Below are 922,746 nucleotides of genomic sequence, written 5' to 3' on the forward strand. Positions count from 1 at the left end.
ATGTACAGGCAGGTGCGTCGCCCCAGCCAAGATCATGCGCACCACAGCTATGACAAGCAAAACCCGAGCCGAACCATGATCCCCCAACCCAAGGGTGCAGCCGCGATCCGACACGGACGTCTTCGCATTCGCGGCATACACCCGCCAATTGCACAAACCACCCCGGAGCTTGGGGGTTACAACTTCGGCACAGCTGAGGTATCACCATCAAACGCACGCAACACCCGTTCCGCAGCCAAGGTTGGGGTAATCTGCCCGTGGCGGAGCTGATCTTCGACAAGTTTGCGAGTAGCGCGCACATCGGGGTTCGTATTGAGCCGCCCGAGCAGCGTTTCGTGAACCATAGACCACATCCAGCCAACCTGCTGTTCGCGCCGGGTCATCTCGAATCGACCGGATGCAAGCATCGCCTCATGATGTTGCAGCACGGTATCCCAAAAAGCGTCAATGCCGTCACCTTCGACGGCTGACATGGTCATTGTCGGTGTCTTCCACAATGCATCTTCTGACTGCACCATGCGCAAAGCGGCAGCAAGATCCCGGGCAGCCCGCTTCGCATGTTTCACATTGGGGCCGTCAGCTTTATTAATGGCGACAAGATCCGCCATTTCAAGGACACCTTTTTTAATTCCTTGCAGCTGATCCCCTGCGCCGGCCAAGGCAAGGAAGGTGAAACAGTCCACCATGTTGGCGACAGTCACCTCACTTTGTCCAACACCGACGGTTTCAACGAGGATCGTGTCAAAGCCTGCCGCTTCGAAAACCACCATTGATTCGCGGGTGGCTTTCGCCACCCCGCCTAAAGTGCCAGCTGACGGGGATGGACGAATATAGGCATGTTCTTCAGCTGACAGTTTCGCCATCCGGGTTTTATCACCCAAAATTGAGCCGCGAGTTTTCGTCGACGACGGGTCGATGGCAAGTACGGCAACCTTGTGCCCATCCCGAAGTAACTTCATGCCGAGTGCTTCGATAAAGGTCGACTTGCCAACCCCTGGTACCCCAGTGATCCCGACCCGCAGCGCGTTGCCTGAGTGCGGTAAGAGTTTCACAAGCAGTTCTTGCGCGAGCACTGTGTGGGCGGGAGCCGTCGATTCGAGCAGTGTAATCGACCGGGCAATCAGCGCCCGGTTCCCCGACCGAACGCCGTGGTAGAGCTCATCGACATCGATGCGACGTCGGGCGCGGGTAACGATCTCCGGGGCAACTGCGGTGACATCCCCCAAATCGGTGCCACCGGTGGTCAGCAACGCGGAACCGGGATGATGCTGTTCCAGATAATCCTGAGGGTTGATAGCCATGGGGATACTTTCACCGTCCTAATCCGACGTCTGACCCAGTGCGGGGTGCCGTCACAAGGGTGATTGGTAAGCGATTGGGTATTGTATAAAAAGTCTTGGAGTGCAAGCCTCCCCGGGGCAGGAACGAGTGCAACCAACAAATGTTGCCTACACCGGTCTAGAGCACAAAAGAGAAATCAATTGCGCCAGAGCAGGCAGGTGGCAGCAGCGTCGGTGCGGAGACTGCTGGAGCTAACTCCTGCACCTGGGAGACTCGATTGCCCCACCCCGACGCCTGGTTGGCGTGGTGGGTGGGGCAACCAAATGTTTGCTTGTATTTAATTGTGGCGGATTTGCAGCACACCATGCGACGACGTGGTAGCCGAATGCGCATGACTGCTGCGTGCAGCCGCACTAGTCAGCAACTGGTGCTTCCTCCGCAGGGGAATCATCACTGAATTCGCCGACATTGAGCTCAAAACCAAGGGACTTTGCCAGCTTATCCATCATGTCAATGGCAGCATCGGCAATCACCGTACCTGGTGGGTAGATGGCGGCGGCACCGTCATCGTAGAGCTCTTGGAAGTCACCTGGTGGGATCACACCACCGACCACAATCATGATGTCTTCCCGACCCAGCTTGGCGAGTTCTTCCTTCAATGCAGGCACCAGCGTGAGGTGACCAGCAGCAAGAGAGGACACACCGACGACGTGAACGTCGTTATCGACTGCGGAACGGGCAGCCTCAGCAGGGGTCTGGAACAGCGGTCCGACATCGACGTCCATGCCAAGATCGGCATAGGCGGAAGCAACCACCTTCTGACCACGGTCGTGACCGTCTTGACCCATCTTGGCGATGAAGATACGTGGACGGCGGCCTTCTTCTGCTTCGAAGGCATCCGCCATAGCGATGGCCTTCTTCACGTTCGACACTTCGCCTTCCTTTCCAACCTCATCCTTATACACACCGGACAGGGTGCGGATTTCGGCTTCGTGGCGACCAAAGACCTTCTCCAACGCCATGGAGATCTCACCGACGGTGGCATTGACGCGGGCTGCGTCCACTGCCAGCTTGAGCAGGTTGTGCTCCAGGTCGCCGGGTTCTTTCGTTTCCATCTTGCAGGCTTCGGTGAGCTTATCCAGTGCTGCCTGCACGGCGTCATTGTCGCGTTCGCGACGCAGCCGCTCAAGCTTTTCGAGCTGTTCTTGGCGCACCTTGGTGTTGTCCACCTTGAGCACTTCGATCTGCTCATCTTCAGCAACCTGGTATTTGTTCACACCGATAAGCGCTTGACGACCGGAGTCGATACGTGCCTGGGTGCGGGCAGCGGACTCTTCGATGCGCAGCTTCGGAATACCTTCGATGGTGGCCTGTGCCATACCGCCGGCTTCTTCGACTTCTTCGATGTGTTTGCGTGCCCGGTTCGCCAACTCGTTGGTGAGCCATTCGATGTAGTAGGAACCAGCCCACGGGTCGACGGGGCGAACCGTACCTGATTCTTGCTGCAGCAGCAGCTGCGTGTTACGGGCGATACGAGCCGAGAAGTCAGTCGGCAAAGCCAGCGCCTCATCAAGCGCGTTGGTGTGCAGCGACTGGGTGTGGCCTTGGGTCGCTGCCATCGCCTCAATGCAGGTACGTGGCACATTGTTGAACACGTCCTGGGCGGTCAGTGACCAGCCGGAGGTTTGCGAGTGGGTACGCAGACTCTGCGACTTCTTATTCTTCGGGCCAAACTTGCCGACGAGTTCACTCCACAACAGACGACCGGCACGCAGCTTCGCGATCTCCATGAAGGTGTACATGGAAATACCCCAGAAGAAGGACAGGCGCGGTGCGAACTTGTCAACATCGAGCCCGACTTCTTTCCCGGCGCGGATATATTCCACACCATCGGCCAGCGTGTAGGCCAGCTCCAGATCGGCGGTCGCACCGGCTTCTTGAATGTGGTAGCCGGAGATCGAAATAGAGTTAAACCGCGGCATCTTCATCGAGGTGTACTCGAAAATATTCGAGATGATCCGCATCGATGGTTTCGGCGGGTAAATATAGGTGTTGCGCACCATGAACTCTTTAAGAATATCGTTCTGGATAGTACCAGCGAGATTCTCTGGGGCGACGCCTTGCTCTTCGGCGGCAACAATGTAGAGTGCCAGCACTGGCAACACTGCACCGTTCATCGTCATCGACACTGACACGGCACCAAGGTCGATACCTTCAAACAGTTGCCGCATATCAAGGATGGAGTCAATCGCGACACCGGCCATACCGACGTCACCGATGACTCGCTCATTGTCGGAGTCGTAGCCGCGGTGGGTGGCCAGGTCGAATGCGACGGACAGGCCTTTTTGGCCGGCGGCCAGGTTCCGGCGATAGAACGCGTTGGATTCCGCAGCAGTTGAGAACCCAGCATATTGGCGAATCGTCCACGGCTGATTGGTGTACATCGTCGGATATGGGCCGCGCATAAACGGAACCATGCCCGGGAAGGTGTCAATAGGATGCCCTGGTCGATCGTCGCTGCCGGCGGCAGCCGCGTCCCGATCGGCGCGGGTGTAGACCCGCTTCACATCGATTTTTTCTGGCGTTGCCCACACTTGGTCAGCAGCGGCAGGAGCACTGTCGCTTGCCTTGGGCGCATCCCCGACCGTGCGGGGGGTTGAGGCAAAATTCGGGATAGTCATGGTAGGTAAAATCACGCTCCCAGTGCGGTCAGCAGCTTGTCCATCCAACCGGCTGCGTCGATGGTCATATTCAAATAATCGTCGGGACGATCAGCTTCATCTGCTTCGGCGAAGCTCTTCGGGGCACCAGCAAGCAGTACCATCTCGACATCTGTATCCCGCAGTGCCTTGACTGCAGCGACACCAGTTTCGGCATATTCCGGATCGGCGCCGCAGATCACCGCAATCTTGTGTCCGGCGACAGCTGAGGCGAAATCGTCTGTGCCGGGTACCAGCTGGCCAGGGTTGACCGCTTCAATGCCGCCGCTTGCCAGCAAGTTGGTAGCAAAACCGGTGCGCACATTGTGCTTTGCCAGCGGACCGAGCGGGACAAGGACCGCCTTTGGCCGCTCACCGTGTGCCTCAAGGTAGGCATCTGAGCGGTTGCGCAGCGCTTCAAACTCGGCCGCAAAACGCCGCACACCTGCCGGTTCGGCTCGCTTTTCGGCAGGCAGAGGCTGCTCACCGAGATTCGGGAACTCGTTGATACCGGTCACTTTCTTCACCCGGTGGGCAATATCTTTGCGCACCGCTTCAAAGGTGGCATCGAGTGTTTCGCGCACCGATCCAGATTCCAGCGCTTTGCGGTAGCCGCCTTGCTCTTCAATGGTTTGGAACACTGCCCATGCTTTATCGGCAAGTTCCTCGGTGAGCGCTTCCACATAGTAGGAGCCACCAGCTGGGTCGACGACGAATCCGAGATGGGATTCTTCTAACAGCAGCAGGTTGGTGTTGCGCGCGATACGGGTAGCGAAGCTGCGGGAAGTGTTCGGCAAACCGCCAGGAACCGCGGCATCAAAAGGCAGCACTTCCACATCAGTGGCGCCACCGACCCCGCCGGCAAACGCAGCAACAGTGGTGCGCAGCATGTTCACCCACGGGTCGCGCTGGCTAAACATTACCGGCGCGGTTTGCACATGTTGCGGGGTGGAAGCAGCTGCTTCTGGCACCCCAAGAACTTCACAAACCCGTGCCCAAACGCCACGGAAAGCACGCAGCTTTGCGATCTGATTGAACTGGTCATCGGTGACAGCCAACCGCATGGACAGCTGCCCCACAGCCGCTTCCACACTGAGCCCACCATCGACGAGTGCCCGCACATAGTCGACGGCTGCAGCGAGCATCATGCCGATTTCTTGCGCATCCGATGCGCCCTGATTCGACAAATGCACACCGTCAACAAGTACTGCGCGGACGCAGCCGGGACGTTTGTCCGCAGCAACAGCCAATGACACGGCAGTGTCCAGATCCACGCTGGATGCGTCTTGTACTGCGGCAGTCAGCGGTGCAGCACCAAGCTCCAGGCAGGCTTTATCGGCTGCGTCTTGAATATCAACCACCTGGTAGAGTGCTTCAGCTGCAGCTTCTGTGTCTGCGCCAGCCTCTAAACGAACTGGAACATATTCCAGCAGTACTTTTTCCAATACGGTGGAAAGCTCGTCGGCGCGCAGTCCATGACTCAAATCCAGCACCACACGGGTGGTGCCGTTCATCAACGCATGCAGCAGGGCTTCATTAGTAGCTTTTGCCGACTCATAGCCGGTACCGCCGAAGCGTTCGGTTACTCCCCAGCCTGCTGCATCAGCATCGCTGACACCCTGGCCGCGGACGAAGGGAAACACACCCGGCTCGGCTTGTTCGCTCACCTCATCGGCGCGGGTGTACAGCGGATTGACGTCAATGCCGTCGTAGGTGGTTTTGACAAGTTTCTTCCACACATCTAGCGGCACGTCAGCCACATCTTTGCGCTGCACCCGGGCGAACACACCTGCCACAGCTTTGTACCAATCTTGATATTGGTCATCGAAGTCTGCTGGCAGGGCCACACTAGGCGCGTCACTCTTGTGCGTCATAGCGGTCCTTCTCTCTTTTTGTTGACGGTTGAATAAACCATGTGTTCTATCTCGGTAACCCGTGCCAACTGCCTGGCACAGGTGATGCATCCTGGTGTAAACATCCCACACCAGCAATCCCAACACAGACCCGTTACCTGCCGGTCGGTCAGGTGCCCTATCGCGGTCGGCATGACCGCACACAATCAGGCCTGTTGTGGCACGCAACATGGCCATATGTGATAGCACACCCGTATCGCTTGCGTGGGATAGGCCACATCACCATAAGCAGTGGCGGAATAGACACACTATGTGGGTGATCTTACCGCTGATCGGGATAGGTCGCAGGATTTAGCGCGGGAAAACTCGGGAGAAACACCAGCACGTGGTTGTGGTGTTGTTCACTAAGGAAATCCTTGCTTTGGCTGTGTTGCCGGTGCTGTAGGACAGTAGAAAATACGGGCAAAATCCCGCGTCGAATGGGTTCTTCGCTACAGTGGCACTGTGTTCACCTCCCACAATGCCCGTCGTTGGCGTTCACTGCCCAGTCTGCTTCGCCGGTCTATTGCCACGCTCTGGTCAGTGTTTGCTCAACTGTCCTGGGTAAAGCAGGTGGTGACAGTGGCAGCCGGGGCCGCCGTGATCCTGGTGACGACAACGGTGCGGCTTCCGGGATTGGAGGATTTGCGCGCTTACGCGACAGCAACCGGGCCGTGGTTCCCGGTACTGTTTTTGCTCGGCTATATTCTGCTCACCCAATTCCCAATCCCCCGAACTATTTTCACCCTGTCTGCAGGCATTATCTTCGGGCCGGTTCTAGGCATTGTGATTGTGCTAACCGGCACCACGATTTCTGCGGCACTTTCGTTGACCATGGTGCGATATCTCCTGCGTGATGCGATCGCCCCGCTGCTCACCCATCCAGCGGTGGACACCATCAATGCGCGGCTCCAGCGCCGCGGCTGGCTTGCCATCATTAGCCTACGGATGATCGCCGCAGTTCCTTTTTCCATTCTTAACTATTGTGCCGCGCTCACTGCGGTGCCAGTGAGTATGTTTGCGCTGGGTACCTTGCTGGGGTCTGCACCAGGATCCATTGCCACCGTGGTTATTGGTGACGCACTACTTGGCCACACAGATCCTCGCCTACTCCTTATCACCGTTGCCCTATTTATCCTCGGGTCGGCAGGGCTGTATCTTGACCAGAAACTACCGGTGAATCAGCAAGATACTGCAGCTCATAGCGACAAGCCAGATCATCCTGCCTAATGCCAGCAGCCTGGTACAGTGCGAGGGTTGCTTTGGGCGCACTGTGCGTGGGTCCTCCTGCTTCGCTCACTGATACGACCCTATATCTCGGTGCGGCGCTGTAGGTCGTCCAGGACGTTACAATCCACGGATGCACTGCCTTCCCGGCGCCTTTCGCCATTTCGACACGCCGAAATTCATCACAGCAGTCAAGGTGGGTGACTTGTCGGTAGGGTGTGAGTGGGAAACCCCGTCGGGTATTAGCATCGCTGCAACCGTTGCAGCGTTCGGCTCACCGACAGCCCGGCAATGAAAGTGAGGGAGCGTATGCCAACATTCGCTGTCCATGCCCGCTATCGCGGAACAGCGAAACGCCGTGCCGCGTTAGTAAAACAATCAGCTGAAGCATTAAGTGTGCTTGATGGTATGGCTCCTTTTGAAGTCGTCGATGTCGAAGACATTGCTACTACTTCCACTACACCACGCGCGGTCGTCGACACCATTATGGTGCTGCTATCTGATGGGGATTGGGCTGTTGGCGTGTCGTTTGCGCACTCGGCACAGTTGGCGAAAAAACAAGCTGCCGATTGTTTGCGCAAACGCGCAAAAGCAGGTGTTGTGCAAGTGAACTGTCAACCATTTCACGGGGTTACCAGCAGCGATATTGAGTCAGTGTTTGTGTTGGCCGCGTTTGTACTGGCGCGGCGCACCCCTGAAGGCCGTGAAGCGACCTCATATATGCGGCGCGGTTTTACCCAAGTTGAAGCCGCTGAATATTTAGGGATCACCAAACAGGCGATGTCGCAGCGGTTACAGGCCGCCGGCTGGCAGGCCGAGAACGCAGCGTGGCAGTTAGCGGTCCATTTACTCACCCGCCTGGCAGAGGGATAACCTCCCACTGCACAGATCAATGATGGCTCGATCTTCTCCCACACTTGTCAGTCAATGGTCTCGATAGCAGCCTGCAGCCCCGGCAGCGACCACTAGCAGGTGGTGCATATGCTGCCGGGGCTGTTGCTTGATATGACGTTGGAACCGTCATCGATTCATCCGCATCCTGTGCTGCGGTGATGTGCGATATATTTCCTTGCATTTGCGCTACAGATCGCGTCCCGCGGTTCCTGCCCCAGTTACTGGTTGGGGAGCTCGTCAGCGGGCACTGGTGGGGCAGCTGATGTGGTGTGACCTTCCTCCATAGGATCAGTCCCCGACTGGGCTGCAGCGAGCTCAGGGTGTGCTGGGGCCCCTTCCAACTCAACGGAACTAGCTACCGGTTTCCGGGAAGCGGTGGGCAGTTCAATATCATCAACTGGCTTATTCGCTACTGCGTTGGCTGCAGCGACAGCTTTCGCGATCTCTGGGTCAGTTTCGGTCGAAAACCAGCCCTCGGTATCGTCATTTGTGGCCATTTGCCGCTCCTCTTCGGTCGGCTCAGTTGGGGTGAACTTGAACACCCCTTCCTCATCTTTGCCGCCGAGCGCTTGCGCAAACGCCTGCAAGCTATCACCAAACTGAGAGGGAATAATCCAAGTCTTATTCGCCGAACCTTCCGCCATCTTCGGCAGCTTCTCCAGATACTGATACGCCAGCACCTCAGGAGTGACCTGGGCGGTTTTGATGGCAGCATTCACCTTGGCAATAGCTTGAGCCTCACCTTGTGCGCGGAGCAACTTCGCTGCTCGCTCGCCTTCTGCCCGTAAAATCTCTGCCTGCCGTTCAGCTTCAGCGGCCAAGATAGCTGCAGATTTTTCACCTTCCGCCGACAACACCCGTGCCTGCTTGTCACCTTCGGCAGTTTTAATATCTGCTTCCCGTTGCCCCTCAGCAGTCAAAATCATTGCCCGCTTTTCCCGTTCTGCTTTCATCTGCATCTCCATTGCTTGCTGAATCGAAGCAGGTGGATCAATAGCTTTCAGCTCAACACGGGAGATTCGCAGTCCCCATTTCGTGGTTGCCGCATCGAGTTCACCCCGCAACCTGCGGTTAATCATCTCTCGGCTGGTCAGCGTATCTTCCAAGGTCATACCGCCGACCACGTCACGCAACGTGGCAACGGTAATCTGTTCGACACCATAGATATAGTTATCGACCCCATAGATCGCCCGGGCAGGTTCATTGATTTGGAAAGTCACCACCACGTCGATGCCGACAGTGACGTTTTCCTGAGTGATCACCGGCTGCGGTGGGAAGCTCACCACTCGTTCACGGGTGTCGACTTTAGCCCGAATCCGGTCGATAAACGGAATGATGACAGTGATGCCACCTTCCACAGTGCGGGTGTAGCGGCCAAGCCGCTCAATAACTGCAGCTTCGCCCTGGTGCACGAGTTTTACTGACTTCGTCACCACTAACACAACAAACACAATCAGCAGGATCCAAGGGATACTTGCAAATGAGGCTACAAACACTTCATTCATGCGCACACTCCTGTGGCGTCGGTTTATATGGATAGCAGGCCGTTTGCGCCGCCGGGCACAAACCTCGCCACTGGTAATAAGCGGTGATAGCTGCACCTTATGCCGGTAGCGGCCGCTAATGATGCCCCAGTGTAGTAATAGAGTGCGGCTGTTGCAGTGAAAATCTTCGCAGGTTCGCTGGCTTGGTCATCGGTGCTGCTGTTCCAGTGCGCATCATTATTGCTATATCGCGGTGAAGTTACTCGGGCTTACTATCGCTGGTCGTGTGTTGGGTGAGCGTCAACCATTGTGCAATGCTGGTGAACCGGGCAGTTGCGGTGACGCATCCGGATCGAACACCACTGCGCAAGCCCCGTCGATTGCCAGCACTTGCACTTGTTTTCCAGGGGCGATGTGATGCTGCGGATCCATGCTTCGCGCCGACCAGATTGAACCGTCAAGACGAATTTGACCGGAGAGGTGATCGACCGCTTCAATCACTGTCGCATAGCTGCCAACAAGGGCTTGGGGTGAATGATCAAGCTGTTTTTTGCTGGTAAGTTGCCGGCGCATTATTGGTCGCACGGTGGTGACAAGGAGCAAAGCAACGATGGAAAATACCACTCCCAAAACCCACACAGGGGGGCTAAAGATACCGCCAACCGCCGCAGCGGTGAGCGCACCACCACCGAGCATCAGCAACGTGAAGTCGCCAATGAACAATTCAGCTAAGACCAACAACAGTCCGGCAACAAGCCATATCAATGCGCCCATAATGGTTCATAGCTTAGCAAGCAGGATCGACGGTAAACCGCGAGTCGTACAAAACCGCCGGCATCGCTTCATTCAGGTGGCGACTTTGCACCAGGGGGTTGAGTGTTGTGCCAGGAAGTGTCACCACCCTCCTGCAGGTGTCGGAGTCCAGTTGGGGTGTGGAGCTAGATGAGATCAGACTTGTCGACTTGCGGGACGGTGACAAAATCGACAAGTCGTTCCACCGCACCGATGAGTGTCGGATCAAGATCCTTGTAGGACGATACTGCCGCGTAGACCCGGTGGAATCCTTCCCGCGGATCACCCCAGCCGAGGCGGCGGCACACACCAGTTTTCCAATCTTCCCCGTAAGGGATTTCTGGCCAGGCTCGGATACCAAGCCGCTCCGGGCGAACAGCAGCCCAAATATCGACAAATGGATGGCCGGTCACCAACACGTGTTGCCCCACCGATTCGGTGAGACGCTGTTCTTTTGAGCCTTGCACAAGGTGATCGGCCAGCACGCCCACCCGCCGGGTGGCGGATGGCGCAAATGCTTGCAATCGTTGTTCTAAGTTGTCGAGGCCTTCCAAATATTCCACCACGACACCTTCGACGCGCAGATCATGTCCCCAGACTTTTTCCACAATGGCTGCGTCGTGCACACCTTCCACCCAGATTCGGCTGGGAGCTGCAACTTTTGCTGTCAGCTGCGATACTCGTCGCGATCCAGAATTCGAAATGGCAGGGGTGGCGGGCTGCTGCCCGCTGGTGTCGCGCACCAGGGTCGAACGCACCCCTTCGATGAGAAATGCACCGTCACGCAGCGGGTACAGCCGGCTGACCCCGCGACGATCCTCTAAACGAATGAACTGGCCGTCATAGGTTTTCTCAAAACCGATGATTGCTCCTACGAAATCATCAGCAATCACCTCCACGACGAGCCCCATGGTGGCGGGAACGGTGGGATAGGTGGGCTGTTTGTTGCGGGAATGGCCGGCGAAAATATCGCCGGCGTAACGATCAATAGGAGCCATAGTGTTCTACCTTAAAAGTGCAGCAACTCCCCCTTCAACTTTGCCTGCACCCGCGCCGAACTAGCACCGGCTAGCGTTTCCGGCGTTGTGGCGCGGAATCTGCATGGGGCAGGTTTTTTATGCAATGGCGCTCAGCGCGGGTACCGTTTGGCTAGCTGCGGGTGTCGTTTGGGCTGCCAGGCTTGGCCGGTTTACACTGCTGCCTCGTGAATCCTATCGCGCAGCTTTATACCCCAGTGCAACATGCAGCCCTCTGGTTAGGGGCGGTGTTTCACGGATTGGAAAGTTTTGATGATTTTGCCACCGCTGCACACGGGTTGGCGGCAAGTCATGCGCTCGCCGGCGACGAGCATTATGCGCTGGCTGGAGTCGTGAAGAAACTGCGACAGGTGACAGCCCCCTTGACTAATCCGCCACCTACGCCGGAACCAATATTGTCGCTTGTGCTTGCCGGACCTGGTGAGCCTCCCCCGGTGGAACCGGGCACTGCTGCGGCGTTTGCGCTGCATCGGGCAGGTGCCGGCATTGTGGTGCGGGATCCTGATCCGCTAGTTGTCCATGTGCTAGTCCCAGAGGTGATCACCGACACGCCCGTGGAACTGTGGGATCCTGAAGACGGTCCGTTAGGCCAGTGGCGTTGGCAGTGGTTTACCACCGGAAAACGACCGAGTCTGTTACACGAAGTAGGTCCCGGCGACGCGGATCGTCTGCTGGCCACTGCCACCAGCGAAGCAGCTACGTTGATCGGCCAACGCAAACGGCAACCAACAGCAACCCCGGTCGATCCGCGGCTCACCATTGGCCGGCTCGATGACTATTTTGACTATCCCGGTATTCCGGCGGCAACCCCTCTGCGCACCCAGCAGCTGCTCGCCAGAGCCGACCGAGTTACCGCTGTTGTGCACACCACAATTTTCGCCGCTGGCGATCACTCCCTCGACGGGGAACTGTTTCGTCTGGCACGGCCAATCCGGCAAGCCCGTGCAGCGGCAACGAATTATGCACTCGCCGATTTTGCCCGCAGCGCCTTTGCTGCTCGTCGCTAGTGTTTCCTGCTGGGGAGGACGCAAAAAAATTTCGCTGGTGTTGCCAGTCCAGTGAAGAAGCCAACGCTGAGGTTCATCCGCTTCTTAAAACCCCGGCACCACTGGTTCATCCGGCTCACCCGAGTTTTTCAAGCTGCACACCCAGCAGGCGGGAGCGCTAACGGTTGTGCACCGCAGCGCCACCGAACAGGGTGTGTCGCCTATTGTGCTGATGGTGGACGACCGGTTGGGCGCTGCGGGACACAACAGTTGGTGGCACACGGCGCCCCGTTGCGGGAACATCCATGCACTGCAACACCATGTTCACTGGTGTCGCCGACGCCGGTGAGCTGCTCTTCGATGAGATCAACGACCATTGCTGCGAACTCGGGCAGATGCCCCACCGTCGGTGCACGCTCGATGAGCACACCGAATTGTTCGGCTTCCTGCTGCAATTCGCTGTCGAGATCCCACACCACTTCAATATGGTCGGATAGAAAACCGATAGGACACACCACTGCTGCGGAAAAATCGTGGTGTTTCGCCAAGGATTCCACGTGGTCAACAACATCGGGTTCCAACCACGGCACATGCGCCGGACCGGAACGAGACTGCCACACCAAATCATAGGAGTCGAATCCGGAAGCTGCCGCAACGAGTTTGCAAGCGTGATCGATCTGGGTGGAATACAACGATCCGTCAGCAGGTTGGCCGGAGGCCGCATCCATTGACAGCGGAATCGAGTGGGCAGTAAAGATCAGCCGCGCCCCAGGTTGTTGTTCAACCGGCAGTTTCGCCCGGGCAAGATCCACTTCCTTGACTGTCGCTTCCACAAACCGTGGATGGTCGAAGAATTGGCGAATTTTCACCATCTCAATCTCAGGCGCGCCTGCAGCAGCTAAATGTTCCCGCATACGGGCGATATCTTCATGATATTGCCGACATCCGGAGTAGCCCGCCCAGGCTGAGGTGGCAAACACCAATGCTCGCCGCACCCCCTGTTCAGCCATCACCGTTGCGGTATCGGTCGCTAAAGGATGCCAGTTCCGGTTGCCGAAATAGACAGGCAACGCAATGTTTCGGCGTTGTAGCTCTGCCTCAATATTGGCAATCATCTCCCGGTTGAGATCATTGAGGGGGCTTTTCCCACCAAAGTGGTGATAGTGTTCCTCCACCTCATCAAGACGGTGCGCGGGGATGCCGCGGCCGCGGGTGACGTTTTCCAAAAATGGTCGCACATCGGGATGTCCTTCCGGACCGCCGAAGCTCAACACGAGCAGCGCGTCGAAGGGAAGATCCGGCTGGCTGGGATTCTGCATAGCTGTTAAGGGTAATGGCCACCCATAGCCCCAATCAACCAACCCGGTACCGCCGCATTTGCACAGCCAACATTGCAGGCCAACACATCCACCTCTTCGCCAATGCTGGAACCAGTGCCGCAAGAATAGGAATGCTGCAGTCATCTTGCACAGCGCAGCTTCGAACACACCCACGGCTAGCCGCCGCACCGTTGCAACGCGGGGTTCCAGAAACGATTCCGGGCCGCCACTACCGACCCCACAAATCGAGTTGACGTGATTCTGTCCGATACACGGGCGACGCTATCGTCTCATGGTGCGCGCTACCGTGTGGGGTTGGATGGCAGGGTTCACCGCGTCTTTTCGTGCAGTCCACTGTTGGTCATCGTGCAGCGACTACCCTGTCTCTCCTACCCACCGTGACAAAACTAGTGACGAAAATACGGTTAAGGATATAAAAGACAAACACGCCCGCCGCGGACGAGTGTCACCAAAATCTCCCCGGAAACAACATGTCCGGACAGATCGTTGACATCCCATCCACGGCGGGCGTGTATTGACGCACCACCTTCAAGCGCACGCACATGCGTGGCAACTTCCTCACCCATCAGCGTCGTCTCGATGGAAAACGAACCCTGGTGGAAGAGACACACGGCGTCGTTACTGCCGAGAGTCGACTAGCTTCAGCAATGACAGTAACTTCCATGTCAGCATCAGCAGTAGTCGCCACCACGCAACGCAGCACCGGGCAGTGCCTACACCTAGACACGATCCCACCTGGTAATCCACGCATGGACGCATCTAGTATCTGTGTTGTTGTTTTCCGCACTTGTCGTTCATCCCGGTGCGGGCGGGAGCTTAGTAACTCAATCGACACAGCGCCTACCCCACCTGTGGGGTTTGGCGACAAGGGTGAACACTCCTCTTGTCCCATGTCGTTGAGAAGTCTTGGGGTTCAGTGTTGCCTTTCGTCACAACAACCGCATTGCTCAGGTTTGCCATCTCCACCGCGCCTGCGCGACGAACACGGTCCTAAGCTTTTTTTTGCCACCTGCGACACAGGAATTGTCACCGAATTTTTCGCGAATATTCCGCGGTCGGTGTGCGCAAGCCAAGTCAGGCCGAAACCGATGTGATTGCAACACCGCTTTCGTAAACATTGGCCACAACACAGCACGCTTGTTGCTACAACCTTGTGTGTTCTTTCACGGGTTTTCGTGGGGTGGCTATAGGGCTGCCGCCAACACTGACTCACGTTGCTGTACCGGTTAGAGCATCCGCACTGCGTATGGGCTCATACCGGCGTAGCGCACAGGGCTGATCTTGACGTGGCTACCAGATTGTGGTGCCTCGATCATTTTGCCGTCACCTAAGTAGATTGCCACGTGGTATTCCGCATTGGGACCCCAGAACAGCAGGTCACCACGCTGAATATCAGAGATCGCAACCTTCGTCCCGCGCTGATATTGGCTGCCGGTATAGTGTGGCAACGCAATACCGACACCAGCGAACGCGTACAGCACCAGCCCGGAGCAGTCGAATCCGACCTTGTTGTAGTCGCCATACGAGTCAGCGACACCGCCATCGCGAATACCCTTCGTCGGTCCGGCTGCGTTACCGCCGCCCCACGCATATTGCACGCCAAGCTGCGACTCGGCACGGGCGATCATCGCTTCGATTCGTTCTTCTCGGCTGCCGTTGAAGTTCGTGATCGAATCTTCAGTGACCAATCCCAAGTCAGCCGGGGTGACGGTATCGAGTCCGCGGTAGAGCTGCAGCAGCGAATAGTTTTCGCCCGGGTTTGCCCGTTGTGCTTTTTGCACGATCTCAGCTTGGGTACCAATTGGTGCAGTAGTCTGCCCGGTCAAATCTGCTGCAGTATCTTTCACTGCCGCCCCGACGAGCGTGTCCGCCGCCCGCAGCAACGCCGGATCGAATGCCGAAGGGGTATTGCGATCGTTAGTCACCGTGGTGCCGTTGGCAGTATGGGTCGCACTGCCATCCGAGGAACCAGTATCGGCGCCAAGATCATTGAGCAGTTTCAACACAGTCGCAGCGACACCGACCACCGTTGCCACAGTTTTCACTGTTTGGGCAATCTGATCGGCATCAATATCAGCGGCTACATAGGTTGCATCTGCTGGTGCAGCAACCGCAGTTGCGGTCGCCACCGCGGGCTGTGGTGCAACCGGTGCAGGTGCCACCGGATTATCAAGCACTGGTGCTGCTGGTGGCAGCGGGGATAAGGCGGCTTGAGTAGCTTCAGCAATTTGCGCATCTAAGGCGCCTACCTGTTGTTCGGCAGCAATTCGATCAGCGTTGCTGCGCTGCTGCGCTGCCCGAGCCCCCTCGAGTTGCTGCTGCAACTGTACAAGATCGGCCTGTTGGCGAAGTTTGATGCCTTCTAACTCCAGCAGGCGACTGCCGCGCGCAGGACCGTCCATTCCCAGGAAGGAAAGCGCCTGCAAGAACGCGTTGCGAATATCTTCATTGTCTAACGCAGCAATACTGCCATCTGGGTTAAGCGGCAACAGCTCGTTGAGCGCACCATGGAAGCTTTCATGCAGCTGGTCAATCTCAACCTGTGTCGCAGCAAGGTCAGCTTCTAACCGGTGAACTTGGTCGCTCAGGGCAGCTACGGCAGCGTCATCGCCGGCGGCAACATGAAGTGCTTGCTCTAAGCGAGTACGGGCATCAAATACTTGCCCCCGCAATTCAGCAAGCCTCGCTTGAGCTTGTTCAACAATCGGGGCAGCAACAACTGGCTCATCAACGGGTGGAAGTGGATCCGCGAGTGCAGTGTGGGCACTGGTACCCACAGCGATGCTGACGATCAGACTGGTAGCAATCCGCCGCAGGCGGGAAACACGGGTGCGTGAGATATTCACGGGACATCGATCTTTCTCACGGTCATTCGCAAATAGCGATCACCAGACCAACCACAATAAAACACCGTTCAATCGGGATGATTGACACGCGCATCGAGCGATAGGCTCGAGCCGGTGCATGACTCCAGATCCCGGATTGGACGCTGAAAAATTCATGACGGAACCCACGAAGGTGTGCCGAAGGTTTTTGGCACCCTTACGCGGAACGCATTGTGTGGTTTTCAAAGCCGCGTGAAACAACACGCCGAACCGGATTATCGCTGGCAGTAAACGCCAGTGTAAAAATCGTAGAATGGACGAACTCCAGGGAAACGATCCTGGGATCTCCATGATCAACGACTACACGTTTTTGGCAGTCCACCCCAACAATTCAGCGGGTAATACTCTGAAATTCGAGCACTACTACTGGAAGCGCATCGACGATGGGTAACGACTCCACGACGACTCGCTTTGGTGGTCGGTAATATTGCCGCCAGCCAAGCAGGGGCTAGCAAATGGCTCATCGATCTGACGGTGATCACCGTCGGCATGACCGTGGGTTATACAGTTCAAACAACAACAGACAGTTTTCGGTAATTCAGCTGCGTTCTACCTCAGGGGTCGCAGGAGGGCCTGCATCCCGATCACCCTCAGCACGATAGTCAAGGAAACGAACTTGACTACTACAGTATTTTGGTATGCCAAAAGGCACCATTGTGAACTGGAGTGAAAAACTCCCGTTCCCAAGGCGATGGGCATATCAACAATTGGGGGTGGGTGGAGCTGTTCCAAGACAGCAATTCCACCTGACAGCAGAGAAGCTCATGGTTTCCAAACCACAGGGGCACATCCCGGGATTTGCAACAAGCACACCAAGTCAGCGGGTAACGAATCCGCGTCGACGCACCTGGTCAATACAACTCGGGCGGCACACGATCCAGCAGTTACGAATATTGAGCCAACCAGTCTCAGCGGCTCGCGGCGGAAAAGTGAACGACTTCTTTTCCTGCGCTTGACTGCCACGCGCGAAAGGCGCAACGTAGCAAGAGGATCGATAAGTTCATGAAGTTAGAAACCAAGCAAGTGCCTGGAGAAGCACACAGCTGTACTCGCGGTCGCTCCAGTGAGGACACAGGTTTGCACCTTGTAACACTTTGCTGCGACCTTTGAGTCACAATCGGCAACAGCACTGCACTGACATCTTCCAGGGCAAGGCCTAAGTCTCGCAATGGTGTGAAGATTCTTCCCGCTCGCAAAGCGCAGATGGTGGTGAAAACTATTGTTGACACCAATCATGATCCGGCAATGCTTCCCCGCATTCCGAAACCGCCAAATTGATCATGGCGCCTTCTTTGCGTCCGGGATTGCAGTCCTTAGATGATCCAATCACGTTCCTGGGTTCCCTGATTTGCGCTATTCGCAACATGGAATTCCACCAAGTCAAAAGACCACGGAGGGATTCGTGCAAGGAACGCTTTTCCGTCTTCACGCACTAGTTGAAAAAAATTCTGAGCAACCCGCTCAAAGTTTTCGTTCTCGCGTGTCGATAGTGGAAGTCGTTTTGGAGCATCCTCCACCGTTTGTTCTTATCTGACTCTGACATCACTGCGTTGTTGATGTTGACACTTATGGTTGACGCGTTCACGTCTTCACGCCATCCCATGGTCACATCTGCAGGGAGTCTCGTCAGTCGTTGGCACACACAGTGGGGTGGGAATCGTCGTTCCACGTCAAGCATGGAACCGTGACTCTTCGCCGCTGGCGGGTGCCGACTTGAAGTTCAAAGCGGTGACACAGCCTGTTCGATTATGTATGGCGCTACCGAAGAGCACCGATATAAAACTCTAGATGGCGGCACCAAGATTGCAACAACTTCGTCACAAGCGACGCAGGAGTCAAGGTTAGTCTCGTGACTCACCACAGGTTCACACCTGCAACAATCTGACCCCAATCATATTGTGTGACCTTAGTCACAAATACCTTCATTTGTCTCCAAGGCTTGAAAATGTCACACGGTCACCGCAAATTTCGGCCGCAATATCTATCTTGTAGTCAAGCCAGCAATCTTGACGCTGCTCAATACCGGCTTTCACCCTGTTCGATCACTTGCCGCTGCCTTGAGAAGCAGCAGGGCAAGTATCGGCACCCTTGGCTGGCGACAAAATACTCGGCTCGCTAAGTGTGAGATGCATGCCCCTTCTCACCCCTTTTCAACCCCTCCCCTACCGGTGTGACGTGCGCAAATAGGTACCGCTTGCCATCCCCTACCCCACTTATGGCGCGACCAATGTTCACACCGGCACGAGCAAACCAACACGGGCACTCCATTGGACTGCCCACCTAACAACGGTGAAGTTTTGTGCGACTAGACGCAATCGATAGCAACCTAGCTACAGCGGGTCTCCATATTGGTAGATGGGCTCTATTGCTTGGTGTTGCAACAACCAAATTTTGCTCTCCCGGGTGCCGCTCACGCTTGTTCCCGCAGCCGATCTCACGGCGGTAGCATCCCGAAGTTTCTCACACCGCATGTCATTTCCGTGCGCAGAATTCGGTTCATACGCCGAGGAAAATAGTGCTTTGCCGAGTTCCTCTCTACTCATTACTGGTTGATTTTTGGATTACTTGGATAATTTGCGCCGAAAACCATCTTATTAAGTATGTATGTTAGGGTGCTGATGGATAGTGGAAAGCAAATTCAGTGTAATGGTTTTATTAGAACAAAATCGATAGGGGTTTATGTCATCAGGGTATTGAATACATCAAACTAGTTTTTTGCTGTGCAATCGTGTTGACATCTTTGCGGTTGTTGGTTTTCTGCATTACAACAGTTTTTAAGGATTTTGACATGTTTGGGTCGGCTACTATTTTGTGTAATAGCAATCCGTTTTGTGGGTCGCTTGCCACATTAGGACTGTCGTTTGCAAGGGTCGCGCTTGACCAAAGATGCTGCAATCTTTCGCATACGACCATCACCGAGATGTGACTCGACGGTCTACCGCGCCCCTGCCCTCCCCCTCAAGTGTTGTCGGCTGCCAATCGGTGAGTATCGACGTTCCATCGTGAGCTACTCGAGAGGTCGATTGCGCAAGTCTTGCAACCGCGCCACATACCCACGCCGGGGTAAAGACGTCACAGCATCCTCGTGGTCTATTTATGTCTTGCCTGACGCCGATAGCAGGTTGGTAATCTTGGGTACACACAACAATGCCGAGCAGTCCTCAAAGTTGGACACTGCTCGGCTTTTCTGGGGGTCCTATGAGTGAGTGTGGCTGACAGCTATGAAGTGATAGCGGACTCTGCCCGCACACGGGCGACTGTTGCTTCGCGTCGCTGGAAGGTGGTGGCAAGAGTAATGACGAACGCCGTGACAATCACTGCAGCGGCCAACAGGCTGATGAGTTGCCAGCTAGTGGTGTGGCCGTGTACTTGGTCGACGAAAACCCGTGCTGACCCGACATAGTCCGGGTTGCCGAGCAGATCGAATTGGTTTGCCTCAATCGCTGCTCGGGAGAAGTTTTCACTCACAATGTCGCCGCCGGTAAGACTACGGGCGATCACCGTCGTGCAGTCGGTGTCGCGGAGGATCGTTTCCGCTATGTCCCGATGGTCTGCGATGAAGGACGGTGCAGGTTCGACCTGAACAAGGCAAAGGTTGCCGAAGTCAGTATTTTGAGCATATTCCACCAGTTCACGGCTGTCGGTGATCAGTCCAGGATATTGCTCTCCGATCGATCCGAGCGCAACACCGTCATCGGCGAGATCCCGCTCAATGGCGGCGATATCAATATCTGCTGGAACCATAGTGTTTGCTTTCCAAGGATGTTGAACTCGATCAGGGGGATGTTGCGTGACGATGTCGCGGGCTGCTGGTGCAAGCAAGCGGTTGCTCAATGCTGGCCTTGACAACGCGTCCTTGGGTAAGTGTAATCGGTTGGCTCATGATCCCTATAGATTGCCCCCTTGGGATGTACCTTGAGTGGGCAAGCTAGCCTCGGTCTGCAACGGGAAAATGTTTCTGATATCCGAGTGGCGCCGGCTGAGGATGGGTGCTGGCAGCGGGAACATCCTGGTATGACTCCCCCATCGCTGCCGAACCACTTCAGCCATGTTCCATAGTCCAGCGACGCTGCACTCGATGGCTTCCCTTGTCCGCCCTCTTTTCGTCACAGTAGCAAAAGTTTTGGATTTGTTGTTCACGAGGTGAGGTGCGCAAAATTCGGCAATGATGCTGCTTAGCGCGGGACTCATACAGACCCAACTCGCCTGCAATGAAGAATGCTGCGACCTTACCGCAGGTAGATCACTGTGTGGTCGCGTTGTGTCGTGGCTTTTGCTGCAGCGTTTGCATTTCCGACCGGATATCAAGCGGAAGGGAAAAGACCTTGCACTACCAGCGAACCCAGCTCGCGGTTAGATGGATCAGTTCAACAGGAGCCTCGGGCGTGCCGCAGCTGTTGTTCGTGTCAGGTTGTGCACACTCACACTCCTTCATCTGAGGGCATATCCCGTGGCACATTCTGCTTCGCCGGCTGGCCGGCCTGGGGGCAACGCAGACCGCGTTTTGCCAGCTTTATCGTCCGCTCACCCGGTGTTTCCCGCTGTCCGGGGGTAGTCAGAAGGACGTTTTTAGGGCATGTCTCCAACAGAACGCTCGTACTGTTACAATAATCGGAAGAGTACGCGACCAACATTTGGTCGCTCGCCACAATCGCAGAATTTTTCTGGACACCGTAGATAGGCACTCACTGTTGCTACGTTGTTGTCCACCTGATGTGGAGCACACGATTGTCTCCTGATGGCGTTCGACGGCAGCCCTCGTTTCCTGCCGCGAAACAGCTGTGCAGACGCTCGTTGACTACTACTACAAGGTAGGAAACAACCAATGCAGCAAAGGTGCTTGCGAAAAGGCTGGAGCAGTATGCTCCATGGTCGAATGGTTAGCGTCAGCATGCCGCCCTGATGGGTGACAGGTGATTGCTAGCTGGTAGATCCCGCTTCGGTGGGTTGGCGAGACACTTGATCTGTTTTACGAGTAAACGAAGAACTGGAGCTTACGTGACTGAATCGAAGAACTCCTTCAATGCGAAAAGCCAGCTGAAGGTCGGCGAGAAGTCCTATGACTATTTCGCTTTGTCGGCTGTGCCTGGCATGGAGAAACTGCCCTACTCGCTGAAGGTGCTCGGTGAAAATCTGCTGCGTACCGAAGATGGTGCGAACATCACCCGCGAGCACATCGAAGCGATCGCAGGTTGGGATCCGAGCGCTGAGCCGTCGGTGGAGATTCAGTTCACTCCGGCTCGTGTGCTCATGCAGGACTTCACCGGTGTTCCTTGCGTGGTTGACCTCGCGACCATGCGTGAGGCTGTGTCTGCCCTCGGCGGCAACCCGGAAGATGTCAATCCGCTCAACCCTGCTGAAATGGTCATTGACCACTCGGTGATCGTTGAGGCGTTTGGCCACTCCGATTCCTTGGAGAAGAACGTTGCCATCGAATACCAGCGCAACGAAGAGCGCTACCAATTCCTCCGCTGGGGTTCGAAGGCTTTCTCGAACTTCCGCGTAGTGCCACCGGGAACCGGTATTGTGCACCAGGTCAACATTGAGAACCTCGCTCGTGTCGTATTCGACAACGAAGGTCTGGCCTACCCAGATACCTGTATCGGTACGGACTCCCACACCACCATGGAAAACGGTCTCGGTATTCTCGGCTGGGGCGTCGGTGGTATTGAGGCCGAAGCAGCTATGCTCGGCCAGCCGGTTTCCATGCTCATCCCGCGCGTCGTTGGTTTCAAACTCACCGGCTCCATCCCGGCTGGCGTGACCGCCACCGACGTGGTGCTCACCATCACCGAAATGCTCCGCGAGCATGGTGTGGTGCAGAAGTTCGTGGAATTCTACGGCTCCGGTGTGAAGGAAGTGCCACTGGCCAACCGTGCCACCATCGGCAATATGAGCCCCGAATTCGGCTCCACCTGTGCCATGTTCCCCATCGACGAGCAGACCACCAAGTACCTGGAACTCACTGGTCGTTCCCAGGAACAGATTGCGCTCGTCGAAGCCTACGCGAAAGCACAAGGCATGTGGCTCGACGCCGACACCCCAGAGGCCGAATACTCCGAGTATCTCGAACTCGACCTGGGCGACGTTGTGCCATCGATCGCAGGTCCAAAGCGTCCGCAGGATCGGATTCTGCTTTCCGAATCGAAGCAGCAGTTCCGCAAGGATCTGCCAACCTACTGTGACGCACCGGTATGTGAAGATGATTCGCCGCAGGCCGTACGGATGGAAGCCGAAGGCGAAACCGATGTGGCTGACGAATCCTACGAAGCACACCAGTACAACGCCACCCGCGAAGGTCACGGCGAAACAGCTGCACTCACCCCGAAGGGTCGTGCTTCCACCCCGGTGACTGTCACCTCTCAAAACGGTGGCGAGTTCACCCTCGACCACGGCATGGTGGCGATTGCTTCAATCACCTCCTGTACCAACACCTCTAACCCATCGGTGATGGTTGGTGCCGGCCTGATTGCCCGCAACGCTGTCGCCAAGGGGCTTAAGTCCAAGCCATGGGTGAAGACCATTTGCGCCCCAGGTTCCCAGGTGGTTGACGGTTATTATCGTCGTGCCGACCTGTGGAAGGATCTGGAAGCACTCGGCTTCTACCTGTCCGGTTTTGGCTGCACCACCTGTATCGGTAACTCCGGTCCGCTGCCAGCGGAAGTTTCCCGTGCCATCAACGAGCACGATCTCACTGCAACAGCAGTGCTCTCCGGTAACCGCAACTTCGAAGGCCGCATCTCCCCCGATGTGAAGATGAACTATCTGGCCTCCCCGATCCTGGTGATCGCCTATGCGATTGCCGGCACCATGGACTTCGATTTTGAAACCCAGCCGCTGGGTCAGGATCAGGACGGCAACGATGTGTTCTTGAAGGACATCTGGCCTTCCACCGAACAGATCGAAGAAACCATCAACTCTTGCATCACCCGCGAGATGTACGAAGAAGACTACAAGGATGTCTTCAAGGGGGATGAAACCTGGCAGAACCTGCCCACCCCGGAGGGTTCCACCTTCGCCTGGGACGAGTCCTCAACCTACATCCGCAAGGCACCATACTTCGATGGCATGACCATGGATCCCGATCCGGTGGCAGACATCAAGGGTGCACGGGTGCTGTGTAAGCTCGGCGACTCGGTGACCACCGACCACATCTCGCCTGCTTCCTCCATCAAGCCGGGCACCCCTGCCGCCCAGTACTTGGATGCCAACGGTGTTTCCCCAGAGGATTACAACTCGCTGGGTTCGCGTCGTGGTAACCACGAAGTGATGATGCGCGGTACCTTCGCAAACATCCGCCTGCAGAACCAGCTCGTCGACGTGGCTGGCGGCTACACCTTGGACTTCACCAAGGAAGATGCCCCGCAGTCGTTCATTTTCGACGCTTGCGAAAACTACAAGGCCGCAGGCACTCCGCTAGTTGTCCTTGGTGGTAAGGAATACGGCACCGGATCCTCGCGTGACTGGGCTGCTAAGGGCACCCTGCTGCTCGGCGTGAAGGCAGTGATCGCCGAATCCTTCGAACGTATCCACCGTTCGAACCTGATCGGTATGGGTGTGATGCCGCTGCAGTTCCCTGCCGGCGAATCCCACGAGTCGCTCGGACTCACCGGCCATGAAACCTTCGATATCACCGGTATTGAAGAGCTCAACGACGGTGTTACTCCGAAGACGGTGAAGGTTGTGGCTCACAAGGAAGACGGTTCCACCGTCGAGTTCGATGCGGTTGTCCGGATCGACACCCCCGGTGAAGCTTCCTACTACCGCAACGGTGGCATTTTGCACTACGTGCTGCGGAACATGGCTCGCGGCTAACCGCCAGGTCATGAATTCCTCCTGACCGATTCTCCAGCTCCCGGTGCTGATGCAATATGCAGCGCCGGGATGGAGCGGGAACAGGTCATGGTTGCAGGAGGCAGTGATAACCACTGCCTCCTGCACGTAGTTAGGGGCACACCTGGGACTGAGCCAAGTGCTAGTGCAACACCAGGTTGGGAGTAGTGACAGCGCAAACCAAGGTGGCTTGCCGTATCACTTTTCCCGTTTGTCCTGTCTGCGTTGTTGGCAACTTAAGGCTCGCGGGTTATGACTGCCGCACACTACACCGCTGCCAGTATTGCCGTGCCGCGCACATGCTGTGCACAAGCAGTAGTTTCCCAACTGGATTCCGCTTGCTCATCCCCTCCCTTTACCGGTGGGATCGCCGGAGGTTTTTCCGGTCATTGTCCGGTGTACGAACAGCGTTGCTTACCCGCGGGTCATTGTTGAACAGACCCGCTATGACCGGCAGCACAACTGCGAGTGTGTTTTGCAATGGTGCTGCCGGTAATCACCAGCAGTAGTTGGCGGTGGTCTTTGCATCGTGGTTCCGACACACCAGGCACGGCTGCGCTGTTGCTCGCCGTAGTCTCCGGCATTGTCCTGCAGACACGAGTCGTTACCCACCCCACGCCCACCCCAGCAAGCACACTTCAGCCAAGGGACAAGGTTTTTTCACCCCACCACGCTTATGCCCAAAATCAGTGCCGATACCCTCTCCGCGCGCCGTCGGGAAATATTAGACGATGCGCGCCACTGCTTTGCCACCTACGGCTATGAAGGTGCAACCGTGCGACGGCTGGAAGCCGCGACAGGGAAGTCCCGCGGCGCGATCTTTCACCACTTTGGCGATAAAGAAACACTATTTCTTACCTTGGCGAAGCAAGACGCCCAACGCATGGCAGAAACCGTTGCCCGGCACGGTCTTGTCGAAGTTATGCGAGACATGTTGGCTGCACCTGAAGACTACGATTTTCTGCTCACCCGCCTCGAGATCACCCGGCTGATCAAAACAGACCCTTCGTTTGCTGCCCGGTGGAAAGAACATCAAGAAATCCTCGATCAGGCGATCAAGCAGCGCCTACAACAAGGTATTCACTATGGCTGGATGCGGGTTGACCTCGATGTTGATGCGTTACACACCTATCTTGAAGTATGTATGGACGGCATCATTGCCCGCCTAGCCAGCGGTGATGATCCCAACCAGCTGCAGCAAGTACTCGACCTGGTGGAATCAAGTTTGCGGCGTTCCCCGGGCGTAAAGCCGCCAAGCAGTCTACGATAAACAACGTATGTGTTGCGCCGGCGCTGTCAGACTCCTTCCGCGGTAGCGGCAGGCGGCTGGTGCCGGCACACGGTTGATGGTGTGTCCACACTGTTGCATCTCGTTTGTCTTACCTTGACTGCTGCGCCTTAGCAGCCAGTTTTGCCGCTAAGGCTCGCAAGATCCACCATCCCCTTCCCCCATCCGATGTCGAAGAAAAACGGTGAAGATTATGACGGCTCCCGCTATCGAACCGGTACACACCACGCGGCCTTTCCTCCTGCTATCGACCCGCGCCGAGGACGATATGACCGCTCAAGAATACGAGTCTTTCCTTCGCCTCACCGGTTTGACGCGTGACACCCTGGTAGGACACCGTGTCGAACAGCATCCCTTCGACCCGATTGACGTCAACAAATGGGCGGGCATCATCATCGGTGGCAGCCCCTACAACGCCACCGAACCGGTAAAATCTCGGCTCCAACAGGAAGTCGAACGCACCCTGCGCAACGTGGTGCTGGACTGTATCGAACAAGACTCTCCCCTATTTGGGGCATGCTACGGGGTGGGTACTATTGCCACGACCGCCGGCGGCACCGTCGATCGACGCTATGGGGAAGAAGCCGCATGTATCGAAGTGCATAAAACGGCCAACGGAAAAATGGATCCGCTGCTCTACGGAATCCCGGATACGTTTGCGACCCTCGTGGGGCACAAAGAAGCCTGCGCCCGGATGCCGCGAAACGCGACTCTGCTGGTGGAAGGGGAACGTTGCCCGATTCAGATGTTCCGATTGGGGGAAAATATTTATGTCACCCAATTCCATCCAGAACTTGAAGAAGCCACCTTCATCGCCCGGCTCGCAGCCTATCGCAACGATGGCTACTATCCGCCGGAAGAATATGAACGAATTGTGGCAACCCTCGACGGTAAGGATCTCACCTTCGCCCCGCGGATGCTGAATAACTTTGCCAAACGCTACGCAGACTAGCCGACACCATTCCAATAGATCTGCGGGGCAGGTGGACTGTGTTCCTGCAAAAACAGGACAGCTGCACAAACAATACCGCCGGCATATCGGCACAGGGCGCTGCAACCCCGCAGCGCCCCATCGCAGGTGACTCACCCCATATGTGTGCACACCCCAAGATGACAGACTGCGGCGTGTGATGATTGCTAGCAGGGCCTATTGTTTCATCCCTGCTCCCAATTCAACGTGCGTTGCTGTGTGCGGTAATCGATGGCAACGCATTCTTTGCAGCTCACCAACCTGTATCCACATCCGCTCGAAAGGCGAACGATAGCAGGTTCGGTGGCAGGCAGCACTCCCTAACCGGATATGCTGCTGCGTCGGGCTAATGCTGATGCTCCGCAGGGGTAAGCAGCGCCGTAAGATAACGACGGCGAATAGCCTCTTGCACCCGGGAAGATACCGGAGCAAACATCCGTGCCGGCGCCCAAGCGTGGCGGCTAAACGAGGCCACGCGACCGGTGACCAATCCTTCCCCATCCCGGGTTAACACAAGAGCTTGTTCGCCATTTTCCACATGCCCCGGCAAGGTGCCATAGACTAACGATATTTCCCGCTCAGTAATCGATGCGTCAATGATCGCGCAAGGTGCCCGCAGCGGGCCGATTTGAAAAGTGACCTGCTCATTAACCTGTGCACTACCGCTCGGCGCCTTCACTGTAACCCCGCATGCACGGTGCACTTCCCAGTGCATTAGGGCGCGCCCAAGTTCGGCGAACTCGGCATCATTACACAGCACAGTTTTAAACAAATTATGATGCTGCCACGATCGATCCACGAGCGTCCTGGCAGGTTGGCCTTGCGCAAGATGATACGACGCCCCGACATAGTGAATAGGATAGGTCAGCTCCGCAGACCACCGGCGAACGAGCTTGCGACCAGCCCCAGCAAGCTCATCGACTTCCTGCGGGCTATAGCTGCGCACTCCTTGCGCAGTGTGCACAGTCAATTGCCCATCGGCGCTGCGGTGGGCTGTAGCTGTCCCCAACCCGAGGATGACATCTTCACCGACGGGCAGCGTGATATCAGATGCAACTTCGTTTTCTGCAAGCTGACCAAGCCGCACCCGAAACGGGCCGACGAGACTCACCGCGACTGCACAGTCGTATGGCAACTCAGCGTGAGAAAATAAGTTCATCATGGATGTCAATTCTAACGCACTGGTGGGAAATTGTTGACTACCTTGCCGCGGAACAACGCTGTCGTCTCGGGCACGTTGCCAACCTGGAACCGCCAACCAATAGGCTTCGACACCTGCCAGCCCCGCCCCTTTTGCCCGGCCGGGACAGCGAACCGGGGCCATTGAGAGATAAGCCACAAGTCGGACAGGTGCCGGGGTTCACCGTGTTGTTTTTAATGGGTGAAAGTTAGGCCAATTCGACAATCTCCATATATTCGTCGCTCCACAAATCCTCGACCCCGTCCGGAAGCACAATCACCCGCTCCGGGTTGAGTGCGGTGACTGCCCCCGCATCGTGTGTCACCAGCACCACCGCCCCGGTGTAGGTGCGTAACGCCTGCAGCACCTGTTCACGGGAAACCGGATCAAGGTTATTTGTAGGTTCATCAAGCAGCAGCACATTCGCCCGCGAAGACACCAGCGCCGCTAATGCAAGTCGGGTTTTCTCGCCACCCGACAAGGTGCCGGCCGGCTGCTGAAGTTGGTCGCCGGAGAACATAAACGCACCAAGCAGGCCGCGCAAATCCTGTGCACCAGCGTCAGGGCAAGCAGCCACGGTGTTTTCCCATACTGTCGCAGCCGGATCGATAGTGTCATGTTCCTGGGCAAAATAGCCGATGCGCAGGCCGTGGCCGGTGACAATGCCACCCTCACCATCGGTTCGCTCCACCCCGGCAAGCAGTTTCAACAACGTGGTTTTGCCCGCGCCGTTAAATCCCAACACCACCACCCGTGAACCTTTATCAATCGCCAGATCAACACCGGCAAACACTTCCAATGAGCCATACATTTTCGTCAAACCAGTAGCCTGCAGCGGGGTTTTCCCGCAGGGCGCAGGTTCCGGAAATGTAATGTGGGCGACTTTATCGGCGCGGCGCACCTCATCGGTAGAGGCCACCAGTTTTTCAGCGCGAGCCAGCATCTGTTTCGCGGCGGCTGCTTTCGTAGCCTTTGCCCCCAATTTTGCAGCCTGTTTTGCCAATGCTGCAGCTTTTTTCTCAGCGTTCGCCCGTTCCCTGCGGCGCCGAGCCTCATCGGTGGCGCGTGCATCCAAATACTTTTGCCACGACATGTTGTACACATCGACTTCGCCCCGCACCGCGTCGAGATACCACACCTTATTGCACACGCTAGCCAGCAATTCGACATCGTGGGAGATCATCACCAGCCCGCCGTCATGCTTGCCCAAAAACTCTTGTAACCAACTCACCGAGTCGGCATCCAAATGGTTCGTTGGCTCATCCAGCAACAAGGTGGTGGCTGATTTGCCGGTGCCTTCCGTCGCGGCGAAAAGAATCTGTGCAAGCTCCACCCTTCGGCGCTGGCCACCAGACAACGTGTCCAGGGTTTGATCCAAAATACGGGCAGGAAGACCAAGCGAGTCACAGATCCGGGCAGCTTCACTGGCCGCCTCATAGCCACCTAAGGTGTGGTAGCGTTCCTCCAGCCGTGAATATTTCGCAATGGCGCGTTCGACTTTATGCGGATCGCTCGAGGTTTCCATAATCTCTTGCTGGCGATCCATCGAAGATTGGATTTGATCAAGTCCGCGTGCGGAAAGCACCCTATCCCGGGCGGTAATATCGATACGCCCTTCCCGAGAATCCTGCGGCAGATAGCCGACCGACCCAGAGCTGATAATTTTCCCACCGTAGGGTTTGGTTTCCCCGGAAAGAATCCGCATAGTAGTGGTTTTCCCGGCACCGTTACGGCCGACAAGCCCAATCCGATCACCTGGTTGAACACGCAGATGATCGCCGGAAAACTGGACGAGGGTTCGAGACCCTACCCGTACCTCTAGGTCGCTGGCTACAATCACATCGGGTAACTGTAGCAACCTTGTCCAAGTTTTCCGCTTTTCTCCCGCTGCACACCACCATCACTGCCATCTGAATATGGCTGCCATCACGCGGCGACTCGGGGAAGGTTCTTCCCGGTGTGTAGTCCCAAGCATGCTGCAACGATGTGGGTTGCTTCACACCGGCGGTGTGCCGCTTAAGCATCTGTGCCGAACCATCACTGGTGGCAAACTTCCGCCCCTGATCATCATCAGCCAGGTTGCGAAGCTCAACTTCACCACTGCCTACGGTGGTTGCATCACATAGCTGCAGTTTCCCTCTGTTTACCAGCAAATCAAGGAGGCCTCTTGCCAATCACCGATACGGTTCGCCACCGGCTACAGGCACTCCTTAAGCGGGCTACCCGCAACCAGCAAGCACTCCCGGGTCGGACAGCTTCCCTCAAGCGTGCACTGCACCGATTAGCAGCATCCCCTCTGGGCTGTGTCGACTATCCAGTCATTGTTCTCGGCGCGGGACCTGCTGGAAGTGCATTGCATGCGGCGCTGCGCCGCCGATCAATTGCTAGTCTGCTCATCGACCCTTACCCGGTGATGCGCAACACCTATGGTATCTTCGCCGACGAAATACCGTCCTGGCTGGATAAGCGTTGTATCGCTGCGGTGACCAAACCAGTAGTAGTGACCGCCGACGGCGATCGTTTTCCGTTGGGTCGCAAATATTGCCTGCTCGATAATGCTGCGCTTGCTTCCCAGTTGCAGGCGGGTGATCTGCTGGAACATCCAGCAACCATTGTGGACGCACACACTGTACAGGTCGGTGAACAGACTCTCCGTGCAGCATTGATTATTGATGCACGCGGCAACAGGTTGCACCCCATGGCGAATCAGCGGCGGGAACCGACCCTATCCGAAAGCAAGGCTGTAGAACAGGTGTATCAGCTCGCATCAGGGGTGCTCATTCCGCAGCATGTGCTCGACGAATCCGGGATCACCCCGCCGGCTGTGTGGATGGATTTCCAACCACCTCACGCCCACTCATTGCCCGATGATTGTTCACCAACCTTCGGCTATATCATGCCGCACCCAGCTGGCATTTTGGTGGAAGAAACCATACTTGCCACCGCCCAACCCCCAACACCGGAACTCTTCGACACACTCACCACGGCGGCGTGCGAGCGCGCCCGCCGCTATATTCCCACACTTGTTGCCGACCAACTTACCCCTGTTGAGCAGGTCTGTATTCCACTGCTCGCGCCAACCGGCACAGCTGTCGACGGAGCCATCCCCATCGGTGCGGCAGCCGGCTGGATCAACCCGGTCACCGGCTACAGTGTGGCAACAAGTTTTCGACTAGCTGATTTGTTCGCAGCTGCGATCGCCAACCCTACCGCAGATCAGCGCCGTCGACTCGTAGGCACCCTGCATCAACTTTCCGTTGATCGATGGCTACTCACAGCGGCAGTGCCAGTACTCCTTGCCCTCAACCGGCGCCAGCTCGATACGTTTTTACGCCCGGTGTTGTGCGCACCCCAACCCGTGCAGCGTGCATTTCTCACCCTTGGCGATCTATCTGGGACGCTCCGCGGCATGTGGCAGGTGTTCATCCGCCAGCCGCTGCCGCTGCAAGGTCTGATTTTGCGCCACATGGGGACGCGCCCCAACACCGGTGCTAATTCCCCACTCAACCAGCAGCAGTTATCTTAGAAATACAACCACTAGCGTGCAGACGCCTCCTACAGGGTCGTCAGCACTGCAGCCGGCAGACCCAATCTGTGGAACTTCGCTGGTTGAAATACGCCAAGGGCGCCGTTGAGCAGTGGTTGTTTTTCCACGCAACGGCGCCACAGTGCGATCAGGCAAATATTGAACCTGCCGACAGTCTTGTCCACCTGGAGGCTAAGGTGTACAACACCTACACCGAGAAACCTAAAGCCCGCAGCTGGTCGCGGCCATCCTCGGTAATCATGTGCGGCCCCCATGGTGGAGTCCACACCCACTGCAAGGTGAGCTTCGAACAACATCCGGACTCGACCACTGCTGCCCGTGCCTGCTCTTCCAACATGTCAGTGAGTGGGCAAGCAGGCGACGTCAACGTCATATTGACCACAGCTTCATCGCCGTTTTCAATCCAAATATCGTAGACCAGCCCCAAATCGACGACGTTGATCCCCAATTCGGGATCGATTACGTCAGTCATCAAGTTCTCAACCTCGCCAGCTTTTGCAACATCCTCCATAGACTGCTCCGCAGGGCGCTGTTTCTCCTCGAAGGCACCTTTATCGGCGGGCAGATCAGGATTATGTTCCAACACCGCATCATCGGCAGGTGGCTGTATATGTTCACTCATTTATCGTTGCTCCAACGTCTTTGCACTAGCTGCTTGAAAAGCTTTCCAACCCAACAGGGCACATTTCACCCGTGCGGGATATTTTGAGACTCCGCTAAACGCGATCCCGTCACCGATGAGATCCTCATCCCCTGCTTCCTTGCCGCGGGACAGCACCATCGACTCAAATCCGGCAAGTTTCTCCAAGGCGACCGAAAGCGGCTGGCCGATAACCTCTTCAGCCATCACCGAGGTTGCCGCCTGACTAATAGAGCAGCCAATCGCCTCATAGGAAACGTCAACCACCTTCGGTTCCGGATCATCGCTTAACACCACCCGCAACGTGAGTTCGTCACCACAGGATGTGTTCACATGATGCACCTCGGCATCGTAGGGTTCCCGCAAACCCGCATGCTGCGGATTGCGGTAGTGATCCAAGATCACTTCTTGATACATCTGCTCAAGTTTCATCAAGCTTCACTTTCAAGTGTTGCGGGTAGGACAGAATTGCTGGCTGCAAACTCGGCACAGGCCGGAGTATCGACACTCTGGAATTCAGCCGCCCCAGCAAGGCAGCCGCATCCGCGTGGAACTGCCGCAAGGATGCTGGCCGATACGCGACGGTGCTGTCGCTCACGTGGTGGTTTAGGGGAGGAAAAATTCTTGAGCACGACCCACCGCGGCGACCAGGCGATCAACTTCTTCAGTGGTGTTATACAGATACAGCGATGCACGAGCTGTTGATTGTGCGTCGAGACAGCGGTGTGCCGGCCAAGCACAGTGATGGCCCACCCGGATGCACACCCCCGCATCGTCGACGACCTGCCCCATATCGTGGGGGTGCACCCCGTCGAGCACGAAACTCACCGCTGAACCACGGTCGGTGACCGTATCTGGGCCAACAATGCGCAACCCATCAATGGTGCGCAGCTGAGTAAGGCAATAGTCGGTGAGCGCCTGCTCGTGAGCGTGAATACGATTCATGCCGATATGGGAAAGAAATTGGCAGGCGGCAGCTAACCCGATCACTTGTGTGTTCATTTGGGTGCCGGCCTCGAAACGCTGCGGCGGCTCAGTAAACGTAGTCCGATCAAGATGCACAGTTTCCACCATCGAGCCACCGGTAAACACCGGCGGCATCTGGTGGAGCACTTCCCGCCGCCCATACAGGGCGCCAACACCGGTAGGTCCACACATTTTGTGCCCGGAAAAGGCAGCGAAATCCACTCCCAGGGTGTGAAAATTTACCGGCATATGCGGCACCGACTGGCAGGCATCCAGCACAGTGAGCGCCCCAACGCTACGGGCACGTTCCACAACTTGCGCAACATCAGTGATGGCACCAGTAACATTGGACTGGTGGGTTACCGCAACAACCTTCACCGAATCGTCAAGATCCAGCGACTCCAAATCGATCCGCCCGTCAGCAGTTGCCGCAAACCACCGCAACGTGGCACCGGTGCGGCGACAGAGTTCCTGCCACGGCACCAGATTGGCATGATGCTCCAACGCTGAAACCACAACGGTGTCACCAGCAGTGACCTGAAACTCGCCGGCGCGATCATCACCCAACATGTAAGCGACCATGTTCAACGCATGCGTCGCCCCGGAGGTAAACACAAGCTCATCAAGGTCGGCACCCACAAAGCTCGCAATGATCTCGCGTGCCTGCTCGAAATCATCGGTTGCCAGCTCTGCAAGCTCATAGGCGCCGCGATGCACCGGGGCGAGGTGGTCAAACACGAAGGCTTGTTCCGCTTCCCACACTGCACGGGGACGTTGACTTGTCGCACCGGAATCCAGGTAAGCAAGCGGTTTTCCATCCCGAACGGTGCGCTGCAAAATCGGAAATTCCTTCCGAATATCTGCAAGCTCAGCTGGGCTCAATAATGCCGGGGATACCGTATTCATCGCAGAAAACCGTACAACCCTTCCCTCAATTGTTGGTGTGGTGGTTCACAACGTGTATTGGTGATAAACCGAGATTAGGCACCTTGACGCGGCCGAAAACCGGTAAGCAGTAAACAGCCATCACTGTGTGACCGGGGCAAACAGGGGCAATGTTTACCCAAATTTGGGCGGATATTTGGTACCGCTGCCCCCGTCTGCCAGGTGATGCTGAAGGTGACTTTGGCCTGCTTTACAGGAAGCGGTCGTAGCCGTTTGCTTCCAATTCGTCAGCCAGTTCCGGTCCGCCGGAGGTAACGATGCGACCGTCGGCGAAGACGTGCACATGGTCAGGCTTTACATAGTTCAAAATCCGCTTATAGTGCGTAATCAACAGCACACCGCCGTCATTGCGATCTCGGTAGGTATTAATCCCCTCAGAGACCACTCGCAGGGCATCGACGTCAAGCCCCGAATCGGTTTCGTCGAGCACCGCAAATTTCGGCTTCAACAGGCCAAGCTGCAAAATTTCGTGACGCTTCTTCTCACCGCCGGAGAATCCCTCGTTCACAGAGCGCTCGGCAAACGCTTTATCAATAGCGAGCTCTTCTTGGGCAGCACGTACTTCTTTCACCCATTCACGCAACTTCGGTGCATCGCCGCGCACCGCGGTTGCTGCTGAACGCAGGAAGTTCGCCATCGACACACCCGGGATTTCGACCGGATATTGCATAGCGAGGAACAGACCGGCGCGGGCACGCTCATCGACTTCCATGTCGAGAATATTTTCCCCGTCGAGGAGCACTTCCCCGTCGGTGACTTCATATTTTGGATGACCAGCCAACGTGTACGACAACGTCGATTTGCCGGAACCGTTTGGCCCCATGATGGCATGGGTTTCACCGGAGCGAATCGTCAGGTTGACACCTTTGAGGATTTGCTTCGGGGCGGCTGCATCATCAGTTGCGGCAACCTGGGCGCACAGGTTTTTGATTTCAAGGGTAGACATAAGGCAGGGTTCTTTTCTTCTCTGGTGCAGCACTGCTGGTACTTGGGCGGATTAATGCCCGCCGGGCTGTACGGTGTTGCTGCTGCAACCGTTGGATATAGCGATGGTTTCTAGTTTGTTCGGCGGCCAGGGTTGATAGTGTCTCCACGGACATCAGCCGAGCTTACGACAAGCCTTAGGCAGCCGAACAACGAGCCGTTACAGTGCAGTGTTGGCGAGCTCTTCGGCGATTTGGTCTTCGAGCTGGTCGCGCACATGCGCCACCGGAATACGCCCGATCACCTCAGAGAAGAAGCCACGCACAATAAGTTTGCGGGCTTGGTCTTGTGGGATACCGCGGCTGAGCAAATAAAACAGTTGCTCATCGTCGAAGCGGCCAACTGTGGCAGCATGCCCGGCGCCAGCAATTTCACCGGTTTCGATTTCCAGGTTTGGCACCGCATCTGCCCGGGCACCTTTTGTCAGCACCAGGTTACGGTTAGTTTCATAGGTGTCGGTGCCTTGCGCATTCGCCCGAATCAGCACATCGCCCACCCAGGCGGTGCGTGCTTCAGGTTTAGCGGAGGTTTCATCACCTTGCAGCGCCCCCTTGTACAGCACGTTCGAGCGGCAGTTCGGGACTGCGTGGTCAACCAAAAGTCGCTGCTCAAAATATTGGCCGTCGTCAGCAAAGTAGACTCCCAACAGTTCCGCGTCACCGCCGGGGGCAGTGAATTTCACCTGTGGGATCAGCCGGACGACGCTGCCGCCAAAGAGCGCAACATTGTGGCGCAGTACTGCGTCGCGACCCAGTTTTGCTCGCTGATTGCCGAGGTGAACAGCCTCATCACCCCAGTTTTCGTGCACCACCACAGTGAGGCGAGCATTGTCGCCGAGAACATATTCGTGGTTGTCGGCATGAATCCCGTCGCCCACGTAGCGGATGTTGACAAATGCGTCACAGCCCGATTGTGCAACGATGGCAAGCGCCGTAAAGGTGGTGTGCTCCATGCCGCAACCGGTCACAGTGATGGTAATCGGCTCATGTGATTGCACTGCGCCATCGATGTTGACAAGGGTGGCTTGTTGCATCGCCGACCAGGCTTGCGCCCCAACGCGGTCAACCGGCGCACCGGTTTGTCCAAGTCGTGGATCATCGGCGGCCACAGTTTCTACGGTCACCTGACCGGTGAGGGAATCGGGGATCGATACCTCCACGTTCGGATCGGTAGTTGCAGGGAAGCTCCCATCGTGCAGGCCATGAAGGCGACGCAGCGGAGTAAATCGCCATACTTCATCGCGGCCGCCCGGGACGGGGAAGTCAGCGACATCAAAGGAGGTGAAAATGTCGCCTTTATTGTTGTGGTAGGTGGCGTTTGTTGCCACTTGTTCTGCCATGGTGTCTCTCTTTTAACGTCGGATCGGATCGTGCGTTTTTCAGCGGCGTCAGCTACCTGCTTAAGCCGCTGTGTCCAGGGGTTAGCCGACCGAGCCTTCCATTTGTAGTTCGATGAGTCGGTTGAGCTCCAGGGCATATTCCATGGGCAGCTCTTTGGCGATTGGTTCAACGAATCCGCGGACGATCATCGCCATCGCTTCCTCTTCGGAGATACCACGGCTCATGAGATAAAACAGCTGATCTTCGCTGACTTGGGAGACTTTCGCCTCGTGCCCGAGTGACACATGGTCGTTGCGAATATCGTTGTAAGGGTAGGTGTCCGAGCGGGAAATATTGTCCACGAGCAGCGCGTCACATTCGACGTTCGAGGTGCAGTGGTGGGCGTCTTTGTTGATTTGCACCAGGCCACGGTAGGCGGCACGTCCGCCGGATCGTGCCACCGACTTGGAAACAATATTCGACGACGTATATGGCGCCATGTGCACCATTTTTGCGCCGGTGTCTTGGAACTGGCCTTCACCGGCGAAGGCGATAGACAGGACTTCACCGCGGGCATGCGGACCGGTCATCCACACGGCCGGATATTTCATGGAAACCTTCGAGCCGATATTGCCGTCGACCCACTCCATGGTGGCGCCTTCTTCACACTTGGTTCGTTTTGTCACCAGGTTGTAGACGTTATTCGACCAGTTTTGAATGGTGGTGTAGCGGCAGCGTCCACCCTTTTTCACGATGATTTCCACCACGGCAGAGTGCAGCGAGTCGGTTTTGTAGATTGGGGCGGTACAGCCTTCTACGTAGTGAACATAGGCGTCTTCCTCAACAATGATGAGGGTTCGCTCGAACTGCCCCATATTTTCGGTGTTGATCCGGAAGTAGGCTTGCAGTGGAATTTCGACGTGGACACCCTTCGGGACGTAGACGAAGGAACCACCCGACCACACTGCGGTATTAAGGGCAGCGAATTTGTTGTCGCCGGCCGGAATTACGGTACCGAAATATTCCTTGAAGAGATCTTCGTGCTCACGCAGGGCGGTATCGGTGTCGAGGAAGATGACGCCTTGGCTTTCCAGGTCTTCCCGAATCTTGTGATAGACCACCTCGGATTCGTATTGGGCTGCGACACCGGCGACGAGACGCTGTTTCTCAGCCTCTGGGATACCAAGCTTGTCGTAGGTGTTTTTGATGTCCTCTGGGAGTTCTTCCCAGCTGGTGGCTTGCTTCTCGGTGGACCGGACAAAGTATTTAATATTGTCAAAGTCAATATCGCTGAGATCTGCACCCCAGGTAGGCATCGGTTTCTTACCGAAAATATTAAGAGCCTTGAGGCGGTTGTTGAGCATCCACTCGGGTTCGTCTTTCAACCCGGAGATGTCGCGCACGACTGCCTCGCTCAGGCCGCGTTTGGCAGAAGCGCCAGCGGCATCAGGATCATGCCAACCGTAGCTGTAGCCTTGTGACATTGAGGCGATGATCTCGTCATCGGTTTGCGGTTTGGTAGCTGAGGCTTCCATGCTCTGCGTCATCCAACCGCTCCTTTCCTTACATTTCGCAGCGAACATTGCATGTTCACTGGGGGTGATAATCGTATTTGGGTGGTACGTAGTTGTTATGTGGTTGTCGCCGGCGGCAGTGGAATGTTGGTGGTGCACACCCCGTGTCCGTCAGCGATAGTAGCCAGCGGCTGAATGTGGGTGCCCAGGGTGGCGGCAATTACCTCGTGTTCGGTTTCGCAAAAAATTGGATACCGTTGGGCAATGCGCGCTATGGGACAGTGATGGTGACACAACTGAAGACCGTATCCGGCGTGTTGCACGGTGGCCGCGTAGCCGTTGTCGCTTAACGATGCTGCGACTTGTTCGGCAGCGGCCAGAAGGGTCTCCTGGGTGGGGTTTTCAGCGGTTACTGCTGGTGGCTGGGTTGCGCCGACGATGCGTTTTGCTCGGCGGAGTGCAAACAGGCGTAGCCCGGCTTCCCCAGCAAAGTCCAGTAACGCTTCGAGTGCTTCACTTGCCAGCTGGTCATAAGCGTGCCCAAAGTTGGCGCGGCCAACATCGGTGAGTCGAAATAGTGCCGGTGGACGTCCGCGTCCCTCGACCACGGTGGGGGTGACGGTTTCCACCAGACCATCCTGGATGAGTGCCGATAAATGGCGTCGTACCCCGGCGGTGGTGAGATGAAGTTGTTCGGCGATGGCAGCAGCAGTACTCCGGGGATGATTAAGCAGGGTGTGCATAATCTTTTCCCGCGTGTCCCCTTCCGGGGAGCAGCCGCTGGCAGCACGAGAAGATGACACGGTCACTGTGGCTCCTCTCTGTGCAGCCGGCTGGTCATATCACCAGCCTCTGCCTCGTCGGTTGCTCATCGCAAGGATCCAACTGTTATCTGCTACCGCTCACCTGTCGGCGGCATCCACCAAAAGCGGTGCTGTGGACAGGTAGGTGGCAGCGCCAACATCCCTTGCGTTGAATTACACAACACAAGTGTTGCGTAATTCATTCCACCATGTCCAGTAAGGGGCACCTAAGTGTCGTAACTTCCATCACGGCAAACCGGAAACGATCCAGATCACACCTACTTGTGATCTGCCACACAGCAAGCGGCGGGTTGTTGTTGAACCGTGACAGCAGCGCACTACACAGTTGGAGTGCAGCACCTGATTCATGGCAGCGATGATTCTCTAGGGGGAATTGCTGAGGGTGCGATTTCGCAAGGGCATCGCAGGGATTCCGATCCTGGCATTGTCTTGCGGCACGCAATGCCGGCGGTGACTGTGCTGCCGCCTCAATAACGACGCATACGGCGGCAGCGGCCAGGGTTCTGCCGGTTTTTCCTAGCACATGACTACAGTTACACAGTGTGAAGCGTGAACCTGGGGAATCTACCACCAATCGGGAAATTGCGGCCGTGCTCGAGGTATTGCCGCATTTGGGAACAGCCGGTACCCGGTCGGCACATCTGCACGTTGATTCCCGGGTCACCACTGCACTGCCTTCCGATCTTGCGTCCCGTCGCCGGATTCGTGCTCTGCGTCTCTTGGGCACCATTGGTTCTCTGCTCATTGGCTGCGGAGCACTCGGGGCAGGTGCACTACCAGTTACCAGCAACCCCTACCGGTCATATCCCTTCGGTTCTCTAGCCGCCGCAATGCTGCCCACTGCAACAGCGGTCGTACTCACCGGGGTCGGGTTACTAGTAATCGCCTGGGCACTACTAGCCCCCTGGTGCGGGGCAAGAATCTTGCCGAGCAGCCCGGCAGCTGCCCGAATGACTACCGGTGAAGTGGTGCGCACAGCTATCGCCTGGATGACGCCGATTGCGCTCACTGCCCCAATGTTCACCCAAGATATTTACTCGTATTTAGCGCAAGGAAAAATCACTGCGATTGGGCTCGACCCGTATAGTGGCGGGCCGGTCGATCTTCTCGGGGTCGCTGACAGCTTTGCCCGTTCAGTGCCCTATATTTGGTCACACTCCCCCAGCCCCTACGGGCCGGTTGCACTCGGAATCGCCGCCGCTATCTATCAGCTCACCGGCACCCACACCCTGCTTGCAGTGCTCGCCCACCGGGCAATTTCTGTGGCGGGCTGGGCACTTGCCGGCTGGGCTATCGCTCATCTTGCTAAACGCTGCGGGGTGGTTGTTCCCGCCGCACTCTGGCTTGCAATCCTCAACCCACTGACCCTGCTGCATCTCATCGGCGGTATTCACAACGAGTCCTATCAAATGGGGTTAGCACTTGCCGGAGTAGAAATCTCCCTCCGCGGCATCAGTCGCATCCAAGGCGTCTTTGGCCCTGCCGCTTATCGTCGCGGCTGGCTGCTTTTTATCGGCGGCGGGATACTCATCGTCGCCGCCGGACTGGTAAAAGTCACCGGCTTCGTCCCACTGGGATTTACCGGAATGGCTCTTGCTCGCAGCTTGGCTCGCCGTCGCAGCACAGTTCCCACCACAGCAGCCGCTGCTAGTAGCGATCCGACAAGTCCGACACTGCGCCACCACTGGCTGGCAGTACTGCAAGCCGTCACCACCCAACTTGCGGTGCTGGTCGGCGGCATTGCATGTTTTACCATCCTCACCGGTATTCCTCTTGGTTGGATCACCGGCCAAGGCGGTGCAGCCACTGTTCGCTCCTGGCTCTCCTTGACCACTGCAATCGGTGTGATCGCCGGCTGGGTGGGGCAACTTGCCGGACTCGGCGATCACACCGACCCGGCACTCACCGTCACCCGCACCGTCGGACTGCTCATCGCCGGCTGCTTCGTCGTCCGCATGCTCTATGCCACCTTCCGCGGTGCCATCCACCCAGTCGGCGCCTGGGGCGTGTCGATGATCGTCGTCGTCATTCTCTTCCCCGTCGTCCACCCCTGGTATGTGCTGTGGGCACTGCTGCCCCTTGCCGCCTGGGCAAACCGTCCTGCCTTTGTCGGTACCGCTGCCCTCTACTGCGCCATTGTCTCACTGATCGTGCTACCCCGCGGACTCTCCCTGCCCATCGGGGTGGTCGCCGCCAGCTATCTCACCGCCACCATTGCTTGGCTTGTCATCACCGCCTGCTATTGGCAGGTCTGCCGACTTCCCCGCCGCAATGCCCTACACTTAAACGCGTGAAAACGCCCCACTCGTTTGCTCCAACTACCCCGCACACCACCACAACCGCCGCGTTGACCGTGCAAAACGTAGTAAAAACCTTCGGCAACACCCGCGCCGTCGACGGCCTCAGCTTCGAAGTGCAGCCAGCTGAAGTGCTCGCCCTGCTCGGCCCAAACGGTGCCGGAAAAACCACCACCATCGAAATGTGTGAAGGGTTTGTCACCCCCACCTCTGGAACGATCAGCGTGCTCGGCTACAACCCGGTAACCGACCCGCAAGCAGTCCGCGACCGCATCGGCATTATGCTGCAAGGTGGCGGCGGCTACCCCGGGGTGAAAGTGAAAGAAATGCTCACCCTTGCCGCCTCCTACAGCGCCCATCCGCATGATGTGGACTGGCTGCTCGACGTCGTCGGACTCACCGAGTACGCCACCAGCTCCTATCGGCGGCTCTCCGGCGGTCAACAACAACGCCTCTCCCTCGCCCTTGCCCTCGTCGGTCGTCCCCAACTCGTATTTCTCGACGAACCAACTGCCGGCATGGACGCCCAGTCGCGCCGGGCTGTGTGGGAACTCATCACCGCCTTGAAAGCCGATGGGGTGACCGTGGTGCTCACCACCCATCTCATGGATGAAGCAGAAGCGTTAAGCGACAGGGTCATCATTGTCGATCGGGGTACTGTCGTTGCCCAAGGCACCCCCGCCGATCTCATGGCCGGCGACACCAGCACCACCGCAGTAACCTTCGCCGCAACGGAAGCAATAGACAAAACCCAGTTGCAAGCAGCACTGGCTGCCAGCCACCGGCTGGCACAAGCCGCCTCCACCCTCACCTTACCTACCCGCAACGAGGCGCAACTACTCTGCGATCCGCAGCCGGCAACACTGGCCGAACTTACCCAAATATTGGCTGACCTCGATATCCATCTACGGCAACTCAGTGTAGGACACCGCAATCTTGAAGCGGCCTTCCTCGACATCACCGGCCACGAAATACGGTAACCATCCGCGCCTCCACTTCCTCGTGCGCCTCGTACAGTTCACCGATTATCCCCCTCAAGGACATCACTGATAGCTATGACCGTGCCCTCTTCCACTCCTGCCAGCAGCCGCTTCGCGCCAGGCACTTTCACCCCGCAACCACAACGGGCATCCCTCCCGGCAATGGTGGCCGCCCAAGCGAAAATTGAATCGCTGCTGTTCCTGCGCCACGGCGAACAACAACTACTCTCTCTCATCATTCCACTGCTCCTGTTGATTTCGCTGACGCTCATCCCGATCGGCGGCACCACAGTCCACACCATTTTCCCGCTGACCTTAGCAATCTCGGCGATGAGCGCCGGATTCACCGGTCAAGCAATCGCCGTCGCCTTCGACCGTCGCTACGGGGCACTCAAACGCATCGGCGCCTCCGGGGTGCCTGCCTGGACAATCATCTGTGGCAAAGCAATCGGGGTATGGGCAGTCTCGGTAGTACAAACCATTATTTTGGGCACCACTGCACTTCTGCTGGGATGGCGGGCACCACTGGGTGCAATCCTCATCGGCCTGGTCGTGCTCGCAATTGGCGTAGCCACCTTCACCGCCCTTGGACTGCTCCTTGGTGGCACATTGTCAAGTGAGATAGTGCTGGCACTCGGCAACTTGCTGTGGTTCCTGCTAGCAGGCGCTGCCTCCTATGCGGTGATCCGCGCCACCACCACATTGCCGCTCATAACCCACCTTGTGCCATCTATCGCGCTAGCCGAATCCCTCACCGGGGCGCTAACTGGCAGCATCAACCTGCTTGATATTGCGATTCTTCTTGGATGGATGATCCTGGGCGGTATTGCTGCCGCAAAAACCTTCCGCTTCAACGACTAGCCCGCCCAGCAGACCTACCGGGGCAAGCTGGTACTCAATACCTGGAATCACCAGTCGGAAGCGAAAACAAAAAAGTTCCCGACAAAGTTGTGCAATATGGCACGTGTGGCTTTGCAGAAGTCCCCCGGTCTTGTTCGCTACACTGTCGAAACGTGACTGTCATTGATCAACTTCAACGTGTGCCAGTAATCGGCACCCAACGCAAACTCGCAATGGCGATGCTGATTGCCCAAGCCGGTATTGTCGTCACCGGCTCGATCGTGCGAGTAACCGGATCCGGGTTGGGCTGCCCCACGTGGCCAAACTGTCAACCAGGTTCGCTAGTGCCGGTCAAAGGTGCCCGCCCTGCCCTGCATCAAGCCATCGAATGGGGCAACCGGCTCCTGACCTTCGTACTGTTAGCAATCGCCATCGCCCTAGTTATCGCCGTATTTCGAGCCGGCCGCCGCCGGGATGTGAAACTTCTCGCCGCCCTGCAGATCGTCGGTGTTGTCGTACAGGCGATCATCGGTGGCATCAGCGTGAAACTGAACCTCGCCTGGTGGTCGGTGGCACTCCATTTCCTTCCTTCCATGCTGCTTGTATGGCTCGCCGCCCTTTTGTGGGTACGGGTCGCCGAAAACGATGATGCATCCCCGCAGCGGGCATATCCCCGCACCTTCCGCCTACTTGCGGCATGCTCTGCCCTGGCAATGACCCTCGTGTTGATTACCGGCACCCTAGTAACGGGGGCAGGACGCCACGCCGGTGATGCGGTCGCCGGGGAAACCAACCGCCTTGCGATCAGCATCATCGACATTGCCAATATTCACGCCCACTTTATGTATCTGTACCTGGGGCTGACCATTGGTTTGATGTTTGCACTCGTCGCCGTAAAAGCGCACCACACCATTATTCGCCAAGGCTACTGGCTCCTGGCCATGATTGTGGTACAGGCACTGGTCGGTATCATCCAGTACAACTTCGGTATCCCTGCCTGGACTATCCCAATCCACGTCGGCCTCTCCGGCGTCGTCGTCGCCATGACCGGTATCCTCTTCGCCTACGGCTACACCACCACCGGCGGCAGTAACTATCTCACCGGATCTGCCCGCGGCGATCGCCGCCGCGCCAAGCGCAGCTAGCCGACAACAGCGTTCCCTCTACCTGCCCCACCTACCGCACCCCAGCAGCGTTTCCCCAACCTGCTGGGGTGAACGCACATTTCCTGCAACAACCCCACAGCAGTGTGGCTCGCCACCGGTGTCCGCCCCGACGCATCGCTGTTTAGCCGTCGCACCCACAGCCGGTGCGCTAGCATCTTGAAACTATGCGCGCTATTTATCTCACCGCAACCGGCGGTTCGGAAGTATTGAATCTCGCTGAGGTACCGACCCCCTCCCCGCAGCCAGGTGAAGCACTCGTCAAAGTCAGCCATGCGGGAATTAACTACATCGACACCTATGTGCGGGAAGGGATCTATCCCCGAAAACTTCCCTTGATTCCCGGGTTTGCGGGGGCAGGCCAGGTGGTCACCGACACCACCAACACCATTGCGGAAGGCACCACTGTTGCCTGGTGTGACGGGTTTGGTTCCTATGCAGAATATGTTTGCGTTCCCGCCGATCGCCTGGTGCAAGTACCCGCTGAAATACCACTCCCCGTGGCCGCCACCATGCTGCTACAAGGTATTACCGCCGACTATCTCGTCCGCGACATTGGCCACCTCACAGCCGGGAAAACCTGTGTGCTTACCGGTGGCGCAGGTGGGGTGGGACTCATCGCCACCCAAATGGCGAAACAACTTGGCGCTACAGTAATCACTCTCGTATCGACGGAAGACAAAGCAGCACGCTCCCGTGCGGCCGGCGCCGACCATGTGCTCACCTATGAAGACAATGATGTGCAAGCAGTCCTTGCACTCACCAACGACGAAGGCGTCGATGTGGTCTTCGACGGCGTGGGAGCAACCACCTTCCACCAACTACTCGCCGCAGTGAAACGCCGCGGACTCTATTGTTTATTTGGTGCCGCATCCGGCCCTGTCGACCCTATCGATCCGCAGCTGTTAAACAAACACGGGTCACTGTTTCTTACCCGTCCCAAAATCGACGACTATACAACGAACACCCAAGAGTTCCACGAACGAGCAACCCGAGTCGCCCGCCTAGTCGCCGATGGCAGCCTCACCATCGATGTCGATGACAGATTCACCTTGGCACAGGCTCGCCAAGCCCATGAGGCACTCCAAGCCCGGCAAACCACCGGATCAGTAGTACTCACGGTCGCCACCTAGCACCGACCGCCGGCCAATGCCCAATGCTGCGTAGCAGGGCAACAACCTACGCGGGAGAACCCGACCAGCTATACGAAAAACCACCTCTGTGACACCGCCAGTTCGCGGTCGCACAGAGGTGGTGTTAGCTATTTGTGCCAGCACAGCGCAAAAGCAGTGCCTGCCCCTTGCACAACACAAGGGAACCCAGCAAGCTGTCACATAATCCCGGTGAGCACATCACCGAGCAGCGGCAGATTGATATATGCATCCACCGATAAGGCGACAAACACAATCGCCAAATAATTGTTGGAAAGCAGGAACAACTTCATCGGCTGGACTTCAATCCCTTGCAGCACCCCCTTGTGCAGCATGTGTGCCCGCACAATAAACCAAATCCCCGCACCGATAGCAACCACTCCGTACAGCAGACCTGCGGCAGGGAGCAGAAGCAAAGTGGTGGCTACCGTCGCCCACGTGTAGAGCACAATCTGTTTCGTAACTACCGCCGGTGGACGAACTACCGGCATCATCGGAACACCAGCGGCGGCGTAGTCGTCCTTATATTTCATCGCCAACGCCCAGGTATGTGGTGGCGTCCAGAAGAAAATCACCATAAACAGCACCGCAGCCTGCCACCATCGATGCGGTTCGCCATCAGGCAGATGATCAACGATGACCGCCCACCCCACCATGACAGGCATACATCCAGCTGCCCCACCCCACACCACATTTTGCGGAGTAGAGCGCTTCAGCCATTTGGTGTAGACGAAAATATAAAACGCGATGGTGATCATCACGAACACAGCAGCCAGCAATGATCCGCACAGCAGCCACAGCCAGAGGAAGCTGGCCACAGTCAAACTCCAGGCGAAGACCGTCGCTTGTTGATTAGTCACCGTATGAGCCGCCAAAGGACGCCGCTGTGTGCGGCGCATCTTTTGGTCAATGTCACTGTCGGCGATCATGTTGAACGTGTTCGCTGCAGCTGCACCCATCCAACCGCCGATCACTGTTGCCAGAATCAAACCCACATGGTTTGCTCCGCGATCGGCTTGCAGCATTGCTGGAAAGGAAGCCACCAGCAACAGCTCAATGACCCGCGGCTTCGTCAACGCGAAGTAGGACCTGATTGTTTCCAAGAAACTTCCTCACACCATTACTCTGTGCCATAGTCGCAGGATCCCTAGGGCGTACCGCACGTCACTGCTGCAATCTCTAGGACAACTGACTGGCTATGACCCGTGTTCGTCTATGACTTGGGGTGGCGACTGGATACGATCCAGCCGATCGCCCCGAGCCATGACTCATACACGTTATTTGTTGAAACGACTGATTGTGTTGCCGAAGTGATTGTTTCGACAACGCCTACCTTCGTGTTGGTTTATTGTCGCAAACTCTTTCACCAGGCGGGAGCTGCTGGTGCAAGGTGTCACAACAGTGTGTTCCTTATCCGCCGCAAACAACATCAGCACATCCTCTAGTATCTGCAGTATCTGCGATGCTTGAGTCCGGGCGAAAAGCTACAGGCTTCCACCATAGTGGAAACTTTCCACCGGGTGAAAGCAATGCGCGGCGAGTCTGCCAGTTGAAAAAACTTTTTCTGTTGCCACTGAGATCTTTCGCAGGACAGACCCCACGAATTCACCCCCATATGGGCAGGCTTCCACGCGCGAACGGCGACACATCCACCCCACCTACCTGCCCCTCCAGCAGATATATCAAGGCTTGTACCTTGTCGCTTCGGCACTATCGCGGGCGGCTCTGGAATTTGTTAAGCACCTCTCCCGCCAAAAATTCCTGCAGCGTTTCACCTGAACTGCCTGTTGGGGCTGGCAAACTCTGAAAGCAACGTCGACACCAGGGATCATCTCGCTGGTAGCCAACAATTCCGCCAGGCGCGAATCCGACTGTGGGCAGCAGTCGGCAGCTTGTCACATGCCGCATTCTTCTCATCACAAGTGAGACTTCCCGCACCTTGCTGCCATGCTGTCGCACGGGCAACCCTCAGAGACGATAAGATGGCTAGGACACATTTTCGTCTGCTCCTGTATCCAGCCGGATCAAGGAATAAACAAGGTAGAAGGATCACATCGTGACTGAAACCAATATTGCCGAACTGACCCAGCGCAGCTATCCCGCTGACTGGTCAGATCTTGACACCAAAGCGGTTGACGCAGCCCGTATTTTGGCAGCCGACGCGGTACAGCGCTGTGGCTCCGGACATCCCGGTACCGCCATGTCCTTAGCCCCGCTGGCATACACGCTGTACCAGAAAATCATGGTGCACGATCCAGCTGATCCGAAGTGGGTTGGTCGCGACCGGTTTGTGCTGTCTTGCGGCCATTCCTCGCTCACGCAGTACATTCAACTGTTCTATGGCGGTTTCGGTCTTGAGTTAGACGATATTAAAAACTTGCGCACCGAAGGTGCACTCACCCCAGGCCATCCTGAATATGGCCACACCAAGGGCGTAGAGATTACCACCGGCCCGCTCGGTCAAGGGCTTGCCTCCGCGGTGGGTATGGCCATGGCTTCACGCCGCGAACGCGGCTTATTTGATCCCCAGGCCGCCGCCGGCGAATCAGTGTTTGACCACTGGATTTACTGCATTGCCTCCGACGGTGACATGCAGGAAGGGGTAACTGCGGAAGCATGTTCGCTGGCAGGCACCCAGGCGCTGGGCAATCTCATCGTTATCTGGGACGATAACCGAATCTCCATCGAAGACGACACCCAGATTGCATTCACCGAAGATGTTGCGGCTCGATACCGTGCCTACAACTGGCAGGTATTGGAAGTCGAAGGTGGCGAAGATGTGGCTGCCATCGTCGACGCTATCGAACAGGCGAAAAGCGACACGGAACGCCCCACACTCATCCGCCTACGGACGGTTATCGGCTATCCTGCGCCAAATAAGATGAACACTGGTGCTTCGCACGGTGCAGCGCTTGGCGCCGATGAAGTGGCAGCAACAAAGCAAGCATTGGGATTTGATCCGCGGGTCGACTTCCCTGTTGACGATGAGCTGCTCGCTCACACTCGTAAGCTTGTTGAACGCGGCAAAGCTGCACACGATGCCTGGAACTCTCGCTTCCAACAGTGGCAAGAGGCAAACCCTGAGCAGGCTGCACTGTTTGATCGGATTAACAGCCGCACTCTGCCGGAAGACTTTGCTGCTGGTTTGCCATCGTTTGACCCAGATCCGAAGGGTATCGCTACCCGTTCGGCAAGCGAACAATGTCTGCAAGCCCTCGGTGCTACCCTGCCGGAACTGTGGGGTGGTTCCGCAGACCTGGCTGGTTCGAATAACACGGTTATCAAAAACAATCCGAGCTTCGGCCCTACCGCGATTACCACCGATACATGGTCGACTTCCCCCTACGGTCGAAATCTTCACTTCGGTATTCGGGAACATGCCATGGGCGCAATCATTAACGGCATCAGCTTGCATGGTGGCACCCGCGCCTACGGCGGCACGTTCCTTATTTTCTCGGACTACATGCGCCCCGCTGTGCGGCTTGCAGCCTTGATGGGTGTCGACGCCTACTATGTGTGGACACATGACTCCATCGGCTTGGGCGAAGATGGGCCAACCCACCAGCCAGTGGAACAGCTCGCATCATTGCGTGCGATTCCCAACGTTTCAGTGGTTCGTCCTGCGGACGCGAATGAAACAGCAGCAGCTTGGAAAGCGGTGTTGGAATATCGTCCATCACCGAAGGCCTTGGCATTGTCCCGGCAAAATCTTCCTGTTTTGGAAGGCACGAAAGAGCTCGCTACCGACGGTGTCGCTCGCGGCGGGTATGTGCTCAGCGACTGTGCCGGTACCCCAGATGTGCTGCTGATCGCCTCCGGTTCCGAGGTGCAGCTTGCAATCGCTGCCCAGCAACAGTTGCAGCAAGAAAACGTGTCCGCCCGGGTGGTATCGATGCCATGTCTTGACTGGTTCTTAGAGCAGCCAGCCGAATACCAAGAGTCGGTGCTGCCCGCCGAGGTTCGTGCCCGAGTCACAGTTGAGGCCGGTATCGCAATGCCGTGGTATCGCCTGCTGGGCGCTTTCGGTGAAGCTGTTTCCTTGGAGCACTTCGGCGAAAGTGCACCTGCTGACCGTCTCTTCGAAAAGTATGGCTTTACTGCGGAAAATGTGGTCGCCAAAGCAAAGCAGTCGATCGCAAACACGACGGTGTGCCCCGCACAATAGGGGTGATGCTCTCCGCTGCCGCTCCGGGAAGCAATCCGCTTCCAGCGGCAGCGGATTGTCCTTCCAGTTTTCAGCCTTTCGCTGTATGCGGCTGCGACTTCTTCCGCGATAGTGCGCTTCAGGATGCGGTGGGTTCATCATCACCAACCTGGCGGGCCACCGGCTTTAACTAACGCGGTTCGACTGCCGCACACCATCGCTTCGCCAGCACTATAGGTGCCGGCGAAGCCGTACTAAACTTCGTTTTCATTATTTTCAAAGGATCCTGGTTTATCCATGACTGCTATTGACGATTTACAACAACTTGGCACCGCTACTTGGCTGGACGACTTGTCGCGGGATCGCCTTGATTCCGGCAATTTAGCTGAACTTATTGACACCAAATCGATTGTTGGTGTCACCACTAACCCCGCTATTTTTGCAACTGCCATGTCGCAAGGCACTGCCTATGATGCCCAGATCGCCGAGCTTCAAGCAGCAAACTGCGCACCGGTTGATGCGGTGTATGCCATGGCAGTCGATGATGTTCGTCGTGCCTGCGATGTTTTCGCCGATGTGTTTGCCCGTACTGACGGTCGGGATGGCCGGGTTTCCATTGAAGTTGATCCGCGGATTAGTGATGATGCGGAAAGCACCCTGGCGCAGGCACGTGAACTTGCCAAACAGGTCGACCGGCCGGGGGTCATGATTAAGATTCCGGCTACCGAAGGTTCCCTTCCGGCAATCACAGCGGCGTTAAGCGAAGGCATTTCGGTCAATGTCACCCTGATCTTCTCGATTGCCTGCTACCGACAGGTACTGCAGGCGTTTGCTGATGGCATTACGCAAGCCGCCGAAAATGGCCACGATGTTTCCAAGATTCATTCGGTGGCATCGGTGTTTGTTTCCCGGCTTGATGCGGAAGTTGATGCACGGCTAGCAGCCATCGGTACCCCGGAGGCACTCGCCTTGCAGGGCAAAGCAGGTATTGCTAATGCACGTCGGGCGTATCAGGTTTATCTCGACTTTGTTGCCGAAAATCAGCTGCCAGCAGGAGCAAATATGCAGCGTCTGTTGTGGGCATCGACTGGGGTGAAGAATCCGGACTATCCCCAAGATATGTACGTGGTGGAGCTGGCCGGACCGGACACCGTCAACACCATGCCAGAAGCAACCATCGATGCGACTTTGGCAGCGAAGCGAGTCCACGGCGATACCTTGACCGGCACCGCTGAAGAATCCCTGCGTATCTTCGAGCAGCTTGGGGAAGTTGGCATCAACTTTGAAGAAGTGTTCACCAAGCTGGAACAAGAAGGCGTGGAAAAGTTTGTGGATTCCTGGGAGTCGCTGCTTGCCAATATGGAAACTCGTCTCGCTCAGTAGCCTCTCCTGATCGGTTCCGCCGGCAAGAGCCCGGCATCTTGCCGGGGTGGTTCCGACATTTATCAGGAAGCGTTGCGGCGCACCGCCGGGCGGAGTGAACTGACCGGATCAAACCGTGTCGGATAAGTTTTTTTCCTCACTGATCGGTGAAACAGTTTCCGTTCCCCCGGCTCGCCCGCTAATCTAAACACGACAACTGTCACACGGTTCCGTCACAGCGAGGAATTTCTGGCCTGCAGCACCTGCAGCATCGGTGACACCTACAACGATGATCATCGTTGCCGCTTAGCTTTGCTGCTTTTGCTTTCTTCGCACTGATGATAACCGTGTTTATCCTTCCCTGTGTTGTTGCTCTACGCCGCTGGCACAGAATTTGCGGGCGGTCTTTTGTGTGCAAACCGCTGCCTAGTGTCAGCACCAATGAGACGAGTTTATTTCCTGGAAATTTACTCTTTTTGCGGCGAAATAGTTGCCTGTGGTTTGTGCACTAGGCTGCGTAAACTCTTTTCACCGCAGGTGCCCTGCCAACCGGTATCACATCAATGATCGGAATAGGGTTTTCCCTGGCTGTATTGCAACACCAATGAATTTAAGAAAGCGAGTCGCTTCGATTATGCGCGCTTCTATGAAAGCTCTTGCAGCTGCTACCGCAGTTGCCTGCTCCCTGTCCTTTGTTGCTCCTGCTTCGGCTCAGCCACCAGCACCGGCACCTGCACCAGCTCCTGCTCCACTGCCAGGACCTGCATTTGTGTGGGGTTCTTCCACCAATGCTATTCTGCCGACGCTGCTGGCTATTGCGGCTGGTATCGGTATCGCTACACTGCTGCTGGGTGGCGCTGACTCTTCTGACAATGGATCTTCCACCAAGAGCAACTCTTCAAGCGATAGGATCACTGGTTCTTCCGGCAAGGATTACAACGATCTGTCGTCCTTCGACTTCAACGTTTCTGCAACCAAGGATGAAAACGGCACCAAGGTTGTTGTTAACGACAACGCGCAAAAGGATGGCGGCAAGTAGTTCCAGGTACGGGAATCCGCGTTACGGCTTGTGCCGAAAAACTGCCCCTTCTGGGCTGCTGGTGCAACCCCTCCCCGAGGCTTGTGCACCCTGCACCTGACAAATCTATCCCAGTGATATTCGTGGCTGCACAGTGTGAGCTGTGCAGCCACATCGCTGTTTACTGTCGAATTTTCCACGGTACGAAAAAACTGGGATTCCCCGCTTTCCAATCTTGCCTTGGGGAGTCAAGACGGCATATGCAATGCCACCATGTTGCCGTGAATCGCATCCAATGGTCACTGCCAGTGGTGGCAGCCGTGCTATAGTGATCAATTCTTCACCGGCGGATCCGTAACTGCACTTAGCCTGCAGTGATGCCCAAAGTATTACCTTTTCCTGATAGAATTACGCAGTTACCTGCTTCTGCTTCGCAAGGGTAGAACACTCACGCACTGCGATACGGTCAATTGCCTTTGACCACGATTGGTTTTTCAATACCGGTGTAGGTTGCCTGTGATGCTGGTCTAGATTGCTGCCGCGCATCCCCGAACATCACCGTCGTGCGGATTGTGTTGTCCCTTTTCCTGCTTCTTGAAGGTGCTGTGCATTCGCCGCATTGCTGCCAGTTCTACCACTGTTTTTAGGCGGGTTTGTTTCCCGCATAGTTATCAATTCTGGAGTTGTTTGTGAGTCCCTCGAAATCCGGTTCGTCACCTCAAGCCGGCTGGCGTAACCCGCTGCGCGATAGTCGTGATAAGCGACTACCAAGGATTGCAGGTCCTTCCGGACTGGTGATTTTCGGCGTTACCGGTGATCTGGCTCGAAAAAAGCTGTTGCCGGCGATGTATGATCTTGCCAATCGCGGGCTGCTGCCCCCAGGGTTTAGCTGTATCGGGTTTGGTCGCCGTGACTGGAGTCATGAAGAGTTCACTGACTATGTACGTCGCGCAGTGGAAGAGGGCGCCCGTACAGAATTCAACGCCACAGTGTGGGAACGGCTGGCCGAAGGTTTTATTTTTGTCACCGGCTCATTTGACGACGACAAAGCGTTTGACACGCTTGCGGAGACGATGTCGCGCTGCGATCAGGATCGTGGCACCGCCGGCAACTGGGCGTTTTATCTTTCCATTCCGCCGGATAGTTTCTCTGCGGTGTGCCACCAGTTGCAGCGTGCCCAACTTGCTGAAGCACCAGAGGGTGCTTGGCGACGGGTGATTATTGAAAAACCTTTTGGCCACGATCTCGAGTCGGCGAAAGCGTTGAACGCGACCGTGAACGCCGTCTTTGATGAAGATTCGGTGTTCCGTATCGATCATTATCTGGGCAAAGAAACGGTGCAGAATATTTTGGCGCTGCGCTTTGCCAATCAGCTGTTTGATCCATTGTGGAATGCCCACTATGTGGATCATGTGCAGATCACCATGGCCGAGGACATGGGCTTGGGTGGTCGGGCTGGCTACTATGACGGTATTGGTGCAGCGCGCGATGTGATTCAAAACCATCTGCTGCAACTGCTTGCTCTGGTGGCCATGGAGGAACCGATTTCACTCACCCCCACTGAGTTGCAGACCGAAAAAATCAAGGTGCTGCGCGCTACTACCCCGGTGGCGCCATTGGCGAAAACCACCGCCCGTGGCCAATACACCGCAGGATGGCAAGGCTCTGTGCCGGTGGTGGGACTCACCGAGGAAGAGGGTTTTGATCCTGCCTCGAAAACGGAAACCTTTGCAGCCTGCACGTTGAGTGTGAATACTCGCCGATGGGCAGGGGTTCCGTTCTATCTTCGCACCGGTAAACGGTTAGGGCGGCGTGTCACCGAAATTGCGATCGTGTTTAAACGAGCACTCCACGAGCCGTTTGCGGACACCATGACCGGCGCGTTAGGCAATAATGCGGTGGTGATTCGGGTGCAACCCGATGAGGGGGTGTTGATGCGTTTCGGTTCGAAGATCCCGGGTTCTGCTATGGAAGTTCGCGACGTCAATATGGACTTCTCGTATTCCGAGGCGTTTACCGAACAGTCCCCGGAAGCCTATGAACGGCTCATTCTTGATGCCCTGCTCGACGAATCCTCTCTTTTCCCCACCAATGAGGAAGTGGAACTGTCGTGGCAGATCCTCGACCCGATTTTGCACTATTGGGCTGAACATGGGGCACCCGAACAATATAAGGCCGGAACATGGGGGCCGAAATCTGCTGATCGGATGCTTGCCCGTGACGGCCGCGCCTGGCGTCGACCATAGTGTGGCAGGAATCCGCAGCGTTGCTACGGCTTTGCGTCGGCGACCTGCAGCGCATCCAACAACAGGCCCGACGATGTACAGCTGCAGTCACAGATAACGCCACCATGGTTTTATTGTTCGCCCCGTCCCGGTATCCGGTTTTTTCTGAAAGAAGAGCTCGATGATTTTCTCGCTTGCTAACACCACCACCCAAGAGGTTGCGAAACGGTTGGTGACCATTCGTGAGGAGCACGGCCAGATCGCGGTCGGTCGCGTGTTGACACTGATTGTGGTCGCTCATGCCGGTGACGATACGACGGCGATTGTTGAAGCGGTTACGGAAGCATCCCGAGAGCATCCATCGCGGGTGATTTTGTTACTGCCCGATGATGAAATGGATGCCGAGCCGACCCTTGATGCAGAGATCCGTATCGGCGGGCACGCTGGTGCTTCAGAGATTGTTGCGTTAACGATTCATGGCGCGGCGAGTGATCATCTCGCAGCGATCGTTACTCCACTACTGCTGCCGGACACACCGATTGTGGCGTGGTGGCCAAACCGGGCGCCAGCAAATGTGGCACAGGATCCGATCGGACAGCTGGCGCAGCGGCGTATCACTGATTCGCTGCACGCCGATCAGGTGCATGCGTTGACGATGCGCGGGGAACATTACGCCCCAGGGGATTCAGATATTGCCTGGTCTGCTGCTACTGCGTGGCGTGGATTGGTGGCTTCCACCTTGGATGAACCGCCACATGAATCGATTACCGCGATTGAACTTACCGGTCCTGGCAATAATCCTTCCGTGTGTTTGTGTGCTGGTTGGCTCGCCGATCGTATCCAAGCACCGGTCACCCGCATCGGCACCGATGAACCGATGGTGCCCACCAATGATGAAGGTGAAGAACTACTGCCCTACACTAAGCTGGTGTTTCATCGGGAATCTTCCACCATTACCATCCGGGTAGTAGGACCGCACACTGTTGAGGTTGCTAATACCGCAACGCAGCGAACCTCACTTGTGGCGTTAAGTCCGCGCACGTTAACGGATTGTATCGCCGAGGAACTGCGTCATCTTGCCCCGGATGATACCTATGCACATGCTTTGCGCGGACTGCACCGGGTGAATGTTGACGAAAACCATCACGAACACTAAGTCCTGTCAGGCTTGACCATGCACTTCCGGCAGCGTTGCATCTTGGATGGTTCCCGTGTCGACGTGGTCACATTAACGTTATACGACTTCTTGCAGCACTTCTGCGCGGCTTTGCCTTCCGTGTAGTACCGCAGTTGATTGCTTTCTTTTTCCCACCAGCCCGTATCTGTTTCCCTGGAGCATCATGGTTACTGTCCTTGAATTTCCTACCCGTGACGAACTTACGCAACAAGCTGCGCGTGATCTTGTTTCCGCGATTGTCACTGCACAGCACAGTGGCGGTATCGGTGGCGATCATATTGCCCGCATTGTGCTAACCGGTGGCACTGCCGGTATTGCCACCTTGGCGGCGGTGCGGGAACTGCTTGACGGCTCAGATAGCGACACTATCGACCGGGAGCGGGTGTTTTGCTACTTCGGCGATGAGCGGTTTGTGCCCCACGATGATCCGGAATCAAACTATGCACAGGCAAAAGCAGCTTTACTTGATCACTGTGGCTTGAATCCTGCGCATATCTACCCTGTGCCGACTAGCGGTATCACCCCCGCAGCGTCTGCCGCACAATATGCGGCAACGCTAGCGCGCACTGCCCCACACGGCTTCGATGTGCATTTGCTTGGTATGGGCGGTGAAGGGCATATCAACTCGCTGTTCCCGCATACTCAGGCCACCGCAACCACCGATGTGCTGGTTACTGCAGAACTCAATTCACCGAAACCCCCGGCGCAGCGGGTCACGTTAACGTTCCCGGCTATTGCTAGCGCTAATGAGGTGTGGCTCCTTGTTTCCGGCAACGACAAAGCAGAAGCAGTTGGTCGACTGCTCGCGGGGGAAGATGCTGCTGCGCTGCCAGTTGCCGGTGCCCGTGGCCGGGTGGCAACGAAATTATATGTTGACGCCGCCGCAGCGACAGCGATTAAGCACGCCTAACACCGTGAACCTGTGCTGGTTGCGTGGACAGATGTCGAACAATGTGCAAACGCCGCGATCGACGATTGCTAGAGCATTGAGCGCCTTCGTTAGCTGTGCAATCGTCTGGTGATGAACACCCGTCACGGCGATGTTGACTGAAGTCTTCCTAAAGCAACGAGCGAGCAAATCGATTGCGATAGCAACAGCGGCAGGTGCTGTCACCCTAGTGACACACTTGCCGCTGCCCCTTCGTAACCGAACCAGTGGCCGCTGCTGACCAACGCCGGTGGCGCAGCAGCATAGCTGTGTCGATTCAGGGTGAGCCGTATGCCACACCGGCCAGCCATCAAGCAATAATCGCCGGTTGCAGGCACACAGCCTGCATCACTGTCACTGCACTGTACTTATTATCGCTGCGGAATAATGACGTACATGACGAGATAGATCAGCACCTGCGGTCCGGGTAACAACATCGACAACACAAAGAGCAGTCGCACGATAGTCGGGTCGATGCCAAACGATTCACCCAAGCCGCCGCACACCCCGCCGATCATGCTGTTGGTGGAGCTGCGGTGCAGGGGCTGTTTCATGAGATCAGACATGGGTACGCCTTTCTGTGAGAAACGTAGGCTTGGAAACAATAAGATCCACACCTACGTGTCAAGATAACGTCGCCTGCGAATGAAAAGTTCCCGCTACCCGCCGAGGGTGAGCGCCGAGAATTGTAATTGCACAGCATCAGGTACCGCATCAAAACGACTCGGATCACAGGTGAAGATCAACACCTGCGAATCTTTCCCGACTTCTGCGAGCACCTGATTCATGCGGCGAATTCGCCTCCGGTCGGAATTGCCCAATGGGTCGTCGATAATCAGCGGCATAGCACTCGCATCGGAGGCAACCATCGACGCCATAGCGCAGCGGTTAATTAGTGCCAGCTGCTCCCGTGCACCATCAGAAAGGTATTCGACCTCAACATGTCCTTCGTCACCGAGTCTGCGGGAACGAATTTGCAACGACTCTTCGTCAATAATGACTTCCGATGTTTCACCGAAGACGTTTTTCGCCAGGTTGTTGACCGCTTCCGAATAGGGTTTGCTGTAGCGTTGCTGCACAAGCGATAAGTGAGACGTTAATGTGTCCACCAACAGTTTGGCCGCAGCAGCAGACCGCTCCAAGCGTGCCAGATCAAGCCTGCGCGAATCCAACTGTTGCTGAAGATCGTCATATTCGGCGGCGACTGCATCAAGCGTCGACAACCTCCCCTCTGCTTTGTTGCGGAGGGATTGAGCAGCTTCAATACGCTGTTCAATATTGTGCAATTCGGTGGTGACAGCCGCCTTATCACCTTTGATTGACTCAATTTCTTTCGCCAATGGTTCATTCTCTAGCACTGCTAAGGATGCCTTCGCCGCCTCGAATTTCGCTTGGGCTTCGGTAAGTGCTGCCTCCAGCTGGATTTTGTCCCCCAGCGCGGCCAAGTGCATAGCGGTGCGTTCCACATCGCGTTCCAACCCTTGTTTTTGCCCAATTGCCTGATCCCAGGCTTTTTCTGCGCTGCGAGCAGTCGATGCCTGTTCAACTTCCGCCTCGGCCGCTTCCAGCTCAGCTACGAGACGGCTGCTGTGTTGCTCAGTAGTATCGAGAACTGTCTGCAACAAGTTCTCAACGTCGGCTAGCTGCTCCCGGAATGACTCCGGAAAGTCGCGAGCAATCTTCTCCCACGACGAATCTGCAGCTGTGGCATCCACAATACGATCTAGCAGCTGCTCTACGGTGGCTGCATGCGGCTGATGTACCGGATCCCGCTCAATAATGGTGCGCACTGCACCGGGTGAAACCCGCAGATCGGCAATTGCCTGCAACAGCCGTTCACAACGCACCCGCGGCTGATCACCGCCATCTTCCGACTGCGCGAATCGACGCGTCGATTCCACTTTGCTGAGTTCTTGCGCCGCCTTCATCCGCTCAATGCCCAGCGCCTGCAACTCGGCAAAGGTTTCCACACCAGCACTGGCAAATACTGCTGCAAGTTCCTCTTCGATCCGCTGTTTCTCAGCCCGTCGATCACCACTGTCTCGGGGTGTGATGGTCGCGGTGACCTCGCCTATCTGCACAGTCGTCGGATCAAGTACTTCGATCGTCTTGGCATCTTCGCCGGCAGAAAGCTCAAGCGGTGCGCCATCAACGAGCACAGTAGTAGGTGTAGCCGCCTGCAACTGTAACTCTGGTGAGGCGGCAGCAATCGCTTCGCTGAGAGTTTGTTGGCGCTGCCACAAATTTTTCGCATCGTCGTACATGGTTTCAGTCACCGGATTGTCTTCGATGTCACGGCGCAGCGCCCGCTCCTGGGCAATGAGTTCTTCAATCTTGGCAGTGTCCTCGGCGGCTGCTGCAGCCTCACGCGTCCAAGTCACACTATTTTTAGCAGCCTGCAACACGGTGCGGTCGGCTTCAACGTTGGCGGTGGTGGTGCGAAGGTTCTTCTTTGCACGCGTCAACTGCTCGATGCGAGCTTGTTCTTCCTCTAACGCCTGTTGTTTTTGCACAAGCTCGGTTTCGAAATCTGCAAGAGCTTGGACTGCATTTGCGGCTACCTTCTCTGCTTCTGTGTAAGCAGTAACGTTTTCTGCTGCTGTAGTGGTGCGATGTTTTTCCTCGACAACATGCTGTTTGGCTTTCGTAATCTTGAGTTCCAGCTGTACAGCCTGTGCGGCTTGCTGCTCCAACTCAGCAAGCTCTGCTTTGGCGAGCTCCCGCTGATCCTCTGCTGCAGCGATTTGCACTTGTGCATCTTCCACATTCTCTGCGGCGAGCTGCCACTGTTGTTTCTTGTCGGCGAGTGCAGAAAGCTTCTGTTCATCCTCTTCGATGGCGTCCCGCAGCGATTTGAAAACTCTTCGCTCTTGCCCTTTTTCAGTGAAATACTCGCCTAATTCATCCTGTGCTTTCCGCAGCAGGGTGTCGTCAGTCGAGCTGTCTGCATCACCATCGGCACCGCCAAGAATCGTGGTGATCGATGCAATATCTTTCACTTTTACTTCCTGCTCCAGCTCCCCCTGGTGCACAAACAGTGCCTGCAACAGATCCCTGTCCATATGCTCGTCGAGCAGTTGCTGCAGTCGATTTTCTGCCTTGTCGTCCGTGAGTGTTTCTGGTGGATATGACAGAATTTCCAGCTTGATATATTTTTTTCGAAGATACTGCTTCTCTACCCGGAAGCGCGTCTGGCCGACTGTTAACTCAGCGCTAATAAACGGATTGGCATCTGGATGGTGCCGCTGTTGCAGCGCTTTGATTTCTTTCTTACCGCTCGTGTGCGGCGTGCCATCGAGCAATAATTGCAGACCTCGTACGACGGTTGATTTGCCGAGCTCATTATTTCCCGAAACAACTACCACGCCATGATCGGGAATGTCAGCAAGGACGAAATTGTCAATGCCTTTAACATTGCGGATCTCGAGTCGATGAATTTTCATTGTGTTCCCACCTGTTGAAACGATGATGCTAAAACGATAACTATGCGACAGTGACAAGCTGGTTGAACAAGCTACGAATTCAGCTCACTGTAGAGACGAAACAGCAGATTAATTGCATCAGTTGCCCTACCGGCCTGATCCTGTGGCGAAGCGGCAGCGATTTCATCATCGTCGCGCTCGGCGATGCTCGGCGCAGCGTTGTGTGTGTCATCGACTGCGTGTATTAATTCCTCTAAGGCGTTGCGTGCCCATCCGGGCAGGTTAAGATCATTGATCTCTTCGAGGGTCGGGGCAACTGCAAGCCGGTGCCTATTCTCAGATGGATACAGCACGGCAAAGAGGTCTTTGAGTTCGTCGAGGCGACTCGCCAACTGCGCATGCGCCGCCACCGGGGCGACCCCCTGCAGGGCGTATTTCACCACAGTGACATGTTTGTCCTCATAGGACTCGAGGAGATCCACAAACTCCGCCACATCTTGCCCATCGTTGATCTGTTTGGTGATGTAGTGCATCCGCCAATTGCTGACGGTTTTCTCTTCCACCGCCACCGAGGTCGGCTGATCCGAATGGGTTGTGATCGTGACGACGAGTGCTTTCCCTGAATTGGTTTCGCCGCCACCATCAGGAAGCCTGAGAAAGTCAGTCACTACTGGGGCGCCGCTATACCAAATGGTGCCCTGGGGGTTGAGTTTGGTTGCTGAGTGGGTATCCCCTAAAGCGACATAGCTGATGCGTTGCTCATCAATCGCCGCACTTAACCGTTGCACATCAATAATCTCGTCACCGCTGCGATCCCCAAAGTTCGTGGTGGTGCCGTGCCCAACCACCACCCGGATGTTGTCGGTTGGTTCAAGGTCTTTCACAGCCTGCCACACCGGGTCTTTGGTGGGCTTATTGCCGTATAACGGTGCCCCAATGATCTCTACCGAATCGCTCAACGTATAGGGCGTCGTCGAATCGATGACCTGCACATTCGACAGCTCCTCAAGCATCTGCCGGGGATAGGTCGTTTTCAACGGGTCGTGGTTTCCTGGCAAAAGAAATACTGGACAGGAAAACTGCCGCAGGGCTTCTTTAATTTTGGCGAGAAAATTCCGTTCAAGATGGTTGGTATCCCACACGTCGCCGGCAACAACCACCGCGTCACACTGTTCTTCCTTGGCGATTGCTGCCAGCGTTCTTACCGCATCAAGCTGCGCTTGGGTATAGCGCACCTGCGGATTATCCGCCACTTTCGACGGATCGCGGTGATAGGCAAAAAACCTGCGCGTCATGCCCAGTTGCCAGTCGGAGGTGTGCAAAATTTTCACGGTTGCCATGGGATGCCTCTAAATATGAGAGAAACGGACGGGGCGTAGAAACAAACAATGCGGGTGTAACAGGTTGTCAAGGAGACGATGTGAATGTCGCGGAAGGGTTTTCCGTTTCCGGGTCGCGCTCGATGAATATTGTATAAAAGTCCCGGAGTTGCTTGTAGGTGTCGCGTGGGGCTGGTGAATCACCCCCAAGCTGGTGCAAGATACTCAGCGTCGTCAATTCTTGATCCTTCCAAGTACGCTGATGAAATCCGGCGATACTGCTCTCCGTCCAACCGGAGAGGCTATAGCGCCTTGCAGCACTCTGATGTGTTCTTCCACGGAGTTCCGCAACACCAGCGCAAACCCATCCGTGGCGCGCAGCATGCTGCGTTTTTCTGGGAAGCTCGGCAGCATCCGGCCGGAGCCGTTGTCTGGTAGGTTTGCTCAGACCAAGTGGTGCAGGGTGAAACGGTGGTTTGTGCTGGTACAACATGGCCACACGGACAGATCCACCTGCCAGCGACTCGTCGTTTAACGCATGCCTGGCTTCCCCAGCCAGCTTCACCGCGCTGACTCCGAGCAAAAGTGGGTATCTTGCCGCGTCGAGAGCAGAAAACCACTGCCGAAAATTGCTACATGTCTTCGCTGTGGCATGCGGTAGATCTTGTCTCAAAAGCAAAGGTCGACTGACGTTGCCGCGCCTCCCGGCGGTCACCGCCCACATGCGGGCAAGCAAAGCAACCGCTAGCTGATGGATGATTCTCGCACGTGTCGCATCATCTGATGGATTCATCTCCGGTGGGGCTATCGGATCGAGATCTGCAAGAAAATCGCGCATCAAGGGGTCTTGCCGAAGAGTCGACGTTGCCTGCCACCCCCTGATGGCTTCACCCTTCACGTGCTTGGTTGATTCAGGAGCACCACCAAAACGAGCTACACGCATATAGCCGCGCAGCGCCCAATAACCAGGCACCACCCACATCGTGTCATAAGCAATAAACCCGAACTCAGAGGCCACTTCCCCTTCCGCATCGGGAAACACACGGTCAGCCACGTCGAACGCGTTGAGCAGGGTTTTCGGAGTTGATTGTGCGCCACGCCGCGGCCGCGAAGTCACCGTCTTCCCATAGTCCTCTGGTACGAAAATCCGGCTCGTCAAACGAATCAGTTGGGCGAACACATCGAACCAGACAGGACACACCAAGTGGTCGATCTCGGCGACTGTCAATGAGTCGTCCTTGGTACCAAACCAGAGTACGACCTGACCTTCGGTGGTAAACCTGGTGTGCAGCAATGTTGCGGACATAGCACTTAGTTTGACGTACGCACCGCACAAAAGGCCACACATTCTCAGCAAATTCGAACGTTAGTTTGCATTACCACTTGAAAAAGCGGCCACACAAGGCTCACTGGTGGGATGCGCCGTTCCGAGCTGCACTAATCATCAAGCGGGCTGCTGTGGCGGGGGTGTGCAACCGCCGGGTCGGCTGCACTGTGCCGACACTGCAGTGTTCAATCTCAAGTTTGTCGGCTCTGCTGTAATTGGTTGTCTGCCGCAAGGCCAGCTCGGAAGCGGCGAGCCAGTAGCCACAAGACTGTTTCCATGCAGGATTCGCCTACCCCCTGAACATTTCCAGCCCTGCCAACGACAACGAGCGGATCAGTTGGTGAAACTGATCCGCTAAGAGTTGGTGTGCGCTGTGGCTCTAGGCGTAGGCCTGCAGCAGGTTCAGCGCAATAATGCAGGCGAGCCAGATGATGATGCAGATAATCGTCACCCGGTCGAGGTTCTTTTCCACCACGGTCGAACCGGAAAGATTCGACTGGACGCCACCACCGAACAGGCTCGACAAGCCGCCGCCCTTGCCCTTGTGGAGCAGAACGAACAGGGTCATCAGCACAGCTGCGATAACCAAGATAATTTGGAGAGTTAAAACCATGAGCGTCTTTCGTCAGTACGAGTTGCACACTGCCCACCTGACCGAAGCCATCATTTGGCGGGAGTTGACCTGCGCGAAGCGATGCTGAAAACAAGGCAATAAGACAAACCTTGCTGTTGCCTTGGCTGTTGCCAAGATCGACAGAATACTACTCGCGCAGTGGCCGTCAAAGCAGTCTACCAGCTTGAACAATAAACAAGGCAATCGGTTACCCGCCGGGCGTGTCACACCTTTGGAATCTTTGCTGGAAACAGCAGAAGCAATCACTTCTGCTGCGGCTTCGACCAATCAGTCAATCAGTCCAAGACTTTAGACCAACCCGTGAACAACCTGGGCTAACAGCAGCGCACACCACCGTGGCAATAGGGGCATGAGATCGTTAATCACCTCATGCCCCGCAGTGTTGCCAGGAGTGTGAATGCCTGCTGCGCCGGCAGTCGGCGCGTTGCCTAACCCGAGTTGCGCAGTGCGGTGGACAGCCCGTTCATTGTTAATACAATGACTGCCGCAACTGAGTCATCTGTGGCACCGTCACGATAGCGGCGCAGCATCTCCTGCTGGATACAGTTCAATGGCAACAGATAAGGGAAGCGTTTCCGGGCAGAACGTTGGAGCTCCGGGTTATCTGCAAGCAGCGATTCCCGGCCGGTGATCTGCTGGAACATCTCCCGGGTAAGAGTGTATTCGTCTACGATCTGCCCATAGATCCGGTCGCCTACTTCCCTATCTGGAACAAGATTGGCGTACAGGCGCGCTAGCCGCATATCTGCTTTCGACATCACCTGCGCCATGTTTGACAGTACCGAGTTGAAAAATGGCCAGGTCGTGCTGAGTTGTTGCAGGCGTTGCAGCTTTGCATCATCACCGTCGATCCACTGCGATAATGCGGTGCCTACTCCATACCAGCCCGGCAACATCACTCGGGATTGTGACCAGGAAAGCACCCACGGGATCGCCCGCAGATCGCTCACCGTATTGGTTTGTTTCCGGGTCGCTGGACGCGACCCAATATTGAGCGAACCGATCTCAGCTAGCGGTGTGGAGGTGGTGAAATATTGAATAAAGCCAGGATCATCGTGCACCAGCGAAGCATATTTTTGCTGGGACAGTTCACTGATTGCGCGCATAATCTCGATTGCATCCCGGCGATCATCACGCGGCTCACCGGACAATAGTGAAGCCTCGATAGTGGCAGAGACAAGCGCTTCAAGATTGCGGCGGGCAGACTTGGGTGAACCATATTTCGCCGAGATGATCTCACCCTGTTCGGTGATCCGCACACTCCCACGCACAGCACCGGCGGGTTGAGCCAAAATAGCGTCGTAGGAAGGTCCACCACCGCGCCCGACTGTGCCGCCCCGGCCGTGGAAGAACCGCAAACCGATCCGGTTGGCTTTTGCTGTTGCCACGATAGCGATCTCGGCGTCATAGAGCGCCCAGTTCGCTGCAAAATAGCCACCGTCTTTATTCGAATCGGAATATCCCAGCATGACTTCCTGCAGGTCTCCCCGACCCGCCAGATAGGCACGATACTGCGGAATATCCCACAGTTGCTGCAAAATTCTGCTGCCTGCCTGCAAGTCCTCGATGGTTTCAAACAGCGGAATAATATCAATCTCGCCATGAAGCTGTCCCTGCTCATCGACGGTGATCAATCCGTATTCTTTGAGCAGCACCATCGGCTCTAGAATATCGGTCACACTCTGCGCCATAGAGATAATGCAATGCGGCACCATCGCGGAGCCGAAACGCTGCACCGCGTCGCGGGCGGCAGCAACAATAGCTAATTCCCGCTCTACTGGCTCACTCAACGCTGGCCGGTGCGCCCCAAGAAGTGGACGAGGATTGGTGCACTCGGCAAGAAGCAGCTGCAATTTCTCCGCTTCGCCCAAACCTGCATAGTCTTCGGTGACCTGTGCCTGCCGAAACATCTCGGCGATGACTTGTTCAAAGGATTCGCTATTTTGCCGCAAGTCCAGCGAGTACAGATGGAATCCGAAGGAGGCAACTGCTGCTTGGATTTTTGCCAGCCGATCATCAGCAATGAGATCGTCATGGGTGCTGCGCAGCGAACGTTCCACAACCGCCAAATCAGCTGCAAACGCGGCGGCGTCCGGATACGGCTCGTGGACGGCATACCAGCTGCCTTCGACCGAATCGGTGCCGATGAGTGCTGCCTGGGTGGCGATCATCCGGCCGCGCATACCGTGTACTGCCCGCCGGTAAGGTTCATCCACCCGGGAAGGAACATTGTTGTGGCCGCGTTCGGCAAGAGCTGCAAGGTCGTCAGTCACCTTCGTCAACCGGTCTGATAAGGACAGCTCATGTTCCAATTCGTGGAGCTGACGAGTGTAATACTTCAGCACTGTGTGCGCTGCCCGAGTGGTTGCATAGTTTACCGTTGCAGCGGTGACATACGGATTACCGTCATGGTCGCCGCCAATCCACGAACCGGGTTGGATCATTGCCGCTGGCGCATGATCCTGCCCATAGCGGTGGGACAACTCGCGATAAACATCGTGGTTAACCCGCGGAATGGTTTCCAGCAGCGACAAAGTGTAGTAGCGCAACCCGACTTCGACTTCGTCTTCGATCCGAGGACGTGCCACCCGGATGAGCGCAGTTTGCCACAGCACCGTCATGCGGCGGCGAATCGCCGTATCAAGGTGGGCTAGTTGCCCAGCGGCGCGCGCATTATCTTCCTGCCCTAACCAAGCGTGGCGCTGCACCATATAGTCGGTGATATCTTTTTGCACATCAAAAACAGTGCGGCGACGAGTCTCAGTGGGGTGTGCGGTGAGCACGGGCGCAACCTGCGGATTCACCAAAGCGGTAGCAACCGTTGCCGGGTCAAGCTGGGCTGCGTCCAACTTTGCCCAAGTGGCAGCAAGGGTGGAGTCTTTTGGCGGGTCGCCGGCGGCGAGACTGCTCAACCGGTTCGCGTCATCATGGAGGTCTTCTGCCAGATTTACGAGCAAGGCAAAATGGGAGAAGGCGCGAACCACGGTGAGTAGCTCATCGGCGCTGCGGTCGGCGATGACATCGGTGAGCAAGGAAAGTTCCCCATCACCCATCGTGATCTCGAAGGCGGCTTGGCGACAGGTTTCCACCAGGTCGAACATTTCCTGGCCTTCCTGCTCGGCAATCACCTCCCCGAGTATCCGCCCGAGATGACGAATATCTTGCCGTAATTGATCATTCACGATGGTGTCATTCACCTTCCAAGTCGGTTTTTGAAAAAAGAACTGAAGCCACCGGCACCCGAAGGAACCCGGAGAGCCCGTTTGACGCAGTGAGGTTAACTAATCGATGTACTTGACCCGATCGTTTGAGGTGTCCCGGGAGTCATCTATTCCATAGCGGCCCACCAGCAGCACTATCAGCTACCCACCGCTGCTGCAGGCTTCCCCGGCGAGCAGCGGTGATTACTGAATCAGTTCGCCGGTGGAGCCGTGCAACACGCGAAATAGGTGAAAAATGCGAAACGGTTCCACCGCCACAACACCCACCTGAGCGGTGTTTCCAGTGACGAAAGAACCGTTGCATTACTCCACCTCGGTGCACATCCCAAGCAGTAGTGTTGATCTGTTCCCCAAGGAACAGTATTCACAGCAGATGGTTGCGCACAATGTGGGAGTGTTGTACTACTTGGCGGCGTTTGCAGCCAGCTTGGCGAATGCTTCACCGTCGAGGGAAGCACCACCGACAAGTCCACCGTCCACGTCGGGCTGGGCGACGAGTTCAGCGACGGTTTCCGCCTTCACCGAACCACCGTAGAGCACGCGGATAGCATCAGCGGTCGCCTCGTCGGCGAGTTCAGCCAATGCGCCACGAACCGCATGGCACACTTCTTGTGCATCGGCAGCAGAAGCAACTTTACCGGTGCCGATTGCCCACACTGGCTCATAGGCGACAACGATCTTCTTCAGATCTTCCGCACTTAAACCAGCAAGCGAGGCCTTCAGCTGGGTGGTGACATAGTCGACGTGGGTGCCAGCTTCGCGAATCTCTAATGGTTCACCCACACACACGATCGGGGTGATATTGTGGCGCAGCGCTGCAGCCGTCTTGTTGGCGACCAGCTCATCGGATTCGCCGTGATAGTCGCGCCGTTCAGAGTGCCCAATGACTGCCCACGAGCAGCCTAATGCGCTCAGCATTGATCCGGAGATTTCACCAGTGTAGGCGCCCGCGTCATGCTGGGAGATGTCTTGTGCACCGTAGGTGATTTTCAAGTTGTCGCCGTCGACGAGGGTCTGCACGGAACGAATGTCGGTAAACGGCACCATTACGGCGACGTCAACCAAATCGTAGTATTCGTCGGAAAGCGCGAAGGCGAGCTTCTGGACACAGGAGATGGCCTCTTTGTGGTTGAGGTTCATCTTCCAGTTGCCAGCAATCAGTGGAGTACGTGCCATAGTGTTGTCACAGTCCTTGAGAAAAGAATTTAGCGTTCGATGGTGCCGGTGGGGGCGAATCGACAGTGTCGGCGCAACACTGTTTGCGCTGCACAGCCCTCACGGCACCAGAATGAAGTTGAAAGATTTTGCGTGTTGCAGCATGCGCTACCTGCATATTACAGCTACCAGCTGCTGCAACGATACAGTCGCAAACTGTTGCTCTGTGAACACCAGTCTGCAGGCCGTTGATGCGCCGCCTACCAGCGTGTTCCAGCTGTGCCACAGCACACTGGTAACACGCTGGTTATAGCGGAAAGGCCACCAGTGTTACTGGGAGAGGATGTCCACACCCGGCAACGTCTTGCCCTCCAGGAACTCCAGGGAAGCCCCGCCACCGGTCGAGATGTGGCTAAAGCCATCTTCGTCCAGGCCGAGCAGGCGCACGGAAGCAGCCGAGTCGCCGCCACCGACGACCGAGAATGCCCCGTTTGCGGTTGCATCGATCATGGCCTGTGCGACACCCTTGGTGCCTTCAGCGAACGCCGGGAATTCAAACACGCCCATCGGACCGTTCCAGAAGATGGTCTTGGCTTCGGCGAGCTTCGCTGCGAACTTTTCCACCGACTTCGGTCCAATATCGAGCGACTGCCAACCAGCTGGGATGGCGTCACGCTCTACGATCTGCTTTTCGGCATTACGATCGAATTCCTTAGCGGCAACCAGATCCTCAGGCAGCACGATGGCGTCACCATAGGTGTCGAGCAACTGCTTGCAGGTGTCAATCATTTCTTCCTGCAGCAGCGATTCCTGCACGTCGATGCCCATAGCGGCGAGGAAGGTGTAGCACATGCCGCCGCCGATAATCAGTGAGTCGGTCTTTGGTGCTAGCGCTTCGATCACTCCCAGCTTGTCGGAAACCTTCGAGCCGCCGAGTACGACCACATAGGGCTTCTTCGGATCTTTCGCGACATTACCGAGTACCGTGATCTCTTTTTCAACCAGTTCACCGGCGTAGTGCGGCAGCAGCTTGGCCACATCGTAAACAGAAGTCTGCGCGCGGTGAACCACCCCAAAACCATCGGAGACAAATGCGCCATTGTCACCGGTCAGCGCGGCAAGCTGCGTGGCGAACTCGGTGCGCTCAGCCTCATCCTTGGAGGTTTCGCGTGGATCAAAGCGCACATTTTCCAACAGCAGTACATCGCCATCGTTGAGGCCGTTTGCACGTTCGTGAGCATCTTCGCCAACAGTGTCTGCAGCAAGTGCCACATATTGGTCAAGGCGCTCCGACAGTGCTTCGGCAACTGGTGCCAGCGAATACTTCGGGTTTACCTCTCCCTTTGGCCGGCCAAGGTGAGCCATGAGGATAACCCGGGCACCGGCGTCGCGCAGCTTGGTGATCGTTGGCAGGGATGCATCGATACGGCCAGGGTCAGTGATCTGGCCATTGTCGTCGAGTGGAACGTTGAAGTCGCTACGCACGAGTACGTGGCGACCTTCGACACCTTCGTTGAGCAGATCGGTGAGATTTTTTACAGCCATGTGGAAGTTCTATTCTTTCGTTCATTACGGTGTGTGCGGCGACAAGCCGCAGCACACCACGCCTGAGCCGGCAGGAGTGTCGTAGACCCGATACTCGGGGAAAAGCCCGTTTCAGCGGGCTTGTCGCATCATCAACCAGCGCAATTGGCGACGAGTTCATGATGCAGACAGCCCCGGGGTGTGCCGGGGCACACCCCGGGGCTGTCAGGGTAGTTCAAGTTGTGCAGTACGGTGGCGTCACCAAAGCGGAACCTTGGCTCCGATTTACCCCATCAATGGCGCGTTGGTGATGCACCGACAGCTACACCGGTGAGCTTTCTTAGAGACGCTCGCCAACATATTCGGTGAGGGTAACCAGCTGGTTGGAGTAGCCCCACTCGTTGTCGTACCAGGAGACAACCTTCACCTGGTCGCCGATGACCTTGGTCAGGCCGGCATCGAAGATCGAAGCGTGAGCGTCGGTGACGATGTCGGTGGAGACCAGCGGATCCTCGGTGTATGCGAGCACACCCTTGAGTTCGCCCTCAGCAGCCTTCTTGATCGCTGCGTTGACTTCTTCCACAGTGACTTCCTTCGAGCAGGTGAAGGTGAGGTCGGTGGCGGAACCGGTTGGCAGCGGCACACGCATTGCATAGCCGTCCAGCTTGCCCTTGAGCTGAGGAAGCACGAGAGCAACAGCCTTAGCTGCACCGGTGGAGGTAGGAACCATGTTGATCGCAGCAGCGCGGGCACGACGCAGGTCGCGGTGCGGTGCGTCGAGCAGACGCTGGTCGCCGGTGTATGCGTGAACGGTGGTCATCAGACCACGCTCGATACCGAACGCATCGTCGAGCACCTTAGCCATTGGAGCCAGGCAGTTGGTGGTGCAAGATGCGTTGGAGATGATGTGGTGGTTCTCCGGGTCGTAGTCGGTGTGGTTCACACCAACGACGAAGGTTGCGTCTTCATTCTTTGCCGGAGCAGAGATGATGACCTTCTTGGCGCCACCATCGATGTGAGCCTTCGCAGCTTCCGCATCGGTGAAGAAACCGGTGGACTCGATAACGATATCGACGTTGTTCTCGCCCCACTTCAGGTTCTTTGGATCCCGCTCAGCGAACACGAGAATACGGTGACCATCAACGGTGATCGACTCGTCGTCGTAGGTGACTTCCTTGCCCAGACGCCCCAGGGTGGAGTCGTACTTGAGCAGGTGAGCGAGGGTCTTGTTGTCGGTAAGGTCATTGACGGCAACAATCTCGATGTCCGAGCCACGCTCGCTCAGAGCGCGGAAGAAGTTGCGTCCGATGCGGCCGAAGCCATTGATACCTACGCGAATCGACACGATTGGTTCTCCTTGATATAGGGGTAGAAGATTGCTTACTGCACGAAGCACACTGCAGCAGATTGCAGTGCAACTGCTGTGCATATTCCGTGAGCAATAGGTAACAACTCCGCGGATTGGAACAAGTGGCGGTGGATTACAGCTTCAGTTGATAGTTGTAACGAATCCAACTGGCTGTTTCACGGTGCACTGTCCAACAAGTGCGGCTTGCTACCCATCGTGGTCAGCACAGCCCACATTACCGGGTGTCGCGCCCGATTGGTAGGGAAAAACCCGAAAATCTCCCCAAGAAACCCGGTTTGAGCGGAAAAAATCGGACACAAAAAAACACAAACGGACACTATCGGGCATATAAATCGAGCTTTTTGCCCTCTTGTGTGACGAACGTTGCGAACTTACCCCCCACTCGGGGGAAAAATAACACCAATTCCTGATTTGAAGTCCATAGTTTGCCGTTAGCGAACACACAGGAGATCAGGATGTGTTTGTTGTCACACTAGCCGGGTTTGTGTCGGCATCTCACGCAAACAGGCATACTCAATCCCAGACCACACCTGCGCTGGTGACTAGTGCTCCTCGCTGTCAGCCGCTTGTTCACCAGCAGCGGAAGCAGCTACAGCAGTACCGGGGATACCAAGTTCTTGGGCTCGTTTATTGGCCATGGAAACCAACCGTCGAATACGTCCAGCAATGGCATCTTTCGTCAATTGCGGATCGGATAGGCGACCTAGCTCTTCCAGCGACGCTTTGCGATAACGGATGCGCAGGGCACCTGCTTCCAACAGATGGTCTGGCACATCATCACCCAAAATCTCCATGGCACGCTCGACTTTGGCGGCCGCAGCGGTCGCTGCCTGCGCCGACCGGCGCAGGTTTGCGTCATCAAAATTCGCCAGTCGATTCGCCGTCGACCGTACTTCCTGCTGTAGCCGCTGCTCCTCCCAGAACAACCTGCTGCGATGCGCTCCAAGGCGGGTGAGCAGCGCTCCGATCGCTTCCCCATCACGCAGATACACCCGTTCATGACCGCGGGCTTCTTTCGTACGGGCATGCAACCCCATTCGCCGTGCACAACCGGCCAACGCCATTGCTGCCTCCACCCCTGGGCAAACAATTTCCAGCGACGAACGACCAGATTCCGTCAACGTACCATGACACAACAACGCTGCTCGCCACACCGCTTCCCCCTCAACAATCGTCCCGGAAACCAGTTTCGGCGGCAGTCCCACAATCCGTACACCAGAACGGGTGACCAGCTCTGCATCGCGCAGCACCACCGCGGCGGGACGATCCACCGCAATATGGAATCGTCCTAATCCCCCAGTGCCCTGTTCTGCACTACGCTGCACACACGCACCCGCATCAAACGCCTCGTTGAGCATCCGAACCGCCCGCCGGGCAGCAGCTTCAGTGTCCAGCGCTAGCCGCAGCCGGGTGCCGAACGGGGTGTCATATTGTTCCCCGGCAAAGCGTAAAAACGCCGTCGCCTCGGCCGCGCGAACCATCGGCCGGGTCACCTCCACAGCCGCAAGCTCTTGTTTGACCTGCAACGTCATCGACATATCAGCGAGCAACCTTCCTCAATGAACCCAATAATGCTTCTACCCGGCATAACCGCATCGCCCTGATCCGAAAAGAATCAAGCAGCCTGATAAAAATAGGCTGGGATGCGCTCGCTGGCAATCACTCCAAACACGCCAGCCACCACAGCCGTGACAGGTGGAAACCAGGAACCAACGCAACCAGTAGCCGTGAGCAGAGAATATCCAATGCCGTGGGAGGCCTCCGACAATCTGGCTGGCGACGAGACGACACCGCTGCTACAGCAGGCTGCAAGAATCCCATCGACCACTATGGCGCAGGTAACAGCGTGCAACACAGGGGGGTAAAACGTATCCCGATAGCATACCCGAGCCTCACCTACGCTGTGGACTCAACTATGAACACTAAAAGGTGCTTTCCTTCCCGAGGCTCCCACCCAGCTCACTGCGTCGCCGTGTACAGCGAAACAGGTCGATGCTTCACTCCCCTGCCCGCCCGTAGCATTTGCCGAAAGCAGACGCAGCACACTGTCGCTCACAAACTCTGCAGTGCGCCCGCTTCGCCTGCACCAAGCTCAAAAGTTTGTGCCAATGCACGAGCCAGCTTCACCGGATCATGGCGATAGGTCTGCGGTGAACCGCTGTCTTCACGCATGTCACACAACACCAGATCAGCGCCCAATGCGGCAGCCGCCCGCCGGAGATGGCCATGTTCATAGCTGCTAGGCGCCGCCGACCGATCAACCACCACATGATCAACCCGCAAACGCGGGGCATGCTGCGCCATCATATGAATATGACGCTCAGCAGAAAACCCTGCCGTCTCCCCTGGCTCCGCGGTAAGGTTCACCATTACGACTTTCACCGCTGCAGTCTCCCGCAGCGCATCGACAATCGCCGGCACCAAGAGATGTGGAATCACCGAAGTAAACCAGCTACCCGGCCCTAACGTCACCAGATCGGCCTGTCGAATAGCGTCCACAGCAGCTGGACAAGGCTGTGGCGCATGCGGCACAAGACGTACCCGACGCACACCACCCGGTGTCGTAGCAACCGCCACCTGTCCACGTACAGTCCGCATCACCCGCGGATCATCATCCAGACCAGAAACATCTGCCTCAATTTCCAGCGGCTCGTTAGCCATAGGCAACACTTGGCCACGCACACCACACAACCGGCCAACCTCATCGAGGGCGGCCACCTCGTCACCCAGCACATCCACCAACCCGGCTAGCAGCAAATTCCCCACCGAATGGCCAGCGAGCGCTCCATTACCGCCAAACCGATGCTGAATGAGTGTCTCCCACAGATTGCCTTGCTCAGTGTCAGCAGATAATGCTGCCAACGCCATCCGCAAATCACCAGGGGGGATCTGCCCGAGCTCCCGACGGATACGGCCCGACGAACCGCCGTCGTCGGCCACGGTCACAATGGCATGAATAAACGGCACCTGCAATGCACGCACAGCACGCAGCGTTTGAAACAGCCCATGACCACCGCCCAAACAGGCGACCCGGTCAAGTGCAGCCGGCAAATGGAGTTGACGCTCACAAGCAGTCGAAGTCATAGTCTCACCGCAGTCTTTTCAAGAAAACAATACGAACTTATCAATTCGCAACACCGGCACCGTCAAAGCAAAACCAGCACGCCACAGCACCAGCGACTCGCGCGCAGTAGCAAGCCTCGTCGTAGCAAGCCCAACGCAACACCGAGCAAACCATTCACTATCCGCGGGAAATATCCCGGTGCATCACAGTGACATCGATACCATCGAGCGCTTGCAGCCGCTTCGCTAACTCCTCCGCAACAGCCACCGACCGATGATGACCACCAGTACAGCCCACACCGACCGAAACAAACGACTTCCCCTCCCGGCGATAGCCGGCCATCATCCCCTGCAACATATCGACAAACCGCTGCACAAACTGTTGGGCGTCAGCAGACTGTAAAACATAGTCGCTTACCGCCGCATCTGTACCCCGGAACAGTCGCAACTCGGGCACCCAGTAAGGATTCGGCAAAAACCGCACATCAACAACAATATCCGCATCGGTTGGGGCACCATGTTTAAACCCGAATGACTGGACAGTAATGTGCTGCCGTTGATTCGCTAACGTGGCAAACGAGTTCTGCATCACCCGCCGCAAATCATGCAGCGACAGCTCGGAGGTGTTAATCACCAAATCAGCCATTTCTTTTACCGGTGCAAGCAGCTCCCGTTCCCGGCTGATCCCGGTTTGTAGCGTCCCAGATCCCTGCAGTGGATGGGTACGCCGCACCGAATCAAACCGGCGCACCAACACATCATCTCGCGCATCGAGAAAAAGCAATGTCGGATTATTAAACCGGATCTGCAGCTGTTTGACGATCGCGGTGAGGTCACCGCCAAAATCTCTTGACCGCACATCTGTCACCACTGCCACCTTATTGATCGGCGGGGAGAGCTCTCGGCACTTTTCCACCAAATCGACCATCAAGGTGTAGGGCAGGTTTTGTGCTGTGTACCAGCCCATATCTTCCATAACCCGGGCGGCGGTGGAAAGCCCAGCGCCAGACATTCCGGTGATAATCACGGGGGCTTGCGAAATCGGGGTATCCTGTGCGGGGTCAGTCATAGGGTTCATCCTAGCGAAAAGCCGGCACGGTGAAGTGGAAAATAGCGGCGTCATTACCGTTGCCCCGAACCTGCCCTACACAGCGTAAACAGTAGGATCTTCGGCTCCCCCTGACGGGCATGCCACTTAGGGCTCGGCTGCCGAGTCAACATTACGCGCCAAAGCCTGTTTGCCCGCCTCCTCTACTGCCGAGCTCGCACCATCTTGAGGATGCAAAGCTGCGAAGAGCTGTGCTGCACGTTTTGCCCCAAATCCGGGAATTGCCGCAATGTCTTCCACTGCCGCTTCCCGGAGGCGCTTCACACTGCCAAACGTGCGCATCAACTGCGCTTTTCGGGTAGGCCCAACACCAGGAATATCATCGAGCGCGGAGACCCGAAGCCGTTTCGACCGTTGCTGGCGATGATAAGTAACTGCAAAGCGGTGCGCTTCGTCCCTGATCTGCTGCAACATGTACAACGCCGACGAACCACGCGGAATAATCACCGGTTCGTCATCGTCAGGAAGCCATAATTCCTCCAAACGTTTTGCCAACCCGACCAGCGTCACATCGGTGATACCCAATTCAGCGAACACTTCAGCTGCCGCATTGACCTGGGGTTTGCCACCATCAACTATGAAAAGTTGCGGCGGATAGGCGAACCGTTTCCCGTCAGTGGATTCTTCCACCACAGTGGGCTGATCACCGGCGGTTGTTGCCGTAGGATGCCGTTGAAAACGACGCGCGGTCACTTCCGCAATAGAGGCGACATCGTTGGAGTGGCCATCACCAGCGGCGTAGCGAATCTTATAGCGACGATAGTCACTTTTCTTCGGCAACCCATCTTCGAACACCACCAGTGAGGCAACCACATCATGCCCAGAAATATGGGAGATGTCAGTACATTCAATTCGCAATGGAGCCTGCGACATACCTAACGCCGCCGCGATATCGTTCAACGCCTCTGATCGGGCAGTAAGATCACCAACCCGTTTGGTTTTATGCCGTCTCAGCGCCTCGGCTGCATTCTTTTCGACTGTCTCGAGTAGCGCAGCCTTTTCACCTCGCTGCGGAATCCGCACAGCAACAGTACTGCCACGCAGCCGTGACAGATATGCGGCCGTCTGCTCCACATCAGCTGGAGCGACGTTGAGCAATACTTCCTTCGGAACCGGGGATACCTCGCTGAGATCACGATGCTCATCTCGGTCAACACCACGACGCGTTATCGCAGTATCGACCTCTCCTGTGGCTTCCACCGCGTCGGTATAAAACTGCACCAGAAAATGCTGCACCAATTCAGCAACATCAGCTGGTACAGCATCCGTGGAGACAGCATCGTCAGCCGAATCTGTGTTGCGACCTTTATGCTCGTTATCCCCCTGATTGTCTGGCAGCCCGGTACCGTCACCAAGCGCGGCGTTTCCCCGTTGCCCTGAACGTTCCACCACCCATCCACGCTGGCCGCGAATACGGCCTTGCCGCACATGAAACAGTTGAAGGGAAACTTCTAATTCGTCGATGTAGGCGGCTAGAACGTCAGCGTCGGTACCATCGCCAAACACGACAGCTTGACGTTCCATGACTTTTTCGATTGCCCCCAAATCATCGCGCAGACGAGCAGCTTTTTCGAAATCTAATTCTTCACTTGCTGCCTGCATTTGTTGCGTTAGTGTTGCCACGACCTGATCCGTTCGCCCGGCCATGAACCGAACAAAACCGTCTACAATCTCACGATGCTCGGCGGCGCTCACCCGATCAACACATGGGGCGCAACATTTATCAATGTATCCCAAAAGACAAGGGCGCCCCAAGGTTTGATGCCGCTGAAACACTCCCTTCGAGCAGGTACGCATCGGAAACACTCGGGTCAGCAAGTCCAGTGTTTCCCTAATCGCCCACGCATGTGAATAGGGGCCAAAGTAGCGAATAGTGCGCTTTCGCGGTCCGCGATAGACGAAGGCACGCGGGAATTGTTCACCAACGCTGACTGCGAGATACGGGTAGCTTTTATCATCCCGATATTTCACGTTAAACCGTGGATCGAATTTTTTGATCCAGGTATATTCCAGCTGCAAGGCCTCGACCTCAGAGCCGACTACTGTCCACTCCACTGATGACGCCGCTGTAACCATCTGCCGGGTGCGGGGATGCAGCTGGGAAAGATCAGCAAAATACGAGTTCAACCGCTGGCGAAGCGACTTTGCTTTGCCAACATAGATCACCCGTTGCTCAGCGTCTCGAAACTTATACACCCCAGGATCTGTGGGAATAGATCCGGGAGCCGGGCGATAGGTGGACGGATCCGCCACTATTACCTCCTGGAAGTGGTGGTAGAACAACCTCGACGCATATACGCTACGTGATTTCCTGCTTGGAACGGCGACTGTTGCCACGACACTGTTGCATCGCTTGTTTACACCGGCTCACTTACTGCAAGATGCAAACAATGTCTGGGGCGCAACTCCCCGGCGATGCTCCAAGCGCACCGCCCGAAATCAGGGCGGACAAACGTGGCCTCCTCCAGGACACACCCACCTGCCTGAAACATCCTCAAGTGCGGGTGAGGCAACTACACGTGCAGTAGTGACCAGTTTTGATTCGGGCTGACACCTGACCTGCCGACGACGACCAGTACCCAGCATCATTCGGCGCCGCCTCGCAGGCTTCAGGGCTAGGCCTAAGGCGATACTCAGCCTGTACTCGCGCCACGCTACACAGTTCTATTCGCCGATCCTGCTTTCCTGCATGCGGCGAAAAACGGACGAACTTTTAGTCCTCCGGCATGTATTTGTCTTCCAATTCCGAGAATTTTCGGACAGCCGTTACTACATGTTCGCCGTCTGCCGCTTGAAAGGCCATCAATGGCACAAATTCAAACTCTGGCAGTTCAAGACGCGCCCACCGGGCAGTTTTCGGAAAGGACAACCCGTAGACCACTTGCCACGGGTAGAACCTGGCAACGGTGAAGTTCCGCACCTCAACACCGTCACAGTTAGCGCGCACCCGTGGACGGGTAATACCCAAAGCCACAGCTGAAAACACGATCCCTAGGCCAACAAATGACCACTGATCAATGGGTGTGACACGCACTCCGGTGTCGCCGATACCGACGACGATAGCCATAAAGATGTGCACTGCCATAATCACTGCTACTGCAATCCAGGCGACAACGACTAGCCGCTTGGATTTGTGTTCAAATTCCCACGGATTCAGCGACGTGGACGCACCGTCGGCTATGGCATATTGCACCAGATCATTGCTTTGAGCAGCATTGTTTACTGACACGTGTATCCTTCTTGCGGGCAGGGGGCTGGTTGCTTTGCTTGATCCGCGAAAACCGCGCAAAGTAGCTGCGCTGATATGTTACGCAACCACAACAGGGGCCGCTGATAGGCGAGGCAGTCTACAAACAAACGCACACCAGGTGGACTGCAAGCTAGACTACCAACCCGGTTGCGAAAGCTAGCATTGCCCCGCCAACGTAAGCCTGAAGACGGCGATAGCTGCTAGGCGGTATGGCTCTGCGGGGGAAGATCACGCATCTCTCGCATTGCCAGCATCGACTCAACATATTTAGCGAACAGATCAACTTCAAGGTTGACGTATGCGCCTTCTGGAAGTTCCCCGAAAATTGTGTCATCGAGGGTCATCGGGATCATCGACACTTCAAACCAGTCGGTACCCCGTTCAAATACCGTTAGTGACACACCGTCAAGAGCCACCGGACCTTTATTCACAATATAGGCGTTGAACTCGTCAGGAATACCGAAACGCAAGGTGTCAAAGTTGGCGAAGGATTTACGCTGCAAAAGCTGCACTTCGATATCGACGAAGCCTTGCACCATGTGGCCGCCGAGAGGGGTTGCCAGGGTCAGGGGGTTTTCCAGGTTGACCTTGTCCCCCACCGAGAGGCGCTTGAGATTGGTTACCGAAAGCGTATCCAACATCACCAACACTGTGAAGTCGTCGCCGTCCACTTCAGACACAGTCAGGCAACAGCCGTTGACTGCCATACAGTTGCCGTGCAGTACCTCGCTCGGCAGTGCCGGTGCGGTGATGACAAATTCGCAGGCATCTTCCAAGTCGCGACGAACTTTTACGGTGCCAACGTTATGCACGATTCCGGTAAACATTCTTTCGCTTCCTCAAATCTTGGGGAATTTTCACAGTCTTTGCGGGCAAAAACCAACACTGTTGTCCGCAACTAGATTTTCCAAAGTGTAGCGCACCACCTCCCCTTGCGTGCCCACCCCGGGTAAACACGGTGTCGGACAAGACCAAATGGGGGTGCATCGCCGTCGGGTGCAGCGGCTTTTCGCCACGCGCAGCAGCGTGTGTGCTCTGATGTTGCTGTGCTGCACCACCTACCGTGCAACCTCCGGGATTGACGCTCAATGATGGTGCAAAAGATTATTGCAGCCGCGGGTTCCCGGCAGCCGCCAACCGTCGCAGCTGCTCGACTTCACTTGCAGGATCAGCTGCCCGGAATACTGCCGAACCGGCCACGAACGCATCAACACCGGCAGCTGCAGCTTGGGCAATAGTGTCTTGGTTAATTCCGCCGTCGATATTGATTACCGTCGGATGGTTCTCCTCATCGATACGCTGCCGCAAGGCAACCACCTTATCGAGCACCTCAGGCATGAAGGATTGTCCACCGAACCCTGGTTCAACACTCATAATGAGCACTTCATCAATCTCTGCAAGATGATCGATAATTGTCGAAACAGAGGTACCTGGTTTGATTGCCACACCTGCGTTGACTCCACTGCTGCGCAGGTGTTTGCAGATCGCTCGCCAATCGCTGGCAGCTTCCTGATGAATAATGACCGTTCTGGCGCCGGCATCCACATACTGGTCGACCCATTTGCCGGGGTTTTCGATCATGAGATGCACATCCAGTGGCAGGTCGGTGACGCGATGTGCGGCTGCGGTGATGTCAGGGCCAAAGCTCAAATTCGGCACAAAATGACCGTCCATGATGTCAACGTGAATCCAATCAGCGTTGTCCACCGCAGCAATATCGCGGGCAAGATATGCGAAGTCGGCTGCCAGTATGGAAGGGGCAATAATTGGTGCCGCCATAACGGATTCTCCTTGGGGTGTTTGTAGCAATGGTGGATGGTAGTCCAGCCACCCACGATTGGTTCTGAATCAGATACTCACTAGGTTGCACGCCGGGGAATGTCTTGCCTCATCACTTGGCATTGTGCCAACCGTGGTTGGTGAGACGTTTACCCCACAGTGTAGGCGCAAGCGTTATCCGCCGGGTCGGGTTCTTGCCGGTGGCAACGTTTAGGGGAGGTTGGGTGATTTTCTCAGCAGCGAAACGAACATAGCGTCGGTGCCGTGCAGATGTGGCCACATTTGTGCCGAGGCGAAGGCACCGGTGTCTGGCATACCGCACAACAGATCGGCCACGGGTTGTTCGGTGATCTCAGGATGGGCGGCCAGCGCAGTGTCGACGATGTGGCGTGTTTCTTCCACATGCGGCGAACAGGTTGCATACACCACAATGCCGCCGGGGCGGACGAGTTGTATCGCTCGATCGAGCAGTGCTTGTTGCAGCGTGTTCAGTTCGGGAATGCTGTCTGCGGTTTTGCGCCATCGTGCCTCTGGTCGTCGACGCAGCGCCCCAAGCCCGGAACAGGGAGCATCGACCAAAATGCGGTCATATTCGCCGGCAAGCTCAACGCTTCGACCGTCACCAACATGGACTGTCCACGAATGGGGGTCGAGTCCTTGCAGCGCTTGGCGTACCAGGGCGGCTCGATGCGGCATGGGTTCGACAGCATCAACGTGGGCTCCGTCAATAGTGGCAAGAGCTGTGAGCAGTGCTGCTTTGCCACCAGGACCCGCGCACAAATCAAGCCAGCGGCCTTGATCGGCGCCGTCCAGTGGGGCTGTGGCAGCTAAGCGCGCAATGAGTTGGGAGCCTTCATCTTGCACGCTGGCAAGGCGCTCAGCGAAAATCGGATCGTCCCCCGGACGGCCTCCGGGAAGATACGCCCCATATGGGCTATATGTCGCCGGTTCGGCGCCGGTCAACGCACACAGTTCCTCAACGGTGAGCTCCCCAGGCCGTGCCACCAGATGGACCACTGGTCGCGCCGAGTCGGCAGCCAGTGCCCGGCCGAGTTCTTCGTGCATTGCCGGGTCTGCTAGCGCCTGCTGGATCGCTGCAGGGGCAACGTCGCCGATTCGATGAGCCGCCAAGGCGGTGGCGAGCGCCTCGGCGATCCACACCGGATGCGCATGGTGGAACGCCAGGTTGGCGAGCGGGTCTTGCGGAGCAAGGCGCGCGAACCATTGCTTTGCTGGTAGCCGTGTTGCGGTTCGCATTAGTGCGTTGACGAATCCGGTGACTTGATTACCGACTAGCCCCTGGGCGAGACGAACCGTCGTATCGACTGCGGCATGAGCCTCCACCCGGGTGTATAACACCTGGTAGACACCCAAGCGTAAACAGTCCAGCACAACTCCGTCGAGTTGGTTGAGTGGTCGGGAAGAAATCTCGTCGAGCAGCGTGTCAAGCACACCGATAGTCCGCAGGGTGCCATAGGTGATCTCCGTGGCGAATGCGGCATCTCGACCGATCAGACCAGACTGTTCCAGCAGGTTTGGCAGCAACAAGTTGGCATAGGCCTCATCTTCCCGCACCCGAGTCAGAACCGTCACTGCTACCTGCCGGGCTTTGTCCACCCCGTGCAGCCATGGCGGGCGTTCTTGCCGCCGGGATGTCCGCTCGTGTTGTCGTGAGAACCGTCGATCATCTTGACGGGGGCGACTATCACGACGACTGGTCGTCCGCTCACCATTGGACTGCGCTCCATGGTGCTGCCGCCGGGGACGGTCGGTTGATGCAGCCTGGTTACGGGAATCGCGTGTTTCAGCTCGCTGCTGACGGTGTGCGTCACGATCGGTATGCTGCCCAGTCGATGTTTGCCCCGACTGGCGGCGAAGTTTTTCGCTGACTTGTTTCGCCTGTTGCGGCACAGTCCCTTTCGCCCGGGATCGAAACCCTCCACTCACGACAGTTGTGCCCTTTCGAATTCACGTCGGCCACGAACAAACGCGGCCGCCTCCATCATTGGTTTTCCGGGCGGCTGCAGCCGCCCAAAGGCGATGCCGTTTCCGTCACCGCAGCGCATCACCGGCTTCTCGCCAAGCATCACAATCGAGCCCGGTGCACCAGTGCCGGCCATCTCGGCGGCCGCCACCACCTGCGGGTCGGCAACTTTAAGCCGCATATCATCCCACATCAGCCACGCCCCTGGGGAGGGAGTAAACGCCCGTACCTGCCTACTGATCGCGGTGGCAGATGCCGTCACATCCACCTGCGCGTCGGCGGCGGTAAATTTTGCCGCATAGGTTGGTTCCCCGGTTTGTGGCTGAGCCACTACACTGCCGGCCGCGAGTTGATCCATAGTTTCGCACAGCAACCTGCCACCGCGCGCCACCAGCGTATGAAATAGTGCTTCAGCGGTAGTGGTGTCGTCGATCGGTACCGAAGTTGTCAGCAGCACATCACCAGTGTCGAGCCCTTCGTCAATGCGGAAGGTAGTCACCCCGGTGGTGCTGTCACCGGCGGCAATCGCCGCCTGCACGGGGGCAGCACCACGCCAGCGTGGCAGTAACGAAAAGTGCACGTTGACAAATCCGTGCGGCGCGATCGACAACAAATCCTTCGGAATCAGTGCCCCGAACGCCACCACGGGAACACAATCAGGCTGCCAGGCTTGCAGCTGGGCACGTGCCGCGTCCCCGGCCGGATCCCCTGCCCGTAGCGTAGTGGTTTCCACTACCGGTATGCCCGCCTGCAACGCAAGCTCTTTCACCGGGGAAGGATGCAACGTGCGGCCACGTCCCCGGCGGGCATCTGGGCGGGTCATCACCCCGACAATTTCGTGTTGTTGTTGCTCCAGCAGCGCCTGTAAACACAGTGCTGCCGGCAGCGGGGTTCCCGCAAACACCAGACGCATAATAGTCTTCAGTGCCTTTCTTTTTGACCTCGACATGAACACGTGATCCACCGCAACGCAACCCCTTCACTCCGAAAATCTCGCACACCTGCAACGAACAGCTCGTGAGGCGCCACGAAAAACAAACGAGGGTTGCGGCTGCTGCTGACAAACCTAGCACTAACCAGCAGCGACAGGTACACCCTGCTACCCAATATCGATCGGATCGACTTGAATCCGCAGTGGAACAGCACAGGCACCGGTTGCTTTGCGCTGCCGAAGCCGGCGCAACCACTGGCCAAGTTCGCGCCGGGCAGCAACTGTGGCCGGTACCCGCACGTACAGGCGCAGCGCACTGCTGCGACTGGTTTCATCCCACCCCCCGGGCAGCGGTTGGCTTGCAGGGATAGCTACCGGCCCTAACACTTCTGCTTCGGCCAGCTGCTGTACCACACCGGCACATTCCCGCAACACTTCACTTGGTGCATCAATCGCCGCGATATGCACGGCCGGTGGCAGATGTACTTCCCGACGTTTCCGCAATTCACTGCTTGCAAAGCCCACCGGGTCGCAGCGGATTGCTGCTTGCACCGGCGGCAGCGATGCTTCAGCAACAATGGTGACCGTCGCCCCGGTGGACCGCGACTGCACCAAACTCATGGCACGAATCCACTGGCGAAGACCCCGTTCCCAGGCTCTGAGATCTTGCCGGCCAACAGTAGCCCACCCGTCGAGCAGCACCGCTGCCCCGTAGCCGCCTGGACACACCGGCTCCGCCCCAGGCGTGGCGATCACCAGCCGGGCAGGACCTGGTTCCAGCTCGTCGACAATGTGGCTCCCCCCACTAGTAACTATCGGGGTAGGCGCAAAAGCACGTCCTAGTTCTTCGGCGGTGCGATGAACCCCCACCACCTGCGAGCGCAGCTGGGTTCCCCCGCATTCGCCGCATCGATAGGCGCCATCAGGGCGGCCACACCAGCGACACTCCAGCACCGAATGTGTATCCGGCCAAGCAAGTGGCCCTCCACACCACCGGCAGCGCGCAGGAGTACGACAACGTTGACACGCCAACGCCGGCACATAGCCAGCACGCGGTACCTGCACCAGCACACTCGCGTTGCGTGCTAGCGCCTCCCGAATCGAGGTAAACGCCAACTGCGGAATCCGGGCTCTGTTAGCAAGCGGATCCCGTGCCAGTGCCGCGTCGCTATCGGCTGTTGCCCGCACCAGCGGTGCGGCAGCTCGGATCCGGTCCGAACTGGGCAAGATGTCATGCACCCAGCCGCTTTCCACGAAATATTGGACTTCTGCGGTACGTCCCTGGGAAGCAAACAACAACGCTGCTTGCCGTTTCGCGGCAATAGTCGTCGCCGCTTCCCGGGCGTGAATATATGGCGCCCGCGGATCAACAAGCTGATCACTGCCGTCATCGACCACCACCAGCAACCGTAAATGCTCCACCGGGGAAAACACTGCCGACCGCGTACCGATCACCAACCGTGCCTGCCCTTGCAACGCGGCAAGAAAACGGCGATACCGTGCCTGCGGCCCAAGATTCGCAGTGAACACCGTGATTTGTTTCGCGGCCAGCCACTCCCGGCACGCTGCGGCAAGCCGATCCACCTGCCGCTGGTGCGGCAAAACACACACCACCCCGCCACCGTCAATCGCTACTTTGCACACCAGCGCCGCCAGCGCCACCATCCCATCATCCCCAGGCAAAATCTGCCACGCTGCGCGTGCCGGTTTTCCACTCAGCACAGCCTCCACAAACGCCTGCCCCCGCTGATACATCGCCCACGGCGACAAATCGGGTTCCTCCGCAGCACCCAGATCAGCAAATGGAGTGGCAAAATCGGCCTGTTCGGCACCCTTATGCCGAGGCGGTAGCATCGCCCGCACCACATCGCTGGTGACCGCCGCATAGCGCTCCGTCAAACTGTCACACACCCGCTGCATCACCGGTGGCATAACCGGCACATCCCCCAGCATCTGCACAATGGGCGACAATGCACCTTCATGGGTGGTCTCATCGGCGACTTCCCACACCAAACCATCAATCCGCCGCCCAGCAAACCGGATACGCACCCGACAACCTGGCTGGCATACCCCCTGCAGTTCCGGCGGAATCGCATAATCAAAAAGACGATCCACCGTCGCCACCCCAACCAACGGCAACACCCGTGCCACACTGCCAGGAAACTGGTGGGCACGGGTGTCTGTCATAGTCAACGATTCTACAAGTTAATAGCCGCCTGCAGCTGCTCGGTGCGATCAAGACGCTCCCACGGCAACTCCAAATCATCCCGACCGAAATGCCCATATGCTGCAGTTTGTGCATAGATTGGGCGAAGCAGATCAAGATCTTCAATAATTGCCGCCGGCCGCAGGTCGAACACTTGTTCCACAGCAGCCTGAATTTCTTCGTCCCCCAACCCGTGATGGGCGGTACCAAAGGTTTCCACATAAAGACCGACTGGCTTCGCCCGCCCAATAGCGTAGGCAACCTGCACTTCGCAGCGATCAGCAAGCCCTGCAGCCACCACATTTTTCGCCACCCACCGGGCAGCATAAGCACCTGAACGATCAACCTTTGACGGATCTTTCCCAGAAAACGCACCACCACCATGGCGAGCCATCCCACCATAGGTGTCGACAATAATCTTGCGGCCGGTCAGCCCGGCGTCCCCCATCGGACCGCCCACAGTAAACGAACCCGAAGGGTTCACCAGCAGCTGCAAATCATCATCAATAAACCGCTCCAAGCCGGCAGCAGCCACTACCTCATCGACCACATGGGTACGAATCTGCTCTGCCAACCAATCCTGCGAAACATCCTCAGCATGCTGAGTGGACACCACAATCGTGTCGATGCGCACCGGCTCATCAGCCTCGTTATAGGCAAACGTCACCTGGGTTTTCCCGTCCGGACGCAATCCTGGAATGATGGAACGCTTCCTGCACTCCGTCAACCGACGAGCCAGCTTATGAGCAGTCGCAATCGGCAACGGCATCAATTCTGGGGTTTCATTGGTGGCATACCCAAACATCAACCCTTGATCCCCCGCACCTGCCTGATCACGCGCCTCAGTGAGTCCACCACGCGCCTCAGTGGAGTGCTCCACCCCCGAGGCGATCTCCGCAGACTGCTCACCGATAGCCACAGTCACCCCACAGGTGGCACCATCAAAACCCACCTGCGACGACGTAAAGCCGATCTCTTTCAACTTTTGCCGCACCAGCTGCGGAATCTCCACATACCCAGAACACCGCACTTCGCCGACGATATGCACCAAACCGGTGGTCACCACCGTCTCCACGGCGACACGGGAATGCGGATCAACAGTAAGCATTGCATCCAAAATAAGATCGCTAATCGCATCACAGATCTTGTCTGGATGGCCTTCAGTGACTGACTCACTGGTAAACAGACGTGTTGCATGTTGCATAGAACAATCCAAGCCTTACTGAAAATTTTTTGAACACTACATACACAAAAAGACATAGCCTGGTGCAACTGGCCTGCGGCGAAACCAGCTTTACGAACACCGCAAAACAGGCATCTCACCCGATCCTGCACACCATCCAATGCTACTCACAATGCTTCACCCAATATAGACCAAGCTGTCTAATTGTACAAACTTGTCTCTAATCACAGCGTCATAGCAGGTAATTCGACCGTTTTTTGATGCGACAGCAAGCGAAGTTGCTTCCCAAACTGAACCGCTTAGGCTACCGGAGTTTCTCTGGTAGCAAACCCCAACTGTTAGGCCTGCTGCGCCACCGCTTCGAGCAGCTGCCGAGCAATAACAAACTTCGAATCCCGCGGCAGTTCCAACACCTCACCACCGGCAGACAACAACCATCCAGCATTCGTCGGCTTGCCAAATACCTGATCTTGCGACACATCGTTGACCAGCAGCCAATCGCAGCCCTTCCGGGCAAGCTTTGCTCGACCATGTTCCAACGCCGTGGCTGCAGTATCACCAGTCTCCGCGGCGAAACCAACAATGATTGGTTGGGAGCCTGTCGCCCGGCGTTTAACCAGACCACGCAAGATATCCGGATTTTCACACAAGTCGATCTGCTGCAAATCAGCCGTACCACTGCCCTTTTTTAGTTTCGTTGCCGCGGCTATTTTCGGGCGCACATCTGCCACAGCGGCTGCCATGATAATAATGTTTTGCTTCGCGAACTCATCAGCGATGACCTGTTGCATATCATTCGCGGAATCAACCGCAATAACGGTCGCACCAGCCGGTGTGGGAAGCCGATCGGTAGCACCAGCCACCACAGTCACTGCAGCTCCCATATGGGCAGCCACCTCCGCAATAGCAAAGCCTTGCCGCCCCGAAGAATGATTACCAATAAACCGCACCGGATCGATAGCTTCCCGCGTACCTCCCGCAGAAACTAGTACCCGTTTGCCGGCAAGGGTGCGCGGGAGCATACCGGTGGATAACACCAGCAAGGCCAAGTCGACGATCTGTTCCGGATCGAGCAGACGACCAGGTCCGGTATCACTGCCAGTTAACCTGCCGTGGGCAGGCTCCAACACTGTCATTCCGCGATCACGCAACAGCGCAACATTTGCCTGTGTCGCAGGGTTATTCCACATTTCGGTATGCATTGCTGGCGCAATAACCACCGGCGCCCCCGTCATTAACACCGTAGAGGTGAGCATATCGTTTGCCCGTCCCTGCGCCAGCCGTGCTAACAGATCAGCGGTGGCAGGAGCAATCACCACCAGATCAGCGCGTTGACCAACCTGCACATGTCTAACCTGGTCTACTTCCTCATACACCGAGGTAAACACCGGATTATGCGATAACGCCTCAAACGTCGCTTTGCCCACAAACCGCAACGCGTTTTCCGTAGGAATCACCTGCACCTCGTGGCCAAGCTCGGTAAAACCGCGCACTACATGGCATGCTTTATATGCTGCAATTCCCCCGGAGACACCAACTACGATCCGCTTCGCTGCCGTGTGCGCCACCTGCTACTCCTTACAACCATGAAAATCTGTCGTGCCCTACAGCGGAGATGCGCTCAACCAAACCAAAGATTTTCGCACCGTTTCCTACCGAACACGGGAATGAAATCATTCACGCATTGACTGTACACGCCCCCCGATATCGATCCGATCATCCCGCCTGCGGAGCAAAGGCACAAAACGCTATGGCAGAGAAAATGGTGCAGCACGCACTAATGCCCGTCATGGTGTATCCATGACGGGCAATGCCGCGAAGCTCCTCAAGCAGGGAACCCGGACAATAACGGTGTTCAGCGCGTCGCCGCAGAACATATCGCGTTCACGCGGCAGCAGTCAGCTAAGTCGAACAGAATTAGCCTTCTTTGTGCTCCAGCAAACCTTCGTCAATCTCGCGCAACGCAATCGACAATGGCTTCTCCCGTTGCCGCTGGGCGACGAGCGGTCCGACAAACTCAAACACACCATCATTGGCCTGCTGGTTGTAGGAATTGATCTGCCGGGCACGCTTTGCAGCGAAAATCACCAGCGCATACTTACTCGACACATGCTCGAGTAGCTCATCGATCGGTGGATCGGTAATGCCGGTCGGCGGATCGAAAACCTTTTTATTCTCAGATTGAATGTGATTCACAGGTGAAATCGTTACCTTCGTGATCGAATGATGTTCGTGTGGTCGAAGAACGTCCCAGCATTACGTGATGCTGATTCTATTGGCCGTCCCTACGGCGATTCGCCGAGCAATACAGCCCGCAGCGCGGCAACTGCCCGTTCAAGATCGTCATTGACCACAATATGGTCAAATTCGTCTTGCGCGTCAAGTTCCTGTTTTGCTGTGGTGAGTCGACGTTCAATCGCCTCACTTGATTCTGTTCCCCGCCCGGTGAGGCGAGCAACGAGCTCATCCCAAGAAGGAGGAGCAAGAAAAACACTGGTGGATTCTGGTCGGGATGCTCGTACAGCACGCGCACCGGCTAGATCCACTTCTACCAGTACTGGTCGACCATCGGCAAGGGCCTGATCGACTGGGCCTGCTGGAGTTCCAGATCGTTGCAGACCGCCATGGATATCGGCCCATTCCAACATGTCACCCGCATCGATATGGGATTGAAACTCATCCGGGCTGACGAAGTAATAGTCCCGGCCTTCGACTTCGCCTGGGCGTGGTGCCCGGGTGGTCATCGACACAGAAAAATACAAGTCGTCGATCTCTTCCCGCAGACGCGAAACGACGGTGGACTTCCCCACCGCAGAAGGTCCAAGAAGCACGACAAGACGACCGGGTTGTGCAGCCATGTGACGTCCAATCATCAAGACCCGGTGACACTTGGCAAGGTCACCAGCGGGCAATGCTAGATACAGACCATCTCGGCAAACGAGAACTACTCACACCGCGATGCGATGCTTTCCTTGCCCGGCTACCGAGACTTCGGTGTGAACAACTCGCGTTGTTCGGGGCACTTATGCGCCGCCACACCGTGCTGATTGGTTGAGCACCGATTGGCATATGCGGGGTGGCGGATAAGCTGCCAGTGCGCAAAGGAACTCGAGTGAAACTATTCCAAGCCGGAAACCGAGCGCGTTGACAATAGTTGAACTGCAGGTTTCCTTTGCTGCTTTGCGATCCGAGCTGGGCTCGTCACTGTGACAAGTTCGACGGTGCGTCGCTGCAACTTGCGTACGCAGCATTGCCGCACCGAAACATTGCCAGGGTAAAAAGTGTGACGGCTACCGAAGCCGGGGTGGCCGTCAAGTGCAAGGTTGCCAGCTGGAGAAATACCCTTCATCTTCCCTGGCAACCCACTTTGCAGCAGGTGAAGTTCCACTGCTGCCGTTTCAGAGTTTTTACTCTTCGCCGTAGCCGAAACGCTCGAGGAGAGCGCGACGCTGACGGTCACCCAGGCCACGCAGACGGCGGGTCTGAGCGATTTCGAGCTCTTCCATGATCTCCTTAGCCTTCACCTTGCCAACCTTAGGCATAGCTTCGAGCAGTGCAGAGACCTTGGTCTTGCCGATGATTTCATCGGACTGAGCCTTTTCAAGCACCTCTTTGATATTGGTACCGCCGCGCTTGAGCTTTTCCTTCAGCTCTGCACGTGCCTTACGAGCCTCAGCGGCTTTCGCGAGGGCTTCTTTGCGCTGCTCGTCAGTCAACTTGGGAAGGGCCACTTGGTTCCTCCGGATAATTAGATGGAAAGATTGTTATGTTGTACAGCTTGCCTGCCAGCCGAATCAAAATCCGATTACAGCGGGAAGAATCTGCCAAATCAGCCGAGGTGACAGGCCAAATTACGAGGCTGTCGTTAGCTGAACTTGGAATAGTGTAGCACTATCGGTTTAAACAAGCAGGTCATTACCCTACTGGTTTCTTTTCAAATTCGCTAACACCGCCTCTGACCAGCAGTTTCCTACTGGTTGGAAACACCTGCGGTAGCGCATGCTTGCTCATTTGCTAGCCACACTGCTTTTCGCAGGTCAGCCACAGCAGGGCCGGATTGTAGCAACGATCGCGACAAACTTGGTAGCGCTAATGCTTCCACATTGGCCGTCAATTGTGCTACATCGGCAAAGGTTGCTCCCTGCGCCCCAACGCCGGGCATGAGGACCGGCCCGTTGAGATTAGTGAGTGCAGGCGGATCAGCCACTGTCGCGCCCAACACGATCCCGATCGCCCCCAGCTGCCCGTGGCGTGCCGCCTCCGCATTGGCGTTGGCCACGTGTGCCACAATTTGCGCGTCAAGCCGTGTGCCGTTGGTATCCACTGCATGTTGGATCGATGGACCATCCGGGTTCGAAGTTGCCGCCAGCACAAACACCCCTTTGCCGTGGGTTTGCGCCAGCGAAACAGCCTCTTGCAGCGATCCGAACCCTAAATATGGGCTCACCGTTACCGCATCAGCTTCCAACGGTGATCCTGGCGCTAGCCATGCTTGCGCATAGGCGGCCATGGTTGACCCGATATCGCCACGTTTCGCATCGGCGAGCACCAAAGTGCCGGCTTGTCGTAACCGCCGGCAGGCTTCCTCATAGACCCGTAATCCTGCGGATCCATAAGCCTCGAAAAACGCGATTTGCGGTTTGACGATCGCTGCAGCATCCACGAAGGCTTCAACACAGCGGTTTGTAAATGTGTCCAACCCTTCCGGGGTGGTATCAAGCCCCCACGCACGCAGCAAGTGCGGGTGCGGGTCGATGCCTGCACACACCGGGCCATATTTGTTGACAGCATCACAGAGTCGTTCACCAAAGGTAAGTTGTGCGAGATTACTCATCGCCGTCAGCTCCTTTCACAGTGCACCAGCGCAGCCGGTGGTTATTCACCGGCAGTATGGTCGAGATCCTGCAATGCGGTCACTGACAGCTCACCTGCCTGCAAGGCTTCAATACCCTGTACCGCAGCCGTCACCCCTTGCACGGTGGTTACCAGCGCAATATTGGCGTTTGCCGCAGCAGAACGAATCTCGTAGCCATCGTGGCGGGTAGACGACGAGCCAGCCGGGGTGTTGAGAATCAAATCGATTTCACCGGCCGAAATCCGGTCGATAATCGATCGTCCCGCAGCACCTGCTTTCACCTCGGAGGCTTTCACAACTGTTTCGCAATCTATGCCGTTGCGACGCAGCATTTGGGCAGTGCCGGAGGTTGCCACCAGCGTAAAGCCCATCTTCGCCAAACGTTGAATGGGGAAGATCAGTGTGCGCTTATCGCGGTTTGCCACCGAGACAAACACCGTTCCGGAGGTTGGAAGACCACCGAACGCAGCCGCTTCCGCCTTGGCATAGGCGGCTCCAAAGTTGTCGGCTAGCCCCATGACTTCCCCAGTGGACTTCATCTCTGGGGACAGCAAACTGTCGAGCATGCTGCCATCTGGACGCCGGAAACGGTTAAACGGTAGGACTGCTTCCTTGACCGCAATCGGGGCGTGTAACGGCAACGAACCACCATCGTGATCACTTGGGATCATGCCTTCTTGTTGCAGTTGTGCAATCGTTGCCCCAACCATAATGCGGGAGGCGGCTTTCGCTAGCGGTGTGGCTGTGGCCTTGGAGACAAACGGGACAGTTCGAGATGCACGTGGGTTGGCTTCAATAACGTAGAGCACATCGTCTTTTAGCGCATATTGGACATTCATCAGGCCGCGCACCCCAATGCCTTTGGCAAGTTTCTCCGTAGAACGGCGCACATTTTCAATGTCTTCTGGCCCCAGGGTCATCGGCGGTAACGCACAAGCTGAGTCACCGGAGTGAATACCGGCCTCTTCAATATGCTCCATCACCCCTGCAAGATAAACCTGTTCACCGTCGCAAAGCGCGTCGACGTCGATCTCGATTGCGTTATCCAAAAATCGATCAACCAGCACTGGATGATCACTGGTGATCTCTGTTGCGCGCGCAATATAATCTTCCAGCGATGCCTCGTCATAGACAATTTCCATGCCGCGACCGCCCAGCACATACGATGGGCGAACAAGCACTGGATAACCGATCGATGCGGCCACCGCTTTCGCTTCCGGGAATGACGTGGCCGTACCGAACGCCGGGGCAGGCAGCTGTTCACGGGAAAGCAGTGCACCAAATTCGCCGCGATCTTCTGCCATGTCGATCGCCTCAGGAGAGGTTCCAATCACGGGTACTCCAGCATCGCGAAGGCGGGCGGCAAGGCTCAGCGGAGTCTGTCCACCAAGCTGCACAATAACACCTGCAACCGTGCCTGATTCGCTCTCGGCGTGGTACACCTCGAGTACATCTTCAAAGGTTAACGGCTCAAAATAGAGGCGATCCGCGGTGTCATAGTCGGTGGATACGGTTTCCGGGTTGCAGTTGACCATCACCGTCTCATAACCCACCCGGCTAAGTTCTAACGCTGCATGGACACAGGAATAGTCAAACTCGATGCCCTGCCCAATGCGGTTTGGCCCGGAGCCAAGGATCAAAATCTTCTCGCGCTCGGTTTGCGGCGATACTTCTGATTCTGCCGCCGGATCGAGTTCATATGCCGAATAGTGATACGGGGTTTTCGCCTCAAATTCGGCGGCACAGGTATCCACGGTTTTAAACACCGGTCGGATTCCCAGCGACCAGCGCAGTCGACGCACTCCGTCCTCGCCTGCAAATTCTGGTCGAAGACGAGCAATCTGCACATCGGAAAGACCCATATATTTGGCTTCCCGCAGCAACTGCGCATCAAGCACTGGAGCGTTGAGAAGTTTTTTGCGGAATGCGACAAGGGCGCTGAGCTCGCCAAGGAACCACGGGTCGATGCCGGAAGCCTGATACACCTCGTCGATCGATGCTCCAAGCCGCAGGGCTAATTCAGCATCGTAGAGTCGCCCTTCAGTGGGACGACGCAGCCGTTCCAGCGTGGCTGGGATTGTCACCCCATCTTCACCAGCAAACTGTGTGTCGGGAACTGTCCAAAAACCAGTGGCTTTGGTTTCCAGTGAGCGCAGTACTTTGCCTAGGCCGGCAATATAGTTGCGGCCAAGTGCCATGGCTTCACCGACCGACTTCATCGTTGTGGTGAGCGTATCATCGGCACCTTTGAACTTCTCGAAGGCAAAGCGGGGTGCTTTCACCACGACATAGTCGAGGGTGGGTTCAAACGCGGCAGGTGTGACACCCGTGATGTCGTTGGTGATTTCATCAAGGGTGTACCCGATGGCGAGTTTCGCCGCGATTTTCGCAATTGGGAACCCGGTTGCTTTACTTGCCAACGCCGACGAGCGGGAGACGCGCGGATTCATCTCGATGGTGATGATGCGACCATCTTGTGGATTGATCGCAAACTGAATATTACAGCCGCCAGTATCAACCCCGACTTCCCGCAAAATGGCGAAGCCTTGATCACGCATCACTTGAAATTCCCGGTCAGTCAACGTCATCGACGGGGCGACGGTGACTGAGTCGCCGGTGTGTACACCGAGCGCGTCCACATTTTCGATGGAGCAGACCACAACACAGTTGTCGTCAGCGTCACGCATCAATTCGAGTTCGTATTCTTTCCATCCAAGAATGGACTCTTCAATCAGCACATTGGCTTCCGGGGAGGCAGCTAATCCCCCACCGGCGATGCGTTCTAAATCTTCGTCGGTAAACGCGAGACCAGAACCTAATCCACCCATGGTGAAGGAGGGACGAACCACCACCGGCAGACCAAGTTCAGCAACCGTTTCACGGACTTCCTCCATGGAGTGGCATACCCGTGAACGGGCTGATTCGCCGCCGATTTTTTCAACAATGTCTTTAAATTTTTGTCGATCTTCGCCACGTTCGATCGCCGCAATATCGGCGCCGATCAGCTCAACATTGTATTTCTTAAGGCTGCCCCGGCGGTCGAGGGCAATGGCGGCGTTGAGTGCTGTCTGACCGCCGAGTGTTGCCAGCACAGCATCAATGGGGTGACCGGCGGCGATCTCAGCTTCGAAGATTTTCTCGATATATTCCGGTTCGATCGGCTCAACATAGGTGTGGTCGGCGAATTCCGGATCGGTCATGATCGTGGCCGGATTGGAGTTGATGAGGGTGACGCGCAGCCCCTCACTACGCAGCACTCGGCAGGCCTGCGTACCGGAATAGTCAAACTCACAGGCTTGACCGATGACGATTGGGCCGGAGCCGATGACCAGAACGTGGTGGATATCAGTGCGTTTCGGCATGGTGGTGAAAGCTGTTCCTTGCTCGTTGATGGTGCAAATTGGTGGGGAGGATTCGCCGCCGGGGCGACTGGGCGGTGACTAGCTGTGATCGAGGCTGGTTGGCCGTTGTGCTGCGTGTTGTTCAATTAGCCGCAGGAATTGATCAAACAGCGGATTGGCGTCGTGCGGTCCTGCTGCAGCTTCGGGATGGTATTGCACCGAAAACGCGGATCCGTCGTCGAGGGCGAGGCCTTCAACCACCCCATCGTTGAGACAGCTGTGGCTGACGTGGGCGGGGCCAAATGGGGTGTTAAACCGCTCACCGGGTTGCCCTTCCACTGCGAAGCCGTGGTTTTGGGCGGTGATTTCGATAAGTCCCGTGTCGTGGTTCTTCACGGGCACGTTAATACCCCGGTGGCCAAATTTGAGTTTGTAGGTGGACTTTCCTAGGGCGCGGCCAAAGATCTGGTTGCCGAAGCAGATACCAAAAAATGGAATCTTTGCGTTGAGGACGGCCTGTACTGTTTCCACCATGACATCGGCGGTTGCAGGATCGCCTGGACCGTTGGAAACAAACACCCCATCGGGATGCAGAGCTTGAATTTCTGCGAAGCTGGTGTTGGCGGGAACGATGACGGTTTCAATTCCGCGAGCCGCAAAGTTGCGCGGGGTGTTGGTTTTAATCCCCATGTCGAAGGCCACCACGCGGGCGCGCGTGATGCCTTGTGCAGGCACAGTATAGGGTTCGCTGCAGGTGACATCGCCTGCCAGGTCGCTACCTGCCATGGCCGGTTGTGCTGCTACTTCAGCGATAAGTTCGGCAGGATCGCGTAGTGCGTCAGCTCCATAGTAGATTCCAGCGCTCACAGAACCATGATTGCGGAGATGACGGACGATTGCCCGTGTATCAAGCCCGCGAATACCGGGAATCTGCTGCTCAACCATGGCGTCTTCCAGTGAGCGGGTTGCTCGCCAGTTGGAGTAATGGTGAGCAAGGTCGCGGATAGCGAACGCAGCTACCCAGATTTTGTCGCCGCGCGATTCGTTGTCTTGTTCATTCCATCCGGTGTTACCGATTTGGGGGGCGGTGGCGACCACAATTTGGCGGTGATAGGAAGGGTCGGTGAGTGTTTCTTGGTAGCCGGTCATTGCCGTGGTGAAGACTGCTTCACCGAACACGGTTTCCATATGGCCAAAGCCGGTGCCACGGTAGATGTGGCCGTCGGCCAGCACGAGTGCGGCAGGGGTGGCGAGGTTGTCAGTCACGAAAGTGGTGTTCCTTACAGCTAGGTTTCGTTTGAGAGAGGATTGAGGTGTCCTTGCCAAGCAACCTGTGGCGGTGTTGTGCCAGTTCAGCGGGGCAAGGACTCGCAGCGTAGCTATGCTCGGGGATCAGCGGGGGTGCCGTTGTCATAGGTCACTCGTCCACGCAGGATTGTGTGGGTGACCTTACAGCCGAATTCCATTGCCTCATAGGGGGTGTTCGAGGCTTTTGAATGGAGGGCTTGGCCATCTACGGTCCAGGTTTGATTGTCGCTGACAATGCAGAGGTTGGCGGGTTCACCGACTGCGATGGGACGACCGTGGCCGGGCAGTCGCACAATCTTTGCCGGGTTTTCACTCATCACTTTCGCCACGAATCGCCAGTCTGCTTTGCCGGTTTCAATAAACAGTTTGGCGATAATTGCAAGCGAGGTTTCCAGCCCTAACATGCCGGGGCGGGCGAGGTTGAATTCGCAGGCTTTATCTTCTTGCCCGTGGGGGGCGTGATCGGTGGCAACACAGTCGATGGTGCCGTCAAGAAGCGCTTGTTGCAAGGCTGCGGTGTCGGATTGCTCCCGCAGCGGTGGATTGACTCGGTTGACGCCATCAAAGGTTTCCAAGCGTCGATCATCGAGCAGCAGATGGTGGGGGGTGACTTCTGCGGTCACCGGCATGTCCCGATCTTTGGCGAATTTGACGAGTTCAACAGTTCCGGCAGTGGAGGCGTGGCAGATATGCACCCGGCCGGCATAGTCCCGGGCAAGGATCGCATCACGGGCAACAATTGCTTCTTCAGCAACCCGCGGCCAGCCACGCAACCCTAGTTTGCCGGCGATTGCACCTTCATGGGCGCATGCCCCGTCGGTGAGGGTTGGTTCTTCACAATGTTGAGCCAGCAGGACATCTTCGCCGGCAGCATATTCGACGGCACGGCGCATCAGCAGCGGATTAGCAACACACATGCCGTCGTCGGAGAACATGCGGACTTTCGCAGCGGATTGCCGCATCATCCCAAATTCGGTCAGGGTTGTACCGGCGAGCCCTTGGGTGATTGAACCAATGGGATGAACGTCGCAGATGCCGTAACGTTGCCCTTTTGCCCACACGGATTCGGCAATAATCGGCTGGTCACATACCGGGTTGGTGTTGGCCATGGTGAACACGGCGGTGAATCCACCAGCGGCGGCAGCTTGGGAGCCGGTGAGAATGGTTTCAGTGTCTTCCCGGCCAGGTTCCCGCAGATGCACGTGAATATCGACTAAACCGGGCAGCAGAATTTGGCCGCCACCGTCGATGACTGTGTCGGTTGTTGCGGCAATATCGGCACCGATCTCAACAATGTGGCCGTCACTGATGCGAATGTCGACTGGTTCACCTTCCCCATAGGGGCGAACATTTCGGATGAGCAGGGTGGTTTGCGGGGTGGGCGCAAGTTCCCCAGTAGGTGGATAGGTGGTGGATGCTGGCTGCGATGTCATGTTCTTCGAGCTATTCCTTACACGGAGGGAGGTCATGTGGTGCGATAGCAACAGCAGCGGTGGCGGCTAGCTACTACCGGGGCGAGGTGTGGCAGGGTGATTATTCCGCTGCGAGCAGGCTAAAAAGCACTGCCATGCGGACGTGAACACCGTTGGTGACCTGCTGTTCAATGGCGGTATTTGGCAGATCCGCGACCGCATAGTTGATTTCCATGCCGCGCAGCATCGGACCTGGGTGCATCACAATGGCGTGGTCGGCCATGGCCTGTTGTCGTTGCACACTCAATCCGTAGCGGGTGGCATATTCCCGATGCGAGGGGAAGAACCCGCCGTGCATGCGTTCTTGCTGTACTCGCAGCATCATTACCACGTCCGCGTCCGCAATTTCTGCATCAAAGTCGCAGGTGGTGCGAACTGGCCAGGTGTCGACTCCGGGTGGTAGCAGGGTTGGTGGTGCGACGAGTACTACTTCGTTGCCTAAGGTGGTGTGCAAATCCACGTTGGAGCGCACCACGCGGGAATGTAAACAGTCCCCGACAATGACGATTTTTTTATTGTCGATGGAGCCCAGCCGCTGGCGCATCGTTACCGCATCGAGCAATGCCTGGGTGGGATGCTGGTGGGCACCATCGCCGGCGTTAATTACTGCAGGCCCGTCACCGTTGGGGGCCACATAGTTGGCCAATAATTGTGCCGCGCCGGAGGATGGGTGGCGAATAATAATCGCATCTGCGCCGACTGCGCGAAGAGTGCGGCCAGTGTCGTTGAGGGATTCACCTTTGGCAACCGATGATGATGATGCGGAAATGTTGATCACATCTGCACTCATCCACTTTCCTGCGGTTTCAAACGAAGCCCGGGTGCGGGTGGAGTTTTCGTAGAACAGGGTAAAGATGGTTTTGCCACGCAGGGTGGGTAGTTTTTTAATCTCCCGGTTGCCGAGGACGTCGTTAAAGCGGTCTGCTTCGTCAAGCAGGTTGATGATCTCGGCGGCGGAAAGATCAGCGATGGACAGGAGATGTTTCATCTGTGATCCTTGGTGCAAACAGTAGGCTGGCAGGCCGGTGTCCCCGACCTTTGGGGGTTAGTTGGTCGGGGTGGTTGCAGGAGTGAGTATGACACCATCACGGCCGTCGAATTGTTCCAACAGCACGGTGACATCTTCCGAGCGCGAGGTGGGAATGTTTTTGCCCACATAGTCGGCGCGAATCGGCAGGTCGCGGTGGCCGCGATCAACTAACACAGCAAGCTGGATTTTGCTGGGACGCCCGATGTCACGAAGGGCGTCGAGGGCGGCACGAATGGTGCGGCCGGAATACAGCACATCGTCAACCAAAATGACAATGTGGTTGTCGATGCCACAGTCTGGAATGTCGGTGGGTTTCAAAGCGCGAACTCGCCCTTGCCGGAGATCGTCGCGATACAGGGTGACATCAAGGGAACCATACGGCACCTTCACCCCGGCGAACTCGGCGATGTTGGCAGCTAGGCGGGCTGCTAACGGTTCGCCGCCGGAAGGAATACCAAGCAGCACCACTGGTGTTGCGTCAGCAGATCCCAATTGGGTTTTTTCGATGATTTGGTGCGCGATGCGCGCCACAGTCCGGGCGACATCGGCAGAACTTAAGAGTTCTGTCCCATCCGCCGGGAGTGCAGGGTGGCTCATCGTGACCTCCTTTCCCGCCTCACAGTGCGGTTCTTTAAAAGAGTCAGTCGTTTGCAGTATATGCAGTTAGCAGCCTGGTGAAACCGGGGCACAAGGCACCATCACGGCTGGCAAAAGGACATCCACCCAGTATGTGTTCACACTGACTGGTGCTCGTAATTATCGTAGCAGGTAATTGACCCACTGATCGATCGGCGTCTTGGGTGTAGATACCCCCGGAGGGCGGAGATTCCCGCTGCACCCGCCGTTGTCTTACGCCCCCTGCTGCCCGCCGATTTTGATCCCTGGGCGTCATTTGCGCCACAAGATCGGCACAAATAGCAGATGGATACGGCAATGACTTGGCTTGCCGTCTTGGGTTGCCTGCTGTCCAGGAGATATCCCGATTGCTGCCAGGTGGCAAGCCGCCGCGATGCCCACACCAGGATCGCAAACAGCGGTGTTGTCCCTTACAGCAAGTGGTGGCTATACCGGAATACCCGGTACGGTGGAAACTGTTGTTCCACACGGTCGTCTCCGGCAATCACTGTGCGGCACCAACTGGTGCCGCACACCGGTTTGCAAGGTGGTGCGCAACCATTGCGGATGGTGGACAAAAGGAATAAGCATGCACGTATCCCGCAGCGCGGCAGTATTGTGCTGCTGCCGCGGTTCGGCCACGGTGCATGGCGCACACAGCTGAGTCACCAACGGTGTAACGATGTGTTTTTTTTGCAGCCCTCCCCAATCGGACGGGTTGTTGTTGCATCGAGTGGTGCGCGGGGTCGATGATTTGGGGCGAATGATTTCACGAGTTGTTGTTTGGGAGTAGTGATGAGTCTTACCACTTCACATATTGTTGATGCGCCACGCGAAGATGTGTGGCTGTGGCATACACGGCCGGGTGCAATGGCTCGACTGACTCCCCCATTTGCCCCGTTAAAACCGAAACAACAGGCATCCTCTTTGCGGGATGGGACGAGTGTATTTACTTTGCCCGGCGGGGTGGAGTGGGTGGCGCAACATCAACCTGACGGGTTTGTTGACGGTGCACAATTCGTTGATGAGGTGACCACCACCGGGTTGTCCTTTATGACCCGCTGGCGACATACGCACGAATTCACCGCCGCCGGCGAAACAACACTGATCACCGACTCGGTTGCCACCCGTATCCCCGGTCCGATGATCAGGCCGGTGTTTGCTTATCGGCAGCGGCAGTTACAGCTCGATGTGGCTTTTGCCCGCCGACTACAGGGGCTGGCTTCCCACCAGTTTCCGGATGCCGCTGCACCGACCGCACACCCCCTACAGCCTCGGCGGCCGTTGACCGTTGCTATCACCGGCGCATCTGGGTTGGTCGGTCGGGCGGTCGCCAGCCAACTTGCCACCCTCGGTCATCGGGTTATCACGCTGACCCGCCAGCCAGCCGCCGACAAAAACAGTCGCACTTGGGATCCCCAATATCCGCATGCGTCGCTGCTGGATGGGGTGGATGCGTTAATTCATCTTGCCGGGGAACCGATTGTTGGCCGTTTTACCGAAGAGCATAAACAACAGCTGTACGCTTCCCGGGTGGGGCCTACCCGTAAACTCGCCACGCTGGTAGCGAACTCGTCGACTTGTCGGGTGATGGTGTGTGCCTCTGCAATTGGGATCTACGGCGCCGATCGTGGGGAGACGCTACTCGGGGAGGATGCCGCCCACGGTGATGATTTTCTCGCAACAGTGTGCCACGACTGGGAACACGCCACCGCGCCAGTAGCTGCCGCTGACAACCATCGAATTGTCAATATGCGCACCGGTATGGTGTTAGCAGGCGATGGCGGGTTGTTGCCGCTGCTAGAAACCGTGGTGAAAACCGGCGTGGGGGGCAAACTCGGCGACGGCAACCAGTGGTTTTCCTGGATTGCTCTTGATGATCTTGCCGATCTGTATGTGCGAGCTGTGTGTGATGCCAACATCCACGGGCCGGTCAATGCGGTAGCCCCTAATCCGGTGCGCAATGAAACCTTTATGCACACCCTGGGACAGGTGTTACGCCGTCCGACGGTTATCCCAACCCCAAAGTGGGCACCAGCGCTGCTCTTAGGGCAACAGGGCGCGGAAGAACTCGCCCTGGCGAACCAGCATGTGACCAGTACCGTGCTTGGCCACAGCGAGCACACCTTCCGCTACTGTCAGCTTGCAGCCGCGCTGCGCCACGAACTTGGCCGGGAACGTCTCGTCGCTGGCAGCTAGTGTTGGCAACCGGTGTGTGCATGTTCAGCCTTTATAGAAAAGACACACCGGGCAACCGCAGCACCTGCGCTGCCTTGATACCCCACCATCATCCCGCTTCACGCCGGCGTACACCGCGTGAAAGCCTGCTGGCCGGGTAAGATCAGGGGATATGTTCATCGCGGCAGTGGATGTATTGCTGCCGCGCTACCTTCCCCGGAAAGTGATAGTCCCCTATTGTGACGACCCCGAGTACTACTCCCACTCCTGTGACCTTGTCGCGGATAGCGGCAGCCTGTAACCGGTGCACTATTGCCCACACCATCACCGAACAACTACCGGGCAGTGACACCGTATTCCCCCGGCCCACCATTGCCACCGGCTTTCCCAATGTCATGCTGCTTATTGACCTTGACCCACAAGCTGGAATCCGTATCCAAGGATCCTGGCGGGGTATTTTGCCCGCAACCGAGATTCCCGCGCTTCTTGCCGCAGTAAGCGAACACAATCTGCACAGCATCGGACCTGCCCTAGCGACCAAGCTGGACGATCAGCAGCAAGCCATCGTCACGATGCGGCGAGTATGGCCGGTCAACCACGGAGCAACCGATGCACAATTAGACGCCGTTATTGCTTCCACTGTGGCTATGGTGACCCAAGCTGCCACAATGCTTGACCACACCTTCCCAGCTGCAGTGACCTGGAGTGAACATGACCACGACTAACAGCAACCATGCGAAAACCCCGGAACAACACACCCCCGAGCCGGTCACCGCGCAGCGTGTCACAGCCGCGCTCACATCATTGGGGATCACCAGCGAAACGGTGACTGACCCTGTCAATGGCCAACCAGTAGACGGTGCAATGATTCAGGGATACACCTGTTCATGGCTGCTATTTCCACAACATCTCCTGATTCGGCTGGACTCTGACACCGGTGAGAGCATTGCCGAGTTGCCCGAACCTGACTGGTATCTTGCCTGCAATAGCCATAACAGCCAGGCAGTACACAGTCGGGCGGCGGTAATCATCGCAAACGATAAATCGCTACATATTCGGCTCGACTGTGAAACCAGTATTGGTGCAGGACTCACCGACGAACAACTCCTCACCGTGTTGGCCGGCCAGATAAGCGCACTGCTAAACGGGCAGCGTGCACTCCCGCAGCGCAATCCACGCACAGCAGGACCTGCATAATCCTGCACACCGACAATCCTGCCGGCAACAGCGATAATTGCAGGCATGCGCGCCGGGGTCGGCGGGCATTTGCGCTGCTCGTCCCACCCCGGCAAGCCAGCAAGGCTGCTATCTCATTGTTGCTGCGTTAACCGCTGCTGTAGTTGCTGTTGCGAAGCTTCCAGGCGGGCGAGTTCCACGGCCGGGTCGAAGTCTGCCGGCGGCCATTGCAGCTGTAAATCCCGCAATGCACCAAGCAGCAGATACTTCACCACCATTCGGGCATAGGGTTTGTTGTCGCTTGGCACGCAATACCAGGGGGCGCTAGCTGTTGAGGTGCGCTCCAACGCGATCTGATAAGCCTGCTGATACTCCTCCCAGTGCAGCCGCTCATCGATATCACCAGGATTATATTTCCAATACTTATCCTTGCGTTCCAGCCGTTCCCGCAGGTTTTCCGCTTGGAATTCCGGGGAGATATGGAGCATCACTTTGATAATCGTCGTGCCGGAATCAACAAGCTCCTGTTCAAACTCAACGATCTGCCCGTAGCGCTGTTCAATCACCGGCAGCGGGGATAAGCCATGCACTCGGTGCACGAGCACATCCTCATAGTGGGAACGGTCAAATACGCCGATCCGCCCGGCTCGTGGGAGTGCTTTTTTAATGCGCCACAAGAAATCATGTTGGCGTTCCTGTTCAGTTGGCACGCCAAACGCTGCTAGATCCACCCCCTGCGGATCCAAGGTGCCCATCACATGCCTGATCACCCCACCCTTGCCGGAGGTGTCCATCCCCTGCAAAACAAGCAGAATCCGCGGGGTGTGCGGCAGCCCGGCACGAGCATTGGCATACAGCATCTCTTGCAGATCAGTGAGCTCGTCATCGATTTCGGTGAATTCGTGAAGCAGCTTTTTCTTCGAATCGGAAAAATTTGGGGTTGCTGCGGGGTCGATATCAGCTAGCTGAAATCCGGGAGTCACCTGAGTAGCGCGAGCATCTTCAACAGAAAAATTTGCCATAGGCACCATTGTGCCAGGATGAGCATCTCGTTGGTGGGAATTGATCCATCCGCGCCACCGCTCCCGGGAAAAACTGTTTCTGCCGCGAACTCACCCCCATTCGCCGCACTGCTGCAGCACAAGCAGGTAAAGATGGGCGTTGCCCGCCAACCCCATCAGTGGGTACTTTACTGCACTTGAAAATCATTACCACGAGTAAATCAGGGCAATATCCAGGACTTTTACTCAGATTCGGCGCATAGCCACGGATTTGGCCTATAATAGTGAACTGTATTTACGGTTACATGGCAAGTGGTCATAGGATGATGCAGATGGATGATCAAGACGAAAAGCGACGCGGGCCAAAACCAAAGTTTTCCCTCGACGATGCGGTCGATATTGCCCTAAGTCTTGGGCTCAACGAGTTCAGCCTTGCCGCTGTGGCAAAAGAACTCGGATTTTCCACCCCTTCGCTCTATCGAGTGATCGCCAATCGGGATGATCTCGTCGACAAATGCCTTGAACGAATCGCCCAGGAAATGCCCCTCCCACCGGCCGATCAGCCATGGCAGGAACAGCTGCACTTTTTCACCGACGCCCTGTGGAACCTCTTGGACACCTATCCAGGATTGTCGAAAATTTTCCTCACCCGCCCGTTCTCCTTCCGCCACGCCCAAGACTATATCTGGACACTCGTTGACAACTGCCAAGACGCTGGCTTCGGCGAAGATCGCACCGGGTTTTCCTTCGGTCTCATGCTCCTTGCAGAGATGACCTTCGTCTCCCACCTGCATGTCGAACAGCGGCGCAATCTCAACATCGACAATCCGCAAGTTGACCCCAAACTTATGGAACCAATTGACCGGGTCTCCCTCACCCGCCGCCTGTTCTATAAAACCGACGATATTTGGCTTGACCAAGGCAATCTCCGCGACCGGGTAAATTTCGTCATCGCCGGCATTGAAGCGGTGAGAACCAACCGGTTAGCGCTCCCCTCCACCCGCACCTTCATCCCTGCTACCACCAAGGATGATGGCGAAGCGGCAAAACCAGCCGGATAATCACAACCGGCAGCACTCTAGCAAACACAGCAAAGCCCTGCAGGAAGTCATAGGCTTCCGGCAGGGCTTGACCTCAGCTCACAAAAAGAGCACGAAAAATCTATTGCGGTTCCTGGTCACCGACGCGCGGCTGATCTAACATCGCATCTGCTGCCGCAGCAGCATCAGGGTGCTGAGTCTCGACCGGTTCTGCAGAGGAAGGCAAAGATTCTGCCGAATCGGACACGGTTGATTCCGACGCAGCTGATTCCGACACGCCGTTATCCCCAAGACCCGCATCGTCTGTAACCACGACGGTCTCCGATTCGGTGGAGTGTTCCGGGAATGCAAACGCAGTCGTCTCATCTGCGGTGGTCGTCACTCGCAGGCTCAGTGCCAAATCTTCCGCCTGCTTTGCAATAACATCAAGCATCGCATTGATATAGGCAGGCGAACTATCGGCAGAGTATTGACTGGCTAACTCGGTTCCCTCTACGGTTGCAACCGCCGGCGGCACCTCGTCGTTGAAAAGCATCTCCCACACCACAACCCGCAAAATCGCACGATCGACACCGGCGATACGGTACAGCTCCCAATCATCGGTGAGATGATCAGCAATCACCTCGTCCAGACCATTCAACTCCTGGGCAACCCCCGCCAAGATCTCGCGGGTATATGCAGGTACCGGTTTCACCCCGTATTCCCGAATCGCCGATTCGCGTGACCGCACAGCCACTAGCTCTACGGGATCCAGGTCGCGCAATTCTGCCTCGAAAAGCAATTCCACCGCACGACTACGGGCTTTATAGCGTGAACCGTGACGACGATGACCACGCTGTACTCGACTCGATTGCGACTTCTCGGAAAGATCCATGAACCAACTTCGCTTCTCTGGTGTAGCCGTTTCAGCCACACCGACTAGGGTGAACCCGAATGGGGATGCAGTTAAGACATATCTAAGCCACAGCGACGACAGACCTGCTGCCGCCGTATAGCACTCATCGACGCTACCATTCCTTATTCAGAAACCTTCCCTCGCACCGAACCAATTCGGGGTGGAAGGACTGGTAGCAGTCATATCGGACAATCAGTAGACGACGACGTGCAAAAGCAACGCCAGGTGCAAGCAATAACGCCGTCTGCGACACATATCCAGTAAGCCAAATCATCCTAGCGGGCAACAGGTGTTCTGGCAACGTCTCCGCCCCCTGGGCCCAGGGAAACCATCACCTTCAACGGCTCGACACACAAGGTTCACCGTTGTGGAACACCTGCCGCGAAAGCAGAGATATTGGCGGCACAAAGAACAAGCACCCCCGCAACGATGCGAGTCCAACACCGTCGGTGGTCATCTGACACCTAGCACGAACACTAGTTGCACAACAGAGAACAAAACGACAGGGTGTATGGAGCAAATCGATACGGGAGTGCTTCAGGCTCAGCATTTGCGCTGAGAACGTTGGCTCTTGCGTTAGTTGTTTACACGCGAGAGATAAGATCCGTCGCGGGTATCGACCTTCAACACGTTGCCAGTTTCGATAAACAGCGGCACCTGGATTTCTGCGCCGGTTTCCAACGTGGCTGGCTTAGTACCCCCGGTGGAGCGATCGCCCTGCAGACCAGGATCGGTGTGGGCAACCTTCAACTCGACAGACACAGGCATGTCAACAAACAGTGCTTCACCGTCGTGGAAAGACACCTGGACTGTCATGTTTTCCAGCAGGAACCGGGCACCGTCGCCCATGAGGTGCTCGGCGATTTCGGTCTGCTCATAGGTTTTGTCATCCATGAACACATAGGATTCGCCGTCATGATACAGGTAGGTCATGTCGCGCCGATCCACTGTAGCGGTTTCCACCTTCACACCTGCGTTGAAGGTTTTGTCGGTCACCTTCCCGGAGACAACATCCTTGAGCTTGGTGCGCACGAAAGCCGGTCCTTTACCTGGCTTCACATGCTGGAACTCAATGATTTGCTGCAGTTTGTTGTCGATCTTCAGCACGAGACCGTTTTTGAAATCAGCGGTAGTTGCCACGGATGTGTACTCCTTGGGGAAAAACGAAAAGGGCAAAACGAAGGTTTTCACCTGCCCGCACGGTGCAACAACCTCAGAAAATGGATTGTGGTGCCGGCAGGTAACGCCACTGCAGTAATGGTTCTGCGAGCAAACACTGGAGCGGGCAAACCTGCCCGGCGAACCAGCCCAGCAGGCAAAACCCCTGTGTAGAAAGCAGGTTTTTCACTGCAGCGAAAAATCCGTGACTATCCTACCACCGCCAGCGATCAACTCCCTGTTCGACCTCGGGGTGGGTGAAGCTCACCGTACCGAGTAAGGTCAGAATCTCCTAGGAGATGACAGTGAGTTCCTTCGGATATGTGGTGATGTTTTCCGCTGCACCATCACGAATAATCAGCGTGTCTTCAATTCGCACGCCACCCTTGCCGGGAATATACACTCCAGGTTCGATTGTCAGCGTCATCCCGGCTGCAAGTTCGCCCGTGCTCTTTGCGGCGGCTGCCGGTGCTTCGTGAACATCCAACCCAATGCCGTGGCCTGTGGAGTGCACAAAATATTGTTCATATCCCGCCTCGCGGATAACCTCGCGGCAAGCAGCATCCACATCCTTGCATGCCGTCCCAGCAACAGCACGCTCCACACCAGCTTGTTGTGCCCGATACACCACATCGTAGATTTCTCGCGCGAAATCGGTAGGTTCGCCCACGATAAACGTGCGGGTGCAGTCGGAATTGTAGCCCCGCAGCAGCGCACCGTAGTCGATAGTGACCAGATCACCCGATTCGATCACCTTGTCGCTGGCACTGTGGTGCGGCTTCGAAGAATTCACCCCTGATGCGACGATAGTGTCAAAGGACGTCGACGCGGCCCCGAGCTTCCGCATCCGATATTCCAGATCAGCGGCGATGGCGATCTCTGTACGACCCACCGCTAATTCACCAGCTTCAATCAGCTCGCTGAGCGCCTGCGTTGCAAGCGCAGCAACTGCCCGCAGTTCGTCGAGTTCACCCTCGTCCTTGATCAACCGGACCTTTTCCACCAGCCCCGTCACCGGCACGAGTGTGACATCTTCCCCAACAGCTTCTTCCAATGCGTTGCGTTGCGAGACGGAAGTAAAATCTGCTTCATATCCCAGGCGGCAAGGCCCTTCCACAGTTGCCGCCAGCGTCGGCGCACACGCCGATGCGGTGATCGCTTGCAAATCTGGAACCTGTTCGGCGATCTGCGTGGTATAGCGTCCATCGGTTGCGACAGTTGCCGAAAGATCTTTCCGCAGTAACACGCCACCGTTGCTCCCCGTAAAACCGGTGAGATAGCGCACATGGACGCCGTGATCAACCACTAGCGCGTCAAGACGATCACCAGCAAATGCGGCGGCCACTGCGCGGCGTCGATTGGAATAGCGGGTATCTGCAAGCATGGTCATCGAAGGTGAGCTCCTTGAATACAAAAGTAATGAATAGGACACCACAACAGTGGTGATGTTTTCCAAGCCTCAAGCATAGCCGTCGCCGGCAATGTCCGTCTCGGGGGCACTCGTCGCCGCTGCAATGACTGCACCACAACCGTTCGCGATCCCGGATAAGAAGGGTACCGGCAGCTGTTTTTAGTCGGCGACCACTCAGTCATGACCATCGCGGTTCGCTGCAACGTGCCATCGCGCTGGAAGTTGGAGCCGACAACCACTTGCCACGACCGCGGATCGAAACAAGTCCCGAAGCAATCGCAGCCACCTTATTCGGCACCGGTAGTGCACAAGGACTTGCTCCCCGACCCCTGCATGATCCCAACGGTAGCGCACAACCCCACTTGATCGTCCCATATTCAAAGCCGCGCGGCACAACACAAGGACTGCCGCAAGCTCTACCACCAGTAGTGTGGTCTTCCGTAGATACCGGTCGGTACACCTGTGGACTATTACTTCCGATCTGCGGCAAGGCGTAAAGCTGTAGCATGAACAGCCAGCACATATCCATCGGTACCTGCGCCGACGATAATTCCCGCAGCAATCGGCGACAGTAATGAGGTGTGGCGAAATGCTTCCCGGGCGTGCACATTCGAGATGTGTACCTCGACAAACCCAGCACCGTCAGCAATCTCAGCGAGGGCGTCGCGCAGCGCAACCGAAGTATGCGTCAAGCCGCCAGGGTTGATAATAATCGGTGTTCCGGCATCCGCCGCAGCATGCACCCAATCGATGAGTTCACCTTCATGATTTGACTGCTTGAGCACCACAGTATGCCCATGCCGGTTCGCTTCTTTCTCCATCAACTGCTGCACATCGGCCAACGTGGTATGGCCGTAGACTTCCGGCTGTCGTTTACCGAGCCGATCCAAATTTGGCCCGTTCAGGCACAAGATTTCTGCCATGGTTTCCCAGTCCCTTCTATCAGTGTCGCCGCTTCACCGGCAACGGCTTTGGCCGCTCATCGATGGTTGCAATGTGACTTACCAACCGAACCGTTTGGGGGTTATCCAGCCTTGCACCAGGTGTGCTGCGAACACCCTGGCAGGTTTCCTGCGTGGTGTACCCGGTATCTGTGGTGTTTCCGGTGCGCTTATCCTATGGATTATTGCTCGTCTGCCAGCGACAGCATCATCGCATAGGCCTGCTCGCACTGGGCACGTTCAATACCGTCCACGATTTCTGGCTGCTGCAACTCGGCAAGCAGCACAAACCGTACCCGCCCAGCAACGTTCTTCTTATCCAGCAGCATGGTTGCAAACAGCTCATCGAAAGCATCCGGATCATACGTCGTTGGCAGCCCAATCGATTGCAACACTGACACGTGGGTCGCTACTGCTGCCCGATCAAGACGACCAGTGACATGCGCCAAACAAGCAGCGAACACCATGCCGACGGCCACCGCATTGCCATGCCGCCACTGATAGTCCTCCCGCTGTTCAATGGCATGCGCCAAGGTGTGGCCGTAGTTCAAAATCATCCGCAAATTGGATTCTTTAAAGTCCTGACCGACAACATCAGCTTTCACCTGAATAGCGCGCGCGATCAATTCAGCAAGGACCTCACCGTTGTGCAACGCCTCCGCAGGATACTGCTGGTAAAGCTCAACGATCCGCGGATCTACAATGAAACCAGCCTTGATGATCTCAGCGCTGCCCGAAATGAGTTCTTGTGCCGGCAACGTGTCAAGGAATCGCAAATCGCAGAACACAGCCGCCGGCTCGTGAAAGGCGCCCACCAGGTTTTTACCCCGTGGCGTGTTAATCCCGGTTTTACCGCCCACCGCAGCATCAACCATGCCCAGCAACGTGGTTGGCACCTGCACGACCTGTACACCACGCATCCATGCGGCTGCCACAAAACCCGCCAAGTCGGTGGCTGCACCCCCACCTAAACCGACCACCACATCACGACGCCCAAAGGAATGTTCCCCCAACACATCCCAACACTGTTGACACGTCGCAAACGTCTTTCCGGCCTCTGCGTCGGCAATTGGCAACGCAATGACTTTCAGCCCAGCAGCCTGCAGCGAGTCGGTGAATTGTTCGCAAGCGGCAGCAAGATTTTCCTGATAGATAATCGCCACCGTCGAAACTCCGTCACGCTGAGCAATATGGTCGGTAAGCTGCGGGGCAAGATCAGTACCGATAGTGACCGTGTAAGGCGTGGGACTTTGAACTGTGATGGTGTGGGCAGGCTGATTCTTGGTTTCCATGGGTGAACCGATCCAATACAGGTTAAAAAGACAAGGCGGGCAACGGTACCAAGCGACGACCAGTTTGTGGTGGTTGGTTGCACAGCAGTGCAATGAAACCAACCGTCACCACCGGAATGTGTGTCGCAATAATGCGGTAGCATCCCCCCCAGCCGAGAAGCTAGTCGGTAAACACTGCACCGCATTCGGTAACGAAAGGTCAGGACGATGGTGCTAAAACACGGTTTCGCCGTGTTCTAGGGCTTCCGGGTTTGTGGTAGGCGGATGAGTGTCAGGATGATCCTCACACCAGTTGAGAATTTTTGCGACCGCCTGCTGTGGGCTGCACTGATCAGTGCGTACCCGCATATCACACAGGTCGCTATAAAGCGGTGTCCGCGATTCGCGGAGTGCAATGTAACGTGCCAACGGATCATCCGCGGCTAGCAGCGGCCGGTTGGTATCCCCGCTAGTGCGCCGAACCCCTTCTGCAGGGCTCACATCCAGCCACACGACAGTGTGCTCGCGCAACATATCCCGCACAGCTGGGGTTTCCACTGCCCCGCCGCCTAAGGAAACAATGCCAGTTTCCGCTAAGGTGTTGCGAATGACCTCAGCTTCAGCTTGCCGAAATTCTGCAAGCCCACGGGTGCGAATAATCTCCCCACAGGGCATACCGAAGCTGTGCGCTAACCGTTCATCGGTGTCGATAAACGTAGTCGATAACGCACTGGCCAACCGTCTTCCGATGGTGGTTTTCCCTGCTCCGGGAGGGCCAACCAGATAAATAAGCGATTGATAGCTCACGTGTTCCTTCTTTTCGGCGTGAAACAACAAACCGTTTTTTCAACAGCGGCAACTTCGCTGGTGACAGCAGCAAGCACACCTTGCCGGTTTTCAACAGCGGTTACCAATAGTGTTGTGCTAAAGATAGACGGCAAACCCAACAGTGTGTACACCTCTGCTATTTGCGGACTTCGCACAACAACAGCAGCACACGTGTTGGATGCAATTCCTGCCACGGGGCGGCAACGAGCAGCCTCTGTTACAAACGAATGCAACTCCGATGTGCCAGAGCCTGCCGGGTTATCGCGAAGCCAACAGTGTTTACCCTACCGAGCCGGTAGCATCGTCGATGCAATGTTGCGCAAAAATGTTGCATCAATCAAACACCGCCGCAGTCGTGCCTGGTGTCTATCAGGGTGACAACACCCAAAAACCTGCTTCGCGCCGTTTCACAGCACGAAGTATGCCACAAGTTGTATCGCTACCATCGGTGCGTTTCGTTTCACTTTCCAGCGCGACCAACTTGATGTTTTTCCACCCGGCGGCCAACCGTCTTTTCTGCGCAGGTGGCGCAGTGACGGGATTGTCACTGCTGCATGAAACCCTACCTGCAACAAGCATCGGCGAAGTAGCTGTGCAGATGCTATTCGGTTGCGGCAAACGACAGCCGCTGAGCGAGACGTTGCTGGTAGCTTTCCAAATTCGCTGCAACCTGATCTTTCGAATTGCCCCCAACCATTGCGAGCAGTTCACGACACACCACCAGTGCAACCATAGCTTCACAGACCACTGCAGCAGCCGGCACCGCACACACATCTGAACGCTGATGTATTGCGGTTGCCGCATCACCGGTAGCCATATCGATTGTTTTTAGCGCACGCGGAACTGTCGAGATTGGTTTCATCGCAGCCCGCACAATCAGCGGTTGACCATTTGTCATACCGCCTTCGAGACCACCGGCCCGGTTCGACAACCGTTGCACACCGTCTTCGGTGCGCACCATTTCGTCATGGGCTTGGCTACCACGGCGGCGCGCTTCAGCAAACCCGTCACCGATTTCCACACCTTTAATCGCTTGGATACTCATCACGGCTTGCGCCAATTGCGCATCAAGACGGGACTCGCCGGTGACATAGCTGCCCAGACCGATCGGTAAACCAGCAACCACCACTTCGACAACACCCCCCAAGGTGTCGCCCTGTTTTTTCGCTGCCTCGATAGCCTCAATCATTGAAGCTTCCGCATCCTTATCGAATGCCCGTACCGGAGAGGCATCGATTGCTTCTTCATCGGCGGACGCCGGTATCGGACCGGTATAGGGGGTTGACTCACCAATCGAGACCACATGTGAGATCACCGACACCCCAAGCAGTTCCGCAAGGATCTGTTTTGCCACTGCACCGCAGGCGACCCGTGCCGCAGTCTCCCGCGCCGAGGCACGCTCAAGTACTTCCCGTGCATCGTCAAAATCGTATTTCAACATGCCAGCGAAGTCGGCATGTCCTGGACGTGGTCGGGTCAATGTGGCACCCCGTCCGGAGGCGAGCGCAGCCTGCACTTCCGGATCGTTTTCATCAAGCGGTGAAGGTGACATCAACGTCGTCCATTTTGGCCATTCGCTGTTGAAAATTTCCAGCGCGATTGGTGACCCTAGCGTGTGCCCATGTCGCACACCGGTCAGAACGGTCAGCTCATCGGCCTCAAATTTCATGCGGGCACCGCGCCCATATCCCAGACGGCGGCGAGCAAGTTCCCGGGAGATCTTTTCCCGGTCAAGGGTAAAGCCTGCTGGAACACCTTCCAGCATGGCGATGAGCGCCTGGCCGTGCGATTCTCCTGCGGTTGTCCATCGAAGCATGTGCTCTATTGTGTCAGAAGACTGCCGCACACTGTAAGCCAGGGCAGTGTTTTTGCTCAGCTCCCCTACATACGGGCAAGCAGCAGCACCCCTATTCGCCGCCCACCTGCGAAAAAGCCGATGCTTTTCCAATGTTGGTGCTGCTACAACGAACCTGCTCAAGTCATTTACATACCCGCAAATACAACCAGGCCTGTGGCGGCTACCATTGCTGGACTGTGCGGGGCGCTAACCGTTCGTAGCTTCCCCAGCAGCAGAAGATGCAGCACGCTTGCAATCCCTAGTACCAATAGCACACTGCCCGCATCGGGAAGCAGCATCCCCAACACTCCTGCAAGTTTGATATCTCCCCCGCCGAGACCGCCACAAATAGTTGCGATGATGAGATAGGCAAGCCACCAACCCAGGCCGGTTATTACCGCTGCCCCATGCCCGCTGCTGAGCAATAAGACTCCTGCCGCCCACCCCACGGGCAAGATTTCCACATCTGGAATCCGGCCGGTCACCCAGTCGTACCTGGCTACACCTACCAGCCACCAAGTGACTATCGCCAATGCCCCAACACGACCCATTGTCGCAGCCGGGGATACTGTGCACAGCACAACCCCTTCGACAACAGAGTCTGCCGACTGAAAACACCAAGGATGGGTGCTGGTTGCGACTTGCACCACTATTGCTGCTGCTACCAGCAGCTGGTAGCCAACGTGGCGAAGCACTTGCCGGCGGGAGATCGCTGCCCTGGGGTCGTCAATGGCGGAAATTGCACCAGGCGCAGCATCGCTGGGGTGACTGGACCGCGCTGCAGGGTCGGTCGTTGTTTTCCCTGCTGATGCGCTACACCCTGCAGGTGCCACAGCGTTCGAGTTTGCTGCTGCATCAATGCTGTACCGCGTGGCAAGTTGTTCTCTTTTCACACTTGGTTCAGACTGCCAACCGCTTCGTGTCGGTTCCGCCATCTACCCTACGACACAGTGCAGCGGCAGCTGCATCTTCTGGGCTGCACGTTGCACCAGAGCCGGGGATCGTGTTCTGCGACTGGCGAACGCAAGCAGCTTACTGCGCGGGAAGCGATAATGCGGCAGTCAACGCCTCCCACATGGCCTGGTGGGGAGCCTTTTGGCCGGTAAACAGCGTAAATTGGCTATACGCCTGATGCGCCAGCATGACATGACCACCAACAACCGGGATGTCCGTCGCAACAGCTTGTGCAACTAGTGGGGTTGGCCACGGATGGTAGATCACATCTAGTAATGGTGCTTGGACAATTTCCGGAGCGATCCCTGCTACTGCCTGGGAAGGGACAGTGGAGATCACCACATCTGCGGCAGCACACAATGCGGGTACATCCGCGAACGATGCCATGGCAAGTTCACTGTCGATCTGCTGCTGCAGGTCAACAAACTCGGCACTTCGATCGCGACGATTGATGAGGGTGATCACGGATGCGCCGAGGGCTGCCAGCGCATACACTGCCGGCCGCGCGGTTCCCCCAGCCCCGATAATGACCGCCCGCTGCGGTGGATGGTCGTGATCAATTCCCAACCCCGCCAGAGCACCACTAATCCCGTCACAGTCGGTGTTATCAGCAAACCAGCTATCATCGTCCCGACGCAGCAAAGTGTTTGCTGAGCCAATGATGCGCGCCCGCGCGGAGGCTTCACTGGCAAACGCTAATGCCGCAAATTTTGCCGGCATTGTCACCGAATAGCCGACGAAACGCTGCGGCGCGGTGGAAACAAGCTTCGGCAGCATCTCCCCGGTGCACCGCATGCGGTCATAGTGCCAGTTGCTAAGCCCTAATGCGGCATATCCAGCATTGTGCAACACCGGTGATAACGAGTGATCAATCGGATCACCTAAGACTGCTGCTTGTCGTAATTGTTCACCCATATTGCCGCCTTCAAATTCGCTACCATCAACAGCTTTCCGGTGCGGTGCATCCACCGCCGGATGGTAGCGATGCTACCTGCAAACCGGCGACACCCGTGAAATGGCGGATCCGCAACACTTTGCACTGCACTTTCCCAAGTGCTCCTCATAGTGCGCTGCGATGGGAAGCCGGAAAATGTCTCGATGCTTGCATACCCTCCCAGGATTTGCAATACGCCAACCGCAAGAACGCCAGGGTTTTCCAAGATGAAAAAAGCACCATGGTGGCCGGCCTCTCAGAGGCGACAACCATGGTGCCGAAAAAACCATGTCGTGAAGGAATCGTCCGGTGTTTTTACTGTTCCCGCTGTGAGTCCAGCACACCGTTATCGACGGCCTGACCGGTGGAGTTCATATGCTCTTCGAAGGTGTTGTTAAACACGGTGGTGCCATCTTGGTCGACCGTGACAAAGAAGAGCCAATCGCCAGGTTCTGGATCTTCCATAGCTTCGAGCGCTTCCACTGAAGGGCTAGCAATGGGTGTAGCTGGCAGCCCGTCTGCAGCATACGTGTTCCAGGCAGTCACCCGGGCACGATCCTCGTCGGTGGTCGCAACCTCCTGATCAGCGAGGTCATAGTTCACCGTTGAGTCGAACTCGAGCCGCATTGGTACTGCTAACCGGTTGACAATTACACGAGCAACTTTGCGGAATTCGCCGGCTGGTGATTCACGCTCCACCAGCGATGCTGCGGTAAGCAGCTCGTAGGGGGTGAACTGTGATTGGGAGGCTTTGTCGATAATCCCGGTTTCATCCCACACCTTGGCCGACTTGGTGAGCAGCTCCCGGAGAATGTCCTTCGCCTGAGCGGTGGGATTAACAACATATTCACCCGGAGCGATCAGTCCTTCGATGCGGCGTGGATCGGTTCCCCGCGCAGTGACTTGATCGATTGCCCATTCTGGCACACCGAGTTCAGCAGGTGGAGTAAATGCTGCCGCATCATTGAGCTTTGCAACCGTGACACAGTTGCTATTGGCTGCTTGCCCACAGGCCAGCTGAGAGATCTGGGAGAAAATCCCTAACCGGGTCGAACCACCGACAACCACCACATCGTTAATTGTCGCTCCAGGTTGCACTTGCAACAATTCGACTTTGTGTCCAGGATCGAGCAAGGCTGCCACCGCAGCTTCGGCACTCATCTCCCCTTCGAGACGATAGTAGCCGGGTTGCACATTGGCTGCGTCACTATTTTCGGATGCTGCCCGCTGGAAGGCACTGTTCGACTTCACAATGCCGCGCTCGACGAGTTCAGGTCCTAGCGCTGAAACACTCGATCCGGGGGCGATCTCCACGAGTTCAACCACCCCGTTTCCATTGCCGACATAGTCTTGTTCGGCAGGTGCAGTCATTAGTCGCACTCCGATATAGGCGGTGACAAGCACAATGACCAGTACGGCAGCGACGACCACTGACACGAACCGGGAACGTCCGTCTGGGTGGGTGGGGCGGGAGTTTCGACTCACGGGCTTATCCTCAAGCGGGGTCAGATTGACGATGCCCAGTTCGTTTCTGGGCATCACAGTTGGGGTTGGTGGTATTACCAAACAGCAAAAACCTAACACATCTGTGTTTCAGGCTCTCCTTGCAACGCCACACCAGGCGGCAACATAGCAAGCAGTCAGCCATACCATGTCCTGGCATGTGGCTGCCTCCACAAGCTGAAAATCCTGGGGAAACAGCCCACAGCTGTGTTGCCTGTAATCATATCGTGATCGGAGAGCTGACACGACATTGCGGCACAAGTCCACGATTGTCGTGGTCGCAGCCTGACACCTGGACCGCTGTGCTGCGCGACGATGCGGACCACTGCCCTCTTTTCAACGCTCCATACGCTGTGGCTAGCGGGGGTCCAACCAGCATCTAAAAGCTGTTATAGCCGACTGGCGCGACCATCGAGCCAATGCTGCAAAATCGCCACTGCCGCCGCCTGGTCGATCACTGCCCTGCCCTTTTTCGCGTTTACCCCGCTAGCCCGTAACGCATTTGATGCCGCAACTGTGGTGAGCCGCTCGTCAGCGTAGCGAACCGCAATGGTTGCAGTTTCCGGATTCGCAGCAAGAAGTTCAGCGAGTTTCGTACCGAAAAATGTGGCTTCCTGGACAGACGCGGAGCCTTGGCCTTTGAGGTTTCTCGGCAATCCAACAATGATCTCAACGGGTCGGTATTCTTCCACCAGGTGAATAATCCGAGCAAAATCTTCGCCGGCTGCTTGACCTTGCTTGGTGATACGGCGAACAGTTTCAACAGGGGTGGCAAGCATGCCCATTGAGTCAGATACCGCCACACCAATGCGAACTGTGCCAACGTCTAGACCGAGGCGACGGCCAGCACCTGGATCGTTAACCCCAGGAACATCGGGAGTTGGATAGCTTGCCCGTGATGAGCTGCCTGCAGCGTCGCTGTGTGGCATAAATCGTTGTCCTTTCCACGAAGAATCGAGCCTTTGCCGCCCCGCAGGCCCGATATTCGACACTTTCGGAATGTATACCACAGGCAGTGGTGGCAAAACACAGCAGTGCAATACACCCCGGATGCTGCGTGTATCCCAGTCCTAGTGTCGGCGACGGGCTCTGGCGCACAGGGGGCGGCACGGCAAATGGCGGGATGTAGTGGGTGCGGTGGCTGAAAAACTGCAAACCGTGCCGCACCCTAAACGGGCCGCAGCTATCGTGTTGTGCGCCGACACCTTGCCAGTCTTGCTGACTGTATCGCGACTGCCTAGCTGTCTCTATTTAGTGGGCTGCCACAGCAGTGCGGACTGCTGCAAACGCATCATTGAATCCTGCAGCACGGGTGCCGGAACCTTGCGCCATGTCGGCCTTCCCACCGCCCCGACCATCGACGAAGCGAGACATTTCCTTGACGAGGTCACCTGCTTTGATGTCCTTGTCCACAGCGGCCGGTGTACACGCCACAATAAACGGTGCTTTCCCGTTCTCGTCGGCGCCAAGCGCAATAACTGCGGCACGGGACCCAAAGCGGGCTTTAATATCGGTGGCGATCTGGCGGAGATCCCCACCTGAGACACCGTCAAGCAATTCGGTGACTACCGCAACATCGCCAACGGTGATCGCCGTATCGACAAAAGCACCGGCCTGCTGCTGGAGCTGCTGCTTGCGTAATTGAGCCAACTGCTTTTCAGCAGCGCGAAGTTTCTCACTGAGTTGCGCCACCCGATCAGGGAGTTCATCAGTGGGTGTTTTCAGCAGTGTTGCGGTGTGTGCAGCCAGGTGCCGCTGATTAGACAGGTATCCCATCGAATCAAGCCCTGAATAAGCTTCAATGCGGCGCACACCGGAGCCCACCGAGGATTCCCCAAGCAGTGTCACCGGACCGATCTGGGAGGCGTGACCGACATGGGTGCCACCGCACAGCTCCCGGCTAAAATCGCCGGCGATTTCCACAACTCGCACCACATCACCGTAGTTTTCCCCGAACAGTGCCATAGCCCCCATGGCTTTCGCCTCCGCAAGGGAAGTTTCGAAGGTGTTGACCTGATAGTCGGCGTCAACCACTTCGTTGGTGAGCGCCTCAATGCGGGCTAGCTGCTCAGGGGTGAGCGGATCGGTGTAGTTGAAGTCGAAACGTAAATATCCGGGCTTGTTCATCGAACCGGCCTGAACCGCAGTTGGGCCTAAGATTTCGCGAAGCGCACCGTGAATCAGATGGGTCGCCGAGTGGGCTTGGCGTGCTTGATGACGCCACGTTGGGTCAACAGTAGCTATTGCCTGCTGGCCTACCTCAATTGCACCGCGGGTGACTGTGGCGCGGTGAATCCACAGTTTTTTGCCGACTTTCTGCACATCTTCCACGGTCAGCAGCGTGTCACCGACAGTAATCGTGCCGCGGTCGCCGAGTTGTCCGCCGCCTTCGGCATACATTGGGGTGGTATCTAGGATCACCTCAACTTCGTCGCCCTCTTCTGCTGTGTGCAGCAGCTGCCCGCCAGCTACCAGACCAAGAACCTGGGCTTCGTCAGCAAGCTGGGTATAGCCGGTGAAATGGGTGGGGTGCTCGTCAACGAACTGGCGGTAGACACTGACATCTGCGCCGCCGGTTTTCTTCGCCTTGTTATCGGCTTTTGCGCGTGCCCGCTGCTCAGCCATGAGCGCTTCGAAGCCTTCCCGATCCACTTCTAGGCCTTGTTCGCTGGCCATCTCCAACGTCAAATCGATGGGGAACCCGTAGGTGTCGTGGAGGGTGAAAGCTTTCTCGCCCGCCAGAGTCGACTGGCCAGCAGCCTTAGCCTCCTGCGCAACCTGGGTAAACAGGTGGGTACCGGATTCGAGTGTGCGCAAAAATGCGCGTTCTTCAGCGACCGCAGTGCGAATAATCCGCTCCCGGGCGTCGGCGATCTCCGGATAGGACGGTGTCATCGTATCCATGATGGTGTTCATAAACACTTCCATCGTGGCGCCGTTTGCCCCAAGCAGGCGGGCGGAACGAATGATGCGACGCAACAAACGACGAAGAATATAGCCGCGTCCCTCATTACCTGGGGTCACCCCATCCAGCATCAGCATCATGCCGGTGCGGGAATGGTCTGCAATAACCCGGAAACGCACATCGTCGGCATGATTCGCCCCATAGGTTGCCCCGGTGAGCGAAATTGCGGCATCGATGACCGGGCGCAGCAAATCTGTTTCGTAGACGTTGTCCACACCTTGCAAAATGCAGGCAACCCGCTCAATTCCGAGACCGGTATCGATATTCTTTTTCGGCAACGGCCCTAAGATCTCAAAATTGTCTTTTCCGGTGCCTTCACCGCGTTCATTCTCCATGAACACGAGATTCCAAATCTCCATGTAGCGGGTGTCATCGGCAATCGGGCCGCCTTCGACACCGTAGGCTGGACCGCGGTCATAGTAGATTTCGCTGCACGGCCCGCACGGCCCGGGGATGCCCATCGACCAATAGTTGTCGGCCATGCCCAGCCGTTGAATTCGCTGTTCAGGAATCCCGATCACGTCACGCCAAATATTTGCGGCTTCATCATCGTCGAGATAAACCGTAACCCACAGCCGCTCGGGATCAAGTCCATAACCACCGGATTCGACCGAACCGGTCAGCAGCCCCCAGGCGTGTTCGATTGCCCCCTGCTTAAAGTATTGGCCGAAAGAGAAATTCCCGGCCATCTGGAAAAATGTGTTATGGCGGGTGGTGATACCGACTTCTTCAATATCCAAGGTGCGGACACATTTTTGGATGGAAGTCGCAGTCCCGTTGGCAAACGGCGGGTTTTGCTGTCCGAGGAAATACGGTTTAAATGGCACCATGCCGGCGTTGACAAACAGCAGGGTGGGGTCGTCCAGAATCAGCGGAGCGCTCGGCACCTCGGTGTGGCCAGCGCTGACAAAATGCTGAATAAATCGTTCCCGGATTTCATGGGTTTGCACGGCGGCGAAGTGTCCTTTTCATCTCGAACGGGTGCGCAGCATGCTGCTGCGTCGAAACAAGTGTTATCTGTACAGTATGGGCAGTATAGGCGGACAGAGCAACGGATCCCACATTGGGCTCAGCATTCCTGTGGTACTTCCGGCTGTTTTCAGTGGCAGATTCCCCTACCCAACGGGTGATACGGGGCATGGTGGTTATCGATCATCGGTGCCACGCACAATGCTGCGCAAGCGCCGATGGACTTGGCTTAGCCGGGCTTCTTCCCCGTGTCCTGCAGGCTGATAATACTGTTTGTCTTCAAGTGCTGTTGGCATATATTGCTGCTGCACTACACCTCGCGGCGCATGATGCGGATAGTTGTAGCCTTGGGCGTGGCCGAGTTTTTCCGCCCCCGCATAGTGGCCGTCCCGGAGGTGAACGGGGACAGGACCTGCTAAACCAGCCGCCACATCAGCAATCGCCGCATCAATGGCGTGATACACCGCATTCGACTTCGGGGCGAGCGCCAAATAGACCACCAGCTGGGCGAGGTTGATGCGCGCCTCCGGCAAACCAATCAAATGCACTGCGTCAGCGGTAGCGGTCGCCTGTACGAGGGCCTGCGGGTCGGCAAGACCTATGTCTTCGCTGGCCAAAATAATGAGCCGCCGGCAGATAAAGCGCGGATCTTCCCCGGCATGGATCATGCGTGCCAAATAGTGCAGGCTGGCATCAACATCAGAGCCACGAATGGATTTAATCAGTGCACTGGTGACGTCATAGTGCTGATCCCCTGAACGGTCATAGCGCACCACAGCCTGCTGCATATTGTCGGCCACCATCGCGGCCGTGAGCTCGCCGCCGGTTGGCACGGTTTCCGCCACCGCTTCCAAATAGGTTAATGCCCGCCGCGCATCGCCACCGGAGAGTCGAACAAGTTGCTCTAGCGCCGGCTCCGCGACGGTTATTCGTCCATCCAAGCCACGGATATCGGTGATCGCCCGGTGCAGCAGAGTTGCGATGTCATCTTCAGCAAGGGGCTGAAGCTGAATAACCAGCGAGCGGGATAACAGCGGTGCTACGACTGCAAACGAAGGATTCTCCGTAGTCGCCGCAACCAGAGTAATGATCCGATTTTCTACGGCCGCTAAGAGCGCATCCTGCTGGGTTTTAGAAAACCGATGAACCTCATCGATAAACAGCACAGTAGGCTGCCCTGCAGCGAGGTTTTTCCGGGCGGCGGCAATGACTTCCCGGACTTCCTTCACCCCCGCTGACAGTGCCGATAAGGCGACAAATTTCCGGGCTGTTGCCTGCGAGATCAAAGATGCCAAGGTGGTTTTTCCGGTACCTGGCGGCCCGTATAAGATCACCGAGTTTTCTCCCTGGCCGTTGATGAGGCGCTCTAAGGGTTTACCTGCTCCAAGGACGTGTTGTTGTCCCACCACCTCAGCAAGGTTGCGGGGACGCATACGAGCGGCAAGTGGCGCCCCTGCCCCGGGATGAAAATAGGTCGTTGACCCATCATCGGCTATTCGGTTCACCGCCGCTGAGTCTGCTTGTCCTGAGCCTGATTTGGGCTGCGCCGACTCGGCGGATGGTTGTCTACTTCCGGCGATAGCAGCGTCATCAAACAGTGGGTTTTCCGCCATAGCGACCGCTAGTGTCCCTCACCGATTGTCGTGGCAGTGTCTGCTGCTGGAGTACCTGCTCCCTCAGCTAGACGATCTGCTAACGAGGTATCCAGTTCGGCTAGCCGTGCCAGGACCGATTCGGCAAATGTTGCCACCGCGGCAAAACGCGGATCACCACCTCGGTGGGCGAGCCGGGCAAGGGCAGTAAACGTGTCGGCCACATCTTTGCGAGCGAGCTGGCCTTCTTCACTCATGTCTGAAAACAGCGAGCCAGCTAGCACATCGTCATCCCACTCGGCGGTACTGCGGGCGATGGCATCAAGCGCCGGAATATCACCTGCGTCTGCCTGCGACTGCTGCATGCGCTGTTCCATTTCTGCAACAAGCTGGTGCATCGACCCGTGATACAGGTAGGCCACCGAGGAAGCTGCCCACCCGATGAGTGCTGCTATCAGCCGCGCCCGAAGACGAACCCGGTTGGTGACATTAGGCCATAGCGTTTTTACCTCATCCACCCACGCGTCAACGAAAGCCTCAGCTTCACTGTCGGTGAGAGGATGGGCAAACAGGAATTGCGGGAAACCACCGATGACGCAGGCAACGTCGAAGGTTGCATCGCGAAACCCTGCCCACTCATAGTCCAAAAACTGTGGCTTGGCGGTGAGCAGAATATTATCCGGGGACAGATCAAATGGGGTAAACGCCCGATGTTGGCCGGTAACCAGGCGACGCTGCGCTTCAGTTGCGAACTGTTGCACCTGATCGTCGACGGTAATTCCGGCTGCAACAAGAAGGTCGAGACCGCGATCGATTGCTTTGGGCAGCGTAACCTCCCGCATTTGTTGCACAGTGCTGGTGTGCGGATAGCGAGCAAGCATCCGTTTGAGCAAAATCGTGAAATGTTCTTCACGGTCAGCTGTGGCTGCATGGATCGACCCGAGGGAGCGACCAAGTTTCCGCACCACCTGAAGGCGCGCTTTGCTATCAGTGGTGTCGAGAAGCACATCGAGTGTGTCGCCGTCGCCAGCATCACCAATCACCAAAATACGACGATCAATATCGTAGGCAAGCAGCTCAGGACCTGGCCGTTTATCGACCGGGAGTGAGGTGCAAAATTGGTAGGCCACTACTTCTCTAATGAGTGCGGCATCGTCGAAACGATCCCCCACACGAGGCACATATTTCAATACCACGCTGCGGGCTTGCAAAAAAGGCTGCGGGGCGACCCGCACGCGAAGAACCCGGGCATTCCCGGATCCGCCGAGGTCACTCGGTTCTGACAATCGCTGTGTTCCCCCAAACCGATCGGTGAGGAGTTCTTCGGCGATTTCGACAATTTCCTGCACACTGTGCATCTGTTCTACCCGCTCTTTTCTCATCTCACCCGGCAGTCTACCGGGTATCGACACCGTGTAGCTGGTGCGTCACTATTGCAACACCTGCTATCCCCGTATTTTCTTCAGCCTGCCTTGAACACCTGCATGGTTGCGTTCTACCACCGCACAGTCCACATGGCCGGGCTACCGCAGCTTCCGGTGTACTCCCCCTGAATTCACCCTTTCCCCTGGCAGCATCACCGGTAGCCCGCCGATATCAGTTCGATAACGCAACCCGTGTTTGCCGGAGAAGCGTCGCACGAGGTGCACCACCAGCGCCACGATCCTCTCGACTCGACGGGATGACGCTCGCGAACGTGGTGAAACCTCGTTGGCCTGATGCTGCCGATCGGTGTTGCTGCTCGCAGCAGACTAGTTGTTCCCGACATAAAAATCCGACTACAGGTGGGCCTGTGGTACCAAGCCGCCACCTATGCGCTATCACCCAGCTGGCGCGCTCCAGTGATAGCCCTTCTTAATGCTGTAGCTACCTTGGTCACTTCACGCGGGAATCGCGCATCGTGAGCCAGGCAACGACGGTGACGTGGCGTGCTCTAGGAGGTGCGCCAAGCACGGTTGCAGCCAAACACCTGCTGTGCACTCATCAGACGTAGATAGCCGATCTCATCAGCTGCGCTTGGCGCTACCGTCCTCCAAGTGGGAGTAGCGGTCCCACCTGGAGGTCATCGAAAGGGGTTTACTTGTTGACCGCCTGCTGCTGGTGCTGCTTCGGCTTTGCATCAATCCCCGATTCGCGACGCTGCTCCGGGGTGATCGGTGCAGGTGCATCGGTGAGTGGATCAGCGCCACCACCCGACTTCGGGAAGGCGATGACGTCACGAATTGAATCGTATCCGCCGAGCAGGCTGACAATACGATCCCAGCCAAAGGCGATACCACCGTGTGGTGGTGCACCGAAGGCGAAGGCATCAAGCAGGAAGCCGAACTTTTCTTGTGCTTCCTCGTTTGAGATACCCATCACCTTAAACACGCGCTCTTGAACGTCGCGGCGGTGAATACGGATAGAGCCGCCACCGATTTCGTTGCCATTACACACAATGTCGTAGGCGTAAGACAGTGCGCTGGCCGGATCGGTATCGAAGGTGTCAAGGCATTCTGGCTTCGGTGAGGTGAAGGCGTGGTGCACCGCAGTCCATGCAGAGTTACCTAAGGCAACATCGCCGGAGGCGGTGGCATCAGCTGCTGGCTCAAACAGTGGCGCGTCAACTACCCACACAAATGACCAGACACCTTCTTTAATCAGGCCGAGTTTGGCGGCGATTTCATTGCGCGCAGCTCCTAGCAGAGCACGCGACGGTTTTGTTTCACCGGCCGCAAAGAAAATACAGTCGCCAGGCTTTGCACCAACATGAGCAGCAATACCAGCACGCTCTTCATCGGTGATGTTTTTCGCAACTGGTCCGGCGAGTTCGCCATCTTCTTGCACGAGAATATATGCAAGTCCCTTAGCGCCGCGCTGCTTAGCCCATTCCTGCCAGGCATCCAGCTGACGGCGCGGCTGGGATGCGCCGCCTTCCATCACTACCGCACCAACATATGGTGCTTGGAACACCCGGAAGGTAGTGTTCGCAAAGAATTCCTGACATTCGACGATCTCAATGTCGAAGCGCAGATCCGGCTTGTCGGAACCATATTTGCGCATCGCATCGGCGTAGGTCATCCGCGGAATTGGGGTAGTGATCTCGTAGCCGATGAGTTTCCACAGCTCGGTCAAGATCTCTTCCGACAGGGCGATAATGTCATCTTCATCGACGAAGCTCATCTCAACGTCAAGCTGAGTAAACTCTGGCTGCCGGTCGGCGCGGAAATCTTCGTCGCGGTAGCAACGGGCAAGCTGATAGTAGCGTTCCATACCAGCAACCATGAGCAGCTGTTTGAACAGCTGGGGCGACTGTGGCAGCGCATAGAACGTTCCTGGGCGCAGCCGGGCTGGCACGAGGAAGTCGCGGGCGCCTTCTGGGGTTGCCCGAGTGAGCGTCGGCGTTTCAATTTCGGTGAAACCGTGTGCGTCCAAGACGGTGCGGGCAGCCTTATTTGCAGCCGAACGCAAGGTGAGAGCTTTGGCTTGGGCGGCACGCCGCAAATCAAGGTAACGATACTTCAGGCGAGCTTCCTCACCGACTTTGTCTTTGCCTTGCTCTTCCACCTGGAATGGCAGCGGTGCCGACTCATTCAAGATCGTCAGCTCAGTGACGTTAATTTCTACATCGCCGCTGGCAAGATTGGGGTTTTCACTCCCCTCTGGACGGGCTTCAACAACGCCGGTAACCTGCAAGCAGAACTCGCTGCGCAGATGATGGGCACGCTCAGCAACATCCTGATTCCTAAACACCACCTGCGCTAGACCGGAACGATCCCGCAGATCGATGAAGATCACGCCACCATGGTCACGACGACGCGCCACCCAACCGGTGAGCGTCACCTGCTCACCAATAGTGTTTTTGTTTAATTCTCCGGCCAGATGCGTACGCAACACGAAATATCTATCCTTACAACGTCGAGATAACAGTTAGCGGCAACCCTAGCGTGGCTGAACAGGGTTCCTGCGGACAAATACCGCGAAGCACACCTTGGTTGCACTGCAATCCTATAAACCATACCGCACAACCTGCACAACACGAGGTTTGACCGCCACCAGCAGCGCTATCATTGCCGGATCGATCCACAAACAGGCCACCTATAGCTTGACTGCGTAGTGATACACCTTCACTTCCCGTTACACAGGAATCTGCACCTTGGCGCCCCGTCTGGAGGCTGGCGAAATCAGGCGGTGGAAAGCACTTGATTTTGCAGTTCTCATCGCTTCACAGCTTCCCCAATTGCCGTCCCATCACCAGTTACTGCGCACGCTGTGCACAGCACCTACAGCGGGATCTGACACTTCCCCTGGTATTTATCCGCGGTAAAAACAGGTGCCCTACCCCAGCCTGCTGGGTGGGGTGTAGCTCGTTCAACGCTTACGTGGGGCAGTTACAATCACCGGCTATTGCGAAGCATTTCACCGCCTCAGATAAGTACAAAGCTCCTGCAATGTGGCATGATTGCCCCATGACGTTTAAAGATAATGTCGCACAATCCGGCAACCGGGCGAATCGCCGCTCCGGCGGTGCTGGACGAGGCATGGTCATCGGTGGTGGTGGCCTCGGCACGTTGCTGCTTGTTGGTGCGTTTCTGCTATTTGGCGGGGATCCTAGTGAACTGGGTGCACTCATCGGCTCCGATCAACCAGCCATTGAGCAGCCATCCGATCCGCAGGCCGGCGCTAATTGTCGTACCGGCGCGGACGCCAACCGTGACGTGGATTGCCGATTGGAATTCACTGCTCGGTCACTCGACCAGATCTGGAGTGAACAACTCCCTACCCAAGCACAATTGGACTATGTGGCTCCGGGGCTTACCCTGTTTAACGGTCAAGTCACCACTGGTTGCGGGGCAGCCAGCGCCTCTACCGGCCCCTTCTACTGCCCACGAGACACCACGGCCTATTTTGATTCATCGTTCTTCCGGCAGATTGAACAGTTAGGGGGCAGCAATGCGCCGCTAGCCCAGGAATATATTGTGGCCCACGAATTCGGTCACCACATCCAAAATCTGGAGAATAATCTCGGCAAATCAGATTACAACAATCCTGGCGCTGATTCGGATGCTGTCAAAGTAGAGCTGCAAGCTGACTGCTATGGCGGTATCTGGGCACATTACGCCGACAAAGGAGAAGATGCTCTCCTTGAACCCATTACCCGTGAGCAGCTGCGTGATGCTGTCGAAACTGCGCGGGCAGTTGGCGATGACAATATTCAACAACGCACCCAAGGGCGGGTCAATCCCGATGGCTTTACCCACGGTTCTTCTGAGCAGCGCCAAGAGGCATTCCTTGCTGGCTACCAAACCGGCAAAATGAGCTCTTGTGACTTTTTAGGTACTGGCGGCTATCGGGACTAACACTCCCGACCCCCTCCTTGCGACTGCCCCGCAGTCCCCGCCATGAAGCGCTTTGCCCCCCGGCTATAAAGCCCTGGTGTCTGCCGCTATCCAGATGACCGCCACCCCAGCTAACTGATAGTTCATCCTTCGGTTAGAATGGGGTGGCGGTTTGCTGTGAAGACCCCAACCATACCGCGTGCACATTTCAACACCGTCGCCGGAGGTGCTTCGCACTACGACACGGCTATTTTTTCGAAAGCTGGTGATGGTCACTCATGCGCCGTGACGCCGCGCTACGCCGCCAAGCGCTCATTGAGAGTGCTTGTTCTCTCTTCCGTAAACATGCCCACCAAGTACCGCTGGAGGCAATTGCCGCCGATGCCGGGGTCGGCATAGCAACCCTGTATCGAAACTTCCCAGATCGACAAGCCCTCCTGCACGCCTGCGGCATGCACGTCTTCCACCAGATTATTGCGCTGCAAGAAGACCTTCTCCAACACTTCACAGAAGATCCAGCCTCCCACTGGCAGCGCTACACTTCCGAACTTGTCGAACTCGGGGTCGGCACCATGGTTGCCACCTTCGCCCCGGAACACTTGGATCAACTCCCCGCTGATGTGCTCGCCAACCGTGATAAAGCCGGTGCCCTCGGTGAAGAAATTGTTAGCCTCGCCGCCGAGGCTGGCCTTGTCCACGACACACTGAGCCACACGATTTTCCTGGCTGGACTGGTCAATATTACCCGCCCTCCCGTGCCCGGATTAATCCAGCTTGCGCCGAATATCGAACAATTTCTTGTCGATACCTATTTGCGGGGTCTGCGACCCGTGCCCTTCCCGACATAACGGTTTTCACAACAGTCGACGCACCGCACCCAGTAATTCACCGCTACCGGCTGAAAGCAGACGCCGGCATGTCTACAGTGGAGAGGGTGAACGATGATGAAACGAAGCTGTCGCTGACTTACGTAAAACGCTTTATGGCGGCGTTTAACCAACTGGAACGCTACTTTCGGGATATTCTCGACGCACCCGATCATTGGGGGTTTACCGAGCTGGTACGTCGTGCCCGGCAAAAGAAGTGGCTGACCGAATCAATGGCTGAGGAATTGACAATATTTGCCAAGCTCCGCAACGCTATCGTGCATGGCCAATATTTTGACGGGGAGCCTATTGCCGAGCCGCATGCGGCAGTCGTCGAACAAATTGAACGCTACGCCGAAGCAATGAACTTCGACCGAACCGCGCTTGCCCTCCTGCCCCGGCAAGATACGGTAAACCTTTCCCCGGAAACGACCGTCAAGGAACTGCTCACAAAGATCCATACAACGGGATATACCCGTTTTCCGATTTATCAGGGCAGACAATTTTTATGGCTTTTGTCCGCGAATGCCATGACCAAGTTTCTTGCCGTACACCACGACGATCACCGCTACGAGCATCTCACCGTTGCTGATATCAAACAGTTTTGTTCCAACAGTGACAGGGCGGAACTGGTGCCTCGCACGATCACCGGCCCGGAGGTAAAAGAACGCTTTACTTCGATCGACGAAACAGGACACGCCCCCACAGCACTTATCGTCACCGAGACCGGTGCGAGCAACCAGCGCCCCTTGCGGATTATCGTTCCCTCAGATGTGCCGATCATTATGCAGAAAATACAAGCCGAAGAGCTCAAGCTGTACCTGTAGCATCGCAGCGCTCTTGATAGCTCACCAATATTTTGCACCAGCAAAGCCCTCGCCATATCCAAGGAACCCATTGCTCACCACTCGTACTTCGTACCTGCCACACCAGCAATCGCGGCGGAATACCTCCAGCTGTCGTTGGTTGCACAGTGCTCGTCGCCTCGGGGTTGGCTTGACCTTTGGGACCATAACGATGACCAGTAGTGCAAACGCTACAGCATCAGTATTGCCACAGCTACCAGCGGATTCATCTATTATTCAGCAGGAAGTTTTGTCTTCCCATCCGTTCAGTTCATCGGCGGCCGACCAACTGTTGACGCCCCTTGTTGCCGCAACAGTGCCGCCTTATGTCAGTGCGGAAGAGCGATATCTGTTTGCCCGTGTCAATGCGCTGCGCATTAGCCGTTTACTGCCGCCACTGCACTTTGACGACACCTTATATCGTGCGTCACAGCACTGGTCGGATCATCTCCTCGGGCAGCCCGGCAGCGGATGTCCCCCACTTGTGCACACTCCCCCTGGTGCGGGGATCAGTGAAAATCTTGGCTGCCTGGGAGGAGCTCCCGATCCGGATCGTCTTATTGACCTTTGGTTACACTCCCCGCCTCATGCAGCAAACCTCTTTCATCCCACTGCCACCCGGGGCGCGATAGCATTCGTCATCACGCCACGGGCAACAGTCGCCACCCTACAGCTGCGCTAAACCCTGCTGCCAAAAAATCAACGCGCCGGTGACTTAAACCTCAGGTGGGCATGAAAATTCAGGTTCAACCGCGCACCTACCAAGAGCAAATCTGCTGCTTCTCACCCTACCGCTCATCGCTACGCATACCCGCCGGTCACGGCTGTGCCGGGAAGTTGTTGCAGCCAATCCACCGACTGGGTATCCGAAGTCCTTTGGCACGCGAATAGGCGAGCTATCGACCGTAAAGGGCATACTGCAGGAAATCCAACCATCGCTTCACGATCCATAACCCACCGTAGATACCCGGCTTTGAGCTGCTTGCAGCAGCATCACGTTTGAATCCGGCCAGCGCTTCACGCAAGCGATCTGCACCGCAGCCGCGAAGCAGACGCGCTTTCAACCACGTTGCAACCGCAAAAAACGAAACGATGCCCCCGGTGGCGAGGCTGAAGGCGGTTGCGCTGCCACACTTGGCTCGTCACCGAGGGCTTGTATCACTATCACCTTAGCCGTCGAAACCGGCACTCTACTGTGATGGACGCGAAAGCTGCTGTTGCAAAGAAGCGACAACGTCGTTGCGCGGGGTGGCTACTTGTTCGCCGGTGGCCAGATTTTTCACCATCACCTGGCCAGCTTCCAACTCGCTCTCGCCAACCACGAGGGCAAACCGCGCCCCCGCCCGGTCTGCGCCTTTCATTGCCCCCTTCAGACCACGACCACCGTAGCTCATATCCGCGGCAATTCCGTGTGCACGGCACTGATCAATCAACGCAGCGACATGGCTCCGGGCGGCGTCGCCCATGGCCACGCCGTAGACGTGTACACGGGAGGTATCGATGGGATTGACTTGTTCTGCTTCCAGCGCCAGCAAGGTTCGATCCACGCCGAGACCGAATCCTATTCCGGATAGGGCTTGCCCGCCGAGTTGTGCCATCAAACCGTCATAGCGGCCGCCGCCACCAATGCCGGACTGGGCACCCAAACCGTCGTGTACAAATTCAAAACAAGTCTTTGTGTAATAGTCAAGACCGCGCACAAGCCGCGGGTTGATGACATAGTTCACGCCGAGGTCATCCAGCAACCCAGTTACCGTTTCAAAATGATCACGTGCCTCATGGGAGAGATAGTCCAACATCAGCGGCGCATCAGCGGTCATCTCTTTGACCTCGGGGCGCTTGTCGTCGAGCACCCGCAGGGGATTGACTTCAGCACGTCGTTTCGTTTCATCATCCAGCGGCAGTGCAAACAAGAATGCCTGAAGAGCCTGCCGATATTCGGGACGACAGGTGTGATCGCCGAGCGAGGAGATTTCTAACCGATACTGTGTAAGCCCCACAGCCCGATAGCAGCGGTCGGCAAGCGCAATGACTTCTGCATCAAGGAGGGGATCATCGACACCAATGGCTTCCACACCGACTTGCTGCAGTTGCCGATAGCGACCAGCTTGGGGGCGTTCATAGCGGAAAAATGGGCCATGATAGGTAAGTTTCACCGGTAATTGACCACGGTCAAGGTTGTGTTCGATGACCGACCGCATGACCCCGGCGGTGCCCTCAGGACGCAACGTCACACTACGATCACCGCGGTCTGCAAAGGTGTACATCTCTTTTGAAACCACGTCGGTGGACTCGCCCACCCCGCGAGCAAACAGGCCGGTGTCTTCGAAAATTGGCAATTCAATATGTTCGTAGCCGGCCAGATGCGCCTGGTGAGAAAACGTGTCGCGCACATGGAGGAACAGTGGCGACTGTGGCGGATAGTAATCGGGTACGCCTTTGGGTGCGGAAAATTTGGTCAACTGTTGTTTCTCACTCACACCGAACCAGTTTATACCAGTACCCAACTTCAGCTGTGGATCCGGTTCCCGGTGGTACTTGCACATCGGCGAATCACCCTGTGTTGCTGCGCATAACAGGAGGCGGATCAGGCCTGCTTGCTGCTGCACGAATGAAAACTCACAACCACCAACTGGACGTGTTCGCAGCTGCCCGGGGAGATGATCATGCAACGGCGTGGAGCAGGCAACCGAGTGTTTAGGCGGTGTTCACTCACGCTATCGCTGCCATCGAAGGCATTCGGATTCGCTCAGTGGCGCACGAAACAATCAATCCATCGGCATGGACGCGAGAAGTACCGATTGCACTATTGGCGTGCTGCGCGGTGCATGATCTCCTCGATGTCCCCGCATAAACAGTGTTTACCGCTTCATCCCTGGAAGCAGACAGTCTGGGATGCCCCAGTCGTCGCGCTGCAGTTACGACTGATATTTTCGCAGATACGGATTGCCGAGTCGTTCTGCTTGCATTTTCGTGGTAGGGCCGTGGCCAGGCAAAATCATGAGATTATCCGGCAAGGTCAGCACCTGGTTGGCGAGCGTTTGCTCCATCGCAGACCAATCAGAACCAGGTAAATCGGTTCGCCCAATCGATCCTTTAAACAGCACATCTCCACTAAAACAGATTTCCTCCCCCACCAGAAGCACACTTCCTGGGGAATGTCCCGGGGCGTGCCGCACCGTGAACTGCTCTTCCCCGATGGTGATTTGTTGCTCATGGGTTAGTTGTTGCAAGGAGTCTGCGGGAACCTTCACCATTGATCCAACATCGTGTAACGCCATAGCTTGGCTGGAAACCCCGCCCGACGGATCGGTGAGCATAAATGCGTCGTCAGGATGAATAGAGACAGTACAACCATGGGTTGTGGCGAGTACTCCTGCGTCACGCATGTGATCAATATGGCCGTGCGTCAGCAGAATCTCCCCCACGGTGAGTTGCTGCTCCTGGCAATAATCATCGACGATTTTAGCGGCACCGTAGCCCGGATCGATGACGGTGACAGAAGCCGTTTCGCTATTGATAACCATCCAGCAATTTGTTTGAAAAGGACCAGCAACACATCCAACGAGTTTCATACCAAAACACCCTATCGGATGACTGTCAGTAGTGTCGTACGCCTTCCACACAGCACAACAGCGGCGCATCCAACTTCGCGTTCCTGTAACCCCGGCCAATAGGGGCAGTGCTTGCGGGGCATCTGCTCCACTTCTTGGCCGCGTGCTTCACAGATTGTTTCTCTGCAAGCAGCGTGTCACACCCCCAGACTACAAGCCGAGCGAGCTGCGATACATCGCTGAGCAGCAACGGTGAAATGCAGGATGCTTATTGCTGTTTTGTTGTGCTCTACCGCTAGGATGAGTCGGGATTATTGCGTTAGTCTGCCGTTACCGCTTTCGTCGATGCCCGGACACTGCGCGCCGTTGCAGAATATCGGCGCAGGTCTGTTCATCAGCGATAGCCGGTCATGTATGTGACCAAGTGTCACGGCGTTTGTACAGCGCACCGTTTTAGGAATTGAAGGACTTTCTCCTTGAGTAACAATGAGACCCGTCGCCGGGAGGCGATGCAGCAACTCGAGCGTGAGCTCAGTGCCCGTGATCGGAAAGAAAAAAGCAAGCCGCTTGCTATTGTCGCAGCGTCGCTGGCGATTATTTTAGCGATCGTCGGCGGTATCTGGTTTGCAAATTCTCGCACCACCGACGAAACCGTTGATGCTGCAGCATCTTCTACCACTGCTAGTGAAGATGCTGACACCATCGCCCCTGTGCTTGATGGCAAGCGCACTACCCCACTGCCTGACACAGTAACTTGTGCCTACAACCAAAATGAGCGGCCGGCCAAGGATGTGGGGCTCCCCCCAACTGAGAATGTGTCAGCTACCGGCACTGTCGATATCACCTTGGATACTTCCGCCGGGAAGATTCCGCTGACGCTTGATCGGGCAGCTGCTCCTTGCACAGTCAACGCCATCACCTATTTGGCGTCGAAAGACTATTACGATGACGTAGTGTGCCATCGTCTGACCACCAGCGGCATTAAGGTGCTGCAATGTGGTGACCCGTCGGGCACCGGTGCCGGTGGCCCCGGATTCACCTTCGCCGATGAGTACCCAGTCGATGTTGTTGACGACCAGCTCGTCACCTATCCCCGCGGCTCGGTGGCGATGGCGAATGCTGGTCCTTCCACCAACGGTTCGCAGTTCTTCTTAAACTATGGTGATTCCCCACTGCCACCGAACTACACCTACTTCGGAACTATTGCTGACGAGGGACTCACGACACTTGATGCGATTGCGGCAAAGGGTACCGCTGACGGCCAGTCCGACGGTGCTCCCGCTGAGGAAGTAAAAATCGCAAACGTTGAGGTTGCCAACTAGCCGAGGCCTCACCGCCAACCCGGCAACCACATCGGGTTGCCTGGTCAACAACGATTGCTACACCGCTGCACTTCGACCAGTTTTGGTCGTCTGTGCAGCGGTGTTGCGCATTTCACTCCGAAAGCCAGCAACTTCGTCCATCGCTTCGCGCCACACCGGTCTTCCTACTTTGGCAGCGGGGCGGGAAGTCTCACCACTTACTAGCCCACAACAGTCACATCAACCCCATTAGCCTCAACTTCTCGGTAGGATATTACTGCCCAAACATTCCTCGGCTGCCAACGCCCGCACCGCGATCTAGCTGGCGATACAGCAATACACACCGAGTACGGCTTTGCCCCTGTCCCAAAATTTTTCCAGGAATGTTCTCTCCCCCCAGGTGAAAGAACACTGTAGGATAAACACGGTTCCACAGCATTGCATCCGCAAGTTTGCGTTACGACTCCACAGCGGATCATCTGCACGCTCAGCGCGACGATGCAACAGCCGTGGCGATGTAACATACAGTGCTGAACCACGATACTTTTGACAGGGTTGCTATTTGGCGAAAACCAACTACCCTTGTCACAAGTTGCACGCCTTTATTCGCATAAGAAGGATTACCTACATGAAGCTTTTTGCTCGCAAGTCCATGGTCGCCTTGGGCACCGCCCTCGCAGTTTCGATCGCCCCAGTGAGCGTTGTGACCGAGTTCACTCCGATGGTTCACGCTGCAGTATCTGAATCCTCCTACACTGCACAGCGGTCCAACGTTGAGCGTCGTATCACCAACTCCACCACGCAGCTGGATGCAGCTCAGGAGTCGCTGAACAAGGCCAAGGAGAAGTTGAAAGACGCGGATGCAGAGCTGAAGCTTTCTGAAGCCGACACCCAGCTCACCATCGCGAAGTCGTCCATCGAATCTGCTAAGTCGAATCTGGCCGGCGCCCCCGAAAAACCAGCTTCCGGAGAACGCGAAAGCGCATACGGTCTGCTGCAGGATGCCGTGAAGGCTCTCGGCGATGCTGACACCGCTATCTCGAAGGCCAACACCGCTATTCAGGCTGCCCGCAACGCTCAGTTCACCTGCCCTAACGCTGTGAACCCGGAAGCAATCAACGGCGGCAACACGAATAACAATGGTTCCTCCGGCGGTTCCTCCCTCGACAGCTTCAAGGGTCTGTTCAACTCCTCTGCTAACCGGATCGTTTACGAAAACGGCAAGCCCAAGTGCGAGCAGATCTCCTCCTTCTACACCGACAAGCTCACCAAGATTGTTGCCATCCTCGGCACCATCTTCACCTTGATCACCACGGTGACCAAGATCAGCGACACTGTTGCTAAGGGCAACCCGATCCTCCCGATCCCAGCCCCGTAATGCGACGATAACCAGTTCGCTGTGAGCAGTCCGCTCACGTTCATGGTTTGCGGCACCCCGCGAGTTGAAGAAACAACATTATGTTGTCGCCAACACCGCGGGGTGTTCTGCTACCGTGCGGCGGTGGATTCGTGCATCACCAACGATCAATCATCCTTAAAAAACAGTGCAGCCGGCCGTGTACTTTAGGCTGCGGCAGCAAGTGTTCCACCATCCGACCACGTACCCCAGCTCTGTAACCTGCAATAAGTCCCCCTTGTAGAAAAGGTTTTCGCTTTCTTATGCAGCACATATCACCCATCCGCCCCATCAGTATGCTTGTTGCAACGAGTCTTTTCGCCACAGCGATGAGCGCAGCACCACTAGCAGCTGTAGCAGAACCCGCCGAAACACCAACGGTTCATCTCACCAACCAAACCAGCACCGCTGACGTGGTCGCCGAGCTGGAACGAACTCTTACAAAAGCTCGGGAAACCATCGCCGAGCTGCGGCCTAAAGCCGAACAGCAGCGCGCAAAATGGGGCTACAACGCTTCGTTTGAAGCGGTGAACCGACTCGACGATGCCGAACTTGCCATCGACAGTCTTAAGCTGAAACTTGCCACCATCACCGGTGAAGACCCCGCTGCTGATGCTGCAGCAGCACGCGACGCGTTCAAGCTGGCCGCGAACTTGCAACGTCACCTCGACGATGCCCAATACGATATTGAATTGGGTGAACGCATCAATAAAGAAAAAGACGATAATGGCTTGCACTGTGCCAACGCCATTGACAACGGGGACACCACCGGTTCTTCCATCGGATCGTCAACCACCGGAATCTTCAACCCAATCGGTAACCGTATTGTGTACAACACCAACGGTCAGCCAACCTGTACCACCAACTTTGAATACTTCATGGGCAAATTCACGAAGTTCATGTCACTCGTCGGCACATTCGCGGCGATTGTGGCCGGCCTGCAAAAATTGATGGCGCCCCAGGATCCTGCCGCGGAAGACGCAGCGAAAAACCAGCCTGACGGTGACGCAGCCGACAAATAGACCACTAGGCTGCCAGAACACTTCACTCCACGAACCTGCAGCGGAAACGCTGCTGGTTCGTGGAGTTATGTATAAGCGGCACCAAGGCTCGAAACTCGCACCTAGGGTTGTTTTCATCGGAGCAGCAATAGCTTGGCCTGTCACGGCCCCTAAAACCACAACCATGCTGTGGCTCCCCATGCCTGCTCCCCGGCGCCACAGCTACGGGTCTGGTTAGGTGGCAGGTTGAGTGATTCGGTACACGTCAAACACACCTTCAATATTGCGCAGCTGAGTCATCAACGCGCCCAACTGTTTGATATCGGATACTTGGAAGGTGAACGTGCACACTGCCACATGATCTTCCTCAGTATGGGAGTTCATCGACTGCACTGCAACTTTTTGCTCACTGACCACTTTGGTGATCTCCACAAGCAAACCGTCACGGTCTAACGCCTGCAGTTGCAATGTTGCGGCGAAGGAGCCACGCTTATCTTTCGCCCAAGATACTTCAATGAGCCGCTGCGATTCTTGCTGCAGCCGCGCCGCATTGGTGCAATCTGTGCGATGAACACTCACCCCTTCCCCACGGGTGATATAGCCAAAAATAGGATCGCCAGGCACCGGCATACAGCAGCGGGCGACTTTCGCCAGCATATCCGGTGATCCTTGCACGAGAATTCCTGATTCACTCGGCGGAGTTTTCTTCAACCGAAGTTTATTGATCGGGGTTCGATCAACGAGCTGATCTTCGGCTTCCTCCAAATCGCCGTAGATCGCCATAATTCGGTTGACAACCTGATGCGGGCTGACATTATTCGCACCGATCGCAGTATAGAGCGCATCAACGCTGTCATAGCGGAGCTCTGCTGCAACCTGCTTCAAATTTTGCGCGGTGATCAGGCGATGTAGTGGCAGGCCGCCACGCTGCACTTCCGCGGCTAACGCATCACGCCCTGCTTCGAGAGTTTCCTCGCGCCGTTCTTTAGCGAACCATTGCCGGATTTTCGACTTTGCACGCGGTGATACAACAAAATTCAGCCAGTCTTTACTCGGACCGTTTCCGGCGTCCTTGGAGGTAAACACCTCCACCTTGTCACCGGTTTTCAGCTGAGTTTCCAAAGCAACAAGTTTCCCGTTTACTTTCGCCCCCAAGCAGCGGTGCCCAACTTCGGTGTGCACCGCATAGGCAAAATCTACTGGTGTAGAACCTGCTGGAAGATATTGCACGTCACCTTTTGGAGTGAACACGAAAATCTGCTGGGTTTGCAGATCGTAGCGAAGATTATCGAGAAACTCGCTCGGATCAGCGGCCTCTTTTTGCCAGTCGAGCATCTGCCGCATCCACGAGATCGATTCGATCTCTTGGTCAGAGCCCTTATGGGAACCTTTTGTTTCCTTATACCGCCAGTGGGCAGCGATGCCAAATTCGGCATTGTAGTGCATCTCATGGGTGCGCACCTGCACCTCAATGGGTTTCGCATCCGGCCCCATCACAGTGGTGTGCAACGATTGATACACCCCAAAGCGTGGCTGCGAAATATAGTCTTTAAACCGTCCTGGTTGGGCGGGATACAGCGAATGGACAGCACCGATTGCCCCATAGCAGTCTTTGACCGTATCTACCAATACTCGAATACCGATAAGATCATAGATTTCATCAAAATCACGTCCCCGAATCACCATTTTCTGGTTAATCGACCAATAGTGCTTCGGGCGTCCCATCACTTCGGCGTGAATATTGTTCTCGGCGAGGGTTTTCGTCAGCTCGTCGATAATGCGGGTGATGTAGCGATCCCGGGAGGGGGCACGATCAGCGACCAGCCGCACAATCTCGTCATATTTTTTCGGGTAAAGAATTGCAAACGAAAGATCTTCCAGCTCCCATTTCACACTCGCCATCCCCAACCGGTGCGCAAGCGGGGCGATCACTTCCAAGGTTTGTTTCGCCTTGTTTGCTTGTTTTTCAGGACGCAAAAACCGCATCGTCCGCATATTGTGCAGGCGGTCGGCAACCTTAATCACCAAAACCCGCGGATCTTTCGCCATAGCGACGATCATTTTCCGGACTGTTTCGGCTTCCGCTTCTTTCGCCCCCACCACCATTTTGTCGATTTTCGTTACTCCATCGACAATGGCTGCTACTTCCGGCCCAAAGTCGCGGGTGAGATCCTCCAGGCTGTAGTCGGTATCTTCGACGGTGTCGTGCAATAGCGCCGCGACAATAGTGGTGGTATCCATACCGATCTCTGCGGCGATCGTCGCCACTGCGAGTGGATGGGTGATATACGGGTCGCCGGATTTCCGAAACACCCCCTCGTGCAGCCGTTCGGCGGTGTGATAAGCCCGCTGAATAAGTTCCACATCGGCTTTCGGATGGATTTCTTTGTGGATAGTAACCAGCGGATCGAGCACCGGGTCAAGTTTCACCCGGTTGCCGGTGAGGGTGCGCACCAAACGTGCAGACATCGACCGCACCGGTGAGGTGGGTTTGTTCTCTGAAGGCATGTCAACCCCTAGATGTTGCTTCGATCCGTATCGGTCTCCGTTGCTGCTGTTCACCCAATGGTGAACAGGCGGCCGGATGGTTGCTGCCAGCAGTCCTCTGATTGCTGACGGCAGGAAAAGCAGGGTACACCACTGCTGCCACTATGGTGTTGGTGTGCCAAACCGGTTGTCTGCGGTATCGCACCGTATGTTCTACGGTAGACGATCACACGAACGACAGTGAGGGTTTCTTGCTGCTGGTGCCAGGAGTAACGCAGAAACCATGAGAAGTATTGCCTCCTGGGACCTATTCGCCGAACACCTGCACCATGCTTTCGCGTCACCTTCGCGAACATCCGGCGGTAAGTGCACCGAATCGGTGGTAGCCGGCGGATGGTGTGCGACAGCGCACCTTGTGACAGTGTGGTGGTGATTGAAAAATAGTATCGCAGACTACTGCCCCGGGCGAACAACCTGCACATGCTGCTTTCAGGCCTACCCGGTGGGCAGTTTTTTCCTATTACGCTGTATTGGATCTGGTGGGCATATGCGCAAACCATGAGGGGCAGCACTAACCGGGGTGTCATTTCCGGTGCGCGGCATGGTGTACACGGTTGCAGCGATTTGCGCACTAGCTGCGACTGACTCGCCGAGCAACCCGACAGATAATCCTCTTCGCGCAGCGGGCACTGGGCGATTAGGGTTGCTTATTGTTCTTGCTGACCACGGTTGCCGATGACCGCGATCGGCACATCGCCTAGGCGTTCCCGCCCACCGAGGCCTGCAACCTCCAGGACGACAACGCATCCGCCCACAGTCGCGTGACAATGTTCTTGCAACAGGTCGACGGCCGCACCCAAGGTTCCGCCGGTGGCGAGCACATCATCAATCAGCACAATGGTTTTGCCGGCATAGTCGATCCCGGTTTGCGGAACTTCCAAAGCGGCGGTGCCATATTCCAATTCATAGGTTTTCGAGTGAACCGGCGGCGGAAGTTTCCCGGCTTTCCGGATCGCTAAAATTCCCACCCCCAGGTTATAGGCGACCGCGGAACCAAGCAGAAAACCGCGCGCGTCGAGTCCACCGATGAGATCGGCGCCAAATGCACGAGCTTGCTCGGTGAGTGCATCAACAACAGCCCGGAATGCTTCCGGGTGGGCAAGCACTGGTGTGAGATCCTCAAACAACACACCAGGTTGCGGGAAGTCAGGGACTAAACGGGTATGGGTGGCAAGCATGTGGCTTGCAAGTTCACTGCTCATGAGCCTGTGTTTGGGGTAACCTTTTCTTTTCCTGGGGCAAGGATCGTCCACCGATCCATATTCCAACCGATGCCGGTTTCGGCAGTATTTGGCACCACTTGGCCGATGGTGTTGTGCACAATCGCAACCCGTGGTTCGTCGGCCAACGGAATGGTGAGTACTTCTTCCCACAGCCGCTGCTCTTCGGCTCGCAACATTGTGGGATCGTCAGTGTCCGCGGCTAGCCTAGAGAATCCTTCGCGGGTGGACAAGGGAGTTAAAAATGCGTCAATGTTGCCCTGGCCATATTCGTCCTGCAGCGCCCCCAGACTGGTGTAGTCGTCGCTGGCATCCACCACAGTCACCCCTGCCGGGGCACAGCTTTGTGCAATCGCATCCACCATCGCCGCATAGCGGCGATGACCTGGCAGATGTCCGATACGAATCACCGCGCCGCGCAGCGGGGCGGCAGCTTCCATATTGGCCGGAATATGGGCTTGCGCAATATCAGCAAGTTTGCCGTGTTCACCACCTGCAGTGTGCACGAGGCGTGCCCCTACCGGATGCACTTCGATACCGGAGATCTCCGCGGAAACAGCGGCAACTGTTTGCTGGTCGATACAGGCCGCAAACGCTCGTCGGTTTGCTGCATCAGCAAATAGTCCACCCCGGGCAAGAACCAGCGAATCAGTTAAGCTCCCCGCCTGCGGAGTAACAGTTGTCACCTGGGTGTCTGCCGCGTCATGGACCCAAGGCACTGTTGTCAACCAGGTAAGATCGGCCACATCTGGGGCCGGCAATTCCCCATTGCCGGAGGGTTCTTTGCCGAAAGCGTAAATCACGATGCGGGCGGTTTGTGGCTCATCCCCTAAATATTGCGGATTGGCAGCAAGCGTGACGGACACTCCCGGATCCACAGCAACCACCTGGTAGGGGCCGGAAGCAACAGCCAAGGTGGGATCAAATGAACTTAAGCGAAAACCGGTGTTCCAAATCTCGGCGATCGGGGCAAGCGTTGACGGGTCACCGGTGAGCAACATGTCGTTGAGCTCTTCCATGCTTACCCCTGCCCGCTGGGCAATGGTGTGCGACGGCAACACTTGCCCGGTAGCGAATAGCTCCTGCCAGCGATCGCCGTAGTCTTCTTTGAAGGTCACAATAAATTTTCGGGCACCAGGTTCACAAAATACCTTCTCCACCTGATCATAAACCGGCGCAAAACCGGCAAACCCTTCGGTCACTTGGGCTCGCCAAGCCAGCAAAAAATCGGTGCAGGTCAAGGGCACCCCATCGGAATAACGCGCATCAACATTGATGCGATACACCGCTGAGCGTTGCGCCCCCGGAAGCAGCTGCGCGGTCGCGATATCAGTGTTGGGAACAAACTGGCCACCAGGTCCCCACACAAACACCCCTGGATAGATCCTGGCCGACAACATATCAGCGCGGGTGGAAACCCCCTCTGCGGAGCCGGCATTCAGCGTCACCTGGTCAACCCCGGCCGCATAGGTGATCGTCGGCTCCATCTCCGGCGACTGGTCTGTGGGCTGCTCGGCACAGCCAACCAGCAGGAGCATCGCCGCACCTACTCGGCTGACAATTTGTCTCCACGGTCGCCGCGGGGACATGCCGTGTCGAGTTTCATCCATCCGCGCGTTCCTTTCCGCACACCACCAGGTTGCGGCGCTGCAATCATAAAAACAACCGTCACCGGCCAGCACATGGTGGCCGACCTACTGCCAGCCTGCAATGCCGCACCACATCAGCATCACCTGCAGCACCTCACTACACCAGGGAAGAGATCCTCCCCGTGGCCGCTTCACCTATCAACTACGCAGATCTGAAGCTCAACAATAGTGGTATGCCTCATGCGACCGCAGCCTAGTATATCCCGTCGGCGTCGCGAGGCTTCCAATCACAACCCCAACTCCCGGCGATACACACGAACAAACTGGTTTTCTTGAAAACTGTCCCCACGGCTGCAGACCGCCAACCCAGCTGCCCACCGGAGTAAATAAACAAAAACCAGCGGCACCGAAGAAGGCCGAAGCAAACTTCTGTGCCGCTGGTTCGAGATCAATCGTGGCTTCTCGTCACACCAGTACCGGCCCCACGGGAATAGCCCGTCCCGTGGCCAGTACTGCGAACTTTAGCGCCGATCGGGCCGCCATGTACCAGTGCCTTCCACCGGTTTGCCATAGTCGGCTGATGCGGGAACTGCAGGTTCCGTAAACTCTGCTGGGGCTGCAACTTCCTCCACTGGTTCTGCAACCAGTGTCCCCGCCCGTGCAGCGGCAACCTTCGCATTGTGCGCTTTCACCTTCGACTGCAGATTCTTCAACGTCACCAAAATCGGGGTAGCCAAGAACACCGAGGAGAACGTGCCCTCAATCACGCCGATGAGCTGAACAATTGACAGATCCTTCAGGGTGCCAACCCCCATCAGCCATACGGCAATTACCATCAGCGAAGCAATCGGAATCGCCGAGATCACCGTTGTGACAATCGACCGCATCACCGTCTGGTTCACTGCCAGGTTTGCCTGCTCAGCATATGTTGCACGAATACTCGACTCAAACCCGGCAGTGTTTTCCTCAACCTTGTCGAACACCACCACCGTGTCATACAAGGAAAACGCCAACACGGTCAGCAAACCAATCACGGTCGCTGGAGTAACCTCCAGGCCGGTGAGCGCATACACCCCAGAAACCACGATGCCGTCAACAGCAATACCTGCCATCGCGGCGATGGCCATATCCCGCTCGAAACGGATCGTGATATAGGCGAAGATCAACACAAAGAAGACACCCAATGCCAGCAGCATCCGGGAGGTGATGGTAGAACCCCACGACTCCGATACCGTTGAATCACCGATCACATCCGGGGTGGCTTCCCCTTCCGAGTTCTCCGGCTGATATTCGGTATAGATCTCCTCCCGTGCCTTGCCAATCTGCTCTTCGGACAGACGCTTCGAGTTGATCTCTAGAATTCGGGAATCACCCGCCCCGACAATCTGTACCTTTTCCGGTTCGACACCGGTGGCGTCGGCAAACGTGCGCGACACTTGGGTTTCGTCAAGACCATCTTGATACGGCATGTTCATTTTGGTGCCACCCTGGAAGTCAATGCCCAGGGTGAAACCACGAATCACAATAGCGCCCAAGCAGATCAGTAGGACTACTGCTGTGATTGAATACCAAGTCTTCCGGCGGCCAACAAAGTCGAGGCCACCTTCGCCGGTGTACAGGCGACGTAGTGTTGCTTTTTCAGCCATGCTACTTAGGCCTCCTTCGAGTTGTGCGCGGTAGCTGTCACAGGTTCGTCGGCGTGATCACCAGGCAGGTAATCCCCCTGGCTGCGTCGCCGCTCGGCAACGCGCATCACCCCGGCAAGACCGTTGACTTGTGGACGGGCGAACCACGGCTTGCGGGAAGCCATCACCACTAGTGGTGCAGAGACGAGGAACACCACTACGAGGTCGAAAATGGTGGTGAGCCCAAGAGTGAACGCGAAACCTTTCACGTCGCCCACAGCAAGCACATACAGCACCACTGCAGCAATCAGCGACACCAAGTTACCGGACAAAATCGTGTGCTTTGCCCGTGCCCAAGCCCGAGGCACCGCCGAACGGAAGGTACGTCCGTCACGAATCTCATCTTTGATCCGCTCATAGAACACCACAAACGAGTCCGCTGTCGTGCCGATACCGATGATCAAACCGGCGATACCAGCCAAGTCGAGGGAATACCCCACCCACCGGCCAAGCAGCACCAAAGCACCGTAGATCAGCACACCGGCGGCAACCACAGTTGTCACCACCAGCACACCGAACACGCGGTAGTAGGCCAAAGCGAACAGTGCAACTAAAATCAACCCCACAATACCGGCGATCAGACCGGCCTTCAGCGATGCGTAGCCTAACGTGGCAGGGATTGTTGTTGCTGTACCGCCGCGTTCCCCATTTTCGCCGGCAAACGACAGTGGCAGTGCACCGTAGCGCAAGTTATTTGCCAACGATTGTGCCTCGGCTTCGGTAAACGAGCCGGTGATGGAGGTAGCCGACCCCACCGGTGTTGCACCGCGAATAACTGGGGCGGAAATGACCTTCGAGTCGAGGGTGATCGCAACCTGCCGGTTGAGATATTCCTGGGTGAGATTCGCCCAGGTTGCCGAACCTTGTTCTGCGCCGTCGGACTTGAATGCGAAGCTAATCTCCCGCTGCCCGGTCTGCGGGTTCAACCCGCCAGTGATCGGACGGGAAGTATCGATCTCATTGCCAGTCAAGCGGGTGCCGTTCTCATCGGTTTGCCCAAGCAGCAACGGTGCAGGACCTAAAATCAGATTCCGTCCGATACTCGGATCACAGGCAACAAACGGTTTGGCAGGATCATCAGTGCCTGCCATTGGATCAACCTCGTCGTTACATTGCAGCAACGTGTATGCCGCAAACTGCAAGGTGGCGTCGTCGCTTTGCCGATCCTGGCGCATCATTTCAATGACTGTGTTGCGCCGCTCGGCAGCCTCAATCGAATTCTTGGTTGGTGCCGGCTCACTAGCAGTCACCTTGGGCGCCTCCACCTTAGGAGTGTTCGTCAAAGCATCCTGCAACTGCTGTTTTTGTTCATCAGAAAGTTCTGCGTCATTGGCCAACGCTTGAGTCTGCTGTTCAATCCCCGAATTGAGATTGTCCGCCAACTCCGTCAGTGCGTTTTGCGCGACTTCGGGGGTAAGGACTCCCGCCTCAACCCAGCGGTTAGCCATATCACCAGCAACTTCCATCAACTTTGTGGAATCTGGTGGAAGTGGCTGCTCCACAGGACGGAATAGCAGCTGCGAAGTTTGCCCCAAAGCACGTGCCTCAGAGGTGTCTGCACCCGGCACGGTAATGACCAAGGTGTTGCCGTCGGTGACGACCTCAGCACCGGAAACACCCATACCATTGACACGGTTCTGCAGAATCCGCTTCGCCTGCTCCAATTGGTCAGCAGTTGGCTCAGCACCCTGCGGCACCAACGTGACACGGGTACCACCCTGCAAATCAATCCCCAGCTTTGGGGTTGCTTTTCCGCCGCCAGTGAACAACACCAACGCATAAATAAGCACCAAAATGAGCGCGAATAATGCTAACGCTTTACCCGGCCATTTAGTTTGTCCGACGCGTGCGCGTCCGGATTTCGAAGCCAATGCACTCTCTCCTCGTTGTTAAACCATCTGCCAGCTTCGACACAACACCACCGCCGCATCCGGCTTGCTACCCGCAGCAGCATGCTGCAAACACACCAGATGGAGGCGAGAACCTCAAAGACAAGTGAGCTCAGTTGTGCACTTGTCATTATTCGATTCACACCAGTAGGTTCCATCGACCCGCATATGGACGGCTTCGCACACGCTGCGCACCCAAAGCTAGGCAATCATCGTCCCGACATAGCTGTGATGTCGGCGGGATGAACAGTGGCCACATCGGTGCGAGTGGGTGTCCGAAACGTCGCAAATTCTCCTTGTGAATCATTTCCCTGCAGCAACTCCTCGTACCGCACCAACCCGCATGATGGCTGCATATAGCGTCCTTGCAAAAAGGACTTGCCTGCCTCATCACACGATGGTGCTCAACGAGCATCGCCGCAGCTATGGTGCCACAGGGCACCAGTTCAACAAGTGATCGTTACGGTTCAACTGTTTCTCAACTCTTGTCAATACCTCCAAGCTGCCGCCCTACGGGGCGCAGCCTTCAAATAGTGCACAACGTGAAGCACACGTCGACCGTATTCGAAAGGCTGAACCATTTCGTGTGGGCGCACAGCATTTGGCATTGACCCAAACCACCATCATAAAACACCGCATGCGATATCAACCTATTGGGCAGGCTAATCGCATCACCCCCGCCCGCTGATAGTCGCACAAACCACGCCTCCGAAGGGCATAGAGCTGCGGCGATAGATAGCACGTTTTAAAGCATTACCGACTAGTCGGTGCAGAACGCCTCACCATGCACAGCGGCGCAACGCTGCTAGGAAGTTTTCTTCCCAGCTAGTCGGTGGACTGCTTGTCGAGGCCGGCCGCCCCAAGTTCGCGCGATCCCTGCACCCGAATAATCGCAGCAAGATCAAGGGTGCACACCACTGCTGGCGCAATCCGCAGCTCTACAGTGCGGGCGACTTCGTCAACTGATTCAACCACCCCGTGAATACCGGCAGTGGTCACCACCGGAAGCCCAGGTGTAAGCGCTGCCTGCAATGCCTGCAGCGAAGCTTTTACTTTGTCTGTGCGCCGCTTTTGCAAAAAGAGCGGAATGAGCACAATGGCAACAAGCAATAGCAGGAGCAGCGGTGAAGAAGTGGAATTCGACATGGTGCCTTAGTCTGCCAGAGGCTGCCTCAAAGCTAAAGCGACAGGCCGAAAAGCAAACTCCAACCACACCAACAGGTGCGACCACGCTGCGGCAAGAACACCAAACCATCTTGCAGCAGCCAAAAGAATGCAGAAGTGGTCGCAGGCGACCCAAAGCAGCAAGGGCCACCATGCCAGTGCAGCACCAGGTCGCAGAGAATCCACTTGGTATCGTCTCGTCGCTGCTAGCCGCCAATCACACCTTCCGGTGGCGTCACCCCACAGTGGCGAAACGCCCGCGCAGTCGCTACCCTCCCCCGGGAGGTACGGGCAATCATCCCGGCCCGCACCAGATAAGGTTCACAGACTTCTTCCACTGTGGAGGGTTCTTCGCCAACCGCTAACGCCAGGGTTGCCACCCCGACCGGCCCTCCCCCGTGACCGACGACAAGTGCTTCCAGTACCGCCCGGTCAAGCCGGTCGAGCCCTAATTCGTCCACATCAAACAACACCAACGCCTGCTGTGCGGCAAGCAGATCGATATGGCCATCGGCGTGAACTTCAGCGAAATCCCGCACCCGTCGAAGCAGCCGATTGGCGATACGTGGAGTCCCCCGAGACCGACTGGCGATCTCTTCGGCGGCACGCGCATCAATGGGAACATCCATAATGCGCGCGGCACGGGTGACCACCTGCGTAAGATCCTCGGTTGAGTAAAACTCCATTTGGGCGGTAAACCCAAACCGGTCACGCAACGGACCGGTCAACATACCGGCACGAGTCGTTGCACCGACTAAGGTAAATGGAGCAATCTCCAGCGGAATGGAGGTAGCACCAGGGCCCTTCCCGACAATGACATCGATCCGGAAATCCTCCATCGCCATGTACAGCATCTCTTCTGCGGGACGCGCAATACGGTGAATCTCGTCGATAAACAAGACGTCACCTTCCATAAGATTCGACAGCATTGCTGCTAAATCGCCGGCACGCTCCAACGCCGGCCCAGAGGTCATCCGCAGTGAGGTTCCCATTTCTTGGGCAATAATCATTGCCATCGTGGTTTTCCCCAAACCTGGAGGCCCCGCAAGCAGCACATGGTCGGGCGCACCGCCACGTTTACGAGCACCAGTGAGCACGAGATCCAGCTGGTTTCGCACCTTTGGTTGCCCGATGAACTCATCCAAAGACTTTGGCCGTAAATTCGTTTCCAACTCGAAGTCGGTTGGTTGCGCAAGCGGATCTATTGCCGAATTCGGCTCCCGCCCGCCAGCCCCTGCAGGCAGGCGAAACTCGGTTTTCTCAATGTCACTCATTGATGCTCCTCACAACCAATCTGTACATCTGTGCCCTCGTATTGGAACAACGAGCGAAACCAACTACCAACCACATCACACTATCCGCAGTCCAGCTAGACCCTGGTTGGCACAAATCTAGCAAGATGGTCAACCGTTGCAGACAACGGCACCATCGAACTGCTTTCCGTAAAAACCTGCAAGTTCATCCTGTGTGTTGGGCAGGCAGCAATATAACCGCGAACTCGCAAAATCTGAGCTTTTACAGTAACGCTTAAGCTCCAGCACCCAATTACTTGCCTAGCGACTTTAACGCCGCTTTCAACAACACCGGAGTTGTTGCGTCAGGTTGTGCTGCCGCCAGATCCGCAACAACACCTTCTACTTGGGCTGGCTGGAAGCCGAGGCTGTGCAATGCGGTAAGAACTTCGTCGACCACATCGGATTGGACTTGGGTGGCAGCGTCGACAGTTCCATCATTTACCGGAACACCGAAAGTAAAGGAATCAACCTTGTCTGCCAGTTCGAGGCAAAGCCGTTGCGCGATCCGTTCCCCCACACCGGGGATCTTCTTCAAAGCCTTCGGTTCGTTGCGCATAATAGCTTGCGCAATCGCTTCAGGGGTGTACACCGACAGCGCCGCAAGCGAATATTTCGCCCCCATGCCTTTAACCGACTGCAGAGTGAGGAACATCTCAATTTCAGCTGGTTCGCTAAACCCGTAGAGGGTCCAACCATCCTCCCGGACGACGAGCGAGGTGTACACAAACCCTTCTTGTCCCAGCTGCAACCCGGCGAGAGTAGCTGGTGTCGCAAACACCTGGTAGCCAACACCGCCACATTCTAAAATCACTTTGTCTTGGGTTTTCTGCAACACTTGTCCACGCAGTGACGCAATCATCGACAGTGCTCACCTGCCTTTCTATAACAGTTCATTGATTCTTCTTGTCCCCTGATAGTTCACGAATGCTCCAAAGAGGAAAGCCCCGGCCGTAACAGAGCAAAGCGCAGTGCCACCCTGCCCGGCGTGGATGCGCCGCAGGTTGTGCGCACCGGGTCGATACTCTTGGCTGTCACGAACGTGGTCACTGTTGATCATCTTGCCGGATTAGCTCCAACGTCCCGCTGACCGTTTCACCGGATCGCTACGAAACGCCACCTGTCGGCCGGTTTGTGCAGGTAATCGCGAAGCGGTTTGCTGTTGTTGGCGGGAGGCTGCTTTGAGTTGTGCAAGCCGGCCTTGGCTTTGTCGGTTGCGTGCCGCAGCATCACCATATCCCGCTTGAAGCGCAGCAGTTTCCGATTTCACCAATAGTGGGGCACGCCAACAATGACACAGTGCTAATGCAAGTGCGTCGGCTGCATCTGCTGGTTTCGGTGCCTCCGACAGCCCAAGAATCCGGGTAATCATGGCGGTCATCTGTTTCTTATCCGCTCGACCGTTACCGGAAATGGCTTTTTTCACCTCACTAGGGGTGTAGGTGTGCACTGGAATGTTGCGCTGCGCAGCAGCCAGCATCAACACCCCCACTGCATGTGCCGTCCCCATCACCGTGGATACGTTGCTTCGTTCAAAAACCCGTTCAATAGCGCACACATCCGGCTGATATTCATCCATCCACTGGGCTACCGCTGTGTGCAAACGATTGAGCCGTTCAGGTAGATCTGCCGTCGCCGGTGTACGCACTACCCCGGCAACGATTGGCACAACCTGCCGCCCCCGCCCAGCTTGGACGACCGAGACACCACATCGCGTCAGACCTGGGTCAATCCCCATGACCTTCAGTCCAGCAATATTCACTGGCGCATCCCTTCCCGACTGGTTGTTCCAACATGGGCACAGCAATCTTGTGCTCGTGCTATGTCCAGGATCGTCCATAGCAAAATAGTTAATCGAACAAAATTGCTACTGACATGCTACCGCACTGCCACACGTTCTGGGTTTCAGTGCGAATTGCCGCTGTTCAGAGGGAAAATATGCGATTCGGTCAGGATGGTCACAGGCCCTGAGTGCACTCGGCGGTACTCAATCGAACACGTCCCGACCGACGGCGGCACACCATTGAATCTTGCCCGCGCAGCGCGTTGCCACCACCTTGCACTCTTGTCCCTTAAAGACACAACAACGCTACCCAGAAGCGCGGGTCGATTCCGGGGGCTCGTGCAAATGCAATACATGCCGAGCTGCCAGAGCATCATCGACCCCAAGACCGCTTCTTGAAGTAGCGTGTGTCTGCAATGAGGTTTCACCAGGCACCCACCGCCGTGCCCCTTTCGGTTCGGCAGGCGGCGATCATGCCAGGGAACTAGTCGTTTTCTAACTCTTTGAGCACCTCGTCAGAAAGATCCATGTTGGTGTAAACGTTTTGTACATCGTCGGATTCTTCGAGGGCATCAATAAGTTTAAAGATGCGGCGTGCTTCCGGTGCACCAAGGGGAACCTCGACAGAGGCACGGAAGTCAGTGTCGGAGTCTTCAACAGCGATACCCGCAGCTTCCAAAGCCTGGGCAACTGCCCGCTGATCAGAAGGAGCAGAAACCACTTCGAAACCAGCAGGAATCGTTGCGACTTCTTCCACATCAATTTCGGCTTCGAGCACAGCCATCAAAATGTCATCTTCGGTGACCCCGTCGGCGGTGATGGTCGCCACGCCCTTCCGGGAGAACAGATAGCTCACCGCACCAGAATCGGCCATATTTCCGCCGTTTTTCGTCATGCGGGTACGAACCTCTGACGCGGCCCGGTTCCGGTTATCGGTGAGGCATTCGATAAGGACAGCAACACCATTTGGGCCGTAGCCTTCATACATGATGGTTGTCCAGTCAGCGCCACCGGCTTCTTCACCGGATCCGCGCTTGCGGGCACGCTCAATATTGTCATTTGGAACCGAGGCCTTCTTGGCCTTTTTGATCATATCGTCCAGGGTCGGGTTCGCCGCTGGATCGCCACCGCCGGTGCGGGCTGCAACTTCAATATTTTTAATCAGCTTGGCGAACTCTTTGCCTCGTTTGGCATCGTTCGCTGCCTTCTTATGCTTCGTGGTTGCCCATTTAGAGTGGCCTGACATGGAAGCTCCTCACAGTTCGGTGATCAGTTGATCACTGTCATCGTTTTGATCATTCTTCGATTTGTTTCCGCCACCGGATCCAGTCAGGACACCGGTGCGCTACATCGTTGCAAATCCTAGCAGCCCACCCCCGGTTGCCTACTACTGTGGCACCTGCAACGCGATGCTTTGCCGCCTGTGGCGTCACCTACCCGGCACTGTTGTGCACACAGTGCGACAAAAAGAGTTCGTGCATGCGAATATCGGCGGTGAGCTCTGGGTGGAACGCGGCAGCCATCGCATTGCCTTCGCGCACTGCAACGACCCGCTCGGTGCCGTCTTCTGCAGTAACCGTGGCTAGCACGGTTACCTGCTCACCGACCCTGGTCACTTGTGGGGCTCGAATAAACACAGTGTGCAGTGGGGTGTCAATGCCGGTTACTGGAAGTTCTGCCTCAAACGAGTCCACTTGCCGACCGAAGGCATTTCGTCGCACATCAATATCGATCACCGCAAAATTCACTGCATCGTCGCGAGTGTTTTCTACAGTTTTAGCCAGCAAAATCATCCCGGCACAGGTGCCAAATACGGGTAAACCGGCGTGCAGCATATCGCGAAGTGGCTCATAAAGATCCCCGATCCGGAGCAGCCGGGACATGGTGGTGGATTCACCGCCGGGCATAACAAGCCCGTCGAGGCCAGCTAAGTGACTTGCGCGCCGCACCAGCGGCGCGTCTACTCCGCATGCCTCTAAGGCTCGTTGATGCTCAATGACGCCGCCTTGCAGCGCTAACACTCCGATGGTGCTCGACATGGTTCTCCCAGAAGGTTGGATGGAATCACACCCGGTATCAATGGAGATGGTTCCTTCGAATTGAAGGGATAGCTCCATTTCTTGCGTCATGTTGCACGAATCACACTCAGCCAACGTGCGCTGCTGATCGGATGTGAGAACGTGTCCACATTAGCGGGCAGGTGCAGGAATTGTCGAAGTGCGCAGCAGATTGCCAGACACACCTCCTGCGTATTCTTTGCCATGTGGTGCAGTGGATGCTGGCAGATATTGGATGTATCAGTTGGCTGGTGCTGTCGTTTTTTTGGTTGTCTGTTGTAGTAAGCAATGCATGCCCGACCAGCGGTGAACAGCCGACGATAGGCAGCACACACCCCGGAGCTGTGTTGCTAGCTTGAGGATGATGATGTTAGGGGTTTTCGGTTGCGGGGGCGAGACCATCAAGCGGAATTGCTGCCGTTCCAGGTTTCAGGGTGCGCGCTAATCCTTCTTGGGTGACCACGGCCACGAGTTGTCCTTCAGCATTGAAAATTCTGCCGTGGGTCAGTGCGCGACCGGCATGCGCCACCGGGGAGATCTGATCATAGAGCAGCCACTCGTCAGCCCGGAAGGGGCGGATAAACCACATCGCATGGTCAAGGGAGGCTTCCTGGACAGCAACACCTTTGTGGGGTACGAGCGCTGACTGCAGCAGCGTCATATCCGACATGTAGGCCAGGGTGCACAAGTGCACGGTGTCATCATCGGGCAGCGGAGTTTTTGACCGCAACCACACACATTGTTGGCTCGCCGTGTATGGGTTGCGGTGATAGGCATCCGGTGGCACTACCCGAATATCAAAGTCAGACCATTCTTTCAGCAGTGCTTTCAGCGTGTCGCGCAGATGCGAGGTGGTATCCCCGAGCATGTCTGGACCTGGCAGCTGCCGCATAGTGTCGGCGTGGCTGATTCCATGGTCGCCTTGCCGATGGAAGGAGGCTTGCATAACAAAAATAACGGTGCCATCTTGGATGACTTTGACTTGCCTCGACACGAAACTTCGCCCGTCGCGAATCCGGTCGACGAGTAGCAATGTGGGTTTGGTTGCATCGCCGGGCGCGACGAAATATCCGTGCAGCGAATTGGCGCGGTATCCTGCATCGACTGTTCGGATCGCGGCGACCAGTGCTTGGGCGGCAACTTGCCCGCCGAAGGTGCGCCGAAGTGCGGATGCTACCGCCGGTCCGCGATACACATCGGCGTCGATGCGTTCGACTTCAAGCACTTGAAAAATCCGTGCAGGATGCGTCATTGTGAGCCACCGTTCCTTGAGCCATCGCGGAGTCTTGCCATGTTCCACACCGCTGGAGCGTTGCACGTTTGCTGGGTGTTGCATCAACCAGCTCAACAATACGGTGCAGCAATAACGATGTGATTCGCTGTCGCCCTAGTATAAAAATCTTTTGCCAAAGAAGATGTCTGGTTTGTAAAAAAACTCAGGACTTCTTCCCCGATCCTTCCCCACAGAAAGGGGGTGTGCAGTGATGTGAAGGTGCATGCAGCTACCCCTTGACGGGGCGACGAGAACACTGCGTGTGACGGTGTCCCCTGGTGTTCGGTGGGGTATTGCGGAAGCGTTGTGGCCGAGTGGATCGGTGGGAAAACAACAGCAACACCACCTATCGCCCTCCCTGTCACGCCAAGTCACCCCGCGTGCAGCGGGGCGAGGGTGGCAAACGCTATCCCCGGTATGTGTTGATTCTTCGCGATCACACCGGGAAGACGTGGAGGGTCGATAGGTGGTGTGTTTGTGGCACCGTTTCGGTGCCGCAGATGGGGTTACCAGCCGCGTTCCGCCAAACGGTGCGGCTGCGGAATTTCGTCCACGTTAATACCAACCATGGCTTCCCCGAGTCCGCGGGAAACATCGGCGATGATCTTTGGATCGTCAAAGTGTTGGGTTGCTTGCACGATGGCTTTTGCCCGCTGTTCTGGATTGCCGGATTTGAAAATACCGGAGCCAACAAATACGCCTTCGGCACCCATTTGCATCATCATTGCGGCATCGGCCGGGGTGGCGATACCGCCAGCGGTAAACAGCACAACTGGAAGTTTCCCAGTTTCGGCGACTTCCCGCACCAGTTCGTATGGCGCCTGCATCTCTTTCGCCGCAACATAGAGTTCGTCTTTCGCCATGCTGGTAAGCCGGTTGATCTCGGCGCGGATGGTGCGCATGTGGGTTACCGCATTGGAAACATCGCCGGTGCCAGCCTCCCCCTTGGAGCGGATCATTGCAGCACCTTCATTGATGCGACGCAACGCTTCACCCAGGTTCGTAGCACCACAAACAAAGGGCACAGTGAAGTCAAATTTGTCGATGTGGTTGGCGTAGTCGGCGGGGGTGAGCACCTCGGATTCGTCAATGAAGTCCACGCCGAGCGATTCTAGGACTTGTGCTTCGACGAAGTGGCCGATGCGGGCTTTCGCCATCACCGGGATTGACACGGCGTTGATGATGCCTTCGATCATGTCCGGATCGCTCATCCGGGACACGCCCCCCTGGGCGCGGATATCGGCCGGCACCCGCTCGAGTGCCATAACAGCGGTAGCTCCGGCATCTTCAGCGATCTTGGCTTGTTCCGGGGTGACAACGTCCATAATGACGCCGCCTTTGAGCATTTCTGCTAGACCCCGCTTAACGCGGGCGGTACCGTGGGCAGCAGTTGGGGCATTCACGTGACTGAAATTCTCCTGGTCGTCGGAAAGTCTGTACTGATTTGCGGTGTCACCTGGGTCGGTCGGTGGCTGTATCAAGCCATAACCGGCGCCGCCTCAGATCACCAACCCAGGTTGTCCGCCTGGTTGTGCTGCAAACGACTGCGATGAGGTTGGCAAACACCACAGCAGTGTGTTTTCCGATAGTGGTGGGTTGTGGAAAAGAAGGTATCAATACGGAAGGTTGATAGCCGATGTTTCGTACCGACCAATCCACCCATGGCGCCGGTCGCTGCTGTTGCAACGACCGGGGATGGCTGCACTGGTTGGCAAGTATTGTCCTTGGGCACAAAGTCTAGCCTGTCGCATGGTGCGTTGTCGTTACTGCCCCACCTGTTTCCATGTTGTATCGTGACCAGAACTGGGAGGCGACCGTCAGGCACCCAGCCGAAGTGTGGGGCTTGTAGCCTGCTACGACAACACCACCCCTGCAGGGCGGCGGGCACCGCAGAGGCTCCAATTGTGGTTGGCTTCGCCGCACAAGGATCAGCCCCACCACAGTACTGGCTATCGGGTTGCATTTTCGGTGATCGGTTAGCACTTGTCAGATTGGGAATCTCCATGCGGGGCTGAAGCGTCCCCAATCGCCGGGGTGGTGTGCGATGGGATGGCGGTAGTCAGCCCGGCTGGATCAAAATAGCTTGGCAAAGCAGCAGTACCTCCAAGATGCAGCAGCCGCACCAGTGGCCGCAGCCGAAGCGCCCGCGTCGCAGTCACCGCATCGTTATAGAAGCGGATCGCTAACTCCACCCGGGTCATCGCGCATTGAAGAGCTGGGTCTTCCCGCCGCGGATGGGCGTTAATCCGAAAGCTTAACGCCGCTTCGGCTTCCGCCCGCTGCTCCAAAGCGATTTTCGGGTTCACATCCACCCGCAGCGTCGCTGCCGGCGGCAGCGTATCGGTGATAGCAGCAAACACTAACGACCGCTGGTCGAGCGCGGCAAGCAGTTGTTGTCTTGCCGCATCGGTGCGAATGTGTAGCCGGTTGAGGCGTTGGGCAGTGAAATAGCTCCACATCGCCACAAGGCATAGCACCCCAACGATGCCAGCTACCCACGGATCAATCATGCGAGTCGTACTTTCTCGTAGCCGGCAACAGTGGAATACACCGCTAACACTCGCTGGCCTACCACCGACCAGTCAAATTCTTGCGCCCGCTGCACACCCCCGGCGCGCAGTCGATGCCGCAGCTGCCAATCGCTCGCCAATCTGTCAAGGCTTGCCGCTAACGCGTGCGGATCACCGGTGGGAAAGAGCATTCCAGCCGGCTGCTTGCTGGCTGCACCAGTGACAGCACGAAACGCCTCCAAGTCGCTGGCCAACACACATGCCCCGGCAGCCATCGCCTCCACGAGCACAATTCCGAAGGATTCCCCGCCGGTATTCGGCGCACAGTACACATCGCTCGCGGCGAGTACTGCTGCTTTTTGAGCGTCGCTTACCCGCCCAAGATAGGTTACCTGTGGATGGGGGCGCGCAGTGCCTGCCCCCATTACTGTCACGGCAACAGGGCATTGCACAAATTCTAATGCCTGCAGTAGCACATCCAGGCCTTTTCGGGGCTCGTCGAGCCGCCCTAGAAAACACACCTGGAGCGGGTTCGTGGCTGTTGCAGCCGCCGCGCGGTGTGCATGCTGGTGGCGGGCAGCCGCAAACGGGGCAATATCCACCCCGTTCGGGATCACCACCGGATCGCCGCCTAATTGCAGCATTTGGAAACGACGAGCCATCTCAGAGACGGCAATGCCCGCCCGGATTTTCTCCAGCAGCGGGGTCAACACCGGTTTGGCGATCTTTAACAATGTTGACGCATCCCCGGAGGTGTGGAAGGTGGCAACAATCGGTCCTTGGGCAAGTAGTAATGCCGCTAACGAATAGCTGGGACTATTTGGCTCATGCACATGCAACACGTCAAATTGTCCCTCCTGCAGAAACGTTTTCACCTGCTGCCGCACCTTCGGCCCGATCGACAACCGGGCAACTGAACCGTTGTATGGCACCGCCACTGATCCGCCGCCGCGCTGCACAAAATCAGGCACCGTTGCTGCTGCGGTTGCCGGCCCCAGCACCCGCACGTAATGCCCTTGACTACGCAGGAACTTCGCCATGTCGAGTACATGTGCCTGCACCCCGCCCGGCTCATCAAACGAGTAGGGGCACACAATTCCGATCCGCATCAGCCCTCCGGTTCCTCCTTCCAGGGTTCCCCTTTTGCCGCATGCGCCATGCCGCACCAGCCGGCTAGCCTGCAACGCCTTGCTCTATGCGTGGCAACCCTAGTCAACTTCCCCACTCAAATGAAAACCCCACACCGACACATCCACCATTGCATCGTGGCCCGGCAAAAGTGGACTGGGTCTCTGTGTCGGCTGAACAATTTTCCTGGCGTTTGCGCCGAGGCTTATTTGCACCAAGGAGCGCCTAGCGCTGCTCTAGATCTGCCACAAACACCGGCTGCAGCATGTGCCAATCCGCCGGATGGGCTGTGATGTGCTGGGTAAACCTGTCCGCCAGTCGGGCAATCAGCCCACCGACTGGCATAGCTTGCACGGCACTGCGCCCCTGCTCACTGACCGGGTTCAGATCTTCGCTGACAGCAAACCGCCACCCATTGTCGGTAAACCACAAATCAGCCACATGCACCGCACAGTCAGTGGCGCGGGCAAGTTTTTCCGGGCCATACGGCAACTTTGCCAACTCGCCACACAACGGCACTTCCACCCCGTGTCGTGATAAATCCCGCTCCCCTAGCAGCACCACCGGCTGCCGGTTGTTGAGCCGCGAAATAAGCTGCGGCACAACCGGCCCGTCGCCGCGGGAAGCAATCACCTCAAACCCGAGTGTTTCGCGATAGTTCACAAACGCGGAAAACAGCACCTCTGGTCGGAGCCGTTCCGCAACAGTAGTAAACGATCCCAGCTTGGTGGTAAGCCACCATCCAGCTAAATCCCAATTGCCCGAATGCGTCGTCACCAACAGCACGGGACGATCCGCCGCAATCGACTCCTGCACATGTGCAAACCCGGTCACCGACGCATCAAGTCGCTTCAACAGCCCTGGTGTATGCACCAGCTCCCGCAGGCGAAACGCCTCCAACCAGTAGCGCACATAGGAGGCCGTCGACGCAATCACCAATGATGTAGTCACCGCTTCTGGCCCAACGACCCGGGTGAGATTGCGCCGCAGCTGCTCCATGCCGCGGCCGTTCTGCGACACGATTCGACCAATGATGCCCGGCAACACCGCAATGAGCCGGTCAGGTAAAAATTTCACCACCTGCCAGGCGGCGATATAGCCAATAGCTGCCACATCCCGGGAGGCAACCGCCTGCACCAGCAGATTGTTCCGCATCCGTGCCACAGCTGACTGTACCCGGCATGCCTTCGATACCTTCACCATGTTGCTCCTTGTTCCATCGCCCTAACCCCGCACCCACCAGTAAGCAACCACGTTGCGCCAAGCACCGCACCAGGGTACACAACCAGCGAAGGCGACATCCTCTGTTACGGGTGAGCGCCTGGTGGTGGGGCAAGCGGATTTTGAGCAAACTTTGATCGCTTCGCCATCAGTAACCGTTGTATCACTGTTGCGACGCTTCCTACCGCCAGCAGCCACAACGCCACCGGCAGTGCCCAAGAGACACCTAAACCAGTCAATCCCAAGCCGATCAAAGAAACCAATAGCCGTTCGGCGCGTTCAACAATGCCCCCAACAATAGGCAAACCGCCTGCTTCAGCACGCGCCTTCACATAGGAGATCACCTGCGACGAAACCAACACGATGAGTGCTGCCGCAACATGCCACCGCGGCGCCCCGGCGGAATACACCAGCCACCACAGTATCGCCGCAAACAACGCACCGTCGGTAATCCGGTCACAGCTTGCATCCAGCGTCGCCCCAAAACTGGTGCCACCCCGCGACATGCGCGCCATCGTCCCGTCGATGAGATCAAATGCGGTAAACACCGCAATGGTGATCGCTGCCGCAAACAGATGACCGGTCGGAATCAACGTGCAACACGCCAGCACTGATAACACCGCCGAGGCAATCGTCACCTGATTCGGACGAATCCCCAGTTGCAGCAACGATTTCGCTAACGGATCGACCACCACAGCAGCCGGCTTGCGCCCACCAACACTGAGCATGCTTCGAACACTCCTCGTTCTATCCGGCCAGATCAGGATGCGGAAGCGACTGCCACGCCTGCGCCAGCAAGGTGCGGGTGTCCTGCAATGTCTGCGGCAGCACCTTCACCCCGTCGATCACCGTCATAAAATTCGCATCCCCACTCCACCGGGGAACTATATGCATGTGCAGATGATCCCCCACGCTCCCACCGGAGGCTTTCCCCAAATTAAAACCGGCATTGACCGCGTCCGGATGCGACACCTGCTTCACGCAGCGGATCGCATGCTGGGCAAATGCCATCAATTCGCGGGATTCCGCCTGGGTGAGGTCTTCGAGATTGGCAACCTTCCGATAGGGGATCACCATCATATGCCCCGGATTGTAGGGATAGAGATTCAACACACAAAACACATGCGTCCCACGGGCGACAATCAGCCCGTCCTCGTCAGATAACGTTGGCACCACTAAAAAGGGATCCTTGCGGGTTGCCCGCGCAGCTGCCGTATCGGTGTCCTTCTCCGGTGCCGCATGCTGCTCAGCACTGGTTGCCGCCGCCTGCGAATTGCTCGCATCGGCAGTCGCCGGCGATTGCGCAATATAGTGCATCCGGTAGGGCGCCCACAGCCGAAGCAGCCGATCAGGGGTGCCTAACCCCTGATCTACGATTGTCGAATCATCCTGCATACCTCAAACCTCTTCTTCCACCCGGAAAGCCGAATATGTTGCCGGCGGCAACATGCTGCCCGTGCACAAGGGAACACTCCGGTACGGCGATCATCGTGCCGCACCTAACTACAGCTGTTGTGTGCCAACGACTATCGTGTTTCCACCCTAGGCGTTGGCGACGCCCAGCAACAGGGTTTCTAGCAAAATACTTGCAAGGAACCTGCGTTGCACCACGCAGATGAACCACCGCTGTCCAGCGGCGTTGCACCCTTTGCTGGGATCTGTCACAGTCGCGCCCGCAACACTGCCTACCGGTGCTCCCCCTTCGCAGAACAACCCACCTGGCCACAGTCATGCACGACCCGACCAGGTGTATATGCACCGCCCCCAGCGGTAACAGCACAGTTCCACCGGCCAGACAGAAGCTGTTGCACCACGGTAGCGAACGTTCAGTTTCGCTACCGTGGTGCACCGCCGGATGAAACCGCAGCCCTGCTATTTACTCAGCATCCGGAAAAAGGACAGCTGCTTTCGGCTGCTCATTGCGACGGTCAGCGATCCACTGTGCAATAAGCTCCACGGCTTGCGCCACCGGCACCCCATTGTGCTGGGTTCCATCCAAGAAACGGAACGACACCGCACCGGCTTCCACGTCGCGGGCACCAGCCAGCAGCATAAACGGAATCTTGGCAGTGGTGTGATTGCGGATCTTTTTCTGCATCCGATCATCGCTGGCATCCACTTCCGCCCGAATACCACGCTGCCGCAGCTGATCCACCACCTGCTGGAGATGTGGCGCAAACTCGTCAGCCACCGGAATACCAACCACCTGGTGGGGAGCCAGCCACGCTGGGAATGCACCTGCATAGTGTTCCAGCAGCACCCCGAAGAACCGCTCAATCGAGCCGAACAGGGCACGGTGAATCATAATCGGCCGCTGCTTCGAGCCATCTGAGGCGGTGTACTCCAGGTTGAAACGTTCCGGCAAATTGAAGTCGAGCTGCACCGTCGACATCTGCCAGGTACGACCAATTGCATCGCGGGCCTGCACCGAAATCTTTGGCCCATAGAATGCGGCACCGCCTGGATCTGGTACCAGGTCAAGGCCGGACTTTGTCGCTACCCGTTCCAAAATCTCAGTGGAACGCTGCCAAATCTCATCCGATCCGACAAACTTCCCCTCATCCTTAGTGGAAAGTTCCAGATAGAAGTCATCAAGGCCGTAGTCTTTCAACAACGACAAAATGAACTCCAACACCCGGGTGAGCTCAGCCTCAAGCTGATCTTCAGTGCAATAGATATGCGCATCATCCTGAGTGAAGCCACGCGCACGAGTCAACCCATGAATCACACCAGACTTCTCATAGCGGTACACCGTACCGAACTCGAAAAGGCGCAGCGGCAGTTCACGATATGAACGTCCCCGGGAGGCAAAAATCAGATTGTGGAAGGGGCAGTTCATCGGCTTGGCATAGTAGTCCTGCGGCTGCTTGGTGCAGTTGCCGTCCGCGTCATATTCGCCGTCGAGTTTCATCGGCGGGAACATGCCGTCAGCATAGAAATCGAGGTGCCCGGACTGCGCAAATAGATCCCCCTTCGTCAAGTGAGGGGTGTTGACAAACGAATAGCCGTGCGCCAGATGCTGCTTGCGGGAATGCTCCTCCATCTCCAGGCGGATCATGCCACCATCGGGATGAAACACCGGGAAGCCGGAACCAATCTCATCTGGGAAGCTAAACAGATCCATCTCTTGCCCCAAACGGCGGTGGTCGCGTTTTTCCGCTTCCTCAAGCATGCGCTGATATTCTTCCAGCTTCTCCTTCGACTCCCAGGCGGTGCCGTAGATCCGCTGCAAACCAACATTGTTTTGATCCCCCCGCCAGTAGGCAGCCGAGGAACGAGTCAGGGCGAAAGCGGGAATATATTTCGTGGTCGGCACATGCGGCCCGCGGCACAAGTCATACCACTCCACTTCCCCGCTGCGCGGGTTGATGTTGTAGTAGCCGGTCAGTTCACCGGCACCGATCTCGGTAGCTTCATCCGAGTTCGGATCAACATTGCCTTTATCGTCAATGAGTTCCAGCTTTAACGGTTCAGCCGCTAATGCCTGGCGCGCCTCAGCCGCATCTGCGTAGACGCGGCGTTCAAACTTCTGCCCCGACTTGATGATTTTCTTCATCCGCTTTTCCAGTTTCGCCAAGTCTTCTGGCGTAAACGCGTGATCGGTGAGGAAGTCATAGTAGAAGCCGTTTTCCACAGCCGGTCCGATACCAAGCTTGGTGCCTGGGAACTCTGCCTGCACAGCCTGTGCCAGCACATGGGTACAAGAGTGACGAATCACCGACCGCCCAGCTTCAGTAAACGCCGGTACAGCGGTGACGGTGGTTTCTTGTTCTGGAACGAACCCGAGATCACGCAAGGTGCCATCGCTGGTTGCCACCGCCACGATGGCTTGTTCCCCCTTGGTAGGCAACTCCAGCTCCCGCATGGCAGCGCCTGCTGCAGTTCCTGCGGCAACAGTGAACGTCACAGGGGTGTAAGTTGCCAATTCGACGGCACTAAAAACAGATTCCACGGTGTACCAGCGCTCCTTTTGCGCTCAAGCAGCCCCTGCATACCTGGCAGGTAGCTGCGTTTATCAGGTTTGATCGTTCCATTGAGATTCACACAAAACCCAGCTGGCTTTCCGCAGCCTGACGCTGAGCTCTCCGCCAGCAGCTAACCTGCTGCGCAAGCACACTCCTGCAACACATTGAGCAGTGTTGCACGCCGCAAACACCGGTAACCGTTGCAGAGGCTGAGCAAAACAGGACACTAGCAGTAGTCACTTATTGCTGGCGGTGACAATCTGAATGTAACGCAGAAGTATGCTACCGGATGCGCAGCAGGAAACGATACCGTAAGGCAATTTTTCCCCTCCTCGCTGATACTTTGCTCATCACCCCCGGCACGCCGACTGTGCAAGCAAGGACAGCCCCACCCGCAGGTACCGAGTTTTCATGGAACAACCATTGGTGGCCGGCAGGTAAGTCCGGCGACCTGCTCCACACCGATTACTGTCTACTGATACTGGTTTCGCCCCCATCGACACCAGACTTGAGAAAATACCGCTCTCCTGACTGTTTCCCCACGCCGCAACGGACAATTCAGCAACAGCGACAACACGCTGAAAACTCGTCTTGCCGAACAGCAGGATGACATGCAGCCCACTGAATGTTCCATCGCCGCACACGGCACAGCCGTGCAGCTGACCGGCTCTGCGGGGAAAGCCGCCTCACCTGAAAGCAACCAACAGGCTTGTTACCACCGCAATAATTACAACCACCTATCGCTTCCGGTCACCGACGATAGACTGCTTTGGAGATTGCTGGCACAGCAGCTAGTGTCTCACGGCGCCAAAAGGGAAAATACCAGGTTGAAAACCAGCACCAGTGGTAGCAGCACGCAAGCTGAAACGATCAGCTGCCCCAGCTCGTCATGCTGCCACCGTTGGCACCTGGAACAGTTGAACAGGACTACTAGCGGCTATCCTTCGAGCAAAGACTGCCCCCAGTAGGTGTCCCGCCCCTTTGCCCCTTGAGCATCCGTTCCGGGCGGGCAGGCGTACACCGCAGACCCAATGTGGGTGACCCACTGGTTGAGTCGATCAATAGTGTCGAGGCGTTGCTGAATCGGAATGAACTGCTCCCGCGGATCTTGTTGGAAACAGATAAACAGCAACCCAGAGTTTGCACCATCCTCACTGTCGGGTTCCGGCGGAAGATCATAGCTGTAAGCACGGCGGCGCAGCTTCTGGTTGGGTTTATCCGCCGGATTGGTTGCCCGCGCCATATGAGAAGTCGGATCAATAACCGGTAGCCCATAGCTATCCCGCGCCTCATAGTCGGGAGTGTCGGTTTCCTTCTTCCCGGTCAGTGGCGCACCAGAGTCGAGCTTGCGGCCAAACACTTGTTCCCGCGAAGCCCGGTCGAGTTTCTCCCATTCAAACATTTTGAATGCGATGCGGCGCAGCACAAGACAGGTTCCCCCATGGAGCCAATCTGGCCCCTCATCAATCCACACAATGTCGTTATATTCTTTATCCTTGTTCGGATTGACAGTCCCATCTTTGAGCCCAAACAAATTCCGCGGGGCTCCCCCTTCCCGGGCACCACGCTGCGGCAAAAATCCGAGTTGTATCCAGCTTGGTGACACGTAGCTCATAGCGGAGCGAATCATGTGCCGCTGAGCATGCGCCAAAGTCAACTGATCGTCACAGCAGAGCTGCAATACAAGATCAGTTTGCCCCCATTTGTCATCGAGCTCGTCCCGTTCGAATGCTGGCAGCGGCTCCAACCAAGCAGGGCGTTGCGCCGGCTTTCCAATGACCTCAAAGAGGCCAGGACCAAACCCACAAGTAATCGTCAAATGCGCCGGTGCCTTAGCCATTTCCGGTTCAAGATCCCCCAATGGAGCTGTCCCCGCAGTCAAACGCCTAGCATCTTCAGTCCACAGGGTAAGAAGGCGACGCACATCGTCAGCGTCTACTCCTGCCCGAAAGTTGAAACCGATGAGGGAGCAATGAGCTTGTTCAGCAGTCCGGATACCGGCCTGATGCTCATCATCGAACACCACCACCTCAGCAAGCTCATCAGTGACCGCATCAGTCGCCCCCGTAGCATCAGGGATCTCCCGAGTGTTTGTGGTGCGTGTTTGGCCATGAGCCAGCAGCGGTTGTGCCGCGGCAATACCGGCAGCAGTAGCAGACACACCAGCGAGAAAGGAACGACGAGACAGCGGTGCCGCATCCGGCTGCTGGTTGGTAGATTCGGGAGTTTCGTTTCGGTTGTGAACCATGCGGTACACATCTCCTTCTTACTTATTCCATTGATCTGCCACAACCAGGCTGCAGTGCACGATGGCGATGGCATCGGTTTTCATCCTGCGCTGCATTCGCGCCGATGATATTGGCATACGCTCTACGCTAGTAGAAACACATCCGTTCCTGCGGATAATTCGACGGTTCTGCTGTGTTTTGCAGGCATTGGCACTGTCACGACCAACCCCACCGCAAGCTGCTGCGCTAGCAGACAGCGTCTGCAGCAAGGTCTATCCCGTGCGCGGTTCACCGCGACTAACCAGTGTGTTCCTACCGCAGAAACCAGCACTACCGTTGCTCATCCTCGCAGACGTCACAATCCGGTAATGCTGATCCGTCACGCTTGAAAACCACTGAACCTGCTGATGAGACGCTCCGATCCACACCAGCCAGGTGCGATAGACCTTGCCCAGCTGGGAAGATCACAACTTGTGGAAACTAGTGGGCTTCCTTGTCGTGATCGTGCCCTTCGTGACCTTCATGACCTGCATGGTCGGCATGTGAATCATCACCATAGTTTTCCGCACCGGAGGCAATTTCCCGCACCGGAATATTGGTGTACTCGACAGTCTGACCGTCAGCGAATTCCACGGTCACATCGAAGGTGTCACCAGCCTTCACATCCTGGTTGAGTTTCATCACCATCATGTGATCGGCACCCGGCTTCAGTTCATAATCCTGACCCGGTTCCACCACGAAACCGCCCTCTTTCTCCTTCATCACCCCGTTGACAACCTCGTGCAGCTGGTTCATCCCTGCATCAATGGTGCTGGTGAAACCAACAATATTCAGCGGCTGATCAGTGTCATTTTCAAACACACCGAACAGTGCAGTGTGGCCGTCATCTTTCACAGCGGCCTTGAAGTAGGCATCCTTGAGCTGCACATTGTCGCTATTCAACTTCTCTGCAGCAGCTTCAGTGGTGGTCGAAGTTGAAGTCGAAGTACTGGTGGTCGTGCTCGGAGTGGTGGTCGTGGTGTCGGTTTCGGTTGCAACCGATGTCACCGTCATATCGGCAGCAGAGTCGTCACTCCCACATGCAGACAGCACCAAAGCAGAAGCAACAGCAGCAGCGGCAGTGATTTTCACAGCAGAAATACGCATAAAACTCTCAATTCTTTGCAAAAGCGAATGAACACTGGAGGGAGTCATTGGCTCCCAACAACTTAGAACGCCATCGTTTGGTGTGGTGATGCCGCACCGACGAAGATTCTTCCAACCCGGCTAGCCAGTACGGCGTCGCCGCGTGAACAACACCACCAACCCGATCAGCACGATCACACCGACACCAAGTCCAATCCACAGCGGCACCGGTGACCCTTTCGCACTTTGCTCGTTGGTCGGAGCATCATCGGCAGTATCAGCTGCAGCGGTAGTTGTCGACGAAGCAGCAGCAGACGTCGACGCTGTCGCCGTCGTTGAGACAGATGTCGTAGCCGACGAAGCAGGAGCAGCACTACTAGCGGTAGTGGTTGTACTGCTTGAAGTTGACGTCGCAGACGTGCTGGCTGCAGAGCTCCGAGTAGTCGGTGAGTCAGCCCCTTCACCAGCAACGTGGAAGGTGGTTTTGCCCCGGGTTGCATGGCCGTCCGAGGAGGTGATTTGGAATCCGACAATATATTCGCCGGAACCGGGATTAAGGTCATCCGGTAAATCCACCGACACTACATTGTCGGTCAGCTGCGGGGTGTCGGTAAACAACACTTCGTGGGTTTCCGCGTTGGACACTGCAATCGTGTTGAAGCTTTCCTGCGGAATACCGGAGAACTCAAGTTCAATGTGGTGGGGAAAGGTTTCCACCACTGCCCCATCCGCGGGGGTCGCGTGCACCACCACATCGTGTGCGAACGCCAGCGGCGCCGCACCCACACCCAGCAATCCCGCAGTGGCGACTACTGCCACGTTACGGCGAAAGCCTGTACCAATCGATTCCAGCGAAAACACGAGTTTTTTACCCTTCACAAACGGTTGAAAACGGCTCACCGGTGCTGCAGCACGTGGTGCGCAAACACACGGTGTAAAGCATGCACTTCCAAACGATAACAGTACCCGCGGTCACTGGCGTGAACGGGACATTACATTCCGCGCAGCTTATTGCAGGCACTTATCGAAGTAGTCGGCCACGAGCTTCTGTTAGTTCCCGGTACGGCAATGTTGGCCGCGGACCACTACCCCCGATGCAACGGCCTGAAGCGCCAACGATGTATCAACGAAAGCCCTGTGACCGGCACAAACACGGACAAAATCGGGATTTTGACAGTGCGGATTGTGTAGAGCGCAACACGCCCCCACCACCTGTCGATAACTAGGAGCCGTATGGAGTTGTGCAGATCACGTCCAAGCCGACTCTTGCAAAGCTGAGTCCTTCAAGGGACTACAAGACTTCAGGCAATAGTTGTCAAAGCAAGCAGCAAACCGGTGTGCAATGTTGCGGCTGGAGCACCTGCGAGCACCAGACTGCAGGAACTTGAGGATTTTGCAGGTTTCACCACAACGGAAAAGCATCAACAGCAATCAAGTCGTAAACCCGCAAAGAAAAACCGCTGCTTCCCAGCATTCAAGGTGGAAAGCAGCGGATACTCCGCACCAAACTACTGCACGCCAGTCTGTGCAAACAAACGTTTTAGACCTGGCTGCGCAACAGCGAGCTACGGCAGGCGGGTAAATAGCGTGAGGTTTTCACCAAATTGTGATGAACCGGCATGTATCGACCCCACGACACCATCGCCAGGGATCCACACCGGACCGCCGGAATCACCAGGTGCCGCTTCGACATTAACGCCGAAAATCTGATCAGCATAGTATTTGCCGCGATAGACGATAGTGCCACAGCGAACTTCCTGCGTGGTACTTCCGTAGACGCAAGCCTGTTTACCTACCAGCTCGTCTGGAGTGATTCCCGCATGGGTATCGCCGCTAAATGGGTTCGCACCCACCACAACATCGGCATAAGGGCGGATTACTGCCAGGTCTGTTGCCATCCGCAACCAGTCACCGGCACTGCCATGTTCCCAGTGGTTGTCTTTCGGCTCATCATTGGAATAGAGCCGTTGCAGCACTCCGAGCGGATGTAAAGCTGTGTCGTAGACGACCGAACCGGATTCACCACAGTGCGCTGCAGTTACCGCGACGCCACGGGTTTTATCGGCGAATGCGACGGTACACTGCGACCACATGGTTCCATCCTCGGCAGGAGTAGCGTGTTTGATGTAGACGAATTCACCCTGCGAAAGCGGTAACGGTTTACCTTCGCTGCGATCCGGGATGGTGGTCAATGCAGCGGCGTAATCCCAAGTGGGTAGCTCGGGTACTTCTAGTCGTTGAGGATCATCCGGAAGTGGCGCTGCAGTGTCATCGACTTCCGGCTCATTGTCGGTAGTCGGGATGCGCACAAATACGGCAATGGTTTTCCCTTCCCATTCACCAAGTCGGGCTGCCACACCAACCAACCCGGATCCCGGAAGATAAACCCCTGCCCCGGTGACTACACCTGATGTGTTTGCATCGACCCCAAAAATCATTGTTCCCGAATAGTGATTCGAGGCATAAGTAACTGTCCCGCAGGATTCGCTTTCGGTTTGGGCGGCTTTAAAACAGACCTCTTTCCCTTTCCAGGTTGCCGGATCCACTTCAGCTAGGGTGTTGCCGGAATAGTGGTTGTTCCCAAGTCGCACATCCGAGTACAGGCGAATCTCTGCAATATCAGTTGCAAGACGTCGCAAATCCTCGTCACTGCCGGCTTCCCACGGGTTCTTCCTTGCCTCATCATTGTTATAGATTCGGCTCATTACTCCAATGGGCCGGCCATACTCGTCGACCACCTCGGTACCGTTTTCACCACAGCTTGAGGCGGTAAGTAACGTGTGGTAGCGCTTATCAACAAATCCGACCGTGCAACCCAGATACTGGGGCTGCCCAGGTTTGGCATCGGGATTCTTCATTAACAGCACATCACCCTGATGTATCGCTCTTGGGCGTCCTAAACTGCGATCGGGCACTGTATCGAGTGGCCCTTGAATCCGCCATGAAGGCAACGCGGAATCGTTGCCTTCGGTGGGTTCTGGTTTCGGGCTAGTTTCTGGCTCGGGTTTTGGCTGTGGCTTAGGAGATTCTTCCGATGGTTGTGGATCGGAAGTTGGTTCGGGCTTCGGTTCCGGTTTCGGATCCGGCTTCGGTTCTGGTTTCGGATCCGGCTTCGGTTCTGGTTTCGGTTCCGGCTTCGATTCCGGTTTCGGATCCGGATTCCCAGTGGGAGGAATTACCACAGGCGGTTTGCCAAAGTCTGGGTCTACTGGTGTATCCGGATTTGATGGTTCTATCGGGGTAGCAGGCTCACCAGTATCTGGGAATACTGGCGTGGAATCATCTGGGGTCTCAATTTCAGGCTTTGAAACTTCAGGTGAAGGTTCAGGCGCTGGGGCCGGTTCTGGTTGTGGTTGCTCCGACTTGCTGGGTTCTGGCTGGAGCTCCGGGTCGACTGGCGAAGAAGGTGATACGTCAACAGGTGCTTCTGGGGCTACTGAACCTGCTGATGATTCAGGAATCTTCACTGTTGGATCGGACGTACTGGAAGCAGAACATCCAGTCACAACAAGAGCGAGGCTCGTGATGACAGCGGGTAGCACTGCACGGCGGTGAACCATGGGTAGATCCTTAATAGGAGTGCATGAGTGAAATTGGAGGTCGCCAACCAAACCAGGCGCAGCGACCAATATGAATGAACTTGTGCCCAACGAGCGCTCGAGCGAAAAATAAAGACGCAGCAAACAGACTTTACAATTTTCTCGACATACCCACAGTTCGTACAAAACTTTAGCCGAGAGAAGGCAGCATTACATTGCCGAAAAATCGGATAAAAGCCATGTTGACGGCTCATTGTCGGGTGAGCAGCACCGTTCGAAATCTGAGTGAACATTGAGGTTTTTCACTCGTTGCGTCGTAAGCACTATATGTAAGACGATGGTACTCCCCACTTGGTGACATAGGACAACAAAATGCACCTGTTTTTCTCAAACCGGTTTACCCCGAAACCGGCCTAGGTCGCGCAAAGAATCACCCGTCATGTTGTACAGCGACTGCTAGAACCCTCCCCTATAGCGGCGACAATAAAAACCCCGATTCATCGACTGATGAATCGGGGTGCTAGTGGTCCTAGCTGGGATCGAACCAGCGACCTTTCCGGTGTGAACGGAACGCTCTTCCACTGAGCCATAGGACCGATATTAAATTGGTGTCGCGTTTGCCGACGAGAAGTAACCTTAGCACAGCACACACAGTTGGGGAAATAGGCAGGTACTAAGCCTATTCACCCCGCAATCAGCTGGAGATATGGACAACCAGTGAACCGCTGAGCCGCCGATGGCTACAACTTTTCAGCTATAGCCACATCCCCATGACCTAGTTCCTTCCCCCAAAGCAGCTAAGTTTCACGTTAGAGCACTACGCTCGGCGCAATACAGCGATGCCAAAATGAGTCAGTTCGACAGCACATCCAATCTGGTGACTGTGCAATATGGAACTTGTCCCCACCCCGCACACGGCGACGCCTAACCTGGAACAAATAGGACGAAACGAAAATCCCACCCATCGGCAAGGGATTCACCTGGGAATTTGCACAGCACACCATTGTGGCTATAAAGTGTGTGTTCGTTCAGCAGTGACCTACGGTTGCTGTATGACACATGCGGATGTAGCGCAGTTGGTAGCGCATAACCTTGCCAAGGTTAGGGTCGCGAGTTCGAGTCTCGTCATCCGCTCTGGTATGGTCTCGTACCTGATTACCAACGGTGGAATGGCCGAGTGGTGAGGCAACGGTCTGCAAAACCGTGCACACGGGTTCGATTCCCGTTTCCACCTCCAAGCGCGTTTAGCTCAGCGGGAGAGCGCTTCCCTGACACGGAAGAGGTCACTGGTTCGATCCCAGTATCGCGCACCAAGACAGTATCTTGTCTTGATAATTTCATACCCATGCGGATGTAGCGCAGTTGGTAGCGCATAACCTTGCCAAGGTTAGGGTCGCGAGTTCGAGTCTCGTCATCCGCTCCACGACTTCCTTTCGATCGTTATCGATTGTCGTGTCTCGCGCGTTTAGCTCAGCGGGAGAGCGCTTCCCTGACACGGAAGAGGTCACTGGTTCGATCCCAGTATCGCGCACGAGCCTGGGAACGGGCTTCGTTAAAAACAAATAACTTCATAGTCATGCGGATGTAGCGCAGTTGGTAGCGCATAACCTTGCCAAGGTTAGGGTCGCGAGTTCGAGTCTCGTCATCCGCTCTCTGAAAAATTGTTACAGTCACAGCCCAGTTCACTTCTGCGAACTGGGCTGTGACTGTTTTTCTATCCAAATGCCGCCTCGGCTAGTTGTGGGCACAGACTGCGCAACCTTCAACCCGGGAAGCTGCCCCATGCTTCTGGTCACCAGATATCGCCCTGTATCCTAAAGCTCGTGTCACTAGGTCTGAAAGAACGTCTCGATCAATGGTGGGTTAGCGGCTCACCGACGACTGCACCCTCCACAGTTATCACCAGCCCTGCACAGCGAGATCGGCTCGGCAACATCATGTTGTGGCCGATCGCAATCGCCCTGGTGCTCCACCGAGTGTGTGTGCTGGCCGTCAACGGTGCAGTCACCGATGATTTCACCACGGTGTATTCGGCGTTGCAACGGTTTTTGGATCATCAGCCGGTCTACAACGAGACCTATTTTTATGTCGATCCGCACTACCTGTACTCCCCTGGCGCTACCTTGTTGCTTTCCCCCCTTGGGTTTGCGACAGACTTCGATACCGCCCGGATTTCTTTCATCGTCGTCAATGCGATCGCGATCATTGTGGCACTTGCCCTTCTGACGAGAATCAGCGGTTTTTCGCTGCGCTCGTGGGTGTTCCCCGCAGCACTGACGTTGGCGTTCTATTCCGAAGCGGTGCGAAACACCTTAACGTTTTCCAACATCAACGGAGTATTGATGCTTGGGCTTGTGGTGTTTCTCCAAGCGCTACTACATCGTCGGCTGCTCCTTGCGGGCATCGTCATCGGTCTGCTGATCGTGATTAAGCCGATCTTCCTTCCCTTGCTGTTTCTGCCGTTGGCCAGGTTGCAATGGCAAACCATTGTCGCCGGTATCGCAGTCCCGGTAGTGCTCAATGTCATCGGTTGGCAGCTTGTTGTGGATACTGATGATTACATTCATCGACTGCTCCCGTATCTGGCAGAGACCCGTGACTATTCGAATTCTTCCCTGCCAGGAATCGCCGCGTATTTTCGCATGCCACAATGGCAATTCCATTTCTGGTTTGCACTCTTTGCAGTGCTTTGCCTCGTGGCGGTGATATTGCTTGCTCGGTATCGCATCAGCGATCCGTGGCTGTGGCTCACCCATACCACCGGGCTGCTGCTTACCGGGGTGTTTTTCCTTTCATCCCTGGGGCAAATGTACTATTCGATGCTGCTGATCCCCATGTTTTTCACCGTGGTGTCCGCCCGCAGCGTTATGCATTCACCAATCGCTTGGATTGCAGCGTATCTGGTGATGACTCCAGATTCCTGGCAAGGTGGACTGTTTGATGCTGGCCGTTGGATCAACAATTTTTCAGCATGCGCCGGCTGGGCACTGCTAATCGTCACTATCACCGCCACCGCCTGCGGCTGGTTTGCCCAGGATCGCTACCGGCACAGCGAACAGCTACAGTCTGCTCCGGTGAAGTGAAGCAATCCTTGCGATGTCGCAGCGGGGTCAACGCGCTGCCTATCGCCTGTGCTCACTGTTGCCGCGACTGTCGCATACTTCTTTGTGCCCGGCTAGGTTCGGCATCAAGCAAAACCGGCTAGGATTGTCGGACAGGCCTGTAGCCTTAAAAAACACTGTCGGTGGCGGCATGTGCAACGCTGCTGCGTTGTGAATGTGCACAAGGTTTCCCCCACCGCGATACCCATATGCAAGGAGCTTCGATGACTGATTTTTCCATGCTTACCGATGACGACTGGGCGCAGCGTCTCACCCCGGAAGAGTTCCGTGTGTTGCGGCAAGCAGGCACTGAGGCGCCCGGTACCGGTGAATATACCGATACTGAAACTGTTGGTGTCTATTCATGTCGTGCCTGCGGCACTGAGCTATTTCGTTCGGCGGAAAAATTCCATTCAGGCTGCGGCTGGCCGGCGTTTTTCAGCCCTTTGGCAGCTGATCGTGTGATCGAACGAGAGGATCGCTCCCTCGGGCGGGTTCGCACCGAAGTTCTGTGTGCCAACTGCAATTCCCATTTGGGTCATGTGTTTGCTGGTGAAGGCTTCGACACACCGACCGATTTACGCTATTGCATCAATTCGATCTGTTTAACACTGGAACCGAAGGATGACCTGTCTTCCTAACAATGTGACTTTGTGCGAGGCCGGCACCTGGCTGTCCGGTGAAGCAGCTGGTTTGACATAAACTCAACGCCAGGTTGTACCCCTGCAACACAGCGGGGTTCAACCTGGCGTTATTTTGTTGCGAGCGCTACCGTCGCCCATATGCCTTATCGAGGCATTGCCGTCTGTGAGTTGATGGTTTATTTTCCGGCCAAGCGAGCAACGAGTTCACCCGGGTCGACGCGACGCCCGGTGTGGAAGGGGATTTCTTCACGCACATGCAGCCGCGCATCGGTGTAGCGCATTTGGTGCATTAGTTCTACGATTTGGTGAAGATCGTCGCATTCGAATGCCAGCATCCACTCATAGTCGCCAAGCGAGAATGCGGAAACGGTGTTTGGCAATACATCAGGATATTTCCGGCCTGCCGAGCCGTGTTCGAGCAGGATGCGGCGACGGTCGTTGGCGTCGAGGAGATACCAGTCGTAGGAACGAACGAATGGGTAGACACTCACCCAGTCGCGGCCATCTTCACCTTTGATAAAGGTCGGCAGGTGGGATTTGTTGAATTCGCTGGGTTCGTGATGCCCGGTGCCCGACCAGAACACCGTCGAGCAGCGTCCCAGGGCAGTGTTTTTAAACTGGTGGAAGGATTCCTGGATGGTTTCCATTTCCTGGGCGTGCCACCAAATCATGAAGTTGGCTTCAGGGCGCAGCGACGATACGTCGTAGACGCCGCGCACCACGGTTCCTTCGGGGAGTTTCGGCGTGCCCGTTGCCTCGTCGATGGTACTGGTGTCGACTTTGTCGAAGGAGTCGAAAAACTCCCGGGCTTCGGCGATAGCGGCATCCACGTCGAGGCTGCGGAGTTTGTCAGCGTCGACGGAGAAAGAAATCCACTGGGTGTAGCGGCGCAGAGCGTTGAGTGCGTCGAACTTCAACTTTGGTGTTTGAGCCATGATCTAAACTTCTTCCCTGTGAGTTTTGGGGAGGTGGAACAACGCGATGGTTGCGATGAGCAACCGTCGTGCCGGTGGTGTGTGGTTTGTCTCGTGGTGGCCGGTGGAACCGGTATGTCAGTGACCGGTTGTTCCAGCGCCGTTGAACAAGCACCAGCAGCACGATGTATTTGGTTGCGGCAGCGCAGTAACACAGTTTGTCGCCGTATCATGGGCGACACACTTCGTGGCAAATCCACCCTACTGCGTGCTTTCGCATTACACCCTATCAACCATAAGTTTGAGATGTGTGCAAAGGGGTGAAAATTGTGCCCCAGCTTGGATCTGTCGGCGCGCCTTAGCCCATTGGTTGCCGGGGAAGCATATGTTTATCCCCGTGACCGATGCAGAAAACCTCCTGTCGGAGGCGTTTGTTGCGCTTGATGAGCAGTCCAACGCCCCGGAGCCGTTTAATACCGCAGTGGCAAGCATGCATGCCGCGTCGCTGCGCGACGAGCTGGCTGTGTCAACGATTCGTCCACCACGCCGTCTCACCCCCTACTCCCATGCAATCGGTGTGGAGGTGGAGCATCCACTGCCAGCTGATGGCACCATCCCTGTCCATTCCGAGGGTGACACCTTCGGTCGGCTGGTGTTGTTGTACGACCACGAGTCGGAGGGAACCTGGCAGGGCGACATGCGGCTGGTGGCATTTATTCAAGCCGATGTCGATCACACCATGGCGGAGGATCAGCTCATGCCAGAGGTAGTGTGGTCATGGCTGCTTGAAGCATTAGAACAGCGGGAAGCTGAATATAGTGTGCTGGGGGGCACGGTGACAGCTACTTCGTCGATGCGTTTCGGCGAGATCGGCGGCCCGCCGCGCGCCTATCAATTAGAGTTACGGGCATCCTGGACACCAGACAGCACCGATTTGACTCGCCATGTGCAAGCCTTCGGCGATGTGCTGGCTGCCACTGCGGGGCTTCCCGCGGAAGGCACCGTGTCGTTGGCAGATCTGGCAGCTCGCCGCAACCGGCCGTAAGTTGCACTGGAAACCATCCCCTGCCCAACTATCCATCGGAAAAACCTGAGTGATCTGGTGTGCGCCGCGTAGATAGGATGCTCGGCGATGTTGCACAGTGTGGACAGTGGCGCGACGCGACAAACGATTGGCACCATACTCAGACACCCTGCCCCGTAGTGGTTGTAATGCAACCAGCGGGACAGGGTGTGTGTTTATTTCTGGTGTTAATCGTTTGGTTCAAGATCCTGCTGCTGCGGCTCATCGTCGCTGACGATGGTTGATATCCAGCCGCTGATGCTCTCAGCAAGCGCTGCTGGGGTGATCCCTAATTCGGTCAGCACCTGGTTGCGGGAGGCATGCCGCAGGAATTGTTCAGGAACAGCCACATGGCGCAGTGGGGTATCCACTTCCGCCGCCCGAAGCACCTGGCCGATCATCGACCCGACAGACCCGTGAATCACCCCATCCTCAACGGTGACCACCAGATCATGATCGGCGGCTAACGCCACAATCGACGGCGGCACCGGGATAGCCCACCGCGGGTCGACAACGGTGACAGCGATGGACTGCTCACGCAATAACTCGGCGGCCTGCATACAGCGATGGGCAAAGGTGCCGATCGCCACCACCAACACACTTGGCGTATCGTCGGCAGACAGCGCCGGCTGACCAGGTGTCGTATCGCCCACCGGGGCTGTGATGCTGGTGGATGATATCGGCGATGCACCGCCCGCCAGGGCGTCAACTGCGGCTGCATCATCGTAGTGCAACACGTCAAGACCATCGTGCAAACGGATAAGCGCCGGCAGTGGTTGCGGTAAGGATCCCTTCGGGAAACGAATAACCGTAGGACCGTCGGTAATAGTGACCGCCTGTTGCAACGCGGCACGCAACTCGTCGGCATCCCGGGGGGCATTTACGCGAATTCCCGGCACAATCCCGGAGATTGCCATATCCCACACACCATTGTGGCTAGGACCGTCAGAACCGGTCACCCCTGCCCGGTCAAGCACAATAGTTACCGGCAATTTCGTCAGCGCCACATCCATCAGCAGCTGGTCAAATGCCCGATTTAAAAAGGTGGAATAGATCGCCACCACCGGATGCATGCCCCCAAGGGCAAGACCTGCCGCAGAAGTCATCGCATGCTGTTCGGCAATACCTACATCAAACAAGCGGTCAGGAAAACGCTCCCCAAACGGGGCAAGGCCGGTAGGACCTGCCATGGCGGCAGTGATTGCCACCACATCGTCACGAGACTCACCAATTTCCAGCAAGGTGTCGCTAAATACCTTGGTCCAGCCTGGTTTCGAAGCTGCCCGCGGCTCCCCGGTTTCTGGGTCAATAATCCCGGTAGAGTGCATCAAATCGGCGGCATTATTTTCCGCCGGCGCATAGCCACGGCCTTTTTGGGTGACCGCATGCACAATGATCGGCCCCCGATAGGAACGGGCATACTTCAGCGCACCGGTAAGATCCTGCAAATTATGGCCATCAACCGGGCCGATATATTTCATTCCCAGCTCTGGGAACATCTCCTCCGGAATGACAGTATGCCGAATACCCTCTTTGACCGTGCGCAACTTCTCAAAGGTGCGTTTACCCACCCAGCCCATCGAGTTCAAGGTGGTTTTCCCGGATTCCATCACCTTGTCATAAAACGGCTGCATCCGCAGTTGTGCCAGGTTTTCCGCCAACCCGCCAATGGTGGGCGAATATGAGCGACCGTTGTCGTTGACAACAATCACCACATTGCGGGTTTTATCCGCCGCAATATTATTCAGTGCCTCCCAGCACATTCCACCGGTGAGCGCCCCGTCACCAACTACCGCAACAACATGGCGATCGTTTTCCCCCTGCAGCGCAAACGCTTTCGCTAACCCGTCAGCCACCGACAAAGCTGCTGAAGCATGGGAGGACTCTGTCCAGTCGTGGGGCGACTCCCCGCGATCGGTGTAGCCGGACAGCCCGTCTTTTTGCCGAAGCGTATCGAACTGGTTTGCCCGCCCCGTCACAATTTTGTGCACATAGCTCTGATGGGAAGTGTCAAACACAATTGGGTCTTGAGGCGAATCGAACACGCGATGAATCGCCACTGTCAGTTCGACCACCCCCAGGTTTGGGCCGAGATGGCCGCCGGTTGCTGAGACTTTCTCTACGAGAAAACCGCGAATCTCGGCGCACAACGCTTCCAGCTGTTCCTCCGAGAGGCTGCGCAAATCGGCTGGCGAATGCAGTGAATCAATCAGACCCATCAGTGGCATTTCCTTCATTTTTACTGGGGCAAGGGGCAACCGGTGTGCCGTGTATGGCGGTGTCTAACTGCAAGGTAGCTGCTGCTACAGATGCTGCTTTTTTCACGGCGGTGCACCACCACCTGTTGAGTGCACCCGACAACCAGAACGTTGGTTGCATGCTACAAGCTGTGTGCAGCGGTCAGGTGGTACTCACCTGTCCCGGCACGATAATAGTCCCATTGTACTGGTCCCTTCCGAAGGTGCGATGCCCGGGTTGCGGACCACCACACCGGCGGGGTGAGAACACGCCCCAATTTAGGTGCGCAACAGCAGACCGATGGTTTCCACGTGATGAGTATCGGGAAAGGTATCAACAATGACACACCGCTGCAAGGTGTAGCCATGCTGCTGCCAAGCGTCAATATCCCGGGCAAACGTCGCAGCGTCACAGCCAACTGCCACCACTACTGGGGCTTGCGCCGCTGCTATTGCGGCGATAGCGGCAGCACCTGCACCGGTGCGGGGTGGGTCGAGCACTATTGCATCGGCGGGCGGAAGCCCAGTGACCGCTCGTGCCACATCACCGGTGACAAAAGACACCGGATCCCGGCGGTAGGCTGCCCGGCCAGCCTGAGCGGCGGCGGGAGCTACTTCAACAGAAAACACTTCCGGCTGATGGTGTGCTGGTGTCGCAGCAAGCAACGCATCGGCGAGCACCCCCACTCCGCCGTACAAGTCATAGCCGATAAATTTTCCAGGTGTATGCACCCGCGGACTATCACCGGTGCTGGTTTGCGCAATCCCTTCCTGCAACAGGGCAACAATGGTCGTTTGCAACACCGCTGGTGCCTGCTGGTGGGCTTGCCAAAAACTTGTCGGGGCCAACTCAAAGGTGCGGCCTGCGACCTGCTGTATTACGCGGCCGTCACCTTCCAAAGTAGATACGGTTGTTGCGGCGCGCTTACCTCGGGGCGGTTTTTTCACCTCAACAATATGGCGACTACCAGTATCGTCGATGACTGCCACCACTTCCGTACCGGGGGTAAACCGCCGCTGCAGCACCCCGCCTTCACCAGCGTAGAGCCGTGGATCAACCTGGTTACATTCCACAGTCACAAGTTCATGGCTGGCTCGTTGCCGCAGCCCCGCCCGGCCTTGGGAATCCACCCCCAAACGGATCCGGGTTCGCCAACCCGACCGTGGCTCTACTGTGCGAAAGCTCACCGCTGGATTTGCCACAGCCCCAAGCCTGCGCAGCTGGTCAGTGACTACAGTCTGGGCAAGTGTGGCCTGTGCGGCAACACTGACTGCTGCCAGGTCGCAGCAGCCTGCCCCCGCCGCAGCCGCAGCACAACGCGATGGCACCCGATCAGGGCTCGGAGTAAGCACATCAGCAATCTCGGCATGAGCAAAACGGGATTTCACCTTTGTCAATGTCACCGAGAGCACATCACCGACAATCGCATTGGCAACAAACACGGTTCGGCCGTCAGGTAGTGTTCCGACGCCATTCCCGCCATGGGCGGGACGCACAATCGTGGTAGTTACCCGGTCGCCAACCGAAAGGTTCGGGGCATCAGACATGATGGCTCAATTCTGCAAATATTGCTGTGAAGGAAAAAGAAAAAAGGGGGCGCGAATAGCTAGCGACGTTACCGCCGTGTCGGGGTGTAACGCATCAGTCGAAACGCTGGCACGGCTGCCGCCGGTGGCTGCTTTGGCAGCTGTTGCTCGACGGCGACAGGATTCGACACGGTTGCCGATGACGCTACCACCGCGGGTTCCACACTGGGCTCGACACGTCGAGCATCACCATGCGCTGATTGGCGATTGCGAGGGGTATGTGCCTCAACATCGGGGGCTGTAGCTGCATCGCCTTGGTACTCTTCACCTGCCTGACGCGATGGCGACGCGGATGCGTCCACCGGCGGTGTACTCACCACAACCACCTGAGCAGGGGTGGCAGTAGTCGAGGGATCCTTGGCGGCAGTTGGGAGAGAAGTTACAGCACGCGTGGGCATTGCACTGCGAGACTGTACACCCTGTGAACCGGCGGAATCCTTCCCATTGCCACCGGGGGTATTCACGCTCGTTGCAGCTGTAGTACTGCCAGGATCGGAACTCGTCTGCTGAATGCCACTGCTTGCTGCAGCACCTGCCGCGGGGGTGCCATCACTAGTTCCTGCGACGCGCGAAACCGCACCCCCACCATGTTCAGACTTCGCTGAACGACGGTGCTCACCACTGTGCGGCGCCCCTGGGGTGGAAGATCGACCTGTGGCAATACTGCCATCAATGACCGCCCGGGCAAGCCGCTCCCGAGCAGATTGTGAACTCCCGGCTGCGTCTGACACACCATGATCAGCCACCGAAGGATCCACACTGCTTCGAATCTGGTGAGCAATATGCTCCGGCAAAGTCACTGGCAGCGGTTGGCGCGCTGGAATAGCTGCTGTCCCCCGATACACCATAGTACGGGCTGCTGTTTCCCGCGCAAACGCCGTAATCGCTGCGGCATACTCGGCAGGTGCTGCAATTGTAAAGCGCACCATCCACCGTGGTCCATTAATGCCAATAACTCGGAAAAATACCCCGCTTGCCTCACCAACAAGTTCCCGCCCCCACGGCCCTTGCTCAACCAAGGTCGTCAAACCATCAGCACGCATACTCTTCGCGGTTGCATCCAGCTGGTCATCCCAGTGCGGGTCACCAACAGCTGCCGCAAACGCCACCGGAGTGATGCGTCCATACGGGTTGACAATGTGCAACAGTTTCGGCCCGGTTGCAGCCATCTCGATCTGGACTTGACTTTGCGGCCCCAGCGGCAGCACCAAGGAACCTAAATCCAGCTCATCTAACGCATAGTCGCTGAAATCCAGCCCAGCCGGATCAACGAGTGCCGCATCATAGGGACCGAAAGCGACAGTGTCATCGGCAGCATGCACGGGACTTGCTGGCAGGTGGGTCGAATCCTCACCGGCCGGGTTAGTCTTATCCCCACCAGACCCGCCACCAGCTGTTTGAGCAACCCCATCTGGGACAGGTGTTGCTGCTGCAGGCTGTTCACTCGGCTTTAACGTATTTTGGGCGAGTCGCTGGTGGGCTGGTTTCGGCGAATGTTGAGATGCCGATTTTCGTCGCGGTATCCGCACCATGGTCTGCACCTCCTTTTAGCTCAACACCTGGTGTGGGCATATCGCCACTGAATGTACCCGACTCAACACAACCATGGCATCTGCAATCCATCACTGCACCGAGCGACCTCTCCGGCAGGTGTACAGCACAACCTACCGTGGCATTATTCAAGATGCAGCGGTGTCACTGCAGCTAGTCGGCAGTAACCAATGCGGCGCAAAATTCCTCTGCTGCAGCAGTCTGCCCGCTACGCCGGAGCGCTTGCTACCCCGGTGGAACCGTAGCCGCCGGTGCCACGCTCTGTACTATCGAGCGAATCGACTGCAGTAAATTCCACAAGCTCTACGCGTTGAATAATGAGCTGGGCAATCCGATCCCCCACTGCTATTGATACCGGATTGTGCAGATCATGATTGATGAGCAGCACCTTAATTTCGCCGCGATAATCAGCATCGATCGTGCCCGGTGTATTGACCACGCTGAGCCCATGACGCAATGCCAGACCACTGCGCGGATGAATAAAACCCGCATATCCAGGCGGAATAGCAAGAGCAATACCGGTGCCGACAAGTTTTCGCTCACCAGGGGCAAGCTCAACAGCCTCAACAGCCGCAAGATCCACCCCCGCGTCGTGTGGATGCGCCCGGTGGGGTGCGCGGGCGGCCGGATCAAGCAGTTGAAAACGAATCGGTGGCAAGGAAGTGGTGGAAGGTTCGACAGTGTTCACCCGACTAACCCTAATCGGTATTTGTGCCGCTGTAACCGTGTGGGGTCCGTTAACAACCCCGTGCAACATGTTGTGGCAGGCAGCTCAGGCAAGCACCAGCAACCACCCGGTCAGCATTTTTGCGCCCCATCGATTGATACAATAGCGAGCATGTCTGACTTGGCCACCTCCCCCACCCACGGCACTGTTGTCTACCGCGAGAAACTCTCGGTGCCCAAATATTGGTGGCTTCTTGCTGCGGGGGCAGTCGGTTTGCTGACCGGCCAGCTCGCCTACAACCGCTCGATCATGTTTTTAGTGATTCCGCTGATCCTATTTACCCTCACCGCTATCTGGATCTTGCTGAAACTCTCCTCCACTGTCATCACTGTGGAAGAAGACTCCGATGGGGTGCGTTGGCTTCACGCTGGTGGTGCAGCGCTTCCTGCCGATGCAGTTCAACGAACACTGGCAGTGCCGAAGTCTGCGAAACAAAACGCGATGGGTCGACAGCTTGATCCCGCAGCCTTCGTTGTCTCTCATGGTTGGATCGGGCAAATGGCTATGTTTGTCCTTGTCGACGATCCAACCGACCCGGTACCCTACTGGCTGATCAGCACGAATAATCCGAATGAACTTATTGCGGCACTCACCGGTTCCCCCGCCTAATAACCGCAGTTTCTCTCACGGGGCTGCAGCAGGCTTCATGTTCTTCAACGGGCACAGCCACCTCATGTCGCCTCGGCTTGCTCACCCCTGACGACTTTGCAAAAAATCACAAAGCGCCCCCTGCAAGATTGCAGGCGGCGCTTTGTGTATTCGTTTCAACGATATGAACAATATGGGGTTTTCCTCGGCAGACGATAGTGGCTAGCCCAAGCCGTAATACCGTGTACCATCCGACGGGTTAGGTACTCCAGGGCTGAGCGACTGTCGACTAGGCGCAGTCTTGGCAAATCTCAGACCCGTCGTCTTCAACGTGGTCGATACGGTTGCGGCGCTGCACGAGGAAACAGCTTGCGCAAGTGAACTCGTCGGCCCGTCGCGGTACCACGTTCACGTTGAGCTCTTCCCCAGAAAGATCCTGCATCGGCAGTTCAAACGAGTCCACAACTTCATCGTCGTCATCGGTGACTGCACGGTCACGGGCTTTCAGGCCTTCAAATGAATCCTGATCAAGCTCATCTTCAACCCGACGGCGGGGCGCATCATAATCAGTAGCCATAGCGGGCTCCTTGGTAGTTCTGGGGGTCACAGGGTTGATCACCGACGCCGCCAAGGTACAACACCCAAACAGCGCGAAGAAATACGTTGCATCATTAATACTGCACTGCAGGCTTGTGTGGAGTGCAGCGAGCAACAAGCACACCGGGGCTGCCGATTAACACAGCGCGGTTCCACGGACTGAATCAGCCGTTGACAAGTATTGCTATTTCCTAGCAGCAAGTTGCTCAAGTACTCACAAGGCAGTGCGGGCACACCATAGCAGACGTTGCACCTCATCCACGACATCGGCGCGGATCTTTTGGGGCGCACATGAAACAGACAGGTCGAACACCCTTGGCTTTCAACTGTTGCGAAACGACCATGGCATAGCTTCCCACCTGGTGAAACGGCGCATCGGTGTGTGGCTCGTATTAACGAAGTCTTGGCGATAATAAAGCAGCACCTTGTCTGTTGTCACCTTATTGAGACGCCGGCTTGGTGCTGCCAGAAGGAGACATCCTGCTCCAGAGAGTGCTAGCGCGGTTTATGGTGGAAATCCACACACCAGCATTACCCCCTATCGGGGGATTATTCGATGGGATATTCCTTGTTTGGCTGGAACGTTGTCCATCACTGTGCACCCCGGGTGACATCCTTTCACCCTGCCGCGGCACGCCGATGCTGCCGTAGGCGCTGCAGGCAAGTCTTATTGGTGATGGGGATTTAGCCTATGGCCTATGACGCTACCGGAGTTGTAGTGCTTCGCGGGTGTGGGGGTTGCGCTACTGAGTGAGATGCTGCGGGATGGTGTTGAGCAGGTGTGTGAATTCGTCGGCGATACTGGGGGCGCACACTGCGATCAGGGCGTTGTCTTCGGCGCGCTGGTCGAGCGGGGCGAGGCTGACTATAGCTCCGGCTTCGGCGGCGATCAGGATACCGGCTGCCCAGTCCCAAACGTTGAGGCAGTGTTCGAGATAGCAGTCTGTTTGTCCATGGGCGACGGAGAGTAAGTCAATTGCTGCTGAGCCTCGGCGGCGTATATCGCGGACGTTCGGCAGGATTTGAGTAAGGAGTGTCGCTTGCTGTTTGCGGTTGGTTGACTGATAGGAGAAGCCGGTGGCCAGAAGTGCTTGGGCGAGGGTGGCGGGATGCGCTGGGTGAAGGGTGGTGGCGTTGGTACTGGTTGCTTGCTGGTCAACCATGCCGAAGTGGTGGGGCGTGCTGAGGGTGGTGTTGAGCCAGTCAACCATGTCGGTGACTGTTGCATTGGCAGGTGGGGTGTTGGCTGTTGTGGTGGGGTGATGCTGGGTTGAAAGGGCTGTTCCTAGCTGGGGTCGGCGCACCAGATGTGCGCCGCCGCCGTGCCAGGCGTATGCGACTTCCCCGGTTGCACAGTTGGCGATGACTCCGGCGAGGAGGTAGCCGGTGTTGTCGACGGCACAAATGGAGATCCCGTAGGCCGGGATGCCGTAGATAAAATTCACAGTCCCATCAATGGGATCAACGATCCAGGTGATTTCGCTGTCTGCGGGTGGGAGTTCCTCGTCGCTGGTTGTTTCCTCGCCGATCACGGTGTCGTGGGGGCGTTGGTGGCGCAGTATTTCAGTGATGCGCTGTTGGGCGAAAATATCGACGACAGTGACAGGGTCTACAGCGCTGGCCTTGGCGGTGATGTTGAGTTGTTTTCCGCCGAGGAGTTCGCGGGCGCAGGCGACTGCGTCTTGGGTGTGGGTGGCTGCGGCGAGGGCGATGTTAACGAGTTCCAGGCCGAATCTGCGGCGGTTGGAGTCGACGGCGACTCCTTGGTTGATTGTCCAGTTGGAGCCGGTTTGGGTGGTGTTGGGCGGTGGTGTTGGTGCGGTTGGGGTGAGGATGGTGCCGGCGACGTGCGCTGTAAGGCCGGCGAGCGGGCGGGGGGCGGCGGCATGGGCTGAAGGTGATGCGACAGGGGCTGGTTTTTTGGGTGCGGTTTCCATGTCTGCCAGTCTGCCAGTTTTCTGTGCGTCCTTAGTTTGCTGTTGTGGGCAAGGTCACTAAAGCGTGGAAGTTCCCGCAGATGGCGATACAGCTTCCTGATGCTGACGTTTTTCGTCTGGTGGCGGCCTGCTCGCTGCAGCGATGCTGCACCGGGTGGGCGCGTCGGGTCGACGCAGGGATTGGAAAGCTGTCGCCGGCACCGGATGCGGCACCGGTGGTGTGATAACCATCAGGCTACTGATTGGTCGGCATGCCCCCGCAGGCATTGCTTTGTGCCTACAATATGGGGCTATGAGCGAGAATGCAGCAGCCCAAGTTGGTTTCGGTATTGATATTGGCGGCTCCGGGATTAAAGGCGCCCGCGTTGATCTCACCACTGGTGAATTTATTGGCGAACGCATCAAAATTCTCACGCCGAAACCGGCGACTCCGCAAGCAGTGGCCGACACTGTGGCACAAATCGTGGAACAGGCGCAGTGGGATGGGCCTGTCGGTATCACGGTGCCGTCGGTGGTCACCGAGCAAACTGCCCGTTCTGCAGCCAATATTGATCCTTCGTGGCTGATGACCGATGTGCAGGCGCTGTTTCGGGGAGTGCTTGGGAGTGACCGTGCCATCAGTGTGCTCAACGATGCGGATGCGGCAGGGTTGGCGGAGGTTGCCTACGGTAATCCGCAGGCACGCACCGGAACAGTGCTGCTGCTTACCCTCGGCACCGGAATTGGTTCGGCGCTGCTGATTGACGGCAAGCTATTTCCCAACACCGAACTTGGCCATCTCATTGTTGATGGGCAAGAAGCCGAACATATCGCCTCTTCTGCGGTGAAGGAACGCGAAGAGCTTTCCTACAGCAAATGGGCGAAACGGGTCGACAAGGTGCTGCGGGAATATGAGCGGCTGCTGTGGCCTAGCTTGTTTATTGTCGGCGGCGGAATCAGCCGAAAAGCCCATAAATGGGTGCCGAAACTCACAGTGGAGACCCCTGTGGTTCCTGCTGAACTCCGCAACCGTGCCGGTATTGTCGGCGCGGCGATGGCCGCCCGCGACGGGCTGCAGCCGTAACTGCCGTCCTTGTGTCCTGCGGCGGGTGCATCCACAGCAAGAAGGTGTCGCCCACCGCACAGCGCACCAACTGGTGGCAGGTGCAACCGGCCAGTCATCGCCGGCATACCAACCCGCGTGATTCTGCTCGCGGTTCGTGGCAAAATGTGCCATCGGCCACGGTTGCACCATGTCCACAAAAATACAATTCACCAGGAAAAACACGGCTATTGCAAGGATGGTTCCTGCGCAATGTTGCCGCCTGTAACAAGCATTCCTGGCAAATCTGCTCTATACTGGGGCGTCGGCCTACGCTCTGTACCGAAGTGCAGGCCAGTCCAGTTCCTGCACGCCTCCCCTGCGTCGTGCAAAACACTGCAGGAATAGTGACTTCACACCCGCTAGCGGGTGGGTGGAACATGCACTTCGGCACCGGCATTGGGGACAGTCCACTTGCTTTGGCACCAGTCCCGATGCGGCGAGCACAGCCGATCCCCCAGATCGGATACTGCACATTCCAGCTGTGTGAAGCATCGCTCTCGATTCCTCACCTGCTGCGCTAGGCAGTAACCGCACCATTGTTTGATATCTCTTCCCTCCAGCCGAAAGGGCGTTCGTGGCAGTCACCGAATCCTCCCCCAAGGAACCGGAACTCACCGGCACCGATGCAGCACAGCCAACAGCTGTGAAAAAGACGGCCAAAAAAACCGCACGTAAAGCTGCTAGGAAAGCAGCGCCGCGGGCGGCTCGTGCTGCCGTAACCCCGGAGGCAACACCAGCAACGCCAGCTGCTCCTGCCGCTGAACAGCCGGCGAAAAAAACTGCGAAGAAAACGGCACGCAAAGCAGCGGCGAAAACTTCGCCGGTTACCGACGACACGGCAGCAGCTGACACCCCTGTCGCTGCAGCAGCGAAAAAAGTAGCGAAGAAAACTGCGAAAAAAGCAGCCAAAAAAACTGCTCGGAAAGCGGCGAAGAAAACCACATCGGCCGCGAAGAAGACTGCAGCAAGCAAACAAGCAACTAAAGCGGCAACAAAGAAACCTGTAGCCGACGACGAAGACGAAGACGTGATCGTCGACGACGAGCTCGACACCGACGATGACATGGATGACGTCGACGATGTTGACTTTGACTTCACCGACGATGACGACGACTTCGACGATGACGGGCTGCCGGCCGACGAAGACAACGAAGACGTCGACGACGACGACGAAGATAGCGACGACGAATCCGACGATGAAGCCGACGACGGCTCCAGCGTCTGGGACGAGGACGAATCAGCGGCACTGCGGCAAGCACGCAAAGACGCTGAACTCACAGCCTCAGCCGACTCTGTTCGCGCCTATCTCAAACAGATCGGTAAAGTGCCGCTGCTTAACGCAGAACAGGAAGTCTCCCTCGCGAAGCGCATCGAAGCGGGACTGTTTGCCGACTATCGTCTCAGCGAGCTGGAAAAAGCGAAAGCTGCCGGCGACAAGGACGTCAAACTCACCCCGGCGACAAAACGCGACCTCAAAGCGATCATCCGCGACGGCCGGAAGGCCAAAGATCACCTGCTAGAAGCCAACCTGCGTCTGGTGGTCTCGCTTGCCAAACGCTACACCGGCCGAGGGATGGCGTTTTTGGATCTTATCCAAGAAGGCAACCTTGGTCTGATCCGTGCTGTGGAAAAGTTCGACTACACCAAGGGCTATAAATTCTCGACGTACGCCACCTGGTGGATCCGGCAGGCAATCACCCGCGCCATGGCCGACCAGGCACGGACGATTCGTATCCCGGTACACATGGTCGAAGTCATCAACAAACTCGGCCGCATTCAGCGCAAGCTGCTGCAGGATCTGGGTCGCGAACCCACCCCTGAAGAACTCGCCCAAGAGATGGCCATCGATGTTGATAAGGTGCTCGAGATTCAGCAATATGCTCGCGAGCCAATCTCTCTCGATCAAACCATCGGCGACGAAGGTGATAGCCAACTCGGGGACTTTATTGAAGACTCCGAAGCGGTCGTTGCTGTGGATGCGGTGAGCTTCACCCTGTTGCAAGATCAACTCAAAGACGTGCTGCACACCCTTTCCGAGCGGGAAGCCGGTGTGGTTCGCCTTCGCTTCGGTCTCAATGACGGCATGCCACGTACCCTCGATGAAATCGGGCAGGTCTATGGTGTGACCCGCGAACGTATCCGGCAGATCGAATCGAAAACCATGTCGAAGCTGCGACACCCGTCCCGCAGCCAGGTGCTCCGCGACTATCTCGACTAAAACAGCAACACAAGCTTTTCCTCCCACCACCACACCCAGCAGGGGTTGCAACGAAACTGCACCGTTTCGACCCCGTGGGGCTGTGGTGGTGTTTGCTATATCCACACCAATCGATTCATGGCCATCTGCCGCAGCCCGGGAAAAACTCTCCGTCGGGTGGGTGGTCAAAGCTGCGCGTGCCACACAATTTGCCGCCCTCACAGCGCCGCGAAACCACCTCCGCAACAGAGTCAGATCGGGTTATCCGTAAACCTGGTGTGGTGGGGCTGCTGACAGTCGATGAACCTGACCGCCTGGATAGCTAAAGTGGGTGGCTTGTGCTGGGGCAGCTACCGGCACAAGTTGCCCCACTAACGCCTGCTCTTGTGCGGTGAGTTGATAACGATCGGGCAGACCGCGGCGGCCATATGCCAGCCGCCGATGTAACCATTCCAGCGGCCCTGGAAGACCTGCCAATTCCAAACCGGTTGCGATAATCACCGTCACCGCCCAAATCAGCAATCCATACAACGTCGCATGATAGGCTCCACCGACCACCGGAATAGCCGCAAAAGAAAACGGTGTGAACAGCAGCAGACACAACACTGACTGCAACACATAGCCAGTCATTGACCGTTTTCCCAAAGCAACAAGTGGCAGCAGCCACCACATCACTGGTGGTTTTCCAGCAGCCGCTCGCGCATCTGCGATTCGCTGCAGCGGAATACACGCCAAAGCAATACCGGCGACGATCGCCGGACCTGTAGCAAATCCTGTTTGCGCATTTACGACGCTGAGGATGTCCATCAGTGTTTGATCACCATCAGTCCAGATGATCCAAATTTGTGGGATTGCTGTGGCAAGTCCCACTACCCCGCCGATAACTACCGTCCACCAAAGCAAGGTGGTGTGCTGTGCAGCATTTCGCAACAACGATCGGCGCCCAGCAACAAAGCCCACCAAAATCACCGGCATCACCATGAGTGCTTCTACCGGCAGCGCCGTTAACCCAACTGCCAAAAACGCCAGATTTTCACGAAAGTATTCGGCGTAACTTGCTGCGAACTGCGGGTGCTCAGCGCCGCCTTCCAAAGCAATACTGAGCTGGTGATCAACATCGCCATATTCCCGACTCGCCCACACCCCAAACACTCCAACTGCAGTAAAGAGCAGCGACAGTGCGTAGCACACACCCGCAATCCACAGCAGAATCTTGTCACGTGCAGACATCAAACAGGCGGTGATAATTCCTGCAACCCCATAGAACAGCATGATGTCGCCCCAAAACAGGGTTGTCAGATGCACCACGCCAAATAGTGCCAAAATCCCATATCGACGAATGAGAAGCAGGCGCGCCCGGCGCAGTGGAAACTGCTTGCGCCACAGACTTACTGCGATCATTCCTAGGCCGTAGCCGAGCAGGGTTGCAAACATTGGAAGCCCCCGGACGTGAGTAAGCAGCACCCCAAGCGACATGGCGATACGGTCTGCTGTTGCAGCCTCGCCAATTCCGCCTAGTTCAGCAAAGCGGCCAAGAGTCGGGTCAACCAACCAAAACGTCGTAATGTTGGCGATAAGGATCGACAACAATGTCAACCCCCGTGCCACGTCAGGGCTGAGGAGTCGTCGCCGCTGCGTGACAGGAGTTTGATCCGTCACGGATGTGGTGGCGGCAATAGGTAATGATTGATCCAACGGATTTCCTTTGTACGGTAGATGGCAAAATCACGAAACAGGTTATTGATGGTTGTGTAATAAACCCGCAGCGGCAGCAGGTATGCGCCGCACACCAATTTCTCTTGCGTTTCTAAGCCTCGCGCAGCGGTGCAGTGTCTTGAGGCTTGTCCCAAGCCGGCGCGAGGTCAGCGGGATCCGATTGGGTAAGACCCTCAACAGCTCCATCGATACCTTCAGTGATAAGTTCTTTCATCCAACCACCCTCCGGCCACCGCTGGTCAAGGGCATCATTGCTGCATTGGCGGATCTCGTCTGCTTGCGTTTTAGACACGACCTGGTCAGCTTCAGCAAAACAATCGGTAACAGCCGAAATGGTGTCGGTTTCAAGGTAAGCGATCAGGCCCAACACCACCATCGGCATACTGGCAATACCAAGCAGAGAGCACAGTAGTCCTGTCCAAGCTGCGCCTTTTCCGGCGGTGAATTCCGCTTGCCGCAGCCGTATTAACGCCACGATGGCAGCAATAATCCCCACGACACCGGTGGCAACAGCGAGCACCCATCCCACCAAAGTTAGAGCAAGCAACACAGTAATAACGCCGAAAATCAGCGCAACTGTCGCCGCAGCAGGCTGGCGCCGCACTGTGCTGCCGCTAACATCGACAGGGTGGTGACGTGCACCTGCATAGCCGGGTTCGCCAAGATAGCCGATCACATCGGTTTCGTTGAGCTGCCGAAAATAGTGAATCTGTGGTGATTGTGCGGCAGGTGGGATCAGTAACTGTTCACTTGCTTGGGTTGGTTGCGGATCCGTCTCCGGGGTTACTGGATGTGCGCCTACCGGCAGAGTTTGTGGTGTAATCCCGGAAGGAACATCAGGGTGAGGCCACCTAGCCTGCATACCAGTGGGCATCGCGGAGGGATCCTCCGGTGGCACTGGGTGAGGATCACGGTGTTGATCCGGGAATTCATTCATGATGCGTTGAAGCTTTCCGATGATAGTTAGCAGATTCGAATCACCACGTGCTTTTACAGGCGGTAAGAACGCTAGGTTCGTTGGGGCTAACTTTAGCAAGGTAGCCTATCGCCGTTGGATGAATCTTCTTGTGCACAGAGGCGATGAACACTCTCGCAGGGACAATCTTGCTGCCCGCGAGAAAGTTGAATAATACCCCGGTGTCGCCCCGGACATGGTGCACAACACCGAGGCCATCTACCCCCAGTACCGGCGCGGGCACAAAACCCATAGCGCCCTATCCCGCGGCAAGCCTGTGGGTACTTTGGATCACCGCAGCTGGTGTCCACCTGCTTGCCGCTTCCCTCACCAACACAGCGGTGATCGTCCCCCACCTCGTGGCTGGGTCATCACTTCCACGCTACTGTTGCCCGACTGGGCGTGCCCCGTATTTGGCTGCTCAACACAGACTGCCCGGATGCAGCAACCAGGCGGACAGTCCCCACACCCACATGGGCGTGAGCTCTTCGCACGCGGCACGGTACCCGTTACCAATTCCGCAAATATTGGATTCGTGCCCGCAATTGTTCTGCGGTGCACAGAGCGGTGGGTGGTCCGCCACAGGCTTTTCTAGCTTCAGTGTGAATCGCACTGTGCGGACGTCCGGTACGCGCTGCACGCAATGAGACAAGCGCATTCAGTTCCTTTCGCAGCGCTGGGATCTCTTCGCTGGCTACTGGAACACCTTCTGGCTGTCCGCCTGCTGCCCCAGAGGCTGCAGCACCACTTGCGGAGGCAGGCAAAGACAGCGCTGGATCCCCTTTACCATCGCGACGGTCAAGCTGTTCTGCTTGACGCTGGGCGAGAAGTTGTCGCATCTGCTCGGGGTTGAGTAATCCTGGCAACCCGAGATAGTCGGCTTCTTCTTCGCTGCCCGCTAAGGTGGCGGTGCCGTAGGTGGAACCGTCAAAAATCAGCGAATCAAGCTCCGCTGAGGCGTTGATTGACTCATATTTTTTGTCGCTATCGTCACCGGGTTCGGTTCGATTCCGATTTGCCTCGGCAAGCAGCTCATCATCCCAGCCCTCTTTGGGACGATCCGGTTTGCCCAGTACATGATCTCGCTGGGCTTCCAGCTGGGCTGCAAGATCAAGCAGCACCGGAACACTGGGAAGAAATACACTTGCGGTTTCACCAACTGCACGGGATCGAACGAACCGGCCAATTGCTTGGGCGAAAAACAGCGGGGTCGATGCGGATGTGGCATAAACGCCAACCGCCAGCCGCGGAACGTCAACCCCCTCACTGACCATGCGGACTGCCACCATCCACTCGTCGGTCGACTGGTCGAATTCTTTAATCCGATCAGATGCGCCAGCCTCATCTGACAAGACGACAGTTACTGGCGTGGAGCTGACTGTGGAAAGAATTTTTGCATAGGCACGAGCAGTTGTTTTGTCTGTTGCAATCACCAAACCGCCAGCATCAGGCATCCGCTCCCGAAGTTGGGTGAGTCGGGTGTGTGCTGCCCGCAGCACAGCGGGAATCCAGTCCCCTTTCGGATCAAGTGCAGTCTTCCACGCGCGCGCGGTTTGCTCTGCATTCAACGGCTCCCCGAGACGGGCGGCAAACTCCTCCCCGGCCGAATTTCGCCACTGTGCCTGCCCCGAATAGGCAAGGAATACCACTGGGCGAACCACACCGTCAGCCAGCGCATCGGCATAGCCATAGGTGTGGTCGGCACGAGATTTCAAATAGCCGCTGCCGTCGTCTTCGTAGCGCACAAATGGGATAGCAGAGTCATCTGATCGAAACGGGGTTCCGGTGAGTGCAAGTCGTCGCTGCACGTCTGCGTAAGCGATGCGGATACCGTCGCCCCAACTTTTCGCATCACCACCATGGTGGATTTCGTCCATGATGACGAGTGTGTCCTCAGCAATCGCGATAGCGTTGTGCTTATAGGGGTGCATCGATACTTGGGCATAGGTGACCGCCATACCGTGATAGCTGGGGTTGAGCGCCCCATCGTTGGTGAACTTCGGATCCAGGGAAATGCCGAATCGGGCGGCGGATTGTGCCCATTGCACTTTCAGGTGCTCTGTGGGAACCACTACGATGACCCGTTTCACTGTCCGATCTGCCAGCAGTTTCGCTGCTAGCGTCAGCGCGAAGGTGGTTTTCCCCGCACCGGGGGTAGCGACAGCGAGGAAGTCTTTCGGTCCGGTGGCCAAATATTTTTCAAGGGCTTGTGCCTGCCACAGGCGCAGCGACTGATTCACTTGTTGCGCAGTCCTTTGTAGATTTCTTCACATTTAGGGCATACCGGTGATCCTGGTTTGGCTTGTTTGCGCACCGGGAACACTTCCCCGCAGAGTGCCTGCACCATTTTGCCACTCACTGCAGATTCGATGATTTGGTCACGTTTGACGTAGTGGAAAAACTTTGGAGTGTCGTCGTCGGTAGTGAACTGGTCTTTGACTTCGGGGCGCTCGAGTGTGGTCGTCGATGTCTTCACAGCAACCCATCATGCACCAACCGGTGGGGGACTTTCCAACCGACTACACTGGCAGGCATGTCACGCCCGTCGAAAAAGCCTGGTTCCTCCTCCCCTGAGCATGCATCACGCGCCACCGTGAGCAGCGTAGGTGGTCGCAGGTGGCCATTTCGACGTCGTGAAAATGTGCAGCTCATTACTTCTAAACAGTTAACTTATGAGCAGTCACTGCGGAAACGAGAGATCCGCTACGCATGGCTACAGGGTTCCCGGATCCCCTTCTTTTTACTTTCTGCTTGGGCATATATGGGGTTACATAATCCGTGGCTGTCAGCGATTTTCTTTACTATCTCGGTACCGCTGCCATGGGTTGCTGTCATGATTGGTAACGGTCAGGGTGAGCCGCGTGATGCTCGCATGAAAAATGTGTACAAACCGGATCTGTTGCGCCAAGAGCAGCGGGCAGCAATGACTGCGCTTACCGGGTCAAGCAGCGTTGCAGGTGCACTCCCGGCAGCACCGTCCACTCCCCCGGACATGCCACCGGGCAAAGTCGATACGTGGGAATTTAATGAGGCGACAGGCAAATGGCAGTCCGCTTCGACGATGTCGCATGATCCAACAAATCCCTATGCAGCCGCACCGGATGATAAGCAACAGGGATAGCCGTTGATGAAGAACGCCTGATCATCACAATTTTTCCAGCATCTGCGTCGGCGAGACTCGCCGCGGCTGCCGCTTTTTACGGCTGCGTCGAGTACCTCGCTGAATTTGCTGCCAGGTCTGTCGCTCCCGCGCTGGGAGTCTTTTCATTAGTAAAAACCCAGTCCGCGTCAGGCTTTACGACTCGTCTAGCTCTTGCGGTATGTGCCGCATCGCCTAGTGTGCGCAGCAGCAAAAGCAGAAGAGCAAGGCGCGCCTTTCGGTGTTCCACTCCTCGTCGCGTCCAGGAAGCGTGTGTCCAATTCGCGCTATGCTTCCCGCCTGCGAGTAAACAACAGGCTGGGTGATGGTGTGGCCTTTAGTCAGTAAGCGGCTAGCCTTAAAGACTATGGAACCTCACGCATATTCGCCGACTGCAACGCTGCCCGTGGATGCGATTGCGCACTGGCTGATCGCACACGACTACACCGAAGAAGGGGTGCAGCAACTGCTGGGGGCTGCCTATCCGGCACTGTTACGCGGCGAAAAAGTTCCTGCACGCCGCATCCTGCGCGACGCTCCCTCCCCGCTTGGATTCTTGATTCGACTGTGGCTGCTCAATGATCCGGTTGACATGGGCGAATGCTTGCAGCATTGCCGCCAGGAGGTAATCGATGCGCTCATCGCCGATGGGGCTATAGTCCGTATCCCCGGAGCAGAAGATCAGCGATCCACAACCTCGACGTGGAAAGCGACTACCCAGCTTTGGCCGCTTTTTGTAGCTGGCGAGGACCGGTTTGTGTGGTCTGACTTCCCCACGGTGATCACCGGGGAGGCGCCGAAGCCCGATCATGTCCCAGGGGTGGGTCAAGCCTCGCTCACCCTGGTAGAGGCAGCACAGGAAAGCATGCAAGGTCGAGTACTCGATGTTGGATGTGGAAGTGGCATTTTGATGTTGGCGGCACTCGACCGTGCGACAGCAATAGTCGGTATCGATATTGCACCCCGTGCGGTGAGATTCGCCAACCGTTCACTGGCAACCTCCCAAGCACGCAATGCACTCAAGGTTCCGGTCTCCATTCGGGAAGGTTCATGGTTTGCACCGGTGGCTGGTGAACGATTCGACACTATCGTCGCCAATCCACCGTTTGTGATTACTCCACCAGACCAGCAGCTGACCTATCGGGCAAGCGGACTCGAGTTGGATGGTGCTACTGAGCAGGTGATTGCCGGGTTACGCGACCATCTGGAGATTGGTGGTCGGGCAATTATTCTCGGTTCGTGGATTTCAACCGCGGAACAGTCGTGGCAGCAGCGGATTGCCAGCTGGTTTCCTGCAGCTGGTGTGGACTGTTGGGTGGTGCAGCGCGACAGTGTGGATCCGGTGCAATATGTTTCCACCTGGTTGCGCGATGGAGGTGTTGAGCCAACCACTCCCGCCGGGGAGGAACTTATGGATGCTTGGCTGACATATTTAGATCAGGCAGGTGTTACAGCGATTGGAATGGGACTGGTGTGTGTTGAGCGAATTGCTGATACTCAGCCAACATCGGTGATGTGCGAAACCTTCACCACACCGTTTGCTGGCTCTGTTGGGCACGAGGTTGCTGAACACTTTCTGCGCGCAGCGTGGCTACGGGAGCAAACCCCGGAAAGCATAGCGAAACAGTGTTTTGCCATCCGCCCCGGGCTGGTTTTAGAGGATCTTGCCACCGCCAAGGGGGATGATTTTGGTTTTAGTCCGGCTGTGACCAGGCTGACACGGTCGGACGGGATGGGTTTTAGCCACGAGGTCGACGATGTGGTGCTCACGTTGCTCAAAGGGTTGCATCCGCAAGGGTTGCCTCTTGCCGCGGTAGTTGAGATGTTTGCGGCCTCTCGGGGGCTTGACGAGGAGGAATTGCTGCAACCGGTTACAGCGTTACTCGTGGATCTTATTCGCCATGGGCTGGTGCTGCCAGCTGCGCTGTTGGACTAGATCGATACCCGTCACCGGTGATTCTGATCGTGAAACAATGCAGCGCACAGCAGCCAGGCGTGCGGCGCGATGGCGCCGGCTCGGCTGCAATCTTGGGGATTGGTGACGCAACCAACGGATATACAGGTGGGTTTCAATTCCTTGGCTTGGTCTAGACTGGCTGCCATGAAAGCTGTGCTCACCACTGTTTCACAAGCATCGGTTCGTGTCGATGGAGTAACTGTTGGGGCAATTGACTGCCCCGACACTTGTGGCATTTTGGCGCTTATCGGGGTTGCACGTACTGATTCTGAACAAGCTATCGCCACCATGGTGCGTAAAATTGCAGAATTGCGAATTTTGCCTGGCGAACAGTCAGTGGAGGATGTGGACGCCCCGGTGCTGGTTGTTAGCCAGTTCACCTTGCAAGGGCGCACTGCCAAAGGGCGTCGCCCCTCCTGGTCGGATGCTGCCCCAGGGGAGATGGCAGCTCCTATGATCGATGCAATTATTGCCGGCCTGCGGGCACGGGGTATCACTGTGGAACATGGCCGATTCGGCGCAATGATGCAGGTGAGCTCGGTCAATGAAGGCCCTTTCACCGTCCTAGTTGAATGCTAGTCGACGCGTATGCCACACACTATTGCTAACTGCTAAGTACCGAGGCCCGTAGCTCCCCCACAGCCCCCTCCGTCTGATTGTTCTATTCACGCAGGCCATGTGACAGACCTCCGCGAAGATACCCCCACCCCACCCCCGTTATATGTCCGACTTTTCCCGACTAGTGGAACTTTTTACACCCTCACTGCGTTACATGTGGTGATACCCCACTCGGATCAGGAGGCCCATGTGAGCACCGAACCTGTCAGTGAGTCCGACGACCAAGGCGTGGAGGTTGTTGATCGTGGCAGCCGTCGTGGCCATAGCAACGATAATCCTTCCGCCGATCTTGTCCGCGTCTATTTAAATGGCATTGGTAAAACCGCATTATTGTCTGCCGAGGACGAAGTGCATTTGGCGCAACAGATTGAGGTTGGACTGTATGCCGAGCATGTTCTCACCGATCCGGATCGGCACCTGACCCGGGCGATGAAACGTGATCTGAAGGTTCTGGCCCGCCAGGGAAAGAAGGCGCGTGCCCATCTCCTGGAGGCAAATCTTCGCTTGGTGGTGAGCCTGGCGAAACGGTACACCAATCGTGGCATGCCGCTGCTTGATCTCATCCAAGAAGGAAACTTGGGTCTTATTCGGGCTATGGAAAAGTTCGACTACACCAAGGGTTTTAAGTTTTCAACCTATGCCACCTGGTGGATTCGACAGGCCATTACCCGCGGCATGGCGGATCAGTCGCGCACAATTCGCCTGCCAGTGCATCTCGTGGAGCAGGTCAATAAGCTGTCCCGAATCCGTCGCGAACTGTATCAGTCCCTGGGACGGGAGGCGACCAATGAAGAGCTGGCTGAAGAGTCCGGTATTGACGAGTCAAAAATTGAGATGTTGCTGCGACAATCTCGGGATCCAGTGAGTCTAGATATGCCAGTCGGCGCTGATGAAGAAGCTCCGCTAGGTGATTTCATCGAGGATGCAGATGCCGCTGATGCAGAGGCGTCGGTGGTGGCTTCGCTTCGTCACGCTGATATTCGCACGGTGCTCGCATCGCTTGAACTCCGCGAACAAGAAGTGATTCGTCTGCGCTATGGGCTCGACGATGGGGTTCCGCGAACACTCGATCAGATTGGTCGTCGTTTCGGGCTTTCCCGAGAACGGGTTCGCCAGATTGAGCGGGAAGTAATGGCAAAGCTGCGCGATGGCGAACGAGCAGACAAGCTGCGCGAATACGCGATGTAGCAGGTAAAGCATTCGAGCCTTACCTCAAACAACCGTTGAGAGTACATATTTTCGGACGCGACTCACGCACTCCCCCGGTTATGCAGCCAACTGGACAGTATGTGCCGCAGCACGCCGCCTCGCGGTAGGCTATCTATGCCCTAGAATAACGGTGTACCCAGCCGCTGCAAGATGCGTTGGTGAACGCAGGTCGCTGCGGTACACGCCTCAAATGCACTATAGTTTGATAGTCACCAAAGTACCGGGATAAGTGCAGGAGCCAAGCAGGCTTTTGCACAGCATATTCGCACCGACCGCAACCGATTGATCAGCAGGAAGGATCCGTATAGTGAAGGATCTTGTCGATACCACGGAGATGTACCTTCGTACCATCTACGAACTTGAAGAAGAAGGCATCGTTCCGTTGCGGGCACGTATCGCCGAACGGCTTGACCAGTCCGGACCTACGGTAAGCCAAACAGTCGGCCGAATGGAACGGGACGGCTATGTTGTCGTCGCTAATGACCGCTCGCTGAAAATGACCGAACTTGGTCGGGCAAATGCGATTGCAGTGATGCGCAAACACCGTCTTGCGGAACAGCTGCTTGCCAACAAGATTGGGCTCGACATTCACAAAGTGCACCACGAAGCTTGCCGCTGGGAGCATGTGATGTCCACCGAGGTTGAGCGCCGTCTCATCGAGGTATTAGATGAATACCACCGCTCCCCCTTCGGTAATCCCATTCCCGGTTTGGAAGAACTTGGGGTCACTGATGCACAAACCCCAGAATTCGGGGAACGTGCCTGCGATCTCCCACCTGGGAAACCTTGGCGGTGCACTATTGTGCAGCTCAACGAGATTTTCCAATTCCACGATGATCAGCTCCGCAAATTGACCAACGCCGGAATCGGTATTGGTTCCGAAGTCGTTATCGAAGTCGACGGTGAACAGGTGATTGTGCGAAATGGCGACCATGAAGTACACGTAGACGACGATTTGTGTCACGCCATTCGTATCCACCGACTCTAGGAAAGCCGCTGATGCCGCTAGAGACCTTCAGGTGGCAGTCCGGTAGCAAGTCCACTGCTACGGCTCTGGCCTCAATCTTTTTCACCCCAACCGGGACGCTGTTGCTGCGTCATCATTATCGTGATGCTGCACCCCTTCGCACCGGTTGGGGTGTTTTCCTTAAGCCAGCCGGTGCAGCACGGAAGCGACAGCTTTGTCCTGCACTGCTGCAATGCCATCGCCCTTTTCCCCACTGACACCCCATCTGTATGGCGTGCGGACTACACTTTGAAGCAGTGATCCCGCAATAGCCCTGCAACGTCTCGTTGATCGCTGCACAGGCAGTTCCGCCGCTGAACCAGGAAGGCCGTGGGAGTGTTGCAAACGCTCCGCCACGAGGCCTGTTTTGGCCGGATACCGCTCTAATGGTTCTGGGCTATTGCTTTTTCGACAAGGAGTTTGGCAAAGATGAAGGTTCTCGTTACCGGCGGCGCCGGTTATGTTGGTTCCACCTGCACGGCAGTTCTGGTAGAAGCCGGACACGACGTAACAGTGGTGGATAATCTCACTACCGGCTCCCGGGAAGCAGTCGTTGACGGCGCCAAATTTGTTGAAGCTGATGCTGGCGAAGCCGCTGACGAACTGCTTGCCAACGGCAACTTCGACGGTGTTATCCACTTCGCTGCCCGTTCGTTGGTGGGAGAAAGTGAACAAGTTCCCGACGAATATTGGCGGGATAATTTGGGCACGTCATTGCAGTTGCTGGAAGCTATGCGCCGACACAATTGCAACAATCTCGTGTTCTCTTCCACTGCCGCTACCTACGGCGAACCGACCAAGGTGCCGATTACCGAGGACGCCCCAACGAACCCGACTAACGCCTATGGGGCGACCAAGCTTGCTATCGACTATGCGATTGCATCGTATTGCCGCGGCTATAAACTAGGCGCAACCAGTCTTCGCTACTTCAATGTTGCCGGCGCCTATGGAACTATTGGTGAAAACCGCCGCATCGAAACGCATCTCATCCCGCTCGTGTTGCAGGTGGCACTCGGGCATCGCGACAAGATTATGATTTTCGGCGACGACTGGCCGACCCCGGACGGCACCTGCATCAGGGACTATATCCACATCCGGGATCTAGCCGACGCGCACCTGCTCGCATTGGCTAGCAACACCCCTGGCAAGCATCGAATCTTTAATCTGGGCAGTGGTGACGGCTATTCCGTCAACGAGGTGATTGCAGCTTGTCGCAAACACACCGGTCATCCAATCCCCGCCGAAGTAGCGCCCCGGCGCGCCGGTGATCCAGCTGTGTTGGTGGCCTCTAGTGAAAAGATCCAAGAAGAGTTGGGGTGGAATCCGACTCGGACTGATTTGGACACGATTGTTCAAGATGCGTGGGCTTTTACCTCCCAGCTTGGTGATCGTGCCTATAGTGCAGGGAAACGCTAATGTGCTTGTGCGTTTGTGCGGCTCATCTGGTGTGTGTTCACTTGTGAGGGGGCTGCACGGTTGGCAGATGTCCCGGCGATGGTGTGCTGTGCCCCCGCCGGGACATTGGCTTTTTACTAAAGGTGGGTGGAATTGCGCTGAGCTGTTGTTGTTAGGGGTGTGTGATGGTTTCTCTGACAATGCCGCAAGCTTTGCGGACGGGGGCTGCGCCGCAGACATTGTTGAGCCGAAGTAGGAGGCTGGCAAGCCGGTTAGTTGGTTGATGGTGGAGTATGTAGTGCAGGGTGAGCTGTGCGTCAATGTCTTGGTGGAGCCCGAATTGGCAGGCGGCATAGACACCAAGGGCTGCGAATCGTTGTGAGCCGCTTGTTGCTTGTGCGGTTGCTAGTGCCAATTGTCTTACCAGGGATGCGGTATTGGGCTCAACGGCGAAACTTAGTATCGAGTCGCGTGTTTTGGTGTTGCTCATCATTGCGGCGGCAATGACTAGGACGTCTTTGCTGACTCCGTGGAGTTGTGGACCGTTCAGGTTGCGGAGACGGTCGATGAGTCGGCGGTATTCTGCTTCGTCGTTGTGATCGAAGATTGTGGTGTCGAGGGTGGGAATGGTGTCCCAGCGGGGCTGCAATGCAGGGTCGGGATGCTCACCGTTAGGGGCGTCTACCCAGTCGGTGTTACCGGTTGCAGTGCAGTGTTGGTGGAGTCGGTGGATAAACAGTTCGGTGATGGTATAGAGCTCTTGGTAGGCCTGTTGTTTCGGCAGCATTTCATAGGTGTCGAAGAACTTGCGAAGTTGTTCGACCTCGGCTTGGTTGATGTGGCTAAAGGTGGTTGGGTTGTGGAAGTGTGCCTGGTCAACGGCGTCAATTGCTTGGGTGAAGGTGTGTGCTATCGCGCGGCCGACTTGCATGGTGTGATCTAAGGTGGCGGGTGCGGTGGCGAGATCTCCGATGATGCCGTTGCTGGTGGCAAGGTCGGCGAGCTTTATTTCGGGGGTTTTGCTGCTGGTGAGTGCGGTGAATTGGTGTCCTGCGGCGATGCGGTCGATTTTCCAGATTCCGGCTAATCGGCGATGCCGGTTGGTGCAGAAGTTGGCGAGTTGGTGGAGTGCGGCGAGGGTGGTGTTGTGCAGTGGACGTCTGGTGATGACCAGGATGTAGGTGTGGCCGTGTTTGGGTAGGAATTCGTAGAGTGCTTCGAGTTCGTTGTGTGTTGGGGATAGGGGAAGCCAGCACACTCCGGTGTCGGTGATAGGGGTGTCGCTGTCGGTGAGGGGACGTAGGTGGTTGATGAGCACGATCATCTCGGTGGGGTGAAACCCAATGTATCCGGGAAGGTTGGTGAATGCGGTCCGTGGTGTTTCGAAGTAGTTCCTCATAGCTGGATAGTGTTGCCAACTTGTCAAGGGTTTCGAGCTGATGACCGGTGCTTCTTGGGGATAACTGTGTTGCTGCTCTTTTTTCTCCACAGCAAGCCGGGTTTGCTGGCTTGTGAAGTTGTGCTGCAGTGCGGCTTTGGGTGGCTTGTGGCGAGGGAATTCTGCTGTGTGACTTGGGATTTGGGGATGGTTTGGTTGAGCTTGGTGAACCACTGCGCCGGCGGGTGGTGGTTGGGGTTGCTGCCAGTGGTTTATTCCGGGTGGGAATGAATGACATCGGCGGTGGCGTTACTGTATTCGAACTCGCTCACAGTACAATGGGCGCTTTACTCCCCTGTTCACCGGATGCTCAACGAGTGCGCATGATGTGCTGGTTTTAAGGTTGAGCCAGCAGGCTTGTGCACAGGTTGGCTTATGGGAGTTACATCATAGGGAAGGACGGACAAGCTGATGAATGATGATGCAGCACGTGCAATCTACGAACTCGCGTATCCTGCCCCACGGATGTCTGGTGCGGGGATTCCGCGCACGTTAGTTATTGCACTCGATGGGTTTGCGAACGCCGGTTCGGCGGTCAAGCATGCCGCCGAGTATCTCACGGCAAGCCTGGATAATGTCACGGTTGCTACGTTTGATCATGATCAACTGATTGACTATCGGTCTCGTCGTCCGCCGATGATTCTCAGCGATAATCAGATTGTTGGGGTTGGCAGCCACGAGTTAGAGGTGAAGCTGCTGCAGGATTGTGATGGTCGCCCTTTTCTGTTGTTGACTGGCCCGGAACCGGATTATCGGTGGGAGGGGTTTGCTCACGCGGTGAGTGAACTGGTTGCCCATTTCCGTATCGATCAGACGTTGGTGTTGTATTCGGTGCCTGGCAGGTGGCCGCATACTCGGCCGTTGATGATCTCCGCTCATGGCAATACACCAGCTCTCATCGATCGGTTTTTTAAGACTGCTGTGAAAGATATGCAGCTGCCTAGTTCGGCGGCTTCCCTGATCGAGGTGGAGTTGAGTAAGGATGGTGGCGCGGTTGCCGGCTATACGACTCATGTGCCGCATTATCTTGAAGACACTCCTTTCGCCCCGGCGACGTTGAAGTTGTTAAACGCGGTGTCGTTGGCTGGTCAGTTGAACCTGCCGTTGTTGTCTCTGGAGCAGGATTCCCAGGAAACAATGCTCAGTATTGACTCGCGTATTCAGCAGCTTCCACAGGCCGACCAGTTTTTGACTGCTATGGAGCAGGATTTCGACGAAACTGTTGAACAGTATTTGCAGCAGTTTCCGGATGCGATTCCGCCGGGTGAATCTGGGGCCCCGACCCCGGAGGAGATTGGGCGAGCCGCCGAGTCGTTTCTCACGTCGCTCGATCACGATGAGCGGCAATCGTTGTTGCGGTCTGATCTGCCGGTGTTTGATAAGCGACCGCGGATGGAATCGGATCCTTCAGCTGCTAATAACGGCGGTGTGGTGGAGTTGTATCGGCATGATCCCTTGGAGGATGCAAGCCAACAGGCAGCAACATCGTCTCCTTCTGTGCAGTCGGATGAAGATGATTCCGCAGGTTCTCCCGCGGCAGTTCCGGATGCTTCGGCGCTGCCAAAGCAGACGTCTGAAAAGTCGACAGCAGCTGGTCATGATGCTTCCAGTGACGACACTGGTCCGGACGATGATCTGTCGGCGGCACAGCAACAGTCCGCTCAGGATGTGAAGGACTCCTCCGATGGTGATGGTGCTGTGTCAGCTGAGTCCGATTCGGCAGATGCAGACCAGGAGAGTACCTCGTCGTTGGACGGTGTACACCACTCGCTACACAACACTTCCCGGGAGTCGATGCGGTTGTTGCGTCGGCTTGTCCGGCGCCTCCGGGAGCAGTAGTCCCTCGGGCTGTCCCGTACTGTATTGACCGGGTGTGGTACCGGTGTGTGGGCCACTGCCGGGGATTGTGCAGCGTTGTTCTGTAAGGGTTGTTTTGGCAGTCGATCGTTTTGCTATCTAGTTGGATGTCTGCCCGCCCGGTGCGGGTGACACACCCTTGTACATTGCACCCCCGGCGACTACGGCTAGGGCTGGCCGGTTTTCGCTCCTGCTGCACAAGGATGCGAAACACACTACGGTAGGTGGATGTGAGTCTTGCTGATCTGCTGCCCGATTTTGATGATGTTCCTGCCTCGTTGATGGATGAATCCATTTGGGAGTCTTTTCTTGGCTGGTGCAAGGATGAAGGAATATCGCTCTATCCTCATCAGGAGGAGGCTGCTTTTGCGGCGCTTGCCGGCGACCATGTGATTGTTGCTACCCCAACCGGTTCCGGGAAGTCGCTGATCGCTATCGCGGCGCATTTTATCGCCATGGCCAAAGGGCAGCGCAGTTTTTACACGGCACCGATTAAAGCGCTGGTCAGCGAAAAGTTCTTTGCCTTGTGTGAAGTGTTCGGGGCTGACAATGTCGGCATGATGACCGGCGATGCGACCGTCAATGCGAAAGCCCCGATTATCTGCGCAACCGCCGAAGTGGTGGCCAATATCGCCCTGCGGGAAGGTGCGGATAGTCGGATTGATCAAGTGATCATGGACGAGTTCCATTATTACTCCGACCCGGCGCGCGGCTGGGCGTGGCAGGTTCCCCTCCTAGAGCTGACCCGGGCACAGTTCATTTTGATGTCTGCCACGTTGGGGGATACTGCTTGGCTGGTGGAGGATCTTCACCAGCGAACCGGCCGGGATACGCAGCTTATTGAGGGAGCACAGCGGCCAGTACCGCTGACGTTTGACTATGTCTACACCCATGTTCCGGAGACTGTGGAGCAACTGCTAGCCGACGGCCAAGCCCCGGTCTATGTGGTGCATTTCACCCAGCGGGAAGCCACCGAGCGGGCCCAGTCGTTATCGAAGCTGTCACCGCTGACGAAAGAAGAACAACAACGGCTGCGGCAGGAGATTGGTGATTTTCGTTTCACCACCAGCTTCGGCAAACAATTATCTTCCTTGCTGCGGAAAGGTATTGGGGTGCATCATGCGGGGATGCTGCCAAAATATCGGCGCCTGGTTGAGCGGCTATCCCAAACAGGGTTGTTGAAAATTATTTGCGGCACCGACACTCTTGGGGTGGGTATTAATGTGCCGATCCGAACCGTATTGATGACCGGGTTGGCGAAGTTTGATGGCACCAAACAGCGCATTATGAAATCGCGGGAATTCCATCAGATCGCCGGCCGGGCTGGCCGTGCGGGTTTCGACACGCACGGCTATGTGGTGATTCAAGCGCCAGAGCATGAGATTGAGAATTTTCGGTTGCGCCAGCGGGCTGGGTCTGATCCGAAGAAGTTGAAGAAACTCCGGAAGAAAGCCGCCCCTGCCGGAACGGTGACGTGGAGTGAAAATACTTATAAAAAACTGATCGAGGCGGAACCGGAACCGTTGGTCAGCCAGTTTGCTGTGTCCACCTCAATGTTGTTGAATGTGCTGGCGCGCGGCGGCGATCATTTTGCTCATTTTCAGCATCTGCTGCGCGGTTCTCACAATCCCCGGTCGCGGCAAAATAGTGATATTCGCACCGCGATTGAACTGTTTCGGGGGCTTGCTGCTGCCGAGATTGTGCAGCGTGTTGAACAGGCCGACGGTTCCTCGCGGTGGGATTTGGTTGCTGCATTGCAGGAGGATTTTGCCCTCAACCAGCCGCTAGCACCGTTTGCTTTAGCTGCGTTGGATTTGTTGGACAAAGACAGCGACACCTACGCCTACGACGTGATATCGGTATTTGAAGCTGTGCTCGATGACCCGCGTGCGGTACTTCTTGCCCAGCAGCGGGCTGCCCGCGATCGGGAACATGCCGCGCTTCTTGCTGAAGGTGTCGACTATAGCGAACGTATGGCGCTGTTGGATGAGATTACTTGGCCGCAGCCACTAGCTGAACTACTCGATCAGGCCTATGACACCTATGCCGTGGGGCATCCGTGGGTGAAAGATTTTCAGCTGTCCCCTAAGTCGATTGTGCGCCATATGGTTGAGCGCGGCATGACGTTTAGTGATCTGATCAGCACCTATGGGCTGGCGCGTTCTGAGGGGGTGGTGTTGCGTTATCTCACCGATGCGTGGCGTACCCTGCAGCATTCCGTGCCGGAAGAATATCGCAACGAAGAGCTGGCGGATATTCTCATCTGGCTCGGCGAGCTGATTCGTCAGGTGGATTCTTCACTGTTGGATGAATGGGCACTGTTAGCTGATCCGGATGCCCCGGTGGAATCTGAAACGCTGGCGGAGGTGGCTTTCGGGGTCGCTGATCCGACTGTGCTGTCGGCGAACCGGCGGGCGCTCACGATTATGGTGCGTAACTTTGCATTCCGGCTTGTGCAGCTGTTTGCCGACGAACAGGAAGAAACCTTACACACCATGTTGGATTATCTTGCCCCGGAGGATTGCTGTGAATTTGGCGCCGCCATGGATGAGTATTTTGATGAGTTTGACGATGTGCTGCTTGATCAGGATGCCCGTTCGGCGACGTATTTCAGCATTGACGATTCGGCACCGCGGGAATGGGTGGTGCGGCAGATCATCAAGGATCCAGAAGACAGCAGGGCGTATGCGTTTACCGCAGTCGTTGATTTGGATGCCACCGATGCGGCCGGTGAAGTGCGGCTGAGCAAGCTTCTGTGGAGCGCCCATTAGCCCGTTCACCGCGGCAGATCGCACAAGCGGCATCTTACCTCCCCTACCCCGAAAAAGGTTCTCGGATAGCTGTTGGTCGCCCAAATATGGCGAAAAACTCCCTGGCCATGCCCCTGGTCGGGGGATATCAAGTAGGTGATTCCCACGTTGTGCCCTATATTGGTGTGGGATATTGGTGAAGCCTCGGTGGTGGTGCCGTGGGCTTGTTCAAGCCGAACCGTCCTGATTTTACGCTAGGAGCATCCGTGCCGGAACTTGTGTGCGCCCCGTGTGCGGGGCAGGTGATCGACTTGGCGCAAACACCTGACCCGGTGTTCGCTTCCCGCTCGGTTGGGGATGGGATTGCTCTCGCGCCGGCACCAAGCGGCAATTCGGTGACCATGCTTGCACCGGTCTCTGGGGAAGTGATCCGTCTTTTGCCGCATGCTTATGTCATCCTCACCGAGGGTGGTCAGGCGGTCATGACCCATATTGGGATCAATACTGTTCGCCTCCAGGGCGAAGGGTTTATCGCCCATCTTGAACAAGGTCAGCAGGTCAGTCAGGGGCAGCCGATGATTACCTACCGCCCTGAGATCTTGCGGGAACATGGCTGTATTGGAATTTGCCCCGTGGTGGTGCTTGGTCGCGGGCTGCACACGATTCGCAGTGTCAATCCGACTTCGGTTCGACCCGGCGACCCGCTGTTTTATCTACTCGACGATCAGCCCCAGCCAGCAAACACTGACCCCTCCCCTGCCGCCGATCATTCTTCTGAGCAGTATTTCCTACCATAAGCACGGTCATGCAACGAGTGGTCGAGGATAGACCACTGCCCCCTTTGGATCCCTAGTGCAGTGGTCTGCTGCAGCAGCAGGGCTAGCCGGCTTGCTGCAAAGCCTGACAGCGAGAATTTCCGAGTAGATAACGGCATTATTCAGCTGCCTGTGGCAGCGATGCTGACCACTGCTGCTCAACTGGGGTGTGTTTGGGGTGCAATAACTCTCGCAGCACACTCCATCGGGGCACGCCCACCACAAACACCACCGCGACTGCAACCAGTGCACCTGCGGCAACCCCCATCACAATCCGGCTGATTTTCCGGTGGCGGCGGCGGGTGACCCGAAACAGCAAGGTGACTGCAGCCACCAACGCTAAAAGTGCCCAAACCTGTACCCGCATGTGTGCCTGCCGCCCTCTCAAAAGTTTTGTGTTCCCCGCTGCTGCGCCGGCAGACTCAACGCTAGCAGCGTGCTAGCAAACCTACCAATGAGCGCAGAATTGCCCGTTTGGTTGTCGATTGCATCCTAGCGCGTTCAGCGCTTGCGCTGCACATCACCGATATTAGGGAAGCCAGGTGCGCTGCGGTGGGCTTGCTGGAATACAGCACCAATGATTGATAGCACGAAACAATGAGCAATAGCCTTGTTGTTCGATTTAGCTTCTCAAAGCGTGGTGTTCTACAGTGATAGTTATGAGCAATAAGGAGTACAAGCCGACATTGGCTCAAATCCGCACCTTTGTCACCATCGCCGAGAACAAACATTTCGGCAGCGCAGCACAAAAACTGGCGATCTCACAGCCGTCGCTGTCGCAGGCACTGGTCGCATTAGAAGCCGGTCTCGGGGTACAACTCATCGAGCGATCCACCCGAAAGGTCATTGTCACCCCTGTCGGTCAAATGCTCCTGCCTTTTGCAAAATCAACGCTTGAAGCAGCCGAAAACTTCGCCAACATTGCCCGCGGCGTCAACGGCGATCTCGTAGGGCCATTGACCATCGGCATGATTCCCACTATTGCCCCCTATATTTTGCCGAATGTGCTGCGCCTGTTGGCTGAACGACTCCCGGCCACTGAACCGTGCATCGTCGAAGATCAAACCAAGCATCTGCTTGAGTCACTCAAAGATGGCCAAATTGACTGTGCAGTCATGGCGTTACCGATCGGGATCACCGGCATTACCGAAATTCCCCTGTATGACGAAGATTTCGTTGTCGTCGTTCCCCCGCAGCACCCGCTCGCCGGCAGGGATGACGTAGTACTAGATGAACTCCGCACACTCAACCTAGAGCTGCTCCTGCTTGACGATGGGCACTGTTTACGGGATCAGATCATTGATCTGTGCCACCAGTCGGATGTGTCCATCCATTCGAACTCGTCGATTACCACCCGTGCTGCCAGCCTGACCACAGTGATTGAATGTGTCGCCGGTGGTCTTGGGGCAACACTCGTTCCCGAATCGGCTATAGAGGTGGAATGTGGCCGCAAAACTGTCGGTATCGCCCGGTTTGCACCGCATGTCACTGCCAAACGCACCATCGCTTTGGCCTACCGTTCATCATCTGCCCGTGACGCAGAATTTGCCAAGTTCGCTGAACTGGTCACCGGAGCCTACCGACGAGCGCTCAGCGGCGAAACCGGCCCAACCCTTATCGACAGGTACTAAAAGCCATTCCCACGGCGCGATACCAGCGAAGCCGCGTGCTTACCCCCTACTGGGGAAACACGAGTCCAGGGGATGGCGGGGTGGGCACGGCGGAAACACTGTGGTGTTGGTTTGCCAATGATGGGTGTTGCTGTCGGCAAAAGATTGCGACAAGCCACACCGCAAGTAGCGGACAAACCACCACGACTGCCCACCGCAACACAACAAACCCACCGAGTCCGATCACTAGCGGCAGCAGAATGCGCCCAAATTGTTGCCACGCGGCGACAATGCCAAACCGCACACAGCGCAATATCGAGTCGGTGCTATACAGCGCCTGCATGGTGGCAAATAGCAGCGGTGGAATACACAGCCCAGCCAAAATGAGCAGTGCACTCCAGCGCAGGATCGGCAGCATCTCCGCCGGCGGCATTGTCTCCACCAGCACCACCATGCCGTAAGTGACTGGAAAAAACCATAGATGCACCCCAATGGCGACAGTACTACTGCCGATTCGACGAAAACCATCACCTATCTTCACGGCGCCGGTGGTGACAGCCTGATACGCCAGTCGAAGAATAAACATCATCCCCCACACCGTCGAGAGCAATCCGACCATTGTCCCAAGCCATGCCACAGTAATTGCTAGCAGTGGACTGATAAACAACGATGACCACAGATGGGGAAACAGCAGCGAAATCGAGCCGCTGGCAAAAAACAGCACATGAAAACCGAGTGTGGCACCACCGGTCACTAGCGCAAGAATGAGGACGGCCAACAGCCACACGGGAAACTGTTGATGCACGAGCCGCAGCGCACTTGCAAAACTGGGACGTTCCAAAACAGATGGTTTCGCAACCTTGGCAGGTTGCAGTTCGCCCGATCCCGCAGCTACCCCGGCGACACCTGCAGGTGGATGATCCTGAGTGCCGAAGTGTCCTGGTGGTGCCCATGGCGCGAATCCTGGATGTTCCACCGGTACCGGGAGCTGCCAAGGATGAGCGGAAAAACTAGCGGACTGTCCACCGGCACAGGGTGCGGTGGTGTCGTGCGGTACAGGAGGCTGCAGCAAAGGCATGGGGTTATTGGCCGCAGGCGAGGCCATTGAACTACTCCCCCACTGGTCAAGCCGATATTGCGGATACGAACCTGGCGGAACACCTAGCGATGGTGATGTTATTTCGGGCGCATGCGTCACATATTGCTGTGGCAACACCGGTCCGCCCGGCACAGCTTGAGAAGGTGGAGGAAATCCAGCGTTCGGTTGAGCAGACCAAGCATCAACAGCGGCCTGACTGTGCTGTGCCCCAGCCTGCTGATGCGGTTGAGTACCCCACATAACTTTCTCCCCTTTTACCGGAACCGAAAACACCTTCCGGGGTGCCTAGCCTGCAACATCCCAACGTGGGATCTTGCGCTAGCAGTGGGCTTTCGCGGCTCAGGCTCTCACCAAGGTTGACTGGGTCGGCGATGTCTGCCCCGTGCATTGTCGCTGATCCACACCGCTTCACCCCGCCGGTAGCGAGTACGAATCTCCCCCAGCATCTTCGCCCTAGCCTGGTGTACCCCTAGATTGCAGACACCCCCCAGGCAGCCACGACTATCAACCTATCTTCAAGCAATCCCACCACCGGATAGTGAGGACCCGAGCCGAATCCCCCGAATCGGCATGGACGGAAAACATCCGTTACGGTCGTGCTTGCAGTATGAGATTAACAATCGTGGCTGCCCGACTCTCGATTGAGCTCACCGGCAAATATTGGTGTGAATATTCACCGACCCAATCAAGACGCCTCTGCACTGCAGAGGCAGCCCCTGAATGAAACAGAGGACTAATCCTCTCTTTCGGTAACGCGTCCCCCCGGAGGTTGGATTCCCGGTTGAATGCGTTGCTTATATTTGTACTCACCTCCCCAAAATTTGCCAAGCAATTGTGACGGAGTACACAGCAAAGGTGATACTTCTCCTCGATTTTACCCACGAAAGATATGACCAACATTTTATAGGGTAAAAACCTATAACGCCTGTTCAAAGGCTATTTTAGGGCAAATTTCAAGCATGAAAGATATGCCCTTTTTGACCAATATCGACTATTTGCAGCCACCCCCATATCGGGCAATGCATGAATGTATATTGTCCGCTCTTGCGAGGAAGTGGCACCAATGCAACAGCTAGGTACAATGTTCCCTTGTCATGACTGCATATCCCCAGCACACCGGCAATAACGAAGCAGGCCACAGCAACAGCACCGCACATCCGCCAGCAAACCACACAGCAGCGGACAAGAACGCAACCCCACAGCCACGCAGCAACAAAGCACGCCACCCGCAGCGCACGCACCGGACCAACGGTAAAAAGGCCAGCAAGCAGCACGACGACGCCCGTCAAACAGCGCCCACTATCGCAGAACTGCGCGAACAACTCGATGAGATGACCACCGCCAACCAGCGGCGATTCCGGGCACGATTACACAAAGCACGATCACCACAGGCGCGGCGCGCCATCGCCAACGATATTGCCCGGGCTCGCGCGGACTACGCGGCCAAGCTAGCAGCAATCCCACCAATCACCTATCCCGAACAACTTCCAGTCACCGCCCGGCGAGACGACATTGCCGAAGCAATCAATACCCATCAAGTCGTCATCATTGCCGGTGAAACCGGCTCCGGAAAAACCACACAAATACCAAAGATCTGCCTCGAACTCGGCCGCGGCCGACACGGCATGATTGGCCACACCCAGCCACGTCGATTGGCTGCCCGAACCGTTGCTGAACGTATCGCCGACGAACTGGCACAACCTATTGGCACCACTGTCGGTTACGCCATCCGTTTTGACGACCGAGTAAGTAACACCACCGCCATCAAACTCATGACTGACGGTATCTTGCTCACAGAGATGACCCGCGATCGGTATCTCAACGCCTACGACACGATCATCATTGACGAAGCACATGAGCGCAGTCTCAACATTGACTTTCTGCTCGGCTACCTCAAAGAGATCTTGCCGAAACGCCCCGATCTCAAAGTCATCATCACCTCCGCAACTATCGACCCGGAACGGTTTGCCAATCATTTCACCGACTCCGCCGGGAACCCTGCCCCAATCATTGAAGTATCCGGGCGAACATATCCCGTAGAAATTCGCTATCGGCCACTGGTACACACCGACGCCGATGGCAAAGAATTCGACATTGACCCTATCGACGGGCTCCTTGATGCACTCAAAGAGCTTATGCGTGAAGGCAGCGGAGACATTTTATGTTTCTTTGCTGGTGAAGCTGACATCCGCGATGCGCAAGAAGCAATTGAAGGGGCAAAGTTCACCAACGTCGAGGTGGTGCCGCTTTTCGGGCGCCTATCAAACCAAGATCAGCACAAAGTATTTCGGCCGCACTCCCGCCGACGCATTGTGTTAGCCACCAATATTGCCGAAACATCACTCACCGTGCCCGGTATTCACTATGTGGTGGATACTGGATTTGCTCGAATATCGCGCTACTCGTCGCGTACCAAAGTCCAACGCCTGCCGATCGAACCAATCTCGCAAGCCAGCGCACAACAGCGATCAGGTCGCTGCGGTCGTGTCGCCGACGGTGTAGCCATTCGACTCTATTCGGAACAAGACTTCCTCGCCCGACCCGAATTTACCGATCCGGAAATTTTACGAACCTCCCTAGCCGCGGTCATTTTGCAGATGGCTGCGCTACGCCTCGGTGACATCACCGAATTTCCGTTTATCGAGCCCCCTGAAACGAAACAAGTCCGTGACGGGCTGTTGCTACTTCACGAACTTGGTGCACTCGATAATCAAGAAGTATCCGGCGGTCCGAAGCTCACTGACATTGGGCGGGCGCTGGCACGAATCCCGGTAGACCCACGCATGGGGCGCATGCTGTACGAGGCTCGCACCAACGGGGTGCTCTACGAAGTCATGATTATTGTTGCGGCTCTGACGATTCAAGACGTTCGCGAGCGTCCTTTGGAATTTCAAGCCCAAGCGGATCAAGCCCATGCACGCTTCCACCATGCAACATCCGACTTCCTTGCCTACTTGCAGCTATGGCGCTACCTTACTTCGCAACGCGCAGCCCTGTCCGGTAATCAATTCCGCAAAACGCTTGCCCGCGAATATTTGCACTATATGCGGGTGCGCGAATGGTTTGATCTGTTGCGGCAGCTCAACAGTGTGGTCGAACAACTTGGCTGGAACGTCACCGAAACGCTTCCTGAAACAGTCGACGAAGATCGCATCCACCAGTCTCTGCTGGCAGGGTTGCTCTCCCATATCGGGGTGAAACAAGCCGACAGCAAAGAATACGCCGGTGCCCGTAACACCAAGTTTATGATCTTCCCAGGATCCCGCTTGGCGAAAAAACCACCGCAAGCTGTGATGGCTGCTGAGCTGGTTGAAACCAGCCGACTGTGGGCTCGAGATGTCGGTAAAATTCAGCTGTCATGGGTTGAGTCACTGGCTCCTCACCTGTTGCGACACAACTATTCCGAACCTCACTGGTCGACAAAGCGACGCGCCGCGATGGTATATCAAAAATCGACGCTGTACGGGGTCACAGTCGTCACTGATCGCCTCGTCCCATACCACCGTGTCGATCCACATGCGGCACGTTCGCTGTTTATTCGCCATGCCCTGGTCTATGGCGAATGGTCTACCCATCACGAATTCTTCCACAACAATCGACGCAAACTCGATGAGGCAGTCGAATTGGAAGAAAAAGCTCGACGCCGTGACATTGTTGTCGACGAGGACACCCTCTTTGACTTCTACGATGCCAAGTTACCGGCATCGATTACCACCGGCACGCTGTTTGATCATTGGTGGAAAAAACAGCGTCGCAGCAATCCCGCCCTGTTGGATTTCGATCCGGACGCACTGATTGCCGATGCGGATCATGACGTCACAGAGGTGGCCTTCCCTGATCGGTGGCGGCAAGGCAGCATCGACTATGAACTGCGCTATCACTTTGCACCGGGTGCAGCTGACGATGGCGTAACTGTGGCTGTGGCCGTTCCCTTATTGGGCAATATCCGCGATGAGGGCTTTGACTGGCTAGTCCCCGGGTTGCGGGAAGAACTTGTCACCGAGTTGATCCGTACCTTGCCTAAACCGCTTCGGCGCACTGTTGTACCAGCGCCGGAATATGCGCGGCGGGCACTCGACTATCTCAAGCCGTACCATGGGACGATCACCGAACAACTCGGCGACATACTGCGTTCCTTTGGGGCTGCGGGTATCGACGCGCAAGACTTCCAGCCGAACAAACTGCCGCCACATTTGCAGATGAGCTTTGCAGCTATCGATAAGAGCGGCAAGGTAATCGACCGTGACCGGGATCTTTCAGCGTTGAAGTCCCGTAACCAAGGACAGATCTCTTCGTCGCTTGGCAAGGTTGCCAAAACTCACGCGACAAAGGCTGCACCGAACTGGGATGAACGCATTGGTGATGTCGCCGAGGAGGTAACTACCACCGTCGACGGTCAGCACGTCACGGCCTTCCCTGCCTTGACCGTAACGGCCGCTGGTGTCGAAGTGGTTGTCTATCCAACGAAGGCCCAGGCGGATGCTGCCCTGCTCACCGCAAATCTCACGCTTCTTTCCCGGGCAGTAACAATTAGCGACAAACAAATGGTCAAAGGTTTGCCACTGCAGCAGCGTGTCGCTATCGATCGTTATCCGCACGGCGGATTAGCGGGGCTGGTGGAGGACGCCAAAATGGCTGTGATCCGGGACTTGTTGATGCAGCAGGGTGAGCCCGCACGCACACTCGAAGCCTTCGAAGAACTGAAAACTCGCCTCGCACCCGAGGTACCGAAACGTGTCCGCCAGGTCGTAGTGGCACTAGCGCCTGGTATTGCCGCTTATGTCAACATGCAGCAGGAACTCCAGCAATGGCAAGGGCCGGCTATCGATGAAATGATCGAACAGCTAGCGGCAATGCTGCCTCCTCATGCGATTGCACGGTTTGGAGCAACCAAATTAATCCATTTACCGCGCTATATCGAGGCTATGCAGCGCCGGCTAGAACTGATGTCGCAAGATCCTGATCGTGACGCAGACCTGCAAGATCAAGTTCTTGAAGCGCAACAGTATCTAGCGAAGCGACTGGAAAAATTACCTGCGAATCGGGCGAATTCGGCAGCGGCAAAAGAAATCTTCTGGATGATTGAAGAGTTACGAGTTAGTTTGTTTGCACAACAGCTGAAAACACCGAAGCCGGTGAGCGTAAAACGCATCCAAAAAGCAGTCGACAAGCTGCGCTAAACATTCAAGACCTGCAGCTAGACGACGGCAACAACACAGATTACATGCCACATGTTTGCCAAGGGCTAGCTGTAGTCAACGAATGTCGAGCAAGGCAAGCGAATATCGCTTTAATCGTCAAGCCGCCGTTCACTTCGTCGCAGCTGACGGATTTCTGCAAGGAAGTCGTCTGCTGATTCGAAGGATCGATACACCGAGGCGAAACGTAAATAAGCCACTTCGTCGAGCTCACGCAGCGGCTCCAGGATGGCTAAACCGATCTGTTGGGCAGTGATCTGCGAACCTTTTTGGCTAAGGTGCTGTTCCACTTCCTGAGCCAGTTTCTTCAAAGCATCTTCGCCCACTTCGCGGCCTTGGCAGGCCCGCCGCACCCCCCGGATAACCTTTTCCTGCGAGAACGGTTCCTCCATGCCATTGCGCTTTTGCACGAGCAACACAGCTTTTTCCATGGTGGTGAATCGATACCCACAGCCGGTGCACTGTCGACGGCGCCGAATACATGTTCCTCGGTCAACGTTGCGCGAGTCCACAACCTTTGAAGTGTCTTGGCGGCATACGGGGCAAATCATAGTCGACGGCCTTTCACAACTGCGGTGATCAACAGCAATGTCTCCACGAGGAACGTGGACATAGTGGCTTCAATGCTAACGCATCAACGGCAACCGCCAATCTGGCCGCAAATCACCCCAGCAGCTCAGCTACAACAGTGAAAACTGATGACCGAAAATCTGCGCCCTGGTGTGTACCCCTAGCCTGCAGCAACTGCAGCTACATTGATCGGGGCTACTGGCAGCGGCGGTTGTGCATCGATCTCCTCAAAACTCACCGCCCACAACCCTAACGTGAGGCATCCCCCAATGATCGCCCCAGCGATTACCGTCAATTTACTATCCGATACCTGCAGCCGAGGTAGTCGAACAGGTCGTAATTGTGGCCGCGTTTTCGAACTTTCCTCGTCCACATGCTCCTGAAACGTTAACGTTCGAACAGGATGAGGACGCCGCGCAAGATGTGCAGTTTGCGCGCCACCCCAGACCAGCGCTGGCTGTACGGTTGACTGCATTGCCTTAGGTGTATTGACCATCAGTTTCATAACACAAATTCCTCATTTGCTGGCACGAACATAACAAAGTGTATGCCCTATCGGGCACATCATATTCGAACAATTAGAACAACTGTACGATACGCTAACATGATCGATCCGTTGGTCACAAGCAGCCGCATGGTGTTCTATACCCCCAAGTTCGAACCTTCGTGCTACCATGTGGGCAAATACGGCAATTGCTAAACACAGTTTGACGAGCCTTACTTCCACCCGATGGCAACCGTCAGGCCTGCTGGATCCGTCTCACTGTTACGACACAACTTTCCCGTCCTCACTGCCGCAAAGGAACCGCCAGATATGCCCCGTGCAAAATTCGAGCATCAACTCACCGGACGCCAACGGCGCATTTTGGACGTGATCCAGGATGCAACTGTGCTGCGCGGATACCCGCCAAGCATTCGGGAAATCGGCGAAGCAGTTGGACTTACCTCCACCTCATCGGTGTCTTATCAGCTCAAGGAGCTCGAACGAAAGGGCTATCTGCGGCGCGATCCATTTAAGCCACGTGCGGTAGACGTTCGAACCGCCCCGCGCAAGATTGAGCCGACCCCTCGTGCAAGTCACTTGGAAACCGAGACTGATGCTCCGCCAAACCATGAGGGTGTCGCTTTTGTTCCCATGGTTGGCAGTATCGCCGCCGGCAATCCCACACTGGCAGTGGAAGAGACCGAGGCCTACTACCCGATCCCTGAAGAGCTAGTCAGCCCCGGTGAACTCATGATGCTCAAGGTGGTCGGGGAATCAATGCGTGACGCAGGGATTCTTTCCGGCGACTGGGTTGTCATCCGCCGTCAACCAGATTGCGAACATGGCGATTTTGTCGCAGCCCTCATCGACGGTGAAGCAACGGTCAAGGAATTTCGCCGCACGACACTGGGACCGATCTTGCATCCACACAACTTGGCCTTTGACGATATCCGCGCCCGCGACGCTGTCATTCTTGGCGTAGTTGTTACCGTACTGCGAAAGCTCTAACCATCAGCTATTCCAGGCTTAAACGCATCAACCTGGATTAATGCGTAGTAGCGGTGGCGACCGGGAGTAGTGTTCTACCTCGCCGACACTGCAACGCCCCGCTAGTTACCGAACACAGTAGCCAGACCCACCCCAGCGGTTCCTATGCTTCTTACCGCAGAGATTCAAGCAGGCGACTCCGTTGTTTGCGCTTGCACCTGTCAGGCGACGGTGCCCGACCCAACACAGATGATTTCCTGAATTGCCTGAGTATGTGGTTTTCGACCGTGCTTCGCGGGCGAAAACCAACAAAAATGGGCAGATACCCAATGCTGGATCCTGATCTTACGCTCGCCCGCTCAACACTGAGCACCCCCATGTGGGTGATTTTTACTGTCACTCACGGATGGTAAATGTTGCATTAGTTTTGATTGCCACCAAATCCCACATAGGCGCTTTAACCTGCAGATATATCACTGGAAGTAGGTCTGCAGATGTGAGTTTTTCGTTCCAATCGCGCCGAGATTCAGAAATGTTGACAGCAAATCACCTTTGTCTGTGTCCGTTTTTTGGGGTTATTCGTGACAAACTGGACATCAGATATGCGGTAGGAGTCCAGTAGCGGATGCTTCGCCAGTATCCGTCATTGGTTGCTCTACTGCACCACTTGCACACGTCTTTAGTCCGCTTTGCCAAAGGAGCGCCATGTACGCCGAAGAGCGCCGTCGACAAATCGCCTCACTCACAGCTGTCGAGGGGCGTGTCAATGTCACCGACCTGTCGAAGCGGTTCAACGTTACCGCCGAAACTATTCGACGCGACTTGGCAGTGTTGGATCACGAAGGAGCTGTTCACCGGGTGCACGGTGGCGCGGTTGCCAGCCAGAACTTCCAAACCACAGAGCTGACTGTCGACGCGCGTGCAAAAAGTGCGCTGAGCGCGAAAAATGCGATCGCTCGTGCCGCCATGGACTATGTGCCTGATGCCACCGGTGGCATGTTCCTTGATGCTGGTACCACCATTAGTGCCCTCGCCGAACAGATTGCCCAGCATTCTTTGGCTAGGAAATGGACGATTGTCACCAACTGCTTACCAATCGCTATGCAGATGGCTAGTGACGGCGTGGAAGAAGTTCAGCTACTGGGTGGTTATGTGCGTGCTATCACACAAGCAGTGGTGGGTGACACCGCACTTCGTACTCTGGCATTAATGCGGGCTGATGTGGCGTTTATCGGCACCAATGCGTTGACGCTTGATCACGGCTTGTCGACTGCGGATTCGCAGGAGGCAGCGGTCAAACGGGCAATGATTATCAACTCCCGGAAGGTGGTCGTGTTGTGTGACGCTTCCAAGATGGGTTGTGACTACATGGTGAGCTTTGCTGGAATTAACGATATTGACGTGGTCATCACCGATGCGGCGGCACCGCAATCATTCGTGGATGCGTTGAGAGAACGCGGTGTGGAAGTCGTTCTCGCGGGCTAACTTTTGACGATGCTGGGCAGCATTTGCCGGATTCTTGCATGGACATTGAGCAGGTGACACCTGGCCTGGCGAAAGGTAAGGATTGTGATGAGTGTTCCTACAGCTTCCCGCCTACGGGTGGTGGTGGGTCGTCCTATTGACCAACGGCGTACGAGCTACAGCACGAATCCAGGGGCGACGTCGTTGCTGTCTTTTGAGGGGATGTCTCCTACCCCTATCGGCCGAGGGTTAGCGGTTGCTGATGCACTGATCACCGCTGGTAAGTCGGTCGAGGCTGTCATTGCCACCGAGGTGGATTCCGCACTCCGTGAGGCCACTGTGGAGCGTTTTCCCGCTGCTTGTCATGTTGCAGCGGAACTGCCTGCACCACGGGTTATTGTGATGGACACTCCCACCTCGGCGCCGCAACGCTACACCAAACAACTTGCCGAACCAACCAGCGGCGAACAACAGGAGTTGACGGAAGCGATTACGCAGGCTGTAGCTTCCGCACCCGGAACGGTGACAGTGATGGATATCTCTTGTATGTCTCCTGCAGCCCGTGGTTGGCGCAACGAACTGATCAAAACAATTGCCGCTCCTGTGGTGCTTCTTGCCGGTAGCGATGAACCGCTTGCGTCAATGGCAGGGACGAACGCTGATCGGCTTACAGTTACCGTGCAGCTTCCTGCACTCCCCCAAGAAGCTGAGGTGGTAGCGCAGGCAGCAGCTGCTGCATCCACGCAACAATGGTTCATGATCGGTTGCAATGATGGGCACTGGGTGTTGTGCACTGGCGAAGAGCGGGGTTGGCGTGGTTACGCAGGTGTTGGTCGGCAACGGGTAGCGGATACCGAACCGCTACTGTGCGCCGGGGTTGCTGCGGCACTGGCATCCGGTGTTACCGATGCGTTACAAGTGTTTGCCCGAGGGTTGGCAAGTATTGGTCGTCGCCAGGTTGTGGAAGACGATCCGGCTGGGATCGGTTATCGGATTATCGAAGGCCTGCACTAGGCTGCATTAGTCGTTTGAGGCGCTAGAACAGTAGCTGTCAGCAAAGCCGCCACCAGATCGTAAGTCTGGTGGCGGCTTATGCTTTGTGTTGCTTCCGTATCCGAAGCCTCAACCTCGTATAGCCTTGGACAGCTAGATTCGGCAGGTAGGTGATGCGTGCCAAGGGCGCGGGCTTAATCACACAATCCTGCCTTTTTGGCACCGCTGCAACGCTGCTCTTGCCAATCCTTTACTGATTCCTGTTGCAACAGCACGATGGAATCCCACGGATTGGGTCGCAAGAGAAGTTGTGCAGCGGTGCGTTGTAGATGTGCAGCGAGTTAGGCGTCTGCAAGCAGTGCACGGACTGCTTCCTTTGCAGCGCGTGCACCGGCGGCATCAATGGCAGCCAATGCTGCTTGACGGCAGTCGTCGAAGGTGACCTGAGACAGCTTCGCACCAACACCAGCAATTGCGGTGGAGGCGGCCGACAGCGAGTTCACGCCTAAACCGGTGAGTACACAGGCCAGCAGCGGATCAGCGGCAGCTTCACCACAAACACCGACGGCAGTGTTGGTTTTCGCACCAATCTGGCAGGTGTGTTCGATCAGGCGAAGCACTGCTGGCTGCCAGGGATCGGTGAGGTAGGCCAGCTGTGGGGAAAGCCGGTCGGCAGCCATTGTGTACTGGGTGAGGTCATTGGTGCCGATAGAGACGAAGTCCAGATGAGGCATGATTTTGTCGGCCATCAGTGCTGCTGCAGGAACCTCAATCATGGCACCAGCCACCAGGCCGCGTTCTTTACACAGACCAGAGAACCATTTTGCTTCCCGGGCGGTGGCCACCATCGGAGCCATAACCCAGGTTGGGGCGTGGTCGCCACGGCCGGACTTTTCAGCGGCAAGGGCGATAGCGTCGAGCTGCCGGTGAAGCAGCCCTTCGTTGCCGCGAGCAATACGCAAACCGCGCACACCCAGTGCTGGGTTCATCTCGTCGGCAAGCGACGCGAAAGCGACTGGCTTATCTGAGCCTGCGTCGAGGGAGCGAACCACTACCTTCGATTCGGGGAAAGCCTCAAACACCTTGCAGTAGACATCGGCCTGGGCTTCGACGGTTGGTTCCTCTGTGGCGGTAAGGAAGCACAGCTCGGTGCGGAACAGACCAATACCTTCAGCCTGGGTGGCTGCGGCTGTGCGCGCTGCCTTGCCGTCTTGCACGTTAGCCAGCAGCTGTACACGGTGACCATCAGCTGTTTGGGCAGGTCCGCGCCATTCAGCAACCCGCCGCGCCATCTCTTCCCAGCTGGCGACAGCCGCGGTAGCTTCCGCCTCGTCAGGGTGGGTAACAATCGTGCCCAAGGAACCGTCAACCATCACCGGCGTTCCAGCGGTTACTTCAGTAGCCCCAGCACCGACAGCAACGATGCACGGCACGTTGAGTTGGCGGGCAATAATCGCGGTGTGGCTGGTAGGACCACCGAGCTCAGTGACCAGCGCAATAAACAGATTCGTGTCCAATGCCGCGGTGTCAGCTGGGGACAGGTCATCGGCAAACAACACCACTGGCTCGTCGACAGCTGGCAGACCTGGCTCTGCTTCGCCGCGCAGCTCTGCGATGACACGGTCACGGATATCGCGCAGGTCAGTGGTGCGCTCCGCCATCACCCCACCGGCTGCCTCAAACATGGAAATGAACTTCGTGGTAGCAGCGACGACCGCATATTCCGCCGGATGGCCAGAATTAATATTTTTGCGAACTGTCTTGCGCCATCCCCGGTCACGCACCAGGCCAGCTGTGGCTGTGAGCACCTCGGATGCGGCACCGTGCGCCGACTTGCCACGTGCTTCGAGGCGTTCTGCCACAGTGTCTGCAGCAGCCACAAAGCGTTCAAATTCTGCCGGGCGGGATTCTTCCGCCGTAACCGGGCCGGAAGTTGGCAGCTCCGGGCGGGGAGTAATCCACACTGCTTTGGCGTAGGCGATACCTGGCACCACAGCGGTGCCTTTGTAGGTGTTGGACTGCTGAGTTTCAGCCATGGATCATGCTCCTAAACAATCTACGAACGTTCGTTATCACTTGTGCGTCGATGATTTTTTAACAAAAAATTACCGCCCGAGACCACCACAACTTCCCAGCAAGGGGTCTCCAACACTTGTCCCACCTAGAGGATTGCGAGCAGCATTCCGTGCATAACCCTTCACTCCGACGAAGGCGACCTGTGCTGATCGCCTCGTCGGAATGTGTAAGCGCCACACCGTGATTCCCTCTCATAAGGTGAAACGCGCAGCATCCCCGCGATGGTGTTCTTCCTTATCAACCGGCCGCCTGTCAAGCTTTCGCGCCGTCGAACTTCCCCGCTGCTCCGTCCACTCAACGGTGTACGCCAGCTTCGGACGACAACTTCACTAGACTTCGCCTAGCGAACCAGCGCCTTCCACAGTTCCACAACAGTGCAAGTCTGCATTGTTGCCGCAGGTGACCAAGGTGTGCCACTGCATGATGTGACCGTTTCCGGGGCTGATCAACTCAACACGGCTGCCATGTGACAGCCATAACGGTATGCCCAATTATATGCGCTACTCAACACTGGCTCACTGATTGCGCCGCACGTAACCGAAACGTTATCGAAGAGATCTCACCTGCCGCATTTTGTGAGCTTGTCGATAAACTCCCCCAACTATTGGGCAAAGCGGGAAAAAATAAGGCAGAATCAGCCCCGGCACTATTCGTTCCACCAGCAGGTTTAGCGAACAATCGCTGCCTTTCGACCAACCGATCGCCCATCCGATCAAGGCGCCGAAGAAAGGTTGCATTGCTCAGACAACCACCGCGCAGCTGCTGCGAAAGTGTGACACATCCCATTATGGAAATCTCTAGTAGGAAACATATCTGAACTGCTTTCGACGCATTTTCACCAAGATCTCCTGCTATTTTCCCTTCCACGGTTCGTCACACCTTTCCCAACATCGCGCATGTTGCAGGGACATCGTTTACGGGCAGGATCCGCTTCGTATATGGGGTGCCGCAGGTTTCCTCTATTTTCTTTTTGCTTGGCGACAAGCTTGATCGACAGATTGCCACCGATGATAGTTACGTTCACCCCGAACCCGAGTCTTGATATAACTTTCACTGCTGATCACGCGATACAGCGTGGCCAAGTAGCTCGGATGGCAACCTCGCAGACCATCGCCGGCGGCAAAGGGGTCAACGTCTCACGTGTCACCCACGCCATGGGACACTCCACCCTGGCAATCGTGCCGTGCGATCCGCAGGATCCCTTTGTACGTCTGCTCGCACTATCGGAAACCCCATTCGAAATCATTCCCACTGATGTACCGGTTCGCGTCAACACCACCCTTTCCGAGCCCGGCGGAGTAACCACCAAGCTCAACGGGCCTGGCGCTTTACTAGACGACAGCGCCCAACGTGCTGCCGCGAGTATGCTGCTGCGCCGACTCGGTGGCGCCGACTGGTTGGTGATGGCTGGCTCGCTTCCACCAGGCGCACCAAATGATTGGTATGCGCAGCTTGCATGGCAGGCCAAACAGCGCAATCCGCAGCTCCATGTCGCTGTCGACACCTCTGGATCAGCTTTATCGGTACTCCTGAACCCGACAATGGCTGCACCCGTTGATGTGTTTTGCCCAAACACGGAAGAACTTATTGCTGCTATCGACGCACCTGTCACCGCGGAAAGCATTGAAGACGCGGCGCTGCTCGGGGATTTTCGTCCTGCTGTGCAACTAGCTCAGCCAGTGATTCGGCGACTTACCAACGCCCACCATCGTCCAGTGATGTTGCTCACGCTTGGGGCTGCTGGGGCACTGCTGGTTTCTGCCACACAGATCCACATTGCCACTGCCCCTTCCATTTCTGTAGTCAGCACCGTCGGCGCGGGCGACTGTGCGCTCGCTGGATATGTGTGTGCTGCCGCCAACCACGCCCCCGCACCTGAGCGTCTCACCCAGGCAGTGTTGTGGGGTTCAGCAGCTGCAACGCTTCCCGGCACCGCTGTACCAACCCCTGCCCAACTCACCGGACTCCACACAACAACCACACACTTTTCGCCAACCACCACTAAGGTGTGACCAATCCCAAAGTGGTTTTACTCCCCAATACCGACAAAAACCGTTAGGCTTGACAGCTACAGGGCACGTAGCGCTCACCGGCACACGCGGATGGCGCTCTTCGTCGCCCAACATCACAACTTGGCAACCCGTTCTGCGAACGGGTCGTCACACCGACTGGTGCACGCTATAAAGACATTGCTCTGCGGGCGACACCAGTGATCTTCCACCATTGAAAGGACCATAATCTCATGGCATCAAAAACCGTGATCGTAGGCTCCGCTGTCGGCCTCCACGCTCGTCCCGCTTCCATCGTTGCTGATGCAGCCAGCGAATTCGACGACGACATTGAACTGGTCAAGGTTGGCGGCGACGATGAGCCTGCCGACGCTGCCTCTGCCATGATGATCATGGCTATGGGTGCAGAAAAAGGCGACCAGGTTATCGTGACCTCTGACGATGAAGCAGCTGTGGAAGCAATCGCAGCGCTCATCGAAAAGGATCTCGACGCCTAAGAACACTTCGCTCTCCTGCAGCGACCACCGTCACCGAAACGGTGCCCCCCTTTTTATCGAAGGCCAAAATTGCAGGATAAGCACAATAGTTCACGCGCCACCGCCTAACGAGGATCACCCCTCGCACCGCGGTGGCGCGTTGCTCTTTGTCTCGCCAGCACCACAATCCAGTCAGGCGAAAACCCGATTGTGGTGTTATCACTTCACGATGCGATCGCGGTGCTTTCAACAGCAGAATGTTCCGGTATGTCCGCAGCAGTCTTGCCAAGCCGCGCCTCTGTGGCGGACGGTTCACTATACTGAACCCGTCAGGCGCCAGCGGGAGTGGAACATGCGCATCCGGCTTTCCACTTGCCGAATCGCCTGCGCCACGTTGTATCCGCAGCGTGCTGACAACACAATCTTGTTTACCACCCCGACGGGAAGGATCCTCCCAGGTGCGATTCCGCAAGCTCGTAGCAACGTGTACCGCGATGGCGCTGACCTGCGCCACCCTTAGCGCTCCCCCGCAGGCGCTCGGCGCCGATCAGCCTTCCCGGCCAACAGGTCCGCGATATATCACTATCACCATTGCGGACAACACTAGCCCGAAACTGTGCCGATTCAGCGCAAATACTGACATTGCCGAAAATCCGCTGGCTGGAGCGTTCAACCAGTGGGACACTTTCCTCAACTTCCGCAACACCCTTCGCGAGAAGATTCGTGGACATTTCCCCCAGTTGCAAGACTCATTCGCAGCACTTGACAAACTTGCCCGCGAAGGGGGTGCCACCGCCGACAATGCAACGTATTCCACCGAATACGACACCGTTGCCAACGCCATGACCGCGGCCGGCTACAACGAGGCGGAAGTCTATCTTGCCCTGCAGGGAACTGACCAGTGGAAAGAAGTCAACGACCTGTTCTCGCAGCAATCTTTGACCCTACTGCCGGATATGGATCGCAAACGAGCCGCCGCATGGCTTCGCCAACCGAGCGATGCAGCAGATTCCATCGACCAGGCAGCCGCCGACTTTATCCGTTCCGCTGGGAAACTTCGTCAGTGGAACTATGATCTGTACCACAATGCTTCCCTGGCATTGTTGGGCGATCTTCCCGCCGGCGACCCCATCGAAACCAACACCAAAGAGGCAACCGCCTTGCTGCCGCATAAACTGGTCGCTGTTACCCGGCAAGCCGTTAGCGGTTGTGATGAGTTGATGCGAAAGAAAGACCTGCTTGACGGCACCCTTAGCTCTGATACCTCCAGTGACCCGTTCGCCGGAATGTCTTCCGACAACAGCAAAGGCAATCTGTTTACCGGGTCAACTGAGCTGTCATCGGGTGAAGGTACCTCGTCTAGGCAAGACTTAGCCGAGCTTTCCTCCACCGACGGTTTCGATCCGTTTTCGTCGAATAACTCCGATGAAGCTAACCGGAAGATCGGTCTGCTCATTGCCTTGGTGACGATGCTTGCCCTGGTAACCAACATGCTGGTGCAAGCAACACCGATCGTTCAGCAGCTCAACGAAAAATTGGAGGCTGCCATCGCCGAACGCAACACGGCAGATCAAGCAGCTCCTGCGGCGAACGCTTAAGTCACCGACACATCCCCGCTTCTGCTCACGCGGATGGCGCCTAGTTTTGCAGCTATCTGTGGAATCAATAACAACCAACACCCCTGGTTTGCCGAGAAGTTCTCGGCCAACCAGGGGTGTTGCAAACAGTGCTGCTCTATAAGCTAAAGATTCGAGCCACTAGCGGGCACGTTTGGCCAGCAGCTGTCCTTCGCCCATCTTGTTATAGAGGGCAAGCAGTATTGGATACAGGATGATAATGCCCGCCGAGCCCCAGGCGATGCCTTGCAGTTCGAGGCCGAAAATGCTGAGCGTAAGGTTGCCGATCCCGGCGATCAGAGCAACAGCGGCAGCCATCAGGTTGACCGGATTGTTGAAGTCCACCTTGTTGTCCTGCCAGATTCGCACGCCGAGCATACCGATCAAACCGTACAACACAATGGTTGCACCACCCATCACCCCAGGCGGCAGCGTGTTAATCACTGCCCCAAACCGGGGAACAAACGCCAACGCGATTGCGGTAAGTGCAGCAACCCAATAGGCGGCAGTGGAATACACCTTGGTTGCGGCCATCACCCCAATGTTTTCTGCATAGGTGGTAGTACCCGATCCACCAAAACCGCCAGCGAGTGTTGTCGCCAACCCGTCGGCAATCAGCGCATCGCCGGCTAAATCATCCATATTGCGGCCAGTCATTGCAGACACCGCTTTCACATGCCCCACATTCTCCGCGATGAGCACGATGCACACAGGCAGCGTCACCAAAATGGCGGAAAGCTGGAATTGTGGGCTGTGGAATGTTGGCAAACCAATCCAGGCTGCATCGCGGACTGCCTGCATCGACTCGTCCGTTAACTGTCCAGTGGATGCCGCATAGATCCAACCAATGACCACACCGGTGAGAATCCCCAGGCGGGCAAGCATGCCGCGACCCGCGATCGAAGCAAGCAAAATTCCGGCCAGGGTAACTACTGCTACTGCTGGCTGTTTCGCAAAATCAGCAGCAGCCACAGGAGCGAGATTCAATCCGATCAACGCCACGATCGCACCTGTTACAGCAGGCGGCATGACAGCATCGAGGGCACGTTGCCCAGCAGCTTTCACCACCACACCGATACCGATGAGCACCAGACCAGCAACCAGAATCGAACCGATTTGGGTACCGATCCCCTCCCCGGCGGTGGCCATCAGTGGGGCAATGAAAGCAAAGGAGCTACCTAAATAGGAAGGAAGCCGGTTGCGGGTTACCAGCAAAAAGATGATAGTTCCCAACCCGGAGAACAACAGGGTGGTGTTTACTGGGAAACCAGTCAATGTTGGCACCAGCAGCGTTGCCCCGAACATGGCGATAACATGCTGCATGCCGATGCCGATTGTGCGCGGCCAGCTGAGACGTTCTTCCGGGGCGACAACCCCGCCCGGGGTGATATGACGACCGTCACCGTGGACGGTCCAGTGGGGAATGACACTCATACAGCCCATTATTAACTATTACTCGTGAAAAACTCACACCAGCCCAAGGTTCACCGCCAGCATGTTATACCCGCACCAGTAGATGTTCCCACTGCCACAGGCCCCATCGGCACGACCCGGTAAGCGCTATCGACCGGCTGTGTTAGAGAAAATCAAAAGGCTGGCTAGCTGCCAGGGCGGCAGCGATGGCAATTGCCCGGTGCGCATTACTCCCAGCAACAGTGAGCACCAAGGCATAGCGAGACGGTGTGTCGCCAGCCATATTGCTGTTAAACCCAAAAGCGGGAACCACCACAGAAACCATGTCACTGTCAGTCAATGGCAGCAGCGAATCCGCCCGACTGATCACACCGTCACAGGCATCATTGGCGCACTGGTCAAACAGTGCAGTGACGCTGTGGCGAGCCTCGGCAAGAATCGCACGTGCCTGCTCACTATCCATGCCAAATGGTGTCGCAGTAGCTGCGAGTTGCCCCAAACCATAGGGCATCGTCGCTGGCTCTTGCTGGTAGGCAGCGATCAATTCAGCAGGTGTGATCGTTGTCCCAGTTGCCTCGCTGAGCTGCCGTGTTACAGCTTCCAACAGCAGCACCTGCTGCGCTTGACGAAGTGGCAGCGTTGCTAACGTCTCGGCGGCAGCCGTAGCACCTGCTGAAAATGGGCTCAACCCAATATGGTGTTCGGCAAAATTGGCACTGAACTGTTCAGTAAACGGCTCATCAAACGCCAGCGCTACCGATGTGCCGGCGGTTCCGGCAAACAGTTGTTCTGCACCAGGGGTGCCATCGCCCTTTGCTGCTTTCGTCGTAGCGTTGGCGCGCGAACTCAACGGCGCTGTAGCAGCAGCATCTGCACGCTCACCTGTGGTACTTGCAGCAATTTGCCGCAAATCAGCGCACAATAGATTACCTAGCGCTTCCAAATCGGCTAGCTGCCGCGCCATAATCCCCAAGCGACGCGGATCATCGTTGGTACTCGCAATCGACGCACTACAACTCGATGGGAGCACACTTGCGTAGACACCAGCGGTAATCGCTGGAGCCGTGATCGCCTCGGCAACGTCATACACAATCGCCGCATCAGCAAACTCGGCGTTTAACGCCTGCGCTGCACCAGCCTGTCCAAAACCCGGTGAACGATGCAGTGGATCACGAATATCAAGCGTTTGCCCACCAAGATAAGAGTATCCATCTGGGTTCGCGGTAAGCAGACCTTGTAATTCATTTGCGGCACTGTGCCCAATGACAGTGATTCCATGGTCCCGCAGCACACCGTACACGCCGTCTACTGCAGCAGCATCAACCTCCGCTTCATCCGCGGCAGGATCAGTTGCCCTCGCTGTTGACCGCGCAGACGCAGCATTCGACACCCCTGCCGACGGCGACATCGACACTGCAGAAGACCCCGGAGTCGAAGTCGAACGGTCTGCAGCCTCGGCATCCGACAATGATTGCATATTCGCGCCCGACAAAGATCGAACTGCGGCACTCCCTAACGTGGTGGGCACACCTGGGATTGGAATGTTATCGCTGACCGTCACCACCATCCCCGCCACAGCATGCTCGCCAACCAAGTTGTCGGCCGCGGCAGCGTCAGCCACCAGCGAGGGATTCACCGCCGACACCGCCCGCAGATACGGGTTGCGATCATTAAGGTTATTGGCGTAATAATCAGCCCCCAGCGTTGCTGGAGCACCAAATTGCCGCCGCAAAGCAACCCTGTCAAGAGCAGATTGATTCACCATGGCGAAACCAAGCTGACTGCGCTGCGCAGGGGTTAAGGAACCTCCAAGACCAGCCAGCGACACAGGCCGCACAGCAAGAGCTCCTTGCGAGAAATTGCTGCTGTCGGTGATCGCAGAAACTGCCGCATCCCGATGCAAAGGATTGCCATCAATACTTGCCACAGCTGTGACACTCGCCCACGTTAAAATCCCAGCCCCAGCCAGTGACAAGGCGATTTTTTTGCCAATATCTCCACCCATGGCAACCCTAAATTCTCCATTTCCACCACGCCAACGCAATCCAGCTGCCTGCCGCAGATCCGCACACTGATCAGACCATCATCTCAACGACACGAGTGCAGTCGTGCCCCAACCAACGCCTCACCACCATCGGCACGGCACCAAACCGTCAATTCACCAACACCATGCTCCCAACCCGCCTGAAGAAAACACCTCACGCCTTGCAGCAATATGCCAAAGACGGCGCACCGGTCACCTAGTGTTGCGTTGCGGGATCGGTATCAACATCAGCATCAACCGGTGTTGCCAACGCTTCGGTCGAATCTTGGCCATCAATAGCAAACTCCGCCAAACTCGCTGCCACCGACTGCGGTGCACGCACTTCCAACCTGGTGCCGTCGGCTGTGTATTCCTCCGCCAGCACTGTGGCCTCTTGGTGCAATTTGGCTACTAGCTCACCTCGGGTAAATGGGATGAGGTAAACCCCATGGACATCAAGAGTATTAAGGAACACCTCCACCCTGGCATGCAGTTCTTTGATCCCCTCCCCGGTCTTCGCCGACACAAACACCGCATCATCAAGTGCATGCCGTAAATGGGCCAACGTCAACGGATCGGCCGCATCAATCTTGTTCACCACAATGATCTCCGCGGGGGCAACCACACCCTGTTCACGAACAATCTCACTGATGACCTGATTGACAGCATCAATCTGTTTCAACGGAAACGCATCTGAACCGTCGACCACATGGAGTACTAAATCGGCTTCGACGACTTCCTCCAACGTCGAACGAAACGATTCCACCAGCTGGGTGGGCAGATGTCGCACAAAACCCACAGTGTCGGTAAACACCACCGAGCGGCCATCGGCAAGTTGGGCGCGCCGGGTCGTTGGATCGAGCGTGGCAAACAGCGCATCTTCGACAAGCACACCAGCGCCGGTCATCGCATTAATGAGAGAGGATTTACCAGCGTTGGTGTAGCCGGCGATCGCAATTTTCGGGATCACCGAGGCTTGACGCTTTGCCCGTTTGACCTCACGGGCGGTTTTCATACCTTTCAGCTGATGCCGCAGACGAGCCATTTCCTGCCGCAGTCGACGACGATCAGCTTCAATCTTCGTCTCACCAGGGCCGCGCAATCCCACGCCACCGTTAGAACCGGCACGGCCGCCAGCTTGCCGTGACAGTGCTCCACCCCAACCGCGAACGCGTGTAATGAGATATTCGAGCTGTGCCAACGCAACCTGGGCTTTACCTTCCCGGGACTTTGCATGTTGAGCGAAAATGTCGAGAATCAGCATGGTGCGGTCAATAACTTTGACGTCCAGCGCTTTTTCAAGGGCGATCATCTGCCCTGGGGAAAGTTCACCGTCGCAAATCACGGTGTCTGCACCGGTTGCTTGCACAATGGTTTTGAGTTCATCAACTTTGCCGGAACCGATATAGGTGCCAGCATCTGGCTTGTCGCGTTTTTGGTAGAGCAGGTCACAGACCTGGGATCCGGCGGTTTCTGCTAGCGCTTGGAGCTCTGCCAGGCTTGCTTCGATCTCTGCGGTCGTCCCTGAGGTCCACACCCCAACCAGCACAACTTTTTCTAGGCGAAGTTTGCGATATTCGACGTCGTAGCCGTCATCTTGTTCAGTGGTGTGGGTGTTAGAGGTGCGCGCCAGTCGCCGCAAAGAGCTGCGGGCTTCCAGGTCAAGATCACCGACTGTCGGCAGTGAAGCTTCGGTGACCTGCGGACTCGTGGAAGATTGTTCTATGGGCGAGTTGTCCTTGTCGGTTGCGCGTTCCGCAACAGGCTGGTGGTCGTGGAATGCGTCGGCGAGGATTTTCTCTGTTGTTTCTTTCATCGGTACTTATTCTGCCATGTCGGCCCCTGATTCGACGGTATTTCACCTGTACGCTGTGCGCGAACGAAAGCTGCTGTGGAAGCAATCCAGCTGGACAGGTATCTCCGGTGCCACCTGGCTCGACCTTAGGTTTCGCGTGAATACGCAGTGAGCGGGTGCAAGATGCTGTCGTGGGGTTGTCGCGCCAGGGTTTGACTGGGTGACTTAGACTGGTCGCTATGACTAACGATTTGAAAACCATCGGCCTTGACTTTCCAACCTGGGTTGATGCGGTAGAGGCTGCGATTTCCTCTGGTCAGCTGGTGGTCACCGGTGAACTTGGTGATGGCCAGCTGGTGCAATTTGATGATCCGTCGGGTGCACGCATCGTCATTTTGGCAGCAGATCCGTATTCGACTTGGGCGGGGTTTGCTTCCACCACTACCGCCACCGGCCATGTGTCAATGATTGACCACACGTTGGCCTACATTGAATTTATTGACGACGATGGCCAGCAGATCGCTGCGGTATGTGCGACGTTGGCGCAAGGTCCGCTGTTGGTCAATGAACCAGTGTTGCCGTGGCAAGAGGTAGCGATTACTGCTCTTGGTATTGACGTCACGTTGCATGATCCGTCGGATCCTTCCTGCCCGACGCAGGGACGCATTGAGTCGCCGGGGGCGAAAATTATTGCTGAACATGACGGGTCGAAAACACCAGACGCGGCAGCAGTGATCACCGCCCGCCTAGAGGGCGCGGAATATCGAATTAATTCGTTGACCGGTCAGCGGTTTATTCACGCCACGCTGCGTACACCGTTTGCGCTCGATATTGTGCTGGCGGACGCCGATACTTTGCCAGCTGATGGCACGGTTGTCACCGGCACGGTGGCGTTAGCAGCTTCAGTCAATCCGCCCGCAGGCTGTGGTGGCGGCCGGGCTGGTGGCTGTGGCTGCGGTGGCGGCGGTTGCGGCTGCTAACAGCTCCAGGTGAGCGATCCTGCGGTGGTTTTTCCGGTTCAGCCACCGCAGGTGCGTTTCACCTACAGGGGGCGAACAATCGGCTAGTGGAAGCAGTAGCGTGGGCAGGTGCAAGCAGTAGTGTTTGCCCCAGTTAAATCTTTCAGTGAACACATGTTGTGGTCGCAGGTGCTTGCTAGCTACTGCAAACCGGCCAGGATTCATCACACGGTGGGCGGGACTTCTTTCGTGCCACCGTGGGCGCGGGTTGGAGGCAAGGAGTCTTGTTGTGCCGCTTTCCGCGCGACCGTGTCGCAAAGCATCCCGCACCGGCATCCCTGCAGTGTGCTGGGGTCTACCGGCAAAGATCGCTGCCAGCCGGTGGAAGCATTGGCTACGTGATCACAATCTGGCAACGCGGAGCGGTTCGCGAAACCGGATATGTCTGTCACAGTGTTTCTCCAAGACGCCAGATCCCGTAAAATACCCCCAAAATAGGGTGGAATCCACGCGGCGGCAAAAATCATACCATTTTGGCCGCAACTGAACACATTCGTGGTCGTGAGGATTCTAGCAGTCCTGCTGCCACCCGCTGCATTAGCCATAGCGCATATCTGACTCCATCTGCGCCGCCGATATTGCTAGGGTTTTCAGGCGTACCGGCACTTGCCAAGCAACACTTGCTTTTCCACCACTAACGTTCGGTATGTGACGCTGCTTCACTTACCTTGCTAGCATCGTCGGTGAAGGCGAACTGCCACCCACATTTTGGTGTTTTACCAGCAAATTTTGGCAAAACTGCCGCATGTGGTGACCTCGCAGCAGCGAATCTGTATTGCACTTTGCGGTGGTGGCCACCTGACGTGCTGTGCTGTTCGCTTGCGGTTTCCTTACCGCCGATGCAAGGTGCACCCAGTCCGCACAACGCTTCTTCGTTGTAGTAAAAGGAATGTCTGTTCATCATCATGCCTGATCCAATGTTCGACACGGCTACCGCCCGGCTTCGGCTGTGGTGGCCCTACCTTGTCGTCGCTGGATGCTGTGCTGTGCTTATTGGGCTGCTGCACATTCCTGGTGTTGTGATCGCCTTACTGCTGGTGATGTCGATGATCGTATTGTTGAAGGATCGTGGCGTCAGCGAAGAAGCTGAAGCGCTGCGTAGCTCAATCCGACTGTCAGCAGAAGACATCATCGAAGTGTTGCGCAGCTATGAGGAATTTTTATCCTCCAGTGAACCCACCGTGGCGGAAGACCGCGGGGAGCATCGTCCCGCCCTTGCTGATCCTGACTGTGACGATGCCGAAATTGCGGCGTTTTTCTGCGCTGTCCCTGCCGCGAAACGGTATTTAACCAGGCTTGACTACCGCCTTCGGCGCCGTATGACCGTTGGACAACTTGAAACCTTGCTGCAGCTAACCGACCAGCGGGCTGTAGAACTCGCCGAGTTGTGGTCGGCTGCCCGCCGGCGGGCTTTACGACTCGGTGGCAATTATCAGAAGCGGGCATCATAACCGGAAAGCGCTGCTGATCACCGCTCCGTTGACACTTGGCACTTCCCCGCTGCACCCGAGCACGCCTCGCTGTGGTGGTTCACCCACACCAGCCCGGCTCCACCAGTGATCGCAACACGATGGTGCACTGTGCCCATCTCCCGGCACGATCCCGCAGCATCGCCTGTAAGCGCACCGTAGTCATGGTGTTCACCGACAGCCACCAGCTTCCTCCGGATGCTGGGATGTCGGGAATCTACCTGTTTCCGGCAGGAATTGTTGCGCACTGACGGATATGTTGGCGCAACTATTAGCGCGTTAGCGCCGCTTGGTGCTTAGCGCTGTAACACCGTAAGGGCCTCGGTTTTTACCAAACCGGCAGCGTATAACACCGAAGGGCCGGTGAGTTCAGCTCGCCCGTTGGGGTAGATCGTCACCTGGAGCGTGCCACCAGGTTCGTGCACAGTGACCTTGCCGTGTGTTTTTCCCTGATCGGCTAACGCAGCCATGGCGATGGCAACCGTGCCAGTGCCGCAGGCCCGAGTTTCCCCGGCACCACGTTCATGCACACGCATATGCATCTCCCCGTCGGCGTTCAGTGTTGTTGCAATCTCGACGTTCACACCGTCCGGGAAAAATGTTTCATCGACCACAAACTGTTGTTGCACCGGTAAGTCGGCAAGCCCTGCCGCATCAAGCCCCGGGACAACACAAGCAAGATGTGGATTGCCGGCATCAATTGCTAGCCCGGCAAATTCTTGTTGTCCCAAGAAACAGGTGGAAACACCCGTTACAGTTGGGCTGCCCATATCGACGGTGACTTCAGCGAAATGGTCAGTGCATTCGCCTATATTCACCGGCCGATTACCTGCCCTGGTGGCCACATCGAAAGAACGCACCGATTCCAGGCCTCGAGCCAGCAAAAAGTGGGCAAATACTCGCACCCCGTTGCCGCACATTCCGGCAATGGAACCGTCAGCGTTGCGATAGTCCATAAACCATGTGTCATGCGACAGGTCACCGGGAATCTCGTCGATGATACCTGCCGCAAGGAGGGCTCCGGCGCGGGCGGCACGGAGCACGCCGTCGGCACCCACCCCGCAACGCCGGTCGCACAGCGCCCGCACGAGATCTTCGGTGAGATCGATTTCTGCATCCGCATCCAACAGGATGACAAAATCGTTCTCGGTGCCATGCCCCAAGGCATATGGAAGTGTGCTCATGTGCCAGATTGTAGTAGACCGACTGCCTGGTCGCCGGGATTCCCCGCAGCATCTAGCCAACAGATCCGGGGATCTTTGTGAAACCACGACCGTTGCCGGCGCACATACTGCCGGGTGGCGATAATCGTGCGTTCCACTGCTTCCTCATAGCTGAGCTGTCCGGCAAGCATATCCATCACTTGGGCATAGCCGATCGCCCGGCCAGCTGTGGAGTGGCGAACCAACCCGGCTTCCTGTTGCAGGCTGCGGACTTCCTCGACAAAACCATTCGCAAACATCTGCTCAGTGCGCGCAACAATCCGCGGATGCAGCCATTCGTTGGTGGTGTGCAGCCCCAGCTGAACAGTGCCATATTCGGCTGGTGCCCCAATTGGCGGTTTTGAAGCACTAAAAGGCTTGCCCGTGAGATCAATCACTTCCAAGGCACGAACCGTACGGCGCACATCATTCGACTCAATAATCGCCGCCGCAGCAGGGTCACGGGAAGCAAGCAAACCATGCACCGCACCGATGCCGATCTCATCAACCAAATCGTAATATTGCTGCCGCAGCTGCTGATCCGTTGGCGGGAACTGCCAATTATCCACCAGCGACTGGATATACAGCATGGAACCACCGACAATGATCGGACACACATTCCGCGCCATCAACGCCTCAATGGTGGCCCGTGCCCGCTGCTGATAGTCGGCAACAGACGCATCCATTGTCACCGGCCAAATATCCAACAGGTGATGCGCAATCCCTTCCCGCTCGCCGGGAGCCAATTTGGCGGTGCCGATATCCATCCCCCGATAGCATTGCATCGAATCAACGTTGACAATCTCCCCACCGAGCGTTTTCGCCAAGGTGATCGCCAGCGCACTTTTCCCGCTTGCTGTAGGCCCCACCACCGCAATCGGGGTGGGATGCTGCCACGGCAAACCAGTTATTGCTTGCCGGGAGTCACTGTGTTGCACCTGATCTTCCACCCCACCACTGTAACAATGCGATCCACCCTGGCCGATGCAGCGCACCGGGATGCAAACAGAGTAGAATCACACAAAACCCTGCGCCGTCACGGCAACCCCACTTGCATTTACTGCAGTGTCGCGCCGATTCGTACGTCCCGCACGGTTGAGCAAAGTCAATGGTTTTTTTCACTTCAGCAAACCCACTGAACAAACCCAGGTGGATAAGCAGAGCTAAAAAACCATGTCCCACTTCCCGGCAGCCGTGATGCGCGGCACGAATCTGATCCTTGGAGAACCTCATGAGCAACCGGCCAATCCCCACCCCAGGCCCCAAACCAGGCAAACAAGCTAGCAGTGGCCGAGTCCCTGTCACCCCGGTCGTTCTTCCCGCAAGCAACCCAGCCGATTTCGGTCGCGTCGAAGCCGACGGTGAAGCCTACGGCACCGCTGTTGACGGATCAGAGTTCCATCTTGGCTCCTATAAGGCCGGCAGCCCCGAAGAAGGCCTTGCCATGTACGGCAAACGCTTTGACGACCTGGCCTGTGAAGTAGAACTGTTTGCTAGCCGGCTGGCCAGCCATCCTCAAGAAGCCAATCACATCAAACAGCAAGCCACCCAGGTGCAAGAACAACTGCCCAACCAGGCAGTAATCGGCGACCTGCCGCGCCTTGCTGCCCGCCTCACCGAAATCATTGCTGCCTGCGAAACCACCGCCGCCCAGCAGGCTGAACTGCGCGCCAAGCAGAAGCAAGACGGCATCGCCCGGAAAACTGCCTTGGCCGACGAAGCAGTCGAACTCGGTGAACACTCCACCGAATGGAAGAAGACCGGCGACCGGTTTGGGGCAATCCTTCAGGAATGGAAAACTATCCGCGGCATCGACCGTGCCACCGACGACAAATTGTGGAAACGTTATTCGCAGGCACGTGAAACCTTCAACCGCCGCCGCGGCGCTCACTTCGCTGAGCTGGATCGTAGCCGTCAACAAGTTGCCCGCGTCAAAGAAGACATCATCGCACGCGCGGAAGCCCTGCAGGACTCCACTGACTGGCGGGAAACTAGCGCGAAATTCCGCGACCTGATGACCGAATGGAAACAAGCCGGCCGTGCCCAACGGGACGTTGATGACAAACTGTGGGCAAGGTTTAAGCAAGCCCAAGACCGATTCTTTGCCGCCCGCAATGCTGACCAGCAGCAGCGCGACGAGGAATTCCAGGCAAATGCCGCGAAGAAACAAGCACTTCTCGATCGCTACACCCCACTCATTGATCCGGATCATGACCTGGAAGGCGCCCGAAAAACCCTGCGTGAACTCCAGGATGAATGGGAAGCCGTAGGTTTCGTCCCCCGGAATCAGGTTCGCGAATTTGAACACAAAATCCGCGCGCTTGAAGACAAAGTTGCCGCCGCCGCGGATGCCCAGTGGCGGCGCACCGACCCCGAGGTGCAAGCCCGCGTCGCCCAGTTCGTCGCCAAAGTTGAAGAATTCACTGCCCAAGCAGCCCAAGCCGAAGCCAAAGGCAATACTGCGAAAGCTGAACAGCTTCGCGCCCAAGCTGCGCAATGGCAACAGTGGGCTGACGCTGCCCAACAGGCCGTCGAATCCTAAACAGACTGCTAAGAACAGCAACCCATCGTTTCTGATTCAGGCGCAACATTAAAGCGCACATGCAACGCCGCCGCCGACTAAACCAGGCTCCTGCAGCCTCAAGGGTCGGCGGCGGCGCTGTAGGTATTCGCCTTGTATAGATTCCCGGCGCTAGCCGAACTCGAGTACCGCACTTACTACACAGCACACAGACACATTCGCCCACAAGCCCGCAACACGCGGTACGCATCCAGCGCTATCACGACGCTGCTCCACTTGAGCATCCTTGGTGCTGGTCACAACACCATCAGCGCCAACTTCTGGTGCGAAAGTTTTCCCCTTTCCCTTGGGGTCGCGAAACACCGCTGACCGCTACCTCTTGTTGGTGTCCCCCGATCCTGGTTGCAATAGCAATAGCCCGCCGACACGTGACCCCCAGAATGGTCACTGCGCCGACGGGCTATCGATATCATTTTTGCCTTTAGTTGGGAAGGTCACTAAAAGGCCCGCAAGGTGATCAAATCCTGCGCTAGTGACACCAGCAGCCGGGCTCATGCATTCCCTGTGCTGCGAGTATCACCTATTGAGTATAACGACCTAGCAAGTAAGCTACGAACATCCCGCTAGAGAAATCACAAAAATTCTGCTGAAAACTCCCCGATTAGGGGTTGGTTTGCGGCTGCTGACCCTCGCCCCGCAGCATCCGGTCGCGCCGCTGCTTTGCCCGGGCACGGCGATTATCAGCAAATGGATCAACATTGCCTTGCCGTTTCGCCTCAAGCACTTCAAGTTGCGCCAATGCCAGCTCACTTTGCGGAGTGTACTTTCGTCGCTCTTTATCAAGCTCCCACTGCTGATCGTTGCGTTGAATCACCTGCAAGATCAGCACAATCCACACCACAAACGCCAACAGGGCAATAAGCCACAGCCCCACCCCAGGTCCGGTACCAAGATCCTCTGGGGAACGAACCTGCCGTTTCCACACCGCTAGCATTGCGGCAATCGAACTTGCCATTGCCACCACAACCCCGATTTGCGCCAATTGCCGATTGGCAGTGATCGCAATCGCCAAAGCTAACAGCATTTCAATGAGGACCGCGAACACATAAAACACCTCTAACCGGGAAGTGGAATGTGCTGCCGCAGTCGCAGTCCGAAACAGCACATCTAGCCCCTTCACTGCACCGGCATGCGGCAAGAACAGCCCGCAAACAAATAGCGCTACACAACCCAGCAGCAACCAGCGCGCACCACCAATAGGCAGTCGCTGCGCTGCTTGTTTCTCTTCCGCCGCAAGCTGCGCGGCAAGCTCTTCATTTTGTCCACTCATTACCGAGACAGCTCCTTTACTAGGATCAACATTGCGCCAGGCCTGCTGCAAAGCGTATCTGTGTCGCGCCCACATCACCCAACCAGCGAGATGACGCAAGCAAACAGCGTCACTGTACGCGGACAGCATCGTTGTTTCGTAGCGGATCACCCATGGTGCACGGCGACCACTGCCACAGCACAGCACCATCCGCCCAATCTGGCAACCCACCTTCAACGATCCGCCAACGACCTTAGCCGCTGCTGCTAGCAACGCAGAGCAAGACGACACCAAGCAGACTTGGCCTGAAAGCATAGTCACTTGGCTGCCGCAACTGTTTTACCTTGGCATGAGCATCAAACTACCAGGCGTGAGTCATCGCTGCTCACTCTAGCGCCGCACGGTGATACATAGCAGCTCACACTGTAACAACGGTACAGACCGAAAAGGCGTGCAAACAGCAAAATTCGAGCCCGTACCAAGCGTTAGCAGCTACCGGTGCCACACCCGGTCGTAGGCGGCGGTGTTGCCGGTTGGCCAATCTTTGGCAGCCCTAACCCCACACCAGTTTGACCAGTGGTGGGCATTTGACCTGCCTCGTGATGGTCACCCGCCTTGGTACGGCGGTGCGTCTGCACCCCGCTATCGGCCAGCAAAAAGTGCGGCGCCGCATCAGTGATTGTGACAGTGACAAAGTCACCAGGTCGGATCGACCGATCGATGGCACCCTCGTTCGCTGGATGAGGAGCAAAATGGACGAGCCTACCGTCCCGTGACCGTCCAGCTAAGCGACCCCGATCCTTACCTTTGCGCTGCTCACCTGCCTGCACGAGCAATTCCTGCTCTGTGCCAATCAGCCGGGTGTTTTCCTCCAGGCAGATACGTTCCTGTAAAGCAATGAGTCGACCATAACGCTCGGTCACCACCTCCGGTGGCACCTGGTTAGGATAGGTCGCTGCCGGTGTTCCCGGCCGTGGGCTGTATTGGAACGTAAACGCCGAAGCAAACCGTGCTTGTTCCACCACATCGAGGGTTGCTTGAAAATCTTCCTCAGTCTCGCCGGGGAAACCCACAATAATGTCGGTAGTAATGGCGGCATGCGGAATCTTTTCCCGCACCTTCTCCAAAATTGTTAAGAACTTCTTCGTTCGGTAGCTTCGCCGCATCTCTTTGAGAATCCGGTCGGAACCCGACTGCAACGGCATATGCAGCTGCGGACAAACATTGGGTGTTTCGGCCATCGCATCGATGACATCATCAGTAAATTCCGCAGGATGCGGGGAGGTAAAACGAACCCGCTCTAAGCCTTCAATTTCTCCGCAGGCACGCAGCAACTTCGAAAACGCGCTTCGATCACGTTCCAAATCAGGGTCTGCAAAGTGCACACCGTAGGCATTCACGTTTTGCCCCAGCAAGGTGACCTCTACCACGCCTTGCTCGACGAGTGCCTGCACCTCGGCCAGGATATCCCCCGGTCGGCGATCAGCTTCCTTGCCCCGCAGCGAAGGGACAATACAAAACGTGCAGGTGTTGTTACAACCAACCGACACACTCACCCAACCGGAATAAGCCGATTCGCGTTTAGCTGGGAGCACCGACGGAAACTGCTCTAACGCGTCAACAATCTCAACCTGAGCTTTGCGATTGTGTTCCGCTCGTTGCAACAACGCAGGCAGTGAACCGATGTTATGGGTTCCAAAAACCACATCGACCCAGGGCGCTTTCTCGACGACAACAGCTTTATCTTTCTGCGCGAGACAGCCGCCGACGGCAATCTGCATGCCCGGATGGCGTTCCTTGACACTTTTCAGAGAACCCAACGTGCCATACAGCCGCATGTCAGCATTCTCGCGAACAGCACAAGTGTTCAGCACTACAAGATCAGGTTCAACCGACTCCCCTGCTGGCTGATACCCGGCATCTTCCAACAGACCTGCAAGCCGTTCCGAGTCGTGAACATTCATCTGGCAGCCAAAAGTGCGCACTTCATAGGTGCGGGGGGCGATGCCGTTGGTGCTGGTCGCGGTCGATGTCTCTGGTTCAATCACGTTGGGCATTGTATTAGCACTCTGCCGTAGCGGAAAATCCCAGCATACCCCTGGACATGTTTTTTATTACTGGCCAGCACAAGACAAGCTCCTGGCAGTTGTCACAGGTGTCCGCTGTTTGGCCACACTGCACGTCCACATCGCTACACTCCTTGAAAATAGGAATCCTCCCGCACCCGTGACACAGCGCCGCTAGGTGTCGAGCTCTGCGAGCCGCTGCTCCAGAGCATCTTTTGCTACCGACATAGCCACCCCGCTGGGAAAGCCACGTCTAGCCAGCACGCCGACGATGCGTCGTAACAGTTTTTGATATTCCGCAAAGTCGACTGGTTTCCCGGTGATAGCGCGAGCCTTTTTTCGGGCGAGTTGTTCAGCAATACTGCGCTCGTCGTCATCATCAATCTGGGCAAGTGCTGCCGCGCGAATTGCTGATGCAACCCCTTTTTCGCGAAGCTCTTGGTCGAGCACACTGCGACTTTTGCCACGCCGCTCGTGTCGTTGGCGCACCCATTCATTGGCAAATGCAGCATCGTCAAGAAGGCCAGCCTGTGCAAAGTCATCAAGGACAAGTTCCACTAGTTCCGGTGGGAATTCTGCGGCAATAAGGCGCTGCTGTAACTCATAGCGCGACCGTGCTCGAGCATTGAGGATTGCCAGTGCACGCTGTTTCACCGGTGCTTTGTGTTGTTCGACGACTCGCTCGGCGGAAAACGAGGGTTGTTCATCAATTTGTGCAATCGCGGCAGAAAGCTTCGCGACAATGTCCTGCTTGCGAGATTTGTGATGTGCATCCATCGATATCTCCGTTCCTGCACCGCTACATTGACCGGCAACCGGGTTGCGAAACACTCCAGTGGCATTGTTTCCGATGATGCCGCGCGGGCGCAGCTCACCCCAACCGTTTATCTACACCGCCGGAAATCTTGAGCTGGCACAGATGTATTGCCCGCAAGCAATACATCTGTGCCAGCCATCACTGCTGCACCCCGTCTTGAAAAGAATTTACCAACAGGCCAGTAACTGATCGCTACGCCGCGATCACCATCACTGTGGGGCTAGTCTTCCATATCTTCGTCATCAAAGTCGACGTTTGGCACCACATCGATGGGATCATCGGTGAGCGCATCGTCGTCTTCGATCAACCCCACCTTAGCGAAAATCTTCTGTTCAATTTCGTCAGCAAGCTCAGGCGTACTCTTCAGATAGAGCCGAACCTTTTCCTTACCTTGACCGAGCTGATCGCCGTTATAAGTAAACCACGAACCGGACTTTTTGATGATGCCATTTTCGACGCCGAGATCGATAATGGACGACTCGCGGGAGATACCCTCACCGTAGATAATGTCAAACTCTGCAATCTTAAAGGGCGGCGACACCTTATTTTTGACCACTTTGAGTTTCGTCCGCGAGCCAATCGCGTCTTGACCGTCTTTCAGGGTTTGGATCCGACGAACATCGCATCGCACTGATGCGTAGAACTTCAGCGCCTTACCACCGGTAGTGGTTTCTGGGGACCCGAACATCACCCCAATTTTCTCACGCAGCTGGTTAATGAAAATCGCAGTGGTACCGGAGTTATGCAAAGCACCAGTCATCTTCCGCAGCGCTTGGCTCATCAACCGTGCCTGCAAACCAACATGGGAGTCACCCATCTCGCCTTCGATTTCAGCCTTAGGCGTCAATGCAGCCACCGAGTCGATAACAATAATGTCGATAGCGCCGGAACGGACAAGCATGTCGGCGATCTCAAGTGCCTGCTCACCAGTATCAGGCTGAGCAACAATGAGATTGTCCGTATCTACACCAAGTTTGCGGGCGTATTCAGGATCAAGCGCATGCTCTGCGTCAATGAATGCGGCGATACCATCAGCCTTTTGTGCCTGTGCAACCGCATGCAGCGCAACCGTAGTTTTACCGGAGGATTCCGGACCATAGATTTCAATAATGCGACCGCGCGGGAAACCACCAATACCTAGAGCAATATCGATCGCGGTGTTGCCCGAGCTAATGGAGCTAATCGGGGGACGATTATCGTCGCCCAACATCATCACCGCACCCTTGCCAAAATCTTTCTCGATCATGGCCATGGCGTCTTTCAAGGCCTTCTGGCGGTTTTCCTTTGTGGTTGCTTGAACAACAGCCTTTTTCTTCGGAGGCATGGGGTTTTTTACCGTTTTTCTCTTCGCTTTGGGTTTGTACAGGATTAGGTCTATTTGCAACGAAAGTCCAGGAGCAGGTTCTACCGGAAGGCAGACTGCGAAAAGGAGCGCTTCCTAGGGGTCGAACCGTTCCCAACACAGGTGGTAGGTGCGCGCGCACGCATCGTTCATCAAGTGCAAGGATCTACCATCACCGTGCTAGCTGGTGAACCTACAAACTTCGACTTTCCCGCACCGTGGCTGGGTTCCCAGGTTATTGGGCATGGTCTTGCTTGCAAGTGTTGTTGTTGACTGCCGCTAGGCGACTTGCCATTACTGTACTGGACAGGTGCACTAGCAAAGCATTCTACACGCACAGGTGTTCGATTGCGATACGACGTGTGACACCTGGGTTGAGGTCGCCCATCGTGCACACACTGCCCGCATATACACAGTCATTACTGGACAGCTGCGCGATCGATCGCAAGAGCGGCGAGTACCGTCATCTTGCGTGAGCAGATAGTGCGGGAGTGCTACTCGTCTGGGCCTAGCCGACGATCTTCGGGAATATCAAAATCGTCACAGAGCGCCCACCACACTTGTCGCAGATCCTCCCCCTGTTCAAGAAGCTCTTTGGGCGTGCGACCAAACTCTCGAACCACATGGTTATTGACAATGAACGGCCCTTGATACGGGCCGAATTCAGCCTCGATCAACCGGGCAAACTCGGTTTCCTGCACGGTCGAACCTCCTCGTCTGGTGGCTGGAATCACAGCCCCGAAAACTAAACAATGTTCAGGTTCTGCTCAGCTATGCGGTAGCATCCCCGGTGTGAACGATAACAGCAAAACCATAGTCAAGGACATCGCCTACTCTGCGGTGTTCGCCGCACTCATCGTGGCACTTGCGTTCTTCAGCATCCCAACTGCCGCGTCGGTGCCAATCGTGTTGCAAAACGCCGCCATCATTCTCACCGGACTTATCTTAGGTCCACGTCGGGGAACCTATGCGATTATCTTGTTCTTCCTGCTAGGCCTCATCGGCTTGCCAATTCTTGCCGGTGGACGTCCTCTCCTGCCTGCACTGGCCGGGCCGACCGTCGGCTACTTGGTGGGATATCTCCTCACCCCGTTTGTCGCCGGGATTATCTCTGCTGGGGCAACCCTTGCTCGTGTTCGGCTCTTCGTTTTCCTTGCACTCGGCGGTGTAGCAGCGCTGCTTACCCAATACGGTCTAGGTGTAGCTGGGCTGATGTTGCGCGCCGATCAAAGCCTCAAGGCGGCGCTCACCGCACAAATCCCATTCTTGCCGGTTGATGCAGCAAAACTCGCCGCGGTTATTGTCATCGCTTTCGGTGTGCACCTTGCCCTCCCCCATCTGCGCGGATTCAAACCTGTTGCTATCACCGCTTAACATCAACCTCGCCAGTGGCTGCTAATCCACTTTCGTCTGAGGTTGTCGCCTTCTGTGCTGCGGGGCTCGCCCGCCGGACAGAAGGCGACACTTGTTTTCCCCAGCGGTGCAAGCACAACCAACCACAGTGACCGCACAGCGATATGTTCCCACGGAACGCCAACGCCCCATTGATTGCTATCAGGCTTGCACCAGTTACCGCGACTAGCCCCAACGAGTCGCACCAATCCCACAGCAGATCATGGACACCCCACGTTGTGCATGGTTGAGCAGTACATGTAAGGACGAGTCAAGATGTCCCATATCGTCTTCCGTGATGTGCACTTGTCGTACGACAACCGACAGGTTCTCAGCGGAATCTCCCTCGACCTTGCCGAACAACGTATCGGCATCATCGGCGCCAATGGTGGAGGGAAATCCTCCCTGATTCGCCTCATAAACGGACTCAACACGGCAACCGAGGGTACAGTCACCGTCGACGGTATAAATCCTGCAACCCAAGGCCGGGAGGTGCGTCGCAAGGTAGGTTTTATTTTTTCCGACGCGGAAAATCAAATTGTCATGCCAACCGTGCGAGAAGACATTGCCTTCTCACTGCGTCGATTCAGACTCGGAAAACAGGAAACAGCCGCGAAAGTTCACGCCACGATGGAGCGTTTCGGACTGTCTGGACATGCGAATCACAGTCCTCATCTGCTATCTGGTGGCCAAAAACAGCTGCTAGCGTTAGCGTCAGTCTTAGTGCTGGAACCCGCGGTGGTCATCGCCGACGAGCCGACCACACTCTTGGACTTGGCGAATAGGCTCCACATTCAACAAGTCTTTGCTTCGCTCTCCCAGCAGCTCATTGTTGTAACTCATGATCTTGATTTTCTCGACGGATTCGACCGAGTGATTTGCATTGATCAGGGTGCCGTCGCCGCTGATGGACATCCTGATGAAGTACGCAAATTTTATATCCGCACCATGATGGGAGCATCCTAATGCGTGGCAATATTCCCCTTGGGGTGTATGTGGTTGCAGATTCGCCGCTGCATCGAATGCGCGCCGGATGGAAGTTTGTATCCACCATGGTAGTCATCGTGTTGGTTACACTTGTGGTGCGTGATCCAGTGGCGGGATTAGGGGTACTTGCCCTTTGTGTGGCTTTGTATCCGCTGGGGAAAATCCCCGCCCGGATTGCATGGGGGCAGGTGTGGCCGGCGCTACCTATTTTGGTGTTTATCTGTGCAGTGTTGATCTTCGATAAGGGGATCGCCGCAGCAATCACGCAATTCTTTTCGCTACTTGCCTGCATCGTAGTTGCCACTGTACTGACGTTGACAACCCGGGTTGAGGAGATGATGGATTTTCTTGACTGGGCATTGCAACCGCTTGCCCGGGTTGGTGTTCCGGTGCACTATATTACGCTGGCAATCTCACTGACGATCCGGCTGATTCCCTTGCAGCTAGCTACAGTACGAGAAGTCCTCGATGCGCGAAAAGCCCGCGGGTTGGAACGATCGTTATTTGCTTTCGGCACTCCAGTGGTCATTCGTTCCATTCGGCGTGCTGAACAGGTAGCAGACGCACTTGCCGCCCGGGGAGCTGTCGACTAGTAGCTACACACACCACACCTATCATCTGCTGGATACGCTGCGCGTGTCTGCTGTAGAAGACCCAGTAATCCGCCGACGATTATCGTTGCAACCGGTAGCACGTATCTCCCGGATGCACCACCACCGGTGATGGTGAAAAAACCTGCAGCACCTGCAGCTGGTGGAGATCGAGTGTTTCGATGAAACGAATATACTTCCCACCAACTCAGGTGCTGCAATGTGCTGTATTGAATTTGTTGCTAGTCGCATGCTTCAGACTGCAGGCAAGAGCACGGTACTACTGTTGGCCGCGCAATTCGCGAAGTTTCGCCTCTACCGCATCGTTGGCAGCCGTGCTGCTGGTGTCGCTAGATCCTTGGGTGAGCTGCCGGTCAACGTTGCTGTTGCCTGCTGAAAGTTCACCACCGTGCATCTCCGCGCGGATTGCTTCCAGGCGCGAATGACCGGCCATACGGATCGAGGCCTGTTCGACTTCTTCCATCCGTCCAGCGACAGAATTTTGCGCCAGTTCAGCGGTACCTAACGCTTTCGCATAACGAGCTTCGATCTTCTGCCGCACCTGGTCAAGATTCGGGGTCGACGAACCCGCGGTCACCGCATTCATCGACTGCAGCGACTCGGCCACCTTCTCCTGCATCTTGGCCTGTTCAAGCTGAGAAAGGAGTTTGGTGCGTTCCGCAACCTGTTCCTGCAGCTTCACCGAGTTACGCTCAACGGCACGTTTCGCCTCTTGTGCCTGCCGCAATGCCTGATCATGGAGCTGCTTGGTGTCTTCAACCGACTGCTCTGCTGTAACCAGCTGGGCTGCGAAAGCTTCCGCCGCATTCTCATAATCGGTGGCCTTTTTCATATCACCCTGTTCACGGGCTTGATCAGCCAGACTAATAGCCTGCTTGGTGTTGGCCTGCAGTTTCTCAACCTCTGCCAGCCGACGCGAGAGCTGCATTTCCAGCTGCCGCTGGTTGCCGATTACTGCTGCAGCCTGCTGAGAGAGTTCCTGGTGCTGCCGCTGCGCCTGCTCAATTGCCTGCTGAATCTGCACCTTCGGATCAGCATGCTGTTCAATTTTCGAATCGAATAGCGCGAGGAAATAGTTCCATGCTTTAGAGAAGGGATTAGCCATGATCAACTCATCGTTTCTAGGTTTGTGGGACGGATAGTGGTGTACGAGGGCACTGTCTTTTCCGTTTTTGGATCGAAAGCCAACATCTACGGTAGCGCCACAGGTAAAGTGTGCACTCTAGCTTAATGTACTGCTGCCGCAGTGCCGCGAATATTGGACAACAAACGCATTCCAGTCACAATCGATTGCCGAGTGTTTCCAGCACCTACGTCTGTGACCGCCGCGGCACCCGGTACAGTCGCACTAGATTGCGTGCACTGCAGCAAAGTCGCGGTCAGCGGTGGACATGGCCATCGAGCCAGCAGCTTCAATCAACACATCGGCCACATTGGTGCCCAGTGCGTGACACACTGCTGCAAGTAACTCTGAGGACACCTCTTTACGTCCTCGTTCGAGTTCAGAAAGATATCCGGGAGACACGCACGCTAATTCGGCAAGTTCCCGTAAAGTGATCTTGCGATCGGCACGGAACGCGCGCAATGCGGAGCCGAGCGCTTCCCGCAGCAGAGGCTGCGCGGAGCGTTGCGGCTCAAGATGCGCTAAATCTACGATTCTCGGGGCAGTTTTGGTAACCATCACCCTGCACAACGGTTCACCTGACGGTTTTGTTCCCACAAACCTGGCACCCGAAGGCCTCGACTGCTACTTTTCCACCGTGATCTTCCCCACATTTATGCGGTAAACTGGGGAAAAGCAATGAAGCACTAGCTGTGTTCTTCGCTGCACCGTGCAAGTAACAATTCTAACGCTGCGACAGTCACCGCTTGCCGGACGGTCAAACGATCACCAGTGATGATTTGCCGCGGATAGTTTCCATCAGCTTGCGACACCAATTCCTCACCTGCAGGTGCACCAATCAACCCCAATGGGAGAGCTTGAATAGCGTGTAATTGGCCACCAGGGCCGGCAAGTCCTACATAGGCTTCTCCTGCAGGATGTCCTTCACTAGGGCCAGGTCCTGCGACCCCGGTTGTCGACAGCGCCCATGTTGTTGCGGTACGCTGCTGCACCCCTTGCGCCATCGCTTGTGCACAAGCCGGACTTACCACCCCGTAGCGATCAATGAGTTCCTGATCAACCCCAGCAAGAACAGTCTTCAGGGAAGTTTGGTAGGTCACCAACCCTCCAGCAAGGCAGAGCGAAGCCCCCGGAACAGCCCCCAGAGCTGCGGCAAGCATTCCTGCTGTTAACGATTCACAACAGCTCACAGTGTCCCCGCGGGCAGTAAGTGTCCGTACCAGCCTTTCTGCGCCCGATTCGATGCGCAGCGCCAGCGACTGTTGCCGATCATCCACCTGCAACCCTCCTTGTCTCCAGCTTCTCCACCGCAGCATAGCCCTGTGCGGTGATATCGCTTACCACCTGTCAAACAACACCGGTCTAGTACTGGCTGGGAGCTGCACAATGCAACACATAGAGCTGTTACATACCTGCTTGCATGCTCCGCGTAGTCATCGGCGCACCACAGCCGAGAGTCTTCAAGCTAGCGCTTCGCTCCCGCGACCAACCCTCAGTGCTTGCACAAGCCATTCGTGTAAAAACTCATCGTTTCCAGCGTTATCGGCGACGACGGCGAGCCCCATCGCGCAATTGACGCGCCGCCAATAGATATTGAACACCGGTAAGCAGAGTGACCACAATCGCGGCAGTCATCACCAGCGCTTGTACCCACACCATCCACTGTGGGATAGGAATGAGATACAAACCAACAGCTACTGTTTGCAACACCGTTTTCACCTTGCCGCCCCGCGAGGCTGGCACCACATTGCCTTGGCGAAGTTGCAGCATCCGCCACAACGTAATGCCCAATTCACGCACCACAATCAACACCGTGGCAATCACCCACAGCTGACCGGTAAGGTTCAAACACACCAATGCGGTGATCATCAACGCTTTGTCGGCGATAGGGTCAGCAATCTTGCCAAAATCAGTGATTAATCCACGTTTACGGGCGATGTCACCGTCTAACTTGTCGGTGAACATGAGCAAGGCAAACACCGCAGTCGCCCACCACATCCAACTGGTGTAAATCCCGTCACCGCGCAGGACTAGCCAGGCGAATAAGGGGATCATCACAATCCGCAAACTCGTCAGCACGTTCGGCAGGTTGAAGTTACTGGGTTTGGACTGTGCTAAGGGGCGGGTTTGATTGCTCTGTGTCACGCTTTACCACCCTACCGGGTTCACTACACCTTCGCCCACGCTGGTGGGAGAAAACCTCAAGATTTCAGTGTTCCAACACGCTTTCACAGGTCATGTGCTGCTGGAGTATCGTCCTGCCTGACTCCGACGATCACTAACCCACCTGCCCTGTGCAGCGGATCAACGACAGGTGTATCGGAATTGTCCGGCTGCCCTAAGTCATCCAGGTAAAGTCTTCACTATGACATGTTTTGCAGTGCTGTACACCTACAATCCGGCCAGCCCCCGTATCGCCGAGATCCGGCCTGTCCATCGGGAATTCCTCAGTCAGCTCCTAGCCGACGGAAAACTCGTCGGTTCAGGACCGTTTACCGACACCACCGGTGGAGCGCTGATCGTTATTCGCTTAGACGACAACGCCACGGTCGATGATGCTGAACAGCTCATGAACCAGGATCCATTTTTCACCGAGAAAGCTATTGATTCCCGAGAAATTCGGCCGTGGAATCCGGTGCTCAATATCTTTTCGTAACCGGCAGGCGCCAATGGTGCGGACTGCCTGTGCGCTGAAACACCCAATAGTTTCGGCGACTTCAGCGAAACGATACATTCCAGCTTCGATTCGGCAACCAACTGTGTTGCACAAATAGTGCAGCTCCTTGCCACAGGCGAATGGCACCGCACCTGATCACTGGAGCCAAGCCCGCTGCCAACAAGAGACGGCTGCCCCGTCAACCAAGCAGAAACTATCCCAACATTTCATGGTGGTATTGGGACGAGATGGTTATCTGCTGTTGGTGGGGCAGCCGGATTTGTTTATCGCTCAGGGCGTATGTGAACAATCACGCTAGGATTCCCTGGTCATGCGATGCTGGGTACAAGGGCTACAGCTTGCCGATTTCACAGCACGCACCGAGTATGGCGTGCAGCTTGTAGCCTCATCGTGGTGCAGCTAGACGGCCGCCGACGAACGATGATCGCGGCGGGTTTTAAGCAGCGAAGCGATAGCGGTGATAGCCAACGAGGCGACAATCACAATCAGTGACACCACTGTTGGAATCTCTGGCACATGCACCGGCTCGCCACCGTTGATAAATGGCAACGTGTTTTCATGCAATGCGTGAAGCAGCAATTTGCCGCCGATAAACGCAAGAATAAATCCAAGACCATACGGCAGGTACACCAAGCGTTCAAGCAATCCGTCGAGCAGGAAGTACATTTGCCGCAGACCCATCAACGCAAAAGCGTTAGCGGTAAAGACAATGTATGGCTCCTGGGTGAGACCGAAGATCGCCGGCACCGAGTCGAAGGCGAACATCAAGTCGATAAACCCGATAGACACCAAGGCCACAACAAGCGGGGTCACCATCCGCTTGCCATCCACGCGGGTGATGAGCCGATCGCCATCAAAATGGGAAGAAACCGGAATAATCTTTCGCGTCCACTTCACTACCAGCATGTCGTCGATGTGGGTTTCCTCCACACCCCGGATCTCATCGACGATGAGTTTGACAGCTGTGTAGACGAGGAAGAAACCAAACAGGTAAAACACCCATGACCAGGCGTTAAGCGCAGCAGCACCAGCAGCAATAAACAGCCCCCGCAACACGAGGGCGATCGCGATACCGATCAGCAGTACTTTCTGCTGATCCTCCCGGGGAATCTTGAAGGAGGAAATGATCAGCGCAAAAATAAAGAGGTTATCGACGCTTAGCGATAGTTCGGTGATATAGCCGGCGAAAAATTCGATTCCGTGCTGATGGGCACCTTCCGGTCCGCCCCACTTCCACCAGAGGAAACCGCCAAATAGGCAGGCTAGCGCGATATAGAACAACATCCAGCCAGAGGCTTCCTTCATGCTTGGGGCATGAGGTTTGCGCACATGGGAGACGAAATCAAAAACAATAAACCCAAGAAGCACCACCACGGTGATGATCCAGGTTGTAGTTGTGACATGCATGATGGGGAAAGTCCACACCTTTCAGGGGTTCTCAACAACGACAAGTGCAACGTTGCCAACCAGGACGCGACACTTCCGTCGTGTAACTGCCTCCCAACGGAGGATGTTGCTCACACGGTGCTGTTGTGATCCGTTCGTCAGCGGTCGCAAGCCAGCAGCCAGTACGGTGCAGTGTTTGGACGCGCCTGGTGTACCAGAGGTCTCTCCCGCCGGTGACACCCGCTATGTTTCAAGCTGATGGCGGGGTCACTGACCGACAGCCCCGGGGCTTGCTGTAGAAGTCTGCAAGCGGAGGGTGTGCGACGTATTCCTTGCACACCCACCAATATCGACGTTGCAGGCAAGCTCCGTGTTGACGGGTGCTGTCGAAACGATTTGGGATACTCCCCTCAGGTGGGCGGTGATTTACACTACACGGTGTTCTCTAAGACCAACAATTAGCCGATTACGGTTCCCGCCGGTGCACGAGCCCTCACCCAGTCGGGCCGGTTAGCTCTAGCGCAAGTAATAGCCGGTGCGAAGTGGTGGTATCTCCGCCTGCTGCCGGATATGGTTGGTTTTCAACCACCGCGGCGGCAGCACTATTGCTGTGCTGCCGCCGCGGGGTCGAGTTGACGTTGTTCCCGGCTATGCCATGCCGGTGGTGGGGTTCGCGTCCACCACCCCACTGTTTTCACTAGTAGGGGCTTGGTCTGGGTTGCCGCCTTTAATCATCCAAATGGTTGATTCTAGGTCTTCTGGTTTCACCAGCACTTCCCTGGCTTTCGACCCTTCAGAAGGCCCAACGACTCCACGGGATTCCATGAGGTCCATGAGTCGGCCTGCTTTCGCGAAACCGATCCGAAGCTTGCGCTGCAGCATGGAAGTAGAACCAAACTGGGAGGAGACAACCAGTTCAACGGCTTGCAGCAGATCTTCCATATCGTTGCCGATTTCTTCATCGATCGCTTTGGCCGGATCAACTTTCTCTTCGGTTACCCCTTCGGTGTATTGCGGGGCAGCTTGTGCCTTGGCCGCTTCCACAACTGCTTGGACTTCCTCGTCGGTAACATAGGCGCCTTGAATACGTGTGGGGCGCGACGCACCTTGGGGAATAAATAATCCATCACCCATGCCGATAAGTTTTTCAGCACCTTGCTGATCCAGAATGACTCGTGAATCGGCTTGCGACGAGGTGGCGAACGCTAGCCGGGATGGCACATTTGATTTGATCAGGCCGGTGACCACGTCAACGCTGGGACGCTGGGTGGCGAGCACTAAGTGAATACCGGCGGCGCGAGCTTTCTGGGTGATGCGCACAATCGATGATTCGATTTCTTTTGGTGCGGTCATCATCAAATCGGCGAGCTCGTCGACGACACACACAATGTAGGGATAGGGTTGCAGCTCCCGCTGGGATCCCTTCGGTGTTGGGACTTGCCCAGCTTTCACCTTCTGATTGAAGTCCTTGATGTGTCGGGTACCGGATGCTTTCATATCCATGTACCGCTGTTCCATCTCTTCAACGAGCCATTGCAGTGCAGCCGCTGCTTTTTTCGGCTGCGTGATGATCGGCGTGATGAGATGCGGAATTCCCTCGTATGGGGTGAGCTCCACCATCTTCGGGTCCACCAAGATAAGGCGGACTTCGTCGGGGCGGGCACGGGTAAGCAGCGAAACCAGCATGGCGTTGACAAATGCGGACTTACCGCTGCCGGTTGAGCCTGCCACGAGTAGGTGAGGCATTTTCTGCAGCGAATGAGTAACAAACTGTCCTTCAATGTCTTTGCCGAGACCAATCACCATCGGATCAGGGTTGCCAGCAGCACTGTCGGCGTGCAGCACATCGGAGAGGTTGACTACTTCCCTGTCAGAGTTCGGGATTTCGATACCGACGAGGGATTTCCCTGGAATTGGGGTAAGTAGTCGCACACTGTCATTTGCAACCGCGTAGGCGAGGTTGGGCTGCAGCGCGGTGATTTTAGAAACTTTCACCCCAGGGCCGAGTTCCACTTCATATTGGGTGACTGTGGGCCCGCGCATATAGCCGACGACTCGGGCATCGATTTTGAATTCTTGGAATACCGCAGTGATGTTGTCGATCATCTGATCGTTTGCACTGGACCGAGTTTTTGCAGGTTTGCCGGGTATGAGCAAATCAGCACTCGGAGGAACATAGCCGTGTTCCGGTTCTGGGTCGCGCCGTGGGGCAGGTTTCGGACCGGTTTGGAAGTAGGGGTTGTTCCCCGGGTTAGCGGAGTCTTTGGCAGCCGGCCGGGGTTGCATCCGGGCAGGTACTGCAGTGGCAGCAGCACCGGCGGCGGCACCTGCGGCAGCGGCGGCAGCTGTGCGTCCCGTGTTTTTGGCGGAGGCTGCCAGGTGGGCTGCCTGCGCCGCGCCGGCTGCCGTCCCGGCGACCGCCGCAGCTGAGGCGCTGCCCGCTACTGTCGCAGATTGTTTCCGTGTCGATGCCGGTGCAGGTGCTCGATTGATGTCAGCGGAAGCTGCCGCCCGCTGCGCGGGCTGCGCAGGTTGGATTGGTTGGGCTGCGGGCTGTGCAGGCACCGGGGTTGCGGGTGCGGCGGGTTCACGCAGTGATTCGTCTGGCTGCGGCTGGGACTCTTCAACTGTGGACTGGGCTGCTTGTCGCTGGTGTGTATCAAGCGGTGCCAACGTTTCATAGGTCGGTACCGAACGTTGCGGTGACACCCGCGAAGATTCCTGATCCTTCCCGGGGGTCTGGCGGGTTACCGGTGGTGCGACAGCTTCGTTCGGTGCAGCCGGTTGCGGCACTTCTGGTGTCGGGTTGTCATCCTGCCAGGAGGCTTGTTGTGCTGCCGGCGCCGGCGTCGCTGCTGCTGGCTCGACAGTAGGCTGGGCTGCTGGCGGATAAAACGATGATTCCAAGGCTTCACCGTATTGGGCGGCAGCCTCCCTGGGGGTTGGCCGTGGCCGAGGGCGGACAGCAGCGGTTGGTGCAGTCATCTCGCTGACCGGCGGATACGGCAACTCCACCGGAGAGGTCGGCGAGGTGGCTGTGTAGTCCTGTACCGGATAGCGCCGCTGTGGCTGGGCACCGTCACGATCGATGACGACAGTAGGTTCTTGCGCCGCATAGTCGTCAAAAGGCAAGGCATCATCGACATCGCTGGAATAGCGGTTCTCACCGTGTGGGTGAGCAGCCGACTCCAGGCTGTGATATCCCGCCGCCGGCGGTTCCTGGGTAAACCCAGCTGCCGCCATATCGGATTCTGCTTGCTCGCCACCATAGGCAGGCGTGCGTCGCTGATCCCCGGCGGCACCACTGTCAAACTTCACCAAATCGGCAAGGGTTTGCCGGGTTGACTCGGGGATCAATCCCACTACTGCAGCTGCCGCATCTTGGACGGCAATACCGGTAGTTTTTAACACCCCATAGATCACCAGCAATACCAGCAATGGAACAGCAATATAGGAGGTAAACCCAAGCGCTAAGGTACCGCCCACCAGCGCCCCGATGAGGCCGCCTGCGGCGGCGCGCCCTTCCGGCTCAGTTGGCAGTCCAGCAAAGACATGCACCATGCCAAGGATGGCAATAGCAACAAGAAGCAGCCCAACCACGACACGGGACTGCACCTGGTTGCGATCCCGGCCGACCATCATCAACCGCAGTGCCCACGCCACCAGCAGCAGCGGGATCACCAGCACGCCGGCACCAATCACATATCGGATGGCTGCTTCAAACCATTGACCGACAGGTCCTGCCACATCGAACCAAACCGCGGCACCGACCACAATCGCCAGCGCCATGGCGACGAGCGCCAAGGAGTCGGCATGACTTCCGCGTTCCCGATTTGCCCCGTTGTCGCCTGAAGACCGGGCAAATGCTGGCATGGTAGCTGGGTCATCATCCAAACTGCTTGCCGCATCAACATCGTCATAGCCGCGCGGTGCAGGTTTTTTCGCAGTCTGCTCAGCACGGGTGCGCGCAGTCGCCCGGTTGCGTGTCCGAGTCTGTGCTGAGGGCTGTTCATTCTCATCGGCAGATTTTGGCGATCGGCGCAGCAAACCGCCAACCGCCCGTACAGCGGAACCAACACCGTGGGCAATCGTTGACCCGGCCGCACCCACCGCATCACCAACAGCACCCACCGCGCTGGGGGTGCGTTCACTGGTCGTACTTGCTGCAACCTGCGACCGAGCGCCCATTGCTCGGGTATCCGGTGGGGGCAGCTCAGGACGCGACGGTCGCGTGGAACGTGATCGGGTGCCAGGAGATGTTCTCCGCTGGGTCGAAGGCATACCCTCTACTGTAAACCAAAATGCTCACACCAGTCACATAGGTCACAGCCTCCCCTTCAGCAGGGTGCTATTCCCCCAGTTTGCGCCACCACGCAGCAAAACAATCAAGACCTAAGGCTTGATTTTCGGCGTGTCGCAGGAGTCGCAGCCACCCAGCAACGACGCCCACCCCACCAGTGTGAATAATCAGCATCCCCAACAGATCAGCAGCCGTGCGTCAGCAAACGTTGCCTCCCGGGAAATGGTGCGAAAAACTACACCGTGCTGGCAACGATATGTGACTTGTCGCCATCAAAGGTCACCCCGACCACCGGCCGATCAAAGCCCAGCAACAACAACTCCCCTACCGCACCAAATACGTGCACAACATCGCTTCCGCGCTTCGTGACACCGCGTCTATCCGCACACAAAATACGCTTTCGACCATCCGGAACAACCACCACCGGACGGGTGGACTTGCGCAGCAACAACGGCAGCATTCGCTCTGCAATCACCGCCAGCGAATCTTCCATCTCCGCGGAATACTGACGCGGCTCCCATTGCGGCATTGCGCGGCGCACATCTTCGTGATGCACGAAATGTTCAGCCGCATTAACCATTCGGTCTGCCAACCGCATCGGCAACCACTGTGACTCCCGCGCCGCCCAAGAATCCACCAATGTCGCAAAAGGCTCGCGCTCGTACTCTCGACTACGTGCCTCAAGTAGCCCTTGTGCGGGAGTGAAAAACATACCGGCCGCCGCCAGCGGATGACGTTCCCGCACAAGTAAATGAATCAACAAATCACGGGTGTTCCATCCCTCACAGCAAGTCGGTGCGTCAGGTCCAACGTCGCGCAGCAACGCCGCCAGAGCATGTCGTTCATGTTGGGCAAGATCCATAACCGCCAAGCTTAACCGACGCCGACTGAAACGTTTCATCGAACCACTCAACGCCAACACTTATCGCTACCGAACTTTGGGGAAGCAATACCAACGCCTGACACAGCTCACCCAAATCACAGCTGTTTCCCACCACCTGAACCGATCGGCCTTTTCGAATCAACGAGTGGTCGTCTCAAGAAAAAAATCACCGCAAGAGTGCAGAAAGAACACACGGACAGGTCTTCACAACCACCGAATCGGGGGCACTGACACCCTACCCCCGTCGCCTGCCCGGCTGACAATAACTGAAGTGATGCTTAAGCAACTAAAGCTCCCGTTTTTCTCGCCCGCCAACGCCGATTTTTCCACTCCTCAGCCCTGCGCAACTTCGTTGTTCTCGCACCAACCAACGACCCGATCATCGACCATCTAGGCATTGTGGAAAATTGAACCATCGCACGTTTCCTTCACGCGGAACGTATGATCATTGACATTCACACAAACCGTGACCTACACCGCACCATCGGTGGGGATTCGAATAGATCACAACACAATTGACGACTGGCGCCCCGAGATGCATCCCCGTCCACGGCAACGTGGTCAGCCCCGGGAAACCAGGAACCATCCTCAAAAGAAAAGAGTCAATGACGATGCGCATCGCCATCCCTAAGGAAGTAAAAAACCACGAATACCGGGTTGCAATCACCCCTGCTGGTGTTCGCGAGCTGGTAGCCCACGGCCACGAAGTGTTCGTCCAACACGATGCCGGGGTTGGCTCCGGTTTCAGCGACGAGGACTATGTTGCCCAAGGTGCCACCATCACCCCAGACGCCGCGGCCACCTGGGAAACCGGCGAAATGGTGCTCAAGGTGAAAGAACCCATCGCCCAAGAATACGAATTCCTTCGCGACGATCTCTTGCTCTTCACCTATCTCCACCTGGCCGCCGACCAAGCAGGTACTGATGCGCTCCTCAAGGCTGGAACCACCGCAATCGCCTATGAAACCGTACAGCTCGATAGCGGACTGCTGCCGCTGCTCTATCCGATGAGTGAGGTAGCCGGCTGTCTCTCCCCACAGGTAGGCGCCAACGCGATGTTCGCCTACCACGGCGGCGGCGGTGTCCTGATGGGCGGTGTTGGCGGAGTGGAACGCGCCAAAGTTGTCATCCTTGGCGGTGGCACAGCCGGCCAAAATGCTGCCGCAATCGCCAGCGGCATGGGCGCCAATGTCACGATTTTGGACACTGATCTCAACAAACTCCGTGACATTTATTGGCGTTTCGACAACAAAGTCCAAGGCCTGGCTTCAAACAGTCTCACCATCGCCGAGCAAGTCACCCAAGCCGACCTGGTGATCGGATCAGTGCTCATCCCCGGGGCGAAAGCACCAAAACTGGTCACCAACGATCTCGTCAAAGAAATGAAACCGGGTTCGGTACTTGTCGATATCGCCATTGACCAGGGCGGCTGCTTTGCCGACTCGCATCCCACCACCCATGAAGATCCCACCTTCACGGTGCACAATTCAATCTTCTACTGTGTTGCAAACATGCCCGGTGCAGTACCACGCACCTCCACTATTGCGCTGACGAACGCCACACTGCCATATGCTGTGCGGCTAGCAGATCTGGGATGGCAAGAAGCACTCCGGCGTGATCATGCGTTGGCGCTTGGTTTGAACACTCACGCCGGGCACATCACGAACAAGCCCGTAGCCGATGCTTTCAACCGGGAGCTTGTCGCCGTCGACGACGTTCTTGCCCGATAACAGCTATCGCTGCCTAGGCAACCATCTATCTTGAAATCCCATACGATAAGCCCCGCTGCTGTATCACCGCTGCGAAACCTCCCAGTGTGAGTTCACTCGGTTTTGTCCCGCCTCGATACAAGCAACGGGGCATGTGTGTTGCCCCCCTGTGCTTTTTTGGTAGTGACCTACAGCAATAAAACCACACCCCGACTTCGCACAAAAAGGCTGTACGAAGTTGGGGTGTGGTTTTGCGTTGACGTCAGATCGGTAAACAGCCAGCTGGCAAATACAGCCGATCCTCAATCATCGAATCGAACCCACCCTGTACGGGGACAAAGCGATGTCCCCGAGGGAAGACGAAACACCTGTTACAGGCTTGGCCGGGAACGACGAACATCGTCCTCGTTCACCTCGACATCGGCGCTAGACATCGGCACCAGCGTAGGAACCACCATAGGACGGCGACGCCACTTCGACTCTACGAAGCGGGAAATCTTTCGCCGCAGTTTCTGTGCCATGCGGTAAGGGTCATTTTCCCCTTCAGTGGCGAGATTATGGAGCACATCGCGTGCCATGTCCCGCACCTCAGGCATCATGTCACCGGCATCATCAGAGAAGCCCTTAGTAGTTACCGTCGGCATGCCGAGCAGTAGGCCAGTGCGGTTATCCATCACTGCGGTAATCGAGATCAGACCACCCTCGCCCATAGAAGTACGATCGGCAAGCACTTCATCGTCAATATCACCCATGGTGACACCGTCGACATACAGGTGACCGATTGGGATTTGTCCAACGACCCGCGCGAGACCATCAACCAGATCGACAACGACACCGTTTTGCGCCAACACCACATTGTCACGTTCCACACCGGTGGATACAGCAAGTTCCTTATTAGCCCGCAGGTGGCGCCATTCACCGTGCACCGGCATCGCATTGACCGGACGCACCGCGTTATATAGGAACAACAACTCGCCGGCGAAGCCGTGTCCGGAGGTGTGGATCTTTGCATCTTTACCGGTAACAACTGTCGCCCCGATTTGGGCAAGCATATTGATCACACCGTAGACAGCTTCCTCGTTCCCAGGAACCAGCGAAGACGACAGAATAATAAGATCACCGTCGCGAACAGTGATTTGCCGATGCTCGCGGCGCGCCATCCGGGACAACGCTGCCATCGGTTCACCCTGGGTGCCGGTGGTAATCAGCATCACCTTGTGCGGAGCCATTTTTGCCGCATCATCCATGGTGATAAAGGTGTCTTTTGGTGCCTTCAAATAGCCTAACTGGGTGGCAATTTCCATATTGCGCACCATTGACCGGCCAGAGAAAGCAACCTTTCGACCAGCAGCAACGGCAGCATCCACTGCAGTCTGCACGCGGTAGACATTTGATGCGAAGGAAGCCAGAATAACGCGCTGTTTCGCATCAGCAACCAGACGATTCAACGTTGGGCGAATGTCTGCCTCCGAGCCGGAGATGCCCGGCACAGTAGCATTGGTCGAATCGCACATGAACAGATCCACACCCTCGTCGCCGTAGCGGGAGATTGCCGGCAAATCAGTTGGTTTGCCGTCTGTTGGGGTCTGGTCGAGTTTGATATCGCCAGTGTGCAGAATTGTCCCGGCACCGGTGGTGAGTACGACACCAAGACAGTCAGGGATCGAGTGGTTGACGGTAAAGAACCGCACCTGGAACGGCCCATACTTCACATCCGAAGTATTGGTTACTTCGGTGAGTTTTGGCTTTTGGCGATGCTCACGACACTTCGCAGCAATCAGCGCACAAGTGAATTTGGAGGCGACAATCGGCAAATCCGGGCGAAGTTTCAACAGCCACGGAATTGCGCCGATATGGTCTTCGTGGCCATGGGTGACCACAAGCGCCTCAACTTTGTCGAGTCGGTCTTCAATATAGGAGAAGTCCGGCAAAATCAGATCGACCCCTGGTTCCCCCGATGAGGGAAACAGCACACCGCAGTCAAGCAGCAAAAGGCGACCCTGATATTCGAAGACAGTCATATTTCGACCGATCTCCGAAATACCGCCGAGGGCGACGATGCGCATACCGTCGCGTGGTGCTTTTGGCGGCTCAGGTAGACGTTCAGTCAGGTCAGCGCCTTGCATCAGCTTCACAACGGTACGACCGGTTCGCCGTGACTGGCCTGCCGATCCGCGATTGTTCGAATTTTTTGGTGCACCGTCGCGGGATGACTGCTGTGCTGCCTGTGCGGCGGTGTCTTTGCCACGTCCACCACGCGAGCGGGTTCGTGAACCACGTCGTTTGGTAGCGGCTTGATCACCCGACTCGTTCCCGTTGGATGGTGTAGTTGCTGCGGCTTGTGTTTCTGCTGCCGCTGGCGGGCCGGCCTGCCGGGACGCCTTTCGGGATCGATTGCGGGGTTCTGTCATGAAATTACTCCAGCTTGTTGTAAATATTGTTGTAAAAGTGTTTGCTGCTCAACTGATGGCGGGATTTGTGGCAGTCGAGGATCCCCGACTGGCAGCCCGACAAGGTCAAGTGCAGCTTTCGCAAAGCTCACCCCGCCAAGCATGGCTTGGGCACGGGTCAGCGGTAGAAGTTCGTGTTGAATGCGTCGCGCCTGGGCAAGATCACCTGCAGCGCACGCATCATAGAGGGCACGCAATTTATCGGCGGCAACGTGGCCGACCACAGAGATAAACCCGGAAGCACCAACAGCTAGCCAGGCGAGATTCAAAGGATCATCACCGGAATACCAGGCAAGCTCTGTTTGCTGAATTAAGGCAGCAGCAGCTGCTAAATCACCTTTGGCATCCTTGACCGCGGCGACCGTAGGTAGCTCTGCTAGCCGAAGGATTGTCTCAGTTGCAATTGGTGTTGCTGTCCGGCCGGGAATGTCGTAGAGACAAATCGGCAAGTCGGTAGCTCCGGCTACAGCCTTAAAGTGCTGATAGACGCCTTCTTGTGGCGGCTTCGAATAGTACGGGGTGACCACTAGCAACGAGTCAGCACCAGCGTCGGCTGCTTTTTTGGCAAGCGCTACCGAATGTGCGGTGTTGTAGGAACCGGCACCAGCGCAAAGAATCACTTTGTCGCCGACTTCTTGGCGAATTTCTTTAATGAGGGTGATTTTTTCAGCGTCGCTGGTAGTTGGCGATTCACCAGTGGTGCCGCCAAGTACGAGTGCGTCACATCCTTGCGAGACCAGGGTTGCTGCCAGCTTTCGTCCGGCGGCAACGTCAAGCGCCCCGTCAGATCCAAACGGGGTCACCATTGCGACAGCGACAGTTCCGAACGAACTCGCGCCTCTGGTGGCAATCAATCCTGTACTCATATCTGTAAGGCTACCTGGAACTATCACAAATCTACATTTCGGGGTTCTATTTCGACCCGTGGGCACCGCCAACTTCCCGGTGTGACGGGTGTCCCCCGCCGCCATCCTCTGCCGTATGCAGCGATCAGCGATGTATCTTGTCTTGGAGCAGACCTCGTCGATTGCAGCATTGGTGTGCTGCTACCGGTTGCTATCGACCAGCTTGTGCAACGACTGGCTGCTGCGGTGCGGACTCTGCCCGAAAGCGGAGAGTGCGGGACACTATTTAGTAATCATTGACATACGGGGATGAGGCCATCACTGTACCGTCGCTGAGGGTGGTGATTTCGAAATCAGCAAACACCACCGGTGCCACCTTTTGCAGCTGCCGCAGAATTTCCACTGCCAGGTTACGCATCTCCGGATCGGCGTGTTCGGTGGCACGCATCCCTAAGAAATGTCTCCACGCCCGATAGTTTCCGGTGACGACCACCCGTGATTCTGTACAGTTCGGCAGTACTGCCCGAGCAGCTTGGCGGGCTTGTTTGCGTCGCAGCAACGCATTTGGTTCACCAGCAAACCGATCTTCTAATGCTTCAAGTAGTTCGGTGAACGCAAACCTGGCATCGTCGCATACTTGGTCAAAAAGCTGAGTAAGCACCGGATCTTGGGCGATGACTTCGGGGATGACCACATGTGCGTCTGGCCCGTCGTGCACAAACCGTTGCGATAGTTGAGAAAATGACAGATGCCGGTGACGCACAAATTCTTGGGTCAACGACCGGGAGATACCACGCACATAAAATGTTGCGCTGGCGTGTTCGAGTACTGCCATGTGCCCAACTTCGAGAATGTGGCGAAGATATGCCTCATTGGTGGCGGTTCGTGGGTTGGGTTTGTCGAAGGATTCGTAGCATGCTCGACCGGCGAACTCGGCCACCGCTTGTCCCCCCGGCGCGCTAGTGGAAAACGGAATGTCGACGGGTGGATGAAATTCGGTGGATGCGATGAGTTGGACCGATAGGCTGCTGTGCGTCGCCATAGGGTTCTCCGGGTCGGTGCGGTGGGTGGATTTGCTGGTGTCCTGGAATGGTTTAGATGTCGAGGTAGTGTTCGAGGCCTACTGTGAGACCGGGGTGGTTGCTGATGTTTCGTACGCCGACGAGTACCCCGGGGACGAAGGAGGTGCGATCGTAGGAGTCTTGGCGGATGGTGAGCGATTGGCCTTGGGCGCCGAAGATCACTGTTTCGTGGGCGACGGCACCGGTCATGCGGACGGCGTGGACGGGGATGCCGTCTACTGTTGCTCCGCGGGCTCCATCAAGGCTTTGGTCTGTTGCGTCGGGTTGGGGGTCCATGTTTGCTGCTGCGCGTGCTTCGGCGATGCCGCGAGCGGTGTGGATGGCGGTGCCGGATGGTGCATCGAGTTTGTTGGGGTGATGCATTTCGATGACTTCTGCGGAGGGGAAAAAGCGGGCGGCTTGTTTGGCGAATTCCATGGTCAGGACTGCAGAGATCGCAAAGTTGGGGGCGATAAGCACGTGTGCATCGGAGTTGTTGCACCACTGGCGTACTTGTTCTAGTCGGTCGTCGTCGAAGCCGGTGGTGCCGACGACGGCGTGGATGCCGTGTGTGGTGACGAATTCGAGGTTGTTCATGACGACTGCCGGGGTGGTGAAGTCCACGACGACGTCGACGTTGTTGTCTACCAGGGTTTGGAGGTTGTCGTCTTTGTCGATGGTGGCGGCAAGCTCGAGGTCGTCGGCTGCGGCGACGGCTTCGGCGATGGTTTGGCCTACTCGGCCGCGTGCTCCGAGGATTCCTACGCGAATGGTCATGGGTTTGTTCTCCTGTGGGTTGGTTGTTGGGGGGGTGTTGCTTGCTGGTGCAAGTGTGGTTCCCGGTTATGAGTGTAGAGCGTGTTGTGTGTTGGGGTGCAGTGGGCTTGGTGTGTTGTGGTGCGCTGGTGTGTCGCGTCGGTGGGTGAAGGGTTGTTTAGGGTTGGCTTGCTGGTGCCGTAGGCTAGCGGTTTGTGAGTGGTTTGAAAAAGCAGTCTGCAGGTATGGATGCTGCGGGGCGGGATGGCAGGCCCGAGCCGGGTGCTGAGGCACGTTCTGTGGGTAATTCTGGGGGTGTATCGACAGGTGTTGGGGGGCATCCTGGGGGCAAGCCGGCAGGTCATCCGCATGGTGGGGTTGTGGGCGGCAGCGCGGTGGATCCGGTGGTGCGGGGGTCTGTGCCACGGTGGGGGGTAGTGGGTTGTGTGTTGTTGAGTTGGTTGCAAACCGCTGGGCTGGTTGGGGTGTTTGCGGTTGCTAGTGAGGTGCTGGTGGCTGCTACTACTGGTGTGCCGGTTGCTGTCCGGTGGGGTTGGTGGTTTGCGGGGTGGGTGTTGGTTGCGGCTGTAGCTGCGGCTGGGTTGGGGTGGCTGCGATCGTGGCTGGTTGCCAGGTGCACGGTGGCGTTGCGGGAGGCGCTGGTGGCAGCCAAAGTGGCGGCGTGGCGTCCGGGGGCGCCGGTTGGGGGCGGGGATTTTTCCGCGCTCGTTATGCAGGCGGTGGAGAAAACTGCGGCGTTTCGGGCTGGGTTTATAGGTCCTATGCTCGGCAATCTCACTGCCCCGTTTGTGGCGTTGCTGATTGTGGGCGGCTTGGGCGATTGGGTTGCTGCGGCAGCAATTGGGTTGTGTGTGTTATTAGTGCCGGTGGCGGTAGCTGTGTTTCGTCGTTTCTCGAAACCGGTTGGGGTGGCGTATCGACAGGCAAATCAAGCATTGTCCGCATCGTTTTTAGCGGCAGTCGGCGCGTTGGAGATGTTGGTGTATGCCAATGCTGCGGATCGGGTGGAGGCGAGTTTAGCTGCCCGCGGTGAAACGTTGCGGCGCCGGGTGATGCAGTTGCTGCGCATTAATCAGCTGTTGATCTTGGTGGTTGATGGGGTGTTTTTCCTGGCAACTGTTCTCGTTGGGGTGGTGGTGCTCGGTGTGCGGGCAAGCCAGGGTGCTATTGATCCTGCTGCGGCGCTGCTGATCATGCTGGTGTGTACGTTGGTGGTCGGTCCTGTTGATAGTGTTGGCCAGTTTTTCTATATCGGCATTGCAGGCAGGGCTACGCAGCGGGCAATGAGTGGCGCATTGGCGGGGTTGCGCCGCCAAACTGGTCGTCCTGTGCCGGATACGGATTCCCGCACTGCGTTATCGCTCACCCCGGCTGATGGGGCTGATTGCCGGCTGCGGTTGGTTGATGTTGCCGTGGGTTTTGGGCACCAGGAGCCACTTGTTGCCGGGGTGTCGTTTACTGCCCGCCCGGGCGAGATTGTGGCGATTGTGGGGGATTCCGGGGTCGGGAAGTCAACGTTGTTGTCTGCGGTTGCTGGTGCACCGGTGGTGACACACGGCACGATTTTCGTCGGTGACACCCCGGTGACCCCTGCTACGAGTGCACGGTTGCGGGAGTTGATTGCTGTGGTGGAACAGCAGCCGCTGATGTTTCACGACACGATTCGTGCGAATCTGGTCGTAGCTAACCCGTCGGCATCGGCCGATGAGCTTGCCGCCGCTGTGGAGATTGCTGGGCTTTCCGCGACGATTGCGCGTCTTCCCCAGGGGCTTGATACCCCTGTGGGGGATGCTGGCGGGTTGGTTTCTGGCGGTCAAGCTCAAAGAATCAGTATTGCTCGGGCAGCGTTAGCTAACCGACCAATCGTGCTCTTGGATGAGCCGACCTCGCAGGTCGATTTGCATACGGAACAGCAAATCACCTCCGCGTTGCGGCGGCTTGCCCGCGGCCGGGTGACGCTGATTGTCAGCCACCGGCCGGCACCGGTTGCACTCGCCGATCAAGTGATCAATCTCAACGACTATCGTCCTGCTGGACCGGTAGCGGAACAACCTAAAGGGGAAAGGACCTGCCGATCATGACGCATCCTCCTGTTCATAACGCCGCGCACCACGTCACTTCCTCGACTGCGGCACCCCGTCTCCTCGTTGATCCTTCCCGCCGCTGGTCGCTGCTTCGCTGGCTGATCAGCATGACTCGGGATCTCCACGGCCCGTTATGGCTTGCGGTGGGGTGTCGGCTGCTCGCGCAAACCGCGACCGTCATTATTTGGATCCTCGCCTGCCGTACCGTGCTGAGCGCCGCAGCCGAGCATCGCTTCCCGCCACGGTCGCTGGTCGTGCTGCTTACGGTGTTGATTCTTGCTAAAGCGACACTGCGCTATGCCGAACAATATGCGGGACATTTCGTGGCGTTTCGTGCCCTGCAACGGCTCCGGGATCGGTTTATTGCTGCGCTGATTCCCCGCACCCCGGCAGTCACCGCCACGGTTGGCCGGGCGAAACTCACCCAGCAAGCCACCAGCGACATTGACCGGATTGAAGTGATTTTCGCGCACACCCTTCCCCCGGCGATCACCGCAATCCTTCTACCAATCGGGGTGTGCCTCACCGTCGGGCTGTGCTGCAGTTGGCCGCTCGCCTTCGCTGTGGCAGTCCCTAGCCTATTCACCCTGGTAGTGATTCCTGTCTTCACCACCCCGCTATCGTGGACTCAAGCTACCGCTGTCGCTGCCGCCCGCAGTGCCACCAGCCGCCATATTGCCGACACTCTTGCCGGCGCTGGTCTTCTCGGGCAGTACGGCACCGTCAGCCATCGCCTTGCCGAAACCAGAGTCATACTTCACCGACAAGCCGAAGCCACCCGCCGTCTTGGGTGGATCAGCGCCCTCCAATTGGGCGCTAACCAGTTCAGCAATCTCACCGGCATCGGGATCATTATTGTCACTGGCATCACCACCGGAGCGACTAGCGAAGCACTAGTGACCACCCTGGTTGCCTTCATCGCCCTGTGGACACCCATGAAAGCTGTCACCGAATTCGCCGGCTCATTGGACGAAGGATTCGCGGCCACCGCCCGGCTAGCCACCACAATGCAATCCCCGCTCCCGCCGTCGCCGACAACACCAGCCCAGCAACCTTTCACCACCTCATCCCAAACATCTCAATCTGCCGCACGCCAAGCGGTGTTTACCCTCACCGACGTAGGGTTTACTTATCCGTCAACCGACACCGCAGCCGGCAGCACCCCAACCGCCGAACCCACCCTCACCGGGATTACCACCACCATCGCCTGCGGCCACACCGCAATCGTGGGCGTATCCGGATCCGGGAAATCCACCCTCGCCCGACTCCTTGTTGCCGGCATCCAACCCACCTGCGGCACCATCACCTATCAAGGACAGCCCCTTTCCAGCATCGACCCCCAGCTACTCCGCAAGCATGTCTGCCTCCTTAGCCAACGCGACACGCTCATCACCGGCACGCTGCGGGACAACATTGCGCTGCGCAATCCTGCAGCCACCGACACCGAAATACGGCAAGCACTTACTGCTGTAGCCCTCGACTCTTGGGTTGACTCCCTCGACGCCGGCCTGGACACCATACTCGGCGACGAACACACCCCTGTCTCCGGTGGACAAACCAGCCGCATTATTATCGCCCGTGCCTTCGTCGACAATCCGGAAGTAGTCATTCTCGACGAAGCACTCCGCGGCATCGACACCTCCACTGCCCGCACGATCCTCGCCCGAATCCTGCAACGCTTCCCCACTGTCATCGACATCACCCACCGGGTCGACCTCATCGCCGACAACACCCAGGTTCGCCAACTTGACGCCGGCACACTCGTTGCCAGCGGCACAGCTGACACCCTCTTGCACACCAATCACTGGTATCAGCAGCTCGCCGCCATCACCTAACCATTCGTCTGCGGCAAGCCCATCCCGAAAACCACAGCAAACCCCTCACGGCTCCCGGTCGGCGGCAACGCCGGCGCGCCAACAATCGCGGAAACGTATCCCACCCCCAGATAGCCCACCAGCTGCACTGGCGCCGGAATAGGCCACGGGCTCAACCCAAAACATTGGGATGAGCCCGTGGTGCTACCTGTGTACCGCTATTTGACGCGGCGAGCCCCAGCCGACGGGACAGCCACTAAAAATTCCGGTGTGGCAAGACCGGCCTGTGCGGCCGCATCAGCCACCGCGCGACACAGCGATTCAACCTTGTCCACCGCCACCAATGCGATCGCCGAACCACCAAACCCGCCACCTGTCATGCGGGCACCCAACGCCCCCGCAGCCATGGCAGCTTCCTGCGCCGAATCCAACTCGGCACAAGAGACCTCATAGTCGTCACGCAGCGACACATGGGAGGCTTGCATCGATTGGCCGAACGCCGCAAAGTCTTGCGCCCGCAGCTGTGCAATAGCACGCTTGGTACGGTCAATCTCGGAAACGACATGGGTCACCCGCCGCCGCACCATAGCAACATAGTCGTCACGGTCTGTTGCTGCTGGTACATGCTCAGCAGCCCACGCCGCAGCCTGCTCCGGTGCATCGGCGATCTTCCGCAACGGTGCCCCAAGCGCCTCGGTAACCGCATCAATAACACCCCGCCTTGATGCATACTGTCCATCAGCCAGCGAATGCGGGGCATTAGTATTCATCACCACAATCGCTAGCCCGTGTCCGGCAAAATCCGCCGGCACCTGCACAGTAGAGTTGTCGGCATAGTCAATTGCCAACGCCGCGCCCGGCTGACCCAGCAGCGAAATGGTCTGATCCAGCCCACCAGTAGACGCCCCCACCACTTCGTTCTCGGCCCGAATACAGCACGGAATCAGCGCTCGACGGGTGGCTGGGTCAACAGTTTTCCCAGTCGCCAACTCCACTGCACCAACAGCAACCGAACACTCCAACGCCGCCGACGACGACAAGCCGGCACCCAGTGGCACATCCGAAACCAGCGCAATATTCAACCCCCGTGCCGGCATCAGACCAGCTTCAACCGCAGCCCAAATCGCCCCGGCGGCATACCCTGCCCAGTTTGCTGGCTCACCAGGACCTATCTGCGACAAATCAATGGAATATTCGACCGGTTCAGATCCCCCGGGAACGAGAGACACCAACGAGATGCGGTTATCGTCGCGCAAATCCATCGCCGCGAACGTCGACTGTGTCAACGCAAACGGTAAACACACCCCGGCCGCATAATCCACATGCTCCCCGATAAGATTCACCCGCCCCGGTGCCGCCCACACCCCGCGCGGTGACGCACCGAAATGCTGCTGATACAACGCAGCCGCTGCGGCCGCACCAGCTGTGTCATCCCGTGAAGAAACAAACAGTTGAGAATCCATCATTGCCTTACCACCTCAAATACACATTGAACCTAGGCCACGGTGGTAACCATTTTCAGCCTCCGCGGGGCGGCCTGGGAACCGCCCACTGCACCGAGGGAAAACCGTTACGCTAGTTGCCGAAAACGATCCGCAATATGTTCTGGGGTGGTGTCATTGATCCACGCCCCCATTGCCGATTCGCTGCCAGCTAAAAACTTCATACGACCAGCCTGCCGCATCAAGGAATACACCTGCAGATGGAACCGCACATATTGGCGATCCTCCCCTGTCGGCGCCTGATTCCAGGCGGCAATATAAGGGGTTTTCTCCACCCCATCGAAGAACCGATCAAGACGCTGCAGCATGTCCTTATACATCGCTGCCAGCTCATCTTTTTCAGGATCTGTAAGTTCCGTGAAATCCTTCACATCCCGCTTCGGCATAATCATAAATTCAATCGGCCACTTCGCCGCTGCGGGCACAAATGCCACAAAATATTCGCCATCGTGCAGCACCCGGCGCGCCGACTCGCATTCCGCCGCCAACACTGCTGCAAACAAATCTTCACCATGCTCAGCACGATACTGTTTGGCCTGTGCCACAATCGCCTTCGTGCGCGGCGGCACAAACGGATAGGCGTAAATCTGGCCGTGTGGATGCTGCAAGGTCACCCCGATTTCTTCACCCCGGTTTTCGAAAGGAAACACCTGCTCGATACCGTCGATTGCCTGTAACGCAGCGGTACGATGCGCCCATGCTTCAATGACTGTCCGAATCCGGCTGACCGACAGATCCTTAAACGAGGCTGACACATCCGGGGTGAAACACACCACTTCACAGCGTCCACGGGCTGGCAGCCGCGGAAACACCGCTGCCCCGTCAACGGTGTGCTCTGACACCGCTGCTGGATCCATATGCAGCGAAAATGAAGGGAACCGATTTTCAAACACCACCACGTTGTAGTCATCGGCAGGTATTTCCGTGGGTAACTGTCCAGCAGTGGAAGGCGCCAACGGATTTGCATTTGCCGGCGGCATGAACGTCCGATTCATCCGGTGGGCAGCCATTGTTGTCCAATCACCGGTGAGTGGATCACGGCGCATCTCAGAGACAGTTGCGGCCTCCGGTAATTCCCGCGGATCGACCAGTGTTCGGGTTTGCTCCCCCGACACATATGGCTCCGAGTCGTCGAAGTACAACAGTTCACGACCGTCAGCCATTGTCATTGGGGTGACTCGGACCCGATGGTTCGAACCGGTGGTTTGTGGTGTTGATGATTGCGTGCTCATAGCAGGCGGTTTTTCACTCGCTTTTCTAGTCCAAGTCAGTCGTATCAGGAGTTGCTACCACGATAGGTGCGAGCTTCGTCCACACGAAAAAGCCGATCGCCACACCCAGCAGCACTAATCCGACCCACAAATTATCGATTTCATGTTTCATGCTGTCACGAGTGTCCACTGGATCAATAAACATCCAGGTTCCTAACAGCAAAATGCCGTACAAGCCGAGCAGAGCCCCAATAATATTTCGAATATCAAAGGCGCCCGCGGTTTTTGTTCGAGCCTTCATGTTCTTTCTACTCTTTCCTCGTCGCCGGTGCCAGCATCGCCATCGCGCAATGAGGCGACAACGTAACAAACACTGTGTTGGTCGCCCCGGATCGGTGGTGTGTTAAGCAAAAATCGCATTGAGCGTGATCACCATCGCCAAGCACAACAACCCCAGCGGCACAGTCCGTTGTAGCCACGGCTGGCTAGCTTCTGCCGCATCTGAGCGTTGATCCTTCGGGGTAGCCGAATACACAAAACCCACCAATTCCCGGGTTGGCTTTGGGGTTGTAAACAGACTGACGACCACAGCAACCCCGATAGCGGTAACAAACGCCAACGTCGCCGCCACGAACGCTGTGCCCTGCCCCGGCAGGTTAAACACACCACTGTCGCCATTGACGACAAACGTCGCCATCACCCAATACGCTATGGCCATCGCGGTGCCAGAAACCAACGAAGTCCAACCCGCAGTTGGGGTCATCTTCGCCCAGAACATCCCCAAAATGAAGGTGGCAAAAAGCGGCGCATTGAAAAAGCCGAACAGGGTCTGCAAATAGTCCATGACGTTGCCGAAGTTTTGCGCAATCAACGCGGTAAACACAGCGATGATCGTGGCACCAACCGTGGCTAGACGACCAAACCGCAGATAATAGGCATCGTCGCGATCGTTGACCACATAGGTTTGCCAAATGTCGTAGGAAATCACGGTATTAAACGCCGAAATGTTGGCAGCCATACCAGCCATAAAGGAAGCCAGTAATCCGGCGATCGCAATCCCCAACAGGCCGTTGGGCAACATATCCCGCATCAGCAACAGCACCGCATCGTTGGGTTGTACTGCGGGGGAATCCTCAAGATATTCGGCCACAGTCACCGATGCGACCATGCCGGGAATCACCACCAAAAATGGGATAAACATTTTGGGAAACGCACCAATAATCGGAGTGCGGCGGGCAGCTGACAGCGAATCGGAAGCCATAGCGCGCTGTACTTCGACAAAGTTTGTTGTCCAATAGCCGAAGGACAACACAAACCCCAACCCGAACGTGATACCGATCACTGACAGCACTGGGCTGGCGAAACCGGAAAGATCAGTTCCTGGCCAATTGTGGAAATGCGATTCGGGGAGTTGCGCCCGCAACCCTTGCCAACCGCCTGCACGATTAATCCCGATAATTGTCAACGGCAGCAGGGCGGCGATAATGACAAAGAACTGCAGCACTTCGTTGTAGATTGCCGCCGACAAGCCGCCCAGGGTGATGTAGCTCAACACAATGATGGCTGCCACGATCAAGGTGGTAAATAGCGACCAGCCCAGGATCGCATTGACGATTTTCGCCAACAGCAGCAGATTCACTCCGGCAATCAGCAATTGGGCAATGGCAAAAGAGATCGCATTCACCAAATGTGCAGCAGGACCAAAGCGGCGCAGCATAAATTCCGGAACACTGCGCACCTGCGAGCCGTAGTAGAACGGCATCATCACAATGCCTAGGAACACCATCGCTGGAACGGCACCGATCCAAAAATAGTGCATGGTTTGGAAACCGTATTGCATACCGTTTGCCGACATGCCGATGATCTCGACTGCACCAAGATTCGCCGAGATAAATGCCAAACCAGTCACCCAAGCAGGGAGGGAACGCCCGGAAAGGAAGAAGTCGATCGACGATGACACCCTCGATCGGGCTGCCCAACCAATACCTAGCACGAATACGAAATACAGCAGCACGATGAGATAGTCCACGGCATGGACGTCTAAACGCAGATGGTTTGCTTCTGCTAGCAGCACAGCAAGCCCTCCTCAAATAAGGATGTAGGAAGTCCAATCGTTGGCACCTGTTGCCAATCGGAACCCTGGTTGGCGAGCGGCGCGCACAGTGTTTAACCGTAGCACTCAAATTGTGGAACTTTCCGCAAAAACCGTGCATTGCTGCTCATGGCGAATAGGCGCACACGAGCGCTACTCGATCTGTCACCTGCAACTTCCCGCCTATCCATGCGGATCAGCCGCGACAACGCAATATCGGATCCCACAATCCGCTTCCGTCGAAAACCCTCCAGTCACAGCCGCGCCCTCTGTATGCGCTCCCACTAGCCACCTGGGAATTCCAGCTGCTACAGATTGCTTCAGCTCGCGCCTTCTGCTTTCCCATGCGAAAAACACAGATGCCCTGCTACCGACGCAATGTCGATACCAGGGCAATTGTGATTACCGCAGTCGTTATGGTTAGCGAGCTTGTAGCTTACTTCCCACTTTACGGTGCAACCGTTGCGGAATTATTTTTCTTCGTCAACCGGCACCAGCGAAATCTTGTTGCGGTCGTCGATGTCAGCAATCTCAACCCAAATCCGGTCGCCCACATTGACTACATCTTCGACGCGCTCAATACGGGTTTTCCCACCCAGCTTGGAGATGTGAATGAGACCGTCACGGTTCGGCAGCAAGGAAACAAACGCACCAAAGTGGGTGGTTTTCACCACCGTGCCGTAGAACCGTTCACCAACCTGCGGCAGTTGCGGATTAGCGATAGCGTTAATCTCGTCGACAGCTTTCTGCGCTGATTCCCCGTTTTGTGCCGACACATACACTGTGCCGTCATCTTCGATGGAGATATCTGCACCGGTGGTCTCCGAAAGCTGGTTGATGTTCTTGCCCTTCGGCCCGATCACTTCACCAATCTTCGACACAGGGATCTTCACCGAAACAATGCGTGGTGCCAGCGGCGACATTTCATCCGGCCCGTCGACCACCTGCGCCATGGTGTCCAGGATCTCCAGGCGTGCTTCTTTAGCCTGCTCCAACGCACCTGCGAGCACCTTCGACGGAATACCGTCGAGTTTGGTGTCAAGCTGCAACGCTGTAACGAACTCTGCGGTACCTGCAACCTTAAAGTCCATATCGCCGAATGCGTCTTCCGCACCGAGGATATCGGTCAATGCCACATAGCGAGTTTCACCGTCGACCTCATCGGAAACCAGCCCCATGGCAATACCTGCAACCGATGCTTTCAGCGGTACACCAGCGTTGAGCATCGACAAGGTGGAGGCACACACCGATCCCATCGAAGTGGAACCATTCGAGCCGAGCGCCTCAGAAACCTGACGGATGGCATAGGGGAACTCTTCCCGGGAAGGTAACACTGGCACCAGTGCACGTTCCGCAAGGGCGCCGTGCCCGATTTCGCGACGCTTCGGGGAACCAACTCGACCAGTTTCGCCGGTGGAGTATGGCGGGAAGTTGTAGTGGTGAATGTAGCGCTTCGACGTTTCCGGCGACAGCGAATCGATTTGCTGCTGCATTTTCAGCATATCCAGTGTCGTCACACCCATGATTTGGGTTTCGCCACGTTCGAACAGCGCCGACCCGTGTGCCCGTGGGATGAGAGCAACTTCCACCTCAACGTGGCGAATATCTTTCACGCCACGCCCATCGATACGGAAGTGATCGGTGAGAATTCGACGCCGCACAATCTGCTTGGTGATGGCGTTGAACGCGTTACGGACTTCCTTATCCCGCTCCGGGAACTTCTCGGCGAACTGCTCCGAGATCTCATCGAGATATGCAGCAGTTGCTTCGTCGCGATCCTGCTTACCAGCAATAGTCATCAGCTTTTCAATTTTGCTGGTGGCAGCCTTTTCAACAGCGGCGAACACATCGTCTTCATAGGCTGGGAACAGCGGGAACTCTTGGGTATCCTTCGCCGTTTTTTCAGCCAACACCTGCTGTGCCTTGCACAAGGTTGCGATAAACGGTTTTGCAGCTTCCAAACCTTCGGCCACAACTTGCTCAGTTGGGGCTGGGGCGCCTTCCGCGATCCGCTCAACCACAGATTCTGTAGCGCCCGCTTCCACCATCATGATGGCCACATCTTCACGACGACGCTTACCCTTGCCAGTTTCAATCATGCGACCGGCTACCACCATCTCGAAGATGGCCTGCTTATGCTGGGTGTAGTTCGGGAACGCAACCCACTGGCCTTGGGGATGTTCATCGTCGACGATCAGTGCCATGCGCACACCACCGACTGCCCCAGAAACCGGCAGACCGGACAGTTGTGTCGCCGCAGAGGCAGCGTTAATTGCCACCACGTCATACATTTCTTCCGGATCCATCGACAGCACAGTGATCACACATTGCACTTCGTTGCGCAGCCCTTTCACAAAGGTGGGGCGCAGCGGTCGGTCGATGAGGCGACAAGCCAAAATAGCATCCGTTGAAGGACGCCCTTCCCGCCGGAAGAACGAACCAGGAATACGGCCGGCGGCATACATCCGCTCTTCCACATCAACGGTCAGCGGGAAGAAGTCGAATCCCTCCCGCGGTTGGCTGCTGGCAGTGGTGGTTGCCAGCAACATCGTGTCATCATCTAAATATGCGGTAACCGAACCGCCAGCCTGCCGAGCCAGCAGACCAGTTTCAAACCGGATAACGCGGGTGCCGAAGTCCCCATTATCGATGGTTGCTTCGACAGTTGAGACGCCGTACTCGTCTTCAAAAAATGTAACGTCCTTCATGGACAAGGTAACTCCTTATAGCGTTGCCTTCACCTTTTTCCGGTGATCATCGGTGCCACCGGTTGCAACTGCATCAGTTGCATGAAACGACTCCAAAATGAAGGCTGCGCTACAGAGTAGCAATAAAACGACCAATCCCGCGATCTGCAGTATCCCCAATAACGCAGCCAGTGCAGCGTGATATTCCCGCCGGCTGCCGTTGTCAGGGATTTATGGTGCGACCACCAGGCTATTTCAATCAATACACCAGGTAGACAGCGCATCAGCTGTGCAGCGAATCGACTTCTCGCCACAGCGACTGCGGGGGGATTAGCAGGGGTGATTCACCATCCTGGTGGGGGCATATTCCCCCAGAGAAAGAACAAACCGCCCCAACACCAAGGTCTTTTCCCATTTGTATAGGGATTCAACTTCTGATGTGAGGCGGCTTGGCAGTCATTCCCAGTGGCAACCGGCCGTCAACGCATGCGATGAACCGGCGAAAGCCACCAGGTGATGCAAACGATTAGCGACGCAGACCCAGACGGGAAATCAGGTCACGGTAGCGTTCAACGTTGTTTTCCTGCAGGTACTTCAGCAGACCCTTGCGACGACCGACGAGCAGCAGCAGACCACGGCGGGAGTGGTGATCGTGCTTGTGCTCCTTGAGGTGCTCGGTGAGGTCGCGGATACGCTTAGTCAGCAGAGCCACCTGTGCTTCCGGGGAACCAGTGTCGGTCTCGTGGAGGCCGAACTCGGCCAGGATGGTCTTCTTTTCTTCGGCAGTCAAAGCCATTGTTGGTTTCTCCTTGTAACGTAAGGTAGAGCGAATATTTCAGTCCACATCAACACACCAGCGGGGCGTCATCACTAAAGTCAACGGGTTGTTCCCATAGCTCGAAGACGAAACTGCATCGACAATCAATACCCAATGAGTGCCCCCAACATCACTTCGTCAGTGGTGTTGGGCAACCCGTGGGCGACGATCGTCACAGCAACGCGATTCGCGCTGGCGCTGACTGACTGCTGTGGACCACAGTAAGCCAGACAACAGCGGTCAAATCTACCACAGGCTACAGCAAGCAAACAACATGCGCTGCGGCAGCTGTGCAAAGCGGGCACTCCCCCACCGCCGCAAACAGACCAATTCGACTAGTAGATATCTAACCGTTGCTTCGTCGCAGCAACATCACGTGCCATCGCCGCTAGGAGTTCGTCAACCGAGGTGAATTTTTCCATTCCCCGAATACGGTCGACAAAACTTACGCTGACCTGCCGATCATACAGATGAGCGTCTTGATCTAGCACAAAAGCTTCCACCGACCGGCGGGCGTCACCAAACGTAGGATTGTTGCCGACACTAATAGCAGCAGGATACCGGCGATGCGGCTGCATATCGCCGTCGACTGGATCATCATCGTTGATAACAAACCATCCGCAATACACACCATCGGCAGGTAGCGCGACCGAATCATCGAAGTACAAATTCGCGGTAGGATACCCCAGCTCACGACCGCCGCGTCCAGCTCCACGACACACCACAGACGACACGCTATACGGTCGTCCCAGCATTGCACCGGCGTGCGCTACATCACCTGCAGCCAATGCTTGACGAATCGCCGAAGAACTTACCGTGGTTGCACCATCGTCATCGATGAGCAGTGGCGCAATATGAATCTCAACGTTGTAGCCGCGTCCTAAATCCTGCAATGTGGCGGTATTGCCGCTGGCTTTATGGCCGAAGGTGAAATTTTCCCCCACAAAGACTGCCTGCGCCTGCAAACAGTCAACAATCACTAGAGAGAAAAACTCTGCTGGGCTCATTGCTGCAAGTTCGGCATCAAATTCGATCGCCAACACATAATCAACCCCATGTTCTTCTGCCCGGGCGCAGCGACTCACCACTGTTCCTAGCAGTGCTGGCATGGCCTGAGGTGCGACAACCTTGAGGGGATGCGGATCAAAGGTGACCAGCACCAACGGTAAACCGAGTTGCCGTGCCCGCACAGCAGCCCGATCAATCAGCGACTGGTGCCCGCGGTGCACGCCATCAAACATCCCGATCGTCACCACACACGGTCCGATCGTCGAAGGATACGCATCTACTCCAGTGAACATTTCCACGATGTACCACACTACGTGATTGCGTTTCGATACTCGCCCGGTAGGGTTTGTTTCCATGACCGCTGCAAGCAACACCCGTCCATTTCCCCTCGCCGATTCTGGTGTCATTGTCATCGACAAACCACTGCACATCACCTCCCACGACGTGGTGGCGGCGGTGCGGCGAGCCATGGGCACCCGCAAGGTTGGTCACGCTGGAACGCTAGATCCGCTGGCTAGTGGCGTGCTCGTGGTCGGAGTACAGCGGGGTACCAAAGCATTGGCACATCTCGTAGGACTGTCGAAAACCTATGAGGCAACAGTGTGCTTCGGTGCAACATCTACCACTGAAGATGCCGGTGGTGTAATCACCCCCACGGCAGACGCCTCATCGTTGACACTGAGCGACCTGGCAGCAGTTGCACCACAATTCCGCGGCGATATTTTGCAGCGGCCGTCATCAGTTTCAGCAATCAAAATTAACGGCAAACGCGCACATCAGCGTGTCCGTGAGGGCGAAGAGGTCACCATCCCGCCACGTCCAGTAACTATTGACCAGCTGGAATTCACCTCCGACCCCACCTATCGGGGTGCCACCATGGAAATCGCTATGCGGGTGCACTGTTCCTCCGGCACCTATATTAGGGCGCTTGCTCGTGACTTAGGGGAAGCGGTTGGCACCGGGACATATCTCACCGATTTGCGGCGCACTGCGGTAGGGCCGTTCACTGTTGCACAGTCTATCGACCTCGACACACTCGCTGCTGAACCGCACCTAACCCACTCCATCGACGAAGCGTTGCAAGCGGTGTATCCCACGTTGCACGTCGATGACTCCGAATATGCCGCCCTTGCCCAAGGCAAATGGCTCGAACCGCGAGGGCTCGTCGGTGTCCATGCCGCAGTCAACCGGGACGGTCAGGTAGTGGCTTTAGTAAAAGAGTCCGGTAAACGTCTGGCCACCACATTTGTGGCACGCCCATCGACACTGTAGCGACCACCGCAGGGTGCACACAGCGCTCGCGGATGCAATCTGCGGCCGAAGCATTCGCGGATCAGGGTAACCCTTCCAGGGGTTGTTACGATGCCAACATATTCGTCGGAATCATCGCCGAAGACATGATAAACCCGTGGGCAACCCCCCATTTGCCTTCAATGAACGGCACCGGGGCATCCTGCAGCAGCGGATATGCGACGAAGGTTCCATTCATCCGAACGTCGATTTGCACCTCTTGAAAATCTAAGTAACGCAGCGCAATCGGATACCAAGCTTTAAACGCAGCTTCTTTCGCAGAGAACACAATACGGTCGGCGTATAGCAAGCCCGCCCGCTGCAGCTCCCACACCTGCTGCTGTTCACTGTCGCTTGCTATATGTTGCAAAATTGAATCAGAAAAACAGCGTGCAGGTTCCACATCAATCCCCAACGAGGCGATCGTGCGTTGTGGTGCGACAACAGCCGCCCGCAAACCAGCCGAATGGGTGATCGAACCTGTCACCCCTGCCGGAAACATGGGCATGCCTTTTTCACCCTGCTCAATGGGTGCCGGGGAGGATATTCCCAATTCGCGGAGCGCCTGGTGTGCACACCAGCGGGCGTCAGCAAACTGCGACTTTCGCACATCGACAGCATCGCGCACACAGCGCGCTTCCGTCGGATAAAGCGAAGGCAAATGTTCCAGGGACTGCAGGTCACCAACCCGTAATATCCATTTGATTCGGGCACTGGAAGGGAATAGTTGATAAAACGTCATTACCGCGGCCCCTCCATAACTGGATATGGCCAGGGTTGTCCGGCATGATGTTCCCACTCGCGAGGATAGCCAAGCGAAACCTCGATATGTTTTACCCCATCGACTTGGGTAATCCCCGGCGTGTGCAGATGACCATAGACCACCGCTTGCGCCCCATACCGTTTCCCCCAACTGCGCGTATGGCGCGTCCCGCACCACAGCGACAGCTCCGGATAGGCCATCCGCTCGACGGGTTCAATAACCAGCGGCCAGTGGTTGACCAAAATCGTAGGCCCACTAATTTTGCCCAGTCGCTTGACAGAATAAGCCAACCGGTCCCAGCACCAGGCGCGAATATCGACAAATGGGGCGATCGCGAATTGGTCAGTCATCACCACTTGCCGCCGGTGGGCAGCTTCCACCGCATCGTCGACACTCATACCAGCCATCCGGAAGGAATAATCGTAGAGCGTAAACAGCGGCACGATCGTCACACCGTGGAACACGGGATAGGGATCCTCCGGGGTGAGCACATCGATCGCCCGTAGCGCGGCGACTAGCTCGTCATACTTTTCCCTGCCCTGGTAGCGATCGGTGGAGCGGCAAAATAGTTCATGGTTGCCAGGCACCCAAATTACACAGGCGAAACGACGCCTCAACTCGGCGAGGACTTCCACCACAAGCTCGGTGCGTTCAGCCACATCACCGGCCACAATCAGCCAGTCGGCGGGGTTTGCGGAGGTGATCGCATCAATCTTGGGACGATTGTCGCGTACTGCTGCATGCAAATCAGAGACGGCCCACAATGTGTGGCGCATTCCTGCTCACCTCCTCGCTGTGATGGATACTTCCCAACCGGCAGCGCCAGTCTGCTGTGCTAGCGCTGTATTCGATAAGGAAGTCTACCGGCTATTGTTCCCAATGGGGGGAAGGATCCTGTCGCCAGCCTGTATCGAGGTTGTCCCTTCCCCGCACAACACCCCAGTTTTGATGTTTTCCAATCTCGGTTGCGCGATCATTGCTGCACCATCTGCCCCAACGGGATGCTTGCGGCAGCGAAACGACACCGATGCCGCCCCGGTCAGCGTGCAGCAGATCCGCTGCCACAACGCGTGTATCCGGTATCGAATCTTCAAGTTTTTCCCATGCTGCTTGTGATTATTCGGCGCCTGCTCGCGCCCACCGTAAAGACTGAAACCGCCACACCACAAACCCGAGACGAAGCAGCAAAAATGCCAGCAAACCACCCCACACGCCGGTTAACCCAAGATCGAAATGGTAGGCAAGCCACACACCGGGGATAAACCCGAGTAGCGCACTGAGCATCGTCGCGTTGCGAAGAAACACCACATCACCGGCGCCAAGCAGCACCCCGTCGAGCGCAAACACCACACCGCCGATGAGGATCGCGGCAACAAGCATCCACCACGGATAGTGCATCGCAGCCAGCACCGTGTCTGCTGTGGTGAAAATTCGCGGAATAACAGACGCACCCATACCGAATATGGCTGCGATTATTGCAGCTAACACCGCCGACCAGGCCAGAATTTTTTTGCCAAGCGCATGTGCGTGGCTAGCGCTTATTCCTCCGAGTGCGGCACCGATGAGGGTTTGCGCGGCGATGGCCAACGAATCAAGAACCATGGAGATGAAAGACCACAGTTGCAGCATGATCTGGTGGGCACCAAGTGAGGCCGCCCCAAAGCGAGCGGCAACCGCAGCAGCTGAAACAAATGCAACCTGAAAAGACAGCGAACGTGCAATGAGATCCCGCCCCATCACCAGCTGTTTTTTCATAATGGTGCCATCGGGTTTCCAGGAACCGTCATGCATTTTGTACAAGCACAGTAAAAACCCGATAGCGGTGATAATCTCGCCGATGAGATTGGCATAGGCCGAGCCGACAATCCCAAATCGGTGCACAAGCAGCGGCACAAGGAGCGCTGCAGGCACAATACCTAGCAGCGTAAACACCAGTGGCAATCTGGTGTTTTGAATACCGCGCAGCCACCCGTTTCCGGCCATTGTGGCCAATATAAGCGGAACACCGCAACCGGCTACCCGCAACCACAGTGTTGCCTCGTGAGCCACCACAGGATCATCAGCAAGCCACATCGTCAACGCGGGGGCAAACACCACAATCAGCGTGGCAAGACCAATCCCCACCGCTAAGGCAACCCAGGTGGCTTGTACGCCTTCAGCGATGGCATCCTTTCGCCGTCCGGCGCCGAAAAGCCGCGCGGACCGTGCCGTGGTGCCATAGGACAAGAAGGTTAATTGGGTGGTCACTTGTGCCTGAATCGTTGTTGCCGCACCGAGCGCTGCCAAATCATGTTCGCCGAGACGCCCAACTACTGCAGTGTCAAGCAACAAGTACAGTGGCGGGGCGGCCAACACGCCAAGTGCTGGGAGTGCCAACGCCAAAATCTCAGCAATGGAAACCGTGGGCTGGTTGCCAGTCTGCGCCGATGAAACGGTCGGTGAAGAAGCCACCGCAAACACCTTCCAGTGAGTCGAATTTTTTCAAGAGCACAAGCCCTGTTCACCTGCGACACTAAGGGCTGCTACTGCTTGCTCTGCCAGGTGAGCACACTGTGCGCCGCAAGAGCCAGCAGGCTTTGCAGGGCAAATTGTGGCCTTCTAGCCCGCGTAGTGTACCTGGCGTTGCGCCATGCCGCGTGTCTGATCTGTCGTCGATAATGCTAGCAATAGTTGCTCAACAAGCTCTGGCAGTACTTGTTGACGGGCGCGGGACTTCCCCTTCAAGATCTCATTGCAATTACTAAGCACCAACAACCGTGTGCGAAAAAACGTTGTGGTGATTCAATCAGCCATTTACCGACATCTGCACCAGTAGGGTGAATACCGCTTCAGCCCGCGCACAGTCACCAACCTTGGTAAGGAATTAGCGATTGGCGTATGCCTGATGTGCTGCGGCCGCAATGGCATCGAGGGCTTGCTGCGGCGTTGCAGCATGAACAGTGGCACCACTGGCGAAGGTGTGTCCGCCGCCGCCCAAAGCAGATGCAATCTGGGCGACAGCAGTGGCGGTGGAACGGAAGGACACCTGGTAGGTTCCGGGCACAAACTCTTTGAGTAACACCCCGAAATCTGCTCCGTCAACAGCCCGAATATGGTCGGTGAGCGCCTCCACGGCGGCATGGTCAACACCAGCAATAATGTGATGTGCTGCGGTAAGAGCAACAAACCGAATATTGGTATCTGCGACAGGACACACCGTGGTGGTCGCCAGCACTCTTCCCATCATTGCCAACTCGTCGGCTCGGCGCCGATCCAGCAGCTCCATCGACCAATGCGAGCCGTCAACACCTAAAGACAGCAACGCTTGAGCCATTGCATGCATGCGGCCAGTCCCCCACCGAAATGATCCTGTGTCGGTAAGTAGCCCGGCATACAAGCTTGCAGCAATACGTGGGGTTATCGACATGCCGGCGGAAAGCATCCAGCGCCACAACACCATCGTGGTTGATTCCCAGCCGGCGGCAATACAATTCAGCGATCCAAAACCACGGTTGGTTGCGTGATGATCAATCACGGCAAGCGTTCCGGCGGGACCAAATTGCGCAATCTCGTCGGCAAGACTGCCGCACCGCTGCAAATCACCACAATCTACGGTGATGACCCGATCAACCTGCGGCAGGGTGGTACAGGTCGCTATTTGATCAGCCCCTGGAATGGTGAGCAAAGAAGATTGCAGCGGCTCGGATTGCCCAATCACACCACAGGCTTGCAGCGCCATTTGTCGAAGTTGCTCGACTACTGCGGTCACTGATCCTATGGCGTCACCGTCTGGTCGAATATGTCCGACAACAGCAAACGAGGTTCCTTGGGCTACGAATTCGGTAAGCCCCGGAAAATCTAGCTCCTGCTCGTCTGCAAATAGTGAGCTGTCGTGCAGGTCGTTGGTGTGAGATGTGTGCATGAGCCAGTGATATTCCTTCTGCAATGTAACCCAAGTTCATTAACGACCGGATACAAAACAACAGCCGTGTCAGGGGTGCAAATGCCAAGGGGACGCTGCAGCTGGGATGACGCCACTAGTTGGATAACAGTTGTGCAGCGCCCCGGTTGGGGCAATGGTGTCGTTTACCCTGCCCGGGTTTACGCGTCGGTATCCTTGTATGGATCTGCTTGCCCTGCAGGCGTGGCGTGCGCCCGCAGCCTCGCGGTTTCCTCATCACGAGCTTTCGCCCGAGCCAAAATCGCCTCCAATTCGGCACTGGTTTCGGGAACTGTGTCTAAGGTGAACGTCAATGTGGGGGTGAATCGAACCGACAGCTGGTCACCGACAATTTTGCGGAGTTGTCCACGAGCCCGTTTGAATGCTTCTTCTGCTGCTTGCAGATCTGGTTCTTCGTCGACAGTGCGTCCACGCACCGTGTAGAACAAAGTGGCGTCGTGCAGATCACCGGTGACCCGGCAGTCGGTGATGGTGATGTATTCGAAGCGGCGGTCTTTGACCTCCCGCTCAATGGCGGCGGCAACGATTGTTTGGATCCGTTTCGCCATCCGTGCGGCACGTGCATGATCAACCATGGGTTGCCCTTTCCATTTGTGTGTTTGCTTTGGGGTGTAGCTGCTTGTTGTTGTGTTGTTGCAAGTGCAACTTCGCCCTGCAAAGGGCTGCGTTCACAGTGTACCGGTATTGCCGGCGGTAGCCAGCTATCCGTAGCACATCAAGGGTTGCGCTGTAGTGACGCATATCAGGCGGCATGTGTTGCGCCCAACCTACTGCTGAGTTTTTTACAAGTTCAGGCAGCTAACCACTGTCGGCGCAATCAGGTGCAACCGTGGCGGGCACAACAATGCGCCGCAACATCGTACAAGCAGAGAAACTCCGACTCTTTTAAAAGACACTGCAGAAGTGTCATGAGAGGATTGCTGTCTTACGGTGTTGCGGCGCAACGGGTTGGTATGCAGTTAGCCCCTTCCCTGCGGGACAGAACCGTGTTTCGCACGGCACTGTCCCGCAGGGAAGGCGATTGTGGTTGCTTTACGCACACCTAGTCGCGAGCGACTTCCACCATTTCGTAGGCTTCGATGATGTCGCCCACCTGAATGTCAGGGTAGCTGAGCACCATACCGCACTCGTAGCCTTGAGCGACTTCGGTGACGTCGTCTTTTTCGCGGCGCAGCGAGTTGATATTCGCTTTCTCCACGATGACGTTACCGTCCCGGACGAGACGCACCGACGCGTTACGGCGCATCTTGCCGGATTCGACCATACAACCGGCGATAAGACCAACAGCGGAAGCCTTGAACAAAGCCCGGATCTCGGCGCGGCCGAGTTCCTTTTCTTCGTAGATTGGCTTGAGCATGCCCTTGAGTGCCTGTTCGATCTCCTCGATAACCCGGTAGATAACCGAGTAGTAGCGAATCTCGACACCTTCGGTGTTGGCTTCTTGGGTTGCTTTGCCTTCGGCACGAACATTGAAGCCGATGATGATTGCCTTTGATGCGGCAGCCAGCGAGACGTTGGTTTGGGTGATCGCACCAACACCACGGTCGATGATGTTGAGCTGCACTTCGTCGTCGATTTCCAGCTTGAGCAGGGCATCTTCCAACGCTTCGACAGAACCGGCATTGTCGCCCTTGAGGATAAGGTTCAGTGTCGAGGTTTCGTTCAACACGGAATCGAGATCTTCCAGGGAGACCCGCTTGCGGGTGCGTGCCTGTTCAGCGTTGCGCTTGCGAGCGTTGCGCTTGTCGGCGATCTGACGTGCCACGCGGTCGTCTTCGACTACGAGCAGATTATCGCCGGCACCCGGCACGCTGGAGAGGCCTTGCACCTGCACAGGGCATGATGGTGGGGCTTCTTCGACGTCGTTGCCGAATTCGTCAACCATGCGACGAACACGACCGTGGGCGTCACCGGCGACAATCGAGTCGCCGACGCGCAGCGTACCGCGCTGGACGATCACGGTTGCGACCGGACCGCGACCGCGGTCAAGGTGGGCTTCGATCGCCACACCCTGGGCTGGCATATCCGGGTTAGCGCGCAGATCCAGGTTGGCGTCCGCGTTGAGCAGGACAGCTTCCAGCAGACCGTTGATGTTGATGTTCTGCTTGGCAGAGATGTCAACGAACTGTTGTGTACCGCCGTATTCTTCCGGAACCAGACCGTATTCAGTGAGCTGACCGCGGATCTTCTCCGGGTTGGCGCCTTCTTTATCGATCTTGTTCACGGCCACAACGATTGGCACGTCAGCTGCCTTGGCGTGGTTGATTGCTTCCACGGTCTGCGGCATCACACCGTCATCGGCTGCAACCACAAGCACGGCAATATCGGTAGATTTCGCACCACGGGCACGCATAGCGGTAAACGCTTCGTGACCTGGGGTGTCGAGGAAGGTAACGAGTCGTTCTTCACCTTCATAGTCCACTGCCACCTGGTAGGCACCAATACCCTGGGTAATACCACCGGCTTCGCGGGCACCGACATTGGTTTTGCGGATGGTGTCGAGCAGTCGGGTTTTACCGTGGTCGACGTGACCCATCACGGTCACCACTGGTGGACGATGCTCAAGGTCTTCGTCGTCGCCTTCATCTTCGCCGTATTGCAGGTCGAAGGATTCCAGCAGTTCACGATCCTCGTCTTCTGGCGAGACCACTTCGACGTTGAAGTTCATCTCGTCACCGAGCAGCATCAACGTCTCGTCGGAAACCGATGCGGTAGCGGTTGCCATCTCACCGAGGTTAAACAGCGCTTGCACAAGCTGCGCGGCATCGGTGCCGACCTTTTCTGCGAGGTCGGCCAGCGATGCGCCGCGCCGCAGGCGCAGCGATGCACCCTTGCCGTCAGGCAAGTGCACGCCGCCCACAACCTTTGGTGCCTGCATCGACTCGTATTCGTTGCGTTTTTGCCGCTTCGACTTGCGTCCGCGACGCGGTGCGCCACCAGGACGACCGAATGCACCTGCGGTACCACCGCGGCGTCCGCCACGGCCACCGCCGCCACCTGGCCGGTTGAATCCGCCAGGGCCGCCGCCGGGACGGCCACCACGTCCACCGCCGCGGCCTGGTGCCGCAGCCGATTTCGACGGCATTGCCGACGGATTCGGGTGCGAAGGCATCATTGCCGGCGATGGGCGACGTCCACCACCTTGTCGTTCCCCGGCTGCTGCCGGTGTCTGCCGGCTACCGCCGGGACGCGGCATTCCATCAGGACGCGGACCGCGATGTTGTCCCGGTCCTGCTTGACCTGGCTTGGCACCGCCACCTGGCCGCGAGCCGCGGGATCCACCCGGGCGTGGGGCAGGCTGGGTACCGGACGAAAATGGGTTGTTGGCCACCCGTGGAGCGCGCGCCCCCGGTTTCGGACCTGGTTTTGCCATCGGTCGCGGCATTGCTGGCCGCGCATCATCGCTTGCAGCAGGTTTTGCTTGCGGCTTAGCAGCAGGTTTGGGACTTGCCGGGGTAGCCTTCGGCTTTTCAGCCTGTTGGAACACTGGCTGGGCGGGCTTCTCAGCAGGCGCCGGAGCAGGTTTTGCTGCTGGAGCAGGTTTTGGACCTGGCTTTGCGGCAGGTTTAGCTTGCGGCTTCGCCGCTGGTTTCGCCGCCGGGACAGCCTTGTCTGCAGCTGGTGCTTCAGCGGCTTTCTTCGCCGGTGTTTCCGCTTTCTGCGGTGCCTCAGCAGACTCTTCGGCACCAGGGCCTTTGCCTTGCTTGGCATAAAACGCAATCATCTTCTTTACAACCGGCGGCTGCACAGTCGAGGATGCGGTTTTTACGAATTCGCCTTGCTCTTTGAGCGTAGCGAGCAGTTCCTTGCTCGTAATCCCAAGCTTTTTCGCAAGCTCATGGACACGTAACTTTTCTGGCACTGTACTCCTTGTGTGGGTTTTCCCCGATCCACCGCTGTGTATGACACACAGCTCAGGCAGTGCCAGCTCTCTTCACAGGAAACTGTTACTCCCCTTGCGGGTGGACGGGATGATTGTTGTTGCCGTTCATCGCTGATGCTTCATCGGGTACTCATCAGGTTTTCGGTCATCCTTACATTGTTGTGTTATGTGCAACTTCCGCCAGTGGGCTCACGACTCACCCAAGCGGTCACGGCAGTGGCGTCGATGACACCACCCCGGCGAAACGCCCGGTGCAATGCACCGCGTGCAACAGCCTGGGTTACAGCCGCCTCAGTGGGAGTAATCCATGCGCCACGCCCCGGTAACTTCCGGGCAGGATCAGGAACTACCACCAAACGATGCGGATCTGCTACAGCCGGGTCACACACCATCCGCAGCAGTGTCGACTGGGGCAGTTTTTTCCCCGTCGCAACACATGTTCGCAGCGGCTCAGCCATAGCGTATCCATTCTCGTTGAGGATGCACTGTGGCACGGTTCAAACAGACAACGCCTGCCAATAAGCAAGCACAGCTGCTGATCTTCCGATATCGAAGATGCACCACAATGCGCACTGTGAAGTTGAAAAAACTCATGCAATGGCAATGCAACTCATGCACTTACCATGTTGCCGGCAGTATGCAGCGCAAAACACCGTGTCTGCAAGCCACTGGCATCCCAGAAAGCAGCAAGCTTTCCCGGTAACCCTTTGCGGTCAGACACGGCTACGTCAACACTGAAGACCACCGCTTCGTGCTATGCCGTCACAGTTGCATCACCGATCAGATGATGATCAGGTCAACAACCAGGTGAATGCACATAGCCACTGCTCATGCTATCGCATACCGGCAGCGATTGCGAACAGACACCGCTAAAGTCGCCGCTCTCCCGGGGCAGGATAACCCAAAAGCGCGCTACCACCTGCCCTAGTGACATCCCTGTCTGATCCGCTGCAGAGATTAGCTCCCCCACCGTGTATCGTCCGCGCCCCCTCCCCACCGCTGGTCTGCGTGGGCAGCTACACCACCGAACACGACACAGCGCAAACACAAGGGCGCATCATCCCCCTAGATGATGCGCCCTGCGAACGGCGATGTACTCCCACGCCGGCGGCAATTCGCTAAATGAAACGGCGCTGGCTTGCCCGCAGCTTTGGCGTGTTCGGTGATGAGCAACGGCTCTTGGTATTGCTGTTTTTGCCAACTTCACCAGCATTGCCCGGCGCGCAGATTTGGCATATCCAGATCAGCCCCAAAACCCGTGAATGTTACTCGGCCCGATGGTTAAGATACTTCCGCGTCCGAATGAATATCGATACGCCAGCCGGTGAGACGAGCAGCAAGACGCGCATTTTGACCTTCGCGGCCAATTGCCAGCGACAGCTGGTAGTCCGGAACCACAACTCGGGCAACCTGCCCGACGGGATCTTCGACAGTAACACTGACCACTTTGGACGGGGCAAGCGCGTTACCAACAAAAACTGCCGGATCTTCATCCCAGTCGATAATGTCGATCTTTTCGCCGTGCAGCGATTGCATGATATTGGTGACACGCTGTCCACCAGGGCCGATACATGCACCCTTGGCGTTAATGCCCTTCCCGGTTGCGCGGACAGCCATCTTCGAACGATGTCCTGCTTCACGAGCTACCGCAACTACTTCGACGCGACCGTCGGCGACTTCGGGCACTTCCAATTCGAAAAGCTTGCGTACCAATTCTGGGTGGGTTCGCGAAACCTGAATTTGCAGACCCCGATGCCCCCGACCGACACCAACGACATAGCATTTCACCCGGTCGCCGTGCTTGAGTTTTTCGCCAGGGATTTGCTCAGCAGGGAGCAGTACTGCGTCTTGACCGTCCGTTTCGGTTCCGATCCGCACCACCACAATGCCCCGCTCGTTGGCGCGAGCATCAGCTTGCACCAAACCCGTGACCACCGAATTTTCGTAGGCTGAATACTGTCCGAAGGCGCGGTCGGTGTCTGCTTCGCGCAGTTTTTGCAAAATAGCTTGCCGCACCGCATAGGCACCTACCCGGGAGAAATTCACCGGGGTAACATCTTCTTCCTCCACCGGTGGGGCTGCAGCTACCTCGGTGGTTGCAGCGGCTTCCGGTTGCTGTTCGTCATCGGTGTCCACAATCGGCTGCGGGGCAGGTCGCTCACTTGCTAAAACCCGCACACTACCGGTGTCCTGATCAATCGCTACCCGAATGCGACGCGAGTCATCGGCGGTATCGCCGTGGCTGTCGAGATAGGCTTGGCGGAGTGCACCTGCGATGGTGCGCAGCATATCCTCGGTGGGAATGCCTTTGGTGCGTTCGATATCTTGCAATGCTGCAACGTCAATATTCACTTGAAATTCACTTATCCTTGATGTGCTTGAAGTTCTGCGGTAGCAAAGTCGGCGGCGGCAAGTTCAGCACTTGCTGCCGGCGGGGTCTGAAATTCGACTTGCACTACCGCGGTGGTGGTGGGGTTGGCGAATGCCGCCAACTCGGCGATCATCACCGTCAGCGGGGTGTGTTTCCCAGCGGCTTTCCCGTTCGTCTTCTTCCCTTTCACCGGTTGTGGATCGATCAGTGCAACCCGAGACTCATCTTCACTCAACGCTCCAATGCGGGCTACAAACGCTGCCTGTGCTTCCAATCCGATAATGGCGACCAACCGTCCTTGGTTGCGCCGCCACTGGTAGGGCTGGCTTAACGGGGTGTCTACTCCGGGAGTGGTGATCTCGAGGGTGTAGGGCTGCGCCCCAAAATCGAGTCGCCCATCAGTCTCTGCTTTGTCAAAGGATGCAGAGATCTCGCGGGTTACCTCTTCCAGGTCATCGAGGGAGGGGGTTTGCGGCCCGTCGACAGCGATCGTCACCGACGAATGGGCGCCCGCCCGGGTAATCTGCACCTTTACAGGTTCCAATGCAAAAGCCTGGAGTTGTTGGCGTACAAATTCGGTGAGGGTTTCTTCCGTGGGGAAAGCCATGCTTGGTAGTCTAACCTGTGGCGCGCCTAATGGGTGCTATCGGCTCCAATTGTCTAAGGTGAAACATCGTGTTTTCTGCGCGTGTGTCGGCTCGTCGTTTACTCAACCATCGCCTCTCGGCAGCAATAATTCTGCTGCCGATGGCGTTAGGTTCCTGTGTACTTAGCCCCGATCCGGTTCCGGATCCGGTGCTCGTTGAGCAGGTGGTTGCGGAGCAACAGCTGGCCGCGAAACTTGCTTCCCTCGGTGATCCGCGCGCCGAACGTATTCACGCCCAAGTTGCGGACACCGTGAACGAGATTGTGCGGCGCTGTGGGCACTTGCGCGATGGCACGATTGTCCAGTCCTGCAATGAGGCTGCGATCCAGACTGCTATTGCTACCACCACCTCCCAGGTGGACGACCCGGAAGGCGCACAAGCTTTCGCCGATCGTGAAGATTTCAGCGCAGCGATAGGCACGATTGCGGCAATTGCCAACCAACCGGATGCTGACTCTGCTGCCCGGATTACCCAACAGCTCACCTTAGATAACCTCGAGGCTCTCGCCCCCGATTCCTTTGCCCTGCTCGCGGAGCAATACACCGATCGGGCCGGTTGGTTTTCACTTGATAGCCCAGCCGAGCGAACATTGCCCACAATTATTCATGGCACCGCGGATCATACGGATGCTGCGGACGACTTCCCTGCCGATCAGCTCCCGGCATCTATTGATCCGCGGCAACTGAGCCAAGCAGAACAGACTGAGCTCCACGAGCTTGCCGCAGCAATAGCCGCAGCAGTCTCACTTACGGGTTTTGCCGCAGCCACCCTGGAAAACCCAAATCAGGCCAGTGTTGCCGCCAACCAGCGGAATCACGCCTTAGCGTTGGAACAATGGCTAGCCGCAGCAGAAGCAGTCCTGCCGGTAACCGACACTGCCGCCGAACCGGTAGGGTTTCAGTTCCCCGGGTTAACCGACACCGATGATCAACCCACCAAATCCGCTGCCACAGCCGCGCTCTATTCCCAATTTCGGGATCGCTTCCTGCACGCCGCTGCAGCCGCCACTACGGAAACCTGGCAACGGGTGTTGCTCCAGCAGGCAGCGCTGTGGCAGGTGGCGGTCGAACACCACAATGCCAACTAACCCATAAGCAAGGTCTGAGCCAATATTCGCGGCACCGTGCGGCGCCGCTTATGCCCCGCATTGCAGCGGTTGATCGCCCTGGCTATTCCACGGTCAATAGCCTGCTAGAGCACGCCAGAACTAGCAGTGAGATTCAGGTCAATACACCGACTCGCCTGCCCGCACCTGGGAAACGGAATGGACAGGCGAGTATTCGACAACCGTGGGGCATGCCGGCAACAAGGAAGCGATGCAGCAGAACAACTAGATTTGCTGCCACTGCGGTTTATTGTCGAATGCGTAGCGATAGTAGGTTGCACCCCGGAGTTTGCTGGCGGCCGCCTCATCTACGATGACTGTCGCATGATTGTGCAGCTGCAAAATCGAGGCTGGGCAATACGCTGTAACCGGTCCTTCCACGGTGTCGGCAATAGCTTGGGCTTTGCCTTCGCCAGTGGCCAGCAACAGCAGATGACCCGCCCGGGAAATCGTCCCTAACCCTTGGGTAAGGACATGGTGGGGTACCTGCGATTCGTCGTCATCAAAAAACCGCGCATTATCGGCGATCGTCTGCGGATGCAGGGTTTTTAACCGGGTCGTCGAATTCAGCGACGAGCCCGGTTCATTGAAACCAATATGTCCATCTGTGCCGATGCCGAGCAGCTGAATATCAATACCGCCGGCTGCGGCGATTGCCGCGTCATAGTCGTTGCCGGCAGCGGTTAAATCTTCCGCCAACCCATTGGGGGATTGCACGAGCTCATCAGCGATATCAACATAATCGGTGAAGTTGTCGCGAATAAAACGGTAATAGCTTTGTGGGTGGCTTCGTGGTAACCCCACATATTCGTCAAGCAGGAATGCTTTACAGTCGGCAAAGGATAAATCGTCTTCACGGTGGCGACGAATCAGCTCAGTGTAGAGTGCCAACGGCGTGGATCCTGTGGCCAGCCCGAGTGTTTTGCCTTGTCGAATATAGCGTTCAAACACATCTGCAGCGACCGTTGCCACGTCGTCCGCGGTGTGACGGATAATGACTTCCATGACAGTGTTCTACTCCTTTTATCCTTGTAATTTCCTAAGATACGGTTCGCGTCGTTGACTTGAATCAGCAGTCCGGTACCCGTATTGCGCGAGCAACGAACCTGCGATGCGCAACGCGTATGGATTGCAGCCGCTTCCTGCAGGCGAGAGGTGACAGCCACAGTGGTTTTCGATCCTTGTGGAACACGTAGCTGGGGCACTGCCTGCCTCTGCTCGCAAGTGCAGTTGTAAGCATCACCACCGGCGTTGCGTTCACTGAGGTTCGATAGTTACTGCGAGCAGCGGTAGTGATGTTTTGCGAACCTAGGCTGCGGCAGTGCGACCCAAATGTGCCGCACCAATAAGCTGTGCTTCTTGTCCGAAGGTGGCAAGTGCGATAGGAAGTTCAGCAAGTGGCGGCAACAGTTGTGCGCGAATACCGGCTACCAATGGGTCGATTATCGGTGCACCAATTCCTGCTACTCCCCCGCCGATGACAACCGCTTCAACATCGATTGCGTTGATAAAGTTCGCTAAACAGTGCCCAACCGCGGTGAGGTTTTCATCCAATACTTGTTTCGCAAGCGCTTCCCCGTCGTGGTAACGACGCATAATCTCCCGCAGATCAACTGAGGTATCACTAATGCCGGCGCGTTTTCGATAGGATGCGGCAAGCCCGGTGCCCGATCCAATATTTTCCATCCCATCCACCCCACCGGTGGGATCTTCACAGATGAGATAGCACAGTTCCCCGCGGGAACTATGCGGCGACTGCCGGAGTTGCCCATCTTGAACAATAGCCCCGCCAATACCGGTGCCAAATGCGACAAAGAGCACGTCTTGCAGGCCTTTGCCTGCACCATAGATCGCCTCTCCCAGTCCCATGACCCGCACGTCATTGTGCGCAGCAACTGCAAGCCCAAATTCTTGGCGTAATTCGCCACGCAAATCGGTGCCACTCCAGCCCGGCATGGTCACTCCGGCACTTTGCACGACACCAGTGTCTGGATTGATCACCCCAGGTGAGCCGATACCAATAGCTTGTGGGGTGTAGCCGGCAGCAATCGCTGCTTCACGTGTTTCCGCGATGGCTTCTTTGAGTGCTTGCAGAACCTGTTGACCGCCCTCTAATGCCCGCGACGGACGGGTGGTGTGAAAGAGGGTGGTCGTCGGCTGATCATGGGGCACCACTGCCGCCGCAATTTTTGTGCCACCAATATCCACCGCAATGACGCAATCGCCGCTCATCGGAAGTCCTTTCGTTTGTTGACGTGGGGTCATCGCCATGACAAACCGTTCATGCAGTTGGCGAACAAGATCCCACCAACCGTCAGGTGCCCCTGATTTATCAGACAAGTTACGATGCTAGCAGCCCACACCTTTATGGAACACCCGGTAGCATTGCGTACTTCATCACATTTCTTCGCCTAGTTGTCTGAACTGAACCCTGTTGCAGCGAGTAGCCACGACGACCGGGAAGCAGCTGCAGGCCAATGGCGCTCCGCACGCAAGCCAAGCCCAAAGGCGCCTGGCAGCTTCCTTTCCTGCTTGAATTAATCCCTACCTTGGGAGTAGCTGTGGCCGGACGTCGCATACTACTACAGGCGCGGACATCTCCTTGTGGTGAGATGTCCGCGCCTGGATAACAGACCACTACGCACCAGTGGCGAAGGGCGCAACCGCATATCGACGGTGCTTGCTGCTGCGAAGCCCAGCCCGCCGGGACGAGATCCGCCCGCCGATGCGGTGGTTAACGGCTAGAGGTTGCCCCTTTTCGCACCAGCTCAATGATCGATTGTGGAGCAGTCGCAACGTCAAGCATGGTCGGCTCATCGCCGCGTGGCCGCAGCTCCACCTGACCATCAGCAAAACTGCGCCCGACGACCACCACAAATGGCATGCCAAGTAATTCGGAGTCTTTAAATTTCACTCCCGGGCTCAGCTTTGGGCGATCGTCGAAGAGCACATCGAGGCCAGCATTCGACAAGTCGATGGCAAGCTGTTCGGCGGCAGCTGCTGCGTCGGCATCCTTATTCGCAATCACCACATGAACTTGGTAGGGCGCAACGCTTACCGGCCAACACAGCCCCTTGTCATCGTGGGTCTGTTCCGCAATAACCCCAACCAAGCGAGACACACCAATACCGTAGGAACCCATCGTCGGTATGGCGAGCTTGCCGGATTCGTCGAGAATCTTCAGATCCATGGCAGTGGAGTATTTCCGGCCAAGCTGGAAAATGTGTCCGATCTCGATACCGCGTTGCAACGTCAAGGTTCCATGCCCATCCGGCGCCGGATCCCCTTCCCGGATTTCAGCGGCCTCAATAGTGTCTGCAATCGGGAAGTCACGGCCAGCCACCATATCTACCAGGTGGGTTTCTGGAGCATCGCCACCGGTGATCCACCGGGTTCCGGCAGCAACCCGCGGATCCACATACACCGGAATATCATGGTCGACCAGTGCCCGCGGACCGACATATCCTTTGACGAGGAATGGATGTGCTGCGAAGTCTGCTTCGCTCGCCATCTCCACTGGGCGTGGATCGAAGGCCGCTTCGAGCCGTTTGAAATCTATTTCCCGATCACCGGGGACAAGAATCCCCACCAGATTGCGAGTTTTTTCCTCATCAGTGTCGGTGACTGCAACCAGCACGCATTTCAGCGTGTCTGCTGCAGTTACCGGCTCACCGCTTTGGCCGGTGAATCCCTGTGCTGCAGCGAAGGCGACCAACTGGTCAATCGTGGCACAGTCAGGGGTGGTTACCGGCGCTGCTGCAGGCTGTCCGTCAAGCGGATATGTCTGACCTGGGGTGGTGGTTACCGCCTCAGCGTTTGCCGCATAGTTGCCGTCGCTCGACATCACAAAAGTGTCTTCACCTGCCGGTGACACAGCGAGGAACTCTTCGCTGCGGGATCCCCCCATCGCCCCGGAGATTGCGGTACAGATCGCATAGTCAATACCAAGACGGTCAAAGACATTGATATACGCCCGGCGATGTTTCGCGTAGGCTTCCGCCAGCCCCTCATCGGCCATGTCGAAGGAGTAGGAATCCTTCATGACGAATTCGCGACCCCGCAGAATACCTGCCCGGGGACGTTCCTCGTCACGATATTTCGTCTGGATCTGATACAAGATGGTTGGCAGATCCTTATACGAGTTAAACATGTCCTTGACCAGCAAGGTGAACATTTCTTCATGGGTTGGCCCCAGCAGACAGTCCACCCCTTTGCGGTCTTTCAGCCGGAACAGCAAGTCGCCATATTCATCCCAGCGGCCGGTGTGCTCATAAGGTTCTTTCGGCAGCAGTGCCGGCAGGGAGATCTCCTGCCCGCCGATGGCATTCATCTCTTCCCGAACGATTTGTTCAATGCGGCGCAGCACTTGTAAACCAAGTGGCAGCCAGGAGTAAATACCTGGGGCTGTGCGGCGAATATAGCCGGCGCGTACCAGCAGTTTGTGGCTGGCGACTTCCGCATCAGCTGGATCGTCCCGAAGGGTGCGCAAAAACAGTTGCGACATGCGTGTGATCATGGTGAGTAAATATACCTGGCAGGCCTCCCGGAGGTGATCGACCACCCGCATCGCGGGGCACACTGCAGGAAAAACCTGTTGCGTTTGCTCGCTGTCCTGGCGGGCGGTGCAACGCGCTCGATACAGCGTTGTCAATCAGGTGGGTTATTTGTCGATGACGAGTTGCGGGCGTTTCCGGTACTGGTTCGCGATGTCTTCACCCAACCCAACCGGGGCACGGGAGGCAGTGTGTGGTGGGGGCTGCCGTGTTTGGCTACAGGTTGCTATTCCAGGTGCGTCTAGTGGGCTATGCTTCCCTGCTTTTCCGTCAATACTGGGGGCACTTGGTGCCACTGGACTAGGCTTAACGCCCGTGTTCATTCTTCTGCCTCCTTCTGAAACGAAAGCCCCTGGCGGCAGTGGCGCCCCACTTCGCCTTGAATCGTTACACTTCGCTGAGCAGTTCACTGCGATTCGTCGCACCCTCATCGAGGATCTGTTAGCACTTGACGATGCGACCATGGCGCAGGTATTGAAGTTATCTGCCCGGCAACGCGACGAAGTGGCGGCGAATCGACAGCTGCTCACAGCGGCAACGATGCCGGCGATCGCCCGCTACACCGGGGTGCTGTACGACGCGCTTGATGCGGCGACCCTCACTGAGAAGCAACAGTCACGTCTCATGGTGTGTTCCGCACTTTTTGGGCTGCTTGCCGCCACCGATGAGATTCCGCATTACCGGTTATCGGGCGGAACGAAACTGCCATACCGGGACAGCACCGATCCGGCGCCGACGATGAAACGACGTTGGCAGGAAGCAATGTCCCAGGCATTAGCCGAGTTGGCAGCAGCCGACGACCTGATTATTGACATGCGTTCTGGGGCATATCAGGCGCTTGGTGGATGCGACGACCTGGTCACCGTGCGAGTGGAGTCGGTGCAAGCTGACGGTAGCCGCAAAGTAGTCAGCCACCACAACAAGCACTACAAAGGGTTGGCAGCGCGGCTGCTAGCTTCTGCCAAGCAGACACCTACCACCTTGCCGGAGGCTGCCGCGATTATCGCTGCTGACCCCACCCTTTCCCCAGAGATCACAGACGACCGTCTCCTCACCCTGATTGTCGAACGCTAAGCATCAACAGCTGGAATGTTTGGCAGGCATACGGCCACACACCGCAGCACGTGCAGTACGGCTGCGGGTGTGTGTTTGCTTTGTGGTTAGCGTTGCGCCGATAAGCGTTCGGCTTTTTTACCTTCTTGAATATCAGCCACCGTGTAAGAAATCACCGTAATCGCGAGGAGCACAATTACCCCGGCAAGCGCGGCACATACGAGCAGCGAATATGTGTAGCCTGCACCTAGTGCTGCTTGCTGTACAGGGGTGAGCATGCTGCGATCGATGTGGCTACTATCCATACCCAGTGCGCGGGTGGTGACTGCTTGCCCCACTGCGGTCACTGCAGCCAACCCGAGCGGGCCGCCGAGGGTTTGGCACACCAACGAACAGGCGGTCAGCGGCCCTACTTGATCAGGGGTGACCCCTGCCACTACGGACAGCGTCAATGGGATGAGTGTAAGACCGACACCTAAGCCGATGACAATAATTGGCAGCAGCAGATCCGGAAAGTAGGTGGCGTGTTCATCTAAGGTTGCCCCAAAGATGAATCCGGCAATGAGAGTGATCCCGCCGAGGGTAATACTGTGTTTGGGACGCAGACGTTCGGCGAGTACCCCGGCTATCCAACTGCCGGTGCCGAGTGCGAACGCAAACGGAATAAATGCAATCCCGGCCTGCAGCGGCGTGTAGCCCAGGACTTCCTGCACAAACAGGGCGACCTGGACGGTCATCGCCATCAGCAGCGCCCCTGCACACAGCAGGGCAATAAAAACAGCTTTGCGTGCCGCTGAATCAAACATTGCCATGGGAAGCACGGGGTTGCTGGCCTTATGCTGGGAGCGGAAAAATAGCACTAGCAGCACAATGCCTAGCAGTGCACTGCCGATGACCAGAGGTTTGGCACCGGTACCGCCCTCTGCCATGGCAAACACCAACAGGGTTGAGGCGCCGGTTGCAAGCACAGCACCGGTGACATCAAGCGGAATGCGTTCAAACTGCGGGGTGCGCGAAAGCACGGCAAGGCCGCCCATGATGATTGCGATACCAATGGGAACGTTGATGAGGAAAATCCACCGCCAGGATGCCTGCGTTAACGCACCGCCCACTACCAGACCTAACACACTTCCCAACCCAGTCATCATGGCAAACACCGAAAATGCCTGGTTGCGAGGTTTGCCTGGGGCAAATGTCACCACGATTAGCGCCATCGCCGTTGGTGAAGCGATCGCCGCCCCTGCACCTTGCACAATTCGTGCGACGATCAGCAGCCCCGGAGTAGAGACGATGCCGCACGCCAGTGAGGCGAGTGTGAAGCAAGCCACCCCGGTGAGAAACATGCGTTTGCGGCCGAATACGTCCCCGAGTCGACCGCCAAGCAGCAGCAGTCCCCCGTAGGCCAGTGCGTAAGCGGTCACTATCCACGACCGCAACGAATCTGAGAGTCCTAATTCGAGTTGGATTCGGGCAAGAGCCAGATTGACTACGGTGCCATCCAACACCACCATTAACTGCAGTGCAGAAAGCACAGCCAATGGCCAGCCCAGGGCTGATTGCTGTTCCGGATAGGACAGGTTTTTCGCCCGCGGGCCGCTGTTGCGTGCACTTGCTTGCACTAGTTGTCCGTCCCTTCCACAACATCACCCACGACGATCACCGCAGGTGGGTGTATTGCTGCCTGTTCAATGGTGGCCCCTAATGTGGCCAGCGTGCAGGTGACACTGCGCTGCGAAGAGGTGGTTCCTTCTTCAATGATGGCCACCGGCGTGGCAGGGTTTTTCCCCAATTCGATGAGCCGGTCGGCAATCGCCGGCCCATTTTTCACACCCATAATGATCACCAGCGTGCCGGATAGGCGTGCCAGCGCATCCCAGTCGGTAAGACTCATGGTGTGTCCCGGCGCGAGATGTCCAGACAGGACGGTGAAGCTGTGATTGATGCCGCGGCGCGTGACGGATACCCCTGCAGCGGCTGGAACACTGATTGCACTGGTAACACCGGGGACGACGATCACACCGATGCCAGCTTCGATGAGGGCGGCGCGTTCTTCGAAGCCGCGGCCGAATACATATGGATCCCCACCTTTGAGGCGTACGACTTTGCGGCCGTTTTGGGCGGCTTCGACGAGGAGTTCATTGATGCGTTGTTGCGCCATTTGTTTGCCGTAGGGCAGTTTGGCGGCGTCAATGATTTCTTTGTTGGTGATGTCGCAAAGTTCCGCAAGATGGTCGGTAGGCCCGAGATGATCAGCAATGATGACGTCAGCCCAGGCGAGGGCGCGTTGGCCGCGCACAGTGATGAGATCTGGGGCGCCAGGCCCGCCGCCGACGAGGACCACTGGATAGGGTGGCTGTTCGGGAAGGGTGAGCCAGCTGTTGTGGTCTGGCGCGGGGTGGTGGAGATCCGAGCTCATGGGGTACTACCTTAGTCGCCGTGGCGAAAGTTGCGGTGTTGGTGGGGATGGTTTGGTTGACCAGAGGTTGCCGAAAGTGGCTTTGGCACCACTAGCGACTCCGCCGGAAAACTGCCTGTGGCCAGGGTTGTTGCAGTGTTGTTGGGCTGTGGCGGGATGGTGTTGCGGGGCGGAGGAAGTTCCACCAAAAGTATTATTAGACATTTGCCTAATTGATGGTGTTGCATCACCGCTTTGGTCGCGGCTCAAGTTCAACCACTTCGACGATTTGACGAATATCTAACTTAGGCACAATGGAAGCATTCCCATTGTTCTGGCATGGGTGCACTGCCCCGCTGTGCATGCCCCTTTGGCTTGCGGTACGGGACACACACCACATGCACCATGACCACCACCCTGCCGCCGGGTGCCCAATCAATCCCGGGCTCTTGCGCTTCGCTGGTTGTCAATAAGAATCGAGTGTCACACCCCAATGTTTGTAGCTCTGCACGATCTGCGGCACGCCCGCGGCCGATTTGCGATTATCACGATCACTGTCGCCCTCATGGCGACATTAGTGTCATTTCTTTCCGGACTCACCGGAGGACTCACCCACCAAACCATCTCTGGACTGTCTGCCACTGATGCCGACACCATCATTGTGCAAGGCACCGAGGATCCTTCCATCGACCGATCTCATTTGGATGGGCTGACCACAGCCGCCCTGCTTGCCGACAATCCCACCGCCACTGCGGTCACCGTGAAACGCACCCAATTGCAGGGAACTGCTGTCAGCTTGCTGCAGCTCACCCCGGGTGCTGCTGCGGGATCAACTCTTGGCGATCTGCCAATTGTCGCACCAGGCAATATTGCACTATCCGCGCCGCTCCAACGCGATCTTGGCGTTGAGGTGGGCGACACCGTGACGGTGGGCAGCACCACCTATACCGTGGTGGACCCGCTCGCTGATTTGTGGCTCAACCATGCCCCAATTGCGGTGACTGCGGGAACCGAAGGCACAGATACAACACTGCTTGCCCTCGCCGCCGGTGTCACGCCCCAGCTGATCGACAACACCCAGCAGGTATCAGGTGGGGATATTCCGCTGTCCCTTGCCGCCTATGCGGCCGAACACACCTCGTTATCGATGATCAATCTCATGCTTGTACTCATCACTGGATTGATCACTGGCGCGTTTTTCGTCGTGTGGACCATGCAGCGTAGCCGCGATATTGCGGTGATGAAAGCCCTCGGTGCAACCACCGCAAGTATTTGCCGCGACGCACTTGGCCAAGCAGCAATCATCGTCTTGGTCGGCATTGCTGCTGGGGTATCAATCACCCTGGTCAGTGCAACCGCAATCGGTGACGGTCTGCCATTTGTTGTCACCACTTCCACCACGCTTTTGCCGGCAGGACTCATGCTGTTTTTAGGCTTAGCAGGTGCTGCAACCTCGCTGGTGCTCATAGGAAAAGCCCAACCACTGCAAGCCTTACAGCAAAACGCATAACCCATCCGCACCCGGTTTCTTTTTCACCGACAGCCCCGTGGCTATCGCGTTGCCGCAAGCCGCCTCCCAGTCATCCCGTGGAAATCCAATATCACAGATAAGTTGCCTGCTCACAGCTCACACAGTGTGCAGTAGGCGATGGTGGTGCGGCAGTGTTCACAACCGCACATGATCTGCCACAGGCCACCCCCGCATGATTCGGTGGCGGACAAATACCCCCCACACCCCGCGAATATCAACGGTCAACAATGCATACATTCAACCCACAACCAACAGCCACAACACGTACCCTGACCGAGCAACAGCCGGTATTGGATTGCCGCGAGGTGGTCGTGTCTTTCCCCGACGGTGCACATCGCATCACCCCAGTTAACCACGTGTCATTTCATGTTTATCCCGGTGAACTCGTCGCCCTCACCGGCCCTTCCGGATCCGGGAAATCGACCCTCCTGGCCACCATATCCACCCTCCTGCAACCAGACTCCGGCGACATTATGCTCAACGGTCAGTCTCTTGTGGGACTATCCCAGCGGCAGGCCGCACAAGTGCGCCGCAATCACCTTGGGATTGTTTTTCAACAACCGCAACTCATCGGCTCGCTCACTGCCCGAGAACAACTTGAACTCACCACCTATATGAGTCGCTGGTGGACACCCCGCCACACCCGCACCGCTGTCCGCCAACGCGCAGCAACATTATTAGAACGTCTTGATCTCACTCAAGCCGCCGACCGGTATCCGGCACAGCTTTCCGGCGGGCAACGGCAACGAGTTAATATTGCCCGGGCGCTGATGGGCAATCCTGAACTTCTCATCGTCGATGAACCAACCAGTGCCCTTGATTCGACTCGTGCCGCTGAAGTTATGACGATGCTGCTCGATATTGTTGCTGAGGAACATCTCGGTTGCGTGCTTGTCACCCACGATATGGCAGCAGCAGCCCGGGCGGATCGGGAGTTCGTCATGCGCGATGGCACACTGCACGACGCGCAACTTCTTGCCCCAGTGAGCTAAGCAACCGCACGATGAGGTTGCAATCCTTGGCAAAGCCTCTCGCTGTTGCGAAACCAGAAAGGAGCCGCGAAAAACTCCTGGTCAATCCTAGAGTTTCTTCCCTGCGACGGCTAGGCCAAGGTGGCTACCAACTGCCGCCACTGGTCGACCATTGCTGCCGGATGCAAATGAAGATAACTAGCCATCACCTTGCCGCGCACAAATCCTTCCCGCATTGGCACATCATCGTTATCACGCCACCCCCACATCGGTGACCATTGCTCCTCTGGGGTGGATACCAGTTTGGTGTGATGGAATTCGTGCCCACACACCCGCATCCCTTCCGCAGTAAGCGGCGAAGGTGTCAATGCTGTCGCCTGCCGATAGCCAAGTGTTAATCGGGCTCCCATCACCGCATCGGTTGGAACCACATCAAGCATGCGATGGCTGTCAAGGCTGCGACCAAGCCACAACAATCCGGCGCATTCCCCATACACCACCCCGCCGTCGGCAATCAGCCGGTGGATATCGCGCCGCACATCATCCCGCGCCGCCAATGTTTCCGCGTACAATTCCGGAAAACCACCGGGAATCACCAGTGCAGACGCCTCAGGCAGTGGATCATGCAGTGGATCAAATAGCACTGTGGTCGCCCCGAATGCTGCCAACAACTCAAGATGCTCGGTGTAGAGAAAACTGAACGCAGGACCTGCGGCAACAGCTACCGTAGGACCATCCGGGTGCGCTGCTGCATCCCCCGGAATAGGTGCGTTGCCGCGCAATAAATCATGCGCCCGCGCAACCCCCACCAACGGCGCAAACGGGGTAGTATTCACCGTCGGAGGTTGGGCGAGAGCAATCAGTGCGGAAACATCCACATGGGTCCGCACATGATCAGCCATCGCAGCGATCGCCGCCTCCGCTGTTTGCCCCTGTTCCACAGCAGTAACCAATCCCAAATGCCGGGAAGGCAGTTCGATCGCGGGAAAACTCGGCACCGCCCCAACTACCGGCACACCAACTGCCTGCACTGCCTGGGTGAGCATTGCTTCATGTTTAGCGCTAGCAAGCCGGTTGAAAATCACCCCAGCTACCCGCACTTGCGGATGGGCAGTAGCAAACCCGCGTACTAGCGCACCAATGGACTGTGCTGTTCCTCGGGTATCGACTACCAGCACCACCGGCAAACCGAGCTGCCGGGCGACGTCGGCCGTCGACCCTTCCGGACACAGCACATCCCCATGTGGGTCAAAACGGCCATCAAACAGCCCCATAACCCCTTCAACCACTGCAATATCAGCATCCTCCGCGCCGGTGTGGTACAGGCTACGCACCGTATCAGCACCACCAAGCAGGAACGGATCCAAATTACGGCTGGCACGACCGGCCGCCAACAAATGGTAGCCGGGATCAATATAGTCCGGACCGACTTTAAAAGGCGCCACCGTCATCTGCTCGGACAACACCCGCAGCAAACCTGTGCTGATCGTGGTTTTTCCCGACCCCGACTTCGGGGCAGCAAGCACAAAACCGGGGGCTACCATTCGATACCTTTTTGACCTTTGCGACCCTGGTCGAAAGGATGCTTGATCTTTTCCATCCGCGTCACCAAATCAGCAACTTCGATAAGTTTCTCATCAGCGTTACGCCCGGTAATCACCACATGCTGCCGCCCGGGACGATTCGCCAGCGTTTCCACCACATCGTCCACATCAATCCAGCCCCAGGTCACCGGATAGGTGAACTCGTCTAGCAGATAAAAATCGTGAGTTTCCGCCGCTAAACGCTGCTTGACTTCCTGCCAGCCAGCCTGCGCTTTCGCAGCATGATCGTCTTCGGCGCCTTCCTTCCACGTCCACGACCAGCCAGCCCCCATTTTGTGCCATTCCACTGCCCCACCGATCCCCTCAGTTTCGTGCAGTTGCTGAAACAGTCCGAACACATCCTCCTCGCCGGAATGCCACTTCTTCGACTTCACAAATTGGAACACTGCGATGTCCATCCCTGATTTCCAGGCGCGCATCGCCATACCCATTGCAGCAGTAGTTTTACCCTTGCCTTCCCCCGTGTGCACCGCAGTAATTGGCAATCGCCGCCGCTGCCGAGTGGTCATCCCAGCCAGCTCTGCACTTGTGGACACCACATTTCCTTCTGCCATTGACGGCTCCTTCCACGTTCTTCTTCTTGTAACTTTTCTGCTAGCGCAAACAGCAAACTAGCCGCTATTTTCACACCCGAATGTTGCTTACACGGCAGTGGCCACATTCCACCCGCCAATGGATCGCGCAGCAACATACGGTGGCTGTTACAGCGTAGCAATGACTCCAGTCACCGCATCCGCATGCAGCTCGGTGACATGAACACATGCTGCCTGCAAGTGTTTTGCCAGCTCTTTTGCTAACCCGAGTTTGATCCGGCGCCCCTGTTCACAGTCAATAACGATGGAACCAACACGGCCCGAACGGGCAATTCGGGACGCCGCAGTTCGCACCCCACCTTGTCCTGTCGGCGAAGTATCCCGCCCATCGGACAACACCACTAAAAGCGGCCGCCGGGAAGGATCTTTACGCAGTTCCCGCGCCATCAGCTCATCGGCCATTATCAGCGCCGCACCCAATGGGGTGCGTCCACCCGTAGGGGTGCCTTCTAGCCGTTGCAGTGCTGTCATCGTCGACCGTGTCGGCGGCAACACCAACTCAGGTGCACTTCCCCGGGCGGTGATCACAGCCACTTTGTCGCGGCGCTGGTAGGCGTCTGTAAGCAGTGACACCACCGATCCGGTGACCGCTTGGAGGCGATCCTTACCCACCATTGAACCTGAGGTATCCACCACAAACACGATGAGATTGGCCTGTTTGCCAAGTTTTACCGCACCTCGAACATCGGCGGGTCGAAAATCAATCATCCCATCGATCAGCGAAGCACCCCGGTCAACAGCCGCCATCACCGTTCCAACGAGATGCACCCCTGGACTGTGCTGATCAGGTCGAATAGCAACACCTTGGCGGGCGTATCCTTTCGATCGCCGTCCACCGGTCCCAAACTCACCTATTCCGGCGCGGCGCATCAGCCGCGGCACGAAAGGGCGCACCGGTCACGGCGTGACCCGACGCCTTCCCGGGCTGCTCAGCATCGTCACTTGCCGGGGACGGACTCGTCGACAACGACTCATCCGCTGGTGAAGAAGATTGTTCCCGCGAACCGCCTGGCGCATCGTCGCTGCCAGCGTCATCATCTGGTTGTTCCGGCGAATCCTGTTCGGTTGGGTTTTGCGTTTCCGGAGTCTCATCTTCCACCTCCGGATGCTCATCAGCGGCGTTCGCCAATTCTTCAGCCAGCTGTTGCTCATCCAAGCCTGGCTCATCAAATGGGGTACGCCGCCGGCGATGCGGCAACGCCAGTCGTGCGGCCACATGGATATCTTCATCCTCAACCTGCTGCCGGCCGGCAAGTGCTGCATGTGCCACCGCGGCGCGGGCAATGACCAAATCTGCTCGCATCCCGTCAACATCGAACGCCGCACACACATGCGCAATACGAGCTAGATGCGCTGCAGACAACACCACCGAATCTACCCGTTCACGGGCAGCTGTAAGCTGCTGAGCAAGCCCCGCATCGGCCTCCGCGAAACGCGCCGCAAACCCTGCCGGATCAGCTTCAAATGCCAGCCGGCGACGCATAATCTCTGTGCGAACATTCACATCCCGGGAAGCCACCACATCAACAGCTAAGCCAAACCGGTCAAGCAGCTGGGGACGCAGCTCTCCTTCTTCCGGATTCATCGTGCCAACAAGCACAAAATTCGTGTCAGTGGTGTGAGAGATGCTATCCCGCTCAATGGTTACCTGTCCTGTCGCAGCAGCATCCAGTAGCGCATCAACGAGATGGTCGGCTAGCAGATTCACCTCATCCACATACAAAATACCGCCATCAGCCTGCGCCAACAGACCTGGCTTATATTCTGCCCGTCCAGTAGTAAGCACCGTCTCCATATCTAGCGATCCAACTACCCGATCCTCAGTTGCCCCCAACGGCAACTGCACGAGCGGAGCATCACCAAGCAGGGCGGCAAACCCGCGGACAGCAGTTGTTTTTGCGGTACCCTTCTCACCCCGAATCACCACCCCTCCGATCCGCGGATTAATCGCAGTAAGCATGAGCGCTAACCGCAAATCATCCTGGCCCACCACCGCGGAAAACGGGTAGGCAGCCACACGCTTCGAACCGGAAAGATGATCCTGGGTCACAGTCAATTCCATCCTTTGTCAAACATCCATGTTTGGATTGCCATCAGTGCAGCCCACTTTAGCGCTGCAGACAGCTGATAGGCCACCACATACATAACGTCCCGCCGGTGCTGATCGATACCGATCACGCAACCTGCGGGACGAAAACCACTGGTTATCCGACTCACCCGTGTGCAACTGCGGCACTAGCGTTTCGCGTCAGGGCTGTGAGCCGTGAACCCGAGCTGGTCAGGCCTGCTGTCTCAATTGTTCGACTATTTGCTCTTATCTGTGAGCTGCAAAATAGTTTGGGTGCGATCCCACTGTTCGTGGAAAAGATCGGGGCGGGTCGCCAGCTTGATGCCGTAGGACGGCACCATTTCCTTGATCTTTTCGCCCCACTCCACCATGTGATCACCGAAGCAACGCTCCAGCAATTCCAGCATGACAGCCGGCGCAATCGAAGCACCAGGGGAAGCACCCAAAATACCAGCGATCGAGCCAACCGAGTTATTGATCAACGCGGTGCCAAACTCCAGCGAACCGAAGCGCGGGCCAACCACCGGCTTAATCACCTGAACACGCTGACCTGCGGTAACAAGCTCCCAATCCTCGGAGCGCGCAGATGGCATATATTCGCGCAGCGACTCCATGCGTGCTTCCTGGTCTTTCAGCAACTCTTCGATGAGATACTTGGTCAATCCCATCTCTTGAATGCCGACGCTGAGCAGCGACATCACGTTGGTTGGACGCAGCGACTTGATGAGATCGAAGTAGGAGCCTTGTTTGAGGAACTTTGGTGTCCAGCCAGCATAGGGGCCAAACAACAGGCCAGTCTTGCCGTCGATCACCCGGGTATCGAGGTGCGGCACGCTCATCGGCGGTGCGCCGACCGACGCTTTACCGTAGACCTTCGCATTGTGTTGCTCGATGAGTTCCTCATTGGTGCAACGCAGCCACTGTCCAGATACTGGGAAGCCACCGAAGCCACGGATCTCGGGAATACCCGCCTTCTGCAGCAGTGGCAGCGCCATACCGCCAGCACCAACGAAGACGAAGTTCGCCTTGATAACCTTCGTGTCCCCTGTGTGGACGTTTTTCGCTTCAACCTTCCACTGATCACCGAAGTGGGAGATATTGGTAACTTCGTGGCCGTAGCGAATTTCTGCTCCGTGCGACTTTGCAACCGCCAGGAACTGTTTCGTCAACGCCCCATAGTTAATGTCGGTACCAGCATCGGTCCACGAGATCGCAACCGGATTGGCGTCAAAGTCGCGTCCCTTCGCCATCAATGGAAGGAAGTTCGCAAATTCGTCGCGGTCATCAGTGAACTTCATATCCGGGAACAGCGGATGATTGTGTAGCGCCTCGAAACGCTTCCGCAGATAGGCAATCTGGTCTGCACCTTGTGCAAACGACACGTGCGGAACTGGACGGATAAAGTCCCGGGGATCCTCAAGCAGATTATTTTCAATGAGGTACGCCCAGAATTGCCGGGAGATTTGGAACTTCTCGTTGACAGCCAGCGCTTTGCTGGTCTGGATCTTGCCATTCACCTCGGGGGTGTAGTTGAGCTCACACAATGCTGAGTGGCCGGTGCCTGCGTTGTTCCACGGCGAAGAAGACTCCTCCGCGGGACCATCGAGGCGCTCGAGCACCATTTGGGTCCAGTCAGGTTCCAACTGCTTGAGCATCGAACCGAGGGTGGCAGACATAATGCCCGCACCGATCAGCAGGACATCTACTTCATCGGTGATTTGGGCGGCGGCTTTTGAATCAGTCACGACAGGAACACATCTACTTTCTGCAATATCACGTACCACGACCAGCACCACATCCAGCGAGTTTTTTCTCTTTGCACGCAACTACGGATGATTGCCATGTGCCGCAAAGAGGCAAAACCCATCCCAGCGCTACAGCACGGGATGAGGATCACGGTGCTACCGCGTTCCATTCACCGGGAGCCGGAGCGGACACAGCCGAGCGAGCGTCCCAGTGAAGTCGGTATGGCACTTCCACCCCCGTGGGGGGAGGCTGTGTGGTCACTTTTTGTCTTTCGACATTGTACTCCCCACATTCTTCCCTGGTGCGATATCCGAGCAAGGAAACAAAATACCCTCAACTTTTTACCCCGATAGCCATGGTTACGGCGCACCATTCACCAGCTATCGTCCCATAATCCCAGTTCACCGATACCTACCCTCGCTCCGCCATTGAGGATGGTCACAAGTTCCCGCCTGCTGTGACAATGTGCACGTTCGACATCACATCATTCCAAAATGTGCGCTCAAATCAGGAGCGACACCAGTGTCGCTACCTGCACAAATACACCTAACCGGAGGATGAACTCCCACATAGACGCTGGTCAAAACCCGCTACCCCTACGTCCGCCGCCGCCCGCGGCACACACAATGTCCGTTTATCGCCGTTTCCCCTCCCTCCACCCCACCCATTTAGGGGAGGTCGCCGATGTGGTGAAGTACCGCTGTTCAAGCTGAACAATCCCCTGAACTCTTAGCTACCATCGCCGGTCGCACACTCGCTCTCATAACAACTAGCAGCGCGCTCCCCATGCTCGACTAGGGTGAAGACTATGCCTTCAGTGACTGATTCCATTCCTGCAGCAAGCCGCCAACCTGAACAACCCTTGCACTGGCGAAAGGATCACCTGGTTGACGATTTTGCCGCCGCCACTATTGAACTAGGTGCCGACCCCTACGGGGAAGGAACGGTATGTGCCACCCTGGTTGCTTATCGCCCGGACGGTTTCACCGAAACATTCACACCCCGGCACGACACCGCTTTGCTGTATGTCCACGGGCTCAGCGACTATTTTTTCCATCGTCACGTCGCAGAGGCATTCGACGCACACGGCATCGACCTCATTGGAATCGACTTACGCAAATGCGGCCGCTCCCATCGACACGGGCAACAACTCCACCACTGCCGGTCGCTTACTGACTATTTCCCAGAGCTCAATTTCACGCTTGATGTATTGCGCACTCACTATCAGCGGGTGCATATTGGAGCGCATTCCACCGGAGGAATCATCGTCGCCGAATGGGTGGATGTTCTCCGTCGCGCCACCGAATCCGGCGATACCCAAGCAGCACAGCGGTATCACGCCATTGACTTAATCGTGATGAATAGCCCCTGGCTTGACCTTATGGTGCCCTCATTGTTGCGTGAACCAGCAAAGCGCCTTGCTCGCCAGTTGTCGCGTTATGTGCCCAACAGACTTATGCAAGGCAAAAACCTCGGCACCTACGGCACCTCTTTGCACCGCTCCGCGCAAGGTGAATGGGACTACGACCTTCAGCTCAAGCCCATAAACGGGGTGCCGTTAACATGGGGTTGGCTACAAAGTGTGCTAAATGGGCAACGACGCCTCCACCGTGGGCTCATCGACACCGGTAAACGCACCCTGGTGATGTGCTCAGCAATCTCACGGTTGGGGAAACCCTATTCCCGCGATTCTCATACCGCCGACGTGGTCCTTGACGTCCAGCAAATTCAGCATTGGGCACCTTCGCTGTCTTCCAAGCAGGTAGATATTGCTGTGATACCCGGCGGCAAACACGATCTATTTTTATCCCTCCAACAGCCCCGCACCCATGCGATCGAGCAATGTTTGACATGGATCGACAAGCATCAAGCGACTTCCCCATCGCCAAACCCGACAACAAAATAGCGCTATTTACTACCTACACTGTTACCTTCTCCGAAGCGGCGTCGGTGAACTGCTGCGCCGCTTGCCTGGAGTTTACCTGCAACAACACCGCCAACAGTTCGATGTCGGAATATTGCGCTACGGCAACGTAGTTGAATCCCACGAATACCGTTTCTAGCTACGGCCCAGCATGGCTTGCATTGAGGCTTCCGCACTCATACAGCCCGGATTTTCCGGAAGTGTTGCCAGCAGTCACGTCCCACGGTAGTGCAGTACTCCTCACGCGCTGGGACTGCTGTTGTTGCTGAGGACGATTGACACAGAGCAGCGCATGCCACCGGGTGCATCGTTCAACTGCAACCTTGCTCTGAATACTTTTCCCCCACCTTCATCGCTATATATAGGAAACACACCACCATGACGCAACCGCAGCATTTCGATCTCATCATTCTTGGTACCGGTTCTGGCAATTCCATTCCAGGACCGGACTTTGACGATAAATCCATTGCCATTGTGGAAAAAGGACGCTTTGGTGGAACCTGCCTGAACGTGGGATGCATTCCTACGAAAATGCTGGTGAAAGCAGCAGATGCGGCGGTGGCTGTGCGGGAAGCATCGCAACTTGGGGTGCATGCCTCCGTTGACTCAATCGACTGGCCAAGTATCCAACAACGTATTTTTGGCGACCGGATCGATCCCATCGCGCAAAGTGGTGAGGCGTATCGTCGCGGTGATGAAACACCGAATATCACAGTCTTCGGAGGAACTGGCCGCTTCACCGGCACCAAGGAAGTCACCGTAAGCTTCGATGATGGTCGCGACGATGCGGTTATTACTGCAGAGACGATTGTGATCGCCACTGGTGCTCACCCGCAGATCTTAGATGTAATCGCTGATTCTGGAGTTCCGTACGAAACCAACGAGACAGTGATGCGCATGCCTGAACTGCCGCAGAGCATGATCGTGCTTGGCGGTGGTTTTATTGCCTGCGAATTTGCCCACGTGTTTTCCGGGCTGGGAGTTGAGGTCACTGTCATTAACCGTTCTGAGCGGCTGCTAAAGAAGCTGGATCGTGACATTTCGGATGCGTTCACCAGCATTGCGCAACGCCAGTGGAACACAAAGTTGGGGCGTACGGTTGATGCAGCCAAAGTGCTCGACAACGGTGAAGTCGAATTGCGTCTTGATGACGGCTCAACAGTGCAGGCCGAAACACTGTTGGTCGCTACCGGTCGCACCCCTAACGGGGCAAACCTTGACCCGGAGCAGGCGGGTATCGCTACCGACGGACCGCGAATTGTGGTCGACGAATTTGGTCGTACCTCCGCCGACGGGGTGTGGGCGTTGGGTGATGTGAGTTCCCCGTATCAGCTCAAACATGTCGCAAACGCGGAAACCCGAGCTGTGGTGCATAATCTCCGGCATCCCGACGACCTCCAGCCGATGCCCCATGATGCGGTGCCAGCTGCCGTTTTCACCCATCCGGAAATTGCTTGGGTGGGCATGACTGAACAGCAAGCCGTTGAGGCTGGTTACGACACGACTGTCTTCACTCAACAAGTTGGTGACGTTGCCTACGGTTGGGCGTTGGAAGATAGCACTGGCATGGTGAAGCTTATCGCCGACCGAAACACCGGCAAGCTGCTCGGCGCGCACATTCTAGGCCCCCAAGCTTCGACCCTCATCCATGAGCTCATTATCGCTATGGCGCATGGTCTCGATATGCGCACCTTCGCCAGGGATTCCTATTGGGTGCATCCGGCGCTTAGCGAAGTTGTGGAAAATGCGGTGCTTGGCTTGGACTTTGCTGAAGCCTAATCCCTAGTACTGGGTCGGCGTCGGCAACTCGGAGGACAGAGCCAACCAGCAGGTTGCCCGGTTGGTGGCTATAGCGGTAAAGAGCGTGATAGCGCAGCATTGCGTATCGTGTTGTGGATTGCCCTTGGCCCTTAGCGGGTTGTTCGCCTGTGTAGGGATCAGACAGTGAAGTTTCTTCTTCACGCTGACCGCGATACGCTTCACTATTGTGACTGCTGAATCGTCGGCTTCCGCGACAAAAAACACCGAAGGAAAAAACACCGAAGGAATCTTTGCGGCACGCTATCGCAGGCTGACGTTTGGGCTGTATATGGCCATTGTGGCCAGCGCCTTCGATCAGACGGCGATTACCGCGATTATGCCTACTATCGCCGCGGATTTTGGGGATGCTTCCCGGTTTGGGGCAGCCTTTGTGCTGCCGATGAGTTGTTCTGTTGTGGCGATGGTTGCCGCCGGGATGCTGTCGGATATGCGCGGCGCGGCGATAGTAGTGAAATTCGGCCTTGTAGTCTTGGGTCTTGGACTGGGTTTAAGTATTATCGCCTGGTCAATGCCCATATTTCTGCTTTCACGGGCGTTGCAAGGCTTCGGTATCGGATTGCTAATCGTCGCCGTGTATGCCGCTATTGCCCAGGCGTATCCGGTGCGGCTGCGAACTGCGGTGTTTGCCGGTTTTTCCGCCGCGTTTTTGGTGCCATCGCTAGTAGGACCGCTGTTTGCTGGCATTATTACCAGTATTTGGTCTTGGCATGCGGTGTTTGCGGTTACTGCTGGAATTGTTGGTGTGGCATTTATCTTCCTGCATCAGCCGCTGCGGGAGTTACCGACAGCGCAGCGCGGGTGGCCACGAGGTGCAAAACCGCAGCTTTTTGCCGGTTTAGTTATTGCAGTCACCCTTGCTGGCCTGTCGGCTGTTCCTGATCTTGAAACCTGGCAGGCGATCGGTGCCACAGTGGTTGGTGCGATTGTGGTGGGCTATGCGCTGCGGCCACTCGTTCCGGCCGGTTTTTATCGCGGATCTACAGTGATTGCTCGGTTGGTTGCCACTCGCGGGGCTGCGGATATGCTCATTGCCGCCGAAATCTATTTGCCGTTGCTTCTGGCGCAACGCGACGGATACGGACCAACCCTCACCGGTGTCGGGTTGTCTGTTTCTGGGGTGACCTGGTTTTTAGGATCGACCCTGCAAGCCCGGCTGGCGGATCGCGTGTCGTTTACCAGGTCGTTGAACCTGCTGCAGCTGTCCCTCATCGTCGGTTTAACGATGATTGTTGGGGGTCTTGCGATGGGGCTTCATGCCGCGGTGTTGATTAGCGGCTGGGGTGTGATGAGTTTAGGTATCGGGTTTGTCTATCCACGACTGTCCAGTATGCCGCTGGAATTGTGCGATCCGCGCGATACTGGGGCTACTGGTTCTGCACTGCAGGTCACCGGGCAAACCTCGATAGCTGTGATGACTGCCCTGTGTGCCATTGTGCTTTCACTGGGTCAAACGTTTGCGGTGCACTATGCCTTCATGCTGGTGTACGGATTATTTGTGGTAATTCCGCTGCCGCTCATTTGGCTTTTGTGGCGTAATCCACCAAAGCTGCACCAACCTGTATAACTCACGGTTGTATCCCTGTGCCAGGGTGGGGGATGGTGAAACGACTGTTGTCACGCGCCCGCCCGCGGCGGTGTTGGCTTGTGTGGCACAGTATCCCGGCTGTGTTTGGCAGATGATATGCGAACATCTTGTGGTCACCTGTGGTGTTTCGCAGGTATCACTGCACTAGTGCCCTTTGAGCAGTGGAAAGTCATCCTTGGTGGGTCATTGACTCCGGCGGTCACGGATTTTCTGCTACCAAGAACCCGACTAGCAAAACCATTTGCATCCTTGCACTAGCAGCGGCGCGCAGCGGTGAAGATGCAGTGCTGAACACTAGGCTGTTGTGCGGCTGCCAAGCCGATCTGATCAATGACAAAAAGCGGTGACTCCAAACTGCAGGGAGTCACCGCTTGTCGTGAGTTTACGCCGTAAGAAAAGGGTGTTGTATTCTTTTCAGTTTTCCAGCGTAGCGATGATTAGGCGCGTGCCTGAACCTGTGGCTTGCGGCCAACACGGGCACCGGATACACCACCGGCAACAGCGGCAGCCAGTGCCAGCAGCAGCCCGAAGAAGCCCCACAGGGAGTACTTCGCAGCAGCATCGGTAGCGTCATCGGTTGCCTGCAGGGCATCGTCGACGGCCTGTTCAGCCTGTACAGAAAGCTCATCGATCTGCTCGGAGGCGTTATCGAGACCCTGCTTGATTTCGCGAACTGACTTCTCATAGGCGTCGGCCGCATTGTCAGCTGCCTGACGTGCCTCTTCCGGAGTCATGTCGGTGTTCTTCTGCAGGGAAGCAGCAACCGCGTCGCGGTCAACACTGTCGGCAAGATCGTTGGCACGATTCTGCAGTTTTTCACCAGTGTTCTTCAAGATCTCTTCAGCGTTTTGCGGATTGGTTGCCAGCTGCTTGGCGGCGTCAGCAACATCATCCTTGGCAGCATCAAGCTGATCCTGCAGGTAAGCAGGCTGCAGTTTCGGATCGTCGGTATCTTTCAGGATCTGCTTGACGTCAGCAGTAGCCTGATCGGTATCAATATTGCTCAAGCTGTCGGCAGCCTTATCGGTGCCAATGCTAATGAGATCGCCTGCGCCACCGGCAACAGTAGAAACACCCTTGCCAGCCACGTTCGCCACGGAACCGAGGATTGAACCAGCGGTGTTCACTGCGGCGACGGTACCCCAGGACAGGGCGACAACAAGTACCAGCACGCTAGTTGCCCAGGTGATGAACCCGTGTACGAAGCCAACCCGGCCGCTGGTGAGACCGGCTACGAAGCCGGCAATACCGAACGAGACGAGGAAGTTGATAATCGTCCAGATGATGATGCCGATGCCGGCACCGTTGGTGACATCATCTGATGCCGGGCTTAACAAACCGAGCCCGATGGCATTGCCGATCAGCGACAAGGTGAGGAATACCGAGACAAAGCTCACCACACCGGCAAAGATCGCACCCCACGAGAGGTTTGCGCCAGCTTCTTCATCGCGCAGATAAGAATAAAATTTAGTTGCCATAAAAGCAGTCCTTTCTCAATGAACTAACCCTCAGCATGGGTGCAAGGGTCGTCACACACCACGCAAAGGGGGTATTCATGCTATCAATAGGGGGCAAACTATCGAAAAATATCGCTGCATTCTTAAGGTTTTTGTGGTTAATGTTGTGATCAATTCGCGAAAGTGAAAGATGTCACACAAGCATGGGGTTGTAGCAACCAACCCGCCATCCCCGCCCTAAAACCGAACCCCTCACCCCCACCCTGCCGAATGTGAAACGACCGCGTGCAACACTGTTGGCAATCCCCTATTGCCGAGGTTGGCGACCGTTGCAAATCCAAAGTGCGCGGCTTCGCCCCTGGTGTAGTGCAGGTGTCACATTCGCAGCATCGATGAGACAACGGTGACGCCCCACACCATTTCCCAAAACAGCCTCTGGAAGTGACGAGACTGCGACAAACATTAGCTTCTAGGCCACTGCGTGGCGTCCACCGATCCACCGCATGGCTACGGGCGCGGATATTCGGTGATCATTGCGATTAGCGCATCAAGGTTCAATGCTGCTTCCAACGTGTCGGCGATAATATCAAGTTGGGCCTCACGGGCCGCAGCAAAACTCGTGTTATCAGCAACAATAAAGGAGTCCTGCTTTCCACAGCAGGCCGCAATGGTCGCTAAGAATGATCGCCGAAATTCGTCATCTTCGCACAGGCCGTGCAAATGGGTTCCAAAACTTGCCCCGGTAACCGCACCGTGGGTGCCAAAAGGCCACGGCGTTTCGGTGTTATTCACCTCCCGGCCATGATGGATCTCGTAGGCACCAGATTCATAGCGTTGCAGTATTTTTTCTTCGCCAAATTCGATATCACAGGCGAACACCCCAAGACCCTCGACAGCAGTAGCAACACCGGCCTCGACCGGATCGATGATGCTACGGCACAGCATCTGAAAGCCGCCACAAATCCCTAACACTGGAAGCTGCTGCTCGGCGCGATAAACAATTGCTTCATCAAGTTTACGTTCCCGCAGCCAGCGAAGATCAGCCACTGTGGCTTTCGAACCAGGAAGCACCAACAGATCGGCTTGCCGGACACTTGCCGGATCATCAACCCACCGCACCCGCACCCCAGGTTCCACAGCAAGTGCTTCGACATCGGTGGCATTAGAGATCCGGGGCAGGCGAATTGCTGCAATATCGAGCATTGCTGAGCCAAGTGGCGGTAAACCAGGGCCGATCGTGTTGCCAAGTTGGGATTGCAGCGAATCCTCGGCGTCAATCCACAGCCCAGGAATATAGGGCACAACCCCCAGGGTGGGGATACTTAAGCGTTGCGTTAACGTATCAAGCCCCGGTTGCAGAATCGTTGCATCACCGCGAAATTTATTGACGATAAACCCGGCAATATGTGCAGCGTCAGCAGGATCAACAATGGTGGCGGTGCCATAAAAATGGGCGAGCACCCCACCACGGTCAATATCGCCCACGAGCAGCACCGGCATGGCACCTGCGGCGTCGAGCAGGCCAAAGTTCGCCACATCGGTTTCCCGCAGATTAATCTCGGCAGGTGAGCCAGCCCCTTCCACAATGACCACATCGAAGCGGGCTTCCAGGTCACGCAGCGCTTGCCCGGCAAGCTGCCGCAGGTGGGATCGATGATGAATATAACTGCGGGCACTCACCTGACCGGCAGCGATGCCCTGCACCACAAGCTGACTTTGCCGGTCTGATCCGGGTTTCAACAGGATCGGGTTGAATTCGACGGACGGTTCAAGCCCGCAGGCAGCAGCCTGCAATGCTTGCGCCCGGCCGATTTCGCCGCCGGCAGGGCACACCGCTGAGTTGTTGGACATGTTTTGTGCTTTAAACGGGGCAACCCGTATGCCCCGGCGGGTGAATGCCCGACACAAGCCGGCAACAATCACCGATTTTCCCGCATCTGATGTTGTCCCTGCGACAAGAACTGCTGTCATCGTCCATCTGCCTTGCTCAAAGTTGGTGCTGCTGCTGGCTTAGCCGGTGATGCGACGATCATGGTCGAAGGTGTCGATTTCGGGATCTGCCAGGGTAAGGATTTCGTTTCCTGTTTCGGTGATCACAATGGTGTGTTCGAATTGGGCGGTGAATTGCCGATCGCTGTTTTGAATCGTCCAGCCATCATCCCATGTCTCATAGGCAAGATCACCAAGGTTAATCATCGGCTCAATGGTGAGGGTCATCCCGGGGGTGAGCACATCGCGATAGGCCATCGAATCATAATGGAGCACCACGAGACCATTGTGGAAGGTAGGGCCGACACCGTGCCCGGTGAAGTCGGTGACAACCTGATAGCCGAAACGGTGCGCATAGCTTTCAATAACCCGGCCAATAACGTTGATTTCACGGCCTGGTTTGGCAGCTTTGATGCCGCGCAGCGTCGCTTTATGGGTTCGTTCGACCAGTAGCCGGTGTTCTTCGCTGACATCTCCGGCAAGGAATGTGCGATTGCAGTCACCGTGCACCCCACCGTGGAAGGCGGTCACATCGATGTTGACGATGTCGCCATCTTCGATAACTGTGGTGTCAGGGATGCCGTGGCACACAATTTCGTTGAGCGAGACACAACACGATTTCGGGAAACCCCGATAGCCCAACGTTGACGGGTAGGCGCCGTGGTCGCAAAGATATTCGTGCACAATCTGGTCAAGCGCATCAGTGGTTATCCCGGGTGCGACTGCTTTACCGGCAATGGCCAGCGCATTAGCGGCTAACCGGCTGGCTTCCCGCATGGCGGCAATGGTTTCTGCGGACTGCACATAGGGTTCGCCGCACGCCTCTTGGACAGTGTCTTTCCACACATATTCCGGTCGAGTAATCGACTTCGGAACTTTCCGAATTGGGGTGGGTTTGCCAGGGGTGAGGGGCCGTGATGCAGACATAACCGATGATTCTAGCTCATTGTTTGCCGCGGGTTCGCAGACCTAAATCACCGCCGCACGATCTTGGTACCCGCGTGCAACAACAGGTTTGAAGCAGCCATCCTGTAAGCCCTGGCTTCTCGTTATCTCAGGGGGCATTGCCCAGGGTGCTAGACCCCTGATCCGGGATTGCTTTCGCAACAGATTGTGACGAAACCTTACCCGCCGCGGTAAGCGGCGGGCATCGTCTGCCGCTGTTGTATTCCACGGTTTACTGCTATCCCAATCCTTGTTCGTCAAGGGCGCGAAGGAAATGGTCGGTGACAGCCACCGCCGATTCACTGCCGCCCCCGAGAACGATCAGTGTGGCGAAGGCGATATCGCCCCGATAGCCGGCAAACCAAGCATGCGAACCTCCCGCAATTTCAGCTTCCCCTGTTTTGCCGTAGACATCACCAGCAGCACGCATGCCGCGGGCAGTACCCTGCTGGGTAACGGCAAGCATCATCTGCTGCAGTTGGGCGATCGCTTCCGGGGCAGGGGCTGGTGGGGCCGGGTCGGTGGCGGAATGATCCCCGGCGATGAGATACGGTTCCGGGGTGGCACCGTGTGCGGCGGTTGCAGCAACTAACGCCATCCCAAACGGGCTGGCAAGATCTTTGCCTTGACCAAATCCGGCTTCGGTACGATCAACGAGTTCCTCCCCTTCCGGTACTTGGCCGGTCACTGTGTCAAGCCCTTGAATGTGATAGTCACGACCCAGCCCGAATTGGGCTGCCACGCTTTTCAGCTCACCGGGGGCTAGGCGAGCAGAGATGTCGGCAAAGGTGGTGTTACACGATGAGGCAAACGCTCGCAGCAGCGGCACCGATCCAAGGGAAAACGCATTGTAGTTGGTGACAATGCGATGCCCAATGTCCATGGTTCCGGGGCACGGCACAATACTGCCAGGAGTGACGCCTTGTCGCTCCATACCTGCGGTGGCGGTGATGATCTTAAACGTCGATCCGGGTGGATATTGCCCCATGAGGGCAACAGGCCCATCTTCGTCGGCGCGGCCAGTTTGGGCGACAGCCAGGATTGCCCCGGTGGAAGGCCGGATCACCACCATCATGGTTTTCATTTCTTGCCGCAAATCAACTGCAGCTTGCGCCGCCTGCTGCATGCGCGGATCCAGGGAGATTGCAATGGCAGGCGCCGGTGAAGGATCGTTGCGGGTCAGGGTGTCGATCACTGCACCATGTTCGTTAACACTGGCAACCAGCCACCCTCGCTCCCCTTCCACATCGGTGGCAACCGCCTGTTTCACCCGTCCAATAATTTCCGGGGCGAAGTTGGGATCGGTGGCCACAAGGTCAGCTTCTTCATTTACCACCACCCCTTGCACACCGGCTAAGGCTTGGGCAACCTGCTTGCCTGGTGCTTCCCCCAGCACCGCCACCGAATATGGCCCATTGACGGCTTTTGCCGCAATACTTAACTCCCGCGGATCAACCGGCGGTACAGCAGCATCCCCGTGGTTTGCTCGGGCTTGCTCAAATGCGGCTGCGATCTCTGCGGCTGCCAGCGCCGGATTGGGGGTGATCTGTGCATTAAGCAAAATCCGGTAGACCATGCCCGGGTTCAGCACCGCACGGCCATCGGCCGCAACAACGGAGGCACGTTTAGCCGGCAGTCCGCGCAGTTCAAGATGCTGCCCGGCACCGAGTTGGGGATGAACCACTGACGGTTTGATCCGCACCTGCCACTGTTTGGCAGTTTGGGTCATGAGTGCCTGCGTGTCATAGCTGAAGTGCCGATCACCGGGAAGAGCCCAGTCGATAGTAAACCGTGCAGTCACCTGCTGTCCTTCACCGGTGATATCCGCTAGCTGCATGGACAGCGACTCTGCCTGTAAGCCCTGAGCTGAGGCCTGAAATAGCGACTCGGTTGCTTGCGGATCATCGGTGAAAGCACCGGCGGCCGAAAAATCCTCAGCAGAAAGCGCCGCTGCAAAATCTTCGGCGACCGGATCGGGCTGCGGAGGTTTCGGTGTGCAGGCAACTCCCGCCACCAAACACAGCACCACCATCAGCGCGGAAACGACACGTTGCATAACCGGCAACTGTACCGCCTGTATGCACCCAAGAGCGTTTCCCACTCCGCGGCAGACAAAGCGGGATCAGCCAAGGTACCTCACCGCACCTCGACCGATTCCCGTGCCTGCCCGGTTACCGAAGAAACACTGGCAACGAAGTAACCCTGAAAAAGTAGTTCCCCTGAAAAAAAGTAACCCTGGTACATCAGTGCGTGAGACCAGGGAATCACCACAGTGTTGCAAACCCAACTTTTGCTGCTGTTGCTGATTGCCAACTGTCCGCAGTGGCGACACTGCGCACAAACGATCGCGGCCGCTGCGCACAGCACCTGGCTGCGCGCAGCGGCATGGGACAAGCTGTTAGCGAGTCACTTTCACTTCCGGTGCACCGGTTGCTTCCACATCGCCCATCTCTTCGGCAAGCCGCATCGCTTCCTCAATGAGCGTTTCGACAATCTTCGATTCCGGGACAGTTTTAATCACTTCACCCTTGACGAAGATTTGGCCTTTACCGTTGCCGGATGCCACACCCAGGTCGGCGTCACGTGCCTCACCAGGACCGTTCACCACACAACCCATCACCGCAACTCGCAGCGGCACTTCCATGCCTTCCAGCGCAGCAGTGACTTCTTCCGCGAGGGTGTAGACATCAACCTGAGCACGGCCACACGACGGGCAGGAAACAATCTCTAACTTGCGGGGACGCAGATTCATCGACTGCAGAATCATGTCGCCGACTTTGATTTCTTCCACCGGCGGAGCAGACAGCGAGACCCGGATCGTATCGCCAATACCCTCAGCCAACAGGGCACCAAATGCCACCGACGACTTGATTGTGCCTTGGAAGGCCGGACCTGCCTCAGTCACACCAAGGTGCAGCGGATAGTCGCAGGCTTCCGCCAGCTGACGATAGGCCTCCACCATGGTCACTGGATCATGGTGTTTCACCGAAATCTTGATGTCCCCAAAGCCGTGATCCTCAAACAAACTGGCTTCCCACAGCGCGGATTCGACCAGCGCCTCCGGAGTGGCTTTGCCATATTTGTCCATGATCCGCTGATCGAGCGAACCGGCGTTCACCCCGATACGGATCGGAATACCGGCGTCCCGGGCAGCGTGGGCAACTTCTTTGACGCGACCGTCGAATTCTTTAATGTTGCCAGGATTCACCCGCACCGCGGCACAGCCGGCATCAATTGCAGCAAAAATATATTTCGGCTGGAAGTGAATATCAGCAATCACCGGAATCGGTGATTTTTTCGCAATAATCGGCAACGCTTCCGCGTCGATCGGTTTCGGGCACGCCACCCGCACAATATCGCAGCCAGTAGCGGTCAGCTGCGCAATCTGCTGAAGGGTGGCGTTAATATCGTGGGTTTTCGTGGTGGTCATCGACTGCACCGAGATCGGGTGATCGCTGCCCACCCCCACTTTGCCAACCATAAAATTCCTGGTCTTGCGCCGGGGCGCCAACACCGGCGGCGGGGTGGGGGGCATTCCTAAACCAATGGGGGTGCTCACAGTGACTGTCACACTTTCACGTTGAAAAAACTAGAAACCAATACTTTACAAAAATGAGAACAACGCTACGTGTCGCAACACGCACCGGCTGATGGATCTTCTTCCGGGATGCTTCCACCCTCTGCCAGCCCGCAGACGGCGAATGCTGATGGGGTTTACGGCGGATGATCACACCATGCGTCTTCAACCCTAGCGGGCGATGCACAATTTCGCCCATTACCGTACTTGCTGCCTTGGCAAATCACTTCGAGCAGTACTCATCGTCACTGCGGTGCGTGTCGAAACTGTTACAGCACGGATATGGGGTTGACAATGTCGGCAACAATAATGACCACACCAACCACAACCAGTAGTGCTGAAACACCGACAATGATCGGCACGATCGGCCCGTAGTGCACCGGACCGAGTGGAGCTAACCCGCGCAGCCGACGAATCCGGTCACGAATCACTTCGTAGCAGACAATAGCCACATGGCCGCCGTCGAGCGGTGGTACCGGAAGCACGTTAAATAATGCGAGGAAAAAGTTGAGCGACGCGAGCATGAGCAAAAACGCGGACCAATGAGAACCTGCGGCAAGCTCCCCGCCGATCCGGGTCGCCCCAACGACCGACATCGGCGATTCCGCATCCCGGTCACCGCCAAAGACAGACTGCACCACTCCAGGTATTGCCAGCGGGAATTTCGCCAACCCGTACGCGGTTTGCTGCAGCATAAACCCGCTGAATTCTACAGCGGCGGGCACAGCCGACACGGCGGAATATTCCCGCCACACAGCAGGGGTCGTACCGCGCACCCCGATTGCACCGACGGTCGTCGGCACCAGTTCGCCTGCCTCGTTCGGCACCAGTCGGGTAACTGATTCCACCGGCACATCCAGCAACAGTTCACGGCCGTCACGCTCCACTGTCAACGTGGCAACCTGTGCGGGACGTTGCCGCAGCAGTGCAGCCACTTCACCAAAGGAACGTGTCGTTTCGCCGTCGACAGCGGCAATAATATCGCCCGGCAACACTCCTGCTGTGGCAGCAGGACCTGTCCCTGTGCAATCACTGAAACGCTCCGCATCATACTGCTGTTCCGGTACACAACTGGTGGACTCTACGACGGCTCGTACGTCGGCTTTCGGGTCAGGCAAGCCAGCACCGACAGCGACGACATAGAGCACTGTCACCCCGATGAGAATATTCATCGCGATACCACCCAGTAGTGTCGCGATGCGGCGCAGCGCTGATTTCCGCACCATCGCATACGGTGCTTCTTCTGGGGTGAGTTCATCCAGGGAAGTCATCCCGGCGATGTCGCAAAATCCACCAAACGGGAGTGCTTTGATGCCATAGGTGGTGTGTCCGCGTTGCACACTCCACAGAGTGGGGCCGAAACCGATAAAGAATCGGCGCACCCGCATGCCGGACAGCCGCGCGATGAGATAATGCCCGAATTCGTGCAGTGCAATAGTCAGTGCAATACCGACTGCAAACAGCACAGCTCCTGTTGCAAAACCCACGAATAGCCCAACCCTTCCTTGAAAAAACACTTCACCGACGGCAAAGTGTGTGTCGCGAAACTACCACACCGCCACCGGCCAGCGGCGAAACGGTGCATCCGCACCACATTTGCACTGGCCAGTGCAGCAGGCAACCACCGGGGAACGACGCCGGCACAGTGCTGCGCTTCCACCCCTTCCGGGTTTCCTTGTCGCAGTGCTGGCAGCATTCAATTTTTTTGGCAGCTCACAGGTAGCGACTGCGACAGTGGCGAAATACCATGCGGTAGTGCACGCAGTAAACGTTTGCCCGCCCGGCGTTGAGCCCGACGAGCAGTGTGCTAGCGCACCCAACTATCCATTACCTGGTGTGCCTGCCGCCGGGCGGCCTGCTCCACGGTGAGCACATCATCAATAGTGGTCGGGGTGACTTCCGCAAAGTCGGGGCGTGCATCAAACACGGCAGCAATAGTATCGACAATCTGTGGGAAAGCGATGTCACCGGCGACAAATCTCGCCACAGCTTCCTCATTGACGGCGTTATACACCGACGGGTAGCTGCGCCCGGCGTCACTGGCGAAGGCGGCCAGCTGCACCGCTGGGAAGTTGTCATTATCAACCGGCGCAAAATCCCACTGACTTGCTTGCAGAAAATCCAATGCCGGCTGCACGTTCGTGAACCGCTCCTCCAATCCGAGCGCGTAGGCGATCGGTAATTTCATCGAAGGAGGGCTGGCCTGAGCGATAGTGGCGCCATCGACGAACGTCACCATCGAGTGCACAATTGACTGCGGATGAACCACCACATCGATAGCTGCAGCAGGCATGTCAAACAATAACGTCGCTTCGATAAGCTCTAGCCCTTTATTCACCAACGTCGCCGAATTCAGGGTGTTCATCTGCCCCATCGACCAGGTTGGGTGAGCAAGCGCCTGCGCTGGGGTAACATCCATCATCTCCGCGCGTGTTTTGCCCCGGAACGGTCCGCCGGAGGCGGTCAGCACCAACCGACTCACCTCCTCGCGACGCCCCGATCGGAGACATTGCGCCATTGCTGAATGTTCCGAATCAACCGGCACAATCTGTCCTGGGGCGGCCAAATCGAGCACCAGCTGTGAGCCGGTAACCAGTGATTCTTTGTTGGCTAACGCTAATTTCGCACCAATCTCCAACGCCGCACAGGTGGCGTGAATCCCGGTCGCCCCTACAAGCGCGTTGAGCACAATATCCGGGTTCTCTGCTTGCCGCACCAGTTGCTCAGCCGCCTGGGACCCACCGATCACCGTTCCGCCAAGTGCCTCACCAACCTGCTGGGCGACCTGCTCATTTGCGCAAGCAACCTGATGTGGTTGCAAACCAAACTGGCGTGCCTGAGCAATGAACAATTCTGGTTGCCCACCACCGGCGGCGATACCTATCAGCTCGAAGCGATCTGCATGCTGCGCGATGACTTCGAGAGCTTGAGTACCGATTGATCCTGTCGATCCAAGGACAATGACGCTGCGTTTGCTCGATTCCATGTGTGCCATTGTTTCATGGTCGCAGCTGCAGCGTCACCATTGAAGGTGGGAGCCTGTGGCGATAGCCCAAAAGTGGAGTTACACAAGCCACGCTCACACAGCCGACAACCGTTCGGTATCCAAAATCTCCGATTGCGCGCACCATGCTGTTCGGTTCTTATGGGGAATATAACAGCGCTTACTGCCCCAATCCGGCAAACACTGTCCTTGTGCGCCCCACCCCGGCACACACCCTAGCAATGACAGACGGTGCGTCCCCTTCCCCATTCCCCACCCCCGCATGGGGTAGTCTCTGCGCACTGACAACGGGAGCGAATATTGAGATACGTCACATCAGTAGTCTTTTTTCGTGTTTAACACCGGCAAAGATCAACCCGTTACGAAGAAAGTATGAAAAGATAGCAGGTAAGTATCGCATCGCCGCACACCCCTAATGATTCAATTGGGGTATCGACGATGCGAACAATCATGCGGGAACAGTGTCACGCATTGCCCTGTTCGTTTCGCGAAAAGCAACCTCGGACTGGGATGCTTGTGACCGTCTTCCGCCAATATCCAACGACTACGTGCCGGAATAACTCCGCCGAGCCGCACTGATTGCGGCTGTGATCGGATGACCGCGCAACTCTAGCAAGGAGCAATGACGTGGGTTCCCACAGCATCGACGCCGAAGTTTACAACGATGTCTCCACCGCCGAAGAGCCCTCGGCCGCGTGGGGCTGGCACCGAATTGGTAAGCGGCGCACCGTCACCGCCGCAGTTCTCAGCGCTATTTTCCTGCTGCTGATGAACTTTGGTAACCACCATGGTCATGTGGAAACCATCTATCTGGTAGTGATTGCAGTCGCCATCCTGCTCATGGCAGGCCTTTGGGTGAAGCATCCGCACTTCAAGCAAAAGACCACGGTTACCGCACACAACCGTCCAGTTGGCCACATTGAACCCGATTGGGCACACGATCAGCTGACCTTGACCGGAAAGTATGCGGATCTTAACGATGCACAGCTGCGTAGCCTCAACATTGATCCGGCGACCGTACACCGTCCAATCGATCCGGTTGCTGCACCTACCCAGCGGGTAATCGTCAAGTAGAGCCAATACAAGGCATCGCACCCTAAGCCAACGGCTTGCCCGTTACCGCAGGGCGCTATCCCACCACCCACCGACATTGCTGTTGTCGCAACAGCAAGCCTTGTCGGTGGGTTTTTTTATGTCGGCAACATCTCTGCAAGCAAGCATCCCCGGGAAACTCTCATTAGCGGTAAGTTCTCCTGCTTCTTCCAAGCGACGCATTTACCCCACTCGTTGTTTCACATGGCTTGCCACATACTCCCCTTCTTTCGCACGGCGATCAATACCACGGGGCACTGACCGTGTGCCGAATCAGGACTGAGCGCAACACCGTACAGGTTTGCCAAGACGCCAACTGGTGCCCTCACTCAGGAATGAAAACGGGCACAAGTGCTACTACTCAATGCTTGAACCGTCCTGTTTTCCACCCGCAACAGAGGGCATATCACCCCCTCCTGTGTGAAGCTCAAAGGTGTGAGCAAAGACAAAACGGCGCCGTTTTGACGTTCCTCGCTCGCTCGCCTGCGAAGAAATATGGCCTAAATTACCCCCGCGAAATTTAGGCCTTTCCTATCTCACCGTATGGAAAACCCCAGGCCAAGACGTTGGCGCTCACAAAGCAGCAAAGGCTAGTACACCCATAGGAAAAAAGCATAGGCCGGAAGTTCAACCACACCCGCCTGGCAGCGTAGACTGTGACCACAGGCACAGTTATGTGCCCTCCCTGCCCATCCCACACTAAGGATGACACGGAACGTGCATCATCCGGCGTGGGGCCACGTGGATGAGGGAGACGCTCCGGTTAGCTAATGTTTGGCAAGTTAACCGGTTCACCGCAGGAACTGTTGAGTGAATTCGGATGATTTCAACATTCGAGATCACCCCCCAAGATTGCAGTGATCTCCAGCGCACTCCCCTGATCCACGTGGCCCCACTGCTGTTTGATCGCCACAGCAGTGCACCGCTGGTTCCAAGACGGCACCGAGATACACAATCGGGCGAGCCGTCACAACCAGTACCACCACTGCCAACAGTGTTGTCCGTCAGGAAGGCCTACGAGAGATGATCAAATATCTGCTCAAGAAAGTGGCGAGTTGGGGGTTGATGATTTTCATCGCCGTCAACGTCACCTATTTTCTTGCGAGCGCGTTTCTAAACCCCCGCTCTAACTACATTGGACGTCGTCCACCAGTCCCCGAGGATCGCATCGACGCAATCCTCACCCCGCTGAACCTCAACGACAAGATTTCGATCTGGGAACGGTGGTGGACATGGCTGTCTAATATTCTCTTCCACTGGGACTGGGGCTACAGCCCGCTCGGCAACAGTGTGAACGAAGAGATCTCCTACCGTATTTGGGTATCCGCTCGGCTGCTGCTGTTAGCCACGATTTTGTCGATCGTCATCGGTATTTCCATTGGTGTGTACACTGCGTCTCGCCAGTACAAGACGGGTGACCGGGTGTTCCAATTCATCTCCATCGTGATGATGAACGTCCACATCGTGGTTTCCTCGCTGGTTGTCGTTTGGGCAGCCATCGAGATCAACAAGTCGGTTGGCAAGAGCTTGTTCTATGTCACTGGTTCTTCCTCGATTGGCGTCACCGGATTCTTCCCGCAGCTCATCGACCTCTTGCAGCACCTCATTCTGCCGACGATCTCGCTGGTGGTTATCTCCTACGCTGGCTACCACTTCCTGCAGCGCTCCATGCTGCTGGACAACATTAACGCCGACTATGTTCGTACGGCTCGCGCCAAAGGTTTGACCCGCAGTCAAGCTGTTCGCCGCCACGCGCTGCGTACTTCGATCATTCCGGTTGCTACCACGGTGGCATTCTCTATCCCGGGCGTGTTCGTTGGTGCAATTATGACTGAAACTATTTTCGGCTGGCGCGGCATGGGTCAATACTTCCTGCAGACGATCAACCGCAATGACATTCACGGTGCAGTGGCTGTTGCGGCCTTCGGTGCAGCAATGACCGCAGTCGGCGCAATCTTGTCCGACTTGTTCGTCGTATTCCTCGACCCACGAGTGAGGGTGAGCTAAATGTATAAAAACTATCGCAATAAGGGCGAGGATCGCACTGAACGGTTAAGCGCTAACGCCTCACCGGTCAATGACGTCAGTGTCGATTCGAACCCATATAATCAGTCGCTCATCTCGACCACCACCTCCGACTATGAGTCTGCCGGCGAACGCATTCGTCGCCTGCGGGCAGAACGCGGCGACTCCCCTGATTCGCCGGAGCAGACCTCTGTTTCAGCGCCGATGCGGAAATCGACACTGTATTATCGCCGGTTTGTCCGCAATAAGCTGGCTGTGGTGGGTTCGTTTATTTTCATTGCCTTGTTGCTCCTGGCAACATTGGGCTCATTTGTGGCCCAATGGGATTTCACCGAACCTGACTTCCTGAACCTGTCAGAGCCACCGTCAAGCGAGCACTGGTTTGGCACCTCGTCCTCTGGTAACGATCTGTTCGCTATGACCGTGCACGGTCTGGGGCGTTCCCTGATTATCGCTGTGACCGTGTCAATTTCGACGACGATCATCGCCTCCATGGTTGGTACTGCTGCTGCCCTTCTCGGTGGCCGCCCAGAACGGGCCATTTTGGCAGTTATCCACTTCCTGCTGGTGGTTCCTTCCTTCCTCATCATTGCACTGTTGGTGTCCGGCTCCGGTGGCGACTGGAAGCTACTCATCGTCGTGCTTATCGCATTCGGTTGGACCTACTATGCCCGTGTGATTTGGTCGATGGCACTCTCGATTCGGGAACGCGACTATGTGCGCGCCGCAAAATACATGGGTGTTTCAAACTTCACTATTTTGTACCGACACATGGTGCCGAATATCGGTTCACTCATCATTATTAACCTGGCACTTGGTGTCGTCTCCACGGTGATGAGTGAGACCGGTCTTTCCTTCCTTGGCTTGGGTGTGAAAATCCCCGACGTCTCCTTAGGTACCTTGCTGTCCACGGGTGCGAATTCACTCGAGTCCTCCCCCTGGGAGTTCTACTTCCCGGCAGCTGTGCTCACCCTGCTGACTGTGTCGATGGCGTTTATCGCCGACGGTCTGCGGGACGCTCTTGACCCCAACTCATCTGCAGGAGGCCAGGCATAATCATGGCATCATTACAACCTGTGCTTTCCGTCCGCAATCTCAACGTGTCCTTCCCTTCAGAGGCTGGCACCGTTGATGCTGTGCGCGACGTCAACTTCGACCTGTATCCGGGTAAAACCCTCGGTATTGTGGGTGAATCTGGTTCTGGTAAATCAGTCACCTCGATGGCGATCATGGGGCTGCTGCCGGATTATGCGAAAATCACCGGCTCGGTGAAACTCGACGAGCGGGAACTCATCGGTTTGACCGATCAGCAAATGTCGTCGATTCGCGGTAAAGACATTGGCATGATCTTCCAGGATCCGCTGTCGGCGCTGACCCCAGTGTTTGATATCGGCACCCAGCTGGTTGAGGCGCTGCAAACTCACCAAAACATTTCCAAGAAAGCCGCTTGGAACGAGGCAGTTGAGCTGCTTGATCTGGTCGGTATTCCAGATCCGAAGACCCGTGTTAAAGCCTTCCCGCACGAATTTTCTGGCGGTATGCGGCAGCGTGTGGTCATCGCTATTGCGATTGCAAACAAGCCGCGGATCCTCATCGCCGACGAGCCAACCACCGCGTTGGACGTGACTATTCAGGCGCAGATCCTGGAGCTGATCAAAAAAGCTCAGAAGGAAACCAACGCCGCCACCATCATGATCACCCACGACATGGGTGTGGTTGCTGGCACCGCCGACGATGTGATGGTGATGTATGCCGGTACGCCGATTGAAAAAGCAGATGTGTTCTCGCTATTCGATCAACCGCGCATGCCATATACCATCGGTTTGCTGGGGTCTATCCCCTCGCTTGCCGACAATGACAAGGAAGCGCTGACAGCTATCGACGGCACTCCGCCGATCGTGGTGGATCTGCCTGACGAATGCCCCTTCGCTGCTCGCTGCCCGATCGCTACTGTGGAATGTCTTGACCATGAGCCACCGCTGACCGAGATCGCGCCAGGTCACGAGTCCGCTTGTATCAAGTCGCATCTCATTGCGGATCGGAAACTGCAGGGGCAAGACATCTTCCCCCGGCCAGAGCGTCCTGAACAAATGTTTGCAGGTATTCCCCGCGATGAGCGCGAAACCGTGCTCGATGTCACCAACTTAAAGAAGACCTATCCGCTCGTTAAGGGCGCGCTGCTCAAACGGCGGGTCGGCTGGGTGGAAGCCGTCAAGGGGCTGACCTTTGATATTAAAGCTGGCGAATGTTTTGCGATCGTCGGCGAATCCGGGTGTGGTAAAACCACCACCCTCCTCGAGCTGATGGATCTCACGCCGCAAGAAGGCGCCACCATTGTGATCAATGGTGAAAATGCGGCAAACATGAACCGGAAACAGCGGCAAGAAGCCCGCAAAGATATCCAGATCGTGTTCCAAGATCCAATGGGTGCGCTGGATCCGCGCCTGACCGTGGCTGAAGTGTTGCGGGAACCACTCGAGGCACTCGGCTGGGAGGGCGATATTAATGCCCGGATCCGCGAGCTGATGGATCTGGTTGGCTTGAACCCAGCACACGTCGACCGCTTCCCCGGTCATTTCTCCGGCGGTCAGCGGCAGCGTATTTCGCTGGCCCGGGCGTTGGCTACAAATCCGAAGCTGATTGTGCTCGACGAGCCGGTTTCTGCGCTGGACGTGTCTATTCAGGCTTCTATGCTGAACCTGCTTGATGAGCTGAAAGCCAAGCTGGGGATCTCGTATCTCATTGTTGCCCACGACCTTGCGGTGATCCGCCACATCTCTGACCGTACTGCGATTATGTACAAGGGTCAGTTCGTCGAGATGGGTGATACAGAGGATCTTTTCGCTAATCCGCAGCATCCGTACACCAAGGCGCTGCTGTCGGCGATTCCGATTCCGGATCCGCATGTGGAACGTACCCGCGAGCGCATCATTTTGGACGACGACTATTCGCAGATCACCACCTAAGTTGGGCGGTTTCTGCCGGACTGGTAGCAGCCTGCTAGCGCAGTAACATACCACCACCGGGCATTGTGCAAATTGCTGCACAGTGCCCGGTGTTTCGTTATTCCCACTCCAGTTGCCGTGGCGCGCCGCATCATCCCACCCGCCTATGATGGCGTAGCCGCAATGCCATGATTGAAAAACGTGGGTCGGGTAATGCCATCGCTATCGAGATTTGGTGACCCCTGGCAGCGCACGGTGGTTGTACCGCGGGGATACCGGGGGTGTTGCCGATTTTTTGCTAAAGCCATCATTGGGAAATGTTCGCAGCACGGACGGAGCCAATGCGGCTGATCCCGACATGGTTTTTATGCGCCCACGGGTGCTTGAATTGCCGTGTGCCGTGTGAAAACACCGAGTTGTGCAGCTGTTGACGCTCATCCCAGGAAGCTCATCGCACCTGGTGCGAATTTCCTGAAGCTTTTCGGCTGTCCACAGGAGATGGCTATCTTGTAGCGTTGGCGCCGAGCCTGGTGCAGCACCGCGGATAGTGTGCCGGCACGCTTGCCGCCGATTAGCCGGGGACTATTGTGCAGCGCCCTACTGCCCTACCCTGCATATCTGCAACCGTTGATCGCGACAGCATCGCATCTGTTGGCAAACAATTAACGCTGTGAGTTGGGACGAATTTGCAGGAGTTCCAGCACGTGGGCTGCAATCAATCGCATCTCACCCGGTGTTCCCATCCAGCCAAACACCTTGGCGCAAGGTTGCACACTTTGCCGAACTCGCTGCGGCAACCTTGCACCGCTGGGTTGTCTTGTCGCAACAACGCGACTGACACAACATTGAAACGTAGGAAACCACGCGCCGATGCGCCACGTCGCCGGTTGTTGGATTATTTAATCGAGCCGGCAGTAAGACCGCTGACGAGCCGTTTTTCAATCACTGCAAAGAGTATGACCACTGGCACAATTGCCACAATGGAAACCCCAAACACGTAGTGCCAAGAAGTGTCGTATTGGCCGATGAATTTCGTCAACGCCACCGACAATGGTTGCTTGCCTGCGCTGGAAAGAATCACCAATGATGCCGCGAACTCATTCCATGCTGCAACAAACGTGAAGATCACTGCAGTCACAATGCCCGGCCACACCAATGGCAGATTCACCTTGGTGAGCACCTGCCAGCGACCGGCACCATCGATTTGTGCAGCTTCATCCACTTCACGTGGGACACTGGCGAAAAAGGAATGCATAATCCAGGTGGCGAAGGACAGGTTGAACGCCGAATTCACCAGAATCATCGCCAGCCATGTGTCTTGCAGATTCAATGCTAAAAATTCACGCATCAACCCTGCCACCAGCACTGCCGGCTGCAGCATTTGTGTCAACAGCACGGTGAACAAAAACAGTCCCCTGCCCGGGAACTTGTAGCGGGCTGTGTAATATGCGGCAGGCATGGCCACAAGTAGCACCACAATCGTGGCAGACACCGCGATAACAATCGTTGAGATGAGATTATCGAATACCGGGGTTTCCGGGGTGTCCCACATGGTGCGATAGTTATCCCACTGCCACTGGTGTGGGAAAAAGGTTGGATCAACACTTGTCGCCTCTGATTTGGGTTTCAGCGACGAGGTGAACATGTACAAATAGGGGGCGACAAAGAACAGGAACGTCACTGCACCGGCGAAAATCCGCAGCCCCATATGTGGCCGGTAGCCAGGTCCTGACGCTTCCTGATAGCGTTGCGCAATCCGCGAGGATCGGCGTTGCTTGCTGCGATTGTGGGAGGCTGCCATTGCTAGTCCACCTCTTTCATCGGGTTGACGATGGCAATATAGATGGCGATAACCACGATGACAATAACGAAGTTGATCACGCTTAACGCACTTGCCCAGTCGATGTGGCGGTCGTTTTGAATGATTTTGAAGATCAATGTGGTGGTGGTGTCGGCAGCGTTGCCCGGCACCGGTCCGGTGATCGTCCGCAGAATCGGCAGCGAGTTAAACACGTTGATAATGTTGATCACCGTCGAGGTGGCGATAGCTGGCCGCAGTTGTGGCAACACGACCGAAAAATAGGTGCGCCACGGCCCTGCGCCATCGATTTGCGCAGCTTCGAGCACATCTTTTGGTACGCCTTGTAGACCAGCCAAAATGGTGTAGGTCGTAAATGGAAGTGACACAAATACGGCGATGATGATCGCGACGATGAATGCGCTTGTTGCGGTTTTGGTGTAGCCCACCTGGTTCGATTCGGTGATGCCGAGCTGGTAAAGCCACTTGTTGAGAATGCCTAGGCGGGGCTCGAGGGCGTAATAGAACACGGTGGTAGTCATGACCACCGATGCTGCCCAGGGGATCACCACAGCGAGACGAACAAGCTGACGCCCAGGAAACGCCCGATTGAGTAGTTCGGCGAGCAGGAGCGAGATGACAATGGTGCAGGCGACGACTACTACCACCCAAATGACCGTATTGATCAGCACCCGCGGCAGGTCGGGCATAGCGAAAATTTTGGCAAAATTGTCGAATCCGACGTTGCCTTTATCAATGCCCGATTTGGAGATTTTCCGGGTGGAGTTGTAGATCATTACCCCCGCCGGGAACGCTACCACCCCAACGATGAGGAGCAGTACTGGGGCAAGCCACGGAAGCGCCCGGAGTGTGTCGGAGAGCGTACGCCGATCGCCGCTGTGGCGGCGTGGTTTGCGTGCGGTGGATGCTGCAGCTGACGGCATTATTAGTCACATCCGATCATGATGTTCTGCATGAAAATATCAGTGGGCGACCACTGGGCAGGCGTATGAAGGGGGCTGCTGGAAGCCCCGGAGATGCCTGTGCTGTCCGCCAGGAACAAGGCCAAATTGTTCACCGTTTGACTGCTAGCCCGGCGTCACTTGCCAGCAAGAGCGTTCGAAGAAGGGTTTCCACCCCACTGGCCCCCGTACAGTGCTGGCACGGGGGGATGAACAAACGCCCCGGTCGGCGGGATAAATCCGCGGGGCATCAACGCCCCACTGGTCGCCTTGGACTGCGGCAGATTCGAATATGTGGTCAACCAATCGAATCTGTCGCAGTGGTCATCCCCGGTAGACTCCGCAACGGCAAGCGCAGACTGCCGGGGAGATATCGCTGACTAGTCGCTTTCTGCCTTCTGCTGGATTTCACCCAACACATCAGCCGGGGCGACTTGTTGCCCAAGCTTGCCGATCGTCGATTGGATCGCACCTTGGGTGGCCTGCCATTGCGGGTTGGTAAAGGGGTAGAACTTCGCGAATTCAATCATGGGAACGAAGTCTTTGATCGAATCCTTGTCCTTCAGCTTGTCGAGGACTGGCTTGGTCACCGGAATGAAGTTCTCCGTGTCGACAAATACTTCATACACGTCATCAGAGTAGAAGTAGTCGAGGAAGGCTTTGATTGCTTCTTTTTTGTCGGTGCCGTTATCAAATGCCATGATGTGATCGGCAACACCGAGGGTCATCTCTGATCCGTCGTTGGTGGGGATGCGCGAGATGCCGTAGTCCAGGTCAGGGTTGGTTTCGGCGATGAAGTTGATATATGGCGGCAAGCCGATGACCATGCCAACTTTGCCCTGGAAGAAGGTCTGTCCGAGCGGGGTGCGCTGGGAGGCACCAGGGTTGGGCTGGGTTGCTCCTTCATCGATGAGCTTTTGCATAAATGTGGCAGCTTCAATGTTTTTCGCTGAGTCCACTTTGATGGTGTCGCCATCAACGAACGATCCGCCGTTGCCATAGAACCAGATCGCAGTTTCGGCTTGTGCTTCCTCATTACCAAGCGGCATACCGTAGCCGTCAACACCGCCGAGATCTTTGATCTTTAGCGCCGCGTCTTCCAACTCTGCCCAGGTGGTGGGCGGGGATGCAATCCCGGCTTCTGCAAACAATGTCTTGTTGTAGAACAAGGCACGTGCGGAGGCGATCAGCGGCAACGCCCATTGGGTGTCATCCATGGTGGCATTCTTTTTGAAGTTTTCGGGGAATTTCGCCAATGTCTCTGGGGACACTACTTCGTCAGCGGGATAGAGCAGGTCATCGTTGGCGAAGGCGGTAAACGAGTCGATGTTGAGAATATCTGGTGCTTGCCGGTTTTGGATCTTGGTGGTGACCACCTGGTTGATGTTCTCCCAGGATTGCACCTCCAGATTCACTTTGATGTCGGGGTGTTGTGCCTCGAAACCGGTGATGGTGTCTTCCCACAATCCTTTGGTGTTATCGGAATAGGTGGGAACCAGCAAGCTGATTTCGGTGACACCGTCGGCGCTGCTGCCGGTGTCGGCACTATCGCTGGCACAGGCAGCGGTCATCAGCAGGGACATGCCCATGGTGGTTGCCAGGACGCCTCGTGCAATGTGACGCATATCAGTGGCCTTCCTTCTTGTGAGAGGGTTCTCGTCGCTGTGGTGTGGATCCGTCTCACAGACCTGTGATCCACGTGTCGCGGTTGTGCGACAGCGAACCTGGCTGAGGTTGCCGCCGCGAGTCTTCCAGCTTGCGCTGGGTAACTGTTCAGATTCCACAGTACTCACATCAAGGGTGGAATTGATGCCCAATCGGCAATGAGTTTTTTCCACCTTTGCCACCCCCACACTTCACATTGCCGATCGATAATGACTTCTTTAATGCATTATCACTCACCGCATGGCGAATTAATAACACCATAAGAACACTTATCCACCCACTCATGGGGGTATTCGTGATGGTTGCAACGACAGTCCTGGCAACAGGCACTGTCGCCACCCCGGCGATTTTCTATTTCCCCACTACAGCGGGCACCAACCGGGCGTAACCAGGGGTCATTTTCATGGCTTATTTCTCCCCTCAATCGGTGGTGCCATGGCTGTCAGTTCCAGCAGACCGGGCACAACTGGGCATACAACAGCCAGCACTACAACGCACTGACGCGGTCGTACAGCTCACCTTCGGTGTTGCTCACCATGGCAGTGCGGTAACCCTGGTCATCGCCTGCGAAAACTTCCTAAAAAGAGCCCTGCACACTGCACTGCTTACCCCCATTTGCTACACCCAGCTGTGCACAACACTGGGAAAACCGTGGAGTCGACAGCGCTCCCCGCTTCACGGCACTCCCCTTGCACATGGGAACCTCAGCAACAGTGCCGTGACGCATCCCCACGCCCACTTGCCGGCACACTGTCAGCATGCACCATGCCGGCAACGGTGGAAACGAAACAGCTGCTGGCACTATATTCCCCTGAACAATCAGCCAGCAGCCACACTCCCCTAGCTGCTCGAAGCGTCGCGTTCCTCTGCAGCCAGCTGACCACATGCCGCAGCGATCTCCTGGCCACGCGTATCACGCACGGTGCATGGCACACCTTGTGCCGCGACACGAGCAACAAACTCGTCCTGCACAGGTTTCGGGGACGCATCCCACTTCGAACCCGGCGTCGGATTCAGCGGGATGAGGTTGACATGCACCCGCGAACCAAGCGCTTTATGCAGCTTTTTGCCCAGCATGTCAGCCCGCCACGGATGATCGTTAATATCGCGAATCAACGCGTATTCAATCGACACACGGCGCCCAGTGGTGTCGGCATATAGCCGCGCAGCATCCAACACTTCCTGCACAGACCAGCGATTATTCACCGGTACCAAGGTGTCACGTAGCTCGTCGTCAGGGCAGTGTAGCGACACCGCCAATGTCACCGACAAATCCTCCCCGGCAAGCTTACGAATCGCCGGCGCAAGACCCACCGTAGAAACCGTGACATTGCGTTGCGAAATCCCGAACCCTTCCGGGCTAGGACTGGTGATCTGTCGAACTGCCGACAGCACCCGCTTATAGTTAGCCAGCGGCTCCCCCATGCCCATAAACACAATATTGCTCAGACGGCCGCCTTCATCGCGCATCGTAGCTGCGGCGTGACGAACCTGTTCCACAATCTCCCCAGTTGACAGATTCCGATCCAAACCGCCTTGCCCGGTAGCACAAAACGGACACGCCATCCCGCAGCCCGCTTGGGAAGAAATACACAGCGTTGCACGATCCGGATAGCGCATCAGCACCGACTCAAGCAGCGTCCCATCGTGCAAACGCCACAACGTTTTCTGGGTCTGCCCATTATCGCAGGCAATACTGGTCACCGGCTCCATCAATGTGGGAAACAGTGACTCTTGCACCGCAGCACGCACATTAGCCGGAAGATCAGTCATCTGCTGCGGGTCAGCCTGCAAATGCTCGTAATAATGAGTGGCGATCTGCTTTGCGCGAAACTTTGGCAGCCCAAGTGCTTCCACTGCAGCGATGCGCTGGGTGGAATCCAGATCGGCAAAATGCTTCGGCGGCATTGCTCGTCGCGAAGCGGAGAATACTAAAGGAATTTCTGTAGCCATGGCAGACTCATCATTGCACGAAACACCTGCTAATAGGTAACCCACTTCCCCAACCGGTTTACCCACCGCACGACGATCAACACCAGCTAGAGCAGTGAGCGATCGGATCCGCCAGGGAACACACACAGCAACGAACAGGCAGCGACCGGCTTATGTGTGACTTCACTTGGCAAAACACATCGAACCGCCACTGCAACAACTGACCGGATTTGCCACCTTGCTCGCTTTCAGCCTTGGCTTCACAGCAAGAACGACAAAATAACCGAAAGCCGGGCTGAAGACCAGCCCGGCTCAGCACGAGACAGCTGTTCGCACAGTGCTTATCAGCGGCTACATTTGCGCCATCAGGTTCATAAATAACCAAGTCACCATAGCTGCGGGCAGCATACCGTCGACCCGATCCATCACCCCGCCGTGGCCGGGCAGCAGATTGGACATGTCCTTGATCCCCAGTTCGCGTTTAAACTGGGACTCGACAAGATCCCCGAGCGTTGCACAGATCACTAAGCCGAACCCCATGATCGCTCCACGCCACCAAGTGTCGTGAATGAGAAACTCGCTACACAGTGCACCAGCAATAATGCCGAACACCACAGAGCCGGCAAACCCTTCTAAGGATTTCTTCGGCGACACTGCAGGTGCTAGCGGATGCGACCCAAACAGCACACCTGCCACATAGCCGCCAACATCGTTAGCAATCACACAGACGATGAACGTCACAATATACAGCTGGCCGGGCACCCCGTCGCGGCTGAGCAGTGAGAGCATCGCGGCAAATGAGCCGAACAGCGGAATCCACACCAGCACGAACACCCCAATCGCGGTGTCCCGCAGATAATTCTGCGGCGGTGTAGAACGGCCATTGCGGAAGAGGCGCCCAAACATCAATACCAGCACCGTGGCAACAAATGAGGCCACCAACCCTTGGGCGCCAAACGGCCACGACGACCACAGCATCACTTGGCCGCCCAGCAGAATCACCAATCGCGGGACGAGATAGCCCACTTCCCGCAATCGACGCAACACTTCATGCGAGCCGAGCCAGACCGCGACCGCCACAAACGGATACCACCCGTAGGGGATAACGAAAATACACAGCAGTACAACTGCCCCCAACCCCACTCCGGTGGCGATTGCCTGCTTGAGGTTGCGTCCCGCCCCATTCTTCGGTTTCGGGAGGGAGGCTTTCAATGCATCCCGTCGACGAATAAGCTGCTCTGGCGGCAGCGGTCGCCCCGGCGGATTCGGTGGCGGGCTATCAACTTGGGGCATGGACGAGTTCACCATCACTTGGCCAACAGCATCGTGAAGTACCACGATCACTGCAGCAGGGTCGTAGGAGAGGATTCGATGCGCATTGTTTCTTCTTTACACCGCACCGGAGAAAACCAGTGGTACCAGGCACACAGGTGACGTGCGCCTGGAAGCGCGGAATACATTCCCTGCACCTGCAACCACTGTGGTAACGCTTCTGCTCGCTGCCGCAACTGCGCCGGGCAACGCGTGCAGCGACACATCGTTTCGTTTTGTCGCAGCACCGCTAGGAAAAACCTGATCGTTTCTCCATGCAAGGCGGAAAGAACGCAGCAGCGAACATAGGCGCTGCTCGCAGCTACACTTCGAGCAGTTCCTTTTCTTTTTTCTCAACCAAGACATCGACCTTGGCCACATATTCCTGGGTGGTCTTGTCGAGTTCCTTTTCAGCTGCGATTACTTCATCTTCGCCAGCATCGCCGTCTTTTTGCATCTTCTTGAGCACATCCATGTGCTTGCGACGCACATTGCGGATCGCGATCTTGGCATCCTCACCCTTGGCCTTGGCAAGCTTTACCATGTCTTTGCGGCGCTCTTCGGTCAACTGTGGCACAGTCACGCGCAACACTTGCCCGTCGTTGGTTGGGTTGACGCCCAGATCAGAGTTCCGAATAGCGTTTTCAATTGGCCCCATTGAGCTCATCTCATATGGCTTGATGATCAGCATACGAGGCTCTGGCACTGAAATAGTGGCCATCTGAGTGATCGGGGTTGGCACGCCATAGTATTCAGCGATCACGCTGTTAAACATTGCCGGGTTTGCACGCCCGGTGCGGATAGTCGTGAGTTCTTCACGCGCATGTTCCACAGAGGCAGCCATTTTTTCTTCGGCGTCGAGATGATTTTCTTCAATCATGATTGTTTCGGGTATCCATCCAAGTAGGTTGTCGAACTTGCCACGTACCAGAGGCAGCAGGAGCTGCATCGTAGCGGCACTATCGGCAACAGCTTTCGGTGATTCGTTGCCTGGTCGCTATTCTAGCGGCACCGCCTGGCAACCTTACGGTTGACAGGCGGATCTGCATCAAATGTGACTACGGTGATACCGCAGCAGCGAGTTTCCCACTGATTGGGAGGTCTTTGGGCTAACAGCTACTGCAGCAATGCATCGCCGCGAGTGTTGCGAGATAAACGCAGAGGCTACAGCCTGCATTCGGCGCGGCTTGACGCTATGTTGGCGATGCTTTGTCGCGCCAGGTTAGGACTTGACGAGCGTGCCGATTTGTTCGCCGGCGACGGCACGGGCAATGTTGCCCTTGGTCAGCAGGTTGAACACCAAAATCGGCATATTGTTGTCCATACAGAGGGAAAATGCGGTTGCGTCAGCGACCTTCAGTCCCTTTTCAATACATTCGCGTGGGGTGATCTCTGAATAAAGTTTCGCGTCAGGGTTCGTGCGGGGATCCGCATCGTACACCCCGTCGACGGCCTTTGCCATGAGCAGCACTTCACAGCCGATTTCCAAAGCACGCTGCGCTGCGGTGGTGTCGGTGGAGAAATAAGGCATACCCATGCCGGCACCGAAGATGACAACTCGTCCCTTCTCAAGGTGACGGCGGGCTCGAAGGGGCAGATATGGCTCTGCGATCTGCGCCATATTGATGGAGGTTTGCACGCGGCAATCCACTCCAAGCTGCTGCAGAAAATCTTGCAGCGCAAGACAGTTCATCACAGTGCCAAGCATGCCCATATAGTCACTGCGCGCCCGATCCATCCCCCGCTGGGAAAGTTCAGCTCCACGGAAGAAGTTACCGCCACCGATGACCACACAAACTTCGTGGCCATTTCGGGCAACTTCTGCGATCTGCTGGGCGACATTTTCGACCACGTCAGGATCAATACCAACATTACCGCCGCCGAACATCTCACCCCCCAACTTCAGCATCACGCGCTTGTAACCTGAACGGGTGGTTTGTTCGTCGGCCATGTGGTTCTCCTATCAAGGTGCGGAATGTGCCCCTACAGCGCTGCAGCAAGCCAGCAACAATGGTTGCAGAGCACACCACAACGTGCAGCTTGGTCACCGGACGGTTCCGACAACAGTGTTGAGCTTAACGACTCACGCTGTCGGCAACCGTTGCGAACACCATGTGTCAATAACGCAAGCGCTCAAGGGCAGGTATTACCAACCGTCTATCGTAGCGCACATTGTCACGCTTGCGATTGCGGCCCGAGCTAGCAGTAATACAGCAGGCAAAATCGGGTGATGGTTGGCCTGCAATGCACTAGCCCCAGATAGCACCACACCCCAAGCACACAGAGTGTCCTTGGGGTGTGGTGAGCTTATTGGCCTTTACCGACGGTGCAAAACCACCGGCGCAATAAATGCTTAGCTGTGCTGGCCAACTTCGAAGCGAACGAAGTCGGTGAGGGTGACACCAGCTTCATCCATGACCTGCTTCACGGTCTTCTTGTTGTCAGCAACGGAAGCCTGCTCGTTGAGGCAAACATCCTTGTAGAAGCCCTTGAGACGGCCTTCGATAATCATCGGCAGAGCTTTTTCTGGCTTGCCTTCTTCACGGGAGATCTGTTCGGCGATTGCGCGTTCCTTCTCCACGATTTCAGCCGGCACATCTTCAATGTTGAGGTACTGAGCCTTCATTGCAGCAACCTGCATGGCAGCAGCGTGGGCAGCCTTCTCAGCAGCTTCACCAGTACCGGTGTAGGCAACGAGTACGCCAACGCTTGGTGGCAGGTCAGCGCTGCGGTGGTGCATGTACTTCGCGACGTTTTCACCTTCGATGGTGGTGGCACGACGCAGTTCCAGCTTCTCACCAATCTTGGCGGACAGCTCCTGGATAGCTTCTTCAGCAGTCTTGTCGCCGTCAACCTTGGCAGCCTTCAGCTCTTCGGTGGAGTTAGCCTTCACCTCAGCAGCGGCAGCAGCGATACGGTCAGCGAAGGTCTTGAACTCTTCGGTCTTCGCAACGAAGTCGGTCTCGGAGTTCACTTCGATCATGGTGTTGCCGGAAACAGCAATCAGACCTTCAGCAGCGGTACGCTCGGCACGCTTGCCAACATCCTTAGCACCCTTGATACGGAGCAATTCGACAGCCTTGTCGAAGTCACCTTCGGTTTCGTTCAGGGCGTTTTTGCAAGCGGTCATACCGGAACCGGTGATCTCGCGAAGCTTCTTTACATCTGCAGCGGTGTAGTTCGCCATAACTTGGGCGATCCTCCTCGATAGAAAAACTGGTGGGGTTGCTCTTTGCACAATACCCTGCAACGGGTGGGGCTACCCCCACCCGGTTGCTGAGTGCGCGATTGTGCATCAAGCATTTGCGATGGTTGTGGCGGTCGCGACACAGCAACTTTGTTTCGGTTCGTTGATGTGAACCACAAGCAGTGTCGCCTCATCCCTGTCTGCATTCATACGGACTGGGAGTTTCCCGCCAAACAATGCGACTTAGTTGTTGGTTGCTTCTTGTTCTGCAACAGGAGCGGATTCCGGCTGTGCTTCTTGAGCAACTTCTTCGGAAGCCTCAACCTTTGCGGCAACCTCCACCGGCTGATCGCCAGCAGCTTCACGAGCAGCGTTGAATTCGCGCTCTGCCTTAGCCTTCTTGCCCTCTTCCACAGCGGTGGAGATGATCTTGGTCAGCACGTCAACGGAACGAATAGCGTCGTCGTTGCCAGGAACCGGGTAGTTCACAACATCCGGGTCACAGTTGGTGTCGAGGATAGCCACGACTGGGATGTTGAGTTTTTGAGCTTCAGCAATCGCGATCTGCTCTTTGTTGGTGTCAACGATCCACATTGCGGAAGGGATCTTGTGCATGTCAGCGATACCGCCGAGGACACGCTCCAGCTTGGTGCGCTCACGGGTAAGCATGAGCACTTCCTTCTTGGTGCGACCTTCGTAGCCGTCTTCAGCAGCATCCATAGCCTGCAGCTGCTTCATACGGGTCAGACGCTTCGACACAGTCTGGAAGTTGGTGAGCATGCCGCCGAGCCAGCGGTGGTTCACATATGGCATACCGCAGCGCTCAGCTTCGGTCTGCACGGCTTCCTGAGCCTGCTTCTTGGTACCAACGAACAAGATGGTGCCACCGTGAGCAACAGTTTCCTTCACGAATTCGAAGGCCTGATCGATGTAGGTCAGGGTCTGCTGCAGGTCAATGATGTAGATGCCGTTGCGGTCGGTCAAGATGAAACGCTTCATCTTTGGGTTCCAACGACGGGTCTGGTGGCCAAAGTGGACACCGGAGTCAAGAAGCTCACGCATGGTTACGACTGCCATGTGATTCGCCCTTTCTTGGTAGAGGTTTGAGGTTAATTCTTGGAAAGATTCTGCAGGTTTTCCCTACAGCCTGGCGACACCAGTGTTCCCACCAACGGAGTGATGATTGTTGAAAGTCAACAACCATGCCTGCTCACAATTGGACCTACTCGGAACCCTGGCCACCAACTCGAAAAACTGCGAAATCGCAAGATTGCCAAGTCGATTGGCTTCGTGCCGCGCGAAGTCAGTGTGTCTGGATGCGCCCTGCAATCACACCGGGTCCGTACTGCCTACTACCTTGCTTATCGATAGCTTGCAGCAGGCGAGAGTTCGTTTCGACCTCATCCGATGTGCACAGATTTCAAGCGTGAGTTGCCGAATGTTAATTCAGCACGCAAACGCCAAACATCATTTGTGGACACACTGCTAACCGACGAGCATAACGGGTTGTTCAGGATTGACCAAAACCACCCTCTCCCCTTACTCTGCTGGTGTGTACAGCCCCAAGTCACACCTATAACTACCGCCCCACCTGCACCAGTGGAGTTACCCACTTGCAGCGCCCCGGGACTGACCCCTGGGTAGCGGTCATCCGCATCGTAACTGCCAGGCTTGGCACACCTACTTACCAGCATTCCTGACGTCGGCTACACGACCCACCACTGCCGTCTATGACAATGCCGTGCCTCAAACATCCCAAATCGGCGGGCGCATATAAATCACCATCATTGTTGCTCGCTCGATAGCCACTGCGGTTTTGCGGCCGCTCGCTCAGTGGGGCCGGTGGAGTCTTTCTCACCGGGTATTTCTTTTGCATACCCGTGCAGCACGAACAGTCACACAGTGGTCACATGACCCCTAAAGGTACACATCCCCACAAGTCGCAGTGAGGTATATCACGTTCCAAACGTGACTAACCCGTGATAAGTTTGGTAGGCAACGCCAATTAAGGCAAGGCTCACTTTCTTGTTGTGGTTGTTGTTCCAGCCCACCACCCCAGCCTTATTACTGCACATCTTCTGTTGTCCATGTCGGCTTGCCGCCCAATTCTGAAAGTCCCCCCTATGCATCATCCCACCACTCCTGAGGCCAACATTCCCGCTGAACGCCGTCCCGGACATTGGGTATTGGCCGAACTCGGTAAAAAAGTATTGCGCCCGGGCGGAAAAGAACTCACCGAAACCCTCATTGCCGCACTCCCACTGCGGGGTGCTGATGTTGTGGAATTTGCCCCTGGGATGGGGATGACTGCCGGGTTACTCCTGGCGCAGCAACCCGCCACCTACACCGGCGTGGATCGAGATGAAACTGCGGTGAAAACTGTCACTGCCGCAGCCGCCGGCGCGATACCGGTAACAGTCAAACAAGCGAGCGCAGATGCCACAGGGTTGGCTGCTGAATCCGCTGACGTGGTGATCGGCGAAGCAATGTTGACGATGAATAACGACAAACAGAAACAAGCCATCATGCAGGAGGCGTTTCGTGTGCTGCGACCGGGTGGCCGCTACGCCATCCATGAATTGTCGATGGTTCCCGACAGTGTCGACGATTCGGTGAAAACCCAACTGACGAAATCACTCGCCCAAGCAATCCGAGTCAATGCCCGACCCTTGACCCACGCAGAGTGGAAGCACCTTGCTGAATCGGTGGGGTTTCACGTAGTTGGTGAATATTCCAAGCCGATGGCGCTGCTCGAGCCTCGCCGCATGATTGCCGATGAAGGGCTGCGGGGAATGGCAACCATTGCGAAAAATTTGCTCACTAAACCAGCGTTGCGCCGCCGCGTCCTTACGATGCGTTCCACATTCCGCACACATCGAGATCATCTTGGTGCTATCGGGTTGGTTTTGGAAAAACCAGCCACCACCTAAACCAGGAACCAGCAAGACGGGTTGCAGACCCGACGAACCTTTACACTAGGAAGCCATGACACAAGAACTACCAATCCACGACACCTCCACATTCCCAGCGCGCCCGAATTTAGAATCCGGCGAGACGATGCACACCTACAATCTGGTGGATCTGGCCCCAGCTCCCAGTGATGCTGCTCGTCCCGCGGTGCAACGGCTGGGTGCTCACAGTGGTGCGACGATTATTGCAATGACTTTCACCCCTGGCCAGGTTTTGGCTGATCATAAAGCGGCGCATCCGATTTTGGTGCAGGCGGTTGCCGGCGAGCTGCAATTTAGCTGCGGCGATGAGACGGTGACGCTGACACCGGGGATGGTGTTGCATCTTGACCCGATGGTGGTTCATCGGGTGAGCGTGGCTGCTGATGCCAAGGAAAATGGGGTGTTGTTTTTGACGATGCTGACACCGCGGCGGGATTAGTCTGCAACCTGTTGCGGATTGTCTGCTTGGGGCTGATGGGCAGTCCTCTCTGTCCCATCTCGCACTGGGGTTTTTGGGTGGTCGGGATGGTGAGGCTTGCTGCTGTGCCGGTTGTGGCGGATATTTGTCGCTGCAACCGGTTGGGGGTACGACACAGTCACAGTGTTTGTGCATTGTTGTAACTGGGGTGGGGAAACCAGCCGGCGGCGTGAATTTCTGCCACGGAGTGTTTGCGGGATGCGGCGAAATGCTGCCATAGCTATCCGTAGGTTGTTTGCTGTTGTGTGCTGTTGTTTGTTGGGGGTTTATCCTGCTCCCGCTACTGGTGGGCAGTTGAGTCTATCTGAGGGGGCAGTGTCTTCGACGCTTGTGTATCGTGCTGATGCTGCCCCGGGCACTACGCGGGTGGTGCAGGGTGGTGGATGGTCGCAGGTGCCGCACCGTACTGTTTCGTGGCAGGCGCGTGGAGTTGGGCGTCGTCGGTTTGTGAATCCATTAACTAGCCGGCGGGATCTGCCGGTGGTAATTCGATCGTTCGATCCACCAGCGAAACGATGGTTGCCTGGTCATCGTGGGGTGGATCTTGATGCGATGGTTGGTGCGCCTATTTTTGCACCTGCTGCAGGAACTGTACGGTTTGCTGCGGTGCTTGCCGGTACACCAACGGTGTCGATTGGCCATCAGGGTGGGCTTATTACCAGCTATCAGCCGGTGACTGCGGTGGTGCGCCGAGGAGAGGTGGTGCAACAAGGCCAGTTGATCGGGGTGTTAAGTGAGCCGGTTACACCGTTTCCGGGATTGTCGTGGGGTGCCAGGTTTGGGCAAACGTATATCAATCCGATGTGGCTGCTTCAGCCGCCGCATATTCGGTTAAAACCTGCTGGTAGCCCACCGTCGTAGACGGGGCGCAGTTTCGTATCTTGTGACGTGTTTGTTCCTGCATGGTGGCCGCAGATGGTTCGTGTGTGGGCCTGTCGGTGGTGGCTAGGCTCGCGGATGGGCTCGTTGAAACACCTCAAGCAGGTGCTGTTCAGAGACATGGGTATAGATTTGGGTGGTTGACAGGGAGGAATGCCCGAGCAACAGCTGGACTAGGCGTAAATCGGCGCCGTGGTTGAGTAAATCGGTGGCGACACTGTGGCGCAGTGCATGAGGGGAAAGGGCGTCGATACCCGCAGCGGATGCTAGCCGTTGCACAATCCGTCGCACTTGCCGCGGATCAATGCGACCACCTTGGTTGCCAACAAATACTGCGGTGGTGTCAGGGTTGGCCAGCGTATCGCGGTATTCGAGCCACAGCTGCAACGCATGGTGGGCAGGTTCACCGAAGGGGACGGTGCGCTGCTTGCCGCCTTTCCCGGTTACGCGAAGCATTCGTCTATGTTCGTCGATGTCGTGAAGCTGGAGTCCGGTAAGTTCACTAACCCGCAGACCGGTTGCATACATAAGCTCGACGATGCAATAGTCACGGGCGATGACAGCAGCCTGCTTCGGGCGGGAGCCGGTTCGCTGTCCGATACTGCTGCCATCATCAACCCCAGCAGCTGTACTGTCTGCTAGTGGATGGGGTGCTTGCAGCAGCTGGGTGGTTTCTTCCTCGCGAAGCACCCGGGGCAAGGTGCGGCCGACTTGAGCAACGGTAAGACGCAGCGACGGATCTGTGGGGATAAGCCCTTGTTTCCGCGCCCAACTGCAAAATTGTCGAATCGCCGCCGTGCGACGGGCCATTGTCGACGCAGACATTCCATGGCGTTTCTGCTGATACAAAAAGTCACGGAGATATTCCAACGTCAAGTCCTGCAAACCTGATAGACCGTCCAGCACCAGGGCTATATCGGCGGTGTAGGCAGTAACCGTATTCGAGCTGCAGTTGCGCACATGCTCAAGCCACAGCCCAAATTCGTCGATGAGCGATGACCATTGCACGTCACCGGAAGCTGTCTTCGGCGATTCCACAACACCACAGTGTAGTGCACCGATGTGGACAAGTCTGATTGACTTGGGCGCCGCAATACCTGCGTTCAACCCGCTGCTACACGACACCAGGTAAGGTGTACACGCCACGGCCCCGGCAAGGTGGTGCGGTGGCACACGGCCTGCAGCACACAACCAGGTCAACACACACTCACCTGCTGATCGATAATTGCATGCCAGGCACACCCCTACGCCTGCATGCGCACCACTGCCCTGCAAATACGCAGCCTGACTCTACGCAGGTGGGGTGTGGTGTTGCTCTGTCGTGCTCCGGGTGAGCCAAAACAGTTGTTGGTTACAGTCAATTTTTCGACTGTAGTGCAACGCGACCAACTGCCGAGACAACACCGCTGGCGGCAACCCCGACAATTGCAGCAACTGGGCGAACGTGTGTTTCCCGGGCTGTGTTTGTAAGGCATGGATCACCTGCTGCTGAAGTGACTGGCAGGCGGCGGCGGTAGTGTTATCGACTGCCAGCGGTAACACCTGGGCACGAATATCTGTTGAGTTCGCAACGAGTTGGGCTTGCTGCTCGGCAATTAGCCGATGGCATCCCATCGATCCAGGTTGATCAACCGGACCGGGAATCGCTAGCACAGGTGTGTTACAAGCAGTTGCTGCCGCGATACACAACGAACTCACCGCATCGTTGCGATAATCCACCATCACCACAGCATCAGCCCAAGCAGCAACCAGCATGGCCGTATCGGCCACAGAAGTAGCCGGTGTTCGCTTTCCTGGTGGGAACCGGGACACCACCATGCCACCCCGGTGCGCAAACGTATCCAACAACTCGGCTGTGCGACGACAGGACACTTGTCCTAACGCCACCGGCACCACCGCAATCGCCGATGTCCCCGAAGCCGTAGTGGCCTGCTGCAGCACCCGAAACCCAATCCCGTCCACGGGCACCGTCAACACCGTGATTCGGTCATCACGCAGCAAACTGCGCACAATCCGAGTCACAGTGTCCACCGCATACACAGCCGGCCGGCTGCTGCCCAGCACTGCAACCACCCGCCGCCGCGCCGGGGAAGATGCTGCCTGGATTGGATCTAGCTGTAAGGCAGCGCCGCTGTCCTGGTGTACCGATTTACCGCCGGCACACCACAGGGTTCGTGGATACACCCAACCTGGGGCGTGGACTGTACTGGCAGCCGGTTGCACACTGTGGCAGTTGGTATCGGTCTGGCCGGATTGTGACAATGATGCTGGGCAGGCTGAGTGCACATCCTCTTTTTGCCGTTTCAGCACACGGTTGGGATCCTCCACTGGCCCGTGCTGTTGGAGCCTTCCTGCACCGGCTGGTCTGTGCTTTCCAGGGTTTTCCGAAAAATGTGTGTGTGCTGCAGGTGGTGGCGGCACCCTGTTACCTGGCTGCGTGTTCGCCGCAGACCCCGCCGGTATCCCTGTTCGTTGCTTGGTCGGGTTAGTTCCAGGTTGCGGCGCCGAATGACGCGCACCAGTAGCCTTCCGATTTTCCTGCCTCGGGTCAGGATTCCCAATATCTGTGGGTGTCGCTGTGGTGGCGAAGGTCTCCATGGTGCAGCCCTGCACAGGTATCCCCGATGCCCGAAGATACCCAAAAGCTCGCGCAAACTGACGTGTCGGCCACGCTGGATGGGAAGAATTGAACTCCCGCACAGGTGAATGGTGATAGGTAGCCTGCCGGGCACCATCTTCAGCGTGCGACCAGTGTGCATTACTCGATGCGTGAGCCCCAGCAGCATCCCGATACGGTGACGATTGACCGATCATAAATCCCCCTTTTCCCTCGCTGATTGTGCGGTTGCACACGGGTGCACAGCATCAGCGACAACAGAGACTTCAGCATGGGTAGGAACCGCTTTTCCTGCCAAGTCAGCGACAGTCCAGGCAAATCGCAGCAGCAGCCGTCTCCTAGCTGGAGTCATCGCTGCAAGGACTGCTGCAAGCGGTCGAATATTGCTGCTATGACACGCAACCCGCATAAAGTCTGCATAATGCACGCCCGCATTTGTGGCCACCGATCCACTCATTCCCTGCCATCGTCGATGCGCCTGCCAGGCCATCGATTGCAGCAGGCACGCCACATGCGACTGTATCGAATCCGGCAATTGTTGCTCCGCCACAGGAATCGGGAGTGCCCCTTGCAGATGTCCGGTGGCGTCGATAATCCGGGAAACGGAAAACCAGCGGCCACAACCGGTGGTCACCAGCACTGGTTGCTGGTGAAACTCTCTCATCTGCAAGGCGGCCAGCAGCGCAGGTGGTGTCTTCGAATCGAGAACAACAATGGCGTCGGAACGGTGCTGCTGTCGATGCGGGGCGACAATAGCAAAACCAGCACCAAGCACATGCCCGGCGCGACTCGCCTCCGGCGACACATACTGCAAAGCAGGTTCACCAGGACACGCGCCAGACGCAAAGTGTTCAGCAGCCCGGTCACGCAGTGGGGTGTCTCGACTGGTGTCCCAATTTTTCGCTGACCTGTTGGCGCTGTGTGGCAGGCATGCACCGGCTGCCGGGGTGGATGGTTGCTCAATAATCCAAGCTTTCACCGAACTGCCATCGACACACTGCCATTTTCGCCCCAGCACACGCTGCATTGCCGCAGCCACCTGCTGGGCTGTCTGCACATCGGTGCCGGGGATAAGCGGGTGGCCGCCAACAATACCGGTCGCTATCCCAAGCAGGAACGGATCAGCGGCCACTCGAGGCTGTGTTCTGCCGCAATAGCGGGTCAGCACCTCCCAATTCACGGATCCGATGGCAATATCCACCCCAGTCCGCACCTGGTCGACACCAGGTTCATCGGGTGCCTTCTCGCACCGGACAAGTGATGAGGTGTCAGCCGTCAATATTCCACAGTTCGCAGGGGTAGACGGCGGGTTGTTCGGCGAACGATCGGTTTGCTGCTGTCCACAATCGACCGCTGATACTCTTGTGCGCCGAGCACTGTTTGTTGCAGCATCTGGCTTGTTCACGGTCGCAGCGGGAAAACAGTGCATCCTCTTGTTTCCAACGCGAGATCTTGCTGCAGCAACCGCAGCAATGCTTGTAGTCTCTGCGGTGGTTGCGGCCAGTTGCTGTGCCAATGCAGTCACCGCGGCCACGGTGTCTGGGGAATATGAGGGAGCGCTCTCGTGAGGTGACGGCGGCACCCCCACCGCAGCAATGTTGCCCTGACCGTTGCTATCAGCTGCCTGGTGGTGTGTCGCTGGAGGTTGTTGCGTCGGGTGCGCGAGACAACGATGTGTTGCTGACAATGCTGCCGCGGCCATCGGTGCGTTAAGCGGTAGGTTTGATTGTGTCGCCACCCGGTGCGGGTGGGCTTCTTCCATCCCAGTGTCCTGCGCTGGGTGAAGCAGCGATGAACAAGGTAGCGGCTGCGTATTCAGGTTTTGCTGGACAGCACCACTATGCAGAACACCTGATCTTGCTTGCGCTCGTGGACTAGGAGGTGTTGGCTGCTGGAGAAACTCCAGGACTTCCTGCACGGTTTCACCCGCAAAGCAGGTGAGCTCTGCGCCGGTTATGCCGGGCGGCAGCTGTGCATCGGCGGCAATAATTGCCATCCCAAAGCCTGCTTTTTGCGCCGCACCGCACCGCTGCTGTAGTCCCGGAACTGGCACGAGTCGACCACTTGGGGTTACCCGGGAGAGCAATACTATCTTCTCCAAATGGGATGCCACCCGATCCCTTTGTGGCTGAGGCAGCAATCCACACACCACTGCCATCACTGCCGCAAGATCACAGTCTGCAAATGCCGACTGCCGCAACATACCGCTGCAGGTGAGCTGCATCTGGCAAGTATTTGGCACCGTGAGAAGTTGCTCAACGATCCTTCCGATCCGGCTAACCCATCCCCGCCAACTGGGTTCATCGACTGCCGGATGCAACCAGCTGCACAGCTTTCCTCCGGGGGCGTTTACACCGGGCAAAGTTACCGGCCGGGTCTGTAACCGGTGTAACTGCGGTGTAGACCCGTTGGTGGTTACCGTGACAGCTTGGCTGTACATGGCGCAAACACCTCCTGCCACTGCCAACACCACAATGCTGTCCGAGAGGTTGCAAGCCGCCACAATTGCACAGTGTGTGCACAGTAACGACTGCTTTCGTCTGCTTCCGGCAACACCGGCAGTGAATTGTTGACCTGTGCTAGTTGGGTGAGTGTAACCCCACGAGTGTGGGTACTTGCAGCAATCACCCGGGAGGGAAACGCTGCTACCGCATCGATCCAAAAGGGCGACAATACCTCTGCGGAACAGTCTGGCATCACCCCCACCACATCGAGCCGCACGCTGCTTGCCGAATGCACTCCTGCCAAGCGTTTGCCGGCACGGGCAAGCTGCGCAAAATATCCACTCGACAACGGCACCCTCCCATCGGTTGGGGGTCGAATAAGTGTTTTTACCGCTACTACAGCTAATTCGTGGGCAGGATATTCCACCAGCAGATCTGCTTCAGCCTTGGGATATCGCACATTTTCTTGGCGGATCATCGCCCCCTGCTGCTCGTAGCAAAGCGTTGCAGCGGTCTGATTTCGGCGCAAATTCGGCCGATAGGTCGACAAAGACAACATTTCAAGCTCACTTATCAATCGTTTCCATCAACAGCAATGTCCCTGCGCACATCCCAAACCCCGTTGGTGCGGCTAGGCGATGCTTCCCGAACGGCGATTTCCCAACGCCAACATTCCCCCGGCGAACAACGACACAACCACATCCCCGAGACCCCAGACCAGGTATGCCCCGAATGGATACACCCCCCGGAATAGTTCTCGTGCCTGCGATGCATATTCAACCCAGGCACACCGCAGCCAAACACGGCAACGAGCAGTGCACAGCGACTGATCACATTGTTACCGCCGCTGCAAGCAGCTGCCCCGACACAGCCCCAGCAATGCCGAAAGCCTGTGGAAAACTAGAGTTCTCCACAGGCTTACAGTGCCGGAACAGGCGTGATTGATTGATATTGTGCTATGCGCCTACTGCTCTGGAACGTACATGTCCGGTTTATCAAGCTCTTCGATATTGACATCCTTATAGGTGATCACCCGCACATAGCGAACGAAACGCGCCGCCCGGTACATATCCCACACCCACGCATCAGACATGCGAATCTCGTAGTACACGTCAAGACCCTGATTGTGCGGAATGAGTTCTACCGCGTTGGCAAGATAAAAGCGCCGCTCAGTTTCAATCACATAAGAGAATTGGCTGACAATGTCGCGATATTCGCGGTAGAGCGACAGCTCAACATCAGCCTCATAGTTGTCGAGTTCTTCAGCGCTCACAAATATCCTCCGCAGGAAAATTGGTAGTGAAACAACGTCACCGGCTCACGATCTCATACAAAGCAGCAAATCAGCCGTTGTTGCCTCACAGTGTGGTGGGCTGATTCGCGGTTGTGTCTGCGGTGTGCGTCGTTAACCATTGACTGTGGGCTTGCGCCACATTGGCATAAGTGTAGCGATGGATTGGGCTCGCCCCGTGGCGGCGCACCGATTCCATATGTTTCGCTGTCCCGTAGCCTTTATGTCCTGCAAACCCATATCCGGGATAGATCTCGTCATAGTCTGCCATCAAGCTATCCCGAGCAACTTTTGCCAGCACACTCGCTGCAGCAATACACAGTGCAGTCGCGTCACCTTTCACAATCGGGATGTGCGGCATTGGCAACCCAGCCAGCTGCACCGCATCGGTGAGCACATATCCTGGTTGCACTTGCAAACTGGTTACCGCCCAGCGCATCGCCGCAAAGTTCGCCCACTGTAGCCCATAGGTATCAATATCTGCAGGCTCGATAAACACCACAGCTGTCGCTACTGCCACCGATTCAATCACCGGCACGAGACGTCGTCGTTTGGCGGCGGTGAGCTGTTTGCTATCGGTGAGTTCCTGCAATTCGGGAAGCTCTCTGCTTGGCAGAATGCATGCCCCGGCAGCCAAAGGTCCGGCACAGGCACCACGCCCTACCTCGTCGACACCTGCCACCGGCCCCAACCCAGCAAGATCAACGGCTGCCTCAAGATCACGCAGCCCGCCACTGCCCGTGACGGGGACGTGATTTGCTGCCCGCATCCACGGCAGTCGTGCTATCAACGCTCCGGGGAGCTGTTCGGGATGTTTACCCAACACGATCATCTCCTGCCGCAGATCCAGCATGGGGCACGCAATGTATCGAATCGGGAAACCCGAACATGCTGCGAAAACTTCAAGGTAATTGAGGATTGCTTGTTTAGCCTAGCGGGTGAGCTTGCCGCTGTTGCGGCAGCTTACTGTTGCTGAATATCAGGATCGGCAACCCCACCAATCCGGCTAAACGGCAACACGATCGCCTGCACCTTGCCGACAATATTGTCGACTGGCACAGTTCCTTGATATTCGTCGCCGAGATGATATCTGGAATCGGCAGAGTTTGTCCGATTATCTCCCATGACAAAGACGTTATCTTCAGGGACAGTTATCGGACCGAAGTAGATGCCCCCGCAGGCGTCAGAGCCGACTGCTGGATCAGTGGGATAGGTTGGGGGCTGTTGAATATAGGAAGAATCGACTTCTTTCCCGTCAACCATCACCCCAGGATCCCCTTCGAGGCATTGAATCGTTTGGCCACCGGTTGCGATCACTCGTTTGACGAGATCGTTTTCATCGGGGGCAACAAGTCCAACCTTCGCACCAATATTTTGCAACCCCCGCACCATGGCGTTCGTTGACCGGGTGGACACATAGTTGGTGTTCCACGACGGCGGACCACGGAAGACGACGACGTCGCCGGGTTCCGGGTCGGTGAAATCATAGGTCACTTTGTCAACGAAAATGCGGTCGCCGGTGCATCCAGCGCAGCCGTGCAGGGTCGGTTCCATCGACTGGGAAGGAATCACATACAACCGGCCGATGAAGGTTTGCATGACGGCAACCAGCACCAGGGTGATCAGGATAACCAGGGGAATCTCGATATACCAGGGCTGTTCTTTGCGTTGCTTCCGGTTTTTCCGAATATGGCGCACCGACCCTACTGGTTTATCCGAGTTCGTTGCAGATTCATGGGACATCGTCACGCAGGCAAACACTACCAGTATTTAGCTGCGACTGTTGCGCACCGATTGCTTGGCAGCCGCCATGTGGGAGTATCCTGCGCAGGCGTAACGTGGTTTTCCTGCCATGTTGCGCGACCAATATTCCGGCCACGGCGCCGGTTAGCTACCGCCTAGCAGCTGAAAAAGCAGGAGGTGGCGGCGATGATCGCAAGACAAGTGTTGGATCAGCTGCTCAACCGGTAACAACAAGTCTTGACGACGGAGACGTATCTGCCACCCCAGTGTGCATGAAATCGGCACCGACAACTTTCACAGCGAAATATTCCAGCTGCCGAATGCCCTGCTGTGCAGGCTTACAAGCAGGGAAAACACGCCTTGTGCACGCTGCTCGGTGGGGCGACTATGAGACGCGAAAACCCCCAGCGAGAAGAGAATATCGCAGTCGATATTTGGCTTCTAACTGGGGGTTGCACCGTACAGCTGATGGCGGCATATGCCGCTGCTGCACAAGGAGTTGGCTTAGCGCTTTTCCTTGATCTTGGCTGCCTTGCCACGCAGGTTGCGCAGGTAGTACAGCTTCGCCCGGCGAACCTTACCGCGGGTGATCACATCGATGTGGTCGATGTTCGGGGAGTGCACCGGGAAGGTACGCTCCACACCGATACCGAAGGAAATCTTCCGAACAGTGAAGGTTTCCCGGATACCGGAACGCTGGCGACGGATAACGACACCGCGGAACACCTGGATACGGGACTTTTCACCTTCGATAACCTTCACGTGCACGTCGACGGTGTCGCCGGGACGGAAGTCTGGGATGTCGTCGCGCAGCTGTGCTGCATCGACTTTGTCAAGAATATGCATAACGGGTAAACACTCGTTTCTGTTGAACTAAGGAGAGGAATAGAGGAACCGAGCGGCGAAAACCAAACCGGCACTGCAAACGTGTGCAGGTGGTGCTCGACTGGTTCATATCCAGAACCTGCTGCTGGCTGTCTGCGCTTGGCAAGGAATTCCGCGGTGAGCGTGACTTCCTCGCAGCCCCTACGACCACCGTGAAAGGAATCGTTGTTTGATGTGCTTTCCCGGTCGGGTTGGTAAGCGTGGTTCAAGATAACGCTTGACAGCTAGGCAACTGGACAAGTATTGCATGGTCTGCCAGAAGTTTCAAACTTCCCAACCAGGATCGTTGCCGTGAGTGAGCTGTGGTGCACATCCCGCCACAATCGAGCAACGACCCACTTCCCCACGGCCAGGAATAATCGCCGGTTTGCCACCAGGCACCGGCATGTCAAGGGTCACGCCAAAAGCAGGTGACTGCTTGCCCCAGGCTGCAACCCACCGCCGGGTTAACGCCCAAATCCGGCGTTGCGCAGCGCATCTGCCAAACTTGTGGCAGGCGCAGAAGAGCGCTGTCCACTGTTGTTCGATTGTTGCTTCGATGATCCTCGGCCACCCCGATTGTTGCCGCGGTTACCGCTTCCTGTGCTGCCCTTCGGCCGGTCGGCGGTGCCGCGGCCAGGTTTACGGTTCTGGGTTGACTGCTTACCCGCAGTTGCTGCGTCCGCGGGGAGAGGATCATCTAGCCGCAGCGTCAAGCTGATGCGTTTGCGGGGCACATCGACGTCCAACACTTTCACTCGCACCGTGTCGCCTGATCGAACCACGTCATGCGGATCAGCGACAAAGCCTCGTTTCATCGCGGAGACGTGAACGAGCCCGTCTTGATGGACTCCAATGTCAACAAATGCACCAAAAGCTGCCACGTTGGTCACGGTGCCCGCCAGAATCATTCCAGGGGTGAGATCACCAATGCTGGTGACATCGTCGCGGAATTCTGCGGTAGTAAATGCGGGGCGAGGATCGCGGCCAGGTTTCTCCAACTCGCTGACAATGTCGGTAACTGTCGCTAATCCAACGGTGTCGGTGGTGAAATCGGCCGGGTTGATGGTCGAAACAAGCTGCCGATTACCAACCAGGGTGTGTAATTCCACGCCTGCGGTTTGCGCGATGTTTTCTGCTACCGCATACGATTCGGGGTGGACCGCTGAGGCGTCGAGCGGGTTCGCCGCCCCAGGAATTCGGCAAAATCCGGCGCACTGTTCAAACGCTTTCGGCCCTAGCCGGGACACGTTCTTCAATTCGGCACGGCTAGTAAATGGTCCGTGTTGTTCCCGGTGGGCAACAATATTTTTCGCAATGGTGGGGCTGACACCGGCGACCTTGGTTAACAACGGCCAGGAGGCGGTGTTGATATCAACCCCCACAGAGTTCACTGCCTGCTCCACTACCCCGTCAAGGGTGCGGGCAAGCTGGGTTTGGTTGACATCATGCTGATATTGTCCCACTCCGATCGATTTCGGATCGATTTTTACCAGCTCTGCAAGTGGGTCTTGGAGACGACGGGCGATCGAAACCGCCCCGCGGAGGGAAACATCAAGGTCGGGGAATTCTTCCGCCGCAATCGATGAAGCAGAATAGACACTCGCCCCGGATTCGCTCACAGTAACAACTGTTGGCGCAGGGGTTGCGTCCCCGCCGGCGAGGGACGCTACTTCCCTGGCAAGTTTGAGCGATTCGCGTGACGCTGTACCGTTGCCGACTGCGATCAGCTCCACCCCGAATCGTTGCACTGCGGAAGCTAAGGTTGCAACTGCTTCCTGCCAGCGGTTAGCTGGCTGATGGGGATACACAATGGCAGTGTCGAGCACTTTACCGGTGCCGTCGACAACGGCACATTTACATCCGTTGCGATAGCCCGGATCGATGCTTAACACCACTTTCGATCCGGCTGGGGCGGCAAGAAGCACATCATGCAGGTTTGCCGCAAACACTGCTAATGCCCCATCTTCAGCGAATTGTTTTAACCGCATCCGCGCATCTAAACCGGCAGACACTGCAAGCTTGGTGCGCCAGCCTTTCGCAACAGTGCTAAACAGCGGACTGGTGGGGTTGGCCTGCCAATTCGCTAACTGCACAATGTGGGCAACATAGTCTTCTTCCGGCAGATAGCCATCGGTAACAACCGAAAGGATCCCTTCGGATTCGCCGCGGAAACACGCCAAAATACGGTGCGATGGCATGTCGGTAAACGCTTCAGCAAAGTCGAAATAGTCCGCGAATCGGGCACCTTCCCCAGCTTTGCCATCGATCACTGTGGCAACAAGTTTTCCGTTGGTAAAAAACAGGTCGCGAAGCGGACCGATCACGGCCGCGTTGAGCGCAAGTTCGTCGATAACAATGGCTTGGGCACCAGCCATCGCCGCGGCAGCGTCCGGCACATCAGCAGTGACATATCCTTGGGCGGCCTGGGCAAAGTCGAAGGAAGGATCCCCACCCTGCTCAATAAGGATGTGCGCTAGGGGTTCCAGACCTTGTTCCCGGGCAATATCGGCTTTCGTTTTGCGCCGTTTCTTAAACGGCAGGTAGAGATCTTCCAGGCGTGATTTCGAATCGCACCCATCGATGAGCGCCCGCAGTTCATCGGTGAGTTTGCCCTGCTCTTCGATCGCGGCAAGGATCGTAGCTTTCCGATCGTTGAGTTCGCGCAAATATCGCAAGCGTTCGGTGAGCTGGCGCAGCTGGCTGTCATCCAATCCACCGGTTTTTTCTTTCCGATAGCGGGCAATAAAAGGAACCGTATCCCCATTATCGAGCATGGTCACCGCGGCATCAACCTGCCACGGTGCACAGTGAAGTTCGGCAGCAATCGTTTCGGTAATCACAGCGACCCACTATATCGGCAACCATACTCACGCTTGTCGCCGCGGTCAGCAACCTCGCATGTGACGGGGACACGACCAGCAACGACATCCGACCGCGTCGCGTCGGATTGCTGTACCGCGCAATGTTGCCGCTCATGGTTTCTTTTCCCGCTTCAGCGAGAAGCAGCAGCACTGCTAGCGATGAGAAAACCAACACTGCAGCAACATCAGTTTCATCCTGGTCGCCGACGGCACACACCGAAAACGACTAAGGTTGTTACCACACAGGCGGCGGCGCCTCACCGATGGTCTTCCCGCCACCCGTGCACAGCGAGTGCATGCATTGCTTCGCGGATACTGCGGCCGTTGTATGAGCGCACCTCAACACAGGACGGGTTCACCGTCGCAGCGCAAGGTCACACTCCGGACACCCTCGAAAAGGCAAGGAGACCCCTATCATCATGTTTCACCGAGAGATTTTCCGCTTCCGTTTCCTTGCACTAGGGCTTCCTACAGCCATTACCGTCTTCGGGATACTGTACGGGTTAGCGGAGCTGCCGATGCTCCCTAACCAGATTGCCAGCCATTTTGGGGCGGACGGGCAGGCGAATGATTACTCCTCCCCGCTGGCGTTTATTGCCGGAATCGGCGCCCTCCAGCTTGCTCTGGTGGTGTTCATCGGATATCTAGCAGGGACAGTCAATCGGCTCATCGTTGTGGTCAACAATGCGTTTGCCTTGTTTTTCTCTTGGGGCGTGCTCGGCCTTACCATTCACCGCAATGTTGCGGCGAGCGGGGACGTCACCCAAGCAACCCTGCCGTGGCTGCCAATGCTTGCGATTTTGGGATGCTCCATTGGGGTTGGGATCGTTCTAGGACTGTTCGCAAAACCGGTGTATCCAGCCGAAGATGGGGTCAGCCGTAATGTCGATAAGACTCTGGTGGCGGATCATTCAACCACCCAATGGGTAGGTACGGCACGCATGCCAGCAGTGATCATTGCAGTATTGCTGCTGTCACTTGCTGCACTGGCGACAATTACTGTGTATCTGTTTCTCGACGAAGATGCGTCGACTGCGACGAAGGTGATTCTCGGCGGCGCAACGCTGCTCATGCTGCCCACGCTGGCAATGACGAAACTCACTGTCACCGTCAACCAAGATCAGGTCACGGTAGCGTTTCTTGCCGGATTGTTCCGCAGCACCACTGCCGTCGCTGCGATTACCGCTGTGCAGACACAACACATCAACCCGATGAGCTACGGCGGCTGGGGGTTGCGCTTCAGCAAACATGGCATGGGCTATATTTTGCGCAGCGGCGAGGGAATGACACTGCACCGAGCCAACCAAACACCGCTGGTGGTAACCGTTGACGAGGCGCAGCAGGGCGCTGCCATCGTGCAAGGTCTCATTGAGCGAAACGCCAAATAAGCCGTATCGCACCACAGCGACTATCACTATTCACCCAGGTCACGTCGCTGCAATGCGGTAAAAAAGCAACGAACACCTTTCTGTCCCTGCACTAGCGCTTTAGCCATCGCCTGCCAGCTAACACTCACAGGTGGCAGATCTTTTGCCATCCATTCGATACGAACTTAAGGTCGGCCGCCCCAGGGCGTTGGTGGTTAGAGTGAAATATTGCAGGCACTCTTGCTGCCAGGGTCAAGAAACCCTGCCGAGGTGGTGCCATACCAATATTGGGGGTTGCCCAACGCGGTAACCACATGTTTGGTCACTTCGCTGGCGGCACGTGTACTGCGGCTGTGGACAACTACCCGGTGCAGGATCTCTGCTACTGGCGGATGACCTTCCCGCTGCTGATATTCACTCACCAGCATGTTGTCTGGTTCGCAAGCAAACGATAGCTCTTCGACTGCGATATTCATCGGGGTGCAATCCTCGTCGGTTAAATGCTGCGATAGTTCAGGTTCGAGGCGCTGCCACTCAGACCTGGTGAGCAGCACCTGAATATCGGTGGTCCACTGTGTTGGTTCCATAATCGCCATTATTGCACTGCTGGAGGATCCTGAGTTGTTCAACGGGGCGATCACCGTGGCAAACCCTCAGGCCGCCCAGGTGACCTGCTGGTAACGCACAAACACCGGCGCAAACTGGGTTCCCTGCAGACTTGCCTGCCGCAACACCTGCACTGTGCCTGCACAACACCTGGAAAACGTGGTAGATCAACAACCACACGGCGAGCGCTGCGTGGTCATCCTTGGATGATCAACAGCTAGCGGTCATCCGATGGATTGTGCACGTCCCCATCTGATTGCTCGATTGATGCTAAAAACGCAAGATCCTCGGCGGTCAGGTCACCTCGTTTAGCAGCTGCCGTGAGCAGATCTGGACGAATGGTTGCGGTACGTTGCAAGGATTGTTCCCGCCGCCAGCGGGCAATCTTGCCGTGGTTGCCACTGAGTAACACTTCCGGCACAGCAAGCCCTTCCCACAGCGCTGGCTTGGTGTAGCTTGGACCTTCCAGCAACCCATCAGAAAAGCTGTCCTCCGCATGGGAACTGGCATTACCCAACACCCCAGGGATCAGACGAATAATCGCCTCGGCGATGACCAGCACCGCCACCTCCCCACCGATGAGCACATAGTCCCCAATGGACACTTCCCGTACCCGATAGTGTTTCCTGGCGGCAGTAATCACCCGCTGATCGATGCCTTCATATCGCCCGGGGGCAAACACCACATGATCCTCCCCTGACCAGGCTTGCGCGTCTGACTGCGTAAATGGTCGCCCCGCAGGGGTTGGCACAATGAGCAGCGGTTTGTCGGCGTCAGCTGGTGTTTCACCGCGGGCTGGATCAATACGATCACCTTGCTCATAGCCGGTAAAGGTGCTGTCGCGCAGGTCGTCATGGCGTGCCACATTCCGATGCGGGGTGGCTGAACCCAACGGGGTCGCACGTTGCGCGAGTCCCGATGTGGAGGCCACATCAACCAAGGCTGGCCCCCACACACTGGGCTTCATCACCATGCCAGGACCACCACCATAAGGAGAGTCGTCGACTGCTTGATGCACATCATCAGTCCAGTCCCGCAAGTTGTGGACGGTAACGCTGACCTGCCCGCGTTCAATCGCTTTGCCAATGAGCGCCTGCCCTAATGGGGAAAGATAATCCGGAAAAATTGAGATGACATCAACACGCATGGTGGGGGCAGGTTCCTATTCTCACGAGGGAAAGTAGCTGTACAAGGATACACCTGGTCAGCGGGGTGATTTTGGTGGCACGCCAGTAACGATGCCACCCATCCAGCAGGGCGTTGTCTACAAATACCCGGCAGGTAGCAAGGATAAACAGCAGCAATGCGGCACTGGCTGCAATACCGGTAGCAACAGCCAAGGGGTATTTCGCTCGGGTGCGGATCGCTGTGCACCCGGCCAAGAACTGCAGCAACCATTGCTATGTCTTCCGCCACAGTACTTAGCGATCCAGTTTGACCCCAGTACCCCTGCCTCGTCCGATCCCGGGGCAATGACCAGGGGCGGTGGCAACCGAAACAAAGCAAAGCGTTGCGCAAGCATCCCTGGCAAAGCTTTGCCGCGGAAAGCGGGGTCACGCAATGTTGCTATAGATCAAGGAGCCCATCAGGTGGAGTAATAGTTACGGTGGAGTGCTCCAGGTCAACCTCTGGCACGATGGCGTGCACAAACGGAATGAGCACCTCCCGCTGATCAGCAGCGAGTCGAACTTGCAGTAACGTGCCACCGGGACCTGTGGTTACTTCTGAAACAACCCCGATCTTCGCCCCGTCGCACACTACTGTCAGGCCTTCGAGTTCATGATCGTAAAAGCCCTCTTCGTCATCGTCGTCATCTAATACTGGGGCGAAGAACTTCGTGCCCCGCAGCGTATCTGCCGTTGTCCGATCAGACACTTCCTGAAAAGTGATGAGTAAACGCTGCTGATGAGGACGAACATGCGCAATGGTGAGCTCATGGGTTTTCCCCGTTTGCGTGCCGTGCAGCACCTCACCTACCGCAAATCGCACCTCCGGCTGGTCAGTGGTGGGATCGACTACGACTTCCCCTCTGATTCCGTGGGATTTGATCACGCGACCAATACAAACATCCATAGCGGTTGATCCTAATCGACGCCGCAGCGACTACCTAGCTTGCCGCCCATGAGCGAACAGTGAAAAAGGGCTGTAGCTGATGGCAGAAACGGCATTGCACACGTCGAGATCATCGCTTCGGAAAACAGTCAAGAAACCCCCTCCAGTAAGGCGTGGTGCGGCAAGCAATGACGCCACCAGAACCCGCCACAATCCGCATCTCGGGATGAATTCTTGGTAAGAAATGGTTGCGAAGTGATAACAGTTTGCTTCCATTGCTCTTACGCTCAGCAGGTCATCCGTAGCGACGTATTGTTTCTATCAACGCTGCGCGGACAATGGTTACCAGCATTTTCCTTGTTAGACACCCCTCATTTACGAAAAAATTACCCCCGAAGCAGAAGCGATAATCCGCCCTTGGTGTGCGTTTACAGTCGAGTCGATCGTGTTCTAGCTCACCCTATTACCTGACATTCGCATGGGATCACGCTAAACTTTCCCGCAGTGACCGTCATTTTCACGATCATCACAGAAAAACCCGGTACCAGCCATATGGCCAGTACCTCCGTTTCACCGCCTTAACAAGGCAGCAACAGGCTGGCACACCTGCTGGGTGTTGCACAGCGGCTCGAATGCTATTGCGACAGCAATTGCACCGACATTGTTGCGAAGCATTGTTCACAGGTGGCATGTGATGGTTGCACTGTGGAAGGTGGCGTCTACTTCACTTGTACACGACGAAGGGTTGAATAACGTGAAGAGCTCCAAGTTCTTGCTGCAGACCACTGCTGCTATTACCGCATCCGCACTGTTGCTGGCGGGCTGCTCAAGCTCCGATGAGGCAAGCAACAGCTCCAGCTCCGCACAGAGCTCCGACAAGGCAACCTCTGCCTCCGCGGAAACGGGCGAGATCGCTGGCTCCGACTATGCGCCAACTGACTATGACGACGTCAAGGACGGCGGCACGCTCACCTTGGCCACCTACGAAGTGCCGGAACAGATGAACGTGTTCCACGCTGACATGACCGGCCCGACCAGGACGCTCTGGGTGAACTACAACCCACAGGTAGCTCTCTACGATGAAAACGGCGAGTACTACCCAAATCCGGAGTACGTCACCAACATCAAGGAAGAAACCGTTGACGGCAACACGGTTGTCACCTTTGACATCAACGAAAAAGCCACCTTCAACGACGGCACCCCAATTGACTGGACCGCATGGGAAACCACCTGGCAGGTCAACAACGGCACCAACCCGAACTTCCTGGTGAACTCCACCGACGGCTACGAGCGCATTGCCACTGTGGCCCGCGGTGAGAACGACAAGCAGGCTGTGGTGACCTTCGCTGGTGCCTATCCTTGGTGGAAGGGTCTGTTCAACACAATTGCACACCCTGCCCTGAAGGACGTTGACAACTTCAACTCCTATGTCAAGGAACCACATCCTGAGTGGGGCGCAGGTCCGTTCATTCCAGAGACCTTCGACTTCAACACCGGCCAGGTTGTGTTCGTCCGCAACGACAAGTGGTGGGGTCGCCCAGCGAAGCTGGACAAGAAGATCTTCCGCCAGATGGAATCGCAGGCCGCTCTTAACGCCTTCAAGAACAACGAGCTTGACGCGACCTCCATCGCTTCGAAGGAACGCTACGCTGCGATCAGCACCATGCCGGGCATTGAAATCCGGACTGCGACTGATCCATTCCTCGAGCTCAACGCTAAGGCTCCACAGCTTGATGATCCAGCCGTGCGCGAAGCTATCTTCCGTGCGATCGATCGTGAAACCCTGTCCAAGATCCGTTTCAACGGTCTGCCCTACTCCGAGACCCCACCGAACTCCCTGGTGCTCTACCCATTCCAGGAAGGCTATCAGGACAACCTGACCAAGGCACTCGGCAACGATCTCGGCCCTGAAGCCGCCTCGAAGATCCTCGAGAACGCCGGCTATGTCAAGGAAGGCGACTACTACGCCAAGGACGGCAAGACGCTGGAACTGCGTTACACCCTCTTCGGCACCGACGAGGCTTCCCGCGCTAGCGCTACCGCAACCCAGAAGATGCTGAAAGACGCTGGTATCAACGTCACCATCGATGAGCGTCCAAGTGCGGAATTCTCCGACACCATCAAGCAGCGCGACTTCGATATTCTGCCGATCGCTTTCCGTGGCTCTGATCCATACGGTGTTGCATACTTCGGCCAGACCTACAAGTCTGACTCGCAGCTCAACCTCTCCGGCACCGGTACTGCAGCCTTCGACGAAAAGATCAAGGAACTGCAGGAACTGCCAACCGCCGAGGAACAGATCAAGCGCGCGAACGAACTCGAAACTGAAGCGTTCGAACTGTGGGGTCTGCTGCCATTCGCTAACGGTGCACAGATCGTTGCAGTCAAGGAAGGCCTGGTGAACTCCGGTGCTGTTGGCTTCAGCGCACCTCCAATCGAAGCTGTTGGCTGGAAGAAGTAATCTAGCTAAAAAGCTGCAAGCGGGACTTGTCCCCTTCCCAGTAGCAACATTGCCCGCAGGCACTGTTCGCACTCGGTAGGGACACTCGCCGCTGACACACCACACACGGGGTGTAGCACTGCTCACTGACCAGGGCAGCGCTACACCCCGTTTGTGTGTTGTATTTCTTTGACGCCAACCCTGCCAGGCTTCACCCCACAGCGTCACTGTGCATGGTGAGATCCTCACCGTGAACAGGATGCCCCACCCCCGCTGTGGACAAGGGGTGCCGTTTTCGTTTCCGTTTAAGACCGGCCCGCAACTTCACCGTTGTGGCGGGTTGTGAACCCAGCATCATTCCTAGGGTTTCCTCCAGCTACTCAAATCCAATGGTGAAACGAGTTCATCACCAATATCTGGTTAAACCTATTTCAACCACGCGGCCAAGTGGATGTGAGCCATGCTGCCAGCGACCGGTAGCACTCCCCACCTGCGATTGGATTGCCCCGCCGCAGTACCATCTCGACAGGAACCGATAGTGGATCCCCAGTGCAGCACACCTGCGATTCCCTTACAGAACTATCCTGAAACCAGCTTCACCAGCACGAGTTGTTGTTCTGCGCACCACCAGCAGTCGCCGACAATGAGACCAGACATCGGCGTTTTTTCGGGGTGTGGCAATAGCAAAAACGCCGGCTCCTACCGATCAACATGATCAGTAGGAGCCGGCGCTGTTACCGACAGCAACTGCTAGCTCACCCAGCAGGCGAATATCGCAGTAGCTGAAGGCTTGCGTCTCTTCGAGGAAAGAAGTTACTCGGCTGCAGCTTCTTCAGCCGGAGCTTCTTCGGTTGCTTCAGCAGCTTCTTCGGCCTCGTCAGCCTTCTTAGCAGCTTCTTCAGCAGCCTTCTTTGCTTCAGCTTCCTTCTTAGCCTTATCTTCCTTCTCCTTGCGCTTCTTCTCGGAGAAAGCTTCAACGCTCGGGCCCTTGTTCGCTTCTTCCAGGGCCTGGTTGAACAGTTCAAGCTTGGATGGCTTCTCAGGAGCAACCTTCAGGGTGCCTTCTGCACCTGGCAGACCCTTGTGCTTCTGCCAGTCGCCGGTGATCTTCAGCAGTGCGAGTACTGGATCGGTTGGCTGTGCACCAACACCCAACCAGTACTGTGCACGCTCGGAGTCGATGCGGATTACCGACGGCTCAGCCTTTGGCTCGTAGATGCCGATGTTTTCGATGACCTTACCGGAACGGCGGGTACGTGCGTCGGCGATAACCACACGGTAGTGCGGGGTGCGAATCTTACCGATACGCTGCAGTTTAATCTTGACAGCCATGATGGCTCCTTACATATCTTGCAATGGTCACTGGACAGTACAGACACCACCACAGCAGTTTTTCACTGCTGTACCTGGTCGGTTCAGTCCTTGGATTTTAGCTGCGCGTGACCACCGTTCGACCGTGGTCGGGTGCGGTGCTACGCAGCGGAGTAGTCTTGCGACCCCATCATCAAATGAGTAGACGCAGACAACCTGAAAAATAGTAGCAGATAACCGCAGCAATCTGCCAATACGACTGCCTTGCCCCCGTGAGGTGATCACAGCAACTATTCCCGTGAGTTGAACGCAGCAACGATTTTTTCCATCCGCTAAGAATTAGCAACTAGGGTCATAATCTTGCGCCATGGGAGTTCTTCGGCTGCACGATCCCATCTCAACTGCTGCCACCAACGATGTACGGTACGGATGGGACACGCGCGGCACAACATCCCGACTTCCCCTACCCTGCCAGGTAGCATGGACGTTGCATGACTTGCGATAAGAGCAGCGCTCAGCGAGCCGCAGGACAGTCCACACAATCGTGCAAACAGTGAGGGTGCAAGTAACTAGAGCTGGTGACCATATGCTCTAGCCGCCAGCGGCTGTCCACTCGCGACTTCCCCCACCCACGGCGGAACACGGTTCAGGCTTCGAAGAAGAGCGTGTCGCGCCAGTTGACATCACTGCAGTGCTGACATCCAAGTCAACGCCTAACAACAATCAGCAACGTGTGAAAGGTGTGTGTGCGAACAATGCCGTCTCGACAAATCTCTGGGCGACTTCAACAGCGCCTTTTTGCAGTACAACAGGCTGCCGTTGCCGAAGTCGAAGCAAAACAGCGCGTACACGACACGGTGGTGGAGGCACATGCCGCCGGTGCCGACTGGGCACAAATCGCCCATTTTCTGGGAGTGACTGAAGCTGCGGCACGTCGACGGTTTCATCAACAACCAGTTCCGACCGAACAGCCCACCTTGTTCTAGTGACGATCGCCCCCAAAAAAGACCCTGCTTTTCGCTCGCCTGCCAAGCCGTACCTGTAACCGGGTTTTCCTGCAATCAACCGAGACAGCTACCGCCAAGATGCGCCACACAACGGTATCTGGACAACCAGCACCCCTTCCAAAGGATCGCTACCAGCGAGAACAGCACGGTGAATCGAATTAATCCCCGTGAGCATCCCAGAGCAACCCAGCACCGCGCGTCTACGATCCATGTCAAGCTAGCGCCTATCCAGCATTTCGCGTCATGTTCCGCAATACAGTGCCAGGTACTCATGACTGAGGCACGATGCCAACAATCCTGAGGGGTTCGCACAAACCCCCGGACCGAGCTTGCTCATGCCGATTCCCGAACCCGTGTTGCTGTACTCCAGAAATACGTCTAAGTCCAAGGAAAGTATCTCGGGAGGACATGTGCGGGTGCAGGTGGTTGCTAAGGAAGATGTTCCTCCAGGGTGATAACGGTGTCGTATAGACCCATCCGATGCTGCTGCTCGGGGTGCGAGCGGATGCCGGTATAGGCCAGGGAGGCGTCTTCGTAGCGGCGGAAAGCGAAAACAGCCTGGTTCATGTGCAGGGAGTTGAATACGCCCAGACGTACCAGTAAGTGAAAGTCAGCCACGCTCAGGCCAGTGACTGACTTGAACAAGTCTGGCTCCAGCTTGGTGATGACGTCATGCAGGGTGTTTTCGCGAAAATCCGTCAGGTACATGAAAGCCGGAATGCGGGTAGCAAATTTGATCAGTTTTTCTTGTATTTGCTTTCGCTTAGATCTGTATTCTTTCTCCTCATCTTTGAGCTCTTTCTTCTCCTGAGGAGTCAGCGATTCACCCTTTTCCTTCCTCGATTTGGAAACCGATTCACTCATGTTCACGACAGTCTCAAAAACAGCGGACCCTAGCGCGCGGAAGCCTTCAATGTTCATAATGGCATTCATGGCGTCCTCGTTGGCCATGATCCGCTTGAGGGTCTGGTTGTCGACGTTCACCAAGATCGCCGACTCCCACTTTTTTGCCAGCAGCGTCGCAGAGGTACCTGCCATGGCAATGTCAAGGATTTCGCCTGCGTTGATTTCCTTCATGTTCGCCCCGTCATAGGCCAACACAGGCAGGAAGCTCACCAGTTCAGCCATAGCTGCTTCTGGGTTCTCAGCCTCAGGATTGAGCCCCGCACCGTAATCAGCCATCTGGCGCAGCGCCCGGGTGGGTGCAAAGTCAAAGACGAACCCTGCCGGTTTGAGGATCTCTTCTTCGCTGGGATCATCCCCGTTGGGATTCTTGATCGCCCACGGGGACTGCACCCTGAAAGCAGCCTGGAAATACGTCTCAGGACTGGTCAGGTTACGAAGCATGAGGATTGAAGACCACTGCTTGACGGTCACACCAGTGGTGAGCTTGCCGCAAGATAGCGTGATCGTCTTGGTGTCGTGCCCGTCACCGATCGCTTGACGTACCGGCGGCAAGGCTTGCACCCCAATGCCAGCATCAGGCCCGGCTGCCACGATCACTGCATATTGACGCCAATAGGTGTTGTGACGTTGACGCAACAGGTTGGCCATTGCCTCACACGAGGCGACAGTGGGCAAAAACCAAAATGAGTGCTGTAAGTATGGCAACAGTCGCACATCCGCATACGGGAAGGGCGGCCGTCCACCAGCTTTCAGCGCATCGAGGTTGGTGGGTGCATGTTCACCACGAATAAGGTCTAACCATTTTTGCACGTCGCTTTGGTGGATGAACGTGGCATTCTTACCCGTGCCGGTGGCAGCGAAGAAGGAATTCAGGTCAAACTCGTCGAACTCACCTTGGTGGGCTACCGCGATCAGATCATCGGGCATCTGGTAAGTCAGCAGCCGCATCTCTGGGAGTGCCGCATACGGGTTCCACTCACCCGGATGATCCCGGTACCAATCCGCTTTCGCCTGCTGCTCATCGGTATAAGTCCAGTTGAAGATCTGCTCCTCAATGAACTCACCCGTCGCCAGTGCCTTAAATGGTGTACCAGACAAGTACAGGTAGGCATTGGTAGTAATTGGCAGAAACGCGTTTTCGTCGTTACCCAGCTCGTCGAGTTCCTCATCGAACACAGCCAGTCCAGCATGGTATTCGGCGGCGAGCTCGCCTTTCGCTTCCCGGGTGTCTTCCCCCTCGAAAAGCTCTTTAGCGGAATCACGCCACGCCCCAAAGTGGTACTCATCGAACACCACCAAGTCCCAGTTAGTGGTGTGTACCCACTCGTTTTTGGACTTGATCAGCCCCGTGCGCCTATCCCGCCCCAAGAGATCTTGGAAGGAACCAAAGTACACTAAGGGCTTATCGGGATCTATGGGGTCTGTGTCCCCCATGCTGGCAGCATTGCGATACTGCCAGCCCTCAAAGTCCACGTGACTTGCGAGGTCTTCATGCCAGGCGTCCTGTACGGCAGGCTTGAAGGTCACCACCAGCACCCGCTTTGCACCCATACGCTTAGCCAACTGGTAGGTGGTGAAGGTTTTTCCGAAACGCATCTTTGCATTCCACAAGAACCTAGGAACTGCGTTTGGGTTTTCTTCCCAGATCGAGTCGTAATACGCCATCGTGCGCTCGACTGCCTCTGCCTGCTCAGGGCGCATAGCAAAGGTTTGGTAGTGGTGGCCCGAGTAGACCTGACCGGACCGCAGCTCAGCGATAGCAGTCAGCACGTCCGCCGGAGAGCAACGCACCCACTCCCGAGCAGAACCAAAATGCGGGTTCTCAAAGCCTTTAGCTACCAAACGCTGAATGACATCCGTATCCCGGATGATGGATCCGTCTTCACGCTCAGCGGTCACGTCCACGTGCAGGGTGTAGTCCTGTTGCACCTGCCCCTGCGATTGGCGGATGCGCTCGTTCACATCCGCCTTCGTCGTCTGGCCAACCTTGATCAGTCCCGCATAATTTTCCGGCGGATTCCTAAAAGACCATGCGTAAAGGCGCAGCCGCGCGGAGGGCTTGGGCGGGAGTAACCGCTCGACAGGACGCCCCATCAGTCATCCTCCATCGGGCGCACAATGGACTCGATGAAAGCGATCTCCTCGTCGCTAAGCCCATATTTCGCATAGAGCTCCTCATCCGTCCAGATCCGATCCCACGACTGCTGTGGCACGAAGGTGTAGACCTTTCGCGTAGTGTCCTGTGATGCCTTGTGAAGCTGAATCAGAAAGCGAGTGAATCGGCATTTAAGATAGCTTAATACGCTCTGAGCTTCCTCTTTAGTTTCAAATGGGCCTATATGCATATAAGTCCAGGATGACACAGAGCCTGGTTCACCCAGAAAAGGAGTGCTAATCACTCTGTGTGGATACGTATCCTTGTTGCCTGTTCCAGGAGCTGCACGACCAATAAACAACTTCCATGAGTCAATGACATCGGACGTTCTCGGGAGCTCATCTCGTGAAATATATCCAATTCCACCGTTACGGTAGACCTTCAGGTCGCCAGTCTTTCGATTCGCTCGCCCCTTAAAGGAGCTTTCAAGCCCAAAGGCTCCAATGCTGCTCACGAGGTTAATAAACTTCTTTGCCTCGGGAATATTGACTGATCCGTCACTAGAGCCTTCTTTTTTGGCGACTTTACGGAGAATTGACACACCCTCATTGAATCGGATGAAAATATTTGCGCCCGGCTCCAATAGTTCACGAGTGGCCGAACTATCAAAGCTATCTTTGTAGCGCGTCGTGATCTGGCATTCTCCAACATGGTCTCGATTCCACAGAAAATAACAGACCCCGCCTTTAAGTCCCACACCAGGGAATACATCAGAAGCAGTTAAATAGTCCGCGAGAACTCGGATGCGCCCATCGTGGAGCATCTCATTTCTGAACTCATCCAAACCCATTCCACCCGCAAACCAACGGGAGGGAATGATCATTGTGAGGTAACGTGGATCCAGTTTTTTGGCCTGCTGAACGAAGTCACCATAAATCGGACGTGCCTGTTTTCCGTGTCCAGAGGTAGACAGCTGGTATGGCGGGTTACCGATGATGACGTCGAAGTGCATGTCTTTTCCTCCGTAGATTTGTTGTATCAGAGCTTGTGGATCCTCTGTGTGGGTGAGTGCGTAGGCGTGAGTCTCGAGGTCATCACCACGTCCGTAGTCATCTTCGCTGGCCTTGCAGTAGCTGCAGCGGCGGTGGGTGTGCACGAAAAATTCTTCGCCGGTGACTGGATCGATTCGGCGCTCACGGGTTCCACCAGTCCAGGTATGTTCGGTTCTCTCGAACCAGATATTGCCATGATCGGTGTCGAAAGCAGTGCAGATCGAGTGTTTGCTATTGGCGTATTTGGAGCAGTAGATGGTGCGCCGCGCCATGAGTGCGGTCAACTCGGTGATAGCAATCCCGTACACCTGCTTGGTGAGAATGTGGTTCACCCGTTCCTGTAAGTCAGGGATCTTGTGTTCAAGCCCCTTGGTGAGCCGCCGAGTGATTTCGCGTAAAAAGATCCCGGTTTTGACGAACGGATCCAGAAACTTGACGTCAGGGTTTTCCCAGAGGTTATCCCCGTCATGGTCTTCAGCCCATGCCTGAGCTACTAGGTCGAGCATGGCGGACGCTATCTTGGGTGGGGTGAAGACCTCGTCGTTGGACAGGTTGGCGATACAGGTTAAAACGTCGGGGTTGTGGTTGTTATTGAAGTGTTGGCGGAGCATATTACGCTCCCAGGTTGGCGATATCGGCCACAGTCATGGGCGGGAAGCTGGCGGCTGAGGAAAAAATATCGGCTCTATCCATCACGCCGAAAAGAGTATTTTCGGCGAAGGCTGAGCGATGGGTGAGGTTGTCAAAGCGGAAGTCGCGCCGCTGGAACTTCCCCTTGCCCAGGTAGCCCCACTCAGGGAATGTGATCGCCTCACCGCTGGGCCGCCGCATGGTCAGCGCGTCAGCCTGGACAATATTCACCGCCAGCACAGCTTGCGCCGCTTTGACCCAGTTTTCATCGGCGTCCTCACCGAGAAAGTCACGGAAGATCGCAAGCAGCCCTTCCCGGCACAGGGCTGCATTGTCTTCGAGGAGCTCGATGCCGTAGATGCACATCAGCCCGAGCAGCGCGTAGTGGTTCCGCTCAAAGGTGCTGGCTCCGTAGCGGCTTTGCACCGTGGCAAGTTTCCGGCGGAGCACTTCTTTCACAAACACTCCTTCGCCGCAGGCAGGTTCCAGGACACGCGAGTCGATACGCTCAGACTCCTCCTTCACGAGGTCAAGCATGTCATTGACCATCCACTCAGGGGTGAAAACCTCGCCATGGTCGGCTACGCGCTGCTTGGACTTCACGAGCTGGGCTTCTTCGCGCATTCATTGTCCTCCCGTGTGCACATGCAGCACACCAATTCCGTCTGTCAAGCGACATTATATTTTGACGTTGTGCGCAGCGAAGTTTGCCGCCCTCAAAATTATCGAATACAACCCGGAAAACATCTGAGCTATCACTGTGCCAAATGTTTTTCGGCCACGTTGTTGTGGCAGCGATCTGTAGCGACAGTGGAAGATACCAACCCTTTTCCACGTCCTGGAACCGTTCGAAGCTAGCGTGATGGTTCAGCCAGCTACCTGGATCCATGGCCGAAGTCTGATTGCGGTTGCGTCTCACAGCAATGCCCCTGCACAGCAGGTGTGCAGGGGCATCAAGATCTAACGTGAATACGGGCGTCTTCTGGATACAGCATGGGTTGCCGGCAATTCCCCACTGTGCTTCGCAACGGCTGAACCAATTTCTAAGGTTCAGCACGACGGTTGCGGTGTGCAGTTGTTTTTGCCAAGCAATAACTGGAATTAGCTGCCAGTGAGACTTCTTGCAGGTTGGTTGTCCGTCTCGAGGTTTTCGCTGTTACTACTTGCCGCCCTTGGATTTGCCACCAAAGTCGCCAAGATCAAGATCACCGAACCCTGGTGGCATCATGCCGCCCATGCCGGGCAGGCCTTTGCCCATTCCTGGAATCTTTGGCATGCCTTTGTCACCGAATTGTTTCGATAACTCTTCCAGCTCTTCCATACTTGGCATGCCGCCACCCATACCGGGCATTCCACCCATTCCAGGCATCCCCGGCATCCCCGGCATACCGCCCATAGGAGCCTGCTTACGGGAATAGCCTTTCCGCTTGCCCTTCTTATTTTTGCGACCCTTCGGCTTCTTTTTGGTCGCTGATCGTCCCATACCTGGCATACCGAATTGGCCTGCCATTTTGCTCATCATCTTCTTTGCTTCGAAGAATCGATCAACAAGCTGGTTGACTTCCTGAACGGAAACACCGGAGCCGTTGGCGATACGCTTGCGCCGGGAAGCATTGAGGATTTTTGGATTGGCCCGCTCCTGCGGGGTCATACCGCGAATGATTGCCTGAATACGATCGAGTTGTTTCTCATCGACCATGTCGGCAATCTCATTCATCTGCTTGCCACCAGGCAGCATTTTCAACAGATTACCGATCGGCCCCATGCGCCGAATCATTAGCATCTGGTTGAGGAAGTCCTCTAAGGTGAGCTCACCAGAGCCGAGGCGTTGCGCGGCAACTTCTGCCTGCTGCTGATCGAAAACCGACTCAGCCTGCTCAATCAAGGAGAGCATATCGCCCATGCCGAGAATACGGCTGGCCATACGCTCCGGGTGGAAGACATCAAAGTCGTCGAGCTTCTCACCGGTAGAAGCAAACATGATCGGTTTGCCGGTGACTTCCCGAATCGACAGCGCCGCACCACCACGGGCATCACCATCAAGTTTGGTGAGCACCACACCAGTGAAATCGACCCCGTCGCGGAAGGCTTCCGCGGTTTGAACGGCGTCTTGACCGATCATCGCGTCGATCACGAAAAGCACTTCGTCAGGGTTGATGGCATCGCGAATATTGCGCGCCTGCGTCATCAACGTTTCATCAATACCCAGGCGACCGGCGGTATCGACGATAAGCACATCATGCTTGGTGCGTCGTGCTTCTTCAATCGAGGCTTCAGCAACCGCGACAGGATCACTGTGGCTGGTGCCCATTTCATGCTCGTAGGAGTCAGGGGCAGTTCCTGGATCCGGGGCGAAACAGGCAACACCTGCCCGCTCAGCGACGATCTGCAGCTGCTGGACTGCACCTGGTCGCTGCAAATCGCAGGCGACCAGCATTGGGGTGTGCCCCTGCCCGGCAAGATGTTTCGCCAGCTTACCGGCCAACGTGGTTTTACCAGCACCCTGCAAACCGGCCAACATGATCACCGTCGGCGGGGTTTTCGCCAGGGTGAGTCGACGCGTCTGACCACCGAGAATGCCAACGAGTTCCTCATTGACGATCTTGATAACCTGCTGGGCTGGGTTGAGCGCCTCGGAGACTTCCGCACCTTGGGCGCGTTCCTTGATGCGTTTGATAAATCCACGCACGACCGGTAGCGCAACGTCAGCTTCCAGCAACGCGATACGAATTTCGCGCGCGGTGGCGTTGATGTCTTGCTCAGTGAGCTTGCCTTTTCCACGAAGCCCCTGCAGGGCACCGGTCAACCGGTCAGATAGTGACTCAAACACGACGGAAAACAATTCTCCTTGGGTCGACAACGTTACAAGACTGAGCAGCAATCACTGCTTTTGCTTTATCGTTGTGATAATACTGCACTGCCAGCGTTCGCTGGCAGTAAAACCATGCTAGGTTTCGTGGCCACGGTGCAACACCGGCCTGGTGTTGTGGCTTGCCCACAGGCACTTTATCCCACCGGGTGATCCTCCAGGCGAGATTCAGGACACGGCTCACCCGCGATCTTCCAACAGCGCCCGCTGACGAACATATCTGCGTTTCGCAGCATTGCTCGCCAATCCTTCGAATCCTGTGATGGTGTGCAAACACTCAGCGTAGCAGGCACCCTTGTTGCACTGCAGGGTGCGCTGGCACAAGGGAAAAGTGCTGCTACCAGTGACACTTCCGGTGAGCTGTCGGGCTAAGGGCGACCATGCCGGTGCCGACTGGGACACGGTATCAGTGTGCTTTCCCAGTGAACAGGAAACAAGTGCTGTGGTTTAGTAGCCAGGTTTGGCGTCACTGGCACCCGGCAGCTGTGGGGGCTCTTGGGCTGGTGCTGGTGCAGGTGCAGGGGCTGGTGCAGGGGCTGGTGCTGGTGCGGGAACTTGCTGTGCGGGCTGTGCTGGCGCTGCTGGGACTTGCTGTTGCGCCGGCTGCTGCTGTGAACCAGCGGTTTCTGCCGCTGGTGCTTGCTCCGTAGTGGTGGCCGTGGTGGTTTCTTCCACACGTTGAGTGGTCGTCGTGGTCGAAGTTGCGCTGGAGGTGGCCGTGGATGTGGCAGTCGAAGTCGAAGTGGACGTCGAGGTCGAAGTGGACGTCGAAGTTGGGGTGGACTCTTCACTATCCCCACAGGCGACAAGCGTTCCTGCCGCGGCAACGGCGCAGAGGCCAACAGTGATTGAGCGGTACATAGTTCCGTGTTTCATGATGTCCTTGAAAAAATTGACGGCGCTGCGGTAACTTCCGACGCGAAATACCCATGTTGCTTTTTGCAGGGCAATCGGGAAACAACAACAGTTTCGCGCCGCGTCACCGAATGATCAGCGACAACTGCGGGACTGTCCCGCAGGATACGATCACCTACTGTAACTGCCGATATCCGCACAGGGAAACCGTCACGCACCGCACCCGCAAAGCACCGTTGACAGCGCTACACTACCGCTGTCCTTGGTGCGGCACTGTTCTGTTGGCTAGACACACTGCCCTATCGACCCGGTTCGTTGCAAGGTTTTTGGATCGGTCACGCCCGGGGGCGTGGTTTCACCATGCGATTGCGCCGCATCGAAAATCGTATCTCTTGGCAACTCAACACTTTTTTAACCTTACAGCAGCAAGTCTGCTAATCCAGGTGTGACGGCTCAAACGCGGAACGTCGACCTTTCCCGCACAGGATGCGAATGTCACGTCGCAGCGGATGTTCACTGGGCGGGGCATGCGGATTGCGGTTGTGTCCACCTTTCGCCGTTGCCCGCATCAAGGGATCATCCACAAAGGTAAACAGCACCCAGGCCAAGATCACAGAGATCACAAACGCCAGTACGGCCATGAGTAACCAGGTGGCAAACCCGCCTGTGCGGCCACTAATCGCAAAGCGCTGCACCGCCACCATAACCGGGAACTGCACCATGTAAAACGCGAAGGAAATATTGCCCAACAGCACCATTCGGTCACCACTGATGCGCCCGGAGAGCCCGTGCATATCGCGCACTGCCAACGTGGCAACTACCGCAGTCATCGGCAGCGACATCACCAGCGACATTTTAAACGCCACCGGCACCACGAATGTCACCGCAAAACTTGCTACGAGCAGCGCAAGTGGCCAGCCCAGACGAGTGTTGGTGAATTTTCCTTCCCACACGAGTTTGGCGGCAAACACCCCAAGATAGAACTCGACGAGCCGAGTGGGCGGGAAATAGTAGCTCAACCAATAGGTGTGATCGACTGCTACAGATTCTTGGAGGAACCACAGCGGATGGGCGTGCACATCAGCTACTGGGGAAGTTTCAAGCGGCCACAGCCGAGGAACAAAGAAGTTTTCCGTCTGCTTCGAGCCGGTGGCAAACAGATGGATCGCAGTAATAATCGCGGCCGACAGCGCAAACGCCCCTGCTAAACCACACCAGCTACCATTGCCGCGCAGACGCCGCACCAATGGAAGAAAGAGTGGAAAGGTGAGATAAAACAACATCTCACTAGCCAGCGACCAGGCGGGTACGTTGAGGCCTGCCAGCAGCGCCCACTGTGGATTCCAGGTGTGAATCAGGAGCACATTAGGCAACCACACGCGAACATTATCGAAGGTGAACGGTAGTGCGAATGACCACCAGTGCACCGGGTTCCCGGCAGTTTGTGCCGCCACCACCCCGGCGACAGTGCCAGCAGCAAGAACGAATAACACCGCCGTGATCAGGTGCATGGGCATGATCTTCGTCAACCGTCGCCGCCAGTAGTAGCCTGCTTCGCTAAGTGAAGACAGTTCACTGTTTGACCAGTAGATCAAAAACCCGGAAAGGATAAAGAAAAACGTCACCCCGGCGCTGCCAAGCTGCATGGGAACAAACTGATGAATCCGCGCAAACAGGTCGGAAGTTTGAAACGGATAGACCGCAAGAAACACCAAAGCGTGCAACAGAAACACGGCCGCTGCCGCCCACCAACGTGCCCCGGTCAGTGACGGCAAAGTGGGGCGGCGCAATACCGCTGGTGGGTGAGACATGATGACAAAGCTCCCAATGAGGCAAAAAATGTTCGTGGTGAATGTGGAAGAGGTTCCACACCGGTGCGTGCTCACCAGGCTGATGAAAACCGGGTGACAGCAGCGGTGCGCAAGATCTCACCTGCACACACGCAGCAGGACGACCAGCTGGCGCTGATCGGGAAAAGTTCATCGCCCAAAGATGATGTTGGCATGGTAGCCACTGAATAGTTTTCGCTAAAAACCGTGGCTGTCATGTTGCGAATGCCAGCCACGATCACCGCCGGACTCAAGGTGTCCTAGCCGCATGTTTTCGGCCACACATGCTGCCGGTTGAGCATCTTGACCGCACGCCGAGGCTGCGTTTTTTTCGAAAACCCCGAATACTGTTACTGCAGTCGGCTGCGCACAAGATCGGCAGCAACCGCATTGCCCTGTTCGTTTGGATGTTGCACTGCCCCACCGATGCCCGCCTTGGGGTCTGCTGCGCCATAGATCCAAGGTTCCGCAGAGCAGCTTTCATGACCGACAGTTGCAGCCTGCAGATCGATAAAGTCCAGGTTCAGTGTTGCGGCGCTGCGCTCAGCCGCTGTCTGCAGATTCCGGAAGGCCTGACCAAACACCGGTGCACCAATGACCTTGGTGGGGGCGCCAAAGATTGATACGCATAACACATCATCGTTCGGGGTTACCATTGCGGGATATCCCATGAGGTGAATCGTTGCCTGCGGGGCATAGTAGCGCAGATAGTCCACCACAGGTTTCAACCCGGCAGTCATCCGTTCAGCAGTAATATCGGCCGGGTTGATGACGCGGCCTTGCGCCACACCAGCTTCCCCGCACAACGCAGGGGAGGTGATACAGGTCGCAGCAGTGTGGAGTAACGTTGATTGTCCACCTGACCAGGCATCATTAAAGCCGAGTTGGATCACGATATCGGTGGTGTTTGGTCCTAAAGAACCAAGCTGTTCGGCGTAGCGCACCTGGTCAGCAAAAGGGATCCCCAGCCCGGAGTTGATCCCTGAACCCCAGCAGGAAGCATCGACGACAGCATCCCCGCCGAGTTGGGCGTCCAGCTTTGCTGGCCACGAGGTGCGCGAATGCATACAGCCCCGGGAATCGGTATAGACCGGAAATCCGGTTCCGCCGGTCATTGAATCACCAAAGACCAATACTTTGTGTCCGCCAGTGGGTGCTGGGCGATCAAGAAGATGCCAGGAGGAACTGACAGACTTGTTGAATTCGGCAAGTCCAAGACCACCGCTGAGGAGTTGTTCCGCAGAGCCGGTGGAAGAAAATCCTTGTGGAGTCAGCAGCATGTCGGCGTGTGCAGGACTGGGAAGGCTTGCCAGTGTGACTGCTGCAGTGGCGGCGACGAGCATGCGGGAGAGACGCTGGATCACGAGAAGGTGACACCTGCTTTCTTGGTTTCAACGTGGTGCGGACGGGGCGAACATATCTTGCCAGGTCGGGTTGGCAGCGTTGCACACCAGAGGTGCAAGCTGCCCACCAGCGTGCATGGCATGACACACAACTTCCGTTCACTCTACCAACATTGGCCACAGTGATAACATCTGCAACACCACGGGTTTGGAAGCCGCAGCGGAAATTCTGAGCGTCCCACTGCACTACCCTGCTGGTCTTTTCCTGCAACGCGGGTCAGCCAGGCACGGTACACAGCTTGCACCAGCAACCACCGCCGCAGGAGGTGGGTTCACTGTGGGCAATCGTTCGGTGCACTGTTGATGTAGCCAAAGCTCTAAAATTGACTGCCGCTTAACGCTTTTACCACCGCCGACTCGAATTGGTGGGAATTGGTTCCCACCGGCAGCTGTACTCGGGCAATAATCGTCGAACCGGGAGTTGCTGCCGCCGACCAATGAAAATCTTCAACGAGCTCAAGCAGTGCAGCAGTAACCCCTGGACGGTCAACAGTGCGCAACTCTGCAAGGGTTGGGTTATACCAGTGCACCATCACCGGTGCTGGTGGCACTGGCGGCAGCTTCGGCTTTGCGGCATGTCGCAACAACTGGGTTAACCGTTGCACATCAAGGGCTGACCCGAGGGTGTTTCGTAACCGAATCCGGGCATCTATACACGGCTGCGCATCACCTGCCAGCACTTGTGTCCTTACAGGCTTTTCAAGGCTTGCTGCGCCTGCTGTGTTGTCACCGCCGCCAGCCTGCGGCGTCGACCGTCGGGTCGCCATCACATAGTCGGTGATAAGTAGCCCTTGCGAGCGGATCAACGCCAGCATACGAACCACCTCCGATTTCGCAGCAGTCTTGATAAAGACCACCGGTTCGCCGGCTTGATAGACACATTGCACCAACTGTGTTGGTGGCACCGTAAAAAATGGTCGCTGGGGCACCGGCGGAGTCAACTCCCGGCGCGCCCCTGCTAGCAGCGTCTCCACGGTCATGGCTATGCGCTTGTTCCACTGGTTCGGGCCGGTTGCGATAGCGTCCGCTTTCGTGAGTCGACCCAAGAGTTCTAAGGTGAGCGGATGGTAGTGGCAGGCGTCAAGAAGGGTGTCGATCGCTGTGGGGGAATCGGGGGCATATTTGGTGGCGAGTCGAAACAGCAGGGTGTGTTCGGCAACCAGGGTTTGCAGAATCGAGGTGTCTGCCTGGTTCAGTCCGATCCAGTGGCCGGTTTTCGCAGCTATTTCTGCTCCTACTTGGGCGTGTGGTCGATTGGTTCCTTTCCCAATGTCGTGCAGGAGGCCTGCGAGTAGCAGCAGATCGGGGCGGGGTGAATGGAAGGATACTTGGCCGCATTGTTGGACAGTGTGTAGCAGGTGCAGGTCGACGGTGTGCACATGACTGGGTTCTCGCGGCAGCAGTGCCCGGACGTTGCCCCATTCTGGAAGGTATCGTTGCCAGAGTCCGGCTTCGTCAAGGGCTGTCACCGTTGTGATCACTGATTCGGGGTGCGCCAAAATGGTGAGGAAATCTTCGCGCATGTCTTGTCGCCACACAGCTTCTGCTGCTGGTGTTGGTAGGTGGGCAAGGGTGTCCCACACTGGCCGTGCTACGGGGAGTCCGGCGCGACTTGCCGCAGCTGCTACCCGCAGCGCAAAGCCTGGTGCAGCCGGATCAGCGGGGTGTGGAATGGTGGTGACGGAAACATATCCACCGGCGTCTACGACTGCTGTGTCGAGTGGTTTTCGTGTGTTGCGGGTGTGTGAATCTCTGGGGAGCACACTGCGGACTTGGGCGATGGTGCGCTGAAGTTCGCGATCGATGTGGTGGCTGGCTTTGCCGATGACTGTGGCCAGAGTGTAGCGGTCGGCGAGGTGGAGTTCGCGGGCAATGTCGACGGCTACTGCCGGTTCTACTATGTCGCGGTGGCGGCGCAGTGAATCGTGGAGGAGACATCGCACATCGACAAGGAGTTGACGGGCGTGGATGAGTGCTTCCCGGTGGGCTGGGCTAGTGGGATAGTCGGCGAGTTGGCTAAAGCGGAGGGCTGTGCCAAGTTCGTCATCGCGGAGACCGCCGCGACCATTTTTCACATCTGGGCGGGTCATGGACACCACCGAGCCGCTGCGTGTCCAGCGGGCGTTGGCGCATTCTAAAATTGCTGGAAAGTTCTTTGCGACAAGCTGGCGAAAGCACCGCAGCACTTGCCGGCGGGTGGTGTCGAATAGGTCGCGGTCGCCGGCAATATATTCCATGTCAAGCAGGGCGAGGGCGGCGGGAATATCACTAGCCACAAGCGATATGCATTGGGCTTGGGTGCGGGTGACGAAGTCTACCCGGAATTGGCTGTCCCACAGTGCGTAACCAATCGTATCGGCAGCAAGAGCCTCTGGCGGCTGTACAGTGCTCGGTGGCCGGTTGTTGGCTGTGGGGTGGTGGGGTTGCCAAGCTGGATGGCGGTGGTCGGTGACGGGTGGGGCCGAGGTGCCTTCGCTGGGTTGGAGCAGGAAAATATCAAGATCGGAGTAGGCAGTCATTTCCCTGCGGGCATAGGAGCCGGTTGCCACCAATGCGCTGCCGACCGGAATTGGTAGCGAATGCAGCAGTGCTTGTGCCTGTTCGTGGGTGGCTTGGCGGATTTGAGCAGCCCGCTGCGATAGGTGATCGATCATGGTGAGATTGTTTACCCTTGCGTCAGCTTCGACAGCGTTTGGGTGGAGGTTCCCCTTCCCTACCAGGTGAAAGTGGAAGGTTAAGTGGACGCGCTGCGACGCGGTGGTGGTGCGGTGCTGTGCCGCGCTTGCTGCCTGTGGGGCTGCTCCCCTTCCCCGGCCACCGTCGTGTCCTTGTGGTTACAGGTGTAGCTGCCTTGGTTGCGTCACTATTGCCGTATTGCTGCCCCGATTCCACTGTGGAACAGCCGCACTCCTTCTTCGGGGTTGGGCGCTGTTGAAGGGTTGGCGATTGCGTGGCAACACAGTTGGCGGTCATCAACGGCAACGTCACTATTGCTAGAGTGCTTCCTCTCCGCGCTGCCCGGTTCGGACACGAATCACTTCCTCGACCGGGGTGACCCAAATTTTTCCGTCCCCAATTTTGCCGGTGCGTGCAGCCTGCACCACCGCTTCTAGCACATCCTCGAGGGCGTCGTCAGTAACCAGAATTTCTACCTTGATTTTCGGCACGAACCCGACAGCATATTCCGCCCCCTGATACACCTCAGAGTGGCCACGCTGCTGGCCAAAACCCTGCGTTTCGGTGACGGTCATGCCCTGCACTGCCAGCTGGGAGAGAGCATCTTTCACGTCTTGCAAGGTGAACGGTTTAATGACTGCCGTAATCAGTTTCACAATGTCACTGTCCTTCTGTTGCTACCGGCTCGCTGTTGACGAAAACCAATGGCCGCCGGTGGGCTCGCGCCGGTTATTGGTCAATAGTTTAGCTTTCTGTACCACCCTGCGGTGTGAAAAAATAATGCACCGCCCGAGAGCCAGCGAAACTGGCTTTCGGGCGGTACGGGACACGGTGTGCCGAAAATAGTGCGACGGTGGTCTAGATCGTGGAATGATTCCGCTGCACAGGCATGCTGCAGGAGGCGGCTATCCGAGCAGTGCGTCGACGAAGCTTTCAGCTTCAAATGGTGCCAGATGGTCAGCACCTTCACCAAGACCAACGAGTTTCACAGGAACCCCAAGTTCTTCCTGTACTTGGAAGACAATGCCGCCCTTGGCAGTGCCATCAAGCTTGGTTAACACCACGCCGGTGATATCGACAACATCGCGGAATACGCGTGCCTGCATGAGACCGTTTTGACCAACGGTCGCATCGAGTACCAGCAGCACTTCGTCGACTTGGGATTTCTTTTCCACAACCCGCTTGACTTTGCCTAATTGATCCATCAGGCCTTGGGAAGAATGCAACCGACCGGCAGTGTCAATGAGCACCACGTCGACTTGATCAGTCACGCCCCGGGCGACCGCGTCAAACGCCACCGATGCAGGATCGGCGCCTTCCGCGCCACGCACAGTGTTGGCGCCAACTCGGCGACCCCAGGTTTCTAGCTGGTCGGCGGCGGCAGCACGGAAGGTGTCGGCAGCACCAAGCAAGACTTTATGCCCCATAGACACGAGTACACGCGCGAGCTTCCCGGCGGTGGTGGTTTTCCCGGTGCCATTGACCCCCACCATCAAAATCACTGCAGGTTTGCCGTTGTTCGGCATTGCTTTGATCGATCGATCGAATTCGGGATGGCACGCTTGAATGAGTACTTCCCGCAGCATGGCGCGGGCTTCTGCTTCGCTAGACACGCCGCGCTCAGCGATGAGTTCGCGTAACTCTTCCACTACGCGCATTGTTGAATTGGTGCCCAAATCGGCCATCAGCAGGGTATCTTCAATTTCTTCCCATGCGTCTTCGTCAAGATCACCGGCAGTAAGAATGCCGAGCACTCCTTGGCCGATGACGTTTTGGGAACGGGACAGACGTCCGCGCAGGCGACCAAGTCGACCAGCTGCCGGGGCGATCTCGTCGATTGCAGCCTGCTGGGCACGCGTTTCAGCGTTGCTTGGTGCGGTCGGCGCAGCCGGTGTTTGGCCTACTGTGGTATCAGCACCCGGCTGGGTTTCAGGCACTGGAGTTGTGGTTTTTGCCCGGCTCGCCTGTTCGGCGGCCTGTGCGGCGGCAACTGCTGCACTGGTGGCTTCTTCGGTGTCGCGTTGGTGTGCCGTAGCTGCAGTATCAGCTGCCGAGGTGGTGGATGCTGCGGCTGGTGGTGTGACCGGCGTGCGCGCGGGGGCTTGCTGAGGTGTAGCCGAGCTGCGCGGATGTACTGCCGGGTTGGCTGGGGTTTGCTTGCCAATGCTTGCGGCTTTGTCTGCTTCCTGCTGGGCAGCGGACGATTCCGGGTGGGAAGCTGTAGCGTCTGGCTGCTGCGATGACGCCGCCTTCGGTGTCACAGCTTTGGTGTGAGTTTCGGGTTGGTTTTGTTTTTCGGCCGACTCCACAGATGCGGACTGTGGGTGAGCTGCAGCAGAGTTGCCAGTTGGATTATCAACCTGTGCGGCTGCTGGTGTTGTTGGCTGTGCCGGCACCGTAGCAGGGGCGGCAGGCGGGGTGGCTGCCACTGCCGGGGTGGAAGTTACTTGCGAGACGCTACGAGGTGTCGAATCAGCTGGCGCATTATTTGGCTTTGGCGCATGGGTTGGCTGTGGTGCAACAGGTGTTTCGGCAGGAGCCACCGGCGAGGTGGCCTTTGCAGGTGTATCTTGCTGCTGTTGCGCGGCCTGTTGCGCTGCTTTAAGTTCTGCTGCGGCCGCTTGCTGTTGCCGGGCTTTAGCTGCACGTTCAGCGGCTTGCGCGGCAAGCTGTTGCTTTTGCCGCTGTTCGGCGGCCGCCCGACGAGCTTCCTCAGCGGCTTGTTGCTGCAATTGTGCCGCTTTTGCCTGCTCCTGCTGTGCAGCCATCTCGGCTTGTTCCGCTGGGGTTACCACTGCACTATCAGCGACTTGTTGCTGCAACTGTTCGGTGGCTAAAGCAGTCGCATCCTGCGCCGCTGGTTGTACAGGTTTGGTCACCGGCTGCTTTTCCGGGGCATTCGCTGGCGCAAACGAGAAACCGCCTTGCGCCTGATAGTTACCAGATTTCTCCGCTTGGGTGAGCGGTTTACGGCTCTGTTCAGTGACTTCCTGCGGGTGGAAGGAAACCACCTTTGATTTCCTGCGGCGCAATCCCACCACCAACAACACAATCGCAAGCACAATAACTAATGCTGCGACCGCCACTATCTGATAGGTCGGATTAGCAAGGAAGGTTTGCCAATAGTCACGAAGCTGTGCAGTATCCATGCAACCATAGTGGCATAACTATTCCCGGTCAGCTAAGTTCCCGCCCCGCGGTGGCACGAATCCTGGTTACCCGTGCCACCGTCGCCCAGTCCGGGAAATCCTGTTGTTGGCACGGCGGTTGACGATTCAGCCGCCACGCCCGGCTGCTAGGAACCGATCCCTGGATACAGTACCGCCTGCACCATTGCCTCAGCAGCGATAACGTCGCCGGTCACCAAATCAGGCACCATATCAGCCAACGCCGACCAGCCGTCGGTTGCTTGCTGCAGCAGTTTCGTGCGTTCTAATTTGCCGTGGGCATGCAAACGAGCACACAACGCAAACACCAGAGAGATCACCGGGGTGAGCGCCCACACGTTGCGGGCATCACCAGTATCGGTATCCCCCAGCTTGTCGAACCGCACCCGGGCAGCCTGATACAGCTGCCGATTCGTGCCACGCAATGCTTTGAGCAGCTTCACGGAAGTCTCAATAAGCGTCCGGTCGGCCAGCGCCTGCGACAAATCAGCACGCTGGTTAAAGGTTTCAAACACTGCAAGCAGCCGTGCCTCATCGTCCATAAATGGACCTGGCACAATATCGGCGCGGTTGAAGAACATGTCCAGCAGCGCCTGCTGCTGAGCCGGGTTCATGTGGGCAATTGAAACCGTCTGCTGGTCGACACAAGCCGTATCCAAGGTGTGATCCCGGCCGGTGTACAGCGTTTCAACAAGCCGATTACCGCTCAACGCAACCAGCTGTTCCACCAGGTGACGATAGTCTTTCCGGGCTTGCGCAGGATCCACCGGCGGCTGCTGCACCAAAGAATGTTCCAAAGCAGCAGGTGCGGCAGTTGCCGCCAGCTCCTGCTCACCGGCGGCAGTATCTACCTGTTCGGTATTCTCACCGGCATGCTCCAGCTTCCCGGATTCGGCGGCAGCAGTGTCAGCACTAGCGGTGGGATCGGTATCAAATCCTGCGGCCTGATATGCCCCAGGTAGCGCCCCAAGCAGCAATAGTGTGGTGATCCATGGCTGCCGATGATCCTCATCAACTGGAAGCGACCCGGTAAATGGCTTGGTGACCAGACCTGATTGAATCAACCACCGGGCTGCCTGATCGGCGGGAACCAGCGACCGTGACAATCCTGCCAAGGCGCGCGCCGGATGGGCTTGCAACGCGGCCAATACCGCCGCCCGCGGATCGACCGGTGCCGCAGCCACCGAACTGGCCGCATCGTCCACCCCTGCAGGGTCGCCGTCCGCGGTAGCACCATCATCGCCTGGTGCGTTGTCTTGCCCAGCACCCGGAGACCCGCCAGCCTGTGGAACAGCCGCAGCGGCTTCGTCACGACTTGACACCGGTGGCAACGAAGCGAGCACCTCCCACAAAATGGGCATGACTGTCCGATCCTCTGGAAGGGTGTCAACCTCCCCGGATAAAAACGCAGCCAGCTGATTTAGCAATGGTTTCCCACCAGCGAAATATCCAGGCTGATGCACCGTCAACGCGGACTGGCTTGGCACCAGCGGTGCCCGCAGGCGGGTAAACGCGTCACCCGGATGCGGCTGCACAATCAGCGGGCCTGCGTCAACAAGCGATGCCGGCAACGGCACAGCGCCAGTCTCGTCGGCTGCTAACGTGCGCCCAAGTTCCCAAGGGGCAGTCTGCGGCCACACCCACACCCCGATCGGCCGGTCACGATCCACCGGTGTCACCCGCAAAACACCATCATCGATCGTGGCTGCAGTGGGCAACGGATCCGGGGTAATTGTCGCAACAGTCACCGACAATTTCTTCTTCGATGCCTGATCGACCCACTCCACCAGCAACGAGCCACGCACCATGGTGGCGGCAGCAGCCGCCAGTTTCGACATCGCAGCCGTGTAAGTCACCTCGTTTTTCGTGGTGAGCTTCACCGTCGCTAACGGCGCGCCTTGCGCATTCACCAACTGCACAAACGGCGAGCGCATCGTGTGCGGCGCCCGCACCCGAAGCGTGCCGTCGACCGCCAACTGTCGCGGACCTATGACTAACCGGGTTGTTCGCCACATTGGCACAACACCAACCGTCGGAATCTCAAACCGCAACTGTGGCGGCACATACCGCACCGGCAGCATATCCCCACCATCGGTGTGAATCGTCGCCATACCAGCCGCCTGATCCGCGGCCACATCAATCGTTTTCGGATCTGCCACAAACGGTTTCTCACCGGCGCGAATCACCAACTTTGCCGGGGTTAACCCACCCCGCGCCGGAATACGTACACCGGTTTCACCGGCACCGATCATCGGCTCGACGGTCAACCCCTCCACAATGGCGAATTGGTGCCGGAAGGACTCATTACGCGGTCCACGCAGCCGAACTAAATATTCGCCACACCACGGATCGTCATAGGCCTCCGGATCAAACACATCAAATACGCCGCCGTCAGCAGGCACATCTAACGGCTCCGGCTCGGCGATCTCTTCCCCGGCAAGACCAGGACCGGCATAAGCAGAAATCGACAGCCACCAGCGTTCATCATCACCAGAGATCGTCGGTGGGAACTCTGCCACCAACGATGCTGCATGCACCGGCAACCCCGAAGATGACTCTAATGCAGAATCCACCGGCTCCGGACTGTGGAATACGGCCCGCTGCCGCGGATCAATACACCGCACCTGTTTCATCGGTGATGGCTGCTGGCCAGGACGCAACACCTGCATCGACAGCGCATCACTGGCATCAACAGTTGACACCGTCCAGCCCTTCCAGCCCTTCAATGCAACAGCATCCACCACCGGTACCGGATTGCCGGTCACCGGATCAGTAATCGTCGCATCCTCAGGATGGATCACAGTCAACTCGCTGTAATGCAGCGATTTTTTATCGGTCAGGTTAAACCCTTTCCGAGTAAACACCAGCACCGGATCAGCAGAATCGACCACCGGCAACACCCAATGGGCGTCGTTTGCGGTATCGGTGACGGTGATCTCCCGCACCTGTTTATCAATACTTAAGTCAAGTGCTGCTGAATATGGCGAAGCCGATCCGGCAGGGCGACCGGTGCGATGAATCCGAGTCGTACCACCAATAGTGACCCGCCAGTGAATATCCCCACCATCAGCAGGCAGCAGCTGTTCAGGAAGCCGCAGACACACTTTCCCCCGCACCGGATCAAACACGATGCGGGGCTCCCACTCCCGGGTTGCCACCCCCACCGCCCAAGACCGGTGCACTGTCCCAAAGGGGCGTTCCCGAAGTTCGGCAAACACTTGCGCAAACACCAACGGCGACAATTCCACATCGGCCGGATGTGTTTTTCGCAACCAGCACACCGGATCATTGCGCTGCGTTGACACCGTAGCCAACACCCCAGCGATCGTCGGAGTGAGTAGCTCAGCTGCATGTCGGGCACACAACGAGGTCATCGACAGGTCACGGCCAATTCCTTCATATTCGGCGCGCAGCGCCAGATCGTCTTCGTCTAGCGATTCCGTATCGTCGTGGCCGGTGATGTCATCGCGCAACACTGGGGCGTAGTCGCCGCTGGCGATAACCTCAATGATCTGTTGCGCGGTGAGCTCGTGCTGTTGCTCCTCAGCGGTTTTCACCATGCAGTCGACCAGTTCGATCAACCATGGCACCTCGCCCCCGGTAACCCCTGCATGAAGGGCACAAAGTGCAACTGTCAAAGTGGGATCGTCGCCAATTAGCCCGGCAGGAACGTGCAAACCTACTTCCTGAAATAAACCGGGCACATCATCGGTGATCGCCTCAATCACCGAGCTATCCCCCGGCAATCCAAGACCACCAGCCCACTCGGTGAAAAAAGTTTCAGCCGAAATCATCCGTGCCGACCGCCCCACCAGGGTGGCCACCGCAAGCGTCGGGGTGATCGCAATAAGATCGGCCGCTGCTGCACCAGCAGCTAGCTGTCGCGACAAAAACAGCCCATAGAAGCGTTCGATGCCTTCCAGCTCATCAGCAGACAATCCGAGCTGATGGAACAGCTCGTGGCCGTGGCAGCGACTGCGTAAAGCAAGTTCTGTCTCACTTGCCCATCCAAGGAGTGAATCGGTGGGATCTGCGATTGGATTGTTCGTTGCTGCCTGCAACTGAGGACACCGCCTTTGACACAAAGAACACGAATAACACGCCGGAAACCAAACATGCCGATGGAACCATCATTGTAATGCGTTCCACCGCCCCATCACAGCAGCGCCGGATAGCCGCCAATCGGCAGGCCATCGCAAGTGCAACCGTGGCCGAGCCACTGCCGATATTGCGCCCACGCTAGGAAGGGATGGGAAAAGAATTCCAACCTTACCCCACTGCTGCCAATCTCCCCGTGACACACCTCGATTGTGCAGAAAACACCCTGCTATCAGTGGCTGCACACATAAAGCATCCGGTTTCCTGCAGACACCTACTGTGCAGCCGTGGTGGAAATATGAGCAGCAAAGTGGTGCACCTCCTCACCCAGTGGCATACCTGTGCGAGCAGCAGATTATGGCAATAGCCACGCACCAAAAAGTCGACAAGCCAGCAAATCGACACCCTGGCTTATAGACAATGCCGCACCACACCGGCGGGAACACAACAACAGGTTCCCCAACCAGCCGATGTCGTCTAGCGACAGGAGAACCCTTCCACACCGCGCGGCGTGCCCACATTTCCCACTACCGTATCGACTCGCCCGGGTCGACCATGGTTACTCGGGGTTTCCTGCAGCCGCTCTAACAGGGTTTCCACCTGTGCACGGGCACCTTCGGCTACCACGAGAACCCGCCCGTCGGGATAATTCGTCGCCGATCCGCTGAGCTGAAGTTCCAACGCCTGTCCCCTCGTCCACCAGCGGAAGCCGACACCTTGCACCCGGCCATGCACCCAAAAGGTGCCGCGTGCGTCAGCTGCAGGAGTAGTGGTTGATCGGTCGTTCACGAACTCTCCTTCGTCTTGCTCTATATCCTGTTATGGCGGTCATCGTTCCCGGCAATCTGACCAGGCAAATCACCACCTGATTGTCATGATAATGCCTGTATTCGTTGCACCTTCACCGGCACAGACCGGTGTGCACAGCTGTGCGGGGCGCATACAAGCAACAAGCCGCTCCCCAGAGCCCCCAGCCAAGAATGCTATGGTGTCGGCTCGCCCGGTGGTGCAGGAGCCTCGACAAGTTCTTCCGGCTCATCGTGGAATGGGGTCATCCGCTGCGAGATGACCCGGGTGACACCGTCACCACGCATCGTCACACCGTAGAGAACATTAGCGATTTCCATGGTGGGTTTTTGGTGGGTGATGATGATCAGCTGCGAGTCGTGGCGCAACTGTTTCAACAGCGCGATAAGCCGCCGCAGGTTCACATCATCGAGGGCTGCTTCCACCTCATCAAGCACATAAAAGGGGCTGGGGCGTGCCTTAAAAATTGCCACCAAGAGTGCCAGTGTTGTCAAGGATTTTTCCCCACCGGATAGCAGCGTGAGACGGGTTACTTTCTTTCCTGGGGGCCGTGCTTCAACTTCAATGCCGGTGGTAAGCATATCGTTCGGATCAGTGAGCACCAGTCGCCCGGTGCCACCGGGGAATAGGGTGGCGAAGACTTGCGGAAAGTGGGCTTCGACATCTCGCCACGCATCAGTGAATAAGGTGAGGATTTTGTCATCGACTTCCGCGATAACTTGCCGCAGGTCAGCGCGAGCCCGCTCAATATCGTCGAGTTCTTTGACCAGGTAGCTGTGACGCTCCTCGAGGGCTTTATATTCTTCGAGTGCTAGCGGGTTGACTTTGCCGAGCGCGGTCAGGTCGCGTTGAGCTTGTGCCAGCTGTTGCTGTTCTGCTTCCCGATCAAAGTCGTCACCGATGCCTAGTTCGGCAACAAGGGACGCCGGATCTGTCGCGAGTTGGCTTGTAATATGGCTGGCTGCCTGTTCCAGGAGTTCTTCCGCGCGGGCAAGTTGCACACCAATGGCGTGGGCTTGCTCAGTGCTGCTGTCGAGTTGCTGTTGACTGGTGCGCACATGCGATGCTGCCTGGCTGCGTGCAGTAGTGGCAGCATCCAGACTGGTTTTTGCTTCGCGTTTTTTCGCAAGCGCAACTTCGCAGGCGACTTCCAACCGGGCGAAAAGAGCACTGGCATGGTCGGCAATTGCCCGTGCCAGGGTTTGTTTGGCGCGGGCTTGTTCGGCGGCGGCCGCTGCCCGGGCGCGGGCTTGGGTTTCGGCTTCTGCCCGGCGCAGCAATGATTCTGGTTTGCCGGTTAAGCTTTCGACTCGTTCTTCGACGGTTCGTAACGCGAGTCGGGCTTCCACTTCCATTGCCGAAAGTTGGGCAACAGCTTGTTGTGCCGCGTCGCGTTCAGCTGTGTCAGGTTCAGCTAGTTCTTGAGGATCTTCGGCAAGCGCTAACCGGTCGACCAGATCATCGTATTCTTCCTGCAGTGCAGCGAGCTGTGTTTCGGTGTCGGCATATCGGGTGGCAGCTTTCGCAGCTTCAGCGGTGGTGGCTGCTACTTGTGTTTCGGCACGGTCAACATCTTTAGCGACTGCGGTGTGTGCGGCATCGTGTTCGGCGAGGGCGGCTTGCGCTCGGGCAAGGGTTACCCGGGCGGTCGCGGCTGCTTTCGTTGCCCCGTCGAGGGTACCTTCGACGACTTGGAGTTCTTCGGCGTAGGCTGCGGCTTCTGCTTCAGCGGTGGAGATTTTACTGGCGACTTCTACCGGGTTGCTGTGTTTGCGACCTATTTCCACCCAGCCGTAGCCGGCGAGCGTACCGGACTGGTCAACGACACGCAGTCGTTGATCAAATTGCACAATCTCGCCGATAGCTGCCGGATTATCGACCACTACCACATCAGCCAGAAGTCGGTTGATGATGGGGGCGATAGAAGGTTCACATTCGATAACGTCAAGGATCCAGCGGCATCCGGCAGGCAGCGTGATGTCGAGTCGCCATCCCGGTTGCGGTTGAGCGGCATGCTGGCGATCATCCGTTTTCTGTTGCACCACAGTGGTGCGGGTAATACCGGCCGGGTCGAGTTCGGTGATGGCGTCAACAGTGATGTCGCCGACTAGGCCTTGAGCATGACCACCGAGGGCAGCCGCCACAGCTGGGGCATAGGCTGGTGCAACGGTGAGGTGCTGCGCCAACGACGTGAGATGAGCAGTGAGTTTCGCGAATTCGGTGTCGTCACCAACTGGCAGCGTAGCCTGCAGGGTGCTGATCATGCCGTGCCGGGTAGCGAGCTGTTTTTCCAATTCGCTGACTTGTTTCCGCAACGTGTCAAGCCGGGTTTCCGCAGCCGTGGCTTCCGCCGCAGCAGTGTCCACGGCCTCTACAAGGGGGCTGCGGGCAGCGTTACTGGCATGCAAATTTTCTTTGGCAAGAAGCAATTCACGCTGGCTTAGCCGCACCTTGTCTTCCAAAGCGCGCACTGTCTCGTCGAAGGTGGCGGCATCATCACGGAGTCGAGCAAGCTGCTGGTTGACGGTTTCCTCCCGTGCAAGCAGACGCACCAATCCTTCTCGTTTGTCAGCAATTGCCCGCATTCGTTTCGCGACTTCTGCTTCTGCCGCACGAAGCTGCTGCTGTGCGTCGTCCAACTGTTCAGCAATAGTTTCGCGACGCTCTTGGGCTTCCTCGCGTTGCTCTTCTAACGCCGCAAGCTGGCTTGTGGCAGCAGCCGCCCGGCGGCGGAGCTCTTGCGGATCTTCACCGGCGAAATTTGGTTCAGTCACCTGCTGCTGTGCCCGGTCAGCGGCGATCCGGCGGGTTGCTGCAACGGTTTCTTTCAACGACGACAAATCAAAAAATAACTTATCGGCTTCTTCGGTTGCCGGTGAAAGTTGGGTGACTTGCTGTTCCGCTGCGGTAAGCGCATCTTGCGCCTGAGCAACACGAGCCGCTGCCGCGTCGCGTGCTTGCCCTGCCTGCTGAGCTTCGGCTTGCAGCTTGTTCACCGCAGTTTCCCGGGTCATATAGTCAAAAGCCGCCAACCGCTGCCGGGCTTGTCGCACAGTAGCTTGCACCGTCGCTGCCCGCTGTGCCGCCTTTGCCTGGCGCGCCAATGGCTTCAGCTGTTTGCCCAGTTCATCAGTTAGATCCTGCAGACGATCCACATTCGCCTGCATATTGACCAGTTTGCGCTGCGCTTTCTCTTTCCGCCGCTTGTGTTTTAACACCCCTGCGGCTTCCTCGATAAACGCCCGCCGTTCTTCCGGGCGAGACTGCAGAATCTCCGCCAGGCGCCCCTGTCCGACAATGACATGCATTTCGCGCCCAATACCGGAGTCTGACAGTAGTTCTTGCACATCCATCAAGCGGGCTTTCTGCCCGTTGATCTCATATTCGCTCGCCCCATCACGGAACATGCGGCGAGTAATGGAAACTTCGGCAAACTCGATCGGAAGTGCCTGATCACGGTTGTCGATCGTCAGGGTAACCTCTGCCCGACCAAGCGCTGCCCGGGATCCTGCACCAGCAAAAATGACATCATCCATTTTGCCGCCGCGCAGGTTTTTTGCCCCCTGCTCCCCCATCACCCAGGCAAGTGCGTCGACCACATTGGATTTCCCTGACCCGTTCGGCCCCACCACGCAGCAGATCCCTGGTTCAAATTTTAGGGTCGTCGCAGACGCAAACGACTTAAAGCCCTTGAGCGTCAACGATTTCAAATGCACGGGCAAAATCCTAACAAACTCCCGCCCAGACACCATCCCTTAGCAACACTGGTTTCCCAGCAACCGAATCCACCGTATCGCTACTTCCCTGTTGTCGCTCACGTCCAGTCTTGGTGATAAGCCACTATCACGCCCGCCAGCGAAGCAATATTGCCCAGCGGCGCAGCGGATGAATCTGTTGCTTTTCCAGTTCGCACCTAACCAAACAAGGCTGTCACGGTTTCACCCCCTTGAGCTATCCCAGTCGTCTTTTCAGTGACACCTATCTAGCACCGGTGCCACAAGGTTTTAACAGATCACGGGACAGTAGTCTTCGGGCTGCACCCACTAAGGTCGAGTCTGTGCGCAGTTCGCTTCGATCCGAATTCGCCGAGCATCAACATTTTTTAGCCACTTGTACCTGGAATGGTGTCGCCGCGGACAAAGGCTGCAATCTCCCAGCACAGGTCGTCTGCGGCGGGCATGTCGCCGATCCGGTCGAATAATCCGTGAGTAACACCACGGTAATCAACGAGGCGACATGGATGCTGTTGTGAAGATAATTGATTGGCTAACGCCAGCACTTGGCCACGGAAGAAGTCGTATGCGCCGATGCACAAAAACACTGGCGGGAGCTGCCGCAAATCCCGTTGTGGCAGATTATCGGCGGACACTGTAGACGCATCCATGCGGAGATATTCCACAAAATTGGGGTGTGTCCATTGTGCAGCTGCATCCGCCAACAGGGTATCTAGCATGGCTTGTTGTTGTGAACAGATGGTGTATTCCGCTGCAGCTGCAGTGATGGTGTTGAGCTGAACACGCCAGTCACAGTGCGGATAGAGCGCGACTACACCAGCTAAGGGAGGCGATAGTCGGTCATTCTGTGCCAGGGTGAGACTGGCGTGGAGTGCCAGTCCCCCGCCCGCGGAATCCCCGGCGATGAAGATACGTCGTGGATCAAGGTTCCATGGCGATGTGTGGTGCTCTGCGGAACTGAGTGCTGTGATGGCTTCGGTGACGGCGTGCAGCATCACTGTCCATGGGGTTTCTGGTGCTAAGGGATAGTCGATGCTGGCTACCAGCGCAGGGGCAGCTGCACTGAGTTGGCGTAGCGCTTCATCAACGACGTCAAGGCTGCCGGTGACATAGCCGCCGCCATGCAGATAGATCACTAATGGTAAGGATTCCGCCGCGTGAGCAGCATTAGGGGATCCGTCAGCGGTAAGCGGCCGATACCAGCGAACCGGCATGGTCAGGCTTTGTTGTGGTTCAGCTGTACTGGCAGGTGATCGTCGTTGCATGTCGACCGCTGTAGACAGTGGCACAGTCACCGTGGTGTGACGGGTTTCCACAGCAACCGGACGGGAACAGGATTTCACGCCAGTGCCTGCCCGAATGGTTTGTGCAGCAGCTTGCAGATGGTCGGTGCGCAATGTGGGGTGTGTGGTGCTTTCTGCTAGCAAGTGTGCCGGGGTTCCGGTGTGGTGTTCTGGCTCCGCTGCAGCAGATGAGGATTGAGGCGGGGTTGGTGTGCCGGGATTGGATTGGAGGCGATCGAATACTTGGGCGTCGAAACGATGGGCAAAACCATGGTCGAATGTGGGCTTTTCGACGTGCACAAATGTGTCGGTGCACCGGGTGATCCGGGTTTGTGCAGCGATGGCTGCGGCACGTCCAGCAACACTTGCGTGTGCTGTGCGGCTGTTCGGTTGGCTACCGGCAGGCTGTGGTGAGGACGGCTCAGATTTCGGGGTGTGCATTGGTTATTGCTCCCGCCTTGTGTGGTGGTGATGTGCCCAAACGCTGGAGGCCCCGGCGCGGCCGGTGATAAGCGGGCACGCTCCCATCAGCCGCTCAGGGTTACCCCTAGCAAGACGACGATGGTTGCAGTGTTGGCACTGTCAGCACTGATGACCATCGCTGATGGTTGGTGATCATACGCCTGCCAGGGGTATCGATTGGCATGGATTCAAGGGAGGGGTGTGGAACCCACATGTCAGCACGCGGTCTGGAGCAGGGAAGACAAACACGTCCAAGGCGGTAGCTGCTTGCCCGCCTTGGACGCGTGCGTGGCGTGTTGGAAGGTGGTTAGCCCAACACCCCGTTGAGCAGCTCACTGCTGGAAGGATGAGTCACAATAAGGTTGCCCACCTCGGTGGCAGGAACGTTTGCCTGCATTGCCAGCACCACGGTGTTGATGATCTCTTGGGAATCAACACACCATAAGGTGGCGCCCAAGATCTGATCGTCAGTACCGATATGGAACACAATGTTGCCTTGTGATTGACCAACAATTTTTGGTCGCGGCATAACGGCAATATCGGCCACTGCCGCGCTGCGGGTGGTGTATTCGATACCTGCTTCATCAAGTTCCGCCGTGGTTTTCCCGACTGTGGACAGTGGTGGATCAATGAAGGTGGTGGTGGGAATAATGCGGTGTTCCCGGCTGCGGACATCCCCGATCCCCCACCGGTCGTGAAGGACGATCCGATGATCGTCGAAGGAAAGATAGGTAAATTGCGGTGCCCCGGTCACGTCGCCGACGGCATACACCCCATCGACCCCGGTGCGGCACTGCGCATCGACGGCGATGGCTCCACGATCAGTGACGGTGATCGAGGTGTTCTCCAGGGCAAGCGCATCGGTGGCAGGGATCCGACCAATAGCGGTAAGCACTAACGATGCAGCATAGCGCTGTGTGGTGCCGTCTACTTCCGCCACAACGGTGACCTCATCGGCGGTGGCTGCTCCTTCCACTGCGGTCACCTGTGCACCGCCGACATAGTGCAGCCCTTGTTGTTTCAGATGCTCAAGCACTGCAGGGGCAATCTGCTGGTCGATGCGGCCAAGGAATGTGTCAGCAGCATCAAGCATGGTGACTTCGACGCCAAGCGGCAGCATAAGGGAGGCGAATTCGACTCCGATTGGCCCGCCGCCGATAATCACCAGTTTCTTAGGCAGTGTGGTGATCTGCTGGATGCCGGTGGAATCAACTACCAGACGATGGTCGCCGCCGGGCACCGGCAAAGTGCGGGCGATGGCACCGGTGTTGATGATGATGGTTTCTGCGGTTACCACCGTGTCGCCAACCTGTAGCGTGTGGTCGTCTAGAAAGTGTGCCTGCCCGTCAACAATGGTTGCCCCAGCGTTTTCCACCATCGCCTTGTTGGCGCTGTTCATTTTCGCAATGAGGCTGTCTCGATGTGCTTTGGCGTTGTCCCAAATCGTCTGTCCGTCAAGTGGCGTGTCGTTGAGTGTTGCCGCGGCCGCATATTCCCGCACTTGGTGAAGCAACGTTTTCGTCGGCACGCAGCCAATGTTGATACAGGTTCCGCCATACATTTCAGGCGATTGCTCAATCACCACAACCTTGTCGCCGGCTTTGGCGCGTTTCATCGCAATGGTTTTCCCGGCTTTCCCGAAACCGATGACTGCTACGTCGACGTGATACTCCATAGTGGTCTGTGAACTCTGCTTTCTTGTCGTTTGCTGGTCAAGGGGTACAAGCGCCCCAGCTTCCTGTCTGCGGCGGCGCCGAATACAGCTGCGTTTTTCTCAACAGTCACCGCGACGGCATACCAACCGCGGGCATAGCGTCAATGCTGATATTGTTCGCCGTCACCGACCCGACAGGTGGTGGCACTAGTAGCTGCAACGAATCAGGCCACATCGCTATTCCACTAAGTAGTAGCGTGTGGCAAACAATCTCGCCTGCCGATAACGTGACGCCATCGGCGAGCTGTGGCTTGCTGCCAGGAATATGCGGCGGTGGAATATTGCGGATAGCCATCCCGGCCGTAACCGGTGCATGCTGCTTGCCAGTGGCGGCAGATAGCAGCAGTGCGGAAGATGGCTACACTTAATGGTTATGGCAACACCAGAGTTTGTAACCCGTTTGCGGGAAAAAATCGGCAATGATCCGCTTTTGCTTCCCGGTGTAACGGCAGTGGTTATGCGTCCCCCACAGCAGGAAGATCCTATTTGGGCGCTGCCGGAAGTTTTGCTGGTTAAACGGAGCGATAATGGCCAGTGGACGCCGGTGACTGGAATTATCGATCCGGGTGAGCAAGCCCATCAGGCAGCGGTGCGGGAGGTGAAAGAGGAAACTGGCCTGACTGTTCAACCTGCAGCATTGCTGGGTGTGGGTGCGGTAGGTCCGGTCACCTACGACAATGGGGATGTCTGCTACTACCACGACACGTCGCTGCGGATGGAGGTTGTGGAGGGCACCGATCCGACACCGATTGTGGGCGATGACGAGTCCACCGAGGTCAAATGGGTGGTGATTAATCAGCTGCCGGCGATCGCTCCCCGTTTCCGGATGGTGATTGCTGACGCTGCAGCACAGATGAAGCATCCTCCCGGGTTTGTGCCGCGTATGGGGTTTACGAAACGCAGTGAGATGACCTACTAGCGTGCTGTCCAATGCTTGAGTCAATAATGCTCGAGCGAATACTTTCTGCAGCACCTGTGGTGCAGCGTGCACCCCTTGAGAGCACTGGGGACTACTGCATTACCCCACACCGTGGCACGCAGGCCGTAGTGTAGCCTGCACATATCCACGGTGTGGGGGGTTGTTTCGCCGCAGTAGTCGACACACCAACCTGCACCCACACCACCCGAAGGATAAATCATCTCTGCCGACATGATCCCCTAGTGTCACCAGGCTATCGATACCAGGACAGTTCGCAGACTTGGGCAGGGTGTCTCCTGCACACGAACGGTTACGACCCGCCACCTGGTGCTCACCCACTGCTGGTGTGCCGGGCAGCATCCATCCGATGCTGGGGATTGCCCCGCCCTATGCTGCGATTACACAGGAAATATGGCACAACCCCGCACCTTCCTGAGATAACCCCGCAAACCATCCTGCGCTAGTCGAGTGGTGTTGATTGCAACCGCTGCTACTGCGGTAGTTCGTCGCCTTGCCGCGGATAGGAAGTTTGCGCCCCGTGACCGGTCACCGCGAAAGCCGCCACCCGCACAGCGTGACGTACCGCTGCCAGCAAATCGTCACTGGTAGCCAGTTGCGCCGCTAACGCACCAACAAAGGCGTCCCCGGCACCGGTGGTATCTACTGCTTTCACCTTCGGGGAGGCGACATGAGTTGCGTCCAATCCGGCCGCCGGATGACTCACCACAGCCCCTGCCGCACCCAGGGTGATCACCACAGATTTCACCCCGCAATCCACCAGAGCCGCCGCGATCGCCGCCGGGGATGCATCGTCGAAGTTTGTGTCGTTCCCAAGTTGACGCAGTAACAGCCCAGCTTCGTGCTCATTTGCCACCAGTGGATCAGCGGCAAGTAGTACTTCCCAATCAACGTCGATGACCGGCGCCAAGTTGACCACTAACCGGGGCGTCGAATGCGGACTTTCACACATCACCTGGTAGGTGCGGGCTATTGCGGCAGCCGGGATTTCCCCTTGCACGATCACCACTGCAGCGTCGGTAATCGTGTCACTAGCAGCGGTGACCTGCGCCGGGGTAATGTTCGCGTTTGCCCCAGGCACCACAATAATGGAGTTTTCGGCGGCCGCATCCAAGGTGATCACAGCAAGCCCAGTCGAGGTGTCGCTAATAGTGGTAACCGCTGCACAATCCACCCCTGATTCGTGGAGCATCCGCAATGCAACAGCGGCATAGTCATCGTCGCCGACCGCCCCCACAAAGGCCACCTCTGCCCCCTGGAGCCGGGCAGCAACCGCTTGATTTGCTCCTTTGCCGCCGGGCGATTGACTCATCGTGTGGGCAAGCAAGGTCTCCCCGGGATGTGGATGACGTTCCACCTGCAAAGTAAGGTCAGCGTTTAGCGACCCGACAACAACAATTGATGATGCACTCATAGCCTTAAAACTACCCGGCACAGCTGCCTCGGTGGGATACCACGAGAAAAAACAATGCAACCGGCTCTCCACGCCGGAGCAAACTCAGCCATAATCCTGCCGCAGCATCCATCTCATCACCCGTTGCCTGGCCAGATGTTCGTGCAGCAACGATGCTCGGATCACCCAGTGTTCGACCGGTTTGGTGGTGCTTTGTCTATAGCGACGTGCCAATAAGTAGCCCCACCCCGTAAGTTACAGCCAGGCCGGCTGCACCGCCAAGCACCAAACGCAGCATCGACCGCAGCCGGGAAGTTTTCGACACACCCGCGGAAATCGCACCGGTTAACGCTAGCGTCAACAACGTCACTGCAAGCAGCACGACCGCAGCAATGGATTGAGGTGAAACTAACACGGCCAACAGCGGTAACGCGGCACCAACAGTAAACGCCCCCGCGGAAGAAAACGCCGCAACCAGTGGACTGGTGAGTTCTTCCGGATCAATCCCCAGCTCCAGCTGCAGATGCACATCGAGTGGGTCGCCCTGTTCAATTTCGGTGACAGCCTGTTCAGCTGTCGCAGCAGATACGCCATAGCCTTGCAAAATAGCGACCATTTCGGCATGTTCTTCCCGCGGCAGATGAGTAAGCTCATGGCGTTCTTTCGCGATGAGAGCCTGCTCGGTGTCACGCTGCGCAGAAACCGACACATATTCCCCCAGCGCCATCGACACTGCACCTGCAACAGTGGCCGCCAACCCGGTGGTGGCGATCACTGTGTTGGACTGTCCGGCCGCAATCACCCCCATGACGATTGCTGCCACCGACACGATGCCGTCGTTTGCGCCCAGCACACCTGCCCGCAACCAGTTCAATGTGGACTGGTGACTCGACTCGTGGGTTTCTCCTTCGTGGGGTATTGCTGTCTGAACCGTCATGTGTGCACCTCATCTGTACATTCCACGACAACACCGCCCGCCATACCGTCCGGTGGGCAGAATCACAAGAACATCAGCACTGTGCCAATCGATGCTACTGGAATCACGCCGACAGATGCGTGCTCTCCCGTCCAAATACGGCACGTAACCGGTTGTCGTATTCTTCAAGCTAGGTGCAACTACCTGGTAAAACAAGGATGACTAGGCAATCCAATGATTGTATTGGCTAGCCTTGTTCCACCCCGCAGATCAACGTTGCCTTCACAAAGCACCTTCCCCCGGCAACCTGGCCGCAGTATGTCGTGAAACAAGGAAAAACCGCAGGTAATCCTTAAGTTCGCGCGCAATACAGCTGATCAGATCAGCAGCTGTGCAACAGTCCCCGGCAGCCGAACATAGGACAGTCTTTGCTTGGTAGCCACACGACGATGCCAAGCCTTTCTGCCCCGATCAGGGGCATCGCCACGCACCAGTCTGCTGCCGAATGCGCCTTGCTCTATGAAGACACATTCGGCAATCCACATAACACAACACCCGCCGCGGCACACAGGAAGATCGAATACAACACTCATCGATGGTGCGTATCATCCCTGCATACCCAACGGCGGGTGTGCGAGTTTATGAATGGGAAAACCGTAACCCGTTTGCACGGTGAACGGGGCGGAAGTGCTCTGCTTGTTTCAGCAGTACTACTGGACTCGGCGATACGAGATCAGCCCATATTGCTCCGGCCGCTCAGTGATGGTTTCAGTGCCATCCCAGCATTCAATATTTTTCCAGCCGCGCAAATTCGGCAGATCGGCTTTATGGAAAATCGGGTTAAGTCCGGCAGCTTTCTGCTTCGTGTAGTGGTTGAGCAACGCAACCGCCACCCCACTCAACGGCACAATTGCAGCGATGTTGATCAACACCATCACACCGGAGAACACGTCAGCAAGCGACCACACCAAATTGACGGTGCCGAGCGTCCCTAAGAACACACAAGCCACAACCAGAATCCTAAACCCGGTCATGACCGCCTTCGAGCTGGTCATAAACTCAATGTTCGACTCGCCATAGTAGTAGTTGCCAATCACCGAGCTAAACGCCAGGAATAGAATGAGGATCGTCAGGAAGTGCACTGCCCAGGAACCCACCGAGGCTGCGAGCGAATCCTGGGTTAAGGTGACTCCCTGGTCCGACGGGCCGAGGTCAGGGTTGGCCAACAGCACAATAAACGCCGTCACCGAACACACCACAATGGTGTCAAAATATACGCCAAGCGTTTGGATCAGGCCCTGCTTGACCGGGTGAGAAACCGAAGCGGTTGCAGCAGCATTTGGCACCGAACCCATACCGGCTTCGTTAGAGAACAATCCCCGCTGCATACCGGTCATAATGACCGTGCCAAGTGCGGCCCCGCCAAACTGCCGGATACCAAACGCATGGGAAACAATGGTTTCAATCATGCCTGGGATACGACCGACGTTGATGATGCAGACGATAATGCCAAGCACCACATAGGCCACTGCCATCACCGGCACAATGATTTGAGTAACTGCCCCGATGCGCTGCACACCACCAAAAATCACCGCTGCGGTGAGAACTGCCAGCACAGCCCCAACAATGATTTTTACTGTTGTCGGGTTAGTGCCGCCGAACGAGTTGCTCATGGCATCGGCAATCGAGTTTGACTGCACCGCATTGAACACAAACCCGTAAGTGCAGGTAATCGAGATTGCGAAAAGAACAGCCAACCATCGAAAATTTTTGCCCAGTCCACGGGTGATGTAGTAGGCAGGACCGCCAATAAAGGAGTCCTTGTCGCGTACTTTATACACCTGCGCCAACGTGGACTCCACAAAGGAGGTGGCACCACCGATAATCGCTAGCATCCACATCCAAAACACTGCCCCAGGACCGCCGGTGGCGATAGCGGTCGCCACACCGGCCACGTTACCGGTACCGACGCGAGATGCAGCTGAGATCGTAAATGCTTTAAACGCGGAGATATTATCCCGACCGTCGTCAAGCTTGTCAGGCTTTTCCACGATCGCCTTGAACATCTCTGGGATGTAGCGCAGCTGCACCACAATGGTGAGCACGCAAAACAGCAGGCCAGCACCGACCAATAGGAAGGGAATAAACTTCCATTCGATCGAGGAAATCTGGCCGATAATGGACATAGTTTGCTCCATTTCCGCTGCCCCTCTTTCTCTTTTTCACCTGAGCATCTCAGGTTCCTGCAAGGTTTCGCCTTCGTATTGTAAAGCGTATGTGACCTAGAGATTAAGTTTGCTTCAGCTGCGGGGTTCCTCACAGAGGGCAAACGGGGGTAACGGCAAGCACAAGAAAACCTATCGAACGACAGCTAATTCTGCCCTTTGCATAGCCTTCCAAACACCCACCCTCGCTGACCCCAAAAGGCACACTTCCCCTGCTTTGGACATTCTCGCATCCTTGCAGCTTGCCTTAAAAAAATCACCAATGCTACTAGGCAATCCGTAGGCGTAATTGGTGTCAGCACCACTGTCGATAGACGCCGCGGAAAATCTGCCAATCGATAGGTAGAAAACTCCCGTCACACTCCCGTGCCACCCCTCCCCCCGATGATCGTGCGAGGGCAGCGTTTGCAGCGAGCAATTCTTTAATCTCCGCTTCCTTCCGACCAGCAGTAGCAGACCAAGGACAGCGATGGAGATGTGTTGTGGGCACTGCAATACTTCACCGCGCAGCACATGGACGAGAACTTAGGTGGGCTAACGGTTGCGCTGGTGTGGGCTAACAGTTGCGCGAATGCCTCATGCAATCGCTTTAATAGCGTCGCTGACAGGTTGCACAGTAATGGCTCGAGCGGCCACCGACTACTTGCCGGGTCAACGGTGTGCCGCAGCGGCTACACGGCTTATCGGTGCGCCCATAGGCTTCCAGGGTCACATCGAAATAGCCAGACTCGCCGTTCACGTTGACATAGAGATCATCGAAGCTCGTGCCGCCGGCTGCAATCGCCCGGCGCATAATGGTCTGCCCACAGCCAAGGAGTGTCACCAGCCGCTTGTGACTTACTCGCTGAGCCGACTGTAGCGGATGGAGTTGTGCAGACCACAACATTTCATCGGCATAAATATTGCCGATCCCCGCAATAATCTGCTGATCAAGTAGGAGTGGTTTCAGCGCCGCACCGCGCTGTTTCAGCCTTGCCGCAACACGATCAATATCAAGGTCTGCTTCGCACAAGTCTGGGGCAATGTGGGCGACGCGTCGCGGCACCCCAAGACGACCAACCGCACCGGTACTTGGAACTGCCTGATCCAGGTGCCAATAGCCGAAGGTGCGTTGATCGATAAAATGCACCTGCCGCCCAGAGGTGAACGTCATCGTGGCACGGCGATGCGGATGGTGTGCAAACGGTGAATCGTCTCCCCGGTTAGGATCTTCGATCAACATTTGTCCCGACATACCAAGATGGACAAGCAGCACCTCGGCAACGGTCTGCTGAGAACCACCGCCTGCGTCTTCGGCTATCCCTGGGGCAATATTTCCGTCCGGTTGCCCAGCCAGAACCGCTGAACTGCTGGAACCTAGCCGAACTGATGCGCGATCTGCTGTTGCCTGCGCAGCGATATGCTGCGAGGCCCTGACTATTTTCGATTCACCGACAAGGGTGGTGAGAAACTGATCCGTCCAGTCGTGATTTACGAGCAGAGGCTGGTCACTGAAGCGGAGCCACAAAAATTTTCCGCGCCGATGAACCCCACTAATCCTAAGTCCGGCAAGCCTGGCGGAAACGTCGTGAGGATGTCGATCGTCATGCCGCAGAACCCGGGGATGGTAAACACTGACCTGCTGGATTTGTTCACCCAAAATATGGGCAGCAAGCCCCCGCCGGACGGTTTCTACTTCAGGTAATTCTGGCATCACAAATTCCTGTTCCCCTTCGATTGCAGCATCTGCGAAAACGCTGGCGGTAATTCGTCTACGACATTCGGCCTGCAAGGTGGCAAAGACACACGAATGTGCAACGATCCTCGCTATGCTGCGCTTCACCTTCCAGTAACAGCGAGCTTTTCCAATATTTCCAAACTCAAATAAGCCCGCGGCTACGCCTGTGAAAATCCTGCGCGACGATGCGACATCAAACCGAAAAACCAAGGATTCCGCTAGGTTTCGTACCATGCCAGATGGCCATTGTGTCTTGGGTTCCCTGGTCTCCTCGTGAAGACGGCAGCAGCCTACGGGTTGGTTGCTGCCGGCTGCGTACAAGGACGAAACCTGATAGCTGCCAATTGCCTTCGTGCGGTGCCGTGACTGGATTCGGCAGCGACGATTTAGTCCCTGCCGAAACTGCCTTCAATCCTGTTGCAGGTTTAAGGGGAAACACTCCCCCGATGCGCTTTGCTTGCACGGCACTGGTGCTGTTCAAGCGCAGCAGGTCAAGGTAACGAATTATTGAGGGTTTGCTGCTAGCTGTTGGCGGGCGAGCACTAACTGTTCCCGGGTTTTCGGTTGATCGAGAGCCTTCAGTGCCTCATGTGCGGCGTTTTGTTCCGCTGTTTTCTTATTCGGACCGTTCCCTGTTCCCATCGGTACCCCATAGATCGTCACCGTTGCGGTAAACACCCGCTCATGGTCTGGACCTTCCGACGACCAGGTGTAGGCCGGGTGGGCGAAGCGGAAGTGGGCAATTCGTTCCTGGAGCGAGGTTTTGAAATCCGCCACCCGGGACAAGGCGCTGGCATCGGCGATTTTCGCCGCAAACAACTCCAAAATTACTGCGCGGGCTTTTTCAAAACCGTACAGATGAAAAATTGCCCCCAACAGTGCCTCGGTGGTGTCTGCCAGAATCGAATCTTTCGCAACTCCGCCGGTTTGCTGTTCGCCGCGGCCAAGCAAAATATGTTGGCCGAGGTGAATTTCCCGGGCAATATCTGCCAGCCCGTACCGGGAGACGATCGATGCCCGCATTTTGGAGATATCTGATTCTGCCCGGTCAGCGTAGCGGTTAAATAACGCTTCGGCGATTGTGACTCCGAGGATGGCATCACCTAAAAACTCCAGCCGCTCATTGTTGGGCAGGTTGCCATTTTCGTTAGCGAAGCTGCGGTGAGTCAGGGCGAGTTTGAGCAGATCTTCGGGAAGTTCCACCCCCAGCGCATCCAATAACGGCTGATGGTCAACAGCGTGGAATGCTTGCTCCCACGCGGCAGGCCCGGTCAGACGGTTGCGTTTGCGGCTCACAAGAACTTCTCCAATCCACCCCATCGCGGATCGGCAAGTTGATGCTCTTCCCCTTCGACCGCGTCGGGGGCGCGCACACCTGCGGCCTGTTCGTCACAGTCGAGTCCGAAGTCTTCACAGGTTGGTGAAAACGGCAGTTCCAATCCCAGCTTGTCCACGAAGGGCTGCAGCAAATCGATCGTGCCACGTTCGATGAGTCGCTGCTCGGCGGCATCTTCTTGCTCATCGTCGGGTTCATCACCGATGGTGGTGATCGCCTCTTCGGTGGTGTACACCTCGTTGATGGTGAATTCGCGCGGTACTTCCAATGGTCGCAAACAGCGGGCACAGCTACCGGTTAAGGTGCCGCTGAGGGTGGCATCGGCCATGATCACTTCACCTAGTGGCTGCAAGATAGCGGTAACTGTCACAGGACTGTCTGCTGCGATTGCTAGCAGTTCGCTGCCGATGCGATGCGGGGCAGTTCCTGTCTGGGTCATCTCGGTTGTGGTGGCAGCCCTCGAAAATAGGGCATTGACGTCGAAAGTAAATGGTGCATTCATACTAGTTTCAGCATTCTAGTCGCCTGAGGGGAATATGCGGTGACGCTGCCACTTGTGGGTGTCCTTGGCGGCTGCTGCTGCATGCTAAAACGCACTGCATCCCAGTAATCTTATGTGGACGCCGCAGCAGCACAATACGGAGTCGAACGCTCAGCACCAATTGATACAGCCGCCTGGGAAGCTGCGGCAGCAAGCGCAGCGAAAGCACTGTCGGATATCTATCGGTCTATACCGGCTACCGTCTTTTCCACAGCCCTGGTGCGTCGACCATTCCGTCCCTCTGTGGCGGGGATCCAATCCGTGCCACTAAGCCAAGTACCTGCACAGTTCCCCTATCGGATGAAAGCCCCATCCAGCTGCTCGGGCAGCTGCACGGGGAAACCAACAACGATATGACCTGGCTGTCTTAGTCCGCGGCACTGGCAAACAGCCATGATCGAGCAGACGGGCGTGCGCATAACGACAATGATGCGGGATATGAACTGATTGCCTGCACCTTCAGGCGCGGGAGTAAACCCGGAGCAAGGGTGGTTGCCGTACACCGTCTCTAAGCGTCATCAACCAAGCCTTCTTCTGGGGCATCAACTCTTCTTATAAGCGTCGATGCACAGTGTGTGGCTCGTCAACACCCCCAAAGCTTGGCGTTTTTCAGCCCTTGCTTTGCGTTTTTGTCGTTGTTGGGCTTATCCGCTCTTGCGTGGCCTTTCGTGTGCATGCCCTTCTACGGCGTGCCATAGTTGCGCAGGGACGCGTGAGCAAACACTTGGGTCAGCGTCGATTTCCACATTGCTTATCCCGGAAGAGGCCATCCCCCTGCAGGTTGAAATCCGCGGACGATCTGCTGACGGGATTCGAGTCCTGCAGGTCATGAGCTTCCCCTGCAGGGGAGGTGGTTGAGAATGTTCGGTCATTGTTGTGCCGAATAACCAGTGGGTTCCGCACAGGATGCATGGCTTGGATAAAAACCGGGGTACCGGTCAGTGCGGTAAACCGCTTCTGGTAGCGGCCCAATGGTGCCATGTGGATTCTTCCATCCCCGGCGCGACGGATGCGGTGCGGTTTCCTTGACAGGGAAGGCAGCCCTTTGCGGTTTTCTGGCGGGGCGACCGCGTGCCACACCCCAGCGAGATCGGCGGGTGGGGATAAACCTCATGTCTTTGTAGGTGGCCCTTCATGATGCGGGATTCGCTTATCAGGGCGATAAACAGGGCAATCACGAACCAACCCCTGCTCGATCTTCACGCAGAGCTTTGGTCGCCTGCGGTGATCTGCGACAGGGGTTGAGGTGTTGCTTGTTGCTTTTCTGTGTCGCACATGCGGTGCCGCGAACTGGTGCAGTGTGTGCAGCCTACTTCCCACAATTGGTTTTCAGCAGATCATCGATACACCGGTGGGTGGCACACTGCCAGGTTGTGGAAGCGATCGATAGCGGCGCATGCGCCCCGGCTGGTTCCAGGTTTTCGGCACCGGGGCGCAACAGTTTAACGGTTGTCGCCGTAGTCGCGTTCGCTGCGGCGTGGTGAATAGTCGGCGCGGTAGCTGTTGTCCTGGCTGTTACCGGTATCGTCGCTGCGCAAATATTGGGGACCTGCCGCACTTGTACTTTGCCGCAGAACCGACCGATCCCGAGATACGATGCGGAGCGTTTCGGTTAGTGTCGATTCGAAGTTGGCTAGTTTTTCTTCGACAAACTCGTCGCAGGCTCGCCGGAGTTCGGAAGACTTCACATGGGCTGCTTCAACAATCGAGCGGGCTTCTTCGTTGGCGAGGCGAACGATCTCCGACTCTGAGAGCATTCGTTGCTGCTCCAGGCGGGCATCTTCGACTGTGCGCTCATAGTAGGTATCTGCTTTTTGTGCAATCCGCTGCGCTTCCGCGTCTGCACGAGCCAACGTTTCTTGGGCGCTATGGTCAGCATCCCGTCGCACATGGTCAGCCTGGTCGTGGGCGTTTGACAGCAGTGTGGAAGCGTCTGTTTCGGCGCGTTCCCGTTCCGCATCAGCGTCTTGCTGTGCTTCAGCGATCATGGCGTCAGCCTGTGCGGTGGCATCATCAACGAGGCGATTCGCCTCCGCCTGGGCACCTTCCAAGATAGCTTCCTGCTGGTCGAGTACATCTTGGGCGTGATCAAGCTCGGCGGGAAGCGCGGAGCGCAGTTCGTCAAGTAATGCGAGGGTATCTTCCCGGTTGAGCATCGCTTTTGAACCGAATAGCCGGGGTGAGTCTTGGATGTTGTTGATGATGATGTCGAGATTTTCGAAAACTTTATACATGACGCGGATTGTATGCGGTGTGTGCTGCAATGCAGCGGATCAACACACGGCATTGCCGAAAAGTGATGGCAAATTGTGACTTGACGAAAACCTGTGCTGTCACCGATGGTTGCCCGGCGGGAGCGTGTTACTGGTGGCGCCAGGAGGTGTTGTCATCTTCCTTACTGCAATGGTGTGCACCAGATAGTCACCAGCGCCAGGCGAATTGTCGCCCATGGAGGCCTGCGACGGCACGACACTATCGCTGCAGGCAGCCACAGCATCGGCGTACTTGTGGGTGTGCCGGCACACACCAAGAACGCCAGTCATCTCACGGATAGGAGATGACTGGCGTTGGAAGTGTTGCGCCGGTGGCTGTGTACCTCCGGCGCGGGGCTTCGTGTGTTGCTACACAGCACTACTGCAGCTCATTGCGGGACAGGTGCCCGGTGCTGCGGGCAGTGCTTCGCCCAGTGGTGTCGTTTGTGGTGTTAGACAACACCTTGGGCGAGCATTGCGTCGGCGACTTTCTTAAAGCCGGCAATGTTGGCGCCGATCACATAGTCGCCTTCGTGACCATATTCTTTGGCGGTTGCGGCACACACTTTGAAGATATTCGACATGATCTCGTGGAGACGCTGATCAGTGTATTCGAATGACCAGGAGTCGCGGCAGGCGTTTTGCTGCATTTCCAGTGCCGAGGTAGCCACACCGCCGGCGTTGGCGGCTTTACCAGGGCCAAAGTGGATGCCGCGGGCACGATACACCTCAATGGCGTCAGCAGTGGAAGGCATGTTCGCACCTTCGGCGACGAATTTGCAGCCGTTATCGGCCAGTTTGGTGGCGTGCTCACCGTTGAGTTCATTTTGGGTGGCGCATGGCAGAGCGACGTCACAGGGCAGATCCCAGATGGAACCGTCAGTGTGCAAGGTGGCACCTTCCACTTCGTCAACATAGGCGCTGACTCGTTCGCGGCGAACTTCCTTGATGTCTTGGAGTTTGGCGACGTCGACACCGTTGGGGCATTCAACCCAGCCGGAGGAGTCCGAGAAGGCGATCACGGTACCGCCGAGCTCTTGGACTTTTTGAATGGCATAGATTGCCACGTTTCCCGACCCGGAGACGATGACCTTCTTCCCTTCAAAGGATTCGCCGTGGGCTGCCAGCATTTCGCTGGTGAAGTAGGCCAGCCCGTAGCCGGTGGCTTCGGTGCGAACCAGCGATCCACCCCAGGTGAGGCCTTTGCCGGTGAGCACACCGGATTCGTGCTGGTTAGCTAGCCGCTTGTACATGCCGAACATGTAGCCGATTTCCCGGCCACCCACACCGATGTCACCGGCGGGGACGTCACGGTATTCACCAATGTGACGGTGCAATTCGACCATGAATGACTGGCAGAAGCGCATGATCTCCAGATCGGACTTGCCTTTCGGATCGAAGTCCGAGCCGCCTTTACCGCCGCCGATCGGCAGGCCGGTGAGCGAGTTTTTAAAGATCTGCTCGAAGCCGAGGAACTTGATGATGCCGACGTTGACCGAAGGGTGGAAGCGCAGGCCGCCTTTATATGGGCCTAGTGCCGAGTTGAATTGCACACGGAAGCCGCGGTTGACCTGCACGTTGCCGTTGTCGTCAGTCCACGGCACGCGGAAGATCAGTTGGCGTTCCGGTTCACAGAGACGCTCAATGAGGGCGTCTTTGGCATAGTGCGGATCCTTTTCCAGGATGATTTTGAGCGAGTCGAGTACCTCAGCTACAGCCTGGTGGAATTCGCTTTCCCCAGGGTTGCGCTTGAGGACGGTGTCGTAATACTGGGAGACCTGTTGTTCAACTGACATAGTGGTGACGTTTCTTCCTCACGGGTAGGGGTGACTTCAACGGGCGTGCAACACGGTTAGCTGGCAGCTTCTAGCCATGGATGACTGAGCCGCTTACCGAGAAGCGATGTGCCTGGTGCACGTGCCGATGCTATGCACCGGGGTCGTGGAGTATTCCTGGTCAGCAACTGGAGGACAGCGCTTTCGTCGGATACACCTCACGCTTAGGAAAGTCCGGTGCAGTGCGTAGCAATAGTGTCCAATCTTAATACCTGTCATGCAACTTAAATTGCCGTGCCAAAAGTCACATCAATACGCAACACCGTCACACTTGCCCTTTTTCGCTGCTCAAGGGGTATTCCGCTGGTTTGTGGCAGGGCAGCGTCACCCCGGTCACCGGCATCATCTTGCCCCCGCCTACCCCCTTTTTCTATCCAGCGATAGAAAATAGGTGACACGGGCAATACCGCGCTTGGCTTCTTCACCGCTCACCGTCGATACTGCGGGATACAGCGCACCTGCCGCTTCCCTGGCTACCGTCTTGTGCTTACGGTGGCTTTCGTCGCTGCCGGCACAATTGCACTTGCAGTGGGGCGCCAACCGCTCTTGCTCACCACCCATCCGCTAAGTCGCCACAACATAGCTCGACTCGTCTACTGTGCAACACCCATAATCATGCGCGGGGTGACTGCCGCGTGGGTTGGCGCCCGGTAGACTCAACCGGGCGGCAACCTTGCACCACGATCACCCCACCGGCAGGCCACCAACCTAGTAACGATTTGCCGCTGTTTTATCTGTCCCTGGTATTGGCGCAGGCGTTGGGGGCTGTTGACCGCACTGCTTATTGTTGCCCACCCCGCCTGGAGTCACCGTTTATCATGTCTGCTCACGAAGTATCATCCGATTTTTCCAACCCCGCAGCAGCAGCCAACCTGCCGATGACAATCAGCTGGCACAGCACTGCAGCACAGCACCCGGAAACAGCTGAAACACCAGCACATTCCGCACAGCAGCACAACCCTTCGCAATCGGTGCTGCTACACCTGGATTGGAACACCCCACTCACCCCAAATCCGGCACTATATTCCACGGTGCACTGCCCCACTGTCAATGCTCTTGGCGAGCTCATCGATGGTCACTATTTCCTCTCCCGGGGCGGAAGCGGCATGCGGACGTCAGCGATCATTCCAGCAACTGAGCTGTTGCACCGCCACACCGTGCTTGACCAGCAGGGCAACACTGGCACACACTCGTTCACACCATCTGACACCGCCGCGAACGTGGCGGCAATCGGTGAGCTGGTTGCCCGCGGTGACAGCTATGGGGTGGGGGTGTTGCTGGCCGATGCGATTACCCGTGGGGCGCAGCGCATCATCGTGGATGCACGAGGTCTGGCTGTCGTCGATGCGGGGGCAGGAATCGCAGTGGCGTTTGCCGCGCCCCTAGTCAATGCTGATCATCAGGTGGTGCCCGCTGGCCTGCGAGGGCTTTCCCAGGCCACAGCGTTTGATCTCAGCCAAGTACATGCAGCAATTGTGCAACCCGAGATCGTCACTGTAGAAACCCCCGACACCCCGGTTGGCCCGATTGCCGAAGTATGTGATGATGCCGTCTTTCATCGGCTCACCGATTCGCTCATGCCAGCAGGTATCGATACCGCTCAACGCGCCGCGATTCTCGCGATGCGCGACACAGTGCGGGGTAGCCGCCTCGGACTGGTGCCGGCATTATTAACCACCGAACTTGCCGGGCTAAATCGAGTGGCTGTCGCTTCACCGTTGCTGCTTGCCGTCCTCGCTACAGCAGGTGACGCACCATCGACTTCGGTTACCGTCACCACATCACCGTCCACCACTGCGGCCGCCGACAAGACGGACACCACCACACCACACCCTGTTGACCCGGCAGCGTTGCGTTGGCCGTTTCCCCAAATTCATTAAACCCACCGGCTCTATCGCCCCGCACCTGCAGAGTGGGCAAGAAGAAGTACACCCCCAGACGCCGACCGCCAGCACCACACCCGGACTACGGATCCACCTGGGCTATGGATTCACCCGGTCTATAGGTCAATGCGATACGGCAGCGTGAACTCGGCAAGGAACAATCGTTCAGGAAGCCTTGCCGGTTTGACCTGTGGTGCAGGCAGATTCACCACCCGCATCCCCGCCACGAGAGCACTGACAATCTCGCTGTGCGGGCGGCTCCTGTCATGAACACCGATGGTGATCGTGACCACTACACAGTCATCAATATCAGTCCCCAGCAGCCACTGTCTACGATCATCCGGGAACTCCTCCCGGGGCACACCCAACAGGTCCTCCCACAAGCCCACATGACTTTCCACCAGCTGCTGACGCAGCACAGCTTCCTCGGCGCTGTCAGCGGCAACCTCATCCACCGTGACACTGCCGGATCCGATCACCCCACGGTGTTCCAACACTTCCACCGCACGGGTGTAGTTTTTCGCCAGCGACTGGGAAACCGTCGGCGGAACAAGACAGTGCACACGAATAGTCGACATAACCCCCACCCTACCGTGGCACCCATCCACCGCCCGCTAGGCCTTGCGTAAACCCCCACTTTGTACAGCGCCCGTATGCCCCGCCGGGGACCGTGGTGCACCAATGCTTGCGCACTGCCCCATCGCATCCCCAGCGATACTCATCGCCGGAGAACAAAGAACAAAGGTCAACACCTATTACCACGAGTAAAGTAACCTGCTAGAATGCAAGGCTATGTTTGCCTCCACCGCCGCCCGCAACCGTGCCGCGCTGTGCCTTATCATCCCCGTATTTTGGCTCGGCCTCATCGTGGCAATCTCCGGGATCGAAGCCCCCTTAAAATTCCTTGCCCCTGGAATCACCATCCCCCTGGGGCTGGGCATAGGTCGCCTCGTCTTTGCCGCCCTCAACACCGTAGAGATCATCCTCGCAGTCACTCTCTGGTTGGTGCAACGCAAAGCAGCCGTCACCAAACACTATGTCAACGGTCTTATCGTGGCCACTATCACCCTGCTCTTCCAAGTAGCGGTACTTCGGCCACTGCTCAACGGCCGCACCAACGCAGTCATCGCCGGGGATTACCAAGGCGGATCACTATGGCACTGGCTCTACATCGGCGCAGAAATGATCCTCGGCGTCGCACTGATCTTTCTCATCGTGCAAGCAATCCGCCAATGGATGCCTGTGCAACGCACCACCACACTCCGGTAATCCTGAGACAAACGGGCAACCCTATCCGGTAAGCACGAAGATCACCGATCGTGCACCCAGCTTGCCACCCTTGACACCATACTGCCCGCACTCACCACCGGCACACCAGCCCCAAACCCCGCCCCAATGAACGGAAAACCGCATGGTGTGCCGTTTGCTTTCCCTCCACATCGTCGTAGGGTGGAAGACATGAGCAATCATGTGCATTCCCGTCCGCATCCGCTCTACACCATGGCGGATGGAACGATTAAACAAGTCAACCCGTTTTCCGGGACGGAAGTATGGACAGTCCCCGGACGCGGAAACCGGCCACTTGCTCAACCGGCAGCCACCGCCGACCCGCTCACCCCGGAAGATCACACCAGCTACTGTGCATTTTGCGCCGATAATCTGCTGGCCACCCCGCCAGAGAAATCCCGCATGATCAAACAGCCGGACGGCACCTATGAAATCATTGACGGTGTTGCACCCGCAGAGCTCTTCGCCACCCAACCGGAATTCCGCCGCGTACCGAACCTTTTCGAAATCGTCTCCTACGACTATTGGCGAGAAAACTATGGCTTCGCCATGGACAGGGAAACCTCCGCCCGGATGGCCGCCTATATCGCCGACGACACTGGGCGGGAACACGTCAAAAACATTGTCCGCACCCGGCTCAAAGCAGCCGGTTTACCACTTGATGAAGTCGCCGCCATGAGCGAACAAGCGCTCCTTGCCCGCGCCGGAGGCTATTTCGCCGGCGGCCACGACGTGATTATTGGTCGCCGCCACTTCACCGACAATGCCACCACCACTGCTGAGCTTTCCTCCTCCGGCACCCTCAGCGTTGCGGAACATCGAGCACTCATACGGTTCACCGTCCACGCCATGGCTGATCTTTATCACCGCAACCGCTACACCCCCTATGTGGCGGTATTTCAAAACTGGCTGAAACCAGCCGGGGCTTCCTTTGACCACCTCCACAAACAGCTCGTCGCCATCGACGAACGCGGGGTAACCGCGGATCAAGAAATCGACATGCTGCGGCACAACCCCAACATGTATAACGAGTGGGGTGTGAACTATGCCCACTATCACAATCTGGTCATTGCCGAAAACGATCACGCCATCGTCTTTGCCGGTATCGGCCACCGCTATCCTGCGCTGGAAGTGTATTCCAAATCGGCTACTGTCGCCCCCTGGGAGATGGATCCGGAAGAAATCAACGGCATGTCGGATCTTGTGCACGCCTGCCATGCGGCCGCCGGCCCTGATGTGTCTTGCAACGAAGAATGGCACCACAAACCGGTCGATGTGGATATCCCCATGCCGTGGCGCATCGTCATTAAATGGCGAATCTCAACACTTGCCGGTTTCGAAGGTGGCACCAAAATCTATCTCAATACGCTTTCCCCCTACAACGTGCGTGATCGAATGGTCGCCAACATGTATCTCCTCCGCGACGAAGGAAAAATTGACGGCAGTATCCGTATCGCTACGGAATGCCAGGTTGATGCTAATCCGCTGCGCTACAATCCGGCCGCGGCCGGTGGTCGACCATAGACCCGATATCCACCACAATCCGCCTTGTCACAAGCTGCCCCACCCCAAGCAGACGATGTCTGATTGCGGTGGGGCATTGTGGTGGGGCATTGATTTGTGATTGCAACCCCTGCCGTAAACCTGTCGCCGACCAACACGTGCGGCCACCGCAGCCACACCCTTGACAGCGAAAAGCCCCACACAGCACATCACAGGCGCACCGAACTCGGTGCCGATACGTGGCTCAGCTTGTCGATGATGACTGTGGCAACGCTGCCCGTGGTGTTTGGGCAAGCGCGCGGGCACTCCACCAACAGCACACCGCCACAGCGGCCGCAGCCACGACACAAGCCGCAGCCACACCATCAGTGAACGCCGTATCCACCATGGCGCGCAAAGCAGGATCATCACTGGTTGCTTCATGTGCGGCAGCAAGCGTCGACAATGCTCGCTGCGACAACTCAGTCACCGCTGCCCGCTGATGAAACACCATCATCACCACTGCCCCAAGCGTGGCTGTGCCCACTGCCGCACCCAGCTCATATCCCGTCTCCGAGAGGGAAGCAGCCTGGCCAGCTTTATTCGGTGGCGCCACCGACACAATGAAATAATTCGTTACCGGATCAATCATCCCCGCGCCGCAGGCAATCACCACCATCGCCCCGGCCACCGCACCAGGCCGCAGCCCGAATGGAATCCACGCCTGCACACCAACCCCCAGCAGCACACATCCCACCAACAGCACCAGCAGACCAAGGGTAATCAGCCGACGCGGGCTCACCCTTCCCATCACCCGGCCGGTAGCAATAGTGACCACCAACGCAACCACTGTGCTCGGCGCCAAATATAACGCCGACTGGATGAGCCCCAGCCCTAACACCAGCTGCAAATATTGGGCGATAAAAAACAGCACCCCAACAGCGACAAACATGCCCACAAAATTCACCGCAACAATGGCTACCACTGCAGGCTGCGTCAACAATCCCACATCCAGCAGCGGGAAGCGGGCATGCAACAGCCGGTGCCGCAACAGCCATCCGGCGACCACCGCAACACCAAAAGCCACCACAACCGACCAAGCAAACCCTTCCAGCAGCCCAATCTTCACGCCGTAGACCAGTGCAAACAATGCCACCATTGAAGCGATTGCGCCAGGAAGGTCAAACCGGTGAGTGCGATCAATACTTCCTTCCGGTACCCACAACCACACCCCGAGCACCATGAGCACACACAACGGCGCATTGATGAAAAACACCGAACCCCAATGAAAATGCTCCAACAGCACCCCACCAACCAGCGGTCCTGCCGCCGCCCCGACAGCATAAATCGCAATCCAAATCGACACCGCCTGGGCACGCTCCCGCTCAATCGGGAATAACACCGAAATCAACGCCAGCGTCGAAGGCATCAACGTTGCCCCCGCTGCCCCCTGCAACGCCCGAAACACCACCAGCCAATCCGCCGACGGTGCAAAACCTGCCGCAACAGACGTAGTAGCAAACGCCACCGTCCCCAAGAGCAGCAGACGTTTTGGCCCCACCCGGTCAGCCAACGTGCCGCAAGTAATAAGCAAACTTGCAACACAAAATGCGTAAATATCAACAATCCACAACAGTTGCTGAGCTGACGGCTGCAGGTCAGTGGTAATCGCAGGAATCGCAAAGTTCAAAACGGTGGCATCCACCGCCAAAACAGCCACCCCGATGGAGAGTGCAGCTAACCCAAACCATCGATATTGCTCACTAATCTGCCGTCTTGCCACCATCGAATCCCTGCGATCCCTCAAGCTCACTCACTAACACCGGCCAAGCCCAACAGCGGCCATTTCATCGCAAAGCCACCAAGACCTTAAGGTCACCACCGCTGCGGCCGGGCCACCACCACAACGCTGCAGCGGGGCTCAGCGTTCCCTAACGTCGCCAGCAATGGTGCACCGAGCAACATCAATAGTGCACCACGCCACGCTGATCCCCGCACAACAGGCTGCCGCAGCAGGCTAGGTGAGGAATTTATACTCTGGGGTGCCCGGCTGCAGCTGTTGGCAGCGAATCGGGGACGCCTCCATACGAGCCAGCAAATCCGGCAAATCAGCAGCCTTCCCAAGCTGCAAACCCACCAATGCGGTGCCAGTTTCCCGGTTATTGCGTTTGAGATATTCAAACAGCGTGATGTCGTCGTTTGGCCCTAGGATTTCCTCCAGGAATACCCGCAGCTGGCCAGGTTCTTGCGGGAAGTTCACCAAGAAATAGTGCTTTAAGCCGCGATGCACCAAAGATCGTTCCATGATCTCGGAATAACGCAACACATCGTTGTTTCCCCCAGAGATCACACACACCACGGTAGTGCCCGGTTTTGGTTTCGCCTCTAGCAAGCCGGTCACCGACAGGGCACCGGCAGGTTCAGCAATAATCCCCTCGTTTTGATACAGCTCCAGCATCTCAGTGCACACTGCACCTTCAGACACATGCATCATGTGAATACGACCACGGTTGGCATCAACAATCTGATACGGCACATCCCCGATTCGGGCTACTGCTGCACCGTCGACAAAAGGATCAACTTTTTCTAAGGTCACCGGCGCATCTTCCGCCAGTGCTGCAGTCATCGATGCCGCACCCGAAGGTTCCACCCCGTAGACAGCACAACGCGGCGCCATATCCGCCAGATACGACACAATGCCGCTAATCAACCCGCCGCCGCCAACTGGCACATAGATGGCGTCAGCATGCTTTCCGATACTGGTCAGTTGTGCCAAAATTTCAGCAGCCACCGTCCCTTGGCCGATAACAGTTTCCAACGCATCAAACGGCTCAACCAGGGTAGCCCCAGTTTCAGCAGCGTCTTGTCGCGCTGCCTGTGCGGCGGCATCAAAATTGTCACCAGTTACGATCACCTCAACAAACTGGCCACCATGCACCCGGATGCGGTCACGTTTTTGTTTCGGGGTTTGGTTGGGCACATAGATGCGACCGGTGATCCCTAACGTACGGCAAACATAGGCCACTCCTTGGGCATGATTACCAGCAGAAGCAGCAACAATACCGGCCGCCCGCTGCTCTTCGGTGAGCTGGACAACATTGTTGTAGGCTCCCCGAATCTTATACGAGCGGACGTCTTGCAAATCTTCCCGCTTGAGATACACCTCGCAACCGGTTGCTTCAGAAAGCCGGGCACAATATTGCAAGGGTGTTGGAGCAATCACATTCGACATCCGGGCTTGCGCATCTTGAATATCTGATGCGTGAACAAGGGGTGCGTGTGCTGCAGAGGAAGTCGAATCGGTCATGGGCATTGATCTTAAAACAGGACGCGGACAAATACCCACCCATTACACCTCCCAACTCATAGCGCAAGATACCCAACCTTCAGCGCCGCATCGAACATTTGCCCCTACCCGGCGGCGAAACCGGCATGCTACCCAGCGTGCACCGGGTAGCCGAGTTGGCCGTTTTAAGCATCATCCACCCGCGTACCCCAAAAAGACCAGAGCCCTGCCACAGCCTGCTGGGGGCAGCCATCGGTGATCACAGCAATTTGCATATGTCATTCAAGAACAGCGCGGTTGACGCCAGATTAGTCGTTACTCTGCGGTGGCTAGTTGCCATCTATGCTCCCCTCGCCGTATAACAATAGTCATAGTTTCGTTACTGTTTCGTAACCATTGTGTGCGGTACACAGAAAGAAGACATCCCATGAATGCACGACTTACTCGCATCTGCGTCAGCCTGACACTGGCATTGGCCACCGCTACTGCCCTGGTGCAGCCAACCGTAGCCACAGCAGAACCAGCCCCAGCAATGCATGCGGCAACCACCGAAACTGTTTCACCAGAAACAGACGGACAACCAGCCGACGAATCTGCGGCAGCAAACGAAACCCCTGTTGAAGCCAGCGAAACCCCTGCAGCTGCAAACGAAACCCCTGAACCTGCTGAGCAGCCAGCGCCACCAGCTACACCAGGTGACAAACAACCGGTAGTCCCGCAGCCTGCACAACCAGCAGCAACCACCCCATCCACCACTGTGGCAACCCCAACACTGGGAAGCATTGCTGATTCCGGATTCGCAAATCTCACGAAAACCCTGTCCACTGGTGCAGCACTCACCGCCGGCGGCACCCTCACCACAGCCATTGTCTTGGTCGCGATTATCGCCGCCCTCGTTCATACTGTTCCGGGGCTTCCGCAACAGCTCGGGGCAATGTTTGGACCGGCCTTCGAAGGGAAATAACTCCCTTACTCGACCCACCTTTTCGACCACGATCCAACACCACCAGGGGTTGATGCGTAATCCTCAGCGTTCGGCGCACTCCACCCCACCGGCACCGGAATAAAACCTGTAGGTCGATGCTCACCGCAGCCGCGGTGGCAACCCACCCATGCACCCCTGTAAGCCACACTCCGGTGCCGTTATGTGTGCCCAAATACGCTGTCGTTCACTCCCCTTTTCCTTAGGGCACACAGTACCTTTGTCGCAGCATTGTTCGCCCTTTGCAATGTTGCCGCCATCCCGGATTCAGCTGCGCGGGAGTACGGCACCGCACCAACTCCTTCTTTCACAACTGCACTGCTTTGGACTTGGTGCCCGCGATCGCCGCTAGTCTGCACGAGAGTAATCAGCCCCAACACAGTTCGCTGATTCTGTCAGATAGGCCTTAAGCTGGGAGCTATGCGTTTCCTCAACGACAAACGTCCAGCTTACGAACTCACCTACGACGACGTGTTTATGGTTCCCTCCCATTCGGCGGTCGGATCCCGCATGAACGTTGATCTTCGTACCAATGACGGCACCGGAACTACCATCCCATTGGTTGTGGCAAACATGACTGCGGTTGCTGGCCGGCGGATGGCTGAAACCACCGCCCGCCGCGGTGGCATCACCATTATCCCGCAAGACGTTCCGGTCGACATTGTGGCTTCAACCATTGCGAAGGTGAAGTCCAGCGACCTGGTCTTCGACACCCCAATCACGGTGAAACCACACCACACCGCAGGCTATGCGCGGCATCTTATTCCAAAGCGAAGCCATGGTGCGGCAGTCGTCGTCGACGGCAATATGCCAGTTGGTGTGGTCACGGAAAAAGACCTGCAGGGTGTCGACAACTTCACCCAGGTAGCCCACCTGATGTCTACGGATCTTGTCGTCGTGGATCACAGCATCGACCCCAAGGCTGCATTTGATTTCCTCGTCGCCCATTCCCGCAAATTTGCACCAGTAGTGGCCGAAAACGGGGAACTCACCGGCATTATCACCCGCAAAGGTGCACTACGGGCTAGCATGTACACCCCGGCAGTCGATGCGCAGGGACGCCTGCGGGTTGGGGCAGCGATCGGCATCAACGGTGATCCTGTTTCTCGGGCGACCACACTCATCGAAGCAGGTGCAGACGTACTGGTCGTGGATACCGCGCACGGCCACCAGCAACAGATGATGGAAGTGCTCGAACTCATTGCTGCACAAGACTTCGCGGTACCACTTGTTGCTGGCAATACGGTGACTGCTGCCGGCACGAAAGATCTGCTCAACGCCGGAGCCACCATTGTCAAAGTCGGGGTTGGACCTGGTGCAATGTGCACCACCCGGATGCAGACCGGTGTTGGGCGACCACAGTTCTCTGCGGTGTTGGAGTGTGTCGAAGCCGCCCACGAACTCGGCGGGCATGTGTGGGCTGACGGCGGCGTCCGCCATCCACGCGATGTGGCCCTTGCCCTTGCTGCCGGCGCGTCAAATGTGATGATTGGTTCATGGTTTGCCGGCACCCTCGAGTCCCCAGGTGACTTGTACACCGACTCCGATAATCGGCTCTACAAAGAATCCTTCGGTATGGCCAGCCGCCGTGCTGTGCATCATCGCAATCAGCAAACTGAAGGCTATGAACGTGCCCGTCGCGCCATGTTTGAGGAAGGTATCTCGACCTCACGGATGTTCATCGACCCGCAACGTCCCGGTGTCGAAGATCAACTCGACCGCATTGTTTCAGGGGTGCGTTCCTCCCTCACCTATGCGGGCGCGGATTCGCTTGCATCCTTTGCGGATCGGGCAATTGTTGGGGTGCAAAGTGCTGCCGGGTTCGCGGAAGGTCGTCCAGTTCCCACAAGCTGGAACTAGCAGTTTGCCTACCGATCCCCACACCAACCAATCACACACTGAGTAGGCAATTGCTGCACGGTACTTGCCGCGCAGCAACAACCAAGCCTAGACCTCTGCGCACATGAGGCCGGAACAACTGCTGACAGCTTGTTCCGGCCAACGTTTATCCCGGGCAGGTAAACCCGGCAACATCGAGGTCTGCAAATCGCTGCTGCCAAAACCAACGAGCACTCTGACACATAGCCACACAAAGTAGACCCAGTAGTGGCAGCCGCAGCGCACTATCCCTGATCAAATCGACCAACGAATCATGCACGTATCGGTCGCCAATTCAGCAAGTGATAGTTAACCCAAAATCCCAGGGCCAAGCGAGGCCTTCAAATCGCCCATCAGCGACGAAGACCGATCCACCCGATATTCCTGTGGCAGCAGCAGCGTCGTCTGGCGATCGTTACATTCAATACGCACATACACATCCGACTCGCCAGGGTTTTGATGCAACACATCCTTCAACTTTTCCAACCGCTGTGGCGAACACTGATGGGACTGTAACACCAGCCGCAACGGGGCGCCTGTACCTGATCCGGTACCCAAATCAGCGAGCTTCAATTCGGAACAAAACACCGACATCCGGTCGTCGCGAATATTAATCCGAGCCTGCGCAATGACAATATTATCCTCTGCCACCAGAGACTGATACGCAGCGAACGCTCTTGCGAACAGCAACAACTCAACCGAGGCACCATTGTGATCTTCAATGGTGACAATCGCCCATGTTGCCCCGTCTTTCTTCGAGATTCGCCGATCAACTTTGGTGATAATCCCCCCGATGACGACATCTTGCCGATCCCGAACCTCCCCGGAAAGAATCTCAGTCAGCGAAGTATTCACCTGTGCCATCAGCGACTGCTCAAATCCATCCAACGGGTGGCTTGAGACATAGAGACCCAGCATTTCCTTTTCAAAGCTGAGTTTCGCTTTTCGATCCCACTCCCCTTCCGGAACCTTCACCGAAAACGCCGCATCGGAAGATACTTCACCAAAACCAGCAAACAGATCGCCCTGCCCCTGTTCGGCGGCTTTCTTCGTGCTCAAAATCGAGTCAATGGCATCTTCAAACACCAGATGCAACCCTTGCCGGGAACAATCCAGCGAATCGAACGCACCAGCTTTAATCAGCGACTCGGTGACCCGCTTATTGCAGGCGGTGAGCTCGATTTTGTCCAGATAATCACTGAAACTGGTAAACGCGCCTTTTTCGGTACGTGTTTTCACAATTGAAGCCACCACATCGGCGCCCACATTGCGAATAGCACCAAGGCCGAAACGGATATCTTCCCCAACCGATTGGAAGGTCAGCGCAGAGTCGTTTACATCAGGGCTAAGCACCCGCACACCAAGATGGCGACAATCAGACAGATAGATTGCTGACTTGTCTTTATTATCGGACACACTCGTCAACAGTGCAGCCATGTATTCACTGGTGTAGTTCGCTTTAAGATACGCCGTCCAGAAACTCACCAAACCGTAGCCTGCCGCATGCGATTTGTTAAACGCGTAGGATGCGAACGGTTCAATCGTGCCCCACAGTGCTTTGATTGCTGCATCAGAGAACCCATTGGACTGCATACCGGCAGAGAAGTTTTTAAATTCCGCCGCCAACACTTCCGGCTTCTTTTTACCCATCGCTTTGCGGAAACCATCAGCTTGACCGGCGGTGTAATTTGCCACCTTCTGCGAGATACGCATGATCTGCTCTTGGTAGACGATAAGACCATGGGTTTCTTCGAGAATCTCCCGGAGAGGTTCCTCAAGTTCCGGATGGATCGGCGTAATATCTTGCCGTCCATTTTTCCGGTCGGCATAAGCCCAGTGCGCCCCCATGCCCATCGGACCTGGACGGTACAGCGCAAGAGCGGCGACAATATCATCGAAGCGGGTTGGCTCCATACGTTTCAGCAGTTCACGCATACCACCCGAGTCGAGCTGGAACACCCCTAGCGTGTCCCCGCGGGACAGCAACTCGTAGGTAGGTTCATCAACTACGGAAAGGTTTTCCAAATCCAGATCGATGCCACGGTTGGTTTTAATGTTTTCCAAACAGTCGCCGATCACCGTGAGGTTACGCAACCCCAGGAAGTCCATTTTCAGCAAACCAATTTGCTCACAAGCCGGATAGGGCCAGCCGGTGATCAACGCCCCATCGGCGGGACGTTTCCACATAGGGATATGGTCAAGCAGCGGCACCGAAGCCATAATCACCGCACACGCGTGGACGCCTGCCTGTCGAATCACCCCTTCCATGCCAAGCGCCGTCTCATAGATTGTGGCGACTTGCTGATCATTTTCGATCATTGCGCGGACTTCAGCCGCCTCGGCATAGCGTTCGTGTTGCGGATCCTGAATGCCTTTCAGCGGAATGTCTTTCGCCATAATCGCCGGCGGCAACGCTTTGGTGATGTCGTCGGCTTTCCGATAGCCCTCTTGCCCATAGTGGACTCGGGCAGCATCTTTGATGGCTTGTTTGGTTTTCACCGTGCCAAAGGTGATCACCTGCGCGACTTTATCCACACCCCAGTTTTCGGCGGCGTAGCGCACCATCTCACCGCGACGACGATCGTCGAAGTCAATATCAATATCTGGTGCTGAGGGACGCTCCGGGTTGAGGAAGCGCTCAAACAGCAGCCCATGTTCGATGGGGTCAATATTGGTGATGGTCAACGCGTAGGCAACCAGGGAACCTGCCGCCGAACCACGCCCCGGCCCGACCCGGATCCCCACTGAGCGGGCATGTTTAATCAGTTCTGCGACGATAAGGAAGTACGACGGATAGCCTTTGATGTCGATCACTTCGATCTCATAGGCGGCACGATCGGTATATTCCTGCGGCACCTCCGCGCCGGGGAACCGTTCCCGTAGTCCTTCTTCCACCTGATGCTTCAACCACGAGGTGGGGGTGTGTCCGTCAGGAACGTTGGCAATCGGCATCCGGTCATGGGTGTGTGGCTCCCAGATTTCCGCATAGGATTCCACCCGCTCTGCAATGGCCAGCGTGTTGTCGCAGGCACCAGGTACCAGATCATCCCATTGGGCACGCATTTGCTCCGCGGATTTCACATAGTAGCCCGAACCGTCAAACTTGAACCGGTTGGTGTCCTGCAATGTTGCTCCGGTTTGCACACACAGCAGCGCCTCGTGCGGGCCGGCTTGGGACTCCAGCACATAGTGGCAGTCATTGGTGACCAGCGGCGGCAGGTTGAGCTTTTTGCCGATTTCTAGCAGTTCGTCACGGACACGACGTTCGATGTCGATGCCGTGATCCATCAACTCGAGGAAGAAGTTTTCTTTGCCGTATATGTCTTGCCATTTGGCGGCTGCAGCGAGGGCTTCATCGAACTGTCCGAGGCGGAGCCGTGTTTGCACATCCCCCGAAGGGCAACCGGTGGTGGCGATAATACCGGTGGAATGTTCAGCAATGAGTTCCGCGTCCATGCGCGGCCATTTACCCAGCTGTCCTTCGTAGGATGCCATGGAGGAGAGATAGAACAGATTTTTCAAGCCAGTGGCGTTCTCGGCCACCATCGTTTGGTGCAAATAGGCGCCCGAACCGGAGACGTCGTCGCTTTTCTGGCTCATGTCGCCCCACCGGATACGGTCCTTGTTGAACCGCGATTCGGGCGCCATATACGCTTCAATGCCAATGATGGGTTTGACCCCAGCTTTAGTCATTGCATGATAAAACGCGTCGGCGCCGAACATATTGCCATGGTCTGTCATGCCAACGGCCGGCATCTTTTGCCGGACAACTTCTTCGGCAAGCAAGTCCACCTTCGCCATTCCGTCGAGCATGGAATATTCGGTGTGATTGTGAAGGTGAACAAATGATCCGGCGCTCATGCAACCATCCTAACGGGTGCGTCAAACAGCCACCGAACCTCCCGTCGGCCGGCCTGTTCAGCAGTATGATGAGTAATGCTGCTGCTGGATTCGCGAACAATGCTGCCGACAGCCCAAGGCTGTGTTGGACGCGGTTGCCGCAGCAAAAATCAGGACGGTGTGCAGGAATGCAGCATGCTGTGGCAGTGGTGGAAGATGCCGGCGGGTCTCCTTCTGCAGTAGAGTCGCAGTGTGATTTATGGACTAGCGGCCTATTTGTTGTGGGGAGCCTTCCCAGCCTATTTTCCGCTGTTGAAACCAGCCTCACCCCTCGAGATTATGGCGCACCGTATTGTGTGGACTTGTGTGGTCATGGCGGTGGTGGTGGTTGCCACGAAACAAGCCCCTGCACTGCGACGGATGTCGCTTCGCACGTGGGGTTGGGTCTCGGCAGCAGGCGTGTTGATCGCCGCCAACTGGGTGATTTATGTGTTGGCGGTCAATACCGGTCATGTGGCTGAAGCAGCACTTGGCTATTTCATGAATCCGCTCGTTGCGGTAATGCTAGGGATGGTGGTTCTTCACGAGCGGCTGCGTCCCGCCCAGCAGCTGTCGGTGGGAATCGCTACAGTTGCGGTGTTGATTATGGCGATTGTTGGCGGTAATCCACCGTGGATCGGTTTAGGGCTGGCGTTTTCTTTTGCCTTATATGGGTTGTTAAAAAAGCAGGTGAAACTGCCAGCAACTGTAGGATTGTTTGCTGAAACGCTGGTGCTTACCCCGGTGGCGCTGCTGTATATTGTGCATTTGGAACGTTCCGGTGCCGGCACCTTAGTTGATCATGGGCAGGCTCATTTTTGGTTATTGCTCTCAACTGGCATTGTGACCGCTGTTCCCCTACTGCTATTTGGTCTTGGCGCGCAGCGGATTCCGCTGTCCACTATTGGGATGATGCAGTATATGACACCGTCGATGCAGATGCTGTGGGCGGTGTTTGTCATGGGTGAACAGTTGACGTTTATCCGCTGGTGCGGGTTCATTATTATCTGGATTTCGATCGCGATCTATTTGGCGGATCTCACCCGGGCGCATCGCCTGCGACAGCGGCAACTGCGTTTACAGGAAAAGGTGCCGTCTTCCCGGCGTTTCGAAGCGAATCCGACTGTGGAAGATTAAAAGCTGTATTTCCGATTACCGGTGTTCACCGGTTCCACCGGGACAGGCAACATGATCGGCTTTTTGGGGGTCTCAACCGGGGATTTGCTGCAAAGGTTTATTTGGGCTGGTGCACCGATTTTTTCAAGGTTTCGGTGCAATCAGCTCCGTAGGCAACCAGCAGGTGTGTTCTGTTGCTAGTGTCCGGGCCGGAGAGTGCTTAGTGTTTTTGCTGCTGCCCGGTGTGTCGCAGGTGCACTAAGGGCAACAGTTATCCCAAATAAGTGGTGGGAACCAGTTGCTCGCCGTGGCAGCGGTCGCAGACGCGAAAAGGTGGCTACTCTGCCGGCGGGAAGTCTTTGCCGGCCACTACTGGCATGACCCCGAAGCGACCCCACACTGCATCGTCAGGCAGTGCTTCGACCGCAAGGACGTCAGGGAATTGGGTTGCCAACTGCTGTATTTGGGTGGCGTCTGCTTGCACCACCAGTGCCCTGATTTGTAATGCGGGATCACTGATCGGTAGTGCTCTGCTGCGAGCATAGGTGCTTATCGCCCGGTCGAACACTACTGCCCGATTTTCTGGTGCTACAGGTTCCGGCAGGGGGATCGGTGCTGCCCCATCGAGTACCAGCGCATTGACTCGGGGCACCGCAGTGGTGGACACCACCATCGATGCAAGCGCGGTTGGTACCGGATCCCGGAAGGTGACATAGGCAAAGCAGATACTCGCACAAGGGTGTTCCGCACGTTGGGATGCTGTTCGTGCCAGATATGCGGTCATGGTTTCGCCAGAGTCGCGGCCAACTACATCCCCGTTGAGTGCCATCGGTTTGGCGGTGGTGTCATCAAAGGATGCCAAATAGATAAGCCCAACCAAGATGAGGGTGGAGATTCCGGCGACGAGCAGACGGATCCGATCGACTGCAGCAATGGCTGCATCTGAGTCGGGGTCAGTTGAGCGGGGTGCGCTTATATGCCCACCTGGTGGGATGTCTTGCTGTGGGGATGATTGCGGGGTTTTTAAGGCAGGGGGTGTTGCTCGTGCGGCTGCTGTTGGCCGTGCCAGTGGAACGCCCCTTCTGCTGGTTGCTGGGGTTGATCGGGGTTGGCTCGCGGTTTCACGATGTGCCGCCGAATTTTCACGAGGTGTGTTTTGCTGACGACGGTGCCCGGTTTGGGTTTGTGCTGCTAAATCCACCGGGTTTTCGCTTCGCGAAGCCATGGATGCATCGTTTCGCTGCCGACGTTCTTGCCGCAGCTGTGCTGCAGCGTCTGACAAGCTGCTCACCACTTGTGTTGCTTTCCCGGAGGTCTCTGCGGCGGCAAGTGCTGCAAAAAGTCGTCGGGTTACCGGCCCTGGTCGTGTCCCGGATGAAGATGGGGATTGTTCGCGGTGTTCAGCGGCAGCATCCGGTGTCTGCCCACCTCCTGCAGACGACGAATCGGAGCTTCTGCCAGTCGCACGGCTGTTGGTCCGGCTAGGGGGAGTTGTTGCAGGATTCCGGGGCTGATCACCGGCTGTTTGCTTGGTTTCGGATTGGCCGGTGGTTCGCCGTGGCAGCGGTGTGAGCTGTACTGGTCGATTGGATTGCAAGGGGGACTGTGACCGTCCGGCAGGTCCTGGCCGTCCCCGTCGCCGGCTGCTGCTACTCACTTCTCGCCCCGTAACACATCTAACGCATGCTGCAGATCAGCAGGATATGGGCTGGTGATGGTCATCTCCCGGCCATCAGCTGGATGATGGAACGTCAGACTCGTGGCATGCAGCCACTGCCGGTTCAACCCCAGGCGCTTATTGAGCTGCGGATCGGAACCGTACATGGGATCACCGCAGCAGGGATGATGTAATGCGGAAAAATGCACCCGAATCTGGTGGGTACGACCGGTTTCTAGATGGATTTCTACCAAGGTGGCTTCTTGGAAGGCTTCCATGGTCGTGTAGTGGGTGACGGCGTGTTTACCATCTTCAACCACTGCAAACCGCCAGCCCGCCCCCGGATGACGACCGATTGGCGCTTCGATGGTTCCAACGGTGGGGTCAGGATGACCTTGCACAAGGGCATGATAGGTTTTCTCAACGGTGCGATATTTAAAAGCCCGCTTCAAGACTGTGTATGCCCGTTCCGAGGCGGCTAACACCATCACCCCGGAGGTGCCAACGTCGAGGCGTTGCACAATGCCTTTGCGTTCGGGTGGTCCAGAAGTAGAAATTCGGTATCCGGCAGCGGCAAGTCCTTGGGTTACCGTTGGGCCATCCCAGCCGACAGTTGGATGGGCTGCCACTCCGACAGGTTTATTGACGGCGATAATGTCTTCGTCGGCATACAGCACGTCCATGCCGGCGACTTCCATCGGCTCAGGTTCGGCCCGTTCAACCGGAAACAATGTGGCGGTCAACAGCCGGTCGGCCACGAGCCGATCAGATTTACCTACTACCACCCCGTCGATAGACACGTCACCTGCTGTTGCCAGATCAGCTGCCTGGGTGCGGGAAATTCCAAACAGTTTCGCCAATCCGGCATCAACACGCATCCCGTCGAGCCCGTCTGGAATTGGTAAGCAGCGAACAGGTCTATCCACGGCGCACCCCCTGATCCTGCGCGGTGTTTGCTGCCGCAGCAGCGGTGGTGTCCGGCTTATGGTCTTCGAAGGTTTCCGGGTGGCGAATCATAGCAATGATCAACAATGCTACCCCGACGGTGATAAACGAGTCGGCGATATTGAACACTGCAAACGACCCCACCGAGATGAAGTCGACTACATGGCCGACGAAAAACCCGGGGGCGCGAAACAGCCGGTCGCAAAGATTACCGGCTGCACCGCCGGCAATCATCGCCAAATACACGGCCGCAGAGGTGACGGTTATTCGGCGGGAGACGAACCCTAAAATTCCCACCACGAACACCAACTGGATGGTGGTGAAAATCCAGGTCATTGAAGAACCGATAGAGAATGCCGCACCGGAATTAAACAGCAGCCGCAGGCGGAACCAGTCCCCGATGAGGGGGTGGGTCTGCCCCGGTTGCAGCAGGTGGAGCATCGCAGCCTTACTGCACTGGTCGACCAGGACAATACCTATTGCGATGCCGAGCATAAGCGGCACATGATTGCGGTGGGATGCTTTCACGCCCCCTATTGTGGCGGTTACCCCGCACTCGGGGCAATTTAGCGTCCACACGGTAGATTACTGGCATGGACGATCAACAACATCGCACCCCTGGTGCTGCCCTCTTTCCCCGTCGCCTTGGCGTACTGCTTGCCACGCTCGTATGCACAACGCTGCCAATCGCTGCCTGCAGCAGCACCGATGAGCAGCAAGCATCCCCTGCAAATGGGCTTTCGGCAACCGGTGACGCGGCTGCGGGCACAGCAGATTCCACCGCAGCGGGGAGTAACACCGGCACGATTGAAGTCGCCGCACCAAAGCTGACAGTGCTCAACGACGGTGAGGGGCAACGCTATCTGCTTCGGTTCGACGTTCCCACCACAGCGACCCCAACTTCAGCCGATGCCCCAATTCGCCGGGGCGCCAGTGTGATATTCGGTTTCACCCAGGAAGTCACCGGGGAACAACCAGATCCGGCACCCGTCGCCCCAGCTGACACTGTTACCGCTTCCCTGCTGCTGCTTGGCAGCCACCGGGACCAAACAGACAGTGTTCACACGCCAACTGTGGGAAACGGCACGGGGGTACCGCGCGGCGAAATCCACACCTCGTATGAGGTCGCTCAGCCCACCATCAGCGATAATCCGCTCAACGAATCGATGGTAACCGGTGACGGGTTTATTATCGACGCCTGGCAGAAACCTAACGGGGCTGTCACCCACTTGTCGTTTACCGCCCCAGCAGGCGCCGACGACACCGCCCGTGCACTGATTGAGGATCAAGCCTATTCCCTCTTTGGGATCCAACCAGTATTTCCCGAGCAACCGGTTGGTGTCGGTGCACAGTGGAAGGTTGCTAGCCCCAAACTTGGTGATGCAAGCCAGCTACAAACAGTTACCTACACGGTCGAAGCAATCAACCCGACAGGGCCTGGTGGGGCACCAGTTGTTGACTTAACTGTCACCATCGATGCCCATCCAGCGTTAAAAGAGATCGCATTGCGCGAAGTCGAACCAGGTGTGGCAGGCACGTTACATGTGCTTTCAGCGACCACCACCGCATCCGGCACTGCCCGGGTGGATCTTGCGGAACCGTTGCCAACCACGTGGTATTCCGACACGCTCACCCGGGTGATTTATGGACCAAATCCTGATGTGGAAACCAGTGGGCAGCAACAAGTAGTACAAGATACGCACACCATCGTCTCGATGGAACAGCCGAAACCCTAACCGGCGCCACGCGGAAAACCCCATTGTTGCCTGCCGGAACTCAGGTGGTCTCTAGCTTTGCCGCTGTACCCCACAAGCAGACAGCACAAATGAGCACTGCAGGAAGAGAAAAGTAAACAGGCCAAGGAGCGTTTTTGCATCGCTCATTGGCCTGTTTGTTTACGCCGGCGGAAAGCGCAGCATCAGCTGCCGGCACATGGGGGTTTCCTATTCGGCAGGTGCTGGCTCCTCGGCTGGGGCATCTGCTGGTGGTGGGGTGAGATCTTGGGTGTCTACTGCAGGTGCTTGCGGATCATTCGAGCACAATGCAGGAATCTGCGACTGGTCAAGTCCGGCATTCACAATCAAGGTGCATGCCCACACTTGAGCAAGCTTCCAATGCCCATCCTCATAGACGAACTCCACGTCGGAGGCGATTTGCGGATCTCGATCGGGCAGGGTTGCTTTCACCACCGTCAACACGCTGGTTGGGCCATACCCGGGCAATACCGGTGGAACTACGAGAAATTCTGCCCCGGATTCGGCTTTCGACTGTGCCATGATGTCAAATAGTTCAGGGGCGGTTTCGCCCCCTTGCACCGTGAGTACCCGCTGCTCAATGGGTGCGGAGGGGTCTGTGGCAAGCTGCAGTACCGCATTCAGCTCTTCCGGGGTGGGGATAGCCACATCAGCGGTGGAAGGGGCGGCATTCGAACTGCTTGTGGCGGCACTTGCCGCGGTGGATGCAGTGACACTGCTGGCCGTCGTGGTGTCATCGTCACTGGAACAGCCAGCTAACACTAAAGCTCCGGCGGCCACACAGCCGGCGATCACACGTTGGTAAGTACTCGCAAACACGGGTTCGATCATCTCTCCTAAATATTGGTGTGTGTTGGGCTTGCAGCGCACAGCACCATGCGTCACAATCTTCGCCTGCTGCACGGCCGCGAAGCTGTGCTGGCATCGCGTCCAAGCCCAGTGCCCCGGGCCGGTCACTAGTGTCACCGGCAGCAGATCCGCTGAGCTGAAATGCTCATCGGGTTTTCCTGACATGGCTGCGGACTACACGAAGTAGAACATGCAAAACAAGCAGCCTGCTGCACGCTGGCACTGGTTGCCCGTACAACTGGTTGACACCGGACAGATCCCGCCCATAGGCGGCGGCATCTGCTCGCTGCTTCCACCATGGCAAGCTCATCATCCAGGACTTGCTGCTGGGCAAAACTGAGACCTGTAGAGACCTTGCAGCCTCGCCCAACCGTTGGCGTCATCGTTGCATCCACGACAAATAATCCGGGGGCAATGAGTGACCGATACAGCACACACCTGTTTGTTATCTTCGCGTGATCATACACGGCTGCCGCTCAACCCGACGACACACACGCCCCTCTTCCCCCATTACCGTTCACCTGCAACAGGTTGGCACCGATCGCTGTCACTATTTCTTCACACAGATCGTTGCACACAGGCGGGCAGAATATGGCAAGGTTAAACACTATGACTGCCTCTTCTCCTGCGGCGGAAACTGCCGCTGCCCAATCGCAAGACGACACCCAAGCCGCCCATATTGTGGTGATTACCACAGGTGGGACTATTGCGTGCACCGCCGATGAGCAAGGGCATCTTGTCCCAACGGTAAGCGGCGAGGAACTCATTGCCCCAGTGGCAGCCCGCTGCCCACAGGTGCAGTTCACGATTCGGGATATTCATCGTCTCGATTCGTCGTCGATGACATTCGCCGATGTTGACGGGATCGTCGCCGCAGTGCATGAAGCGCTGGCGGATGAAACCGTCACCGGGGTGATTGTCACCCACGGCACCGACTCCATGGAGGAAACTGCCTGTGCCCTGGATGTGTTTCATGCTGATCCCCGTCCGGTTGTAGTCACCGGCGCCCAGCATCCCCATAATCATCCTGACAGTGACGGGTTGTTTAACTTGCTTGATGCGGTCAATATTGTGGCTGCACCAACTGCCCAAGGCATTGGGGTGCTCATTGTTTTTGGGCGGGCAGTGCTCCCGGCGCGCGGTGCGGTGAAGTGGCACACCACCGATGAGCTTGCGTTTGCCACGAATGGCCCAGAGGAACCGGTGCGGCCGGATCCGCTGCCGGTGAAACCGTTGGCGGATATTCGAGTTGAGGTGATTGCGGCCTATCCGGGCTGTGATGGGACGTTGGTTGATGCGGCTATTGCCGCGGGTGCCCAAGGGTTAGTGGTGTGTGGTTTGGGCAGTGGCAATGTTGCTCAGGCGCTCGGTAACCGGCTGGCTGAAGTGTTGAAGGATGGGATTCCAGTGGTGTTGACTACTCGGGTTCCGCGGGGTGAGGTCACCGCCCTGTATGGCGGTGGAGGTGGTGGTGCAACATTGCATCAATTGGGGGCGATTGGTTCGAGTTATTTGCGGGCCGGTCAAGCGCGGGTGTTGCTTGCAGCCGCAATCGCTACCGGTGTGCATCCGCAAACCTTGTTCTGATTCATCTGTTGGGCAACGTGTGTGGTAGCTGCGTGCAGCGCTGCTGCGGCCGGCTTCCCCCGGGCTGGGGCCGGGTCACCACCATAGGCTCCCACCGGCCTTGCTGGGGTGTACTGGTGGGTTTTTCGGTGGATGTCTATGGTGTGTTGTTGCCGCGGCCGGATTGTAAGGATTGCAGTCCTGTTTCGACGCGTCGCACCAAATCTTCGTCGAGGATGTCCCGGTCTTTTAACGCGTGGCGGAGCACGGTCGCGGTCTGTTCGGCAGCGGTGGCATGGCGGGCGGAGGCGAGCATCGTCAAACCAAGGTGTGCATTGACGCGGGCGGAAAGTAGCGCTAGCCGTTGTTGTTCTTGTGCCCGGTCGTCGATACGTGCTTCCGTTGCTGCAGCACTGGTCTGCTGGTTTGGAGGTTCGTCAGCAGTGTGCGCGTGAGAGATTTCTTGCAGCACAATATCGTCGCGCAGGGTGGAGAGTTCTGCGACGTGTTCTCGTCTGATGGCGGTGGCGATGGTGATTTCCCACAAGGATCGCTGGAGCCGGGCGGCGAGGACTTGATGGGATCCTGCACCGAAGCAGTGCGCTGCAGTGTGCAGCATCGAGTCGAGCAGATCGAGGACGCGACCGGCTTGGCGGGGGCGGGCGGCAATAATCATCCCCACACTGTTGGCGACATACCACTCCCAGGCGGTGGCCGCATCGTGCACCACAATCGCGGAATGAAATGCGCCAGTGCCGCTAGCGGGTGCGATCGCTTGTTGCCAGCGTTTTATTACCCGTCGGGCTTGCGCGCAGGTGACATCGGTTGGCTCCCCGCAGCCGGAAAGTTCCCACTGGGCGGGATCGTCGCTGTCTTCCTCCCGGGCGGAATCGTATCCAGTGGCAAAGAGGGTGATTGCTGCTTCGGCGGCAACGATGGCATCCTCAAAGAGTTGAAACTTCAGCCGTAACCGCACAATATCGGCAAAGAGCGCCACCATCACCCGGGGCGGTGGAGTGGCATCCACTTCGGCGATGACATGTTCAATCTCGGCGAGGGCAAACGCAGGACCGTGCACATCTTCTAAGGCGTGCACATGGCCGCGGGATTCGTGGAGGCGGGCGGCAAGCCCGAACCGTTCCGGATAGCGGGCGATCAGTTGCACGATTTGCTGCTGGGTAAACAGTTGTGCCTGATGGTCACCACAGATTTCAAAGGTGTCCGCGAGCCGGTGCAGGGTTTCGACATAATCCCACGAGTCAGGGATGGTGGCCTTGGCGCGGTGCACCGCCCACACGGCCACGGCAACCGCCTCTAATTGCAGGGCGTCGCGGGTCTGCTGCGGTTCATGCAGCGATAATTCAGCTATCGCAATACTGAGCTGGCCGGCAATGTGGTACAGGGTTGGTTGGGTTTCGTCGAGATGTGCTTTAGCATCGGCGAAAATTTCCCGTAATGCAGCGACTTTGGCGGCTGCTTGGGTGCTGTCGTCAGGGTGTGCGGACTCATGAACATTCCCTGGGGAAGTCATCGACTCTCCACCTCCTCAAGGGGAAGTTCGCGGGACAATTTGTACACCGCGAAGGGCAAGCGTTTTCCAGCTCCGCCGGTATCTCTGGCGGGCAACCGGATGATGCGTCACCGATGTGACGCGTCTGGGTGGTCGCTGCAACGGTGCGGTCGCTGCGGTGTGACCACACTGCTATCCCTATCAACCTGTGCATCACTGCGGCCACTGTGATCGCTGTCTGTGAATGCAGCGATCCTTGTAGCGGCTGCTTGCCAGCGCAGTGAAGCCCGGGAATGCTCCCCACTGTATCAGTAATCATCATCCCATTGCTAGAGCAACAAAATATGCCCTCAACTGCGGAAATCCGCGGCACAAAAACAGTGCAATCCTGGCTGTTTTCAACCCCAGCTAGCCCCGGTACCATCTCCGCCACCGACCCCTTATCATGCGTAGCTCTTGCCAATTTCGTCCGTAAATACACACAACTTGGGTGGTGCTCTCCAGCCACGGCACCCCACACGGCGAACTATCTCCCCACCCAGGGGCGCAACAGCACCGGTTACCTTTGAGCGTGTGTACCGGTATCTTGTTGTGCCGATGCATCACCTAGCGGCACGAGCACTGTATCGGCACCTGGCTCAGCCACAATGCCATGGGTGCGCCGCAACTCGGCACGTTCCTGCAGACGTTGTTTCCTGGCATCCGCCGCCGCCTGCTCGGCACAGGCAGCAATCATTGATTCATCCCAATCGAGACAATCAAACGGATCACCTTCAACCAGCAACGGATCATCTTCTTCAAACGACCGCACCCGACCAGGGCCGGTGGTCCGCGACTCGAAACGAACCGTCACCACCCCATGCCCAATGCCCTGCACCCAGCCGGAACCATAGCGCAAATGAAACACATCCGCAGTTGGCTGAAACCGCAGCCCAGGTTGCACTGCCCGCCGCATTTCACCTTCCGCCGGGAGACTTCCCGGCAACGACTCTTGCACACTGCTGCCCCGCACCCCAGCCTCGTAAGTCTCCACCTGCGACTCAGCAGACCGCAGCTGATCCAACTCGGGGAAAAACACATCCTGCACCGCCGCATCTAACCCGGAAAAACTCACCCCCACCAACCGGATCGGACCGGTCTCTGCGATCGGGCGGGTGGCCGCATGCGCCAGGTTGCGCAATGTTTGCCGATCATCGGTGGCATACGTCAGCGACTGGGAACGACTCGACTGTGAAAAATCGGCACGTTTCTGTTTCACCGTAACCGTTTTCGCGCCGCGACCATCAGCAACCAGTCTGCGATAGGCACCTGCAAACGCCCGATCAACAGCCTCCCGCACACCCGGATCAGTAATAATATCCGTCGGATAGGTGTGCTCTTGGGATACTTGCTTCGCCATCGCCCGCGGCACCACCGGACGATTATCGACACCATTGGCAAACTCCCACAATTGGCGCCCCACTGAAGAACCCACAAGAGTTGCCGCCATCGACTGGCGGAGCCCGGCAAACTGACCAATGGTTGCAACTCCGTGCGCCGCAAGTTTCTGTGCAGCAACAGGACCTACCCCCCACAGTGCAGTAACCGGCAGCGGCCACACCTTAGTGGCCAAATCCTGTTGGGCAATCACTGCAGTACCGGCAGGTTTCGCCAACCCGGAGGCAATTTTTGCCAACTGTTTCCCCGGACCTATCCCCACCGATGCCGGCAAACCCACTTCGGTGGCGATACAGTCTCGAAGCTCATCACCAAACGCTGCCGCCGCAGCAACAGTCGCTTGTTGCAAAGCCGGCGGCTCAATAAACGCCTCATCCACGCTTAACTGTTCAATCACCCCATAACGCTCAGCTAACAGCTGAAAAATACGGTGCGACAACACCGAATACACCGGTTTACGGGGAGCCACCGTCACCGCCCGCAGCCCACAACACGCCCGCGCCTGCACCATCGGCTGTGCAGAATGCGCCCCTAAAGCACGCGCCTCATAAGAACACCCAGCCACCACCCCACGACCGTGCACCCCACCGACAAGCACTGGCCTGCCCTGCAAGGTTGGACGGGTGAGCTGTTCACACGATGCGAAAAACGCATCCATATCTATGTGCACCACCCAGCGACTCATGATGATGTAAACCTAACACATTGCCCACAATGCCCTCTCGGCAACCGGCCAATTCGTCCACCAACACTCAAGTCGAAGCAGCACCCACCCCACCGCATGCAATCCCCCACCACACACCCGGCCAACCAGTCACCTCGGCCACATCTGCATGCCGCTCACAAAACAACACCACAACCTGCGATTACAGACCGAATAAACAATCGCAGGTTGTGGCATATCTCAACAGTGGCAGGGACTGCCCCTACTCGTATCGCAACGCATCCAATGGATTCAGCTTTGCCGCCTTATTTGCCGGGTGATAGCCGAAGAACAACCCAATAAACAAACTAAACAGCAACGAAATCAGCACACCCCAGATCGGTGGCCCGACCAACTGACCCATCAGTTTCGCCCCGATCATGCCGATCGCGGTACCAAACAGCACCCCAATAATGCCGCCAACTAAACAAATAATCATCGACTCGATAACAAACTGCAGCCGAATATCCCGGCGCCTGGCACCGAGGGCTTTCCGGATACCGATCTCCCGGGTACGTTCCGTCACCGTCACCAACATAATGTTCATCACCCCGATACCGCCGACGAGCAGCGAAATACCAGCAATCGCCGACAACCCAGCAGAAATCGTATTCAAAACTTTGCGGAAGGTATCAAACTCTTTCCGGAAATCCGACACGGTCACCCGATAATCCGGATTACTGTCATAGCGGCTGTTGAAAAACTGTTCCAACCTCGGCCCCAGGGAAGACATGTCGACACCGGGGGCGGTACGAACCGATAATGACCGAAACGAAGTCGCATCAGGAACAATCGGATCAGCAGCCGTATATGGCACATAGAGTTGCGGCTGAGAAAAGTCCCCCAGTCCTTCGATCCAGCTCTGCTCACGGGGTGCCTCCACCCCAACGATCGTGTACGAGCTCACCGTGTTCGTGCCGGTAACCACCGCACTCACCGACGCACCAAGTGCCTCACGATCCTGGCCATGAAACAGTTCCTTCACCAGATCGCGATTGACGATCGCCACCCTGGCACCACTATCAAAATCAGCCAAATCAAAGGGCCGACCCGCCCCAACTTGCAGATCCTTCGCCGCAATATAGTCCTCCCCGATCGGAGTGAACATCGCATCGCTTTCCGGGCTGGAATCAAGTCCGGGTGTGATCGTCACCTGAACGCCCCACATCGAATAGGTAACCAGCGACACTTCCCCCGGGAACGCCGCCTTCAAGGCGCGAACATCGTCCGGGGTGAGCTGATCGCGCACCGGAACATCACCCATCATGCCAGGATATTGCGGCTCCTGCCGTTGCCCCTTGTCATCCTCCCGCTGCACCACCTGCACATTGGTGTCGTTGGCACCAGATGCCTCGATCGAGGAATACAGCTGTTTCTGCAGCGAAGCCCCCAATGTCAACACAATAATCACCGACGAGATACCAACAATCACCCCCAACAATGTGAGGACCGAGCGCATTTTATTGGCGCGCAAACTGGTCACCGCCAGTGAAATTGATTCGCCGAGATTCATCGTCGGTTACTCCTTATCCGCGGTGGTAGACGATTGAGCATCAGTTGCTGTCGCAGGTTGCCCAGGAGATCCAAGAGGATGAGATACACCTGCGCTGCTGCCCTCCCCCGAAGGAATTTCCGCAATAGGAGACGTTGTTTCAGCTGCAGCTAACAGTGGTGCGGCAACAGTATGCACACCATGGTCCGGGGTGCTAACAAACCGCCCATCGACCATGGTTTGGGTGCGCGAACATTCCGCCGCCAACTCGGGGTTGTGAGTAATAAACACAATGGACACCCCCTGGTTTTGATGCAGATCATGGAACATATCCATCACCATCCGACCAGTTGCCGAGTCGAGGGCACCAGTGGGCTCATCGGCAAGAAGGAGGTTTGGTTCATTCGCCAGTGCCCGAGCCACCGCCACCCGCTGCTTCTGCCCACCGGAGAGCTGTGTTGGCAAATGATGCATCCGATCAGCCATCCCCACCATCGCTAACAGTTCTTCTGCGCGTTGGGCGCGTTCTTTGCGCCCCACCCCGGCATACATCAGCGGCATCTCCACATTCTTGAGCGCATCCACCCGGGAGATAAGATTGAAGTTTTGAAACACAAACCCAATATTTTGCGAACGATAACTCGACAATGCGTCGTCGGTAGAGTTCAACACATCAGTTCCGGCAAAGAAATACTGCCCTTCAGTTGGCCGATCAAGCAGGCCAATAATGTTCATCAGGGTGGATTTCCCTGAACCGGAAGCCCCCACAATGGCGACAAATTCGCCGCTGTGCATGTCAAAGTCCACACCGGGAATAACGGTGAGTTCTTCTTCCGATCCAATATTGAACTTCTTCACAATCCCGCGCATCATAATCAGCGGATAGCTCGATGGTGTCGTCATAAGTACTGGGATTCCTTAAAGCCTGCGAAGATAGCCTTCGTGGGTCAAGTTGGTTTGGCGATGAATGCCAGCAAAAAAAGCGGCAACATCTCGGGGGGAAAACAATTCGGTTGCTCAACACAATGCCTCGCAACCACCTGCTGCAGCATCTGTCGCGCAACCCGCGCGGTAGACTACCGCAAACGCGGCAACCTCAAGGTTTTAGAACACGGCATCCAAGGCGAGGCACACCATGGCGGCGCCAGGTGCGCGCACAGCTTGGCGGCGACAACAACCACAGCCACCACCTATCAGCCAATTGCGCACCCGAAAGCAGGGCAGATCCACCGCGGCAACGCCGAGCAGATCCACCTCGCTTCCATTGGCCACCAAGTTCACTGCTGAGTATGTACACCACTGTTTCGTAGCGGCAGCATCTAGGATTTGTTGGCTTCGGTGCTGCTGGTCGTAGCTGGCGACGCATCACCTTGCTGCTGCTTGCGGACACTATCAGGGACGTCGACTGTTTCACCGACCTTCGCCAAATTACTGATCGCCCGATTCAGCACGACGTCACCTGCTTGCAAATCACCACCGGTGATCTCCGCATCAGTGACCGATGTCTTGCCAACCGTCACTTCCCGCTTTTCAACCGTGCCCTCATCGTTGACCACCAACACATAGGACATGTCGCCATCTTCGACGAGCGCGTCGCGCGGAACAGTTTTCACGCCCTTCACGGATTCGGTGGTGATTTCAGCTTTCACCGAACCACCAATTTTCAACCCGTCACGATTACCGGTCACCGTGATTTCCACAGCAAACTCCGGCGACTGATTGCTGGTGTCTGCCGTGACAGATCCCCCGTCTTTACCGCTGGTAACCACAGCATTGGCCACCGGGGAGATGAATGAAACCTCACCGGTGAAACGTTGTTCACCGGTTGCCCGCGACGTGAATTGCACAGTGTCGCCAAGATGAATGCTTGCCAAGTCGGCTTCGCGCACATTGGACCGAATCAGCAAAGTGGAATCGTCAGCAACCGTCATCAGCGGGCCGGATACTGGGGCGCCAGCTTTCGCCGCCACCGAAGTAATCACCCCATTAAACGGGGCACGCACCTCATTATCAGATAATTGCTGCTCCAACTTCGAAGTCGATTGACGCGCTTGCAGTTCGGCGGCTTGCTTGGCCCGTTCCGCGGAACGAATCGCCTGCTGATCACTATTGATCTGCTGCTGCAATTGCATCTTCGTGGTCTCTAAGGCGACTGCTGCATCTTTTTTCGCATCGAACTTTTGTGCCGCCGCCCGCTGCAAATCCGCGAGCTCCCGGTCAGTGTCGATCAAGGTGCGCTGCACCGCAGCTTGTTGATCGTTGAGCGCAAGCACTGCCTGATTCAAGCTATTGACCGCCTCGGCCGAACCGATATGAGCATTAGCCTGCGCTTGATCAATGCCTAACGGATACTCATTCGCATAGGCGTCCAGTTTCGCTTCGGCGGCAGAAATTTTCGCAGCAATCGCCGGCTTCTCCTGCTCATCTGCCTGCTGTAACTGCACCTGTAGCTTCGCCAATTCGGCCTGTGTTTCGGCAATCTCCGCCGACCGATCAACACCACGCAACGCCGAAGTGGTTGAATCAAGGCCTGCTCGTACGGCGTTTAATGCGGCGCTGAGCAGCTGCGAACGGGCTTGTGCCAACGCCAGATTTTGACTCCGAATATCGGCATTAAGCCCCGAGGCTTTCCGCTGTAACCGCTGTTCATAGGCGCGCTGCGCGTCAGCATATGCCCGGTCAGCTTCCCGCAGCGCCTGCTCAGCACCGTTGAGCTGCGGATCAAGATTATTATTCAGCAGCTGTTGTTTATCGTTGAGCTGCTGTTGCGCCTGCTCAACTGCTGACTGAGCGTCAACCACACTGCGAGCCCCGTTGGCGACCTGATCGTCATAGTCGCGCTGAAGTGCCGTGGTATCCATCGTGGCAAGCAACTCACCGGCACTCACCCGCTGGCCAACTTTCGCATTCAATGACTCGACAGCCGACGTCAAATTTGAGGCGAGTGCCACCTGCCGGATCGGGGTAATCGACCCGGTGACCTGAATAGTTGATGCTACCTCCCCGGTGGTGACCACACTATAGGCTGCAGCGGCAGTAGCCGGATCCGGATCATCACCCGATCCACCCATACAACCAGCAAGTAGCGCCCCTGACGCAACCAGGGCAATCGCTAGCCGCGATAAGCGTATTGTCCGTGTTTGCGCATCGTTCATTACTTCATCCTCACCATCGCCAGAGTCGATGTCGTTATTGTTTTAACTTTCCAGATTCGCACCGGCGAAAACCACAAACCGGGTAAATCAATCCAAGCACGCCCCGTACATGCAGTCATCAACAGCCGTCAGGCTTTACCGCACAAGACTTTCACTAGTGTTCCAGCAGAACACCGGGGTTACTCACCCTTCTTAGGATACACATCCCTACAATGCAGGTAGGGTCTTACCACCTGGGAATTTTCCCAATTTATCCTGGATAGTTCCCAAGAGTGTGGCAGGTCGCAGTCGGCTCCACACCGGCAAGCAAACCGCGTCAGCAAGGAAGTTATCCTGCTCTCCTGCCCCTGTTGACGCGCCGCGCACATTGCCTCTTGCACGCAACACTCCCAGTCCCCCTATCGTCGTTGACTGAAGGCTTCTCTCGGGTGGCCAATAGCCAACAAAAAACAGGTAAGACCCCTCCCAAACAAGGAGCCTTACCTGTTTTGCATCATGGCCGCTGCGGGCAATGCGCACTATTGTTCTGCACGCAGCAGCTAATCTAGCGCGCCGGAATGATTACGCTTTATGCAACTGGGCACTCGCCCCGCCGAGCACATCGTGGGATTGTCCATCCAACGCATCGGTGGTCAGGGTGAGTTCGGTTGCCAGAATTTCTTTCGCAATATGGTCAGCGAATTGTTCTGCGACTGCACGACGATCAGCAGGAACCGAAACCGTCGCGGTGATCCGGTCAGAAACCTCAAAACCGCACGCCTTGCGAGTATCTTGCAGTCCACGTACCAGGTCATTTACCCAGCCCTCAGCCGCGAGTTCTTCGGTGACATTGGTATCCAAAACAACCAAGCCACCGAACCCTTCAATTTGTGCAGTAGATGCCTCATCGGCAGCCTTCAGCCGGGTTGTGAACTCATCAGGCTGCAAGGTAATGCCACCTGCGACAACCACTTCACCGTCACGGGTATAGTCGCCGGCCTTCACCGCCTTAATCACCTGCTGCACATCCTTGCCCAGGCGAGGACCTGCCACCTTGGCATTGACGACCACTTCAAATCGGCCAACACTGTCCACATCGTCGGTGAGCAGTACTTTCTTCACATTGACCTCGTCGGCAATGATATCGGTAAATGGGCGAAGTTCAGCCGCGTGTTCACGAGCCACAGTCAGCCGTGCCAGCGGCAACCGGTTGCGCAATTTGTTGGCTTTGCGCACCGACGATGCCGCCGAACAAACACCTCGAACAGCATCCATCGCATCCACCAGCGCATCATCGCTGGGGAACAGATCAGGATTCGGATAGTCGGTAAGATGCACCGAGCGTTCACCGGTGAGCGCTTTGAAAATCACCTCAGTGATTAACGGCAGCAACGGGGCGGCAATCTTCGACAAACTCACCAACACCGTGTACAGCGTGTTAAACGCCTCCGGATGCTGCGTGTCCCCTGCCCAGAAACGGTCACGGGAACGGCGCACATACCAGTTCGTTAACGCATCGCAGAACCATCGCACCTCATCGCAGGCCTTTGCGACATTCGTGTCATCGAGTGCTGCTTGCACATCGGCTGCCAACCGATGCAGCTTCGCCAAAATATACCGATCAAGCACGTTGGTGGAATCGGTTGCAAACTTCGCCGGCTGTGACGAATACAGCTGCAAGAACGTGTAGGCATTCCACATCGGCAACAGTGCCTGCCGAACACCTTCCCGGATTCCTTGCTCAGTCACGATGAGATTGCCACCGCGCAGAATCGGCGACGACATGAGGAACCAGCGCATCGCATCGGATCCATCCCGGTCAAACACTTCGTTGACATCGGGATAGTTCCCCTTCGACTTACTCATCTTCAAACCGTCATCGCCAAGCACGATGCCGTGCGCGACAACCTTTTTATAGGCTGGCTTATCAAACAGCGCAGTCGAAAGCACATGCATGGTGTAGAACCAACCGCGGGACTGACCCGAATATTCCACAATGAAATCAGCTGGCCAATGGGTTTCCACCCAGTCCCGATGCTCAAACGGATAATGCTTTTGTGCAAAGCTCATCGAACCGGATTCAAACCAGCAATCCAGCACTTCCGGCACGCGGCGCATCATCGACTTGCCGGTGGGATCATCCGGATTGGGTCGCACCAATTCATCAATATGTGGCCGGTGCAGCGACTTTGGTTTCACCCCAAAGTCCCGCTCCAATTCCGCGATGGAACCATACACGTCAACGCGCGGATACTCTTCCGAGTCCGACACCCACACGGGAATTGGGGAACCCCAATACCGGTTGCGGGAAATATTCCAATCCCGGGCGCCTTCCAACCATTTTCCGAACTGGCCGTCCCGAATATGGGCTGGCATCCATTCGATTTCTTCCCGGTTGAGTTCAACCATGCGGTCACGGAACTTTGTCACAGCGACAAACCAGCTCGGCAAGGCCATATAGATGAGCGGCTCGCCAGAACGCCACGAGTGCGGATAAGAGTGCTCAATAGTCTGGTGGCGAACGACTCGACCTTTCGCCTTCAAATCTTTGATGATCGGCTTATTCGCATCGAACACCAACAGACCTTCATAATCTGGCACCTGCGAGGTGAACTTGCCATCCAAATCGACGGGCACACACACTTCAATGCCATGCTCTTGGCAGGTGTTCATATCGTCCTCACCGAACGCCGGCGCCTGGTGCACAATACCGGTGCCGTCTTCGGTGGTGACATAGTCTGCAGCGATGATCTGGAAACCATGTTCGACCGGGAAGAAGTTGAAAATAGGCTCATAGGTGAAGCCCACCAGCTCGCTGCCGGGGAGGGTGAACAGCACCTCAGAGGTTTTGCCCAGTTCTTTCGCAAAGGAGCCCAGCAGTTTTTCCGCCAAGATAAACAGCTGCCCTTGAAACGCCTCCAAGCCGTCTTCACCAACCCGAACCACCGCATAGGTGACTTCTGGGTTGACCGCCAACGCCGCATTCGAAGGCAACGTCCACGGGGTCGTCGTCCAGGCGATAGCTGCGGCTTCCGCAAGTTCCGGATGATCAGCAAGGGTGCGTTCGGCTACACTGCCAGGCAACGTGCCGGTGATCGGCATGGTCACGGTCAACGTTGGATCCTGGCGAAGCTTATATGAATCGTCAAGACGGGTTTCCTGATTCGACAGCGGAGTATGTTCCGCCCACGAATATGGCAACACTCGGAAACCTTGATAGATCAGACCCTTGTCGTAGAGCGTTTTAAACGCCCACATCACCGACTCCATGAAGTCGGGATCCATTGTTTTATATCCGCCGTCGAAATCTACCCACCGGGCTTGCCGAGTGACATAGGCCTTCCAATGGTCGGCATATTCCAGCACCGAGGTTGCACAGTAGTTGTTAAACTGCTCCAACCCCATCGACTCGATTTCACCTTTGTCTTTGATACCCAGCTGGCGTTCGGCCTCCAGCTCAGCGGGCAGCCCATGGCAGTCCCAGCCGAATACACGGTCGACTTTTTTGCCCCGCATGGTTTGATAGCGGGGAATGATGTCTTTCACATAGCCGGTTAGCAGGTGACCATAGTGTGGCAACCCGTTAGCAAAGGGCGGGCCGTCATAAAACACATATTCCGGCTGGCCTTCCCGCTGTGCGATGGAATCGAGAAACGTGTTGTCGTTCTTCCAGAACTCGAGCACAGCCTGTTCCATGTCGGGGAATCGCTGCGAACCGCCGGTTAGATCTTGTTTGGGGTACACCCCACCAGTTGTGTTTGTCATGATTGAAAAGTTGTTATATCCGTTTCGCGAACATTGACGTTTGAAAAAACTATTCACCACCGCTGCGGTAAGCGAGCCCTCGGTATTGCACCGTTTGACCCCCAGAGCAGCCGTCTGGTTGCTGGTGTTCTGTTGTGGATCGTCGATCTTCCAGCAGCCGAGCCAAGCATGCAAAAACGATGCCCTAGTCGGCAGATTGCCACTGCCGAACTGTGGATGTTCCTTGCTACTGCTGCGGCGGCAAAGCCTGCAGGTAACAGAAAAAAGCTTTAATGCTACCGTGATCACGCGACGTGAACAGCACAACAGGCGTGTAAAACCTGCAATCTTCCGGCCAACGACCACACAAAACACCGGATTCGAGTGTGCACAATACACTGCGGTAACCGCACTCATGGCTCGTGTTGTCCGCTGTTTCCTATCACCAATTGGTTGTCGGAACCAGGGGTTACCACCAGCCCTGTGTCTGCTGATTTTCCACTGTGTTGCACCGTCGGGACGCCTGCGGTTGCAGTACACAACACGCACACGCGGTACCACCCGACTTGAAATGACCTGAAAGCCGCCGGTGATCACCCGTTGCAGCGCTGGATGGGTGCTTGTTTCCTGGTCGACAAAACAGGATGAGCACCCGATACGCACAGATGATTCGACGAAGTCATTCCCACTTCATTGAACTCGAGACGGTTTCTTCGTGTGGCGGGGCAGTGCAGCAACAACGGGCAGTGCAGAGCTTTAGCATCTACGGCACCACCACGGTGTGCAATACACCGCAACCAGCCGGGAATATTCCCTTTTCAGGGAGATTTCCACAACGTGATGACCAGCAGCTTCTTTAGCACTGCACTGGCAACGATCACCATGGCCAGTGTGCAGACTGTGGAAGCAAGCAAAACAACCCTCACAGGGGCGTGAAGACTGCTTCGCCTTCAGCGAGGAAAGATTTCCCTTGGGTCATCACAAACGAATAAACAATCATGCAAGTGTTAGGTGATTTTCTCTGCGAATCACCCTGGCTTTGTTAAACAAAAGACACGGTGGGACAGGCGAATATCATCGATCAAGGTGTGCAGCGACCAAGCATTGCGCTGATCATCAAGTCGCTCGCACACCGACACTGGTGCCGATTCTACTGGGCAAGAACAGTACTCCGCGCCAACACTTATCTGGTGCAAGCTTGATTGGGGGACTACGTTCCCTGCGGTTCTTTCGGGCTGGCTCCCCGGTGATTGCCGGATCAACGCCCATATTCAGTGCCGATCAACCTAACGATTGAATCATTGTTGCTGACAGCTTCCAGTCGGCGAAATCAGTGCATTGTGCACTACGCCGATCATGGTGGCCACATTTCAACGTTCCCGCTTACAGGCTCGCCTCCGGGAAACGGAACGGATGGATGTATCCGGATTTCCGTCTTGTCGAAAAACGCAACCGTGGGCTGTCAACAAAAAACACTATGAAGTTAAAAAAGCGATGCTGCGAGCCTTGCAAGGGCAGTGTACCGAAGGGTTTCGCCCTGTTCAACCCCCCTCGGCAGCATGTACTGCAAAATGCCATCTGCGGACAAAACAGTATCGCAACGCGGCTTGCAGCGCGACACACACGCCCCCGGTCGATACCTGCCAACCAGGGGCGCTAGCTGCCGAGTTCACTCTAGCCTTGGGTATTACTCGGCAAATGGTTACGGCACAATCTTGGTGGCGCTATTACCAGTGCAGGTAGGGATCTTCCTCGTCGGAGGTTTGGCTGCCGGCGGGCTTGCCGGTTTGTTGTGCGGCGTCGGAGTGTTCACTGGTTGCCGCGTCAACATCAATCACGGTGGTTGTTGCTTCAGCGCCTGATTTCCGTTTGACGATGAGATCGGCAATAAAGAGCACGATCCCAATGCTCACGACGAGAAGCATCAGCCAAGTGTACAGATCAGAGGGTTGAGTTAAGGAGACAACCAGCAGCGCAAACCCGAGTAGGGCACAGACGATGGCACCTAAGAGCATGCTGTTCTCCTTGGGTTGGTGACCTGGCTGATGGACAGCGTACAGGGGTGTGGTTGCTGTTACACACCTGTACGCTTATCGCTGCGGCTAGATGCAGCTGGCGTGCAACAGCCCCGATTCAGACCCTGTGGATGAGTCGTTGCAGCTTGGGGCTGCGTCCACCGGGGTCGAATCGGGGCAATGACTGCCTGCAGCGGGCGTGGGATCGTTGTATAACCGACCCCTCGCCCAACGTTTCACAGGCTACTTCTTTGGATCCATCTGGTCGCCGGACAGTTCTTGCAGCTTGTCTTCCAAGAATGCACGCATCCGAGTGCGATACTCCCGTTCGAAGGTGCGCAGTTCGGCGATCCGAGCTTCCAGGGCTGCTTGCTGCTTTTGCACTGTAGCCATGGTTTCGGTGTGCTTACGTTCCGCGTCAGCCTGCAGCGCATTAGCTTTGTCATTGGCCTGTTGAATGGTCTGCGAGGCTTCCGTGTTTGCTTGAGCAACGGTCTTCTCGGCACGATCGTTGGCATCAGCAACAGTCTTCTGCGCCTTAGCTTCAGCTTCGCTGACCATGGTTTCGCTGCGCTGTTTCGCATCGGCGAGCTGCGACTGGGCGGTCTGCTTTGCATCAGCCAGAATCTTGGTGGATTCTTCGTTTGCCTGGTTCTTGACCCGGCTTGCCTGAGCGTTCGCTTCATCGACGGTCTGCTTGGCGGTAGCCTGTGCATCTGCCACGAGAGTCTTAGCTTCGCGTTCCGCGTCAGCAGACAGCTGTTCTGCCATCTGGTTGGCCATCTCCAAGACGCGAGCAGCCTTCATCGTGGTGTCGGTGGTGTTCGTCGGGGTGCTTGCAGCGGCAGCAGCCGGCTTTGCTTGCGCCTTCTGCTCCAGTGCCTTCTTCGCTTCCGCTGCTTCCCGACGCGCATCAGCGGCTTCGCTGGCCGCCTGCTCGACGCGACGGTTTGCTTCCGCGAGCTTGCGCTCATATTCGGCAGCGACTTCCCGACGAACCGCATCGGTGTCAACTTTGCCAGCTGCAACAGGCTGACCAGATCCTGCCTGCTCCAACTGTTGGCGCAACGATTCGTTCTGCTCGGTCAACGCGGCAATGGTGTCTTCCACCATGTCGAGGAACTGGTCGACTTCGTCTTCGTTGTAGCCCCGCTTACCGATCGGAGGCTTGCTGAACGCGACATTATGCACATCGGCTTGAGTCAGCGGCGTCATGGAAGTTCCCTTCATGATAAGTCAAGGTCGGTCGACCAGTGCTCTACTACGTGTTACAGCTACGGTATATGGTTACCGCGGCAAAAGTTTGTTTCCACCCACACAGTACACATAAACCGCTGCAATGAACACACATTTTAACAGCGGGCATCGGAAGTAACCGGGCGCCAAAGGGGTGATGACCAACAGGGGGATCGCCCCCATTGTTATTCGTGTTGCCTATTCTACGCACCAGTTTTCGAACGTGGTTCACCGCCACACCGCGAAACTGAAGAATATTTCCCCTTTTACCACACTCCCCCGAAAAGGGGGTTTATCAGTGGGGGCTTGACCGTGATCATCCGCACGTTGCAACCTGATCCATTCCCGCGGGAGCACATCAGCTGCACACTGTAGCGGCAGTGCTGCTTACCGGTGGTGTAGCCGGATGCAGGGGAAGGCAAATGACCCCTTTGCGGTTTGCAAGCTAGCTGCTGGCAGCAAGGTACATGCTGCTCGCTGAGCCCAACAGCACAATCAGCAGTTGCAGGAGGAAGAACAACACCAGCACCGAGAGATCGAGTGCCACATTGCCGAGCCGCAGCGGAGGGATAAGCCGGCGAAGTAGCCGCAGCGGCGGATCGGTGATGAGAAAGAGTGGTTCCGCCAAAAGACTAAACCAGCGGGGTGGCCGGAAGTTTCGCGAGAACGACGCGATCATCTCGACGACGATACGAATCAACAGCACATAGGAATATAGCTGCACGAGGAGAATTAGCAGCCAAAACAAAGTATTCACGCTGCCCTACCCTAGCTGAACATGGCCGCGTGTTGCATGTAGCAGCGAGCACCTCTGTCCAGAGCCGTGCCAGGTTTGCAAATTACCTCGTTGCCGGCTTACTTGGCAGCGGTCGATCCCTGAAGTGGTAAACGCGATACAACCAGCCGCACAAGAAACAGTTGGTTTCGTTGTGGTCATATCAGGGATAGCGCAAAAAAATTAGACCCGGCCGGTTTTAGTGGCGACGGTTTTTGTCTGCACCAACCCGGCCGGGTCATTGCTTACCAATATTGCTGTTGACAGCGGCTGCGGCTTTTTTACACACTGCCGCCCGCCCCTAGTTGATGGAAGTTTGCGGAAAGCAGTCCAATCGACATTGGGGTGTCAGCGAACACTGCTGGATTATTCCTGGCGCCTTACTCACTCCACAGGGCGTCACGCAATTGGTAGTCGGCAATCTCTACGCCTTCGGGAACCAGTGCATAATCACGATCTTGCAGACGAACCATCCGTCCGCGCAGCCCGTGGCAGAGACCTGCCGAATAGTCGACGATTCGGCGTGCCTCGTCGCCGGCCATCTCTGATAGGGAGAACACCACAATGTCCCCGTCGCGGAAGGTTTGCCCAATCTCGGCGGCATGGTCAAACTGAGAAACCCGAATCGGCACAATTGACGGTGTCGGTTCGTCCATCAGTGGCGGTGTTGCCGCCGCTTGCTGGTAGGAATCCACATATCCGGTGGACTGTAAGGAATCATGTCCGGTGTCGTCATGGTCGACCGGCTGCTGCGGCTGCAGGCCCATCCATTCGGAGAATTTTTGTAATTTACTCATTGCACTCGCTGCTACATTCAGATCGGAAACGTCTGCACGTCATGTGGGGGAAGTGGCAACTTCTCCACAGCTTTCACCGTGGTGGGGTAAGTTGCGTGGTTTTCATCGTAGGGTTGGACTGCCTAAAATCGCGGTACCGACACGCACTATTGTTGCGCCTTGGCCGATCGCAACTTCGAGATCCTGCGACATTCCAGCAGAGTAACCTAATGTGCGGCCATATGTGGCTGACAGTTCCCCGAGCAGTTCCGCACCTTTGGCGAATGCTGTTTTGGGGTTCACCGTTGGCGGCGGCATCATCATGATGCCGGCGAATGTTAAGTGTGCACATTCTTCCATCAGGGTTGAGGCAAGCGCCCGAATCCGCTCCGGGGTGGTTCCACCACGGGCAGGATCATTGTCATAGGAATATTGCAGATACACCTGCAGTGGCCGCTCAGCAGGTTGCAGACCAGCTTCGACTGCTAGCGCCCGCCCGTGTTCCAGGCGCTGCACCAGACGCAAGGAATCTACTGAATGCACTGCTTGACAGGTGCGGGCGATCGCCGCGGTTTTCTTCGACTGCACCTGGCCGATGAAGTGGATCGCTATCTCGGGTACGGCAGCTGCTTTCGATGCGGCGTCGTTGATCCGTGATTCGCCGACTGCGGTAACACCTAATTGATGCAGCAAAGCGACATCGGTAACCGGATGATATTTCGTCACCGGCAGCAGGGTGATTCCTGCCGGGTTGCGTTGGGCAAGTTCGGCCGCTTCGGTGATGCGTGCCTGTACTTTGGCAAGGCCTGCGGCAAGCTCGTCGTAGCGTGCTGAAGTCGCCGGGTCATCGAGGTGCCCGGCAGATGCGGTGTGGTTGGTCGTTTCGGCGTCGTCCATAGTTGTTCGGCTTCGTCCTCTCCATACGCGGGCAGCATCGTTTGTTCTCTCAAGAACAATAGTGGCAGCGAGCAGCCCTGGCGATGACACACGGCTGCCCCGGTGTCATCGGGATTCACTCGCTTGGCTGTGTTCCGGCTGGGTGCGACAGGACGATCACACCTGCTTGCCGGCCGGTGCGTGATTGACGTCGGTAGGAAAATAGGTTTTCGCCGCAGATGGTGCAGTCGCCAATCGTGTGCACTTGCTCGACGCCGAGGTGGGCAAGCTGTTGACGGATCCCTTGGGCAAGATCAAGCCCCGGCGTGTTGGCGTCGGTGCTCGTGGCACAACCGGGAAGCTGCTGGTTGCAGTCTTCCTGCATTGCTGCCGGAACCTCATAGCAGCAGCCTTGCGCATGCGGACCGATAAATACGTGTAAAGATTGGGGGGTTGCTCCGCGGGCGTAGAGTGCGTGCACCATATCTGCAGCAATGCCGTGCACTGCACCTACCCTGCCGGCATGGGCACAGCCGATGAGCTGATGGTCCACATCGGCAAATAGCAGCGGCATACAGTCAGCTACTTGCACCGCTAATCCGACATTGAGCGTGTCGCTAATCATCCCGTCAGTGCGATCTAACGGGTGTGGTGACATGCGCCGCTTCGCTAAAGCGTCGGCAACCGGCCGCACCGGGGTGTGCTCGTCAACGACAGCAATCCGGGTTCCGTGTACTTGATCCATAAAATGCAGGCGATGAGTCGACACCCCCACCAGGTCTGCGAGTTGTGCCCGGTTCGCGGCGACTGCCTGGGGCTGATCACCAACATGATCCCCCAAATTATTGCTTGCAAACATCCCTGCTGAATAGCCGCCGTGTCGAGAAGTAAACCACCAGGAGGCCACTAGCTGCGCAGAGGATCCAGCAGTCGGGAACGTGCTACCGGCTGCAAGAATGGACGGATGCGGATGAGATTCGGTGTACACCGATCCGCTGTTGCTTGCTGCTGCACCGCACACAGTCGCCTCCTTGCCTCGTTCTGTGTTGTTAACCATCCACGGCCGCGTGTTGCTCAACCTGTGAATCCTGAAGATGCTACAGCGCATGCCGCGGCATTGAGCATAGACAAAACTGCCCCGACCGGCAGGATGGAAGCCGATGCGGGGCAGTAACAATCACGCTGTGTTAACGCAGCCAGGAAGGCACATCCCAGTCGGTTGACTGTTGTGGACGGTTGCGACGTTCATAGTCGTGGGTGCGATATTCCCGTTCTTGGCCGGTTGTCCGACGATCCTGCTGCCACGATGGTGCTTCATGCCGGGGACGGTCAGCAGCTGGCCGTTCCACCCGTGGTTCGGAACTGCTGGCCGGCTCATAGCTGTCGCCAAACAGTCCGTCACGCGCCGGACGTGCCGGCGGGGTTGGTGCTGACGCATCATTGGTAGCAGAAGCGGATTCCCGGGAGGTGGTTGCCGATTCCTGCGGCTGTTCCCGGCGCGCCTGTCCCCCATTGTTGGTGAGCTTGTTACCAGGCTGGAAACCGGTAGCGATGACGGTCACCTTCACTTCGTCACCGAGGTTGTTGTCAACAACGGTACCGAAGATAACGTTGGCGTCGGCATTGGCGCGGGCGTGGATAAGATCGCCAGCCAACTGGATCTCAGACAGCGCAAGGTCGCAGGCGGCGACGCTAAACAGCACACCGGTGGATCCGTCGATCGTCGATTCGAGCAGCGGAGAGTTGATGGCCATGTCGACTGCCTTGTCGATGCGGTCGTCACCGCTTGCAATACCCACACCCATGAGTGCAGAACCGGCGTCTTGCATGACGGAACGAACATCGGCGAAGTCGACGTTAATATCACCAGGGGTGATAATCATGTCAGTGATGCCTTGCACACCGTTTTTCAGCACATCGTCGGCACGGCGGAATGCTTCAACCATAGAGATATTGGGGTCACCAAGCTGCATGAGGCGATCATTCGGGATGACGATGAGGGTGTCACAGGCTTCGCTGAGTTTTTCGATACCGGCTTGTGCCTGCTGGGCACGGCGCCGGCCTTCGAAGGTAAACGGCCGGGTGACAACACCAACGGTGAGTGCGCCGAGTTTCCGGGCGATTTCAGCGACCACTGGGGCGGCACCGGTGCCGGTTCCGCCACCTTCGCCGGCGGTGACAAACACCATGTCAGCGCCTTCCAACACGGCTTCGATCTCATCGCGGGATTCTTCCGCTGATTTCCGCCCGATTTCCGGGTTTGCGCCGGCACCCAGGCCACGGGTTTCTTTTTGTCCGATCGGCAGCGACAGGTGGGTGCCGTTGATGACCAGCGCCTGAACGTCGGTGTTGATCGCGATAAATTCAACGCCTTTTACTTCGGCTTCCACCATGCGGTTAATTGCGTTGACGCCGCCACCACCGACGCCAACTACCTTGATAACAGCCAGGCGACCGTCAGCTTCGTCGAATTCTTCCACATCGGTCAAAGATTGATCGTCAGCCATCATAGAAAAGTCCATCCTCATTCCGTATTTAAACATGCAGTTCGCAGAGCGTTGCGTCCCGTGTTTATGGGCTCGGCGCTGGCTGTCGTGTGGGGTATCCCACCCGACTGGGGTGGAAACCTGATGATCAGTTTTCTCGGATGAGAAAAGCCGCCACCGACGCTGTGGTCCAGCGTTGCACTGCTGCGTGCTGCTCTGCGGAGTGTTCTTCCCCATCTTCCTGCACAACGCTACCGCGGGGCGGCTCATCACCATCGGCGTGTCGCTAGTCTCAAGGTCAAGTTGAGGCTTTCCAGAAGTTCGCTGTGCAGGTCGCACATTCCAGATAGTGGTCACCGTCGATCCTGCAGATCTTTCCGCGTTTCGGCCGGGGGTAACCACTCCCCCCGTGGTGGGTGGTTGGCGTGTGTCGTCGGCGTCGACTGGGTTGCTGTTACTGCTGGTTGATCGGCAGGGATGCGCTGCGAATCAGCTGAATGTCGCAGGATCTTGTCGTTGCAACGATCGGCCACCGGTGGTCGGCTGGCTAGGGCGCAACTGCTACTTGTCTGGGGTTTGTAATGTCGATGCGGGCGCCTTCCATCTGCAGTACCACTGCGAAAGTTTGCGCTTTCGCTGGGAGATTATCAGCCGAGCCGACCACAATAACCCGGTCGCCGGTGGTAGTTACTTCCATGAACTGGTCGCTTGCAAAGTGAATTCGCTGCACTTGGCCGCGAACCTCTGGTGCAAGTTGAGAAAGAAACCTTGCCGCAGTGCGATAGGCGGTGGGATTGTCTTCTGCAAGCCCGTCAATCAGCACGACACCAGGTGGTGCGTCGGCGATGACAAATGGTTCACCGTCACCGTCGATGAGATGGGTGCCGTCGGCAAAGTCGGCGGCAAACACGGCGTTACGCTCAACCACATCGATAGCTACGGTGTGCGGGAAATCCCGGGCAACCGTTGCCTGTTTCACCCACGGTAACGTGGCGACTGCCGCGGAAGATTCCGGAAGGTTTGCCCGCAGCAGATTCGTGCCAAGCGGGATCCCGGCCGCCGCAATAACCTCATCATCGCTAGTGTGTTCGGCACCTTCCACCCGATAGTTATCCACGGTGAAAATCGGTACCAGCCACAAGAATGCGCCTGCGAGCACTGCGATACCAAACACTGCGGTAACCCCGATGATGATGCGTCGTTTGACCGGACCTACCGATCGGGCTGGGCGGGTTGATTGTGATTCCACGACGCACCGTCTTTCATCAAGGGGGAAGGTTGTGTTGTTGGTTTAAAAACCGCGCCGGGTTCCACACGGTTAAGCGAAATACCCTGGTCGCCAGCTAGCTGGCGCCGGCTATTGAAGACGACCAGCTAGCTTGTGTACAGCAGAAACAATAAGCCATGGCGGCAGCCTGCCCGCTGGCTACTAGTTGCCAACTTCGGGGGCTGTGTCGAGCTGATGCAGGATTTCCTCGCCGAGCACCGTCACCGAGCCTGCCCCGATCGTTAATACGATCGCCCCTGGCTGCACTACTGATGCTACAAGCTCTGGGCAGTCTGCCATTGATGCACAATATTGCACCGGGACTGTGACATGTTCGGTGATGATGCGCCCGTCGACCCCGGCAACGGGCTGTTCCCGAGCGGGGAAAATGTCGAGCACGATGACTTCGTCTGCGAGGGAAAGCGCTTGTGCAAATTCCTTCGCAAAATTCATTGTCCGCGAATAGAGATGCGGCTGGAAGATAGCAACAACCTGCCGATTCTCTGCGACAGCAAGATCCCGGGAAGCTGCCAACACGGCCGCAACCTCGGTGGGATGATGGGCGTAATCATCAAACACGTCGGTTCCTGCGAATCGACCGGTCGCCACATGGCCTTTATGTTCGAAACGGCGCCGCACCCCGGTAAAACCAGACACACCGGCGACCAGATCGGCAAAATCGGCGCCGACCAGCAGCCCAGCAGCGATTGCCGCCACTGCATTGAGCAGCATGTGATCGCCGGGGATTGCCACAGATATCTTCGCTTCGCGGGAACCCTGGTTGATCAGTGTTGCCGGATCAACATGGGCACTGGTGCCAGATGCACAATCGAGCTGCTGGTTGTGAATAGTTACTGTGGCATGCGAGGAACTTCCGGCATGGCGGATATTGCTTAACGCTGCAAGAGTGGGAATCTCTGGATGTCGATTTGCTGCATCCTCGGTGCCGTAGCCTACGACACGACGCCCCCGCGATAATGCTCGTTTGCCGCAGCGGGCAGCATGATCGTCATCTAAGCACACCAGTAGTGTGCCGCCGGGGACGAGCCGCATCGCGAAATCGTCAAACACCTGATAGTAGCGTTCAGCGGTACCAAAAAAGTCCAGATGATCAGGCTCAATATTGGTAATCACCGCCACGGTTGGGGCATAGCTGAGCAGGGACGCATCAGACTCGTCTGCTTCCGCCACAAAACAGTCACCGGTGCCATGGTGGGCGTTGGTGCCAGCTTTGTTGAGTTGGCCGCCGATAGCAAAACTTGGATCCAATCCAGCCTGCTGTAACGCCACCACGGCAAGGGAGGTTGTCGACGTTTTCCCGTGGGTGCCGGCGATAAGGATTTGGCGATGATCCCGCATCAACGCAGCTAATAAATCCGACCGGCGAATAACCGGGATTTGCAGCGCTCGAGCCGCCGCTAATTCTGGATTGTCCTGCGGGATCGCTGCAAACGAAGTGACCACCACCGTCGGAAGTTCCGGCAGATCACGCACATGGGTTGCATCGTGACCGACAAAGATCGTTGCCCCGGCAGCTTTCAGCCCGAGCAGGATTCGGGAATCTTTCATGTCAGAACCGGAGACGACACTGCCCCGATCCAACAAAATACGGGCAAGGCCACTCATTCCAGCGCCACCAATACCAACCATGTGGACGCGGGATACATCAAGCGGTGCATGGGACACGAGCGTTCTCCTAACAGTGGGGCATTATCAACGCCGAAAATTGTTGGTGTTCACAGCCTACTTGGCGCAAGGCTGCAACGAGTGGTTGCGGCCTTGCGCCAGCGACCAGACCACACCAGCCGGTTGTTTCACCAGCACAGGGGCAAGCGTGTTGTTGCTTCCGCGCCCCGCAATGATGGATCATTGTGGGCGACATGGGAGGTGGTCACCGGTGGCGGCGTGAACGCACCACAGCCATCACCCGGTCGGCAACTGCTGTGGCAGCATCGGTGGTTTGGGTTGCAGCCAGCGCCGTGCGCATCGCTGCTAAAGCCTGCGGATCAGACACCAAAGGCACCACAGTGTCGCGCACATAGTCGGCGGTAAATTCGGCATTGTTGACCAACTGTGCCCCGCCGGCAGCCACGACTGATCGGGCATTCAATGCCTGTTCCCCGTTGCCGTGCGGCAATGGCACATACACTGCCGGGGTGCGGGAAGCCGTAATCTCTGCAACCGTCATCGCCCCGGAACGGCACACCACCAGATCGGCGATCGCATAGGCCAAATCCATTCGTTCAATATATGGAACAGCGACCACCCCAGGACGCGGCGACGGGGCGGCATTTTTCTTGCCATAGGCGTGCACCACCTGCACCCCAGCATCGACTAGCGCATCCATCGCCCCGGCCAACGCCTCGTTAAGCGCCACCGCCCCTTGCGACCCACCGGTAACCAGCAGAGTTGGTTTGTCGAGCGATAATCCAAAATGCTGGGCGGCTTGCTGTTTCAGGGCTGCAAGCTGCTGCGGATCCTGTAATGCTGCCATCGTGTTGCGAACGGGAAGCCCCACAACTTCACCGGTGAGACCGCTTTCAGGTTGGGCATTTAACCCGAGTCCGCCTAAGGCGACTCCAAGTTTGTTGGCCAACCCTGCCCGGGCGTTCGCCTCATGCACCACAAAGGGAATCCGTAACGACTTCGCCGCCAAATAGGCTGGCGCCGACACATATGAACCAAATCCCACCACACAATCAATATGGTTGCGACGTAAAATGTCGCGGGTTTCCCGCAGCGCCCGGACCAGTTTGCCAGGAACCTGCAGTAACGCTTTCGAGGGTTTCCGCGGGATGGGGACTGCGGTAATTGTGGCCAGCGGAAAACCGCGGGCAGGCACCAGGTCAGTTTCTAATCCACGGGTTGTTCCTAACGCCGTCACGCGGGCACCGTACTGGTCACGAAGCGCATCTGCGACCGCCATGGCCGGCTCAATGTGGCCGGCGGTACCACCACCGGCCACCAGAATATGGGCAGCCTGGCCGTTGAATGTTTCCTGATCTGCTGGTTGTTGTGATTTCACCGTGTGTGCTGCTCCTTGTCCACGTGGATGCGCTGTGTACTGCTGGGCAGTTGTGGGATCTGCTGACATCGCAAGGTTGGTGTGGTTGTGTATTGTAGTTGGATTTTCTCCCCGGTTGCCGGCAATGGTGATAGCAGTACACCACCAGGTCGAATACTCTCTAGGTTTCGATAACCATTGCACAGTCATCGATTGTTGCGCGCTCCATGACCTGTCCTACCGGTCACGATTGCGGCGGGTGACACGAGGCCCCGCGCTGCGGGAGCCTGTGGACGGCGGGGTGCGGCGCACCGGTGGAACTGGGCGAATCCGATTCGATTGACCACGCTGGGAACCTGCATGAGTGTCGGAATCGTGCCCTAGTATTGCCGATTCCTCTCGTGCAGACTTGCTTCCCAGCTGGGCACCACCGGCTGCTGGCCGGGGGTTATCAGACTGCTGCACTGTCGGATACCTGCGCACCGGATAACTGGGGCGTGACCCATCGACCCGGTCGTTGCGTGTAGTCGACACAGCCGATGAACGATACGGGGCGGCCTTCCCAGTCCCCCGAGAGGATGCGCGGTTTCGCGGCGGCGATGCGGCCGCCCCTTTGCGAGGTGCACCACCTGCACTGCTCGCTTGCCTCCCCGGTGTCGGTGGCTGCTTCCGGGTTTGCGATCCCAGCAATGGTTGTTCACGGCGGGTCTGATGAGGTTGGGAAAAACCGAGATAGCTGCGCCATCCGCCAGCGGCACTGGTTGATCGGGGTGCGGAGTTGGCTCCATTGCGAGGAGCTGCCGCACGCGGCGCAGCGGTGAGGGTCGCCCCACCATAGCGGGAAAGCCGCAGATGCTGGGGCGGTCGAATCTTCAACAGCCGATCCCCCACTGGCAGCCCATGGGTTTGAATCCCGGCCACAGCCTCCGGTTCGTGCCGGGCACACGACGCCAACAATCCCATCGACGTCAGGGTCACTACCGCAGAAGTACCACCGGAGGAAATCATCGGCAACTGAATCCCGGTAATTGGCGCCAACCCAATAACATAGGCAATGTTGTAGGCCGCCTGCACCACCACACCGACCGTCAGACCGGCTGCAAGTAACGCCTGAAAACGATCATCGTGGCGCATTGCACACCGCAGTCCGAAGGCCAGCAACAACAGGTAGAGAGCGATAACAAAAACAGCCCCAATCAACCCCTGCTCTTCGCCAACGATCGCAAACACAAAGTCGTTTTTCGCTTCGGGAAGATAATTCCACTTCGCCCGGGACTGGCCAAGTCCCACACCGGTCACACTACCTTCAGCAAGGGAGAGCAACCCCTGATAGGACTGGTAGCCGCGGTTGCGAATATCGGCAAAATCCCCCTGGAAGGTTTCCCAAAACACAATGAACCTGTCGGAACGGAAACCGCCGCCGACCGCCAACGCGAACACACCGACGGTGCCGATCCCAACAATCCCCAGAATCATCCGGGGATCCACCCCCGCAATCGTCAACACTAAGGTGACGGTGATACCAAACATCATCACCATGCCAACGTCACCCTGGAAGAAAATCAGGACACAGCACAGCGCCGCCATAGAGGCGAACTTGAAATATGGCATCGCCGGATTTTTGCCAGGACCGGTAGTGTCAGCAAAAAATTTCGCGCCCCAAATACAGATTGCTACCTTGGCAAGTTCTGAGGGCTGCAAGCCGATAAATCCCTGCTGCAGCCACGACTGGGAACCGACTTCTTCAGCACCCACACCACGAATCAAAGTAACGAACAGCAGTGCGATTGAGACCCACAGCAGCGGGGTGGACAGGTTGCGCACCCATTGCAACGGTACTTGTAAAGCAACCCAGAAACCGATGAAGCCCATTGCCACGAAAATGGATTGTTTCGCAGCCGCCGACCAAGTATCAGTAGCAGAAGCACTCATCGTGGCAGAAGTCACCGTGAGCAGGCCGATACTGGTAAGCAGCACCACTGCGGAGACAATAAAGAAATAGTCAACCAATGGCCGGCTCAACACGTCAGCGATCGTGTCACGAAACCGCTGACGAATGGTGGGGCGCGCCGGTGCGGCGGCGGAAACAGTCATAACAAACGTCAGCACCTTTCATCCTGCGACGACCCAACCAGCAGCCACGAGCCGGACAGGGAACACTCACAACACCGAAGCTTCGTTACCTTTTCAGCAACGGCACCATGCTCACAGCACTTGTGCAGTGACCACGGTGCGGTGCCGTCAAGTTCTGGTGGTGTGCAGCAGCGGCCAAACTGAAGCAACCACCAAAAAATACGAAACAGTTGTGACTATTGTGACAGTTGTAGCTGTTGAATGCTACTGAGTATAGGCCCGTGCGGCAGCAGCAAACAGATTCCCACGCTCAGCCATGCCAGAGTACATATCCAAACTTGCCGCGGCCGGTGCTAGCAGCACCACCCCTGGGCGGGACACCGCCGCCACCGCCTGGGACACTGCCTCGTTCATCGCCGCCACCGGATCAGTGGAATCAATAACCACCACCGGAATCGACGGCGCCAGCGCAGCAAGTGCATCCGCAAATTGCTGCCGATCAACACCCAACACAATAGCTGCCGAAATATTGTGGCTGGTTGCTTGTAACAGCGGCCGAATATCGGCACCTTTTAACTGTCCACCAGCAATCCACACAAATGGCGCACCGAGTTGCATGGCGCTCAAAGCGGCATGCGGATTTGTTGCCTTCGAGTTATCAATGAACTGCACCCCATCGCTACTCGTATGCACACATTGTCCCCGATGGTCAGCCACCGTAAATGACGCTAACGCGGCAGTAATCGCGGTACTGTCCGCCCCAACGATCAGAGCCGCAGTCGCCGCAGCAGCCGCATCATAAATTCCAGCAGGTCCCGGTGGAGAAATCCCCACAGCAGGGGCAAGATCGCAATCCTCACCCGCGACACAACCTTGGTGATCAATCGGTGCAGATGCGGAAAGCAGCAGCCGGTCACCAGCCACCCCCACCCCACCGGCAGGAACATCGTTTGCCGAAAACTGAATCCAACTGCCCTGTCCACCACTGCGATCCCGCAGCTGGGAAATAGTCTCACGGTGGGTGTCGATTGCATCCTGCAGCACCGGATCATCACCAACCACCACGGTCGGGGCACGCAGCAGCTGCAACTTTGCCAAGGCATACTCCGCAAAACCGCCATGCCAATCAAGATGGTCTTCCGCCAGATTCAAAAGCACTCCCACATCTGGCGTGAACTCGGCTGTCCAATGCAATTGGAACGATGACAATTCACACACCAACACTGTCTCTGGCGTGCTCGCTGCAAGCGCCTGCAACACCGGGGTACCAATATTGCCCACAGCAATCGCCGGAATCCCTGCCGCCGTCACCATGTGGGCAGTCATCGCCGTAGTAGTGGTTTTCCCATTGGTGCCAGTAATCCCCACCCACCGGTGCGCACCACCACCAAATATTCCCGCCTGGTCAAGTCGCCAAGCTAACTCCACATCCCCAATTACCGGCACCCCAGCCCCCTGTGCAGCCGTCAACAGCGGCGCATCCGGACGCCAGCCGGGGGATACAACCACTAGCGAAAACTCTTCGATCCGCTGTTGTGCCTCCGCTACCTTAATGACCGGCGCGGTCGTTGTTTCGGCAAGTGTATCGGCCGCTGCAGGATGATCATCAGCCACCACCACCGGAATATCACAGTAATTTGCAAAGAGTGCAGCCACTGATCGACCCGTCACACCAGCACCTGCAACCAACACCGGACGATCTGCAACATCTAACACCGATGCCACCCTCGACCACTGATTTTCCACCATTGCACACCTCATTTTGCACAGCCCACACGGGCAATATTCCAAACCACTGCGCCACCAAAAGCTGCAACTGTGTGCAACACAAATGTGGCGGTGGCAACACAGACCAATACTTGGCCTACCGCCTATTGAACCACTCCACCACCCGCAACCTAGGCAACCGGCACCGGCAAACGCTGCAAAACCCACCATCTGCTTCAGCCCACCACCACCGATACCCCACCTGTGCAATCTTCCACCTCAAGTGCTGGCCCGCCGAGCAAAGAAAAACCAGCTGCTCAACCAACAGATTAAGCAACTGGTATGACGACAAGCTGGTATCAGCTGTGACTGTCCTTTTTCAAGCACAGCCCCAAAAATGCTGCACGACTAGGAGCTGGTGGCTAACCATTCGGAATAAAACAGCGCCATCCCGGCCATGATCGCCATCGCGGAAAGCAACCAGAATCGCAGCACCACAGTGGTTTCAGCCCAGCCACCATTTTCAAAATGGTGATGGAACGGTGCCATGCGGAAAAATCGCTTACCGCGGGTCTTAAACACCGCCACCTGAATCACCACCGACGCTGCCTCGATCACAAAGAGCGCACCGATAACCACCATCAACAGTTCTGTACGGGACACCACCGACAACCCAGCAACAAGCCCACCGAGTGCCAGCGAGCCAGTATCACCCATAAAGATTTTCGCCGGGGCACAGTTCCACCACAAAAATCCCAAACAAGCCCCCAGCCCGGCTGCCGCAATAATCGCCAGCGACAGTGGGTCACGCACCTCATAGCAGCCACCGGTTTGCCCGGGGGCACAGGGATACCGGAACTGCCAAAAAGTAATGATCGAATACGCACCCATCACCATCGCTGTAGTCCCGGCTGCCAGACCATCGAGTCCGTCGGTAAGGTTCACCGCATTCGACCAGGCAGACACCACAATATAGATGAAGAAGAAGAACACAATGGTGCCAAGAATTCCACCACCGATTCGCAAATCGAATGCGTCAATATCCCGCAGGAAACTCAACCGAGTAGAACCGGGGGTCAGCCCAGCATCATTACTAAAACGCAGGATCAGCCAGCCAAAGATCAACGCCGCCGCAAACTGACCGACAAGCTTCGCTGTCTTGTTCAGCCCCAGGTTGCGGCCTTTCCACAATTTGATGTAGTCATCGGCAAACCCCAAAGCACCCATAGCGAGGGTGAGGAACATGACGATGAGCCCCGAAGCAGTGAAGCCATCCTTACCGGTAAACCAGCCTGCCAAATTGCCGACAATATAGCCTGCGACAATACCGGCAATAATCGCAATACCACCCATGGTAGGGGTACCACGTTTACGCATGTGACTGGCTGGACCTTCGGCGCGAATTTCCTGTCCGAGGCCTTCCGCGGAAAATCGGCGGATAAGCACCGGAGTGAGAAAAATCGCGACGAGAAATGCCACGGCGCCGCTGAGAATAATTTGAGCCATGAGACCTAACGATTTCGCACTCGGGATCGAAAAATGATTCGACTGTTACGGGAACACCGGCAGCGTGCCGCTGCAATGCGGCACTTGTTACCGGTGGTGACCTGCTGGCTGGCGCTGCTGAAGTATGCAATTCCGGCAGTCAGCCGCCCGCGTCAGTAGTCTACTCGCACCCCAAGTGGGATGACGAAGCGTGCCTGTTTGCAGCGGAAAACCCCTACCGGACGCGGCGCTGCCGATCGCGATCGATGAGCATAGTGGCGACATCCCATAGATGATCAGCATTCGATGCTTTAATCAACACCACATCACCAGGGGCGAGTGAACAGTCCACAATGTTGGCAGCTGCCCCTGCCGACTGTGCCTGCTCAACCGACATTCCAGCATTCGTGGCGCCACGCACCAGTGCCTTAGCTGCTACACCTTGACCGACTGCCACAAGCTCATCAATCCCATAGGCGGCCAATTGCGCCCCGAGACGTTCATGAGCCTCAATTGTGTCATCGCCAAGCTCACCCATTTGCCCAAGCACAGCCCAGCGACGTCCCCCTTGCTGTTGCGGCTGCGTTGCTTGCAATGCTGCCAGCGCTGCCTGCATCGATTCAGGGTTCGCATTGTACGAGTCGTCGATGACAGTTACCTTGTCGCGGCGCACGGTGACTTCCATCCGATGGACACTTTTCGCCTGGTGGCTTCCCAGTGCAGCAGCTACCGCATCCAGTGGCATCCCGGCATACAGTCCAACTGCTGCAGCTGCCACCGCATTATCAACCTGATGACGACCAAACACTTGCAGCTTAACCGGCGCTGAACCTGTGGAGCAGTGCAACACAAATGAGGCACGGGACAACGAATCAACAGTGATTTCACTTGCCCACACATCCGCCGTAGGTCCTGTCGACTGTCCCGCGGAGGTAAACCGCAGTGGTGCGTGGATCCGTTCTGCCATCGCGGCCACATTGGCATCGTCGGCGTTGAGCAACACCAGCCCATGGGCAGGAACTGCTTCAGCAAGCTCACCTTTCGCCCGAGCAATCGCTTCCACACTGCCAAACTCGCCAACATGGGCATGGCCAACGTTGAGCACAACCCCCACATTAGGCGGGGTGATATCGGTGAGTTGACGGATATGCCCTTCTCCCCGGGCAGCCATTTCGGCAACAAAGTATTGCGTCTCCGCCGTGCAGGTCAGCGCCGTATACGGTAAACCAATCTCGTTGTTGAAACTCCCCGCCGGTGCAATGACCGCTGCAGCCGGTGCATCCGGCCCCACAGCGGCACGTAGCACTGTCCCGATCATATCTTTCGTGCTGGTTTTGCCCGCTGATCCGGTCACTCCAACAGTAATCATCCCTGCTTGGGTGAGCTCATCATGTACAGCTCGTGCTAAACGGGATAGTGCGGTAAGTACGCGAATCCCATCGCCTGCGGGGTCAAGATCGAAAAACGACGCGTTCGTCTTCGTCACTTGAGCCTCCGGAACCATGATCGCTGGAACCGCAACGTCTCGCGCTGCCAACACGGCAACTGCCCCAGCCTCGATTGCAGCTTCTGCAAAATCATGGCCGTCAGCTTTCGTTCCGGGAAGACACACAAACAAAGAACCGGTCTGCAGTTTACGGCTATCAAATTCCACACTGCCGGTGACTATTGCGGCAGGATCAGCATGTTCGTTGAGCGTCCCGCCCACGATTTCCGCGATCCGCGACAGGCTGTATTCAATCATGGGAAAGCTCCTTCTATCGTGAGCGAAAATCGGTCTAGTACCTAGGTTTTTTCAGTGTTCAGGCTAAGCAGGATCAAACCTTCGGCCAAGCGCACTGGGAGATGCTCTGCACACCTGCCGGCTCGATCGCGAGGTATGGCTGCAACGTGGCGGAATCCAATCGTCGCGAATCCCGGCCGCGGTAACCACACTCGTCGACTCACCCACCAACAACGGCTCTGACTTTCCTACCAAAGGTGTGCTGCCAGGCAAGCATGTCTGGTGGTTTCCACCGCCTAAGGCGTTATCCACTTGACTTCTACGACAGGATCAATGGTAAGCCACCAGGAATCTGTCCGCCTAACATTTCTATCACCGTAGCTTTTCCACAGCGGTCGCAAATGGCTTGGCCTGCTACCCAAGTACTCCCATCGGGTGCGGTGGCACTGTCCATTCGACAGCTCCAGGGGTGCAGCAACTGGCTGAAAGGTAGCAATCAGCGAAGTATCAGCGACTGGCTAGGAGCGGCGAAGCCGCTGAGCAATAGCGTGCTCAGCTTGGGTGACATCATTAAATTCGATGACTTCGTCACCGATTTGTTGTCCTGTCTCATGCCCTTTACCGGCAATAATGACCGTGTCACCGGGGTTTGCCCAATCGATGGCGTAGGCAATCGCTGCCGACCTATCGCCAATCTGATGCACTTCCGCAAGGGATTTCCGCTTCTTCGCAAGTCCCGTACCGTTTTTCTTGTCTTGCCGGTTTTTTGCCGATGATAGCGACTTCTTCGCGGCTGTAGCGGGTTTTTGGGAGAGCTCATGAATACCGGCGAGAATTTCACGGCGAATCGTTGCCGGATCTTCACTTCGCGGATTGTCATCGGTGACCACGACAAGATTGGCGCGGGTCGCAGCTTCTTTGCCCATAACAGGCCGTTTCCCGTGGTCGCGATCCCCACCGGCGCCGAATACCACCGCGATACGACCTTGGGTTTGGTCAGCGACAGTGTCCAGTACTGCGGCTAATGCTGCTGGCTTATGCGCATAGTCGACAAACACTGCAAAGTCTTGCCCTTGCTGGATTGGCTGCATCCGGCCGGGAACCACTGCGTCGGTGAGTGCTTCAGCGAATTGTTGCACCTGCACCCCGGCCGCGTGCGCCAAACTCATTGCTAGTGCAGCATTGGCAACGTTAAACAGCCCCGGTAGTACTGTTTCTGCGTGAATCCGAGTCTCACCAATGCGCATCGTGAAGGTGTGTCCCCCACCGGCGGTGGGAACAATCTCGGTTACTGGTTGGGATGCGGGCGCCCCCGTCAAACTGATTGTGGCGGCCGCAGGTCCGGCAATGACTGCCATCCGTCGCCCCCACTGCTGGTCGACGTTGATCACGACTGAAGTGGGGCGCACCGGCGAACCAGGTTGGAAAAATTGTGCTTTAGCCGCGAAATATTCCTCCATCGTGTCGTGAAAGTCGAGATGGTCTTGGGACAGATTGGTAAACCCGCCAACCGTGAATTCCACGCCACCTACCCGGCCGAGCTCTAACGCATGAGAAGACACTTCCATGACCACATGGGTCACCCCAATGTCGACCATGTGCCGAAACAGTGCCTGCAACACGGGCGCTTCCGGGGTGGTGAGTTCTGTGTGGTGCGGTTCACCGTTGATCCGTGTGCCATTGGTGCCGATCATCGCGACCGCATAGCCCATTTTCAACAGCGCATGCTCCAGCATGTGCACAACAGTTGTTTTACCGGCCGTGCCAGTCACCCCAATGATAGTGAGCTCACGACTCGGATTTCCATAAACTGCACTGGCTACCTTCCCAAGAATGTGCCGAACATTAGCCACCACAAGCACGGGACGCTTTTCGCCGGCTTCGGTAAGAATCCGGTAGCCTTCCGCATCGGTGAGGATCGCAGTTGCCTGTGATTTGGCGGCGAAGTTTGCGCCATGTGTGCGGGTTCCGGGGACTGCTGCAAATAGGGAGCGTTCTTCTAAGGTTTGTGCGTTGATTCCCACACTGGCGATACGCAGTTTCCCTGCCGTATCAGGGTCACCAGCATTGAGCGTTGCGCCGCTGACTACAGCAAGTTCGTCCAAACTCGAGGTCATCGAATCATCGACCGCCTTTCACAATCACGTTGGTCTGGTAGCAGCAGGAGTGCCGGCTGATTGATAGTCACCAGCAGCCGCACACCGGGTGCTATTGAGCTGGCCTGTCCATCAGTCCGCTGCTAGATGCTACGCCGTCCCCCGGCCAGGATTGTCGCACAGGTGTCCGCAGGTGGATTGTCCGCAAATCACGTCCAATCAGGTGGCCTATTCGCATTTCGTGCCAGTGCAATATTTTTCATCGATAGTGCGTGGCACCCAGCGAAGGCACCGTGGCGCCAGCCAGCTTGGTGAACACGTTACTTCCGGTGGTGTGTTCACCCGTGGCTGTGATCTCAGCGGAAAAGGTCCTATACGGCAGTCGGTCGGCTGCAGCGGGCAATATGGTGTCATTTCCTGGCCCATGTTGTCCACTGCACTTATTAGTTGAATGTTGTTGTGTTCCACAGCATAGAACACCCAACCTGATTCCACCGCAATTTCTGGTTACCGCCTTGTTATCGTCATCGCAGTTTTTCGGTGAATTGACACACGTCCAGTGCAGGTAGAGACGCAAAAACACCACTGCTGCTGAGGGGAGTTTTTCACCTTCAGTAGCAGTGGTGTGCTTCGTGGTTGGTGCGTGGGTTGCAGGATTAAGCGGCTCACTGCATCTGTAAGGTGAGCATCGCTGGATCACGGGGGCCAGACAGCGGCACATTGTCCCGGTTGAGCAACCACGCTGCAATATCGTGGAACAACGGTGCAGCCGATTGGCCACCTTCACCATGCGGTCCACGCTGCGGATTATCCATCTCGATGGCAATCACATAGCGAGGATTATCGGCGGGTGCGATACCGGCGAAGGTGATCCAATACATTGAATTGGAATAGCAGTTACAGTTCGGATCAATCTGCTGGGCAGTGCCTGTTTTGCCGGCGATCTGATATCCGTCGACGCTTGCCTGCGGTCCGGTTCCTTGGTTAATCCCGCTCGGGTCGCGCTGCGTGACTGCCTGAAACATGGTTCGTAGCGTGCGAGCGGTCTCCGGGGAGATCACTTGCGTTGTTGGTGGCTTGTCTTGGGTGACAACTGTGCCGTCGGGGTTGGTGATTTTTTTCACGATCCGCGGCTCCACTCGTTGCCCATCATTGGCGATGGTCTGATAGACGGAGGCCATCTGCAAAAGAGTCAGGGACATGCCTTGACCGATGGGAAGGTTGGCGAAGGTCCCGGCAGTCCACTGGCTGCGGTCAGGCAACAACCCTTGGGATTCACCGGGCAATTCAATATGGGTAGGTGAGCCGATTCCAAACAGTTTCAGCATCTCGGCGAAACGGTCTTCCCCTACTCGCTGTGCCAGCATGAGGGTGCCCACGTTTGAGGATTTACCAAAAATCCCGGTGGTGGTAAACGGCACCACACCGTGCGGCCACGCGTCGTGCACGGTAATGCCGGCCATATCGATGGATCCTGGTGTGTCGATCACTTCGTCGGGGGTGGTTTTCCCGTCTTCGATTGCGGCAGCGGCAGTAATAATTTTCGCGACCGAACCGGGTTCCAACGGGGCACTAATGGTCGGATTGTTAAAGGTTTTCCCTTGTTTTACCTGAGCTTCAATGTCACCCATCGGGTCGATGGTGTTTGAGGCAGCCATGGCGATAACTTCGGCGCTGTGGGCGTCGAGGACAACTGCCGATACCCCCTTTGCCCCAGAGTCAGCCATCGCCTGGTCGACCTGGGATTGGATGAAGGTTTGCGCGTCAATATCGATGGTGAGTTGCACATCTGACCCGTTGACTGCCGGGATTCGGTTGCGTTCAGTTCCGGGCAGTAACGCACCCATTTTGGTGGTCTCAGCGGTCAGCCGTCCATCGGAACCTGCCAGAAGCGCATCAGCGTAGGCTTCGTAACCGAACTGGCCTTCTTCTTCCGCGGAAAGTTTGCCAATAACATTGGCACCAATTGCCCCGTTGGGATACTGCCGCAGATCAAGCTGGTCGGCTGCGATTGTGGGATATTTATCGGCGACTTCTTGCGCAATATCTGGATCCACATTGCGTACGAGCACCGCATAGCCGGTGTCTGCATAGAGTTTGTCGCGGATTTCGTCGGCTTTCACCGTCGTCGGGGAGGCCGCAGCCTCAGTAACCATGGTGGCAATGTCGTCTGCTAGTGCGTCGATATAACTGTCGACATCGGGATAGACGGTCGGATACTGTGCATGCAATTCGCCAACATCCCGGCGTAACGTATTCGGCGAAGTGGTGAGCATGCGCGCCTGCATGGTGTGCGCCAAGGTTTGACCGTGGATATCGGTGATGGTGCCGCGCCTGGCGGGAATGGTAAGCACCTGAGTTCGTTGATCTTGGGCTTTTTCCGACAGTGCAGGACCCCACACAATTTGGACCTGCGCCAATCGGAGAATAAACACGAACACCACGATTACAGCGATCACCAGAATCCATCTACTGCGCACCCCAACTGTGGAGGCTCCCGCCTCCCCAACCCCGCTGAACAAGCCGAATCGGCTGGCAGCTGAGCGAGTGTTACGGGCAGATGCCGGCGCCGGGTTTGGCCGTTTCGATCCTGGGATTGGTCGCGGCCGGATAGTGGATTTGGCAGGGTTGGATGCAGACGACCGCGGGCGGTTGCTGCCTGCTGCAGCATCCCGCCCGCGGGAGTTGTTGTTACGAGAAGTCACTTACTGTCCTGCTCCAGAACGGCTGGCGGGGGTATTCGGCGCATATGGGGCAACAGCATCAAGCTGCGGCACACCCGGGACGACAACAGGCTGCTGTGGGGCGAGCCGTTGATCGGTGAGCCCTTCGGTCTGCGCCGGGTCACTGGTCGCTACGATCGGACGCACCTGTTGACCGTTGACGTCAATAATAGGACGTGTGGCAGCCGGATCAGGTTCCCGCAGCACCGTTTGCGCCCCGGCAGGATCCACAGCAATAATGCCCGGCTGGTCGGCGACCACCAGACCCGCATCGGCCGCATTGCGCGCTATCGATGCGCTCGAAGAAGCCAATTCAACATCCCTGCGCAGCGTCTCAAGCTGATTGTCCAGCTGCACATTTTCTTCTGTGAGCTGTGCAATCTGGAAAGTTTGCTGGGCAGTGACCCCGGACAGGTACATGGTTGCTGAAAGACCAGTAATCAGCACGGCGAGCAGCACGAGCACGAACCGGACCTTAGTCGGATTGGGCTGTTCAGTGACGACACGGCGCCCCCGAATCGACCGAACCGGCTTCGTCGACGGAATTCGCTGCGGTACCGGATGGCGCTGCGGGAACGTCCGCGGCACGGTGCTGGGACGTGGCAGCACCGGGGTGCGGGTACTCGTCGCAGCCTGCTGTACACGGTGGCTCTGGCGCGGAGCCTGGGTGGTCTGCATCGTCATCGCGGAAAAGCCTCACTTCGTCAACAGCAACATCTTGGGGTATCAGGTTGGTGCTCTCCAGTGCACCATCAGCAGCAAACGCTAAAGCTGGGGAAGTCGGGAATCATCCAACAATGAAACATGTGGAAGATTCACCAGACAGCGGTGTGGTTTCACACCTATTCGCGGAGCTTTTCAATAGCCCGCACCCGGACTGGTTTCGCTCTTGGATTTTCCGCAATTTCGTCGTCAGTGGCCTGCAACGCACCGCGGGTAAGGGCGGAAAATTGCGGACCGTGGCCGGGCAGATCCATTGGCAACCCTGGTGGTTGATGCGATTTCGTCGCTGCCGCAAATTGTGACTTCACGAGTTTGTCCTCGTGAGACTGATAGCTCATCACCACCATTCGCCCACCGACTCGCAGTGCAGACATCGCCGCCGGCAATGCCTGCTCAATCGAATGCAGCTCACTATTCACTGCGACTCGCAACGCTTGAAAGGTGCGCTTCGCTGGATGGCCACCAGTGCGACGTGCTGGAGCCGGAATTGCTTGATAAATCAGCTCCACCAAGGTGGCGGTGTCGGTGATTGGGGCTTGTTGACGATGCTGCACAATTGCTGAAGCGATCTTTGCGGCAAACCGTTCATCACCGAGTTGCGACAAAATTTTCGCAATTTCCCCGTGGGAATACGTGTTGACAATGTCGGCGGCAGTCAAGGAGGTTTGTTCATCCATGCGCATATCCAGCGGCGCATTACGTGCATAGGAAAATCCCCGCTCTGGCTGATCTAGCTGCATCGACGACACTCCTAGATCGAAAAGAATCCCAGCAACCCCATGGGCTGCTGCTATGGCGCATCCTGCTGAATCTGCAACATGGTCCGCAAGTGCCTGTGTGATGCCATCGAAACGGGTTTTTACCGCAGTGAAGCGATCCCCGTACGGCTCCAGTCGCGCTGTTGCGATATCGAGTGCTCGTTGATCCCGGTCAAGCCCAATGACATGGGCGGTGGGAAACGTTGCCAGAAAATGCTCTGTGTGACCGCCTGCCCCCAGTGTGCAGTCCACAATCACCGCAGTGTCCCCTGCAGCAGCAACAGAAGGCTCCAGCAAGGCAGTCACCCGGTCAATCATCACCGGAATATGGCCATGCTCACCGGCTGGAATTGTTGTCATCGCCGATCGCCCTCCCAGATTGTTTGCCACTACAGCGGTACGTAAAACATGCGGTTCAACCCCCACAGCACACCAGGTATTCGACAGTAAGTTCACCATCGACCAGGACAATATCGGTACTGATACACGAAAACCCACCAGATGTCGGTGGTGGGTTCGTGGCAGATCATCATCCACATCCAAGCATCACCGACGGTGAGACAGCAGTGGTTGTGATGCCGACGGGAGCCTACCTGACAGGCCACGCTCTGATGCAGGGGAAGTACACCAGCTACGCAGCGCACCCTTCAGGTAGACACCGATCGACATCCATCTCAAAGCAGGAAGCCACGCAAGAGCCTCGCTTTGCTTCATCATCCAGCAGCACAGAAACCAAGCTGCGAGTTGATGGGTTCGTTACGTCCATCAACTGGGATTCCCGTGTTACATCCGATGTCGTGCGGATCTGTGTTGTGGCAGACCATCCCAAGGTGTCCCTTGCAACGTTGCGCCTGGTAAACACGAACCGCGGCACTGCTACTCCATTGAGGGCAATGCTTGTCGTTTCGATGTGGAATGAAATTGTTGTTGCTTGAACTGTGAGCACGCTACAGGAATATCCCTACATAAGGTCTTCCAGCATCGTGTTTTCAGCGGTCGAGAACTGTTCCTCGGTTTCAGCTTGGTAGCGTTCCCAAGAAGCAGCGTCCCAGATCTCGAGAAAATCCATAGAACCGATCACCACACACTCTTTGCTCAATCCCGCATAGGCGCGATGTTGCTGCGATAGTGTGATGCGACCCGAACCGTCAGGGAATTGCTCATCGGCACTCGCCGCCAAATGGCGAACGAAAGCACGCGCTTCCGCATTGGTTCGCGATACTGCGGCGGCTTTTTGCGCACGTTCTAGGAACGCTGCACGCGGATACACCGCCAACGAGTGATCTTGACCTTTGGTAACAACCAGCCCGCCGGCAAGTTCTTCGCGAAACTTTGCAGGCAGCGTCAATCGTCCCTTGTCGTCCATCTTGGGAGTGTAAGTACCGAAAAACATGTCTCGGCACCTCCTCCGCTGACGTTAACGATCGGCTCTATCGTGTATGGAGTTTCTTGAGGCTGCGAAGCGGTGCCGTTTCGTTAGGACGTCACCACACTTCGTACCACCGCGCCCCACTTTACCCCACAAATCCCCACAAACTCCACATATCCGCCCCACAAACCCCCACCATGAACACATATCCGCAGTTCATTGCCAATTTCCGCAAGTGGGGGAAGGTACACCTACTACACCCCCAACCGTCACTATCGCCCCATGAGTCACAATTTTTTCTTCCCCGTTAGCACAACCGCAGCCAGCCCATACCTTGATCAGCATTCCCAGGACTCCCAACTCCTAGCTGCAGTTTCGGCACGAAAGCAGGGATTTTCCGCCACACTACCGTCCAACTAATCAACCGCCACACACCGCAAGGGTTAGCAAAGTGGGGCGAAGTGGGAGATCTCGGTGGGGAGAAGTGGGAGATCTCGGTGGGGCAAAGTGGGGAAGATATACAGCCACTCCCCTACCAGCAATAAAGCCAACCCTATGGATGCGAACCGGACACGAGCTAGCCAAGTGGCTTTCAGCCAGTTAGCCAACACAGCGCCCCGCAGACCGCAAGATACAAACTCGCCATCCCGTCGAATCGGACACAGCCCCTGGCAGCAACGAGCGAACACTCCTTACGAAAACCGAGGTCCACAACCGGGAAATCAAAAAACGCCCGGCTTGAGAACACATCTCAAGTCGGGCGCGGCTGCGAAAACTTTAGTGAGCAGCAACCACAATGGGTTCTCCACAATCGCCGCCAACTAGGAAGCAACTTTTAGCTATTGCCGACCAAAGCGACGTCGGAAGTTGTCTTCCATGCGATCACCTAATCTGTCACCAGCTGCAGTACGGGGCTTCGACACGCCACCGGCTTGCAAGACATCGCTAAGATCGTGGCGTTGTCGAGTCTGCTCAGGCTTATTCCCGCCCCCGCGGAGCGCCCACACCCCAGCGCCAAACATCAGCAAGAACCCAGCTACCGAAAGCAGCAACAGCCAGATGCTGGTTTGGCTCAACGCCACCCCGGCGATGAGCAAGACCAGCCCGACGAGCCCTAAAGCGATCGCACGGAGGTGCAGCAATGGCGAGGACTGAGACGGTTCTTTAAATCCTGAACCGAAACTTGGATCCTCGGCAATCAGAGCACGCTCCATCTCTTCTAACGCACGTTGTTCATGCTCAGATAATGCCACTGTTCCTCCATGGACGATGCGGGTGGGCAAGTTGCTTTCATAAAACGGACACCGACTCGACACTGCACACAGTCGAAACTCTAGGTAACGACTGTAATGCTGCATGACGCATAGATATTTATCATTGACGTCACAGCACCTACTGTAGCGGCAACGGGTGTATTTCGCGGGTCAACGATCAATGTTGCTAGCCCTAGAAATCTTTAGTGACATCTTAAAGCACACTGTCCACAATATTGACCACCAAACCCACAGCAAGCGTTCGGTCTAATCAAGTAACGCCACAGCACACACTTTGGTTCCCCCGCAGCGACAACAATGTCGCACAACGCTTGCTCACTGCCGCTCACACTACCCCCAAGGGCAGCTGTTTTGCAGTTCTGCGAGACCGTCGAGCAACCAATGAGAAGCTCATCACAGCATGATAAACCAGCACTTTAAGCCACTTGGGGAAGCCAGCCCGCCTCCTGCTCCACCACAGTGAGCAGCGACTCAACTTCACTTAACAGGTCGTTCACCATCTGTGCATCGGCATGACTTACTCCACATAACACATCCTGACGAATGCCCTTCCAGCGCCGAAACGATGCAGCCTGCACCGCCCCCAATTCGTCAAGCCGTGCAAGCTGTTCCCATGCACTCGTGGGACGACCACGCTTATTTGCGGCACCAGCTGCGGCAATTCGCGCCCCAGCCGTACGAAGTGCCGCCCGGTACGCGTTTTCCAACGCTTCATCAAATTCCCCCTCTCGCAGCTGTCGATAAGACAGCGCAAGCAATTCATTAGCGCGGGAAATGTAGCTGTCACGAGCTAACGAGCCGGACGCAAAAGAGGTTGAGCTTAGCCGCGCCATAATCATTCTCCTTTCAAAAACATTCTGTCTCTCGTTCGACCACATCACAGCGACTCCTAGGTCGGCGCCTGCGATCCTGGATTCTGCGTGATGGATCATTGTTCACTTGTTTCAACGCACGGAAGATGCTCGTTATTGCAACATCCGTTTGAGTACCGGGCAGCGGTACCGGCAAAATGCCGAACCGATCAGGTTTTATTTCGGAATTCACGTTAGGACACTCCCCGCACAGCGAGCAGTACCGCAAGCCCATTGTTAGAACATTTGATCGAACTCGCGGGGTTGCTTGACTCCCCAACGATCCGTGATTTGCCCGATGAGGTCGATCCGGCTCCTGGTTGCCATGTGCACAATCTGACCGTCAAACCAGCCCCATAGGTTCCCAGATCGTGGTTGGCTTGAAGAGATGAATGTCTCTGTAACTGCTGTCGACACCGCTACGTTCCGCCGTTGTGTTCCCCAACTTGTCGACATTTACCTCACCGCAATGAATTATCCGCGTTCACTGCGGGCGGATCGCATTCACTCCTGGCAAGTGGCATCCACCCGTGAACACCATCAGGCAGTTATCGCCCTCGACCAAGAAACAAATCGTCTGGTGGGCTGTTGCTGGGGCGTACCTGGTAGCCCCACGTCCTGGTGGGATCATTGTGTTCGCAGCTACACGCAGCGACATCCGACTGAGCTTCGCCAGCCCGCAAGTCTGCTCGAGAATTATTTCGAACTTTCGGAGATCCACGTCCTGCCTGCAGCGCAAGGGCACGGCGTTGGAAAACACATGCTGCAAGTTTTCCTCTCTCAGATCACCGCGCCGTGGGTGCTGCTTTCCACCCCAGAGGTGGAACATGAAGCAAACGCCGCGTTTCACCTCTATCGCCAATTCGGTTTTGTCGACGTCTTACGCAACGTAACTTTCAGTGGTGACCATAGACCATTCGCGATCCTCGGACTGCAGCAATAGCAACCAGCTCCGGAAAACTGGTACTACCCCAAGGTTTCCCCACTGAACGTCTGGTTATCAGCACGGCAATAGTGCTTTCCTGCGAGGAGCTTGAGGTGTTGTCTGCGGCAGGCAAGACCTGCACACCACATCTGTGCGCAAGTTTGTCGTTGGGAAAGGCGACTGCAGCCGCGACCACTAGCCCCACGGCAGCGTTGGAATGAAATGACGTATCATTCCTTACAGCAGTTTTGTTCCCCACTGTTTCCCAGGTACAAAGAGCAGGTTAAGACCGCCATGTCGCACCTCACCGTCAATGCGCAAGAAATTCGATCAGCAGTCGAAACCAACCTTGCAAGTTTTCTTCATGACCGCCGCGAAGAGCTCGCCCCTATCGACGGTTTTATTAGCGATGTAGCTGAAGACATCATCGCTTTTGTGACCGGTGGTGGTAAACGAATGCGGCCATTGTTTGCTTGGACAGGGTTTGTGGCAGCAACCGGTGAGCAGGAACCACTTGAACGCCCTGAAGCTGTCCTCAGAGCGGTCAGCGCTTTAGAACTGATCCAGGCTTGTGCTCTCATTCACGACGATATTATTGATGCTTCTGAGACCCGGCGTGGCAAACAAACCATTCACCGCCGGATTGCTGATCATCATGCAAGCCACGGCTGGAAGGGGGATCCACAGCGGTTTGGTGAATCGATGGCGATCTTGGCCGGAGATTTGGCGTTGGTGTGGGCTGATGATCTGATCGCTGAAGCATGTCTGTCTGTGGAGGGTTTGGTACGAGCTTGGCCTGTGTGGGCCAGGATGCGAACCGAGGTTATTGCAGGGCAAATGCTTGATATTTCGGTGGAAGCGGCGCGTGACGAGCGGCCAACTTCTGCCCGGAAGATCAATGAGCTCAAAACTGCCGCCTATACGATCGAACGCCCCTTGCATTTTGGGGCGATGCTTGGTGGCGCCGATCAGCGTCTCGTCGATGCCCTCCGGGAATATGGCACCGATGTGGGGGTTGCTTTCCAACTGCGGGATGATTTGTTGGGCGTGTTTGGGGATTCTGCAGTCACCGGTAAACCGGCCGGGGATGATTTGCGGGAGGGGAAACGCACCTTGCTGGTAGCGAAAGCGTTGGAGTATTTGGATACCCATGATCAAGCCGGTGCACGTCAGCTTCGGGAAGGTCTTGGTGAGGTCACAGATCCTGCGGCGATCGCTGAACTTGCCGACCTTATTGCCGGTACTGACGCGGTTGAGACTGTGGAGGAAGAGATTAGCGCTTTGACCGACAAGGGGCTGCGGGCAATCAGGGACGTTCCGCTGACGCGGCAGGCCAGTGAAACGTTAGAGTCGTTGGCGCTTGCGGCGACTGTTCGTCACGCCTAGGCACAGCTGAAAATGTACTTTCCACAACGCTGCCTGCCCCTGTAGTAATACCGCCAGTGTGTTGGTGCTCTGTAGGGTGTCTTGCGGGAGGCTGATCTATCCGTTGTGGTCGGGATGGCAGCAGGTGATGCCGGTCGTTTCACCTCCCGGATGGTTGGGAGCAAAAAAACTCTCCCCGGAAAACAGTTCCGGGGAGAGCATTGCTATCGGGGGGTGAAAGCCCCTTTGCGGGATATGTGTGCCCGCGGTGCCAGTCGCGAACAGCTACAACTGTTGCGCGGAGGCAGCATTGTTCAAGCGCTCTGTTAAAAGCCCATTGCTTGCGCGCGACGCATCACTTCCCGGGCGAGATGCCCGTGTAAACAATCAATTGGCCGGCCAGGCAGGCTCGGATCATTGGTAAACATGTAATCCAGAATTTCAGTTTCTTCCCAGCCACCATCTTTTAACAGGGCGGTAAGACCAACAATGAACTTGTTCATCTCTCCGTTGTCGGCAAGATAGCGGGCGGGAATTTTTTTCACCCCACCGTCTTTGACGGCGATGATGGTGCCATTGTTCACCATGGTGATCAGCCGGGTGACGGGCGCATTCATTGCCTCGGCAGCGGTGGGCAGATCGAGCAGCGGTTCATCCGGAAGATACTTGTTTGCATCAGGAAAAGCAGTCACAGTTGTGTAAGTGTATAGCGTTGCCGGCTTTTTCCTAAGTGGTGGTCAAAGGCTCCACCCACGGTTTCATACCGGCCACGGTGAGGTGAACTGCTGGGTGTTCCCCAATCCCGGGGTGGTTTGTTGGCTGTGATCTGTCATACTTGATGCCATGAGTCAGCTTGCGCGAGGCGATGTGTTAGAGGATCGCTATATTGTTGATGCGCCCATTGCCCGCGGCGGCATGTCCACGGTCTACCGGTGTGTTGATCAACGGCTGGGGCGGACAGTTGCAGCGAAGGTGCTGTTAGATTCGCTGACCAGTGATCCGGTGGTCACTGGGCGGTTTAAGCGTGAAGCCCGGGCGATGGCGCAGTTGAATCACCCGAATTTGGTGAACGTGTATGACACAGGTTCCTCCGGGGAGCATGTTTTTCTCATCATGGAGCTGATCGATGGTGGCACGCTGCGGGAGTTGCTGCAGGAACGCGGGCCGATGCCGCCGCATGCGGCGATTGCGGTGCTGCGTCATGTGTTGACTGGTTTGTCGGCGGCGCACACAAACAATATGGTGCACCGTGATATTAAGCCGGACAATATTTTGATTACCACTGATGGGCGGGTGAAACTTGCCGATTTTGGGCTGGTGCGTGCAGCCGATGCGGTGCATCCTTCTGATGGCAAGATTCATGGCACCGTGAAATATTTGTCACCTGAACAGGTTGAAGACGGGTTTATCGGACCGCGGTCGGACTGTTATCAGGCAGGTATTGTGCTTTTTGAAATGCTGACAGGCACGACACCGTTTCAGGGGACTTCGCCGCTCAGCTTGGCTAATGATCGGCTTACTCGTGATGTGCCTGCCCCGTCGTCGGTGATTGCCGGTGTGCCGGAAGCAATCGATGAACTGGTCGCTTCCCTGTGTGCCCGGGCGGTGGAAGATCGGCCGAGTAATGCGGCTGCTGCTCTCGCCGAGGTAGAGTCGGTGGCTGCTGCATTGCACTTGCCGGCGTTTACTCCTCCTGCCCCAACCCGGGCGGCGGCAGCGTTAGCTGCCCAGGCGGCAGTGGACGATCCAACATCGGTGATGACCACAATGTTGCCGCAAGCTGCAACGGATGGGGGGACAACAGATCCTGCCGCACCGCCCACGGTTGCGTTGCCGGGTGGTAACCCGTATGGTCCGCCGGCGGCTGGGTTAGCAGCTGCCGGGATCGGTGGGGTGAGTGGTGTCGGTGGGCTTTCAGCGGCAGCTGCTGCCGGGGTGGCCGGGTTAGCCGCCGACGAGGAAGACATTCCTGGTCGGCACCGCAGCGATGATCCGCGCCGAAGTCCAGTGCCACAGGTTACCGCTGACGAGCATCCCACAGCGGTGATCCGTAGCCAGCAGCAGCCGCCCGCCGAACAGCCACCTACCACGCACTCCCCCACCCCGGCGGCGGCACCGATCACTGATTCCACCCAGGTTCTGGCACCTGCAACCGACGGTGCCGCTATCCGGCAGCAGCATACTACGAATGCGGCACTACTTCCTGCTGCGGATCAATCGCCCCGGCGGGAATCAGCAACCATCACCCCGCAACGCCAAGTCGGTAACCGTTCCACAGCAAAACTGGTGCTGTGGCTAGCGGTAGTGACCGTCATGGTGTTGGCGATCGCAATTGGCGCGTGGTGGTTTGGTTCCGGCCGCTACGGCGAAATCCCCCAAGTAGTAGGGGCGGAAGCTGCGGCAGCAACACAACAGGTCAGCGAAGCTGGATTTACCGCTACTGAACAACCAGTTTGGGACAACTCCGCCCCACCGGGCAGTGTGCTGGGCACAGTACCCGCCGCCGGGTCACAACTGGTGCGTGGCCGCACCGTGGCGGTGCTTGTCTCCCAGGGGCAACCTGATGTGCCAGCAATTCCAGCCGACCGCTCCCCGGAGACCTATCATGCGGCCCTCCAGGAACGCTCCCTCACCTGGCAGTCAGGGGAATCATTTTTTGACCGCACCATCCCCGCCGGATCAATTATCAGTGTTGAACCGCCAGTTGGAACAGTGGTCGCTGCCGGTGCACCGGTAACAATTCACCAATCCAAAGGTCCGCACCCGATCACCATCCCCATGCTGCGCGGGCAAGCAGAACAAGCTGCTCACGATCAGCTCACCGAAGCCGGATTGAAAATCGTTGGGGTGCGGGCCGAATATAGTGACGCAGTACCCGCCGGCCATATCGTCACCACCGAACCAGGTCCTGGTGAAGCAAGCGTCGAAGGCGCCGACATTACCCTCGTAGTATCGAACGCTATCCCGATGCCAAATCTCATCGGCCAACCTGTGATCCCCGCTGAACAACAACTTGCGGCCCTAGGAATCACCACCACCAAACGCCTGCCCTCCACGACCCCTGGCACAGGCGACCACGAAGTGCTCGACACTACACCCCGCCCCGGCGAATTGATCGACCCCACCAGCGGCACTGTGATGCTGATGATCTCCGACGAGGTGACCACCCCCAACGTGGTAGGGATGACTGTGGAAGATGCCAGCAAACTTCTCGAATCACTCGACCTGCAGTTGGCCGGCGACCTGCACGACCCTGCGGCGATCATCTCCCATCAACAACCCACCCCAGGCACCACCGCCCACTCTGGTGGACGCATCACCATCGACTAGGCCTTAAGGAAAGCTCCGCCACACATTCACCCCATTAGGGGTCATCTGAACAGCGCGACACACCCCACCACGCCTAAGGCACTACGCACGTGTGTGCCTACGCAAAGACAATCCCGCTGCCAGCACAATGCTTGCTGACAGCGGGATTATTCCTGTGGGTTACCCCTCCTACTGGGATTTTTGATTCCGCAGCATTTCGGCAACCAGGAAGGACAACTCGAGGGACTGTTGCGTATTGAGCCGTGGATCGCAGGCCGACTCGTAACGGCCTGGCAGATCAATATCGGTGATATCTTCCGCCCCACCGAGACACTCAGTGACGTTTTCCCCGGTGAGCTCAATGTGGATACCACCCGGGTGGGTGCCCAGTGCACGGTGCACCTCGAAGAAGCCCTGCACCTCGTCGATAACATGATCGAAGTGGCGGGTCTTGTACCCATTCGAGGAAGTAGTCGTGTTGCCGTGCATCGGATCAGACTGCCAAATCACCTTGTGCCCGGAAGCCTCCACAGCCTCAATAATCGGCGGCAGCACGGTGCGCACCTTGTCGTGACCCATACGAGCCACCATAGTCAGCCGACCCGGGTCGAAGCCGTGATCGATCCGGTCAGCATAAGCTACAGCCTCTTCTGGTGTACAGGTCGGACCAATCTTCAACCCAACCGGGTTAGAAATCATGGCGGCGAAGTTGACATGGAAATCTTCCAAGCCACGGGTCCGTTCACCGATCCACAGCTGATGCGCAGAAAGGTCAAACAGTTCCATCTCACCGCGCTCATTTTCAGCCAGCCGCAGCATGGAACGCTCATAGTCAACCAGCAGCGCCTCATGGGAGCAGTAGATCGCAGAAGTCCGCAGCGACTCGTCGTTCACGCCACACGCTTCCATGAATCGAAGACCAGATTCGATTTCATCAGCAAGAGCCTGATAGCGGGCACCGGCCGGCGAATTGGCCACGAATTCCCGGTTCCACTCGTGCAGCCGGTGCAAGTCAGCGGTACCAGAGGTAACCAGCGCACGAACCAGATTCATCGCAGCTGAAGAGTTTGCGTATGCCCGAATCATGCGGGCAGGATCATGACGACGAGACTGTTCATCAGCGGCTACCCCGTTGACAATGTCGCCGCGGTAGTTCGGCAGCCCGTTGCCGTCCAAATCAGACGAACGCGGCTTGGCGTACTGGCCAGCAATACGGCTCATCTTCACTACAGGTGTCGAAGCACCATAGGTGAGAACAACCGCCATTTGCAGCAGGGTTTTAATATTTGCGCGAATATGCGGTTCAGTATTCGATTCGAAGGTTTCCGCACAGTCACCCCCCTGCAGCAGGAAGGCTTTACCATTTGCCACGTCAGCTAAGGAACGCTGGAGCCGGCGAATCTCTGGCGCAACCACCACTGGAGGCACCGATTCGAGCACTTTCCGCACTCCAAGGGCATAGTGCTCATCCCAGGTCGGCTGTTGATAAGCGTCGCGGGCAATGACGGATTCAAACTGCTGGCGCAGCCCATCCGGCAATGGCGGCAGGTCTGGCAACTCGTCTACTGGGATATCAATATTCCAACTCACCCGTCAATGTTTACCAGATATCGCGCACCAAGTGATAACCCCAAATCGGGTCTGCAGCAACCCCCTTCGCCCCCGGCATTGCCCCCACCCCCACCACACAGCCGTCCCTCACTAGAACTGGCTGTGGGGTGTGATACCCAACTAGCTACCGCAGTCATGCTAAGTATTGCAGAAGTCTATAGGCAGTGATCTGCAGAGATAGCGCCTTTCCTAACACTCACCACGATGAGCTAGCCCCACCGGCAGCATCCCAACATCACCCAAACATGTGACCATTCATCTTATGCTTATTACCCCGCCCCGGATGCAATCCAACAAACCCAAGTCCACAACAGCGGACAGCTGGGGGGTGGGACAACCTAGGAAGATCGTTGAATCGCATTACGCCGATCCAGAGGACAGACCTCAGCAATTGCTACAAACCGATCCCGGTTATGGCGAGCATCCTCTAACGCATCATGCTGTCCCTGCGACATGGTGGGAATCCACGGCCTGCCAGCAAATTCCCAATACTGCTTCAACTCGTGGGTAAACCGCGGCAGCCGCGCCGGCATATCCGCCATCGAGCCGAACAGTTGGGCATACACCACATGATCGTAGCCACCAACCCACGCCCACAATTGGGGATTGTCTGCCTGTGTGGTGGGATGGTGAGCAAGTAGAAACTCGGCTACTTCCTCCGCGATGAGCCGGCGCGGCTTCCATAGTGGGCTGGCCGGCGACGGAAGTTGACTTAACACATGCGTCCGCACCCACTGATTCGCGTCGCCGGGATGAAAGTCGGTAGAGCACGCATAATATTCCCGTCCATCTTCGGCGACGATACCGATTGACACCAGCTCAAGGGTGGTGCCATTGTCAAGGAATTCAGTGTCGTAGAAATACCGCATAGTCGGTGGAGTCCTTCGTTTGCGATCGCACCTGCGGGAAGGGGGATCACCGTCTGGCGCACTATCTCGCAAGCTGATGGGGCGGGATAGCGGTGGCCGCTACTGTTGGGTTGGTCGATACTGTTCCGGGTAACCTTCACCGGCAGCAAGTGATGCTTTAATCTGCTGGGCATACACATCCACATAGGGTTGCCCACTCATCTCACTGATCCGGTGCATCACCTCATCTGTGAGTGCCCGCGCGGTTGCTCGATCCTCTGGATCGGCAGCAAGTTCATGGGTGGCACAAAATGCGACCGGGTCGATTGGGGCACCGACCACCATGCGTACCTTGCTTGGCCGCAGAATCCAGGAGCCTTGCGGGTTCGCTTGTCTAGTGCCAATCATTGCGACCGGCACCAGTGGAGCACCGGTGGCCAACGCGACCCGAACAGCCCCGGTTTTCCCTTTATAAAGCCGACCATCGGGACTGCGGGTCCCTTCCGGATAGATGCCGACGAGTTTTCCTGCTTCAACTTGCGCGATAGCAGTGTTGATCGCGGCAACTGCAGCGTCACTATTCGTGCGGTCGATAGGAACCTGCCCCACAGAGGTGAAAAACCAGCGCTGCAGCGTGCCAACAATCCCGGTGCCGGTGAAGTATTCCTGTTTAGCAAGGAAAGTGATCTGGCGCGGGCACAGCAGCGGCAGATAAAACGAGTCGAAAACACTCAAATGGTTAGACACCACGACTGCCCCACCGTGGGTGGGCATATGCTCCATCCCGGTGACTGTGGGGCGGTTGTACAGTTTAAGAAACGGGCCGATAGCGACCTGTTTGAAAAAGGTGTACCACTTGTTGTTGGGCTGCTGCTCTGACACGAAGTGCGCCTTCCTAGCGGGGTGGCCGATAAAGTGTGTTGCCGCATTGCTACGCGGTAGTTGCTGCTGACCTGCCATACTACCGGGGAGCGTACAACAACATTGTTCGACTCTTGCAGTAACGCTAGCTTGTTGTTTGCTGGTTGCGGGCAAGATCAGCGACACCAATCATACCTGCGTCGCCGCCAAGTGTGGTGGTTTCAATGCGCGCATATGGACGATGTCCAGAGCCGGTGATCATGGTGGTGAACGTGTCGTGTGCCCGGTCATAGAACAAATCTGCGGCTGCTGCGACACCGCCGCCGATAACAATCAGTTCCGGGTCGAGAACATCAGCAACGAGTGCTAGCCCGCTGCCGAGCCAAGTGGCGAAAGTGTCAACAATTTGGCGGGCGATCGGGTCGCCGCGACGGGCACACTGCATAATCAGGCGGCCTGTCAGCGAGTCTGGATCGGCTTGATAGGTCGGATGCAGGGCACTGTTTTGGGCGTCGACTGCCGCAGCAAGCGTTTCTTTCGCCTGCGTGACCAGCGCTGTTCCAGAACAGTAGCGCTCTAGGCAGCCACGCTTCCCGCAGGGGCACTCCCGCCCATTGGCGACGACTTGCAGATGGCCGAATTCTGGGGCGGTACCAAAGGCACCCCGGTAGAGTTTCCCGTCGATCATCAAGGCGCCACCAATACCGGTGCCGATTGCTATCAGCGACCAGATCCGTGCCCCTTGGGCGGCACCAAAACGATATTCCCCCCAGGCAGCCGCATTCGCATCGTGTTCTAAGGTGACCGGCAGACCCAGCCGGTCGGTGAGCAGTTGGCGAACATTCGTGTCACGCCACGGCAAATGGGGGGCGAAGCGAACAGTGGCACAGTCCGGGTCGAGGAATCCAGCGACCGCCAAACCCACCCCGGAGACCGAGTATTGATTTGCCAGCTTGTGCACAATGTTTTCGATTGCCCGTTCCATGGCTGCTGCGGTACCTGGTGTGGGTACTTGAGCGAGCTCCACGATAGTGCCCTGGTCATCAACCACTGCACCCCGCAGATTTGTGCCCCCAATATCAAAACCAATGGTCATCGGGGCAGACAACGTAGATTGTGTCGGTAGCAAAACTCACCATCTCGATTCTTCACAACTGCAAAACGGCACGAACGCCTGAAGGCCAGTATTCCACACTGCAAGGGAATTCTTGGCAGCACTCCCCGGCTTGGCCTCCCGCTGGCTTCCCGCCCGTCCCCGAATACTGCTTGCAGCTTGCACACGGTGAGCAGGAAGCCATCGACAGCAGCAAAGCGGCGCTCTGCCCTTTACGGCGCGGCATTGCCATACCAACGAGCGTCACTGGTCAACAGGGTGACCTTAGGCACTCTTACTGCTCAGGTGCACCAATTGCTAGTGTTTCCGCAAATCTTGCGCCAAGCTGTTGCCAGGAAAACTGCTGCTGCACGTGGCGACGACCAGCCTTACCCATGTGGCGGGCTGCGACAGGGTCTTGTAGCAGTGTGTTCACCCGGTCTGCGATCTTGTCGATATTGCGTCCATCGACCACAAAGCCGGTATCTGGGGTGACGGTCTCCGGGGCGCCACCGGATTGCCCGGCGATCACCGGCACACCGCAGGCTTGTGCCTCCAAATACACTATGCCAAGCCCTTCTACGTCTAACCCGCCCAGCCGCGTACGACATGGCACGGCTGCCACGTCGGCTGCTGCAAGCAGATCCCGCATTCCATCACCGGGTAACCGTCCAGTGAACACGATGCGTGTCAAATCGCTATGCTGCTGACCACTGGTGACATTTTGCACCGAAAAACCGTGGGCTGCCCCGACAGCCCGGGCGAGGCGAAGCTGCCTGGCAAAGTCTGGGCCTTGCCCCACGATAGCTAGCCGGGCTTGCGGAAATTCCTGCAGCACCCGCGGCCAGGCTGCCACCAGTTGATCTTGACCCTTGCGACGCACCAAACGGGACACACACACCACTAACGGGTTTTCTACGCCACCTGCGAACTGGCTGCGCATAGTCGCTACCACGGCATTTGGCTGTGGCCGAAAATAGGTGGTGTCTACTCCCGAAGGCAACGCGACATAGCGTGGATGCTCCCCCATCGCAGGCTGCAAAATCTGCCGGGTGTATTCGGCGATATAGCCAACCACATCAACTGTGTCACCGATACGGCGCAACAATTGGCGCCCACCGGGAATTGCTGCCCATCCGGTTTCATGCCCATGTGTGGCTGCCACAATATGCTCTACCCCTGCTTGGCGCAGCTGCGGCGCGAGTAACGCTAATGGTGCGGCGGCTCCGAAAAACACGGTGCGGATGTGATACTGGCGAACAATACGGCAAAGCGCACGTGCAACAGGTGGGGTTGGAAGTAACGGATAGCCGGGAATCCGGATCACCGGATAAGGCAGCTGCGCGTCATAGGTACGGCAAGCGGCTAACCCGCCTTGCGTAGAAGCCACCACCAGCACCTGGTGTGCCGGCAGTGTGGCGAGATAGTCACGCACATAGGATTGAATACCTCCCACCGATGGTGGGAAATCATTCGTGACGACAAGAACCCGGGACATGATCGCCACCTTAGCCGATCACCGACACACCCTGGCATCCCACCCGCAGGAAGCAGCAGAAAACCGAACCTTCCTCGCTTTAACCGCCGGCGGCAGCGGCCGTACCGCAGGGTTATCGGTGGCGGCGCGAAACCTAGTAGCGGCGCGCCCCATAAAACGGCATGGAATCAAGCGGCACAACCTGAACTGGAATCCCGTAGTCGGAGGCGTGAATCACCATACCGTTGCCGGCATAGATCCCCACATGGGTTGCCCCCGGATAAAAACCAATCACATCGCCCGGCTGCAGATCAGCGATATCAACTGGGGTTCCCGCCGCCATTTGCGCTTGCGAAGTCCGCGGCACCGCAATCCCCTCTTGGGCGTATGACCACAGCACGAACCCGGAGCAATCGAAACGGTCAGGACCGGTTGCACCCCACTGGTACGGTGCCCCGAGTTTAGTGAAAGCAGCCGACAGCACCCGCAGCCCCTCGCCAGCGCTGCCCCCAACGTCAGCCAAACTGTACTCTTGCGGATCGTGACGCATCGCCCAGGCTATCCGCTGCTGCACGTCAAGCCCATCAATCCGCTCCCGAATGTCGTCAATTGCCGCGTTGAGTTCATCACGCTGGCTGGAAACTTCCTCGTGCCGGGCGGCGAGTTCACGGGCCGCGAAATCTGCTGCAGCCTTCGCAGTGGCGGCAGCGTTCACTTGCTCGGCGGCTTTGCTCGTAATGGCCGCCTTTTCGTCGATGACCTGCTGCACATGTTGCTCCATCGACTTGAGGAACGCACCTCGGGCAATCGCTGTTTGCGGTCCATCGGCAGTAATCACGGTGGTGATCGGATCAACGAAAGCAGTGCGATATTCAGCCCGTGCTACCCGATCAAGACGTGATCTCGCCGCATCTTGGGCAGCTAATGCTTCGTCGGCGTGCTGTTTTGCTTCCGCGGCTGCAGCTGTTAACGAATCGACAGTCTCCTGTTGCCGCTCAAGGGCAATACTTAGCCCTTTGACTTCTTCATTTTTCGCTTCAACTTCCCGCGAAGTCTCTGCAAGCTCCTCCATGAGCGCGTCGATGTCATCAGCACCCGCCTGCGCAAGCACATGCTCAGCCCCTCGCGGAATGACAGCAGGATCACAAACGATTACCAGCAACGTGGCCGTGAATACCGCTGCCCCGAGCCGCACACTGAGTTTCATGTTCCTGCCTCCCGCGCCGGAGTAACTGCGTTGTTACTGCGGTGGTTTACCGTAAATGCTTTGGATGATGGTGATGACGTCCTCATCGGCACCTATACAAGGTTACAAGAACGTATCGATATTACCGGTCGCTGACGCGTAGATTCCGGCATCCCGACACAACGCCGCTCGCCAGCTGTCCCCACAGATCTCCCTCTATAAGTGGGTGATGCTGCACACAAACATCGGCACCTTCCAACGCGACGCGATGAAAGGTGCCGATGGTGAACGTTTCGAAATGTGGACGCTAAGTGCGTCCCGTGGCGATCCTATGCCAAAAGCCTAGAAACGCACAGCAGAGTGGAAAGGCATATGCGACATTGGGGTCTCACTCAGCGGAGTGCCGTAGTCGACGGCGTTGATAACTGTGCCGTGACCGGTGTAAATGCCGACGTGGGTTGCACCGGAATAGAAGGCAACAATGTCGCCTGCTTGCAGGTCGTTATAGGAAACGGGAGTACCCGCGGCAGCCTGCGCATAGGAAGTACGCGGAATATGCTTACCGACCTGCGCATAAGCCCACGAGGTCAGACCTGAGCAGTCGAAAGCATTCGGACCGGTTGCGCCCCACTGGTATGGTGAACCAATTTTCGTCGCAGCAATATCCACAATGCGCTGGCCTTCGCTTGGCAGCTGCTGGACTGGCACCTCAGCGATGGCAGCAAAATTGGTGTCACTAGCCTGATCAGCGAGCGATGGAACCCACTCAGCAATACCGGGAACTGCACCAATGTTGGGCACGTTCTCAAGTCCATCAACATTGAACGTGATACCCGTATTTGGGATTTGTACCTCGGCGGCCTGTGCGCCACCGGCGAAAGCAGCGGAAGCGGACAGGGACAGAACAGAAACCTTCGCAGTGCGAGCGGCGACGGTGTTCGTTCGGCGGCTGTGTTTACCCACGGTGAGTAATCTCCAAATCAATCTTGTGAAACCTGGCTCCGACTGGCTCACACCCTCCTCAGATGCGACCTGGGATCCATCCTGCCCCCTGCAGTGCTGCGGTCCCGGAACTGCGTTCCTGCGGCGATGGCAACGGGGCGATTTCACCACTGTCATTGCTGAACTTGGCAGCCGGCACAAACCGCGCATGGCATAACCGTGTTCTTAATGTCTCGATTAGGTTACGAAACATCGACGGTTTTGTCTACCGGTTCGCAAAATCTCGGGCTGTAACCAACTCGTTATCAACCCGCAACCATCGATACACACGCCCAACAGGTGCGCCATATCGCCCGCCACCGATTCGCCCCAGAACCCGAAAATACACCTGTAACCTGCATCTATTACTCGGCAAGCAGAGGGTGGGTCAGACAATCTGCCTCAATCCACTCAGCAGCTCAAATGCAAAATGTGTCCTTAGTCACATTTTCTGCGGGTTTATCTCAATGCATTACAGTATTCCCGCTAGTCACACTCGTTTCACACCCCGGATATGAAAACATGACGGCAAATCGCCTGCTGCCCCTGGAGCACACACACCTCATCCCGTACAGCGCCCACCTGCCGGCAGCAAGCGCACACCAAACGCTGGGAAGCACACTGCCGCGCACGAACGACAACAACAAGACTCCAAAGACGACGGACATCATTCTTGGCTACACGCATGTGATTGAAGGTGGCACCCGAGACCAGGTGTACAGCCCAACAGTGCTACAGAAGTCACCTTTGCTGCTAAAACAAGCAATTGTCGTCACCGCACGGCTGTCGTATCAAAGCACGCGGGGAGCACAGCACCCTACACCCTAGAGTAGGGCAAGCTGCGGTTGCACCTGGAACCACCCCCTCCCCGCGCCCCTACGGTTCTTCGTAAGGAATCGGCACCACATCAGTCAGGAAGCAAAGCTCACACGCGCACGGGTTGCTGGTTGCAGTGTAGCTTGCATTGTCAAAAGGCAGTGACGCGACCAGCAGCACACCGACATGGCGGCGATCGATTCACTGCACTGCTGCGACGGTGAGGAGCTCCCGCTCTCGGATACCACCGACACCGGCACAGAAACATGTCGCCCAATCGCCGTTCAAATAGCCACAACCTGGACTGCCACCACGGCGGAAACTCGAACCCCATGACGCTCTATATTCAGCCGTTGCGCGCACCCAGGAACTGATGAGAACCGCCGAAGCTCTCGGCGAACACCAGGACAACACAAAACGCACCGCCTTGGGGACAATACTTTGTCCGCAAGGCGGTGCGTCAGTGCAGTTGGTGGACCCTGACTAAAGGGATCATCGGGTCCCTTATGGGGTCGTTATTGAGTGAAGAACGACCTTCCGCTTAGAATTCGCGGTCGCGCGCTTCATCCAATGCTTTATTGTGCGCTTGCAGATCGCGCAGCATATCAAGCTCTTCATGGTGATTATCTGCTGCGATCTTGCGAGCCTGATCCGCAATGTTCTTCGGATCCGACTTCAGCCAAGCACCACGGGAAGCAGAATCGGCGTAACCCAGTTCATTCATCTGCTTTGGCACCTTCGCGCCAGCGTACTGCAGAGGAATTGGGTGGCCATGCTCGTCAACCGGACCCAGCGGCTGGTGAACTTCAACGAAGGCACCATCAGGCGTCTGAATAATGTGGCCGGTTTCCACACCATGCTCAAGCACGGCACGGTCACTGCGCTGCAGGCCGAGACAAATCTTGTAGGTGATGAAGTAGGCAATCGGAGGAACGATGACCAGGCCGATACGACCAACCCAAGTCATTGCATTCAGCGAGATGTCGAAGTGCATTGCGAACAGGTCGTTACCACCGGAAAGGGTGAGCAGGCTGTAGAAAGCCAGTGCCATAACACCGAGGGAGGTACGAACCGGAACGTCGCGAGGACGCTGCAGCAGGTTGTGGTGATAGTCGTCGCCGGTGAACTTCTTCTCAATGAATGGGTAAGCAAACAGCAGCACCACGAGGATACCGAGCATTACCGCAACCCAGAACACGGCAGGAATGGTGTATGGGCCAAGGTAGAGCTCCCACGCAGGCATAACACGGGCAGCACCGTCAGTCCACAGCATGTACATATCCGGCTGGGAACCAGCGGAAACCTGTGCAGGGTTGTATGGGCCGAGGTTCCAGATGGCGTTGATCTGCGCGATACCTGCGAACAGTGCCAGCATGCCGAAGGTCAGAGCACCGAAGGCGACCGACTTCACAGCGAACACTGGGAGAATACGGATACCGACAACGTTTTCTTCCGTACGCCCTGGTCCTGGGAACTGGGTGTGCTTCTGGAACCAGACGAGTGCCAAGTGCATCGCGATCAGTGCCAGGATGATGCCCGGAATGAGCAGCACGTGTGCAATGTAGAACCGGTTGAGCATGATGTCGGACGGGAAGTCGCCGCCGAACATCGCCCAGTGCATCCAGGTACCGATAATCGGAATGGAGATGATGATCGCGGACATAATCCGCAGACCAACACCGGAGAGCAGGTCGTCTGGCAGCGAGTAGCCGAAGAAGCCTTCAGCAACGCTGAGCAGCAGCAGTACGCAACCGATGATCCAGTTAGCCTCACGCGGCCGACGGAACGCACCGGTAAAGAAGATACGCACCATGTGGGCGATAATCGAGAACGCGAACAGCAGTGCAGCCCAGTGGTGCAGCTGACGGATGAACAGGCCGCCACGAACTTCGAAGGAAAGATCCAGGGCGGTCTTGTAGGCGCGCGACATTTCAACGCCACGCAGCGGTGCATAAGCACCGTCGTAGATCACCTTGGTAATCGACGGATCGAAGAACAAGGTGAGATAGATACCCGACAGCAGCAGAACGACGAACGAGTACAAAGCGATCTCGCCGAGCAGGAAGGACCAGTGCGACGGGAATACTTTATTAATATTCGGACGGATAAGTGCTGCTACGTGGAGCCGGGAGTCTAAGTTATTTCCCATTTTCGCAGTTTTTTTACTCATGACTGACGCTCCCAAAATGCCGGGCCGACCGGCTCAATGAAGTTGCCCTTGGCGACGAGGTAACCCTCTTCGTCAACGGTGATCGGCAGCTGCGGCAGAGCGCGGGCAGCAGGACCGAACAGTGGCTTACAGTATTGCAGCACATCGAACTGCGACTGGTGGCAAGGGCAAAGGATACGGTTTTCCTGTGCCTCGTAGAGCGAAGTCGGGCAGCCAATGTGGGTACAAATCTTGGAGTATGCGTAGTAGTCGCCGTAATGGAAGTCTTCCTGACCCTTGCGCTCGATAACCTTCTTTGCATCTGCGGAACGCAGACGGATGAGCATCACAGCGTTACGAGGACCGTGAATGGAGTGCATATGCTCTTCATACACGTCACGAGTCGGGTTGTAGAGGTCACCGTCGTTGACAGCTTCCTCCGGCAGTGGGAAGACAGTTTCCATACCAGCTGCAGCCAGATCACCTGGGCGCATGCGCACAAGGCGGGAAACACCCTGGGTGGAGAAGTGGCCGTCATGTTCTTCAGCAAGGTTACCGGTGTCACGACCGAGATAGAGCTTGACCCCTTCGTCGTGCAGCGTCCAACCCGAAGTCCACAAGGTGCCATCACCCTGGATGCCGAGCTTGCCAGCCTTCCAAGGATTCTTGATCATGCCACCGAGTGGGGCTGCAACAGCCACACCGGCGAGCACTGCACCAAGACCTGCCAGGCCAACAACGACCTTGCGGCGACCAACCATCGAGGTGGTCCAAGAATCGTTGAGCAGCGCAACCAAGGTACGGCGATCAACTTCAGCGGAAGGACCATCGTGGCGCTGCTGCACCGAGATCTCTTCTGGGATGAACTTCTTGACGTACAGCACAGCGCCCACGCCAAGGCAGATGATGGAAAGACCCATCGTCAAACCGAGCAGCGGTGTGTAGAGGCTGTAGGTCCACAAGCCTTCTTCGCCGAGGTACTTATACTCCCATGGCCAGAACAGGTAGATCCCGAGGAAGGCGATTGCCAGCACAACGCCGAGGGCGAACCAGGTGCCAACCATAATGGCGGCGCGCTTTTCGGCAGGATCGTTGGCGATTGGGAAGCGTTCCTTACGGAAAGCAACGGTCACATCGTCCAGTTCAGTACCGAGACGGGCGAGCTCTTCATTGCTCATCGCATCGAGCTCTTCATTCGTGTAAGTGCGATTTACGTGATTACTCATGAGCGCGATCCAATCCACAATGCAGCGGCGATCAGAATTGAAATACCGACCAGCCACATGAACATGCCTTCAGTCACCGGACCAATACCGCCCAGTGGCATACCGCCCTGGGATGGGGTGTCCTTTTGCGACTTGATAAAGGCGATGATGTCGCGCTTCTCGTCAGCGGACAGCTGCCGGTCAGAGAACTTCGGCATATTCTGCGGGCCGGTGAGCATAGCTTGGTAAATTTCCTGCTCATTTGCAGGGCCAAGTGGTGGCGCAAACTTACCAGAGGAAAGGGCACCGCCTTGACCGGTGAAGTTGTGGCAGGAAGCACAGTTCAGCCGGAAAAGGTCACCGCCGCGGGCGACGTCAGCCGGATCGATGCCGTTTGCTTCCGAATAGTTCTTACCCCGGAGGGAAGTCATTTCGATGTTGCCATCTTTATCGGTGACCAGGCCTGGGCCTCCACCAACAGAGTTGACATAGGCGGCCAAAGCCAGAACCTGCTGCTCGGAGTAGCGAGGAGTCTTCCGCTTTGCCTGCGCTTCATTACGCAGCATCGGCATACGGCCGGAGTGCACCTGGAAGTACACTGCACCTTCGCCGACACCAATAAGCGATGGGCCGCGATCTTCAATACCTTGCAGATTGGTGCCGTGGCAGGTCACGCAAGCGACTTCGTAGAGCGCTTTGCCTTGATCAGCCAGAGCTGCTTGAGTCTGCTCGGCGGTTGCTGTTTGCACATCCGGGGTCACGGCGTTGGCTAGAAGCCCCGCACCGGTCAAGCCGACGGTCAGAGCCATCGCACCACCGAAGGTGCGCCTCACCTTCCGTGACAACTTGACCTTGCGGGCGCGTGCAGCCTGCCCGGTGGTCTGTGGGTTGGTTTCCATCATTTCCCTTAAAACGTGGATCGGACAATGTGGGTGTAACAGCCCGACAACTTGCCTGTTCATCACTTCAGCATTCCGACCGCACCAGTGAACCGTTTCCAGGACCTTCCTGGACTTGGGGCCAATACCTTTTCGCCCTGCCCCACTGTCTCGTCTGCGACGAAACCGCGAACTCAGAACGAAAACACCCAAGCCGTCGACCAGCTAACGGACAATACTTCGCTACCAACCAACGGTGAGTAGCTAGTGAAGTACACGATGCGATGGCGACGGTGCCTAGCGCCTCCCGGCAATCCGGGAAGAATCTCGAAGTGATGAAGTTGAAGTTGTATCGAACACTCGCGTGTTCAGGACTGCCAGATTCCCCGGCGTTACTGGATGAAGTAGATCGTGATGAACAGACCGATCCAGACCAGGTCAACGAAGTGCCAGTAGTAGGACACCACCATTGCCGCTGTAGCCTGAGCCGGAGTGAACTTCGCAAACGTGACACGAAGCAGCACAACCACGAAAGCCAACACGCCCGCGAGAACGTGAGCTGCGTGGAAGCCGGTCGTGATGAAGAAGGCTGAACCGTAAACAGAGTTCTGAATGGTCATACCCTCGCGAACGAGGTTGATGTATTCACCAGCCTGGCCAGCGAGGAACACCAGACCCAACAGGGCCGAAAGTGCATACCACCGGCGCAGACCGTAGACATCGCCACGTTCTGCCGCGAAGACACCAAACTGTGCCGTAAAGGAGCTTGAGATCAGAATGATCGTGAACAGCAAGGCGTACCAAACATTGAGGTAGCTTGTGCCATACTCCCAGCTTCCTCCCTGGCCGTTCGCACGAGATACGAAGTACATCGCGAACAGACCAGCGAAGAACATTAATTCCTGAGACAGAAACACAACCGTTCCGACACTGACCATATTGGGGCGGTTCAGTGCCGCAACACGCTGTGGTGCTGCCATTCCTGTGTTTCCAACTGCGCTCGTCACGTTATTTAGTATGACGGAGTACCTGCCCCACCGCACCTCAAGCCCCCCTCTTACTTTGGGAAAATTTTTGGCCTAAGGAAGGCAATTCCACAGGGTTAACTTGAAAAATTTTTTTTACCCTACTCGGGAACTTTTCCTCCGTTCTATCCGACGGGCCGTTTCTGCAGGTGACACGGGCAAGCCTGCGGGATCGCTGAAAATCGACAAAACCTGCGCCTTGTTTTGCTCAAATTGAGTGGCATCCAAAGGCGTTCTGCCGGAAAAACGCATGAGAGTTATCTCACACCCGCCAGACCCCCCATTTGCCGGAAATCATACTTTCGTATGCCCCTCACAACCGGCGTTGAGCACTCTCACCAATCAGGCAGCTACCCCTCCGATCGCCCCCTCAACGATCATGCATCACCGTCAGGTGAGGCACGTTCGATCACCCAATCCCCTCCCCCGCAAATAAGACTTCTTCGCCTCACTTCGCCTGCCAACACGCCGGCGGAGCTGCAGAGATAATCAAACGGTGACGGATTTGCAGCTTGCAATTCCCTACCCCCTAGTGCCGGGTCATCTACCGACACCATATTCGATCATTTGCCGCGTTACCCCGACCGCCCTTTTCGTCACAATTGACGTAAAAATAAAGTTCCTGTAATCCTGAATTTTCTTCCAAGCATGCGCGCACAACACGACAAAACGATAAAAAAGTCACCATCACCGAAGAAAAGCATGTAGGCAGACCCGCAGACGTTCCCCACCGCAGGAAACCCCAATTAGCGGAACTACACAGCAAAAAACTCGCCAGGAGCAAGCTCTGCAACGCAGAATGCTTACCCCTGGCGAGTGTCTTATAAAGGAAGTGTGATGCCGTCAGGCGCGGCCCTTGGACGCCCCGCCTGATCTACGGCTAAGGCAGACTAAAACGGAACCGTTTTTGCCGATTAGTGCTTTTCGCGCGGCATACCGTACTGCAGATTCAGCATGGTGCCGAAGAAGATCAGCATAACCGCGCCGAGGATCAGCAGCCAGTACATCATGTAGGCGATAGCAATACCCATCAAGGCGATGGCCATGGACATTGCGAAAGGCCAAATAGAGGACGGACCGAAGAAACCGTACTGACCAGCGTTGTCAGCGATTTCAGCTTCTTCCCAGTCCTGCGGCAGCACGTCCATGCGACGTTCGGTGAAGTGGAAGTACACACCAAGCATCGTGGTCAAACCGATGCAGAGAACCAGACCAGTGGATCCAGCCCACTCCACACCCTGGTGGTAGCCGGCATCCTCAACATACTTCGTGCCAAGGACATACACCACAGTCGCCAGAATGAGGAACACTGACAGACCGTAGAAAATTCGAGCCATTGATTTCATATCAATTTACCTTCCTTGACTACCGGGCCGTCTCGTTGAGTTCGACATAGTTGCCGTCCTTCTCAACGCCACGCGAGTCTTCACGACCGGTTACGAATGGAGCGGTGGAGGTTGCGTAAGGATCTTCACCGATTGCCTTCAGCGCCTCCGAGTTCGGAGCGGTCGGGTTCGCGATACGGAACTTCATGTATTCAGCGAACTTGTCACGGCTCACAGCGCGGATTTCGAAGTTCATCATAGCGTGGTAGGTACCGCACATTTCTGCACAGCGCCCAACGAAAGCGCCTTCTTTTTCAATCTTGGAAACCTGGAAGCGACGCTGTGCGTGGCTGGCTTCCGGATGTGGATAAGCGTCACGCTTGAACAGGAATTCTGGAACCCAGAAGGAGTGCGACACGTCAGCCGAGGCGAGGTCGAATTCGATTGGGGTTTCAGTTGGTAGCACGAGCACTGGCACTTCTTCCGAAGTACCGAGGGTCTCAATGGTGTTGAAGTGCAGGTAAGAGATGTCGGACTTCGAGCGGCCGTTGACCGGACCGTCCTCTGGCTCTACCCCACGCTCTTCAGCGAACTTTTCCATCTTTTCGCGATAGGCTTCATCAACCTTGGACAGCTCGGCGGTAGCGGTACGCTCTTCGTCGATACCGTTCCAAACCTGGCCGTCAGCAGCGGCACCGAGACCGGTTACCTCACGGTAGCCAAACTTCCAGTTCCATTGGAAGGCGGTGACGTCAACAACAACCTCGGGATCCTTATCCAACGCGTCGACCTTGTCTTGGGTCTGCACGGTGAAGAAGAACAGGGTCATCACGATAACCACTGGAATGGTTGTCAACACAATTTCCAGCGGTACGTTGTACTGCAGCTGGTTCGGGATTGGGTCTTTGCCCTGCTTTTCAGCTTTCTTGGCGGAGAACGCGAAGATCGAGTAGATCATCAGCCCCCACATCACGATGCCGATTGCCCAAGCGGCAACCCACACCCATTCCCAGAAGTTCTCCATCGCCCGGGCTTCCGGGGTGATGCCGTCTGGCCAGCCAAGCTGGAAGACGGCCCAGTGCGGACCCTCAACCTCACAGCCAGCAAGCGCCATCGCTCCCGTAGCGAGGGCAGTTGTCAGCAGCGCCTTTTTCTTCAGGCGCGTGAAAATACGGTGTTCCACGTACGTCTGCCTTCCTGTGCACACTAAAAATTCGTTCGTCCATTCTGACCACGATTCTTGCTCCTGACGCTACCCCAGAACCTGTACCAAGCAGGCCATTTTGGACGCAAGAGTAAGAAAAATGCACGCGATTACAAATAAACCAATGTGGATTTTATCCCATGAGCTGCGGTACTCACCAATGGGCAAGTTCCCGACAGAGGACGAAAAACTGCAGAATCAACCTTAGGTTTGCCCCCTTATGGGCGTAGTAATGATCAGCCCAGGGGGTGTCAGCTCCCGCACTTACCACAGGACTCGTTTCACCCCCTGCCCCCTCCATGGTGAATCCCTCCAGTGTGTGCCGGATTTTACGAGGTCTGAAACCTGCAACTGCTCTGTGGGGAACAGTTGAGTAACGATGAAACAATTGCAAGCCGTTACAAGAAATGTGCGCTTGGCCACTTTTCAGGCCGGGCGTGTTGCTTACCCCCATACGCGAGGGCACTACTGCCCCACTACCGGAAGTGACAAGCCGCCACCGGAGTGCATGCTCCCTAGAAAGTCGCGCACGTTTCTACCAACACGAATCGGCACCACTTCACTAAACCGGCTAGAGTGAGTGCAGTTTGATCAGTCATACCGGGAATCCCACGGATGTCGAATGTTTACGGATCGAGCACGGCTCCAACCAGCCAATGTCAACGACATTGTCGTTGTTCCTTATATATAAGGACTAGAGGTAACAGTCGTGCGCTCCCCGATTTCACAGCCGCGAGGTGGGTTACCCACTGCCATAATCACTGTTCCTGGAATCGAAAGCCATGCAAAGCGCCAGTGGAACAACACAGCGTTTTACCAGGTTTGCCAAGGGACACAGAAAGGATCGCTTGCTGCTATGTGTGGTTTGCTAGCCATGTTGTGCGCTAAACCGAATGCCGACGAGTACGTGTCCGCCATCTCAGATGCCCTTCCCTGCATGCGGCATCGAGGACCCGACGAAGACGGAACTTGGCACGACGATCAAGCAGTCTTTGGCTTCAACCGGCTGTCAATTATCGACATTGCGCATTCTCATCAGCCACTCACCTGGGGTCCAGATGACCAACCGAATCGCTACGCGATGACCTTTAACGGTGAAATCTACAACTACATTGAGCTTCGTGAGCAGCTGCAGGAATTGGGCTATACATTCCACACCAGTGGGGACGGCGAACCAATCGTGGTCGGCTTCCACCACTTTGGACCGTCATTTGTCGAGCAGCTCCGAGGAATGTTCGCAGTCGCGATCTGGGACAGTCACGAACGGCGAATGTTTATTGCCCGTGACCGCTTCGGCATCAAACCCATGTATCTGTGCACCACTGCTGCAGGCACAGTGATTGCAAGTGAGAAAAAATCCATTTTGTCAATGGCTCCTGCACTCGGCTTGGCGCTCGATGTTGACGTCCATGCGCTGGAGCATTACATCGATCTGCAATACGTTCCTGAACCGGAATCACTTCACGAAGGTATCTTCCGTCTGGAAAGCGGCTCGTGGGGCTACATCACCCCGGGTCAAACCGTGACAACAACCCGCTACTTCGAGCCGGAATTTCGCACCAAAGACGTGCCAGCCGGCACCGAACAGCAAGTGTTTGATCGAATTGCAGCAGTGATGGAAGACTCGGTTGCAAAACATATGCGCGCCGACGTCACGGTGGGATCGTTCCTTTCAGGCGGTATCGACTCGACCGCTATCGCTGCGTTAGCCAAACGCCACAACCCTGACCTCCTCACCTTCACCACTGGATTTGAACGCGAAGGCTATTCGGAAGTTGATGTTGCCGCAGAATCTGCCGCAGCAATCGGCGCTGAACATATTGTGAAAATTGTCAGCCCCGAAGAATACGCAGCCGCCATCCCGAAGATCATGTGGTATCTCGACGATCCGGTGGCTGATCCTTCCCTCGTTCCGTTGTACTTTGTGGCGCAAGAAGCGCGCAAACATGTCAAAGTTGTGCTCTCAGGTGAGGGAGCCGACGAGCTTTTTGGTGGATACACAATTTACAAAGAACCATTGTCGTTGGCACCATTCGACCATATTCCAGATCCGGTGCAGCGAGGCTTGCGGAAAGTTGCTGCCTTGCTCCCCGATGGGGTGAAAGGCAAATCCTTGTTGGAACGGGGCACCACCCCGTTGGAGGAGCGCTACTACGGCAATGCTCGCAGCTTCAACTTCAGCCAATTACAACGGGTCATGCCGGAAGCAAAACGGGAATGGGACCACACCGAGGTAACCGCCCCAATTTATGCAAAATCCACCCATATGGATCCGGTAGCCCGGATGCAACATCTTGATCTGTTTACCTGGCTGCGGGGCGATATTCTGGTCAAAGCAGACAAAATGACCATGGCGAACTCCTTGGAACTCCGGGTGCCGTTCCTGGATAAGGAAGTATTCGCCGTTGCAGAAACCCTGCCCCCAGAGATGAAAATTTCGCACGGCACTACCAAATATGCTCTTCGCAAAGCTATGGAGCAGATTGTTCCACCGCATGTGCTGCATCGAAAGAAGCTCGGATTCCCGGTACCGATGAAGCACTGGCTTGCGGGCGATCAACTGCACGGCTGGGCAATAGAGACAATTCAGCAGTCGCAGGCTGGGGATCTGATCGATAAGCAGGCATGTCTAGCGATGCTCGAGGAGCATCGTCGTGGGCAATCTGATCATTCGCGTCGCTTGTGGACGGTGCTGGCCTTTATGGTGTGGCACGGGATTTTCGTCGAGCATCGGATCGACCCACAGATCGAAGAACGCGATTACCCCATCGAACTGTAGGATCACAGCATCAGCTGTGTCACCAACCTAAAAACGACCCCACAATCCAGCCAGTTCAATTCGCTGGATTGTGAGGTCGTTTCCTGTATCAAGCTTTAGTTGAAAGAGTCACCGCAGGCACAGGAGCCGGCGGCATTTGGATTATCGATGGTAAACCCTTGCGACTCGATGGAGTCAGCAAAATCGATGGTTGCTCCGGTGAGGTAAGGAACGCTCATCTTATCGACGGCCAGCTTCACACCACTGATCACGTCGACTTTGTCTCCGTCGAGTTCACGGTCGTCGAAGTAGAGCTGGTAGCGCAGGCCAGCGCAGCCACCGGGTTGCACCGCAATGCGAAGATACAGATCGTCGCGGCCTTCCTGATCAAGCAAGGCTTTCGCTTTCGCAGCAGCAGCTTCGGTGAGGGTGACGCCTGTCTGTGTTTCGGGGGTTGTCATAGTTGAAACGCTATCTCCTTCGATTGGGATGTTTTTCCACCATGCACACTAGCAGCACCGCAAATCATTGAACGTGGGTCGCAGCAGTGTTTCAGGCGCAGCGGTTACTTCTTCTAACGCCACCAGCATAGTGATTTATTGCCTCCACGCTACTGTATATTGCCTTCGACAAGATAGGGCTGGCCCACCGATCTCCCCCACCGTGCAACTGTTCCTGTAGGTTGGCAGGCTGCCACGAGCCTTTTTGCGGATGCTGCTTTGCGACCGTGTGGATAGTTGCGCCGATTCACCGAGTTTCGTGGTTTTGTTGTATTGCTTTTAGCTGGTTCTGTAGCCTAAAGCGTGTGAAACTTCCGTGGAATAAGGACGAGACGTCAACGCCTGCTGCAACCGAGACACCGGTTGTGCAACCGCAGGAACAGCTACCGAAGGGCTACACCCCGAAGAAGGGGCGGCCGACCCCGAAACGTAACGAGGTCGAACTTGCCAAGGGTGTTCGGCATGCACCGGTTCGTCCTGCTGAGACTCCAGCGGAGGCACGAGCCCGGCGTAAAGAGCTGAAGGCTTCCATGTCTCGCGAAGAGTGGAAAGCGTTGAAGCGCCGGGAAAAGGACGAGCTGAAAAAAGCACAGCAACGTACCCGGGCGGCGATGGATCGCGGCGATGAACGATTCTTGCTCGAACGCGATAAGGGGCCGGCCAAGGCCTATATTCGCGACTGGGTTGATGCCCGCCGGTTCTTCTCCACATTGATGCTGCCCATTGCAGTGTTGTTGCTGGTGTTTATGATTGCGGGACAAAAATTCCCAGAGGTTGCTGCTTACTCGTCAATGTTCGGGTTGCTAGCAATGATCATTTTCGTGGTCGAAGGGATTTGGTTGGGACGCAAGTCTGCTTCGGAGGCTTTGGAGCACTACCCGGATACCCCGGAGACGAAAATGTCACTCGGTTTTTACGCCTATAGCCGGGCTAGCCAACCGCGACGTCTCCGTTCGCCGAAACCGCGGTTAGAAGTCGGGGGCGCTCCTGTAGCGCACTAACGTTTGCACCATAGTGGGGCAAATTTGGCGATTGCGAGGCCGGTGGGTGCGAGGAGTACCCGCCGGCCTGCGCTGTATTAATGGCAAGGAGCGGAACAATGTCGCGAATCCATCTTGTTTTAGGTGGTGCCCGGTCTGGGAAGTCGGCGTTTGCAGAGCGACTCATCCCCGACGATGCTGCTGCGGTAACCTATGTTGCTACTGCCCGACCGCTGGTTGACGATACTGAGTTTGCGGAACGAATTGCAGCGCATCAACAGCGACGGCCGAGCCAATGGCGGACTGTCGACGATGTTGATTTAAGTGAGGTCATGGCCGACCTGCCGGCAGGTGATGTGCTTGTCGATGATCTGGGAACATGGATGACCTATCAGTGTGACATCAACCACGCTTGGGATGGGGATGTTGCGGCAGTGCGGCACACTATTGATCAACTGGTGGCCCGTCTGGCGGACATAGCCGCTGACAGTCGGGATGATCTGCTGATTTTCGTCTCTCCCGAAGTGGGGTTGGCGATTATCCCGGAGCATCGTTCGGGCAGGATCCTGCGAGATTTGTTGGGAGAGCTCAATGCACGGATTGCCGCGGTTGCGGATCAAGTCGACCTAATTGTGGCGGGTTGTCAGTTATCGTTGAAGTCTTGATAGCGGTCTGCAAGATTGTTCACTCTTCACTACTCGACGCTTGCATAGGTGCTGTTTTCAGCCGGGCGGAGTATTGGAGCAAAGTTGTTGAAGTAAGGACGTCGGAGTCCGGTTGGAAGGAAGTGCATTCTGGTGGATGCGGCAACCCTGTTTCCCCGTATTGTCAGTCCTGATAGTGACGTGTTTGCCGAAGCACGTGCCTATCAAGATGCAATGACCAAACCGCGCGGCTGCTTGGGGCGATTGGAAGATATCGGGTGTTTTATTGCTGCCTGCCAGGGGCAGGTTCCGCCCCGCAGATTGACGCATCCGGCGATTGTGGTGTTCGCGGGCGATCACGGTGTTGCTGAGCAGGGGGTTTCCCCGTTTCCGACGAGTGTGTCGATCCATGTAGCAAACAACATTGTCAATGGGGATGCGGGGATTGCTATTTTCGGGGCGTCTGCGGGTGCCACAGTTCAAGTTGCAGATATCTCCCTTGATCATGATGTTGACGGCCCGTATCGGATTCGGCGGTCGTGTGGATCAATTGATCGCGAGGACGCTATGACGCTTGACGAGGCTGTTCGAGCGATTCAGGTGGGCCAGCGGTTGTGTAATGAGCAGGTTGATCGGGGGGCAGATATTTTGATTGCCGGTGAGATTGGGATTGGGAATACTACGCCATCGGCGGCGCTGATTGGGGTGTTGACAGCATCTGAGCCGGTGGCGGTGGTTGGCCGTGGTTCAGGGGTTGATGATGCTGGTTGGCAGCGAAAAACTGCATGTGTGCGCGATGCGATGTTCCGGGCGAGGAATGTGCGGCACAATATTGTTTCGCTGCTGGCTACGGTGAGTGGACCGGATATTGCGGCGATGGCAGGCTTTTTAGCGCAGGCGGCGGTGCGGCAGACGCCCGTGATCTTGGATGGGGTGATTACTGCGGCTGCAGCGTTGGCTGCTAATCGTCTGGCGCCCGGTGCCCGCCGCTGGTGGCTGGCTGGTCATCGCAGCGCTGAACCAGCGCAGACTCTCGCGCTGAAAGAGCTGGAGTTGGAGCCTATTGTCGAGTTGGGGATGCGCCTTGGGGAGGGTACGGGTGCGGCGATTGCGTTGCCGATTGTGAAGTCAGCAGTCGATGTGATGATTGATCTGCCAACGTTTGCACAGTCCGGTGTCGCTGAGCCGACTGTGTGATGTGCTGGCTACAAGTTCGGGTTTGCGGAAGCAACTGGATGGTCAGCGCTGCCCCACGGGGTTTGTGAGGTTGGCAGCTGCTAATCAGCTGCGGTACGGGAGGATGTGAGGGTTTTATGTCGGGCAAGGGTGGATCGAGTGGGGAGATTCGTCGCGACGCAGATGGTCGTGAACGTTTCGATGACCGTCCAGGCTTTGTTTGGGAGGGTTTCCGCACCATGATGTCGTGGGTGACGGTGGTACCGATGCCGGCGGCGAATCATCCCTTTGATCGCACTACGGGGCGCCGGGCAGTGTTTTTCTTGCCGGTGGTGGGGTTGTTGTTTGGCATCTTGGCGATGGTGATTGCTGCGGTCGGTGTGGTGTTGCAGCTCCCGCCGCTGCTGCCTGCTACAGGGATTGTGGCAGGGTGGCTGGTGGCGAACCGGATGATGCACTTGGATGGGTTGTGCGATGTGGGCGACGCACTGGGCAGTTTTGCGCCACCGGCGCGGGCACAACAGATTTTGGCAGATAAGGCAACTGGTGCTTTGGGTATGGGGGCTGCTGCAGTGGTGCTTGGTATTCAGGTTGCTGGTGTCTACACCGTGTTGTCGCTGCCGTTTCCGGCAGTTGCGGTGCTGTTGGTGGGGATGATTCCGGTGGCGGGAAGGATTGGTGGAATGCTGGTTACTGTCCGCCCTAATCAACCGTTTAATCCGCAAAGTTTTGGTGCTTTGATGATCGGCACTGTGCCGAAGCGGTGGGTTGCTGGCTGGGCGGTGTGTGTTGCAGTGGTGTGGGGACTGCTGCTGGCTGCTGTGGTGCCGGCGGCGGTGGATTCGCCGCTGGCGGCTACAGGGAATGTGTTGCAGGCGCTCACCCAATGGTTTGCGGTGATACCAGCAGCAGCGCTGCTGCTGTTGCTGCTGGTATCAGCCCGCTGGGTGCGGTATTTGTCTGCCGCATTTGACGGTCTCAACGGCGACTGTATCGGGGCGACGGTCGAGTTTGCAACGGCTAGCGCTGCAGTGTTTATTGCGTTGCTTGCCTATGCAGTGGCGACTGTCGGCGGGATTATTTGACCGCTGAAGCAAACTAGTGAGCTGCTCGGAGTGTGTGCATCCAGCCGTGAGTGTCGGCGACGCTGCCGCGCTGAATTCCGGTGAGGTGTTCCCGCAATGCCAGCGTGACTGCACCAGGGGTGCCGTCACCGATGGTGAAGTTGCCCTCAGAGCTTTTCACGGTGCCCACCGGGGTGATGACTGCTGCGGTGCCGCAGGCGAACACTTCCTTCAGACTGCCGTCAGCTGCACGCTCACGCCATTCGGCGACGCTGATGCGGCGCTGCGCGGTGGCATAGCCGAGATCTTCGGCGACTTGCAGCAGCGAGCGTCGGGTGACCCCGGGGAGGAGGGATCCGGAGAGTTCGGGGGTTTCAACGGTGAGATTGCCATCGCTGTCGGCAAAGACAAACATAAGATTCATCCCGCCCATCTCTTCAACATAGGCGTGTTCCAGCGCGTCAAGCCACACCACCTGGTCGCAGCCTTGTTCAGCGGCTTGGGCTTGTGCCAACAGCGATGCTGCATAATTGCCGGCAAATTTTGCCGCACCGGTGCCGCCTGGGCAGGCGCGAACATAGTCCTCGCACAGCCATACGCTCACCGGATTGATCCCACCGGCGAAATACGCCCCGGCCGGTGAAGCCAGCAGAATATAGGTGTAGCTCGCGGAAGGATGCACACCCAGTGTTGGTTCGGTGGCGATCATCACCGGCCGCAAATACAGTGACGCTTCCCCACCGGCGGCAGGAACGAAACGGTGATCAACAGCAACAAGTTCTTCCAATGATTGAAGGAACAGCTCGGTGGGTAAGGGTTGCATTGCCATGCGGCGGGCAGAATCTTGAAAACGTTGAGCATTAGCGGCAGGCCGGAAGGTGGCGATGGAACCATCCGGTTGACGGTACGCTTTCAATCCTTCAAAAATGGCTTGCCCATAATGGAAGACAGAAGCCGACGGCGGAAGCGATAATTCCGCATAGGGGGTAACTGTCGCATCATGCCACCCCTGCTCCGGGGTGTAGTCAATTCGCACCATGTGATCGGTGTAGTGCTTGCCGAACCCGGGGTTTGCCAAGATTGCATCAATTTCATCAGTGCTGCTGGCGGCAGGATGCGGTACATGTGAAAAAGATAGTTCGCTGCTCATAGCAGGTTACTGTAGTCGACTTCGCGCAGCTGCGGCAGGCAACCTGCCAAATCATCTCACCAGCTGGGAAGCAGGCCGATACGAGGTTGTTGCCGTAGACGCTATGGCGCGGTGTTGTGGAAACCTGCGATGTTGCCACTGGAAAGAGAGACGGCATGGGGGATGGAGGGCGTGCAGCTTGGGTGTGGTTGACCTACAGTGGCCTAGAGGATCTTTTGGTCTTGGGGCAGCAACCCCATCACTGGGTGAGGGATGCCTGCTGGCAGCCAGCTCACCGCTGGTGGGACAGTTGCCCCGCCTGTAACTAGTTTTCGACATCAACACGAGGTAGCTCAGTGTCTGTATTTTCTTCCGCTTCCCTTCCCACGCTTGGCGATATTCCCCAGGCACGCCTGGCCACTTCCCTACCGGGCGCGGATTATGCGCTCGTTGTTCCTATGTTTGCCACCTCTGATGGGTTGGAATTGTTGCTGTGGCCATCGCTGAGCGATGAGGCGTCCCACACCTTGCTCACCGCACTAGAGACGGTAAACGCAACCGGGAAACGTAACGAAATCCGAATCTTGCCACCGGTCAGCGGTATTACATCGAGTGCCATTATTGCAGTCGGCCTTGGTGACGGCGATGATGTGAGCGAGGATGTGCTGCGACAGGCTGCCGGTGTGGCAGCCCGAGCGGCGGCAACATTCCGCCGGGTTGCCTCCACGTTGTCCCTGGTCAATTTGACTGCCGCGGTGGAAGGCACCCTGCTGGGCAGCTACACCTATCGTGGCAAACGCGGCACGAAAACCGTCGACGAGCAGCAAGGTGTCGACACCCCTGCCAATGATCCGGCGGCAAGCCGGCTTGCCGAAGTGGTATTTCTGGTGCCGGCAGCAGGCAAGAAACGTCCCAGCAAGGCTGCTACCCGCGAATTCGAAACAGCATTAACCACCGCGCAGGCTGTGTGCTTCGCCCGTGACTTGGTCAACACCCCACCCCTGGAGCTGTACCCGGCAAGCTATGCAAACACTGTCGCAAAACTCGGCAAGCAAGCAGGTCTGACCGTCGAGGTGTACGACGAGCAGCGGTTAGCGCAGGAAGGATTCGGCGGTATTTTAGCTGTCGGCCAGGGTTCCTCCCGCGCCCCGCGACTGGTTCATCTGCGACATGAGCCGAAAAAACCTGTCAGCTCAGTGGCGCTGGTCGGCAAGGGCATTACCTTCGACACCGGCGGTATCTCGTTAAAGCGTGGCCCCGGCATGGAAAATATGACCTCGGATATGGCTGGTTCGGCTGCTGTTGTTGCCACAGTCATCGCCGCCGCTGAACTCAATCTGCCAGTTGTCGTTGACGCCTGGTTGCCGTTAGCTGAAAATATGCCCTCAGCAACCGCGCAACGCCCCGGTGATGTTATCCGTCACTATGGCGGGTTGACCTCCGAGATTCTCAACACCGACGCGGAAGGGCGCATCGTTTTAGGGGATGCCATTGCCCGCGCCTGCGAGGAACAGCCAGAGTTCCTCATCGAGACTGCCACGCTCACCGGGGCGCAACTCGTCGCACTCGGTACCCGCACAGCCGGGGTGATGGGGTCACCCACCCTGCGTGACAACGTCGCAAAGATTGGGACCGAAGTCGGCGAGCTTGCCTGGGCAATGCCCCTGCCCGAAGAAATCGTTGCCGGAGTCACCGGCAGCGACGTCGCCGATCTGCGCAACACCGGCACCTCGTCTTACGGTGGCATGATGGCCGCCGGCGCATATCTCCAAGCATTTGTCGCCGACGGAATTTCCTGGGCACACCTTGACGTCGCAGGTCCTGCCTACAACACCACTGGTGTCTACGGTTACAACCCGAAACGTGCCACCGGGCAACCAGTACGTACCCTTCTTGCCACCTTAGCGGCCATCGCCAACAATCCAGACGCGCTGCGCGATGCATCTGCTAACGGCGACCGCGCCGCAGCGAAAAAGCAGAAAAAGAGCACAAAAGCAAAGCGCAAAGCGCAGGCAAGTTCCAAGGCGAAAGCACAACGGGCAACTGCGGAGATTCACACCAAGTCGAAGAAAACCTCCAAGACGAAAACCGCAAAAGCTCCGCAGAAATCCAAAAAGGCCTCCAACAACAGCAACAAGTCCAAGCAAGGGAAAGGGAAGCGTTCCTAACTCCTACACTCGGACAGACTTCGCTGCGTAAATAAAGACCAGGCCCCCAACGGTTGCACCCACCCGGTGCAGGCAACCGTTGGGGGCTTCATCAACGACGACACAGTGGCAGCCAACGCCCGCACAACCGTCTCCCCACACACCCCCACTGGCTACCCCCGATCGATGATATGAATGCGCCCCCTGAGCGGCGGTGTCCCCTCCCCCACGCAATCCACCCATCGACCTAGCTATCAATTGGCGATTGGCCCTGTTCAAACCGTTTGCGACGCTCTTTTGCCTCGGCACGTTTCCGTAAAATCCGCTCCCGCTCCAAGCGTTCCCGCATACGCTGCGGATATCCTGTTTCTTCTACGTCATACACCGGAATTGCCAGCGTCGAAGCTACGACATCGATCCCCTTCGGGCCACCAATTGGGCGTCGAATAAATTCCCCACTGTGATCTACTAGCACCACCGACATCTCGTTGACCAGCGTTTCTGGCTCGATAAACCCTTCAATCCCAGCTCGTCCCTGCACCCACGCAACAAGGTCGGCAAGGTCATGTTCCCGCACCGTATCGCCCGGTGCACGCGGCGGCGTCAGCCCGCCTTTGTTCTTCTTGCCTTTGAAAAAATTCAACACAAGATCCCATTCTAGGTGTCATCCGGATAACCCTCGGAACCGGGCAGGTGCACACGCCGCGGGATAACAAGGTAGTGTTTTAACCTTGAGAAGAAAAAACCACACATCGCATCGATGGTGGAGTTGTCATTAAAGGAGTCGAGAAACACTATGGCGTTTTCCGTAGAGATGCCCGAACTGGGCGAATCCGTCACCGAGGGCACCATTACCCGCTGGTTGAAGGGCGTCGGCGACACCGTCGAAGCTGACGAACCGTTGCTGGAAGTCTCCACGGACAAAGTGGACACAGAGATTCCTTCCCCAGCATCGGGTGTAATCACCAAGATTATGGCCGAAGAAGACGACACCGTCGATGTGGGGTCGATCATTTGCGTTATCGGTGACGCCGATGAAGCCGATAGCAGCGATAGTGATAATGATTCGGCACCGGCACAAGATGACACCGCCGAAACGGCGGATGACACACCGGCTGCTGGCGGCGGGGATGCCACCGATGTGACCATGCCAGAACTCGGCGAATCCGTCACCGAAGGCACCATTACCCGCTGGTTGAAGAACGTCGGCGACACTGTTGAAGTTGACGAACCACTGCTGGAAGTCTCCACCGACAAAGTCGACACCGAAGTACCTTCCCCGGTAGCCGGCACCATCGTAGAGATCCTCGCCGACGAAGACGACACCGTCGACGTCGGTGCCGTGATCGTCCGCATCGGTGATCCAAACGCCGCACCAGCCAAGCAAGACAAGCCTGCCGAGGATACGGCGGCTGCCGCTTCCTCCCCTGCCCCGGAGTCGAAGGCGCCTGCGGACAAACCTGCCGCCGGCGGCGGGGATGCCACCGATGTGACCATGCCAGAACTCGGCGAATCCGTCACCGAAGGCACCATTACCCGCTGGTTGAAGAACGTCGGCGACACTGTTGAAGTTGACGAACCACTGCTGGAAGTCTCCACCGACAAAGTCGACACCGAAGTACCTTCCCCGGTAGCCGGCACCATCGTAGAGATCCTCGCCGACGAAGACGACACCGTCGACGTCGGTGCCGTGATCGTCCGCATCGGTGATCCAAACGCCGCACCAGCCAAGCAGGATGAGGCGGAAGTTCCCAGTGACGCGGCCATCGAAGAAGCCGCCAACAAGGAAGACAACGACACCGTCGAAGAAGCTAAGGAATCTGCAAGCAGCGAGCAGTCTGCCAAGCCGCAGGCAACTGCTGCACCTGCCAAGGCACAATCCGCTGAGCCAAAGAAGGATCAGCCCTATGTGACGCCGCTGGTTCGTAAGCTGGCCGATAAGCATGGCGTGGATCTTTCCACCATTGAAGGCACCGGCCTCGGTGGGCGTATCCGCAAGCAGGATGTGCTGGCCGCAGCTGAAGGCGGAACCGCACCTGCAGCATCTGCGAAAGCACCTGCTTCGCGTGCATCCACCAAGCGTGTCGATCCGAAGAAAGCGGAACTGCGCGGCACCACCCGCAAGGTCAACCGTATTCGGGAACTCACTGCGAAGAAGACGCTGGAATCGCTGCATTCGGCAGCACAGCTCACCCAGGTTCACGAAGTCGACATGACCCGGATTGCCGAGCTGCGCCGCGCCAAGAAGCAAGCCTTTATCGACAAGCATGGGGTGAACCTCACCTATCTGCCATTCTTTGCAAAGGCTATTGTCGAAGCGCTGGTAAGCCACCCGAATGTGAACGCTTCCTACAATGCCGAAACTAAGGAGATGACCTATCACGCAAAGGTCAACCTTGGCATTGCGGTGGACACCGAACAGGGTCTGCTCTCCCCTGTCATCCACGACGCGCAAGACATGTCCTTGCCGGAGCTTGCAAAGGCGATCGTCGACATTGCCGAGCGGGCACGGTCAATGAAACTCAAGCCGAACGATCTGTCTGGTGGCACGTTCACCATCACCAACATTGGTTCTGAAGGTGCGCTCACCGACACCCCGATTTTGGTGCCGCCACAAGCTGCCATGATCGGCACAGGCGCCATTGTGAAGCGCCCGGTGGTCATCACCGAAGATGGTGTCGACGCAATCGCCGTCCGCCAGATGGTGTATCTGCCGATGACCTACGATCACCAGTCGATTGACGGCGCGGATGCTGGCCGCTTTATGACCACAGTTCGCGACCGCCTCGAAACCGCCGACTTCGAGGCAGACCTGGAACTCTAATCCCAGCGAAGCCCTCAAAACGGTAGTTTTCCGAGGATCTGCGCCCCACATCGTGGAATTTCCCACGATGCGGGGCGCTTTTTCGGCCCCAGCGACTACCACGACTTCCTGGGGAGCAACACCAACTCGTGCGCACCGGGCAGCAACAGCTGTACACCCTGCTCAACCAAGCTCCCCCTGAACATGGCCATACCGATGGAGGATAAACCAACAACCATCAAACTGCGCACACCCGTAAAGGGGCAAAAGAGATAGTGCTAGAAATGGGAAAATTTCCCAGTACGAGGCCACTGTAGTGGTTACTTATCAGGAGTCATCAAATAGTGAACGGCTAACTTTGTTTTCATACGGAACTATTTTCTGTCCGCGAAACCCCACTATGTCGTCACTGCCGCTAAAATTCCACCTGTGAATATTGAACCCCCTACCCTCCCCAAACGGTCTCGCCGCGCCGAACAGATCATTGCTGTTGCCCGCGAACTTACCGAAGAGTTGGGCTGGGACAATCTCACGATGCGCATCCTGGCAGACAGCGTCGGCATCAAGGCACCATCGCTGTATAAACACACGGCGAACAAAGACGAACTCCGTGCCTTACTCACCATCGATTCCCTCCTCAACGTTGGCTATGCGATGTGGGCAACCGAACATGAAGATGGAACGTACCGCCTGCGGGATCTCCTGCTGACCTTCCGCCAGGCTGCTATTACCCATCCCGAACTGTATCGACTGGTGATGACCGGATCGTACTCTTGCGAAGCACTCCAATACGGTGAATGGCGGCAGCTCCTCAACGACACTTCGCGATGGTTAAACGTGCCGCTATCAAAAATTGCTCCGAATCGGGAGACCGCTTATTCGGTGTGGGCTGCCGCCTATGGCATTGCCACACTCGAAACCAACGGTTCGCTCTCCGGCCCCGAAGCGATGAAGGTGTGGGACAATCTCATCGCTATCTACGAACCGCATTTTGCCGCAGCAGCTCGTGCACGCGTCGAAAATCCCAATTTCACCGGCGATTATGAAACTGTCATCAATCCTCTCGAGGTGTCTGTTCGCCCTGTACTTGATGCACCACGGCCTATCAACCCTGACGACAATTCCATGATTGTGCGCAACTCGAGTCCGTTTGCGCTTCCCATCATCTAATCTTCAATCGGGTGCACAACCCAGGCTCCGCCCGGCTACCGAATACTGCCGGTAGAATCGGCGCTTATGCAAGCTCCTCGCGCCCCATTTACCGCTCCTGATCAACCGATTCGCGCCAACACCGACCATCCGGTGTCACGGGTCGACCTCGGTGTTATGGACTATCAGCAGGCCTGGGATTATCAGGCAGATCTCGCGGCCAAACGTGCCGCCGATACGATCGAAGATCAATATCTCATCGTGGAACATCCGTCGGTTTATACTGCCGGTACCCGAACCCAACCGAGTGATCGCCCCACCCAAGGCCCGGAATGTATTGATGTTGATCGCGGTGGCCGGATCACCTGGCATGGCCCAGGTCAGCTGGTGGTTTATCCGATCATTCAGCTTGCCACCCCTATTGATGTGGTTGACTATGTGCGGCGCGTGGAAGAGGCGCTCATTATCGCAGTGCGACAGCTTGGGCTTGCGAACGCCGGCAGAATTACCGGCCGTTCAGGTGTGTGGTTACCAGCAGACGAGCATCGTCCAGCACGGAAGATTGCTGCTTTAGGGATCCGTGTTACCGGTGGGGTGACCATGCACGGATTGTCACTGAATTGCAATAACACCTTGGAATTTTACGACTATATCGTTCCTTGCGGGATTTCAGATGCCGGTGTCACCACCTTGACGGACGAACTTGGGCGGGAGACTACCCCGCGGGAATGCGTCGACATTGTGTGTACTGCTCTTGATGATGCTCTTGCTGGGATCACCCCGGTCGCCGATCACACAATCGGCGAAGCTAGCGACCCCTGCGCCGGTACTCGAAAACGCTCGTAGCCACCATAACCGCCAGGTAACCACTGTTCAGACCGGTGAAGTGGGCGCCTTGGGGAAGTTTTAGTAGGGTGGGCTAGGTGAATGCACCTACCGAGCGCCGTCTGCTGCGTATTGAGCAACGAAACTCCGAAACCCCTATCGAGAAGAAACCTCGTTGGATTCGGACCACTGCGAAAACAGGCCCTGAGTTTCAGGATATGAAACAGCGGGTGCAAGCTAAATCGCTTCACACTGTTTGTCAGGAAGCCGGCTGCCCCAATCAGCACGAATGTTGGGAGTCGCGGGAAGCTACCTTCCTAATCGGTGGTTCGATGTGCTCTCGGCGTTGCGACTTTTGTCAGATCACCTCCGGCAAGCCTGATCCGTTGGATCGTGACGAGCCTCGTCGCGTCGCCGAATCGGTGGCTGAGATGAAACTCAACTATGCCACGATCACCGGCGTGACCCGTGACGATCTCCCAGACGAGGGTGCGTGGCTATACGCCGAGGTGGTGCGCGAGATTCACCGTCTCAATCCGCATACAGGAGTAGAGAATCTCACCCCTGACTTTTCTGGTAAGCCAGATCTTCTGCAGGAAGTATTTGAAGCCCGGCCGGAGGTGTTTGCGCACAACGTGGAAACGGTACCGCGCATTTTCAAAAAGATCCGGCCAGCGTTTCGCTACGAGCGGTCCTTGGATGTGATCCGGCAGGCTCGCGATTTTGGGCTGGTGACCAAGTCCAATCTCATCTTAGGGATGGGAGAAACCCCGGAGGAAGTCACCGAAGCTATGCAAGATCTGCACGATGCTGGCTGCGATATTTTGACTATTACACAATATTTGCGCCCAGGCCCGCTGTATCATCCCATCGAACGGTGGGTGAAACCTGAAGAGTTCGTCGACCATGCTAAAGCTGCGAAGGAAATCGGTTTCGCCGGTGTCATGTCTGGTCCGTTGGTTCGTTCCTCGTATCGGGCCGGTCGCCTGTATGCGCAAGCACTCGCTGCCCGTGGTGAACAGCTCCCAGAGAACTTGCAGCATTTAGCGGAAACCACGCAGGGCTCGACGGCACAAGAGGCCTCGACGTTGCTGAAAAAATATGGTTCGTCGGTCGATACCCCAGTCACCAGTTTTGCCGCCAGCCGAAACGCTTCCTCCTAATCTGTCTGGTTCTCGATGTCTTTTCGGCGCTGCAGTTAGCAACTGATGATCTTCAACCGTTATTGTTGGTGCCATGGCAAGTGACAAGAAGGCTGAGAAAGCCGCCGAGAAAGAAGCGAAGCGCGCTAAACGAGAAGCCACAAAACAGCGGTGGAAGCAAGTATGGGCTGCGTTCCAAATGCAGCGGAAGCAAGACAGCAAGCTGCTTCCGCTGATGCTGCTTGCCCTCGTTGGGGTGACATTGCTGTTTTGGCTGTTCGGCGTTTACGTGTGGGGCGGCTGGACTTTGGCCATCGCCGGGTTCATGTTCGGTATTCTCGCCGCACTGTGGATTTTCACTCGACGCCTGCAAAACACGGTCTATTCCCGTGCTGAGGGACAAGCCGGTGCCGCCGGTTGGGCTTTGGAAAACCTGAAGTCCGGGGTGGGGATCGTTTGGAAGGTCAGGCCGGCTGTGGAAGCAAACCCGCACATGGATGCGGTGCACCGAGTCGTTGGTAACTGTGGCATTGTGCTTGTTGGCGAAGGTGATCCCAATCGGGTGAAGTCCATGATGCGGCGACAACGGCAGCATTTGGGCAAAATCGCCCCGTCGGTGCCGATCTATGAAATGTTTGCCGGCGAAGGCGAAGGGCAGATTCCTATCAGGAAGCTGCAACGCGAATTGATGAAGCTGCCGCGGGAGATGAAAAAAGATCAGGCTTATGCGCTGGCGGCGAAAGTGGATTCGTTTGAGGCAACCCTGGGATCTGGCCGCATGCAGGGAATTCCGAAAGGGCCGCTGCCAAAGGGCGGGAACATGTCAGGAATGAACCGGCGTGCGCGTCGAACCCAGGCACGCAATAAGCGGGGCTAGATTTCGAGATGGGCTCCGACGAGAAGCCGTGGGTTTAATAACTTCACGTATTGTGCACAGCAGTGTTTGCTCCGCCGGGTAATAGTCAATTCTTCCTGTTTTCCGGTTGTGATCCACGGCTGTGCACTTTTGCTATTACTGCCCCCTGGGATGACGCTGGATAAGGTTGCTGTGGTGCTCTCCAAGGTGCGGCACTACCCCACCGGAAAACCTTGTGTATCGTGGCCTTGTCAGACATCAGGGTTGTTGGAGGATCTATGACCATATCTGTTTTTGATCTCATGCGGATCGGTATCGGCCCATCATCGTCGCATACGGTAGGTCCGATGCGCGCTGGTCTGGCGTTTGCGAATCATTTACATTCGATCTTGTCGCAGAGTCGCGATGCGGTAGGCCCGCTTGATCCGAGCACTCCCAAAGCTGCGCACGAAGGGGACACCCCTGATTTGTTGCGCCCCCAGTCGGACTCTGCAGTGGCAGGGAAAGTTGCTGGGGCTGTGTCTCGCCAGGTGGGGATCACTGTGATTTTGTATGGCTCGTTGGCTGCTACCGGGGTCGGCCATGGCACTTTGGGGGCGGTGCTTGCAGGGCTCGATGGGATCGATCCAGCGACTTGTGATCCTGACGACTATGAGCAGCGGCTGGAATCGATTCAAGCCACTAGGCAGATTTTCCTCGCCGGCGATGCTTCCTGCCCGGTTACTTGCGGGTTTGAAGATATTATTTTGCGGCCATTTGTGGTGCGGACGGTGCACACCAACGCGGTGACGTTTTCTGCCCTCCTGGCTGACGGTCGGGAGATCAGCGAAACCTATTATTCGATCGGCGGCGGTTTTATTCGCACTGCTGCAGAGGTGCCTACAGATCATTGTTTAACCGGCGACTGGTTGTATAGTTCCGGCGCCGAACTGGTGGCGCGTGCTGAACAGGCGGGGGTGAGCATCGCTGAGATTCAGCGGCGCTGCGAATTGTCACTTCGAGATGAGCAACGCATCAATTCCGAGCTGGACAATCTTGTTGCTGCCATGGAACAGTGCACCCGCCGTGGCCTGCAGAAGGAAGGGATTCTTCCAGGCGGGTTGATGGTGCGCCGGCGCGCGCCACAGTTTTATCAGCAGTTGGTTGCTGAAGATCCAAATATCACCCCTGAGTTTTCCGAGGATTGGGTGAATCTTGTAGCACTTGCAGTAAATGAGGAAAATGCTGCCGGTGGACGGGTTGTCACCGCACCGACCAATGGTGCTGCAGGCATTGTGCCCGCAGTGGGGTTTTATGTCCGTTATTTCACTCCCGCCGGTCGGAATAATCCACAAGCTGCGCTGCGGCAGTATTTGTTGGCTTGTGGCGCCATCGGTTCGTTGTATAAGGAGCGGGCTTCGATTTCTGGGGCAGAAGTTGGCTGCCAGGGTGAGGTCGGTTCTGCTGCGAGTATGGCCGCCGGCGGTCTCGCCGATGTGTTAGGCGGTAGCCCGAAACAGGTAGCTAATGCTGCAGAAATCGCTATGGAGCATTCCTTAGGGTTGACTTGTGACCCTATCGGCGGTTTGGTGCAGGTGCCCTGTATTGAGCGCAATGCGATCTCGGCGGGCAAGGCGATTAACGCTGCCCGGCTTGCGTTGCGGGGTGATGGGTCGCATCGGGTAAGTCTTGACGAGGTGATTGAGACAATGAAACGCACCGGTATGGATATGTCTGACCGCTATAAGGAAACAGCCGGTGGTGGTCTTGCCACAACTGTTGGCGCTATCACCGTGAACGTCCCCGAGTGCTAATCTAGCTTTCCACATCGTTTTTCTTTGTTGTGCCGCCTCGAATTGGAGCGTGTCCGCTATGTCTTCTCCGACCCCTACTCCCCCACCTAGTCCGCATTGGTGGCCGTTGATTGCGGGTGCCACCAGTGTTGCTGCACTCGGTTCTGGGGTGGCAATCGCTTTGAATGTATTGCGATTTTCCAGTGATTTCACCCTCACCGGCTGGGTGTGGCAGGTTGTCGCGATCGTGCTAGTGTGCGCCGGCTGCTACGAGGGTGCTGTGCATGGTCGGAGTCATTCACCGGCGGCCACGTTACGAACCGTTTTGGTGGGATGTTTAACCGGTGTGGCTGTAAGTTTCTTTGCTGTGGGCGTGCCGCGGCTGGCATGGATTCTTCTCGGATTGGGTATTGTCATCGCCTTTGTGTTGAGTTCTTCGCTACGGCTTTCTATCGACGAGTCACTCGGCTATCACAATGCCGTATAGCAGCACACCGATCCGATGCTGTGTCTGATTATTCTCAAGTAACTGCTCGGTGGTCAATGGCAGTGACGGCCGCGAACCTGGGTGTTTGCTCACAGGTTCGCGGCCGTTCACTGTTGACGTCACTGTTCCGATATTCGCCGAGTTATTGTTTGACTAGCCGAGGATTACTGCTGTTTTCGTGAGTCGATCGTGAATACCCCGCCCGTCGGAATCGACAATAATCGGGGGGAACAGCAAAATGGTGAGGAACGTGCGCACGAGTGCACGCCACAGTCCGACGCGTGCGTCACCGTCGTCAATTCGTGCCACTCCCATCCGCATGAGCGCCTGGCCAGGGGTGCGCGCCACCAGTGCAACGCTCACCGTGCCGATAACGACGAAACAGAGCGTTGTCCATTGGTTGATGTTGGCTATGGCCGAATTGTAGCGATCCACATCGAAGCTGCCGCTCAACAGTGCAAACAAGTTTTCACCACTGATGACTAGTGCGGCAAGCATGCTGATTATCCAGTCAATGGTGAGACCGCCGACACGTCGCATCACACTGGCTAATGCCCCCGCACCGGTTCGCGGCAGTCCGAGTTTCTCCCCGGGCCAGCGTGATGGTGCGTGTGGATCGTCGTCGCCGACTCCAGAAAGTTGCGGCCCGTTGAGCCAACTTGAACGCGGTGTTTCCATGGTGACCAACCTAGCCGAGCGTTAGCAGTTGCCCCAACTCTTTTTCCATAGCCACCAATGTGAGTTCTCATGCAACTGGTGGCGGGTGAGGGATGTGCAGCGTTGTGTGAAAAAGAAACCGCAGGTGTCCCCCCGTTGGAGGGTATCGCGGTGCTGTCGTACTGCAGCAAACCTCCCCATGCCGCAGCCTGGGAAAAGAATTATGGTCGAATGATAGAAATTCGGTAGATTGTTTCCCAAGGAGCTGTCACCTTACGTCTCACTTTGCAACAGCCTTTCCGCCATTACTGCCGTAAGAGCGGATTGTTATCGCTGAGCTTTGGCGACACTAGGTGGCACAAGCGCTTCTTCCACACCGACAAAATCGCATCGCACGTTCCCAACCATCGCACCGCGGTTCGCGCCGCAACTGACAACCCACCTTCATCAATGAGATATTGGTGTTGCTTGGCAGCCGGTTGGAAACGATCCTAGGAGTCACTGTGTCCATGCAATCCACCGAAGATGTTTTACAGTTTATTCGCGACAACGACGTCGAATTCATCGACATTCGATTCACCGATGTGCCCGGGATCGAACAACACTTCACCATTCCAGCTGCTTCTTTTGACGAGGACGCAGCCGAAGAAGGGTTAGCATTCGACGGCTCCTCGATTCGTGGCTTTATGAGCATTGACGAATCAGACATGAACCTCCTGCCGGACTTCGCCACTGCCAAGATTGATCCGTTCCGCAAAGCGAAGACTTTGAATATGAAGTTTTTCGTGCACGATCCGTTTACCCGGGAAGCGTTTTCGCGCGATCCTCGTAACGTGGCGCGCAAAGCGGAAGAATATTTGGCTTCCACTGGAATTGCAGATACTTGCTTCTTCGGTGCGGAAGCCGAATTTTATGTGTTTGACCAAGTTTCTTACGCCACCGAGGCACACAGTGGCCACTATAAAATCGATGCGGTGCAGGCCTGGTGGAATCGGGGTAATGACCACAACCTGGATGGTTCCCCTAACTTGGGCTATAAGAATCGGATGAAGGGCGCCTACTTCCCTGTCGCACCGTATGACCATGTGCAAGATCTGCGCGACGAAATGTGCCAAGTATTGCAGTCGTGTGGTTTTGAGCTGGAGCGGGCACACCACGAGGTGGGCTGTGGTGGCCAGCAGGAGATCAACTACAAGTTCAACACCCTGCTTCACGCGGCGGATGATCTGCAAAGTTTCAAATACATCATCAAGAATGTGGCGTTCCGCAACGGCAAATCGGTGACGTTCATGCCGAAGCCGCTGGCTGGCGATAATGGTTCGGGGATGCACGCGCACCAGTCGCTGTGGAAAGACGGTCAGCCACTGTTCCACGACGAAAGCGGCTACGCCGGTTTGTCGGATATGGCCCGCTACTATATTGGCGGTATTTTGCATCATGCGGGGGCAGTGTTGGCCTTCACGAATCCGACGTTGAACTCGTATCATCGTCTCGTTCCAGGGTTCGAAGCTCCAATCAACTTGGTGTATTCGCAGCGCAACCGTTCAGCAGCGGTGCGTATCCCGATCACCGGATCGAATCCGAAGGCGAAACGGATCGAATTTAGGGCTCCCGATCCTTCCGGTAACCCATATCTTGGTTTTGCGGCGATGATGCTTGCCGGCCTTGACGGGATTAAAAACCGTATCGAGCCGCATGCCCCAGTTGATAAGGATCTCTACGAATTACCACCGGAGGAAGCCGCAACTATTCCGCAGGCACCAACTTCGTTGGAGCAGTCGTTGCAGGCGCTTGCCGACGATCATGAATTCCTCACCGAGGGGGATGTGTTCACCGATGATCTCATCGACACGTATATCAAGCTGAAGTACGACAACGAAATCACACCGGTACGGCTCCGTCCGACACCGCAAGAATTCGAGCTCTACTACGACTGCTAGACGTAGTTTGCTTGCTTTGCGCCCACCGCCTCCGGCCGGTGGGCGCTTTTTGCTGCAGGTTCGCCTTGGTGCGGAGTTGGTGTCGTATTTTGCTGCCACACTCGTTGCTCTCGTCCTATGCTGGCAGTTGATACAACGTTGTAGTCCCCACGCAGGAAGGCGAACCGGTCATGGTTGATGCGAAAAAAATTATTCTCGACTGCGATCCTGGTCGTGACGATGCTGTCGCGTTGATGCTCGCGCATGCTGATCCCCGAGTAGAGCTTGTTGGGGTGAGTATTGTCGGCGGTAATCTGTCGCTTGAATCCTGCACGAATAATGCTCTTGACGTGTTGAAGTTGTTGGAGTCACCGGTGAAGGTGTTTCCTGGCTGTGACCGTCCGTTGCAGCGACCACTAGAGTGTGCGGAAAACTTTCACGCAAATGGGATTGAAGGACTCACTCACGATCCGACGTTGACCGCGGAATCCTCCCATGGCGTCGATTTCATTATTGACACGGTGCTACATGCCGATCCGGGCACCATCACGTTGGTGGCAACCGGACCGTTAACCAACTTGGCGACTGCTGTGCAACGATCCCCGGAGATTGTTTCCCGCGTGGCAGAGGTGGTGTTAATGGGTGGTGCGTACAACACCGGTAATTGCACGCCGGTGGCCGAGTTTAATATTCACACCGATCCAGAAGCCGCCGATGTAGTGTTCTCGCAGTCTTGGCCGGTAACAATGATCGGGCTTGATGTCACCCACCGCGCGTTGGTAACCACCGCAACCCAGTCAGCGATCGCAGCTATTCCCACCGCGACTGCGACCGTCGCCGATCAAATTTTGCAAGCCTATCGCCAGGCCTATAAGCAGTGGAGTGATTTTGATGATCCGCCATTGCATGATGTGTGTGCGGTGGCCTATGTTGCTGACCCAACGCTGTTTACGACAGCGCAGGCCCCGGTTCGGATCGAACTTGCTGGAACCTACACCGCGGGCATGACCGTGGTGGATTTCCGCGCGTTTCCGCAGTGGCCTGAACGGCACACGGTGGCGACTGGATGCGATGCGACGCGACTGTTTACCACGTTGCAAGAAGCCCTCGCCCGCTGCCCGTAGCTGGGATGGTGTTTTCCGCACCTGGGCAGGCCCGGGAAGCCGCAGCATTGTGCCAGCTCAGCAACCTTGCTGCAGCACTGTTGACAGGCGGAACCTGACGGCTTGAAGCGTTTTCCCCTACAGTGGGCAATATATCCGTGCGTCACTAGCTGTCGGCTCACCGTTGTTGCTACCGGATCAATGTTGGACGATTATGTCCCTCCCGGTGCGCGGGCGAGTCGGGGTTTGATGGTGATGTTCGTGCGGATGTTGTTGTCAACACATTGATATAGGAGTGTTCATGGAAGATCTCTACACAGTAAGTGCAATTGCTACCGGTGGCGGCCGTGACGGTCATGTTGCTTCCTCCGACGGCCAGGTTGATCTCGATGTCCGTCCACCGCAGGAACTTGGTGGCCAGGGCAATGCTGCAAACCCGGAGTCGCTGTTTGCTGCAGCCTATGCAACCTGCTTCCACGGTGCTTTGAAGCTGGTCGCAAACAGTGAAGGTATCGACGCGACCGGCTCGAAGGTGCGCGCTGTTGTGACGTTAGGCAAGGATGAGGGCGGCTTCCAGTTGGCGGCGAAGATCAATGTCGTTATCGCCAATCTGGATGTGGCAACGGTGCAAAAACTCGCCGAGCAGGCCCACGAAGTTTGCCCGTATTCTAAGGCCACTCGCAACAATATCGATGTCGAAATCGTTGCAGTTGAATCCTTCGACGAATAAGCGGTGCATGACCACCGGTGTAGTGTTGCCGGCGATACGCATCGGGTAGCACGATTGCGCTAACACGTGATTTACCAACCCACCACCTGCCCCACAGGATCTGCTTTGGGGCAGGTGGTGTTGTCGTTGTTCCTGTTGCCCCGCTAGCGCTGTGCCGCGCCTTGGGTCTATTCTTTGCCGAAAATAGGTCTAAGTACTTGATGCAACCATGCTTGCGGGCGCTGCGAAACACGCTTCACCACAGGCGACAGCATGAGGCAGTGAGGGGATTATCAGTATCGCGCAATGTGATCCGCACCCCGACGTACCCCCATCTGCTATCTGTGCGCAGTACCGCTGCAGCACACTTGTTGGGAAACGTTGCGCTTCACAGTCCGCCCCGGAGACACCACCCCAGTGCCTGAACCGTACTGCGTGGGCGCACTGGAGGCTTGCAGCAACTTCGACTCCGAAGCAGATGAGTTCACCGCAGGATAGCTACAGCCACAGCCAGCACGTCAAGAGAGAGTCGTCGATGCTGCTGCTTACGATCCAGGTTTGCTCTTGTGGCCATCGCGCGCTGCAGATCCGTTGACCTTCCGCAGTAGGGGTTTGCCGATCTCGAGCACCCAAACGGCAATCCATGCTTCCTATAATTCGCATGAACTGCCAATCCTGGTGAAGGCGGTATGCACCCAGCCGGTGCATCGTTGATCAATGTGTAGCAACTACCGCTGGCCGAAGAGACTGCAAAGTTTTGACTCCCCTACCGCTGCGGGTTTGCAGCGCCGGATGGTGTGGTCGGCCAGTGATTAATCCTGAGGTTTCTCATCGTTCTCGGGTCGGATCGCATCCCACACTCCGCCCCAGGAGGGGCGTCCATCAGCTTGCCCGGTTCGTGGATGATGATCTTCGGATCGACGGGCATGACGGCCGTAATCATTCGCCGAAGAGTCAGCAATGTCGGATGCTTCACTATGTTCGCCGCGATCTGCTGCTGAATCATCACTTGCCTGGCAAGCTGTCGTGTCGCGCGGCGCCTGTGGTTCATCGACAAGATCCGCCGGGTTGTCTGGCACGATTACGGCATCCTCAACCGTACTGTCAGCAGTTCGTTTCATATCCGGGGTGCTGTTGGTGGTTCCTAAATTCCGCAACGAGGCAAGGAATTGTTCGCCGATATCGCCGAAGGTTTTCTGCGGGGTGTCACCAAATGCACGCCGGGCAAGATCATCGACCAGACCAGTGAAATCATTCACCCGGTCGGCATGCTGCTGGGCTGCATCTTTTACCCGCTCCCCCAACGATGCTGACTGGTCGATCCAATCACGAAGCACACTATCCGAAACGGAGTCCGACTCACGGCGAGCAGTGTCATCGTGTTCGGTGCGCCGATTGCTTTCGTCGTTATTTGCAGGTTGCTGCGCTGGCCGAGGATGTTGTTGTTCCGCTGCGCTGCGAGAAGCTGGTCTAGCAGTTCGATCGCTTGCAGAATATTGCCTGACCTGATCTTCTAGGTCATCAAAGAGTTGACCAAGGCGGACTTTCGCACGTCTTGTTGTTTCATTAGCAGTTTTGTCGAATACTGCCTGCAGAAGCGGATTGGTGTTGGTGCTGGGGGCACTATTCGGGTGGTTCCCGGGCGTGTATTCAACCACAACGCGAAGCTCGTCGTCGTGGTGGGTGATGTTGTGCACTGTTGCGTGAGGTAACTGCCGCACAGTATCTGCCACGTCGGTGATCTCTTGGAAACTCGGTGGGTTATGGAACGCAAATACCAGTGTGCAACGCACGATGTTCATCAACTCTTTTCTGCAATGTTGTTGGTCAATCGAGTTTTGGAGCGGGTCGGGAAGCCACGACTGCAGCGCAGGGGCAGCTCAGTTCCGCGCCGCCAGCAGTCGTGTATCAAAGGAGCAAGCGGCGTATCTTGATAACGGCTAACACAAGAAAATGATTCCTTGCAGGCGGAGAGCCTGCGGCCGGGGAAACACAGCGTCGGTGCCGCATCCTGGCAAGGGTGAGTTATGGCTCAAAGGAGGATGCTTCACCCCAAAAAACGGTGTCTACGACTGCCCGTGCCTGTCTGGTGGTGCGCAAATAGTGCTCATAGAAGCCTTGATAATCTGCTGGATCCCAACCGTAAACACCTGCCACCGGCGCGAGTTGTGGACCGGGATGGGGCAGCTGGTCGTGTCGTTTCCCTTTCACCAGAACCAGCGCATTGCGGGCTTTGGTGGCGGTAAGCCAGGCCTGGCGCAAATGTGCTGCTTGTTCTGTGGTGAGAAGTGCATGGTTTGCGAGCTCGTCTAACACTGCCAGCGTCGACGGTTGCCGCAGGGACGGGTAGGCGTCGGCGTGTTGCAGCTGCAATAGTTGCACCGTCCACTCGATGTCGGTGAGGGCGCCACGACCGAGTTTTGTGTGCACGTTTCGGTCAGCGCCTTTGGGTAGCCGTTCGGTATCGACGCGGGCCTTCATCCGCCGCACCTGCTGGACTGTTTTCTTACTCACACCCCCGTGCGGATAGCGGAATTGGTCAATCATCTCCACAAAGGCTTGGCCAAGTTCCGCATCACCGGCAACCGGTGCCGCCCGCAGGAGTGCTTGGAGTTCCCAGGTTTCGCCCCACCGCTCATAGTATGACCGGTAGGACTCGAGTGTGCGAACAATAGCCCCGGAGCGACCTTCCGGGCGAAGACCAAGATCGACGTCCAGTGGTGGATCGCCGGAGGGTTTTGCAAGTCGTCGTCGCATCCGGTCGATGATGCGGGTCGCCCATTTGATGGCTGTGGTTTCGTCGATACCGGGTGATGGTTTACAAACAACCATAACGTCCGCATCGGAACCGTAGCCGAGTTCACCACCGCCAAGGCGACCCATTCCGATGACAGCGATGCGAGCGGGTGCCAAATCGATTGACGCATCAGGGGCGAACTCTTCGCTTACATCTTCAGCTCCGGAATGGGGAGTGGCTAATGCTGCTGACTGATTTGCGTCATCACGGGCATGATGGTCAGCGATCGGATTCGTTTCCGGATGTTGGATGGTTTCGATGGCTTCCTGTTCACTGGTTGCCGCGGGTCGACTATCGGGCAGGGCTGCTTTGATTTCGGCTTGGAGTGCCGCCTCCAGGACTGCATCCCATACGGTGGAAAGCGCATGGCATACGTCTTCCACCTGCATCATGCCAAGCAGATCGGCTGCAGCAATTCGGGCGAGTTCCCGACGGCGCAGCGAACGAGCTGCGGCGATCGCTCTATCGGTGTGACCGTGGCGAAGTGCGGTAGACACCAGCGATGTGGTGACATGGTCTAAGTCGGCGGCAAGCAGTTTCGGTCCGGCTGCCCCATCGCCGAGCAGTTTCACCATGTCGGGTGCTTGCAGAAAAAGATCCGTCACAAAGGGGCTGTTGCCAAGAATTGTCATAAGCCGACGACCGACGATACCTTCGTCGCGGAGCATGCGTAAAAACCATGAATCATCTTTCGCCGCATCGCACAGCCGCCGATAATTCAGGAGGCCTGCATCGGGATCAGCGGTGGCCGAAAGCCACCCCAGCAACGTGGGTAACAGCATTGCTTGGATTTTCGCTGCCCGGCGGGCACCGGTAGCCAAATATTTCAAATGTTCCCATGCCCGGTCCGGGAATTGATAGCCCAATACCGCGAATTGTCGCTGCGCGGCAGCCGGGGTGAGCCGTAACGTGTCCGCATCAAGTGCCACCACAGACTTCAGCAGCGGCCGATAAAACAGTTTGGTGTGCACATCCGCGACACTGCGCCGCGTGCGCGCCCACCATCGCTGCGCCGCAGCAGCATAGGTTTCCTGCGAATTGGGGCTAATACCGCTGGAGCGGGCAAGCCACCGCCACCGCTGTTCGTCGGCGGCTTCCGGCAGAGTATGGGTGCGACGTACTCGCTGCAGCTGTAAACGATGCTCGACCAGGCGCATGGTTTCATAGGCGGCAAGCAGCGTATTCCCGTCATCTCTCCCGATATAGCCGCCGTCGATGAGAGCGGTGATAGCGTCGACCGTGGAGCGCACCCGCAGGGTGTGATCGACTCGCCCATGCACCATCTGCAATAGTTGAATCGCGAACTCAACATCCCGCAGCCCGCCGCGGCCAAGTTTGAGTTCCCGATCTTGTTCAGCGGCCGGAACATGGGCAACCACCCGTGCCCGCATAGCTTGGGTGTCCTCCACAAATGATTCCCGCTGCGATGCCTCCCACACCAGTGGATGTAACGCTGCCAGATAGGCCTGCCCCAAATCCATGTCACCAGTTGCCGGTCGAGCCTTCAGCAACGCCTGAAACTCCCAGGTATCTGCCCATTTTTGGTAATAGGTGAGATGACTGTCCAAGGTACGAACCAGGGCGCCATGTTTTCCCTCCGGCCGCAGGGCAGCATCAATCTCAAAACATGCCCGTGAGCCGACGCGAATCATTTCACCAGCTACCCGAGTGGCTTTCGCATCTGCTGGATCGCTGACAAAAATCACATCCACATCGGAGAGATAGTTCAACTCCCCTGCACCGCACTTGCCCATAGCAATAACAGCTATCCGACAGTTCACTGCTTCGACGTCAGCAAAAACACTGCCAAATCCGACCGCCAAACTGGCAGTAAGAGCTGCGTCAGCTAAATCAGTAAGCGCCCCCGTCACGGTGGTAAACGGCACCGTCGCAACTCCCGGACGACGCACCGAAGCAAGATAGGTACCAGCCAAATCGTGGGCTGCAATACGCAGCAGCAAACTCCGATAGCTGCGCGACAACGCAGCAACAGCAGCCGCACCCGTCGTGTGGGCAAAATAGCTTCCCGCAGCCTGCCCATGCTGCCGCGGCCTGCCCGGCGCGCCCCCCTCAGCCGACTGAACCGTTTCGCCTGTAGCAGGATCCGCTGTTTCGACTGTGGAAGTCTCCAATGCCGGAATTGGTACTGCGGCAACCGCTTGCAGCAGCGTGTCGAACATGGTTGCTCTGTCGGGGATAGGTTCTAGCAGGGTACGCCACAATGTGGGGTTTGCAACCAGATGATCCCCTAGTGCACGGGAACCGCCAAGGAGTGCAAGCAGTACTACTCGAAAGGTTGGATCACGCCGCAAGACGGCGTCGCATTCGGCAAGCTCTGTTGGTGTGGAAGCGAGTTGGTCGTAGAACCGCACCAACGTATTTAATGCTAGATCCGGGTCGCCGACACCGGACAGTGCCCACAGCAGCACGACGGAGTCGGGATTGTTCCAGCCGAGATATTCCAAATCTTGCTGTGCTTGGGGCTGGGTGAGTCCAAGGGCGGCCGGTGTTGGAACACTCCGGCGGGAGGATCGTGCCTGCTGCATGCTGATAGTTTGTCTTCCGATGGAATCAAATATGGGGTTCTCGTACGTGGATTGTGCAACCAAGCGAACTAGTAGTCGAGTGTGGTGCGCAGCTCCCATTGGGTGATTTGGCGCTGATAGTCGTTCCATTCCCGCCATTTGTTGCGGAGGAAGAATTCAAAAACATGTTCGCCGAGGGTGTCGGCGACGAGCTCGGATTTTTCCATAAGCCGCAGCGCATGGTCGAGGGAGGTTGGAAGATCCTGATATCCCAGGGCGAGCCGTTCGCGCCGGGTCAATGCGGAAATATCATCTTCTGCTGGGTCGTCGAGTTCGTAGCCTTGGGCAATACCGCGCAGGCCTGCGGCCATTATGACTGCGTAGGCAAGATAGGGGTTGCAGGCTGAGTCAATATTGCGGATCTCTACTCGGCGAGATGCCACTTTGCCTGGCCGATAGGTGGGGACGCGCACCAGTGCGGAACGATTCGATACCCCCCAGGTGGCAGCGGTGGGTGCTTCGTTGCCGAAGACGATGCGTTTATACGAGTTCACCCACTGGTTGGTGACAGCGGAGATCTCCGGGGCGTGGTGAACGACGCCGGCGATGAATTGGCGGGCGGTAGTTGAGAGGTTGAATTCGTCATCGGGGTCGTGAAACGCGTTGGTTTCCCCTTCGAATAGGGAAATGTGGGTGTGCATCCCGGAGCCGGCGTGGTCTGCGAAGGGTTTCGGCATAAACGTGGCGCGCACATTATTTTGCAGGGCGATCTGTTTGATGACGTAGCGGAACGTCATGATGGTGTCACTCATGGTGAGCACATCGGCATGCCGAAGGTCGATTTCTTGCTGCCCGGGGGCGGTTTCGTGATGGGAGAATTCCACTGGGATACCCATTGATTCCAAAGCGTGGATTGCTTCCGATCGGAAATGGGGTGCTTCGTCGTGGACGGCCTGATCAAAGTAGCCGCCGGTGTCGGTGGCGACAGGTTCGCGACCGTCGGTGTCGAGGCTTTTCACGAGGAAAAACTCGATTTCTGGGTGAATGTTGCAGGTGAATCCTTGTTTCGCGGCGGCTGCTACTTGTTTGCGGAGGACGTGGCGAGGATCTGCGATCGATGGCTGTCCGTCAGGCATGGCGATGTCGCAGAACATGCGTGCCTGATGAAGATTTTGGGAGGTGCGGTCAAATGGCAGCACTTGGAAGGTGGAGGGATCCGGCAGGCAGAGGGTGTCTGCTTCGCTGATGCGGGAAAACCCTTCGATGGCGGAGCCGTCGAAACCTATGCCGTCTTCGAATGCGCCCTCAAGTTCGGCAGGGGCGACTGCCACTGATTTCAGTATTCCGAGAATATCGGTAAACCATAGCCGGATAAAACGTATGTCGCGTTCTTCGACGGTGCGCAGCACATATTCCACTTGCGAATCCATGGTTTCTAACCCTAGTTGACGTTGTCGGCCCGGTGGTTGAGTGAACTACCCCCGTCTCGGGTGGTGACGTGATCGCAGCGGCGTGCATCGCGGGGCATGGCGTGAACGGCTGATTGGCAGGTGCACGGAGGAGGAATACAGTTACAGCTGTGGCACCGCTGGACAGTGTTTTGGGGTGCCAAGTTCACCGGGTGAAGTTTGCTGTCCATCGTTGTCTATTTGTTGTTGTTTTCCATCACACTGTTCGAGGATGTTTGCACTTTGGCTACGTTCCCTTTTCTTTACGATGCACCAGAGCCGTTTGATTCGGGCATGCTTGATGTGGGTGACGGCCAGTCGCTCTACTATGAGCAGGTTGGCAACCCTGCTGGTTTGCCGGCGGTGTTTATCCATGGCGGTCCGGGCGGTGGAATAACTGCCCAGTATCGGGAGTTTTTCGATCCGGCACGCTATCGGGTGGTGTTGTTTGACCAGCGGGGCTGTGGCAATTCAACTCCGAATATTGCCGATCCAGATGTTGATGTGGCGGCGAACTTGGCAGTAAATACCACTTGGCATTTGGTGGCAGATCTCGAACGGCTGCGCACCCATCTGGGGATCGATGAATGGTTGGTGTTTGGTGGTTCGTGGGGGTCGACGCTGGCACTGACGTATGCTGCGGAACATCCTGACCGGGTAAAGGCGCTCGTGTTGCGGGGTATTTTCTTACTTCGCCGCAGCGAGCTGGATTTTTACTATAACGGTGGTGCAGCGCATCTGTTCCCGGAGCAGTGGCAGGAATATCTTGCCCCGATTGATGCTGCGCTGCGCCCAAGTGCTACGGATCAGCATGGCCGCACCCACCTCGACGGTGTGGATCTTATTGGTGTCTATCACGAGTTGCTGCATGACGATGATCGTCAGGTGGTTGCCCGTGCGGCAAGGGCATGGTCAGTGTGGGAGGGCAGCACGTCTCGACTGCATATTCCACAGGATTTAGGCGACCATGGGCAGGAGCGTTTCGACATAGCATTTGCCCGCATCGAGAATCATTACTTTGTCAACGGCGGATTTTTCGAAGATGGGTATCTGCTGAAACCGGAAACAGTTGACCGTATTCGCCATATCCCTGCGGTGATTGTGCAAGGACGCTATGACGTGGTGTGTCCGGCGATTTCCGCGTGGCAGTTGGCCAAACTGTGGCCGGAAGCTACATTGCAGATCACCCCTGATGCTGGACATGCGGCAATGGAGCCGGCAAATGCGAAAGCATTGGTAGAAGCTACCGACCGGTTCGCCACCACGTTGCTGTCTTAGCCGCCGCTTGCTGCTGCCAGCAGCAGGTTTTGGTGTGATTTGCCGAATATGCGGAGAAGAAACTGCTACAACTGGAGGTATGTCTCTTTCCCGCCAGGTTGAAGTTGAAACAAAGTTTGCAGTCGCCGATGATCTGCCTGTGCCTCATCTGGAGTGTTTGCCGGGGGTTGATCATGGTGCTGATCAGCCTCCCCAGCAGCTGTTTGCAACCTATTTTGACACCGATGACTTTGTGTTAACTCGGGCAAAGATCACGCTGCGGCGGCGAGTGGGAGGCACAGATAGTGGTTGGCATGTGAAGCTTCCGGCAGGTGATTCGCGTCTCGAGTTACATGCCCCATTGGGGGATGAACCGGAGAAGGGTCAAGCAGTCGATCCGCCGGCGGTTATTGCCGATGCTCTTGCCGGATTGTTGCGTGGCCGGCAGGTTTTTCCTATTGCGACGGTTGCCAACGAGCGGCATGTCACCGTGCTGTATGCCGAAAACGGCGAATCCATAGCGGAGCTGTGTGATGATCATGTGTTGTCAGAGTCTTTATTGCCTGACGGTGTGACGCAACAGTGGCGTGAGTGGGAATTTGAATTACATCCCGCAGCGGTCAGCGGCAACCACGACGGTACAACCCTGGCTGCGCATGCCGCACAGCTGTTGCTAGCTGCTGGGGCTACTGTTGCCGACTCCCCATCGAAGCTTCGCCAAGCGTTAGGCGACTCCTATACGACTCATGTCGCCCCTGCAGAGCAGGCTGCGGATTCGCACGGTGAGCATGGTTTCGACCTGGGGCAGAGTTTGCGCAATGATTACGCACAGATGCTGCGGTGGGATCCGGCAGTTCGGCAAGATAGCGACGATGCAGTCCATCAGATGCGGGTGGCAACCCGCCGTCTGCGCAGCCAGCTGGGATGTTTTTCGGCTGTGCTTGAAACCGACAAAACGAAGCCGGTAGCGAAACAGCTGCAACAGTTTGCCCGACTGTTGGGTGCTGCCCGGGACGCAGAGGTTGTGGCGGCGCTTCTTGAAGATGCGTTTGCTCATTCGGATTCGGTAGCGATCGATGCGGAGCTCACCAAATTTGTTAGCGACTATCTTGCGCAACGTTACCGTGACGCGCATTACCGTATTGTGGATTTTTTGCGCAGCGACCACTATTTCACGTTGCTTGACGATGTCCACGATCTGGTAGCTGCCCCACCGTTTATTGCCGAGTTTGCAGATTGTCAGGATCGCCAGCACGACGCCTTGCAGCGGGAACTGCTCTCCCAGCTCACTGCAAGTTTCGCCACTGTGCGTCGGACTGCTGCACTGGAGCAAAATCTTCGCGCGGCGCTGCCCGCCGATCATGACAGCTGGGAGGAGGCCGTGCACGAGCTTCGTAAAGCGGTGAAGAAGTTCCGATATGCGGTGGCTGCTGCCCCTTCTGTCGGTACGAAAACGCAGAAACTGCTGGGATCGTTAAAAGCATTGCAAGACATGCTGGGGGACTTCCAGGATTCCGTCACTGTTCGGGCGTTATTGGCGGACGCGGCCGCCGAGGCGCACGAATGTTTGCACAACACCTTTACGTTGGGGGTGTTGTCGGAACAGATTCGCAGCAATGGTGAGTCGGCACTGTCTGGCTTAGACGATGCGTTGCACGCCACCGACAAAGCGTTTAACAAAGTTGCCCGGAAACTTCAGCGCAAGCTGGCGGAAACCCCCGCGAAGCAGGTGAAAGCAACCAAAAAACGCTCGAAAGCTGGCAAGGACACGCAACCCCAAGACAAGAAAAAACGACGTAAGAAAAAGAAGAAGCACAACTAAGGCAAAGCGAAACAGGGTAACGCTTCCGCATAGTGTGGGGCTGCAGGCGGCTCTGGTGGGCAGGGACATGCAGCAGTAACTATTGCAACGTGGTAAGGCAGCGTCGTCGTGCAGGGTACTAACCTGTGCGGCGGCGTTTTGCTGTGAGCTGCGGCAGCACTGTGGTTCGGAAGACTTGGGTGGGATGCCGGTATTACCCCCACGAACCGGCGATCGGGGGTATTTTTTCATTGCATGCCAGTTCACGACAGGGCTATGAACTGGGACTTTACAGATAGTGATGTAAACCACATTCACCAGACTTGCCAGCGGACACAAAACGCAACACTACGCCAAAAATCGCCACATAGGACCTGTCGCACTGAACCTTCGCCCACGGGCGGCCACTCACACGGGGGTATCACTTTCGACGGGAAAACTATTCATGTCGACAACCACCCCCTCCAAGGGCTGTCACAACAGTCACATAAGCCACGACAACCAGTGCGTTTTCTAAATTTTCCCGACACCAATAGTGGTGACCATCCCACCCCAAACCGCCCGCCGGACTCCCAATACAACCAGCCAACTCCCACTATTCACACATTCTAAAGTTGCCAAATGTCCACCTCGGGGGTGGTGAAACGTTATTTTTGCCCCCACAACTAGTTTTCCCCCACGTTTTCGCAGGCAGTTCCCCAAATTTCGCCCCATATTTACTACCGCTAGCAAAACTAATAACTCACAAAGGTTCACACAACAACAATCCGACCCCTGCGACTGGGGCAAAGAAACATCGAACTACCTGCACCTTTGTCTATATTCATCAAAATTACCCCCGCCGGCTTTCCAAAGATGGATATTTCACGTTATTGAGATAGTGTTGTAGGCAAAGGCAAACATCATTCGCCTTGATTGCTACCGGCGGCGCTCCAGTTAACGCCCAGGACTCCCAACCTGAGCGGAGCGTTCACAACCGGCAGCGATACCTTTGCAAACTTCATACCTTCCAATGTTTTTCTTCCAGATTGATTTGATTGCAAACAGCTCTCGTGCTCCCACTGGTCAGCGGTAACACAAGCAACGGTCTTTAAGGCTCCCACTTTTTAAAAAACCGTTGCTGCTCCCAATGTGGTACCAATCCCAAGCTGCCAAACGAGACGACCGGTTATCGATCTTTCATCAGACCTAAACAAGTCATACAACACTGGACGAACGAGAGTGTTTATTGCATTGAGGCTGCGACGGTACCTCCCAATACCGTCACCGCAGGTAATAGAAACACTCTAGTTCTGTTCACGCACCTTGAGGTATGACGGTGGTGTTATGCATCACCAAAGAGATGGCCACCAACGATGTTGCGCTTCCCAGGCGTAACAACGTTGGTGGCCATTGGTCATTGTTGCCCATCGCAACGACGGTGCATACTCCCCCGGAACGCGCAACGCGCCATCTGCAAGAGTCAACCACTCACAGACGGCGCGTACGCGGCACCAGATGGACGCCTGCTAGCTATCCCAGCTTTCATCCTGCTCGTCGTAGGCGTCAGCTTGCTCATTGCGTTCATGTGCGATCTGAAGGGCATGTTCTGCTTCTTCGCGGGTGTCATAAGGTCCCATCCGATCGGTCCAGCCGATCTGCTTGCCCTGCACCACTTCTTTGGTCTCCAGGTTGTAGTACCACTTGTCGTCAGCGTTGCTCATGTTTTCCTTCACCGGTTGGCTGTCTGGTTAGCATGTGCTGGCTGCAAGGGGGTGCATCACCGTCAATCGGTCACGCTGCCGGGTTGCAGCACAGCACAACTGTTATCCAGCATAGTAGCCCGCTTCCGGCTACGGGTTTTTCACGTGCAACATCACCACTCGTTGCGGCAACCGGCCAATAATGCACAACATTCCCTATGATGTCTTGTGTGACTTCTGCCTTCGACACGTCGATTGTCAATATCTCCGAAACCCACCAGCAACGCGTCGGCTGTGAGCCTGATGCGGTAGCTATTGCCCCGGAAACAGTGGGGATTATTGGTGACCAGTCAGATCTGCTGGGCGGCACCGTGGTCGCTGCCTTAGGCCAACGGCATGTCACTGTTGCGGTCAGTCGCCGACACGACGACGAGGTACGGGTCACCTCCTCGAAGCCGTTTTTTCAAGCAGCAACAACTTCCACCTCCCGGATGCCCGCAGATCTACTCAGCGTCACGCCTTCCCTAAAAGCCCCACAGCGGGCTGGGGGAATCCTGCCGTGGAATGGTGCCGCGCCAGAGACCACTGTCGCAGAAACGGTAACCCTGGCGGATTTTGTCGTCGGTCTCGTGACGAACTTGATCTACAAACAGCATTTGCCCCGCGATGTACACGGCTTTGATGTCACCATCATCTCTGAGATTCCCGCCGGCAGCGGCTTAGGCGAACACGAGGCGTTAGTGTGTGCCTTGCTGCTGGCAATGCAAGAGTTGTATAACGGCGAACCTGATGTCACGACCCGAACCAAACTCATCGACGTGGCAATGCTCACGCCACTGACGGTGGTACAAATCCCGTTGCAACGGTATCGAATCGCCACCATTTTGCGTGGATTCGCGGCACGGGCATGCCTGGTACAGCAGGCTGTGGAAGCTGTTGAACCACTCCCCGATCCGATGATGGAAGAATGGGAGATGTTAGTGATCAACGGCTCACTGGCTGCCCGCGATCGCACCGTGTCCCGCAAGGAATATCAACGCCGGGCAGATTTTTTCCAAGCCGCACAACAGGCGTTTCTCCTGTCGTCACTCCTGCAACTGCCCGATGCGAATGAGCGCATCATTGACTGGTTGGCCGCTGTTCGGGAGGTGCGTGGCACCGCCGGCACACCACTGGAAACCGAAGCGAGCCAATGGCTACAGCTCGCACTCAGCGAAGCGTCACGCGCCACAGAATTTGCAGCACTCACCCGTTCCCGCGGGGAGAGCCAAGCACTTGCCTTACTCCAACAATCCCAGCAAGGAATAGCCAATCAGTGGGCGCTCACCGGACAAGCCCCGTTGGTTGACGAACTATTGTCCTGTGGAGTGTCTGCTGTACGTCCAGCGGCGTGGGGATTAGTTGATGCGCAAGTGGTGTGGGTCTTGCGGGAACGCCTCCCTGAAGTAGTTGATCAACTTGCCGCCTATGGCGACGTACATGTGGTCGCACCGGGGGCACCAGGTGAGGGTCGTCAGCTGCGGCAACGAAACTAGACCAACTCGTATTCGGTCGGCTCAACACCGGTGGTTGATCCTTCTAGTGTGCACCGCACCCGGCCAGAGCATCGTCGCTTCCCCAGTGAGGAAGTATTGATCGCGCGAATGAGCCAGTCTATAAGCCGGATTCTGTCCGATGACGCCGCCAGGCGGCACCATCGTGGCGAACATCCATCTGGATGCCCCGTTGCCGGGGCATCTCAAGCAGTGAACCCGCCCCAGTGGCAGCTTCACGCTGCCACGAAGCCAACATTCGTGAACCCTCCCCCAGGCATAGCCTGGGCAGAACAGTCACTGCTGGGGCGCAGCCACCCGACCTTCGAAAAGAACCAGGCGACCTCTTCCATTGCTCCCGGTGGGGTTTACCAAGCTACAGCAGTCACCTACCGCACTGGTGCGCTCTTACCGCACCCTTTCACCCTTACCAAGTTTCCTTGGCGGTCTACTTTCTGTTGCACTAGCCCGCAGGTCACCCTGGATTGCCGTTAACAATCACCGTTGTTGGCAGGAGTCCGGACTTTCCTCGACTCCCGGTCACTCCGTGGCCCAGCATCCAACACCAGGTTGCCCCAATGCCCAGCAGAAACACACGGCGATACCGGCCTAGTCGCGTTCGCCCAACCGACTCATTCGCTAAGCGACCATCATACTGTGCAACAGCGCACGAGGGCGAACCTCGCAGACCAAGCATCCAAATACAGCAACCCTAACCCATCTGCAATCAACGCAAATGGGCTGTGTCATTGACCACCAGCACCGAGGCAGGACCATCAGCATACAACTGCACGACACTCACCGAAGCAGGATCAATTAACAAGGCTGTGCCAGCCGTTAAGGGCATCGATAATGCCCGCCGCACAATAGCTTTCAGCGGTCCTACATGACTGACCAACACAAAGGTGGAACCAGGTTCCGCTTGCGCCAACGAATCGATAAACGCATCCACCCGCTCCTGCACGTCAGCTACCGATTCCCCAGCGGGACAAGGCGCCGTCGGATCCTGCATCATCGCATTGTGTGCCACCGCATCCAGCTGCTGTGCTTCGGCAAACGTTTTCCCGTCGAATGATCCGAAATCCATCTCCGCGAGCGCCGCAGTAGTGCTGAGCTTCGCGACACCTAAAGCCTGCGCCACCACCTGTGCGGTGTGTTGTGCACGGCGCAGCGGGGAGGACCAAATCTGATCAATCGAAGTCCACCGCCACCCAGTTGCAGTATCGGCAAGGAGCCGGGCGGCCACGAGATGAGCTTGCATCACACCACGCTCTGTGAGATCAGGGTCACTTCCCCCACCGGAATAGCGCCCCTGTTGCGTGTGCACCGTTTCACCGTGGCGGCACAACAGCAGCGTAACAGGCTGCATCACCGGCGCATGGCCGGTATCTGTACTGCTCTCAGTCGCATCCGCGGTGTCCCCAAGTGGCGCCATCACCTCCTGTGGAGCAGGTTCGCTTACTGCACTGTTGCCATCACCATTGTCTGCCTTGGCAGCATCCGCCTGTGCTGCTGCAGCAGTGTTTTGCCCCCGAGCTGGCTGTGCTGTCTTAGTAAAGTCATCAAACAAACTCAGTTCATCCGAATCTGGTCTGGCAGCACCGTTTTTCTTCGTATCCTCAGCAGCAGGTCGGGCAGATCCTTGATGGGATGCAGCCTTCTTGGAGACGCGTCGCGTGTGACTCGCCCCTGCGGTGGGAACCGGAACCTGATCGATCAACAGCTGCACATAATGCTGCCCGCCGGGAGCTTGTTCATCATCATCTAACATCACAAACCCGCCGGTTCGTGCAGCAGCCCGGGATTGATCCATGGCAATGTTGGCCAGTCTGTCAGCTGTAGCGTTTTCGTTGCGTGGAATCCACCGAAAAGTTGCCTTTGCAAAATGCTTCACGAGTTGCTGTGCCAAAGCGTGATATTGCTGCATGGTAGGGTTTTTCACCTTCCACCGGCCAGACATTTGCTCCACCACAAGTTTCGAATCCAGGAAACATGCCACCTCGGTGGCTTGCATATGCGCTGCAGCAGTCAGCGCATTAATCAATCCCTGATATTCGGCGACATTATTGGTCGCTTTGCCCACATATTGGGCAATGGCCACCAGCGTATCCCCAGCACTGGTGGAAAGTACTGATCCTGCCCCGGCAGGCCCGGGATTGCCCCGGGAACCACCGTCAGCATGAATAATAACTTTCATCGTTACTCCATCTGCCGCCACAATTCCCTAGTCCCGCACCAGGAAGGTGCCGCACTGTGGACAGCGTGCAACCTCGTCGGCTGGCACCTGCTTGATAGCGGAAATCTCCGCGGGGGAAAGCAGCATGTGGCAGCCAAAACAGGTGCGCGTGGTAAACGCTACCGCGCATACACCGGTCACTTTTTGCTGCGCTCGCAACTCGTCGGCATCCTGTGCAGGCAGGGTGTCAAGCAAGCCTTCCAGATGTGCTTCAGCTTCTTGCCGTTTACTGTCAAGCTGCTGTTTTTCTTCCTTCCACCGTGTTTTTGCAGCCGCAATTTTCGCCGCCAGCTCTGCTTTTTCAGCAGCAGATCCGCCTTGCTGTTGTTGAGCCTCCAAGGCTGCCTGCGCAGTCTGCAGCTTGTCTTGATGCTCTGCAATAAGACGTTTCGTGGATTGTAGATCGTGATGGGCATCTTTACGGACACGCTCATCAGTGCTGGACTGCAGCGTGCGTTCATTGGCTTGCAGGCGACGCCGCAAATTCATGAGATCGGTTTCAAGCCGTGCGACTTGGGAGGCGGAAAACTCTGCGTCAAGACTGCCACCGGCGGCAGCTTCACTGCGGGCGGCCCGTTCGGCGATCAGCTTGTTGAGTTCCTGCTTTGCAGGGCTTGACTCGGGGTCTGTCAACCGAGCAATCGCAGTGTAGGCGCTGGCAATCTCGATGAGAAGACGCTGTTGATGGCGGGGAAGCTGCACGGGTTATGCACGATCCTTTCGAAAATGGTGAATAGTTGCCGACTGTGCATTGAAAACTTCGAGTCTGCACCGGTTGCCCGCAATACACAATCGGTGTTCCACAGAAACAGTCAGCTGATGGTAGTGTACCCGGCCAAAGCAACCAGAATACGCCGCACCAGTGGCGGGATTTACTGAGCTTGCTGGGCATCCTGTGAATGTGCACTGATCGTCCACGGATCAGTGCGGACATCCAACACGGTGGTCTGCACCTTAGCGTTTTCTTCGAGAAGTTTCGCAGCCGAGGCCAACCATGGTGATTCACTTGCCCAATGGGCTGTGTCAATAATGGCCGGACCCCCGGCGCGCAAATATTCATCGACTGGATGATGCCGCAGGTCACTGGTGACAAAAGCGTCTACCCCGCTGCGCGCAACCTGGTCGAGAAAACTATCGCCAGCCCCTGAGGCAACAGCCACAGTGTGTACCATCTTCGCAGGGTCGCCCGCAGCACGCACCCCCCAGACGGTAGTCGGCAGCCGGTCGGCAACCTGCTGCACAAACTCAGCAAACGTCATCGGTTCCGGCAAGCTACAAATCCGACCAATACCGGTTTGTTCTTCTGGCGGGGTGGTGTTGTTCAAGGTGACACACTCATGTGCCACTACCTCATACGGGTGGGCTTTGACCATTGCCGCATAGATTTCGTGCCGGGCATGCCGGGGAGCAATCATCGTGATGCGCTGTTCTGCCACGGTTTCGGCAACATTGGCTTGGCCAATAGTTGGATTTGCTGCCTCGGTTGGGGTGAATTGTCCTTCCCCGACCACGCTAAAAGCACAGTCAGTGTAGGTACCAATGCTGCCTGCCCCGGCAGCGAACATGGCCTGCTTGACTGCTTCAGCAGCATCGAGCGGCACCATCACTGTCCACCGATCAATGTGGGGCTCTCCCACTGTTGACAGGGAGGCTCCCGGGATCAACCCGAGTGTTTCTGCTAACACATCGTTTACACCACCCCGGGCACTATCGGCATTGGTATGCGCCGCAAACAGGGCAATGTTTTCCTGGATCAGGCGGTGGATCACCCGCCCTTTCGGGGTGTCTGCGGCAACACTTGTCACAGATTTCAGCAATAACGGATGGTGCGTGATGATCATTTGGGCACCGGCATCGATTGCCGCCTGTACCACCGCATCGGTGCAGTCCAGGGCAAACACCACATGTCGAACTTCCGCCGCAGGATCACCGCAGATCAAGCCAACTTTATCCCAGGATTCTGCTAAGTGGGGCGGATATGCGGTATCCATGATGGTTCGAATGTCGCCGACAGTAGTCATTGCTGCTCGCCTCCAAATATCGGTGATACACAGTGTGCATGGTTATCCCTGCAATATATTGCAGTGTAGGCATCGGCGAGAAGCTGTGGGGTTTGCAGCACGCTGTAGCGGTCGGATGGGTGCAATCGACTTCAGTAGTTTTCCCGGATGCCGCATGCATGGCTACAGACAACAGCGGTGTACTGCTTGGATCAAGGTGGCGACCTGTGCTGCGGGGCGCACCGCAAGGCGCCAACTGGGGCGGTTTACGCCAAAGAATGAATCGCAGGTTCGCACCGCAATACGAGCTTCGGCGGCGAGTTGTTGAGCCAGCCCCGCAGGATCGTTCGTCGGCGGAACCATCCACAGATATGGGGCAACACTGTGGGGTGAGAGATCTTCGAAGCCAGCAGCAACGAGCTTGGCTCGCATATCTTCCCGCGCCGATGCCAGGTTATGCCAGGGGTTATGCTCGCCGGTGGTGTGCATATGTTCAGCAATTGCGTGTGCTGCAGCGATCTGGAAGGTGCCCAGTGACCAGTGGGGACGGCGACTGGTCAGCGCTTCCAATATTTGCGGGGCAGCCACCATGGCCCCTAAACGTAGTCCAGCAATCCCGTAGCCTTTGGTAAATGATCGCAGCACGATCAAACCGTCGATGGAAGTGACATCGCCGAGGAGGGTTTCCGTGTCGTCGCACGCATCTTGGAAGGCTTCGTCGACGACGCAATAGTGAGCGCTGTGCGCCAGTTGTTGCAAGGTGTCCCGGCGGTGCAGCACCCCGGTGGGATTTGTTGGGTTACCAACAACCACCATGGTGTGGTGATCCACCACTGTGGCCAACGGTTGCGGTTGTGCAGGCTTCAAAGCTGGCTGGTCTGAAAGGGGAATCACTGGCTCGTCAAGAGTGTGCCTGCCAGTGGTGGCCACCCGCGTGGTGGGAATACCGAAACTAGCGAATACCACATCAGGCTCGGTAAAAGTGGGATGGATTGTCACTGCCCGGGTTGGGGCAAGGTTACCCAGCAGGTGAAAACCTTCTGCAGCACCACTGACCAGCAGCACATGATCAGCTGGCAGATTCCAGCAGGCAGCAAGCTGGGCTGTTGCCTCTTGTAGCGCCGCAGCACTGGGGTAGGCAGCCAGCGAACCAACCTGTGCTTGCAACGCCTGCTGCAGCCACGGCGGGGTTATGGGTTGCACATTGACAGCAAAATCAAGCTTGGCGCCGGCGGCCATCGTGTCGCCGTGGATGCGGGCACGCTGAATATCCATAGCAGCAAAGTCTACGCATGGACTGCTGTCTCGTTGCGCCGATGCGGCAAGCCAGTGGCGGGGAATCCTGGCTGCGCGGTGGCTTTCGATGGGTGTGGCACGGCCGAATGTGGCAAAGTGGGCAGTGTGGCTTTGTTGTTATTTGATGTTGACGGCACGTTAATTGATTCGTTCCCAGGTATCCGCCAGTCGCTGTTGGCGGCGTTAGCTGATGTTGGCGGCCCGACACCGGATGAGGATTTCCTAGCCGGCATCGCCGGCCCGCCAATGGAGCACACGTTGCGCCGTCTCGGGCTTTCCGAGCAGCAGGTCGCGGCCGGACTGGACGCCTATTTGCACCATTACGGCAAGGTTGGGGTGCATAACGCGACACCGTATCCTGGAATGCTTGATTTGTTGCGCCACCTTAAAGCTCAAGGGCACCTGCTGGTCACAGCCACCAGTAAAGGGGAACGGTTTGCGCGAGAATCGTTGGAACGCTTTGAGATGCTTGAGCTTTTCACCATTGTTGGTGCCGCTGAAGAAAACGGTGCCCGGCGGAGTAAAGCTGCGGTTATCAGCTATGTGCTTGACCAACTTGGTTCTACACTAGAGGTGATTCCGCAATCCGCTGCTGCACCTGGTGCGCCTCAAGCACAGGTTCGTGCACCGATGCCGTTGTTAATGATCGGCGACCGGGAACACGATATTGCCGGCGCTGCCGAGTTCGGGATTGACACTGCGGCGGTGACGTGGGGTTACGGTAATGCAGACGAGTGGGCGCAGGCGCGCTATACCGCCGCGAATCCTTCCGAGTTGGAGCAGATCATTGGAAACCTCGAATAACCCATCGACCGCCGATGCGCTACTGCAGGTGGTGTTTGTTTGTACTGGTAATATTTGCCGCTCCCCCATGGGGGAAGTGATTTATCGGGATTTCCTCGAACAGGCCGGGTTAGACAGCCAGGTTGCGGTGGCATCGTGTGGGATTGGCGGTTGGCATGTTGGCCAGCAGGCCGATGAACGGGCGCTCGCCGAGCTTACCCAGGCCGGTTATGACGGCAGTGCACACCGGGCACAACAGCTCAACGACACACTTGCCGACGCAGACCTGCTGGTGGCACTTGACGCGGGGCATGTTCGCCAACTGCGGGCACGAGGTATTCCACAGGAACGCATCCGGCTGGCCAGGTCATTTGATCCAGCTAGCCCACCGCAAGCCGATGTGGATGATCCCTACTATGGGACAGCCGACGATTTTCAGCAGGTTCGCCAGCAGCTGGAGGCGGCAATGCCTGGTCTGGTGGACTGGGCACGTTCTTGGATTGCTGACGCATCCGGACGGTAACCGTTCCTCGTTTGTTCGCAACATCATGCTGCTGTGCTGCCGGTGATCGACACTTGCAGCCCACACAGAAAGTGCTGGAAACCTCTCCATGGCTCGCCCCCAATCTTCGTCCTCAGCTGGTTTGCGCTCGTTTTTCTCCCCCGGATGGCTCATCACCATCGCTCTGGTGATGGGATTTATGTGGGTGGCGTTTACGGTGCTTGCCCCCTGGCAATTAGGCAAGAACGAGGTACGTTCGCAGCGCAATGAACGTATCACCACTGCGGTGGCACAAGATCCTGTTGCGTTAGCGACAGTAACCGCCGCCGACGGATCGCTCCCGCCGACAGCTGATTGGACAAAAGTCACCCTGCACGGCAAGTATCAGCCCAGCGCGGAAGCACTGTTGCGAATGCAGCTGATCAACGACACCCCGTCCCTGCAGGCGTTGACGGTGTTCCACACTGACAGTGGCGAAACACTGTTAATAAACCGGGGATTCGTGGCAGCCGATCAGGCACAACGCACCCCACCGATCACTCCCGCGCCGGAGGGCGAAGTTACTCTGGTCGGGTTTGCCCGAGTGGCGGAAGAAGCTAGCGACAAACCCGTCGCGTTGGTTGACGGGGTGCCGCAGCCGCTGACTATCAACCCGCAGCAGATCGGCGAAATCCTCAACGCGGACCTTGCAGACATGTATGTGCAGCTGGCTGCTGACCAGCCTGGGGTACTTCATCCAATCCCGCTACCGCGCCTCGAGTCGGGTCCCTATTTGTCCTATGGCATTCAGTGGATTGCCTTCGGTATTTTGGCTCCCCTCGGATTGATCTATTTCATCGCCGCCGAGATGCGGGAACGCCGCCGCGAACAAGCTGAACGCGCCGCGCTTGCCGATAGCAACAATGATCTGGCAGCACCCACCCCGGCACCGTCTAGCCCTGAAACGGCTCACACGGCGCCGGCAGCTGATCAGACACCCACGTCAAAAAATTCCAAACAGCACCGCACCGATTCCGGTGGGCACGATAGGCCGCAGCACCCCGCCACCCGGCCGCGCCGCGCCACCTACACCGTTGATGCTGCACACGCGACTGATTTATGGCGAGATGAAGACGACGAACGATTTTAATCATCGCTCGACGTGAGTTCCTGACACAGCGCCACAGCTAGCAGCCCTATCACAGCAACTGTCGCCACCGTCAGCGAAGTACGCCGGGTTAACTGTACTGCTGCAGGCAACGTAGCCACTGTTACCGCATCACCACGACCCATCTGGGGTCGCTGTTCGGTTCCCCACGCGTAGGTGGTCGTGCCGCCTAGGCTGACACCAAGAGCGGCTGCGGCTGTTGCCTCAACCGGGCCGGCGTTCGGTGAAGGATGCGCCGGAGCGTCCTCTTTCCATGCCCGGATCGCTTCCCGGCCGCGGGCAGGGTCGGCCACTGAAGCCAGCAACACATGGGTGGCAGCGTTAATCCGCGCCGGCACGAAGGCGGCCAGATCATCAAGCTTTGCCGCCGCCTTTCCAAAGCGTTCATAGCGTGCATTGCGGTAGCCCACCATTGCATCCAACGTGTTGATCACCCGGTGGGCAACCACCAGCGGCGCACCGCCAACTACAGCAGCAACCAGCGGCGCAATGGCTGCATCACAGGTGTTTTCTGCTAACGATTCCACCCCTGCCCGAGCCATACCAGACGCATCTAACGCTGCCGGATCCCGGGAACACAACCAAGGAATCCAGGTTCGGGCTTGCTCGACATCACCCGCAGACAGTGCGGTGGCTAACGCTTCTCCCACCTTCGCCAACGTCGTACCCCCCAACGACGCCCAAGTCACTGCTGCCAGCGAAACAACGGGGAAACGTTGCGCAATCTTCCAGCACACCAGCGTGGGCGGAATCACAGACACTGCGACAAGCGCTACACCCGCATCAACCCGGTCTGCGTAGAGCACCCTCTCCGCGGCACTAATACCCCGTCCAAGCAACGCCACTGGATGCCCCCGCTGAGGATCGCCAAACCAAGAATCGGCAATCACCCCCGCACTGATTCCTGCCGCCCGCTGTAGCCACTTCCTGCCCTTCACAACAGCCTATTGTATTCCACCCCACAACCGGCCAAGAACAAATCATCACAGCAGCCTGTAACGCCCCAGCAGCCTTACAGCCACCCCCACCCCCAGACACACATTTTGTCCCTTAACCCCTTAACCCCATTTTGTCCCTTAACCCCCAATCTTGCCGCAACCATCGATTGCCGAAATGACGAAAACCACTGTTCGACTACTTGCGAACAGTGGTTTTCTTTTCTCAACGTGCGCCCTGACGGGTTCGAACCGCCGACCTGCTGGGTGTAAACCAGCTGCTCTTCCAGCTGAGCTAAAGGCGCATACGACCACTGCAACATGCCTTCAGCACGTTCAGCAGCCTGCAAACAACGTTGTCGTTTGCACGTGGACAAACATTAATACATCAGCTGAAGAAAACACAATTCCCCTGCTTACAGCACTAAAACAGGAACACTACTCAGGGAGGGAGCAGTCACTGTCTTAAAGGCTGATCGATGGAGATAACGCATGCCCCAGCAGGCGGCTAGCTTTTCCGCGCACCCCGCGAGACCAGACAAGAACCTTGCCACTGCCCGAGCCGCTCTGCAGAGGTCTGCACCAAACCGGCTAGCTGCGCCGACTCGTTGATCACACCAGGATCAACCGTGCCCGGCGAACCAACAGCCGGAGTGAGCAGCCAGATGCGTCCATCATCATCCAAATCGCCGAGACAATCGACGAGCGCGTCACAGAGATCCCCATCGTCGTCCCGCCACCACAGCAACACCATGTCACACAATTCGTCGCTGTCTTCATCGACAAAGGCAGCACCAATCGCATCTTCGAGGGCTTCGCTAATCGTCGAGTCGGCATCCTCATCCCAGCCGAACTCTTTCACGATTTGTCCCTGCTCAGCTCCGAGCAGAGCAGCAAAGTCTTTATCCTGGGCGCCGGATTCGCCGGTGTGCACCACGCTCTTGTTTCCTTCCTGACAACGACACTGCATATCGCGTCCTGTTGTGTCGAAATTCGCAGCTGTCATCACTTTCTATGACCGGCAAATATTCCAACGATTCACGCCGGCCAACCGCAAGTGCAGCAACTGCAAGTGACTATCTTGCAAAGAGCGTACCAACTTCCCCGCCGTAGCAAACAAACTGTGCCCTGCACAACGCACCAACAGACACCAATATCCGTAGTCGAACACACCCGCTCTACTGCCCCCGCCTGATGCCCCCGCAGTAGCCGCCAGCCGAACCGCAACTCGCAACTGCTTTCCCTCAAGGCGCACATTTTCGCCCTGTTTCGGGGCAAAATACAAAAAATTTTTCACCCAAACTCGACTATTTCCACACCCGTACAAACCATGTGACCAGCGGAAGTCGATACCCAACATGACGGCAGCTACGATTGCCCTCTATTGTGGGAGGGGACACAGTGCGCGGCCACGAGGACAGCAAGCCATTGCAGCGTAACTGCTCATGCTGCTATCAGCGTTACACCTGCTCGGCAGAAAACGCGTGGCTGATGAAAAGCACACTGCCACACAATTTTTTCTACAAACTCAATATTCAGTGACGTCACAACGCCGTGATCCACCAACCCGGCAACGCTCCCCGCAGCTGAGAACACCACCCCGAAAACGACCGTTTTTGCAGTGTTCCGCCGCAGTTGCCGCATGTGATCACTGTTTGCGTCGGCGTGCTCGTAGCGCACACCGACGAAAGTGCTGGACTGCTTCCCGGCAGACATTGTGGATATCGGATCTCCGTTGCCTGACGTTTTCATTCAAACTAGAGGAGACATTGGTTCTATGGCTCAGGACACGGAAGGCAAGCGCAGCGTCGACGACAGCAATTTCGCGCTGATTCGTGACGGTGTGGCGTCCTATCTGAACGACACCGACCCGGAAGAAACCCGGGAATGGCTGGAAAGCTTTGACGGGATGTTGGCACACGCCGACCCAGACCGGGCGCGGTTTATTATGTTGCGCCTGCTAGAGCGGGCAACCGCGAAACGTGTCCCACTCCCGCCGTTGACCTCTACGGACTACGTCAACACCATCCCCACCACTATGGAGCCCGAATTCCCTGGTGATGAGGAAATCGAAAAGCGGTACCGTCGCTGGATCCGCTGGAACGCAGCAATCATGGTGCACCGTGCACAGCGTCCAGGGATCGGGGTCGGTGGGCACATTTCCACCTATGCTGGCGCAGCACCGCTGTACGAAGTGGGGTTCAACCATTTCTTCCGCGGCAAGGATCACCCTGGTGGCGGCGACCAGATCTTCTTCCAAGGACACGCCTCCCCTGGCATGTATGCCCGCGCATATCTGGAGGGACGTCTCACCGAAGATGATCTCGACGGGTTCCGACAGGAAGTTTCCCGCGAACAGGGCGGCATGCCGTCCTATCCGCACCCGCGTTGTATGCCTGATTTCTGGGAGTTCCCCACCGTGTCCATGGGACTTGGCCCTATGGATGCAATCTATCAGGCACGATTTAACCGCTACCTGCATAATCGCGGCATCAAAGACACCTCGGATCAGCATGTGTGGGCGTTCCTCGGCGACGGCGAGATGGACGAGCCAGAATCGCGTGGTCTCATCCAAATGGCGGCGTTGAACAATCTCGACAACCTGACCTTCGTCATCAACTGTAACCTGCAGCGACTTGACGGCCCGGTGCGCGGCAACACGAAAATTATCCAGGAACTGGAATCATTCTTCCGTGGTGCCGGCTGGTCAGTCATCAAGATTGTGTGGGGTCGCGAATGGGATGCGCTCTTCGAAGCTGATAAGACCGGTGAACTTGTTGAGCTGATGAACATCACCCCGGACGGTGATTTCCAAACCTTTAAGGCCAATGACGGCGCCTATGTGCGGGAGCATTTCTTCAACCGCACCGAGGAAACCGCAAAACTTGTCGCCGATTACACCGATGAGGAAATCTGGCAGCTGCGCCGCGGCGGCCACGACTATCGGAAGATCTATGCCGCCTATAAGCGAGCAATGGAAACCAAGGATCGCCCAACCGTCATCTTGGCGCACACCATTAAGGGTTATGGTCTTGGCCATAACTTCGAGGGTCGTAACGCCACCCACCAGATGAAAAAGCTCACTCTGGACGATCTCAAGCAGTTCCGCGACAAGCAGGGTATTCCGATCTCGGATGAGGTCTTGGAGAAGGATCCCTACAAGCCGCCGTACTACAACCCAGGCCCTGACGCCCCAGAAATCAAGTACATGCTGCAGCGGCGCAAGGAGCTCGGCGGGTTCCTTCCGGAGCGACGCACCACCTACACCCCGGTTCCGGTACCAGATATCGACAGCTTGCGGATTATTCGCAAGGGTTCCGGGAAGCAAGAAGTTGCCACCACCATGGCGCTGGTGCGTACCTTTAAAGAACTCATGCGGGAAAAGGAACTGAAGAAGCGTTTTGTGCCGATCATCCCCGATGAGGCACGTACCTTCGGGATGGACTCCTGGTTCCCGACGTTGAAGATCTACAACCCGCACGGGCAGAACTACACCCCGGTTGATCACGACCTGATGCTGTCGTATCGGGAGGCAACCGACGGCCACATTATGCACGAAGGCATCAATGAGGCTGGTTCACTGGCAGAATTCATCGCCGCCGGCACCTCCTACGCCACCCATGGTGAACCGATGATTCCGCTGTACATCTTCTATTCGATGTTCGGTTTCCAGCGCACCGGCGACTCGATTTGGGCTGCCGCCGACCAGATGGCTCGCGGCTTCCTGCTTGGCGCCACTGCCGGCCGCACCACGTTGACTGGTGAAGGTCTGCAGCACATGGATGGTCATTCGCCACTGTTGGCGGCCACCAATCCGGCTGTTATCACCTATGATCCGGCGTTCTCCTACGAGGTTGCGCACCTGGTGCATCGCGGTATCGACCGGATGTACGGCTCCGAACAGGGCGAAGATATCATCTACTATCTCACCGTCTACAACGAGCCAACCCCGCAGCCTGCTGAACCAGAAAACTTGGATGTTGAAGGCCTTCACAAGGGTATTTATCTCTATGAGAAGGCTGGCAAGGCGCACCATGAGGCTTCGATCCTCGCCTCTGGCATCGGTATGCAGGCAGCACTCAAGGCGAAAGAAATCCTTGCCGACGAGTACAATGTCGCCGCCAATATTTACTCGGTCACCTCTTGGATTGAACTTGCCCGCGATGGCGCTGCCCGAGATAAGGAACAGCTGCAGCATCCGGAACAGGATGTCGCTGCCCCATTTGTCACCAAGCAGCTTGCTGATGCGGCAGGCCCATTCGTAGCAGTGTCGGACTTTGCCACCGACCTTCCAGAGATGATCCGCAAGTGGGTACCTGGCGATTACACTTGCCTCGGTGCCGACGGATTCGGGTTCTCTGACACCCGGCCTGCTGCCCGCCGCTACTTCAACATTGACGCCGAGTCGGTTGTTGTGGCTGTGCTCATGGGTCTTGCCCGTGCCGGCGAATTCGACATGAAGGTTGCTGCTGAAGCTGCACGGAAGTACAACTTGGACGATCCAACCAAGGCGTAACGCGAAACGAACCGTAGCTCAACAAGCAGGCCGTGTGTACTCGCCACCGACGTGACGGAGTGCAAAGCGGGCCACCGCCCCCACCGGGGATACACCACAACACGGTGCATTCCCCAGGTGGGGGCGTTTTTGCTGCCGATCGAGTATGACCCGCGTTGGCACACGTGCATCATGGCCAACGCGCCCTCGCCATTTTTGAGCTGTTTTCTAATTTGTAGCGCTCCAACCGTTCCGCGCTATCGGTTTTTCCGCCATAGTCGATACGGTGATGTTCGCGGCGCCCTTTCCCACGCGCGTAACGAGCAACCATGCCATAGCGAACCGTGCAGCAAAGGGAAACAACACCAATCAAATAACCTCGCACCTTCGACCTTGCGAAACCTAAAACAAGCAAGCCAACGTGAATCCGGCAATGAACCACCGGTTGCTGACTCGTATCACAGGCTGTTGCGACACTCCTTACAGCGATGCTGCCCGGGAACGGTGTCGCCAACTAGCTGCAGAGGTTGCACTTCGAGCAACCGTTCCAAATACCAACGGCAGATTTGCGAGCGTGACCCAGTTCCCCGGGAACCGAAATGGCCAAGCATCCGCACCTGAATACGGTTGTGCCTGTGCTTGCGGGCAAGGCGCTGCTGGAGGACACGTCAGATATGGCACACCATCTCCAAACTTTCAGGAGCCAACGCGGGTTCAAGGAGTGAACCATTCCCTGGAGCGTGCAAATATCACGACCCTGTAAGGCGTATCCACGGCGGGTGAGCATTTGGCCACGTGGTGCACTGGGCACAGCGACAATGCTGATCCATGATTTTCCGCCGCCTCAGTCCCTCGAGCACCTTCCCTTGCCGGGAACAGATGATCCACACCAGGCGGACGATAATTCGGGGTAACTCAGCGCTCATTAGATTGGCGCCTATAGCCCGGTGATGATCCGGGTACCACAACGGGCCGGCTACGCCGAAACAGGACTCCTACCACCCCTGGGGAGCGGGTTTATCGTAAATATCACCAGCGATGGTTCGTGGGTGTTCATCGATAGGGGGTTTACCCGTGGTCGGCTTTCGCTTCCCGCTCCCCTTGTTTGTCGGCTTCGGCACGTTTACGAGTTGGAAATTTGCGCCGATACGACGAGGTTTCTTCAAGCACGTCGGCAATCGCCGTATTCACCTCAGCGGGGGCTTCCAATACCGCCATATGGCCGCAGGTGTCTACTGTGACAAAGCTGGCTTTTGGCCACAGTTTGTGGATTTGTTTTGCCTGACTGACCGGAGTGACATCGTCCTGCTCCCCGACGACAATTGCGCCGGGCAGGTCAGCTAAGGCGGTCGCAACGTCACGCTCGTCATGATCACGCAGATCAGGATAGAACCCGACAAAGGTTGGGGTGGGCGTTCGGTCAATCATTGAGGCATGAAATTCCACCAGATCATAGGCTACTGCTTCCCGATGGAACACCGTTGCCGCGAGTGCTGGGGCGAGCAGCCCCCGCAACGTGTGCCGCAATTCATCGGCATGATCGGGATCTTCGACTACCGCTTCGATAAAGCGTTTGCCCACCTGGGTTGCCAGCAGCTGTGGGGTACCGGCAGCTGCCATGGGATTGACCGCGGTATCGATTGCCACCAGGCCTACTATGCGCTTGGCAATCTGTTGGGGGGCGCGGCGCAGCACACTAAACGCGGTCATTCCCCCCATCGAGTGCCCAACCAGCAGCAGATCGCCCTGTTTGGCTGCATGTTCGATGACAGCGATAACATCATCGGCAGTGCCATCAATGGTGAGGGTGTCCGGATCGACTCCGCGCTCAGCGGTATCGCCGTGTCCCCGCAGATCTAAAAGCAGACAGGCAACTTCCGGGAATTGTTCGCGAATAAAGTCGACTTGCGCAAAATATGCGTCAGCAGCAAGGGTGAAACCGTGAATAAAGACCACGGTGTAGCGGGCATCGGTTGGACCGGTGCGATAGACCTTAATTGCCCCTGCTGGGCCGTCTAAAAAATATTCTTCGTCAAGGTCGGTCAGCCCAGGCCTGGTGTGCTCATCATCAATGCGATCTTGCACCTTGGCAAGATGGCGCCGCCCGGGTGGTGACAGTCGCAGGGTGACACGCCGCAGCGTGTGCAATATCCGCGTGGGATGCAGAATCATGACGCCAAAAACCACCTATCTGTCACGGATATGCACGTGGGTGAAACAACAACAAATTGCCCCCATACCTTAACAGGCGTTGCCGGCTGCACTGTGCATCGAGCCTCTCCTTCAACCCGCCGCAGGTTTCCCCACGGCACGCAATCACAACGTGGACTCTGCCGCGAAAAACAACCATCTTGACAGGACACCTCCAGCAACAGTGGGAATCACACCCGGTGGTGTAGGTTGGTTGGTGCACTACTGACGATGAAACTCTCGGATGAAGGGACTGGTTGTGGCCACCATTGATGCCAGCGCGTTACAAGGATTCCTCAAGCAACCCGAGCAAGATCCGATCGACCCCACCACCGTGACCGGACAGCTCACAGCGCTGCTGGTAAAAAGCGCCGGTGTTGACCCGCAGGATGTCACAGAGACAGCAACGTTTGCCAGCCTTGGGGTGGATTCGATTGCGCTCGTGCAGTTAGCAGTCGAATTAGAAGAGCAATTCGGCATTATTGTCCACGACGGCGATTTCCAGGCCACCACCACGATCGGCGAGTTGGAACAGCTCATTGCCGCCAAACAAGCGAATCAGGAATCCTAACCGGCGAAGCAGCACTACGCACCGGCGCATCGCTACTTGCCTATGCAGCGAAACGCAGTAATGCAACCGGAATAGACGTGCAGCAGCAGTCGCTAGATAACCACGTGCAGCGTGAAGCCGTACTGGCCAGCAAGCCTGCTTGCTACCGCGGCAAACTGGTGCAGCTCACTGGAACGCGCTTCAATGCGCTGATCACAGCAGTAATGTCCACTGGGTTCCCGTCGCCACCTGGTGACGAATGCATCGCTGCTGTCGGTGAGACAATCGTGGATATTCACCTTCTCCAAGGTCGCTACCGGCGGGGCGGTTGGCAAGCACACCGTCATTGCATGTTCCACTATGCGACGGCAAGACTTAGGCATATTGCGCACCACCAGCGTGCATTGTACGAAGGGATCAGCCGCAACAGTCGTCACCGTTGCGGGTGAGAATGCAGTGGAACGAGCAAGGGAAGAAACAGACACGGGAAATCCTTGTGATGGTGTGACAAGCATGTGTTCAGCAGACAGCCGCAACCCGCATGTCAGTGGCCTGAAAGCGCCACAGTAAACATGGGTGGGCAGCGAGGCACGTCTTCCCCTACGACCTCGTCCAAGTTCGCCAACGCTAGTCCTCGTCGCACCACCTCAGTGGTGCGAACAATGCGCTGGTCAATCGATACAGCACAAACCGTGGTAACGGCAGTGCCCACTGTTGTCGATGAGCGCTGCGCGCGATGCGCTGCATCGCGGCCAAAGCACACCACGAGCTGGGTGGACAAGCTGCGGCTGCCTCGTGCCGTGTCGTATCGGTTCAAGCAGGCAATACGACAACGCGGCAGGCAAGCACACGCTTTTTCCAACGCCAGGACGCTTGTGGTGCAGATAATCCACGTCAACAGAACAGCTCGCTTATGAGCAATGTGCTCAACCCTCGTTTGGGTGACCCGGCGACGGGTAACGACTCCGCGCGGCCAACAACCCAAGTGAGCACATCGCTGTTCAGCCAAGCTCAGAGGCTATAGAACAGTTGTTGAGTGGTATCGACAACAGGGGCGGCAGGGCAGGTGCACGAGTTGCTGTGAAGGCAAGCCCGGTCGCACTGCACTGCTGCTGGTTTGTGTTATTCGACCATTCGTAACCGCTCGTTGCTGCAGTTTGAATTGCAGCGGCGAAGTGTTACTTCATGGATATCCCCAGTTTCCGGTATGGGGAATCACAGCAGCAACCTTCAAGCAGCACTTTATCCCCCGAAGCCTCAAGGGGAGCTTCACTGTTGTCTGGGCGGTGGTCAACCCCTAGTTCGTCCTGCGGCTAAGGTGCGTATAGATGCGTTCGTTCGTGGGCGCCCACAGTGGTTTCGCCCAGTCTCCAAATGCTCGATCGGTAAGCATAACCATCGCAACCGACATTGCTGGATCAATCCAAAAATAGGTACCTGCCTGGCCAAAGTGTCCTGCCACATGCGGCGGCATCGTGGCGGGAAGCCAATGCGGCTCTTTGTAGCCGTGGATTTCAAACCCTAGTCCCCACGGGCAGGGTCGCTGCATCCCAAAGCCGGGAACAACCCCTTCTAAGTCGGGCAATTGCACCGTCATCATGGTTGCAACGGTTATCGGATCTAACAGCGTGGGGGTAAGTACCTCACCGGCAAATGCCACCATGTCCGCCAAGCTGGCACGCATGCCATGTCCGGCTGATCCGTGCAATTCCGCAGTATTCATACCCAGTGGTGCAAAGACGGTCTCGTGGAGGTATTCCGCAAACGGCATCCCAGCTTCCCGCTCGATCGCTTCGGCGATCATCTCATAACCCGCTGAGGAATAGATGCGGCGAGTACCTGCTGGTTTTTCCATAGTTCTTGTCGCAAAACCCACTCCACCGGCATGGGCTAGCAGCTGGCGCAGCGTGGCACCTTCTTCGCCAATCGCGTCATCTAGTGCGAAGAATCCTTCTTCCACTGCCATCATCGTCGCCCAAGCAACCACCAGTTTGGTCACTGAGGCCAGCTCATACACCCGCGAGTCGTCCCCAAAGGTGGCTGTCATCTCTGGGCTTACTACTGCGGCAGCAGCATGATCGACGGGATACTCACCGACGGTGTCGGCCAGTAGTGTGCGAACAGTTGCGGAATCAAACGTCTTCACAGCCGACACGATAGTCGGCTACGACCATCTCAGCGGGTTTCCGCGCCGGAGTAGATCTCATTGCTCAAAGCGTAGAAGCTCCTAGCGGTTCCACCGGATTCACGGGTGGTGTCGCTTCGCAACTGTCCCGCTGTCATCATCTGTGGGGATGCTGATCTGTGGTTTGTCGTTGATCCTTGGTTGCAGACTGTTCATCGTTAGGGCGCACGGTGATATCAAGGTGTTCACCGGCGGGTAGATGCCCCTCGTCTAACGCTTCAATCCAGCGATCTCGTTCGGCTGTGACCCCGGCGCGCTCGCCTTCTTTTCTGGCACGGCGCAGTCCTTTGCGCCGACCAATGCGGCGGCCTTGTTTCATCCCGTCTCGGCGGCCAGCACTTTCTGCCTGCCGGAGGAGTCGTTTGAGCTGGCTTGCAGTCATATTCACGGGTGCAAAATCACTGTGTACGGGCAGCACCCAGCCGCGCCAGTAGGCGATGATCGCAAAACCAGCCCCCACCACTGTTCCGCAAATCATGCCTGCTGCATCAAGATCAACTTGGTGGAAGGCGACCATGGTGGATGCGGCGGCAATAGCTGGCGTGGCATATAGCGTGTTTCCCCCAAAGACCGCCGGGGTGGTGCCAATGGCGATGTCGCGGATCATGCCACCGCCGACTGCGGTGAGTACACCCATGAAAATTGCTGAGGCGGCGGGCATGTTATAGCTCAACGCTTTGATTGAGCCGGTGGTCGCCCACACACCCAAAATGATCGCATCGCCATGTACTCGAAACAGCTCCCACGCCCGCCCTTGCAGATGAATCACTAGGGCAACTAGTGCACCGGCGATTGCAAACCCCATATAGGAGGGTTGCGCGATCGCTGCAGCAGTGCCCCGCTGCATGAGGGTGTCACGCAGCATACCGCCAGCAAGCGCGGAGAAAATCGCCAAAAAGGCAAAGCCGATAATGTCAAAATTGCGTTGTCGGGCGATGGTGCCACCGATCGCCCCATTGAGGACGACTCCGATGAGGTCAAGGACGCGATACAACGCCAAAATTGAGGGATCCACATCGTGCATGCCAGCTATTGTCACACAATCAGTGTGAGCATGTTCACTGTTTTCCCGGATTCCACTGGCTGTTGCCCCTTCCCTCCTGCGCACTTTGCACAGTTGCTGCTGATCATCCTGGAGCACATCTGTGTGTGTCGGCGACTTGTCGCCAAACAGCGCAGACGAACATGTCGGGTGACTGCAACGACACCAACAATCACCAACGCCACCGCTGCTTCGGTCTGTGCAGCAGCGGTGGCGTGAGGGTCGGTACTCAGCTTCCAAGAACCGGGAATTCAGTACGGAATTGGCAGTTGGTGCGGGTGCAACCGTGAGAGTGCGCTCTTGCCGATTATGCCCAGGATTCTTCGAATTCGGTTTCTTCGCGGCGGGTTTTGCCGACAGGTGTTTGCGTTGTGCCAGTTGCTTTATTTGCAGCTGGCAAGTCAGTGGTGTCGGCGGAGTCTGCGGCGTCATCTTCCGGGGCGTAGACGGTGTTCTCACTGGCCAGCGTCGCAAGATCAGCGATTCCGTGACGCTTGGCAACAATGAGCGGCACCAGTGCCTGACCGGTGACGTTGACGGCGGTACGACCCATATCGACAATTGGCTCGACTGCCAGGAGCAGACCAACACCGTCTAGTGGCAGACCCAGCGTCGACAGGGTGAGTGTCAGCATTACTGTCGCCCCAGTCGTACCGGCAGTGGCAGCTGAACCAATCACCGAGACGAATACGATCAGCAGATAGTCGGTGAACTCCAGTGGAATCCCGTAGAAGGAGGAAACGAAGATCGCAGCGATTGCTGGATAAATTGCGGCACAGCCGTCCATTTTTGTGGTTGCACCCAGTGGCACTGCAAATGAGGCATAGGCGCGGGGGACGCCGAGTCCTTTTTCTACTGCCCGCACCGTCACCGGCATGGTGCCCATTGACGAGCGGGAGACAAACCCGAGGGAGGTCACCGGCCAGATCTTTTTGTAGAAGTGCACGACAGGCAGTCCGTTGACCTTGAGCACAATGGGGTAGATAACGAGCAGTACGATCGCCAAGCCGATGTAGATGGCGAAGACGAACTTGCCGAGTGAGCCGAGCGCGTCAAACCCGTAAGTTGCCACCGCTTTGCCGAGGAGGCCGGCAGTCCCAATTGGGGCAAGGCGGATAATCCACCACAGCACCTTTTGCACCACAGCCAAGATTGATTCGTTGAGTGCAATAAATGGCTCTGCCTTTTTGCCGACTTTCATTGCGGCAATACCGAAGGCGATGGACAGTACGAGCAGCTGTAGGACGTTGAAGTTCGGCGCAGCGGACACTGCCCCGTCGCTCAGTTTTGCCGAGACTTCCAGCCCTAAAATATTGGTCGGCAGCAGCGACTGTAAAAACGCTGCCCAGGAGCCAACATATCCGACGTCTTTGGCCGTATTAGGATCGACGCTGCTATTGGCACCGGGATCGACGAGCAGTCCGACGCTAATCCCGACAAGAACTGAGGCGGTTGCGGTAATCGCAAACCAAATCAAGGTATTTCCCGCGAGACGGGCGGCACCTTGGACTTGACGCAACTGCACAATCGAGGTCACCACTGCGGTGACGACCAGCGGCGGAATAAGTAATTTCAGCAAGGTGACATAGGTGCTGCCGATCTGCGACAGGATCGTCACCAGCCAGTTGCCTTCACCCATGCGGGCACCAACGAGCCCTAATACAACGCCGATAATCAGCCCGTAGATTACCTGCGCGCCGAAACCGGTAAAGGGATTGTTCCGCGAAGCTTGGGGAACGTGTGCTTTCGTCTGTGTCATTACTGACTCTTTTCTTCTGTCACCTAATTCGTGCGCCCTCCCCGAGCAGCACAGGTGCCATGAGAAACATCTGTCAAGGATCTGCAACGAAAGCGTTGCGGCGCATAGTATGATCCCACCGCCTGGACGACACCTCGACCGACAAGAAAAAGGCCACATGGGTGCGCCTGTTTGCAGCAGGAAAATACCAGGACAATAACGAAAGATACAGACTTCAATGCAACGTATGTCGCCGCCGTGAAGCCTTGCTGCTGCAAGTCTTGGCTTGATCGGCGTCACACCAGGTGGTGGAACACGCAAAGCCTATACTAGACAGATCTGTTCAGGCAACTTGAACCGCTCGGTTCACCATATCTAACCCGGCCGACGACGCAGATATTCCCTTATCCCCACCATCCCCATGCACTAGGGAATCTCCACATGGTCTCATTGGCACGACTGCCGGCGCTGTTTTCCCGGAATAGTTCCCAGTCAGACCGCAGCACTGAAATGGGTCGCAAGCAGTAAAGCACGTCTTGCTGCGTAAGTCCGCATCCCTATTGCTTCGGGCACGGTGCCTCAATCGCGAAAGTTGCCGGTGACACAGGATTGCCCCACACCGCAGCGATGCATGGTCGCGCCAGCTGTTACCGCCTTGCCATTGTTTTGGTGATACGCAGCAAACCACGGGTAAGTGCCCCTTCCCAAGCGGCGATTTCATGGGCGGTGTTCGTAAATTCTGCGGTGACAACTGCCCCAGCTTGCTGACAGGAGCGTTGTGCTTGCGCGACTAAGCTACACAGGTTACGTTCCGCCAGCCCGGCGCTGAAATGGATCACAGCTCCCCGATAGTCAAGCTGCCCCAGCAGGTGCGGAAGTTGCGGCGAACCATCCCGGTCAGGCCACCATAAACTCGGAGAGTTGGCAATTGCGCCAGTGATGGTGTCGCGATGCTGGGCAAGCATGCGCAAGGCAGCAAGCCCACCGAGGCTCTGCCCCGCCACGATGACTGGCTTGTCGGCCAGCTGGGTCATTGCAGGGAGCAGCTCATGCACAAGATATGCAAGGTAGTGATCATCCTCGGCAAGGTTTTGTGCACGGTTATGGCTGGTATCCACCGCAATGACTTGCACGCTTGGCAAATACCCCCGTGCGGCAAGGGTTGTCAACGCGGCAGGCAGTGCTGTGGCCTTCCAGAGTTGCCCATCGCAGAGCAGCACGACCAGGTGCGGATGCGCAGGTGCGGTGTAGTACACCCGCGTGGAGCCCACGACGCGTTCCTGCCAGGCGCCGCCGTTTGCTGTCCACCCCAGCCGTGGTGGCGCTGCGGGTCCTGCGAGTCGACCAGGCATGGGTTGCGCAATTGCCGGGGTTACCCGAAGCGGCACTGCTGCCGCTTGCAGCTGTTGCCACCTGATTCGCGGATCATCCGCCAATGGTTCCCGCACAGGCGCAGCAAGGATTGAGCCGTAGGCATCGACTGGATAGGAACAGCTGGCCTGAAAGTGCCCGGGACGTACCTGGTGCATCGTGGGCAGCGCGGGCGCACTGCGATCATGCACCGGCAATGCACAATAATGCACTGCCTCGATTGTCGGGTCGGTGAGCGTTGTTTCCAAGGTGATTGTGATCTTGGCGGTTCCCATACGCTTGCGCAACTCCTTTCCCGGCAGGCTGACACACGACCCACCCCGAAATCTTTTTGTCTTATGCTAACCTAACTTGAGTGTCCGTGTTGCATATGTTGCGCTACTACAGATCACTGCTCTGGTGGTTCCTCGGGTTGGTGATGCTCATGGGGCTGAGTGTGGGGGTGGGTGCCCGCGAAACCGCCTTCTTGCCAGTTGTTCAGGTGCTGCCCAGCGCGTGGGATTTTGCTTTGCACCCGCTGCATCATCCACTGCTCCGCGAGCAGTCCGCGCAGGCCGAGTTAGCGATCCTCATTGGCGGGCTGCGCATTCCGCGCACCTTGCTTGCCCCACTGGCGGGCGCCTGCTTAGGGGTGGCGGGCGCTATTTTGCAAGGACATACCCGCAATCCGCTAGCAGATCCCTCACTGGTTGGCATTCATGCAGGCGCGGCGGTCGCAGTGGTGCTCAGCGCTTTGCTGCTGCCTGGGGCATCACCGGTGGTGTTGACTCTCGCCGCCATCGGCGGGGCGTTGGTGGTAAGCAGCGTGGTTTTTCTAGTGGCCTTTGCCGGCGGGTTTCGTCATCTCCCGCTGACCTTACTGCTAGCTGGCACGGCAATCTCTGCATTGTTGATGGCTGTCGTGCATGGACTGATCCTGATCCACCCACAAGCGTTGGACGCGTTTCGCACCTGGGCGACCGGGTCGGTAACTGGAGCGTCGATGCAGGATGTGGCGGTGCTTGCCGTACCGGCCATCATCGGCCTGTTTGCCGCCTTGGTGCATATGCGCAGCCTGGATGTTATCGGATTAGGGGACGCGCAAGCGCAAGCGTTGGGTGCGCGTGTGACAACCGTGCGGCTCAGCGGATTACTGATCGTAGCGCTCCTTGGTGGGGCGGCGGTTGCCGGTGCCGGGGCAGTACCCTTTGTGGGTCTTGCCGCACCACACGTTGCCCGCCTGCTCTACGGGGCAAGCTATCCACAGGTAGTACCCTATTCGATGATGATTGGCGCGGTTGCCGCTCTGATTGCTGACATGCTTGCTCGCTTCGTGCTGGCACCGGCAGAGTTACCCATGGGTACCGTATTGGCCGTACTCGGGGCACCACTGTTTATTGCGCTGGTGCGCACAACTTCCAAGGAGCTCACCCAATGAGCATCCGCATACTTCATAACACAGCAACCAGCACCATCCGAAGCACAGGCAGTCGAAACCGCAACCTGGCATTATCCCGGCGGGGGCGGTGGGGTGTCATCGTATTTGCGGTGGGCGTAATTTTACTGGTCACCGCAGTGATCACCGGTGATTTCCCAGTCACCGTCGCCGATTGTGTGCGGATTGTGTTCGGCGACGGCAGTCCCGTGGAGCGCAAAATCGTGCTCGACTTGCGCCTGGGGCGAGCATTGTCAGCGTGGTGCGTGGGGGCTTGCCTTGGTGCCGCCGGCGCACTCACCCAGTCGGTTGCCAGAAATCCGCTAGCTAGTCCCGATGTGTTGGGTATTACGCAAGGTGCTGCGCTCGCTGCAGTGGCTGCCCTTACCGGGCTGCCCGCCTTACTCACCCCGGCAATGGGGACAGCTACCCAGGTGGGCGTATCCGCAGCGGCACTCGTTGGTGGGCTCACAACTGGGGTGGTGGTGTGGGTTCTCGCTGCACCGAAACGCGGTCAGCCGACGGCTGTGGTACTGGTCGGCGTGGGGGTGAGCGTCATGCTGCAGGCCGCCACTACTTGGCTTATTGCCGCCACCGATCTGGATCAAGCAGCAGCCGCCCATCGCTGGTTGGCAGGTTCGCTTGCCGCAACGTCACTGGCCACAGTTCCGCTGCCCCTGACCTGCTGTATTGCCGTGTTGTTCCTGAGCCCGTGGCTTGCATTTCATTTACCGATTCTGCAGCTTGGCCCCACGCTGGCGCATCCGCTAGGGGCACCGGTTTCCCACCTGCAGCGGCTCATGTTAGGGCTTGCGATCATGCTCACCGCGGCCGCAGTAGCTGTGGCAGGACCGGTCGGGTTTGTCGCTTTCGCCGCCCCTCATATTGCCCGCAAACTTGGCGGCGATGGACTACCACCAGTGCTGCTGTCTGCCCAATGTGGCGCCGTCATGGTGCTAGGAGCCGATGTCACCTCTGGTGTCCTGGTGGGTGGAACACTTCCAGCCGGGATTCTCACCACCTTCGCTGGTGCCCCAATCCTGCTCATCACCCTGGCGCAACTGCACCGACGGAGCACCTCATGAACGATATATTTACACTGACCGATGTCACCCTGTGCTATGACGCACAGCCCATCGTGGAAGACTTCAACGTGCGCATTCCGCGCGGGAAGATCACCACCATTATCGGCCCGAATGGCTGCGGCAAATCCACGCTGCTTGCTTCGCTGTGCCAGGCACTCACCCCGACCACCGGCACGATTACATACCTGGGAACAGATCTTCGCACGCTACGCCCCCGGCAGCGGGCACAACAGATTGCGCTGCTTCCCCAATCGCCGATCGCCCCACCGGGCACCTTGGTCGGCCAGCTTGTTGCCCGCGGCCGATATCCGCATCGCAGCGTGTGGCAGCCCTGGTCAGCAGAAGATGAACAAATGGTAACCCAAGCGCTCGACGAGGTAGGGCTCGAATCGCTCCGCGACGCACCGCTGAATGCACTCTCCGGCGGGCAGCGGCAGCGGGTGTGGCTAGCCATGGCGCTCGCCCAGCACACCCCTACCCTGCTGCTTGACGAGCCAACCACCTATCTTGACATTGCCCATGCCATCGATGTGTTGACACTCGTACGGCAACTGCGCACCCAGCATGACAACACCGTGGTTATGGTGCTGCACGATCTCACCCTCGCCGCCCGATTCTCTGACCACCTCATCGTGCTGGATCAGCACGGGCAACTCATCGCAGCAGGCGATCCAGCAACCATCCTCACCCCAGCGGTGATCGAAACCGCCTTTGCAGTCAGTGCTGCGATCTTGCCCGATCCCGGCGGCGACGGACCGCTCGTTGTGCCACTCCGCACCATCCACTAAAATAGGTAAGGCTTACTTAAAAACTGTCGTTGGGAATGTGACATGCCCACAGTCGCACAACTGTGTTGCCCGTCCCAGCAACCACGGCAGCACAATGCTCACTAGCCACGCAAAGAAAGGTTGTGCTTTTCAAACCCATGCGCCCTGTAACACTTCGCATCACCGCCCTGCTGTGCGCTGCCGCGTTGAGCGTCACCGCCTGCACCGCCGAGAAGCAGCCCACCGACACCGCGTCTGCGACCACCAGCAGCACACACACCACGAACACCACCAGCAGTGCCACCGCCACCGCTGCTTGGCCGCGCACCATTACTACCACCAACGGCCAAGGCCAGCCCACCGAAGTAACGATAACCGAGAAGCCAACCCGCATTGTTAGCACCTCAGTGACGTTAACAGGGGAACTGCTCGCCATGGATGCACCCGTGGTGGCCACCGGCACAGTAAACAACAAACCGCCGCTGGCGGACGCAGATGGGTTCTTCACCCAGTGGGCCAACGTCGCCCACGAACGCGGACTCAGCGCAGCATATCTGCGGGAACCCAATGTGGAAGCAATTCTTGCCGCCGAACCCGATCTCGTGCTCATCAGCGCCAGCGGTCAAGATTCGGCAGCCGAGCTCTATGGTCAACTCGCGGATGTCGTACCAACCATCGTCGTCGACTACTCCAAGCAAAGCTGGATTGATACCGCCCGCCAACTCGGGGAAATCACTGGCCACGAGCAGGAAGCAGCAGCCGCTATCGATCGATATCACGCCCGCCTAGAGGCGGTGAAAGCTGCAATCACCCTGCCTGAACAGCCAGTAAACATTGTCTCCCTCACCAAGGAGCCGGGCGTATTAAATTTCTTTACCGACGCCTCAGCACAGGGCCAAATCTTTACCGCACTCGGATTTACAGTGGTCGAACCTGACCCCAATCTGGTGTCGACTGCCGGCAATCATGCCAACCGCAACGACGTCAAGCCCGTAGCCGCCGAGAATGCCGCCCTCGCCCTGACCGGTAACACAGTGTTTGCCCTCTCTGCTGATGGCCGCGAAGCAGCGGCAGTACTCACCAGCGACCCCCAGCTTGCAGGCACCCCAGCTGTGCGCAATAACACCGTCATCGACCTTGCCCCAACAGCCTTCCGAATCGACTACTACAGCGCCATGGCGCTGCTCGATCAAATCGAGGCGCTCTTTACCGCCTAACGGGCAAGCAACGCCGGCTGCAGCAACACACAATCATTGCTTCATTCCGCACCACCCCGGACAAGGTGTACCACACCACAAAGTCCGGGGTGTTGTACTGCCGCTACCGGTGACCTCACGTCTAACAGGACGAACACCCGTCACCCATCTGCCGGGACCACCATGCAGCATGGCAAGGCAAGGCATCCTCGTCACCGATCAACAACTGGACGGCATCTGCCACAGATAATCTAACCCAATTCGGCTCGTCGTAATTGACAGGCCGTTGACCACCGCCTCAGCACACACCACACATGTTCCGCGCCCATTCCACGCGAACAACAATGTTGCTTTTCACGCACCTATTTGGTTTTGGCGAGCGAAAAAATGCTCGACAGCGCTGCATCGGAAGATAATCCAGACTTAAGGACAAAGGACTCCAGCACCACAAACGATCCACCAAGCGATTCACCTACTAGAGCGGCAGCCTCACCCCACTGATATTTTTTGGTTTCAGCATTCACCGAGGCAAGGAATTGCTGCTGGTCGACAATTGCGCGCATATGGGAAGCGGCATCCATCAACCCAGCACCTTGCTCAGTTCATACCGTCACATCTCAACACACCACTTTGGCGACTGTGACGTCACCGTCGTCGTCATCATGAACGCTGTACCCACCGAGCACGGGGCAGCATGGATCCGATTCGCCGCAATTCCAAAACTTACTTATCTGACTGGATGCAAGAAAGGGTGGACGGTGCACATCACAAGCTAGCTCCAATGCTGCAGATAACCATCCGGTAGTGAAAAACTTGTGCATCGAAACAAACTGAGGTTTCGAGGTAAGAATTACCGGCGCAGTATGGTCAGCCGTGAAGGCAACTATCCGAACAAAGGTATCGCCGATTTTCGAGAATCTTAACATCCTACTTTCCGATATGAATTACGTGCGATTTTGTTCAGTTGAGCCAAGTGTATACTCTGCAAAGCTGCAGACGCCATCGTTTCAATGACATCAGAATGCGGTAAGACATAACCGTCTATCGCAGATCCCCAACATGCTCCCATAATCGAAACATAGTCGTTAATATCGCGGGTAACTGGGTGGACAGCACCAGGTTTCGCAGCAAGGTTGAAATCTACCCGTGGCATCCCAGCGTCAAAGGAGCAGACCACACTGAACCATAAAGCCCGCCTCTTGGATATGCGCCACTGAATCTCTCCAAAAAGCCGGAAACCACGCCAACTTCTGCAAGCCCCTTTGCCTTGCAAATATCATGATGAAGATATGGGTCTGCTGCACGTTTAGGTGACAGTTCTATGCAGCTTTTTGGGCTGCCTAGTGATTGATTGTTTCATACTCGAGCGGGGTGAGCCGCCCGAGGCGTGTTTGTCGGCGGCGAAGGTGGTTCCGGCTGCAAGATTTGCGGCGAACACTGTCCGGATCGAGGCTTCGGCATCGGGGGCTTGGCTGGCAAGGATTTGGCCGGATTTGATGTTGATGTAGAGGACGATTCCGGCGAGGGGTTTCAAGGGGGACTCCTATGCGGCGGGGCTGTTAGGAGGTGAGCGCGTCGAATGCGTCTTGTTCCGCGATGAGTATTTTGTTGGGACGAGCGCCGAGTTTTGCGAGCTCGTTGAGCACTTCCGGCGTTGGCCGCCGTGTAGTCAAGGCTCGGCTCCAAGTATTTCAGTTGAGGTTGGTTTTGCCTCGAATCCGGTGGCGCTTGAGATTTGGTGCAAGCGCCGGATTCGGTCTATCTCATCGAGCGAGAGTAAAAAAGCACTTATCCTGTAACCTTTCCCTGTTCCTTATGAGTCAATTATTACCTACAGTGGGATACAAAGCACCCCAACTGCCCCATTATTGGGTAGTGCTTTTCCATTTTGTCTTGTCAAGCACTCCCAGTTGGGCTAAAAATGTCCCACAGTGGTACACTTATGACATGGACATAAAAAGCTGGATCAGCGAGCAAACCCGGCACCCCGTCACTTACAGTGATCTCGCAGAGGTACTGGGCGTTACCCGGAAAACAGCAGGCCGCAGACTAAATGACCAGACCAGCTCAGATGACATAATCACGCTGTGCGTCCACTACGACCTCAACCCCCTCGAGTGCCTAGTGGATTTCAGATACATCACCCACCAGCACATACTCGACTACTTCGATTCCGACGGCGAGCTCGTCGCTACAGCAAGTGACGCGCAGCTCATTCTTGAGCTAGCCCGCAGAATCGTCCCGGCTAAGCATGCGGAAGAGCTTGACGCGCTAGAGGGCGCGGCGACTCCCCCGTACCTGCGCGCCGTCGCGGACTCGTCCCCCGACGAGCCTGAGGACGGGATGGACTTCGATTCCCCGTAAATTCGAACACTCAGCCGACCCCGGACGGCAGCGGCTGGCACAATACATGCGAGCACACCCGAAATGAGAGGAGCCACAGACCATCTCCATTGAAGAACTGGAAGCCCTCGGCGTCACCATCACCGAGCACACCGGCGGCAGCAAAGGCTATTACCTCCACCACCAGCAGCAGATCAGCATCAGGCAGGGGCTTCCACGCAGGGCGCACCGCTGCACTCTCGCACACGAACTCGCCCACGCGATACGCGGCGACAAACCAGTGGAAAAGAGGCATTTCCACGCCCGGCAAGAACGAGCGGCTGACCAAGCAGCCGCCCGCATTTTAATCGACCCCGGCGAATACCGGCTGGCAGAAACCCTCCCCGGGAGACGTACCAGCGATCTGCGAAGAACTCGACGTCACAAAACACATCCTGAAAACCTGGCTTGCCACCCGGCAAGCCCTACGAGACGAACCGAATGGTTCCGAATGCGACGCCTACTAGCGATTGGCGCTATCGCCACAATCACGATGCTTACCGGCTGTTCAGCTGACAGCCCCGAAGTTCCCCCCTCTGCGAGCACTACCACCGAAGCCGCCGCCTTCTCCGATGTAGAGACCACGAACTGCACCAGCGATGGTGCGCCGGTGACGCTGACTAAAGCCTCATTGTGGAGTACGGATGATGGGAAGACCCGCACTGCCGAGCTCTGGTGGGAAGGTGACCTGCCGGACACCTACACCGCCACCCTCAATGCGGTAGACGGCGGGAAACTCACCAATGCCGAGCTGTTCGTGGAATCCGGCAAGCTTGTGCATTATGGCGTGTATTCGGAGCTTGAGAAGCGGACGATCAAGCCGTCCATGCTTCCCTGGACTACCCCAGGCAATGGGCGGCTCCCTATCCCGGAGGCAATGGCCAAGTATTTCAACCCATCCCCGCTGATGTCGGTGGCGATCACCCTGCCGGATCGAACATCCACATCCTGCACTTTTAACTAAAAAAGCCCCGCCTACCACCGAATTTGAGAACCCAAGTGGTAGGCGGGGGTGTAAGCAAGCCCACGCAGGAAACTGCGCCAGACCCATATAGGAGCATATCATGGCGCCGATCCAAAAATATAAGACCGCAACAGGCACCGCGTGGCGGGTGCAGTATCGCGAACCAGCAGGCAAAACCCCGCACCATGCAGGGTTTCAAGACAAAGGTGCAGGCGCAGGCGTGGGCGGCGGAAAACACCACCGCCATCAACACATGCACATGGGTCGACCCAGGTGCCGGAAACGTGACAGTAGCCACCCCCGCTGAAACATGGATCGCCGGAAAACAGAACTCAAACCATCGACAGTGGCAGGGTATTCGCAGATTCTTTCCGCACGAATCATTCCGGACTGGGGTACGCGGCGAATCGCGTCGATCCGCTCCTCGGAGGTGCAGGCGTGGGTATCGGCAATGCCCATCTCTGGGAAAACCGCGCGTGAGCAACACGCGATACTCGCCCAAATCCTTGACCTCGCCGTCGACGACCGCCTCATCACCACGAACCCGGCGCGCGGAATATCGCTGCCGCGTAGAAACCCGCCCGTCAAGGTCTAACTCACCCTGGAACAGCTCGCTATGGTGGCAGAACATTCCGGCGATCACGCCACCCTCGTGTGGCTGCTTGGCACTGTGGGGCTGCGGTGGGGTGAAGCCGCCGGCTTACAGGTGGGCGATATTGACCATGACCGGGGCAGAATTACGATCGCTCGTAGCGTGTCGTGGCTTCAAAGCGAGCTGGTGTTGGGCACACCTATAAACGGCAAACCTAGACAGGTGTCGGTCACCATGTCGGTGCTGCGGATGCTCGCACAGCAAACAGCCGGTAAGCCAAAAACGGCGTGGGTGTTTTTCTCCAGTGACGGCATGCCGCTGCGGAAACAGAACGCTGGAAGCGGGTTTTTCGCGCGCGGTTACCCGCTGCCAGCAGCTCGATCCTGATTTTCCTAGGATTACCCCGCACGGTCTGCGTCATGTGGCGGCGGGGTTGTTGATCTCAGCGGGCGCGAATGTGAAGGTGGTGCAGCGGCAATTGGGGCACGCGACCGCGGCGATGACGCTGGACACGTATGCGGATCTTTTCGATGATGATTTGGACACGGTGGCGATGCTGTTGGGGGATGCTGTAGCGGCGCGGGTTTCGTAAAAATGGGGTGTGCTGCGTCTAGCTCACAAGTGCGAAAACGTGCCCTGGTTTGCCCTGACTTTCCCTGATGTTAGAGCGGATTTAGAGCGGAAAATAGGAAATGCGTCTGTTTTAATCATAAAAAATAGCCCCCTACCAGCTAAAACTGGTAGGGGGCATTTGTGGGGCCACCGGGGCTCGAACCCGGGACCAACGGATTATGAGTCCGCGGCTCTAACCGACTGAGCTATAGCCCCACGGTTGACAACGAGACGACAAGGTTTGCCGCCTCATCTCAACGCTGGCAACAGTATAGCCCGCGCAGCTGTTCACGACGAGCACCCCTCTCCGTTTTCGAAAACATTGCAGGAAATGAGCTATTTTCCGCACTGCCAACACTCCCCTATCCCTACTGCTCCGCTCCCGAGTCGCTTTCCTGTGACTGATCAGACTTGGACACACACCCGCCACTTTCCTGCACAATGTCACCGTAGCGCACCAACCCTTCAAAACATGCCTAGAAAACTCGTCACTACCTGGCGATTTGCCATTAACGTCCAAGGCTAGCTATAGTTTCTTTTCGTTGCCACGGAGCACAGCACCGCAGCAACAACACAATTCAATTCCCCATTAGCTCAATGGCAGAGCATTCGACTGTTAATCGAAGGGTTGCTGGTTCGAGTCCAGCATGGGGAGCAACGATAAACCGGCTAGGATTCCTAGTCGGTTTTTTCGTTCATCACCAGCTTCATCTATCGCCGCTGTGGGCAGCACCCTATTAGCTACGGCCAACGCCACCACTGCAGCCCGCAACCGGTACAGTTGGTACAGTGCCTGGATATCACCACCAGGCCTGCTCTAGTACGAGGGAAGTTCATGATTCAATTCGTTGTTGGCGCTGCTGCCGGATATCTGCTGGGTACGAAAGCAGGCCGGAAGCGCTACGAACAAATCCGCACCGGCTATCAGGCTGCCGTGAATTCACCAGTAGCAAAAGCGGCAGTGAAAGCGACCCGCAAAGCCGTCGCAAACAAGCTTGACCCTGAACCACGGATGAAGGAAGTAAAAAACCTCTCCAAAGACGGCATGAACTATCAAGTCTTGCAACGCGACGACGACTAGCAGCAAGACCAATGCAAGGCGAGAGTGCCCCACTTCTTGATAGAGCACTGCTTGCTTGCAAAAACTTCACTGCTTTTCTACCAATGCACCCCATGGAAGCTGGTTCAATACTCAACCAGTCCAATGGGGTGTTTTTCGTCTTTAAAGAGACACTCCGGGTGCAAGCGGTACCTGTTGTTCTGCGGTAAAGGCAAACACTGCGCATACAGCACTTGTCGCTTAACAGTGAGCCACCCAAGCCACCATGGGTCTTGGGGGGGGGATCCCACTCACACACCAGATATGGTCTTTTTATTGGCTTTGCGCTGTGTTTCCAGCGCGATAATCCGAGAAAAAAGTTCATCATAGGCGGCTGGATCGCTGTCGCGTCGCATTCGCTGCAGTTGACCTTTGAGCTGAGCAATCATGTTGCCAATAAACGCATCGACGAGACTGGCTAAAATACTGCGGGCATACGCCCCCAGGGCGTCCTCATCACACCTGATCTCTTCCATGGCAAGCTCACTGACCAACGAGGCACCCGCAAAATCACCAACATTGTCCGCGACTTCGCTCAACCAGGTAGCCCCCGGTTTGACAGTAGTGAGACTCCCAGTACTTCTGATCGCCCCAGCGATACGTTGATACGTCGGATCGGTAAACAATTCGTCGACTGTTTGGTCAAAGCTTTGCCCTAGAAGCTGCGGGTATTGCAGCGCAAGTTTGATGGTTTCCCGCTCCGGGTAAAGCCGCCTGCTACGACGATCAGGCAGCCGCAGCGAAGACTCTTGTGTCCCACCCGAGGGCACCACAATCTGCTGCCGTTTGCTGTGCTGCTGCTTGGGTGGCTGCTTATGCAGCCGTTCGATAAGGTCGACAACTTCCCGCTCATCTGACCAACCAATCCACCCTGCAGCGTCCCGGGCATAGTTTTTCCGCAGCATCGCATCATCCACCCGGGCAATATGGGGGGCAACCCGTTGCAATGCTTGATGGCGACCGTTAGCTGACGACAAATCGTAGCCAGACAGCAGGGTACGAACCACGAACTCAACCATAGGAAGTCTCGTGGCAACCAGCTCTGCTAAAGCTTTATTGCCATGCTGCAGGCGAAGATCACATGGATCAAGCCCATCAGGGGCGACGCACACAAACGAAGCGGACATGTATTGTTGATCGCCGTTGGCAACCCGTAATGCGGCTTTCTGTCCGGCCTCGTCGCCGTCAAAGGTGTAAATCACTTCTCCATGGAAGAAGGAATCCTCGGTTAAAAACCGGCGCAGCAAATGCAGGTGTTCATCACCGAATGCGGTACCGCAGGCTGCAACTGTTTCCGTCACCCCGGCAGCATGCATCGCCATCACATCGGTATAACCTTCCACAATGACTGCCCGATGATGCTCCGCGATAGCATGTTTCGCCAAGTCAAGACCGAAGAGTACCTTCGACTTCTTGTAAAGCATCGTCTCTGAAGTGTTGATGTATTTGCCGAGTTTATCGTCGTCAAACAGCTTTCTGGCGCCAAACCCAATGACTTCACCGGTTACTGATTTGATCGGCCAGAGCAGCCGCCGGTGGAAACGGTCGATCGGCCCTCGCCGCCCCTGCGAGGTGAGTCCCGCATCAATGAGTTCCTTCGCACTAAACCCACGCCCCAGAAGATGCTTAGTCAACGTATCCCAACCATCGGGGGCGTAGCCGCACCCAAAGGTTTCAGCATCCGCACGACCGAACCCTCGCTGGGCTAAAAATTCCCGACCAACTGCGGCTTCAGCGGTGATGAGATGTTCCTGGTAAAACTCGTGGGCGAGTTTGTTGGCTTCAATGAGCCGTTTGCGGGTGCCTGGTTCTGTGCGGGTCGAGGTGCCGCCACCCTCATAGTTGATGTGGTAGCCAATCTTGTCGGCGCAGATCTCTACTGCTTCCGGGAAGGTGACATGTTCGACCTCCATGAGGAAGGTAAAAACGTCTCCGCCTTTCCCGGTCGAAAAACAGTGAAAAAAGCCGCGTTGTGGACGCACATGAAATGATGGGGTTCGCTCGTCTTTAAAGGGGGAAAGCCCCTTCAGCGAGTCCGCCCCAGCCGGTTTGAGCTGCACATATTCCGAGACGATCTCCTCGATAGCGGTGCGCTCTCGAATCTCAGCGATGTCTTTTTCGGGAATACGTCGAGCAGCCATAGAGCACATGGTAGTGAACATTGGCAGCAAGGTTGGATTTTGGCCTGTCGCAGCTGTGGATAAACCCGAAATCAGGCCGAAAATTGTTCATTCCCTGTGCAGTAGACGGCCACGGATCTGCTGCCCATCGCCACCCCACCACTCCCAACCCGGGCGAGTGCAAGTAGTCTTAACAGATCGGAAGTGACTACTGTTGCAGCGTCTCCGGCACTGCGCGATGCCATGCAATGCCGTTTGTCGCTTTTCGGATTACACTAAAGCGCTATGTCGAATCTGCTGCGGAATAAAGGCCTGCTGGCGCTGGTCATTTCGGTGTTGACCGCAATCGCTGCATATTTTGGACTCAATATTGACCAACCAGGACAAAACCCTGTTTCGTCGAGCACCGTCTCCTCCCCTCCCACCAGTGCAAGTCAGCCTTCATCTTCGACGACAAATCGCCACCCCACTGTCAGTAGCTCCCCCACTGCCCGCGTCAGCACTTCGCCCACCTCCCCGCGACTATCGACGGCAAATTCCCAATCCTCTGATGGTGCACCGAACACTAGCGGACTTACCGAGTGCCCGGTTACAAGTTTGCCGAAGGAGGCACAATCAACCATTGCACAGATTGTGCAGGGCGGACCGTTTCCTTATCCGGCCAATGACGGCACCCGGTTTGGCAACTATGAAGGGCATTTGCCGAAACAGCCGCGAAATTATTACCGGGAATACACTGTCCCAACTCCGGGTGTTTCGCACCGCGGGGCACGCCGGATTGTTACCGGCGGGCAAGGCACCCAACCTGAGGGATGGTTTTATACCAGCGACCATTACGACAGTTTCTGCTTCATCCCTGATGCCCCTGGTGGCGACAATACTCGGTAAAAGCTTCACAAGCTCCGACACTCACCACGTTCCCGGATGAGCGTCTTGCTCCCTATATGTTCGGGTCGAATTTTTCTTAATGGAAGACCACACCATGACGCTTCACCCAGCAGTACATTCCCAGCTTTCGCAGTATCCCGCCCGCACACTGATAGTGATTAATGCACCTTCCGACACAACCGGTCGCGCAGCACACACTGGCAGCAGTAGCGAACGGCAGCTGATTACCGCGATCGGTGAGCAGATCACCGCAGCTAATGGCACGCAAGTCACGGCAATTCCGCAGAATCTCGACGGGCTGGCAGATCTTTTATCCTCGATCCCGCCGGTAACTGTCGTAGCAACCAGGGCAGCAACATTGCCGCTGCACCGCCAGCTGCTGTGGTGGACAGTGTTTCGCGAAACCGGTCAGTCGCTGCTCATCCACGATCCCGCGAACGAGCCTTCGACATCCAGACAGCAACACACGGTGTAACACACTGCCGCGGCGCGGCACACCGCACAGGTTAGCCGTAGAAAGAGGCGATACTGTGGGCACGTTTCGCCACAGTCTGCAGTGCGGTTTCCGTCAAGGAGGCGATCTGATCAATGATCACACGGGTTTTCGCCGCATCATTTTCTGCTTGGACAAACCAGGCAGCAAACATCGGGTCAAGGCTTTCCGGAGCGGTGAGCTGGTAGAAGTCGAAAACACGCGCGATGCGATCACGTTGCCGATCTTGGTTTGACAAGTGGGATGGCTCATCCATGACATAGAGCACAGCGAGGGTTTTTAGCAGAGTCACTTCTGCCTGCACTTCCGCCGGGCGAACAACCTGACCATGCAACCGATCAGCAATAGGCTCATTGTGCTGGTTACTTGCGGCAATGGTTGCCCCAATGTAGCGGCCAACCAGTTCACTGGTGAGTCGTTTCAATCCGGCCAGTCCTTTAAGTGTGGGGGAAAACTCGGCCGCCGCAATAACACTGGAAAGCTGCCGAAGCCGGTCCGCGGCGGCCAGCAGCTCTTCGGGGCTGCCACCGTAGACTTCTGCGCCCCGATTAGCCAATGATGCCAGTTCAACAAAGTCCCACAACACCGCCAAACTGATCCGCCCTGCGATGATGCCATCTTCCACATCGTGCACGCTGTAGGCAATGTCGTCGGCAAAGTCCATCACCTGCCCTTCCAATGGCGGAATGCGAGAGCCTTCAACGTGCCCTGCTCGCGCAAATTGCAACAGTGCCAGGTCTTCGTCATAACAGCCGTATTTTCGGTTAACACTGCCATCTGGGTTGGTGCGTGTCCACGGATATTTGCACGCTGCATCGAGTGCCGCACGAGTGAGGTTCAACCCGTATGAGTTGCCTTCCTCGTCGAGAATTTTCGGTTCAAGGCGGCCAAGAATCCGCAAAGTTTGGGCGTTTCCTTCAAAGCCCCCACAGTCGGCTCCGAGTTCGTTTAGCGCTACTTCCCCATTATGCCCATATGGGGGATGCCCAATGTCGTGGGTGAGACCGGCGAGTTCACACAAGTCCGGATCAGCACCCAACCCGGTGCCAATTGCCCGCGCGATCTGCGCGACTTCCAGGGAATGGGTGAGCCGTGTGCGCGGTGTATCGCCGGCTTGCGGGCCGACGACTTGGGTTTTGTCCGCGAGACGTCGAAACGCCGCCGAATGCAGCACCCGTGCCCGGTCGCGGGCGAAGGGATGCCGTAGTTCTGGGGAATCCACAAGATGGTGTGTTTTCGCAGCTTCAGGCAAAAGACGTGCACAGTCGTCGACTGTGTAGCGATATGGGGATCGTTGTGTATCCACTTCGGCGAAGTCACCATCCTTGTGTGGTCGTGTTGTGTTCAGGTGTGCGTGACGGTTACCCATCGTGAACGTTTACCGGGGACGTCATCAGCCTCGTTGCCCAACCAGCGTCGCAAACAGGTTGATTTTCAAGGCTTTTGTTCTGCTGTTAAGCAGGCTAGTTGCCGCAGCCACTAATTCACCCTTGACACGCGGAACTCCAAGGTCGTGGTGCACAACCGTTACACACCGTGCACTAAGCGACAATCGTGGCGAACAGGTGCCGTGCTTGTGCCGTGCTTGTGCCACGCTGTCTGCCAGCTATTTGCGGACGGGTGTGCCAAATACCGAAACGCTGGCCGCAACAAGGGTTTCCTCCCCACCGGTTGCCTTTCACTGATCTTCGCCCGCGGTAGCGAATTGCCGTTAGGATGGAATGTTATGGCTGAGAGTTTCCCCCGTTCATCCCGCCGTCTTGCTGCTCGTCTTCTGCTTATTGGTGCTGCCACCGGCTGTGGCTTGGCCGGTACCCTACTGCCGTATGCTGCCGCCGAACAGATGGCACCAGCGATGATTGTGGCACAGCCGGCCACAGCAGTCGACAGTGGAGTGATCGACGAATTAGGTGTTTTATCCACCGCAGAGATCAACGCGTTAACCAATGAGATCGCTGCGGTGCGCGACGCCGGCGGCGATGTGCTGATTGCGTTTGTCACCGATATCGGCGGATCCCCGCAGCAGTGGGCAGCTGAGCAAACTGCCACACATTCCAATCCGGGTTTTATCGGTTTAGGTGTGCAAACCCAACCGAATCGTTATTCGATTGCCTACCAGCAGGGCGCGGTAGCCGAATCTGCAATTGATGCGCTTGACAGTCGGGTGCGGGCAGCGCTTGCCCAAGGGGATTTTTATGCCGCCGCAGAACACATCGTGCAACAAGCTGCACAGTTCAGTAACGCAGGTGCAACACCAGCCCCTGGCGGCGTGCCGTCCTCTACTCCTGTCGCCACCCCACCACAGGGCGGAGCACAGTCCCCAGGCTCAACCACTAATTCGACGTCGACTGCCAATACCCCGGGACTGTTGGGTGGTGTTGGTGGTGCGGTGCTGCTTGGCGGAGGAGCGTTTGTCGTCTATCGACTGGCGAAACGGTCAAACGGTCGACGCGCAGTGGAGTCTTCGTCGCCACGGGCGATCGGCAGTGGTGCGTCGGTCACCATCGAGCAGGCACGCACTATTGACCCGGCAGACACTGTCACGTTATCGAAGCTGCCGCTGGCGATCCTGCGGCAACGCGCGGAAGAGGAACTCGCTTCTACCGATCAGTTGAATCGGCGTGCCACCGACGAACTTGCCCAGGCGACTGCTGAGTTTGGACCGGAAAAGACACGAAGTTTCACAGCCGCGATGAACCGTTCCACTACAACGCTGCAGCGTGCGTTTCACACCTTCCATGAACTAACCGCTGGCCGCCCAAGTGATGCTGAGCTGCGGGCCGGATTAGTCAGTGTGATTAGCGATTGTGGCACTGCCGACCAGGCTTTAGCGGAGCAGGCAGACAATTTTGCGGAATTAATCGATTTGCTCGTGCAGGCACCTGCGAAGATCGAAGAATATACCAAGCAGTTAGTGGAGCTGTCGGCGGCTATACCTTCAGCAAAGAAACAAGCAGCAGCGTTGGCTAACCGCTATCCGGAATCGGTGGTTGCCCCAGTCAACCAGCATGTCGCATTGGCAAAAGCGCACATTGCCTCCGCGGAGGATCTGCTCGATCAGGCGCGCAACATGCTTGGCGCCCCGTCAGATAGTCAAGGGCTCATTGTCGATTATCTGCGGGGTGTCAGTGATAACCTCACCCAAACCCAGACGCTGCTTGCTGCCGTTGACCAGGCAGGACCTACCTTGGCGCATGCGGATAGCACTATTGCCAGTTTGCGCGCAGAGATCACCGATGAGCTCGCCGAGCTCGAGCGGATTCTGCAAGAGTCGGGAACAACTGCACTGGTCAGCAGCAATCCGGAACAGACTGCCGCCGAGTTGAAGAAGGCGAAACAACTCCTGGCGGATGCTGCCACAGCGGCGACAACTGACCCGTTGGGAACGTTAGCGACGCTCACCGATTTGGACGCGGAACTTGATGAACTCCTTGCTGCAGTCAAACAGCAGGTGACCACGGTTGAACGGAAGTCGTCACTTGTTGATCAACTGTTGCAGGCAGCCGCAACGAACATCACTGTTGCTGATCAGTTGGTTGATACTCGCCCAAGTGCGATCGGTGCCGACGCCCGGACAGCGTTAGCTGCGGCGAAGCGATCCTATGCACAGGCGTTAAATGGCCGCAGTGGCAGTATTGATGCAGCAATGGGATTTGCCCGGCAAGCTGATCGGCAGGCAGCCGCCGCGGTTGCTGCCGCGAATCGGGATATGCAGCGTTACCAGCAGCAGCTTGCACCCCGCTACAACAGTCGCGGAAATTCCAACATGGGTGCGTTTATCGCCGGTGCACTGGTCAATTCCATGTTGAATAATCATCATCGCTCCCATGGCGGATTTGGGGGCGGCGGATTCGGTAGCGGTGGCAGCTTCGGTGGTGGCGGCGGATTCCGCGGCGGTGGTTTCGGCGGCGGGGGCGGATTCCGCGGCGGAAGTTTCTAACTTGGACATGCCGCACTCGCCCTGCCGGTGGGGCGGCTAGCGCCAAACCAACACCTGCCAGCGCGGCTTGCCCTTGGTTTGGTTTCCCAGCTTGTCAGGCTTCATCCCCGACGACGGGTGTACAGGGAGTGCTAGAGGTGTGCGCCCCGACGAGTGTCGCGGCGCACACCACCAGTAGCACGAAATGCGGATCAGCGGTGACTTCCGCACCAACACCAAGGCTTATTAAACAAGTCGCATCGTCAGCCACATCGAGCGCAAAGATTTCCCCGACTTCGCCACGAACCACCACCTGCTGCTGACGGGAAACATGCCGAATCACATAACGTTGCGGGTGACAGTGTGCAATATAGGTGTGGGGACGCCACCACACTGGGCGGATCGTCAACACTTGACCGGTAGCGGTGGTTGCCCGCATGCACAGTCGCCAACCGCCCGAATACCACTGCACCAGCAGTCGATGATCCCCCACATGCAGCACACCTTCCCGCAGCCACGCAACCGCAGTGTGGTGGCTGTCCAAAAGCTGCCCGTCGTACCACCGCCAGCGCGGATCACCGCTATGGTTGGTCGGGGAAGGAATTGGCACCCCAATGTCCTTGTGCTGCTCATCCATAAGGCTCCTTTGGCCCCAGCGCCAGGCACCATCACCCCCCACGCCCGTAGTAACGGCATCCCGATAAGAGACGACCCCACAGCGTGAGACGGCACCGCAGTGTTACAGGAAAAACACCAACAACACAAAAATCGTGACAAACACCAGGGAGATCGTCAACGATGCTGTTGAGCTCAACAGTTTCGAGGCTAGCGCCTCCCGGGCGATCCAGCTTAAAAACACTGCCTCATCATCGGGGAGCACCACGCCTTCCCGAAATTCGATCGACGGTGCCCGCACCCCATGTCCGGCACCGGTGAATTGGGCGATGGTGTTGCCTTGCGCATCGTCAATCACCCAATCCTGCTTTGTCTCATTGAGCAGCACATAGGTGTTGCGGGTGCAATCCACATCGATCACTGTTGCCCGCCCGATCTGCCGGTCACGACCGGTAGCAGTAAACACCTGTCCCCCCGGCAACAAGGCGGTAAGTCCAGCATCCTTCGAGCCGGTGAGTTTCCACGGGGCAGCCTGTCCTTGCACGGTGAGAAGCTGCTCGGCACCGTCAGTGGTAACCTGCGCGACCGTCGAACCGGTGGCGTCCTTCAGCGTTTGGATGTGACCCGCATTTGTGTTTTCTAATTTCGACCAGGACAGTGTGTGCAGCGCTTCGCGTTCCAGTTGCATAGTTAAACAGTCACAATCCTCACAGCGGAAAAACAAACTTCGTACTTAACAATAGAAAAAACCAGGTGGATGGTCGCCCAACAGCCGACAATGCCCGCCGATGCCGCGCGCATCACCGATGTTCACCGCAGCTAGGCAAGGCACTGCGCGATGACACAGCCCCACCACGAGCCCGAGCAAATCCATCAATGATCGTACAAGCAAATCCGCCGAAAGTTGTAACGTTTCGACGGATTGCTGTGCACTATTGATCAATATCGCCACGACAAGCAGGCAGCTGCAATACGCAGCAACCCGCGGTGACCTGGTTCTTCCGACAGCAGCAAGCAACCCCCGCAGCCGCTGTCACAGCTGATAGCCGCTAGCAGCCGGCAAGTTCACCGCCAAGATAGGTCACTAACTCGTCGATCGGGATCCGCTGCTGCTCCATGGTGTCACGTTCGCGAACAGTGACCGCATGATCTTCTAGCGAATCGAAATCGACCGTCACACAGAACGGGGTACCAATCTCATCCTGGCGACGATAGCGGCGACCAATCGCCCCAGCGACGTCATAGTCCACATTCCACAGGCCGCGCAGTTTCGTTGCAATCTCTTCAGCCAGCGGGGTCAGGGTGTCCTTCTTCGACAACGGCAGCACTGCCACCTTCACCGGAGCCAGCCGGCGATCCAGTCGCAGCACCACCCGCTTGTCCACGCCACCCTTAGCATTGGGCGCTTCATCCTCATGGTAGGCATCAACCAGGAAGGCCATCATCGACCGGCCAAGACCAGCCGCCGGTTCAATCACATACGGCGTCCAGCGTTCATTCGTCGTCTGATCAAAATAGGACAGATCCTCACCACTGCCCTTGGCATGAGTAGACAAGTCAAAGTCGGTGCGGTTAGCCACCCCTTCCAGCTCGCCCCACTTCGAACCAGCAAACTCGAAGGCATATTCCACGTCGACGGTGCGCTTCGAGTAGTGCGACAGCTTTTCCTGTGGATGCTCGTAGAGCCGCAAATTCTCCGGATCAATACCCAAATCGACATACCAGTTGAAACGGTGATCGATCCAATACTGATGCCAGGTTTCATCCTCGCCCGGTTTGACGAAGAATTCCATCTCCATCTGCTCAAACTCGCGGGTGCGGAAAATAAAGTTACCGGGGGTGATCTCGTTACGGAACGATTTACCGATCTGGGCGATACCAAACGGCGGCTTCATCCGGGCCGTGGTTTGCACATTTTTAAAGTTCACAAAAATGCCCTGCGCGGTCTCCGGGCGTAGATAGTGCAAACCTTCCTCATCATCGACAGGGCCAAGGAACGTTTTCAACATCCCAGAGAACTCCCGTGGCTCCGTCCACTTGCCGGGCTGGCCAGTTTCTGGATCGTTAATATCAGCCAAGCCGTTTGCTGGCGGATGCCCATGCTTTTCCTCATAGGCTTCCAGCAAATGATCTGCACGGTAGCGTTTGTGGGTGTACAGCGATTCGACCAGTGGATCGGTAAACACTTCCAAGTGACCGGAAGAAACCCACACCTGACGAGGCAGAATGACGGAAGAATCCAAGCCGACCACATCCGGCCGGGAGGTGACCATGGAACGCCACCACTGCTTTTTAATGTTTTCCTTCAGCTCCACACCAAGCGGACCGTAGTCCCAGGCGGAACGGGTGCCGCCATAGATTTCGCCGCAAGGGTAGACAAACCCACGACGTTTACACAGGTTCGCTACGGTTTCAATCTTGGACTGTTTGCCCACAGTGCTTCAATCCTTACTTTTGTCGAATAATACTGACGGCCCCGACAGTCACCACTGTCGAAAGAAAGCTCAACGTCACATCATAGCCTGCCTTCGCTCCATCGTTTCACCTGACCAGCACAGAGCGCTGGACGACCCGCAATCCAAGCAACAGTGCCACGACTCATCGCTTGCAAGTCATTGCAGGCAATTGCTGTCCACATGCTGCACCACAGCAGGTGGCCCCACGCAGCACCATGGGTGTACAACACCACTATTGACCACCACGAACCCGGCTAGCTGTAACGCGATCACCGGCGCACAGGGCTTGCCAACCAGCGCATGTTTTCGCTGTGCACTGCACAGTTTTCGGTGACGGTATGACTTGTTCGCGGCAGGGTGTCCACTGGTTGAGTCCCGCACCAACGGCCAAGAATTGGTAGATTGCCTAATAACACTTATTGTGCTGCGATGGCGCCAATATCAACCACAGCGACGGCATCCTTTTACTAGATGCCCCGACAACAGCACAGCATCCCCTATCAAAGGTATTCCAAGGACACACCCTCACATGGCTGCAGCAAATGACAAGCACATTCCGAAACTTGGGGTGCGCAGCACCCGGCAGCGAACTGCGGTTGTCGAAGTACTGCGCGATATTGACAATTTCGCCTCCGCAAAACAGATCTATGCGGTGCTTCATGAACGGGGGGAATCGGTCGGACTGACCACTGTGTACCGCACCCTGCAGTCACTGGCCGATATTAATGCGGTCGATGTGCTGCATATGGCTAGTGGCGAATCGCTCTACCGGTCGTGTGACACCGACCATCACCATCACCATCTCGTGTGCGTGGCTTGCGGGCTCACCCATGAAATCGCCGGCGGCCCGGTAGAGAAATGGGCGGCACGCGAAGCAAAAGGCTTCGGTTTTCAGGTCACTGGCCACACCGCTGAAGTGTTCGGTGTTTGCGCCACCTGCCAAAACGATCCCACCGCTACCCCAACCATCGACGCGCCAACAGATTCCTAACCTGCACACGAAACCACACCGATACAGCTGCCCACCGGCCCTCACCAAACAACCCTATCCAGGCGGGCAGTGGAAACGCCGGTTGCATAGTGCCAATTGGGCTATGTTCACCCGCGGGCTGTAACACGTGGCGGCCAGCAGCGGACTACCACTGCCGGCCGGCACGCAACAAAGGGTTGACCGGTGGACACTTTGTGAAACATCCACCCGATTTAGGCATAGGTGCGAACCTTGGCGAAAATCTGCACCCAATGCTTGTCGAGATATCGGATTGAATACCGAACAAGCAACCAGGTGACACCAATAGCTATCGCAAGCTCCCAGATCACGCCACCGATGATCCATCCGCTGCTTTCCATCTTTACACCGACGATCATCGCAACAATTCCCGGCAACAGCGGCAACCACACCACAACAATCGCCAGCAGCGAAGACACAAACGCACTCGAACCATATTGGGATTTATCAGAGTAGGGGTTCGTTCCCGGCCGGGCAGTGGCATACGGCAGCCGTACTGCCAGCAACAGCCCAAGCCCAATGCCCAACACCAGCGCACACCAAAACGTGATGTTGATGATCGCCCAATTGTCGTTGAAATCCCGGATTATCCCGGTCAACAAGGTGACAAAAAGCATCTGCGGGACGCTGATCAGCGCAATAGCGGCCGCTTTACCAAGCTGCACATCCCGGGCGCGAACATTGCTCACCAGGTGAATCCAGTTTGCCGGACCGTCAACTCCGAGATGGTTCGCCAGGATCGATGTGGCAAACAGCACCACCACCGGTCCGCCGTACCATAAAAATGGCTGGGAATCGTTGATTACCCCAAGGAAGGTGAACACCACAACAAATAGTGGCATGGTAATCAGCGAAATAAATTGCCGTATGTCGCGCCGGTAATAGACGAGAGTTCGCCACGCCTGCAACAGGATCGGATTGCGGGGGATTTTCGCCAACGCAAAACCACGAGTGTCACCAAGCGATGCTACCTGGTGTGCAAGCCCCAATTTCATGCCGAGCATGACATTTCTTCGCCACCACAGCACGCCAAGTGGAAGCAGAACCACAGCGATACACAAACGAATAGCTGCAACGAAAAGATTGCCTTCCCCAAGGGCTGCAACCATCCCACCGGGAGCCCCCATCGGCGACCACACCAGGATCTGATCCACCACATCGGAATATCGTCCTAGGTTGCCGTTGACCACCATGTTGAAAGCGATCACCGCGATGACCATCATCACGGTGGATCCGGCGATTTTTATATCTTTCATCCGCCGCGAAGCATGTGCTTGCGCATAGCCGATACTGGTGAGTACCTCACTGCCCACCACACACAGCAGCGCCGCAATCACCAACGCCACGATATAGGGGCCGAGCAGCCACAGCTGGCCGGCATCAGCAAGTGCAACCCCGGTGAACACACCGGTGATAATGGAATTGATAACCACCAGCAGACCGCGGGTTTGTAATAATCCCGCCACAGCCATGCCGGGCAAAATTTGTGCGGGCCGAAGCGGCATTGTCGAAAACCATGCCGGAGTGATCTGCTGTTCACCAGAGGGAAACATCATCGCCAGCATCCAATAGGCCACCACCCCGATAGCCAACGGCCGAGCTAGCACCGTCAAATTCCCGGCAGTGATCTGCTCATACGAGACAAAACCCAAGGCAATCGTCGATGGCACCGCATACAGCCACACCAATATGATCATCACCCAGAGTTGTTTACTTCGCCGCAGGCAGGCGCGCAATAGCCGCCAGTGCAGCGAAATCAGTGTCCGGGTAATAGTGGAATTCGCAACCGCTGACTGTGCACGAGGACCGGTATCTGCTGGCAGCAGCACCTGGGGTGCGGAGACGTGATCATTACTCATCAGTACCCCTTGTGTGCGTCTGAGGCAGTACACGGCCGGCAGATGGTGACTGGTCGTGACCATTTGCGGATTTATCGAGCCAGTCCAAGGTCTGCTCTTCTAACGCTCCTGCACCAACAGTATCTACGAAGGTTTGCGCGAGCGTGCGTCCCTGGCGTACTTCGTCGAGCGTGCCGGCGACAGCAACCTGCCCGTCGGCAATAAGCGCAACATGGTCACAAATTGTCTCTACTAGTTCCATCACGTGGGAAGAGATCACGACAGTGCCGCCACCGGCGACAAACCGGTGCAGGATTTTCTTGATGGTGTCGGCGCTCACCGGATCGACCGCCTCTAATGGTTCGTCAAGCACTAACAATTGGGGCCGATGCAGCATCGCTCCTGCAAGGAGAATTTTCTTCCGCATTCCAGCGGAATAATCGACAATCATCTTCGATGCGGCGTCGTTGAGTCCAAGCGCCCCGAGCAGCGAACCAGAACGAGCAGCGATTGTTGCCTCATCAAGACCCCGCAGCCTGCCCAAATAGGACAAATATTCTTCACCGGTAAGACGATCGAACACTTCCAGCCCGTCGGCTAGCAGCCCGTAGCTTTGTTTCGCTGCAATATCACCGCCATTCCACACATCATGGCCGTGCAGGAACACCCGCCCACTGTCGGGTTCTAACAGACCGCAGGCGATAGTGATCGCAGTGGTTTTCCCAGCCCCGTTTGGACCGACGATCCCAAAAAAACTTCCACGCGGAATCGACAGCGATAACTTCGACACCGCAAGCTTGTCGCCAAACTGCTTACTGACCTGGTCCCACACCAGGACAGGACTTCCCGGATCAATGTTTCCTGTCATGTCGGACAATTGTAGCGAAAATCCCCGCCAGTATTCCCTGTTTCATATCTGCTAACAGGCACAACACGAAACTCGACCCGCAGGTAAGTCACCACTGAGAGCCGAAAGCATCACCCTCAACTCCTCTGGGAATCCCGTGAGATATGTGGCAGGCACAATCGAAGCTTATCTGCAGCATGACAGTGGGAGCGCTTCCCCCGAGCGTCGGCGCCACCGGACAAGCACCACATTTGACAACGCTCAACACCTGCCCACGGCAGTGGTGACTACTGTGAGCCCAGTTCCCTATCCCAGTTGCACACCAAGGACGCTTCCCAACCCGTAGGTGACTGCCGCTGCCCCCAGCCCAATCGCCAGTTGGATGATCGCTTTCCGCAGCGGAGACACCCCGCCGAGCATGCCAACAATCGCCCCGGTACACAGCAGCGCGATACCCACCAACACCCCGGAGACGATCGCCGCCGTGGAAGTTGCCAATCCAAAGAAAAACGGGAGTACGGGAATCGCCGCACCAGTGGCGAAAAACAGAAACGAACTGATTGCAGCAGCCATCCCAGAACCAACGATCTCGTTGTCGGTATCTTGAGCAACCGCCCCGATGACATCCCCTAGACGACCCGTGTCCTCTAAAGCAGGCTTACTACGGGATGCAGCAACCTGGTCAAGTAAATGGCGAGCCTTTTCTTCTGCTTCATCAATCGCCATCCCACGTGCCCGGTACACCAACGCCAACTCGTTTTCGTTGACATCCAACTCTGGCAGCCGACGGGAGGTTTCCGGATCAGGGGCGGAGGCCTCGAGTAATTCCCGCTGGGAGGAAACCGAAATATACTCCCCTGCCCCCATTGACAATGCCCCAGCGAGAAGACCTGACACCCCGGTGAGCACGATTAGCCCATTGTCGGTGGTTGCACCAACCACACCCAGCACCAAGGCCAGGTTTGACACTAACCCGTCGTTGAGACCGAATACAGCAGCCCGAAAATTACCGGACATTTTCTCCCGGCCACGTGCCGCCAACCCGCGAACCACTTCGGCATGCACCCGCTCATCGGCTGCCATCTGTTCGGTCGCATCAGCATCCGTCTCATACGGGGTACGGGTTTCCGCCGACTGCATCAACGCCAATGTAAATACTGTCCCGAACCGTTTCGCCAACACTGCAAGCAGCCGAGTTTTCAAACTTGCTGCCTGCGGAAGACCAACATGTTCCCCCAGCCGCTGCTGCCAATACTGTTCGTGGCGTGCCTCAGCAGCAGCAATATCCAGCAGAATCTGCCGTTCCTCACCTGTTTTCCGACGTGCTAATTCCCGATATACTGCCGCTTCGGCTCGTTCATCCGCTAAATATTTACGCCACCGTCGAATCTGGGATTTTGAGACAGGCGCATCGTGCCGAACCACTCCCCCTGCTGCACCATCTGCTGCCGCAGACAGCGAACCATCTTCACCCGTATTGTCCGCAGGTAGCTGCCCAGTCGACGAATCCTGGCTCATTCTGGTCACTCTCGATCGATTGCAATTCAACAACAGCCGCCGCAGAACATCCCTGTAGCAACAAAGGAACCTTACCAGGTCAAGCACACGACTCACAGGTCGCTCCCAGGATCCCTGAGAAATCCGGGCAGCCATCGCTCGAGGCTTCGCACCCCACATAAAACTAGCGCCAGACAGACGTTGCATCGCCGGCTGCGACACCTCTGGCCACACACTGGTTATCGGAGTAGTCCTTGCACAACCTCTTCGCTTCACCTGCGGTTACCAGGTGACTCCCGGGATGGTCGCGCAATACCGTTGCGCCGCATCCTACCGCCGTACCTGCAGCGATCAATGCGCCGTCTACCGCGGGCGACGTTCCCAGACGCACATCACCGACGAAACCGCGCACCCACACCACACACACGCGTCACACTGCAGGCCACGCAATTCCGCCACACGTCCGAAAACCTGCCAACCATGGTGAGCGGTGACCATTCGAGCAGCGCTGCAATTAACCAGGATGATGCGGACGCTCACAGCAAATAGCTACGGGTTTTTCACACCGCCAAAGCGACGGTCACGGTGTGCATACTCCAATACGGCTGCGTAGACATCTTCAGCGGTGAAATCCGGAAACAGCTTATCTTGGAACACCAATTCCGCGTATGCGGCCTGCCATGGCAAGAAATTCGAGGTGCGCTGCTCACCGGATGGACGCAAAAACAGGTCAACATCGGGCATATCTGGTTCATCCAAAAACTGTGGGAACAATCCCTCAGTGATCTGGTCAGGCCGCAGCCTGCCCTGTTGCACCTGTTCAGCGATAGCACGCGCGGCATCAACAATCTCTGCACGACCGCCATAGTTAACACACATCGCCAACGTCATGGTGGTGTTGTCTTTTGTTAACTCTTCTGCTGCTTCTAACTCACGGATCACCGACCGCCACAACCGGGGACGACGACCCGCCCACCGAACACGAACACCTTTTTCGTGCAACCCGTCACGCTGCCGCCGCAGTACGTCGCGGTTGAACCCCATAAGGAAGCGCACCTCGTCAGCGGAACGACGCCAATTCTCAGTTGAAAACGCATACGCTGACAGATACTCGACGCCAAGTGCAATACAGGCGTCTACCACTTCCAACAGCACCTGTTCGCCGCGCTTATGCCCCTCAGTTCGAGGCAAGCCGCGTTCTTGCGCCCAACGGCCATTGCCGTCCATAACGAGCGCAATATGACGAGGAATGAACTGGGGATCAATAGCCGGTGGCGGCGCAACGGATGCATTCACATTCACCATTGTGCCAAACTTCCCCGATCACTGAACAACAACCATATGCTTGCACGACGTTTCGGGCATTGCTGAAGAAACGCTTGCAACCTCCACGACACAGCCCCACCCTTGCGTGGGCTTCGAAAACCGCCTTCTCACCACTAGTCCTCAGACAGCATCGCCAAGCTGACAAAATTGCGTTCCAAATGATATTGCAAATGCGCCCGAGTGAGCCGATGTGCTTCCGCACACAAAGCAGTACTCCCCCCGGGAAACACTTCACCTAGCTGAGACGCCGTAGGTGCGATAGTCGCGAGATCACGATTGGCCATATGCCACATCAACCGCAACACCGCAGGCGCGGGTTTCATCGAGCCAACCGGCCGACATTGGCTACACACCGCACCCCCCGCGGCAGGTGCAAACGCGCAATGGGGGCCAGGATCACCGCAATTGGCACAATCAAACAAACTAGGAGCCCATCCTGCATGACGCATCAGACGAAGCAACAATGCATCTAACAGCAGTACCGGATCAGCCGCATGTTGCAGATATTGAAAAAACTGGGCGACTTCATCGAAAATCTCAGCTTCACCTTCCGCCACGCCGACCACCGCTGCAGCACAATCCAATGCCGCACAGCCAGCCGTATAACGGTTGTAGTCTTCGATGATGCCAGCCCCAAAGTAGGCAATCGTATCGGCCTCGGCAATCAAGGCTAAATTTCGGCCAGGATACAGCAGCATCGAAAGCTGGACGAACCGTTGAATCCGGGAACCGAACCGACTTTTCGTTCGCCGAACCCCTTTCGCCACAGCCCGCACCAGGCCGTGATCCCGGGTGAGCAAAACGACGATCCGATCAGCTTCCCCAAAATCATGGGTGCGCACTACAAACGCTTCATCTTTGTAGTGTTCCCGGGACGGCACTGCACTCCTTGCTGTGGTATCGAAACAAACCAGTGAACAACACTGCTGTTAGCCGCAAGTGACCAAAACCGAGCTGACGGCACACGTTCACTCGCATAGGTTGCACCAACCCAGAGCCGATATGCGACTACCAGGCGGGTCGGTTCACGGATCAAACCGGCCAGTGTTAAAACCCGAGGCGACCGAGCGCTTTCGGATCTGACTGCCAGTTTTTCAATACCTTCATCCGCAAATCGAGATACACGTTTTGCCCCAGCAGTTCGATGATCTGTTTGCGGGAAGTCGACATAATCCGATTGAGGCGACGATTATCTTTGCCTGCCAGGATGCGTTTTTGCCCCTCCCGCTCCAGGTAGATGATCGCGTGCACGTTTAACACACCCGGCCGCTCATCGTTTTCGGTAATCTCATCAATCTCTACGGCAACCGAGTGCGGCAGTTCGTCACGCAGCCCCTGCAGCGCAGCTTCGCGAATATATTCTGCCATGCGGGTACGGGTGTCGTCATCGGTGATGTGATCATCAGGATAAAATTTTGGCCCTTCGGGCAGCAGCGAAACAATCACATCAGCCAACACGTCCACCTGCGTGTCTTCCACCGCTGACACCGGTACCACTTCGCAGTCCCCGCCGAGCAGATCATGTAATGCCTGCAGCTGCACCATAACCCGATCCCGGCCGACCTTGTCGATTTTGGTGACGACCCCGAGCAGCGTGGTGTTGGGGGCGACTTTCCGTACAGCCTCCAAAATCCAGCGATCGCCGGGTCCGATTTTTTCATCGGCCGGGATCGTCACAGCAATCACATCCACATCCGAATAGGTGTCTTTCACCATTTCGTTAAGCCGCTCCCCCAGCAGTGTTCGTGGCCGGTGCAAACCGGGAGTGTCAACCACAATGATTTGGGCATTCGGCCGATGCACGATGCCACGAATCGGATGGCGGGTGGTTTCCGGCTGGTCGGCTGTAATCGCAATTTTCTGCCCAACCAGCGCATTCGTCAGCGTTGACTTGCCGGTGTTTGGGCGTCCCACAAAGGACACAAACCCGGAGCGGAAACCTTCTGGGGTATCGGTAAAGTTTGTCATCATAGTGCGAGTCAGCGTTGGCTTCCTCGATCATCCATCTTCCGTATGTAGTGAATACCTGGGGTTATTCCCCTTTTGCAACGTGATCACACACACTGCGCTGCCGCCATTTACTCGCGGCGGAGTAAAGCAACAGCTAACACTTTGCATTATTGCTGGTAGTAATTCTTCGCGTGAGACCGTTGTACACCGACGGTTTCGCAACCGTTGCGGGGATGCATGAGGCACAAAGCAGCAACACCAAGACACTAACGCAGTCCAGGGGCGGCGCTGGTTTGCAGCACTGTGCACCTAGCGCTGCCCATGCTACCAGCAGCAAGAAAAATTCCTGCTGTCGCAACCACTGGCGTTGTCCTAGTGGCAACTACACCTCGGCGGGAGTGTCGAACAAGGCGTCTTCAACATCAACCTTGACCGTGGCGATCTTATTGCGGCCTCGCCGATCTTTCCCACCCTCGGCAGTCAGTGTGAGACCGGCAATACTCACAGTCGACCCCGGTAGTGGCACCCTGCCCTCCTCGTAGGAGATCAAACCGGCGACGGTTTCCACCTCGTTTTCCACCTCATCATCGAAGACAAGATCCACCCCGTATTCTTCCACGATGAGATCGTGTAAATCTTCCAGCGACAGCCGGGCAAGCACCCGATAGCTGCGCTGCCCAAGATGTTCAACCGGGGCGCGTTCAGCTGAATCATATTCGTCGGCGATCTCACCGACGATCTCTTCCAAAATGTCTTCAATCGATAACAGCCCTGCAATACCGCCGTATTCGTCGACGAGCATCGCCAAATGGCATCGCTTCACCTGCATTTCGCGCAGCAGATCATCGAGATTCTTCGAATCTGGCACAAAATACGCCGGTCGCATCACGTCGGTGACTTGAACAGAGGAACCAGAATCAGTGGAACTGTAGGTTTTTTGCACCAGATCTTTGAGATACACCACACCGACGATATCGTCGACGGTTTCACCAATAACAGGGAGTCGCGACAGCCCTGATCGGACACACAGTCGGGTCGCATCGCCGGCAGTTGCCACCGATTCGATCCACACCATCTCCGGGCGAGGAACCATCACTGAGCGGGCAGTCGTTGTTCCCAAGTCGAACACCGATTGAATCATGCGGCGCTCGCCGACCTCAACGACCCCGTGCTCTTGGGCGATGTCAACCATTTCACGTAATTCGACTTCACTGGCGAACGGACCTGCTTTCAACCCTTCACCAGGAGCCAGGGTGTTTCCGACGAAAATAAGAATTTTCGATATTGGCCCTAACAGAAACGCCAATACCGACAACACTTGTGCCGAGTTCAGCGACACCGTGTACGGATTTTTCCGTCCGATGGTGCGAGATAAGACGCCGACGACCGCATAGGAAACAAAGGTAATGGCAGCTACCGCAACGGTGGCGGCAAGTTTTCGATCGGTGATAAATGTCACCGCCAGCAGCGCTACAAACACGGCCGCTGTTGCTTCCAGCGCAGTTCGCAGCAGCACAAGCAGATTGATGTGATCAGCACGGCGATCAATCACCGTCAACAGCTGGGCGGCACCGGGTTTTTCTTCCCGATGCAATTCTTCAACTCGGGCACGGGAGATCCCGGACAGGGCTGTTTCAATGGAGCCGATCGCACCAGAGGCGATCATCGCCGCGATAGCCCCAAGGATTAAGGTTGCGTCGTTCATAGGTGAGCGTTATTTCCGACCTGGATGATCATTGTTCGGATCGGTGGTTGGTTGATCTTCAGCCCCCTCGGTCGGATCGGCTGGTTGCTGCTGGTTGTTGGTGTCTTCAGGGGATAGCGCTACTGCCGGGATCCGTCCATCCTCAGCCATTTGTCGATCAAGATCAAGGCGGTCGGCAGCGGTTGGGAACGCCTGTTCGTTGTCCGGCCGGGGATGATAGGTTTCTCCGGTTTCTGCTAGATGGTCATACCAGGCGCGAAGAATGGTGTTTTGCAGCCCGAACATGGTTTGTTCTTCTTCAGGTTTGACATGATCGTAGCCGAGCACATGCAACACGCCGTGCACAGTGAGCAGCGCCAATTCATGTGCAAGGTCGTGACCAGCCCGTTTAGCTTGTTTTTCGGCGAATACTGGGCATAGCACAATATCCCCTAGCGACATGGGCATCGCATCCGGGGTGTCAGGCCGGGAGGTCACCGCAGAGTATCCATCCATCGGAAAACTCATTACATCGGTAGGACCTGGGAGACCAAGCCATTGTTCATGCATTCCCTCGATCGTTGGTTCGTCGACGATCATGATGGCCAGTTCAGCAGCCGGATGCACATCCATTTTTGCCAGCGCAAAGCTGGCAACATCGATGAGCATAGCTTCGTTCACAGGCAAACTGGGATCTTCGTTGAACACTTCGATTGACATGGGGTTTCCTTTGGAGAGGGGTGCGGTTTCGCCGTGGTGATGCGGGTTTGAGCGGCAGTAATGCGCGCTTCGATGCGACGCTAGTTGTCGGTGGCAGTATCCGGGTTTGCTTCCGGTGGTGTGTTGCCACGTTCTTCCCAATCAGCGTAGGCGTCAACGATCGCTCCGACGAGATGATGCCGAACCACGTCTTCGGAGTTCATCTCGCAGAATGCTACCCCGTCGACGTTTCGCAGAATATTGCGCACTACCCGAAGTCCGCTGTGTTGACCGCGGGGCAGGTCAAGCTGGGTGATGTCACCGGTGACCACCATTTTGGAGCCGAATCCCAGGCGAGTGAGGAACATTTTCATCTGTGCCGGGGTGGTGTTTTGTGCCTCATCCAAGATGACGAATGCATCGTTGAGGGTGCGTCCACGCATATAGGCCAGCGGGGCTACTTCGATGACCCCTGCTTCCATAAGTTTCGGGATCGTGTCGGCGTCGATCATATCGCGGAGTGCGTCGTGGAGTGGACGAAGATATGGATCGATTTTTTCGTTGAGGGTGCCGGGCAAGAAACCGAGCTTTTCACCAGCTTCAACCGCTGGGCGGGTGAGGATGATGCGGGAGATTTCTCGCCGATGCAAGGCTTGTACAGCTTTCGCGACAGCAAGATAAGTTTTCCCGGAGCCGGCCGGACCAATGCCGAAAATGATGGTGTTGTCGTCGATCGCGGAGACATAGTGTTGTTGGCCGGGGGTTTTAGCCCGCACTACTTTACCTTTGCGGGAAACGATGTCACCGCTGACTTCTTCGGCGACGGTGATCGGCCGGGTGGTGTCGATCATGGCAGCGGTTTGTTTCACCGTGGTGGTGGAGATTTCGTGGCCGCGGCGCGCCATTGCCTGGAGTTCGTTGAGGATGTGGACGGCACGAGCAACCCGATGGGCGGGTCCTTGCAGGGTGGCGTCAAGACCCCGGACGTGAATTTGTACCCCGGTGAGGTTTTCGAGTGTGGCTATGGTTCCATCGCCTGGCCCTAGTACGGCGGCAGCGGTGTCATTGTGAAAAACGTAGGGGCAGCTGATGATCGATTGGGGTTCCGACACTGGGCGGCGTACCTCTTTCTCCTGTGGGTGGGGTCGATACCAGGCTGGTATCAATCCGGCAGCACAGCGGTGACGCGGATTTTTGTGCGTTGCTGCTGTGGGTAGGGTTTTCGAACTAAACGATACTGTGGTTATCCGGGTGACGACGAGGGCGGGTGCACTAGACAGACGAGTTGGGGGTGGTTTACCAACGGCCTTGGTGCACGTTGATCACTGCGAGTGCTGCAGCCCCGGCGGTGGCGGTGCGCAGCACTTCTGCGCCAAGGAGGACGGGTTGCGCGCCGGCTTGTTTCAGTTCGTCTACTTCCTTGTCGCTGATTCCCCCTTCGGGTCCTACTACACAGAGCACACCCGGTGTGTGGGGGATTTGGTGATCAGTTGTGCTGGGGTCTCCGGTGGTGGATGCCGGTGGAAGATCATGGCGGAGTTGGTCGGACAGGCTTGCGGCGGCATTTTCGTGCAAAATATAGGCTTTACCACCGGCAGCGGTAAATGCAGCGATGTGGGCGGCAAGCGTGTGAGTAGTGTGGAGTTCTGCTACTTGTGGCACAAAGAGACGCCGGGATTGTTTGGCAGCTTCCTGACAGATGGCCTGCCATTTTGCTGCTGCTTTGTCAGCTTTGGCGCCTTTCCATTTCACAATGCTGCGGCTTGCCTGCCAGGGGATGACGGTCGCGACCCCGAATTGGGTGAGGTTTTCCAAGGTGGCGTCGAGGCGATCGTTTTTCGGTAGGCCTTGCACGACAGTGACGCTTGGTGCACTGATCCGCCCCGGGTCGTCAATGGTGCGCACAATAGTGGCGGTGAGATGGTCTTTGCCGCTGATTGCGGTGACTTCACAGTCGGCGGCGACCCCGCAGCCGTTGCTGATGGTGATGATTTCCCCGACGGTGATGCGTTTCACTGTGACTGCGTGATAGCCTTCCGGGCCGCCCAATTCGATGGTGTGGCCGGCTGGCTGTTGTAGCTGGTCGGCAGCAGTGTGTACTGCTTGCGGAGTAGCGGGACAGCCTGCAGCGAGAAACAGTGGATAGGTCATGGCGGGTTCTTTTCTTGTCCAATATCCGATACCCAAAAATCCCCGGCGCGCCCCACCGGGCAGAGTCCACCGGGATCCGGCATCACCGGAGGTGGTGTGCCGGCGGTGTTTTCCGCGGCCGGTGGGATGTTTGCCGCTGATGCGAGGTTACGCGTTGCGGCCGCGGAAAAAGTTTCCGATTCGAGTGAACAGGTGGTTGTCGCTGTCTTCGCGACTGATAACTTTTGCCGGTTCGTATCCGCGCCGGTCACGCAGTTGGCTGAGGGTTTTGCGGGTTTTGCTGTCGAGTTCGGTGGGAACTTTCATCACGAAGCGGACGATAAGATCGCCGCGTTCGCCTTCGCGCTGCATGGTCGGCATGCCTTTGCCGTGCACGACTACCGTGTCTTCGGGTTGGGTGCCGGCGGGGACGGTGATGGTTTCTTGGCTTCCGTCTGGCAGGGTGAGGCCGACTGTGGTGCCGAGGCAGGCGTCCACGATGGACATTTGGACGGTTGCAAGGAGGTGTTCGTTGTCGCGGGTGAAGGTGGGATCGTCGGCGACTTGAATGTGCAGATAGAGGTCACCAGCAGGGCCGCCGCCGGGTCCTACTTCCCCGTTGCCTTGTAGGCGGATGCGCATTCCGCTTTCGACACCGGCAGGTATATGGACTTGCATGCTGCGGCGGCTGCGTACTCGTCCGTCGGATTCGCAGGTGGGGCACGGGTCGGGGATGATCTGGCCGGTTTCGGCGCAGGCGGGGCATGGTGCGACGGTCACCATATTGCCAAGGAAGCTGCGTTGGGTTGCGCGCACATGACCGGATCCGGTGCATTGTTGACAGGTGACAGGTTCCTGGTGGGTTTTCGACCCGGAGCCGTCACAGTCGGGGCAGATCACTGCAGTGTCGACGGTGATTTTTTTATCTACCCCGGTGTAGGCTTCCGCCAAGCTGATCGGGAACGCCATGCGGCTGTCTTCGCCGCGACGTACACGCGGGATGGGGCCGGTTTCGCCTTGGCCTTCGAAGAAGGCACCGAATAGGTCGCCGAGGTCGAAGCCGCCGCCGAAGCCCCCACCGAAGCCACCGCCGTAACCGTGTTGAGGTTCGGCGAGCGGATCGTGACCTGCGTCGACCATACGACGCTTGTTCGGGTCAAGTAGCACTTCTTGGGCTTGGGAGATTTCCCGGAAGCGTTCTGCTGCTTCGTCGCTGGGGTTGACATCCGGATGATATTTCCGGGCAAGCCGCCGGTAGGCTTTTTTGATTTCTGAATCAGTTGCCTGCTGGTCAACACCTAGAATGCCGTAATAATCTTTGGCCACAGCCGATCAGTGTTCCTTACTTAAAAATTCTGTGTTGTGTATGCGGATAGTAGATGTCAAAAGTTGGACTTATTCGTTGCTTTCCAGGGATCGTTGCGACAGTGTGCAACGTTCCCTGGAGGGTACGAGCTTCTCGCATAGGCAGCAACGTCGCTCCGGGTTCGAGATATTCCCGGCGCGAAGTGGGGCTACGGTGTTGTAAGCCGCGTGCTGGTGCGCCGAGGTGGTGGTTTTCGTGTCAAAAACGTGCAACAACTGTATCGCGAATTGGGGGCGTACTGAAAACTTGGCGGGTGTTCTTAGGTTGGGTTGTTGTTGTCTTGTTCAACTGCCGTGGATGGTCTGGCAGCGGTGGTGGATGGTTTCGCCTAGTCGGTGCCGAGGATCCGGGAGACGTAGCGGGCGACTGCGGCGAGTTTTGCCATCGTTGCCGGATAGTCCATAAAGGTCGGTCCGACCACAGCCATTGCCCCCAGTGGGGTGTCGTCTTGCCCGTATCCGGCGGTGACGACTGCAGCCCGGCGCAGCGGTTCTGCTTGGGTTTCACCCCCAATGGAAACTTGTACCGCACCGGTTTCTTGGGCGGTAGCCATGAGTCGAAGGACGACGACTTGTTCTTCGAGAGCGTCGAGGACGTCGGTGAGCCCGGTGGGAAAGTTTGCGCTGAGGTTAGCGGTTCCTGCGAGAAGGAGTTTTTCCCGGGGGGCTTCGACGAGTGTTTCGAGCAGGGTGGTGACGCAGGCGGCGACGGGGTGCGCTAATCCTGGTGGTGGGGCATCCCGCAGGGTTTTCACGTCTTGTGCGGCTTTGGCGACAGTGTTGCCGACGAGGGCTTGGGAGAGCACGGTTTTTACCCGTTCGACGTCGCTTTCGGCGACAGGATGTGCAAAATCGACGTAGCGCTGTTCGACTCGTCCAGTGTTAAGAATCACCACCAGTAGCCAGCGGGTGGTTGCCAGCGGTACTACTTCCAGGTGGAGCACGGTGGAGATGGTGAGCTGTGGAAGTTGGACGACGGCAGCTTGCCGGGTGAGCTGGGAGAGCAGTTGGACGCTGCGACGAAGAACATCTTCGGTGTCAACGCCACCTTCAAGGAAGGTGACGATGGCGCGCCGTTCCGGCCCGGAGAGGGGTTTGACCTCGGTGAGGGTGTCGACAAAGAGCCGGTAGCCTTTTTCGGTGGGGATCCGCCCGGAGGAGGTGTGTTGTTGCACGATATAGCCTTCCCGTTCCAGGTGTGCCATATCGTTGCGAATGGTGGCCGGTGACACATCGAGCCCGTGACGTTGTACCAGCCGTTTGGAACCGACTGGTTCCTGGGAGGCGATGTAGTCAGCCACAATTGCGCGTAATACTTCCACGCGTCGGCGATCAGTAGCACTGGTCATAGCCAATAATCTAGCCCACCTGGGCTACGGGTTGGGTACTCGTTCGCCAGCAGCGCACAAATCTGTTGTGCGCTGCTGGCGGCTCCTGGGTGGCGAGGTGTCGTGCAGCTGTCCGCTGGTGTTCTCGCTGTTGCCGGCTCGGCGTCGCGGCGCTAGGCGGATTCTTCGCTGATGAGGATTTCGGCGATGATTCCGTCGGCGAGCAGCCGGCCCCGGTCGGTAACTGCGATTCTTCGCTGGCCGGTAGTTGGATCATCCCACTGGTGCAGCAGTCCACGCTGCACAAAATCGTTGATCGTCGGATAGGCGCGGGGATCAATAATCGTAGCGTCGATCCCTTCGACGAGGCGCAACCCCACCATTACTGTTTCGGTGTGGTGTTCCGCCGCGGTGAGATGTTCCACCTCAGCTAGGGGAAGCTGATCCTTGGTGGAAAGGCTGTGGTAGCGGGCAGGATGTTTAACATTCACCCGCCGCACCCCGTCGATGTGGCCGTGGGCACCAGGGCCTGCACCCCACCAGTTGCGGTTGCGCCAATAGATGAGATTATGCCGACATTGCCCACCTGGTTTCGCCCAATTCGACACCTCATACCAGTCAAAACCGTGCGCTTGCAGGGTGGCGGCTATCAGCTCATAGCGTTGGGCGAGCACATCATCATCGGTTTGGATCAGTTCGCCGCGGCTTACCCGCCGGGCAAAGGCTGTGCCGGCCTCCACAATGAGCGAATAGGCGGAGACGTGATCGACCCCGGTTTCGATAATTGCCTGGAGGGTGGCGGCAACCTCGGCTTCGGTTTCCGTTGGGGTGCCATAGATCATGTCTAGGTTGACATGAGTAAATCCGGCTGCAATCGCTTCTTCGGCGGCCTGCAGTGCCCGCCCGGGACTGTGCTTGCGTCCCAGCAGGGAAAGCACCCGCGACGACGTGGACTGCATTCCTAGGGATACCCGGGTGAAACCACTGTCGTGCAGGGTGGCGAAAAAATCTGGGCTGGTGGATTCCGGGTTTGCTTCAGTGGTGATCTCACAATTCGGGGCAAGCCCAATGGTGCGGGACACCTCGGCGAGCACCTGCGCTAAGGTGTCCGCGCCCAGCAGGGACGGGGTGCCGCCACCGAAAAACACCGTGTCGGCACCGTGTGGCGTGGTTGAGGCGGCAAGTATTTCCGCGGCATTTTCGAGTTCCTGGGATAGCGCTGCCAGATAGCCTGCGATGCTAAAACCACCCGCTAATTCTTTGGCTGTATAAGTGTTGAAATCACAGTAGCCGCAGCGTGATGCACAAAACGGCACATGAATATAGACCCCCAGGTGATCGTCGTGACCTTGCAGGGTAACCGGTGTGGGTGATTTCGCCATGGATGCAAGCTTAAAAGGCAACCGGTTACAACCCTCCCATGGGGGTGTGATCCACGGTGTCGCACACGTCTTAACAGTCCTTGAAGCAGGCGCAGCCACAGGCAAGGATATCGGGCATCTCCGGAAGGGGCTGCCAGGCGGTGGACATGCCGCTGGTCTTAGGAGACCAATCCCCCAGAGGTGGCAGCCATTTTTGCCCGCACCCGGGCGATCACCGCATCGACACGGGCACGTTCGTGCAGAAACAGCGGCGGCTGTGATCCGCGCATCGCCCGACAAAACCGGGGATGCGGGGCTGCCACCGTAGCCAACCAGCAGCGCACCGCCTGCTCCACGGCAGTGTTCGCCGTGGCCAGCATTGTTGGGAAGAACACCGCCTCCGGGTCGATACTTGCCACGGCGGCCTGGTCATATACCCATTCGGCCGTGTGCTCCAACACACTTATGACCGCTGCTGTACGACCCTGCAACTGTTCAGCCACCAAATCGGCGTGGGTGATTGTCGTCGGCAACGGGAATTGCTGCTGCAGCGCTGCAGCGTCCAACACCACCGGGGCAGGTTTCTCCCCCAACCCTGGACGGCGACGCGGAATAGTGACTTCGGTCATGCGGGAACCTGATAGTAGTGCCCGCCGCAGCCCAATCAATTCCACAATCGCCGGTCGGGAATCATGCGCCGCCTCGGCAAGAATCTCCCCAAACTCGGCCACCGTATCGTCAACCAATTCCTCGTCATAGTCGGCGACAGCCTGCGCAATATGGTCAATATAGGTGGCGACCTCGTCGCCGATATCCCCAATTTCTTGGGTTAATTCCCGGTGCCGCAACACAGCTGAGTTCAACCGCATCAGCAGCACCTCCACAACATCATCGAATCCATTGCTTCACCCCAGCTGTCACCAGCAGGGCCGCTTTCCGCCACCGCAGCGACAAGGGTTGGTCCACAGCCAAACACCAAGCACCACAGCAAAGCCAATCACCCCACTGCAACACTTGCGAACAAACCCCAATCACGGCCTAGCCACCACCAGCATCTCCCCAAAACACCGATGAAAACTGCTGATCAAACACAATATTGTCAGCGTCGTTACACATGGTGTGCGGGTTGATAGCTGCGGCACCATAAACCGGTGACACTGGAAGAAAACTTTAAAACAATCCACCCTCCAAGTGGCGGATCAGAGTACTCTCGGCGCGCCGCCGAAGACCAACTCGCCAAATCCCGACTGTGCGGACGTACACCTCAGCAAGAACCCACCTGTTTGCGAGGGCCTCCGGGAAGGATAGTGGATGGCCACGGCGCAAACAGGTGGGTGGGAGGATAACAACCTTCCTGCGGAAAAGTTCATTATCCGGCCCAAAGCAGGGTTGGGAGCAGTTCACCTGGGAGTACAACTCGACCGAGCAGCGAACACCCTGCTACGCAGCAGTCTAGTAGCTTGCCCACCTTCTGCGATACATCATGGCAACGAGATTGACACAGCACAGCACCTACCCCGCCAACCATCCCCTGTCCTCCCCACTCCCCCTCCTACGGCAACAAACCCCATTCCCGGTGGACATCGCCACCATTTCCGCCCCTGCACAACAGCTATCGTCCCTGCACAACAAGAAACCCCGATAGTTTCTTTGACAAATATCTTGATCCACCTAAGTGCGGGTAGTCCCGGGCAAGTGCAAATCACCCACTCTGGTTTCTGTTGCTCACATCACGATCAGCACACACCTCACACCGCGCCACGCCCAAACAACCGTCTGCCAACACAACACAACCCCGTAGCTGGGTGTGCCGCACACACAGCTACGGGGCGATCCAACAAGCAACCTTGACCTGCTGCCAACTAGCGGCGCTTATATAAAAACGCGATCTCCTTAGCGAACCGCTGCGTCACCACATTGCGCTTAATTTTCATCGTCGGAGTTAATTCGTTTTCCTCCTCCGACAAATCCCGGTCAAGAATATAGAACCGCTTAATCGACTCAGTATGTGACACTGTCGCATTTGCATTATTTACCGCGTCTTGGATCTCGGCTCGCAATACCGGATCGGTGACCAAATCAGACACCGACTTGTTCGCCGCAATCCCACGGCCAGACTTCCATTTGCCCATCGCCTCTTCGTCTAACGCAATCAACACCCCGATAAACGGTTTACCATCACCTACCACCAGCGCCTGCGAAATCAGCGGGTGACTGCGCAAATGATCCTCCAACGGGCCTGGGGAGACATTTTTACCGCCCGCGGTAACAATGAGATCCTTCTTACGCCCGGTGATCACCACATGGCCAGTAGGTCGGATTTCCCCCAGGTCGCCGGTGTTAAACCAACCATCGGCATCAATCGCCTCCCGGGTGGCATCCGGATTATTCCAATAGCCGTCAAAGAGCATCTCCCCTTTCAGGCAGATCTCACCGTCTTCGTTGATTTTCACCGCCATACCACCGACCGGACGGCCTACTGTGCCGATGATGTTGTCGTCAAAGTTGACTGCTGCTGCCGCAGTTGTTTCCGTCAAGCCGTAGCCCTCGTACACGGTAACCCCCATGCCCCGGAAGAAATGCAGCAAATCTGGGCTCATCGCCGATCCCCCAGAGATCGCATACTGCACACTCGCGCCCATAGCGTCCCGAATCTTGGAATAGATCAGCTTGTCAAACCCTGCATGTTTCAACCGCAACGCCCGGGACGGCCCCTCCGGGGTATCAAGTGCCCGCGAATATTCTTGCGCACACTTTTCAGCTGCAAGAAACATTGCCCCCTGCACCGGCCCTTTATCCATCGCATTGGAGTATGCGCCGTTGCGAACTTTTTCAAAGACACGCGGCACACCCAAAATAAGGTTCGGCCGGGCACGCTGAAACTCTACCGACAGCGACGAAAAATCAGACCAGTGCGATTGGCTTGCCCCCGAGATGGCGATCGCCAGCGACACTGCCCGGGAAAACACATGCGCCAGCGGTAGGAAGGTCAACACTCGCGAACCCGGACGGGCAATATTGCCGATCGGATGGGTGAGCAGACCACGCACCTCGGAAAGCCAGTTACGGTGCGTAAGCCGGCAGCCCTTTGGCCGCCCCGTGGTGCCGGAGGTGTAGACCAGCGAAGCGAGATCGTCGGCGGTAGTGGCACGAATCCGTTCCCACACTTCATCGTCGCTCACACCGCGACCTTCAAACTTCAAAATATCGATTGCTGCCGCATTGAACTCTAAAATTCGACGCAGTCGTGACTTACTGCTCCGCAGATCCGGGGTGCCGCTTGGACCGATTTCTAAATGCTTCATCAAATCGGTGTGTTCCACAGTCTCGGTCACTGCAAACACCGCACCGGAATCTTCAATAATCCACTGGATCTGACTAAACGACGACGAACCGTAGATCGGCACAGACACTGCCCCAGCCGCCCAAATCGCAAAGTCAAGCAGCGACCACTCGTAGCGGGTTTCGCTGAGTAACGCGACCCGATCCCCAAGCTCGACCCCGTTTGCAATCAACCCTTTAGCGACAGCAAACACCTCATCAACAAACTCCCGGGCGGTAACATCGACCCATTCATAGTTGTCAGGGCGGGTAAACATCACCCCGTATGGCCGCGCCTGCGACAGGGCAATCAGCGAGGTGAGACAGGTTTCATGCGTGCCTACCTCATAGGCCGCGGGGGTTGCGTATTCCTGCACAATGCTTCCTTACAACAAATAATGAGCGAAAAGGGAAAGAGTTACAGCTGTTTTTCCTAGGCAGCGTGCGCCACCGGAAAAACCCAAGAGTATAAGCCACTGAGCGGCAATATGCTTGCGGTGGATCACCCAGGAGTAATCCGCACAATAAAAAACATGGTACAAACCTCCCAATCGCGATAGCTAACCGCAACCATGGGTGCCGCCGCATTGCTGCTCCCCCAACCGGTTCGCACCTAAGACACCACGTCCTCCCTCTGACAAACACCGACACGCAATGGAGCCAACCGTGGCATCCGGAACCGTTACCGATCACACAACAGCAATTGCCAACTGGCGGCAGGTTCCCCTCACCGTACACCTGCTACATCTTGCACGCTGGGCAAACACCGCACATCTTGTGGTCAGAATGGGCTAGATCGCACCCCGTCTACCGGCCACCTAGTATGCAATAGCCTTCGAAAAAACACCTGGTTGTGGTTCCGACCAAGCGAACATGGCACACTAACCTATGTGAGTTTCCGTGATGCACTATTCCACCTGGCAGAGCTACAGAACATCTCCACCGGCTATCGGGGTTCCGACGGCAACTGGCATGAAGCCAGCGAAGATACCCTGATAAAAATCCTCGCCGCCCTCGGGGTGCGGCTGGGAACCCCGAGTTCCCCTCCCGACGAGGAAGACGTTGAGCGTGCAATCCAACGCCATTTCGATGATGTGTGTTCTCGTCCACTTCCCCCGTGTGTGGTCACCATCGCCGGCGAACCATGTGTGTTTCCAGTGCATGTACATGAAGGTGAGCAGGCAACAGTCACCCTCGTGTTAGAAGACGGCAGCCAAGCACAAGCCACCCAAGTGGAAAACCACAACGCGCCCCGCCAAGTTGGCGATGTGCTGTGGGGGGAAGCTTCCTTTGCCCTCCCGGAGGATCTCCCCTTGGGTTGGCATTCCATTCGGCTTGAATCAACGAACGTCTCCGACAGTTGCACACTCGTTGTCACCCCTCGCCGCCTCACCACCATGGATCCCTATCTGGACAAGCCTGCGTCAGGGGTGATGGCTCAGCTGTATTCGGTGCGTTCAGCCGGGTCATGGGGCATTGGCGATTTTCAAGACTTAGCTGATCTTTCCGCGCTAACAGCACAGCAAGCACATGCCGACTTTGTACTGATCAACCCACTGCACGCCGCTGAAGCATTCCCCCCAGTGGAAGACTCACCATATCTGCCGACTTCCCGGCGTTTTATCAATCCGATCTATATTCGACCGGAAAACACGGCCGAATATGCGGCCGCCCCACAACCTCTCCGGGACGAAGTAGACGCCCTACAGGCTTCCTGCGGGGATCCCCGCGACCCGGCAGCCCTTTTGCAGCGTGATCAAGCCTACGCGGCGAAACTGCAAGCTCTTCGTCTGCTCTTTGCCGCCGGACTCAGTGACGAGCGTCAAGAAGCCTTTAGCGCCTACTGCGACATGGAAGGCGCTGAACTCGACGGATTTGCCCATTTTTGCGCAAATGCCGAATTCACTGCCCGCGCCGCCGGCCAGCCTGTCGCAGGCATTGACACCCATGCCCCGGTTCCCGCCGAGATCGACGATTCCGCAGAAAATATTCAACGGTCGCAAACCTTCTACAAGTGGCTGCAGTTCTTGTGCGATGAACAACTCGGCGCCGCACAACACTGCGCAACCGAAGCTGGGATGCGCATCGGGCTAATGGCCGACCTGGCAGTCGGAGTACATCCGGCTGGCGCTTCCGCGCACACACTCAACCATGTGCTGGTCGCTGATGCGAGTGTTGGCGCCCCACCAGACGGATACAACCAACAAGGGCAAGACTGGTCCCAGCCGCCATGGCATCCCGTCAAGCTTGCCGAAGCTGGCTACGGCCCGTGGCGCGATATGCTGCGCACCGTGCTGCGCCATGCGGGCGGTATCCGTATCGACCATGTGCTTGGATTATTCCGCCTCTTTTGGATTCCCCGCATGCAATCCCCCCTCACCGGCGCCTACGTCAACTATGACCATGCAGCGATGATCGGCATTGTGGCATTGGAAGCCGAACGAGCCGGGGCGGTAGTCATCGGTGAAGATCTCGGCACCTTCGAACCATGGGTGCAGGAATACCTCAACGATCGCGGTATCGGCGGAACCTCAGTGCTGTGGTTTGAAGGTGATCCCGATGGCAGTGGTGCACGCCGCCAACACAACTATCGGCGGCAAGCACTCACCTCGGTGACCACCCACGATCTGCCACCAACGGCCGGATATTTAGCCGGGGAACATATTCGTCTACGCCACGAGCTAGGAATTCTCACCAGCGATCTGGAAACCGAATATGCTACCGACTTTCATTGGCAAAACACGGTGCTGCAACGGGTGCAGGAAACCGGATGTTTCGCCGACACCAGCTGCGCCGACACTGATTTTCAACATCGTGCCCGACCATCCGACGGCGATGCCCCAAACAGTGCAATGGTTCAAGACCTGCTTGTCGGGGTGCATCGGTTTATCAACGGAACCCCATCCGCACTCGCCTGTACCGCACTGGTGGATATGGTTGGTGACCGGCGCACCCAAAACCAGCCAGGTACGACGAAGGATCTCTACCCCAACTGGTGTATCCCCCTCTGCGACGGCAGCGGAAATCCGGTGTTGGTTGAAGACTTAGCGTCCCACCCGATGTTCCAGGCAATCGCAGCAACGCATCGACAATAGTTCGCCGCAGCAGGTATCCACCCCGGCAGCTGCCGCTGCAAGCAAACACGAGGAAGGAAAATCTCAACCCCGCCGACTAGCAACACCACCACACCACAGGCGCCCATCGCTGCAGACAACAGCGGTAACCTGTGGTGTGGTTGTGGTTAATCCCCGTGGCCAGCACGCCATGTTCTTGTCGCCGGCCAGGCCGTGGTTTTGTCTTAGATCAGGCTAATGAGCCAGCCAATAACCACCAGCAGAATCAGCCCAGCTAAAGCAATTTTCACCCCTGTGACTTTCTTCGGCTGATAGCGGCGACCCGGCTGTACCGGTTGCGGAGAGGTACTGGAAGCTGGTGGGCGGGACGAATCAGCCACGAGGCATGCCTTTCTTCACATCGACATCTATTGGCGATAAACCATTCGGCGGCACTACAACCGCCAAACAGTTCACACGGTTGGCCGAAAGTGTACTCCCCTGCTGTGGGCGCGGTCATCTCACCGGTACCGCGAGAGCATTCGATATTGGAAAAACGAATTGCCGCAACGCCACACGATCTCCGCGGCCGCAGCTTGTTTCACCAAGACGCACCGCCACCCCTGCCAAATAGTTTGGTACCGACGGCTGGGTTTTCGATGAAATTTATCCACGTCCGAAACGATCTGTCGGCGCAGTATCGAGCACAATTCTTACCTGCTGACCGCTGCGACCGGTGTGATCTTGCAAACCCGATGGGCGAGGTTTGGCAAGTTTTCGCTGCCGAATCCCCGCAATCCGCCGCCCCAGACGGATACCCACCACATCAATGAGTCTTTGCCACACCATGGCGATTCCCACACAAAGCACAACGAGCACCACGAAAACAATCGGTGCCTGAATCCACAGCGGTGCGGCAATTAGCCATTGAATAAACGCATCAAGATCGCGCACTGCCCTAAAATCCTCCACCAATGTTGCTTCCAGCGGCCATCGCAACCAACTTCAATAACCGCCGATTAGACCACATCATAGCTGGCTATTTCGTCTGCTGACACACCAAACTCCGCTGGTTTGCCGCAATAATCTCGTCCCAGTAGCGCTCGTGCAGGATCCGCCAGCACACAAAGTGACCATCGCAGAGCCGAAGACAAACACCTCCGACTGCGCAGATACATTGGTGTATCGCCGACAGCGCCAATTAAGGTTGAACCCAACCTGTTTGCCGCAGCAGCGGGTTTAAAGAACACTGCGACGAAGTTGTGGCACCCCGACTGCCAGTCGAACTTGTGAGGACGTCCCATGCCGAACCAACCACGCGAGATAACCGTCACCACCCCGCAAGGCACTGTCGTTGGGGTGAGCGAAGCATCCCGCCACTATTTCTATTCGCTGCCATTCTGCGATATCCCAGCCCCATTCAGTCCGGCGCAACCGGCCACCTTTGACAGCCCGGTTGACTGTCGAACCCCATGGTCACGACAAGTTGCGCTCACTGTAACAACCCCGGTTGGTGCGCTGGCAGCTGAACGCGACACTGCCGAAGGTTTAGCAGATCTTCCAGTAGTGGTGTTTATTCATGGCGGACGTTTCGAATCAGGACATCAAGACCGATATTTCTCAGCCGGAGACTCCTTTGGCACCGATCCGGTGGTGCTTGTCAGCATCGGCTATCGCACCGGTCTGCCCGGCTTCGCGGTAACCGATGATCAGCGGGATCGCAACCGCTACCGGGGCGTCGATGATGTGCTCCTCGGACTCAAGTGGATCGAAGACAATATTGAATATTTTGGCGGTGACCCGAGCAACGTCACGCTCACCGGCCAGTCAGCTGGCGCAGCCATCGCCCTATGGCTGTGTCGCAAAGACCACTACACCGGACTGTTTCGGCGAGTTGTGGCAATGTCACCGGGTTTTCCACGGCAACACTTCGACGAACGCAAAGCAACCCTTCGCAAAGCTGGAATCCGGGATTTTAGCGAAGCTGGACTCAATGCCACCGCCGAACCCGTATTAGCGAAAGCCTACAACCGGCTGCGGAAGAAATATTTTCACGATGCGGCGGTAGGTCCTGCCGGCTTCGACGCGCGGGAACTCATCCCCATCGACATGCTCATCACGCAATGCGCCGACGAATTCACTAACGATCCGAAAGCCGCCAAGCTTGACGGTTGGAAACTCGGCAGCACCGCAGTAGATCTCATGCATAAAACCTTAGGTTTCACCAGCCCAGTCGACGACTATCTGCACTATTGCCGCGCAATTGATAAACAGCATGTTGCCGGCCGTGCAGTAGGTGACTCGGTGATTACCCGATATGTGGATCACACCACCCACCATGCCCCAGGGAACACCTGGCTGCTGCAGTTTACAGGCGGTCAGCTACCTTCCGGTGCAGCACTACCGGCCTGGCATTGCGCCGATTTAGGGATGTTTTTCCCTGATCTGTTGTCCAGTGAACGAATGGGGCGGCTATATCGCGACCAAGCTGCGGCAACGAAAGCCACCGCCGCCACAACCCACACCCTGCTGGTGGATTTCGCCCATGGAATACAGCCGGATTGGCAACCCTTTTCTACGACCAATCCAGTTGCCGCGCAAGTGTCGTTAACCAGCCGTGACGGTGTCCGATCCACAGTAAATGATCCGCTGCAACCTATCCATGCAGCACTGAAACCAATCGCTGAACATACCCCCGCCAGCTCTACCGGTCACTGATTAGCGTCAGCTACCGACTATCACCTGCACTGAAGATACTCAGGAACATCAGCGCAGCTGCCGCTGCAGCTGCCGGGGTGCGCAACCCAACTCTGAAAGCCACCACCGATGGGCTAATTTCACCATTTTTTCTCCCAGTTTTTCTGCTGGCCAAAACCGAGTTACCGCGGCGGGCAAAATTCCCCTACCCTGGAAGTCATGTCGAATCGAGTTCCGCTTCCACCCACACCAAAAGGTAACGTCATCGCTGAACCGCAAGCAGACGACTTCCCCACCCCAGCCCCGGCCCCCGGGGAGGCACCGTGGGAAAAATCCACACCGGAATGGTACAAACAGGCTGTGTTCTACGAGGTGCTGGTGCGGGCGTTTAACGACTCAACCGGCAGCGGATCAGGTGACCTGCGGGGGCTCACTGCGAAACTCGACTATCTCCAATGGCTCGGAGTTGACTGCCTTTGGCTGCCGCCGTTTTATGATTCACCCCTGCGCGACGGCGGCTACGACATTCGCGACTTTCGGAAAGTCCTGCCCGAGTTTGGCACCGTTGAAGACTTTGTAGAACTCGTCGACCAGGCACACCAGCGGGGCATCCGGGTGATCACCGATCTGGTGCTCAACCACACATCAGACACACACCCTTGGTTTATCGAATCGTGCAAACATCCCGACGGTCCATACGGCGACTTTTATGTGTGGAATCAGACCGACACCGCATATTCGGATGCCCGCATTATTTTCATCGATACGGAAACCTCAAACTGGACGTGGAATAAAGAGCGCGGCGCCTACTATTGGCATCGATTCTTCTCACACCAGCCGGATCTCAACTATGAAAATCCCAAGGTGCAGGAAGCAATGCTAGATGTGCTGCGATTCTGGCTGGACTTGGGGCTGGATGGTTTCCGGCTCGACGCGGTGCCATATCTTTTCGAAGAAGAAGGCACCAACTGCGAGAATCTTCCCCGCACCCACGAGTTTTTGCGTCGTTGCCGACAGCTTGTCGACGAAGAATATCCTGGTCGCGTACTTCTTGCTGAGGCAAACCAGTGGCCGGAAGATGTGGTGGAATATTTTGGTGAAACCACCGCCGGCGATGAGTGCCATATGGCATTCCACTTCCCGCTCATGCCCCGAATTTTTATGGCAGTCAGACGTGAATCACGGGCACCGATCAGTGAAATTTTGGCGGCAACTCCCCCAATTCCGGCGACTGCCCAGTGGGGCATTTTCTTAAGGAACCATGACGAGCTCACGTTGGAGATGGTGACCGAAGATGAACGCGCCTACATGTATGAGCAGTATGCAACCCATCCGCGGATGCGCGCCAATGTGGGAATTAGACGCCGACTAGCTCCTCTGCTTGATGGTGATCGAAACCAAATTGAGCTGCTCAACGCGCTGCTGCTGTCACTTCCTGGCTCGCCGGTGCTCTACTACGGTGACGAGATCGGAATGGGCGACAATATTTGGCTGGGTGACCGTGACGGGGTGCGTACCCCGATGCAATGGTCTGCCGACCGCAATGCCGGGTTTTCCACCGCCGATCCGGAGGAGCTGTATTTACCGGCGATCCAAAATGCGAGCTACGGCTTTCAAGCGGTCAACGTTGAAGCACAAATGAAGAGCGAAAATTCGCTGCTGAAGTGGAATCGCGACTTGATCCATGTGCGCAAGCAGCATCCCGCATTCGGGCTGGGAAGCTACCGTGAACTTGCCCACAGCAATGAGGCTGTGTTGGTGTTCCTCCGGGAAACCGATGAGCACACACTTCTTTGTGTCAATAACATGGCTGCCAGACCGCAGTCTGTTGAACTTGATTTGGCCGATTTTATTGGCCGTACCCCCATTGAATTGACCGGGGGCGAAGTCTTTCCTGCCATCGGGGAACACCCGTGGGTGGTGACCCTCGCCCCGCATGGCTTCTTCTGGTTTGAGCTAGCTTCACAGTAGCGACAAGCTTGGCGGCAACCGGTCGGCTGGCCGGACGGATCATGCCGGCTGGCAGCCGGTTGCCACTTTCAACACCTGCTTATCAGCCTGCAAAAGGTGCAATAAGGAGGATTGTTGGGCATGCTTTGGTCTCATTGATTACGCACCGTTTCCTGGTTTGGAGAATATCTTCATGGTTGACGATCACACGCTGGCAACACGTATCGCGGCACAACTGCCTGCGCAGCGCTTTTTTGGTGCCAAATCAGCGACGATTCACACAGTCGAGATAACTGATCGCCAGCCCGGCCCGGCCAACACTCAGTGGGTGTTTGCACAGGTTACTGCCGGCCAACAGCAGGATATGTATCAACTTCTCGTCGATGATGCAGGCCGTGACGTGTTGGGGGATGCACAGTGGCTGAGTGACAATGTTGCCACCGCAGCAGAGCTCCTACCACCCGGCGATCCTGTTGCTGTGCCATCGACAACTACTGCAACACCAACACCTCTCAGCACGCTGTTCGATGATGATTGGACAATTCGACCACTCGGCGCAGAGCAGTCCAATACGTCACTGCTGCTTGTGCATCCCCAAACCGGTCAACCGGTGGCGATGGTGAAGTTTTTCCGGAAACTTGCCCCAGGTCCTAATCCAGAGGTGGAACTTCTCACCGCATTAACAGCCGGTGGCTGTCGCAGCAGTGCCCCGCTGCTGCGCTATGCAAGCTGCACCATTGACTCGCAACCTACCGTGACTGCCGTGGTGCAAACATTTGTTCCCAACGCGCAGGACGGATGGGGATTAGCGGTTAGCGCGAGCCGGGAAGGTGCGTCGTTTGATCGAGAAGCCTTCGAACTTGGCAAGGCAACAGCCGAAATTCATCAAGTACTTGCCGCCCACTTTCCCCCGCAGGATGTACCGGTTGCGACGGTGATTGACCGTTTGCAGCAACGTGCCACCAGGCTTGCCCGCCAAGCCCCTCAGCTTGCAACGATTCTTCCTGCAGTATTAGCCACATATGCGCAGCTTAGGGCCGATACTGTCACCGAGCAGCGTATCCATGGTGATCTGCATCTAGGGCAAACACTGTTAAATGACCAGGGTTGGACAATTATCGACTTTGAAGGGGAACCGGCCAGTGATGTGGCGCAGCGCAGTAAACCTGATGTCGCGCTTCGTGATGTGGCTGGAATGCTGCGCTCATTTGATTATGCTGCACACTTCCCACAAGCCGCTGGGTTGACGAGCACCTGCGATGAGCAATTCGCAACCCAATTTGCCCGGCGGTGCCAGGAGCAGTTCCTTGCCGGCTATGGGGTTGCTTCATCACCGCTGTTGGAAGCGCTCGTGTTGGACAAGGCGCTTTACGAGGTTGCGTATGAGGCAAATAATCGCCCTGATTGGGTCGATATTCCGCTCAGCGCGGTTCGCAATATTATCGGAACGAACCAACAGTTGTAATTCACTATCGCTGCTTACCGTGGCGGTGCGCTAGTGCTGCAACTGGCCTATTGATGCCCATCCTTTAAATGCTTAGGGATCACTGCGTCAACACGCTGCGGGCGCGCTGTGGCAAGGTCTCGAAGCCCGTTACCAGCCCGGTTCACTGATTGCATGCAATTGTCGAATGTGTCTGATATTGCCACTGCCGGTTAAACGATTGCCGCAATGCGAGTTTTTACAGTACGCCAAGTGCGTCACGTAATTCGGCATGTTCGAGTTGCCAGCCCATCCACGGGGAAAACGCCCAGGGGGTAGCTTGCACGGCGGTCCACAACGCCGCCGGATCAACCCACTGCATAGCATCGACTTCACTTGCTTGCGGTTGCACGCTAGCCCCGGCGCGCAGCCTGGTAATAAACACCGGACAGACTTCGTTTTCCACGACCCCGGATGAATCCGTGGCACGATAGTGAAAATCGGGGAGGATACACGCAAACTGCGACAAGTCCGCCGCCGCAATCCCGAGTTCTTCGGATCCGCGACGGGCTGCTGCGTCGGCTGGTTGTTCACCTGGACCGGGATGGCCGCACATGGAGTTTGTCCACACCCCCGGCCAGGTGCGTTTGTGTAATGCCCGTCGGGTGATGAGCAGTTGTCCAGCGTCGTTGAGCACATAGGCGGAAAACGCTAAGTGGAGCGGGGTGTCATCATGGTGCACAGTGGCTTTAGGCCAAGTTCCGGTGGGGGTTCCTGTGGTGTCACACAGAACGACGAGTTCTTCAGTTGATGGGGGTTTGGGGGCGGCGGAAGTCACGTCTGCCACTGTAGCGATTTTTTGCCGTTCTGGCGTATTCGCCGGGTGCTGCGGGTGGGGTGTGGTGTCATCTGGTGCGGTATTCGTGTGATCAATCTGGCACTATAGGGGCAGATGCTTCGCTGGGTCGTGTGTCGGGGCAGCACTAGGTGTCGCGATACCCTGTGGTGTTTTTCCGCGGTAGGCACCGGGTGAGGCGAGGTTATGCGAAATAAGTTGTATGACGCACGTTTGGTGCAGGGAACGGGAGTACGCCGAGATGGCAACACATACCACCTCTTTGGAGGATTATCAGGCGATGTCGGCGGCGGCAGCGTCCGGGGTAATTGGCCGGTACTCGACGAGTTTTTCTTTTGCGACCAGGCTGCTGCCGCAACCGTTACGGACCGATATTCGTAACTTGTATTCGGTGGTGCGTATTGCCGACGAGATTGTCGATGGGACTGCGGCTGCAGCTGGTCTTTCGCAGGAGCAGATCGCTGCTCGTTTGGAAGAGTTTGAGCGGGATACCTATGCGGCGATGGAGTCGGGGTTTTCCACCAATCCGATGTTGCAGGCGTTTGCGGACACTGCCCGGCAATGCCATATTCCGCGGGAGCATATGACGGCGTTTTATGCTTCGATGCGTGCTGATATTACTGCGCGAGAGTTCAGCAAACAGGAGCTGGCGGCCTATATTTACGGTTCAGCCGAGGTGATCGGGTTGATGTGTGTCGCGATTTTCCTGCGAAACCACGTGGTTTCACCGCAGGAGCGAAGCATCCTTGATGCTGGGGCGCAGGCTTTGGGTGCAGCATTTCAGAAAATCAATTTTTTGCGTGACTATGCCGAAGATACGTCACTGTTGGGTCGATCGTATTTTGCTGCTTGGGGAAAGCGTCTTGATGAGCAGCAAAAACAGTTGCTGGTCGAGGATATTCGACAGGATCTACACACAGCGTATGCAACTATTCCTTTGCTGCCGTTTTCCTCGCGGAGTGCTGTGCTTGCAGCATATTATTTCTTTGCCACGTTGACCGACAAGGTGGATCAGACCAGTGTTGCTGTGTTGGAGCAACAGCGGGTGCGTGTCAGCAATCCGGAGAAAATGCGGTTGATCGCCCAAGCAGTACGGCAGGCCGCGGTGATGGGGAAAAAATAGCTAGCTGTGGTGATCGGCGCGTTGAACAGTCAAAAGTTGCTGGCTGGTGAACCGTACCTGTGATGCAACGCGGGAGGCAATCCTGCGTGCCGCGGGTAACGCTAACCGGGATGGATAAGGCAAGTTATGCGCTCATCCACCCCGGTTCATCGTTGGTTGTTGAAGGGTAACCGGTTTTGTTGCCAGGTCTTAGTCCTGTGTGGTCGGCAGATCTTGGAAGAGTGTCTGCGCAACGAAGCCGGTTGCTGTTCGTCGGTGACGGCTGACTCCATGCATGCGATAGGTGCGGTTACTCCTCCCGCACCCAGCTGCCGATCACTGCAGGAGCAGTTCCTTTGGTCGGGGATCCGACAACTGCCTGCCGATTCGGGTCAGCTTCCACTTCGGTGATCATCATTTGTTGTTTCTTTCCGCCTCCACTTTGGGCAGGTGCCATGCCTGCCATCATCGGGGCTCGTGCCATCGTGTTGGCACTGTTGCCGCTGGCTACGCTGACAGCAGGTGAGGCTGCTGCCCCACCACCTGCGGTTGCCGCGGGTGGATTGGTATTGACTACTGGTGTGCCACGTACACCGGTATCCATTGTTGGGGCTGCGATTTTGCCGGGGAGCGCTCCCAATCCGGAAAGTCCGGCTTTGGCTGTGAACAGTCGTTCACCGGAAATCGCTTTCGGACGTTGCAAATTTGGATCCGTACTGGCGTGGCTGCTGTTTACCGCGGATTGTTTGTTTCTTAAATGATCGAAGTTCAGCGATGATCCGCTGTGGGTTTGGGTGAAGCGTTTCGCTGTTGTGTGCTGCGGCTGGTGCAGCATCCCTGGTGGCAGCATGGAAGCTGGCGGTTTACCACTAATATTTGTTGCGCCGAGGGTTGCCGGATCGAGTGGTCGGATGCCGGCGGCAGCTGCTGCAGCGGGAAGCTGTGTGCCGAGTAAACCGATTGCTTGCCGGGAAAGATGCGCCATCATCTCTGGGGCTGCTCTGCCGACCATATTCGCGGCACGCTGAGCAATGCCGACAAGGTTAGGGGCACCGGCCACACCGGGGGTGGAAGCACCTGGGGTGATTGGAGCGTTCAAGCCGGCGGTGGTGGTTTGCGGGGTGATGAGCTGTTCGACGGCCTGTGCAGGATCAGTAATACCGCCGACTGCGTTGCGGACTCCCGCTGCTATCTGCCCGGCAGGATTGCTGTCGAGACTAGGATGGCTGCGAATAAACTCATTGACAGCATTTTCTATGGCTTGCTTATTTGCTGATTTGTCCATGTCAATTCCGCTGTCAGGGAGAATGTTTTTCAACAATCCTTGAACCGCTGGCAGCATGATTTCTTTGCTGCCGGTGACCGCATCAAGCAAACTGCGCAGCATCACCGGCAAGGTGGGACGGTTCGGGGCTGGTGCAGTCAATGATTTTACTGGCGGAATCAGTGCAACACCGAGTGGATTTATCACTGTTTCCATGATCATTGCCCCGATCGAGGCACGATACTGCGGCAGGGTGACAACCAATGGGGTGGCTGCGGCTACTGCAGCGGCATCCGCTGCCAGTACTGTCGCAAGCAGACCTTGGGTGGCTACTACTGCCTGCTGGGCGTAGGCCGACATCACTGAACAATTCGCCGCAACCTGGGTAAGAATTTGCTGCACTTTACTCGTCGCCTGCGTTGCTTGCTCAACAATACTGCCTTGTCCGGCTTTGGGGAGTGTGGCAAAGGCCGTGTGCACGAGTTGCAATACATGCCCGATTTGGGTGGCAGCCTCCCCCCAAGCCAATCCGCTTGCTGCCATTGCTGCCACATTGGTTTGTTGCAGTGCAGTAAACAGCATATCGGTGGGCATGGGTGTGCCAGGTCGTGGTAGTACTGGCTGCAGGGGCGGGATTACCGCATTGGGGCGCGGATGGAGTGAAAGCTCAACGGGTTGCGGTTGGTAGCCGTGTTCAAGGTGGTCGAGCAGATAGGCAAATTCCTTATCGAGACCGGTTATGGATTCAACAGTTGCTTCTAACGTTTCGCCCATCCACTGTAAATCGGAACTGATCGCTTGCATTACCTGTCGCAGGCTTCCAGGACCGCTATCAAATGCCAGTTGGATTTGTTCACCTACCGGCTGCAGCGGCAACAGTGTTGTCCAGGCAAGGGTTGGTTCTGCTGGGCTCCGCGGTATGGCTGCGGCAAGGTCTGCTGCCCGACGTAGAGTGTTACTCACGGTGAGCATGGTGGTCGGCAGCATTTCGAATGAGGCTGTTGTCATAGTGATTCCCCGAGCAAGATGTGATGGGCTGATACGAATTGAGGGATCCCCCCGTACAGCCAGCCGGTTGGGGTAAGGTTGCGATGATTCGCCCCCGCGAACCATCAGCAGTCCCCAGCTGCTATGTGTACAACGCGGATTAGCCATCTGCGGATATCCCCAGTGTGTGTTTCCAGATCGCTAACCGTGTCATTGCTGGTGCCGACAACAGATTGCCCTTGTGGGTTGTGCGGGCATTGTGTTTGGCGCACCCCGTAGCCTGTCGGCCACAGCAATGACTTCCCCATGTTGCGTTTGTTACATATCAACCTTGTGGCCAACCGGCCGGCTGTACCGTGCTTAGACTGCAGGTTGCTGCCCGCTGGTTCCTAGCCGGCATCCCCAATACCCCCGGCAGCTCCCCCCACCTGCGGTGTAGACCTGAATACCTGCAGGTTGCACTCGATATTTTGGCAAGCTGTGGCGGCCGGTTCAGCTTCGCGCTCTATTTGCATTCCGCGTCGTGTCTTATTTTTGCCACTTGTTCGGCTGGTTGCTTATCACACCGTTTACTGCACTCTCTTGCCGGAGACGATTGCCGCCGCCAGTACTTGTGTTTTCTACCGAGTGCAAGACTCCATCGACAACGTGTGAGCGGACTGCCCAAAAGTTGATCCGACGCCGCCCGCGGCCGGCCTGTGGGCACCTGTCCCACCTATTTGCAGACACGATCAATTCAGTGGCGTAACCCCTATTCGGCTTGCCGATTATGCGAGGAGCAATCCGATTTACACCGCGTTGAGATTGCCTTGCCAGTGCACCTCACCAATGCTGAAGGTGGCATCCCACGCAAGGTTTGGATTCACGTCGAACTGGTAGGTGAAGTTGGCTGTGGCATGCGGACCTAGGGGCAGGTCGAGACCGTTTTGCACGCCGGTTTGTGGATTATTCGGTAGCAAATCGATCCGTGTTGGGTTGCCGCTGCCGTCACGAATCACCAGCGTTGGCTGCGGCAATGCTTCTGGTGGCAGAGGTGCATCGTTGTTGTTGGTGAGGCTGACATGCACTTTGCCGTCTGGGGTGATTCCTTTAAATCGCCACGTAGCGTTCAGGCTTGCATCTTCCGCTTTCGGCTGAGCAACCAGCGAGGCGGTTACCGTTGTAGGTTTCGGTGGCCGGGTGGTAAACGTCGGGTTCGCAGCAGGTGTAGTGCCTTCTTCCGGCAGCTCTGCGGCAATAGAGGTAGCTAAGGTGTCCTGGTCGCTATTCATCACCGCGTCGAGTTTGGAGCATCCGGACAACACGAATGCGCCGACACAGCATAGTGTCATCCCTTTGCGACGAAGTGACGATTTAGACAACACTGCGGTGCTCCTAACCAACCTGTGAGAAACGCTTGCCTCTCACTGAATATCTCATCTGTGAACAGCACCAAAACTATAGCTGTTAATCAGCGCTACCTGCCAGCACTGTTTGTTGCGATGCTGGTTTCCATCCAACCACGCTACCTCCCTGAAAGGCCAACTCGCTAGCAACAACCCAAGTGGCCATCTTTGACTGTGTGACTTGACACTCACCCAACGAGCGTGGCTTCGACTTGAACGCTGGCGCTTCTATGCCATGGCGGTGATGGCTTCCACGTGGTGAAGTACTGTGCTGCCAGCACGAACATGGGGGTAGCGAAAAGGTGTGGAAACCAAATAGGACAAACTCCACCTATGACCGTTATGGTGGTGGTCATGGATTTTCCTTCTCTTGCACGACTGCGAGCCCGCGCAACGGCAAAATGGGCGCACTATCCTGCCGATGTTCTCCCACTGTGGGTAGCGGAATCAGATTTTCCTACTTGTCCTGCAGTCTGCGAGGCAATTCGGGAAGCCTGCAGCAATGAACAATTCGGATATCCGGCACCAACCCCAGAATTTGGGGAAGCGCTCGCCGGATTTGCGCAGCGTCGCTACGGTGTAGAGCTGACCCCAGAGTGGATTTTCCCCGTCGCAGATGTTGTCTCTGGGCTGGTGTTGGCACTTGAGGCTTTCACCGATCCGGCACGTCCGGTGCTTATTCCAAACCCCTGCTATCCCCCATTTTTGGCGCTTGGTGAACTGTCAGGGCGTTCGCTACTGAAATACCATTACCGCAACGACACCACTGCAACTCCTGCTGAAGCAACCGAGATTTCGGCGTTTGCCCATCCTGATTTGGCCGCCGATATTGTGCTTGATCTACAGGAGATTGAACAGCTGTTCGCTGCGGGCGCAGGTGCCTTGGTGTTGTGTAATCCGCACAATCCGCTCGGTGTTACACATAGTTCGCAGCAGCTAGTAAAGCTTGCCGAATTGGCGGAACGTTATGATGCGAAAATTATCTCCGACGAGATTCATGCACCACTGGTGTATGGCACCACTCATGTAATGGCAGCAACGGTAAGCGAAACTGCTCGACGACGGACGATCACGCTCACAGCTGCATCGAAGGCGTTTAATGTTGCCGGGCTAAAATGCGCACAGTTTATTACAACGAACGCGGAGGACGCATCCCGGTTTGCAGCTATCCATCCATTGAAGCGGGAGGGATATTCCCCGCTCGGATTAGCAGCAGCCACCAGCTGTTATTCCCGGGGCGACGATTTCCTTGATGAGGAGCTCGCTATTTTGGAGCACCATCGCCACCTCGTTGCTTCTCTAGTTGCCGAACATTTACCGGGCGTGCGCTATCGCATTCCGCAGGCAACATATCTGGCATGGTTGGATTGCCGCCACCTGCCGCTTGACCAAGCACCTGGAGAGTTTTTCTTGCAGCACGCAAAAGTGGCGGTGAATGAGGGGGCAGATTTCGGCCCCGCCGGGAGGGGTTTCGTGCGCCTGAATTTCGCGACGAGCGAGGAGATCCTCCGCCAGGCCTTCGCACAGATGGGTCAAGCTCTTGTAGAGGCGGGAATTCGCTAGTTCGCAGCGGTTTCCGACGTCAATGGGTTTCGCGGTGCGCTACTGGATCCTTTGGTGTGGTGCGCTATGACTTGCAGCTGGGGTTGATGTGCGGGTGGATGGATAAGGGAAGTTCCCTCACTGGAAATCTGCCCCAGCAATTCCCACATCTTCCCACATTGCCGATCCCCCTTAACGGGTGTAAAACATCAGGTTGTTGCACGCCCGTGGCAGCTGCTAGCAGGTGGCACGAGTGCGCGACCTTGCTAGGTGGGGAGAAGGTAGCATCATGGCCACCACCTGTTGTTTTCTAAAAAATACATGTTCACCAGGTGTATACACCGTTCAATCAGGGCTACCGAAACAGTCCCACCAGCGGGGTTGTCGGACAATTGGAGGGATTGCGAGATGCCCCGCTACCCTATCCGCATGGGATTAACCCGTCGACTGCGCCGACTTCATCGTGTGCTTATTCCTGCGGCGCTCATCGTGCCTTTGTCCATTGCGGGCTGTCACGCCGGTAGTTTATCGACGCAAACAGTGCAGTCCGAGTCGGATACAGGGGTCAGTGTGGCATTGTCTGCTGCCCCTGCCAGTTTAGATTTCACCCGCACTTCCGGGGCAGCTATTCCGCAAGCGTTGATGCGTAACGTCTACGAAACGCTCGTCACTATTGCCCAGGATGGTTCGCTTTCTAGCGGCCTGGCCACCAGTTGGGATGTCAGCGATGACGGAACTCGCTACGTGTTTCATCTGCGCGAAGGGGTGCGTTTTTCCGATGGCACGCCGTTTACTGCAGAGACTGTGAAGTTTTCGATTGAACGAGTGCAGTCTGATGCGTGGACTAACGGCAAGAAGAAAATTATGGATCTTGTCGACGATGTCACCGTCATCGACGATTACACGGTGGCAGTAACTCTGCAACGCTCGTCGAATTCGTGGCTATGGTCAATGGGCACAATGGTGGGTGCGATGATGAGTCCGACTGGTGTTGATGACGACTCATTACAACAACATCCGGTCGGCACCGGACCGTTTACCGTCAAACGGTGGGCAGTCGGACAGGCGCTAACACTAGCTGCCAGGGATGATTACTGGGGTACCCCAGCTGCTTCTTCAGAGGTGACGCTGCGCTATTTCACTTCCGCAACCGGGGCGGCAAATGCGCTCCAATCAGGCGACGTTGATGTGGTGTATTCCTTGCAGTCACCGGAGCTTATCGATCAGCTGCGTGCCCGTAACCGCTACACGATTGAAGTTGGCACTACCAATGGTGAAGTGCTGCTGACTATGAACCATCGCCGGGCGCCGTTTGATGATCTCCGGGTGCGGCAGGCAGTAATGTACGCCATCGATCGACAAGCAGTCATCGATACGGCATGGCTGGGCTACGGGGTAGATACCGGCGGGGCACCAGTGCCACCAACAGATCCGTGGTTTGCCGTCGATACTCGCTATCCTTTCGACCCGGAAAAAGCGAAAGCACTGTTAGCTGAAGCTGGTGTGACTGCACCGAATAATAAAATTGTGCTGGCCACACCTACCCGACCTTACGCAATGCAGTCCGCGGAGATGATCTATTCCCAGCTGAAAGCTGTCGGTTTTGATGTGCGTATCGAGGCGCAAGAATTCCCGGCTGTGTGGCTGTCGAAGGTGTACAAACGGCATGACTATGACATGTCGATCATTGTGCATATCGAACCACGCGATATTGCCAATATTTTCGGCAATCCGGACTATTATCTTGGCTTTGACTCACCACGAGTGCAGCAGCTACTCGAGGTTGCTGATACTGCCCCTGCAGAGGATTACACTGCCGCGATGCGGCAGGTCGTCGATGCAATCATGGAGCAGGCTGCGGCAGACACGGTGTTTAATTATCCCAATATCGTGGTGCAGGCTCCGGGGGTAACCGGGCTGAATCCCAATGATTTTGGCGAAGGCATTGAGCTTGCCCGTCTGCAGCGGGATGGTGCATCGGCTACTGAGGCGCAAGAAAGGGGCTAGTGTTTCACCATGCTGGCACGACGAATTGGGGGGTTTTTCCTCCGCTATCTTTTGGCTGTGTTACTTGCCTCAATCGTGGTGTTTGTGCTGTTGCGGATCGCCCCTGGGGATCCAGCACAGATTGCGCTTGGTTTGGATGCCACAGATGAACTCTTGGCGCAGAAACGAGCCGAACTCGGCACCGATCAGCCGCTGATTGTGCAATATGGCACCTGGCTTGGGGGGATGCTTACCGGCCACTTCGGGTCGTCGCTGATCTCTGGCACCGCGATCACTCCCCTGGTGTGGGATCGTCTGCAGGTAACCGCGATTTTGGTGGTTTGTGCCATGGTGGTGGCAATCGCGATTGCGGTGCCGCTGGGAATTTGGGCGGCGATGCGTCGTCGGCATGCCGATGGAATCGCTATTGCTGCCATGTCACAGGTTGGTATTGCTATTCCGTCATTTGTGGCGGCAATTTTATTGGTGACGGTGATTGCGGTCCAGTTGGGCTGGCTGCCGTCAAATGGTTGGGTGCCGCCGGCAGATGATTTTGGCGGCTTTGTTCGGCGTCTCATATTGCCGGTGTTAGCGCTGGCAATGGTGCAGTCAGCGATCCTAACCCGCTATGTTCGCAGCGCTGTGCTTGACGTTACCGGCGAAGACTATATGCGCACCGCCAGGGCAAAAGGGTTATCCCGCTGGCGAACGTTGATCGGCCACGGGTTGCATAATGCGTCCCTGCCGGTGCTGACCGTTGCCGCCTTACAGTTGGCCGCACTAGTAACGGGCGCGGTTGTTATCGAGCATGTGTTTGTCATTCCAGGAATTGGATCGCTGCTGCTGGAGGCGGTATCCCAGCGTGACCTGCCGATTGTGCAAGCAATTGTCATGCTTTTGGTAGTGATCACCCTCAGCTTGAACTTTCTCGTCGAAGTAACTTATGCGCTGCTAGATCCACGTTTACGCACCTAACGCTTTTTGTTGCTGCGTGAGAAGTTCTCCGCCCTGTTCGTTATTCTTTGTTATTGCCTTTGGGAAGGATGTTTCCCCCATGAGTGTGCTTGATCTCTCGGCCGCACCCCGGCGGCATCGTTCCTCGATGTGGCTAACCATTGTCGGCGGCGTGCTTGTAACACTGGTGGTTCTTATGGCGCTTGTCGCCACGGTCGCCACCCCCTATGATCCTGTTCATGCCATCGCCGAGGATCGGCTGCAAGGTCCATCGTGGACGCATCTGTTTGGCACCGATCAATTCGGGCGAGATACCCTGTCACGGATTATGGCTGGGGCGAAGATTTCACTGACTGTGGGGGCGCTGGCAGTGACTATCGGGGCAGTCGTTGGGGTGCCGCTGGGCGTTGGTGCCGCCATGTTGGGTGGCCGGATCGATGCGGTAATCGCCCGCACTGTCGACGTGGTCATGGCGTTTCCGGCATTGCTGTTAGCAATCGTGGCCGGCGCCGCATTTGGCTCGTCAACGACCACTGCAACGCTTGCCATCGGGGTGGCTGCAATTCCTGGTTTCGCACGAATCGCCCGGGCTGGCACATTAACGGTAAAAACCTTTGACTATATTGCCGCCGCCCGCACCTCCAATGTTTCACCAATAACAATTGCAATCACGCATGTGATTCCCAATATTGCCGGTTTGATTATTGTGCAAGCCACAGTCGGTTTTTCACTGGCGATCCTGGCCGAAGCAGGATTGTCCTTCCTTGGCCTTGGCACGCCGCCGCCCCACGCCTCCTGGGGTCGGATGCTCGCCGATTCGCAAGGCTTTCTCGGATCTCATCCGATACTGGCTCTGTGGCCAGGATTGTTTATCGCAATAACCGTATTGGGGTTTAATCTGCTCGGCGACGGATTACGTGACCATGCCGACCCGCGAACAAGGATGGCGTAAATGAGCGTGTTGCAATGTAGGAATCTCACCATCACCACCCGCCACGGGGTACGGCTCGTTGACAATGTTCACCTGCGTCTTGACCGTGGTGAACGGGTTGGGCTTATTGGCGAATCCGGATCAGGTAAGTCACTGACCGCATTTGCTTTACTCGGGCTAGTGCATCCCTCCCTCACCGTCACCGGGGAGATCACGTTAGCTGACCAGCCGGGTAATCTTGTCACGCTTGCTGAACGTGTCATGTGCACTATTCGGGGTCGGCGGATCGCGATGGTGTTCCAGGAGCCAATGACTGCCTTAAACCCGGTGCACACGATCGGCGATCAGATCGCAGAAGTGCTACTACATCACCGCATGGTGTCCTCCGCGGCAGCTGCCCGCGGCCGGGTGACTGAACTGTTAGAACAGGTCGAATTAACGCTCACCGGTGATCCATACCGCACCTATCCGCATCAGCTTTCCGGTGGCCAACGGCAGCGAGTACTCATCGCAATGGCGATTGCAACCAACCCAGATGTGTTGATCTGTGACGAACCAACCACAGCCCTCGACACTACGGTGCAACGCACTATTGTGCGGCTGATTGCACGCTTGGTGGAAACCCACAATATGGCGCTGCTGTTTATCACCCACGATCTTGGGCTTATCGGCGATATGTGTCAGCGGGTGATGGTGATGCAGCATGGGGTGATCGTAGAAGCGGCAGACACTGCCACTATTTTCACCCACCCCACCCACCCGTACACGCGGGGGCTTCTTGCCGCCAGTGATCTGCGGGCACGAGATACCAAGGGACGTCTTTATACGGTGCAATCTGCTGGCGACGACTATGCACCGGGGGTGGCTCACGCGCAGCCCCAATTTCCTGCACCTGGTGCCCCGCTGCTGGAGGCTAAAGGTGTCAGCAAAACCTATTTCCGCAATACTGGGCTGTTTCGTCGGGTTGAGCATCATGCCCTCCAGCCGACAGACTGTGTGCTGCGCAGTGGGCAGCGGCTCGGCATAGTGGGCGGCTCCGGGTCGGGAAAATCAACGCTGCTAAAAATTGTGGCCGGACTTATTGAACCGTCCACTGGCACGGTAACCATTGACGGCCGCACCTATGGCAGCCGGGCAGAAGTATCGAAAGCGGATCATCGAAGGGCGGTAGCCTATGCCCACCGGCAGCTGCAGCTGGTGTTTCAAGACCCGTCTGGGTCGCTGGATCCGCGCATGACTATCGGAACAATTGTGGGCGAACCCTTGCAGGCGACCAGCTTGTCGACTTCACAGCGTCGTGACCGGGTCGTCGAAGTGCTCGGGGAGGTGGGAATTGATCCGTCTGCGGTTGATCGATATCCGCACGAATTTTCCGGTGGTCAACGGCAGCGAATCTCCATCGCACGAGCCCTATCGCTGCGGCCACGCATCTTACTGGCTGACGAACCTGTCAGTGCCTTGGATGTGTCGGTGCGAGCGCAAGTGTTGAATCTGCTCACTGAGTTGATTATTGATCATGAACTCGCCTTGATTCTGGTAGGCCACGATCTTTCTGTGGTGCGCGAGATGTGCAGTGAAGTCATGGTGCTCGACCGTGGACGTGTCGTCGAGACTGGCAGTGTCACACAAGTGTGGAACGCCCCCTCGCACCCGTACACCCAGTCGCTGCTGGCGGCAGTGCCCACAATCGGTAGCCCGGCGACAGTCACCGCGCCGTAGATAACAGCTAACAAAGACAACACGATCCCAAACGCTTTCCCGGAATTGAGCTGTGGCCGCCACTATAGGATTCGCAGGGTGACTGTAGTTGATGCGACGGTCGCCAGGTTACACACAACAACCCCGCCTATTGGTTTCAAGGTCCGGGAAACCTCAAGAACATACCTTTAGGCGGGGTTGTTGGTGTGTGCCGGCCGAGTGACAGTTTGCCAGTAGGCGGCGGTGAAGAGCAGTTACCGGATTCCGGACTGCTTGGAGGAAGTCGTCGACAACGGTTCACCGATGACATCGATTGGTGCAGATAATCCGTATTCGCGCAGCGGCGAGGATATTGCGGTCAACAACGAGATGAGTGATGCTTTCAAAAAATCGAGGAAAGTAATCTCATGGCGGGGGCAGGGTTCCAGGGAGCCGTTTTGCCACTCCCAGGTGTTGCCGATTTTGACAAGATAGTCGGATTGGTTGTCGATGACCCGCTGCCAGCAGGCACGTACCTCACTGCGACTCGTCGGACCGAACCGGTAGGCGCTGCGCACATTTTCCCGAAGTTTGTAGGATTTCCAGGCACGATACCAGTCACCAACCAGGTTGACTGGCCGGTAATCGCGAATGAAATCCCCTGGGGTGTAGGTGGGTGCGCTGGTGTCGTTTTCCGGCTGTTTCGCGGTGGTCGTTGCAGCGTCTTCGGCAGGGGTTGCCTGGTCGTCTTCCGGTGACGGGTTGGTGACTGGTTCGGTGTCCGGGGTGGTTTCTGCAGCATCAGCCGCATCCGTCTCACCTGCTGCGGCGGTGTCATCCGCTTCAGTTGCCGTATCGGTGGCCTGCTCAGCGGCAGGTGCCTTGTCATCACCTGCTGCTGTTTCGTCACCTGCAGTAGGATCAGCTGGCTTGGCGCCGGTATCTGCGTTAGTTGCCGGTGAAGCGGTGGCTGCTGTATCGGTTTGCGAAGCAGGAGCTTCAGCTGCTTGTGCTGTTGGTATTTGCACCAGTCCGGCACACAGGCTGGCGGCGATGATCGTGGATGCGCATGCTGATGTAATCCTCACAGCTATGTATCCTAAACTGCTCTGCTCACCGTTACACATTGACTGTGGTAACTCAGCCACCACTGGTTCCCCAACCCCCTGGTTTCTATCCCCGCAGCAACACTGCCCTGCAGGGCACCGTTGCCCTATCCACTGCTGATGGATGTTCGCAGATCACCGACCGCAGGCACTGTTTGCGGACAGCCCCAGCAGGCTTTCCAGCCGCAAGCACCGACAACACACCCGCCTAGATCTTAGCCTTTTCTTAATAACGCTAAATACATCACACCTATATAGCTTTCCGATAGACGCAGCGTAGCGATACTGCAGGTCAGCTAGTTTGGCTAACATAATTATTCCCCCACCTGCGGGCGAGTTCGGGCAGCGCGCCAAAATCTGAGGAATTTTCAGCTACGATGATCTGCACTGGGAAGGAACAACTTCATATCGGCTCACCACCAGGCTTTCGCTGGTGGGTGGCCACCACCTGTTCATTGTTAACTTCACCGTTACGGGTATATCCATTGGGGGAATTACTGTGCAAGGAACTCATCCTTCCCGCGCTGGCAATGATGCCAGCAATGTTCAAGATTCGTCACAGCACGGCCGGTCGCCGTCGCTCGTCGATGCGCCGGTTGGTACCTATTCACGGTTCCGCCCGGGCCAGGGGGGCACGCATCAACGCTGGGGTTTCCCACTGCCGCGGGCAGTGCAGCATCATCCACGACCACATTCACAACGATCGGCAGAAGATACTTCACCGTCACCTGCCACACGTGCGTCAGCAAAGCGCCGAGTAACACCATCAGCATCCGCGGCGGTTCCGGTGGAAAAAGCGCAGCAGACCAGTGCACAGTTGCCGTGGCCAGCATTGGCCGAGTTTGCTTCCATCAAAACATCAGACTCGGAAAATCACGACCACCCAACCGGCGCCCATCCCATTCCAACACCAGCACCGTTGTATCGATTTACCGCACCGTGTACACAAGACCAGTCTGCAGGTGAGGAAATAGCGCCCACGGATGGATCGAACAATCGCCAGCACACAACAGTTGATCAGACTGCCGACTGCGACGAGAACGACCCGCGAATCACCGCTGATGGATCGCAGCGCGGCGAGACTGCTGCATCTGCTGCTGCCAGCACAGATCCACTAACTGCCCCGTTCGCACAGGTGACCAGGGTGACTCCGGCGCAGCCAACTCCACTCTATGAGCTGGCACGAACCGTAGTGAATACGGTGTTTCAGCAATCGCCGCAGGCTGGGTTGGGGAGCCTTCCGGGGGAACACACTTCGACAGCAACCCCGAAATCCAAGGAACAGCCAACCCCACGAATTCGGCGGCGTGCCCCGGAAGACGTTCCGGCTGGGGCGGCCGGAATTTCATGGCTACAAAGCCGTACCCTTCCACAGTCTGCTGCGCCACAGGCTGCCGGGGGCGGCGCCACCATGTCGAATTGGGGCAATGGTGCACAACCTGCCACCCCCAGCCAAACATGGACGCAACCATCCGGAAGGCATCGCCGCACCGCTTGGTAGCCGAGCACTAGATCACCTTGCTACGCGGCAAGCCGGCGGCCACCAAGCTGGCCGATCATAACTAATCCACTCACCCGCTGCCCCAACCACAACGCACTCGTTCTGGTTGGGGTGGCGGGTGTTGCGATTGCAGCAGATACCTTTGCTGCAATATTTAGGAGGCGATCGTCAATCCCCGCCACCGGCGGGCTGCACATCGTCGAAAAGGCATGCCAAGCCCCACCGACCATTGGGGACATCTTCAATAGCAACCTCTTCGCAACCGATGCCGACGATCACTAGTGGTCATCAACCATGTCAATAAGCCGGCTTAAGATAGCTTCCCCATTACCTGCAATCCCATCATGCTGGTGGGCGTTGGTGATCCATGGGCGCATATCCCGCATGGCGGCGGCCGTCGAAAGTGAATACTGCATGGGCACGAAAATATCGTCGACATAGACCGCGGCAGCCCCGGTTGCAGTGGTCGTTGCCATGGCTTCCCGGTCGTACAGACTCTCCCAGTCGTCTTTTTCCGCCAAGATTGCTACCGCACCGGCAAACGGTTGGAGTGCTGGGTCTTCTTCAAACATCCACGGATAGATGTGTTCCCCGGTGAGATAAAAGGGCTGGCTTTCGTCGAGTGGATCAGCATCCTCAGCGAAGCCCGGGATCTCGGCCCGGAGTCGTTGTGCCGACCAGCGCGTCGCCCCCGGCACTGTGCCGCCATAGATTGATTCGTGCAGGGCTGCATAAAGAGGAGTGCTAGCAAACGACACCTGTGCCGCGACCGCACTAAGCCACGCATCACGCAATTGTGGGCGGGAATCACCATGGTGATGAAACGGCGCTTCCAGCAGATAAGCCAAGGTGGCGAACCCGGTGTCGCGCCCCAAATTAATCCCCACAGTGCGGAACATGCGGGAAGTTAAACGCACCCCGTTAGGCAGGCGCACATCGTTTTCATCAAGATACTGCGAGAGTTGCCGAATGGCCTGCTCAGCAAAGGGGAATTGGGCGAAGAACTGTTCATGCCGCGCCGCCAGCGCCGCATAGGTCGCCCGGTACACATCGTCGATACCGCAGTCGGTTGCCGGCAGACCACCGGTGAGATACACCTTGTCCAGCTTGTCCGGGTACTTCGACATATAGGTGGTCGCACAGAATCCACCATAGGACTGGCCAACCAAACTCACTTGATCCAGCCCAAAGTATTCCCGGAACGCTTCACAGTCGTCAACGATTGCATCTGCCCGCAGACCGGCGAGCACTTCGGCTAATTGTTCATCAGAATAGGTGGCAAGCTCAGGACTGTGCTGGTCGAGTGGGGTGGAATATCCTGTCCCCCGCTGGTCGAGCAGCAGCAAACGGTAGCGCTTCAACAGGAGGGCAAGCCAGGAGCCGATCGCGACCGGACGCGGGCTTGGACACCCTGGGCCTCCTTGCAGCTTGATGATCATGGGGAATTCTTCACCGCCGGGCGGGATTACTTCCCGGGCAAAGACGGTGATCTCACCGTATTCGGGTTTACCGACAACCCGTGGCCTGGTGATGGTGTGCGGTTTATAGGTGTAGCCACCCATAGTGAACGTTGCTGGTGGCGTTGCGGGATAGGAACTTTGCTTGCGTGGTTGGTCGTTCATAGCTGCCACTGTACTGGGTTCGTCGGCGGGAAGATGCACCAGGACTAGGTGAGTCGTCTATTGCACCTGATGCGCCACTGCGGTAACAGCCGGAAGGAACAATTGCGGTGCTTGCGACCAACCAGAATGTACTTCGGTGGGAAAAACAAAGTAGTTTTACCCCCCAACATTATCCCCCTAACCATTAACCATCGCGCAAAGCCCGCCGAGCAGGGATTTTGCCAGTTTCGCGAGGTCGCTAGTTATGTTTGCCCTCAAATATAACCCCTAACAGCACTGTTGCTAGATCACCCAAGGCACTTACCTAAGCAAACCCTTCATTGACGCCGAATCTTATTCACTACAGCCCATAAGTAGCCGTTTACCAGCGACTTCACCAAAGAATAGCCAACCACATCCCACCCGGATAGGTTTTCGCTTCAATACTATTTGCAAAAAGCTATCGATTAGCCACACTTGCGGCCGATGTTGGTTTATGTCCGAAACGGGGGTATCTAGCGGGTGGGTAACACCGTTATCTTTTGGGTACATACATTTTCTACCAGGACTTTAGACTTTTTCAGGCGGTCCGTGAGGCAAAAGCTAACATCATTCCCCTGCGTAAAAATTGCCCATTTTTGCCACTTTTACGCACATGTAGCCCCATTTACGTCACCAGATGAGTCACAGATGACCAATGGCCCACCTGGGCATTTAGGAAGTTTTCACCACAAAACACCCCCGTTCGGGGAGTGACCATATTTATTTCAATAGACAAAACTTGTTTGTTCCAAATACTATTGGGGACGAAGGCAAAAGCCATTAGCCTTCGAGGGACAAGCTTCAGAGGAAGCCCGGCCTCCCAACCGGGTGAAGCAAGATTCCCCCTTCGCACCAAAAATTCAAGGAGCCCCCAAATGGCCACCGTCATCACCAGGATCGCCACAGCTGCCGTTGCTACCGCTGTTGCTTTCGCCGGATTCACCCCAGCTGCCAATGCTGACCTTCTTGGCATCTTGGGCGGCGGAATTTCGATCTCAGCTGGTGAAGCTTCGGACTATGCCCCAAGTCAAGCTCGTGTAGTTTCCGCGACCAATACCACCCCGGTACTTGATAGCGACGACAACAGCCCCCTGGCTGCTGATCTTCGCGCCGAAACTGCACCCCGTTCTCGGGTTGACTTGCTGCAAGCAGACCTCCAAGGCGATTCGGAAGTGTGGGGCAACGATCTCTACCGCAGCCGCGCGCTGGAAATCGCTCGACTGGTCAATCGCCAGCGCGCCCGCAGCGGACAAAACCCGCTGCGGCTGGACACCAACAACTCCATCGCTGCCCAAGCTTGGGCAAACCACATGGCGGAAATGCACTGGTTTGCTCACGACCCGGGTACTCGGAAAGCAGAAATCATCGCACAACGCTTCGACATTGATGCGCCCGATACTGCCGCCCAACTCATCCGGCAATGGGAAGAATCCCCTGCTCACGCAGAAATTCTGCACACCGCAAAATTCAAGAGCATGGGTGTTGGCATCGCCCACGATCCAAAGACTGGCGAAGTCTACGGTGTAGTGCGGTTTAGCATCTATTCCTAACCAAATACCACCCTCAAGGTGATCACCTAGTGCCCTATACAGGCGCGCGGGATGTGTGTTGTTAACTCATGCAAAACCTTTCAACCGCATCCCCGCGATCTGTGCCCCTGGGTGCCGCGGACTAATCCCAAACAGTGGCGTTGAACAGCACGCTGCTGACTGATGCCGGAGAGCACTCCACCCGGCCCTGGGGGCAGCACTAGGAATAACACAACTACAGACCGTACGACCTACGCAACATGGCGCCCGTGATTTTTTGTGCATGTTGCTGATACTTCTTTTCGTCGGTGTTCCGGCCCGTGATGGGTATTGACTCAGCAGTCCCCCGGTGTGTTCGATGCAGGATCGTAGTGTTAGCTGGCGCAGCTTATTTACCAAGCACGCAGCCATCAACTACAAGTTCTTGAAAGCATGATGTTGGGAGCTGAAAACATTTCAAGAACCATATCCTCGCAGCAACGGATTGAACCACCGATGTGCGTGACGCATACCCAAAAACACACCGACGAAAAGAACATCCAACCCCTTGCGATATCCCGCGAAACTGGTATCGCAAGGGGTTTTGGTTGGGTTAATGCCCGTTACACATGCCTGCCGCCCAGTGGCATCTTCAAGGATCCCCAAGACAACGGAATGAAACCCGACGCACGTCCCCCCTGCGACATCGCGTTCAGGGCATCGCACGAAAGTAGATACAACAGCACTGACCGGGCGTATAGATACAGAAAACATCCGTCTGCAAATAGTGTGCATCATCGCTCGACCCGCTGGCACAAGCGCTGTGCACAGCGTTGCCGCACGTCCTTGTTTCCCCTGACATCCCCGTACCCCTGGTGTGGATTGCTGTAGCGCAAACAGGAGAGATTGTAACTTCGCGGACTGTATGAGCGCCCAGAGAGATTCCCCACCGAGGTTTCCAAGGAAGCCTCAGCGTTGCATACCGAACCACAGGCACACATTGGCACAGCATGCAATAGTCCCTAATGAAAACCGCCAGCGCAGCAACTGCGGTAGTGCACCCAGGACAGGGACAGTGCATTGTCGTCAGGGATACCTGGTCACAGCGTCACCGTGCGGCCAAACTAAGAAAGCTAAAAAGTTTTGGGCATGCGAAGAAGAGCAGCAGTTAGGTCCGCACCAAACGACCCTTACTGTGCTCTTCTCGCTAAGAGCTTTGACGTTCCCATTCGTCTCAAGCTTGCGGTGTACGGCTATCCCCTGCTGACCCCGTTTTGAGGAAACGGAATGTATAGGATTCATCGCATCATTTCGCGTCTCCTATGCGGTGGTTTGAGGAGACCCCGTTGCTGTGGGTCACCACCAGAAACTCGGCGATGCGATAAACCAATACCAGCAGAAGCTTTCTGCCGTACGTCCCGTATTACTTTACCGATCAAGACTGAAAAAATCTAGCAGGCAGACCCGTTACCAGCAAAAACACGCCGAAAATCCCGCGTTATCGTCCGTTACTACGGGCGAATGAAAAATTCGCAACCGTGTGACCAGCGCAAAATCCGCAACTGTGGGCACAGGTCAGACAATGGGGGTAGGAAAAGTCATCCTTTACCCCTTCAGTGATCATTCCCGGCAAAATCCGGATACTTTACGGCGCCGGGACGATATACCGGCCAGCAGCAGGCACACACTTGACGTTGATGGGCGCGTAGAAAAGCGGCTCACCGTCGCCGTGTGCCTGCACGCCGAGATCCACCTCGATACGAGCTTCCCGGAATCGGTAGCTCGTCAGCCAAGAAATAGGATTGTGGTCGCCGTTGAGGAATTCATTGACCATCCGGATCTGTTTGTGGAGGGCGACGAGTTGCGTCATCGTCAGATCAAGCAGACCATCGTGATGATCAGCGCGAGGACAAATCGTGCGGCCGCCACCATACATACGGGTGTTGCCGACCGTTGCGATGAGCAAATCACGATCGATAGTTAAAAGCCCCTCCGGCGAAATCGGACCATCAAGATCGAGCCGTCGTTGCCTTGCCTCTTCGGAAAGATGCGGAATCTCCTGGGCGCCACGAAGCTCAATATGATAGCGATTCGGCTTCATCTTCAGCAGCCCTTGCATAAATGCGAGGGTAAATTTGTTTGGCCCTGGTGCCCAGCTCATATTTGATGCACGTTCAGCCATGTAGGAGTCCACACCACATGACAGCACAGACCCGAAATAGGCCTGCTCCCCTGCGTCGTTGGACACCAGCCCTAAATCGGTGGTGGTAACAAATCCTTCGGCAATCACATCCGCGGCCATGACCGGGTCGAATGGGATTCGCAGATGGCGGGCAGTATCATTACCGGAACCGGCAGGGATGATGCCGAGTGGAATACCGGTGGTGGCAGATTCTTGCAACGCCCGGTTGATCATGCCGTCGCCACCACAAACGACGATGGCGTCAAAATCAAGGTCGTCGAGGGCTCGCTGAATGAGCCGTCCAGTGTCCGCGGCGGAAGCAGCGTTGAAAGCGATAGCTTCCACCCCGCGCCGTTGCAAACGTTGCAGTGCCACATCTGTAGTGTGGCGCGCAGAGCCATAGCCGGACCGGGGATTCGTAAGCAACGCTACGGTCCCGATCGGCTCATATCCGATCGGATAGTCAGGCATGACTGGCTCCTACAACAACTACACGAATTCTGGGGTCGCGGCCTTACCGGCTTGCTTCAAGGTGAAACCTGCAGCAAACTTGGTGGCCTTATAAGGCTTGCAGCGAATGATCAGTTCGCCACATTCCATCACCGGATTTCCACGCCTGCAGGCCGAAGCAAGGCTACAACGGCGTGAACAAACGATGTTACTGTACTTCCAAATGTATCCGTGCGCGCTAAAAACACCAGGATTCACAAGTGCAATCCCGGCGCAAACACGGCAACAGCAGACGAGCATAAATCACCGTACGGCTACTTGCTCCCGCTACTCACAGCACCTGTTGGCGCCGGTGAAAGCAGAATCACTTCGCTAACCAACGGTGTTCCACCATGCGATTGTCAGCATGGATTGCAAGACCCGGATTGCCCACAAGTCCTGGAAGGACAGCAGCACAAAGAGACTATGGAAGTTTTCAGGAGCAAGGTTACCAGCGCCAAAAAAGTGACATAGGCTACTAGCCCCCAAAACCAAGAAACCGATTCTCTGTTTGTGACACTACCTTTGTACCTAAACAAATAAGGTATTCCAACTAAAGCCCACATCCAGCAACAACGTTTCCCGCGATGAACAGTACAGATAACCTCAACGCGGCTCATCGGGATCGACCCGGCGCCAAATAGATAGCATGTGTGCTGGGGTTATTGCGTCAAAAGAACATACCTTGCCCTGGCCTGCAGCCACGGGATCGCATTCCCCCCAAAACAGGGGAACTTCCAAAATGATCAAAAATGAGCGGCACCCGCCCAGGAATAGTCGGCCCCAATCCGCCCGTAAGCCATATCCAGGCGCAATGCTCGAACACACGCAACTCCAGTATTTGGCTGCAGCCCTTTCCCGTCGCAACAACGCAGCAACACCGCGGAACACTTCGGCGCGGGATCACACCACTCACCTGTGAGTGATAGACGGATCCACTCACCCCAGACAAGCAAGCTGCCGCAAGCGGCAAATTCGACCGCTTACCGCGATAGCTGCTTCTCACCCGGTCAATGATCTGCAGAATGATCCCCTTGCTGCCCCTAGGAAACCACATTAAATGCAGCAAAACCCGGGTAATGCTCAATGCATTACCCGGGTTACTGTGGTGAAGATATAACACCCCACATGCTGTCGGTGCAACGGTTCGAGCCGAGCCAAGAGGAGCTACAGGTATCCGCACCTCACAGCCAGCCACCATGTCTTAAGGCGCAGGAACTATAAACCGTCCTGCTGCCGGCACCGCCTCCACGGTAAAGGGGTTGACCAACATCGGTTCGCCGTCGCCATGGGCTGGAATGTCCACATCGCTAAACACTGTTGCTCGTTGGCATTGATAGCTTGTCACCCATGGAATATTGGCGTGGTCGCCGCGCACAAAAGCAGGTGCCTGGAAAATACCTGGAACAATCGCCTCATCTTCAATGATGGTGAGATCCAGCAGGCCGTCGTGATGATCAGCTTGCGGGCAAATAATCTTCCCCGCACCATAGCTGCGCGTGTTACCGAAGGAAGCGAAATACATGGTGCGCTCCAGAACTAGCTTGCCACCCTCTTCAACCACCCCGTCACGAACTTCCATTCGCAGGCGATCCTCCGTCGACAGATGCGGAAGAGTGTGCACACCTTCCAACTCGATACGGAATTTGTGACTCTGGAACCGGGCTAGCCCCTCCAAGATGGCGACGTGGAACTTACTCGGCCCACGCACCCAGTTGTATTCCGAGGCGCGTGCCGTCCAATATGCGTCTTGTCCACATGACAACACAGAAGCAAACCACATCGACTGGCCTGCCTCATTAGTAATCAAACCAAGATCAGTAGTGGTGACAAACCCGTCAGCAATCACATCTGCTGCAGCAGCGGGATCGAAAGGGATCCGCAGATGGCGGCCGGTGTCATTACCCGATCCAGCAGGAACAATACCGATTGGAATGCCAGTGTTCGCAGTTTCCTGCAACACTTTGTTGAGCATCCCGTCGCCACCACAAACAGCAATCGCATCGAAGTCCAGATCGGCGAGTGCCCGCTGCAGAATCCTGCCGGTATCCTCCGGTGACGTAGCGTTAAACGCAATGGCATTCACGCCGCGCTTGTCAAATACTTCAAGCGCAAGTTCGGTGGCGTGACGAGCAGATCCCCGCCCTGAGCGGGGATTCGTCAAAAGCGCTACTGTCCCCACTGGCTCAAAGCCGATGGGATAATTCGGCATGGACTGACTCCTTGCTTCCACTGGCACCGTCATGGCCGGGTTCCTTCTCATACTCGCCACCAGACAAGTGGCCGGTGTGGGATCTCATTGCTGCAATTGAGCGAACACCAAGGCAATGATATTACCTGAGGATCGATCGGTTGCAGCTGAAAACCCATGTCAATTTCACGCTGTGTGATGGGAATTAATTAATGGTGCACAGTTGCTATGCGCCACACGATCGCACGACTACTGATTTACAGCTGCCAGAAACGGTGATTCACGGCCGGCAGCGAGGACAATCGCCACTTCGACACATCTTGGCAACCGCTTGGCGATCGTCGCGTGAACGTGCGCTTGTCTCGCACCTTCCAGTCACGGGATCCGATCAGCGGCGCCATGGGTCTGTACGAGAACCTTTTTCGCACCGTATCCGGTGTTCTAGGGGAAGCTTAGCAGCGGAAATCGGGGGTAAAATGCTCACTACCCCGCAAACAATGAAACACATTCATCGTTTTCTTCAATGAACTCTTCCCAGCTCAGAGGGAAGATTACCCTTAGCACCACCGAATGAATTTCCAATTGCGCTGCTAGAGCGGCGATAGGCTGAAAGCCCGCCTGGGGCAAGCATCCATCGTCTGGCGGGATACACCAGGCCGCGTCATTTCAGTTAGCGAAAGAAACGTATTCTCTCCGCACCAACCGCGGGGGCATTGAAACCATAACCTGCATGATGACTCCGCGCCCATCGCTACCGCAAACGCCGACACACGCCGGCAGCTTTCCAGGGATTTTCCGTGTTTACAGCCCAATAACCGGCGCAGAACCAGCGGCCAGTGAATGACTAGTGTCAATTAATTGGTCTGACAACCTTAAGGTATGGATGGCCACCGTGGCGGGTTTACCGCTAGCACCGTCGCCGTTTGATGCCGAACAACAACAAGCAACACCGCACGATGAGAACAACGGCCACAGCTTCCCTGCAGGTGGCCAGTCCCTTAATGCACCCACCAGCCGCATAATAATGCTGGCAACCTGTAGTCAACTGGTAGGTTTCCTACGGAGCAGGAACGATAAATCGGGCAGCAGCCGGCACCGACTCGATAGTCACCGGCAGCTGTAACGATAATGCCCCATCAGCGAACACTTCCGCCGGCTGGCTTGTCCCCTCATGATCTTCCACCAAACTCACCGTTGCCTTCTTGCACCGGTAGGTGGAAATAAACTCATAATCCAAATGGCTACCCGACCGGAACCCTAAAAATGCCTGCAAGACACCGATTTTATTGGCATTTTCCACAATCGTGACATCAAGTGCATCGTCGTGAGTATCCGCCCGGGGACACACAAGAAGACCGCCTGCATAGTGGCGCATATTGCCGAACGCAGCAAAATTGATGGCTCGCTCCAGCACCAAATGCCCATCATCGAGCGGCGTGTACTGTCCATCGCGAGCAATCCGAATCTCCCGGGCAGTCTCATCGATAAACGGCACCTCCCCCAAACCGCTAAATTCGATCCGATACGTTTTCGGCTGCAGCATCATAAATTCACCGAAAGCCGCAAGTGTCGCACCAAGCTGGCGCCGCAGCTTTCGACTGATCAACCGTGGTCGATTATCAGGATCAAACGAGGTACAAGCAGCAGTACCGAAATAGGACACATTCCCGGCAGCATCAGAGAGCTTGCCCAAATCGACGGTGGTCGTAAACCCCTCGTAAATCACATCGGCAGCCGCTGCAGGAGTCGTTGGCAACCGGAACTGGCGGGCAAAATCATTACTAATCCCAGCCGGAATCATCCCCACCGGCACACTGCTCTCAGCGGTTTCCTGCAAGACCGCATTAATGGAAGCATCACCGCCAACCACCACAATCGCGTCATAGTCGGCGTCGACAAGCTCCCGCACAATACGTTGAGTATCTGCAAGATCAACCCCTTGATAGGAGTCAACATCCACACCAAGCTCTTCAAACCGAGCAAGAGCCTCTTCGGTAACGTGCCGAACTACCCCTGAACCGACAGTCGGGGTCGACACCACTGCTACAAAACCAATCGTTTCATAGCCGATGGCATATTCGGGCATATTCATGAAAGCTCCTCGACGAATCGCGCTCAGTGCCGCCCCACTCGGCTGCAGCATGCACCTCACTGGATACTTCTGTCAACCAACAGCAACACAACAACGCCAGTCTATCAGCTGCAATATCTATCCGTCGTCCATGCCCGGCAAGCCAACTGCAGCAATTGCCTCACATCCTGCGCCCGGGTTCGCACCTTGGCACCAAATGCTATTGTGCAGGCCACACAGCTCAGTGTGGGAAAGCAACACGGTGGCAGCGGATACCTTTCCGCTGCCACCGTGCAGTAAGCATCACTGCCAAAAATTCCCTCAACGCGTCATCGTCGAACACGCCAGTAAATATCTGGGGTGAGGCGAGGTTACCCATCGGATACGGTGCACTTATTTCTCATCGGTAGACAATGCTGCAACGAACGCTTCCTGCGGCACCGACACGTTACCGATCGACTTCATCCGCTTCTTGCCTTCTTTCTGCTTTTCCAGCAGTTTACGTTTCCGGGAGATGTCGCCGCCATAACACTTGGCCAGCACATCCTTGCGGAGAGCGCGAATGTTTTCACGAGCGATGATCTTCGACCCAATAGCCGCCTGCACCGGAACTTCGAACTGCTGGCGCGGGATAAGATCTTTCAACTTCACAGTCATCTTGTTGCCATACCACTGAGCATTATCCCGGTGCACAATTGCCGAGAACGCATCAACTGGATCGCCTTGCAGCAAAATATCGACCTTCACCAGATCAGCCTGCTGCTCACCGGCCTCTTCATAGTTCAGCGACGCATATCCCCGGGTGCGAGACTTCAACATGTCGAAGAAGTCGAAAATAATCTCACCCAACGGCATGGTGTAGCGCAGCTCAACACGATCTTCCGACAGATAATCCATGCCACCCATTTGACCGCGCTTCGACTGGCACAACTCCATGGTGGTGCCAACGAATTCTGCAGGAACAATAATTGTGGTTTTCACAATCGGCTCCCACACTTCACGGGGACGTCCCGCTGGCCAGTCGGATGGGTTGTGCACAGTTAGCTCTTCACCTGATTCGGTGATAACCCGATAGCTCACCGAAGGTGCGGTAGAGATGAGATCCAAATCGAATTCGCGCTGCAACCGGTCTCGGGTGATCTCCATGTGCAGCAGCCCAAGGAAACCACAGCGGAAGCCGAAACCAAGCGCCACTGAAGTTTCCGGTTCGAAGGTGAGCGCCGCGTCGTTAAGCTGCAACTTCTGGAGTGCGTCACGCAGATCGGGATAGTCTGCTTGACTGATCGGAAACAGGCCTGAATACACCATCGGCTTTGGCTCTTCGTAGCCTTTCAACGGCGCTGCAGCCCCTTTGGACGCCCAAGTGACCGTGTCGCCGACTTTCGATTGGCGAACATCCTTAACACCGGTGATGAGATAACCCACTTCACCAGGACCAAGCCCGGCGCACTTCTTCGGTGTCGGAGAAACAATACCGATCTCCAACAGTTCGTGAGTTGCCCCCGTCGACATCATCTGGATTTTTTGACGCGGGACTAACTTGCCGTCCACCATCCTGATATAGGTCACCACACCCCGATAAGTGTCGTAGACCGAGTCGAAAATCATGGCACGCGCTGGCGCATCCTCACCAGCCTCGGAATGTGGTGGCGGCACAAGTTCGCACACCTTGTCCAACAATTCCCGCACACCTTCACCGGTTTTCCCAGAAACCCGCAGCACCTCTTCAGGTTCGCAGCCGATAATGTGCGCGATCTCTTCCGAATATTTTTCCGGATCTGCGGCCGGCAGATCAATCTTGTTGAGAACTGGAATGATCTCCAGATCATTCTCCATCGCCAAATACAGGTTGGCTAGTGTTTGTGCTTCGATACCTTGTGCCGCATCCACCAGCAGGATGGCACCTTCACAGGCTTCCAGTGCACGGGAAACCTCGTAGGTGAAGTCCACGTGACCTGGCGTGTCAATCAAATGCATGACGATCTCTTCGCCAGCATGTTTCCCAGTAGTTGGCGTCCACGGCAGACGAACGTTTTGCGCCTTGATAGTAATCCCGCGTTCACGCTCAATATCCATGTTGTCGAGATACTGATCGCGCATGTCTCGCTGATCGACCACCCCGGTAAGCTGCAGAATGCGGTCAGCTAGCGTGGATTTACCGTGGTCGATGTGCGCGATAATGCAGAAGTTTCGGATCTGTTGCGGGTCCGTAAACGTCGTTTCGGCAAGATTGTTGGCCATGGGTGTGCTTACGCCATACCTTTCATACAAGGGTGAAATCGATAAGTGACATTACCCTAAATGCAGCGTGCGGGCTCATCTGTGGGTATATGCAGGGATCACCTGCTGCCAGGATAGGCCGGATCCTGTTCCTGGGGCCGACGACCACCCGAAATAGTGGCGACGCGAGTACAACTCGCCCCCTCGAGAACACCACAGGGCACCCTTCCGCTGTTATTCGGCTGGCAACCAATAGTTACGCGAATCGGTCACAGACTAGAATTCCCACCATGAGCGATACGGCTGCCAATGCAAACCAACCAGGCTGGTTCACCCGCCTCAGCCAAGCTTTTGGTCTGCATCGTGAGCCTCCCCTGGAGCGTGGCCTGCGAATGATCGGTCAACGGCTTGGTTTGGATGACACCTTGCAAGAGCACTCGATGACCGCCGCCCGGTTCCATGTATCCCCCACCGCAGAGATGGCACGCACCATCTACTATGCGCCAGATATGGATGGGCAAGCAGACCCCGGGGAGATTGTGTGGGTGCGACTCCCCACCCCAGCCGGTGCTACCGCTGCTGAAGAGCGGCCACTCTTGGTGATCGGGCGGGCGCGGCAGAGTATTTTAGCGCTCGCGATCTCCGCATCAGAAGCTCATGAACACGATGACAACTGGCAGGAAATCGGTGCGGGAGCCTGGGATGAACGTGGCCGAGTGTGTTTTGTTCGGCTCGATGTGACCATCGAAGTCCCAGAGTCGGCTATTCGCCGTCAAGGAGCCATTATTCCCAAGCGTCGCTTTGACCGGGTGGCCGGACGGTTACGGCGCAGCTATGGCTGGGGATAGGATCCCCGCCTGTCAGATTCCAAGTGATCGCTAACGCCGAGCGCAACCGGTAAATTTTGCTCCGCCACATCACCCGGGGCGAGCGATCGCAAACGCTAATTCGACGGAAGTCGCCACCTGCTGCTAAGGTATCTGAGGTTGTCTACTGTGTGCTGTCCATGCGCGGTAAAGACAAGCGATCTAGTGACGAGTGTCAGAGGTTCACCACCTCCGCTATTCCCACTGGTACAAGCTTCACTACAAAACATGGCAACACACCAGGCGTGTTCACCCGGATGGTCAGGACCTTGGGATCATTTGTAGTACAGGAGTGAACGACGAAAGCTTCAAGGCAGAAAACGCGTCGATCTTGTGTCGGCTCGCGAACTTCTCTGTTCGATCTGCTTGCGCGCCGCATGTGAGACAACAATGTCATTCATTCGCACACCACTGCTTAAGAGGTATTTATCATGGCTAACATCAAGTCGCAGATCAAGCGCGTCAAGACCAACGAAAAGCGTCGTCAGCGCAACCAGCACATCCGCTCCGCAGTTCGCACCGAAATTCGTAAGCTTCGTGCACTGATCGCTGAAGGCAACAAGGAAGCTGCTGCAGAACAGCTCAAGGTTACTTCCCGCGCTCTCGACAAGGCTGTGACCAAGGGTGTGCTGCACCGCAACAATGCGGCCAACAAGAAGTCGCGCCTGGCACAGGCTGTCAACAAGATCGAAGCTTAAAACACTTCGCTTGCAGCTATTGAAAAACGCTGCACTGCCAACTTGCCCAGTTGGTCGGTGAAAAAGAAACCGGATTCCTCGCTGATTGCGAAGAGTCCGGTTTTTTGCAGCAATACATTGTTTCGATCTACGGAACAATCCTCTTGCGTGCGCTGCTGTTCGGGTGCGAATGCCGGGTGTCGGCAAGAGTGTCGTGAGCGGCATTCCGCCGGCGAATCCAGCGCACCACGGGTGTTACCGCAGAGATGTTCAACATCGAAGCCCTAGCGTTTTCGGGCTATTTCACTGATGGTGAACACTGCATGCTCTATCGCCCATTGGGGAGTGCCCTGCTGGCCGCGAACATTACAGGCGAGCTCCGCTACCGCAATTAACGCAGCATCGACTGCCCTACCACTCCAGCGGCGTGCCTGGGATAGCGCACTGTCAACTTTCCACGGCGGCATCCCGATTTCCTGTGCCAAACTGCGCTTATCCACATAGCCTTCCAACGAGTACATGCGGGCAATACTGGAGACACTTCGAGTGATTGCGGCAGCGATAACGATTGGTTCTTCACCGATCTGTAACGCCCGCCGGGTGGCTTGCAATGCTGCTGTGGTTTTCCCAGCAACCACCAGATCAGCAATGTGAAACCCGGATACTTCGGCTGTCGCCCCATGATAGGCGCGTACCGCTTCGACGGTGACATTGCCACCTGTATCAGCAACCAGCTGACTGACAGCACTGGCGAGTTCCCGAAGATCACTGCCCACACTATCGAGGACAGTATGGATCACCGCATCGTCGACTCGCACCTTATGTTGCCGGAATTGCTGCCGAACGAACCCGGGGCGATCCTTCGGTTTCAGTTTCATCGCTTCAACGGTCGTACCATGTTTTTTCAAACTGGCAAGGAGAGCTTTGGTGCGTCCACCACCGCTGTGCTCGACGATCAGTGTAATGCCGTAGGCCGGCTGTTCGACTGCTTGTTGAATCAGTCCTGCAGCGTCTTTGCCAGCAGATTCGGCCTGTTGGATGACCACCACCCGCTCATCGCTAAACAGTGACGGCGCGAGCGCCTCACCAAGCTGGGTGGCATCAACCTGCCCGGCGCGCAGCGTAGTAATTGGCACATCATTCGGGTTAGGTACGTTGGCACGAACTGCTGTGATGATGCTGCGGCGGGCGACTTCGACGAGGTATGGTTCGTCGCCAAGAATGAGATTGATTGGGGCTGGTCTTGCGGGCACGGTTCTATGCTGCCATATCCTTGGTACTTGTTGGAATAGTCCTGGATAATCTGCACCTGACTATTGGTTGGGGCTGCCGCGCGCGGGGTGGATGTGGTAGGCAGATGCTGTTGTGTTGTCGATGCCTGTTGGTTAGGCAGCAATGAGTGTCACCAAGGTCCAGCTGCCAAGGAGGAATGCTGCTGCGACGGTGAGGGTTGCCGCCCAGCGGGAGTAGCACAGCAGAACAATCCATAGGCCAACGGTGATGATTTGGATGACACCGGTGAGGTCGTCCCCGATGGTGATGGTGGCCAGCGGCAGCGTGGAGGTGGTGCGGGCAACGGCATCAATCCAGCGCAACGGGAGTTGCAGTAGCCACACGATTATTTGAGGGATGAGTGGCCAGCTGGCGGTGAGCACCAATACAAGACCGGCGACGGTGATGGGGGCTACTGCAGGGGCAGCGAGAAGATTGGCGACCACTGAAACGGTGGAAAATTGGCCGGCCATAAGGGTGATGAGCGGTGCAGTGATCAATTGGGCGGCTATGGCTAGTGCTATAGCTTTGGCGAAAAGCAGCGGAATACGACAGCTGACGAGCGGGGCGATGAGATGCGGATAGATGAGCAGGATGCCGGCTGTTGCTGCAACGGAAAGCGCAAATCCATATGCACAGGCGAGTTGGGGATCATAGACCAGCAGTCCAATGGTGGTTGCAGCCAATACTCGGGCAGGGTGAAGTCGATGATCACCGATAAGTGCTAGCAGTCCAATACTGCCGGTTGCTGCCGCGCGCAGCACACTGGGTTCAGTACCAACGAGCAGAACATAGGCTATGAGTGCCAGTCCTGCGATACCGACGGCCAACCATTGGGGGAGGCGAATAGCTTTGGCGATAACGAGGACACTGGTAGTAACAATTGCGACGTTTGCTCCGGATACTGCGGTGAGATGGCTAAGCCCCGTGGCAGTGTAGCGAAGCTGTGCTTCCGGGGTGACTTGTGACGTGTCGCCGATGATCATTCCGGCCGCTAACGCCTCCAAGGTGGGGTTGTTGAGCCGGGTGAGGGCACCGAGCAGATGTTCGTGGAGTGTGGCGGCGGCGGTGAGGAGTTTGCCTGGTGGGGCGACCGGTTCAACATGGGTTTCGTTGAGGAGTATGGGGCACAGGTTCAACCGGTCGGTGTGTTGCACCTCGGCGGTGATTGCCAGTGTTGTACCGGCAGCCATAGTTGGAGGTTTGCCGGTGATCACCGGTAGTTCGCAGGGCAGATCCAAGGGATGAATCTTGTAAAGGAAGCGGCCATGTCCAATGGTTCTAAAACCTGTAAGGAGGCGTCCTTCAATGGTGATATCGGTGGCATGCCGCAGCGAATGGGCAGCAACGGTGGCGATTTTTCGCATGGTCGCCAGGGTTGCTGTGGTGGCGAGTGTGGCGCCGCCGAGGGCAAGCCGCCACTGGCCCACGATAAACAGCAGCAAACTCCCCAGCAGGCTGCCGAACAGTGTTGGGGTGGGACTGGTGGTGGCAACAGTGACCAACACAGCTATCCACACCCAACCGGCGAGTATCCCCCACTGCCATGTGCGAATGGTGAGCCGTGTCATGGGAGGAGTTTGCCGCGGAGACGGTCCACTGTAGCAGGGCCGATCCCACTGATTGCGGTGAGTTCATCAATACTGGTGATCGCCGGGTGATCTACCCGATAGGTGAGAATTGCTTGCGCTGTTTTCGCTCCGATACCGGGGATTTGTTGCAATTGTGCAGCTGTTGCAGTGCTGTAGTGCACCACCACCGCGTCCCCACTGTTGGCCGGCTCCCCACTAGGGGATGCTGCGCCGTTTCCGAGCAGCGACTCATCGCCGGGAAGTGTTGCACCACCTGCATAGGCTTGATCGACTGCTGGTGGTGGCAGTGCGGCGGCTTCCGCGGCGGAGGGAACATACAGCTGTACACCGTCTACGAGCGGTGCAGCAAGATTCACCCGGGCAAGCGCCGCATCGGCACGCGGTACTGCAAGAGTGAGCGCATCAGCAACCCGGGCGGTTGCGGGAAGGGTCACCACCCCAGGATGCTCCACCGCGCCAACCACGCTCACAACCACCGCTGCTGGAACCGACTGTGATTTTTCTGCTGCCGAAATACTGCCCCGGCTGCTGCCTGCAGCCGCAGGGGTGTTTGATTGTTCAGCATCTGGAAGCGTCTTGGTGGAATTTGCTGCAGGAGTTTCCGTGGTTTGCGCCATGTCCCCGTTGGCAGCGTTGCCATGAGTGACCTCGGCTACTGCGTCCCGATCAGGTGGCCCGCCTGAAGCTAACCACACCACCATTATGGAAACCACTATCACTGCCAGCCCAATACTGGCTCGTTGCAGCATACCGCGGCGTGACCGCGGGCTTGGTCGAGGAATAGTCGCTGTGCTCGTATCTGCTGAACTGTGGTTGCGGTCGGCTGCGCAATCAGCTGTTGTTGCGTCACCAGATGTTCCTGTGGCACCTTCGGTGCCCTCGGCGAGAGGATCAGCGGCAAAATATTGCTCGTCGTCGAGGCTGCATCTGGATTCCATTTCGGCTAGACCGTCATCGAGCCGGTGAATACCTGATCGTAAAGCTTGAAGAAGTTGCGGAGTCATAGGCACAGCCTGACAATCGTCGCAACTGGGTGCATAGACTTCAGCGCCCAAGCTGGGGAAAACTCAAAATCGGCGGTTTTTTCTCCACAAGAAGGTGATCCGCTGTGCGCACTAGCAGGCGATGTGGGAAGACTCCATCCGCCACAAGCGAGGGTGTTCTCGTATCCGAAGGGTTGAGGGGGTTATCCTTCGCCATTCTCATGCACGCTTTGAGCCGAGTCGTCTGCTTCGGCCTCGGAATTGTCCTCGTCGCTGTCACCGCCGCCCGAGGAATGCGCTGTGTGTTTCGCCGCGGAACCATCCTGTTTCAACAGTTGCAGGAAATCGGCTGCTTTCGAAGAGGATTTCTTCACCGGGGCTGCCGGCAGATTCTCACTTGGCGGCTGTGCCTGGCTGGCACACATCACCGTCACAGCTAACGAACCAGGTCCAGCATGCACGGCAAGGGCAGGGTCAAGTCCCACCACACTGATTTCACTGTCGGCTGGCAGCGCAAGCTGCAGCTGCTCCGCGAGCGTACTGGCTGCCTCTGCGGCCTGAAAATGCTGCACCCACACTGTGGCCGGATACTCCCCGGCTTTGTGCACCACCATGCCAACCAGCTTATCGATGCCTTTTGCCTGCGTACGGGTTTTAGCCGCCACCTCTAATTTGCCGTCTTGTAACGTCAAAATCGGGCGGATCGCTAACGCAGTCGACATCAGCGTCGTTGCCGCCGATAACCGTCCAGACTTGCGCAGATCATCAATTTTGTGCACATACAAAAACAAAAAACAGCGCTGTAACACTGCTGTAGCCGCATTTCGGCAGGCCACCAAATCGCCGCCCTTTTGTGCCTCCTTAGCCGCCGCAATCGCTGCCAAGCCTAGATGCATACCGATCGCTGACGTGTCCAACACCGCCACAAGATCATCAAACACCCCAGCAGCAGTTACCGCATTCGCCCACGTCGAAGACAGCTCTTTCGACAAGTGGATCGCAACAACCCCCTCGTCGCCGCCGCGTTCCAGCTGCCGTGCATAACAGGCAACCAGCTCTAACGCAGTAAGACCAGCAGTGGTTTTCGCCGCCCCCTGACTCATCGTGTGCAGCGGCAACACCACAATGTCATGTGCTTGGGCAACCTCTGGCGACAGGTTCGACGAGGAATCTGTCACAATCCGAACCGGCATACAGCCGCCTCCTTGTTCTTCACGACGAGCCACTGCTTTTTACAACAGCATGACGCAGCTTGGCTACACGCTGCACAACACACTATTGTCACCGCAGCGAAGCTCGTCTCGCCTCCTGCAAACGCAACCCATAGTGTGACTCATCATAGGGTGCAACGAAAAGATATGCGGGAAAGAAGCATCTGTTCTGCTCCCCGAACAGGAGCGTCCCGCAAAAGACTGTACAGCCCATCATCTTTCATAGGGGCGGCACACCAGGGTCCTCACCCGCAATATTCTGCTATACAGCCGCCGGTGGACGACCATTCCAGGTTGTGAGCATCCATCTGGCCTGCTCAACAGTCTCCGGTGTAAACCGCAAACTGCCGTCCTCTGCAGTCGTTGGCACCAGCTCACCAGCATCATCATCAACAAACGGTGGTCGTGCCTCAAGCTCCGCCCAACACGTATTGCCTAACCGTTGAAACATCGGCAACTGGTGTGGTTCCAAACCCAACAGATTCGCCACCGTCGCTGTAATCAGCCCACCATGGCCCACCACAACAACCGTGTTTCCATCCCAGTGGTCATATTCAGCCATGATCTCATCGATCGCTGCCCGCCCCCGGGCACCAACCTCTAAATGAGTTTCTGCACCAGGGGGCGCCCAATGCACATCGCGCCGCCAGCGAGCCCGCTGCCCAGGAAAATGTTCATCTAAAAACTCGCGGCTTTTATCCTGCCACTGCCCTAAATCGGTTTCCCGGAAACGCCGCTCAACGCGCACATCTACACCCAACACAGCACCGATCGAAGCCGCAGTGTCGAAAGCCCGCGATAGATCAGAGGAATAAATCCGGGTAATGCGCTCATCTACAAGCCCAGCCGCTAGCCGGTCAGCCTGTTGACGACCAGCAGCTGACAACGGCACATCGAGCTGTCCCTGCAACCGTCCCGTCCGGTTATGTTCAGTCTCCCCGTGACGGATGAGCAGTAACCGTCGACTCACAGTTCGCCCTCGTCTGGTTCCGGTTCCGCCAACGGAATCTGATCAATGGAATCAACTGCAAACACGTTGACATCCTCCGACCAGTCTTCGGTGCGTTGATAAGTTTCAATACCTTCCACCTCAAGCAGCGGACAGTCACGCCACAGCCGATCCAAACCATAGAACTGACGCTCGTCACGGCGGAACACGTGAACGACAATATCGCCGTAGTCAAGCAACGCCCACCGACCTTCCCGGGTGCCTTCCCGCCGAATCGGTCGCGCATCAATGTCTCGCAGCTGATCCTCAACTTCGTCAACAATCGCATTGACGTGACGCTCATTGTCGCCAGTAACAACGACGAACAGATCAGTAATCACCAAATGATCGTGAACGTCGATGATGGCGATCTGTTCGGCGAGTTTATCGTCAGCAGCCTTCGCCGCGGCCTTGGCTAACTTCAAAGATTGTTCTTGGACAGTCATAAACTTTGCAACACTATTCTCTATATTGGTTTTCGAACTTGAAAAATCGGAATTACGCTCGGCATATCCCCATTGCTGCAATGCCCCAGTTTGGTGACAGTTTCCTACAGCTCAACCAGCAAAATCTGGGGAGCAACTGCGAAGCTAGCGCACAGCAACGAATACACCCTACTCTAGCCGGGAGTTTCCCCAGAATACACTGCCAAGCACCCATCGCCGGCGATGAGCATCGCAAGTCAGTCTTGCTGCCAGGGCAGCCACCCTCCACAGGCATTGCCGCATCACTACAGCAAACAACCACAGCTGCAAAAGAATCAATACCAGCAACAACCATTCGCATACCCTAACGACCGGCGTCGAAATAGTCGCTTCACACGACGCTGCCAGCAGGAAAACAGTTACGACTGCGGCGGGTGCGGATCGTCCAACGGGGCTAGCGGAGCTTGCTCCCTGCCAAGGGCTTTCGCCTGCAATTGTGCTCTCGCCCGTGCAACGTCATCGGTGTGATACAAATTCCGCTTCGCAATATATTGCACTACCCCATCAGGGACGAGATACCAGACAGGACGGCCAGCCGCGACACGCTGTCGACAATCCGTCGACGATATCGCCATTGCGGGAATTTCCACTAAAAACAGATGATCCCGACGACCCGGCGGCAACGTTGATTCGTCAAGCTGATACCCCGGACGGGTTACGCCTACAAACATTGCCAGCTCAAACAGTTCATCCCAATTATGCCAAGTACCGATCCGTGCCAGCGCGTCAGCACCGGTGATAAAGAACAGTTCACTATCGGGATAGATAGTTTTCAGCTCTTTCAACGTGTCGACAGTATACGAAGGGCCGGTGCGATCAATTTCAATCCGGGAGGTATGAAACCGCGGATTCGGGGCAGTGGCAATAACCGACATCAAATAACGGTCTTCGGCAGCGGTAACCTCCCGATCACGTTTCTGCCAGGAATCCCCTGTTGGCACATAGAGCACCAAATCGAGCCCGAACAGGTCAGCCACCTCACTACCGGCAACGAGATGGCCGTGGTGGATAGGATCAAACGTGCCGCCCATTATGCCGATACGGCGTGGGGTTTCCTGCTTCATAAATGAGCATTCTACGCGGAAGCAAGCAATCCCTTGCCACGCAGATCCGCTCGACAAACTGCTCGTGCACCCTCGATAACCGATACAGCAGCATCAACGGTGCAAAAGCAGGCACCGGCTCCGCACCAATGACTATCGCAGTCAGACTGCATAGGTGGCGTTCAGCAGGCACCGCACTGCAGAATGCGGTGCCGTGTTTTTTCAAGGAGTCATTACCGGTTGCTGATAAAAGCCCATTCGCGTGGCGTCACCGACTGATCATAAGTTCCGGCGTTCCGCCGTTGCCGAGCAGTGTTTAACATGGCATTGATTCGTGCAATTGTTTCCTGCTCAGCAGCAGTGTCCCGTCCATCGAGGCGGAAATATCGGACGTGATTGTCGTAGTCGTGTTGCGCAGATTCCACATTGCCTGGCCAGTCACAGACAGGATCACGCGGAATACAGAAATTCACAGTTTGCTCTGCCCGATACAGTTTGGTCGAATCCAACCCGCCAACCGGGTTGTACACCATGCCACGAGTCGGCCATGTTGCCCCGACCCGTGCCCAATCATTTGGGGCGAGGAACGGATCCCCTAAATACACCGAGCCCACAAGTCGCCGTGACAACGCCATCGGCAACTCAGCCAAATGCACCACCGCTGCCCCTTGGGAATAGCCCATCACCACATATGCTGGTCGACACCCCGTCGTATCCTCAAACTGCTTGGCCCGCGATACCACGCTGCGGGCGCCGTTGACCGCCGACTCATACACATCCGTCCCGGAGCCGATCCCCACCTGGGATGCCTGATAATCGTTATCGTCCAGTCCAAGGACCAAGGTGTCGCGAAGATCCACCTGCTCAAGCATGCGTTGGATCATGCCACCTTCCCAACCGGTTGTTGTTGCCCGACCGATCGGAAACGTCAACGATGCCGCCTGTGGTTCACCTGATCCGCGTGCCGCGATGATTACCGCAGCCGGACAGGTCACCGGCTGGGCAACAGCTGGTGCGGTCGTCAACGTGGTGACACTAGCAATCCCGGCGGCCAGTGCAACAAGTTTTTGTTTCAGCGACATGATTCCTTCCAACACACCAAATAATGTTGTGACGGCGCTATAGCTCCACCAGAAAAATTACGGCAAACCGCTCCCACCCTACAACGCTGACGAACCACCGTCAGACAGCTTGCCTTAATGAACTAACTCGCCTGCCGCCAACCAAGGGCCGCAGAATCTCTCGCTTTGGGTCGAAAGGCAAGACTCGAATGTGGTGCAGACCATGGCTTACTCCAGCGCCTGTTTCCTGCGCACAGGTAGAAAACCAGCCCTCTGCCGGTGTCAACGATCAAGCCATAGGCGCTGTCCACAACGGCAAATTCGCCCCTGTTGGCGTATTACACTGGGCGAATATGCCCATCACCCTGCACCACCCATTTCGTGGTTGTCAGCTCCGGTAATCCCATAGGACCGCGGGCGTGCAGCTTTTGGGTCGAAATGCCAATCTCAGCACCCATACCGTACTGCTGCCCATCGGTAAACGCCGTCGACGCATTCACCGACACCGCCGCCGAATCCACCTGATCAATAAACTGTTGGGCTGCGGCAAGACTGGACGTCACGATCGCCTCAGTATGACCGGACGACCACTGTTCAATGTGGTCGATGGCCTCCGCAATGGAATCAACCAACCGTACCGCCACATCCATCGACAAATATTCACAACCCCAATCCTCATCTGTTGCAGCTACTGGGGCGGTGGCACCGGCGGCGACCAATTCGGTGACATCCCCGTGGATCGTCACCCCGGCAGTTTCCAATTCGCGCAAAATCCGGGCAATAACCTGCGGGTCAAGACCACGATCAAGAAGCACAGTTTCAGTTGCGTTACACACACTCACCCGGCGGATCTTTCCGTTTAACACCACGGCAACCGCCATATCCGGATCGGCATCTTTATGCACATAGGTGTGACAGTTTCCGGTACCGGTTTCAATAGTGGGCACCTGCGCACCGGTGACAACCGCTTCAATAAGTCCTGCCCCGCCGCGCGGAATAACCACGTCAACAAGTCCACGTGCGGTGATCAGTGCTTGCACAGAAGTGTGTGTTTGACACGGCAAAAGCTGCACAATGTTGGGATCAAGCTGCTGTTGTTGCAACACGGTTCGCAGCACGTCGACTAGTGCAGCATTAGAATGTGCTGCCGATCGTGAACCCCTCAGCAGCGCCACATTGCCAGCTTTAAATGCCAGCCCGAAACTGTCAACGGTGACATTGGGGCGCGCCTCATAGACCATTCCCATCACCCCAAGCGGCACCCGAATTCTGCTCAGCCGCAAACCATTGGGAAGCACCCGACCGGTGTCGACGACACCAACAGGATCTGGTAGCGCCGCAACCTCCCGGAGACCGGCAGCGATCCCTGCAATCCGCTCCCCGGTGAGCCGCAGCCGGTCGATAATACTTGCCGGGGTGCCATTTGCTGCTGCTTGCGTACAGTCCTTCTCATTTGCCGCTAATACAGCATCCTGGTGGGCTACCAGCGCATCGGCGCAGGCTACCAGCACTCGATTCTTTACCGCTGTTGACAAGGTTCGCATACTCGGGGCGACCGCTTGCGCAATCGCTGCAAGCTCGGCGACGGTTGCAGCTTCAGCACGGGCAAGAGACTGTTCGTGATCGGTCGACACTGGCACTCCTTACGTTCACGGGTTGAACAACACCCGATGGTGATTGGTGCACCCTATTGTGCCGGATAGGTCACAATAATGTGGTGGTTTTCCCAATCACGACAAAGCCTGGATTGCTAACGCCCCAATACTGCTATTCCCAACACGGCCTGGTTGGCGCATGAGCCCCTGAAAAAGCCGCACGGTGCACCAGTGTGTGCCGGGTAAAACAAGTAAATCCCATAAGTTGCCACAATGGGCTAGCGGCCAACCCTGGCTGCGAATGATCCTCGGTATTCAGCAAATCGCCGCCGCCCAGGCGCAATGACCACCGCCCAGTTAGACAACCAAGAAGTGTGCGAGCAGCAGAAAATCTTCGATGATTCACACAGACGAGACCGAAGCACGCAAGACACCAAAAAGAAGGCTGGTTGCTGCGACCAGGTTCGTCGCCGGCAACCAGCCGAATATCAATAACACCAATCCTGCACAAACCACCGATTGCGCGGTATCTGCTGGTAAACCGGCCGGCAGATACAACAAGGATTAGTATCCGCGGGCAGGGTCCACCTCGGTAGGCATCGTCTCACCATTTGTATAGGCGCGAATATTGTCGACAATAGCCGTAGAAATCAGCCGCGGAATATTGCTCACCGTATTTGCCACATGCGGGGTGATCAACACATTGTTCATAGCAAATAGTGGATGGCCATCGGGCAGCGGCTCCGGATCGGTTACATCCAACGCGGCAGCCCAAATTGTGCCCTGTTCTAATGCGGCCACCAGATCATCAGTGACCACCTGTGGACCGCGGCCAACGTTGACAAACACTGCCGATGACTTCATTTTGCCCAAGAATTCTGCGTCCACCAGATGATGGGTTTCCGCAGTCAACGGTGCCGCTAAAATCACATGATCAGCTTCCCCCAGCACCGTATCCAGTTCACTAAACGGCACCGTTCGATCAGCGCCGGCAACAGGATTACCGGAACGATTCACCCCGGTGACCTTACAACCGAAACCCTGCAACATTGGGATGAGCTCTTTCCCAATGCCACCAGCCCCAATGATGAGCACCTCCGAGTCATACAGCCACCGCGAATGCTTATCGATATAGCCGCTGGTGTCCCACTGTTGACGGCGAAGCGCATCCGGGTAAAGATGCAATGCACCCAGCAATAAGGCGACGGCAGACTCTGCAACCGGGCGGGCATACACACCAGAAGCATTTGTCCACCGTCGATCAGGAGTGATAATGCCCCGATCAAAGAAAGCATCAATACCGGCGAGCGTAAGCTGTACCCATTTCACCGATTCACCAAGCTTTGGAAATTGGTCAGCGGTGCCGTTATAGATCACCAGTTCCGGATCGTCATGCAACTCAACCTGGGTGTGGCCTTCCGCGTCGAGGGTCTCGATAACCACATCCCACGGCTTTGGGGTGATGGCATACTTCATAGCTGTACGCTCCTTCAATGTTGATATTGCAATGCTGCGCGAAACGCTGCCGCTTCGCCGCTGATGCGTTGTGCTATCCACCTTAGGAGAAAGCGACCCGCCCCACCACCAAATAGCAGGTCTGCTTGGCCGCAGGCAGGTGTGCAGTGGCATAGACATTCGTGGCTGGCGAGTTACTATCCCAAAACCGTGGCAGCAATGATCTTCCGCACCTTAGGCGACTGTTGCAAACATTGACCAGCATTACCAGCGTGCACTAGTTGCGATTGGTTGCAACCGGCGACAAATAGTCGGCATGTACGACTGGACGTTGCTGGTGCGCTGGTAGCAGCGCAGAATTCTTCCCCATCATTGTCACCAGCTCCTGCTGATCATAAGCCACTTCACCGCGACCAATGATCTCCCCGGCAGGGCCTACAATCTCCACGATGTCTCCCTGGTGGAAGTCTCCATCGATCCCGGTAATCCCCACTGCAAGCAGCGAATTGCCGCCGCGCACCACCGCTTGCATGCAACCTTCGTCGACTGTGACAGTGCCGCACACATCGGCCGCAAACAAAGCCCAGTGCTTCCAACTGGTGAGTTTGTCAGCCTGCGGATGAAACATGGTTCCCACTTTGGCACTCTCGAGCGCTTGATCTATTTGGTTTGCGGCAGTGAGCAACACCGGGATTCCTGCCCTGTTGGCGAGCATCGCCGCAGAAACTTTCGTCGCCATTCCACCTGTACCAACCGCACCCCCACCACCGGCAACAACACCGGCGAGATCATCTTCACTGGCCACCTCTGCGATAAACCGGGCCGCAGGATCACACGGATTGCGATCATATAAACCGACAACATCGCTAAGCAGCAGCAGCAAGTCTGCACCGATTAAATTGGCAACCAGCGCTGCCAGTCGATCATTGTCGCCGAAACGCATCTCCTGGGTGGCAACCGTGTCATTTTCGTTCACAATCGCCACGGCCTGCAATTGTCGCAAGCGTTCTAAGGTGCGCTGTGCATTGCGCGCCCTCGATCGGATACCCGCATCTGCTGCAGTCAACAACACCTGCCCGGTGGTAATACCGTAGCGGGCGAAACTTTGCGCCCAATGCTGCGCCAACAATGCTTGCCCCACCGAGGCTGCTGCCTGTTTCGTCGCTAAATCCTGGGGGCGGGAAGTTAAACCTAACGGCCCCATCCCGGCGGCAACTGCGCCAGAGGACACCACCACAATTTCAGCGCCACGCTGCAACCGCGCCACCATAGCATCGGTGAGACGATCAATTTTTGCCCGATCCACTGCAGTGTGATCGGCGGTGGTCAGCGATGACGAACCGATTTTCACCACAATCTTTTTCGCCCGTGCAAGCCTTGCCCGATCATACTGCTGCTCCACGCTAAACGATTGGATGGGATCGCCGGAGATTGTCATAGCTGCATATTGTAAACCAGCAACGATAGCCCAGGAGGAAACATTGTTTGGCTTGGTTCACCCCAAACACGAGGGGCGCCGATTTCCACACCCCGTGCTTCCTGCGTTCGGGGTGTGCAACCAAATGAGATACAACGCTGCCCTAGTCAGCAAGCAAAGATTTTTCACGTGTCTCATGGTGGGTGAGGAACACCCGAAGTCACCGCCACTAATTTGCCACAACTAAATAAAGCTAGGTCACCGAACACGGCGCCGATGAGCAGGTACTATGCTCATCGGCGCCGCTTATTGAAAACAACATGCTGCTTAGACTGGCCCCTAGGATCACCTCAGCGTCCCTGCCGGGGAGCAGCAGCTATCCTTCCCAACGCAAAGTGTCTGCTTGCTGCCCGTCGCCGAAATCAAACTCGTCAATAAGACCACGACGAACCTGGGAGGCACGCTTACGTTCGGCGGCAGATGCACGACCAGTCTGCTCAAGGCGCACGTCAGAACCGCGACCTGTCAACATCGGGTCAACCCCGGCAGCAGTCATCGGCTCCCATTCGAAGGTGACATCAGCAATAGTGACAGGGCAACCGGCGACAGCCCCCGCATTGTAGAGTGCTTCCTCCACACCAATTTTCGCCAAACGATCCGCAAGGAAGCCGACGGCCTCATCGTTTTCAAAGTCGGTTTGAATAATCCAGCGCTCTGGACGTGAACCGCGAATAATAAATCCGCCAGGCTGCTCCGGATCCTGCTCCAGGTGGAAGTCAATACCTTCACCACCCTTGCCACGTTTGCCCTTGCCCGCCAACGCCTTCGGACGAACAATGGTGCGTTCTTCCCGTTGCGCAATCGGATTATTCTTCCGATGCTCATTGACAATATCCATCAGGGCGAACTTCAACGGTTCAAGTCCTTGGTGGGCAATTGTCGAGATAATAAACACCGGCCAACCGAAATGCTGGTGCAGATCATCTTGCAAAAATTCGGCAAGTTCCCGGGCTTCCGGCACATCGCATTTATTGAGAATGATGATGCGGGGACGATCTTTCAAATCCCCTAAACCGGTTTCTTCATCAAGCGCCGACGAATATGCGGCGAGTTCCGCTTCCAACGCTTCAATATCAGATTGCGGATCCCGGCCTGGTTCTAACGTTGCAACATCGACCACGTGCGCCAACACAGCGGTTCGCTCAATATGGCGCAGGAAGTCTAAGCCCAAGCCTTTACCTTGGCTTGCCCCGGGGATCAGACCCGGCACGTCAGCAATAGTGAACGTCGAATTGCCGACAGTAACCACGCCAAGGTTTGGCTGCAACGTGGTAAACGGATAGTCAGCAATTTTCGGTTTTGCCGCCGACAGCACACTGACAAGCGAGGATTTGCCCGCGGAGGGGAACCCAACCAATCCCACGTCAGCCATAGATTTCAGTTCCAAGGTGACGTCATGCTGCTCACCTGGCTCCCCTTTTAGGGCAAAGCCTGGGGCTTTCCGGGCTTTAGACGCCAAGGCGGCGTTACCCAGACCACCCCGGCCACCTTCAGCCGCAATATAGCGCATCCCCGGTGCTACCAGGTCAGCCATCATTTCACCGTTGTCGTCGAAGACAACCGTGCCCGGTGGGACAGGAATCACCAAATCTTCACCACGCGCCCCGTTCCGATGGTCACCGGCACCATTAGCACCGCGGCCAGCTTTAATGTGGGGACGGAAATGGAAGTCGAGCAGCGTGTGCACCTGGGGATCGACTTCCAAAATAATGTCGCCACCGTGTCCGCCGTTGCCACCATCAGGTCCGCCCAACGGTTTGAACTTTTCTCGGTGGATCGAGGCACAACCATGTCCCCCATCACCAGCATTCAGGTGCAAGGTCACCCGGTCAACAAAACGGGACGTACCCATAGTTACTTCAACACCTTCAACAATTTTGAGATTTGCAACAACGAACAACTCCCCTGTGGTTGCGGCCAAGTAACCGTTGGACTTCAACCAACAGCAACCATGCCTGCATGGGGAAAGCGACGTCAGATAGTTAGAAAAACTCCTGCAGGAGAGTTTTCCTACTGGTTATTCCTGCGGAAGTGTACTGCCACAAGTACAGCCACCGCATGTGTTCAGCACGAGCCTCACTCAGGCTCCAAGGCGGAGCTAGTTCGACTGAGCAGGAGCTTTGTGCAGTAGTGATGAACAAACGGGGCTAGCACCGAATAGTGTCGGTGTTAGCCCCGTCGGGTGGAGGTATCACTACCAGCGATATCCCCACAAAAGCGATTTTTTACGCAGCAGCCGGCTCAACGATGGAGACAATACGACGGTTGCGCTTGGTGCCGAACTGAACAGCACCGGCCTTCAAAGCGAACAGGGTGTCGTCGCCACCACGGCCAACGTTCTCACCTGGGTGGAACGACGTGCCACGCTGACGGATGATGATTTCACCAGCCTTTACAACCTGGCCACCGAAGCGCTTCACACCGAGGCGTTTAGCCTCTGAATCGCGACCGTTGTTAGAGCTAGATGCACCTTTTTTGTGTGCCATGTGCGGTTTCCCTCCTTTTGGAAAACTTGCGATGTAAATCGTAGCCGCAAAATCGAGCTACGATCCAGCGCTTACTTGATCCCGGTAACCTTGATCACGGTCAGCGGCTGACGGTGCCCCTGGCGCTTCTTGTAACCAGTCTTGTTCTTGTACTTCAGGATGCGGATCTTCGGGCCTTTGGTGTGCTCGACGATTTCTGCAGAGACGTTAACCTTAGCCAGGTCATCGGCACCGCTGGTGACATTAGCGCCATCGACGAGCAGAACCGGGGTGAGAGCCACGGTGGAACCCGGCTCACCCTCGATCTTCTCGACCTTGACGAGGTCACCTTCGGCAACCTTGTACTGCTTGCCGCCGGTCTTGACGATCGCGTACATAGGAGGGCTACCCCTTTATCTTTAGATCAAACGTATTCGGCTTAACCCCCAGCAACCTTATGCTCCACCTGTTGCTGCTGGAACGTGATCCAACAACCCCAACATAATTCATGCTGGTCGGTGTCTGGTTGGCCGGAGGATATTTCCGGCAACAGGGTTGTCCGACTGGACAAAATATTTTTCAGTTGGCTGTTTCCCACGACATCTGCGCAGAAACTCACATGTCTCAGATGCACCAGTTGAGGCTCACGCCCTGGTGGTCTGCGATTGCCACAATCCTCCACTGTGGGGGATGCTTATGCTTATGTGTTTCGTTGCAGTGTTGCTGCAGCAGACATAACAGAGCAAGCGTGACGAAAAGTGTTCAACGCTTGCACTGTCACTGTCTGGATTGCCAGCCGGTAGTGGCCAAGTCACCTTGACCAGGATCAACAGCGGTTGCTGCGGACATAGTTCACCGGCGTGTAAACAGCGACCAGTAAAGACTACCGGCAGGATAGGTAAATCACAAACTGGAGGAACTATTTCCGGCGTGTCGATCGGCGTGTCGATCGGCTCCGGTTTCGTTCGCGTGCTGCAGGTTGCTCCGGTTGAGCTACCGTCGCCGACAATGCTGCAGCCTTTTCCTGGTTGTGCATCACCTGTGTGCTGCGCATTGCTGCGCGGCGACGACCACGTCCCCGACGCGCAGGCGCGGCACTGTCCACACTTGTTTCGACGACGGTTTGCTGTTTGCGGTTGCCAACAGCTTGGCCGGCGGTGTTGACGGTTTCCTGCTGCTGTTGCGTGCTGTTGTCTTTTCCAGGTTGCTGCGTGTGGGATTGGTGTTCGACAGCACTGGTGCGGACAGCACGGCGACGTCCGCGGCGGGGTTTCCCTGACGCGGGAGTAGGTTCTGCTGCGGCAGCGGCTGGTGGGTGCTGTGCTGACTGTTTCTTTTCGTTGGTAGACAACGTGTCTGAATCGTCAGCGGTGGTAGATGCCACAGTGTCGTCCACAGATGTCGGGTTGACTGTGGGAGCACCGGCTCGCACCCGTTTGCGTCCACTGCGGCGCCTGGTTGGAACCGCAGCAGGCGAGTTACCTGGGGTGGTGTCGCTGTTGGAAGCAGTGTCCGATTCCTTGGCTGGCTGGTCATCGAGGGAATCGATGCCATCGCTGCCCATTGGACCGGAGATAAAGTCGCTGCGTTTTGGTGGCACATCGGAACGAGAGTTACCCCGCACCCGACGTTGCCGCCTTGGGGAGCGTTCAAACGCTTCAACAGCAGCCCGATAAGCAGCTTCACCGTTGTCGTCAGCAGCTGCTTCTGCTTTCGAAGCGGTGTTTTCCTGCTGGGTTTGGTATTGCTCATCAGGCACATAGGAACGGCCGCTGGGCTCATCGGGGTCTTCCCGATCGGCGGTCGCTAATGCATCAAGGGCGATTGCGACCGTGTCTTGCGCCCGCTGCTCACCGGGGGTGGTGCGGGCACGTCGACGCTTGGCGCCTCGTTTCGCACCAGCTGGTGTTGCAGACTGCCCAGCGTGCGGCTGAGGTGCTGCGCCTGCTTGAGATTCTGCTTCCACGCTATCCTGCGGGGTGTTGTCCGCAGGATGAGCACTGTGCTGATCGGATTTCGTGGCACCTGATTGGGTGCTTGCAGGCTGCGGCATTGCAGCCCGCCGCCGGCGGCGTCCACGCGATCCGCTGGGAGCTGCTGGAACATGGGAAGTTGTTTCACCCTGATCGGCAGGTGCTGCAGGATCAGTGTCCGTGGCGGCGGCAACATCTGTCGTATTGTCTACCTGTTCGGCACCTGCTGCTTGTGCAGTAGCTGACCGACCGGCACGACGACGACGCCGTGATCGAGTATTTGCAGTCTTGACACGATCGTCGCCAGATTCGGTTGCGGCAGTGTCATGCGCTGTAGCTGCAGCCTGTTTGCGTTCCGACGTCGAATCCGACTGTGCCGAACCGTCGTGATGATCCTCGCGAGCTGTCGACTCCAGGGAGGTGGATGCGGCTGATGCTGCAGGCGGATGCTGTGCAGTGTCGCCGTTTTGCTCACGGTCGAGCGTCCCAGCGGAGTCGCCATCGGTGTGTTGCCGATGCAACGCGGCTGCTGCAGGATGCTCCCCCACCGGCCGCGCCGGTTTCTGCGTTGATTTTGCGGCCTGCTCAGCTGCACGCTTCTTTTTGTCTTCTTTTGCTTTGCGGCGCGACTTCCGGTCGTCAAATACTGTGTTTCGCTGCCAGTCAAGCACTGGATCATCGTGGGTGACTCGACCAGAGCCGGCACAGTGTTGGCATTCGGTGGTAAACGACTCTTGCAAACCACCGCCGAGTCGTTTCCGGGTGATCTGTACCAGGCCGAGGGAGGTAACCTCTCCGAGCTGATGCCGGGTGCGGTCGTGCATTAACGCTTCGGCAAGTCGGCGCAACACGAGATCCTGGTTTTCTTCCAAAACCATGTCGATAAAGTCGATGACAATCATGCCGCCGATATCCCGCAACCGGATTTGGCGCACGATTTCCTCGGCAGCCTCAATGTTGTTTGCGGTAACGGTTTGCTCCAGATTGCCTGATTTACCGGTGTTGGATCCGGTGTTGACGTCGATCACCGTCATCGCTTCGGTGTAGTCAATAACCAACGATCCGCCGCTTGGCAGCCAAACTTTGCGCGATAGCGCCTCGGCGAGTTGCGGTTCAATATCGAGACCAACAAATGCGTCTACCCCACCCTGCGCATGACGATCCCACTGCTCGATACGATCCAGCAGGTCGGGTGCCATTCGGGAAACATAGTTTGTCACCACATCATGCGAGGCAGCCCCGTCAATGGTCAGCTTGGTGACATCCTCATTGAACAGGTCGCGAATAAGTTTGACCAGCAGCGGTGGCTCTTCATAGAGGGTGACTGGTTTGGCACCTTTTTTGGCTTTTTCTTTCGCTGTGATCTCTTGAATACTTGCCCACTGTTTGAGCAGGCGATCCGCATCATTGCCGATTTCTTCCGCAGAAACGCCTTCCGCGGCCGTGCGAATAATAGCCCCACCGTCGTCGGGCAGGATCTGTTTTAGGATCCCTTTTAACCGGCGCCGCTCCGACTCGGGGAGTTTCCGGGAAATACCAGCGGAACGCCCTTCTGGGACGTAAACCAGGAACCGTCCAGCCAACGAAATCTGGGTGGTCAAACGGGCACCTTTATGCCCGACCGGATCTTTCGCGACCTGGACGAGCACTTGATCGCCGGATTTCAAAATGTTTTCGATCCGCCGATTACGGTTAGTCAACCCGGTGTTGCGCCAATTGATCTCACCGGCATAAAGCACCGCATTGCGGCCAGTACCAATATCGATAAACGCCGCTTCCATACTCGGCAGCACGTTTTGTACCCGGCCAAGATAAATATTGCCCAGGGTCGAGTTTTGCGTATCGGTGGTGATGTAATGCTCTACGGTTTTACCATCTTCCACCACCACAGCTTGGGTGACCGTTCCCCGGCCGTCGTGACGTTGCCGGTCACGAATCACCATTTCGCGGTGAATAGCCTGCCGGCGCTTGCGGAATTCAGCGTCACTGATGGGCTGGAAATCGTTGCGCTGACCGTCCCGACGGCGTTCTACTCGTCGGCGACGCTGCGCTTCGAGGCGGGTGGATCCTTTGATCCCTAACGGTTCTTCAACCCGCCGTGGACCGCGTTCTGCTTGGGTAGATTCCCGCTGATCGTCGCTTGGTGGTGCAACCGGTGCCGGACCTGGCACAACCACCGGTGCTTTAAACAGTGGTGTCTCATAGTTAGTGTCGGCGGGAACCGGGGTCGATGCCGAAACAACGTCTTCCAACAGTTCAGCGTGCACTTCTGCGGCGGCAGCGGCACGGATGTCGATCACTGGCGGGGCAACAAGCTCTTCGTCTTGATCGTCATCGTCGTCATGGTCGTCGTCGAATTCGTAGTCTTCATCAAGGAAGTCGTCATCGTCGAGTTCAATATCGACGTCGAGTTCCTCGTCGTCTTCCTCATCATCGTCATCTTCGGCGTCAGCGGCCTGTGCATCCTCTGCTTGAAGGGCTTCATGCTGCGCCGATTCGGTCTGGTCGGCTACTGCTGAGGGATCATCGTCGACCAGGCTGTCTGGCTCTTGCTCGATTACAGCCGGGGTTTCGTCAAGCCGTTGTTCGAGTTCCTCTTCGATTTTGGATTCGATTTGGTGAATCTCGTTTTCAACGTTTTTCCCCACCCGATAGCGGATGACTTCCACTGTCTGGTCGCCGGTGTCGAGGGTTGGTTCCACGAGTTTGTCGAGCATCAACGCAGCTTCTGCATAGGTGATCGACGAGACGGCTTTCTTTTCGATGCCGACCTGTGCCAACAGTGCGACGAGTTCTTTGGATACCAGTCCAAGGAGTTTCGCTAGTTGATGAACGCGCAGTTTTTCCCCAAGGGTGCTGCGATCAATCTCGCGGGCGGCAGCAATGGTTGCCTCCGATACGCCGGTGAGTTGTTGGGAGTTTTTCGCGGTTTCTTTAGAAACTTGCACGAGATCTTCAATGACAGGATCGACTGCTTTCGCACTCTGTTCGCGGACTTTTTTGTCTGTCACGCCACGAGCCTTGGTGGTGTTCTTCTGCGCAGTCCGGGTGCGACGGCTAGTTGCAGGTTTTGCTGCGGCCTTGTTGCCTGTGGTGCTGGCTGTCGTTGACTGCTTTTTCTTCGCTGCAGCAGTTTTCGTTGCGGTTTTTTTCGCTGTTTTCTTTGCCGCTTTCTTCGGGGTTTGCTCTACAGCCTGCTGCTTGGATGCTGCCTTGTCGTTGGTGCCGCCAGCTTTGGTGGTGCGCTTACCCCGCGGGGTTGCGCTTGCCGACGTGTCACCTGTTGATGCGGTGGCAGCGTTGCTTCTCCGTCGACGAGGTTTGCTTGCGGATTGTGTAGTTGTTGGGGACTGTTGTCGCGCCATAGTTGTATTTGTCTCCTGAAGACAACCAGCTGCTGTTATGTTCCCCGGACCTGGGTGCCGTGCGATGGTTTTCGCGTCTGGGCAGCGGCAAGGAAGCCTATCCCCACCTGGGCTGCCGGGTGTGCACCGGTGACCCGCGACCGCAATGTCGCGGGTTTTCCATCACTGGTGCGATGCTTTTCACCGGGCAGTCTTCCTGCACATTGCGCAAGTTACAATGCTGACTTGCTCCGTGTGACCAGCAGCTTTTTCGACAGGGTTATCCCGATTCGAAAAGGGGGATGTGTGCACCTGCTCCGGCAATGATGTCCAGTTTCACAGGTCGCACCTGTTGGAACCGATCGGAGTGGGCAGCGCACTGATTTACCGTGGTATGTGCATGGTTCCGCAAGGAACTCAGCGACCGTCGGCTGGTTGATGTGTTGCTCCACAGGAAGCCTGATGGGAAATAACAGCGTATGCAGTTGTCGATGCGTGGGTGAAACACGTTCGCGCCGCGGCGGGTGCATCTGCTTGGAAGATGGTGCACGGTCTGCCTAGCGGCGTCGCGAATGTGTGCCACGCAGTAGTTGCTTTAAAGTCTTATTCGATCTTGTATGAAGTCTGTTGTCACTGCGGGTCTCTCTTGTCGACTCGCAGGTGACAGGCGTTGAAATCGGCGACGCGTTCACTGCCGGCAATGTAGGTGCTACATCGCTATACCGTCATGGTTGCAGTGGTTCGTCGCAGGAAGCCAATGGCCTGCCCGAACCTATTGTGTCATACCTTGGCAGGAAACGTCGCAGGCGGCATCAGTTCTTCAGCAAACACCTTGTTCCGTGGGCGGCCGAAATGATTGGTTTTCCTGAGTATTGGTCGCTGTGTGGGGTGTTCCCACATGCAAAACACTCCTCTTCGCTGTGGGGTGTTTCCCGCTAGCGAAAAGGAGTGTTCGTTAAGTTCAAGTGCCGTAGTCAGGCTCGCGGTGGATGGTTACAGGTTCGGGAACCAGATGCCAATTTCGCGAGCGGCCGATTCTTCCGAGTCGGAGCCGTGCACAATATTGGCGCTGACTTCCAAACCAAAATCGCCGCGGATTGTCCCTGGGGTGGCTTTGCCGACCGGATCAGTGCCGCCCGCAAGCTGCCGCCATGCTTCGATAGCACGAGGACCTTCAATAACCCCAGCAATCAGCGGCGCCGAGGTGATGAAGTCGACGAGTTCACCGAAAAATGGCTTGTCTTTGTGCTCCGCATAGTGGGCTTCGGCGGTGTCTTTATCTGCCACCCGCAGATCCAGGGCGACCAGTTTCAGCCCTTTGCGTTCGATACGGGTAAGAACCTCACCGACGAGTCCACGTTCCACACCATCGGGCTTGATCAAAATAAGAGTACGTTGCGACATGCGCACCATCGTAGCGGGTTTTCGGGCGGGGGTGCGGTACAAGGTGTGAGTTTTCTTTCCCAAGTGGGGGGATTGTTGGAGGGCTACTCGTCTAGGATGGGGGGCTATGCACTATTTCGCAATGCACACCCCGACAGCGATCGTCGAATTGGTGATCTCTGCTGTGGTTGCAAGCTGCCTGCTGATGGCGCCGACCTGGGTGACCATTGCGTTAGCTGCGAAAGATCGGGCTATTGCGGCGTGTCGGCGTCAGGCACAATTGGCACAGATTGCGGCTTCGAACGAGCGTCTCACCGGTAATATTGCCCGGATTGATCGGATTATTGGGGGGTTGAGTCCGGATGCGCAGCATTTGGTGGCTGATTCCTGGACTTCTGTGCGGGCAGCAATGGTGCAAATCCTCGATCGGGTTGCTACCCCTGCCGAAGCGAGCCTGACTGATGATGCCATTGATGTGGGCTGGGCGTCACTGCTACGGTTGCCAGTGATTGACTGGCATGTCCGCCATGTGCAAGGCATCGATGATGGTCTTACGGACGCACGGATGGAGGCGCTCGAACGCCTCCGGGAGGATATGCGGGCTGCCAGCGCCGATATTGATGTGCTTGGCGAAAAGCTGGCGGTGGTGAAGTCGAAGGCGATCTGGCTGGCCCAGGATCCTCACTGTCCGAAGTTTGTCGCCGCCTACGGCCGTATTGTGGCTGAATATGGACAGATTTTGCAGCCCTATTTAGATGACACGGTCTATTTCCCTTCCGCTCAACAGGCCACCACTAGACAGCCATCATCCCGGTTTGGGTTCTCACTGTTGCAGCTGCCGCTGATGTTACGCGGCCGCTTAAGTGAACAGGCCACAGCCACAACGATCGCCTCCCGCGCCTGGTTTCCCGGTATTGGGATTGCCGGTGCGCGACCGTGGATCGCCTCCGGGGGCGGTGGGCTTGCCGCCGTGGAGCGGGTGAAAACCTATCGGATCACCATTGTGGTTGCTGCCCTGCTGTGGGGGTTGGTGATGTTGGCTAGTCAAGTGGTGGCGGCAATCACCTTCCCCGAGTGGGGCATTATTGGGGCGTCGACATTTGTGGTGACAGCAGTAGTGGTGTCCACTGTTGCCGCACTTGTGGCGCATCGCCGTAGTATTCGCCAGGGGTTTGCTGACACCTCCCATCGGGGCGTGGTGAATCGGGAGCTGCACGGTCGTATCCGGGATGTTGCCCTCGCCGAGATCACCCGGATTAGTCTTGTGCTCATCGATGCGGATCTTATCGCCCGGTCGCTCGGCGGTGGCGATGAACACAATCCGCTGGTGTGCCGCTGGCGGACGTTGCGTGCGATTTATGAACGGGACACTGAAGGGTTTGTGGAACTCGTTGACGAAGGTGGCGACTGGGAACCCCGAACCATGGCCGCCTATCAGGCCGCAAGTGATATTGCGCGGGCGGAAAGCAACTTGAAAGAACTCTTTCGCTTTGTGCACGGTGATCGTGCCGTGCGGCAACGTCACCTGCAGGTGTGTGCCGCCTATCTTGCGGCGATCGCACCCGCCGGATATGCCGATCCGGCCACCAATCCCGGGCTGCGTAGCGACGACGATGACGATGATGCGGCGATGCTCATCGCGTTGCCGCCGGGAACTCCAGTGGCCGGCGCGCCTTATCCGGCAGCCACTCCACATCCCCACCGCAACTGTGCACCGGAGCATACACCGACATTGGCCTGCGCAACAGCGTTACTCAAAGAACTCGAACTGCTCGACATGCATCCTGATGCACATGATTTCCTTCCCCGCTTCCGCAGACTCATCACCATCCTTGCCGCGCATCATCCCGAGTTGGGAAACACCGACCCGTATGCGATTACCAGTACCCAGTGGCAGCCGGAGGATCTGCTCGCCCACGAAGCAACAATGCTGCACTAACCTGCCGCCGCAGGAAGGTACACCGTAGTCCCGCCTTCGGTGGGGTTAGCAAGATGATGGGACACCAACACAACCGTTTGCTCCTATGCCGAGGCACCCGGTCTGTCATCGCCAATGTTGCACGGATATTCGTGGCCGAGGTCGCCGAAAGTTTCCCAATCAAAGAACACCGCATCCACCAGCACATGGCTATCACGAAGATCAGCGAATAACGCTTGGCCCTGGGGATCGCAAATGAACCAGTGCTGCCGTCAGCAATCAGTGTCGCCGGAAGCTCGCTGGCCGTGAAGTCCTTGATGGTGGTTGTCGCCACCGCTGCTCCACCCGACCAATGGTGTTCCTTCAAGACAGCCCACCCGATTGGAAATGCAAAACAGTCAAGTTTGCTCTTGTCGCTGCTGAGCATGCGGGAAACATCTTACGGGTCGCAGTACAGCACCAGCCCGCGCAGCTGGCCGGCGCTGATAGCCACCTCCACCCCGCGGCGCTGCTCATAGTCAGCATGAGTGGCCAGCAGCACGGCCTGTGCGGCAATAAGTCCCCCGGCACTAGCGCCAAACAGATTTAGCCGCTCAAGATCATGATGGTAGTCATCTTCCACAGCAGGCAACGCGGCGGGTGCTTCTTCCACCCGCCAAACTTGACTGGGTTAGGTGATCTCCGGGGCCTTGGTATTCGGCGCGGACGACCGTATGTCCTTCATGCGCGAGCATCACCGCATAGTGTTCACTACCCTCTTTGGTCCCGGCCACAACTGCACCACCGTGCCCCCACACAATGGTCGGCAACGTGCCTTCCGCCCGCTTTGGCACATCCACATCAAAGCGGTTGCGGTCATCTGCGGGAAAAATCGGTGAGGTCACGGATGATCAACTGCCGGGAGTGGATTTCGTCAGAGTTTGCAACATTGTCAAAATCGATCGTGTCAGCAAATTGATGGCTTAGCATCCACACCGCTGGATGCGGGCTGGAATACCCATCTACCCCTCAACCCTGCTGCGATGGCACCTACCACAACCGATATGATCCCAAGGCGTTTCAGCAGTTGTTCAACGCTTCGCAACCATTTTCTGCCCGGTGCAATGAAGAAGATGCGCGCTAGAGGTGAAAGAGTTTCACACTAGGTGTGCTGGGTGGTGAGCAGGCCGCGGCGCATTCGCTCCACGATCACCCCTTTGAGATACCAAATATATCCCCAGACGGCGAGGAAAATCAGAGCCATAATGCCCATCGACGGATGCACGATGAGCCCACCAAGCACAGCCAACCCCTGCAACACCCAGTTAGCTGTCATCGCCCAGCGCTGCTTCAACAAAAAAGCCAGCAGCACCATCGCCACCCCAATAACAGTGACATAGCCTGCCCGCAGCGGCGACCAATACAACCCCTGGTCGATTCGTCCGATGACAGTGAGCACGAGCAGCAAGCTGATCGCCTCCATCACCAGCGTGCCCGCCATCACCCCGCGCAGCCCTTTCATCGGGTCTTTCACCGGGGCGTGCCCGGGTCCTAACGGACCTACGCCATCGCGATGGGATCCTGCTGATGCTGTGTTCATGCTGCTCAAAACGCAACCTTTCAAGCTGTGCTGAAAATTCGGTGCCAACCTGGCGACGCCCTCCCCCATGTGCCCACTTGTGAGCAGACACTGCGATACCAAAACAGATGGGGGAAGTACCTACGCCGCCAACATATTCGGCGGATTAATTTGGAGCCTTGTGGAATAGCTGCCGGGCAGCCCCCGCAGTCACCACCGATCCGGTAATGATCACTCCAGAGCCGCTGATTTTCCCATCATCGTCAAACTCTTCGGAACGAGCAACCGCCACATCGACCGCGTTGAACAGATCCGGTGCGCTAAACACCCGATCCTCCCCGAAAATAGTGCGTGCTTTCGCGGCAAGCTCCTCGACGGGCAACGCCCGCGGGGAGCTAGTCGCGGTCACCACAATCTCGTCGACAACCGGCTCTAAGGCAAGCAGGATCCCGTCGGCATCCTTGTCTCCAAGAACCCCGACCACTGCAACAAGACGCCGGAATTCAAAATCTTCCGCCAACGCCCGGGCCAAAGCCTGCGCCCCATGCGGATTATGGGCACTGTCACATAACACTGTGGGTTCGGCGCGCAGCCGCTCTAAACGTCCCGGGGAAGTTACCTGCGCAAACCCGGCACGAACAGTCTCCACATCAAGTTGTCGACCAGGACCTGCCCCGAAAAACGCTTCCACTGCGGCAAGTGCACACGCCGCATTGTGGGCTTGGTGACGTCCCGCCAAAGGCAAGAAAATCTCGTCATATTCGCCGCTTAATCCGCGCAGTGTTAACTGTTGACCACCAACTGCCAACCGGGATTCCACTACCGAAAACTCTTGCCCAAACCGGGCAACCGCATTGTCGGTGGCAACCGCCTGCGCCAAAATCACTGCCATTGCCGCATCAGTTTGCTCCCCAACAATGACCACACTATCCCGCGGGGCAAGCACATCATCGTCGGCAACCCGACGCGGCTTAATGATGCCGGCTTTCTCCGCGGCGATCTGTTCAATCGTGTCACCCAGATAATCCGTGTGATCGATACCAATCGGCATAATGACCTGCACATCAGAATTCAACACATTAGTTGCATCCCAACTGCCGCCAAGCCCAACTTCAACGACGCCGATCTCTGCGGGCGCATCAGCAAACGCTGAAAACGCCAACCCGACAAGCACTTCGAATTTCGACATCCGCGGCCCGCCGCTGGCAACCGACTCCCGATCGACCATTTCCACAAACGGCAGCATTTCTTCATACAACCGCACATAGTCCCGGGCGGCGATCGGCTGTCCGTCGATCGCTATCCGTTCCGTGACCCGTTGCAAATGCGGCGACGTTGTCCGTCCAGTGCGGCGATGAAATGCTCGCAGCAGCGATTCAATCATCCGCACCGTCGAAGTTTTCCCGTTGGTGCCCGCCACATGGATGGAATCAAACGCATCCTGCGGCGACCCCAACAGGTCACACAATTGCTCAATCCGATCCAATGATGGCGCAATCTGGGTTTCCCCCCAGCGGGTGTCGAGTTCCGCCTCAATCGCAGCAAGACGAGCAAGCTCTTCTGGTGTATCCCCGCTCCCGTCACCGCCATCACTGTCTGATTTACCCCGCTCACCGGGAATAATCGGCAATTCCAGCCCCGCATCGGTGACCAGGAGTTGCGCTAATTCGCTTCGCGCAGGATCTGCTGCCAAGGCAGCCATCTCCGCGGCATCATCTAACTCGTCAGCCGCAAAAGAGTCATCCGCCACCAACTCTGCACCGTCAGCCTCGGCGTCCGCACCCGCGGCTAAGCGCTGGGCGAGCACATCGAGCGGGGACGGCTCCCCGGCCACCTCATCCAGTTGTGGATCGCCATGGTCTGCCGCAAGCTCCCGGGCAAGCTGCAACGCCTCTTGCTCATTGTCGAAGTCGCCGACAAGTTCCCGCAGCAGCGCCTGCTCTTCCCGCACCGCAGCTTCATCAACCGAAGGTGCCTCATCGTCAAAACCCGAAGCGGACGGGTTTTCAGCATTACTCATCGTTGCGCTAATTCCTCCAGCCGGGCAGAAATACGGTCATATTCTGCTTGTGCCACAGCCTGCCGTTGCTTGATTTTCTCCACCACATGGTCGGGGGCTTTCGCCAGGAACTGTTCATTGCCCAGCTTGGCAGCGGTAGTAGCCAGCTCCTTTTCTGCGGCAGCACGATCCTTCGTCAGCCGTTTCGTTTCCGCTTCCACATCGATCGAATCAGAGGTGTCAAACTCCACCACAGTAGTGGTGTTCGTCAACCGCATTTCGATCTCACCGGTTTTTCTAAACCCATCACCAGCAGGAGTAATCCGGGTGAGCGCGAACACCGTCTCCTGCTCATCGGCAAGATCACAGGCGCCTGCATCAAACCGTGCAGCAAGCGGTGCAGAAGGTTTAATTCCCTGATCCGAACGGAACCGGCGAATCTCGGTCACCAGCTTGACCACGTCATCAATGCGGCGCGCTGAAACAGCACACGCCTCAGGTGCGACAGCTGTGGATTCATGCGTTGGCCAATCAGCAATCACCACCGACTCACCGCCGGTGAGCTGCCGCCACAGTGTTTCAGTGACAAACGGGATAAACGGATGCAACAGCCGCAACACCACATCGAGACTGTGTCCCAGCACCCGCCGGGTGACGTCACCACGCGCTAATGCTGCTTCGCTAGCAGTAGCCTCGTCGCGCGGGATTTGCACCTTAGCAATCTCCAGATACCAGTCACACAGCTCACCCCACGCAAACTGGTAAAGCAGCTCGGTGGCTTTCGCGAACTGGTAACGGTCAAGTAAATCATCTACTTGGGCGCGAACCTGTTCCAGGCGGTCAAGAATCCATCGGTCAGCAGAAGTTAACTCGCTCACCTGCGGAAGATCCCCCACATATGCACCGTTCATGAGCGCAAACCGGGTGGCGTTAAACAGTTTCGTACAGAAATTGCGGGAAGACTGCGCAGCATCCACACCCAGTGGAAGATCAGTGCCCGGGTTTGCCCCGCGCGCCAAGGTAAACCGCAACGCGTCGGCACCATAGTCGGCGACCCAATCCATCGGATCAATACCGTTACCGAGCGACTTCGACATTTTCCGGCCGTGTTCATCACGCACTAATCCGTGAATAAACAGATCAGTAAATGGCACCTGTGGCCGGCCGGTGGCGGTCGCACCCAAGTTACTGTCTGGCAGTGTGGCTGCAAACGTGCCAAACATCATCATGCGGGCAACCCAGAAGAACAAAATGTCATAGGCTGTCACCAGTACCGAGGTGGGATAGAACTTCTCCAGCAACGCTGTGTTTTCCGGCCAGCCAAGCGTGGAAAATGGCCACAGTGCTGAACTAAACCAGGTATCGAGCACATCCGGATCTTGGGTGTATCCCGCCGGCGGGGTGTCATCTGGTCCACAGCAGACCACTTCCCCATCCGGTCCGTACCAGATTGGGATCCGGTGCCCCCACCACAGTTGCCGGGAAATACACCAGTCGTGCATGTCATCGACCCAGTCGAAGTAGCGAGGCTCCATCGAAACCGGATGAACTTGCGTGTCCCCCTGCCGGATTGCGTCACCAGCCATTGCAGCAAGCTGTTCAACCTTCACATACCACTGATCAGACAGCCGCGGTTCGACCGGTTCCCCGGATCGTTCCGAATGCCCAACCGAATGCACATAGGGGCGAACTTCTTTTTCGATACGTCCTTGCTCGGCGAGCGCCTCACGGATTTTCACCCGCGCCTCGTAGCGATCCATACCGTCGAATTCTGTTCCGGTACCGGCAATATGTGCGGTGTCATCCATGACGTCGATCATCGCGAGATTATGCCGCAACCCCATCGCATAGTCATTCGGGTCATGCGCTGGGGTGATTTTCACCGCACCGGTACCGAACTCTGGGTCGACGTAGTCGTCCGCAATCACCACGATCTCCCGATCGGCGACAAATGGGTGGGCAAACCGGGTGCCTACCAAATCCTGGTAGCGTTCGTCATCTGGATGAACCGCCACCGCTACGTCACCGAGCATGGTTTCCACACGGGTGGTAGCCACCACCACATGCGGCTCGTCATCATTGAGGGAACCGTAGCGGATCGAAACGAGTTCGCCCTCTACTTCCTTATAGATCACCTCAATATCAGATACGGCAGTTTCCAATACCGGTGACCAGTTCACCAACCGGTGTGCCCGGTAAATCATGCCCTGGTCATAGAGGTTTTTAAAGATGGTGGTTACTGCCCGGTTGAGCCCTTCATCGAGGGTGAAGCGTTCTTTCGACCAGTCCACACTGTCGCCGATGGCGCGCATTTGCGAACCGATCTTGCCGCCGTATTCTTGCTTCCATTCCCAGACGCGTTCAATAAACGCCTCCCGCCCGTAGTCGAGGCGGGATTTTCCTTCGTCGCTGAGAAGTTTGCCCTCCACTTTCGACTGGGTAGCAATACCAGCATGATCCATACCGGGCAGCCACAGCACTTCGTAGCCTTGCATGCGTTTGCGACGGGCAAGTGCATCCATCAGGGTGTGATCGAGCGCGTGCCCCATATGCAGCTGCCCGGTCACATTCGGCGGTGGCAACACGATAGAAAATGGTGGCTTGTCGCTGTTGGGATCAGCGGTGAAATAGCCCCGATCCACCCACTGCTCATAGAGGGATTGCTCTACATCAGCTGGGTTCCAACTGGTGGGAAGATTTTCTGCGGATACTTGCCTGGATGTCTGCTCAGTCACGCCCACTATCTTAAACCCCCCAGCAACTATCCCCTAAGTGCAGCCGGACAACACCGCGACACCAACCTGAAATTGCGAGAAATATGAAACAACCTGAATCCTTCTCTGTAGCGGCACACGCTTGGCGTGATTCGTATCAGACAACAATTCAGGTTGTGCAATGCTTCTACCAGCCGACGTGTTCCAACACATCACAGCCGTGATCGGTGTACCGAGTCGGAAGGTGAAAAATAGTTGTAATGCCGTGCTGCACACAGGCGCAACACGGCATTACTGGAGCCTAGAACAGGTGCTTACTTCAGCAGATCGGCGACAGCGTCGCGCTCTTCCTTGAGCTCTGCGATGTTCGCGTCGATGCGTGCACGCTGGAATTCGTCCAATTCGAGACCTTCGACGATCTTCCATTCGCCGCCTTCAGCAACACATGGGAAACCGAAGATAAGACCTTCGTCAACACCGTATTCGCCGTGGGACACCACTGCGGAGGATACCCACTGGCCGTTGGTGCCCTGCACCCAGTCACGCATGTGATCGACAGCAGCGGAAGCAGCGGACGCTGCAGAAGACTTGCCGCGCACTTCGATGATCTCAGCGCCACGCTTAGCGATCCGTGGAATGAATTCGTCGACATACCAGTCACGATCCACCAGGTCGCTCACCTTCTTGCCGTTGAGCTCAGCGTAGGTGATATCAGGGAACTGGGTTGCCGAGTGGTTACCCCAAACAGCAACCTTTTCGAAGTCAGCCGAACCACAGTCGAGTTTCGTTGCCAGCTGCGACAGTGCCCGGTTGTGGTCAAGCCGCATCATCGCGGTAAAGCGTTCCGCTGGAATGTCTTGAGCCGCATGCTGTGCAATCAGCGTGTTGGTGTTTGCTGGGTTACCAACCACCAACACGCGAATGTCGTCAGCGGCATGGTCGTTGAGAGCCTTGCCTTGTGGGCCGAAGATTTTACCGTTAGCAGCCAACAGATCAGAACGTTCTTCGCCCTTACCGCGTGGTTTTGCACCAACCAAGAACGCAGCCGAAGCACCATCAAATGCTTTGTTCGCATCATCAGTGATGGTGATATTGCGAACGAGCGGGAATGCGGAATCCAAAAGCTCCATGGCTACACCTTCAGTGGCGCCAAGAGCGGGAGTGATCTCCAGCAGATTCAGCTCGATGGGAGTATCTGCACCGTAGACGTCACCGTTGGCGATGCGCCACAGCAGCGAGTAGGCAATTTGGCCGGCTGCACCGGTAACTGCAATCTTCTTCACAGCGTTCATAAGTATCCTTCACTTGTTTTGATAACTATGCGCATTTCGCCGAACCATCGCCGTTGGCGAAATGTTCGTCGATGAGTACTCGTCAGCTGCAAACACGGCGAGCGATATCGACGCAAATTCCTGGAGTTTTTCGCTTTCGTCGGAGATATTCGGGGAAAGCGTGCCCACCCGGCGATCCAGCGGTGAGCGTGCCACTGACTGTGCGGTCGACCGACCACCGACGACGGGAAAGGCTCGCTTCCACTCTAGTCCTTTCGGTTGCTGTTCTACACTGCTAGCAACCGCGATAACCACCAGAAATCACCCGGGTAACCGTTCCACATTTCGCCCCGGGAAGGGCACTACACTGCGAAAAGCGCGCCGATCCACCCATCGATAAAGCCAACACAATCCGGAATGGGATTTCCGACACATCACCTTCCGATCGGGCATATCGACGGTTGTCCTGCTAATTCCCCAGAGCCCACCCCCACCGCCGTATGTGGTGAAACCAATGTGCGGTAGCCAAAATCCAACGCCCCAACGAGGTGCACGAAAGCTACTACACACCACAATCGCTGCACCGACTACCACTGAAAAACTTGGTTTTATCCACATCCCGCCAATTGGTCTCTGACGGCACAGTCATCAACACCCTGTGGTTCACCCCTGCCACAGCTCCCCCACACCCCACACGAACCCCGTTGTCCTTCCGATTGATACCATCCCCGGCTGCAAAACCATCACCCAGCTGCAATCACCCAATCGCGCAGACGACGCGTTAGAAACACGACCCGCAAGATCCAACGCAAATGAGGGTACAGCCAACCCGAAATCAACATGCCAACCAGACATTTCCTCATCCCCTACCCCCGATTGACGGTATCTCAACGACAATGAGCAGGCTTTTTATCGCTGGTGCGACTATTCCGATACCGACGGTGGAAAACTTCAGGCACGATGGACGTAGGCTTATGACGTGGGGACTTTTCCCCCACTGCGGTGAAGCAAAAGTGTTGATGAAACCAGCTAAACCCCCTGGTTCGACCGCTGCTTCTCCTCCGCTTACCACGGTGCGTATCGTCTATACCCACCTCACCCTAGGACAGGCCTGATCAGAAGAAAGGAAGGCGTATGAACCGCCCACTACCTGATTCGGATCCGTTACAAGTAACGCCAGAAGATGTAGTGGACATCGCACTGGTTCGCTTCGCGGACCGCGGTTTCGCCGATACGAAACTCGAATCAATTGCGCAGGAGTCAGGCATGACCAAGCGCATGATCCACTACCACTTTGGCGACAAACGCGGTCTTTATTTACGCACGTTGATGCGTGCCTTCCAACTGCTTCGACCTACCGAGGATGCTCTGGAAATTGAATCAGCCGTTCCTGTCGACGGTATCCAGCAGGCAGTCGAAGCGCTCTATGACACTGTTGTCAACCACCCTGATGCCTGCCGCCTCGTAGTGATGGAAAGCCTGCACAAGTGGGCTGAGCTCGAAGGTCTCAGCCCACTGACCGACCATTCCCGGGTGATCTTGGCACTTGATCGACTCCTCATGCTCGGTCAGGATGCCGGCGCTTTCCGCCCGGGGATTTCCGCGCTGGACGTGTACACAATCATTTTGTCGCTGTGCACGGCGCGCATCGCTATCCGGGATACCTACATCAACTTGTATTCCACAAATCTGTCTACAGAAGACAACACTGCCGGATTACGGGCACTGGTAGTCGACACTGTGCTGAGCTTTCTCACCTCGAATATGCACAGTAGTCGGGTGAGCTACTTGGTGTCCGATAGCCCGAATCCGCTACACGGCTCAGCCGCGTCTAGTTCGGCCTCCGTGGGGATCTATGATGATCACGACGGTGCAGGAATGGTTGACTTTGACCCAAATCTTTATGGCGACGAAAACTGACCAGTAGCGACCGATTGGCGTTCGTAGTCTCCATACTAATAATCCAAGAAGCAGCGTGGCTGGTATGCCACGCTGCTTCTTGTTTTTTAAGGTTGCTGTCTGGTGCAGCAGTCCACGTAAAGGGTTGCTCGCTTAGCGTCTCCCTCCAGCTTTACGCTGACTGTTCTCTATCGTGGGCAATATATTCCGGTGCTGCGTCGCCACGGGCACATGGTGCAGTAATTTTTACTTCCCCAATATCTTCCCGATCCGGCAGCTCATACATGATCGGAACGAGAATGTTCTCTAGCTGCGAGCGAAGTCCACGAGCCCCGGTGTTCCGTTGCAACGCCTGCTCGGCAATTACTTCCAGCGCCGGATGAGTGAACGTGAGTTTTGCACCATCCATCTCAAAGAGCCGCTGATATTGCTTGACCAACGCGTTCTTCGGTTCAGTCAACACTTTGATCAGCGATGCACGATCCAAGGTGCCGACGGTGGCAACCACAGGTACCCGGCCAATAAATTCGGGAATCAACCCGAACTTCACAAGATCCTCTGGCTCAACCGAGTCGAAAATATTTGGCACAGCATCATGCAACGCGGTTACCGTTGCACCGAACCCCACCGAGCGGCGACCAATCCGAGCTTCAATGACTTTCTCAAGTCCGGCAAAGGCACCTGAGACAATAAACAAAATGTTCGTTGTGTCGAGCTGGACCATCTCCTGGTTGGGATGCTTCCGCCCGCCTTGTGGCGGAATGGATGCCACTGTTCCTTCCAGAATCTTCAGCAGCGCCTGCTGCACACCCTCACCGGAGACATCCCGGGTGATCGATGGATTATCTGAGCGGCGGGAAATTTTATCAATCTCGTCAATGTAGATAATGCCCCGCTGGGCACGTTCGATATCAAAGTTTGCGGCCTGCAGAAGTTTCAACAAAATGTTTTCCACATCGTCACCGACATAACCGGCTTCCGTCAACGATGTTGCATCCGCAATAGCAAACGGCACGTCGAGCATGCGTGCCATTGTTTGCGCTAGATAGGTTTTCCCGGAGCCGGTTGGCCCGAGCAGCAAAATATTCGACTTCGACAGTTCAACATCCTGCTCATCGGCGCTGCTCTTGCCACTAGCTGCTTGCTGTTCCTGCTGCTGAATTCGCTTGTAATGGTTGTACACTGCGACAGCAAGAATACGTTTCGCCTCATCTTGGCCGATGACATATTCGTCGAGGAATTGTTTCATCTCGCTGGGGCGTGGCAGCGCTGGCCGGGCGAGTTTTGGTTTTTCCGTTGCTGCAAGTTCCTCTTCAATGATCTCATTGCACAGGTCAATGCACTCATTGCAGATATACACCCCGCCACCGGCGATCAGCTTTCGCACCTGCCGCTGGCCTTTGCCGCAGAAGGTGCACTTTAACAAGTCACTGTTGTCTTTCACTAACGCCAATCCCGATACAGTCTCGTCGATGCAAAAATTGTTCTCGTATTGCTGCGCAGATCTCTCTGCAGCAATGCTACTGCTGTGATGGTAAAGCCAACCTGATCGGCTCACCGGGGTGCCATCACCAGGCGTTGCAAGGGGAGCTGATCACTGTGGTTCAGCTCGCTTGCACGGTGCTTTTGCGAAACACCAGCTAGCACTACCGCCCTTTGAAACGACACCCAGCGCTACAGTATTCCCGCGCCTGAACTATAGCGATATCTCAAGGAAAGCGTTGCCCTGTCGAAATCTCTGCGAGCCGGCTGTTGCACCTCGAATATTGTATCGACTTCTCCCCACAGTCAACGACTGCCCCGCCGCAGGGATCAGCGAGCAACGCTTATGCCGTTGTTGTGTGACAACCTCAGGTTCATGAGGTCACTAACATGCAAACCGGGATGGGGCAAGCAAAACATAGCTGCCACCATCCCGGTTTCCCAGTTGCTTCCCTTTTGGCTGCGCCTTACTCGGCGGCACGGTGGGGGTGTGTATTTCAGCGTCGAACTAGCCGACCTCAGAGAACTTACGGTAGTCGTACACCTGGTCGATGAGCCCGTATTCGACAGCTTCCTGGGCGGTAAGAATCTTGTCACGGTCGGTGTCGATGCGAATTTGTTCCGGAGTTTTGCCGGTGTGCTCGGCAAGTGTGGTTTCCATCAACGTACGCATCCGGTCAATTTCCTTTGCCTGAATTTCCAGGTCGGAAACCTGTCCTTGCACCCCACCTGTGGAAGGCTGGTGGATAAGGATGCGAGCATTCGGCAATGCCGCCCGTTTCCCGGGAGCACCTGCTGCGAGGAGCACAGCAGCCGCGGATGCTGCTTGACCCAAGCAAACAGTTTGCACGTCTGGACGCACATAGCGCATGGTGTCGTAGATCGCCATCAACGAGGTGAAGGAGCCACCTGGAGAGTTGATGTACATGGTGATGTCGCGATCGGGATCCTGCCCTTCCAACACCAGCAGCTGCGCCATAATGTCGTTTGCTGAGGCGTCGTCAACTTGGGTGCCAAGGAAGATAATGCGTTCTTCGAATAGCTTGTTGTAAGGGTTGGATTCTTTCACTCCGAAAGAAGAATGCTCGGTAAAGCTCGGCAGCACGTAGCGTGCCTGCGCGTCATACTGCGGATGGTTCATAGCCTGATGTCCTTGAATTTTCTGTGATGTTGCAAACGTTGGAGCGTGAGCGTGTTGTACCGTCGCCGCTAGCTTCACTAGGGGCAGCTAACCACTGCCCGATGTGGGGTGCCCTAGCGGTGAGCCTAGGCCTGGCTGGCTTTCGAGATCACGTGGTCAACGAAGCCGTATTCTTTTGCTTCTTGGGCGGTAAACCACCGGTCACGATCAGAGTCTTTGGTGATCTGCTCCACGGTCTGTCCGGTGTGTTCGGCAATCAGTTCTGCCATTTCTTTCTTTGTCCGAGCGAAGAGTTCCGCCTGGATTGCAATGTCTGATGCGGTACCGCCTACACCGGCGGAAGGCTGGTGCATCATGATACGGGCGTGTGGCAGCGCATAGCGTTTGCCTTTGGTGCCGGCGGACAGCAGGAATTGCCCCATGGAGGCGGCCAGACCCATACCGTAGGTTGCAACATCACAAGGCGCGTACACCATGGTGTCGAAAATCGCCATACCAGCTGAGACAGAACCGCCGGGGCTGTTGATATAGAGCGAGATGTCTTTCGTCGGATCCTCAGCGCTCAGCAGCAGAATCTGGGCGCACAGTTTGTTGGCAATTTCGTCGTTGACTTCACTGCCGAGAAAAATAATCCGTTCCCGCAGGAGACGTTCATAGACGGAATCTGACAGGTTCATGCCTGCAGCAGCAGAGGCATGAAGAGGTGAGGTGGTCATAGTTGCTGTGACTCCTAGTAAACGTGCACCACAGGAGCGCTGTGGCGGAAAAATTCTATCTATCGTGTGAAGTATGCCCCGGCTTTGTTGACCTTGCCCAAGACAACAGAGATGGCACCAGATGGCGCCGATATCAACCGCTGTGGTTCGAAACGGCTTGCCGAGGTTCGTGTATTGCTTGCCTTCGAATTGTAAAGGCCTGCCAACGAATGTACCTGCTGCAGGCGCGGGAAGTCGCATTTGTTCGCTACCAGCAAAATACTTTCTGAGCTGACCTCCTTGCATCGCCAGCTGTACTAGCCAGATCGGCGAAACAACAATTCCGCGTTATCGCAGCAACGACACAATCGGCGTGCCAGACGTTTCAACCGGAGTTACACCAGTTGAGCAACGCAAACACTTCAGTATCGGCGAGGAGAGAACTACTCGAACCGGTAACAAGCAAACCCAATGTGGAATCTGCTCGCTACACCGGGGCAAAGCGCGCTCCTCGATCACTGACAGCGAACCTGGCGCAGCAATCACCCGCCCCGAGCCAGATACGCGTGACCCCCCGGAACCGGTTTACAGCATTTGCATGCCCGGTCGCGGGGGTCCTTGCGATCAGTAATCTTTCGGCAACAGCCGTTGCGCGACTGCATTGCTCAGTCAGCAGCGATATCGGTGAGCGGGGTATCATCCTCCCCTCGCCGACTCACAGTGGTGCCGCCAGAGCGTAATTATTTAGCGTCTTTCGCTTCGTCGCTGGTGTTGTCCGCTGCTTCATCGGATTCTTCCTCACCGAAATAGGTGGCGGGATCGATGGCGTTTCCTGCGGTATCAGTGACCTTCACCTTGCAGATCGCGTCGGCAAGAGCCTTGCCGCGGCGCACATCAGCGTACAGGTTACCGAGCTGACCAGCCTGCTGCAGCTGCATCATGAAGGTGTTCGGATCCATACCGTATGCCTGGGCAGTGAACAGCACATGGTCACGCAGCTCGTCAGGATGAACTTCCGGCTTCACTTCATCAGCGAGCGCATCGAGAAGAAGCTGAGTGCGGATAGCTTTTTCAGCTTGCTCACGGGAGTTCTTGTCGTATTCTTCACGACTCATCCCCTGTGCCTTCAGCAGCGACTCCATCACCTTTTCGTCGCCACCAAGCTGGTTCAGCAGCTGCTGCAGCTGTCCCTGCACCTGCTGCTCAACAAGCGACTCAGGGAGTGCAAATTCGGATTCTTCCAAGGCTTTGGTCAACACCTTGTCGCGAATCTCTGCTGCCTGATCAGCCTTGACGCTCTCTTCAACCTCGCTGCGGATCGATACTTTCAGCTCGTCGAGGGTGTCATATTCGCTGGCTTCTTCGGCGAAGTCATCGTTGAGCTCAGGAAGAACAACTTCCTTTACCGCGTCGACGGTGACGGTAACCTCAACCTCTTTACCCTCGTATTCAGGGTGCTTGAGTTCACTGGTGGTGAAGGTGGCGGTTTCACCTGCCTTCTTACCGGTCACGGCGTTTTCCAGGCCAGGAATCACTTCTTCGGAACCGAGGGTGATGGTCATGCCGTCTTGGGAGAGATCAGCGACCGCTTCTCCGTCGATGGTGCTCTCCAGTTTGACGGCGAGGACATCGCCTTCAGCAGCTTCCCGCTCCACCGGAGTTTGGGTGGCAAAGCGACGCTGCAGCATCTCTAAACGCTCGCCGACTTTTTCTTCAGTGTCCGCTAGCGGCTCAACTTCTACCGCATAATCAGCAAACGATGGCAGGGTGATCTCTGGGCGCACGTCTACTTCGGCGGTAAATTCAATGCGCTCATTATCTTCCAGCGCGGTGACCTCAATGTCGGGCTGACCGATGACTGCCAGCTCCTGCTCGTCCACAGCAGCGCTGTAGCGGCTAGGAATCACATCGTTGACGACCTGCTCAAGGATTGGGCCGCGACCGTAGCGGGCTTCAATGAGCTGACGTGGAGCCTTGCCACGACGGAAGCCCTTAATGGTGACCTGCTCAGCGATAGCTTTGTAAGCAGAGTCGATTTCTTTACCCAACTCGTCGAAGGGAACCTCGACAGTCAACTTGACGCGGGTGTCGCTTAGCTTCTCGACGGAACTCTTCACGAGTCACTCTCCTGGTTTGGTGATTACTGCGAAAACACTTTTCCCAAGGGTTTGCGCCAACTCGTGAAGTCTGGCTTGTACAGCTATCCACCTTTGGTGTGCTGTTACGGTTTGGCGCCGGCCCCGGAAAAACTTTTTTAGGAACGTTTCCGCTGCACCGGCACTCCGTGAAGTTGACTTCCCAAAATCTTTGTCTAGTCAAGTTCGACGGCAAGTACCGGTGCAGCGTCGGCCACTATGTTTGAAAAAAAAGGCCACGACTGATGTCGTGGTCCTCTTTTTTAGTCGGGGTAACAGGATTTGAACCTGCGACCCCCTGCTCCCAAAGCAGGTGCGCTACCAAACTGCGCCATACCCCGTATGTTGTGGCCACATCGCATACTAGCAAACTTCAGCTGATACTGGAAAGCACCAGGTCGGTTTGAACCAGCGTTGCGAGTGTAAGTGTACTCACCGGCCTCATATATCGTGGCACAGGGGGGCGTTAAGTACGAAATCGCCTGGTCATCATGGGTAAATTTGAGACTTTTGGGATGCAGCAGACGGCATGCCACAGCGGTTTTTTAGGATGTTGTTTATAAGACCGCCGAATGATGAATCACCCGTTATCTGCAGTCAACGGAAAATCCCCTCAGCCGCCATTACGGAAAAGCTCGTTGCAACGCTGCCCCTTATCGATATCGCGCAAGATTTACTTGCACCGGTTGTGAAATTTCGCGGCCCGCCAGGTAGGAAATAGCAAACCGTCCCCTGCAGCCGCTCGGTAAGCCCATGACTACCGAAGTATTGCAGGAGACGGGAACGTGCTGTATGGGTGCACTAGTTTGCCGGATTTTGATGGTCGGCAGGCGCTGCCTGCTCATCGTTATCTGGTCCTACCCAGCTGTCGAGTCCTTTATCGACGGCACCCTTGACCTTGTCCGCTTTCGATGGATCAAGCTTTTTGTCGATGAGCTTGCCGGCTTCGTTTTCAATCTTGTCGCGGTTTGCCGCAACAGCGTCTTTTGCCTTGTTTACCATGTCTCCAAGACCCATGGTTGGGATCCTCCTTTAGTATTCGCTGCCAACATGATGTGGCAATGCGTGATGTGCCCCCAGTCCTAGAAGACCATCACCAACACAGCTAATGTGTTGGTTTCTCAGTAGCGGTTCGCAACCGACCACGTGGCCAGTGGTTTCTTTTACTAAAAAGGGGCGTTCGCCGTCGATGGTAGCGAAAAGCCCGCTCAAGGTCATCCTCGTCAACATTCGGCAGCCGCATTCCGCAGTTCGAAAATTTGGTAACCCCAAGATGAATGCTCCGACGAGACCGTCATCCCCCTCGCAGTAAAAGGCAACTCAGCAGTCCATCAACCGCAGTCTACGTCTGGGATGGATCTCAACCCCTGGCTCACGCAGGCAGAGCACTCGTTGTGCTCACACCCACCACAAGCACCCGCTCGGTCGAGCAAGGAAAAAGCGCACGAGCCCCTGCTAGCAGATGCTGGCAAGGGCTCGTGCGCGATATGGAGGGAACGACGGGAATCGAACCCGCGTCTTCAGCTTGGAAGGCTGAGGTATTAGCCACTATACGACGTTCCCAGCGATAAATTTTTGATGCTTACTTTCCTCGCGACTATTTGCGGCGCTTTAAAAAGCAGCACAGGAAACTTTAGCGCACACCCTCCTCAATGATCAAATAGGCCAGGTGAACGCGATTTTGCTTCCACCTTGTTCCACCTCGCAATTACCCCACCTACGCGTGGTAACGCCGCATTAGGCCACCATTTCCCAACCACGCCAATCACTCCGCCAGGCTTGCAGCAACCGCGCCGGCTACCACCATTACCCTCTGATGGATTGTCCACATTGGTCACCGTTGCGCCACCGCCGGTCACGCAACGCACAGACTTCTCCGACAGCCCGCTTAGGCTAACCTTGTACCGCGGAACACTTTCACCCACGCATAGGTGCACCTGCCCCCTTGGTAACCACACACCCCTCGCAATACCGAAACCCTGTAGGATCCCCAAAGAATTGCCTGCATTTCGCCTCATTCTTCCTGCTCAGACTTCATTTCCACAGCAGAATCCAGGATTTACTAGCCCCCGTCAACACACAGACAATCCAAAAAATTCCTAAGAGTTTTCAAATACACAGCTAGCCCCACATGGGTGTAAAACCGCAATTTTTACATATTCGCAGGTAACTTCACGTTACCGCAGGTAGATTGCGGTTTAATGGTATGCCCATTTATCAATGAGGATATTGGCTAGCTCATGCAACCGAGCAAGGTTCCGATTCACCGTGTTCCGAATCCAACAAAACCGAATACTAGGGGGCACTCAGCGCTTGCCCCTCCCTATCGACGGATAAAGTTGCCTGCGGAATTCTTATTTTCCCCTCAACTTGGCTCCATACAATGTCCCCCATGCATCCAAAAATCATTGACTCGGAAACCGGACGAGAGCTGTGGACTGCAATCGAATGTGCACGTTTCTCCGGGACTGCCCGAGGGACATTTACCAGTTATGCCGGCCGTGACCGGGCTCCCCGCCCGGTGGCTAAGCTCCACGGACTCACGTTGTGGGATTCCAAAGACGTGCGGGAATGGGTGGAAAAGCGAAACGCCGCAAAACGGCAAAACACCGAAGAGTAAAAGCTGCTCGGGCGGTCACCCCTACCAACCATTCGGCAACCTGGTGATGCTGACCCGCCTCAGCGCAATACCACGGTAGTCAGTGACTTTGATCCCGGCGTGTGTGGTGGACACAGCAGCCCAGTTCGAAGCTGGTCAACGATTTTCATAGTGTTCTCGAGCCCCCAAGGTGTGTGGGGGCTCGACTCATTTCCCAGCAAGTCGATGACCACGGTTATTCCTGCCGGGAACTCAAGCGACCATCACAACCGTTGTATCCAATGAAGTCCCTCACCGGAGTAATGCATACCCCAGTCCAATGATTGCGATCCTGCAACCGCTAGTGCTGCGCTGGTGACATTATCGTTGGTGCCGTGCGAGAATCGAGTGAATTGACGTGCAAAATCTTCTTCTGCTCATGCTGTTTGTGGCAGTGATTGTGTTTATCGCTGCAAAAATGACCAATCGCCAGCAGCTCCCCGCAGCACAATCTGGTGTTGCACTCGGTGCCGGACAGGGTCAGTCCGCACACGGGCAGCTCGACTTTGCTGACGCGCTGGCTGATGCCCGCCGCTGGACTGAACGTCTCGGCGGCCAGGTGTTGAATCTCACCGGCAGCGACGCCGCCTCGACACAAGCGCTGGCTGATGCAGCAGAACGGTTTACCGCCGCAAATTCCGCGTTATCTCAGGCGCAGACAGTGCGTCAGGCACTCCTCGCTCGGGAATCAGCATTAGAGGGGCTCTACTACGTAGACGCCGCCCGAGAGATCATGGGGATGCCCAAAGGCCCAAAGCTTCCCCCGTTGGAAGGGCAGCAAGTCGCCGGCCAAGTCACCGAAACCCGCACCATCAACTATGAAGGTCAGCAAGTTACTGCCTCACCTGTTGCCACTGCTGCCACCCCGAACTATTACCCTGGTGGCCGGGTTGCCGGTCGACCGGTGCCGGCCGGCTGGTATTCCACTCCTTGGTGGGCATCAGCTCTTGCCTCCGGCATGTGGACTGCCGGATCGGTGCTCATGTTCTCTTCTCTCTTCCACGGAATGTCCGGGATCGGCTACAACGCTGATGCGTTTGCAGCTGGTGTTGGTGACGGCACCGACATGCTTGGCGGCGATATGCTCGGCGGGGATACCGCCGGGCTCGGCGATTCGCTCGGCGGAGATGGCGGCGGACTGTTTGATGGTGGGTTCTTCGGCGGCGACGGCGGTGGCCTATTTGACGGAGGCTTCGACTTCGACCTGTAACAAGGCAGTCACTGTCACCTGTTACTCGAAGCAAGTCAAAAACAGCGAAGAAGCAAGAACAAAAGCACACAAGCCGACACCGCCCCTGCAGCGGCGACGATCTGTTCGTCACAAGCAGTGGGCGGTGTCGCCGTTGTTTTGATGTCGCTGTCGTGCTGCAGTGCCTTCGTCAATCTGCAACGCCGATTCGAAAAAATCTGGTGCACCACGCACCTGCAATGGGCTTATATCCACACGGGTCTGCACCAAGCCAGCAATCTCGTGGCCAGTTTCACGACACGACCATACATTCAGCAGCGCAAACAACCCCACCATTACACAGTCAAAGACCACAGATTTCGCGGAGCAGAACCACACCCGCAAGCCCATCCACACCCTTAAAGCAGTTCCATATCCCCTTGGTAAGAAGTCATCTGCGAGAAGAAAAAATAGCCAGCAGCAGCGAATAATCATAGAGGTATCCGCTGCTGCTGGCAGGGTATAAGAATCAGCAACGCTCACCATTGCGCAAGGAGATACCAACGTGTACGAGTGAAAGCACTCGCGACACGAATAGTCACAGACAGCACAAGCCGTACCTGCTACTGTAAGGCCTTCCTGCGGACAGTAGGCGAGCTGTAACGCTGAATATTACGCCTCGGTGGAAGGCGCTTCACCAGTTTTCTCGTATTCGCTAATAATGTCGATACGGCGCTGGTGGCGTGGTTCTTCGCTCCACGGCTGAGCAAGAAACGCATCAACAATTGCCAATGCTTCTTCCTCAGTATGCATACGGCCCCCCAGCCCGATCAGTTGCGCATTGTTATGCTCCCGGGCAAGTTTCGCGGTTTCTACCGACCAGGCAAGCGCACAGCGAGCGCCAGGAACTTTATTTGCTGCGATCTGTTCACCGTTACCGGAGCCGCCGAGCACAATCCCCAACGACCCCGGATCAGCCACCACTCGCCGGGCTGCATCGATGCAAAACGCCGGATAGTCGTCCTGGGCGTCATAGGTGTGCGCCCCACAATCCACGACCTCGTGGCCTTGCTCCTCCAAATGCTTAGCGATCACAGTTTTCATATCGAACCCAGCATGGTCCGCTCCGAGATAAACACGCATACCGCTAATGCTAGTGCCACACGCACACCAGTACACCCGTACACCCCACCCGAAACCCAACGCACCTGCATATTGGCGCTATTGGTTCCAGGCTAGGGTGCCCCCGGCTCGCCGAGACAGTCAAGGCTCATTGCCGCGACAGTGCGGCAAGAAAAACCTAGTCGAATGAGATTGACTCATTGCGTGAGCGTTTGAGCTCAAAGAAGTGCGGGTAAGCACCAAGAGCCAGCGCACCATCAAAAATCTTTCCGGCATCCTCACCACGCGGAATTCGGGTGAGCACCGGGCCGAAGAAGGCGTTATCGCCAACCTTCACCACTGGGGTTCCCACATCGTCACCGACGGCATCCATTGCCGTTTGATGATAGGCACGCAACGTTTCATCGATGCTGTCATCGGTTGCGACTTTTACAAGTTCCATGTCGAGGCCGGTGTCTGCCAACGCGTCATATATTGCGTCTTTGTTGGCTTCGAAGCCGGTCGGATCCAGTTTGCCTTCATTGTGGAAGGCGGTGCCCAATGCGGTGTACAGGGCGTCCACCTTGTCTGGATGATGCTGCTTGACGTAGGCAAACAACCGTGCTGGATAGATGGTGTTGTCGATCTTTGCCCGATATCCAGGATCAAGTTCGCGCCCTTCATTGAGCACATAGAGGCTCATCGGCACCCAGTCAATCGTGACATCCCGCACCTTTTCTACTTCTTTCATCCACCGCGAGGTGATCCAGCAATATGGGCAGGTGACATCGAACCAAAACGTAACTTGGGCACTCATAGGTTGCTCTAGCTCCTTCGAACTTCTGTTGTGTTTTTACCCGGCACAAGGTGTGCAGCCAGGCTGCAGACCACGCAGATCAGCGCGCTGGGACTGCTGTTGACGACTGCAATGATCCAGCTTGCATTATCGACGAAGCAAATGCCTCGTGCGGCCGCCAATTCCTCTGATCCAACGCTGCAGTGACACTACCAATTCCGTTTCCACCCGGTCGGGGGCAACAGCTCCTCACCCCGCGTCTCCCCCACCTTCTGCCAGCCTAGTCCCCATGTTGCCTGTACACGCCGTAAAACAGTGGCCTGCGACACAAATTATTGGCGACAGGTCACCGAGTTGCGGCACAAACGTTGTTATTCTGGTGATCGCAGAACCCGACGGTTTGTCCACGGCAAGCAGCACTATTGCTGATTGTGGTCAGGGTGATCGTAGCGATCAAGCAGGCGTGTCGGGAACCACACAACCCCTACCTACTCGCAACCTTTGCGTGTTGAAAGGCGAAACTGTTTCTATGACTTCAACAAACCTCACCCGCACCGAGGCGCAACAGCGCGCCGCCCTCATCGATGAGGTGCACTACGATCTGGTGCTGGATCTCACCACCGGTCCGAAAACCTTCCAATCGACTACCACGATCACCTTTACGGCAAAGGATGCGGGATCGACGTTTGTTGATCTGCGGGCAGCCGCAATCAACACAGTTACTTTAGATGGCACCGATATCACTGCTGCGGCGGTACCCACCACCGATGCCGGCGACTATGACGAAACCCAAGGGGTGCTGCTCGCCGATCTCACAGCTGGTAAGCACACGCTGGTGGTTGCTGCTGACTGTGTTTATTCCCGCACAGGGCAAGGCCTGCACCGCTATGTGGATCCGGCCGACGATCGGGTGTATCTCTACACCCAATTTGAAACCGCGGACGCAAAACGCATGTTCGCATGCTTCGACCAGCCGGATATCAAAGCCACCTATGAGCTGACGATCACCACCGACACTGGGGTGAAAGTGATCGGAAACGCCGAGCAAACCGTCACCGAAAAAGACGGCAAACTCGTGCACACTTCCACGATTGACTATCAGCTTTCCACCTATTTGGTGGCGATTTGTGTCGGCGACTACTACGAGGTGCGCGACCAATGGCAGGGCAAACTCACCCACTATCCGCAAACCCCAGCCGGTCAGCCAGAAGAACTCACTATTCCATTGGGCTTGTACTGCCGCCAATCGTTGGCCAAGCATCTTGACGCTGAACGTTTGTTCACTGAAACCAAGCAGGGCTTCGATTTTTATCACGCCAACTTCGGCTACGCGTATCCATTCGGCAAATATGATCAAACCTTCGTCCCCGAGTTCAACATGGGGGCAATGGAAAACGCCGGCTGTGTCACCCACCGCGACGAGTATGTGTTCACCTCTACCCCAACCCGGGCTGTGCTGGAACGTCGCTGCGACACCGTGCTCCACGAGATGGCACACATGTGGTTTGGTGACCTAGTCACGATGCGCTGGTGGGATGACCTCTGGCTCAACGAGTCTTTTGCAACCTGGGCTGCGACGATCTCACAGGCAGAAGCAACCGAATACGATACCGCGTGGGTGACGTTCGCCAACAAGCACAAGGCGTGGGCCTATGAGCAAGATCAGCTGCCCTCCACCCACCCGATTTCTGCAGATGCTGGCGATATCGAAACTGTGGAACAGAACTTTGACGGCATCACCTACGCCAAGGGGGCGTCCGTCCTCAAACAGCTGCAAGCCTATGTGGGTCGGGAGGCGTTCTTCGCAGGGGTACGCCAACACTTCGCTCATCACGCATTTGGCAACGCAACCTTTGCGGATCTGCTGGAATCCTTAGAGCAGGCTTCCGGCCGTGATCTTTCCGATTGGGCGAAACAGTGGCTACAAACCACTGGCATCACCCCACTGGCGGCAACAGTGGACGTCGACGACAACGATCGTATTTCGAAGTTGACCATCACGCAGCGCGGTGCCGCACCAGGTGCCGGCGAACAGCGGGACCATCGGGTTGCGGTTGGCCTGTATAAGACGGATGACAACGGCGATGTGGTTCGCTACCGTCAGGTGCATGTGGATGTTACTGGGGAAAGCCAAACTGTCGACGAGCTTGTTGGCGAGGCAGCACCTCAACTCGTCTTGGTCAATGACGACGATCTCACCTACTGCATGATGGAACTCGATGATGCTTCCACCAGCTTTGTCGCCGATCACCTGGGACGCATCGTGGACCCGATGGCTCGTGCACTGTGCTGGTCTGCCCTGTGGGAGCAGGTACGAAATGGGGAGATGGCTGCCCGGAACTATTTAGCGATCGTTGCTGAGCATCTGCCGCAAGAAACCGAATCCTCCGTGATCGAGCGGGTCATCATGAATTCGGGAATTGCGCTGAACCGCTACGCGGATCCGCAGTGGGTGGCAGACACCGGCAATGAGCTCATCGGCAATGTCATGGTTACCCTGCTCAAGCAAGCCGAAGCAGGTTCCGATACGCAGCTTGTGGTGACTAAGGGCATTACTGGTCTGCCAGTATCCGATGCCACCGCCCCGATCGTGGGCGCACTCGCCAAGGGGGAGGCACCAGTTGCTGGTGTCACCATGGATCACGGGTTGCAGTGGCTTGGTTTGATCAGTGCGATCTCCGGGAATCGGATTGCCGATCCGGCTTCGACAATTGCTGCTCTGCGTGAAGAAGACAACACCTCGCAGGGGCATCTCAACGCTTTGGAAGCTGCCGCAGCAGTGCCCACGCAGCAGGCAAAACGCGAAATCTTCGAAGAGATCACCAACAACACTGGTGACTTGTCGAACCTCACCATTCGGCACAAGCTCATGGGGTACAACCATGCGGGTTCCCACTCCATTACCAACACCATCGGTATGGACTACTTCGACCGGGTAACAACAGTGTGGAAGAACCTCACCCCGGAGATGGCGTTGGTCACCGCAACAGGTCTGTATCCCACCGCGCTGACCACCGATGAAGCGTTTGCTGCCGCCGATGCACTCATCAACGACGAATCGCTGCCCCATGGTTTGCGTCGTGTCCTCGCGGAGCGTCGGGATGTGGCCGCACGTGGCAAGCGCCTTCAGGCGATCGATGCACAGGCTGCTACCGCCTAGCATGCGCATGCGCCAGCTGTAAGTCGTAGCGGTATGCACTGGCAGCGATCGGATGATCAAACCATCGCTGCTAGTGTGCCGCCACCAAATGCAGCAAACTTCTGTCGACACAGCGTGGCAAGGGAAAGCACGCATAGCGAACCAGAACGGTGATCGAGGTTCGGTTGTGGATTCTGCACCCATGGCGAGAATGCGTCTTTTCGACAGCACCGGCACATCACCAGCGGCGCCGATTACTGTTGCAAGCATGAGTTTGTCTGCAATTCCTGTGCTTCACCGTCTTTTTCGGTGAAGGAAGGTTCCCGCAACACAGAAGGTGGCCTTCCTGCCCATTGCCGCTGTAACCGCAACAGTGTCCGCGAATCCTCTCTGCCCGTATTTTCCGTAGTTGTTTTGGCAACCAGGAAATGCGGGCAGTGCAATGTGTAGCCCCCTTGTTGTGCTGATTTCAGGCGTTGATGTCCACCGCCAAGGCGATGCCTTTGCCGGCTGCCGTTCCACCTGCCACCAGCCTCGCGCTGCTACCAGGAAAACCCGGTAGTCATAGATGCGAACGAGGTATGGAACAATGGTCACCTCAATTGCGTTGTAGGTTCCGGCACAGCTATAGCGCATGGAGGTGAATCCACCAGCCGCAGCTCACAGCCGGTACCCCAACAATGTTTCAATGCGCCGCAGCAAACCTGACCCATTCCGCCCATGAGAAAGCCTTCTATGAGTTCCTCTGATTCCCGCCACAACAACGCAGCCCAACCGTCTGATGATCCACAACCACAAACGTTGGGCGCAACAGAACCAGTGGAGCCAGAAACTACCGAAACAGCAGCCCCGGTTCGTCGCAATGGTTTTGCGCTCATCCCGCCAGCTGCCTGGGGATTATTTGCTGCAGCAGTGATCGCCGCATTCGCCGGCGGCTACCTGGTGGGGGTGAACAGTGCAACACCAGAACCATCAACCGAATCTAGTACCCACACGCAAGCCCCCGCCGCGAACGCCACTGACACACCTGACACCCCCACCTTTGCAGAAGTTCAACAAGCCGGACTACAACCCGGGACTGCACCTGTTCGTGCAAAAGCCCCGGCAGCCGGCTGGGACTCGTATCTCTTCGGTCCCCGGGAGCCACTCCAATCAGCCGAAGATGTTCTCAACGTGCACCGCCGAAACCCGGCTGACCCGTTTGCTATTGGTGCGATTGACGCGCCGGTGGTCATCACCATGTTCTCTGATTTTGAATGCCCATTCTGTGCCCGATTCGCGCAGGTAACAGAACCAACCATTCTCGACAAGTATGTCAACGACGGGTGGGTACGCATCGAATTTAACGATATGCCAATCAACGGCGACCATGCTGTGGCCGCCGCTAAAGCCGGCCGAGCTGCCGCAAAACAAGGCAAGTTCAACGAGTTCGAAGCGATCGTCTTTAGCCAGGAAAAAGCAACCCAAGGTCATCCCAATAACACCATCGACAATTTTGTGGAATTCGCCAAACAGGCCGGTGTCGCAGATCTCGAACAATTCCGCACAGACGCCACTTCGGATGCGTATGACCAAGTGGTTGCCGATGCTCGCAGCTACGCCTCTGGGCTGGGAGTCAACGGAACCCCTGCGTTTGTGATCGGTGAAACCTATATCTCCGGTGCGCAACCCACTGAAGTGTTTGAACAGGTCATCAACATGGAGTTGATGAAAGTCGCCACCGGTAAGGTTGCGGTACCGAGCCCGCAAGCCGCCACAAAATAGCTCTGTAACGGCTGCTATTTGCTACCACTGCTGACTGCGCAGTCGGTAGTTTTGTGCTCTAGGTTTTGCACACCGGTTTCCACCTGTTGGCCATGCACAGCAAGCATCCCCCACCTGGCACTGCTTAGCACCAGCACTGGGTGAGCTTGGCAACATTTGCTGCAAACTCCACGTCGCCCGACTCTGGGTCTGTGTTATTCCGGCCAACAAATTCACCCTTCGACCGTCAAGGAGTCGTTATCCACTATGACCACACTCGGTCTACTTGGGGCATTCGCCGGTGGCGTATTCTCTTTACTTTCGCCATGTTCAGCACTGCTCCTGCCAGCATTTTTCGCCTCCGCTTTTAGTCGACGTACACATCTCATCGCCGCGGTTTCGCTGTTTTTCCTTGGCCTTGTGACAACTCTGGTTCCGATCGGAGTATCTGCGAGTTTCGTCGGTAATCTTGTCGCCAGCCACCGTGATCTGCTCATCACCATTGGCGGGGTTATCATGATCGGTTTTGGGCTCCTGGCTGCTAGCGGTGGCGGAATGACGATCCCTGGTGCACGAGCACTATCCGCCCGAGCACAAGGAAACAATCCTTTAGCTATCTATCTGCTGGGCTGTGTCTACGGGTTTGCAGGTTTTTGTGCAGGCCCGCTGCTGGGGGCAGTACTCACCACTGCGACGCTTGCCGAGTCGACGGTGTACGCCGGAGTAATCATGGCAATGTACGCCTTGGGGATGGCTGTACCGCTGTATGTTCTTGCTGCAATTTGGGATGTTGCCGATATCGGTCATGCCACCTGGCTTACCCCTAAACCGGTTCGTTTTGGCCGGATTCATACCACCACCACACAGCTGGTGGCGGGAGCGTTGTTTATTGTGATCGGTGTGTTATTCATTGTCACCGACGGGTTGGGCAGTATGCCGCAGCTAGTGGATCTTGATACCCAGATTCGGTGGCAGTCAGCAATCGGGAATCTTACGGCGAAGGTAAGTGATGCGGTGATTGTGTTGCTCCTCGCGCTAGCGGCTGCAGGCTGGTTTGTGTTTCGGCTTGCCCGTCCACATTCAGCTGCCGCGGGCAATGCAAAAGAGCGATCCGCCGCCCGCAACGATGCTGCCATGTTTTCCGAGCGGTAGGTGGCAGCAGCCTTCCAGGTGCACAATCGCATCGCACCCGTTCAGCGGGAAAATGCAAGCTCACCAATCGTGCACCACGGAAAACATAGCCTCTATTCGAAGTTGGTGCCATACGACAAAACGCCCCGCCGCATGGTGTTATCCATGCAGCGGGGCGTGCACTATTGCGCTGTAGCGCAATAAGATTTACTGCGGGAAGCCTGCAATCGGCACCTTCACAGTCTCCACATTGTGAATGACGTTGTTCAGCACTGCGAGGTTGTAGAGGCCAACCCAGAACAGCACGGTGATGGTGGCCGACAGCAGGGCGCCAACGAGACTCAGTGCAGAGCTGGAGCCGATAGCCGAAGATGCTGCCACGCTATCAGCCGAGCCGGTCAAAGTATCTGCCTGCGCAGGAGCGACAGCCGTGGTAGCCAGAGCCAATGCGGTGCCAGCAGCAACAATACCCTTGGTGAAACGGGTCAGTCTCATGAAAAACTCCTTAGAGAGAAGGTAGGAAAAAAATTATAAAACTCAGCCTACCATTGGCGACTGCAAACGTCTCGCAATAAGCCGTCCGATTTTTGCGCTACTCACTTCTCAGTTCCCTTCCAAGGCAGGTAATGAGACAGCAAACAGCCCAATGCGTTGACAAAAACACGTTGGGCGCTGGCAACTCACTTTGGTTGAAGTGAAACAACAACACCTACCTAAAACGTAGGATTTGCTGAGAAATACCGGGGAACCACCGTATAGCGGCGACCTTTCTCTAAGGCGCCAATCTATAACGGCGTGGGGTGGTTTGGCCGCCGCTATCCCCCTGGTATATGAGGACGGATGACGAGTTCTTCGATTTGGGAATGTGGGCCGGCTTGGGTGGTGGCGACGATGGCGGCAGCTATTTCTTCCGGGGTGGAATAGTGGTCGGCGTTATAGGGTGTATTGGGGTGTTGTTGTGCTTGCATTTGTTGCTGCATTGGGGTGTCGACTGGCCCTGGATAGACAGTGGTGACCCGCACACCGTGGGGTTGTTCTTCCAGTCGGAGGGTGTTTGCGAGTCCTACGAGTGCGTGTTTGCTTGCCACATAGGCAGCCATCGATTTCGCTGGATATCGGCCGGCACCAGAATTGATGAAAATTACTTGTCCCTTGGCTCTGCGGAGGGCGGGGGTAAGCAGTGCGGTGAGCCGTGCTGGGACGGTCACGTTCAGAGCCAAGGTGGCAGACCAGGTGGTGGCATCAGTGTCGGCGACTGTGGCAATGGGGGCGATACCGGCGGCATGGATAAGAAGATCTACATGGGTGAGCTGGGCAAGTGTTGCAGGCAGGCTAGTGGGAGTGCTGCCTGGTGTGCAAGCAAATGTGTCCACTAAATCGAGTGCTACGGGGGTTACCTTCGGATGGTTGTTGAGGCGGTCTAAGGCTGCTGGTTGCCGACCAATGGCGATAACGTGGTGGGTGGCGGTGACTTGTTCCACTGTCGCGGCCCCGATGCCGCTTGTCGCGCCGGTGATAATCGCTAGTGGTCGAGCCTGTGTGTGCATTGCGGGTGTGCATCCTTCATTCTTCAGTGGCGAGTGTCGCGGCACGTAGCCCAGCTGGGGTTTGGTTCCGGTTGGGTTCCTGGTTTCAACTGTAGGGTGGCGTGGATTGGTTTGCTGCACCGCAGGGGCACCTGGGTGCATTCCGGGCAGGTTGCGGCAACCGGGATTGCGGCCGTGATATGCGACGGTACAGGGGGTGACTCCTCATTCTATGATTGCGCCTGGTCAGTGGCAGGTTGAACCATCCCCGGTACGGTCGGTAGGGTGACTCAGCGATGATTAGCGCAATAGATTCTCTCGACGCCAGTTTCACCGATGATTGGGTCACCCGCGGCATAAAGATCGCGGTGATTATCGTGCTTGCTCTTATCGCCCAGTGGATTGCCCACCTGGTGATTCATCGGGTTGCACGCCATCAGATCAGCCATGCGAAGGCGAAACGTCTCAAGGTTGCGAAAGCGAAAGCCCCCACCCCGCAGGAGGAAGCAGCAGATCAGGTGCGCCGCGAATCCCGGGTGAATACGCTCTCTGGGGTGACTCGCTCAGCTATCGCGATTTTTATTTGGGGCTGGGCGATTATTGGGGTGTTGTCGAATCTCGGGTTGGAGGTTCGGCCGTTGCTTGCCAGTGCCGGGGTGGTTGGTTTGGCGATTGGTTTCGGCGCGAAAGCCCTGGTGCAGGATTTTATTACCGGCATTTTTATGCTGTTGGAAGACCAGTATGGGGTCGGTGACTGGATTCAAATCGACGACAAGTCTGGCACGGTCGAAGATGTGTCGCTGCGGATCACTACGCTGCGGGATGTTGATGGCAACCTGTGGTATATCCGCAATGGGCAGATCACCACTGTTGGCAACTCGACGAAAGGGTTTGCAACTGCTCGACTGGAGGTGCCTATTGGGTTGTCGAATGATGTGGAAAAGGCGAAGGCCACTATTTTAGCGGCGGCGCAACAGGCTGCGGATTCCCCGGAGATCGCCGATTTTGTGTTGGACGCCCCAGAGATGGATGGTGTGTCGGCGATGAATGTGGATCATTTAACGATTCGGTTGCGAATGAAGGTGATTCCTGGCCAGCAGTGGTTTGTGCAACGACACATGCTTTCGGCGGTCATTCCTGCACTGCAGTCCGCTGGCATCTCTACCCCGTATCCGCATGGCATTGGTATCACAGCAGAGCAGTCGACGTCTGGAAAGTAGACAGAAAATTTTCCCACCACTAGCGACGGCTGCCTGCATCGCAAGCCCCAGGGGGCAAACCAGCTGCCCTGCACACCGGATGATGGGTACCCTAGCCGAATGGCTGGGCGATGGTGAGTCGCTGTGTGGTTTGGGGCGACGGCGGTGAATACTTAGTCGCTGACAGCGGTGGCGGTGAATGATTTTGTTCCAGCACCCGTTTCCAGCCAGTTGCGCATCAGAGCTGTGGGGCTGATGCGGCGTTATCGTGAGCACTGCTTCAGGGAAGGGTAAGTATTCATCGTTTTACAAGGCATCACACTTTTTCCTATGGTGGCTTGTCGGGTTGTTCCCTTTTCATTCGGTAACCATGCAAGGAGATGGTGGCGTTGACCTCCCAAACCACCCTGCCGACGACGGCAGGATCATCCACGGCGGTAAAAACCGGCGGCATTGGGGCGATCGCAGTGGCGATGCTCATGCTGTTTTCGATGTTTTTTGGTGCCGGTAACCTGATCTTCCCACCGATTCTTGGGGCGAGTGCCGGTTCCGGTTTCCCGCAGGCAATCAGTGGGTTTTTGATCACCGGTGTGGCGTTGCCGATTATTACAGTGATTGCGGTGGCGATTACCGGGCGGGATGTGCAAGAGTTAGCTTCCCGCGGCGGGGTGATTTTCGGCTTAGCGTTCCCGATTGCGGTGTATTTGGCACTCGGTGCCGCCTATGCGCTGCCCCGTACCGCGGTGGTGAGCTATTCCTCCGCAGTCACCCCAGTGTTGGGTGTCGATGGGGCTATTTCCTCAGCGATATTTTCAGTCATCTTCTTCGCCATTGCGTTGGGGTTAGCCTTTGATCCTTCCGGCATTGTTGACCGGTTGGGGAAGTATCTCACCCCGGCACTGTTGATTCTGCTCACAGTTCTCATTGTGCTGTCGATGACAGGACTCGTCGGCCAGCCGCCGGAAGCAAGCGGCGACTATGCCAACAACCCACTGGCTGCCGGGCTCATCGAAGGCTATATGACCATGGACTCATTGGCGGCAATGGCCTTCGGGATTGTGGTGTTGTCTTCGCTGAAAGGTAAAGGAATCCCGACCGGCCCGTCGCTGGTGCGCGGCACTGCGACAGCAGCAATCGGCGCCGGCATTGTGCTTGTTCTCGTCTATGTGGGACTCGGGATGGTCGGTCAGATTTTCCCCGGCGCTGAGCACTACACCGATGGGGCGAAGCTGCTTTCCGATGCGGCCAACACCACCATGGGCTTTACCGGGGTGATTCTTTTCGGCGGCATTGTGCTGCTGGCATGTTTGACCACCGCGGCCGGGCTACTGGGGGCAACCTGTGAATTCTTCCACAAGATTGTGCCGAGTGTTTCGTATCATGCGTGGGCGATCTTTTTCGCCGGCGCCTCCATTGTGGTCTCTACTCTCGGACTTGACGTTGTTTTAGCGATCGCCGCCCCGATCATCGGGTTTTTGTATCCCATTGCGATCACCCTCGTATTGTTGACCATTCTTGAACCGCTCCTCGGCCGGCAGTTGCACTGGGCTTTCCGCATCAGCCTCACCCTGGTGACGGTGTGGGCGGCGCTAATGACCGCTTCGAATATGTCAGCCGACGTGGAATCACTCATCAGTTGGGCACCGGGTCATGATCTTGATCTTGGCTGGATGATTCCTACCGTGGTGGCGATCATTGTTGGCGTCATCATCGACTATGTGGCTCGCCCAACCCGGGCTGTGCCGCTAGGTGGGGAGCACCAAATCGAAGCTGAGCTCCGCGGGGAGATCTCCGACGAGCAGGCTATCGCTGACGCGATCCACGATGCACAGGAAATCCTCGACCACAATGTCGATACTGTCGATCTTGATCAGGCGATCGAAGAAACTCAGCAAACCGTTGAATCGTTGCGCCGCGCCGAACAACAAGCGCGGGAGCGACTCATCATGGTGCGTGACGCGCGGAAACAAGCCCGCCGGGAACTCACCACGCTGCGCAACGCGAAAAAGCGACAGTAGTGCAACTGCCGGCACAGCTCACAGCTACCGGGAGGTACGCCAGCTCCACTGCCCGGATAGACTGACAACCATCCGGGTCGTCCGTCCTGGGGTGCCGGCGGAAAACCGCAGCGCTAGCGGTTTACCAAAAGAAAACAACACAACGCGTTTGCACCCCGTATCGGTCAGCATTGACCACACCGATACGGGGTGCATCTATTGACTAGTCAGCAACCTGCCGCACACCACAAGTTGCAGCATATGCCCCACGGTCACTGACCAGGCGGGGTCTATCGTTGCAATCCCAGCACCCCTGCTGCCCAAACCACCGATCCAAATGCCGCGTCGAGCCGCACCCACGAGCCGTGGGTTGCCACCCGAATCTCCTGGGGGAACGAGGAATCTGCCGGGGCAACAAACCCTAAACTCGTCAACGCCAGCACCATACGCATTGGAATAGCAACAGCATATTCATCCCGGGTTGCTTCCACCACGATTCCATCCAACAAGGATGCCGGCGGTCCTAATGGCCCAGAAAACTGGCGGGCAAGCCGCTTCCCCTCCCCTACCAGGTCACGCACCACATGGGCAGGGATACGATCCACATGAACAAACCGGCTAGCCTGTGGCGGCATCATTCCTGGCCACGACGCATCAAGGGCAGGCAACACAATCGAATCCTCGACGGCTGGGGCAACAGGTTTCGCTGCCCCAACAGGCTGATCGCCCCGACCTTGTAAAGGATGCTGCTGCACATACTCAGCTAGCCTGGCCGCCGAAACAACCGCACCGTGCCGATCAACTACACCGGCACAACGTCGACTACCAAACACCGAAAACGGAGTAGTGACATACACATCAATCGCCGACACGCCACGGGTATCAGCGGGTGCAGGTTCCGCTGCGGCGGATGCAAGATTGTCCCCTGCTGTCGCAGCATTCCTGGCCGAACGGGGCTGTGCCATCGGCGCATCTAACACGTTAAAACGGGCAAGCGTCTGACTATCTAGATGGCAAGCCCTAGTGAGCAATGATCCCAACCCGCGACGACCCGCAGTGATCGACACTTCCACATCACGCATAACCTTTTCCTCTGCTGAACCTTGTGGTAAAACCCCTGCGACTGCCGCACCGTCATCCATGAGCAAAGCAGCAACCAGTGCAACGAGCACAACTGGTTCCAGGTTCAACCAGCACCGTGTGACAAGTTGCCAACGCCTGCTAAGCGTGGGCTGTTCATTCGCCGCTGCGGGTGCATCAAGGCGAAGGACAACCACACGATCAGCTCCAGGTGCACAACACCAAAACTGGTGCGACAGCAGGAAAGTTATTGAGTATCAGTAGCCCCTGCAGGGGACGATCCTTCATCAACTCGGACGATTTCCCCATCCGGATTCACCCGGCCCGGCGCCAATACCCGAAGTTCGCTCGCAGTAATTGCCCGCGGGCTGGCGGTTTTCACGTCGACCGCAATCTGCACACACGTCACCGTGGCACAATGCACACCATCCCGATCCGCGATCTCTTGCCGGGTAGTAAACGATGTTTTCCCCACATGGGTCACTGTTGTGCTCACCGTGACCGCCGTTGTATCGGGGAGGATCGGCTTCCGGTAGTCAACTTCCAAGGTTCGCAGAAAAACCGCCGGAACTTCGAGGCCACGACCTAAAAACTCTTCAATCGCAAAAATGTTGCGTGCCTCTTGCGCCAGTTCAATATAGGCGCCATTGTTGAGATGACCGAAGCGGTCAAAATCCGACCAGCGTACAGCGACATCGGTCGTGTGTGCAGCCAAAGAATCCCTCATAGTGGCAGTATGTTTCCCTTCAACAGTGAATCGATAAGGCTGTGCGCCGTAACTATTTGGCCATCCCGCCACGAACGGTCGTGCAAGCATGCCCGGAGACATCCGCAAACACAGCCAATCCCGTGCCGCGACCGGCAAGTGCAAAGTTGCCGCAACAAAATAGTCGAGTCCTGTGCCTTATCCAAGCGATGGCTCCCACGCTACCCCGTTGTGATGAAAGTCGCCATGCGGCACAAAGCGCAATAACCACTTGGTATTGAGCTAAATCACCGCCATGTGAGACTACGTTTGCCGCCGACGCAATACCCGCCGGTCGTCGCTTAGCACCTGGAATTCCTCTTCAACTGGCAACTCAGGCGGTAAGCACCGACTCTCTTCAAACACACAGCACCGCCAAGATTCACAGCGCACCGAATGGTGCATGATGCTGAACAATCTTGGCGGTGCCACAAAGAGATCATCGTGCCATGCTCACCAAACAACACCCAACCGGAAACCATCCCTTTCATCAAGGGCTTACACTCGGTTGGACGCCAATTCGCAGCCATTACGCTGACGAAACAGCAGGCAAGTCACACAAAGGAGGGTTAGCGGGTGAGTTTGCGGTGAGTGACTCGCGATGGACGTGCAGCCTCAGGGCCTAGCCGCTCAACCTTGTTCTTCTCATATTCTTCGAAGTTACCTTCGAACCAGAACCATTTTCCTTCCTCAACATTGCCTTCCCACGCCAAAATGTGGGTACAGGTTCGGTCAAGGAACCACCGGTCGTGGGAGATAACCACGGCACAGCCTGGGAATTGCTGTAGCGCATTTTCCAGACTCGACAGGGTTTCCACATCCAAGTCGTTGGTTGGCTCGTCGAGCAGAATCAGGTTGCCGCCCTGCTTCAACGTCAATGCCAGATTCAACCGGTTGCGCTCACCACCAGAAAGCACCTTGGCAGGTTTCTGCTGGTCTGGACCTTTAAAACCGAATGCCGACAGATAGGCACGCGACGGCATCTCATTTTGGCCAACCACAATGTAGTCCAGCCCGTCAGAGACAACTTCCCACACCGTCTTTTCACCGTCGATATTTTCCCGGTTCTGATCCACATAGCTCAGCTGCACTGTGGAACCGACGATGACTTCACCAGCATCGGGTTGTTCCAATCCGACAATGGTTTTAAACAGCGTCGACTTACCAACACCGTTTGGACCGATCACACCCACAATGCCGTTGCGTGGCAGCGTGAATGACAGATCCTTGATAAGGGTACGCCCATCGAATCCCTTGGAGAGGTTGTTTACCTCCACAACCTGGGCGCCAAGACGTGGCGGGGTTGGGATTTGGATTTCTTCAAAGTCCAGCTTCTTGTACTTCTCGGCTTCCGCCACCATTTCTTCGTAGCGTTCCAGACGGGCTTTATTCTTGGCCTGTCGAGCTTTCGCACCGGAACGTACCCAGGCAAGTTCTTCCTTCAAGCGCTTCTGCAGCTTCTGGTCTTTCTTACCAGCAACTTCCAGGCGCTTCGCCTTGGTCTCCAAATAGGTGGAGTAGTTACCTTCGTACGGATAGAGCTGACCGCGGTCAACTTCACAGATCCACTGTGCAACATGGTCGAGGAAGTACCGGTCGTGGGTGACCGCCAGCACAGCACCCGGATATTTTGCCAAGTGTTGCTCCAGCCAGAGGACACTTTCCGCGTCGAGGTGGTTCGTAGGCTCGTCAAGCAGCAACAGATCAGGTTCGCTAAGCAGCAGCTTCGCCAACGCGACGCGGCGCCGCTCACCCCCGGAGAGGTGGGTTACCGGTTCATCACCGGGCGGGCAGCGCAGCGCATCGAGTGCCTGCTCAATTTTCGAATCAATCTCCCACGCATCCGCATGATCAAGTTCGTCTTGCAGTTTGCCGAACTCTTCCATCAGCTCGTCGGAGTAATCGGTCGCCATCTGTTCGGCGATCTGCTCGTAGCGCTGCTTCTTTTCGAAGATCTCGCCCAAGCCCTCTTCCACGTTTTGGCGAACGGTTTTGTCCTCGTTCAGTGGCGGCTCCTGCAGCAAAATACCGACAGTCTTGCCCGGATCCAGGAAAGCTTCACCATTACTTGGCTGGTCAAGACCTGCCATAATCTTCAAGATCGATGATTTACCGGCACCGTTGGGGCCAACCACACCGATCTTCGCCCCCGGATAGAAAGCCATGGTGACGTTGTTCAAAATAACTTTGTCACCGTGTGCCTTCCGCACATTTTTCATGGTGTAAATAAATTCACCCATTAACTTCCGCCGTCCTTTAATACCGTTGTCGTCGTTTGACGTTTCGCTGTGTGGTCAACACTGTTAGCAGGTTGATTTTCGCTGGCGCGACCTGCGCCGGGCAGACAACTGCAACCAGTGAAGACATCTACTCCATCGTCAAAGATACATGATGTGGGCGAGGTTCTTTGCCCCGGGATTCAGACCACTGGTACACCCAGCCTGGTGTGGATGCGTGAACGACACCACTATCGCAGGATATTAAAACGGTGGCGTGCTGGTGGCGCTGCCAACAAGTTCGTCAGCAGGTTCTTGTTCACCATCATCACCGATCCGTGTCTGCTCCGCGACCGACGGCTGATAGGAAGAAGAATCGATCCAGGTTTTTTCTTGCTCCACGAGGTTGCCAGAGGAATCCGGTGCCGCCAACATCACGGTTTGTGTGGGGCTTACCGTATTGGTGAGATAGCGACCCAGATCCGGCCCAATATGGCTTGCTCGTAGCACGAGTTTTGATCGGGGATTGCCATCTTTGTCTTCCCAGGTGCGGGTGACGAGGATTCCGACCACTATCACCGACATGCCTTTGGCTATTGATCGGCGGGTATTTTCAGCAAGTTTGCGCCATGCCTCTACAGAGACATACAGCTCGTCGCATTCTTTCCAGTTGCCTTCTTCGTCCAGTCGGCTGCGATGGGCACCGACTCGAAAGTTACACACCCCATTATCAGCAGCGACCTGGTGATAGGTCGGGTCGGTAAGCACCACGCCGGTGACTGTCATTGTTTGCTGTGGCATAACCCTGACACAGTCCTTCCTTGTTGTTCTCGTCGCAAAAGGCGAGATGCCAATGCACCGCTGTGGTCTTGCATGAGGTCGTAGTCTGCATCATCGCTGAAGTACTTGATGTTGGTTTGCAGGTTGCGCCACAGCTCTCCACTTTCGGCGATGCGCGTATGGCTGCCGAACGGAGCGGGAATCTTCTATTCCTAGCCATCAGTGGTGTGTTGCATGCTCGTGTGTGTTTCGACTTGTGCACTGTCACACCTGGTTCCCTGGTGTAGCGACGTCAACGAAAACTGGCACCTTGGCTGCAGGTATCGGTGGTTTGAGTTTCCTAGCGTTGCCGCTGGATGGTCAACAATCAGGCTGTTCTTTTGCCATCCGGGCGAGCATTGGGCAAACCAACAACAGCACCCGTCAACAGTGCGAGTTCTTCAGTGATGTTGCACTGTAGAAAGCATTGTGTTGACGAGTGCTGCAAGGTCGTTATGCGATGGGTGTGGGCAGCAAGACGCGCTAAATTTTTCTCCTAGCTGTGCACTACAAGGGTGTTGTGCCCTAAACAGTTGGTGTATTCATATGCCCGATTATTCGGTGAAATCCCGGCGGCGGCTTCTATTGCCCTGTTGGATGTTCCTGTTGCCAATCGGCAAATTCTTCATCGCTGAGCTGTGTGAATTTTTTTCCTCTTTGCCGCGGGGATGTGCGATGGTTGCGCTTTGTTTCGCGACGATCCCCAGCTGGCGACTGCTCTTGCCCTGTGTGGGCACCGTCACTGCGTTGCAGTCCGGCCAGCATCGAGTTGTAGGCGGCCATGTCTGCGTCCCCGGTGGCGTCGGCAAACTCGTCATAATGTTGCTGTTGTTGCTTATCTTCCCGATACCATTGCAGAAATAAGGCACCGAAAATAATCAGCAACGGGAATTGGCCAGATGCCCAGGCGATACCGCCGCCGACGGCTTGATCCCAGGCGAGATCAACCTCCCACGGCAACCCGAGGTTTGCGTAGAAATCATAGGCCAGCACATCGTTCATGTGAATGAGCACGATGCCGAAGAACAGATGGAATGGCATGGAGAAAATTAGCCATGCGCCGCGGCTCATGGCGGATCGTTCCACCGGCTTTGGGTCTTTGCCGATAAGTTCCCAATAGTAGAGACACCCAGACCAGATAAAGACTGTGTTCATCGCCAAGTGTCCGGCGTGTTCCCACACTGCATAGTCGTAAAGCGGGGTGAGATACAAAATGTAGAACAACACAACGAACTGCAATGTGTTGACCAAAGGATGCATTTGGAACTTCAGCAGTGGATTGTTGGTAAATACCGCAAGCCATTCTTTCGGCCCTGGGATACCAGGTGGGCCGGGTTTGATGGCTTTGTCCCACAGCGTAAATGGCGCGCCGAGCACCCACAGTGGGGGAACCCCCATGGTGAGGATCATATGCCCGATCATGTGCATAGAGAATGTGGCCGGAATGTTCATGCCAATCCCGGAACACATGGTGACTAACAGCAACAGGCAGCCGCCTAAAAACCAGCAGGTATTCGCAATCGGCCAGGCTATTGCTTGTTTGTGGAGACGATAGACGCCCCAGATATAGGCCGCGGCAAGCAGCAGCGCAAGGGTGCCGAAGGCAACGTCAAAGCGCCACATTGTCCACACATTCCAGATCGTCGGCTCAACGAAGAGTTTGTAGCCGAGTTGGATATCCATTGTGTTGATATCGGGAGTGATCGGCGGCGGTGGTGGGGTGCGCGATAATGCGATGGCAATACCGACCACCGCGGCCATGATCAATACTTCCCCAATCGCTACGCGTTGGAAGTAGCGATGATCTTGCGGGTTGGCAGCGATTCGGGGAATGGTGCGGCTGCGATGCCAATAGCCGAACAGCCCTAGCAGGACAATGCCCACAAATTTCGCGAGCATGAGCAGGCCATATCCGGAATCTAGCCAGGCCGAAAATGGCAGGCGGATAGCCGCATTGAGCAGACCGGACAATGCCATGCCACACACTGACCACAGGGCTACTTGAGAATAGCGGTGGACTGCCAGATCCATATGGGTGCCGCGACGGCGACCATGCTGGATCAGCGCCATGAGTCCGCCGACCCATAACACAAAAAACAGCAGGTGCCACAGATAAGAGTTAGTGCCAAAATCGTGGTCGCCACCGGTTGCCGAGTGGCCTTCAAGTCCGAGTGGTACAATGCCAGCCAAGGCGCCGGCGAGTGCGAGCGGTTGAAAGCACCACCGGTTGGATGCCGCCGCCCCAAGTGCGGTGATCAGTGCAATCACACCGACTGCGAAAAACGCTACCGAGGTCGATACCTGTGACAGTGCGATCGGCCAGTTGGTGATCCGGATCGTCTCCACGAGCGGCTCCCCGGAGACATCGGAGAGATACAAGGGAACGAGTAAAAACCCGCACATGCTGTAGGCAAAACTGGCGATAATTCCGGTTCGCGCCGCAAGCGTGCCATCCACGTCGAGTTTGGCGTGCAATAAGTCGGTGGTTGCCGCGTCCCGTGGTGGGGTGAAAAAGGAACTCAACAGAAATGATCCACCGGCAAGCGCTGCGAGCATGAGTGCTGCTGAGCGGACAAAGGGTAATCCCGCTGTGGTGAGGATCCCTGGGTCTTTAATCCCCAGCAGTGCCAATGACTCTGCGAGAAAGCCGAAACTGATCCAGGCGCCAACAATTCCGGCAACGATAACAAAGCCCGTTAAGAGCAGTGTTGAACTCCGTGGAGCCGCTGCTTTTCGGGGCTGCGTTTGCACGCGAGTTGGAGGTGACGAATCAGCCTGATTCGAGGCGACAGCATTGGCAGACATGGGTTTAAGGGTAGCGGTATGTCCTCACTTCGGCACACCGGAGTGATGCGCCCGGCATATTGAGCCCTACTCGAGATATACGGCTACGCCAAATCCGGAAGCAACAACGAAGAAAAGGAGCAACTAAAAAAGCAACAACGAGACCACGTTCCCGAGGGCTGAAGCAACCTTTGAGCAATTGATCTGTAATTCTACGGCTGTCACGCTGCGCTACTAGCATTGGCGTACTTCTATGTTTCGAAAAACCCCGCCCCCTGGGCAGTACTATTACTTGCTGGTCGACTCGACGTGACTTGGTGCGGGTGCGCCTTCCACGCTAAACTTTGTTGTTGCTTTGCTAATACGGCGCAGTGTTTCCACCGTGTAACCTTGTCGCATCAGCAGCCCTTGCCCCCGTAGCTCAGTGGATGAGAGCATCCGGTTTCTACCCGGCTGGTCGTGGGTTCGAATCCTACCGGGGGCGCGACAGACTAAAACACCGCATTCCAGCATCATCCCCCAGCACTGTCTAACGAATCGACAGCGCTGCTTAGGATCGCTGGAATGCGGTGTTGTTTGTTCAAAAACCGGTCATACTTCTGACAAACCGGCAGTGCAACGCCTGGTAGAGCGTGTCACAAAAAACGGAAAGATCGCTCCATCGCCGTGTGGAAGCGGGGAAGTTCCTCGGTATTTCCCCGGCTATCACACCCCGGTGCGGTGATCTTCCGTTTCCGCAACGAACCCATGCCGACGTGCACTGCCGGTCGCAGTAGCAAAACGACGCCACCGGCGACGAGTCGAGCAAGCTCGACCCCATGTTCCGGTGGCGTCGTTAGTTTTTGCAAGGCACAAGTCCCCACGACAAGCGGTGGTCACCAACGCTGCGACAATGTCACGGCGCTGGTGGCCGCTGCAGGGTACTTGCAGCGTGAATTAGTGAGCGATGCCCTTCACGATGCCCTTCACCGGAGCTTCTGGTGCAGGAGCTGGTGCTTCTGGAGCAGGAACAGCTTCTGGTGCAGGAGCCGGTGCTGGAGCCGGAGCCGGAGCAGGCAGGAACTGGCCGAAGAAGCCAGAGGTGAATGCCCAGCCGAGGCCGCCGAGAGCCAGCAGGATAGCAGCAACGATGCCAACGGTCTTCAGGGTGTCGTTGTCGTCGGTGCGGTTCGAGGAGTTCAGATCGAACTTGATGTCGTTGTTGGAGGAAGTCTTAGCCGGAGCCCACTTGCCATCCTTCACGATCTGGGTAACGGTGTCCTTGAGGAAATCGTCGTTCACGTCGACGTTCTCCTTGGCCAGCGCTTCCTTAGCAACTGCGATTGCCTTGACAACTTCTTCATTCTTCAGGCAGTCTTCAGCGCTCAGCTTGGCGTCTTCAGCCAGGCACTGTTCCTTAACAACGGTCTCCAGGCTGGTGTAGGCAGCCTTAACACCTTCAGCCTGATCCTTAACCTCGGAGGAGCCCTTGGTCAGACCCTTGGAGGAGCCTTGGTCGTCGCCCTTATCCTTGTCGGAAGAGTTGGTGAAACCCTTCAGCGAGTCAGAGCTTTTGCTGTTGCTGTTGGTGTTGGTGTCGGTGTCTTCTGCAGCGTGAGCCGGAGCCATAGCGCCGAGCGGCAGGGTGATAGCGAGCAGACCGGCAAGAGCCTTGTTCTTCAGCTTCATGGAAAATCCTTACGAGTTTGAAACAATGGAACTGGTAGCCGACCTTCCCCACAACACCACAGCTTGATACGCCGTAGCAGTTCGATAGTCAGTCGGTTGGATGATATCCAGTGAATGTATCGAGCCAAGGGTCAACTGCGTTACATAGCGACCTCGGCGCAACCTTCACCGGCTTCACCAGTTGATGCAAAACAGTACCAAACTCATCAGGACACGCAACAGTTTGTGAGCCACAACCAAGAAGCAGTGAATAATTCCTCAGATTGCTCCAATAGCGATACTTTCCCGCACAGTGAACCACACCTGCCCCAATAGTACTATTGCTTCACTTTCGCCACATTGGTATCGCATGGCAAATATGCTGCGCATTCCATGGATAAGCAGACGGACTCAACCTCGTGACACGGCCACCAATCCCCCCAGGCGACATTCCCCCACAGCGCACACTCACCCCACTTTTCAAGGAGACGATACGGTGAAATATCCGCTTGTGATTTAAGACACTTTTTACCTCGAGCCGTATCCCGACTAGCTCGTCCGCACCTTTTCATGATCCCCCGCTTTTGCGGCGATCGACTCAGGAATACCACAACCTTCCGCCAGCAAGTGCGGCGGCAACAAATGACATTCAGCCCGCATTACGACAATTAGCCTCACCCCACCCGCAACCCAAGGCGCGCAGCGCGCCAGAGTTTTGTACTGTGGCATACATTGCATCGTTTCCGGCGCTAGCCATATATGCCCCCAATCACCACAGCGGTTTTCACCCAGCCTGGTGACACTGCGACTGGTGCGCTGCATCAGCCCGGAACAATCACCATCCAACATCTTTGTTTTCAAAAGACATTCACCGTAGGGATCTCACACCGTCATGACACTGCCCACTCCCCACCCGGATCACGTTGTTGTAATCACTGGTGCCAGCCAAGGCATCGGACTTGCCATGGCGAAAGACCTCGCCCGGCTGGGCCATAATCTGGTGCTCATCGCTCGCCGCGCGGAACTCCTCCAACACATTGCCGACGAGCTATCCACTACCCACCAGATCACTGCACAGGCCTATCCCTGCGACCTAGCTGACGCACAAGCCCGCACACAGCTCGTCGATGAGCTGCAGCAATGGGAAGTCTCCATGCTAGTGAACTCTGCCGGGATCGCCAGCTTTGGACCGTTTATGGATCAAGACTGGGACTATGAACAAAACCAGTTTGGACTCAATGCCACTGCAGTATTCGAGCTCACCCGCGCGGTACTTCCCGGCATGCTTGCCCGGCGCAGTGGCGTGATCTGCAATGTTGGCTCCGCCGCCGGCAATATGCCCATTCCAAATAACGCCACCTATGTCTTCACGAAAGCCGGAGTCAATGCCTTCACCGAGGCGTTGCACTATGAGCTGCGCGGCACTGGGGTTTCAGCCACCCTGCTCGCTCCAGGGCCAGTACGTGAGGCACTCAAACCCGAAGCTGAACGTTCCATCGTCGACAAGGTGGTCCCCGACTGGCTGTGGACCACCTATGAAACCTGCTCGCAGGAAACGTTGGAAGCAATGTCTAAGGGGAAGCGACGGGTCGTTCCAGGACCACTTGGCAAAGCAATGGATACGATCTCCGCCTATGCACCAACTGCCGTAATCTCACCGATTGCTGGATGGTTCTACAAGAAGATGGCCTAGCCCTTCCCCTTGCAGGGAGGCCTTTCACGACCTCGGGATGCGGCGACCCGACCGCAGCTGCGACAGCACTTCGACGCTTACAAATACCTCGACCAAACCCGCCTGGAACTTTTGCCAGCACCCCACCCCACTAGCCGTAACTACTATTGTCCGCTGCAATAAGAACAATCCATTGTTGCAGCGCACAGCAGATGAGAACGCAACATCCGTGTTCAAGGAGCATGCTATGACTGACCAAGCAACCGCAAGCGAGCCTGAGATTTCCGCCTCAGATAACCGGCTCGTCTGGGTCGATCTCGAAATGACCGGCCTCGATCCTGACCGGCACGTCATCGTCGAGATCGCCTGTATCGTCACCGACGCCCAGCTACGTCTGCTCGATGACGGTCTCGACCTCGTAGTCCATGCAACAGAGGATGAACTTGCAGCAATGGACAACTACGTCACGAAGATGCACGATTCCTCTGGTCTGACCGCAGAGATTCGCCGTTCCACCATTAGCGTTGCGGCAGCTGAGCAAGCTGTCTGCGACTACATCAGTCAGCACTGTCCTGCCGGCAGTAATCCCCCACTTGCCGGAAATTCTATTGCCACCGATCGGACGTTCATCCGGCGCTATATGCCCAAATTGGATCAGATGCTTCACTATCGGATGATCGATGTCACCACAATTAAAGAACTCAGCCGCCGCTGGTTCCCCCGGGTCTACTATGGTCAGCCGAAAAAAGCGATGTCCCACCGGGCGTTAACCGACATTGTCGAATCGATCCGGGAACTTGCATATTTTCAGCGAACAGTTTTCACCGCTCCACCAGGCCCCACTACAGAGGCGGTCGCCGAAAACACCGCAGCCACCATTGATGCGTTTACACAAACCTTGGCATCGCTTGCCCCGCCACAAACCAGCCTTTCTTAAGTTCTCATTGGCAGGCACACCGCTGCCGCTGCGCCACGATCCAGCCCACAGCTGCCTCGCCACTTCCCATCAGCGCAGGTGAATAGCTAGATTTTTGCATCTACGTCAGTCTCGGCTATTATTGCTAATCGCTGCCTGACACAGGCCGCTTGGGTTGCCAAGTGTGCTGTGATCTTGCCAGTGGTGGCTGTAGTTCAGCTGGTAGAGCACCAGATTGTGATTCTGGGTGTCGCGGGTTCGAGTCCCGTCAGCCACCCCAATAGTGAACAACCCCGAGAGATTTTCGTTGTCTCTTCGGGGTTGTTCGCATTCCAACCCAGGGTTCTTCCGCAAGCCTTGAAAGCTTCGGGGGTGCTGCGGGGCGTAACCTGGCATTGCAATGAAAAGCCTGTTTCCAGGTGTGAGCCTAAAACCGTTTCCAGTCTGCTACTGCATCTTCCATCTGGTCATCAGGGCACACCAAGAGCGCTCGGCGACTGTCCGGCTCCTTCGTCGGCATCGGTGCGATTGCAACCCCTCGCCCGCCGAAACCTCCGCCCTTTTGTTCACTGTTGACATCTTGAGAAAGCAGCAACGCTACCGTGTATCCCCTCGTCAGCCTCCGCAGACTCTTCCTCGTAGGTGTGGCGGCTCTTTTTGGGGTGTTTGTGGTCTATGCGATTGTTGGCAACGCGATTACTGGTATCGATGCGCGCTGTTGGTGGTGGTTTATCACCCACCGAAGTAACTCGATGACCACAGTGATGCAGGCAGCAGCCTGGCTCTTTGATCCGCCTATGGTGGCACTGTTCAGCGGGATCATGCTCACCGCTGTTGCCATCTTCCGGCGGCGATTCGCCTTAGAAGCGCTCACCTTCATCGCTATCGAAAGCGCCTCGCTGACGACACATCTGCTCAAAGACGTGATTGGACGGCACCGGCCACCAGTGGTGTTCCGTCTTACTTCTGAAACGAATTTCTCGTTTCCATCTGGTCATGCCACCGCCGCAGCCGCACTGATGACGGCGATCGTGGTGTACGTGTGGCTCACCTACCGGCTGTGGCAGACCCTCTGGATCGGACTACTAGGTCTCGCAGTCACCGTATTTGTGGCCGTCAGCCGAATGTATCTTGGCGTGCACTGGATTACCGATGTTATTGCCGGAAGCCTCATTGGCTGTGGGGTGGTGTGTTGTGTGACTGCCATCGGTGCATTGTTGATCAACGCGATACAACGACATCCCCACACCGATGCTGCTTCCCACACAGCACGCTAACGGGGCATCCGCCAATTCACGTTGCAAAGCGTTGGCCACGGTGCCATGGATTGCTGCAGCGTTGTTCCCAGCCAGGAGATTGTGCGGCGTCTAAGACAACACAGCGTGCACCGTGCGAACTCACAATGCAGTAGCCGCATTCGCAGACGAAGCTTCACAGCAATAGTTGCCCAGGCGCGAAGCCACCCCGCTTCGCGCCGAGCAGAATCAACCAGCAGACTAAACGTCCGAGTACGCCCCCATCCACAACGGTGTTACTCCGCCGGTGCGGGTGTTGCATTGCCGGCCTTCCAGGTCTCCCACGGAATATTCCAGTCCCCTAGGCCGTCATAGCCGCTTAACGTGCCACCGACGGTGTTTTTCACCACCACAATGTCACCGCGCTTCGTATTGTCCATAAACCACTTGGCGTTTTCCGTGGACACATTCAAGCAGCCGTGGGAAGTATTCTGGCTCCCCTGCGCCCACACTGACCATGGGGCAGCATGCACGAAAATCCCCGAATAGGACATCTGTGTCGCATACTTCACGTCAGTCCGATATCCGTTCGGGTCGGTAACGGCCAGACCGAATGTTGACGAATCCATAACAATGTCGGGATATTGGTCGCCGATAATGTAGGTGCCCTGTGGAGTCGCAAAATCAGGCCGCCCCATTGACGTCGGCATGGTGTTGATCACTTGGCCATTGCGGCTAATCGTGATGGTTTTTGTGTTGTCATCGGCGACGGCGATAACCTCATCACCAATGGTAAACGAGGTGTGGTTGCGTTTATTTCCCCACAGTCCTTCGCCCAAATGGGTGCCGTATAAATCAACATCAACATCCACGGTGGTACCGGGTTTCCAAAAATGTTCCGGACGCCACCGCAGCTCATAATCGTTTAGCCAATAAAACGCGCCTTCGACCGGTGGATTCGTGGTCACCGTAATGACCTCTTGGGCGGCTTCCCGATCTTCAATGGGCTGACCAAACCGGAACCCGATGGTTTGCCCCACCCCCACCGTCGACCCTTCCAACGGGCTTAAGGCCACATTGGTAGTTGCATCCGGCGTGATGGTGTCAAATACCGTCGTCGATGTGGCACCTTCGCTCGTGGTGGCTTGAATGGTGTAAGTGCGGAAATAGCCCAGATCCTCGGCGGTGGTCCACGTGGTTCGATCGGCGGAATATTCCGCCTGAACAACCTTGCCGTCCTGGTTGGTCATGACGACTTCTTTCAGGGTGCCTTCCACTGCTTTGACCGTCACCGGATTCGCCGGATTGTAGCCAGTGGCACCGTCGCGCACACTCGCTACTGCAGGCACCGGCGCTTTCGTAGTTGTCGATTTTTCGGCAACAGTTTCACCGGTTGCTGGCTCCCCCAATGGACTGCACCCTGCAAGCACAAGAGAGCCGGCCGCAAGTGTTGCGACAGCGGTGAACACAGATCTGGTCAAACGTTGCATGATGCTCCAAGATCGACAGTAAATCAGCACTCCTACAGTTCACGCTACTCGCCACCGCAATGCGCAAGAGAAAGGGCTGCGAGCAAACACTGCCAACTGCAGCAATGTGTAGACGATTGTACATTGCCGCGCACACAACCCTGGTGAACAAACATCAACGATCAACCAGGATCCGGATAACAAACTTCCACCTGCGCGGGGCAGCAAGGAAGCTTGCAAAACCCTCATATTCACCACCAAAACACGCAACTACCAGGCGATTTTACTTTCTTCTTCGCGGCGTTGTAATATTCTTACTCGTTGCCGCGGCGGGCAAGAAGCCCACTACAGCAGCAATATGCGCCATTAGCTCAATTGGCAGAGCAGCTGACTCTTAATCAGCGGGTTCGGGGTTCGAGTCCCTGATGGCGCACCACCTAAAGACCGGATTGATGGTTACCATCAATCCGGTTTTTCTTATATCTGCCGCTGGTAGCGTTGTCGAATGCGGGTTAAGGGACAAAAAGTGTGTCTGGGGGTGGGGGTGGCTGTGGGGGTTTAGATCGTTCCTTTTCTGATCCCGACGGAGTGCGTGTACTCGATGTCGATATGATTGTCGTACAGCGCGGGGCGTCCGGTTTGATGGTTTGCTTCGTTGTTGTTGACTGGGGTGAGGGTTTCTACTTTAGCGAGTGAGTCTTTGCCCCAGTTTTGTTGTTTCGCGATGATGTGGGGATCAAGCGGATCTCGGGTGCGAAAGTGGAGCCACCAGTCGATATTGGTTCGTTGACGTTCTCCTTTTCTACCGTGGTGTTGTCTGGCGATGAGTTTTAAAGGCCCGTTGATACCGCCTTCGAGGCAGTTGGTTGTGGAGGCGAACGCCTCAGGGTTCTTCGCGCTGGGATGGGGGGTGAGGTAAGCGAAGAGTTTGCCGTCTTTTGCCAGGTGGTAGAGCCTGTAGAACGCGCGTCGGGCGCGTTGATGGGTGAAGACTTTTTTTCTTTTTCCCGGTGAGGGGGTCGGTGATGGTGGTTTTTTCGTTCATCCAGCTGTTGCAGTCTTGTGTGAATTGGTGGAGGTAGTCGATCCATTGGTCGGCTTGTTCACGGGTTGTGATGCGGGTGAGCTGGAGTGCGAGTTGGTAGATGATGGTGCCTTGGGGTGTGCGGGGTCGGCTGGTGATATCGCGTCGTGTGTTGCGTTGGACGTGTACGAGACAGCGTTGGATAGGGGTCTGTGGCCAGCATGAGGTCATCGCTGTGTAGGCGCCGTTTCCGCCGTCAATGACTGCCATAAGTGGCGGGGTGATATCACGGATGAGTTGTGTGTAGTCGTAGGTGGTTTCTTGCTTGCACCAGCGCCAGGCAAGGACGTAGTCACGGGTTGCTGCGATGAGGAGACAGCCGCCGTTGAGGTAGGTTCCGTCGAGAAAGATTTGATCGTAGACGGGGTGGTTGTGTGGTTGGGGCACGCTGATCAGCCACAGTGGCTGGAAGTGGCGGTGAACTGTTTTCGGGGATGTGCCACGAGCAGCGGCGATGTCGGCGATGCTTTTATTGCTCGTCAGGTGGGAGATGAACTCATTCATCCAGGTTCGAGCGGTGATATCGGGCCGGGTTTTACTTGTAGAGGCACCGCAGTGGATACAACGCCATCGTGTGGTGCCTTTTGTTGTTGTGCCGTTTTTCTTTGTGGGGTTACCGCAGATACTGCAGCGGGGACGATTGGTTGACATAACCCTGAAGCCAACAGGATCTATACCATGGGGTGGTGGTGCCGTCAAGGGTTATGGAGAAAAAAGAGGGGAATAAGCTTTCTAGGCTTATTATTTTGTTGTCATTGCTGTTCAGGTGGTAGAAATCGGCGGTTTGAGACACACTTTTTGACCCTTAAGCCTCGAATGCCTGCACACAGAGTCCCAACTTCCCCGGCACACCGTCGAACACCAAAAAACTGATGTGTATTCGCTTCGGTCATTCGACGAAACACTCCAGCCGGAGCGGCTGAGACTTTAGGCGGGCATACGCGCGTGCTGCAACGCCGGTGAGGATCCGCCCCGCCGACATTCGGCATCGATGTGGCACACAATATTGCCCCATTGGGCAGCGTAGCGCTGCTTGCCGCTGTAGTGTGGCCTGTAACTGTCCGCCCTGGTTTCCCCTGTCATCAAGACTCGCCAGGGTGGGACATGGTGATGCAGCATTATGCCGTCCCTTCGAGAGGAATCCCCATGAGCCGTGCGTTACTCATTGTCGATGTGCAAAATGATTTCTGCCCTGGTGGTGCGTTAGCCTGCGAAGATGGCAATAAGGTCGCCGCCTTAATCGGGGCGTGGCAGCGTGAGCATGCAGCCGACTATGCTGTACAAATTGCCACCCAGGATTGGCACATTGATCCCGGTGATCATTTCTCCGAGGAACCGGATTTTGTCGATTCCTGGCCGCCACATTGTGTGGTTGGTACCGGCGGTGCGGAACTGCACAGCGACATCGCAACCGAACTTATCGACGTTGCGGTACGCAAGGGTCAATATTCGGCTGCCTATTCCGGTTTTGAGGGATCCGCCGACGAAGAGTCACTCGCCGCACTGTTACAGCGCCATGAGATCACCGATTTGGATATCGTAGGGATCGCCACCGACTATTGTGTGCGCGCAACCGTGCTCGACGCCCGAAACCACGGATATGCGGTGCGAGTCTACCCGGAACTCTGCGCGGGAGTGGCTGCAGCTACCTCTGCCGCGGCGTTGCAGGCAATGCAAGACGCTGGCGCTCGTCTCGTCGAATTACCATAAGCTCGCAATAGCACGTCTTCGCCGACTGACCTTCACCCGCTACACCATCCACCGGCACCATATGCTCCCCTGCTCGAGTCGAGTTATGTCGTCGCGCTCCTGCTGTGGTGCTAAAGCCGCCAAAACTCGGCAACCCCTCTTCCTTGGTTCATTGCCCCGCATAGGAGGATTTTTCCTCCTATCAGGCGTAAATGCGGCGGAACAGGGAGCGCATGGTTGACCCAGGAGGCAATATCCAGGATGCGTGACGGCGACGTGGTGCATCCGATTCTCGAGCTGACAGCATGATGCCCTGAAATCGCAACACACCGACCAGCAAGGACAAACGTCACGTCCTTGGTGATCGGTGTGTAGCGCCGTTGTTTGTAGCCGTGTCGGCTGCTTTCACCTGAATATCAAGGGTGATGCACAGCCTGCTGCATGTGAGACACCAACAGCCAATGCCTTCGCGCTAGAAGTTGTTAGCCGCGTTCAGCGAGAATACGCCGGATTTCCCGCAGATCCTTGTTGCGACGGCGTGCCCGGTAGCTACCAATGAGCACGACCACTGCGACTGCCCCAGCAATACCAGCGAGCACCTTTTGTACCTGCGGGTCTTGCAGCTTGCTCGTCGCTTCCTGCTTGGCATCCTCGACAAGACGCTGTGGCTTTGAGCGTTCAGCCAGTTCGTCAAGGGTGCCGGCGAGCAGACGACGAGTGCGAGCAATATCGCGTTCGATATCAGAGATGCTTCGTGCCATGGTAAGTCCTTCTATCAACAGTGGTTGTCAGTCAAAAATGTTGGCGGCGAGGAGCTGTCACAGCCATGGATCAACGCTGCCTTCGCAAGTCATATGATTATCATCATACAAGCAAGCTAATCGTTGGTCACTTCGGACGGTGCCTCGATGGTGCGTGCAGTGTGGCTGCGGCACAGAATGACGCTGCCGATACACACTGCGCCATCGTGGCTAATACTGGCAAACCATTGCAGATCCTCCCCGAGTGCGGCAGTGATAGCGGCCGCAAACTCCCCGTGCAGCTGCACCTTGATGCGTCCAAAGGCATCGGCTACAACCTCAATCTCGGCGAAATTGACCTCTTCTGCCGCGATGATTGGCGGCTGGCCGAACAGCGCCTGCGAAAAGGCTTTGATCACGGCTTCTTTGATTGCCCACCGTCCAGCAACATGTTCGGCAAAACGGAAACCGCTATAGCGGTTGGCACGCAGCCGCTCCCGGCGGGAGAGCACGCGCAGAAACTGTGTTCCAGGTTGAGAGAGCTGTGCGGCAAATGCCGTCAAGTCAACAACATCAATACCGTGGGCAAGGACATAAGGTGGCACGGCTGTCGATTCTAGGCGATGGGACGTTGCTTACCGCTGGAACAGGGTGTGTCACCGGTTCTTGCCGGCAGGGGTTGCCACCGGTAGGCGGCATTGGCGTCTCACTGCAGGCTCTGTTTTCTCGCGAATCAGCCGTGATAGTGCCGGGTATAGTGGAAAAGTATGATCACACCAATGCTTGCGCCGGTCGGCAATACTCCGCTCGTGCCCTGCGATCGGTTGGCTGAGCGGCTCGGATTATCCCGGCGCATCTACGCCAAACTTGAGCAATTTAATCCCGGTGGATCAGCGAAAGATCGCACCGCCCGGGCAATGGTGGAAGCGGCCATCGCCGATGGACGTATTGATGAGACAACCACCCCACTGCTGGTGGAGTCGTCATCAGGCAATTTAGGGATTGCTCTTGCCCGCCAGGCACACCAGCGAGGCTGGGATTTTCGCTGTGTGGTTGATCCGCGAGCAAATGCGGCGTCCTTGGCGACTATGGCTCGCTTCGGGGCAACCATCGATATGGTCAACAGTCCCGATGCAGCAACCGGCGACTGGTTGACTGCCCGCCGGGCGCGTGTACAAGCCTTACTGCAGGAGTATCCGCAGGCCATCAACTTGGATCAATACTCCAACCAGGCTGCCTTTACAGCCCACGCGGAAGGCACCATGGCTGAAATCTTGAATGCGCTCGACGCACCCCCGGAGTGGCTCTTTGTGGCAGTAAGTACCACCGGCACCCTTGGCGGTTGTCAACGGAAACTTCGCGAGGTTGGTGCCGATACCGCCACGATGGCCGTTGATGCATACGGCTCGATTCTTTTTGAGGGACCTCGGGCGACTCGGGTCTTACCTGGTTTTGGTGCCGGTGTCCTGCCTGCGCTGGCAGCACATGTCCATCCCACCGGGGTAACTCGCATTGGCACCAAACAGGCGGTGATCGGTGCGCATGCACTCACCCGGGTGGAGGGGATTTTGCCCGGTGCCTCTGGCGGGGCGGTGATTGCTGCCCTCGCGCACGCCGTGGCAACAGGGGTACTCTCCCCCAGCGGGAAACGACCTGTTGTGGTGGTATTGCATGACAGCGGTGCCGGTTATCTCGACTCGATTTATGATCCGGGGTGGCTGCACCGGGAAGTAGGCATCACCCAGGATGCAATCCCCCAATTGGTTGACGCGTTGTTGGCAGGCGACCTCGGGGACTATGACCGTACCTGAGATTCGGGTGTGGTCTGCATACAACCCGCTTTCCACACCGCCCAGCAGCCGCAACCCCCTTTTATTCGCAGCCTCGTGTGCTGACCAATGGCGGGAATGCAGCAAACAACCAACCACCAGCAGTGCACGGCTTTCACCACCTGTAATGCTCAAGCCAACCACTACAAGTGTGCAGAACTGATACTCACCGGACTGTGGCCACTTGAGGCAACATGGCCAACCTCGGTCGTTATTTTCTTATCCCTTCAGGTCTTTTTTCTTATCCCTTTAGGAGGGTTCCGATTCGCAATGAGCTCCACACAGCAACCAGCCCCCTATCGGGTGGCGATTATCGGCGGCGGCCCGCGTGGACTGTGGGCGCTCGAAGAACTCCGCAAACAGTGGCAAGCATCGACGGCGCACCTGCCAGTGGCGGTTACCCTCATTGAGCCGCATGCACCCGGGGCGGGTTGGGTGTATCGAGCCGGCCAGTCGCCGGTGATGCGACTCAACGCCCCAGCCAGTGTGGTGACCTCTTTAACTGGTGGCGCATTCAGCGACTGGTTGGCAGCCAAACCTGCAATCCCCGGCGCGCAAGCAGGTGATCCGGCAAGTCGTGTCTTCGTTCCCCGGGTGGTGGTTGGCGAGTTTTTACACCACTGCTATCAGCAGTTGCTGGCGGATCTTCCACCGGGGATGACTATTGAGCATCTGCCAGGTTTGGCCACGGATGTGGCGATTTCCGGCGATACTATTGATGTCTCGATCAGCGACCTGCCCGAAGAATCCGAGAGTGACCACGCTCGATCTTTCGATCTGGGCAACCACCGCACCAAGTCGGATGTGGACGGAAATCCAGCCGGAGCGCCGGTTGTGCCAGCTACGGTGACTGTCGACGAAGTGCTGTTCGCTACTGGGCATGTGCATGCCTGGGAGGGTGAGCTTTCCCCGGCACTGCACCCGTATTTTGCACCGGGGGTCGATGTCATCCCGGCTGGCGCATGTGTCCATATGCGGGGTGCGGCGCTCACTGCAATTGATGTGTGTCTGCTCCTTACTGAGGGGCGCGGGGGGCGTTTTGCTACCAGCACACGTGAGCAGTGGCGCTATGTCCGTTGTGGACAGGAACCGAAACAGATCATTCCGTATTCCCGCAGCGGCCGTTTCATGGAGGTCAAGCCTGCTCCTGGTTCGCCGCTCTACCAGCTCGATGTGGCAGCAGCAGCAGATTTGAGTGACCTGCTTAAGTCTGCTTCCACAACCGAAGCGATCATCGATGTGTTGCAGCAGGCAGCTATTGCCTGGTTACAGGCCGCCGGAGAGACAATTACGTCCACTCATCATGCGCAGGTTCGTGCTGTTCTTTCCGGATCTGATGGCAGTGGTGATGCGGTGGGTGATCTGCGGCGCAGTGTGCAGGTTATCCGCGGTACTGCCGCACCTTCGCCGCAGTGGGCGGTGGGGGATGCCTTCAGACGTCTGTATCCTGCCCTGGTGACCGCCAGAAGTTACCACTATCTGCCGGGTTTTCACCGGTTGTGCCGCACACTTGAGCGGGTGGCCTTTGGTCCGCCCGAAACTACCGCGGGAAGACTGTTGGCACTGATCGACGAGGGAATTGTTACAGCTCCGCGAACTTGTGCACTGCCGAATGTGAAAGCAGCATTGCCAGAAACCGACTGGCAACATCAGTATCATCGCGGCGATGACGAAGTGTGGCTGGTGGATGCAACCATTGCCCCACCGGGGATTCACGACCACAGTCTTGCCGGCCGCCTGCGCAAACTGGGGTTGCTCACGAGTGATGAAAACGGGCTCCTTGCGATTGGGCGCAACGGATATCTCACCGGGTCTCAACGGCTAGCAATGGTGGGGCGTGATGTTGAAGGCACCGTGCTGGGGCACGACACACTCTCTAGGGCGATGCACCCAGAGATTCCCCGGTGGGCTGCTACCGTCCACGACCATGTGCTCGCCGCATCTCAGCACAGCACGTAGTTCCGCATCTTCCACATCTCACCAATTACCGTGACTTGGCTTTGGGTACGACCTGCCAATAAGCAGCTCACTCTACCAATGTGGTTTTTTTACCAGTGAGGTCGCCTGCTAGGGCAATGGTGCTTGGGAACCCTATTTTTTTGCCACACCCAACAGATCAGGTCTGCTGGCCACCAACTGCCCTATTGTTGGTGTTGTTCTTTCTCTTTTTGCATGTTCTTCGCTTAGGAGTGGTTGCTATTTCTTCCCCCTCACCCCGCACAATGGCTGCAACAATCCCGCTGCAGGCTCGGCTCGCGCCGTGGATGCAAACGTTGCTCGACGCACCTGAGCGCCTCCGCGAGGCGGTGGCCACCTATGGCAGCCCGATTAATATCGTCAACCCTGCCGCGTTACCAGCCTGTGCCGCGGAACTTGTTGCAGCTGGACGTCGCCATGACGTGGCAGTGGAGATTTTCTTCGCCCGCAAAGCCAATAAGGCGTTAAGTTTTGTCGACGCGGCCCGTGACGCGGGTCACGGAATAGATGTTGCCTCGTTGCGGGAACTTGCCCAAGTGCTTGCCCGCGGTGTGGATCCGGCAAAAATTATTGTCTCAGCCGCGATTAAACCTGCTGCACTGCTGCGTCTCGCGGTGGAACATGGGGTCACAGTATCTATCGACAATCCAACTGAGATGTCCCGACTGGCGGCAATTGCCACACAGCTTGGTCGACAAACCCCTATTGCTTTTCGCATTGCCACCGATCCGGCATACCATCGCCCCACCCGGTTCGGGGAGCGCCCGGCAACCTGGTGCCAGCTGCTCGCCGACGGGCTACCATCCGGGCTTACACTGGTCGGGGTGCACCTGCATTTGCACGGCTATAGTGCCGCTGATCGGGCACAAGCACTAGGCGATGCACTGCAGGTTGTTGATGCCGCTACTGCCGCCGGCCACCAGCTCACATTCGTCGATCTTGGTGGCGGGATCCCCATGAGTTATTTGTCGTCGGCCACGCAGTGGGAGACGTTTCAACAGGCACGGGCTGAACTTGCAGCACATCCTATCGCGGATCCGACAAAACAGTGGACATGGAACAATGATCCACTTTCCAACCACTACCCCTTTTATCAACAGCCAATACGCGGTGAATGGCTCACCACCCTGCTCACCGCAACGATCACTTGCGGTGGGAAACCCTCCACCGTGGCTGCGGCACTGCGCACCCGCGGACTCGCCCTACACTTGGAACCTGGTCGCAGTGTGCTCGACGGCGGTGGTATGACTGTCGCCGAAGTCATCCACATCAAACACCGCACCGATGGGGTGGGGCTGGTGGTCTGCGGGATGAACCGCACCCAATGCCGCACCACCAGCGACGATATTTTGCTCGACCCAATCCTTGTGCCCCAACCAGATGCCCCAACCGGTGGCACTGATGCACCGTTTACCGGCTTTCTTGTGGGCGCCTACTGTATCGAAGATGAGGTGCTCGTTCGCCGCGCAATGCACTTCCCCCACGGTGTTCACCCAGGGGATCTCATCGCCATTCCGAATACCGCAGGCTACTTCATGCATATTTTAGAAAGCGCCTCCCACCAGATTCCGCTGGCACACACCCTCACCCTTACCGGGAATGACGAGCTCGTGCTCGATGATATTGATCGGCAGCCCGCCTTCGATCCGCCAACACTGACCGGCGATTTACCGGGCACTGCTCAACCCCATCACTGACCACTGCACGGTAACCACCACCAACTGCAACCCAACACGGCTGCATGCGGCAGGACGAATCTGTTAGTGCTGTCCCCGCGCTACCTGGCATCTTTTCGGTGGTGGATCGCGTGTATTTGACACATTCCACATCAACCACGGAAACTTGCACCATGCTGCTTCACCTTGCAAGCCACAATGCGAAAAAACTTCAAGAACTTCAGCGTCTTTTACAAGGCGCGGGGATTACCGGAATTGAACTCGTCTCATCGGCTGATCTTCTCGGCTATCCAGAACCCACCGAGGACGGTCGCACCTTTGCCGATAATGCCCTGATTAAAGCCCGGGCAGGGGCGAAAGCAACTGGTGTCACCACCATCGCCGACGACTCAGGGATTGCTGTTGATGAGCTCAACGGCATGCCCGGGGTGCTGTCGGCGCGGTGGAATGGCACCCACGGCGACGATGAGGCGAATAACGCTCTCCTGCTCGCCCAGTTAGCTGACGTTCCCGCCTCCCGCCGTGGCGCCCAGTTCGTCTCGGTGTGCGCTGTGGTCACCCCGGAGGGTGAAGAGTGGATTGAAAAAGGCGTGTGGAATGGGCGGGTAGTGAAAAAAGCCGTCGGCAGTGGCGGTTTCGGCTATGATCCGCTGTTTATCCCCGCCGAAGAGGACGAGCGCGTACAAGACTTAGATGAACGTCCGAAAACCGCCGCGGAACTGACCCCGGAAGAAAAAGATGCGATTTCTCATCGTCGTCGCGCACTCACCGCGCTGCTCCCGGTGTTGCAAGAATTAGCTGATCGGGCTGTTGCTGACGGATCCACTGTGACTGCCGCCCCGGATTCACCGCTGACAGTCGAAGTCCCTGCAGAGACTGCTTCCGGCGACAGTGACGACAATGTGCTGGCCACCTTGCAGTCACTCAACGCGAAACCAGCCACCACTCCGGTTGATCGCAGCGGCAACGCCTAAGGCTGGCAAAGCTGTCAGCTGCAGAAACAACACACACTGCAGGAGCAATACGCAAGCACACGAGCGGAGTATCACCTATCGGTGCCGCTTCGCTCGTGTGCTTCGTGTTTTATGCTAGCTTCCCCCACCCTGGTGCAGCTGACCACCCCAGCAGGATAGCCGGTGTACAACCAACGACGCCGCCAACCAGGTGAGGATTACGGCAGCTGGAATGCTGCTTTAACTTCCTTGCGACGACGATGTTCCGCCACGAAGGACATAAATGGGATCGTGCCCCACAGGGCAGTGACCAGCCAGGTCACTGGCGACCAGCGTGCCTTCGTTCCCAGGTTCAGCACCGCCACGAGATACAACATGTAAAACAGCCCGTGCAGCTGGCCGATAATCTTCGTCCACTCCGGCATGTGAATACCGACGAGATACTCCAAAATCATGCGACCTGTGAGCACAAGCAGCCAGCAGCCCGTCACCCAGGCGGCGATAGAAAACATGGTCAAAGCTTTACCGACACGCTGCTGTCGCTCCGGAGTTACCAATGGTGGTTGTTGTTGCGTCATAGTGTTTTTGCGTTTCTTCCTTACTTCATCACCGCATCATCGTGAACAACAGCGGGTGAGAATCCTTGTGCTTTATGTGTATTCAAACCGCGCACCGTAGACGCATGCTTGAATATTGCAGCTGTTGCCTACCCTACCGGGCAACGCCGGGAACACCTACCGCCACGCCAGAAGATAGTCAGCGGAAATCATCCCGAATCTCTCCACGACGGCGTTGTGGCTTATTCAGCTCATTAAACGTATCGACGTCAAGCGTAGGGCGTTCGGGAAGCAGCGCTGGATCGATCTCGGAAAAATCCCCTTGGGCTGCCTGCTGCTGCTTCTCCCGCACAGTCGGACTCACCCCAGTTTCGGCAAGCTCATCCTCATAGTCGCCGATCTTTTTCCACACATAGATAAAAAACGCCCCGAAACATGGCCATTGCAGGGCATAGCCAAGATTCTGAAACGACCCCGATTCTGACCAGCGGGTGTACTGCCACCAAGCCAGGGCAAGCGTCGCCAACACCAAAATAATTAACACAATCAACCGCAGAATCCGTGTACGACGACGAACAGCAGTGCGGGGTGTGTCGGGGGCAGCGCTCATAAAAGGTAACTGTACCGCGAAGCATCAAGCCTGGTCGAACAACTTAGCAAACCAGTCGGTGCGCAAAGACAATCCCCCCGTCACAAGGAGGCTGTCCGAGGCCGGCAATGACTGCCAAAGCATACGATTGCAGCCGAACAAGTATCCATGCAGCTTGTAGCCTTCTGCGGGGTGGTAAAAGATATGCTCAGCTGTACCGAACTGGCACCAGCCCACTGCGGACAACCTCCCTGCCATCTTCAGTGTTGCATCCCAGCGGAGTGCCCATGTTGCATGACACCTGCCTGGTGATGGTAAAGTACTTCCTCGCTGCAGATGTTAAATACAACACCAGCGATTTGCGCCCGTGGCGGAATTGGTAGACGCGCTAGATTTAGGTTCTAGTGTCTTATGGCGTGGGAGTTCAAGTCTCCCCGGGCGCACCAAAACCTTTTCCATGCACCACCCCTGGAACAAGCTCAGTAACAGCGAGCATGTGCCGGGGGTGGTTTCGCTATTGGCGAAAACAAAGCAGGCTTGCTCCAACGAGATTGTGACCGCTCGAACAACGTAAATACCTGCGACGAAGCGTCACTGTACAGTGAACCATCGACACCCAACTGACTGTTCATCCACCTCGCGCAGCGCTTACCCCTCCTGCAATTTATTACGACACCGCATGGCAGCAACACGAGAGCTCAGCAATAGCGGCTATAGATGGCCGAATGCTCAGTAGACCGCACCCACACGACTTCGCCCAACCAACACCATGTGTCTAAGAGTCGACGCAAATCTTCGGGCGAATCAACAACCGCTGCACCGTCGATCAAATCAACCTGTACCGCGTTCGGCTTGCCACTTCGGTTCTTCGGATCTTGGAGGGCTGTCCGTCAATGGTTGACAATCTCAATTTGCGCAAGAACTGCGGAAAGCCCCTGTTTCAGCCACGGGCTGAGTGCTCCATGCTCAGCATCAGTGCCATCGAGAAGTTCGGGGCGTGTGCCGCTGGCTTGCAGTCGAGACACCGCATTTACGGCAAATCGAAATTGCACAGGAGTTCCGAGGAAAACTCAGGGATCCAAATTCCTTCACCATGCCCCGGCGGGATGTGCTCAGCTTTCACACTCGACTGCACGATGACGCTCGAAACTTCGTGTGCGCTGTGATCCACGATACAAGATTTTCGCATCTGCCCCGGCACGGCCAGGGAGATCACCGAACAAGGCCATCACTGCGCGGTGCCGTGCCCCGGACTCTTCAGTAACGGGACGCACCGTGAAAGACGACTGATTGCCAGATTGCACCAAGGTGTCATACGGAGCATCCCCAAGTCGAGATCATCACATCAGCAAGACCCGTGTCGTTACGACGTAGCCGAGAATCATCGAGTTACACAGTCGAGAGCGGGCTCGAGTTGCTGGTATCTCCGCCTAGGGAGGAGAGCACTCCGCAAATCGAAACCGCTGTTCTCGCTGTCAACAACGATCGATCAATCCGCCACTATTGCAGTGCGGCGCGCTGCAGGGCGAAAAGCTGTTCGCAACCATCAGCGGCACTATCTAACATGGCGTCGAGCTCTGCTCGCGTGAAGGTGCCTGCCTCGCCGGTGCCTTGGACTTCGACGAAGGTGCCGTCGGCCCGCATCACCACGTTGAGATCAACCTCGGCCCGGGAATCTTCCTCATAGGGCAGATCAAGGCACACACGACCATCAATGATGCCCACACTGACTGCTGCAACTGGTGCCCGCAGCGGATCACCAGGAAGAACACCTCGCTGTTTCAATGTGGCAACCGCATCAGCAAGAGCCACATATGCGCCGGTGATTGAGGCGGTGCGGGTGCCACCGTCGGCCTGCAGGACATCACAGTCAATAGCGATGGTATTTTCCCCAAGCTCCCCAAGATCGATCGCTGCCCGCAGGGAACGGCCAATCAAACGGGAAATCTCATGGGTGCGTCCCTTCACTTTGCCACGCATCGATTCGCGGGGCATACGCTCATGGGTGGCTGCAGGGAGCATCGCATATTCCGCAGTCAACCAGCCTTCACCGGAATCTTTTTTAAACCTCGGCACCCGTTCTTCCACGGAGGCGGTACACATCACCCGAGTATTCCCAAATTCAACGAGGACGCTGCCCGCCGGATTGGTCGTAAATTGGCGCGTAATACGGATGTCGCGGAGCTCATCTAAGGCGCGGCCATCGGCACGCAAAAATTGTTCATCCATAACTCCCCACCCTACCCGTATTCGCGTATCGCTCCCCTAGGCGGGCGGTGTGTAGTGATCCGAACTGCGGTGGTCTGCGACATGTTGCACTGTGCGAAGCGATCCACCCTGAGGAGTTGTCACGGGAACATCTGCAGCACCACAGCCACGTCATCGCCAGTGCCGGTTTGTCACTGTGCGGCGTGCGCTCGGGAAATAGCAAGACTGCTAGGGAAAGCTGTTAAGATACTCCCAGTGTGCCGCCGGTTCGCTGGAGCGTTCATCCTGGCGAACCACCGTCTAGTGTTGTGGCCTTATCCAAGCAGTGGATAAGGTTTTTCGAGACTCCTGCGGCCATGCCTGCCACAGTCACCGATCAAGATTGTTGGTGTCTTGTTCAACCCAGTTCCAAAGAGGCCCCATGTACAACCCGTATGAGTCACTCGGCCTGTCGCGCGATGCCACACAGTTGGAAGCCATCGAGGCGATTCGTCACAAACTCGACGAACTATCGCCCACAGACACGGCTCGCCGCACAGAATTGACGACATTGCTCTCAATTTTCACTGATGAACATGCCCGTGCGGAACTTGATCAAGCCCTTGCTGCAGGCACACTCGACGCCACCACCCTGAAAGCTATTACTGATCGAAGCCTAAGCTCCTCGGCCACATTAACCGCCGATGACTGGGGACAGGCACCGTCGAGCAATACTACAAATTACTGGTCAACTGCCGCTTCGGGCGACAGTGATCGCTGGTCAACAGCCCAACCAGCTACCCCACCGGGTGGGTTCGCTAGTGTGTCAGCCCCCGGTAATGCTTCCAATGGAAGTGCTGCTGCAGACGTTACGACAACAACTGCTGCCACACCTGCGAAGACTGCTACCTCTTCGGCGGCGAAATGGATTATTCCGCTGCTTGTAGTGCTAGTGATCGTCCTTGCTGGAGCGCTAGTGACCTTTTTTGTGCGTGGTAATCACAGTGACTTTGAACCAACTGCGCGTTCCACTACCACGTCCACAAAGGTCGTCGAACAACGCACCACGACAAAAACGGTGACGGCCACCCCGCGAACCTCTGTTGTTTCAACATTTAGCGCCCCATCCTATAGCCGGTACACCCCGTCGACTACCTCCACAGCCAATCAGCCTACCTACCCGCCGAGGTTATCTCCGCCTTCGTCCGATCTGTCCTGTGGGACAGCCGCCGGTTTTACGGCCTACCACTTGACCGAAATTACTTCTTGCCCGTTCTCGCTTGCCACCGGCAGAGAAGTCGCCGACCGGGTGGCCGGGCGCCGTATTCCAGTTGGTGACACATTCACAGTCGAGGTGTATTCCACCGTTACCGAGAAAACCTACTCAATGACCTGCAAATCCTTAGGCAACTTCGACTTCCGTTGTAGCGGCGGCAACAATGCTGTGGTGTTCCTGCGCAGCCTGTAATACCCGCTGTGCCCTGGCAGAGTTGTTGCACCTGGAACGCGGCCAACATGATTCCGCCCGCAACGCCACAACGTCGATGCGCACCAGCACATAACGGGCAGTGCCACAAAACATCGAGCTAGCACATGCCAGCACACCTTCTAGCACGGTAAACCCCATGCTAGAGGGTGTGCTGTTTTTGGTGTGCTGCACGCTGAAGTATCCCGGCATCGGGATGATACGACACAGCCCATCAACGGTGCGGTGATCACCTGTTGCGCTGCAGACTGCTACCTGGATGCGGCAGCTGTAATGTGGTCTCCTGGTGCAGCGATGACCACTTCCCCGCTAAACGCATCCTGCGCCGCTGCCAAGGTGGCTGCCTGATCTTCCCACGGCGGAATGTGGACGAGGACGAGTTTGCCGACATTTGCGCGGGTAGCGATCTCCCCTGCCTCCGCCGCGGACATGTGCATGGCTGGGGCTTTCCCTGCACTCGACGGCCCCCAGGATGCTTCACAAAAAAGCACATCGGCATCGTTTGCACAGTCCACCAGTCGATCGGTTGGTGCGGTATCCCCCGAAAATGCAAACACCGTCCCGTCGGCAGCTTCGACACGCAGCGAATAGGCTTCAATCGGGTGGACCGCCGCAAACGGGGTTATAGTGATCTCCCCGTGGGATTGTGGCACCCCTTCCTGCCAGGCCACAAGGTCAAACGTGTCGCTGAAAGGGTCTGCTGGCGCATCTTCGTCAGTACACAACGGCCCTAACCGAGTAGCAATATGACCCGGCGCAAACAGCATATTGCGCTGCGCTGCTTTCGCGGTGGGATGGTATCGTCGCCACACCAACAGCGAAGGGAAATCGGCACAATGGTCGGCATGTAAATGCGTAAATGCCACGTCATAGTCACCGGGTGAGAAGTTGCCCTGTTGCAACGCGCTGAGCACCCCAGGGCCGGTATCGATCAGCATCCCCGGATAGGTGTCGGTACAGAGCAGAAAACCTGATGCCGCGTTACAAGGACCTGCCAGGGAACCACTACTGCCAAGGATGATCGACTTCATAGCTGCCATTGTTTCACTCTCAGGAAACAAATGCCTACCAGTGGCCTTGGCAACCTAATCAATTCCACATCGGCGCCTATCGGGTGGTGTCACTCACATACGGTTCGGTAATCCGGCAATATTACGGCTGCGGCGCTGCATTGTGGCCATTTCACCGCCGCAATGCACAGGTTCTGCTCATTTTCTGCAACTGTGCCGGCGCCGCATCCGCAGCGTCGGGGATCACTACGCATATCCCAGGTCGGGAAGGGTCGATACTTGTGCCACATGCGGACCTAAAAATCGCGTGGCCAAATGAGCGAATTTTGTCGGTTCCCCGGTGGTCTCAAAGACACGGTTCACCGCCTCCGGCGGTGTGTTGGCAAGCTGGCCGCTCATGCTGAGCTGGCGATACACATCCTTGGCGGTTTCCTCCGCGGAGGACACTAGGGTGACATTATCCCCCATCGCTAACTGAATCACACCTGTCAGGAGGGGATAATGTGTGCACCCCAATACGAGCGTGTCGATGTTGGCTGCCTGCAGGGGCTCGACATAGGCCTGTGCCACTCCTAAGATTTGTCGCCCGGCGGTGATGCCACGTTCCACAAAATCAACAAACCGCGGTGCAGCCTGCGCCACACAAGTAACCCCCGGATAGCTGGTGATCTGCTGCTGATACACCCCGGAGTCAACAGTCCCTTGGGTTCCAAGAACCCCGATGCGGTGATTTCTCGTTGTAGCGATGGCGCGGCGTACTGCCGGCTCAATGACGCCAATCACTGGGATGTCGTAGCGTTGCTCCGCTTCGCGTAAAAATGCTGCTGTCGCCGTATTACAGGCGATCACAATCATTTTCACCCCGCGCTGCACCAGATTGTCTGCAATCTGTCGACTGTGGTGGGCAACAGTTTCCCGGGAGAGTGGCCCATAGGGGCCTTTCGCAGAGTCACCGACATAGATCAATGACTCGTTGGGCAGCTGGTCGACCAGGCTGCGCGCCACTGTCAGTCCCCCGACCCCAGAGTCAAACATGCCGATTGGCCGATTGTCGAAGTCGGTTTCTTCAAATACAGCACCTAATGGTGTTGCGGCACAGTTGTCACGGCCATCTTGAATCACCAACACCACTCCTTTTCATCGTTGCTTCCACAGCCACCGCACCCGAGGCACACCGCTGACCGTCGGTGATGAATACTCAAAGTCGTCGGGTTGCGCACCATTGCGGTGCAAACACAGCGATCACTAGTGCGGCGGACGATTCCACGGCATTGGGGCACCAGCCGCAATCGGCTCATCTGTGTGATAGCGATATCACCACTGGCAGGGTTCATCCCACGCTTGATACAGCGCCTATCGAAGCTATCGTACCGGCTTACCTCTTCTCCAGGTTGCACATCTTGTAGGACGCTGCCTGCAGCGTTAATAGTTCAGCGGCGGCCGGTTGCCGTAGCGCCGATGATCTGCAGTAGCAGGCCGCCGAAAAACCGACAGGCACCGCCATAAAGTGTTGATGACTTTCACGACAGTGCCTGAATCAAAGATTTGGCATGACAGCAACAGTGCAATAGACAGTGCCATGCTGGTTATTCTGTTATATCGCCGAAAAGGCGGAAGGATTACGAGGATGCGTACTAGCCACCGCAGCGACGAATAGGTTGCACGGAGCCGTCAGCCAACGCCTCCCGCAGCACGGCAGCAGCATTGTTGAGCATCACTTGGCCTTGCTCATAGGTACCAGACGTTGGGCGAGCCACCAGCGACACCGCAATATCGCCCCGATCGGTTTGCAGAAGCCCCAGTTGCCGGACAGTGTAGGCACCAATCGCATCAGGCCCCCACCCGCCTTTCAACGCCATATTTGGAATCTGGCCGAGGCCATAGCGCTGGCCGGGCACAATGTTATGCATCGCGTTGATGACTGGACCGGAGTTGGCGATACACGGCAAACCAAAGGTAAACGTTGCCTGGTTAGCGGCAGTCCACATGGTTTGCCCGAAGGCGGAATACCCGGTGGAAGTTGCTGGTGGAACCGTTGAAACCTGATCGCCGCCTTCCCGAATAACTCCAGTAATCTGATCTGCAGCCTGCTGGCCACCCCCCAACGAATTCCACAAGCCAGCCGCAGCCGCATTATCACTTTGAGTAATTGCTGCCTGCATCAGCGAGGTGGTTTGCCCACCGGTGTGGCGCAGTGAAGCAATAGACAACGGCACCTTTGAGGTTGACCAGGCCGGGAATGTCCCCTCGATACCAGCCGCACCAACTTGTGCCCCATCGGCTAAGGCAACTTGGATCGGTCCACCGGCGGCCACAACCATCTGCTGCGCGATTGCAGGAAGATCGTTGGTGAAACCAGTCGGGTTGTCCCCATAGATCGCATCCCCACGGGGATCATGTAAGGAGATGACACATTCATTCCCACGCGGACCTGGTACTTCCGACAGGAAGAATGGGCCTCGTGCCTGCAAGGTGGCAAGTGCGGCATCGTAGATCGCAGGTCCTAGCGCCGAGCAGCCAAAGGGAAGACGTAACTCCCCTACCGGCGCGGAACTCAGCGGAGTTGCCACATAGGCGGCGGTAACCCCAGCAAGCACGGTTGTTGCCGCCGGATTTTCCACGCTTGGGGTCAGTCCGTCTGCGTCTTTGACATCCCCGGTCAATGCGGCAAGTGCAAACTGCTCATTAGAGTGATCCCCTGCAGTGTGCCCCGCTGCTGCGTCTTGAGCATCTTGGCCAGTTATTTGCTCTTGCGCAGGATTCTCACCAGCTGCTCGACCAGCAGCGCTGCTCTGAGCTGCACCAGGCAGTGTTTCCTCACTACTGCACCCAGTTACTGCTGTCATACCTGCGATAAGCAGCGCTAACATGGTGGTTTTCCAGGGGGTTCGCACAGTCGTTTTCACCTCATGATTGATTCACCCTGTAGCTTCTGCGGCAAAACGCCGTTGCGCAGGGCGGTAAAGCTTTTCGCGCGATCATTGTAGCTGTCCTGCTGCGGTGAGGTGAAGCCTTTTCGCAAAACAGCCCCACTTATCCGGCGCGCAACTGCGATACCCCTGCAGAACGCTCGTTAATTCTTTAGCGAGTAGGAAACGATCACTCCAATGCTGTGGAATCATCTGCTAGCCCGGTGCAATCCTCGCAACGCCAGGCATTACGGAAAGAAGCACTCATCAAGGAAATGAAGGAAGTTAAGGTGCTGGCCCATCGCAGCTGCGTTTCGTCATAATCTGCACATGTTCGGTTTGCCACAACGCTGGCAGCACCGGGGATCTATTGCTGTGCGACGAGAACCGGCTGGGCAGGTTAGCGACTTGCACCTGGCAAAGCCGGGGGAACGGTTGTTCCCGGAAGCGCGCTGGGGTGCGGATCGTCACTGCGAATAACAGCTGCCGCAACAACTCCGGCGACTGCACCCCACAAATGACCGTCCCAACTCACCCCAGGTTGTGGCAGGAAACCAAAAACCAGCCCTAGATGGGTGAGTGCTAGACCGACGCCGACCACGATTTGTGACCACGACTTGTTATAAAAACCACGCACGACAAGATAGAAAATCCAGCCGTAGATCACCCCAGATAACCCTGCTGCCGGGTTGCGTAACAACACAAACCCGAGTATCCCGCTGGCGACGACAATGACCGCCGTGGATTCAATAAAGACCCGGTAGCCGCCAAGCCCAATAAGCATCGTGCAGGCGATCGCCACTGACGCATTGCCCATAATGTGCGTCAGCGACAGGTGCAGCCACGGGGAGGTAAACATGGTGTACCACGCCCCCAGATCCCGTGGGTGCAGGGCGTAACGATCAACCAGCGAGGGGTTGAATAATTCTGCTGCAAACACCAGCCAAATCACTGCTTGTACCGCGACGGTTACAACAATTGCCTGTTTCAGGCGTGTTTTCACCAGGTTGGCGCGACCAGCCCACGGTGCGATTGGTCGCCCATCAGCGGTGTATTCCACGGGGTGAGAAGGATCGGGAAAAGGGACGGGTTGATAGCCTGCACTCACCGATGGTCATCCAATCTGTTGTGCTTGTGTGTGGTCATTGCAGCTTTGCTTACACATTGGACTTGCCCGGCATGTTTCCTGCGGGGCAGTCGTGGCGCAGGGCAGCAGTCGCTGCGGGAATCGCGCCAGCCGGCAGCGTCACCGCGAGCTATAACATCCGCCACCGAGGTGGCGAAGTGATCGGTAAAGACTACTAGTCGTCATCAGCCGATTGGGTGCATATCCCCGCTTCAAGCCGGCAAGTCATCCGTGTTGTTCAACTGCTGTGATGGCGAGAAAGTTCCACACCAAGCTGCATTGCAGACCGCGCAATCTTGCGCAACTACAACTGTATTAGGCGCCGCCGGAGGATTCGTCGATGTCTAGATCCCCCATAACCGCACTAAGCAGGGTGTCTTGTGCGTAGCCGAGCCACTCCACCAGGGCGTAGAGTTGCTTCTCGGCGTCCACCCCACCGCCGACATCGCTCGCGGCAATAAACAGCCGAATGTCATTGAGCCCCTGCAGCCAGGCGTCAACGTCAGCTTCTTCGATCTGCACCTGCACCCCACCAGTGGGACCTAGGGCTTCATTGATTTTTTGCAGATTCGTCAGCTTGCCGCGGCAAATGTCGATCTCGTGAAGGGAGCGCAGCAGTTGATTATCCCCTTCGTATTCTTCGTCGCCTTCTCGCTCAAAATCCGGCAAGAGCCGCGCCAGCGACGGGTTTTCGGGAGCGTCCTTATGCCCCGAGGGCATACCAGTAAGCTCTGCGAGTTCGTCTTTTGGCGCCGACTGGCATCGCTCTATGAGCGCTTCAGAAACAGTCGAGCACAGGTTCCCTAATACTTCCCGTTCCATCGGTTCGAATTGGGTGAGAAATTTCACGCCCCGCATGAGGGACTTTTTCCTAGTCCATGGTTCCACTTCGATGTTCCCTTGTGCTCGTCTGTTGATGTGCTTCAGTGTTGCCGATCAACCGTGGCGTACGCCTAAAAAACTGCTGGCCACGGCGACGGTGCGTCTTGCCGCGAATACCCGGCGATGATAATCGGATACGCAGTGAATATTTGCGAATATCGCAGCGTCGGTTACCGGCTGGAAGTAGTGTTCTGCCTAACCTACCCGGCTTGCTGCATGGTTGCCCACAGGCCCGCGGTGTGCAGCTTTTTCACGTCCCCTTCGACCTTGTCTTTCTCCCCGGAGGACACGGCAGCCTTGCCTTCCGTGTGAACTTGCATCATCAGCTCGATAGCTTTTTTGCGGTCATAGCCCAGGATCGTTTGAAAAACGTAGGTGACATAGCTCATCAGGTTCACCGGATCATCCCAGACAATACACATCCAGGGCAGGTTTTCGCTGGTTGCAACCTCAATGTCCGGTTCTTCGATCGTATCGGGCAGCACCGAGGGGGCTGCCGGGTTACTCATCGCTTCCATGGCATAGACTCTAGCGGGTTTACCAGTCGCCTGCTGGTACCACACCACCTGTGCCGCGCCGCAACAGGAAATATTTGCAGTACCGCACTCACCCCAGAACTATCGTGTGCGCAATGTTGCTTCTTGCGGGATTCTGCAATGCTGGCACTTTAGCTTGCTGGGTGGTTGCCGACTCTTCGCTGCGACTCCTGCCTAGATGGCGACCTGATAATCCGCAGACGTAACAGACGCCAAGATAGTTGAGCAGGCGGTTTCTGCTGTGCTCGTTGGAGCGGCACGGTGTAAGTCGGTGAAGCATATGCTGGCGAATTGGCCGCTTCAGGGTTGAGGTTGTGCGACCTGGTTGGACTAGACTGAACCAGGTGATCGATTCGACGAAAACATCCGACCAAACTGAACTTCCCCGCTACCGGTCGTCAGCGCTGCTTACTGACAAATATGAATTCACCATGTTGCAGGCAGCATTGCGGGACGGCACAGCGCATCGCCAATGTACTTTTGAGGTGTTTGCCCGGCGGCTTCCGAATGAACGCCGCTACGGGGTGGTTGCTGGTACTGCCCGCGTGTTGCGCGCGGTACGAGACTTTGTGTTCTCCGAAGAACAGCTGGCCAGTTTGGACTTTCTCGACGATGCAACCCTGGAATATTTACGCCAATACCGTTTCCAGGGTGATATTGACGGCTATCGGGAAGGGGAACTGTACTTTCCGTATTCGCCTCTGTTGACCGTGCGCGGCACGTTTGCCGAGTGTGTCATTCTAGAGACAGTGATTTTGTCTATCCTCAATGCCGATTCGGCTGTCGCTTCCGCAGCAGCCCGCATGGTCACCGCCGCACAGGGACGTGAACTTATCGAAATGGGTTCCCGACGCACCCAAGAGTATGCGGCGGTTTCCGCGTCCCGCGCCGCCTATTTGGCGGGCTTTCATGCCACCTCCAATTTGGAGGCAGCAAAACGCTACGGGATTCCCGCTGCAGGAACAGCCGCCCACTCGTGGACACTGTTGCATGTAGATCCCGATGGCACCCCCAATGAGTTAGCTGCCTTCCAGTCGCAGGTTGACACCCTCGGGGTGGAAACCACGCTGCTCGTGGACACATTCGATATCACGCAGGGCGTAAACAATGCGATTAAGGTTGCCGGAACGAAACTTGGCGGAGTGCGGATCGACTCTGGTGATCTGGGGATTTTGACCCGGCAGGTGCGGGAGCAACTCGACGGGTTAGGGGCGCACAACACCAAAATTGTGGTCTCTAGCGACTTGGATGAGTTCGCTATCGCTGGCCTTGTGGGCTCCCCAGTTGATGTGTTCGGTGTCGGTACTTCGGTGGTCACCGGCTCTGGCGCACCTACTGCCGGAATGGTCTACAAGCTGGTGGAGGCCGATGGGATTCCGGTGGCGAAGCGGTCACGCAAGAAGCAGTCCCGCGGTGGCACCAAGCAAGCGATTCGTGCATGCCGGGCAACTGGTACTGCAGTTGAGGAGATTGTGTTCCCCTTTGGGGCCGATGTTCCCGACACCGGCGAGTTGACGCCATATCAGCTGACGGTGCCGTTAATCCGGAGCGGACAGTTGGTTGATAATCTGCCGACATTGCACGAATCACGCGAATATTTGCAAGGTCAGCTGGTCACATTGCCATGGGAGGGGCTGGCGCTGAGCCGCGACGAACCAGTATTGAACACCCGGTTTGTTGGGTTTACCCAGTCGCCGAAATAGCCCCTAGCCTGCTGCATGCTTTGCCGCTGTTGTTCCGGCTCCACGGCAGGTGGCACCGGTGGTGCGCTGTCATACTGCTATCTTTTCCCTGCCCCCGCGCATACTGGATGCCCCGGTGTGCTGTGCGGGGGCAGTGTTGTGTATGCCCGCACTAGGATTGAGTACTACGACTTCTGCACGCTCCCCTGTGCGGTGTGCTGTGTAGCCTTGCACCGGATACCGAAAATAGCAGGAGTGTGGATAACGCTGTGTGCAAAAAAACGTCGACGTCACGGGAAGGTGGTTTGCCCACGTGAAAGAATCAACACCTGGGAAAACATCCTCTACCGATGACATTAGTGGCAGCTTCGACACACAACAGTTACTTGCCGCTGCCGTGCAAGCACTCGGTGGCGCACCGCGACCAGGTCAACAGCAGATGGCTGACGCGGTGGCAAACGCCTGTATCACAGGGAAACATTTAGCGGTACAAGCTGGGACTGGCACCGGTAAATCCTTAGGCTATCTAGTGCCGGCGGTCGCCTATGCACAGGCTGCAGACACCACAGTGATTGTGTCCACGGCAACGATCGCGTTGCAGCGTCAGCTGGTGGATCGTGATCTTCCCCGGCTTGCGAAGGCACTTGTTCCACATTTAGGCCGAACCCCGACGTTTGCCACGTTAAAAGGCCGCAATAACTATGTGTGCCTGCAGCGTATTAGTGCTGATCCGGAAGGGGATGCGGCACTCGTGGAGGAGGCTGACCTTACTTACCGGGGCAAGCTGATTGCCAAGATCGCCCAATGGGCGCAAGAAACTGAGGTTGGCGATCGGGATTCACTAGATATCAGTGTGCCTGATGATGTGTGGCGGCAGGTTAGTGTGACGGGGAAGGAATGTGTCGGTGCCAGCCGCTGCGCCTTCGGGGAGGAGTGTTTCGCGGAACTTGCCCGCAAACAGGCCAGCGATGTGGATGTGGTGGTGACGAATCATGCCATGTTGGCAATTGATGCTTTAGCCGAAAATCAAGTACTTCCCGAGCATGATGTGATCATTGTTGACGAGGCACATGAGCTGGAAGGCCGCATTACCCAGGTTGCGACTGAACGATTATCGGCGGCAGCGTTAGAGGCTTCCGCGAAACGAGTAAAACAGCTGGGTGCCGGTTCGATTGTGCAACGACTAGTTGATGCTGCAGAGGATTTTGGCCAACAGGTGGCCGAGTTACCACTTGCCCGGATGACCGAGTTTCCGGAAGATCAAACACAGATGTTGAGTGCGGTGCAAGCCTCACTGCAGCAGGTGCATGCGGCGATTAGTCAAAGCCCTGACGGGGAGCGGGATAATGATCCGGAAACGTTCGCCGAACGGGGGCTGCTCAGCGCACATATTGCCGAGCAGCAGGCAACCTGTCAACGTATTTTGGATGTGCACGAAGTCGATGATCCTGCCAAGCAGCGGGATGTGGTGTGGGTGGAAGAGGACTCGCTGGGAGCCCGGGGTTTAGTGGTTGCTCCGCTATCGGTGGCGGGTCTTATCGGGTCGACAATGATGGCGGATTCGACGGCGATTCTCACATCGGCGACGTTGACAACTGGTGGCAATTTCCGGGCGGTTGGTCGCAGCTGGGGGCTTCGTTCGAGTGCGTTTACTACGTTAGACGTGGGTACCCCGTTCACCCCGCAGAAGTCTGGGATTCTTTATGTTGCCAAGCATTTACCTGCCCCGGCGCGGGGGGATCTTTCCCCGGAGGTGCTCGATGAGATGGCTCGGCTGATTATGGCAGCTGGTGGCCGCACGTTGGGACTGTTTTCTTCGAAGCGGGCGGCAGTCTATGCGAAACAGCAGCTTGCAGACCGGCTTCCCTTTGACATTTTGGTGCAGGGGGATGATTCGATAGGCGCGTTGGTTGAGCGGTTTGCCAACGATGAGAATGCATGTTTGTTTGGCACGCTCACGTTGTGGCAGGGTGTCGATGTGCCAGGTCCGAGTTTGTCGCTGGTGCTCATTGACCGGATTCCGTTTCCTCGGCCGGATGATCCGCTGTTGCAGGCTCGCCAGCAGGCGGCGGATGCGGCTGGGCGTAGCGGGTTTATGGAAGTTGCGGCGACCCATGCGGCTTTGTTGCTGGCCCAGGGTGCTGGTCGGCTGTTGCGTCATGTGGACGATAAGGGGGTGGTGGCGATTTTGGATTCGCGATTGGCGTCGAAACGCTATGGGAGTTTCCTGCTTGCTTCGCTGCCGGATTTTTGGCGCACCACTGATCCAAGTATTTGTGAGCAGGCGTTGGTGCGGCTGCGGCGCGCCTATCAGCAAACCGGTTAAGGTGGATGAACATAGCTCGCCGTGATTGCAGGTGTAGCTGAATCAGCAGGTGTAGCTGCAATCAGTAGCGTGTTGATCACCGGTTGCCGCATTGCATGTTTGGCGGGAAGGCGTTTTCCCCGCCAGCTTTGTGTCGGTGTGCAATGCTGCGACGAGTTTGTCGAGCAGGTGTGGGTTCTTTTGCCCGGTCTGCGCAAGCATTGGGGATAGCAGAAGGATCTGGTTTACCTAGTGTGGTGGTGGACTGACGGTACTGTTGGCATTGTTTTGCTGCAATCTCGGTGTGTTGTAACTTACTGGAGAACGAAAGGGCGGGGATGGCCGCAGCGGAGATGACCGAACACGGTGAGGTGCTGTTTAGTGAAGTGTTTACTCACCAGGCGTTAAGTAGCCGACCGATGCTTACTACCGGCGGGTTGACGTTGACTGGTCGGCAGGCCTACGAGGCCTGCCAGCTGCGGCAGTCGCAGCTGTGGGATGCGGGGGTTCGGCCTGGTGATGTGGTGGGGTTGGTGGGTGATACTTCGCTGGGGTTTGCGATCGACCTATTAAGTCTCCTCGGTTTGGGGGCGATTATTGCTCCGTTGTCGCCGTCGTTTCACGGCCTCCGGGCAGCACAGCAGTGGGATTTTTTAGGGCTTAAGTGGGTGATCAACCATCCCCCAACTGATGTGTTTGCCGGGGTGTATGACATTGGCCGTAGCACATCGCCACCTGCTGCTGGGCAGGTGAGTGCTGTTGTTGAGGAGCTCTTTAGTGCAGTGCAGCTCACCCGGTGGCAGCCGCCGGTGACACGCACCTATCCACCGGGGGTGTGTTTGTTGCCGATGACCTCTGGGACGACCGGGCAGGCGCGCGCGGTGATGCTGACTGCGGCGCAACTTACTGCTAATGTGCGCCAGTTTGGGCAGGCCTGCAATCTGCACAAGACAACAGTGGCGTTGTCGCTGTTGCCGATGACCCATATTTATGGCTTGACAGTGTTGCTGCTTGCGCCGTTGGCCGCCGGTGGCCATGTGGTGTGTGAACCGTTTCGTGCAGATCGGTTTCTGAGCCTGCACGAACAGTGGCAGGTGACTGTTTCGTTTATCGCCCCACCGATGGCGCCGCTGTACGGTGGGGGTTCGTCGTCATCCACGGAGCCGCTTGCAGCGTTGGAAACCATTGTGTCCGGGGCGGCTGCCCTGCGGGCGGCCGATGTGGAGACACTGACCACTCATACCGGTGCGTTTCTTGCACAGGGCTATGGACTGACTGAGGCAAGCCCTGTTACGCATCTGCGGCGCAGTAGTGCGCAGCCGGCTACAAGCATCGGTACTCCCCTGCCCGATACCCGCGATCGGATTGTTGACCCGGCCACAGGTCTTGCGGTGGCCGACGGCACTGTAGGCGAATTACAGGTTGCAGGGCCGCAAGTGATGCTCGGCTACGCATTCGCCCCGGAAGCGACTGCTGCAGCACTCACCGAGGATGGCTGGCTGCGAACTGGTGACTTAGGTTTCCGTGATCCTGCCAGTGGGGCGATTGTGCTCGTCGGACGGCTAAAAGACATCATCAACTATCACGGTTACACGGTCACCCCGCATGTGGTGGAGCAGGCAATCGCCACCTGTGCACTGGTCGAAGATGTGGTTTGTGGGGCGCTCATTGATGAAGACGGCGAGGAGGTTGTCGCCGCGTTGATTGTGCCCCGTGTTCCTAATCCGAGCGGTGATGACGCAGGGGAAAAGGACGACCCCACTAGGCGATCAGCGGCATCATTGGATGCTATCTGCAGTGCGTTGATCACCGAGCTGCCACAGGTCTTAGCCCCGTTTGAATTGCCGCGCCAGATTGCACTGGTCACCGAAGTGCCGCGGACGGTCACCGGCAAAATTGTGCGACAGGAACTGTTTCATTCCTCGCATACTTGGCACCATCTGGTATATCCCCGCAGCTAGCAGGTATTGCCAGGAGCATTAGCGCCGCCTGGTAGAAGCTTTGTGTCTGTGCTTCTTGCCAGGGGGATCAGGCTGCACTGCAGCATTTGTGCAACTGTGCTGGAAAAAAAACAACACCACAGCACAGCTGGGCGGGGCAATCAGAGGTTGCTTACCCGCGGCGGGTTACTGTGCTGTGGTGGCTGCTCCAGGGCGTGATGGGCTGTAATCCTGCCGAGCCTTGGAGCCTGTTTGCGAAGGTGTTGCTGCTGATTTTCCTTCAGCTTTCTCTAGGTTGCTACTTCCCCGGTCGCGCCACGCTGTGACGCATGCCTTGCGCGCCAACTGCTTCCAAGTCGGGCAGATCATCTAAGGTGTCACCGTCGCCAAGCTGGTCAAAGGTGATGGTGGATATTGTTCCGTCGGTTTCGAGGATCATTGCAGCAATATCGGTAAAACTGCCGTGCCCCGCCTGCCGGGCGGCTTGCCGAACATCAGCTGCCCCAAGGCGGGCTTTCTGCATGCCAGCTTCAACCATTGCCCCGTTGCGCACCAGTACCACCGGGGAGGCGGTTACTAGTTTGCGCAGCCCTAGCCGATCGCGGATTAGCCGGGCGACAATAAATTGCAGCACTAGCATTAATGCGATTGCCGCCAATCCTGAGCTAAACGCCAGATCAGTGGAGGTGACTGCGGTGGCCAGCATCGAGCCGACGGCCACGGTCACCGCAAAGTCGAAAGCGTTGAACTTTGCCAACGAACGGGCGCCGACAATGCGCAGCATCACCAACAGTGCCACATACGATGAGCTGCCGACGAGCACAATACGAATGATGGGATCAAGTCCGGAGTACCACATTGGGCACATTATTCCTTACCTGGTAATACCTTTACCAATTTGCCGGCTGTACCGGTGGTTTTCCCTTCCGAACACTGCCGCACAGGCAGTTGTTGTGCCGGGCCACGAATGGCTGTAGTTTGCACCGTCATTGCAGGGGCAGATTCTGGGCAGCAGGTGTGTCGGTGAGCTATGGCGCAAGTGCGATACCGATAACGACCGCAACAGTGAAGATCACTTCGAAGTTGCCGACAAACTTCGGACTGAATCGTTTCCCAGTTCGCGCGACTTGCCACGGCATCCACCAGGCACGCACTAAGGCGGCGCCCATCGCCACTGCTGTAAACCAGTGCAAATAGCCGAAGTAAACAAGTCCACCGGTGATCACAAGCGCCACCGCATGCGCAACAATCGAGCCGATAACATAGCGTTGATCACCCCGGTTACGGATCAGCGTTTTCACAAACGGGATCATCGCCGAAAAATACATGGCCAACAGCCCGGTGACTGCCATCATATGGGGGGTGATTGGGCGGCTGACCGCATCAACAGCGACGGGAACCATCAACGCTGCAGCAATCACCGTTGAGATCCCCGATGCCAGCGACCGGGGGCGTTTCTGGATCGCCTCAAATGCAGCAATTGCCACCAGCGGACCGAATGCCGCAGCCCACCACAGCAGATGCGGTGCTTGGGCAAGCACCGCAATCGATGCTGCCGCACAAATCCCCCCATAGACCAACAGTGGGGTGACATATTGCGCTTTGCGCACCGCTGCTGCTTTTGCCCACAGTCCGAAAGCAAAGAACGCAAAATAGCCGGTGTACCAGGCGATCACCAGCGGAACAAGAATTGGCAACCCCCGCAGACTCCCGGCATAACACAACCCAATCACCAGTGGCAGGGTTACCATCACCCAAGCGCCATGCTGGTTAGGTACCCATCCGGTGACCCCACCACGCCGCTTTTTCGCTGCTGGTTTTTCTACCCGACGGGACTTCCCAGCTTGGGTTGCTGTCGCATTGGTCATTGGTTGCTCAACCATCCCTCACTCGTGATAACTCTTTGGCGTGTGGGGCTGACTGCAACACTTTTGTACACAGCCGTCCCCGCCACACCCGCTGATATGGAAAACCCTAACGATCATCTGAGGCCAAAAGCAACCAAAAGTTGGATAGTCCCGCCTAACTTTCCGGCCGCACCTATTGACTACCCGCACAAACACCGCCCAGCCGTGACGGCAATCACAGACTAACGCGTGTGCGACTACGGGTGGGAAACACCGCTTGGCAAAGCGACGACAGTCACCGAATGCGCCGGGATTTCTGTATAGCCCGCATCGACGACCGTGCACGCGCCAGGCAGCCTCCGGGCGGCAGCTATCTGCTCACCGGACGCGGGCACAATGTTGACAGCAAAAGATTGCCCCCACCATTCCACCAGCGCCGCTGCCGGCAGGGAGGCTGCGAGCAGCATTGCCGCATGTCCAGTTTGCGCCGCAGCTTTCCCAGCAGTCATTGCTAACTCATCATGAACCAGCAGGGTGGGAAGCCCAAGATCCACACTGGCGGGGTTCTCCGCCCAAGGAGCGTCAGTACCAGCAATCTGGAGACGATGAATCGCCGGCGGAGTTTGCGCGACCGGATGCGGCACCAAGGCGCGGACTTCCGCAAGGTCACAGTGCGCGGTCACACCAGGTAATGCTGCGGCCACCGCAAAGGGACGTCCCCTGCCCCGTCGAGCGATTTTACGAATCCCCTGCCGATACCAGCACTGCAACGCGTGCGACACCACCGGATCACAGGTTGCCTGATCGCTGAGACACACGGCCACACTGGCACTGGCAGCAGCCGCCAATATTGCCTGACGCGTCAAAGCCACACCGCGCGGCATGTTCACCACCAGTGGCATTGACCAAGGCTCATCCGGTTTGGGGGTGAGGCGACCTTCCCGCCGCGCGTGAAGAAGGAGAAGCTGTTCCCGCGCCGCCTCTATCCCAGCAGCGGAAAACGTCATGGCAGACGCCGACACAGGGATATCCGCACGGCGAGCAGACACCGCTGAGTCACCAGTGAGTTGCGGGCGACCATGTGCTGCGGCATCAGAGCGAGATAAGTTCATGTTTGATCACTGTAAAACGAGTTGGCGGCAGCACCGAACCGTTGACGCCACCTCCCGTGGCATGGCCAGAATGTTAGCGAGTCGGCGGCAGCGGTACACGCCGCGAATCACCATCGCCGTGTTCGCGAACCGCGTCGTCGATCTCATCGCGAGAGATACCCAAAATGTGGAGTACCTCATCAAGGAAAGGATGATTCACCGAAGCATCAGCGATTTCTTTCAGCGCAGGTTTCGCGTTAAACGCAATACCCAGCCCGGCAGCTGAAAGCATGTCGATATCATTCGCCCCGTCACCCACAGCGACTGTCTGATGCATTTGCAACCCTGAATCGGCTGCAAATTCAGTCAATAGACGAGCCTTCGCCGCCCGATCAACAATGTCTCCGATCACCCGGCCGGTGAGCTTACCGTCAACAATCTCGAGGGTGTTTGCAGCCACATAGTCCAGTTGCAGATCTTCAGCAAGCCCCGTGAGCACCTGAATAAATCCCCCAGAAACAACCGCTGTCCGGTATCCCATCTGTCGGAGTGTTTCAATGGTGGTGCGTGCACCTGGAGTGAGTTCAATCGCACGGGCAACCTCGTCGATGACCGACGCATCTAAGCCGGCAAGGGTCTTCACCCGTTCCCGCAAGGATTCTGCAAAGTCGAGCTCGCCGCGCATGGCTCGCTCGGTCACTTCGGCAACTTCTTTTTCCCGGCCAGCATGGGCTGCCAACATTTCAATAACTTCGCCGGTGATCAGCGTGGAGTCACAGTCGAAGCAGATCAGCCGTTTGGAACGACGCAACAACCCTGCCCGCTCAATTGCGATATCGACACCAATTTCGGCGGTGAGCAACGCCAATGCTTTCCGCAAGGCCACCCCGCCACCGGGTTTCGGATCGGCAATGGTGATTTTCAGCTCCAAGCCAGTCACCGGATAATCGGCAATACCTTGGATTGTGTCAATATTGGCACCATAGTTCGCCAAGGTTTGCCCAATTTTTGAAATGTGCGCAGCGGTCACCGGGTTCCCCAGCACCACAACAGCATGCGTAGAGGCCACCCGATTCGGCTCGAGGGCTTCCCGGGGTTCCACGGTCACGGTTTGGCCATAGCCCCGCAGCGTGTCATTTAACCCGGTGATCAACGAATCAATATCGGCAGGCTGGTAACCAACAAGTGCGGCAAGATTAAGTCGCCCCCGAAAGAGTGACTGCTCGACATCGAGCACCTGCACACCGCGCGAGGATAACACTCGGAAAAAGGCAGCGGTCACCCCTGGCCGGTCGAACCCGGAAACAGTAATGACTGCAGGGGCTAGCCCGGAGGCAAGACCAACCATCACTTCTTGTCCGGCCATGGATGCTTCACTTGAATTCGATGCTGTAGCAGACACGCCAATTATTGTTGCACGATTGCCAGGAAAATACTGCTCCTACCCCTCAATGAGTGGCGGGAATGACAGTGCCCCACAACCTGCTCACTAGTTGCAGCTGTTGCACAACGAAAAAGGGCAGCCACTGAGGGCTGCCCTTTTTCAATGAAGATCGTATGCAGTTGTTTAACGCGTATTTCAGCAGGTGTGCACCCTCAATTACACGCTTGATCTTGGCCAACGCCGTTTGTTCGGGCTTATTTGTCTACCGGACAAACAACCGTGGTATCGACGATCATTTTGTTCTTTGGTGGTGCACCATCAACGCTTGACGCGGTGCCACCGCCCGTCTGATATTGAGTTTCAGCCGGACACGCTTGCTATTTAGGGACGAAAATTTTCATTCTCGCAACTGCAAGCGATGCTATGTAGCCGGTGAGCAACGATAACTCGTTGCCACTGTGCAATTTGCTGACACCGCCATCGAACGATCACCTGCTGTGGCGACCGTCCGATGCAATCGCCAGTGTCTTATTTCTTGTGGCCGACGTGTGCCTCGGCACGCATCCGCGCCACCATGTGCGGGTAGTGCAGTTCGAACGCAGGACGCTCGGAACGGATCCGCGGCAGCGAGGTGAAGTTGTGCTTTGGAGGCGGGCAGGAAGTTGCCCACTCCAGGGAGTTGCCGTAACCCCATGGGTCGTCGACGGTGACGATCTCGCCGTAGTTCCAGGACTTGAAGCAGTTCCAGAAGAATGGCAGTACCGACAGGCCGAGGATGAACGCACCAACGGTGGCAACCTGGTTGAACGGAGTGAAACCGTCGGAGTCCAGGTAGTCGGCGTAACGACGGGTCATACCCATGTTGCCGGCCCAGTGCAGGATGAGGAAGGTGGTGTGGAAACCGATGAAGGTCAACCAGAAGTGGATCTTGCCGAGCTTCTCGTCGAGCATACGACCGGTCATCTTTGGCCACCAGAAGTAGAAGCCCGACCAGGATGCGAACGCCACAGTACCGAACAGGGTGTAGTGGAAGTGCGCAATGAGGAAGTAGGACTCAGAGATGTGGAAGTCCAGCGGCGGGGAGGCCAGCATAATACCGGTGAGGCCACCGAAGAGGAAGGTCACCAGGAAGCCCATGGCGAACATCATCGGGGTCTCCCACGAGATGTGACCCTTCCACATGGTGCCGACCCAGTTGAAGAACTTCACACCGGTTGGAACCGAGATGAGGAAGGTCATGAAGGAGAAGAACGGCAGCAGGATGGCGCCAGTCACATAGAGGTGGTGGGCCCACACAGCCATGGACAGTGCACCAATAGCCAGGGTCGCGAAGACCAGGCCGACATAGCCGAACATTGGCTTACGGGAGAACACCGGAATAACTTCCGAGATGATGCCGAAGAATGGCAGCGCCAGGACGTACACCTCAGGGTGACCGAAGAACCAGAACAGGTGCTGCCACAGCAGGGCGCCACCGTTGGCTGGGTCGAAGAGGTGTCCACCGAGCTTACGGTCGTACAGCACACCAAGCGCGGCAGCGGTCAGCATCGGGAAGATCATGAGCACGATCAGGCAAGCAACAAAGATATTCCAAGTGAAGATCGGCACACGGAACATGGTCATACCCGGTGCACGCAGGCACAGCATGGTGGTGATCATGTTGATAGCCGAAGCAATGGTACCGACACCACCAGCGCCAACACCGATGATCCACAGGTCAGAGCCAACGCCTGGGCTGTGAATGGAGTCAGACAGTGGGGAGTACATGGTCCAACCGAAGTCGGCTGCACCACCTGGAGTGAAGAAGCCTGCACACATAGCGACACCGCCCACGAGGGACAGCCAGAAGCCCAGTGCGTTCAGACGCGGGAAAGCCACGTCAGGTGCGCCAATCTGCAGCGGGAGGATGTAGTTAGCAAAACCCCACAGGATTGGCGTGCCGTACAGCAGCAGCATCAAGGTGCCGTGCAGAGTAAACAGCTGGTTGTACTGTTCGTTTGTCAGAAATTGCAGACCCGTGTGGAACAGCTCAGCACGGATCAGCAGGGCCATGAGACCTGCAACTACGTAGAACACGTAGCTCATGAGCAGGTACATCAGACCGAGGTTTTTGTGGTCGGTGGTAGTGAGCACCCGCCACGCAAAGTTACCTGGCCGGCCATTGCCCATTGGGGCTGGCCGTGCCGGGGCGACCGAGTGGTCTACCCGAGGCACTACTGCGGTCATAGATTCCTCCTGAATTACGCGTTAGTCCCCCACAGGGAACCAATCTAGTTTTCACGCTGGTTTGATCGTAGTGGACTAAGCGACTGTATTTCCACTGATCCCACCTGCTAATCCGCCGCATCCCGCCCGCCAACCTGATTCTGCAGTAGGCTCATCAAAACACCTGCCAAGTGTTTTCTTCACGTCCCCCCAGCGCGCAGGAACCCCAACTCGCTTTCTTGTGATATGGCCCACCTTTAAGCTTGGGTTCAGGAAGGGGGATTTTTCGTTGGACAGTTTTCCCGCTTTACCCCCAACTGCGATCAATCTTTCGGTGGATACAGGCGTGTCGCGGAACTTTTTTGATCACTGTCACTGTCCACACCGAAGCAGCCGCCCCCGAATGGCTGCGTCCACCGAGAATCGATTGAACATCACGGCACCGGCTGTACCATTGTGGTTCCGCAATAGCGGCCGTCACGCGGGTTTGACTGGTGAGTGCCAGGCGTCGCAGTGACGCACCCGCCCCCTTCCCCTCCCCCACCGCCGCTACAGTGGCAGCGCTGACACATTACGCACGATCCATGGCACCAGCTATAGAAATCCGAAGGCACCTGAGAAATGTTCTATCTCAGCGGCCACGGCCGTCCTGTTAGCCATCTTTGAAACCGTAGATCTGTTCTCGATGAGGCAAGCTTCTCCCGGGTGGGTTGGGTGCAAACCGTTGCGTCGAACATCCACCTGCGAAACGTTGCTTGCAACACCCATAGGATGCACAGCTGCTGCGGAAGATATATTTGCACACCTCAGTGCACCGAAAACATTGCGACGCATCCAATACGGGCACGAAATCTAGTATCCGTATCCAGACCCAGGACGCTGCTGTAACACCGGCTACTTTCGCCCCACTGCACAATCCTCACCAATAGAGGCAACAATCCTCACCAGTAAAGGCATCCACAATGCGCAATCCCCGCCAGTACCGTGACCAGGTACGTGGCGGGGATTGCTCTTCCTGCAGTTAGCTACAGGAACTTTGCTGCAATTTGCAGCTAGCCGGGAAGCTGCCTACTTGTCGTCGCGTCGACGGCGTTTTGCTGCCAGCAGCAGCACACCAATGATGACAAGGAGGAGAGCAACAACCAAGAGTCCGATTACATTTGCACCAGTGAGGGCAAGGTTGGAATCCGACGCAGAATTGGATTGCTGCGAGGTGGGCGAGTCTTCCACTTCGGTCTGCGGGGCGACTGGTTGCGGCTCCGGGACTGGGGTCGGTGCAACAACCGGTGGTACGGGCAATGCCGGGGTCATCGTGCCAAGAATGGGGATGATCCCTACGGCAGCGATGAGCCATGCCCAATCCGGAATCGAAGATCCGGAAGACGATCCAGTCGGCGGAACAGTCGGTGTTGCAGGCTGCTGTGGACGTAAGACATAAAGCGGATCGCTGCCTGTCACGTTCGTAGCGGTTTCCGTCGACTCCGCGGAGGCATTCACTGGAATGTTGACGGTTTCTCCGGCGGGCACCGTGACTTCAACGTTCACAGTGACGGTTTGTCCGACACCCAACACCAGCGGCGGGAGGGAAGGATCATCACTGAAGACAATTGTCCCTTCGGGCGTGATGCGCAGCATCGGGCCGTCCGCCGGAATACCTGCAGTCGGTGTCGTCTGCTCACCACCGGTGAGGGTAAAGGTCTTCCCGTCATTAACAGTGAGTCCCTCAACTTTGGGCACCACATGTTCTAGTGGTTCACCGCCATCGTTGGTCAAAGTCACTGTTGCGGTAACAGTTTCCGCTTCCGCAGGAACCGAAACTGGATCGTTTGGATTATTTCCGTCGCCTGTTTCAATGCTGTCGATGAAAATCTTCGCACCAAGCTGCGGCGCTGCAGTGTGCGGGCGCCGAGTATAGAAGGCATCCTCAGCACTGACTTGATTCTTGGTGCTTTGATCGATAGCGGTGATGGTCAATGGGGTGTTCACCCCGATTTGACTTGCATCAACACTGACCGTACCAATGATCTGCTGCCCTTGGCTGAGTTCAAGGCGTGGCCAGTCTTCATTATCGCTAAGCACTACCAGTCCTTGCGGGTTGATCCGCAACACCAGTCCGGGGCCGTTGTTGGCCGCCGGGGTTGGAGTGAGAGGACGACCGGCGGGATCAGAGACAGTAAATACCGTCTCGCCCACATTCGAATTCGGCACCGTCACTGTGATGTCGCTCAGTGGAGCTTCCCCACTATTGGTCATCGACACCGTCACCGGGAAGCTTGTCTGCCCAGGTTCGAGCGTAATCTCAACCGCGGATTCGGGTGTTTGCCCGTCCTTCTCAGACACCGAATCTTGGAAAATTTTGCCGGTAATCGCGGCGGTTTGCGCATTCGGGGTCGTATACAGCGGATCAGTGGCTACAAGCGGCTTCTTCGACTCATCATCGGTGGCAGTTGCCTTTACTGGCGTATTACTTCCGACCTGTGACGCTGCAACCTCAACGGTAGCAGTCACTGTCTGCCCCGGCTGAAGCACAAGTGCTGGCAGCGATTCGTCGTCACTGCGCACAATTACTCCATCGCGAACCCGCAGCACGGTTCCTGGCACATCCGTTGCAACGGTCGGAGAATCCGCGCCAGGTCCAGTCAACGTGAACGACACTGTCGCAAAGTCCACCCCGGGAACCTCAACACCGACACCAGCCAGTGGTGATTCGCCAGCGTTCTCCACCGTAATAGTGGCCGTAAATGGTTTATTAGCCGATACCACTACTGCCGATTCAGCATCCTGCCCGTCGCCGGTTTCCACGTCTGTATGGAAAATCTTGGCAACAAGTCCACTGTCGCGGGCTACCACTTCAATCGAGGCAGTGGCTGTGCGCTCCGTGGTGGAGACCCCTTCGTGGCTGCCGCTGGTTGCGGCAGTGTTCGTGGCGCTACCGGCGGCCAGCTGTTTCGAAGTCACCGTTTCCTCTGCAGTACAGGTTGTCGATTCACCGATAGCCAACGTGCCGTGACCGTCAAGGAACGCTTGATCAGCACACTGCAGCGTACCGCCACGTGCGATCACACCCTCGTCGATGACGACCACATCTTCTAGTGCTGTAGGTCCAGGATTACGCACAGTAATGCGGTAGCTGATCGCATCACCAACCCGGACTGGTCCTTGAGTTATTGGCGTCTTAGTGATCTCGATGGCAGGTGCACCAGTGGAGACATCTGCATTGTCCTCGTTTGAGACAATCGGATTTTCGCTGGTACCGACATTTTCAGGATTCGCATTCGACTCGCCGCGGGCAGGCACCACCGAAGTTGCGGTAGCAACATTATTGACCCGCTTGGCGTGAACATCGTCAGCGGTGATAGTCATCGGCGCCGATCGGCACTCCGTCTTCGCTCCTGGGGCGAGCGTAGTCTGCTCACAAGTGATATCGACGCCGCGATCAGCAAGCAGCTTGTCGTGAATAGTTACCTGCGTAATCGTCACATTGCCGTTGTTGGTGACGGTGAATGCATATTCCACCTGTTCACCTTCGACATACACCTGCTGCTTGTCCTTAATCTCCTTTTGCAAGGTGATATTCGGACTGTATGCCACCGGCACCTCTGCTGAGACAGTGACAGGTTCAACCTTCTTCGCCCCATATTCGGCACTTGCCGATGCGGTATTGACTATCCGATCGAACCCGTCAACCTCATCTTGAGTCACCTGCTTGTCAAACTCACAGGTAACGTGGTCGCCGTTGTGCTGCAGGGTCGCCCCGGTTGCAGAAGCTAAGACTGCATCGTCGCTGCAGACAATGTTTGTAACCGTTGCATCGCTGAGCATTGCATCCACGAGCGTCACCCGCTCCGCTGGAGTGTTGCCCTTGTTCGTCACCGTTATGGTGTAGTGAATCACCGTGCCAACATCCACCTTATCGCCTGCTGGAACATCGTGAGTTTTCACAATCTCCAGCACCGGCAACCCAGTGGAGAAGGTGGCATCGTCGCTGCTGGTGACACGTTCTGCCACCGGGACGCTGCTATCTTGCGATGGGGTGAGCGCTGTCACTGTTGCCGTATTCTTCACATTTTCGCCAGCGGCAGCCTGCTCCGCGGTGACCGTCCACTTCTGCGGAGTACAACTCGTCGAGGCGTTCGGCGCCAGTGGATCAATGTCACAGGTTAGTGGCGCATCACCGAACATGGGATCAGTGATTTGCAAATCGTGCAGGGTGACATCACCGGTGTTGGTCACCGTGAATTGGTAAGGCACCACATCGCCTTCGGTGAACAGCAGAGTGTCCGCATCGATTGCCTTTTCCAGTCTTACTGAAGCAACCTTGGACACCGGCACTTCGGTCGATGCTTCTGCCGTGACCGGTACCTTGTGCTTGGCGTCCTCATCAGTGTTGGTGCTTTCCGTAGGGATGCCGTTCGAGACAGCAGTGGCCGTAGCGGTATTCAGCAGCGGCTTCCCACTGTCAACATCATCCTGGCTGATCGCCCGGGTAGCGCTACAGGTCACCGAGTCACCTCGCTTCGCCAGTGTCACACCGACACCTGACACGACAGCATCCTCTTTGCCCTGTTCACATTCGAAGTCTGTAGGGGCAAACATTGGATCAACAATGACCACCTGTTCCAATGGCACGTCACCCATGTTGGTGGCAACGAGCGTATAGGTCACCTTATCCTTCGCTTTCACCGGAGCAGAACCAGCATCACTGCGCTTTGTGAGCACCAGCTTCGGCTCTGCGACTGGCACCGTCTGCGAGTCGTCATCGCTGACTTTGTTGTTTTCATCAACCCCGGCAAGGTTAGTGCGATCCATCGGTGCCACACCAGTTACTGCCGCATCGTTGATGAGTTTGCCAGAGCTGTCTGCTGCTTCTTCACGGGTGATCGTGTGCTTTGCAGTTGTGCACGTCATCGACTTGCCAGGAGCAAGTTCGGACGCCGGGCAACTGATCTCATCATCGGCAAACATCGTGTCAGTGACAACAATATTCGACAGTGTCACCAGGCCAGTGTTGGTCACCTGCAGGGTGTAGACGACTTCGTCGCCTTCCACATAGGTTTCCTTCACATAGTCAGCGGCAACCAACTTCTCCAAGGTGATACCAGCCAAGGTGGCGTTATTGACCGTGGCTGTTGCAACCTGGGTGGATGTCCGCGTTGTGTCCGGATCCGTTGGATGCGGCAGCAGCCGTGAAGCAGTTGCCGTGTTCACCGTTGTGTTTGCAGCATCAACCTGGGTTTGTGCAATGGTGGTCTGTGCGAAACACGTGACTGATTTACCCGGATCAATGGTGCCAACCGCATTGGGTGCAACACCTGCACCTGCAGGGCGGTTGCCAGCTTTTGCATCGTCAAGCGAAACGTCCGCATAGCAGGCGACTTCTTGAGCGTCGGCAAATTGGGCATCATCAACTTCCACGCCAACAGCTGGAGCATTCCCACCGTTGGTAACCACTACTGCCCACTCGACAACAGAACCGGCTTGCACTTCCGGTTCCCCTGCCGCGTTAAGAACACCACCGGAAACAATCCGCGCATGTTTTTCAATTGCAAGCGCAGGTGTACCGGCGTTGAAGCTAGCTGTCGCAGGCGCCGATTCCACCTTCGTACCGGAAGGATCTTCACCAGTGGCCGTAGCAGTATTGAGCCGCAATGATGCGTCAGCATCAGCTGCCGCCTGCTCTTCGGTGACCTGAACAGTCGCCCGACAGGTGGTTTTCTCACCGGCACCAAGCGATGTCTTGGCACACTGTGGTGTTGTTTGACCAAGCTTGTCATCGCTAATCGCAAGATTGTTGATGGTGCGCTGACCAGAATTGGTCACAGTAAACAGATAGGTGAGTTCGTCACCAGCCTCATAGAGCGGCTGCTGGTTCTCAATCGACTTCACCAAGGTAAGGGCAGCATCCTGCTTCAACTCTGCGGAGTCTTGGCTGGCATTACCATACGGACGGGCATGGAATGAACCATAGGCTTCCGCGTTGTTGGTAATCGATTCGACAGAGTCAACCATTGCTTGGGTGATCTTCACCTTCGAGGTACACGTTGTCGATTCTGCAACCCGCAGCGTCGTACCGGACTGAGATACAAGCTCAGGTCGACTCGGACACTCGACGACTGGAGAGACTCCCTCGAAGTATTGCGCTAACGCGTCTGTAAGGGTCACATTCTCCAGATCAACGGTGCCAGAATTTTGCACCGTGATGTTGAAGGTGGCAACATCCCCAACCCCAAATGGTCCAGGCTGGCTCAGGTCAAGCGACTTTTGCACCTGCAAGGCCGCTTCCCCGATAGCAATGAAATCGTCACTAGTATCGGAAACTTGTTCATCAGGGAAGCGATCTTGCGGCTTATTCGCCGTCACTGTTGCCGTGTTCTCGATGAGATAACCATTCAGTACTTTCTCATTAACGGTGACTGGCTTCGACTGACATGTCCGCTGCTCTCCTGGTGCAAGCGTTGCAAACTGACAATTCTCCAATTCATATCCAGCGTTGGATAGCAACGGATCGGTGACGACCACATCAGTCAACGTCAACTCACCAGTGTTTTCAACAGTGAACTCATATTGCACCGTATCCCCTTCAACAACGCCTTCCGGCTCGCTGAAGTGGGTCTTCTTTAACGAGATACTCGCCTTGTTAGAAGTGGTGACCTTCGCATCATCGGTATCTGTTGTGTAGTTATTCCCATTAGCATCGCCATATTGCGCATATGCGGTGTTGGTGAATTCGGAATGCTCATCAACAACATCTTGCGGGAAATGGGTCCGCGCCAAACAGACAGCAAGAACACCCGGTTTAATCAAACCGAAGTTTTCAAAGCCATCACGCCGTTCGTAGCGGTCAGGTTCGTTGTAGATATAACAGTAGAAGTGCTCAAGCCCCCACCGTTTGATCTCATTATCGAAAAGCTTGCCGGTAGTGACATCTGCATTGCCGATGTTTTCCATCACAATGCGGTAGTAGATCGTTTGACCCGGTCGCACCGGTTCGGTGACGAGATCACCGTCAGGCAGCAACACTTCCTTTTCGAAGGTAAGCTCCGGCGCACCAACCTGGACGCTCGCTGAGCCTGTGGCCGGTGACGGATCAATGCCGCCAGCGCCCTTACCAGTGACCGTGGCCGTGTTAGTGAGTGTCTTTGGTGTTGTAGCTTCATCAGCCGATTCCTGCTTGGTGTCTTCGAGTTTCACCGTATAGAAGCCAGTACAAGTGAACTCTTCACCCGGCGCAATGATCGCATCCTCATTGGCGGAGCAATCCAACGTGCCCAGCATCGGATCTTGGATTTGCACATCCTTGATAGTCGTATTGCCTTCATTGCGGGCAGTTAACGTGTATTGCACCTCAGTGCCTGGCAGCAGCACAGCATCAGCGTCGACAAGCACATTTTTCGCCAGGGAAAGGCGCGGCTGAGCAGGTGGCGGAGTGATGGTCGCTATATTATTCGAGCGATCATCATCCTGAACAGGGGTATCTACAGCTGCCCCATTATCGCCAATGACCTGCGCCTTTGCAGTTGCTGTGATGCTATTGACGAGGTTTTTCGCCCGGTCAATATCGGCTTGTGTGTAGGTAACCTGCACATCACAGTTCACTTTGTCACCCACTTCGAGCGACAAGGTGCCACTAGAACCGACCACATCGTTGGTTTTCGCGTTGACGCAAGTACCGACGGTGAGGTCTGCTGAGCCTTCGTCACGGCCAGATAAGGAATCCGTCACAGTGACTTCATTAAGGCGTACATCACCCTTGTTTTCCAAGACAATACGGAACGTCATCGACCCGGAATTTTCCAAAGTCCCTGGCGTTTCTTTTACCGCTTCACCCTGCGCATTGAGCACAAACTTTTCAGCATCCAACTGTGGTGTGGCCGGAATTGGGCGCACAGCTGCTTCGGCCCGTACAGGCTCCAGAGTAACCAACTCAGTCGAACCGGACTCGCGGTATTGCGGCACTGCAGAGACAACGTTGGTCTCTGTCTGTTGCTCGGCGAAGAATTGCTTATCGACAATAAACTTGCCCACGCAGTAAAACTTTTGCTTTGGCGCCAGGGAATCAATGGTGAACTCGGTAGCGCCCTGCTGAGCCGCCGGATTTAAGTTCTCCAAGTTTTCACCGCACACTAATGGCACTTCTTGGCCACTGCGACTAAACCTGTCAGCTACCCCAATCCCAAGCAGCGTCACATTTCCGGTGTTTTCCATGGTGACAGTGAAGGTGCCTTCATCGCGAGGCTTTAAAGCTTGACTATCGACGCCGTTAATCACCTTTTCGATCTTCATACCAGGCTCAGCAGCCACCACGTTGACTTCCGCGGTGTCCTTCGCGGAAACTTCCCGACCCTCGTATCTACCTGCAATTGATGCCTCATTTTGTAAGGCTTCTTGAGCGTCCACATCCTGTTGTGTGACCTTGTAGCTCACCGTACAGGTATAGCGATCATTCGGCTGTAGTACGGCACCACCAACCAAGTCAATGGGTCGCGGCGACTCCATTTCCTGCGACTGCACAGTACATATGACATCTATCTTGCGAGCCGCTGCCCACGCATCGGTGAGAATAACCGATTCCAATGGGACATTCCCTGTATTCGAGCCACTGATTGTGAATGTAGCTGTACTACCGACCGCATACTTCGTTGAACTATCGGCGGATTTCTCCAACGTGATGTTGGGTTCAATCTGCCGAACCGCGAAATCAACATTCACAATATTGTTCACAGAGCCGTCAGATGCCTTCGGCACGGTAAACGGAACCGTCTTTGCAACCACAGCCTTCGGATCTGTTGATCCACCATCGATCACGTTCGCAACACTGATCGAGCTGCTGCCAGGAGACGCGGCCGGTAGGAAGGAATAGTTCTGGATAAACGTTGCTTGATACGAACTATCCACCCGCAATTCCACGGTGTATCCAGTTCCTGGAGGCACCTTCGGGAACTTATAGTTACCTTGCCCATCAACCTCGACAACCAGGTCTTTCCCGTTGACTTGGACTGGCTGACCATCACTGTCTAGCAGATGAGCAGTAACCTTTCCCGCTGGGATGCTGGCCAGTTTGCTACTGTCTTTCGTGATCTCAGTGTCGGTGAGCCCAAGGTCATAGATCGAACCACTCACCGCTGGAGCAATAGTAATTGCCTGCAGGTCGCAGTTGAATTGCTGATGATTTGGATCATCTGCTTGCTCTTGGGTCTGTGCCGCACATGTCTCCGCATCGGGCACCTTGATCAAGTCTCGGGTGGAGCCCAAAGCAAAGTTCTTCACGATACCAACGTTGCTGCCAGTAACCCTAAGCTTTAACGTCACTGTGGCTTTTTTCGCAGAGCCTTCGATATTGTCCGGCGAGACAACCCCTCGATCAGTAAGCAAACCTGGGAACCAGACGATGTGACCCCCGTTATCCGCAGTCAGTTCCCCTTCATCATCGGCGATAGCCTCGTCGAGCGCGGCATCGTGGTAATCCGTTACCACATCACCGACAGTTTCATCCTCCACGGTTTCCACATATTCCAAGCCGGCAGGAATCAAATCTCGGATCATTGGCGACTCTAACACGATGCCCTTTTCAGCAGTTTGCACCGAAATCTTAAAGAGCACATAGTCGCCGACGCCCAGCACGTAATCGCCAGGATCTGCACCGTCGAACGCCTTGTCGGCTGTATCGGTTCCGCCGCCATTGCCAGGAAGAATCACCGATTTATTAATTTTCAATTCGGGTGCATACTTCACCCGCGCCACAGCGGGAGGAACAGTGCCCAGATCGACACCGCTGTCAGAGTTCGAAGCCCGAAACGACGCACGGTTAATAGCAATGTCGTCGTCACCAATGCCAGTGCCGTTCGCGTCATTCTTCGGCATCTTCATATTGACTTCGACAAATGCCGGGCCAAGCACCAACCCGGTGAACTCTATCCGGAAGTAGCGAACCTGATCCCAGGCAATACCCTTGTCGGCAAGCTGCTCTGCAGTATGCCATTCGCCTAGTGCGTTGAATGTGGTGCACTCAGTTTTCGATGCCGGGAATGGCCCGGTTTTCTGCTCACCCATTTCGGGCCGGCAGGGATCAGAGGAAGTCGAATAGTAGACAGTTCCCTTCAGAGGCGTTCGAGACCACTGCCCCGAATCAGCATCAAATTTGTTGACCGATGGCAAAGCAATCGGTCCGGTCAACGTTGGCACCAACGTGTTTTCGTAGGTCTTATCGCCCCCCTCAACCAGGTTTCCATGCTCGTCGTACGTAGGATATGTACCGGCGACTGCTTCCTGATCGCTCTCAATATGGTTGAGCTTCGTCCATGATTCGCCTGTTGGTAAGGCGTCGTAGAGCACATAGTCCTTGAGCGGGCGAGAACTTTCGCCACCGATTTGCACATAGAAGCTTGCATCGTCGTGAGCGTAGGACACATCGGCGCGCTCCTCATCCTTCGGCAACCAGGTTGACCAAGGAGCGTTCTCTTCATCTCGGTCACCCTTCGCGAATTTCCGAATAACCGCCGTAGAGTAGGCGCCAATGGTGACGGGCGCAGTTGACTGAGACCAGCGATGCTGAGTTGAGCAGTCTTTATCTCCCCCTTCAGCAGCTGGATCGCCACACAACCTCGGATCGGGGATCGTGGTGAGTGTGGGTTCAAATTTCAACTCAGGGTTATCTGCTGTGAGATAGGCAGCAATCGCCGGTTTCGCTGAGTCAATTGCGCCGTCGTAACTGCCGTCGACGGCGTTTCTATTCGTAATTTTGTAATAAAAGATACAGGCTCTACCGCTCTCGCCTGGCAGCACCATATTTTCAGGAACTGTAAACTTCCACAGTTCACCCCCGGAAGCAGAACCTAGCGGCACTTGCTCCCACTGAATCTTGTTCACATCCAGAGGCACTTGACCTTCTGCAACATTGCCTACCGAACAGACCACATTTTTCGACGTCGACGAGGGGTCAAAGTGCATTCCGAACGGAATTTCGACATATCCCATTGGCCGTAGTGCATCCAAACCCAGGTTAATCAGCCTAATACCCAGGGTCGCGGTATCGGAGGCCTCGTTGATGGTGCTGTCTTTATTGGTGTCAATTTCGATTTGCGGCTGGACGCGCTGCGGATAAATCTCGATGACGTCCGGATCCGTGGCAGTAATAACATTGCCATTGGATGGCGTAATTTCCAGTTTTGCGTCATTACCCAGATGAATGTAGTCCAGGTCGCCGAACATTTCAGTTGGGTAATCAACCGGCCCTCCGGCTCGGAATACTAATTCAGAGTTTGCTGGAACGTTTTTAAACGTAAACTCAAATCCCGTCGCCTTAAAACCCTCTGGTTTGTTCAATTCATAGGCTTTGAACGAACGGTCTTCATCCGCGGGGAAGGTCTGGCTAGGCGCTTTGTTGCCGTCTTTGTCGACCAGAACGACCTGCAGTTCCGGGTGGCCACGCACCAGACTTGGTTTACCATTTTCGTCATACTTGATTAAGTCGATTTGCCGAACCGACAGACCCTGGAAATTCATGTAATAGTTGTCGTCACCACCTGAAACCTCACATTCGAAATTTTTGTATTCCGTTTGAGATTTTGCGTTGTAATGGAGACACTTCTGCGGCCGCAGCTCGTCGATGATCTTGATGTCGCCATCGACATAATTCCCAACCACAAACTCGTAGGTTGCTGTTTGTCCGTCGTAGGTTTTCATCCGCGAAGATGGTGTAGAGCGCTTTGTAAACCTAGATCCGACTGTGCTTTCGATTCGCAGGGGTGCTTGCTGGTCAACCGCAATACCCGGATCCCCTTCTTGATAAGTTTTGCTCCCATCGATGCTCTGAATGGCAACCCCGTCAGTCCAACCAATTTTTGCCGGAGGCAGCGGCCCTACTGGCGCATCATCTTTCACGCGAACCCACAACTTGATTTCTGTTGTCAGATTCGTAGAAACCCCATAATCCAGTGTTTTATCGACAGTTACACGAACGCCTTTATCAGTTTTCTCAATATATTGAGCGCCGATAAAACGAGAAGGGTCAACTACCCTGAACTGCCCCCTTCTGTCATTGACGATTTCCTCATAGGTGTAATTGTCTCGGCTGTCTAATTCTGGGTTGAGGACAGCGAGGAGTTCTACTTCTTCCGGAAGTTCAACGTCGAAAGAACCGGTCACACCATTTCGGCCGATAGCATTTTTCGATATATAAACAGCTGAAAGTATCAAGGTTGAGCCGGGTAACGTCCTTTTAGCATTGTAACCGATTCGGAATTCGGTCTGTGGGGAACCCGTCAGCTCTACCTGAGTCTTACCGGTTACTTCATGGCCGTCTTTGGTGATTTTCCAGTCGACTTCCTCGACACCAGCAAACGCAGGGTTATCTCGTGTCGTCCAATAGAGTTGGAGCGATTGAACACCGGGACCGCTATATTTGTAGGTCACCGTCGGATTGTCCGAGGCGGCATTTTCGATCGCTAAACCACTGGGGATGGTCTGAAGCACCGCATTGAACCCAGCGATCTTCGGTCGCTGAACTTCAATCTTCATGCCATCGCAACCAGCCGATGCACAGTTGATATTGAATTCCAGCGCTAAATTCCCTTTGGTCGGAACCGGCTTGGAGGTGACCTCGACGGATTGCAGTCCGTCAATGGCAGTGGCTGCCCGTGCTACTGCCGGGTGAACTACTTGCACACCAACGGCGACTAGCACTACGGCACATAGCAATGCGAGCAGCCTACTGAGATCTTTTGACCGTTGAGCTGATTGGGGGACTCTAGGTTCCAACATGATTTCCTCACTGTGAGCCGGTCCGGGAATGGGGTTTTTCTGCCAGCAGGCAGAAAATTCCATGATTCTAAGCTATCACCTACAGAACACACAGCTTTTTATACAGGGGTGCGCAGCAAATTCTCTATGTCGGGTTAACCCAACTTCGAACCAACCCACTTGTCGACGAGGGCGGTATTTTCCCAGGTCAGCACAGCAAATCGTTCGCGCAAACAGTGACAGACACCACAGATGCCGGCGCAAAATGATGAGCATTTGAGATTACTTAAAGGTATTAGATAATCACTTTTGATTCAGCCACAGCGCAAAACGGCGCCGCCTGCACAGTGCAGACGGCGCCTTGCTGCGTTTTCAATCCCTAGAGGAGTTAGAAGTCCCAGTCGTCATCCTCGGTCGACTCGGCTTTGCCAATCACATAGGAGGAACCAGAGCCGGAGAAGAAGTCGTGGTTCTCATCAGCGCTCGGACTCAGCGCAGAGAGAATAGCCGGGGAGACTTTGCACTCATCGGCCGGGAAGAGTGCCTCATAGCCAAGGTTGTTCAACGCTTTGTTGGCGTTATATCGCAGGAATCGCTTGACATCTTCAGTCCATCCGAGACCATCATAAAGGTCTTCGGTGTAGCCGATCTCGTTTTCGTAGAGCTCGTAAAGCAGACCGTAGGTGTACTCCTTGAGCTCATCCCGCTCGGCGTCAGTGAGCTGCTCAAGGCCTTTTTGATATTTGTAGCCGATATAGTACCCGTGCACTGCTTCGTCACGGATAATCAGGCGAATAACATCGGCAGTGTTCGTCAGCTTCGCGTGCGCCGACCAGTACATCGGCAGATAGAACCCGGAGTAGAACAGGAAGGATTCCAGCAACGTGGAAGCGACTTTGCGCTTCAGCGGCACGTCGCCCTCGTAGTAGCTCAAGATGATATCTGCTTTGCGCTGGAGCGCTTCATTTTCCTCCGACCAGCGAAACGCTTCATTGATCTCCTGCGTGGAGGCGAGCGTCATAAAGATCGACGAGTAGCTTTTCGCATGCACCGACTCCATAAACGCAATGTTGGTGTACACGGCTTCCTCGTGCGGCGTGAGCGCATCGGGAATGAGGCTGACAGCACCGACGGTTCCCTGAATGGTGTCGAGCATCGTCAAGCCGGTGAACACCCGCATCGTGGTTTCTTGTTCAAGCTCATTGAGGGTGTTCCAGCTTTTGATGTCGTTGGACAGCGGAACCTTTTCCGGTAGCCAGAAGTTGCCGGTGAGCCGATCCCAGACTTCTAGGTCTTTTTCATCCGGGATGGTGTTCCAGTTGATCGCCGCAATCGGGCAGTCTTTTGCTTCCGGGTGGCGTTCCCGATGTGCTGGGGTGGTCGGCGGACAGTGTTTCACCATGGCGGCTGACCCCTTCTATGGTGTGGATCGTGGTGGACATCGAGCAGAGGCGATGGTTCTGGTTGGCGACTGAACACACCGCATCTGGCAGTGATCTTCTCATCCTAGTGAGACTGACATCAGGGCGAACAACGTCCCCGTCACTATCCGGATTGCCGCTGCTTACACCCCCTGAATCCGGAAGGTTTCACCCTCTTTTGTAGGCAGAGCAATCACGCCGAAACACATTCGTCACCGAAATGGTGACATTCGCTGCGCTGTTTGAGCCATCGCCGAACTTGTGAGCAGCAAGCCCGATCGGTTTTGTTGAGCAGCACATGATGCGTGACGGTTTTCAATCTTCGAACTCTGCAGCTAAAGAAAAGCCCACACCTGGTGCAGCAGCTGGACATCTGGGATTGGTGGTGGCTACCTGCCGGGTCTTCCGGTCAGCACGATGCCGGAAGCCAATCGCCGTCAGACGAGCCCCAAATCACCCGCCTAAGCTGTGTTCTTCGTCACATATCGAGGTCTTGACCACTCCCCCGCCGACGCTCCCGATCTGTCACCATCCCTATTTGGTTTTTACCAGCATCTAATTCATAGGTATTCAATACTTATCTAACTGTTTTTCATCACTTCACGTTATCGCAGTTCGATGACGGTTTTGTGACACTCGCCACCCACAGCAAGACTCCTTCAAGGGGCAAGATTGCCTGCCGCCAAGCCATCGCGCAGCGTCGCGAAGACCTGAAAAAATGGCGCCTATCCGGCAGGTTTGGATAGCCTGCATTGTGGTGCGAGACGTGGTATTCGTCGTTAGCATGAGTGCCATGCGAATTCCTGAACAACTTGCTGAAGCAATGAACCGTCAAGTCACCGCCGAGCTGGAAGCAGCCATGGTGTACTTGCAATTGTCCTACATTCTTGATGATCTCGGCCTCGCCGGCATGCGCGACTGGATGAAAGCCCAGTCCGATGAAGAACTCACCCACGCGGCGGCGTTCTCCCAGCATCTGCTCGACCGGGGTCATATGCCAGCAATCGGCAACATCGGCCCGATCAAACTGGATTGCAGCACCGCCCTCGACTGCTTCAAAGCTTCCCTGGAGCATGAGAAGAAAGTCTCCGGCATGATCCGTGACCTCACCACGCTGTCTTATGACGAGCGTGACTGGGATTCCCGCCCACTGCTGGATCAGTTCCTGGCCGAGCAAATCGAAGAAGAAGCCTCAGTCGGTGAAATCGTCGACCGCCTAGAGATCGCAGGCGACAACGGCTCCGCGGTGCTGTTCCTCGATAGCGAACTGGCTGCCCGTGGTTCCGGCGACGAGTAAACCATCGTCTCTCTGTCGCACAGACTAGATAACCCCATAGCCCGCCAAGCTTCCCCATACCGGGTGCTTGGCGGGCTATCTTTTTGCTCTTGGCTACTGGGGGTACATTTGGCAACCTGGTTGGACTCCCCGTGCAGTGCCAGTGTCGCAGCTGCCACGGCAGCGCAGCATCCACTGCGTCACCGCGGCCACTAGTGGCAACACAGATGCCCTGGTACCTAACACTTGACTGTTCTTGACGCCTGATAGCGAAGAGAACGCAACCTGTGCGCAGGTAAGCTGCTGGGGTTACCCAAGTAACAGCGTCTGCAGTTGTGAACTAGCCCAAATCGTCAGGGGCAACCAAACGCCGGGCAGCTTCAGTGATAGAACCTGACAGCGACGGATAGACCGCAAACGTGCTGGCCAAATCCTCAACCGTCAGCGCGTTATCGACCGCCACCGCAATCGGGGTGATCAGCTCACTAGCAGTTGGAGCCACCACCACACCACCGATCACCAAGCCGGAAGACTTCCGACAGAAAATCTTCACAAACCCATGCCGCAGCGACCGCATCTTCGCCCGCGCATTCGTTTTCAACGGCAGCGTAATCGTCCGCGCAATCACATCCCCATTGTCGATCTCTGCCTGGGTGACCCCAACAGCCGCGATCTCCGGGCGGGTAAATACAGCAGTAGCCACGGTCTTCAACCGAATCGGGCTGACCCCCTCACCTAAGGCGTGATACATCGCAATACGACCCTGCATCGCGGCAACCGAGGCGAGCGGGAACAAATCGGTGCAGTCACCAGCGGCATACACCCCTTGAATATTCGTCCGCGAAACGCGGTCGACTTTAATGTGGCCGCTCGGCGTGGTTTCCACCCCCACAGACTCAAGTCCTAGCCCCTGCGTATTCGGAATCGAACCAACCGTAATTAGCGCATGAGAACCAGCGATTTCTCGCCCATCAGCGGTGCGAACAATCACCCCCTGCCCGTCTTCGGTGCGCACCACCGAATCAACCCGGGCATGTTTCTCCAGAGACACACCCCGTTCGCTAAGTACCGCCTCCAACGTGTCAGCCGCATCAGCATCATCGTGAGGCAAAATCCGGTCGCGGGAGGCAACCATCGTCACCTTCACCCCAAGTTCGGCAAAAGCAGAAACAAACTCAGCACCGGTTACCCCTGAACCGACAACGATGAGATGCTCTGGCACATCTTCAATGTCATACACCTGTCGCCAGGTAAGAATACGTTCCCCATCAGGTTTCGCACCAGGCAGAATACGCGGCGAAGCACCTGTTGCCACCAGCACCAGATCACATTCGATGATCTCTTCCGACTCATCCGGCTTGGAAACCGCAATATAGTGCGTGGTCTGTTTGTGGTTATAGTCGTCAAACCGGGCACGTCCTTTCACAAGCCGCACCCCGGCATCTTCCATCTGCTGGTAAATATCCTGCGACTGGTCGCTGGCCAGCGCTTTCACCCGCTCATTAATTTCATGCAAATGCAGCAAATCGCCGGTGCCGGACTTGTCAAAGCCCATGTCATCAGCGCGCCGCAGATCCGTTTTAATACCGGTTGCGGCAATAAACGACTTCGACGGGACACAGTCGAAAATCACCGCCGACCCACCGAGACCCTGTTCCTCGACGAGCGTAATTTCGGCACCATATTTCCGACCGGCAAGGGCTGCCTCATAGCCGGCTGGCCCGCCACCGATAATGACAATTCTTCTCGACACTGGTTGTTCACTCCACGTTGCGGTTTTTCACCAGCCTCACCGTCACCTTCTTCTTAGCCTGCCCACAGCTGTCCGGCACCCCAGATGGCTAGGGCTGCGGCATGAACTGCTCGAAACCAATCGAAGAAAACGGTCGACTGTGATTGTTGAGATGAAAACTCGCTGCTAATCGTTGTTGTTGCAAATTGCTACTGGCGCCAACCTGTCGCCGCGAAGCAGGAAGTTTATCTATCCCTGACGCAGTACCGTCCATGGGCGCACAGCACTGTCCCTCACTCTACCCCACCCCACCCCCAACCGAGCAGAATCGGACACCAAGTGGGGTGACAGTGTGAGTCTTCGATCCCCACGAGGCCAGATGACAAGTCACTGTTGTCGTGACAGCACCGCTGCTACACACCGGAAAATCCTGCTACGGCGAGCCAAGCAGGTAGCTACAGCAACCCATTCTGCTGGCGAAACGTTCCAGCATGCATTTGCCTGCTAGGTGCCGCCGGTGTGGCATCGACGATGTGTCGTGTCGCTACGGTTGAGCAGGTTGCAAAGTCGGCACCCAGCCTGCATCCCATGCCGCCACAACAGATCCAAATAGTCGCACCCCAACCTCGAGTGCACGCTCATCAACTACCAGATCAGCCCGGTGAAGATCCGGTTTTTCGCCTTGCCCGTTCCAGCACCCTAACCGCGCCATCGACCCAGGCACATGCTCTAAATACCAGGAGAAATCCTCCCCACCTGACGACTGTGGTGCCTGCACCACCGCATGCGGGTCAATACTGGTTGCCGCATGAGCAAAAAATGCGGTCGCCACCTCATCGTTCACCACTGGTGGCACCCCCTTGGTGTACACCACCTCGTGAGTGACGCCAGTAGGGGCAAGAATGTCAGCAATCAGTTGTCGAACTGTTTGCTCAATTGTGCGCCAAGTGGCGATATCGGCTGTCCGAACCGTACCTGAAATACTTCCCGATTCCGGGATCGCATTTGCCGCATAACCGGCGTTTATCGTGCCAAAAACAAGTACAGTACCTGTCCGCGGATCAATGCGGCGGGACAATAGCGCCGGCAATTGTGTCACCACACTAGAAAGCGCATACACCACGTCGGCGGTAATTTGCGGCCGGGAAGTGTGCCCACCCGGTCCATGAACTTTCACCTCAAGCACATCCGACGCTGAAGTGATCGCACCGGTGCGCAGCCCAATGGTTCCGGTTCGCAGCTTCGGTTCCGCATGGGCAGCAAAAATCGCAGCCACATCATCGAGTGCACCCCACGAAATCACCTGTGGCGCCCCGCCGTCCATGACTTCTTCTGCTGGTTGGAAGATGCAACGAACCGGCTGCGTGAGAGGCGCATCTGCTAACGCGCAGGCAAGTCCCATCACAATGGCTGTGTGCAGATCATGGCCGCAGGCGTGCATCACTCCAGCAACTGTGCTGGTAAACGGTTCTCCACTGGCTTCCGTAATCGGTAATGCATCAATATCAGCCCTGATCGCAATTCGATCACCGCTAGCCGGACCGATATCGACCATCAACCCTGTTCCCGGGAACCGGGTGACCGCAAGCCCATGGGTTTGCAATGTAGTGGCGATAAAATCCGTGGTGGAATGCTCCATGTGGGACAACTCTGGATGCGCGTGAAGATGCCGTCGCCATTGCACCATCTCTTCGCCGTGGGCGGCGAGCCAACGGTTAATATGCGCCTGTAATTGCATGTCTCCCCAAGCATTTCCGTTGTGTCGAATAATGAAGTGATTTGCCGATCGAATAGTCAAGCAGGCAACACCAGCAGCAACCCGGTGGCAGACAGCTGTAAGAAACCAGTCGGAAGTGTATCCCACCACAATACTGGGTAGGATCCATCATTCGGCTTCCAGCTGTTCACAGCCCAAACCGGTCAACAACCGGTTAGGTACTCATCGGCCAATGGCGCAAACAGGCGCCCCACCAGTCAACCTGTGCAGGTGACTTAGCGGTGTGTTGTGGTTGTATCCCACCGCAAGAACTGTCCGCCGCGTTCCAATCGACGCAGGAACGCTGCAATGGGCTTGCCGCCGACCAGCCGGCCGGTGAAGCCGCTGGAGGCGCCACTATGCGGTGCTGTGCCGACAACCGGAAACAAACCGAGATATGCAGGGCGTGCCGGTGCGTTAATTAAAGCCAGTGCCAGTCTCCTGCGCAGGCTGAAACCTAGTGCAGATCAATATTGCGTGGACCATACAGCCGGTCGCCGGCATCGCCTAACCCTGGAACAATATAGGCGTCCTCGTTCAAATCCGGGTCGATCGTCGCAGTCACCAAACGGACTGGAAGACCAGATTTTTCCAAGGCGTCAACCCCCGCCTGGGCACTGACCATACACACTGCTGTGATATCCGTAGCACCCCGCTCATGCAGCAGCCGCAGCGCATGCAGCATTGAGCCTCCGGTGGCCAACATCGGATCGATTACAAACACACTCCGCCCGCTGAGATCCTTTGGAAGCGCCTCTAAATACGGAACCGGTTCATGGGTTTCCTCGTCGCGGGCAAGGCCAATAAACCCAACCTGTGCATCAGGGATCATCGACAACGCCGGATCAACCATTCCCAACCCGGCGCGAATCACCGGCACAATAATTGGAGGGTTTTTCAACCGGCTGCCGGTAGCAACTGCCACCGGGGTGGCACAGTCAAATGTTTCTACGGCAAGTCCACGGGATGCCTCATAAACAAGCATTGCGCCGAGATCAGCGAGGGCGGCGCGGAAACCAACATTGTCGGTGCGCTTATCGCGCATGATGGTCAAGCGGGAAGCGGCCAGCGGATGGGTGACGATATGGATCTGCATAGTTATTAAGTCTAAAACGTTTCCCCCGGAACCGAACACCCAAGGTGCAAAGTCATACGAAACTATGACCACAATGCAGCACAATCAGCAGCCTGCGACAGCATATGCCCAGCAGTTAGCCCTCGACGAACAACTCGCGGCACAGTGTTTGACCGTTTTACGCGACTATGCCGCAACCTTGAGCAGTCTTGCCGGGGCAGCCCCACCGACAATGACAGAGGTCACCGGACTGTTTGGCGCCGCCCACCAGGAAGCAATGCGGGACTATCAGCAAGTAATCGACCAATGTGCAGCGGTAGTAACGGACACCGTTGACTACATGGACAATTTTATGGCCACCGCCACACAGCTCGATGCACACCTTGCAGAATCATTTGATCGCACAGCAGCTAGCCAGCACGAATTTATTCGACAGGAATGGTGAGCGAATTGCCGCCGACGATAGATCCAATCGCCGAGGTCACATCGCTTATCACCGCGATAGGACAGCAGGCCGCAAATACACAGCTACCGGCAGTGGACTTCCCTTCCCTGCCGCAGGAAGCGGCAACGCTTGCACACATGACAGGTGCCGAACCAACCCTGCTTACAGCCGCGTGTACACGACTGCAAGAAGTCGGCGACCAAATCAACCACATCAATGCTGGCTGTCACGATCACCTCGCCGTGTTCATTAGCAGCCTAGATCGGCTCGCCGACAAACTTAACCAACAGGTTGCGCACATCCAGGGTTTGCACACGATCTATGGTTCGATGTTCCCAGTGGCTGAGTTACTGCGCACCGTCGCCGCGACCGCTGCGGAAACAGTGGCCGCCATAGAACACCAATTCCATGAAACGCTGACACCGCTGACTATCGCTTTACGACAAGTCCAAACAGAATGCCAGGACATAGCAGCACTGTTGCGCAATCATCACGCAAAAGGCATCCCGATCCCGGATGTCAATACTGACACCGCCCTTGCTGCTGCCGTTGCTGTTCGTAGCGCACTCCGTGTCCCTGATTCACCGATTGCAACCGATCAAGCTTCGACCGCAGCACTGACCCAAGCGGCCTCGGTGATAAACGAACCGTTGCGCACGATTGCCGCGCCGGTGGCTGCCGGGTTTACTGCTGTTCCAACCGGGCTACTGCGATCCTTAGCAATACCGCCGCAAACTCTGCAACCACTAGCTGCCATGGTTACTCCTGCGTCGGCGGCTGATGTTCCAACCAGTAGCCCCACCGCTGTAGGGACTGCCACTGAAGAGCAACGACGCCGTGGACAGCAGGCCGCAAATGCTGCGCTGTCGGCAGTTGGAACTCCCTACCAGTGGGGTGGGAATACCCCGGGGAAAGGACTTGACTGTTCCGGGTTAACCAAATGGGCTTGGGCGCAAGCAGGTGTCGACATTCCACGGCTTGCGCAGCACCAAACAGTCGGCAGTCCTGTTGCGTTCCATGCCATGATCCCCGGTGATCTGTTGGTGTGGGATGGACATGTGGCCATGTATGTCGGCAATGGGCAGCTCGTGGAAGCAGGTAACCCGGTTAGCGTGTCACCAGTGCGTACTACCAACAGCGGCATGAAGTTTTACGGCTGTTTCCGTCCCACTGGATAGCCCCGCTGTTGTCGTCGGCTGTACAAGAATCACCGGCACCTCTCCTTGCAGGGTGCAACACTCAGCGTTACCTGTTGGAGCCACTAACTTGCACTTCGCCAACCCTTGGCAGGGATCTCGGGGATCGGTGATGCTACTCGTCAGGGAAAACAACCTGATACGTATTTCCTTGCTGCAAGGAACACTGCGGTTGCCTGCCATGGTTTCCCTGCTGGTCGAACACCACTGATTTTTAGTTGTGAATTTTATGTTTCGAAACATCTCCGTTTTCTGCCCGTACGCTGGTGTTTTATCCTCATATCATGCTTGGATGCAGCGAGGATGAACTGGGATGCGATCCCCTGCAACTGTGGCTAAAGTGCAGCCGGTAAATGACTCTCACGCTTGCCCCCGCTAGGATTTACCCTCATGGCACACAATGGACCAGATCACATCATCCCTTTGCAGGTGTCGCTCACAGCTGGCGACTTCTACACCCTGTGGGCTCCGAGTTGGAAAAGCAGGGGCGAGGAATGGCAGGCATTTCTCGGTAAGGGTGATGCACTGACCATGTTCACCAGCCCCGGGGCAGTGCTGCACTTCCTGGAAACCGAACCACATCATGATCTTGCCGACCATCCACGCTGGGAAGCCTTCCAAGCAACCGGCGATCAGCGGGTCAACCCGGGCACTATTGGCGGCAACATCGATCTCATCGGGGTTCCTGCGCTGTTAGCCGACCGTCCGTCACACGAGAATGTTTCCGCGGTTGCCCGAGCCTTCCAGGTGGCACGCAGCATCGGCGACGTGTTGGCTCTGACCACAGTGCAATCCTTCTTCGCTTCCTATTCTGTGCTGAACAATGTGGAACGAGGCGCCGACCACTATGCCGACGAAGGCGGTGCCGCCGAGTGGAGCTCGGTGGGTCGGGTGATTCTCTCCAACTGGGATAGTGTCGTCGATGCTATCGATGAAGCAGTAGAGATTTATCCCATCGATAGCGACACAGAATCAGCTGCACAACAGCGGGTAGAAACTGCGCAGAAAGCCGCCGATGAAGCCCGTGAGCAGCTCGAAGCACAGCGGAAAGCGGCAGCTGGCAGCGTTGACCCTTATGACGCATCGATTTGGGGGCAAGCCGGCATCGATCCGGTGAAAATCTCTATCGACGGCAAGATTCTTTACACCCTGCGCACCTATGTGTCAGGTCAGCCGGTGTTCCTCGGTCACTTCGGGGAGATCTACACCTTCAACTCGCGTAAAGCGATGGTGCGATGGCTGGCTGAACATTCCGAACATGACTTGGCGAAACTTGCCACCTGGCCGGATGTCATGATGCAAGTCAACAATGGCACCCTCGAGGCGATGGTCCATCCGGATAACGCTTATTCTTTCCAGGGTTTGACGCAAGATATTGCGGCCGGCCCGGATTCGGTGGACACCACACAGATGCGTCAAGCCTACGAGCTGCTCGCTGACGCAGCAGACTGGGCGCGCGACGACGGAGTGAACTCGGTGCTGGTGGCTAACCCAGAGCTGCAGCAATACATTTCCTACATGTTGGGGGCTGCCGGTGGCTATCGTCCATCCGCTCCGTACACCAAGGAAGCTGACGGCTGGCATCTGCTGGAGGAAAACCTCACCAAACGGTTCAGCAAGTTTTAACCCCCGGGGATAATCGCTGCACGACCCGGTGCTCATCTGTGTGCTGGAAGGCACCCGGTTGATACCGTTGGTTGTTTGCAGTGACCTGCCGGTCAGTCAACAATTCGGGGGATCACTAAGTTGGCTTGGTTTCCTGGAATATTGCACACCCCAGCCTGTTCGGGCGCTGATTGCACCCGATCATGCTGGGGTGTTTTCGATGGTTGCACTGCCGGGGAACAGGTGCGCTGTGGGGCAGGCTTTTCCCATCTGTGCGGCGCGTGTCAGCGTTGGATCGTTGCCACGATTTCGCGGGCAGGTTCGAGATATTGTTTCCTGAGTTGGTCCACTACAGCAACCGGTCCGAAGGCAGCGTCGAGTGCTGCTGCCTGCATGTCGATGATCTGTGCCGGTGAAAGTGTGAAGTGGTGGGCGGCGGTGGCGAGTTCGCTGGCGAGGGTGACACCACTGATAAGTCGATTGTCGGTGTTGATTCCGGCGCTGATGTGGTTTTCGAGCAGCGTTGGCAGCACATGATTGTCCAGTGTGTCGACTGCCCCGGTTTGGAGATTCGAGGTTGGGCAGCATTCGATGTGGATGCGTCGCTGCTCAATGGTGCGGGCAAGAGGTCCTAGCTGCCACGGGCTGGTTGGGTTGCTGGTGGGCTGTATGTCGTCGCAGATCGCACAGCCGTGGCCGATTCGGCCGGCACCGGCGTCGATGGCTTGTTTGATGGAATCGACTCCGGCGGCTTCGCCGGCGTGCATCGTCATCGGTATTGCGTAACGGCGGATAAGTTGGAGTGCGGCAGTGTGGGTGTGGGGAAGGAATCCGTGTTCAGGTCCGGCCAGGTCGAATCCGACGACGTGTGCAAGTCGCGGAGTCATGTGTTGCACCTCGGTGTAGCTGGGGTTGTCGTCGAGTTGTGGTGATGCTTGTTGGCGCATAGCGCGCACGGTGGCGAGTGCTGCTTGTTGAACATCGGTGGGGTCTTGCCGCATACCGCAGACGAGCAGTCCTACCCATTGACTGTCGGCACGGTCGGCTAACGCCGTGGCTACAGCAGTGTTGGCGACGTGAAGTACTTCGTCGTAGGTCATGCCGCCGCGGGTATGCAGTCCGGGGGCGAACCGGATTTCTGCATAGATTATGTGTTGGCGGGCGAAGTCTTCGATTGCTTCGGTGATTACGCGGGTTAGTGCTTCCGGGGTTTGCATCACCGCGGTGGTGTGGCCGAAGGGGATAAGGTACTCCTCAAGGGATCCGGAGTTTGCTTGCGCATGGAGGATCGTTTCGAGGGTGTGCGCGTCGCTGCTGGGGAGTTTGGTGTAGCCGCATTCGGCGCTCAGGTCGATGAGCGTTTGTGGCCGCAGTCCCCCGTCGAGATGATCGTGGAGAAGTACTTTCGGCATGGCGGTGTAAAGGTTGTGCTGCTCGTCGGCTTCGCCGGGGTGGGTGCAGGCTTGAGTGAACGCGGCAAGAATCTGTTCGCGATAGTTTGCAGTAAGCGGGCTGTTGCTGGGGTTCATGGTGTGTAAGCGTAGTGGCAGATCCTTGCGGTGTGGGGTTTCCGCGGGGTTGCCGGTGGTAAATAACCGGCTGCGGGGTGTGACGTGCCGCAAGGTTGGTGTCGCTTGATAGCTGTGTCGGCGACCCTGCTGGCTGCATTGGAGAGGGCGGTGTTTTAGGCTTGTTCACCATGACAGTTTCTGCGGTACGGCCGCTGCTGGTGGGGCTTGCCTTGGCGGTGGCCGGTAACCTGCTTCCGGTTTCACTTCCGACAGCTAGCGCGTTTACTCCGCCAACTCGTACTGCTGCCCCGGATACGTCCCGGTGCCCATTTCGGTTCAGCCCGCCGCCGGCGGTGGATACTTCTGAAGTGCCGAAACCTGGTCAGACTTCCCCTGCCGCGCTGCCGCTGCCGGCTCACACCCCGGGCGGGAAGGGGCTGGAGAGTTGCGATATTGTCGCCGCTGCAGGGTTTGCTGTTCCAGAAGAGCTCACTGCAGCATCGTGGATTGTGTTTGATATTGATCGGGGCACAGTGCTTGCCGCGAAGGATCCACATGGACGATATCGTCCAGCGAGCATTATTAAAGTGCTCTTAGCGCTAGTTGCGATCGACGAGCTTGATCCCACCACCCGCTATACGGCAACCCGCGCCGATGCCGACATGGAAGGCTCCCGGGTGGGGCTTGGCGCCGGCGGTGTCTATAGTGTCGATGATTTGCTGCACGGGCTGGTGATGAGTTCCGGCAATGATGCAGCGCACGCCCTCGCGCAGCTGCTGGGTGGTGATCAGGCCGCGAATGGAAAAGTCAATGCGCTGGCGAAGAAACTAGGCACAACCGGTACTTTTGTGGCGAACTATTCCGGGTTGGATGGCCCCGGTCAGATGACCACCGCCTTCGATATGGCGTTGGTGTATCGGAAAGCCTGGTTAACGAATGCGTTTGTGCGGCTGGTTACGACCAAGTCGGTAAACTTCCCCGGCTACGGGGACAATCCCGGGTTTGAAGTGTGGAATGACAACGGGTTGCTGTTTTCCGACGAGGGTTCCCTCGGCGGGAAAACAGGTTACACCGATGATGCTTTGCACACCTATGCGGGTGCGGTAGAACGCAACGGCCGCCGACTTGCTGTCGTGGTGTTAAACACCACCATTGATGCAGGTCGCGCCTGGGAGCAGGGGCAGCGACTGCTCGACGCAGGGTTTGCCACCGCACCCACTGCCTCCATCGGAACAGTGACGCCGGCACCGGCCACCCCGCCGACGGGTGAACCAACCGATCCACCCACCAAACACTCCTCCACAAGCACCATCCCACCGGTGCCGACCACAACTGCGAATAATGAAGCCGCAACAAGATCAGCACCCTCCTCCCCTGGAAACACCCAGCCGGCTGCGGCATCGTTTACCAGTTCATCCCGCCTGCTCGGCACAGCCGCCTGGGTGGTCGTCACACTAGTGGTCATCGCAGTGCTGCTGCTCAGCCGCTGGCAGCGGCGTCGACAACCACGCCACCAGTAGCCGACCGTGCGAACCGCTGCCCGGTGCTGCAGCTACCTCACGCCACCAATCTTTCTCTAGGAACCCCGGGATACGCCAGTGAATCGTTTTGCTTGTCGCAGTGCTGCGGTAGCGACCGCTGCCCTGCTGCTTGTGGGTGCCGCGCCGGGCGCAACCGCGGCGACCACACGAGTTTCTTTTCCACTCACCTGCCAGGCGCAATCACCTATTGCCGTCGGTGATCTCACCACCACCATTGACCCGGTGTATGTGTCAATAACTGCACCCCGCCAACTCGAGGTCGGGAAAGAAGCAACCGTCACTCTTGTGGTGCATCCGGTGCGCATCGACATAGGCAAACTTCCCCTGCGGGGGGCGCTGCAAGAGGCCAGCCGCATCAAGGTTGATGTTCGCTTCACCGGTGCACGATCAATTCAGGCATCCACCGCCGAACCGTCTGGAACCATTACAGGTTTGCAAGCCTTCGTCGTCGACGATCAGGGCAATCCTCGCCCCACCGGGCAGATTGTGCGAATGGCCGGGGCGGACAATGCCACGATTGGGTTATCACCACACCGCGGCAGCGAGTCGACTGCGGGCGCCACGCTACCGCTGAGCCAAGGAACAATGGAGCTGTCGTTCCCACCAGTGAACGTTCGCTTCACCCCGGAGTCCACCGCCGCCGTAGTCATCGGTGTAAATACTGCCGGTACGGCCGCACAGTTCGCCCACCGGGACAATGCGTTAACCCTGCTGTTGCACGCGACTGCCCCACTTGTTGGGGATGTGTGGGTGCCAGTGATGTGCTCCCCGCGGCGGGACAACAACGCTGCTCTCGCATCAACAGCCACTGCGTTACTGCGTATCCCTGTTGTTGATCCGGCACGGCAAACAGCACGGACGAACACTGCCCGCGCAACAACTCCCAGCACCAAAACTCCCACCACTGCATCGACTACCACCAGGCGGCACACTGCACAAGACACCACCACGCAGACGGGGTCGGCTGGCTCATCGACCGCTACCACGCAATCTTCAAAAACTTCGCCGGCCGACAGCGCAGAGATACCGGCAACTACCGACGCCGCCCCACGGCAACAAGTAAAACGCTGGACACTGGTGGCGTGGCTTGCCGCCGGTGTCATAGTTTCAGGCGGGCTACTGGTTAGCCGCGCCACGCGACGCCGCCGCAAATAACGAGCACACTGCAACAGACATTGCCGTGCACAATGGTGTTGCACCATCGGACCCTGTTCCAGGCTCTTTATGCCATCCCAGTTCCAGCGATCGCTGGTGGAACACCACCTACGCGACCCTCCCACCCCACACCGCACCTATCACACATAGCGCAGGCTGGTCGCCCAGACAAAGGAACGTTGCAGCTAACAGTGAACAGGCAGCACCCATTCCAGACTGGGCAGTGTGCAGACCCAGCTCACACGAAAGCCGCCGCCACAACACTGTGACAGCGGCTTGCATGGTTACCTGCCAAGCGTGATACCTGGCAAAACCCTTATCGGGTGCACACAGCCAAGCGCTGCAGATCCCCGCCAGTGGAGCAACGATCAGTGACGCCATACGTTGCGCAGCGCAAGCACTGCGGCGCTCACTACTGCACCAGCAGCGAAACCGGTGGAAACCAGCGAGGATTTATCCCGCATCCGATCGACAGGATCAACTTCGTTGCGCACCCGAATCACAGCCGGTTCGGGAGCGGGAACCTTCGAGCGTGCCAGCGACTCGTCGGTGGTTGCAGTCCAGGCGCAGCAATAGAGCAAAATACGCCACACAAAATAGAACAGCACCATCACACCAATGATCGGACCGAAGGTTGCACCTGCTGGGTTATTCAACGCATTAGAGAAGAACAACGACCCGATCTGTTTGAAAATTTCGAAGGCTACCGCGCCAATGGCCGCCCCCTTTGCCGCAGACCGCCACGGCACATCGGTGCGCGGCAAATATTTCAACAGCCACAAAAAGACAAGGTAGTTCGCAATCAAACCGATAGCGATAGCCACGACTTGGGTGATGACATCAATACCGGGGATCTGTTCCAAACCGAGGAACTCCAAAACGTAGCGGGTCAACCCGGAGGATCCGACCGCGGTAATACCAAAGGCGATAATCAGCGCCACAAGCAGCATCAACAGACCCACCAGATCCATGAGTTTGCGGCCAACAAACCCACCGGCGATCGGGTTGGCTTTCCACATTTTGCTTGCGCCGTAGCGAAGATGGTTCATCCACGACAGCCCCGACCACAGTGCTGTTAAACCACCGATACCGGCGATTGCGCTGCGCTGTTCAATCGCGGTGTCAATCACCTCATTGAGGGTGTCGCCAACGGTCCCGTTTACTGTTTTAGTGATCTCGTCTTGGATCTGCCGCAGCGTATCTGGGTCGTTGACCAACGCAAATGCGGCACCCGCGAACAGCAGCATCAAAATTGGGAACATCGACAGCACCGAAAAATAGGTGATGCCGGCCGCGTATTGGTTGCCGCCCATTTTGGCGTATCGCTCCTGCATGAGCATGAGATGATCGAACCAGCCCCACTTTTCGCGGAGCTCTGCAATCTTGCCCGGCTCATCCTCGTGGGTGCGCTCAATACCGTATTCGTCAGTGTGTTTACTATCAGGTTTGGTAGAAACCGCCACAGGAATCCTTTTCTTCTTCGCTTCGCCGCATCATTGCGACGTTCGGCATCACAGTGTGGATGTTGTTGTGTTCGCGGGGAATGCCCACAGCCGGGTTGCTGGAAAGCGATCCTGCTGCAAGTGCCCGCCGCGAAAGAGACCAACCTGGCATGATACCGGTCGCATCGGTGTTTCTCCCAGCTCGGGTGGGTGAAACTGGTCAAACGTTACGGAAGCGCAATACTCCAGGGACTGTTTGTGGCATACTTGCCGACTTTGCGGTAGCGAGATGCTCTCCAGTGCGTCATCCGGCCATCAACCGCTTGCCCTTGCAGGGACAACGATCCCCCACTCCAACACAGGGCGGCACCCCCCTCACCATCTCCGCAACCTGTCTTTAGTGAGGTGCTTGCCCAACCCGCATCAGGGGTGCTTCCCGCGCAAGGGAATACAAGAGTGCATCGACAATGCACTTTATTTGTCAGACACCCGCATGGAGTGCGGGTAATTCGCCATACCCACCACAGGAGGTCGCCTAAACCAATTAGGTGATAGCAAAACCGCTGGTAACTCGGGCGTGTTAGTGATGTAACAGCAAATGGGCAGATGTCTGGCAGATCACAACACGAACGCAATTGCCCCCGTTAATGGGTGCTTTCCAAGGAAAAATTCACCCCAGGTTATACCGTGCGGGGGTAGCAATAGGGAACAAAATCCCTGGTTGGAGCATTTACCCCGTGTCCGTTTTGCCCACTTTTCCCAAATGCTTCACAAAGCACAACTGTGGCCAGTAGGTTTGCTTCCCAAGCTCATCTGCTGCTTCACATTCGGCTGCAACTTGTGACGGTGATTGCATCGCACCTGGCGCAGAAGGCAAGCGGTGCCCCATCCGGGATCGAATGTCCCAGATACCCCGGCTACCTGATGGGCGTCTGCAAGTCGGCACTCCCTTCACCGGCGTCATTGCGCACCCTGATGTGTGTGACATGGCACAGGTGCACTTCACCGCCAACATCTTGCGTTCTCATTTGGAAAGGAACCTACGAAACTCACATGACGAACCCCGCTGTCCCCCAGCGTCGGATCCCCACCGAGGCGGAGTTTATCGCCATGGAATCGACGCCCCAGTTTCACCAGCTTCGCTCAACATTCCGGAAATTTGCCTTCCCGGTCACCATCGCGTTTCTCGCCTGGTATCTCTTCTTCATCGTGGTGGCAACCTATGCCTACGACTTCGTCACCACTCCAGTATTCGGCGTTATCAACGTTGGCATGATCCTCGGTCTTGCCCAGTTCGCTACCGCCGGGTTGATCACATGGGCATATGTCCGTTTCGCTGATCGCACCCTTGATCCGTTGACCGCCGAAATTCGGCACGAATTAGAAGGAGGTGCCTAACACATGAGGACACATCTACTCGCCCAAGAAGCTGTCGATACCGGCAATCCGCTGCTCAATATTGGCATTTTTATTCTTTTCATCGTCGTCACCATGACTGTGGTGGTGCGCGCTACCCGGAAAACCTCTCAGAAAGGCTCCGACTTCTACACTGGTGGCGCATCATTTTCCGGCTGGCAAAACGGGCTGGCGATCTCCGGGGACTATCTGTCCGCGGCCGCGTTCCTCGGCGTAACCGGTGCAATCGCCCTGTACGGCTATGACGGATTCTTGTATTCGGTGGGCTTCCTGATTGCGCTGCTTGTCGCCTTGGTGCTGGTTGCTGAACCGTTGCGAAACACCGGCCGATTCACTATGGCTGACGTGTTGTCTTTCCGACTCAAGCAGCGGCCGGTACGTACTGCTGCGGCGATCTCCACACTGTCGATTTCCTTGTTCTATCTCATCGCCCAGATGGCTGGTGCTGGCGGTTTGGTTGCACTGCTGCTCGGTATTCAAGGCAAAGTCGCCCAGTCTGGGGTGGTCGCCATCGTTGGTGTGCTGATGATTATCTATGTGCTTGTCGGTGGCATGAAAGGCACCACATATGTGCAGATGATCAAAGCAGTGCTGCTGGTCGGCGGCTCGATCATCATTACCGTGCTGACATTCTGGGTAGTCAAGGGCGGTTTCAATGAGGTGCTCACCCAGGCAGTCGCCAATCATCCCAAAGGTGAAGCAGTGCTAGGCCCTGGTTTGAAGTACGGCAAAAATGAGCTCACCAAGCTCGACTTCATCTCCCTTGGCATGGCGCTGGTGTTTGGCACCTCGGGTCTGCCTCACGTCTTGATGCGGTTCTACACTGTGCCAACCGCCCGGGAAGCCCGCCGCTCAGTGACGTGGACAATCGCTATTGTTGCATTGTTCTTCCTGCTCACCGTGGTGATGGGTTTTGGTGCGGCGGCACTCGTTGGCACCGATGCGATCACCAGCGCCCCAGGTGGGGTGAACTCCGCGGTACTGTTGTTGTCCGCGAAAGTCGGCGGCACCATCTTTATGGCCTGTATTTCTGCGATTGCCTTCGCCACTATTTTGGCGGTGGTGGCAGGGTTGGCGATTACTGCTTCCGCATCGGTGGCTCACGACATCTATAACTCGGTGCTGCGCGACGGCAAAGCAACCGAAGAAGAACAAGTCCGGGTTTCCCGCATCACCGTGGTCGTCATCGGTATTTTGGCGATCGTGCTCGGCATTGGGGCGATTGGGCAAAACATTGCCTTCCTGGTCGCCTTGGCTTTCGGTATTGCCGCCTCGGCAAACCTGCCAACGATTCTCTATTCGCTGTACTGGAAGCGGTTTAACACCACCGGTGCCGTGTGCAGTATCTATGGTGGGCTGCTCACCAGTGTGATTCTGATCATTTTCTCCCCGGCAGTGTCCGGCACCCCAACGTCGTTCCTTGGCGAGAATATTGATTTTGCCTTCTTCCCCCTCACGAATCCGTCGATTATTGCCATCCCAATGGGCTTCCTGCTCGGAATTGTGGGCACCCTGTTAGGCAAACCAGATAACTTTGCTGGGAAAGCCGCCGAGATGCAGGTTCGCTCGCTGACCGGTGTGGGTGTGGAGAAAGCAGTCGCCCACTAGGAGTTACTGTGGTTTGCTGCACCGGTGGTCACCGGTGAAGCAAACGCTATCCCGGGGTTTTGCCCGCATCAGCTCGCCCCGTGCAGCATTGCCATGTGCTTGCCCCACGGTTATTGCATAACTTCACCGAGTGCACCGCGCCGTTTCTTGTGAGAACACCAGCTGTTGATCCCCCAAGACGGTGCGGTGCATTGCGCTGCTAATAGCGGCTGTACTGCGAACCTTCAGCAGTCACGCTACCCGTTTAGGGGATTGAACAAATCGTTGTTGCAGCATCTGTCGTAGGGTATAGGCAACGGAGTGGTGATCCTAGGGCTACTACCGCAATGTTTAACGACACAATACGGTCGTGGATTCGCGGGGTAACAGGTGGCCGTGCAGGCATCCCCATCCCCCCGAAATTTGTGAAGTTATTGCGAACCGCAGGTGTGCTGTCGCTGGTGCGTGGGTCTCAGGCAAACAGCCGCAACAGTCGTCTGGTGAGGAAAAATTGTGAAGATGCGTCCCTTTACTGCAGCTGTCAGTGCGTTGGCAGTCGGCTTGCCGCTCATGGTTGTGCCAACGAGTGCACATGCGGCGGAGGTCACCAATTCGGTGACTTATCCGCAAACCTGTCGGGCTATCCCTAACCGGTTGGCGGATCCGCAGGATAATCGGGGGCAAGATGTGCGGATTGAAACGACCGCCCCGGCCACGGTTGAGGTAGGGAAAACCATCACAGTGAAAATGAAGGTCAACACCGGCAAAACGGTGCTTGACAAGCTGCCGTTTGGGGCGAGAGTCACCGATAATGCGCGGCTGAAAATAGATCTTGCCCTACCGGATGGCTTCGAGCTGCAAAGTGCACTGTTGAGTTCGGATACCAATGTGCAAGGGTTGAGCGCATTTACCGTCAACGAGCGGGGCGAAAAAGACCCGAATGGGCGGATTTTACGGTTGGCGAGCGCCGATAATGCGACGATTGCGAACTCGCCGAACGCCAGTGTCACTGGTGCCGGCAACGCCAATAATCATGTCACCGGCAGCACGCTTGAGTGGTTGCTGCCAACATTGACTATGCGGCTCAAAGCCACCAAACCTGGTACCGCGTCCCTGGGGCTGCGGCACAAGGGCAGTGCGGAGCAGTATGCTTCGCCAACCAGCTACATGACGTTTAACGTGGTAACCGATGCTGGTATTGCAGGCACCGTATATGCCGCAACCTACTGTTCACCGCGAACCAGCCCAACCGCCCCCTTCTTTGACGGTGCCCGTCATTTGTTTGACTTTACGGTGATCGACAAGCAACCCGCCCAGAAGGTGACAGTCAATCTGGCAACTGAGCGGGTCGCAGCCGGCGAATTATCACCGGTGACTGCGACTGTCACCCCGGCTGATGCCGCAGGAACAGTGACATTTACGGCAGCTGATCGCAGCGTCACTGCCCCGGTGGTTGCTGGGCGGGCAACAGCCAATATGGTGTTTCCTCAGGCAGGGCAGCAACCGGTGCAATTGGCGTTCACCCCTCGCGATGCGGAGAAATTCCTCCCTGCACAAGGCACAGGCACGGTGGAAGCCGGCGCCCGACCAGCCGAGTTGACGATTATGGCGCCGCGGCGGGTCTCCCCCGGCAGCGAGGTCACCATTCAGGTTGTTACCCCTGCAGCAGCAACCGGTAAGCTCGTGTTTTCCAGCGATGGCAAGACGCTCGGTTCGGCGGATATTGTTGCCGGACAGACAAGTTTCACCTTCAACGCTGGCAACACCGAAGCAAGCCGCACAATTGATGTGGCCTACCAACCAGATCAGGCAGCTTCGTTGGCTCCGAACACTGCTTCGGTGACGATCCAGGTGGAAGAAACAGCTGACACCACCCTTACGTTGGCTGCTGACGCTACCGCTGTGCCAATCGGATCGACGACTGCGCTTACCGCCACCATCACCCCAGCCAAAGGCACAACGGCTCGCGATATTCGCGGCACCCTCGCGGTCACTGTCGGCGGCCAGACGATTCGCCACACTGTCACTGGGGCGACCAGCACTGTCGATCTTCCTGTCAGCGCCGCCGGCCAACAGCAGGTCACCGCCGTGTTTTATCCGGAACCCGATAGCCGCCAGACTATTGCCACCGCAGAAACTGCCATTGTCGGTAAAACCACAGGTTTATCCCTGCGGCTTACTCCACCGGCGACAGTCACTGTTGGTACACCGGCGATCGTGCAAATCGCCGCAGTGACCAGTGACCAATTCCCGGCGCGTGGCACAGCGACCGCCACCGTACATGGGCGCACCACCAGCGCAAACTTGGTTGACGGTGTAGCCGAGTTGCCGGTAATACTCACCGATACGCAACCAACTCCGGTGACAGTAACGGTCACCGATCCACAGGGTCTTACCGCTACAGAAACATTGACCTTGCGGGCCGAACCGTCCTTGGCAAACGATGATATTTTCGCCACCGATATAGTGCTTGATCTGCCCGAATCGGGGAAAGCGAACACCTTCCTCACCGGTACAGCGACAGTGACAACCAGTGGCCGGCCAACCGATGGCGGCTATGTTTCGGTGCAAGTAGATGGCGCCGCTCTGCAGCGCGACGGAAAACCGGTGGCAATTCCAGTAGTCAACGGCAAGGCTGCATTCCAAGTGAACTTTGCAGTCAATGGCACACATCAGGTGCAGGTCGTTTACCACAATGATGCTGGCGATTCCGGCAATGGCGTAACCAGCATGGTGGTGATCACCGGTGGCCGCACCCCGGCTACTGGCACCGAACATCAGCCCACCGGAATCATGGCATGGTTTACAAAACTCATCGAATGGTTCACTCATCTCTTTTCCGGCGGCAGCTCTTCTGCGAGCTAAGGTGCCCCACTACTTCCACTAACGAAACGTGAAAAAAGGTAATTTTCGACCATGTTTGTGACCCGTCCAGCTCGCCGCCGCAGTGTAACTGCGCTTACCGTGATGAGCCTCACCGCCACCCTGCTGCAAAGCCCTGCCCTTGCGGCAACCACTTCTACCCCGCTTACCCATCAATGTTCAGTGCTTGGCAGAACTAGCTTTTCCCCTATTACGGAGGATGTGCAGGTTGATGCGCCGGAGGAAGTCGCCGTCGGGGATACGTTTACTGTGCGTATCAGCCCGGGGGTGATGAGTGTCGATAAACCGGTGTGGGGGCTGAATTATCGCCTGAGTATCCCTGCTCCTGCCGAGGCGAAACTCGTTGGGGAGCCACGGCTGGTCAGCGAAGGATCAGGACTGATTGGGGGCAGTCCACGGGTGACGACGTTGCCGCCTCTGCGACAGCTCATCGTCGATGGTGGGGATCGCCCGGGAAGTTTTCATCGGCCGAGGGATCCTTATGGTTGGCAGGCGCAAGGTGGCGAGTTTCAATTCCCTGCCATCGAAATGACATTCGAAGCGCTTCGAGCTGGTTCCTTACACTTCGGCTACTATAACGAGATCCTTACCCCGGATTTCGCGGCTATCTCTTATTCCACTACCGGCTCTAGTCTGTTAAATCCTGTGGTCTACTGTCGCGGCAATAAGCTCGCTACGGTAACAGTGTCCGACACCCCCGCCGAAGCTGCCCCTACTACCACGACGTTTACCGACGGTGCGGAAACACAGGTTGCCGCATCTGGCGGTGAGATCACCCTGCCAGTTCAGGTCACCGGTGATGATGGTACAGCGGTGACCACCGGTGAGGTGGCAGTAACTTTGGACGGTAGACCGGTGGAAACCACGGCCCTTTCCCCGCAGGGGGGTATCGCGGCGATAACAATCCCAATTCCGGAAAACACCACCGCAGAGCCGGTGACATATTCGCTTACAGCTCACTATCTTGGTACTGACCGTTATCAGGAGTCGAGTGCCATGCATCGGATTGTTGTCGCTGGAACCTCCGCCCCAGCACCGGCACCTGTCGAAGAGGTTGCCACCACGACGACACTTGCTGCTCGTGCCGGCGATCTGATCGACAACGCCACCACTGTGGCATACACGTTGCAGGCAACAGTCACCGCTGCCGTTGGCACTGTTCCTGACGGGGCGGTGGTGAAGTTCACCGAACACGGCCAAACTTTGGCGACAGCCGTTGTCAGCAACGGGGTTGCAACAGCCCAGGTTGCGTTGGGGGAAGATGCACAGCACAGGATTACTGCCACATTGCAAGATGTTGATCTTGCCGGGAAACGCTATCTTGCATCTTCTGATACGCAGGTGGTGGCGGTGCCTTCCACGGCAGTGGAAACCCCGGAGGTGACCACCCCAATCCTGCCTATGGAAGAAACCACGATCACGCTGTCTGCTGCCGCGGAGACGCTTGCAGTTGGTGCCCCAGTGCCGCTGACTGCCACTGTTACAAGCCCGCAAGGCAAGCGTGCCGGCATTGTGGTTACCTTCCGGGATAATGGCCGCAATATTGGTCAAGCAACTACGGATGCATCGGGTGTTGCCACGTTTGCGGCACCGGTAACCGTTGATGGGCGTCACACGTTTCACGCAGTAAGTGCCGATCAGCCGACCGATACTGTGCTGCTGCTGGGAGCATCTTCTGCTGATCTCACCCTGGCCACCCGGCCGAAAACCACGATCAACAATGCGACGATCAGCCTTACTGCTGCCCCACAACAGCCGGTTGCCTTCGGCGACACGGTGACACTGACAGCAACAGTTACCCCGGCGACGGTAGTCAACAATGCCTGGGTGAGTTTCTATGAGGGCGACACACTGCTCGCCGATGTGCAGGTTGATCCTGCCACCGGCACCGCCTCGTTGCCGGTGGTTGCTACCGCGACGCGAACTCTCACCGCCCGGCTGAATCCGGGAACAAATACGCAAGTTTCCTACAATGGAGCGGACAGCGCACCGGTCACGATCACCCCAACTAGTGACGACTATCGGTTCGTCATTGACCCGAACGATCCGGCAACGCCAGGCAACACGGCAGGTTCTTCTGCCGAAGGTGCCGGGCAAGGCTCCTCGGACACGGAATCATCGTCCCCCATGCCGGTGCTCGTTGTGTTGGTGTTGGCTATTCTTGCCGGCGGACTAACTCTGCTGCCGCCGGTGCGTCAACAGTTCAACCTGCCACCACTGCCACCGCTGATCCCGCTTGGTTAACCTATATGCGCCTGTGAACAGCCTGTGGTGAGCGAGCCTTGTCACCAGACTATGCGGTGGCACGGTGACTTCAGCGGCAACCCCTTGCCTACGAGAATCGTGCCAACCAGCCTGGTGGTCAGCAGCCACACTGCCCCGTGGCGGTAGCCTGCAACAGCAAAACCGGCACGCCTGGTAACCCCCGCGCAGCTACTTGGCCGGCGCACGGCGCTAGCGCACATCCCAGTCCATGGATCCATCCAGCTGTGTAGTGGTTTCTACCTGACGGTGCAACTGGGCGGCCGGACCGGTTGGTGGGCACAACGCTGTCACCCGGGCAAAACCTTCATCGCTAACCATTCGCGCAAAAATCTTGGCACACACTTCCGCATCAGCTGCCGCATTGTGATGGCGGAATCGTTGCGCCGGAAAATACTGTTGATAGATCACAGGCAAGGTATGGCGCCGCAGATCAGGGAAAAGTTTTCGCGCCAATCGCAGCGTACAGAAGCGCCGATTGGGCAGGCTCTCAAGCTGGTAATACAGATCCAAGTCAGTGAGCACATATCCGTCGAAGGCCATATTGTGGGCTACGAGGGGATCATCGCCGAGCAACGCCCGAATCTGCGGATGCACCTCCTCCCACGTTGGCGCATGCTGCACATCTGGTGCAGTAATCCCATGGACACGCACACAGCGGGGACTGAAGTGTGCAACCTGGGGATGCGGTTTCAGCAGCGTGGAGAAACGGTCAACGACAGTACCGGTAGCTGTCATTTTCACTACCGCCACAGCACAGGCGGAACCCCGACATTCATTCGCCGTCTCAAAGTCGATACTGACAAACGTATCCACGCGGTGCGTCCTCCTGGCAACAACTCGATTCCCCGCTCAGATAGCTGATCCGACACTCCGTCGCACAGCTCATGGTGTCTCATACTGCGCTAGGCCGGCACGCCACTGAATCAACAGCGTACTCTTTGGGTCCTGCCGGGTTGATAGCTCCCCTTGTTGTATCTGGGCAAGCACCGTTACATCTGGGCAAGCAGCTACTGGTGATAGTCGTTCAACCGTATGCTCGACGGCGCACACGAGCAATACTGCATCCAGCCCGCAACAGTCGTCCGTTGCTACCTGGTTATTGCGTCCGTGCCGGGCTGATGCGGTACATGTGCCCCATCGTTGCCTGCCAATAGGTGCCGTCAGGGGTGATCATTCCGGTGAGCTCCATGGGTTCATCAACTGGCCACCAACCTATCGGCTGACTAAAGCTCACTTCGCCGGTCGCTGCAGCAATGCCCTGGTAGATAATTTGCGGGGAATCCGGTTTCGTTGCTAGCGAATAAATCATCCCATCGGCGGTGGACAGAATCGGGAGTGTTGCGATGCGGGCTGCGGTCTCATAGATCCTTTCGCAGCGACCATCGTGCACATCGATGCGAGTCAATCCCCCAACAAAGGGCGTCAACAGGGGCTGCGGTGTTCCGGCTACTGCCAGCGGCGGATACACAAAACCATAGGTCGATGGGATAAAGACACTGTTGCCCATGGCCATCAACGAGTTTTCCGTCCCTTTGCCGAAGCGTTGAAAAGCCTCAGCGGAACACACTGGGGTGCCGGTTGCCGCCTCAAACACCTGCAGCATTGGGGACGGATCAGCATTATCGACGATCGCCACATATTCGTGATGCTCCCCGAAAATGGTGGGGGTTGTCCCGGAGCCCCACGATAATTGGCCAGGTTTCAGCCGCGGACCGCGATCATATTGCGCCTGCCACACAACCTGTGGATCAGCGTCAACTGCAGCCTGCACCTCGTAGAGGGCGTGGGTAGTCAACACGCTCATTCCCGCCGGTCGGGAGGTTAAACCGTTGGCCACCAGCTCCCCGCCAGGGGTGTGATTGCCCAGTGCAAGTACCCGAGTGCGACCAGTGCTGTCCACATAGCCGACGACAGCATCACGAGTAACAAACCAGATGCGGCCTTGCTGGTCGGGTTGCAAACCTGCCACAGGACTGCTGGTGCCAAGCTCCTCCAACGCAATGCGCCGCTGCTCGGCTAGGATATATCGATCATCGTCGGTGCGCTGATGGGTGATAAACACAATATTGTGGCCTTCAGCGAGCACAATTTCGTCCGTGTCGTGAACAAACCCGTACACACCCCCAAACAGGCCGGTTTTCCGTAATTCGTGTACGGCAAGAATTGCCCCGGTGTCCGGATCAAAAAGCACCACCGATGGGGCAACCGGGGTGATCCCGAAGCGCAGCCCCACATATTGTGTGCACAGCGCAGCGACCATCCCGTCACGGAAAGCAAACACTGTAGAGCAGGCACCGGCAGGCATACTGTGCGCAATGTCGACTGTTGCACCAGGACCTGGATAGTCAATCGCGTCGGAGGAGTTGAAATCCCGGTGCATGAAGCGTGTCGCAGTCGTCCCACTTGCCGCATTGGTTGTTTCGGGTGTTGCAACAGCAACCCCACCGGCGGTAAGGCTAACTAGCAGTGCCAAGCAGGCACCAACAATGGCACGAAACAACCGGGCGTTCATAGAACTCATGCTACTCGCAGGACAACATTGACCACCCGGTTGTGGGGATGGGAGCGCTAACGGCGGGCGAGGAACCCAACCTGCTCATACACATCGGCCAGGGTTTGGGAGGCAATCTCGCGGGCACGCTCCGCACCTTGCGCGAGCACGTGTTCAAGCTGCGCCTGGTCAGCCATATATTCGTCAAAGCGTGCCCGCAGCGGGGTGGTGAACGCTTCCAAAGCCTCGGCGGTGTCCACTTTCAGGTGACCGTAGCCTTTGCCTTCATAGCCGGCGACGAGTTTGTCAACTGGCTCACCAGTTAGCGCCGACTGGATAACCAGCAGATTCGACACGCCCGGTTTGTTCTCCGGATCGTAGGCGATAACCGAATCAGTATCGGTCACAGCAGACTTGATCCGTTTTGCAGAGACCTTCGGATCATCCAACAGGTTGATCAACCCCTTCGGGTTGGTGCCTGATTTGCTCATCTTCGAGGTTGGCTCTTGCAGATCATAGATTTTCGCTGAACCTTGCGGAATCAACCCTTCGGGGACAACAAACGTTTTGCGGTAACGGTTGTTGAAGCGTTCAGCCAAGTTCCGGGTGAGCTCAAGATGCTGCCGTTGATCCTCCCCTACTGGCACCAGCTGCGGCCGGTAGAGCAAAATGTCTGCGGCCATCAGCATCGGGTAGGCATAGAGTCCGGCGGTGGTGTTGTCTTGGCCTTGCTTTGCTGACTTGTCTTTGAACTGGGTCATGCGGCGGGCTTCACCAAACCCAGTCATACAGGTCAGCACCCAGCCGAGTTCTGCATGTTCTGGCACATGGGACTGCACAAACAAACTCGAGCGCTGCGGATCAATCCCCAAAGCTAGCAGTTGCGCAGCACCAGCAATGGTGCGATGGCGCAGCGCTTTCGGATCTTGCCCGGGGACGGTGATCGCATGGAGGTCAGGGATGAAGTAGAAGGCTTCATAGTCGTTTTGTAATTCGATCCACTGCTTGAGCGCGCCAAGATAGTTCCCTAAATGGTAGGAGTCAGCTGTCGGCTGAATCCCGGAGAGGACGCGTTGTTTCTTTTCGGGCTTAGCAGTGGCAGTGTCAGTCATGGTTGTTTATCTTAAACCTGTCCTGCCGTGTTGGCAGGCAGTGGGTCAGCACCTGTGGAATCTGCCTGCCATCTACTGCACCACCGGGCATGGGTTACCCCAGCGGTGGATGCTTTCCTCTACCAGCTGGCGCTAAGCACACTCAGGATGCTTCAGTTGCCGCTGTGGAGGAATCGTTGCCGCAGTCCGCAGCATGCGGGGAGTTCGAAACAATGCTGAGCAACAAGACTATTGGTAGGTCACCAAGAGCGGGGAATGATCCGACCAGCGCAGATCGTAACGTTCTGCTTTGTCGACCCGGGTCGACTGTGCCCGGCGCGCCATCGACGGTGTGGCGGCTTGCAGGTCAATCCGCCAACCGGCATCAGTGTCGAATGCTTTGCCCCGATAGGTCCACCAGGTGTAGGGGCCGTCGCAGTCACCGTTGAGTTCACGGGCAACGTCAACCCACTGCGGTGTTGTGGCAGGTGTGCGGATTGGTTTGGTGGGAACATAGTCGACTGCACCGGCAAACTCGCCGTGACTACCCACTTGGCTTTCGCTATCTGGTGCCACTCCGAAGATGGCATCCATAAAGGCCCGCTCGTCGGGCAGGAATCCGGCTTTGTTTGTGTTGCTTTTGTCGTTTTTCAGGTCTTGTCGCCGGTGGCAGATATTCCAGTCTCCGCCAATAACCATGTGTTCGTGGCTGTCCGCGAGTTCTGCCAGGTGGTCTTCTAATTCGTCGAGGAAGCGATACTTTTCGTCTTGTTTCGCAGTTCCCGCTGATCCACTTGGCAGATACAGCGATCCGACGGCGATCCCTAAATCCGGGATGGTTGCGGTGATGAGGCGTCCGTGGTCGGTGAAGCTGCCCATTCCTGTGGTGATGTCCGCAAGTTTGTAGCGGGAGAGGATACCGACACCGGCATGGCCTTTTTTCACTGTCGAATCGTGGCCGGCATACTGCCAGCCGTCTGCGAGTAGTGGGGCTAAGGCTTTGCGGGTGAGCTCCTCGTTGGCGCGGACTTCTTGCAGCACGATGACGTCAACTTCGGTGTTGTTCACCCACGGGATGAATCCGAGGTTTTCTTCCGAGCGCTGTTTTACTGCTGCCCGGATGCCGTTGACGTTGATGGTTGCAATGGTAAAAGCCATGGCGATCATTCTATGACTTCCCCCGGTGTGGCTGTGATTCGGGCACCATAGGTTGGGTTGTTGTGGGCTTTCCCATGGCGCGTTTGGGGTAGTTTGGGGTCAATTTTGATGGGTTTTACCCCCGTAACGCGGTAGGATATGCGGAAGTTGACTGTGTTCCACCCTCCTGGGTGCGCTTAAACACAGTCTGGAAAACACTGCATGCATCCATGTCAATGACCAAACGACGTCGTTGAACTTGTATAAGGAGCCCCCTTTGGCAACCATTATTTACACTCGCACCGATGAAGCCCCGCTGCTGGCGACGTATTCACTCAAACCAGTGATTGAAGCGTTTGCTTCTGCTGCCGGGATTAATGTGGAGACCCGCGATATTTCGCTTGCTGGCCGTATTTTGGCGCAGTTCCCGGATTATTTGTCCGACGAGCAGAAGGTTTCCGATGATCTCACCTATTTGGGTGAGTTGGCCAAGACTCCGGATGCGAACATCATCAAGCTGCCGAATATTTCGGCTTCGGTGCCGCAGCTTAAGGCCGCGGTTGCTGAATTGCAGGCGGCTGGGTTCCCGATTCCGGATTATCCTGATTCCCCTTCCACCGATGAGGAAAAAGCTATTCGGGAGCGCTATGACGCGGTGAAGGGTTCGGCCGTGAACCCGGTGCTGCGGGAAGGAAACTCGGATCGCCGTGCCCCGATTGCGGTGAAGAACTTTGTAAAGAAGCATCCGCACCGGATGGGTGCTTGGACTGCTGATTCCAAGACCAATGTTGCCACCATGGATGCGGGCGATTTCCGGCACAATGAGCAGTCGGTGATTATGCCTGCCGAGGACACGTTACAGATTGTGCATGTGGCGGCTGACGGCACCGAGACTGTCCTGAAAGATGGTTTGCGGGTGCTTGCCGGCGAAGTGGTCGATTCGACCTTTATGTCGGCGAAGAAGCTTGATGCGTTCCTCCGTGAGCAGGTTGCTCGCGCAAAGGAAGAAGGGGTGTTGTTCTCTACACACCTGAAGGCGACGATGATGAAGGTTTCTGATCCGATCATCTTCGGTCATGTGGTACGTGCGTTCTTCGCTGACGTCTACGACAAGTATGGTGACACGCTGCTGGAGCACGGCTTGGATGGCGAAAACGGGTTGGCTGCTATCTATGCTGGTTTGGACAAGCTTGACGGTGGCGATGAGATTAAGGCTGCTTTCGATGCAGCACTGGCCGACGGTCCGGCACTGGCGATGGTGAATTCGCACAAGGGCATCACGAATCTGCATGTGCCGTCCGATGTTATTGTCGATGCTTCCATGCCGGCGATGATCCGCACCTCTGGCCACATGTGGAATAAGGATGATCAGGAGCAGGACACGCTCGCAGTGCTGCCGGATTCTTCCTATGCCGGGGTGTATCAGACGGTGATTGATGATTGCCGTAAGCATGGTGCGTTTGATCCGACCACTATGGGTACGGTTCCAAATGTCGGTTTGATGGCTCAAAAAGCCGAAGAGTACGGCTCCCATGACAAAACGTTCAAGATTGCCGCTGATGGCACGGTGAAGGTTATCAACGCTGCTGGCGAAACCCTGATGGAACACCAGGTTGCGGCGGGTGATATTTGGCGTGCCTGCCAGGCGAAAGACGCCCCAATTCAAGATTGGGTGAAGCTGGCAGTGACCCGTTCCCGTCTGTCGGGGATGCCGGCGGTGTTCTGGCTTGATCCAGAACGTGCCCACGATCGTAACTTGATCGAATTGGTGAAGAAGTATCTGGCCGATCATGACACCGACGGGCTCGACATTCAGATCATGTCCCCGGTGGAGGCGACCCAGTTCTCGATTGACCGCATCCGGGAGGGCAAAGACACGATCTCTGTCACCGGTAACGTGCTGCGTGACTATCTCACCGACTTGTTCCCTATTTTGGAGTTGGGCACTTCGGCGAAGATGCTGTCGATTGTGCCGCTTATGGCCGGTGGTGGCCTGTTTGAAACCGGTGCCGGTGGTTCTGCTCCAAAGCATGTGCAGCAGCTGGTAGAAGAAAACCATCTGCGTTGGGATTCGCTCGGCGAATTCTTAGCGCTTGCCGAGTCGCTGCGTCACTTCGCGCAGGTTGATGGCAATGCTAAGGCTGATGTGTTGGCATCTGCCCTCGATGTCGCCACCGAGAAGCTGCTGAGCGAAGGGAAGTCCCCGTCGCGCAAGGCCGGTGAGATCGACAACCGTGGCTCCCACTTCTGGTTGACGAAGTTCTGGGCTGATGCGCTTGCGGCACAAAGCGACGATGCGGAATTGGCAGCAAAGTTCGCCCCGGTGGCCGAGGCGCTCGACAAGCAGGCTGCAGCTATCGATGCCCAGCTCATTGAGGTACAGGGCAAGCCTGTTGATTTGGGCGGCTACTACTACCCCAATGATGACAAGACGGCGGCTGTGATGCGTCCGGTTGCTGCCTTCAATGAGGCACTCCAACAGCTCTAAACAGCACCTCAACAAACCGCACCTAAACCGGTTGCCGCTCGCAGGCGCATCGTTGCGCTGACCCGCGGCGGCGACGCGTGTGGGGTGCACTCACTACCCTCAGGATCATTTCGATGATGCTGGGGGTAGTTTCTTGTCCTCCCTTCTGATCAGCGCAATCTGTTTCCGGCAAGGGGTGTGCTAGAGTGCCCGGAATGCCAATCATTGAAATGACCAATGTGACCAAGGTGTATCCGTCGCGGCGGAAACAACCGGAAGTCCGTGCCCTTGACGGGTTAGATTTAACAGTGGAGCAGGGCACTGTTCGCGCCTTGTTGGGGCCGAATGGGGCGGGAAAGACAACCACCGTCAAGGTGTTGTCGACATTAACCACTCCGACGAGTGGCACAGCGATCATCGATGGGGTGTCGGTGATCGATCATCCGCAGCAAACCCGCCGTATGATTGGCGCGTCTGGCCAGTACGCGACGGTTGATGAGAAACTGACCGCCCGGGAGAATCTTATGCTGATCGCCCGGCTGTTCCATCTAGGTTCACAAGGGGCGAAACAGCGCACAGCTGAGCTTCTTGAGGCGTTTAATCTTGTTGAGCCTGCTGACCGGCCGGTTGGTGGATTCTCCGGGGGTATGCGTCGCCGCATCGACTTGGCTGCTTCCCTGGTGAACGATCCAAAGATTTTGATCCTTGACGAGCCCACCACTGGCCTTGATCCGGCAGCTCGCCTCGCCCTGTGGGAGATCATTCGGCAACGGGTAGCTGCCGGCACGACGTTGCTGCTCACTACCCAATATTTAGAGGAAGCCGATCAGTTAGCTGACGATATTTCAGTTATTGATCACGGTCGGGTTATCGCTGAAGGCACCCCTGACGAATTGAAAGCACAAGTTGGCGGGCAACGCATCTCGGTTACCTGTCAAACCGATGAGGCCATTGGCCAGCTCACCAATATTGTCACCGCGACCAGTCATGATCCGCGTTCTGTCGTGACGAAAGGACGCACCGTTTCCGCGGCAGTCCATGACGGTCAGCACGCACTTGCTGCGGTGCTCGCAGAAACCAACGCGGCCGGAATCGCGTTGCACGATGCAGGTATGCAGCGGCCCACCTTGGATGACGTGTTCGTCACCTTAACTCAATCCGATTCGACGAGCGCGTAACGCGGCAAGGGGTAACAATCTTATGACTTGGTTTATTGATTTCTATGCCGTGCTAGTACGGAACCTGCAGCGTCTAAAACGCACCCCAGAGGTGGTGATTTTCGGCCTTATTCAGCCGATCATGTTTGTGCTGCTGTTTAGTCAGGTTTTTGGCGGCGCTATTGCTCTACCAGGGGCAAGCTATATTGACTATATGCTGCCCGGTATTCTCGCTCAGAGCACCATTTTCGGGGCTTCCGTATCGGGCATGATGATTGCGCAAGATAAAAAAGACGGCATCATGGATCGCTTCCGGATTTTGCCAATCTCCCGGAGTGCGATTATTTTCGCCCGCGCCACCGCCGACGGGCTGATCAACGTTATGTCGGCAGCTGTCATGGTGCTCACAGGGCTGGCCTTAGGCTGGCGTGCACACACCAGCCTGTGGGAATTTTTGGCCGGTTTCGGTTTGCTTGCCCTGTTCGGATGGGCGTTTAGCTTCCTGCTGATCTTCCTAGGGTTCGCAGTGAAAACCCCGGAGGCGTTGAACTCGGCATCGTTTATCGTCATGTTCCCTGCAACATTCCTCTCGAACGGGTTTGTGCCGACACAAACCATGCCGAAGTTCCTTTCCACAATCGCCACCTGGAATCCGGTGTCGGCTATTGTGCAGGCTGTCCGGAATTTGTTCGGCGGCAACGGGGATCTTCCGGTCCCGGATGTTTGGGCAATGCAGCATCCCGTGTTGTTCGTCCTGATTGCGTCAACGATTTGTGTCGCAATTTTTGCCCCACTATCGGTCTCCCGGGTATCCACGCACACTTAAACCGGTGCCGCTTCAGCGGGGCGCAAGCACCGCAACCTTCAGGCAGGGTCTGTCATCCTCAGGTGTTTTCACCACTGTGGATACCAGGCCCTGTTTTTGCGTCTCCCCAGGGTCATGCGATAAGCCGCTGGCATTTGACGCCGCTGTAAAACCAGTGCCACGACTGTGTGATTCCATGCCCCCACCAACGGCGCCATCGAGCCGATACTTGTTTCGCTCCAATGCTGCACAGGGCGGCAACCGAAATCGCGCCACCATCTCAGCCCATCGGGGTCTGTGATAGCGAGCAAGGGCATGAAAAACCCTGCTACAGCAATCGCATCGAGGCACCTTGCAGGTGGTGTTTTTACGACAACCTGCGAGGCTGATTTGGTGTAGCAGGGTGAAACCATGTGGCAGCTGGCGCAAAGTGCGCAGCGGGGTGCGATGCGCAGCCAGGAAAAGTTGAGGTGCGAAGGAAACTATCCGAACACTGCCCGTAGCGCGAGCACACACAGCGAGGCGATTACCGCCGCTACCGGCAACGTGATTACCCAGGCCATACCGATCGGTTTCATGAGCTTCCAGTTCGCGGCACGGTTTACCACACCAACGCCGAGCACGGCACCAATCAAAATGTGGGTGGATGACACGGGAATACCCAACACTGATGCGAGCATCACTACACCTGCAGCAGCAAGTTCCGCAGAAAATCCGCTGGCAGGGTGCATTTTCGTCAAGTCAGAACCCACCGTTTTGATCACATAGCGGCCAATAAACCACAGGCCGCTCACCAGCGCGATTCCCATGGTAAGCATCGCTGCACCAGGAACTGCTACTTTCGCGTTGACAGCATCGGTTTTCAGCACATCGATTACTGCCGCAAATGGCCCGATAGCGTTGGCAATATCGTTGGATCCGTGAGAAAACGCGAATGCTGAAGCGGTAAACACCTGCATCCAGGAAAACAGCGTGAACGTGGAACGATCGAGTGCTTGTCGTTTCAGGGTGCGGGCAAAAATTGATACAGCCATCCACACCGAAACTGCCACCATACCGAGGATGACATAGTTGCCAACCGCAGAAATCCCTAGATGCAGGTTTTTCAGGCCTTTAAACAACAGCATCGAGCCGATAACCACTGATCCGAGTGCCGCAAGAATTGGCACCCAGGTTTCCAGTGCGCGGTGGGCTTGCACATCATCAACTTGGGTGTTGATGCGGTGGAGTTCTTTGTAATAGTTCGACTCGAGGGCGTTGGGATCGTAGCTTTCCTGTGCCATGATCTGGGCGTCACGCACCATGGCGTTGGTGTAGGAAATCTGTTGAAGTTCGTCAAGGCGTGCGAAAGCAGTTTTGTGTTTGGTGCGCAGTTCGGCCCGTTCAAGTTTGATTTTCCGCAGCGACTGGTCGGCGTTTTCGTTGTAGACCAGAATATATTTTTTCACCAGGGAGAACAGCAGGAATGCGACGACCCCGCCAAGTACTGGGCTGATCACCCAGGAAGCGACAATTGAGGCGATTTTATTCCATTGCACCATCTCCCAGCCGCCGGTTCCGGTGACCAAACCAATGGTGACAGCAGCACCAACAATACCGCCGACAATGGAGTGGGTTGTCGATACTGGCCACCCTAAGCGGGTGGCGATGAGTAGCCACAGTGCCGCCCCGAGCAGGGCAGACATCATAATGAATGCGAAATCCATGGGTTGCAGGATCTCTGGATCGAGTTTCACGATCCCGGAGCGCACTGTGTCGGTCACGTCGCCGCCGGCAAGCACTGCCCCGCCGACTTCGAATACGGCGGCGACCAGCAGGGCTTGTTTGATGGTTAATGTGCCTGCACCTACTGAGGTGCCAAAGGAGTTTGCGACGTCATTGCCACCGATATTGAATGACATGAACACTGCAAACACGATGGTGATCAACAAAATGGTTTTGTTTGCATTCGGCCCGGTGTAGCCGAATGACCAGAATGTAAACCAGATCAGGGCAATGGCGAGGAGCCCCCCGAATACGAGATGCCACCACAGGTCTTTGCCCTCATTTGGGGCGGCTAGTGGCGGTGCATCATGTGCAGTAGACATGGATGTTCCTTTTTGAAATCTCTTTCGATGCGTCGCAGCAAAGAGAGCCTGGTGCATCGGTGGATATGTGACAACGCGTGCGTCGTTGCATGAAGTAGTTAAAGCAACGGAAGTAAACAGTTGGTTAACACCCCCGGCTACCTGCCGTTCATATGCGATCTACCTGCACAGATAGCAACAGTTCACCGGGTCAGTGGAGCATAAAAATACCCCCAGATGAGGATTCCATGATCAGTGCCGGCCGCTGTTTTCCAACCGATATAGGCGCTTGCGATCATCAGGCGGCTGCAAGGTACCTGCCTGTTGGTGCGGATCCTTCCAGTTGTTCTATTTCCACACTTTTCTTTCAAAAAGCCTGATAGCCCAGTGCCGTTCGGATGTTGCCGATAATGGTTGCGACAGCGGTGATTGCTCGTCGGCCGGTGATGCTTGCCGGGTCGTGCTGGGGACGTGTTTCGTCAATTCCTCCGGTGCGGCGCTTTCCTTCCACACTTCCACGCGGTGGAATAATGGCCACTATGCATGCTCGTTTCCATTTTCGCTTGTTGACTGTTGCTCTTACCTGCTGTGCCTGGTCATGGTGTGCCCCCACAGATGCGGGGGCAGTGACGGTCACCGCCGATACTGAGCAGCAGGTGTGCGTGGCTAATTTCGCCGATGGCCAACCGACAACTGATTCCTTTTTCTCCCAGCTGCAGGCCGATGCGATCGATCGGCGCCTCGCCGAACTTGACCAGGCTGATCCGGGGTTAGCCGCTGCTATTCGCGCCTATGATGCAGGTGATCCGACAGCAGCAAGTCCAGGCGAATTACAACAACGCATCGGAGTGGCCGGCGGTCGCGAAGGATTGGGGCAACTGATCACCACCTCGGCGGCGGATGCTGGGGTACCAACTGATCGCACCGCCACCCCTGAGGTGCAACGATTCACTATTGCGGAAGCTGACAACACCATCGCGGTTACGGCTGTTGATCCAGCAGCTGATGTGCTGGGAGAACTGCAAGCAGTAGCCGCCAACGGGTTCCGGCTCGATGAGATCAAAGCAGCGCTATTTGCCGAGCGTCAAGAGGCATTCAACGCGATCCAAACCCAACTCCACGACCAGCTCGTGGATTGTGTGGAGACGTTACGCCCACGGCCGTGGCTTTCCGGACCGAAGATTCTCATCACTATTGCCATGGTGGGGGCAGTCGCGGTCGCCCTATTAGCGATCCGTAACGCACGTCGCCCGGTGCGGCATGCCAAGCGCTAACATCGGGCGTGAAGCCACCAACTTGAGGAACAGACCAAGCAGTTCAAAATGTTGGGAACAAAGCGGTTCAGCAACCATCCAAATCAACCGGGGGTAACCGCCAAAAAATAAGCCCCATCCAGTCTGTTTACAATTTTTCACGGATACGGTTTCACCGCCCTGTTGCGCTAGACAGCTCTGTTCATTAGTGTTGCTAACAACATCGACCGAAAGCGCACAGCTCAGTTCATTTATGGCTTGTTTTTGGCCTGCTATCAGGCTGCCGTTGTGCACACATGAACACCAGGAGAAACCCGTGACCACCAAATACAACAACTCCGAGGCAAACCAGTGGCAATTCGCAACCCGTGCCATTCACGCCGGCCAACCTGTTGACGGCGAAACCGGCGCCCGGAATCTGCCGATCTATCTCACCTCGTCGTTTGTGTTCAACTCGGCCGATCACGCCCGGCAGCGCTTCGCCCTGGAAGATGCCGGCCCGGTCTACTCCCGGCTCACCAACCCGACCGTTGCCGCCGTCGAAGAGCGGCTCGCCTCCCTCGAAGGTGGCGTTCATGCGGTGCTTTTTGCTTCCGGGCAGGCCGCCGAAACGGCAGCGATCCTCAATATTGCCGAAGCAGGATCCCACATTGTGGCGTCTTCTCGGCTCTACGGCGGCACCTATACGCTGCTCGATGTGACGTTGCGTCGACTTGGTATCGAAACCACCTTTGTTGCCAACCCGGATGACCTCTCCCAGTGGGAAGACGCCGTACAGGACAACACTGTCGCATTCTTTGGGGAAACCTTCGCCAACCCGCAAGCCGACGTACTCGACATTCCAGCCGTTGCCGAAGTTGCCCACCGCAACCAAGTGCCACTAATTATCGACAACACGGTAGCCACCGCCGCTGTGGCCCGGCCGCTCGAACTCGGCGCCGATGTCGTGGTCGCATCCACCACCAAGTTCTACACCGGTAACGGCTCCGCGCTGGGCGGCGTGCTCGTCGACGGTGGCAAGTTCGACTGGACAGTTGAGCGCAATGGCAAACCAGTCTTCCCTGGTTTTGTCACCCCGGATGCCGCCTACCACGGTCTCAAATATGCTGACCTGGGCGCGCCCGCCTACGGCTTGAAAGCACGAGTCGGTTTGCTGCGGGACACCGGTGCCGCACCTTCCCCACTCAACGCCTGGATTTTGGCGCAAGGCCTCGACACCTTGTCGCTGCGTATTGAGCGTCACAACGAAAATGCAGCGAAGGTTGCCCAGTTCCTCGATGCAAACGATCTCGTTGCAAAGGTGAACTATGCAGGTCTGCCTTCCAGCCCATGGCACAAGGTGAAAGAAAAACTTGGCCTGCAGCACACCGGTTCGGTGATCTCTTTCGATCTCAACGGTGGCCAGGAGGAAGCCTGGAAGTTCATTGATGCGCTCCAACTGCACTCCAATGTGGCCAACATTGGTGATGTGCGCTCCTTGGTGGTACACCCCGCCACCACCACCCACTCCCAGCTCGACGAGGAAGGCCTCAAGGGCGCCGGCGTCACCCCCGCCACGGTTCGCTTATCGGTAGGTATCGAAAACATTGACGATATTCTTGCCGACCTGCAGCGCGGATTTGATGCCATTAGCGGTTCGTAAAGAGTTCCATGCCCACCGCCCTGACAACACTGATGAGCACCATTCCCGCCAGTGTGAGCACCGCGATCGCTGCTGACACAGAAAGCCAGCTCATCACCGCAGTGTACGGCGCAAGGCTAACCTAGGAATGTCTCTCCCTCTTATCGTCGCGCACGGTAAGAGGGATTGGTCATATCCGGCGCGGGTAGCGACAGTGCAACGTCCGGCACTGACGACGATCATCGGGGCGCTGATTCCGGCCTCCCCAACCACTGCCTATTGCCGCATAGCAGCTACAGTAGACACGCCCACCATGGTTCATTTTGAAAGGCACTGACGATGGCTCAGACGCACACAGTGACAATTCCCCACTTCGTCACCGAAGCTTCCGTGGAACTGACCCATCTCACCGCCGCCTATGCGATGTACGGAACACCGCACATCCAGCCCGATGGGCGCAGCAACATTCTGCTGGTCGAACACGCCCTTACCGGCGATCATCAGGTCGACCAGTGGTGGGGGCCGGAAATCGTCGGACCGGAAGGGGTATTTCGCACCGACCAATACTGTGTACTGTCAATCAACACACTGGGCGGATGCATGGGCACCACCGGACCTGGCAGCATCGCCCCCGATGGGCAGGCCTACGGCTCCCGCTTCCCTGCCCTGACCATTCGCGATCTTGTCCATTTCGAAGCAGCCGTCCTCGACGAATTAGGCATCAGGGAGGTCGCTGCGGTGATTGGCGGCTCAATGGGTGGGGCGAAAGCCTTGGAATGGACATTGCTCTACCCGCAGCGGGTTCGCGCCGCACTCGTACTTGCAGTGTCCGCCCGGGCATCCGCCTGGCAGATCGGTATTCAAAAAGCCCAGATGACAGCGATCACCCGTGATCCGCACTATCTCAACGGGGACTACTATCACACCGAACACACCCCGCAGCAGGGGCTGGCCGCCGCCAGGAAGATCGCGCATCTCACCTATCGCGGTGAGCTAGAGATGGATGAACGCTTTGGTACCGACGCCCAAACCGGGGAAAACCCATTAGGGCCGACACTTGCGGATTCGGGACGTTTTGCGGTCGAATCTTATCTCGACCACCAGGCCAGCAAACTCGTGGAACGCTTTGATGCCGGCTCCTACATGATTCTCACCGAAGCATTAAATCGGCACGATATTGGCCGCGGGCGGGGTGGACTGAATAAAGCATTAGCATCGTCGACGGTGCCAACCTTTATCTGCGGGGTTGATACCGACATTTTGTACCCCTACCATCAGCAGGAACATCTCGCCCGAAACCTTGGCAATCTGATCGGCATGGCGAAAATTACTTCCCCATGCGGACATGATGCCTTCCTCACCGAGACTCGGCAGCTCGTACAGATCATGCACCGCTTCATAACACGAATCAGCACCTAACCCGCAAGGCAGGTTCGCTGCTGAAACACTCCCGATCCGCAGCGGCTAGCGACACCGCTACCTGCACAAGATCAGCGCTGACCGCCTAAATGTCGCATCCCCTGTGAACACAACGCAAAGCGCTGGGATCATCAGCGAAGATACTCACTGTCTGCATCCCAGCGCGCTACAGTTACCTGGCGATCATTACACCACAGACAAGTAGCTACTTGCTCACCTTGCAGGTGTTAATCCTAAACAAGGTGTACAGCGGGCAGAAACCGGCAACTGCGGTCACAGCCATGATTGCGGCAACAACCCACAGCACAATTGACCACACACCCGTGGTTGCCATGGCTCCGACAACAGCCGCGACGGCGACAATGGCACGGCCTAGACGATCGATAGTGCTTTCATTTCGTTTCATGTGCCAAGATCCTATCGGCAAATCTGCTTCCCTCCTACGACACGGTGAACACGAGCGGCCGTAAGTAGCAATATTTTCCCAGCTGCGCCCCAAGCAGCCTGCACAAACACCTAGTAGGTGATCTGCCACACAGTGACCGCAGTGCACCACGAACATTCACACTCTGTGGTGTTCTTTGCTGCCCCATCCTTCGTTGCGCAACTGGCGTCACTGCCCCGCGACATTAGGCACACCGGCGCTGATACAGGCGGAATAACCCCCCCGTAGACGAAGTGTCTACCGCGGCATGCTGAGCGGAAAACCACCACCGTATTTGCGGCGGTGCCGGTCTCCTTAGCGCTGTACATATGCTGACTCGTAGCCCCAATATGCAACACAACGACAACCAAGCAGGTATCTCCTCCACATGTGTCGCACGCATTGCAGCTGCCATATATTCTTCCAGCCGCCATGGCGCATAAGACCCGCAGCATCCATGGGGTGTGTACGCCCGACCCCGGTCACACTGGGATGAACAGTGCACCCTGCAGCGAATCGCCACCGGGGATGTACTATTAGCTTCCCAGCGAGTCGACGCTAAGCGCCAAATACGCCAACAGTCCCCCGGTCAACGCACAAAACATGGCGTCCTTTTTTGGGGTTCTAATCGCTAAAATCCCCAGCCGTGTGCGGCTGACTGTGCAATGCAACCAAGCCAGCCACAGCATGCTCAGCCCCAGGGTAAACGTTGCCCGCCGCCAATGATCCGTCAACACGAAAAACACTGCGGTCACCAGCCCCACCAGCAATCCGCCAACTAGCAGCCGTTGCAGCACAGGTGAACAAGCAACAGGAAGCGCGACAGCTTTCCTCCCACTTGCCGCAGCAGGCGCAGCCTTCACTACGGTTTTCCCATTCAGCTTGACCGAGGATCGACCACGTGCTGCCCTTTCACCAGGAGAGGTTCGACTTGTCTTCGCCACCCCAGGAGAACAATGTTGCTGCGCGGGTTGTTCATCAACCATGACCGGTGCCCCGCACACTAGTGGGTGATGCCGGCGAGTCGCTCTGCGCGCTCCACCACATTGCGCACCAAAAAAGCCCGCGTCAACGGCCCCACACCACCCGGATTCGGACTGACAAACCCGGCTGTATCCCACACCGATGGATGCACATCACCGAAAAGTTTGCCGTCTTTGCGGGAAACCCCAACATCTAAAATCGCAGCCCCCGGCTTCACCATATCGGCAGTCAGCATATGCGGAACCCCCGCCGCAGCCACCACAATATCAGCGTTGCGTGTATGGGCGGCAAGATCCTTCGTCCCCGTGTGGCACAGTGTCACCGTCGCGTTTTCACTGCGCCGCGTCAGCATCAACCCGATCGGACGCCCCACAGTCACACCACGACCAATCACCACCACTTCAGCGCCGGCCAACGGCACATCGTAGCGCCGCAACAAATGAATGGCTCCATTCGGGGTGCACGGCAACGGCGCCTCATCCCCAAGCACTAGTTTGCCAAGATTCACCGGATGGAGCCCGTCGGCATCTTTTTCCGGATCAATCGCCGCCAACACCCGATTTTCATCTAAATGCTTCGGCAGTGGAAGCTGCACAATATAGCCGGTGCACGCCTCATCGGAGTTCAGCTCAGCAAGCACTTCCTCCAGCGCTTCCTGGCTAATGTCAGCAGGCAGATCCCGCCGAATCGATTCCACCCCGATCTCTTGACAGTCCTTATGCTTCATCCGTACATATGCTTGGCTGGCAGGATCCTCCCCCACCAATACGGTCGCCAAACCAGGGATAACGCCACGATCCTTCAACGCAGCAACCCGGGCTTGTAAATCGGCAACAATCTCGGAACGGTAGCGGTTTCCGTCAAGTTTTTCGGCAGTCATGGCCTTTAGTATTCCATTACTTCGCCACCGGGCGAACGTACCCCCACCCGTTCGGGGACTCGCCGCCGCCGATCCCACTACGATGTGTCAATGTGAATAGCCCAATCGTGCACATTATTTTCGATCAACCCAAAATACCGCCAAACACAGGCAACGCGATCCGTCTCAGCGCGATTACTGGTGCACATCTGCACATTGCAGGCCCGGTCGCGTTCACCTTTGACGACAAGAATCTGCGGCGCGCCGGCCTGGACTATCACGATCTTGCAACTGTGACTGTGCACGACAATCTTGCTGCAGCATTCGCAGCAATCGGTCCTGCCCGAGTGTTTGCGTTTACCGGCAAAGCCACAGTCCGCCACACCGATATCGCCTACGAACAGGGTGATGTGCTGCTCTTTGGCCCGGAGCCGACCGGGCTCGACGACGCGGCGCTGCAGCATCCCCGCATCACCGAACAGGTACGAATCCCAATGCTGCCGTCCCGGCGCAGTTTAAACCTGTCGAATGCGGCAGCCATCGGCGTCTATGAGGCGTGGCGACAATTATCGTTTCGGGGTGCTGTCTAGCAACCATTGCCGGGGTGCAGCAACCCCGGCGCGACGCAGTGCGTAGCGGGCAAGCCGATCAACCAGGATTGGATCGGAAAGCAGCTGGGATTCCCACATCCCATCAAGGTCAGTGCGCAGTAAACTTTTTTCACCCTCGGCCGTGTATCCCCCTGCCGATGGGGTGGCGATGGTGTGTGCAGGCCATTCAATGAGCTGGGCAAGCTCCCGCGGGGAGGCGGTAAACAGCACTCGGGTAGCGAAATACTGTTTACTCAATCCACGGTCGAGCAGCTGCAGCATACCGCGGCGGCGCCGAATCCCGCCGAGCCGGGCATATCCATAGGTCACCACAATCAGCAACACGGGAACGGCCGCGGTCAACACACCGGTGAACACAGCAACATGATGAATAGCAGTGGCCTGGTCAGCCACCGCCATCGTGAGTTTGTCGGTGGCATCTCCTGCCCCGGCGAACGGGCTGGCAAGCTTGTCGCCCAACACAGGCACGCCATCAACTTTGTCCCGTGCAGTGTCCAAATTCGCCCCCAGGCTTTGCGTCGCCTGCTCAATACGCTGCAATGGGGCAGCAATATTGTTGATGACCGCATATATCGCTTTGCCAATACTGACCGCCACGATGATCGAGCAAATAACAAGAAGATCACCGATAACAGTGCTCAGAAAACGCACAGGTTGAGCGGAGTACCAGCCCCGGAACACATGATCGGTAGCCACTTAGGAACTCCTCACGCCGAAGTATCACAGCCGCCGACGACAACCGTCGGTGCGGCACAATCTGTCCCATGGTACCGCCTGGCAACATCGCCCCTGCCACTGGAGGGACATCCCCGCAGAACGCTTTGCACTGTTTTGGCACCCCAGCTGTCACCCATCATGGCATTGTGCAGTTGGTGTTTGTTGTTTGCTCACTGTCGGGGAGGACTCCCGCATGCTTGCCGAATGCGCCTGATGGTTACTGGTGCGCAGATCAAAGTGGTGGTGCAACACTCTGCACCCGCCGGATCCGCGATACCATCGCCACCGACGGGTGCATCAACACAGATTCAACTATCACCACTGGTGCTGATTTCCCCTAGTGCACACCCGGGGACGCAAAGGCTGCACGCTATGGTGCACCCATGGTGGCAACCATCCACGGGATGACTGCAACAACAAGAAAATTGTTAAGAATATGCGCCAAATAGGACAACGCAATCTGTTTGTGTGCCGCTAAATACAGCAGCGTGAAAATCACCGCCATCGGCAGATACGCCATGATTTCTGCAGGTTGATTGACGTGAATCAGCGCAAACGCCACCGCCGACAGGCTAGCAACCAACCAAGTTGGCGCGAAAGCAGAACATTTGCCGATAAGAATATGGCGGAAAATAATTTCTTCCACAAGCGGGCCGATAATCACAAACAACGCAACAGTCGCCCACAGCGGCGCCTGCTGGATTGCTGTTTGCAGCTTCTGTTCATTTTCCGCTTCAGTCACCGGCCCCGTGAGCTGGCTGGCAATATTGTTGAGCACAATAATCACCACCGGGCTGACGATAATCGCAATGATCTTTAGCCACGGCCGGCTACTAAACGTAGAGCGGAAGGATGCAATGACCGCCCGCCCATAGAAAGCAATACCGAGAATTGCCGGCAGCGCATACATGATCACTGATGCCCAAAAAAGATTATTGAACGGGGCAGGCAGCGTCGTGGTGAGGAAGGTTTCCGTGCCGGGCAGCAGTACACATAACGCATACGTTGCAAGCAGCACCGGGATTTGCCAGCGATCCTGCCGGGATAGCCGCGTCGGAGATTGCGTCACCGAAACTTGGGGATGAAGTATTTGTTGGTCAGTCACAATTGAAAATTGTTGCACACTGCAGCAGACCGCTGGTGCTGTTTTTATAGTTCTGCCAAGGATCTAACAGCAACATTGCAGGCAGGCTCCAGCAGCCCCAGCCGCATCCCAGGCGGTAGTGCACAGCAGACTAGCCGCGCGACCCCAGCACCATTTTGGAAAAACACGAACACGCCAACCAGCGTCGTCGAGTCTTGCCTGCAGGATGTGCCGACAGTGGTGTTGCTGCTTTTGCGCCGCGTTGCAAATCTTTTCGTTTCAGCGCGAACACTACCTGTCGCGGCGTGTCCACACCGAGCGTCGCCGCCACTACAAGGATGAGGGTCTTCGGTGTCTTGCTGTCGCGAGTGGGGAGCGTCCCCGTTGGCTAGCCGCAGCGAACAATCGGTTGCGGATCGTACACCGTGGTGGTGGTTTCTTGGGAGATCACTGCACCAGACAGATCCCGAATCGTGCGGGTGTCACTGGTGGTGAAACCTTGCGCCCCACCGGATGGAATACAGTTCGCGCCGGGAACTTGCAGCGGCTGTGGGCTGGTGTAGTTCCACCGGCCACCATTTGCCGATTGCACCTCGACGGTTTTCACCCCGTACATGCTCACCGTGATCGCACCCCCACCAAAGTTTGTGCGGATCAGCACCGGATATGGGGAGGTGTTTTTAAACTGCAGGTCGATCGCACCTTCGAACACGGTTGCTTCCCGACCGGCTGGATAGCGGGAAATATAGTAGGAGTGCGGGGTATGGGTGACGTCTTGCATGCCGGCGAAATATGCGGCGTTATACAAGGTGGTGGCAAATTGGCTAATACCGCCACCGACGGCTTTGTCGGCGTGACCGTTGAGGATGATCCCTGATTCGACGAAGCCTTGGGCAACCCCACGCGGCCCGGTGTAGCCGTTGAGGGAGAATGTTTCACCGGGTACCACCACTGCCCCGTCGACCATTTGCGCAACCCGGGCAATGTTGGTGCCCGACGGCCCGGAGAAGCCGCTGGTGGTGAAGCTAGAGATTTGCTGGTCGAAGGTGGCTTGCTGGGCTTGTTCGGTGGTGTAGGTGGCTGGAATGTCGGTGTAGTGTGCGGCGAAGGTTTTTGCGGTCTCGTCGTTGGCTTTCGCCGCCGGGGTGAGAACTCGCTGCTCAAGGGTGTCACTGATTGCTGCCCAATCGATGCTTACCCCGTCCACTGATGGGGTGACATCAATGCCGCTGCCGGTGACAGCAATTTGTGCATTGCGCATTGGGCGTTCGGTCGACAACAGCTGGTTGCGGAGATATTCCACCGCCCCGTCCCGGTCGAAATGACGCACCAGTGTCCCGTCTTCATTGGGGAAGGTAAGCCAACGACCGACGTCGGCTACGGGCAAGGTGGCTTCTACTTCATCCCGGCCGGTGATCACAATGGGGGCGCTTACTGCTGCTTCGGCTTCGCCGCGCAGGCGATCCACTGCATCGTCGGTGATGGCAGGCGCAATGGGGGTGGGGGTGACGGTGACGGGTTCACCACTGAGCCAAAACGTGCTGAGTTGTTGTCGAACATCATCCCGGTCGACGTCTTGACCATCGACGGCGTCGGTGGTGTGGACGCTGCCGTCGGCAATCCACAGTGCCCCGTCGATAGGATCCCGGTGAAGTTCGTGTACCACACCGTCCAAGACTGGGTTGAGTTTCGTGTCATCGACCTGGGAGACAACCCCTACTTCGTGGGTGCGAAACAGTCCGGTCAGACGTGTGAACGGATTGTAGGTGGGTTCCCCGGCCGCGGCGAGTGTTGCTGGAAGATCGACGCTTAGCCCAGCTTGTTGAGGTTGCACCGTGGTGGTGGCGTCACCGGCCACCACGGTCACCGGGCTGGTGGAGGTGGCGGCAAGCTCTTCGGCAAGCAGCGCTGCAGCTTCCTCCTGGGTTTTCCCACCGATAGCGATATCTGCGACGGTGACCCCACGGGGAATGCGGTCGTGCATATATGCGGTATCCGCCCCGTAGGCGATCGCTCCCGCCAGGGCGATTCCACCGACTGCTACTGCCCATTTTGTTGCCGTTTTCACCTGCCCCACCCTACCGGGTGGAAGGAATCACCCCCAAAGCACCATCTGTTTTCCGGCACACCCTGTTGGTGTGACACGCCCGTTGGCTTCCCCGGAGGTTGTGCCGTTACTTCCGCCGGGTGGTGCGCACCGGGGATTGGTATTGGCCAGTATCTTTCAGACCTGGCGGATAACATTGTGGGTCGGTGGATGTGGCTGGTTAGCGGAAATCGCGGGATCCGCGGGTGAGATATTCCGCCAACGGTAGGGGGGAGAGTTTGTCGGCAACAATACTGACTGCACCTGAAGCGTTTTCCACAATGCCACGAACAGTGAGGGCTTTCGCAGTGCGGGCAAGTTTTTCTTGGCGACGCCACAGTCCTTGGGAAACCACAATATTCATCAAGCCGGTTTCGTCTTCCATTCCAAAAAAGGTCACTCCACCGGCGGTTTTCGGGGCTTGACGGTGGGTGACCATGCCGGCGATGGTAACCCGGGTGCCGTGGGCAACAGTAGATAGTTGTGCCGCAGGGATGATCCCTTCAGCTTGGAGAGCATCCCGCAGGAGGGCCAGTGGCTGATCTTCTACCGTGATGCCGGTGGCGGCGATTTGGGTGGCAGCAAGTTCAAATGCGCTCATTCCTGGTAATGGTGGCGGTGTCACCGAGGAAAGTCCGGCAAGCATGCCGGGCTGTTCGGTGGCTGCCACCCCGGCTTCCCACAGGGCTTGCCGGCGTGAGAGTCCAAAATCAGCAAAGCAGCCGGCTTTCGCCAGGGCGGATGCTTGCGCCACGGTGAGCTGTGCCCGGCGCGCCACGTCGGCGATGGAGCAGAATTCACCGTCGGCTTCCCGGGCGGCCACGATCCGGTCGGCGGCGGCACTGCCAAGTCCGTTGACGCTGTCCAAACCGAGACGGATTGCCCCGTTGGGGGCTTCGGCTTGGGCGTTGGAGTGTTGGATGCTCACCGGCAGGATGGTGACTCCGTGGCGGCGGGCATCACTGATCAACGATTGGGGAGAGTAAAACCCCATTGGTTGTGCCCGCAGGAGGCCAACACAGAATTCAGCTGGATAAAAATATTTAAACCAGGCGGAATAGTAGACGAGGGCGGCGAAGGATTGGGAGTGGGATTCAGGAAATCCGTAGGCGGCGAAGGCCACCATTTTTACCCAGAGGGTTTCGGCGATGTCGCCGGTGATGTTGTTGGTTTCGGCAAGTCCGGTGAAGAAACGCTGTTTGAGGCGTTCCATTTTTCTCACCGAGCGTTTATTTCCCATGGCGCGGCGGAGAGAATCGGCTTCCGCCCCGGTGAATCCGGCGGCGTCGCGAGCTATTTGCATGAGTTGTTCTTGAAAGAGGGGAATGCCAAGGGTTTTGCGGAGGGCGCCTGCAAGGACGGGATGGTCATAGACGACTGGTTCTTCCCCGTTGCGGCGCCGAATATAGGGGTGCACACTGCCGCCTTGGATTGGCCCTGGGCGGATGAGGGCGACTTCGACGACAAGGTCGAAAAAGCAACGGGGTTTTAACCGTGGGAGGGTTGCCATTTGGGCGCGGGATTCCACTTGGAACACCCCGACTGCGTCGGCATTGCAGAGCATGTCGTAGACCCGGGGATCATCCGGGTCGATCGTCCACAGGTCGATGGTGATGCCGCGATGTGTAGCGACTTGGTCGACCATGTGGTGAAGCGCTTCGAGCATGCCAAGTCCTAGCAGGTCGAATTTGACAAGTCCGGCGTAGGCGCAGTCGTCTTTATCCCATTGGACAACGCTGCGACCGGCTTTTCGTGCCCATTCGGTGGGCACGACTTGGGCGACTGGCCGGTCACAGATCACCATGCCGCCGGAATGAATACCGAGGTGGCGGGGTTGTTCTTGGAGTCCTGCCGCCAGCGCGAGCACATCAGCAGGTGGTTCGTGGGTGCCTTTCGCCCACGTGTCGCAGGCACCTTGGGGATATCCAAGAGCACGGCCAGCATCCCGGATAGCGCCTTTGCGACGATAGGTGATGACGTTGGCGACTTGGGCAGCATTGTCTCGTCCATAGGTGTCGTAGACGTATTGGATGACTTCTTCCCGCCGGGTGGATTCAATATCAAGGTCAATATCGGGCGGCCCGTCCCGTTCCGGGGAGAGAAAACGTTCAAAGAGCAAACCGGCGGCAACCGGTTCAACAACAGTGATCCCCAGAGCGAAGCACACCACCGAGTTGGCGGCAGAGCCGCGTCCTTGACAGTAGATGTTATTGCGGCGGCAAAAGTCGACAATGTCACAGACGATGAGGAAATAGCCGTCGAATCCGAGTTGGCTGATGATGGCAAGTTCGTGGGCGATATGGGTTTGGGCGCGGGTATACAGTGCCGCCGGGCGGGTGGCGTAGCGCTGCGGGGCACGTTCGTCGACAAGGTGGCGCAGCCACGAGGCATCGGTGTGGCCAGGTGGAACAGCAACATTGGGAAGCTGGGGGGCGATGAGTTCGAGCGGAAAGCTGATCGAGGCCGCAAATTGGACAGTGTGCTGCAGAAGTGCCGCGGTCTCGGGCATTGCCCGCAGCAGGGTGGCGCCGCCGCGGATCCATTGGCCGCCCATTGCAGGCAGATCACCCCGGTGAGTGGTTAAATCTTCCCGCTCCCGGAGGGCATGTTTGGCGGCAGCGATATGGAGTTCGTCGCGGGTGGCAGCATTTGGCCGCGCGGAAACAATCATGGCTAAACCGAATCGTTGCGCACATGCAGACAGCAGCCGAAAATTATCGTCATCAGTGGGGCTCATCGTGTACACATGACAGCACACAACTGATGCCGCTCCGAAGGCTGCGACGAGCGTGTCGGCCGCATCAATCCAACTGGCATCCAAGAGCACATACACATCATCGCCAAGGGCTGCTGCTAGCTCCTCGAGTGGTGGATAGCAGGTGCGGTCTTTCTCCCCGGCAGCCATGCGAGCACGGGCAATAACCTGTGAAAGCCGCTGATAACCGACCGGGCCGCGACATACCACTGGAAGAATGCCCAAGGGGTGGGAAAGTTCCGCACCAAAAACCGTATCGATACCCACTTCGGCTGCGGCTTGGGCTACTTGCGCGGCACCATAGAAACCATCTCGGTCAAGTAAACCGATAGCGGTAAGGCCTTGTGCTTTTGCTGTCCGCACCATTGCCTCCGGGGTGGAAGCCCCGTAGAGAAAATGAAAACAGCTACTAGCCCACACTTCCGCGAAGGGAACAGTTGACCCAGTTTTCGACGATGCACCACTAGCCTGTTCGTTCGAATCATCCCCATTTTCTAGGGAAGACTGCTCGCCAGAAGGCGTGCCTAAATATCGTGGGGAAAGTTTCCCTTTATAGGCTTGATCCAGTTCTTTCCAACTCAGCGACTCCCCATTAATTCCCACCGGTGTCGGCTGCCATCGCATGCGCAACAGCCTAGCGTTAGTCGAACATTTGCGCAATATAATCACCACTCCGCACACCGGTGAGTGTTCACAACCGCCACCGACCCCTGCCCAACCTTGCAAACCCGCCAGCGAAAGTAGCGCTTTCACCCATCCGCCTATCCATCAAGATTTGCTAGCTGCCATTCACCACCCCCACTCCCCCATTCAGGCAGCATGAGCCAGTACCGCAACAAAGAAAGTGAACCAAGCGGTTCAGTTTTTCCCGTAAACCCCCTTAGAAAATCGCAAACTAGACCGCTAGGTCACCCCCTGGCGACACACTGTGGGAAAGGACACACCATTGCTCACATGTTTCTAAAGTCACATCAATACCCGGGCGCGAACTGGCATTTTCCTACATTTTTCCCCTCGTCCAGACTTGCGGACAGGCAAAAATCGTCACCCAACCGTGCCCACATTCACCGCCAACTAGACCGAGCTGTACACAACTAATTGCGGGGTGCTACATTCTCAGCAAGCAATAGAAAGCTCTGTCTAGAAATTGAGGTTAATCCCATGAACATCCGTCGTAACACCGCCGTCGCCAGCGCCGCCCTCGTAGCCGCCGTGTCCCTGGCTGCCTGCTCCTCCGATAGCGCCGAGACCACCACTTCAAGCGCCTCCAGCGCTGCCGCTGAAGCCACCAGCAAAATCACTATCGGCACCACCGACGCGTCCAAGTCTGCCTGGCAGGTCTTCGAACAAGAAGCTAAAGATCAAGGCATTGAACTCAACGTTGTATCCTTCAACGACTACACCGTGCCCAACAAAGCCCTGTCTGAAGGCCAAATCGACGTCAACCTCTTCCAGCATCTGAAGTTCCTGTCGGAATATAATGCCAACACCGGCGACAACCTTGTACCAGTCGGCGCCACCGAAATCGTGCCATTGGCGCTGTTTTGGAAAGACCACGACGACCTGACCGGCATCGAAGGCCAGACCATCGTCATTCCATCGGATCCATCCAACCAGGGTCGCGCAATCAACGTGCTCAAGCAGGTTGGCCTGGTCACTTTGAAAGACGACAACCTGATCACCCCTTCCCCTGCCGACATTGACGATGCACAGTCGAAGGTTACTGTTACCCCAGTTGACGCGGCACAAACCCCGGCAGCCTACGGCGAAGGCCGGCCTGCGATCATCAACAACACCTATCTTGGCCGGGCAAATATCGATCCGAAGACCGCAGTGGCACAGGATGATCCGGCAGCCCCTGAAGCTGAACCGTACATCAACGCCTTCGTCACCACCGAAGACCGCAAAGACGATCCGACCATCTTGAAGCTGGTAGAGATCTGGCACTCGGCACCAGTCCAGGAAGCCAACGAAGCAGATTCTAAGGGCACCTCGGTATCGGTGACCGGCGACAACGCCAAGCTACAGCCAATCCTTGATCGTCTCGTTGACAACCTGAAAAACAGCAAGTAGTCAAGACTGATCCTGCGGTGAGCCTAGTGCTTGCAATCACGGCTCACCGCAGCAATCGCTTTCCACCATGCTGCAACGCTCCCGCCAGCGCCGCCCACCACGGGCATACCGCGGGGAGCGTTTTAGCATGAACAAGCCCCATCGTTTTTTCAACTCATCTACACCAAGCGAGGCGGATTCGTGACAAACATCCAACCGCGCACCGGTACCCGCGTGGAGTTTCAAGGCGTCACCAAAGTCTTTTCCTCCGGCAATACCAGCGTCACAGCCCTAGACAATATTGATCTTGTCGTTGAACCCGGCGAAATTTTGGGCGTCATCGGCTATTCCGGTGCCGGGAAATCCACCCTTGTCCGCATGATCAACGGATTAGACACCCCAACCTCGGGGAAGCTCCTGCTCGACGGCACCAACATTGTCGGCATGCCAGAGAAACAAATCCGCAGCTTGCGCCGCAATATCGGGATGATTTTCCAACAATTCAACCTGATGCGTTCACGAACCGCGGCAGGCAATATCGCCTATCCGTTGAAACTCGCCGGCATGCCTAAAGAGCAACGTCAGCAGCGGGTCGCCGAACTTCTCGACTTTGTTGGCCTTTCCGATCGGGGCGGGAACTATCCCGAACAGCTCTCCGGTGGCCAAAAACAGCGTGTCGGCATTGCCCGGGCACTCGCCACCAACCCCACGCTGCTGCTGTGCGATGAGGCAACCTCAGCACTCGACCCGGAAACTACCCATGATGTGTTGGCGTTGCTGCGGCGAGTCAACCAAGAACTTGGCATCACCATTGTGGTCATCACCCACGAGATGGATGTGGTGCGATCGATCGCCGACAAAGTCGCGGTGATGGAAAACGGGAAAGTGGTGGAATTCGGCGACGTTTACCAGGTGTTCTCTGCCCCGAAAACACAGGTTGCTGCACGATTTGTGGCAACAACACTGCGCAACACCCCAGATCAGATCGAAGCTGACGAGCTGCTCGCCGGTGACGGTCGCCTCTTTACCATTAATCTCACCGAACACAGTGGCTTTTTCACCGCTGCAGCCGAAGCCCGCAGCCAAGGGGTGTCGATCAATATTGTGCACGGCGGCATTACGACGCTCAAACATCAAAGCTTCGGCAAGATTACCGTTCGCCTCACCGGCGATCCGGAGGTAATCGAAACCTTCTATCAGCGCTTGCAGCGCACCACCGAGTGTGAGGAGATTCTGCGATGACCACCACGATGCTTGCTGCAGCGAACTGGGATAATCTTCGGCCACGCTTCTTTGAAGCGATCACCACCACGCTCTATATGGTGTCAATCACCATGGTGGTCGGTGGACTGCTCGGCCTAATCATCGGCACGTTGCTCTACACCACCCGGGATCAGGGCATTTTACGCAATAAAGCGCTCTACACGGTGCTGAACTTTATTGTGAACTTTGTGCGGCCTATTCCTTTTATTATTTTGATTGCCGCACTAGGGCCGGTCACCCGGTCGGTGGTGGGTACCACTATCGGTACGAATGCTGCTGTGTTTGTGATGTCGATTGCGGCAACCTTTGGCGTGTCCCGTATCGTTGAGCAGAACTTGGTTGCAATCGATCCTGGCGTGATCGAGGCTGCCCGGGCCATGGGCGCTTCCCCACTGAAAATCATCACATCGGTGATTATTCCGGAAGCGCTAGGCCCCTTGGTGCTCGGCTATACCTTTATATTTATTGCAGTCACCGACATGTCCGCGATGGCTGGCTATATTGGCGGCGGTGGCCTGGGGAACTTCGCTATCACCTACGGTTACCAAGCCTTCCAGTGGGAGGTCACCTTGGTGGCGACTGCTGCGATTATTGTTATCGTGCAAATCGCACAGCTCTTCGGCAACTGGCTGTCGAAGAAGATTCTGCGCCGCTAATCGAGCACAGCCCCTCGGCTCCCCGCATTCCTTGGTGGCCTGGGATCGTAAATCCCTCACCACGGAGTGTCTGGGGTACGGCTCAATCCGGCCGCACATGTGGTGCAGACAGCAAGCCCAGCAGATTATTCTGCTGGGCTTTTTCTATGCCTGGGTTACAACATCACAACAATTGCCCCACAATTGGCGTGTAACGCTGTTAACCATTGGCGAAAGCGTAGGAAGCCCGGATAGGGTGGGAGATCTATGAGTACCACACGTATCGCGCCTCACCGACTGCATCGTCTTGCCGCTGTGCTTCTTGCAACGAGCTGTGCGGTGAGCGCATGCGTTATTACTACTCCCCAGCCATCGCCGCTGCAAAGCACCTCGACTAGCGAGTCTATTGCACCGGAACAATCCACTACCAACGATGGTGCTCCACCAACTGGAAACGCTGACGACACTAATGCCGGATTGCCGCCGCTGGGAACCGCGAATGTGGAGGAAAAAATCCAGCGTCCCGAACCGCCAGCAGATCTCAACGTGACGAATGTTCGTATCGGCACCCATGACACCTTCGACCGGATAGTGTTTGATTTCACCGGTGCCGGAACTCCGGGCTGGTTTGTGCGCTACACGAAGGATCCCACAGCGCAGGGCAGCGGCAAACCGGTGCATATCGCCGGCGACACGTTTTTAGAGGTGAATATTGACGGTGTTGCTTATCCGTTTGAAGTCGGCGAAGCACCGAAAATATTTGATATCACCGACCCACCGGGCACACTGATCTCAGAGATCGATGACGTCAGCATATTTGAAGGCAGGCAGCAGTTCATGATCGGCCTTTCCGGCGGCGAACATCCTTACTCGGTACAAGTACTGAACAACCCAACCAGGCTTGTCATCGACATTTTGCAGCAGTAACCGACCATGCCCTGTTCGACTAGCGCGAGCAAATAAGGCGCTGCTACACCACGCGATCATCGCGCAGGCGACTGCTGTTACCCCGGGATCCGACTGGCATCTGCATACAATTCGGTATTGTGGCAAGAACCACAGAGCTTCAGCTGCCGTGACAAATCCCGTTTTTTCCTTGTTCATTGGCACATTGGTTTTCTCAGCAAATTTTTGCGGAGCAAGCTGGCTTTTTCTTCCTAAAACAGCACAACTTCTTCACATCTGCTCAGATCAACGAATGGCGCACAGGTACCTAGCCACATGGGCTACAGGAAGAAAAAGCTTGCCAATATTACATCCAGTACGTAACAATGTGTGCGTTGGTTGCGACGTAGTAACCAAGACCGCAGGATGCTGCGGTGCGCTAGTCCACTGGCACTGCTGCAGGTACCGAGTATCGGAACTGTAGCAACTTGGCTAGCGACAACAACGCGTACAGTGTTGTTGCGTCAAAGCTCATTTCCTCAAATATATGTAAGGATGAATTCTATGCGTATTCGCAAGTTCACCGCTGCTATTGCAACTGCTACTGTTCTGTCCGCTGGTTTCGCTACCCCTGCTTTCGCTGAGGAAAACCTTCCGGCCGTCTGCGACCCTCAGAACGATGGCGACAGCCGCAGCGATGAATGCAAGGAAGCTATCGCTGAGCAGGAAAAGGATGGTTCTAAAGAAGACAACCAAGATCCTGCTGAAAACGACGAGACCCCTGCTGAAAACGCTAACCAGGGCAACAACGACTTCCTGGGCGGCCTGAAGGATAAGCTGTCCTCCAATAATGGCAACGACAGCAGCTCCAAGGGTCTGAGCAGCAAGAATCAGTCTGCCACCGATGCGACTGAAGGCGACGAGAACACCGCCACCGCCGACAAGAACTCCTCCAACAACAACATCGACCTCACCTCCTCCAACGGCCGTCAGGAAGGTAGCAGCAAGTCTGTTATCGGCGTTGTCGCTGCTCTCGGTGTGCTCGGTGCTATCGTTGCTTGGCTGACCGGCGCCCTGGTTATCCCAGGCCTGCCTGCACCAGTTATCCCAGGTCTGCCTCACTAATCAGCACATTACTGCTGACAGCAGTATTTGCTCGTCAACTACTGTGTGTTCACCCGTAGCTCACAGCCTAGTTTGACCGCATTGCATATCTGTTTGCGGGAGCTTACCTATTCGATTAGCTCCCGCCCCCCGGGTTGGTTGATCATTCTGCTTGAGAATTGATCGATCAACCCGGGGTTTTGTGTTAGCAATATGAGGCTTCGATCTGCCACATATTGTTTTGCCACACCAACAGCCACGCAAATAATGCTGCCGGCTGTTCTTGTTCGTGCCCACTGATCTGTAGCCTCGCGAGACGTTGCGGCTGTGCAGTCCACCACAGCGTGTCCACGGGCCACGGCCCAGCCCAGCCGGTGATCGTGAATTCCTGGTCACAGTAGCGGGCGTGCACTGGTCTGCCAGCCAGTAAAGCTTCCACAGTGACAAACACTTCCCGGCCAGCAGCATCCAGCAGCACTACCCGATTCGTTGAAAGTGTCCGATCGACACGTGCCGCTGGCAGTGGGGCAGGAATTTTCCCCGCCCAACGCCGTGATACTTGGCTTGTGTGCTTGTCGGCGGGCGCTTCGCCCCAGGGAAGTGTTTGCAGTCGTTCCACTGGGCTGATACCGCCAGCGTGATACACCCCTTCAACAGCCTCTATGCCCAGTAGCGTTTGTACCCGGTTTACTGCCGCTGCCGCTTGGCTGCTGTTGGAAGTGTGCTGAGCAAAAAGTCCTTCCCCATGATCAGGAGCGGAAATCTCCACGGGAGAAAGCACGATACTGGTGATCCCCCAGAGTCCACTATCGTCACCGGTTTGCTCGTCGCTCTTACCCGGCTGCGCGTCGACAACTGCCTGGGGGTGAACGCCGCGTTTGGTCAACCATGTATCAAGCTGCCAGCGAATCCGGTCAGCAGTAGTGGTTTCAGTTAATGGTTCTCTGGTGCGCCACAGCCGTTCAATGGTGATCTCACCGGAAGGAGTACGGCACTCCATGGTGACTTGCAACCGCTGACACACCATCGCTGCTGCCGACAGCTGTGTATGGAGTCGATCCGCAAGGCTTCGGGCAAGAAAAGCAGCCTCATCAACCCGAGTGATCGGCTGTGGACAATCATAAGTGACCGTGAAGTCGGCTTGAGGCAGCGCCGGATGGACACGGCGCTGGTCGTTGCCAGCAGCGATGGTATAACAGCGCATACCAGGCTGCCCGAAACGGGTAGTAACTGCAGCGGCATCAATTGCGGTGAGATCACCACAGGTTCGAACACCCACATCGTAGAGTTGCCCCACAGTAGTTGGGTCAACTTCTAACGCAGTTTCTGCAAGCAGCTGAGTGATGGGCTGCTCGGCTAGGAATTGTTGCTCGTCGCTCGGCTGTAGCAATCGGTTTGCCCGGGCGGCAAGCAGCGCTGTAGTCATAGTCGTCGCAAGACCGCAGCGAAGATCAATTCCTGGGAGGCTTGCCGCATCGAGTAGACGTTGTGTCGCATGATCAAGACCACCCCAAAATCGTGCTGCCCGATAAATATCAACTACCACAAGCCCTGGTCGCAAAATTTCTAACGATGCCACCACATCCTCGAGGGCAGCGACAACTGTTTCAAACGCTGCATAGTCACGTGATTCATCCCAAGGACACACGACCAGATCTGGGCAAAGCGCTTGGGCGGCACGAATATTCATCCCCCGTGCTATGCCTTGTTGTCGTGCGGACGCCCCACAGGCAGCAATAGTATGCCGCGCCCGTCCCTGCCCACTCACAGCAATCACTGCTGTGGCAGGATGCTGCTGTTGGAGATGCACGGCCTGCACCGGCCAGTCAGGAAACCATAATGCAAGTTTGCTCGATGCCCGCAGCGTGATGTTCCCATCAGGAAGACTGCTGTTTTCCATCTGTTGCCTTCCGCCTGTTGCACATGGGTGTATTCCACCATGTGCTCGTTGCTGTCATCACTGAACTATCCGTCTTGTGACTGCCCGGGAATCTTCATCTCTTTTTCTGGGGCATGCCGTATTCGTGTGCGGTGCAGCGTTTCGGTGTCATTGTTCAACATAGGCAACGACGCTACACAGCGTTTCGGCACCGCAGGCGCCCTTCTGCTGCGCGCGTGGGGCGAGTAAAACCGGTCGCTGTCACCATAAGTTGCCTATGTTGTGCGGGGCGGCCTTGGACGGTTACTGCTACCGCAAGTTCAATGCCACGGATGCGACCTGTGCCATAACCTAGCCCGTGAATGTGTATCGGTGTGGCACTTATCTGTACTGCCGCGTGGGACACCTGCGCCCCCACCACCAACACGGCAGCACAGCCACGGCGAAGCTTAGCCGTCAGTGGACGGATCTGTGTGGGCGGAAGCTGCCGATTGCGCACTGCTCCGCCACCAGCATCGTGATACACCACCAGATCGATGCCATCGACAAGCATTCCCACCACCCCAAGCGGGTCTGCACCAGGATGTGGGATAAGCACCAACCGTTCCACATTGATGCCATAGTCCACCAGTTGAGTGAGCAGCAGCTGTGGCCAGTTCACGACAGCCACATAGTTGCCTGCCTGTAGGGCTGCGGCGATAAGTTCTACAACCAGCAGCGGACTGTTACCACAGGTACTTAGCCGACGACGCGGCAACCCTCCCGTCGGCAGCATTGACTGTAAAGCTTCTGGAATGGCTACAGTGCCCATCGTTGCCCCAGATGCCGTTCGAACAGATGAGCTTGTTTCTGGCGCAGCACTGTTCGATTCATAAGGCTCGCTCGCCACAGATTCAGGCACGACTGATAGCTGGGGTCGTACCTGTTTGTTCTGCGACGCTGCCGCCGACGGAAACACCTGCGCCACATCAGTGGCACGCTGAACCGGCAGACCAGCTGCGGAAAGCCGCTGCGTAAGCGCGATCACCTGCGCCGCTTTCGATGACGGCCGATCTGTAGCGTTTGTCGAAATGCCCATCATAAAACAAACATCCGTTCTATTGGTTGTGCTGTTCTTAGTTAAGCGTCAGCCATCCACACAGTCAATCAAATAACTCCATGAGTGCGAACATTTGTTCTATTATTGATAAATATCGCAGGCTGGGCGACATCTCCTGCGCTATCAACACCACCACCCACCACCCCCAAATACCCCCTGCCCGCGCGTGTCACCACCACTTGCCCCGCAACTCAACGCTAATCCAGCAATCATTCACCCTTGACACCCTTGACACCCTTGGTTCCGCATCACTGTTTTTGTCACGATCCACGCCCACCTTGCACATCGCAATGCTTTGCCAGCACCGAATTATTCGCGGTTCTATCAATGCCATCAGCCCCGCCGACAACTTCGCCACTGCCACCCCTTTGCCTACTACACTGCCTGATATGTCTTATCTCACGACAATGCGCAGTCATGTCACCCCAATTCCCACGCCGGTCATCGTTCGGCTGGTGACCTCTGCATTGTTTGCCAGCACTTGGCCAATTCTTACCAGCGACCTCAGCAACACCAGCAGAGCACTCATCACAATGGGGCTGGTAGCGGCAGGAACGCTTATGGTGTACGGGCACCCCTACCGGAAAGCAATCCGCGCCTACATTGAACAACACAACAACAGCTACAAACCCAATCCTGCCACCCTGCTCCCCTTGTTCCCGCTCTGGCTGGCACTCATGGTAGCGCCCGCAATAACACCACTTGCCTGGGGATGGATGCTGGTTGGCTGGATACTAATATTCTGGTGGCTATGGACCGTCTTCCCCCATATTGACGGCACCCGGGCGCTGGCCTATTTAGACAAACAATAACCTGCCACCATCACCTGCAGTCTTGTCGCAGGATCACCGCAGGTTGTGGCAAACCCCATACCCCAACTTTGCTACCCACAATGCCCGGAAGCCACCGAAACTGCAGCCAGCAGAGTACCCTAAACAACAGGACAGGCAATCCGAACTCCCCCCTGGCAAGTAACGATAGGTAGCGCCTTAGCAATACATAGAACAGATGCTTTTCGGTGTCGACCACTGGCCGGAAACTCGACCGCCACTGCCATATCGCAACCTGCCGTGTACAACAGTTCACGATCAACAGCTTGCCCACCACACAGTGACGGCAGCCAACCGTCGATGTGGCAACTGAAAAACAGTACGCAGCTTGGCAACACCACGTGTCTTCCACCATCACCTTGCGTGCAATCGCCACATGGATGGTTGGGGGCAACAATCTTGCTTGTTTTAGTAATTCATCACTGCCACCTACGCCCTGGCTTATGAAAGGAAAACAGTTATGCAGCACTACGATGTTGTCGTCATTGGCGGCGGGCCTGCAGGAGCAATGACTGCAACAGTGCTGGGGCGTCAGCAACGGGACGTGCTGCTTGTCGATGCCGGGAAACCGCGCAATACTCCAGCCACCGCGATGCACATGTATCTGTCGCGGGATGGCTTCCCGCCGGCACAGCTCCTTGCGCTTGCACGGGAAGAACTCACCCAATATCCCAAGGTTCGCCTGCAACCGGGTGAAGTCACCCGGGTGTGGGGTGAAGTCGGCGATTTTCATGTGGAGTTTGTCAAAGATGACGAGGAAAAAGAGGTCGCCACAGCAAAAATCATTGTGCTCGCAACGGGACAATATGATCAGCTCAGCGATCTGAAAGGTGTTGCGGAACACTGGGGTCGTGGCTTATTCCACTGTATTTACTGCTATGGCTATGAGTGCACCGGGCGGGCGATTGGGGTGCTTTCTTCCCGTCCTGGTGATGCGATGCTGTCGCGCTATATTGCCGACCGGTTCTCGGACGATGTGGTGCTTTTCAACCAGGATTATCCGCTCGACCGACAGGTGCATGATCTTGTCACGCAAGGTGGAGTGAAGTTCATCAACAACAAGGTGGTGGAGATCTCTGGCCGTGCCCCGCACATGGTTGTCCACTTCGAGGATGGCACCACTATGGAGCGGGAAGTGATTTTCTACCGTCCCGATTCCTGTCAACATTCTGATCTGGCCGACCAGTTAGGCTGCGAACAGATGGAACAGTGGGGCACTATTGCGGTGAACTCAATGCAGCAAACCTCGGTGCAGGGGGTATATGCGGTAGGCGATGTGGCAGTCAATCGTGATCTACCGGCTGCAACCGGGTTTGTTGTTACTGGTGCATCTGATGGGCAGCGGGCAGCAATTTGGATTGAGCAAGAACTCTTCCTTATGACACTTGCTGAGGAACTGCACTAGCGCACCGAAAGCTAACCACAGCGTTTCGCGGGCTTCCTCCTGCTTTGTGTGCGGCGGCTGGCCAGAATCCCCGGGGTTGGTTCTTCCGGCTGATGACTCGCCTTCGCCACACCCTCCCACAGATACCACCCCGAATAAGTGGCCGAACAGGTCACCCACCTGCTCGGTCGCGCGCAGCCTAGCCGGAAGGAAAACTTCCACCGGAACACGCAACCATGCAGCTTCTTCATTCGGCTTCGCTCGGCACACTCAAAGACAGCAATAGACAATAGCCAGGATCAGTGATGATCCTGGCTATTGTCGTTTTGCGATAAGCGTCAAACACGTATTTGAGTCGACTATCAGCGGTGTCCAATCCCGCACCTGGGTAACGGCCGCGTCAGTGACACGTATCGACGCGAAGCGCTGCGGCGAGCTTATTGCTCACCGCTTCAGCAGGCAGGGATTATTCCCATTCGATGGTTCCTGGCGGCTTCGAGGTGACGTCGAGCACTACCCGGTTGATGCCATCAACTTCGTTGGTGATGCGGGTAGAGATTTTCTCGAGAACATCATAAGGAATCCGAGTCCAGTCAGCAGTCATCGCATCTTCACTGGTAACCGGTCGCAGCACCACCGGATGCCCGTAGGTGCGCCCATCGCCTTGTACACCGACGGATCGCACATCGGCTAGCAGCACCACCGGACACTGCCAGATCGTGTTGTCGAGTCCCGCATTGGTCAGCTCTGTGCGGGCGATAAGATCTGCTGCCCGCAGAATCTCCAGGCGCTCCGGGGTGACTTCACCAATGATGCGAATACCTAGCCCTGGCCCAGGGAATGGCTGACGGCCAACGATTTCTTCCGGTAGCCCAAGCTCCCGACCAACCGCGCGAACCTCGTCTTTAAACAGCAGCCGCAATGGTTCAACAAGGGTAAATTCCACATCGTCTGGTAGGCCGCCCACATTGTGGTGGCTCTTAATGGTGGCAGTGCCACTGCCTTCCCCAGATTCGACCACATCTGGATAGAGGGTACCTTGCACCAGGTATTCGACAGTGGAACCGGCCGGGGCGTCTTCGAGGACACCGGCTACGGCACGTTCAAAGGAGCGGATAAATTCCGCGCCGATGGCTTTGCGTTTCGCTTCGGGTTCGGTGACTCCGGCAAGCTTGCGCATGAAATTGTCTACTTCGTCGGCGGTGACAAGTTTTGCCCCGGTGGCGGCAACAAAGTCCCGTTCGACTTGTTCCCGTTCCCCGGCACGCAACAGACCATGATCGACAAACACACAGGTGAGTCGATCGCCGATGGCACGCTGCACGAGGGCGGCTGCCACAGCTGAGTCAACACCGCCGGACAGGCCGCAGATTGCCCGCCCATGTTCGCCGATTTGCTGCCGGACTTTGTCGACGAGTTCTTCAGCAATATTTGCCGGAGTCCAGTCTTGGGGAATACCGGCGATCTCGGTGAGGAAGCGAACCAGAATTTCTTGACCGTGGGGCGAGTGCAACACCTCTGGATGGTATTGCACACCGGCCATTTGTTTGGCCGCGCATTCAAAGGCCGCCACTGGTGCACCTTCGGTGGTGGCGGTGACGGTGAATCCGTCTGGGGCGGCGGTGACTGAGTCGCCGTGGCTCATCCACACCATGTGGGTGGATTCGAGTTCACGGTGGGTGATTCCGCCGTCCGCTACCAGGTTCAGGGGGGTGCGTCCGTATTCCCGAATACCGGTTTTGCCCACAGTACCGCCGAGCGCATGGGTCATTGCTTGGAATCCGTAGCAGATACCAAACACGGGAATCCCCAGCTGGAGGACTTCCGGGTCGAGGGATGGGGCGCCATCTTCATACACACTTGATGGGCCGCCGGAGAGAATCAGTGCAGCAGGTTGTTTCGCTGCGATCTCTGCTGGGGTGGCGGTATGCGGGATCACTTCTGAGTAGATGCGTGCTTCCCGAACTCGGCGGGCGATAAGCTGCGCGTATTGCGCACCAAAATCCACCACGAGGACGGGGCGATGTAACTGGTTTTCCACGCCCCAAAGTCTAGCCCAGTAGCAGCGAACTAGCCCCGTGTGGGGCAACTATGGCGAAAAATCTAGTGGGATTGGGTGCGGAGGAAGGGGCAGCCGAAACGTTCAACAGCTAGCCAGCAGCGGCGGTTTTCCAGCAGGATTCGATCAGCCGCTAGCCGCTGTTGCTGTTTGGTGAGGGTAGGCCCTTTACCCGGTGGGGTGGACATGAGCATGGCGGTGAGGGAATCGTGTGATGGCCGTTGGCTGCTGGTGAGTTTGTTTGACCCTGCAATGGTGCCCACCGTTAACGCGGCAAGCGCGTAGAGTGTGTCGCTGCCTGAAGCTTTCGCTGCGTTCACGTTGTCGTCCGATCTGTTGCCGGGATGGCACTGCAATGAGTAAGCCGGATATGTTTCCAAGTGGTTGGTGAGTCACTGTGGGCGACTGCCAAGTGTCGTTGCCCTTGCAACGATGCCAGCCTGCTGATTCTTTTTTTCAGCCGCATGTGTGTCGGTGGGCGGTGGGAACATAGTGCCCATGGTTGTGTTTAGTATATGCCTTTCGGCGTTGCCTGTGCGGATACTTTTGCCGTCACCGGCGCAACCTATCGATTACTTGTGGGGCGTTGTTTGCTGTGGCGGTTCGCGGCTTTGCCTGCTGGCGTTGCTGGTTGCACCGCTTACCTGTCAAACGACCCTGAAAACTTCACTTTGTCTGGCAGGGCTCATTCCCCCAGATGTGGTGGGAACCTGAGGCTTTGTGTGTTTCGGGGGTGGACCCATTGCGGTGATGGTGGCTCGCCGAGCTTGGCTGATGTGATCGCTCCCGTCTTAGACGGGAATGCAGTGCCCGCGCAGCAGGGATGTCTCTCCTGGCAGTAAGTGGGCAGGAAAATCCGTGTATGGGTCAGGGTTTCTGTCTGCCAGCTTTTGCCACATCCCCGATACGGCAGATATCTGGGCAGGCTTTCACCTACAACGAAGACGCCAGGAGTTGAGCGGAGAGGCTCCGAAATCCTGGCGTCTTTGCTTCCATTCGCCGCGAAAACAGCAGCGAATGGAAGCGGTGTTGCGTGCAATATTTACCGGACAGCGAGCGCAACCTTTTGGAATTGTTTCACATCGGTGTAGCCACATTTCCCCATGGCGCGTTTCAGGGCGCCAACAAAGTTTTGGGTCCCGTCAGCAGCAGTGGATGGCCCATGCAGCAAGGTTTCCAACGTCACTGCACCATCGTCGATGCGCTCATCCCCAAACATGGCGGCCATGTGACCTTCCACCTCGAAGCGGGGGAACCGTGGATGAGCCGAAGCATGTGTCCAAAACGCCCCCTTGGCAGCTGCTTCCTCAGCGATCGCCAACGGCCGACCAAGCACCACAGCATCCGCCCCGCAGGCGATAGCTTTCACCACATCTGCCGAGGTGAACACTTCTTCACTGTCACAGATCACATGCACATAGCGGCCTGCGGTTTCATCCAAATAATCCCGCCGGGCAGCAGCAACATCAGCAATCGCGGTTGCCATCCCAACCCCGATCCCCATCGAAGCTGCTTGCAGGTTTTCGCCACCACCAACAATCACCCCAGCGGCACCAGTGCGCATCAGATGCAACGCAGTGGTGTAGTCATACACCCCACCGCAGATCACTGGCACATCCAAGGTGCCAATGAATTCCTTCAAGTTCAATGGCTGACCGTCGGTGGCAACATGCTCCGCGGAGATCACTGTGCCTTGGATAAATAAAATCTCGGCACCAGCTTTCACCACTACCGGGGCAAGCTCCCTGGCCTGCTGCGGGGTTACCCGTACCGCCACAGTCATACCGCTGTCCCGCATCTTTGCTATGCGTTCACTGATGAGTTCAACATTCAATGGTGCAGCGTGCAACTCCCGCAGTTTACGCATAGCAGCCTGCGGATCGGTGTTTGCGACATCAGCCAGTGCGGCGAGTTCTTCTTCAGCATTGGCATGCCGCCCCCATAAACCTTCCACATTCAGTGGGGCAAGCCCACCGAGGCGTTGAAATTCGGCGGCAAACGGAATATCGACGAGCGCATCCGTGGGGTGAGCAATGAGAGGAACATCAAAATGGTAGGCGTCAATATGCCAGGTCGTGTCCACATCCTTAGAGGATCGGGTGCGACGGGTGGGGACGATCGCAACATCAGCAAGCTCATAGTGTCGCAGCGCCTGCCGGCCCTGCCCGATTTCGACGTGTTCTCTCATGAGATATTCGCTCTTTTCCAACCTTCCCTACCGCCCCGTGTCGTGGCTACGAAGAGATGACAGGCAGCAGGAAATGTCAATATTGATGGTGTTCTCCGCAAACAAGCAAAGCCCATGCAGCAGATTGCAAGTTGCTGTGGTTTAGCCTAGCCGGAACCCAGGCGATTTTTCGAACGAGCTGGAAAAATACTTTTCCTCCGAAGCGTTTGCCACCAGTAGGTGGCGCCTGCGCTGCAGCAAACACACTCACCAAATCTGTGTTGAGAGCACCTCACCTTCCATCCGATAGTTGCGCAACAACCCAAATTCACCCCACCAGAGCAGCGCAATCGCCCACCAGGGAAATCAGCACAGCCCTGGCTGGGACATCGGTATCCCTGCCAGGGCTGTGATAACAAGCAGCACGATACGCTGTGCTGCTGAAGATATTGCTTAGCGCTGATAATAGTTCGGTGCTTCCACCGTCATTTGAATGTCATGCGGATGAGACTCACGCAAACCAGCGGCGGTAATCTGCACAAATTTTGCCTGCTGCAGTTCGGCAACGGTAGCCGATCCGGTGTAGCCCATTGCTGCCCGCAGACCACCAACAAGCTGGTGAGAGATTTGCTCCACGGAGCCCCGGAACGGAACCCGCCCCTCGATACCTTCCGGTACGAGTTTTTCTTCCGACTTCACATCAGCCTGGAAATAGCGATCTTTACTGAAGGATCGCTTTTCTCCGGACAGGCCACGCCCCTGCATAGCACCAAGCGAACCCATGCCGCGATACAGCTTGTACTGTTTACCGTTGACCACGACCGTTTCGCCGGGGGCTTCCGCGGTGCCCGCCAACAGGGAACCAAGCATCACAGTTGACGCGCCAGCTGCCAATGCTTTCGCAATATCTCCGGAGAACTGCATACCGCCATCGGCGATAATCGGCACCCCAGCTTTATGTGCTGGAACAGCAGCTTCCATAATCGCTGTGATCTGTGGGGCACCCACGCCGGCAACCACCCGGGTGGTACAGATCGAACCGGGACCAATACCCACCTTGATAGCGTCAGCACCAGCATCGATCATTGCCTGCGCCGCGGCACGGGTCGCCAAGTTACCGCCGATGACATCGACTTTGTCGCCAAAGTTCCGCTTCACCTGGGAGACTACTTCCAACACCCCGCGGTTGTGGGCGTGGGCGGTGTCCACCACAAGCACGTCAACACCTGCGTCGACCAGTGCACCGGCACGCTCGAACGAGCCTTCACCGGTGCCGATACCAGCACCAACAAGCAGCCGACCGGAGGCGTCCTTTGACGCATCCGGATATTGTTCGGTTTTCACGAAGTCTTTGACCGTAATCAGCCCGACCAGTCGGCCATCACTTGCCACGATCGGCAGCTTTTCCACTTTGTTCGCCGACAGCAACGCCAATGCGTCCTCTTTCGACACACCCTCTTCGGCCACCACCAGCGGCATTTTCGTCATGACTTCGCTGACTTTGCGCTCAAAATCAGGTTCAAAACGCATGTCGCGGTTGGTGCAAATACCCAGCAGTTTGCCATTGTCGTCAACAACCGGCAGGCCAGAGATCCGATATTTTGCACAGAGCGCATCAACTTCACCGATGGTTTGCTCTGGCCGGCAGGTCACCGGGTTGGTGACCATCCCTGATTCGGATCGTTTCACCAGTTCAACTTGGCCAGCTTGATCTTCGACGCTGAGGTTGCGGTGCAGCACACCCATGCCACCTTGCCGAGCCATCGCAATAGCCATACGCGCTTCGGTCACTGTGTCCATCGCCGCCGATACGAGCGGAATTTTCAAAGAAATATTGCGGGTGAGCTGTGTGGAGGTGTCCACATCGCTGGGGATAATATCGGAGGCATCCGGGATCAACAACACATCATCAAAAGTCAGCCCGACAAGGGCAACCTTTGTTGGATCATCGCCGCCGGTGGGAACAACATGCTCGGTCATAGGTAGAATCCAGGCTCCTTGGATGATGAACGGTGAGAGAATTTCACTACACTAGCAGCGTTGTCGCGGCTTAGGCCACCAGCAAAGCTGTGCCGTGCTGCAGCTGCGCGTAAGCCCCAGGCTATAGGGGTAGGTATGTCCCGTCCACCCTGGCGCTGTTGCAGCAGAGTTTTGTGCCGAGTGGTAACCATTGCAGCACTGCGGTGTTGCAGTGGGCGACAAACGCAAAGCCGCAGTTCACTGCTATTGTCGTCGCCCATCTAACGGGGGTGCTCAACACTGCAGCCGACCCTGTTTTGTGCACATGTGCGGGCACCACAGCCCACCTTTTAGGGGCTAGCGGCGGGAAAAATATGCCGGTGAAAAGCAGTCACTCACAGCACGGCTGACAATCGGGTTGCTAACGCTAGGCTGGCGCCATAATCTAGCAACTGTGGACTTCGAAGAAACTATGCCGCGCGATCCTTTTGCCGACGATCCCAACGATCCGGCATCCTTCCTTGAGGAGGAAGAGTTCGAGCCGCTCACTCCCGAAGAACGCGTCGCCGCAACGAACGATTTGATGTTGATGCGCCAGGCGCGTCGCCTACTCGTTCCCAAAGGCTGTTTAGGGATCTGCAGTTACTGTGATTCCTGCGAAGAACCCCACTATTACGATTGGGATATCATCATCGCCAATACTGAGGCATCCATCCGCGGGGAAGCACCGTTGGTGCATGAACCTTCCGCGGAACCGTTAGTGGAAGCGTATGCGCCGTGGGAATATTGCGTCGGCTATGTGGATGCTTGGAATGACGCAAACCGCCCGAGCTAGCGGTTTACGGCACTGCTGCCGAACACGATAAAAAACTCCACAGCACCATCGACACGGGCTTTTCGCCGCTTTCTGGCCGCGAACAGTCCGTGTCAGTCTATGCAAGCAAGCGCCAAAAAAGCTAGGTTTTTGCAAGGTCTCGGCAACTGCAGACCCGATTCCGGTCGATGCTTGGCATCCCTCGAGCACTCTGTGCTTTCCCCACTCCCCTCCTGCGTGTGGTGGCCTGCCGGCAGACGCTGCTGCCATTTGCCACGTCATTGGGGTTTCCGTCACTGTTGTGACCCCAACGTGCACAGTGACTGTCACAGGCTTATACTCCGCAGCGACAAACGGAACCAAATGTTCTTCCCCCTGCGCAGAGCGTGCCTTGAAACCGCAGCGAGCATATGACCAGGAACCGGCTTGTTCGCTGGCGGCACCTGGCGACACACTTATTGTGATTGCTGGGGGATATTGCCACCAGCTATGGGACAACCCAGCTACAGCCTTGTGCTGTAGCTGGGTTGGAAGTCAAAACACCATAACCGTCGCTGAGTCGTAAGCCTCGGCCGGCCCATGTGCTTATCACTTGCGGACAGTTGATAAGCATTCCCCGCAACATTGGCGGGTTATCGATCAAATTATTCAGCCGCGCTTGGCGCAGGAACTGCAGTGGTTGGTTGATCCACAGGATTTGCAGATTCGCTCACCGGTGCACCTTGCTCACCAGGTGGTGGTGCAACTGCAGATGTTGGTGTCGGAATAGGATCATTGACTGCAGTCGTTGGGGCAGGACGTTCATAGTCCGGAACCTCAACTGGGGTGGTGGAAGGTTTCGGCCGCGGGGAAACAGGCTGCGCCGGATTCACCGGCACAGCCGGAGTGACGGTCACCGTCTTGGTGACCTGTTCCTGTTCGGCGGGAACTTCTACAGTGGTGGTCACAGTCGTTGTGACCTCATTGGTTTTCGTCACCTGGGGCTGCGGTTTCACCGCGTCTTTCGACGCATTGACCTGTTCAGCGATTTCCCGCGCCTGCTCTAAAAGCTGCAGCGCACCCTCCACGTCACCGTTAGCATTGCGGTTCTCCGCTTCTTCCAGCGTCGCGGAAAGCTCAACGACAGCCGCATGAGAGCCAAACATTGCCTGGTGCAAACCCCACAACGGATCCCCTGGGGTGGCCTCGTGGACAACCGTTCCACCGCCGGCAATCACCAGTGTGGCTGCCGCTGCACCAATCAGACCAGGACCTAAAACACTGCGCTTGGTTTTCGCAGCAGCCCGCTCACGGAGCGAGACCACTGGAGCCACTGGAGCATCCGGGGCCACAGTGGGCTCCGAAGCATCCGTGGTGTCTGCTGCTGGCGGTAATGCCGAAACTTGTGGCAACACCGTCGTTGCAGCAAGATCAGCGGAATCATGCCCGACAGTGTTCAACGGTGTCCGCAGCTGCGGTGCCGGCGGTTGTGGACGGTACACGTCATCCCGCAACGCCAGCAGCAATCCAGCCACTGGATCATTACCGTCAGCAGGATCCTGCCCTGCCGCAAGCGCGTCTAACAGCAGATCGTCGGCCAATACTGCTTCCATGTCCAGTTCACTGCTGGTGTCAGGACGAAGGCCTGTCGACTCACCGAATTGGCGAGGTTCGCCACGGTGGCGACCTGCTCGATGCTCACCCATTAAAGCTCCTGACTGTCCACAAGTGTTCTCAACGACGAAAGTGCCCGATGCTGGGCAACCCGGACGGCACCGGGAGTTGAACCAACAATGGCGGCGGTTTCCTCAGCGGACAGTCCAACGAACACCCGCAGCACAATAATTTCGCGCGCCTTGTCACTGAGTGAATCGAGCAAAGCACGCACTCTGTTACTTCCATCTTCTACCAGCGCATATGCCTCGGGGGTGGCGGTGTCTGGTGATTCTGGAAGTTCATCGGTTGGGTGGGCTTTATCCCGACCGGCAAACCGGTGGGCATCAGCGACCTTATTGGAGGCAATCCCATACACAAAAGCCATAAACGGCCGCCCCCGATCGACATAATTTCCCACCGAGGTAGCCACTGCCAAACAGATTTCCTGCGCCACATCTTCCGGCGTGGGATGGCGTCCATTGCCGATGCGGGCTCTGGCATAGCGCAACACCAGCGGATGCACAATCTGCATGATCCGCTCTAGTGCGCGCTGATCTCCGCCGGCTGCAAGAGGTACAAGCTCGGCGAGTTCCCGCTCAAAATCGCTGGCACTCAAAAGTCGACCAATCCGTCCATGTTCGATAACGCGGTGTTTGCAGGCAGCAGCACGACCTCGACTGCATCATGTCAAACACCACAATGTTGCAAGCACAGTGTGTACTTTTTGCAGGTCAGCGCAAACACTACCAGTGCCGCAAACACACTATCTGCTGTGACAAGCGAACTAGCACCTGCTATCCAGCATATCTGTGACAACCACCTGTCATATTACGCCACAGCTTACACAGGCCACCTTCTCGCAGCTGTGCACGCCAATCTGGCAAGACAACCTGCGCAGCATCGTGGTAACAGCATCCGCCGGGGATGTTTCGTTATGTTCACACAACACTCCTGCTGCGGGATACAAATAGGTGCGCGCACCAGAAAACACCGCACATGGTGCATCGTTTCTGGTGCGCACACCACACTGGGTATCGCTACCACAGTGCAAGTTAGCTGCAGCGAAAACAAACCTTTAGTTCTAACACTGCCCTATTCGGCAGGTTGCACACGGTTGCCGCAGGCAACGTCACCTAGTGGCTGTGACCTGCAGCCGCCGCATCTTCTTCCTCGGCAGGCTTTTCCACCACAGAAGCTTCAGTAGTAAGGATCATCCGCGCCACTGAGGTTGCGTTGACAACCGCCGAATGGGTGACCTTCACCGGATCGATAATCCCTTGGGAAAGCAGATCACCATATTCCAAGGTGGCCGCGTTAAACCCGGAACCATTGTCCATGTCTTGGACACGTGCCACCACCACAGCACCGTCAATACCAGCGTTTTCTGCAATCCAGAAGCATGGTTTCACCAATGCCCGCGACAGTGCGCGCACACCGATTTTCGCGTCACCTTCGAAGTCTTCAGCAAACGTCTCCAGCTCGCCGGCAATTTGCGCCAACACTGCACCGCCACCGGCAATTACACCTTCTTGTGCGGCAGCCTTCGCAGCATTGATGGCATCTTCGACGCGCAGTTTCCGTTCCCCAACTTCGGTTTCGGTTGCTGCACCAACCTTGATAACAGCGATACCACCGGAAAGCTTCGCCAACCGTTCAGTGAGTTTTTCCTTATCCCAAGTGGAGTCAGTGTGCTCAATTTCACGGCGAATCTGTTCCCGCCGGGATTCCACAGCTTCCGCAGTCCCGGCACCATCGACAATCACGGTCGAATCTTTCGTGACAGTAATACGGCGCGCCGCACCGAACTGCTGCAAAGTGGCTTCCTTGAGATTAACTCCGACTTCCGGATCAATCACCGTAGCATCAGTAACTACCGCCAAATCATCCATAAAGGCTTTGCGACGATCGCCGAAATAGGGCGACTTCACGGCAACAACCTTCAGGGTTTTACGGATCGAGTTAACCACCAGCATTTGCAGCGGTTCACCCTCGATATCTTCGGCAACAATGAGCACCTGCTTGCCGGAATCAACGATTTTCTCCAGCACCGGCAGGAAGTCCGGCAGGGAGGAGATCTTGTTGCGCACCAGCAGCACCAGCGCATCGTCCAAGACAGCCTGCTGGGCATCGACGTCAGTGATGAAGTATGGGGAAAGGAAGCCCTTTTCGAAGGAGACACCTTCGGTGATATCGAGGGTGGTTTCCATCGACTGGGATTCTTCGACAGTCACTACTCCGTCACTGCCAACCTTGTCCATTGCACCGGCAACCATTTCCCCGATTTCTGGATCGCGGGAAGACACCGTGGCAACCTGGGCGATTTCGGTTGCGGAGGATACATCGGTTGCCCGCGCTACGAGCAGTTCAATAGTTTTCTCTGCGGCTGCAGCAATCCCCTTGTTGAGCTCGACAGGATTCGCTCCAGCGGCAACATTTTTCAAGCCTTCGTTTACTAATGCCTGCGCCAGCAAGGTAGCGGTGGTAGTGCCGTCACCGGCCGCATCATTGGTTTTCACCGCAACGGACTTCACCAGTTGCGCGCCCAGGTTCTCGAAAGGATCTTCCACATCGATTTCGCGGGCGATGGTCACCCCATCGTTGGTGACAGTAGGGCCACCAAACGGCTTGTCGAGGACAACATTGCGACCCCGTGGACCTAAGGTTACCTTTACCGCGTCAGCGAGCTTATCGACACCCGCCGCGATGCCCTTGCGGGCTTGTTCATCAAACGCAATCAGTTTTGCCATGGTGTGTGTTTCTTAACTTTCTTCTCACCATCACCGCTGTTTTTCGTATCGTTTCCAAGCGGCAACATTGGTGTTTTGTTCAGAGCTTTTAAGCGTTATTCGTTTTTTACTCAGGCCACAGCCGCGACTTGTTCGCCGGCCAGTGCGTGCCGGAGAAGTCTGCGGTTTCGCACACGCCGGGATGAATCCCACCGCTTCTTCTACCGGCGTCTTTCTTCGCACCCATCGCCAGTAACCAGCGGCTATAAACCCGCGACCAGTAGCCGGAGGCGGACGTGCGCTAGGGCTGCTGGTAGCTGGATAAAGCGGGCTAAGACTGAAAGATAACGAACCGGCCACCCCACCCCACCGAAAGATGCGGATGGGTGAGGTGGCCGGTGAAGCGTGCGGAGCGCCACAGCTTCAGTGGTACGCGTGTACTTTTACACAGTCAGCAGCGTCACGGACGAGCTGTGCCGCTGATTACGCGATGACCGCGAGAACGTCGCGCTGCGACAGGATGAGCAGCTCTTCGCCCTGGTACTTGATCTCGGTGCCGCCGTACTTCGAGAACACGACAACGTCGCCGACCTGTACATCCATCGGCACCCGCTGGCCATTGCTGTCGAAACGACCCTCACCAACAGCAACCACGGTTGCTTCCTGTGGCTTTTCCTTCGCGGAATCCGGGATAACCAGCCCAGAGGCGGTAGTGGTTTCAGCTTCGTTGATCTTGACAACGATGCGATCTTCAAGCGGCTTGATGTTGATATTCGCCACGGTAGTGATTCCTCCAGTGGATATGTTGTAAACCAAGAGCACGCTCAGCCAAGTAGAAGCTGACTGGTGCTCTTTGCTGCATTCTCGGCAAAGTTGTTGTCCTTGTGCGCAATCACTGCCTGCGTACCGCCCTGACCATGGAGCCGACCACACCGTTGGCCACATTGGGCGCAACGCGCTAGAAGGTCATCGCATCCAGCCACGAATACATGCATCACCATCGGCAACCAGCTACCAACAAACACCGTCGCGGGGTGTTCCTCAGCATGCTCGTCACCCATTTTGCCTTGCCAGCCCCACCAGCCTGCACAACCAGTGGTGAACAGGTGCCAGGGTGCAGTTATGGATGGCGCCATAACTACGAACCGGCAATGCAAGAAGTGCGACGCACAATGCGTGAACGTCATGAAGTTCAGCGATAAGTACGAAGGAAGTGCCATGCTGCACAACCTATTAGCACTCTACCCATGCAAGTGCCAGCGTTCAACACACCTTCCATGGTGTTCTCTGCCAGTGAACATCAACGATGAGAAAACCGGGAATATCCACCCGCAACCCGTGTCAAAACACATCCCAAACCTGCTGCGCAAGATGGTGAATCACTTCGCCGACTGTCCCCTGCAACACCCTGCAATAGACGAATCCTTACCAACCATTGGTGGGGTTGCCCATCCCCGCTAGTACTGGCAGGGGATAGCCTGGCTCCTTTATGCTGGTCTGCACAATCACATCGAAGTTCAAGGATGCTCAGCGTTCCGAGTGAGTATCCTTTGCTGCACGAGCTCACCGTCTCACCGTGCTGATCGTCGCAGCGCTTACGGTAAGCAATATTCTCTTCAATAAGGAGTACATCGATGACCACCCCTACCCCCGGCGCCCAGCCACAAGATCCCAACAATGCTTGGGCTGCCCCTGAACCAGCACCTGCTGCCCCCTACCCGCCAGCAGCGCTAGCACCGAAGAAGAACACCATCGCGTTGGTCGCCCTCATTGTCGGCATCATTGGTATCTTCACCGCCTTCCTCCCGATCGTGGCTGTTGCCGCCATCATTCTGGGGATTATCGGGCTGGTGAAAGCCAAACATTATTCCCCTGAATGGCGCCGCAAATGGATGGCTATCACCGGTATTGTGCTCGGCGTTATTGGCGTGGCTATTCCGCTCGTCTTTTGGCTGTGGTTCCAGCACTCGCAAGGCGACTTCATCAACGAAGTCGAAGCCTGCAATACGCTTGCCGATGAGACTGCCAAGCAGGAATGCATCCAAGAGGCAACCATGCGCTGGCAGGAAGAAAACTTCTCCTAAAACGAAGCCGGTTTCCACTTCGCACTACTGCACTACTGCGTGCCCACCACGCTAGGGATGCAAGCATAGCTACCGTAGCGAAGGTGCCGGCCTTCCCGGCAGGCACCTTTCGTTCCGTAACTCGTGCGAACCTCCCTGCAGACTTTTCGATTTCAGCGCAGCAGACCCGATGCGCCATCGACGCACACGTGCTCCGCAGCGCGCAGTACGATCCCACACCAAGCGGTACGATCCCGCACACCCGCCCTACAAACAATTGTTTTCAAGACGGGAGTCGCAATAGCACTGGGTGTTCTCCCGCCTCATCCCGGAAACCTGAAATAGTCTCGTAAATCCACCCCGCCTCCGGCAGCCCCGGACGGCGGGGTGGATTTGCGTCTGCACCACAAGAAACAACCACAAAGGCCGCATCAGCAGCAAGCAACCACCAAACGCCTACCAAGTAGTTGCCCACTAGGCCTGCTCACAGTGCCCGCGCGGCACCATATGCGCACTACCACATGAATGGCAACAGACACGGCTCCACAGCACCTCCAACCTGCAGACAGCTACAGCAGCAGCCGCCACCCCACCACCAAATCTCCCACCCATACAGTCACGGTGGCGCAACACTGGAATGAAAAGATATCCGACAAGATGAGTATTACATGGCACCGCACCCCTGCCGTGTCCACTTCCTGGGAACCCTAACCCCACCTGCAGTTTTCTCACAGGCTTCACTCAGGTAAGCTACTGCCCCGAACGTTTTCCCTAATCTGCAGCAACACAGATTTCACATCGTCTTGCCTGATGATCATCCTTTTCACACCAAGGTTGAACCACAGACAGCATGGTGCGTGAGCACACGGTGTTTTCAAGGATCAGTGCTGCAGGGCAGGAAAGTTATTTTTTACCAACCAGTTTCCTTGAATCTTCAACTATCGCCGCACATATTTGGCGGCGCAGTGGAAGGTTCAACGAGCACAACAACACATGCGGCATCTCGTCGGTATAGACAACACAACCACACCGCAACGTCTTTTGGGGCATTCTCGCAAAGGACGCGGCGCTGTGGCGTGCAATCTGTCACTGATCGTCGAGCGCTGCACGCAAGAGGAGCACATCTTATGAGTACAGCCCAACAGGGCAGGCGGGAAGTTTTCGCCGGACGATCCATGTTCGTCTTTGCCGCTATCGGCTCGGCAATTGGCCTCGGCAATATTTGGCGTTTCCCTTATGTCTCCTACGACAATGGTGGCGGCGCATTCCTATTCCCCTATGTCATTGCCCTGCTCACCGCCGGGGTTCCCGTGCTAATCCTCGACTATGTGCTTGGCCACCGCTTCCGCGGATCCGCGCCACTGGTTTGGCGCCGAGTATCGGCGAAAACTGAAGCGATCGGCTGGGTGCAGGTCGGCATCACCTACATTATTGCCATTTATTACTGTGTGATTTTGGCCTGGGCTGCCATGTACACCTGGTATTCCATCAAGTTGAGCTGGGGTGAAGATCCACAGGCCTTCTTCCTGGAAGAATTTCTGCACGCCGACAACGAGTCCCTCAATTCCACAACGATTATTTGGCCAATCGCCATTGTGCTGTTAGTGGTGTGGCTGGCACTGACTGCGGTAATGACACTCGGGATCCGCAAAGGCATGGGTGGCCTGTCCTCAATTTTCGTGCCGATCCTGATTTTACTGTTCCTTATTCTGGTGGTTCGTGCATTGTTCCTGCCTGGCGCAGCCACTGGTTTGCAGGCGTTCTTCAGCCCCGACTGGTCAGCACTCACCCAACCAAGTGTGTGGATGGCCGCCTACGGGCAGATCTTTTACTCCCTTGCAATCGCCTTCGGCATCATGATGACCCAAGCATCCTATTTGAAGCGGCGCTCGAATCTATCAGGGCTGGGCGCTGTGGTTGGCCTGTCGAACTCGGCGTTTGAGGTGTTGGCTGGTATTGGTGTGTTTGCCACCCTCGGGTTTATGGCTGCGGCGCAAGGTGTTGGTGTCGATGAAGTGGTCTCCTCCGGTATCGGGCTTGCCTTTATCGCCTTCCCCACGATTATCAACGCGATGCCAGGTGGGCCGTTGTTTGGCATTTTGTTCTTTGGTTCGCTGTTTATTGCCGGTTTCACTTCGCTGGTCACCATTGTTGAAGTGGTTGTGTCCGCGGTGCAGGACAAATTCGCAATGGCCCGCCGTCGCGCGGCGATTCTAGTGTGCACCGCCTGCGCTATTCCGTCGCTGGCCTTTTTCCCAGTGACAACCGGTTTGGCCACGTTGGATATTGTTGACAAGTTCGTCAACGTGGTCGGCATTGTCTTTATCGCACTGACTTCGATTCTCGTCGCCGGATGGGTGCTGGGTCGTTTCCCTGAACTGCGGGCACACGTCAACGCCGTCAGTTCCCTGCCGTTAGGGGTGTGGTGGGACTTCTCGTTGAAGATTCTCACCCCCATTGTGCTGGGCACTACCTTCATCCTGGAGACACGATCACTCATTGTTGACGGTTACGAAGGCTACTCGATGTCGAAGATCACCGTGTTTGGCTGGTCGCTCGCTATATTCCTCTATGGCGGTGCCGCGTTGATGTCGAAGATCAGCTGGCCGGCGACCACTATTGTGGACGGGCCACCAAATGGCGACTTCGGTGTGCCACTTACCGGTCGTGGCGCCCCCTTCGGCGGTCATCTTGATAACCCCGCTGAGACTGCAAACCAGCGCCGCGCCCGGCTCGGTGTCGGCAGCGATCTCCACGGGGAGATGCCCGAAGCCTAGTCATCGGCTTGGATCACACTAGACCGTATCTTTTTGCCGGGCTTTTCTCGGCTTGTTGTTGGAAGGAACCAACATATGACCACCACCACTCTCATCATCATGGTGTTGTATCTCGCTGTTGTGTGGGGGCTGCTCGCACTAGCCACCTATCATCTCTCGCGCACCAACGACGACACCTGCGGCACCTTAGGGACGCAAAACCTTGACGATATGCCGCAGTACACAACCCCAGCTGTAGTATCCCGCTAACGCTTTCCTTAGCTCCGCTGCCAAGCGGCCTCCCACGCCACAGCAAGCCGACAAGGTTCGCTGTACCAACGATAAAGCAGGAAACGCTAGCACACCGGCTGTTTACAGCACCCCATCGGCACGCAGACATGTCGCCGACGATATGTTCATGCTGTGCGGCGCCAGTACAAGCTGGCGCGCAAACCATACGCCACCGCCACTTTCGCACAGGGATACTTTTTGTACCCCAAAGCGACAGTGACGGTGGCGTTGCTATTCGATCCCTCACGGCTTCGCTTGCGCTGCGCGGATCCATATTCTCCGCAGGTTCAGGGAATTGTTATTCGCTGCCAGCGAATAACACCACCGGGCGAGCAACGGCCGAACGCCTGAAGAAGGTAGCTGCTAGGTGATGGTTCACCAGGCACCCCGGAAACCCACAACAGATAGTGATCCGGCAGTGCAAGCAGCAGAGCACTATCGCAAACTAGCTGTGCGCAGGCTTCGGCTGAGCCTTGCCAGCCTGAAACACCCACAGATTCTGTAGGAGAAAATTCGTAATCGTCGCAACAGCCTGGCTGGCCACCCACGACCAGGTGTACAAATATGGCAGCTGCGGCACACCATGGCGAACAGCAGCATCAACGAGCACCGCTAGACAGAAACACACCACATATGACACAGCGGCACGGGACTTTTCCTTCGCCGACCGATCACCGCTGAAAGTGAAGAAACTGTTGAGATAATAGGCCACGGTTGACCCGACAATATAGCTTCCTCCACGGGCAACAAAGGGCGGCACTCCTAAAGCCAACATGACAAACCGGGAACCGTAGTCGCAGACTGCACCGACAACCCCAACCAGTGTGAAGTTGACAATTTTCCGAACCAGCGTCCGCGGAATTCGGCCAAAGTAATATTCCGGCACCGAATCAGGTGCAGTCGACAATGTGGAATGTGCCATGGTGTTTTCTACCATTCTGAACAAAAGAGGAAACCGGGGTGATGCCGGCGATCGTGTGTAATTGGCAAACTACTGCGGCTGTGCACACCAGTGCACCGCATAACCGCCAGCAAGGAAGATACCAGCTTCGCCAGTGCACCGGCATGCTGTCAGCCTTGAGACCAAACCCTGCAGAAAAACTGTCTAGTACGCAGCGCTACACAGATAACCCTACGAGTTTGCTGCGGTCACCAACGGAATCTCCACCTCTAGGGAGGGATCGCAACCGACCGTCAGCGGTGAAGGACCATATCCTTGGGCGATAAGATGCGCTGCCAACGCGGCAATCATCACCCCGTTGTCGGTACACAGCCGCAGATCAGGAACCTGCAACGAAATCCCTGCACTGGTACAGCGTGCCTGAGCCAACTCCCGCAGCCGAGAATTCGCAGCCACTCCCCCACCGAGCAGCAGCACAGGGGCGCCCACATCCTGGCAGGCTCGCACCGCTTTTTTCGTCAACACGTCCACCACCGCTTCCTGGAATGAGGCACACACATCCTCGACCACTATGGTGGTTCCTTCGCGTTCCGCTGCTTCAACATAGCGGGCAACCGCTGTTTTCAACCCGGAGAAAGAAAAATCATATGCCTGATCGGCGCGTTTCATCAGTCCACGGGGAAAAGCGATCGCCTTCGGATTGCCGTGTTTAGCAAGACGGTCAATAACCGGCCCACCCGGATACCCAAGCTCAAGCAGCCGCGCCACTTTGTCATAGGCTTCCCCCGCAGCATCGTCCAAGGTTGCGCCGAGCTCTTTCATCGGTTTACCGATACCGTGCACTTCTAAAAGTTGGGTATGTCCACCGCTCACCAGCAGCGCTACTGCATGCGGTAAATCTGGTACACCGGCAAGTGTCGCCACCGCAACATGTCCACCCAAATGATTCACCCCATAGAAATCGACCCCCCACGCGGCCGCATAGGCCTTAGCTGCGGAAGCACCTACCAGTAGCGCCCCAGCCAAGCCGGGGCCGACGGTAGCGGCAACAACATCTGGTCGACGAATACCAGCTTCATCTAATGCTTGCCGCATCACCGGCCCGATTGCCTCCAAGTGCGCCCGAGAAGCAATCTCGGGAACAACTCCGCCGAACCGGGCGTGCTGCTCCATCGACGATGCGACACAATCGGCCAGAATCTCCAGCTGCGGACCTTCATCAGCCATGGAAAGTCGAATAATGCCTACACCTGTTTCATCACACGAGCTTTCCACACCCATGATGATCTTCGACTCACCAACGCGACTATCGATAAGCGATGCAGGCACAACAACTCCATAAGGCTAAGAATCAACAATGCAACAGTCCGCAGCGGCATCAACCTCGGTGTTACCAGCTAGGTTCAGAAGCAAGGTAAACAGCAGTGTGCAATATTGACAGGATAAGAAAGCAACCCTTGTAGCCTACCCGCAAAGACTACTGGTGAACAGCAAGGAGACCACCGTGCAGTTCGCGATCAAATCCAACTACCTGGAAGCATCCAGACCGTCGCGAACTCCCGAATTCAGCAGCCGCACACCCATCCAGCCGTACTGTTTGTTCAACTAGCTCACTGATGGTTGCCGAAGCATGACAAACGCATCGGCACCGGAAGGTTGATAATACTGTTTCCGCAGCCCTACCTCGACGAAACCACGACTCTCATAGAGTCGAATAGCAGTTACATTATCTGTGCGGACTTCAAGCAGAAACGGTGCGTGGTGCCGATCCACAAACTCGACTGCCGTATCAAGGAGCAGTTTGCCGAGTCCTTGCCCTTGCTCAGAGGGATCTACACCGATGGTAAGCAGTTCAAATTCGGCATCTTCAACTGTGCCCCGCAAGGCGATAAGGCAATATCCAACTAGCACATTGTCAGTGTTGACCACCCCGAATGCGCGTGTGAAAGGGCTGGCGAGCTCAGCAGCAAAGATTGCCTCACTCCACGGCGAATCCGTTGGAAATAGCACCTGCTCGAGTTCTGCAAGCCTGGGCAGATCTGCAGGAACAAGGTCGCGTAACTGTGCCATAAAGGTCACCGTGCTGCTTTCGAAAAAGATAGCCACGACATCATTGCGTGTTGCGTGGCGGCGGGTTGGCCATCTGCGCCATTGTAGCCGGCATTGTCATCAAACAACGTGACCCGGCACTGTTGGTCTATCTCCCCACCCGTGTGGGGAATTGGGCGTTTGGTAACCAGCTTCAATCGCCTTGAAAATTACCATCAGCTAGCTTCAGCTCGCTTTGGCAAAATGTTCTTTGTTCCAACGAGAACTTGCTCTTACCACAGGGACGGCTGCTTGCTTGCGGCTGACTATTCACGTCACCTTATTCTCATACTGCGAGGAATCTTCTGAATCAGGTTCAAGCATCACTCGCAGCCACCAACGACAAGAACCCCGTCACAACCAACATGACGGGGTTCTTGGAGCAGGGCGACGACTGCAGCTTTGATAAAGAAAGCTTCTCTCACGAAGCTGGGAAGGATAACGCGAGAGCGGCTTGTGCTGCTGTCTTTTCACTTATCAATCGCCCGCTAGTTCGCTGCGGGCCGAATAGTTCGGAAGGGAGGCCTAACAGCAGCGAACAGATCCGGGACAGCACGATCGGGAACTTTTCGGGAAGGAATCGTAAAAGCGCCCGATTCCCGGATGTTGCTGGCACAGGCTAGAGATAACTTCGAAGAGCATCTCTGTTAATGAATATCCCGGCCAGCAAGCTATGTAGCTCTGTTTTCCTGTAACAACTTCCAAACCGGCGAAAGCCGGTGACTGCTAGAGAATAGCCGTTGAAAAGATACAACGATCGATTGATTGCACAGTCGTGGCTGATGAGCTTCCGATCCGGTTAGCGTGGTGCAATCACCAGATCATTGCAACGCTTTACGAGGCGAATCGGAACTCCAGGAGCGTTCCAGATACCTAGAGTTCGGATCGGCATTGTGTAGCAGAAGAATGAATTCTTCCGGTCTGGACTGCTGTACCTGGTTTCCTTCGCACCACCGTAAAAGAGGTAATGCTTGGGGAAAGAAACTCGCACAAACTTCAGACCACATGGTTATGAAGTTTTCGGGGTAGCCCTCGGTGGGATCCGGTTAGGAGGCGGATCCCACCGCCGGTGGCGTCCTAGCGGCCGCCACCGTGTGCTACTCATCCTGTTGATTAGCGCTGAGTACGGTAACCCATGTTCCAGGCTGCACTGGCGATGAAGTCAGCCATGTTGCGTGGCCAACCCTGTGCGACCAGCTGGTCACGCAGTGGTTCATCGATGCCGCCACCGAGGATGATCGCGCCACCGAAACCAGTCTGGTGGTTAGCAGCGAATCCGATGACTGCGGACAGTGCACCAAGAGCCAACAGGATCGGGATGATACCTGCGCCGGAGGATCCGGAGGAGATGGTGTCGATGTTCACTACACCAGAGGAGAGGCCACGGCCTGCACCATTTTGATCTTCCTCGCCTGGCTTTGGCTTGGTGTTCTCTTTTGCCTCGGTGTCATCGAGATCAGCCTTGCCGTTTTCGGCATTGGTGTAGCCGTCCGTGATGCCAGGATTCGCGAGACCATCGCCATCAGTATCGGTGGCGGTCGAAGGAACGTTTGACTCTTCACGGTTGCTCTTACCGTCTTGGTCGAAGTCCTCCTTACCGTCATTGATTCCGTTGTTGTCGGAATCCTTGTCGTAAGGATCAGATCCGATTGCCTTCTCGTCGTCGTTATTCACGCCGTCGTTGTCAGCATCAGGATCGTTCTTGTTCAGTTTGCCGTCACCGTCGAAGTCGTCGTCACCACCGGTCTTGTCTGGTCGGTGATCTTCACCGTTGCCACCAGGCTTTTTACCAGGGAATTCAGGGTCAATCAGATCGGCTTTATTGTTCTTATTCTCATCGGTGATACCGGTATCGCCGAGGCCGTCACCGTTGTTGTCAGCGACCTTGCCGCTAGGAACCTCCGACTCATAGGCATTGTTGTATCCATCACCGTCGGAATCTTCCGAGCCATCGCGGATACCATCTTTGTCAGTATCAGGCTCGAGCGGATCCAGACCGGCAGCGATTTCGTCATCATTGCTGACTCCGTCGTTATCGGCATCCGGATCTTGTGCATTTGGAATACCGTCGTGATCGCGATCCCCTTCAGGGCTCTTCGGATCGATCTCAGAGCCACCGTTTCCGTTATTGCCGCCAGTGGAACCAGATCCCGGATAGTCAGGATCGTTGAGGTCAGCTTTACCGTTGTTGTTCTTATCGGTGATCCCGGTGTCGGCGATCCCGTCACCATCAACGTCGGTTACCGAACCCGATGGAACTTCCGACTCTTTGGCGTTGCTAACGCCGTCGTTGTCTTCGTCCTCATCGCCATCAAGGATGCCGTTGTTGTTTGAGTCTGGGTTCAATGGATCCAGACCAGCTTTGATCTCGTCAGTGTTGCTGACGCCATCGTTATCTGCGTCAGGATCGGTTGCATCTGGCTGACCGTCACCATCAGTATCGGTACCATCCCCGGTGTTTCCACCGGAAGTACCAGGATATTCATCATCGACGAGGTCAGCTTCTTTGTTTCCGTTCTTGTCGGTGATGCCAGTATCGGCAAGACCGTCGCCATCAACGTCGGTTACCGAACCCGATGGAACTTCCGACTCTTTGGCGTTGCTAACGCCGTCGTTGTCTTCGTCCTCATCGCCGTCACTGATTCCGTCGTTGTCCGAATCATTGTCGAACGGATCCAGGCCAGCAGCTTTCTCGTCGTCGTTATTTACGCCGTCGTTGTCTGCATCCGGATCATTCTTATTCAGGATGCCGTCACCGTCAAAGTCATCATCGCCACCGGTCTTGTCATCGTTGTGATCACCCTTTTGAGGATATTCATCATCGATGAGGTCAGCTTCTTTGTTTCCGTTCTTGTCGGTGATGCCAGGATCGGCAAGACCGTCGCCATCCTTATCAGTCACAGGACGTTGCGGAATGACTGACTCTTCAGCATTTGTGACTTCATCACCGTCGGCATCCTCATTGCCGTCAGGAGTACCGTTGTCGTCAGTATCCGTGTCGAACGGATCCAGACCAGCAGCTTTCTCGTCGTCGTTATTTACGCCGTCGTCGTCAGCATCCGGATCATTCTTATTCAGGATGCCGTCACCGTCAAAGTCATCATCGCCACCGGTCTTGTCATCGTTGTGATCACCCTTGTGAGGATATTCATCATCGATGAGGTCAGCTTCTTTGTTTCCGTTCTTGTCGGTGATGCCAGTATCGGCAAGACCGTCGCCATCAACGTCGGTTACCGAACCCGATGGGACTTCCGACTCTTTGGCGTTGCTAACGCCGTCGTTGTCTTCGTCCTCATCGCCGTCACTGATTCCGTCGTTGTCCGAATCATTGTCGAACGGATCCAGGCCAGCAGCTTTCTCGTCGTCGTTATTTACGCCGTCGTTGTCTGCATCCGGATCATTCTTATTCAGGATGCCGTCACCGTCGAAGTCATCATCGCCACCGGTCTTGTCATCATTGTGATCACCAGTTTCGACCGAACCGCCGGCTTCGGTACCGTTTTCGTTTTCGGTCGGCTCCTTAGGGCCATTGCCGTCTGGATCGGTGGTACCGGGCTTGTAGCCGTCACCACCGACGGTGCCGTCGCCACCGTCGTTTTTGGCATCTTTGTTTACGCGACCTGGAATGGTCGTGATGATGGTGTCGCCATCTTTAAAGTTGCGAACAAAGTTGATGACGGCCTTGCCGTTTTCAACGGTGTACTCAAAGTCGACACCCGGGATCAGCGAATTGCCGTTCTGCGTGATGTTTGGAGTTGCGTTGTCAGTGAACGGAGCGTCCGGATCTTCGTTGATAGTGATGCTCGGGCGGCTCACGTTACCTTCAGTGACCTTGGAGGTGGCCTTGTAGGTAACAGGAGCACCGTCCTTTAAGTTCTTTCCAGCAACAGATTTACCGTCCGCCCCAAGAATTTCAACGTTGGTGTTGATCTTGCCGTTGAACTCTGGCACTTCGGTGCTTGCGCGCTCGATCGAACCCCAGTCAGCGCTCGAGGTACCCAGCGGAAGTGCAACTTGACGGTCACCTTCGGTGTAGTAGAAGGACATCTGAACTGGTGCCTTGTTCAGTGCACGAGCCATGGTGTCTGGGTCAGCACTTGCTTCATCGACAGGGATGTCAGCAATGGTTGCCGAGTTAAACGGCGCGGATGCAACTGGGTTGATGTACTGGTTAGCGTTTGCCTGTACCCAGTTTTGGTGGTTGTCCGGGTTATCTGGGGAGATCCAGACATCGCCGTTTTTATCAAACTTGCTGACAGGCACGAGCACTGGAGCCTCGAACGGGCCGTGGTTTTCAGCGTCGATGTACGCCATGGCCTGCCACACTGTGATGTTCTCTGCAGTGACGTGCTTCAGGATTTCCGGATCAATGTGCAGCTTCAAGCGGTAAGGCTTGGCCTTCTGGGTGAACCCAACACTAATCGTGTTATACGAGTAACCAGCATGTGGCTGCAATTGCATCGCACGAACCACAGTGGTGCCCGCGTCAGCAGCAGCTTGTTGCTTGGCGCCGGTCGCAACCTGATTACCTTCAGACTGCTTCAGGTTCAGCGTAGTGTTAGCCTTCAACCAGTCGGTCCAGCTACGAGAGTCATCCGACGGAAGTTCAGCAGTGGTGAGGTCAACGACGGTACCCGAGGATGGGCTTTCGGCGAGCACTGCCTTCTTACGACGCAGGAACCAATCGTCGTAGTTGTTTTGCCAACGAGCGTAAGCGTTGAAGGAAGAGCCCTCTTCCTTGATGATCTCCTCAATCGGCTTATCCAGCTGCACGATTGTTTCGCCAACCAGGTTGTAGTTTTCAACCGGAACGTCGGTGAACACACCCCAGTTACCGGAAAGCGCCTTGCGTTCGAAGACATCAGCACCGGTAGCCGGAATAAGCGCCGACTTCGCATCGTTGAGCACGCGCCACACGGTGCCATCGCCTTGTGCGTATGGATCCTCGTCGCCCTTCTGTGCACCGGTGACCAGGTTGATGTGCCCCTTCATACCGGGGACAACCTTTTCAGCGTAGCGGGTGTACCGGACGGTCGGCGAAGCTTGCCCCTTGTCCTGTGCCATCACGGAGATCCCGGTGATGTGCTTTGCCAATGCCGGATCGAACTTCAGGTAGATCCACTCTTGGCGGGGCGAAAGCGATGCACGGTAGAGGAGGTTCAGTTTGAATGCGGTCGGAGTCACCGTACCGGCGTATTCAACACCGGTCTGCACGATGATGCCTTCTTTACCAGCCGACCAGGTGTCGTAGCCCTTAGGGAAGGGCCATGCAGAGTTGTTCAGCGCTTCAGCACTTGCGACAGGTGCAGCAGTGAATGGGGTGTCCACCGCGTGTACCACTGGCATTGCCAGGGCGACGGAGCACACAGCGGCAATCATCCGAGTGCGGCTGCGGCTTGAAAACAGGCCAACTTTTTTGTGGCTCTTGCTCATAACTTTCGTTCCTTCCAATGATCTGCGCACGCTTGTTCACGACGCAGGCGTTCGCCGGGGCTCCCATGCACCGACGAAAAGTACTTCCTTCAAGCGGCTCCCAAGCCCTTGATCGGAAGTGTTTTCAGCTATTGAAGTAGCAGGGCTTCCACCTCCTGCTCTTCGCAGTAACACCAACGAGGGCGTCTGAGAAATAATGTGCCTCACAGACAAATCGAGGTAAAGAATCAGTTGTTTACTAGACGAACTAATACCTCCGCCGAAGCTATGGCTCTTCCGCCAACGGGTTGCCCTAGCCCCCACCCATCGAAAACGAAAACTTATGTCACAAGCTGGCGATATAGGCTCCCTCTAACAGCGTTAGCGAATTTTGTTTCGTATTGCTAAGTCAGGAAATTTTCTAATTAATTCCTTTACCCTATATCGGGGGAGTAAACGCCAAGGCGTGGAGAGACAAATGTAGCGTTTTCAAAGTTCCCTCACCCGGCTCTCAGCATGCCCCAAGAACCCCCATCGATGCTCCCATCCACCAGCTTTTGCCCACGTAATAAAGTATTTTTGGGTGCAATAGCTAATAGTATTGCTGCCGAAAATACCCCCTGGCAATGTTCCACTACGTGGAATTTTCACCCCTGCTGGCTAACGACATTCCCCCAAAAAGATAGTTTTAAGTATAAAATTTTAAGTGTCCGAACGTGGCGGTAACGCGCTCGAACGGGGTTTGCGCGCCGGTTCCTTCGCGTCCGGTCGCCGCAGATACAGCGCCACCAGTGGCTCAGGCGGTTCGGCAAGGTTAGCAACTGAAGCTAAAGCTATGGGCGTGGGATAGGTTTCCACCACGGTACTCGTTGCGAATGCCTCTACTGCCGCATCGGTGAGGCCTGCCGCAGCAGCTACCAAGCCGACCTGGCCGGCATACTGCTCAATAATCGCATCGGGTCGTCCAACATTAGGTTCAGTAATTCTTTGACCATCCCGATACGTTGCGTAATACCACTCACGGCGACGTGCATCGGTGACAACTAGTAGATCCCCCAAGGATGATGTGCCAGCAACGCACTGACCTACAGCGCTAGCAGCCATTGCATCTAAAGTGCACACCGGCCAAACAGGAATATCCAACGCATCAGCATAAGCTTGTGCCGTAGCCATCCCCACCCGTAAACCGGTGAAAGGCCCAGGGCCACAGCCAGCAACGACACCAGCAAGATCAGCAGGTGCCGCGGCAATCGCGGCGAGCGCCTCACCGATAGCAGGCACCAAACGTTCGTTGTGGTGACGGCATGCATGAACCGTGGTCTCAGCGAGAACCCGCCGAGCATCGGTATCAACAAGACCAACCACAAGAGAAGGCGTCGCAGAGTCAATGGTGAGAATCAGCACATACTCAATCCTATGCCACACCCCCGCCAGGCAATAACCCAAAAAGAGACCATACTAAAACCCCTGCAAGCACGCACCCCGCAGGGACGCTGTTGAGGTGGTCTTCCAGCGCGACGCAACTTGGATTTCACCACCGCGACCTCGCAGCGTTCCAACCCCCACACTATGTGCAGCAGCAGTCCCCGGCGTGTACTACACCACAGCAGTCAAGCATTATTTCAGCATTGGTTGATTACCGATCAGCATCATGCCACCGCCAACTGATAATGCGTGCCTCGGAATCCGGATCCTCTTCGACAGCGGTATTGCGATCGATGGAAATCGTCATCCATCGAGCAGCAAGTTGCTCCATAAGCCCCTCTCCCCATTCGGCGACGACCACTGCCTGTTCCAAATCGGTATCTAAATCAAGTGCATCAAGCGAGCCCAACGGATCGACAGCAGCATCCGGATCTTCCCCAAACAATCGATAGGCATCAACATGCACCAGATCAGGGCCGTTGCTGATACTGCGGTGCAGCCGGGCGATCACAAACGTTGGTGAGGTCACCCGACCCTTGACCCTCATCCCTTCGGCCAGCCCCTGGGTAAACGTCGTTTTCCCAGCACCCAACGGACCGTCCAAAATAACCACATCACCAGCGCAAAGAGTAGCGCCAATTGCTGCCCCTAGCGACTGGGTGGCAGCAATTGTCTCGCAGCGAAGTCTCCCGGAATGTGGATAGCTAAATTGTGACGTCATAACTGTGCAGTGTATCGCTTCTGCAAAAACCCACACAGCACAGCAGGCAATGCTCATCCTGCCCCACCCGCAAGAATAGTGACAACAGATGTTCCCGTCAGTTGCGAGCATGCTTGCCTCTGCGACTTCGCAGGGTGGCTGTCCCGGCTACGAACAGCTGCTCACCTCAGCGGCACACTTCCTGCGACACAGTTACTCCCCCTATCGCCTAGGGCGCGAAACAGTGAGCAGTGTTGACATGTCCCACCGTCGCACTAGTCCGGGAAGGTACCGGTGAGTGCGCCAGCTGTACGAGTTAACACTGCGGGGAGATTCTTCCCTGATGGACTGACATATTCCCGATGAATTCGACCATGTGGGGCACAGACAATCTCGTAGGCGATGGTGTCGGTTGCTAACGCAAGCTCTTCAGCAGTCATCTCCTGATGTGTACCTGGACCAAAGATTAACGCGTCGTCACCGCCGCGAACACCGTGCTGATTGTCGCCGAGGAAAATAATAATTTGATCCATACAAACCCGGCCAACCTGCGGATATCGCTCACCATCGATAGTGACCCACAAATGATTCTGCCAGGAGCGGGGACAACCATCGGCGTAGCCGAAGGGGATGGTGGCGATAAAACCGTCGCTGGGTGCCCGCCACGTGCCGCCGTATGAGACTGGTTGACCTTGTGCAATGGGTTTGACCACCACCACCTTGGCCAGCAGTGTCATTGCCGGCTGCAGACCGTGATCCTCACCGGCCACCGGTTCCACCCCGTAGAGTGCAATACCCGGCCGAACCATGTCAAAACCCAAATCGTGACGAGCCAACGTGGTCGGCGAATTCGCGAGATGATTCATCTGCGGGGTGAGTCCGGCCGCCCGCGCGGCAGCAACGGCCCGCCGGAACGTGGCAGCCTGCGCATTGTTATAGGGGTTTTGCTCCTCATCGCCTAGCGCTAAATGGCTCATAATCCCGGTGAACTGCACATAACGCGACGCCTCGGCGAGGGTGCGAAACACACTCGGCCAATCTGCTTCGCACACCCCTGAGCGTCCCATCCCCGTTTCAACCTTTACCGTCACCTGGGCGGTGATCTCAGTCTCTTTCGCGGCACGCACCACTGCATGCGCATGCGCCGCGGAGATAATCGCCAAATCGATGCCTGCTTGTAAGGCGGCAGCGATATCTTGTTCTGGCCGCCACATCCACGCCAAAATTGGTTTGGTTATCCCAGATTCCCGCAGTGTTACGGCTTCTTTCAAGGTTGCCACCCCAAACTGGTCGGCACCGTGTGCAGCCATCACATGGGCGCACACCACCGCACCGTGGTTGTAGCCGTCAGCTTTCACCACCGCCATCAGTTTCCGGTCACCGATGAGTTTTTTCACCAACGCAGTGTTCGCGGCAATCGCGTCAAGGTCGATCCGTTGGGTCAACAAATGCATGGGACCTATTGTGCCACTGCCCAGAGCAATATCGGTCATTGAACCGAAAATAGTGCCGTAATGCGCAACTTCACCCCGCACAGCGACAAGGTCATCAGGCGTGTACATCGCCACAAGCAAAACCAGCCAATTGAAAACGCACCAAAGCTGTCGCCATTCCAAACGATGGGCACAGCCGCCGTAGCGCGTCCCCGCACACCGGCGTGCACGGTATTGCACTGACCGACAATACTCCGCAGCAAGGGTCTCCGCAGGGCGAGCATTGCCCCACAACACATGCTGCACCTGCGACAATAATGCGGCGCACCACCGTCGAATCTTGTTCTGCCACTTCCACTCAAACCATGGCAGCAGAAGACATGCGATCAACACCATGCCGCGGCCTATTCACGCCATGCCGCGGCCTTTATGGTTACGGTGGCGTAGTGGTGCCCTTAAGTGTCGTAGTGATCGCCAAAGCCAAATCACTCGCCGGGGCAGGACCTTGCAAACTTCTCGCAGCCTCCGCATGAAGTTTCGCGGCAAGTGCCACACTCAGCGGCTCTGCGCGGTGCGCAACCGCGGCACCAATAATTCCCGACAACACATCCCCTGAGCCAGGAGTGGCAGCCCACGAGCTTTCCGCATCAATGACAAATGCTTCTGCCGAAGTCGCCACCACCGTGATGCGGCCTTTAAGAAGCACACAGCAGCCCAATTTCACCGCCAAGGCCCGTGCCGCACCAATTCGGTCATTGCCCGGCGGGCGACCCATCATCCGGGCATATTCCCCATCGTGTGGAGTCAGCACTGTCAATTGGGTGCGGGCAGCAAGCCGATGCCGTAAATGCTCATCATGCGCCAACGCCGTTAACGCATCAGCATCCACAATCAGCGGCACATTCTGCTCAATTAACCACCGCAGATTCGCATCAGATTCCCCAATACCAGGTCCGGTTACCCAACAATCCACCGATCCTGCATCAGTTGGGGTAGTCGTCGCCACAACCTCCGGATGGCGGGCAAGAACAGCCTTTTTCGCAGGCCCCGCATACCGCACCATCGGGGAAGTTGCGCGCACCGCCCCCGAGACACACAGCACCGCAGCCCCCGGATATTTTGCCGAACCGGCATGAATACCAGTGACACCACCGGTGTACTTGTTGCTTAACCGGCCAGGTACCGGCCAGGCGCGAAGATCGTCTTTAGTAATGACCCTTCCCCACGGCGGCACCATAGCCAACTGCGCATCAATGCCAAGTCCGTGCAGCTCCACTTTCCCGCACACGTCGCTACCCAACGCATGGGCAGGTTTTAATGCACCAAAGGTGACCGTGCGATCCGCAGCAATACCATTCGAATGCAAAATCCCAGTCATCGGCGACACCCCAGAGGGAATATCGACCGCCAACACTGGGGCGCGTTTATGAGTAACCACCAGCGATGCAGCAACAGCAGCCGCATCTTTGAGACCCCCATGGGCACCAATACCCACAATGCCATCAATAATCAGATCAGCCTGCTGCACATCAGCAATCGCAAAATCGGCAGCAAAACCAACCCCTGCGATCCGCTGAGGTTGCAGCAAATCTAACGCTGGCTGGTGCAACGACTTCCCAGTCGCCCACACCGTGACATAGGCGCCACGACGTTTCAACTCATAGGCGGCATACAAGGCATCGCCACCATTACCGCCTGTGCCACAGAGCACTAATACTCGCGCACCAGCGGCCGCCGCAGTACGTCGCTGACGCAACATGTCCAGCGCAGCATGTGCAACAGCAGCAGCTGCTTGCCGCATCAATTGTTCACCGCGCTTGGCAATCAGCGGCAGCTCCGCGGAACGGACAGCTTGTGGAGTGTACAGCGGCATCGGAGACATAATCGACCTTGTCTACGCTTTCTCCCAGTAGAAACCTTTTACAACCAGCACAGCACCCGGCAGCGGCACCCCACCGCCGATCACTCTGCCGAAGCTGCCGGCAGATCGCCGACAGCAACGCTCATCTCATGGTCAACCAACTACTACAACCATGATCCTGATGTGACCGGCGCCTAGCCTGCAGTCACATCCGCAAATCCCGCACAGTAGCAGCGCCAATGATTCCATTGTGGCCGGTTAAAGTCTGCTATGTACAGCATTCGTGAACAATTCTTCATTTTCACCATTTCAACCGGCAGGTTTGCACCGCACCATTGCAACGTTCAGCCGCCGACCGATAGTAAAAGCGCTGCGGCCGCCACCGACATCGTCACTGTGCAAACCAGCGAAAAGACCAGGCAGCGGCCACACAACACATGCATGCGAAAAGCATGTGCAGCATCAGACACGGAACGACTCTTATGCCATTTCCGCGAGAACTATGCACAGGTAAGGCACGACGACACCTGCACACAGGCCGACGATAATCGACCTATTCGACAGTCACCGACTTCGCCAAGTTCCGCGGCTTATCAATGTCTTCATTGCCACACTGTTGTGCAATCTCGGCAGCTAAGAACTGCAGCGGCACAGTCGCCAACAGCGGCTGCATAATCGTTGAAGCTTGCGGGATGCGGATCAACCAGTTGGCGTAAGGCTCAACAGCGGTATCACCTTCCTCGGCGATCACAATCGTTTTCGCACCACGGGCACGAATCTCTTGAATATTCGACACAATCTTCGAATGGAGCACTTCCCGACCACGTGGCGAAGGCACCACCACAACCACCGGCAAATCATCTTCGATGAGCGCAATCGGCCCATGCTTCAACTCGCCGGCAGGGAACCCTTCCGCATGAATATAGGCCAGCTCTTTAAGCTTCAACGCACCCTCAAGTGCGACCGGGTATCCAACCCCCCGGCCAAGAAACAGCATGGTACGAATCGCGCCAAGTTCCTTAGCGATCGCCAAACACTGCTCTTCACAGGCCAACACCTGCTGCACCTTTTCAGGAATCGCCTCCAGCTCAGTCCAAATATCGAGCACTTCATCCGGATATTTCGTGCCACGTTCCTGGGCGAGCGCAAGACCGACAATATAGTTCGCGGCCACCTGCGCTAAAAACGCCTTCGTGGAGGCAACCCCGATCTCAGGACCGGCATGCGTATAAAGCACGGCATCCGATTCGCGTGGAATCTGCGCCCCAAAGGTATTGCACACCGCCAGTACTTTCGCACCCTGCTCCTTCGCATGGCGAACAGCTTCCAACGTGTCCGCAGTCTCCCCGGACTGGGATACAGCCACCACCAACGTGCGTTTATCCAGCACCGGATCCCGATACCGGAATTCTGAAGCGACCTCGATTTCCACCGGAATACGAACCCAATGCTCAATCGCATATTTCGCAAGAAGACCGGAGTGATAAGCCGATCCGCAGGCGACCACAAACACCTTGTCAAAGCTGCGCATATCAGCACCGGTGAGATCCTGCTCGTCCAGCACGATCCGACCATCGACAAAATGCCCAGTCAAGGTGTCTCGAACTGCTGCCGGCTGCTCGTTGATCTCTTTCATCATGAACGAGTCATAGCCACCTTTTTCTGCAGCAGCTAAATCCCAGTCGATAGTAAAGGCTTTCCCCTCCACCGGATTACCAGCGAAATCACACAGGCTGTAGCCCTCAGCAGTGGCGTGAACCACCGTGTCTTGTCCCAATTCAACAGCGTCGCGGGTGTATTCGATAAACGCTGCCACATCAGAGCCAAGGAAGGTTTCACCTTGCCCAACCCCGATAATCAGCGGAGTGTTACGACGAGCCGCATAGATTTCGCCGGGATGATTCACATGCACGAATAAAATCGTGAATGCGCCTTCTAGCTGCGCCAACACAGCCAGCACGCTGGCTTTGAAGTCGCCTGCAGTAGGGCCGTCATTGTAGGCCAGCGCCAAAAGGTGAGCTGCGACTTCCGAGTCGGTGTCACTGCGAAGGCTAATCCCCTGCTCCGTTAACGCCGCACGAAGCGCCCCGGCATTTTCAATAATGCCGTTGTGCACAATTGAGACGGTCCCATCGAAACTATTGTGCGGATGCGCATTGGCATCGGTTGGGCGACCATGGGTTGCCCACCGCGTGTGTCCAATACCGGTATGGCCGCTAAACGATTCCGGATTCTCGTCGAGCTTATCCAGAAGATGCTGGAGTTTACCTGCGGCTTTGGCGGTGGCATAGGTACCATCTTCGACAATGGTCAACCCAGAGGAGTCATAGCCGCGGTATTCCATCCGACGCAGCGCTTCGGTAATAACGTCAAGAGCCTGTTGGTGGCCCACATATCCAACGATTCCACACATAGGCACACTGTACCGTGCAAAGGCAATAACCTTTAAATACCCATGATGGAGTGATTCTTCAGGTTGCCGCAGATCACGGCCGCCTGCTGTATATGTGCTGCTCTCACTGAACCAGCCTCGCAAATTTTGAAGTGACACCTGCACGAATGCGGAAAACTGATGTGTTACTTTCCGATATTCCGCCACAGCGAAATCATCGAAGGACTGCCAGATTTCTCTCCCCTCTTTGCTTATTTCACAGCCCGCAAGGGGCGATAGCAGCAGCCATCTACTATTGTTGCTATACGTGGCTGGAAATCTGCAGAAACATCTCAATCGTTTATCCAAGCGCGGTCCGCACCGCGTACTCGTTGGCGACCTGGATTTCGTTGGAATCCCGGGAGTGCTTTACACCCCTGCTGAAGGTAACGGTATCCCAGCAGTAGCCTTTGGTCACGATTGGATGGCGAGTGTCAAAGACTATCACCGTACGCTGCGGCATCTTGCAAGTTGGGGGATCGCGGTTGCTGCCCCACAAACTGAACGAACAATGATGGCAAACCATCGAGGGTTCGCAGCAGACTTGGAAACCTGCCTGCAGATTTTGGCAGGTGTCAAACTCGGCGAGGGGAATGTCACAGTCGCACCAGGCAAACTTGGCTTGGCCGGTCACGGCATGGGTGCAGGATGTGCAGTCCTTGCCGCGGCCGGGAACGAAAAAGTCAAAGCGGTTGCTTCGATCTTCCCGGCGAAAACCTCCCCCAACGCCTATAGCGCCGCGAAACGGGTGGAAGCACCAGGGCTGGTCATCGGCTCTGCAAAAGACTCACTTGTTGATGCCGGTAACCCTGCCCGATATGCCGCAAACTGGGCTGGTGACTGTGTCTACCGCGAAGTCGACAATGGAAACCAGTTCGGGTTCACCGAAAACCTCACCCGGAAACTGCTCCTTGGTATCGGCCTGCCAGACTATAGTGCCCAAGAAACCATTCGCGGGCTTGTCACAGGATTCCTGCTGCACGAATTAGCGGGTGAACGGAAATATTCCGCCTTCGCCGATCCAACAGCCGAAGCGAAGCATGTGCTCATATTCGACGACGAGGAAATCGCAGAAAAAGCCGATCTGTCGAAGTCGCAACGATAAATGCACCGCGGTGGGGACAGGGTTGCCACACCGGTGATGGTTCTTTAACCGACGCCGCCGACTACTCTTGAACACGAAATCGAGAGGTGTCGGCGGCGCTTGTCGTACCTAAGGCTGCCTGATTGGTGTTTGCTGTCACGGCACAATCTCGCCGATTCTTACGACGCTGCCACAATCCGGGTGTAGTGCTGCAACGCAAAGCAGGCTTACTTTCACCCTTCGAAACCGGACACAGCCCGGCTCTCCTTTGCGGCTATCGCTGCAGAATGCTGCCAATCACACCGTTTCGTCGTCGCTGCTTACGACCACCGTTGCCGACCTGTTGTGAGATGTCACCATCGGCGGCAGCAGGTAATTGAGGGGATTTCGAAGCAGCTGGACGAAGGCTAGAGTTCATCGCCCTGCCTGCAGATAAATTACCGGCTTGCTCCTCAGAATCCCGATGTGGTGCGCTTAGCCACGATGGCAGGCCACTGCCGCGCTCCGGCAACCTCCGTTGTTGAGACGTTCCCGGAACAAATCCGGACTGCTGTGCTTGTTGGGATTGTTTGCCAGATTGCTGCCCTGAAAGAGTTTTCTCTGCAGCCCGTTCGGCGGCTTGCACAGCTTGGGTTACGGTGGCGTCAAACTTGGCAAGCTGGGCTTGCAACTTTCGTTCAAAGTCGGCCGAAATTGCCGCAAAATCGTTACTCACCAGGTTCCTGCCTTTCGAATTTGCTCAGTTGGTGAAGATGTTGGTGCTGCGACACACACGGGTTGCGGTGGAGCAGCTGGTGTCTGCGGGATTCCTTTCGTGTGCACCTGCGGTGCAGCAGGTTCCGGTGGTGGCGGAGCCGGTGCAGGCGCCGGGGCTGGTGCTGGTGGGGCAGCTGCTGCTGGCTGTGTTGGTGGTGGGGCGGGTGCAGGTGCCTCCGGGGCTGCCGCAGGTGGCTGTGGCAGGAAATGTTCAATCGCGTCATGAATCTGCCGGTTCACCATGTCGATAAACCCACCTAGCTGGGTCGACAGCAAACCGATACCGACCGTGCCGATGACTTTCGTCGCAATCGAAGTAAGGTCACTGCTGCCAAATAGTGTGCTAAATATTTCTGTCGCGACTGTGCCAAGCCCACCAAGCAACCCTCCAAAGACCGATCCAGAGCTGCCGCTGCTACTTCCCGATTCGGCAGTATCCGATTTGTCACTGGATTGCTGATCAGTGCTGCTGTCGTCGTGATCCTTAGCAGCATCACTGTCGCCAGTGGGGCTATCCGGCTTCTGCGGCTTGTCATCTTCGCAGTCTTTTGTGGACTCTGCTTCAGCAGTGTGTTCGGGGCTTGCTGCATTGTCGCATTGATCCTGCCCGCTACTGCTCGTCGCAGGTGTTTCACCATCTGTGGTGTTGACGGTCTGCTTACTGTCTCCGGATGCTTCACCGTGTTTCGCGGGGTCACAGTCGGTAGTTGTATTGTCTGAGGTTTTTGCTGATTGTCCGGCAGTGCCCCGTTGATCAACCCCTCCAGTTCCACGGCCGCAGCTACTGCCGGATCCGCTGGTTGCCGGTGGAGTATTCCCTGCCGCCTGGGTGGCTAGCCCGCCACCTGTTGTTGCTTTGCCACCCGTGTCCGATGATGTTCCACGGTTTGCCTGGTCAGCGCAATTTGGTTCTGCTGCAGTACTGGGAGAGGTCGGTGTTGGGCATTGTCCCGGATTAGGTGCCACTCCTTGCGGTGTTGTAGTACCTGGAACCGTGCTGGATCCTGCCCCAGCAGGGGGCGGCGGTGGTGTTGCAGGCTGGCTTGCCGGTGGGTTCGACGGCGGTGCGGGTGGCGCTGCAGGTGTCCCAGCCTGAGGCGTGGTTGGTGCGACAGGCGCCCCAGCCTGAGGTGTAGTGGGCGCCGGTTGATGGTCTGCAGGTGCGTCTTTCTCCGCGCCGTCACAGTGGCAATCCTTGTCATGAGCCGGCCCCTTGTCATCAGCAGGAGGCTGCTCATCGTCAGATTGCCCCTTCCCCGGTTCACACTCCCCTGCAGCATTCGCATCGGCCGACCCTTTATCCTGTCCAGCAGCGCCGGGACGTTGGGCAGCCAGGAGCGCCTCTAGCACGCGTAGCAGCTCTTCATATACTGCTGCAAATGACTCATCCCGGGCACGCAACACTGCAACAATGCCCTGCCCAATATCATCGACCAGCCTTACCGCATTGTCATAGATTTCCAGCGCCGCAGCTTGATCATACGGGTAAAGGACGTGCGCATTCGTCACCAAGGTTGGAACGACGACCGTCAAGGCATGTTCAAAATTTTTCAGCTGCAGCACCGTTAAATCCTCTAGCTGCCGCAGCGCATCTTCTGCTTCATCCGCGGATTGATCGGCCTGCCCTAAACCCTGCAAACGGTGTAAAAACTCGGCTGCTTTAGGAATAACGTTGCTCAACACTGACACGATTGTCAGCGGCATGTTCAACAGGTCAACTGCTTTACCGAGTTTGCCCTTCGAACTTTTCGCCTGTTTGGCGGTTTGCCGAACAGCACCCCCTACTGCCGCCGGATCAAACCCTGCAGTGTGACTAAGTAGTGTCTCCACCTGGCCAACCCCAACCTGTGGGCCGCGATAATAGCTAGCCAGTGGCGACTGCTGCAGCATAGCGATGGCCTGGGCATATTGACTACCGATTGTGCTTGCCGTTGACGTTGTCATCGGTCGTATTCCCCCTCATTGATGTGTGTGTTGCCGTTGAGCGCGCCTCATCGCCGCATGGCGAAAACCAGGTGTGATGCGCAGCCTTGGTGGCAAGTATGAACGTTGTTTCTTACACGACGGGATCGATCCGTCGCAGATTCTCGGCAGCAGTGTTATCAGCAGCAATATGTTCATCGACTTGTGCCATCAGCTGCTCGCCCATAGCACCAAACCCGTCGAGTGTCTCCCCAACCGCGTCGTGTAACAAGGTGATTGCTTCTTGAATACGGCGTCCATAATCAGCGAACTGTTGGCCGCAGCAGTACGGATTGAGCGTGGCAACACTGCGATGATGGGCGGTGATCTCTTCCCGCGCCGTGCCGAGAAGATTCGCAGCAACCTTGGTAGTTGCTATCGGATCAAAAGCAAGTTCTTCCATGATGTTCTCTTGTCTTTCACTGGTTTACGTGCCACCAGCCGCACAATGAGCCGAGTCTGTGCAGTGTTTGTGGCGTACAGCAGCATCGTCGACAAGCAACCCGGAGCACCCCCCAAGTCGCCTGCTGCCCGACACCGGCAACATCCCACGCGGCGGTAGCGGTTCAATGCTTCCTTTGACTGCGAACTCGCCGCCGCCGGTTCCCACCGGTTTTTGAACCACTGCATCTGACCGCGAAAGTAGCCGCGGCAACCTGTTAACAAAGTGGTCGATGTGTGCCGCGGCCCCAAGCCCCACCCATTGGCAACAGTAGCGAACTTCACCGCAGACATCGGGTCGTATGTTGATTCTTGCAAGCGCCAACACCGGGCAATGGTTGAAAATAATGCCGATTATTGGCCTGTCAACAACGGCTTTTCAGATGCGGCAAACCATCAAAAACAAAACCCACCTGCCACCAGTGGTGTGCGTGCACTCTTGGAAAAGCACAGACCACTTGGGGAAGGTGGGTTGCTGAACATGTGGTTGTTGTCAGCGCTAAACGTCATATCCAAAACCCTGACATACCGTCACCGTAATAATCACAGACTGTTGATGCTGCCCTGTTATTCGCCGGTGCTAGTGGCCGGTGGGGCAACTGGTGCCACAGGAGCCACAGGTGCTGGTGAGGCTCCTTCACCAGTGGTTGCCGTAGATGGTGCAGGGTCTGCACTTACCGGAGTTGGAGTCACAGCGGACTGCGAGGTGGTGGATTGCTCAACGGGCACTGCCGAAGTGGTGGTTGTCGTGTCAACAATACTGACACCACGTTGCTCTGCGGTGAGCCGTTGAAGATAGGCGGCTTCGTCTTTCTCGAGGGCACTGGGAATAGCTAAGGTTTGGAATCCAACGGCCACAAATCCAGTGATGGCAGCAACACCAATGATCACAGCCATGGAGTAGCCGATCATCGCTTGCATACGACGGTTTGCCCGGCGCGTACCGGCGACGTGGGTGGCGTCAGCGATCTCCGCTTGGTCGACGGTCATCTCCTGGGTGAGCGGAGTAGATGACGGCTGCGTTTACTTGTGCGTTCCTTGCGAATGTTTTTGACCAATGTGGTGTCGCAGCTGATGAATGCTCACCGCCGCGAGAAGATACTACTGGGCGAGGGTGACAAAATTTGCACCAGCCAAAATCGCGCGCAGCGGATCAAGCACCCGGAAGGGGGCGATCTCTGTCTCATCAATACGGGATCAATTCGGCAGCACTTTGCCCTAAGCGGAAACGGCAAAATAGTTAGCGTTGACGTTGCGGCTGTTGCGCAGCGATAGACGTGACCTGAAGATGCGAATCGGGTTGGATCCGGACAGTGTTGAACACCCGTCCATCAGCCTGATCAGCTGCAAAATCGGTAAAGGACAGTTTCCACAAACCTTCCCAGGACTGTCCTGGTTGAAGTTGCATTGTCCCATCGACCTGTTGCACCGGCTGTTGGACTGCAGACCATTGAACGTTAGCACCGCCAAGTTGGGTTTCCCCATCCCCAAGCAGATCGACTGTGCTGCCATCGGGTGCGGTGAGCACCACATGCGCATCCGGACCTAAATCGTCACGGGCAATGACAGTAAAACGGACAGCATCGATGGAATCATCGAGCATCACATCGAACGATTCACTGGCTACCCGCTCCCCGGATGCTGCACCCGGGGTCCCGAGTGCCTGCCGGAAGGAAGCAAACAGCGAACCTGCACTGTTAGCCGGGTAGAACGCGCCAAAAGCGGGCAGCTCACCGCACCGCTCCCCTTCCCCGGAAGTGACCCCTTTAAACAAGGAGAAATCGGTCGGGGCGTTACTCTGCGACAGCCCAATACCCACGTGGTAAATACCGGCCGACCGAATTTGATCCGCTAAACCTCCGGGGCGACAAATCGCATCTTTGGCCTCCACATCTGCACTGGCAGGGCCTTCCGCGGTGAGTGCACCGTCAGTAAAGGTGACCAGCATTTTGCATGCATCCGGCTGTTCGGATCGGGAAAAATCTTCATACGCACCTGCGAACGCATTAGCGTAGTTGGTGTACAGCTCGCTATCACGGTCAGCCTGGGCGGCGATTACCGAATTGATTTTGCTCAACGACGACTCATTCAATGCTGTCCAACCACCATAGGTGCCACCGGCACCAGGAGCCGCGTTATACAACTGACCGAAACCGGCCACCCGCACGTTGGTGGCAAAACCCTCATCTTGCTGCTTGATCAACAGCTGTTCCACAAATTGTTGGGCTGCAGGTACGCGGGCATCATCCGGGTCGGTGCCGGGCCGATCACGATGAATCTCACCGCCGGCAACTTCATGCTTGAGTGGCTCTGTCTCATCCATCAAAATGAGCACGTCAAATGAGATACCTACAATCCCGGCAAGTAACCAAGAAACGAACGAACCAATATCCCTGGCACCGTCAGTGGCGTGATAAAGCACCGCCACCACAATCGAACCGATAAGACCATGTGCCCCACAGACTAGCGAAGGCAAAAGGGCATTGTTCGCTTTGCCCACCCGAGTTGCGCCTACTGCATTGGTATCTACCGGATCAAAAGGCTCCACTCGCTGGTTGCTGCTACAGCAACATTGCTTGGCACAGCCGAACCACCTGGCGCCCCGGCAGCGTGAAACTGCATTGTTGGGGCGTCATTAACGGGGGAACATAATTGAGCCGTCGGCGCATTACCGGTTGCAAAGCCCGGTTTAGACTGCCCCTGCGGCATCTCCCAATCCCCGGAGGCTCCCAGCCTCCTTGGCTGTTGTTATCCGAATTCATCTTCTTATCTAAAGTCCTACTTCTCCCAGCTCACACCAGGATGTTGACATTTGCTTTCCAGCTGCGTTGACGACTGGCCGACTCATGCAGCACGAACACTTTACTTGGCTTGCTGTAAGGCAACTCTGCGCGCCGCTGAGAGATAAATTTGGCAAAACTACCACAAAGAATATGACGAATCCGCCCGACAAACAGTGCCAGAACTACAGCAATACCCACCCCTAGCGTCTGCCCCCCCACATCGTCGGGTAGGCACTTTCTTGCACAAATTCCGCGGCCACTGTGCAACAGTGACGCCCGCGATGGATCTTCCTCATGCCGTAGCGAGATACATGCAAGTAGATGCTGTTCGCAGCACAGACGCTTCGCAGCGCAGCAATTTGTGAAATGGCAAAACTCCCAGCCTTGCCTTGGATAAACCGTGATAGCGCAACATATTCATGTTGCAGCTTCCGATCCCCAACACAGGACTGGGAGTTTGCAGCGCAGCAATTGCAGCCATAGACGACTGCGAAAGGCGTTTAACGCTTGGAGTACTGCGGTGCACGACGAGCCTTGTGCAGACCCGCCTTCTTGCGTTCCACGGCACGAGCGTCACGAGTGAGGAAGCCAGCCTTCTTCAAAGCCGGACGATCGCCCTCGTTGTACGCGTTGAGCGCACGAGCGATAGCCAGACGGAAAGCACCAGCCTGACCGGTAGGGCCACCACCTTTGAGGTTGGCGTGAATATCGAACTGGTTCTCCCGATCAACCAGCACCAGCGGTGCCTTGATCAGCTGCTGGTGCAGCTTGTTCGGGAAGTATTCTTCCAGGCTACGGCCGTTACAGATGAACTGACCAGAGCCCTGCACCATGCGGACGCGAACAATAGCGCGCTTACGGCGACCAACAGTCTGAATCGGGTGATCCAGTTCCAGTGGTGCTGCAGGAGCTTCGGTTACGTCAGCCTCTGGGGCGACAGCGTCAGCGATCGAGGAGGTGAACTCTTCGGTTGCAGCCTGTGCGGCAGCGATGTCTTCAGGGGTTGCGAGGTTGTTCTGTTCGGTCACTGTGCCACCTGCTTGATCTCGAAGTTTTCGGGCTTACGGGCACCGTGCGGGTGCTCCGGACCTGCGTACACGCGCAGCTTCTTGATAGCAGCACGGGACAGGCGGTTGTGCGGCATCATGCCTTCGATTGCTTCGAACACCACGCGCTCTGGGTGCAGTTCCATGGAACGGCGCAGAGTCATCGTGGTCAGACCACCCGGGTAACCGGAGTGACGGTAACGGAATTCGCGATCCCGCTTGTTCGAGGAGATGTGCACCTTGTCAGCGTTGACAATGATGACGTGATCGCCACAGTCGACGTTCGGCGCGAACACAGGCTTACCCTTGCCGCGCAGCAAGTCAGCTGCGGTCACAGCGAGACGACCGAGCACCACGTCAGTGGCGTCGATGACGTACCACTTCCGGGTCACGTCCTCGCTCTTCGGATGAAAAGTAGACAAAACGACTCCTTAAAGCCAGTCTTGAGGAAACTGCCAGCCATATTTCGCCACTTCGTTACCCTTCCAACATTGTTGGCTCGGGCACGCTACAACACGTCGATCAACCTTGTCCTTATATCAATTACTGAACAACATCCGTCATTCATCAATTGCAAGATTTCGCACTGCAGCAACTTGTAGCTGGAGATAGAACACGCAGGGTAGGTGAAACCTACATCGATCATCGAAACCGAAAGGTGGTTTCTCACGCACGGCGGCCGGTGGAGACCCGAGGTGCCTGCTTGCGGAGACAGGAACTACAGCTGTAGCACATGCCAAATCCGTGTGTGTTCTACACACGAGGTTAGAAGTCTATGACACTGCACCGGCCAGCGCAAACTCCCATCAACCAACTGTTTGCTGCAAAGCAAAACATCAACAGCAGCACACGGTTCCCTAAGTGCGATAGTCGACACTCCAGAAAAACCGGGCAGCAGATAGAAGTCAGCGACAATCCACAGTTCCGACCAGCCCACACAGCGTCCCCCATACAGTGGCTTTACACAATAGGAACACCGCCAGCACAGAAAACACATCCACTATCGCTAGTAGTTGTGTCCCCTGTACTGGCGGCGACGATAATGCCGAGTGCTTAAAACTGGCAGCGGAAGCGGCAATGCCAAGGATGATTGCTAACCTTTTGCAGCACACTTTCGCATCAGTCAAGAGCAAGGCTTTTTACAACAGCTATCCATCTTCCCGGCTGCTGTCAGCTTGCGTGGTCGAGCATCGGTGTGTGGCTAGGCCCACGAAGCGGCAGCGCGTCGGTTCACCGCGTTCATACGCTGATTCCCCTGGCTGACTGTTTGTGCAATCGTGCCAAGCACCCTATTTAATTCAGCAGCAGCTTGATCCCACTGCTGTTGAGCCTGATTGTAAGCTGCAGCCGACTCACCTTCCCAGGTGGCAACCATCGGCTGCAGACCCTGCTTCAACGAGTCAAGAGTGCTGTTGATGCGGCCGGTAGTGCTCGTAATATCGGCCGCAGCCTGTTCGATTGCTCCGAACTGGTAACGAATCATCGAATCCATCGTTCCAAAAAATCCTTTTCCATCATTGAGTGTGAATAACAGATTGAAAAACCACGACTGGGATTTCCACCATCAGGGTTCATCTAGCCGAAGGTGTCGAATTTCCCTCCACAAAAAGGAATGCCCGTGATGCTGTAGCACGCATCCCAGTCGACGGATGCCCAATGCTAGAGGGCGAGTCCTTCTCCCCCGACTGCGCGGAAGGCTTGTGCGTTTTCTTCTTCCGAGCTGGCGAATTGGTGCGCATTGTTGCGAATGTTGTCGCTGATGGCACCCAATGCTTGACTGAGCTTGCCGGCGGAATCTTCCCATCGCACCATCAGCGAATCGAAGGACGATTGGGCTTGCCCCGCCCATGAACCTCGGAGCGAGTCAACTACCCCACGCAGTCGATGAAGTTCGGACTGCACATCCTGGTTCGTGTCATCAACTCGCCCCGCGGTGGCGATCATGACATCGGCTTCTGTCCTGAACTGATCAGACATCCAAATTCCCCTCGTTGTGTTCCTGTTTGCAGTGAGGTAAACACCCTGCGGTGTTGTGGCAAACATAGTGTGTGCATTGTTTTCACAGTGGATTCCTCTTCCCTCTATGCACGACCATCGATGCCCCCTACCGTTGCGGTATGTCCATAATGGCTGTGCACTTCACCGTTGTTACGTTTTCGATTTTTTCGTTCGTTGTAACTGGTGTTGAGAGTTAGTGCACCACGTCAGCAGCTTCCCCAGATCCGCCTAGATAAGTGTTTCCGCTACAGGGAGTTAATTACCTGCTGCTATTACTTATCGAAGATGAATCCTTGTTGTGTGAAAGTTGCTTTCGCAGATATTGGACTGGCACTGGCTTTGCATCGGTTCCCCCGAATTTTTCAGCGTTCATTCTGCAGGTGGCGGCGGTGCTCCAGGGGCTGGCCGCACAGCAGCGGCAACCCGTCGACACAGTTCGAGCTGTGACGGCGCCAAGCTTTGGCGGGCGTGACATCCCACCGATAGTCGGGTTGCCCCCTCGACCCAGGTCGCCCAAATAACAGCGGATCCATCTCCTGGCCGTTCGGTGTAGCTAATCACCGGTTTGTCTTGGGGGCGCAGAAGCGTGGCTGTGGCGCCGAGTTCAACCATGGGATCGGCTAGCAAGGCACGAGTGATAGCGATCTGAGGATCTTGATCACCATCAACCACCGGGTCAGCGGCGATAATCATGCGAACATCGGCAGCCTCGTTGCGTAACACATAGGATCCGTCGGGTTGGGGATCAGCATGAAACCCGTCAGGGATTTCAAATTCCACTTGTGCATCGCGAATGTGCCGCTCGGGTGCACCTTGCGGATCGCTGGGAGGCGACAGCATCGGCAGGGAGGGGGTCGGTTGAGTTGGTGCTGTTCTTTCGGTTGTGACGGCAGGCTGCGTCGGTCTCTTGGACGTGGACGTCTGGGGTGTGTTTGATCGTTGAGGTGTAGTGTCTGATTCCGAATGAGACGGCACCCCCAGCATGATTCCCAGCATGGCGGCGCTGCACACCACGGCAATACCAGCGAAAACCAACACTGGTGTGCTAATCCGATTAGGGTGCTGACGAAGTCGACGCCTACCCGATGCCTTTGATTGGCCGCCTGCCCGTCGAGAGTGACGCTCTGACTGATTGGTGTGTTGCGCGGGACGTAGCGGGGTGAGGCGCTGTGGTCGATGTCGGCGGCGCGACGGTGTTTGCGTATGGAGAAACTGTTCGGTTAGTCCTGCCTGTTCATCGTGCAATGGTGCCGGTGCAAGTAACGGAGTTTCTTGCTGCGCCGAAAATTGGGTAATTGTTGCTGCACTGTCGCCCGGGTTGGGCGATGTCATTGTGGGTGCTGCAACTGCACTCGTTAACAGCGTTTCGTTTGCGAGCATCTGATGCGCAGTGGGCAGTTGTGGGTTATCGTCGCAGTTCGCAGATTGATTCCCCACTTCGCCTAACAACGCGATTGGAGAATCATCTCCAATAGCGTCCAATGATTGGTCGTCTAGAGGTGTGACATCCGGCAGTCCACCGGAGGCAGCATTCCCATTTTCTTGGTCTGCACGCTGATTGTGCTCGGTGAAGCTTTCTGTGGTGATTCGGTCATCACCTATTTCTGTGGAAAGCAGTGCGTTCATCGGCGCTTTTTCGCCGACTACCTCCGACTCCTGCAAATACCTCGGATAAGACGACGTGGTGGCGTCGTCTGTTTCGCGGTCTGTAGCAGGATCTGTTACCGAATTCGGTTCAATTGCAACACCTGTCCGCTGGTCTGTGTGCAGCAGGTGCACTACCGCATCATCCGCCGTAGGGCTGCCTGGTGAACAATATCGGGCAGCAATTCCCGCTTCCTCGAGTGCTTCGGCAAAGGCCGTGCACGCAGAAGCATCACCGGCCAATTCCACCGGATCGTCAGCACAAGGATCAAACACTATCTCTTTCAGCTGTTCCACTGCAGCGGGGATCGCCCAGCCTTGGCAGATACCAAGTGCTGAAATATCTTGTCGTACGAGTGTTTCCCGTCCTCGGAATACCGTCCGGTCGGCAGTGATCTCCACCGAGACTCGACGCTGGTGGTGTTGATCATTTGGTAACTGGATCACTGTGGCCGACTGTGATGACGGTTGGATTGCAGCGTTTTTAGTTGGAAGTACCGTGTTGTTGTTACTACCAGCCATCATTGCCCCCTTAGTTATTGTCTTTTTCGAAATATTGACTGTGTTTATTTAGAAGCCTCACTGCGCAACGGCGAGTATTGCGTTGATGCAGCCGATTGCACATCGCCAAGTTCCCCTGTTGGCGGTGTCGATCTGTCATCTACCAGCTGCCGGCTCGTTGTGGGATGAGGACTTCCTTCAGGATCAATGATGGTGGCATCCGCTGGCATCGCTTGCTCCGTTGCCAGATCTGCAGCTTCCTGTGTGGAATTTTGGTGCTGGCGCTGGTTTTCTTTACTCCCCATGTCATCGAGTTGTTTCTCGCCCGCGGTGAGCTCGTCGCCGACTAGCGCATTGTTCGACTCCGTTTCGGTAGCCGTGCTCCCGTGATCTGAATGGTCGGGGTGATCACCAGCTGGCACTGCATGCTCGCCACGAGGTTGTTCGTGCATTTGAGTTTGGACTGCAGGTAGCAAAATCTGACATTCACCGACAATGTCGCCGTCGATACTGACCGTCGCCCGGCCGGGGGCGAAATGTCGGGGTTTGATTCCAAAAAGGGATCCTTCTTCCCTATCGCAGTCAAGTAACACCACAACCGGGGTGCTATCTTTCACCGCACTGATCAGCGGATCCCACATTGCGCGAGCCGCCCCACCAGTTTTTCGCGCTATGACGAGATGTAAGCCAATGTCTTTCGCATGCGGAATTAACGGCACTAGAGGGTGTAATGCGCCGTCCGGAAGCAGATCAAAGTCATCAACTAAAACAAAGAGTTCTGGTCCTTGCCACCAGGAGCGCGCCCGCAATTGTTCCGGACTGATATCTGCCGAAGGTAGTCGGCGCTGCAATGTAATTTGCAGATCCTTGATTGCTGTCACAATCTGATCGGCACTGCTGGCATAGGCTGCGATCATGTCCTCTTGAAATGCGCCAAGATGTCGACGTCGTGGATCAATCACCACCAGCCGGGCATGAGACCGATCCATGGTTGATAGTTGTTCTGCAACAGTTGCCAGCATTGTTGATTTCCCGGCACCGCGGGCACCGAAGCACACCAAGTGATCTTGTCGATCCGGGTTGAAAACTACTGCGCTGAGTAATGGTCCACCGATAGCAAATGTCACCGGTTGGCTAGTGTCGACTGTGGTCGTTTCAATGGCTGTGGGAAGCATGCGCAGCGGGCGGGTCGGAATATCGCCGCGAGCAGCCGAATTAGCTGCGATCTCTGCGATGAGTGCATCGTCAACTGTGGTGAACTGCATAGGTTCCGCGTTATGCGTCAATCCTCTTCCCGGAATTGCCGGCAGCCGCTGTTGCGCTTTGCGATCGAGCACCGAATCGAGCGAATCGGTGAGATGCAGTTCAAGGCGCAGGCCGATAACGTCTTTGATCGCTGGCCGCAGTAGTGCCCATCGTTGCACCGACAGCACCATATGCACTCGAGCCCCGAGACCATCGGTGACAATTCGAATACATTGATCCGACAGATCAGTGTCGCCAAACTCTTGCATAAACCCTTGCCACCCATCAATCACCAGCAGGGTGTGTTCAGTGTCGTTGGCCGGCTGATCGATAAGTCCAATGACTTCCGCAATAATCCGCCGGATTTTTTCTTCCTCTCCCCGGCAAGCTACTGCTGCCACATGTGGCAACATCGCTAGTTTGTCGAGCGCATGTCCTGAATAGTCGATGATGTACATCCGAAGCGTCGCGCTGGAATGGGTGGCTGCTAAACCTGCCAGGAGGGTGCGCAGCGCAGTTGATGTACCACTCCTTGGCGCGCCACACACAGCCACATGCCCGTTACTGCCGGTGAGCTGCACAACATAGGGGTCTTGACGCTGTAACCGTGGACGATCAATAAGTCCGAGAGTTGCCGACATCTCACCGGCAGGTGGCTGCTGGATATCCCGTATAAACGGGGCGGCATCAATAACTGCAGGCAGGGGCGGCAACCAGATTTGATGTGCCTTCAACTGTCGTAACGCGGCAGCGTCACTAGTGACCCGTACGGTGTAGTCGACCAATGTGGCATCCTGCTGGCCGGCAGTGTCACCATATGTCGGGGAGGGAAGTTTCACTACTGCTTCGCTGAGCACATCCGCATGGGTAAACATTGTTGGGGCAGGCAGCTGATACATCGCTTCCACTGCAGCGGTGAGCTCGTTGTCAAGCTTGCCGGACACATAGGCTGCCTGAAATTGGGTCAACGCCTCAGCATCAGTGCGGAGAAGTCCCACACCTGGCTGCTGCGGAAGATGGTACGCGTCAACTACCCCTAAGACTTGTCGTGATTCTGCCGCAGAGAATGTTTTTAACCCGAGTCGATAGGACAGATGCGAGTCAAGGCCGCGCAGTCTGCCTTCCTCAAGACGTTGCGATGCAAGGAGGAGATGCATGTGGAGTGAGCGGCCGAGACGGCCGACAGCAGTGAACAGATCCGCAAAATCTGGATGCTGTCCCAGCAGCTCAGAAAACTCGTCGAGGACAATCACCAGCGCTGGCAGCGGCGGCAATGCCGGATTGTTTTGACGCAGATGACGATAGTCGTCAACGTTTTTACAATTCCCGGCGCGCCGCAGGAGTTCCTGGCGGCGATGCATTTCTCCTTCGATTGCTTCTTGCATGCGTTCTACTAGGACTGCTTCTTCTGCCAGGTTGGTGATCACCGCCGAAGTGTGGGGTAGCCCGTCAAGGCCTAGGAAGGTGGCGCCCCCTTTGAAGTCGACGAGTACGAAGTTCACGTCGTCGGGGCTGTGGGTGAGTGCTAGTCCTACGACAAGGCTGCGTAATAGTTCTGATTTTCCGGATCCTGTGGCTCCGATGCACAGTCCGTGTGGCCCGTAGCCGCCTTGGGCGGCTTCTTTCAGGTCGAGTACAACTGGGTGGCCGGTGGTGGTGACACCGATTGGGACGGCTAGTCGGGCTTTCGCGGCGAGGGGTGGCCACATGGCGGCCGGGGTGTGTTGTTGTGGACTGGTGATTCCGCACAGCTGCAGCATGCCGCTGCTCTGTCTACTGCCGGTGGTGATTGCGCGGCGGTAGCCGGTGAGTTGTCGGGCTGTTTCCCGGGCGAGGGTGAGACTGATGGTGTCGGCTTGTCCGAGGACTTCTTTCCCTGCTGCTGTTTCGACTGCTAGCTGGTAGCTGACGTTTTGGGTCGGGGATGGCGGTAGTGGGTGGTGTTGGGGCTGAAGGTGGCTGCGTTCCGGGGTTGGGTGTAGGCGGGTCAGCAAGGAGCGGAAGGGGTGCTTGAAGGTGGGTGTGGTGCGTTGACGGATGTGTTTCCGGCGGGTTACAGGTGGTAGCAGGTGTGGCTGTGTAAGGCCGCTTGTGCGACGTGATTGTTTGCGATGTTTTGCTACTGCTGTGGTGGTTGTGTTGCTGGTGGGGGTTGGTGCCAGGTGCAGAATGAGTCCACTGTCGCGGGCTGCACGCCACAGGTTGCTCCCTGGGGTGGAGGCGACGTCGATGATGGTGTCGAATTCGCTGTAGTCGGTTGTGTTGTGCGGTCCTGCGTCGCCGATTACCAAAATGTGGTGGGCGTTGGTGTTGTTGCGGGCGGTGTGGCGGGCATGGGGTAGCCATTTCACCCAGTCGAATCCGGATCCGAGGGTGGTGATGGTGATACTGTCTGGGCCGTGGTGGAACGCCAGTTGCACGATAAGGCTGCGGGCCATGCCGGTTCGTCCGGGGCCGGTGAGCGCTATGACTGGGAAATCTGTCAGGGTGAGGCCGACTGGGCAGTCGGGTACGGTGCTTACTGTGTCGATGACGTGGGCGGCGCTGATCGCACAGACCGGGTCTAGGTCTTCTGGGGCGCCTGGTTGGGCGAGTTGTACGGGGGTGGCCAGTGCTACTTCCCCGGTGGCGATCCGTACCCAGCCGAAGTCTTCCATTGTTTGGTCGCGTTCCCACAGCCGCGGGGTGTGCAGCATCGACCAAAGCGTTTCAGAGGCGGGAAATCGGTGGGTTAAATAGCGGCGTTGCTGCTGGCTGTGCTGTTGCGCTTGACGTCGTACTTGTTGTAGGTGTCGAAGATAGGTGCGACGGGTTTCGGTGACGTCCTCGGTTTGGTTACCGCCAAACATCGCTGCCATGCTGGCCAGCATCATCACTGGAAATAGCAGCATCATAGGGTTGAATCCGCCGCCGCGTAGCACCATCATGGCGATCATCGCACCGAAGACGACCACCATAATCAGTGGGAGGATCCACCGCATTAAGGGTTGTGGGCTGGGTTTTTCGGCGGCAGGTATCGCCTCGATTGCGATGTCACCGTGTGGGGGTTCTGGCCACGGGATTCGGTCGTCCATGGTGCGTATCGGAACAACCACTGCTTGCCGGGTGGCATGGTTCGGCGATGTCATAGCTTTGCTCCTTGTAGACCAGGGTTGGGCAGCACTTCGGAAAACCGATTGGTTGCTGCTAGCGAATCGTGCTGGGGTTTTCGGCATCAGATGCTGCCGCAAGAGGCAGCGTTCGAGGGGTTAGTCTGGTTGGCTGCTGCAGATGGTTCCCATTGGTCGCCGCCTCGGCGGGTTTTTCCATGCTGTGTTTTTAGAATGTGCACCGCTGTGTGCTTTGGCGGGTTGTACGCCTACTGCCGGTGGCAGGTGTTTTGTTGGTAGCCGGAACCGTTGCGCTATTAGGGGAAGTCTCATTGTGTCGATGAGCGTGCACCGGTTGTGGCCGGTGCACAGTCAAACAATTCAGCAGCTGTCGCACGAACAGGTAATGCCAACATTTTTGCAGGGGTGAGGTGACTAGTTGTTGCCCCTCGTTGCGATCTGGTGAGGCATTGCTTGTGGGTGTGGTGGCAGCTGCTGATCGGGGCTTGGGAATCTTCGGGATGTTCGCCTGAGTTTCCCCAAACGATGACAGGTGGTTGAAGCACAATGACAATGAGCGTGGACGATCAGGGTCTGCGAGTTACCGTCGAGGTGATTCCGGAGGCTGGGCAGAATCCACCTGCGGTCGATATGGTGTTGCCGCCCCAGGCTCGGCTCGTCGATATTCTTCCCGAAGTGTTAGAGCTTGCCGGATGTATCGATGAGGCTGATGCTTGGGTTGCCACCACTGCAAGTGGGTGGCGTTTGGATCCAGCGGTGCCGTTGACGCACACCCCATTGGGACAGGGTGGGCGACTAATGTTGACCCACCAGGAGCTTGCCGCACCGCCGTTGCCAGTTGATGCGGCGGAGGCGTTTACTGCACTGCCGACGAAACCTGTTCCCGCGTTGCGAACAGCGATGACGTGTGCATTGGGGTGGGCTGCGTTGGCGGTTTGTGTCGGCTATCTGCAATGGTGGATGCCGCTGTGGGCGCGATGTGGTTTGGCCAGCCTGGTGGCGTTAACGTTGGGGGCTTGGTTAGCGCGAAGCAGCGGGGGCAGCTGTGCTGGCCGCGCCGGGGATTCCCCAGTTGTGCACCGATCAGGGATTCAGCCAGATGCGCGGCAAGAATTGGAGAGCAGGCAGTTGTGTGCGCAGCTAAGCAGCACTGCGGGAGTCATGCTGGCTGTTGCCGCCGGCTGGTGGTGGCTCATCGATACGGCACAGCCCCACTACGGGTCAGCTATCGCCGTGGGGTGTCTTATTGGGCTTGGTGCTGTGGCGGTGGCCACCATTACCGGCGCTACACCGGTGGTGTGGGCAAGTTTGCAGTGCACCCTGCTGCTGCTTGCCGCATTTATTGCGCTGTTGGCAAGATTCACCCACACTACCCAGGAGGCTGCCGCGTTGGCGGTGGTGTTTACCGTGTTAGTGGCCACGGTGTGTCCTGGCTGGTGTTTGAGCCTTGCCGGGTTGCAGGTTCCCACTGTTGGCCCCACCGCAGAGACTATGCCCCCGCCACCGAAACGGGACGATCACACCACCGCGAAAGCCCGCACCGCGCAGGCGCTGTACACCGGGATGCTTGGCGGATGCGCCGTAGTGGGGATTCCGGCGATGTTGCTTGTTGGTGCAGCCAGCACCCACTGGGTGGTGGCTATGCTTGCTGCCGCCAGTTTTAGTGTGGGATTTCATGGGATGCGTCTGCACAGTGTGGCCGGGGCGTTGCTACTCCACGGGTGGGCGCTGGCAGGAATTGCTGGGATTGGGGTGCATGTGGCCTCAGTCAGCCATCAGCCTGGATGGTTGATCGTCGTCATGGTGGCACTGACCGGGGGATGTGTCAGTGCGCCACTATTCACCGACCGGTTAACCCACCTGTCCCCACCGGCGTTACGCCGCCTTGAACAGTTAGAGATGCTCGGACTGGTAACACTGCTGCCAATAGGATTGTTTGTGGCCGGTATTTACACCATGGTCAGGGGGCTGTGATGCGTAACTTTATCCACCAATTGGTCGGTCACTTTCTATGGTCCACCAGCCGCCGGGTGTCCAAGGTGCCGTTTAGCCAATGGTGTGCTCGGTGTACGTCCAGTATTGGTAGTTTCCTGTTTATTGTGGTGCTGCTAGCACACCAACCGGTCGCCAACACAGCCCCGCAATTCCGGGTTGTCGATCACGGCATGGTGCAAACACACAGCAATGGCCTGACCCTGCCGCCCCCAGCAGACACTCGTGCAGGCAACCTGAATCGACCCTTGTTCAACCCGACCACACACCTGCACGAAACCGCTCAACCGCACCCCGGACAGGGCAAGTTTGGCACCGAACCCAACCCTGCTGCGACTGACGACGTGCGTACGTCGCCTGCCCAATGGATTGATCTGCCGCCCCTGCCGCAACTCCCGCCAATTTCGCCACCAGCAGCCCCACCCTTGCCGGCAATCCCACCAGCCTTGTTACCGCCAGCACCGGCACCGGCACCTGTGCCGCAACCATCCCCGCCGCCGCTACCACCGCGACCAAACTATCCCCAGCATGCTGCCCCGCGACCACAGCATCCACCGGCCGGGGCGGAAATCCCTGCCACTGATCCTGCCGATCACGACGAAACCAACCCGCCGCCAGAACACCTCGCACCAGAAATCCCACCGACAACCGCAACCGTCGGCCCTTGGCAGTTAGCGGATTGTGTCCCGGTGGTGCCGGCAACCCCTGATCAGCAGGCAAAAGCAATTGCGCGCAGTACTCGCCTGCAGGCGGTACATCAGCTTGCCACCGGCGAAGGGATTCGCATCGCCATCATTGACACAGGGGTCACACCCCACCCCGGATTAGCAACCCTGGAACAAGGTGAAGATTTCCTCACCGGCGACGATCCGGCACATGCCTTCATCGACTGCGACGCACACGGCACCATCGTAGCCGGCATCATCGGCGGACTCACCACCGGTGAAGACGGTCGCATACTCACCACCGGAATCGCGCCACAGGCAACAATCCGATCATTTAAACAAACCGCCAACACCCTCCCACCCGACACCCCCGGGGGAACCTTAGCCACCCTCGCCGCCGCAATACACGCCGCCCTCGACGACAAAGCTGATGTCATCAATATCTCTGTGGTGTCTTGCATACCTGCGGCTCAAGGCGCACACGTTGATGTTGCCCCACTCCATGAAGCCTTAGCCCGCGCCGAAGCACAAGGCACGATCGTGGTAGCGGCAAGCGGCAACAGCGGCGGCAACTGTGCACCAGGCGCAATCGTATTTCCCTCCCACCTGCCAACGGTGCTCTCAGTACAAGCACTCGCCGAAAACGGCGAATATGCAGCCTACTCACTCCCCGCCCCCTATCCCAGCGTATCCGCACCCGGCTGGGTGCCCGCCGGACTATCCCCCACTGGGGAAGGACTTATTCTCGGCACCGGAACAATCGAGCAACCCCAACCGCTGTTTGGCACCTCCTATGCCGCCCCCTGGGTCAGCGGTGTCGCCGCATTACTCAAATCCCGCAACCCGCAACTCAGCCCGGCCGCCATCCGGGAACACCTCACCCACATCGCCGACCCGACCACCGGCGCCATCGATCCACTCCAAGCATTAAGCGCCACCGCCGAACAACCCCCCACCCCACGCGCCATCACCGTCCAGGCACCTGCCAAACCACCTGCCCCAACCCCAGCACGCGCCGCCCGCCTCTTAGGCTACTGCATCATTGGGCTCACCAGCTGTCTGCTAGCCGCCGCAATCGCCCAACGCATCACCACAATTCGACGCAGCAAACAGTCCTAACAAGCACCCACCAGCAAGCAGCGGCGAAGCATCCCCCCACACAAGGACGCTGCGCCGCTGCTGTGCTGTGCACCCGTTGAGCAAACACACCCCAACAGCACACCACTGTGCAACAATCCAACACCGACAAACCTGCCCTGCGTAAGGTAGCACCCGCCCGCAACCGCCACCTTAAGGAGCAAGCTGATAAAAACCCTCCGCCGGGCGCAACGCAGCCTCCCTGCTGAACGGCTGCCCCTGCGGCAACAACCGAATAATCGGCCACGGGCCTTGCAAAATCGACGGCGGATCCAACACCTCCACCGTCGCCCGATCAGCAACCATATACCGCGCCCCCGTCTGCCCAATCACAAAATAGCCAGTCGTCGTATCCACCACAATCCCCTCCGGGAAACCAGCCTGAAAATGGGTAGCAACCGACGAACCCGGCAACTCGACACCCGCATCCACCACCGGCACCCGTCGACCAACCGACGCCCCACGACCAGTCACACACACATCACTCTGCGCGGGCGACACCACCTGCAAACGATGCTCCGGCAACACCACCAACGAAGGATCCTCAATAGGCGTAATCGGCTGCGACCGCACCACCGTCACCGTCGGCACCCCGGCCGCATCCAACAACTCAGCCTGAAACACCGTCAACCGCTGATGCTTCTCCCCCACCACAAAATATTTCGCATGCCCCGCCCGCAACACCACCCCCTGCGGATCAAACCCAAACGGTGCCCGCTCCGGAATCGTATTCAACACCGCTGCAGGCGGACGCCACACAGGAGTATCAGCAGACACCCCCAACAATTCCCGCAGCGCCACACCAAGCGGGGAATTCTCCGGCGGCAACAACACACGTGACCCGTCCCGCACCAGCCACCACCTACCATCAACAACCGCCAACAGCGCCTCATCCTCCCCCAACGGCACCGTCACCGGATCCATGGTGACAATCACCCGCTCCGCAGCAACCTGCACATCCCGCTGCAACACCCCAAACGCACCCGCCCCATCCAACGCACGCCGACGAAAACCCGCCACCGCGGCATCCTTTCCACCAGCAGACTGCCCACCACGGGCAGCAGCATCACCGCCACTGCCCATGCCAGCATCCACAACCGCCCCAGAATCAACCGCCCCTGCACCCGCCAAACTATGCTCCCGCAACCGCGGCAACCGCACCGCATTCAACACCCGCCGCCACGGCGCAACATCATCGCCTTGATTTACTTGTGGAAGCTCCGTGCCAGCCGCCGTGTGACACACCGCGAACTCCGCCGAAGCTGCCACCTTATCTAGCCTGTCAGGCGCGCCGGGAATACCAACCGGCACCCCGCGGGGAAGATTGCGTAACGCAGTATTCCCAATTTTGCCAACGGTAGCTTGCGCCCCGGCAATCAACTTCGCCGAGGACAAATTCTGCGTGAGATGGTATTGCTGATCGATACGCGCATAATAGTGACCGGCTGGACTGCGCACGATCTGGTTATCACCCGGCTGCGGATCGGGAGCAAACACGGCAACAGCACCCGATCCGGCTACCCCAATTGCTGCCGCCACGGTCGACATCGCCACAGCTTTACTGCGCCGTGCGATCGGATCATGAATCATTCGAATATCGCCAAGCACCAGCCCGTGATGAACCCGACGGCGTAAAAACCGATAGCCGGTTACTTGTGCTTTCGTGGTCAGCAGTTCATAGCCCACCGAATATTCCCCCTCAATATGAAGTACTGTTTGCAGTGCATGCGCCAATCCGCCGGACGTGGTGTTGCGGCTCTTACCATGGCAGGTTCACTTGCGCATCAAAACTGCTGGTTGTCCCCTGAAAACAACCAGTCAGTGAAGTTTTCATCCTACTCGGGGAAACTTCCCTCCGCTAGGGTTTGTCGTCTTCCCTCACCGAAGTAAGGGTACCCGCCCCGCCCAACAGTCGTAGTCGGCGGTGTGCGTAGTCTGCGGTGTGCCCCATTGTTCTCAGCACATTTAGCCACTGCCAGTGGACGAAAGGCAGACGATTATTCTGTGGCCTCTTCGGGAAGCTCAGCATGCCACAGCTGATCATAGGTTGCCCGTACCTGCTGCTCGCGTTCATTGACAAACGATTCAGCATTCCCGGTCAACGGTGTAGTTGGGCGATGGAAATACGGCTCATTGATTTCCGCCTGCGAGTTCGCCACCCCCATCTCCCCTTTGGTGACCAACGGCGGCAAGGGTTCGGGAGAATTACCCGGTTTCCGCATAGCGATGAGTTCCGCATCGGTAAACGCTGCATTGACTGCAAAGATCGATACTTGCTTGTCTTTGTACACCGGGGTGACGCCGGGGGTTTCCCACAGCCCTAAGATCATCTCCAGGGCAGGCTCTTGAAACGCCCAAAATGTCGGTGGCGAAACATAATAGAACGTGATGTTCTGCCTTGCTGCTGCCTCGTCTACAGCATTGGCCATATCTGGATCATCAAAATTACCCACACCCAGCTTGTCGGGATACCAGTACAACAAACTCGTGTCGGCCTGTTCGGGAAGCACTGGCCAAAGATAATGCCGAAAGAAACTCGGTAGACCATTGGTCGCATACATCCAACCCATACCGTCGGCAGGATCACCGAAAATATGTCCGTCGAACGCATGTGGTTGTTTCATCAACCAGTCAAACGCTTGCAGATCCGTGGTATCAACCATCCGCCCATTACGATCATGATTGATGGCAAACTCTGCCGGTTCCGCAGTCGCAGCAGACACAGCCGGATACAGCAGCACTCCGGTTCCAAGCCCTAGCAAACCGATCAGGGCAACCTGCAGCCGTGGGAAACGACGCAGCAACAGCCAGGCTATCACCGCCGCAGTTCCAGCAATACACAGCGCTGACCCGATAGCCGTCAACAACACCACTGGCATGATCAGCCGATGCGGGGTGTTGTAATGCAGTGAACCAATAGCCGACAGCCAACTGGACAAGGGGGCGTCGAAGGGCAGAATCGCGTTGACACAGACCGCCAGCGACAACAAATAGGTGAGTTGGCCAAAGATGCTGCGTCGCCACACCAGCAGCATGATCGCCCCTGCTAATGCTGACCACCACAACATTGGGACAAGTTCATAAACCTCCGCATGCCGGGTAGCGAGTTTCGCAGCCATCGCCCACGCCTCAGCACGGGTAACATCTTCAGTTGCCTCGAAGGACTCCACTTCCCCAGACTGCTGCATACCAGCCAATATTTGCGGCATCACCAACATCGAACCAACCAGCCCTGTGGCGGCGAGCACCGCAGTTTCCCACAATCGAACACGCAATCCGTGGCGGAAACCTATGCTGCGATGTGCGGGTTTCCACAACCCGCGGGTCAGCCACCACAAGACAACTGGCACCACGATGACAGTCACAGCCGATGGATGGGTTTGCACCGCACCAACAAAAGCCCAACAAGCAGCAAACGCCCGCACCGGTGCTGCCGTCACCGAAATCAACAGGGCAATAACAATGCCGGCCGCGGCGATCGCCGCTAAATACGGCCACGCGCCCACATACATGCCAACCCAATAAAACGCCGGAATACCGGCCACAATTATGGGGGCAAGTCCCGCTGCGACTTGCGCAGTCATCGATCGGGAATCACACAACCGCCAAGTCAGCGCTGCAGCACTGCATGGCAGCAAGACCCCGGGAAGGATAATGCCGGCAAGGTTGACCGCAACCACCGGATCGAGTCCGGTAATCATTGCCGCAAACCCGGTGAGATCATGCCACGCCGACGGGTAGTACATCGGCAATTGGGTTTCCTGATTCATCAGTTCACCCATGCGGGTCGCTGAGGCAACATGGTCACGGACGATAAACGTCACCTCATTGGCGTGCCATTGCACATCCCATCCCTGATAAATGCTCTCCACCCCGTAGCGGGCACGATCAAGCGTCTCCAGGGCACGGATGATCATCAACCACATGCCAACCAGCACGCCTGCTGCCGGTATCACCCATACAGGATCACCAATACTGCCGGTAACATACGCCGACCAGTGGGAAGGTGACCACATATCCTTCCAGCGTCGCCTGCTGGCAGATGGGTCGATTGAAGCTTCCTCGTTTGGTGCCGATGCGCTACCCGACGCGTCAACCGCTACTGCGGACCCCGGTTGTGCGGCAGGACCAGCATCTGCTGTGGAAGAGGCGGAATCGACTGTCACCTCATCATGTTCAGCAAATGCTGCCAGCTTCTCTCCCGGGCCGGCATCGTTTCCTGTTGTTTCCGGCAGTTCAGGTGGTGAGAGCGCTGTGTGTTGACGATCATGTCGACGACGTGCCCGCCACCGGTACAGTGCATACACCATCCATCGCCACAGCAGCGCCAGCACGGCACACATCACCAGGGCGATGACCACATGGTCACGGGTGAAGTTTTGGCTGTCATCCAACCCGGATAGCCAGCCGATAAAGCCCAGCACCCCGAGGGATACCGGCACACTTGCGGTCAACGCCCAGGGAAGTTTTAGCCCACTCATCCAATTGATGACCAAGCCGGGAACCACAAACACCAGCAGCATGGCGAAGGCTGCATGCATTGTTGTATCGGTAATCAACATGCCTCCTTCACCTGCTGCACATAGTTGACGTCACGTGTTTCGATTTTCCCCACCAGATGATGCTTGCATCCCTGGGATGATTCTTACTGCGAATCAGGCTGTTGCCACAAATTCAGGTGTGCAACGGTGAAACAAACGCTGCACACAACAACACCGTGGGGTTCGGTTCCTTCTCGGCAAAGCATAGTTCACCAACCGCACCAGCGGACATTCCCGGCACTACTATGCATGTTCTCCGGCTATTATTCCTGCACGCCATGGAAATAGGGATTTGTTTCCGGGCAGCCTTTCCCAACCGCTCGTGTTTCCTCACCGGGGAGGACACGCACACCTCTGGTTTGTTCGGCACGCGCCGCTAATGCGGCAGCGGCAGGATAATCCACCTGGGTGAGGGTGAGTCCGCAGGCGGGTGCCACCGGAATTTTCGAACTCCGACTGCGTTCGTTGAGCATTGCTTCGGTGAAACTGATCGGCTGTTTGCCTTCGCCGACGGCCAAGGTTGCCCCCACCAGGGAGCGCACCATCGACCAGGTGAAGGCGTCAGCGATGACGGTCGCCTCATAGGTATCTGGTTCCTGGGCGGTAGACACTTCCCGCCAGGAAAACGCTTGCAGATCCCGCACTGTGGTGGCCCCGGGACGATACTTGGAATATGCGGCAAAATCGTGCAATCCCAAGAGTGCATGGGTTGCTTGTTGCATGAGCGTAATGTCGACGCGGCGTGGCCATGCAGCAGTGAAAAGCCGAGTTTGCGGGAGCGGACCACAGGCGGCGGTAGTAATCCGATAGTTGTAGTGTCGCCGCAGCGCAGAAAACCTTGCATCAAAGCCATCTGGTGCAACTGTTACCGCGTGAATCCGAATGTCATCTGGGAGCAGCCGGGTGAGACGTCGAACAAGCCGGGTGGGATCCCCGTCGATCGAGCGGGTTTCCAAGCCTTTGGCTGGCACATCGACGTGGGCTACTTGCCCGGTGGCGTGCACCCCGGCATCGGTGCGTCCAGCAACTGTCAACGGACAAGGGGTTTGGAAAATCAGTCCGAAGGCTTGCTCGATGGTGTGTTGTACCGTCCGGATCGCCGGATCGGCTTGTTTTGCCCAACCGTGAAAGTCGGTGCCGTCGTAGGCGATATCGAGCCGTAGGCGGATCAGGGAATCCGCGGATGCGTCAGTCACGTGGCACTACTATACCGGCTGTGGTGCACCCCTTTTAGCCGGGCGCACACCTACCGTGCAGAATTGCCGAATATTGTGCGAAACTAACAGCAACGGCACTCAGGATAACGTGCCGATGCTTGCCGCATACGTGCCAGTTGAAGCGCGCTGATAAACAAACGAACACACCGCAGCGCTGCTGCACAGGAAACCTGTGCCAGTACTGCGGTGTGTTCGGGTTGCACCGTATGGTGCCAAGGATTGTGCGTTGACGAACTAGGCGTCAGCGGCTTCCTTGTCAGTGGTTTCGACCTCTGCTTCAGCTTCCTCAGCCTTGGCCTTTTCAGCCTTGGCTTCGTCAGCCTTCTTCGAAGCAGCAGCGCGGGTTGCGCGGGTTGCTTCAGCAGTGACGGTTTCTTCCAGCACCAGGGAGATCTGGGACATAGGCGCATTGTCGCCCTTCCGGTTCTCCAGCTTGATGATGCGGGTGTAGCCACCGTTGCGGTTTGCGAAGGATTCTGCCAGCTCGTCGAACAGGTAGTTCACAGCTGCAGTGTTAGGAATCAGCTTCAGTACGTTACGACGATCAGCGAGGGTGCCGCGCTTGGCTTTCGTGATGATCTTTTCGACGTAGGGGCGAAGCAGCTTCGCTTTGGTGTCGGTGGTTTTGATGGCTTTGTGCTCGATCAGCTGAGCCGCGAGATTCGCCAGAATCTTCCGCTGGTGGGAGGCTGAGCCGCCGAGACGTTGGCCCTTCTTGGGCTTAGACATGGGGTACTCCTGAGATTTTTAAGAACGACTGCATCGATGAATTGTCGATGTTCCAACCGATGATTGCATCGTTTCCTTACTGCGTAAGGCGCGATGCTCTCTAGTGTTTTCTACTCTTCGTCGTCGGCGTCGTAGTCGATGTAGCCGCCAGTTTCGGCGTCGTAGCCTTCGATGGTGGAAGGATCGAAATCTTCCGGAGCATCTTTCAGCGTCAAACCGAGGCTTGCCAGCTTTACTTTCACTTCGTCAATAGACTTCTGACCGAAGTTGCGGATATCGATAAGGTCGGATTCGTTGCATTCTGCAAGCTGGCCGACGGTGTTGATATCTTGCCGCTTCAGGCAGTTGTAGCTGCGCTTGGAGAAGGACAGCTCTTCAATGGGCATCGAGTAGGCAGCCATGTGTTCGGTGTCCTGACCGGATGGCCCAACTTCAATACCTTCAGCATTGGTGTTGAGTTCGCGTGCCAGACCGAACAACTCGACCAGGGTTTTGCCGGCCGATGCGACAGCATCACGGGCAGTGATCGAGTTTTTGGTTTCCACATCGATGATCAGCTTGTCGAAGTCGGTGCGCTGTTCCACACGGGTCGCTTCAACCTTGTAGCTGACCTTGAGCACTGGTGAATAGATTTGGTCGACTGGAATGCGACCGATTTCACCGGTGTCTTGCGCCATAGTGGCTGGAACGTAGCCGCGGCCACGTTCGACGATCATCTCGATTTCCAGCTTGCCAGTCTCGTTGAGGGTGGCGATGTGCAGATCCGGGTTGTGGATTTCCACACCTGCTGGTGGGGTGATGTCGGCAGCAGTGACTTCACCTGGTTCTTCTTTGCGAAGCACCATAACGACCGGCTCGTCGGAGTCGGAGGAAAGCACCAGGCCTTTGATGTTCAAGATGATGTCGGAAACATCTTCTTTCACACCGCGGATGGTGGTGAATTCGTGCAGCACACCGTCAATTTTCACGCTGGTAACCGCTGCCCCCGGAATGGAGGACAGCAAGGTGCGGCGCAGCGAGTTGCCGAGGGTGTAGCCGAAGCCCGGCTCCAGTGGTGCAAAGATGAACCGGGAGCGGGAAGCATCGATAGGCTCTTCGGTGAGGGAAGGCCGAATCGAGATGAGCATGTAAGTCTCCTTGTCAGTGGCGCCCGCTATATGACGCCAAATGAAAGTACATCGTGTATGAGGCTGCCCGAGGTGTTGGCCGATAAGGCTCAGTCACAGGGAACTGGAACTTCTACGGATACAGTTCGGTGGCTCCGTGGCAGCGCTCATACCGTGGTGGTTAGCGCGCTGTAGTGTGCATCGAAAGCAACCAGTGTTGCGTGAACGATGCGGTTTCTGCAACGGGCTAACCATGCCGCCGGACCAGTCAGGCTGCTTTGCAACATCTTGCGGGAGTCGGATATTCGACTGGCCGTGGGATGCTGGTTTCGCAGGTGACGAGACCGGAGGTGGTGAAGTTGTAGAGAATGGTGGTTGTCGCATGCGACATAACACCACCGGCCGGTAGCGGCTGGCCACCGGCTGGTGTACTCGAAGGATTACTTCGAGTAGAACTCGACGATGAGCTGTTCTTGCAGCGGGATGTCGATCTGTGCGCGCTCGGGGCGCTGGTGCACGAGGATGCGCAGGGTGTCAGGGACGATCTGCAGCCATGCTGGGGTCTGTGCGTCGGCCAGCATTTCTTGTGCTTCTTCGAACCAGACCATCTTGCGGGAGCGTTCCCGAACATCGATGATGTCGTGCTTTTGGATCTGGTAGGACGGGATCGTCACGCGCTGACCGTTCACGGTGAAGTGACCGTGTGCAACGAGCTGCCGGGCGTGGCGGCGGGTGCGGGTCAGACCTGCGCGGTAGATGACGTTGTCGAGACGGGATTCCAGCAGCACCAGCAGGTTGTCACCGGTTTTACCCGGCAGACGGTTGGCTTCTGCATAGTAGCGGCGGAATTGCTTTTCCATGACGCCATAGTTGAAGCGTGCCTTCTGCTTTTCCTGCAGCTGCAGCAAGTACTCAGATTCCTTGGTGCGGGCACGGCCAGCTTGTCCTGGAGGGTATGGACGACGCTCGAAAGAGGCGTCCCCACCGATCAGGTCAACGCGGAGGCGACGGGATTTACGGGTTGCAGGACCAGTGTATCGGGCCATATCGAGTTACCTTTCCTTTCCCTGCTAGACGCGACGACGCTTCGGCGGACGGCAGCCGTTGTGCGGCTGCGGGGTCACGTCGACGATCGTGTCGACCTCAAGGCCGGCGGCCGAGAGGGAGCGGATAGCGGTTTCACGACCCGAGCCCGGGCCCTTCACAAAAACATTAACTTTCTTCATACCGTGCTCCATTGCCTTGCGGGCAGCGCTTTCTGCTGCCATCTGTGCGGCGAATGGAGTGGACTTGCGGGAGCCCTTGAAGCCAACATGGCCAGAGGACGCCCACGAGATCACGGCACCATGCGGGTCGGTGATCGACACGATGGTGTTGTTGAAGGTGGACTTGATGTATGCGGACCCTTGGGTCACATTCTTCTTGACGACGCGACGGCCGGTGCGGCGTGCGCCTGAACGACTCTTCGGAGGCATCTACTTACTTCTTCTTTCCGGCGATGGTCTTCTTCGGGCCCTTGCGGGTACGCGCATTCGTCTTGGTGCGCTGGCCACGAACGGGCAGGCCACGACGGTGGCGCAGACCCTGGTAGCAGCCGATCTCAATCTTGCGACGGATATCAGCCTGCACCTGGCGGCGAAGGTCACCTTCGACCTTCCAGGTGGATTCGATGACGTCACGCAGGCTTGAGATCTGCTCGTCGGTGAGATTGTCAGTGCGCAGATCCGGCGAGATACCAGTCTCGTCAAGAAGTTGCTTGGCACGGGCAGGCCCGATGCCGTAGATGTAGGTGAGAGCGACTTCCATGCGCTTGTTACGCGGGAGGTCAACTCCAGCAAGGCGTGCCATAAGGCATGATCCTTCCGGTTGTTGCGGTGGTTTTCTCCCTATCCGTCCTCACCAACATCACAACTCGCATCGCCCGGACGGATGCCGGATCAGTGGGAGAGAAAAACAGTGAGGCTTTGGCCACCGTTATGCCAAAGGTAGGAAACGAAGGTGTGAATGGTTGCGGGAAACATTGACTGCAAGTGTTACAGGAACAGTTGCGGAAAAAAATGGTTCACGCACAAACTTCTTCCCTGGCTAGGATGTCCTGCACCAGGGCAAGCACACCGTGGGATAAGGAGGCGGTGTAGAAAAAACTTCTCGCCAGTATTACTTGAAGCGGTACGTGATGCGGCCGCGAGTCAGGTCGTAGGGGCTCAGCGCTACAATAACCCGATCCTCGGGGAGGATACGGATGTAGTGCTGGCGCATCTTGCCACTGATGTGGGCAAGTACCTTGTGACCGTTATCGAGTTCGACACGGAACATCGCATTCGGCAGGGATTCGACTACGCGACCCTCTACCTCGATTGCGCCTTCCTTTTTTGCCATGGACTCCACATTCCTTATTCGTGCCCGGCCGGGGTGGGTGCTTCTTGCACAGTGCAGGAAATACTCCGGTTGGCACGGCGTTGATTGCAACGGAAAATCGACGTACCGCCACAGCTGTGGCGGAGATGGTGCCTGCATTGCTTATTCCAGCAAGGTCAACAGTATTGACCATATGCACACACCATCGCACGAGCTTACGCGCCGGATCACCATTATGCAATTCTTCCCCGGGATGCTTGTAACACTGACAGCCCCGGCGGGCAAGGAAGCAGACTGTTGGGCGTGTCGCAGCCAACGATAATGCTTCGGGGGAAACCTACGAGCGCGAAGCATCATTCCATGCGGCAAAGCGCCCTGCTGTGATCATCGTGCGGGGAGTGACGCGCCACTGCTGCGGTGACAACGGTGCGAAAAAATGCGAAACACCCCAGCTGGCTGCATCGTAACGATGCGCCGATCTGGGGTGGAAAACACTCTCGGGACAGGCCGACGGTGTACAGGCTAGAACACGTACACCATGTCGCCAATGTTGAGGTTGTTGAAGTAGTGCACGGCATCTTCGTGGTTGAGGTGGATGCAGCCGTGCGACCACAGGTTGACATCTCCTTCATGGAAGGCAATGCCGTTGTTGGTGAAATACACCGAATATGGCATCGGGGCGTTGTTGTACACCCGGGAAACTTCGTCTTTCACCTTGCGGTTGACGTAGAAAGTGCCGCGTGGGGTGGCGGTTGCCGGATATGGGGCACCTGCCGAGTCCCGCACCGGCCCCCAAGTAATCACACCGTCTTTCTGCAGCCAGGTGCGTTCATGATCAAGGTCGATGCAGGCGCGAGCCTGCGGCGGGCATTTGCTTTGATCGAACCCTTCATAGGGCAGCGGTGCTGGGGCGGGTGCCGGCTCCGGGGCCGGCGGGTTGAGCGCTTCCTGCGCTTCGCGGGCTTTCTGCTCCAGCAGGCCTGGCGCGAGCAACCCAGTTAACCCGTCGGCGAATCCACGAGCCGCATTGCCGATCGGATCGGGCAGGCCAGTGGAGGAACCGTAGATTGACTCGTGAAGATTCCAGGCGAAATCGCTCGATCCGGCAGCAGGCGCTGGCGCCGGTGGCGCATCCTGTGCGGTTGCGGCAGGGCTGAGCCCAACAGTAAGTCCGGCAACCAAACCGGCGGCAGTGACTGCGCGGAAAAACGCATGAGAAAAACGGGAGCCTTGTTCCATGACGGCAAGCTTAGCGCAGGGGACACAGCTGCAAACAATTGTTTGCCAGAAATCCGGCAAACTAGTGTGAATAATGTGAATGTTGAGCACTCCCCCGGGAATGCTTTTTTCAGTTCGATGTAACACTTACCGGCTGCTATGCGAATCGTGCACCGCATCCGTTGCCCGGTGCGCGTATTGACGGCTAACTGAACAACTCATCAGGCACCGGCCTCACCAAAGCGCCGCCGTGGCTAGGATAAGCTGCATCAACCGCTGGGTCTGCACACGACCTGTGCGAGTACTCCCCTTGGCTGCGATCCCCCACCGACCCCGGTACCCCTCATAAGCACCGGGCGCTGCCACTACAAGGTGCAATAGACCACAGTCGTACCGTCGATGTGATTTTTCAACTATGCGCCACAACCAAGCGAAAACATCCCACTACTCGCTCGTGGCAGGCAGCAAAAAACCACCTCCCAGTTACCTCTCCGATAACCAGTAGGTGGTCGTGAAGATCGACAAGAACATGGGAACAATTCTTGCGTTTACACGCTAGTCGGCAACATCTCGCGGCGTAAGAATCCGGGGACCTTGCGCGGTGGCGGCGACCGTATGCTCCCAATGGGATGCCCAGGAATGATCCAAGCTCACCACTGTCCAATCATCCGCTTCCACAAACGAGTCCCGGGTACCAAGCGTGAGCATCGGCTCGATCGCCAGCACACTGCCCTCCTCAATGAGCGGCCCGCGACCAGGATCACCCTCGTTTGCCAGGAATGGCTCCTCATGCATGGTGTGTCCAATACCGTGACCGCCATAGCCGTCCACAATATGCAGCATCACACCGAAGCGCTGCGCCGCAGCATCAGTGGCTTGCTCTAACGCCCACGACACATCGGTGAGCCGATTGCCCGGCACCATAGCCTGCAATCCTTCATACAACACAAACCGGGTCGCCTCATTGAGTGCCTGGTGTTTCTTGGCAAGTTCGCCGATACCAAATGTCCACGCCGAATCACCAACCCAGCCGTCCAACGTGGCGCCACAGTCAATACTGACCAAATCCCCCTCTTGCAGCACCGTTGTTGTGTTTGGTATGCCGTGCACGATCACATCGTTAACCGAAGAGCAGATACTCGCCGGAAACCCCATATAGCCTTTGAATGTCGGAATTGCCCCATTGTCGCGGATCACCGCCTCAGCAATCGCATCCAAGTCAGCAGTGGTCATCCCCGGTTTGGCGGCCTCCCGGACAGCAACCAGTGCTTTGCCAACAATACGGCCGGCTGCCTCCATCGCATCAAGTTCGCCCGGTGTTTTACCCGCAATACGCTTTTTTCCTTTACGAAAACCCATAGTGCAAACTGTACCCCACCAGGCAGATAAACCCAGTCCGCGCAACTACATACGCGAAAGCTCGACCGGCAACACCACACCAAACGAGCAGCACAATAAGCCGCGAGTTTGAAAACACCGAAAACCCAATTCACCCAGCGCCACTGCGCGGCGCTATCTGTGGGAAAAGAAACCTTCTTGACATGCGCAATGCCCCTGGGGAGAAACCCCAGGGGCATCGCGCATGTCAGCTGCTAGCACCAAGGTGCCAGTATGTGTCGCTGACTAGAGATTGTTCAGCTTTTCCAAGGTAGCAGCAGAGATCTCTGCTACTGTCCCTTCCGCTTTCACCGCGATAATCTGATCCCCATAATGCTCGATCAGCGGGGCAGTCTCGTCGCGGTACACCTGCAGCCGGGTGCGGATGGTCTCTTCATTGTCGTCGGCACGACCACGGGCAAGCATCCGTTCCACGACAACGTCTTCGCTGACGTCGAACTGCACGACACCGTTGAGTTTCGTTCCCTGCTTGGCAAGCATCGCATCAAGCAGATCGGCCTGTTCCACCGTGCGTGGGAAACCATCAAGCAGGAAGCCATCTTTGGCATCATCCTGGCTGAGCCGATCTTCCACCATGCGGGTAGTGACATCAGTTGGCACCAGCTTGCCGGCGTCAATATAGGTTTTCGCCTCATTGCCGAGCGGGGTACCCTGCCCGATGTTGTAGCGGAACAAGTCCCCGGTAGAGATATGAGGTACGCCGAGCTTCTCGGAGAGAATAGCGGCTTGGGTACCTTTGCCAGCACCGGGAGGGCCTAGGAGAACGAGTCTCATTTCAAGAATCCTTCGTAGTTCGATTGCAGCAGTTGCGATTCGATTTGTTTCACCGTCGTCAACGCAACGGAGACAAGAATCAGAATAGCGGTACCACCGAACGGTGTGGCGCGTCCTGCAGAACTTCCTACCCCAAGATCCAGCATAATATTTGGCAATACTGCGATCAGGCCGAGATATACCGAGCCGACCAGCAGTAACCGGCTCATGACATACCAGAGATATTCAGCCGTGGGCCGCCCCGGGCGTACCCCCGGAATGAACCCGCCGTACTTCTTCATATTGTCGGCTTGCTCGTTCGGATCATATTGCACCGAGACGTAGAAGTAGGAGAAGAACACGATGAGCACGAAGTACAAGATGATGTACTGGTAGCTCGACGGGGTCTCTAAGTACTGGATGACGTTCTTCTGCCACCAGTTATCCGGTGCTACTGGCCGACCGGAGTTAATGATCCGGGTGATGAGCACCGGCACATAGATCAGCGACGATGCGAAGATCACCGGGATCACGCCACCCTGGTTGACCTTCAGCGGCAGATAGGTGGAGGTGTTGCCGTATTGGCGACGACCCACCATACGCTTGGCGTACTGCACCGGGATACGGCGCTGCCCTTGCTCGATGAACACCACGCCGATCACCAAAATAATGACCGCGATAAGCACCATGGTGAACACGAAACCACCGGAGGAGCTTAAAATCCCGGCACCGTCGGTGGGCAGCCGGGTGGCGATACCGGCGAAAATAAGCAGCGACATACCGTTGCCGATACCGCGCTCGGTCATCAACTCACCAATCCACATGGTGAGCACTGCACCGGCAGTCATAGTGATCACAATGATGACCAGATCAAAGAAGTTCCGGTCAGCCTTGAGAACCTCAACCCCTTGGCCGAGCAGCTGGCCACGGTCAGCCAGCGCCACAATGCCGGCCGACTGCAGCAGCGCCAACGCTAAGGTGAGATAACGCGTGTACTGCGTCATCTTCGACTGGCCGGACTGTCCTTCCTTCTTCAGCTCTTCAAAGTGGGGAATCACCACGGTGAGCAGCTGCACGATAATCGACGCCGTAATATACGGCATGATGCCGATAGCGAACACCGACAGCTGCAGCAGCGCCCCACCAGAGAACAGGTTAATCAGCGAGAAGACGCTGTTTTCTCCCTGGGTGAGCTCCCGCAACCGGCCGGAGATCTCGGCATAGTCGACACCGGGCGACGGGATCTGTGCGCCGATGCGGTACACGATAATCATCGCGACCGTAAATAAAATCTTCTTGCGAAGATCAGCGTCCTTAAACACCGATGTTAACGCGGACACGTATCCTCCTAGGGTTGTTCGACCACTGCACACCGCAGAAAACCGCTGTGAGATCACAGTTGGATTGCCCTGCCGTTGTTGCCACCCTGCCAACGATCATGTGATCTGGTTTCGCAGGGAATATTCCCACCGGATACTGCACGGTTGTGGTGACAGAACAAGGCATGGGGCACGGGCATCACTGCCCTACGCGGCTTGCACAGTTGTACTGACGCCAGACACCAAATGCGGAAAGTCATCGTCGATAACTCCAGCGTTTGGTGCATGTGTGCGGCACAGCTGTTGGTCAAGCCCTGTGCATGTTGATATTTCAATAATGTAGAAAAACATCTCGTCGGCAGGAAGGTCTTGTGTTCCATCCCGGCGAGCTGCCTGATTCGTTTACGCAAACCAGTATGTGGGCATGGCTAGCCCACAGTTAGACAGAGCAACCCTACCAGCACACCATCGAAATGCCATAGTTGAGGGTACCGGCTTAGCCCTCCCCCACCCTTTCCCGCCGCACTGTGACAGCTTTCAAGCCGAGTGTTTCCGGGTGGTCACACCCATGGGTGTCCCTCTGCTTATCCGGCGGCGAGCAGGGTTTGTGTCAAGGTCAGTGCCCCGATGAGGAACACCAACAGCGCAAACAGGAAGCTTAAAGTAGATTGGCGCACCTGTTGCGACAGCCGCCCACCTAGGCGGGCGGCAACTGTCGAGCCGAGAAGGAAACAGAGCACGACTGGCCAGTCGACGTGAAATTGTCCTGCGGCAAGACCGGTAAGTATTGACACGGCACTGGCGATCACCATCACCACCAGGCTGGTGCCTGCTGCTTCCCGGACGGTAAACCGCAACACGAGCATGAGTATTGGAACAACAATAAACCCACCGCCCACCCCGAACAGGCCGGTGAGCATACCGGTGAGGGTGGCGGTGGCGATGAGCGATATCGGCGATGGGCTGCTGCCTACCGCGGAATCAGTACCGGGGCGATCAGTGTCCTGGGCAGCCAACTGGCGTGTCGGCGATGCTGCTGATTGTTCCGTTCGGCGCTGTGTGCGGGCGTTTCGCATCATGAGCACACTGACTACGAGCAGGAGCACGGAAAAGGAGACAAATAGCAGGTGCCCGTCGAGGTGATGGTTGGCAATCCTGCCAATTATCGCCCCCGCAGCACTAAGTGCACCAAAGAGGATCCCTTGGCGGAGGCGAACTTGTCCGAGGCGATATTTTGCCGGCAATGTGGCAAGTGCGGTCAACCCCACAATAACTAATGATCCACTCGTGGCATCATGTGGCGACTGCCCTAGGAGGTAGGTGAGCACGGGCACCGCAATAATCCCGCCGCCTGCGCCGAGCGCACCGATGACCAGACCAACGATGACCCCGACGAGGCTTGCTTGTAATGCAACTGTCACTGTCTGCTGCTCCTTGAAAAAACTCGGCGAAGTACCCGCGGGCGATCTCCTACTGGGCAAAGAAACGTCTGTGTACCGTTTTCCGCGAGCAAAGTGATATGCCGCTGCCCTCGCGAAACACTGATTCGCCGCACCGCAGCATTGTTGCAGCGGCGCCTAAACGTCCTAGCGCAGGATATGTTGTTGCTGCTTGGTAGCTCGTTTTGCCAACACTTTGCCTGCTTCGCGAAGCCATCGCGTAGGGTCGTCTATTGCCGACTGTTCGTTTCCTGCTAGCTCAGTTAAGGCAAGTGCCTGCGCTGCCGACCTGCTGGAAGGCAAATCCCCTGTGATGCGACCTGCCACGATAAGCAGCTCCGGTCGCCGGTGGTCGCTGCCAGGTTCGGTGTCAGTGCGCTGATCCCTAGCCTGTTCCACAAGCCCGCTGATCGTGCCAACAACTTTGCCGTGGAAGGACGATGCATCCAGGCTGCCTTCCCCGGTGAGCACAATATCGGCGCTGCTGAGTAACCTGTCAAGTCCAAGGAGCGTTGCTATGGTGTGGGCGCCTGGTTGCAGAGTTGCGCCAAGTACGCGCAGCGCCATCCCTAATCCACCCGCCGCACCGGCACCGGGCTGCTGCGGGTCGCCGCCGAGCAGGGTGCAGAGGTTCGCCAATGCTGTATCGGCACTGTCGAAATAGGTGTCCGCTAATCCTTTCTGCGGGCCGAATACTGTTGCCGCTCCGCGGGGCCCGGTGAGCGGATTGTCGACGTCACACAATACAGTGATCGTGATGTCTGCAAGGCGTTGCTGCAGGTTTTTCAGCGTGTCTTCGTCAACAGATTCCAGGGTGACCAGTCCTTGTAGCCCTGGCCTAATTGCTGCACCTTCCCCGTCGCAGAGCCGCACCCCAAGCGACTGCAGCATCCCCGCACCACCGTCAGTTGAGCAGCTGGATCCGATACCGATAATGATTTCATCGACACCACGGTCAACGATTGCCGCGATCGCCTCCCCGAGGGCACGGGTAGATCCAGTCAGCGGTATAGGTTGGTTGATTAGTTCGATGCCGCAGGTTGATGCCACATCAACAACGGCAATGCGACGACCGTGTTGAGTGCGAACGCTGGTGAAAAAGCTCGTCGTCTGGCCAGTTCCATCCGGCCCGCTCAGGCAAAGGGAATGGTGTTGTGCCCCTGGTTGGGCACGGTAAAACACTGCGGCGGTACCTTCCCCACCATCGGCCATCGGCACTTCGATGAGGGTGTCTTGTGGCCGCACAGTCCGCCATCCGACTTGAAGCGCGGCGGCAACCTGCGGGGCAGGGCATGTCCCTTTCAGCGAATCAGGGGCAATCACCACAGTCAGCGGTTCCGACACGAATAGACCCCTCCTCTGTGTTTCGCACCGGCTGTGTGCGTTGCTCTGCGTTAGGTGTGCTGCACCGACCGGATTTCGTCACTCATGCTCTCCTGCATTGTAGATGGTGAGGAGGCTGACATTGGCGACTAGTAGCTACACGTCAGCTGCAGATAACCAAAATGGTGTCCTCGCCGTGACAGGATTTGCAAACCCTGAAGCTGCTGTGCCGCGGTGCAATGCCTTTGCACACAGTGTGTATACGGCAGAAAGTGATAAGTGTGCTGCGCGTCAGAACCGGCGGTATTACCGATAAGAGCAGCGTCTTGCAATAGCAAAAAACTCACCCCACTGGCCATGCGTTGTGCATGTTCAGTGGGGTGAGTGGATGTGCCCGTGGTGGCGCCTGCTAGGTGTGAAGCACCAGCGGCGTCTCCGGGCTACAGTTAAAGGCTAAGCCTTAGTTTGCTTCGGTAACCGAGCCGCCAGCGGCTTCGATCTTTTCCTTAGCAGAGCCAGAGAACTTGGTTGCGGTGACGTCGAGCTTGATGTCGAGGTCGCCGTTACCGAGCACCTTCACTGGCTGCTTCGGGCGGACGAGGCCCTTGGCAACGAAATCTTCGATACCAACTGCGGCACCGGCTTCGAAGTGCTTCGCCAGATCGGCAACGTTGACCACCTGGTAGGTGATCTTCGCCGGGTTCTTGAAGCCCTTCAACTTCGGCAGACGCATGTGCAGTGGCATTTGGCCACCTTCGAATGCGGCCGAAACCTGCTTGCGTGCCTTCGTACCCTTGGTACCGCGACCAGCGGTCTTACCCTTGGACGCTTCACCGCGACCAACGCGGGTCTTGGCTTTGTGTGCGCCCTTGGCGGGGCGCAGATCGTGGAGCTTAATCGGTTCGCTCATGATTTACTCCCCTTCCACTTCTTCAACCTCAACAAGGTGGCGGACGACGAGAATGTTGCCGCGCACAGCCTTGTTGTCTTGATGGACGACGCTCTGGTGGATTTTCCGAAGCCCGAGTACGCGCATGGCGTCTTTCTGCTTCTTCTGAGCCCCCACCAGGCCCTTTTTCATGGTGATCTTCAGAGCCATGGATTATGCCTCCTGTCCAGCGCGAGCGCGCAGCATGCGTGCCGGGGTGACCTCTTCAACGGTCTTCCCACGGCGAGCGGCCACCTCTTCAGGGCGAACCAGCTGCTTGAGCGCATCGACGGTAGCGTGCACCACGTTGATGGCGTTGTCGCTACCCAGCGACTTCGACAGAATGTCCTGGATGCCAGCACATTCGAGCACTGGGCGGGCTGCACCACCGGCGATCACACCGGTACCTGGTGCGGCAGGCCGCAGCATCACGACACCGGCAGCGGCTTCGCCCTGCACAGGGTGGGTGATGGTACCAGCGATCATCGGTACGCGGAAGAAGTTCTTGCGAGCTTCTTCGGCGCCCTTTTGAATAGCGGCAGGCACTTCTTTGGCTTTACCGTAGCCGACGCCGACCATACCCTGGCCGTCACCGACGATAACCAGTGCGGAGAAGCTGAAGCGACGACCACCCTTGACAACCTTGCTCACGCGGTTGACGGTGACGACCTTCTCGAGGTACTGGCTACGCTCGTCGTTGTTGCCGCCGCGGCGGTCATCACGACGATCGTCGCGGCGACCGCGGCGCTCGTTGCGGTCATTGTTTTGGTTTTCGGCGGAGCGTCCGCCGTCACGCCGTTCACGTCCCGGCATTACGCGATCCTTCCGTTAGGAGTGTTGAGAACAATCGTGGTCATTAGAATTGCAGACCACCTTCGCGGGCAGCGTCCGCCAGTGCAGCGACACGGCCGTGGTACTTGTAGCCACCACGGTCGAACTTCACCTGTTCGATGCCAGCAGCCTTGGCACGCTCAGCAATAAGCTGGCCAACCTTGGCGCCCTTGGCTTTCTTGTCGCCTTCCATTGCCCGCACATCAGCTTCCATGGTGGAAGCAGCAGCTAAGGTGTTACCGGCGATATCGTCGATCACCTGCACATGCATGTGGCGGGAAGTGCGGTGCACTACCAAACGTGGAACCTCAGCGGTACCACGCAGGGTCTTGCGGATCCGCGCGTGGCGGCGGGTACGGGCGACACGACGACGAGTCGAGATATCCCGGCCAATCGGCAGGCGCTTCTGATGCTCTTGGTTAGTCATTGTTTACTTACCCGTCTTTCCGACCTTGCGGCGGATCTGCTCACCCTCGTAGCGGATGCCCTTACCCTTGTAAGGATCGTCCTTGCGCAAACGACGAATGATAGCGGCGATCTGCCCGACCTTCTGCTTGTCAATACCAGTGATCGAGAACTTGGTGTTGCCATCGACAGCGAAGGTAACACCCTCTGGTGGCTCGATGAGCACTGGGTGCGAGTAGCCGAGGGAGAACTCCAGGTTCGAGCCCTTGGCCTGCACACGGTAACCAACACCGAAGATTTCCATCTTGATGGTGTAGCCCTGGGTGACACCGATCACCATGTTGTTGATCAGCGACCGGGACAGACCGTGCATTGCACGCGACTTGCGATGGTCATCGGGACGGGAAACCACGATCTCGTTGTCCTGCTGGGCAACGGTGATCGGTTCCGGGATGGTGGTCGACAAGGTGCCCTTAGGTCCCTTTACCTCGACGGTGCGGCCATCAATTTTGACCTCCACACCAGACGGGATCGCCACCGGATTCTTACCAATACGCGACATATTTCTCTAACCTTCCTTACCAGACGTAAGCGAGGACTTCCCCGCCAACGCCCTTCTCGGATGCCTGGCGGTCGGTGAGCAGACCCTGCGACGTGGAGATAATCGCCACGCCCAAGCCTCCCAGCACCTGCGGCAGGTTGGTGGATTTCGCGTACACACGCAGACCTGGCTTCGACACGCGACGCAGGCCAGCGATGGAACGCTGCCGGGTCGGACCGTACTTCAGCTGCAGGGTGAGTGTCTTACCGACCTTCTCTTCAGAGATTTCATAGTCGGCGATGTAGCCCTCTTGCTTGAGGATCTCAGCAATGTGACCCTTGAGCTTGGAGGACGGCATCGACACGCTGTCGTGGAACGCATTGTTAGCGTTCCGAATGCGCGACAGCATGTCGGCAATTGGATCAGTCATGGTCATAAGAAGTGACCTAATGCCTTTCTCGTTGCGGTTCCTATCACCAGATCGGCGTTATCGTGAAAACAACTCCGGCCACTTGGCGCCGCCAACGCTCAGTAACGTGGAAGCTCGCTGCCGAATACAGAACACGGACGCCTTGCGGATCACCGACACCACAAAAAACCACTGCGAGAAGTCACACAAAGTCTGTGCAAGAGCAGGGCTTTCACAGTGTGCGGCAACCAACCTTGGCGGTGGGCCTACAACAAAGTAAGTGTATGAATATGTATCTCGGACTTCGCTGCGCGATGCGCGCGCGGTGCACGTGACGATGATCGTCCACGGCGGGGATTCCCTCCCCCTACCTGCACGGTTGCCACACTGTGCGGCACGTGACATACACGTGACATGTGGCAAAGATATCTGTGCAGAAGTCCGACGTTTGACAGTAACAGATCACGCACCTGAAATACAACTGTTCATAAGTCGACTCTGGGTGGTGCACAGTGCATCAATGACTGCCGCAGACGCTGCGCGGCAGCAAGCACGAATTGACAGATGCACAGAGGCAGATTCTGCTCACCGCAGCGCGGTTCCCCAAGGATATTCCAGCCCGCTATTGATCGCCTCACCGAAACCGCCTATATACCTAAATACCTGGTAGTCGAACGACGCCTAAACGTCCGTTCGTCGTCCGACCATATTCAAGCCCCATACCCGCCGCTTATGCAAGCATTGAGACCCCCGGAATCGACCCGGTCAATGACTTCGCCCATCACTTCGATGACACGCCTGCGATCCCGCAGGCTCTAGGCAGCCATCATGTCCTAGAAGTCCGACCAGCACATTTCCACATCCTGGCGCCGAGCAAAAGCGAGCAACGCTGCAACCCACCTGGTTTGCATGACAGAAAACCGAGGCGCCCGGGTAAGCCATGCCCGCCGCACCAGCATAAGAACAGCCACGAAACACAGAGAGCCTTACCTCCAGGCTTTATGGCGCGCGCTCCAATTCGTGGGCGAGGGATGCTAGTTCCGCACCGCCTGCCATCTGTCGGGTCAGCTCGTCGAGACTCACCTCGTCACGACGGGCGTTCAGGACGCTCTTGCCCAGTTTCAGAATCATAAACCTGTCCCCCACCAGATAGGCATGGTGCGGGTTGTGGGTGATGAAAATAACCGCGATGCCACGGCGGCGGGCTTCAGCAATAAACTTCAGCACCATGCCGGACTGTTTCACGCCCAGCGCTGCAGTAGGTTCATCCAAAATTACGACCCGCGCCCCAAAGTGAATGGCTCTAGCAATGGCAACGACCTGCCGCTGCCCGCCGGAGAGTCGCTCCACTGGGATGGTGATGTCGCTTAATTCGATTCCCATTGCCCGCAACGCCTGATCGGCGATCTGTGTCATCTCTGCGGTGCGCAGCATCTTCACCGGCCCTGTGGTGAGTTCTTGGCCGAGGAAAAAGTTGCGCCACACCGGCATGGAGCCCACCACTGCTAGATCCTGGTACACGGTGGCAATACCCGCGTCGATTGCATCCTTTGGGCTGGCGAATACGGTGGGGGTTCCGTCGAGGAGAATCTCACCGGCACTGGCTGGGTGCAGCCCCGATAGGGTTTTGATGAGGGTTGATTTTCCTGCCCCGTTATCACCCAAAATACAGGTGACCTCCCCGGCGTGGACGCTGAAACTGATATCGTCCAGTGCCTGGAAACTCCCATAGGTTTTGCTCACCCCGCGCAGTTCAATAACAGGGCTCGACTGATTGGTCTGCCCGGAGGCTACTGCTTGCTGGCCGACTTTTGGGTTCACCAGCCTGTCAGTTTGCCCGCTGTGTTGGGAATCGCTGCGCTGCGTAACGCCGCGTTGGTTCTGTGTGTCGCTCATGACCGCTTCTCCGAATAGGATGCGAAAGATTTGTTGGCGATGACCGCAAACAGCAGCATGGCGCCGAGGAAGAACTTAAACCAATCCGGGTTCCAGCCGGCCAATACGATTCCTTGGTTGGTCATGCCGAAAATGAGGGCACCGATCGCCGTACCAATCGCGGTTCCTCGGCCGCCGGTCAGAGCGCAGCCACCAATGACCGCGGCAATAATATAGAGGAATTCATTGCCGACGCCTTGCCCGGCTTGGATGGAGTCGAAGGCAAACAAGTTGTGCATGCCCACAAACCAGGCGGCCGCACCAACTAAGGCAAACAGGGTGATTTTGACTCGGGTTACCGGCACGCCCACTGCGCGGGCGGCCTGCTGGTTGCCGCCGACGGCAAACACCCAGTTCCCGAAGCGGGTTTTGTAGAGCATAAAGGAAGCAATCGCCACAAAGAACAGCCACCATAAGACAGTGATTTGCAGCCGGTGGCTGCCGATGGGGATGGTAGAGGAAAACACTGCCTGGGCACTGGTAAAACCATCCATGTCAGCAATGGTGGGGGTGGCGACTTGTCCGGTAACGAGTTTGGTGACCGCCAAGTTGGCGCCCTGCAGCATCAAATAGGCGGCCAGGGTGATCAGGAAGCTGGGGATTTTCGTTTTCATCACCAGCCAGCCGTTGAGCATCCCCACTCCGATTGAGACCCCTAGCGCCAAGAGTGCACCCACCCACACGTTGAGGTGCAGGTTGTAGGCGAGCATGGTCGCGGCCAGCGCCGAGGTGGTCACCGCCACCCCGGAGGAGAGATCAAACTCGTCGCCGATCATCAGCAACCCAACACTTAACGCCATGATCCCCATCGTGGAGGACGCGTAGAGCACTGTGGTAAAGGCGTCAATGGATCGAAATGGTGGGGCGACCACCATGAAAAGAAAAAAGATGACCAGTGCCCCGACGAGGCTGGCGAGTTCTGGGCGGCGCAAAAGCCACCGGGCGGAATACCTGCGCGGCGCATCGTTGCTGGTGGTGTTCACGATAAAACGTTGACCCTTTACGATCCGGGGGTGACCCGTGCTGTTGGGCACGAGGCCAGCAAGGGAAAGGAGGAAAAACTCAAGAAGAAGGAACTAGAGAAAGGAGGGAAAGAATAAGGAAGGAAAGTAGTAATGAAGTAAGGAACGCAGTGCGAACGCAAACGAGTAGAAAATCAGGGAGTAACTACGAAGCAAGTCGGGCCACGATACCGCAGTTGGGTGGGGCACTGCCGGACTAGCACAGACCGATAACAGCGCATCACCACCCTGGTGTAATACCGCGGGTTCTTGACCTTAACCCTACTGACTTCACAGCTATCGCTGTTTTTCAACGCCTGCCAACTCAACTGTTATTCCATCACCTGGCCGGTTGTGTTGTTCCGCTAAGGAGGAGATCTCTAGAACAACACGAGCCGGTTGCCTGGAGTCTCGTAGCGGCTGCTAGTGGTGCGGGGTGCGCTAGCGGAGCCCCTGGGCGGCAGCATCAGCGATGGTGTCGACATTGGTGGCATCCACAAAACTGGGACCGGTCAATACCGGTTGTCCGCCGCCAACTGTTGAACCGTTCCGGTTGGCCAGCCACAGGGCGTCGACTGCCAGATAGCCTTGCACATAGGGCTGCTGGTCAATTGCGAATTGAATGCGACCATCCTTAATCGCGGTAACCAGCTCTGCATTGGTGTCAAACGTGGCGATGTTAACGGACGCGCCCGCAGCAGTTGCCGCATCGGAGGCGACTAAGGCAACCGGTGCCACCAGTGCCATGATGGTGTCAATACTGCTGTCTTGGGAAAGTTTTGCCTGCACCGTGGACTTCACTTGGGTGAGGTCTTGGCCATTGACGTAGAGAATCTCGACATCACCGCCGGACAATCCGTCTTTCACCCCAGCACAGCGCGCCTCCTGGGAGGAGTTTCCCTGTTCGTGGATGACGCACAGTACTTTGTTCGCCCCCGCCTCAGCGAGTCGTTTTCCGGCCATCTGCCCGGCGATGGATTCGTCTTGGCCATAGAATCCGTCGAGCTGATAGGTTTCGAGAGCATCCATGCCGGAGTTCAATCCAACAACCGGGATTCCGACAGCAGCTGCTTTCTGCGCGACGGGGCCGAGTGCCTGCTGGTTTGGCAGGGTCAGCGCAATACCATCCACGTTGGCGTCGATGGCGGCCTGCACCAGGTTCACCTGGTTGGGTGCTTGCGGATCGGAAGAATATTTCAACTCAATATTGTGTGCCCGTGCCGCATCCTCAGCACCTTTGCGCACTAAATCCCAAAACGTGTCCCCGGGCGCACCGTGGCTAACCATCGCGACTGTCAGCCGTGGCGTATCAACACTGCCGCCGGCGGCGGACGTGTTCTCAGTGCTGTCACGCGGCGCACCGCCGTTGGCGGAGCAGCCGGCCACAAATAACACCATGGTGATGAGTGCTACACACCAGCCGACGAGTGTCAGTGGTCTGGCAGGGTTCAGGGCTAAAGATTGTTGTTTGGAAAAAGGCACGTAGAACATCTAACCGAGTCCGCTGTGAGCAGCGCAAACAGCAGCAGGCGGGTATTTAACCGGTTCATAAGCGTTCAACTGGCAACCCTGCACTCCCGGCAACCACCCGCGAACTACCCCCGAACTCTGCCGACACCCTCATTCCCACCTTCGCCCGCAGTCACGGATTTTTGATGGGGATGTTGCCTTCCTTCCCAAGGCAGCGGCACCTCACTGCTGATGCAGCGGCACCTCACTGATTCCCTGGCACCGTCATTCACTATTCCAGTAGACAATATTCCACTAGAGATCGTGCGTGTGGCGATCGTGTGTATGCGAAAGCTGGCCAGTCTGTCAGACCCGGTTGATGAGCTCCCGCCCGCGCAGACCACGCCATATGCGGTTGCGCAGTCAACCATCAACGCAGCGGCACTACGAACCCATCACTACGGACACATGGTGTGGCTGCCTTCTCATTACATCTGCCCCGGAAAACCTATAGCTGGCCCAATATCCTTCGCGGCGAGACCCACGCATGCCAGAGCATTCAGCCCGCGGGCGATGATGTTGCCAAAGCCAGGTGCGGGAGGCGCATTCGTCGGTTCGCTGCGTATTGCCCACACCTCTCCCCCATGGCATGCCGATCATGTGTCGTGGTTTACCGATTTGCTCATCTACCCCTCAGGGACGCTGCTGCTCTTTTACACTAAGAACAGCTCCTTCTGCGGCCGCCTGCAACTGCACAAAGTGGCGGTCAGCGTTGTATTAAAACGCCCCCACCCCACAGCCGGTGCCGGCAGCATCACGATGCGTGGCCGTGCCACCTCTTTTAGGGGGAAACAACCATGCTGCGCCCTATTTCCAGGTCGTCATAATCTCAAGGAAAGAACTCTGATGGATCCCAAAAACCGACTGAACGAGGACGAGTCCCGCGTCAATAGCAATATTGATCGTGTGCGCCGCCGTGGGCATCGGCTTATTGATGACTATGTGACCTTGGCGCATGGGGCGGGCGGTAAAGCATCCGCAGCCCTGGTCGATAGCGTGTTTATGCCCGTGTTTGACAACGACATTCTTGCCGAAACCGGCGACTCTGGGGTGTTTGATATCGCGGTACTAGGCGATCCGCAGGCGGTGGCCGAGGGTCGCCTGGCCATGTCAACCGACTCATATGTTGTCAACCCCATCCAGTTTCCGGGCGGCTCTATCGGGGAGCTCGCAGTCAACGGTACGGTCAACGATATTGCGGTTGCTGGCGGCCAGCCGAAAGTGTTGACAGCCGCGTTTGTGCTCGAAGAAGGCCTGCCGATTGCAACATTGAAAGAGATCGTCGCCGACATGCGGGCTGCCGCCGACAAGGCAGGGGTTGCGATTATCGCCGGGGATACGAAAGTAGTGCCAAAGGGCGCCTGCGACAAGCTGTATATCACCACTGCAGGTATTGGTGTTGTGCCACCGGGGCGAAAGGTGCATTATTCACAGGTCAAGGTTGGCGATGCCATTATTTGTTCAGGACCTATCGCTGATCACGGTATGGCGGTGATGATGGCGCGCGGCGACCTTGCACTGGTGGCGCCGATTGAGTCCGATACTCGGTGTCTCAACCACGCTGTCGAGGCACTGTGCGCCGATAATAACCGGGTGCATTGGATGCGGGATGCAACCCGCGGTGGGCTTGCCACGGTCACCAACGAGCTTGCCCAACAAACCGGTTTAGGTATTGCTCTTGATGACACTGCGATCACCGTCCGGGAGCTCACCCAAGGTGCCTGTGATGTGCTGGGGATTGATCCGCTCTATGTCGCCAACGAAGGCACGTTTATTGCTGTGGTCGACCCCGAAACCGCCGATGACTGTGTCGCTGCCCTCCACCAGGTGGGGCTAGAGCAGGCTAGCGTGATCGGGCAAGTTGTTGAGCAGCCCGCAAGCAGTGTCGTGCTGGTCACCGGCTTTGGTGGCACGCGCATGGTGGACATGCTGGTCGGCGATCCACTGCCCCGCATCTGCTAAGCCCAAAGCATAGACAAACAAAACACTCCGCCACACAATAAACTCCGGTGGCACTCGGCGTGAGACTCAAAACGACAGTGCTCGAGATCAACTAACCAGAACTAGCTGGTTTTTTAACAGGGCTATCGACCTTCGCGAGCACTTCAACACCGACAAAAAGGCAACCTCGCTACCGAATGCTCCGGTGAAACCTTGCACCGTGGCCGAGTCTTCGCAGACGGCAACAGCGGGTGCTTTCCCTACGGTGACTTCGTCTTGGGAAAAGGGGTTGCACTGATTGCCGTCGCCGAGGCCAGGTCTACGGCACGAGCAGCGACGTTCACGACGACATCCACCATGCCTGGTGAACCAGCAGGCGCTATCTTGAAAACTTTTTGCCGAGTGCCGACTTCGGATCCCTTAACGCCGTAGCCTTACCCCCTCGTCCCTGCAGCAGAAACAGAGCGCGGTTTCCGCGTTGACATCCCAAAAGTGACTCTGGAGGAAGGTGCGTGCAGCGCCAGTGAAGCAGGAAGTTGAGATGGGTAAGCCGGTGCGGGGTAGTGAGTCGTTTGTTGGCTCTGCATCATATTCGGTGCAACCAGCCCACCCCTACCCCAACCCAGGGGTGCGACACCTAGTAGCAGATGCCTGAAAACCCTCCCCGTTGCCGAAGCAGAGCAAATCGCCCGCTCAATCACGCGGTGGATCATCACCAAGTCCCGCATGTGGCGTGACGGCGCAGCCGTCTACGAAGCCAACTTCATCAACATCCAATCCGCACGCGGACGCAAAGGCGGACGCGCATCCGGCGAAAGCCGCCGAGCACAAACAGAGCAGATCTGGAGCGAGGCATGAGCACCGAACACGAACTCCCCAAAACCGTTTACGTTCGATATCCCAGACACGGACGCACTGCACGAGAGCTAGCAGAAAAGCTAGGTATGCACCCTCGCACCGCCCAAAGATGGACCTGTGCACCCAGAGAAGTTTTCCTCGCACGCGCCGATGAGAAACGGGCTGCAGTCAAGCGTTTACTCCTTCAAGGCATGACCATGACCGCCATTGCAGACGAGCTAGAAGTCAGCGTTGGCATCGTCCACTGCTACGTCAAAGAAGCCCGCGAAGCCGGGGAACTCCCCCCAGAGGTCGACAACCGCAATCGCGGCAGACCAAAGAAAAAAGCCAGCTAAACAACCCTCTACCCCCCTAACGTCACTGTGTTGCATAGTGACGTTTTTCCACACCCATCCCGCTAGCTTGCTAGCAACCTTGCAACGTATCACGTGAAGTGCCCCGGGTTTTGTTCCTAGGCATTTGCCTTGATTTTTATTTTTCCTTGTGGCCGGTTCTGATTCCAAAATTCGGTTTCCACCTCGGTGGGGGTTCGGTAGCCCAAGCTTTGGTGGAGCCTATTCTCGTTCCACCACGACACCCACTCAAACGTGGCAATTTCCACCTCGACAACATCATTCCACCTGCGAGTATGGATGAGCTCGTTCTTATAAGAGCCGTTAACGTTTTCAGCCAGTGCATTATCGTAGGAATCCCCGACAGATCCAGTAGAAGCAGCAATCCCGTGTTGGGCAAGTCGCTCGTTATAGACAACGCTGACATATTGTGAGCCGTGATCTAAATGGTGGATGAGCCCTGTTGTTTTTTCAGCACACACGATCGCCTGGTTGAGTGCTTGCAGTGGCAACGCTTCAGTGCGCATCGAGTCCGATAGCGCCCACCCCACTATCCGTCGGGAGTAAACGTCGGTGACAAATGCCGCGTACACAAAGCCTTTCTGTGTGCGTGGTAATGTCTGCCACCCATAGTTTGTTTGGTCCTGGGGCTTTGAATTCACGCTCGACCAAGTCCGGGCGCAGATCAGGCACACCAGGCTTACGGGTTGTGATAGGTGATCTACCTTTGCCTTTGCCAGACACACCGGCCAGGCGCATCAACCGCGCAGTTTGTTCACGACCGATATCAATTCCGTCACGGCGAAGAGCATGCCACATCTTCCGCACACCGTAGACACTGTAATTATCCCGATGAACAGTGCTAATGCGTTCAACCAGCACAGTATCGCGAAGGCAACGAGGACTTAATCCACGAGCCTTAGCCTGGCGATACCCACGCGAGGTGATAAACCCACCAGCTCGGTTATTTTTCAACGTCTGACAGATGAACTCGACTCAAGAAACGACTCCGGTATTCATCGATGAACCGGATCATTTCCTTTCGTTGTGGGTCGAGTTCCGACGCGAAAAAAGCTGAGGCAGCTTTTAAAAGTTCGTTGGTGTCGCGTAGCTCTTGAATTTCACGGCGTAGCCTGGCGTTTTCGGCGGCCAAATCTTCAGGCACGGGTTCTGGGATGTTTCCTGCACGGCGGGCCTGCTGAGTCCATTGACGAGCTGTCTGCCATGAAACCCCCAGCTTTGGGGCTACCGCCTGGCACGCGGCTTGCAGAGACATATTTTCCGCCACGATGCGGTCTTCCACGAGACGAACCACACGATCCTTCGCATCCTGGTCAAATTTTCTTGGCATGTTCCAGATTTTCCCATCTACTCAGACGGAACAAAACCTGGGACACTTCACACGCTGCCTACGTTTCCATGTAGCTGCATATCTTTTTAGCGGTGTGTCCGTGTGCGAGCATAGCGACATGGCTACCAATCAGACCCCGAAACGCACCCGCAAAACCGGCGACGAGTTCGCCCAACTCCTCGAAGCTCACCACGATCTCCTCGGCGAGCTACCCCCTCCGCATCACGCGCCGATCTTCTCACAGCACTACTAGACGAACGCAAGCGTGCCGAAGCCACCCCACCGGCACTCAAACCCTTGAACGTCCGTATCCCTGAGCAGCTGCACCGACAGGTCAAGACCTACGCCTTTGAGAACGGTCTCAAAGTCCAAGACATCGTCACCCAAGCACTCACCAACCACCTCACCGATATCGCCGACAGCTAGAGGGACGGGACGTAGCTTCATGCGCATCCTCGACTCCGCACTCAAACACGGACTCAGCCACCAAGAGATCACGAAAGCCTTCGCACACCCCATCTACGAGTTCACCGAACGCAACAGCCCGCTCAAGGTCATCCTCGTAGAACTCGGCAGCCGCATCCCGTACATCGACATCATCGACGACCCCGAAGCCCTCGAAGCCCAAGCACGCCGCGAAAACCGCGGCATCCTCGAAATCATCCGCGAAGCAGTCAACCGCTACCTCGAAGCGGAAAAAGCCGCCTAACAGCACAAACAAGGCACACCCACCCCACAAGGATAGGCGAAATGAATTTTTCTTTCATCAAACCCTTGACGGTGTGATGTAGCACACCTACAGTGGGATGTAAGTCACAGCCAGCGGCCACCGACTCCAGAAACCAAGCGCCTCAGGGCGGATCGGTTCACCGACCGGGACAAAGAAGTCCCCCAAGCAACGACAGGAGAACATGTGCGCACAGCTAAACTAATTCTCGCAACAAGCCCGACCGTAGCGATGACACTTGCTACGTCACAGTCAGCAGCGGCAGTCAGCCAAGAATTCACGATCCCAAATAATAGCGATACGCGTTTTGTTGAAAAGTCTTCAACGGCATCAAACAGCCCAACACCAGAATCTGCCACACTGCGAGTCTTGGATGGAACTATTGACTCAACGAAACTCACCCCTTCGGGAGAGCAATTCGAATGGATTATTCCGACTGCAGATTCCGCTACGACACGAACTTTCGAAGTGGAGATGGACGGGGCAGTTTCACTCCAAATCCATAAGGAGAGCGGAGCGATTGTTGTCAAACTTGATGAATCACCAGTGGCAATCATCAAGTCCCCTTGGGCGAAAGACGCAAATGGGCTAGACGTTCCAACTTACTTTTCCGGTGAGGGAAACAGGTTCACCCAACACGTTGAAACTAGCTCCGGAGACTACGCGTACCCAATCACCGCAGATCCCCGGTTCGATTGGGGCATTGTCAGCGGCCACGCATATTTCAGCAAAGAAGAGACCAGAAAAATGGCCGCAAGTTCTGCGGCCGCAGCCGCCGTATCACCATTCTGGGTTCTAGTTCCCCCTCCAGCTGGAGAAGCCATCGGTTACTGGTGGGTATCAAATTCATACTCAGTAGCAGCTTGGGCAACGTCCGCCATCGCGCAAGATAAATGCCTGGTGCTGAAGTTCGGTGTCACTGGAACCAAACTTCCCCCATCAGTAGGAGTATCGCCCGACCACTACACCGATGGGTGCGTATAAAAATAGTTACACGATAGGCCTTCCTTCCCATGAGAAATATGCAAGCGGGATCCCCGATTGGAACTAGACTCATGCTCAGCAAACGAACCACGGTAACCAACTGGGTGTGGTTAATATATAACGCTTTTTCACTGATGGCTCTTTTGGCAAAAAGCTACGGTGAAGGAATCGGAATATGGGGAAAAGTCTGCGCAGCACTTGGTTTAATTCCAGCTATCATTTTCACCATTAAGTGCCTCACTGTCGTAAACAGTTCCCCATCCCAACAAGTCATGTCTAGGACTTTCCCTTACGTTATTTTTGGTTACGCAATTGGAGCAGCAAGCCTTTGGGGGAAGGGGCTATCACTTTCAATTCTGGCATACCCTTTCTTGCTCTCAATCTTCTTTGTGCACAATCAAAGATTCCTCGACTGGACTACCAAACAACGCTAACCGCTCTCCTTTCAAATGCGCCGTCCACTGCCGAATAGCCCACGCCCAACTCCGTGTTGGCGCGTGGGCTTGACCATGTCTGCCAACGCCACAACATCCGCAAGAAACGGATCGTCAGGCCGCACCTGCATGCCCATCTCGATCGCCTGCTTCAGCGCGATCACCATCCCATGCGCGATTATCACGCGCGCCCACAGAAGATCATCGATGTCCGCGTCTGCAGGCACACGCAACGCATCCAGAAACCCCTCCAACTGTCTAATATGCGCCTGCTGCACCCCAACGCGCCGCTGCAGTTGCTCAACCTCCCACACATGCTCCTGACACGCGCTACACGCCCCTACAGGCGCGTATGCGCCCTCCTGTGCCCTTTGGGCGTTTACGCCCTGACCGGTACCAGGTCGTCCCACAGCACCGAATCAGGTGTCGAGTATCGACTTCCAGTTCCACACAACCAGCGATGGAAAGACTTTTAAGATCGCGTCGATGATTGATGAGTTCACTCGTGAATCACTGCTTGACCTGGTTGAACGTAGTATCACAGCAGGCCGGTTGTGCCAGGAGTAAGCCTAAAAGTTTTCGCCCACCGTGGCACACCAGAGGTGCTGCGCATGGACAACGGGCCTTGGGGGTGTATCTCTCAGCGGTTGACACAGTTGTGTGGAACCCGTGTAGGAACAAGCGTTTATCCCGCCAGGCACTCCCTGGAATAACGGTGTGGTCGAGTCGTTTCATCGTCTAAGAACCTATGAACGCCTGGTCAGGAACGATTTCGGATCACTGTTGGAGCTACCGTGTGATCATCGCTGGTTTTCATGCGGAACACAATCATTATCACCGACATTCTTCCCTGGGATACCGCACCCCAGCGGAGTTCGCTAGCATGAACAAAGCAGTTCTGCATGGTATTCGGTGCAACCAGCTCACACCTACCCTAACCCAGGGGTACGACATCTAGTGGTAGCAAATCCCCCAAAATCCCCAGGACTACTGCACCCCCACCACCAACACAACTAGATACAAAAACGGTCCTTGTTCCAGGTAGGATGTAAATCGCCAAAAATAACAACCACAAGGAACGAGGACCTTGGATCGCTGATACTACCATCACCACCCCAGCCACCGACGATGCCATCTACAACGGGGATCCACAGCAGGTCTACACCGACCACCACCACGACGAGCAGATCCCCACATACGATGGCCACCACAAGCCGGATACAAACAAGCAGGTCTCAGTTATTGCAGACACCCTGTTTCGATCTTGTGAGCTGGGGGTAACCGTCACCGATGCGGCCATCAGCGACGAGCACACATGGGTAGCGGCAAGGCTGAGCCACCCTGACACCACATGCCCTTAACTGCGGTACGCCAGGAAAACTGCGCGACCACATCTACAGAACACTCAACGACATCCCCATTGTCGGGTATGCAACCAAGTTATACCTGGAAATACCCCGATTTACCTGCACCAATGATCAATGCGCCGCTAAGGTCTATCGCGCGAAGCTTGACTGTGTACACCCCAACACCAGCGTCACCACCAGGGCTGCACGGTGGATCGTGCAACGGATCGCGATCGATACAATGAGCCTTCTCGCGCGGTAGCCAGGCTGCTGAAAATCTCTTGGAATACCGTCAACACCATCGCTTTGGATCTATGCAGGAAGATCACCATTGACAATCCCGCCCACATGGCGGGTGTCCGCAAGATTGGTGTGGACGAACACGTGTGGAAACACACCTTCAAGCCCGGTCAGCCGAGTAAATACGTCACGGTGATTGTGGATCTCACCCCGGGGGATACCGGCCGGCCAGCGCGACTGTTGGATATGGTGCCAGGCAGGAGTGCTGAGGTGCTCAACCAGTGGTTACAAGCACGCGGCGAGCAGTTGTCGTAACCAGGTGGAAGTCGTGGCCATGGATGGATTCAGAAGGCTATGCCAATGCTTGCGATAAGCAGCTTCCCCGTGCTGTTAAGGTGATGGATCCCTTCCACGTGGTACACCTGGCACTGGACAAACTAACGAAAACCAGGCAACGCGTACAGCAGGAAACCACAGGCCACAGAGGCCGGAAGGGTGATCTACTCTACCGTGGACGCAGGCCACTGCTAACCCGGGTACCACTGTTGAGCGCAAAACAGCTCACCGTACTTGAAGAACTGTTCGCGGACGAACGACACCAGAGTGTGGAAATCACCTGGTCAGTAACGCAAAAGATTATGGCAGCCTACAGCCAGCGGGATCGCAAACGTGGCAAGCAGATGATGGCGGAAGTCATTGATTCGATCGCCTCCGGTGTGCCGAAAGGCTTGGATGAGCTGCGGGTATTGGGCCGGACGATGAACAAGCGCCGTGACGATATTCTGGCTTACTTCGACTACGAGATATGCAAGCGGCCCCGTTGAGGCCATCAACGGCCGCCTGGAGCATCTACGGGGTACTGCGTTAGGGTTCCAGAGCCTAGACCACTACATCTTGAGATCATTGCTCCATGCCGGGCAACTCCGGGGGTGGCTAGAGGCACTGTAAATGATGCAGAGCCCTCAAAGTCCCTGGACGTCGTTCGGAGAAGACGAACTGGCCACCTTGCGGTGGGTGCATTGGTAGAATACTACGTGTCTTCATGAAGCCTTGGACTACGCCACCCCACAGGAAATAGAAACCGAGCACTATCTCACCGAGCCCATTAACACGGGATCGTAAAAGAAGCGGAACTAAACCCAGGACGCTTCAATACATCCTATCCGGAACAAGGGTCGTCTTTGTATTTAGTTATGTTGGTGGCGGGGCTGCAGTAGTTCTGGAGGTTTTCAGACATCTGCTACTAGATTTCGCGCCCCCCCGGGTTGGGATAAGTCCTTCACCCCTACGCACTCAGTTTAAGCAGAGCCGTTAAAATAGCGGTTGTACAGTCTGCAAGAGCAACAGAGTTAAGAAGGAGGTGAATCCTACGCAAATCTGCGTCCCCGAGGTCACATCGCCCATTCGGCCGGTATTTTATCCCTGCATGAACGCATCCCACTCATGCGGCGGAGGAAGACTAGCCGAGGAAAGTGAAGAAAGCTAACCGCAAGTGATCCGATCACGCCCTGATTGGATAGTAAGGTTTCTCGATAGATAGGTACCAGAAGTTCTACTCAAGCAAAGAAGCTTTCTATCTTGACACACTCAACTGGAACTTGTTTGCGTCTTCACTACCTGCAGACACTGAGGATTTCGAAGATATCCTCGAGAATCCTTACTATATCCCCGGATACCTATCGAAGGTCACTCTGAATGTAGCTAACACCTGCAATTTACACTGCGAATACTGCTTCGCCGATAATGGAACTTATGGCCGACCGCCTTCACTAATGTCGTATCGAGCACTCGAAAAAGTTTTCTCTAATCTCAATGAGAGATCGATTGAACGTATAGGCATTTTTTCTATTTTTGGCGGCGAGCCCTTGAGTAATCGAAGGCTTTTTGCAAAAATCATTGCACTCGCCGAAGAAAATCTCACCGTTGAAAGATTCGAGCTGGTAACAAACGGCACACTCCTCGATAATGACGTTTTAGATCGCTACCGAGAGCATCCCGTTTATGTCACTGTCTCAATTGATGGCCCTGAGGCCATACATGATCGATTACGTGGATCAGGCACCCACCGCAAGGCAATGTCTGCCCTGAAGAAACTACGCGAAGCGGCTCCACAAAGAGTTTCTGTAGCCGCCACCTACACTCGATATCATGAAGAATCAGGGATAAGCAGGGCTGATCTCCGACAGTACTTAAACTCACTTGAAGTTCCTTTTGAGATATCAGCTGCGAAGGTTCCCGACAAACTGTCACGACTAAGACCAAAGAGCGGAATATCCATCAAAGAATTACAAGATTCATTAGATCAGGCCTTGGAATCGCTCGCAAATGGCCGTCGTGTAAGTATCCCTTACTACTTGAGATCCATACTAGATGGAATTGTTAAAAGCGACTCTCGGAGTCTTTCTGCAGTGATCTAGATTCAAGAGTTACCCTGGCATACGACTATAACGGCGACCCCTTCAATTGTTTTCACTTTTGGCGAGACTCCAAGTTCAAACTTGAGCCAGGCGAGCACACAGCATTGCCCCTACAAGAGGTCAATTCTAAGAAAACTAACCAGCACTGTACCGCCTGTTGGGCTCGCCGGGTCTGCAAGCAATGTACAGCGGACTTGCATTACGGCAGTGACAGGCTGGTTTTCAAGGATGGTCGGTGCGTCGACGAAGTCGCGTTTGAACGAACATTATCCCGACTACTGGAAGAGCATCATCGTGGAAACTTGCAAGAAATTGTTAACACGTTTGCGCGCTGGTATTGAACCTGCATCGAGTATTGCTGCACTGTTTTCGCTGTCATGGCGGGTTTCACCAGTGTTGACGGGACTGATCAGTGCACTGACGATTGTTTCCCCGCTGCTGGGCTGGTTGATGCTGCGTCAATCGGAGGTGCTCGTTGATGTCGTTGCGGGCACCCGTGATAATTCAGCTGTTGCTGTCGGCTTGTGGTTTTTTGCCTTTGTTATTGCGACAACTCTCGTCGAGTTTGCGGCACAGATTATTGGGGAGCTGCTGGGGCAAAAAACCTCATTTTTTTGCAGGGGTTACTCGCCAAGCTCGCGTTGTACCCGAGGATGGTGATTTTTTCTCGTTCGGAAGAATATTTTTCTCGTGTGCGCCAACTATTAGCCGATTCCCGGGACTACTTTTCCCGGGGTGGAACCCAGGCGATGTGGTCGCTGGTGGTGATGCGGGCCAGCGCGGTGGGGGCTGTGGTGGTGCTCGCCCAGTGGAACTGGTGGGCAACATGTCTGGTACTTGTCGGTTTGGTGATCAGTAGTCGAGCTCATGCGCTGTTTGTTTCCCGGGTGTATGAGCAACTGTTTGGTGACACGAGTACGGCGATGCAGGATGCGCACCATTTCCGCAGCTATGTCTATAGTGGGGCGGGCGCGAAGGAGATGCGTATTTTCGGTTCGGCTGGCTGGGTGTTATCGGTGTACCGGCAGTCGTGGCGGCAGGCAAAACAACGGGTGTGGATGCTTCGCGGGGGCATGTTTCGTCGCGCGTTGCTGATCACGTTTGTGAGCAGTGCCACATCACTGGGGGTGTTTGGGCTGCTCGTTGCCCAGTTCGTGGCCGGCCAGTACGAGGCGGGCTTGTTTGTCGCCGTGGTACAAGCGTTGCTGGCGGTGCAAGTGTATGGCCCGTTGGGGGATCTCGCCGACCAGGTGGCACGTCAGGCAGCTGTTGTTCGCCGTATCGACGATACCGCGAAAGATTTTGGGCTTGCGGAATCGTGGCAGTCGGGTGCGCTTGCTGTAGGCGATCAGGTCGGGGAGGGTACCAAGTCAGTAACGAAGGCGGGTGCGACTGCCGCCACGGTGGTAAGCCGTGAGGGGGCTCTTCGTGGCGAAACGGGTCAAGGGGTCACGCCGGCTGGACGTCGGCCGGTGGTGTCGTGTCGGGACGTGGCTGTGCGCTATCCGGGGGAAGATGAGCCGGTGGTGCGGGATGTGTCTTTGACGATTCTGCCGGGGGAGCATATTGCGATTGTGGGACGTAACGGATGTGGTAAGTCGACGCTGGTTTCTGTGATTGCCGGCATGATGGCTGCGTCTGAAGGGCAGGTGCGGGTGGATGGAAACGTTGCGATGGTGCCGCAGTCGTTTGCCCACTATCCGGCGAGTTTGCGGGAAAATCTCGTGACACAGATAGCCCCGGCCACCCAGCTCAGGGCGCTGCGCAGTGGGGGTTGTGTGGGACGGCAGGAGTCTGCTTTGGCTGCCGCGGAGCAGCGGTGTGAGCAAACAGTTGCGCTGCTGGGGTTAGAGCAGTTGGTGGCTTCAATTGGGCTGGACACGGCTGTTCACCAGGGGGTGCCTGGTGCCCGGGAGCTCTCAGGTGGGCAGTGGCAGCAGGTCGCATTAGCGCGGGCGCTCTCGGCGGCGGATGTGAGCGATGAGCGTTCGCTGTTTATTTTGGATGAGCCGACTGCGGCACTTGATGTGGAGACTGAGCATCGGGTGTTTGCTCAGTTTTTAGCAGCCACCCGGGCAGCGACAACTATCCTGGTGACCCACCGATTGTCACAGGTCAGGAGCATGGATCGGATTGTTGTGATGGACGAAGGTCAGGTGGTGGCTGTCGGTAGCCACGAAGAACTGTATGCTTTTTCGCCGCTGTATCGGCAGATGTTTGATACGCAGCGTCGACTTGTAGCCGGTGGTGAGGACAGTGAGTAGTTATCCAGGGGACAGTGATGATGTCACCGGTGAGGACCGCGGTGGCGGGGTTTCCCGCGGTGATAGCGGTGCCGGTGGTGATGATCGTCTGCTGCGGCTTGGGGTGAAGGAGCTTTGGCCGTTTTTGGGGCAGGCGGTGCGCCTGTCACCGGCAGCAGTGGCATTATCGGTTGTAGAAGTGCTGGTCGGCGGGGCGAGGATTGTCGTCAGTGTGCTGGTTGGCCTGCTGGTGGCAGCTGTTAGCGAGTCAAACACTGTGGGGGTGGTCGCGGCAGCAGCCGCGATTGGCCTGCTGGTGGTCGCACCCCAGCTTGTCGAGGTGTGCTGAACCCAGCTGCGGCTGCGCCTTGTCGAGGAGCTCAGCGCTGTGTGTGATGAAACAATTGCCACCTGGTTTGCGGCACTGCCGACAGTGGAGCCGTTGCAGGATCCCCGGGTGATGTCTCGGGCGCGGGAGTTTTTTGAACAATCCGGGGTGATGGGTAACGCCCTGGAGATGCTTGTTCGTTTGGCGATTGTGATAGTCCAGCCGTTGATGCTGGTGGCGGCCGCGTGGGCGATTGATCCGCGGTTGTTGTGGGCGGTGGCGGCCGCTACCCCAGTGATGGTGATTGCTCGTTATGTTCCGCGGTGGCGTGCCGCCGCCGAGCAGCAGTCTGCGGTGCCGTCGAGTGTGCTGGATATTTACAGTGATATTTTCGCAAGCCCCACGGGTGCGATGGATATTCGGCTGGGGCGGAGTGCGGACGGCCACTACCAGCGGTTTATGGCAGCAGCCCGCAACTGGCGGCAGCCGTTTGTGCGTGGCAACATAGCTGCCCTTGTGCTCGAGCTGGTGTTCACCCTCCTGTTTTGGGCTGCCTGTACAGCACTAGTGGTGGGGGTGATGATTCCCGGCCGACTGGATGCGCCGGTGATCGCCGCGACGGTGGGCATCCTATTTGCGGCAGCGATTGCGTTTAAAGAACTCCCCTACACGTTGACCGCGCTCAGCGATGTGCTGCGGGTGTTAGGGAAATACCGGTGGCTGCGTAACTATAGCCGCCGCTGCCAGGATCAGCAGCCAGCAGCAGCGATAACCCACACTACAGGCGGCGGCGCTGCACTAGTGTTGAGTGATCTCGGCTACCGCTATCCCGGTGAGAACACGTGGGCGCTCGACGGGATCAACGTCACTATTCCAGCAGGTGCGACGGTGGCGATCGTTGGGGCCAACGGCTCGGGGAAAACCACCTTGGCATCGCTGCTGCTCGGCGTGATCACCCCGACTCGCGGGACGCTGCGGTGGGGCAACCATCACCGGATGGATATACGCTCCGCCTCATGGCAACAGCAGTGCAGTGTGGTGCTGCAAGACTACTGCCGCTACAACACGACACTGCAGCACAATATCGTGTTAGGCGATAGCTCCCCTGACCGGGGTGACGGCAACACTCAGCTACGTGATGCACTCACCGTTGCCGGGGCAGCGGAACTCCCAGCGTTACTCGACAACGGACTGGACACCCGCATCGGCGACCAGGCACCCTATCATGGGCTCTCCGGCGGATGGTGGCAGCGGGTTGCCACCGCCCGCGGAATGTACCCCAGTGGGAGGGCACTTGTCGTACTCGACGAGCCAACCTCAGCACTGGACGCCTTCGCCGAGAAAGACCTCTTGCGCCGACTAGCCCAGCTGCGGGACAACACCCACAACCGACAGCACACGCTCATCATCATCACCCACCGCCTAGCCACCGCCCGCCTGGCAGAGATCATCATTGTTCTCAACCAGGGGAAAATCGTGGAAACCGGATCCTACGACCAGCTCATTGAAGCAGGCAACCACTTTGCCCACCTAGTGTCACTACAGCGCCAAGGATACGGCGACGACACACCACCGCCAGACGATGCTGCACCCGCACCGACAACCCCCACCCCGTAGCAAACAACTGGCGTGACACACAAGCTAGAGGCATCCAAGCCACGACACCAGCAGTCAGTACACAGCCAACGACGAGGATGCCCCTTCTTAGGTGCACAGCGCACCAGCACGTACTCCACATACTGACGAAAGACCCCTACGAGCACCAAGAATCAGTCCGCCCCGGACTTCCCCCAGGCACGGTCAACGCGAACAAAGCACACCCCTGCACACAAAACACTCACTGCCACCCCGCGGTACCCCTCACCCCTTTTGCAGGAAGAACTTCAACGCTACACCAACGCAGGTCGCGGTCCGCGGCAACGCCTCGCACCGTCCACAACATGCGCAACAAAGGGAAATCCCGAAGATCCTTAAAAAAGCACCCCGCACATGACAGCGCAAACACAGACTGCTTCGCAGGCAGGCGAGTCGTAGCTAGAAAAACTTTCGAGTAGTTTCTCGTCATTTTCTAGTACAACATCGATCCCCCGCCCCCGAGAAACTTCTCCCCTACCCGCTCTGAACAGGTAAAATCCGCTGCTGCCTCAACGCTACTGGGACACCACAGAGCAGCTACTAGAAAATACTAGAAACAACTAGAAAATTTTCTAGTAACAGATGCACTCCTGTTGACCTCCCCTTGGTTCTCAACCGACGCGCAGCTTGCCCGACGCGACACCCGAGCGCTACACGTGAGAGCCAAAAACACCTGCATCTCAGAGGTGAGAGCAGGAAAGAGGTTGGGGTTACGGCAGAAACGGACGTCCGAAGCTTATTCACGCCCGCCTCGACGGTCACCCGTGCCAGATAATTTTCGAGTAGTTTTCTAGTAGATCTTCGATACTCGCCCCTGCTAAAAATGCTAAAAATCTCGCCGAGCAGCAGAAACACGATGGCCTCTCAACGCTACGGGGACACCGACGAGAAGCTACTAGAAACTACTAGAAAATTTTCTAGTAACAGATGTACACTTCCTTCCATGTCTCTACTCTCGCTCGACACTCTCTTGAATGCCTCGCCACACGAGCGCTACTCGCTCGTAACCCAGACACCAGAGTCCCAGTGGTTTGAGCGTAAGAGGATTGGGGGCCACGGCACCAAAGCACGCCCTAAAGATTTCCGCCCCACCCTCGTTGGCTTCGCCAACGGCGAAGGCGGTCTCCTCGTACTCGGGGTGTCCGATCGCGAAGTGCCAGCATTGCCGGCAAACACCTGGACTGCATTCGATAACGAGTTTCGTCGTCAACTCAACAGCGACTTCATCACACCTGCACTGCGGGGAGTTGAGGTACACACACTTCCTGTCGATAATGGCATACCCGTCGGCGAAAATCAGCTGCGGCAGATTCTCGTTGTCGCCATTCCACCTGCCAAGTCACTGCACTACTCGGGCGATGGGTCGTGTTACCTTCGCCGCGGCGACTCAACACAGAAGCTCAAAGACAACGAGATCACTGACCTGCAGTATGCCCGCGGTCACCTGGTCTATGAGAGTGAGATCGACGAACGGTTAACCTTGGACGATCTCGATATTGATCAAGTCGATCGATTCGTCGAAGCTGCCGGAGCGACTCGCGGCCGGTGGCATCTTCTCCAGTCCCGAGACCTCATTCATTCCACGGAGTCTGCATGGGAATCATCTAGTAGCGTGACACACGACAGATCCGCTTCATCGCCCCCTGGCATCACTCGAGCAGCTAATCTGCTCTTTGGACGTTTCCCCACGCGTTTCGAGGTTACCGCGAGCATCCGGGTATGTCGTTTCGACGGCAGAGAGAAAAGAACTGGTCAACAGCAGAATCTCATCTTTGATCGCCGTACTGACAGCTGTATTCCCATGGCGATCGAGGAAGCAGCCGAATGGATCCGCAATCAACAACCCAAGAAGAAAGCCCTCGATGAGAGTACTAAGCGTTTCATCTGGAAGGGCGTGATCCCCGAAGATGCCTGGTTCGAGGGTCTTGTCAACGCGGCAGTCCACCGCGCCTACGAATTCAGTGGTGATCACATCCGCGTGGAAATTTTCGACGACAGAATTGAGATCATGAACCCGGGGAGCTTTCGCTTCATTCACCAGGCGAAAACTCCTCTGAAGATCTCCAGATTTGCTCGCAATCCTCGTATCGCCCGAACCTGCACCGATCTAGGGTTCGCGCAGGAGCTCGGCGAAGGAATTAAGCGTATTTTCTCCGAGATGAACCATGCCGGATTGGAGGATCCCGTCTACACCAATCACCAATTTCATGTGCAGCTCACACTGCCCGCACGGCCACGGGTCGTGAAAGAAGAAGTGCAACTCACCCCTCGTGAACGTCGAATCGTGTCATGGTTGCAGCAGCGTCACGGTGAGGACAGTACCGGAAACATCGTTGCAGCACTTCAGCTCAGCGCTCCCACGGTGCGTAAGGATCTGAAAAAACTGGAGTCCCTCGGAATCATCGCCTGGCATGGCCGCTCCAGCACCGACCCCTCGGCAGTCTGGCGACTTGTACCGTAACCTTTCGAGTAGCTTCCCGTGATTTTCTGGTACGACATCGATCCCCCAACCACGGGAAACTTCTCCCCTACCCTCGCTGAGCAGCAACAATACGCCTTGCTCAGCACCGTCTACGAGCTACCCGAAAGCTTCTGGAAAATACTGGAAAGTACCGGAACGTTTTCAAGCAACGGATGCTCTCGTCTGAGCCTCCCCTGCTCTCGTCCGACGCTCACCGTGCACGCCACGCCACACGTGAGAGCCAAAACACCTGCATCTCAGAGGTGAAAGCAGGAAAGAGGTTGGGGTTACGGCAGAAACGGACGTCCGAAGCTTATCCGCGCCCGCCTCGACGGTCACCCGTGCCAGATAATTTTCGAGTAGTTTTCTAGTAGATCTTCGATACTCGCCCCTGCTAAAAATGCTAAAAATCTCGCCGAGCAGCAGAAACACGATGGCCTCTCGACGCTACGGGGACGCAGCCAAGAAGCTACTAGAAACTACTAGAAAATTTTCTAGTAGTAGAAGTGCTTTCCCTTCTTAAGGTGAAGCCGCTACCAGAGCGATGATGTTCAGCAACTAGAAGGTCACGCGCTGCGGTGCGGTGTGGATGCGCACTACGATGCCCGCTTGCCGTGTTCTCACACGCTTTCATTACTGCCAGTCATCGCCAGGGTGGCACCGTAGGCTTGGCCGATACTGATGCCGCCGTCGCCGCAGGGGATTATTCGATGTTCCAACAGGTGAAGACTGGGGTGATCGCTAGCACTGTAGCACCTGACGATGAATGCGATGTCGTCACAGAGCAGATGGTTGGCGGCGGCCCCGCCGCTAATCCCGACGTGTACCGGTCCTGCTAGTTGAGTGTGCGCGGCGGTAGTAATCGATTGCAGCGCGCTGGCCAGAACCACTGCAATATCAAATAGGAATATTCGACTTGCGTCGGCAAGCTGCTGCCGACATGCGTCAGGCTCGCGCTGTTTATCAGCGGCAATTGTGTGAAGCCGGGCAATATAGTCTTTCAGAACGCTCAGTGTTGTGGCAGGCGTCTGTGCACGTGCTGCTTGCTGCAGCACGCCGGTCGAGAGAGCAGCTGTTCTTTCCACTTTTCCAGTGGCAGCGAATTGTTCGAATTCGCAGGCTGCCTGGCCATCATAGGTTTGTCCCCCACCACCGGCAACGATTCCACTCAATCCACATCTGCGGGCGGTGGCGTGCAGGATTGCCGCAGCCGCATCCACCAGTCGCCCCAGGGAAGTCGTGGTCACAAAACTGCCGTCGGTGTAGTGCGCTGCGACAACGTGTTGCGCATCTTTTGGTGCGAGCTCATCCAGCAGCCACGATAGATCGAGTTTTTCTTGCAGGGCAATGCCTGCCACGATACGCCAGGGTTGTCGTACTGCTGCATCGCCGCCGATCAGCGGGAATGGGGTTGCGTGCCAGGTTCGCTGCCATATCGACAGTGGTGACGGCGTAGGCGAAAACCCAAACAGTGACAATGTGGTTTCACCTTGCGCGGGAGGAGTGGCGATAGTATCGGCCGCCCCGTGGGGAGGCGCGTGTGTGCCCGTCTGCGGAAGAGGGTGGTCACTGCTGGTGAGGGTGAGGATCTCTGCACCCCAAATGGTGCCGTCAAGCCCGTAGCCGGTGCCGTCGATAGTAAGCACCACAAGCGTTCCACCCGTAATACCGTATTCGCAGGCGAGGGCGAGGGCGTGCGCAAGATGATGCTGTATCGACACCACTTCACAGGCGTGTTCACGGCCAAGTTCTTCCCCTAGCGATGTGGTGGCATAGTCAGGGTGGCGATCGGTGACAATGATCTGCGGGGTGACATCGCGGGCAGACAACAGCGTATCGACTGCCCGCCGCCAGCTGGTGCGCGCTGCCAGAGAGGTCATCTCACCGACGTGCGGGGACGCAAAAAGATACTGCCCGTCGACGACGGTGACGGTGTTTTTCATGTGCCCGCCGGTGGCCACAACAACTGGAAGACTGCCAGCAGCAGGGTCTGCACCAGCACCAACACTGTCACTGTCACCGGCACTGTCACTGGCAGTAGCAGTGGCAGTCGGTGTAGTGGCACTAGTGATGTGCAACGTCGCAGCAGCTCGTTCCTGTTGTGGGCTTTGCTTCAAACCCCCTGAGACAAGTGGATGCCAGGTGCCCGCGGCAAACACCTCATGCTGCACGTCGTGGTTGAGGGTCTGGGTGGTGCTGGTTTCGAGGGTGGTGGTGCTGGTAGTGGGGGTGCGTGTCGGTAATACGGGTAGCGGCGCATATCCCCGGGAGCGTCGAATCGGGGTGAGCCCCCGAAACACCGAGTCTTCTACCGGGGTGGCAATAGGCCGGTCGTGGAACAGGAAACAGTCCACAAGTGGTGCTAACCCAGCTCGCGCATCCTCGTTACGGTAGATAACCGGCTCCCCGGAGAGGTTAGCGCTGGTTGCCACGATGGGTGTGTCACACAGCATCTGGTGCAGTGGCGAGTAGGCGATCATCACCCCGCATTCACTCAAGCCGGGAGCAATACTGGGTGCCAGGGGTGCGTCGGCTACCAGGGGTGCTACCACGATGGGCCGCGCCGGTGATGCGATAAGCCCTGCCGTATTCTCGTTGAGAACAACCAGCTTTTCTGCTGCTTGAATGTCTGTGACCATGACAGCCAGCGGCTTGTGGGGGCGCTGTTTTAGCCGCCGCAGCCGGGATACTGCCTGCTCATTTGCCGCATCAACAACGAGGTGAAACCCGCCGATGCCTTTCACGGCCACAATCCCGCCGGCAGCGATTACCGCCCGGGCTTTCCTTAGTGCCTGGCTACAGGCATCACGCCGATCAGACAATCGTGTTGCCGCGGGTGGTTCTTCCCCCGCGTAGGGGCTGGAATTGTCACGGTTGAGAGAAAACGATGACTGGTGAACATGCTTTACCGCAACGGCTTCAGATGCTGGCGTTGCCGGTTGTTGTATTGCACGATCCGACCCGTCACCGCGTCGCTGGTGTGCTGCTGTCTTCGCGATGAACTGTGCAAACGGTGACAATGTTGTCGGCTCACCTGGTGCATCCTGCGCAGGGCTGCCGCTTGTGGCTTGCGCTTGCCCGCCACGGCTGTCGGGGTTGCCCTTCGCATCGCTTGTGGCACCATTTGCGCCAAGAGCAAGGGATGCCAACACGTCGACAAGTCCAGGAACCATATCCGGGTTGGTTGCTGTGCCGGGTTCCACCCAGAGGGTTGGACCGCAGTCACAACAACTAATCGGCTGGGCGTGATAGCGACGATCACCAGGGTCTGCGTATTCGGCGGCACACTGGTGACACAGCGGAAAACCAGCCAACGTGGTCAGTGGCCGATCATAAGGCACCCCTTCAATAATGCTCAGCCGCGGACCGCAATTGGTGCAGGTCGTAAACGGATAGCGAAAGCGGCGATTGTGCGGATCACAGGTTTCATCCATACAGTCCTGGCAGGTCGCCACATCAGCCGGAAGCAGGGTGCGCCCACCATCGGCGTGCGCGGAAGGAACAATCGAAAACGTCTGCAATCTCGGATCGGGGTCAAGATCCTCTTGGGTTACTGACACAATGGCAGCAAGCGGCGGTGGATTGCTGATAATCGCATCAACTGCGTCGTCAACCTGCTCTTGGTCACCCTGAAGGACGATAAACACTTGCCGCTCATCGTTTCCTACCTCCCCGAGGAGAGAAAAGTCGGCGGCGACTCGTGCCACAAAGGGGCGAAACCCCACCCCTTGCACGATTCCTTGCAGCAGAATCCGTCGCCGACACACAGCCATAACTACCTAGTGTATCGAGCACCCTCAAGCGATGGGATGGCATTGCGCAAGCAACCCGTGGCATGCCCTGCAAAGTTCAGCACTTCAGGTGTGCGGGCGGCGACTCCCACACACGGTAGGACTGCGCTGCAGCAGACGCAATCACTTGAAAGAAACAGCCGCCACCGACGCGCCACACAGTGTTGCCCCTCGAGCAGCCACAAAGCTTTCCTGACACCATCCGCGCTGCCCTTCAACAAGGCCCGTGCAACGAGTACCTCTACCCACCTAGCGATGAAGTTTGCGTTGAACTCGCAGTTGTCGCCACGACCGGCCACGCGTTGTGTCGCAAGGTCGCGGGGGCTGTCCTTGCACCGGGCTGTTATGCAAGGGAAAAATTATGGGTAGTTTCTGGTTTCCGATCGTCATCATAGGGGGTTGCGCGGTACTGTGCGCGACCGCCGTACCGGCTGCTCGCAAGCCCGGGATGACTCACCCACTCGTCAAGCGGCAGTCTAGAGCCGCTGTGTGGTGGTTTTTGCTTGCAGCACTGTCCTATACGGTCAGCGCGACTGTACTCACAATGTCGCAACAGATGCCAGTAGCGATCGGTTTCGGATTCATTGGTCTGATCACTTGCGCTGCCGGGTATCAATCTGCAGGTGGCGGAAAGTAGCGGGCAGTCTGCGTTTCGACACCGCATGGCCGGCATGCGGATGAATACCACAGCGACATGCTGATGAACAACCGCCGGAGGGCGAACCAGGTGGCCGACGCTGCGGCGTTGCATTGCCTATTGTGTTTCCTACCCGGGTTGCCCGTTGGTGTGCTTCATCGATCCGGGTTGAGTTTCACCACTGGAATGCCTTCGACATCGGCTCCGCATGCTGGAGCGCGCGAAGAACTGGTTTCTCGCTGTGCTGGCGATGACTTGCTCGGCGCACCTGAAGCGCAGCTAGCAGGCCGAGGCTGAAAAACACTGCGGAGCTTGCCATCACATAGCTGGTGGCGTGCGCGAAACCAGTAGAAAGAGTGTCGGCGAGCCTTCCTGCAGTTCGCAGCAAAGCGGCAACCACCACCGAGTAGATGGCGTTGACCCATTGGTGAGCGGCGATATTCCCCCTAGCTTGACGATACTATCCGGCAATGCCACCCAGACAATCGTGCCATCGATGACGATCATTGCTAGTTCCAATGGAAAACCAGCAAACCAAACCAGTGACGCCGTCCAAGGGCTCCGGAATCCTGCCCGTCACGGCTGGCAATGCCCGTCCCCGCAAGCGCCGGTGACGCCGCATCAGCCAGCGCACCACTGGAAACCCCGCCCGGTGTTGCGGGGTGATGATCGGCGACGCGAGAGTACCCGCTGTTCTTCGCTGAACCTGTATCTTCCACGGTTGATCTCTTTGCAGCAATCTCGTGTTGAACTTCCGTTCGCCGTGCAGCGCCCACACCACACCGCGCACTATTCCAGCAACGCTATGGTTGGCTCAAACGCTAGGTGGCTGCCGTGAGCAGGGACGAAACGCCGATGCGGCAGATAATGCTGCTTGCCTGTCATCAACCCGTTAGCTGTCGGCGACGGCGTTGATAGTGACCCCACTGTTTACTTCGGTGTTTATCTCTTGGGAAGGGATCCCACCCGCTTACCCATCTAAACTGCAACAGCGCAGAAAATCCAGGATGGGTTACAGCCGCCCACACACCACCTGAAGCACGCCATACACACCCACTGCAACAGCAAATACGCCCCCGAAGCACCACTGGGTGCACTAGCATCAACACTCGTGCACGAAGTAGCTTTGGCCACGCAGATCGCCCGCATCGTCGCCCGCCACACCCCTGCCCCGGTGAGATACGTCAACATCACCATCGGTGCGCGCCGCGGGGTGGTTCCCGCATCGCTGACCTATGCGTGGAACTTTGTCACTAGCGGCACTTCGTTGGCGGGCAGTACGTTGCAGTGCACCTATCAACCAGCCATCCTTGCATGCACCACAGGGCATACTTCCACGATTGACGATCCACGGTTACCGGTGTGCCCCCTCTGTCAAGCATCCGGCACCTGGGTTGATGAGAATCCATTTACGGTGACTTCCATCGATCTTGCCTAGCTCGGATGTCCCTTCGCCCGCGTACAAAGCATGCAAGCAGCAGCACAGCAGAGCGACCCCGCGCAAAGCGCTGCCACCGGCAGGTGATCGGACTACAGTTAGCCCTTGTACGGGCTAGTGTTTTTGTACCAGCAAAAAGGTGAGCGCAACTGGTACAAAATACGCGTTGCTGCCGTGCAAGCTGCAGCAGAGAAAAGAACCATCAGTGACGCTCACGGAAACTAGCGAATCTACTATGGGACGTTTTCACCGCCACGATGACGGCACTGTGCATAGCCACGACCACGACGAGCATGGGCACCACCACGATCATGACCATGGCCATGCCCACCCGCATGATCACGACCACAATCACGAATTCGGGGATCATTCGGGCTACGAGTCGGGGCGTCAGCGCATCGAGATTCTAGAGGATATTTTCGCCGAAAACGATCACCGCGCGGCAGATAATCGTGCACTGTTTAGCACCCACAATGTGGTGGCGGTCAACCTCATGTCAGGCCCTGGCGCCGGTAAAACCACCCTCCTTGAGCATACGGTGAAAGCCTTTGAGAAAGAGCTGGGTGTCGGCATTGTAGAAGGCGATATTGAAACTGCCCTCGACTCTGAGCGGCTCACCGGCCATGGTGCCCAGATCTCCCTGCTCAATACAGGCCAAGGCTTCGGCGGGGAATGTCACCTGGATGCCCCGATGGTGGCGCACGCGTTGAAGGGACTGGATCTGTCCACACTGGATCTTGTACTCATCGAAAATGTCGGCAACCTGGTGTGCCCGGCCGAGTTCCAGGTTGGTGAACACAAAAAAGCGATGATCGCCACCACCACCGAGGGCGAGGATAAGCCGGTGAAATATCCGGTGATGTTTGCCAGCGCCGACCTGGTGATCTTAAACAAGATAGATCTGCTGCCCTATGTGCCCTTTGATAGGGAAAAATTCTACGAGCATGTGCGCCAGGTCAACCCGGATGTTGAGGTGATCGAAGTCTCAGCGCACACCGGTGAGGGTGTCGAGCAGTGGCTTGACTGGTTACGTCAAACAGTGAAGACAGTACGTGAACAAGAACACTCATAGCCGTTATTGATTACCTCGTAGCCGTTATTGATTACCACTGTCGTAACCGATTGTGGGTTATTCACCGGACAGTGAGATCTACCGGGGCGTACAACAGAGTTGCGGGAGGGTGAAAATGAGACCCTCAGCTGCCGGCCCCGGTCAAGGTCTTCACAGGCTCTCCACAATGAACAACGCATCCAGCCCCCCGGGGGCTGCCCTATTTATAGCAGCGATCTCAAGATAAGTGATCCAGGCTCTGGAACCCCAAAGCAGTACACCGCACATGACCTAGCCGACCACTGATTCGATTCAACAGGTTCATTCGATTGCTCGTGGTCGAACAACACCAGAATATCCTCGCCGGACTGGTTCACCCTCCACCCCAATACGGATCTGCACGAAAAAGAGTGCATGAGGGTGCAGCAATCCTGGGAGTTCCGGGGTGTCTTCTAATTGCCACCTGGTTTGCGGCACTGCCGACAGTGGAGCCGTTGCAGGATCCCCGGGTAATGTCTCAGGCGCGGGAATTTTTTGAACAATCCGGGGTGATGGGTAACACCCTAGAGATGCTTGTTCGTCTGGCAATTGTGATAGTCCAGCCGTTGATGCTAGTGGCGGCCACCACTACCAGCGGTTTATGGCAGCCGCCCACAACTGGCGGCAGCCGTTTGTGCGTGGCAACATAGCAGCCCTTGTGCTCGAGCTGGTGTTCACCCTACTGTTTTGAGCTGCCTGTACAGCACTAGTGGTAGGGGTAATGATTCCCGGCCGACTGGATGCGCCGATAATCGCCGCGACAGTGGGCATCCTATTTGCGGCAGTGATTGCGTTTAAAGAACTCCCCTACACGTTGACCACACTCAGCGATGTGCTGCGGGTATTAGGGAAATACCGGTGGCTGCGCAACTATAGCCGCCGCTGCCAGGATCAGCAGCCAGCAGCAGGAATAACCCACGTCGCAGGCGGCGACGCTGCGTGCCACCCACAACAAGCGCAAATATGGGAAACGCGTGAATCCTTCGAGATGACCTGCCGCGTTGGGTGCGTCACCAGGAACCAGCGGGAACAATCGGGTTGTGCACCCCGAGCGCAAGAGTGCACAACCCAAACGACTAGCTGTCGGATAAAAGCTTCTGCAGTCGTTCCGGTGTCAGCCGATCGGCTGCCTTCGTTTTCTCATTACTTTTGAGAGGAACTGTCCGCAGGGAATCACCGAAATTGAGGCGGAACTCCCGGCCTTTGTGCATGAACGCCCGATCCTCGTCAACTAAGCGTTTCCGCAGCCACGGCAAACCATCCCCATTGAGGACAGAGCTTCGAAAGATGACAATCGCTTTGCGTTCAGCAGCGGTTCGCAGGAATGTCGCCAGATACTCCATCATGACTCGCTGAGAAGGCAACATGCTTTCAGCGCTCGCAGCGAGCGCCTCTTGCAGGCTAGCTTCACCAGACGGTGTTGAGTGTTTCCACAACATGGAAAGGTTTTTCCCCTCTACCGAGGCGTAAGCGCATAACTCAATCTGCGCGATGTGGGTGGATGAAGACTCCGACCCAGACAGCGATTTGTTAATGCAGGGACGAACACGCCTGAATTGCCCGTTAGGGGTGTCGCTGTATTCCTCGGGGCGGAAGTAGAAGGTGTGCCAGTTGCCATTCTCATACGACTCAAGAGAATCAGGAAACTTCTTGCTGGCTCCAGATCGCTTTTTACCCCACGGGGCAAAGTCATCCTTTCCGTGGCAACACAGCGGCGGTGGAAGTTGAAAGTCAAAGTCTTCATCATTGTCATCACGCTTCCACGGGATGAAAACCTTCCCACCCCGGATGTGGTCAAGCAACTGATCCTGTGCGTCGATCCAAGCATCGCGACACAGTCGTCTCACGTGTTCCTCCTGCGCCCCCTCCGAGAAGCCGAAGAGATTCCTAACCTTTTCCATTTGCTTCTTTGAATCGTGAGGTAAATCCGCAACCTGACGGCCCATCGCCCAGTCAGCGAACTCGTGAAAACCCGGGTTCATGGTCACCAGTAGGACACGCGGGTTACGGATGTCGCCCATAAATGGCTGGGGCACAGTCGGGTAGAGGTCGGCCCCTTCGGGGATTTCCTGTTTCATGTATCCGTTCACCCAGCGTTGCAGCACAGAGAGTTTCGCGTCAGGGTGGGTTTTATTTTCCTCCCATTCCCTCAACGTTGTGACGTCTTTGGGATGGATGAAGGTATTGCGGTCAAACGGCTCAGATGATTGCTGCGTTGTGACTGATTTGGGGAAGTAGCTGGAGAAATCCCGACCATTTAGGTAGTCGTCTCTCCAGAATTGAAAGACCGCTTCCGCGGCAGCTGCTAAGTCTGTGTCTGCTTTCGACTGGGATAGGGCTTGATTCTGGTTGCTCATTGTTTTTATCTCTCGAAGTGCTGCGAAACCGGCGGGCAGCTCATTGACGGGTACTGTTTCGGTCGGTTCCGGCGGTCGAATAGTCCGGCTTTCCATCATGCGCTGTTGTTACGGTGGTATCGATGGCAGTGTCTGACGCCAGCGTTGAGTGGCGGCGCATGATATGCAACAACCGGTGCGGTTGGTGGTTCCGCACCGGCATGTTAGCAAGCGTCATTAGAAAGCCTCAGGCGCTACTAGATGATTTCTATGCCACGAGTGGACGGAAGCTCATCGATGTTTGTCCAATGGAACGCGTCTCGCCCGAGCTTTGTCACATTGCCCCAAGTAGCGGGAATGCTCTCAAGGCGGCTTGCAGACTCGAAAGCGTCCTTCCCAATGTAGGTCACATTCTGCCAGCTGGCTGGCAGACGCAGGAGACCGTCACAATCATAGAACGCACGGTGACCAATGCGTTCGAGAGCAGCTGGCCACGCGTAGATCGTCACCAGGCTATCTTCGTCATAGAAGGCTCCTCGCTGGATCTCGACGATTGGCTTCCCGTTGATCGTGTCCGGGAAGCTGATCAGACCACCGTTTTTCTTGAGCTTCTTACGGCCGTCCTCGGTGAAACCGATGAGAATGGCACCAGTATCGTCGAGGTTAGGAATAGCCTTGAAGTCAAAATCGTTGAATGCTTGGGGCGTAATCGTCGGCCGACTCGGGTTAGTAGCAGTACCCGGAGTAGTGCCACCAACGTTGGTTCCGGTGTTGCTAGGTGCCACAGCCTGGTTTGACGAACCCATGTTGCTCGACAGGTTCTGGGTGGCAGCGCCACCTTGGGAAATCAGACCGCCGAGGGCTGCAATGATAGCGACAACTGCGGCGGCGATTGCCTGCACAGTTTGTGGATTTAGAGGGGCATGGCCGGTCCTTTTCTTCAGCGTTGATGAATAGTGGTGTGTCTCTGCGGGCAGAACCGCCATGCGGCTGCCCTGTTACTCACCGAAATCGGTGGGTCTCGGGAGAACCCTTGTGGGCTGTAGTCGTCGGTCATTGTTTTCACCCGCAAGGATCAGTGAAGTCAGCGTTTTCGTTCAGGCTGCGCGCATTGCCACCCAAGCGCGCTTTCGCTGAGCACAGTGCTTGAATGTCGTTGCCGAACGGATAATAGATCGGGTAGATCACTGATCCGTTGTCATATACGCGAAGCGACGAGCAGCGGCCGGGTTCCGTGAATGTTGCACCAGGGTGTCGAGCGAGGGCTGCTTCGAGCAGCGGCTCTAGCCGCTGGTTTTCGTTTTGGAGGACCGATTCGACGATCAGAATGTAGCGCCCGTCGCAAGCTGGCATTTCTTGCACCGATCGAAGAGCGCTGCTGGCAGGCTGCCTGCCTGGATTTGCTGGTGCAGCCTGTGCTGATGAAAGTTCGCTGCACCGCGGCAGATGCGGTCGAATAGCTTCCGGAACACCCAATTGTTCAAGGAAAGCCGGGTAGTAGCACACACGCCCATCAGGAAGCCTGCCGTTGCCTTCGATTTCCCGCCATTGCTGCTGGTCTGTCCGCCACCAAAAGTTCATGTGTCTCTGCTCTGGGCTAGTGTCGCGAAGCCGCAACCAGTTACCATCGCAGTAATCGACAACATGACTGGGTTTAGTGAAGAAGCCCTGCGCGTGAACCCATTCCATCGAGCAAAACTCCGGCTCTTGCGCGGCGGGAGCGTTTGATTCTGCCTTACCGCCGGCAGTTTGAGCTGCCGAGTCAGAGGTCGCAGGAGACGACTTCGCACCAGATGTGTCTGTGCTCGGGGGTGCAGAGGTGTTCTCGGCTAGGGTGGTCGCCTGTTCTTGCGGGTCAGTCGCCCTGTCCTCGCTATCGGCAAACACCAACCATCCGCCCACAAGTATCACTGCGGCAAGTAGTGCACCGCCGATCGCATAACCCCACAGAGCAAGAGCACTTGATCCGCGGGCATCGGTTCCTCGAGCCATGGGGTTCTCCTAATGATTAAGGCGTGAATATTTGTTCATTCGACGGATCAGGAATCTGTCGTCGCATTCGGACGCACTGGTCTTGAACGCTTTCTCATCATGCGTCCCTGTGAGGGGGCGAAACTTGTAAAAAGCACGTGGGGTCTCTTATTGGAAGACCCACTTGCCGATAAGTGGCTGCCGCTTGAGCACTGCCGCAAAGCGTTGACTATTTCTCCCGCTCAAGCCAGCCACGACGACCGATGACCATGCGAATATTCCAGGCCAGCTGGCATAGAACTAGGAGCACGATGGAGCCGACAAGGGTAAACATTGCGTCGTAGAAAAAGTCTTCGGCCGCGCTGACAAGCCCAAAGGTTTCAAGAAGAGATTCTGACTTACTCGCGGTACCTGCGAGTAACAAAAACTTGAAGAACTCAATCGTCCACATCAGCACGATGATGCCGGTGACGATTGCCCACATCAGCGAATCGCTGCGCTGCCGTTTGGGATCCACGGCAATCCAGGAGGGATTGCTTTTCAGGTTGCCGGCGGCCTCGTGAAGAGTCTGCTGTAGTGGCGCAGTTGCCGCATTGAGTTGTTTGCCTAGTTGGCTTGCCTGCTGCTGCCAGCTCTGTGACTCAGCAGAAGATCCGGTTTCGTCTCCTGCCTGTGGAGCAGAGTCTTGGGGCGTTGAGCCAGCAAAGGTTTGCGAACTCACACCTGCTGAGCCTGCCGCTACGGCCGCGTCCCCAGAGCTGCCGAACTGGGCCAACGCTTTAGCATCATCTGCTTGCTCGGTTGTGGGCATGGCCGCGATCTCGTGTAGACGGCGCACATCCAAGTCGGTGACGGTCACGTCATCGAGTTCTTGGTCATAGCGTGCCCGCCGCACAGGATTGCCGAGAATATCGCGGGCTGTCGAAAGCTTATCCTTATCTTCCGGGGTGGTCGCGCCCTTGATCTGCTCAGTGAGCTCGGAGTGCAGATCCACACAGTCGCTGCTGCGTTTGAGGTCTAGGTCTTGGTAAAAGTCGAATTTCATTGTTTCTTTCCCTGTGTCCCGCTTTAGCAGGGATCAAAAAAGTCGGAGTTCCTGTTTAACGATCGGGCATTGCCGCCGAGGCGCGCTTTTTGTTGACACAGGCTGGCCGTGTCGAAACCGTAGGAGTAATAGATCGGATACACATCGCCGCCATCGAAACGAGCGCGCAGTGATGAGCATTGGCCTGGGTTGGTGTAGGAAGCACCTGGATATTTCGCTAAGGCCGCATTGATCAAGGCTTGCTTGTCTTCGCCGGGGTGATGAATGACAGATTCCACAATGAGAATGTATTGCCCGTCACATGCGGGACTTTGGAATCCTGGGGCACTAGCCTGTGTGCGCGCAGGCGCTGGCGCTGGGGCCGGCGTCAGATCATTGCACAGCACTTTTTCATAAAGCGGTTTCGGCAAGCCGACCCGATCAGCGGTTGCGCGAGGAACGCAGGCGTACCTGTCGTCGATTGGAGATACTTCATTGCCAGAAAAGATAACCCACCCGTTTTCCCAGTGGTGAACCCAACCCATTTCCTGGCTGTGCTGGGTAACCAGCCATTCACCGTCGCAGAAGTAGGGGGTATTGTCGGTTCGATCAACGTTGTATGAACCCAATTTCACAGACTCAAGATAGTTCGGGTCGCATCGATCAAGCCCTTCAGGCAATCTGCCCTGAGCTTGAGGTTGTGCATCTGCTGGCGGGGCTGGGGTGGTTTTTTCAGAGTCTGAATCAGCTGGGGAGCGTGTGGCTGTGGCAGGCGCTGTGACTGTTAACCTTTCTTCAGCAGCATTATCGCTACCAGGCAGTCCACCATTGGCGTAAAACATCCATCCCGCAAATACGGCAGCTACTGCGACGGCACCGCCGATGGCGGCAAGCAGAGGACCTCGCTTGGAGCGTTTGGCTGGAGCTGAGGTAACTGTCCAGTCGTGCGGTTGATTCGATGGAGTCGCAAGAGGATCAGCTGCTGCCCACATAGTGGTGGGTGCGTCATCACCATCTCCGCCACGGTGCTCATTCGATAAACCGTGCGCGGGGTTATCGCTACTTGGGGAACCAAACGATGAATCTTGAGCAGTGTTGTGAAACTCCGATTGAGCGTCATCTGGCGTGTGACCCCACTGCGGGGATGGCTGGGATGTACCAGCACCCCATTGTGCAGCGCTATCGTTCGGGTTGTCGCCCCAGGTATCTTTACTCATTTAATAGAATCCTTAAAATTTTCTTTATAGAAAAGTGTAAACAAATCCCCTACTGAGATAGATATCTTTTCGCAACCCCTGCAGCCATACGTTATGTTTAGGCCAATTACCCTACACTAGCGGGGTGGCCGATATGGGCTTTCCAATCCAATACAACTACACGGGATTGGACTAAGACATACACCCCCATATGGGGCCATCTCCGCAGCTCGCACTGTCTGCAAGCGATTGCGACGCTGCTGCTCGCCAGCGGGCAACGTCCACACAACCCGCACAGGCAGACCAGCGAACGAGCCCAATCAAAGACTCTCACCGCTGCTTTTGAGCTTCCATGTTTCACATTCCCATGCATGGCTATACCCCGATTTCCCTCGGCGTTTCTAGCGTGATTGCTGGCCCTATCCCCCACAATATGGCTACGCCCACCATTCGATCCGACACACGGCAGCAACCATTGGCGGCTACCGCACGAAAAGCTGACAGGGAAATGGACTCCAGCGCTACACGCCGCTGCACACACTCCATCCCCAGATAACGCCCTGCCCCACCCAATCCTCCGCTACAAGGGACACGCACGTGTCATCAAGCGGTTGACCACCCTCACCTACCCCTGTTAGCTAACTGCTATGTTAAATACGCTAACCTTACGTGAATGAAATTCCCGCTATAGCCGCGGCCTTGCCCCGGTGTTTTCTAGGTTTTGCTTACAGCCATTCTCAGTGAAACCGACCGCTGACGGAACCTGACACAGGAAAGAAGTATCCGATGCCTCGTCTTAACGCAGCTCAACTGCAAGGTGCTCGCAACCGACTCACGCTCTCCCCAGAGCTGCTGCGCCGCACCGCAACGCTCCTCGGATACGACAATATTGATGCGGAAGACTCGCTATCCCACAAGTTCGACGTCAACGATGCGGTCGAGCTACTACTGATGATCCAGCTCACCGAGATGGAGACCAATCCCCCAAGCTTCCGCCGCCAGGAAAAAGATCTAGCCACCATGATTCTTGGTCGCGTCACAACCGGAAATATTCACACACGGCAAGAAATCCACGAGCTTTTGCCACCAGAGACTGTTGTGCTGTTGCGCATGGGTCATCCTCGTCTGTGGGGCTATGCGGTCGCCCAGCGACTACCGGACAATGCACACATTGCTCTGCCAGCAAGTTTTTACAGGGATCAGACCGGCCCTTACACCACCCCAGAGGAAGCCTGGATGGGCGTGCATATTACCGAGGCAGACAATCTTGAGCAGCTGAATACTCACAGCCCCAGCGTTCCGGTGAATGAAGATCGTTACCAGCGGCTTCGCCTAGGCATGTCGCTGGCTGACGACTTCCGACAAGTGTGGTCATCTGCTCGGGGGCATTGGGCAGTCAGCCCTGACACCGCCTATATTGTGCCGTCGCGCTACGGGTGGTGCCCCTACATTTATCGGGTGACCGAATGGCGCGAAGACAGCTTCGGCGATGGGCAACGTAGTCGCTACACGGCGACCCGCGGTTACTATATTGATCCCAACAAAAGTTTCGGTATCGGGCTTGGAGAGCCCGACCCCAACAACTGCTGGCTGCCGACAATCACCTCCACCTCCGTCGAGCTCACCGATAGAGACGTGCAGGTTGCTGCAGCCGTGCACGACAAGGTGATTGCGCTTGGCCCTACCCAGAAAAATCCGGTGATCCGTCTGCGACAGAAGGGTCGCAGGCTTTTCTAGTCCCACAGAGCAGCTCGCCGCCGTCACATTTCAGCTGTTCGAAGACCGCCAGCCAAACTAGCGTGGTTGACTGGCAAGGGGGATCTCCACGCCAAAAACATTTCTATCCTCGACGATGGTGCTGGCAGATGGAATGTGGCACCGATGTATGACGTTATCTCAACGGTGTTCTACCGGGACATGACCATGGCCTTACCCATCGCAGGACGGACTAAGGACTGAAAGCAACTCATTGGTTGGATTTCGCCGAGACCATCGAGTTGCCGAGAGCTGCCATGCTCAGTGCAGTAAAGACCGTGCTAAAGGTTGTCGCCAATATGCGTCTTGCAGCGCTACCGTATAAAGGTTTTTGTGCTGTTGTGGCGCACAGCGTGAACGCAAGGTGCGCCACACCAGGGCCGCAGAGCTACTCAGCGAAGCTGGCCGTCGATAATGTTGCGTCCAGTATCGACTACTTCGTCAGGTGCCCGTCAGTGTTGTACCAGCACTGACGGGCATCACGTGGGAGTCGTCAACTATCGAAGTGGCTTCCCTCTTCAGCACGGTGTTGCTGCAGACACTTTGCACGGGATCATCTGCTAGCAGTGTTTTGAAAACCGGCTCGCACCGAAGGCTGTGGGTTTGGCGGCAGCAACACTGGAGAAAACTTGAGTAGCCAGTGCAGGCGAGTGGAATCGACGAAAAATTCCTGATGGCCCCTGCCGCATCATCGTGATTGCTGCTTGTCTAAGTAGTGGTAGTAGCCCTGGGAATTGCACGGTCACAAACTTTTCGAGGCTTCCCACTGGCAGGCTGAGCATGTCTCGCGTTGCCACCCGGTAACTGTGGCGGCCGACAACCCAGTGAGGGGATGCGACTCGTGGATCGGTGGGGTAATAGCAGCGAAAGTACATCTCTTCGCCATCGTGTAATAAAACATTGTCCAAGTCATATTTCTCGGCAAAGACTGGGAGCAACGAGTGCTCCGGGAAGTTCACATGCACCCAAAAGGATGGTGCGGTGGCATCAGCTTCTAATAAGCGAGGATCTGCAGGCACAAAAGGTTGGCGCGGAAAGAATGCGATTTCTAAAACCCCAGTGTTTAGGGTTGCGAAACGTCCTCTAGCCGTGGAGGGCATGTCAGACAGAGTCCAGTAGTCGAGTTCGGTATCGACAGCATTGGGGATGACATGATGAAGCAAAAAGCCGAGATCGTCGAAGATAGCCTCATACACTCCCTGCCAGATTCCCTGCCGATGCGAGGGCTTCGCAAAATAGTCGCCTAGCTTGGTGTTAACCGGATTCCCATCTTGGGGGTTGATGCTCACCGTTGCTTGATCCGCACATAGTGGTTGCCCCGCCGCAACACGCCGCTCAACACTGTGTAACTCGTAGTTCGGGGCGCCAGTAGCCCAGTGGTGCTGTGCTTCGATCGACACCACGGCGTCAAAAGGGGCAGGTTGCCCGTGACCTAGATTCCCGGCCTTGTTACGCAGTGTGTAGCCTGCTTTACGGAGCCGGCTGATTTCAAAGCGTTCAGCCTCATTAAGATCACCGCTGGGGATGGGGCGGAAGGCGAAGGCAACGATGTCTCCCCAAGGCTCGTGGTGAGAAGAACCGTGAACGTGCGTGGCGAACCGGGTGACAACATCCACGGATTGCCCCACACAACGGTCGCCGTTTGAGAATTCCAGAACGTAGATACCGCGACGTTCACTGCGGATGAAAGGCGCAATGGATTGGCCAGGGCTTATCTGCCAACGTCGATAAACCTGGTTTGCTACGGGGTTGTTTCCGCGCAGAGAGATCCTTGATGTTGTGGCGACACATACCGACGTGATCATGCTGGCGGCGGGTTCCACTGGGCGGGCAGAGCTCATCCAAGTACTTAAACCCCTATTCTTGTTGCATACGTGCGAAGATCTGACCGCATACCTCTGCATCCGCGCTGGCTTCGTGGTCGTAGAACACCGCACCTGGAAAAGAGTGAGCAACGACGGCATCGAAGACTTTTTCGGTCAAGTTTCGTCGCAAGCATCCGCCGAGCCATGCGCAACATGCACAGCTTGGGGTTGTTTATGGATGGGTGATCGTAGATCGAGTCAAGATCGGGTAGGCACATAGCCATCACAGGCCATGTGGTGGGCAACGAGTGATCTATGGGCAAAGAAGTTGCCGATGGTCTAACGAATATCTGGCCACTGAGGTGCGTCGGCACCATCGCCGGCGGCAATACTGTGAATCCTCATTTTCCTGGGAATGAATGAGCAAACATCAGCATGAGGGCGCAGCAGCCTGTGGAAACGAGCCGTGATGGTTCCGTGGCTATCGAAAGGCCACCAAGCCGACGGCGCAGGCTGATCGGCGTTGCTCGTTGGCGGTTTCGAAGTCGATGACAACGAATTCCTGCATGGGTTTCTCCTGTGGGTGCAAGCCATGGAGCTGCTGTGTACGAAACTGCTTTTCGCATGTGAGATTGCATAAACAGCCAGACGACTACAACTGGCGCCTGCCAGCATAAGAACCTTTACTGTGGCACAGGCGTGTAACCTTCACGCACAACAGTGTCACGGCACACATGCGGGGATATGCGTGTCGCGATGGGGTGTTGCTGAAAGAATATTGGGGCTCATCGCGCTTGCGCCCTGCCCATGTGGTGACCGGGACGAATCATTGCTGAGCGCTACGCTCGGCGGCAAGACTCGTATCAGACAGCACTGTGTGAACGGTGTTCCCGGGGCTTGCCGAAAAAGGATCAAGCACTCACAGATATCACTGCTGACAGGTTTTCCTCCTTGTGAAGGCGACGGTAGCAACGAAAGTAACACCCCTGTGCGCGCAAGAGCCTGCGTCACCGCACCCGTTGTTACGTTTCGTCGCATCCGAGGGCTGCAACAACGGCCTAGCGCTAGGGCACGGTGGGGTGTTGGAACCGAGACGATCGCAGCGCCTGTGGCCTGTCCACTCCCCGATCCGAAGGCGGTATCCGTGGACACATTGTGAGTAGCATAAGTCCTGGTTTTCCGCGCTACTCAACACAGCTCAGCGCATTTGCTGGTGGTGATTGCATGCTGGTGTCATTCCTGACCGGTCGAGTCGGAGGCTTTCCGGGCAGTCCAGGAAAAGTCCGGCTTCGAGGGTACTTCGAATCCCTGCGGGTAGTCACCGTAGAGGACATGCATTTTCTCGATTTCCTCCCCTACGTCGGTGACGAACTTCTCGGAAAACAGGTCAGCGAATCCGTCGTAGCCTGATGCGTGTCCCTGCGCCCATTCGATAGCCCCCAGCACATTGTCTGCGCCGGTGATCCGGTATTTTTGGGCGATTGCAAATGTATCTTGACTTCTGTGGCTAAACAAGAAGTCACAGTAGTCGGGGTGCCACAGACTACCCGTGGGGTCATCGTCGGGGGTTGCTATGACTCGATCGATGTGTGGGTCAATGTTCATCGCGTTCCTTGTGTTGCCTGGTGTGGCGTGGTTGGCGTGTGGAAGATGGTCTGGCGGCCATGATGGTTCTCGCCGAGAGTAATGCTCGTCTCACGACTTTGGGATCTTCGCAAAGAGTGAATCCTCCGGCCACTTCTAATGGCTTGCGCTTTTCCTGGCACGCGGCCACGCGTCTGAGACGAAGGGGTTGAGGGCTGTTGCTGCCAATGTCATCTCACGCCATTGCCCTTGATCGTATTTCTCCCCAGAAAATGGGGACAAAAGGCAGTGACTTCATTCACAAACACCCCTCAACTGTGCCTTTTCGCCGATGCACTGCTGGCTTGTGGCCTAGGTTTAGCTGTATAGATCGGCATCGATCTCACCTGCCTGTAATGCGGCTGGCTTGTGTGTGCCGCTGTTGCGTGTACGGGCCTGCCTGGTGTGGCACGTTTTCGTGATGATGCCGTAAGAACCCCGGCGCAGGTGGCTACTGATATCGCCGCGAATCGTGACTGTCTTCGGTCATCGGTGACACCTAAGACAGTGTTGGTTGGCGTTTTTCGGGTGTTCGTTCCTGCACGACAATGTGAAGCATAACGAGAATAAGTGGAGTCGATTCGATCATGATGGGTCTCGAGTCAAGCTGGCAAGGTGACACGCTCGCCGATAATCTGCTGGCACGCGGGTATTCCCGGCGCGACTTTATGAAAATGTGCTCGTCGCTTGCGGCAGTGTTTGCCGTTGGTACGCCGTTGGCGGGTGGAGCGTTTACTGCCCGGGCGCAAGAAGTAGCCGACAAGCTGGGGGCGGTGAAGAAGCCGAATGTTGCCTGGCTGCAGCTGGTGGAATGCACCGGCTGTATGGAGTCAACCCTGCGCTCTGGGGGCACCACGATTGAGGATATGGTGCTCAATTTAGTGAGTGTCAACTATAACGAGCTGGTGATGGCAGCGGCGGGTACCGCTGCTGATAAGGCGCTCGAGGAGCTCAATAATGAGCCCCATATTTTGGTGGTGAACGGCTCTGTTACCACTGATGATGACGGCATCTATTGCACGATTGGCGGCAAGTCGTCGGTGCAGGTGCTTGAGGAAGCAGCGAAGAATGCCACAGTTATTTTGGCGGTGGGGGCGTGTGCTGTGTATGGCTCGGTGCAAGCCGCCAAGCCAAATCCGACGGGGGCGAAGGGGGTTGATGAGATTATCAAAGATAAGCCGGTGATTAATGTCTCTGGCTGTCCGCCGATCGGTGAGGTGATTACGGCCACCTTGGCGTATGTGCTCACTCACGGGAAAGCCCCGAAGGTGGATGCTGAGGGTCGTCCCCTGTTTGCCTACGATCAGCGAATTCACGATTCTTGCCCGAAGCGTGCCCATTTTGATGCCGGCCAGTTTGTGCATTCTTTCGACGATGAGGGTGCCAAGAACGGCTGGTGTCTCTACGAAGTGGGGTGTAAAGGGCCGTCGACGTTCTCCCCGTGCCCGATTGTGCAGTGGAATATGCACACCTCGTGGCCGATTGGGGCGGGGCATCCATGTATCGGCTGTACCGAGAAGCATTTCTTCGATCGGTTTACGCCGTTTTATAAGGAGCTGCCGGATGCGGGTGCCTTTGGCATTGAGAAGTCGGCTGAAACGATCGGTCTTGGACTGGTGGGCGCTGCCGCCGCCGGGGTGGCAATCCATGCCGGCATTACAGCTGCAAAGACGGTGAATGCCCGCTCAAAGGAACGCGATACCGAGTTGTTGGCCGCCTTTGGTGACGAGCCTTCCACTGTGGCAGATTCTCCGGTCGATACCCCGGCAGATATTACTTCCCCGCCGGAGTCGGCTGCCGGCACTGACACCACAACCACCCAGAAATAGGCAGGGCTTGAATCACCATGGCTGTAGAGAAAGTCGTTATCGATCCGCTGACCCGTATCGAGGGACATTTGCGTATCGAGTTAGAGACTGACAATCAGAAAATCACTAATGCCTGGTCGGAGACCACCCAGTTCCGTGGGATCGAGGAGATTGTTACCGGCCGGGACCCGCGGGATGTGTGGGCGTTTGTGGGGCGTATCTGCGGGGTGTGCACGGGTACCCACTCGGTGGCCAGTGTTACCGCCGTTGAGGATGCGATCGGCTCGAATCCACCGCCGCAGGCACAGCTGATCCGCGATATTGTGCTGGCCAGCCACGAATGCCACGACCATGTGGTGCATTTCTATCATCTGCACGCCCTGGACTGGGTGAATGTGGTCTCTGCTGCCAGCGCTGACCCGCAGAAAGCGGTCGAGTTCGCCAACTCCATTGGTTCCACCTGGCGGGGCAACACGGTGCACCAGTTCGCGAAAGTAAAGCAGACACTCAATGATGTGCTGGCCTCCGGGCAGTTATCGATTTTTACCAACGGCTACTGGGATCATCCGGATTATCGTCTCCCCCCGGAAGCGAATCTCATGGCGGTGAGCCACTATTTGGATGCGCTGCAATATCAGCGCTCCATTATCCGCATCTCGACAGTGTTCGGCGGGAAGAATCCGCACCCGAATTTCCTGGTGGGCGGGATGGCCTGCCAGATTGATCCGGATAAGTCAGAGACCGTCAACCAGGTACAGGTCGATAATGTGATCGGCTGGGCGAA

General features: G+C 56.5%; 662 protein-coding genes, 16 tRNA genes, 1 other RNA gene and 15 pseudogenes (1 of these 694 only partly in view). 233 read left to right on the forward strand and 461 right to left on the reverse strand.

Going from position 1 to position 922,746, the window contains the following annotated elements; all coding sequences use genetic code 11:
• Window positions 1–176: 176 nt before the first annotated feature.
• From meaB to CCHOA_RS05385, 3 genes are all read right to left on the reverse strand, one after another.
• Window positions 177–1,301, reverse strand: a complete 1,125-nt coding sequence (gene meaB, locus CCHOA_RS05375) for a methylmalonyl Co-A mutase-associated GTPase MeaB (protein ID WP_123927875.1) — start codon at window positions 1,299–1,301, stop codon at window positions 177–179.
• Window positions 1,302–1,694: 393 nt separating this feature from the next.
• Window positions 1,695–3,962, reverse strand: coding sequence for a methylmalonyl-CoA mutase (gene scpA / locus CCHOA_RS05380; protein ID WP_123927878.1), 2,268 nt, complete (start codon window positions 3,960–3,962; stop codon window positions 1,695–1,697).
• 11 nt (window positions 3,963–3,973) lie between these two features.
• Window positions 3,974–5,854 (reverse strand): methylmalonyl-CoA mutase family protein, encoded by a 1,881-nt coding sequence (locus tag CCHOA_RS05385; RefSeq protein ID WP_123927881.1) that lies wholly within the window; start codon window positions 5,852–5,854, stop codon window positions 3,974–3,976.
• Window positions 5,855–6,337: 483 nt separating this feature from the next.
• Between CCHOA_RS05385 and CCHOA_RS05390 the strand changes: the two genes are divergently transcribed.
• The gene (locus tag CCHOA_RS05390; protein ID WP_245992076.1) at window positions 6,338–7,102 is read left to right on the forward strand and encodes a TVP38/TMEM64 family protein; all 765 of its coding nucleotides are present in this window, start codon (window positions 6,338–6,340) and stop codon (window positions 7,100–7,102) included.
• Window positions 7,103–7,408: 306 nt separating this feature from the next.
• Window positions 7,409–7,972: a MarR family transcriptional regulator gene (locus tag CCHOA_RS05395; protein WP_123927884.1), complete on the forward strand. Its 564-nt coding sequence runs from the start codon at window positions 7,409–7,411 to the stop codon at window positions 7,970–7,972.
• A 239-nt stretch (window positions 7,973–8,211) separates the two neighbouring features.
• Here the strand turns inward: CCHOA_RS05395 and CCHOA_RS05400 are convergent, their stop codons facing one another.
• The 3 genes from CCHOA_RS05400 to CCHOA_RS05410 form a co-directional block, all read right to left on the reverse strand.
• The gene (locus CCHOA_RS05400) at window positions 8,212–9,498 is read right to left on the reverse strand and encodes an SPFH domain-containing protein (protein WP_123927888.1); all 1,287 of its coding nucleotides are present in this window, start codon (window positions 9,496–9,498) and stop codon (window positions 8,212–8,214) included.
• 279 nt (window positions 9,499–9,777) lie between these two features.
• The gene (locus CCHOA_RS05405) at window positions 9,778–10,251 is read right to left on the reverse strand and encodes an NfeD family protein (protein ID WP_123927892.1); all 474 of its coding nucleotides are present in this window, start codon (window positions 10,249–10,251) and stop codon (window positions 9,778–9,780) included.
• Window positions 10,252–10,415: 164 nt separating this feature from the next.
• Window positions 10,416–11,267, reverse strand: a complete 852-nt coding sequence (locus CCHOA_RS05410; protein WP_123927895.1) for a DUF3097 domain-containing protein — start codon at window positions 11,265–11,267, stop codon at window positions 10,416–10,418.
• 206 nt (window positions 11,268–11,473) lie between these two features.
• Here CCHOA_RS05410 and CCHOA_RS05415 point away from each other — a divergent pair, with 206 nt between their 5' ends.
• Window positions 11,474–12,313: a hypothetical protein gene (locus CCHOA_RS05415; protein WP_123927899.1), complete on the forward strand. Its 840-nt coding sequence runs from the start codon at window positions 11,474–11,476 to the stop codon at window positions 12,311–12,313.
• Between the two features lie 200 nt (window positions 12,314–12,513).
• On the opposite strand, the gene CCHOA_RS05420 is transcribed toward CCHOA_RS05415, so the two are convergent.
• The 3 genes from CCHOA_RS05420 to CCHOA_RS05425 all read right to left on the reverse strand — a co-directional run bounded on the left by CCHOA_RS05420 (window position 12,514) and on the right by CCHOA_RS05425 (window position 16,478).
• Window positions 12,514–13,611 carry a ferrochelatase gene (locus CCHOA_RS05420; protein ID WP_123927902.1) on the reverse strand — a complete coding sequence of 366 codons (1,098 nt, stop codon included), beginning with the start codon at window positions 13,609–13,611 and terminating at the stop codon, window positions 12,514–12,516.
• A 425-nt stretch (window positions 13,612–14,036) separates the two neighbouring features.
• Window positions 14,037–14,174 carry a hypothetical protein gene (locus CCHOA_RS10670; protein ID WP_164472398.1) on the reverse strand — a complete coding sequence of 46 codons (138 nt, stop codon included), beginning with the start codon at window positions 14,172–14,174 and terminating at the stop codon, window positions 14,037–14,039.
• 684 nt (window positions 14,175–14,858) lie between these two features.
• The gene (locus CCHOA_RS05425) at window positions 14,859–16,478 is read right to left on the reverse strand and encodes an NlpC/P60 family protein (RefSeq protein WP_245992077.1); all 1,620 of its coding nucleotides are present in this window, start codon (window positions 16,476–16,478) and stop codon (window positions 14,859–14,861) included.
• Between the two features lie 292 nt (window positions 16,479–16,770).
• Here CCHOA_RS05425 and CCHOA_RS10675 point away from each other — a divergent pair, with 292 nt between their 5' ends.
• Window positions 16,771–16,908, forward strand: coding sequence for a hypothetical protein (locus CCHOA_RS10675; RefSeq protein WP_164472399.1), 138 nt, complete (start codon window positions 16,771–16,773; stop codon window positions 16,906–16,908).
• 2,828 nt (window positions 16,909–19,736) lie between these two features.
• On the opposite strand, the gene CCHOA_RS05430 is transcribed toward CCHOA_RS10675, so the two are convergent.
• Entirely contained in the window at window positions 19,737–20,261 is a 525-nt protein-coding gene (locus tag CCHOA_RS05430) for an Rv1476 family membrane protein (protein ID WP_123927905.1), read from the reverse strand.
• Window positions 20,262–21,515: 1,254 nt separating this feature from the next.
• Here CCHOA_RS05430 and can point away from each other — a divergent pair.
• The 3 genes from can to CCHOA_RS05445 all read left to right on the forward strand — a co-directional run bounded on the left by can (window position 21,516) and on the right by CCHOA_RS05445 (window position 26,590).
• Window positions 21,516–24,332 (forward strand): aconitate hydratase, encoded by a 2,817-nt coding sequence (gene can / locus CCHOA_RS05435; RefSeq protein ID WP_123927908.1) that lies wholly within the window; start codon window positions 21,516–21,518, stop codon window positions 24,330–24,332.
• Window positions 24,333–25,026: 694 nt separating this feature from the next.
• Window positions 25,027–25,620, forward strand: coding sequence for a TetR/AcrR family transcriptional regulator (locus tag CCHOA_RS05440; RefSeq protein WP_123927910.1), 594 nt, complete (start codon window positions 25,027–25,029; stop codon window positions 25,618–25,620).
• Window positions 25,621–25,831: 211 nt separating this feature from the next.
• Entirely contained in the window at window positions 25,832–26,590 is a 759-nt protein-coding gene (locus CCHOA_RS05445) for a glutamine amidotransferase (RefSeq protein ID WP_123927914.1), read from the forward strand.
• A 364-nt stretch (window positions 26,591–26,954) separates the two neighbouring features.
• On the opposite strand, the gene CCHOA_RS05450 is transcribed toward CCHOA_RS05445, so the two are convergent.
• Both CCHOA_RS05450 and CCHOA_RS05455 read right to left on the reverse strand, forming a co-directional pair.
• The gene (locus CCHOA_RS05450; RefSeq protein WP_164472400.1) at window positions 26,955–27,770 is read right to left on the reverse strand and encodes a DUF1990 domain-containing protein; all 816 of its coding nucleotides are present in this window, start codon (window positions 27,768–27,770) and stop codon (window positions 26,955–26,957) included.
• Window positions 27,771–27,996: 226 nt separating this feature from the next.
• Window positions 27,997–29,628 (reverse strand): ABC-F family ATP-binding cassette domain-containing protein, encoded by a 1,632-nt coding sequence (locus CCHOA_RS05455; RefSeq protein ID WP_123927919.1) that lies wholly within the window; start codon window positions 29,626–29,628, stop codon window positions 27,997–27,999.
• A gap of 327 nt (window positions 29,629–29,955) precedes the next feature.
• Here CCHOA_RS05455 and CCHOA_RS05460 point away from each other — a divergent pair, with 327 nt between their 5' ends.
• Window positions 29,956–31,314, forward strand: a complete 1,359-nt coding sequence (locus CCHOA_RS05460; RefSeq protein ID WP_164472401.1) for a lycopene cyclase family protein — start codon at window positions 29,956–29,958, stop codon at window positions 31,312–31,314.
• Window positions 31,315–31,522: 208 nt separating this feature from the next.
• Here CCHOA_RS05460 and CCHOA_RS05465 read toward each other — a convergent pair whose 3' ends face one another.
• The 7 genes from CCHOA_RS05465 to CCHOA_RS05495 all read right to left on the reverse strand — a co-directional run bounded on the left by CCHOA_RS05465 (window position 31,523) and on the right by CCHOA_RS05495 (window position 38,506).
• Window positions 31,523–31,957 carry a metal-sulfur cluster assembly factor gene (locus CCHOA_RS05465; RefSeq protein ID WP_123927924.1) on the reverse strand — a complete coding sequence of 145 codons (435 nt, stop codon included), beginning with the start codon at window positions 31,955–31,957 and terminating at the stop codon, window positions 31,523–31,525.
• Entirely contained in the window at window positions 31,958–32,407 is a 450-nt protein-coding gene (sufU, locus tag CCHOA_RS05470; RefSeq protein WP_123927926.1) for a Fe-S cluster assembly sulfur transfer protein SufU, read from the reverse strand. It abuts the gene before it with no gap.
• Window positions 32,408–32,581: 174 nt separating this feature from the next.
• On the reverse strand, window positions 32,582–33,847 hold the full coding sequence (locus tag CCHOA_RS05475; protein WP_123927928.1) for an aminotransferase class V-fold PLP-dependent enzyme: 1,266 nt from the start codon (window positions 33,845–33,847) through the stop codon (window positions 32,582–32,584).
• A 229-nt stretch (window positions 33,848–34,076) separates the two neighbouring features.
• Window positions 34,077–34,832 (reverse strand): Fe-S cluster assembly ATPase SufC, encoded by a 756-nt coding sequence (sufC, locus tag CCHOA_RS05480; protein WP_123927930.1) that lies wholly within the window; start codon window positions 34,830–34,832, stop codon window positions 34,077–34,079.
• Between the two features lie 198 nt (window positions 34,833–35,030).
• Entirely contained in the window at window positions 35,031–36,209 is a 1,179-nt protein-coding gene (sufD, locus tag CCHOA_RS05485) for a Fe-S cluster assembly protein SufD (protein ID WP_123927932.1), read from the reverse strand.
• 81 nt (window positions 36,210–36,290) lie between these two features.
• Entirely contained in the window at window positions 36,291–37,736 is a 1,446-nt protein-coding gene (gene sufB / locus CCHOA_RS05490) for a Fe-S cluster assembly protein SufB (RefSeq protein ID WP_123927935.1), read from the reverse strand.
• Window positions 37,737–37,819: 83 nt separating this feature from the next.
• Window positions 37,820–38,506, reverse strand: coding sequence for a helix-turn-helix transcriptional regulator (locus tag CCHOA_RS05495; protein ID WP_245992078.1), 687 nt, complete (start codon window positions 38,504–38,506; stop codon window positions 37,820–37,822).
• Between the two features lie 563 nt (window positions 38,507–39,069).
• On the opposite strand from CCHOA_RS05495, the gene mptB reads away from it, so the two are divergent.
• From mptB to CCHOA_RS05520, 5 genes are all read left to right on the forward strand, one after another.
• The gene (mptB, locus tag CCHOA_RS05500; RefSeq protein ID WP_123927938.1) at window positions 39,070–40,821 is read left to right on the forward strand and encodes a polyprenol phosphomannose-dependent alpha 1,6 mannosyltransferase MptB; all 1,752 of its coding nucleotides are present in this window, start codon (window positions 39,070–39,072) and stop codon (window positions 40,819–40,821) included.
• Complete coding sequence (locus tag CCHOA_RS05505; RefSeq protein WP_245992079.1) at window positions 40,818–41,804, forward strand: ABC transporter ATP-binding protein; 987 nt, start codon at window positions 40,818–40,820, stop codon at window positions 41,802–41,804. Before mptB ends, CCHOA_RS05505 begins: the two co-directional genes overlap by 4 nt.
• A 75-nt stretch (window positions 41,805–41,879) precedes the next feature.
• Window positions 41,880–42,665 carry an ABC transporter permease gene (locus CCHOA_RS05510; RefSeq protein WP_123927942.1) on the forward strand — a complete coding sequence of 262 codons (786 nt, stop codon included), beginning with the start codon at window positions 41,880–41,882 and terminating at the stop codon, window positions 42,663–42,665.
• Between the two features lie 212 nt (window positions 42,666–42,877).
• A complete protein-coding gene (locus CCHOA_RS05515) occupies window positions 42,878–43,789 on the forward strand; it encodes a COX15/CtaA family protein (RefSeq protein WP_123930886.1) in 912 nt (303 codons plus the stop codon).
• Between the two features lie 185 nt (window positions 43,790–43,974).
• A complete protein-coding gene (locus CCHOA_RS05520) occupies window positions 43,975–44,940 on the forward strand; it encodes a quinone oxidoreductase family protein (RefSeq protein ID WP_123927945.1) in 966 nt (321 codons plus the stop codon).
• A 197-nt stretch (window positions 44,941–45,137) separates the two neighbouring features.
• On the opposite strand, the gene CCHOA_RS05525 is transcribed toward CCHOA_RS05520, so the two are convergent.
• Window positions 45,138–46,061 (reverse strand): heme o synthase, encoded by a 924-nt coding sequence (locus CCHOA_RS05525; protein WP_123927949.1) that lies wholly within the window; start codon window positions 46,059–46,061, stop codon window positions 45,138–45,140.
• Window positions 46,062–47,014: 953 nt separating this feature from the next.
• On the opposite strand from CCHOA_RS05525, the gene tkt reads away from it, so the two are divergent.
• The 6 genes from tkt (at window position 47,015) to pgl (ending at window position 55,794) form a co-directional block, all read left to right on the forward strand.
• Window positions 47,015–49,123: a transketolase gene (tkt, locus tag CCHOA_RS05530; protein WP_164472402.1), complete on the forward strand. Its 2,109-nt coding sequence runs from the start codon at window positions 47,015–47,017 to the stop codon at window positions 49,121–49,123.
• 276 nt (window positions 49,124–49,399) lie between these two features.
• Entirely contained in the window at window positions 49,400–50,485 is a 1,086-nt protein-coding gene (gene tal / locus CCHOA_RS05535; RefSeq protein ID WP_123927952.1) for a transaldolase, read from the forward strand.
• A 625-nt stretch (window positions 50,486–51,110) separates the two neighbouring features.
• The gene (locus tag CCHOA_RS05540; protein ID WP_123927955.1) at window positions 51,111–51,503 is read left to right on the forward strand and encodes a hypothetical protein; all 393 of its coding nucleotides are present in this window, start codon (window positions 51,111–51,113) and stop codon (window positions 51,501–51,503) included.
• Window positions 51,504–52,171: 668 nt separating this feature from the next.
• A complete protein-coding gene (gene zwf / locus CCHOA_RS05545) occupies window positions 52,172–53,728 on the forward strand; it encodes a glucose-6-phosphate dehydrogenase (protein WP_123927958.1) in 1,557 nt (518 codons plus the stop codon).
• Window positions 53,729–53,888: 160 nt separating this feature from the next.
• On the forward strand, window positions 53,889–54,863 hold the full coding sequence (locus tag CCHOA_RS05550) for a glucose-6-phosphate dehydrogenase assembly protein OpcA (RefSeq protein ID WP_123927962.1): 975 nt from the start codon (window positions 53,889–53,891) through the stop codon (window positions 54,861–54,863).
• Window positions 54,864–55,047: 184 nt separating this feature from the next.
• On the forward strand, window positions 55,048–55,794 hold the full coding sequence (pgl, locus tag CCHOA_RS05555; RefSeq protein ID WP_123927965.1) for a 6-phosphogluconolactonase: 747 nt from the start codon (window positions 55,048–55,050) through the stop codon (window positions 55,792–55,794).
• A gap of 389 nt (window positions 55,795–56,183) precedes the next feature.
• On the opposite strand, the gene CCHOA_RS05560 is transcribed toward pgl, so the two are convergent.
• From CCHOA_RS05560 to CCHOA_RS05640, 17 genes are all read right to left on the reverse strand, one after another.
• Window positions 56,184–56,378: a PspC domain-containing protein gene (locus tag CCHOA_RS05560; RefSeq protein ID WP_123927968.1), complete on the reverse strand. Its 195-nt coding sequence runs from the start codon at window positions 56,376–56,378 to the stop codon at window positions 56,184–56,186.
• Window positions 56,379–56,471: 93 nt separating this feature from the next.
• Window positions 56,472–59,255: an AAA family ATPase gene (locus tag CCHOA_RS05565; RefSeq protein WP_123927970.1), complete on the reverse strand. Its 2,784-nt coding sequence runs from the start codon at window positions 59,253–59,255 to the stop codon at window positions 56,472–56,474.
• 71 nt (window positions 59,256–59,326) lie between these two features.
• Window positions 59,327–60,574, reverse strand: a complete 1,248-nt coding sequence (locus CCHOA_RS05570; protein ID WP_123927973.1) for a metallophosphoesterase family protein — start codon at window positions 60,572–60,574, stop codon at window positions 59,327–59,329.
• A 67-nt stretch (window positions 60,575–60,641) separates the two neighbouring features.
• Complete coding sequence (locus CCHOA_RS05575; RefSeq protein WP_123927976.1) at window positions 60,642–61,859, reverse strand: hypothetical protein; 1,218 nt, start codon at window positions 61,857–61,859, stop codon at window positions 60,642–60,644.
• A gap of 400 nt (window positions 61,860–62,259) precedes the next feature.
• Window positions 62,260–62,493 carry a preprotein translocase subunit SecG gene (gene secG, locus CCHOA_RS05580; RefSeq protein WP_123927979.1) on the reverse strand — a complete coding sequence of 78 codons (234 nt, stop codon included), beginning with the start codon at window positions 62,491–62,493 and terminating at the stop codon, window positions 62,260–62,262.
• 449 nt (window positions 62,494–62,942) lie between these two features.
• Window positions 62,943–65,696: a phosphoenolpyruvate carboxylase gene (ppc, locus tag CCHOA_RS05585; RefSeq protein ID WP_123927983.1), complete on the reverse strand. Its 2,754-nt coding sequence runs from the start codon at window positions 65,694–65,696 to the stop codon at window positions 62,943–62,945.
• 441 nt (window positions 65,697–66,137) lie between these two features.
• Window positions 66,138–66,911 carry a triose-phosphate isomerase gene (tpiA, locus tag CCHOA_RS05590; RefSeq protein ID WP_123927986.1) on the reverse strand — a complete coding sequence of 258 codons (774 nt, stop codon included), beginning with the start codon at window positions 66,909–66,911 and terminating at the stop codon, window positions 66,138–66,140.
• Between the two features lie 309 nt (window positions 66,912–67,220).
• Window positions 67,221–68,435 carry a phosphoglycerate kinase gene (locus CCHOA_RS05595; RefSeq protein WP_123927990.1) on the reverse strand — a complete coding sequence of 405 codons (1,215 nt, stop codon included), beginning with the start codon at window positions 68,433–68,435 and terminating at the stop codon, window positions 67,221–67,223.
• A 319-nt stretch (window positions 68,436–68,754) separates the two neighbouring features.
• Complete coding sequence (gene gap, locus CCHOA_RS05600) at window positions 68,755–69,759, reverse strand: type I glyceraldehyde-3-phosphate dehydrogenase (RefSeq protein WP_123927993.1); 1,005 nt, start codon at window positions 69,757–69,759, stop codon at window positions 68,755–68,757.
• Between the two features lie 566 nt (window positions 69,760–70,325).
• Complete coding sequence (gene whiA, locus CCHOA_RS05605; RefSeq protein WP_123930892.1) at window positions 70,326–71,315, reverse strand: DNA-binding protein WhiA; 990 nt, start codon at window positions 71,313–71,315, stop codon at window positions 70,326–70,328.
• A gap of 520 nt (window positions 71,316–71,835) precedes the next feature.
• Window positions 71,836–72,867 (reverse strand): gluconeogenesis factor YvcK family protein, encoded by a 1,032-nt coding sequence (locus CCHOA_RS05610; RefSeq protein ID WP_123927996.1) that lies wholly within the window; start codon window positions 72,865–72,867, stop codon window positions 71,836–71,838.
• Between the two features lie 157 nt (window positions 72,868–73,024).
• Window positions 73,025–73,924, reverse strand: coding sequence for an RNase adapter RapZ (gene rapZ / locus CCHOA_RS05615; RefSeq protein ID WP_123927999.1), 900 nt, complete (start codon window positions 73,922–73,924; stop codon window positions 73,025–73,027).
• A 117-nt stretch (window positions 73,925–74,041) separates the two neighbouring features.
• Window positions 74,042–76,207 (reverse strand): excinuclease ABC subunit UvrC, encoded by a 2,166-nt coding sequence (gene uvrC, locus CCHOA_RS05620; RefSeq protein ID WP_123928002.1) that lies wholly within the window; start codon window positions 76,205–76,207, stop codon window positions 74,042–74,044.
• 460 nt (window positions 76,208–76,667) lie between these two features.
• A complete protein-coding gene (locus tag CCHOA_RS05625; protein ID WP_377739780.1) occupies window positions 76,668–77,183 on the reverse strand; it encodes a PH domain-containing protein in 516 nt (171 codons plus the stop codon).
• Window positions 77,184–77,404: 221 nt separating this feature from the next.
• Window positions 77,405–78,031 (reverse strand): riboflavin synthase, encoded by a 627-nt coding sequence (locus CCHOA_RS05630; protein WP_123928005.1) that lies wholly within the window; start codon window positions 78,029–78,031, stop codon window positions 77,405–77,407.
• 277 nt (window positions 78,032–78,308) lie between these two features.
• Window positions 78,309–78,983 (reverse strand): ribulose-phosphate 3-epimerase, encoded by a 675-nt coding sequence (rpe, locus tag CCHOA_RS05635; RefSeq protein ID WP_123928008.1) that lies wholly within the window; start codon window positions 78,981–78,983, stop codon window positions 78,309–78,311.
• A gap of 210 nt (window positions 78,984–79,193) precedes the next feature.
• Entirely contained in the window at window positions 79,194–80,609 is a 1,416-nt protein-coding gene (locus tag CCHOA_RS05640; RefSeq protein WP_245992255.1) for an RsmB/NOP family class I SAM-dependent RNA methyltransferase, read from the reverse strand.
• 2 nt (window positions 80,610–80,611) lie between these two features.
• Here CCHOA_RS05640 and CCHOA_RS10925 point away from each other — a divergent pair, with 2 nt between their 5' ends.
• The gene (locus CCHOA_RS10925; RefSeq protein WP_245992307.1) at window positions 80,612–80,872 is read left to right on the forward strand and encodes a hypothetical protein; all 261 of its coding nucleotides are present in this window, start codon (window positions 80,612–80,614) and stop codon (window positions 80,870–80,872) included.
• Window positions 80,873–80,926: 54 nt separating this feature from the next.
• Here CCHOA_RS10925 and fmt read toward each other — a convergent pair whose 3' ends face one another.
• From fmt to pyrR, 13 genes are all read right to left on the reverse strand, one after another.
• Window positions 80,927–81,880, reverse strand: a complete 954-nt coding sequence (fmt, locus tag CCHOA_RS05645; RefSeq protein WP_123928014.1) for a methionyl-tRNA formyltransferase — start codon at window positions 81,878–81,880, stop codon at window positions 80,927–80,929.
• Window positions 81,881–82,066: 186 nt separating this feature from the next.
• Entirely contained in the window at window positions 82,067–84,085 is a 2,019-nt protein-coding gene (locus CCHOA_RS05650) for a primosomal protein N' (RefSeq protein WP_123928017.1), read from the reverse strand.
• 11 nt (window positions 84,086–84,096) lie between these two features.
• On the reverse strand, window positions 84,097–85,308 hold the full coding sequence (gene metK, locus CCHOA_RS05655) for a methionine adenosyltransferase (protein WP_123928020.1): 1,212 nt from the start codon (window positions 85,306–85,308) through the stop codon (window positions 84,097–84,099).
• A gap of 317 nt (window positions 85,309–85,625) precedes the next feature.
• Window positions 85,626–86,855, reverse strand: coding sequence for a bifunctional phosphopantothenoylcysteine decarboxylase/phosphopantothenate--cysteine ligase CoaBC (gene coaBC / locus CCHOA_RS05660; protein WP_123928023.1), 1,230 nt, complete (start codon window positions 86,853–86,855; stop codon window positions 85,626–85,628).
• 349 nt (window positions 86,856–87,204) lie between these two features.
• Window positions 87,205–87,483: a DNA-directed RNA polymerase subunit omega gene (gene rpoZ, locus CCHOA_RS05665; RefSeq protein WP_206425772.1), complete on the reverse strand. Its 279-nt coding sequence runs from the start codon at window positions 87,481–87,483 to the stop codon at window positions 87,205–87,207.
• 89 nt (window positions 87,484–87,572) lie between these two features.
• Entirely contained in the window at window positions 87,573–88,145 is a 573-nt protein-coding gene (gene gmk / locus CCHOA_RS05670) for a guanylate kinase (protein WP_123928030.1), read from the reverse strand.
• 549 nt (window positions 88,146–88,694) lie between these two features.
• Complete coding sequence (gene mihF / locus CCHOA_RS05675) at window positions 88,695–89,018, reverse strand: integration host factor, actinobacterial type (protein WP_123928033.1); 324 nt, start codon at window positions 89,016–89,018, stop codon at window positions 88,695–88,697.
• A 239-nt stretch (window positions 89,019–89,257) separates the two neighbouring features.
• Complete coding sequence (gene pyrF, locus CCHOA_RS05680; protein WP_123928036.1) at window positions 89,258–90,121, reverse strand: orotidine-5'-phosphate decarboxylase; 864 nt, start codon at window positions 90,119–90,121, stop codon at window positions 89,258–89,260.
• A gap of 41 nt (window positions 90,122–90,162) precedes the next feature.
• Complete coding sequence (gene carB, locus CCHOA_RS05685; RefSeq protein WP_123928039.1) at window positions 90,163–93,504, reverse strand: carbamoyl-phosphate synthase large subunit; 3,342 nt, start codon at window positions 93,502–93,504, stop codon at window positions 90,163–90,165.
• 78 nt (window positions 93,505–93,582) lie between these two features.
• Entirely contained in the window at window positions 93,583–94,749 is a 1,167-nt protein-coding gene (carA, locus tag CCHOA_RS05690) for a glutamine-hydrolyzing carbamoyl-phosphate synthase small subunit (RefSeq protein ID WP_123928042.1), read from the reverse strand.
• Between the two features lie 113 nt (window positions 94,750–94,862).
• The gene (locus tag CCHOA_RS05695) at window positions 94,863–96,224 is read right to left on the reverse strand and encodes a dihydroorotase (protein WP_123928045.1); all 1,362 of its coding nucleotides are present in this window, start codon (window positions 96,222–96,224) and stop codon (window positions 94,863–94,865) included.
• Window positions 96,225–96,324: 100 nt separating this feature from the next.
• Window positions 96,325–97,251: an aspartate carbamoyltransferase catalytic subunit gene (locus CCHOA_RS05700; RefSeq protein ID WP_123928048.1), complete on the reverse strand. Its 927-nt coding sequence runs from the start codon at window positions 97,249–97,251 to the stop codon at window positions 96,325–96,327.
• Window positions 97,252–97,308: 57 nt separating this feature from the next.
• Entirely contained in the window at window positions 97,309–97,890 is a 582-nt protein-coding gene (gene pyrR, locus CCHOA_RS05705; protein WP_123928051.1) for a bifunctional pyr operon transcriptional regulator/uracil phosphoribosyltransferase PyrR, read from the reverse strand.
• An 813-nt stretch (window positions 97,891–98,703) separates the two neighbouring features.
• Here pyrR and CCHOA_RS05710 point away from each other — a divergent pair.
• The 3 genes from CCHOA_RS05710 (at window position 98,704) to CCHOA_RS05720 (ending at window position 101,283) form a co-directional block, all read left to right on the forward strand.
• Entirely contained in the window at window positions 98,704–100,107 is a 1,404-nt protein-coding gene (locus CCHOA_RS05710) for a TIGR01777 family oxidoreductase (protein WP_123928054.1), read from the forward strand.
• Between the two features lie 218 nt (window positions 100,108–100,325).
• The gene (locus CCHOA_RS05715) at window positions 100,326–100,811 is read left to right on the forward strand and encodes a type III secretion system chaperone family protein (protein ID WP_123928057.1); all 486 of its coding nucleotides are present in this window, start codon (window positions 100,326–100,328) and stop codon (window positions 100,809–100,811) included.
• A complete protein-coding gene (locus CCHOA_RS05720; protein WP_123928059.1) occupies window positions 100,798–101,283 on the forward strand; it encodes a hypothetical protein in 486 nt (161 codons plus the stop codon). The genes CCHOA_RS05715 and CCHOA_RS05720 overlap by 14 nt, the downstream gene beginning before the upstream one ends.
• A 113-nt stretch (window positions 101,284–101,396) precedes the next feature.
• Here CCHOA_RS05720 and CCHOA_RS05725 read toward each other — a convergent pair whose 3' ends face one another.
• The gene (locus CCHOA_RS05725) at window positions 101,397–102,284 is read right to left on the reverse strand and encodes a PPK2 family polyphosphate kinase (RefSeq protein WP_123928062.1); all 888 of its coding nucleotides are present in this window, start codon (window positions 102,282–102,284) and stop codon (window positions 101,397–101,399) included.
• Between the two features lie 311 nt (window positions 102,285–102,595).
• Between CCHOA_RS05725 and CCHOA_RS05730 the strand changes: the two genes are divergently transcribed.
• Window positions 102,596–103,324 carry a TetR/AcrR family transcriptional regulator gene (locus CCHOA_RS05730; RefSeq protein ID WP_123928065.1) on the forward strand — a complete coding sequence of 243 codons (729 nt, stop codon included), beginning with the start codon at window positions 102,596–102,598 and terminating at the stop codon, window positions 103,322–103,324.
• A gap of 100 nt (window positions 103,325–103,424) precedes the next feature.
• Here the strand turns inward: CCHOA_RS05730 and nusB are convergent, their stop codons facing one another.
• From nusB to aspS, 15 genes are all read right to left on the reverse strand, one after another.
• Complete coding sequence (gene nusB / locus CCHOA_RS05735; protein ID WP_245992082.1) at window positions 103,425–104,216, reverse strand: transcription antitermination factor NusB; 792 nt, start codon at window positions 104,214–104,216, stop codon at window positions 103,425–103,427.
• Between the two features lie 558 nt (window positions 104,217–104,774).
• Window positions 104,775–105,338 carry an elongation factor P gene (gene efp, locus CCHOA_RS05740; RefSeq protein ID WP_123928069.1) on the reverse strand — a complete coding sequence of 188 codons (564 nt, stop codon included), beginning with the start codon at window positions 105,336–105,338 and terminating at the stop codon, window positions 104,775–104,777.
• Window positions 105,339–105,648: 310 nt separating this feature from the next.
• Window positions 105,649–106,746, reverse strand: a complete 1,098-nt coding sequence (locus CCHOA_RS05745; RefSeq protein ID WP_123928072.1) for a M24 family metallopeptidase — start codon at window positions 106,744–106,746, stop codon at window positions 105,649–105,651.
• 491 nt (window positions 106,747–107,237) lie between these two features.
• A complete protein-coding gene (gene aroQ / locus CCHOA_RS05750; protein ID WP_123928075.1) occupies window positions 107,238–107,690 on the reverse strand; it encodes a type II 3-dehydroquinate dehydratase in 453 nt (150 codons plus the stop codon).
• 200 nt (window positions 107,691–107,890) lie between these two features.
• Entirely contained in the window at window positions 107,891–109,000 is a 1,110-nt protein-coding gene (aroB, locus tag CCHOA_RS05755; protein ID WP_123928078.1) for a 3-dehydroquinate synthase, read from the reverse strand.
• A gap of 213 nt (window positions 109,001–109,213) precedes the next feature.
• Window positions 109,214–109,786 (reverse strand): shikimate kinase, encoded by a 573-nt coding sequence (locus CCHOA_RS05760; protein WP_245992083.1) that lies wholly within the window; start codon window positions 109,784–109,786, stop codon window positions 109,214–109,216.
• A 622-nt stretch (window positions 109,787–110,408) separates the two neighbouring features.
• A complete protein-coding gene (gene aroC / locus CCHOA_RS05765; RefSeq protein WP_123928081.1) occupies window positions 110,409–111,623 on the reverse strand; it encodes a chorismate synthase in 1,215 nt (404 codons plus the stop codon).
• Between the two features lie 167 nt (window positions 111,624–111,790).
• Window positions 111,791–112,477 (reverse strand): prepilin peptidase, encoded by a 687-nt coding sequence (locus CCHOA_RS05770; protein WP_164472403.1) that lies wholly within the window; start codon window positions 112,475–112,477, stop codon window positions 111,791–111,793.
• 199 nt (window positions 112,478–112,676) lie between these two features.
• Window positions 112,677–113,513: a shikimate dehydrogenase gene (locus CCHOA_RS05775; RefSeq protein WP_123930904.1), complete on the reverse strand. Its 837-nt coding sequence runs from the start codon at window positions 113,511–113,513 to the stop codon at window positions 112,677–112,679.
• A gap of 334 nt (window positions 113,514–113,847) precedes the next feature.
• Complete coding sequence (gene mltG / locus CCHOA_RS05780; protein WP_245992084.1) at window positions 113,848–115,017, reverse strand: endolytic transglycosylase MltG; 1,170 nt, start codon at window positions 115,015–115,017, stop codon at window positions 113,848–113,850.
• 407 nt (window positions 115,018–115,424) lie between these two features.
• Window positions 115,425–115,964: a Holliday junction resolvase RuvX gene (gene ruvX, locus CCHOA_RS05785; RefSeq protein WP_123928090.1), complete on the reverse strand. Its 540-nt coding sequence runs from the start codon at window positions 115,962–115,964 to the stop codon at window positions 115,425–115,427.
• Between the two features lie 322 nt (window positions 115,965–116,286).
• Window positions 116,287–118,950, reverse strand: a complete 2,664-nt coding sequence (gene alaS, locus CCHOA_RS05790) for an alanine--tRNA ligase (protein WP_123928093.1) — start codon at window positions 118,948–118,950, stop codon at window positions 116,287–116,289.
• A 195-nt stretch (window positions 118,951–119,145) separates the two neighbouring features.
• Entirely contained in the window at window positions 119,146–120,582 is a 1,437-nt protein-coding gene (locus tag CCHOA_RS05795; RefSeq protein ID WP_123928096.1) for a replication-associated recombination protein A, read from the reverse strand.
• 8 nt (window positions 120,583–120,590) lie between these two features.
• Window positions 120,591–121,919 carry a protein kinase family protein gene (locus tag CCHOA_RS05800; protein WP_245992257.1) on the reverse strand — a complete coding sequence of 443 codons (1,329 nt, stop codon included), beginning with the start codon at window positions 121,917–121,919 and terminating at the stop codon, window positions 120,591–120,593.
• 718 nt (window positions 121,920–122,637) lie between these two features.
• On the reverse strand, window positions 122,638–124,437 hold the full coding sequence (gene aspS / locus CCHOA_RS05805; protein ID WP_123928099.1) for an aspartate--tRNA ligase: 1,800 nt from the start codon (window positions 124,435–124,437) through the stop codon (window positions 122,638–122,640).
• A gap of 572 nt (window positions 124,438–125,009) precedes the next feature.
• On the opposite strand from aspS, the gene ypfJ reads away from it, so the two are divergent.
• The 4 genes from ypfJ (at window position 125,010) to CCHOA_RS05825 (ending at window position 128,272) form a co-directional block, all read left to right on the forward strand.
• A complete protein-coding gene (ypfJ, locus tag CCHOA_RS05810; RefSeq protein WP_123928102.1) occupies window positions 125,010–125,900 on the forward strand; it encodes a KPN_02809 family neutral zinc metallopeptidase in 891 nt (296 codons plus the stop codon).
• 257 nt (window positions 125,901–126,157) lie between these two features.
• Window positions 126,158–126,727 (forward strand): TetR/AcrR family transcriptional regulator, encoded by a 570-nt coding sequence (locus CCHOA_RS05815; protein ID WP_123928105.1) that lies wholly within the window; start codon window positions 126,158–126,160, stop codon window positions 126,725–126,727.
• 86 nt (window positions 126,728–126,813) lie between these two features.
• Window positions 126,814–127,572, forward strand: a complete 759-nt coding sequence (locus CCHOA_RS05820) for a CNNM metal transporter family protein (protein ID WP_123928109.1) — start codon at window positions 126,814–126,816, stop codon at window positions 127,570–127,572.
• Window positions 127,573–127,762: 190 nt separating this feature from the next.
• The gene (locus CCHOA_RS05825) at window positions 127,763–128,272 is read left to right on the forward strand and encodes a CAP domain-containing protein (protein ID WP_164472404.1); all 510 of its coding nucleotides are present in this window, start codon (window positions 127,763–127,765) and stop codon (window positions 128,270–128,272) included.
• Window positions 128,273–128,780: 508 nt separating this feature from the next.
• On the opposite strand, the gene hisS is transcribed toward CCHOA_RS05825, so the two are convergent.
• Entirely contained in the window at window positions 128,781–130,070 is a 1,290-nt protein-coding gene (hisS, locus tag CCHOA_RS05830) for a histidine--tRNA ligase (protein ID WP_245992085.1), read from the reverse strand.
• Window positions 130,071–130,508: 438 nt separating this feature from the next.
• Entirely contained in the window at window positions 130,509–131,165 is a 657-nt protein-coding gene (locus tag CCHOA_RS05835) for an MBL fold metallo-hydrolase (protein ID WP_164472405.1), read from the reverse strand.
• Window positions 131,166–131,620: 455 nt separating this feature from the next.
• On the opposite strand from CCHOA_RS05835, the gene CCHOA_RS05840 reads away from it, so the two are divergent.
• The 3 genes from CCHOA_RS05840 (at window position 131,621) to CCHOA_RS05850 (ending at window position 134,863) form a co-directional block, all read left to right on the forward strand.
• Window positions 131,621–132,466: a peptidylprolyl isomerase gene (locus CCHOA_RS05840; RefSeq protein ID WP_123928121.1), complete on the forward strand. Its 846-nt coding sequence runs from the start codon at window positions 131,621–131,623 to the stop codon at window positions 132,464–132,466.
• A gap of 607 nt (window positions 132,467–133,073) precedes the next feature.
• Window positions 133,074–133,823, forward strand: a complete 750-nt coding sequence (locus CCHOA_RS05845; protein ID WP_123928124.1) for a hypothetical protein — start codon at window positions 133,074–133,076, stop codon at window positions 133,821–133,823.
• A 281-nt stretch (window positions 133,824–134,104) separates the two neighbouring features.
• Window positions 134,105–134,863, forward strand: a complete 759-nt coding sequence (locus tag CCHOA_RS05850) for a hypothetical protein (protein ID WP_123928128.1) — start codon at window positions 134,105–134,107, stop codon at window positions 134,861–134,863.
• A gap of 213 nt (window positions 134,864–135,076) precedes the next feature.
• On the opposite strand, the gene CCHOA_RS05855 is transcribed toward CCHOA_RS05850, so the two are convergent.
• The 24 genes from CCHOA_RS05855 to CCHOA_RS05975 all read right to left on the reverse strand — a co-directional run bounded on the left by CCHOA_RS05855 (window position 135,077) and on the right by CCHOA_RS05975 (window position 167,653).
• The gene (locus CCHOA_RS05855; RefSeq protein ID WP_245992086.1) at window positions 135,077–137,350 is read right to left on the reverse strand and encodes a RelA/SpoT family protein; all 2,274 of its coding nucleotides are present in this window, start codon (window positions 137,348–137,350) and stop codon (window positions 135,077–135,079) included.
• A 686-nt stretch (window positions 137,351–138,036) separates the two neighbouring features.
• Window positions 138,037–138,591 (reverse strand): adenine phosphoribosyltransferase, encoded by a 555-nt coding sequence (locus CCHOA_RS05860; protein ID WP_123928131.1) that lies wholly within the window; start codon window positions 138,589–138,591, stop codon window positions 138,037–138,039.
• Window positions 138,588–140,219 carry an ABC transporter substrate-binding protein gene (locus tag CCHOA_RS05865; protein WP_123928135.1) on the reverse strand — a complete coding sequence of 544 codons (1,632 nt, stop codon included), beginning with the start codon at window positions 140,217–140,219 and terminating at the stop codon, window positions 138,588–138,590. The genes CCHOA_RS05860 and CCHOA_RS05865 overlap by 4 nt, the downstream gene beginning before the upstream one ends.
• Window positions 140,220–140,719: 500 nt before the next feature.
• Window positions 140,720–141,844 carry a protein translocase subunit SecF gene (gene secF / locus CCHOA_RS05870; protein ID WP_123928138.1) on the reverse strand — a complete coding sequence of 375 codons (1,125 nt, stop codon included), beginning with the start codon at window positions 141,842–141,844 and terminating at the stop codon, window positions 140,720–140,722.
• A gap of 5 nt (window positions 141,845–141,849) precedes the next feature.
• Entirely contained in the window at window positions 141,850–143,754 is a 1,905-nt protein-coding gene (secD, locus tag CCHOA_RS05875) for a protein translocase subunit SecD (RefSeq protein WP_123928140.1), read from the reverse strand.
• An 843-nt stretch (window positions 143,755–144,597) separates the two neighbouring features.
• Window positions 144,598–144,918 carry a preprotein translocase subunit YajC gene (locus CCHOA_RS05880; RefSeq protein ID WP_123928143.1) on the reverse strand — a complete coding sequence of 107 codons (321 nt, stop codon included), beginning with the start codon at window positions 144,916–144,918 and terminating at the stop codon, window positions 144,598–144,600.
• A 224-nt stretch (window positions 144,919–145,142) separates the two neighbouring features.
• Complete coding sequence (ruvB, locus tag CCHOA_RS05885; RefSeq protein WP_123928146.1) at window positions 145,143–146,210, reverse strand: Holliday junction branch migration DNA helicase RuvB; 1,068 nt, start codon at window positions 146,208–146,210, stop codon at window positions 145,143–145,145.
• A 271-nt stretch (window positions 146,211–146,481) separates the two neighbouring features.
• Complete coding sequence (ruvA, locus tag CCHOA_RS05890) at window positions 146,482–147,090, reverse strand: Holliday junction branch migration protein RuvA (protein WP_123928149.1); 609 nt, start codon at window positions 147,088–147,090, stop codon at window positions 146,482–146,484.
• A gap of 207 nt (window positions 147,091–147,297) precedes the next feature.
• The gene (gene ruvC / locus CCHOA_RS05895; RefSeq protein ID WP_123928153.1) at window positions 147,298–147,990 is read right to left on the reverse strand and encodes a crossover junction endodeoxyribonuclease RuvC; all 693 of its coding nucleotides are present in this window, start codon (window positions 147,988–147,990) and stop codon (window positions 147,298–147,300) included.
• A 505-nt stretch (window positions 147,991–148,495) separates the two neighbouring features.
• A complete protein-coding gene (locus CCHOA_RS05900) occupies window positions 148,496–149,257 on the reverse strand; it encodes a YebC/PmpR family DNA-binding transcriptional regulator (RefSeq protein WP_123928157.1) in 762 nt (253 codons plus the stop codon).
• A gap of 187 nt (window positions 149,258–149,444) precedes the next feature.
• Window positions 149,445–150,050, reverse strand: coding sequence for a pyridoxal 5'-phosphate synthase glutaminase subunit PdxT (pdxT, locus tag CCHOA_RS05905; protein WP_123928159.1), 606 nt, complete (start codon window positions 150,048–150,050; stop codon window positions 149,445–149,447).
• Between the two features lie 388 nt (window positions 150,051–150,438).
• A complete protein-coding gene (locus tag CCHOA_RS05910) occupies window positions 150,439–151,320 on the reverse strand; it encodes an acyl-CoA thioesterase (RefSeq protein ID WP_123928162.1) in 882 nt (293 codons plus the stop codon).
• A 527-nt stretch (window positions 151,321–151,847) separates the two neighbouring features.
• Window positions 151,848–152,744 (reverse strand): pyridoxal 5'-phosphate synthase lyase subunit PdxS, encoded by an 897-nt coding sequence (gene pdxS, locus CCHOA_RS05915; protein WP_123928165.1) that lies wholly within the window; start codon window positions 152,742–152,744, stop codon window positions 151,848–151,850.
• A gap of 573 nt (window positions 152,745–153,317) precedes the next feature.
• Window positions 153,318–153,851, reverse strand: coding sequence for a hypothetical protein (locus CCHOA_RS05920; protein ID WP_245992087.1), 534 nt, complete (start codon window positions 153,849–153,851; stop codon window positions 153,318–153,320).
• Entirely contained in the window at window positions 153,848–154,960 is a 1,113-nt protein-coding gene (locus tag CCHOA_RS05925) for a glycosyltransferase family 4 protein (protein ID WP_123928167.1), read from the reverse strand. The genes CCHOA_RS05920 and CCHOA_RS05925 overlap by 4 nt, the downstream gene beginning before the upstream one ends.
• Window positions 154,961–155,204: 244 nt before the next feature.
• A complete protein-coding gene (locus CCHOA_RS05930) occupies window positions 155,205–156,182 on the reverse strand; it encodes a phosphatidylinositol mannoside acyltransferase (RefSeq protein ID WP_245992088.1) in 978 nt (325 codons plus the stop codon).
• A 104-nt stretch (window positions 156,183–156,286) separates the two neighbouring features.
• A complete protein-coding gene (gene pgsA / locus CCHOA_RS05935) occupies window positions 156,287–156,928 on the reverse strand; it encodes a phosphatidylinositol phosphate synthase (protein ID WP_123928169.1) in 642 nt (213 codons plus the stop codon).
• Between the two features lie 19 nt (window positions 156,929–156,947).
• On the reverse strand, window positions 156,948–157,595 hold the full coding sequence (locus CCHOA_RS05940; RefSeq protein WP_123928172.1) for an HIT family protein: 648 nt from the start codon (window positions 157,593–157,595) through the stop codon (window positions 156,948–156,950).
• 481 nt (window positions 157,596–158,076) lie between these two features.
• A complete protein-coding gene (thrS, locus tag CCHOA_RS05945; RefSeq protein ID WP_123930913.1) occupies window positions 158,077–160,065 on the reverse strand; it encodes a threonine--tRNA ligase in 1,989 nt (662 codons plus the stop codon).
• A gap of 1,037 nt (window positions 160,066–161,102) precedes the next feature.
• Entirely contained in the window at window positions 161,103–162,413 is a 1,311-nt protein-coding gene (locus CCHOA_RS05950) for a Dyp-type peroxidase (RefSeq protein WP_123928175.1), read from the reverse strand.
• 460 nt (window positions 162,414–162,873) lie between these two features.
• A complete protein-coding gene (locus CCHOA_RS05955) occupies window positions 162,874–163,539 on the reverse strand; it encodes a copper chaperone PCu(A)C (RefSeq protein ID WP_164472406.1) in 666 nt (221 codons plus the stop codon).
• 120 nt (window positions 163,540–163,659) lie between these two features.
• The gene (locus CCHOA_RS05960; RefSeq protein ID WP_245992089.1) at window positions 163,660–164,418 is read right to left on the reverse strand and encodes a copper resistance CopC family protein; all 759 of its coding nucleotides are present in this window, start codon (window positions 164,416–164,418) and stop codon (window positions 163,660–163,662) included.
• 665 nt (window positions 164,419–165,083) lie between these two features.
• Window positions 165,084–166,376 carry a chymotrypsin family serine protease gene (locus tag CCHOA_RS05965; protein ID WP_123928182.1) on the reverse strand — a complete coding sequence of 431 codons (1,293 nt, stop codon included), beginning with the start codon at window positions 166,374–166,376 and terminating at the stop codon, window positions 165,084–165,086.
• A gap of 1,205 nt (window positions 166,377–167,581) precedes the next feature.
• Window positions 167,582–167,653 (reverse strand) — tRNA-Val (locus CCHOA_RS05975).
• 465 nt (window positions 167,654–168,118) lie between these two features.
• On the opposite strand from CCHOA_RS05975, the gene CCHOA_RS05980 reads away from it, so the two are divergent.
• The 8 genes from CCHOA_RS05980 (at window position 168,119) to msrB (ending at window position 170,799) form a co-directional block, all read left to right on the forward strand.
• A tRNA-Gly gene (locus CCHOA_RS05980) sits at window positions 168,119–168,191 on the forward strand.
• A gap of 29 nt (window positions 168,192–168,220) precedes the next feature.
• A tRNA-Cys gene (locus CCHOA_RS05985) sits at window positions 168,221–168,294 on the forward strand.
• A gap of 1 nt (window position 168,295) precedes the next feature.
• Window positions 168,296–168,370, forward strand: a tRNA-Val gene (locus CCHOA_RS05990).
• 34 nt (window positions 168,371–168,404) lie between these two features.
• A tRNA-Gly gene (locus tag CCHOA_RS05995) sits at window positions 168,405–168,480 on the forward strand.
• Window positions 168,481–168,516: 36 nt separating this feature from the next.
• Window positions 168,517–168,588, forward strand: a tRNA-Val gene (locus CCHOA_RS06000).
• Window positions 168,589–168,635: 47 nt separating this feature from the next.
• Window positions 168,636–168,708, forward strand: a tRNA-Gly gene (locus tag CCHOA_RS06005).
• A gap of 172 nt (window positions 168,709–168,880) precedes the next feature.
• On the forward strand, window positions 168,881–170,140 hold the full coding sequence (locus CCHOA_RS06010) for a glycosyltransferase family 87 protein (RefSeq protein WP_206425773.1): 1,260 nt from the start codon (window positions 168,881–168,883) through the stop codon (window positions 170,138–170,140).
• Window positions 170,141–170,382: 242 nt separating this feature from the next.
• Window positions 170,383–170,799, forward strand: coding sequence for a peptide-methionine (R)-S-oxide reductase MsrB (gene msrB, locus CCHOA_RS06015; protein WP_123928185.1), 417 nt, complete (start codon window positions 170,383–170,385; stop codon window positions 170,797–170,799).
• A 179-nt stretch (window positions 170,800–170,978) separates the two neighbouring features.
• Here msrB and hemQ read toward each other — a convergent pair whose 3' ends face one another.
• Window positions 170,979–171,737, reverse strand: a complete 759-nt coding sequence (hemQ, locus tag CCHOA_RS06020) for a hydrogen peroxide-dependent heme synthase (protein WP_123928188.1) — start codon at window positions 171,735–171,737, stop codon at window positions 170,979–170,981.
• Window positions 171,738–172,101: 364 nt separating this feature from the next.
• On the opposite strand from hemQ, the gene CCHOA_RS06025 reads away from it, so the two are divergent.
• A complete protein-coding gene (locus CCHOA_RS06025; protein WP_123928190.1) occupies window positions 172,102–172,761 on the forward strand; it encodes a DUF3000 domain-containing protein in 660 nt (219 codons plus the stop codon).
• Between the two features lie 206 nt (window positions 172,762–172,967).
• On the opposite strand, the gene dxs is transcribed toward CCHOA_RS06025, so the two are convergent.
• From dxs to dut, 4 genes are all read right to left on the reverse strand, one after another.
• A complete protein-coding gene (dxs, locus tag CCHOA_RS06030) occupies window positions 172,968–174,998 on the reverse strand; it encodes a 1-deoxy-D-xylulose-5-phosphate synthase (RefSeq protein WP_123928193.1) in 2,031 nt (676 codons plus the stop codon).
• A 297-nt stretch (window positions 174,999–175,295) separates the two neighbouring features.
• The gene (locus CCHOA_RS06035; RefSeq protein ID WP_123928196.1) at window positions 175,296–176,564 is read right to left on the reverse strand and encodes a class I SAM-dependent RNA methyltransferase; all 1,269 of its coding nucleotides are present in this window, start codon (window positions 176,562–176,564) and stop codon (window positions 175,296–175,298) included.
• Between the two features lie 68 nt (window positions 176,565–176,632).
• On the reverse strand, window positions 176,633–178,135 hold the full coding sequence (locus CCHOA_RS06040) for a DUF3710 domain-containing protein (protein WP_123928200.1): 1,503 nt from the start codon (window positions 178,133–178,135) through the stop codon (window positions 176,633–176,635).
• Between the two features lie 227 nt (window positions 178,136–178,362).
• Window positions 178,363–178,842, reverse strand: coding sequence for a dUTP diphosphatase (gene dut / locus CCHOA_RS06045; RefSeq protein ID WP_245992090.1), 480 nt, complete (start codon window positions 178,840–178,842; stop codon window positions 178,363–178,365).
• A gap of 150 nt (window positions 178,843–178,992) precedes the next feature.
• On the opposite strand from dut, the gene CCHOA_RS06050 reads away from it, so the two are divergent.
• On the forward strand, window positions 178,993–179,490 hold the full coding sequence (locus tag CCHOA_RS06050; RefSeq protein ID WP_123928206.1) for a DUF3093 domain-containing protein: 498 nt from the start codon (window positions 178,993–178,995) through the stop codon (window positions 179,488–179,490).
• 268 nt (window positions 179,491–179,758) lie between these two features.
• Here the strand turns inward: CCHOA_RS06050 and CCHOA_RS06055 are convergent, their stop codons facing one another.
• Both CCHOA_RS06055 and CCHOA_RS06060 read right to left on the reverse strand, forming a co-directional pair.
• The gene (locus CCHOA_RS06055; RefSeq protein ID WP_123928209.1) at window positions 179,759–180,046 is read right to left on the reverse strand and encodes a DUF4193 domain-containing protein; all 288 of its coding nucleotides are present in this window, start codon (window positions 180,044–180,046) and stop codon (window positions 179,759–179,761) included.
• A gap of 763 nt (window positions 180,047–180,809) precedes the next feature.
• On the reverse strand, window positions 180,810–182,003 hold the full coding sequence (locus CCHOA_RS06060) for an inositol monophosphatase family protein (protein WP_123928211.1): 1,194 nt from the start codon (window positions 182,001–182,003) through the stop codon (window positions 180,810–180,812).
• A 292-nt stretch (window positions 182,004–182,295) separates the two neighbouring features.
• Between CCHOA_RS06060 and ppgK the strand changes: the two genes are divergently transcribed.
• Both ppgK and CCHOA_RS06070 read left to right on the forward strand, forming a co-directional pair.
• The gene (gene ppgK, locus CCHOA_RS06065) at window positions 182,296–183,066 is read left to right on the forward strand and encodes a polyphosphate--glucose phosphotransferase (RefSeq protein WP_123928214.1); all 771 of its coding nucleotides are present in this window, start codon (window positions 182,296–182,298) and stop codon (window positions 183,064–183,066) included.
• A gap of 595 nt (window positions 183,067–183,661) precedes the next feature.
• Window positions 183,662–185,305 (forward strand): RNA polymerase sigma factor, encoded by a 1,644-nt coding sequence (locus CCHOA_RS06070; RefSeq protein WP_425453740.1) that lies wholly within the window; start codon window positions 183,662–183,664, stop codon window positions 185,303–185,305.
• A 240-nt stretch (window positions 185,306–185,545) separates the two neighbouring features.
• On the opposite strand, the gene CCHOA_RS06075 is transcribed toward CCHOA_RS06070, so the two are convergent.
• The 5 genes and pseudogenes from CCHOA_RS06075 to CCHOA_RS06090 all read right to left on the reverse strand — a co-directional run bounded on the left by CCHOA_RS06075 (window position 185,546) and on the right by CCHOA_RS06090 (window position 190,431).
• A complete protein-coding gene (locus CCHOA_RS06075) occupies window positions 185,546–186,979 on the reverse strand; it encodes a DUF418 domain-containing protein (protein WP_123928217.1) in 1,434 nt (477 codons plus the stop codon).
• A 112-nt stretch (window positions 186,980–187,091) separates the two neighbouring features.
• Window positions 187,092–187,937, reverse strand: a complete 846-nt coding sequence (locus CCHOA_RS06080; RefSeq protein ID WP_123928221.1) for a DUF4190 domain-containing protein — start codon at window positions 187,935–187,937, stop codon at window positions 187,092–187,094.
• 527 nt (window positions 187,938–188,464) lie between these two features.
• Window positions 188,465–188,656, reverse strand: a pseudogene (locus tag CCHOA_RS11200) (ATP-dependent helicase); the annotation flags it as partial.
• Window positions 188,657–188,742: 86 nt separating this feature from the next.
• Window positions 188,743–190,195 (reverse strand): annotated as a pseudogene (locus CCHOA_RS06085) (DEAD/DEAH box helicase); the annotation flags it as partial.
• On the reverse strand, window positions 190,192–190,431 hold the full coding sequence (locus CCHOA_RS06090; protein ID WP_123928227.1) for a DUF3039 domain-containing protein: 240 nt from the start codon (window positions 190,429–190,431) through the stop codon (window positions 190,192–190,194). The gene CCHOA_RS06090 and the pseudogene CCHOA_RS06085, both read right to left, overlap by 4 nt.
• 57 nt (window positions 190,432–190,488) lie before the next feature.
• Between CCHOA_RS06090 and CCHOA_RS06095 the strand changes: the two genes are divergently transcribed.
• The 6 genes from CCHOA_RS06095 (at window position 190,489) to galE (ending at window position 197,300) form a co-directional block, all read left to right on the forward strand.
• Window positions 190,489–191,076, forward strand: coding sequence for a DUF3099 domain-containing protein (locus CCHOA_RS06095; protein ID WP_123928231.1), 588 nt, complete (start codon window positions 190,489–190,491; stop codon window positions 191,074–191,076).
• A gap of 385 nt (window positions 191,077–191,461) precedes the next feature.
• Complete coding sequence (locus CCHOA_RS06100) at window positions 191,462–193,030, forward strand: DUF7782 domain-containing protein (RefSeq protein WP_164472407.1); 1,569 nt, start codon at window positions 191,462–191,464, stop codon at window positions 193,028–193,030.
• A gap of 165 nt (window positions 193,031–193,195) precedes the next feature.
• On the forward strand, window positions 193,196–193,630 hold the full coding sequence (gene dtd / locus CCHOA_RS06105; protein ID WP_123928237.1) for a D-aminoacyl-tRNA deacylase: 435 nt from the start codon (window positions 193,196–193,198) through the stop codon (window positions 193,628–193,630).
• Window positions 193,631–193,858: 228 nt separating this feature from the next.
• The gene (locus tag CCHOA_RS06110) at window positions 193,859–194,857 is read left to right on the forward strand and encodes a sigma-70 family RNA polymerase sigma factor (protein WP_123928240.1); all 999 of its coding nucleotides are present in this window, start codon (window positions 193,859–193,861) and stop codon (window positions 194,855–194,857) included.
• A 328-nt stretch (window positions 194,858–195,185) separates the two neighbouring features.
• On the forward strand, window positions 195,186–195,866 hold the full coding sequence (locus tag CCHOA_RS06115) for a metal-dependent transcriptional regulator (protein ID WP_123928243.1): 681 nt from the start codon (window positions 195,186–195,188) through the stop codon (window positions 195,864–195,866).
• Window positions 195,867–196,313: 447 nt separating this feature from the next.
• Complete coding sequence (gene galE / locus CCHOA_RS06120; RefSeq protein WP_123928246.1) at window positions 196,314–197,300, forward strand: UDP-glucose 4-epimerase GalE; 987 nt, start codon at window positions 196,314–196,316, stop codon at window positions 197,298–197,300.
• 151 nt (window positions 197,301–197,451) lie between these two features.
• On the opposite strand, the gene CCHOA_RS06125 is transcribed toward galE, so the two are convergent.
• Window positions 197,452–198,678 (reverse strand): DUF4192 family protein, encoded by a 1,227-nt coding sequence (locus CCHOA_RS06125; protein ID WP_123928249.1) that lies wholly within the window; start codon window positions 198,676–198,678, stop codon window positions 197,452–197,454.
• A 450-nt stretch (window positions 198,679–199,128) separates the two neighbouring features.
• On the opposite strand from CCHOA_RS06125, the gene CCHOA_RS06130 reads away from it, so the two are divergent.
• From CCHOA_RS06130 to CCHOA_RS06140, 3 genes are all read left to right on the forward strand, one after another.
• Window positions 199,129–200,556, forward strand: coding sequence for a PAC2 family protein (locus CCHOA_RS06130; protein WP_123928252.1), 1,428 nt, complete (start codon window positions 199,129–199,131; stop codon window positions 200,554–200,556).
• 248 nt (window positions 200,557–200,804) lie between these two features.
• On the forward strand, window positions 200,805–203,345 hold the full coding sequence (locus CCHOA_RS06135) for a DEAD/DEAH box helicase (protein WP_123930925.1): 2,541 nt from the start codon (window positions 200,805–200,807) through the stop codon (window positions 203,343–203,345).
• Window positions 203,346–203,590: 245 nt separating this feature from the next.
• Window positions 203,591–204,121 (forward strand): PTS sugar transporter subunit IIA, encoded by a 531-nt coding sequence (locus CCHOA_RS06140; RefSeq protein WP_164472408.1) that lies wholly within the window; start codon window positions 203,591–203,593, stop codon window positions 204,119–204,121.
• 136 nt (window positions 204,122–204,257) lie between these two features.
• On the opposite strand, the gene CCHOA_RS06145 is transcribed toward CCHOA_RS06140, so the two are convergent.
• Complete coding sequence (locus CCHOA_RS06145) at window positions 204,258–204,506, reverse strand: hypothetical protein (RefSeq protein WP_123928258.1); 249 nt, start codon at window positions 204,504–204,506, stop codon at window positions 204,258–204,260.
• A gap of 292 nt (window positions 204,507–204,798) precedes the next feature.
• Here CCHOA_RS06145 and CCHOA_RS06150 point away from each other — a divergent pair, with 292 nt between their 5' ends.
• Window positions 204,799–205,770, forward strand: a complete 972-nt coding sequence (locus tag CCHOA_RS06150) for a hydrogen peroxide-inducible genes activator (RefSeq protein WP_123928261.1) — start codon at window positions 204,799–204,801, stop codon at window positions 205,768–205,770.
• 46 nt (window positions 205,771–205,816) lie between these two features.
• Here the strand turns inward: CCHOA_RS06150 and CCHOA_RS06155 are convergent, their stop codons facing one another.
• The gene (locus CCHOA_RS06155) at window positions 205,817–206,854 is read right to left on the reverse strand and encodes a hypothetical protein (RefSeq protein WP_123928264.1); all 1,038 of its coding nucleotides are present in this window, start codon (window positions 206,852–206,854) and stop codon (window positions 205,817–205,819) included.
• Here CCHOA_RS06155 and CCHOA_RS06160 point away from each other — a divergent pair.
• Window positions 206,854–207,090 (forward strand): hypothetical protein, encoded by a 237-nt coding sequence (locus CCHOA_RS06160; RefSeq protein ID WP_123928266.1) that lies wholly within the window; start codon window positions 206,854–206,856, stop codon window positions 207,088–207,090. The two genes, CCHOA_RS06155 and CCHOA_RS06160, sit on opposite strands and share 1 nt — an antisense overlap.
• 852 nt (window positions 207,091–207,942) lie before the next feature.
• Window positions 207,943–212,028 carry an ATP-dependent RNA helicase HrpA gene (hrpA, locus tag CCHOA_RS06165; RefSeq protein ID WP_123928269.1) on the forward strand — a complete coding sequence of 1,362 codons (4,086 nt, stop codon included), beginning with the start codon at window positions 207,943–207,945 and terminating at the stop codon, window positions 212,026–212,028.
• Between the two features lie 110 nt (window positions 212,029–212,138).
• Here the strand turns inward: hrpA and nrdR are convergent, their stop codons facing one another.
• Both nrdR and CCHOA_RS06175 read right to left on the reverse strand, forming a co-directional pair.
• Window positions 212,139–212,597, reverse strand: coding sequence for a transcriptional regulator NrdR (gene nrdR, locus CCHOA_RS06170; protein ID WP_123928272.1), 459 nt, complete (start codon window positions 212,595–212,597; stop codon window positions 212,139–212,141).
• Between the two features lie 179 nt (window positions 212,598–212,776).
• The gene (locus tag CCHOA_RS06175; RefSeq protein ID WP_123928275.1) at window positions 212,777–213,121 is read right to left on the reverse strand and encodes a hypothetical protein; all 345 of its coding nucleotides are present in this window, start codon (window positions 213,119–213,121) and stop codon (window positions 212,777–212,779) included.
• Between the two features lie 309 nt (window positions 213,122–213,430).
• Between CCHOA_RS06175 and lexA the strand changes: the two genes are divergently transcribed.
• From lexA to CCHOA_RS06190, 3 genes are all read left to right on the forward strand, one after another.
• Entirely contained in the window at window positions 213,431–214,108 is a 678-nt protein-coding gene (gene lexA, locus CCHOA_RS06180) for a transcriptional repressor LexA (RefSeq protein ID WP_245992091.1), read from the forward strand.
• Between the two features lie 684 nt (window positions 214,109–214,792).
• Window positions 214,793–215,572: a DeoR/GlpR family DNA-binding transcription regulator gene (locus CCHOA_RS06185; RefSeq protein WP_123928281.1), complete on the forward strand. Its 780-nt coding sequence runs from the start codon at window positions 214,793–214,795 to the stop codon at window positions 215,570–215,572.
• A gap of 87 nt (window positions 215,573–215,659) precedes the next feature.
• Window positions 215,660–216,565: a hypothetical protein gene (locus tag CCHOA_RS06190; protein WP_123928284.1), complete on the forward strand. Its 906-nt coding sequence runs from the start codon at window positions 215,660–215,662 to the stop codon at window positions 216,563–216,565.
• 320 nt (window positions 216,566–216,885) lie between these two features.
• Here CCHOA_RS06190 and ptsP read toward each other — a convergent pair whose 3' ends face one another.
• Window positions 216,886–218,580 (reverse strand): phosphoenolpyruvate--protein phosphotransferase, encoded by a 1,695-nt coding sequence (gene ptsP / locus CCHOA_RS06195; protein WP_123928287.1) that lies wholly within the window; start codon window positions 218,578–218,580, stop codon window positions 216,886–216,888.
• 1,047 nt (window positions 218,581–219,627) lie between these two features.
• On the opposite strand from ptsP, the gene CCHOA_RS06200 reads away from it, so the two are divergent.
• From CCHOA_RS06200 to CCHOA_RS06210, 3 genes are all read left to right on the forward strand, one after another.
• Window positions 219,628–220,632 carry a 1-phosphofructokinase family hexose kinase gene (locus CCHOA_RS06200; protein ID WP_164472409.1) on the forward strand — a complete coding sequence of 335 codons (1,005 nt, stop codon included), beginning with the start codon at window positions 219,628–219,630 and terminating at the stop codon, window positions 220,630–220,632.
• A 230-nt stretch (window positions 220,633–220,862) separates the two neighbouring features.
• Complete coding sequence (locus CCHOA_RS06205) at window positions 220,863–221,126, forward strand: HPr family phosphocarrier protein (protein ID WP_123928293.1); 264 nt, start codon at window positions 220,863–220,865, stop codon at window positions 221,124–221,126.
• 437 nt (window positions 221,127–221,563) lie between these two features.
• Window positions 221,564–222,703, forward strand: a complete 1,140-nt coding sequence (locus tag CCHOA_RS06210; protein WP_123928296.1) for a hypothetical protein — start codon at window positions 221,564–221,566, stop codon at window positions 222,701–222,703.
• A 159-nt stretch (window positions 222,704–222,862) separates the two neighbouring features.
• Here the strand turns inward: CCHOA_RS06210 and CCHOA_RS06215 are convergent, their stop codons facing one another.
• The 3 genes from CCHOA_RS06215 to hflX all read right to left on the reverse strand — a co-directional run bounded on the left by CCHOA_RS06215 (window position 222,863) and on the right by hflX (window position 227,973).
• Window positions 222,863–224,155, reverse strand: a complete 1,293-nt coding sequence (locus CCHOA_RS06215; RefSeq protein ID WP_123928299.1) for a uracil-xanthine permease family protein — start codon at window positions 224,153–224,155, stop codon at window positions 222,863–222,865.
• Between the two features lie 142 nt (window positions 224,156–224,297).
• The gene (locus CCHOA_RS06220; RefSeq protein WP_123928302.1) at window positions 224,298–226,139 is read right to left on the reverse strand and encodes an amidase; all 1,842 of its coding nucleotides are present in this window, start codon (window positions 226,137–226,139) and stop codon (window positions 224,298–224,300) included.
• Window positions 226,140–226,374: 235 nt separating this feature from the next.
• Window positions 226,375–227,973 carry a GTPase HflX gene (gene hflX / locus CCHOA_RS06225; RefSeq protein WP_123928306.1) on the reverse strand — a complete coding sequence of 533 codons (1,599 nt, stop codon included), beginning with the start codon at window positions 227,971–227,973 and terminating at the stop codon, window positions 226,375–226,377.
• A 218-nt stretch (window positions 227,974–228,191) separates the two neighbouring features.
• On the opposite strand from hflX, the gene CCHOA_RS06230 reads away from it, so the two are divergent.
• Together CCHOA_RS06230 and CCHOA_RS06235 are read left to right on the forward strand one after the other, a co-directional pair.
• Entirely contained in the window at window positions 228,192–228,932 is a 741-nt protein-coding gene (locus tag CCHOA_RS06230; protein ID WP_123928309.1) for a hypothetical protein, read from the forward strand.
• 944 nt (window positions 228,933–229,876) lie between these two features.
• Window positions 229,877–230,422, forward strand: coding sequence for a hypothetical protein (locus tag CCHOA_RS06235; protein WP_123928312.1), 546 nt, complete (start codon window positions 229,877–229,879; stop codon window positions 230,420–230,422).
• Between the two features lie 314 nt (window positions 230,423–230,736).
• On the opposite strand, the gene dapF is transcribed toward CCHOA_RS06235, so the two are convergent.
• Both dapF and miaA read right to left on the reverse strand, forming a co-directional pair.
• Window positions 230,737–231,624 (reverse strand): diaminopimelate epimerase, encoded by an 888-nt coding sequence (gene dapF, locus CCHOA_RS06240; protein WP_123928315.1) that lies wholly within the window; start codon window positions 231,622–231,624, stop codon window positions 230,737–230,739.
• The gene (miaA, locus tag CCHOA_RS06245) at window positions 231,621–232,544 is read right to left on the reverse strand and encodes a tRNA (adenosine(37)-N6)-dimethylallyltransferase MiaA (protein WP_123930928.1); all 924 of its coding nucleotides are present in this window, start codon (window positions 232,542–232,544) and stop codon (window positions 231,621–231,623) included. The genes dapF and miaA overlap by 4 nt, the downstream gene beginning before the upstream one ends.
• Window positions 232,545–232,873: 329 nt before the next feature.
• On the opposite strand from miaA, the gene CCHOA_RS06250 reads away from it, so the two are divergent.
• The gene (locus tag CCHOA_RS06250; RefSeq protein WP_123928319.1) at window positions 232,874–234,184 is read left to right on the forward strand and encodes a DUF349 domain-containing protein; all 1,311 of its coding nucleotides are present in this window, start codon (window positions 232,874–232,876) and stop codon (window positions 234,182–234,184) included.
• A gap of 640 nt (window positions 234,185–234,824) precedes the next feature.
• Here the strand turns inward: CCHOA_RS06250 and CCHOA_RS06255 are convergent.
• The 5 genes from CCHOA_RS06255 to CCHOA_RS06275 form a co-directional block, all read right to left on the reverse strand.
• Window positions 234,825–235,493 (reverse strand): Rv2732c family membrane protein, encoded by a 669-nt coding sequence (locus CCHOA_RS06255; RefSeq protein WP_123928322.1) that lies wholly within the window; start codon window positions 235,491–235,493, stop codon window positions 234,825–234,827.
• 464 nt (window positions 235,494–235,957) lie between these two features.
• The gene (gene miaB, locus CCHOA_RS06260; protein WP_123928325.1) at window positions 235,958–237,529 is read right to left on the reverse strand and encodes a tRNA (N6-isopentenyl adenosine(37)-C2)-methylthiotransferase MiaB; all 1,572 of its coding nucleotides are present in this window, start codon (window positions 237,527–237,529) and stop codon (window positions 235,958–235,960) included.
• Window positions 237,530–237,712: 183 nt separating this feature from the next.
• Window positions 237,713–238,315, reverse strand: coding sequence for a regulatory protein RecX (locus tag CCHOA_RS06265; RefSeq protein WP_123928328.1), 603 nt, complete (start codon window positions 238,313–238,315; stop codon window positions 237,713–237,715).
• Between the two features lie 260 nt (window positions 238,316–238,575).
• On the reverse strand, window positions 238,576–239,679 hold the full coding sequence (gene recA / locus CCHOA_RS06270) for a recombinase RecA (protein WP_123928331.1): 1,104 nt from the start codon (window positions 239,677–239,679) through the stop codon (window positions 238,576–238,578).
• 512 nt (window positions 239,680–240,191) lie between these two features.
• Complete coding sequence (locus CCHOA_RS06275) at window positions 240,192–240,398, reverse strand: DUF3046 domain-containing protein (protein WP_123928334.1); 207 nt, start codon at window positions 240,396–240,398, stop codon at window positions 240,192–240,194.
• A 91-nt stretch (window positions 240,399–240,489) separates the two neighbouring features.
• Between CCHOA_RS06275 and CCHOA_RS06280 the strand changes: the two genes are divergently transcribed.
• From CCHOA_RS06280 to CCHOA_RS06290, 3 genes are all read left to right on the forward strand, one after another.
• On the forward strand, window positions 240,490–241,071 hold the full coding sequence (locus CCHOA_RS06280; RefSeq protein ID WP_123928337.1) for a biotin transporter BioY: 582 nt from the start codon (window positions 240,490–240,492) through the stop codon (window positions 241,069–241,071).
• A 294-nt stretch (window positions 241,072–241,365) separates the two neighbouring features.
• Entirely contained in the window at window positions 241,366–242,055 is a 690-nt protein-coding gene (locus CCHOA_RS06285; RefSeq protein WP_123928340.1) for an energy-coupling factor ABC transporter ATP-binding protein, read from the forward strand.
• Entirely contained in the window at window positions 242,055–242,669 is a 615-nt protein-coding gene (locus tag CCHOA_RS06290; RefSeq protein ID WP_123928342.1) for an energy-coupling factor transporter transmembrane component T family protein, read from the forward strand. Before CCHOA_RS06285 ends, CCHOA_RS06290 begins: the two co-directional genes overlap by 1 nt.
• Window positions 242,670–242,946: 277 nt before the next feature.
• Here the strand turns inward: CCHOA_RS06290 and CCHOA_RS06295 are convergent, their stop codons facing one another.
• From CCHOA_RS06295 to pgsA (CCHOA_RS06310), 4 genes are all read right to left on the reverse strand, one after another.
• A complete protein-coding gene (locus CCHOA_RS06295) occupies window positions 242,947–243,792 on the reverse strand; it encodes a PspA/IM30 family protein (RefSeq protein ID WP_123928345.1) in 846 nt (281 codons plus the stop codon).
• 243 nt (window positions 243,793–244,035) lie between these two features.
• Window positions 244,036–244,368: a helix-turn-helix domain-containing protein gene (locus tag CCHOA_RS06300; protein ID WP_123930931.1), complete on the reverse strand. Its 333-nt coding sequence runs from the start codon at window positions 244,366–244,368 to the stop codon at window positions 244,036–244,038.
• Window positions 244,369–244,496: 128 nt separating this feature from the next.
• Window positions 244,497–245,087: a CinA family protein gene (locus CCHOA_RS06305; protein ID WP_245992092.1), complete on the reverse strand. Its 591-nt coding sequence runs from the start codon at window positions 245,085–245,087 to the stop codon at window positions 244,497–244,499.
• A gap of 262 nt (window positions 245,088–245,349) precedes the next feature.
• On the reverse strand, window positions 245,350–245,955 hold the full coding sequence (pgsA, locus tag CCHOA_RS06310) for a CDP-diacylglycerol--glycerol-3-phosphate 3-phosphatidyltransferase (protein WP_245992093.1): 606 nt from the start codon (window positions 245,953–245,955) through the stop codon (window positions 245,350–245,352).
• A 220-nt stretch (window positions 245,956–246,175) separates the two neighbouring features.
• Here pgsA (CCHOA_RS06310) and CCHOA_RS06315 point away from each other — a divergent pair, with 220 nt between their 5' ends.
• Window positions 246,176–246,466 carry a YciI family protein gene (locus tag CCHOA_RS06315; RefSeq protein ID WP_123928351.1) on the forward strand — a complete coding sequence of 97 codons (291 nt, stop codon included), beginning with the start codon at window positions 246,176–246,178 and terminating at the stop codon, window positions 246,464–246,466.
• 420 nt (window positions 246,467–246,886) lie between these two features.
• Here the strand turns inward: CCHOA_RS06315 and CCHOA_RS06320 are convergent, their stop codons facing one another.
• From CCHOA_RS06320 to CCHOA_RS06330, 3 genes are all read right to left on the reverse strand, one after another.
• Entirely contained in the window at window positions 246,887–247,894 is a 1,008-nt protein-coding gene (locus CCHOA_RS06320; RefSeq protein WP_123928353.1) for a TerC family protein, read from the reverse strand.
• Window positions 247,895–248,521: 627 nt separating this feature from the next.
• On the reverse strand, window positions 248,522–252,154 hold the full coding sequence (locus CCHOA_RS06325; RefSeq protein ID WP_123928356.1) for an FtsK/SpoIIIE family DNA translocase: 3,633 nt from the start codon (window positions 252,152–252,154) through the stop codon (window positions 248,522–248,524).
• A gap of 254 nt (window positions 252,155–252,408) precedes the next feature.
• A complete protein-coding gene (locus tag CCHOA_RS06330) occupies window positions 252,409–253,074 on the reverse strand; it encodes a TIGR03085 family metal-binding protein (protein WP_245992094.1) in 666 nt (221 codons plus the stop codon).
• A 593-nt stretch (window positions 253,075–253,667) separates the two neighbouring features.
• Between CCHOA_RS06330 and ald the strand changes: the two genes are divergently transcribed.
• Window positions 253,668–254,786, forward strand: a complete 1,119-nt coding sequence (gene ald, locus CCHOA_RS06335) for an alanine dehydrogenase (RefSeq protein ID WP_123930940.1) — start codon at window positions 253,668–253,670, stop codon at window positions 254,784–254,786.
• Between the two features lie 350 nt (window positions 254,787–255,136).
• On the opposite strand, the gene CCHOA_RS06340 is transcribed toward ald, so the two are convergent.
• The 4 genes from CCHOA_RS06340 to dapB form a co-directional block, all read right to left on the reverse strand.
• Window positions 255,137–257,176 (reverse strand): ribonuclease J, encoded by a 2,040-nt coding sequence (locus CCHOA_RS06340; RefSeq protein ID WP_123928359.1) that lies wholly within the window; start codon window positions 257,174–257,176, stop codon window positions 255,137–255,139.
• Complete coding sequence (gene dapA / locus CCHOA_RS06345; RefSeq protein WP_123928361.1) at window positions 257,173–258,081, reverse strand: 4-hydroxy-tetrahydrodipicolinate synthase; 909 nt, start codon at window positions 258,079–258,081, stop codon at window positions 257,173–257,175. Before dapA ends, CCHOA_RS06340 begins: the two co-directional genes overlap by 4 nt.
• Window positions 258,082–258,346: 265 nt before the next feature.
• Window positions 258,347–259,102, reverse strand: coding sequence for an FAD-dependent thymidylate synthase (thyX, locus tag CCHOA_RS06350; protein WP_123928364.1), 756 nt, complete (start codon window positions 259,100–259,102; stop codon window positions 258,347–258,349).
• 52 nt (window positions 259,103–259,154) lie between these two features.
• Window positions 259,155–259,898 carry a 4-hydroxy-tetrahydrodipicolinate reductase gene (gene dapB, locus CCHOA_RS06355; RefSeq protein WP_123928367.1) on the reverse strand — a complete coding sequence of 248 codons (744 nt, stop codon included), beginning with the start codon at window positions 259,896–259,898 and terminating at the stop codon, window positions 259,155–259,157.
• A gap of 194 nt (window positions 259,899–260,092) precedes the next feature.
• On the opposite strand from dapB, the gene CCHOA_RS06360 reads away from it, so the two are divergent.
• Entirely contained in the window at window positions 260,093–261,979 is a 1,887-nt protein-coding gene (locus tag CCHOA_RS06360; RefSeq protein WP_123928370.1) for an ATP-binding cassette domain-containing protein, read from the forward strand.
• A complete protein-coding gene (locus CCHOA_RS06365; RefSeq protein WP_123928373.1) occupies window positions 261,976–263,817 on the forward strand; it encodes an amino acid ABC transporter ATP-binding/permease protein in 1,842 nt (613 codons plus the stop codon). The genes CCHOA_RS06360 and CCHOA_RS06365 overlap by 4 nt, the downstream gene beginning before the upstream one ends.
• A gap of 197 nt (window positions 263,818–264,014) precedes the next feature.
• Here the strand turns inward: CCHOA_RS06365 and galK are convergent, their stop codons facing one another.
• From galK to CCHOA_RS06400, 7 genes are all read right to left on the reverse strand, one after another.
• Window positions 264,015–265,262, reverse strand: coding sequence for a galactokinase (gene galK / locus CCHOA_RS06370; RefSeq protein ID WP_123928376.1), 1,248 nt, complete (start codon window positions 265,260–265,262; stop codon window positions 264,015–264,017).
• 104 nt (window positions 265,263–265,366) lie between these two features.
• Window positions 265,367–266,530: a galactose-1-phosphate uridylyltransferase gene (gene galT, locus CCHOA_RS06375; RefSeq protein WP_123928379.1), complete on the reverse strand. Its 1,164-nt coding sequence runs from the start codon at window positions 266,528–266,530 to the stop codon at window positions 265,367–265,369.
• Window positions 266,531–266,555: 25 nt separating this feature from the next.
• A complete protein-coding gene (locus CCHOA_RS06380) occupies window positions 266,556–266,810 on the reverse strand; it encodes a cell wall anchor protein (protein ID WP_123928382.1) in 255 nt (84 codons plus the stop codon).
• Between the two features lie 102 nt (window positions 266,811–266,912).
• Entirely contained in the window at window positions 266,913–268,580 is a 1,668-nt protein-coding gene (locus tag CCHOA_RS06385; RefSeq protein WP_123930942.1) for a sodium:solute symporter family protein, read from the reverse strand.
• A gap of 491 nt (window positions 268,581–269,071) precedes the next feature.
• Window positions 269,072–271,309 (reverse strand): polyribonucleotide nucleotidyltransferase, encoded by a 2,238-nt coding sequence (locus CCHOA_RS06390; RefSeq protein WP_123928385.1) that lies wholly within the window; start codon window positions 271,307–271,309, stop codon window positions 269,072–269,074.
• 505 nt (window positions 271,310–271,814) lie between these two features.
• A complete protein-coding gene (gene rpsO, locus CCHOA_RS06395) occupies window positions 271,815–272,084 on the reverse strand; it encodes a 30S ribosomal protein S15 (protein ID WP_123928388.1) in 270 nt (89 codons plus the stop codon).
• Between the two features lie 356 nt (window positions 272,085–272,440).
• Window positions 272,441–273,406 carry a bifunctional riboflavin kinase/FAD synthetase gene (locus CCHOA_RS06400; RefSeq protein ID WP_123930945.1) on the reverse strand — a complete coding sequence of 322 codons (966 nt, stop codon included), beginning with the start codon at window positions 273,404–273,406 and terminating at the stop codon, window positions 272,441–272,443.
• 61 nt (window positions 273,407–273,467) lie between these two features.
• On the opposite strand from CCHOA_RS06400, the gene truB reads away from it, so the two are divergent.
• The gene (gene truB / locus CCHOA_RS06405) at window positions 273,468–274,385 is read left to right on the forward strand and encodes a tRNA pseudouridine(55) synthase TruB (RefSeq protein ID WP_123928391.1); all 918 of its coding nucleotides are present in this window, start codon (window positions 273,468–273,470) and stop codon (window positions 274,383–274,385) included.
• Between the two features lie 85 nt (window positions 274,386–274,470).
• Here the strand turns inward: truB and CCHOA_RS06410 are convergent, their stop codons facing one another.
• From CCHOA_RS06410 to rimP, 9 genes are all read right to left on the reverse strand, one after another.
• A complete protein-coding gene (locus tag CCHOA_RS06410) occupies window positions 274,471–275,145 on the reverse strand; it encodes a 4'-phosphopantetheinyl transferase family protein (protein WP_123928394.1) in 675 nt (224 codons plus the stop codon).
• Entirely contained in the window at window positions 275,145–275,942 is a 798-nt protein-coding gene (locus tag CCHOA_RS06415) for a metallophosphoesterase family protein (RefSeq protein ID WP_123928397.1), read from the reverse strand. The genes CCHOA_RS06410 and CCHOA_RS06415 overlap by 1 nt, the downstream gene beginning before the upstream one ends.
• A gap of 340 nt (window positions 275,943–276,282) precedes the next feature.
• The gene (locus CCHOA_RS06420) at window positions 276,283–277,617 is read right to left on the reverse strand and encodes an MATE family efflux transporter (protein WP_377739838.1); all 1,335 of its coding nucleotides are present in this window, start codon (window positions 277,615–277,617) and stop codon (window positions 276,283–276,285) included.
• A 412-nt stretch (window positions 277,618–278,029) separates the two neighbouring features.
• Window positions 278,030–279,067 carry a DHH family phosphoesterase gene (locus tag CCHOA_RS06425; protein ID WP_123928399.1) on the reverse strand — a complete coding sequence of 346 codons (1,038 nt, stop codon included), beginning with the start codon at window positions 279,065–279,067 and terminating at the stop codon, window positions 278,030–278,032.
• Window positions 279,068–279,246: 179 nt separating this feature from the next.
• On the reverse strand, window positions 279,247–279,681 hold the full coding sequence (rbfA, locus tag CCHOA_RS06430; RefSeq protein ID WP_123928401.1) for a 30S ribosome-binding factor RbfA: 435 nt from the start codon (window positions 279,679–279,681) through the stop codon (window positions 279,247–279,249).
• A 467-nt stretch (window positions 279,682–280,148) separates the two neighbouring features.
• Entirely contained in the window at window positions 280,149–282,968 is a 2,820-nt protein-coding gene (gene infB / locus CCHOA_RS06435; protein ID WP_123928404.1) for a translation initiation factor IF-2, read from the reverse strand.
• Between the two features lie 185 nt (window positions 282,969–283,153).
• On the reverse strand, window positions 283,154–283,447 hold the full coding sequence (locus tag CCHOA_RS06440) for a YlxR family protein (protein ID WP_123928407.1): 294 nt from the start codon (window positions 283,445–283,447) through the stop codon (window positions 283,154–283,156).
• Between the two features lie 823 nt (window positions 283,448–284,270).
• Window positions 284,271–285,341 (reverse strand): transcription termination factor NusA, encoded by a 1,071-nt coding sequence (gene nusA, locus CCHOA_RS06445; protein WP_123928410.1) that lies wholly within the window; start codon window positions 285,339–285,341, stop codon window positions 284,271–284,273.
• Window positions 285,342–285,352: 11 nt separating this feature from the next.
• Entirely contained in the window at window positions 285,353–285,967 is a 615-nt protein-coding gene (rimP, locus tag CCHOA_RS06450; RefSeq protein ID WP_123928413.1) for a ribosome maturation factor RimP, read from the reverse strand.
• A 68-nt stretch (window positions 285,968–286,035) separates the two neighbouring features.
• On the opposite strand from rimP, the gene CCHOA_RS06455 reads away from it, so the two are divergent.
• Window positions 286,036–287,094, forward strand: coding sequence for a hypothetical protein (locus CCHOA_RS06455; protein WP_123928416.1), 1,059 nt, complete (start codon window positions 286,036–286,038; stop codon window positions 287,092–287,094).
• Between the two features lie 243 nt (window positions 287,095–287,337).
• Here the strand turns inward: CCHOA_RS06455 and nagB are convergent, their stop codons facing one another.
• The 3 genes from nagB to CCHOA_RS06470 form a co-directional block, all read right to left on the reverse strand.
• On the reverse strand, window positions 287,338–288,117 hold the full coding sequence (gene nagB, locus CCHOA_RS06460; protein ID WP_123928419.1) for a glucosamine-6-phosphate deaminase: 780 nt from the start codon (window positions 288,115–288,117) through the stop codon (window positions 287,338–287,340).
• 303 nt (window positions 288,118–288,420) lie between these two features.
• Window positions 288,421–289,452: an ROK family protein gene (locus tag CCHOA_RS06465; protein WP_245992095.1), complete on the reverse strand. Its 1,032-nt coding sequence runs from the start codon at window positions 289,450–289,452 to the stop codon at window positions 288,421–288,423.
• Between the two features lie 394 nt (window positions 289,453–289,846).
• Window positions 289,847–291,628, reverse strand: coding sequence for a proline--tRNA ligase (locus CCHOA_RS06470; protein ID WP_123928422.1), 1,782 nt, complete (start codon window positions 291,626–291,628; stop codon window positions 289,847–289,849).
• Window positions 291,629–291,980: 352 nt separating this feature from the next.
• On the opposite strand from CCHOA_RS06470, the gene CCHOA_RS06475 reads away from it, so the two are divergent.
• Window positions 291,981–292,739 carry a YaaA family protein gene (locus CCHOA_RS06475; protein WP_123928425.1) on the forward strand — a complete coding sequence of 253 codons (759 nt, stop codon included), beginning with the start codon at window positions 291,981–291,983 and terminating at the stop codon, window positions 292,737–292,739.
• Window positions 292,740–292,825: 86 nt separating this feature from the next.
• Here the strand turns inward: CCHOA_RS06475 and CCHOA_RS06480 are convergent, their stop codons facing one another.
• Complete coding sequence (locus CCHOA_RS06480; protein WP_377739845.1) at window positions 292,826–294,337, reverse strand: MFS transporter; 1,512 nt, start codon at window positions 294,335–294,337, stop codon at window positions 292,826–292,828.
• Window positions 294,337–295,134, reverse strand: coding sequence for a uroporphyrinogen-III C-methyltransferase (gene cobA / locus CCHOA_RS06485; RefSeq protein WP_123928429.1), 798 nt, complete (start codon window positions 295,132–295,134; stop codon window positions 294,337–294,339). Before cobA ends, CCHOA_RS06480 begins: the two co-directional genes overlap by 1 nt.
• A gap of 472 nt (window positions 295,135–295,606) precedes the next feature.
• Here cobA and CCHOA_RS06490 point away from each other — a divergent pair, with 472 nt between their 5' ends.
• The gene (locus CCHOA_RS06490) at window positions 295,607–296,623 is read left to right on the forward strand and encodes an ABC transporter permease (RefSeq protein ID WP_123928432.1); all 1,017 of its coding nucleotides are present in this window, start codon (window positions 295,607–295,609) and stop codon (window positions 296,621–296,623) included.
• A 332-nt stretch (window positions 296,624–296,955) separates the two neighbouring features.
• Window positions 296,956–297,636: an ABC transporter ATP-binding protein gene (locus CCHOA_RS06495; RefSeq protein ID WP_245992096.1), complete on the forward strand. Its 681-nt coding sequence runs from the start codon at window positions 296,956–296,958 to the stop codon at window positions 297,634–297,636.
• A 110-nt stretch (window positions 297,637–297,746) separates the two neighbouring features.
• Here the strand turns inward: CCHOA_RS06495 and CCHOA_RS06500 are convergent, their stop codons facing one another.
• The 5 genes from CCHOA_RS06500 to mqo all read right to left on the reverse strand — a co-directional run bounded on the left by CCHOA_RS06500 (window position 297,747) and on the right by mqo (window position 303,625).
• The gene (locus CCHOA_RS06500; RefSeq protein ID WP_123928439.1) at window positions 297,747–299,159 is read right to left on the reverse strand and encodes a cobyrinic acid a,c-diamide synthase CobB; all 1,413 of its coding nucleotides are present in this window, start codon (window positions 299,157–299,159) and stop codon (window positions 297,747–297,749) included.
• On the reverse strand, window positions 299,153–299,773 hold the full coding sequence (gene cobO / locus CCHOA_RS06505) for a cob(I)yrinic acid a,c-diamide adenosyltransferase (protein ID WP_123928442.1): 621 nt from the start codon (window positions 299,771–299,773) through the stop codon (window positions 299,153–299,155). Before cobO ends, CCHOA_RS06500 begins: the two co-directional genes overlap by 7 nt.
• A 147-nt stretch (window positions 299,774–299,920) precedes the next feature.
• Window positions 299,921–300,682: a vWA domain-containing protein gene (locus CCHOA_RS06510; protein WP_123930953.1), complete on the reverse strand. Its 762-nt coding sequence runs from the start codon at window positions 300,680–300,682 to the stop codon at window positions 299,921–299,923.
• Entirely contained in the window at window positions 300,660–301,874 is a 1,215-nt protein-coding gene (locus CCHOA_RS06515; protein ID WP_123928446.1) for a magnesium chelatase ATPase subunit I, read from the reverse strand. Before CCHOA_RS06515 ends, CCHOA_RS06510 begins: the two co-directional genes overlap by 23 nt.
• A gap of 242 nt (window positions 301,875–302,116) precedes the next feature.
• The gene (gene mqo / locus CCHOA_RS06520; protein WP_123928449.1) at window positions 302,117–303,625 is read right to left on the reverse strand and encodes a malate dehydrogenase (quinone); all 1,509 of its coding nucleotides are present in this window, start codon (window positions 303,623–303,625) and stop codon (window positions 302,117–302,119) included.
• A gap of 809 nt (window positions 303,626–304,434) precedes the next feature.
• Between mqo and CCHOA_RS06525 the strand changes: the two genes are divergently transcribed.
• Window positions 304,435–305,532: an alpha/beta hydrolase gene (locus CCHOA_RS06525; RefSeq protein ID WP_123928452.1), complete on the forward strand. Its 1,098-nt coding sequence runs from the start codon at window positions 304,435–304,437 to the stop codon at window positions 305,530–305,532.
• Window positions 305,533–305,545: 13 nt separating this feature from the next.
• Here CCHOA_RS06525 and CCHOA_RS11050 read toward each other — a convergent pair whose 3' ends face one another.
• On the reverse strand, window positions 305,546–305,674 hold the full coding sequence (locus CCHOA_RS11050; protein WP_281273257.1) for a hypothetical protein: 129 nt from the start codon (window positions 305,672–305,674) through the stop codon (window positions 305,546–305,548).
• Window positions 305,675–305,928: 254 nt separating this feature from the next.
• On the opposite strand from CCHOA_RS11050, the gene mtr reads away from it, so the two are divergent.
• Both mtr and CCHOA_RS06535 read left to right on the forward strand, forming a co-directional pair.
• Entirely contained in the window at window positions 305,929–307,329 is a 1,401-nt protein-coding gene (gene mtr / locus CCHOA_RS06530) for a mycothione reductase (protein WP_123928455.1), read from the forward strand.
• A gap of 208 nt (window positions 307,330–307,537) precedes the next feature.
• Window positions 307,538–308,935 (forward strand): MFS transporter, encoded by a 1,398-nt coding sequence (locus CCHOA_RS06535; RefSeq protein ID WP_123928457.1) that lies wholly within the window; start codon window positions 307,538–307,540, stop codon window positions 308,933–308,935.
• 458 nt (window positions 308,936–309,393) lie between these two features.
• On the opposite strand, the gene CCHOA_RS06540 is transcribed toward CCHOA_RS06535, so the two are convergent.
• The 7 genes from CCHOA_RS06540 to dxr all read right to left on the reverse strand — a co-directional run bounded on the left by CCHOA_RS06540 (window position 309,394) and on the right by dxr (window position 319,910).
• Complete coding sequence (locus CCHOA_RS06540; protein ID WP_123928460.1) at window positions 309,394–310,434, reverse strand: hypothetical protein; 1,041 nt, start codon at window positions 310,432–310,434, stop codon at window positions 309,394–309,396.
• 486 nt (window positions 310,435–310,920) lie between these two features.
• Entirely contained in the window at window positions 310,921–312,384 is a 1,464-nt protein-coding gene (locus CCHOA_RS06545; RefSeq protein WP_123928463.1) for a cobyric acid synthase, read from the reverse strand.
• Between the two features lie 39 nt (window positions 312,385–312,423).
• Window positions 312,424–313,329 carry a type I methionyl aminopeptidase gene (gene map, locus CCHOA_RS06550; RefSeq protein ID WP_123928466.1) on the reverse strand — a complete coding sequence of 302 codons (906 nt, stop codon included), beginning with the start codon at window positions 313,327–313,329 and terminating at the stop codon, window positions 312,424–312,426.
• A 256-nt stretch (window positions 313,330–313,585) separates the two neighbouring features.
• Window positions 313,586–315,403, reverse strand: a complete 1,818-nt coding sequence (locus tag CCHOA_RS06555) for a penicillin-binding transpeptidase domain-containing protein (RefSeq protein ID WP_164472411.1) — start codon at window positions 315,401–315,403, stop codon at window positions 313,586–313,588.
• Between the two features lie 342 nt (window positions 315,404–315,745).
• The gene (ispG, locus tag CCHOA_RS06560; RefSeq protein ID WP_164472487.1) at window positions 315,746–316,882 is read right to left on the reverse strand and encodes a flavodoxin-dependent (E)-4-hydroxy-3-methylbut-2-enyl-diphosphate synthase; all 1,137 of its coding nucleotides are present in this window, start codon (window positions 316,880–316,882) and stop codon (window positions 315,746–315,748) included.
• Window positions 316,883–317,193: 311 nt separating this feature from the next.
• The gene (locus tag CCHOA_RS06565; RefSeq protein WP_123928472.1) at window positions 317,194–318,411 is read right to left on the reverse strand and encodes a M50 family metallopeptidase; all 1,218 of its coding nucleotides are present in this window, start codon (window positions 318,409–318,411) and stop codon (window positions 317,194–317,196) included.
• 320 nt (window positions 318,412–318,731) lie between these two features.
• Window positions 318,732–319,910 (reverse strand): 1-deoxy-D-xylulose-5-phosphate reductoisomerase, encoded by a 1,179-nt coding sequence (dxr, locus tag CCHOA_RS06570; protein ID WP_123928475.1) that lies wholly within the window; start codon window positions 319,908–319,910, stop codon window positions 318,732–318,734.
• 645 nt (window positions 319,911–320,555) lie between these two features.
• Here dxr and CCHOA_RS06575 point away from each other — a divergent pair.
• The 4 genes from CCHOA_RS06575 to CCHOA_RS06590 all read left to right on the forward strand — a co-directional run bounded on the left by CCHOA_RS06575 (window position 320,556) and on the right by CCHOA_RS06590 (window position 326,011).
• Window positions 320,556–321,002: a DUF2631 domain-containing protein gene (locus CCHOA_RS06575; protein WP_123928478.1), complete on the forward strand. Its 447-nt coding sequence runs from the start codon at window positions 320,556–320,558 to the stop codon at window positions 321,000–321,002.
• 1,041 nt (window positions 321,003–322,043) lie between these two features.
• Complete coding sequence (locus CCHOA_RS06580; RefSeq protein ID WP_123928481.1) at window positions 322,044–323,027, forward strand: ABC transporter permease; 984 nt, start codon at window positions 322,044–322,046, stop codon at window positions 323,025–323,027.
• Window positions 323,028–324,101, forward strand: a complete 1,074-nt coding sequence (locus CCHOA_RS06585; RefSeq protein WP_123928484.1) for an ABC transporter permease — start codon at window positions 323,028–323,030, stop codon at window positions 324,099–324,101.
• A 2-nt stretch (window positions 324,102–324,103) separates the two neighbouring features.
• Entirely contained in the window at window positions 324,104–326,011 is a 1,908-nt protein-coding gene (locus tag CCHOA_RS06590; RefSeq protein WP_123928488.1) for a dipeptide ABC transporter ATP-binding protein, read from the forward strand.
• Window positions 326,012–326,885: 874 nt separating this feature from the next.
• On the opposite strand, the gene CCHOA_RS06595 is transcribed toward CCHOA_RS06590, so the two are convergent.
• From CCHOA_RS06595 to rpsB, 9 genes are all read right to left on the reverse strand, one after another.
• Window positions 326,886–327,791: a carbohydrate ABC transporter permease gene (locus tag CCHOA_RS06595; protein WP_206425774.1), complete on the reverse strand. Its 906-nt coding sequence runs from the start codon at window positions 327,789–327,791 to the stop codon at window positions 326,886–326,888.
• A gap of 2 nt (window positions 327,792–327,793) precedes the next feature.
• Window positions 327,794–328,732 (reverse strand): carbohydrate ABC transporter permease, encoded by a 939-nt coding sequence (locus tag CCHOA_RS06600; RefSeq protein WP_123928491.1) that lies wholly within the window; start codon window positions 328,730–328,732, stop codon window positions 327,794–327,796.
• Window positions 328,733–329,130: 398 nt separating this feature from the next.
• Entirely contained in the window at window positions 329,131–330,375 is a 1,245-nt protein-coding gene (locus CCHOA_RS06605) for an extracellular solute-binding protein (RefSeq protein ID WP_123928494.1), read from the reverse strand.
• 880 nt (window positions 330,376–331,255) lie between these two features.
• Complete coding sequence (gene rlmN / locus CCHOA_RS06610) at window positions 331,256–332,368, reverse strand: dual-specificity RNA methyltransferase RlmN (protein WP_123928497.1); 1,113 nt, start codon at window positions 332,366–332,368, stop codon at window positions 331,256–331,258.
• A 330-nt stretch (window positions 332,369–332,698) separates the two neighbouring features.
• Window positions 332,699–333,640 (reverse strand): phosphatidate cytidylyltransferase, encoded by a 942-nt coding sequence (locus tag CCHOA_RS06615; protein WP_123930961.1) that lies wholly within the window; start codon window positions 333,638–333,640, stop codon window positions 332,699–332,701.
• Window positions 333,641–333,980: 340 nt separating this feature from the next.
• On the reverse strand, window positions 333,981–334,538 hold the full coding sequence (gene frr / locus CCHOA_RS06620; RefSeq protein WP_123928500.1) for a ribosome recycling factor: 558 nt from the start codon (window positions 334,536–334,538) through the stop codon (window positions 333,981–333,983).
• Between the two features lie 342 nt (window positions 334,539–334,880).
• Complete coding sequence (gene pyrH / locus CCHOA_RS06625; protein WP_123928503.1) at window positions 334,881–335,609, reverse strand: UMP kinase; 729 nt, start codon at window positions 335,607–335,609, stop codon at window positions 334,881–334,883.
• 402 nt (window positions 335,610–336,011) lie between these two features.
• The gene (gene tsf, locus CCHOA_RS06630; protein ID WP_123928506.1) at window positions 336,012–336,845 is read right to left on the reverse strand and encodes a translation elongation factor Ts; all 834 of its coding nucleotides are present in this window, start codon (window positions 336,843–336,845) and stop codon (window positions 336,012–336,014) included.
• 243 nt (window positions 336,846–337,088) lie between these two features.
• Window positions 337,089–337,922 (reverse strand): 30S ribosomal protein S2, encoded by an 834-nt coding sequence (rpsB, locus tag CCHOA_RS06635; protein WP_123928510.1) that lies wholly within the window; start codon window positions 337,920–337,922, stop codon window positions 337,089–337,091.
• Window positions 337,923–338,968: 1,046 nt separating this feature from the next.
• Between rpsB and CCHOA_RS06640 the strand changes: the two genes are divergently transcribed.
• From CCHOA_RS06640 to CCHOA_RS06650, 3 genes are all read left to right on the forward strand, one after another.
• Window positions 338,969–339,775: a class I SAM-dependent methyltransferase gene (locus tag CCHOA_RS06640; RefSeq protein WP_123928513.1), complete on the forward strand. Its 807-nt coding sequence runs from the start codon at window positions 338,969–338,971 to the stop codon at window positions 339,773–339,775.
• Between the two features lie 55 nt (window positions 339,776–339,830).
• The gene (locus CCHOA_RS06645) at window positions 339,831–340,235 is read left to right on the forward strand and encodes a cupin domain-containing protein (RefSeq protein ID WP_245992097.1); all 405 of its coding nucleotides are present in this window, start codon (window positions 339,831–339,833) and stop codon (window positions 340,233–340,235) included.
• Between the two features lie 333 nt (window positions 340,236–340,568).
• Window positions 340,569–341,135, forward strand: a complete 567-nt coding sequence (locus CCHOA_RS06650; protein WP_245992098.1) for a M23 family metallopeptidase — start codon at window positions 340,569–340,571, stop codon at window positions 341,133–341,135.
• 84 nt (window positions 341,136–341,219) lie between these two features.
• On the opposite strand, the gene CCHOA_RS06655 is transcribed toward CCHOA_RS06650, so the two are convergent.
• The 9 genes from CCHOA_RS06655 to CCHOA_RS06695 all read right to left on the reverse strand — a co-directional run bounded on the left by CCHOA_RS06655 (window position 341,220) and on the right by CCHOA_RS06695 (window position 352,955).
• Complete coding sequence (locus CCHOA_RS06655; RefSeq protein ID WP_281273258.1) at window positions 341,220–342,191, reverse strand: tyrosine recombinase XerC; 972 nt, start codon at window positions 342,189–342,191, stop codon at window positions 341,220–341,222.
• Between the two features lie 252 nt (window positions 342,192–342,443).
• The gene (locus CCHOA_RS06660; RefSeq protein WP_206425775.1) at window positions 342,444–343,337 is read right to left on the reverse strand and encodes a DNA-processing protein DprA; all 894 of its coding nucleotides are present in this window, start codon (window positions 343,335–343,337) and stop codon (window positions 342,444–342,446) included.
• A gap of 626 nt (window positions 343,338–343,963) precedes the next feature.
• A complete protein-coding gene (locus CCHOA_RS06665; RefSeq protein WP_123928531.1) occupies window positions 343,964–344,902 on the reverse strand; it encodes a hypothetical protein in 939 nt (312 codons plus the stop codon).
• 1,283 nt (window positions 344,903–346,185) lie between these two features.
• Window positions 346,186–346,773, reverse strand: a complete 588-nt coding sequence (locus tag CCHOA_RS06670; protein WP_123928534.1) for a hypothetical protein — start codon at window positions 346,771–346,773, stop codon at window positions 346,186–346,188.
• Window positions 346,774–347,178: 405 nt separating this feature from the next.
• A complete protein-coding gene (locus tag CCHOA_RS06675) occupies window positions 347,179–347,487 on the reverse strand; it encodes a DUF2469 domain-containing protein (protein ID WP_123928537.1) in 309 nt (102 codons plus the stop codon).
• 85 nt (window positions 347,488–347,572) lie between these two features.
• Window positions 347,573–348,274 (reverse strand): ribonuclease HII, encoded by a 702-nt coding sequence (locus tag CCHOA_RS06680; protein ID WP_123930970.1) that lies wholly within the window; start codon window positions 348,272–348,274, stop codon window positions 347,573–347,575.
• Window positions 348,275–348,468: 194 nt separating this feature from the next.
• The gene (gene lepB, locus CCHOA_RS06685) at window positions 348,469–349,248 is read right to left on the reverse strand and encodes a signal peptidase I (RefSeq protein ID WP_123930973.1); all 780 of its coding nucleotides are present in this window, start codon (window positions 349,246–349,248) and stop codon (window positions 348,469–348,471) included.
• Between the two features lie 504 nt (window positions 349,249–349,752).
• The gene (gene rplS / locus CCHOA_RS06690) at window positions 349,753–350,094 is read right to left on the reverse strand and encodes a 50S ribosomal protein L19 (RefSeq protein WP_123928539.1); all 342 of its coding nucleotides are present in this window, start codon (window positions 350,092–350,094) and stop codon (window positions 349,753–349,755) included.
• 485 nt (window positions 350,095–350,579) lie between these two features.
• Window positions 350,580–352,955 (reverse strand): Tex family protein, encoded by a 2,376-nt coding sequence (locus CCHOA_RS06695; RefSeq protein ID WP_123928541.1) that lies wholly within the window; start codon window positions 352,953–352,955, stop codon window positions 350,580–350,582.
• Between the two features lie 440 nt (window positions 352,956–353,395).
• On the opposite strand from CCHOA_RS06695, the gene CCHOA_RS06700 reads away from it, so the two are divergent.
• Window positions 353,396–354,364 (forward strand): DUF1648 domain-containing protein, encoded by a 969-nt coding sequence (locus CCHOA_RS06700; RefSeq protein WP_123928544.1) that lies wholly within the window; start codon window positions 353,396–353,398, stop codon window positions 354,362–354,364.
• A gap of 194 nt (window positions 354,365–354,558) precedes the next feature.
• Here the strand turns inward: CCHOA_RS06700 and CCHOA_RS06705 are convergent, their stop codons facing one another.
• From CCHOA_RS06705 to rimM, 3 genes are all read right to left on the reverse strand, one after another.
• The gene (locus tag CCHOA_RS06705; RefSeq protein WP_123928547.1) at window positions 354,559–354,930 is read right to left on the reverse strand and encodes a hypothetical protein; all 372 of its coding nucleotides are present in this window, start codon (window positions 354,928–354,930) and stop codon (window positions 354,559–354,561) included.
• Between the two features lie 236 nt (window positions 354,931–355,166).
• Window positions 355,167–356,096 (reverse strand): tRNA (guanosine(37)-N1)-methyltransferase TrmD, encoded by a 930-nt coding sequence (gene trmD, locus CCHOA_RS06710; protein ID WP_123928550.1) that lies wholly within the window; start codon window positions 356,094–356,096, stop codon window positions 355,167–355,169.
• A 419-nt stretch (window positions 356,097–356,515) separates the two neighbouring features.
• Complete coding sequence (gene rimM, locus CCHOA_RS06715; protein WP_123928553.1) at window positions 356,516–357,022, reverse strand: ribosome maturation factor RimM; 507 nt, start codon at window positions 357,020–357,022, stop codon at window positions 356,516–356,518.
• Window positions 357,023–357,755: 733 nt separating this feature from the next.
• Here rimM and CCHOA_RS06720 point away from each other — a divergent pair.
• Window positions 357,756–359,462 (forward strand): ABC transporter family substrate-binding protein, encoded by a 1,707-nt coding sequence (locus tag CCHOA_RS06720; RefSeq protein ID WP_245992271.1) that lies wholly within the window; start codon window positions 357,756–357,758, stop codon window positions 359,460–359,462.
• Window positions 359,463–360,254: 792 nt separating this feature from the next.
• Here CCHOA_RS06720 and rpsP read toward each other — a convergent pair.
• Window positions 360,255–360,773 carry a 30S ribosomal protein S16 gene (gene rpsP, locus CCHOA_RS06725; RefSeq protein WP_123928559.1) on the reverse strand — a complete coding sequence of 173 codons (519 nt, stop codon included), beginning with the start codon at window positions 360,771–360,773 and terminating at the stop codon, window positions 360,255–360,257.
• Window positions 360,774–361,507: 734 nt separating this feature from the next.
• On the opposite strand from rpsP, the gene CCHOA_RS06730 reads away from it, so the two are divergent.
• Window positions 361,508–361,738, forward strand: a complete 231-nt coding sequence (locus CCHOA_RS06730) for a hypothetical protein (RefSeq protein WP_123928563.1) — start codon at window positions 361,508–361,510, stop codon at window positions 361,736–361,738.
• Between the two features lie 450 nt (window positions 361,739–362,188).
• Here CCHOA_RS06730 and CCHOA_RS06735 read toward each other — a convergent pair whose 3' ends face one another.
• The 15 genes from CCHOA_RS06735 to CCHOA_RS06805 form a co-directional block, all read right to left on the reverse strand.
• The gene (locus tag CCHOA_RS06735; RefSeq protein WP_123928566.1) at window positions 362,189–364,759 is read right to left on the reverse strand and encodes a DEAD/DEAH box helicase family protein; all 2,571 of its coding nucleotides are present in this window, start codon (window positions 364,757–364,759) and stop codon (window positions 362,189–362,191) included.
• Window positions 364,759–366,423, reverse strand: coding sequence for an Eco57I restriction-modification methylase domain-containing protein (locus tag CCHOA_RS06740; RefSeq protein WP_123928569.1), 1,665 nt, complete (start codon window positions 366,421–366,423; stop codon window positions 364,759–364,761). The genes CCHOA_RS06735 and CCHOA_RS06740 overlap by 1 nt, the downstream gene beginning before the upstream one ends.
• 1 nt (window position 366,424) lies before the next feature.
• Window positions 366,425–367,066 (reverse strand): DNA methyltransferase family protein, encoded by a 642-nt coding sequence (locus tag CCHOA_RS06745; protein ID WP_123928572.1) that lies wholly within the window; start codon window positions 367,064–367,066, stop codon window positions 366,425–366,427.
• Between the two features lie 535 nt (window positions 367,067–367,601).
• Window positions 367,602–369,272, reverse strand: a complete 1,671-nt coding sequence (gene ffh / locus CCHOA_RS06750) for a signal recognition particle protein (RefSeq protein ID WP_123928575.1) — start codon at window positions 369,270–369,272, stop codon at window positions 367,602–367,604.
• 486 nt (window positions 369,273–369,758) lie between these two features.
• Complete coding sequence (locus CCHOA_RS10680; protein ID WP_164472413.1) at window positions 369,759–370,187, reverse strand: hypothetical protein; 429 nt, start codon at window positions 370,185–370,187, stop codon at window positions 369,759–369,761.
• Between the two features lie 413 nt (window positions 370,188–370,600).
• Entirely contained in the window at window positions 370,601–371,977 is a 1,377-nt protein-coding gene (locus tag CCHOA_RS06760) for an acyltransferase family protein (RefSeq protein WP_123928581.1), read from the reverse strand.
• A gap of 368 nt (window positions 371,978–372,345) precedes the next feature.
• Entirely contained in the window at window positions 372,346–373,359 is a 1,014-nt protein-coding gene (locus tag CCHOA_RS06765; protein WP_123928583.1) for an SGNH/GDSL hydrolase family protein, read from the reverse strand.
• A 356-nt stretch (window positions 373,360–373,715) separates the two neighbouring features.
• Window positions 373,716–376,052 carry an HD domain-containing protein gene (locus tag CCHOA_RS06770; protein WP_123928585.1) on the reverse strand — a complete coding sequence of 779 codons (2,337 nt, stop codon included), beginning with the start codon at window positions 376,050–376,052 and terminating at the stop codon, window positions 373,716–373,718.
• Window positions 376,053–376,391: 339 nt separating this feature from the next.
• Window positions 376,392–376,730, reverse strand: coding sequence for a P-II family nitrogen regulator (locus tag CCHOA_RS06775; protein ID WP_123928587.1), 339 nt, complete (start codon window positions 376,728–376,730; stop codon window positions 376,392–376,394).
• Between the two features lie 249 nt (window positions 376,731–376,979).
• Window positions 376,980–379,223: a signal recognition particle-docking protein FtsY gene (ftsY, locus tag CCHOA_RS10800; protein ID WP_206425776.1), complete on the reverse strand. Its 2,244-nt coding sequence runs from the start codon at window positions 379,221–379,223 to the stop codon at window positions 376,980–376,982.
• A 146-nt stretch (window positions 379,224–379,369) separates the two neighbouring features.
• Window positions 379,370–383,302 carry a hypothetical protein gene (locus CCHOA_RS06785; RefSeq protein WP_123928590.1) on the reverse strand — a complete coding sequence of 1,311 codons (3,933 nt, stop codon included), beginning with the start codon at window positions 383,300–383,302 and terminating at the stop codon, window positions 379,370–379,372.
• A 514-nt stretch (window positions 383,303–383,816) separates the two neighbouring features.
• Window positions 383,817–384,128: an acylphosphatase gene (locus CCHOA_RS06790; RefSeq protein ID WP_123928593.1), complete on the reverse strand. Its 312-nt coding sequence runs from the start codon at window positions 384,126–384,128 to the stop codon at window positions 383,817–383,819.
• 194 nt (window positions 384,129–384,322) lie between these two features.
• The gene (smc, locus tag CCHOA_RS06795; RefSeq protein WP_123928597.1) at window positions 384,323–387,862 is read right to left on the reverse strand and encodes a chromosome segregation protein SMC; all 3,540 of its coding nucleotides are present in this window, start codon (window positions 387,860–387,862) and stop codon (window positions 384,323–384,325) included.
• A 386-nt stretch (window positions 387,863–388,248) separates the two neighbouring features.
• A complete protein-coding gene (locus CCHOA_RS06800) occupies window positions 388,249–389,604 on the reverse strand; it encodes an alpha/beta hydrolase (RefSeq protein WP_123928600.1) in 1,356 nt (451 codons plus the stop codon).
• Between the two features lie 328 nt (window positions 389,605–389,932).
• Complete coding sequence (locus CCHOA_RS06805; protein ID WP_123928603.1) at window positions 389,933–391,300, reverse strand: FAD-dependent oxidoreductase; 1,368 nt, start codon at window positions 391,298–391,300, stop codon at window positions 389,933–389,935.
• A 412-nt stretch (window positions 391,301–391,712) separates the two neighbouring features.
• Here CCHOA_RS06805 and CCHOA_RS06810 point away from each other — a divergent pair, with 412 nt between their 5' ends.
• Window positions 391,713–392,258 (forward strand): NUDIX hydrolase, encoded by a 546-nt coding sequence (locus CCHOA_RS06810; RefSeq protein WP_123928607.1) that lies wholly within the window; start codon window positions 391,713–391,715, stop codon window positions 392,256–392,258.
• A 490-nt stretch (window positions 392,259–392,748) separates the two neighbouring features.
• Here the strand turns inward: CCHOA_RS06810 and CCHOA_RS06815 are convergent, their stop codons facing one another.
• From CCHOA_RS06815 to gdhA, 9 genes are all read right to left on the reverse strand, one after another.
• Entirely contained in the window at window positions 392,749–393,690 is a 942-nt protein-coding gene (locus CCHOA_RS06815) for a ribokinase (RefSeq protein WP_123928611.1), read from the reverse strand.
• A 196-nt stretch (window positions 393,691–393,886) separates the two neighbouring features.
• Complete coding sequence (locus tag CCHOA_RS06820; protein ID WP_123928614.1) at window positions 393,887–394,606, reverse strand: VIT1/CCC1 transporter family protein; 720 nt, start codon at window positions 394,604–394,606, stop codon at window positions 393,887–393,889.
• Between the two features lie 689 nt (window positions 394,607–395,295).
• Window positions 395,296–396,783, reverse strand: coding sequence for an alanine/glycine:cation symporter family protein (locus CCHOA_RS06825; RefSeq protein ID WP_123928617.1), 1,488 nt, complete (start codon window positions 396,781–396,783; stop codon window positions 395,296–395,298).
• Between the two features lie 616 nt (window positions 396,784–397,399).
• Window positions 397,400–398,503: a bifunctional DNA-formamidopyrimidine glycosylase/DNA-(apurinic or apyrimidinic site) lyase gene (mutM, locus tag CCHOA_RS06830; protein WP_164472414.1), complete on the reverse strand. Its 1,104-nt coding sequence runs from the start codon at window positions 398,501–398,503 to the stop codon at window positions 397,400–397,402.
• A gap of 528 nt (window positions 398,504–399,031) precedes the next feature.
• A complete protein-coding gene (rnc, locus tag CCHOA_RS06835; RefSeq protein ID WP_123928623.1) occupies window positions 399,032–399,823 on the reverse strand; it encodes a ribonuclease III in 792 nt (263 codons plus the stop codon).
• Window positions 399,820–400,365, reverse strand: coding sequence for a YceD family protein (locus tag CCHOA_RS06840; protein WP_123928626.1), 546 nt, complete (start codon window positions 400,363–400,365; stop codon window positions 399,820–399,822). Before CCHOA_RS06840 ends, rnc begins: the two co-directional genes overlap by 4 nt.
• A gap of 1,481 nt (window positions 400,366–401,846) precedes the next feature.
• On the reverse strand, window positions 401,847–402,638 hold the full coding sequence (locus CCHOA_RS06845) for a DivIVA domain-containing protein (protein ID WP_123928629.1): 792 nt from the start codon (window positions 402,636–402,638) through the stop codon (window positions 401,847–401,849).
• Between the two features lie 99 nt (window positions 402,639–402,737).
• Complete coding sequence (locus CCHOA_RS06850; protein ID WP_123928632.1) at window positions 402,738–402,947, reverse strand: hypothetical protein; 210 nt, start codon at window positions 402,945–402,947, stop codon at window positions 402,738–402,740.
• 161 nt (window positions 402,948–403,108) lie between these two features.
• Window positions 403,109–404,452: an NADP-specific glutamate dehydrogenase gene (gdhA, locus tag CCHOA_RS06855; protein ID WP_123928635.1), complete on the reverse strand. Its 1,344-nt coding sequence runs from the start codon at window positions 404,450–404,452 to the stop codon at window positions 403,109–403,111.
• A gap of 857 nt (window positions 404,453–405,309) precedes the next feature.
• Here gdhA and CCHOA_RS06860 point away from each other — a divergent pair.
• Window positions 405,310–406,371, forward strand: a complete 1,062-nt coding sequence (locus CCHOA_RS06860) for a glycerate kinase (RefSeq protein WP_123928639.1) — start codon at window positions 405,310–405,312, stop codon at window positions 406,369–406,371.
• 119 nt (window positions 406,372–406,490) lie between these two features.
• Here CCHOA_RS06860 and CCHOA_RS06865 read toward each other — a convergent pair whose 3' ends face one another.
• On the reverse strand, window positions 406,491–406,952 hold the full coding sequence (locus CCHOA_RS06865) for a hypothetical protein (RefSeq protein ID WP_123928642.1): 462 nt from the start codon (window positions 406,950–406,952) through the stop codon (window positions 406,491–406,493).
• 214 nt (window positions 406,953–407,166) lie between these two features.
• Between CCHOA_RS06865 and CCHOA_RS06870 the strand changes: the two genes are divergently transcribed.
• On the forward strand, window positions 407,167–407,643 hold the full coding sequence (locus tag CCHOA_RS06870) for a hypothetical protein (protein ID WP_123928645.1): 477 nt from the start codon (window positions 407,167–407,169) through the stop codon (window positions 407,641–407,643).
• A 189-nt stretch (window positions 407,644–407,832) separates the two neighbouring features.
• On the forward strand, window positions 407,833–409,185 hold the full coding sequence (locus CCHOA_RS06875; RefSeq protein ID WP_123928648.1) for a DUF4921 family protein: 1,353 nt from the start codon (window positions 407,833–407,835) through the stop codon (window positions 409,183–409,185).
• A 223-nt stretch (window positions 409,186–409,408) separates the two neighbouring features.
• Here the strand turns inward: CCHOA_RS06875 and CCHOA_RS06880 are convergent, their stop codons facing one another.
• Both CCHOA_RS06880 and ilvA read right to left on the reverse strand, forming a co-directional pair.
• Complete coding sequence (locus tag CCHOA_RS06880) at window positions 409,409–410,929, reverse strand: MFS transporter (RefSeq protein WP_123928652.1); 1,521 nt, start codon at window positions 410,927–410,929, stop codon at window positions 409,409–409,411.
• 231 nt (window positions 410,930–411,160) lie between these two features.
• Window positions 411,161–412,450, reverse strand: a complete 1,290-nt coding sequence (gene ilvA / locus CCHOA_RS06885) for a threonine ammonia-lyase IlvA (RefSeq protein WP_164472415.1) — start codon at window positions 412,448–412,450, stop codon at window positions 411,161–411,163.
• A 406-nt stretch (window positions 412,451–412,856) separates the two neighbouring features.
• On the opposite strand from ilvA, the gene CCHOA_RS06890 reads away from it, so the two are divergent.
• Together CCHOA_RS06890 and CCHOA_RS06895 are read left to right on the forward strand one after the other, a co-directional pair.
• Window positions 412,857–413,393 carry a hypothetical protein gene (locus CCHOA_RS06890; RefSeq protein ID WP_123928658.1) on the forward strand — a complete coding sequence of 179 codons (537 nt, stop codon included), beginning with the start codon at window positions 412,857–412,859 and terminating at the stop codon, window positions 413,391–413,393.
• A gap of 438 nt (window positions 413,394–413,831) precedes the next feature.
• Window positions 413,832–415,271, forward strand: coding sequence for a GuaB1 family IMP dehydrogenase-related protein (locus CCHOA_RS06895; protein ID WP_123928661.1), 1,440 nt, complete (start codon window positions 413,832–413,834; stop codon window positions 415,269–415,271).
• 327 nt (window positions 415,272–415,598) lie between these two features.
• Here CCHOA_RS06895 and dnaE read toward each other — a convergent pair whose 3' ends face one another.
• Entirely contained in the window at window positions 415,599–419,150 is a 3,552-nt protein-coding gene (gene dnaE / locus CCHOA_RS06900; RefSeq protein WP_123928664.1) for a DNA polymerase III subunit alpha, read from the reverse strand.
• A 231-nt stretch (window positions 419,151–419,381) separates the two neighbouring features.
• Here dnaE and rarD point away from each other — a divergent pair, with 231 nt between their 5' ends.
• Entirely contained in the window at window positions 419,382–420,305 is a 924-nt protein-coding gene (rarD, locus tag CCHOA_RS06905) for an EamA family transporter RarD (protein ID WP_123928667.1), read from the forward strand.
• 316 nt (window positions 420,306–420,621) lie between these two features.
• On the opposite strand, the gene CCHOA_RS06910 is transcribed toward rarD, so the two are convergent.
• The 3 genes from CCHOA_RS06910 to lspA form a co-directional block, all read right to left on the reverse strand.
• The gene (locus CCHOA_RS06910) at window positions 420,622–421,509 is read right to left on the reverse strand and encodes a hypothetical protein (RefSeq protein WP_123928670.1); all 888 of its coding nucleotides are present in this window, start codon (window positions 421,507–421,509) and stop codon (window positions 420,622–420,624) included.
• 428 nt (window positions 421,510–421,937) lie between these two features.
• A complete protein-coding gene (locus tag CCHOA_RS06915; protein WP_123930977.1) occupies window positions 421,938–422,819 on the reverse strand; it encodes an RluA family pseudouridine synthase in 882 nt (293 codons plus the stop codon).
• Window positions 422,820–422,859: 40 nt separating this feature from the next.
• The gene (gene lspA / locus CCHOA_RS06920) at window positions 422,860–423,414 is read right to left on the reverse strand and encodes a signal peptidase II (protein ID WP_377739883.1); all 555 of its coding nucleotides are present in this window, start codon (window positions 423,412–423,414) and stop codon (window positions 422,860–422,862) included.
• A gap of 65 nt (window positions 423,415–423,479) precedes the next feature.
• Between lspA and CCHOA_RS06925 the strand changes: the two genes are divergently transcribed.
• Window positions 423,480–424,622, forward strand: a complete 1,143-nt coding sequence (locus CCHOA_RS06925; RefSeq protein ID WP_123928674.1) for a hypothetical protein — start codon at window positions 423,480–423,482, stop codon at window positions 424,620–424,622.
• Between the two features lie 207 nt (window positions 424,623–424,829).
• Here the strand turns inward: CCHOA_RS06925 and CCHOA_RS06930 are convergent, their stop codons facing one another.
• Window positions 424,830–425,471: a WKL family lipoprotein gene (locus CCHOA_RS06930; RefSeq protein ID WP_123930982.1), complete on the reverse strand. Its 642-nt coding sequence runs from the start codon at window positions 425,469–425,471 to the stop codon at window positions 424,830–424,832.
• A gap of 627 nt (window positions 425,472–426,098) precedes the next feature.
• Between CCHOA_RS06930 and CCHOA_RS06935 the strand changes: the two genes are divergently transcribed.
• The gene (locus CCHOA_RS06935) at window positions 426,099–427,076 is read left to right on the forward strand and encodes an asparaginase (protein ID WP_123928677.1); all 978 of its coding nucleotides are present in this window, start codon (window positions 426,099–426,101) and stop codon (window positions 427,074–427,076) included.
• A gap of 136 nt (window positions 427,077–427,212) precedes the next feature.
• On the opposite strand, the gene CCHOA_RS06940 is transcribed toward CCHOA_RS06935, so the two are convergent.
• From CCHOA_RS06940 to CCHOA_RS07075, 27 genes and pseudogenes are all read right to left on the reverse strand, one after another.
• Entirely contained in the window at window positions 427,213–428,586 is a 1,374-nt protein-coding gene (locus CCHOA_RS06940; protein WP_123928680.1) for a hypothetical protein, read from the reverse strand.
• 538 nt (window positions 428,587–429,124) lie between these two features.
• The gene (locus tag CCHOA_RS06945; protein ID WP_123928684.1) at window positions 429,125–430,687 is read right to left on the reverse strand and encodes a DNA polymerase IV; all 1,563 of its coding nucleotides are present in this window, start codon (window positions 430,685–430,687) and stop codon (window positions 429,125–429,127) included.
• Window positions 430,688–430,928: 241 nt separating this feature from the next.
• Window positions 430,929–432,218 carry an ABC transporter permease gene (locus CCHOA_RS06950; RefSeq protein WP_123928686.1) on the reverse strand — a complete coding sequence of 430 codons (1,290 nt, stop codon included), beginning with the start codon at window positions 432,216–432,218 and terminating at the stop codon, window positions 430,929–430,931.
• A 195-nt stretch (window positions 432,219–432,413) separates the two neighbouring features.
• Window positions 432,414–433,067: pseudogene (locus tag CCHOA_RS06955) on the reverse strand (ABC transporter ATP-binding protein); the annotation flags it as partial.
• A 449-nt stretch (window positions 433,068–433,516) separates the two neighbouring features.
• Window positions 433,517–435,352, reverse strand: coding sequence for a permuted SH3 domain-containing protein (locus CCHOA_RS06965; protein WP_123928693.1), 1,836 nt, complete (start codon window positions 435,350–435,352; stop codon window positions 433,517–433,519).
• A 561-nt stretch (window positions 435,353–435,913) separates the two neighbouring features.
• Complete coding sequence (gene ileS / locus CCHOA_RS06970) at window positions 435,914–439,096, reverse strand: isoleucine--tRNA ligase (protein WP_123928697.1); 3,183 nt, start codon at window positions 439,094–439,096, stop codon at window positions 435,914–435,916.
• A 1,706-nt stretch (window positions 439,097–440,802) separates the two neighbouring features.
• Window positions 440,803–441,090, reverse strand: a complete 288-nt coding sequence (locus CCHOA_RS06975) for a hypothetical protein (RefSeq protein ID WP_123928700.1) — start codon at window positions 441,088–441,090, stop codon at window positions 440,803–440,805.
• 243 nt (window positions 441,091–441,333) lie between these two features.
• Window positions 441,334–442,305 (reverse strand): DivIVA domain-containing protein, encoded by a 972-nt coding sequence (locus CCHOA_RS06980; protein ID WP_123930988.1) that lies wholly within the window; start codon window positions 442,303–442,305, stop codon window positions 441,334–441,336.
• A gap of 466 nt (window positions 442,306–442,771) precedes the next feature.
• The gene (locus CCHOA_RS06985; protein ID WP_123928702.1) at window positions 442,772–443,083 is read right to left on the reverse strand and encodes a YggT family protein; all 312 of its coding nucleotides are present in this window, start codon (window positions 443,081–443,083) and stop codon (window positions 442,772–442,774) included.
• A gap of 398 nt (window positions 443,084–443,481) precedes the next feature.
• Entirely contained in the window at window positions 443,482–443,898 is a 417-nt protein-coding gene (locus CCHOA_RS06990) for a cell division protein SepF (RefSeq protein WP_123928705.1), read from the reverse strand.
• A 102-nt stretch (window positions 443,899–444,000) separates the two neighbouring features.
• Window positions 444,001–444,774, reverse strand: a complete 774-nt coding sequence (locus tag CCHOA_RS06995) for a YggS family pyridoxal phosphate-dependent enzyme (RefSeq protein WP_123928708.1) — start codon at window positions 444,772–444,774, stop codon at window positions 444,001–444,003.
• A 115-nt stretch (window positions 444,775–444,889) separates the two neighbouring features.
• Window positions 444,890–445,810 carry a peptidoglycan editing factor PgeF gene (gene pgeF / locus CCHOA_RS07000; protein WP_123928711.1) on the reverse strand — a complete coding sequence of 307 codons (921 nt, stop codon included), beginning with the start codon at window positions 445,808–445,810 and terminating at the stop codon, window positions 444,890–444,892.
• Between the two features lie 130 nt (window positions 445,811–445,940).
• On the reverse strand, window positions 445,941–447,263 hold the full coding sequence (ftsZ, locus tag CCHOA_RS07005; protein ID WP_245992100.1) for a cell division protein FtsZ: 1,323 nt from the start codon (window positions 447,261–447,263) through the stop codon (window positions 445,941–445,943).
• A 523-nt stretch (window positions 447,264–447,786) separates the two neighbouring features.
• The gene (locus tag CCHOA_RS07010) at window positions 447,787–448,488 is read right to left on the reverse strand and encodes a cell division protein FtsQ/DivIB (protein WP_123928714.1); all 702 of its coding nucleotides are present in this window, start codon (window positions 448,486–448,488) and stop codon (window positions 447,787–447,789) included.
• 180 nt (window positions 448,489–448,668) lie between these two features.
• Entirely contained in the window at window positions 448,669–450,156 is a 1,488-nt protein-coding gene (murC, locus tag CCHOA_RS07015) for a UDP-N-acetylmuramate--L-alanine ligase (protein WP_221339804.1), read from the reverse strand.
• 241 nt (window positions 450,157–450,397) lie between these two features.
• Complete coding sequence (murG, locus tag CCHOA_RS07020; protein ID WP_281273261.1) at window positions 450,398–451,531, reverse strand: undecaprenyldiphospho-muramoylpentapeptide beta-N-acetylglucosaminyltransferase; 1,134 nt, start codon at window positions 451,529–451,531, stop codon at window positions 450,398–450,400.
• Window positions 451,532–451,747: 216 nt separating this feature from the next.
• Entirely contained in the window at window positions 451,748–453,604 is a 1,857-nt protein-coding gene (locus tag CCHOA_RS07025; protein ID WP_123928722.1) for a peptidoglycan glycosyltransferase FtsW, read from the reverse strand.
• A 243-nt stretch (window positions 453,605–453,847) separates the two neighbouring features.
• Window positions 453,848–455,332, reverse strand: coding sequence for a UDP-N-acetylmuramoyl-L-alanine--D-glutamate ligase (gene murD, locus CCHOA_RS07030; protein ID WP_123928725.1), 1,485 nt, complete (start codon window positions 455,330–455,332; stop codon window positions 453,848–453,850).
• 366 nt (window positions 455,333–455,698) lie between these two features.
• Window positions 455,699–456,796 carry a phospho-N-acetylmuramoyl-pentapeptide-transferase gene (mraY, locus tag CCHOA_RS07035; protein ID WP_123928728.1) on the reverse strand — a complete coding sequence of 366 codons (1,098 nt, stop codon included), beginning with the start codon at window positions 456,794–456,796 and terminating at the stop codon, window positions 455,699–455,701.
• Window positions 456,797–457,010: 214 nt separating this feature from the next.
• Window positions 457,011–458,519, reverse strand: a complete 1,509-nt coding sequence (locus tag CCHOA_RS07040; protein ID WP_123928730.1) for a UDP-N-acetylmuramoyl-tripeptide--D-alanyl-D-alanine ligase — start codon at window positions 458,517–458,519, stop codon at window positions 457,011–457,013.
• A 497-nt stretch (window positions 458,520–459,016) separates the two neighbouring features.
• Window positions 459,017–460,615, reverse strand: coding sequence for a UDP-N-acetylmuramoyl-L-alanyl-D-glutamate--2,6-diaminopimelate ligase (locus tag CCHOA_RS07045; protein ID WP_123928733.1), 1,599 nt, complete (start codon window positions 460,613–460,615; stop codon window positions 459,017–459,019).
• A gap of 644 nt (window positions 460,616–461,259) precedes the next feature.
• Window positions 461,260–463,116: a peptidoglycan D,D-transpeptidase FtsI family protein gene (locus CCHOA_RS07050; RefSeq protein ID WP_377739995.1), complete on the reverse strand. Its 1,857-nt coding sequence runs from the start codon at window positions 463,114–463,116 to the stop codon at window positions 461,260–461,262.
• Between the two features lie 183 nt (window positions 463,117–463,299).
• A complete protein-coding gene (ftsL, locus tag CCHOA_RS07055; RefSeq protein WP_123928736.1) occupies window positions 463,300–464,001 on the reverse strand; it encodes a cell division protein FtsL in 702 nt (233 codons plus the stop codon).
• Window positions 464,002–464,159: 158 nt separating this feature from the next.
• Window positions 464,160–465,158 (reverse strand): 16S rRNA (cytosine(1402)-N(4))-methyltransferase RsmH, encoded by a 999-nt coding sequence (rsmH, locus tag CCHOA_RS07060; RefSeq protein WP_123928739.1) that lies wholly within the window; start codon window positions 465,156–465,158, stop codon window positions 464,160–464,162.
• Between the two features lie 601 nt (window positions 465,159–465,759).
• Entirely contained in the window at window positions 465,760–466,191 is a 432-nt protein-coding gene (gene mraZ, locus CCHOA_RS07065) for a division/cell wall cluster transcriptional repressor MraZ (protein WP_123928742.1), read from the reverse strand.
• A gap of 815 nt (window positions 466,192–467,006) precedes the next feature.
• Entirely contained in the window at window positions 467,007–467,420 is a 414-nt protein-coding gene (locus CCHOA_RS07070) for a DUF3040 domain-containing protein (protein WP_123928744.1), read from the reverse strand.
• Between the two features lie 437 nt (window positions 467,421–467,857).
• A complete protein-coding gene (locus CCHOA_RS07075; protein ID WP_123928747.1) occupies window positions 467,858–468,274 on the reverse strand; it encodes an SAV_6107 family HEPN domain-containing protein in 417 nt (138 codons plus the stop codon).
• A 406-nt stretch (window positions 468,275–468,680) separates the two neighbouring features.
• Here CCHOA_RS07075 and CCHOA_RS07080 point away from each other — a divergent pair, with 406 nt between their 5' ends.
• The gene (locus CCHOA_RS07080; RefSeq protein WP_123928750.1) at window positions 468,681–469,235 is read left to right on the forward strand and encodes a GNAT family N-acetyltransferase; all 555 of its coding nucleotides are present in this window, start codon (window positions 468,681–468,683) and stop codon (window positions 469,233–469,235) included.
• 204 nt (window positions 469,236–469,439) lie between these two features.
• A complete protein-coding gene (locus tag CCHOA_RS07085) occupies window positions 469,440–470,603 on the forward strand; it encodes a polyprenyl synthetase family protein (RefSeq protein ID WP_245992102.1) in 1,164 nt (387 codons plus the stop codon).
• Window positions 470,604–470,908: 305 nt separating this feature from the next.
• Here CCHOA_RS07085 and CCHOA_RS07090 read toward each other — a convergent pair whose 3' ends face one another.
• On the reverse strand, window positions 470,909–471,274 hold the full coding sequence (locus CCHOA_RS07090; RefSeq protein WP_123928753.1) for an Rv2175c family DNA-binding protein: 366 nt from the start codon (window positions 471,272–471,274) through the stop codon (window positions 470,909–470,911).
• Window positions 471,275–471,425: 151 nt separating this feature from the next.
• On the opposite strand from CCHOA_RS07090, the gene CCHOA_RS07095 reads away from it, so the two are divergent.
• Window positions 471,426–473,912, forward strand: coding sequence for a protein kinase domain-containing protein (locus CCHOA_RS07095; RefSeq protein ID WP_123928756.1), 2,487 nt, complete (start codon window positions 471,426–471,428; stop codon window positions 473,910–473,912).
• Window positions 473,913–474,080: 168 nt separating this feature from the next.
• Here the strand turns inward: CCHOA_RS07095 and CCHOA_RS07100 are convergent, their stop codons facing one another.
• From CCHOA_RS07100 to ctaC, 13 genes are all read right to left on the reverse strand, one after another.
• Window positions 474,081–475,481 carry a class II 3-deoxy-7-phosphoheptulonate synthase gene (locus CCHOA_RS07100; protein ID WP_123928759.1) on the reverse strand — a complete coding sequence of 467 codons (1,401 nt, stop codon included), beginning with the start codon at window positions 475,479–475,481 and terminating at the stop codon, window positions 474,081–474,083.
• Between the two features lie 359 nt (window positions 475,482–475,840).
• Complete coding sequence (locus CCHOA_RS07105) at window positions 475,841–476,371, reverse strand: polyadenylate-specific 3'-exoribonuclease AS (protein ID WP_123928762.1); 531 nt, start codon at window positions 476,369–476,371, stop codon at window positions 475,841–475,843.
• Window positions 476,372–476,470: 99 nt separating this feature from the next.
• A complete protein-coding gene (locus CCHOA_RS07110; protein ID WP_245992103.1) occupies window positions 476,471–477,232 on the reverse strand; it encodes a lysophospholipid acyltransferase family protein in 762 nt (253 codons plus the stop codon).
• Window positions 477,233–477,356: 124 nt separating this feature from the next.
• On the reverse strand, window positions 477,357–478,307 hold the full coding sequence (locus CCHOA_RS07115) for an ROK family protein (RefSeq protein ID WP_123928767.1): 951 nt from the start codon (window positions 478,305–478,307) through the stop codon (window positions 477,357–477,359).
• A gap of 292 nt (window positions 478,308–478,599) precedes the next feature.
• Window positions 478,600–479,802 (reverse strand): glycosyltransferase family 4 protein, encoded by a 1,203-nt coding sequence (locus tag CCHOA_RS07120; protein WP_123928770.1) that lies wholly within the window; start codon window positions 479,800–479,802, stop codon window positions 478,600–478,602.
• A 133-nt stretch (window positions 479,803–479,935) separates the two neighbouring features.
• Window positions 479,936–480,988, reverse strand: a complete 1,053-nt coding sequence (locus CCHOA_RS07125; protein WP_123928774.1) for a C40 family peptidase — start codon at window positions 480,986–480,988, stop codon at window positions 479,936–479,938.
• A gap of 321 nt (window positions 480,989–481,309) precedes the next feature.
• On the reverse strand, window positions 481,310–481,930 hold the full coding sequence (locus tag CCHOA_RS07130; RefSeq protein WP_245992104.1) for a C40 family peptidase: 621 nt from the start codon (window positions 481,928–481,930) through the stop codon (window positions 481,310–481,312).
• Between the two features lie 1,375 nt (window positions 481,931–483,305).
• Entirely contained in the window at window positions 483,306–484,934 is a 1,629-nt protein-coding gene (qcrB, locus tag CCHOA_RS07135; RefSeq protein ID WP_123928780.1) for a cytochrome bc1 complex cytochrome b subunit, read from the reverse strand.
• Window positions 484,931–486,139: a cytochrome bc1 complex Rieske iron-sulfur subunit gene (gene qcrA / locus CCHOA_RS07140; RefSeq protein WP_123928783.1), complete on the reverse strand. Its 1,209-nt coding sequence runs from the start codon at window positions 486,137–486,139 to the stop codon at window positions 484,931–484,933. Before qcrA ends, qcrB begins: the two co-directional genes overlap by 4 nt.
• Window positions 486,136–487,020 carry a cytochrome bc1 complex diheme cytochrome c subunit gene (gene qcrC / locus CCHOA_RS07145; protein WP_206425777.1) on the reverse strand — a complete coding sequence of 295 codons (885 nt, stop codon included), beginning with the start codon at window positions 487,018–487,020 and terminating at the stop codon, window positions 486,136–486,138. The genes qcrA and qcrC overlap by 4 nt, the downstream gene beginning before the upstream one ends.
• A 368-nt stretch (window positions 487,021–487,388) precedes the next feature.
• Window positions 487,389–488,003, reverse strand: coding sequence for an aa3-type cytochrome oxidase subunit III (ctaE, locus tag CCHOA_RS07150; RefSeq protein ID WP_123928786.1), 615 nt, complete (start codon window positions 488,001–488,003; stop codon window positions 487,389–487,391).
• A gap of 932 nt (window positions 488,004–488,935) precedes the next feature.
• Window positions 488,936–489,367, reverse strand: coding sequence for an aa3-type cytochrome oxidase subunit IV (gene ctaF, locus CCHOA_RS07155; protein WP_123928789.1), 432 nt, complete (start codon window positions 489,365–489,367; stop codon window positions 488,936–488,938).
• A 19-nt stretch (window positions 489,368–489,386) separates the two neighbouring features.
• Window positions 489,387–490,529, reverse strand: coding sequence for an aa3-type cytochrome oxidase subunit II (ctaC, locus tag CCHOA_RS07160; protein ID WP_377739914.1), 1,143 nt, complete (start codon window positions 490,527–490,529; stop codon window positions 489,387–489,389).
• Window positions 490,530–491,406: 877 nt separating this feature from the next.
• Here ctaC and asnB point away from each other — a divergent pair.
• The gene (gene asnB / locus CCHOA_RS07165) at window positions 491,407–493,329 is read left to right on the forward strand and encodes an asparagine synthase (glutamine-hydrolyzing) (RefSeq protein WP_123928792.1); all 1,923 of its coding nucleotides are present in this window, start codon (window positions 491,407–491,409) and stop codon (window positions 493,327–493,329) included.
• Window positions 493,330–493,424: 95 nt separating this feature from the next.
• On the opposite strand, the gene CCHOA_RS07170 is transcribed toward asnB, so the two are convergent.
• On the reverse strand, window positions 493,425–493,769 hold the full coding sequence (locus tag CCHOA_RS07170) for a HesB/IscA family protein (protein ID WP_123928795.1): 345 nt from the start codon (window positions 493,767–493,769) through the stop codon (window positions 493,425–493,427).
• Between the two features lie 344 nt (window positions 493,770–494,113).
• On the opposite strand from CCHOA_RS07170, the gene CCHOA_RS07175 reads away from it, so the two are divergent.
• The 4 genes from CCHOA_RS07175 to CCHOA_RS07190 all read left to right on the forward strand — a co-directional run bounded on the left by CCHOA_RS07175 (window position 494,114) and on the right by CCHOA_RS07190 (window position 497,693).
• Window positions 494,114–494,809: a DUF3043 domain-containing protein gene (locus CCHOA_RS07175; protein ID WP_123928798.1), complete on the forward strand. Its 696-nt coding sequence runs from the start codon at window positions 494,114–494,116 to the stop codon at window positions 494,807–494,809.
• A gap of 98 nt (window positions 494,810–494,907) precedes the next feature.
• The gene (locus CCHOA_RS07180) at window positions 494,908–495,453 is read left to right on the forward strand and encodes a bifunctional adenosylcobinamide kinase/adenosylcobinamide-phosphate guanylyltransferase (protein WP_123928801.1); all 546 of its coding nucleotides are present in this window, start codon (window positions 494,908–494,910) and stop codon (window positions 495,451–495,453) included.
• A gap of 132 nt (window positions 495,454–495,585) precedes the next feature.
• Complete coding sequence (gene cobT, locus CCHOA_RS07185) at window positions 495,586–496,629, forward strand: nicotinate-nucleotide--dimethylbenzimidazole phosphoribosyltransferase (protein WP_123928804.1); 1,044 nt, start codon at window positions 495,586–495,588, stop codon at window positions 496,627–496,629.
• A 116-nt stretch (window positions 496,630–496,745) separates the two neighbouring features.
• Window positions 496,746–497,693 (forward strand): adenosylcobinamide-GDP ribazoletransferase, encoded by a 948-nt coding sequence (locus CCHOA_RS07190; protein ID WP_123928807.1) that lies wholly within the window; start codon window positions 496,746–496,748, stop codon window positions 497,691–497,693.
• Between the two features lie 13 nt (window positions 497,694–497,706).
• Here the strand turns inward: CCHOA_RS07190 and CCHOA_RS07195 are convergent, their stop codons facing one another.
• The gene (locus tag CCHOA_RS07195; protein WP_123928810.1) at window positions 497,707–498,822 is read right to left on the reverse strand and encodes a branched-chain amino acid aminotransferase; all 1,116 of its coding nucleotides are present in this window, start codon (window positions 498,820–498,822) and stop codon (window positions 497,707–497,709) included.
• Window positions 498,823–499,157: 335 nt separating this feature from the next.
• Between CCHOA_RS07195 and CCHOA_RS07200 the strand changes: the two genes are divergently transcribed.
• Window positions 499,158–500,969: a leucyl aminopeptidase gene (locus tag CCHOA_RS07200; RefSeq protein ID WP_245992105.1), complete on the forward strand. Its 1,812-nt coding sequence runs from the start codon at window positions 499,158–499,160 to the stop codon at window positions 500,967–500,969.
• Window positions 500,970–501,195: 226 nt separating this feature from the next.
• On the opposite strand, the gene CCHOA_RS07205 is transcribed toward CCHOA_RS07200, so the two are convergent.
• Window positions 501,196–501,594, reverse strand: a complete 399-nt coding sequence (locus CCHOA_RS07205) for an oxidoreductase (RefSeq protein WP_123928814.1) — start codon at window positions 501,592–501,594, stop codon at window positions 501,196–501,198.
• Between the two features lie 114 nt (window positions 501,595–501,708).
• Between CCHOA_RS07205 and sucB the strand changes: the two genes are divergently transcribed.
• The 7 genes from sucB to CCHOA_RS07240 all read left to right on the forward strand — a co-directional run bounded on the left by sucB (window position 501,709) and on the right by CCHOA_RS07240 (window position 509,982).
• The gene (sucB, locus tag CCHOA_RS07210; protein WP_425453743.1) at window positions 501,709–503,772 is read left to right on the forward strand and encodes a 2-oxoglutarate dehydrogenase, E2 component, dihydrolipoamide succinyltransferase; all 2,064 of its coding nucleotides are present in this window, start codon (window positions 501,709–501,711) and stop codon (window positions 503,770–503,772) included.
• Between the two features lie 408 nt (window positions 503,773–504,180).
• On the forward strand, window positions 504,181–504,921 hold the full coding sequence (locus tag CCHOA_RS07215; RefSeq protein WP_164472418.1) for a TetR/AcrR family transcriptional regulator: 741 nt from the start codon (window positions 504,181–504,183) through the stop codon (window positions 504,919–504,921).
• A 66-nt stretch (window positions 504,922–504,987) separates the two neighbouring features.
• The gene (lipB, locus tag CCHOA_RS07220) at window positions 504,988–505,746 is read left to right on the forward strand and encodes a lipoyl(octanoyl) transferase LipB (RefSeq protein ID WP_123928824.1); all 759 of its coding nucleotides are present in this window, start codon (window positions 504,988–504,990) and stop codon (window positions 505,744–505,746) included.
• Window positions 505,747–505,823: 77 nt separating this feature from the next.
• Window positions 505,824–506,888 carry a lipoyl synthase gene (gene lipA, locus CCHOA_RS07225; protein ID WP_123928827.1) on the forward strand — a complete coding sequence of 355 codons (1,065 nt, stop codon included), beginning with the start codon at window positions 505,824–505,826 and terminating at the stop codon, window positions 506,886–506,888.
• 73 nt (window positions 506,889–506,961) lie between these two features.
• A complete protein-coding gene (locus CCHOA_RS07230; RefSeq protein ID WP_123928830.1) occupies window positions 506,962–507,744 on the forward strand; it encodes a DUF4191 domain-containing protein in 783 nt (260 codons plus the stop codon).
• A gap of 257 nt (window positions 507,745–508,001) precedes the next feature.
• Window positions 508,002–509,516, forward strand: coding sequence for an L-serine ammonia-lyase (locus tag CCHOA_RS07235; protein ID WP_123928832.1), 1,515 nt, complete (start codon window positions 508,002–508,004; stop codon window positions 509,514–509,516).
• A 58-nt stretch (window positions 509,517–509,574) separates the two neighbouring features.
• Window positions 509,575–509,982: a hypothetical protein gene (locus CCHOA_RS07240; protein WP_123928835.1), complete on the forward strand. Its 408-nt coding sequence runs from the start codon at window positions 509,575–509,577 to the stop codon at window positions 509,980–509,982.
• Window positions 509,983–510,135: 153 nt separating this feature from the next.
• Here the strand turns inward: CCHOA_RS07240 and CCHOA_RS07245 are convergent, their stop codons facing one another.
• Window positions 510,136–510,660, reverse strand: coding sequence for an RDD family protein (locus CCHOA_RS07245; protein WP_123928838.1), 525 nt, complete (start codon window positions 510,658–510,660; stop codon window positions 510,136–510,138).
• Window positions 510,661–511,148: 488 nt separating this feature from the next.
• Here CCHOA_RS07245 and glnA point away from each other — a divergent pair, with 488 nt between their 5' ends.
• From glnA to CCHOA_RS07260, 3 genes are all read left to right on the forward strand, one after another.
• Window positions 511,149–512,579, forward strand: coding sequence for a type I glutamate--ammonia ligase (gene glnA / locus CCHOA_RS07250; RefSeq protein WP_377739999.1), 1,431 nt, complete (start codon window positions 511,149–511,151; stop codon window positions 512,577–512,579).
• 170 nt (window positions 512,580–512,749) lie between these two features.
• A complete protein-coding gene (locus tag CCHOA_RS07255; protein ID WP_123928844.1) occupies window positions 512,750–513,682 on the forward strand; it encodes a nucleoside hydrolase in 933 nt (310 codons plus the stop codon).
• A 280-nt stretch (window positions 513,683–513,962) separates the two neighbouring features.
• Complete coding sequence (locus tag CCHOA_RS07260) at window positions 513,963–514,391, forward strand: organic hydroperoxide resistance protein (RefSeq protein ID WP_123928847.1); 429 nt, start codon at window positions 513,963–513,965, stop codon at window positions 514,389–514,391.
• Between the two features lie 791 nt (window positions 514,392–515,182).
• Here the strand turns inward: CCHOA_RS07260 and CCHOA_RS07265 are convergent.
• The 3 genes from CCHOA_RS07265 to CCHOA_RS07275 all read right to left on the reverse strand — a co-directional run bounded on the left by CCHOA_RS07265 (window position 515,183) and on the right by CCHOA_RS07275 (window position 521,122).
• Window positions 515,183–516,172, reverse strand: coding sequence for a hypothetical protein (locus CCHOA_RS07265; protein WP_123928850.1), 990 nt, complete (start codon window positions 516,170–516,172; stop codon window positions 515,183–515,185).
• Window positions 516,173–516,395: 223 nt separating this feature from the next.
• A complete protein-coding gene (locus tag CCHOA_RS07270) occupies window positions 516,396–519,851 on the reverse strand; it encodes a bifunctional [glutamine synthetase] adenylyltransferase/[glutamine synthetase]-adenylyl-L-tyrosine phosphorylase (RefSeq protein WP_123928852.1) in 3,456 nt (1,151 codons plus the stop codon).
• The gene (locus CCHOA_RS07275) at window positions 519,782–521,122 is read right to left on the reverse strand and encodes a glutamine synthetase family protein (protein WP_123928856.1); all 1,341 of its coding nucleotides are present in this window, start codon (window positions 521,120–521,122) and stop codon (window positions 519,782–519,784) included. Before CCHOA_RS07275 ends, CCHOA_RS07270 begins: the two co-directional genes overlap by 70 nt.
• Before the next feature lie 261 nt (window positions 521,123–521,383).
• Here CCHOA_RS07275 and pip point away from each other — a divergent pair, with 261 nt between their 5' ends.
• Together pip and CCHOA_RS07285 are read left to right on the forward strand one after the other, a co-directional pair.
• Window positions 521,384–522,418: a prolyl aminopeptidase gene (gene pip, locus CCHOA_RS07280; protein ID WP_281273262.1), complete on the forward strand. Its 1,035-nt coding sequence runs from the start codon at window positions 521,384–521,386 to the stop codon at window positions 522,416–522,418.
• Window positions 522,419–522,497: 79 nt separating this feature from the next.
• Window positions 522,498–524,219, forward strand: coding sequence for a CYTH and CHAD domain-containing protein (locus CCHOA_RS07285; protein WP_123928859.1), 1,722 nt, complete (start codon window positions 522,498–522,500; stop codon window positions 524,217–524,219).
• 1,487 nt (window positions 524,220–525,706) lie between these two features.
• Here the strand turns inward: CCHOA_RS07285 and CCHOA_RS07290 are convergent.
• Complete coding sequence (locus CCHOA_RS07290; protein WP_123928862.1) at window positions 525,707–525,901, reverse strand: hypothetical protein; 195 nt, start codon at window positions 525,899–525,901, stop codon at window positions 525,707–525,709.
• Window positions 525,902–526,110: 209 nt separating this feature from the next.
• On the opposite strand from CCHOA_RS07290, the gene CCHOA_RS07295 reads away from it, so the two are divergent.
• Window positions 526,111–527,415: a GHMP family kinase ATP-binding protein gene (locus CCHOA_RS07295; protein ID WP_206425778.1), complete on the forward strand. Its 1,305-nt coding sequence runs from the start codon at window positions 526,111–526,113 to the stop codon at window positions 527,413–527,415.
• Window positions 527,416–527,520: 105 nt separating this feature from the next.
• Here the strand turns inward: CCHOA_RS07295 and rnpB are convergent.
• From rnpB to CCHOA_RS07320, 5 genes are all read right to left on the reverse strand, one after another.
• Window positions 527,521–528,047: RNase P RNA component class A (gene rnpB, locus CCHOA_RS07300), an RNA gene on the reverse strand.
• Window positions 528,048–528,139: 92 nt separating this feature from the next.
• On the reverse strand, window positions 528,140–529,609 hold the full coding sequence (locus CCHOA_RS07305) for a bifunctional RNase H/acid phosphatase (protein ID WP_123928867.1): 1,470 nt from the start codon (window positions 529,607–529,609) through the stop codon (window positions 528,140–528,142).
• Between the two features lie 27 nt (window positions 529,610–529,636).
• The gene (locus CCHOA_RS07310) at window positions 529,637–530,350 is read right to left on the reverse strand and encodes a C4-type zinc ribbon domain-containing protein (protein WP_123928870.1); all 714 of its coding nucleotides are present in this window, start codon (window positions 530,348–530,350) and stop codon (window positions 529,637–529,639) included.
• A 170-nt stretch (window positions 530,351–530,520) separates the two neighbouring features.
• On the reverse strand, window positions 530,521–531,669 hold the full coding sequence (locus CCHOA_RS07315; RefSeq protein WP_123928873.1) for a Nif3-like dinuclear metal center hexameric protein: 1,149 nt from the start codon (window positions 531,667–531,669) through the stop codon (window positions 530,521–530,523).
• Between the two features lie 162 nt (window positions 531,670–531,831).
• Window positions 531,832–532,923: an aminotransferase class I/II-fold pyridoxal phosphate-dependent enzyme gene (locus tag CCHOA_RS07320; RefSeq protein WP_123928876.1), complete on the reverse strand. Its 1,092-nt coding sequence runs from the start codon at window positions 532,921–532,923 to the stop codon at window positions 531,832–531,834.
• Window positions 532,924–533,049: 126 nt separating this feature from the next.
• On the opposite strand from CCHOA_RS07320, the gene CCHOA_RS07325 reads away from it, so the two are divergent.
• The 3 genes from CCHOA_RS07325 (at window position 533,050) to CCHOA_RS07335 (ending at window position 535,358) form a co-directional block, all read left to right on the forward strand.
• A complete protein-coding gene (locus tag CCHOA_RS07325) occupies window positions 533,050–533,748 on the forward strand; it encodes an HAD hydrolase-like protein (protein ID WP_123928879.1) in 699 nt (232 codons plus the stop codon).
• Window positions 533,732–534,250 carry a low molecular weight protein-tyrosine-phosphatase gene (locus CCHOA_RS07330; RefSeq protein ID WP_281273263.1) on the forward strand — a complete coding sequence of 173 codons (519 nt, stop codon included), beginning with the start codon at window positions 533,732–533,734 and terminating at the stop codon, window positions 534,248–534,250. The genes CCHOA_RS07325 and CCHOA_RS07330 overlap by 17 nt, the downstream gene beginning before the upstream one ends.
• A gap of 88 nt (window positions 534,251–534,338) precedes the next feature.
• Window positions 534,339–535,358: an SURF1 family cytochrome oxidase biogenesis protein gene (locus tag CCHOA_RS07335; RefSeq protein ID WP_123928885.1), complete on the forward strand. Its 1,020-nt coding sequence runs from the start codon at window positions 534,339–534,341 to the stop codon at window positions 535,356–535,358.
• Here CCHOA_RS07335 and CCHOA_RS07340 read toward each other — a convergent pair.
• From CCHOA_RS07340 to CCHOA_RS07350, 3 genes are all read right to left on the reverse strand, one after another.
• Window positions 535,355–536,314, reverse strand: a complete 960-nt coding sequence (locus tag CCHOA_RS07340) for a CobD/CbiB family cobalamin biosynthesis protein (protein ID WP_245992106.1) — start codon at window positions 536,312–536,314, stop codon at window positions 535,355–535,357. The two genes, CCHOA_RS07335 and CCHOA_RS07340, sit on opposite strands and share 4 nt — an antisense overlap.
• Window positions 536,315–536,543: 229 nt before the next feature.
• Window positions 536,544–536,616: transfer RNA gene (locus tag CCHOA_RS07345), tRNA-Val, on the reverse strand.
• A gap of 203 nt (window positions 536,617–536,819) precedes the next feature.
• Window positions 536,820–537,248, reverse strand: a complete 429-nt coding sequence (locus CCHOA_RS07350) for a DUF3052 domain-containing protein (RefSeq protein WP_245992107.1) — start codon at window positions 537,246–537,248, stop codon at window positions 536,820–536,822.
• Window positions 537,249–538,088: 840 nt separating this feature from the next.
• Here CCHOA_RS07350 and aceE point away from each other — a divergent pair.
• Entirely contained in the window at window positions 538,089–540,827 is a 2,739-nt protein-coding gene (gene aceE / locus CCHOA_RS07355; RefSeq protein ID WP_123928888.1) for a pyruvate dehydrogenase (acetyl-transferring), homodimeric type, read from the forward strand.
• A 1,047-nt stretch (window positions 540,828–541,874) separates the two neighbouring features.
• Here the strand turns inward: aceE and CCHOA_RS07360 are convergent.
• Window positions 541,875–542,978: an alpha/beta fold hydrolase gene (locus CCHOA_RS07360; protein ID WP_123928891.1), complete on the reverse strand. Its 1,104-nt coding sequence runs from the start codon at window positions 542,976–542,978 to the stop codon at window positions 541,875–541,877.
• Window positions 542,979–543,240: 262 nt separating this feature from the next.
• On the opposite strand from CCHOA_RS07360, the gene CCHOA_RS07365 reads away from it, so the two are divergent.
• Window positions 543,241–543,567, forward strand: a complete 327-nt coding sequence (locus CCHOA_RS07365) for an acyl carrier protein (protein WP_123928894.1) — start codon at window positions 543,241–543,243, stop codon at window positions 543,565–543,567.
• 92 nt (window positions 543,568–543,659) lie between these two features.
• On the opposite strand, the gene CCHOA_RS07370 is transcribed toward CCHOA_RS07365, so the two are convergent.
• The 5 genes and pseudogenes from CCHOA_RS07370 to CCHOA_RS07390 form a co-directional block, all read right to left on the reverse strand.
• The gene (locus CCHOA_RS07370; RefSeq protein ID WP_123928897.1) at window positions 543,660–544,031 is read right to left on the reverse strand and encodes a hypothetical protein; all 372 of its coding nucleotides are present in this window, start codon (window positions 544,029–544,031) and stop codon (window positions 543,660–543,662) included.
• Window positions 544,032–544,843: 812 nt separating this feature from the next.
• Entirely contained in the window at window positions 544,844–545,692 is an 849-nt protein-coding gene (locus CCHOA_RS07375) for a serine hydrolase domain-containing protein (protein WP_377739935.1), read from the reverse strand.
• Between the two features lie 337 nt (window positions 545,693–546,029).
• Window positions 546,030–546,755 (reverse strand): annotated as a pseudogene (locus tag CCHOA_RS07380) (trimeric intracellular cation channel family protein); the annotation flags it as partial.
• A 325-nt stretch (window positions 546,756–547,080) separates the two neighbouring features.
• The gene (locus tag CCHOA_RS07385) at window positions 547,081–548,532 is read right to left on the reverse strand and encodes a dicarboxylate/amino acid:cation symporter (protein ID WP_123928903.1); all 1,452 of its coding nucleotides are present in this window, start codon (window positions 548,530–548,532) and stop codon (window positions 547,081–547,083) included.
• Window positions 548,533–549,158: 626 nt separating this feature from the next.
• Window positions 549,159–550,157 (reverse strand): alpha/beta hydrolase, encoded by a 999-nt coding sequence (locus tag CCHOA_RS07390; RefSeq protein WP_123928906.1) that lies wholly within the window; start codon window positions 550,155–550,157, stop codon window positions 549,159–549,161.
• 95 nt (window positions 550,158–550,252) lie between these two features.
• Here CCHOA_RS07390 and CCHOA_RS07395 point away from each other — a divergent pair, with 95 nt between their 5' ends.
• The 4 genes from CCHOA_RS07395 to fepB all read left to right on the forward strand — a co-directional run bounded on the left by CCHOA_RS07395 (window position 550,253) and on the right by fepB (window position 554,365).
• The gene (locus CCHOA_RS07395; RefSeq protein WP_245992280.1) at window positions 550,253–551,299 is read left to right on the forward strand and encodes a FecCD family ABC transporter permease; all 1,047 of its coding nucleotides are present in this window, start codon (window positions 550,253–550,255) and stop codon (window positions 551,297–551,299) included.
• Entirely contained in the window at window positions 551,296–552,381 is a 1,086-nt protein-coding gene (locus CCHOA_RS07400; protein ID WP_123928912.1) for a FecCD family ABC transporter permease, read from the forward strand. Before CCHOA_RS07395 ends, CCHOA_RS07400 begins: the two co-directional genes overlap by 4 nt.
• Entirely contained in the window at window positions 552,378–553,169 is a 792-nt protein-coding gene (locus CCHOA_RS07405) for an ABC transporter ATP-binding protein (protein WP_123928915.1), read from the forward strand. Before CCHOA_RS07400 ends, CCHOA_RS07405 begins: the two co-directional genes overlap by 4 nt.
• Before the next feature lie 137 nt (window positions 553,170–553,306).
• Window positions 553,307–554,365, forward strand: a complete 1,059-nt coding sequence (gene fepB, locus CCHOA_RS07410; protein ID WP_123928918.1) for a Fe2+-enterobactin ABC transporter substrate-binding protein — start codon at window positions 553,307–553,309, stop codon at window positions 554,363–554,365.
• Between the two features lie 341 nt (window positions 554,366–554,706).
• Here fepB and CCHOA_RS07415 read toward each other — a convergent pair whose 3' ends face one another.
• Together CCHOA_RS07415 and CCHOA_RS07420 are read right to left on the reverse strand one after the other, a co-directional pair.
• Complete coding sequence (locus tag CCHOA_RS07415; RefSeq protein WP_123928921.1) at window positions 554,707–554,925, reverse strand: hypothetical protein; 219 nt, start codon at window positions 554,923–554,925, stop codon at window positions 554,707–554,709.
• Between the two features lie 725 nt (window positions 554,926–555,650).
• Entirely contained in the window at window positions 555,651–555,878 is a 228-nt protein-coding gene (locus tag CCHOA_RS07420; RefSeq protein ID WP_123928924.1) for a hypothetical protein, read from the reverse strand.
• Window positions 555,879–556,291: 413 nt separating this feature from the next.
• Here CCHOA_RS07420 and CCHOA_RS07430 point away from each other — a divergent pair, with 413 nt between their 5' ends.
• From CCHOA_RS07430 to CCHOA_RS11055, 6 genes and pseudogenes are all read left to right on the forward strand, one after another.
• Window positions 556,292–556,708 carry a hypothetical protein gene (locus CCHOA_RS07430; RefSeq protein ID WP_123928926.1) on the forward strand — a complete coding sequence of 139 codons (417 nt, stop codon included), beginning with the start codon at window positions 556,292–556,294 and terminating at the stop codon, window positions 556,706–556,708.
• Window positions 556,709–556,826: 118 nt separating this feature from the next.
• A pseudogene (locus CCHOA_RS11205) lies at window positions 556,827–556,997 on the forward strand (ImmA/IrrE family metallo-endopeptidase); the annotation flags it as partial.
• Window positions 556,998–557,177: 180 nt separating this feature from the next.
• A complete protein-coding gene (locus CCHOA_RS10940) occupies window positions 557,178–557,690 on the forward strand; it encodes a hypothetical protein (RefSeq protein ID WP_245992109.1) in 513 nt (170 codons plus the stop codon).
• A gap of 310 nt (window positions 557,691–558,000) precedes the next feature.
• Entirely contained in the window at window positions 558,001–558,285 is a 285-nt protein-coding gene (locus tag CCHOA_RS10805; RefSeq protein ID WP_206425779.1) for a tyrosine-type recombinase/integrase, read from the forward strand.
• Between the two features lie 21 nt (window positions 558,286–558,306).
• Window positions 558,307–558,669 carry a tyrosine-type recombinase/integrase gene (locus CCHOA_RS10945; RefSeq protein ID WP_245992110.1) on the forward strand — a complete coding sequence of 121 codons (363 nt, stop codon included), beginning with the start codon at window positions 558,307–558,309 and terminating at the stop codon, window positions 558,667–558,669.
• Window positions 558,617–558,751 (forward strand): annotated as a pseudogene (locus tag CCHOA_RS11055) (site-specific integrase); the annotation flags it as partial. The gene CCHOA_RS10945 and the pseudogene CCHOA_RS11055, both read left to right, overlap by 53 nt.
• Before the next feature lie 285 nt (window positions 558,752–559,036).
• On the opposite strand, the gene CCHOA_RS07445 reads toward CCHOA_RS11055, so the two are convergent.
• Window positions 559,037–559,110: transfer RNA gene (locus CCHOA_RS07445), tRNA-Ile, on the reverse strand.
• Window positions 559,111–559,477: 367 nt separating this feature from the next.
• Between CCHOA_RS07445 and CCHOA_RS07450 the strand changes: the two genes are divergently transcribed.
• Together CCHOA_RS07450 and CCHOA_RS07455 are read left to right on the forward strand one after the other, a co-directional pair.
• Window positions 559,478–559,549: transfer RNA gene (locus CCHOA_RS07450), tRNA-Asn, on the forward strand.
• A 180-nt stretch (window positions 559,550–559,729) separates the two neighbouring features.
• Window positions 559,730–559,975 carry a hypothetical protein gene (locus CCHOA_RS07455; RefSeq protein ID WP_123928929.1) on the forward strand — a complete coding sequence of 82 codons (246 nt, stop codon included), beginning with the start codon at window positions 559,730–559,732 and terminating at the stop codon, window positions 559,973–559,975.
• A 269-nt stretch (window positions 559,976–560,244) separates the two neighbouring features.
• Here the strand turns inward: CCHOA_RS07455 and dnaG are convergent, their stop codons facing one another.
• Window positions 560,245–562,134, reverse strand: coding sequence for a DNA primase (dnaG, locus tag CCHOA_RS07460; protein WP_123928932.1), 1,890 nt, complete (start codon window positions 562,132–562,134; stop codon window positions 560,245–560,247).
• A gap of 348 nt (window positions 562,135–562,482) precedes the next feature.
• Here dnaG and CCHOA_RS07465 point away from each other — a divergent pair, with 348 nt between their 5' ends.
• Window positions 562,483–563,001, forward strand: coding sequence for a guanyl-specific ribonuclease (locus CCHOA_RS07465; RefSeq protein WP_425453760.1), 519 nt, complete (start codon window positions 562,483–562,485; stop codon window positions 562,999–563,001).
• A gap of 94 nt (window positions 563,002–563,095) precedes the next feature.
• The gene (locus CCHOA_RS07470; protein WP_123928937.1) at window positions 563,096–563,476 is read left to right on the forward strand and encodes a hypothetical protein; all 381 of its coding nucleotides are present in this window, start codon (window positions 563,096–563,098) and stop codon (window positions 563,474–563,476) included.
• A 31-nt stretch (window positions 563,477–563,507) separates the two neighbouring features.
• On the opposite strand, the gene CCHOA_RS07475 is transcribed toward CCHOA_RS07470, so the two are convergent.
• Complete coding sequence (locus CCHOA_RS07475) at window positions 563,508–564,800, reverse strand: deoxyguanosinetriphosphate triphosphohydrolase (protein ID WP_281273264.1); 1,293 nt, start codon at window positions 564,798–564,800, stop codon at window positions 563,508–563,510.
• 420 nt (window positions 564,801–565,220) lie between these two features.
• Here CCHOA_RS07475 and CCHOA_RS10685 point away from each other — a divergent pair, with 420 nt between their 5' ends.
• Window positions 565,221–567,434, forward strand: a complete 2,214-nt coding sequence (locus CCHOA_RS10685; RefSeq protein WP_164472421.1) for a TPM domain-containing protein — start codon at window positions 565,221–565,223, stop codon at window positions 567,432–567,434.
• A 94-nt stretch (window positions 567,435–567,528) separates the two neighbouring features.
• Here CCHOA_RS10685 and CCHOA_RS07485 read toward each other — a convergent pair whose 3' ends face one another.
• The 3 genes from CCHOA_RS07485 to CCHOA_RS07495 all read right to left on the reverse strand — a co-directional run bounded on the left by CCHOA_RS07485 (window position 567,529) and on the right by CCHOA_RS07495 (window position 570,463).
• Window positions 567,529–568,050 carry a hypothetical protein gene (locus tag CCHOA_RS07485; protein WP_123928943.1) on the reverse strand — a complete coding sequence of 174 codons (522 nt, stop codon included), beginning with the start codon at window positions 568,048–568,050 and terminating at the stop codon, window positions 567,529–567,531.
• Window positions 568,051–568,152: 102 nt separating this feature from the next.
• Window positions 568,153–568,716 carry a hypothetical protein gene (locus CCHOA_RS07490; RefSeq protein WP_123928946.1) on the reverse strand — a complete coding sequence of 188 codons (564 nt, stop codon included), beginning with the start codon at window positions 568,714–568,716 and terminating at the stop codon, window positions 568,153–568,155.
• Between the two features lie 361 nt (window positions 568,717–569,077).
• Complete coding sequence (locus tag CCHOA_RS07495) at window positions 569,078–570,463, reverse strand: glycine--tRNA ligase (protein WP_123928949.1); 1,386 nt, start codon at window positions 570,461–570,463, stop codon at window positions 569,078–569,080.
• Window positions 570,464–571,013: 550 nt separating this feature from the next.
• Between CCHOA_RS07495 and CCHOA_RS07500 the strand changes: the two genes are divergently transcribed.
• Window positions 571,014–571,475 carry a Fur family transcriptional regulator gene (locus tag CCHOA_RS07500; protein WP_123928952.1) on the forward strand — a complete coding sequence of 154 codons (462 nt, stop codon included), beginning with the start codon at window positions 571,014–571,016 and terminating at the stop codon, window positions 571,473–571,475.
• Between the two features lie 212 nt (window positions 571,476–571,687).
• Here CCHOA_RS07500 and CCHOA_RS07505 read toward each other — a convergent pair whose 3' ends face one another.
• The 15 genes from CCHOA_RS07505 to CCHOA_RS07575 form a co-directional block, all read right to left on the reverse strand.
• Window positions 571,688–573,352 (reverse strand): hypothetical protein, encoded by a 1,665-nt coding sequence (locus CCHOA_RS07505; RefSeq protein ID WP_123928955.1) that lies wholly within the window; start codon window positions 573,350–573,352, stop codon window positions 571,688–571,690.
• The gene (locus CCHOA_RS07510) at window positions 573,345–574,199 is read right to left on the reverse strand and encodes an ABC transporter ATP-binding protein (RefSeq protein ID WP_123928958.1); all 855 of its coding nucleotides are present in this window, start codon (window positions 574,197–574,199) and stop codon (window positions 573,345–573,347) included. Before CCHOA_RS07510 ends, CCHOA_RS07505 begins: the two co-directional genes overlap by 8 nt.
• Before the next feature lie 285 nt (window positions 574,200–574,484).
• Window positions 574,485–575,696: a VIT1/CCC1 transporter family protein gene (locus CCHOA_RS07515; RefSeq protein WP_123928961.1), complete on the reverse strand. Its 1,212-nt coding sequence runs from the start codon at window positions 575,694–575,696 to the stop codon at window positions 574,485–574,487.
• A 528-nt stretch (window positions 575,697–576,224) separates the two neighbouring features.
• A complete protein-coding gene (locus tag CCHOA_RS07520; RefSeq protein ID WP_281273265.1) occupies window positions 576,225–576,971 on the reverse strand; it encodes an isoprenyl transferase in 747 nt (248 codons plus the stop codon).
• Window positions 576,972–577,114: 143 nt separating this feature from the next.
• Complete coding sequence (gene recO / locus CCHOA_RS07525; RefSeq protein ID WP_123928968.1) at window positions 577,115–577,882, reverse strand: DNA repair protein RecO; 768 nt, start codon at window positions 577,880–577,882, stop codon at window positions 577,115–577,117.
• A 166-nt stretch (window positions 577,883–578,048) separates the two neighbouring features.
• On the reverse strand, window positions 578,049–578,969 hold the full coding sequence (gene era / locus CCHOA_RS07530) for a GTPase Era (protein WP_123931025.1): 921 nt from the start codon (window positions 578,967–578,969) through the stop codon (window positions 578,049–578,051).
• A gap of 364 nt (window positions 578,970–579,333) precedes the next feature.
• The gene (locus CCHOA_RS07535) at window positions 579,334–580,656 is read right to left on the reverse strand and encodes a hemolysin family protein (RefSeq protein WP_123928971.1); all 1,323 of its coding nucleotides are present in this window, start codon (window positions 580,654–580,656) and stop codon (window positions 579,334–579,336) included.
• 9 nt (window positions 580,657–580,665) lie between these two features.
• Window positions 580,666–581,355 carry an rRNA maturation RNase YbeY gene (gene ybeY / locus CCHOA_RS07540; protein WP_123928974.1) on the reverse strand — a complete coding sequence of 230 codons (690 nt, stop codon included), beginning with the start codon at window positions 581,353–581,355 and terminating at the stop codon, window positions 580,666–580,668.
• 80 nt (window positions 581,356–581,435) lie between these two features.
• On the reverse strand, window positions 581,436–582,428 hold the full coding sequence (locus CCHOA_RS07545; RefSeq protein ID WP_377740003.1) for a PhoH family protein: 993 nt from the start codon (window positions 582,426–582,428) through the stop codon (window positions 581,436–581,438).
• Window positions 582,429–582,630: 202 nt separating this feature from the next.
• Window positions 582,631–583,485, reverse strand: a complete 855-nt coding sequence (locus tag CCHOA_RS07550; protein WP_123928977.1) for a 16S rRNA (uracil(1498)-N(3))-methyltransferase — start codon at window positions 583,483–583,485, stop codon at window positions 582,631–582,633.
• A 147-nt stretch (window positions 583,486–583,632) separates the two neighbouring features.
• Entirely contained in the window at window positions 583,633–584,790 is a 1,158-nt protein-coding gene (gene dnaJ, locus CCHOA_RS07555; RefSeq protein ID WP_123928980.1) for a molecular chaperone DnaJ, read from the reverse strand.
• Window positions 584,791–585,158: 368 nt separating this feature from the next.
• Window positions 585,159–586,178 (reverse strand): heat-inducible transcriptional repressor HrcA, encoded by a 1,020-nt coding sequence (gene hrcA, locus CCHOA_RS07560; protein ID WP_123928983.1) that lies wholly within the window; start codon window positions 586,176–586,178, stop codon window positions 585,159–585,161.
• A gap of 152 nt (window positions 586,179–586,330) precedes the next feature.
• Entirely contained in the window at window positions 586,331–587,539 is a 1,209-nt protein-coding gene (gene hemW, locus CCHOA_RS07565; RefSeq protein WP_123928986.1) for a radical SAM family heme chaperone HemW, read from the reverse strand.
• Window positions 587,540–587,697: 158 nt separating this feature from the next.
• Window positions 587,698–588,387: a hypothetical protein gene (locus tag CCHOA_RS07570; RefSeq protein ID WP_123928989.1), complete on the reverse strand. Its 690-nt coding sequence runs from the start codon at window positions 588,385–588,387 to the stop codon at window positions 587,698–587,700.
• 993 nt (window positions 588,388–589,380) lie between these two features.
• Window positions 589,381–591,216: an AMP-dependent synthetase/ligase gene (locus CCHOA_RS07575; protein WP_123928992.1), complete on the reverse strand. Its 1,836-nt coding sequence runs from the start codon at window positions 591,214–591,216 to the stop codon at window positions 589,381–589,383.
• A 513-nt stretch (window positions 591,217–591,729) separates the two neighbouring features.
• On the opposite strand from CCHOA_RS07575, the gene malQ reads away from it, so the two are divergent.
• Complete coding sequence (gene malQ / locus CCHOA_RS07580) at window positions 591,730–593,934, forward strand: 4-alpha-glucanotransferase (protein WP_123928995.1); 2,205 nt, start codon at window positions 591,730–591,732, stop codon at window positions 593,932–593,934.
• Between the two features lie 203 nt (window positions 593,935–594,137).
• Here the strand turns inward: malQ and CCHOA_RS10690 are convergent, their stop codons facing one another.
• Window positions 594,138–594,293: a hypothetical protein gene (locus tag CCHOA_RS10690; RefSeq protein WP_164472422.1), complete on the reverse strand. Its 156-nt coding sequence runs from the start codon at window positions 594,291–594,293 to the stop codon at window positions 594,138–594,140.
• Window positions 594,294–594,558: 265 nt separating this feature from the next.
• Window positions 594,559–594,846: a hypothetical protein gene (locus tag CCHOA_RS07585; RefSeq protein ID WP_123928997.1), complete on the reverse strand. Its 288-nt coding sequence runs from the start codon at window positions 594,844–594,846 to the stop codon at window positions 594,559–594,561.
• Window positions 594,847–595,194: 348 nt separating this feature from the next.
• Here CCHOA_RS07585 and CCHOA_RS07590 point away from each other — a divergent pair, with 348 nt between their 5' ends.
• The 3 genes from CCHOA_RS07590 to CCHOA_RS07600 all read left to right on the forward strand — a co-directional run bounded on the left by CCHOA_RS07590 (window position 595,195) and on the right by CCHOA_RS07600 (window position 600,004).
• Window positions 595,195–596,610: a carboxylesterase family protein gene (locus CCHOA_RS07590; protein WP_123929000.1), complete on the forward strand. Its 1,416-nt coding sequence runs from the start codon at window positions 595,195–595,197 to the stop codon at window positions 596,608–596,610.
• Between the two features lie 198 nt (window positions 596,611–596,808).
• On the forward strand, window positions 596,809–598,560 hold the full coding sequence (treS, locus tag CCHOA_RS07595; RefSeq protein WP_123929003.1) for a maltose alpha-D-glucosyltransferase: 1,752 nt from the start codon (window positions 596,809–596,811) through the stop codon (window positions 598,558–598,560).
• Between the two features lie 172 nt (window positions 598,561–598,732).
• Window positions 598,733–600,004 carry a phosphotransferase gene (locus tag CCHOA_RS07600; protein ID WP_123929006.1) on the forward strand — a complete coding sequence of 424 codons (1,272 nt, stop codon included), beginning with the start codon at window positions 598,733–598,735 and terminating at the stop codon, window positions 600,002–600,004.
• 217 nt (window positions 600,005–600,221) lie between these two features.
• Here the strand turns inward: CCHOA_RS07600 and idi are convergent, their stop codons facing one another.
• Window positions 600,222–600,800, reverse strand: a complete 579-nt coding sequence (gene idi, locus CCHOA_RS07605; protein ID WP_123931031.1) for an isopentenyl-diphosphate Delta-isomerase — start codon at window positions 600,798–600,800, stop codon at window positions 600,222–600,224.
• 259 nt (window positions 600,801–601,059) lie between these two features.
• Here idi and CCHOA_RS07610 point away from each other — a divergent pair, with 259 nt between their 5' ends.
• A complete protein-coding gene (locus CCHOA_RS07610) occupies window positions 601,060–601,941 on the forward strand; it encodes a phytoene/squalene synthase family protein (protein WP_206425780.1) in 882 nt (293 codons plus the stop codon).
• A 289-nt stretch (window positions 601,942–602,230) separates the two neighbouring features.
• Here the strand turns inward: CCHOA_RS07610 and CCHOA_RS07615 are convergent, their stop codons facing one another.
• Window positions 602,231–604,192, reverse strand: a complete 1,962-nt coding sequence (locus tag CCHOA_RS07615; protein ID WP_206425781.1) for a hypothetical protein — start codon at window positions 604,190–604,192, stop codon at window positions 602,231–602,233.
• A gap of 767 nt (window positions 604,193–604,959) precedes the next feature.
• Complete coding sequence (locus CCHOA_RS07620; protein WP_123929012.1) at window positions 604,960–605,532, reverse strand: hypothetical protein; 573 nt, start codon at window positions 605,530–605,532, stop codon at window positions 604,960–604,962.
• Between the two features lie 357 nt (window positions 605,533–605,889).
• On the opposite strand from CCHOA_RS07620, the gene CCHOA_RS07625 reads away from it, so the two are divergent.
• From CCHOA_RS07625 to CCHOA_RS07645, 5 genes are all read left to right on the forward strand, one after another.
• On the forward strand, window positions 605,890–607,119 hold the full coding sequence (locus CCHOA_RS07625; RefSeq protein WP_245992113.1) for a MalY/PatB family protein: 1,230 nt from the start codon (window positions 605,890–605,892) through the stop codon (window positions 607,117–607,119).
• Window positions 607,120–607,527: 408 nt separating this feature from the next.
• Complete coding sequence (locus tag CCHOA_RS07630) at window positions 607,528–609,105, forward strand: ABC transporter substrate-binding protein (protein WP_123929015.1); 1,578 nt, start codon at window positions 607,528–607,530, stop codon at window positions 609,103–609,105.
• A 9-nt stretch (window positions 609,106–609,114) separates the two neighbouring features.
• A complete protein-coding gene (locus tag CCHOA_RS07635) occupies window positions 609,115–610,059 on the forward strand; it encodes an ABC transporter permease (protein WP_123929018.1) in 945 nt (314 codons plus the stop codon).
• Between the two features lie 127 nt (window positions 610,060–610,186).
• Window positions 610,187–610,990: an ABC transporter permease gene (locus tag CCHOA_RS07640; RefSeq protein ID WP_123931041.1), complete on the forward strand. Its 804-nt coding sequence runs from the start codon at window positions 610,187–610,189 to the stop codon at window positions 610,988–610,990.
• A complete protein-coding gene (locus tag CCHOA_RS07645; protein WP_123929021.1) occupies window positions 610,991–612,688 on the forward strand; it encodes a dipeptide ABC transporter ATP-binding protein in 1,698 nt (565 codons plus the stop codon).
• 233 nt (window positions 612,689–612,921) lie between these two features.
• Here CCHOA_RS07645 and CCHOA_RS07650 read toward each other — a convergent pair whose 3' ends face one another.
• On the reverse strand, window positions 612,922–613,734 hold the full coding sequence (locus CCHOA_RS07650) for a hypothetical protein (RefSeq protein ID WP_123929024.1): 813 nt from the start codon (window positions 613,732–613,734) through the stop codon (window positions 612,922–612,924).
• 517 nt (window positions 613,735–614,251) lie between these two features.
• Here CCHOA_RS07650 and CCHOA_RS07655 point away from each other — a divergent pair.
• Complete coding sequence (locus CCHOA_RS07655; RefSeq protein WP_123929028.1) at window positions 614,252–615,253, forward strand: hypothetical protein; 1,002 nt, start codon at window positions 614,252–614,254, stop codon at window positions 615,251–615,253.
• A 278-nt stretch (window positions 615,254–615,531) separates the two neighbouring features.
• Here the strand turns inward: CCHOA_RS07655 and CCHOA_RS07660 are convergent, their stop codons facing one another.
• Entirely contained in the window at window positions 615,532–616,815 is a 1,284-nt protein-coding gene (locus CCHOA_RS07660; protein WP_123931044.1) for an alpha/beta fold hydrolase, read from the reverse strand.
• A 956-nt stretch (window positions 616,816–617,771) separates the two neighbouring features.
• Between CCHOA_RS07660 and CCHOA_RS07665 the strand changes: the two genes are divergently transcribed.
• Window positions 617,772–618,446 carry a CAP domain-containing protein gene (locus CCHOA_RS07665; RefSeq protein WP_123929031.1) on the forward strand — a complete coding sequence of 225 codons (675 nt, stop codon included), beginning with the start codon at window positions 617,772–617,774 and terminating at the stop codon, window positions 618,444–618,446.
• A gap of 1,603 nt (window positions 618,447–620,049) precedes the next feature.
• Here CCHOA_RS07665 and CCHOA_RS07670 read toward each other — a convergent pair.
• The 4 genes from CCHOA_RS07670 to lepA form a co-directional block, all read right to left on the reverse strand.
• Window positions 620,050–621,057: a diacylglycerol kinase family protein gene (locus tag CCHOA_RS07670; RefSeq protein ID WP_123929034.1), complete on the reverse strand. Its 1,008-nt coding sequence runs from the start codon at window positions 621,055–621,057 to the stop codon at window positions 620,050–620,052.
• A gap of 1,222 nt (window positions 621,058–622,279) precedes the next feature.
• Entirely contained in the window at window positions 622,280–623,287 is a 1,008-nt protein-coding gene (locus CCHOA_RS07675) for a diacylglycerol/lipid kinase family protein (RefSeq protein WP_164472423.1), read from the reverse strand.
• Between the two features lie 1,036 nt (window positions 623,288–624,323).
• Window positions 624,324–625,358, reverse strand: a complete 1,035-nt coding sequence (locus tag CCHOA_RS07680) for a diacylglycerol kinase family protein (protein WP_164472424.1) — start codon at window positions 625,356–625,358, stop codon at window positions 624,324–624,326.
• Window positions 625,359–625,730: 372 nt separating this feature from the next.
• Window positions 625,731–627,578, reverse strand: coding sequence for a translation elongation factor 4 (gene lepA / locus CCHOA_RS07685; protein WP_123929043.1), 1,848 nt, complete (start codon window positions 627,576–627,578; stop codon window positions 625,731–625,733).
• A gap of 269 nt (window positions 627,579–627,847) precedes the next feature.
• On the opposite strand from lepA, the gene CCHOA_RS07690 reads away from it, so the two are divergent.
• Both CCHOA_RS07690 and rpsT read left to right on the forward strand, forming a co-directional pair.
• Complete coding sequence (locus CCHOA_RS07690; protein WP_164472425.1) at window positions 627,848–628,405, forward strand: type II toxin-antitoxin system PemK/MazF family toxin; 558 nt, start codon at window positions 627,848–627,850, stop codon at window positions 628,403–628,405.
• A 449-nt stretch (window positions 628,406–628,854) separates the two neighbouring features.
• Window positions 628,855–629,121, forward strand: a complete 267-nt coding sequence (gene rpsT / locus CCHOA_RS07695; RefSeq protein ID WP_123929049.1) for a 30S ribosomal protein S20 — start codon at window positions 628,855–628,857, stop codon at window positions 629,119–629,121.
• Between the two features lie 263 nt (window positions 629,122–629,384).
• On the opposite strand, the gene holA is transcribed toward rpsT, so the two are convergent.
• From holA to ndk, 16 genes and pseudogenes are all read right to left on the reverse strand, one after another.
• Window positions 629,385–630,353, reverse strand: coding sequence for a DNA polymerase III subunit delta (gene holA / locus CCHOA_RS07700; RefSeq protein ID WP_245992115.1), 969 nt, complete (start codon window positions 630,351–630,353; stop codon window positions 629,385–629,387).
• A gap of 132 nt (window positions 630,354–630,485) precedes the next feature.
• Window positions 630,486–631,943: a ComEC/Rec2 family competence protein gene (locus CCHOA_RS07705; protein ID WP_123929055.1), complete on the reverse strand. Its 1,458-nt coding sequence runs from the start codon at window positions 631,941–631,943 to the stop codon at window positions 630,486–630,488.
• Window positions 631,940–632,968 carry a ComEA family DNA-binding protein gene (locus tag CCHOA_RS07710; protein WP_123929058.1) on the reverse strand — a complete coding sequence of 343 codons (1,029 nt, stop codon included), beginning with the start codon at window positions 632,966–632,968 and terminating at the stop codon, window positions 631,940–631,942. Before CCHOA_RS07710 ends, CCHOA_RS07705 begins: the two co-directional genes overlap by 4 nt.
• 380 nt (window positions 632,969–633,348) lie before the next feature.
• Window positions 633,349–634,140, reverse strand: a pseudogene (locus tag CCHOA_RS07715) (DegV family protein); the annotation flags it as partial.
• A 280-nt stretch (window positions 634,141–634,420) separates the two neighbouring features.
• Window positions 634,421–635,128, reverse strand: a complete 708-nt coding sequence (locus CCHOA_RS07720; protein ID WP_123929062.1) for a histidine phosphatase family protein — start codon at window positions 635,126–635,128, stop codon at window positions 634,421–634,423.
• Window positions 635,125–635,592, reverse strand: a complete 468-nt coding sequence (gene rsfS / locus CCHOA_RS07725; RefSeq protein ID WP_123929064.1) for a ribosome silencing factor — start codon at window positions 635,590–635,592, stop codon at window positions 635,125–635,127. The genes CCHOA_RS07720 and rsfS overlap by 4 nt, the downstream gene beginning before the upstream one ends.
• A gap of 398 nt (window positions 635,593–635,990) precedes the next feature.
• Window positions 635,991–636,695, reverse strand: coding sequence for a nicotinate-nucleotide adenylyltransferase (gene nadD, locus CCHOA_RS07730; protein ID WP_123929067.1), 705 nt, complete (start codon window positions 636,693–636,695; stop codon window positions 635,991–635,993).
• 212 nt (window positions 636,696–636,907) lie between these two features.
• Window positions 636,908–637,756: a cutinase family protein gene (locus tag CCHOA_RS07735; protein WP_123929070.1), complete on the reverse strand. Its 849-nt coding sequence runs from the start codon at window positions 637,754–637,756 to the stop codon at window positions 636,908–636,910.
• Window positions 637,757–638,073: 317 nt separating this feature from the next.
• A complete protein-coding gene (locus CCHOA_RS07740) occupies window positions 638,074–639,369 on the reverse strand; it encodes a glutamate-5-semialdehyde dehydrogenase (protein ID WP_342769399.1) in 1,296 nt (431 codons plus the stop codon).
• Window positions 639,370–639,894: 525 nt separating this feature from the next.
• Window positions 639,895–640,806, reverse strand: coding sequence for a D-isomer specific 2-hydroxyacid dehydrogenase family protein (locus CCHOA_RS07745; RefSeq protein ID WP_123929075.1), 912 nt, complete (start codon window positions 640,804–640,806; stop codon window positions 639,895–639,897).
• 256 nt (window positions 640,807–641,062) lie between these two features.
• On the reverse strand, window positions 641,063–642,223 hold the full coding sequence (proB, locus tag CCHOA_RS07750; protein ID WP_123929078.1) for a glutamate 5-kinase: 1,161 nt from the start codon (window positions 642,221–642,223) through the stop codon (window positions 641,063–641,065).
• 355 nt (window positions 642,224–642,578) lie between these two features.
• Window positions 642,579–644,114 carry a GTPase ObgE gene (obgE, locus tag CCHOA_RS07755; RefSeq protein WP_123929080.1) on the reverse strand — a complete coding sequence of 512 codons (1,536 nt, stop codon included), beginning with the start codon at window positions 644,112–644,114 and terminating at the stop codon, window positions 642,579–642,581.
• A 373-nt stretch (window positions 644,115–644,487) separates the two neighbouring features.
• A complete protein-coding gene (rpmA, locus tag CCHOA_RS07760; RefSeq protein WP_123929082.1) occupies window positions 644,488–644,748 on the reverse strand; it encodes a 50S ribosomal protein L27 in 261 nt (86 codons plus the stop codon).
• 71 nt (window positions 644,749–644,819) lie between these two features.
• Window positions 644,820–645,125: a 50S ribosomal protein L21 gene (rplU, locus tag CCHOA_RS07765; protein WP_123929084.1), complete on the reverse strand. Its 306-nt coding sequence runs from the start codon at window positions 645,123–645,125 to the stop codon at window positions 644,820–644,822.
• 521 nt (window positions 645,126–645,646) lie between these two features.
• A complete protein-coding gene (locus CCHOA_RS10950; protein ID WP_245992116.1) occupies window positions 645,647–650,065 on the reverse strand; it encodes a translation initiation factor IF-2 N-terminal domain-containing protein in 4,419 nt (1,472 codons plus the stop codon).
• Window positions 650,066–651,037: 972 nt separating this feature from the next.
• Window positions 651,038–651,448 (reverse strand): nucleoside-diphosphate kinase, encoded by a 411-nt coding sequence (gene ndk / locus CCHOA_RS07775; RefSeq protein ID WP_164472426.1) that lies wholly within the window; start codon window positions 651,446–651,448, stop codon window positions 651,038–651,040.
• Window positions 651,449–651,554: 106 nt separating this feature from the next.
• On the opposite strand from ndk, the gene CCHOA_RS07780 reads away from it, so the two are divergent.
• A complete protein-coding gene (locus CCHOA_RS07780) occupies window positions 651,555–653,366 on the forward strand; it encodes a hypothetical protein (RefSeq protein WP_123929086.1) in 1,812 nt (603 codons plus the stop codon).
• Window positions 653,367–653,784: 418 nt separating this feature from the next.
• Here CCHOA_RS07780 and CCHOA_RS07785 read toward each other — a convergent pair whose 3' ends face one another.
• The 5 genes from CCHOA_RS07785 to CCHOA_RS07805 all read right to left on the reverse strand — a co-directional run bounded on the left by CCHOA_RS07785 (window position 653,785) and on the right by CCHOA_RS07805 (window position 660,908).
• Complete coding sequence (locus CCHOA_RS07785) at window positions 653,785–653,997, reverse strand: alpha/beta hydrolase fold domain-containing protein (RefSeq protein ID WP_123929088.1); 213 nt, start codon at window positions 653,995–653,997, stop codon at window positions 653,785–653,787.
• Between the two features lie 489 nt (window positions 653,998–654,486).
• Window positions 654,487–654,924, reverse strand: coding sequence for a DUF4233 domain-containing protein (locus CCHOA_RS07790; RefSeq protein WP_123929090.1), 438 nt, complete (start codon window positions 654,922–654,924; stop codon window positions 654,487–654,489).
• 145 nt (window positions 654,925–655,069) lie between these two features.
• On the reverse strand, window positions 655,070–656,653 hold the full coding sequence (gene folC, locus CCHOA_RS07795; RefSeq protein ID WP_377740006.1) for a bifunctional tetrahydrofolate synthase/dihydrofolate synthase: 1,584 nt from the start codon (window positions 656,651–656,653) through the stop codon (window positions 655,070–655,072).
• A gap of 266 nt (window positions 656,654–656,919) precedes the next feature.
• Window positions 656,920–659,667, reverse strand: coding sequence for a valine--tRNA ligase (locus CCHOA_RS07800; RefSeq protein WP_206425844.1), 2,748 nt, complete (start codon window positions 659,665–659,667; stop codon window positions 656,920–656,922).
• Between the two features lie 263 nt (window positions 659,668–659,930).
• On the reverse strand, window positions 659,931–660,908 hold the full coding sequence (locus tag CCHOA_RS07805; RefSeq protein ID WP_123929094.1) for a malate dehydrogenase: 978 nt from the start codon (window positions 660,906–660,908) through the stop codon (window positions 659,931–659,933).
• A 1,113-nt stretch (window positions 660,909–662,021) separates the two neighbouring features.
• Here CCHOA_RS07805 and CCHOA_RS07810 point away from each other — a divergent pair.
• Window positions 662,022–662,807: a TetR/AcrR family transcriptional regulator gene (locus CCHOA_RS07810; RefSeq protein ID WP_123929096.1), complete on the forward strand. Its 786-nt coding sequence runs from the start codon at window positions 662,022–662,024 to the stop codon at window positions 662,805–662,807.
• Between the two features lie 151 nt (window positions 662,808–662,958).
• Here the strand turns inward: CCHOA_RS07810 and clpX are convergent, their stop codons facing one another.
• The 3 genes from clpX to CCHOA_RS07825 form a co-directional block, all read right to left on the reverse strand.
• Window positions 662,959–664,239 carry an ATP-dependent Clp protease ATP-binding subunit ClpX gene (gene clpX / locus CCHOA_RS07815; protein WP_123929098.1) on the reverse strand — a complete coding sequence of 427 codons (1,281 nt, stop codon included), beginning with the start codon at window positions 664,237–664,239 and terminating at the stop codon, window positions 662,959–662,961.
• A 537-nt stretch (window positions 664,240–664,776) separates the two neighbouring features.
• A complete protein-coding gene (locus tag CCHOA_RS07820) occupies window positions 664,777–665,409 on the reverse strand; it encodes an ATP-dependent Clp protease proteolytic subunit (RefSeq protein ID WP_123929100.1) in 633 nt (210 codons plus the stop codon).
• Window positions 665,410–665,534: 125 nt separating this feature from the next.
• Entirely contained in the window at window positions 665,535–666,125 is a 591-nt protein-coding gene (locus tag CCHOA_RS07825; RefSeq protein ID WP_123929102.1) for an ATP-dependent Clp protease proteolytic subunit, read from the reverse strand.
• Window positions 666,126–666,191: 66 nt separating this feature from the next.
• Here CCHOA_RS07825 and CCHOA_RS11060 point away from each other — a divergent pair, with 66 nt between their 5' ends.
• The gene (locus tag CCHOA_RS11060; RefSeq protein ID WP_281273266.1) at window positions 666,192–666,320 is read left to right on the forward strand and encodes a hypothetical protein; all 129 of its coding nucleotides are present in this window, start codon (window positions 666,192–666,194) and stop codon (window positions 666,318–666,320) included.
• Window positions 666,321–666,844: 524 nt separating this feature from the next.
• Here CCHOA_RS11060 and tig read toward each other — a convergent pair.
• The 4 genes from tig to CCHOA_RS07845 form a co-directional block, all read right to left on the reverse strand.
• Window positions 666,845–668,221 (reverse strand): trigger factor, encoded by a 1,377-nt coding sequence (gene tig, locus CCHOA_RS07830; protein ID WP_123929104.1) that lies wholly within the window; start codon window positions 668,219–668,221, stop codon window positions 666,845–666,847.
• Window positions 668,222–668,506: 285 nt separating this feature from the next.
• Window positions 668,507–668,580, reverse strand: a tRNA-Pro gene (locus CCHOA_RS07835).
• Between the two features lie 460 nt (window positions 668,581–669,040).
• On the reverse strand, window positions 669,041–669,256 hold the full coding sequence (locus CCHOA_RS07840; RefSeq protein WP_123929106.1) for a hypothetical protein: 216 nt from the start codon (window positions 669,254–669,256) through the stop codon (window positions 669,041–669,043).
• Window positions 669,257–669,727: 471 nt separating this feature from the next.
• Window positions 669,728–669,802: transfer RNA gene (locus CCHOA_RS07845), tRNA-Gly, on the reverse strand.
• A gap of 829 nt (window positions 669,803–670,631) precedes the next feature.
• On the opposite strand from CCHOA_RS07845, the gene CCHOA_RS07850 reads away from it, so the two are divergent.
• The gene (locus CCHOA_RS07850; RefSeq protein ID WP_123929109.1) at window positions 670,632–670,859 is read left to right on the forward strand and encodes a helix-turn-helix transcriptional regulator; all 228 of its coding nucleotides are present in this window, start codon (window positions 670,632–670,634) and stop codon (window positions 670,857–670,859) included.
• A 397-nt stretch (window positions 670,860–671,256) separates the two neighbouring features.
• On the forward strand, window positions 671,257–672,087 hold the full coding sequence (locus CCHOA_RS07855; RefSeq protein WP_377740008.1) for a DUF1542 domain-containing protein: 831 nt from the start codon (window positions 671,257–671,259) through the stop codon (window positions 672,085–672,087).
• A gap of 630 nt (window positions 672,088–672,717) precedes the next feature.
• Here the strand turns inward: CCHOA_RS07855 and CCHOA_RS07860 are convergent.
• Both CCHOA_RS07860 and CCHOA_RS07865 read right to left on the reverse strand, forming a co-directional pair.
• Complete coding sequence (locus CCHOA_RS07860) at window positions 672,718–673,188, reverse strand: ribose-5-phosphate isomerase (RefSeq protein WP_123929116.1); 471 nt, start codon at window positions 673,186–673,188, stop codon at window positions 672,718–672,720.
• 157 nt (window positions 673,189–673,345) lie between these two features.
• On the reverse strand, window positions 673,346–673,963 hold the full coding sequence (locus CCHOA_RS07865; protein WP_123929119.1) for a mycothiol-dependent nitroreductase Rv2466c family protein: 618 nt from the start codon (window positions 673,961–673,963) through the stop codon (window positions 673,346–673,348).
• A 508-nt stretch (window positions 673,964–674,471) separates the two neighbouring features.
• On the opposite strand from CCHOA_RS07865, the gene pepN reads away from it, so the two are divergent.
• The 3 genes from pepN (at window position 674,472) to CCHOA_RS07880 (ending at window position 679,976) form a co-directional block, all read left to right on the forward strand.
• Window positions 674,472–677,102 (forward strand): aminopeptidase N, encoded by a 2,631-nt coding sequence (gene pepN / locus CCHOA_RS07870; RefSeq protein ID WP_123929122.1) that lies wholly within the window; start codon window positions 674,472–674,474, stop codon window positions 677,100–677,102.
• A 714-nt stretch (window positions 677,103–677,816) separates the two neighbouring features.
• On the forward strand, window positions 677,817–678,845 hold the full coding sequence (locus CCHOA_RS07875) for a DsbA family protein (RefSeq protein ID WP_123929125.1): 1,029 nt from the start codon (window positions 677,817–677,819) through the stop codon (window positions 678,843–678,845).
• Window positions 678,846–679,091: 246 nt separating this feature from the next.
• Entirely contained in the window at window positions 679,092–679,976 is an 885-nt protein-coding gene (locus CCHOA_RS07880; RefSeq protein WP_123929128.1) for a cytochrome c biogenesis CcdA family protein, read from the forward strand.
• Between the two features lie 186 nt (window positions 679,977–680,162).
• Here the strand turns inward: CCHOA_RS07880 and CCHOA_RS07885 are convergent, their stop codons facing one another.
• The gene (locus CCHOA_RS07885; protein ID WP_123929131.1) at window positions 680,163–680,450 is read right to left on the reverse strand and encodes a hypothetical protein; all 288 of its coding nucleotides are present in this window, start codon (window positions 680,448–680,450) and stop codon (window positions 680,163–680,165) included.
• Window positions 680,451–680,770: 320 nt separating this feature from the next.
• Window positions 680,771–681,502, reverse strand: coding sequence for an SDR family oxidoreductase (locus CCHOA_RS07890; RefSeq protein WP_164472427.1), 732 nt, complete (start codon window positions 681,500–681,502; stop codon window positions 680,771–680,773).
• 275 nt (window positions 681,503–681,777) lie between these two features.
• Here CCHOA_RS07890 and CCHOA_RS07895 point away from each other — a divergent pair, with 275 nt between their 5' ends.
• Both CCHOA_RS07895 and brnQ read left to right on the forward strand, forming a co-directional pair.
• The gene (locus tag CCHOA_RS07895; protein ID WP_123929137.1) at window positions 681,778–682,701 is read left to right on the forward strand and encodes a mechanosensitive ion channel family protein; all 924 of its coding nucleotides are present in this window, start codon (window positions 681,778–681,780) and stop codon (window positions 682,699–682,701) included.
• Window positions 682,702–683,060: 359 nt separating this feature from the next.
• Entirely contained in the window at window positions 683,061–684,698 is a 1,638-nt protein-coding gene (gene brnQ / locus CCHOA_RS07900; protein ID WP_123929139.1) for a branched-chain amino acid transport system II carrier protein, read from the forward strand.
• A 269-nt stretch (window positions 684,699–684,967) separates the two neighbouring features.
• Here brnQ and CCHOA_RS07905 read toward each other — a convergent pair whose 3' ends face one another.
• From CCHOA_RS07905 to CCHOA_RS07925, 5 genes are all read right to left on the reverse strand, one after another.
• Window positions 684,968–685,867, reverse strand: coding sequence for a DUF8185 domain-containing protein (locus tag CCHOA_RS07905; RefSeq protein ID WP_123929141.1), 900 nt, complete (start codon window positions 685,865–685,867; stop codon window positions 684,968–684,970).
• A 137-nt stretch (window positions 685,868–686,004) separates the two neighbouring features.
• Window positions 686,005–686,484: an acyl-CoA thioesterase gene (locus CCHOA_RS07910; RefSeq protein ID WP_123929144.1), complete on the reverse strand. Its 480-nt coding sequence runs from the start codon at window positions 686,482–686,484 to the stop codon at window positions 686,005–686,007.
• Between the two features lie 587 nt (window positions 686,485–687,071).
• Window positions 687,072–688,742: an energy-dependent translational throttle protein EttA gene (ettA, locus tag CCHOA_RS07915; protein ID WP_123929147.1), complete on the reverse strand. Its 1,671-nt coding sequence runs from the start codon at window positions 688,740–688,742 to the stop codon at window positions 687,072–687,074.
• Between the two features lie 240 nt (window positions 688,743–688,982).
• Window positions 688,983–689,519 carry a single-stranded DNA-binding protein gene (locus CCHOA_RS07920; protein WP_123929150.1) on the reverse strand — a complete coding sequence of 179 codons (537 nt, stop codon included), beginning with the start codon at window positions 689,517–689,519 and terminating at the stop codon, window positions 688,983–688,985.
• A gap of 600 nt (window positions 689,520–690,119) precedes the next feature.
• A complete protein-coding gene (locus CCHOA_RS07925; RefSeq protein WP_123929154.1) occupies window positions 690,120–692,342 on the reverse strand; it encodes a bifunctional copper resistance protein CopD/cytochrome c oxidase assembly protein in 2,223 nt (740 codons plus the stop codon).
• Window positions 692,343–692,731: 389 nt separating this feature from the next.
• Between CCHOA_RS07925 and CCHOA_RS07930 the strand changes: the two genes are divergently transcribed.
• A tRNA-Arg gene (locus tag CCHOA_RS07930) sits at window positions 692,732–692,805 on the forward strand.
• 452 nt (window positions 692,806–693,257) lie between these two features.
• Here CCHOA_RS07930 and CCHOA_RS07935 read toward each other — a convergent pair.
• Window positions 693,258–693,989 (reverse strand): hypothetical protein, encoded by a 732-nt coding sequence (locus CCHOA_RS07935; protein ID WP_123929157.1) that lies wholly within the window; start codon window positions 693,987–693,989, stop codon window positions 693,258–693,260.
• Between the two features lie 871 nt (window positions 693,990–694,860).
• Between CCHOA_RS07935 and cmrA the strand changes: the two genes are divergently transcribed.
• The 4 genes from cmrA to CCHOA_RS07955 all read left to right on the forward strand — a co-directional run bounded on the left by cmrA (window position 694,861) and on the right by CCHOA_RS07955 (window position 697,833).
• Window positions 694,861–695,661, forward strand: a complete 801-nt coding sequence (gene cmrA, locus CCHOA_RS07940; protein WP_123929160.1) for a mycolate reductase — start codon at window positions 694,861–694,863, stop codon at window positions 695,659–695,661.
• 226 nt (window positions 695,662–695,887) lie between these two features.
• Window positions 695,888–696,577: an oligoribonuclease gene (orn, locus tag CCHOA_RS07945; protein WP_123929163.1), complete on the forward strand. Its 690-nt coding sequence runs from the start codon at window positions 695,888–695,890 to the stop codon at window positions 696,575–696,577.
• 183 nt (window positions 696,578–696,760) lie between these two features.
• Window positions 696,761–696,836: transfer RNA gene (locus tag CCHOA_RS07950), tRNA-His, on the forward strand.
• A 364-nt stretch (window positions 696,837–697,200) separates the two neighbouring features.
• The gene (locus CCHOA_RS07955) at window positions 697,201–697,833 is read left to right on the forward strand and encodes a phosphatase PAP2 family protein (RefSeq protein WP_206425782.1); all 633 of its coding nucleotides are present in this window, start codon (window positions 697,201–697,203) and stop codon (window positions 697,831–697,833) included.
• A gap of 254 nt (window positions 697,834–698,087) precedes the next feature.
• Here the strand turns inward: CCHOA_RS07955 and CCHOA_RS07960 are convergent, their stop codons facing one another.
• On the reverse strand, window positions 698,088–699,281 hold the full coding sequence (locus CCHOA_RS07960; protein ID WP_123929168.1) for a L,D-transpeptidase: 1,194 nt from the start codon (window positions 699,279–699,281) through the stop codon (window positions 698,088–698,090).
• Between the two features lie 339 nt (window positions 699,282–699,620).
• Here CCHOA_RS07960 and CCHOA_RS07965 point away from each other — a divergent pair.
• Window positions 699,621–699,696: transfer RNA gene (locus CCHOA_RS07965), tRNA-Lys, on the forward strand.
• 122 nt (window positions 699,697–699,818) lie between these two features.
• Here the strand turns inward: CCHOA_RS07965 and CCHOA_RS07970 are convergent.
• Window positions 699,819–700,995 (reverse strand): annotated as a pseudogene (locus CCHOA_RS07970) (IS1249 family transposase).
• Between the two features lie 495 nt (window positions 700,996–701,490).
• Between CCHOA_RS07970 and CCHOA_RS07975 the strand changes: the two are divergent.
• On the forward strand, window positions 701,491–702,054 hold the full coding sequence (locus CCHOA_RS07975; RefSeq protein WP_123929172.1) for an isochorismatase family protein: 564 nt from the start codon (window positions 701,491–701,493) through the stop codon (window positions 702,052–702,054).
• Between the two features lie 461 nt (window positions 702,055–702,515).
• On the opposite strand, the gene CCHOA_RS07980 is transcribed toward CCHOA_RS07975, so the two are convergent.
• Together CCHOA_RS07980 and CCHOA_RS07985 are read right to left on the reverse strand one after the other, a co-directional pair.
• The gene (locus tag CCHOA_RS07980; protein WP_123929175.1) at window positions 702,516–702,794 is read right to left on the reverse strand and encodes a DUF3618 domain-containing protein; all 279 of its coding nucleotides are present in this window, start codon (window positions 702,792–702,794) and stop codon (window positions 702,516–702,518) included.
• Between the two features lie 116 nt (window positions 702,795–702,910).
• Window positions 702,911–703,378 carry a holo-ACP synthase gene (locus CCHOA_RS07985; protein ID WP_123929178.1) on the reverse strand — a complete coding sequence of 156 codons (468 nt, stop codon included), beginning with the start codon at window positions 703,376–703,378 and terminating at the stop codon, window positions 702,911–702,913.
• A gap of 162 nt (window positions 703,379–703,540) precedes the next feature.
• Here CCHOA_RS07985 and CCHOA_RS07990 point away from each other — a divergent pair, with 162 nt between their 5' ends.
• From CCHOA_RS07990 to rdgB, 4 genes and pseudogenes are all read left to right on the forward strand, one after another.
• A complete protein-coding gene (locus CCHOA_RS07990) occupies window positions 703,541–704,584 on the forward strand; it encodes a pyridoxal-phosphate dependent enzyme (RefSeq protein WP_123929182.1) in 1,044 nt (347 codons plus the stop codon).
• 288 nt (window positions 704,585–704,872) lie between these two features.
• The gene (locus CCHOA_RS07995) at window positions 704,873–706,561 is read left to right on the forward strand and encodes an FAD/NAD(P)-binding protein (RefSeq protein WP_164472428.1); all 1,689 of its coding nucleotides are present in this window, start codon (window positions 704,873–704,875) and stop codon (window positions 706,559–706,561) included.
• Between the two features lie 263 nt (window positions 706,562–706,824).
• On the forward strand, window positions 706,825–708,276 hold the full coding sequence (locus CCHOA_RS08000; protein ID WP_123929188.1) for an alanine racemase: 1,452 nt from the start codon (window positions 706,825–706,827) through the stop codon (window positions 708,274–708,276).
• Window positions 708,277–708,428: 152 nt separating this feature from the next.
• Window positions 708,429–709,055: pseudogene (gene rdgB, locus CCHOA_RS08005) on the forward strand (RdgB/HAM1 family non-canonical purine NTP pyrophosphatase); the annotation flags it as partial.
• 371 nt (window positions 709,056–709,426) lie between these two features.
• Here rdgB and CCHOA_RS08010 read toward each other — a convergent pair.
• A complete protein-coding gene (locus CCHOA_RS08010; protein WP_123929194.1) occupies window positions 709,427–709,786 on the reverse strand; it encodes a DUF3817 domain-containing protein in 360 nt (119 codons plus the stop codon).
• Between the two features lie 178 nt (window positions 709,787–709,964).
• Complete coding sequence (locus tag CCHOA_RS08015) at window positions 709,965–710,375, reverse strand: hypothetical protein (protein ID WP_206425783.1); 411 nt, start codon at window positions 710,373–710,375, stop codon at window positions 709,965–709,967.
• A gap of 340 nt (window positions 710,376–710,715) precedes the next feature.
• On the opposite strand from CCHOA_RS08015, the gene CCHOA_RS08020 reads away from it, so the two are divergent.
• Window positions 710,716–710,800, forward strand: a tRNA-Leu gene (locus CCHOA_RS08020).
• A gap of 1,054 nt (window positions 710,801–711,854) precedes the next feature.
• On the opposite strand, the gene rph is transcribed toward CCHOA_RS08020, so the two are convergent.
• A complete protein-coding gene (gene rph / locus CCHOA_RS08025) occupies window positions 711,855–712,583 on the reverse strand; it encodes a ribonuclease PH (RefSeq protein ID WP_123929197.1) in 729 nt (242 codons plus the stop codon).
• A 400-nt stretch (window positions 712,584–712,983) separates the two neighbouring features.
• On the opposite strand from rph, the gene CCHOA_RS08030 reads away from it, so the two are divergent.
• Window positions 712,984–714,009, forward strand: coding sequence for a hypothetical protein (locus CCHOA_RS08030; protein WP_123929200.1), 1,026 nt, complete (start codon window positions 712,984–712,986; stop codon window positions 714,007–714,009).
• Between the two features lie 269 nt (window positions 714,010–714,278).
• Here the strand turns inward: CCHOA_RS08030 and CCHOA_RS08035 are convergent, their stop codons facing one another.
• The 7 genes from CCHOA_RS08035 to clpS form a co-directional block, all read right to left on the reverse strand.
• Complete coding sequence (locus tag CCHOA_RS08035; RefSeq protein WP_123929204.1) at window positions 714,279–715,058, reverse strand: MBL fold metallo-hydrolase; 780 nt, start codon at window positions 715,056–715,058, stop codon at window positions 714,279–714,281.
• A gap of 225 nt (window positions 715,059–715,283) precedes the next feature.
• Window positions 715,284–716,072: a glutamate racemase gene (murI, locus tag CCHOA_RS08040; RefSeq protein ID WP_123931055.1), complete on the reverse strand. Its 789-nt coding sequence runs from the start codon at window positions 716,070–716,072 to the stop codon at window positions 715,284–715,286.
• A gap of 387 nt (window positions 716,073–716,459) precedes the next feature.
• Window positions 716,460–716,618: a hypothetical protein gene (locus CCHOA_RS10695; protein ID WP_164472429.1), complete on the reverse strand. Its 159-nt coding sequence runs from the start codon at window positions 716,616–716,618 to the stop codon at window positions 716,460–716,462.
• A 53-nt stretch (window positions 716,619–716,671) separates the two neighbouring features.
• Window positions 716,672–717,943, reverse strand: a complete 1,272-nt coding sequence (locus tag CCHOA_RS08045) for a hypothetical protein (RefSeq protein ID WP_123929207.1) — start codon at window positions 717,941–717,943, stop codon at window positions 716,672–716,674.
• A gap of 403 nt (window positions 717,944–718,346) precedes the next feature.
• The gene (locus CCHOA_RS08050) at window positions 718,347–719,054 is read right to left on the reverse strand and encodes a rhomboid family intramembrane serine protease (protein ID WP_123929210.1); all 708 of its coding nucleotides are present in this window, start codon (window positions 719,052–719,054) and stop codon (window positions 718,347–718,349) included.
• Between the two features lie 333 nt (window positions 719,055–719,387).
• Window positions 719,388–719,960, reverse strand: a complete 573-nt coding sequence (locus CCHOA_RS08055; RefSeq protein WP_123929213.1) for a DUF2017 domain-containing protein — start codon at window positions 719,958–719,960, stop codon at window positions 719,388–719,390.
• 194 nt (window positions 719,961–720,154) lie between these two features.
• Window positions 720,155–720,463, reverse strand: coding sequence for an ATP-dependent Clp protease adapter ClpS (gene clpS, locus CCHOA_RS08060; protein WP_123931058.1), 309 nt, complete (start codon window positions 720,461–720,463; stop codon window positions 720,155–720,157).
• Window positions 720,464–720,834: 371 nt separating this feature from the next.
• Between clpS and CCHOA_RS08065 the strand changes: the two genes are divergently transcribed.
• The 3 genes from CCHOA_RS08065 to CCHOA_RS08075 all read left to right on the forward strand — a co-directional run bounded on the left by CCHOA_RS08065 (window position 720,835) and on the right by CCHOA_RS08075 (window position 726,438).
• Window positions 720,835–722,193, forward strand: a complete 1,359-nt coding sequence (locus tag CCHOA_RS08065) for a nicotinate phosphoribosyltransferase (RefSeq protein WP_164472430.1) — start codon at window positions 720,835–720,837, stop codon at window positions 722,191–722,193.
• 292 nt (window positions 722,194–722,485) lie between these two features.
• Window positions 722,486–724,498 (forward strand): ATP-dependent DNA helicase, encoded by a 2,013-nt coding sequence (locus CCHOA_RS08070; protein WP_281273267.1) that lies wholly within the window; start codon window positions 722,486–722,488, stop codon window positions 724,496–724,498.
• Between the two features lie 332 nt (window positions 724,499–724,830).
• The gene (locus tag CCHOA_RS08075) at window positions 724,831–726,438 is read left to right on the forward strand and encodes a class I adenylate-forming enzyme family protein (RefSeq protein ID WP_164472431.1); all 1,608 of its coding nucleotides are present in this window, start codon (window positions 724,831–724,833) and stop codon (window positions 726,436–726,438) included.
• 277 nt (window positions 726,439–726,715) lie between these two features.
• On the opposite strand, the gene CCHOA_RS08080 is transcribed toward CCHOA_RS08075, so the two are convergent.
• The 7 genes from CCHOA_RS08080 to nrdF form a co-directional block, all read right to left on the reverse strand.
• Complete coding sequence (locus CCHOA_RS08080) at window positions 726,716–727,276, reverse strand: DUF421 domain-containing protein (protein ID WP_123929219.1); 561 nt, start codon at window positions 727,274–727,276, stop codon at window positions 726,716–726,718.
• A 169-nt stretch (window positions 727,277–727,445) separates the two neighbouring features.
• A complete protein-coding gene (locus CCHOA_RS08085) occupies window positions 727,446–728,285 on the reverse strand; it encodes a YwiC-like family protein (protein ID WP_164472432.1) in 840 nt (279 codons plus the stop codon).
• A gap of 236 nt (window positions 728,286–728,521) precedes the next feature.
• Window positions 728,522–729,376 carry a peptidyl-tRNA hydrolase gene (locus CCHOA_RS08090; RefSeq protein ID WP_123929224.1) on the reverse strand — a complete coding sequence of 285 codons (855 nt, stop codon included), beginning with the start codon at window positions 729,374–729,376 and terminating at the stop codon, window positions 728,522–728,524.
• Between the two features lie 73 nt (window positions 729,377–729,449).
• A complete protein-coding gene (gene serB / locus CCHOA_RS08095; RefSeq protein ID WP_123931068.1) occupies window positions 729,450–730,721 on the reverse strand; it encodes a phosphoserine phosphatase SerB in 1,272 nt (423 codons plus the stop codon).
• Between the two features lie 546 nt (window positions 730,722–731,267).
• Complete coding sequence (gene ctaD, locus CCHOA_RS08100) at window positions 731,268–732,965, reverse strand: aa3-type cytochrome oxidase subunit I (RefSeq protein WP_123929227.1); 1,698 nt, start codon at window positions 732,963–732,965, stop codon at window positions 731,268–731,270.
• Between the two features lie 1,047 nt (window positions 732,966–734,012).
• Entirely contained in the window at window positions 734,013–745,607 is an 11,595-nt protein-coding gene (locus tag CCHOA_RS08105) for a DUF7507 domain-containing protein (RefSeq protein WP_164472433.1), read from the reverse strand.
• Between the two features lie 463 nt (window positions 745,608–746,070).
• Window positions 746,071–747,084: a class 1b ribonucleoside-diphosphate reductase subunit beta gene (gene nrdF / locus CCHOA_RS08110; RefSeq protein WP_123929231.1), complete on the reverse strand. Its 1,014-nt coding sequence runs from the start codon at window positions 747,082–747,084 to the stop codon at window positions 746,071–746,073.
• Window positions 747,085–747,896: 812 nt separating this feature from the next.
• Between nrdF and CCHOA_RS08115 the strand changes: the two genes are divergently transcribed.
• The gene (locus CCHOA_RS08115) at window positions 747,897–748,400 is read left to right on the forward strand and encodes a ferritin (protein ID WP_123931072.1); all 504 of its coding nucleotides are present in this window, start codon (window positions 747,897–747,899) and stop codon (window positions 748,398–748,400) included.
• Window positions 748,401–748,719: 319 nt separating this feature from the next.
• Here CCHOA_RS08115 and CCHOA_RS08120 read toward each other — a convergent pair whose 3' ends face one another.
• From CCHOA_RS08120 to upp, 3 genes are all read right to left on the reverse strand, one after another.
• Window positions 748,720–750,132: an NAD(P)H-quinone dehydrogenase gene (locus tag CCHOA_RS08120; protein ID WP_123929234.1), complete on the reverse strand. Its 1,413-nt coding sequence runs from the start codon at window positions 750,130–750,132 to the stop codon at window positions 748,720–748,722.
• 523 nt (window positions 750,133–750,655) lie between these two features.
• Entirely contained in the window at window positions 750,656–751,849 is a 1,194-nt protein-coding gene (locus CCHOA_RS08125; RefSeq protein ID WP_123929237.1) for an amidohydrolase, read from the reverse strand.
• A gap of 475 nt (window positions 751,850–752,324) precedes the next feature.
• A complete protein-coding gene (gene upp, locus CCHOA_RS08130; protein ID WP_123929239.1) occupies window positions 752,325–752,963 on the reverse strand; it encodes a uracil phosphoribosyltransferase in 639 nt (212 codons plus the stop codon).
• A 64-nt stretch (window positions 752,964–753,027) separates the two neighbouring features.
• On the opposite strand from upp, the gene CCHOA_RS08135 reads away from it, so the two are divergent.
• From CCHOA_RS08135 to CCHOA_RS08145, 3 genes are all read left to right on the forward strand, one after another.
• Window positions 753,028–753,387, forward strand: a complete 360-nt coding sequence (locus CCHOA_RS08135; RefSeq protein ID WP_123929242.1) for a hypothetical protein — start codon at window positions 753,028–753,030, stop codon at window positions 753,385–753,387.
• Entirely contained in the window at window positions 753,381–754,565 is a 1,185-nt protein-coding gene (locus CCHOA_RS08140) for a C40 family peptidase (protein WP_245992117.1), read from the forward strand. The genes CCHOA_RS08135 and CCHOA_RS08140 overlap by 7 nt, the downstream gene beginning before the upstream one ends.
• 408 nt (window positions 754,566–754,973) lie before the next feature.
• A complete protein-coding gene (locus CCHOA_RS08145) occupies window positions 754,974–756,209 on the forward strand; it encodes a hypothetical protein (protein ID WP_123929245.1) in 1,236 nt (411 codons plus the stop codon).
• A gap of 263 nt (window positions 756,210–756,472) precedes the next feature.
• On the opposite strand, the gene CCHOA_RS08150 is transcribed toward CCHOA_RS08145, so the two are convergent.
• Window positions 756,473–757,717: an adenosine deaminase family protein gene (locus tag CCHOA_RS08150; protein ID WP_123929247.1), complete on the reverse strand. Its 1,245-nt coding sequence runs from the start codon at window positions 757,715–757,717 to the stop codon at window positions 756,473–756,475.
• Window positions 757,718–757,887: 170 nt separating this feature from the next.
• Between CCHOA_RS08150 and CCHOA_RS08155 the strand changes: the two genes are divergently transcribed.
• Together CCHOA_RS08155 and CCHOA_RS08160 are read left to right on the forward strand one after the other, a co-directional pair.
• Entirely contained in the window at window positions 757,888–759,219 is a 1,332-nt protein-coding gene (locus CCHOA_RS08155; protein WP_123929250.1) for a D-alanyl-D-alanine carboxypeptidase family protein, read from the forward strand.
• A 78-nt stretch (window positions 759,220–759,297) separates the two neighbouring features.
• The gene (locus CCHOA_RS08160; protein ID WP_123929253.1) at window positions 759,298–760,395 is read left to right on the forward strand and encodes a hypothetical protein; all 1,098 of its coding nucleotides are present in this window, start codon (window positions 759,298–759,300) and stop codon (window positions 760,393–760,395) included.
• A gap of 368 nt (window positions 760,396–760,763) precedes the next feature.
• On the opposite strand, the gene CCHOA_RS08165 is transcribed toward CCHOA_RS08160, so the two are convergent.
• A complete protein-coding gene (locus CCHOA_RS08165; RefSeq protein ID WP_164472434.1) occupies window positions 760,764–761,858 on the reverse strand; it encodes a YhjD/YihY/BrkB family envelope integrity protein in 1,095 nt (364 codons plus the stop codon).
• A gap of 1,032 nt (window positions 761,859–762,890) precedes the next feature.
• Between CCHOA_RS08165 and CCHOA_RS08170 the strand changes: the two genes are divergently transcribed.
• The 4 genes from CCHOA_RS08170 (at window position 762,891) to CCHOA_RS08185 (ending at window position 769,967) form a co-directional block, all read left to right on the forward strand.
• Window positions 762,891–763,235, forward strand: a complete 345-nt coding sequence (locus CCHOA_RS08170) for a DUF485 domain-containing protein (RefSeq protein WP_123929260.1) — start codon at window positions 762,891–762,893, stop codon at window positions 763,233–763,235.
• A gap of 3 nt (window positions 763,236–763,238) precedes the next feature.
• Window positions 763,239–764,861: a solute symporter family protein gene (locus CCHOA_RS08175; RefSeq protein ID WP_123929263.1), complete on the forward strand. Its 1,623-nt coding sequence runs from the start codon at window positions 763,239–763,241 to the stop codon at window positions 764,859–764,861.
• A gap of 492 nt (window positions 764,862–765,353) precedes the next feature.
• The gene (locus tag CCHOA_RS08180; protein WP_206425784.1) at window positions 765,354–767,705 is read left to right on the forward strand and encodes a hypothetical protein; all 2,352 of its coding nucleotides are present in this window, start codon (window positions 765,354–765,356) and stop codon (window positions 767,703–767,705) included.
• A gap of 51 nt (window positions 767,706–767,756) precedes the next feature.
• Window positions 767,757–769,967 (forward strand): Ig-like domain-containing protein, encoded by a 2,211-nt coding sequence (locus CCHOA_RS08185; protein ID WP_123929269.1) that lies wholly within the window; start codon window positions 767,757–767,759, stop codon window positions 769,965–769,967.
• Window positions 769,968–770,177: 210 nt separating this feature from the next.
• Here the strand turns inward: CCHOA_RS08185 and CCHOA_RS08190 are convergent, their stop codons facing one another.
• From CCHOA_RS08190 to CCHOA_RS08205, 4 genes are all read right to left on the reverse strand, one after another.
• Window positions 770,178–770,801 carry an exonuclease domain-containing protein gene (locus tag CCHOA_RS08190; protein WP_123929272.1) on the reverse strand — a complete coding sequence of 208 codons (624 nt, stop codon included), beginning with the start codon at window positions 770,799–770,801 and terminating at the stop codon, window positions 770,178–770,180.
• A 283-nt stretch (window positions 770,802–771,084) separates the two neighbouring features.
• Entirely contained in the window at window positions 771,085–772,509 is a 1,425-nt protein-coding gene (locus CCHOA_RS08195; protein ID WP_245992118.1) for a hypothetical protein, read from the reverse strand.
• Window positions 772,510–772,556: 47 nt separating this feature from the next.
• A complete protein-coding gene (trpS, locus tag CCHOA_RS08200; protein WP_123929275.1) occupies window positions 772,557–773,591 on the reverse strand; it encodes a tryptophan--tRNA ligase in 1,035 nt (344 codons plus the stop codon).
• Between the two features lie 228 nt (window positions 773,592–773,819).
• On the reverse strand, window positions 773,820–774,728 hold the full coding sequence (locus tag CCHOA_RS08205) for an exodeoxyribonuclease III (RefSeq protein ID WP_123929278.1): 909 nt from the start codon (window positions 774,726–774,728) through the stop codon (window positions 773,820–773,822).
• 256 nt (window positions 774,729–774,984) lie between these two features.
• Here CCHOA_RS08205 and CCHOA_RS08210 point away from each other — a divergent pair, with 256 nt between their 5' ends.
• The 3 genes from CCHOA_RS08210 (at window position 774,985) to CCHOA_RS08220 (ending at window position 779,157) form a co-directional block, all read left to right on the forward strand.
• Window positions 774,985–777,195, forward strand: coding sequence for an NADP-dependent isocitrate dehydrogenase (locus CCHOA_RS08210; RefSeq protein WP_123929281.1), 2,211 nt, complete (start codon window positions 774,985–774,987; stop codon window positions 777,193–777,195).
• Between the two features lie 194 nt (window positions 777,196–777,389).
• Entirely contained in the window at window positions 777,390–778,352 is a 963-nt protein-coding gene (locus CCHOA_RS08215; RefSeq protein ID WP_123929284.1) for an ATP-binding cassette domain-containing protein, read from the forward strand.
• A 22-nt stretch (window positions 778,353–778,374) separates the two neighbouring features.
• A complete protein-coding gene (locus CCHOA_RS08220) occupies window positions 778,375–779,157 on the forward strand; it encodes an ABC transporter permease (protein WP_123929287.1) in 783 nt (260 codons plus the stop codon).
• Between the two features lie 461 nt (window positions 779,158–779,618).
• Here the strand turns inward: CCHOA_RS08220 and CCHOA_RS08225 are convergent, their stop codons facing one another.
• Complete coding sequence (locus tag CCHOA_RS08225; RefSeq protein WP_123929291.1) at window positions 779,619–781,223, reverse strand: inorganic phosphate transporter; 1,605 nt, start codon at window positions 781,221–781,223, stop codon at window positions 779,619–779,621.
• 346 nt (window positions 781,224–781,569) lie between these two features.
• On the reverse strand, window positions 781,570–781,740 hold the full coding sequence (locus tag CCHOA_RS10700; protein ID WP_164472435.1) for a hypothetical protein: 171 nt from the start codon (window positions 781,738–781,740) through the stop codon (window positions 781,570–781,572).
• A 1-nt stretch (window position 781,741) separates the two neighbouring features.
• Here CCHOA_RS10700 and CCHOA_RS08230 point away from each other — a divergent pair, with 1 nt between their 5' ends.
• The 3 genes from CCHOA_RS08230 to metX all read left to right on the forward strand — a co-directional run bounded on the left by CCHOA_RS08230 (window position 781,742) and on the right by metX (window position 785,495).
• The gene (locus CCHOA_RS08230) at window positions 781,742–782,476 is read left to right on the forward strand and encodes a hypothetical protein (protein WP_123929294.1); all 735 of its coding nucleotides are present in this window, start codon (window positions 781,742–781,744) and stop codon (window positions 782,474–782,476) included.
• A 295-nt stretch (window positions 782,477–782,771) separates the two neighbouring features.
• On the forward strand, window positions 782,772–784,097 hold the full coding sequence (locus CCHOA_RS08235; RefSeq protein WP_123929297.1) for an O-acetylhomoserine/O-acetylserine sulfhydrylase: 1,326 nt from the start codon (window positions 782,772–782,774) through the stop codon (window positions 784,095–784,097).
• A 318-nt stretch (window positions 784,098–784,415) separates the two neighbouring features.
• A complete protein-coding gene (gene metX, locus CCHOA_RS08240; protein ID WP_123929301.1) occupies window positions 784,416–785,495 on the forward strand; it encodes a homoserine O-acetyltransferase MetX in 1,080 nt (359 codons plus the stop codon).
• Window positions 785,496–785,700: 205 nt separating this feature from the next.
• Here the strand turns inward: metX and CCHOA_RS08245 are convergent, their stop codons facing one another.
• The 3 genes from CCHOA_RS08245 to CCHOA_RS08255 form a co-directional block, all read right to left on the reverse strand.
• Window positions 785,701–785,901 carry a YgaP family membrane protein gene (locus tag CCHOA_RS08245; protein WP_123929304.1) on the reverse strand — a complete coding sequence of 67 codons (201 nt, stop codon included), beginning with the start codon at window positions 785,899–785,901 and terminating at the stop codon, window positions 785,701–785,703.
• Window positions 785,902–786,455: 554 nt separating this feature from the next.
• The gene (locus tag CCHOA_RS08250) at window positions 786,456–786,905 is read right to left on the reverse strand and encodes a DUF3017 domain-containing protein (protein ID WP_123929307.1); all 450 of its coding nucleotides are present in this window, start codon (window positions 786,903–786,905) and stop codon (window positions 786,456–786,458) included.
• A gap of 17 nt (window positions 786,906–786,922) precedes the next feature.
• A complete protein-coding gene (locus CCHOA_RS08255) occupies window positions 786,923–787,783 on the reverse strand; it encodes a bifunctional methylenetetrahydrofolate dehydrogenase/methenyltetrahydrofolate cyclohydrolase (protein ID WP_123929310.1) in 861 nt (286 codons plus the stop codon).
• Window positions 787,784–787,875: 92 nt separating this feature from the next.
• Here CCHOA_RS08255 and CCHOA_RS08260 point away from each other — a divergent pair, with 92 nt between their 5' ends.
• Window positions 787,876–788,352, forward strand: coding sequence for a tRNA (cytidine(34)-2'-O)-methyltransferase (locus CCHOA_RS08260; RefSeq protein ID WP_377740134.1), 477 nt, complete (start codon window positions 787,876–787,878; stop codon window positions 788,350–788,352).
• On the opposite strand, the gene CCHOA_RS08265 is transcribed toward CCHOA_RS08260, so the two are convergent.
• From CCHOA_RS08265 to CCHOA_RS08280, 4 genes are all read right to left on the reverse strand, one after another.
• Complete coding sequence (locus CCHOA_RS08265; protein ID WP_123929313.1) at window positions 788,329–789,069, reverse strand: hypothetical protein; 741 nt, start codon at window positions 789,067–789,069, stop codon at window positions 788,329–788,331. The two genes, CCHOA_RS08260 and CCHOA_RS08265, sit on opposite strands and share 24 nt — an antisense overlap.
• Before the next feature lie 391 nt (window positions 789,070–789,460).
• Window positions 789,461–790,195 (reverse strand): CPBP family intramembrane glutamic endopeptidase, encoded by a 735-nt coding sequence (locus CCHOA_RS08270; RefSeq protein WP_123929317.1) that lies wholly within the window; start codon window positions 790,193–790,195, stop codon window positions 789,461–789,463.
• A gap of 367 nt (window positions 790,196–790,562) precedes the next feature.
• Window positions 790,563–792,251 (reverse strand): VanW family protein, encoded by a 1,689-nt coding sequence (locus CCHOA_RS08275; RefSeq protein ID WP_377740131.1) that lies wholly within the window; start codon window positions 792,249–792,251, stop codon window positions 790,563–790,565.
• A gap of 190 nt (window positions 792,252–792,441) precedes the next feature.
• Window positions 792,442–795,639 carry an error-prone DNA polymerase gene (locus CCHOA_RS08280; protein WP_123929320.1) on the reverse strand — a complete coding sequence of 1,066 codons (3,198 nt, stop codon included), beginning with the start codon at window positions 795,637–795,639 and terminating at the stop codon, window positions 792,442–792,444.
• A 537-nt stretch (window positions 795,640–796,176) separates the two neighbouring features.
• Here CCHOA_RS08280 and CCHOA_RS08285 point away from each other — a divergent pair.
• From CCHOA_RS08285 to CCHOA_RS08305, 5 genes are all read left to right on the forward strand, one after another.
• On the forward strand, window positions 796,177–797,088 hold the full coding sequence (locus CCHOA_RS08285) for a MetQ/NlpA family ABC transporter substrate-binding protein (RefSeq protein WP_123929324.1): 912 nt from the start codon (window positions 796,177–796,179) through the stop codon (window positions 797,086–797,088).
• A gap of 180 nt (window positions 797,089–797,268) precedes the next feature.
• A complete protein-coding gene (locus CCHOA_RS08290; RefSeq protein WP_245992119.1) occupies window positions 797,269–798,309 on the forward strand; it encodes a methionine ABC transporter ATP-binding protein in 1,041 nt (346 codons plus the stop codon).
• Window positions 798,306–798,986 carry a methionine ABC transporter permease gene (locus tag CCHOA_RS08295; RefSeq protein ID WP_123929327.1) on the forward strand — a complete coding sequence of 227 codons (681 nt, stop codon included), beginning with the start codon at window positions 798,306–798,308 and terminating at the stop codon, window positions 798,984–798,986. The genes CCHOA_RS08290 and CCHOA_RS08295 overlap by 4 nt, the downstream gene beginning before the upstream one ends.
• A 246-nt stretch (window positions 798,987–799,232) precedes the next feature.
• On the forward strand, window positions 799,233–799,892 hold the full coding sequence (locus CCHOA_RS08300; RefSeq protein WP_245992120.1) for an AMIN-like domain-containing (lipo)protein: 660 nt from the start codon (window positions 799,233–799,235) through the stop codon (window positions 799,890–799,892).
• A 522-nt stretch (window positions 799,893–800,414) separates the two neighbouring features.
• Window positions 800,415–800,975 carry a hypothetical protein gene (locus CCHOA_RS08305; RefSeq protein WP_123929330.1) on the forward strand — a complete coding sequence of 187 codons (561 nt, stop codon included), beginning with the start codon at window positions 800,415–800,417 and terminating at the stop codon, window positions 800,973–800,975.
• Between the two features lie 184 nt (window positions 800,976–801,159).
• On the opposite strand, the gene CCHOA_RS08310 is transcribed toward CCHOA_RS08305, so the two are convergent.
• A complete protein-coding gene (locus CCHOA_RS08310) occupies window positions 801,160–802,854 on the reverse strand; it encodes a Y-family DNA polymerase (protein WP_123929333.1) in 1,695 nt (564 codons plus the stop codon).
• Between the two features lie 172 nt (window positions 802,855–803,026).
• Window positions 803,027–803,608 (reverse strand): hypothetical protein, encoded by a 582-nt coding sequence (locus tag CCHOA_RS08315; RefSeq protein WP_123929336.1) that lies wholly within the window; start codon window positions 803,606–803,608, stop codon window positions 803,027–803,029.
• Window positions 803,609–804,321: 713 nt separating this feature from the next.
• Between CCHOA_RS08315 and CCHOA_RS08320 the strand changes: the two genes are divergently transcribed.
• Together CCHOA_RS08320 and CCHOA_RS08325 are read left to right on the forward strand one after the other, a co-directional pair.
• Complete coding sequence (locus tag CCHOA_RS08320) at window positions 804,322–804,744, forward strand: hypothetical protein (protein ID WP_123929339.1); 423 nt, start codon at window positions 804,322–804,324, stop codon at window positions 804,742–804,744.
• Between the two features lie 478 nt (window positions 804,745–805,222).
• Entirely contained in the window at window positions 805,223–806,167 is a 945-nt protein-coding gene (locus CCHOA_RS08325; RefSeq protein ID WP_123929342.1) for an NAD(P)/FAD-dependent oxidoreductase, read from the forward strand.
• 445 nt (window positions 806,168–806,612) lie between these two features.
• Here the strand turns inward: CCHOA_RS08325 and guaA are convergent, their stop codons facing one another.
• From guaA to guaB, 4 genes are all read right to left on the reverse strand, one after another.
• Window positions 806,613–808,187: a glutamine-hydrolyzing GMP synthase gene (gene guaA / locus CCHOA_RS08330; protein ID WP_123929345.1), complete on the reverse strand. Its 1,575-nt coding sequence runs from the start codon at window positions 808,185–808,187 to the stop codon at window positions 806,613–806,615.
• Window positions 808,188–808,249: 62 nt separating this feature from the next.
• Window positions 808,250–808,525, reverse strand: a complete 276-nt coding sequence (locus CCHOA_RS08335; protein ID WP_123929348.1) for a hypothetical protein — start codon at window positions 808,523–808,525, stop codon at window positions 808,250–808,252.
• Between the two features lie 722 nt (window positions 808,526–809,247).
• Window positions 809,248–810,393, reverse strand: a complete 1,146-nt coding sequence (locus tag CCHOA_RS08340; RefSeq protein WP_123929351.1) for a GuaB3 family IMP dehydrogenase-related protein — start codon at window positions 810,391–810,393, stop codon at window positions 809,248–809,250.
• 432 nt (window positions 810,394–810,825) lie between these two features.
• Window positions 810,826–812,352, reverse strand: a complete 1,527-nt coding sequence (guaB, locus tag CCHOA_RS08345; protein WP_123929354.1) for an IMP dehydrogenase — start codon at window positions 812,350–812,352, stop codon at window positions 810,826–810,828.
• Between the two features lie 433 nt (window positions 812,353–812,785).
• On the opposite strand from guaB, the gene CCHOA_RS08350 reads away from it, so the two are divergent.
• Window positions 812,786–813,166, forward strand: coding sequence for a DUF5319 family protein (locus CCHOA_RS08350; RefSeq protein WP_245992121.1), 381 nt, complete (start codon window positions 812,786–812,788; stop codon window positions 813,164–813,166).
• A gap of 623 nt (window positions 813,167–813,789) precedes the next feature.
• Here CCHOA_RS08350 and CCHOA_RS08355 read toward each other — a convergent pair.
• The 4 genes from CCHOA_RS08355 to groES form a co-directional block, all read right to left on the reverse strand.
• Window positions 813,790–814,830: a hypothetical protein gene (locus CCHOA_RS08355; protein ID WP_123929357.1), complete on the reverse strand. Its 1,041-nt coding sequence runs from the start codon at window positions 814,828–814,830 to the stop codon at window positions 813,790–813,792.
• A complete protein-coding gene (locus CCHOA_RS08360; RefSeq protein WP_123929360.1) occupies window positions 814,830–815,396 on the reverse strand; it encodes a sigma-70 family RNA polymerase sigma factor in 567 nt (188 codons plus the stop codon). Before CCHOA_RS08360 ends, CCHOA_RS08355 begins: the two co-directional genes overlap by 1 nt.
• A 517-nt stretch (window positions 815,397–815,913) precedes the next feature.
• The gene (gene groL, locus CCHOA_RS08365; RefSeq protein ID WP_123929363.1) at window positions 815,914–817,527 is read right to left on the reverse strand and encodes a chaperonin GroEL; all 1,614 of its coding nucleotides are present in this window, start codon (window positions 817,525–817,527) and stop codon (window positions 815,914–815,916) included.
• Between the two features lie 462 nt (window positions 817,528–817,989).
• On the reverse strand, window positions 817,990–818,286 hold the full coding sequence (gene groES / locus CCHOA_RS10815; protein ID WP_123929366.1) for a co-chaperone GroES: 297 nt from the start codon (window positions 818,284–818,286) through the stop codon (window positions 817,990–817,992).
• Window positions 818,287–819,140: 854 nt separating this feature from the next.
• Here groES and CCHOA_RS08375 point away from each other — a divergent pair.
• From CCHOA_RS08375 to CCHOA_RS08385, 3 genes are all read left to right on the forward strand, one after another.
• Window positions 819,141–819,590: a DUF4190 domain-containing protein gene (locus CCHOA_RS08375; protein ID WP_123929370.1), complete on the forward strand. Its 450-nt coding sequence runs from the start codon at window positions 819,141–819,143 to the stop codon at window positions 819,588–819,590.
• 1,106 nt (window positions 819,591–820,696) lie between these two features.
• Window positions 820,697–822,346: a sodium-dependent transporter gene (locus CCHOA_RS08380; RefSeq protein ID WP_123929373.1), complete on the forward strand. Its 1,650-nt coding sequence runs from the start codon at window positions 820,697–820,699 to the stop codon at window positions 822,344–822,346.
• A gap of 75 nt (window positions 822,347–822,421) precedes the next feature.
• Window positions 822,422–822,595, forward strand: a complete 174-nt coding sequence (locus CCHOA_RS08385) for a methionine/alanine import family NSS transporter small subunit (RefSeq protein ID WP_123929376.1) — start codon at window positions 822,422–822,424, stop codon at window positions 822,593–822,595.
• Between the two features lie 466 nt (window positions 822,596–823,061).
• Here the strand turns inward: CCHOA_RS08385 and CCHOA_RS08390 are convergent, their stop codons facing one another.
• The 9 genes from CCHOA_RS08390 to glmS form a co-directional block, all read right to left on the reverse strand.
• Window positions 823,062–823,538: a GtrA family protein gene (locus CCHOA_RS08390; protein WP_123929379.1), complete on the reverse strand. Its 477-nt coding sequence runs from the start codon at window positions 823,536–823,538 to the stop codon at window positions 823,062–823,064.
• A gap of 210 nt (window positions 823,539–823,748) precedes the next feature.
• Entirely contained in the window at window positions 823,749–824,798 is a 1,050-nt protein-coding gene (gene tsaD, locus CCHOA_RS08395) for a tRNA (adenosine(37)-N6)-threonylcarbamoyltransferase complex transferase subunit TsaD (protein WP_123931095.1), read from the reverse strand.
• Window positions 824,799–825,122: 324 nt separating this feature from the next.
• On the reverse strand, window positions 825,123–825,623 hold the full coding sequence (rimI, locus tag CCHOA_RS08400) for a ribosomal protein S18-alanine N-acetyltransferase (RefSeq protein WP_245992122.1): 501 nt from the start codon (window positions 825,621–825,623) through the stop codon (window positions 825,123–825,125).
• A gap of 1,095 nt (window positions 825,624–826,718) precedes the next feature.
• Complete coding sequence (locus tag CCHOA_RS08405; protein WP_123929382.1) at window positions 826,719–831,038, reverse strand: hypothetical protein; 4,320 nt, start codon at window positions 831,036–831,038, stop codon at window positions 826,719–826,721.
• A gap of 681 nt (window positions 831,039–831,719) precedes the next feature.
• Window positions 831,720–832,421, reverse strand: coding sequence for a tRNA (adenosine(37)-N6)-threonylcarbamoyltransferase complex dimerization subunit type 1 TsaB (gene tsaB / locus CCHOA_RS08410; protein ID WP_123929385.1), 702 nt, complete (start codon window positions 832,419–832,421; stop codon window positions 831,720–831,722).
• 232 nt (window positions 832,422–832,653) lie between these two features.
• A complete protein-coding gene (gene tsaE, locus CCHOA_RS08415; RefSeq protein ID WP_123929388.1) occupies window positions 832,654–833,163 on the reverse strand; it encodes a tRNA (adenosine(37)-N6)-threonylcarbamoyltransferase complex ATPase subunit type 1 TsaE in 510 nt (169 codons plus the stop codon).
• 254 nt (window positions 833,164–833,417) lie between these two features.
• Window positions 833,418–834,596, reverse strand: coding sequence for an alanine racemase (alr, locus tag CCHOA_RS08420; protein WP_123929391.1), 1,179 nt, complete (start codon window positions 834,594–834,596; stop codon window positions 833,418–833,420).
• Between the two features lie 412 nt (window positions 834,597–835,008).
• Window positions 835,009–836,457, reverse strand: a complete 1,449-nt coding sequence (locus CCHOA_RS08425) for an NAD(P)H-hydrate epimerase (protein ID WP_123929394.1) — start codon at window positions 836,455–836,457, stop codon at window positions 835,009–835,011.
• Between the two features lie 532 nt (window positions 836,458–836,989).
• Complete coding sequence (gene glmS / locus CCHOA_RS08430; RefSeq protein ID WP_123929397.1) at window positions 836,990–838,849, reverse strand: glutamine--fructose-6-phosphate transaminase (isomerizing); 1,860 nt, start codon at window positions 838,847–838,849, stop codon at window positions 836,990–836,992.
• 286 nt (window positions 838,850–839,135) lie between these two features.
• On the opposite strand from glmS, the gene CCHOA_RS08435 reads away from it, so the two are divergent.
• A complete protein-coding gene (locus CCHOA_RS08435) occupies window positions 839,136–839,972 on the forward strand; it encodes a dienelactone hydrolase family protein (protein ID WP_123929400.1) in 837 nt (278 codons plus the stop codon).
• Window positions 839,973–840,225: 253 nt separating this feature from the next.
• On the opposite strand, the gene CCHOA_RS08440 is transcribed toward CCHOA_RS08435, so the two are convergent.
• The 11 genes and pseudogenes from CCHOA_RS08440 to eccCa all read right to left on the reverse strand — a co-directional run.
• Complete coding sequence (locus CCHOA_RS08440; RefSeq protein ID WP_123929403.1) at window positions 840,226–840,666, reverse strand: hypothetical protein; 441 nt, start codon at window positions 840,664–840,666, stop codon at window positions 840,226–840,228.
• On the reverse strand, window positions 840,663–842,651 hold the full coding sequence (locus CCHOA_RS10710; RefSeq protein WP_164472437.1) for a hypothetical protein: 1,989 nt from the start codon (window positions 842,649–842,651) through the stop codon (window positions 840,663–840,665). Before CCHOA_RS10710 ends, CCHOA_RS08440 begins: the two co-directional genes overlap by 4 nt.
• A 112-nt stretch (window positions 842,652–842,763) precedes the next feature.
• Entirely contained in the window at window positions 842,764–843,072 is a 309-nt protein-coding gene (locus tag CCHOA_RS08445; protein WP_123929407.1) for a hypothetical protein, read from the reverse strand.
• A 605-nt stretch (window positions 843,073–843,677) separates the two neighbouring features.
• Window positions 843,678–844,100 (reverse strand): hypothetical protein, encoded by a 423-nt coding sequence (locus tag CCHOA_RS08450; protein ID WP_123929410.1) that lies wholly within the window; start codon window positions 844,098–844,100, stop codon window positions 843,678–843,680.
• Window positions 844,101–844,350: 250 nt separating this feature from the next.
• On the reverse strand, window positions 844,351–845,586 hold the full coding sequence (locus CCHOA_RS08455) for a hypothetical protein (protein WP_123929413.1): 1,236 nt from the start codon (window positions 845,584–845,586) through the stop codon (window positions 844,351–844,353).
• A gap of 807 nt (window positions 845,587–846,393) precedes the next feature.
• Window positions 846,394–846,921, reverse strand: coding sequence for a 30S ribosomal protein S9 (gene rpsI / locus CCHOA_RS08460; RefSeq protein WP_123929416.1), 528 nt, complete (start codon window positions 846,919–846,921; stop codon window positions 846,394–846,396).
• Window positions 846,918–847,361 carry a 50S ribosomal protein L13 gene (gene rplM / locus CCHOA_RS08465; RefSeq protein ID WP_123929419.1) on the reverse strand — a complete coding sequence of 148 codons (444 nt, stop codon included), beginning with the start codon at window positions 847,359–847,361 and terminating at the stop codon, window positions 846,918–846,920. Before rplM ends, rpsI begins: the two co-directional genes overlap by 4 nt.
• Window positions 847,362–848,140: 779 nt before the next feature.
• Window positions 848,141–848,431 carry a WXG100 family type VII secretion target gene (locus CCHOA_RS08470; protein WP_123929422.1) on the reverse strand — a complete coding sequence of 97 codons (291 nt, stop codon included), beginning with the start codon at window positions 848,429–848,431 and terminating at the stop codon, window positions 848,141–848,143.
• Between the two features lie 167 nt (window positions 848,432–848,598).
• A complete protein-coding gene (locus CCHOA_RS08475; protein WP_123929425.1) occupies window positions 848,599–848,916 on the reverse strand; it encodes a WXG100 family type VII secretion target in 318 nt (105 codons plus the stop codon).
• A gap of 390 nt (window positions 848,917–849,306) precedes the next feature.
• Window positions 849,307–851,028, reverse strand: a complete 1,722-nt coding sequence (locus CCHOA_RS08480; RefSeq protein ID WP_164472438.1) for a type VII secretion-associated protein — start codon at window positions 851,026–851,028, stop codon at window positions 849,307–849,309.
• Between the two features lie 563 nt (window positions 851,029–851,591).
• Window positions 851,592–855,455, reverse strand: a pseudogene (eccCa, locus tag CCHOA_RS08485) (type VII secretion protein EccCa); the annotation flags it as partial.
• Window positions 855,456–855,983: 528 nt separating this feature from the next.
• Here eccCa and eccD point away from each other — a divergent pair.
• Entirely contained in the window at window positions 855,984–857,411 is a 1,428-nt protein-coding gene (gene eccD / locus CCHOA_RS08490; protein ID WP_123929434.1) for a type VII secretion integral membrane protein EccD, read from the forward strand.
• Window positions 857,412–857,773: 362 nt separating this feature from the next.
• Complete coding sequence (locus CCHOA_RS08495) at window positions 857,774–859,213, forward strand: S8 family serine peptidase (protein ID WP_164472440.1); 1,440 nt, start codon at window positions 857,774–857,776, stop codon at window positions 859,211–859,213.
• Window positions 859,214–859,384: 171 nt separating this feature from the next.
• Here CCHOA_RS08495 and CCHOA_RS08500 read toward each other — a convergent pair whose 3' ends face one another.
• The 24 genes from CCHOA_RS08500 to CCHOA_RS08615 all read right to left on the reverse strand — a co-directional run bounded on the left by CCHOA_RS08500 (window position 859,385) and on the right by CCHOA_RS08615 (window position 884,080).
• Complete coding sequence (locus tag CCHOA_RS08500) at window positions 859,385–860,965, reverse strand: type VII secretion protein EccB (protein WP_123929440.1); 1,581 nt, start codon at window positions 860,963–860,965, stop codon at window positions 859,385–859,387.
• Between the two features lie 263 nt (window positions 860,966–861,228).
• Window positions 861,229–863,793, reverse strand: a complete 2,565-nt coding sequence (locus CCHOA_RS08505; protein WP_123929443.1) for a DUF6541 family protein — start codon at window positions 863,791–863,793, stop codon at window positions 861,229–861,231.
• Between the two features lie 242 nt (window positions 863,794–864,035).
• Window positions 864,036–864,968 (reverse strand): tRNA pseudouridine(38-40) synthase TruA, encoded by a 933-nt coding sequence (gene truA / locus CCHOA_RS08510; protein ID WP_123929446.1) that lies wholly within the window; start codon window positions 864,966–864,968, stop codon window positions 864,036–864,038.
• 255 nt (window positions 864,969–865,223) lie between these two features.
• Complete coding sequence (gene rplQ / locus CCHOA_RS08515) at window positions 865,224–865,718, reverse strand: 50S ribosomal protein L17 (RefSeq protein ID WP_123929449.1); 495 nt, start codon at window positions 865,716–865,718, stop codon at window positions 865,224–865,226.
• Window positions 865,719–865,828: 110 nt separating this feature from the next.
• On the reverse strand, window positions 865,829–866,845 hold the full coding sequence (locus CCHOA_RS08520; protein ID WP_123929451.1) for a DNA-directed RNA polymerase subunit alpha: 1,017 nt from the start codon (window positions 866,843–866,845) through the stop codon (window positions 865,829–865,831).
• Between the two features lie 419 nt (window positions 866,846–867,264).
• Window positions 867,265–867,870: a 30S ribosomal protein S4 gene (rpsD, locus tag CCHOA_RS08525; RefSeq protein WP_123929454.1), complete on the reverse strand. Its 606-nt coding sequence runs from the start codon at window positions 867,868–867,870 to the stop codon at window positions 867,265–867,267.
• 24 nt (window positions 867,871–867,894) lie between these two features.
• On the reverse strand, window positions 867,895–868,299 hold the full coding sequence (gene rpsK, locus CCHOA_RS08530; RefSeq protein ID WP_123929457.1) for a 30S ribosomal protein S11: 405 nt from the start codon (window positions 868,297–868,299) through the stop codon (window positions 867,895–867,897).
• A 4-nt stretch (window positions 868,300–868,303) separates the two neighbouring features.
• Entirely contained in the window at window positions 868,304–868,672 is a 369-nt protein-coding gene (gene rpsM, locus CCHOA_RS08535) for a 30S ribosomal protein S13 (protein WP_123929459.1), read from the reverse strand.
• 309 nt (window positions 868,673–868,981) lie between these two features.
• A complete protein-coding gene (gene infA, locus CCHOA_RS08540; protein ID WP_123929463.1) occupies window positions 868,982–869,203 on the reverse strand; it encodes a translation initiation factor IF-1 in 222 nt (73 codons plus the stop codon).
• 501 nt (window positions 869,204–869,704) lie between these two features.
• The gene (locus CCHOA_RS08545) at window positions 869,705–870,421 is read right to left on the reverse strand and encodes a L,D-transpeptidase (protein ID WP_123929466.1); all 717 of its coding nucleotides are present in this window, start codon (window positions 870,419–870,421) and stop codon (window positions 869,705–869,707) included.
• A gap of 534 nt (window positions 870,422–870,955) precedes the next feature.
• Window positions 870,956–871,759 (reverse strand): type I methionyl aminopeptidase, encoded by an 804-nt coding sequence (gene map, locus CCHOA_RS08550; RefSeq protein WP_123929469.1) that lies wholly within the window; start codon window positions 871,757–871,759, stop codon window positions 870,956–870,958.
• A 264-nt stretch (window positions 871,760–872,023) separates the two neighbouring features.
• Window positions 872,024–872,572 carry an adenylate kinase gene (locus CCHOA_RS08555; protein WP_123929473.1) on the reverse strand — a complete coding sequence of 183 codons (549 nt, stop codon included), beginning with the start codon at window positions 872,570–872,572 and terminating at the stop codon, window positions 872,024–872,026.
• A complete protein-coding gene (secY, locus tag CCHOA_RS08560; protein ID WP_123929475.1) occupies window positions 872,569–873,891 on the reverse strand; it encodes a preprotein translocase subunit SecY in 1,323 nt (440 codons plus the stop codon). Before secY ends, CCHOA_RS08555 begins: the two co-directional genes overlap by 4 nt.
• A 563-nt stretch (window positions 873,892–874,454) precedes the next feature.
• Window positions 874,455–875,291 carry a sulfite exporter TauE/SafE family protein gene (locus tag CCHOA_RS08565; RefSeq protein WP_123929478.1) on the reverse strand — a complete coding sequence of 279 codons (837 nt, stop codon included), beginning with the start codon at window positions 875,289–875,291 and terminating at the stop codon, window positions 874,455–874,457.
• 165 nt (window positions 875,292–875,456) lie between these two features.
• On the reverse strand, window positions 875,457–876,653 hold the full coding sequence (locus CCHOA_RS08570) for a glycerate kinase (protein ID WP_123929482.1): 1,197 nt from the start codon (window positions 876,651–876,653) through the stop codon (window positions 875,457–875,459).
• Window positions 876,654–877,092: 439 nt separating this feature from the next.
• Window positions 877,093–877,542 carry a 50S ribosomal protein L15 gene (gene rplO, locus CCHOA_RS08575; RefSeq protein WP_123929485.1) on the reverse strand — a complete coding sequence of 150 codons (450 nt, stop codon included), beginning with the start codon at window positions 877,540–877,542 and terminating at the stop codon, window positions 877,093–877,095.
• A gap of 3 nt (window positions 877,543–877,545) precedes the next feature.
• Window positions 877,546–877,731 (reverse strand): 50S ribosomal protein L30, encoded by a 186-nt coding sequence (gene rpmD / locus CCHOA_RS08580; protein WP_123929488.1) that lies wholly within the window; start codon window positions 877,729–877,731, stop codon window positions 877,546–877,548.
• A gap of 3 nt (window positions 877,732–877,734) precedes the next feature.
• On the reverse strand, window positions 877,735–878,373 hold the full coding sequence (rpsE, locus tag CCHOA_RS08585; RefSeq protein WP_123929491.1) for a 30S ribosomal protein S5: 639 nt from the start codon (window positions 878,371–878,373) through the stop codon (window positions 877,735–877,737).
• 43 nt (window positions 878,374–878,416) lie between these two features.
• Complete coding sequence (rplR, locus tag CCHOA_RS08590) at window positions 878,417–878,818, reverse strand: 50S ribosomal protein L18 (protein ID WP_123929494.1); 402 nt, start codon at window positions 878,816–878,818, stop codon at window positions 878,417–878,419.
• 3 nt (window positions 878,819–878,821) lie between these two features.
• Window positions 878,822–879,358, reverse strand: coding sequence for a 50S ribosomal protein L6 (rplF, locus tag CCHOA_RS08595; RefSeq protein ID WP_123929497.1), 537 nt, complete (start codon window positions 879,356–879,358; stop codon window positions 878,822–878,824).
• Window positions 879,359–879,374: 16 nt separating this feature from the next.
• The gene (gene rpsH, locus CCHOA_RS08600; RefSeq protein ID WP_123929500.1) at window positions 879,375–879,773 is read right to left on the reverse strand and encodes a 30S ribosomal protein S8; all 399 of its coding nucleotides are present in this window, start codon (window positions 879,771–879,773) and stop codon (window positions 879,375–879,377) included.
• Window positions 879,774–880,745: 972 nt separating this feature from the next.
• Window positions 880,746–881,642 carry an ATP-binding cassette domain-containing protein gene (locus tag CCHOA_RS08605; RefSeq protein ID WP_123929503.1) on the reverse strand — a complete coding sequence of 299 codons (897 nt, stop codon included), beginning with the start codon at window positions 881,640–881,642 and terminating at the stop codon, window positions 880,746–880,748.
• Window positions 881,639–882,664, reverse strand: coding sequence for an ABC transporter permease (locus tag CCHOA_RS08610; RefSeq protein ID WP_245992123.1), 1,026 nt, complete (start codon window positions 882,662–882,664; stop codon window positions 881,639–881,641). Before CCHOA_RS08610 ends, CCHOA_RS08605 begins: the two co-directional genes overlap by 4 nt.
• Window positions 882,665–883,123: 459 nt before the next feature.
• Window positions 883,124–884,080 (reverse strand): substrate-binding domain-containing protein, encoded by a 957-nt coding sequence (locus CCHOA_RS08615; protein WP_123931103.1) that lies wholly within the window; start codon window positions 884,078–884,080, stop codon window positions 883,124–883,126.
• A gap of 957 nt (window positions 884,081–885,037) precedes the next feature.
• Here CCHOA_RS08615 and hypE point away from each other — a divergent pair.
• Complete coding sequence (gene hypE / locus CCHOA_RS08620; protein WP_123929506.1) at window positions 885,038–886,153, forward strand: hydrogenase expression/formation protein HypE; 1,116 nt, start codon at window positions 885,038–885,040, stop codon at window positions 886,151–886,153.
• A 1,034-nt stretch (window positions 886,154–887,187) separates the two neighbouring features.
• Window positions 887,188–887,325: a hypothetical protein gene (locus CCHOA_RS10715; protein WP_164472441.1), complete on the forward strand. Its 138-nt coding sequence runs from the start codon at window positions 887,188–887,190 to the stop codon at window positions 887,323–887,325.
• 116 nt (window positions 887,326–887,441) lie between these two features.
• Here the strand turns inward: CCHOA_RS10715 and CCHOA_RS11105 are convergent, their stop codons facing one another.
• From CCHOA_RS11105 to CCHOA_RS11115, 3 genes and pseudogenes are all read right to left on the reverse strand, one after another.
• Window positions 887,442–887,915: an integrase core domain-containing protein gene (locus CCHOA_RS11105; protein ID WP_342769403.1), complete on the reverse strand. Its 474-nt coding sequence runs from the start codon at window positions 887,913–887,915 to the stop codon at window positions 887,442–887,444.
• A complete protein-coding gene (locus CCHOA_RS11110; protein ID WP_342769404.1) occupies window positions 887,839–888,204 on the reverse strand; it encodes an IS3 family transposase in 366 nt (121 codons plus the stop codon). Before CCHOA_RS11110 ends, CCHOA_RS11105 begins: the two co-directional genes overlap by 77 nt.
• 82 nt (window positions 888,205–888,286) lie before the next feature.
• Window positions 888,287–888,698, reverse strand: a pseudogene (locus tag CCHOA_RS11115) (transposase).
• A 93-nt stretch (window positions 888,699–888,791) separates the two neighbouring features.
• Here CCHOA_RS11115 and CCHOA_RS11065 point away from each other — a divergent pair.
• The 4 genes from CCHOA_RS11065 (at window position 888,792) to CCHOA_RS08635 (ending at window position 890,384) form a co-directional block, all read left to right on the forward strand.
• Window positions 888,792–888,926, forward strand: coding sequence for a hypothetical protein (locus tag CCHOA_RS11065; RefSeq protein ID WP_281273270.1), 135 nt, complete (start codon window positions 888,792–888,794; stop codon window positions 888,924–888,926).
• A gap of 44 nt (window positions 888,927–888,970) precedes the next feature.
• Window positions 888,971–889,099 carry a type II toxin-antitoxin system HicB family antitoxin gene (locus CCHOA_RS10845; protein WP_221339800.1) on the forward strand — a complete coding sequence of 43 codons (129 nt, stop codon included), beginning with the start codon at window positions 888,971–888,973 and terminating at the stop codon, window positions 889,097–889,099.
• Between the two features lie 19 nt (window positions 889,100–889,118).
• On the forward strand, window positions 889,119–889,382 hold the full coding sequence (locus CCHOA_RS08630) for a hypothetical protein (protein WP_123929508.1): 264 nt from the start codon (window positions 889,119–889,121) through the stop codon (window positions 889,380–889,382).
• A 387-nt stretch (window positions 889,383–889,769) separates the two neighbouring features.
• Window positions 889,770–890,384, forward strand: coding sequence for a hypothetical protein (locus CCHOA_RS08635; protein WP_123929511.1), 615 nt, complete (start codon window positions 889,770–889,772; stop codon window positions 890,382–890,384).
• Window positions 890,385–890,829: 445 nt separating this feature from the next.
• Here the strand turns inward: CCHOA_RS08635 and CCHOA_RS08640 are convergent, their stop codons facing one another.
• The gene (locus CCHOA_RS08640; RefSeq protein ID WP_123929514.1) at window positions 890,830–891,132 is read right to left on the reverse strand and encodes a hypothetical protein; all 303 of its coding nucleotides are present in this window, start codon (window positions 891,130–891,132) and stop codon (window positions 890,830–890,832) included.
• A gap of 873 nt (window positions 891,133–892,005) precedes the next feature.
• Between CCHOA_RS08640 and CCHOA_RS11210 the strand changes: the two are divergent.
• From CCHOA_RS11210 to CCHOA_RS08680, 8 genes and pseudogenes are all read left to right on the forward strand, one after another.
• Window positions 892,006–893,352: pseudogene (locus CCHOA_RS11210) on the forward strand (ISL3 family transposase).
• Window positions 893,353–893,364: 12 nt separating this feature from the next.
• A pseudogene (locus tag CCHOA_RS08650) lies at window positions 893,365–893,526 on the forward strand (IS3-like element IS3501 family transposase); the annotation flags it as partial.
• 476 nt (window positions 893,527–894,002) lie between these two features.
• A complete protein-coding gene (locus tag CCHOA_RS08655) occupies window positions 894,003–894,821 on the forward strand; it encodes a radical SAM protein (protein ID WP_164472442.1) in 819 nt (272 codons plus the stop codon).
• A gap of 207 nt (window positions 894,822–895,028) precedes the next feature.
• A complete protein-coding gene (locus CCHOA_RS08660) occupies window positions 895,029–895,481 on the forward strand; it encodes a hypothetical protein (protein ID WP_123929520.1) in 453 nt (150 codons plus the stop codon).
• Between the two features lie 32 nt (window positions 895,482–895,513).
• The gene (locus tag CCHOA_RS08665) at window positions 895,514–897,085 is read left to right on the forward strand and encodes an ATP-binding cassette domain-containing protein (RefSeq protein ID WP_164472443.1); all 1,572 of its coding nucleotides are present in this window, start codon (window positions 895,514–895,516) and stop codon (window positions 897,083–897,085) included.
• Entirely contained in the window at window positions 897,078–897,413 is a 336-nt protein-coding gene (locus tag CCHOA_RS08670) for a hypothetical protein (RefSeq protein ID WP_123929526.1), read from the forward strand. The genes CCHOA_RS08665 and CCHOA_RS08670 overlap by 8 nt, the downstream gene beginning before the upstream one ends.
• Window positions 897,414–897,452: 39 nt before the next feature.
• Window positions 897,453–899,009, forward strand: a complete 1,557-nt coding sequence (locus CCHOA_RS08675) for an ATP-binding cassette domain-containing protein (protein WP_123929529.1) — start codon at window positions 897,453–897,455, stop codon at window positions 899,007–899,009.
• Between the two features lie 988 nt (window positions 899,010–899,997).
• On the forward strand, window positions 899,998–901,488 hold the full coding sequence (locus CCHOA_RS08680; RefSeq protein WP_164472444.1) for an ATP-binding protein: 1,491 nt from the start codon (window positions 899,998–900,000) through the stop codon (window positions 901,486–901,488).
• Window positions 901,489–902,108: 620 nt separating this feature from the next.
• On the opposite strand, the gene CCHOA_RS08685 is transcribed toward CCHOA_RS08680, so the two are convergent.
• The 3 genes and pseudogenes from CCHOA_RS08685 to CCHOA_RS11240 all read right to left on the reverse strand — a co-directional run.
• Window positions 902,109–904,661, reverse strand: coding sequence for a Sua5/YciO/YrdC/YwlC family protein (locus CCHOA_RS08685; RefSeq protein WP_425453761.1), 2,553 nt, complete (start codon window positions 904,659–904,661; stop codon window positions 902,109–902,111).
• A 24-nt stretch (window positions 904,662–904,685) separates the two neighbouring features.
• Window positions 904,686–904,994 (reverse strand): annotated as a pseudogene (locus tag CCHOA_RS11235) (carbamoyltransferase HypF); the annotation flags it as partial.
• 9 nt (window positions 904,995–905,003) lie between these two features.
• Window positions 905,004–905,261: pseudogene (locus tag CCHOA_RS11240) on the reverse strand (acylphosphatase); the annotation flags it as partial.
• 1,766 nt (window positions 905,262–907,027) lie between these two features.
• Between CCHOA_RS11240 and CCHOA_RS08690 the strand changes: the two are divergent.
• The 3 genes from CCHOA_RS08690 (at window position 907,028) to CCHOA_RS10720 (ending at window position 909,094) form a co-directional block, all read left to right on the forward strand.
• Window positions 907,028–907,354 carry a hydrogenase maturation nickel metallochaperone HypA gene (locus CCHOA_RS08690; RefSeq protein WP_164472445.1) on the forward strand — a complete coding sequence of 109 codons (327 nt, stop codon included), beginning with the start codon at window positions 907,028–907,030 and terminating at the stop codon, window positions 907,352–907,354.
• 235 nt (window positions 907,355–907,589) lie between these two features.
• Window positions 907,590–908,426 carry a hydrogenase nickel incorporation protein HypB gene (hypB, locus tag CCHOA_RS08695; protein WP_123929538.1) on the forward strand — a complete coding sequence of 279 codons (837 nt, stop codon included), beginning with the start codon at window positions 907,590–907,592 and terminating at the stop codon, window positions 908,424–908,426.
• Between the two features lie 491 nt (window positions 908,427–908,917).
• On the forward strand, window positions 908,918–909,094 hold the full coding sequence (locus tag CCHOA_RS10720; RefSeq protein WP_164472446.1) for a hypothetical protein: 177 nt from the start codon (window positions 908,918–908,920) through the stop codon (window positions 909,092–909,094).
• A 426-nt stretch (window positions 909,095–909,520) separates the two neighbouring features.
• On the opposite strand, the gene CCHOA_RS08700 is transcribed toward CCHOA_RS10720, so the two are convergent.
• From CCHOA_RS08700 to CCHOA_RS08720, 5 genes are all read right to left on the reverse strand, one after another.
• On the reverse strand, window positions 909,521–910,900 hold the full coding sequence (locus CCHOA_RS08700) for a hypothetical protein (RefSeq protein ID WP_123929541.1): 1,380 nt from the start codon (window positions 910,898–910,900) through the stop codon (window positions 909,521–909,523).
• A gap of 137 nt (window positions 910,901–911,037) precedes the next feature.
• Window positions 911,038–911,766: a leucine-rich repeat protein gene (locus tag CCHOA_RS08705; RefSeq protein WP_123929544.1), complete on the reverse strand. Its 729-nt coding sequence runs from the start codon at window positions 911,764–911,766 to the stop codon at window positions 911,038–911,040.
• 76 nt (window positions 911,767–911,842) lie between these two features.
• Window positions 911,843–912,772 carry a hypothetical protein gene (locus tag CCHOA_RS08710; RefSeq protein WP_123929547.1) on the reverse strand — a complete coding sequence of 310 codons (930 nt, stop codon included), beginning with the start codon at window positions 912,770–912,772 and terminating at the stop codon, window positions 911,843–911,845.
• Window positions 912,773–912,980: 208 nt separating this feature from the next.
• A complete protein-coding gene (locus tag CCHOA_RS08715; RefSeq protein ID WP_123929550.1) occupies window positions 912,981–913,796 on the reverse strand; it encodes a J domain-containing protein in 816 nt (271 codons plus the stop codon).
• 23 nt (window positions 913,797–913,819) lie between these two features.
• On the reverse strand, window positions 913,820–914,992 hold the full coding sequence (locus CCHOA_RS08720) for a hypothetical protein (RefSeq protein ID WP_123929552.1): 1,173 nt from the start codon (window positions 914,990–914,992) through the stop codon (window positions 913,820–913,822).
• A 765-nt stretch (window positions 914,993–915,757) separates the two neighbouring features.
• Between CCHOA_RS08720 and CCHOA_RS08725 the strand changes: the two genes are divergently transcribed.
• The gene (locus tag CCHOA_RS08725; protein ID WP_123929555.1) at window positions 915,758–916,708 is read left to right on the forward strand and encodes a hypothetical protein; all 951 of its coding nucleotides are present in this window, start codon (window positions 915,758–915,760) and stop codon (window positions 916,706–916,708) included.
• Window positions 916,709–916,774: 66 nt separating this feature from the next.
• Window positions 916,775–916,930, forward strand: coding sequence for a HipA domain-containing protein (locus CCHOA_RS08730; protein WP_164472448.1), 156 nt, complete (start codon window positions 916,775–916,777; stop codon window positions 916,928–916,930).
• Between the two features lie 356 nt (window positions 916,931–917,286).
• On the opposite strand, the gene CCHOA_RS08735 is transcribed toward CCHOA_RS08730, so the two are convergent.
• A complete protein-coding gene (locus CCHOA_RS08735; RefSeq protein ID WP_123929557.1) occupies window positions 917,287–918,567 on the reverse strand; it encodes a GIY-YIG nuclease family protein in 1,281 nt (426 codons plus the stop codon).
• 1,197 nt (window positions 918,568–919,764) lie between these two features.
• Window positions 919,765–920,136: a hypothetical protein gene (locus CCHOA_RS08745; protein ID WP_123929559.1), complete on the reverse strand. Its 372-nt coding sequence runs from the start codon at window positions 920,134–920,136 to the stop codon at window positions 919,765–919,767.
• Between the two features lie 605 nt (window positions 920,137–920,741).
• Here CCHOA_RS08745 and CCHOA_RS08750 point away from each other — a divergent pair.
• Both CCHOA_RS08750 and CCHOA_RS08755 read left to right on the forward strand, forming a co-directional pair.
• The gene (locus CCHOA_RS08750; protein WP_245992124.1) at window positions 920,742–921,983 is read left to right on the forward strand and encodes a hydrogenase small subunit; all 1,242 of its coding nucleotides are present in this window, start codon (window positions 920,742–920,744) and stop codon (window positions 921,981–921,983) included.
• A gap of 17 nt (window positions 921,984–922,000) precedes the next feature.
• Window positions 922,001–922,746, forward strand: partial view of a nickel-dependent hydrogenase large subunit gene (locus CCHOA_RS08755; protein ID WP_123929562.1) — the 5' end (the start) only. The gene runs 1,003 nt beyond the window's last position; 746 of the gene's 1,749 nt are visible here — the first part of the coding sequence; the start codon lies at window positions 922,001–922,003; its stop codon lies beyond the right edge, outside the window.

The sequence above is a fragment of the Corynebacterium choanae genome, assembly GCF_003813965.1.
In the GTDB taxonomy this organism is placed as follows: Bacteria; Actinomycetota; Actinomycetes; order Mycobacteriales; family Mycobacteriaceae; genus Corynebacterium; species Corynebacterium choanae.

Bases quoted from the DNA above. Each gene is read 5' to 3' on its own strand.
- glmS (WP_123929397.1), bottom strand. From the start codon at position 838,849: ATGTGTGGAATCGTTGGATATGTGGGCCACCAACAGGCTCTTGACGTT.
- CCHOA_RS06840 (WP_123928626.1), bottom strand. From the start codon at position 400,365: ATGAATGCACCATTTACTTTCGACGTCAATGCCCTATTTTCGAGGGCT.
- map (WP_123929469.1), bottom strand. From the start codon at position 871,759: ATGGGTTTTCGTAAAGGAAAAAAGCGTATTGCGGGTAAAACACCGGGC.
- CCHOA_RS07240 (WP_123928835.1), top strand. From the start codon at position 509,575: ATGTCTTCTCCGACCCCTACTCCCCCACCTAGTCCGCATTGGTGGCCG.
- CCHOA_RS08445 (WP_123929407.1), bottom strand. From the start codon at position 843,072: ATGGAAGAACTTGCTTTTGATCCGATAGCAACTACCAAGGTTGCTGCG.
- CCHOA_RS06130 (WP_123928252.1), top strand. From the start codon at position 199,129: ATGAATGATGATGCAGCACGTGCAATCTACGAACTCGCGTATCCTGCC.
- hypE (WP_123929506.1), top strand. From the start codon at position 885,038: ATGGATCCCAAAAACCGACTGAACGAGGACGAGTCCCGCGTCAATAGC.
- CCHOA_RS06770 (WP_123928585.1), bottom strand. From the start codon at position 376,052: ATGATCGATCACCTATCGCAGCGGGCTGCTCAAATCCGCCAAGCCACC.
- fepB (WP_123928918.1), top strand. From the start codon at position 553,307: ATGCGCCCTGTAACACTTCGCATCACCGCCCTGCTGTGCGCTGCCGCG.
- CCHOA_RS05385 (WP_123927881.1), bottom strand. From the start codon at position 5,854: ATGACGCACAAGAGTGACGCGCCTAGTGTGGCCCTGCCAGCAGACTTC.
- CCHOA_RS06600 (WP_123928491.1), bottom strand. From the start codon at position 328,732: ATGCCGTCAGCTGCAGCATCCACCGCACGCAAACCACGCCGCCACAGC.
- CCHOA_RS08615 (WP_123931103.1), bottom strand. From the start codon at position 884,080: ATGGTGTTATTTGTGGCCGGCTGCTCCGCCAACGGCGGTGCGCCGCGT.
- murI (WP_123931055.1), bottom strand. From the start codon at position 716,072: ATGTTTGACTCTGGGGTCGGGGGACTGACAGTGGCGCGCAGCCTGGTC.
- CCHOA_RS07860 (WP_123929116.1), bottom strand. From the start codon at position 673,188: ATGCGTGTTTATCTCGGAGCGGACCATGCTGGGTTCGATATGAAAACT.
- CCHOA_RS08015 (WP_206425783.1), bottom strand. From the start codon at position 710,375: ATGAGCGCTGCCCCCGACACACCCCGCACTGCTGTTCGTCGTCGTACA.
- CCHOA_RS06250 (WP_123928319.1), top strand. From the start codon at position 232,874: ATGAGCAACCGGCCAATCCCCACCCCAGGCCCCAAACCAGGCAAACAA.
- CCHOA_RS07705 (WP_123929055.1), bottom strand. From the start codon at position 631,943: ATGACACGGCTCACCATTCGCACATGGCAGTGGGGGATACTCGCCGGT.
- CCHOA_RS08605 (WP_123929503.1), bottom strand. From the start codon at position 881,642: ATGAGCGACACACAGAACCAACGCGGCGTTACGCAGCGCAGCGATTCC.
- fmt (WP_123928014.1), bottom strand. From the start codon at position 81,880: ATGCGTCTGGTGTTTGCGGGAACCCCGCTGCCGGCAGCACTGTGTTTA.
- clpS (WP_123931058.1), bottom strand. From the start codon at position 720,463: ATGAGTAACCCGGCAGCCCCCTCGGTGCTGCCCGATACGATCGAAGAA.
- ftsZ (WP_245992100.1), bottom strand. From the start codon at position 447,263: ATGATGGCTGACGATCAATCTTTGACCGATGTGGAAGAATTCGACGAA.
- brnQ (WP_123929139.1), top strand. From the start codon at position 683,061: ATGGTGGCGTTGACCTCCCAAACCACCCTGCCGACGACGGCAGGATCA.
- CCHOA_RS10940 (WP_245992109.1), top strand. From the start codon at position 557,178: ATGCGACGCCTACTAGCGATTGGCGCTATCGCCACAATCACGATGCTT.
- CCHOA_RS08295 (WP_123929327.1), top strand. From the start codon at position 798,306: ATGACCACCACGATGCTTGCTGCAGCGAACTGGGATAATCTTCGGCCA.
- CCHOA_RS06400 (WP_123930945.1), bottom strand. From the start codon at position 273,406: ATGTTCACTGGAGTAGATGCGTATCCTTCGACGATCGGACCGTGTGTG.
- pgeF (WP_123928711.1), bottom strand. From the start codon at position 445,810: ATGGTTAACAACACAGAACGAGGCAAGGAGGCGACTGTGTGCGGTGCA.
- CCHOA_RS08355 (WP_123929357.1), bottom strand. From the start codon at position 814,830: ATGGGTGAGCATCGAGCAGGTCGCCACCGTGGCGAACCTCGCCAATTC.
- alr (WP_123929391.1), bottom strand. From the start codon at position 834,596: ATGCATTTGTTGACCCAACGGATCGACCTTGACGCGATTGCCGCGAAC.
- proB (WP_123929078.1), bottom strand. From the start codon at position 642,223: ATGACAATCTCCGGCGATCCCATCCAATCGTTTAGCGTGGAGCAGCAG.
- CCHOA_RS05630 (WP_123928005.1), bottom strand. From the start codon at position 78,031: ATGTTTACCGGAATCGTGCATAACGTTGGCACCGTAAAAGTTCGTCGC.
- CCHOA_RS10695 (WP_164472429.1), bottom strand. From the start codon at position 716,618: ATGGCACTGTCTATTGCACTGTTGCTGTCATGCCAAATCTTTGATTCA.
- msrB (WP_123928185.1), top strand. From the start codon at position 170,383: ATGACTGATTTTTCCATGCTTACCGATGACGACTGGGCGCAGCGTCTC.
- CCHOA_RS07470 (WP_123928937.1), top strand. From the start codon at position 563,096: ATGACGCTTCACCCAGCAGTACATTCCCAGCTTTCGCAGTATCCCGCC.
- trmD (WP_123928550.1), bottom strand. From the start codon at position 356,096: ATGCGTGTTGATGTCATCTCAATTTTTCCGGATTATCTTTCCCCATTA.
- galT (WP_123928379.1), bottom strand. From the start codon at position 266,530: ATGAGCACGCAATCATCAACACCACAAACCACCGGTTCGAACCATCGG.
- CCHOA_RS08735 (WP_123929557.1), bottom strand. From the start codon at position 918,567: ATGAGCTCTGCCCGCCCAGTGGAACCCGCCGCCAGCATGATCACGTCG.
- CCHOA_RS06820 (WP_123928614.1), bottom strand. From the start codon at position 394,606: ATGACGGTTCAGACAGCAATACCCCACGAAGGAGAAACCCACGAGTCG.
- CCHOA_RS08630 (WP_123929508.1), top strand. From the start codon at position 889,119: ATGCGCATCCTCGACTCCGCACTCAAACACGGACTCAGCCACCAAGAG.
- CCHOA_RS06025 (WP_123928190.1), top strand. From the start codon at position 172,102: ATGTTTATCCCCGTGACCGATGCAGAAAACCTCCTGTCGGAGGCGTTT.
- sufB (WP_123927935.1), bottom strand. From the start codon at position 37,736: ATGACGCAGAGCATGGAAGCCTCAGCTACCAAACCGCAAACCGATGAC.
- CCHOA_RS08150 (WP_123929247.1), bottom strand. From the start codon at position 757,717: ATGAACCCCAGCAACAGCCCGCTTACTGCAAACTATCGCGAACAGATT.
- CCHOA_RS06605 (WP_123928494.1), bottom strand. From the start codon at position 330,375: ATGCGTCACATTGCACGAGGCGTCCTGGCAACCACCATGGGCATGTCC.
- qcrB (WP_123928780.1), bottom strand. From the start codon at position 484,934: ATGAGTAAAAAAACTGCGAAAATGGGAAATAACTTAGACTCCCGGCTC.
- ileS (WP_123928697.1), bottom strand. From the start codon at position 439,096: ATGACAAACACAACTGGTGGGGTGTACCCCAAACAAGATCTAACCGGC.
- cobO (WP_123928442.1), bottom strand. From the start codon at position 299,773: ATGGCAGAAGGAAATGTGGTGTCCACAAGTGCAGAGCTGGCTGGGATG.
- nagB (WP_123928419.1), bottom strand. From the start codon at position 288,117: ATGGAAGTCATTATCCGTCACACCGCGGACGACGTGGCAACGGTCGCT.
- rplS (WP_123928539.1), bottom strand. From the start codon at position 350,094: ATGCATATTCTTGACAAAGTCGATGCAGCACAGCTGCGCGACGACATC.
- ppgK (WP_123928214.1), top strand. From the start codon at position 182,296: ATGAGCGAGAATGCAGCAGCCCAAGTTGGTTTCGGTATTGATATTGGC.
- rsfS (WP_123929064.1), bottom strand. From the start codon at position 635,592: ATGACTGTCCAAGAACAATCTTTGAAGTTAGCCAAGGCCGCGGCGAAG.
- CCHOA_RS06510 (WP_123930953.1), bottom strand. From the start codon at position 300,682: ATGCGCCGCGCCGGAATAGGTGAGTTTGGGACCGGTGGACGGCGATCG.
- CCHOA_RS07735 (WP_123929070.1), bottom strand. From the start codon at position 637,756: ATGTCGCTGAAACAAAAACTTGTTGCACTGGCCGCCGGGATTGCTAGT.
- meaB (WP_123927875.1), bottom strand. From the start codon at position 1,301: ATGGCTATCAACCCTCAGGATTATCTGGAACAGCATCATCCCGGTTCC.
- CCHOA_RS07315 (WP_123928873.1), bottom strand. From the start codon at position 531,669: ATGACTACTGTCGGCGACATTCGAACCATCATGGATACCGCATATCCG.
- miaB (WP_123928325.1), bottom strand. From the start codon at position 237,529: ATGCCCAACGTGATTGAACCAGAGACATCGACCGCGACCAGCACCAAC.
- CCHOA_RS07180 (WP_123928801.1), top strand. From the start codon at position 494,908: ATGTCGCGAATCCATCTTGTTTTAGGTGGTGCCCGGTCTGGGAAGTCG.
- CCHOA_RS05400 (WP_123927888.1), bottom strand. From the start codon at position 9,498: ATGAATGAAGTGTTTGTAGCCTCATTTGCAAGTATCCCTTGGATCCTG.
- CCHOA_RS06255 (WP_123928322.1), bottom strand. From the start codon at position 235,493: ATGAGTGGACAAAATGAAGAGCTTGCCGCGCAGCTTGCGGCGGAAGAG.
- galE (WP_123928246.1), top strand. From the start codon at position 196,314: ATGAAGGTTCTCGTTACCGGCGGCGCCGGTTATGTTGGTTCCACCTGC.
- CCHOA_RS05610 (WP_123927996.1), bottom strand. From the start codon at position 72,867: ATGACTTCGACTGCTTGTGAGCGTCAACTCCATTTGCCGGCTGCACTT.
- CCHOA_RS07190 (WP_123928807.1), top strand. From the start codon at position 496,746: ATGTCGGGCAAGGGTGGATCGAGTGGGGAGATTCGTCGCGACGCAGAT.
- CCHOA_RS11065 (WP_281273270.1), top strand. From the start codon at position 888,792: ATGGCTACCAATCAGACCCCGAAACGCACCCGCAAAACCGGCGACGAG.
- rpe (WP_123928008.1), bottom strand. From the start codon at position 78,983: ATGGCGGCACCAATTATTGCCCCTTCCATACTGGCAGCCGACTTCGCA.
- CCHOA_RS07600 (WP_123929006.1), top strand. From the start codon at position 598,733: ATGGTTGACGATCACACGCTGGCAACACGTATCGCGGCACAACTGCCT.
- CCHOA_RS05730 (WP_123928065.1), top strand. From the start codon at position 102,596: ATGGATGATCAAGACGAAAAGCGACGCGGGCCAAAACCAAAGTTTTCC.
- qcrA (WP_123928783.1), bottom strand. From the start codon at position 486,139: ATGAGTAATCACGTAAATCGCACTTACACGAATGAAGAGCTCGATGCG.
- CCHOA_RS08325 (WP_123929342.1), top strand. From the start codon at position 805,223: ATGCAGCACTACGATGTTGTCGTCATTGGCGGCGGGCCTGCAGGAGCA.
- CCHOA_RS05595 (WP_123927990.1), bottom strand. From the start codon at position 68,435: ATGGCTGTAAAAAATCTCACCGATCTGCTCAACGAAGGTGTCGAAGGT.
- CCHOA_RS07395 (WP_245992280.1), top strand. From the start codon at position 550,253: ATGTTGCGCTACTACAGATCACTGCTCTGGTGGTTCCTCGGGTTGGTG.
- CCHOA_RS05650 (WP_123928017.1), bottom strand. From the start codon at position 84,085: ATGACAGACACCCGTGCCCACCAGTTTCCTGGCAGTGTGGCACGGGTG.
- CCHOA_RS08115 (WP_123931072.1), top strand. From the start codon at position 747,897: ATGCGAATTCCTGAACAACTTGCTGAAGCAATGAACCGTCAAGTCACC.
- CCHOA_RS07790 (WP_123929090.1), bottom strand. From the start codon at position 654,924: ATGAACACAGCATCAGCAGGATCCCATCGCGATGGCGTAGGTCCGTTA.
- CCHOA_RS05825 (WP_164472404.1), top strand. From the start codon at position 127,763: ATGACCAGTAGTGCAAACGCTACAGCATCAGTATTGCCACAGCTACCA.
- CCHOA_RS05420 (WP_123927902.1), bottom strand. From the start codon at position 13,611: ATGCAGAATCCCAGCCAGCCGGATCTTCCCTTCGACGCGCTGCTCGTG.
- CCHOA_RS07415 (WP_123928921.1), bottom strand. From the start codon at position 554,925: ATGGATGCCGCTTCCCATATGCGCGCAATTGTCGACCAGCAGCAATTC.
- CCHOA_RS07895 (WP_123929137.1), top strand. From the start codon at position 681,778: ATGATTAGCGCAATAGATTCTCTCGACGCCAGTTTCACCGATGATTGG.
- CCHOA_RS05835 (WP_164472405.1), bottom strand. From the start codon at position 131,165: ATGAAACTCGTTGGATGTGTTGCTGGTCCTTTTCAAACAAATTGCTGG.
- CCHOA_RS05910 (WP_123928162.1), bottom strand. From the start codon at position 151,320: ATGACGCATCCTGCACGGATTTTTCAAGTGCTTGAAGTCGAACGCATC.
- map (WP_123928466.1), bottom strand. From the start codon at position 313,329: ATGTCTGCATCACGGCCCCTCACCCCTGGCAAACCCACCCCAATTCGG.
- CCHOA_RS05865 (WP_123928135.1), bottom strand. From the start codon at position 140,219: ATGGATGAAACTCGACACGGCATGTCCCCGCGGCGACCGTGGAGACAA.
- CCHOA_RS07710 (WP_123929058.1), bottom strand. From the start codon at position 632,968: ATGACTCCGCAACTTCTTCAAGCTTTACGATCAGGTATTCACCGGCTC.
- recA (WP_123928331.1), bottom strand. From the start codon at position 239,679: ATGCCTCCGAAGAAAAAGGCTGTTGTTCAAGCAACCACAAAGGAAAAC.
- orn (WP_123929163.1), top strand. From the start codon at position 695,888: ATGACTGACCAAGCAACCGCAAGCGAGCCTGAGATTTCCGCCTCAGAT.
- infA (WP_123929463.1), bottom strand. From the start codon at position 869,203: ATGGCAAAAAAGGAAGGCGCAATCGAGGTAGAGGGTCGCGTAGTCGAA.
- CCHOA_RS07305 (WP_123928867.1), bottom strand. From the start codon at position 529,609: ATGAAAGTTATTATTCATGCTGACGGTGGTTCCCGGGGCAATCCCGGG.
- CCHOA_RS10805 (WP_206425779.1), top strand. From the start codon at position 558,001: ATGGATCGCCGGAAAACAGAACTCAAACCATCGACAGTGGCAGGGTAT.
- gmk (WP_123928030.1), bottom strand. From the start codon at position 88,145: ATGGCTGCACAACCCGGTCGTCTTGTCGTGCTTCTTGGACCTTCTGCG.
- CCHOA_RS06525 (WP_123928452.1), top strand. From the start codon at position 304,435: ATGCCTTCAGTGACTGATTCCATTCCTGCAGCAAGCCGCCAACCTGAA.
- CCHOA_RS06425 (WP_123928399.1), bottom strand. From the start codon at position 279,067: ATGCACACATCTCACACCAACGACCTGCACGACAGCTCACTATTTGCA.
- CCHOA_RS08175 (WP_123929263.1), top strand. From the start codon at position 763,239: ATGAGGACACATCTACTCGCCCAAGAAGCTGTCGATACCGGCAATCCG.
- CCHOA_RS07780 (WP_123929086.1), top strand. From the start codon at position 651,555: ATGCACTATTTCGCAATGCACACCCCGACAGCGATCGTCGAATTGGTG.
- hemW (WP_123928986.1), bottom strand. From the start codon at position 587,539: ATGGCGAAATCACCCACACCGGTTACCCTGCAAGGTCACGACGATCAC.
- rpsH (WP_123929500.1), bottom strand. From the start codon at position 879,773: ATGACCATGACTGATCCAATTGCCGACATGCTGTCGCGCATTCGGAAC.
- CCHOA_RS05900 (WP_123928157.1), bottom strand. From the start codon at position 149,257: ATGTCAGGCCACTCTAAATGGGCAACCACGAAGCATAAGAAGGCAGCG.
- CCHOA_RS06645 (WP_245992097.1), top strand. From the start codon at position 339,831: ATGACACAAGAACTACCAATCCACGACACCTCCACATTCCCAGCGCGC.
- qcrC (WP_206425777.1), bottom strand. From the start codon at position 487,020: ATGATGGAAACCAACCCACAGACCACCGGGCAGGCTGCACGCGCCCGC.
- CCHOA_RS08000 (WP_123929188.1), top strand. From the start codon at position 706,825: ATGGCTGCAACAATCCCGCTGCAGGCTCGGCTCGCGCCGTGGATGCAA.
- CCHOA_RS06185 (WP_123928281.1), top strand. From the start codon at position 214,793: ATGTACGCCGAAGAGCGCCGTCGACAAATCGCCTCACTCACAGCTGTC.
- CCHOA_RS07405 (WP_123928915.1), top strand. From the start codon at position 552,378: ATGAACGATATATTTACACTGACCGATGTCACCCTGTGCTATGACGCA.
- upp (WP_123929239.1), bottom strand. From the start codon at position 752,963: ATGCAGATCCATATCGTCACCCATCCGCTGGCCGCTTCCCGCTTGACC.
- nadD (WP_123929067.1), bottom strand. From the start codon at position 636,695: ATGAAGCAGGAAACCCCACGCCGTATCGGCATAATGGGCGGCACGTTT.
- tpiA (WP_123927986.1), bottom strand. From the start codon at position 66,911: ATGGCACGTACTCCACTGATTGCTGGCAACTGGAAGATGAACCTCAAC.
- CCHOA_RS05700 (WP_123928048.1), bottom strand. From the start codon at position 97,251: ATGAAACATCTCCTGTCCATCGCTGATCTTTCCGCCGCCGAGATCATC.
- rpsM (WP_123929459.1), bottom strand. From the start codon at position 868,672: ATGGCACGCCTTGCTGGAGTTGACCTCCCGCGTAACAAGCGCATGGAA.
- tsaD (WP_123931095.1), bottom strand. From the start codon at position 824,798: ATGGGTGTGGAAAGCTCGTGTGATGAAACAGGTGTAGGCATTATTCGA.
- CCHOA_RS07235 (WP_123928832.1), top strand. From the start codon at position 508,002: ATGACCATATCTGTTTTTGATCTCATGCGGATCGGTATCGGCCCATCA.
- CCHOA_RS07365 (WP_123928894.1), top strand. From the start codon at position 543,241: ATGAAGGGACTGGTTGTGGCCACCATTGATGCCAGCGCGTTACAAGGA.
- CCHOA_RS05845 (WP_123928124.1), top strand. From the start codon at position 133,074: ATGAAGCTTTTTGCTCGCAAGTCCATGGTCGCCTTGGGCACCGCCCTC.
- CCHOA_RS08195 (WP_245992118.1), bottom strand. From the start codon at position 772,509: ATGAGTTCTATGAACGCCCGGTTGTTTCGTGCCATTGTTGGTGCCTGC.
- CCHOA_RS05430 (WP_123927905.1), bottom strand. From the start codon at position 20,261: ATGGTTCCAGCAGATATTGATATCGCCGCCATTGAGCGGGATCTCGCC.
- CCHOA_RS07745 (WP_123929075.1), bottom strand. From the start codon at position 640,806: ATGAAGTATGCCATCACCCCAAAGCCGTGGGATGTGGTTATCGAGACC.
- CCHOA_RS06845 (WP_123928629.1), bottom strand. From the start codon at position 402,638: ATGTATAAAGTTTTCGAAAATCTCGACATCATCATCAACAACATCCAA.
- CCHOA_RS07990 (WP_123929182.1), top strand. From the start codon at position 703,541: ATGATCACACCAATGCTTGCGCCGGTCGGCAATACTCCGCTCGTGCCC.
- CCHOA_RS06940 (WP_123928680.1), bottom strand. From the start codon at position 428,586: ATGACTTCCCCAGGGAATGTTCATGAGTCCGCACACCCTGACGACAGC.
- CCHOA_RS08155 (WP_123929250.1), top strand. From the start codon at position 757,888: ATGACAGTTTCTGCGGTACGGCCGCTGCTGGTGGGGCTTGCCTTGGCG.
- pyrR (WP_123928051.1), bottom strand. From the start codon at position 97,890: ATGAGCCACCCTGCACTCCCGGCGGATGGGACAGAACTCTTAAGTTCT.
- CCHOA_RS07095 (WP_123928756.1), top strand. From the start codon at position 471,426: ATGAGTCAGCTTGCGCGAGGCGATGTGTTAGAGGATCGCTATATTGTT.
- CCHOA_RS08750 (WP_245992124.1), top strand. From the start codon at position 920,742: ATGATGGGTCTCGAGTCAAGCTGGCAAGGTGACACGCTCGCCGATAAT.
- CCHOA_RS07265 (WP_123928850.1), bottom strand. From the start codon at position 516,172: ATGAACATCGTGCGTTGCACACTGGTATTTGCGTTCCATAACCCACCG.
- CCHOA_RS06515 (WP_123928446.1), bottom strand. From the start codon at position 301,874: ATGGAATTGACTGTGACCCAGGATCATCTTTCCGGTTCGAAGCGTGTG.
- CCHOA_RS08090 (WP_123929224.1), bottom strand. From the start codon at position 729,376: ATGAACTTATCTCGCTCTGATGCCGCAGCACATGGTCGCCCGCAACTC.
- rpsK (WP_123929457.1), bottom strand. From the start codon at position 868,299: ATGCCTCCGAAGAGTCGTTCAGGCGCACGCCGCACCGGCCGTCGCGTC.
- galK (WP_123928376.1), bottom strand. From the start codon at position 265,262: ATGATGGATTCTCAACTGTTTGTTTCTTCACGGGATGACACAGCTGGT.
- CCHOA_RS05510 (WP_123927942.1), top strand. From the start codon at position 41,880: ATGACCGTGCCCTCTTCCACTCCTGCCAGCAGCCGCTTCGCGCCAGGC.
- CCHOA_RS07045 (WP_123928733.1), bottom strand. From the start codon at position 460,615: ATGACCTCGAGTTTGGACGAACTTGCTGTAGTCAGCGGCGCAACGCTC.
- gdhA (WP_123928635.1), bottom strand. From the start codon at position 404,452: ATGTCAGTTGAACAACAGGTCTCCCAGTATTACGACACCGTCCTCAAG.
- CCHOA_RS07115 (WP_123928767.1), bottom strand. From the start codon at position 478,307: ATGACCATTGGTTTTGATATTGGGGGCACAAATCTGCGGGGTGCAGTG.
- CCHOA_RS07120 (WP_123928770.1), bottom strand. From the start codon at position 479,802: ATGTCCCGGGTTCTTGTCGTCACGAATGATTTCCCACCATCGGTGGGA.
- CCHOA_RS06860 (WP_123928639.1), top strand. From the start codon at position 405,310: ATGTCTGCTCACGAAGTATCATCCGATTTTTCCAACCCCGCAGCAGCA.
- dnaG (WP_123928932.1), bottom strand. From the start codon at position 562,134: ATGGCTGCTCGACGTATTCCCGAAAAAGACATCGCTGAGATTCGAGAG.
- CCHOA_RS07105 (WP_123928762.1), bottom strand. From the start codon at position 476,371: ATGCGGTATTTCTACGACACTGAATTCCTTGACAATGGCACCACCCTT.
- CCHOA_RS08010 (WP_123929194.1), bottom strand. From the start codon at position 709,786: ATGACGCAACAACAACCACCATTGGTAACTCCGGAGCGACAGCAGCGT.
- CCHOA_RS10680 (WP_164472413.1), bottom strand. From the start codon at position 370,187: ATGAAACACGGAACTATGTACCGCTCAATCACTGTTGGCCTCTGCGCC.
- CCHOA_RS07665 (WP_123929031.1), top strand. From the start codon at position 617,772: ATGGCCACCGTCATCACCAGGATCGCCACAGCTGCCGTTGCTACCGCT.
- CCHOA_RS06640 (WP_123928513.1), top strand. From the start codon at position 338,969: ATGCATCATCCCACCACTCCTGAGGCCAACATTCCCGCTGAACGCCGT.
- CCHOA_RS06235 (WP_123928312.1), top strand. From the start codon at position 229,877: ATGCCTGATCCAATGTTCGACACGGCTACCGCCCGGCTTCGGCTGTGG.
- CCHOA_RS08030 (WP_123929200.1), top strand. From the start codon at position 712,984: ATGTACAACCCGTATGAGTCACTCGGCCTGTCGCGCGATGCCACACAG.
- CCHOA_RS08505 (WP_123929443.1), bottom strand. From the start codon at position 863,793: ATGTTGATTACCGATACAACAATGCATGCAGCCTTCGCCATGCTGCTG.
- CCHOA_RS07640 (WP_123931041.1), top strand. From the start codon at position 610,187: ATGTGGCTAACCATTGTCGGCGGCGTGCTTGTAACACTGGTGGTTCTT.
- CCHOA_RS08685 (WP_425453761.1), bottom strand. From the start codon at position 904,661: ATGGTTCCTGGACTTGTCGACGTGTTGGCATCCCTTGCTCTTGGCGCA.
- hemQ (WP_123928188.1), bottom strand. From the start codon at position 171,737: ATGGCTCAAACACCAAAGTTGAAGTTCGACGCACTCAACGCTCTGCGC.
- dapB (WP_123928367.1), bottom strand. From the start codon at position 259,898: ATGACCATTCGCGTAGGAATCCTCGGAGCACGCGGCCGAGTAGGCCAA.
- CCHOA_RS08135 (WP_123929242.1), top strand. From the start codon at position 753,028: ATGACCACAATGCAGCACAATCAGCAGCCTGCGACAGCATATGCCCAG.
- eccD (WP_123929434.1), top strand. From the start codon at position 855,984: ATGACAATGAGCGTGGACGATCAGGGTCTGCGAGTTACCGTCGAGGTG.
- CCHOA_RS07125 (WP_123928774.1), bottom strand. From the start codon at position 480,988: ATGAAACTCAGTGTGCGGCTCGGGGCAGCGGTATTCACGGCCACGTTG.
- rplO (WP_123929485.1), bottom strand. From the start codon at position 877,542: ATGAGCGAACCGATTAAGCTCCACGATCTGCGCCCCGCCAAGGGCGCA.
- CCHOA_RS06220 (WP_123928302.1), bottom strand. From the start codon at position 226,139: ATGGGTGGAGATATTGGCAAAAAAATCGCCTTGTCACTGGCTGGGGCT.
- CCHOA_RS07535 (WP_123928971.1), bottom strand. From the start codon at position 580,656: ATGAACGACGCAACCTTAATCCTTGGGGCTATCGCGGCGATGATCGCC.
- CCHOA_RS07080 (WP_123928750.1), top strand. From the start codon at position 468,681: ATGAATGTCTCTGTAACTGCTGTCGACACCGCTACGTTCCGCCGTTGT.
- CCHOA_RS08710 (WP_123929547.1), bottom strand. From the start codon at position 912,772: ATGGCTCGAGGAACCGATGCCCGCGGATCAAGTGCTCTTGCTCTGTGG.
- lipB (WP_123928824.1), top strand. From the start codon at position 504,988: ATGCAAGCTCCTCGCGCCCCATTTACCGCTCCTGATCAACCGATTCGC.
- CCHOA_RS06825 (WP_123928617.1), bottom strand. From the start codon at position 396,783: ATGGAGCAAACTATGTCCATTATCGGCCAGATTTCCTCGATCGAATGG.
- scpA (WP_123927878.1), bottom strand. From the start codon at position 3,962: ATGACTATCCCGAATTTTGCCTCAACCCCCCGCACGGTCGGGGATGCG.
- ypfJ (WP_123928102.1), top strand. From the start codon at position 125,010: ATGACGTTTAAAGATAATGTCGCACAATCCGGCAACCGGGCGAATCGC.
- CCHOA_RS07515 (WP_123928961.1), bottom strand. From the start codon at position 575,696: ATGAGCCAGGATTCGTCGACTGGGCAGCTACCTGCGGACAATACGGGT.
- trpS (WP_123929275.1), bottom strand. From the start codon at position 773,591: ATGACTGACACTGCCACTGCTAAGCCCGAAAAGAAACAACGCGTCCTC.
- whiA (WP_123930892.1), bottom strand. From the start codon at position 71,315: ATGACGTTGCAGGTCAAACAAGAGCTTGCGGCTGTGGAGGTGACCCGG.
- CCHOA_RS06340 (WP_123928359.1), bottom strand. From the start codon at position 257,176: ATGACAGAACCCCGCAATCGATCCCGAAAGGCGTCCCGGCAGGCCGGC.
- CCHOA_RS05965 (WP_123928182.1), bottom strand. From the start codon at position 166,376: ATGAAGAATCCCGATGCCAAACCTGGGCAGCCCCAGTATCTGGGTTGC.
- CCHOA_RS06300 (WP_123930931.1), bottom strand. From the start codon at position 244,368: ATGGTTACCAAAACTGCCCCGAGAATCGTAGATTTAGCGCATCTTGAG.
- CCHOA_RS05720 (WP_123928059.1), top strand. From the start codon at position 100,798: ATGACCACGACTAACAGCAACCATGCGAAAACCCCGGAACAACACACC.
- mraY (WP_123928728.1), bottom strand. From the start codon at position 456,796: ATGGCTCAAATTATTCTCAGCGGCGCCGTGGCATTTCTCGTCGCGATT.
- CCHOA_RS05920 (WP_245992087.1), bottom strand. From the start codon at position 153,851: ATGATTGATCCGTGGGTAGCTGGCATCGTTGGGGTGCTATGCCTTGTG.
- CCHOA_RS07625 (WP_245992113.1), top strand. From the start codon at position 605,890: ATGACCGTTATGGTGGTGGTCATGGATTTTCCTTCTCTTGCACGACTG.
- CCHOA_RS08745 (WP_123929559.1), bottom strand. From the start codon at position 920,136: ATGAACATTGACCCACACATCGATCGAGTCATAGCAACCCCCGACGAT.
- CCHOA_RS08230 (WP_123929294.1), top strand. From the start codon at position 781,742: ATGCATGCTCGTTTCCATTTTCGCTTGTTGACTGTTGCTCTTACCTGC.
- CCHOA_RS06315 (WP_123928351.1), top strand. From the start codon at position 246,176: ATGACATGTTTTGCAGTGCTGTACACCTACAATCCGGCCAGCCCCCGT.
- aroQ (WP_123928075.1), bottom strand. From the start codon at position 107,690: ATGGCAGAAATCTTGTGCCTGAACGGGCCAAATTTGGATCGGCTCGGT.
- CCHOA_RS07825 (WP_123929102.1), bottom strand. From the start codon at position 666,125: ATGACCACCTCACCTCTTCATGCCTCTGCTGCTGCAGGCATGAACCTG.
- CCHOA_RS07270 (WP_123928852.1), bottom strand. From the start codon at position 519,851: ATGGCGGGAATGGAACGACTATCAGCGCCAAATCACCCAATGGGAGCT.
- CCHOA_RS06895 (WP_123928661.1), top strand. From the start codon at position 413,832: ATGCGTTTCCTCAACGACAAACGTCCAGCTTACGAACTCACCTACGAC.
- ybeY (WP_123928974.1), bottom strand. From the start codon at position 581,355: ATGTCAATCGAAGTGTTCAACGAAGATCCCAGTTTGCCTGTGAACGAA.
- CCHOA_RS06815 (WP_123928611.1), bottom strand. From the start codon at position 393,690: ATGAGTGCATCATCAATTGTTGTTGTCGGGTCGCTAAACGCTGACCTT.
- CCHOA_RS05850 (WP_123928128.1), top strand. From the start codon at position 134,105: ATGCAGCACATATCACCCATCCGCCCCATCAGTATGCTTGTTGCAACG.
- CCHOA_RS08450 (WP_123929410.1), bottom strand. From the start codon at position 844,100: ATGACCGTCGACCAAGCGGAGATCGCTGACGCCACCCACGTCGCCGGT.
- carB (WP_123928039.1), bottom strand. From the start codon at position 93,504: ATGCCGAAACGCACTGATATCCACCACGTTCTGGTCATCGGCTCCGGC.
- CCHOA_RS08725 (WP_123929555.1), top strand. From the start codon at position 915,758: ATGCCTCGTCTTAACGCAGCTCAACTGCAAGGTGCTCGCAACCGACTC.
- CCHOA_RS06585 (WP_123928484.1), top strand. From the start codon at position 323,028: ATGTATAAAAACTATCGCAATAAGGGCGAGGATCGCACTGAACGGTTA.
- CCHOA_RS06545 (WP_123928463.1), bottom strand. From the start codon at position 312,384: ATGACAGCAGTTCTTGTCGCAGGGACAACATCAGATGCGGGAAAATCG.
- CCHOA_RS06875 (WP_123928648.1), top strand. From the start codon at position 407,833: ATGAGCAATCATGTGCATTCCCGTCCGCATCCGCTCTACACCATGGCG.
- CCHOA_RS06440 (WP_123928407.1), bottom strand. From the start codon at position 283,447: ATGGCTGAGCCGCTGCGAACATGTGTTGCGACGGGGAAAAAACTGCCC.
- obgE (WP_123929080.1), bottom strand. From the start codon at position 644,114: ATGGGTACGTCCCGTTTTGTTGACCGGGTGACCTTGCACCTGAATGCT.
- CCHOA_RS06035 (WP_123928196.1), bottom strand. From the start codon at position 176,564: ATGTCTGATGCCCCGAACCTTTCGGTTGGCGACCGGGTAACTACCACG.
- CCHOA_RS06175 (WP_123928275.1), bottom strand. From the start codon at position 213,121: ATGAAACTGATGGTCAATACACCTAAGGCAATGCAGTCAACCGTACAG.
- sufD (WP_123927932.1), bottom strand. From the start codon at position 36,209: ATGGCAGAACAAGTGGCAACAAACGCCACCTACCACAACAATAAAGGC.
- CCHOA_RS06910 (WP_123928670.1), bottom strand. From the start codon at position 421,509: ATGGCTTCGCGAAGCGAAAACCCGGTGGATTTAGCAGCACAAACCCAA.
- CCHOA_RS08125 (WP_123929237.1), bottom strand. From the start codon at position 751,849: ATGCAATTACAGGCGCATATTAACCGTTGGCTCGCCGCCCACGGCGAA.
- pepN (WP_123929122.1), top strand. From the start codon at position 674,472: ATGACTTCAACAAACCTCACCCGCACCGAGGCGCAACAGCGCGCCGCC.
- CCHOA_RS08475 (WP_123929425.1), bottom strand. From the start codon at position 848,916: ATGTCTGATCAGTTCAGGACAGAAGCCGATGTCATGATCGCCACCGCG.
- CCHOA_RS08310 (WP_123929333.1), bottom strand. From the start codon at position 802,854: ATGGAAAACAGCAGTCTTCCTGATGGGAACATCACGCTGCGGGCATCG.
- CCHOA_RS05540 (WP_123927955.1), top strand. From the start codon at position 51,111: ATGAAAGCTCTTGCAGCTGCTACCGCAGTTGCCTGCTCCCTGTCCTTT.
- CCHOA_RS06320 (WP_123928353.1), bottom strand. From the start codon at position 247,894: ATGCATGTCACAACTACAACCTGGATCATCACCGTGGTGGTGCTTCTT.
- CCHOA_RS08305 (WP_123929330.1), top strand. From the start codon at position 800,415: ATGCGTATTCGCAAGTTCACCGCTGCTATTGCAACTGCTACTGTTCTG.
- CCHOA_RS08380 (WP_123929373.1), top strand. From the start codon at position 820,697: ATGAGTACAGCCCAACAGGGCAGGCGGGAAGTTTTCGCCGGACGATCC.
- CCHOA_RS08205 (WP_123929278.1), bottom strand. From the start codon at position 774,728: ATGGCTTTTACCATTGCAACCATCAACGTCAACGGCATCCGGGCAGCA.
- CCHOA_RS07320 (WP_123928876.1), bottom strand. From the start codon at position 532,923: ATGGATATTCAGCGTGCCCGCATCCACGGCGACACGATGGCCGCCGGC.
- CCHOA_RS05795 (WP_123928096.1), bottom strand. From the start codon at position 120,582: ATGGCGGAAAACCCACTGTTTGATGACGCTGCTATCGCCGGAAGTAGA.
- CCHOA_RS08145 (WP_123929245.1), top strand. From the start codon at position 754,974: ATGGCACACAATGGACCAGATCACATCATCCCTTTGCAGGTGTCGCTC.
- CCHOA_RS07925 (WP_123929154.1), bottom strand. From the start codon at position 692,342: ATGTCTGCCAATGCTGTCGCCTCGAATCAGGCTGATTCGTCACCTCCA.
- CCHOA_RS07255 (WP_123928844.1), top strand. From the start codon at position 512,750: ATGGTTGATGCGAAAAAAATTATTCTCGACTGCGATCCTGGTCGTGAC.
- hypB (WP_123929538.1), top strand. From the start codon at position 907,590: ATGGGACGTTTTCACCGCCACGATGACGGCACTGTGCATAGCCACGAC.
- CCHOA_RS06500 (WP_123928439.1), bottom strand. From the start codon at position 299,159: ATGGTAGCCCCCGGTTTTGTGCTTGCTGCCCCGAAGTCGGGGTCGGGA.
- CCHOA_RS07170 (WP_123928795.1), bottom strand. From the start codon at position 493,769: ATGACAACCCCCGAAACACAGACAGGCGTCACCCTCACCGAAGCTGCT.
- CCHOA_RS08715 (WP_123929550.1), bottom strand. From the start codon at position 913,796: ATGAAATTCGACTTTTACCAAGACCTAGACCTCAAACGCAGCAGCGAC.
- murC (WP_221339804.1), bottom strand. From the start codon at position 450,156: ATGGTTGGTATTGGTGGCGCTGGAATGAGTGGCCTTGCCCGTATTTTG.
- dnaE (WP_123928664.1), bottom strand. From the start codon at position 419,150: ATGAGCGCCGGATCATTTGTTCACCTTCACAATCACACCGAATATTCC.
- CCHOA_RS07505 (WP_123928955.1), bottom strand. From the start codon at position 573,352: ATGAGTAATGATCACGTCTCCGCACCCCAGGTGCTGCTGCCAGCAGAT.
- truB (WP_123928391.1), top strand. From the start codon at position 273,468: ATGACCGCTGCAAGCAACACCCGTCCATTTCCCCTCGCCGATTCTGGT.
- CCHOA_RS06200 (WP_164472409.1), top strand. From the start codon at position 219,628: ATGATAGTTACGTTCACCCCGAACCCGAGTCTTGATATAACTTTCACT.
- CCHOA_RS05725 (WP_123928062.1), bottom strand. From the start codon at position 102,284: ATGGCAAATTTTTCTGTTGAAGATGCTCGCGCTACTCAGGTGACTCCC.
- CCHOA_RS06095 (WP_123928231.1), top strand. From the start codon at position 190,489: ATGTCACGCCCGTCGAAAAAGCCTGGTTCCTCCTCCCCTGAGCATGCA.
- CCHOA_RS07025 (WP_123928722.1), bottom strand. From the start codon at position 453,604: ATGACTGTTTCCGCCGCCGCACCGGCGCGCCCCACCATTCGTCAGCGG.
- rpsP (WP_123928559.1), bottom strand. From the start codon at position 360,773: ATGGCTGTCAAGATTAAACTGCAGCGTATCGGTAAGATTCGCACCCCG.
- CCHOA_RS06410 (WP_123928394.1), bottom strand. From the start codon at position 275,145: ATGACGTTTTATCAACTATTCCCTTCCAGTGCCCGAATCAAATGGATA.
- CCHOA_RS05775 (WP_123930904.1), bottom strand. From the start codon at position 113,513: ATGGGTGAACAATTACGACAAGCAGCAGTCTTAGGTGATCCGATTGAT.
- CCHOA_RS10685 (WP_164472421.1), top strand. From the start codon at position 565,221: ATGGCTGAGAGTTTCCCCCGTTCATCCCGCCGTCTTGCTGCTCGTCTT.
- nrdF (WP_123929231.1), bottom strand. From the start codon at position 747,084: ATGGTGAAACACTGTCCGCCGACCACCCCAGCACATCGGGAACGCCAC.
- CCHOA_RS07960 (WP_123929168.1), bottom strand. From the start codon at position 699,281: ATGCAACGTTTGACCAGATCTGTGTTCACCGCTGTCGCAACACTTGCG.
- CCHOA_RS06050 (WP_123928206.1), top strand. From the start codon at position 178,993: ATGTCTGACTTGGCCACCTCCCCCACCCACGGCACTGTTGTCTACCGC.
- CCHOA_RS06615 (WP_123930961.1), bottom strand. From the start codon at position 333,640: ATGCCCCAAGTTGATAGCCCGCCACCGAATCCGCCGGGGCGACCGCTG.
- CCHOA_RS07660 (WP_123931044.1), bottom strand. From the start codon at position 616,815: ATGGGTGGCTACACCTATAAACCGCACACCATCACCAGGCCACGGGTT.
- CCHOA_RS08470 (WP_123929422.1), bottom strand. From the start codon at position 848,431: ATGGATTCGATGATTCGTTACCAGTTCGGAGCAATCGAACAGGCTGCG.
- rplQ (WP_123929449.1), bottom strand. From the start codon at position 865,718: ATGTCTAAGCCCAAGAAGGGCCAACGTCTCGGCGGCTCAGCCTCCCAC.
- CCHOA_RS07490 (WP_123928946.1), bottom strand. From the start codon at position 568,716: ATGCAACTGGAACGCGAAGCGCTGCACACACTGTCCTGGTCGAAATTA.
- CCHOA_RS06990 (WP_123928705.1), bottom strand. From the start codon at position 443,898: ATGAGTAAATTACAAAAATTCTCCGAATGGATGGGCCTGCAGCCGCAG.
- CCHOA_RS07840 (WP_123929106.1), bottom strand. From the start codon at position 669,256: ATGGGTCTTGGAGACATGGTAAACAAGGCAAAAGACGCTGTTGCGGCA.
- CCHOA_RS07510 (WP_123928958.1), bottom strand. From the start codon at position 574,199: ATGACAGGAAACATTGATCCGGGAAGTCCTGTCCTGGTGTGGGACCAG.
- CCHOA_RS06060 (WP_123928211.1), bottom strand. From the start codon at position 182,003: ATGGAAACCGCACCCAAAAAACCAGCCCCTGTCGCATCACCTTCAGCC.
- CCHOA_RS05575 (WP_123927976.1), bottom strand. From the start codon at position 61,859: ATGTCCGCAACATTGCTGCACACCAGGTTTACCACCGAAGGTCAGGTC.
- dxs (WP_123928193.1), bottom strand. From the start codon at position 174,998: ATGGGTCTGATTGATTCACTGCATTCGCCAGCCGATTTGCGCAGCCTC.
- CCHOA_RS06285 (WP_123928340.1), top strand. From the start codon at position 241,366: ATGTCCCATATCGTCTTCCGTGATGTGCACTTGTCGTACGACAACCGA.
- CCHOA_RS05815 (WP_123928105.1), top strand. From the start codon at position 126,158: ATGCGCCGTGACGCCGCGCTACGCCGCCAAGCGCTCATTGAGAGTGCT.
- ptsP (WP_123928287.1), bottom strand. From the start codon at position 218,580: ATGGCTGAAACTCAGCAGTCCAACACCTACAAAGGCACCGCTGTGGTG.
- CCHOA_RS07630 (WP_123929015.1), top strand. From the start codon at position 607,528: ATGGGATTAACCCGTCGACTGCGCCGACTTCATCGTGTGCTTATTCCT.
- asnB (WP_123928792.1), top strand. From the start codon at position 491,407: ATGTGTGGTTTGCTAGCCATGTTGTGCGCTAAACCGAATGCCGACGAG.
- groL (WP_123929363.1), bottom strand. From the start codon at position 817,527: ATGGCAAAACTGATTGCGTTTGATGAACAAGCCCGCAAGGGCATCGCG.
- CCHOA_RS05465 (WP_123927924.1), bottom strand. From the start codon at position 31,957: ATGAGTGAACATATACAGCCACCTGCCGATGATGCGGTGTTGGAACAT.
- CCHOA_RS10715 (WP_164472441.1), top strand. From the start codon at position 887,188: ATGACCGCCATTGCAGACGAGCTAGAAGTCAGCGTTGGCATCGTCCAC.
- CCHOA_RS06470 (WP_123928422.1), bottom strand. From the start codon at position 291,628: ATGATCACACGCATGTCGCAACTGTTTTTGCGCACCCTTCGGGACGAT.
- CCHOA_RS06800 (WP_123928600.1), bottom strand. From the start codon at position 389,604: ATGCACACCCCGAAATCTGAGCCGTCCTCACCACAGCCTGCCGGTAGC.
- CCHOA_RS08245 (WP_123929304.1), bottom strand. From the start codon at position 785,901: ATGAAACGAAATGAAAGCACTATCGATCGTCTAGGCCGTGCCATTGTC.
- CCHOA_RS08255 (WP_123929310.1), bottom strand. From the start codon at position 787,783: ATGACTGCCGAAAAACTTGACGGAAACCGCTACCGTTCCGAGATTGTT.
- CCHOA_RS06540 (WP_123928460.1), bottom strand. From the start codon at position 310,434: ATGGCAACTAAATTTTATTCTTATCTGCGCGATGAAGAAGCTGGCGCA.
- tsaE (WP_123929388.1), bottom strand. From the start codon at position 833,163: ATGACGTCACAATTTAGCTATCCACATTCCGGGAGACTTCGCTGCGAG.
- CCHOA_RS06325 (WP_123928356.1), bottom strand. From the start codon at position 252,154: ATGCCTTCGACCCAGCGGAGAACATCTCCTGGCACCCGATCACGTTCC.
- CCHOA_RS05880 (WP_123928143.1), bottom strand. From the start codon at position 144,918: ATGTCGAATTCCACTTCTTCACCGCTGCTCCTGCTATTGCTTGTTGCC.
- dapA (WP_123928361.1), bottom strand. From the start codon at position 258,081: ATGAGTACAGGATTGATTGCCACCAGAGGCGCGAGTTCGTTCGGAACT.
- CCHOA_RS06735 (WP_123928566.1), bottom strand. From the start codon at position 364,759: ATGGGGCGTCCTGTCGAGCGGTTACTCCCGCCCAAGCCCTCCGCGCGG.
- CCHOA_RS06205 (WP_123928293.1), top strand. From the start codon at position 220,863: ATGGCATCAAAAACCGTGATCGTAGGCTCCGCTGTCGGCCTCCACGCT.
- CCHOA_RS07885 (WP_123929131.1), bottom strand. From the start codon at position 680,450: ATGAGACTGACCCGTTTCACCAAGGGTATTGTTGCTGCTGGCACCGCA.
- CCHOA_RS07805 (WP_123929094.1), bottom strand. From the start codon at position 660,908: ATGAACGCTGTGAAGAAGATTGCAGTTACCGGTGCAGCCGGCCAAATT.
- rpmA (WP_123929082.1), bottom strand. From the start codon at position 644,748: ATGGCACACAAAAAAGGTGCATCTAGCTCTAACAACGGTCGCGATTCA.
- CCHOA_RS07890 (WP_164472427.1), bottom strand. From the start codon at position 681,502: ATGCACACACAGGCTCGACCACTAGCGATTATCACCGGCGCGACAAGC.
- CCHOA_RS06155 (WP_123928264.1), bottom strand. From the start codon at position 206,854: ATGGCCTCGCCTGCGGCCAATAACCCCATGCCTTTGCTGCAGCCTCCT.
- metX (WP_123929301.1), top strand. From the start codon at position 784,416: ATGGCTCAGACGCACACAGTGACAATTCCCCACTTCGTCACCGAAGCT.
- CCHOA_RS05570 (WP_123927973.1), bottom strand. From the start codon at position 60,574: ATGGCAACCGTGAAAATTTTGCACACCTCCGACTGGCAACTGGGCATG.
- pgsA (WP_123928169.1), bottom strand. From the start codon at position 156,928: ATGCTCAGTGTTGGTGGGCGCAAGCCGGCTGCTGTGGTGGTCGATCCG.
- CCHOA_RS07075 (WP_123928747.1), bottom strand. From the start codon at position 468,274: ATGGCGCGGCTAAGCTCAACCTCTTTTGCGTCCGGCTCGTTAGCTCGT.
- CCHOA_RS06580 (WP_123928481.1), top strand. From the start codon at position 322,044: ATGATCAAATATCTGCTCAAGAAAGTGGCGAGTTGGGGGTTGATGATT.
- CCHOA_RS07880 (WP_123929128.1), top strand. From the start codon at position 679,092: ATGACCACACTCGGTCTACTTGGGGCATTCGCCGGTGGCGTATTCTCT.
- thyX (WP_123928364.1), bottom strand. From the start codon at position 259,102: ATGGCGACGCACAGCAGCCTATCGGTCCAACTCATCGCATCCACCGAA.
- CCHOA_RS05475 (WP_123927928.1), bottom strand. From the start codon at position 33,847: ATGAATACGGTATCCCCGGCATTATTGAGCCCAGCTGAGCTTGCAGAT.
- CCHOA_RS08080 (WP_123929219.1), bottom strand. From the start codon at position 727,276: ATGTGGTACTCCGGACTTGATCCCATCATTCGTATTGTGCTCGTCGGC.
- CCHOA_RS05445 (WP_123927914.1), top strand. From the start codon at position 25,832: ATGACGGCTCCCGCTATCGAACCGGTACACACCACGCGGCCTTTCCTC.
- CCHOA_RS07975 (WP_123929172.1), top strand. From the start codon at position 701,491: ATGAGCCGTGCGTTACTCATTGTCGATGTGCAAAATGATTTCTGCCCT.
- CCHOA_RS06760 (WP_123928581.1), bottom strand. From the start codon at position 371,977: ATGTCTCACCCACCAGCGGTATTGCGCCGCCCCACTTTGCCGTCACTG.
- CCHOA_RS07820 (WP_123929100.1), bottom strand. From the start codon at position 665,409: ATGAACCATCCGCAGTATGACGCGCAGGCACGCTACGTGCTGCCGAGC.
- secF (WP_123928138.1), bottom strand. From the start codon at position 141,844: ATGGCTGAAAAAGCAACACTACGTCGCCTGTACACCGGCGAAGGTGGC.
- CCHOA_RS06125 (WP_123928249.1), bottom strand. From the start codon at position 198,678: ATGAGGAACTACTTCGAAACACCACGGACCGCATTCACCAACCTTCCC.
- hrpA (WP_123928269.1), top strand. From the start codon at position 207,943: ATGACTGCATATCCCCAGCACACCGGCAATAACGAAGCAGGCCACAGC.
- CCHOA_RS07400 (WP_123928912.1), top strand. From the start codon at position 551,296: ATGAGCATCCGCATACTTCATAACACAGCAACCAGCACCATCCGAAGC.
- CCHOA_RS07875 (WP_123929125.1), top strand. From the start codon at position 677,817: ATGAGTTCCTCTGATTCCCGCCACAACAACGCAGCCCAACCGTCTGAT.
- rpsD (WP_123929454.1), bottom strand. From the start codon at position 867,870: ATGGCCCGATACACTGGTCCTGCAACCCGTAAATCCCGTCGCCTCCGC.
- CCHOA_RS07230 (WP_123928830.1), top strand. From the start codon at position 506,962: ATGGCAAGTGACAAGAAGGCTGAGAAAGCCGCCGAGAAAGAAGCGAAG.
- CCHOA_RS06995 (WP_123928708.1), bottom strand. From the start codon at position 444,774: ATGGACGACGCCGAAACGACCAACCACACCGCATCTGCCGGGCACCTC.
- CCHOA_RS06705 (WP_123928547.1), bottom strand. From the start codon at position 354,930: ATGGAACCAACACAGTGGACCACCGATATTCAGGTGCTGCTCACCAGG.
- CCHOA_RS07865 (WP_123929119.1), bottom strand. From the start codon at position 673,963: ATGAGTGCCCAAGTTACGTTTTGGTTCGATGTCACCTGCCCATATTGC.
- cobA (WP_123928429.1), bottom strand. From the start codon at position 295,134: ATGAGCTCGGATCTCCACCACCCCGCGCCAGACCACAACAGCTGGCTC.
- CCHOA_RS08705 (WP_123929544.1), bottom strand. From the start codon at position 911,766: ATGGCGGTTCTGCCCGCAGAGACACACCACTATTCATCAACGCTGAAG.
- CCHOA_RS07920 (WP_123929150.1), bottom strand. From the start codon at position 689,519: ATGCCACAGCAAACAATGACAGTCACCGGCGTGGTGCTTACCGACCCG.
- CCHOA_RS08085 (WP_164472432.1), bottom strand. From the start codon at position 728,285: ATGACCAATGCGACAGCAACCCAAGCTGGGAAGTCCCGTCGGGTAGAA.
- CCHOA_RS05950 (WP_123928175.1), bottom strand. From the start codon at position 162,413: ATGGTTCACAACCGAAACGAAACTCCCGAATCTACCAACCAGCAGCCG.
- CCHOA_RS06890 (WP_123928658.1), top strand. From the start codon at position 412,857: ATGAATGCACGACTTACTCGCATCTGCGTCAGCCTGACACTGGCATTG.
- CCHOA_RS08315 (WP_123929336.1), bottom strand. From the start codon at position 803,608: ATGCTGCCGACGGGAGGGTTGCCGCGTCGTCGGCTAAGTACCTGTGGT.
- CCHOA_RS07670 (WP_123929034.1), bottom strand. From the start codon at position 621,057: ATGCCTGACTATCCGATCGGATATGAGCCGATCGGGACCGTAGCGTTG.
- ctaF (WP_123928789.1), bottom strand. From the start codon at position 489,367: ATGAAATCAATGGCTCGAATTTTCTACGGTCTGTCAGTGTTCCTCATT.
- aceE (WP_123928888.1), top strand. From the start codon at position 538,089: ATGGCTCAGGACACGGAAGGCAAGCGCAGCGTCGACGACAGCAATTTC.
- guaB (WP_123929354.1), bottom strand. From the start codon at position 812,352: ATGACCGAGCATGTTGTTCCCACCGGCGGCGATGATCCAACAAAGGTT.
- secG (WP_123927979.1), bottom strand. From the start codon at position 62,493: ATGGTTTTAACTCTCCAAATTATCTTGGTTATCGCAGCTGTGCTGATG.
- CCHOA_RS06925 (WP_123928674.1), top strand. From the start codon at position 423,480: ATGGACGATCAACAACATCGCACCCCTGGTGCTGCCCTCTTTCCCCGT.
- hrcA (WP_123928983.1), bottom strand. From the start codon at position 586,178: ATGACCAGTGCTACTGATCGCCGACGCGTGGAAGTATTACGCGCAATT.
- CCHOA_RS06730 (WP_123928563.1), top strand. From the start codon at position 361,508: ATGCCGTCTCGACAAATCTCTGGGCGACTTCAACAGCGCCTTTTTGCA.
- CCHOA_RS05855 (WP_245992086.1), bottom strand. From the start codon at position 137,350: ATGCCTTCAGAGAACAAACCCACCTCACCGGTGCGGTCGATGTCTGCA.
- CCHOA_RS06930 (WP_123930982.1), bottom strand. From the start codon at position 425,471: ATGATCGAACCCGTGTTTGCGAGTACTTACCAACGTGTGATCGCCGGC.
- CCHOA_RS06680 (WP_123930970.1), bottom strand. From the start codon at position 348,274: ATGCGGGCAGCAAATCACGTCCCCGTCACGGGCAGTGGCGGGCTGCGT.
- CCHOA_RS07570 (WP_123928989.1), bottom strand. From the start codon at position 588,387: ATGCGGTTGAACTCAGCTGTGTTGCGGCACCGGGAATTAACCCAAGAA.
- CCHOA_RS06700 (WP_123928544.1), top strand. From the start codon at position 353,396: ATGTTTCACCGAGAGATTTTCCGCTTCCGTTTCCTTGCACTAGGGCTT.
- CCHOA_RS05940 (WP_123928172.1), bottom strand. From the start codon at position 157,595: ATGCAGGATGATTCGACAATCGTAGATCAGGGGTTAGGCACCCCTGAT.
- CCHOA_RS08300 (WP_245992120.1), top strand. From the start codon at position 799,233: ATGAGTACCACACGTATCGCGCCTCACCGACTGCATCGTCTTGCCGCT.
- rlmN (WP_123928497.1), bottom strand. From the start codon at position 332,368: ATGGCTACAGAAATTCCTTTAGTATTCTCCGCTTCGCGACGAGCAATG.
- CCHOA_RS06670 (WP_123928534.1), bottom strand. From the start codon at position 346,773: ATGTTGTCTTTGTCGACCTATCGGCCGAATTTGCGCCGAAATCAGACC.
- CCHOA_RS06150 (WP_123928261.1), top strand. From the start codon at position 204,799: ATGAGCAATAAGGAGTACAAGCCGACATTGGCTCAAATCCGCACCTTT.
- CCHOA_RS07935 (WP_123929157.1), bottom strand. From the start codon at position 693,989: ATGAAGCTGAAGAACAAGGCTCTTGCCGGTCTGCTCGCTATCACCCTG.
- CCHOA_RS07610 (WP_206425780.1), top strand. From the start codon at position 601,060: ATGGCAACACATACCACCTCTTTGGAGGATTATCAGGCGATGTCGGCG.
- ettA (WP_123929147.1), bottom strand. From the start codon at position 688,742: ATGGGTGAATTTATTTACACCATGAAAAATGTGCGGAAGGCACACGGT.
- CCHOA_RS06950 (WP_123928686.1), bottom strand. From the start codon at position 432,218: ATGAATCTCGGCGAATCAATTTCACTGGCGGTGACCAGTTTGCGCGCC.
- CCHOA_RS05450 (WP_164472400.1), bottom strand. From the start codon at position 27,770: ATGATGAACTTATTTTCTCACGCTGAGTTGCCATACGACTGTGCAGTC.
- rpsO (WP_123928388.1), bottom strand. From the start codon at position 272,084: ATGGCTTTGACTGCCGAAGAAAAGAAGACCATCCTGGCCGAGTTCGGC.
- CCHOA_RS05955 (WP_164472406.1), bottom strand. From the start codon at position 163,539: ATGCGTATTTCTGCTGTGAAAATCACTGCCGCTGCTGCTGTTGCTTCT.
- CCHOA_RS08075 (WP_164472431.1), top strand. From the start codon at position 724,831: ATGACCGAACACGGTGAGGTGCTGTTTAGTGAAGTGTTTACTCACCAG.
- CCHOA_RS06080 (WP_123928221.1), bottom strand. From the start codon at position 187,937: ATGAATGAATTCCCGGATCAACACCGTGATCCTCACCCAGTGCCACCG.
- CCHOA_RS06100 (WP_164472407.1), top strand. From the start codon at position 191,462: ATGGAACCTCACGCATATTCGCCGACTGCAACGCTGCCCGTGGATGCG.
- CCHOA_RS05405 (WP_123927892.1), bottom strand. From the start codon at position 10,251: ATGGGCGCATTGATATGGCTTGTTGCCGGACTGTTGTTGGTCTTAGCT.
- CCHOA_RS05520 (WP_123927945.1), top strand. From the start codon at position 43,975: ATGCGCGCTATTTATCTCACCGCAACCGGCGGTTCGGAAGTATTGAAT.
- CCHOA_RS08285 (WP_123929324.1), top strand. From the start codon at position 796,177: ATGAACATCCGTCGTAACACCGCCGTCGCCAGCGCCGCCCTCGTAGCC.
- CCHOA_RS06965 (WP_123928693.1), bottom strand. From the start codon at position 435,352: ATGAACGATGCGCAAACACGGACAATACGCTTATCGCGGCTAGCGATT.
- CCHOA_RS06590 (WP_123928488.1), top strand. From the start codon at position 324,104: ATGGCATCATTACAACCTGTGCTTTCCGTCCGCAATCTCAACGTGTCC.
- CCHOA_RS06230 (WP_123928309.1), top strand. From the start codon at position 228,192: ATGACTAACGATTTGAAAACCATCGGCCTTGACTTTCCAACCTGGGTT.
- tal (WP_123927952.1), top strand. From the start codon at position 49,400: ATGACTGCTATTGACGATTTACAACAACTTGGCACCGCTACTTGGCTG.
- ndk (WP_164472426.1), bottom strand. From the start codon at position 651,448: ATGTCGCAACGTACTCTTATTTTGATCAAGCCCGATGGTGTGGAACGT.
- CCHOA_RS06880 (WP_123928652.1), bottom strand. From the start codon at position 410,929: ATGGTGGCAAGACGGCAGATTAGTGAGCAATATCGATGGTTTGGGTTA.
- rimP (WP_123928413.1), bottom strand. From the start codon at position 285,967: ATGGCTTTCCCCACGGAAGAAACCCTCACCGAATTTGTACGCCAACAA.
- CCHOA_RS05745 (WP_123928072.1), bottom strand. From the start codon at position 106,746: ATGACCATGCTTGCAGATACCCGCTATTCCAATCGACGCCGCGCAGTG.
- serB (WP_123931068.1), bottom strand. From the start codon at position 730,721: ATGGCCGGACAAGAAGTGATGGTTGGTCTTGCCTCCGGGCTAGCCCCT.
- CCHOA_RS06740 (WP_123928569.1), bottom strand. From the start codon at position 366,423: ATGCTCCGCCAACACTTCAATAACAACCACAACCCCGACGTTTTAACC.
- CCHOA_RS07680 (WP_164472424.1), bottom strand. From the start codon at position 625,358: ATGAATATGCCCGAATATGCCATCGGCTATGAAACGATTGGTTTTGTA.
- CCHOA_RS05515 (WP_123930886.1), top strand. From the start codon at position 42,878: ATGGCGATGCTGATTGCCCAAGCCGGTATTGTCGTCACCGGCTCGATC.
- CCHOA_RS07390 (WP_123928906.1), bottom strand. From the start codon at position 550,157: ATGGGAACCGCCAAGATCACAATCACCTTGGAAACAACGCTCACCGAC.
- CCHOA_RS06145 (WP_123928258.1), bottom strand. From the start codon at position 204,506: ATGCGGGTACAGGTTTGGGCACTTTTAGCGTTGGTGGCTGCAGTCACC.
- CCHOA_RS06935 (WP_123928677.1), top strand. From the start codon at position 426,099: ATGACTGCCTCTTCTCCTGCGGCGGAAACTGCCGCTGCCCAATCGCAA.
- aroC (WP_123928081.1), bottom strand. From the start codon at position 111,623: ATGCTTCGATGGACAACCGCAGGAGAATCGCACGGCCAGGCGCTCATC.
- rplR (WP_123929494.1), bottom strand. From the start codon at position 878,818: ATGACTAACCAAGAGCATCAGAAGCGCCTGCCGATTGGCCGGGATATC.
- CCHOA_RS05925 (WP_123928167.1), bottom strand. From the start codon at position 154,960: ATGCGGATCGGAATTGTGTGCCCCTACTCGTTTGATGAGCCGGGCGGG.
- CCHOA_RS07550 (WP_123928977.1), bottom strand. From the start codon at position 583,485: ATGACCTATCCACTGTTTCTCGCTGCAGGCTGTCCCGCTACTCCGCAA.
- CCHOA_RS07635 (WP_123929018.1), top strand. From the start codon at position 609,115: ATGCTGGCACGACGAATTGGGGGGTTTTTCCTCCGCTATCTTTTGGCT.
- CCHOA_RS06330 (WP_245992094.1), bottom strand. From the start codon at position 253,074: ATGAAACGTTTCAGTCGGCGTCGGTTAAGCTTGGCGGTTATGGATCTT.
- CCHOA_RS08375 (WP_123929370.1), top strand. From the start codon at position 819,141: ATGACCACCCCTACCCCCGGCGCCCAGCCACAAGATCCCAACAATGCT.
- CCHOA_RS06265 (WP_123928328.1), bottom strand. From the start codon at position 238,315: ATGGATGCACATCACAAATCTCGCAAGCAGGACATTGTCGCGAAGCTT.
- lepA (WP_123929043.1), bottom strand. From the start codon at position 627,578: ATGGCCAACAATCTTGCCGAAACGACGTTTACGGACCCGCAACAGATC.
- murD (WP_123928725.1), bottom strand. From the start codon at position 455,332: ATGGTGGAAAATCAGTGGTCGAGGGTGGCATCGGTGTTAGATGTTGCA.
- metK (WP_123928020.1), bottom strand. From the start codon at position 85,308: ATGCAACATGCAACACGTCTGTTTACCAGTGAGTCAGTCACTGAAGGC.
- ctaD (WP_123929227.1), bottom strand. From the start codon at position 732,965: ATGACCGCAGTAGTGCCTCGGGTAGACCACTCGGTCGCCCCGGCACGG.
- CCHOA_RS10720 (WP_164472446.1), top strand. From the start codon at position 908,918: ATGTCTCAGGCGCGGGAATTTTTTGAACAATCCGGGGTGATGGGTAAC.
- CCHOA_RS07850 (WP_123929109.1), top strand. From the start codon at position 670,632: ATGCATCCAAAAATCATTGACTCGGAAACCGGACGAGAGCTGTGGACT.
- CCHOA_RS06865 (WP_123928642.1), bottom strand. From the start codon at position 406,952: ATGTCGACTATTCGTGTGCACTGTCTTGTTCCGCCGACGGTTTCCCAG.
- CCHOA_RS08720 (WP_123929552.1), bottom strand. From the start codon at position 914,992: ATGAGTAAAGATACCTGGGGCGACAACCCGAACGATAGCGCTGCACAA.
- CCHOA_RS07645 (WP_123929021.1), top strand. From the start codon at position 610,991: ATGAGCGTGTTGCAATGTAGGAATCTCACCATCACCACCCGCCACGGG.
- CCHOA_RS07590 (WP_123929000.1), top strand. From the start codon at position 595,195: ATGCCGAACCAACCACGCGAGATAACCGTCACCACCCCGCAAGGCACT.
- dapF (WP_123928315.1), bottom strand. From the start codon at position 231,624: ATGAGCACACTTCCATATGCCTTGGGGCATGGCACCGAGAACGATTTT.
- CCHOA_RS06290 (WP_123928342.1), top strand. From the start codon at position 242,055: ATGCGTGGCAATATTCCCCTTGGGGTGTATGTGGTTGCAGATTCGCCG.
- mutM (WP_164472414.1), bottom strand. From the start codon at position 398,503: ATGCCAGAATTACCTGAAGTAGAAACCGTCCGGCGGGGGCTTGCTGCC.
- rpsT (WP_123929049.1), top strand. From the start codon at position 628,855: ATGGCTAACATCAAGTCGCAGATCAAGCGCGTCAAGACCAACGAAAAG.
- CCHOA_RS07455 (WP_123928929.1), top strand. From the start codon at position 559,730: ATGATTCAATTCGTTGTTGGCGCTGCTGCCGGATATCTGCTGGGTACG.
- CCHOA_RS07810 (WP_123929096.1), top strand. From the start codon at position 662,022: ATGAACCGCCCACTACCTGATTCGGATCCGTTACAAGTAACGCCAGAA.
- CCHOA_RS06945 (WP_123928684.1), bottom strand. From the start codon at position 430,687: ATGAGTCGCTGGGTGGTGCACATAGATATGGATGCGTTTTTCGCATCG.
- CCHOA_RS07500 (WP_123928952.1), top strand. From the start codon at position 571,014: ATGGCTGCAGCAAATGACAAGCACATTCCGAAACTTGGGGTGCGCAGC.
- CCHOA_RS05565 (WP_123927970.1), bottom strand. From the start codon at position 59,255: ATGAAAATTCATCGACTCGAGATCCGCAATGTTAAAGGCATTGACAAT.
- ftsL (WP_123928736.1), bottom strand. From the start codon at position 464,001: ATGACGATGCAGACCACCCAGGCTCCGCGCCAGAGCCACCGTGTACAG.
- CCHOA_RS08320 (WP_123929339.1), top strand. From the start codon at position 804,322: ATGTCTTATCTCACGACAATGCGCAGTCATGTCACCCCAATTCCCACG.
- CCHOA_RS06915 (WP_123930977.1), bottom strand. From the start codon at position 422,819: ATGCGTGTTGATGCCGGATTGGCGAAACTGTTTGGAATTTCCCGCACC.
- CCHOA_RS05930 (WP_245992088.1), bottom strand. From the start codon at position 156,182: ATGGTGAAGGTATCGAAGGCATGCCGGGTACAGTCAGCTGTGGCACGG.
- CCHOA_RS07085 (WP_245992102.1), top strand. From the start codon at position 469,440: ATGACGTATCATTCCTTACAGCAGTTTTGTTCCCCACTGTTTCCCAGG.
- CCHOA_RS07335 (WP_123928885.1), top strand. From the start codon at position 534,339: ATGGCTCGCCCCCAATCTTCGTCCTCAGCTGGTTTGCGCTCGTTTTTC.
- pyrF (WP_123928036.1), bottom strand. From the start codon at position 90,121: ATGAGTAATCTCGCACAACTTACCTTTGGTGAACGACTCTGTGATGCT.
- CCHOA_RS07980 (WP_123929175.1), bottom strand. From the start codon at position 702,794: ATGGCACGAAGCATCTCTGATATCGAACGCGATATTGCTCGCACTCGT.
- CCHOA_RS06870 (WP_123928645.1), top strand. From the start codon at position 407,167: ATGTTTGCCTCCACCGCCGCCCGCAACCGTGCCGCGCTGTGCCTTATC.
- CCHOA_RS08140 (WP_245992117.1), top strand. From the start codon at position 753,381: ATGGTGAGCGAATTGCCGCCGACGATAGATCCAATCGCCGAGGTCACA.
- CCHOA_RS08405 (WP_123929382.1), bottom strand. From the start codon at position 831,038: ATGAGCAAGAGCCACAAAAAAGTTGGCCTGTTTTCAAGCCGCAGCCGC.
- rph (WP_123929197.1), bottom strand. From the start codon at position 712,583: ATGGATGAACAATTTTTGCGTGCCGATGGCCGCGCCTTAGATGAGCTC.
- CCHOA_RS06745 (WP_123928572.1), bottom strand. From the start codon at position 367,066: ATGCGCGAAGAAGCCCAGCTCGTGAAGTCCAAGCAGCGCGTAGCCGAC.
- CCHOA_RS07675 (WP_164472423.1), bottom strand. From the start codon at position 623,287: ATGCCGAATTATCCCATCGGCTTTGAGCCAGTGGGGACAGTAGCGCTT.
- CCHOA_RS06380 (WP_123928382.1), bottom strand. From the start codon at position 266,810: ATGAAGGCTCGAACAAAAACCGCGGGCGCCTTTGATATTCGAAATATT.
- rimM (WP_123928553.1), bottom strand. From the start codon at position 357,022: ATGGATGTTTGTATTGGTCGCGTGATCAAATCCCACGGAATCAGAGGG.
- CCHOA_RS08520 (WP_123929451.1), bottom strand. From the start codon at position 866,845: ATGCTCATCTCGATTCGGCCTTCCCTCACCGAAGAGCCTATCGATGCT.
- CCHOA_RS10675 (WP_164472399.1), top strand. From the start codon at position 16,771: ATGGACGAACTCCAGGGAAACGATCCTGGGATCTCCATGATCAACGAC.
- CCHOA_RS05695 (WP_123928045.1), bottom strand. From the start codon at position 96,224: ATGACATCGCAGCCAGCATCCACCACCTATCCACCTACTGGGGAACTT.
- CCHOA_RS06055 (WP_123928209.1), bottom strand. From the start codon at position 180,046: ATGGCTACTGATTATGATGCGCCCCGCCGTCGGGTTGAAGATGAGCTT.
- CCHOA_RS06555 (WP_164472411.1), bottom strand. From the start codon at position 315,403: ATGCAACGTGTCGTTTCCGCGCTGATGGTGGTGCTGTGTTTGGTGGCG.
- CCHOA_RS08385 (WP_123929376.1), top strand. From the start codon at position 822,422: ATGACCACCACCACTCTCATCATCATGGTGTTGTATCTCGCTGTTGTG.
- rapZ (WP_123927999.1), bottom strand. From the start codon at position 73,924: ATGAACCCTATGACTGACCCCGCACAGGATACCCCGATTTCGCAAGCC.
- CCHOA_RS08215 (WP_123929284.1), top strand. From the start codon at position 777,390: ATGCCAATCATTGAAATGACCAATGTGACCAAGGTGTATCCGTCGCGG.
- dtd (WP_123928237.1), top strand. From the start codon at position 193,196: ATGAAAGCTGTGCTCACCACTGTTTCACAAGCATCGGTTCGTGTCGAT.
- treS (WP_123929003.1), top strand. From the start codon at position 596,809: ATGTCGAATCGAGTTCCGCTTCCACCCACACCAAAAGGTAACGTCATC.
- CCHOA_RS08035 (WP_123929204.1), bottom strand. From the start codon at position 715,058: ATGAAGTCGATCATCCTTGGCAGTAGTGGTTCCCTGGCAGGTCCTTGT.
- CCHOA_RS07245 (WP_123928838.1), bottom strand. From the start codon at position 510,660: ATGGAAACACCGCGTTCAAGTTGGCTCAACGGGCCGCAACTTTCTGGA.
- CCHOA_RS08390 (WP_123929379.1), bottom strand. From the start codon at position 823,538: ATGGCACATTCCACATTGTCGACTGCACCTGATTCGGTGCCGGAATAT.
- CCHOA_RS07615 (WP_206425781.1), bottom strand. From the start codon at position 604,192: ATGACAACAGCCTCATTCGAAATGCTGCCGACCACCATGCTCACCGTG.
- CCHOA_RS07360 (WP_123928891.1), bottom strand. From the start codon at position 542,978: ATGATTCTGCATCCCACGCGGATATTGCACACGCTGCGGCGTGTCACC.
- CCHOA_RS08225 (WP_123929291.1), bottom strand. From the start codon at position 781,223: ATGTCTACTGCACATGATGCACCGCCACTAGCCGCCCCAAATGAGGGC.
- CCHOA_RS07430 (WP_123928926.1), top strand. From the start codon at position 556,292: ATGGACATAAAAAGCTGGATCAGCGAGCAAACCCGGCACCCCGTCACT.
- ruvB (WP_123928146.1), bottom strand. From the start codon at position 146,210: ATGAGTGACATTGAGAAAACCGAGTTTCGCCTGCCTGCAGGGGCTGGC.
- lepB (WP_123930973.1), bottom strand. From the start codon at position 349,248: ATGTCCCATGAATCTGCAACGAACTCGGATAAACCAGTAGGGTCGGTG.
- CCHOA_RS10710 (WP_164472437.1), bottom strand. From the start codon at position 842,651: ATGACAACGTCAACGGCAAGCACAATCGGTAGTCAATATGCCCAGGCC.
- dxr (WP_123928475.1), bottom strand. From the start codon at position 319,910: ATGGAATCGAGCAAACGCAGCGTCATTGTCCTTGGATCGACAGGATCA.
- CCHOA_RS05410 (WP_123927895.1), bottom strand. From the start codon at position 11,267: ATGGCTCCTATTGATCGTTACGCCGGCGATATTTTCGCCGGCCATTCC.
- lexA (WP_245992091.1), top strand. From the start codon at position 213,431: ATGCCCCGTGCAAAATTCGAGCATCAACTCACCGGACGCCAACGGCGC.
- CCHOA_RS07260 (WP_123928847.1), top strand. From the start codon at position 513,963: ATGGAAGATCTCTACACAGTAAGTGCAATTGCTACCGGTGGCGGCCGT.
- CCHOA_RS05395 (WP_123927884.1), top strand. From the start codon at position 7,409: ATGCCAACATTCGCTGTCCATGCCCGCTATCGCGGAACAGCGAAACGC.
- ispG (WP_164472487.1), bottom strand. From the start codon at position 316,882: ATGCCCCCCACCCCGCCGCCGGTGTTGGCGCCCCGGCGCAAGACCAGG.
- thrS (WP_123930913.1), bottom strand. From the start codon at position 160,065: ATGCGGGAGCTGGAGTTGCCTACCAAGGGGGAACAAGCCATCGTGGCG.
- rsmH (WP_123928739.1), bottom strand. From the start codon at position 465,158: ATGACAACAATTCCAGCCGGTGAGCATGGCCATATTCCGGTGATGATT.
- CCHOA_RS06810 (WP_123928607.1), top strand. From the start codon at position 391,713: ATGGCAACACCAGAGTTTGTAACCCGTTTGCGGGAAAAAATCGGCAAT.
- sucB (WP_425453743.1), top strand. From the start codon at position 501,709: ATGGTGGAGTTGTCATTAAAGGAGTCGAGAAACACTATGGCGTTTTCC.
- CCHOA_RS08185 (WP_123929269.1), top strand. From the start codon at position 767,757: ATGTTTGTGACCCGTCCAGCTCGCCGCCGCAGTGTAACTGCGCTTACC.
- cmrA (WP_123929160.1), top strand. From the start codon at position 694,861: ATGACACTGCCCACTCCCCACCCGGATCACGTTGTTGTAATCACTGGT.
- pgl (WP_123927965.1), top strand. From the start codon at position 55,048: ATGGTTACTGTCCTTGAATTTCCTACCCGTGACGAACTTACGCAACAA.
- aroB (WP_123928078.1), bottom strand. From the start codon at position 109,000: ATGGAAACCAAGAATCAGCCTGCCCACACCATCACAGTTCAAAGTCCC.
- CCHOA_RS05800 (WP_245992257.1), bottom strand. From the start codon at position 121,919: ATGCACAGTGTGCAGGAAATTGTCGAAATCGCCGAAGAACTCCTCACC.
- rpsB (WP_123928510.1), bottom strand. From the start codon at position 337,922: ATGGCAGTCGTAACCATGCGTGAGCTTCTTGACTCCGGTGTCCACTTT.
- CCHOA_RS06215 (WP_123928299.1), bottom strand. From the start codon at position 224,155: ATGAGTGTCATTCCCCACTGGACCGTCCACGGTGACGGTCGTCATATC.
- glnA (WP_377739999.1), top strand. From the start codon at position 511,149: ATGCAATCCACCGAAGATGTTTTACAGTTTATTCGCGACAACGACGTC.
- tsf (WP_123928506.1), bottom strand. From the start codon at position 336,845: ATGGCGAACTACACCGCTGCAGATGTAAAGAAGCTTCGCGAGATCACC.
- CCHOA_RS06190 (WP_123928284.1), top strand. From the start codon at position 215,660: ATGAGTGTTCCTACAGCTTCCCGCCTACGGGTGGTGGTGGGTCGTCCT.
- rpsE (WP_123929491.1), bottom strand. From the start codon at position 878,373: ATGCCGGGACGTGAACGGCGTGACGGCGGACGCTCCGCCGAAAACCAA.
- CCHOA_RS06490 (WP_123928432.1), top strand. From the start codon at position 295,607: ATGTTTGTAGCTCTGCACGATCTGCGGCACGCCCGCGGCCGATTTGCG.
- CCHOA_RS06295 (WP_123928345.1), bottom strand. From the start codon at position 243,792: ATGGCTAATCCCTTCTCTAAAGCATGGAACTATTTCCTCGCGCTATTC.
- sufC (WP_123927930.1), bottom strand. From the start codon at position 34,832: ATGTCTACCCTTGAAATCAAAAACCTGTGCGCCCAGGTTGCCGCAACT.
- CCHOA_RS05560 (WP_123927968.1), bottom strand. From the start codon at position 56,378: ATGTCTGATCTCATGAAACAGCCCCTGCACCGCAGCTCCACCAACAGC.
- CCHOA_RS05860 (WP_123928131.1), bottom strand. From the start codon at position 138,591: ATGAGCAGTGAACTTGCAAGCCACATGCTTGCCACCCATACCCGTTTA.
- ftsY (WP_206425776.1), bottom strand. From the start codon at position 379,223: ATGGATACTGCACAGCTTCGTGACTATTGGCAAACCTTCCTTGCTAAT.
- CCHOA_RS07385 (WP_123928903.1), bottom strand. From the start codon at position 548,532: ATGACACAGACGAAAGCACACGTTCCCCAAGCTTCGCGGAACAATCCC.
- CCHOA_RS10925 (WP_245992307.1), top strand. From the start codon at position 80,612: ATGGCGGGCGTTCTTGCCGCCGGGATGTCCGCTCGTGTTGTCGTGAGA.
- ruvX (WP_123928090.1), bottom strand. From the start codon at position 115,964: ATGCCACACAGCGACGCTGCAGGCAGCTCATCACGGGCAAGCTATCCA.
- CCHOA_RS06805 (WP_123928603.1), bottom strand. From the start codon at position 391,300: ATGGAGTATCACGTCGACGTAGCAGTCATCGGTTTCGGGAAAGCCGGG.
- ruvA (WP_123928149.1), bottom strand. From the start codon at position 147,090: ATGATTGCGTCACTGCGTGGACAAGTGTTGCAGAAAACCCAAGACAAA.
- CCHOA_RS07285 (WP_123928859.1), top strand. From the start codon at position 522,498: ATGTCTCTTTCCCGCCAGGTTGAAGTTGAAACAAAGTTTGCAGTCGCC.
- CCHOA_RS08220 (WP_123929287.1), top strand. From the start codon at position 778,375: ATGACTTGGTTTATTGATTTCTATGCCGTGCTAGTACGGAACCTGCAG.
- CCHOA_RS06850 (WP_123928632.1), bottom strand. From the start codon at position 402,947: ATGACTGGCGTTCTTGGTGTGTGCCGGCACACCCACAAGTACGCCGAT.
- CCHOA_RS07275 (WP_123928856.1), bottom strand. From the start codon at position 521,122: ATGGATTCGCAAGTGGAATATGTGCTGCGCACCGTCGAAGAACGCGAC.
- nrdR (WP_123928272.1), bottom strand. From the start codon at position 212,597: ATGATTTGCCCCGTATGCCGCCAAGACACTTCAAAGGTTGTGGACTCG.
- rpmD (WP_123929488.1), bottom strand. From the start codon at position 877,731: ATGGCTCTGAAGATCACCATGAAAAAGGGCCTGGTGGGGGCTCAGAAG.
- CCHOA_RS06390 (WP_123928385.1), bottom strand. From the start codon at position 271,309: ATGAAGGACGTTACATTTTTTGAAGACGAGTACGGCGTCTCAACTGTC.
- CCHOA_RS05550 (WP_123927962.1), top strand. From the start codon at position 53,889: ATGATTTTCTCGCTTGCTAACACCACCACCCAAGAGGTTGCGAAACGG.
- CCHOA_RS08170 (WP_123929260.1), top strand. From the start codon at position 762,891: ATGACGAACCCCGCTGTCCCCCAGCGTCGGATCCCCACCGAGGCGGAG.
- ilvA (WP_164472415.1), bottom strand. From the start codon at position 412,450: ATGACCGATTCGACTTCCTCTGCAGCACACGCACCCCTTGTTCACGCA.
- CCHOA_RS10950 (WP_245992116.1), bottom strand. From the start codon at position 650,065: ATGGCGCGACAACAGTCCCCAACAACTACACAATCCGCAAGCAAACCT.
- CCHOA_RS07195 (WP_123928810.1), bottom strand. From the start codon at position 498,822: ATGAGCAGCGAACTATCTTTTTCACATGTACCGCATCCTGCCGCCAGC.
- frr (WP_123928500.1), bottom strand. From the start codon at position 334,538: ATGATTGAAGAAAATCATCTCGACGCCGAAGAAAAAATGGCTGCCTCT.
- CCHOA_RS06415 (WP_123928397.1), bottom strand. From the start codon at position 275,942: ATGCGCCACACATTGTGGGCCGTCTCTGATTTGCATGCAGCAGTACGC.
- CCHOA_RS06980 (WP_123930988.1), bottom strand. From the start codon at position 442,305: ATGACGCCGCTGACTCAAGCCGATGTGCATAATGTCGCGTTCAGCAAG.
- CCHOA_RS08545 (WP_123929466.1), bottom strand. From the start codon at position 870,421: ATGGAACAAGGCTCCCGTTTTTCTCATGCGTTTTTCCGCGCAGTCACT.
- CCHOA_RS07040 (WP_123928730.1), bottom strand. From the start codon at position 458,519: ATGATTGAATACAGCCTGTCGCGGATCGCGGAAATCGTGGGCGGGACG.
- CCHOA_RS06975 (WP_123928700.1), bottom strand. From the start codon at position 441,090: ATGCTCTTAGGTGCCATCGTCTGTGCCCTACTCGGGTTTGCGCTGCTG.
- rplF (WP_123929497.1), bottom strand. From the start codon at position 879,358: ATGTCGCGTATTGGTAAGAATCCGGTGGCGATCCCGTCTGGTGTGGAG.
- CCHOA_RS08280 (WP_123929320.1), bottom strand. From the start codon at position 795,639: ATGCGATGGCAGCCGACACCGGTGGGAATTAATGGGGAGTCGCTGAGT.
- CCHOA_RS07290 (WP_123928862.1), bottom strand. From the start codon at position 525,901: ATGAGCAACGCTGACGACAAGTGGTACTACAACCTGGAGACCAAAGAA.
- CCHOA_RS06595 (WP_206425774.1), bottom strand. From the start codon at position 327,791: ATGGCAGCCTCCCACAATCGCAGCAAGCAACGCCGATCCTCGCGGATT.
- CCHOA_RS10945 (WP_245992110.1), top strand. From the start codon at position 558,307: ATGGTGGCAGAACATTCCGGCGATCACGCCACCCTCGTGTGGCTGCTT.
- rbfA (WP_123928401.1), bottom strand. From the start codon at position 279,681: ATGGTTGATCATGCACGTGCCGCACGGATGGCGAAACGGATCCAAACA.
- ald (WP_123930940.1), top strand. From the start codon at position 253,668: ATGCGCATCGCCATCCCTAAGGAAGTAAAAAACCACGAATACCGGGTT.
- CCHOA_RS05440 (WP_123927910.1), top strand. From the start codon at position 25,027: ATGCCCAAAATCAGTGCCGATACCCTCTCCGCGCGCCGTCGGGAAATA.
- mraZ (WP_123928742.1), bottom strand. From the start codon at position 466,191: ATGTTTTTCGGTACTTACACTCCCAAGATGGACGACAAGGGACGATTG.
- sufU (WP_123927926.1), bottom strand. From the start codon at position 32,407: ATGAAACTTGAGCAGATGTATCAAGAAGTGATCTTGGATCACTACCGC.
- CCHOA_RS06040 (WP_123928200.1), bottom strand. From the start codon at position 178,135: ATGGTGCGGATACCGCGACGAAAATCGGCATCTCAACATTCGCCGAAA.
- pdxT (WP_123928159.1), bottom strand. From the start codon at position 150,050: ATGTCGAGCACCATCGGAGTGTTAGCGCTGCAAGGCGGCGTCATTGAG.
- CCHOA_RS07995 (WP_164472428.1), top strand. From the start codon at position 704,873: ATGAGCTCCACACAGCAACCAGCCCCCTATCGGGTGGCGATTATCGGC.
- CCHOA_RS07910 (WP_123929144.1), bottom strand. From the start codon at position 686,484: ATGAGGGATTCTTTGGCTGCACACACGACCGATGTCGCTGTACGCTGG.
- era (WP_123931025.1), bottom strand. From the start codon at position 578,969: ATGACAAACTTTACCGATACCCCAGAAGGTTTCCGCTCCGGGTTTGTG.
- CCHOA_RS07485 (WP_123928943.1), bottom strand. From the start codon at position 568,050: ATGGATGAGCAGCACAAGGACATTGGGGTGCCAATTCCTTCCCCGACC.
- hflX (WP_123928306.1), bottom strand. From the start codon at position 227,973: ATGAAAGAAACAACAGAGAAAATCCTCGCCGACGCATTCCACGACCAC.
- CCHOA_RS07690 (WP_164472425.1), top strand. From the start codon at position 627,848: ATGAGCGATACGGCTGCCAATGCAAACCAACCAGGCTGGTTCACCCGC.
- pyrH (WP_123928503.1), bottom strand. From the start codon at position 335,609: ATGGCCGACGAACAAACCACCCGTTCAGGTTACAAGCGCGTGATGCTG.
- CCHOA_RS06365 (WP_123928373.1), top strand. From the start codon at position 261,976: ATGACGCATCCTCCTGTTCATAACGCCGCGCACCACGTCACTTCCTCG.
- mtr (WP_123928455.1), top strand. From the start codon at position 305,929: ATGACGCAACCGCAGCATTTCGATCTCATCATTCTTGGTACCGGTTCT.
- CCHOA_RS08250 (WP_123929307.1), bottom strand. From the start codon at position 786,905: ATGGTTGATGAACAACCCGCGCAGCAACATTGTTCTCCTGGGGTGGCG.
- rplU (WP_123929084.1), bottom strand. From the start codon at position 645,125: ATGTACGCGATCGTCAAGACCGGCGGCAAGCAGTACAAGGTTGCCGAA.
- CCHOA_RS07855 (WP_377740008.1), top strand. From the start codon at position 671,257: ATGCTGTTTGTGGCAGTGATTGTGTTTATCGCTGCAAAAATGACCAAT.
- CCHOA_RS08340 (WP_123929351.1), bottom strand. From the start codon at position 810,393: ATGAGAGAACACGTCGAAATCGGGCAGGGCCGGCAGGCGCTGCGACAC.
- CCHOA_RS08425 (WP_123929394.1), bottom strand. From the start codon at position 836,457: ATGTCTCCGATGCCGCTGTACACTCCACAAGCTGTCCGTTCCGCGGAG.
- CCHOA_RS08700 (WP_123929541.1), bottom strand. From the start codon at position 910,900: ATGATGGAAAGCCGGACTATTCGACCGCCGGAACCGACCGAAACAGTA.
- CCHOA_RS05710 (WP_123928054.1), top strand. From the start codon at position 98,704: ATGAGTCTTACCACTTCACATATTGTTGATGCGCCACGCGAAGATGTG.
- CCHOA_RS08555 (WP_123929473.1), bottom strand. From the start codon at position 872,572: ATGAGACTCGTTCTCCTAGGCCCTCCCGGTGCTGGCAAAGGTACCCAA.